The sequence below is a fragment of the Amycolatopsis sp. NBC_00345 genome, assembly GCF_036116635.1.
Taxonomy (GTDB): Bacteria; Actinomycetota; Actinomycetes; order Mycobacteriales; family Pseudonocardiaceae; genus Amycolatopsis.
On sequence record NZ_CP107995.1, the window covers coordinates 6914101 to 7830257 of the forward strand.

Below are 916157 nucleotides of genomic sequence, written 5' to 3' on the forward strand. Positions count from 1 at the left end.
GCGCATCTTCGAGCTGGCCCGATCGGCCAGGGCCGGGCTCGGCCTGTCCGAGGTCTCGCTGCCGGTGATGCGGTCGCTGGCCGCCCGGGTCAACGAGACGGTGCTGCTCACCCGCCGGTCGGGCCGGTCGGTGGTGTGCCTTGACCTGGTCGAACCGCGGCACACGGTCCGGCTGTCCTACGAGCGCGGCCATGTCCTGCCAATCAACGCGGGGGCCGCGGCCGAGGTGCTGCTGGCCTGGGCCGATCCCCACGAAGTCACCGCAGTGCTCGAACAGGCGCCGCTGGAACGGTTCACCGCCCGCACCCTCACCGAGCCCGACAAGCTGCGCACCCGCTTCGCCCGCATCCGCAAGCGCGGCGTGGCCATCTCCCAGGGCGAGCTGGACGAGCACATTCTCGGGGTGGCAGCACCGATCCGGGACAGCACCGGCAGCGTCTGCGCCGCGATCAGCATCGCCGCGCTGGCCGCCCGAATCCCCCGCGCGGAATTGCCGAACGTGGAGAACGCGGTCCGCGACGCCGCGGTTACGATCAGCCGGGAGCTTGAAATTCGCGACAGTTGATGCTCGTCCTGAATTACAGGATAGGCAATTTGACAACCAGGAATCCCGCTCCTTAACTTGCGGCATCCGTGAATATCGCCGGCCTGGTCCGGCGCACAGCTGCCGGGAGTCGTTATGGAGCAAACAGGGGCCGGCCGGCTGGTGGTCGACCGGATTCGGTGTGAGGGTTACGGAATGTGCGAGCAGGCCGCGCCGGAACTGCTCCACCTCAATGATGATGACGAGCCGGTCATCGATGTCGCTGCCATCCCGGCGACCCAGAAACCGATCGCGGACGCGGCCGTACGCGCCTGTCCGGTGGCGGCGCTGAGCTTGTCCGGCACCACGGTCAGCTGATGACCACGCGACGGCACATCGTCGTCGTCGGCGCGTCCCAGGCGGGTTGCGGTGCGGCGGCGGCATTACGCGGTTTCGGTTTCGACGGCGACATCACGGTGCTCGGTGACGAGCCGCATCGACCGTATACCCGGCCTCCGCTGTCGAAGGCCGTCCTCGTCGGCGCCGAATCCGAGCACAGCGTTTTCCTGCCTGTGCCCGACGACATCCAGTTGCGCACCGGCGTCGCCGCTGTCGGCCTGGACCGGGCGAACAATGCCGTTGAACTCGCCGGCGGCGAACACTTGCGTTACGACGGCTTGGTCATCGCGACCGGCGGGCGCGCCCGCCGGCTGGGTAACACCGTCCACAGTGGCCAGATCACGCTGCGCGGGCTGGACGACGCCGTCGCGCTGCGCGGGCAACTGGCCCGCGCCCATGGCGTCGCGGTGGCCGGTGCCGGGTTCCTCGGCCTGGAGATCGCCTCGGCGGCGGCCGGCCTCGGCAAGGCCGTCACCGCTGTCGACCAGGTTCCCCCGCTGGTCGGCAGGCTCGGCCCGATGCTCGCCGGCCTGGTCCTGACCGCGGCCGCCGATCACGGTGTGCGGGTGAAGATCGCGCCGGCCGGGGTCCGGGTCGACAACCCCGGCCGGATAGTGGCCACGGACGGCTCAGTGCTGACCGAGGGCGACCTTGTCGTCACGGCGGCGGGCGACGTGCCCAACACGGAGTGGCTGCACGGGAGCGGCGTCGAACTCGACAGCGGGGTCGTGATCGACAGTGCGTGCCGGGTCGCGCCGGACATCGTCGCCGCGGGTGACGTCACGTCCGTGCGTGGGCGCAACGGTCGGGCGATGCGCAGTCCGCACTGGTGGAATGCCCTCTCCCAGGCCAAGATCGCCGCAGCCACCCTGCTCGGCCGCGAATCGCCCGAGCTGGTGGGCAGCACCCCGCCGTTCTTCTGGACCGAGGCGTTCGGGCTGAAGATCCGGATGGCCGGCCACCTGCCTCCGGTCGGCGAGCCGACGGTGATCGACGGCTCGCTCGCCGAACGACGCGCCCTGCTCGTCTGGCCGGCCGAGGGGCCGGGCAACAACTTCGGCACCGCGGTCTCCGTGAACGTCCCGATCTCCGCGCCGAAGCTCACGAAGCTCGCCCAGCAACTTCCAGCTCGCCAAAGGACACTTTGATGCAGTCGATCGCCGCCACCCCACGGTCCGATGTGGACATCTTCGCCGAAGACGTCATGGCCGCGCCCTACCCCGCGTTCCGGCAGCTCCGCGACGCGGGCCCGGTCGTCCACCTCGACCGGTTCGGCGTCTACGCGGTACCGCGCTACCAGCAGGCGCGTCACGTACTCGCGGACTGGGAATCGTTCTCGTCCGCGGACATCGCGTTGAACAACGATTTCAACGAATACATGAGCGACTTCTCCATTCTGCGGTCGGATCCTCCGCTGCACGACGCCATGCGAAACACCCTCGCGGCCAAGCTGGCCCGCCGGGCCCTGCGCGAGCAGGAGCCCGCGATCAGCCGGCGGGCCAAGGACCTGGTCGGCCGCCTGGCCGAGCAGGGCTCCTTCGACGCGGTGACCGACCTCGCGCGCAGGTTCCCGGTCGAGATAGTCGGTGACCTGATCGGGCTGCCCCAGGAAGGCCGGGAAGATCTGCTGCGAATGGTCGACGCCAACTTCAACTGCTTCGGCCCGGACAACGAGCGCACGCGGGCGTCGCTTCCGAAAATGGCCGAATTGGCCGACTACATGCTGACGCGCGTAACCCGGGAGAATCTGGCCGAGGGCAGCATGGGCCGGGCCGTGTACGAGGCCGCCGACGCCGGTGCGATCCCCGCGCCGGCCGCGCCCTGGTTGGTGATGGCTTATGTCACGGCCGGGATGGACACCACGGTGCACGCGCTCGGCCACGCTGTCTGGCTGATGGCCGAGCATTCCGCTCAATGGGAGTCGCTGCGGGCCGACCGGTCATTGGTGCCGCAGGCGTTTCGTGAGGTACTCCGCTGCGAATCGCCCGTCCAGGCCTTCGGGCGAACGGTGCGGACCGACTGGACCGTCGAGGATGTCACGCTGCCGGTGGGCACGAAGCTGGCTGTCCTGTTCGGATCCGCCAACCGCGACGAACGCCGATGGGCCGATCCCGATCGGTTCGACATCACCCGTGACAACAGGGAACACCTGGCCTTCGGGTACGGCCTGCACGGCTGCGCCGGTCAGGCACTGGCCCGCATCGAGGGTGAGGCGATCCTCAACGCGCTGGTGGACAAGGTCACCCGGATCGAGGCAGGGACACCGGTCCGCCATTTCAACAACGTCCTGCGCGGCCTGGAATCGCTCCCGGTCACGGTGTTCACCGACTGACCCGACCGGCCGCATGCGTCGACCGCAACGTCACTGTCCATCATGGACCGCTACCGATCGCCGGACGGGCCGCCACCAAGCGGGTCAGCCCGGAATGTGCACCAGCAGCTTCGCCGGCCTGCGCACCATCAGCTCATCGGCGAGTTCGTGGACATAACCGGTGGCGAGCCGGACCTCGGGCCGGCAGCCCAGCAGCTCACGGATGAACGCCTGTGCCTCGATTCTGGCGAGCGGAGCTCCCAGACAGGCGTGCGGCCCCTTGCCGAACGCGACGTGACCGGCCGGGTGATCGCGCTCGATGTCGAACTCCAGTGCGTCCGGGCCCCAGACCGCCTCGTCCCAGTTGGCCGACTGCAGCCCGACGACCACTTGTTCGTCGTACTCGACCGGGCATCCGCTCACTTCGGTGGTGTGATGCGGGGTCCGCATCACGTACTGCAGCGGCGCGTCCCGGCGCAGGGACTCCTCGATCGCGGCTCCGATGAGCTCAGGTTGATCCAGCAACAGCTTCCACCGTCGAGGCTGGGACAGCAGCGCGTACACCAGGTTGGTGATCAGGCTGATCGTGGTTTCGGTCCCGGCCTGGATCAGTTGCCAGATATGCGTGAGAGCGTCGGCCGGGGCCAGTTCCCCGGCCTCGGCCGCTGCGGCCAGCCCGGAGACCACGGTGTCGTCGGCTGCCCGCAGGCCGGTTCGGTATTCCTCCAGAACCTCGCCCAGCCGGTTCATCATGGCGGCGTACTCGGGCCTGCCTTGCAACGGAGCCGGCAGAATCTCGTGGAGGACGTCGCTCCAGGCCTGCAACTGGCCCCAGTCCTCCTGGGGCGCCCCGATGAGCGTGTAGACGACCCGGACGGCCAGGCGCTTGCTCGTCGGCACCAGGTCGACGTCGACGCCGACGGGCAGCTCGCGCACCGCGGCCGCGGCGAGTTCGCGGACCCGCGGCTCGAGCCGGCGCAGGGTGCGCGGAGCGAACCACTCGCGCAGCCGTCGCCGGAGGTCGGCGTGATCCGGGGGATCGAGGGTCGGCAGCGAACCGCTGGGCCGGATGCCTTCCGCACCGTTGACGGGATCGAGCCGGAAGTTGCTGCGCGCCGAGAACGTCGTGGTGTCGAGGAGGATCCGCTGGACGTCCTCGTGCGCGGCGACGAAGTGCATGCGCGGGTGGGGCTGGGAAACCGGGCAGCTTCCCCGGACCTCGGCGAGCCGCCGCTCGGCGGCGTGATGGTCAGCCAAGCTCAGTGGATCGAACGGTGCGACGTCATCGACGCTGACACTCTCTTCCATACCAGGATGATGACACCCGAGACCTACGATATGCGACTGGTGATTCGCTATTCAGGACATCGACGCCGGGGCGGCAGTGGACTCCCGCGGACTGCTCACGCCCGAGGTACTGCGAGGCACAAACATATTGACGATTCCCGATATGTCGATCTAAGGTCACCGCATGCCGACTTCGATGCGTGTGGTGGAACTCGTCCGCTTCGGTGACGCAGACACCGCGTTCGCCGCCCGAGAGCTGCCCAGGCCTGCTCCCGGGCCCGGCCAGGTGCTGGTGCGCGTGCTGGCCACGTCCGTGAACCCGCTCGACCTGCAGACCCGGCGCGGCGACTACCGCGACCAGGTAACGCTGCCCGCGGTGATCGGCAACGACGTCTCCGGCGTCGTGGTCGAGACCGGCGCTGGGGCCGACGACTTCCAGCCGGGCGACGAGGTCTGGTACCTGGCGCCGATGTTCGCCGGGCCGGGCACCTACGCCGAGTTCCACGTGGTCGACCAGGCCCTGGTCGACCACAAGCCCGCCCGGTTGTCGCACGTCGAGGCCGCCGGTCTCGCGCTCGTGGGCGTGACGGCGTGGGAGGCGCTGGTCGAACGCGCCGGGGTGCGGGCCGGGGAACGGGTCCTGGTGCACGGTGGAGCGGGCGGGGTCGGGTCGGTCGCCGTCCAGGTCGCCGGCGCGCTGGGCGCCGAGGTGGTGACCACCGCGCGGGCACGGGATCACGAGTTCGTCACCGGGCTGGGAGCCGACATCGCGATCGACTTCCCGGCCGGCGACTACGTGCCGCAGGTCCGCGCGCTGGGCGGGGTGGACGTCGTGCTGGACACGGTGGGCGGGGACACCCTCGCCCGCAGCGCGGAGGTCCTCGCCGACCGCGGCCGCGTGGTGTCCATCGTGGACATTCCCGAACCGCAGAACCTGCTCGCCGCGTGGAGCGTGAACGCGACCTACCACTTCCTCTTCGTCAGCCCCGGCCGGGCGAAGCTCGCGGCCCTCGGCCGGCTGGTCGACCAGGGCGAACTCCGGCCGGTGATCGGCGCCGTGCTACCACTGGCCGACCTCGCACAAGCGCACACCCTGCTGGAAGGCGGCTCAGCCGGCGGACGCCCACGCGGCAAGATCGTCGTCGCCGTGCACCCCCTGGACTAGCCGCCGGGTTAGCCCCTGCGTTTCCTTTCGCCGGGCGGCAGTCGGAGAGATTCCGTCCTGCAGAATTTTGGCCTGGTGCAGGGTGGAACCCGCATAGGGTTTCACCATCGCCACTTCGGCCCGCGCTCGGGAGGAATCATGAAGAAAGCACTCGCGCTCACCGGCGTCGCCATGCTGTTGACCGGAGGAGTCGCGGCCGCGAGCACCAACGGCGCGATCGTGTTCAACCCCCTGCCCGGCGCGCACAATCCTGGCTCACCAGCGGCGAGCCTGCCGCTGTCGGACAGCACGCGAGCGGGCGACCTGCTTCAGCTGTCCGGGGCGATCGGCAACACCAAGCCCGGCATTCCCGTGGTAGCCGGGGGAATCCCCGCCGAAGCAACGCAGACGATGGAGAACGTCAAAGCCTCACTGGCCCGGCAGGGACTCGGTATGCGCAACGTTTTCAAGTGCACGGTGTACACCACCGACCTGACCCAGCTCGGCGGGTTCAACAACGTCTATTCGACCTACTTCGCCAAGGGCCGGATGCCCGCGCGGTCCGCGATCGGTGTTTCCGCGTTGACGCTCGGCGCGCACGTAGAGGTGGAATGCACCGCCCTCTACCCGTATTAGAACGTGGCGATTTGCTCATTCGCCCGGGGCCAGCTCGCCCTCGATCCGGGCGACGGTCGCGGAAAGCAGCTCGGCCCAGCCGATGAGCAACGACTTGTCGAATCGGGCGGTCGGCATCGCGATCGCCAGCGCGCCCAGCGGCTCGCCCGCGTCGGCCCGCACCGCCACGCCGATCGCCGTCACCCCGGTCTCGGTGAGCTGGTTGTTGACCGCGAACCCGCGCTTGCGTACGGCCGAGAGCTCTTTGGCCAGCCGGGCAAGGTCGACGTCCGGGTCGTCGCGGTACAGCGTGGTGAGCTTTTCCCTCGGCAGCAGCGCCAGCATCGCCCGGCCGCCGGAGGAGCGGTCCGCGGGCAGTGACCGGTTCATCCGGTTTCCCACCCGCAGTATCTGGTCGGACTCGACGGTCGCGACGATCCGCATCTCCCGGCCGGCCAGCACCGTCAGGTTCACCGTCTCATGGGTCTGCCGCATCAGATGTCGCATGTGCGGCAAGGAGATTCGCCGCAGTTGCGGGACCGGCGCCTCGGACCTGGCGGCGGGGCGCAAGACCTTGCCCGGCCCGTACCGGCGGTCCGGCAGACGTTCGGCGAACTCGCGGTACACCAACGTGGTCAGCAGCCGGTGCGCGGTCGACGGCGCGACGCCGACCAGTTTCGCCGCCTCGGTGACCCCGAGCGCGCCTTCCTGCTGCAGCAACGTCGCCAGGTGCAGCGCGTGGTCCACCGAGCTCACCGAGTACTGCGGCTTATTCCTCATAGCAGAAAATGCTATCCCCACAGATGGAATTCCCCCAAGGATGGGACACATGACCACCAAGACCGTTCTGCCACCGCGGCGGGTAGCCCTCCTGGTCATCACGCTGTGCTGGGTGGTCGTGGTCTTCGACGGCTACGACCTGATCGTCTACGGAACCGTCCTGCCCCGGCTGCTCACCGAGCCCGGCTGGAACCTCACGCCGTCGAGCGCGGGGCTGCTCGGCAGCCTCGCGTTCGCCGGCATGCTGATCGGCGCCGTGCTCGCGGGAACACTGGCGGACCGGATCGGCCGGCGCCGCATGGTCATCCTGTGCTCGCTGTGGTTCTCGGTGTTCACGGCGTTGTGCGCGGTGGCGATCGGGCCGGTCAGTTTCGGCGCGCTGCGGTTCGTCGCGGGGCTCGGGCTGGGCGGGCTGGTGCCCAGCGCGAGCGCGCTCACCGCCGAATTCGTCAGCCCCCGCTACCGATCGCTCGTCGCGACGCTGATGATGTCCGGTGTTCCGGTCGGCGGGTGCGTCGCCGCGCTGGTCGGCATCGTGGTGCTGCCGGACTTCGGCTGGCGGCCGATGTTCGCGATTTCCCTGCTGGCAGTGCTCGTCGTGCCCGCCGCGATGAAGTTCCTGCCCGAGTCGCCGCAGTGGCGGCCCGACCAGGACAAGGCGCCGCTACGCGAACTGATCCGCCCGCAGTACCGCCGCGCGACCGTGCTGTTCGCGCTGACCACCGTCGTCACGCTGTTCACCTGGTACGGCCTCTCGACCTGGTTGCCGCAGCTGATGCGGACGAGCGGGGTCGACGTCGGGTCCGCGCTGACCTTCCTGCTCGCGCTCCAGCTCGGCGCGGTCGCCGGATCCCTCCTGACCGCGTGGGCCGGCACCAGGTTCGGACCCGTGCGTACCGGTATCGCCGCCGCTGCGGCCGCCGCCGTCGGGTTGTTCTTGCCGGTCACCGGGCCGAGTCCGGCCGTCGTGTACGGCGCGATGGTGCTCGCCGGCATCGGCACGCACGGCACGCAGTGCCTGGTGATCGCCGCCGTCGCCACCCATTACCCGGCCCGTCTGCGCGGTGCGGCGCTTGGGTTCTCGCTCGGCTTCGGCCGCATCGGCGCCGTGCTCGCGCCCCAGGTCGGTGGCTGGCTGCTGGCCGCCGGGCTCGGCATCAACGCCAACTTCCTCGTCTTCGCCGCGGCCGCCGCCATCGCCGCCGCCTTGCTCGCCATCAGCCCTCGTGAAGGAGTGATCCAGTCATGACCACGGATGCGGAAGTCCCTGAGCTCGACGCGCTGTACCGGGAGTTCGCGCAGCAGGGATTGGTTCCATTGTGGACGGAAATCGGCGACCTGATGCCGCATCAGCCGGCCTCGCCCGCGGTACCGCACCTGTGGCGGTGGTCGAGCATCCTGCCGATGGCCGAACAGGCGGGCCGGCTCGTGCCGATGGGCCGCGGCGGGGAACGCCGGGCGCTGGCGCTGGCGAACCCCGGCCTTGGCGGCAGGCCATTCGCGACGCCGACGCTGTGGGCCGCGATCCAGTACCTCAACCCCGCCGAAAACGCCCCGGTGCACCGCCACACTCAGAACGCGTTCCGGTTCATCGTCGAGGGCGAGGGCGTGTGGACCGTGGTGAACGGCGACCCGGTCGCGATGCGGCGCGGCGACTTCCTGCCGCAGGCGGGGTGGAACTGGCATGGCCACCACAACGCGAGCGACCGCCCGATGGCCTGGATCGACGGCCTCGACATCCCGTTCCAGCACTACGCCGGGTCGACGTTCTTCGAGTTCGGCCCGGACGACGTCGGCACCCGCGAATCCCCCAGCCGGTCCCGTTCCGAACGGCTGTGGGGCCATCCCGGCTTGCGACCGGTGACGCAGGTGACGCCGTCGCCCGCGACTCCGCTGCTGGCCTACCGCTGGGAGCACACCGACCGGGCGCTGCGCGACCAGCTGGCCCTGGAGTCCGAGGGGGCCGCGGGCACGGTGGAGCCCGGCCACGCCGCCGTCCGCTACACCAATCCCACGACCGGCGGCGACGTGATGCCGACGATCCGCACCGAATTCCACCGCCTCGCCCCGGACACCACAACGCGTCCGGTCCGCGAGACCGGATCGTCGGTGTACCAGGTCTTCGAGGGCACCGGCGAGGTCAGCGTCGGCACGCACACCTGGACCGTGACGCGCGGCGACCTGTTTGTCGTCCCGTCCTGGCAGGCCTTGTCGCTGTCCACGGACCGCGGTCTCGACCTGTTCCGCTTCGGCGACGCCCCGATCTTCGAACGCCTCGGCCAGCACCGGGTCGAGCACCTGGAGGACCACTGATGAAGTTCGCGACCATCCGCACCGTGACCGGCACCCTCGCCGTGCGGCAGACCGCTGCCGGCTTTGTCTCCACGGGCTTCCCCGACGTCGGCGCCCTGCTGGCGAGCGGGTCCGCCGGTGCTGGTGAACCTGTTGTCGCCGGGGACTTCGCTCCGGTGGTGCCGGCGCCCGGCAAGATCTTCTGCGTCGGCCTGAACTACCGCACGCACATCCAGGAGATGGGACGGGACCTGCCGTCGCACCCCACGTTGTTCGCGAAGTTCGCCGACAGCCTGATCGGGGCACGCGACGACATCGTGCTGGCGCCGGAGTCGTCCGCCGTCGACTGGGAGGCCGAGCTCGCCGTCGTGATCGGCAAGCCGGTGCGGCGGGCGTCCGAAGCCGAGGCAGCCGAGGCTATCGCCGGGTTCACCGTGCTCAATGACGTGACGATGCGCGACTGGCAGTTCCGCACGAGAGAGTGGTTGCAGGGCAAGACTTTCGAATCGACCACGCCGATCGGGCCGTTCCTGGTGACGCCGGACGAGCTGCCCGGTGGTGTGCGGCCGGTCTTGGACATCCACTGCTCGGTCAACGGTGAGACGGTGCAGAAGTCGAACACCGGCGACCTGGTCTTCGATCCGGTCGATCTCGTCCGGTACATCTCGACGATCACCACCTTGCGGCCCGGCGACGTGATCGCCACCGGAACCCCGGGCGGGGTCGGGCACGCGCGTCAACCGCCCCGGTACCTGGCCGATGGCGACGTGGTGGTGACCGAGATCGAGCACCTCGGGCGCCTCGAGAACTGGGCGAGGACACAGTGACCACGCGGGAGTGGATGGACGCGGGCACGAAGGTGTTCCTCGAGACCGTGGCCGGGCTGAGCGATGCCGACTTCGCCCGGGCCACGGCCTTGCCGGGCTGGAGCCGGGCCCATGTGGTCGCGCACGTGCACTACAACGCCGATGCGCTGCGGCGGCTGGTGCGGTGGGCGGTCACCGGGGTGGACAACCGGATGTACACCGGACCGCACCAGCGGCGGGACGAGATCGAGTGGGGCGCCGAGCTGCCGGTTTCCGCATTGAGATCGCTGGTGGTGTCCTCGGCCGCGGCGCTGGCGGCTGATCTCGACGCCATGCCCGAGTCCGCTTTGGACTTTCCGGTGATCACGGCTCAAGGGCGGACTGTGCCGGCCCGGGAGGTCTTCTGGATGCGGGCTCGTGAGGTCTGGGTCCACTCGGCCGACCTCGGCGTGCCGTTTTCCTGGCTGCCCACGGACTTCGTCCTCGCTCTCGTGGTGGAGGCGGCCGAGAAGCACGCCTCCGGCGGGAAGGCGACGGAGCTGGCGGCGTGGTTCACCGGGCGCTCGCGGACACCACCGTCGTTAGGGCCCTGGTTGTGACCCCGGTCAGCTCACCGCGTGCCGGGAGCGGCTCATGACGGCGATGCCGACGGCAGCGATCACGCCGTAGAGGGCCGGGGCGAGGAACACGTGGGGCAGCCCGAGCAGGTCCACGCCCACGCCGCCGGTCAGCCCGCCCAAGGCGCTGGCGACGGCGGTCGAGCTCATGAAGATCGCCGAGGCGGTCGCGACCGCTTGGGGCAGAAGGCGTTGGGCGACAATGATTCCCAGCGCGGCGAACACGCCCCACACCCCGCCCATGAAGATCTGCCCGGCGAACATGCCGGCGGCGTTGCCGGTCAGGGCGAAGCAGAGGTTGGCGCCGACGCCGAAAGCGGCACCGAGGACCATCAGGCGCATCAGGCCGATTCGGCGGGCGACGACCATAGCCACCGGCATGAGGATCAGCTCGATCAGGGGTTGTATGCCGATGACCGCGCCGCTCACCGCGGTCGGCAGGTGCAAGTCGTTGTGCATGTAGATCGGGAGAAAGCCGTACTTGATCGGCTCTCCCGCATAGATGAGCACGTACAACCCGGTGAAAATGAGCAGGGGCACCATGATCCGCAGCCCCGGGCGCTCAGGCTTGGTTTCGGCTACGACCTCGGGCCGGATCGGGCGGGCGCGCGAAAAGCCTATCGGGACGATCTGCGCCAGGGTGCATACGCCGGTGGCCACGAACATCACCCGCGGGTTGGTCGCGGTGGCCAGCAGTGAGCCGGCGACCGGGCCGACGATCCATCCGGCCGTCAGCGCCATCCGCACGATCGAGACGACACCGTCGCCGACCGGGCTCTCGGTGACCTGCAGGTCGTCGTGGACCGCGGCGAACAGCTGCGAGCCGGCGGCGCCGACGAAAGCCAGGACGACGGCGCTGATCACGAACGGCATCCACAGCTGGCCGGCCGCGGCCATGGCGCACCAGCCGAGGAATCCGGCCAGCGCGCACAACCGAAAGAGCCCGAGCCGTTTCCCGGTGCGGTCCGAGCGGGCGCCGACGAGGTAGCCGGCGACCGGGGCGGTGATGTTCGTGAGGTAGTACAGCCCGGCCGTGGTCAACGAGGCGTGCAGGTCGTCGACGAGGAACAGCGCGATCTGCGGGGCCGCGGCGGAGATGCCCAGCCCGGAAAGGAACAGCGCGACGGTCGCGCCGCGGTAGAGGGGCGAGTTCCACACAGTGCGCACCGCGGACGGTGCCGCGGCGACGGCGAGTTCTCGTGACAAGGCTGGTCCCCCGGGATGTCAGGTCTCGTGAGTGTTTATGACGGTTCTAACCGTCATAAACACTCACGAGGTCTTGGGTCAGCGGCGCTGTGCGATCAGCTCGCCGATCGAGGCGTGGATCTCGGCGAGGGCGTCGTGCTTTCCATACTGCGCACTGAGGTGCACGGCCGACTCCCGGTAGGCGGGCGTGTCAAGCACACTCTCGACGGCGTTGCGGATGTCGGCGGCCGCAGGACGCTGCGTGGCCAGGTTGACGGCCGCCCCGGCCCACGCCGTGCGCGCGGTGACCTCGACCTTGTCCTCGGTCTGTCCGGCGAGCACCATCGGCACACCGAGCTGCAGGGCCTGCTGAACCCCGCCGTAACCGCCGTTACTGACCAGAACACTCGTGTGCGGCAACAGCTCGGAGAAGGGGATGAACTCGGCGACCCGTGCGTTGGCCGGGACGTCAGCCAGCTGAGCGTCACGTCCGAGGGTCGCGACGACCAGGACGTCGAGGTCCGCGAGCGCCTTGAGAGTGGGCTCGATCAGCTCGGTGAGGTCGTGGTTCGCGATCGTCCCCTGCGTGACCACGACTACCCGCTCCGCCGCGTCCACCTCCGGCCACCACTCGGGCAGTGGTACGGACCGCGTCGAGCGCTCGTCCGGCACCGCGCCGACGAAACGCAGCGACGCGGGCGCATCGCTGCGCGGATATTCAAGATCTTCGATCGACAGGTGCAGGTAGCGGTCCGGCACCGTGACCGCGGCGTCGAGGAAGAAGGGCAGCTCCCGGGTCGCGCCCGTCGAACGGACGGTCTCGACAGCGAGGCTCTGGACCTCGGCGAACGCCTCCTGGACCGCGCCGTTCGCCTCGATGTTGCGCACGCGGCCTTCTGGCGACGCGTCCGGCGGCAGCCCGAGCCCGAAGGGGGCCGTGTCGGTGCTCGACATGGTGAGCGGCACGATCCCGATCCCGATCACCGCGGCCGGGCGGAAACCGGGAGCGCCGAGCCCCATGGGCATCGCGCCGAGGTAGGAGGTGTCGTGCAGGACCACCACCGGCTCGCCGTCGTACTCCGCGAGCAGTTCCTGCAGCGCGGCGTGCTGGAGCGGGATCGGCTTGATGAACACGTGGGTGAGATCCCAGGACAGCGCCACAGGGCCGGGCTCGAGCTCGGCGCGCTCAGGGTGCCGGGCGACCAGTTCCGCGATGTCGAAATCGGCCTCCCCGGGCAGCGAGACGAACCGCGCGCCGGTCTCCTCGATCGAAGCGCGGAAGCTGCTGCCGGTCAGGAAAGTCACGTGTTCACCGCGGCGCACCAGGTCCGCCGCGATCGGGCGCAACGGTGCCACGTGCCCGTAAGCCGGCGTCGCCGCGATGATGATTTGGGTCATGGCTCTGGTCTCTCTGTTCTCGAGGCATGGCCGCGCAGGCAACGCGATCGGACACGCCGATGATCGTAACGCACAGATTTTGTGTTCGCTAGAGCAGCATACGCACAGAAATTCTGTTCGAGGAGCCTGCTGCCGCTTAGTCGAACAGAAGCGTGGCGGCTGATTCCCACTCGCGGACGAGGTCGACGGTCCCGGGCGAGCGCAGCCACTGGATCTGGAGGCCGTCCATCATCGCCATGATGTGACGGGCCAGGAGCGCCGGACGATCCGTGATTTCCTTGGCCATGGTGGTGAACGCGGCGAGCGCCTGGCTTTGCCGTTTCGCGAAGTAGTCGTGGGTGGGGTGGCTCGGCGCGAGCGACTCGGCCTCGAGCACGAGGAACAGCCGCACGATCTCCGGCTGCTCCGAGTTCCGGCGCATCGTCGCCAGGCAGAGCTGTCGCAGGTCGACGCCGTCCGGGCCGCCCTCGGACCACTCGTCCGGCACCTCGTCTTCGCTGACGCCCAGCTGCGCCCGCAACGACCGCGCGTCTTCGATGTCCCGGTGGGCCAGTACCGCGATAAGCAACCCGGCCTTGGAGCCGACGTGGCGGAGCACGCCGGGGACGGTGAGCCCGCACCGGTCGGCCACGTCCTGCATCGACAGACCCCAGAACCCGCGTTCGGCGATGAGCGAGGACGTGATCTCCATGATCTGGTGCCGTCGCTCGGCGGCGGGCAGGCGTTGCTGGTCCCGCCGGTAGGAAGGTGCCCGCTCGGCCATGACCCTGGAGACCTTCCGTTCGCGGTGGCCATCGCGGCCAGGAGTGAGAAGCTTACTGACCCGTCCGGCCGAGTTTTGCCGGCCGGACGGGGTTGTGCCGGCGGGCTCAGGGATAAACGCCCGAGAGCCGATCGACGATGTTGGGCCGCTGCCAGCCTGCCGTGTTGCGGTTGAGCAGACCGAACTGGTCGTCGCCGACACCGGTGGAACCGTTGTCCCACACCACGACCTTCTGGCCGTACGTCTTCGCGTAGGACGCGATGTGCGACTCGTAGTTGGCCACCTCGTTGGAATTGTCCCCGCCGTTGTAGGGCTTGACGGTGGCGCCGAACTCCGTCCAGATCACGTGGATGCCCTTGCTGGTGAACAGCTGGTTCGCATGGTTGACGTCACCGTCGGGCAGGTAGTTCATCGAGCCGTCCCACGTCAGGTAGTTCGGCGCGGTCGCCGAGCAGAATCCCCACGGGTTGTAGGTGTGCACCGAAACCGCGACATGACTGTCGTTGGGCACCACGAGGTTGTCCGCACCGGTCCCGGCGTTGGCGCCGTAGGGCACGACGAGCAGCCAGCGGGAGGAGCTGTTGCCACCGGCCGCGCGGACGTCGTTGACGAAGTCCTGGTTCAGCGTGTTGATCGCCGCCCAGTTGTCGGATGTGCCGCCGCCGTAACGATTTCCGCCGTTGGCGTCCTGCGGCTCGTTCATCGCCTCGAACAGCAGGTGGTCGCCCTCGCCGTTGAAGTAGCCGGCGACCTGCCGCCAGATCGCGTTGAACTCGGGCTCGACCTGAGGCAGCCGTGAGGCGCTGGGAATGAGCCAGTTGTCCCCGCCGCCGTCGTGGTGGATGTTGACGTCGACGTACATCCCGTCGGCGATCGCCCAGTCGACGACCTGCTTGAGCCGGCCCAGGAACGCGGGGTCGATGGTGTAGTCCGGCGCACCGGTGGTGAGGTGCGGATACCAGGTCACGGGGATGCGCAGGAAGTTGAACTTGGTGGCAATCCGGTCGATCATCGCCTTGGTCGTCGCCGGATTGCCCCAGCAGGTCTCACACGGGGTGGCGTCGAAGGAGTTGCCGAGGTTCCAGCCGGCCTTGATCTCACTCCAGAGGTCCGCACTGCCAGTGCGGGGCGTGGCCGTCGCCGCAGTCGCGGTGCCGAGCCCCAGCCAGCCCGAGGACATGGCCAAGACGGCGACCAGTGCCGTACGCCAGGCCCGCCTCCGGGGCAAGCCGCGTTTCTCGATGGATCGCATCGGTTTTCCTCCTTGACCGCGGGGACGTCATCGTCTTGCTGGGGAGGTTCATTCCTTTTTGGCGGCACCACTCGGGGCCACCGCACGCGTCGCGAACGGATCAGCCTCTAGGGGACAGGGACGGGTGGAAGCGCCGCTCAGGAAATCGTGGAACGCCGTGGTGCCGTCATCAAGCGCCCCGCGGCGACGGTGCTTAGTTAGTAGCTACTAGCACCTTACTACGGCAAGGTCGCCGAACCTAGGGACGCGGCACACTCTTGGCGTATGCGGTCACGATGGAGACCTACACCGAGATTTCGTCGGACCAAACGAGAGCGGCCCTCAAGAAGCCCGGCGACAGCCTGCAACAATCCCGCTGCCATACGGGCAGCAAAAAAGCCCCTCCCAGATACCCGGAAAGGGCTTTTGACCTGCTGTGGACCTTGGGGGAGCTTATTACAACACAAAACCCCAGGTAGAAGCCCTGGATACCCTGCTCCAGAAGCTCTCCGGCCCGTCCACGCCCGCTCCGCCGCCCGTCGGCGGGCCTAAACCGGGTCGGGCACGGCAACTCGACGCGGTCCAGACCCAAGCGCTGATCCAGGGCTACCTGGACGGTGCCACGACCTACGAACTGGGTGCCCTGTTCGGCATTGATCGGCGAACGGTCAGCAACATCCTCCACCGCAACGGTGTGCAGATGCGCCGACGGGGCTTGTCCCCTGACGAAGTCAACGACGCCATCCACCTATACAACCTTGGCTGGTCACTGGCACGGGTCGGCGAACACCTGAACGTCGACCACACCACGGTGCTGACCAAACTTCGTGAACGCGGCATCCCCACCCGCGACAGCCACGGGCGACCGCGATCTTGACGGCTCAATCCCCGCTCGTCGAACCGGCCAGATTCAACCCACCGCCTTCCGCTCGCTGTCAGCCGTAGCGACCTATCCGATCCGTACCCGAACCACCATTCGGCCCGCGACCGCCGTCACGTTCCGACGCCGCTCTGGACCGCTGGGCGCTCGTCACAGTCATTGGTCGGTCCGCCGGTGCGGTATTGCTCGATCCAACCGGATCACTAACGGGGTTGAAGGCGTATGGCATGGCGGTTTCCCTGTTCAGAAGTGTCCTGGTCGACATGACCGTGTAGCTCGGCCCACTCTCTGACCATCGCTCGTTGCCGAGATAGACGTACAACAGACAGTCCTGCGAAGAAACCCGCGAGGGGCACCCAGCAGAACCGCGACCCATCTGGGCAAGTGCCTGGCTGGGGGCGTCGGCCTCTGTCGGGATTGTGCGGCGCACACTGGTTCCTTGGCAGCTGCGGATCTTGCAGGCTTGGTCGACTAGGCCACGGAGGTGTCCAGTTGTCCACTATGGACAACTAGCTCCGCTTCCAGCAGGGATACGGCCTCACGCATCGTCCGCGCAGCCTCGGAGAACAGCTGCCAGGCGTCCTCAGCCTCCTGCGCCGCGGTGTCGTCGATCCGTGGAAGGATGATCTCTTCCACTACATCGGGATTCATATGATCGATGACTGAACCGAACGACAGCGCGTTGATCTGTACGCGGGACTGGCGCGCTGCGATGGCGAGCCAAAGAGCACCAGGCCGCACTCCGGCACGGGGCGTCAGGCGCATAACGTCGTTGCTTGCCAGCCAATCGACCCGGTCCTCGGTGACAAGTGCTGCCGTACCCTGACGGCCCTCAGCTCGTCCAACGGCTCCAAAAATAGTCATGCCAGATCGGACTACGTACTTCTCAGGTTCGCGGAACGACCGGTCGGAAACGTACCGGAGGTTCACGGGCTCCAGCTGGAGCAATTGGCGCCCGGACAGGATGGGGCGGCCATGTTCGCCAGACACGTAGTACCGCTTGTAGCGGAGGGGCAGTGACGCCTGAGCGAGGTCGCCGCAACGGGTCCCACCGGCCGCCGCAACCTGCGAGCGTGCGGCGGCGACAAGAGGGTCGTAGTACGCGGCGTCCAAGCGGTCACGCACAGAGTCGGCAGGCAACGTCCAGCCATCTTGGAGGCGCGCACCTCGTGCGGGAAGTGGAAGATTCTCTTCTTGGGAGGCGAGCAAGGCGGCGAGCCGAGTGCGCGCTCCTGCTGCCGCTGCAACACTTCTCTCGGCTCGATCAACAATCCGACGGCGCGTGTCTGCCGGAAGAAGTGGGATAGGTATGGCGGCCACATCGGCGGTGGTGAGGTGGTCGATTACTGACCCGCTCTTGCCCCGGCGCAGCAAGGCTTGTCCGGTAGGCGTTTTCAGGAACGCGAGCGCGTAGGCGCGCATGGCCAGGTCCGGGATCTCGATACGGATCATGTCGTGGCTCAGGGCGAACTCGGCGACGTACTCGTCAGCGTAGGTACACGGGCCCAGGTTGCGGCCCGAGCATGTCTGCAACAGGGACCCAGGTGCCGGCCGCAGGTTCTCGACACCGGAGTTACGGTCGACAGAGAGTCGGTCTGATGCGGTGGGCAGATAGTCGAACACGTCGTAGGGACGCAAGTAAGGGATGCCGGGTTCTGCGGGAGCAGCCCAAGCACGGGCGAATCGGGGCGGGTCCCAGACCCGCGCGACATCGCCAAGGCGAACGGTCTCCATGCCAGTCGCCTCGAGCATGGCCAGCCGCTCGCTGGCCGCTACGCCGGGTGCAGTGAAGAAGTGGGCATCGAGCCGGTCGTTGACGAGTACCGATCGGGCACGGATGGTAGTGATGTTCATCGCTGCTCACCGAGCCACCGCAAGTAGGCGGTCGCGACGTCGGGCAGGTCGTCGTCGACGAGTCGTTCGAGGGTCTCGATGATGCTCAGCACTTCCTCGCCCGTTGCCGGGTCGATTTCGGGGACCGTCTCTGCACGGGTGACAAGCACGTCCTCCCCTGTCTCGGTCCGCCGGTAGAGGGTGTTGCCACGCTTGTCCTGGCCGATGTGCTCGGTGGCGGCCATGAAGATCGGGTATTCCAGGGTCCCGCTCTCCGCTGCGACGCGTTCCTCGTCCGACAACCGACGCACAATCACCATGGAGGTCTGGGTGTCGTTCTTGGGCTGGAACAACTCCCTAGCCATGTCCACGACGGCCAGGATCTGCGTATTAGCCATCAACCACGTGCGGACGTAGCCCAGCGCGGGGTTGTTGAGGATGCCGTTGGGGATCACCATCGCGATCCGGCCTGTACCGGGCTTTGCCAACTGAACGCAACGTTCGATGAAGAGGATCTCCGGCGGCTGGTTCTTCTGCAACACCCGGCGACCGTGCCGGTCCCGTCGCATCTGCCAGGCGCCGTCGGGCTGGCGGTCCCACATTGCGGCGAGGTCGTACTGGTCCAAGATCTCCTCATCATCGATGAGGATGTTGGCCCCGAACGGCGGGTTCGTCACGATCACGTCGAACGTGCCCAGCCCGACACGGTCGGCCGCGTCACGACCCCAGGTGCGCGGGTTCGACAGACTGTTCGTCTGCCACAGCCCGCCAGAGCCGTCGTTGTTCATGACCATGTTCATCTTGGCGGCCCTGACCAGACCAGGGTTGAGGTCGAGGCCGTACACCTTCTTCGAAAGGAACTCATTGCGCGCCCGATACAGTTCCTGACGCTCTTCCTCAGACCCTCGCGACGGGTCAGACCAGTTGGCTCGTTCCTCACGGTCGATATGGCTAAGCGCGTGATTCATGGCAGTAATCAGGAAGCCGCCGGTACCGCAGGCCGGGTCTATGAGCCGTTGGTTCGGCTGCGGGTTGAGCATCGTCACCGCCATTCGGCACGCATTCCGCGGGGTAAAGAACTCACCTCGGTCGCCACGAAGGTTAGATCCGACAATCTCTTCGTAGGCCACGCCCTTGACATCGACTGGAGAGGCCAGCAGCGAGTACCCCTGCAGCTGACTGACTACGAAGGCGACAACCGTGGGCCGCAGATCGATGACCGTGTCGGAGGCGGGGAAGATCGCACCGTACTTGGTGAGAACCTTGTCGTTGAACGCCTTCTGGATGCGTGTCTTGGCTGACGCCGCCGTGGTCGCGCTCGCTCGCTCCGAAGCTGTGACGTAGAAGTCCAGCTTTCGAGACCGCTCATCCTCGATCTTGCAGAAGATCAGTTTGAGTAGTTCCCAAAACGCCTCGGCCTTCTGCTTGCCTTCCGTCCCAGCGATGTAGTTGTGGCACCGTCGAAACGCGAACAAGAGATTGTCCGCAGTCGCTGGCTTGAGATCCTTCCGCTTTGGACGCTGGGCGTCCGCCTCGCTTTGCCCGAGCGAAGGTATGTCGATGATCTCGTCGAACGTGAACCCGCCGGCATTGTCGGCTCGCTTGGCGAGGCAATACTGCTCATCACCGTTGGTCCACAGGCCGTACTTCGCATTCAGGCACGCAGCTAGGTAACTGCGCAGCTGATCAACACCATCGGTTCGACTGCCGGGGTTTGTTCCTGCACGTTTTGTTTCAACCAGAACGTAGGCGTTTTCTTGTGCGTGCGCGGCGCCCGGTTGAAATACCACCACGTCTACTCGCTTACGCGATGAACCAACTCTGATCGGAAACTCGGGCTCGCAGTCGCGCGCGTCATATTTGTACTGGCGTACCAGAGCCTTCTCCAGGTTCTGGCGGACATACTCCTCTGGAGTGTCCCGGACATGACGGCCGGTGAGGAAGTCAGCGACCTTACCCTCCGGAATCGCTCCGCTACGGATTGTGACCGGTGGGGCGAGTGGGGCTGACATCCTGAGACGGACCTTCCTATGCGGGCAGATGTAGTCCATCCACGCTACCGTCACCAGGAGTCCTCAGAGACTCGACGTGCCGAACCGGCGCAGACGCCTCACGAGCAAGGGGTACGCCCTTTCGGGCGTGCTAGCACTTCGACCTTCGACTATCAATGCGATCTTGGCCATGTTCCGCTTCGATTGCCGACCCGCGACACGCACGGACGACCGCGATGTTGAACGGCACGTCTCGTCGATGCACGCTCCGTCGAGCTACTCGGCGGGTGAGGATGTAAGGCGACGCTGCAAGCAGGCCGGGCTGCACTGCTGCTTACGGCGCGGATGCCGGACGATTACACAGGTCGACAGCGATCACGGAGTATCCGCGTCACCGTGGAGCAGCAGGATGTCCCAATGACGAGCGTGCCGACGAAGACGGTTCGCGCCATCCGTTCCCGTCGCCGTTATCGCGGCGCTACGCGGGTGGCCGCGTGTGCTGCGCCAGTCGAAGGCGATGGCCTTCCGCGGTGTCGGCGAAATCGCGTTCGTCGCCGTCGCGGAAGCGTTTGTAGAACCACTCCGACACCCTGGTGGGATCCAGCCGGGTGCGCAGGACGCCGTCCTGTACATCGCGGGCGACGTCGCGCAGGCGATGCCACTCGGTGTCGGGAACGGGGCCGGGAAGTCCATCGCGGAGTTCACCGTTGACGACCTTGGCCAGTCGCTCGCGCTCATCGGCGACGCGCTGTTGGCCTGCCCAGATCTCGATGGCGATCTGATAGGCGGCCAAGGAGGGGACGAAGAAGCTGAGCAGCGTGTCCGGGAGGGTCGCGTTTGCGACCGCGAGGCCGGCGGCCAAGCCGATCGCGGTCCACAGGACCGCGGCGGCGGCTACGAGGTAGCCGTAGCGGCGGCGGAGACGGGCATCCCAGGCCAGGTTTTGTTCCTGGGCAATGAGGATGTCGTAGGGGTGGTGGACGTCGGCGGTGGAGTCGTACCAACCAGCGGTGATGCGCTCGTCCTTGGCACCGCCGAGTTGGAGTTTGCGCGCGAGTCGGTAGACGTCGGGTTCGGGGATGGGGTCGCCCGCGACGGTGGAGCGCCACGGCAGGTGGAACAGGTCGGTGTCGAACTTTTCCTGGAGCAGAGCGCCCTGCCGGGCTGTGGTTCCGGCCAGGCGCTTGAGCAGGAACGCGGAGACGATGAACCAGAAGAAACCGACGATGGACACCACCGGTCGGCCGTGGCCGAACAGGGTGACCAGGACACCGGCCGCCGCGAGGAAGGCCGCCGCGACGACCCGTACGGCTTCGAGGAGTTGGCCGCGTTGGTGACTTGCCGACGCGGCGCGCTGCAGTCGCAGCATGTCGTCGTCGAGTTGCCGCTCATGGATCGCTCGCGGCGGCACGCCGTGCACGCCACTCGTGTCGGTGAAGATGGTCATGGCCTCGTCATCCGGTTGCCGAACAGCTTCTTCCACTCGTCGTAGGCGGCGCGCTCCTGGCCTTCGTCCTCCAGGTCCACGGCTCGTTCCGCGATGACGCGAGCCTGGTTGAGCGCGTCCACCGCGACCAGCTTCTGCGTTGCGTTCATGACTGCGTTGACGTCGCCGCCCAACCCCGCCGGGTCGGGCCATTCGTCGCCGATCCGTTCGGCTGCGGTGGCCAGGAAGAGCACGATCTCGTCCTGGTAGCGACCGAACGGCGGCTTCACCAAGGACTGGGCCATGACCTCCAGGAGGAAGGACGGGGACACGGGCTCACCGAGTTCACGGTTGACACCCTTGATCATCTTGACGAAGGGGACGTACTTGCCGCCGCAGTCGGCGTTCTTGGCGATGCTCAGCTCGTGGTGGCGCTTGGGGTTGGTCGCGATCCAGCCGCCCGCCGAGGGGTTGGGGATGAAGTAGCCGCCGCCCTCGCGGTCGAAGGCTGGGACGACGTCGATCGACATGACCTCGTCGTCGCCGGCGTAGGGGATGACGATGGCCATGCTGTCTCGGTGGGCGGCGCTCCACTTCTGGCGGAGCAGCGTCTCCAGGGCGTTGATCACCTGGATCGGCGCCTGGTCGCGGTAGCCGGCCTGGGAGCCGTTGGCGTCGATGACGATGAAGATGTCGATGTCCTTGAGCTTCTTCGTCTTGGTGTCGCGCCGGTAGCTGCCGGTGAGGAAGTCGTCCGCGAGGTCCCAGTGCAGCTTGACGTAGTCGCGGATGGCCGCGTGCCGCGCTTTCGCCAAGTCCTGCTCGGTGGTGGTGATCTCCAGGTTGCTCTTCAGCTTGACGAAGGCGTCGTCGATGTATCCCATACCCTGTCCTATTTGGTCTTAGTTATGGAGGTAGCGCATGCCCGTCGAGGCGTGCGGCGCGGAGCCGAGGGTGCCGAAGGTGATGCCGCGCAGGCCGTCGGTGCTCGCCCGATGGCCAGGTCCCCATCCCGACTGCTCGGTGCGTGGCCCGTTGAAAATGCAGACGAGCTGATAGGTGGTGCCCGCGGGCACACGGTCGAACTTGGCGCGGAACCGGGCGGCGCGGGCGCGCGAGGCGGTGAACTCGGCGTTACCGTCCCCGGAGGTGGTGTAGGACACCGGGAACTCGATCACGGGTGACACCGCGCCCGAGGGCTGGTGGCACTCGAGGACGACCATGTCGAGCGAGCCCTCTTCGATCCACGCTTTGAACGCGTTCTCGTTCTGCACCCAGTCGCGGTGCAGGCGGTCCATGTTGACGCCCAGATCGGAGAGGATGTCGGTGATCGTCCCGAGGATGACGTCCGTCAGGTGGGTGGCGGTGTGGGTGCGGGTGTAGCTGTAGGTGTACGTGGAGGTCATCGCTCCGTCACCGCCCGTCGTAGCGCCGCGTGGTCGATCAAGGGACCGGAGCTGGCCGCCTGCGTTTGTGGCGTGGGCGGTGAAGCGTCGGACAGACGGGCGTGGCCACTGGCCGCGGCCTTCACCTGATCTTGGAGCGGCTCCGGGGAGGGCAGGTAGATGGTGAAGTCGTCCGCGCCCGCCGCGCCGGGGACCGGGTTGAGGTTCTCCTCGAAGGTCAGCGCCGCCGTGCCGGAGACCGTGGTGATCTCGCAGTGCACCTTGCCGGCAACCAGGGTGATCGGGTGCCGCTCCAGGTGTCCTGCGGCGATCAGCATCCGCCCGACCGTCTCGGCGACCGACAGGGCCTGGTCGGCCTCGTCGCGGGACAGGGCGGAGGACTGCGCAACGGTGTCGGCCACCAGGTTCGCAATCACCGTCCAGGTCGCACTGGCGCTACGCACGGGCGAGGCCGCTACCTCCCTAATTCGCAGCACGGGATGCCTCCGGGTGGCTCGTCGTCGCCTCGCCGACGGCGTTGCGGACCGCCGCAGCCAAGTCGTGCTCGGTGAGGCTGCCGGGGTCCAAGACCGTGTCCAGCCGATGGGCCATCGCCTCGAAGACCGCCTTGCGGGCACGGCGGCCGTCCAGCCCCCGAGCGGTCTGGGCGATGCCGTCCACCGCGGCCGAGCGAGCCAGCTCCCGCAACGCGGGGTACTTGTCGGCGAGCGCGAGCAGCGTGGAGGCCAGGATCTCCCGCAGCGCCTCGGCCCCAGGAAGTGGGACGAAGATGGCGGCATCGGAGCGGGAGAGGAACGCCTCGTCGAGCGCGGACGTGAAGTTGCTGGTCGCGACGAAGAACAGGTGCGGGTGCTGGGCGGCGTTCAGGTCCAACGCGGTGAGCACCGCGTCCGTGGCGCGATGCACGTCGGCCGGGTTGGCGGCCAGCGACGCCGCCGACCTGGCGACCGCCATCGACTCGACCTCGTCGAGGATCACGACCGTCGGCGTGCCGTCCGACGCAAGGCCCGGCACGTACTCGCCGAGAAGTTCGCTGACCCGCTGCTGCGACTGTCCATGTTCGGCGCTCATCAGGCCATGCGGGTTGATCTCGATCCGCCGGACCTTGCCTCCCGCCACATACCGGGCGATCTGCGCGGGCAACCCCCGCGCCAGGGTCGTCTTGCCGGTGCCGGGTGGGCCGTAGAGCGTGCACAGACCATGCAGCGCCGTCACCGTGAACGGCAGCTCCGGGCGCACCAGCAGCGACAATAGGGTCTGGTTGCGCAGCCGCTCCTTGATCTCGTCCGGCACCACGATGGCGTCCCACAACGCTGTCTCCGCCGAGTCAGCGCCGATCACCTCGTCCGCCAGCACACACTCCTGGACCTTCACGTTCCGACTCCTGTCCCCCACGCGCGCGGTGGTACCTCAGATTTCAACATCATCTTCTAGATTTTGAGTAGACTACACGACGTTGAGACCCACGAGATGCCACACCTCCCCTAGGTGTATCCACATAGTGAGGTGCAATTTGACCCGTCGGTAACGTAGGCGGACCTAAGATGCGAGCGGAGTGATCAAGATCGAGAACCGCCCGCTCATCCGGCGGACGTGGACAGGCACGGAGACGAGCGACGTGAACGACCCGCAGCTGAACCCCGGCGAGATCGCAGCCCTGTTCGACAGGAGCAGGCTGCGGATGGCGCGCGAGCTTCGGGGACTCACCCAGGTGCAACTAGCCCGGGAGGCCGGCTCGGTTACCTCGGCATCGGTGAGCCAGTTCGAGAACGGACACGCCAGGCCAGCAACCTCGACTCTTCGCCGACTCTCGGTGGCACTGCGCGTCCCGTTGTCCTTCTTTGCCGCCCCGGCACGCCCACCCGCGCAGGAACAGGTCAACGGGTTCTTCCGAAGTCTCCGATCTACCTCTCCGCGAGACCGTCAACAAGCATTGGCCTACGTCCAACTGGCGCGCGAGCTTGCGCTCGAACTCGAAAAATTTGTCGCCCTGCCGGAACTCGACCTACCGCGCTTCCTCCTCGACGCTGAGCGTGAATTTTATTCCGCCGAGATAGAGGAGATCGCGAGCCAGGTTCGCGATCACTGGAAAATCCCAGATGGGCCGATCGAAAACATGGCTAGACTGCTCGAAAAAAGCGGAATAGTCGTCATTCGATTCCGTGTCAGCACCGAAAAGGTAGACGCCTTCTGTGTCGACTTTCCTGACAGGCCCGTTGTCGCACTCGGGGCAGACAAGGGCCTGCGCGACCGGTCACGGTTCGACGCCGCCCACGAACTCGGCCACCTGGTCATGCACGCCGCCGCCCAGGTCGGCGATAAAGCCGTTGAACGTCAGGCCAACGAGTTCGCCGCCGCGTTCCTCATGCCCGCCAGCGACATTAAACCGGAGCTTCCGTCGCGGCTCGACTGGCCGACGCTACTCCGCCTCAAAACAAAGTGGCATGTCTCGATCGCCGCGCTCCTGGTAAGAGCGAAAACCCTGGATGTCATGGATGAACACACTTACGCGCAGGCGTGGAAAGCACTTTCGGTGAGAGGCTGGCGCAAGGTGGAGCCGGGAAATCTGGGAAATCCCGAAGTTCCAGTTCTCTTACAACGAGCGGTGGAGCTCACGAAAAAAACTGGATTTACCTTCGAGGAGTTCATCAGCCGCTCAGGTTTGCCCGAAGCCGACATCCGAACCCTGCTCAACAGGGACATTGACGAACGTCCACGCGTAGAGTTCTGAGAAATTGGATCCGTCGAGATCGATGGCAAGATCGTCGGCCGGGCCTCAACACTATCCGCGACTGCTACTCCGGCGTTCAGGCCAGCAACATCCTCGGCAAGCCACGATGCACCGCACCTATGCCCGACTGCGCGACCCTCGATGAGGATCTACCGCCGATCCAGAAAACCTCCTGCAGCGGCCCGATGCTCCCGACACGCTGCAATACGCCCTGATGGCGGCACGCGTCGAAGGCTGTGTTCACCGCTCCGGGTTCTGAAACGGCGGCGGCCGGCTTCCGTCGTACCTCCCCACCACAACCACGCCAGGGACGGTCCACCAACAGCTCCCTCGCCGCAGGAGACATCCGAATGCTGCCGGATTATCCTCAGCGAGAGATCCAGATCAGCGTCAGCAGCCTTGCTGGCGAACAGCAAGATCCTCGTCCCCATCCGCGTGACCAACGAACCGTCGCGACAGGGTGGTGACTTCTCATGGCCAAACCAAAGAAGCGGCAACACAAGCCCCGAACCCACGTGTCGAAGATCCGGATTCACGGTGTGCGGCACGATCCACCAGACGCGCACAAGATCGCCAAGATCCTCGTTGAGATCGCAAGAAGCCTGGATGGCGACCCGGATCAAGACCCAGGCAGCCCTACCAAAGTTCTAGTAAGCGACCCAACGTGCCGCGACCAAACCCCCGACACAGATGAACCCCCTGCGAGCGCCTGACCTGGGATTTCCAAGCGCTCAGGGGGTTCATCTTCAACTTCATGTGTGGAGCTGAGGGGAATCGAACCCCTGACCTTCTCGATGCGAACGAGACGCGCTACCAACTGCGCTACAGCCCCTTACTTGGTGCTCGTAGAGCTTATCAGCGCCCTACGAGCACCTCGCGACGGGGGTCACTCCCCGACGGCGCGGCGGTACGGGCTGGTCCCGGGCTCGTCGAGTTCCTCGAACGCCGGGTCCTCGTCGTCCAGGTCGACCACGACGGCCTGGCGGCGGATGCGGGACATCGGGGACGGCTTGCGCTCCACGATCTCGCGGCGTTGCGGGGCGACCACCTCGACGTCGTCCTGCTCGCGCGGCTCATCGCGCTCGGCGGGCCGCTCAGCGGGCCGTTCGGCGACGGGGTGCGCAGCCGGCTCCTCGTCGGCAACAGGGCGTTCGCTGACCCGACGCGGGGCCCGCGTGCCGCTGTACCGCGCCATCCGCCGCTGCCGGATCTCGTTCTCGATGCGGACCTGGCGGCGCAGGTAGCCGAGGTAGCCGACGAGGACCACGTCCACGACGCCGTGACCCCACCAGACGATGGGCAGCACGAAGCCCGCGAAGGCGGCCGAACCGGCAGCGACCACGAGCAGGATCACCACGATCCGCTGCCGGAAGGCGTACTTGGCCCGCGCGGCGATGTCCGCCGCCTCGGGGTCGAACCCGCCACGACCTGGGCGGTAGCTCCCCCGACGCTCGCGGGCGGGCTCGTCCCGGACCGCCCGCGACGGCTGCGGCAGTGGATCGGGCTCGAGTTCCTCGTCCTCGTCGAGGTCGGCGTCGAGCTCCGCCTCGAGTTCGGCGAGGTCTTCCTCCACCGAAGGCTTCGCGCTGTCGGACATGGCGAACTCCTCCTGTCCCTCGTTGCGAGAGCTCCCGCTGCGCACGACCCGCGCGGCCAGCGCGGAGGTAGGCGTTCGCGCGACCTGCTGGCGCTTCCGGGCCACCATGGGCACGAGAACGACGAGCCATGCCGCGGCGAGCGCGACGATAATCACCGAACTGGGCATCCCCCGTCACCTCCCCCGATCGTCTGCTGTAGTCACGCTAGCCACAACAGTCACACAGGAGGCGCAGACTCGCCGACTTCGATCACGAAAACCCGCCACCGGATTAGGTGAATCTCACAGTATGTGGTAACGCGTGATCGGACCCCGACCCGTAGTCACCACGAAGGGTTACGGTCAGGCGTAGCCGGCGCGTCCTGTCGACACGAGCCGGGGCACGAGGCCGTCGCCGGTCTCCTCTTTCGTCACGGCGAAGCAGAGGTGGTCACGCCACGCACCGGCCACGTCGAGGTACCGCTCGAAGAGGCCCTCCTGCCGGTAGCCGGCCTTGATCAGCACGCGCAAGCTGGGGTTGTTCTCGGGTCGCACGGTGGCCTCGAGACGGTGGAGCCCGGCGGCTTCGAAGGCGTGATCCGTCACGAGCGCGACGGCTGCCGTGGCCACGCCGCCCCGCACGATTTCGGACGACACCCAGTACCCGATCCAGGCCGAGCGCAGTGACGCGCGGATGACGTTACCCACCGTGATCTGGCCGGCGAACCTTCCGTCGACCGTGATCGTGAACGGCAGGCACTGCCCTCGCCGCGCGAGCCCCCGAAGCGCCGCCCACTGCGAAGGCCACGACCAGAACGCGTTGCGGTCCGGCCACGGCCCGATGCCCGTCGGCTCCCACTGCTCCAGGTGCGCGCGGTCGCGCAGCCGGATGCGGCTCCACTCGCCCGCGTCGCGCAGGCGCACCGGGCGCACCTCGACGATCCCGGCCGGCACCCGAAGCCGGCCGGGCTTGCCCGGCCAGCCGGGATGCCGGCTTTCCACCGGGTAGGTCACGGGAGCCACCGACCCGCCCGCTTACGCCCGCTGCGCGAGGAAGGTGACCTTGACCTGCTCGCCCGCCGCGACCTCGGTGAGGTCCTCGTCGACGTTGATCAGGCAGTTCGCCTCCGCGAGCGACGCCAGCAGGTGGGCCCCGGACGTGCCGAGCGGCTGCACCAGGTACTCGCCGTTCGCCTCGTCGCGCAGGAGCTGCCCGCGCAGGTAGCCGCGCCGGCCCTTCGTCGACGTGATCGGCGAGAGCAGGCGCGCGCCGACGATCCGCCGATGCGGGTTGCGGGTGCCGCGCGCGGCGCGGATCAGCGGCCGCACAAGCACCTCGAACACCACCAGCGCGCTCATCGGGTTGCCCGGGATGAGGAACGTCGGCACGGAGTCCGGACCGAGCCTGCCGAAGCCCTGCACCGAGCCCGGGTGCATGCCGACGCGCGTCATGTCGATGCGGCCGAGCTCGGACAGCGCGCCGTGCACCTCGTCACCGCTCATGCCGCCGGCACCGCCCGCGACCACCACGATCTCGGACATCAGCAGCCGGCCTTCGACGATCTCGCGCAGCCGCTTCGGGTCGCTCGACACGATGCCGACGCGGCTCACCTCGGCCCCCGCGTCGCGAGCGGCCGCGGCGAGCGCGTACGAGTTGACGTCGTAGACCTGCCCGACCGACGGGGTGCGGTCGACGTCCACCAGCTCGTCGCCCACGGACACGATCGACACCCGCGGCCGTGGGTAGACCAGCACCTTCGCCCGGCCGACCGCCGCGAGCAGGCCGACCTGCGCGGAGCCGATCGTGTCGCCCTTGCGTACGGCGACGTCGCCGATCTGCACGTCCTCGCCCGCGCGGCGCACGTAACCTGCGGAAGGCACGGAACGGTGCACGGTGACCTTGGCCTGGTGGCCGTCGGTGTAAGCGGTCGGCACGACGGCGTCGGCGAGCGTGGGCAGCGGCGCGCCGGTGTCGACGCGCACCGCCTGGCCGGGCTGGAGCCGCCGCGGCTGCCGCGAGCCGGCCGGGATCTCCCCGACCACGGGCAGCTGCACCGGCTCATCCCCGGCGGTGCGGACGTCGACGCTGCGGACCGCGTAGCCGTCCACCGCGGCCTGGTCGAACCCGGGCAGCGCGTGTTCCGCGACGACCTCTTCGGCACAGAGCAGGCCCTGAGCCTCGGAGATCGCCACGCGCACGGGACGCGGGCGCACGGCCGCGTCCAGCGTCAGCGCGATCTGCGCGTCGACGGAGCGAAACTCCGCCGACGCCTCGGCCGGCTCAGCGCTCGAGTCGGCCTGGGCAGCGTCGAGGGAGTCCGTCATGGGCGTTCGGTCCCGATCCGTTCGGTCAGCCACGCCCGTAACGATGGCCCGTAGTCGGGGGTTTCCAGCGCGAAATCGACGGCGGCGCGCAGGAAACCACCCGGATTCCCCAGGTCGTGTCGTCCACCGCGGTGCACCACGATGTGCACGGGGTGTCCCTCGGCGATCAGCAGGGCCACCGCGTCGGTCAGCTGCAGCTCGCCGCCGGCGCCCGGCTTGATGCGCCGGATCGCGTCGAAGATCGCCCGGTCCAGCAGGTAGCGGCCGGCCGCGGCGTACGTCGACGGCGCGTCCTCCGGCTTCGGCTTCTCGACCATCCCGTGCACCTGTTTGACGTCGGGATCGTCGGTGTCGGAGACGTCGAAGACGCCGTACGGCGAGATCTGCTCCTTGGGGATGTCGAACGCGCAGAGCACGCTGCCGCCGTGCTTCGCGCGGACGGCGGACATGCGGTCCAGCACCCCGACGGGCAGCACCAGGTCGTCCGGCAGCAGCACGGCGACGGCGGTGTCCTCGTCCGTCAGGTTCGCCTCGGCCTGCGCGACGGCGTGGCCGAGCCCCAGCGCCCGCTCCTGGATGGCCACCTCGACGTCGAGCAGCTCCGTGGCCCGGCGGACCTTCTCCAGCAGCTCGGTCTTGCCCTTGTCCTCGAGCGTCTTCTCCAGCTCGGGCTGCGGCTCGAAGTACCTGACCACGGCTTCCTTGCCCGGCGAGGTGACGATCACCAGCCGCTTCGCCCCGGCCGCGGCGGCCTCCGACGCGACGAGCTCGATCCCCGGTGTGTCGACCACGGGCAGCAGCTCTTTCGGCACGGCCTTCGTGGTCGGCAGGAATCGCGTGCCGAGTCCGGCGGCAGGCACGATGGCGGTTCTGAACGTCTGGGTGGATGCGGCGCCCGTCATGGGCGCAAAGCCTAACCTGGTCGCATGCGGGCGCCGGGCAATGAGCACCTGAGCAAGGCGGAGTGGCGTACGCGGATTCTCCGGGCGCGCGCCTCACTGAGCCATTCGGAGCACGCCGAGGAGGCAGCCGCGCTAGCCTCTGCAGCCGTGTCGGTGGCTACACCGACCGTCTGCGCGTACCTGCCCTTCGGCACGGAACCTGGCACCGTCTCGCTGCTGGACGCCCTGGTCAAGGCTGGTTCCCGGGTGCTGCTGCCGGTGATCCCCGATGTCCCCGGCCCGCTCGATTGGGCGGTTTACACCAGTGCCGACGAGCTGGTCCCGGGGCGGCTTCGCGGCGTTCGCGAACCCTCCGGAGCCCGGCTCGGCGTCGAGGCGGTGGGAGCGGCGGAAGTCACCCTCGTGCCCGCGCTCGGCGTGGACCGCCGGGGTATCCGCCTGGGCCGCGGCGCCGGCTACTACGACCGTTCGCTGGTCTTCGCGGCCCCGGGCGCGTCGTTGCTGGCCGTCGTCCGCGCCGCCGAGCTGGTGGAACACCTCCCGGGCCAGCCGCACGACGTGCCGATGCACGGGGCGCTGACGCCCGCGGGTGTGGTCCGCCTGCCCCGGTGTGAGGCGCCGGACAGCGTCGAGCGGGATCCGGGCCTCTAAAATGGAGGGCGGGAAGCCTCACGGCGACCCGCGGCGTTACCTTCGTCACGTCCTCGAAGCGCCGCCCGGGACATCCGGGCGCGGAACAGGCACGGAGCACCACCCCCGCGCGAACGGTCCACACGATGCACCGATACCACGTTTGACCAGCGCGGGAATACGCCGGTACCGTCTATTGCTAGCACTCTCGTCGGACGAGTGCCAGCGCATGGAGGAGCACCAGTGCCCACGTATCAGTACGCCTGCAAGGAATGCGACCACCGGTTCGAAGCGGTGCAGTCCTTTTCCGACGCGAGCCTGACGGTCTGCCCCCAGTGCTCCGGTCCGCTGCGCAAGGTCTTCAGCTCGGTGGGTGTCGTCTTCAAGGGCAGCGGCTTCTACCGCACCGACTCCCGTGAAGCGGCCAAGTCGAGCACCTCCGCCACGCCGGCGAAGAGCGAGGGCAAGTCGGAGACCAAGTCCGAGTCGAAGTCTGAATCGAAGTCCGAGTCGAAGTCGGCTTCCAAGTCGTCCTCGGACAGCGGCAGCTCCTCCTCATCGTCCTCCTCGGGTACGACAAAAACGGCCGCCGCCGCGTCCTGACCCCCGGTTTGTCCACACAGGGGTAGTTGTCCACAGCCGGCGGATCCGCCCCTTACGACAGCCCACCCCACGTCCCTAACGTCGGTTTCGTGCGGCACCGCGCCGCACGAAGGAACCGACGAGGGGACGACCGTGGACACCTTGCTCAGCCGCCTTCCCGCGCTGCCCGATCTGAGCCGGCTGCGCGGCCGCCGGGCCCGGCTCGTACGCCGCTGGCTCGCCGCGGCCCTGCTGCTGGCCGGCTTGCTCGTCTTGCTCCACCCCGCCTCCGCTCGTGGTGCGCCCGGCACCGCCACGGTCGTCTCCGCCCGCGATCTGCCCGCGGGCTCCACCTTGCACGCCGGCGACCTCCGGCTCGCCGACCTACCCGACCTGATCCGGCCCACGGGAGCGCTCGGCAGCATCGACGCGGCCGTCGGCAGGCTGCTGTCCGGCGCCGCGCGGGCCGGGGAACCCCTCACCGACGCGCGTGTCCTCGGCATCCCCGGCACGGGTGAGTCCGGCCGGGCGTCGGTGCCCGTCCGGCTCGCCGACGCCGGCGTCGCGGGCCTGCTCAGGCCCGGCCAGCACGTCGACGTCGTGGCCGCCCCGGACGCCCTGCATCCGGCATCCGTGCTGGCCGAGGACGTCACGGTGGTCACCGTCAGCCGCCCGGAAGCCGGACCGGGCCGGGTGCTGGGGCCGTCCGATCAGGGCCCGCTGGTGCTTCTCTCACTACCGGTGAGCGTGGCGACACAGGTGGCTGCCACTTCGCTGGAACGACCCGTTACGGTTACTCTCCGCTAACCCGTTCCGGTTCCAGCGGGCGACGCCGTCCCCACCGAAGTGAGCGGCCGGACCCCGCCCCAGTTTTGAGGAGTGGCAGTGCTGAAAGGCTTCAAGGACTTCCTGATGCGCGGAAACGTCGTGGACCTCGCGGTCGCGGTGGTCATCGGCGCCGCGTTCACCTCGATCGTCACGGCGTTCACCACCGGCCTGATCAAACCGCTGATCAACGCCATCGGCGGCAGCAACGCCGCGGATGGTCTCGGTTTCCGCGTCCTGACCGCGAACGACAAGACGTTCATGGACTTCGGCAGCGTGATCAACGCGGCGATCAACTTCGTGATCGTGGCGGCGGTCGTCTACTTCCTGATCGTGCTGCCGGTCAAGCACCTGCAGGAGCGGCGCAAGCGCGGCCAGGAGCCGGGCCCGGCCGAGCCGACCGATGTGGAGCTGCTGATCGAGATCCGCGACCTGCTGCGGGCGCAGTCCGCCACCGGCAAGAACGGCGACTGAGTGTCACCGGTCGTGATGCGGCGGCCGGTTCTCGAGGTACCAGGAGTCCGGGGTGACCCGGTCCTGGCCACCTTCGTCCCGCTCGTCGGAGGTCGTCTCGGGCAGCACGTCGCCGAAGATCTCGTCGACCCGGCGGCGTGCGGCCTGGGCGTCCCGTCGTTCGTCGTGCGGCATGGGTCCATCGTCCCACCCGCTGTTTGACAACTGCAGAGAGATACGGCCCTAGACCTCTTCGAGGCCGGAGAGCTCGTCGATCACGTGCGGCACGAGCGAGGAGAGCGTGGCCATGCCGTCGCGCACCGCGGCGCGCGAGCCGGCCAGGTTGACCACGAGCGTGCTGCCGGACACGCCGGCGAGGCCGCGGGAGATCCCGGCGTCGACCGCGCCCGCGGCGAGGCCGGACGCGCGCAGCGCCTCGCCGATGCCCGGGATCGGCCGGTCGAGCACGCCGGCGGTGGCGTCGGGTGTGCGGTCGCGCGGCGACACGCCGGTGCCACCGACAGTGATCACCAGGTCGGCACCGCCGATCACGGCCGTGTTGAGCGCGTTGCGGATGCCGGCGGTCTCGGCCTCGACCACCACCACGCCGTCGACGATGAAGCCGGCCTCTTCAAGCAGCTCCGTGACGAGCGGTCCGGTGTTGTCCTCGTGCTCCCCGTGGGCGACCCGGTCGTCCACGATCACCACGAGGGCCCGGCCCAGCCGTTGTGCGCTCCGTTCCATGCCGACACCGTATCCGGTGAAGGCCCCTCTCCGCCGCCGCGGGGCCTGGTGATTTCTGACGATTCGGTGACGTGGTCCGGTTCGGCCGCGCGGGGGCCCGGCCCACCGCCCTACCGTCGGATAAATGCGCGTACTGATCACCGGCGGGGCCGGGTTCATCGGCTCCCACATCGCCGACCGGCTGGCCGATTCGGGCGACGAGGTCGTGGTGCTGGACAGCCTGCTGCCCACCGCCCACGGCTCCACGGTGCCGCCCGCCTACACCGGGCGGCACCGGTTCCTGCGTGGTGACGTCACCGATCCGGAATTGGTCGCCGAGCTCCTCGACGGCGTCGACGCGGTCTGCCACCAGGCCGCGGTGGTCGGGCACGGCATCGACCCGTCCGACGCGCCGTCCTACGCGCTGAACAACGACTACGGCACGGCGGTGCTGCTGGCCGGCATGCACGCGGCCGGGGTGCGCAAGCTCGTGCTGGCGTCGTCGATGGTGGTCTACGGCGAGGGCCGGTACGAGTGCCCGGCGCACGGGATCGTGCCTCCCTCTCCTCGCCGTCAGTCCGATGTGGACGTCGGCCGGTTCGAGCCGGCGTGCGGGGAGTGCGGCGCGGAACTCGGCTGGCGGCTCGTGCCGGAAGACGCGCCGCTGATGCCCAGGAGTACTTACGCGGCAACAAAACTGGCGCAGGAGCACCTCGCGGGCGCGTGGGCGCGTCAGACCGGCGGCACGGTCTGGGCGATGCGCTACCACAACGTCTACGGCCCGCGGATGCCGCAGAACACGCCGTACGCCGGGGTGGCTTCGCTGTTCCGCTCGTCGCTGGTCCGTGGCGAGGCGCCGACCGTGCTCGAGGATGGCAAGCAGCAGCGGGATTTCGTCCACGTCCACGACGTCGCCCGGGCGAATGTCCTCGCGCTGCACGCCGAAGGCGCGGCAGGCGAGATCACGCCGCTGAACGTCTGTTCCGGACAGCCGCACACCGTCGGCGAGCTGGCGGCGGAGCTGGCCCGCGCGTGCGACGGCCCGGCGCCGCGGATCGCCGGCGGCGCGCGGCCGGCGGACGTCCGGCACGTGGTCGCCGACCCGGCCCGGGCGCGCGAGCTACTGGGGTTCACGGCCGAAACCTCGTTCGAGGAAGGCATAACCTCCTTCGCGACCGCGGAGCTGCGCGCGCCCGTCGGCGGTTGAGACGAAGGTCACTTCCCGGAATCAAACCGGGCCGCGCAGGTCTTGGTGCAGGGCATGCGGTCCATCGAGATGGGGAACATCGAGATCCATGCGCTGGCCGACGGCCGGATCCGGCTGCCGACGTCATTCTTTCCGGGACTCGACGTCGAGCGGCATCCCGAAGTGGTCGCGCCGGACGGCACGGTCCACGTGCCCACGGGCGCGTACCTCGTCCGCGGCGGCGGACGGACGATCCTGGTCGACGCCGGGCTCGGCCCGCGGGAGATCGGGTTCGCCGAAGGCGAGCAGCCCGACGACGGCACCATGGGCGCGGGCGGCGGGCTGCCGCTGGCCCTCGCCGAGGCCGGAGTCAGACCCGCGGACATCGACACGCTGCTGCTGACCCATCTGCACTCCGACCACGTCGGCTGGGTGGCGCCACACGGTGTGCCGTACTTCCCGAACGCCGAAGTGCTCTACGGCGAGGCCGACTGGGCGGAGCTGGTCGAGACGGCGGGACGGCACGACTGGGCGCGGATCGGCCTGGAAGCCGTGCGCGCCACCGGACAGCTGCGCCCCCTGCACGGCGACGTGGAGATCGCGCCGGGTATCACCGCTCGCCACGCGCCCGGGCACACGCCGGGCCACTACGTGCTGGACATCGTCTCCGAGGGGCGACGCGCGGTGCTGCTGGGCGACGTCCTGCACACGCCGGCCCAGCTGGCCGACTCCGGCATCCGCTGCGGCTCCGACGCCGACCCGTCACTCGCACACCTCACCCGCCAGCGGTGGCTGCGTGAGGTCGAGGGCACCGACACGGTCATCGCGCCCGCGCACTTCCCGGGAATGCAGTTCTTCCGGGTGGGCGCCGGCCGGGTGGCCGAGCCGGTGACGGCGGTCTCCGCCGGCTGAGGACTCCTCGTCGGCGGCCGGGTCGGGGGGCCGCCGGCGAGCCGTCCTCTGTGGACGGATTCAGGACACGGCCAGTGGCAGCCGTACCTCGAAACGGCAGCCGGGGCCGTGGTTGTGCACCCCGATCTGGCCGCGGTGGGCCTCCACGAGACCCTTCGCGATCGCCAGCCCGAGCCCGCCACCGGTGGTAGTGCCGCTGCGTTCGGGAGTGCGGGCCTGGGTGCCGCGGAAGGCGACGTCGAAGACCCGGCCGATCTCGTCGTCCGGGATGCCGCCGCAGGAGTCGTCCACGGCGAGCAGGGCCTGGTCTCCGTCGATGTCGATCTGGACGGCGACCGTGCCGTCGGGCGGGGTGTGGCGGATGGCGTTGGAGACGAGGTTGCGCACGATCCGCGCGAGTTCCGGGTCGCTGCCGGACACCACGGGCCAGGCCTCGCCGTTCTCCAGCACCCGCACGCGCTTGCGCTCGGCCACCGGCGATTGCGCGGCGACGGCGTCGCTCACCACGTCCCGCAACGGCACGGCCGACATGGTCAGCTGCAACGCGCCCGCAGTGATGCGGGACAACTCGAACAGGTCGCCGACCATGCCCGAGAGCCGGGTGGTCTCGCCGCCGATGCGTTGCGCGTAGTCCGCGATCTCGCTGCGCTCGTAGACCACGCCGTCGGCGAGGGCCTCGGCCATGGCCTGGATGCCGGCGAGCGGGCTGCGCAGGTCGTGGCTGATCCACGCGACCAGCTCGCGCCGCGACTGTTCGGCCGCGCGCTCGCGTTCGCGAGCCTCACGCTCCCAGACGCTGTGGCGGGCGATGGCCCGGCCGAGCACGATCGCGGCGGGCACCGCGACCAGTGCGACCAGCAGGCAGACGACCAGCATCGTGGTCAGGGCCGGGGTGAACATGAATCCGCTGATGCCGAGCACCCCGGCGAGCGTGGTGACCACCGGGACCAGCACGAGCACCGTCATGGTGCTGGCGAGCGAGCGCCGGCGCAGCAGATAGAGGGCCAGTCCGCCGAGCGCCGCGACGGGCAGCGCGAACAGCAGCGCGAGCGGGAGGATGTTGAGGACGTGCGAGAGCATGTCCTGGAACGACTCACCGGATTCGATCATCACTGACCTCGGTCGTAGCGGTAGCCGACGCCCCACACGGTCGCGACCCTGGCCGGCTTGGCCGGGTCGCGTTCGATCTTCTCGCGCAGCCGTCGCACGTGGACAGTCACCGTGGACTGGTCGCCGAAGTCCCAGCCCCACACCTTCTCCAGCAGGTCGGCGCGGGAGAACGCCACACCGGGGTGGGCGAGGAAAAACGCGAGCAGGTCGAACTCCCGGGTGGTGAGCGGAAGTTCGGCGCCGGCGAGCATCGCCTGGCGGGCGGTCATCTGCAGGCGCAGGTCGCCGTCCACCAGTTCGGCCGCGGGCGGCGCGGGCCGCGGCATGCGGGCGCGGCGCAGAACCGAGGCGACGCGCAGCGCGAGTTCCTTGGGGCTGAAGGGTTTCGTGACGTAGTCGTCGGCGCCGAGCTGGAGCCCGGCGATGCGGTTCTCCTCCTCGCCCAGGGCGGTCAGCATCACGATCGGCACCTGGCTGACCTGCCGCAGCCGGCGGCACACCTCCAGGCCGTTGATGCCCGGCATCATCACGTCGAGCACCACGAGGTCGGGCTCGCGGTCGGCGAACAGCGCCAAGCCCGCGGCACCGTCACCGGCCATGTCGACGGTGAAGCCGGCGACCTCGAGATAACGGCGGACGACGTCGCGCACCGTCTCGTCGTCGTCGACCACGAGAACGCGGCCGGCCTGATCCTCCATGCTCACCTCACCAGTTCGTCAGCAGAATGTGGTTCACCGCGAGCGCGGTCACGGCCTGCCCGGCCAGCCACCAGCGGCGACCGCGGACAGGCAGCAGCGCGGTCATCGGCAGCAGCCACACCGCGAACGGTAGCCAGATCCGCTCGGTCTCGGCTTTGGACAGGCCGGAGAGGTCCGCGAACAGGATGGTGAGCAGCGCCGCGAGGCCGATCAGCAGCAGGGGATCGCGCAGCAGGTCACGGCGGGGTTTGGCCAGGGACGCGCTGGTCACGCCACGGCGGGCGGCGGCCATCACGGCGGGCCCGGCGGCGACGGCGACCGCCGCGAGGTCGGCCCACACCCAGTACGAGTACGGCCGGACTATCGCGACGCCCTGGTAGTAGCGCTCGACCACGAGGTGATAGCCCTCGACCCACCAGAAGCCGGCCAGCGCGAAGACGGCGACCACCGCGAGGGCCCCGACGACGGCCAGTGCGGCCGCCCGCCACTGCCGGCCGACGATCGCGACGGCGAGCGCGATCAGGCCCAGCAGCACCAGGCCGTAGGACAGGAAAATGCCGAAGCCGAGCAGCACCCCGGCACCGAGCGCGACCGGCAGCGCGTAGCCGCGGCGGTGCTCGAAACCCTTGGCGGACAAGGCGAGCAGGGCGATCCCGGTGGCCGTGACGCCCGTGAACATCCCGTCGCCGGAGACGCCGATCCACACCGCGCCGGGCGTGAGGACGGCGAACGGCAGCACAGCCCGCGCGGCGTCCGGCCGGCCCAGTAGCGCGACTGTGGCCGGCACCGCGACCGCGGCCAGTGAGCCGATCAGCACGACGGCCGTCGATGCCCACGCCCCGCCGTGCAGCCCGAGGCGATCGAGCCAGACGAACACGAGCGTGGCGCCCGGCGGGTGCCCGGACACGTGGGTGGTCCAGGAGTTCGGCTGGAAGTCGAGGATCCGGGAGGAGAACTCGTGCAGGAACCGCGGGATGTCGGTAATGCCGGGGACCTCGTGCAGGTACTCCTGCGGCGTAGTCAGACGGTCGGTGAAGCCGCGGGCCCAGCCGTCGACCATCGCGAGGGCGAAGATCCAGGCGAGCGAGGCCGCGTACCCGGCGGCGAGGGCGCGCCGCCAGGACAGGCGCGCCGCCACAGTCGAGCCCCAGAGCACGGTGGCGACGGCGATCAGCACGGCGAACACGGAGCCCGGGCCGACGTGGGGCAGCCAGAGGGCGAACAGCGGCGGGGTCGACGCGTAGATCACCACGCCGGAGTTCGGGCGGTTGTAGTACAACCCGACCGCCGAGGCCGCGGCGACGAGCACCACGGCCAGCCCGACCGCGATCAGGTCGGGGCGCAGGCCGCGGCGGGTGCCGGCGGGGGGTTCGGGCGCGGGCGGCTCGGCGAGCCGAGCGGCAGGAGTCGACTCGCTCATCGTTGGCAGGGTAACGCCGCGAGGCCCGGCGCGCGGGGTCTGGCGGCGAGCCGTGAGAACTCGGTAAGAACTCGTCACTCGTTGGGCTAGCGTCAGGAATCCGTAAGCAGCGTAAGGCTTCTGGACCATCCACTCCGGACTTACGGTACGCCGTGTGACCGATCTTCAGGTAGACGTCGTACTCCCCTGTCTCGACGAGGCGGGCGCCCTGCCGGGTGTGCTGGCCGTGTTGCCGTCCGGGTACCGCGCGATAGTGGTCGACAACGGCTCGGGCGACGGCTCGCCCGAAGTGGCCGCCGGGCTCGGTGCGAAGGTCGTCCACGAGCCGCGGCGCGGCTACGGCGCCGCAGTGCACGCCGGCCTCGAAGCAGCCACCGCCGACATCGTCTGCTTCGCCGACGCGGACGGCTCGCTCGATCTGGCCGACCTGCCGCGGCTGGTGGCCGCCGTTCGCGAAGGCGCCGATCTGGCCGTGGGCCGCCGAGTGCCGACGCACCACGGTGTCTGGCCGTGGCACGCGAGAGCGGGGAACGCGGTGCTGTCGCTGTTGTTGCGCGGCCGTGGGCTGCCGGTGCGCGACATCGCGCCGCTGCGTGCCGTGCGACGGCGGGCGCTGCTCGACCTCGACGTCACTGACCGCGCCTTCGGCTACCCGCTCGAGCTGCTGATCAAGGCGCAGCGAGCGGGCTGGCGGGTGCAGGAGTTCGACGTCAGCTACGGCGAACGGGCGAAGGGCACCAAGTCGAAGGTGTCGGGCTCGCTGCGGGGCACGCTGCGCGCGGTCCGCGACTTCGGAAAGGTGCTGGCCCGATGAGCGCCCGGTTCTGTCTGCTGGTGGTGGCGAAGGCGCCGGTCCCGGGCTTCGCGAAGACGCGCCTGTGCCCACCCGCCACGCCGGAGCAGGCCGCGGAGATCGCGGCGGCGGCGCTGCTCGACACGCTTGATGCCGTGTCCGCCACTCGCGGCGCGGTGCCGGTGGTCGCGATGACCGGCGACCTCGGCGCGGCCACTCGCGGCGCGGAGATCGGCCACGCGCTGCGCGGGACGACCGTGATCGCCCAGCGCGGCTGGGATTTCGGCGCCCGGCTCGCCAACGCACACGCCGACACGGCAGCGATGCACGCAGGCCTGCCCGTGCTGCAGATCGGCATGGACACCCCGCAGGTGACGCCGGACCTGCTGGCGGCGGCCATCAAACCGGTGCTGGACGGTACGCATGAGGCCGTGCTGGGCGGGGCCGAGGACGGCGGCTGGTGGGCGCTGGGGCTCCGCGACCCCCGACGCTCCGAGGTGCTCGTGGACGTGCCGATGTCGCAGGACAACACCGGCGAGCTGACCCGCCGCGCGCTGACTTCCACCGGACCGGAGCCGGGAACGCTGGCCGTACTGTCCGATGTGGACACCATGGCCGACGCCGAGCGGGTCGCGGCGGCGCGGCCGGGCAGCCGGTTCGCCCGCGCGGTCGGGGCCGTCGCGGGGCGGGTGGCCGTCCGATGACCGCGCAACTGGCGCCCGGCCGGGAATTCGACCAGGGCCTGCTCGGCCGGCACTGCTGGCTGGAGCTGACGAACGGCGACCGCATCGAGCTGCCCGTCGACCGTTGGACGGACGGCTGCGAGGCGGGCGACGCCGTGCTGCTCGACGCGTGCACCGGTCCGACGCTGGACATCGGCTGCGGCCCGGGCCGGCTCACCACGGCGCTGGCCGACCGCGGGGTCGCGGCGCTGGGTGTGGACAGCTCGCCGACGGCCGTCCGGCTGACGCACCAGCGTGGTGGCGTGGCGTTGCTGCGCAACGTCTTCGACCGGCTGCCCGGCGAGGGCCGTTGGCACCACGCGCTGCTGGCGGACGGCAACATCGGCATCGGCGGTGACCCCGTCGCGTTGCTGCGCCGGATCGGCGCCCTGCTCACCCCCGGCGGCGACGCGCTGGTCGAACTGGACCCGCCCGGCCACGGCCTGCGTCACGACCACGTCCGGCTCCGCCCGAACCCCGCCGGGACCTGGTTCACCTGGGCCTGGGTCGGCGCGGACGCGATCACGGAGGTCGCCGCCCGGGCCGGCTTCCGGGTGACCTGGACGACGAGCCGTGGCCACCGCTGGTTCGCCAGGCTGGAGCGGACGTGAGCAACGAAGACACCCCGCCACTGCCCGCCCCGCACTCGGCGGAGGATGCTCAGTCGCCCCCGGCGGACGTCGCCGCGACCGAGCCGGAGGACGTCGCGCTGGCGCCGGGTAGCCCATTGGAATCGGCTGGCACGCAAGAACCGGAAACCCTGCCGGAACTGGCTGCCACGCCGGAATCAGCCGCCACGGCGGAGTCTGCAGCGGCTGGGCCGGATGCCACGCCGGAACCGGTAGCCCCGGCGAAGCCAGCTGCCGCGCCGGAATCGAGCGCGGCCCCCGCGTCGGTAGCCGTGCTGGCCAGGCCTCGGGCCGGCCACCGGATCGCCGAGATCCGGGCGCGGCTGGACGAGCGGCTCGAGAAGCTGCCAATCCCCGAAGAGAAGCAGTTCAAGGCCGCGGCGCACAACGAGCGCGTGACGGCGCGGATCGGGATGATGCTGGCCGTCACGTTCACCGTCTGCTTCTTCACCGGCCTGCTCAGCCATCTCATCCAACATCCGCCGGAGTGGTTCTTCTGGCCCAGCCGGCCGATCTGGCTGTACCGGGTGACGCAGGGCGCGCACGTGATCTCGGGCATCGCGTCGATCCCGTTGCTGCTGGCGAAATTGTGGAGCGTGTTCCCGAAGCTGTTCGGCCGGCCCGTTGTCCGGTCGCTGCCACACGCGCTGGAGCGGCTCTCGATCCTGGTGCTGTCCGGGTCCGCGTTTTTCGAGCTGAGCACGGGGCTGCTGAACGTCGCGCAGAACTACCCATGGGGCTTCTACTTCCCGCAGGTGCATTACGCGGTGGCGTGGCTGGCGATCGGGTCGATCCTGGTGCACATCGCCGTGAAACTGCCGGTCGTGCGGCGGGCGCTGACCCGGGAAACCCCAATCCACCCGGAACCGACAGCCCACCCAGAACCCACCGCCAGCCCGGGACCCGCCACCAGTCCGGCCCACCCGGACGGCTTATCCCGCCGTGGTTTCCTGCGCACCACCTGGATCGCGACCGGGGTGGCCGTGATCGCGACGGCGGGCGCCACCGTTCCGTTGCTGCGCAACGTCTCCGGCCTCTCCTGGAGGACGGGCAAGGGCACGCAGGGCCTCCCGGTGAACCGCACCGCCGTGGCGGCCGGCGTCACGCAGACGGCGCGGGACCCGTCGTGGCGGCTGTCCTTCGTCACGCCCGCGGGCACGACGAAGTTCTCCCTCGACGAGCTGCGCGCGCTGCCGCAGACGACCGTCGAGCTGCCGATCGCCTGTGTCGAAGGGTGGAGCCAGTCCGCGGTCTGGCGGGGCATCACCATGCCCTCGCTGCTGCGGGCCGTGGGCAGCCGGCCGGGAGTGGACCTGCGGGTGTCCTCACTCGAGAAGGCCGGGATCTACCGGGTCACCACGCTTCCCGGCGAGCACACCGGTGACGAAGACACGCTGCTGGCCCTGGAGCTGAACGGCGAGGTGCTCGACATCGACCACGGGTTCCCGTGCCGGATCATGGCGCCGAGCCGTCCCGGGGTGCTGCAGACCAAGTGGGTCTCGATGCTGGAGGTGCTGTGAAGGCGATCCGGATCCTGCTCGCCCTGTGCGGGCTCGCCGCTCTGGGCTTCGGGGTGTCGCTGTTCCTGGACTACGCGCTGCCGCTGCGGCCGGACGTCATCAAGACGCTCGTCTGGCTCGTCGGGGCACCGGTGGTCCACGACGCCGTGATCGCGCCGGTGGTCGGCGTCGGCGGGCTGCTGCTCAGCCGCGTCGTGCCCGTCGCGTGGAAGGTTCCCGTGATGGCCGGGGCGGTGCTGACGGCCATCCTCACCATCCTCGCCTTCCCGCTGCTCTGGCGGACCTACGGTGCGGCGCCGGAACCCGGCCTGCACGACGGGAACACCTGGCTGGGCCTGCTCGTCACGCTCGCGGTGGTCTGGGCCCTCGTGGTGCTGACCGGCGTCGTCCGCACGGTCCTCGGCAGCGGGAGGAAAACCCGGAGGCCTCCCCGTACCGCCTCCGACTCGGTACGGAAAGGCCTCCGTGGGGCGTGAGGTGCCCACGCACCACCAGCCCCAAACAGGAAATGCTCACAAATCTTCGGGCCCCGGCGAAACCACTGGTCAAGGACTTCGCCGGGGCAGAAAAACGGCCACGCGCGACCGGCATGAGTGCCCGGTCGCGCGTGGCCTACAAGGTCCGGCCCCTGCCCAGGGGGTCGAGCCGTGGCTGGTCTCGGCCGCGCCTTGGCGGCCGAGCGATCAGTTGGACGGCACGGGCTGGCCGCCCAGGGTCACCGGCACCGTCCGGCCGTCGGAGAGGGTGAAGGTCACCTTCTCGTCCGGTGCGCGGGTGCGGATGGCCGCGATGAGCGTGTTGGCGCTGTCGATGGCGCGGTCCTCGATCTTGGTGACCACGTCACCGGACTTGAGGCCGGCCTTCTCGGCGGGGCTGCCCGGGGTGATGTCGCCCAGCTGGGCGCCGCCGTTCTGCGCGTCCTGCACCTTGGCGCCGATGTAGGTCTGGGTCGCGTGGCCGGTCTTGATGATGTCGTCGGCGGTGCGGCGGGCCTGGTCGATCGGGATGGCGAAGCCGATGCCGACGTTGCCGCCCTGCGAGCTGCCGCCCTGGCCGCCCTGCCCGGACTGCGGGCTGTAGATCGCCGAGTTGATGCCGATGACCTGGCCGCTCATGTTCGCCAGCGGGCCGCCGGAGTTGCCCGGGTTGATCGCCGCGTCGGTCTGGACGGCGTCCATCACCGTGGTCTGGTCGGTCTCGTCGCCGCCCGCCTGCACCGGCCGGTGCAGTGAGCTGACGATGCCGGACGTGACGGTGCCGGCCAGCTCGAACGGCGAGCCGATGGCCACCACGGGCTGGCCGACCTTGAGGTCGTCGGAGCGGCCGAGCTCGACCGGGGTGAGCCCGTTGACACCGCTGACCTTCACCACGGCGATGTCCGTGGTCGGGTCGCGGCCCACCACCTGCGCGGTGGCCTTCTTGCCGTCCTGGAACACGGCCTGGATCTGGCCGCCGTTCGCGGCGACCTCGACCACGTGGTTGTTGGTGAGGATGTAGCCGTCGGTGCTGAGGATGAAGCCGGAGCCCTCACCCGAGGCCGTGCGGCCGGAGACCTGCAGCTCGACCACGCTCGGCGACAGCTTCTGCGCCACCGATTCGATCGAGCCGGCCGGCGCGTTTCCGGTCTGCTGGGCCGGTTTCGGCTGGTCGAGCGCGTTCACCGTGGGGCCGGACGAGCCGCCCGTCAGATACCCGACGGTGCCGCCCGCCACGCCGCCGATCACCAGCGCGATCGCGGCGACGCTGGCCAGCAGCTTGCCGGCGCCGGACTTCTTGGGCTGCGCCGGCGCAGCGCTGTAGATCGAGGTGTTCGGCGGCTGCGCGCCCGAAGCCACGTACGGGTTCGTGGGCTGCGCGGTGCCACCGGTGGGCGGGTACGGGTTGTACTGCGCTTGGGTCTGCCCGGTCTGGGGCTGGCCCGGCTGGGCTTGGGTCTGGCCGGTTGGGACCTGAGGCTGGCCCGGCTGGGCCGGCGGACCGCTCTGCGCGCCCTGGGGCGACCACGGGCTCGGCGCGCCGTACACCGCGTCACCGCTGGTGGGCGCGTGGTACGTCGGCTCGGCCGGAGCCTGGTACGGGGTCGGTTCGCCGAAGGAGGCCTGCTCGCCCGAAGCGGGCTGAGCGCCGGGGGACTGGCTCCAGGCCGCCTGGCCCTCGGTGCCCGGCTGGGCACCCGGGTTCTGGCGACCCGCCGCGGAGTCCTGCGCGTGGGGGTCGTTCTCGGTCATGTCCTCACCTAAGCGGGTGGGCCTGAGAGGTTCCTGAGCCGAACCTGTGTTTCGGAGATGAGTCTGCCACCTCCGCGCCCGATCAGCCCGCCGCGCGCAGCCGTTCCGCGATCTGTTCCGGCGTCGCGTCGTTGATCCACACGGCCATGCCCGACTCCGAGCCGGCCAGGTACTTCAGCTTGTCCTTCGAGCGCAGCACGGAGAACAGCTCGAGGTGCAGCCAGCCCAGGTCACGGTCGCGGTGCACCGGCGCCTGGTGCCAGCCCGCGATGTAGGGCAGCGGGCGGTCGTAGAGGGCGTCGCAGCGGCGGAGGACGTCGAGGTACACGCGGGAAAAGTCGTCGCGCTCCTCGGCGGTGAGCGACGGGATGTCCGGCACCTGCCGGTGCGCCACGATCTGGATGTGCACCGGCCAGCGCGCGGCGGGCGGCACGAACGCGGTCCAGTGCTCGCCGGAGGCGATCACGCGGGCGCCCGACTTCTGCTCCGCCGCCAGCACGTCGCCCATCACCGGGCGGCCGTGCTCCTGCGCGTACGCGCGCGCGACGTCCAGCATCCGCTCGGTCTTCGGCGTGACGAACGGGTAGCCGTAGATCTGGCCGTGCGGGTGGGAGAGCGTCACGCCGATCTCCTCGCCGCGGTTCTCGAACGGGAAGACCTGCTCGACGCCCGGCGTCTCGGCCAGCGCCGCGGTGCGGTCGGCCCACGCGTCGACGACCAGGCGCACCTGCTCGGGGCTCAGCTTGGAGAACGCGCCGTCGTGGTTGCTGGTGAAGCAGACGACCTCGCAGCGGCCGCGGCCGGGCGCGGTCGGCACCAGGCCCAGACCATCCACACTGGACGGATCGCCGGAGACGTTCTGGGAGAACGAGGGGAAGCGGTTCTCGAAGACGACCACGTCGTAGTCGGCCTCGGGGACCTCGCTCGGCTTGCCGGGCCGCGTCGGGCACAGCGGGCAGAGGTCGGCGGGCGGCTTGTACGTGCGGGTCTGCCGGTGCGCCGCCATCGCGACCCACTCGCGGGTCAGCGGGTCGAGGCGGATCTCCGACGCGGCGGCCACCGGCGGGAGGTCCCGGGTGTCCTCGGCGACGCGCTCGGGCGTGCCGGGCCGGTCGAAGTAGATGATCTCCCTGCCGTCGGCCAGGTGCCGCAAAGTGCGCTTCACGCTTCTTCAGCCTCGAGATTCTCCGCCGTCTCGGCGATCATGACTTCTCCTGCGCTTTCGGCGAGGATCTCCCTCGCGGAGTCGGAAAGGCCGTCGTCGGTGACCACCACGTGCGCCTCGTCGAGGTCGGCGATGGTCGAGATGCCGACGGTGCCCCACTTCGTGTGGTCGGCGAGCACCACGAGCTTGCGGCCCGCTTCGACGAGCGCGCGGTCGGTCTCGCTCTCGGTGAGGTTCGGCGTGGTGAAGCCCGCGCCCTCGGCCATGCCGTGCACGCCGAGGAAGACCAGGTCGAGGTGCAGCGAGCGCAGGCTGTGCACGGCGACGGGGCCGACGAGCGCGTCCGACGGCGTCCGCACACCGCCGGTGAGCACCACGGTGCGCTCGGGCTGGGTCGACGCGCGCAGCACGTCGGCGACCTGGATCGAGTTCGTGACGATGGTGAGGCCCGGGATGGCGTCGAGCGCGCGGGCGAGCGTCCACGTGGTGGTGCCGGCGGAGATGCCGATCGCGGTGCCGGGCTTGACCAGGCCGGCGGCGACCGCGGCGATGGCCTCCTTCTGCGCGCGCTGGCGCACGGACTTCGCCTCGAAACCGGGCTCGTCGGTGCTCTTGCCGACCACGGAGGTCGCGCCGCCGTAGACCTTCTCGACGAGTCCCCGGCCGGCGAGCACGTCGAGGTCGCGGCGCACCGTCATGTCGGACACGCCCAGCCTCGTCACGAGGTCACTGACCCGGACCGCGCCGGTCCGGCGTGCCTCTTCGAGGATCACCGCCTGTCGCTGCCGCGCAAGCACCGCCACTCCCCAAACCAAAGCGCCAATGTAAAGCGCCAACCGAAACCATCAACTACACAAAATCCTACACGATTCAACATGCCCTGCACGGGGAGCGCCACTCGCACGGCGTCCCCCGTGCGGGCGAGGTGCGCGGGCTCCCGACGGGCCCAGGGCGCGAGCAGCCCGATACATAGGACGCCGCCCGGAGCCGATGGTTCCGGGCGGCGTCCGCGGCAGTTCTCCCCAAGCGGGGCGCGGTGCTGGACTCAGCCGGGCGCGCCCGGGAGCCGGATGGTGAGCAGGGCCCCGCCTTCCGGGGCGCGCATCGCGTAAACCGTGCCGCCGTGGCGTTCGGCGGCGTGTTTGACGATCGCCAGCCCCAGGCCGGAGCCGGGCAGCGTGCGGGCCTCCGACGAGCGGTAGAACCGGTCGAACACCTTGGGCAGGTCCTCGTCGGCGATGCCAGGGCCGGCGTCGGCGACCTCGACCACCGCCGTGCCGTCGCCCAGCGCACGCAGCGAAACCCGCACGAGCGAGCCCGGCGGCGAGAACTTGACGGCGTTGTCCAGCAGGTTGAGCACCGCGCGTTCCAGCCCGCTGTTATCGCCGGTGAGCACCCACGGCTCCAGCCGCACGTCGAACTCGATCTCGCCGGCGCGGCGGCGGGCGCGATCCAGCGCACGCTCGACGACCTCGACCAGCTCGACGCGTTCGGTGTGCTCGCGCGGCTCGTCCTGCCGGGCCAGCTCCACGAGGTCGCCGATGAGCTGCGTGAGCTCGTCGATCTGCCCGCGGATGTCGGCCTCGATGTCGGTGCGGTCCTCCTCCGGCAGCGTGCGCGCGCCCGGCCGGCTGGCCGAGAGCAGCAGTTCCAGGTTGGTGCGCAAGGAAGTCAGCGGGGTGCGCAGCTCGTGCCCGGCGTCGGCGACGAGCTGGCGCTGCCGTTCCTGCGAGTCGGCGACCGTGCCGAGCATCGTGTTGAAGCTCTGCGTGAGCCGGGCCAGCTCGTCGTCGCCGCTGACCGGGATGGGACGCAGGTCGCCGGTGGCGGCGACGCGCTCGGTGGCCGACGTCAGCCGGTCCACCGGCCGCAGACCGGCGCGCGCGACGGCTGTGCCCGCGCCCGCGGCCACCACGATCCCGGCGCCGCCCACGAGGAACAGCACCACGGCCAGCTCGTTCAGCGTCCGCTTGGTCGGCTCCATGGACTGCGCGAGCACCATGGCCTCGCCGTGCCCGGACGGGAGCGCGACCACCCGCGTGTCCGTCGCGACGTCCGTGCGCAGCGACTGCGGCGACTGCCCCGCGGCCACGGCCAGCTCGGGCGACCCGTACGGCGGCGGCGAGCCGGCCTGCGGGTACGTCAGCTCGTTCGTCAACGCGTTCAGCTGGCCGATCTGCAGGTCCGCGCTCGCCAGGAAAGCGCCGGGGACCTGCTTCAGCTGCGCCTGCACCGGCGGTGAGTCGACCGCAGCCTGCGCGCGGGCCAGCAGGTTGTCGTCGAGCTGCTGGTAGAGGTTGCTGGAGACGATCATGTACGCGCCGAGCGAGACCAGCGCGACGGCGCCGGCCACGCAGGCCGCGGCCAGCAGCGTCACCCGGCCGCGCAGCGAGAACCGGCGGGTGCTCCAGCGGTCGCCGCGCGGGTCGCTGACGTCGACCACCGGAACGGCGCCGGTCACGGCGGGGTCTCGCGCAGGACGTACCCCACTCCCCGCACCGTGTGGATCAGCCTCGGCTCCCCGTCCGCCTCCGTCTTGCGGCGCAAGTAACCGACGTAGACCTCCAGCGCGTTGCCCGACGTCGGGAAGTCGTAACCCCATACTTCCTCCAGAATCCTTCCCCGCGTCAGCACGTGCTTGGGGTACGAGAGAAACAGTTCGAGCAGCGCGAACTCGGTCCGGGTGAGGCTGATCTCGCGGCCGCCGCGGCGGACCTCGCGGGTGCCCGGGTCCAGCGTCAGGTCGGCGAACGACAGCACCTCCGACGTCTCGCCCGGCTCGTTGTCCGGAACGGCGCGGCGCAGCAGCGCTCGCAGCCGGGCCAGCAACTCCTCCAGTGCGAACGGCTTGGGCAGGTAGTCGTCGGCGCCGGCGTCGAGGCCGGAGACCCGGTCGGAGACGGTGTCGCGGGCGGTCAGCACGAGGATCGGCAGGTCGTCGCCGGTGCTGCGCAGGCGGCGCGCCACCTCGAGCCCGTCGAGGCGCGGCATCATCACGTCGAGCACCATCGCGTCCGGCCGGTTCGCGATGATCGCTTCCAGGGCCTGCGCACCGTCACTGGCGAGTTCTACCTGGTAGCCGTTGAACTCCAGGGATCGCCTGAGCGATTCACGGACGGCGCGGTCGTCGTCCACCACAAGGATGCGCATGGCGTCAGTCTTACGCAGCGTGCTGAGACTCGCCTAAGAACACACTCAGAACACACAAAGGATTAGTCACGTTCCGGTTCCGGACCGGGCGGCCGGGCCACCGGCGCGTTCCAGTGCCGCCACAGCGCGAGCATGCGGACGGCGACCACGGCGGCGGCCGCCACGATCGTGACGGGCCCGGCCGGCAGTCGCAGAGCGTGGCCGATGCCGACCAGCACCGCTCCGGCCAGCGCGGCGACCGCGTAGATCTCCTTGCGCAGGACCAGCGGGATCTCGCGCAGCAGCAGGTCACGCACGGCGCCGCCGCCGATGCCGTTGGTCATGCCGATCAGGCACGCGGCGTACACGGTGGCGCCGGAGTTGAGCGCGATCGTCGTTCCGCTGGTGGCGACGACGCCCAGCCCCAGCGCGTCGGCGAGCAGCACGGCGCGCCGCAGCCGCGCGACCTGCGGGTGGAACGCGAACACGACCAGCGCCGTGGCCGCGCACACGGCGAGGTACGGCCAGTTGCGCAGCGTGGTCGGCGGGTGGATGCCCAGCAGCACGTCGCGGATGACGCCGCCGCCGAGGGCCGTGGTGAGGCCGACGACGACCACGCCGAACACGTCGAGCCGCGCCCGCACCGCGGCGAGCGCTCCCGACGCCGCGAACGCCACGAGCCCCAGGAACTCGAGCGCGGTGAGCGCCATCTACTGGTCGAGCAGCCCGCCGCGGTAGGCCAGGAGCGCGGCCTGCACGCGGTTGGCGGCGCCGATCTTGGAGAGCACGGCGGAGACGTATCCCTTGACCGTGGCCTCCGAGAGGTGCAGCCGCCCGCCGATCTCCGCGTTGGACAGCCCCTGCCCGATCAGCGCGACGACCTCCCGCTCGCGTTCCGAAAGGGAGGCGAGCAGCTTGCGCGCCGGCTGGGCGGCGCGCTGCTCGTCGCGGTGGGTCTGCACCATCCGCGCGGCCACCCCGGGATCGAGGACGGCACCGCCTTTGGCCAGGTCACGCACGGCGCGCAGCAACGCGGCGGGGTCGATGTCCTTCAGCAGGAAGCCGTTGGCGCCGAGCCGCAGCGCGAGGCTGACGTACTCGTCGATGTCGAAGGTGGTCAGCATCGCGACGGTGGGCGGGTCGGGCAGCGCGAGGATGGCCCGCAGCGCCCGGATGCCGTCGTCGGGGGCCCGCATCTTGATGTCCAGCAGAGCCACGTCCGGGTGATACCGACGGGCGACCTCCACCGCGGATCTGCCGTCGCTCGCCTCACCCACGATCTCGATGTCCGCAGCTCCGGACATCATGGCGCGCAGCCCCGAACGAACCAGTTCCTCGTCGTCGGCGAACATGAGCTTGATCAACGAAGCCCTCCGGCAGCCGGTGGTGGAGGCGGCTCCCCGCATCCCGTTAAGGAAGATTACCTACTGTTGTTCAGGGATTCGAAACCAGACACGACCAGGTGATGGGGCTGGTCCGCATGGGCGCCCGTGTGGCCAGGTCCAGCCCGCCGAGGGTCACCCACATGGGCGACTACTTGGGTCGCGTGCCCTCCTGCCCCACGCCGGCGCCGCACCCGGTAGTCTTCGGGTGGCTACACATGCCCTCGTAGCTCAGGGGATAGAGCACCGCTCTCCTAAAGCGGGTGTCGCAAGTTCGAATCTTGCCGGGGGCACCAGGTCAGGATCGCCTTGACGACGACTGGCGGCGGCTTCCAGCCAGTTCGTGACCCCATTGCTGACCCGAAGCCGCCGTGCCGGAACTACTGCCGTGGCAACGCGGCCAGGAAGCGGCTTGGTGTGCCGTACCAGAAAATCGCCAGCTGATCACGGGCACGAGTGGCTGCAACGAACAGTAGCGAACGATCCCGCTGGAGCTGACGCCGGAACCGGGTCGGATCCTCGGCACGCATCCGGTCAATGCTCGATCGCGGGATCAGCCCCTCGGAGGCTCCCGCGATGATGATCCGTTGGAACTCGAGGCCCTTGAATCGATGCATCGTGCCGATCGAGACCCCGTCGGTTCCCTTCGGACCGTCCGGAGTCAGCTCGATCGTCGGCTGCCCTGCCTCCGCCAGCATTTTCGATATCCGAGTAACGAGATCCCTGGTCGGCACGCACACCGCCAGTCCTTCTGTCCCGCCGGCTGCGGACCACTCGGCCACTTGTTCGACCACCGCATCGAGCTCATCGGCCAAGGTCGCGAATCCCTGAAACGACGGGTTGGGGCCCCTGAGCACCGACCGGTATCCTTCGAGCCCATCGATGCCACCGTCGAGGTCGTCGTAACTCTGACCATCCATGATCGTCATCGCTGAGGCGAGAATCTGCCGGCTGGTTCGATAGTTCAGCGTCAGCTTGGAGGACCGGCCGCGGATGTTGACGCCGAGGCTGCCGAGGCTCACAACGCTGTCGTAGATTCGCTGATGGGTGTCCCCGGCACAGAAGATGTCATTCCGGTCGTCCGCAACCATCGCCCGCAGCATCTTCCAGTGCGCACCATGGAGGTCCTGCGCTTCGTCGACCACGACATGGCGGTAACGGAAGCTACTGCCGCCGCCGGGACTGTCACCTGCACGGGTCCGGGCCGCCCGTTCGGCTTCCAGACGCGCCGCGTACGCCGCGATCGCATTGTGGGTCGTCCAGTTCCGGTCGTCGAGCCGTTTTTCGAACTGCTCGGCAAGCTGCCAGACGTTCTTGCGGTCAGTTCGGGTGAGCCTGCGTCCTCGACCGGCCCGCCTGGCCTGCGCGTACTCGCCGAAGGAATTCAACGCCTGCCCAAGGATTACCTGCGACCATTCCTCGGCCAGGAAGTCGGCATCCCACGCCGTAGTACCTGTCTCGAATACCAAGGACTGCCATTCGGCGACAGCTTGCTGGTCGGTGATGATGTCCTGCCTGGCGAACGCGTCCGAGGAATCGACGACCCGCCGTGCCAGCTTACTGATGTTGACCACATCGACGCGTCGCTCGATTTCGGGCCCGCCCAGGTCGACCAGCTTGGCCCGCAGGTCGGCGGCCAGATTCCGGGTGAACGTGGTGAGCAGGATGGGCCGGTCGTCACCCGGTGGGAGCTGAGCGGCCAAGTGAGCTACCCGGTGCAATGCGACAACGGTCTTCCCAGTGCCGGGGCCGCCGGTGACCCGCGCCGGACCGCTGTAGTCCCGCGTCACCAGCTTCCGCTGGGTGGGATGCAAGAAGATCTTCCAGTGCGGGAAGTCCCCCTGCAAAGCGGTCTCGATGGCCTTGTCGTCAGTCGTCACCTGAGTGGCCGGCCGATCGAGTGCGGCGGCGAAGTCGTCAAGGTCGACTGCGTCGGTGACCGCCAGCGAGGCCACCACGTGCTGCCGGACGTCGTCAATCGACATTCCGTCGTACAACGCGAGCAGGATTTCACCGGTCAGGCGCGGCGCGTACTCGACCAACCCGAGCAGTTCCTCCTCGGTGGTCAGCTTGGCCACGATGGGCACGAGTGCCTCGGCGACGCCGAGTTCGACCAGCTCATCCCGAATGTGACCAGCGAACAGCGGACGTTCCGCGGTCAGCTGGGGAACCTTTGCCCGCTGGGCACCAATGCTGCTCTCGACCGCGACTATGTCCACGAACTCGATACCACCGGTGACCGGGTTGACGCTGTAGGCGAACTCGCTGGCAAGCCGTTCCAGCGTCTCCAGGTCGTCGTAGGACTCACTGCGGTGTGCCACCGTCAGCAGCAGCCATTCGCTGTCCCGGACGTGGCTGAGAATCGCCCGATAGTCCTTGGTGACCCTGGCCGAGAACAACGGCGATCCGGAAAGCCTCTTGAGCCGCAGACCGTGCCCGGTCGGATCACGCCGGAACTTCTTGAGGAAATCGTAGATCGCGCCCTTGGCGGACCGATCCATGTCCTTCTCGATCGCCTTGTCGGCCTTGTCCAGCATCCTCAAAGTTACCGTGACCGGCTGACCATTCATGATCGCACTCCCGAACCCTCGCTGCCACCGTCCACATCAGATCTTCCAAGCAGGTCGATCAGTCCTTCCGACGACCAGTCCCGCGCGAGTCTGGCGTCCCATCCAGCCTCGGCATACGCCGCATCCCGCCGGCGCGCCTCATCTTCACTGACGGCAGCGACGAGCACCGCGACTTTCCGGCCCGGCCAGGCGAGTTCCGCGATCCACCCGGCCGAGCCGAGTTCGTAACCCACCTCCGGACCAGGCAAGTCGTTCTCGGCGAGCAGCCTGGCCAGGTCGTGCAGCTCGGCGTCAGCCGGATCGAGGTCGGCCAGCACGCCTCGCCACCAGATGTCGATGTGGGGATCGTATTCGGCTTTCGGGACGGGATCCTCGTCTCGCAGGGCGGCGTAGGCACCCGTCCCGTCACTGATCGCCAGCGCGTCGGGGCACGCCAGTGCCACGTCGCCTGCCGCCAGCTGGATCCCGTCCCCGCGGCCTGCGTTGAGGAACTGGAGGAGGTCTCCCCAGCGCAGCCAAGTCTTCCACCGGGCCTTGTGCTCGACGGCCCCGACACTGCGCGTGTCGTCGGCCAATACGGCGAATCCGCTGAACACCGCGGCCGGTCCCCTCCGGTCGACTGCGAGGACAAGACGTCCACCGTAGGAGTCCGCGTGCCGAACGATCGTGATGCCACCGTCCGCCGGCGGGGGCATTGGCTTTCCGGCCAGAGCGGCGGTTATCCGTTCGTCGGCTCCGGCCGAGTTCGTCGTGACGATCTCACGTCCCGAGGGCTCATGAGCGAGCAGGCCCGCCAGGGCCGCTTCGGCCAGCTGCCGCCAGCCGTGGGGATCGGGCTCGGAAAGGAAGGCCAGCAAGGACCACATCGGGTTGGCCCACACCCATTCATCCAGTTCGGTGCCACGGCCTCCGGCCCGCTGATAGTGGCTCCTGGCCGTCTGCTGCGCGGTCGCGAGGTAGGGCTGCCATCGCTGTTGATCGTCACGACCCCAGCTCGCGACGTCGTCCCAGGTCAGCTGGAACACGAACATACCGTCGGAGCGTAACCGCATCCGCTTCTCGGCATCGGTCGCGATCAGATTGTGTTCGGCGCTCGCGTGCCAGCGAAATCCATCGAGGTATACCGCGACCTTCATGGGCGCATCGTCGAGTCGGGTGAACATGACATCGGGAACCTGATCGCGCAAGTTCTTGTGCAGCTCGACCTGCCAGTGCATGACCTTTGTGCTCGCAGGTGTGGCGATACGCAGATCGAGCAGCTCCTTCCCGTCGACCGAGACCCGACTTGAGATCGTGCCGGGGCTCGTCGGCTTGGCGCACCAAGAGGTCAGCACATCGAGGAACTGGGCTTCCAGTTCACTCTCCACCTGATCCACGAGCGGGACCTCGGCGACGGTCGGTATCTCATCGGTGCGGAAACCGCCCTCGCCGAGGAGTTCGCCGATCATGTCGAGCGCTTCCCTGGCATCGACGAACGGGTGGTCTTCGTCGGGCACCCGGCTCAGCAGGCACCGATGACACGCGCGCTTTCCCTCGTCCCGGCACGGACACGACTCGATGATCTCACGCGCGGAGCGAAGAACACCGGCGAACGCGTCCGCCTTGGACAGCCGGTGGAGATACCCGGTGCCGCCCGGAAGCCGGTCGTACAGCACGAGGAAACGGCGGCGTTCGCCGGTTTCCTGATCCGGCATCGAGGCCGGCGTGATGCGCAGATGCTCAGGCTCACCACGGTAGTGCGCGGCGATTCCGGCGAGCAGCGCCGCGGTGAACGACGCTCGCCGTTCGTCCACCCCGGTCGTCACGGCCGGCAAAAGGATCCGGATGGCTTCGGTGGTCAGATCGTGCACGAGCACGACTCGTTCGTCACCGCCGGACTCCGGCGCGCGCCGACGCGGGCACCACGGGCGGTGCGGGTTGTTCGCGATGGAGGTCCCGCCGTTCTGCCCCGTGCGCATCTGCACCGGTGCACCGGGATCGTCAGCGCTCGCGTAGCCGCATTTGTCGCACACGCCGAACCCGGTGACCCTGACCTGTTCGCCCGCGACAGTCCCCGACGGGAGCACGTCGAAGCGCTTACGGCCCAGGTTGAACCGCCGGATGCTCGCTTTACGCGCGTAGTCGACGCCGAACGCCATGCCCGGGCGCCGCCATGACCCCGCAGCGATGTCCTTGGGCTCGATGTCGACCGTCGTCGCGACCTCGTAGTACATCCGGTCGCGGTCGTCGGCGTCGTCGCTGACCCGGACGTTGTCACGGCGGTCTCGGGCAGTGACCCGACGCGGTGCGAGAACCTTCTGCAGGCAGCCCGCGTCCGCGATGGCGGGGCTCTGGCACCGATCGCACGCCGATGTGTCCTCGCGAGCGCCCAGTGTGCGCACGTACCCGCAGTCCGGGCACAGCCGCCAGGACTGCCACTGCTCGCGCCCCGGCGCGCCCAGGTCCAAGCCGGTGATGTGGTGTTTGTACCCGTTGACGTAGAACGTGTTTCCCGGCGCCAGCTCGGTCAGCGCCAGATGGCTGGGACGTGCGTACTCGCGAACGTCGGCGGCGTGCCGCACCTGGCCGTTCGCCTCGGTCTCCTGCCAGTACAGCGTGCCTTCCAGCTCGACCGGATCGTCGACGAGCGCGTAGTTGGGCAACATGCCCAGCTCGACCAGGATCTCCTGGGCACCCTTGCGCCGCTGGAGTGCGGTGATCCGCCGGACGATCTCCCGGCGCTCATGTTCCAGCTCGCCCGCGAGCTGGGCGTGCTCGGAGTCGCCTTTGGTCAGCCCCTCGCGAGCGACTTCGATGGCAGCCCGCCTGGCCTGCAGATCGTCGAGCTTGGCCTGGAACACGGCGGCGACCTCGGCGGCCCGCACCCGGATGCCGCTGACGGCGAATTCCCGCAGGGCAGCGTGTGCCGGTCCGGCGGCATCGTCGCCGGGTTCGGGCGGGAACAGCGCGAGGAAGGATTCGACGAGTTCACGGCCGTGCGCGAGGGCCGAGGCGGTGAAATCGCTCAGCCAGCCGGACTCGCCGAACAACAGGGACGCCTGGCCGGGCAAGGGCAGCACCCTCGGCAGCGATCCTCGCGCGGCCAGATCCACCAGGTGCGCGACGTACTGCCGCTTCAGGATCTCGACCGCCGACAGGTAGCACCCCGGCGGAGCGATGCGACCCGCGATCATCTCCAGTGGGTCGGCGAGGTAATAGAGCTCGCGCGGCCTGCGGCCGACGAACGAAAGCATCAGGGCGTTGCCGGTGGCGCGCCCGGCGCGCCCGACTCGTTGCACGTAGTTGGCCGGCCTGCTGGGAACCGAGGCGAGCAGGACAGTCGACAGGTCACCGATGTCGATACCGAGTTCGAGGGTCGGAGTCGCGGAGAGCACGTTGGGGTCGGTGTGCTTCAGCCGGTCCCGGAAGCCCTTCTCGACGCGCTCGCGCTGCTGACGTTTGAGCACACCGGTGTGCTCGGCGGCCACCACCTGATACGGCTCCGCGCTGCGGTACAGCTGGCGGTAGTAATCGAAGCGGAAGTCCCGACCTGCTCCGGCTCGGGCCGGCGGATGCAAGACGCCGGTACACCTGAACCGCGGACAGGGCTTGCCAGTCCAGACGTGCTCGTAGCCAGGGAACAGCGGCTGATGCCGTCCACAGGCGTCACACACCACGCTCGACTGTTCGAGCTCATCGTCACCCAGTAGCCGGATCCGGACGTGGCCGGGCAGAAACCCGTAGACCGCGCTGTCGCCCTGCGCGGAGTGCCGAGCCAGCACCCCGACATCGGCCAGCGCCGGCAGCAGGTGCGTGAGATAGGTCCCGGCCTGCGCCTTCGGCAGCCCAAGGCAACGCGATGCCCAGCCGGCGAACCAGCCTCCTGCCGCGCCTGCGTCGTCGAACAGGCTGCCCTTCTTCCGGCCGCCCAATAGGAAAACGGGAGCCGAGACGCCCTTGGGGAAGGCGGGCATCCCCACCGGACGGCCACCCCAGATCAGCCACCGGCGCATGCCTGCTTGATCGACGTACGGCTCCAGCCAGTGGTGCTTGATCGCGCCCGAAGTCCGCATCCGCTGGGTCATGCCGTACAAGAAGGTCAGGTAGTCGTCGAGGCCGGGCAGCGCGCCGCCGATCGTCAGGTCACCGCCGAGCTGCTGGTGAACGTCGCGGGCGACGGCCGTGGCCTGGCCGGGGTCCTCGATCTCGACGTGGATCGCCGCCGTGCGAGTCAGTTCGATCGTGCGGCCCTGGCGAGAACGCACTCCGAACTCACAAATCGCGGCGAACGCGAGCCGCTCGGCCACCAGATTCCACGTCTGCCGATTCGCCACGCCACCGGACAGCAGCTCGAAAACTCCGGGCATTTCACGCACGTCGGGGGGAACCACAGCGGCTCGGGTGGTCGAATCGGTCGCGGCCGCGACAACATCGGCGATTAGGTCGTTGAGGGCGACGGCCCTCCCCTCGATCAGCTTACTGGTCAGCAGCACGCGAAGGGAGAACGTGTAAGCCCGGTCGGCCACGAACCCGGCCCGGTGCGCCGCGTCCTGCACCGAGTCCGAGAAGATCAGGGCCTTGCGTTCGCGCAGCTCCAGTTCGTTCGAGGTGAACAGGTCCGTGACCGCGACCGAGACCAGCGAGGCAAGGCCGGAACCGAGGAACCGGATCCCGTTGTCCAGTCCGCATCCCGGGCACCAGTCCCGGCCCGCGGCGTCGTCGGCCGCCTTGTCGTTGCGCAGGTCGCCGAGCACGAAAACACCGTCGACGGCGCCCGGGCCGACGTCGGACTGGCTGAGCGGGCGAACTCCCGATCCGCCGGATTCGAGCACCAGCAGCGGGATGTCCGCACCGGCCACCCGCTGCTCGGCCTCCGCGGCTGACGCGTGAATGAGCGCGCGGCGGCGGCGGCGGTCGTCGGTGAAGGCAGCGCGGTAAATCCGGTCCGGCTCGGTGATCAGCTCGGTCGGGTTGCTCTCGGGCGAGAGTGCCATCCACCCGGACCGTCCACAATGGCGGCAGTACACAGCGGGCAAGTAGGCGCTCGGTAGCTCGACTCGCACGGTTTGGACGTCGTCTCCGACCGAGGCATCGACGATGGTGTGGCCACCGGGGTCGTGCTGGTTCGTTTCGCCGAACCAGTGGAACCCGGGGCCGGCGGTGATCCGCCGCATCAGCCGGCTGACCGACCGGACCCAAAGGTGCGCTTCGACATGCAGCAACGGCCGGTCCGCCCCGCGCGGATCGCGTGCGTGCGACAACAGGCCGATGAAACGCGAAAGTGCTGCTGCCGCGGCTTTCGGGTGCGTACGGGTCTCGGTGCCCCATGCGTAGGGACCATGCTTCGGCAGCCCGGCCAGTACGGTGTCCACAGTGGCCGGTCCTTCGGCAAGCACCTGCAAGACAGCGTAGGTGAGAATGTGCTGCTTGAGTTTGCGGCCCAGCACTGCCGGGTCGGTGATCTCCTCGCCGAGGACAATTTCCGTGATCTTGCCGATCGCATCCGGATCGCGCGCGGGGTCGGGCGCACCCGCCAGCTCACGCGGGCTCGGCACGGGAAGCGTCACGTCGATGTCGTCCATGAACTCGTCGACAGCGAGCCGGTCCTCACCCACGATGCTCGACTCGGCGAAAGGCGTTCCGAAGACCCGGCCGGCGACGTCGAGCAGTTCGGCTCGGGTCTCGGCATCAGCGCCGTCACCGCCGACAGTGGCCGACGTCGCCACCGGGCAGATGTCGCCGAGCGGAGCGTCCGGCCTGCTGGCGCCGGTCGCGGAAGCGAGCCTGCGCAACAACATCGCGACATCGGTTCCCTGAGCACCGTCGTAGGTATGGAACTCGTCGAGAACGACGTACTTGAGGTCGGCATCGTCCCACAGCCGCAGGTCGTCGATCCGTTGCAACAGCAGGTCGAGCATCTTGTAGTTGGTAATCAGGATGTCCGGCCGGGCACGGCGGATCTGAGTGCGGGAAGTGAACACCCGGGGAAACTCGGTTTCCGCAGTGTCACCGATGTAGAGACCCGCGGTTACCTCGGACAGCGCCGGATCCTGCAACCGCTTGTTGATGCGGTCGGCTTGGTCGCCGGCAAGGGCGTTCATCGGGTAGAGCAGGATCGCCTTGACGCCGTTCCCCGCACCGTTGCGGCGAGCGCGGGCGCAGTGGTCGAGAATCGGGAGGAGGAACGATTCGGTCTTTCCCGATCCGGTACCGGTGGTGACCAGTGTCGGCTCGGCTGGTCCGTGCAATGTGGACAGTCGCTCGAAGGCGCGAGCCTGGTGCTGGTGAGGACGGAAGCCCGCCGGCGCCCAGTCCAGCTGCCGGCGCCAGTCGAGGTCGGTCGGCCGGAACGGCGTGCGGATCCGCAAGTACGGTCCACGGAAGATGCCTTCGGCCGGGTCGTTGAAGAACTGCTCCAGCGCGTCACGAGTAGCGTCGTCGTCGAGGGCGAAGGTCGTCGTCAGGTACTGGGTGATGTTGCGCCGAAGCTCGTCCGCCGCCAGCGTCGGCTTCATGACTGTCCCCCGGCGTCCGAGAGCCGCTTGCTGAACACGGCGTGCGCCGCCGCCATTTCGGCGGGCCTGTCTGCCTTGTAGAACGGCTCCACGTATCCCTCCGGCGGCGGCGTGCCGTCCGCCAGATGCGCTACCAGCTGCTGGTAGTGCTCCTTAGAGCGTGTCTTACGTGGCGATCTGTCGCTGGTGAGCGATGATGTTGGCTGTGGTTGATCGTTTGTCGTTGCGGTTGGTGCCGGATGAGCTGTGGGTGCTGGCGGAGCCGTTGGTCCCGGTGTTCGAGCCGCGTCCGCAGGGTGGTGGCACTGCTCCGGTGGACGCTCGTGCGGTGTTCACCGCGATCGTGTACGTGCTGACCAGCGGGTGTGCGTGGCGGGATTTGCCGCCGTCGTTCGGGGTGCCGTTCCAGACCGCGCATCGCCGCTTCGGCCAGTGGACCAAGTCCGGGTTGTGGCGACGGCTGCATCACGTGTTACTGGACGAACTCGGCAGTCAGGGTCTGCTCGACTGGAGCCGCGCGATCGTGGACGGCGCCTGCGTGCGCGCGAAAAAGGGGGCTCTCTGACCGGTCCCAGTCCGGTCGATCGTGGCAAGCCCGGCTCGAAGATCCACGCCCTGTCCGATCGCGCCGGACTGCCGCTGGCCGTCGCGGTCTCCGCGGCGAACACGAACGACTCCTATGCACTCAAGCCTCTGGTGATGGCAATCCCGGCGATCCGCTCCCGCCGCGGTCCACGGCGCCGCAAGCCGGCCAAGCTGCACGCCGACAAGGCCTACGACCAGCCCGCGTTGCGGCGCTGGGTCCGCGACCGCGGCATCACGGTCCGCATCGCCCGCAAAGGCATCGAATCCAAGGACAAACTCGGCAAGCACCGCTGGGTGATCGAACGAACCATGGCCTGGTTCACCGGATACCGCCGCCTGACCCTGCGCTACGAACGCAAAGCCGAGCACTTCCTCGCCTTCCTCATCCTCGGAGCCAGCCTCACCTGCTACAAGAAACTCCGCAAACTCACCACGTGAGACAAGCTCTTAGTCTGGCCGTGGCCGAAGGCATGTGACTTGGCCGCGATCCGGCGGCCGGTCGCATCGAAGTACATCTGCTCCTCGCGCTCGGACAGGATCGGATAGCGGGACTTGTAGATGGCGACCAGTTCGTCCGCCTCGATCCCCAGCCACACTGCCACCAGTGCGTCCAGCTCGACCAGCGCCGCCCTTCGCGCGTAGTCCGTACGCAGCGGGCTGTGCCACGTCCACTCGGCCCCGATGTCGGCCAGCGGAGCCAGCCTCGGCCATGCCATGGCCCATTCCTCCGTCTTCCGCCAGCCCGGCTCAACCAGTTCGCCCCACAGCTGGCCATAAGCACTAGTCAGGCAGTTCAACCGAAGAGCCCGGAGCAGCAGCGCCGACTCCAGGGGATGCCCCTGTTCCGGTGCCGGCATCCGCAACGCCTCGGACACCTGGAGGTGCTGCCTCCCCGTGATCCTGATCAGATAGTCGAGCGGCAAGCTCGACCAAAATCCGACTGCTTTCACGGTGTCCCGGCTGCTATTCAGCGCGAGGCTGTGAACGGTGTGCACATGGGCCGGCCCCGGTGGCAACACCGAAGTGAACAGGCTTCGCTCGGAGCCCTTGGGGTCGATCATCGCCCGCCAGGTCAGGCGGACAAAGTCCGTGTACTTCCGCTTGGCGACCTCGGCGAGGAAGCCGTCGACGGCATCGTCGGTCGGCTCGCCGCTGCTTCGAGCGGCCAGCTCGGTGCGTGCCGCGTGCACCGCTGCCGGCGAATCGCGAAGGTCGTCGAGCCGCCGGTGGTCCACCCACCGATCCTGGGCAGCCTCGTAACGCTGCCGATCACACGCTCGCGCGTAAGCAGTGCGCGGCAACGCATCTTCAGCGATAGCCGTCAGGTCCCAGGCGGTCCAGTCGTTATTGCTACGCAGGTCCTCGTCCGGCTGCTTGGCCAGCGGGGTCGAGATCCCGAAGTGCGGCCCTTGCAGCACCGCCTCGTCCCAGGACTCCGGCGTCGCGATCTCCCACCTGATGTAGCCCAGCTTCTTACCGTTGGCTTCATCGTAGCCGCGAGAAATCTCTGGCCGCTGGTCTCCGACTCGGTGCCGCGCTCGCGACAGCGCCGAAATCGCGCCGTTCTCGGCATCCGTGATCGGGTACAACAACTGAGTCTCCACCACCGGAGCCACCGAGGCCGCTCCGGCCAGCTCGCGCCACTCCGCCAGCTTCGCCTCGTTCACCCGCACGATCCGCTTCTTGTGCGGGCGCGTGTCCCACCCTCCGTTGAACTTCTGTCCCGGTAGCTCACCGGTACCGTCGTGGGTCAGAGACTCCCGCAGGACACTGACGTCGTGAAGCTGGCTCAGGTGCTCAAAGTCGATTTCCTGGCGCGCACCGTAGATGTGAATGCCAAATTCCTGGCGATCGCTAAGGTCCGTGAACGCCCACTTGGTTACGTTGACGAAGTGCCCGTGCACCCGCAGGTGTCGGTAAGCCTCGGCACGCAGGGGACCTTCCTTGACCCCACCGAAATGCGTGTCGGGATGGATCATCCCAACCGTCCCCGACCGGCCGACGTGCGACCACGCCCGGCACATGAACGCCCGGTAGAGATCCGGCTGTGTGCCGGCCACCAGCGGGTACAGCACCGGCGAGCCTAGCGTGTCGACCATGCCGACGTTGCCGGTCAACTCGGACAGGACGAAGTCGGCCGCCGCACGGTCGTTCAGCAGTTCCGACTTGCGCTCCGCCTGCTCCGTCGCCGTCGGCTTCTCGGCGAGCTTGAACCACGGATTGAACTCGGCCAACACTGAGTCTTCCTTCCATCGGGGACGCACCCACGGTGGATTACCCAGTTGCAGGTCGAAGCCGCCTGCGTCGCCGACGAAGATGTGGGCGAAGTCCAGCTCCCAGTGGAAGAACCCGTGCTCCTCGGCGATGTTCTCGATGATCCCGAACCACGGGTACCGGTGGATGATCCGGTACGGCTCCTCCATGTTCATCAGGTTGCGCAGCGCATCTTCACGCTCGTCCAGTTCGGACAGCAAACGTTTCGGCTCGGTGAACAACGTGCCTTCCTCGAAGGTGAGGTCGGCGGTGCCCAGCAACGACTCGGCGAAGTCCAGCCAATCGTCCATAGTAGACAATGGGATCGCTTCCCGGCGACGGGCAGGCGTGTGCTCGGACCAGCCGTTCTGTTTCTTGCGCCGCGCGGCAGGCCGGACCTCGACCTCGACGGGGTCGTCGAAGATCGTCGTCTGTTCGGCCACGCCCAGTCCGGGAAGTGCGAACTGCAGCAGCGGACGACTCGTGGTCGCGGTGGCCTCCGGTTTCGCCTGCGGCTGCGCGGCACTCGCGGAGTTGCGTTCGGCCACCTTGTAGTCGGGTGCGCTGCCGTCAAGCAGCGCCGAGTGCTGGACCGGCCAGAACCACAGGGCGCACCAGGTGTCCATCAGCTTCTTGAGCCGCCAGTAGGGAGAGCCTTGGGCTTGCAGGTCCGCGAGCACCTTGTCCCGGTGCACGGCTTCCTCGGGATGGGGCAGGTCGGCTTCGTCGACGCCCCACACCGGAATGTGCCGGGAGATCTCCCGCTGCGAGACCTTCAGCCGCACGACCACCTGTTCCCACAGCAACTCGACCCGGCGCGCCAGGCCCTGGAGCCTCTTGACCTGGGCCTGCGTCGGCTTGTGGCGGATCGAGGTGCGCCACTCGCGCAGCCGTGTCGTGTCGGCCGGCGCGAAATCCAGTGCGGCCGCCTTCGCCGCCACCGCGCCCCAGCCCACGGCCGGCAACAGGAACTGGTGCACGGCGCCCTCGGGCAACTCGCCATCGCGCAACGGCAGCTCCACCGGCGGCTCGGTGTCTGTGGCCTTGGCCCAGTTCCCGGCCTTGACCTGCTCGGCGGTGTAGTGCCGCCGGGCCGCGCCGATCAGCGAGTTGCCCCACCGCAGATGCAGGCCGAACCACGGCGCCTGAAGTCCCGCGTGCATGACGTTGAGCCACATCGACACCTCGGCCAGCTCGACTGCGATCGGATTGAGGTCGACCCCGTAGCTGTTGTGGAGCGCGATGTAGGCCTTAACCTCGCGCAGCCGGTCTTCGTACTCAGCCGACGGGACCCGTTCCTTGAGCTCCTCCTGACGACGGCGCAGGTATTCGGCGGCGAGCTGGTTGATCGCTTCGTTGAGGAACGCTCCGGACCCCAGCGCCGGTTCACAGATCGTCCAGCACAGCAATTCCCGGGCTTGGACCTCGCCTGCTTCCTCGATCCGATGCTGCAGAGCGAGCTCCACCGTGATCTTGGTCAGCGATTCCGGCGTGTAGTAGGACGCACTGGTCTGACGGTCGCGGCCAGCGAGCCGGTAGACGAACGCCCCGGCCGGGTAACGGACCCGCAGCGGAACCCCGGTTTCCTCGTTGGTCCGGTGCACGAACACGGTGTCCGGGAACTGGTCCGCCTTGTCCGCGGGAACCATCCAGCTGCCGTCGGCCGGGTCACCGCCCTTGGCCACTTCGTACAGCTCCTGCTCCGCGATGAACCCGGTGTAGGACATCAGACCCTCATACACCGCGCCGAGCTGGTTGATGCCGAGCTGGGCGTAGGAGATGAATCCGCCGCGCTCACCCTTGCGCCCCTTGCTGAGCATCAGCAGTCGCAACACCTCGTGCAGGCATTTGTTGCGCAACCGGGTGTCAGCCAGCACCCGGCGGTCATCGTCATCCTCGTACTCGACCGAACCGATCAGCGTCGTCCGATCCGGCCGGAAGAGGTCGGAGTTGAGCTGCTCGAACCGGATCCCCTCGTCCTCGGACCGCTGGTCGTCATCGCCGGACGCCGCGCGCCCGGCCACGGTGCGCGCCCGATACCCGTTGTTTACCAGCCGGAACAACAAGTCCAGCGACTCGTACAGATGGAACCCAGCGCCGGCGGCTTCGTCGGCCAGCGGATGGGTGACCAGTTCCCCCAGCCTGCCCATGCCGTAACCCTCGGCGTACTCCGGATAGTCCGAGGGCAGCACACCCAGTTCTGGCCGCGCCTCGGCGTACAGGAGGAACAGGATCCGGTAGAGATACCGCAGTGACTGCCGGGCCAGGGTTTTCGCCAGCGTCCGCGGCTCGTCGATCTCGGCCGGATCAACGCCGTTCTCACGCAGGCGCGCCAGAACCTCGCTCGCGATCAGCTCGACCGAGCGCTGCAACCCCACCCGGAGCTCGGCGGACACCGCCACGGCGTGCTTGTTCGAAAGGCCTACGACAGACGCCAGTGTCTTGCCCTCGACGTCGCTCGGACGCAGGGACTCCGCGGAGAACAGCGCGGCGATGGTGTCGAGCTCACCACCGGCCGAGGTGTCGTTACGTCCGAACGCGACGTCGAGATTCGCCGCCAGATAGCGGCCCTCGCCCCAGGCGTACCGATCGGCCAGAATCACGACGGCGCCAGCGAGCACCACGATATAACGAGGCGCATCCTCGATTCCGATCAGAAACTGGATGAGATCGTCACTCGAGGAGATCTGCTTGCCCGCGGGCAACTCCACCGGATCGCGCAGGGCACCGGCGTCGGCCGGGTCGAGCGCCGCGTCGAAGTCCGTTGCCCAGCCACACTCCACGACAACCACGTCGCCCTCGGCGTGCAGAACCGGCACCGAGTGCTCGACCCCGCTGTGCACGACCGCGATCGACCTGCGCTCGACCTTGCCGGCTTCCTCCTTCTCCTCCTCGGCCGGCAGCGCGAGACCCAACGCGACAACCATGTCGACATGGAGTTGGTCGAGCCGGCGTTGCCGGACCGTCGCCGTGGACTCATCGTCAGCGAGTACCGCGCGCGCCGCGAAGTAGGGTTCGCGAACTCCACGCAGCATCTTCCGCGGGCTTGCCGCGCCCGACTTCTCCGCAGCCGCCTATGCGGGGAGCCTGGTGCGCTTGAGCTCCTTGGGAAACACCTCGGCGAGATAGTGCGCGGACAGATACTCACCCGCGTTCAGCAGGGAATCGAAAGTCATCCTCGTCCCTCCAGTACCGCAAGCAGCCGGACGAACGGAGCCCCCGACGTGCGCATCGCCCGGACCAGCGCGCGCTGCTCCTCGGCCGTCCCGGTGACTTTCTCCCGCCGCCTGGCCGAGCTGTCCTCGAACAAGCTCAGCTGCGTCCAGCTGTCGAGCCTGGACAGATGTGCCGCCAGCGGCTTCTCGATCTCGCTCGCATAGTGTTCCCGCTGGATTTCCAGCTGCTCGCGGGCAGCCGCGACGGCCGCCGGAACCAGCGCCTGCAAGTGCGAAAGATCACCGCTGTCCAACGGGTTCGGCATCCTCGGCCCGACTCCGGCCGCCGCGAGCACGTCGAACATCGGACGCACCGTGGGCACGCCGGGAAGCTCGCTCACCGCCATCCACTCCACCACTGTGGGCCGGCCCAGCGCATTCGAGTAGGTACCCTGCACCAGGAAGGTCGGCTGATCCACCGCGGCTCGGAGCACCGGAGCCTCCAGCCTGCCGACCCGCACCAGAACCTTGTCCACCAGCCATTCCACGAACGGGTGCAGATCACTGGCGAATCCGACGGTCGGCCATGCGCTCTCACGGGCACGGGCCTTGTCCAGGTGCTCCTGCGCGGTCTGCTGGTCGAAGGTGATCCGCAGCCGCTCGTGCATCCGCTGCGACTTCAGCACGGACGGCGGCAGCGCCTTGAGCCGGCGCATCAGATCATCGGGAGGAGTGAGGGCGAAGATCTCGTTGCGATCGCCTTCGCGCCTGATCTCCAGGTCGTTGCGAGAACCGTAGAGCCCGCGAATGGCGTCGGTCACGAAGCTCTCAGTGCTGTCGAACAGCGTCGGCAACGCGGCCTGCGCTGGTGGCGCCGTCTCGGACGAGGCGACCGTGGGCGCGAGGAGGTCCGCAAGGAGGTCGTCCGGCGTCGGCTCGGCCAGGCGCTCCTCGACCGGCTTACCCATCAACAGGTCCTTGGTCAGCCGATCCTCTTCGAGACGCGCGTCGTAGAGCCCGGTAACGGTCTCCGCGGTGCCCAGGCTCGCGTGAGCTGCCGCCTCCCGCGCGAGAAGCTTTTCGGCGACCGTCGTGTCATCCTTGGCGCCGGGCACCACCGAGGTCAGGATCAACGCGGTGAACTGCGGCTCGTGCAGCTGGCCGAACCGATCGATGCGGCCGTTGCGTTGCTCGATCCGGATCAGGCTCCACGGTAAGTCGTAATGGATCAGGTGGTGGCACTGCTGGTGCAGGTTGACGCCTTCGGAGGCCACCTCGCCGGTGAACAGCAGCCGGACCGGGCTCGCCGCCTGGCCGAATTCCTCGATGATCTCCTGCTCTTTCTGGTCCGAAATGCCGCCGTGCATGACGCGCACGGCATCGGCGGCGGCCTTGGCGCCGAACCCGAGCCTCGCCGGAACGGCTTCCGCCAGCCACTTCAGCGTCGGGACGCGCTCCGAGAACACCACGACCCTGGCCGGCTTCCCCGGACCGACGCCGATCTCCGCGAGTTTAGCCACCAGCCCGCCGAGTTTGGCCGAATCGTCGTCGGTGACGGCATTGGCCAGGTCGCGCAAACGTTCCAGCGCGACGCGTTCAGCCTCGATGCCGGAGCCCTCGGCTACCGCCGCCTCGCCGCCCGTCAGCGTCTTGATCCTGGTCGCCGCGGTCTCCGCGAGCGCACGATGCGACGACAGGAATGACTTCAGCAGGTTGAACGAGAACAACCGGCCGTCCTTGCCGCCCGCGGGCGAAGCATCCGGGTCGAGCCAACGATCGGTGAGCTCGGCGAACACCTTCTCCTCGGCACCGGACGCCGGGCACCGCAAGGGTTGCGACGGGCCGCGGTCGGCCCAGCTGCCCTGGATGTGGTCCCGGACTTCCGGGCTGATCTTGGTACGCCGGATGTAGAGGTGCTCGATCTGCTCCGGCCGGTAGTTGTCCCGGTCCGCGATCGCGGCTGGATCCAGCAGGTCGATCAGATCGGCGAACGAGCGCCGGTCACCGTTGTGCGGAGTGGCGCTGGCGAGCAGCAGGGCGTCCGTGCGGGGCGCGAGTTCCTTCGCCAGCTGCGCCCGCAGGTTCCGGCCGCCCATGAGGTTGTGCGACTCGTCGATGACGACCGCGTCCCAGTGGATGTTCTGCAGGTGATGCCGGTAGCGGCCGATGTGCTTGAGCGTGTCCACCGAGATGATCACACGCTTGTAGTAGGTGAACGGGTTGCGGCCAGCCGGAATGTCACGCTGGATGCGCTGGATTCCGAGCGAGTCGAGCCGGATCAGCGGCACCGAAAACCGGGTCCACAACTCACGCTGGAACTGTTCCAGCACCTGCTGCGGAGTGACGACGAGAATGCGTTCCCCGCGGCCGCGCCGGATGAGCTCGGCCAGGGTCAGGCCTATTTCGAGGGTTTTCCCAAGCCCGACGACGTCGGCGACAAGAATACGCGGCCGCAGTCCCGACAACGCGAGTTCGGCAGGCCGCTGCTGGTAGGGATTGCGTTTGAGCACGAACTTGTCGGTCATGGCGAGACCGCGCTCGGACTGCGGAAGCGGCGTCTTGCGCAGCACCGCTTCGAGGAACAGCCTGCTGGTCCGGAAGTTCTCGCTGGTGTCCGCGACGAGGGTGGTGTCCTCCGGCCGCAGCACTCGGATGCCGGTGTCGATCTCCCTGAAGAACGTGGCTTCCTGGTCGCGGACTATGCCGGTCATCCCTACGGCCACGATCTTGACACCGTCGTGCTCGGTGGTGGTGACCCCTCGCACCAGCCAGACCTCGTCCCGGATCAGCAGTTGCGCACCCGGTGCGATACCGCCCTCGTGCTGGCTGGTCGCCATGCGTAGCCCCTCGCTCCCCTGACTCACCGTGACCTACTGCCATCGCCCCAGACCCGGAAAGGTTACCAACCGGAGCGGGCCGAGCACGCGGTTACAGCGCCGGCCCCGGGCGTACGCGGTCCGTAGGCGATCCGCCGCGAGGACGGCGCCGGCCGGCAACTCGGAGTGACTGACCGCGACGCTCGCCTCACGCTTCGGTTTCGGCGTGGGTGTCAGCCCGTCTTCCGGTTCAGCCTGGCGCGCGACACCCGCCGCAGTGATCCTGCGCAGGCGCTCGCGTGCTTCGAGCGGACTCAATCCAGTCTTCTCGACGACGGCCAAAAGCAGGTCACAGGCAACTTTGAGTGCCGGGCGATCCTCGGGCTCGTGTGCGAGCATCGCCGTCAGCGGAGCCACCAGATCGGCGGCCAGCCCGCTCAGATCCGGATGTTCGCCGGGAGACTCGATCTTGCGTATGAGGGCGTACTCGGAGTCGGCGTTCGTGAACGGGTAGTGCCCGGTCGCGGCATAAAGCAGAGTCGCGCCGAGACCGAACACATCGGCGGCTGTTGTCAACGAGGACTGCCGCACCTGCTCCGGCGCCATGCACACGAGCGTGCCGACAACCCGGCCGGTACGGGAGATCCTGGCCGGGTCCTCGATGCGCGCGACCTTCTCCGCGTTCAGCAGTGCCAGGCCGAAGTCGATGACCTTCGGCCCATCCGCGGCGAGCACGATGTTGTGCGGTTTGAGGTCACGGTGCAGCAGGTCGGCCTGGTGAATGCTGACCAGTCCCTCGGCCAGCACTGCTCCCATGATCGCGACCATGGCGGGCTCAAGCGGGCCGTGGTCCGCCACCCAGGCACGCAGTGTTGCTCCCGGGATGTACTCCATCGCCAGCCACGGCTGTTCCGCTTCGGCGTCACCCTCGACGAAGGACGCCGTGCGGCTGCCGAAAACCGTTCTCAGCGCCTCCATCTCGACCGCGAATCGCGCCCGCTCCTCGGCGTCGAAATCGACCGCGCGGATCTGCTTGACCGCCACCTGCTCGCCGGCGGGGGAAATCCCCCGGTAGACCACCCCCATGCCACCTTTGCCGAGCAGCTCGGCGATCCGGTACGGCCCGATCTCCGCGGGGATGCCGGTGTCCTCGGCAGTCACAGCACTCCTATCACACGCCCAGTTTCGACCCGATGTAGGCGATCGTAGCCTTTCGCTCCTCATGAAGAAGGCGAAAATGCACTCTGCCATGGTGCGGGGTGAACCGGGCGTGCATGTCGAAGACCCGGACCTGCCCGTCGAGGTCGGTGAATTCGCAGTACCGTCTGCGCTGTTCGTGTTCCGGGGTGACCAGGCTTCGCCATCGGGGGAGCGCCTCGGTCCGCGGCGTCCACGCAGCCAGGGCTTCCTGGATCTCCATCAACCGGGTGCGCACCGGGATCAGCCGGTCCGAGGACAGCGTGCCGAGGTCTTCCTCAACCCTCGGCAGGAAGTTCAGCGACGGGAAGAACTCCGAACGCGCGGCCCACAAAGCGATGCCGGTGCCGATCGATGTCAGCCCCCCTCGTGCCAGCCATGACTCGTGCACTCGGACGTGGTGTTGCGAAGAAGCATGCGGGATGTCGACCTCGTCCTCAGTCAGCTCGCCGTCGCCGGTCAGCGTGTTCCGGGCCAGGGTGATCCGGTCGGCCAACCAGTCCGGTGCAGTCGGCAGACTCACGGCCAGGCCCTCGACCAGGTGGGCGACTCCCATGCCTCGCGCTGCCCGCCCGTCATGCAGGTACTCGAGTTCGTCCTCGGGCGGCGAAAGCTCGTCGAAGGTAATCGGCGCTCGAGCCTGCATACTGCGGATCAGGCGCCACAAATCCTTGTTCCGCGCGTCGTTGGCCCACTTGGCCATGGGGTACCCGGGCGCGAGCTCCACCGACGGCAGCCTCGCCGGGCTGAGCAGCGCGCTACCAGGACGTACGGCACGGGCCTCCTTGAGCGCCTCGACGAACTCGCGCATTGCCTTGTCCACTTGATCGGCTTGCAGCACCGTGGCACAGGACAGTTCATTGAGGCACAGCCAGGTTGACATGCCGCTCCCACTCGGTTGTCAGTCGATCAGTTCGTCCAGCGAGCGGTCCCACTCGTCGAAGAACCCGGATGGCCAATCCGACAGCATACCGTCCGCACCAACTCGAGGCGTCTCGATCTGCTTGTGCCTCCGGTCGGAGTGGAAGTAGTGCAGCGCAACGTGATCGGCAGGCAGAATCCCCCGCTTGACCGAGAGCCGCAGGCCATTGAGGACGTGGTCGCTATGCGACTCGACGACGAGCTGCGCCCCCGCGGCCACGGCGTGGGCAGCCAGCCTCGCCATCGCCGACTGGCCTCGCGGATGCAGGTGGGCTTCGGGATTCTCCAGCAGGATCAACCCACCCGGTCGCGCGGTCAGGCAGGCCACGATGACCGGCAGCACGTAGGTCAAGCCGTAGCCGACGTTGGTCGGCCGGTACTGATTGGACGAGGACAGACCTGCAGTGCCGAAACTGAAAGCCAAGCGGACGGTGTCGGTTCCTTCGATGCCCGTCGCCGACAGGTTCACCCCGGGGCACATGTACCCCAGCCATGCCTCTGTCTGCTGCAGCAAGGTGTCTGAGGCCGCGTCGGGATGTAGCAACTGTGGGAAGGCGATGACGTCGTCTTGGTGATGGCGAAGGTAGTTGACAGTGTGCTCGCCGCGCGCGCCCAGAAAACCGCGGCGGATAGCGACATCGTGCGATCGGGGGTAGCTGACGGCCGGATTTATCCGGTCCGCCCGTAGGTACTGAAACGACGTACCGAAGATCGGCAAGTCACGAAGCTGTTGCGGATCTGGCCCCTTGACCAGTGGCAGCAGGTCTTCCTCTGTGCCATAGGCCGCTGCCCAGCGCCAAGTATCGACACCATCTCGCAGGCCGATCTCGATCGCACCTTCGGCAGCTTCGGTGGGCACCCATTCCTCGTGCCGGACATCGCGGCCGATGCCCAGCTCGACGAGATCCCCGTTGAGCAGGAACCCGCTTCCCGCATCACCGGGAACCAGTACCCCTGCGTCGAACGACTGCCGCAGCAAGGCCAGCGCCTGCAGCGCGGTGCTCTTCCCGGACGAGTTCAGGCCCGTCAGCAGCGTCAGACCGCCCAGCGGAATCGAAATCTCGGCGAAAGCCTTGAAGTTGCGCAGATCAAGTTGAGTGAGCATCAGATGCTTCCGTCATAGTCACTGAAAAGCCGGCGTACCGCCTCGAACCGCAAGCGGATCTTGGCGACGTCTCCGGTTCCGACAGATATTGCCCGATCGAAGTCGTTGTCCGAGAATAACCTTCTGATCATTTCTGCGTTTACTTCCGGCGCCCGTCGGCGCAATTCGTCCAGATGAGCCGCCGAGCGGATTGCAAGATTTACGGAAATAGTCTCAAAGAGCGCCTTGTTGATAGGGTAACGACCGGGCTGACCTGCCCGTTGCTTGCGAAATGCGTGCTTTCCGAAAATATCCTTGGCCGCCGTCATAGCAGCCTGGAAGTCGTCCTTTATCCGGTCGATCTGCTGCTCGGACAGCTCGTTGATCTCACTCATCGACTCCCGGAGGAACCGGTCGAATTCTTGCGACTTGTATCCAGCAATATCCGTTCGCAGGAAGGCAATGAACCGAAGGGCCATCTCGCGATCCGCCATGCGCGCGGTCGCAACGCTGTTCAGAGTCGCCGCAACGAAGGAGGGCGATTGAGCAAGATCAGCGAGCAGCCCTCTGGCTTTTCCAGGAATCAGCGCATGTCGCAGCTCCTGCTGGGAAAGCGGCATACCGCCCGTATTGATCCGGGCGAAGATGTTAAACTTGACCTCCTCCGGGGTTCCCCGGCGGATCAGATGCAGGACGACCTCGGTCTCCTCCAGACGGGTCTTGAGGCGACCGGGGAGCTCCTGAAACGTATGCCCGTTGAGCCGGTCGAGGTAGTCCAGACCGCGCAGCTCCAACGCGTCGAGACCGATCGCATCGGGATCGACGAACCTGCAGATGGTGGTGAGCCGCTGGATCCCGTCAACGATCGCCCAGCGCTCGTCATCGGCCTCCGCTGCGTAGAAAGTCGGCAACGGGATGCGCAGGAGCAGCGACTCGATCAGTCTGCTCTGACTCACCGGATTCCAGATGCCGGCGTGCCGCTGGAAGTCCGGTGCGAGGTCAATGCTTCCGCGTTTGATTCGCGAGAGAAGCAGCGACACGGTCGGGGTGCGGGTGACTACATCGATCTTCTCCGGATCGAACGGTTCCTTGATCCAGCTGCCGGAGTCTTCGGAAATCTGCTCGACATCCGAATTTCCGCCGTTAGCATCTGGCTCGAGCCTGATTCCGTCCGCGAACAACAGTTGCCGACTCGTGTAAGCCTCTTCCGTCATGTCCTCGCGCCATCTCCCCGAGCCGGCCAGAGCCTGATCAACCACACCTACCGCGCCATCCTATGCCGAGGCGCGGGCCTCCGCCCGCGCGTGATCCAGGTCTTCACGCGCGGCTCGCCCACTCAAGGTCCCTGAGCAGGGCTGCGAGCAGCCGCTCCTCCGACCAGTCGGTAGGCGCTGGCAAACGCCGTTTACTGCGGCCGCGAGACCGCCGTCGGTGGCATGATCGCTGTCGAGGCCGTCCCGGAGCGTTGACGCAAGGCGGCCTCAGCGCCGCCGCGAGCGGCTTCGGCTGCCAGTCGGGCATGTCTGGCGGCCCTTTTCCCCGTCGAATAGTCGGGGATCCTGGTCCGTCTGCCAACCGCGGCCCGCGCCCTGTTCGCGAAACCTCGCGGTGACCGGCGCAGCTTGCGTCCAGACGGTCTTCGGCTTTGGCGCGGAAGTCATCCGTGAGGAGTTCGGCGAGTCAGAACTGCGACGGCGTCGGCGTGGTGCCGCTCAAGCACGGACACGCTCCTCGGTTCGGTGACGGTGACCGATCGCCTGCGGCAGGAACACCCGGCAGGCGCCGATGGGCTTCTCGGTCACGGCGTGTTACCTCCCCTTCTGCGGTACGTATACGAGATGCGACGCGGAGCAGCGACAACGAATGGATCCCGTCGCGCCCGCAGCTTGAGCGCAGCAGACCCGTCGTCATCGGACCCGCCATCGACGGACCCGTCCACGCCGGCCACGCCCACGTCTGCTTTAGCCTGGACGCCTCAAACCGGCGAAGACCACAGAACAGAGCGATGCGCACCTATTTCGAGCCCGAGGACGACGAAGCATTCCAAGCGGCCAAAGACCTCCTGATCCGGCGATGCACAGCCTGGGCTGAGGACCAGGGCCACGCGGTCGATCCGTTCGCGCTGACCGCGGCGCTGGATTTCCGGCACCACAGCATCGATGGACGATTGGCGTGGTGGACAGCCGGGCTGGTCGAGAAATTCCTGCTGTCGTACGTACCGCGCGCGCTGTCGATCACTGCAGAGGACGCAGCCGGCCTGCCGGAATCTCTGCGTCTGTTTGTCCGTTACCTGCACGCGACCGGGCTGGCCGATCCCACCGGCGATCCACTGATCGACCTCGACGCGGCCATCACGAAGTGCGATGCCGAGTTCCCCGCGGCGATGGCCGACGAACGCAACTTCGGCCTGGCCAAATTCTGGGTCATGACCGCGACCCGCCATGACGTCGATCCCACCGACAACTCCGCCATGGGCGCCTTCATCGAAGACGCCCGCGACGGCCGGATCGACTACGACGACGAGGTTCTCGCTCACATCGCCGAGCGGCACACCCGCGAAGACCGGACCGAGCGCGCGGTTGTGCAGCTTCCCGTGTCACTTCCGCCGGAAGCCGCACTCGCGGCGGCCGCCGAGCACAGCGCGGTGGTTGCCCAGTTGCGCGCGCTGGTCGCCTGGGTCGGTGACGGCCGGGCGCTGACCACGACCGGGAACATCAAACTCGGCGACGCTCGCGAGCTGGTGAAGCTGCTGGACACCGGCGACACCCTCGACCCGAGGATCGGCGAGCACGTGTCCCGCACCAAGAGCAGCGCCGAACTGCCCGGCCTCACTCGTGTGACCGACCTGGCCAAGGAGCTCCGGCTCGTCCGGGTGATCAAGAACAAACTGGTGCGCGTAGCGAAAGCCGCACCACTGCTGCGGGACAGTCTTGCGCTGTGGACAGCCACGTTCGACGCGCTGCCCGCCCTCGACCTCCTCGTGCGACCGAGTTCGTGGGCTGCTGAGCACACCCGGATGCTCGACCACATGCTCGGCGACGTGCTGCCCGACGTACTCAACACCGTTTACGGGTTGCCTGAGCCGATACCGGTGGTCCGGCTGGCCGAAAGCGTCTGGTTGGCCTGCACCGAGGCGTTCAACCTCGACGCTCTCGGGCCAGCGGCCACAGCGAGGTGGCGAGAGGGTGTCGGTGCGGACCTTCAGCGGCTGCTCGGTCTGCTGGCCGAATTCGGCGCGGTCGAGTTGACCGTCGGCCGGCCTGATCCGATGTACCGGATCGACCTGGACCCCGACTGGCAGCTGGGACAGGACGAACCCGCGCCGTTGCCGCCGGACGCAAAAGACCGCCTGTGGGCCGCGCTGGGCCTCGACGCTGGCCCTGTGGAGCTGGTCTCGCTCACGCCCTTGGCAACTCATGCGGTGCGTACCCGCCTGCTTCGCGAAGGGCGCTACGCGCCGCTGGTCGGCGAGCTATCCGATGCCGAGCCTGCCCAGTTGCTGGGCATGATCGCCGAACATTACAGCCCGGAGACGGCCGCGGCGGAGATCGCCGGGTGGCTGACCAGGCACGGCGGCCGGGAGCGCGGACTGCCTCAGCTGTTGGGTGGAGTGCGCGGCTGCCCGTTCCGCGCTCGCGCCTCCGCGATGCTCGATGTACTGGCCGAGACCGCCCCCGATCCGTCCGCGTTCTTGCACGAACTGCGCGCGGACCAGCAGCTGGGCCCGAGTGCGACACAGCTGCTGGTCGATACCGGCGAGATCAGCCTGGACGACCTCTCCCCGCAGGAGGGGCTGTGCGCGATGGCCGAGCAGTTCATCCATCTGCTGGAAATCGGCGGCTCCGACGCCGTAGCCGATGCGCTCGCCGAGGTCCCGGGCGGCCAGGCGCGCGATCTGGTGACGATGTTGCTGACCTCCGGCCATCCTGACTCGACCGGCCTGGACGAGCTGGACACCCTCGCCCGGTCCCGGTTCGGCCAAGGCCGCGTTGCCGCGCATCCCCTCGCCGGAGTGTCCCGATCCAACCGCCCGCGCGGCAGCCGTAAGGGGCACCGCTGATCACACCTGCGGCGACGGCGAGATGGTCTTGGCCCGTTTGCCGGACAGGCCCGCATCGAGCCGAAACTCTCCGACGGACACGACGGACACCCGCGTGGCCAGGTCTGGGGCGGTGCACCGGGATCGGGCTCGCGGCTGAGTACTTCGGCAATGGCGGCGACAAGCAATGGCCCTGACCACCCTCGCTCTCGATCCCCGGATGGGGCGCACTCGGTTCGTCGTGATCGACTTCGAGGGGCTCACCCCGGTTGGGCGGGCGCCTGTGCCGGTTGAAGTCGCCGCCGTCACGGTGGTGTGCCGTGGGGACGGGACGCTGGAAGAGCTGGGGCAGTTCGGCTCGCTGATGAAGCCGCCCGCCGGCGTGGCGGTCACCGCGTTCGACCAGGCCGCCGGGATCACCCGTGCGCTGCTGGCGACCGCACCACCGGCGCGGGAGGTGATGGCCGCGCTCGACCGGCACGTCCATGACCCAGCCGAGGCGGCCGGGGCCGAGGTCCGGCTGGTCGCCCAGAACGCGCCCACCGAACGGACCATGCTGCACGGGCAGCGCGACCACTGTCCCCGCCTGGCCGGCACCCCGCTGCTCGACACCCTCCGTCTGGCCCGGGCAAGCCTGCCGGAGCTGACCGCGCACGGATTGAGCGAACTGGCCCGCTACTTCGGCGTGACGATTCCCCCGGACCGGCATCGGGCGCTCGCCGACGTCGAGTTGACCATCGCCGTCCTGCGCGAGCTGTTGACGCGCGGGCCATGGGAGACGCTGCTCGACCTCGAACGGACCGCGGCGCTGCAGCCCAAGCGCGTCGAACCAGCCGGCGAGCAGACCGGGCTGTTCTGATCCCGGCGGCAGCATGCGTCTGACCACAGTGGACACTCTCAGCCGCCACGCAATAGTGACGTAGGCCACAGTGTCCGGAGAACCGCGCGGCCGCCGACGGCGTCTTCCCGGGTGCCGGAGGGGATTCGGCAGGGGAACATTCGAGGGAGCGATCGATGCGTGTGGTCAGTACGGCCGACGGCGGCAGCCCGACTGAGCGAGGCTGCTCGGCACCGTTCGCACTGCAGACGGGGGCGGGCTGGTGACCACACGGGTGCTCGGAACCGATCGGATGGCGGACCGGCGTAAAGGGCGGGTGCTCGGCCTCGAGTTGCGACGGTCGACGGCGCCGGTGGCCGGCGCGTTGGCTCTGGTGCTGGGGCTGCTCTCGATGTTGTACCTGTTCGGCGGGCTGAGTTCGCCGTTCGGGCAGTGGAACGGGTTCACCGGGGCCCTGCGCAACAGCCTGGAGGTCCTCTGCCCGGTGGCCCTCGCCGCCGGGGCCTGGCAGGGGCGGCGGGAAGCCCAGCCCGGCGCGGCCGAGCTGATCTCGACCACCGCGCGGCCCACCTGGCAGCGCGTGGTGCCGGTCGCCGGCGCGCTCGCGATCACGCTGACGGCGGCGTTTCTGGTGTTGTTCGTCTTCGGCGCGGTCCAGGTCGCGGCCAACACCTCCTACCAGCACCTCGGCTGGCTCCCGATGCTGCTCGCGGGCGAGCTCTCGCTGATCGCGGCGGGGTGGCTCGGGCTGGGCATCGGCACCGTGGCGCCTTCGGCGTTCACCGCGCCGATGCTCGCGGTCTTCGGCCTGGTCATCCTGCGGTTCCTGGCGTACGGGGTCGACGGACAGGCGTCACTGCTGGGCCCCGGGCTGACCTTTCGCGACGACTTCCGGGACCTCGCGCCCCAGGTCACCTGGGCCCAGCTGCTCTGGTTCGCGGGGCTGGCCGTGGGCGGTCTGGTGCTGACGATGGCCACCGGGCGCCGCCGTTACCTGGCGGTGCTGGCGATCGGCCTCGGGCTCGCGGGGTCGCTGCCGCTGTTCCCCGCGAACCAAGCCGCGACCTACGTCACCGACCCGGCCGCCGTGGCACCGGTCTGCACCTCGGACGCGCCCCGTGTCTGCGTCACCCAGGCCCACGCCGACGCGCTGGCCGACGTCACCGACCCGGCCAGGGAGGCGCTGCGACTGCTGGCGCCGCTGGCCGACGCTCCGACGTCGGTCATGGAAGACACCTCGAGCCCCTACGAGCCCGAGGTGAAGAGCCAGCCGTCCGAGGTGCTGCTGTTCGCGCTGAACTCCTACGAGCTGGACGAGCACTCCCACGTGACGTTGCCCAGGGACGAGCTGCTGAACCGGATGCTGGAAGGCGCCGGGACGGTGTCGTGCGGCGACCCGTCCCAGCCACCCCCGGAGCTGTCCCGGGCGGAGGACGAGCGAAGGGAGCGCCAGTTCGCCGCGCGGGAACTCGCGGTCGCGCTGCTGCTCGGAAAACCGGTGCCCCTGTTCAACACCCGAGCCTCCCAGGCCTGGCCCGCGCTGCACGCGCTGCCGGCCGCCGAACAACAGCGACGGCTCAGCGCGCTGCGTGCGGCGTCCCTGTCCTGCCAGAGCGATTCGCTGCGCATCCTCACCCAGGGCGCCACCGGCTGACCCGCTGCTCCACCCGGGTTCTACTTGGCCGCCAAGGATTCCAGGGTTCCCGCGGTCTCCAGCGAGACCAGGCGTGAGTTCTGCAACGTGGCGACCTCCCAGCGGTCGTTCTGCCACACCATGGCGAACAGCTGGAGGAAGGAACGGTGCGGGGGCGGCTGCTCCTCGCCCGGCATCAGCATGGCCATGCGGGCGTGCACCACGCCCCACCCCGGCCGGACGATCCGGGCGAAGGGCACGTCGCCCCGCACCAGCCGGGTGCCCTTCAGCACCGTGTCGAACATCGGCTGGTGGAACGCGACCATCTCGTCGCGTCCTTTGTGGATGGTTCCCTCGAAGTCCACCATTTCGGCGTCTTCCGCCAGATCGGCCAGGAACGCGGCGGCGTCACCGGCGTTCCAGCCCTCGTTCATCCGGCCCGGAATGGCGCTCATCGCCTCAACCGACTGCTCCATGCGATCACCTTTCTGTGCTGTGACCACCATCCTCGCCGGGCCGGGCGGCGGGCGCCTTGATCATCCGTGCACGGTTGCTGAACGTCAGTGCCGCGGCGTTGTACCCGTAGGTGGCCTTGAACAGCCGGCTGAAGTGCGCCGGGTCGGCGAACCCCCATCGGGCGGCGACGGCCGCGACGGTGCGGTCGCTCCCGGCCAGGTCCGCCCGGCACCGCTCCAGGCGGCGCCGGCGGATCAGGGCCGCTACTGTCAGCGGCTGGTCCTCGAAGAGCTTGTGCAGACGGCGGATGGACATGTGGTGCGCCGCAGCCACTTTCGCCGGAGTGAGGTCCCGATCGGACAGTCTCGCTTCGATGAAGCCGACGACCCGGGCGCGCAGCGCCTCGTCGGGGGCCGGAGGCGCATCACCCAGCTGAGCCGACAGCGCCACCGCGATCAGCTCGATCACCGCGGCCGCCGACCGGTCCGCCTCATCGGCGCGGAACCCGGCCAGCGACCGCGCCATCTCCCGCGCGAGCGAGGACACCAGGGCCCCGGGGCCGCTGTCGCCGCGGATCCGCACCCCGGCCAGCCTCGCGGCGTCGTCCGGCCCGAGCCGCAGAGCGTGCCGCGGCACCAGCATGGTCACGCTCGTGGTCTCGGAGCTGGCGAACCGCACCGGCCGCACCGGGTCGATCAGGACCAGGTCGCCGGGTTCGAGCACGGCGATGTTGCCGCCCTGCTCGGCTCGCACCCGTCCCCGCGTCACCAGCTCGATCTGCCACAGCCCGCTGTCGGCCTCGCGGGCGGACCGCGCGTCCCGGAAGCACTCGCCCTCCGGGGAGACCAGTTCCGCCAGCCTCAGGGGTCCCAGGTCGCCGGTCACCACGCCGGCGCGGAAGCCGTCACCCACGTGCCGACGGCCGCGCAGGGGCGGCAGGGCGCTCGCCTCGAGCGCCTCCAGGAATACATCAGCGCTGGTCATAGCCCTACAGTACCCGCCGGCACCCGGCGGTGAGGCCGGGCGCAGACGGCACCGCGGCAGGGCGAAGCAGCCGATACATCCGTTCTACGTAATTGTCACGGACGCGCCGAAGCCGCCGGCCGCGCGAAGGTTGTCCCAGCCTCAACGGGGGCCATCAGCAACCGCCTGCACCGGGCACGACGATCGGTGCGCACAACGTTGGAGATCACCATGGCAGCCGGAACCTTCGTCGACAGCCCGCCCCGCTGGGCGGACCGGATCGGGCGCACGCTGCTCGCCCTCGACGCGGCCAGCACGATCGGGTTCGCGTTCGTGGACGGGATCAGGCGCGTCACCCAGGCCGCCGACGCGCAGATCATGATGGAGTTCTGGGTGACGACCGCCTACCTGGTCTTCGCCGGCCTGTGGGCCATCCTGGCCTGGGCGCCGCGCGAGTACCGGGGCATCTGGGAGCTCATCCTGATCCAGAAGATCGCGGTCACCGTGTTCGCCTGGGTGCTGATCGACAAGCCCGACGCCGTGCGGAACACCATCAGCGACACCAGCCTCGTGGTGACGACCATCGTGGCCTACGTGCTGTGCCGCGGCTGGTACACCTGGCGGAAAGCCACTGCGGCCGAACCGGTGGGCGCCGGGCACCTGGCCACTTCGACCGGATGACGGCGACCGCCGGCGCGCGGCACTGCTCCCCGGTTACCCGCAGAACTTTCGCTCCGCTTCGAAGGGGTCCGGCGGCACCGTCACCTGGGTGCGGTGCCACGCGCCGGTCAGGTTGTGCCAGAACCGCCCGAACGACATGGGCTCCCGGACGGACCGCTGGATCTCGGCGAGGTCCCCACAGGACAGTGCGTGCCGCGCCGCGGCCACTTCTTCCGGCGTCACGTCGTTCCTGATGGCGAAATTGCCCGGGCGCTGGACCGGTGCCGCCGGGTCCGCGTAATCGGCGAGCAGCCAGGCGTTGCCGAGTGGTTTCGAGTGCCCCGGTTTACGGGTCGGGAAGTCGAGCCGCGCGCCGATCGGGTTGGCCAGCCCCCAGAAGTCGACGATCCCGACCTGGTCGGGCACCAGCACCCCGACCGTGCCGAGGTACACGCCGATGACCATGACCTGCCCCGGAACACCCACGCGCAGGGGCGTGGTGAGGGGTTCGCTGCCCGTTCCCTGGTAGACCAGGGATCGCTGCCCGGACGCGGTCCTGGCTGCCACAACATCCTTCAGCCCCTGGAGCTTCGGCACATAGTCGGCGGAGTCCGTGGGATTCGGCCGGCCGGTCCACGCGGTGTAGTACCCCCGCTCGTCGTCGATGGGATGGACGGCGTTGGACGGTTCCGCATATCGGAAGGAGCCCGCGCAGAGCGCCGCCCACAGCGCGACGACCATCGTGGCCACGCCCAATGTCTTCGAGCGCGGGATCACGAGGATCGGCAGCAGGACGAGGAACAGGGCGGGCAGCAGCATGCGGGCGTGCATGTAGTCCCCGCCGACCTTGACCACGTAGACCAGGTGCAGCAGACCGGCCACCACCGGGGCGAGTGCCACCACGAGGTCGGTCCGCCGGGTGCGCAGCCGCCGGACCAGCGCGACGAACAAGACCGTCGCCACCACCAGCGGCAGCCACAGGAAATAGGGGTCGGCGAAGTCCGTGAGGTAAGCGAAACCGCGGGCCCACAACGACTCGCTGGCGTTCTTCGTGACCGCGGGCAACGGCACGAGAATGCCGTAGAAGCCCATGCGGAAGATCTCGTACCCGACCGGCAGCGCGGCCGCGGCACCCGCCGCCGCCAGCGTCAACCGCCATCCCGGCCGGACGATCAGCCACAGCGCGGCGAGGAACACCGCGGCGACCAGCGCTTGATCCGGCCGGACCAGCGGACCGAGGCCGATCGTGAAGGCCGCGAACACGATCGCTTTCGACGATCCGTTTTCGCGCAGCCGCACGAGAAGCCACCAGCACGCGCCCATCCAGAACGTATTGAGCCCGGTTTCCAGGCCGGACGTCGCGTACTCCCAGACCGGCCGCAGCGCCAAGAGCACCAGGATGCCGAACGGCAGCAGCACCACGGCGGAACGCGCGCTGTGCAGCCGCCGCGCGCCGTCGACGGCGAGGCCGAACCCGCCCGCGGTGAGCAACAGCCCGAGTACCCAGGAAATCGTCGAAGTGTCCGGCTGCCGGAAAACGAACCCGGCCAGCGCGAGCAGCCACTGCCAGAGCGCGCTGGTCGAGGTCTCCGCGCGTTCGCCGATGTTGTAGACCGGACCGTTCCCCGCGAGGATCTGCTCGACGGCGCGGGTGAAGATCAGGCCGTCGTCACAGATCCAGCGGGTCAGGTAGCCGAGTACCGCAATGAGCGCCACCGCGCCGACAGTGATCGCCCGATTCCAGTGGGTTCCCGCCGTATCCGTCCCACGAGACGGACCTTCGACAACCGGCGCCGGGGGTGAATAAACAGCCATGGGAGAACTCATCCTCGCGCAATTCTTTGGCGAATTCGGGCTCAGTTCCCTGGCACGGGAAAATGGGCCACTACTTGGTTCAGGATGAGTTTCATCTTGGCAGCCGATGTTCCGGGTACCGTTGTGATCATGTCCGGGTTTTGCTACAACCGCCGGCTACTTCTCAGCGGGAATGGGCGGGTCCGGAAAAACAAGAGAAGCGGGCACGGCCACCGGCCGTACCCGCTTCTCTTGAACCTTCAGCTCAGCCGCGCCAGCGGTTGTTCATGAAGGCGTCGTCCTCGTCGTCTATTTCCTCAGTGCTCATACGGCGCCGACCGCCCGGTGCGGGCCCGGGGCGGACCGACGGGACCGGGGGCAGCGGGGGCGGAGGAGGCGTCGGCGGAACCGGCGGGACCGGCTCCGCGTGACGGCCCGTCCTCGGACCCGCGGGGGCGACGTCCTCGATGCCCTGAGAACCGTTCTCGGCCTGGTGTCCCTCGGGCTCGAAGTCGAACTCCGACACCCCCTGCGGCTGCGGGCGTCCCTTTTCGTCGGCGCGCTTGCCCAGCTCGCGACGGTGCATGACATAGCGTTCGGCGGCCTTCGCCTGCTTGGTCATGTACTCGTGCGCGCGGGCCTTGATCTCCTCGCCGCGCTGCTCGGTCAGCGTCCGGCGGTCGCTCTGCTCGCGGACGAGAGCGTCCATCCGGGCCGTGATGCCGTCCACATCGTCCATCGCTGGCCTACCTCCTCGTCCGGTACGCCGGCGACAGATCCTCGTCGTCGTCGAGCGACCCGGTGATCCGTTGAGACGGTTCGGGGCCCGCGTCGAACAGGACACCGCCATCGACACTGTACGCCCGGGAGCCGCGTTCGTGGTCCCCGCCGCCGCCACCCGCGCCGCCTCCGGCGCCCATGCCGCCCATCGGCATGGCGCCGCCGGCGGGCTGGCCAGGCGCCCCGGCCGGAACGGCCTGACCCTGCGCCGGGAGCGTGTCCGCACCGCTGTGCTGCGGCACCCCTTCGTGGCTGCCGCCGGTCATCGGCGGCGCGCCCAGTGACTGCTGCCCGGAGACCGCGTCGGCGAGGTGCGCCGGGGCTCCGACACCGGAGGCCCCGCCGTGCACCGGCGCCGATCCCCCGTCCGGCATACCCGAATGAACGGGCGCACCCGCGTCACCCGCGTGCTGCGCGGGAACGGTGTCCCCGTGCGTCAGCGGCTGCGCCGGATCGGCGTGGTCCAAGGGCGTGGCGTCCGAAGGCATCTCGGTGCCGTCGACCGTGTGCATCGGCGACGACGGGTCGCCCGTGTGCTGGGGCATCTCCGTGCCGTCGAACGGCTGCACCGGCGATGACGTGTCGCCCGCGTGCTGAGGCATCTCCGTGCCCTGCACCGGCTGCACCGGCAGCTCGGACTTGGGCGTGGCGTCGACCGGCGTCAGGGGGTCCGGGCGCGAGGGGTCGCCCGGGTGGCTGCTGACCGCCGGGCCGTGGTCGCTGAGCGGCGGCGCCGGGTGCCCGCTGTGGCCCGGGGTGTCCGACTCGCCCAGCGTGTAGGTGGACGGGTGGCCGGTGCCGTCGTCGACGGTCACCTTGGTCGGGCCGTCCGGACCGTCCGGGCGCTCCGCGGTGATCTTGAGGTCGCCGTCCTGGATGTGGATCTTGCCGTCCGCACCCGGGTGATAGGTGTGCCCCGCACCCGAGCCCTGGTCGGCGCCGGTGTCGTGGCCGTCAGTGCCGGTGTCGTGGCCGGCGTCGCCGCCCTTGCCGTCGTCGGCGGACCAGTCGAGCTTGAAGTCCTTCGGGTCTCCCTGGCCCTCGCCGACCTTGATGTCCATGTGGCCATCGTGGTCCGGCTCGGTCATCTCGAAGGTCTTGCCGTTCTGCTCGACCTTCAGCGTCTCCTGCGGGCCGTCCTTCCCGCCGCCGTCGCCACCACTGCCGCTGCCGCCACCGCCGGGGTGATCGGGCGAGTTCGGGTCCTTCGAGTCGTCTCCGCCGGGGTGATCGGGCGAATTCGGGTCCTTCGAACCGTCGCCGCTGGTGCCGTCGCCGCCTCCGGAGTCGCCGCCGGTGTCGCCGCCCGTGCCGCCGGTGTCGCCCGGCGGGGTCAGGTCCGGGATCGGCGGCATGTTCCCGCCACCACCGGAACCGGAGCCACCGCCCGAACCGCCACCGGTGTCACCCGGACCGCCCAGGTTCACGTCCGGCACCTTCGGGATCGGCGGCGGGGTACCACCGGAAGGCTTGTCGCCCTGCGGCGTGTCTCCGCTGCCGCCACCGGTGTCCGAGCCACCGCCCGAACCCGAGCCACCGCCCGAGCCGCCACCGGTGTCGCCCGGGCCGCCCAAGTTCACGTCCGGCACCTTCGGGATGGGCGGCGGGGCGCCGCCGGAGCCGGAACCACCACCGGAACCGGAGCCAGAGCCGCCACCGGAACCGCCGCCAGTGTCACCCGGCGGCACGTTCGTGTCCGGGATCGGCGGCATGTTCCCGCCACCACCCGAACCGGAACCGGAGCCGCCGCCCGAACCCGAGCCGCCACCGCTGTCGCCCGGACCGCCCAGGTTCACGTCCGGCACCTTCGGGACCGGCGGCGGGGCACCGCCGGAACCGGAACCACCACCGGAGCCGCCACCAGGGGGATTGTCACCCTGCGGCACAGTCGTGTCGGGGATCGGCGGCACGTTCCCGCCGCCACCACCCGAACCGGAACCCGAGCCACCGCCCGAACCCGAACCGCCACCGGAGCCGGAACCACCACCGGAGCCCGAGCCGCTGCCGCCGCCCGAACCCGAGCCGCCACCGGAGCCCGAACCACCACCAGAGCCGGAACCACCACCAGAGCCCGAGCCGCCACCGGAACCGCCACCCTGGCCGCCGCCGGAGCCGGAACCGCCCTGGCCGTCGGTCCCCGTGCCGAACTCGTTCTTGACCTTGCCCATGACCTTGTCGAGCTCGTCATAGGCCTGGTTGACCAGGTCCTTGGTGTCCTTGCAGTTCTTGACGAACCCCTGGAACAGCCGGTCCCACAGGTCCGGGATGAAGTAGTTCGTGATCCACTGCTTGGCGAGCTTCTCGCCCTCGGCCTTCATGTCGTTCTTGTCGCAGCAGCCCTTGTCGTTCAGGGTCTTCTGCAGGTTCGTGCCGAAGTTCGCGTCCAGGAAGCCGGCGATCGCGGCCAGGTCGTCGTCGCTGGCGGCCGAGCCGTTCGCCGCGTTCACGATCTTCTGGGCCATGAGGAAGTCGGCCTTGGCCACGTACTCGGTGTAATCCTGGTTGACCTTGTCGGCCTTGCCCTTGCACAGGTTGAACACCGCGGTCACCGCGGCGATCGTGGCCTTGGACGCGCCGTCGAGCGTCTGCTGCAGCTTCGTCGCCTTGGGCTGGATGTCGTCGTTGTAGTGGTCCCACGCCGCGTCGGCGCCCTTGCCCTTCCAGTCCTGCTGCACGGTGGTCAGCGCGGAACTGGTGTCCTTCATGGTCTTGTCGACGCTGTCTGAGCCGGTCTTGAAGTGCGCGGCGTCGTCCATGAAGTTCTTGAACGAGATCCCGCGCTGCTCGTCGTACGGGACATGGATGTCCTTGTCCATGTCGATCGGGTGGGTGTTGCCCTTGCAGTCGTCCGGGAACTTCGCGATCAGCGAGCCGAACGTCTCGTACACCTTGAGCGCGGGCAGGGCCGTGTCGAACACCTCGTCCGACGTCTTCGTGCCGCCGCCGTCGGCCGTGGGCGGCTGCTTGTCGCCGAGGCCCTTCTTGCCGTCGTCGACCGCCTTCGACTGCATTTTCTCGTTGTAGTCGGCCAGGTCGCCGGCGCCTTTGGCGTCGTCGTACGCGTCGTCGACCTTTTTGTAATCGACCGCGTAGATACCGCCGGCCGGAAAATAAGCGTCTTCGTACTTCGTCTTGTCGGCGTCCGGAATCGTGACGCCATCCGTTTCGGCGGCGGCGAGCAGCACCTTTTTCTTGTCCGGCGGGACGGCCGGGTCATCGATGAGCTTCTTGATTTCTTCCCACGTCTTGGCCATCAGCGGCCACCCCCAGCCCCGTTGATCTGGCCGTACTGATCGTCTTCATTGCCGGCGTACTGGGCCCCGGCCTGCTGGATGCTCGAACCGAACGTGGTGAGCGCGCCGTTGTAGCCGTTGACCGAATCCGACAGCGCCTTGGCCCCGTCCAGGTACTTCTGCGCGTGGTCCCCGTGGGCCTTGCCGAAACCCTCCTTGGTGACCTCCGCGGTCCCCAGGTCCGGGTTGGCGTCGAGCAGGTCCTTGCCCAACTGGGTGATCTTCTTCGAGGCCGTTGCGATCGCATCGGTTGACGCGGTGTAGCCCCCGCTGCCGCTCATCTGCGCTTCTCTCCCTAGCTGGCCCGGTCGGCGCCGGTCGGTTCGTTCAAGGCTTCGGCGAGCACCTCGGCCACGGCAGCGATATCGGTGAAACGGTCGAGCTGCTCGAGGTCGATCGTGACATCGTGGTGGACTTCCAGTGCGGCGAGCAGCCGCACCCGTCCCTTGGAGTCGATGCCCAGCTCTTCGAGCGGGCTGTCCGCCCCCACCAGTTCCGGGTCGAGCCGGAAGGTGTCGATCACGACCTTCGCGACCTCGGCACAGAGATCATCCACGGCCGTCACCGTACCGCGCCCTCGCTGCGGACCGCGCAATTTTGCCGCTTGATGTGCGCGGAAGGCCTCCAGGAGCGACCAAAGAGACACTCCGCAGCGTCAGGCCGTATTCGCGGGACACCGCACGGAGCACGGCACGGCGTACTTCGATCTCATCGGCCTCGCCGGTCCATTCGGCCGCGACCACCGCGCCCTCACCTTCTTCGCCGTTGACCCCGAAGGCCGCGACCCGGCCGCGGCGGACGGCCGGATGCGCCTGCTCCGCAGTCACTTCCAGGTCCTGCGGGTGGTAATTGCGGCCGTCGATCACGATCAAGTCCTTCAGCCGCCCGGTCAGGTACAGCTGGCCCCGGTGCCACACACCGAGGTCTCCGGTGCGCAGCCAGCCGCCGTGGCCCTCCAGCCACGCGTCGAACGTGTTGTCCTCGCGCGCCCAGTACCCGGTGCCGACGTGCGGGCCGTGGACCCAGACCTCGCCGACGGTGCCGTCCGGGGCCGCCTCGCCGTCCCGCACGACCCGCACCAGTTGCCCGACCGGGTGACCGACGGACACCAGTTCCTGGCCGCCTTCGATCTCCACGGCCTCACCGGCGGCCAGCGCTTCACGGTCGAAAGTGGCGCTCGTCGGCCCTTCCGGCCCGGCGCTCGTCACGTACACAGTGGCCTCGGCCAGGCCGTACGAAGGCCGGTGCGCCTCGCGCCGGAAACCCAGCGGTCCGAACACTTCCTGGAAGCGGGCGACCGTCGCGGGACGCACCGGTTCGCTCCCGTTCAGCGCGATGCGCACGCCGGAGAGGTCGAGGCCGTCCGGCGGGGGCGCCGCGGCGGCCAGGTCGAACGCGAAGTTCGGGGCCGCGGTGAACACGTCCGGGTGATCCGCCAGCTGTCGCAGCCAGCGTTCCGGGCGGTGCACGAACTCGACCGGCGACATGAACACCGACCGGCAGCCCGCGTGGACCGGGACGCACAGCAGCTGGACGAGCCCCATGTCGTGGAAGAACGGGATCCAGCCCAAGCAGGTGGTGCCGGGGCCGACGGAGTAGGCCAGGCACGCCTGCCAGCAGGCGGCGGCCAGCGCCCGGTGCGGAATGATCACGCCGGCCGGATCGCGGGTCGAACCCGAGGTGTACTGCAGGTACGCGGGGGTTTCCGGGGCGGGCAGGACCGGCTCCGCGGGCGGCCCGGACAGCTCGTCCACGACCACCAGCTGCTCAGCCGGCACGAACTCGCGCACCCGCTTCACCGCGCGGCGCGAGGTCAGCACGAGCGAGGCGGAACAGTCGGCGAGGATCCCGGCCAGCCGCTTCCCGAGTCCCGGGCTGGCCGGGTCCATCAGCGGCACCGCCGTCATCCCCGCGGCGAGCACCCCGAAGAACGCGACCGGATAGGCGAGTTCCTGCGCCGCGATGACCGCGACCCGGTCCCCCGGCGCCGCCGTCTCCCGCAGCCGCGCCGCCACCACGCCGACGCGTGTGACCAGCTCGGCCCAGGTCAGCGTCTCCTCGACCCCGGCGGAGTGGTCCTGGTGGGTGAACGCGGGCCGCTGGTCGCCGGCGCGGGAGAACAACAACTCCACGAGGGAAACGCCCAAGACGGCCTCGGGCACGGAAACGGGCGCCTGAACCGGCGTCGAAGCAGGGGAGGACAACGGCTTCACCACACACCGGGAGCACCGGCGAAGGGAATCCGGTCGGCGCTCCCGCTTCCGCCCGGCCGCGACATGCGCACCACCTTACCGCTCACGGCGACCACTCCACCACACGCGCACCGGCGCCCGGCGATATGCGAGTCGAATCTGCCCGAAGGTTCCCCGTTCTCCGTCGCGAAAGACCTTTGTGCACTTCACGACATTATCATCAGCAAATATTCCGGACGATTTCCGTGAATTCGCTAAGGTGAATTCGCTAAAGTGAATCAGCTGACACCATGAATACGAACGAGCACGCACTGGTGATCGGCGCGGGCATCGCCGGGCCGGCCGCCGCCAGACGAGCCGTCGCCCGTCGAGCCCGTCGCTGTCCGGCGGATGCAACGCCGTGGGGGCGAGCGGGGACAAGAGGGTGTGACGACATTCGTGGATCAAGAGCGGGGGCGGGGCATGCGGGCCGACGACGGCGCGGATGCCCCCGACTCCCCCGCTGGTGACGACCGGGCCGCGTGGGAACAGGCCGCAGGCGGGGATGTCGCCGCGTTCGGGGAGTTGTTCCGCCGGCATGCCGGCGCGGTGTGGAACTACGCCTACCGGCTGACCGGGTCGTGGTCGGCGGCCGAGGACCTGACCTCCTCGACGTTCCTCACCGCGTGGCGGCGGCTCGGCGAGGTGACGCTGGTGAACCACAGTGCGCGGCCGTGGCTGTACACCGTGACCAGCAACCTGGCCCGCCGTGAGCAGCGCAGTCTCGGCCGGTTCTCACGGGCGTTGTCGCGCCTGCCGCGTGGTGGCGTCGTGCGTGACCACGCCGAGGACGTGGCCGGCCGGGTCGATGCGGACCGCCGGCTGCGGGTGGTACTGGACGCGGTCGCCACGCTGCCACGGGCCGAGCGGCGGGCCGTCGAACTGTGCCTGCTGGGCGGCTTGTCCACCGGGGAGGCCGCCGCGGTGCTCGAGATCGCCGAAGCGAGCGTGCGGGCCCGGATTTCCCGGGCCCGCAGCCGGCTGCGCGGCCTGCTGCGGGACACCACCCTCAACGCACTGACCGCCGAGGAGCTGTGATGACCGACAACGACGACCGGCCGGCGGACCGGCCGATGCCCGAACACCTGCAGGACGCTCTGTGGAGCCGGATCCGGCCGGAGCTGACGGCCCCGCGCCGCCGGCAGCCGGGCCCGCCGTTGGCGGTCGCGGCCGTGGTCGGCGTCCTCGCGGTCGGTGCCGTGGTGGCGTTCGGGCCGGGGCACGAGGCGGGCCCGAACCCCACCGCGATACCGGCCGGCGCCGGGTCCCTGCCCCAGCCCGCGCCCGACCCCGCCGACGTGAAACTGGTCAAGGACTGCGTGGACGCCACCCTCGGCTACGGGTACGCGGTGCCCGCCCCGGGCAGCTGGCGGCCGGCCGCCAAGATCGATGCGGACACTTCGCACGGTTTCATGGTCATCCGCAATGACATCTCCGCGGCGGTCTGCGTCATCGACGGCGACAAGTCCCCCGGCATCATGGGTGCCGACTCCGACGAAATGGCCGGTCGGCGCTTCGGTTACGCCAAGCTCACCGCAAAGCTCCCCTTTAACAGCTTCACCGGTATCGGCGGCCTCCACGAGCCGACGTTCGAGTTCGGGATCGTGACCACCGAGGTGGCCGCGGTTTCGGTGGTGGGGCCGGACGGTTCGGTGTTCCCGGCGACAGTGCGCGACGGCACGTTCGCCGTGAAGATCAACGACGGGCGCGGCGGGGTCCGCACCGAATACCGCGCCCGAATGACCATGAAGAACGGAAATGTCATCGAAGCTCCGTTGAAATAGCGCTTGACCCCCGGGTTCTCTCGCCGCACTTTCCCGCATAAGGAGCAAGACCATAATGGTGATGGGGTTGACGGCGCCTCAATCGGCCGGCGGCCAGTCGGCGCTGGACCGGTCACGGGTCCTGCTCGCCCGGGCCGGGTGGCTGCCGATCGGCGTGGCCGTGGTGTCGGCGCTGGTGTTCTTACTGGTGCGCGGACATCTGATCGACGACACGTACATCACGTTGAGCTACGCCCGCAATCTCGCCTTCCACGGGCAGTGGGGACTGCTGGCCGGGGACAACGCCAACACGGCGACCTCGCCGTTGAACGTGCTTTGCCTGGCGGCGCTGACCTTTGTGGTGCGGGACGCGGTATTCGCCGCGGGCTTGCTGTACGTCGCGGGCCAGGTGGCGCTGGTGCTCGCCCTGCGCCGGCTCGGCGCGGCCACCGGACTGCCCGGCTGGTTCCCGGTGCTCACGATCACCGCGCTGACGGTCAACCCGCTGCTGGTGTCGTCGATCGGGATGGAGGTCGGGCTGGGCGCGGCGGGGCTCGCCTGGCTGCTCGTTCTTTCGGTGGAACGACGACCCTTCGCGTTCGGCTTGGTCGCCGGCGCGCTGGCGCTGGTCCGCGTTGACCTCCTGATCTTCGTGGCGGTGATCTTCGTGGCCCGGCGGCGGTTCTGGGTCGGCGCCCGGCGCAGCGTGCGCGGCGCCGTGCTGGTCGCGGCGCCCTGGTTCGGGTTCAGCTGGGTGATGCTGGGCGCGGCGGTCCCGGACACCCTGGTCATCAAGACCCTGCAGGGCGCGCGGCAAGCCTGGGGGAAGTGGGAGTTCGGCAACGGCCCCGGGCTGTACTGGCAGGGGATGCCCGGGCAGACCGTGCTGTCGTTCCTGCCCGTCGGGCTGGCGCTGGCGGCCGGGTTGCGCTGGCTGATCCCGGTGGTGCGCGGAAACGCGGCCGGCCTTCGGCTGCTGCCGTTCGCCGTGCTCGCCGTGGCCGGAGCGGTGTACAGCCTGGCGTACGTCCAGTTGAAGGTGCCGCCGTACCACTGGTATTACGGGCCCGGCATCGTCGCGGCGACCGTGTTCGCCTGCGCGGTCACGGCCGGGCTCGCGCGCCGGGCCGAACGCGGGGTGAGCCTTTTCGTCGTCGTGGCGCTGATCGTCGGCAGCGTGGCGGGTTACGCCCGCGCCGGCGTGCCCCGCGACTTCGCCCCCTTGACCTCGAACTACACCTCCAGCAAGCAATACGCCGAGATCGGACGCGAGCTGGCCCGGCTGGCCCGCGGCCGGACCGTGGCCAGCGCCGACGAAATCGGCGTGCTCGCCTACACCTGCGACTGCGCGATCATCGACGTGTTCTCCGACCGCGGGCGGATGCCGCAGGAGATCGACGAACTCGAGTCGCGCAGCGGACGGTTGTCTCGCGGGCTGCTCAGGGTCAACTTCGCGTTCTTCGACTACACCGTGCGCCCGCGTTACCTCGACCTCGCCCTGCGGCGGATCAACGGCACCCCGCCGCCGGACTACCTCGCGACGTGGACCATTTCCTCGCCACTCGCCGGGACCTCGCAGCTCTACCTCGTCCCCGCGTCCTGAATCGGCACCCGGCTCTTCGCGGTAGCGTCTTGTCCGAGCAGGCTGTTGACAAAATCGTGAGTGGACGGTTACATACTTTGTGACTGATCAATCACTACGGAGGAGCCGCTCATGGGGAACGAGCCCGGAACGTTCCGATCCACCGCGGACGCCCGCCGCTCGATCATCACCGAGCGGGCGGTCACGGTGTTCGCCCGCAGTGGCTACCGGGCCACGCCGGTTTCGGACGTGGCCGAGGCGGCCGGCATCTCCCCGGCGTACGTGTTCCGGCTCTACGACGGCAAACTCGGCCTGTTCCTGGCCGCGCTGGAGCACTGCCAGGATCGGGTGCTCGCCGCGATGAGCGAGGTCGCGGACCGGATGGCCGGCAAGGAGCCCGGCGTGGTGCTGTCGGCGATCGGCGACGCCTACGCCCAGCTGATCTCCGACCGCGACCTGCTGATGCTGCAGGTCCACGCCCTCAGCTCGGTGGACGTCCCCGAGATCGCCGCGGCCACCCGCCGGGGGATCGAGCGGACCGTCACCCTCCTCCAGGAGCGCACCGGTGCCCCCGACGCCGCGATCCAGCAGTTCCTCGCGTACGGCCAGCTCTGCCACCTCATCGTCGCCGCCGGCCTCACCGACCTCACCGACGACGGCGGCAAGGAACCGCGGTGGGCGAAGGTCCTGACCGAGGGGATGGCCCACCCCGACGCCGCCACCACCGACGCCGCTGAGCCCAGCGCCGCTTCCGGACACTGACCGACCCAGAAGCCTCCCGGGCTGTTGCTCTCACCCGCGTTCATCAAGCACCTCCCGCAGCACGGCCCGCGGGTCCGCCGCGGTCAGGCGGGTGTGGGCGGCCATCACCTGATCGCGGAACGCCGCGTCGTCGGGGAAGATCCGCCGCACGTCCAGCGGTGACGCGGCGGCGCGCAGTTCGGCGGCGAGCGGATCCCGCAGCGCGTCGGTGGCCACGTGCCGCAGCCACGCGGCGATCACGAACGGGATCCAGCGCGGACTCCGCCCGGCCGCGCGCAGATCGGCCACGGTGCCGAGCAGGCGGGGCCCGAGCTTCTGCGAGCCGTCGCTCGCGACCTGCGCGGTGGTGTGCCGCAACGCGGGGTTGGCGAAGCGTGCCAGCACCGTGTGGGCGTAGTCCTCAACGTCCACTTCGGATGGTGGACGCAGTACCGGCAGGACGTCCTCGGCGATCATGCCCAGACAGGCCTGCCGGAGCACCGGGTCACGCACCGCGTCGGCGATCGACTCGTGGCCAAGGAGCAGTCCGAAGTAGGCGAGCATCGAATGGCTCGCGTTGAGCACCCGCAGCTTCAGCCGTTCCCACGGCTCGACGTCCTTGGCCAGCACCGCGCCTACCCGCTCCCAGGCGGGCCGGGGTGCCGCGAAGTCGTCCTCGATCACCCACTGGCTGAACGGCTCGGTGACGACCAGTGCCTCGTCGCGGTAACCGAGCCGGTCTTCCGCCTCACGGCGGTCCACCTCGGTGGTCGCGGGCGCGATGCGGTCGACCATGCTGGCCGGGAACCGGACGTTGTCCTCGATCCAGGTCGTCAGCGAGTCGAGCCCAGCCGCCGCGCAGAAGGACAGCACGAGGCCACACAGGAACGCTCCGTTGCCCGCCAGGTTGTCGCAGCACAACAGCGTGATCGGCGGCCCGCCGGCTCGGCGCTGGAGGCCGTGAACCAGTTGTCCCACCACGGTTTTCGACTGCCGTCCGGTGAGGTCGGCCGCGATCCCGGGGTCGGTGAGGTCCAGTTCGCCGGTGGCGGGGTCGTGCCGGTAGCCCTTCTCGGTGACGGTCAGCGTGACCACCTGTATCGACGGCCGCGCGAGCAGCCCGGGCACGGCTTCGCCGTCGACCACACCCGAAAGCGCGCCGACGACGCGCGGGGCCGCCGCGCCCTCGCCGCGCTCCAGCACCGTGTAGAGGTTGTCCTGGGGCTCAAGCTGCCGCCGGACGCGATCGCTGCGCTGGGTCACGCCGATGATGCCCCAGCCGCGGTCCCCGGTCACGCGCATCGCGTCTTCGGTGTACACCGCCTGGTGCGCCCGGTGGAACGCGCCGAGTCCCAAGTGGACGATCCCGGCGGCGTCCGGCCGGGCCGGCGCGGCCACCCGCGTCGAGAGCCGTTTCATGCGCTCACCAGTCATGTACCGACCCGTCACGACGGCGGTTGACGGGCAGGTACTTCGGGTCGTACGGGAACTTCGCCGCGGCCGCCTCGTCCACCTCGACGCCCAGCCCCGGCAACTCGCCGGGATGCAGGTAGCCCTCCGAGAACGTGTACGACGTCTGGAAGACCTCGTCCGCCGGGGCGGCGTGGCCCATGTACTCCTGGATGCCGAAGTTCGGCACGGACAGGTCCACGTGCAACGCCGCCGCCAGCGAAACCGGCGACAGGTCACCCGCGCCGTGAGAGCCGGTGCGCACGCCGTAGAGGTCGGCGAGCGCGAAGATCCGGCGCAGGTGCGTGATCCCGCCCGAGTGCGAGACCGAGGTGCGGATGTAGTCGATCAGCCGCTCGGTGATCAGGTGCTGGCAGTCCCAGATCGAGTTGAACACCTCGCCGGCCGCCAGCGGCGTGGTGGTGTGCCCGCGCACCAGCCGGAACGCCTCCTGGTCCTCGGCCGGGGTGGGGTCCTCCAGCCAGAACATCCGGTGCGGCTCGAGGTCGCGGCCCAGCCGTCCCGCCTCGATCGGGCTGAGCCGGTGGTGCACGTCGTGCAGCAGGTGGAAGCCGAACCCGAACCGCTCGCGGACCGCGCCGAGCAGCTCCGGCGCGAACCGCAGATACGGTGCGGTGTCCCAGAAATCCTCCTGCGGACGCGCGCCCGAGGCCGGCTCGTACACGCGCTGGCCCGCCTTGGGGACGCCGTAGGTCTTGTCCAGGCCGGGAACCCCGGACTGCGCCCGCACGGCGAGGTAGCCGCTGTCGAGGTAGCGGGCGACGTCGTCGAGCAGCTCCGGGACGTCCGCGCCGCTGGCGTGCCCGTAGACCATCACGCCGTCACGGGCGGCGCCGCCGAGCAGCTGGTAGACCGGCAGCCCGGCGATCTTGCCCTTGATGTCCCACAGCGCGACGTCGACGGCGGCGATCGCGGTCATCGTGACCGGGCCGCGCCGCCAGTAGGCGCCTTTGTACAGGTACTGCCAGGTGTCCTCGATGCGGTGCGCGTCGCGGCCGGCCAGCAGCGGGCAGACGTGGTCGCGCAGGTAGGACACCACGGCGAGCTCACGGCCGTTGAGGGTCGCGTCGCCCCAGCCGACGACGCCGTCTTCGGTGGTCACCTTGAGGGTCACGTAGTTCCGGCCCGGGGCGGTGACGAGCACGTCGGCGCGGGCGATCTTGGTCATGCGGGCTGCCCTTCGGTTTCGGTACGGGAATCGGCGGGGCGGACTGCCATACAAGTTCTGCCATGCTTCCACTGTCAAGGGCGGCGAGACCGGTAAGGTGGCCAAATGGCGAGAACAGCGAAACCGTCGGCGCGGGCGGTCGTGCACCGGGACCTGAGGAACCGGATCATCACGCTCCAGCTCTCGCCCGGCGCGCCGCTGTCGGAAAACGAGCTCGCCGCGGAGCTGTCGGTCAGCCGCACCCCGGTGCGCGAAGCGCTGCTGCTGCTCGCCGAAGAGGAACTGGTCCAGGTCTTCCCGCAGCTGGGCACGTTCGTGGCGCGGGTCGACCTGCAGCGGGTCGCCGACGCCCAGTTCGTCCGGGAGGCCGTTGAGGTCGCTTCGCTCGAGGACGCGGCCGGCCTGTCCCCCACCGCGCTGGCGGCCCTGCGGCAGGCGCTCGAACAGCAACGCGAGGCCGAAGACGACGCCGAGCGTTTCTTCCAGCTGGACGAGGAATTCCACCAGCTGCTGCTCGACGCCGGCGGCCACGCGAACGCCTGGCGCACGGTCGTTTCGGCGAAGGCGCACCTCGACCGCGCCCGCCGCCTCGGAATGCGGATGGTCAGCCCGGCCTCGGCCCTGATCGACCAGCACACCGCCATCGTCGACTCACTGGCCGCGGGCGACCTCGGCGCGAGCATCGACGCCATGCGCGCGCACCTGCGCCTGGTCTTCTCCGACGTCGAGCGGATCCGCAGCCACTCACCCGAACTGTTCGTCACCGACAGCGATCAGCGGCCGGTCCGTAAGACGGTCACGGCTTGGGCTTGAACTCGTTGGGGCACAAGCATTGTGGACCCCGGACCGATTTGCCCCGGCTTACCAGATCGACCGCGGGGACCGGGTGCGGTATGCAGTGGGCATGACCAGTGTCCGGTTCGGACTGCTCGGGACCGTCGAGGCGCACATCGGGGCCGAGGCCGTCGACCTGGGCCACGCGCGGCAACGCTGGGTGCTCGCGGCGCTGCTCGCCGACGCCAACCGGCCCGTGTCCACCGACCGGCTCACCGAGCGGGTGTGGGCGGACCAGCCGCCGTACCGCGCGCACCGGCTGCTGGCCAGCTACCTTTCGCGCCTGCGCCGCAGCCTCGCCGCGGCCCGCGACGTCGCGATCCGCCACGGGCCGGCCGGCTACCTGCTCAGCGTCCCGCCCGAGGCGGTGGACGTGCACCGGTTCCGCGCGCTCGTCGCCGAAGCCCAGGTACAGCGCAGCACCGCGCTGTACGACGAAGCTTTGACGTTGTGGCGCGGCGACCCGTTCGCCGGGCTCGACACGCCGTGGGCCGACACCGCCCGTCAGACGCTCGCCGCCGAGCTGCTGTCGGCGCAGCTCGACCGCACGGACCTCGCGCTGGAAGGCGGCGGCCACAACGGCGTGCTGGCCGAGACGGCGGAGCGGGCCGCGGCGCACCCGCTCGACGAACGGGTGGCGGGCCAGCTGATGCTCGCGCGGTACCGCGCCGGGCGGCAGGCGGGCGCGCTCGAGGAGTTCGACCGGATCCGGCGGCGGCTGGCCGACGAGTTCGGCGCCGACCCCGGCCCCACGCTGCGTCAGCTGCACCAGCGCATCCTCACTACGGACCCGACGCTGCTGCCGTACGCGGAGACGGCCGTGCCGCGGCAACTGCCCGCGCCGCCGCGCTGGTTCGTCGGCCGCGACCCCGAGCTGGCCGCGCTCGACGACGTGATGGAAAGCCGCGGCGGCACCCTCACGCTGTCCGCGATCGGCGGCCCCGGCGGCATCGGCAAGACCTCGCTCGCCCTTCGCTGGGCACACCAGAACCTCGCGCGTTTCCCGGACGGCCAGCTGTACGTGAACCTGCGCGGCTTCGACCCGTCCGACGGCCCGCTGCCGCCCGAGGCCGTGGTCCGGCAGTTCCTCGACGCGCTGGGGGTGGCGCCGGCGGCGGTCCCGGCGGACGCGGTGGGCCAGTTTTCGCTCTACCGCAGCCTCGCCGCGGGACGGCGCCTGCTCGTCGTGCTGGACAACGCGCGGGACCTGGCGCAGATCGAGCCGCTGCTGCCGGGCAGCGAGACGTGCACGGTGATGGTCACCAGCCGGCACCGGCTCGGCGGCCTGGGCGTACGCGGCGCGCAGCTGCTCGACTTGGACGTGCTCGGGTCGCGGGAGGCGCGGGAGCTGCTGGTGCGCCACCTCGGCGCGGACCGCGTGGCGGACGAGCCGACGGCGGTGGACGACCTCGTCCACTGGTGCGGCGGGCTGCCGCTGGCCATCAGCATCGTCGCGAGCCGCGCGGGGGCGAACCCGCGGTTCCGGCTGGAGGTGCTGGCGAAGGAGCTGCGTCAGGAGTCCGCGCGGCTGGACGCGCTCGACGCGGGTGACCTGAGCACGAACCTGCGGGCGGTGTTCTCGTGGTCGTACCAGGCACTCGACGCCGAGCCGGCCCGCGCGTTCCGGCTGCTCGGCGCGGCGCCGGGGCCGGACATCGGCCTGGCCGCGGCGGCTTCCCTGCTCGGGCTGCGGATGCCGGAAGTACGCGCGCTGCTGCGCCGCCTCGGTGCCGCGCACCTGGTGCAGGAGCACGTGCCCGGCCGGTATCGGATGCACGACCTGCTGAGGCTGTACGTCGACGAGCTGGTGGACGACGCGGAGCGGCCAGAACCGTTGCGCCGTCTCGTTGATCATTACCTGCACACCGCCTGTGCCGCGACGCCGCTGCTGCGCCCGGAGCGCCAGCCGATCGAGCTGGGCCCGCCCGCGCCCGGCAGCGCGGCCCTGCCGCTGGCGGACCGGGCCGAGGCGGCGGCGTGGTTCGCGGACGAGCACGCGTGCCTGCTGGCGGTGCTGGACTCGGCCGGGCAACGCGGCTCGCACGAGGACGTGTGGCGGCTGGCCTGGAGCGTCAGCGGTTTCCACGTGATCCGCGGGCTGCTGGTCGCGGACCTGGCGGCCTGGCGCGCGGCGGTGGCGGCCGCGCGGGCGCTGGGACGGCCGGAGCCGCTGGCCATCACGCACATGTACCTGGGCACGGCGCACACGCGCGTCGGCTCGCACGACTCCGCGATCCGGCACGTGCGCGAGGCGCTTGACCTTGCTGTGGCAGCGAAATCCCCGGCTGTGGCGGCGGACGCGCAGCGGGCGCTGGGCTGGGCGCTGGGCCAGAGCGGCGATTTCGCCGGGGCTCTGCGGCACACCGCCGAAGCGCTGACGTACTACCGCGCCGCCGGCAACGGGCTGCGCCAGGCCGACGCGCTCAACACCCTCGGCTGGTACTCCGCCCGCCTCGGCCGGCTGCGCGAGGGCCGGGGCCACTGCACGCGGGCGTTGGAACTCTGCCGCCTTCACGACCACCGCCGCGCCGAAGCCGTGACGCTCGACAGTCTTGGCTACATCGCGCAGGAACTCGGCGAGTACGTCGTCGCGCTCGGCCACTACCGCTCGGCGCTGGCGCTCGCCCGCGAAACCGACGACGTCTACGACGAACCCGGCATCCTCGCCAATCTCGGCGACACCCACGCGTCCCTCGGCCAGACCGCCGACGCCCGCGCCGCGTGGGAGCAGGCGCGGGACCTTTATCGGGAGCATCGGCGGAACCGGGCGGCTGAGCTGCTCGAGGTGAAGCTGGAGTCGTTGTAGGTCCTCGGCGCGCCTGACATGTCGACCTTGAGATACGCCTTCGCCGCCAGGTAGATCACGGTCATCGAGCCGAACAGCAGCACCGGGGACAGGGCGACCATCTCGTCGATCGGCAGAGTGAAGCACAGCACGGTGCGGACGGCGGCCTCCAGCAGCAGCCCCAGTCCCCACGCGTAGCTGAGCACGGTGAAACGGCGGCGGGTCGGCGCGTCGGTCGCGTAGCGGTCCTCGAAGGCGGCCACCGCCGCGGGATCGCCCGCGGTCTCGAACCTGCGGCCGATCAGGAAGAGCAGCGGCCGGTCCGCGAGGGTCGTCCCGATGAAGGCGAACGCGACGGCGCCGGTGACGACCGAGTCCTTCAGCACGAGGATCCGGGGGTCGCCGGTGAGGAAGGTGGCCGCCAGTCCGAACAGGAACAGGCCGAGCATCACCGCCGCGACGATCTCGACCCGCCGGTTGCGGACGGCTTCGACAATGGTGAGCACGGCGGCCACGGCGCCGCCGACGCTCAGCGCGACGCGGTCGTCCGCTCCGGCGAGGTGGCAGGCGTAGTAGCCGGCGCCCGGCAGGGCGATGTCCTTGAGGAGCACCGAAACGACGGCCTTGAGCTTGGTGGAACGGATCATGGCTCGAACGCTAGGAACCCGGCCGACGCGCGCTTGGGCGTAAATGTCATCGAACCCGTCTGACATCTGTCAGCCCGCCGCGCGCCGCCGACCGGCTACGTTGGCCCGGTGGAGATCAAGGTGCTCGTCGCGGACGACCAGGCGCTGGTCCGAGGCGCGCTGGCCACGCTGCTCGGGCTGGAGGACGACATCACCGTCGTCGCCAAGGTCGGGTCCGGCGCGGAGGTGCCGGCCGTGGCGCGCGCGACGCAGCCGGACGTCGCGCTGCTCGACGTGCAGATGCCCGGCAAGGACGGCATCGAGGTGGCGGCCGAGCTGCGCGCCGCCGTGCCCGGCTGCCGGGTGCTGATGTGCACCACGTTCGGCCGGCCCGGCTACCTCACCCGCGCGCTCGCCGCCGGGGCCGCCGGGTTCGTGGTCAAGGACTGCCCGCCGGAGCAGCTGATCGACGCCGTCCGCCGGGTCCACTCCGGACTGCGCGTGGTGGACCCGGCATTGGCGACGGAGTCGGTGACCATCGGCGTCAGCCCGCTGACCGACCGCGAGCGCGAGGTGCTGCAGGCCGCGCGGGACGGCAGCACCGTCAACGCCGTCGCCGCCCAGCTGCACCTGTCCGCGGGGACGGTGCGCAACTACCTGTCGTCCGCCATGGGCAAGCTGGAGGCAGCGACCCGCGCCGAGGCCGCCCGCCTCGCCGACGAACGCGGCTGGCTGTGAAGTCCCGGGGAGCCGCCTGATGGAGCCGGGAAGCACCGGGCAGCGATGGCCGGAACGCCACGACGGCGGCCTGCGCTCGCTGGTGCGGGAACTCGGCCCGTTCACCGCGTTCCTGGCCTGGCTCTGGCTGGAGACCGTGAAGCAGGCGCACGACCGGCCTTCGTTCCAGGTGCCGGTCTTCACGCTCGCGGCCGTGTATTCGGTGGCGTTCCTGGCCGCCGCCGGCTGGGGACAGCTGTTACGGCCGCTCGGGCGGATAGCGGTGGTGGCCGGGCTTTTCGTGCTGGGCCTGACCTTTCCGGTGCTGTTCGGCCGGCCGGAGCTGTTGACACTGCTCGCCTACGGCATCACCGCGTCCGTCGTGCTGCTGCCGCTGCGGGCCGCCCAGTGGCTGGGCTTCACCGCGGCGCTCGCGCTGCTCGGGTCGACGGCCCTGGTCCGCGGGGCCCCCGACTGGAGCGACACGCTACTGGTCGGCCTGCTGACGATGGGCATCGTCTCGGCGACGCAGCTGACCCGCGCCAACGCGCAGCTGCGGGCGGCGCGCGAGCGGGTGCGGGAGCTCGCCGTCACCGAGGAGCGCGGCCGCGTGGCGCGGGACCTGCACGACCTGCTCGGCCACAGCCTCACCACGATCACGCTCAAGACCGGCCTCGCCCGCCGGATGCTGGAAGGCGGGAAGGACGGCGCGCTCGACGAGGTGCGTGAGGTCGAAGTCCTGTCCCGGCAGGCCCTCGCCGAGGTGCGCGCCACGGTCACGGACTTCCGGCGCACGTCACTGGCGGCGGAGCTGGCGGGCGTGCGCGCCGCGCTCGGCTCGGCGGGCATCAAGCTGGTCGCGCCGCACGCCGTCGACGACGTCGAGGTGCGGTTGCAGCAGCCGTTCGCCTTTGTGGTCCGGGAAGCGGTCACCAACGTCATCCGGCACAGCGGCGCCACGCGCTGCGAGATCCGGCTGGGGCCGAACTGGGTCGAGGTGACCGACGACGGCACCGCCGCCTCGGCACAGGCGACGGCAACGGTCCGGGGCAACGGCCTGTCCGGGCTGGCCGAGCGCCTCGCCGCCGTCGGCGGGCGGGTCGACGTGGGACCGGTGCCGGACGGCGGGTTCGTCGTCCGGGCGAGCGTGGACTAATTGTGCTTCTTCAGGGGCTCCGCGTCGCCAGGCGCCGGGCGCGGCGGGGCACCGGGTGGTGCCGGACCAGGCAGGCGCCGCTGATCACCGGGGCCGGCTTCACGGCGGCGCGGCGCAGCCACACGACGTCACGCCCGAACGACCAGACGAGCAGCACCAGCGCGGAAACCGTGACAGCGAAACCGAAACCGGCCGGGACCAGACCGGAGCCCGCCACCAGCAGCAGCACCCCCTGCAGCGCCGCGACGACCTTGCGCGCGCGGCTCGGCGGCAGTTCCGCCCGCAGCCACGGCAGCGCCCTGGCGGCCGCCACGAAGACGTACCGCATCAGGCCGATCGCCAGCACCCACGGGCCGAGCGACCCGGCCACCAGCGTGCTGAGCACGAGGATCAGGAACGCGTCCGCCTCCATGTCGAACCGCGCGCCGAGCGCCGACGACGTGCCGGTGCGGCGCGCGACCTGGCCGTCGACGGCGTCCAGCGCCAGCGCGACGGCCGCGAGCGGGACCACCACGGCCGTCGGGATCCCCCCGTTCAGGTGATCCACGACCAGCGCCGTGACACCCCCGATGAGCACGGCGCGGGCGAGTGTGACGTGGTCGGCCGGGCCCAGCGAACGGGCGCGCGCCCGCCGTGCGGCGCCCGCGAGCAGGGCCCACAGCCCGGCCGTGTAGGCGAGGCCCGCGGCCCAACCGGCGGCGCCGAGCCCGGTGGTGAGCCCGAGAATGCCCAGCAACACCAGCTGGGCCCCCGCGCCCGCGGCCTGCTCGCGGGCGACTGAACCCACGCCGGAGTGTGATCGTGTAGTGGTGGTGACAGCCATCGAACCCCTCGATCTCGCGCAGGCACAGGAGGACATCCATGACACGTAAGGCAAGGGCCTTCTGGTTCACCGCCGCCGGGACCGGCGAGATCTCCGACGCCGTGATCCCGGCTCCCGGGCCGGACGAAGTGCTGGTCAGGACGCTGTTCTCGGCCATGAGCCGCGGCACGGAGAGCCTGGTGTCACGCGGCGGGGTGCCCGCGAGCCAGCACGACGTGATGCGCGCGCCGTTCCAGGAGGGTGACTTCCCGTGGCCGGTCAAGTACGGCTACCTGAACGTCGGCCGCGTCGAGGAGGGGCCCGCGGACCTCGTCGGCCGCACCGTCTTCTGCCTCTACCCGCACCAGACCGAGTACGTCGTGCCCGCGTCGGCCGTCACGGTGGTGCCCGAAGCCGTGCCCGCCGCGCGCGCGGTGCTCGCGGGCACCGTGGAGACGGCGGTGAACGCGCTGTGGGACGCGGCCCCGCTGGTCGGCGACCGGATCGCGGTCGTGGGCGCGGGCATGGTCGGCAGCAGCGTCGCCGGCCTGCTGTCCCACTTCCCGGGCGTGGACGTCCGGCTCGTGGACGTCGACCCGGAACGCGCGAAGGTCGCCGAAGCGTTCGGCATCCGCTACGCCACACCAGACGAGGCCGAAGGCGAGCTGGACCTGGTGGTGCACGCCAGCGCGTCCGAAGCCGGGCTCGCCCGCTCGCTGGAACTGCTGGGGCACGAGGGCACGGTGGTGGAGCTGAGCTGGTACGGCGACCGCCGGGTGAGCGTGCCGCTGGGCGAGAACTTCCACTCGCGACGGCTGACCGTGCGCGGCAGCCAGGTCGGCACCGTCTCGCCCGCCCGCGCGAACCGCCGCACGTACGGCGACCGCCTGGCGCTCGCGTTGCGGCTGCTGACGGACCCGGCGTTCGACGTGCTGATCACCGGTGAGTCGGCGTTCGACGACCTGCCCGGGCTGGTCTCCCGCCTCGCCGCCGGGCGCCTGCCGGGGCTCGGCCACCGGATCGTCTACCCGTGATCGTCCTGTCAGTGAAGGTCAGCCAGTGAAGGAGAAAACCTTGTTCAGTGTCACCGTGCGCGACCACATCATGGTCGCCCACAGCTTCCGCGGAGAGGTCTTCGGGCCCGCGCAACGCCTGCACGGCGCCACTTTTGTCGTTGACGCCACGTTCCGCCGCGCCGAACTGGACGCGGACAACATCGTGGTCGACATCGGCCTCGCCACCGAGCGGCTCGGCGCGGTACTGGCCGACCTCAACTACCGCAATCTCGACGACGTGCCGGAGTTCAAGGGGGTCAACACGTCCACGGAGTTCCTGGCCAAGGTGATCGCGGACCGGCTGGCGGGCCACGTGCACGCGGGCGACCTGGGCGAGGGCGCCCACGGCCTGGCGTCGATCTCGGTGACGCTGCACGAATCGCACGTCGCGTCGGCCGGTTACGAGCGCGACCTGTGACCACAGTGGACGCTTCCGGCTACGCGCCGGAGTGGCTTCGCCTACGCGAGGGCGCGGACGCGACGGCGCGCGCGGTGTCCCTTGTGGACAAGTTCACCCTGCGGCCGCCGACCACGATCCGAGATCTGGGCTGCGGCACGGGTTCGATGGGACGCTGGCTGTCCGGACGGCTGCCCGGGCCGCAGCACTGGATCCTGCACGACCAGGACCCGCGGCTGCTCGCGCTCGCCGCGCGCAGCCTGCCGGCGGGCGTCACCACCAGGACCGAGCAGCTCGACGTCACCCGGCTGACGGCCGCGGACCTCGCGGAGACGTCGCTGGTCACGGCGTCGGCGCTGCTGGACCTGTTCACGCCAGCGGAGATCGGCCGCCTCGCCGACGCCTGCGCCGGCGCACGCTGCCCGGCGCTGCTGACGCTTTCGGTGGTCGGCCGGGTGGAGCTGTCGCCCGCGGACCCGCTGGACGACACCGTCACGGCCGCGTTCAACGCCCACCAGCGGCGCGACGGGCGACTCGGACCGGACGCGGTTTCCGTTGCCGCACAGGAGTTCACCGCGCGCGGCTACACGGTCCACCGCGCGCCCAGCGTGTGGCGGCTCGGCGCGGCGGACTCCGCGTTGATCACGGCGTGGTTCCGCGGCTGGGTCGCGGCGGCGGCTGAAGAGGACCCCGGCCTGGCGCGGTACCGGGACCAGCCGCCCGAGACGGTCACCGTGCACCACGAGGACCTACTCGCCCTCCCCTGACTCCCGCCGGGCGCGGGCGCGGCGCTTGCCCTCGTGCATCGCGGCGACGCGGGCGATCGGGATGGTGTGGCCCTCCTCGACGAGGCCGGCCGGAAGGTGTTGCGGCGCGGGCATTTCCGTGACCCACGGATCGTCGCCGCCGAGCAGTGTCAGTGCGGTGTGCACGGTGAAGTCGTCCGGCGTCACGTTCTCCGCGTCGGACCACGGCACCGGGAACGAGACGCGCACGCCCGGCCGCACCCGCGGGCTGTAGGCGGCCACCACCGTCGCGCCGCCGGCCCGGGTGGAGTCGAGGAAAACCTTGCCGTGGCGGTCTTCTCGGATGAACGCTGTGGTCGCCCGCTCCGGGTCGAGCCGCTCGGCCCTGGCCGCGACGGCGCGGGTGGCCGCGGCGACGTCGTCCATCGCCTGCCCCGGCGCGAGCGGCACGAAGACGTGCACGCCCTTCGAACCGCTCGTCTTCAGCGCGCCCGCGAGCCCGGCGTCGGCCAGCGCCCGGCGCACGAGCTGCGCACCCTCGACGGCGAGGCCGAACGCGGCGCCCTCCGGCGGGTCGAGGTCCATGATGAGGTGCGTGGGCCCGGCTTCGTGGTCGATGCGGGTGAGCGTCGGGTGGTACTCGACCGCGCGCTGGTTCCCGAACCACAGCAGCGTCCGACGGTCGTTGCACAGCGCGTACGAGATGTTCCGCTTCGACGTCTCCGCCCACAGCTTCACCCGCGGCACCCACTCGGGGGTGTACTTCGGCAGGTTCTTCTGCATGAACTCGTCCTGCCCGCGCAGCACCCGAACCACGGACAACGGCCGGTCGGTCAGCACCGGGAGCAGCCGCTCGGAGACGGCGTCGAGGTAGTCCAGCAGGTCACGCTTGGTCGCGCCGGCGTCGGGGAACAGCTGCTGGTCGAGGTTGGTCAGCGACACACCTTCACGGACCTCGGAGGGGCTCATCGGCCCACCATGCCCACTCCATCGAGCCTGGTCAACCGGTCACACGAGCGGGCGACCGTAGCGCAGGCGACGGCGGAGGTCGTACAGGTGCGCGTTGAACGGGAACCGCCGCGCCACGCCGGGCAGCCGCCCGGCCACGCGGCCGATCCCGCGCATCAGCCGCCCGAACCGCCGCTGGTCGGCGGCCGACCACGGCAGCCGCATCTGCTCGCGGAAGCAGCCGGGCAGGAACCCCGTGGTCACGAAGCGGTGGAACCGTCCGAAGAGGACGGAGAACGGGCGGGGCAGGAAACGCAGGTCCACGATGTCGACGAGGTACTCGCGGGTGCGGTCGTCGATCTCGACCCGGCCGAGGCCCTCGGCCCAGTACTCCGCGAAGGCCGCCCGGTCGGCGGGCCACATCTCCGGCCGCACCTGCAGCGTCGTGCCGAACACCGCGGCCTGCTCGTAGAGCCCCTCGGGCACCGGCCGGCCCATGACCTCGAGGATGTCTTCGATCCCCTTGTACAGGCAGGCGGCCACCCACAGCTGCAGCTCGGGGTCGAAGGCGTTGTAGCGAACGGGACTCTCGTGCGTCGAATGCACCTGGACGTGGGCGGTGTTGACCGCCCGCCGGTACGCGGCGCGCTCCTCGTCGGTCCCGAACACGGCCACGGCCAGGTAGGTCGTGGTGGTGCGCGCGCGTTTCAGCGGATGCCGGAACAGGTTGCCGCTCTCGACCCGGCTCTCCATCACGCCGTAGCCCACGGGCGGGCGGCCCAGCTGCATGATCACGTTCGCGCTCCCGGCCAGCAGCCCGGCCCCGAGCACGGACTCCTGCAGCACATCACCCATGTCGGAGCCTCCTCGTCTCCAGGGAACGCCACTATTGACCGCATGTCAAGAACGCGCTTGACTTCAAGGGAACTTGAAGTACCACGCTGGCCCCATGACCACCGAGACCGAACGCGCCACCTGGCCCGATCCAGCCCGTCCCGACGTCGCCGTGGTGCGGATCCGCCGCGGTGACGGCGAGCCCCCGTTCGACCAGCCGGGCTCGTGGCCCGAAGGACTACTGAGCTTCACCGGCTACACCAACGAAAACGGCTGGTTCAGCTACGAGCAGTGGACCACCGAGCCCGAGCCGGACGGCAGCGAGTACCGGCTCTACCGCAGCGGCACCCGGCCGGACACCCCCGTACCCGGCTGCATCGTGCTCGTCTCCGTCGAGTTCGACGGCCCCGACGAGGCCCGCCAGAAGCGCTGGGTGGACCTGGTGTTCGAGGCCCTCGGCGACGAGGAGACCCCGCACCCCGGCGGGATTTCCGCCCACTTCCACCTCAGCGACGACGGCACCCGCATCGCCAACTACGCCGAGTGGAGGAGCGAGGCCGACCACATCGAGGCAATCGAGTCGTCCGGCCAGGGCACCGTCGGGAAATCGCCTAAGTTCGAGGCGGTGAAGACATTCCCGGGAGTGGTGGCCGGCGACTTCCAACGGTTCCGGCCCGTCGTCCACCGCACCGCCGCCGAGCAGCCGAAAGAGAGCTGAAATGTTCCTGGTACTGGGGGCCACCGGCCACGTCGGCGGCGAGGTCGCGCGGCAGCTGCACCAACGCGGCGAAGCCGTCCGCGCGCTGGTCCGTGATCCGGCCAAGGCGAAAGCGAAGCTGCCGGACGGCGTCGACGTCGTCCAGGGCGACCTGGAACGGCCGGACACGCTCAAGGCCGCGATGGCGGACGTCACCGCCGTTTTCCTGGTGAACCGCATGCGCGAAATCGGCGCGGGCGTCAAGGTGCTGGCCGACGCCGGGCGGCTGGTCTTCCTGTCCTCCGCCTCCGTCATCGACGACGTGGCCGAGCAGGCCAACTTCATCGGCCAGGCCCACGCCGTGGTCGAGGACGCGATCCGCGCGTCCGGCACGCGCTGGACCTTCCTGCGCCCGGGCGGTTTCGCGACCAACACCCTCGGCTGGGCCCCGCAGATCCGCGGCAGCGACGTCCTGGAGGGCGCGTACGGCGATCAGGCCCAGCCGTTGATCCACGAGGCCGACATCGCGGCGGTCGCCGTCCGCGCGCTCACCGAAGACGGTCACGACGGCGCCCGCCACCTGCTCAGCGGGCCGGCGCCGATCAGCCAGGCCGACCAGGTCGCGGCCATCGGCGCGGCGCTCGGCCGTCCGCTGCGCTGGGTGGAGATCAGCCCGGACGAGCAGCGCCGCCGGCTCGCCAAGGTGATGCCGCCCGGAATCCTCGACGTCTACCTCTCCGGGCTGGCGTCCTCCTCGCCCGCGACCGGCGTCGTCGAAACGATCACCGGCGAGCCGGGCCGGACGTTCGCGCAATGGGCCGCCGACCACGTGGCGGACTTCCGCTGACCGGTGGCCGCGGTCACCGGGGGTACCGGCGGCCGCGGCCAGTCTGGTCGAATACCGGACATGGACGTGCAGCTGCGACAAGCCGAGCCCGGCGACTACGAGCGGATCATCACCGTCGCCGACGAGTGGTGGGGGCGGCCGGTCAGCTCCATCCTGCCCCGGCTGTTCCTCGACCACTTCTTCCGCACCAGCCTGGTGGCCGAGGAATCCGGTTCCCTGGCCGGTTTCCTCGTCGGGCTGCTGTCGGCCTCGGAGCCCGAAGCCGCGTACATCCACTTCCTCGGCGTCGCACCGTCATTACGCGGCGCGGGCCTAGCGCGCCGGCTGTACAACCGGTTCTTCACCCTCGCCGAGGCCGACGGCCGGTCGCACGTCCGAGCGGTCACCTCACCGCAGAACGCCACCTCGATCGCCTTCCACGGCGCGATGGGCTTCAGCGTCACCGGCCCGGTCGCCGACTACGACGGCCCCGGAGTGGACCGGATCGTGTTCCACCGCACCCTTTCGTAAGACTCGTGAGTGTTTATGACGGTTCTAACCGTCATAAACACTCACGAGTCCTGACCTGCTCAGTAGACCCGCGTCACCGGGTGAGGCCCGGTCTGGGGCGCGGTGCCGGTGGGCCATTCGGCGGCGCAGTGCGTGCCCGGGGCCGGGCGCGCGAGCGTCAGCAGGTAAGTGTCGATCGCGTCGCGGGCGCAGGTGCTGTTGCCGTAGTCGCCGTGACCGGTGCCGTCGTAGGTGAGCAGGACGGTGTCCGGCAGCTGCTCCGCGACGTTCGTGGCCCACTCGTACGGAGTGGCGACGTCGTGGAGGCCGTTGGTCATCAGGATCGGCGGGGCCTGGGTGACGTTCAGGCGGTGCTGCGGGCTCTGCACCGGGCCGGTCCAGCCGAGGCAGTTGGTGATGTCGGAGAAGAAGCCGCTGAAGTGCGTGTGCGGCGCGAGGGCCTCGACGTCCTCCCGCAGCTTGCTCAGGCTCGCGAAGTCGCCCACCTCCGGCCAGCGCCAGTCCGAGCACCAGATGGCCTGGTAGCTGTTGTCCACCAGGTCCGCCTGCGCCGAGACCGTCTGCGGGCCGGTTCCGGCCAGTGCCGCGAGGCGAGTGGCCAGCCCAGCCCACTGGTCGCTCGGGTGGTACATGTTGCCGAACGCGTTGTCCCGCAACGCTTCCACCGACAGTGCCTGACCCGTGGCCGGGTCGATCAGCTTGCCCGCCGATGCCTGGGCGTACAGCTTGTCCCACAGCGCCAGCACGTCCTGGCCGTGCAGCGCGCACGACGCCGTCCGGTCACACCACGCGGCGAAGTCGGTGAACGAGTTCTCGAACGCCTTGTTCGCGGCGGTCAGATAGCCGGACGACTGGACGCTGTGGTCCATGTTGGAATCCAGCACCAGCGCGCGCAGCCGCGAGCCGAACAGCTCCGCGTACTGCTGGCCGATCTGCGTGCCGTACGACACGCCGTAGTAGCTGATCTGCTCTTCCCCGAGCGCGGCGCGGATGCCGTCCATGTCGCGCACGACGCTCTCGGTGTCCACATGGGAATCCAGCCCGGCGTTGTGCTTGGCGCAGTCCTGCGCGATCGCGCTGTTGCGCGCCAGCAGGTCCGTGTACTGCTGCTCCGTCGTCGGGATCAGCTCGACGGGCTGCGACAGCACCGCGCGGTCGCACTTGATGCTGCTGCTCTGCCCGACGCCGCGTGGGTCGAAGCCGACCAGGTCGAACGAGTCCAGGATGGACTGGGAGAAGTAGTTGCCGGCCGCCGCCGAGATGACGAAGTCGACGCCCGAGCCACCCGGCCCGCCGGGGTTGACCAGCAAGGCTCCCTTGCGCTGCGCGGGTTTCGCCGCCTTGATCCGGTTGATCGCGATGCCGACCTTCGCGCCGTCGGGCTGGTTCCAGTCGACGGGCAGCTGGACTGTGGCGCACTCGACCTTCGACCCGTCGAAGCAGGGACTCCAGTCGATTCCGGCGGCTGACGCCGGGAGTGCGGGGACGACAAGCGCGACCGTGGCCGCGAAAACGACCGTGAGCAGTTTCCGCACGCGGGGCCCTTCTGCCGGAATTCCGGGGACCCGTCCGAGATTAGCGAGGGATGGCCATACTTTTGTCGGGTTCGCCCGGCGTCGGATTCGGGTATGGGGCCGGGCTCAGACCGGGTCGGGTTCGCGCACCGTGGCCCGGGCGAAGTCGATCAACGCGCGGGCGGCGGGCCCGGCCGGCCCCCCGTCGCGCCAGGCGAGCGCGAGCTTGCCCCGCAGCCGCGGGCGCAGCTGCAGCGTGTGCAGCTCGGCCGAGTAGTACCGCGCGAGCGACTCCGGCACGAGCGCCACGCCGAGGCCGCGCATCGCCAGCTGCGCCAGCACATCCGGGTCGCTGGCCTCGATCGTCACGCGCGCCCGCAGGCCGGCCGCGGCGAACCCGCGGTCGAGCACCCCGCGCAGACCGGTGCCCTTGGGCAGGCAGATCAACGACCGTTCGGCCAGCTCGGCGAACGTCACCTCGCGGCGGCCGGCGAGCGCGTCCCGCGGCCCGGTGACGGCGACGAGCGCCTCGTCCAGCACGGTCTGCGTGGCCAGGCCCGCCGGCTCGCCGTCCGCGAGCCCGATCACCGCGAGGTCCAGCCGTCCGTCACGCAGCTTTTCGACCATCACGTCGGAGTTCGCCTCGGCCAGCGTGATCTCGACGCCGGGGTAACGCTCCGCGAAGCCCGCCAGGAACTCCGGCAACGCGACCGGGCCGGCCGAGGTGACGATGCCGATCGCGACCTGGCCGCGGACCAGCCCTTCGAACTCCGCGACCGTCTCGCGCACGGCGTTCACCGAAGCGAGCGCGGCGCGCGCGTGCGGCAACACGGCGGCCCCGACGTCCGTGAGCCGCACGGCGCGGCCCGACCGGTCGAACAGCGGCTGCCCTAGCTCGCGTTCCAGCCGCCGGACCTGCGCGCTGACGCCGGGCTGCGCGACGTGCAGCCGCGTGGCGGCCCGCGTGAAACCGGCCTCCTCGGCGACGGCGACGAAGTACTCGAGCTGATGCAGTTCCATAAGCACTGATTCTAACTGAGTGAAGGAACATCTCTTGGACTTCTTCACGGTTCCGCGTCAGGCTGGTCGTATGCTCACTTTCACCCCTGGTCAGGACGGATACGAGACCGAGATCGCCGGCTTCCAGACCGGTGTGCCCTCAAAGCCACAGCTGGTCGTCGCCGCGACGAGCGCGGACGACGTCGCCGAGGGCGTCCGGTACGCCGCGGACCACAACCTGCCCGTTTCGGTGCAGGCGACCGGCCACGGCCTGCGTGAACCGGCCACGGGCGTGCTGATCTCGACGCGCCGCATGGCGGGCGTCTCGATCGACCCGGCGCGCGCCGTCGCCCGGGTCGAGGCCGGCGCGACCTGGGGCGCGGTGATCGAGGCCGCGGCCGGGCACGGGCTGGCGCCGCTGAGCGGTTCGGCGCCCGGCGTCGGCGTGGTCGGTTACACGCTGGGCGGCGGGTTCAGCCTGATGGGCCGCCGCTACGGCCTCGCCGCGGACCACGTGGTCGCCGCCGAGTCCGTCGCCCCGGACGGCACGCGCGGGCCCGGGCTCGACGGAGTGATGACGTCACTGGAGTTCGGCCTGTTCCCCGTCACCACGCTCTACGGCGGCGCGCTTTCCTTCACCGCGCAGGAAGACGCGCTCCGCACCTGGCGCGACTGGACCGCGGACCTGCCGGACACACTGACGACGTCACTGGCCCTGGTCCCGTACCCGGACCTCCCGATGATCCCGGAACCCTTGCGCGGCAAGCACATCGCGCAGATCCGCGTCGCATACCTCGGCTCGGCGGACGAGGGCGCCCGCCTGGTCGCCCCGCTGCGCGCACTGGGCCCGGCCATGGACACCCTGGCGCCCCTGCCGTTCACGAAGTCCGGCACGATCGCCGCCGAGCCCCCGGACCCGCACGCCTACGTCGGTGACAACCGGACGCTGTCCACCTTGTCCGAGGACTCCGTGGACGCCATCCTCACCGCCGCGGACTCCCCGGTCGTGCTGATCCTGGACCTCCTCGGCGGCGCCTACACCCCGGGCCGCCACCTGGCCCCGGACTCCCGCTACGCGGTCCGCGCACTGTCCGCCCCGTCCGAAAACGCCGGGCAGGAGAAGCTGTTCGAAGCTTTCGAACCCACGGCGACGGGACGGCTGACGAGCTTCGTCTACGGACAGCCGCTCTGACCCTCTCGCCGGCATGACTCCTTGCCCGAGTCCCTGAAGGCCACCATGAGGGCATGTCCGACCCTCATGGTGGCCTTCAGGGACCCTCGGTCAGACGACGGGGATGATTCGGACCAGTCCTAGGCCCAGAAGTCCGTGCGCTGTATGGGAAACCCTGCGTCACACCGCGGGCGCGACACCGGCCGTAACGGCACCGACGTCGACGGAGTGGCTCGCCGCCGAGGTGTCCACGCCGCCGAGGGACCACGGCACCGTGATCTCCGGGTCGCTCTGGTCACCGCGCGGCGTGGTCTCCTGCGGCGCCGTGACGTCGATCGCCAGCGGGGTCTGCTGCTGCGAGGACGGATCGATCGCCGTCCAGTGCAGCGGGATGTACGCGGAAGAGCCGTTGGTCAGCTGCACGGCCGGGGCGTCGGCGGGGACCTGCTGGTTCACCAGCACGTCGTGGGCGCCGACGAGGTCCACCGGCACCGAGGCGGGCAGCGTGCAGGTCTCGCCCGGCTTGGCGGTGAACTGGAGGAAGCCCTCACGGTTGCCCGCACCGGCCCCGCCGTAGACGAGCTTCGTGGTGATCTGGCCGGAAGTGCAGTTGAAGTCGGTCGGCATCGCGTTCGCGGTCCCGGCGGCCAGCGCGGTCGCCCCGGCGGCGGCACCGGCGACGGCAAGGGCGGCAACGGTGCGGCGAAGAGTCGTGCGAGTGTTCATCGGTTCTTCCCTTCCTGCGGTGACCGGACGGACGTTCCGTCCGGCGGCAGGCGATCCGATGGTGATTCATTCACCTCGATCGCTCTCACAGTGGTAGATGCCCACGGGTCTGCCGGGGATGCGCCGCTGTGGGATCACCCGCACGAAGGCAACCGGGGCGGGGCACACACGTCACCGATTTCGAGGAACAGCGCTGAACACCCGTGAACGCCAAAGCCGCTCAGCCGGCGGTGACGAAGCCACCATTGGCTGAGCGGCAAGGAAAACGGCGGGGTTCAGCGCTCCAGCACGAACACCGGGATGAGGCGCTTGGTCTTCGTCTCGTACTCGGCGAAGCCCTCGGCGTGGGCGACCATGCCGGCGTACAGGCGGTCGCGCTCGGCGCGGTCCTCGATGAGCTTCGCGGTCGCGTCGAACTTCTCGGTGCCGATCTCGACCTTGATCTTCGGGTTGGCGACCAGGTTGTGGTACCAGTCCGGGTTGGTGTCGGCGCCGCCCTTGGACGCGGCGATGACGATCCGGTCGCCGTCGGTGGAGTAGACGAGCGGCGAGACCCGCTCCTTGCCGCTCTTCGCGCCGGTGTGCGTGATCAGCACCATGTTCTTGCCCTCGAACACACCACCGACCTTGCCCTCGTTCGCGTGGAACTCATCGACGATCTGCTGGTTCCAGTCCGACATGCGCGCTCTCCAAAGTTGTTGACGTTGACAACAAACGTAGTTTGCCAGCGAAGGTGATGTCAACGAACTCGGGGGGACGCCATCCGACCGGTAGGGTCTCGGGCGGGAAGACTGATCACCCAGAGTATGTACCCAAAAAGGAGTGGGATGGCCACCGAGTCCGGCCTGAGCGTGGAGGACGGGGTCCGCGAGCTGCTCCTGCTGATGCCGCGCCTGGTCGGACGCGCGAAGCGGCTGCCGGTACCGGCGGAGCTGGCCGACCTGTCCCTCGCGCCGCGGCACCTTTCCCTGCTGTCCTACCTGCTGTTCGACGGCCCGATGACGATCACCGAACTCGCCGGGCGGCTCAAGGTCGCGCCGACCACGACCAGCCTGATGGTCGGCGACCTGTCCCGCCAGGGCCTGCTCGACCGCGCCGAGGACCCGAACGACCGGCGCCGCACCATCGTGAGCATCAACGACGGGAAGCGCTGCGCCGTCGACGCCTGGCTGGCGCGCGGCGCGCAGGCCTGGGAACGCGCGCTGACACCGCTAACCCCCGCCGAGCGACAGCTGGTGATCACGACTCTGCGGGCCTACGAGCAGGACGTCGCGGAATGCTGCGCGGAAGACTCCTGACGAACGCGAGCGCGTGAGATCGGTCTGGACCGCTCAGGAATCGCTGCGGCACAACGCAAGTCCTCACACAGTCAGCCACCGCGCCTGCGGCCCGGCGCAGCGATGCGGCCGCGGGTTGTCGTGCTGGTACCACCAGGCTTCGCTGACGCGGCCGTTCGGCAAGGTGTAGCGGGGCGGGCCCGGGGCGCGGCGGAGGCCGGCCGCCTCCAGGGAACGGCCACTGGAGACGTTGCCGACCTCGGCGCCGGCGCGGACGCGGAACAGGCCGAGGTGCTCGTGGGCCAGCAGCAGGCCGGCGGTGAACAGGTCGCGGCCCAGGCCGTGGCCGCGGTAGTCCGGGGCGAGGTAACCACCGGTCTCGGGGCCACCGTCCTCACCGGAGTGGACGCTCACCAGGCCCACGCACCGGCCGGCGCCGAGGTCGATCGCCACGACGTCCACCGACTGCGGATCGGGGGTCGTCCAGTCCGGTCCGGTGCCCGGCGCCACGCGCAGGGCCTCCCCGCGCATCGACTCCTCGACCACGGAATCCGGTAGCCAGCCCAGCCAGCGCTGCGCGGCCGGGTCGCTGCCGCACGCCACGGCGGCCGCGTACTCCCACGCCGTGGGGGTACGGAAAAGGAACCGGCCGAGGGCGAACGCGTGCCCGCGCCGGTCGCAGGTCCGCTTCGCCATCAGGCGGCCACGGCGGGTCAGCCTGCCGAAAAGCGGGGCCTCGGACACGTTCGCCATCTCGGGGGAAATGGTACTCGCGCCCAGGTCGGGCTGGAACAATGCTCAACCCATGGGCACAAGCAGAACGGTGGGCTGGGAAGGCTTCTTCAACACCAGGGACCTCGGCGGCCTGCCGACCAGGTCGGGCCGCCCGACCCGCCACGGCGCCTTCTTCCGCTCGGCCGATCTCCGGTTCGTCACCGAAGCGGGGTGGTCCCAGGCCCGGGAAGCCGGCCTGCGGACCATCGTCGACCTGCGCAACGCCGCCGAGATCCGGCCCACGGCGGAGTCCCCCACCGCCCCTGCGGGTTCGGCCCGGTTCACCGCCCCCGCGGGCACCGCCGCCCCGTCCGGCATCAACCGCGTCGAAGTCCCCCTCGACGATGTCGAAGACGTCGAGTTGTGGCAGCACATCAGCGATGAACATTTGGACGGCAGCCCGCTCTACTACCGCGTCTTCCTCGAGCGGAAGCCCGAGCGCTGCGCCGCGCTCATCACCGCGCTCGCCCAGACGGGTCCCGGCGCGGTGCTCTTCCACTGCGGGTCCGGCCGGGACCGGGCGGGCCTGGTTTCGCTGATGCTGCTGGCGCTGGCCGGGGTCGAGCCCGAAGCCATCGCCGCGGACTACGAGCTGTCCACCGAGGGGGTGCGGCCCCTCTACGCCACGTTGGGCGTCGAAGACCAAGGACCGCTGATCGAGTCGATGCTCGCCCAGCACGGGACCACCAAGCGAGACGCCGTCTTGCACACCCTCGACGGCTTCGACGCGGAGAAGTACCTGCTCGACGCCGGTGTCAGCACCGCGGACCTGAAGAATCTCCGCAGCCGGTTCCTGCCGATCCGGCCAGAAGCAGGCGGATAGATCGTGACCGCCCGGGTGCGGCCGATCCCGCCGTGACTGTGGCCGGATCGGCAACGAAGGGCGCAGTATGGTGAGCGGGTGACGGTCGTACCGGAGTCAACCGAGCTGGACGCCGGGCGGGCGGCCCAGCCTCGGCAGCTGATCGTGTCCGTGTACGGCTTCTATCACCGGAGCCGCCGGAGCGAGGGCGGCTGGCTGTCCGTCGCGGCGCTGATCGGGCTGCTCGCGGTGGTCGGTGTCGACGAGCCGGCTGTGCGCTCGTCCATCTCGCGGCTCAAGCGGCGCGGCATCCTCGACGCGGTCCGCCACGACGCCACCGCGGGCTACGAGCTTTCCGGGACCGCGCTGGACATCCTGCGCGAGGGCGACGAGCGCATCTTCCGCCGCGACCGCGCCACCCTCGCCGACGGCTGGCTGCTCGCCGTGTTCTCCGTGCCCGAAGCCGAGCGCCACAAACGGCACGTGCTGCGCACCCAGCTCGCACGGCTGGGCTTCGGCACCGCGGCTTCCGGCGTCTGGATCGCGCCGGCGCACCTGCACCAGGTGACGGCCGAGACGCTGACCCGACTGGGCCTGGCCGCGTACGCCGACCTGTTCCGCGCCGAGCACCTCGCCTTCGGCGACCCCGCCGCCAAGGTCCGCGAATGGTGGGACCTCGACCAGCTCGACGAGCTGTACACGGCGTTCCTCGACGAGCACGCGCCCGTGCTGGAGCGCTGGCGCCGCCGCCGCACGACGCCGGGCGAGGAAGCGTTCGCGGACTACATCCGCGTGCTCACCGGCTGGCGCCGCATGCCCTACCTCGACCCGGGCCTGCCCGCCGAGCTGCTGCCCGCGGGCTGGTCCGGCATCCGCGCCGCCGAGGTGTTCTTCACGCTGCACGAGCGCCTCGAAGCCCCGGCCCGCGCGTACCTGCTGGAGACGCTCAGCGGCTGAGGACCGCGAAGCCCTGCACCTCCACCAGCGCCTCGACGTCCCACAGCCGGCTCACGCCGATGCCCGCCATCGCCGGGTATTCCTTGCCCACCAAGCGTTTCCACGTCTGGCCGATCTCCCGCGCGTGCGCCTTGTAGTCCTCCATGTCGACGATGTAGATCGTCACGCTGCACAGGTCGGCCGGCTCGCCGCCGGCCGCGCGCAGCGACGTCAGCAGGTTGCCGAGCGCGCGTTCGAACTGCTCGACCACGGTGACGCCGGTGATCTTGTTGTCCGCGTCCAGCGCGGTCTGCCCGGCCAGGAAAACGAGCCGGCCCTCGGCGGTCACGGCGTGCGAGAAGCCCGACGGACGGCCCAGCCCGGGCGGGTTGAAACGCTCCATGCGGCCGAGCGTAACCCATCTATCGCCTTCTTGACGATCGTAGTCCAGACGACATAACCTGTCCGTTGTGCGGATATCGGTTCTCGGCGGCGGCCCGGCGGGCCTGTACTTCGCCGCCCTCGCGAAGCAGCTCGGGCCCGGGCACGAGATCACGGTCTGGGAGCGCAACGCGCCGGACGACACGTTCGGCTTCGGCGTGGTGTTCTCCGACGAGACGCTCGGCGGCATCGAGCACGCCGACGCGGCGGTGCACGAGGCGATGAGCCGCGAGTTCGCGCGCTGGGACGACATCGACGTGCACTACCGCGGCACGGTCACGACGTCGGGCGGCCACGGGTTCGCCGCGATGAGCCGCAAGCGGCTGCTGGCGATCCTGCAGCAGCGCTGCCGGGAGCTGGGGGTTGACGTCCGCTTCCGCACCGGCGCGCCGGACGTGGCCGAGCTGGCCCGCGAGTACGACCTGGTGGTGGCGGCCGACGGCGTCAACTCCGCGGCCCGCACCCGTTTCGCCGACGCCTTCGCGCCGACCGTCGAAACCCGCCGCTGCCGCTACATCTGGCTCGGCACCGACCTGGTCTTCGACGCCTTCAAGTTCCACGTGCTCGAGACCCCGCACGGGATCATGCAGATCCACGGCTACCCCTACGGCCGCGACGGCAGCACGTTCATCCTGGAGCTGCACGAGGACGTCTGGCAGCGCGCGTTCGCCCCGATCGCCGCGACGGACCTGGCGCCGGGCGAGAGCGACGACAAGTCCATCGAGCTGATCCGCGAGCTGTGCGCCGACGTGCTCGAAGGGCACGGGGTGATGGCCAACAACTCGAAGTGGGCCACCTTCGGCACCGTGCGCTGCGAGCGCTGGGTGCACGAGAACGTGGTGCTGCTGGGCGACGCCGCGCACACCGCGCACTTCTCCATCGGCTCCGGCACGAAGCTGGCGATGGAGGACGCCCTCGCGCTGGCCGCGTGCCTGCACGAGCAGCCGTCGGTGGCCGAGGCCCTTGGCGCGTACGAGGATGAGCGACGCCCGGTCGTCGCGTCCACACAGCGCGCGGCGCAGGCGAGCCTGGAGTGGTTCGAGAACCTGGCGCAGTACACCCACCAGTCGCCGGAGCAGTTCGCGTTCAACCTGCTCACGCGCAGCCGCCGCGTCACCTACGACAACCTGAAGCTGCGCGACCGCGAGTTCGCCTGCGCGCTGGACGAGTGGTTCGCCGGCACGCTCGGCACCGCCGTGGCGCCGCCGATGTTCCAGCCGGTGCGGATCGGCGCGCTGGAGCTGCCGAACCGCATCGTCGTGTCGCCGATGGACATGTACTCCGCCGAAAACGGTGTGCCCGGCGAGTTCCACCTGGTGCACCTGGGCGGCAAGGCGCTCGGCGGCGCCGGGCTGGTGATGACCGAGATGGTCTGCGTTTCGGCCGAGGGCCGGATCACGCCGGGCTGCCCCGGGCTCTACACCGAAGAGCAGGAACGCGCGTGGGCCCGCGTCACCGACTTCGTGCACGGCCACACGCCGGCGAAGATCGGGCTGCAGCTGGGCCATTCCGGGCGCAAGGGCTCCACGAAACTCATGTGGGACGGCATGGACGACCCGCTGCCGGAGGGCAACTGGGAGGTCTGCGGGCCGTCGCCGCTGCCGTATCGGACGGACAGCCAGACGCCGCGGGAACTGAGCACCGACGAGCTGGCGGAGATCCGCGACCAGTTCGTGGCCGCTGCCCGCAGAGCCGCGCAGGCGGGGTTCGACCTGCTGGAACTGCACTGCGCGCACGGCTACCTGCTGTCGTCCTTCCTCTCGCCGCTGACCAACCACCGCACCGACCGGTACGGCGGCTCACCGGAGAACCGGCTGCGGTTCCCGCTGGAGGTGTTCGACGCCGTCCGCGCCGTGTGGCCGGCCGAGCGGCCGGTGACGGTCCGCATCTCGGCCACCGACTGGTACGACGGCGGGATCGGCGCCGACGAGGCGGTCGCGATCGCGCGCGCCTTCGCCGAGCACGGGGCCGCCGCGATCGACGTGTCCACCGGCCAGGTGGTGAGCGAGGAGCGGCCGCAGTTCGGCCGGAGCTACCAGACCCCGTACGCCGACCGGATCCGCAACGAAGTGGGCCTGGCGCACGGAACCGCGGTGATCGCCGTCGGCGCCATCTCCTCCTACGACGACGTGAACTCGCTGATCCTGGCCGGGCGCGCCGATCTGTGCGCGATCGGCCGCAGCCACCTCTACGATCCACAGTGGACGTTGCACGCGGCGGCGGAGCAGGACTACCCGATGCCGTGGCCGAAGCCGTGGGCGGCCGGGAAACGAAAGCCGCAGACCGGCCGCACGGACGGCCCCGAGCCACGGCTGGAGCTGGTCCGGACCGGCGGCCATCAGACCGCCCATGCCCGCTGGCGGCCGGGGAGTGACCGATGAACGCCTTCGCCCTGTCCGCCGAGCAGCGGGATTTCGTCGCCTCCGTCAAGGAAATCGCCGCGGAGCAGCTGCGTCCGCTCGCCGAAGCCGGCGAGGAGGGCGCGGTGAACCGGCCGCTGCTCAAGGCGATGGGCTCGCTGGGCCTGCTCGCGCGGCTGTTCCCCGGCGTCGAGGGCGGCAACCCGACGCGCCAGGCCGCGGCGACGGACCTGTGCCTGTTGCGGGAGGCGCTGGCGACGCAGAGCACCGAGGCGGAGACGGCGCTCGCGTTGCAGGGCTTGGGCAGCTACCCCGTACTTCAGTCCGGAATGGACGAACAGGTGCGGCGCTGGCTCCCCGCGGTGGCGGCGGGTGACGCCGTCGCGGCGTTCGCGCTGACGGAGCCGGACGCGGGCTCCGACGCGGCCGCGCTCAGCCTCGCCGCCGAGGCCGACGGCGACGGCTGGCGCCTCACCGGCGAGAAGATGTGGATCTCGAACGCGCCGGAAGCGGACTTCTACACCGTGTTCGCGCGCACCACGCCGGGCGCGGGTTCCCGCGGCGTCAGCGCGTTTGTCGTCCCCGGCGACCGCGCGGGGCTGTCCGGCGAGCACCTCGACCTGGTGAGCCCGCACCCGATCGGCGCGCTGACGTTCGACGGCGTTCGCGTGCACCGGGAAGAGCTGCTGGGCGAGGAGAACCGCGGCTTCGCCGTCGCGATGCGGACGCTGGACCTGTTCCGGCCGAGCGTCGGCGCGTTCGCCGTCGGCATGGCGCAGGCGGCCCTCGACGCGACCGTCGAGTACACCGGGCAGCGCGTCGCTTTCGGCGGCCCGCTGGCGAAGCAGCAGACGGTGGCGCACACACTCGCCGAGATGGCCACCCGCACGGAGGCGTCGCGCCTACTCGTCTACGCGGCCGCTTCGGCGTACGACGCAGGCGAGCAGAATCTCAGCGGACGCGCGGCGATGGCGAAGCTGTTCGCCACGGAGTCCGCGCAGTACGTCGTCGACGCGGCGGTGCAGCTCCACGGCGCGCGGGCGTTGCGGCGCGGGCACTTGCTGGAGCACCTGTACCGCGAGGTCCGGGCGCCGCGCATCTACGAAGGCGCGTCGGAGATCCAGCGGACGATCATCGCGCGATCGCTGCGGTCCGACTCGTGAGTGTTTATGACGGTTCTAACCGTCATAAACACTCACGAGTATTTGAACGCGACCGTGGTCAGCGCCCGCGAGCACCACCGGCGGGTACCACTCCGAGCAGCGTGAACGGGTCGAGGACCGAGCTGAATCCTTTGCGGGCAAGCTGATGGTGACGATCTCGGCGCTCGACGTATCCCCGGACCGCCGGATCAGCCAGCGGTTCCCGCGCAGTGAGAACTACCGTTTGACCGCCTCGATGATCACCATGGGACTCGGTGTGGGCACGACCCGCTCGAGGTCGAAACCGGCCTCGTCCAGCAGCACCCGGAACTCGTCCTCGGCGCGCTCCTTGCCGCCCAGCAGGCTCAGCATGACCAGGTCCATGTCCTTGGCGTGGTGCGGGGCGTCGCCGCCGGGCACGATCTCCTCGAGCACCAGCAGCCGGGCCCCGGCCGGGGCCGCGGCGGCGACGGACTTCAGGATCTTCGCGGCGTCTTCGTCGTTCCAGTCGTGGAGGACCCAGCTCAGCAGGTAGATGTCCGCGCGCGGGACCTCGTTGAAGAAACTCCCGCCGACCACCTCGACGCGGTCGCTCAGCTGCGCGGCCGAGAGGGTGGCGTGGGCGGCTTCGACGACGTCCGGGAGGTCGAAGACGATGCCTCGCCGATCGCCGTGGCCGTCCTGGCCCAGGAGGTCCGCGAGCACGGCGCCGTTCCCGCCGCCGAGGTCGGCGACCGTTTCGCCTTCGGGGAGCCGGTAGCCGTCGAACATGCCGGCCCGCAGCGTTTTGACGAAGACCGCCATCGCCTGCCCGAACAGCGCCGCGAGCTCCGGATTGCCGGCGACGTGGTCGAAATACGGTTTGCCGAAGTACTTGAGAGAGGCCGGTTCCCCGGTCCGCAGGGTGTGCCCGAGCTCGGCGACCGCCCGGTAGTGCAGGTGCATACCGCCCACGGCGATCCCGTACATCGACTGCGGGTGCTTCTCGGACAACGTCGCCCCGAGCGGGGTGACGGCCACCTTGTCACCTTCGGTCCGGAAGACCCCGTGCTGCGTCACGGTCCGGATCAGGCGGGCGAGCGCGTCGGCGTCGGAGCCCGACCGCTCCGCCAGCGCGGCCACCGTCTGCGGGCCTTCCTGCTCCAGGATCGTCGCGACGCCCGATTCCGCGAGAACGAACAACGCCTGTGACAGCAGGAATCCGTCCAGCATCCGGGCCATCACCACGGTCGGCGGCAGGCTTTCGTCCACTTGGGCCACGGTCGCGGCACCTTTCTCAGGGGATCTTCGGTGAAGTCGATCTTACCCGCGAATCCGAAGTAGTTTCGCGCACGGCGATATCCGGCCCGCCCCGGCCTCCGGGCCGGTAACTTGCGGTGCATGCCCCGTATCCCAGTCACCGTCCCGACTCCGGACGGCACTTGCTCGGCCACCCTGCACACCCCGGCGAAGGCCGGCAGCCATCCCGCGGTGGTGCTGCACGCCGACGCCGCCGGAGTGCGGGAGACGTTCGCCTTGATGGCGGATCGGCTCGCGGGGCTCGGGTATGCGGTGCTGCTGCCTGACGCGTACTACCGGACGCCGTTCGCGCCGTTCGACATCACCACGGTGTTCACCGTGCCGGAAGAGCGGCGGCGGCTGGACACGCTCATCACAAGCGTCACGGTGGCGTCGGCGGTGCGTGATATGGGCGCCTACCTCGAATTCCTGGCCGGGCGCCCGGAAGTCTCCGGCACCGCGGTGGGGACGACGGGGTACTGCATGGGCGGAAAGCTGTCCCTGCTCGCGGCCGCGCACTACCCGGAGCGGGTGGCGGCCGCCGCGTCGTTCCACGGTGGGAACCTCGCCGTCGCGGATGACGCCGACAGCCCGTACCTGCTGGCGGATCGGATCCGCGCCACCGTGTACGTCGCCGCCGCGGAGAACGACAAGGCGTTTCCGGCCGATCAGAACGAGCGGCTGGGCACGGCGCTCGCCGACGCGGGCGTGCGGCACACCCTCGTGACCTATCCCGCCGAGCACGGGTTCGCCGTGTCGGACAACCCCACTTACGACGCCGAGGCCGACCAGCGCCACTGGGAAGCGCTGGCCGGCCTCTACGCGGAGAACCTCCGGGCCTGAAGGTTCAGCGCGTGCTCTGTGTTTTCAGGTTGCCCACTGCCTTCGAGTTACCCAGTGGCTTCGGCTTGCGGTCCAGCCACAGCTGAGCCCCGATCAGCGCGACCGTCCAGCTGACCCAGGCCGCGATGGCGGCCACGGACTGCATGAACGCGACCTCGCTGCCGCCGAACGTGGAGCCGATCTGCGGTTCCAGCACGAGGACGGCGATCGGCGAGATGAGCCGGTTCAGGATGATGGACATGGTCAGCGCGAAGCTGCGGACCATCCAGCGGCGGTGGTCGCCGAAGCGCCGTTCGCGGGCGGCGCGCCAGCCGGCCCAGGTGACGCCGAGCCAGAGCACCGCGAGCATCACGTCGCTGGCCCGGGTGGCGGGGCCGAACGGGCTGTCCGCGCCGATGGTCAGCGCCATCAGGCCGGACGGGATCACGCCGGCGAACACGTAGGCCCGGCCGGCGTAACGGTGCACCTGCGGGAACCGGCGCCGGATCCACGGCCAGACCTGCACCAGCGCGCCGATCATCGCGACCGACCCGAACAGGACGTGGGCGACGAGGAACCAGTAGTGCGCGGCGAACCCCGCCGGCGCCGGGACCCGCGACTGCGCCGGATCGAACGCCAGATACGGCGGCAGCGAGTAGGCGAGGAAGGCGATCACCACCAGCCCCAACGGCCCGATCCACGGGCGGCGCCACCAGTGTCGCTTCGGCTCCCCCTGCCGGGTCGGCTCCACTCGCGGTGGTCGCAGATCTGTCCCCGCCGTCATGTCGGCCACGCTCCCTCTGCCGGTTGTGCCTCCTGGCAGCTACGACGTTAGGGGCCGGCAGGGGTGGCGAACCATGGTGCGCGCCAGCGTCCCGGGGGTGGGGGAAGCCTTACCTTCGGACGGGTGGATCTTGGCTTCCGAGTTGACGCGGGTAGCGGCTCAGCTGGTCCCACGGCCACGGACAGCCGCCTTGACGCGCTCCGAAGAGTCGCGCGGCAGATCGAACATTCCCAGGAACGACGGCGGAGCGTACGGCTTCGAGGCCGGGCGTTTGTTCACGGCTGCCGCCGGCTTACGGAGGCCGGAGGCAGCAGCACGCTTCCGACCGGCTGCATCGGCCAGCTCCCCGCGCTTCGGCTGCTCACTGCCCATAGTCATCAAAAGTACAGGGAAGCCCATCCTCGGACAGCAGCCTCAGCCGATCTCGTCAGGCGCTGACAGCCCCCATCCGACGCGGGCGGCAACGGCGAGAAGCGGCACTACCCGGGAACAATGAAAAAGGGCGCCCCCAGGACGCCCCTCTCCACCCACTCCCCCGGAGGGTCAGGAGCCGCGGACCCGGCGGACCGTGTCGCGGTAGAAGTAGCCGCTCTGTTTGATCGTGCGTTGCTGCGTTTCGTAGTCGACGCGGACCAAACCGAAGCGCTTCGCGTAGCCGTACGCCCATTCGAAGTTGTCCAGCAGCGACCAGGCGAAATACCCGCGGATGTCGGCGCCCTGCTGGCGCGCGGCGGCGACCGCGGCCAGGTGCGAGGCCAGATACGCGGTGCGGGCCTCGTCGGCCACGAAGCCGGACTCGTCGGGCTCGTCGTCGAAGGCGGAGCCGTTCTCCGTGATGAACAGGGGCAGGTTCGGGTAGTCGCGGCCGATGCGGGTGAGCAGCTCGGTGAACTTGCCCGGCAGGATCTCCCAGCCCATGGCCGTGGTCGGCTCGCCGAACGGGACCGGGCGCTGCGCCGGGAAACCGTCGTCGCCGACGGTGCGGCCCTGCTCGTCGACGCCGGAGTACTGCTGGCCGAAGTAGTAGTTCACGCCGAGGAAGTCCAGCGGCGCCGAAATCACCGACAGGTCACCGTCCTCGATCGGCAGCGAAGCGCCGCGGACCGCCAGATCGGAGACGACGTCCGCCGGGTAACGGCCGTGCACCAGCGGGTCGAGGTAGATCCGGACGCCCATGCCGTCGGCGTTGCGGGCCGCTTCCCGATCCGCGACGCTGTCCGACGCCGCGTCGGACGTGCCCATGTTCAGCGTGATGCCGAACTGCGTGCCCGCCGGCGCCGCCGCGCGCATCCGCTGCGTCGCCAGGCCGTGGCCGAGCAGCAGGTGGTGGATGGCCCGCATGCCGGCGCCGAAGTCGCGGTGGCCCGGCGCCATCACGCCGTGCACGTAGCCGTGCATCGCGGAGCACCACGGCTCGTTCAGCGTGGTCCAGTGCTTGACGCGGTCGGACAGGCGGTCGAAGACCAGCATCGAGTAGTCGGCGAAGCGGTACGCCGTGTCGCGCGCCGGCCAGCCGCCCGCGTCCTCCAGCTCCTGCGGCAGGTCCCAGTGGTACAGCGTGAGCCACGGGGTGAGGTCCTTCTCCAGCAGCTCGTCGACGAGCCGGTCGTAGAACGCCATCCCGGCCTCGTTGACCGGGCCCCGGCCCCGCGGCTGGATCCGGGGCCACGCCACGGAAAACCGGTAGGTGTCGGCGCCGAGTTCCTTGATCAGCCCGACGTCCTCGGGCATCCGGTGGTAGTGGTCGCACGCGACGTCGCCGTTGTCGTTGTTGTCGATCGCCGACGGCACCCGGCAGAACGTGTCCCAAATGGACGGTGTGCGCCCGTCCTCGGCCACCGCGCCTTCGATCTGGTACGCCGCGGTCGCCACCCCCCACCGGAAGTCCTGGGGCAGCGAGTCGATCATCGCCTGCTGCTCACGGGTCGCAGCGTCGGTGGTCTCGGTCAAGGGTTCTCCTTCTCTACAGCAACTGCGACGGCTACGGCAACTGCGCGGCGGCGGTGGTATCGCCCTCCGCCGGGTGCAGCCAGCACGCGACGGTCCGCGTGGTGTCGTCACGGTCGGCGGGCGCGCCCAGCACCGGCACGTGGCCGGCGCACGGCTCGAACGCGTGCGGGCACCGCGGCGCGAACGCGCAGCCCAGCGGCAGCGACCGCTGGTCGGGCGGTGAGCCGGGGATGCCGGTCAGCTCGCGGCGCGGGCCGCGCAGGGCGGGGAACGAGTGCAGCAGGCCGTCGCTGTACGGGTGCAGCGCGTCGCGGTAGAGGTCCACGCCGCGGGCCTGCTCCACAATCCGGCCGCCGTACATGATCGCGATCCGGTTGGAGAACTCCACCAGCAGCGAGAGGTCGTGCGTGATGAACAGGACCGAGAAGCCCAGCCGCTCCCGCAGTTCCACGAGCTGCGCGAGGATCTGGCGCTGCATCACCACGTCGAGCGCGGTGGTGGGCTCGTCCATGATCACCACCCGCGGCTCCAGCGCCAGGGCCATCGCGATCATCACGCGCTGGCGCATGCCGCCGGAGAGCTGGTGCGGGTACGCGTCGAGCCGGTCGGCCGCGATGCCCACCAGCCGCAGCAGCTCACGCGCCCGCGCCAGCCGCGACGCCCGCGTGCTGCGCGGGTCGTGCGCCTTGATCACGTCCACCAGCTGCGTCGACACCTTGTGCACCGGGTTGAGCGAGTTCATCGCGCCCTGGAACACGATCGACGTCTCCGCCCAGCGGAAGTCGCGCAGCTGCTTGGGGCTCAGCTGCAAGACGTCGTAGGGCTCGCCGTCGTCGGGGTGATAGATCACCTCGCCGCCGCGGATCACGCCGGGCGGCGGCAGCAGCCGGGTCAGACCGTAGGCCAGAGTGGACTTTCCGCTGCCGCTCTCGCCGGCCAGCCCGAGCACCTCGCCGCGGTGCAGCGTCAGATGCACGTCCTGCACGGCGTGCACGGCCTCGGCGCCCACGCCGTAGTCGACGTCGAGGCCCTTGATCTCCAGTACGGGTTCGTTCATTCCTTCTCCCGGCCGAGCACCGGCGTGAAGCCGACGCGGAGGCGCACGGTCTGGCCCGCCGCGTTCTTCGCCTTGGTCTTGCCGCCCGAGCGCAACCGCGGGCTGACGAACTCGTCGATGCCGAAGTTGAGCAGCGACAGCGCGGTGCCGAGGATCGCGATCGCGAGCCCGGCCGGCACGAACCACCACCAGGCGCCCTGTGCCAGCGCCTGCTGGCTCTGCGCCCAGAACAGGATCGTGCCCCAGTTCCACTCCGAGAAGCTGGAGACGCCGACGAACGCCAGCGTGATCTCCGACATCACCGCGAACACCACCGTGCCGACGAAGCTCGACGCGATCACCGCGGTCAGGTTGGGCAGGATCTCGAAGAAGATGATCCGCCACGTCGACTCACCGCTCGCGCGCGCCGCCTCGACGTATTCCCTGCGACGCAAGGAAAGCGTCTGCGCCCGCAGGATCCGCGCGCCCCACGCCCACGAGGTGAGGCCGATGATCACGGCCACCAGGTAGTCGCCGCCGCTGGGCAGCGCCGTGCCGATGATGATGATCAGCGGCAGCGCCGGGATCACCAGGAACACGTTGGACAGCGCGGAAAGCCCCTCACCCGGGGTCCCGCCGAGGTAACCCGAGGTGACGCCGACGACCACGGCGAGGATCGTCGCCACGATCCCGGCGGTCAGCCCCACCAGCATCACGCTGCGGGTGCCGACGATGACCTGGCTGAAGATGTCCTGGCCGAGGTGCGTGGTGCCGAACCAGTGTTTGCCGGACGGCGATTCGAGCAGGTCGCTGCTGCGCGCCGACGGGTCGAACGGCGCGATCCACGGCCCGATCACCGCGATCACGATGAAAAAGGCCAGCACGACGATGCCGGTGATCGTCTTGCCGCCGGTGAGGAACCGGAACCGGCGGCGTTTCGCGGCGGGCCCGGCGATCGCGTCGGCCGGCAGCGGCTCGGGTGCGACGGCCTTGAGGTCGGCTGCGGGGAGTGCCATTCAGCCCTCCTTCCGGGTGCGCGGGTCGAGCACGAGGTACGCGACGTCGGCGAGCAGGTTCGCCACCAGCACCGACAGCGTGATGATCAGGAAGATGCCCTGCATCAGCGGGTAGTCCTGCGAGCCGACCGCCTGGAACAGCTCGTAGCCGACGCCGGGGTAGGAGAACACGATCTCCACCAGCAGCGTGCCGCCGACGATGAAACCCAGCGCCAGCGCGAAACCGGAGACGCTCGGCAGCAGCGCGTTGCGCGCCGCGTAGCTCACCATCACCCGGCGTTCCTTGAGGCCCTTGGCGTGCGCGACGGTGATGTAGTCCTCCGACGCGACGGTCACCATCATGTTGCGCATGCCGAGGATCCAGCTGCCCATCGAGCTGATCAGGATGGTCAGCGCGGGCAGCAGGCTGTGCTGGACCGCGCTGCCGATGAACGTGCCGTCCCAGCCGGGCACCAGCCCCGGGTCGTACCCGCCGGACGCCGGGAAGAAGCTGCCGGGGCCGGCCAGCAGGGTGATCGCGATCAGGCCGAGCCAGAAGTACGGCACCGAGGACAGGAACGTGGTGACCGGCAGCAGGCCGTCCACCCAGGACCCGCGCTTCCAGCCCGCGACGACGCCGAGCGACGTGCCGATCAGGAAGCCGACGACCGTGGTGATCCCGACCAGGATGATCGTCCACGGCAGACTGGCGCTGATCACCTCCGTCACCGGCGTCGGGAAGAAGGTGAACGACAGCCCGAGGTCGCCGCGGAAGAGCTGCGCCCAGTAGTGGAAGTACTGGGTGATCAGGCTTTCGTTCTTGTCCAGTCCGAACAGGACGTACAGCGACTGGATCGCGTCCGCGCTGAGGCTGCCCTGGTTCTTCGTGATCAGCGACTGAACCGGGTCGCCGGGGATCAGCCGCGGGATGAAGAAGTTGATCGTGACGGCGGCCCACGCGGTGAACAGGTAGAAGCCGAGCCGTTGGAGCAGGTACCTCACTGCGCCACCGCCGAGTCGTACAGCCAGCACGCGGCCCAGTGGCCGGGGCTGTCGTCCACCTCGAACCGCGGCGGCAGGTCCGTCTCGCAGCGCTCCATCGCGACCGGGCAGCGCGGGTGGAACCGGCAGCCGGACGGCGGCGCGATCAGGCTCGGCGGCTCTCCGGCGCCCTTCTCCTCCGGCACCTTGCCGGGTTCCGCGTCGGTGCCGGGGTCCAGCCGGTCCGGGTCCGGCGCGGACTCGATGAGCAGCCGCGTGTACGGGTGCGCGGGCGACTGCGTGACGGTCTCGCTGTCACCGCCCTCGACCATCCGGCCCGCGTACATCACCAGCGTCTCGTCGGCGAAGTACCGCGCCGACGCGATGTCGTGGGTGATGTAGAGGATGGCCAGGTGCAGCCGTTCCTTGAGGTCCCGCAACAGGTTCAGCACACCGAGCCGGATCGAGACGTCCAACATGGACACCGGCTCGTCGGCCAGCAGCGCCTCCGGGTCCGCGCCGAGCGCCCGCGCGATCGCGACGCGCTGGCGCTGGCCGCCGGACAGCTCGTGCGGGAACTTGTCGACGTAACGCTCCGGCGGGGTCAGCTGCACCCGCGTGAGGAGGTCGTGCAACGCCTGTTCGACGTTCTCGCCCGCGCGGTCGTGGATCTTCAGCGCGCGGGTCAGGTGGTAGCGCACGGTGTGCACCGGGTTCAGCGACGCGAACGGGTCCTGGAAGATCATCTGGACCTGGCGGCAGTACGCGCGGAAAGCCTTGCCGCCCTTGACGGTCACCGACTTCCCGTGCAGCCGGATGTCACCGCTGGTGCGGGGGTAGAGCTGCGCCAGCAGGCGCGCGACGGTCGACTTGCCCGAACCGGACTCGCCGACCAGCGCGGTCACCCGGCCGCGGCGCAGGACCAGGTCGACGTCGTCGACCGCCCGCACGCTGCGCTTGGTGTTCGTGAGCAGGTCGCGGCCGCGCTTGCGGACGGCGAAGTGCTTGGTCAGCCCGGCCGCCTCGAGTACCACGTCGTCCGGGGCCGGACCGGGGGCAGCCGCCCCCGCCGGAGCGGGGACGGCTTCCCTGGTGGCCACGGTGTTCTCGGTGGCGGTGTTCTCGGTGGCCACTGCGTTGTCTTCGGCCATAGGTCAGGCCGCGGGCTTCAGGTGCAGGACGATGTCCAGCGCGTTGCGCAGGGTCGGCTGCGCGGGACCGTACTGGTTGTTCTCGTCCGGCCAGCCGGTCCAGTTGCGGGTGCTGTACTCGCCACCGGAGTTGGCCGCCATCAGCGGGATCATCGGCTGCTCGTCGATCATGATCTTCTGCAGCGTGTTCATCGCGGTGGCGCGGCTCGCGTCGTCGGCGGCGTTGGCGTAGGTCGACAGCGCGGCGGTCGCGGCGTCGTTCTTGTACCGGCCGTAGTTGCCGTTGATGCCACCCTGACCGGTCGGCTTGTAGCGGTTGCCGTCCATCACGTCGCGGTACATGTCGTACGGCGACGCACCGTCGTTGGTCCAGTGCAGCACACCCTCGAAGTCACCGGTGTCGACCGACTTCGTCCACGCGTCCTGGTTCATCTTGTCGACCGTGGCGGTGATGCCGATCTGCGCCAGGTTGTCCTTGATGATCTCCAGGTCGGTGATGTAGTCCGACCAGCCGGACGGGACCGAGAGCTTGAGGGTGACCGGCTTGCCGGCCGGGTCCACGAGCTGGTTGCCGTTGAGCTTGAAGCCCGCGGCCGTGAGCTGCGCCTTGGCGCCCGCCACGTCGACCTTCACGGTCTGGCCCTTGTACTGCGGCGCGATCCACGGGTCGCCCGCCGGCGACGGGATGCCGGTGACCTGGTCGTCCTTCGGGTAGAAGTAACCGGCCTCGCCCTGGCTGAAGATGTCGTCGCGGTTGATCACCTTGTTGATGGCCTGGCGCAGCGTGACGTTGTTCCACGGCGCCTTCTCGGTGTTGAACCACAGGCCGTGCACGGCGAGCTGGGCCGGGAACCACAGCTTGTAGTGCTGCGGGTCCTTGTTCACGTAGACCGTCTTGTAGTTCGGGATGAAGACGAAGCTCCACTCGGCCGCGCCGCTGGTCAGCGCCGAGACCTGCGCGTTGTTGTCATTGTAGGAGGTGTAGCGGATCTCCTTGACCTTCGGCGCTTCCTGCCAGTAGCCGGTGCGCTGCGAGACCGTGATGGTCTGCGGCGTGAACGACTTCAGCGTGTACGGGCCGGTGCCCACCGGGTTCTTCACGGTGTCGGTCGTCGGGTCCTTGATCGCCGACCAGATGTGCTTGGGCACCACGATGGTCTGCAGGATCTTGACCTGGTTGACGAACTGCGAGCTGTCGAACGCCAGCGTCACCTGGTTCCCGCTGGGCGTGATGTCCTTGTAGGGGACCGAGTCGATGTTCAGCGCCTTGTTGTCGCGCAGCAGCTGGAACGTGTACGCCACGTCCTCGGCGGTCGTCGGCGTGCCGTCGGAGAACTTCACCCCGTCACGGACGGTCAGGACCAGCTTCTTGTAGTTGTCCGACCAGTCCCACTTGGTGGCCAGCCACGGCTTCCCGGGGTCCTGCGGCTTGACCCGGTTGAGCATCACCAGGGGTTCGTAGATGACGTACCGGTAGCCCAGCGAGGCGGCCGCCGAGGTCTCCAGGAACGGGTTGTTGTTCTCGGCCTGCGGGCCGTTCGGCATGCCGACGTTCAGCACGGCCGCGGCATTGCCGCCCCCGGCGTTCGTCGAGCTGCCGCCACCACAGGCCGCGAGCACGGCCATCGCCACCACGGCGGCGAGCGCTGCGACGATGGAGCGCTTGACTCGCATTCGTCCTCCTAGATCCGGAACGGGTGCTACGGGCGTCGCCCCTGCCCCCGCCAACTGACTCCAGGGCTCGGACCGGTCGCACGACAGGAGGAGTCAACCCGGGTGACTCGGGTCACGTCAATAACACGGCGGTAACATTTTGGACCTAAGTTTAAGTACTGAAAGAAAGGCTCACACTCGGTGGCCGGCTGTCGATCCCCTTGCCGGGCAAGGAGTTTCAGCCGGCTGAACGGCCGCCCGAGGCCAGCAGCGCGGCGACCGGCAGCGTAGCCGCGCCCAGGGCGACGGCCTCCGGGCCCAGCTGGCCGAGCTCCACCAGCGTGCTCTCGGCCAGGTAGCCGAGCGCGTGCCGGGCGGCGGCGTCACGGACGTGCGCGAGGATCGCGGGGCCCATGACCGCCCCCGCCGAGCCTGCCAGCACCACCCGGTCCGGGGCCAGCAGGTTGATCAGGTTCGCGATGCCGATGCCCAGGTACTCGCCGGTTTCCGCGAGCGTGTCGGCGGCCGGTCCCGGCACCGCCGCCCTGGCGACGACCTCGGCCAGCCGGGCCTCGCTCTCGACGCCGCGCACCGGCTCCGCGCCGGGCGCCTGGCCGTAACGGCGCACCACCGCCTCGGTGCCGACGTACGCCTCCAGGCAGCCGTGCGAGCCGCAGCGGCAGGCCGCGCCCGCCGCCTGGACCACGGTGTGCCCCCATTCGCTGGTGGTGATCCCGGGGAACGAGCCGCCGCCGGTCACGAAGGCCGCGCCGACGCCCACACCGAGCAACGCGATCACCGCGCGTTCCGAGCCCCGGCCCGCGCCGCGCCACATCTCGGCCTGGCCGAGCGTGCGGGCCCGGTTGTCCAGGTGCAGCGGCGCGGCGAACTGCAGGTGCGCGCGCAGCAGGTCGGCGAATCCGACGCCGGCCCAGCCGAGCGTCGGCGCGTGCACGATGCCGCCTTCACGCACCGCGCCGGGCACTCCGACGCCGACGCCGAACACCCCCTCGGCGTCGGTGCCACTGTCGGCCAGCACCTCGGCCACGCCCGTGCGCACGAGTTCCACGACCTCGACCGGGTCCAGGCTCGTGCCGCCCAAGGGGTGCTGCACCGTCGCGAGCGTCTCGAGCGCGCAGTCGAACAGGCCCACGCGCACGTGCGTCTCGCCGACGTCCACGCCCACGACCTGGCCGTATTCGGGGCGCACACGCAGCAGCGTGCGGGGGCGGCCGCCGTCGGACTCGACCGAGCCCGCCTCCGCCACCACCCCGTCGCCGATCAGCTCGGCCACCACGTTCGTCACGGTCGCCGGGCTGAGCCCGGACTCGGCCACCAGCTCCAGCCTGCTGACCGGTCCCCGCAGGTAGAGCGACGACAGGAGCACCGCCCGGTTGTGCCGTCTCAGGTCCCGGGTCGTCTGCCGCACCACCCTCGTCACCCTGGGGATTCTGCCAGACGACCAGACGTTCGGGACTTAGTTCACTAGTTAATACATGGCAACAACTTACGGTGATCAGGCATCCTGGTGTCGGGACACCTCAAGGGCCGGATGGGTATACATGGTTAGCAAGCGCACCACCGTCCGCGATCTGCGGCGGCACAACCGTTCCCTGCTGCTGTCGAAACTGTACTTCGACGGCCCGCTTTCGCGACATGAGCTGAGCCGGCTCACCGGACTGTCGGCCGCCACGGTCAGCAACGTGACCGCGGAGCTGGGCGAGGAGCGGCTGATCACCGAGGCCGGACTGGTGGAATCCGACGGCGGGCGGCCGCGGGTGCTGCTGCGCGTGGACCCGGCGTACGGGCACGTCGCGGGCGTCGACATCGGCGAGACGGGCGTGCGAGTGGAGCTGTTCGACCTCGCGATGCAGCGCCTGGCACTCGTGGAGCACGAGCTGTCGCCGGCGCGCACCGAGCCGGGCGCCGTCGTGGCCGCCGTGGTGTCGGGCCTGCGCGAGGTGATCGCGACCGCGGAGGTCGAGGAGAGCGCGGTGCTGGGCGTCGGCGTCGGCGTGCCCGGGACCGTCGAGCAGGGTGAGCGGGTGCTGGTGCACGCCCCGACCATCGGCTGGGACGCCGTGGCGCTGGGCGAAGAGCTGCGCGCGGCGGGCATCGGCCTGCCGCTGTTCATCGACAACGGCGCCAAGACCCAGGGCCAGGCCGAGATGTGGTTCGGCGCCGGCCGCGGGGCGCGGCACGCGGTGATAGTCCTCATCGGCTCCGGCGTCGGCGCCGCCGTGATCGCGGACGGCGCCACCTACCGCGGCTCCACCAGCAGCGCCGGCGAATGGGGCCACACCACCATCGTCTACGGCGGGCAGGCCTGCCGTTGCGGTTCGCACGGCTGCCTCGAGGCCTACATCGGCTCGGAGGCGATCCTCGAGCGGTACCGCCGGGCGCGCGGCAAGGCGGCCACGGGCGAGAACGAGCAGGACCAGCTGGCGGCGCTGCTGGCCGCGGTCCCGAAGTCGAAGACGGCCCAGAAGGTGATCGAGGAGACGGCCGGTTACCTCGGCGCCGGCATCGCCAACCTGATCAACCTCTTCAACCCGGAGCGCATCGTCGTCGGCGGCTGGGTAGGCCTGGCCCTCGGCGAGGACCTGCTGCCGCTGGTCCGCTCGACCGCGGCCGCCCACGCGCTGCGCCACCCCTTCGGCCAGACCACGATCCAGCTGGCCCAGCTCGGCCTGGACGCCGTGGCCACCGGCGCCGCCACCCTCCCGGTCGCCGATCTGCTGGAGCAGGGCGCCGACCCGCGGCTGCGGGCCAAGTCCCCGGCGCGTACCGGCGCGGCCTGAACCGCTCGTGAGTGTTTATGACGGTTAGAACCGTCATAAACACTCACGAGCAGTACCAGCGTGACGACCGGGGGTAACTTCCCGGCCTTAATTCGAGTTAAAAATTTTCGTGCAGCGGAGCATTGCCGCAAGTGGTCCGGACCATGCATACTTCTCTTACTTTGTTGGCCGCCACAACAAAGTAAGCCTTTGCCGGTCCCCACTGGCCGCCCGCCTGCGGTCCACCTCCGGAGTGGACGCGAAGCGCCCGGCCGAGCACCGCACGGCCCGATCCCGGCCGTGCCTCTCCTCCGCCCCGCCGCGTTTTCGTGCTGCGCGCGTGAAAGCGCGGTCCCCTCCTCAGACCGAGGTGACGATGATGTCCTTCTCGCGCTCACTGAGACGTACCCGCTGGGCCGGCCTCTTCGCGGCCACTGCCCTGCTGACCCTCGCGGTCCAGGTGGCGCCCGCCGCGATTTCCCCGCCCGAAGCGGCGGCCGCGGCCAGCTTCACCGACGACTTCAACGGCCCGGCCGGCAGCGCCGCGGACGGCTCCAAGTGGAACTATGAAACCGGCGACAACGTCAACAACCACGAACGGGAGTACTACACCTCCGGCACGAACAACGCGGCGCTCGACGGCCAGGGCCACCTGGTCATCACCGCCAAGAAAGAGAACCCCGGCAACTACAACTGCTGGTACGGCCGCTGCGAGTACACCTCCGCGCGGCTCAACACGTCCGGCAAGTTCAGCCAGGCCTACGGCCACTTCGAGACCCGCATGAAGCTCCCGCGCGGGCAGGGCATGTGGCCGGCGTTCTGGATGCTCGGCGGCGGGAACTGGCCGACCGACGGCGAAATCGACGTGATGGAGAACGTCGGCTTCGAGCCCAACACCGTGCACGGCACCATCCACGGCCCCGGTTACTCCGGCGCCAACGGCATCGGCGCCGGGTACAACGGCCCGAACTTCTCCGACGACTTCCACACCTACGCCGTGGACTGGTCGCCGAACAAGATCGTCTGGTCGGTGGACGGCAACGTCTACCAGACCCGCACCCCGGCCGACCTGAACGGCAACCGCTGGGTCTACGACCACAACTTCTTCATCATCATGAACCTGGCCGTCGGCGGTTACTGGCCCGGTGACCCGAACAGCAGCACGCAGTTCCCGCAGCAGCTGGTCGTCGACTACGTGCACGTGACCACCGACGGCGGTGGCGGCACTCCGCCGACCGGGCGCACCGGCACGATCACCGGCATCGGCGGCAAGTGCGTCGACGTTGCCGGAGCCAGCAGCGCCAACAGCACGCCGATCCAGATCACCGACTGCAACGGCAACGCGGCCCAGAGCTGGACCGTCAGCAGCGATGGCACCCTGCGCGCGCTGGGCAAGTGCATGGACGTGACGGGAGCGTCCACAGCGGACGGTGCGGCCGTCCAGCTCTACGACTGCAACAACTCCAGCGCACAGCAATGGGTCGTCACCGCGGCCCACGACATCGTGAACCCGGCGGCGAACAAGTGCTTGGACGCCACCGGAAACAGCTCCGCCAACGGAACCCGGCTGCAGATCTGGACCTGCGGCGGCGGTGCCAACCAGAAGTGGACCGCCCCCTGATCCCGCTCCGCCCCGTTAGGAGAACCCGATGAGACGAAGAGCCCTCGCGGCGATCGGCGGCCTGCTGGCCGCCACCGCCGTCACCCTGATCCCGGCCAGCGCACAGGCGGCCACCGGCACGATCACCGGCATCGGCGGCAAGTGCGTCGACGTCGCCGGCGCCAGCAGCGCCAACGGCACCCCGATCCAGATCACCGACTGCAACGGCAATGCCGCGCAACAGTGGAACGTCGGCAGTGACGGCACCATCCGCGCGCTCGGCAAGTGCCTGGACGTCGCGGCGGCGTCCACAGCGGACGGTGCGGCCGTCCAGCTCTACGACTGCAACAACACCGGCGCACAACAGTGGACCGTCACCGCGGCCCACGACATCGTCAACCCGGCGGCCAACAAATGCCTCGACGCCACCGGAAACAGCTCCGCCAACGGAACCCGGCTGCAGATCTGGACCTGCGGCGGCGGCGCCAACCAGAAGTGGACCGCACCCGGCGGCGGCACGACCCCGCCACCGTCGTCCGGCGCGATGGCCGTCGCCCCGTACCTCTACAACGGCTGGGGCAGCCCGCCGAACCCGTCCACGATCACGAACGCCACCGGCGTCAAGTGGTTCACCCTCGCGTTCGTGCTGTCCAACGGTTACTGCAACCCGCAGTGGGACGGCGCGCGGGCACTGACCGGCGGCGTGGACCAGGGCACGGTCAACACGGTGCGCGCCGGGGGCGGCGACATCATCCCGTCGTTCGGCGGTTACAGCGGCAACAAGCTGGAGTCGTCCTGCGGCAGCGCGGGTGAGCTGGCCACGGCGTACCAGAAGGTGATCAACGCCTACGGCCTGAAGGCGATCGACATCGACATCGAGGCCGACGCCTACAGCAACCCGACGGTGCAGCAGCGCACCGTCGACGCGCTGAAGACCGTGCGCGCCAACAATTCCGGTATCAAGATCTACGTCACCTTCGGCACCGGAACGAGCGGCCCGGACTCGAGCCTGGTCAACCGCGCCGCGTCGTCCGGGCTGACCGTGGACGGCTGGGTCATCATGCCGTTCGACTTCGGCGGAGCCGGGCAGAACATGGGCACCCTGACCACGCGCGCGGCGGAGGGGCTGAAGACGGTCGTCAAGAACGCCTACGGCTACACCGACGACAACGCCTACCGGCACATGGGCATCTCGTCCATGAACGGGGTCACGGACCAGAACGAGATCGTCACGGTGGCGGACTTCGGCACCATCCTGGGTTACGCGAACCAGCACCACCTGGCGCGCCTGACCTTCTGGTCCGCCAACCGCGACCGGCCCTGCACCGGCGGTCCGGCGGACAGCTGTTCCGGGGTGTCCCAGCAGGCGTGGGATTACACGAGGGCCTTCGCCTCGTACACGGGCTGAAGGCCGATGGTGACACTGTCCTGATAGGACTGTCCCCATCGGAACGCAGACGGCGGACCGTGTTCTCCCCCCGGGGATCACGGTCCGCCGCCGCCCTCCACCATCTCCTGACCGTGAGGCGCCGGACCGGAATGGGGCGACCATTCCGATCCGGCGCTCGAAGTCCCACGCCCCAGCTGGGGGTCCGGGGCCCGGGACGGCTCCGATGCACACGGCCTGCCGCCGACGGTAGCCAGCCCCGCCCGGCCGCGGCAGGCACCCGGCCGCCGGACGACCCGATCGGACACGATCGAATGCCCCTCCGGGCGGAGTTCCGGCAGGTAAGCAACTGCTTCGCATCTCCACCGGAGCTCAGCGCACTGGGTCGCAGCGCACTGCAACTCGGCGCGCCGGGCCTCGTCGCACTTGGCCTCAGCGAACCGCGGCCGGGCGTTCCGCGTACGCCTCCACCAGCTGGGCCTCCGCGTCGGCGAGGTACTGGTCCAGCAGTTCCGCCGTGCGGGCCCCGTCACCGGCCTCCAACGGCACCAGGATCTCGTGGTTACGCGGCAGATAACGCTCGTGGAAACGGCGCGGGTCCGCCATCACGTGGAAGACCAGCCGCAGCTCGGCGGCCAGGCCCTGCATCAGCTCGGCGACGCGCTCGCTGCCGGTGAGCGCCACCAGTTCGCGGTGGAACCGGATGTTGGCCGTGCCGAGGTCCTGCCAGCGGGCGTGCCGCGCGGCGAGGTCGCCGTCCGCCACGGTGCCGGCGATCTTGGCGTACGAGGCGGGCTTGGCCGTGATCCCGCGGACCGCGGCGCACTCGACGATCTTGCGCACGCGGTAGATGTCGCGCACGTCCTCGACCGTCGGCACGCGCACGAACACCCCGCGGTTCAGCTCATGGGTCAGCAGCCGCTCGTGGGTCAGCAGCCGGAACGCCTCGCGCAGCGTGTTGCGGGAGACGCCCAGCGCGTTGCCGATGTCCAGCTCGGAGAGCCGGCCGCCGGGCAGGAAGAACCCCTCGGCGATGCGGGTGCGCAGCACCCCCGCGACGCGCTCGGCCGTGCTCGTGCGGCTCAGCAGGCCGCGGTCGGCTTCCAGGCCCAAGGGGGCGTCCTCGTTGACCACGACGTCAGCCTAGCCAGCTCGAAGAGAACAATGCAATCAGAGGCTTGTGGGATTGTTGAACGATCCGTACGGTGATGGCCATGTGACCCGTGCCACGATGAGTACTCCCCCAGCGAGGTACCCCCATGAACGTGACAGCCAGCTCCACCACCGCGTCCCGGCCGTTCGGCTGGTTCCACTCCCTCGGCCACAAGGGCAAACGCGCCTTCGCCGGCGCGTTCGGCGGCTATGGGCTCGACTCCTTCGACTACCAGACCCTGCCGTTCGGCCTGGCCGCCATCACCGCCTACTTCGGCATCTCCTCGGGCGAGGCGGGCCTGCTGGGCACGACCACGCTGGTGGTGTCCGCGATCGGCGGCATCGGCGCCGGCGTGCTGGCGGACCGGATCGGCCGCGTCCGCACCCTGCAGCTGACCATCGCGATGTACACGATCTTCACCGTGCTCTGCGGCTTCGCACCGAACTTCGAGACGCTGCTGGTCCTGCGCGGACTGCAGGGCCTCGGCTTCGGCGGCGAGTGGGCAGTGGGCGCCGCGCTGGTCGCGGAGTACTGCCAGCCCCGCTACCGCGGCCGCACCGTCGCGTTCGTGCAGAGCGCGTGGGCCGTCGGCTGGGGGCTGCTGGTGATCGTCTACACGGTGCTGTTCAGCGTGCTCGACGAAGCCATCGCGTGGCGGGTGCTGTTCTGGGTCGGCGTCATCCCGGCGCTGCTCGTGCTGTGGGTGCGACGCAGTGTGGAGGACGCGCCGGCCGTCACGGAGCGCCGGAAGAAGGCGCCCGTCCGCGGTTCGCTGGCCGGGATCTTCCGGCCGGGCCTGCTGCGCACGACGCTGTTCGCCGCGCTGCTCGCGACCGGCGTCCAGGGCGGCTACTACACGCTGTTCACCTGGATGCCGAACTACTTGAAGGTCAGCCGCGGGCTGTCCGTGGTCGGCACCGGCGGGTACTTCGCGTTGCTCATCCCGGGCGCGTTCATCGGCTACGTCTGCGGTGGCTATCTCACAGACCTGTTGGGGCGTAAGAAAACCTTCCTGCTCTTCTCGGTGCTGTCGGCGGTGCTGATCCTGCTGTTCGTGCAGCTGCCGTACGGCGCGAACGGGCTGATGCTGCTGATCAGCTTCCCGCTCGGCTTCTCGACATCGGCGATCTTCAGCGGCTTCGGCGCGTACCTCGCGGAGCTGTACCCGAGCGAGCTGCGTGCCACCGGACAGGGCTTCACGTATAACTTCGGCCGCGCGGTGGGTGCGGCGTTCCCGGCCGTGGTCGGGTTCATGGGCGCGGGCGGCGCGATCGCGCTCGGCGCCGTCGGCTACGTCATCGCGGCGCTCGCGCTGCTGGGGCTGCCGGAAACCCGGGGCACGGAACTTCCGGAAAGCGTTGCGGTACAGGAGGGATCATGACTCGTGAGTGTTTAGGACGGTTAGAACCGGCATTGCCACTCACGAGGGATCCGGCGACGCTCACACCGTCCGCCGCCCGCGCGCTGTTCCGCGCCGGCGCCGAACAGCCCACCACGGGCTGGGCGTACGGCTACACGCAGACGAACCTGATCGCCGTCCCGCAGGACTGGGCCGAAGACGTGCTGCTGTTCTGCCGGCGCAACCCGCAGGCGTGCCCGGTGCTCGACGTCAGCGCGCCCGGCGACCCGGCTACGCGGCTCGCGGCCGGCGCGGACCTGCGCACCGACCTGCCGCGTTACCGGATCTGGCACAACGGCGTGCTCACCGGCGAGGTGACGGACGCGACGGGGCTGTGGCGCAGCGACATGGTGGCGTTCTCGATCGGCTGCAGCTTCACGTTCGAGACGGCGCTGCGGGCCGAGGGCGTGCCGCTGCGGCACGTGGAGCAGGGCCGCAACGTCGCGATGTACGTGACGAACCGGCAGTGCGAGCCCGCGGGACGGCTGTACGGCCCGATGGTGGTGTCGATGCGGCAGATCCCGGCCGCGCGGGTGGAAGACGCGGTGCGGCTCACCGCCGCGATGCCCGCGGTGCACGGCGCGCCCGTGCACGTCGGGGATCCGGCGGAGCTGGGCATCACGGACTTGCGGCGGCCGGATTTCGGCGAGTACGCCGTTCCGGAACCTGGTGACGTACCGGTGTTCTGGGCCTGCGGCGTCACCCCGCAGGCGGCGCTGATGGCGACGCGGCCGCCGTTCGCCATCACGCACGCGCCGGGGTACATGCTCGTGACGGACAAGCTCGACAGCGACTACCGGGTGGACTGACATGGATCTCAACAGCGACCTCGGCGAGGGCTTCGGCGCCTGGAAAATGGGCGACGACGAAGCCATGCTCGACATCGTGACCAGCGCGAACGTCGCGTGCGGCTTCCACGCGGGCGACCCGGGCGTGATGCGCCGGGTCTGCGAGCGCGCGGCCGAGCGGGGCGTGACGATCGGCGCGCACGTCGGCTACCGCGATCTGGCGGGCTTCGGGCGGCGCGCGCTCGACATCGCGCCGGAGGACCTCGCTGACGACGTGCTGTACCAAATCGGCGCGCTCGACGCGTTCGCGCGCGCGGCCGGGAGCCGCGTCCGTTACGTGAAGGCGCACGGCGCGCTGTACAACAAGGCTGCGGTGGACCCGGACCAGGCGGCGGCGCTCGTCGAGGGCGTGCGCCGGTACGGCTCGGAGCTGGCGCTGCTGTGCCCGCCGGACTCGGAGATGCTGCACGCGGCCGTGGCGGCGGGCGTCACCGGCCACGCCGAAGCTTTCGCCGACCGCGCGTACACACCTTCGGGGCAACTGGTGTCGCGCAAGGAACCGGGCGCGGTCCTGCACGACGCGGCAGCGGTCGCCGCGCGCGCCGTCACGATGGCCACGACGGGCGAGGTGCTCGATGCTTCCGGCGGGAAGCTCATGATGCGCGCGGATTCCCTTTGTGTGCACGGGGATACGCCCGGCGCGGTGGAGCTGGCCCGGCAGATCCGGGAGTCGCTGGAGGCCGCGGGTGTGACGTTGGCGCCGTTCGTATGACGGCTTGGCGGATCCTGCGTTACGGCGGCTCGGCGGCGCTGGTGGAGACGGCGGACGTGCTGGGTTTCCAGGCCGCGCTGGAGCTTTCGCCGCCAGTGGGCGTGGTGGAGCTGGTCCCGGCGGCTCAAACCCTGCTGGTGCGTTACGACCCTTTGGCGACTTCCTGGGACGCTTTGGCCTCTTCGCTGCGCTCTGTGTCTGTTGTGGACTCTTCTGTAAATGCTTCTGCCACTGTGACCCTGCCGGTGCGCTACGACGGCGCAGACCTGGACGCCGTGGCCGCCGCGTCTTCACTGACCACGTCAGAGGTCGTGCGACGGCACTCATCGGCTACTTACATCGCAGCTTTTTGCGGCTTCGCCCCGGGTTTCGCCTACCTGACGGGCCTGGACCCGGCCCTGCACCTGCCACGCCGCCCGACCCCACGCACCCGCGTCCCGGCCGGCGCCGTCGCCATCGCGGGCGACTACACGGCGGTCTACCCACACCCGTCCCCCGGCGGCTGGCACCTGCTGGGCCACACGGACGCCCCGGTATGGGACGTCGAACGGCCCCGGCCGAACCTGCTGGTGCCGGGAACACGCGTGCGCTTCGAGGTGATCCGCTGATGACCGGCAAAGCGGAGATCCTCGCCACCGGCCCGTTCGCCACCATCCAGGACCTCGGCCGCCCGGGGCTGGCGGCGATCGGCGTCGGGCGGTCGGGGGCCGTGGACCGGGGGTCGCTGCGGCTGGCGAACCGGCTCGTCGGGAATCCCGAAGGGCACGCGGCGCTGGAGGTGACGTTGGGCGGGTTGCGGCTGCGGGCGTCGGAGCACGCGACCGTCGCCGTCACCGGTGCGGAGGTGCCCGTGCGCGCGGGACGGCGGGCGGCCGCGCCGAACGCGCCGATCGCGTTACGCCCCGGCGAGGAACTGACGTTGGGCACGGCCGAGCGTGGCTTGCGCTGTTACGTGGCGGTGCGCGGCGGCTTCGACGTCCGTCCAGTGCTCGGTGCACGCGCCACCGACACCATGGGCCGGCTCGGGCCGCCGCCGCTGGCGCCCGGGATGACGCTGCCCGTCGGCGACGTCACCGGCGCGCCGCCCGCCGTCGACCTGGCGCCGCGCGGCCGTTTGCCCGACGAGCCCACGCTCCGCGTTACCCCGGGCCCCCGGCTGGACTGGTTCACGGCGACCGCACTGTCCACTTTGGTCAGCACGCCGTACACGGTGACGGCCGAGCTGGACCGCATCGGCATCCGCCTCGCCGGGACCGCCCTCACCCGCGCCCGCGCCGGCGAACTCCAGCCGGAGGCCTGCGTGCCGGGTGCGCTGCAGGTCCCCCCGTCGGGCGTGCCGATCCTGTTCCTCGCCGACCATCCCGTGACGGGCGGCTATCCCGTCCCGGCCGTCGTCGAGGAGCCCGACCTGGACATCGCCGCCCAGCTCAGGCCGGGTCAACGGCTGCGGTTCACCCTCGCTTGAGACCTGTGGCCACGGCTCGGCCTCGTCGTGCTGCCCGAGGAAGAACTCACAACCCCGAAACCCGCAACGTCAGGTTGAGCCGCCCCTTCAGCCCCAGCTCCGGCTCCGCCGTGCCGGGCAGCGTCTTCGGCACGCCGTGGTACGCCAGCCGCGAAGGGCCGCCGAAGACGAAGAGGTCGCCGGAGCGCAGTTCGACGTCGGTGTAGGGCCGGTTGCGGTTCTCCGTATTGCCGAAGCGGAACACACACGTGTCGCCGAGGCTGAGCGACACCACCGGGTCCAGCACGCGCTCGTCCTTGTCCTGGTGCAGGCCCATCTTCGCGGTGGCGTCGTAGAAGTTCACCAGCGCGACGTCCGGTCGGTAATCCACAGGCCCGCCGTACGCGTCCGCCACCGCGCGCCGGCCGAGGTCGCCCAGCCAGCCCGGGAACGGCAGCACGGGAGAGCCGTCGTCGACCGTGCGCGTGTACCGGTACGGGCTCCAGTGCCAGCCGAGGCAGACCGTCCGCACGGACATCACGCCGCCGCCGGGCAGCCGCGTCGCGCGGTAGCCGCGCCAGCCGCGGCAGGCCTCGACCAGCTCGCGCTGCGCTTCGGGGTCCAGCCAGTCCGGCACGTGGACCGCGCCCGGCGCGACCTCCCGCCGCGGGCGGGGCAGCAGCTCCATCAAGGAAACTCGACGACGGTGACGCCCGCCTGCGCCGGCACCGGGTCGTTCATCGCCTCGAGCGCGGCGGGCACGTCATCAAGCCCGATCCGCTTGCCGACGAGCGCCGCGAGGTCGATGCCCGAGGTCTCGACGACGCTCAGCAGCTCCGGGTACTCGTACGCCTGCAGCCCGTGGATCCCGACGATCTCCAGCTCCCCGCCGATCACGCGGTGCATCGGGATCGGCGCGACGCCCTGGCCCGGCGGCATCAGCCCCGCCTGCACGTGACGGCCACGCTTGCGCAGGCTGCCGACGGACGCGGCGCACGTCTGCGGCGAGCCGAGGCAGTCGAGGGAAACGTGCGCGCCGCCGTCGGTCAGGGAGCGGACGTGCGCGGCCACCTCCTCCGGGCCGTCGAACGCGCCGGCGTCGACGCTGAGCACGGCGCCGGACCGTTCGGCCAGCGCGCGGGCGTGCGGCGAGACGTCCACGGCGACGACCTTCGCGCCCGCGGCCGCCGCGAGCAGCACGGCGGAGATGCCGACGCCGCCACAGCCGTAAACCGCCACCCACTGCCCGGCGCGCACGCCGCCCTGGCGCAGCACCGCGCGGAACGCCGTCCCGAAGCGGCAGCCGAGCGCCGCCGCCGCAAGTGCGGACATGCCGTCCGGCAGCGCGACGAGGTTCGGCTCCGCGTGCTCGATGGCGACCAGCTCGGCGAACGAGCCCCAGTGCGGGGCGCCGGGCTGGAACTGGTCGTCGCAGATCTGCTGGTCACCACGGGCGCACTGGGCGCAGGTGCCGCAGGCGCACACGAACGGGACAGTCACGCGCGCGCCGACCGCCCAGCCGCGCACCCCTTCACCCACCGCGGCGATGCGACCGGCCAGCTCGTGCCCGGCGACGTGCGGCAGCGAGACGTCCGGGTCGTGCCCCTGCCAGGTGTGCCAGTCGCTGCGGCAGACGCCGGTCGCGTCCACTGCGACGACCACCCCGCCCGGCGGCGCGACCGGGTCCGGCACCTCGACCACCTGGGGCAGCAGCCCGAACTCCTCGATCACCACGGCACGCATACGCCCGATCGTAAGTGGCCCAGTTCAAAGCGCCCCAATGTGGCGTTGGTTGCGCTCAACGCACCGAACGCCACATTGAGGTTTTTTCATCCTGTTGTTGCTGGTGGGGGGGGTTGGGTGACCGGGGGGTGGTTGGTGTGGTGGGTGTGTCGGTGTTTTGTGGGTTGGGACTTGACCTGAATGCTGGCGGTTCGTGTTCTGTTCAGCGGTGAAGCCCCCGGCAGGATCGTGGATGTGAGTCAACCATCCGCCGGGGGCTTCAAAGGCCTTGTCTACCAGGCCGTTCTCCCTGTGTCCACGCAGACCGTGACCATGGTCGCGGGTCTGATCCGCGACCGCCGTAAAGCTGTGGGGTCCCGGTGGCGTAAGAGCCTGTCACGTTTTTTGTGTAAGCTAGAGGTGATTGCTTACATTTGTAGGTTATCAGAAGAGTATGCGTCCGGGGAAGATGTCGATCAGTGTGTTGAGTGCCACCTTCCAGCCGCGTGTTCCGGTTCCTGATTCACCACCGCGTTGACTGGATATGTTGCGGAGTCCGAGGTAGAGAAGTTTCATTGCGGCGTCTTTGTCGGGGAAGTGGCCGCGATTCTTGGTGATTTTGCGGAGTTGGAAGTTGATAGACTCGATGGCGTTGGTGGTGTAGACGATTTTGCGGAGTTCGGGTGGGTAGTCGAGGAATGGGATGAACTCGTCCCATGCGTTGCGCCACACGTCGACAGCGCCCGGGTATTGGGTACCGAATTGTTTGTCGAATTCGGCCAGGCCGAGCTCGGCTGCTTCGAGAGTGGGCGCGGTATAGATTTCTTTCATCGCTTTGACGATCTTCTTGCGGTCGCCGTAGGACACGAATCGCATCGCGTTGCGGATGACGTGCACAACACAAGTCTGCACGACAGTGTCCGGGAAGATCGCGTGAATCGCGTCGGGCAGGCCAGTCAGTCCGTCGCAGCAGGCGATGAGGATGTCCTTGACACCTCGGTTACGCAGGTCGGACAAGACCTTCTGCCAGAACTTCGCTCCCTCGGTGTCCTGGATCCAGCATCCCAGGGCGTGCTTGCGGCCGTCCACGTCGACCCCGATGGCCAGGTAAGCGACCTTGGTGGTGACGACCCCGTTGTCCTTGACCCGGATCCGGATTCCGTCGACATACAGGATCGGATAAACCTCGTCCAGCGGGCGCGATTGCCATGCTTTGATCTCGTCGACCACCACGTCGGTGATATTCGAGATCAATTCCCGAGACGCGTTCACGCCATACACTTCACGTAAATGCGCCTCGATATCACGTGTCGTCATACCGCGCGAATAGAGCGACAGGATCATGTCATCAATGTTGCCGATACGCCGTGCTCGTTTCGGCACGATAGCCGGTTCGAACGAGCCATTCCGGTCACGAGGTACCTCAATATCGACCGGGCCATTCGTGGTCGACACAGTTTTCCGGGACTTTCCGTTACGAGAATTTCCGGACCCATGACCTGCCGGGTCACCGGCATCGTAGCCCAAATGGTCGGTCAACTCGGCCTGCAAAGCGCGTTCCAGCACCGCTTTGGTCATCTGATTCAGCAGGCCGTCCACGCCGTCGATCGGCGTGCCGGCCGATTTCGCGTCCTTCAGCAACGCGTCAATCGCAGACGGCGAGAACGCGTCCGCGAGCCGCCGCGCCGCCGTCTCGTCACCCTCACGAGACGATGTGTCCTGAGTCACTCGGTGTCCTTTCCGACCGCCAAACCAGCGAGTCGATCTTGGTACACCTCTGACTTACACGGTTGTCATGACACGCCCTGGCGTAAAGCCGGTCCGGGGACTCAGGCGCTGCTGGTTTTGGTGGTGCTGCGCCATGATCAGCGATTGACAGATCTTGCCTGGGGGAACGGTATTTCGGCGAGCACGTTGCGCCGCTGGGGTCCTGGAAACCATCGCTTTGCTGGCCGCGCGAGCGGTCCGCCTGGGTCGGGTCTTGAGCCGGATGCACGCAGTCGGCGCGACCCTGGCCTTGATCGACGGGACCCTGGTCCGGACCCGGCGGCGCACGGGGAAAGCCAACCGTCGCAACTACAGCGGAAAGCACAAACTCCACGGCCTCAATGTCCAGGCTGTCACCGATACCGACGGGAACATTCTGTGGGTCTCGAGGGCGCTGCCAGGTAAAACAGCTGACATCACTGCTGCCCGGCGTCTCAAACTGCTCGACCGTGTGGACAGCGCCGGCCTGGCGGCCGGTGGGGACAAGGGCTACCAGGGATGGCACAAAGACGTTCGTGAACGGGCAGCTGACCCCGATCACCCCGACCCGGTGGATCAGGTGGTGATGACTCCGTACAAGGCGGAAACCAACCGGCCGTTGACCGACGCGCAGAAGACCGCGAACTCGGTGTTCGCCGGGACCCGATGCGCGGTGGAACGCGGCTTCGCCGCGATCAAAACCTGGCGTGTCCTCGACCGGCTCCGGATGAACCCACGCCACGCCACCACCCTGATCCGGGCAATACTCGTCCTCGTTCAACACGAACAAAGAACCCGCCGAGCAACACCCTGACCAGCACCAACCAGGATGAAAAAACCTCATTGGGGCGCTCCGGACCCGGCCGGTCGCGCTCAGCCGAGCGGCGGTGCCGGCTGGTGGTACTGGCCGCGAGACCGGGGCGGGCCCAGCAGTCTCCGCAGTGAACCGTCCGGTACGCGGAGGATCTCCTCCAGGTATTCGAGCGCCAGCAACGATTCCGGTCGCTCCGGGCGGCAGCGGCCGGACTGCCAGTGGCTCAGCGTCGCCAGGCTCAGCGAAGTCCCGCGTCCCCGCAGGCGGTATCTGATGCGCTCGAGGCCGAGCCCGCGGGCCCGGATGGCCGCGCGCAGGGCCTCGGCGAACGGGCCCACCTCGAGCAGCCGCGCGAGCTCCCGCTCCGCTTGTTCCCCCCGGTCGACCGTCGGTGTCCGCTGACCGGTCATCGCAACACGCTCCGAACCACGTCGCCTCGAAAACACAGGAGCGTAGGCCGGATCCGAGCTTGATCGGAAGAGCACTCACCCGGGTGCACGCAGTGATCGGCCGATCGCGGCGAAGGGTTCGGCGTAGCCGGAATTGACCGTGACGTAGGAAATCCCCCACCGTTCCCGCCGGCGGAGAAGGGTTTCCCCCGCCGCAGCCACGTTTTCCGGAAGAACCGTGACCGCGCCGCCCGGTCCCCGACGGCCATCAAACGCACCGACGGCCCAACGTCCAGAAATCGTTTACCGGCGAGTTCACGGGAGTGTCCACAATGGAGTCGGCGGTCAAGCCCTCGTCCCGGGCTCAGCGCACCGCGACCGACAGCGCCTGCGCGATCTCCTTGCCGATGGCGTGGGTGGCGGCGTCCGGCGGCTGGCCGACCTTCACGACCATCGGCCCGCCGAAGGGCTGGCGCTCGACGACCTCGATGCGCTCGCCGAGGCCGATCGCGTGCTCGGTCAGGTAGCGCAGCAGCTCGGGGTCGGTGTCCCAGACGCGCACGATCTCGCCGACGGCGCCGGGCGGGAGGTCGTCCAGGATGCGCATCGGCAGCTCCTCGACGCTGCCGTCGGGGGCGGGGATGGGGTCGCCGTGCGGGTCGCGGACGGGGTTGCCCAGCTTGGCCGCGATGCGCTCGACCAGGCAATCGGAGACGGCGTGCTCGAGGGCGTCGGCCTCGGCGTGCACCTCGTCCCAGGTGTAGCCCAGCTCGGAGACCAGGTACGTTTCGATCAGCCGGTGCCGGCGCAGCACGGACCGCGCGAGCAGCCGCCCCTCGGCGGTCAGCTCGATGCCGCGGTACGGCACGTGCGCCACGAGGCCGAGCTGGGAAAGCTTCGTCACCATCCCCGAAGCCGACGACGGGCTGACCTCGAGCCGCCCCGCCAGCGACGCGTTGGTGACCGCTTCACCCCGCTCGACCAGCCCATAGATCACTCGCACGTAGTCCTCGACCGACGACGACCTCCGGACGGAACCATCTCCCATGCCGCATACGATACGGGGCCGCCCCGGCGCGCCTCCCGCGCGGCGCGACGTTCACGGCCGCCAGCGGTACCGGATCCAGCCGGGCACGGGCTCGGCGCCCAGCCGCCCGTAGAACGCCTCGGCCTTCTCGTTGCCGGCCTGCATGTCCCACTCGACCCGGCCCGTGGTGCGCTCGCGCAGGGCGTCGAGCAGCTCCCGGCCGAGGCCGTGGCGGCGATGCTCCGGGCGGATGAACAGGTCGTCGAGCCAGATGCCGGGGCGGGCCTCCCAGGTGGAGAAGTTCCAGCTGCAGAAGGCGAAGCCCGCGACCTGGTCCGGTCGGCCCGGCGGGGTCGCGATCAGCACCCAGGCCTTCGGCTCCGGCCCGAACAGGTACCCGCTCATCTCGGCGCGGTCCAGCTTCAGATCGTGTTTGTCTTCGTAGACGGCGTGTTCTTCGATGAGCGCGCAGATCTCTTCGGCGTCTTCGAACACGGCTTCGCGGACGGGCATCGGTGAGCAGCCTCTTTCTGTCGGTGGTCGTGGTTATCGTGCTGGCATGACTCCGCAGGAGCGGTTCGAGGACCTGATCGACGAGATGCTGGGCACCGAGGGTGTCACCCCGCCCACGCCCGGCCGTGGGTTCGGTTCGCACGCCCTGCGGGTGGACAACCGGATCTTCGCCATGTTCGTGCGCGGGCACCTCGTGGTGAAGCTGCCGCGGCACCGGGTCGACACACTGGTCGACGAGGGCCACGGGATCCGGTTCGACGCCAACAAGGGCACGCCGATGAAGGAGTGGTTCACCCTCGACACCGAATCTTCGTACAAGTGGGACGCGCTCGCTCGCGAGGCACTGACGTTCGTCGGCGGGAGGTGAGTGATGGGGCGGTGAGTCACGCGGTGGCGGGTCATGGGCCGCCTCGTCGACCGGAGGTGAGCCATGCTGTGGTGGGCCACGGGGCGGTGAGCCACGGGCCGCTTCGTCGGCGAGCGGCGAGCCATGCGGCAGCGAGCCACGGGCTGCTTCGTCGGCAGGCAGCGAGCCATGCGGCGGCCAGTCATGGAGCCTCGTAGCGCAGTTCGCCGCCGACCGCGGTGCCCAGCACCCGGAGATCGTCCATTCCGGACTCGTCCAGCGGGTTACCGGAGAGCACCGCGAAGTCCGCGAGCTTGCCCGGTTCCAGCGTGCCGAGCCGGTCCTCGGCGAAGGTCGCGTAGGCCGAGCCGTACGTGTACGCGCGCAGCGCCTCCGCGGGGGTGATCGCCTCCTCGGGGGAGAACGGCGCGCCCGTAGAGGTCCGTCGCCGCACCATGTCCGCCAGGCCGAGCAAGGGGGCGCCGTCGACCACGGGGCGGTCGGAGCTGGCGGGCAGGACGACGCCCGCGTCGAGGACGCTGCGCAGCCGGTAGCACCACGGCACGCGCTCCTCGCCGAGGGCCGCGCGCATGCCGTCGCCCAGTTCGTTCACGAAGCGGCCCTGCGGTGAGGCGATCAGGCCCAGGGAGGCCAGCCGCGTCAGCTCCGCGGGCTGCAGGACCGCGCAGTGCTCGATGCGGTGCCGGTGGTCCGCGCGCGGCGAAGCGGCCAGCGCGGCTTCGTACGCGTCGAGCACCACCGTCACGGCGCGGTCGCCGATGGCGTGGGTCGCGATCTGCCAGCCGGCGTCGTGCGCGAGCCGGATGGTGCGCGCCAGCTCGTCCTCCGGCACCTGGAAGTAGCCGCGATTGTCGGGCTCGCCCGCGAACGGCGAATGCATCGCGCAGGTCCGCCCGATCAGCGAGCCGTCGGCGAAGAGCTTCACCGGCCCGACGCGCAGCCACTCGTCGCCGAGGCCGGTGCGCAGGCCCAGGTCCAGGCCGAAGCCGGCGCCGTCGGGCAGGTCGTGCAGCACGCTCGCGGCCACCATCACGGTGCTCCGCACGCGCAGCACCCCACGCTCGCGCGCCAGCTGGTAGGCGGCCAGCTCGGCCGGCGTCTCGCCGACCAGCCCGCCGCCGATCCCGGCCTCCTGCACGCTCGTGATGCCCTCGGACAGGTACTGCTCGCTCGCCCGGTCCAGGCCGCGGACCACGGACTCGATCGGCGTCGGGTAGGTCAACGGGCGCAGCAGCAGCTGGGCCTGCTCACGCAGCAGCCCGGTCGGCGAGCCCGCGGCGTCGAGGACCACGTCGCCGCCCACCGGCACGTTGGCCAGGTCCAGCTGGTCGAGCACCGCCGAGTTGACCACGGTCATGTGCCCGGACGTGTGCTTGAGCCGGACCAGCATCCCGGGCGCGGCCCGGTCGAGGCCGTGGCGGTCGGGGTGGCCGCCGGCCAGCTTGTTCTGGTCGTACCCGCTGCCGATCACCCAGCTCCCGGCGGGCAGCCCGGCGGCCCGGCGCGCGACGGCGTCGTAGACCTCCTCGACGCTGCGGCAGCCGCTCAGCGGCACGTCGTCCAGGCCCATGCCGAACCAGGCCATGTGGTTGTGCGCGTCGTGGAACCCGGGCACCACGTACGCGCCGCCGAGGTCGACCCGGCGGCGGGCCGAAAGCCCCTCGGCGTCCTCGCCCAGCGCCACCACCCGGCCGTTCAGCACGGCGAGCGCGCTCTCACCGGTGATCACGTGTGCGTTCTCGTAAACCGCGTCGACCCGCATGCGGCCGACACTATCGATCGATCGATCGAACGTCTAGGCTCGCCCCCATGAGCACCGTGGACCTGACCGTCGAAGGCGGCATCGCGCAGATCCGGCTGAACCGGCCCGAGCGGCTGAACGCCGTCGCCCCCGTGCTGGTGGACGACTTCCTCACCGCGCTGGACGGCGTCGCCCGCAGCGACGCCCGCGTGGTCGTGCTGGCCGGCAACGGCCGGGCGTTCTGCGCCGGGCACGACCTCAAGGAGCCGACGCCGGAAGGCGACTCGCGCGCCCGGCTCGACCGGCTCCAGGACATCACCCGGCGGCTGCGCGCGCTGCCGCAGCCGGTGATCGCCGCCGTGCACGGCTACGCGATCGGCGCCGGCGCGGAGTTCGCGCTGGGCTGCGACCTGGTGCTGGCCGCGGACGACGCCGTGTTCGCGTTCCCCGAGGTGTCGCTCGGGCTCAGCGTCACGGGCGCGGCGTCGCGGCTGCTGCCGGTGCTGGTCGGCCCGATGAAGGCGAAGGAGCTGCTGTTGCTCGGCGAGCGCTTCGACGGCCGGCGCGCGCACGACCTCGGCCTGGTCAACGCCGCCGTCCCGGCCGCCGAGCTGATGGTCCTCGCCCAGGGCTGGGCCGAGAAGATCGCGCACCATCCCGCGGAGGCCGCCACCATGGCCAAGCGCGCACTCGACGCCGGCCTCGACCACGCCCTGGAGTCGGCGCTGGAGCTGGAAGTCAGCCACGCGCTGGTGACCGAGCACTCGGCCGCCGTCCGCGCGTCCACCGAGGCGTTCCGGAGCCGGTCGTGACGCCGCTCGCCCAGGCGGACACCCTCGTCAAGCTGGTCACCCGCGCCGCGCGGCTCTGGCCGGAGCGCACCGCGTGGGTCTTCGACGTGACCGGCGAGCGCTTCACCTTCGCGGACGTCGACACCCGCAGCAGCGCGTTCGCCGCCGCGCTGCACGAGCTGGGCGTGCGCCCCGGCGACCGGGTGGCCGTGATGCTGCGCAACCAGCCCGAGTTCCCGTTGTTGTGGCTGGCGCTGGCGAAGCTCGGCGCGGTGCTCGTGCCGGTGAACACCAGCTACCGCGAGTTCGACGGCGCCCACGTGCTGCGCCATTCCGGCGCGCGGTTCGCCGTGGCCGCCGGGGAGTTCGTCGAGCTGCTCACGCGGATCGCGCCGGACACGGCGCTGGAGCGCGTGCTGACGCCGGACGAGCTGCAGGCCACCGCCCCCTGCAACCCCGAGCCGGTCGTCGCCGAGCAGCCCGTCAACCTCCAGTACACCTCCGGCACCACCGGCGCGCCCAAGGGCTGCGTGCTGCCGCACCGTTACTGGACCACGCTGGCGATCGGGCTGGCCACCGACTTCCCGGCCGTCGGCGAGGACGACGTGCTGCTGACCGCCCAGCCGTTCCACTACATCGATCCACAGTGGAACGTCGCGCTGGGGCTCGCGGGCGGCGCCACCCTCGTGGTGCTGGACCGGTTCCACCCGTCGACGTTCTGGGCGAAGGTCCGCGAGCACGGCGTCACCTGGTTCTACTGCCTCGGCCTGATGCCGACGCTGCTGCTGCGCCAGCCGCCCCACGAAGACGACCGGAACCACCGCGTGCGCGCGATCTGCGCGTCCGCCATCCCGCGCGAGCTGCACGCGGAGCTGGAACGGCGCTGGGGCGCGCCGTGGTACGAGGCGTTCGGGATGACCGAGACGGGCGGCGACATCCGGGTGTCCGAAGCGGACCACGACGCCGCTGTCGGCACCGGCTGCATCGGCCGCCCGACCCGCGACCGCGAGGTGATGATCGCCGGCGACGACGGGAAGCCGCTGCCGCGCGGGGAAACCGGCGAGCTGCTCATCCGCGGCATCGGCCTGATGCACGGCTACCACGAAGACCCCGAAGCCACCGCGCGCGCGTTCACGGGCGGCTGGTTCCACACCGGCGATCTGGCGAGCATGGACGCCGAGGGCCGGGTGTACTTCGTCGGCCGTACGAAGGACATGATCCGGCGCAGCGGCGAGAACGTCTCGGCCGACGAAGTGGAGCGCGCACTGCTACTCCATCCGGCGGTACGGCTCGCGGCAGTCATCGCGGTGCCGGACGAGCTGCGCGGCGAAGAGGTGAAGGCGTACGTCGTGTGCGAGGGCGAACGGCCGGAACCTGAGGCGCTGGCCGAGTTCTGCGCGGAGAAGCTGGCCTACTTCAAGGTGCCGCGCTTCTGGGCGTTCGCCGAAGACCTGCCGCTGACGCCTTCGGAGCGCGTCGCGAAGGGCGAGCTGCGCAAGGCGCCGGACCTTCGCGCCGGCGCCTGGGACCGGAGCACCGGGGAGTGGCTGTGAGCAGTGGCGACCGGGTGCGCGCGGCTGCGGTGAAACTGTTCGCTGCCAAGGGTTTCCACGGCACCGGCATCCGGGACCTGGCCCAGGAGGCGGAGCTGTCGTCCGCGAGCCTCTACCACTACATGGGCACGAAGGAGGACTTGCTCGTCGAGATCATGGCGACGTCGCTGCGGCGCCTGCTCGACGCCGCGGCGAAGGCCACCGCCGGGGCGGGCGATCCGGTGGCCCGGCTGCGCACGCTGGTCGCGCTGCACGTGCTCGCGCACGCCGCCCAGCCGGCCGAAACCCGGGTGGTGGACAACGAAGTCGACGCGCTCTCCGATGCCGCCCGTGCCCGCGTCGTCGCGCTGCGGGACGAATACGAAGGGCTCTGGGCACAGGCCATCGAGGACGGTGCGGCCGCGGGGGTGTTCCACACCGCGCACCCGGCCGTGACCAGGCTGGCACTGCTGGAGATGTGCAGTGGCGTCGCGCGGTGGTATTCGCCCCACGGCCCGTTGCCGCTCGAAGGACTCGCCACGCATTACGCGGAATTGGCGTTACGGGCGCTGGGGCACACGGGTGAGGTGACCGTGACCGATCTGCGACAGTGCCTCGAAGTGGTCGCCCAGGTGTGGGACATGGGCGTTTAGCGGGGCTTTTAGGGGCGTACGCCTTGCTCAGACGGCGAACGTGGGGGACGCTCGAAGGGTGACTGAGCAAACGATCCAACTCGAACTGGACGACTCGGGTCTCGCACCAGGCCTGCCAGCCCCCACGCACCCCCGCGATCAGGTACAGGACGTGCCGTATCGCCCGGTCGAGTTTCGCGACGACGATCTGCCGACCGCACTGGAGCGTTGTGCCGTGTGGCTACGTCAGGCTCAGGAGTGGCTCGGTGAACCGCTCGACGTGCTCGCGATCCACCTCGACTACGACGACCGGCAGGGATCGCCCTACTACGACGTGAAGGTGCTCTGCAACGAGGAGGATCTGGCGGGCGTGCCGATCGCCATCCGCAACAAGACCGACTAGTCCCCACGAACCTCGGACAAGGCCCCCGTCGCTGCGGACGGGGGCCTTCTTCGTCGGCCATCGGCTGGGGTCCCCCCAGTACCTCGTAGGTCACCGTGACAACCGGCCCTCGGCCCGGGAGGATCAAGGGGTGGACGAGGAGGGTTCCAGGTGACGGAAATCGTGGTCCGCTGGTCGCGGCCGCTGCCCGAGGAGGACCGCTTCCTGCGGCTGCTCGACGACGTCGAGCGCGGCCGGCATGAGGCGTACCGGCTGGAGCTGGACCAGCGCCGGTTCCTGACCGGCCGGGTGCTGGCGAAGACGCTCGCGGCCGAGCGGCTGGGCGTGCCGGTGGAAACCGTGGCCTTCGACGCCACCTGTGAAGACTGCGGCAAGCCCCACGGCCGTCCCCGGGTGCCGGGCGCGGACCTGGTGCTGTCGATCTCGCACTCGGGCGAGCTGATCGGCGTCGCCGCGACGGACGGGGTGCCGGTGGGCCTCGACGTCGAAAGCGCGAGCCGCCGCGCCGACGCCGGGTTGATCGAGTACGCGCTCAGCCCGGCCGAGCGGGAAGCGGTGGCGGGGCTCTCGGAAACCGAGCGTTCGGCGGCGTTTTTCGTCTACTGGACCCGGAAGGAGGCCGTGATGAAGGCCACCGGCAAGGGCCTGAAGATCCCGCTGCAGAGCATCACTTTCTCGCCGTACAACACACCTGCGGAGCTGGTCGCCTCGAGCGACCCGGCGCTGGACCCGGCCCGCACGCGGCTGGCGGATCTCAAGGCCGCCGACGGCCACCGCGCGGCCGTCGCCGCGCTGACTTCGGAGGACCTGGCGGTCACCGAGGAGAACTGGCTCCCCTGAACTGACTTGTGAGTGTTTATGACGGTTCTAACCGTCATAAACACTCACGAGTCAGTCGAGGCCCATCGCGCCCAGCAGGGTGCGGAGCTTGGCGATCGTCTCGTCGAACTCGGCCTGCGGGTCGGAAGCCGGGACGATGCCGCCGCCCGCGTAGAGCCGCATGGCCGACGACGCGATTTCGGCGCAGCGGATGGCGACGGCCCACTCGCCGTCGCCGGAAGCGTCGACCCAGCCGACGGTGCCGGCGTAGTACCCGCGGTCGAACGGTTCCAGCTCCTGCACCAGATCACGCGCGGCGGCGGTCGGCGTGCCGCAGATGGCGGGCGTCGGGTGCAGTGCGGCGGCGAGGTCCAGCGCTGTCACGTCGCGGTCGATCAGCTCGCCGGTGATGGCCGTGCGCAGGTGCCAGATCGCGGGCGTCGAGACCAGCTCGGGGGCGGCGGGCACGTCGAGCTTCCGGCAGAACGGCCGCAGCGCCTCCACGACGTACTCGATCACCACCGCGTGCTCTTCCTGGTCCTTGGGCGACGCCAGCAGGGCCTCGCCGTTCGCCCGGTCGGCCTCGGGGTCGGCGGAACGCGGCATGGACCCGGCGTGCGGGGTGGTGAACACGGAGCCGCCGGCGCGGGAGAGCAGCAGCTCGGGCGTGGCGCCGACGAGCGTGCGCCCGCCGGGCAGCTCGGCGGCGTAGGTGAAGTGGCGCGGGTTGCCCGCGGCCAGGTTGCGCACGATCCGCTCGACCGGGATCGGCGCGTCGAAATCGAGGTCCAGTGCCCGCGCGAGCACGGCTTTACGCAGGTCACGATCACGCAGGGCGGCGACGGCGGCGAGCACGTTCGCCTTGTGGCCCGCCTCGGAGGGCACCTCGCGGGTGGCCGCGGGGGCGGGCAGGTCTTCAGCGGGCGGTGACGCCGGTGTGGCGGATTCCGCCTGGGCGCGGTGCACGGTCCGCGGCAGGATCAGGTGACCCGGCGTCGTGCTGTCCGGGCCGGTGTCGAAGGGCAGGGCCCCGACCGCCAGCGGCACGCCGGAGCGGTGCAGCTCCCCGGCCACCGAGCGGGCCAGCCGCCGCGGGTCGGTGTCCGTGACGGTCCCGACCGAGCCCTGGGCGAGCAGCGCGCGCCGAGCCGTCGCGAACAGGAAGTCGCCACGCTGGTAACGGGCGGTGGTTTCGACCGGGGTCGCCGGTGCGGTACTGGTCGTCACAGACCCCAGCGTCCCAGGATCCGGGAGTTCCGCGGGGAAAGTGTTGCCAGAAGAACACCTTCGGTGTTCGGCCGCACTTTCCCCGCGGTCGCCGGGATCGAGCTACTTGAGCGCGTCGATCAGCGCTTCCCGCTGACGCTCGCCGAGGCCCGCGGCCCGGCGGTCGGGGTCGATCCCCGCCTGCTCGAGCAGTGCGGCGACCTTGACCGCGCCAAGGCCGGGCACGGCCTTGAGCAGCTGGGTGACCTTCGTCTTCCCGATGGTCTTGTTCTCCTTGGCCTGCTTGAGCACCTTCTCGATGCTCTCCTTGCCGGACTTGATCGACGCGAGCAGCTCCGAACGCGCCTTACGTGCCTCTGCCGCCTTGGCGAGGGCGTCAGCGCGCTGCTCCGGAGTCAACGTGGGCAGAGCCAACGTAGTGTCCTTTCCTCTCAGGTCTCCGCTTACGCGGCCGACGGCTTTTTCCCGTTGCTTGCAAGTGCAAGCGCTGGCCAGCCGTCTCTTACCACGGCCCCAGTAAACGCCACACCCTCGAAGAGCGCGCAACCGACACGCACTTATCACCCTCCGACCACCCGTGAGGCAAGCCACCAGAGGACCCCCGCAGCCTGCGGAAACGTCGGACGTCCCTCCTTTCCCGACCCATTCGGTCACCCGAAAGAGCCTCCATTTCGGCGCAGTTACCACAACACGTTTTGTTGTCCTGCAAGGAAAAGCGTCAACCAAGTTGATCTTGGGACGGCGCCGCGGCCACCCGATCGCGGGACGGACGCCGGGCGGACGGTTGCCGAAGTTGACCATGCCCGCCACGCCCGATCCCGATTAGAGTCGGCGGCACCCCAGTTCACCGGCGAACGACCCCCCGGGAGTACCCATGTTGAGCACGATGCAGGACGGGCAGCTGTCGCTGGCGAGGCTGCTGCGCCACGGGACGACGGTCCACGCGAAGTCCGAGGTCATCACCTGGACCGGTTCAGAAGCCCGCCGTGAGACCTACGCCGAGCTCGGCAAGCACGCCGCGCGGCTCGCGAACGCGCTCCGGAGCCTGGGCATCACGGGTGACCAGCGCGTCGGCACGTTCATGTGGAACAACGCCGAGCACCTGGCCGCCTACCTCGCCGTCCCGGCGATGGGCGCGGTGCTGCACACCCTGAACATCCGGCTGTTCCCGGAGCAGCTGACGTTCGTGGCCAACCACGCCGAGGACCAGGTCGTCATCGTCGACGGCACCCTGGTCCCGCTGCTCGCGAAGCAGCTGCCGACCTTCACCACCGTCAAGCACGTGATCGTCGCGAACGGTGACGCTTCGGCCCTCCAGGCGCCCGAAGGCGTCACCGTCCACGCCTACGACGAGCTGCTGGCCGCCCAGTCCGACGAGTTCGACTGGCCGGAGGTCGACGAGCGCTCCGCGGCTGCGATGTGTTACACCTCGGGCACTACGGGTGACCCGAAGGGCGTCGTCTACTCGCACCGCTCCATCTGGCTGCACTCGATGCAGGTCTGCATGACCGACAGCATGCGGCTGGCGCAGGAGGACAAGGCGCTGGCGATCGTGCCGATGTTCCACGCCATGTCCTGGGGCCTGCCGTACGCGGCGATGATGGTCGGCGCGTCGATGCTGATGCCGGACCGCTTCCTGCAGCCCGCCCCGATCGCCGCGCTGCTGGCCGCCGAGCGCCCGACGTTCGCCGCCGCGGTGCCGACCATCTGGCAGGGCCTGCTCGCCCACCTCGACGCGAACCCGCAGGACATCACCCACGTGCGGGAGGTCGTCGTCGGTGGGTCGGCGGCGCCGCCCTCGCTGATGCACGCGTTCGAGGAGCGCTACGGCGTGCCGATCCTGCACGCCTGGGGCATGACCGAGACCTCGCCGCTGGGCAGCGTCGCCCGCCCGCCGGCCGACGCCACCGGCGACGAGCGCTGGGCCTACCGCTACACCCAGGGCCGCTTCCCCGCCTCCGTCTCCGCCCGCCTGATCAGCGACGACGGCGAAGTGCTGCCGTGGGACAACGAGGCCGTCGGCGAGCTGGAGGTCCAGGGCCCGTGGATCGCCGGCGCCTATTACGGCGGTGAAGACGGTGCCCCGACCCCGGACCCGGAGAAGTTCCACGACGGCTGGCTGCGCACCGGCGACGTGGGCAAGATCAGCCCGGACGGGTTCCTCACGCTGACCGACCGCGCGAAGGACGTGATCAAGTCCGGCGGCGAGTGGATCTCCTCGGTCGACCTGGAGAACCAGGTGATGGGCCACCCCGCGGTCGCCGAGGCCGCCGTAGTCGGCATCCCCGACGAGAAGTGGGACGAGCGGCCGCTGGTCGCGGTCGTGGTCAAGGAGGGCCAGAGCGTCACCGCCGAGGAACTGCGGGAGTACCTCGCCGACAAGGTCGCCAAGTGGCAGCTGCCGGAGAACTGGACGTTCGTGGACGAAGTCCCCAAGACCAGCGTCGGCAAGTTCGACAAGAAGCGGATCCGCGCGTCCTACTCCGAGGGAAAGCTCGACATCTCACAGCTCTAACGGGTAAGTCTCCGGCGAGTCGTTGGGGCCCTGAAGGCCACCTTGAGGGATTCTGACGCCCTCAAGGTGGCCTTCAGGGCACGTCGGAGGAGTTCTGGGGATGCAGCAGCGCAACAGACGATCGTTCCTGGCATTGGCGGGAATGAGCGCAGTCGGGGCCGTGGCGGCCGCGTGCGGGTCGAACACCGGACGGCCGGGTGACCCACCGCCCTCGACGGCGGCGTCGGCCGGGCCGCCGCCCTCGACCAGCGCGCCGAAGGTGACGCTGCAGCAGTGGTACCACGCCTATGGCGAAGACGGTGTGCAGGACGCGGTGAAGAACTACGCCGCCTCGTACCCGAACTCGCTGGTCAAGGTGCAGTGGAACCCGGGCGACTACGACTCGAAGATCGTCACCGCGCTGCAGAACAGCGCCGTGCCGGACGTCTTCGAGGCGCAGGTGAAGATCGACTGGGTGCGGCAGAACCAGGTCGTGGCGCTGGACGACATCATCGCGCCGGTCAAGAACGACTTCAGCCCCGCCGTGCTCGCCGCGCAGACCGTGGAGGGCAAGGTCTACGGCATCCCGCAGGCCGTCGACACGCAGGTGCTCTTCTACCGCAAGAGTTTGCTGCAGGCGGCCGGCGTGCAGCCGCCGCAGACCGTCGACGAGCTGATCGACGCCGCCGGCAAGCTGTCGAAGGACGGCGTGAAGGGCCTGTTCGTCGGCAACGACGGCGGGGTCTCCACGCTCACCGGGCCGCTGATGTGGTCGGCCGGGCTCGACTACCTGAAGAACAACAACCGCGAGGTCGGCTTCGACGACCCGCGCGCGGCCACCGCGTTCGGCAAGCTGCACACGTTGAACACCAACGGTTCCCTGCTGCTCGGCGCACCCGCGGACTGGTCGGACCCCGGCGCGTTCATCGACGGCCTCGCCGCCATGCAGTGGACCGGCCTGTGGAACGTGCCGAAGATCCGCGACGCGCTCGACGAGGACTTCGGCGTGCTGGCCTTCCCGAAGCTCGACAACAGCGGCGCGCCTTCGGTGCCGGTCGGCGCGTACGGCGCGATGGTGAACGCGAAGAGCGCGCACGTGGACGAGGCCAAGGCGTTCGTGAAGTGGCTCTGGATCGACCAGACCAACGACCAGCTGGAGTTCGCCACCCGCTTCGGCTTCCACCTGCCGGCCCGCCAGAGCCTGGTCGCCAAGGCCGACAGCCTCAGCTCCGGGGTGGGGGCCGACGTCGCGAAGTTCGTGCAGGAGAACAGCCACCTCATCGGCGGTCCGGTGTGGACACAGCAGTCGAACACGGCGCTGTCCGACGCCGTCGCGAAGATCGCCAAGGAGGGCGCGGACCCGGTGGCGCAGACGAAAACCGCGGTGGGCGTCGCGCAGGCCGAGCTGAAGCGCCTGTTCGGATGACGCTGTCCCGGAAGACCCGGGACACGCTTTCGTTCTGGGGGTTCGTCGGCCCGTTCCTGATCGGCCTGGCCGTGTTCGCGTACCTGCCGATCGGCTGGAGCGTGTACCTGTCGTTCTTCGACGCGCGCAACACGGTGACGCCGAGCGTGTTCGTCGGGCTCGACAACTACGCGCACATGCTGACCGACGGGCCGTTCGTGAGCAGCCTGGGCACGTTCAGCGTGTTCGCGCTGTTCATCGTCCCGCTGACGTTCGTGCTGTCGCTGGCGCTGGCGGTCGGCGTGCACCAGCTGAAGTTCGCGCGCGCGTTCTTCCGCTCGGTGTTCTTCCTGCCGTTCGCCTGCTCGTACGTGGTGGCGTCGCTGATATGGAAGACGTCGCTGTTCTCGGGTGTCCGATATGGACTGATGAACACCGTGCTGGGCCTGTTCGGCGTCGACCCGATCGCGTGGACGGGCACGGTCCACCCGCCGTTGTACTGGATCGTGCTGGTGACCGCGCGGCTGTGGCTGCAGCTGGGCTTCTACATGATCCTGTTCCTGGCCGCGCTGCAGCGGATCCCGCAGCACCTCTACGAAGCCGCGTGGCTGGACGGCGCGAAGCCCGGCTGGCCGGTGTTCCGGCATATCACGCTGCCGCAGCTGCGCGCGACGTCGGTGGCCGTGCTGCTGCTCAACCTGATCAACGCCTACCAGGCCTTCGACGAGTTCTACAACATCATGGGCGACGCGCGCGGCTACCCGCCGTTCGCGCGGCCGCCGCTGGTGTACCTCTACTACACGTCGCTGGGCTCCGGCGGGCAGGACCTGGGCCGCGGCAGCGCGGGCGCGGTGATCCTGGCGTTGATCATCGCCGTGGTGACCCTGTTGCAGGGCAAGCTGTTCCGCTTCGGCGGGAGCGAGGCATGAGGGCCGTACTGCGCTGGACGGCGCTGATCGTCGCGGCGGTGGTGTTCCTGGTGCCGTTCTACCTGCTGCTGCGCAACGGCCTCGCGTCGCGCTCGGAGATCACGGCGCCGGGCTGGACGCTGTTCCCGTCGGAGCTGCACTGGGAGAACTTCTCGAAGCTGTTCTCGCAGGAGGACGTCCCGTTCGCGCGCAGCCTGCTGAACTCGGTGATCGTGGCGGTGCTGCAGACCGTCGGCCTGCTGGTGGTGTGCTCGCTGGCCGGCTACGGCCTCGCGCGGATCCCGTACCGCCACTCGAAAGCCGTGCTGTACGCGGTGATCGCGACGCTGATGATCCCGACGTCGGTGACGTTCGTGCCGAGCTTTGTCGTCGTGTCGACACTGGGCTGGCTCTCGGACTTCCGCGGGCTGGTGATCCCGGGCCTGTTCAGCGCGTTCAGCGTGTTCCTGTTCCGGCAGTACTTCCTGGACTTCCCGCGGGAGCTGGAGGAGGCGGGCCGCATCGACGGGCTGACCCGCTGGGGCGTCTTCCGGCGCATCGTCGTGCCCAACTCCCGCCCGTTCTTCGCGGCGATCGCGGTGATCACCGTGATCGGCAGCTGGAACGCGTTCCTGTGGCCGCTGATCATCGCGCAGTCCCCGGACTCGTGGACGGTGCAGGTCGCGCTATCGGGTCTGCTGACCGCGCAGAACCCCCAGCTGAACCTGCTGTTCCTGGCCGCGGCGGTGTCGATCCTGCCGATTGTGCTGCTGTTCGCGTTCCTGCAGCGGTACCTTGTCCGAGGGGTGACGGAATCGGGCTTGAAGGGCTGAGCCGGCCGTAACGGCACCCGCCCGCCGCGCGACCACCGGGGGATACCCCGCAGAACCAGGAGCTTCCCGATGACCGACCCGTACCAGCAGCAGCCCTACCCCGGCCAGGCCTACCCGGGTTACCAGCCTTCGGCGCCACTGCCGGTGCCCTACAACGGGGGCCAGTACGCGTCGCCCTACCCGGGGCAGTACCCGGGCTACGGGGTGCCGATGGTCCCGATGGTGCCGCTGCGCACGAGCGGGCTCGCGGTGGCCGGCATGGTGGTCGGGATCATCGCGCTGCTCAGCTTCTGGGTGCCGTTCTTCGACATCATCGTGGCCGCCGCGGCGATCGGGCTGTCCTGGGCGGGCATGGTGCAGGGGCGGAAACCGGGCTGGACCGGCAGCGGCATGGGCATCGCGGGCCTGGTGTGCGGCATCCTCGCCGCCATCCCCGGGGTGATCTTGCTGGTGCTGTTCTTCACCGTGGCGGCCGCCGGCACCACCAGTTGCGCGGTGTATTGCTGAGGCGAGTCGGACTCGAGAGGCCGAGCCGGACGTAACGCCTGATCGCGGAACGGCTCTCCTCGCCGTGCTGCCGATCGCCTTCGGCCCCTTCACGTCGGACACCTGACGTTCCAGCCCCGGGGAAGAGTGACCACGACCTTCGGCGGTATGCCTCCCCCGGCCGCCTGTGACAAAGTCGTCCGCACTGTCACGATGAACATGAGTGGTCTTCATGTTTTGCTCGTCCCTTGTTCATCGGGCCGCCACCGTCGTCCGGCAGCGTGCCGGACCAGACGACAACCGGGGAGCGAAGATGGCCGAGCTGACCAGGCGAGCTTTCACCGCGGCGGGCGCCGCCGGCGCGGGGCTGCTGCTGTGCACCCCGACGGCCAACGCGCTGGACCGGGCCCTGCGCCGCACGGCGACGCGCAGTGTCCGCACGGCCGGCACGACGCTGGAGCAGGTGGCCACCGCCGTCAGCCCCGGGACCACGGCGTACACCCGGCTCACCGGCGGGCCCGGCTGGCCGCTGGTGGTGCGCTCCGACCTGGCCGCGCCGCAGTCCGGCCGCGACGACCGGCGCCACGCGCTGGGCTCGTTCGTGCAGTTCACCGACCTGCACATCACCGACACGGAGTCGCCCGCGCGGTTCGAGTACCTGCACCCGTACATCGGCTCGGCGCACCGGCCGCAGGAAGCGCTCGGCACGGTGGCGACGAGCGCGCTCGTGGAGCGGGTCAACAGCGTCGGCGCGGGGCCGTTCACCGGGCGGCCGTTCGACTTCGTGGTCACCACCGGCGACAACAGCGACAACCACGAGCTGATCGAGCTGGACTGGTTCCTCACCACCCTCAACGGCGGCGCCGTCACCCCGAACTCCGGTGACCCAAGCCGGTACGAGGGCGTGCAGAGCTCCGGCAACGACGAGTTCTGGAACCCGGCCACCCCGCTCGCCGACGACTACTCGAAGAAGGGCTTCCCGCAGCTGCCGGGCCTGCTGGATGCGGCCATCGCGCCGTTCACCGCGACTGGGCTGGACGTGCCGTGGTACTGCACGTTCGGCAATCACGACGACAGCGTCGTCGGCACGCTGCCGGAGGGCATCCCGGGCATCGACGGCTGGTACACCGGCCGGTACAAGGTGATCGGCAAGGACGAGAGCACCAAGAAGAAGCTGGGCACGGCCATCACGAGCGGCAAGAGCGTCCCGCTCGGCGAGCTGTTCGGCGGCAGCGGCACGATCCGCGAGGTCACGCCGGACCCGCGCCGCCGGCCGTTCAGCACCGCGGAGTTCGTGCAGGCCCACCTGGCCGCGGCGAACACCGGCCCCGGCCCGCACGGCCACGGTTTCACCGACGCCAACGCGGACGGCCAGAACGTCTACTACACCTTCCGCATCGCCCCCGGCGTCACCGGCATCAGCCTCGACACCACCACCCAGGGCGGTTTCGCGGACGGCTCGATCGGCCTCGGGCAGTTCACCTGGCTGGAGTCGACGCTCAAGCGCGGCACGTCGGTGTACTACGACTTCTTCGGCCGCAAGGTCACGCAATCGGTCACCGACGAGCTGTTCATCCTCTTCAGCCACCACACCAGCGGCACCATGGGCAACCTCCTGCCGGACGCCCGGCACCTGCTGGAGCCCCGCCTGAACGGCGACGCGTTCGTCGGCCTGCTGAAGCGCTTCCCGAACGTGGTGGCGTGGGTCAACGGGCACACCCACCTGAACAAGATCACGCCGCACGTCGGCAAGACCCCGGCCCAGAGCTTCTGGGAGATCAACACGGCCTCCCACGTGGACTTCCCGCACCACGCGCGCATCATCGAGCTCGCGGACAACGGCGACGGCACCCTGTCCCTGTTCACCACGCTGATCGAGGCCGAATCCCCGTACGCGGTGGACTACTCCGCGCGGACCCCGTCGGCCCTCGCGGCGCTGTACCGGGAACTGGCGTACAACGACATCCACGTGGACTTGGGGCGGGTCGGTGCGGCCGAGGACCACAACACGGAACTGGTGCTGACCAACCCGCTCGGCTGAAGCGCCGTTAAGGCCTCCTTACCCGCGTGGCACGCGGGTAAGGAGGCCTTAACGGACTCCGCAACCCGAGGACCCGCGCAGCCGGCTAGAGCCGGGACAGTCCGTTCTGGACGAGTCCGGCCGCGCGGCGGACCTCGGCGGTGACCGCCTCATGCATCTGCGCCGGGGTTCGCCCGGCGTCCAGGTGCTTGCGCAGGGCCCCGAACTGGATCTGCCACAGTCCCAATAGGACGGTGGCGGTGATCTTCAGCTCGGGTTCGTCCTGGCCCATCCCGGTGCGCTCGGCCAGCGTCTCGGCGGCGGCCACGACGAGCTGGTCCATCATGTCCCGCTGGTAGGCCCGCAGCGACGGCGTGCCCTCCACCAACGCGTTGAAGCGCCGGATGTGCTCGCCGGCAGTGGCGGGGTCGTCGTGGGTGTCCAGCCAGGACGTCAAGCTGGTCAGCTCCGCGTCCAGCACGCGCAGCGCCGCCTCGACCGGGGGCACAGCCGGATCGGACAGCTCCGCCCGCAGTGCCGTGATCGAGGTGTCCGGCAGGTCCAGGATCAGCGCTTCCTTGGCCGGGAAGTAGTTGAAGACGGTCTTCTCCGACACCCCACAGGCTTCGGCGATCTCGGCCACCCTGACCTCGTCGAAGCCACGGGCCAGGAACATCTCCGTCGCGGTGTCGGACAGCTGCCGGCGCATCTGCCGCTTCTTGCGCTCGCGCAAGCCCTCCGTCTTGCTGCCGGCTGTCCGGTCCACGGTCCGCGCGCTCATGCCGTCAGCATAACGACACTTGCCAAAAACTTTCAGCGAGGAAGCCGCCGTAGAAGTCAAGACCGCCAAGGGTTTCCGCGGCACCAGGCTGCACCGGGCCATCGACGCCGACGCCCCGTACCCCCTGGTGAACGTCGCCCGGTGGGACAGCGCCGAGGACATGCGGGCCGCGGTCGGCGAGCGCTTCACCGGGCAGGAGGGCGGGCCGGTCTCCATCCAGCCCGCGCTCTACCGGATCGTGCACGACGCGGAGGACCCGCAGCCGTGAGCCCGAGCGTCCGGGGGCGATTACCCCCGAGGTAATCGCCCCCGGACGCCCCGACCGGGTTGACTGGACCCCATGACCGACCCCGAGGGCACGCAGCTGTTCCACCGGACCATGCCGTTCAGCGAGCGGCTCGGCATCGAAGTCCTCGAGCACGGCAAAGGCCTCGTGCGCAGCCGCATCGCGTGGGACGAGTCGCTCTGCACGATCGGCGGAGCGCTGCACGGCGGGGTGCTGATGGCGCTGGCCGACTCGACCGGGGCCGTGTGCGCGTTCCTCAACCTGCCCGAAGGCGCCCAGGCCACGACCACGCTCGAATCGAAGACGAACTTCCTCCGGAGCGTCCGTTCGGGCTACGCCGTCGCGGCATCCAGACCACTGCACGCCGGACGGCGGGTGGTCGTCGTCGAAACCGAGGTGACCGGCGACGACGGGAAGTTGGTCGCGAAAGTGACACAGACCCAGGCCGTGCTCTAGGCATCTGTTTACTTAATCGCCGCGGCAGGCAAAAATCTCTGGCTATCAACCGAGCCTGGGGACGGAGCCGGAATGCGAGCACGCGGACTGGTCACGCTAATGTCCATCGCCATGTTGACCGCGGGGGCGACGCAGTACGCCGAGGCAGCACCGGCGCACCTCGCGAACGACGAGGCCATCAACTACCACGAATGGTCCGGACCGGGGTACGTCACCGGGCGGTTCGACGGGCTCGGGCTGGGCCTCGGCGGGCTGCGCATCACCCACCCGGCCGGCACGGTCGAGCACAGCGAGCCCGGCCTCGGCACCACGAAGACCTACGACTACGGCACCTGGACCTCCCCGGTGTTCCGGCCGGGCTTCGACGCCACGCAGCTCATCGCGTCGTGGAACGCGCAGACGCCGGCCAAGACCTGGCTGCAGGTCGAAGCCAAGGGCCGCACGTCCGCCGGCGTCGAGACCACCTGGTACGTGATGGGCCGCTGGGCCAGCGGCGACAGCGACATCCAGCGCACCAGCGTCGACGGGCAAAGCGACGACAACGCCTCCGTCGACGTCGACACGCTCGCCACCAAGACCGGCGTCACGCTGCGTTCGTACCAGCTGCGGGTGAGCCTCTACCGCGAGGCGGGCACCCGCGTCACCCCGACGCTGTCCACGCTGGGCGCGATGACCTCCAACGTCCCGGACCGCTTCGACGTGCGGACCACAAAGCCGGGCGTCGCCAGAGGCATCGAGCTGAAGGTCCCGGAGTACGCGCAGAACATCCACAAAGGACAGTTCCCGCAGTACGGCGGGGGCGGCGAGGCGTGGTGCAGCCCGACCTCGACCGAGATGGTCGCCGAGTACTGGGGCAAGAAGCCGACCGCGCGGCAGATGAGCTGGATCCCGTCGGACTACGTCGACCCGGCAGTCGTGTACGCGGCCCGCAACACCTACGACTACGCCTACGACGGCACCGGCAACTGGCCGTTCAACACCGCGTACGCGGCTTCGCTCGGCCTGCGCGGCCACATCACCCGGCTGCACGACCTCAACGAGCTCGAGGGCTACATCGCGCGCGGCATCCCGGTGATCACCTCGCAGTCGTTCCTCTCCTCGGAGCTCGACGGCGCGGGTTACGGCACGTCCGGGCACATCATGGTGGTCGTCGGCTTCACCAAGGCCGGTGACGTGATCGTGAACGACCCCGCGTCCAGCTCCGACTCGCGCGTGCGCAACGTCTACAAGCGCGACCAGTTCGAAAAGATCTGGCAGCGCACCAAGCGCTACACCGACACCGGCAGCGTGGCGGGCGGCCCCGGCGGCGTGGTCTACATCGTCACCCCCGCCTGAAGACTCGTGAGTGGCGATGACGGTTAGAACCGTCATAGCCACTCACGAGCCCGATATGGCGACATGCGCATGATCCGTGATTAGCTGCCCCGGAGAGCAACGGTGCCGGGAAAGGGTGTGCGCATGCCGTACGAAGTCCAGGGAGTCGTGTCACGGGCGAAGGGCGAGCCGGTCACGCTGGAGGCCGTGGTCGTGCCGGACCCGGGCCCCGGCGAGGCGGTCGTTTCGGTCCAGGCGTGCGGGGTCTGCCACACCGACCTGCACTACCGCGAGGGCGGCATCAACGACGAGTTCCCGTTCCTGCTCGGCCACGAGGCCGCGGGGCGGGTGGACAAGGTCGGCGCGGGCGTCACCGACCTCGCGCCGGGCGACTACGTGATCCTGAACTGGCGCGCGGTCTGCGGCACCTGCCGGGCGTGCCGGCGCGGCAAGCCGTGGTACTGCTTCTCCACGTTCAACGCCGAGCAGCCGATGACGCTCACCGACGGCACGAAGCTCTCCGCAGCACTGGGCGTCGGCGCGTTCCTGGAGAAGACGCTCGTCCACAGTGGACAATGCACGAAGGTGAACCCCGAGGCCGAGCCCGCGGTGGCCGGCCTGCTCGGCTGCGGCGTGATGGCCGGGCTGGGCGCGGCGATCAACACCGGCGCCGTCGGCCGTGGCGACTCGGTGGCCGTGATCGGCTGCGGCGGGGTGGGCGACGCCGCCATCGCGGGCGCCCAGCTGGCCGGCGCGACCACGATCATCGCGATCGACACCGACGACCGGAAGCTCGAGTGGGCCAAGGGTTTCGGCGCCACGCACACCGTGAACAGCAAGGGCCTGAGCGAAGCCGCCGTGGTCACCGCGATGCAGGACGCCACCCGCTCGTTCGGCCCGGACGTGGTGATCGACGCCGTCGGCAGGCCGGAAACCTGGCGCCAGGCGTTCTACGGCCGTGACCTGGCTGGCACCGTGGTGCTGGTCGGCGTCCCGACGCCGGAGATGAAGCTGAACGACCTGCCGCTGATCGACTTCTTCTCCCGCGGCGGCTCGCTCAAGTCGTCCTGGTACGGCGACTGCCTGCCCTCGCGCGACTTCCCCATGCTCGTGGACCTGTACCTGCAGGGCCGGCTGCCGCTGGAGAAGTTCGTCACCGAGCGGATCGGCCTCGACGGCGTCGAGCAGGCCTTCGAGCGCATGCACCACGGCGACGTCCTGCGCAGCGTGGTGGAGTTCTGAGCCTCTTCACCGACGCCGATTACCCGGCCGACCCGTACCCCGGGACCCGGCCGGGCGGCTCGTACGTGCACCTCGACGGCGCCGGCCACGAACTCGCCACGGCGCCGCCGGGGTGGCGCGAGCGCACGCCCGTGCTCGCGTACGGCTCCAACGCGTGCCCGTCGAAGATCACCTGGCTGCGGGAGCACCTCGGGCTGGCCGGGCCGGTCGTCGTGGTGAAGGTGCGCTGCATCGGGCTGGCCGCGGTGTGGGCGGCGGGCCTGCGCAAACGCGACGGCCAGCGCCCGGCCACGCTCACGGCCATGCCCGGCGTCGAGGACCACGCCGTCTGGTTCGTCACGCCAGACCAGCTCGCGGTCCTGGACGTGTGCGAAGGCCGTGGCAACCGGTACGACCTCGCGCGGCTGACCGCCGCCGACATCCGGTTCGAGGACGGCACCCGGCTCGACGGCGTGCACGCTTACGTCGCGAATTCCGACATCCGGCGTCCCCTGCTCGTCGACGGGCGGCCGGTGCGGGTCGCGGACGTCGAACAGGCCCGCGCCGCCACGCTCACCGGCGTCCCGGCGCCCGGCCACGGCGTGCCGTGCGAGGTGCTGGAGCCGACGCGCACGTTCAGCTGACCGGCAGGCGACGCGGGTCCGGCACCGCGCGCAGGGCGAGAAACCCCCGCGGCTGCTGCGTCACCCGCTCGTACCGGACGGGGTCGACGCTCTCGGCCTCGGGCAGCGGCCGCGGCTCGACCAGCCGCTCGATGAGGAATCCAGCGCGGCGCAGTTCCTCGCAGGTCTGCTCCAGCGGGGCCAGCCAGTAGCGGACCTGCCAGCCCTGCCGCCACACCTCCTCGACCAGGCGCACGTCGAAGTAGTTGCCGCCGTGACGCAGCCAGTCGGTCGAACCCGGTCACGCTCGCGCCCTGCGCCACCAGCTCCTCGGCGTAGAGGCCGGGGCCGCACGCCACGTCGAGGACCCGGCGGCCCGCGACGTCGCCGAGCAGCTCCAGACAGGCCGGACGGTCGTAAAGCGCGTTGACCGTGCCGATAGATACCAAACCGACCGGAAGTAAGCAGTTGGTACAGGTCCGTCGCCTTTCCCGGTCAGCTTACTTCCGGCCTTTTTGGTACAGGCCCTCCCGCGCGTGGTCCAGGAACTCGTCGGCGAACGCGTCGTACTGCGGGCCCGGGCCCACGGTCTCGGTCATCGCCCCAGTTTGCCGGGCCGGCGCGGCTCAGCCGATCAGTTTTCCGGGGTTGAGGATGCCCGTCGGGTCGACCGCGTGCTTGGCCGCGCGCAGCACGTCCACGCCCAGCGTCCCGATCTCCGCCGGCAGGTAGGGGGCGTGGTCGACGCCCACGGCGTGGTGGTGCGAGATCGTGCCGAGGCCGGTGATGGCCTCCGACGCGGCCCGCTTCGCGCGCTGCCACTGGCCCATCGGGTCGGCGTCGTCGCGCGAGGTCAGCACGGTGAAGTACAGCGAGGCGCCCGTCTCGTAAACGTGCGAGACGTGGCACATCACGATCGCGCGGCCGAGCGAGGCGGTCAGGGCCGCGCGGACGGCGTCGTGCAGCTCGTCGAGCTTCGACCAGTACGCCGCCGTCTCCAGCGTCTCGACGCAGACGCCGAGGCCCATCAGCGTGTCCCGCTGCCGGGGGCCGTTGAACCGGCCGTGGCGCCAAGACTCGCCGAGCGCGCGGCCGATCCGGAGCGCGCCCGCGCGCCGCAGCACCGCGGCCGTCCGGCGCCGCCTCGGCTTGACGTCGCCCTCCCAGCCGACGATCAGCAGGCACGGCCGCTTGATCCCGCGGGCGGCGAGATAACCGCGTAACAGAGCCGTTTTCCACCCGGCGTTGAGTGCGAAGGACACGGCCGTTTCGTCCACATCGGACAGCCGGGTGACGTCCGCCGTCACGTGCTGCTGCGCGAGCTGCCGGACGGCTTCGGCGCCGGCCGCCCAGCCGTCCACGACGTAGCCCTCGTAACGCCGCTCCCGCGGCACCGGCCGGACGCGCAGCGCGACCTCGGTGATCACGCCCAGCGCGCCCTCGCTGCCGACGGCGAGCTGGCGCAGGTCCGGCCCGGCCGCCGACGCGGGCGCGACCCCGAGCTTCCACTCACCCCGCGGGGTCGCCAGCCGGACGCCGGCCACCATGTCCTCGAACCGGCCGTACCCCGACGACGCCTGCCCGGCCGAGCGCGTCGCGGCGAACCCGCCGATGGTCGCCCGCTCGAACGACTGCGGCACGTGCCCGAGGGTGAACCCGTGCTCCCCGAGCAGCCGCTCGGCCTCGGGCCCGCGGACGCCGGCCTGCAGCACGGCGAGGTGTGAAACCGGGTCGAGCGACACCAACTTGTCGAGCCGGGCCAGGTCGAGGGCGATCACGGTGGCCTTGTTCCCGCGCAGCGCGGAGACGCCGCCCACCACCGAGGTCCCGCCGCCGAACGGGACCACCCCCACGTCGTGGCTCACACAGGCCTCGAGCACGGCCTGGACCTGGTCCGGGTCGCCGGGCAGCACCACGGCGTCGGGCACCGGCACCGGCTCACCGGTCTGACGGCGCAGCAGGTCCAGATAGGACAGACCACTGGCGCGGGCGAGCCGCTCCGAGTCGTCCACCAGCACGTTCTCGGTCCCGACCACGGCCGCGAGCGCCACCCGCGCCGGCTCGGAAAGGGTCGATCCGGCCAACTTCGGGACAGTCTGCCCGCTATGCCCTCGATCCGCCCCCACTCGGCCGATACGCTGGCCGAGCCACCGGATCGCCCGATCGGGCAACGCGGTGGCGTCAGCGCCGTCGCCGGCCCACGAATCCCGGATGCGGTGGTTAATGAGATCACTCACGACTACAGTGTGACATATGGACGTGAAACGTCACTCCCGGCCGGAAGAGGCCGCCTCCGCGCTCGCGGACACCCGCAGTCGCCAAACCTCGGCGCGCGTCTCCGACGACGTGCTGCTCGACGCCGCGCGCGAGTGCGTGCTCGCGGTCGGCGTCCGGCGCACCACGCTCGCCGAGATCGCCCGCACCGCGCACGTCAGCCGTATGACGGTGTACCGGCGGTTCCCCGACGTCCGCAGTGTGCTGGCCGCGCTGATGACCCGCGAGTTCAGCGGCCTGCTGAAACAGGCGAACCACGCGGGCGACGAGGCGGCGCACATCCGGGAGCGCCTGGTGCGCATCGCCGCGGCCGCGGTCACCGAGCTGTCCGCCGACCCGCTGTTCCGCACGCTGCTGGACGTCGACCCGGAACTGGTGCTGCCCTACATCGTGGAGCGGCTGGGCGCCACGCAGAACTTCGCCGAACAGGTGCTGCGGCACCTGCTGGAGGCCGGTCACCAGGACGGCTCCATCCGGCGCGGCGAAGTGGTCACGCAGGCGCGCTCGATCCTGCTGGTGGTGCAGTCGTTCGCGTTCTCGCTGCGCCCGGCCACGGCGGACGTCGACGAGCCGGCCCTGCTCGACGAGTTCCGGCACATCCTCGACGCTTCGCTTCGGCCGTGAGCACCGCCGACGCACTTTTTCCCGCGGAGACGGCATGAGCACCGGCTCACTCAATGCCCGCCGACGTGAACGTGAACTGGACCGGCTGACCGGCGGCGAGCGGGTCGACGTGATCGTGGTCGGCGGCGGGGTCACCGGGGCCGGGATCGCGCTGGACGCGGCCGCGCGCGGGCTGTCGGTGGCGCTCGTGGAGGCGCGTGACCTGGCGTTCGGCACCTCGCGCTGGTCGAGCAAGCTCGTGCACGGCGGCCTGCGTTACCTGGCCAAGGGCGAGCTGGGGCTGGCGCACGAGAGCGCCGTCGAGCGCGGCATCCTGATGACCCGCACGGCGCCGCACCTGACCCGGGCCATGCCGCAGCTGTTTCCCTTGTACCCCGGCACTTCCCGGGCCCAGCAGGCGGTGATCACCACCGGGCTGCACGCGGGTGACGCGCTGCGCCGGGCGGCTCGGACGCCGTCGTCGGTGCTGCCCCGGCCACGGCCGGTCCCGGCGGCCGAGGCGCTCGCGCTGTCCCCCGGACTCGCGCCGGGCGGGCTACGCGGCGGGCTCCTGGCGTACGACGGCGCGCTGGTCGACGACGCCCGCCTGGTGGTGAGCCTCGCGCGGACGGCCGCCCTGCTGGGCGCGCGGATCCTGACGCGGGTGGAGGCGGTTTCGCTGACTGCTGAGGGCGTCCGCGTCCGCGACGGCTCGGCGGAGTACGACCTGCACGCCCGGCAGGTGATCAACGCGACCGGCGTCTGGGCGGACACGCTCACGGACTCCGTGCAGCTGCGCCCCTCGCGCGGCTCGCACCTGGTGCTGGCGCCGGGCTCGGTGTCGATCGGCGCGACCTCGGTGAACGTGCCGGTGCCCGGCGAGACCAACCGCTTCGTGTTCCTGCTCCCCCAGCCCGACGGCCGCGTTTACCTGGGGCTGACCGACGAGCCGCTGGACGGCGAGGTCCCGCCAGTGCCGTCGGTGCCGGAGTCCGATGTGGACTTCCTGCTCACGGTCGCGTCCTCGGTGCTCACGCGGCCGCTGACCCGCGAGGACGTGATCGGCTCGTTCGCCGGCCTGCGGCCGCTGGTCGCCGGCTCCGGCGGGCGCAGCGCGGACCTCTCGCGCAAGCACGCGGTGGTCACCGGCACGGACGGGGTCCTGACCGTCGTCGGCGGCAAGCTCACCACGTACCGGCGGATGGCCGAGGACGCCGTCGATGCGGCACTGGTGCGCGCGGGCCTGCACGCCGGCCCGTCCCGCACCGCGCGGCTGCCGCTGCTGGGCGCCGCGCCGCGGAACCGGCTGTCCCTTGTGGACGCTCCCACGCGGCTCATCGCCAAGTACGGCACGGAAGCCCCGCGCGTCGCCGCGCTGGGCCAGGTCGAGCCGGAGTTCGCAGCCCCGCTCTTCGACGGCACCGAGATCACCGCCGCCGAAGTGGTCTGGGCCGTCCGCCACGAGGGCGCCCTGGACGCCGAAGACGTGCTCGACCGCCGCACCCGCCTGTCCCTCGTCCCCGCCGACGCGGCCGCCGCGCGCCCCCGCGTCCAGGATTTGGTCGCGAAGGCGCTGGCCGGGCTGTCCTGATCGGCCGGTTCCGGCTCGGCTGGGGTCAGCGCGAGGCGGACGGTGGGTCGAAGGGCCCGTGGTCGGCGGCGCAGACCGTGCCGGCCGGAGGCAGCGTCAGGCTGACCAGGTAGCTGTCGAGCCGCTGGTCCACGCACTGGTTCCGGCCGTCGTAGGCGACGCCGTGCCCGGCGATGTCCACGGTGAGCAGGCCGGCCCGGCCGAGCAGGTGACTGGTGGAGACCGCGTCCTCATACGGTGTCGCCGGGTCGCCGAGCCGGTCGCCCACGAGCAGGACCGGGTTGGCGGTCGGCCGGTTCCACGGGCCGGTGTAGCGGTCGGGGTCGGTCACCGGCCAGCTCGCGCACGGCAACGCGCGGTAGACCCAGGCCGACGCGAACCCGGGAGCGGCCGCCTCGGCCCGGCGGGCGTAGCGGCCGACGGCCTGCGGATCGCGCGGGTTGTCGGAGTCCGTGCAGCCGACGGCGTTGAACCAGGTGTTGAACGCGTTCTGCGGCTCGCCGGGCTCCGTGGTCGTGGCGCCGGCCGGGTCAGCAGAGAACCGTGGCGGCACCGGCACCGGCACCGGCACCGGCGCTGCCGCGGCGGCGACCGGGTGCTGGGTGGCGAGGTACACCGTCTGCAGGAAAGGGGTCATGGCCGCGGCGGCTTGCCAGTTGTAGAGCCCGGTCAGCATCCGGTTGACCAGCTCCGTGTAGGTGATCTGGTGCGGATCGCCGTGCGAATCCAGGTAGGTGACCGGTCCCCGGCGCAGCGTGGCCAGCAGGTCGTCGTACTTGTGGTGCAGGCTCGGCTCCGTGGCGCCGGGCCCGCCGAACTCGCACTGGGTGTGGGCCGCGCATTCCCGCAACAGGGTGTTCAGCGCGGTCTGGGCACCGAGGTACGGGGCGGTCCGGTAGATGTAGGGCTCGCCGCCCTGCCCCGGCTGCCGGCCGGTGGTCCACTCCTGCGGCTGCAGCACACCGTCGAGCACCATGGCCCGCACCCGCTGCGGGAACAGGTTGGCGTACACCTCACCCAGGAATGTCCCGTAGGACGTGCCGAGGTAGGTCAGCTGCCGGTCGCCGACGGCGCGGCGCAGCAGGTCCAGGTCCCGGGCGACGTTGGCGGTGGACATGTGCCCGAGCAGCGGCCCGGCGTGCTGCGCGCAGCGCGCGGTGACGTCGCCGACCTGCCGGATCGCCGCGGCCTCTTCGGCTTCGGTGACGGGGAAGACCGGGCTCAGTTTCGCGTCGTCGGCCGGGTCGCCGGAACAGCTGACCGGGGTGGAGGCGCTGGTGCCGCGCGGGTCGAACCCGACGATGTCGAAGCGGGCGCTCATCGCCGGTGACAGCCGCGGCGGGATCCGGCCGCCGCCGCCGGGACCGCCGGGGTTGACGAACACGGTGCCGATCTTGTGCTGCGTGTCCGTAGCGGGCCGTTTGTTCAGGGCCAGGGAGATCTGCGGACCGGTCGGGTCCCGATAGGACAGTGGAACCCGGGCCGTGGCGCACTCGGAGCCGGGCGGAGCAGTGTCGGCCGGGCAGGTTGCCCAGTCGAGCACGGGTGCCGCGGCGCTGTCGCTGTCGGGGCCGGCCGGTGGTGTCACGGCGCCCGCCCCCGTGGTCAGTCCGGCCGAGATCGTCAACGTCACGATGCCCAGCGTGAGGCCACGCCGGAGGGCGCTGCGTCGTGCTCTCATTCGGGAACTTCCCCTCGTGGTGCGGTGCCGTGCTCCGCGAGCACCCTAGGGCGGGGATTCGGAACTCCGGATCCGCCGGGAAGCCGGGAAAGAGTGGCTGTTCGGCCGATGCCCGCCGACCCGAGAGCTGGGACACGACTCCGGCGGATTCCCGATCAGACGTTGCTCAGACTTGACGAGTCGTTGGGTTTTTGCAACAGTATGTTCCATGAGCCCGGTCAGACGCGGCAAAGAGCTGCCGATCCACAACCGGCTGCCCGTGCTCCGGGCGGAGCGGGGGATGAGCCGGGCGGCGCTGGCCGATGCGGTGGAGGTCAACCCGCAGACGATCGGGGCGCTGGAGCGCGGGGACCACTACCCGAGCCTCGACCTGGCGTTCCGCATCTGCACGGTGTTCGACCTGCCCGTGGAGGCGGTGTTCAGCCGCGAGCCGTTCGCGCCACTGTCCACACAGGTCTATCGAGAGGGGGGAGCATGACGACGAAACGGGGGCGCCTCGCCGCCTACTGGGAGCGACAGCTCGACCGGGCGGAGGAGCAGGAAGCCCAACGCGCGCTGAAGCTGCGCGCCTGGCGCACCCGCCGGCGGCGGCGTCAGCTGGTCGGGCTGACCGCGGCCGGCGACCTGATCCTGATCGTCGCCGCGGCGCTGCTCGAGCTCGTCCCGAACTGGCTGTTCATCGTGCTGTGGGTCGCGGGGTTCGTGGTCGCCGGGACCGGCTTCATCCCGCAGCGCATCGTCACCGGCAAGATGAGCGACAGCTTCTCGCGGCGGCTCGACGAGCGGGAGCGCGAATGGCGCCACCGCACCGCTTTCCTGGCCTACCAGGTCATGATCTACCTGATGCTGATCGCGATGGTGTACGAGCTGGCCATCAATCGCCGGCCGGACGGCGCGATCCGCGGCGTGACGATGCTGGCCGCGCTGATCGTCACCGGCAGCACCCTCCCGTCGATGATCCTCGGCTGGACGCTGCCGGACGACGATCCCGAAGACTTTCTCGAACCGGGGGACGGGGCATGACCGATCAGACGCTGGAGATCGACCGGATCTCCAAGCGGTACGGGGAAAAAGTGGCACTCGACGGGGTCTCCTTCGACGTGCGCGCCGGTGAGCTCTTCGGGTTCGTCGGCGGCAACGGCGCGGGCAAGACCACGACGATGCGGATCGCGCTGGGGGTGCTGACCGCCGACTCCGGCGAGGTCCGGTTCGACGGGCGGCCGATCACCCACGAGACGCGCACGCGCATCGGGTACATGCCCGAGGAGCGCGGCCTGTACCCGAAGATGAAGGTGCTCGACCAGCTCGTCTACCTGGCCGAGCTGCACGGGCTGAGCACCAACGACGCGCACCGCAGCGCCGAGCTGTGGCTGGCCCGGCTCGGCCTCGGCGAGCGGCGCAAGGACGAGGTGCAGAAGCTCAGCCTCGGCAACCAGCAGCGCGTGCAGCTCGCCGCCGCGCTGGTGCACGACCCGGCCGTGCTGGTGCTCGACGAGCCGTTCTCCGGCCTCGACCCGCTGGCGGTGGACGTGATGAGCGGGGTGCTGCGCGAGAAGGCCGCGCGCGGCGTGCCCGTGGTGTTCTCCAGCCACCAGCTGGAACTGGTGGAGCGGCTGTGCGACCGCGTCGGGATCATCCACAATGGACGAATGGCTGCCGTCGGCACGGTGGCCGAGCTGACCCGCGGCGCCGGCAGCCGGCTGGTCGTCACGGCTCCGGGCACCCGTCCCGGCTGGGCCTCGACGGTGCCGGGAGTGCGGGTGCTGGAAGAACGCGGTTCGACGACCGTGCTGGAGCTGGACCCGAGCGCGGACGACCAGGCCGTGCTGGCCGCCGCGCTGGCGACCGGGCCGGTCACGGAGTTCAGCCGGCATCGCCGCTCGCTCACCGAGCTGTTCCGCGACGCCGGCGCGCCGAAGCAGGGAGACGTGGCATGAACCGCATCAGCCCCGCGCGCGCCGTCCGGCTGGTCGCCAAGCGCGAGCTGAACACCCGGCTGCGCACGCGTTCGTTCGTGGTCAGCACCGCCGTGCTTTTGGTGCTGCTGTGCGGTTACGTCGCGCTGCAGGCCTTCCTCGCCGGCTCCTCCAGCACGACCACGATCGCGCTCACCGGGCAGGCACAGGGCATCGCGCAGGAGCTGCAGGCGGCCGGCGCGCAGGCCGGGGACAAGTTCGAGACCGTCACCGTATCGTCCGAAGAGGACGGACAGGACCAGGTCCGCTCGGGTGACGCCGACGCGCTCGTGTCCGGCAGCGCCTCCCGGCTCCGGGTCACCGTCAAGTCCACACTGGACACCAAACTGCAGGCCGTGCTCGACGGCATCGTGCAGCAGCAGGTCCTCGACGCCCAGCTGTCCGCCGCCCACCTCGACCCGGTACAGGTGCGCCAGACGGTCTCGGCGGCGCACGTCGACGTCGCGCCGCCGCTGGAGCCTCGCGACTCGGACCACGGGCAGAAGCTCGTGATCGGCATCGTCGTCGCGATCCTGCTGTACATGAGCATCATCACCTACGGCCTGCTCGTCGCCCAGGGTGTGGTGGAGGAGAAGTCCAGCCGGGTGGTGGAGATCCTGCTCTCCACCGTGCGGCCGTGGCATCTGCTGCTGGGCAAGGTGATCGGGCTCGGCCTGGTCGGGCTGGTGCAGCTCGGCATCATCGTCGTGGTCGGGCTGGCCGTGGCCACGGGGACCGGGGTGCTGACCGCGAGCGGCATCGCGGTGGGGGCCGTCGCCTGGGGCATCGTCTGGTACCTGCTGGGATTCCTGTTGTACGCCATGATCTACGGCGCCGCCGGCTCGCTCGTCTCACGGCAGGAGGACACGCAGTCGGTGGTGGCGCCGGTGAACATCGCGCTGATCATCGGCTTCATCGCGGGGATCAACCTGCTCACGCAGTCGCCGGACGGCACCGCGACCCGCGTCGTCTCGCTGATCCCGCTGCTGTCACCGGTGCTGATGCCGGCGCGGATCGCCACCGGCGCGGCGGCGCCGTGGGAGATCGTGACGTCGCTGGTGCTGACGATCGCGTCGATCGGCCTGGTCACCTGGCTGGGCGCGCGGATCTACCAGAACGGCGTGCTGCGCGTGGGCAGCCGGGTGAAACTGGCCGACGCCCTCCGCCGCTGACCCCGCCGCTTCAAGGGCTCGTGAGTGTTTATGACGGTTCTAACCGTCATAAACACTCACGAGCCCTTTGCGGTGCTGGCCCCTAGGTGGCCGGTTCCGGGTATCTCCCTGATGGCGGACCGGCCGGCAGCCGAAAGACTCGTTGGCATGAAAAGAAATCCGCTGGTCCGCGGGCTCGCCGCGACGATGGCCGCCGCCACCCTGCTGTCCGTGACGGCCGCGCCGGCCGCGTTCGCCGCCACACCCGGGTCGGTGTCGCAGCCCGCCGCCGCCGTGAGGACCCCGCTCCCGCCGTTGAACCCCGCGGCCCTGCGAGCCGCGATCGCCGGGCTGCCGAACGCCGACGAGACGGGGGCGCTGCTGCAGGTCCGCGGCCCGGCGGGGCCTGGACCGGCACGTCCGGGACGGCTGACCTGAGTACCGGGGCACCCGTCCCGGCCGACGCGCACTTCCGGATCGGCAGCATCACCAAGACGTTCACCGCCGTCCTCGTGATGCAGCTGGCCGCGGAGCACCGCGTCGACCTCGACACGCCGGTGCAGCGGTACCTGCCGGGGCTGCTGCCCGCGGACTACCCGCCGATCACCGTCGCCCAGCTGCTGAACCACACCAGCGGCCTGCCCGGCGTCGACCTGCCCAACGATCCACAGTGGATCGTCGATCACCGGTACACCGTGTTCACCCCGGAGCAGGTGCTGGCCACGGCGCTGCGGCACCCGATCGTCTTCACCCCGGGCAGCGCGCAGCAGTACACGAACACCGGATACCTGGTCGCGGGCCTGCTGGTGGAAAAGCTGACCGGCCGCCCGTACGCCGAGGTGATGCGCGACCGCGTGATCCGGCCGCTGGGCCTGCGTGAGACCTCCGTGCCGGGGAACGACCCGGACCTGCCCGCGCCGTACGCGCACGGCTACCTCGCCGTGAACGGGCAGCTGGTGGACATGACCCGGATGAACCAGTCGATCCCGTGGGCGGCGGGCGAGATGATCTCCACCGCGGGCGACCTGGACACGTTCCTCACCGCGCTCTTCCGCGGGCGGCTCGTGCCGGCGCCCCAGCTGGCGCGGATGTTCACCGTGCCGAGCGTGAAGATGTTCGGCTCCGACCAGGCCGCCTACTACAGCCAGGGCCTGATGACCTCCACGATCAACGGGGTCACCGTCTGGGGCAAGACCGGTACCCGTTACGGCTACACCAACGGCGTCTGGGCGACCCGCGACCTGCAGCGTCGCGCCGTCTACTCCATCAACTCCACCTCGAAGGGCGCCGAAGGCCAGCCCGCGATCGTGGGGAAGATCGCGGACGCGATCACCCGGTGAGGCTCAGGAGCCGGTGATGGCGCCGTACCGCTGCAACGCCACCTGGCGTTCGTGGGCGTGCTCCACCATCGGCTCCGGGTAGCCGGCCGGGCGCGGCTTCGGCTGGTGCACGGCCTTGCCCTCGATCCCGCGCAGCTCCGGCACGTACTTGCGGACGTAGTCGCCCGCGGGGTCGAACTTTTCGCCCTGCGTGGTGGGATTGAAGACGCGGAAGTACGGCGCGGCGTCGGTGCCGGAGCCCGCGACCCACTGCCAGTTGAGCTGGTTGGAGGCGAGGTCGCCGTCCACCAGGTGACGCATGAAGTGCCGCGCGCCCCACTGCCACGGCAGGTGCAGGTCCTTCACCAGGAAGCTCGCGACGACCATCCGGATCCGGTTGTGCATCCAGCCCTCGGCGAGCAGCTGCCGTTGGCCCGCGTCGACCACCGGGAAGCCGGTGCGGCCCTCGCACCACTGGCCGAACGCCTGTCGCGCCGCCGCACCGGTTTCCTGCGTCATCCGGTCGAAGCGGGTGTCGTAGTTCTCGCGCGCCGTCTCGGGGCGGTGCCACAGGACGTCGGCGTGGAACTCGCGCCAGCACAGCTCGGCACGCAGCGATTTCGCGCCCGCACGCTCGTCGCCGGCCAGGTCCGCGAGCATCGTGCGCGGGTGGATGGCGCCCCAGCGCAGGTACGGCGAGAGCCGCGTGGTGCCCTCGCGATCGGGCCGGTCGCGGTCGGTGTCATAGGTTTCGACGCCGTCGTCGAGGAACCCGTGCCACGCGTCCAGGGCCGCGGTTTCCCCGGGCGCAGGCAGCCGCATCTCGCCCAGCTCGGGCGATTTCGGGAGTTTCGCGGACTTCCCCGGCTTCACCCAGTCCACAAGGGACACTCCAGTGTCCGCGGGCCGCGGCCAGCCGTGCCGCGTCCAGGCACGGTTGAACGGCGTGAAGACCCGGTACGGATCACCGTCCGGCTTCGTGACGCGCCCGGGCGTGACGGCGTACGGCGAACCCGTCTCGACCCACTCGATGTTGTTTTGCGCCAACGCTTTCGCCACCTCGGCGTCACGGCGGCGGCCGTACGGCCCGGCGTCGGAGCTGACGTGCACAGCCGAGGCGCCGATGCCACGCGCCGCCTGCACGACCTCGCGCACCGGGTCACCGGCGACGATCATCAGCCGCCCGCCCAGCACGTTGTCCAGCTCACGCAGGCAGCCCAGCAGAAAAGCCATCCGCGGCGCGCCGGAGGGCTTGATGAGCGCCTCGTCGACGACGTACAACGCCAGCACGTGCTTGCTGTGCTTCGCCGCCTCGTGCAGCGCGGCGTGGTCACCGAGCCGGAGGTCGCGGCGGAACCAGAGCACCACAGGCGCTTCCATCGTCATGGCACACAACGCTAAACGCCCCGTCGTGCAGCTGCACGACGGGGCGTTTCAACGCTGAGATTTCAGTGCTGAGACATTTCAGTGCTGCGGCGAAGCTCAGCGATCCGACATCGGCACGTAGTCACGCGACGCGTGGCCGGTGTAGATCTGCCGCGGGCGGCCGATCTTGGTCTGCGGGTCGTTGATCATCTCGCGCCAGTGCGCGATCCAGCCGGGGAGCCGGCCGAGCGCGAACAGCACGGTGAAGTACTTCGTCGGGAACCCGAGCGCCCGGTAGATGAGGCCGGTGTAGAAGTCCACGTTCGGGTACAGCTTGCGCTCGACGAAGTAATCGTCGGAAAGCGCCGTCTCCTCGAGCTTCTTGGCGATGTCGAGCAGCTGGTCGCCGCCCTTGAGCTTGCCGAGAATGTCGTCGGCGGTGTTCTTGATGATCTTCGCGCGCGGGTCGTAGTTCTTGTAGACCCGGTGCCCGAAGCCCATGAGCTTGACACCCTTTTCCTTGTTCTTCACGCGCTCGACGAACTTGGCGACATCGCCGCCGTCGCGCTGGATGCCCTCGAGCATGTCGAGGACCGCGGCGTTCGCGCCGCCGTGCAGCGGGCCGAACAGCGCGTTGATGCCCGCCGAAATGCTGGCGAACAGGTTCGCCTCCGACGAGCCGACCAGGCGCACCGTCGAGGTCGAGCAGTTCTGCTCGTGGTCGGCGTGCAGGATGAACAGCAGGTCGAGCGCCTTGGCGACCTCGGGGTCGACCTCGTACGGCTCCGCGGGGAAGCCGAAGGTCATCCGGAGGAAGTTCTCGACCAGGCCGAGCGAGTTGTCCGGGTACAGCAGCGGCTGGCCCACGGACTTCTTGTACGCGTACGCCGCCAGCGTCGGGACCTTCGCCAGCAGGCGGATGGTCGAGAGCTCGACATTGGGTTCGTCGAACGGGTTCAGCGAGTCCTGGTAGAACGTGGACAGCGCCGAGACCGCGCTGGACAGCACCGGCATCGGGTGCGCGTCGCGCGGGAAGCCGGAGAAGAAGGCCTTCAGGTCTTCGTGCAGCAGCGTGTGCCGCTGGATCTTCTCGGTGAAGTCGGCCAGCTGGGCCTCGGTCGGCAGCTCACCGTAGATCAGCAGGTAGGACACCTCGATGAAGGTGGACTTCCCGGCGAGCTGCTCGATCGGGTACCCGCGGTAGCGCAGGATGCCCGCGTCACCGTCGATGTAGGTGATGGCCGACGACGCGGCACCGGTGTTGACGAATCCGGGGTCGTAGGTGATGTACCCGGTCGACGCCAGCAGCTTCCCCAGCTCGATTCCGGGCGCGCCCTCCACCGGGCGGACAACCTTGAATTCGTGCTCGCCACTCGGCAGGCGCAGCGTCGCGGATTCGCCGCCGGACTGCCCCGCATTTGTCGCGTCGGACATGCAGGTCCCTCTCACGTTGGGCACGGGCCGGCGGCGCCTGTAGATCTCACAGGTAGCCACGTGTTCACGCGAGGAAACACGCGCCTCGCTGCACACCGCCCCGCTGGGGTATGAATTCACCCCTACGTTAGTCGAGGTAAGGACCCGCGCGCACTCGATGCGTTGCCTTGAGTGGCCCCTTTGGGACCAGGTTCACACGGTGGATGCCATATCCGCGGCCGTCGGCGGCTCCGCGCCACTGCGCGAAACGGTGATGGAAGCCGCTTTCGCCGCGAACGAAAGCGCCTCGCGCCACGCGCCCGCGTCCAGTGCGGCCAGGTCACGCACCTCGCGCGTGTGCAGCCAGGCGAGCAGCGCGCCTTGGACGGTGTCGCCGGCGCCGATCGTGTCGACCACCTCGACCCGCCGGGACGGCACGTGGGCCAGCTCACCTGCGGCGGTGATCACCGCGATGCCGTCGGCGCCGCGGGTGAGCACGACGGCGTCCACTCCGGACTCGACCCACGTCTTCGCGGCGGACAGCGGGTCGGCGCCCTCGGTGAGCCAGGCGGCGTCGTCGTCGGAGATCTTCAGCAACCGGACATCGGGCAGCCACGACGCGAACCGCTCCCGGTACGCGCCCGGGTCGCCGATCAGCGCTTCGCGGATGTTCGGGTCCAGCACGGTCATTGTGCCGCGCGCGGACTCGCGGCGCAGCATGGCTTCGTAGGCGCTCGCACCGGGCTCCAGCACCATGCCGAGCGTGCCGAGGGAAAGCGCGGTGGCGTCGTCGGGCAGGGTGCCGGGGTCGCGCACCAGCCTGTCCGCCGTGCCCTCGACGTAGAACGTGTACTGCGCGGCGCCCTTCCGGTCGAGCGCGACGACGGCGAGCGTCGTCGGCTCTTCACCCCGCTGCACTAGCGAAGTGTCAACACCGGAGTCCACCAGCCGGTCGACGAGCGCCCCGCCGAAGCGGTCGGTCGAAACCCGGGACAGGAACGACGTCGGCACGCCGAGCCGCCCGGCCGCCAGCGCGACGTTGTACGGCCCGCCGCCGAGGCGGGGCAGCAGCGCGCGCAAGCCACCGTCCACTGTGGAATTAGACACAGGGGAATCTAACGGTTCACCAGGAACGAGGTCGACCAGCGCCTCTCCACCCACCACGATCACGAGCGCGAGTGTAGAGGACGAGCCGCTGACAATTCGTGTCCTCGACCGGACAACCGGCGTCAGTGGTCTTTCGTCAAGCCGCCGAGCAGCAATTCCCCCAGCGCGGTGAATGCCTCGGCGTCGGAAACGTCGGTGCGGCGGCCGAGCACGCCGGTCTGGATGCCTTCCACGATCAGCCCGGTCATCTCGGCGACCAGCCGGGCGTGCACGTCGCGGAAGACGCCGTCGGCCACGCCCTTGTCGATGAACGCGCGGATGCGGCGGGCGGCGACCCGGCTGTTGAGCTGGTAGGTGTCGCGGGTCGGGGCGTACTCGGCGATGTCGGTCATGAACGCGGCCGACGCGCGGTTCAGGTGGGCCGAGACGCCGGCGAGGTACTCCCCGATCAGCTTGCGCGCGTCGTCGATGCCGTTGATCCGCTCCTCGATCCGCTCGGCGGCGCCGCGGAAGAAGTGGGCCACGACCTTGACCGCGAGCTGCTCCTTGCTGGGTGCGATCGCGTACAGCGTCGACTTGGAGCAGCGGAGGCGGGCGGCCAGGTCGTCCAGCGTGAAACCGGCGAAGCCCTCCGCGAGGAACAGCGTCTCGAGCTCGGCCAGCAGCGCCTGCTGCCGGGCAGTCGGACGGCGACGGGTTTCGAGTGCGGACATCGGACCACTATCTCTCACGAGTTGGGGACAACCCCGGCCTCCTTACGGTACTCTAGTCCAGCTCACAGTACTGTTTTCAGTACAGCCTGGAGGAACGATGCCGGCCGAACGACTGCTGCCCACGCCCGAGGCGGAGGACCTGCTCGCGCTGGTCACCGAGATCGCCCGCGATGAGCTGAAGCCCCGCGCGTCCGCGGACGAAGAGGCCGAGAACTTCCCCCGTGACCTGTTCACCCTGATCGGCAAGTCGGGCCTGCTCGGGCTGCCGTACGCCGAGCGCTGGGGCGGCGCGGACCTGCCGTACGAGGTGTATTTGCAGGCGCTGGAGGAGATCGCGTCCGCGTGGATGACCGTCGGCGTCGGGCTGTCGGTGCACACGATGTCCTGTTACGCGCTGGCGCACTACGGCACGGACGAGCAGCGCGACCGCTGGCTGCCGGACATGCTGGGCGGCGAGCTGCTGGGCGCGTACGCGCTGTCGGAGACGCAGGCGGGCTCCGACGCCGCCGCGCTGTCCACCCGGGCCCGGCTCACCGGGGACGAGTACGTGGTCAACGGCACCAAGGCGTGGATCACGCACGCCGGCGTCGCGGATTTCTACACGACCATGGTCCGCACCGGCGAGGAAGGCGCCCACGGCGTCTCGTGCCTGCTGGTCGACTCGCCGACACCCGGCCTTTCGGCGGCGCCCCGCGAACGCAAGATGGGCCTCACCGGCTCCCCGACCGCGCAGCTGATCTTCGACAACGCGGCGGTGCCGGCCGCGCGTCTGGTGGGCGAAGAGGGCGCGGGGATGCGGATCGCGCTGTCGTCACTCAGCTCGGGACGGCTGGGCATCGCGGCCTGCGCGGTGGGCCTGGCCCAGGCCGCGCTGGACGAGGCCGTCGAGTACGCGAAGGGCCGCAGCCAGTTCGGCCGCCCGATCATCGAGTTCCAGGGCCTGGAGTTCCTGCTGGCCGACATGGCCGCGACGGTCGAATCGGCCCGCGCGACCTACCTGGACGCCGCCCGCCGCCGCGACCGCGGCCGGGACTTCCAGCGCCAGTCCTCCATCGCGAAACTCATCGCGACCGACGGCGCCATGAAGGTCACCACCGACGCCGTCCAGGTCCTCGGCGGCGCCGGCTACACCCGCGACTTCCCGGTCGAGCGGTACATGCGCGAGGCCAAGGTGCCGCAGATCTTCGAGGGGACCAACCAGATCCAGCGGATGCTGATCGCCCGGTCACTGAAGACAGCCTGACGAGCACGAGTGACAGCGGCGGCCAACACCTAGCGTGAGCCCGGTGATGACCGGCAATCAGTCACCCGTCCGCCTGCTTTCGATCGAGGAGTACGCGGCGCTCGGCGAGACCGAGCTGGGCTACACCGAACTGATGGAAGGCCGCCTCGTGCTGTCGCCCAACCCGCGGCCCAAGCACAACGCGGCGATCTTCGAGCTGGCGAAACAACTGGAGCCGCAACTGCCCGGCAGCCTGGAGCCGATCCCGTGCACCGACGTCGACCTCGGTCTGGCGCCATCCGGAGAGCCTGGTTTCTCCCGGCGTCCGGACCTGATGATCGCCCGGAAAATCGTCTTCGCGCGCGTTGGCGAGGACGAGGACATGGTTCGTGCGGAAGAGGTCGCCATCGTCGTGGAGATCGTGTCGCCCGGTTCGAAGCGGACCGACTACGTCACCAAGCACGACGAGTACGCCGACGCCGGCATCCCGTTCTACTGGATCGTCGACCTGAGCGACCCGGTCTCGCTGGTCGCCTGTCACCAGGCCGGGGAGCCGGGCTACCAGGACGCCCCCGCCGTCACCGGGGTTTTCGCCACCACCGAGCCGTTCCCCGTGAAGCTGGACCTCACCGCGCTCACCGCTTGAGGCACTGCCCCAAGCGGTGAGCACCAAGCCGTCAGTACCAGGCTTCAGCGGCTCTCGCGGTACCGCCGGTCCTCGACGACGCCCTCGCCGGCCGACTCGTCGAAGTGGTAGACCTCGCGGCCCCCGATGAAGACGCGGGTGGCGCGGTTCATCACGTCCAGCGGGTCGCCCGACCACAGCACCACGTCGGCGTCCAGGCCGGGGGCCAGGGTGCCCACGCGGTCGTCCAGGCCGAGCATCTGGGCCGGGTGTTGGGTCAGCGCCTTGATCGCCGTCTCCGGGTCGAGGCCGTCCTTCACGGCGAGCGCGGCCTGGTAGACCAGGAAGTTGATCGGCACCACCGGGTGATCGGTGGTGATCGCGATCTTCACGCCCGCCCGCGCCAGGATGCCGGGCGAGCGCAGCGACCGGTGGCGCAGCTCGACCTTCGACTTCGTGGTGAACAGCGGGCCCAGGATCACCGGGACGTCGCGCTCGGCCAGCAGGTCCGCGATCAGGTGGCCCTCGGTGCCGTGGTTGATCACCAGCTTGTAGCCGAACTCGTCGGCCAGCCGGATCGCCGTGACCATGTCGTCGGCGCGGTGCACGTGCTGGTCCCAGTACAGCTCGCCGTCCAGGACCTTCGCCAGCGTCTCGTTGGTCAGGTCGATCTCGAACGGCTTGCCCTCGCCGAGGGTGTGCTCACGCTTGGCCTGGTAGTTGCGGGCCTTCGTGAACGCCTCGCGCAGGATCGCGGCCACGCCGAGACGCGTGGACGGCGTCTGCTTCTTCTCGCCGTACACCCGCTTCGGGTTCTCGCCCAGCGCGCTCTTCACGCTGACGTGCTCGGCGAACACCATGTCCAGGATGCTGCGGCCCCAGGTCTTGACGCCGATGGTCTGCCCGCCGATCGGGTTACCCGACCCCGGCTTGATCACCACGCTCGTGATGCCGCCGGACAGCGCGTCGTCGAAACCCGGCTCGTACGGGTCGATGCCGTCGATCGCGCGGAAGCGGGCGCCGTTCGGGTCGGTCATCTCGTTGGTGTCGTTGCCGGCCCAGCCCTCGCCGTCCTCGTGGACGCCCAGGTGCGCGTGCGCGTCGATGAAGCCCGGCAGCACCCAGCTGCCGGACGCGTCGACCAGCTCGGCGTCCTCCGGGATGTCGATGTCGGCCTCGGGGCCGACCGCGATGATCCTGCCGTCTTCGATGAGCACGGTGCCGCCCTCGATGGGAGCAGCGCCGACGGGGACGACGTAGCCCCCCACAATCGCCTTATCAGCCATAGTTTGACACGCTAACGAAGTGGCGACCGGCCGTCAGCACGGGGCTTTTCCAAGTGGACGAGCTGGTAGTCCGCCTCCGGGCTGCGGTGCGTCTCGCGGTAGCCGAGTTTCGCGTACAGGTGCAGCGGCCCGGCGGAGCGTTCGCCCGTGCAGAGCCGAAACCGCGTGACACCCGCGGGCGCCGCCGCCTCGGCCGCGAGCAGCAGCGCCCGGCCGAGGCCCTCGCCCTGCCGGTCCGGGGCGACCGCCAGCCGGACGACCTCCCCGACGTCGCCGGCCACCCGGAGCCGCACCGTCGCCACGAGCCGCCCGGCGTCGCGCACTCCCCACACCGGGTACGCCGGGTCGGCCAGCGCCGCGCGCACCTGGTCCAGCGTCTCCAGCAGGGGCGGGAGATCGAGGTTGCGATGCGCGCGGGCTTCGACGAGGAACGCGGCGCGCTGCAGCGTCAGCAGTTCGCCGGCGTCGGACTCGGCCAGCAGCAGCGGCGTCACCGGACGCGGATGCCCCAGCTGCCCGACCACGACGTGGCGGGCTCCAGCTCGATCAGGTCGGTGCCGGTGTTGAGCGCGTCGGCCGGGCAGGTCATCGGCTCGATCGCGACGGCCCGGCCCCGGCCGGTCAGCTCGTCCGGCGTGAACACCTGCGCCCAGTGGAAGTCCGGCCCGGTCCAGACCAGCAGCCGCTGCTCGCCGTGGGACAGCTCGACGTGGTGCGTGCCGTCCTCGGCGACGGCCAGCCCGCCGAACGCGGTGTCCAGGTCGACGCCCTTGAGCACCCGGCCGCCGCGGAAGTCGTACTCCGTGCCCTCGACGTCCTGCTCCTCGGCGTAGGGCATCTGCTCGTCGCCGAGGTACGGGCGCACGCGGCTCGCCGGCAGCGTCAGGGTCAGCTCGTCGGTGGGCACGTCGCCGATCCGGAAGTACGGGTGCGTGCCGACGCCGACGCCGATCGGCTGCTCGCCCTCGTTGCGGATCTCGTGGGTGATGGTCAGCTCGCGCGGCGCCAGCTCGTAGGTGATCGTGGCGCGCAGCGGCACCGGCCAGCCGGGCTGCACCTCGACGTCCACCGCGAGGGTGATCGACGACTCGGCGTGCTCCATCAGCTCCCACTCCAGGTGCCGGGTCAGGCCGTGGATCGCGTTGCCGCGCGCCTCCTCGGTGATCTCCAGCTGCTGCGGCTCGCCCTGGAACTCCCACAGCCCGCCCTTGGTGCGGTTCGGCCACGGGAGCAGCACCTGGCCGAGGCCCTTCGGCGACTTCTGGTCCGCCTCGAACTCCTCGACGTAGGGCACGCCGCCGACCTCGAACACGCGCAGGCCGGCACCGATTTCGGTGACGACGGCGCGGGCGTTGCCGCGGGTGATCTCGAACTGCTCTCCGGTGGGGTTCGCCATGGCGCAGAGATTACCGGCGTCCCGGCGCGCCTGGATCGGGGCCGAAACTAACTAGACCGGTCGTCATAGTTTGAGCTACGGTCTTGCTCATGGTCCGACGCACCGACACCCGCAAACGCATGCTCGACTCCGCCGCCGAGCTGTTCCACTCGCAGGGCTACCACGCCACCGGCCTGACCCAGCTCACCTCGGCCGTCGGCGCCCCGAAAGGCTCGCTGTACTTCCACTTCCCCGGCGGCAAGGAGCAGCTGGCCGCCGAGGCCGTGCGCCTGTCCGGCGAGCGGCTGTGCGACGTCCTGCGCTCGCTGGCCACCGCGGCGCCGGACCCCGCGGCCGCGGTCGACCTGGTCGTCGACACGCTCGCGGCCTCGCTCGGCGACTCGGACTTCGAACGCGGCTGTCCACTTGCGACGATCGCGCTGGACGCCGCCGGCGAGAGCGAGGCCATCCGCTCGGCCTGCGACGACGGGTACGCCTCGTGGCAGGACGCGCTGGCCGGCTACTTCACGCAGCAGGGCCTGCCCGCCGCACGCGCCGCCTCGCTGGCGACAGTGGTGCTCTCCTCGATCGAGGGCGCGCTGCTGTTCGCCAAGATCCGCCGCGACGTCACGCCGTTGCGCACCGTCGCCGCCCACCTCCACACCACTGTCGAACGGGAGTTCTCCTGATGCGCGTCCACCACCTCAACTGCGGGACCATGCGGCCGATCGGCGGCCGCCTCGTCGACGGCGAGCCGGGACTGTTCCGGCGGGCCAGCCTGGTGTGCCACTGTCTGCTGCTGGAAACGGACACCGGCCTCGTGCTGATCGAAACGGGCATGGGCTCGCCCGCCGTCACCGACCCGGCGCGCTGGCTGGGCCCGTGGTTCCTGCGGCAGTCGAACCCGCTCAACCGCCCGGAGGAGACGGCGGCCGCACAGATCCGGGCGCTGGGCCTGGATCCCGCCGACGTGCGCGACATCGTGCTCACGCACCTGGACCTGGACCACGCCGGCGGGCTGGTCGACTTCCCGGACGCGCGGGTGCACGTCTACGCGGCGGAGCTGGCCGCGCTCACGGCGGGCAACCGCCGGTACCGGCCGGTGCAGTTCAGCCACGGTCCACAGTGGATCAGCCACGCCGACGCGGGCGAATCGTGGTTCGGCTTCCAGGCGGTGCGCGAGCTGCCCGGGGTGCCGGACGTCGCGCTGGTCCCGCTGGCCGGGCACACGCTCGGGCACGCCGGGGTGGCCGTCGACACCGGGAGCGGATGGCTGCTCAACGCCGGTGACGCGTACTTCTTCCACAGCGAGATCGACGATCCGGGATCGATCCCGGCGGGATTGGCTATGTTCGAGAAGCACGTGCAGACCTTGCGCGGCCCGCGGGTGGAGAACCAGCGCCGGCTGCGTGAGCTGCGGCGCGAGCACGGGGGCGAGGTGACCATCTTCGCCTCCCACGACCAGACCGACTTCGAGCGGCTGAGCCAGAGGAGCAGGGCATGAAAGTGCACCATCTGAACTGCGGCACGATGCGCTCGCCGGGCGGACGGCTGCTGGACGGGCAGCCCGGCCTCGCCCGCCGTAGTTCGATGGTGGCGCACTGTCTGCTTCTGGAAACACCCGACTCGCTGGTGCTGGTGGACACCGGCTTCGGCACGCACGCCGTGGCGGACCCGGACGGCTGGCTCGGCCGCGGCTTCCGGGTGATGACCGGCGCGAAGCCCTCGTACGAGGATTCGGCCGTCGCGCAGATCCGGGCGCTGGGCCTCGACCCGGCCGACGTGCGGCACATCGTGATGACCCACCTGGACGTCGACCACGCGGGCGGGCTGGCGGACTTCCCGCAGGCCGTCGTGCACGTGTCGGCGGAGGAGCGCAAGGCGGCTTCGGCGCCGCACGGGTTCGCGGAGAAGACGCGGTACGGCGCGGCGCAGTTCGCCCACAGTCCACTGTGGAGCACCTACCCGGACGCGGGCGAGCAGTGGTTCGGCTTCGACGCGGTGCGCCCGTTACGAGGCCTGCCACCGGAGATCCTGCTCGTCCCGCTGGCCGGCCACACGCTCGGCCACTCCGGCGTCGCCGTCGACACGGGCGAGGGCTGGCTGCTGCACGCGGGCGACTCGTACTTCTTCCACGGCCAGCTCAACCCGGTCCGCCCGGAGTGCCCGCCGGGCCTGCGGTTGCTCCAGCGCCTCAACGAGATGGACCGCCGCCAGCGACTGTCCAATGAGGAACGACTGCGGACGCTGGCCCACGACCACGGCGACGAGGTGACCGTGTTCAGCTCTCACAGCCCGGTCGAACTGCGGGCCCTGCGCCGGTGACCCAACCGGCACGACCGGCGGCGGCAGTGCTTAGGCGGCGGTGACCGCGGTCTTGACCAGCGGGGCCATCATCTGCTGCGTCATCTTGACCGGGCCGGTGTAGTTGACCAGCGTCGGCACGCCGCCCGAGAGCTTGGCGGCGGCGAGCGTCGCGGTCTTCTGCTCGTCGAGGTAGTAGACGGCGCCGTCGGGGAAGCCGGGGACGTCGACCGCGCCGGGCTTCGCCTTCTTGATCGCCGCGATCATGTCCGCGGGCTTGGCCTGGCGGCCCTCGTAGCGGGTGACGGCGAGCGCGCCGGCCTGCTTGTCGCCCACCAGGTACTCGCAGCTGGACGCCTTGCCGCCGCTGGCCGCGTCGGCCTGGTCCGGGCCCTTCGCGGAGGTGACGCCCGGGATGTTGATCGCCTTGCCGACCTCGCTCGCGGACAGGAGCGTGCACGGCTCCTGCTTCTGCTTCGCCGGTGCGGACGACGAAGCCGGCTTCGACGGCGAAGGTGCGGAGGACGGCGCCGCGGCCTGCTGGTCTCCCGACGAGCAAGCGGTCAGAACAGCGGCGGCGGCGAGCAACAGGGCAACCGGGTAGGCACGCATGCCCGGCACACTAGTCCGAACGGCCTAGTCCACCGGCGCCCGGTACCGCCAGAAGCCCGGGAGCACCAGCATCGCCGCCAGTACCAGCACGATCACGAGCAGGCCGCCGCCGGTCGCGGCGGCCCTGGTGCCCCACACCGCGCCGGCCCAGCCGTGGGTCAGGTCGGCGATTCGCGGCCCGCCGGCGACGACGACGGTGAACACGCCCTGCAGGCGTCCGCGCATCTCGTCGGTGGTGGCCGTCTGCAGGATCGCCTGGCGGTACACGGAGCTGACCATGTCGGCGCCGCCGGCCACGGCCGTGAAGATCACCGCGAGCCACAGCGAGTGTGCGAGCCCGTACGCCGCGACGGCCGCGCCCCACGCACAGATGGACACGACCACGGCGACCCCCTGCCGCGACACCCGGTGCAGCCAGCCGGAGAACAGGCCGATCAGCATCGCGCCCGCGGGCATCGCCGCGTAGAGGAAGCCGAGCGCGGGGCCGCCGCCGGGCGGGTCGCCGAAGGTGCGCTCCGCCATCTCCGGGAACAACGCGCGCGGCATGCCCGCGACCATCGCGATGATGTCCGCGACGAACGACGCCAGCAGCACCTTCTGCTTGGCCAGGTACCGGAATCCGTCGACGACGTCGCCGAAGCCGGCACGGCGCGAAGGGCCGTTCAGCGGTGGGAGCGAAGGCAGCCGCCACACCGCGATCAGCGTGATCAGGAGCGCGCAGACGTCCACCAGGTACAGGGTGGACAGTCCGATCACCGGGATCAGCGCCCCGCCGAACAGCGGTCCGAACACCGCGCCGAAGGTGCCCATCGTGGTGTTGAGCGCGTTCGCCGACGGCAGCAGCGCGGACGGCACCAGCCGCGCGACGACGGCGCCGCGGGTGGGCATGTTGATCGCGAAGAACGCCTGGTTCACCGCGAGCAGCGCCAGTACCAGCCACACCGAGCGGAAGTTCGCGAAGGCCTGCAGCCACAGCAGGCCCGAGGTGACGGTGACCCCGACGTTCGTGACCAGCAGCAGCTTGCGCCGGTCGACGGCGTCCGCGATCGCGCCGCCCCACAGGCCGAACACCAGCAATGGCACGAGCGCGACGGCGCCGGTCAGGCCGACGAAACCGGACGAGCCGGTCAGGTCGAAGATCTGCTTCGGCACCGCGACCGCGGTCAGCTGGGAGCCGACGGCCGTGACGGCGGTGGACATCCAGAGCCGGCGGAACGCCGGGATCTTGAGTGGCCGGGTGTCGACGACGATGCGGCCGAGGATCTTCCGTGCCCCAGAGCGGGGCGGCAATGTCCCCGGGTCAGAACTCACAACCGGCTACCTTAGCTGCGCTAAGTAATCCACCGCGCGTGATTTTGGTCGCCGGTCACCCTCCGTCCAATACGCCCCAATGTGGCGTTGGTTGCGTCCAACGCACCCAATGTGGCGTTCGGTGCGTTCAACGCACCGAACGCCACATTGGGGCGATAACGGCGGTCAGGGGGCGAGCCGCTCGACGTGCCAGCCGTCGTCGGTGCGGTGGTAGCGGAGCCGGTCGTGCATACGGTCCTCGCGGCCCTGCCAGAACTCGACGAAGTCCGGCCGGACCCGCCAGCCGCCCCAGTGCGGGGGCGCCGGGATCTGCTCGACGTCGGCGAAGCGGCGCTCGATGCCGCGCAGCGCGTTGTCGAGGGCACGCCGGCCGTCGACGATCCGCGACTGCGGCGACGCCCACGCGCCGAGCTGCGAGCCGCGCGGCCGCTGGGCCCAGTACTCCGCCGTCTCACGCGAGCCGACCTTCTCCACCTCACCACGGACAGTGACCTGCCGGTGCAAGCCGTACCAAGGGAAGGTGACCGACGCGTAGCGCGTGGCCGTGAGGTCGTGGCTCTTTTCGGAGGTGTAGTTCGTGTAGAAGACGACGCCGCGGTCGTCGAGGCCCTTGCACAGGACCGTGCGAGAGGACGGCCTGCCGTCGGTGCCCGCGGTGGCCAGCACCATCGCGTTGGGCTCGGCGATCCCCTCGGAAACCGCCTGGCCCAGCCAGTTCTGGAGCTGCTCGGTCCACGTCGCGGCGAGGGCCGTCTCGTCGAACGGGGCACCGTCATAGGCCACCCGCATCCCGGGCAGCCGCACGACCGCGTCCGATACGTCGGCCACCTCGTCGATCTCCGGCATCATGCGCCAACCTCCGTGCCCGCGGGCGTTCGACATTCGGGGTGTTCCGCCGACGGTATTGGCTCTTCAGCTGCGGCGAAACCCACCGAACGGTGACTCCTGACACGCCGCCGGCGCTCATCAACCCGTAACCGCCGGACCGCGAACCGTAACCGGCGGTTTACCTGGTGGACCCGAATCGATAAAGGCGAGTCCTAACGTCTGGCTGCCCCGGTGCCCGTTCCCCACCGATCACGGAGGCAGGCGATGACCGAGATCCTGTCCGATTCCGGCAATGAGACCACCAGCGAAACCACCACTCCGCCCCAACGCCGATACGCCGCGCTCGCGGCCAACGAGAACCGCGAAGACTACTCACTGCGATTCGCCGCCCAGTCGTTTCGCAAGTGGTCACCGTTCGTGATCGCGACCACGGCGCTGGGCGGGATCGCCTACCTCGCCGACTTCGCGATCGGCGCCAGCATCGTGCTCTCCTACGGCTTCACTTCCGGTGTGCTGGCGATCCTCGCCGCGGCCGTCGTGATCTTCGTGACCGGCGTGCCCATCGCGCGCGCGTGCGCGACGTACGGAGTGGACATGGACCTCCTGACCCGCGGGGCCGGCTTCGGCTACTTCGGGTCCACGCTGACTTCGCTCGTGTACGCGAGCTTCACCGTCATCTTCTTCTCGCTCGAAGGCTCGATCATGGGCCAGGCGTTCCAGCTCGCCCTCGGCATCCCGCTGCCGATCGGCTACCTGCTGGCGACGCTGATCGTGCTGCCCTTCGCGCTCTACGGCATGGGCGCGGTGGCGAAGATGCAGACCTGGACGCAGCCACTGTGGATCGCGGGCCTGGTGCTGCCGTTCATCGTCGTGCTGGTGCGCGAGCCGGGCCGGTTCGCCGACTTCGCCGCGTTCGGCGGCACCGACGGCGCGGGGTCCGGGTTCTCGGCCGTCGGATTCGGCTTCGGGATGGGCGTCGCGCTGTCGCTGATCGGCCAGATCGGCGAGCAGGCCGACTACCTCCGGTTCATGCCGGAAAAGACGGCGTCCAACAAACGCTCCTGGTGGGCCGCGGTGCTGGCGGCCGGGCCGGGCTGGGTGGTCCTCGGCGCGGCGAAGCAGATCGGCGGCGCGCTGCTGGCGTTCCTGGCACTGGGCGCCGTCGGCAAGACGGCCGCGCTGGAGCCGATCGCGCCGTACCTGGACGCGGTGAAGCCCGCGCTCGGACCGGTGGCGCTGACGTTCGCCGCGCTGTTCGTGGTCGTGTCGCAGATCAAGATCAACACGACCAACGCGTACTCCGGCTCGCTGTCGTTCGCCAACTTCTTCTCCCGCGTGCTGCACAAGCACCCGGGCCGCGCCTGGTACGTGCTGGTCAACTGCGGGATCGCGCTGGCGCTGATGGAGTTCGGCGCGTTCGCCTTCCTCAACAAGATCCTGGGCTTCTACTCGAACGTCGCCATCGCGTGGATCGGCGCGGTCTGCGCGGACCTGGTGATCGCGAAGCCGCTGGGCCTTTCGCCGCGGTACATCGAGTTCAAGCGCGCGTACCTGCACAAGGTCAACCCGGTGGGCTTCGGCTCGATGCTGATCGCCTCGGTGGTGTCGATCGTGGCGTACTTCGGCGCGTTCGGACCGGTGCTCGCGGCCTTCAGCCCGCTGCTGGCCGTGGTGATCGCGGTGGTGCTGGTGCCGACGCTCGCCGTCGCCACCCGCGGGAAGTACTACCTGGTGCGCCCCAACACGGTCAGCGGGCCGGGCGTCGAGGCGGACCTGCGGGCCACGCACACGTGCTCGGTCTGCGGTGACCCGTACGAGCTGCCGGACATCGCGGACTGCGCCAAGCAAGGCGGCGCGATCTGCTCCCTGTGCTGCACGCTCGACAGCACCTGCCACGACATGTGCCGGGAAGCCGGCCCGGTCGCGCTGCCGGAGCCGACCTTCCACACCGGCTGATCCGGCCGGGACCCCTCTCCGCTGCGGGAGGGGTCCCGGCGGAGAGCCCTTACCTTCGGGCGAACCGAGCCGGAGGGTGGAGACATGGGTTCGTCAGCGCGGTCCGCAGCGTGTACCGCACTATCCCGGAGGGCGTGAGCCGGGCGTCGCGCAGTGAGTACTGGTGGTTCGCGCTCTTCTCGTTCCTCACCTACTGTGCCGTTCGTTACTAATCCGACTGCCGTCCTCGGCGGAAACGGGTTTCTCCGAGCAGATCGGCTGCAGACCGTATCCGCCTGCTTTCGGTCGGATTAGTACCGCCCCACCATCGTGCTGATCGCCCTCGCGCAGACGGCCTGGCCGCTGCTGGGCTGGTTCCTGCTCGTGGGGGTGCCGATGCTGTCGGCGAGCGTGCGGCGGCTGCACGACACCAACCGCCGCGGCTGGTGGATGCTGATCGGCTTCCTGCCGTTCGGCGGGTTCGTGCTGCTCGTCTTCTACTGCCTGCCCAGCGGGCCCGGGCCGAACCGCTTCGGCCCGCAGCCCGGCGTCTGGTACCGGGAAGGCTTCATTCGGCCCGCGTGATCGCCGACAGCATCACGCCGCGGAGTTCCTTCGAGATGTCCTCCACCGGCAACGGCGGCTCGTGCGCCTGCCATTCGCGCAGCAGGCCCGTCGCGGCGCCGACGAGCGCGATCGCCGTGAGCCGGTAGCTCCGGTCGGGCGCGGCGCCCGCCTCGGCGGCGCGCTGGGCCTCCTCTTCGATGAAGGTCGCCCAGCGGTCGACCCAGACCTGGTGCTGTGCTTCCAGCTCCGGGCTCACGCCCACGGCCTCGACGTAGTTCAGCCGCGGCATCCGGGGGTCGCGGGTGACCGTGGCGACGAAGACGTCCAGCAGCCGCGCCATCCGGCTGAGCGCGTCGGCGTCCCGGAAGTCTTCGAGCGCGGCGGCGACGTGACGGAGCGCGAGCGAGTTGATCTGGTCGTGCAGGGTGCGGAGGACCTCCTCCTTGCTGCCGAACTCCTCGTAGAAGTTGCGGGTCGAGACGCCAGCCCGGGTGCACAGCTGGGTGATCTTCGCCTGCCGGAAGCCCACCGAGGTGAAGAGTTCCAGCGCCGCCGTCAGCAGGCGCTCCCGGCGCTCGGCCCGTCTCTGCTCAGGCGGGACGCCGCCGTAGGTGCGGGCCACCGGCCCCTCCCTTCCCGCCGCTGGGATCACCCGAGGGCGCCCACGGCGTATACCTTGCGAAAAAGCCGATTACCGAATCAACGCCGGCCGAACCGTCCCGCCCGTTGCCACCGCACTCGTGACTTCGCCTCCCCGCGCGGGCAGACATTAGCGAGAGCGGGAACACGCCGCGCGCCCAGGCCCTCTTCCCGCGCCGGGCAGTTCTGCTCTCCGACACCGAAATCCTTGGCGCGCCAGGGAAACACCCCAAATCGGTCGCGCTTTTGCTGAACCGCCCGGCGTTCGACGCCGCACGTGCAGTCGCACGCGTGTCCGTTTGAACGTCGTTCTGAGCCGGCACGCGATTCTTGTCACCGCTTGACGAACCGAGGGACGAAGTTTTAGCAGTCCAGGCCTTTCAGGGCAACAACGGCGTCCGCGGCCAGCGACGTCGTGATCGTCGCCCCGGCCGCGAGCGGCACCCGCGACCACCACTCGCCGGACGCCGCGGGCCGCGGCTCGCCGCCGACCTCGAGATCGGTGGCGAGCACCCGGCGGCCCGCCAGCACGGCGAGGCTCGCGTCGAGGGCCGGGTCCCCGATGGACTGGGTCTGGCGCAGCACCGGAAGGTCACCGCGAGTCACCGCGACGGTCGTGGTGAGCCGGCCCGGCCGTTCCCCGGCGCGGCCCAGCACCACGACCTCGCGGGTGTGGAAATAGGAATTTTCCGCCAGCGCCGCGCGCAGCACCGCGGTGTGGTTCGCCCGGCCGGTGACGACGGTCGGCTCCGGCCGGTACTCCAGCGAGCCGCCGTCCGCCACCTCGATGTCCACAGTGGACGTACTCGGCTCACCGTGGAGCCCGGGCAGCGCGAGCGTCGCCGCGACGCCGGAGAGGCGCAGCGCCGCGCCGGGCCCGACCCGGATGTCCAGCAGCAGCTCGTCCCCGCCCAGCGGCGCGGTGGCCGAGCTGACGAGGTGCACCACGGCCTCACGACCGGTGTTGCGGCGGGGGAACAGCGTCAGCGGCGCTTTCGATCGCAGCTCACGCAAGATCGTGCGCCCGTCCTCGAAACACGCGACGACGCGTGCGTGAGCCTTCACGCCCGCAGTGCCGTGCCTGCGGGGAGGAGCGACCGGACCCAGTCTGCGACCGCGGGCGCGTCCGGGGTGTCCACAAGCGACTGCGTGATCACCGGCAGCTCGCCCCGCATGCGGTGCGCGTCGGAGGTCATCACGTTCATGTCCGCGCCCACCAGGTGCGCGATGTCGATCTTGTTGATCACCAGCAGGTCGGCGGTGGTCACCCCGGGGCCGCCCTTGCGCGGCACCTTGTCCCCGCCCGCGACGTCGACCACGAACACCTGGCTGTCGGCCAGGCCGCGGCTGAATACCGCGGTCAGGTTGTCGCCGCCGCTTTCGATGATCACCAGTTCCAGGCCGGGGAACCGCTCCTCCAGGCTTTCCACCGCGTCGAGGTTCGCCGTGATGTCGTCGCGGATCGCGGTGTGCGGGCAGGCGCCGGTCTGCACGGCCTCGATGCGCGCCGGGTCGAGCACCCCGGCCTTGCGCAGGAAGTCGGCGTCCTCGGTGGTGTAGATGTCGTTGGTGACCACGGCGAGGTTCACCTCGTCGCCGAGCGCGCGGCAGAGCGCGGCGGTCAGCGCGGTCTTGCCGCTGCCGACCGGGCCGCCGATGCCGATCCGGTACGCGCGCCCGGCCGTCGGCGCGGCGTCGTAGTGGTCGGGCTCGGCGGCCGTCGGGTCGAAGTTGACCGGGTGCACGTGGCCGTGGCCATGACCGTGTTCAACTGGCAAAGAGACGCACCTCTTCCTCGTGGTGCCGGGCATGCGCCTCGGCGAACAGGTCCAGCGCCGGTGATCCCGGCGCCGGCAGCTCGGCCGGGTCGAGCCCCGCGACGCCGGCGGCGTGCTCGGACACCCGCCGCACCTCGTCGCCGAGCCGCGCGACCACGGCGTTGACCGCGAAGGGATCCAGGCCCAGCAGCCGGACGGCGGCACTGGCCGGCCCGCTGACCGCCAGGTACGCCACGGCCATCGCGGCGTCGAACGGCGAACCGCCCGCCACCCCGACCAGCGTGCCGAGGACGATCGGGTGATGCGGCCGGGGCGTCTCGGCGAGCAGGGCGGTGAGCACCGGCGACGGCCACGCAGCCAGGCCCGCGCGGGCGGTCCCGCGGCCCTGTGCCCGTGACGCCAGGCGCTGCGCGAACGAGGGCGTGCGCGCATCCAGCTCGGCGTCCAGCCGCCGCCAGTATCCACTGTAGACGCCTCGTGCAGCGGCATGTGTTGACGCCGCGGAGAAAACGGCGGCGAGCGATCCCGCCGTTCGCAACCGTCCGAAGAGGAATCCCGGCAGGTCGCGTTCGGAAGTCACGAGCTTGCGGCTCACAGCTTCCTCGAGGCCACCCGAGTGAACGTGCCCGCCGCCGGGGAAGCGCGAGTCGGCGAGTATCAGCGCGGAAAGGTCCATCAGAACAAGCTCCATCAGAACAAAAAGTACCGTTGGGCCATCGGCAGTTCGGTCACCGGCTGCGGCTCGATCAGCTCGCCGTCCACGTGCACGGCGAAGCTGTCCGGCTCCACGCGCACGTCCGGCAGAGCGTCGTTGAGCACCATGTCCGCCTTGGTCCGCGCGCGCATGTTCGACACCGCGACCAGCGGGCGGCGGATGCCGAACCGCTCGGCCAGGCCCGAGCCCAGCGCCTCGGGCGCCACGAAGTGCAGGCTCGAAGCGGCCGCCACCGCCGGCACGGCCCCGAACATCGGGCGCGCCAGCACCGGCTGCGGCGTCGGGATCGACGCGTTCGCGTCACCCATCGCCGCGTAGGCCGGGTAACCGCCCTTCAGCACGACGTGCGGCCGGACCCCGAAGAACTTCGGCTCCCACAGCACCAGGTCGGCGAGCTTGCCGACCTCCACCGAACCGATCTCGGCCTCCATGCCGTGCGCGATGGCCGGGTTGATCGTGTACTTCGCGACGTAGCGGCGGGCGCGCAGGTTGTCGGCCGCGCCGTCGCCGGGCAGCGCGCCGCGGCGGCGTTTCATCACGTGCGCGGTCTGCCAGGTGCGGATGATCACCTCGCCGATCCGGCCCATGGCCTGCGCGTCGGAGCTCATCATCGAGATCGCGCCCAGGTCGTGCAGCACGTCTTCGGCGGCGATCGTGGTCGGCCGGATGCGGCTCTCGGCGAACGCGAGGTCCTCGGGCACCGACGGGTTCAGGTGGTGGCAGACCATCAGCATGTCGAGGTGCTCGTCGAGGGTGTTCGCGGTGTGCGGGCGGGTCGGGTTGGTCGACGAGGGCAGCACGTTGGGCAGTCCGACGACCTGGATGATGTCCGGCGCGTGCCCGCCGCCGGCCCCCTCGGTGTGGTACGCGTTGATGGACCGGCCGCCGATGGCGTCCACAGTGGACTCCAGGAAGCCGGCCTCGTTGAGCGTGTCGGTGTGGATCGCCACCTGGACGCCGGCCTCGTCGGCCACGGTCAGGCAGGCGTCGATGGCTGCCGGGGTGGAGCCCCAGTCCTCGTGCAGCTTGAACCCGCCCGCGCCGGCCGCCAGCTGCTCGCGCAGCGCCTCGTGCCGGACGGTGTTCCCCTTGCCCAGCAACATCACGTTGATCGGGTAACCGTCCATTGCGGACAGCATCCGGCCGAGGTTCCACGCGCCGGGCGTGACGGTGGTGGCCTTCGAGCCCTCGTTCGGCCCGGTGCCGCCGCCGACCAGCGTGGTCATCCCGGCGGCCAGCGCGGTGTCCACCAGCTGCGGGCAGATGAGGTGCACGTGGCAGTCGACCCCGCCCGCGGTGAGGATCTTCCCGTTGCCGGCCAGCACCTCCGTCGACGGGCCGATCACCAGCGCCGGGTCCACCCCGTTCATCGTGTCCGGGTTGCCCGCCTTGCCGATGCCGACGATCCGGCCGTCGCGCACCCCGACGTCGGCCTTCACCACACCCCAGTGGTCGAGGATCACGGCGCCGGTGATGACCAGGTCCGGCGCGCCCTCGGCCCGGGTGGCCATGCCCTGGCCCATCGACTCGCGGATCACCTTGCCGCCGCCGAAGAGCACTTCGTCGCCCGAGCCGTCCGGGCCCATCGACCGGTCTTCGGTCACCTCGATCAGCAAGTCGGTGTCGGCGAGCCGGATCCGGTCGCCGGTGGTCGGCCCGAACAACTCGGCATAACGGGCGCGGTCGATCTGCGGCATCGGCTAGAACTCCCCAGCGTGTTCGGAGCGTAGTCCCGGCACCCGCCGGGCCCCGTGGAGCGGAACCAGGTCCACTTCGCGCTCGACGCCCGGTTCGAAGCGCACGGACGTGCCGGCGGGGACGTCGAGCCGGTGCCCGCGCGCGGCGTCGCGGTCGAACTCCAGCCCGGGGTTCACCGCCGCGAAATGGTAGTGCGAACCGACCTGCACGGGCCGGTCGCCGAGGTTGCGCACGATCAGCCGGACCCGCACGCGTCCGGGGTTCAGCTCCACCGGCTCGTCGCCGGGAATGATCTCGCCTGGCCGCACTCGCACGCCTCCTAGACGATCGGGTCGTGCACGGTGACGAGCTTCGTGCCGTCCGGGAAAGTGGCTTCCACCTGCACGGAGTCGACCATCTCCGGCACCCCGCCGAGCACCTGCGCGCGGCCGAGCACCGTGCGCCCGCTCGTCACCAGCTCGCTGACCGTGCGCCCGTCGCGGGCGCCTTCGAGCACGTGGTCGGTGATCAGCGCGACGGCCTCGGGGTAATTGAGCAGCACACCACGGTCCAGCCGCCGGCGGGCCACGTCGGCCGCGACGTGGACCAGCAGCTTGTCGCGTTCCTGGGGGCTGAGGTGCATGGGCTAGGTCTATCACCGCGCGGGTGCGCGCGCCCGTTCCCGAAACACAGGATTTACCTTCGGTACACCGGCCGTCCGCCGCCGCGGTCACAGCCCGTTGCCGGAGAACTTGCTGCAAGTGAGCTGCCTGGACTGAATCGTTCTCGTAATCGTGACCGAAACCACCACATCTTTCATTGCCCGGGGGCCCGCGGAGGGGCAAGGTTTGTCCAACCGTGCGATGAGGCGCGCCAACGCCAGCGTGTATCCCGTCCGCGCGAGTACGACCAAGCCGGGGAAATGCGCATCGAAAGGTTTTGCGAGAGTGACAACCTCCACTATCAGCAAGACGGGTTCCGACCAAGCCGACGACGGGTTCCGACCGGGCCTTGAAGGCGTGGTCGCTTTCCGAACCGAAATCGCCGAACCCGACCGGGACGGCGGGGCGCTGCGGTATCGCGGCGTCGACATCGAGGACCTCGCCGGCAAGGTGACCTTCGGTGACGTATGGGCCCTTCTGGTCGACGGCCGCTTCGGCCACAGCCTCCCGCCGGCCGAGCCGTTCCCGCTGCCGGTGCACACCGGTGACGTGCGCGTGGACGTCCAGTCCGCGCTCGCCATGCTGGCGCCGATCTGGGGTTACCGGCCGCTGCTCGACATCAGCGACGAGGAGGCCCGCGAGCAGCTCGCGCGCGCTTCCGTGATGGCGCTGTCCTACGTCGCCCAGTCCGCGCGCGGAATCAGCCAGCCGGCCGTCCCGCAGGCGCGGGTCGACGAAGCCGCGTCCATCACCGAGCGCTTCATGGTCCGCTGGCGCGGCGAGCCGGACCCGGACCACGTCCGCGCGCTGGACGCCTACTGGGTTTCCGCGGCCGAGCACGGCCTCAACGCCTCCACCTTCACCGCCCGCGTGATCGCCTCGACCGGCGCCGACGTCGCGGCCGCGATGTCGGGCGCGATCGGCGCGATGTCGGGACCGCTGCACGGCGGCGCCCCCGCGCGCGTGCTGCCGATGATCGAAGAGGTCGAGCGCACCGATGACGCGCGCGGCCTGGTCAAGGGCATCCTCGACCGCAAGGAACGGCTGATGGGCTTCGGGCACCGCGTGTACCGCGCGGAGGACCCGCGCGCCCGCGTGCTTCGCCGTACCTGCAAGGAACTCGGCGCGGAGCGCTACGAGGTGGCGGCTGCGCTGGAGCAGGCGGCCCTGGCCGAGCTGCGCGAGCGGCGCCCGGATCACCCCATCGAGACCAACGTGGAGTTCTGGGCCGCGGTGATCCTGGACTTCGCCAAGGTGCCGCCGCACATGATGCCGGCGATGTTCTCCTCCGCCCGCACCGCGGGCTGGGCCGCGCACATCCTGGAGCAGAAGCGGACCGGGCGGCTCGTGCGCCCGTCGGCGAAGTACGTCGGCCCCGAGCCGCGTAAGCCCGAGGACGTCGAGGGCTGGGAAAGCGTCACCAAGCACTGACACCCGTTGAGCCGTTAAGGCCTCCTTACCCGCGTTCCACGCGGGTAAGGAGGCCTTAACGGCGTCCAGGGTCCCCCTGAAGGCCACCATGAGGGACCTCTATGCCCTCATGGTGGCCTTCAGGGCATCAACGCGTCAGGGCAGCGGGCACGCTGGGGTCGTGGGCCGCGGTCGCCGACAGCATCGCGGTGAGCTGGTCGACGAGCCAGCCGTCGAGCGATTCCCGCGGCACCGTGCGTTCCTGCAGCCAGGAAAGCAACGCGCCTTCGACGACCGCCGTCCAGCAGCGCAGGGTCAGCAGCAGCAACGGGGACGGCTCGGTGATGACGAGCGCGTCCAGGATCAGCTCCACCGCGCGGTTGCGGACCTCGTCGATCGCCGCGTCGGTCTCGGACGTCGCGATCACGGAACCGCTGCGCAGCAACGCGACGTAGCCCGCGCGGTAGTGGTCGGCGACGTCGACCAGCCCGCGCACGGCGGCGCGCAGCCGCTCCGGCGGTGACCCCTCCTCCAGGCCGGCGAGACCGTCGACGAGGCCGACGGTCACCGTCCGCAGCGCCTCGACCTGCAGCTCGCGCAGGCTGGAGAAGTACCGGTAGAACAGCGGCCGCGACACCATGGCGCGCGCGATGATGTCGTCCACCGTCACCAGCTCCGGCGCGCGACTGCCGAACAGGTCCAGCGCCGCGGCGATCAGCTCGTCGCGCCGGGCCTCACGCGACATCCGGCGCGGCCGGCTCACGGGGTCATGTCCAGCTTCGCCGCCGCGCGCAGCAGACCCGGCGTCAGGCGCGAAAGCACCAGCGCCGCTTTGGCTTCCGGAGTGGACGGCTGGATCGCGACGTCCTTCTCCACCGCGCGCAGGATGTCGCGCGCGACCTTCTCCGGCCCGAACCCGCGCCGCGCGTAGAGCTTCGTGGACGCCTTCTGCCGCCGGCTCTCCTCGGCGGCGTCGACCCCGACGAACCGCGTGGTGTTGGTGATGTTCGTCTGCACCAGCCCCGGGCAGACGGCGGTGACGCCGATGCCGTCGGCGGCCAGCTCGGCGCGCAGCCCGACGCTCAGCGTGAGCACCGCGGCCTTCGTCGTGCCGTACGCGGTGAGGATCTTCGACGGCAGGTACGCGGCGGCCGAGGCGAGGTTGACGATCTGGCCGCCCTCCGCGCGTTCCTTCAGCATCGGCGCGAAGGCGCGGCAGCCGTGGATCACGCCCCACAGGTTGACGTCGATCACCTTCTCCCAGTCCGCCAGCGAGGTGTCGAGGAACGGCCCGGACATGCCGATGCCCGCGTTGTTCACCACGATGTCCGGCACGCCGAACTCCGTGCGCACCTGCTCGGCGAAGCGCGTGACGGCCTCGCCGTCCGAAGAGTCCACTGTGTACTCACCAGCGGTGACACCGCGCTCCCGCAGCAGCTTCGCCGTTTCCAGTGCGGCGGCGGAGTTGATGTCGGTGACCACCACGTCCGCCCCCTCGTCGGCGAACGCCAGCGCGGTGGCGCGGCCGATACCGCTGCCCGCGCCGGTGACCACGACCAGTTTGTGCGCGAACCGGCCGCGTTTCTCCCCGACGCGCGCCCGCTTCAGCGCGCGGGACTCGTCGCCGCCCTCGGCGTACTCGATCAGCTCAGCCGCCGCGCCGGCGATCACGTCCGGCCGGCTGCGCGTGACCCAGTGCGAGCCGGTGATCCGCCGCACCCGCAGGTCCGGCGCCCAGCGCTCGACCTCCGTCTGCAGCGGCGTGGTGACGTACGCGTCGCCGGACGGGGCGAGCACCTGCACCGGGACTTCCGCGGCCCGCGGGACCGGGCGGGTCAGCCTCGTCATCATGTTGGCGCGGTAGAGCTTCAGCCCGTGGATGCCGTCGAGCGTCGACGGCGGGGCCTCGGCCGGCTCGAGCCTGCCGATCATCGCCCGCATGAAACCGGTGCGCCACAACAGCTCCGGCACCACCGGGAGCTGGAAGAACAGGATGTAGCCGGAGTGCAGGAACTGGCGCACGGCATGTCCGAGCCGCTTCGGCGACGGCCGGCTCAGCTGCGCGCGGAACCACGCGCCGGCGTGGTCGAGGCTCGGGCCGGAGATCGAGGTGAACGACGCGATGCGGCCGCGCAGCTCGTCGCCGGTGACCGCGTGCCAGGTCTGGATCGAGCCCCAGTCGTGCGCGAGCAGGTGCACCTTGCCGGTCGGCTGCACCGCGTCGACCACGGCGGCGAGGTCCGAGGCGAGCTGGTCGAGGCGATAGGCGGCGCGGCTGCGGGGCTTGTCGGACTCGCCCGCGCCGCGCACGTCGTAGACCACGACGCGGTGGCGGCGGCCCAGCTCGGCGGCCACTCCGTCCCACATCGAGCCGTTGTCCGGATAGCCGTGCACGAGCACGACCGTGGGCCCGTCCGCGGCACCGGTCACGCGGACCGAGAGGCGGACACCGTCACTGGCGGTCACCTGCTTGTGAGACATTCTGTCATGTTAGACAACTTGTCAACAACGTGGTTCACCTCAGTGGCGGTTCCGCTTCGGCGGGTGTTCATGAGTCGGCGGGTTTTTCCTGTTCATGACGGTGTTTTCGCTGGTTCCACGGGAAACCATGACACTGTTGTCCACCGTTCGGTGGACAGCCGGATTCCACTGGCCGGACGTCCCGCGGCACCGATCCGTGACCGCAGACTCAAACCATGACCACAGCAGTGAGAGTGCGCGGACTGCGCAAGGAGTACCCGGGGCACCTCGCCGTGGCCGGGCTCGACCTGGACATCCACCAGGGCGAGGTGTTCGCGCTCCTCGGACCGAACGGCGCGGGCAAGACGACCACCGTCGAGATCCTGGAGGGGCACCGGCAGCGCACGGCAGGCGAGGCCGACGTGCTCGGCGAGGACCCGGGCAAGGCCGGCCGCGCGTGGCGGTCGCGGATCGGCATCGTGCTGCAGACGGCGACCGACGCCGCCGAGCTGAGCGTGGTGGAAACCGTGCGGCACTTCGCGAAGTACTACCCGAACCCGCGGGACGCGGAGGAGGTGATCGAGAAGGTCGGCCTCACCGAAAAGGCGGGGGCCCGCGTGAAGTCGCTGTCCGGCGGGCAACGGCGGCGCGTGGACGTCGCGCTCGGCATCATCGGCCGTCCCGAACTGCTGTTCCTGGACGAGCCGACGACCGGCTTCGACCCCGAGGCCCGGCGCCAGTTCTGGGCGCTGATCAACAACCTGGCGGGTGAGGGCACCACCATCCTGCTCACCACGCACTACCTCGACGAGGTCGAGGCGCTCGCCGACCGGCTCGTGGTGATCGCGCGGGGCGAGATCGTCGCGGACGGGACCCCGGAGACGCTCGGGGGCCGCGGCCACGCCGAGGCCACCGTGCGGTGGACCGACGAACGCGGGGAGCACGTGGAGCGCACCGCGTTCCCGACCAAGGTCGTCAACGAGCTGTCCGGCGGGAGCAGGGAGCTCGCCGGCCTGACCGTGACGCGGCCGAGCCTGGAGGACGTTTACCTGAACCTGATCGGAGAGAAGTTGTGACCGCCACCCTCGCCCTGCCGGGCACGTTCGGCCTCGGGCTCGCCCGCGGCGGCGCCGAGCTGCGCCAGTTCTTCCGCAACAAGGAGCAGGTGGTCTTCACCTTCTCGCTGCCCGCCGTGCTGATGATCCTGCTCGGGTCCATTCTGGACGGTCCGACCGGGCAGCCCGGCGTCTCGGCGGGGCAGCTGCTCGCGGCCGGGATGATCGGCTCGGGCATCGTGTCGACGTCGTTCAACAGCGTCGGCATCGGCATGGCGGCCGACCGCGAGATGGGCGCGCTGAAGCGGCTGCACGGCACGCCGATGCCGCCGGCGTCGTACTTCATCGGCAAGATGATCATGGTGGCCGTCACGAGCGTGGCGCAGACGGTGCTGATGGCGGCGGTCGCGATGCTGCTGTTCGGCCTGCAGCTGCCGAGCGACCCGGTCAAGTGGCTGACGCTGGTGTGGGTGCTGCTGCTGGGGATCGTCTCGTGCACGCTGCTGGGCATCTCGATCAGCTCGCTCACCCGCACGGCGACCGGTACGGTGGCCGTGGTGCAGCTGGTGTACCTGGTGCTGCAGTTCATTTCCGGGGTGTTCGTCACGCCCATCACCCACCTGCCGAAGATCATGGTGGACATCGCGTCGTTCTTCCCGCTCAAATGGATCTGCCAGGGCTTCCGCTCGGTGTTCCTGCCGGCGGACGCCGCGACGCAGGAGATGGCGGGGTCGTGGGAACTTCCGATGGTGGCGCTGGTGCTGGTGGCGTGGTGCGTGGCCGGGCTGGTGCTGGCGAGGCTGACCTTCCGGTGGACGAACGAAAAGCCGTGACCGACGCCTGGCAGCGCTCGTACTGGTTCTGGGAGGTGCTGTTCGCGGTCGCCTACGTGACGACCGCGTTCCTCGTGCTGTTCGACAACGACTCCGCGACCGGGCCGAAGGTCGTCGCGGAGATCGCGCTCGCCGTACTCGCCCTCTCCTACCTGGTGGCCGGGCGGCGGGTCGTGCGGACCGGCAAGGACAACAGCCTCGCGTCCTGGGTCTACACCGGTGTGCTGGTCGCCTCGCTCAGCACGGCGATGCTCGCCGACACCACCTCCAGCTTCGCGCTGTTCATGGCGTGCCCGCTGCTGTTCATGCTGCTGAACGTCCGCCCGGCCGCGGCGGTGACCACGCTGCTCATCCTGATGGAGCCGGTCGCGGTGGTGGCGACCGGCGGCTGGGGCAACCCGAGCCTCGCGATCCTGCTGCCGATGACCGCGCTCCTGATCGTGTTCAGCGTGCTGGCCGGGAAGTTCACCACCGACATCATCAAGGAGAGCACCGCGCGGGCCGAGCTGATCCGGCAACTGGAGGACAGCCAGGCCGAGGTCTCCCGGCTCTCGCGCGAGGCAGGCACCGCGGCCGAGCGGGAGCGGCTGGCGCGGGAGATCCACGACACGCTGGCGCAGGGCTTCACCAGTATCGTCACGCTGGCCCAGGCCATCGAGTCCGAATTGGACACGGACCCGGACGCGGTGCGCCGTCACCTCGCGCTCGCCGCCCGCACCGCGCGGGAGAACCTCGCGGAGGCGCGCGCGATGGTGGCCGCGCTGGCACCGTCCGAACTGGCCTCCGGCTCGCTTCAGGAAGCGTTGCGACGTCAGGCCTCCCGGCTGGCGGACGAGACCGCGATGGACGTCAAGTGCGAAGTGGACAGTTCGCTGCCGGTGCTCGCGACGGCGCTCGAGGTGGTGTTGCTGCGCGGCGCACAGGAGGCGCTGACCAACGTCCGCAAGCACGCGGCGGCCACCACCGTGCTGATTCGTCTGTCCGCTGTGGACTCCAGCGTACGGTTGCTGGTGCGCGACAACGGCGCGGGCTTCTCCCCCGCCGAGCCCACGGACGGCTTCGGCCTGCGGGGGATGCGCTCGCGCGTCGAGCAGGTGGGCGGGCGGCTGACCGTGCGCAGCGGCCGCGGCGACGGGACCGAACTGGAGCTGGAGGTGCCCGCGTGATCACGATCATGCTGGTGGACGACCATCCCGTGGTGCGCGAAGGCCTGCGCGGCATGCTCGAGGCCGAGGCCGACCTCACCGTGGTCGGGGAGGCGGGCTCGGGCGCCGAGGCCGTGGCGCTGGACCGCGTGGCGCGGCCGGACGTGGTGCTGATGGACCTGCGCATGCCGGGCCTCGACGGCGTCGGCGCGATCCGCGAGATCCTCAAGGAAACCCCGGCGCGGCGGATCGTCGTGCTCACCACGTACGAGACGGACGCCGACATCCTGCGCGCGGTCGAGGCCGGCGCGGCGGGCTACCTGCTGAAGGACGCGTCCCGCGCGGAGCTGGCGGGCGCGATCCGGGCCGCGGCGCGCGGGGAGACCGTGCTGGCGCCGTCGGTGGCCGGGAAACTGGTGAACCGCGTCCGGAACCCGCCGCCCGCCTCGCCGCTGTCCGCCCGCGAGGTCGAGGTGCTGCGGCTGGTCGCGAAGGGACACACGAACGCCGACATCGGCCGCGCGCTGCACATCGGCGAGGCGACCGTGAAGACGCACTTACTGCGCGTGTTCGGGAAACTCGGCGTTTCGGACCGCACCGCGGCGGTCACCACGGCTTTGGACCGCCATCTGCTCGGCTGAGGAAGGCGGCCAGGCAGAATGGCCGTCATGCTCGACTCCACCGAACTCGCCCTGTACCGCCGGCTCGCCCGTGAGCAGGCGGTGTGCCGTGCCCCGTCGCTGGTCGCCGCCGTGGTGCGCGACGGGAAGGTCGTCTGGTCGGGCGCCCGCGGCCGGGTCGGCGACGCCCGCCCGGACGACAACACCCAGTACCGGCTCGGCTCGATCACCAAGACCATGGTCGCCACCGCCGTCCTGCGGCTGCGTGACGAGGGCCGGCTCGACCTGACCGACCAGCTGGAGAAGCACGTCCCCGGGACGGCGTTCGGCGCGACGACGATCGCGCAACTGCTGTCGCACACCTCGGGCCTGACCTCGGAGTCGCCGGGCCAGTGGTGGGAGCGCGCGCCGGGCGGCGACTGGGCCACACTGGTGGCGAGCCTCGACACCGGCGCGACGAAGCTGCGTCCCGGCTTCAAGTTCCACTACTCGAACGTCGGCTTCGGCGTGCTCGGCGAGCTCGTCGCGCGCCACCGCGGCCGGCCGTGGCTCGAGGTGGTCAACGACGAAATCCTGACGCCGCTGGGCATGACGCGCACCGCCCCGCACCCGCAAGCCCCGCACGCCGACGGCTTCGCCGTGCACCCGTTCGCGGACGTGCTGCACCGCGAGCCCGCACCGGACGCCGGCGCCATGGCGCCGGCCGGCCAGCTGTGGTCCACGGTCACCGACCTCGGCCGCTGGACGGCGTTCCTCGGCGGCCACACCGGCGGTGTGCTGAGCGAGGACACCGTCGCCGAGATGCGCACGATGAACACCGTCGACGACACCGAGGTGTGGACGACCGGCTTCGGCCTCGGCCTGATGGTGGTGCGCTACCAGGGCCGGCACCTGGCCGGCCACACCGGCTCGATGCCGGGCTTCCTGGCGACGACGCTGGTGGACGCGAACACCGGCACCGGCGCGCTGTGCCTGACGAACACCACCGCGGGCGTCGGGATCGTCCAGCTCTCGCTGGACCTGCTGACGACGGCGGACGAGCTGGAGCCGGCCCTGCCGGACGAGTGGCAGCCGTCCACTGTGGACCCGGCCCTGCTGGCGCTGACCGGGCTGTGGCACTGGGGCCCGACGCCGTACACCCTGCGGGTGCTGGGCGACGGGATGATCGCGCTGGAGCCGATCGGCGGATCCGGCCGCGCGTCCCGGTTCCGGCCCACCGGCCCGGACACCTGGCTGGGGCTGGACGGCTACTACGCGGGCGAGACGCTGACCGTCGGGCGGACCGGCGACGGCGTGGCGAACCACCTGAACCTGGCCACGTTCATCTTCACCCGGACCCCCTACGACCCGTCGGCCCCGGTGCCCGGCGGCGTCGACGAGGCCGGCTGGCGCTGACGGCGCTCGAAGAAGTCCGCACGCGCGAAGACGCCGCTCCCCGGCAGGCCGAGGCACACCGGACCCGGCCGGGGCTCGCCGAAGACCCACGCCCGGCGATGCGCCAGCAGTTCGGCGGCGATCTCCGGCGGGCAGGCCCTGATGTCCAGGCGCGCGGGACGGCCGGGCCCCAGCACCGCCCAGGCCCGGACCTCGACGTCGGGCCAGACGTGGTCGTCGACGAGCCGGACCTCGATCGGGGTCAGCGGCCCTTCGACGGTCCCGCGGTGCTCGTCACGCACCTCCGACGCCCAGACGGCGGCAGTCACCGCCACGATGAGCGCCGGGATCAGCAGCGTCCACGTCCACCCGGACCACACGAACCCGCCGACCGGCACGGCCACGACCGCCGCCACGGCGAGCGCCACTACCGGAATCCGCAGCCGGTGACGCCACGCCAGCCCGGGCAGTGAGTTCCACCAGCGGAGGAACCGGCGGCCGGGCACCGCACCGGCCGGGTCCGTCGTGAGGAGCCCGGCGGCGATGAACGCACCGAACTCGGCGGTGACCCGGCCGCCCTTATCGCTGAATCCTTTGCGGCTGGGCCTTTTACTGCTGAGCCACAGCTTTCCGGTCCGCACGACCGCGAGGGCGAGCGGACCGGGGCAGCGCGGCAGTGTCAGATAACCGGTCCGGCCATCCGTCCATGTGACCGTGGCCAGTACCGGTGCGACCGTGCCCCGCCAGTCCCACTGGCTGGTGTCCCCGTCGACCCGCGCGGCCACGGCGATCCCCCGCGGAGACTCGGACGGGACGACCTCGGACAGCGCACCCGGCAGTGCCGGATCGAGCGGTGCCGGATCGAGCGGTGCGGGGCCGAGCGTTCCGCCATAGGGCCCCACTTCCCGAGGCCGCCGGAACGCGAACAGCAGCCACCCCACCGAACCCAGCAGGAACCCGGCGGCCACCACCCAGACGAACACCGCGGCCCCCACCTCCCCGGGCTCCGGCGGCTCGTTCACCGTCCCGAATACGACGGCCGCCACCGCGCCCAAGGCCGCCAGCACCAGACAGCCGCGCCCCACCGGACGGGGCCGCAAACGCTTGCGCCCGCCGGAATCCCCGGGTTCCCTCGGCCCCCAGGTCAGCCACCGAGGCAACCGCGGCACGAAAACCAGCACCAGCGTCACCGCGAAGCCCAGCGGCAGCCCGATCGCGGCCGTCGAATCCCAGCCCCGGTGGAGGTGCACGGCGACGTTCAGGGCGAAGAGCCCGAACCACCACCAGCGCGGCCGGAAGCGGTCGCTGTCCCGTTCGCCGGGATCGTGCCGGAAGGGCTGTCTGCTCACGGTTCCACATGTCGGACACCGGCCCACCGCCGTTAGCAGGCGCGTCCCGACCTGAGAGACTGCCCACATGACCGACGCAGCGGAGTTGAGCATCCCTGACGACCTCAAGCCGGCCGACGGCCGCTTCGGCTGCGGACCCTCGAAGGTCCGCTCCGAGCAGCTCGCCAAGCTGGCGGAGTCCGGTTCCACCTACCTCGGCACGTCGCACCGCCAGAAGCCGGTGAAGTCACTGGTCGGCCGGGTGCGCGCGGGGCTGTCCGAGCTGTTCTCCCTGCCCGAGGGCTACGAAGTCATCCTGGGCAACGGCGGCACCACCGCGTTCTGGGACGCCGCCGCGTTCGGGCTGGTCCGCGAGCGCGCCCAGCACTTCACCTACGGCGAGTTCTCCTCGAAGTTCGCCACCGTGACCAACGGGGCGCCGTTCCTGGCCGACTCGATCGTCGTCAAGGCGGACGCCGGCAGCGCGCCCGAGATCGCCTACCAGTCCGGCGCCGACCTGGTCGGCTGGGCGCACAACGAGACCTCGACCGGCGTCGCGGTGCCGGTCCGCCGCCCGGAGGGCAGTGACGGCGCGCTGGTCGCGATCGACGCCACCTCCGGCGCCGGCGGCCTGCCGGTCAAGGCCGAGGACTTCGACGTCTACTACTTCGCCCCGCAAAAGTCGTTCGCCTCCGACGGCGGCCTGTGGATCGCGCTGGCCTCGCCCGCCGCGGTCGAGCGCATCGGCGAGATCGGCGGCGGCGACCGCTGGATCCCGGAGTTCCTGTCGCTCACCACCGCGCTGGACAACTCGCGCAAGGACCAGACCTACAACACCCCCGCCGTCGCCACGCTGTTCCTGCTCGCCGAGCAGATCGAGTGGATGAACGGCCAGGGCGGCCTGGCCTGGACCACCGCGCGGACCAAGGAATCCTCGACCCGGCTGTACGAGTGGGCCGAGAAGACCTCGTACACCACGCCGTTCGTCCAGGACCCGAACCTGCGCTCGCAGGTCGTCGGCACCGTCGACTTCAGCGACGAGGTGGACGCCGCCGCGGTGGCCAAGGCGTTGCGCGCCAACGGAATCGTCGACACCGAGCCGTACCGCAAGCTCGGCCGCAACCAGCTGCGCGTCGGCCTGTTCCCGGCGATCGACCCGGACGACATCACCAAGCTGACCCAGAGCATCGAGTACGTCGTCGAGCGCCTGGGCTGACCCCGCTCCCGGGCAAAGCCGTTAAGGCCTCCTTACCCGCGTTGGACGCGGGTAAGGAGGCCTTAACGGACTTCAGGGCCCCTTCCCCCCGGCGGAAGGGGCCCCTCGCCGGCTCAGGCCAGCGCCTGGGTGGGCGGCAGCCGGGCCGCGCGGGCGGCCGGGTAGGCCCCGGCGACCGCCCCGACCAGCGCGGCCACCCCGACCCCGCCGGCCAGCGCGAGCGGCGGCAGGATCGCCGGCCAGCCCTGGCTCAGCGCGTATCCCGCGGTCACCAGCACCCCCACCAGCACGCCGACCAGCCCGCCGAGCCCGGACAGCAGCACCGATTCGGCGAGGAACTGCCCGCGCACCTGACGGCGGGTCGCGCCGAGCGCTCGTCTCAGGCCGATCTCGCGACGCCGTTCGAGCACCGAGATCACCATCGTGTTCGCCACCCCGACGCCACCGACCAGCAGGGCGACCCCGCCAAGGCCGAGGAACAGCGCGCTGTAGCTGTTGTCGGTGATCTGCTGCGCCTCGAGCGCCTCGGACGGACGGCGGACGTTGACCTGGTCGGGCGAGGCCGGGTTGAGCGTCGCGCCCAGCACGCTGCGCACACTGTCCACTTGGGACTCGTCGGCGCGGGCGTACACGGTGCTGGCGTGGCCGTCGAAGCCCAGCAACGCCTTCGCGACGTCCCAGCCCACCAGCACGGAGCGCTCCACCTCCGGGGCCAGCGGCATCGGGCCGAGGATGCCGGCCACGGTGAACCAGTGACCGCCGAGCCACACCTGCGGCGGCCTCGCCGGGTCGATGTGGTCGATCCCGAGGCGCGCGGCGGCCTCCGAGCCGAGCACCGTCACCGGGAACTTCTGGTTCGCCGCGTTCAGGAACGAGCCGGCGCGGACCTGGCCGCCCAGCACGCCGAGCAGGTCCGGCGTCGCCGCGTACACGGACAGGCCGGACGTCTCCTCGGCCGGGATGCGGTCGCTGCGCCGGACGGACTGCGACGTCAGCCCGAGCCCCGAAGCGGCGGTCACCGGGCCGATCCGCTTCGCCATGGCCACGGCCTCGTTCGGCAGCTTCGCGTCCTTGCCGAATAGCGTCTGGCCCGGGGCCGCGACCAGCAGGTTGGTGCCCAGCGCGGCCAGCCGGTCGTGCAGGGCCTGCGCGCTCGACGCCGGGATCGCCAGCACGGCGACCATCGCGGCGACGCCGATCGCGATGCCGAGCGCGGAGAGCACGGCACGAACCGGGCGGGTCCGCATCCCGTGCGCGCCAAGCGTCAGCACGTCACGCGGGCCGAGCCGGGCCGGGTCGGGCACCGGCGGCGGGGCGACGGTGATCATCGGACCACCAGCCCGGTCTCCGAGCCCGTGTCGAGGCGCAGGACGCCGTCGAGCAGCTCGATCCGCCGGGGCAGCCCGGCCGCGATCTCGCGGTCGTGGGTGATCACGACGATCGTCGTGCCGTCCGCGCTCAGCTCCGCCAGCAGGCCGAGCACCGCCGCGCCCGTGCCGGTGTCGAGGTTCCCGGTCGGCTCGTCGGCGAGCAGGATCGACGGCCCGTTCACCACGGCCCGCGCGATCGCCACCCGCTGCCGCTCCCCGCCGGACAGCTCGCCCGGCCGGTGCCACGCGCGGTGCCCGAGCCCGACCCGTTCCAGCGCGGCCAGTGCCCGGTGCCGCCGGTCCCGCCGCGAGACCCCGGCGTACAGCAGCCCGGTGCAGACGTTGTCGACCGCGCTGAGCCCGTCGTCGAGGAAGAACTGCTGGAACACGAATCCGATCCAGCGCGACCGCAGCGCGGCGAGCTTCCGGTCGGGCAGCGTGGCGACATCGTGGCCACGCAGCTCGACCCGGCCCGCCGTCGGCCGGTCGAGCGTGCCCATGAGCTGCAGCAGGGTCGACTTCCCCGAGCCGGACGGGCCGACGATCGCCGCCAGCTCGCCCTCCTCGAGCGAAAGCGAGACGTCGCGCAGCGCGGCCACCCCGCCCGGGTAGGTGCGCGAAACCCCGTGCGCGGCGAGAACCGGCGTCACGAGGTCGTCACCACCCGCACGCCCGGGGCGAGCCCGGCGCCGGAGACCTCGACCAGGCCACCGCTGAACATCCCGGTCTTGACCGCGACCAGGTGCCGCTTCCCGTGGTCGTCGACCTCGACGGCGTAACCGCCCTCGGCGAGCGCGACCAGCGCGCCGACCGGGACCGCGAGGACGCCCTTGTGCACGTCCTTCGTGAACCGGACGGTCACCGGCGAGGAGTCGAGCGAGCCCGCCGCCTTCGGGTCGTCGAGGGCCACGGTGACGGTGATCGTCAGCGTGCCGTTGGGCTGGCCCGTGGCGTCCTTGCCCGGCTCGGCGGTGTGCCCGACGTCGGCGACCGTGCCCGTGGTCGCGGTGCCGTTGACGGTCAGGCCGACCTTCGCCCCGACCTGCGCGAGCGCCTGCTTGGCGGCGTCGAGTTTGACCGACACCGACCGTCCGGTGGCGGTCGCCTTGAGCACCTCGCCCGCGGCGGGCCCGCCGAGCTGGCCGGTGACGGCGGAGACGCGGATCTCGCCGGCCGCCAGCACGACGTCGCCCTGGCCGAACGTGCCGGTCTGCTCGAGGCCCAGCGACTTCTGCCACTTCTTCACGGCCGACGCCGTGGCGGAGGTGAACTTCGTGTCCGGCGCGCCGAAGCCGCCGAAGCCCAGCGCCTGGAGGTTCTCTTCCAGCTCCTTGACGTCCGGTCCTTTGTCGACGCCGTCGGCCAGGTCCCGGTAGAACGGCAGGGTGCCGTAGAACAGCGGCACCGGCTTGGCGTCGACGCCGTAGACCGCTTTGCCCTGCGAGATGGTCGAGCCCGCCGCCGGCAACGAGGTGAGCGTGCCCGGCTTCCGGCCGGCGACGGAGGTTTCCGCCCCGTAGCCGAGCGTGCCGTCGGCCTCCTCCGCGTCGCTCAGGTCGGACTTGGTCACTGCGGCCGTCTCGACCTGCGGCGGGGCCGCGGCCGGGGCCGACGTGCCTTCGGCGACGCGCGTGAGGACCACCACCGAAGTCGTGCCCAGCACGACCACGGCCACGGCGACCACGACGAACCAGCGCGCCCGGCGCCGGCGTGGACGTTCCGGTCCGGTCACTTCGAGCCCTCCACCGGCGCGGCCGGCATCCCGGCGTCGCCGAAGCCGCAGGCCTTCATCGCGGCCTCCATCTTGGCTTCGTCCCCGCCCTGGGGCGCGGCGATCGCGCCACGGCCGTTCGGGGACGGGTCCGGCATGTCGACGCCGTGGTCGCGCATGCACTTCGCCTGCTTGCGCGCCTGGTCCAGCTCTTGCGGGCTGAGCGCCTTGGGCTGGCCGCCGTTGGGCAGGAACTGCTTGCAGGCGTCCTGCGCCTTGCTCATCTTGTCCGCGCCGCCCGCGCTGTCGCCGGGCACCGCCAGCGTTATGCCCATGCCGCCCGACCCCGGCTTCGGGTCCGGCATGTCGACCCCGTTGTCCCGCATGCACTTGGCGAACTGCAACATCTGCTTCTCCCGTTCCGGGTCCGCCTTGTCGTTGCCGCCCGCCGCGTCCTTCGCCGCCGATGTGCTCGGCGGGCTGGAGATCGACGCCACCTTGTCGTCCCCGCCGCCCCCGCCGCCGCAGCCGGCCAGCACCAGCGCCGCCAGCCCGGTCACCAGTGCCACCTTGTGTTTCCGCATCTCTCCTCCTCCTGCCGGCTGGTCCCGGCTCCGGCCTGAAGTTCTACGGATCGGGCGATTCCGCCGGGCTAAGCGAATCCGCTTATGCGCCCCTTATCCCCCGGCCGGGCAGACTGGGCCGGTGCGCGTACTGGTGGTGGAGGACGAGCGGCTGCTGGCCGACTCGATCGCCGAGGGACTTCGCCGGTTCGCGATGGCCGTCGACGTCTGTTACGACGGCGGGCAGGCGCTGGAGCGGGTCGGCGTGCACTCCTACGACGTGGTCGTGCTGGACCGCGACCTGCCCGTGGTGCACGGCGACCAGGTGTGTTCCGCCGTGCTGGCGGCCGGCGGCGAAGCGCGGGTGCTGATGCTGACCGCCGCCGCGGACGTCACCGACCGCGTCGCCGGGCTCGGCCTCGGCGCCGACGACTACCTGACCAAGCCGTTCGCGTTCGCCGAGCTGGTCGCCCGCATCCAGGCGCTGGGCCGCCGGGCGCGCCCCGCGCTGCCGCCGGTGCTGGAGCGCGGTGACGTCGTGCTCGACCTGCCCCGGCACCAGGCCGCCCGCGCGGGCCGGTTCCTGCCGCTGTCACCGAAGGAGTTCGCCGTGCTGGAAGTGCTGATGCGGGCCGAGGGCACGGTGGTGAGCGCCGAAGACCTGCTGGAGAAGGCGTGGGACGAGCACGCCGACCCGTTCACCAACGCCGTGCGGGTGGCGGTGATGACGCTGCGCCGCAAGCTCGGCGAGCCACCGGTGATCGAGACCGTGCCCGGCGCCGGCTACCGGTTCGGCTCGTGAGGCGCCCCCGGCTGTCGGTCCGCAACCGGCTCACCGCGCTGTACGGCGGCCTGTTCCTGCTCGCCGGGCTCGTGCTGCTGCTGATCAACTACGCGCTGGTGAACGGTTCGCTGCCGGACGCCAGCCAGTTCGCCTCGACGGCGGTCAAGGCGACGCAGGGCGATGCCGGCATGGCGATGCCCCTGCAGCCCACCTATCCGGTGAACGCGGAACCGGCGGAGACCGTCAACCTCGTGGCCGCCGCCAGGTCTGCGGTCACGGATTACCGCTCGGCCACGCTGTCCACGCTGCTCGTCGGGTCCGCGATCGCGCTGCTCGTCGCGGCCGCGCTGGCGGTGTTCTTCGGCTGGGTGATGGCGAGCCGCACGCTGCGGCCGCTGCACACGATCACCTCGACCGCGCGCAAGCTCGAGGTCGGCCGGCTCGACCGGCGGATCAATCTCGACGGCCCGGAGGACGAGCTGAAGGAGCTGGCCGACACGTTCGACGGCATGCTCGACCGGCTCGGCGAGTCCTTCGACAGCCAGAAACGCTTTGTCGCCAACGCCTCCCACGAGTTACGCACCCCGCTCGCCGTGCAGCGGACGCTGATCGAGGTGGCGCTGGCCGACCCGGAGGCCGGGCCCGAGCTGCGCAAGCTCGGCGAGCACCTGCTGCTGACCAACGAGCGCAGCGAGCGCATGATCGAGGGCCTGCTGGTGCTGGCGCGCAGCGACCGCGGGCTGACCTCGCGCTCACCGGTGCGGCTGGACAAGGTGGTCCGCCTCGTCCTCACCGCCACCGCCGCCCAGGCGGAGGAGGCCGGGGTCGTCATCGAGCCGAACCTGCGGGCGCGGACCGTCGCCGGCGACCCGGTGCTGCTCGAACGGCTGGTGACGAACCTCGTGGTCAACGCGATCACGTACAACACCCGCGGCGGCTGGGTGCACGTCGAGATCAGCGGCGAGCCGGCGCTGACCGTACGGAACTCGGGCCCGGTGGTGCCCGCGGACGCGGCGGCCACCGTGTTCGAGCCGTTCCGCCGGCTCGCCGGCGAGCGGACCGGCAACTCGCGCAACGCCGGGCTGGGGCTGTCGATCGTCCGGTCGGTCGCCGAGGCCCACGACGGTGAGGCGTCGGCGCGGCCGGGGCCGCGTGGCGGGCTCGTGGTCGAGATCCGCCTGCCGCCCAGCGGGTATTCCACTCATTCGTGACAGAACGTGGTCGGCGTGTCACGCGATCCGCCGGCCGGGTCAGGCTGAGAAGATGACGAAGATCAATTTGAAAAGAGAGCAAGCGGGTGAAGCATCGGCGCGCCTCGCACGTCAAGTCGACGCGCCGTTCTAACGTAAGCACCCACAAAGGTGAAGATCGGGGAGGCGAGAAATGCGGGCGCTACGGGTGATCGGGCTGCACGAGGACGGTAAGTCCATCGTGCTCGAAGACCCGGCGAGCCGTACGCGCTTCCTGCTCCCGGCCGATGAGAGACTGCGCGCGGCGGCGAGGGGTGACATCGCCCGGCTGGGCCAGATCGAAATCGAGTTGGAGAGCCAGATGCGGCCACGCGAGATCCAGGCGCGAATCCGCGCGGGAGAGTCCGTCGAGCAGGTGGCGGGCGGCTCCGGCGTTTCGGCGCAGCGCGTCGAGCGCTTCGCCTACCCCGTGCTGCTCGAGCGCTCCCGCACCGCGGAGCTGGCGCAGAGCGCGCACCCCGTCCGCGAGGACGGCCCCGACGTGCAGACGCTGGGCGAGGTGATCGCGTACGCGTTCGGCGTCCGCGGCCACGACTACACCCAGGCCAAGTGGGACTCCTGGCGCGGCGACGACGGCAAGTGGGTCGTCGTGCTGCGGTGGAAGGCCGGCCGTTCGGACAACCGCGCGCACTGGTCGTTCGCGCCCGGCGCGCACGGCGGCACCGTGCAGGCGCTGGACGAGAACGCCGAGGTCCTGCTCAACCCCAACGCCTACCGCGCCCCGCGCACGGTCCGCGCGCTGGAGCCGGCCCGCGACGCCGTGATCCAGCCGACGCTCGACTCTGCCGATGAGGTGCGCGCCATCGAGGCGCCCACCCGCCCGGAAGAGGACGAAGACGACGACACGCGCGAGATCCCGCGCGTTCCGCCGTCCGACGACGATTCGGACGGCAGCGGCGCGGAATCCGACGAGAACCCGCGCACGAAGGCCAAGAAGAACCATCCGATCGTGCCTTCGTGGGAGGACGTCCTGCTGGGCGTCCGCTCCCAGCGGGGCTGAACCCCCGCCGCTAACCCTCGACAAGCGCGGCCAGCGACTTCGGCGCGGCCAGCCGGTAGGCGTCGCGGACGATGTGGTCCACCTCGGCCCAGTCGACGTCCACGTCCAGCCGCACCCCGAGCCAGCCGTGGTGCCCCACGTACGGCGGCCGGAAGAACCGGCCCGGCTCGGTGCGCACGAGTTCCTCCTGCGCACCGGGCGGCGCCGGGCACCAGAACGCGAGCCGCCCGTCGTTGTGGTGGTGGTCGGCGAACCGGACGAACGACTTCTTCTCGCGGACGAACCACGCCGGCTCGCCGTGGCTGATCCGCTCGGAGGACTCGGGCAGCGCGAGGCAGAGTCGCCGGAGTTCGTCCACGGGGGCCATCGCGCCAGTATCGGCCGGGCCGCGGCCGATGGCCAGCGCTCAGAAGACTCAGCGTTCAGAAGACGATGACCAGCACGCCGACCCACGCCGCCACGAGGCCGACCCCCGCACCGAGCACCGCCCAGCGCAGGATCGGCAGGTTACGGCCCAGCCAGAGCGACGGCGCGATCCCGCCGGTCACCACGAGGGCCGCCAGCACGGCGAGCCACCCGCTGGTCTCGCGGGCCAGCGTGCCCGCCAGCGCGAGCATCGCGACCACCACCAGCACCGCGGCGAACGCGGACACGGTCAGCCCGGTGAACCACGGCGTCGGCTCGCGGCGGTGACGGGCGCGCCGCGGCTCACGCTCGCCGGGCGCCCGCGGAGGGGGGTCCACCACCGTCTCGACGCCCGACACCGGATCGACGAACCGCACCGGGGTCCCCATCACGGCAGCCAGCCGTCCGGCGAGCTGGCGGCCGCGCTGCGAAACCACCGAGCCCGCGACCTCCGCGTCCGGCCCGGTGCGCGACACCGCCGAAGCGACGCGCGCCCATTCGTGCAGCGCCTGCGCCAGGTCGGCGCCGATCGCGAGCCGGCGCGGGTCGACCTCACGCGCGTGCTCGCCGCCCGGACCGGCGAGCACCGCGCGCTCGCCGCGGATCCGCAGCTCCATAGTGTCCTTCCGCGCCGGCAGTCCTCAGCGTGTGTCACCTTAGTAGCGTCGGCGCCTACCGGAGACATCCGTCAAGGACTCCTTACCCGCGTGGCACGCGGGTAAGGCCTCCTTACCGGCGTGGCACGCGGTCAAGGAGGCCTTACCGGTTGTGGATGGCGGCCACCTCGTGGAACGCGACCGCGGCCGCGGTGGCGACGTTCAGCGAGTCGACGCCCGGCACCATCTCGATCCGCACGGCCAGATCGGCGGCCGCGATGGCCTCCGCCGACAGGCCCGGCCCTTCGGCGCCGAGCAGCAACGCGATGCGGCCCGGCGCCCGAGCGCGCAAACCTCGCAATGGCACCGAATCAGCCCGCGGGGTGAGCGCCGCGACGCGGAAATCGTTTTCCCGCAGCCGATCCAGCCCGCCGGGCCAGCTGTCGAACGTCGCGAACGGGACGCGCAGCACGTGCCCCATCGAAACGCGGACGCTTCGCCGGTACAGCGGGTCCGAGCAGCCGGGCGCCAGCAGCACCCCGTCGACACCGAGCGCGGCGGCATTGCGGAACAGCGCGCCGAGGTTCTCGTGGTCGCCGACGCCCTCCAGCACGGCGAGCACGCCGGCGCCCGCGATCACCTCGTCCACCGTCGGCGGCACCGGCCGATCGGCGACGGCCAGCACCCCGCGGTTGAGGTGGAAGCCGACGACTTCGGCCATCGTCTCCGCGGACGTCACATACGCCGGCGCGTCGACCCCTTCGAGCTCGTCTGCCAATTCGTGGAATCGCCGTTCCACGCCGAGCAATGCGCGCACGGGATAACGCGACGCGAGCATCCGCCCGACCACCACGGTCCCTTCGGCGATCACCAGGCCCCGGCCACCGGGACGGTCCGGGCGCCGGTCCGCTGTGGACAGGTCGCGGAAATCGTCGAGTCCCGGATTCGCCCGGTCGTCGGTGAAGATCAGTTCAGCCACTCGCACAGTCTGACATCCGCGCCCAACCCGCCCCGCTGGTCCGAACGACCGGCATTCCCTGGTACGAACGGGCGCTTTTTGCTGTGAGTTAACCCCCCATGACAGAGAGCACCAGTTTGGCCGCTAGCCCGTCATGGCGCTCTGTGCAACGGTGGGCGCCCTGGCAGTCCCCGCCCGGACACCTGCGGATCGCAGCCAAGGAGCACGGCACACATGGGTACGGATCTCTCGGCCGAACCGTCCGAGCAACTCGACCGCGGACGGTATCGCCGTAAGGTCCAGCGTTGTCTCGACACGTTGGCCCGCATGCTCACGGATGGAAGTTTTTCCTTCCCCCGCAAGAACATCGGGCTCGAAGTGGAGCTGAACCTGGTCGACGGCCGGCTGCGCCCGTCGATGACGAACACCGCCGTGCTGGAGGCGCTCGACGACCCGTCGTTCACCACCGAGCTGGGCCAGCACAACCTCGAGCTGAACGTGCCGCCGCGCCCGCTGGCCGGGGATTCGGCTCTGCAACTGGAAGATGACCTTCACGCATACCTGGGCAAAGCGGCGGCGAAGGCCACGGACACCGGCTCGACGCTGGCCATGATCGGGATCCTGCCCACCCTGCGCCAAGAGCACTTCGATCAAAAATGGCTCACCAACAAAACGCGTTACTCGTCACTCAACGACCAGATCTTCGCCGCGCGCGGCGAGCGGATCGCGCTTTCCATGGAGGGCGCGGCACTTCCGGGCGCGCAGCCGGAAAGGCTGCGAAGCTACGCGGAATCCATTCTTCCGGAAGCCGCGTGCACCTCGGTCCAGCTGCACCTCCAGGTGGCCCCGGAGGAATTCGCGGCGCACTGGAACGCCGCCCAGTGCCTGGCCGGCGTGCAGATCGCGCTCGCCGCGAATTCGCCGTTCCTGCTCGGCAAGGCGCTCTGGCACGAGACGCGCATCCCGCTGTTCCAGCAGGCCACCGACACCCGGCCGGAGGAGCTGAAGAACCAGGGCGTGCGCCCGCGCGTGTGGTTCGGCGAGCGGTGGATCACGTCGATCTTCGATCTGTTCGAGGAAAACGTCCGCTACTTCCCCGGGCTGCTGCCGGAGACCGACGTCGAGGACCCGATCGAAGCGCTGGAGGCGGGCCAGGCGCCGAAGCTCACCGAGCTGCGGATGCACAACGGCACCATCTGGCGCTGGAACCGTCCGGTGTACGACGTCGTCGACGGCCTGCCCCACCTCAGGGTCGAAAACCGAGTGCTGCCCGCCGGGCCGACCGTCGTTGACATCGTTGCCAATGCGGCGTTCTTCTACGGCGCGCAGCGGGCGCTCGCCGAGCAGGAGCGGCCGGTGTGGACGCAGATGTCGTTCCAGGCCGCGGAAGAAAACCTGTACGCGGGCGCGCGCAAGAGCTTCGACGCGCAGCTGTACTGGCCGGGCATCGGCTGGATCCCGCCGGACGAGCTGGCGTTGCGCGTGCTGCTGCCGCTGGCGCACGAGGGCCTGCGCCGCTCCGACGTCTCCGACGAAGCGCGGGTGAAGTACCTCGGCATCATCGAACGCCGGTGCCTGGCGCGGCGCAGCGGCTCGACCTGGCAGCGTGATTACGTGCAGCGCGCGCAGGACCGCGGCGACGACCGTGAGACGGCGCTGAACCGGATGCTGGGCCGCTACCTGGAGCTGTCCGCGACCGGCGAGCCCGTGCACACCTGGCCGCTCACCGACTGAGCGGGGCTGTCCCTTTCCCTTACAGTGGTGACACTGACCGGGGGTGAGACGGATGCCGAAGGTGCTCGGCGGCTCGATCGAGGCGCACCGGCGCGAGGTCCGCGCCCGGGTGTTCGACGTGCTGCGCGCGCAGCTCTACGAGCGCGGCTTCGACGCGATCACCCTGTCCGGCATCGCGGCGGAGGCCGGGCTCGGCCGCACCGCGCTGTACAACCACTTCCCGGACAAGGAAAGCCTGCTCGTCGCCTTCGTGGAGGACGAGGCCGCGCGGTACGTCACGCGGCTGCGCGAAGCCGTCGAGGCGCAGACCGACCCGGTCCTCCAGCTCGCCACGTTCGTCCGGCTGCAGCTGCGGGTGCTCGCCGAATACCACCTGCCGCCCGGCGGCGCGCTGGAGTCGGCGCTCGCGCCCTCGGCGTACCGGCGGATCAGCGCGCACGCCGACCCGATCACCGGGCAGCTGCGCACCGTGCTGCTCGCGGGCGTCGACGCCGGGTGCTGGCCGGCCCAGGATGTGGACGTGGTCGTCCCGATGGTGACCGCCGCACTGGGCAGCCGCCAGGTGATCGACGTGCCCGCCGGCCAGCTGGACGGCGCGATCGAGGCCGCCGTCGGCTTCGTCCTGCGGGCGCTGGGGACGAGCGAAGTTCCGGATTCGCGGCCAATTTAGGGTAGCCTAAGCCGTCTTCGTGCCCTAGGCTCTTTCTGACAGGCTGTCAGATCGATCACTGGAGGCGTCTTCATGTCAGTGACCACGGACCTCGACACCCGGCCGTTCTCCGCGGCGCTGCGGGCCTCGACCAGGGTGCTGCACGATCGGGCCAACCACTCCGAGTACATGAACGCGCTGCTGGGCGGCGAGCTGTCGCTGGCCGGATACACCCAGCTGGCGGTCCAGTACTACTTCATCTACCAGGCGATCGAGCGGGCCAGCGACAAGATGGCCGGCGACGCCGTCGGCGGCGAGTTCGTGTTCGACGAGCTGCGCCGGGTGCCCTCGCTGGAGCTCGACCTCGCCCACCTCGTCGGCCCGGGCTGGCGGACCGAGATCCGCCCGCTCGCGAGCACGGAGGCGTACGCGGCGCGCATCGGCGAAGCGGCTTCGTGGGCAGGCGGCTACGTCGCGCACCACTACACGCGCTACCTCGGCGACATCGCCGGCGGCCAGATCATCCGGCGGCTGCTGGAGAAGAAGTTCGGCCTCGACGAAGCGGGCACGACCTTCTACCACTTCGACGCGATCGGCAGCGCGCCCGCGTTCCGCGACCGCTACCGCGCGAAGCTCGACACCGCGCCGTGGGGCGAAGACGAGCGCGCGCGGGTGATCAACGAGACAGCAACGGCGTTCGAGTGCAACGTCGCCGTCTTCGAGGAGCTGGCCCGGGACCTCGACCGTTACCGGGTCGCCTGACGCGCCTGCCGATGAGCCCGGTCACAGCCGGTTGACCTCTAGTTTGGTCGAGGTACAAGGCTCGGTTTCGCAGGGGTTGCCCCCGGGTAGGCCCCTGACGAACCAGTGGTCCCATCCTGTGGTGACGACACCGCCCCCGCTCGCCGGGGAGGCGGGTGTGCTACTAGGTTCGGTACTAGAAACTTGTGTCGAAGACAGAAGGAGGGCCAATGGCCCGGTACGAGCTGCCCGATCTCGACTACGACTACAGCGCGCTCGCGCCGCACATCTCGGGCGAGATCAACGAGCTGCACCACAGCAAGCACCACGCGACCTACGTCAAGGGCGCGAACGACACGCTGGACAAGATCGCCGAAGCCCGCGACGCCGGCAACTTCGGTGACATCGTCGGCCTGTCGACCACGCTCGCGTTCCACTTGGCCGGCCACGCGAACCACGTCGTCTGGTGGAAGATCCTCTCGCCCGAAGGCGGCGACAAGCCGACCGGCGAGCTGGCCGCCGCGATCGACGAGGCGTTCGGGTCCTTCGACAAGTTCAAGGCCCAGTTCACCGCGGTCGCCACCACGATCCAGGGCAACGGCTGGGGCGCCCTGTCCTGGGACCCGATCGGCAAGACGCTGATCACCCAGCAGCTGCGGGACCACCACAACAACCTGATCCTGCCGACCGTGCCGATCCTGCTGGTCGACGTCTGGGAGCACGCGTTCTACCTGGACTACAAGAACGTGAAGCCGAAGTACGTCGAGGCCCTGTGGAACATCTTCAACTGGGCCGAGATCAGCAAGCGCTTCGACAACGCCGTCGCCGGCGGCAACGGCCTGCTGCTCGGCTGAGTTTTCCCACCTGGCGCGAACCGGGGTCCTCCCTTCAGTGGGAGGACCCCGGTTTTCGCTTGACCTAGAGTGCACTCGAGGTGTGAGAGTGGGGGCATGGACGTCGACGCCTACCTCGCCCGCCTGGATCTCGCCCTGCCCGTGGCCGCGGATCTGGCCGCCCTGCGGGTGCTGCAAGCGCGCCACCTCGAACGGGTGCCGTTCGAGAACCTGAGCGTGCACCTGGGTGAGCCGATCGAGCTCACCGAGGACGCGCTGTTCGACAAGATCGTGCGCCGCCGTCGCGGTGGCTTCTGCTACGAGCTGAACGGCCTCTTCGCGGCGCTGCTGCGCGAACTCGGCTTCGACGCCACCCTGCGCGGCGCCCAGCTCTTCCACGCCGACGGCACTCCCGGCCCGCCGCTGAACCACGCCGCGATCGTCGTGGAACTGGACGAGCCGTGGCTGGTGGACGTCGGCTTCGGCAGCTTCAGCCGGGCACCGCTGCGCCTCTCGGCCGTCGCGCCGCAGGACGACGCGGACGGCCAGTTCCTCATCCTGGACGCCCCACACGGCGACATCGACGTGCTGTGCGACGGGAAACCGGTGTACCGGCTGGAACGCCGCCCCCGGCAGTTGGCCGACTTCGTCCCGATGGCGTGGTGGCACTCGACGTCGCCGTCCTCGCACTTCACCCAGAACCTGACCTGCTCGCGCCCCACCTCGCAGGGCCGCGTGACCCTCTCGGGCGACCGCCTGATCGAAACCGTGGACGGCGGGCGCCACGAGGTGCTGCTGCCCTCGGAGTCCGCCGTGCGGATGGCGTACCGCGTGTACTTCGGCCTGTCGCTGGCGCGGCTGCCGCTGCACCCGGGTGAACACCCCTTGACGGCGCCGGCCCCTGACCCGACCATGAACCGGACTTGAGAAGCCCGTTGAAGAGCGGTGTTCTGGTGAGCTGCCCCGTAATGAACGGAGCCCCACCCCCGGGGTTCCCGGGTGTGGGGCTCCGTCCGTTCCCGAACTGACTGCCGCTCCCACCACGAAGCGGACGTGTATGAGGTTAGCCTAACCTCAGCAAGATCCGCAACCCCGTCGTGCCGGAGACGCGGGTCTCACTCGTTCGAGTGACGAATCGGGCGTCAGGGTCGTTCGGGAGAATCCTCCGATGACCTCGCACGTGTTCGTCGACGAGAGCAAGGAGGGCGGCTACCTCGGATGCTGGTTCTGGAGACCGACGAATCGATCCTCGATGTCGATCGCAGGACGTTGTACCGAGCCGTCCGGACCCATGGCTGTCAAGAAGCGCTGGAGTACCGGCACTTCCGGGCCCACGAAGAACTACTCCTGGTCGTTCCGGACGCCATCGCCTGGTGCTGGCAGCGAGGCGGGCAGTGGAAGAAACGGGTCCGGGAACTGGTGACCGACATCCGAGTCGTCTGACCCAGTACATGCGAAACCCGGCCCACCCACCGTCCGGAAGGCTGCCGGGTTCACTTCGCCGGTTTAGTAACCGCCGCATTCACCAGCTTAGCCGATCCCCCACCACTTCCCCAACCACAGGAACCGGCGAGGGATCGTGCCGGGTAAAGGGTCAGACGCGTTCGCGTTTCAGCACCCGCAGCCCGTTGCCGAAGCGGCGGACCGGCAGGCTCACGCCGCCGCGGCGGATGAGCACCAGCGCGCACACCACGGCGGCCAGCAGGGAGACCGCGCCGCCGATGTAGAACGGCGAGCGGCCGCCGAAGGCGTCGGCCATCCAGCCCGTCATGGGGCCGCCGATGGGGTTGCCGCCGATCAGGACCAGGACGTAGATGCCCATCACGCGGCCGCGCATCTCCGGCGAGACCGACGTCTGCACCAGCGCGTTCGCGGTGTTCAGGAAGGTGATCGTGGCGAAGCCGAGCGGGATCAGGCCAAGGCCGAACGCCAGGTACGACGGCATGAACGCCGTGATGAACTCGAACAGGCCCAGCAGCGCGCCGGAGATCAGCATCAGCCGCACCCGCGGCCGGCTCTTGATCCCGCGCCGCGCGGACGCCAGCGCGCCCGTGAAAGTCCCCACCGCGACCAGCGTGGACAACAGCCCGTAGCCGTCGGCCTGCGTGTGGAAGACGTTCGCCGCCACGATCGGCAACGAGGTGAAGTAGGTGATGCCGAACGTGCTGACGAAGAACATCAGCACCATCACCGTCACCAGGTCGGAGCGGTGCCGCACGTAGCGCAGGCCCTCCAGCAGCTGGCCCTTGGCGCGCGGGATCACCGGGCCGCGGAACAGCTTGGCCGGGTTCATCAGCGCCAGCCCGGCGACCACGGCGACCGTGCTCACCGCGTTCGCGATGAACAGCCAGCCGGTGCCCACCCAGGTGATCGCGAAGCCGGCGATCGCCGGGCCCACGATGCGCGCCATGTTGAAGATCGAGGAGTTCAGCGCGACGGCGTTGGTGATCTGGCTGCGGCCCACCATCTCGGCGACGAACGACTGCCGGGTCGGCACCTCGATCGCGGAGGTCACGCCGAGCAGCACGCACAGCAGGTAGACGTGCCAGAGCGCGACCACCCCGGTCAGGTCGAGCAGGCCGAGTGACGCGGCCAGCGCGGTGTTCACGACCTGGATGACGATCAGCATCCGCCGCTTGTCGACGCGGTCGGCGAGCACGCCGGCCCACAGCGAGAGCAGCACCGTCGGGGTGAACTGCAGCGCGACCGCGATGCCGAGCGCGAGCGGGTTGTTGCCGCTGAGGGTGAACACCAGCCAGTCCTGCGCGATGCGCTGCATCCAGGTGCCGATGTTCGAGATCACCTGGCCGCTGAAGAACAGCCGGTAGTTGCGCACCCCCAGCGACGCGAACATGCCGCTCTTTTTGGCCGCGGGCTCCGTTTTCGAAGGACCGGCTTGCGAAAGGCCGGCTTCCGACGACCCAGCTTGCGAAGGCCCAGCTTGCGAGCGCCCGGCTTGCGACGATTCCGCTTGCGGCGCCCCAGCACCCGCTGGCAGCTTCGGCGCCCCGGCGTGGTCTGGACCGGTCTCGCCGGGTGGAGCGGATGTGGGCGGGCTCGACGGCTCTGGTGCCGTTCCCCGGGTAGCAGTGTTATCGGCCGTGCTCTCTGTTTCGCTACCCGTGGTGGTCACCGGTGTTAGTTCCCCGCCATCCTGTCGATGATCTCAGCGGCGCGGGAGAGCACTTCCAGCTCTTCCTCGCCGAGTTCGGCCAATTGCCGGTCCAGCCACGCCTCCCGCACCGAGATGGCTTTCCGCACATACGCGAGCCCGTCTTCGGACAGCTCGACGATGGCCTGCCTGCCATCGGTCGGGTGCGGGCGCCGCTCGACGAACCCCATCTCCTCGAGCGCGGCGATCACCCTCGTCATCGAGGGCGGCTGGACGCCTTCCTTCGCGGCGAGCTGGCCGGGGGTCAGCGCACCGCACTTGTACAGGGTGGACAGCGCGGCGACCTGCGTCAGCGTGACGTCTTCGCCCACGCGCTGTGCCCGGAGCCGGCGGTTGAGCCGGACCACCGCGAGACGCAGGCGGCTCGCGAGGGAGCGCTCATGCATGTCGCCGGACATATAGTTAGCATACCTTACGAAACTGACGCCCCAGGGTGAACCCCGCCACCACGAGTGATCACCGTCAGTTGAACACGGACTGGATCGGCCCGACGGCGAAGTACGCGACGAAGGCCACCGCGATGATCCACATCAGCGGGTGGACCTGGCGGGCCTTGCCCGTCGCCGCGCGGATCACGACGTAGCTCACGAAACCGGCGCCGATGCCGTTGGCGATCGAGTAGGTGAACGGCATGACCACAATCGTCAGGAACGCCGGCAGCGCGATCGAGAAGTCGGTGAAGTCGATTTCCTTGACCTGGGTCATCATCAGCGCGCCCACGACCACCAGCGCCGGCGCGGCGGCCTCCACCGGCACCACCTGGTAGAGCGGCGTCAGGAACATCGCGGCGAGGAACAGCACGCCGGTCACGACGTTCGACAGGCCCGTGCGCGCGCCCTCCGCGATGCCCGACGCGGACTCCACGAACACCGTGTTCGAGCTGGCCGAGCCGAAGCCGCCGGCCGCGCCCGCGAGGCCCTCGACGAACAGCGCCTTGCCGACGTTCGGCAGCTGCCCGTCCTTGCCGATCAGGCCGGCTTCCTTGCCCAGCCCGGTCATCGTGCCCATGGCGTCGAAGAAGTCGGCGAGCACCAGCGTGAACACGAGCAGCACCACGGTGATGATCGGCAGCCGGCTCCAGGCGCCGAACGAGACGTCACCGACCAGCGACAGGTTCGGCAGGCCGATCACCTGGTCGGGCAGCGCCGGGTAGCCGAGGTTCCAGCCCTTCGGATCGGTGCCGTTCGACGGCCCGGCCTTCACGATCGCCTCGACGACGATCGCCAGCACCGTCGAAGTGAGCACGCCGATCAGGATCGCGCCCTTCACCTTCTTGGCCACGAGGATGGCGGTGAGCAGCAGGCCGACCACGAACACGGCCGTCGGCCACGACGCGATGGAGCCGTTGATGCCGAGCCCCACCGGGACGGTGGTGTGCGCGTCGTCCGGCAGGCGGCGCACGAACCCGGCGTCGACCAGGCCGATCAGGCAGATGAACAGGCCGATGCCCACCGCGATCGCCGACTTCAGCGCCGGCGGCACCGCGCGGAACACCGCCGTCCGGAAGCCGGTGAGCACGAGCAGCACGATGATCACGCCCTCGATCACCACCAGCCCCATGGCCTCGGGCCAGGTCATCTGCGGCGCGATGGTGACGGCGAGCAGGCTGTTGATGCCGAGGCCGGTGGCGATGGCGAACGGGTAGTTCGCGACCAGGCCCATCAGGATCGTCAGCACGCCCGCGACCAGCGCCGTGACGGCCGCGACCTGCGGCACCGGCAGGATGTTGCCGAGCACGTCCTTGTGCGCGGACGGGGTGGTGGCGGAGAAGCTGCCGATGATCAGCGGGTTCAGCACCACGATGTAGGCCATGGTCACGAACGTGACGACGCCGCCCCGGATCTCCCGGCCCGCGCTCGAACCACGCTCGCTGATCTTGAAGAACCGGTCCAGTTTGGACACTTCGCGCTCTTCCGCCCGCTGCGACTGCTCCGACATCCGCCTGCCTATCTCTGTGCTGTGCGTCCGGCCCGCCGCCGCGGGAGAAGCTTCGCGGGCGGGGCCCCGGGGGTACCCTTCACCATGTGGATGAACCGATCAATTCCCCGGAGGTTACGGGCTCGTTGCGGCATACGCCGGACCTGCCCAAGCGGCTGACCGACCTGACCCCGGTGGTGATCGTGGGCACCTCGGCGTGGGTCGTCGCGCTGGTGGTCCTCTTCTTCGTGGCCCAGGGCGTGTGGGTGTGGACCGCGTTCGCGGGGATCGTGCTCGGCTTCATCGGCTTCGGCATCATCTTCTGGCAGCGCGCGGCCGCCAAGCGCGGGTCGAAGTCGGCGCAGCGCCTCTAAGGGCTCGTGAGTGTTTATGACGGTTCTAACCGTCATAAACACTCACGAGTCGTTCAGTTCAGCAGCGTGCGGGGCGACGGGTCGTCGAGCAGCGCGGTGATGCGGTAGCGCTCCGCCCAGTGCCCGGTGGCCCAGGCGAACGCCCGCGCCAGCCCCTCCGACGTGTCCGCCGCGTGCAGCCGCCCGTCCGTCCACCATGGAACGTCGTGGTCAGCGCCGTCCAGTGTGACGGTCAGCGGGTCGTGCAGCAGCGGGCCGCCGTCCGGCAGCACCAGGCCGAGCTGGTCGGCGACCAGCCGCAGCGCGGGCAGGTCGGCCCACGGGACGTACTCGCCGGCACTGGTGACCTCGGCGGTCAGGCTGCTGGCCAGCGGCAGGTCGAGCAGCTCGGCGAGGCGCTCGGGCTCCTCCGGCGCTGCGACGATCCGGGCGGCGTCCAGCGCCGCGGCGGGCCAGGGCACGTCGAGGACCACGGCGTGCTCGGCCTCGGCCACTGAGCCGTCGGCGACGCGAACCCGGATGGGCGCACCCAGCTCCTCGACGTCCACATCGGACTCCACGAGTGCGCGATGCGCCCGGGCAGCCAGGCCCGGCGACAGCGTGCGGCCGTCGTCGCCCAGCCGGTCGAGCAGGTCGGCCGCGTCCTCCACAGTGGACAGACCCAGTCCGGTTCGGACCCCCGCGGCGAGCAAAAGGTCTTCACTCAGGCCGAGATCGGGCACCACGTCGTACAGCCCGGCCAGCTCGGCAGCCTGGGCCAGCCGCCACGATCCCGGCGCTTCGCCGGCCAGCAGGGCGTAGCGGGCGAGCCACCAGCGGGCGTGCCCGTCGGGCGTGTGCAACGCCTGCCAGGTCTCGGGACGGGCCGCCAGCAGCCGGAGCGCGGCGGGCCACGCGTCGTCGGCGACGAGGTCGAGGTCGCGGATCGCCGCGACGGTCAGCGGCGGCCGTTCCAGCGAGTCCCACCAGGACTCCTCGTCGGGCAGGCCGTGGTCGGGCTCGTGCGGCTCCTCGTCGCGGACCACGGCGAACGAGTCCAGCACGCCGGTGGTGACCAGCGTGGCCTGCGGCCAGTCCTCGGCGAACTCGTCGTCGAGGACGGACATCGCACCGTCGGGTTCGAACACCTCCGGGTCGAAAACGTCCAGCAGCGGCGATTCGGGGAGCACCAGTTCGTCGGCGCGCCGCCAGCCGTCCTCCGCGGGCAGCGCGAGCGAGCCGGCCCACTCCGGCGCCTGGTCGCCGCACTCGGCGATCAGCCGGAGCACCGCACCGGCGAGGTTCATTCCGTCCAAACCGGACCGGACGTCCTCGACGCTGCGCTCCACGGCGTACCGCACCTGGTCGGCTTCGAGCAGCTGATGGGCGTCGGCGTGCTTGGCGCCCAGGCGTTCCAGCAACGCGTGCGCGGCAGTGGGGTGCACCAGGCGAAGACCGGGTACGTCCACATCGGACAGCAACGCGAGCAGCTCGTTTGAGCCGTCCACGAGCAGCGCGCCGCGGGCGCCGGGCAGCGTGCGGCCGTCGGAGAGCGGGACGGGCAGGCCGTCGAGCTGCGCCGGCGAGACGTCGTGCGTGTCGACCGCGACGGCGAGCGCCGCGTAAAGCCGGTGCCACCACTCGGGTTCACGGCTGATCCCGGTCAGCAGCTCCAGCACGTCCTCGACGGTGAGCGGCTGGGCGGAGACCGGCTTGAGCACACGGGCCGCGCCCGGCGGGGCGGGCACCAGGCCGGGCACGAGGTCCGCCAGCAGCGGCGGCAGCCCGGGCACGTCCACGTCGAGGACCCGCGCCTGCCGTCCGCTGATCTCCGCGCCGTCCTGAGTGGACAGCCAGGGTTCCTGTGCCAGCACGGCAAAGACCAGGTCACGCAACTGCGCGTCCACTGTAGAGCGAGGGAACCCAGCCGCGGGAACGAGCGCGAAGCGGTGCTCCGCCGGGATCGCACGGACGAGGCCGACGTAGTCCTTCGCGGCCGCTTCCAGCGCCGCGGTGAGAGCCGCGCCGGGCAGCACGCGTCGCCGCGACGGCTCGACGGGCACCGGCGCGATGATGCGCGCGGGCAGCGAAAGCTCGTCGTCGGTGGGGGTCGGGGCGTGGAGGACGTCCTCCTCCAGCGGCAGCGGCACGCCGTCGGAGTCGACCGGGACGGCCCAGCCCTCGTGCGTCAGCCAGCGACGGTCCCCGCCCGGGCCGCGGATCTCGACGAGCTGGTCACCGCTGCGTGTCCAGACCTGGCCGTCGACGTCGGCCTCGGCGAGCCACGGCAACGCCAGCAGCAGGTCCGGGATCTCGGCGGCGAGACCGTCGAGCAGGGCTTTGCTCGATTCGGGTTCGCGCAGCGGCAGCCGGACCTCGCTGTCGTACCCGGCGGGCGGCTGCTCGTCGGTCGGCCAGAGCAGGCGCAGCACCGGGACTTCGCCGTCCCGCTGCGCTTCCTGGCGGGTGCGCCCGGCGGAGAACGCGACCCCGCCGGTGGTGGAAACGACGCGCGGCTCGTCCGTCACGGTCAGCACCGCGGCGAACCCGACGCCGAACCGTCCGACCGTGTCCTGCTGCTCCTTGGCCGACGCCCGCAACGAAGCCAGCGACTCGACGCCCCGCGTGTCCAGCGGCGCGCCGGTGTTCGCCACCCGCAGCTCACCGTCCACAACGGACACTCGAACGCGCCCGGGCGTCTTCGCCGCGAACGCCGCGTCGGCCGCGTTCTGCGCCAGCTCGACGAACAGCCGATCCCGATACGCGCCGACCCGCAGGTCCCGCTCGGCGTTGGTGTCCTCGGTGAACCGTGTCGGGGAGTCCTGCCACGCGCGCAGCATCGCCGCGCGCAGCCGCTCGGTCCCGAACGGATCCCGGTCAGCCGCGCTCGTCACCGGCGTTTTCGGAACTCTCGACGCTGCTGTCCGCGGCGTTGCCGGTCTCGGTGCTCTCGGCGGCAACCTCGGTGCTTTCGACAACGGCCTCGGCGATCGGCTCCGCGGCAACGTCCGACGCGGCCTCTTCCGAAGCAGCGTCCTCGGAGACAACGGGCTCCAGGGCAACGGGCTCCGCGACAGCAGCATCCTCCGCGACAACAGGCTCCGCCGCAGCAGGCTCTGCCTCTGCGACAACAGGCGCTGCCTCCGCGACAGCCTTCTCCTCGACGACCTCCTCCACGGCAACAGCCGCGGCGGCTTCCGGCTCGACCGTCTCGGCGGTGACCGTCTCCGTCGCCACCGCTTCCTCGGCCTCAGCGACCGTCTCGGCCGGCGCCTCCGCCGTGTCCGAAGCAGCCGAAGCAGCAACCGGGGCCGAAGCGAAGTCCAGCAGCGAGTCGTCGTACACGAGTTCCGCGACCGGGATCGAGGAGGTGATCTCGACCTCCACCTCGGAGTGCGCGCCGCAGCCGTACTCGACGTCGACGATGTGGCCGTCGGCCGGGGAGATGTCGTTGGTGCAGGCGCCGAACGAGCCGCGCAGGGAGCCCGCGAGCGGCACGAAGAAACCGCACGCGCCGCAGGTTCCGGGAGCGCTGCGGGCCATGTCCGAGCGCGGGCCGAACTCGCCGTCGTGCCAGCGGGTCGCGGCGTCCTGCCGGCCGAAGCGCGACAGCACGTGGACGCGGCCGAGGCCGGCCTCGTGCGCGACCTCCTCGACGGCCGGGTCGTCGGACTGCAGGTACGCCGGCACCAGGCGCGCGTCGTCCTTGTCGACCGGGAAGATGTCGCCGACGCCGAGGTCGCCCGCGCGGACCCGCCGCTCCCACGGCACCCACGTCGGCGCGACCAGCGCGTCCGGGCCGGGGACGAGCGCGAGCTCGCTGACCGTGACCGGTTCGTCGGGGCCGGCCAGCGCGACCGTCACCGACCAGTGCCAGCCGAGGTAGCCGGGCACCGACGCCTCGAACAGGTGACTCGCCGAGACGGCGTCCTCCCGTTCGACGCCGGCGTGCTCGCCGACCTGGTCAGCCGGGGCGTCCGCCAGCACGGCGGCGCGCGCCACGTCGGCGGCGTCGGCGAGTTTGCGGTGGATCGAGCCGTCGTCCAGGGTCAACAGCAGCGTCATGCCCCCAATTGTGCCGCACGCATCCGCGCCGCCCGTGCCAGGCTGTTCTAGTGCGAAACCCGATCATCTGGCCGGTGCTGGCCGTCGCCCTCGTCGGCGGCTGCGCGGGCACCCAGGCGGAGCCGGCCGCGCCGGAACAACTGACCGTCCAGGTGGTGCAGACGCTGCCCCACGACACGTCCGCGTTCACCGAAGGGCTCGAGTTCTCCGGCACCACGCTGTACGAGAGCCGCGGCCTCGACGGGCAGTCGGCGCTCACCGCGGGCCCGGCCGGGCAGGCGCCGTCCACCCGCGTGGCGCTGCCGTCGCCGCTGTTCGGCGAGGGCGTCACCGTGCTCGGGCCGAAGCTGTGGCAGCTGACCTGGCAGGACGGCTTCGCCATCGAGCGCGACTCGAAGACCCTCGCCGAGCTGCGCCGGGTGCCGTTCGAGGGCGAGGGCTGGGGCCTGTGCCACCAGCCCGACGGGCGGCTGGTGATGAGCAACGGGTCGTCGTCGCTCACTTTCCGTGATCCGCAGACGTTTGCGGTCACCGGTAGTGTCGACGTCGGGGTGGACCAGCTCAACGAACTCGAGTGCGTCGGTGACACGGTGTACGCGAACGTGTGGAAAACCGGCACCATCCTCCGCATCGACGCGAAGACCGGCCACGTCACCGGCAGCATCGACGCCGGCGGCCTGCGCACCCCGGTCACCCCCGGAGAGGACGTGCTCAACGGCATCGCCGCGATCCCCGGCACCGACGAATTCCTGGTCACGGGGAAGCTGTGGCCGACGATGTTCCGGGTGAGGTTCGTCCCCGAATCAGCACGAAAAGGCACGTGATCGGGCGGAACGTCGCCCGGATGAGGCAGGATTGACAGGTGGCACTCTTCGGTTCCCGCTCCGAACCCGACGGCACGCGCTCCGGCCGGCCGGGCAAGGGACGCGGCCGGGGGTCCAAGCGCCGGTGGACGCCGGAGCCCGGCGCCGCGCAGGCCCGCTCCTGGCGGGAGTCCCCGCCGCCGGACCAGCCGGCCCCGAAGATGCAGGCCACGAGGGTCGAGTACCCGGTCGAGCCGCCGCGCGTGCGGCCCGAGCCCGTCCCGCGCACCGAGCACCTCCCGCCGGACGCCCCCCGCCCCCGGCCCTCCGCCGGGGACGCGCCGCGAGCGCGACCGGAGCCCATCCCCGCGGACCCGCCCCGGGCCCGTCCCCAGCACATCCCAGCCGACGCGCCCCGGCCGGCGCCCTTCGCCGCCGACAGCCCCCACGCGCGCACCGAGCACGTCTCGCCGGACGCTCCGCGCGTACAGCCTTCCGCAGGTGATGGCCCGCGAGCGCGACCGGAGCCCTTCCCGCCGAGCCCGCCGCGCGGCAGCCGGTTCTACGACGACGCGGCGCACCACCCCGCCGACGCCGGCTCCGTCCCCGGTGGCCGCCGTCCGCCGCCACCCCAGCGGGGAGCGCGGCCGTTCCCGCCGCAGGACCACCGCACCGAGCCCGTGCGTCCGCGCGGCTACTACGCCGACCGCCCCGGCAGCGGCGAGTACGAGCACTACGACACCGGCGGTTACGCGGGAGAGCCCCGCGTCGACCCGGACGCCGACCGCGAAGAAGACCTGCGCACCACGGCTGTCCCCGGCGCGGGCTCGATCCCGAAGCTGCCGAAGAAGCTGACCGTCACGCGGGTCGCCGCGCTGCGCAGCCGTCAGCTGAGCGGGCAGGCCATCGGCATGTTTCAGCGCGCCACCAAGGCCGACGGCGCGGACAAGTCCGGCCTGACGTCGCTGATGTACGCGGTGATGCTGAACTACGCCAGCGACGCGGCGATGGCCATCGCGCTGGCGAACACGCTCTTCTTCGCCGCCACCAGCGGCGAGAGCAAGGGCAAGGTGGCGCTCTACCTGCTGATCACCATCGCGCCGTTCGCGCTCGTGGCACCCGTGATCGGGCCGGCGCTGGACAAGATCCAGCACGGCCGCCGGCTCGCCATGTGCGTGGCGTCGATCGGCCAGGGCCTGATGGCCGTGGTGATGGCGCTGCACTTCGACGACTGGCTGCTCTACCCCGCCGCGCTCGGCATGATGGTGCTGTCCAAGTCGTTCACCGTGCTCAAGGCCGCGATCACGCCGCGGGTGGTGCCGCCGGAGATCACGCTGTCGAAGACGAACGCCCGGATCACCGTGTTCGGCCTGGTCGCCGCCGGTGTGTTCGGCGCGCTGGCCAGCGGTTTCAACGGCGTCTGGGGCGCTTCGGGCGCGCTGTGGTTCACCGCGCTGATCTGCGTGGCCGCGGCCGTGCAGTCGATGCGGATCCCGTCGTGGGTCGAGGTGACCGAGGGCGAGGTGCCCACGTCGCTGTCCGCGCGGCCGGAGCCGAAGGCGCGCAAGCAACGCCAGCCGATGGGCCGGCACATCGTGGTCGCCTTGTGGGCCAACGGTTCCGTGCGCGTGCTGACCGGCTTCCTGATGATGTTCGCCGCGTTCGCGGTCAAGGAGCAGACCGAGGGCACCGGGCACAGCCCGTTCATGCAGCTGCTGCTGCTCGGCATCATCGGCGCCGCCGCCGGAGCCGGTGGCTTCATCGGCAACGCGCTGGGCTCGCGCCTGCACTTCGGCTCACCGGACCAGGTGGTCGTGCTCTGCGTGGCGGCCTGTGTCGTCACCACGCTCCTGGCGACGCTGCTGCCCGGGCTCGCGACGGCGGCCGTCGTCGGCCTGATCGGCTCGACGGCGAGCGCGCTGGCGAAGATCAGCCTCGACGCCGTGATCCAGGAGGACCTGCCGGAGCAGTCACGCGCGTCGGCGTTCGGCCGGTCGGAGACCGTGCTGCAGCTGGCGTGGTGCTTCGGCGGCGCGGTCGGGCTGCTGCTGCCCCCGACGTACTGGATCGGCTTCCTGGTGGTCACCGTGCTGCTGGCGATCGGGCTGGCGCAGACGTACCTGGTGCGCCGCGGCGGCTCCCTGATCCCGGGTCTCGGCGGCGACCGGCCGCTGCGCCCCGAGCCGACGGGCAGCTTCCCCGCGCAGGGTGTGCCGGGGACGCGCCGGTAGCCTTCGGATCATGCGACGTTCCCGTGTGGTGGCCGTGCTCGCGGCCGGTGGTCTCGCCGTGGCCGGCTGCTCCGCGCCCGGACCGGCCGAGGTGACCTTCTACGCCGACGGGCACACGATCCGCGTCGGCCCGATCGGCAACTGCGACATCACCACCGGCGTCTGCGCGGCCGACCCGGGCGCGGCGGGCACGCTGAAGGTGCGGCCGGGCCGTTCGGTCCAGATCTCGGTGCCCAAGGAGGTCGCCGAAACGCCGTGGAAGATCACCGCGCAGTACGTCAACGGCAAGGGCGAGCCCCAGCCGTTGAAGGAGGACATCATCACCTCCCGCGACCGCTACGCGTACACGGTGACGCCCCCGGCCAAGGACGACCAGATCGTGGTGGTCGAGATCGCGCAGGCCACGGTCATCAGCCGCACCGGCGACCCGAACGACGCGGAGCCGATCACGACCGCGCTCTGGTCACTGCAGGTGCGCCCCTCCTGAGCACGCGCAGGACTCGTGAGTGTTCATGACGGTTAGAACCGTCATAAACACTCACGAGGCTGATCAGGGATCGATGTCCCGGGCGACCGCCCGCATGATCTCGCCGATCTGCTTGGTGTGCTTGCGATCCGGGTAGCGGTTGCGCCGCAGGTCCGGCTGCACCTTCAACTCGAGCAGCTTGATCATGTCCTCGATGAGCCCGTGCAGCTCCTCCGCGGGACGGCGGCGCGCCTCCGCGACGGAAGGCGGCGGGTCCAGCAGCCGGACGGAGAGCGCCTGCGGCCCACGACGGCCGTCGGCGACGCCGAACTCCAGCCGCTGCCCGGCTTTCAGCCCCTCGACGCCCTGCGGCAGCGCGGCCTTGCGGATGTAGACGTCGGCTCCGCCGTCCTGCGTGACGAACCCGAACCCCTTCTCCGCGTCGTACCACTTGACCTTGCCGGTCGGCACTTCCCTCACCAGTCCTTCTGCTGTCCTGCTCACGACGAACGCGCCCCGGGCGTACCCAGGGCGCGCGTCCGCCTAGCGTATCTCGCCACATGCTCTGGGGAGAAGCGGATACGGCGGATACGCTCAGCCCCATGGACAGCGCAACGAAGGAGACCCCCGTGGCCTCTACCGGCAAACCGATCCTGATGCGGATCGGCATCGGCCTCTTCGCCATCGGCATGCTCGCGGTGCTGGCGGTGTTCGTGATGTTCGCCGCCGGCCTGGAGAACCTGCCGGTGTGGCTGAGCGCGGTCGCCGGGGTGGTCACCCCGCTCGGCCTGCTGCTCGGCTTGATCGCCCTGGTCCGCGAAGCCCGCGCCGGCAAACACAGCTAGGCCTCGAAGCCCGGCACCGATCCGGCACGGCGCGGGCCGGGAGACCTCATGCCGAGCGGCACACCGGGCCGCGTGACACCTGCGCCAGGCGGCCCAGTGTGTCGGGCGGCCCCGTGTGTCGGGCGGCCCCGGTGCCTTGGCGGCCCCGTACGCCGGGCAGCCAGGCGCGACGGTCCGCGCCCGTCGCCCGAGCCAGTCGACCCGCGCCCGCCGGTCGGCCCCGCACCCCTCCGGCAGCCCCGGCTAAGCGACGGTCCCGGCGAACGTCCGGGCGAACCAGTCCGGGAACTCCTCCAGTGATTCGAACACCACCGCCGCGCCCTCCGCGGCCAGCTCCTCCCGCGTGCACGGCCCGGTGGTGACCGACACCGCGATCGCGCCGGCGGCCAGCGCGCCGCGGACGTCGCCGAGGTGGTCGCCGACGTAGGCTTGCGCGCCGTGGGCCAGCAGGGCGTCCGCCTTCTGCGTGGACCACAGCTCGCCCACGAGGTCGTCGACTTCGAGGCCCAGCGCGTCGACGTGCAGCTGCGCGTTGGGTCCGTACTTGCCCGTGACGACCAGCGTGCGCCCGCCCGCGGCCCGCACCGCCCGAAGCGCCGCCGCGGCGCCCGGCAGCGCGACGGTGATCGGCACGACCATCTCCGGGTACAGCGCGCGGAACCGGTCGACCAGCCCCGGGATCCGCTCCTCCGGCGCCTCGAAACCGCGCAGGGCGTCGTCGAGCGGCGGGCCGAGGTTGGCGGCGAAGCTCTCGCCGTCCAGCGGCAGGCCGGACTCCGCGCCGAGCGCGTTCATCGCCGCGACCATGCCCGGCCGCGGATCGATCAGTGTCATGTCGAGGTCGAACCCCACGGTGATGCCCACGCCCGCCACGGTAGCCGGACCCACCGACAGGTTTTCACCACCGCTGTACAGCCGATCGTGAGCGGTAAAGGTTCTTGACACGTGGACGTTCTATGTCAAGCTGGAAATGTGACCAGCTTCACCGAGCGCACCAAGGCGTCGCTGCGCGAAGCGCTGCTCGACGCGGCCGCGGACCTGCTCCCCGACCGCGGCCACGCGGCGCTGCGCATGGCCGACGTCGCGGCGCGCGCGGGTGTGAGCAGGCAGACCGTCTACAACGAGTTCGGCAACAAGGCGGCGCTCACGCAGGCTGTCGCGCTGCGCACGACGTCGGAATTCCTCGACGGCATCCGGCAGCGCTTCGCCGACGCCGGCGACCTGCTGGACGGCATCCACTTCGCCGTCGTCTACACCATCGAGCACGCCCGCGAGAACCGTCTGGTCGCCGCCGCGCTCGGCACCGAGGCGGCGGAAGACCTGCTGCCCCTGCTGACCAGCCGGGGCGAGCCGATCCTCACCGCCGCGGCCGACCTGGCCGCCGAGCAGTACCTCGAACTCGAGCCCGCGCTGTCCCCCGAAGCCGCCGCGCTGCTGGCGGAGACTGTCGTGCGCCTCTCGCTCAGCCACCTGGTGCTGCCCACCCATTCCGCGGTGGAGGCCGCCGACGCCGTGCTCGCGGTGCTGGCCCCCGCCGTCGACCGATTCGTCCGCACCACCGATTCGTCCACAACGGAGTGACACGAAGGGGCCAGTCATGACCGACACACTGCCCGAGCTCCGCACGGGGTTCTCCTCGCTGCGCGAGGGCGGGCTCAACTGGGACTCGTTCCCGTTGCGCCTGTTCGTCAAGGGCAACAAGAAGTTCTGGAACCCGGCCGACCTCGACTTCAGCCGGGAGCGCGAGGGCTGGGAGAGCCTGACCGAACAGCAGCGCCGGTCCACCACCTACCTCGTGGCCCAGTTCATCGCGGGCGAGGAGGCCGTCACCGAGGACATCCAGCCGTTCATGCGGGCGATGTCGGCCACCGGCCGGTTCGGCGACGAGATGTACCTCACGCAGTTCTGCTTCGAAGAGGCCAAGCACGTCGAGGTGTTCCGGCGCTGGATGGACGCCGTGGGCCTGAACGCCGACCTGCACCCGTACGTCGCGGAGAACCCGCACTACCGCAAGCTGTTCTACGAGGAGCTTCCGCAGTCGCTGCGCGCGCTCGAGGACGATCCCAGTCCCCTCAACCAGATCCGCGCGAGTGTCACGTACAACCATGTGATCGAGGGCAGCCTGGCGCTCACGGGCTACTACTCGTGGCAGCTGATCTGCACGCAGCACCAGATCCTGCCCGGCATGCAGGAACTGGTCCGCCGCATCGGCGACGACGAGCGCCGGCACATGGCGTGGGGCACCTTCACCTGCCGCCGCCACGTCGCCGCGGACGACTCGATGTGGGACGCCGTCCAGCAGCGCATGGGCGAGCTGCTGCCGCACGCGCTCGACATGATCCAGTGGGTGAACGACCAGTTCGACGAGTCCCCGTTCGACAACGACCCGCAGGAGCTGATCACGTACGCCGCCGACCGCGCGCAGCGTCGGCTGGGCGCCATCGAGTCGGCCCGCGGCACCCCCGTCGAGCAGATCGACCTGGACTACTCGCCGGAACGCCTCGAGGACACCTTCGGCGAGGAGGACGAGAAGGCGCTGGCGGAGGCCGCCGCGGCCGCCACTTCCTGACGACGCGGAACGGCCCCCGTCCGCCGGGAACAGCGGAGGGGGCCGTCAGCGTCCGAGATGGCCCGAACGGTCAGGCGTGCTTCTGCGCCGCGGCCGCTTCCAGGCCGAGCAGGGTGACGGACCGCTCGCGCATCTCGACCTTGCGCACCTTGCCCGTCACCGTCATCGGGAACTCGTCCACGACGTGGACGTAGCGCGGGATCTTGTAGCGCGCGAGCTTGCCGGCGCAGAACTCGCGCACGGACTCCTCGGTGAGCGCCTCGGCGCCCTCGCGCACGCGGATCCAGGCCATCAGCTCCTCGCCGTACTTCTGGTCCGGGACGCCGATCACCTGCGCGTCGAGCACGTCCGGGTGGGTGTAGAGGAACTCCTCGATCTCGCGCGGGTACACGTTCTCACCGCCGCGGATGACCATGTCCTTGATGCGGCCGGTGATGTTGAGGTAGCCCTCGTCGTCCATCACGGCGAGGTCGCCGGTGTGCATCCAGCGCGCGGCGTCGATGGCCTCGGCCGTCTTCCCGGGCTGCTCCCAGTAGCCGAGCATCACCGAGTAGCCGCGCGTGCAGAGCTCGCCGGGCTCGCCGCGGGGCAGCGTCAGGCCGGTGTCGGGATCGACCACTTTGGACTCCAGGTGCGGCCCGACGCGGCCGACGGTGGACACGCGGCGCTCCACCGAGTCGTCCGCCCGGGTCTGCGTGGACACCGGGGACGTCTCGGTCATGCCGTAGCAGATGGACACCTCCGTCATGCCCATCCGGTCGATGACCTGCTTCATCACCTCGACCGGGCAGGGCGAGCCGGCCATGATGCCGGTGCGCAGGGAGGACAGGTCGTGCTGGGCGAAGTCCGGGTCGTTCAGCTCGGCGATGAACATCGTGGGCACGCCGTAGAGCGAGGTGCACCGCTCGGCGGCGACCGCTTCGAGCGTCGCCTTCGGCTCGAACGCCGGCGCCGGGATCACCATGCACGAGCCGTGGCTGGTGCACGCGAGGTTGCCCATCACCATGCCGAAGCAGTGGTAGAAGGGCACCGGGATGCACACCTTGTCCTGCTCGGTGTAGCCGACCAGCTCGCCGACGAAGTAGCCGTTGTTGAGGATGTTGTGGTGGCTGAGGGTGGCGCCCTTGGGGAAGCCGGTGGTGCCGGACGTGTACTGGATGTTGATCGGGTCGTCGGCCGAGAGCGCGGCCTGCAGCTTCGCCAGCCGGGCCGGGTCGCCGCCGCGGCCGGCGTCCGTCAGCGCGGTCCAGGAGTCCGTGCCGAGCAGCACAACGTGCTCCAGGTCCGGGCAGCTCGGGCGGACCTGCTCGATCATGCCGGCGTAGTCGGAGGTCTTGAACACCTCGGCGGCGACCAGCATCCGGACGCCCGCCTGCTTCAGCACGTACTCCAGCTCGTGCGAGCGGTAGGCGGGGTTGATGTTGACCAGGATGGCGCCGACCTTGGCGGTCGCGTACTGCAGCAGCGTCCACTCCGCGCGGTTCGGCGACCAGATGCCGACGCGGTCGCCCTTGCCGATGCCGGTGGCGGCCAGTCCGTGGGCGAGCGTGTTGACGTCGTCGGCCAGCTCCCGGTACGTCCAGCGCAGGCCGGCCGCGCGGTCCACGAGCGCGTCGCGGTCACCGAAGGCGGCGACGGTGCGGTCGAAGTTGTCGCCGATGGTGTCGCCGAGGAGCGGGACTTCGGAGGTCCCGGAGGCGTAACTGGGCAGAGCGGGCGCGTCGGGCATGGGTGCCTCCGGTGGCGGGTCTTCGTCGACGTGCCGAGTCTAGGAAGCCGCGGGCCGCACGACCAGCGGGCGGGGGCGCCGGTTCCGCTACCCTCGGTCCCGGGTTCGTCGTTCACGAGGGGATCAGTGACGTGCCGGAGGAATTCTCCCTGGGCTGGACCGAGGTCGACGTCGCGGTGCGGCGCACGGGGCTGCCCGCTTCGTGGCACCCCTTCGAGGTCCGCAGCGCGGGCTACACGCTCGACGAGCACGAGCGCCTGTCGAACGCCGCCTGGGACGCCATGCGCGCCCGCGGCCTGGCCGACGCGGACAAGCTGGACCACGAGGTCGCGGCCACGCTGCGGACCTGGACGCGCCCGGAGGTCCTGATCATCGTCCGCGCGGCCGAGCTGGCGGGCGGAACGGTGCTGTACCGCGCCTGCGCGGGCGACGGCCTGGGCGTCTTCTCGGAGGCGCTGCCCGACGGCATCCGTTTCCTGCAGGTCCGCCCCGAGCGACTGGTGGAGACGGTGCTGAGCATGTTCCCGCCGTACGACCCCCTGCCGGTCGCCCCGGCGACGATCACGCAGCACAACGCCCCCACCCGCCGCCGATCGGACCTCCCGGACAACTCCGACCGCGACTTCACGACCGACGCCCCCGGCCCGTCCCGCCGCGACCGCGACGCGCTGGCGCCTTACTCGAGCTGGCCCCTGCACCGGCACGGCACGGTGGAGCTCTCGCTGCGCCACGGCCAGGGCAGCCTCCGGCCGGCCGGCACCACCACCTTCGTCGACACGGACGGCGGGCGGTACCTGACGTTCATGGACACCTTGCCGGACGGGGATGTACGGCTGCGGTTCACTCCGTCTGACGGGTCTCACCTGCGAAGGTGGTTGTTGGAGACGATTGAGGAGGGGCTGCGATGAGGCGCGGTGTCCCCTTTCCGTCGCCCGCTTCACCCATAGCGTGCGAGGCGTGACCCACAGCTTGGTGACCCTCGCCTTCCTTGGCGCCATCACCTGCACGCTCGCCGCCTGCGACAGCTCAGTGGGGGGTACTCCCAACCCGGCGACGTCGTCCGCAGTCTCAAGCAGTTCGGCTAATCAAACCGATACACCCCTGGCGGGGATGAGCCCTTGTAAAACTCTGGACAAAGCCGTGGCCGGGCAGGGGTTTCTCCCCTCGGCCCCGGATACGGCCGACCCCGAGCACGCGTGCACGACGACGAAGCCGCAAGCCGGCTCGGCCGGCCTGGTTCTCCAAGACGGGCAAACCATCGAACAAGCCATCACCGACCCCAGCGCCACCAAGACAGGCACCGTTCACGCCCGAAGGGCCATACTTGAGCGCGGTCTGCTGGGCGCGACCGGTGGATGCGCGGTGCGCATGGAGGTCAAGCCGAAGTCGCGGGCGATCGTGTCGGGCACGCTCTCCACCGGCACCACCGACCAAGCCTGCGATTTCGCCAGGCAAGCCGCGGAGTCCGTCGAGTCGCTGCTCCCCAAGGACAACTGACCAGGACAACGGTTCGTTCACGACGCGGAACAAGGAACCTGACTGATGGACCCGAACCACTTCAAGGTCTTGGCCGCGGCCGCACTGGCCAGCACAGTGCTGACCGCGTGCACTGCCAACGTCGGCGGCACAGCGCAGGCATCGTCCGCGTCAGCCACCTCACCGTCCGACGTGTCGAACCCCCTCAAGAACCTGCCTCCCTGCACAACCTTGGACCAGGTGGTGACCGGACGGGGGTTCGCCCCCGCAGTTCCGACAATCGCGGACGCGCAGCACAGTTGCCGGGTCACCAAGAAGACGCAGGGCGATGTCGAGGGCGTCGACATCAGCCTGTCGCTCCGCGATGGCCAGAGTTACAAGGCGAATATTCAGAATCCCAGTCAGGCAAGCGCGGGAACGGTGGGCTCCAGGGCCGCGGTCGAGGAAGCCGAGCCGCTCGGCTCCACTGGGCAGTGCGAAGTCAGCATCGAGGTGAAGCCGAAGTCGCGTGCCACGGTCGGCGTGACCTTCTCCTCCGATACCGACAAGGCCTGCAAGCTGGTCGAAAGCCTGGCTGACAAGCTCGAACCGCTGCTTCCGAAGAACACCTGAGTGGCACGCCATGAGTGCTCACATTGGGCAGAGCATCAGTAGCCCGTTGGGGACTACTACGCCCAGACTCAGCAGCGGCTGCGGCAGAACGCCGAGCGCTTTCCTCCGGAGGACCGCGCCAAAGCCCAAAAAGCGCCACAGCCAGGGCACCCTCCACCACACCGGAACCACCACCTTCGCCGAGCTCTGCACCGCGGTACACCTCGGGCAGGTTTGCCCGTAGTGTTCACACTGTGACCGGATCGATCCGCAGCCTCTCGGCCATCACCTCCGCCGTAGTACTCGTGTGCGCCTTGACGGCCTGCAGCGACAAACTCGGTGGCCAGCCCGCTCCAGTGTCAAGCGGCCCGAGCAGCGCACCCTCAACGGGCGGTAATACCCCGTTGGCAGGCATGAGCCCATGCGCAACGCTCGACAAGGCTCTGACCGGACAGGGCTTCCCCGCAGCGACACCCACCGCTGCCGATCCCGAGCACAGTTGCGCGACCACCAAACCGCAGTTCGGCACTGCGGGCCTGTTGCTTCAAGACGGCCGAGCCATCAACGAGAACCTGACCGATCCATCCAAGACCCAGACCGGCACCGTGCACAGCAGGACCGCAATCCTCGAACCCGACCCCCTCGGCGCCAGCGGCGACTGCGCAGTGATCATGGAGGTCAAGCCGAAGTCGAGGGCGATGGTCAACGGATCCCTCTCCACCGGAACCACTGATCAGGCCTGCGCTTTCGCCAGGCAAATCGCGGAGGCCGTCGAGCCGCTGCTCCCCGCGAACAGCTGACCAAGAACGTGTGAGTTGGCTGGAACCCGCTGACAGCTCAGAGCCGTCGATCTAGAGTAGGGACGTAAGCACTCAGCGTGCACGGGAGGGCGAGGTAGTTCACGATGGGCACAGGTTCCGAGTTCGGGGGTCCGCCGGCAGCTCCCGCGTCTGGTGACGCTGGGCAGAGCTTTCTCTCGAACTTGCTCGAGAATCCCATGGACAGTGCTGGGGCTCAAAAGCTCAACGAGGGCGCACAGCAGTTCAAAACCCTCGCGGAGAATGGCAGTTTCTCCATCAACGAGGAAGGCTTTCGCGCCTACGAGAAGGTCTGCGACAAGTTTCTGGACGGCTACACGGACATGCGTATGGAGCTGACTTACCTCGCACAGCGCGCAAAGATGGGGTCGAGCGACTACTCGAGGCAGATCGCCGACTTCAATGTCAAGGTCGCCGCCGGCGACGAGCAGTCCTTGATTCCCAACTTTGAGCTGCTGAAAACCGGTTTCGAGCAGGTAAAGGAAGCCCTGGCGATCGCCCGCAAGAACTACAACGCCACCGAAGACTCACATCAGCAGTCCTTGGCCAAGCTGCACGGAGAGCACTAGTCATGGCAGAAGCGGCAGAGCATCGCCAGTACGAGGCCGACTACTACGCCGACACCCAGCGCAAGCAGCAAGAGGGCCTCAAGAACTTCGGCGCGGAAGACAAGGCGGATGTCAGCAAGGGCATCCAGGGGCGGACCGAGCAAGCCGCGTCCCAGTATTCAGTCTCCCAAGGCGATCAGCTGCTGCAAGGCCAGACAACGCGTGGCGACGCGCCCACGCCCAACGCGAACTACGCGGCCCATGACCATCAGGCCCTCTACAACATGGTCCACAACGACTTGGACGCCGGCGACATCGACGCCAAAGGCCGGGTCTCCAACAAGCTGGGAAACTGGCTCGCCGATATCTCCGACGCCGCGAATGAAGCGACCACCGCGAGTGGCGCGCAATGGCAAGGTGCCGGCGCTTCGCAAGCACACGGATTCTTTCAAAACACGGCCACCTACACCGCGCAAACCGCGAGCGCCGCGCAGTTGAGTTCCAACCGGTACTCCCAGCAGGCCGCGGCCGCGGACCACGCGCAGAAAAGCATGCCGAAGCCCAGCGGCTTCGACCAGCAGGCCGAGATGGAACAGGCAACCGTGCAGTACGCCAGCGGTAATCCGGCCGCGGGAGCACAGACGATGAACGCCCTCGCGGCGAAGCAACAGCAGGCGCAGGCCGACCACGCCCAAGCGGTGCAGGTCCTGCAGGGGCTGGACAACACGTACCACGGAACGGCCACCACACAGCCCGCCTTCACGCCTCCGCCGCAGATCAGCGCGCCCGACAGCAGCACGCACATCAGCAGTGCCGATCCCGGCGGCGGTGTCGGCACGCACGGGTCCGGCGTCGGGGGGCCCGGGGGCAGCAGTTACAACCCCGCCGGTGGGCAGCCTGGTGGTGGGCAGCCCGGTGCGGGCACCGGGGCCGGGTCGTCGTATGCGCCTCCTGGATCCGGGGCCAGTACCGGGGCCGGCAACGTGGGCGGGCCGCCCGGAGGTGGCGGCGGGTTCCGCGGGCCGGGCGGTGGCGGCGGCGGGTTCGGCCGGTTCGGGCCCGAGACGGTGGCGATGGGCGGGCCGGCCGGTGGCGGCAGCGGCGGGGGTGGCGACATCACGCGCAGCCGGCCCGGGATCGGGACCGGACGGTCCGGCGGCGGATTCGCCGGGAGCCGCGTGTCCGGCGGTGGTTACAAGCCCGGCGAGGTCGAGGAGCCCGGCAAGAGCGCGGGCAAGGGCGGCGCCGGCGAGCGGCTCGAACGCGGGGCCACGGCCGCCGCGAACGCGGGCAAGGGCGGCAAGCCGGGCGAGGCCGGAGCCGGGGGCACCGGCGCCGGCAAGAAGAAGGAAGACGACAAGGAACACAAGAACAAGATCCCGATCCAGGAAGACCCCGACGAGGTCTTCGAGGTCCGCCCCGAACGCGGCCCGGACGGCGAGAAGATCACCCCACCGGTGATCGGCGGCTGAAGCCGGGCGCTACCGACACCAGCCGCCGACCCGATGAGGCCAGGCGGCTGGTGTCGAATCGGCAGCTGTACGGATCGCAGGAGAACGGACCTGAGTCGTCCAGCTTCACCTGACGGGAAAAGTCGACAAAGCGATCCCTGGTGTCGGCTGGGTCTGGACAGCGCTGCGTTCGGGGTAGGACAAGGCAGGGCAGCGCCGGGCTCCGGGCGGCGCGAGGCGGGCAGCGCCGGAGGCAAGGCAAGGAACAACCTCACCCAAGGCTGTCGCCCACCCACCCGCCACCAATCCCGGCACCACACCAGCCCCGTGTCAACCCCGCACGACGGCAACCCCACCCCTCAGCCCCGAGCCGAACATCAGGGGCCTTCCCCGATGCGCCCGGCCGCCCCCGTCCAGCATGCTTGCCGGTATGAGCGGTGCCGACCAAGATCACCAGCTCCACTCACCCGACCGATACCGTGAACCCATGCGCTTCTACCTCGTCGATGCCTTCACCGATCGGCCCTTCGCCGGGAATCCCGCCGGGGTCGTGGTGCTGGACGAGCCCGCCGACGCGCGGTGGATGCAGGCCGTGGCCGCTGAGATGAAGCACTCCGAGACCGCGTTCGTGGTGGCGCACCAAGAACCCAAGTCGCTCCGCTGGTTCACCCCCGCCGCGGAAGTCGACCTTTGCGGGCACGCCACCATCGCCGCCACCCACGTGCTCGGCGGCCGCCAGCGCTTCGGCACCCGTAGCGGCGTCCTCACCTGCGAGGCCCGCGACGGCTGGGTCGAGCTGGACTTCCCCGCCGACCCGCCGCGGGAGACCGACGACGACCTCCGAACCGTCCTGCCCGACGCCAAAATCATCTTCACCGGGCGCGGACGCGAGAACCTGTTCGCCGTACTGGAAGACGCCGACGCCGTCCGGCGCGCGCAGCCTGACCTCAACGCCCTGCGCGAACTCTGGACCGGCCGGCTCGTGATCACCGCCGAAAACGACAGCACCGACTTCGTCAGCCGGTTCTTCGGGCCCGGCGTCGGGGTGGACGAGGATCCTGTCACCGGGTCCGCGCACTGCATGCTGGCGCCGTACTGGGCCAAAGAAACCGGCGAGACGCAGCTGACCGGCGAGCAGGCCTCGGCGCGGGGCGGGATCGTCAAGACCGAACTGAAAGCTGACCGCGTACTCCTGCGCGGCCAGGCCGTCACCATCGTGAGCGGGGAGCTGCACGTCTGATGCGTCTGCTGCTGAACATCATCTGGCTTGTGCTCTGCGGCTTCTGGATGGCCGTCGGCTATCTGCTCGCGGGCATCGTCTGCTGCATCCTGATCGTCACGATCCCGTTCGGGCTCGCGTCGTTCCGGATCGCGAACTACGCGCTGTGGCCGTTCGGGCGGACGGTGGTCAACCGGCCCGACGCCGGGGCCGGCTCGTTCATCGGCAACGTCATCTGGTTCCTTTTCGCCGGGCTGTGGCTGTCCATCGGGCACATCCTGACGGGCGTGGCGCTGTGCGTCACGATCATCGGCATCCCGCTGGGCCTGGCGAACTTCAAGCTCGTCCCGGTGTCCCTCATGCCGCTGGGCAAGGAGATCGTGGACCTGCCCTAGTCCTCCGGCTCGAACGGCAGCTTCACCACCAGGCACGGGCCGCCGACGAACAGGCCGCCGTCGATGCCCAGTGCCTTGCCGCCGGCGTAGAGGTACGGGCGCTCGATCTGCGCCGGGTGGATGCCCAGCTGGTCGGCGATCACGCTGTGCCCGTGCACGATCCGCTCGCCGCCCAGCGCGTCCAGCAGCCGCTGCGCGTTCTCCTCGCCGGACGGGCCGCGGAAGGCGTAGCGCGTGGTCATCCGGCGCCACACCTCCCACCAGGCCTCGATGTCGCTGCCGGACAGGATTTCCCGCGCGGCGGCGTTGATCGCCTCGATGTCCTCGCCCCAGTCGAGGTATTCGAGGGTGTCGGAGTGCATCAGCAGGTGGTCGTCGGCGAGCGTGACCAATGGACGCTCACTCAGCCACTCGATGTGCTCCGGCGTCAGCCGGTCCTGGTCGGACAGCAGGCCGCCGTTGATCTCCCAGCTGCGCGCGAAACTGCGCGGCCCGAAGTCGGACGGCACCTGCCGGTCGCCGAAGTGGTACATCCCCAGCAGCAGGATCTCGTGGTTGCCCAGCAGCATCTGCACGGAGCCACCCGCCTCGGGCGCCTGCCCCTGCAGCTCGCGGACGAAGTCGATCACACCGACGCCGTCGGGCCCGCGGTCCACGAAGTCCCCCAGGAACCACAGCTGGTCCTCCGCGCCGGCCCAGTTGCCCTCGTCGTCGACGAGCCCCTCGGCGCGGAGCGCGTCGGCCAGGGCATCACGGTGCCCGTGGACGTCGCCCACCACATACACGCTCATCGTTCGACGATATGCCCTGCTCCCGGGCCGGCGTCGGTCAGCCTTCGCCGAACGGGTCGCCGGTTCGCCCGATCAGGTCGGCCACCGAGTCGATCACCATGGTGGGCCGATACGGATAGCGCTCGGCCGACTCCGGCGTGGATATGCCGGTGAGCACCAGAATGGTCTGCAGCCCCGCCTCGATCCCCGAGTGGACGTCGGTGTCCATCCGGTCGCCGATCATCAGCGTCGATTCCGAGTGCGCGCCGAGACGCCGCAGCGCCGAGCGCATCATCAGCGGGTTCGGCTTGCCGACGTAGTACGGCGAGCGCCCGGTGGCCTTCTCGATCAATGCCGCGACGGAGCCGGTGGCCGGCATCGAGCCGTCGATGCTCGGGCCGGTGGCGTCCGGGTTGGTGGCGATGAACTTCGCGCCGCCCTCGATCAGCCGGATGGCGCGGGTGATCGCGCTGAAGCTGTACGTGCGGGTCTCGCCGAGCACCACGTAGTCCGGTTCGCGGTCGGTCAGCACGTAACCGACCTCGTGCAACGCCGTGGTCAGGCCGGCCTCGCCGATCACGAACGCCGAGCCGCCCGGCCGCTGCGAGTCCAGGAACTTCGCGGTGGCCAGCGCCGAGGTCCAGATCGACTCCTCCGGGATGTCCAGCCCGGTACGCTCGAGCCGCGCCCGCAGGTCGCGCGGGGTGTAGATCGAGTTGTTGGTCAGCACCAGGAACTTGATCCCGTTGTCCCGCAGCTCGGCGAGGAATTCATCCGCCCGGGGGACGAGGTGCTCCTCGCGAACCAGGACGCCGTCCATGTCGCTCAGGTAAGTCCAGCGGCCTTCGGTCACCGTCGCCCGTCCTCGTTTCTTGATCACAGAGCAGAGCAGCCGAACCGTATCACGCGATCCGGTCGAGGGCGTCGCATCGGACCAGGGAAAGGAGTACCGTGGAATTGAGGGGCCGGGGGGAATAACGGGGAGCGCGCTGTCGCTTTGGCGCGTATTAAAGGGGGATAAAGCACATGGGGTCTCTCGACGTGATTCGTCCTGCCCTGGCCATGGAAAGCCAGGTACAAGAGGGGACGAACAATGACCGAAATCATCGAACGACCTGCGGGTGCCGTCACACTGAGCGGCCCTGACTGGGGCTTGGCCAAGTTCCTGGACCCGCTGCGGATCCCGCCGGTGATCCGGCCGCATTCGTGGTGGCCGCAGGAGATGATCACCATTCCGATGGTCGCGAAAAGGCAGCGATTGCACTCGATGCTGCCGCCCAGTTCGCTGTGGACATACGCCGGGCATTTCCCCGGTCCGACGATCGAAGTGCGCAGTGGCAAACAGCTGCGGATTTCGTGGTCGAACGAAATCGACGGGCCGTTTCCGCTCGTGGCGGTGCAGGGCCCGCTCGGCGAGGCGCCGACCACGCGCCCGGGCCGCGAGGGCTACCCGCTGATCGACGGCGTCGCGGACCTGCCGTCGTGGACCGTCGTGCACCTGCACGGCGCGCGCACCAACGCGGGCAACGACGGCTGGGCGCACAACGCCGGGCTGAAGGGCACGTCGCAGCTGACCGAGTACCAGAACCGGCAGCAGGCGATGCCGCTCTGGTACCACGACCACGCGATGGCCATCACCCGCTTCAACGTCCACACCGGCCTCGCGGGCCTGTACCTGATCCGCGACGACGAGGAGGACGCGCTCGACCTGCCGGGCGGCGACCGCGAGATCCCGCTGATCATCGCGGACCGCAACCTCGACCGGGACCTGGAAAGCGGCGCGCTCACCGGGCAGCTGCTGTACAAGGTGCCGGTCGCCCCCGGCGGCGCGATGATCCCGTTCTCCGGCCCGTTCACACTGGTCAACGGCGTGATCTGGCCGCACCTGGACGTCGAGCCGCGGTGGTACCGCTTCCGCCTGCTCAACGCGTCGAACTCCCGTTTCTACCGGCTCAACCTCGTCGACGAAGCCGGCGTCGTGCACAACGACGCCGTGCGGCTGATCGGCACCGACGGCGGCCTGCTGCCCGCGCCCGCCCCGCTGCCGGACGGCGGGCTGGTCGCCGCGCCCGCGGAACGGTTCGACGTGCTGGTGGACTTCAGCCGGTTCAAGGGCGAGCGGCTGCGGCTGACGAACCTCGATCCCGGCCTCGGCGGCGTGGAGCCGGACCTGATGGAGTTCCGCGTCGAAAGCCGGTCACGGCACGACAGCTTCACGCTGCCCGAGCGGGTCTCCACGTCGTACACCCGGCTGGTGCACGGCGAGACGCTGCCGGAGGACCACGACCACGTGTGGGTCGCGCTGCTGCTCAACGCCGAGGGCCACCCGGAGATGTGGGACCTGGAGGAGCTGGACGCCGACCCGGGCGGCGAGGGCATCGTGCAGGTCGACGACCCGGCCGGGGGCCTGCGCACCTTCCGCCGCGTCGGGAAGCTGTTCGACGACACCACGGGCATCTTCATCAACCACGACCGCTGGGCGGTGTGGAACATCCTGCACGTGGCGGCCGGCGGTCCCGCGCACCCGGTGCACATTCACCTGACCGAGTTCCAGGCGCTGTTCCGCCGCGCGTTCACCACCACGTTCTCCACGGCCGACGGCCGCACGTCGGCGCCGATCGGCTCGTTCACCGACGTGCCGCTGGAGAAGTACGAGGAGGGCTGGAAGGACACGATCATCGTGAACCCGGGCCAGTGGGTGAGCGTGGCCGGGCAGTTCAGCGGCGGCACCGGCGAGTTCATGTTCCACTGCCACATCCTCGACCACGAGGACGAGGGCATGATGCGGCCGTTTGTCGTGCACCCGCCGGAGGTGGCGAAGTTCCACCTGCACCCGGGCGGCGGCCACCACCACTGATCGCGGGAGTAAGGGGTCCTTCCCACGCGGGGAAGGACCCCTTCACCGGCGCCAAGTGCCCTGAAGGCCACCTTGAGGGACCCTACGTCCCTGAAGGTGGCCTTCAGGGACCTCTACGCGGCAAAGGAGTCCTTACCGGCGTCGCGGCCGGGTGCACCGCCACCGCCGCGGCCTTCACCGAAAGCGTCACCGGTGTTCCCGGCTCCAGCGCCAGTTCCGCGACCGCCGCGGGGGTCAGGTCGGCGGAGAGGCCGTCGGCCCAGCCCGCGCCCGTCATGCGGACCCGGATGACCGGGCCGTGCGGTTCGAGGACGGCGACCACGGCTTCGGCGGTGTTGCGCGGGCTCCCCCGGTGCTCGTCGCCGGGCGGGTGGACGGCCACCGAGCTGGGCTCGAACACGGCCACGGCCGGCTCACCCGCCACAGCGTCCGGTGCCCGCAGACCCGCGACGACCTGGCCGGACGCGGTGCGGAGGCCGTTGTCCTCCGCCACCCCGGCCACCAGGTTCAGCCCGGCGATCCGGGCGGTGAACGGCGTCCGCGGCGCGGCCAGCACCTCGCGGGTCGGCCCGCGCTCGACGATCCGCCCGCCGGCCATCACGGCGACGTGGTCGGCCAGCGCGAGCGCGTCCAGCGGGTCGTGCGTGACCAGCACTGTGGCCGGGCCCGTGCGCAGCACTCGCCGCAGCAGGCCGCGGATGGCCGGGGCCGCGTCGACGTCCAGTGCCGCGAACGGCTCGTCCAGCAGCAGCAACGACGGCGCCGCGGCCAGCGCCCGCGCGATCGCCACCCGCTGCTGCTGGCCGCCGGAGAGCCGGCCGGGGCGGCGGCCGGCGAACTCCGCCGCGTCCACCTCCGCCAGCCACCGCGTCGCGACCTCTCGCGACTGCGCACGCCCGGATCCGGTGGAACGCGGCGCGAAGGCGACATTGTCCAAAGCGGACAGATGCGGGAACAGCAGTGCGTCCTGGGAGAGCAGGCCGATGCCACGGTCGTGCGGCGGCAGGTCGACGCCGTCGCCGGCCAGCACCCGGCCGTCGAGCGTGATGTCGGCGGTGCCCGCCCGCACCAGCCCGGCCAGGCAGCCGAGCACGGTCGACTTGCCCGAGCCGTTCGGCCCGAGCAGGGCGAGCACGCTGCCCTCGGGCACGGTGAAGTCCACGTCGAGGTCGAACGTGCCGCGGGACAGCGCGAGCCGCGCCGAGAGCGTCACCGGAGCCCGCCTTCCCACGACCGCGGCCGGGCCACCGCGATGACCACGATCGCGACCACGATCAGCAGCAGCGCGAGCGCGACGGCGCTGTCGATGTCCACCTCGGCCTGCGTGTAGACCTCCAGCGGCAGCGTCCGCGTGACGCCCTCCAGGCTGCCGGCGAAGGTGATCGTCGCGCCGAACTCCCCCAGCGCACGGGCGAAGCTGAGCACCACGCCGGAGCCCAGCGACGGCAGCAGCAGCGGCAGCGTCACGCGGCGGAACACCGTCCACGGGCGCGCGCCGAGCGTCGAGGCCACCTGCTCGTAACGGTCACCGGAGCCGCGCAGCGCGCCTTCCAGGCTGACCACCAGGAACGGCATGGCCACGAAGGTCTGCGCGATCACCACGGCCGCGGTGGTGAACGGCACCTGCTGCCCGGTCAGCGTCGTGATCAGCATGCCGAGGAAACCCTTGCGGCCCAACAGGTACAGCAGCGCGAGGCCGCCGACCACCGGCGGCAGCACCAGTGGGAGCAGCACGATCGAGCGCAGCAGCCGGACGCCGGGCAGCCGCGAGCGCGCCAGCACGACGGCCAGCGGAACGCCAAGGATCACACAGGCCACTGTGGACAGTGCGGCCGTCAGCAGCGACAGCTTCAGCGCGTTCAGCGACGACGAAGTGACCAGGAGCGACGGGAACCGGGTGACGTCGGAGCGCACCAGCAGCCCGATGACGGGCAGCACGACCAGCGCCAGCGCCACGATGGCGGGGAGCCAGAGCACGAGGGGGACACGCGCGTGCGGCGGCCGCTGAGCGGCCGCCGCACCTCGCCGTCCCTTACTGGGCCGGGCCAAACCCGATCTGAGCCAGCTCGGCCTTGCCCTGCGCGCCGAGCACGAAGTCGGTGAACTCCTTGGCCAGCGCGGCCTGCGGAGCGTCCTTGACGACGGCGATCGGGTAGTTGTTGATCGCCCCCGCGGCGTCCGGGAAGTCCACCTTGTCGACCTTGCCGGCGGCCGACGTCGCGTCGGTCACGTAGACCAGGCCGGCGTCGGCGTCACCCGACTCCACCTTGGCCAGCACCTGCTTGACGTCCTGCTCCTCGCTCGACGGCTTGAGCGTGACGCCGGTGTTCTTCTCCACCTTCTGCGTCGCCGAGCCGCACGGCACCTGCTGCGCGCAGACGACCACGGTCAGCCCGCTCTTGGTCAGGTCGGAGAACGACTTGATGCCCTTGGGATTGCCCTTGGCGACGGCGATCGCCAGCTTGTTCGTGGCGAAGACCGTGGGCCGGCCGTCGATCACGCCGCCCTGCACGGCCTTGTCCATGTTCGCCTGGTCCGCCGAGGCGAACACGTCGGCCTTCGCGCCGTTGTCGAGCTTCTGCACGAGCGCGGACGAGCCCTCGTAGTCGAACTTCACGGTGACACCGGGGTGCGCGCTTTCGAACTGCTTGCCGAGCGCGTTGAACGATTCGGTCAGCGACGCCGCCGCGTACACCGTGAGGGTGCCCCCACCCCCGGGAGCCGGCGCGGGCGCGCTGCTCGCGTTGGGGTTGGTGCTGGCCTGGTCGTTGGAGCTGCACGCACCGGCGAACAACGCGACCGCCGCCACGGCGATGGCGAGCTTCTTCATCTGTTTCCTTCCGGGGTCTCCACCACGACGGTGGTCGCCTTCACAACGGCGACCGCGAGGACGCCCGGGCGCAGCCCGAGCTCGCGGACGGCTTCCGTACTCATCAATGACACCACTCGGTGCGCCCCGCACTGGAGCTCGACCTGCGCCATCACTTTGTCGGCGATGACCTCTGTGACGAGCCCCACGAAGCGGTTGCGGGCGGAGCGTCCGACCGCGGACGGGTCCTCGAAGCCGACGGCCTGCGCCCGGGCGAACCCGGCGAGCTGGGCGCCGTCCACGACCTTCCGGCCGGCGGCGTCGTCGGTGGCGGTCAGCTGACCGGCCCGGACCCAGCGCCGGACGGTGTCGTCACTGACGCCGAGCAGCCGAGCGGCCTCGGACAACCGAAATTGCGGCATGGCGGGAAGATTATCGCCGCAGTTGAGGAAAAGCTATGTCAAACGGGAATTGTCGAGGATCTCGCCGCGTAACTCGTCGAGTATTGCATTCTGATAACGCTCGAGAACTTTCCGCTCACTGGGCGAGAACTGCTCCAGGATCCCCTTCATCCCGTCGAAGACCGACTCGAAGAGCCCGGCGAACCGGTCCACGCCACCGGGGACGACCTCCACGAGCACCTTGCGACGGTCCCCGAGGTCGCGCACGCGGCGCACCAGGCCGGCCTTTTCGAGCCGGTCTATGACCCCCGTCACCGCGCCTGTGGACAGTCCGGTCAGCTCGGCGATCCGGCCTGCGGTAAGGGGTCCGCCGGCTTGTCCGACCAGGTCCAGGGCCTTGTGATCGCTTCCGGACAGGCCCATCCGCTCCGCGATCCGGGCGTGCCGCAGCACGGTCATCGTGCTCGTCTCGCGACCGAGCCGGGCGAAGCGCGCGAGCTCGTCGGCAGGCACCGGGTAGGTCGTCTCCGCGGTACTCACAAGTGCCTCCACGGACGTCGCCGAGATCTTTCGGCCGCTGAGCGGCTCGCTGCGTCAAGGATTTTAGCGAGGCCGCTATTCCGATCCGCGAGAGCCGCTCCCGGCTCCGCGCTCAACGCCGGTCGCCCGCCCGGGGTTACCCTGACGGTAATGACGGCAGTAGATCTCGGGTTTCCTCGCGTCCCCGGTACACGAGGTCCGTCGAGCACGCCCTCCGCACCCCGCCCGGACCACCCTGGACTGATCGACACCTTCGGCCGCGTCGCGACCGATTTGCGCGTGTCGCTGACCGACCGGTGCAACCTGCGCTGCACCTACTGCATGCCGGCCGAGGGCCTCGACTGGATGCCGGGCGAGCAGGTGCTCACCGACGACGAGCTGGTGCGGCTCATGCGCATCGCCGTCGAGCTGCTCGGCGTCACCGACATCCGGCTGACCGGCGGCGAGCCGCTGCTGCGAGCCGGCCTCGAAGACATCGTCGGGCAGGTCAAGTCCCTCACCCCGCGGCCGCGGATTTCCATGACCACCAACGGGATCGGGCTCGCCAAGCGAGCGACCGGCCTCGCCGCCGCCGGGCTGGACCGGATCAACGTGTCGCTCGACACCGTCGACCGCGCGCGGTTCGAAGAAATCACCCGGCGCGACCGGCTGCCGCACGTGCTGGCCGGCCTCGCCGCCGCACGCGACGCCGGACTGAACCCGGTGAAGGTCAACTCCGTGCTGATGCGCGGGCTGAACGAGCGCGAGGCGCTGCCGCTGCTGCGCTTCTGCCTCGCCGAGGGCTACCACCTGCGGTTCATCGAGCAGATGCCGCTGGACGCCCAGCACGGGTGGAACCGCGGCGAGATGATCACCGCGGCGGAGATCCTCACGATGCTGGGCGAGGAGTTCGAGCTGACGCCGTTCCCGGTGGCCCGTGGGGGCGCGCCCGCGGAGCGCTGGCTGGTCGACGGCGGGCCCGGCGACGTCGGCGTGATCGCGTCGGTGACCCGGCCGTTCTGCGCTTCCTGCGAGCGCACCCGGCTGACCGCCGACGGCGCCGTCCGCTCCTGTCTCTTCTCCAACGACGAAACGGACCTGCGGGCCCTCGTGCGCGCGGGCGCGCGTGATGAAGAGGTGGCGGACGCCTGGCGGGCGACCATGTGGGGCAAGCTCGCGGGCCACGAGATCAACGAAGCCGGGTTCGCGCAGCCGATCCGGCCCATGAGCGCGATCGGCGGATGACATGGCACCCCAGTCACTGGAACCGATGACCCTCCTCGTCCGCTACTTCGCCTCCGCGCGCGCCGCGGCCGGAGTAGAAGAGGAGAAGGTGAAGCTGCCCGAGGGGGCGACTGTCGCGGACGCGGCCCGCATGTTGCGCGAGCTGCATCCCGAAAACCTGCCCCGCATCCTCGACGCGGCGAGCTTCCTGCTGAACGAGGTTGCCGTCCGTGATCAGACTCGCGCCCTGAGTGACGGTGCGCAACTCGACGTGCTCCCGCCGTTCGCCGGCGGCTGAATCCCGCTCCCCCTTTCATCCCGGCTTCATCCCGTTCCGCGGTGAAGCGGGCCACTTGATCGACATTCGCAGACCGTCGGCCCACCGCTCGGCGCACAGCCGCGCTGAGGCCCGTACGCCCTGGTCAGCGGACCGCCGGGCGCCTTAAACATCCCCTTCGGGTGTTTCGTCCATACCACGCTCAGCGGCCAATCCGACGCTTTGAGTGGCCTTTTCTGTTTATCTCCACTCTCCGAAGTGGTTCGCTCACGGCGTATTCACGTGACTACACAGAACCACTCCAAGTGCAGTGGCGGACTTTGCCGATCGTGGTTTAGAGTGCCCGGCTCAATGACGGTACGAATGGCCCCTTGACGCCTTATCGACGTGACCCAAGCCTCACGATCCGTGAAATATCTCGGGCAGAAAACGGTCAGATAACGGCGCTCTGACCTGCGAAAACAAAGCCGTCGTGACAGGTTGCGTGCCGTTACTGTGACGTAGGTCACAGGCCGAATGATTTCCGATCACGGCCGTCGTTACGTACCGTCGCTTTTCGGTTGGCCCCGAACCAACCGAGCAAGACCGGGAATCCGTAGCGCCTAGCCCTGTCCACCGGATCCCCGGACCCATACCCCGAGCGAAAGCATTCCAGGACAGGGACGAGGGGACGAAGACGACGCACAGAGCGTCATCCGCGTCTGCCGCCCGGCAACGGGCGGACGGGCTCCCAACCCGGCCCTCAGCCTTCGGGCTCGTAGGCGCAGGAAGCCGAGAAGCATTCACATGTCTTACCGAGGCAAGCACCGCAAGATGTCCGCCGCCACCCGCACGATCGCCCGCGTCGCTGTCGCTGGCATCGCGGTCGGCGCGCCCCTCGCAATCGCCGCGACCCCCGCGTCGGCGACCAACTGGGACGCCATCGCGCAGTGCGAGAGCGGCGGCAACTGGAGCATCAACACCCACAACAACTACTCCGGTGGCCTCCAGTTCACCGACAGCACCTGGAAGGCCTACGGCGGTACCGGCAGCGCGCACAACGCGTCGCGTGAGCAGCAGATCGCGGTGGCCGAGCGGGTCCTGCAGGGCCAGGGCATCGGCGCCTGGCCGGTGTGCGGCAAGAAGGGCGGCAGTGGCTCGACCGCGTCGTCCTCGCACCAGTCCGCGCCCAAGACCAGCAAGAAGGTCACCCCGAAGCAGAGCACGCCGAAGAAGGCCACCCCGGCCCCGGCGGCGAACGTCGCGAACTCGAACCCGAACGGTGACTACACCGTCGCGGCGGGTGACACGCTCTCCAAGATCGCCAAGCAGTTCAATGTCCAGGGTGGCTTCCAGAAGCTGCAGGACCTGAACAAGCAGTTCGTGCCGAACCCCGACTTCATCGTCGTCGGCCAGAAGCTCGCCACCAAGTGACCCAGGCCCCCTGAGGGCTCTGCGGCACCTGGCGCAGCTTCGACTGTGACCCGACAGGGCCCCACCGCGACTTTCCCCCGGCGGTGGGGCCCTTCGTCGTCACTGGACCGGCTCAGGCCGGCTCAAACGCTCTGAGACGCGTTCCCTCGAGTCCCCGGCGGTCTGGACCAGTCCGAGGCCGTCAGCGGCTCGCTCAGGCGGGCGGACGAGCTCGCCCGGCACGGTCAGGGCGAGTTGACCCACTCGTCGCTGCCGTCGGTGAAGTGCTGGTGCTTCCAGATCGGGAGGCGGGCCTTCACCTCGTCGACGAGCTCGGCGCAGGCCGCGAAGGCCTGTCCACGGTGCTCCGCGGCGACGGCGCACGCCAGCGCGACGTCACCGATCGCCAGCGCGCCCACCCGGTGGCTCACCGCCACGGCGCGCACCCCCGTCCAGCGCGCCGACAGGTCCGCCACGACCTCCGCGAGCACGTCACTGGCGGTCGGGTGGCCCTCGTAGGTCAGATCGCGGACGCCCTTGCCGCCGTCGTGGTCGCGCACCACCCCGGCGAACGTGACCACGGCTCCCGCCGCGTCGTCCTCCACCAGGCGCGCGTGCTCTTCGACGGACAGCAGCTGCTCGCTCACCTCCGCCCGCAGGACCCGGACCGGCGGTGCGGCCGTGTCAGGTGACACGGGCGTGGCCGCGCGGGGGTGGTCACCGCCGGCGAGCTGGTCGACGGCGTGGTCCAGGATGTGCTCGAGCACGCCGAGGCCGTCCTTCACCCCGCCGCTCGAACCAGGCAGGTTCACCACCAGCGTCCGCCCCGCGACGCCGGCGACACCACGGGACAGCACGGCTGTCGGGACCTTCGGCAGGCCCGCGGCGCGGATCGCGTCCGCGACGCCCGGCAGCTCGTAATCAAGAACTTCGCGGGTGACGTCCGGGGTCCGGTCCGTGGGCGAGATCCCCGTGCCGCCGGTGGTCAGCACCACCGCGACACCGTCGGAAACCGCTGTGCGCAAGGCTTTCCCGACCGGCTCGCCGTCCTCGACGACCACCGGCGCGGGCACGTCGTAGCCGCGCCCGGCCAGCCACGCGACGATCACCGGCCCGGTTTTGTCCTCGTAGACGCCCTTCGCGGCGCGGTTGGACGCCACGATCACGCGTGCCTTCGTCATGACTGCCGCTCCCAGGTGCCGGATTTGCCGCCGTCCTTGCGGATGAGCCGGACGTTGTCGAGCGTCGCGGCGGGGTCCACGGCCTTGATCATGTCGTGCAGCGTCAGCCCGGCGACCGCGACGGCCGTCAGCGCCTCCATCTCGACGCCCGTGACGTCCGTGGTCTTGGCGGTCGCGGAGATGTGCACGGCGGCTTCGTCCAGCTCGAACTCCACCTTCACCCCGGACAGCGCGATCTGGTGACACAACGGGATCAGCTCCGGCACCCGTTTGGCGCCCATGATCCCGGCGATCCGGGCGGTCGCCAGCGCGTCGCCCTTGGGCAGCCCGTTGGCCGAAAGCAGGCCGACGACCTCCGCGGTGGTGTGCACGGTCCCCCCGGCGAGCGCGGTCCGGGCGGTCGCCGTCTTCGCGGAGACGTCGACCATCCGCGCGGCGCCGGCGGAATCGACGTGGCTGAGTTCACTCACCTTCAGGAGGCTACTGCGCCCCTTCGGCCGCGCCCCAATGTGGCGTTCGGTGCGTCCAACGCACCCAATGTGGCGTTCGGTGCGTTGGACGCAACCAATGCCACATTGGGGCGCAAAAAGGGACCCGCGGGCGGCGGGTCCCTTTCACACAGCGGAAAATCAGCGGGCTTCGGCGCGGGCCGCGGTGCGGACGGCCTCCGCGACGGCCGGGGCGACCGCCGTGTCGAACACGCTCGGCACGATGAACGAGGCGTTCAGCTTGCCGTTGTCGACCACGTCCGCGATCGCGTCGGCGGCGGCGAGCAGCATGTTGTCGTCGATGTTTCGCGCGGCCGCGTCGAGCAGGCCGCGGAAGACGCCGGGGAACGCGAGCACGTTGTTGATCTGGTTCGGGAAGTCGCTGCGGCCGGTGGCGACCACGGCGGCGTGCTGCTGCGCCTCCAGCGGGTCGATCTCCGGGTCCGGGTTGGCCAGCGCGAACACGACCGCGTCGTCCTTCATGGTGGCGACCTGCTCGGCGCCGAACAGGTTCGGGGCCGAGACGCCGATGAACACGTCCGCGCCCACGAGCGCCTCGTGCAGCGTGCCCGCCTGCTTCTGGCGGTTGGTGTGGCTCGCGATCCAGGTCAGGTTGTCGTCGAGGTTGCCGCGGTCGGGGTGGACGATGCCGTCGATGTCGGCGGCCACGATGTCACCCGGGTTCTTGTGCAGCAGCAGCCGGATGATCGCCGAGCCGGCCGCGCCGACGCCGCTGACCACGATCTTGCAGTCCTCGATGTTCTTGCCGACCACCCGCAGCGCGTTGCGCAGCGCCGCGACGACCACGATCGCCGTGCCGTGCTGGTCGTCGTGGAACACCGGGATGTCGAGCTGCTCACGCAGCCGCGCCTCGATCTCGAAGCAGCGCGGCGCGGCGATGTCCTCGAGGTTGATGCCCGCGTACACCGGCGCGATCGCCTTGACGATCTTGATGATCTCCTCGGTGTCCTGGGTGTCCAGGCACACCGGCCACGCGTCGACGCCGGCGAACTTCTTGAACAGCGCCGCCTTGCCCTCCATCACGGGCAGCGCGGCGGCCGGGCCGATGTTGCCGAGGCCCAGCACGGCGGAGCCGTCGGTGACCACGGCGACGGTGTTGCGCTTGATGGTCAGCCGGCGCGCATCGTCGGGGTTGGCCGCGATCGCCTGGCAGACGCGGGCGACACCCGGCGTGTACGCGCGGGAGAGGTCGTCACGGTTGCGGAGCGCGACCTTGGCGCTGACCTCGATCTTGCCGCCGAGGTGGATCAGGAACGTCCGGTCGGAGACCTTGCGGACCTTCACCCCCGGCAGCGAGTCCAGCGTCTGGGTGATGTCCTGCGCGTGGTTCTCCGACAACGCGTTCGCGCTGATGTCGACCACGATGGAGTCGGGGTGCGACTCGACGACGTCGAACGCCGTCAGCACCCCGCCCACGCGGCCGACCGCGGTGGTGAGGTCACCGGCGGCCGAGGACGAAGCCGGGGCCTCGACCCGGACGGTGATGGAATACCCGGGACCGGGAACCGGCATGACACTAACTCCCCGCTGGAAAACCTGTGACTGGGACGTTCGGAACCCTAGCCCCGTGACCGTCGCCACCCGACCCCAACCGGGTGACTGACCAGTAACTTCAGGGGTCCTCGCGAGTGCTCAGCCGGTTCTCGGCGCGCAGGGCGTCAGCGGTTGATTTCGGTCTCCGGGTGCACGTACGGCACGGCGTCGAGCGGGAACGTCAGGTCACCGAACGGCGACAGCGCGCCCTGACGGTCGGACGCGAGCTCCGACACGGGGTGCTCGCCGTCCTCTGCCGGCCAGGTGGGGTCGACGCCCTTCTTCTTGCCGTTCTCGGCCTTCGCCACAACACCCTCCACTGGCCGGTCCAACCGATTCGCACACAGTGTGCCCGAACACCCCCGGTCCCCGCTCACCCGCCCGGCACGCGCGCCCGACGGCGCCCGCGCACCCGCCCGGTATCCTGGAGTTCTATGCCCGCGACCTCATTGGCGGACTGGCTGCGTGCGGAATCCGACGACGCACTGGCCGAGCTCCTGCGCACGCGTCGCGACCTGTCGACCCCGCCGCCGTCCGACAGCACCGTGCTGGCCACCCGCGCCGGCACGCCGGGCTCCGTCGCGCGCGCCTGCGAAGACCTGGACACACGCACGCTCGCGGTGCTCGACGCACTGCTGGTGGCCGGGGCCGACGCGGCGCCGGCGCCGCTGGCCGAGGTGAGCGCGCTGGTCGGCGCCGACGTCACGGACGCGCTGGCGCGGCTGCGTGCCCGTGCGCTGGTGTGGGGCGCGGATGACGAACTGCGAGTGCCGCCGTCGGCGCGCGACGCGCTGGGGCCGTTCCCCGCGGGGCTGGGCTCGCCGTCTCCGGCGCTGGCCGCCACGGACGTCGCCGCGCGGCTGGCCGAGATCGGCGACGACGAACGGGCGGTGCTGGCCAAGCTCGCGGCGGGACCGCCGATCGGCCGCACCCGCGACGCGAGTTTCGACGTCCCGCTCAGCGAAGCCACCACCCCCGTGCAGAAGCTGCTGGCCCGGGGCCTGCTGCTGCGGCGTGACGACCAGACCGTCGAGCTGCCGCGTGAGCTGGGGCTGCAGCTGCGGGGCGGCGCCGCGTTCGACCCCGTGACGCTCACCGAGCCCGAGCTGCCCGTCCATCCACACCGGACAGTCACTGTGGACGAGACCGCGGCCGGTGAGGCGATGGAGTTCCTGCGCCAGACCGAGACGCTGCTGCGCTCGTGGTCGGCGGTGCCGGCGCCGGTGCTGAAGGCCGGCGGCCTCGGCGTGCGTGAGCTGCGGAAACTGGCCAAGGACCTGGACGTCGACGAGGCGCGGGCCATGCTGGTGGCCGAGCTGGCCGTCGGCGCCGGGCTGGTCGCCGACAGCGAGACGACGGCACCGGAGTGGGTGCCGACCACGCTCACCGACTCCTGGCTCGCGTCGCCGACGGTGCAGCGCTGGATGACGCTGGCCCAGGCGTGGCTCGAACTGCCGCGGCTGCCCGGGCTCGCCGGCGGCCGGGACGCGAAGGACAAGCCGATCGCGCCGCTGTCCGAGGAGCCGCGGCGGCCGCTGGCGCCGGTGGCCCGGCGACGGGTGCTGATGGCGCTCGCGCAGCTGCCGTCCGGCGCCGGGGTGAAGAGCGTCGACGAGCTGGTGGCCGTGCTCGCGTGGCGCGCGCCGCGGCGGGGCGGGCGGCTGCGCGACGAGACCGTGCGCTGGACCATGGCGGAGGCGACCGCGCTCGGCCTCGTCGGGCTGGGCGGGCTGACGTCCACGACCCGGCTGCTGCTGGAGGACGACCGCCCGGGCGCCGTCGAGGCGATGCACGACGCGCTGCCCGCGCCGGTCAGCCACGTGCTGGTGCAGGCGGACCTGACGGTTGTCGCGCCGGGCCCGCTGGAGCCCGAGCTGGCGGCGGACATGGCGGCGGTGGCGGACGTCGAGTCGGCCGGGCACGCCACGGTCTACCGCGTCACGGAGACCTCGGTGCGCCGCGCGCTCGACACCGGACGCACGGCGGACGAGCTGCACGCGCTGTTCCGCGCGAAGTCCGCGACACCCGTGCCGCAGGGCCTGACCTACCTGATCGACGACGTCGCCCGCCGCCACGGCCGGCTCCGCGGCGGCGCGGCGGCCTCGTTCCTGCGCTGCGACGACGAGGCCCTGCTCGCCGAGGTGCTCGCCAACCCGGTCGCGGCGGAGTACGACCTGCGGATGATCGCGTCGACCGTCCTGATCAGCTCCGCGCCGCTCGGCGAAGTGCTGGAAGCGTTGCGGTCAGCGGGTTTCGCGCCCGCGGCGGAGGGACCGGACGGACGGGTGGTCGACATCCGGCCGAGCGGCCGCCGTCTCCCCGCGCGTGCCCGCGCCGCCCGCGCCCGCCCGGGCGAGCAGGCAGTGCTGTCGGAGGATCAGGCGTCGAGGATCGTCTCGAACCTGCGCGCGGGCGACGCGGCTTCAGCGCGACGTCGCGGCTCCGCCGTGAGCGCGCCGACCGGCGGCGGCGCGGACACTTCGGCGACGCTGGAACTGCTGTCCCGCGCGACCCTCGAACGCCGTGAGGTGTGGATCGGCTTCGTCGACTCGCGCGGCACGGCCAGCCAACGCGTGGTGCGCCCGGTGCGCGTCGGCGGTGGCGTGCTGGAGGGCACGGACCACGAGCGGTATCCGTTGCACCGCATCACTTCCGCCGCGATCGTCGAAGACTGACCGTGGTCTAGAGGGCGCGGAGGCCCTGCAGGACGCGTTCCATGAACTCACGCGACGAGCGGTCGCCGAGGATCAGCTCCGTCTGGTGGATCAGCACGAGGCCGAGGTCGGACATGTCGCCGACCAGCACCTTGACCACGCCGAGTGGCAGGCGCAGGTGCGCGGCGATCTCGGCGACCGAGCGGGTGTCCAGGCAGAGGTCGCAGATCCGGCGGTGCTCGATCGACCGGACGCCCCGGTAACGGCGGCCGTCGTCGCTGGTGGAGACGAGCGCCTCGAGCGCGAGGTTGTGGTCGGACCGGGTGCGGCCGCCGGTCCGGGCGTACGGGCGGACCCGGGAACGGGCCGGCTTGGCCGGTGCGCCCACGGCGGGTTCGAAGGCGGGCTCCGCGGCGGGGGTGAAGGCGGGCTCGCGTGCCCAATCCTGTTCCGCGGCAGGCACGAAGGCAGACTGGCCGGTGTGCCCGGCCGGCTCGAAGCCGGGTTCCGCAGCGTGTGAGAAGGCGGGCTGCGCTGTGTGGCCGGCGGGCTCGGCTGCCCAATCCTCTTCTGCGGCGGGGGTGAAGGCGGGCCGGCCGGTGTGGCCGGCGGGCTCGGCTGCCCAATCCTCTTCTGCGGCAAGGAATTCCGGCTGCGCGGGGTCCGGTTCGGACTGCCACTCGGGCTCGGCGGCGTGGGCATGCCGGCCGCCGCGGGGAGCGGGCTGCCAGTCCTGGTCGGCGGCTTCGGTCTCGGACCAGTCGCGGGCCGCGTCGGCTTCGGACCATTCGGTTTCCGCGGGTGCCGGGGACTCGGGGTCCGCCAGGCGGTGCTGGGCGTAACGACCGGTATCGGGCTCGGCGTCATACGGCTCGTAGCCGTACGCGGGCGCGGGCCGGTACGCGGAGTCGGGCGGGGCCGAGTGGTAGTCCGTCTCGGCCGCGGTCTGCTGGTAACCGGAGTCGTAGGCGGCCGGCTGGTAACCGGGCTGCTCGTAGCCCGGGGTGGCGGGCGCCTGCTGGTAGCCCGAGTCGTACGGGGACCGCTCGTACGCGGGCTGCTCGTACCGGGTGTCGTATGCAGGCTGCTCGTACCCGGCGTCGCGAGCGGGACGGTCGTACCCGGTGTCGTGCGCAGGCTGGGCGTACCCGGTGTCGTGCGCTTCCTGCTGAGGAGCGGAGCGGCGACGGGCGGGCTGGTAGTCCTCGAAAGACGGGCGCTCGCGAGGGGCCTCGTCGTAGGCGGCCGAGCGGTGGCCGGACCGCGCGGGGCGGCGACGGTCGTCCGCCGGCGGCGCCGGGTACCCGGCGGGACGGCTCGCGGCGGCGTGCCCGGACGGCGCGGAATGGCCCGGCTGCGCGGCATAGCCGGACGGTGCAGAGTGACCGGACTGTGTGGCATGCCCGGACGGCGCGGCGTAATGCCCGGTGTCCTGGACGACCGAGCCGGTGTCCTGGTCCTCCGCCCGGTGGCCGGACTCGCCGTCGTCCTGCCAGGTGCGGCCTTCGTCGTCGTAGTAGTCCGAGGCGCCGGCCCATTCGGCGGCTTCCGGGGCTTCGTAGGGCTCCACCGGTGGCGGCGGGGTACTCGGGCGACGGTGCGGCAGCATCGTCTTCAAGGTGCTCAGCTCGTAGTGGCTGGGCGAGTCGAACGACTCCCGGTCGGTGCCGCGGTGGAGCGCGTCCCAGGCCCCAGTGTCGCTCTCGCCGAATCCCGAGATCTTCATCTACTAACCACGCACCCCGCCCTGGAGCTGGGCGCGCAGTTCCGGGGTGAGCTGCTCGCCGACGCGTTCCACGAGCAGCGTCATCTCGTACGCGACCGTGCCGATGTCACAGGTCGGCGCGGCCAGCACCGCCAGCGACGAGCCGTCGGAGACCGACATGAGGAACAGGTACCCGCGCTCCATCTCGACCACGGTCTGGTTCACCCCGCCCGCCTCGAAGCAGCGGGCCGCGCCCTGGGTCAGGCTGATCAGGCCCGAGGCGACCGCGGAGAGCTGTTCGGCCCGTTCCTGCGGCAATCCCTCGGACGGCGCGAGCAACAGACCGTCGGCCGACACCAGCACCCCGTGCGCGGCGCCGGGCACCCGGCGCACGAAGTCCGTGATCAGCCAGCCGAACGTGAGCTGGCCCTCTTCCTGGCCGGACACGGTCACTGTCCCTCCTTGCTGCCGCAGCTGCCGAACCGGAAAACCGCCGCTCGCCATGATCACGGCCCACCCGTGAAGATGCCGTTCCCAGCGTATTCACCTGGCCGACGGTGTCGAGTCCCGCCGGTCGAAGTGGTGCGCACCGTACGTACTCAGCCGAGTGCGTACCGCGTGGACCCCCACGGGATCACGCCTTCGTGGGTCACTCCGTGGTGACACCGGTTGCCTCGCGCGGTGGGGTGTCCGCGCAGGTCACCGACGTTCCGACCGGCCGGTCCGGCCTGGTCGGCCCCGGCCGCGGTGAGCCGGGTCCAGTGGACCCGGTCGCGGCCGGAGACACCACTCCCCGAAGCGGGTGAAGCCCGTCGAGTTCACTCCAACGGCCGCATCCCACTGGCGGGTACTCCGGTTCTAGCCCGCCCTCAGTGCCGAGTCGTGGGCGATGGCGTGCTGCACGACCGAGATCAGCACCTGCTTGGCCGAGTCCCGCTCACGCGCGTCACACGCCATGATCGGCACCGACGGGGAGATCGTCAGCGCGTGCCGCACGTCCTCGATCTGGTGGTGCAGCAACCGATCGAAACAGTTGATCGCGACCACGTACGGCAGCTTCCGGTTCTCGAAGAAGTCGATCGAGGGGAACGCGTCGGCCAGCCGCCGCGTGTCCACCAGGACCACCGCCCCGATCGCGCCGACCGCGAGGTCGTCCCACATGAACCAGAACCGGTGCTGGCCCGGCGTGCCGAACACGTACAGGACGAGGTCCGAGTCGAGTGAGATCCGGCCGAAGTCCATGGCGACCGTGGTGGTCGTCTTGTTCGGCGTGGCGGAAGTGTCGTCGTGCCCGACACTCGCCTCGGTCATCATGGCCTCGGTGGTCAGCGGGTCGATCTCCGAGATCGCCCCGACCATCGTTGTCTTGCCCGAACCGAACCCACCCGCGACCACGATCTTGGCCGACGAGGTCGGACCGGTCACCTGCGGTGTGTTCGCGTCGGAGTCAAATTCTCCGAAGCCCACTGAGCACCCTTTCCATGAACTCGATACTCGGGCGGTCGCCCACGGCGGTGTCGCTGGTCGAGTGCACCAGCACCAGGCCGAGCCCCGCCACGTCACCAATCAGCACTCGCACCACGCCGAGCGGCAGCCGCAGCAGCGCCGCCACCTCGGCCACGGAACGGGTGTCGAGACACAGATCGCAGATCGACCGGTGCTCGGGCACGCGCACGCGGTCGAGCACGCGCCCCTGCTCGCTGGTCGAGATCAACGCCTCGATCGCGAGGTCGTACGTCGGCTTCGTCCGGCCGCGGGTCCGGAAGTACGGCCGGACCAGTCCGGACGTCTCGACCTCGGCCACCGGCGGCTCGGCGGACGCCTGCATCGGCAGTGCGGCCGCCAGCTCGTTCGACGACGGCCCGGGAGAGCCGTCCTGCTCCGCGCTGAACGCCGCGAACTCGGCGGAGTCGTACAGCGGCCCGCTGGCCCCGCCGAACAGCTCGGCTCCCGGGCCGCCCAGCAGGCGGTCGCGGTAACCGGGCACGCCCGTGACGTCCGGTCCCTGCCCGGCATTGCTGTCGGTCAGCCAGTTCGGCGGCTCACGCACCGGATCCGAGTCCGACCCCTGGACGCGGCGGGCCCGCCATTCGCGGTCGACCCGGTCGCGGAAGGACTTCCAGTCCTCCCGCCCGTCGTCCCGCTCGGCCCACCCGCCGGTGAAGTCGTCACCGAGCCGGCCATCGCCCCTCAAGCGCCCGTCGTCCACGGTCTGCTCCTGAAGTTCCCGGCCCGCCTAGCGGCGGACCGCCGAGCCCTGCAGTTGCGCACGCATCTCCGGGGTCAGCTGCTGGCCGACCCGTTCGACGAGCAGGGTCATCTCGTACACCACCAAACCGATGTCGCTCTCCGGCGAGCCCAGCACCGCGAGGCACGATCCGTCGGAAACCGACATCAGGAAGAGGAAGCCGTTGGCCATTTCGACCACGGTCTGCGCGACCGGGCCGCCTTCGAACACTTTCGCCGCTCCGCGCGCCAGGCTGGTCAGCCCCGACGCGACCGCCGCCAGCTGGTCGGCCCGGTCCTTCGGCAGGCCGCGCGAGGCGGCCAGCAGGAGCCCGTCCGCCGAGACGACGACCGCGTGGGCCGCACCCGGCACCCGGTGCACGAAGTCCGTGATCAGCCACGCGAAGCTACCCGCCGCGCCGCCTGCCGCCCTGCCGTTCGGCTGCGCCGAGCCGCCTCCCGGCTGCACTGCACCCGCCCGTGTCACTGTCGCTCCTCACTGCTGTCGCTCAAGTACCCGGATCCACTCACCGGAACGCCGTCCTCGTCGAGCCTGTCGTCGGCCGGTCGGTCCTTCAACGCATGCCTCCCGGAGGTGTACCCACGCTGGAAGCTTGCCATCCTGCTGCGAGCCGCGGAGGCCGAGCGGGTCATAGCACCCGTTCCGGGCAGCCCGGAGGTCGCGTCGGTGAAGGAATTGTGGGGCTCGGAGGATTCCGAGGGGCTGCCGATCGAACCCGGGACCAGGTACGCGTTGGGGACGCGCTTGGGCAACCCGGCCGTCGTCACCTCCTCGTTCTTGGCCTCGAGCAACGACTGCGCGGCCTGCCAGCCCTCGTCGGAGGCGCTGCTCCAGCTCTCGTCCGAGCCGTCGTCGGAACCAGGGTAGAGCGGCGTCGCCTCGATCGGTTCCTCCTGACGGGGCTCGTGCGTGCCGTTGCTGCTCTCCGCCGCGACTCCGGTGACGGACGTGATGCTGTTGTCCGCCTCCGCGGGTGCCTCGGTCTTCGCCGGCATGGCCGTCAGGTCCTCGGCCAAGCCGGGCTCGCCGTCACCGCTCCCGTCACTGCCTTCGCTGAACCACCGCGAAAGCACCGACTGGTAGATCGGCAGCCGCCGGGTGGGCACGTCGTCCTCGAGGGCCGACGCGCCGTCGTCGGCGACGGGCTCCACCCGCTGGGGCTCCTCCGGCGCGAGGTACTTCGGCTCGCGCTTCGGCAGCACCAGCGGCGGGAACTCCGTCTCCGCCAGGCTCGCACCGTCTCCGTTGGGCTGCTGAGTGAGCGGCGCCAGGTCCTCCGCCGTCGGCCACGCCGGAGTGTCCGGGACCGGCATCTCCGGGCTGAGGAACGGCCCGGCGGCGCGGTTGCCCGCGACCAGGTCGTCGAGGCTGATCGGCTGGTCGAGCGGGACGAGCCCGCCGTTCGACGGCGCCGCGGGCGGAGGCGGCGGTGCCGACGGGGGCGGCGGCGTGGCTTCGGGTCCCCGGTCGATCGGCCGGTTGACCGGCGGGAAGCTCGGGTGCGACACCTCGTTGCGGTTGACCGGCGGCGGGGTGTGCCGCGGCGGCGGGGTGGCCACGCGGATCTGCGTGAGCAGCTCGGCCGGCACCACGACCCGGGCGATGACGCCGCCCTCGATGTCCTCGTTCTCGCGCAGCCGCACCTCGATGCCGTGGCGCTGGGCCAGGCGGGCGACCACGTACAGGCCCATCCGGCGGGTCACCGACACGTCCAGGTCCGGCGGGTCGGCCAGCCGCTGGTTGATCTCGGCGAGCCGGTCGTCCCCCATGCCCACGCCGTGGTCGGTGACCTGGATGGCGAGCGCCTTCTTGCGGGTGATGACGGCGCGGACGGTGACCTTCGTCTCAGGCTCGGAGAAGTAGGTCGCGTTGTCGAGCAGCTCCGCGAGCACGTGCACGAGGTCGTGGATCGCGAGACCCTGCACCGCGACCTCGGGCACGATGCCGACCTCGATGCGGGCGTACTGCTCGATCTCCGAGACCGCGGCGCCGATCACGTCCGCGGCCGGCACCGGCTTGGGCACGGACTTCGCCAGGCCGGCGCCCGAGAGCACCAGCAGCGACTCGCCGTTGCGGCGCAGCCGCGTGGCGAGGTGGTCGAGCTCGAACAGGCTGGCCAAGTGGTCCGGGTCCTGCTCGTCGGCCTCCAGCCGGTCGATCACGCCCAGCTGGCGCTCCACCAGCCGCTGCGAGCGGCGGGAGAGGTTCACGAAGATGCCGTTGACGTTCTCGCGCAGCAGTGCCTGTTCGGCGGCCATCTTGACGGCCTGCTCGTGGACCACGTCGAACGAGCGCGCCACCTCGCCGATCTCGTCGCGAGAGGTGACCGGCACCGGGGCGACCGCCCTCTTCGAGGCGTTGACCGGGTCCGGGTCGTCCAGGATGGCCTGCACCGTCTCCGGCAGCCGGGTGTAGGCGACGTCCAGCGCCGTCGTCCGCAGCACCCGGAGCGGGCGCAGCATCAGGCGGGCGATCACGAGCATCAGGATCAGCGCCGCGATCAGCGCGGCGAGCACGATCGCGCCGCCGACCCAGGCCGACTGCACGGCCTGGGAAGCCAGTCCGTCGGCCTGCGAGCGAAGCTGCGAAAGCAGGCTGCTCTCCACCGCGTGCAGCTTGTCCGCCGCGACAGTGCTGTCCTGACCGAGCTCAGTCGGGTTGATGTTGAGGGGCTGGCCCTGCTGCGCAAAGGAGAAGGAGGTGGTCTGGATCCGGCGCCGGTCGTCCACCTCCGGGCCCGAAACAGTGTCGTTGTACAGCTGGACCTGGTCGTCGGTGGCGTTCGCGAGGAACGCCGCGACCGACGCGTCACCACTGGCCTGCGAGGCCCGCGCCTCGTCGAGCAAGTCGCCGGGGAAGCCGTCGCGGAAGGCCGCGATCTCCACCGCCGCGTCACCGCGGACGACGAACTCCTTGGCCTCGCTGATCGACTGCGTGCTGTTGCCCAGCCGCAGCAGGTCCCGGTCGGTGACCGCGGTCGTCACCTCGCGGCCCAGCTGGATGAGCGAGTCGAGGATGGACGAATAGGTGTCGAGCGCCGCAACATCAGAATAAGAAGAGGTGCTGATCGCCGCGCGCAGCGGCTGCAGCGCGTCGAGGCGCTGGAGGCCGCGCGCGTAACGGTCGCTGGTGGCCTGGGTGTCGGTGTTCAGGCCGACGACGGCGTTGCGCAGGTCGTCGACGTCACGGTCGACCTTCGCCATCTGCGCGTCGAGGCCGGTCTGACGGAGCGTGTCGCCGGACGAGAGCCGGGCGACGGCGAGCGCGCGCTCGCCCTGCAGGTCGTGGACCACGGTGGTGACCTTGACCGCGAAGGCGACCTGGTCGGCGGTGTGGCCGAACTGCACCGTCTCGCGGATGTTGTCCACCACGCGCAGGGAGCCCAGCACCAGCGCGGTCAGCGTGGGGATGATCAGGATCAGGGCGAGCTTCGACCTCAGCCGCCAGTTGCCCAGCGCAAAGATCGAGCCCTTCCGCGCGGGAGCCGCCCCGCCTTCGGTCGCGGAGGCCCCTCCCGACCCCGCGGTGTCTTCGTCCGGCACCGCCGCACCACCATCGTTGTCCGGCCCCGAAGGACCCTGTGAATTGAAGCCTGCCGAACCCGAGACCACTATCCGCACGCTCCCGGCAGGCGGCCCGGCTCTCCGAGGGTTCGGAGCGCCGGACATGACTGCGCCATTACACCCTTACGAGTGAGAAGATCGACTTTCAGGTGCGGTTCCCCGCAACTCCCGGCGCGGAATCGGTTCAGCACTTGCATGACGTTCGGTCCCCGCACTGGTCGATCACTGGTCCGTTCGGCCTAAGCCACCAGGTCGCCGACAAGCAACGGCCCGCGCAGAGTGCCTCTTGACGAGGCAAACTCTCACTACATCGGTGGTCCATACCTCACACTGCAGGAGCAGAGGGTAGCGAACGGCTGGCCGATTTGTAACCCTCTTGACAGCCGCATGGGAGCACCCGTACAGCCGATCAAGACCATTCGGGCACAACCGCTACGGGCCGGATCGGGCACGCGCAGGGACCTTCGCTCACCTGTACGAGTGACTCAGGACACCCGTGCAACGTTTTTGACCACCCATTGTGATCGCAAGATCGCTTCTCTACAGTAGCCGCGTGACTCCGGACAATGAGCCACACTCCAACCCAACGGTCAGCCACACGTGACCTCATTTCCAAGGAGCGGCCTTGTTTGATACAGCCGGGAGCAGCCAGCGCAGATACGGGCGGCGTGGCTTTCTCTCGCTCGCCATGGCCGGCGGCGTCGCACTGACCGCGAGCGGCTGCGGCCTGCTCGGCGGATCGGACGACTCGGGCAGCACGAGCAGCGGCTCCGCTCTGGAGAAGCCGAAGATCAAGGTCTCGATCATGCCGACGATCGACGTGGCCCCGTTCCACCTCGCGGTGCAGAACGGCTACTTCAAGGCCGAGGGCCTGGAGGTCGAGACCGTCGACGCCGCCAGTGGTGACGCGTCGCTGCAGAAGCTGCAGGCCGGCGAGGTCGACATCGCCTACTCCAGCTACACCCCGTTCTTCATCGCGAAGAGCAAGGGCAACGCCGACATCAAGTTCGTCTCGGACGCCTCGTCGGCCGGCCCGAAGAGCACCGAGATCGTCGCGATGCCCGGCGGCGCCGTGAAGACCGTGCACGACCTGGCCGGCAAGAAGATCGCCATCACCGCGCAGAACACGATCTGCGACACGCTGACCAAGTCCGTCATGCGCGACAACGGCGTGGACTTCACGAAGGTGACCTGGGTTCCCTTCCCGTTCCCGCAGATCGGCGGCGCGGTCAAGCGCGGCGACGTCGACGCGGGCTTCCTCACCGAGCCGTTCATCACCGGCTCCGCCAAGACCAACGGCACGGTGCCGATCATCGACACCGCTTCCGGTGCCACACAGGACTTCCCGACCGCGGGCTACGGCTCGCTGGGCAAGTTCACTTCGGCGAACCCGAAGACCGTGGCGGCCTTCCAGCGCGCGATGCTGCGCGCCACCAAGGAATCGGCGGACCGCTCGAAGATCGAGCCGCTGATGGTGCAGTTCTCCAAGGTCGACCAGGCCACCGCCTCGCTCACCGCGCTGCTGACCTTCCAGTCCACTCTGGACGCCCGGCGCCTGCAGCGGGTCCCGGACCTGCTGCAGCAGTTCGGCACCATCACCAGCAAGATCGACGTGGCTTCGATGATCGTGCCGCAGGCGAGCGCATCCTGACGTGAGGATCGTCCGCAACCTGGTCGGCCTGCTCGGCTTCCTCCTGCTCTGGGAGGTCGTCGTGCGGGCCGGCCTGGTCGACCAGAACGACCTGCCGCCGCCGACCGTGGTGTTCGCGCGGCTCGGTGAGCTGCTCGGCGACGCCGAGTTCCTCCGCGACGTCATCGCTTCGGTGCTGGCCTGGGCGATCGCGATGGTCATCTCCATCGTCATCGCGGTCCCCGCGGGCCTGCTGCTCGGCAGCATCGGCTGGCTGCGCGAAGCGACGAAGGCGATCGTCGAGTTCCTCCGGCCCATCCCGTCCGTCGCACTGATCCCCCTGGTGCTGATCGTGGTCGGCGGCGGGCCCGAGTCGAAGATCACCCTCGCGGTGTACGCGGCGGTGTGGCCCATCCTCTTCAACACCGTCTACGCACTGTCCGAAATGGACCCGCTGCTGACCGAGACCGCGCGGACGTACGGCACGCCGAAGTCGCGGATCCTCACGTCCGTCGCGCTGCCGCACGCGGCGCCGTTCGTGTTCACCGGCATCCGGATGTCCGCGGCGATCTCGCTGATCCTGGTGATCAGCACCGAGTTCCTGGCCGGCGCGAAGCTCGGCATCGGGCAGTTCATCCTCGAGGCGTCCTCGGGCGAGAACCGGATGGACCTGGTGCTCGCGGGCACCGTGGTCGCCGGCGTGCTGGGCTTCCTGGTGAACGAGGGGCTGGAACGGCTCGGCCGCCGGCTCTTCAGCTGGAGCAACGCCGACGAGGGGGCCACCGCATGACCGTCGTCGAAAAGCCTTCGGTGGTCACGGCCCGGGGCCGCGTCAGCCGCGGGCTGAACGGGTTCGCCCGCAAGTGGCTGCTGTTCGCCGTGCTCGTGGTGCTCTGGGAGATCGCGACCAGGCTGAGCCAGAACGTGTTCTTCCCGCCGCCCAGCAAGATCGCGGTCGCGGCGGCGAAGCTGTGGTTCTCCGGCCCGGTGTCGCACGTCTTCCTCGGCGACGCGGTGTTCGACCACATCCTGCCCAGCCTCGCGCGGGTGCTCGGCGGCTGGCTGATCTCGGTCGTGCTCGGCGTCGCGCTCGGCCTGGCGCTCGGCCGCTCGCGCACCGGGATGGACTACGTGGGGCCGCTGTTCGCGTTCTTCCGCGCGATCCCGCCGCCCGCGCTGGTGCCGGTGTTCCTGGTGCTGTTCCACGTCGGGCCGGGCATGCAGATCGCCACCATCGTCTTCGGCGCGCTGTGGCCGGTCGTGCTCAACACGGTCGACGGCGCGCGGTCCGTGGACAAGGTCAAGGCGGAGACCGCCCGGGCGTTCCGCACGCCGCGGCGGTACTGGATCGGCCTTGTGGTGCTGCCCGCGGCCCTGCCGAAGATCTTCGCCGGGCTGCGGCTGTCGCTGTCGATCGCGCTGATCCTGATGGCGATCTCCGAGCTGGTGGGCGCGCTCAACGGCATCGGCTACGCGCTGCTGTTCGCCCAGCGGTCCTACGACTTCGACCAGATGTGGGCGTGGATCGTGCTGCTGGGCATCCTGGGTTACGGGTTCAACGCGGCCCTGCTCGCCGTCGAGCGCCGGGTGCTCGCGTGGCAGCCCGGCCGTCACTAGGTTCCGGAAGGTAGTTGCAGAATGTCGACCATGCTCGAGGTCTCCGGCCTCAGCCACCGCTACGGCACCGGTGACAATGTGCACACCGCCGTGAACGAGCTGTCGTTCACCGTCGAGGCCGGCCAGCTGGCGTGCATCGTGGGCCCGTCGGGCTGCGGAAAGTCGACGCTGCTGCGGGCGATCGCCGGGCTCGTCCCGCCGACGTCCGGCACGGTGAGCCTGCACGGCGACCTGGTCAACGGCGTGCCCGACGACCTCGCCGTGGTGTTCCAGGACTACAGCCGTTCGCTCTTCCCGTGGCTGACCGTCGCCAAGAACGTCGAGTTCCCGCTGCGCTGGGGCAAGCTGAGCAAGGCGGAACGGCGGGCCCAGGCCGCTTCGGCACTGGCAGCCGTCGGCCTCTCGGACGTCGGCGGCAAGTTCCCGTGGCAGCTCTCGGGCGGCATGCAGCAGCGGGTGTCCATCGCGCGGGCGCTGGCGAGCCGCCCGGCGCTGCTGATCATGGACGAGCCGTTCGCGTCCGTCGACGCGCAGACGCGGTTCGAGCTGGAGGACCTGCTGCGCCGAGTGCAGGCCGAGCAGGGCACCACCGTCCTGCTGGTCACGCACGACATCGACGAGAGCGTCTACCTGGGCGACCGGGTGCTGGTGCTGTCGAAGTCGCCGGCGTCGATCGTCGCGGACCTGCCCGTCGGCCTGCCGGCGGAGCGCGACCAGATCACCACCCGCGAGTCGGCCGAGTTCGTCACCCTGCGCGGTGAGGTGGCCCGCCTGCTGCACGGCACCCCCGCGCAGACCGCGGCCGCGGACGCCGCCGAGTGGGAGCTGGCTTCGGCAGCCGAGAAGAAGAACGTCGTCGAGGACGCGAAGCGCTGAGCAAAGTCCGTTAAGGCCTCCTTACCCGCGTCCTACGCGGGTAAGGAGGCCTTAACGGCGTTCTTCAGTCCTTGGCCCGCGAGTCGTGGCCCGTCTCGTCCGGGCTGATCTCCGGGAGGGTCCGCACGCCGAGCACGTTGGCGCCGACCAGCTTGCGCGTGGCCAGGTTGCCCATCGGCATGAAGGTGCTCGCCTGCACGTCACGCCACATGCGCTCGAACGGCAGCGCCTTGGTGTAGGACATGCCGCCCAGCACGTCCACGAGGCGCTGCATCACCTGCACGGCGTTGTTGGCGGCCACGTACTTCACCATCGAGCAGCGCGCGACGCCGTCCTGCACGTCGCCGGTGAACAGGCGGCGGCTCGTCACCTCTTCGGCGTGGCGGTGGATCAGGGCGCGGGAGGCCTCGATCAGGATCTGGCACTCCCCGATCACGTCCTGCAGCACCGGGTCGCCGGTCTTTCCGCGCTGCCGCAACGACTTCACGGTCCAATCCAGCGCGCCCGCCGCGACTCCCGTGTAGACGGCCGAGAACGCGGGCATCGCCCACGCCCACACGGTTTCCAGCACCCGCGCGTCGAGGTGCTTCACCGGCAGCGAGTGCACCACGGCCGTGTCCTCGACGAACACCTTGTCCAGCTCGACGTCGTTGCTCTGGGTGCCGCGCATGCCCATCGTGTTCCACGTCTGGTGGATCGTGACCCCGGGCTGGTCCAGCGCGATCTGGCAGAGCAGTAGCCGCGGGCCGCCGTCCGCGTCCTCGTAGCGCGCGGTGGTGGAGCAGTGCGTGGCGACGGCCGAGTTGGTCGCGAAGCTCTTGCGGCCGGTCAGCTCGAAGCCGCCGTCGACCTTCACGGCGGACGTCTTCGAGTCCGTCATGTCGTTGCGCAGGCCGGTTTCACTGGTGATCGAGGCCCAGATGAGGTCGCCTTCGCACGCCTTGCGCAGCAGCTCGGCCAGCCGCGGCGCCTTCGTGCGGCGCCAGACGCTCGCCCACTGCCCCAGCGGCGAGAGGTGCATGGTGAACGCCAGCGCCGTGGCGCCGTCGCCCATCGCCAGCCGCTCCAGCACCGGCAGGATCTCCGGCAGCCCGGCGCCGGAGCCGCCCAGCTCCTCCGGCACCGACAGGCGCAGGAAACCCGCTTCCCTCAGGTCTTCGTAGTTCTCGTGGGGGAAGGTGTTCTCGCGGTCGTGGACGGCGGCGCGCTCGGCGAACACGTCCGCGAGCTTTCCGGCCTGGTCGACGAGTTCCTGCTGTCCGGGAGTGAGTAGAGGCTGCACCCGAACATCCAAACAGCGTCACCCGGTCGGGTCAATGCGGCCGTGGCCTCAGTAGATGCTCTGGGGATTCGGGTCCACCTTGACGTGCACCAGGCTGGGCCCGGCCGTCGCCAGCGCGGCGGCGAGCGCGGGACGCAGGTCCTCGGCCTGTTCGACGGTGCTCGCCGCGCAGCCCATGCTCAGCGCCAGCTGCGCGAAGTCGATGCCGCCCAGCTCCGTGCCCGGCATCTTCCGCCCGCCCGCGTCCTCGCCGAGGATGCGCACGGCGGCGTACTGCGCGTTGTCGAGGATCACGAACGTCACCGGCACGTGCTCGCGCGCGGCCGTCCACAGGGCCTGCACGCAGTACATGCTGGAGCCGTCGCCCAGTACCGCGACCACCTTGCGGTCCGGCCGTCCCATGGCCGCGCCGACGGCCGCCGGCAGGCCGTAGCCGAGTGTCCCGCTCGCGACGGTGAGGAAGCCCGTGTCGGTGGCGGTGATCGGCAGGTGGTGATGCAGGCTGTTACGGTGGCTCGGCGTCTCCTCGACCAGGATCGTGTTGTCCGGCAACAGGTCCGCGACGACGGAGTAGGCGTAGTCCGGCGAGATCGGCGTGACCTCGGCGGGTTTGGCCGGCTTCGCGGGCTTGGCCGTGACGGGCCGGTCGGCCGGCTTGACCCGCTCGGCCAGCGCGCGGACGGCGAGCTTCGGCGTCGAGCGGATCCCGGTGCCGTTGCCGGCGCGCGCGAGGATCTGGTCGTCGTCGCTGATCAGGTACAGCGGCGGCAGCGAGAGGTCAGGCTCGCCGCGGTAGACGTGGTAGGTGAACGCGGGCGCGCCCAGCACCACGACCAGGTCGTGGGCCTTGAGCGCGTCGGCCACCGCGCGGCGTTCGGGCTGCAGGAAGCCGAGGAACAGCTCGTGGTCCTCGGGGAACGAGCAGCGTGACGACATCGGCGCGGCCCACACGCCGGCGCCGAGCTTCTCGGCGAGCGCCACGACGTCCGGCACGGCGCCGTCGCCGTCCACGCTCGCGCCGACCACCAGCGCGGGCCGCTCGGCGCTGTCGAGCGCGGCGGCGAGGGCGCTGAGCGCGTCCGGGTCGGGTGCGAAGCCGGGCACCCGGTGCCCGGACGGCAGCGGCATGGTCGCCTCGCGGTCCCAGTCGTCGACCGGGACCGAGACGAACACCGGACCCTGCGGCGCCTGCGTCGCGACGTGGTAGGCGTGCGCGATCGCGGCGGGCACGTCCTCGGCCCGCGCGGGCTCGATGCTCCACTTCACGTACGGCCGGGGGAAGTTCGCCGCTTCGACCGCCCCGAGGAACGGCTCGTCCGGCAGCAGCGACCGCGTCTGCTGCCCCGCCAGCACGATCAGCGGCGCCCGGTTGCGGAACGCGGTGAACACGTGCCCGAGCGAATGCCCCACCCCGCCCGCCGAGTGCAGGTTGACCAGCACCGGCTTGCGCGTGGCCTGCGCGTACCCGTCCGCCATCGCGACCACGGCCGACTCCTGCAGCCCGAGCACGTAGGTGAAGTCGTCGGGCCAGTCGGTGAGGAACGAGACCTCGGTGGTGCCGGGGTTGCCGAACACCGTGGTCAGGCCGAGGTTCCGGAGCAGCTCACGGGTTGCGTCGCGGACTGTGCGAGGTGGCATGGGGCCACGTTAGCCCGCCGGATTTCACCCGTGGACCACGGGCGTCTGCGGATGGCGGCGCCTCTCGTTGCGGAGGGCTGCGGAGCTGCACGTGCACCTGCAGGTCCCGATTCACATCCGTAATTCCTCCATATGCAGCAAATCAACAGAATGCGCACACAAACGCGAAGAGGTGTCCTATGCTGATCCATTCGGACGAGCTATCCGCCATGGGGAGGGCGAATGCAGCCGGATCCGATCACCAGCACGGTAGCCGAAACCGCTTTACCACTCAATTTGGCGGGCGGCCAATTTCAGGAAGTTTCCGGTCCGCCGGAACCGTTTCTGGACCCACTGAATCCTGGGCCCTCCGGGCACTTCGAAATCGACCCGGATGGGCTAGCGGCACAGGTCCGGGTGTTCGAAGACCTGCTCGATCGCAGTGCGACAGCAACACTCGCACTTCAGAGTTCCCTGCGCCAGCTGTCTTCGCCCTCGCCCGACGAGCCGGCGATCGAACACGCGAACGCGACGGGGAGATCCCTGGCCGAAGCCACCCGCAACTGCTCTCGCATCGACGAGTACCTGCACAGATTCGTCGACGCGCTCCGCAAGGCGAACGGAACGTACACCGTCGAAGACACCACGCTCGGGGAGTTGTTCAGAAAATGAGCAACGACGCGCACCGACGTTTCGGCATACCGATCCTCGTCGCGCTGGGCATCGTCGGCCTCGCCGCCTGCGGAGCACGGGAAATACCGGGATCCGGTTCCACCTCGCCCAGATTTCACCTGGTCACCGTCGACCACCCGCTTGACGTCAAGAGGTACAGCGACGACCCATGTCTGAGCCTCTCCGCAGAGCAGCGGGCCCGGTTCGGGGCGACGGCCCCGGGGCAGTCCCAGACCAGCGCCGGGTTACCCAGCTGCATGTGGCGATTCGGCTCCGCCGGCGCGACCCTGGGGTACGTCGTCTACGACACGAGCCCCACCGGCCTGGCCGGCCTCGATGCCCTGCACAAGGATCGCAATCCCCACGACTACTACATCCCCACTTCGATCGAGGGCTACCCGGCCGCGTACAACGCGTTCAACGGCGAGCGGGACATCGGCACCTGCGACCTTTCGGTCGCCACCTCGCCGACGGCGTACTTCACCACCTCGATCTCCTCGGCTCCCGGCGCGGACGGCTGCGCGGCGGCGAAGAACCTCGCCGCCGCCGTCATCGCAACGATCAGAGAGGGGGCCTGACCCGGTGTCCCTGACAGGTCAGCAGATCTACGAGAACTTCACTGGCGCGGCGGGCACCGACAACCTCGAACTGATCGCCGACACGCTCGACCAGGTGCTCAGCGAATACGATCGCCTCCACCAGGACGTCGCCGCCGCAGCCGGCAACCTGACCGCCTACTGGCAGGGGACCGCGAGCGACGCCGCGCGAGCCGGCGTGTCGCCGGCCGCCGACGCCTGCAACGAGGCCGGCGCGGGTATCGCGATGCTGAGCAGCCTCCTGCGCGAGCACATCGCCGACTTCCACAGTGTGCGGAACAAGGTCCGGCCCGTACCGGACGTCCCGCTGTTGCCGGGGTCATTCACGGAGATCACCACGCTCGGCGGCCAGGGGAACCACCTCGGCGAGGTCACCGCGGCGAACGAGGCGGCGCAGGCCAACGTCGAGGCGATGAACACGTGGGCCGAGCTGTCCCGCCGCAACGCCGCGCTGATGCCCACCGACTACCGGGCGCTCGCTCCCGGATATTTCGCCGTCCAGCAGGGCGGCGGCCAAGTTCCGGCCACTCCGCCGGAGACCGGAGCGCCCGTTGCCGTCCCGGGCCCTCGGTCAGCGGAGAACAGCCGCGAACCCGCGCACAGGGAATCCTTGGCGCAGAAAGGAGAATCTCCCGTTGAGTCTCCTGTGGACGGTGGGCGGCACGTCGCCGGAGCGCAGCGGCCCACAGCGTCGCCGGAAGGTATGGAGCCCGCGGGAAACGACAGCACCCGGACGTCGGCGAGTGCGATCGGCGCCCCAGCCCCCGGAGAACTCGCTCGGGAAGCCGTCCCGACCGGAAGCCCGGCGGGCGGTGAAGCCGGGAGCAGAGAGCTCAGCGGCAGGACCGCGGCTCCCCCACCGCAGCCAGGCCTCGTCCAGCTGCCGGGCAGTGACGGGCCGAAGGAGCCGGCCCGCGGTTCCGCCACCACACCGAAGGAACCAGGCCGAAATTCCGGCAGCGCAACTCAGCGAACGACGGCGCGGCCGGTGCGCGGCGCCGCCGCCACCGAGAAAGTCACCCAGCCCGGAGCCGTCGCCGGTACTCCGGGACGCGGTGAGCGGGAAGACGACACCGAGCACCAACGTAAGTACACCGTCGAGGAACGTGAGCTGTTCGACGACGCGAAGGCCGTCGATCCACGGACCGGGATGAAGGCGACGCCGCCGGTCATCGGGTTGTGATGGTGTGGTTCGGCGAGCCCGCGCGGTTCCGCGCGGAACGGCTCGCGGGCCTGGTCACCAGCCTCACCGGCGGGGAGCTGCACGCGGTGCTGGCGCCCCAGGCCGTGTGGCTGGACGATGCCGAGCGCGCCGCGGCCCGCCGCGAGGTGGCGGGCCTCGTCCGGCAGCACGGCGGAAAGCCGTTCGAAGGGGACGAGCCCGAGCTGGCCGAAGTGGCGACGCTGCTGTCCCGGCCGCCGGAGGCGCGGTTCGGCTGGCTCGGCGACACCGTCACCGGAGCGCGGCTCGGCGTGCTCGTCGCGGCCTCACGCTGGTTCCGGCTGATCGCCGTGCGCGACGGCGACGACGTGTTCGTCCGGACCTTCCGCGCCACCCGCCTCTCCTGGACCCTCGCCGACGTTCTGCCGGGCGGCACCAGGAAACCCGTCGGCGAGCCGGTCACCGTGCTCCGTACCGAGCCGGCGGACGACCCGCGCGTCCGGCGCTTCGCCACGCTGCCGCCGTCGATCGTGGCCGAGTTGTACGTCGAGGCCCGTCCGCCCGGCGGGCAGCACCGGCTCGGCGAGCCCCTGCGCGTCTACGACACCGCCGACGGCCGGTGGCTCGTCACCACCACCGCCGACGAGCTGACCCTGGCCCCCGCGGACAAACACGACGTCGCCCGCGCGCTGGAGACCGCGCGCCACGCACTCGGCTGAACCCAGGCCGAGGGCCCCTCTCCCGAAGGAAAGGGGCCCCTGGAACCTGGCGGAAAGCGATCAGCCGATCAGGCCCGAAAGCCCGGTGCCCTTGAAGGAGCCCCAGCCGGTGACCTGGTCGTAGCCCTTGCCGGCGGTGAAGCCGGTGGTGCCGTTGAAGGTGTTGTTGCCGGTGGTGACGTCGTTGAAGCCGGTGGCGTACGAGGTGCCGTTGCCGATGCTGTAGAAGGTCGGGTTCAGGTTGCCGAGGCCGCCGCCGTGGACCTGGTTCTGCAGCGTGGCGAAGCCCGCCCACAGCGGGGCCGCGCCCGAGGTGCCCCAGACGTTGCCGGTGGTCCCGCCGCTGACGATCGTGTAGGCCGAGCCCTGGGCCGCGTCACCCGCGACGTCCGGGACCTTGCGCTTCGTGGTGCTCTGCTTCGACTGCCAGGACGGGGCGTTGAACAGCGTCGAGATGCCGCCGCCGCCGGCGCCGCCCGAGGCACCGTCGTTCCAGGCCTTCTCGCTGCTGTAGCCGTTGGACGAGGTCACCGTCAGCTGGGTGCCGCCGACGCCGGAGACGTTCGGGCTCGACGCCGGGAAGTCGACGGCCTTCGCGTCGCTGCCGGTCTGGCGGGCGCAGTCGGTGGTGCCGTCGTCACCCGCGGCGGCGAAGTAGCTGATGCCCTCCGCGGTGCCGGACGCCAGCGCGGTGTTCACGCTGTTGGCCGCCGAGGAGCCCTCGGCCGCCTCGCACGAGCCCCACGAGATGGAGACGACCTTGACCTTCGCGTCGGAGGCGATCTTCTGGTACATCGCCAGCTCGCCGGCGTTGCTGTTCGGGGCCTCGTACACGTAGTCGTTGGCCGCGGCGGCCAGCGCGTGCACGACCTCGATGTCGAGGTCGACCTCGGTCTCGCCGTCACCGGGGCTGGAGTCGTAGTTGGCGCCGCTCACCGAGACCGTCGAGACGCTGCCGGCCTTCAGGCCGTACTTCGAGTCGTAGCTGGTGATGTCCGCCTTCTTGTAGCCGTCGAACTCGACGAAGCCGACGTTCACGCCCGCGCCGGTGGCCGAGAGGCCGCTGGTGGCGTAGGCGCTCTTGAGGATGGGCGGCGTCACGGCCTTGACCACGTGGGGCGCGGCCGCGGTGTCCGAGTGCTCCTTCACCGCGTGGTTGTCGAGGCCGACGACCGCGCCGACCACCGACGAGATGGAGGCGGGTAACGACGGGGCCGCGTCGTTGGCGAAAAACTTACGGCCGGTGACCTTGTCCAGGTAATTGCCGAGCCCGGTGTGGAACGTGGATTCCAGCTGTGCGGCCGAACCGGTGAAGTTGATCGCCTGACGGTTGCCGGAAACCTCGATTCCGGACGCACCGTTTTGTTTCAGGAATGAAACAGCCTTGCTCACATCCGCCTGCGTTGGGCCGAATGCCGCATTGAACTGAGCGGGCGTGAGGAAGCGGTGGTATTGCGGCGACGCCGGGTTCTGCACGTCGGAGAGGAACTGGTCCAGCGCCTGCTGGTTGTGGAGCTTCAACGACAGCGCCGCGGGGATCTGCTGGTCGGCTCCGACGTCGCCGGTGCGGTCGCTCTGGGTCAGCGGCGCGGCGTTGGCGGCCATCGTGACCAGCGGATCCGCGGTGGCGGCAGGGGCCAGGGAAAGGCACAGCAAGGCCGGCAGCGGTACCGCTGCGGCGACGAGCTTGCGCAAGCGCATGGCAATTCCTCTCGAACGGTGGGGGACCGCGCCGGCACACAATCAGGGCCCCGTGCGCCGGCACAGAGGGAGCATAAGAAATTCGTAAGCCGTCAAGGAACCTACTTTTGGCTGAGCTTTCCGTTGTTCATTTATGTGCCACCGCCGCAATTTCTGACGTTTTTGGCCACTACCGTTCCATAGCTCCTGAATCCGCCACCGGTTCGGGTATGTCGTAGTTGCCGGGCTTGCGGGCTTCACCCGCGACAGGGTGACGACATGGACATCCCGCTCCGGAAGGAGGATCGTTGCCGAAGGCTCGCGAAGCTCCCCCAGACCCCGGCTGTCGAGCGTGCTCTCCGCCCGGGGCATCCGGCTCCTGCGGCGATCACCGATTCGAACCCCGGGGCGGTTTTGGATGTCCACCGACGAGCGCGCGCCCGCGCCGCGTCTGGACACCCGCTTGGTCGTAGCCGCGATCGAGGGTGACCGGGCGGCGGTGGACCGGCTGCTCTCCGACCTGCGCCCGCTCGTGCTGCGGTACTGCCGCGGCCGGCTCGGCAGCAGCTTCGGCGCCGAGGACTGCGCGCAGGAGACGTTGGTGGCGGTACTGCTCGCGCTGCCGCACTACCGCTACGAGACCGACAGCTTCCTCTCGTTCGTCTTCGGCATCGCCGCGCACAAGGTCGCCGACATCTACCGGCGCCGCAGCCGCGACCTGTCCGAGCCGGTCGCGGACCCCGGCGACACCCGCGCCGGCAGCTCGCTGGCCGCGCCGGACGAATACGCGCGCACCGACGCGCGCCTGCAGATCGGGGAGCTGCTCAGCCATCTGCCGCCACTGCACCGCGATCTGCTGACGCTGCGGGTGATCCTCGGCTTCACGGCCGAGGAGACCGCGGAGGCACTGAACCTGCCGAGCGCCGTCGCCGTGCGGGTCGCCCAGCACCGGTCGCTGGCCAAGCTGCGGCAGCTGATGAAGGCCAAGACGGCGACTCAGTCCGAGTGAACGACCTTGGGCGCGGCCCCGCCCGTCGCGGGACGCTGCTCCCGCTTGGCCAGCAGGGCGCGCACGCCGGTCACCTGACGTTTCACGAGCGTCGGTGAGTCACGGCGGTCGACCCCCGCGGGGAACCCGAAATGAATGCGCACGCTCATGGCGCGCCTCCTGCACCTGCCGGTCGGACGTTTGACGCCGCCGGGGTCAGGGACGGAATACCCCACACGGTAACCGCGGGCGAGCTCCGGAGGTGCCCACGATCAGCGCGAAGCGGCGAAGACCAGCCCACCGGGCGAACCGATTCCGCCGGATGGACAGCCGGGCGCTCAGCGTCCGGCCGGTGGCACGAACAGCTCGCGCACCGTCGCCGACCGGGCGACGACCTCGGCGGCCACCTCGCTCAGTTTCCGGTTGTGGCTGCGCGCGTACCGGCGCAGCACGGCGAAGGCCTGGTCCATCTCCAGCGTGAGCCGCTCGGCGACGAACCCCTTGGCCTGCTCGATGATCACCCGGCTGCCGAGCGCCGTCTGCAGCTGCTCCACCAGGATCTCGTGGTGCCGGATCGTGCGCGCCTGCAGCAGCCCGATCGTCGCGACGTCGACCATCGCGCGGGCGGCCCGCAGGTCCTCGGCGACCAGCTCGCCGGGCACCGAGGAGAACAGGTTCAGCACCCCGATCACCTCGGTCCGCAGGCGCATCGGCAGGGCGTGCACGGCGCGGAAACCATGGTCCGCAGCGGCCGCGGCGAACCTCGGCCACTCTTCCGCCGACTCGGCCAGGTCGGCTTTCGTGACCTCCTGCCGGAGCCGGAAAGCGTCCAGGCAAGGCCCTTCGTCGCCTTGCAGCTGGAACAACTCCAGCAGCCGCACCCGCTCGTCCGAGCTGGCTACGAGCTGCAGCTCACCCGAGGCGTTCGCGAGCAGCAGCCCCGCCGCGTCGACGCCCAGCAACTCGACGCAGCGGCCGGAGAGCAGGTGCAGGAACTCGATGACGTCGAAGTCGTCGATCAGCGTGTCGGCCAGTTCGACGAACGTCTCCACGAGCCGCCCTTCAGCCACGCCGGCCGCCTCTCCTGGCTCGTGCCTCGGGCACAGCGGATCGGCCGGGTCCGGTGTTCATCGGGCTCCCCTTCGCAGGTGAAACGAAACCGCCGGGCGATCACATCGGCAGCGATACTCCGATCAGAAAGACCTCGATAACTCTAGAGCAATCCGGCCGCGGTCAGGTCACGCTTTGACCAGGTCAGCCCATTGGCGGACAGCGTCTACGTCCACAGTGGACTGCCAGCCGCCGGGGCGGACCGCGCTGCCGACGTGGAACCCGCGCACCCCGCCCGCGCGCAGCAGGTGCACCTGCTGCGCGCGCAGGCCGCCGCCGACGAGCAGCGCCGGGCCGTCCTCGCGGCGCGCGAGCCGCTGCAGCACGGACAGGCCGCTCCCCACGCCGGCCGGGTGGCCCGCCGCCAGCACGGTGTCGCAGCCCAGCTCGGCCAGCACGTCGAACGCGGCGATCGGGTCGCGCGAGCGGTCGATGGCGCGGTGGAAGGTCCAGGCCAGGCCGTCCAGCTCCTTCAGCAGCGAACGGCAGGCGTCGGCGTCGACCTCGTTGTCCTCGGTCAGGAAGCCGAACACGAACTCGCGCGCGCCGGCCTCCACCAGCTTCGCGGCGTCGGCCCGCAGCGCGTCGAGGTCACCGGCGGCGAAGGAGTTGGTGCCCCGCAGCATCACCCGCACGGGCAGGTCGGTGGCGGCGAGCACCTCGCGCACCGTCGTCTCCGAGGGGGTGAGCCCGTCGGACGCCATGTCGGCGACCAGTTCGAGACGGTCCGCCCCGCCCTCCTGCGCGCGCTGCGCGTCTTCGGCGCCCAGCGCGATCACTTCCAGCAGGGCGGTCTTCGAGCTCATGCCTCATCCGTTCAATCAGGGTGCGGGGTGTCGTCCCCCCGCGCGTGGCGACCGCGGCGGAACCCGCCTTGAAGGCTCGTCATCCGCTCGCGCACCGCTTCGGGGGAAAGCGAGAGTATCGGCCGCTGCTCCGGCACCCGCCCGGGGCCGTCCTCGACGTCCGAAACCCGCAGGAAGGGCCAGGTGTCCTCGGCCCCGTCCTCCTGCTCCAGCTCTTCGGGCGTCGGCCACTGCGGGTCCGCCTCCGGCGCCTGCGCGACAGCCGGGACGTCCGGTTCCTCCGTCGGGTACTGCGGCTCCTCGGCCGGGTACGCGGGCTCTTCGAACTCGGGGTACTCGGCTTCGGGGTACTGGGACTCGGGGTATTCGGGCTCGGGGTACTGGGGCTCGGGCTCGGCGACGCGGTGCTGGGACTCCGGCTCCGGGTCCGGCTCGGCAACGGGGAACGCCAGCTGCTCCGGCACCACCCTGGCATGCCGCGACGGCTCGGCCTCGGCGACGGGCGCGTCGTGCTCCGGCGCGATCGGCAGCGGGTCCAGGGGCGCGAACACCGGGACGTCCGGGGGCGGCGACACGGCGTCGAACCAGCGCGACAGCACGTCGCGGTAGGCGGGCATCCGCTCGGTGGGCGCGTCGAAGTCCAGGTGCGAGCGCTGTTCCGCGGCCGGCGGCCACGGCGGGGTGCTCTCCACCACCGGCGCGCGGCGCGGCGGCCCCGGCTCCAGCACCGGCGTGAGCAGAACCTCCTCCGGCTCGTCCGGCTCCGGCTCGGCGGCCGCCGGGGCCGACGGCGTCAGTGGGGTCAGCGGCGCGAGCGGGGCCAGCAGCTCCGGCACGGGCGCGGGCTCGGGCTCGGCGACGGGCGACGGCGGCGGGACCGGGACCGGAGCCGGGGCGGGCGCCGGGGCTTCGGCGATCAGCGCGGACGGCACCAGCACCGTCGCGCGCAGGCCGGTGCCCTCGGTGGGATGCAGGCGGACATCGATGTCGTGGCGCACGGCGAGCGTCGCCACCACGTACAGGCCCATCCGGCGGGAGACCTCGACGTCGACGTCCGGCGGGTCGGCCAGCCGCGCGTTCGTGCGGTCGATCTCGGCCTGCGGCATGCCGGCGCCCCGGTCGGTGATGTCGATCCGCCAGGCCCCGTCCGGCGTCCGGGCGCTTTCGACGGTGACGGTGGTGCGCTCGTCGGAGTAGCGCGTCGCGTTCTCCAGCAGCTCCGAAACGACGTGCACGAGGTCGTTCACGGCCTCGCCGCGCACCGCGAGCGCCGGGCCCGGGCCGAGCTCGATCCGCTGGTAGTGCTCGACCTCGCTGAGCGCGGCGCCGATGATCTCGTCGGCGACCACCGCGCCGGTGTCCTCGCGCACCAGGTCGGTGCCCGAGAGCACCAGCAGGTTCTCGCTGTTGCGCCGCATCCGCGTGGCCAGGTGGTCGAGCTCGAACAGGCCCGCGAGCGTGTCCGGGTCCTGCTCGTCGGCCTCCATGCGATCGAGCACGGACAGCTGCCGTTCGACGAGGTCCTGGCTCCGCTGCGAGAGGTTGACGAACATCGCGTTGACGTTTTCGCGCAGCATCGCCTGCTCGGCGGCGAGCCGCACCGCCTCGCCGTGCACGGCGTCGAACGCCCGCGCGACCTGGCCGACCTCCTCGCGCGTGAACACCGGCACGGGCGCGACGGCCGCGCGGTGCCGCATCTTCTCCGGCGCCGGGTCCGGGTCGGTGAGCAGCCGCTGCACGGCCTCGGGCAGCCGGTGGTCGGCGACCTCCAGCGCGGTCCGCCGCAGCACGCGCAGCGGCCGCAGCAGCGAGCGGGCGATGACCACCGACAGCACGCCGGCCACCAGCAGCACGGCCAGGACGATGCCGCCGTCCCAGATCGTGGACGCGCGGGCTTGGGCGGCCAGCGCGTCGGTCTGCTCCTGCAGCTGGACGAGCAGCGCCTCCTGCACCTGGTGCGCGAGGTTGACCGTGTAGGTGGCCGCGGTGTCCCACTGGCCCGCGTCGAGCCCGGCGAGCGACTGGCCGCTCTCGGTGCGGGTGAGCGCCGATTCGACCATGTCGTTGCCGATGTCCACGACCAGCCCGATCACTGTGTCGTCGTACATCCGCTGCTGGTCGGGGGTGGCGAAGGTGCGGTAGTCGTTGCGCGCGGCGGCCAGCTCGGCTTCGGCGCCCAGCAGCGCGCGCGTGCGGTCGCGGTTCAGGCTGCCTGCGGCGAGCGCCTCGGACATGATCGCGCGCTTGACCGACATCTGGTCCTTGATGCGCGCCAAGGCATTGCCGGCCAGGCGCAGCCGCGCGAGCTGCGGGTCCGAGACGTCGGCGGCGGCGGTGTCGCTGATGTCGAGCAGGCCGGAGATCAGCTCGCTGTACGACCGCAGCACGGCGTCGGCCGGGTAGGCGGAGTGCTCGGCGGAGAACCGCAGGCCGCCGAGCACCCGGAGCCGGTCGTCACTCTGCTGCAGGCTGCTGGCGGCGGAGGCGGCGAGCCGCGGCTTGCTGTCGGCCAGCGTCCGTTCGAAGGCGCCGATGGCCTGGTCCACGCGCGTCCGCTGGCCGGCCAGGTCGGCGGGATTGCCCTGCCGGTTGCCGGCCACGAACCGGACCGTGACGTCCCGCTCGCGCTGCAGCTGGTGCAGCACCTCGGCCACGGCGCTGTCCACCCGGCCGCGAGCGGCGAACTCGGCGAGCTGCTGGGCGTCGCGCAGGTCGCTGTTCACGCGGAGGCCGACCAGCACGACCACGGCCAGCGCCGGGATCAGCAGGACGGCGAAGAGCTTGGTGCGCAACCGCCAGTTGCGCAGCCGCCAGCGCCCCCCGACCTTCTGCTGGGCAGCGGGATCCGTCGCGTCGCCCTTACGGGGACGCTTGTCGCGACGGGTCACCTGGGCTTCCTTTTCACCGCGGGACCTCACCCACGGACGGCATCGGGTTTTCCAGCTCGAACCTACTGAAGGGTAGGTCGCCTCGGGCAGTTCGGGAAGCCATTCTGGCGGGGCCATGGCCCTGTCCGCGATGGTATGGGCAGCGGACCATAAGCTCCAGCATGATGAGCAGATTCTCTCGGTAGGTGAGAGCGGATGAACGTACGCGGACTGGCGTTGCCGCTGGTGGCGATCTTCCTGGCCACCAGCGGCTGCTCCCTGTTCACTTCCGGTGACTCAGCGCCGCCGCCGGCGCTGGAGCGGACCACCCTGCGCGTCGGCGTCGCGAACCCGATCGACACGGCGCCCCTGCGGATCGCCGTGGCCGCCGGGAAGTTCCGCGAAGCCGGGCTGAACGTAGACCTGGTGGAGCTGGGCACGAACGACGGGCTGGCGAAATTGACCTCCGGTCAACTGGACGTGACGTTCGGCAGCGACGTGTCGCTGTTCCGCGCCGCGAGCGCCGGCACCACGCTCCAGCTGCAGGGTGAGGCCTACGCCTCGGGCGACAACACCATCGCGCTGGTCACCCTCCCCGGCTCCGACTACACCGAGCCCACGGCCAAGAAGTCCCCGAAAATCGCGGTGGACACCCCGGACGACATCGGCGCGCTGACCGCGGGCTCCGTGCTCGCGACCGCCGGCGTCGACCGGGCCAAGATCCGCTACGTGCCGCGCCCGTTCGACCAGATGCCGCAGGCCCTGCAAGCCGGTGACGCCGACGCGGCGCTGATGGTCGAGCCGTTCATCACCCGCGCGGAAAAGGAGCTGGGCGCGCAGATCCTCGCCGACGGCTCCAGCGGCGCCACCCTGGACTTCCCGGCCTCGGGGTACGCCGCCACCGGCGCGTTCGCGCAGACGAACCCGCACGCGCTCGCCGCCTTCCGCCGCGTGCTCATGCAGGCCCAGCTGACCGCGGGCGACTCGGCGACGGTGCGCGACGCGCTGCCGACGTTCTCCGACATCGACGCGACCACGGCGGCGCTGATCTCACTCGGCACCTACCCGACGACGCTGTCCGCGACCCGGCTGCAGCGGGTCGCGGACCTGATGCACACCGCGGGACAGCTGACGAACCGGCTGGACGTGCAGGCGATGCTCCCGGAGGAAGACCAGCCGTAGGCTCCCCCGGCCCGGCTAGATGTTCTCGCCGGCCGGGACCAGGCAAACCGTCCGCGCCGGCGGGCCCGCGTACGCGAGGGCAGTGGCGGCGGCGTCGCACTGGCTGTCGTCGCCGTCGTGCACGCTGGCGCGGGCCTCCGCGGCCGGGTCGGTGCAGGTCACCTTGCGCACCGACGTCTCGTCGTCGACATCGCGCAGGCAGTCGCCCGAGGAGACGTTGAGGGCGAGGCAGAGCGTTTCGTCCGGCGTGGAGCGGGAGCTGCGGGACGAACCGCTGAAGACCTGGAAACGGACGTAGTCGCCGCCGTGGCAGGTCGAGGAGCCCTCGACGACGTTGTCCACCCGGTAGGTCGCGCGCTGCTCCGAACAGCCGGCCCCGTGGTACGACTGCGTGCCGAGGCTCTCGTCGCTGAGGTAGAGGCAGCTGCCCGCCGTCGGCGGACCGGCCGAGCGCGCGATCGCGGCCACCCCGAACGCGGCCAGCGAGCCGAGCCCCAGCGCGACCACGACGGCGCCGCCGAGCACCGCCTTCACCTTGGTGCTGAGCGGCCCCGGCCGTCCCGGCATCGGCGGGGGCTGCGGCGCGTAGCCCGGGGGCTGGAACGGATTGCCTGCCGACGGGACGCCGAACGGTGGTGTGCTCAAGGGGCCCCTCCCAATGGTCCTGGCGATCATCTTGGCATCCGCGGGCCCGCGACGGGAGGGACGGGCGCGCGGGAACGTATAAAGGACAGGTGACTGATGGCCCCCTGATCGTCCAGTCCGACAAGACCGTGCTGCTCGAGGTCGACCACGCGCAGGCCGACGACGCGCGGATCGCCATCGCGCCGTTCGCCGAGCTGGAGCGCGCCCCCGAACACGTCCACACCTACCGGATCACGCCGCTGGCGCTGTGGAACGCGCGTGCCGCCGGGCACGACGCGGAGCAGGTCGTCGACGCGCTGACCACGTACTCCCGCTTCCCGGTGCCGCAGCCGCTGCTGATCGACGTCGTCGACGTGATGGGCCGGTTCGGCCGGCTGCAGATCGCCAACCACCCGGCGCACGGCCTGGTGATGTCCACCACTGACCGCGCGGTGCTGGAGGAGGTGTCGCGCCACAAGAAGATCAGCCCGATGCTGGGCGCGCGCGTCGACCCGGACACCGTCATCGTGCACCCGTCCGAACGCGGGCGGCTCAAGCAGGCGCTGCTGAAGGTCGGCTGGCCGGCCGAGGACCTCGCGGGCTACGTCGACGGCGAGGCGCACCCGATCGACCTCGACGAGCGGGACTGGGAGCTGCGCGACTACCAGCGCCGCGCGGCCGAAGCGTTCTGGGCCGGCGGCTCCGGCGTCGTCGTGCTGCCGTGCGGCGCGGGCAAGACGCTCGTCGGCGCGGCCGCGATGGCGCGGGCCAAGGCGACCACGCTGATCCTGGTGACCAACACCGTCGCGGGGCGGCAGTGGAAACGCGAGCTGGTCGCGCGCACGTCGCTGACGGAGGAGGAGATCGGCGAGTACTCCGGGGAGAAGAAGGAGATCCGGCCGGTCACCATCGCCACATACCAGGTGGTCACCCGCAAGACCAAGGGCGAGTACCGCCACCTGGAGCTGTTCGACTCCCGCGACTGGGGCCTGGTCGTCTACGACGAGGTCCACCTGCTGCCCGCCCCGGTCTTCCGGATGACGGCGGACCTCCAGTCGCGGCGTCGCCTCGGCCTCACGGCCACGCTGGTCCGCGAGGACGGCCGTGAGGGCGACGTATTCTCCCTGATCGGCCCGAAGCGCTACGACGTGCCGTGGCGCGACATCGAGGCGCAGGGCTGGATCGCGCCCGCGGAGTGCACCGAAGTGCGGGTCACCCTCACCGACGCCGAGCGCCTCGCGTACGCCACGGCGGAGGCGGAGGAGCGCTACAAGCTCGCCGCCACGGCCATGACGAAGACCCCGGTGATCAAGTCCATTGTGGAGCGTCACGCCGGCGAGCCGACCCTGGTGATCGGCGCGTACCTCGACCAGCTGGAGATGCTGGGCGACGAGCTGGACGCCCCGGTGATCCAGGGCTCGACCAGGAACAAGGAACGCGAGGAGCTGTTCGACCGCTTCCGCCGCGGTGAGCTGCGGACGCTGGTGGTGTCCAAGGTGGCGAACTTCTCGATCGACCTCCCGGAAGCCTCGGTGGCAATCCAGATCTCCGGCACGTTCGGCTCGCGCCAGGAGGAGGCCCAGCGCCTGGGCCGGCTGCTGCGTCCCAAGGCCGACGGCCGTCAGGCGCACTTCTACTCGATCGTCTCGCGGGACACCGTCGACACCGAGTACGCGGCCCACCGCCAGCGTTTCCTGGCCGAACAGGGCTACGCCTACCACATCGTGGACGCCGAGGACCTGCGGCGGCCGCTGTAGTTCTCGGCGGTTTTCGGGGCGGCTAGGCGGGTTCTGACGGGCCCGCCTGGTCGTCCGCGGCACCGCGCATGCGGAGGAACGCCCACCCGACGAGCGCCGCGGCCACGACGGTGAGCACGAGGCCGGAAATGGTGGCGGCCGCTTGGAACTGCGCGGCCTGCTGGGCGCTCCAGTTCGAGGTGGCGATGCTGCCGGTGAACAGCGCGGCGAGGATCGTGCCGGTGACGGCGATGCCGACGGCGGAGGTGACCTCGGTGGCGGTGTCGACCAGCGCCGCGCCGATCGTGCTCCGGTTCTTCGGCAGGCCACGGAGCACGTTGACCCCGGCGACCGCGCCGACGACGCGCATCCCGGCGGCCTCGATCACGAGCGCGATGGCGACCCACACGTAGCCGAAGCTGTTCATCAGGGCGTAGACGGCGAGCCCGAGCACCACCGCGGTGGCGCTGAGCCAGGCGGCCCGCTCGAGGCCGACCCGTTCCACGAACGGATTCACGAACCGGCCGCCCGCGAGGAGGACCACCACCTGCGGCAGCATGCCGATGGCCGCGAGCGTCGGCGACCACCCCCAGGCGAGCTGCAGCTGCAGCGTCACCAGGTAGCCGAGGCCGGCCGTCGCCAGCCCGGACGCGGCCTTGTAGGCCAGGCCGCTGGAGACCAGCGGACGGGCGACGAGCTTCAGGTCGAGCAGCGGGTAGCGCGCCGAAAGCTGGCGCAGGGCAAAGAGAATCGCCGCGACGACGGCCATGGCGGCGGCCGTCCACGGCAGCCACGAGCCGGTGCCTTCGTTCACGAACAGCGTGGGGGCGACGAGGGCGAGCAGGACCGTCGCGGTGCCCAGCACCGCACCGAGGACGTCCACCGGGTCCCGGTGCAGATCGGCCGGGTCGTCCGCGGCGATGCCGGCTCGGATGCCGATGATCGCGAGCACGGCGATCGGCACGTTGACCAGCAGCAGGACCTGCCACGGCGCGATGGCGAGCACGAGGCCGCCCGCCGTCGGGCCGAGCGCGAGCCCGACCATGCCCACGGTGGAGATGACGGTCATGGCCCGGACGCGCAGGCTGTCCGACTCGAACAGCCGGAACGCCAGCGCCATCGAGCCCGGCGTGGTCATCGCCGCCGCGACGCCCATCAGCACCCGCACGCCGACCAGCTGCTCCGCGCTGGTGACGAAGGCGGTCGCCAGGCTCGCGACGCCCAGCAGCACCAGGCCGATGAGCATGACCCGCCGTCGGCCGAACCGGTCGGCGATCGCGCCGAACGCCAGCATCAGCCCGCCGAACACGACCGAGTAAGCGCCCGTCACCCACTGCAGCGCGAGGGTCGAAGCGTGCAGGTCGTGGCCGATCGTGGGCAGCGCGACGTTCAGGATCGAGTTGTCCAGCATCTCGAACAGGAACACCGCGGACAGCCCGGCCAGAGCGACCCAGGCCTCGCGCAGGGATTGGGGAGAGCCGGGCGGCCGGATCTGTAGTGGTTCGGGTCTTTGGACGCTCATGGGCGCTCCTTCCGTGGATTCGGTACGAACACCGTTCTATATCTGAACAGTGTTCGCGTCAAGTGGTATAGTCGGAGACATGGCTGACAGGAGCGCTTCGCGCGGCATTTCCCGTGACCAGTGGGCGGCACAGATCGCGGCCCTGGACGACACGCGGGCCGTGTCCCGGTCCCGCAAAGCCCCCATCACGGTCGGCCGAATCGTGGACACCGCGTTCCAGCTCGTCGAGGCCGAAGGGTTCGAGGCCCTGACGATGCGCCGCGTCGCCGCCGCGCTGCAGACCGGTCCGTCATCGCTGTACGCGCACGTGCGCAACAAGGCGGAGCTGGACGATCTGCTGATCGGTGAGCTGTGCGCCAAGGTGACGTTGCCCACGCCGGACCCCGCGCAGTGGAAGGAGCAGGTCCTCGACGTCTGCCGGCAGCTGCGCGACCAGTACCTCCGGTACCCGGGGATCTCGCGCGCCGCGTTGGCGGGCACCCCGAACAGCCTGGACACCCTTCGCATCGGCGAGGGCCTGCTCACGATCCTGCTGACCGGAGGGGTGTCGCCGCAGTCCGCCGCGTGGGCGAGCGATGCCGCGTTCCTCTACGTCAGCGCCCACAGCTTCGAGGCGTCGCTGCGGCAGAGTCCCGGCGAGGACGGCGACGGGAAAGCGATCGACAAGGCCGAGATCGTCGAGCGGTTCAAGATGCTGCCCGAGAGCCGCTTCCCGAACACGGTCGCGTACGCGCGGGAGCTGACCCACGGCGACGAACACGACCGGTTCGACTTCACCCTCGAGCTGCTTCTCCGAGGGCTCACCACGGCCAGGTCGTAGGACGCCGCCACCCGATTGCCGCATCGTTCACAGCAGTCACAGCAGCCCCCTCCGACACTGATTTCCTCGCCGGTCTCGTCCCATTGGCGCTCTGACCTGCATCTTTTCCGATTCACTCGAACGGATGAGCGACCAGAACCCTGGAAATTGTCGGACCCTCGAACTACTGTTCGACATGCACTACCGAACGCCAGTTCGAGGGGAAGCCATGACGATCGCACCGTTCCGCCCCGGCCTCGGGGCCCCACCGGTTCAGACCCTGCCGCCCGGGCGGTGGCACGGGCGCATCTGGGTGTCCGACGAGCCGCTCGCCCGGCCCGAGCGGTATCTCAGCTGCGTCGCGGAGTTCGACCGGTCCGGCCTCTGGCCCGTGCTGATCCCGCACGACCAGCGCTTCGCCGCGCGCGGCGAGGACTGGCTGGACGACCGCGGCCACCTCGCCCCCGCCGGGCACCGCGTCGGGTCCGCCGACCCGGCCGAGGTCCTGGCGCGCTGGTGGGACAGCTCCTGCTGCGACGGCGCCTGCCTGCGCCCGTTCGGCGCGCGGTTCCCCGGCCTGGCCCGCCGTTCGCACCGCCGTTCCGACCCGCTGGCCGAGGCGGGCAACACCGGTTCCATCCTGTCCACCCGCACCCCGCACCGTCTCGGCCTGGTCCAGACCAGCCGCCCCGCCGACATCCCGGCCCACCTCGGCTGGACGGGCATGATCAAGGTGACCGACCAGGTCGCCGAGCTCTCCGCCGTCCTCCGCAGCTGGGAGGACCGGTTCGGGGCCACGCTGCTCAGCGTGGGCTTCGACTCGCTTGAGCTGTCGGTCTCCGCGCCCCCGCGCAACCAGGCCCGCGCCCTCACCGTCGCGGCTGAGCACCGCGCCTTCAGCCTGCCCACGTACCTCGCCCAGCCGGGCAACCTCCGGGAGTACGCGAGCGAGCTGGTCCAGTCCCGCCGGTGGAAGTTCTCGTGGGCCTGACCGACTGCCAACCGATGCCCTACTCGGACGGTCGTGTCCCGGCTGGTTCTTCGGCGCACCCGGCCGGGCGCCGGGGCGAGGCGGGTCGTAGGGAGGCGGGTCGTGGGGAGGCCGGTCGTGGGGAGGCCGGTCGTGGGGAGGCCGGTCGTGGGGAAGGCTCGCGCGCCGCCGCGAGCGCATGCCCGCCAGGGCCGCACCACTGGCCGCATCCCGGCGGTGAGTCCGCGCCACGCCGCCCGTGGGCGCGGCGGCGGGAGTCGACACCGGAGTCCCGCCCGGAGGCGCGCTGGCGGGAACCCGCACTGCCGCCTCGCCCGAAGATGCGGCGGCGGGAACCCGCGCTGCCGTCCGGCCCTGAGGTGCGGCGGCGAGAACCCGCACCTCCGGCCCGCCCGAAGATGCGGCGGCGGGAACCTGCGCTGCTGTCCGGTCCGGAGGTGCGGCGGCAAGAATCCACGCTGCCGTCCCATCCGAAGGCGCCGCGGAGAGAAGCCGCGCTGCCGTCCCACCCGGAGGCGAGGCGGCAGGAACCCACACCGCCGTCCCGCCCGGAGGCAAGGCGGCGGGAAGCCGCACCGTCACCCCATCCGGAGGCGCGATGGTTATGAGACGGGCGTCCCCGCGGTTGGGTCGGGTGTCCCGAAACGTGGTGCGGGCGTCCGGGCGCGTGCCGCGTGGGCGGGTTTACCGGAACCGGCCGCGGGGGAACACCCGGCGCGGCGGGACGGTGAGCAGAGGGACGGTGAGCGCGATCGGCGAGATTCGGGTCGGCACGTCGGGCTGGCGGTATCCGCCGTGGCGCAAGGAGTTCTACCCCGCGGGGCTGGTGCAGCGGCGCGAGTTGGAGTACCTCTCGCGGCGGTTGAACGCCGTCGAGATCAACGGGTCGTTCTACTCGCTGCAGCGGCCGGAGCGGTACCGCGCGTGGTTCGACGAGACACCGTCGGACTTCGTGTTCGCGGTGAAGGGCGGGCGGTTCATCACGCATCTCAAGCAGTTGCGTGACGTCGAGACGGCGCTGGCCAACTTCTACGCGTCCGGTGTGCTCGCGCTCGGCACGAAGCTGGGCCCGTTCCTGTGGCAGCTGCCGCCGCGGCTGGCGTTCGACCCGGACCGGGTCACGAGCTTCTTCGCGTTGCTGCCGCGGACCACCGCGGACGCGGCGAAGCTCGGGGCACGCCACGACACAAAGCTGAAGTCCGACCCGTACCTGGAGCCTGGCCCGGGGCGTCCCGTGCGGCACGCGCTGGAGGTCCGCCACCCGAGCTTCACCACGCCCGAGGCGCTGGCGCTGCTGCGTGAGCACGACGTCGCGCTGGTCGTCGCCGACAGCGGCGGCAAGTGGCCCTACGCAGAGGACCAGACCACTGACTTCAGCTACGTCCGGCTGCACGGCGACGTCGATCTCTACACCAGTGGCTACACCGAGCCCGCGCTCCGCCGCTGGGCCGCCAAAATCACCGGCTGGCACGACGACGGCCGCCGCGACGTCCACGTCCACTTCGACAACGACGTCAAAGTGGAGGCACCCCGCAACGCCCGCAAGCTGGCCGAACTCCTCGGTGTAGCGCCACCGTCACCGAACGACAAGACCGGCCGGCCCCCGCCCCATCCACAGTGAGCGAACAGTGAGCGGCTTCCGGTTGAGTGGGGCGTACGGATGCCGGTGGTCTGCCTGCTGTCTCTGGGGGTCGGCACGCAGACCGCCGCACCGCCTCCTTCTGGCCCAACGCCAACAGACGGCACTCACCACCACCCGCTCACGGCCGCCGTCGGCTGCACGACCACCGCCACCGGCTGGCATCGACCGGCATAATCGCCGCGACCGTGCCGATCGGCGAGTCCGGTGCCCGCGCTCATCGAAGCCTCGCCCGAGCCAGACCACGAGCAAGGTTCCTCAGCACCGCAGCCCAGCACAGCACAGCACGCGGACGCAGCACTCCGGCGCAGCACCCCGACACAGCACCGCAGCGCAGCAGCGCAGCAGCACAGCGCCGCCGCGCAGCAAGGCCGGCCACCCAACAGTCCTCAATGGACAGAAACCAGCGCCGCCAGCTTGGCCCGCACGTCATCAACATCCGGGTGACCGATATCGGTCAGCAACCGAACCGACCGGAGCCAGCAGTCGCGCGCGGCGGCGACGTGGCCGAGGCGCAGGTGGGCCGAGCCGAGCTGCGACAGTACGTCCGCGGCTTCGTACTGTTCGCCCATCGCGAAGAACATGTCGACGGCGTCGGACATGCACTCGATGCCCTCGCTGTGGCGGCCGAGGCCGAGCAGGGCCCGGCCGCGGGTGTGCAGCGAGTACCGGCCCTCACGCGGGTTGCCGCCGCGCGGGACCAGGGCCAGGGCCTCGTCGGCCAGGGAGAGCGCGCGCGGGTGGTCGCCCATCGTGGCGCAGAGGTCGCCGAGTGCCCGCAGCACGTTCGCTTCGAAACCGCCGAGCCGCAGGTCGCGGACGATCTGCAGGGCCTGCGTGCCGTGTTCGTACGCGCCGGGGAAGTCGTCGAGGCTGTTCGCCGTCATCACGAGGTTGTACTGCGCCCGCGCCTCCCCCTCGCGCGAGCCGAGCTCACGCTGGATCGCCAGCGCCTGCTCCAGGTAGTTCCGCGAAGACGCGTAGTCGCGCATCACCCCGTCGATCACGCCGAGGCCGTTGAGGATGCCCGCCTCGCCGTCGCGGTCGCCGGAGATCCGGGTGGCCCGCAGCGCCAGCTCGTACACCCCGCGCCAGGTGTCGATCCGCGCACGGCCGGCGAAGTACGTCTGCAGAAGCCAAGCCAGCTTCCAGCAGTGCGCGTACCGCCGCTGCCGGAACGCGAGGTGCACGGCCGTGACGAGGTTGCTGTACTCGTCGGCGAACCACCCGAGGGCGGCGTGGTAGTCCGCGAACTCCACTCCGCCGGTCCACTCACCAAGGTTGAGCGAGCGGTAGAAGCGGTCCGGCCGCATCGCGCGCGACGCGTTCAGCGCCGACCCGAGGTACCAGTCCAGCAGGCGGTCCAGCGCGGCGGCGCGGGACTCGTCGTCGTCCACGTGGTGCGCGAGCTCCGCCGCATACGCGCGGATGAGGTCGTGGAACTGGTACCGCCCGGGCTGCGGCTGCGAAAGCAGGTGCGCCGAGACGAGCGCGTCGAGCGCCGCCCGCGTGCCCACCGGGTCCCCGCCCGTGAGCGCGACCGCGGTCCCGGGCGTGAAGTCCGGGCCGGTGGGCAGGCCGAGCAGCCGCAGCAGCCGCGCGGCCGGCGGCGTCAGCGCGCGGTAGGAGTACGAGAACACCGAGCGGATGTTCGTCTCCTCGCCGTCACCGAGGTCGAACGAGCCCAGCCGGTCCGGCTCCGCGTCCAGCGCGGAGACGAACTGGCCCAGGGGGAAGTCCGGGAACTGCGCCGCGCGCACGGCGAGGATCCGGATCGCCAGCGGCAGCCCGCCGCAGTAGCGCACGAACCGCTCGGTCGCCGCCGGGTCGGCGTTCACGCGGTCGACGCCGATCGTCGACGCCAGCAGCTCCACCGCGTCCTCCTCGCCGAGCTGCGCCAGCGCGACCCGCCGCGCACCGTGCGTCGCGACGAGCGCGCGCAACTGCCAGCGGCTGGTGACCACCACCAGGCAGCCGGGGCCGGGCAGCAGCGGGCGCACCTGCTCGGTGCTGTTCGCGTTGTCCAGCACCAGCAACAGCCGCCGGCCGGCGGTGTGGGTGCGCCAGGTGGCCGCGCGCCCGTCGAGGTCCGCGGGGATCTGGTCGCACGGCACGCCGAGCGCCAGGATCATCGTCTCCAGCGCCGCGACCGGCTCCACCGGATCGCCCGGCCCGTAACCGCGCAGGTTGAGGTACACCTGCCCGCCGTGGAACTTCTCCGCGATCCCGTGCGCGAAGTGGACCGCCAGAGTCGTCTTTCCGATGCCCCCCATGCCTTCCACGGACGCGATGGGGGTCGAGGTGCCGTCGTCCAGCGCCTCGGGCAGGAGCGCGTGCAATGCCTTGAGGTCGGCTTCGCGCCCGGCGAACGCGCCGAGGTCGGCGGGCAGCTGGCGCGGCACCTGCGGCTGGACGGCCGGCCGGTAGCGCGCGGGGTCGAGGTCGTCCGGCTCCGCGCCGTTGAGCACCAGCCGGTGCACCCGCTGCAGGCCCGCGCCGGGGTCGAGCCCCAGCTCGTCGGCCAGCACGTCGCGGATCCGCCGGTAGACCTCCAGCGCCTCGGCCTGGCGGCCGGAGTGGAACAGCGCGAGCACCAGCTGTTCGTGCAGCCGCTCCCGCAGCGGGTTCTCCCTGGTCAGCCGGGTCAGCACGGGGACGACGGTGGTGTACTCGCCGACCGCCAGCAGCGCGTCGGCCCACTGCTCGCGCACGCGGGTGCGCTCCTCCGCGAGCTGGCCGGCCTCGTCTCGGTGCAGCGCCTCGGACTCGACGTTCTGCAGCGCCGGCCCCCGCCACTCGCCGAGCGCCTCGGCGAACAGCTCGGCCGCGCCCCGGTACGTCCCGCGCTCGGCGGCCGCGCGCCCGCGGGCGGCGAGCGCGCGGAACCGGCCGAGGTCGACCAGCTCCTCGTCGACCTCCAGCAGGTAGCCGCCGCGCTCCGTGCGGATCACCACGCCGTCGCCGAGCGCCCGGCGCAGCCGCAGCACATACGTCTGGAGCGCGCCCTTGGACCGGCGCCGGTCGTCGTCCCAGAGCCAGCGGCCCAGCTCGTCGACGGACACCACGCGGTTGGCCCGCAGCAGCAGGCCGGCCAGCACGATCAGCGGACGGCTGCCGCCCAGCGGCACGGCCCGGCCACCGGCCACGACCTCGGCCGGGCCGAGTACGCGAAAGTCCAGGCCGTCCACCCGCCCCATTCTGGTGGGTATCCGGCCGATCGGCACCCGAGTTCCGCCGGATCGGCGTGGCATGATCGAGCGCGATGAAGGTCTACGCGCTGCCGCTGCACAACCGGTTCCGGGGCATCACCGTCCGTGAGGGCCTGCTGCTGAAGGGTTCCGCGGGCTGGGGTGAGTTCTGCCCGTTCGCGGACTACTCGGACGCCGAGAGCGCGCCGTGGCTCGCCGCCGCGCTGGAGGCGAGCGAAACGGGCTGGCCGGCCCCGGTGCGCGACCGCATCGAGGTGAACACCACCGTCCCGGTGGTCACGCCGGAGCGCGCGTACGAGCTGGTCCGGGCCTCCGGCTGCCGGACGGCGAAGGTGAAGGTCGCCGACAAGCGCTCGACGCTCGCCGATGACTGCGCGCGCGTCGAAGCGGTCCGCGACGCGCTCGGCCCCGGCGGCGCCATCCGGGTCGACGCGAACACCGCCTGGGACGTCGGCACCGCCGTGCGCTCGATCACCGAGCTGGACAAGGCGGCCGGCGGCCTGGAGTACGCCGAGCAGCCGTGCCCGACGATCGAGGACCTCGCCACCGTCCGCCGTCGCGTCTCCGTGCGCATCGCGGCCGACGAGTCGATCCGCCGCGCCGAGGACCCGCTGAAGGTCGCCGTCGCCGGGGCCGCGGACATCGCCGTGCTGAAGGTCGCGCCCCTCGGCGGCGTCCGCCGCGCACTGGAGGTGGCCGAGGCCTGCGGGCTGCCGTGTGTGGTGTCGTCCGCGGTGGAGACGAGCGTCGGCCTGGCCGCCGGGCTCGCCCTCGCCGGGGCGCTGCCGGAACTCGGCTTCGCCTGTGGCCTCGGCACGATCTCCCTGCTGACCGGCGACGTCAGCAGCACTTCACTGTCCCCTGTGGACGGTTACCTGCCGGTTCTGCGACAGGCGCCGGAACCGGACCGCTTCACGTCGTTCCCCGCCTCGCCGGACGTCACCGCGGCGTGGGAAGACCGGCTGTCCCGCGTCCGCGCGCTGCTCTGAAAACGGCTCAGCCAAGCCAAGGCCGCGTGACGCGCGCGTACGTGCCGTCCTCACGCACCTCCAGCAGCCACTGGTCCACGAACTGCCGGAAGGCGTCCTCGCCGCGGGGCAGCAGGTAGGCCTTCTCCTCGTGGGTGAACGGCTGGTCCGGGTGCACCGCGCACAACTGCGGGTGCTGCCGCGCCTGCCAGCGCGTCTCGGACGCGTCGGTGATCATCAGGTCCGCGCGGCCGCTGATGAGCTGCTCGAAGATCGTGTTGTTGTCCGGGTACCGCACGATGGTCGCGTGGTGCAGGTTCGCCGTCGCGTACTGGTCGTTGGTGCCGCCGGGGTTGACGATCACGCGCACGCCGGCGCGGTCGATCTGCTGCGGCGTCGAGTACTTCGCAACGTCCGCGCAGCGCGTGATCGGGGTCTTGCCGTCACGCAGGTACGGCGTGGTGAACAGCGCCGTCCGGGCGCGGGCGGGGGTCACCGACACGCCGCCCATCACCAGGTCGCAGCGGTTCCCGACGTCGGCGGCCACCTTCGCCCAGGTGGTCCGGACCAGTGTGAGGCGGGTGCCGAGCCGCCGCGCGAGGTCCGCGGCGAGGTCCACGTCGATGCCGCTCCACCGGCCGGCCGGGTCGAGGTAGGTGAACGGCCGGTAGTCGCCGGTGCTGCACACGCGCAGCTCGCCACGCTCGACGACCTCGCCGAGCCGGCCGGGGCCGTCACGCCCGGGGGCCGCTGCCGCCGTGCCGACTCCCAGCACGACCAGCAGGACCACCCCGAGCGCGACGACCCTCGTTTTGATCATCAGGCCATCTTCCACGCCGCCACGTGCGCGCGCACCAGCCACGCGTCGGCCCACTCGCGGTCCGGGGCCTCCGGCAGCGGCGACGTCCGCGTGGTCAGCGTCTCGAGCTTCGCCTCCAGCTCGGCGGCGGCCTCGACGGCTTCGGCCTGCGTGTGCCGGCCTTGGCGCAGGTCACACAGCCAGGTGAGCCACGGCTCGGGGAGCGGCAGCGTCATGCGGCCGGTCTCGAGCAGCTCGACGCCCTGGACGCCGAGCCGGACCATGTGCATCGCGTACTTCGTGTCGAAGCCGTACTTCTCGATCAGCTCCGGCCGGTTGACCTTGATGTTGCCCTCGACCATCCGGCGCCGCTGCGAGCGCAGGTAACCGGCGAACCGCGGGCCGGCCTGGCGCGAGACGATGCGGTGCGCGTTCGCCCGCAGCTCGTGGCCGAGGTCGGTGATGCGCACGATCTCGGCGTCCGGCGCGAAGAGCGGCAGCACGACGGTCGGGTTGCCGGTGAGCGCCAGGCGCATCCACTTGCGCAGCGAGTAGACGATCAGGTCGAGGTCGCCCGGACCCGACCGGACGCCTTCGGGCTGCGTGCGGAAGATGTACTGCTCGAACCGGCGCGTGCCCACCACGTACTCGGCGGGCTCGAGGCACAGGCCCATCTCGTCCCGGTCGTCCTGGCCCTCGACGGCCGTGCCGTGCAGGCCGGAGCCCACCTGGCAGCGCAGGATGGTGCCGCGCTCGGCGATCTCGGCGAATTCGGGGTTGTTGTGCTTCACCAGAATGGTTCTACCGGCGCGGGGGCCGCGGGGGCATCCGGTTTTCCCTGAGGCGGACTCAGGGTCGGAGTCCAGGGTCGGCCTCCGGGCCGTTCCCCGATGTGCCAGTACCCGTGACGCCGCAGGATTAAGCCATGACAAACAGCGTGTACACCCCGGAAACCAAGAAGCTCTTCCGCAGCCGCACCGACCGCAAGCTGACCGGCGTCTGCGCCGGCTGGGCCGACTACCTGGGCGTCGACCCGTCGATGGTGCGCATCGCCGCGGTGACCGGCGCGGTGCTCTCGGCCGGCATCGTCCTCCCGGTCTACGCCGCGGCCGCCTTCCTGACGCCCGACTCGGCCACTCCGGCTGACACCGCCGACTCGGCCACCCCGGCCGACACGGCCGCCTGACCCACCCGGGCGCCGGCCGCAGGGGGTCCGGCGCCCACCCCTCAACCGCGAACGGGGGTTCGCGACGAGGGACAGGGGAAACGGGGTGCACGCCCCAAAGGGGGAGGACGGAAGGGCCCGGATGCTGGGGAGCGTCCGGGCCCTTCCTCATGCGCGGGGTTCATCGGCGGGCCAGCGGGCGAGCCGGAACAGTGCGCCCTGAAGGCCACCTTCAGGGCATAGAGGTCCCTGAAGGTGGCCTTCAGGGACCACCCCGCTCGGTCACGCAGGCGGCCGGAACGGGAACCGCCGCACCCGCGTCCCACTGCTATGACCTATTCGCCGGTTCCTGGTTCCGTCGTCACCGCGCGGGCGGTGGTGTGCACGCTCGGCGGGCTGCTCATCCTCGGGGCCGGCGCGGTATCGCTGCTGCTGCTGGGATTCAGCGCGATGTGCACCGACGACGGGGACACCAGTGACTGCGCGGGCGCCGTCGCGTTCGCGTTCAGCCCGATTGGGGCCGTGCTGCCGACGGCCGTCGCCGCGATCGTGGTCGTCTGCCGGACCCGGCGGGCCGGGATGGCCTGGGGCTGGGGCCTCGGGCTGCTCGCCGCCGGGCTGCTGGTGCCGGCCGTGGCCTTCGCGTTCCTTACCGCGTAAAAGAAAAAGCCCGGCCCGCCGAAGCGGACCGGGCTTTCCCGGGTGAAGCGAGTAGCCCGAACTCAGAAGTCCATGCCACCCATGCCACCGGACGGGTCGGCCGGAGCGGCGGAAGCCTTCTCCGGCTTGTCCGCGACGACAGCCTCGGTGGTCAGGAACAGCGCCGCGATGGAGGCGGCGTTCTGCAGCGCGGAGCGGGTGACCTTCGTCGGGTCCGGCACGCCGGCGGCGAGCAGGTCCTCGTAGACACCCGTGGCGGCGTTCAGGCCGTGGCCCTGCGGGAGGGACTTGACCTTCTCCGCCACAACGCCGCCCTCGAGGCCGGCGTTGATCGCGATCTGCTTGAGCGGCGCCTCGACGGCGACCTTGACGATGTTGGCACCAGTGGCCTCGTCGCCCTCGAGCTTCAGGCCCGCGAACGCGGCCTCGGCGGCCTGGATCAGGGCCACGCCACCACCGGCGACGATGCCCTCTTCCACGGCGGCCTTGGCGTTGCGCACCGCGTCCTCGATGCGGTGCTTGCGCTCCTTGAGCTCGACCTCGGTCGCGGCACCGGCCTTGATGACGGCAACGCCGCCGGCCAGCTTCGCGAGCCGCTCCTGCAGCTTCTCACGGTCGTAGTCGGAGTCCGAGTTCTCGATCTCCGCACGGATCTGGTTGACGCGACCCTGGATCTGGTCGGCGTCGCCCGCGCCCTCGACGATCGTGGTCTCGTCACGGGTGATCACGGCCTTGCGGGCCCGGCCCAGCAGCGCCAGGTCCGCGTTCTCCAGCTTGAGGCCGACGTCCTCCGAGATCACCTGGCCACCGGTCAGGATCGCGATGTCCTGCAGGATGGCCTTGCGGCGGTCACCGAAGCCCGGCGCCTTGACGGCGACGGACTTGAAGGTGCCACGGATCTTGTTGACGACGAGGGTGGCCAGGGCTTCGCCCTCGACGTCCTCGGCGATGATCAGCAGCGGCTTGCCGGACTGGATGACCTTCTCCAGCAGCGGCAGGACGTCCTTGACGTTCGAGATCTTGGAACCGAAGAGCAGGACGTAGGGGTCCTCCAGCTCGGCTTCCTGGCGCTCCGGGTCGGTCACGAAGTAACCGGACACGTAGCCCTTGTCGAAGCGCATGCCCTCGGTGAGCTCGAGCTCCAGGCCGAAGGTGTTCGACTCCTCGACGGTGACGACGCCTTCCTTGCCGACCTTGTCCAGCGCCTCGGCGATCAGCTCGCCGATGGTGCGGTCAGCGGCCGAGATCGAGGCGGTAGCAGCGATCTGCTCCTTGGTCTCGATCTGGACGGCCATCTTGTGCAGCTGCTCGGTGATGGCCTCGACGGCCGCCTCGATGCCCCGCTTGAGGCTGATCGGGTCGGCACCCGCGGCGACGTTGCGCAGACCCTCGCGCACGAGCGCCTGGGCGAGCACGGTGGCGGTGGTGGTGCCGTCACCCGCGACGTCGTCGGTCTTCTTGGCAACTTCCTTGACGAGCTCGGCCCCGATCTTCTCCCACGGGTCTTCGAGCTCGATCTCCTTGGCGATGGAGACACCGTCGTTGGTGATGGTCGGCGCGCCCCACTTCTTCTCGAGCACGACGTTGCGGCCACGGGGGCCAAGCGTCACCTTGACGGCTTCGGCGAGGATGTTCAGGCCGCGCTCAAGACCGCGGCGGGCGTCCTCGTCGAACGCGATCAATTTGGCCATAACGGTGTGGTCCTCCGGTATTGGGCGCCACCGCCGCGCTCTGTGTGTCAGCAGCGGCGGCAGCAGGACTCTTCCTCGGCCAGGCTCGGTGCCCGCGACGGACGACCAGCCACTGGGGCCAGCCTCACCGTCCCGACCTTCAGGCGAGCAGTCGGTGACCACCCGCCTGGCACTCAACGGCGTCGAGTGCCAATGCCGTGTTTAGCACTCACCGGGTGAGAGTGCAAGAAGCGCAGGTCAGCGTCAGTGGCTCGGTTGGATCGAGATCGACGTCGGCGGCGCCTTGAGCGAAGTCGAGGGCACGCCGGACTGCGACCCGCCCGGGCCGACCGGGATGTTGGGCGCGGTCGTGGGGTCGGTGCCGCCGCCGCTGCCACCGGTGTTGCCGAACAGGAAGATCGCGCCGACGACCAGGCCGGCGAGCACGAGCACGCCCAGCCCGATCCACAGCCACTTCAGCCCGCCGCCGCTCTTCGACTGCTGGAACGCGCTGGGCCCGGCCGCGGGTGACGGCGGCCGCAGCCGCATCGGGTCACCGGGCGGCCCGTAGCCCTGGGGCGGCATGCCGTAGCCCGGCTGCTGGCCCGGGTAGCCGCCGTAGCCCGGCTGCTGGTGTCCTTGCTGGAATCCCTGGGGCGGCATCCCGGGCTGGCCGGGGTAACCGCCGTAGCCGGGAGGCGGGCCTTGCGACGGGGCGCCGTGCGGCGGGCCGACGGGGCCGTTCGGCGCGCCGGGAGCACCCCAGCCGGAGCCGGGACCGCCGACGCCGGGCCCGGCCGCGCCGGGACCACCGCCGAGCCCGCCCTGGCCACCTGGTCCGGACCACGCGTTCATCGCACCGCTCTGGCTACTGGCGCCGTCCATGCCGCCTTGCCCCGGAGCGCCCTGGCCGGGTCCGCCGGGCCCCTGCTGTCCGTACCCCGGCGGCGGCTGCTGTCCTCCGTACGGCTGCATGGAGGCCCCCTCTCCCGGCGTCCCCGGGGGCGGCCCGGCGACCGGAAGCGAGCCCGGCGGCCCCGGCGGTGTGTCCGAAGTGGCCAGCGGCCCCAGCGCCGTCCGCGCGGCGGCGACCATCGCGACGCAGTTCGGGTAGCGGTCGGCCGGGCTCTTGGCCATGCCCTTGCGGACGACGTCGTCGAGGGCGGCGGGCAGTCCCACCACCCGCGCCACCGACGGGGGCTCGCCGTTGAGGTGGCCCTTGATCACGGTCGGCACGTCGCCCTTGAACGGCGGGCTGCCGGTGAGGCAGGCGAAGAGCACGCAGGTCAGCGCGTACTGGTCGGTGCGCCCGTCCAGCGGCTCCCCGCGCAGGTGCTCGGGCGCGGCGTAGGTGGGCGAGCCGAGGAAGTCGCCGCCGCGGGTGCGGTGGCCGGTGGCGCCGCGGCGGGTCAGGCCGAAGTCGGCCACGTAGACGTGCTCGCGCGAGGTCTCGCGGCTGGTGACGAGGACGTTGGCGGGCTTGACGTCGAGGTGGACCAGACCACGGTTGTGCAGTGTGTCGAGGGCGTCCGCGACCTGGTCGAGCAGGGACAGCGCCCGCGCGGGCGCGATCGGGCCCCCGGAGATCAGGCCGGCCAGGTCGCCGCCGTCGACCATGCGCATGGCGATGTAGAGCATGCCGTCGAGCTCGCCGAAGTCGTACAACGGCACGATGTTGGCGTGGTCGATGGCGGAGGTGTTGCGGGCTTCGTCGACGAAGCGCTCGCGGAACTCGGCATCGGCCCCGAGGTGGTCACCGATGATCTTCAGCGCCACTTTGCGGCCCAGCCGGACGTCCGTGGCCTTGTAGGTCACGCTCATGCCGCCCTTGCCGAGCACCGAGTCGATGCGGTAATTGCCCAGCCGTCGACCGGTGAGGTCCCCCGACACGTCGCCTGTCACGCTGCGCAGCTTAACGCCCGGGAATCCGCAGCCACTGCCGGTTCGCCCAACCGGTCAGGCGCTTCGATTCAAGAGACCTTCCGGACGTCCGCGGCCTGACTTCGGCCGTCGCTGCCGGACTGGACCTCGAACTCCACGCGATCACCCTCGTTGAGCGTGCGGAACCCGTCGGCCTGGATCGCCGAGTAGTGCACGAAGACGTCGGGGCCTTCGGCGGATTCGATGAACCCGTAGCCCTTTTCCGAGTTGAACCATTTGACGGTGCCGACAGCCACGGCGCCCTCCCTGGGGACAAGATCCACTGTCCGGTAGCGACTGGAAGTGCGCTTCACGCTACCGGAATCGGGGCCTTCGGCAATGGGCAATCCGGCGGTACGTCAGGCGTGCGAAACCCGCCTGTTCCTGGCCTGCACGAGCACGGTGCCGGGTCCCGCGAAGTCCAGGACCAGCCCTTCCCCCGTCTTCAGCGACTGCGGCCCGCTCGGGTCGACGGCCCGCAGCCGGCACTGCAGCGTGTCCGGGTACGCCAGCACGTAGTCGGGCCGGACGGTGACCATCTCGCCCGCGGACAGCTTGAACGAGTCCACCGGGCCGGGCGCGGTGAGCACGAGCGGGCCGGTGCCGCTGTAGTGGTCGAGGAATCCCGAGTCGGCGCCGAAGAGCTGCTGCAGCGGCGCCCACGTCTGGTCGTGGCGCACCGACGCGGGCCGCGCGAGCACGGCGCCGCGGTGCACCGACCAGCCGGTGGCACCGGTCAGCTCGAGCGGGTAGACGTCGCCGGGGCCGATCGGCGCGAGGTCGACCCAGCCGCCCTCCGCGGGCGCGGTGAACAGCGAAAGGCCCGGTTTGCGCGCGCCGCCGCGCGAGGGCGCGGACTCGGTCACGCCGAAGCTGGTCGCCAGCATCGTGTCGCCCGCCGACTGCACGGCTTCGCCCGGCGCCAGCAGTACGCGGGCGACGCCGAAGTTGGGCGTGTGCCTGGTGTGGACGCGCATGTCAGGAGCGGGCCGGCGCGTGGGAGACGGGCCGGCTGGAGCTGAAGAACGACTCGCCGCCGAGGAACGCGCGGCCGAGGCCCTTCATGATCCCGCCCTGCGCCGGCGTCGACCGCGCCACCGCGAACGACGGCTGGTGGCGGACCCGAACCTGCATGATCACTCCCCTGATCCCTGACTCCTGCCGCGGGAGAGTGTTGCACGGCGGCCGCCGCGGGGGAGGATGGTCCGCGTGATCTCCGTCGACTCCTATCGCGCCACCGTGTCCGACCTGCTCGGACGCTCGCCTGTGACCATCGTCCCGCTGGCCGGGGCCGCCGGTCTCGTCCTGGCCGAAGACGTGCACGCGGGGGTGTCGCTGCCGCCGTTCGACAACTCCGCGATGGACGGCTACGCGGTGCGCGCGGCCGACGTCGCCGGGGCGGGCGAGGTCGCGGTGACGCTGCCGGTGGCCGACGACATCCCGGCCGGCCGCGTGGACGTCGCCCCGCTGGAGCCGGGCACGGCGCACCGGATCATGACCGGCGCGCCGCTGCCGCCCGGCGCGGACGCGGTCGTGATGGTGGAGAACACCGACGGCGGCACGTCGTCGGTCCGGATCTCGGCGGCGCCGGCCGCGGGCACGCACGTGCGGCGCACCGGCGAGGACGTCGTGAAGGGGACTCTCGCGCTGCACGCCGGGACCGTGCTCGGCCACTCGCAGCTGGGCCTGGCCGCGGCCGTGGGATTGGCCGAGCTGGCGGTGTACCGGCCGCTGTCGGTGCTCGTGGTGTCGACCGGCACGGAGCTGGTCGAGGCGCCGAACCCGTTGCGGCACGGGCAGATCTACGAGTCCAACAGCGTGATGCTGGCCGCCGCCCTGCGCGGGCTGGGCTGCCGGGTGGACGTGGTGCGCAGTGTGGTGGACGACGTCGGGGAGTTCCGCGGGGTGATCGAGCCGAAGCTGGCGGAGGTCGATCTGCTGGTGACGTCCGGCGGGGTGTCCGCGGGCGCGTACGAGGTGGTGAAGGACGCGCTGACGGGCCAGGGCGTGGAGTTCCGGAAGGTCGCGATGCAGCCCGGCGGGCCGCAGGGCTGCGGGCGCTGGGACGGCGTGCCGGTGGTGACGCTGCCCGGGAACCCGGTGAGCGTGCTGGTGTCGTTCGAGGCGTTCCTGCGCCCGGCCCTGCTGACGGCGATGGGCCACACGGACGTCGACCGCCGCCGGGTCCGCGCGCGGCTCACGGAGTCGATGTCCTCGCCCACCGCCCGCCGCCAGTTCCGCCGCGGCTTCTACACCCCGACCGAAGGCGAGGTCACCGGCCTGGTCGGCCCGCGCGGCGGCCCCGGCTCGCACCTGCTGGCGGCGTTCACCCAGGCGAACTGCCTGATCGTGCTGCCGGAGGAGGTCACCGAGGTCGCCGAGGGCGACGAGGTGGACGTGCTGCTGCTCTAGCCTGCTTCTAGCCGCAGGTGCCGGGCTCCGGGGTGCAGAAGGCCACCTCGGGGTACCGCCCGGACGGCCCGTCCAGCACGGGCTCCGCCCGGTGGCGCAGGTGCAGGTCGAAGAAGGCCCGGGTGTAGTCGCGGGTGATCGCCAGGCCGCGCGCGCCGGGCAGGGTGGCGCCGGTGGGAATGCCGAGCTGGTCGGCCAGCAGCCCGATGTCGGTGAACGACTGGTGCACCGCGCCCGCCACGACGAGCCAGCGCTTCCAGCCGGTCAGCGACGGCCAGGCCCGCTCCCAGCTCGCGGCGGCCGGGCCGGTCCCCGGCGTGTACTGCTCGGCGCGCCCCAGCAACAGGAACGGCCGTGCCAGTCCCCCGTCCGGCAGCGGCCCGTCGACGCTGCCGTCGAGGTCGATCCCGGCGCGGATCCGCGGGTCGGCCGCCATGGCGGGGATAGCGGCGGCACCGCCGGCGGAATGGCCGGCCATCGCGATCCGGGACGGGTCAAGCAACGCCGCGCCCGCCCACTTCGGTTGTGACCCGGTCAGCTCGTCGAGCACAAAGGAGACGTCCTTCGCCCGGCCCGTCGCCAGCTTCTGCCAGAACGCCTCGTCGTGCACGGGGACCTCGCAGGCGGCGCAGGTCGTGACCCGTCCGTCGGGGAACGTGGTGGCGACGTTCTCGTAGGTGTGGTCGATCGCGGCCACGACGTAACCGTGGCTGGCCAGCTCCTCGGCCAGCCCGGTGAGAGTGCTCCGCGGCTGCTTGAAACCGGGCGACAGCACGACGAGCGGCAGGCTGTGCGGCCGGCCCGCGGGGCGCGCGCCGGTGAAGGAGCCGGTCCGCGTCGTGCTCAGCACGCCGGGCGGCACGCTGGTGATTCCCGCGTCCTGCAAGACAAGTGCGGATTCGGTCGGGGTCATGTACCGGGCCCGTGGCCCGTCCGGCGCGGTCGCCGGGTACCACAGGGAAACCATCAGCTCCCGCGCGTGCACCGTGGGAACCCAGGGGTCGGGGCGGGAGGTGTCCTTCAGGTACAGCGAAGTGGTGCCGACCGGCTGGGAGCCGGTTGGCGGCGGCAGGTGCGGCGCGGCGGCGGGAGTGGCTGAAGCGGCTGGAGTGCTTGCGGCAGCGAGGGTCAGGAGCCCTGCGGCCAGGACCGCAGTGCCTCTTCGCGCGAACTTCATGTCTTCTCCCCATAGTCGGCACTGATAACGCTGCCTGACGCTAGGACTGTTCGGCGACGGGACGCGTCGGCCGGAGGATGCATCTCCCGGCCGGTGTCATCCCTGCGATGTAGCCGTAACGGCTCAGCCGACGCGTTCTCCTTGGCGCTGCGGGAAATCCCGGAGCGGGCGCAGCGGGCTGAAGACCGGGATCGCGAGCGCGGCCAGCTGCACGGCGCCCATCACGAACATCGTCTCCCGCACGCCGAGTGCCTGCCCGAGGATCCCGCCGAGCACGCCGCCCAACGGAATCGTGCTGTAGTTGACAACGGCCGAGGACGCGGTGATCCGCCCGAACAGCTCAGGCGGGCAGTAGCGCTGGCGGAAGGTGCCGGTGAGCACATTGGACCCGACGAGCCCGGCGCAGACCGCGGCTCCGGCCACCACGAAGAACCCCAGCCCGTCCAACGGCCCGATCAGCATCGCGGGCGAGGCGAGCGCTTCGCACAGCAAGAACGCCCGCGCCGTCCCGAATCGCGTGGCCAGCCGCCCGATCAGCAACGCCGCGACGACGCCGCCCACCTCGACCAGCGCGAGCACGACACCGATCGTGCCCACCCCGGCCCCGAGGTCACAGGCAAGGTAAACGACCTGGATCGACGTGTACCCGTTGAGCGCGAGATTGGACACCGCGCCGAACGCCACGAGCGTCCGCAGGTACCAATCCCCGGCGACGAACCGCAGCCCCGCCGCGACCTGCGTCCGCAGCCGGACCCGCGGCGCGGCAACGGGTTTCGCCTCCCGCTGCCGGATCCCGCGCAGGCACAACGCCGACACCCCGAAGCTGACCGCGTCGACCAGAACCCCGCTCACCGGCCCGAAAACGCCCGCCAGCAGCCCGGTGAGCCCCGGCCCGCCCACCTGCGCGACCGCCTCGCTGCCCTGCAGCCGAGTGTTGGCCGCGAGCAGCTGCTCACGCTCGACGAGCGCCCGCAGATAACTGCGGTAGGCAACGGAAAAGAACACTTTCGCCGTGCCCGCGGCCAGCGCGGCGCCCAGCAGGTGCGACACCCCGGTCACCTGTGCGAGCGGACCCCCGCGAACACGACCATGGCGACGGTGTTTGCAGGCCGCCATCACCGGCCGCTTCCACGCCTGCGCAGCCCCCGCCCATCCTCCGGGGGACGGCCCTTGTCCAGTCTATCGGCACCCACCGACGAAAAGGCCCGGCTCGCGGAGTTGTCCACAGCACCACCGCGATGTGGACAACTCAGCGAGAGCACCCGGCGAAACCGAAGATCCGCGACGTCCGGCGGCGACCGGCCGACCGACCGGCCGGCCGCCCAGCCCACGGCAGCCGAAAGTCCCAGCCGACGGGGCCACCACCGTCACGGCTGTGCGGGAAAGCCGCGGGCGAAAAGGAACGCCGGGCGACGCTCAACACCGTCGTCGGGCAAGTCGCGTTCCGAGTACTCGGCGAAGAGGGCGATGACGCGCGAGTTCAGCTCGGCCAGCTCCGCGACGGACAGCCGGGCCCAGGTTTCGTTGGCGAACCACGAATCGCGCCACTGCTCGGCCTCGGTCTCCAGTGACGCGACCCACGTGCGCGCGAGCGTGAACTGCCGGTCGAGGCTCAGGGTCTCCGCGGCGTCGGCGACGGGGTCGCCCACGAAGTCCGCCGTCGACCACGCCAGGACGCGCGAGGGCCGGCGCCACCAGCGCTCACGGCGGTCGCGCGCCAGCTCGGGCGCCTCCTCCACCAGCGACGCGCCCGCCAGCACCTTCAGGTGGTGGCTGACGTTCCCCACGGCCTGGCCGGTCTTCTCCGCGAGCACGGACGCCGTCGCCGGGCCGTCGAGCTTCAGCACGTCGAGCAGGCGGCGGCGCAACGGGTGCGACATCGCCGCCAGCACCTGTGAGTCGCGGATCTCATGGACTTCGCGTTCGGTCACTCGCACAAGAGTAGTTGCACAACAACTCTTGTACAACAATCCTTACGAAAACCCGGCCCCGGTATCCTCGCCACCATGGGCTTCTTCACCTGGATCATCTTCGGCGCGCTGGTCGGCTGGATCGCGAACGTCGTGGTCGGCGGCGCGGACCGGCGACGCCAGGGCTGCCTGGTCAGCGTGCTGGTCGGGGTGCTCGGCGCGGCCCTCGGCGGCTTCGTCTACCAGCTCGCCACCGGCGAGCACCAGCGGTTCGAGTTCGACTTCCCCAGCTTCGGCGTCGCCATCCTCGGCGCGATCGTGCTGCTGGCGATCCTGCGCCTGGTCAGCTCCGCGAGCCGCGGCCGGGGCCACGACCGCGACCGGAACCGTGACCGTTTGTAACGGTTTGCCGACGACCTGTCAGCAAACGCCGTGAACCACTAAGCTGAGCCGTTCCGCACGCGGGTGCATGCGTCGTCGGGGGATGCATGCACCCGCGCTGCGTGGCGCAGGACCAGCACCGCCCGGGCCGGGTCGACGAGCATCGGCAGGGGCACCGACGCGACGTCCCGGCGCCAGGCGCACAACAGCTCCGTCAGCGAATCCGGTACGCACATCGTTACCTCGGCAGGTCGGCCCGGGGACCGGCCCCGAGCGGCGTCAACTACCCAGAGTTATCGAGAATTTCGACTGAACGTTACCGGGTTGTGGCCGCTCCCACCCGCGCCGGGGAAACCCTTGCGGGGGACCCGGCACCTCGCCCACCAGGGGCGGGCGTGTCCGTCCGCCGACGAGCGGTAGCGTGGTGAAGCCCGAATCGGACGTATCCCGTCCCCCCATCCCTCCGATGACGAACAGCGGGGAAACCGACCCATGAGCGGCAAGCCCACCGGCAACCCCCTCGCGCACGCCGTCCAGCTGGCCCGCGAAACCGTGCCGCCGATGCACCCGGCGGGCCGCCCGTTCGTGTTCGGCGGCCTCGCGGCGACGCTGGTGCTGCGCCGGTTCTCCAAGCGCCTCGGCGTCGTCGGCGCGCTCGCCACCGCGGCCACCGCCACGTTCTTCCGCGAGCCGAAGCGGGTTCCGCCCGCGCGCGACAACGTCGCAGTGGCCTCCGCCGACGGACTGGTCTCCCTGATCGAGGACGCCGTGCCGCCGCCCGAGCTGGGCCTGCCCGCCGAGCCGCGGATGCGCGTGAGCGTGTTCCTGTCGGTGTTCGACGTGCACGTCCAGCGCGCGCCGGCCACCGGGGTGATCGAGAAGGTGGCCTACCGGCCGGGCAAGTTCCTGTCCGCGGACCTGGACAAGGCGAGCGAAGACAACGAGCGCAACTCCGTGCAGATGCGCACCGTCGACGGCCACGAGCTCGTCGTCGTGCAGATCGCCGGGCTCGTCGCGCGCCGCATCCTGTGCGAGATCCGCGAGGGTGACAAGGTGACCGCCGCCGACACCTACGGCATCATCCGGTTCGGCTCCCGCGTCGACCTGTACCTGCCGCCCGGCAGCCGCGTCCTGGTCTCGAAGGGCCAGCGCACGGTCGGCGGCGAGACAGTCATCGCCGAGCTGCCCGCGCTGGGAGAAGGCTGACCATGGTCCGCGTGACCACCCCGGGCATCCGGCTGCTGCCGAACGCCATCACCGTGCTCGCGCTGTGCGCCGGGCTTTCTTCGGTGCAGTTCGCGCTCACGAACAACTACGCAATGGCGATCGCGTCGATCGGCATCGCCGCCGTGCTGGACGCCCTCGACGGCCGCATCGCGCGCCTGCTCGACGCCACGTCGAAGATGGGCGCGGAACTCGACTCGCTGTCCGACGGCATCTCGTTCGGCGTCGCGCCGGCACTGGTGCTGTACGTGTGGCAGTCCGGCGGCGACCGCATCGGCTGGGTCGCGTCGCTGATCTTCGCGGTCTGCATGATCCTGCGGCTCGCGCGCTTCAACACCCTGCTCGACGACACGGACCAGCCGCCCTACGCGAGCGAGTTCTTCGTCGGTGTGCCCGCCCCGGCCGGTGGCCTGGTCGCGATGCTGCCGCTGATCGTGACGCTGCAGTGGGGCGAGGGCTGGTGGTCGCAGCAGTACGTGGTGCTGGCGTGGACGATCGCCGTCGCCGTGCTGCTGATCAGCCGCATCCCGACGCTGTCGCTGAAGAGCGTGAAGGCGCCCGCGAAGGCGATCGCGCCCCTGCTCGTGGGCGTCGGGCTGCTGGCCGCGGCGATCATCCAGTTCCCGCTGGTGGCGCTGGCCGCCGCGCTGGTGCTGTACCTGCTGCACATCCCGTACTCGGTCTACCGGAACCGCTGGCTCGCCGCGCACCCCGAGGCCTGGACGGTCCCGTCGCGCGAACGCCGCGCCATCCGCCGCGCCCGCAGCCAGCGCCGGCTCCGGCTGCGCCCGGCCTCCCGCCGCGTCGCGGGGGCCGCCATGCGCGCCGTCCGCCTGCCCCGCAACGGCTCCGACTTCGTCCGCTCCACCCGCGCCGCCCACCGCGACCGCGACCGCGACCACGGCACGACCACGGGCGCCGCTCCCGGCTCGACCTCCGGCCCCGGCCAGCGCCGACGAAGCTGGCGACGCATGGGCATCCGCCGCAAGTAGTTGCCGCACAAGAGCTTGTGAGTGTTTATGACGGTTAGAACCGTCATAAACACTCACAAGCGGGCGGCAGCCACCCGGAGGCCGGCGAGCAGCAGGTCGAGCTGATCCTGAAAGTCCTGCACGCAGTCGACCGACTGCAGGGCGGGCAGGACCCGGAGCAGGTTCGGGTGATCACGCGGGTTCACCATGCGCACGAACCAGTCGTCGACCGGTTCCTCGCGTTCGGCGGGGGTGCCGGCCAGGCCGACGGAGTCCGCGAGGGCCGCGCCGAACGTCAGGCCCATCAGCGAGCGGTAGCCGCGGGCGGCGGCGGTCTCGTCGAGTCCGCCGTCGAGCAGGGCGCCCACCAACGCGTCGATCACCCGCAGCGCGCCCGGTGAACGCGGGTTCGCCTCCTCCGCCGCCAGCGTCCGGACCACGGCCGGATGCCGCGTGAACACCGTGTACAGCCCCTCCGCGAGCCGCCGGACGCGCGTCTCCCAGCCCCAGTCCTCGTCCGGCAGCGGCACGGACTCGAAGACGTGCGCGGTGATCCCGTCGAGCAGGTCGCCCTTGTTCTTGACGTGGTTGTACAGCGACATCGCCTCGACACCCAGCTCCGCCGCCAGCTTGCGCATCGACAGCGCGCTCATGCCGTGCTCGTCCACCAGGCGCAGGGCCGCTTCCAGCACCTTCTCGCGCGTCAGCGTCTCCCGGACCACGTCGTCCAGCGTAGCTTACGTCGTAAGTACTTACGGTGTACGCTTACGCCGTAAGTATCAGCTCTGGAGGGAACCCAATGGACACCGAGACGCTGCTCACCACCACCCGCTCCGTCCGGCGGAAGCTGGACCTCGAGCGGCCCGTGCCGCGGGAGGTCATCGCGGACTGCCTGCGCGTCGCCCAGCAGGCGCCGGCCGCGGGCGGGCTGCTCACCGCCCAGCGCTGGATCGCCGTCACCGACCCGGAGATCAGGGCCGAGGTCGCCCCGCTCGTCCAGCAGGCCGCGCACGCCGCCTGGGCGCAGTACGCCGACCTGGTCGACAGCAGCATGTTCGTCTCGGCGCGGCACCTGGTCGACCACATCGGCCGCGTGCCCGCGCTGGTGATCCCGTGCATGCCGGGCCGCCCGCCGACGGAGCCAGCCGAGCAGTCGTCGTACTACGGCTCGATCTACCCGGCGATCTGGAGCTTCCAGCTCGCGCTGCGCACCCGTGGCCTGGCCAGCTCGATGTGCTCGTACCACATCGCGGGCCACGAGGAGGACGTCGCGAAGCTGCTCGGCATCCCCGAGGGCTTCACGCAGATCGGCCTCCTCGCGGTGGCCTACTCGAAGCAGGCGGAGTTCTCACCCGCCGCCCGGCCGCCGGTCGAAGACATCCTGTCGTTCGACACCTGGGCGGGCCCGCGTCGCTAGGGTGAGCAGCGTGAGCGACCCGCAGATCACGCTGACCGTCCGGCACACACCGTCCGCACTCGACGCACGACGAGGGGTGGTGCGGCTGCACCCGGAGGTGCTCGACGCGCTGGGCCTGCGCGCCTGGGACGCCGTGCACCTCACCGGGGCCCGCCGGAGCGTCGCGCTGGCGGCGCCGTCCGACGAGGCGGGCACCCCCGGCGTGGTGCTGACCGACGACGTCACGATGTCGAACCTCGGCATCACCGAGGGCTCCGAGATCGTCGTCGCGCCGGCCGTCGTGGCCGCGGCGAAGACGGTGACGGTCGCCGGGTCGCGGCTGGCCAGCGCGGCGGTGCCGCCGCAGACCCTGCGGCTGGCGCTGACCGGCAAGGTGGTCACCCTCGGCGACGCGGTTTCCCTGCTGCCGCAAGACCTTTCCCCCGTGCCGGGCTCGGACGTCATCGCCGTGCGCGGCCAGCTCTCCCGCGCGATCGGCACCACCTGGACCAACGAGCTGCTCACGGTCACGGCCACCGAGCCGGCCGGCGTGGTCGCGATCGGACCGTCCACTGTGGTCAGCTGGCGGGGCGGGGCGCGCACCGGCGAGCCGGCGGGCGGCGAGCCCTCGACGCGCAGCGCGACGGCGCTGGTCCGCAGCACGGCCGTCACCGCGGCCGAGGACTACATCGACGCGGAGGTCATCGAGGAGGTGGTGGTCACCGAGTCGGCGGAGGCGGCCGAGCCGGTGCCGCCGGTGACCGACCTGGTCGGCGCGGAAAGCGCGGCGCGCAAGCTCGCCGAGTGGTTCGACCTGGCGTTCCACCGCCCGGACCTGCTCGCGCGGCTCGGCACCACGGCCCACCTCGGCGTGCTGCTGTCCGGGCCGGAGGGCGTCGGGAAGGCGACGCTCGTGCGGTCCGTGGCCAAGGCCGAGAAGGTGCGCGTGGTGTCGCTGGCCGCGCCGAACATCGCCGTGCTGGAGCCGAACGCCGCGCACGCCCGCCTGCGCGAGGCGATCAGCCGGGCGACCGACGGCGACGGGCCGGCGGTGCTGCTGATCAACGACGTCGACGCGCTGCTGCCCGCCACCCAGCCGCCGCCCGTGGCCACCGTCCTGCTGGAGGAGCTGCGTGCGGCGCTGCGCCGCGAGGGCCTCGCTCTGGTGGCGACGACCCAGCGCGCGGAGTCCGTCGACCCCAGGCTGCGCACCACCGAGCTGCTCGACCGCGAGCTGGGCCTGCCGCTGCCCGACGCGAAGACCCGCACCGAGCTGCTGCGGATCCTGCTACGTGACGTGCCGGTGGAACCGGGCGCCGACCTGGGCGTGCTCGCCGAGCGGACGCCGGGGTTCGTCGCCGCGGACCTGATCGCGCTGCGCCGGGACGCGGCGCTGCGGGCCGCGCTGCGCCAGCGTGAGGCCGAGGAGCCGCGCATCTCCCAGCAGGACCTGCTGGACGCGCTGGCCACCGTCCGGCCGATCTCGCTGTCCACTTCGGACAACCTGGCCACCGGCGGGCTGACGCTCGACGACGTCGGCAACATGGTGGACGTCAAGCAGTCGCTGACCGAGACGGTGCTGTGGCCGCTGCGCTACCCGGACTCGTTCGCCCGGCTGGGCGTCGACCCGCCGCGCGGCGTGCTGCTCTACGGCCCGCCCGGCGGCGGCAAGACGTTCCTCGTCCGCGCGCTGGCGGGCACGGGCGCGCTGAACGTGTTCGCGATCAAGGGCGCCGAGCTGCTGGACAAGTGGGTCGGCGAGTCGGAGCGCGCGGTGCGCGACCTGTTCCGGCGGGCCGCCGACGCCGCGCCGTCGCTGATCTTCCTGGACGAGATCGACGCGCTCGCGCCGCGGCGCGGCCAGTCCTCGGACTCCGGTGTGGCCGACCGCGTGGTCGCCGCCCTGCTCACCGAGCTGGACGGTGTGGAGCCGATGCGCGAGGTCGTGGTGCTGGGCGCCACCAACCGGCCCGAGCTGGTCGACCCCGCGCTGCTGCGGCCCGGACGGCTGGAACGGCGCGTCTACGTGCCGCCGCCGGACGCCGAGTCGCGGGCCGCCATCCTCATCGCCAGCTCGAAGAACACCCCGCTGGCGTCCGATGTGGACCTGAAGGAGCTGGCGTCCACGCTGGACGGTTACTCCGCGGCCGACTGCGCCGCCCTGATCCGCGAGGCCGCGCTCACCGCGATGCGCGAGTCGCTGGAGGCCCACGAGGTGACGTCCGCGCACCTGGCCAAGGCCCGCAAGGCCGTGCGGCCGTCGCTGGACCCCGTGCAGCTGGCCACGCTGGAGGCCTACGCCCAGGCGCAGCAGGAACGCTGAAAAAAGGGGGCCACCCGGCTGGGTGGCCCCCTTTGACGTTCGTGCTGTTCAGCTGCCCTTGTGGCCGCTCTGGTAGTCCTTGGTGATGATCACTATCACGCCGGGGCTCGAGTCCTGGATGCCCTCGAACCGCGGCAGCGCCTGGAAGCCGAACTCGGTGGCCAGCTGCTTCGCGGCCGCCTCCTCGTCGGTGCCGGGGCGGAAGTAGGCCGTGGTGTGGTCGATGACGCCCTGGGAGTAGTTGCCGACCTCGGGCACGTTCCAGCCCCCGCTGCGGAAGTCGTCCGCGGCCTGCTCGGCCAGGTGCTTGATCAGCGAGTTGTTGTAGACCCGCACGGTGACCCACTTGTTGGACGCCTGCTGGTCGGACCCCGGCTGGCCCGGCTGCCCACCGGGCTGACCCGGCTGGCCGGTGGGCTGGCCGCCCGGCGGGACCGCCGACGACGAGCCCGGCGCGGGCGACGAAGAGGGCGGCGAGCTGGGTGACGAGGGTGCGCTCGAGCTCGGCGCCGAGGACGACGGGCCACCAGACGACGAAGGCTGGGACGAGGGCCCGGCCGTGCCGCTGGGGCCGGCGGTGTTGTTGTCGGACCCGCCACTGGTCGCCAGGCTGACGCCACCGATCACGGCGGCGACCACGGCCACCCCGATCAGGGCGACGCCCGCGGCCCGCAGTGGCCGGGACAGTCCCGAGAAGAAGCTCATGACAGCTCGATCCCCAGCCGCCGGGCGCCGCGTTTACGCTGCCGCGCGGCCCGCGTCTTGCGCAGCCGCTTCACCAGCATCGGATCGGCCTCCACCGCCTCGGGTTTCTCCAGCAGCGTGTTCAGTAGCTGGTAGTAGCGGGTCGAGGACAGCGAGAAGCGCTCACGGATGGCGTTCTCCTTGGCGCCGGCATGACGCCACCACTGACGCTCGAAGGCGAGAATCTGCATCTCGCGCTCGGTCAGGCCACCCACAGTCTCCGACGGCCCAGTCTCCGGCGGCGACGGCTGGTCCTCAGCCATCGACTCCGCGGCGTCCATGCGGCTCCTCGTGCTCGGTTTCGGCTGTCCTTCCGCGGCCGCCATTCAACCACGGAACCCAGTCTCGACATGGGCATCCGACACGGCGCGTCACGGTCCGATCCAGGTGTAGCAGAAGGGTCCGACTAAACTCGCCGCTCGTGACCGTCCACGCCATCCGCATCGCCGGCGATCCGGTGCTGCACCAGCCGACCCGCGAGATCACGCAGTTCGACGACGAGCTGCGCACCCTCGTCGAGGACATGTTCGAGACGATGTACGCCGCCGAGGGGGTCGGCCTCGCGGCCAACCAGATCGGCCTCGACCTGCGGCTGTTCGTTTACGACTGCCCGGACGACGAGGGGGTCGAGCACCGCGGCGCGGTGGTCAACCCGAAGCTGGAGACCTCGGAGATCCCGGAGACGATGCCCGACCCGGACGACGACTGGGAGGGCTGTCTGTCGGCCCCCGGCGAGTCGTACCCGACCGGCCGCGCCTCGTGGGCCAAGGTGACCGGCTTCGACATCGACGGTAACCCGATCGAGGTCGAGGGCACGGGCTACTTCGCCCGCTGCCTCCAGCACGAGACCGACCACCTCGACGGCTACATCTACCTCGACCGCCTGGTCGGCCGCCACGCCCGCGCGGCGAAGAAGATGCTGAAGAAGAACAAGTGGGGCGTCCCCGGCCTGAGCTGGACGCCGCCCAAGGAACCCGCGGACGCCTGAGGTTCCGTTAAGGCCTCCTTACCCGCGTAGGACGCGGGTAAGGAGGCCTTAACGGCGTCCGGCCCAGGGACTCGTGAGTGGCGATGACGGTTCTAACCGTCATCGCCACTCACGAGCGGTCAGCAGCCGAGGAAGTGGCAGCGCACCACCGCGGGCTGCTCGATCACCGAGCCGTCCTTGACCGCCCAGGCGAGCCGGACGTACTGCGCGTGCGTCCAGGCCAGCGGTGTCGCCGAGCCGGTCGGGGTGCCGGGCGCGAAGCCGGGACTGCCCGACGGCGGGTTCTCGTCCCAGACCTGCTCCGGCATGGTGTCCGCGGAACTCGCCACCCGGCCCAGGTCACGCAGCCGGCCGGCCGCGGCGGCGCGGTCACCGGCGGCCAGCTCGTACTCGCCGCGCTCGCCGGCCAGCAGGGGCCAGAGCCGGCCGAACGTCGAGCGGCTCTCCGACGGGAACGTGTAGTCCCACGGTGCGCCGTCGGCCTGCTCGCCGTAGCCGTCCTTCGTGTAGCGGTGCCAGAACTGGCCGTTCGGCGTGGTGTACGAGATGTCCGCGTCGGTGACCTTGACGCTGTTGCGGATCACCGGGTCGTCCGGCGCGTAGACGCCGAGCCGCACCAGCTCGAGGAAGCCCGCGTCCGTCACCGCGCGCTGGTCCATCGTGACGGACGAGTTGCCGAGGTTGTACTTCGTCCCGGCGTTCGCGTCACCGTCCTTGGTCAGCCGCACGAAGTACGGGTCCTTCGACAGCGGGCCGTTGGTCGTGATGGTCTGCTTCGCCAGCCCGGCCTTGAACGCGTCCGCCGCCACGAGGTAACGCCGGGCGTCGGCCGCGGCGCCGTTGCGGGACGCCAGGTCGGCGGCGCACACCAGCCCGGCGATCACCGCCGCGATCGTCGACGGCGAGTACCCGTCCTGCTCCTCCCAGCGCTCCTGCTGCGTGTACGGCGACGTTTTTCCGTTGTCCGCGCGGTAGTTCAGCAGGAAATCCGCCGCCTTCTTCACGCCCGGCCACACGTCGGCGCGCCCGAGCTGCTGCGCCAGCACGATCGGGAACGCCGTCTCGTCGAGCTGGACCGACGTCCAGTACGGCTTGCCGTCGACATTGCTGTTCTGCGGCAGGTGCCCGTCCGGCAGCTGCTGGGTGCCGAACATGTAGTCGACGGACCGGTTCGCGGCCGCGCGGTCGCCGGCGGCCAGCAGGCCGGTGGCGATCTGGTACAGGTCACGCGGCCACACCAGGTGGTAGGTGCCCGACGGCGAGTACTCCGGGTCGTTGTTCCCGAACCGCCACGGCATGCTCGGCGACGCGATGAAGGCACCCGGGTGGTGCTTGTCCTCGCTCGCCGCCAGCGTCAGCACGGACGCGGTGTAGAGGTCCCGCTCGCTCCCGGTCTTCAGCGACGACGGCGGCCTGCTCACCGTTCGCAGGTACCCCTGCCAGCCACGGTCGTAGGCGCGTTCGGTGTCGCGGAAGCCACGCCGTTGCGACGCTTTGGCGTTGTCCGCCGCGGCGGAGCTGTTCGCGCCCATCCCGAGCGCGAGCGTGACGTGCCGCGACCGCACGCCGTCGGCGGCCGTCTGCCCGGTCAGGACGACGTTTCCCTTGCCCGCACTGGCATACGGCGTAAGCCTGCGGGTCTTCGTCAGCTGCGTGATGCCGTCGGACGCGCCGTCGTAGCCCACGCTCGTGCTGGTGAACGACGGTGCCGCGGTCAGCGCGGCCGCGGTCGTCGCGTCGCTCGCGGTGAGCAGCGGGCCGGACGCGCGGGCCGAGTCGTCGGAGCCGTCGTTCGTGAGGTCCGGGTCGGCGACGGCGTAGAGCTGGTACGGCCGCCCGGTCAGCGACGTGAAGTCGACGTCCACCAGCACGCTCGCGCGCGCCGGGTCGGTGACGTAGGTCTTGCGCAGGCGCCAGCGGTGCTGGTCGTCGGTGATGGTCTGCTCGTAGGTCAGGCTGCCGGAGTCGACGCGGCGCACCTGCTGCGCGCGGGCGGACGAGTCGACGGTCGCGAAGCTCCGCCCGTCGCTGACCACCAGCTCCAGCGAACGGACGCTCGGCGTGGACAGGTCGGGGTAGTAGACCTCCGACATCCGCCCGGCCTGCAGGGTGAACCAGATGTCGCTGCCGGCCTCGCGCGCCGTGCCGAAGCCGGTTTTGTCCGCGGGCAGCCAGCTCGGGCGCGTGCCCGGCGCGCCGGGTGCTTCACCCCCGCTGCCGGCGGCGGTCGCGGCGGCGGGGACCAGGCTGGTCACCAGCAGCGCCGCGAGCGCCAGTAGGAAGACTTTTCGCATATCAACCCCAGGTGAGACGTAGCGCGCACAGTTGCGCAAAGCCCTGCGATTGTTACGTCGATCCCTGGCGCCCGCATGGTCCGATCCGGTGAAGAAGCCACCAGCCGGCAAAGTGACAGGCTTGTGCCGCCGGGGTCGTCATGGCATGGTCGGTGACGCAACCCCAACTCAAAAAACGCGGGAGCTCGCGCCTTGGCGGGCTGAGAGGGTGACTGGTGTCTGTCTGTGGACACCCGGCGTCACCGACCGCATGAACCTGACCGGGTAATGCCGGCGTAGGGAGTGAACGTCGTTGACGACGCTGGAGAACAAGGCCGCCATCACGCCTTCCGTGACCACGGGGCCGATCACCGGTTCGCACAAGGTCTACCACCGGACGGAGTCCGGGCTCCGGGTGCCCGCCCGGCGCGTGGACCTGTCGAACGGTGAGCACTTCGATGTGTACGACACCTCCGGGCCGTACACCGATCCGGACGCGAAGATCGACGTCCACAATGGACTTCACCCGCTGCGCACCGGCTGGGCCGACGGGCGCACGCACGACACCCAGCTGGGCTGGGCGAAAGCCGGCGTGATCACCCGGGAGATGGAATACATCGCCGCGCGCGAGCGCTGCTCCCCCGAGCTGGTGCGGGACGAGGTGGCGCGCGGGCGCGCGGTGATCCCGGTCAACCGCAAGCACCCGGAGACCGAGCCGATGATCATCGGCAAGAAGTTCCTGGTGAAGATCAACGCCAACATGGGGAACTCGGCCGTCTGGTCCTCTGTGGAGGAAGAGGTCGACAAGATGGTGTGGGCCACCCGCTGGGGCGCCGACACGATCATGGACCTCTCCACCGGCAAGCGCATCCACGAGACGCGCGAGTGGATCATCCGCAACTCGCCCGTGCCGGTCGGCACCGTGCCCATCTACCAGGCGCTGGAGAAGGTCGACGGCGACCCGGAAAAGCTGTCGTGGGAGGTGTACCGCGACACCATCGTCGAACAGTGCGAACAGGGTGTCGACTACGTCACCGTGCACGCCGGCGTGCTGCTTCGCTACATCCCGCTGACCGCGCGCCGCGTCACCGGCATCGTCAGCCGCGGCGGCTCGATCATGGCCGCGTGGTGCCTGGCGCACCACCAGGAGTCCTTCCTGTACACGCACTTCGAGGAACTCTGCGAGATCCTGCGGAAGTACGACGTCACGTTCTCCCTCGGCGACGGCCTGCGCCCCGGCTCCATCGCCGACGCGAACGACCGGGCGCAGTTCGCGGAACTGGAGACGCTCGGCGAGCTGACGCACATCGCGCGTGCGCACGACGTGCAGGTGATGATCGAGGGCCCCGGCCACGTGCCGATGCACAAGATCAAGGAGAACGTCGAGATCGAGGAGCAGCTGACCGGCGAGGCGCCGTTCTACACCCTCGGTCCACTCACGACGGACATCGCGCCGGCGTACGACCACATCACCTCGGCCATCGGCGCCGCGCAGATCGGCTGGTACGGCACGGCGATGCTGTGTTACGTCACGCCGAAGGAGCACCTCGGCCTGCCCAACCGCGACGACGTGAAGACCGGCGTGATCACGTACAAGATCGCCGCGCACGCCGCCGACCTCGCCAAGGGCCACCCGCACGCGCAGGAGTGGGACGACGAGCTGTCCAAGGCGCGGTTCGAGTTCCGCTGGAACGACCAGTTCAACCTGTCGCTCGACCCCGACACCGCGCGCTCGTTCCACGACGAGACGCTGCCCGCGGAGCCGGCCAAGACGGCGCACTTCTGCTCGATGTGCGGGCCGAAGTTCTGCTCGATGCGGATCACCCAGGACGTGCGCAAGTACGCCGAGGAGCACGGTCTGTCCACTGTGGATGCCATCGAGGCCGGCATGGCGGAGAAGTCGGCCGAGTTCGGCGAGGCCGGCAACAAGGTGTACCTGCCCGTGGTCGGGAAATGACCTGCGCCGACGTGCTTTTTCCCGCGGAGAAGCCATGACCACAGTTCCTTGCACTGTCCTCACCATCGCCGGGTCCGACTCCGGCGGTGGTGCGGGCGTGCAGGCCGACCTGCGCACGTTCTTCGCGAACGGCGTGCACGGGCTGGTCGCGATGACCGCCGTCACGGTGCAGAACTCGTTGGGCGTGCAGGGTTTCACCGAGATCCCGGCGGACGTCGTCACCGCGCAGATCAAGGCCGTCGCGGGTGACATGGGTGTGCACGCGGCGAAAACGGGCATGCTCGCCACCGCCGAGATCATCCGGGCGGTGGCGAAGACGCTCGACGAGGTCCACATCGGACGGCACACGGACACGCCGTTCGTGGTCGACCCGGTGGCGGCGTCGATGACCGGGCACGCGCTGCTGCGCGAGGAGGCACTCGATGCGATCCGTACCGAGCTGTTCCCGAGGGCCACGCTGATCACGCCGAACCTCGACGAGGTGCGGCTGCTCACCGGGATCGAGGTCACCGACGCGGCCACGCAGCGCAAGGCGGCCGAGGCGCTGCTGGAGTTCGGCTCGCGGTGGGTGCTGGTGAAGGGCGGCCACATGTACGACACCGAGACCTGCGTCGACCTGCTCTACGACGGCGTCGAGCTGATCGAGCTGACCGGCGCCCGCATCGACACGAAGAACACCCACGGCGGCGGCGACACGATGGCGTCGGCCATCACGTCTTCGCTGGCGAAGGGCTCCGACGTGCCGACGGCCGTCACGCGGGCGAAGCGCTTCATCGAACGGTGCGTCGCGGAGGCGTACCCGCTCGGCGCGGGGGTGGGCCCGGTCTCGCCGTTCTGGCGGCTCGCGGACTGAGCGGCCAGACTGGGTGGCGTGACCGACGAAACCAGCACCCGCGCACTGTGGGACAGCCTGCCCGAGGACCTGCGGACCGAGGTCGACCGGCTGGTCACCGCGCACCAGCCGGCGTCCGTGATCAAGCTGATCCGCAAGTGGGGCCTCACCCCGTCCCCCGGCATCGCCGAAAGCCGCGACGTCGCGGAACTGCGGGCCCGCGAACTGAACGTCGGCCCGCGGTTCGGCTGAGCCTGAAACGCCCCAATGTGGCGTTCGGTGCGTTCAACGCAACCAACGCCACATTGGGTGCGCCCAACGCAACCAACGCCACATTGGGGCGCATTGTCCGAAAAGGACGATTGAACGCTAGGTGACCGGCTCCAGCACGCGGTTGTCGTAGGTCGAGCGGGCGTCGCGGATACGGTCGAAGTTCGTCTGGGACCAGGAGCTGAGCGCGATGAGGTGCGCGCCGACCTCGGCGCCCATCTTGGTGAGCGCGTACTCCACCGTCGGCGGGGTCGTCGGGTACACCGTGCGCGTGACGAAGCCGTCGCGCTCCAGGCTGCGCAGGTTCTGCGTCAGCATCTTCTGGCTGATGCCGTCGACGGCCCGGCGCAGCTCGCCGAAACGGTGCGGGCACCGCGCGAGCGAACCGAGCACCAGGGCCGTCCACTTGTTCGCGAGCAGGTCCAGCACGTCGCGGCATGGACAGCCCTTCAGGTAGACGTCCCAGGGTCCGTCCTGGTCACAGGTAGTTTCCATCAGGTACCTACTTTACCGAAAAGTGCCTTCTAGCGAAAAGTGACGAACAGCCTGAGCATAGGAGCTCGGTTCACGAACGACAACAAAAGGAGAGACCGAGATGCGCGTGGTGACCCAGCGGGAGTTCGGCGGCCCGGAGGTGCTGCAGGTGATCGAGGCCGCCCGCCCGGTGCCCGGCCCGACCGAGGTGCTGGTGCGCGTGCACGCCGCCGGCATCAACCCGGTGGACTGGAAGTCCCGCGCCCACCCGGTTTTCCTCGGCGAGCCGCCGTACACGCTCGGCTGGGATGTCTCCGGCGTCGTCGAGGAGGTGGGCTTCGGCGCCACCGGCGTGCGCGAGGGTGACGAAGTGCTGGGCATGCCGTTGTTCCCCCACGAGGCGGCGGCGTACGCGGACTACGTGACGGCGCCGTCACGGCACTTCGTACGCAAGCCGGCCGGGATCTCGCACGCCGAGGCCGCGGGCCTGCCGCTGGCCGGGCTGACCGCGTGGCAGGCGCTGGTGGACGTCGCGGGAGTCCAGAGTGGACAGCGAGTGCTCGTCGACGCGGCCGCGGGCGGCGTGGGCCACCTCGCCGTGCAGATCGCCAAGGCCCGCGGCGCGTACGTGCTCGGCACGGCCAGCGCGGCGAAGCACGGCTTCCTGCGCTCGATCGGCGTCGACGAGCCGATCGACTACCGCGACGAGAGCGCGACGGCCGCGGACGTCGATGTCGTCCTCGGGCTGGTCGGTGAGCAGAGCGACCTGCGCTGGCTGCCGTCGTTGAAGAAGGACGGCCTGCTGGTCTCCGTGCCCGGCGGCGTCGGCGAGCGCGCCGAGGCCGAGGCGGCGCGACGCGGCGTGCGCGCGGCGGGGATCCTCGTGGAGCCCGACCAGCTCGGGCTGCTCGGCCTCGTCGAGCTGATCGAGGCGGGCCGGCTCACGGTGCACGTGGACCAGGCTTTCCCGCTCGAGGACGTCGCGAAGGCCCACGAGGTCGGCGAAGCCGGGCGGGTCACGGGCAAGCTGGTGCTCACGACTGTCTGACCCCTGACGCGACTGAGGCCACCGCTCACCGCGATGGCCTCAGTTCGCGCGTCAGCCGCGGGTGAGCACCTGCGGCAGGACGGTGGTCAGGCCCGTCCAGTCGGACGTGATCACGGAGGCGTGCTGCTTCGCCAGGTCCGCCACGCGCTGGTTGGCCTGGTCGACGGTCGGGTTGTGGTCGTCGATCGCGGGCGCCACGTTCTGGCCGTCGGTCATCACCAGGTAGTAGTGGTTGTCGTCGTACCAGCCGGGGCCGGTCTGCGTGACCCACGCATTGGCGTCACCGTCGAAGACCACGAACCACGGCTTGAGGTCCGCGGTGTACTTGTCGCGCGGGTCGCCGCCGGCCGCGCCGTGCACGGTCGGGAAGATCTGGACGTCGCCCAGCTTCCCGGCGCTCTTCTGCGCCAGCAGGTAGTTCGCGTACTCGACGTCGGTGTGCAGCGTGTCCGTGGGGTTCCCCTCCTCGACGGTGCCCGGGATGATCTCCGTCAAGACCTTGCCGCGCAGGGAGTCCACACTCGGCCAATTGTCCGCTTTGGACGCATCGTCGAGCGTCGCGTAACTGCCGAGCAGGTCGGCGGGCTTGAAGACGGCGCCGCCGAGGTGCGCGCGGAACGTGGCGTCGAGCTCGTCCGGGCCGAGGCCGCCGTTGTCGGAGAAGCCCGTTTTCATCTCCAGCTTCAGCGTGAGCGGCGTGCGCCCGGGGTGGGCGGCGAGCCAGATCCGGATGTCGTCGAGGCAGTTGTCCAGGTCCTTGTTCGTGCCGCCGGAGTACAGGTCGGCCGCCGAGGACGCGGCGACGCAGTTGTTGTCGTTGCCCAGCGGGTTGGAGTGGCTGACCTTCCACTCGTGCGTGACGATGTCCGGCCAGACGTCCAGCTCGATCAGCGACGAGCCGTTGTCCAGCGCCTGCGCCAGGTACGGGTACGCCGCGGGGTCGTAGGTGTTGTGCACGCCGACCGTCGTCACGTGCGAGATCTTGGGGCTGTCCGCGTTCGCCGCGGTCGCCCCGGTCAGTGCCGCCGCGACGAGCGCGCCGACCACCACGACCACTGAGGAAATCTTCATCCTGGCCCCTTCACCCACCGGATAGTGCAATGGCTTTGACACTGTGCCACCGTGATGGACTGTGGATGAAGGACAGCTGACCAAATGGACTAGACCAGAAGTCGGAACGTGCCATGACTGAGAACCCGGCCCCGCCCTCCGCGCTGACCATCGCCGGCTCCGACTCCGGCGGCGCCGCCGGGCTGCAGGCCGACCTGCGCACGTTCCTCACCTGCGGGGTGCACGGGCTCGTCGCCGTCACCGCCGTGACGGTGCAGAACACCCTCGGCGTGCACGACCGCCACGACATCCCGCCGCACATCGTCGCGGGACAGATCGAGGCCGTCTCGTCGGACATGGGTGTGGGCGCGGCGAAGACGGGCATGCTGGCGTCGGCGGAGATCATCCGCGCGGTGGCGGCCGCGTGCGACCGAGCGGAGATCGGACGCGACGCGAAAGTCCCCTTCGTGGTCGACCCGGTGGCCGCGTCGATGCACGGCCAACCACTGTTCGACGACGCGGGCCTCGCCGCGGTCCGCGACGAGCTGCTGCCGCGCGCCACCGTGCTGACCCCGAACCTCGACGAGGTGCGGCTGCTCACCGGCCTGACCGTCACCGACCGCGAGGGCATGCACACCGCCGCCGTGGTGCTGCGCCAGCTGGGCCCGAAGTACGTCCTGGTCAAGAGCGGCCACCTGCGGTCCGACCCGGAGTGCGTCGACCTGCTCTTCGACGGCTCGACGTTCGTGGAACTGCCCGGCCACCGCTACGGCACTCCCCACACCCACGGCGCCGGCGACACGATGGCGTCCGCACTGACGGCCGGCCTGGCCAAGGGAATGTCCGTGGTGGAGGCCGCCCGGTACGGCAAGTGGTTCGTCTCCCAGGCCGTCGAGCACGCCTACCCGATGGGCGCGAAGGTCGGGCCGGTGTCGGCTTTTTGGCGGTTGGCGCCGGAGGAGCGGTAGGGCTGGGCTCGGTCTCCGCATGGCCGCCGGGCGAAGCTCGGGTTGAAGGGATCCGCAACGCCGGGCGTCCGTCCAGCCTCCCCGAGCGGCTTTCGGCGCGGTCCGGGCGGCTCCGCCGGGCCAGGCCCGGAACGGATGGCCCGCGGAATCTCCCGTCCATTCCCGGGGCGAGCGGCGGGGATCCGTCAGGCTTCGTCGGAGAGCAGGGCCTCCAGCGCGGGCAGCGCGGCGGTGAGGGCGTCGCGGTTTTCGGGGCTCAGCCGGTCGAGCCGCCGGTTCAGCTCCTGCACCCGGGTGGACCGGACGCCGGAGACGAGCCGTTCGCCCTCTTCCGTCGCGCGGGCGAGCCAGGCGCGGCGGTCGACGGGGTCGGACTCGCGTGTCACGTACCCGGACTCGACGAGCGTGGCGATGATGCGCGACATGGTGGCCGCCGCGACACCCTCCTTCGCCGCGAGGTCGCCGAGGCGCAGCTGCCCGGAGTGCACGAGCGTGGCGAGCGCCGAGATGGCTCCGTGGCCGGGCCCGGGCACTCCCGCCTGCCGCAGCGAGCGCGAAAGCCGGCCTACGGCGAGGTACAACCTGCCCGAGACATCCTGGACCGAGGTGAGGGTCACGGCTGGCTCCTTCTGCCGCTTTGCCCGCCGCTGGTGCGCCGGAAAGGTGCCGTCAACCATACGGCCTGACCGTGCTCGTTCCGTGTTAAACGCGGACAAAATCACCACCCTCCACACTCGACGCGGTCCGAACGCACCTATCGGCTTACCTCTTTACCCCTGGCCGGTGATTCCTGGCCGGTGATTCACAGTGGACTCCCGGCTCACCGGGGCGGACTGGACGCGTGGGCCCAGAACCGCTGCGGCACCCGCCCCGCCCCGTGCGCCAGGCGACCGGCCACGACGGCGGAGCGCATCGCCGACGCCATGCGCTCCGGGTCCGACGCGCGGGTCACCGCGGTCGACAGCAACACCGCGTCGCAGCCGAGTTCCATGGCCTGGGCGGCGTCGGAGGCGGTGCCGATGCCCGCGTCCAGCACCACGGGGACCGACGCGCGCGAGACGATCAGCTCGATGTTGTGCGGGTTCCGGATGCCCAGCGCCGTGCCGATCGGCGCGCCCAGCGGCATCACGGCCGCGCAGCCGGCCTCCTCCAGGCGCAGCGCGAGCACCGGGTCGTCGTTCGTGTACACGAGCACGGTGAAACCGTCGGCGGCGAGCTGCTCGGCGGCGTCCAGCGTCTCGATCGGGTCGGGCAGCAGGGTGCGGTCGTCGGCGTGGACCTCCAGCTTCACCAGGTCCGTCTCCAGCGCCTCGCGCGCGAGCCGCGCGGTCAGCACCGCCTCGGCGGCCGTCCGGCAGCCCGCGGTGTTCGGCAGCAGCCCGATCCCCAGGCGCCGCAACAGCGCCAGCACGCCGGAGCCGCCTTCCGCGTCCGCCTTGCGCATCGCGACCGTCGTCAGCTCGGTGCCGGACGCGACCAGCGCCCGCTCCAGCACGGCGAGGTTCGCCGCGCCCCCGGTCCCGATGATCAGCCGCGACGACAGCTTGTGTGCGCCGATGACCAGCTGGTCCCCGTCCGTCATGCTCATCCTCCCTGCACCGCGGTCAGCACGTCGATGCTCGCGCCCTTCGGCACGACGGAACCCGCCCACGCGCCGCGCGGGACGACCTCGCCGTTCACCGCGACGGCCACGCCTTGGCGCGCCGCCCCTTTCGCGTCGAGGACGTCGGCCACCGTGGTGTCGTCCGGGAACTCGCACCAGCTGCCGTTGACCTTGATCTCCATCAGATTCGCTCCTTCTCCAGCAGGCGGGCGGGCGTGGCCGCGCCGATCTCGTCCGGCGGCGGCTCCCCGGCCAGCCACGCGACCACGGCGTCCGCGGTCACGGGGGCCATCAGCAGCCCGTTGCGGTGGTGCCCAGTCGCCGCGAAGACGCCGTCGGACAGCTCCCCGACGTACGGGAGGGCGTCGTGGCTCCCGGCCCGCAGCCCGGCGGCGACCTCGACCAGCTCGTACTCGGTGATGCCCGGCAGGATCCGTTCCGCGCCCTCCAGCAGCTCACGCACCCCGCGCGCGGTGACGGCCTGGTCGAACCCCGCTTCGTACTGCGTCGCGCCCAGCACCAGCTCGCCGTCGGCGCGTGGGACGAGGTAGATCGGCCGGCCCTCGACCATCGCGCGCACGGTGTACGGCGGGGGCGGCAGGCAGCCGCGGCGCGGGCGCAGCCGCAGGATCTCGCCCTTCAACGGCCGGACGGCGGACTCCAGCAGCGGGTGCAGCCGCCCGGTCCAGGCCCCGGCGGCGAGCACCACCGGTCCGAGGCCGTCGAGGCTCTCCACGCGTGAACGGCGGAACTCCACCCCCCGCCGGACGCACGCGTCGAGCAGCGCGGTGAGCAGTTTGCGGTTGTCCACGGCCAGGTCGCCGGGCACGTGCAGGCCACCGCGGACGGCGCCGACGCCCGGCGCCAGCCGCCGGGCCTCCCGCCCGGTGAGCCGCTCGACGTCGCGGCCCAGCGAGCGCAGGTAACCGGCCAGGATGTCCAGGTGCCCGGCGTCGGCGCTGTCGAACGCGACGACCAGCGTCCCGTGCCCGGCCAGCCCCGGGTCGGCGCCCTCGGCGGCCAGCTCGCGGGCGAACGCCGGCCAGCGCCGCAGCGACTCCTCGCCGAGGCTCAGCACGCGCTCCTCACCGGGCCACGCCTCGGTCACCGGCGCCAGCATGCCGCCGGCCACCCAGGACGCCCCGCCGCGCGCGGGCTCGGGGTCGACGACCGTGACGTGGTGGCCGCGCCGGGCCGCGCGCCAGGCCGCGGACAGCCCGATCACACCGCCGCCGACGACGGTCAGGTTCTCACTCAACGGGATCACGCTCCCTGCGCCGGCATGACCCGGATCAGGTTCCACGGTCGGAGCGGTCAGCTCCCTCTCAGCCCGTGCCCCGGGCTCCCGTGCGGACGACCCCACCGTAGCGCGCGGGTAACGTCGCCGCCATGCCCGCCTTGACCGGAGACCGGATCCGCGCGCGTCTGGCCGACGCCCGGCTGTACCTGTGCACCGACGCCCGCGCGTCCCGCGGCGACCTGGCCGAGTTCATCGACGCCGCGCTCGCCGGCGGCGTTGACATCGTCCAGCTGCGGGACAAGACGAGCGGCGCGCCGCTGGAAGCGAAGCAGGAGATCGCGGCGCTGGAAGTGCTGGCGGAGGCCTGCACGCGGCACGGCGCGCTGCTGGCGGTGAACGACCGCGCGGACGTCGCCCTCGCCGTCGGCGCCGACGTGTTCCACCTCGGCCAGGACGACATCCCGGTGCCGCTGGCGCGCCGGATACTGAGTGACGACGTGGTGATCGGCCGTTCGACGCACTCCGTCGAGCAAGCCCGGGCGGCCGCCGCCGAGGACGGCGTGGACTACTTCTGCACCGGCCCGTGCTGGCCGACGCCGACCAAGCCCGGCCGCTTCGCCCCCGGCCTCGACCTGGTGCGCGCGACCGCGGCGGCCGGGCCGGATCGGCCGTGGTTCGCCATCGGCGGGATCGACCTGAACCGGCTGCCCGAGGTCCTCGACGCCGGCGCGTCACGGATCGTCGTGGTCCGCGCGATCACCGAGGCCGAGGACCCGAAGGCTGCCGCCCAGACGTTGAAGAGCCGCCTGGGCTGAGCCGCCGGGAACCTGGCCGTCAGGAGTTCGCGTTCGACGGCGCGCCGGCCTTCGACGGGACCTGGCTCTGCTGCGTCTGCGGCTGCGAGGTCCCGGTGTTCGGCGCCGAGGTCGACGGGGGGTTGCTGTCCGTCGTCGGCGAGGTCGGCGTGCTGGACGACGTGGACGGCTGCTCCGAGGACGTCGGCGTGCTGGACGAATTACCGCTCGGCGGCGGGGTGTTCTCCGACGTCGTCGGGGTGGTGTCCTCGCGGTTCTGCTGCTGGCTGGAGCCCGGGTTGTGGTAGAAACCCGCGCCGGCCTTGCCGTCCGTGGCACCTTCCAGGCCGAGCATGAACACGATCGCGATGGCCGTGGCGACCACGCTGGTGCCGATGATCAAGGGCCAGCGCAGCTTCCGGAGCTTGTCGGCGAACGAACCAGCCGGCTCCGGTTCGGTGTCCCCGGTGCCGGTCTCCCCGGGGCCGGTGAGCTTGGAGATCCGCACCGTCGGCATCTCGGACGGGTCGGCCGGGATGCGGGTGGACATGTACATGGTCGGCATCTGGGCCGGGTCCTCCACCGGCTCCAGGCCGCCGCTGGTGCCGCGCCGCTGCCCGGCCGTGGCCAGCACGGAGCGCGCCTTCAGCGCGGCGTCACGCGTGCGCTGCAGCGAGCGCAGGTACAGCTCGCCGCCGACGGTGGTGACGATGCTCGCCACCCCGGCGCCGACCACGGTCCCGGCCACGCCGAGCGTCGAGCCCAGCAGTGCCGCCGTCACCGCGGCGAGCGCTGCGGCGAGCACCGGTGTCAGCCGTAAACCCTTCTTCGCGTCCGACCCGGACGTCTTCTCTTGCTCCTCGCTCATGATCCCGATCTGCTTGTCCCCGCCCAGTTTTTTCCTTGTTGGTTCCAACGTGTAAGTCGTCTGGGGAACTCCCTTCGTTGCCCAGAGGTGAGCGACGCCACGTTGACTATCCACAGTGGACGGACTAAAGCTCACATTCTCCTGACATAATCGGCACATGCGACTCGTGACGATCTCCGAAATCGAGGCGGCCGCCCAGCGCGTGGTGGGTACCGCCGTGCGTACGCCGCTGCTTCGCCAGCCCTGGGTTTCCGGTGAGCTGTGGTTGAAACCCGAGAGCCTGCAACAGATCGGCGCGTTCAAGATCCGTGGCGCGTACAACGCGATCGCCGCGCTCGACGAAACGGACCGCGCTCGCGGAGTCGTCGCGTATTCGAGTGGTAACCACGCGCAGGCGGTGGCGTACTCAGCGCACACCTTCGGGGTCCCGGCCGTGATTGTGGTGCCGGACGTGGCACCTCGGCTCAAAGTGGACGCTACGCGCCGGTGGGGCGCGGAGGTCGTGGAGGTGCCCATCGCCGAGCAGGCGCCGGCCGCGCTGGCCATCGCCGAGGAGCGCGGGCTGACGCTGATCCCGCCGTTCGATCACCCGGACGTGATTGCCGGGCAGGGCACCGTCGGCCTGGAAATCGCGGCCGACCTGCCGGACGTCGACACCGTGCTGGTGCCGGTGAGCGGTGGCGGGCTCGCGGCGGGCGTCGGCACGGCGATCAAGGCGCTGTGCCCGGGCGCGAAGGTCTACGGCGTAGAGCCGGAGCTGGCCGCGGACTCGGCCGAGGGCCTCCGGGCCGGCCACCGCGTCGACTGGCCGATGGAGCTGCGCGCCAGGACGATCGCCGACGGCCTGCGCGCGCAGCCCTCCGAGCTCACGTTCGCGCACCTGCGGGCGGTGCTCGACGGCATCGTCACAGTGACCGAGGACGAGATCCTCGACACCGTGCGCACGCTCGCCGGCCAGGCCCGCCTGGTCGCCGAGCCGAGCGGGGCGACGGCCGTCGCCGCGTTCCTGCACCGCTCCGGCGAGCTGCCGGGCGGGCGCACCGTGGCCGTGGTCTCCGGCGGGAACATCGACCCCGCGCTGCTGGCGAAGCTGCTCGCGTAGAAAGGCTCGTGAGTGTTTATGACGGTTCTAACCGTCATAAACACTCACGAGCTCTTCCCCGGGCGGACGTAGGTGGGCGGGCCCTCGACGCCGCAGTGGAAGCATTCGCCCGGGTGCGGCGACTCGGCGGCCGGGTAGACGGTGCCGGGCCTGGTGGGCGCGGCCTCGTCGAGTCCGTCCTGCGCGACGTCACCGGGCGCGGCAGCAGGCGCGGGCTCGGGCGCGGGCACGGCGTCACCGGTCTCGCCGGGTCCCGCCTCGGTGCGCCCGGCGCCGAGCACACCGTTGTGAATCCCCAACGCGATGAGGCCGCCCGCCACCGCCAGCACGGCGCAGATCAGCAGGGCCATCCGCCAGCCCGCGGTCAGCGCGACCGGGTCCCGGTAGGCCGAACCCGTCAGCCCGGCGGCGGCGGGCAGCACGGCCACCGCCAGAAGTCCACCCGATCGGGCGATCGCGTTGTTCACCCCCGAGGCGACGCCGGCGTAGCGGTCCGGGGCCGCCGCGAGCACCGTCGCGGTCACCGGGGCCACCACCGTCGCCAGGCCGAGCCCGAACACGACCACGGCGGGCAGCACCGAGCCGAGGTAGGACGAGCCGGGGCCGACGCGCATCAGCAGCAGCATCCCGGCGCCGACCACGATCGGGCCGACGACCAGCTGCAACCGTGGCCCGATGCGCTGCGCGAGCGCGCCGGAGCGGCCCGAGAGCAGCAGCATGAGGATCGTGATCGGCAGCCCCGCCAGCCCGGCCGCCGTCGGCGAGTAGCCCAGCGAGACCTGCAGTTGCAGCACCATCAGCATCATCACGCCGCCGAGCGCGGCGTAGACCACGAAGGTCAGCGCGTTGGACAGCGTGAACGTGCGGTCGCGGAAGAGGGACGGCGGCACCAGCGGCTCCGCCGAGCGGTGCTGGAGCCAGACGAACGCGCCGAGCCCGAGCACCCCGACGACCAGCGCGACCAGCACGACCGGGTCGCCGATGCCGCGGCCGGGCGCCTCCACGAGCGCGCCCGTCACGCCGGCGAGCCCGACGGCGCCGATCGCGGCGGCGGAGAAGTCCGGGTGCCCGGTGGCGGCCGTGTCGCGTGACTCCGGCACGAACCGCCGCGCCATCAGCACCACGATCACCGCCACCGGCAGGTTGATCAGGAACGCCAGCCGCCACGACCAGACCTGCACCAGCAGGCCGCCGACCAGCGGGCCGACGGCCGCGGCGATGCCGCCGAGCCCGGACCACGCGCCGATCGCGCGGGCCCGGTCGTCGTGCGCGAACGAGGACTGCAGGATCGCCAGCGAGCCGGGGGTGAGCAGCGCGCCGCCGATGCCCTGCAGGATGCGGAACGCCACCAGCATCTCCGTGGACGTCGCGGCGGCGCACAGCCCGGAGGCGACGCCGAACCACACCACGCCCACGAGGTACACGCGCCGCCGCCCGTAGCGGTCGCCGAGGGAGCCCGCGACCAGGATCAGGGCGGCCAGCGCGAGCAGGTAGCCGTCGAGGATCCACTGCAGGCCCGCGACGGAGGCCTGCAGCTCCTCGCCGATCCGCGGCAGCGCGACGTTCACGACAGTGCCGTCGAGCATCGCCATGCCCGAGCCGAGGATCGTCGTCCAGAGCACGCCCCGCGCCACCGGGGTGCCCCAGCGGATCCCGGTGGCTTCGGCCGCGGTCACCGGGCACGCTTCGAGTTCATGCGCACACGGTGGCGCGGGCGCGGTTCGGGCGCAAGCGCCCGAACCGGGCTCACGGAAGCAGCGTCGTGACGAACTTGTAGCGGTCGCCGCGGTAGATCGCCCTGGCGAACTCCACCGGCTTGCCGTCGGTGGCGAACGAGTGCCGGGTCAGCATCAGCACCGGCATGCCGACGTCCGCGCCGAGCATCTCGGCCTCCTGCGGGCCGGCGAGCGAGGTCTCGATCGTCTCCTCCGCGCGCTCCAGCTCGACTCCGTAGTGCTCGCGCAGGACCGCGTAGAGCGAGCCGCCCGCCGTGATGTGCTTGCGCAGCCCGCGGAACCGGCCGAGCGGCAGGTGCGTGGTCTCCACCGCCATCGGCTGGGAATCGGCCAGCCGCAGCCGCCGGAGGCGAAGGATTTTCGCGCCCGCGCGGATCGCCAGCAGTTTCGTCAGCTCGCCCTCGACGGCCAGTTCCTCGACCTCGAGCAGTTTCGACGACGGCTTCAGGCCCTGCTTGCGCATGTCCTCGGTGTAGGAGGACAGCTGCAGCCGCTGCGCGAGCTTCGGCTCCGCGGCGAACGTGCCCTTGCCCTGGACGCGGTGCAGGCGGCCCTCGGCCGTCAGGTCCGCGAGCGCCTGGCGCACCGTGGTGCGGGACACGGTGAACTCGCCCGCCAGCGCCCGCTCCGTCGGGATCGGCGAGCCCGGCGGCAGCGCGTCGAGCAGATCCAGCAGGTGCTGTTTCAGCGCCCAGTACTTGGGTTCACGCTGCCCGCGCACACCCGCCGTGGTTCCCGCCTCACCCGCGGGGGATGTCTCCAACATGACCGGCTCCCTCACTAACGCGCCACTTCCACATCAAGAAACGTACCCTTCACCACAAACGCTCCGCCCGGCTAGCATTGGTCTAGACCTGACCGCACGCCGCTCAGCACAACCCGGGGCCCCGCCCCGGCGGAGAGGAAAGTGATGACCCAACAACATCCCGGCGAGCACATGGCCGCGGAAATCTCGGAGCAGCCTGCCGTACTGGCCGGGCTCGTCGAGCGGCAGGCCGGAATAGCGGAAGTAGCTGAAAAGATTTCACAAAACCCCCCGCGTTTCGCTCTGCTCGCCGCCCGTGGTTCCAGTGACCACGCCGCGTTGTACGCGAAGTACCTGATCGAGGTACTCCTGGGCCTGCCCGCCGGTCTAGTGTCGCCGTCCACCGCAACCCTTTACGGCGCGCGCCCGGATCTGCGTGACGTGCTCTTCGTCACCGTAAGCCAGAGCGGCGGTTCACCGGACCTGATCGAGGTAACCGAAGCGGCGCGGCGCCAGGGCGCGCTGACCGTCTCCGTCACGAACACGCTGGATTCCCCGCTGCGCGCGGCGGCGGAGCTGGGCGTGGACATCGGCGCGGGCGTGGAGAAGGCCGTCGCGGCGACCAAGACGTACTCCGCGACGCTGCTCGCGCTGTACCTGTTCATCGACGCCATCCGCGGCGGCAAGGGTGCCGACGCGGAGAAGCTGGGCGAGCTGGCGCAGCAGACGCTCGACGGCGCGGCCGAGGGCGTGCAGCGCGCCGTGGACCGTTACCGGTTCGTCGACCGCGTGCTCACCACCGGCCGCGGCTACTCGTACGCGACCGCGCTGGAGGGCTCGCTGAAGCTGGCCGAGACGAGTTACCTCGCGGCCCGCGCGTACAGCGGCGCGGACCTGCTCCACGGTCCCGTCGCGGCTGTCGACGGCGAGACCGCGGTGCTCGCGGTCACCAGCGCCGGCCACGGCGGCCACGCGATGGCCGAGGTGCTCGACGCCGTCAGCAAGCGCGGCGCCGACGTGCTCGCGGTGGGCTCGGCCGCCGCGGACGTGCCGGCCGCGCTGCGGATCCCGGTGGCGCCGTCGGCCGAGGAACTCGCGCCGATCCTGGAGATCCTGCCGATCCAGCGGATCGCGCTGGGCCTCTCGCTCGCCCGTGGCGGCGACCCGGACAGCCCGCGCGGGCTGCTGAAGGTCACCAAGACCCGGTGAGCTTCGTCGTAGGCGTGGACGCCGGCGGCACGTCGACCCGAGCGATCGTGGTCGACGCCGCCGGCGTCGTGCTGGGCGCGGCCTCCGGCGACGGCGCGAACCCGAACGCCCACTCGCCGGAGGTGGCGGCCGGCCGCATCGCGGACGCCATCGCGGCCGCGCTCGACGGGCGGACAGGCGTCGCCGCCGCGGTGGTCGGCATGGCCGGGGTGAGCAAGCTCTCCGACGCGGGCGTCGCGGCGGTGTTCGACGCGCAGTGGCAGCGGATCGGGCTCGGCGGCGTGGTCCGCACAGTGGCCGACGCCGAAGTCGCGTACGCGTCGGCGACGCCGGCCCCGGACGGCACCGTGCTCGTCGCCGGCACCGGCTCCATCGCCTGCCGCATCCGCAAGCGCCGCACCGCGGGCCGGGCGGGCGGCTACGGCTGGCTGCTGGGCGACGAAGGCTCGGCCTACTGGCTCGGCCGCGAGGCGGTTCGGTCCACTTTGGCGGCACTGCGCGGCGGCGCCGATCTCACCGGGCTGCCGGCCGCCGTGCTCGCGGCCGCCGCCGGACCGTCCGCTGTGGACGAATCCGGTCAGTCCACTTTCCACATGGGACTCGTCACGGAGGCGGACCGGGCCGCCACCGCGAGTGCGCTCATCACCAAGGCCAACGCCGAACCACCCGTGCGGCTGGCCCGATTCGCCCCGCTCGTGAGCGCCGCGGCGACCGCCGGAGAGCCCGTCGCGGCGGACATCGTCACCCGCGGGGCCGATTTTCTGGTCTCACTGGCGCTCGCCACGCGCGACCCCGGCGAGTCGACACCCCTAGTTCTCGTGGGCAGTGTGCTCGCCGAGGACAGTCCCGTCGGCGCCGCCGTACGCGCCGGTCTCGCCGGCCTCGACGTGCTGACCAGCTCCGACGGGGTGCTGGGGGCCGCGTGGCTGGCCGCGGTCGACGCCTGGGGCGAGACGGCGCCACGACCTTCCCGATCGTGAATGCGACCGAAAACTGGTTCAAAGAGTCGAAACCGTCGACTCAGGACCGGTGATCCGGGTACCGTGGAAACCGGCCCCCGGACCCTCCCCCCTCGCCGGGGGCCGCCTTATGTCCCGGGTCGGTCGTCCGCCCCGGGTTCCTGGGCCACTCGCAGGCCCGGATGTTCCGGCGGCAGCGACTTGTACAGCACCCAGCCGCTCACCGCGACCGTCGCCGCCACCAGCGGCCACGAGAGCACGGTGCGCGCCACGCCGAGCGCGACCACCTGCCCGGCCCACCACAGCAGGCCGTAGACCACCACGCGGATCAGGTACTGCAGCACCCACACCCAGCTCGCCCACGAGTACGCGCGCAGCAGCGCGGGGTCGCGGCGCCAGCGGGTCTTCTGGCCGACCAGGAGCCCGACGATCACGCCGAGCAACGGCCAGCGCACCACGACACTGGCCGCGAAGAGCAGCGCGCTCGCCGCGTTGGACAGCAGCTGAAGCAGGAAGAAGTCCTGCGCGCGCCCGGTGTGCAGCGCGATCAGCGCGGCGATCACCACGGCGGCCAGGCTCACCACCACCGCGCGCGCCTTGTCGCCGCGCACGACCCGGTAGCCGCCGAGCAGCACCGCGACCACGATGGCGACGCCGGCGCCCCACGCGATCGACTGGCCGGTGGCGAGCCAGCCGGCCACGAACGCGACCGGCGGGATGCTCGCGTCGATCGCCCCGCGCCGGCCGCCGAGGATCTGCGCGAGCGATTCGCGCGCGGGCGTCGTCTCGTCGGTCACATTCACAGCCTGCCGGATCCCGGCCGGAGGCTCCCGGCCGGGAGACCTTCACCACATCGAGTGTCCGGTTACCCCCTGTGCGGGCGGTTCACCAGGCTACCGAGTGGTGAAGTTTCCGTAATACGGGGGCGAATCGGACCGACAAGGGAAGAGACTGTTACTTCCAGCTGAATCAGGGGTGGCTTCCGGGAAGGTACGGGGACGTCCGACTGTTAGTTGGGGTGTACAACTATATGTCGGGGCAGGCGCGGACAGGGATGGGAAGGGGAACCCAGCGTGTACGGAATCGACAGTTACGTGGCTATCGGTGACAGCTTCACCGAAGGCCTCAACGACGGACTACCGGACGGCTCCTTCAGGGGCTGGGCGGACCGGCTCGCGGAGGTCCTCTCCGGAGGCGAACCGGGTTTCGAGTACGCCAACCTGGCCCTGCGCGGCAAGATGCTCGACGAGATCATCGACGAGCAGGTGCCGATCGCGCTCGACCTCAAGCCCGGCCTGGTCACCCTGTGCGCCGGCGGCAACGACATCATCGTGCCGGGCGCGGACGTCGACGCCGTCGCCGCCCGGCTCGAGGCCGGGGTGGCGCGACTGCGCGCGGCCGGCATCCCGGTGGTCATCTTCAACGGCCCCGACACCAAGTCCCTGTCCGTGATGAGCGTGCTGCGCGGCAAGGTCGGCATCTACAACGCGCACCTGTGGGCGATCGCGGAGCGCCACGGCGCGAAGATGGTCGACCTGTGGGCGATGGAGCCGCTGCACGACCGGCGCGCCTGGAGCGACGACCGGCTGCACTTCACGCCCGACGCGCACCGCCGCATCGCGCTGCACACCGCCGAGGTGCTGGGCGTGCCGGTGGACGAGGACTGGCGGGTGCCGTACCCGGCGAGCACCGAGCCCGCCACCTGGATCACCTCCCGCCGCTCCGACCTCACCTGGACCAAGACGCACCTGCTGCCGTGGATCCGCCGCCAGATCAAGGGCCAGTCCATGGGTGACGGGCTGTCACCGAAGCGACCGCAGCTGTCCCCGCTCGTGCAAGTGGAGGCGGCCGCGCTCGAAATCGAGGTCCACAACTTCCACGACAACGCCGCCGCGTCCTGACGGCCACTTGCCCCACTGGTTGGCCCTCTCGCCCGCGCGAGGGGGCCTTCCGCGCAGGAAGGGCCACCCGAACGGCGGCACGACCAGGTCGCCAAGGTGCGGGCACCGGCCTATGGTCCCTTTATGTCCGGTGCACGCGGCTGGCTCCGCCTGATCCCCCTCGCGGTGGTCGTGACGGCCCTGCTCGCGGGGCTCGCGACCTGGGTGAGCGGGTCCGGCATCGAGTCCGGCCTCGGCTCGCGGTCACGCTCCGCGCTCACCGCGGCCGGGATCAGCGGCGGCGACGTGACGTTCTCCGGCCGCGAAGCGACGCTGTCCGGCTTCCCCGCCGAGCAGGCCGGCCGCGCGCTCGGCATCGTCCAGGGTGTCGACGGCGTCGAATCCGCTCAGGTTTCGGGCGGGGGCGCGCCATCCGCGCCCGCTCCGTCGCCGAGCAGCGCGCCGTCCACCACGGCCCCGCCGCCGAGCCCGACCGCCACCCCCAGCACGCCGCCCGCGCCGCCGACCGACCGCGCCGGTGTGCAGGACGAGCTGGACAAGCAGCTCGCGAGCACCCCCATCACGTTCAAGCCGAACAGCGCGCAGCTCACCGACGATGGCGAGCAGGCCGCGCGCGGAATCGCGAAGCTGCTCTCGGCCGCGCCGGACAACCTGCGTTACCGCATCACCGGGCGCGTCGCCGACGGCCCGGGCGGACGCGCCGCCGCGCTCCGGCTCTCGCAGAGCCGCGCGCGGACCGTCGTGCGGCTGCTCACGGACGAGGACGTCCCCGCCGACCGGCTCCTCGCCCGCGGCACCAGCACGACCGCACCGGGCACCGGCGATTCCGGCGGTGACGACCGGCGCGTCGAGATCACAGTCGAAGAGAGGTGATGGCGGATGCTCTGGCTCTTCGGGCAGATCTGGCTCTGGCTGCTCGTCGCGTTCCTGCTCGGGGCCGCGGTGATGTGGCTGCTGATGCGCGCGACGCGGCCGAAGGCGGTCGCCGAGCACGAAACCTACGAGTACGACGAGGCGGATGAGGAACCGCTCGAGGTGCCGGCGCCGCTGGAGGCCGAGCGGACGCAGTACATCCCGGTCAGCCAGTACGACCACGACGAGCAGCCCGAGCGGGTCTACAACGACTATCCCGAGGTCGACCCGGACGAGCCCTACGTTCCGGAAGACCACGCCGAGGGCCGGCTGCCGGAGCCGGAGGCCCGCCTGTCGGGTGATCTCGGCTGGCCGGCCACCGCCGAGACCGACGCGGAGACGACCGGCGAGTGGCTGCGGACGGACCAGCCCTCACCACGGCGGCCTGGGCGCGGTGGCTGACACCCACCTGGTAAGTTCGGCTACGCACTGTGAGCGGGAGCCGGCGAGCCCCGGACGAGGTCAGGAGGTCCGATGGCGCTCCCGCACTGGACGCCGCAGAACCTGCTGCCGCCGGGCCGTCACCCCGCGGACCTGGCGGATGTCTACGAACGCCTGGTCTTCGACGCGCCGTACCAGAACGAGCGCGAGATCCTGTTCAGCGCACTCAACAGCTACCTCGGCGTCGCCCGTCGGGTGATCTCGTCCGGGCGCGCGTGGGTCAGCGGCGCGTTCGTGACGCGCACGACGCCGCACCCGCCGCAGGGCCTCGACGTCGTGCTGATCCCGGACGAGTGGGGCGCGCTCAAGCGGCTCGACGACCACGGGCGCACCGCGTTGTACGGCCTGCTCACCCTGCGCGGCATCATCGTCGGGCAGCCCGCGATGTACCTCGACCAGGTGCAGCCGGTCGGCGGCATGCTCGACGGCTTCCTGTGCCGTCCGGGTGACGAGGACGTGTGGGAGGCCGTGTGGGCCGACGGCGGCAAGGGGTTCCCGGAGATGGTCTGGTGAGGAACGAGTTCCGCCGCATCGCCGACGAGGTCCCCGGCGGCACCTGGCTCGACGACCTGGCCCGCGCGTCCGCGATGGCGGCCAACGCGAAGTTCGAACGCACTTCGCGCTCGCCCCTGCTGCACGTCTCGGTGATCGGTGAGACGCACATAGACGCCTATACCTTCTCCGACATCAGCCGCGCGCTGCAGGACGCGACGGCGAAGATCGGCCACATCATCCGCAATCCGTCCAATGAGGTCACGTTCGTCCAGCAGGCCGACCGGGACAAGGCGCCGCTGATCCAGCGCGGCCAGGCGGGCAACGCGATCTTCTTCGGCTTCCCCGAGCCGGCGCTCGACGACGCGCTGATCCACGACGGGATCGAGACGCTGTCCGAGCGTGCGGTGAAGGAGCTGTGCGACTTCCTCCCGGCGAACGGATCCGACGACGGCGCGCTCGACGCCGTGCTGCTGCAGCGCGACACGGTCCGCAACGCCGTGAGCGATGTCGTCAACGCGGTCAGCAAGCACGCCGGCATCGGCATGGCGCTCACGCCGACGGCGGGTGAGCAGCTGACGCGCAGCATGACCACGGAACAGGCGCGGGTGCTGCAGGGCAGCCTGCGCGAATCACGCGAGGCCGTCGGCTACGAGACCGTGAGCGGACGGCTCGACGGCGTCCGCACGCGGCGGCGGATCTTCTACTTGGAGCGCGAGTCGGGCGGGACGATCCAGGGCGCGGTGGCGCCGGACCTGCTGGACCAGATCAAGGAGAACCTCGACCGCCCGGTGACGGCCCGGCTGCGCGTGGTGCGCACGACCACCATCGACGGCAGGCGCGGGCGCCCGGTGCACGAGCTGCTGGAGATCACGCCCGAAGTGAACCTTTTTGATCATTGAATCACCCCGTTGAAATTCACCTGCGTGAATTCCGTGGGTATTCCGCCTGCCCTGCGTACCGCCTATTTTGATCATGGTGGAATCCCATATTTCGACACGAATCGGCAGGTCATCGCAGGGTCGCGGCGCCAGTAAATGACCGGAGTCCGGTGGAAGCGGTGAAATGATGACGTTTTCCACTATGTAACGATTTCGTCTACCGCCACACTTTTGGGTTAACGTCGTCGCACTTCAACCCGAAGGGCCCCCACGCATGACGTCCGACCCGCGGTATCCGCCTGCCCCCGCACGCCACGGCCGCCCACCCGCGCCCGTCTCCGTCACGCAGCGCCGCGCGCCGGCCAGACCCAAGCCCAACTTCTTCGCCGCTATCGCGCTGGTGTGCGGTCTCGCGGCTGTCGCGGTGGCCTTCGCGGCAAGCTACAACTACCTCGCGTGGCCGCTCGCGGGCATCGGCCTGATCCTCGCGATCGTCGGGCTGGTGCAGGCCGGCCGCGGGGTGATGCGGGGCCGCGGCCTGGCCGTGATCGGCCTGCTCGTGTCGGTGGCCGCGGCGCTGCTGTCCGGCGCGATGCTGCTGTTCCCGGCCGCGTTCGGCTCGGCCGGCTCGATCGAGCTGCACCTGCCGCCGGTTCCCGGTGACCAGCATTCGGTGGACTTCGTGGTCACCTCGACCGGCGGCGCGACCGTCCGCTACGGCACCCTGAACGACCAGCGCACCGATTCGGCCCTCCCGAGCACCGACCAGTGGCACGGCAAGGCCTCCTACAACGGCGGCGCGCCGATCCTGTCCCTCACCGCCGACAGCTCGAACGCGGGCGTCAGCAACCAGATCAGCTGCTCCATCGTGGTCGACGGCAAGACGGTCGCGGAGAACAGCGGCACGACGATCGCGCTGTGCACGGCCAACGTGGGGTAGTGACGGCTGGGACTTCGTTGGCGGCGTTCTCGTTGGCACTGCGCGTTCCGGCTGGCACTACGCGTTCCGGCTGGCACTGCGCGGCACGCCGTGAAGAGCCTGGCGGCCGGCCGGCCTAACCCCCAATTCGGCCGGCCAACCGCCACCGAGCCGCTCCTGGCGGCTCTTCCGGACCCGGACCGCGTACGTCCCGGGGCCGTGGTGCCGGCTTCTCCGGCTGCCCCTCCCCTAGGGCTCCGCCAACACCGGACGGGACCCTACGCGGCCCCGTCCCGGTGACGCTAAGAAACCACTAAGGATGCCCGGCCAGGGTATGTCCCACCTGCGTAAACACCGGTGAACACCCGTCAATCCGCCACTTGCGCCAGGACGCCGTCAAGGCCTCCTTACCCGCGTCCAACGCGGGTAAGGAGGCCTTCACTCTTAGGCTGTTTGCATGATCGGTTCTGAGCTGCCTAGGTGGGCCACGAATCAGCGTGCGCACCACGTGACGCTGGTGGGGATTAAGTACCTGCGGGCATCGCAGGATGCGTCGGGCCGCCGCATTTCGCTGGGGTCTCAGCGGGATGAAGGTGATGAGTTTTTCGATGAGTGCGGCATCGTTGATGCTGGGGAGTTCTGCGACAACGACCTGTCGGCCTCGATGTATGCCACCGAGGTCCGGGAGGGCTATGAGCAGGCTTTGGAGGCGCTGCGGTCGGGTCAGGCGAACCTGTTGTGGACGTTCGACCCGTCGCGAGCGCAGCGGGATCTTGAGGTCTACGTCAAGCTGCGCCGAATCTGTATTGAGATGGGCGCTTTCTGGGCGTATGGCGGCCGGATCTATGACATGACCGACCCGGCCGACCGCAAGACCACCGCCCGGGACGCACTGGAGGCCGAGGGGGCTTCGGACACGCTGTCCGGGCACGTTCGGCGGGGTGTGCGCAAGCGGGCTAAGTCGGGCCAGCACGCGGGGCCGTTGCCCTATGGCTACGCGCGCCGGTTCGACCCGGCCACGGGTGAGTCCATGGGGCAGGTGATCGACTGGGCACAGGCCAAGGTCGTGCGGCGGATAGTGAGCTGGTGCCTGGACGGTAAGGCTCTGTCGTGGATCGCGCGGCAGCTGAATGAGGCGGGTGTGCCGTGCGCGCGTGATCGCCGCTGGGATGTCCGGTTGGTCCGGGGGTTGGCTGCGGAACGGCAGCATGAGCACGAGTGGCAGCGGCTGCTGGCCCGGTTGTCGCCGGAGGATGCGGCGGTGGCGCAGGCGCTGGTGTTGCGGGTCGCTGATGGTGAGTCGCCGAAGGCGCTGGCCCAAGAGCTCAACCGGGACGGTGTCCCCTATGTAATGGCGTCGCGATGGAACGAGACGAAGGTCCGCAACATCGCGTTGTCGAAGCCTGCGGCGGGGATCCGGGTTCACCAGGCCAAGCCGGTGGTGGTGAAGACGACCGATGAATCGGGCGAGACGGTGCAGGCGCCGGTGCAGGCGCAGTGGAAGGCGATCATCAAGCCGGACGAGCGCACGGAACTGGTGGCGCGGTTCGCCAGCGGAGACCGGAAGCACGTTCGGGACGGGTCGAGAGTGAAGTATTTCTGGTCCGGGATCGCGCGGTGCGGGGTCTGCGAGGCCGGAGTGGGACCCCGGGAGAAGTCGGCAAACGGGCCGATCTACCGGTGCCCGGACGGGCACGTGTACCGCAGCCGGGTTCTGCTGGACGCGTGGCTGCTGGATCAGGCGATGAGCCAGTTGGAGCGCAGCGACGCGGCCACGCTGTTCCGGCTGGAGGCCGCGCGTGGTAACACGGCCGCCGCCGTTGACGAGGCACGGGTGTTGCGGGCGGAGCTGGAGGGCTGGAAAGCGGACGCGATCAGCGGGCGGGTCTCACGGTCGAGTTTCATCGACATTGAGGCCGGGTTGCTGGAGCGGATCGCGAAGGCCGAGAGGGAGGCCGAGCGGGCGGCGCTGCCGCCGGTGCTGGCCACGGTGATCGGGCCGGACGCACGTCGGGCGTTCGTGGCGCTGGACCGGACGGCGCAGCGGGAGATCCTGCGGGCAATTATGCGACCGAGGATCTACCACACGTCCCGGCGGCTCAAGGGCCGGTTGGATACCGGCACGATCGACCCCGGGTGGCTGTTCACCGACCCGGCCCCAGCCGACAGCGGCCAGCAATCCGCTGCGGCTTGACCAACGACTCAATGCCCCCGGCCAGCCCATTGGGCTGGCCGGGGGCATCGTCGTGTGTGGCTGGGTGGACCTAGCAGGGCGGGTCAGGGGTGTGCCCGGCAGCCCACTGCCGGGCGATCGGCCGGAAGACGGCCGAAATCCGATCGAGCTGCGCTCCCGACAACGGTGGCACCTTGGCGACGTTGGCGCGGCCGGTGGCCAGTTCCTCCGGCGAGAGCACGAGCCCGGGGTTCAGGATCAGATCCCGGGCACTGGGTGTCTGTATTGGGTCAGCGGCCGGTGTGCTCGTCACGCGCGCTCGCTGTCGGCCAGGGTGCCGGAGGTGAGCGGGGCGCCCGCGTTGTCGCGCGGGTCGATCAGCGGGGTGACCTTCTTCTCTGTCGAGACGACGACGCCGAATGCGGCCAGCAGGGTGATCACAGCGGTGATGATACCGGTTGCGGCGTTGCCCTGGTCTGCGGTGAACAGGCCGGAGCCGACGAGGCCGGACACGATCGCGGTGAGCGTGCCGACGATGGATCCGGCGACGCGCAGCGGGTAACGGGACATGAGGTGTGGTTCTCCTTGTTCTCGGGTGGGTCGGGGTGGGAGGTGGTCGAGCAGGTCGTAGGCGCGCACGAACGCGCGGGCGAGCTTCCAGGCGGCGTAGCTCGCCAGGACCAGCAGCAGCAGGTGCCCGCCGTGGCCGGCACCCGCGGTCGTGGCGGGGTCTACGGCAGCGAGAGCCACTGACCGGCTTGGATCTTGTTCGGGTTGGCGATCCCGTTCCGGGCGCAGATGGCGGCTACGGTGGTGCCGTTGCGGACTGCGATCGCGGAGAGGGTGTCGCCGTAGCGGACCTGGTAGCGGCCGCCACCGCTGGTGCCGGAGCCGGGCAGGCGGAGGGTCTGCCCGGCGTAGATCAGGTTCGGGTTGCTGATTGCGTTGAGTGCGGCCAGGGCAGCGACGGTGGTGCCGAATTTGGCGGCGATGCCGGAGAGGGTGTCGCCGGAGTGCACGGTGTAGGTCCCGCTTCCAGCGGCAGGCGGCTCGGGAGCCGGTGCCGGGGTCGGCGGAGGGGTGGGCGCGGAGCCGTCCAAAGTGAGCTGCGCCAGGGCGTAGCTGCCCACCGTGGCGTTGCGGTCGACGTTGCCCGCGACGCCTGGGACGGTGCCTTTCTGGGTGTGCTGGTGTACCGCCAGCTGCGGGTGCGACCAGCCGGGGTTGCCGGGGTCGCCGTTGTAGCGGGCGATCCAGAGCAGGACGTCGGGGTCTGCCCAGTCTCCGGGGCGAAGGACGTTGGTGTACCAGTCGAGGTTCGCGTACACCAGGACCTTGCGGATGCCGGTGGCTGCGCGCAGGCGGCCGATGAAGTCGGCCACGAACCCGTTCGCGCCGCCCCGGAGGTCTGCGGCTTCCATGTCGAGCATCGGGGCGAGCGCGCCGCCGTCGAGAAGGCCGGCCGCGCGCAGGCTCGCGGCGAAGTGGTCGACCTGGCCGCCGACGTCGCCGGGCCGCGCGAAGTGGTATCCGCCGGGGACGATCCCGGCAGCGCGGGCGGCGGGGATGCGGCCGGGGCTGGTGGTGTCGGTGTAGGTGGTGCTCTCGGTGAGCTTGAACGAGCAGAACGAGATGCCGTTGCCGTGTACCGCGTTCCAGTCGGTGACGGTGTTCCAGTGGGAGACGTCGATTCCGTAGTCGGTCAAGGGGTGATGGGTCCTTCGGGTGGGTGTCCGAGCTGGGCGCGCAGCGCGCCGACTTCGAGTAGCAGCCGTGCGTTCTCCTGGCGCACGGCGATCAGTTCCGTTTTCACGGCGGTGAGTTCCGCGAGCACGTCGCGGGTGTGGGTGGCTCGGTCGTCGAGCAGGGCCTGATAGCCGCTGTGCAGCGCGGTCAGGGCCTGCTGGTCCGAGCTGGTGCGGGCGGTGCGTACAGCTCGGCGGGCTGCCAGGAATCCGGTGAGGATGCCGGTGGTGGGGCCGAGGAACGCGGCCAACGCGGTGAGCCATTCCGGCGTCACGGGTTGCCCTTCGGGTCGTGCTGTCGTCGGTTAGATGCCGACGTCGTCGACCCACATGAACGCGGGTTGTCCTGTGTCGGCGCGGAAATCGTTGGTTCCTGACCCGCTGGTGCGGCGGACGAAGAATCCGATGGTCACTTGTCCTGCGGGCAATCCCGTGGTCTCGGCGGTGATGACTCTCGGTCCTTCCCAGTTCCCCGGTGATCCAGGCGAGGTATCGCGGTAGTAGAACTGGGTTCCGGTGTTGGTGACGGTCGGGCCTGCGGCGTACCGTCCCCATACTCCGAAGTAGCTGGTGTCGCTGCCGACGTACTGGTAGTCCATCGTGACGCGGTACCGCCGTCCGGTTTGGACGGTGAAGGTCACGGCTTGCAGCAGAGTCTCGGTGGTGAACGCCGCCGGGCCGACGCCGGCCGTTCGCCGCGATCCGGCAATGCGGCCGAGGGAACTCGATGTGGCTCCTTCGAGGGCTCGAAGCCTGGCGTCGAGATCGCGGATGTTGGCGAGTGCCTTGTTGTACTCGGCCGCCAGGGCCACGCTGCCCGCGACGGCGTCAGACATGGGGACATTCGGCATGGCTGGTTCGTCCTCAGTTCCAGATCAGGCTTTGATCCCAGCGGCCGTACTGCGGTGAATCCCAGATGCCTTGACCGGGCGGGCGAAGAAGCTCGACGCTCAGCGTGTCGACGAGTCCGCCGTCTCGGCTGAGCTTGCGGTTGATGCCGAAGATCTGCATCCGCAGTCCGGCACCGAAGCCGTCCGGGTCTTCGATCTGGAGTGTGTCCGCGAGCTGAAGGCGCGGGTCGCCGGGTAGTGAAACCTGTTGTGTCGTAGGGATTGGCTTCGTGGTTCGGGGAAGCAGGACGTTCAAGAGTCCCTTGTCGTTGTAGTTCTGCTGATACCAGTCGCCCCGGGCTTCGAAGTTTCGTGGTCCGTACTTGGCCACCGAACCTGTGTCGGCGGTGCGGAAGACCTGCTCTGTTCCCTTGATGATCCGGGTGCCGTCGATCCGCAGGGCGGGTTGGTTGTCGTCCTGGGCGACGCTGCCGTCGCCCTTGCCGACGGCGAGCCGCGCGGTTTCCTGCCAAGGGTTGTTGATCCGCAGCACAAGCATGCCGTCGTTGTTGAAGAACGCGTAGACGTCCAGTTCGACGTTCACGAAGTTGGGTTCGCGCCAGCCTTCGGGAGAGAGCAGTTGCATGACATAGCCGTGATGCGACCACTCATTTGACCACTGCAAAAACTGGTTCCCCGTGGGCGTTCCCAGTGGAATCGTCGTGTGGCGCGGGAGTCTGCGGGGCTCCGCGAACTGGACGTCGTCCACGTAGAGGATGAAATCTTTCCGGGTGAAACCGGGGATGATGAACTGGTCGACCGACTGAGCCTCGTAGACGCGTGCAGCACTGGACGTGCGCTGCGATGCCTGGACGGAGTAGATGTTGCGGACCGAGTCCAGCGAGTTGGTGATCTCCAAGCCTGCCAACGTGTCGAGCGAGACGGTCCGGACGATCTGGTCCTGCTTCGCCTTCACCGTGCTGTAGTTCCAGAAACGAAGGACGCCGGTCTCGTCCCAGAAGACACTGCCGAACTCGGCGGCGGCCAGCTCGGTGATGACGTCCCACGCATCCTTGCCATTCACGCCGGGGTTGAATGAGAGTGTGTTCGCTCCGCGGTCGAGCACGGCGGCGTACCGCGCTGTGCGCCAGAGGGTCGTCTCCGGGATCGGGGTGCCTTGGAGAAGGTTCCGGAACCCGTAGCAGATGTTGAACATAGCGACGCGGTGGCGGACGAGGAGTAGACCTTGCAACGGGTCGAACGGGTAGACATTCGGGTCCAGGTTCGGCCCGATCGTGGTGTAGGCGCTCGCGTTGCTGCCAGCTCGGATGTACGCCTTGACCCCGTCGTTCTGGGAGATCATGACCGTGGCGTAGACCTCGACGCTGTCCTGTCCTGAAGGGATAGTGACCTTCGGGGACAAGTACGAAGCTTTGATGTTGTCGTTGGAGACCTCCAGCCACACCTGGTTGGCCTGCACGTGGATTCGGAGCGCGTAGTTCCCGCCTGCCCGGTACTCGTAGAGCACTGTGTCCGGGGCGGTCACGTGGTAGGCCGCATTGGGGAAGCCGGGCGCGGTCGACAGGACCAGGCCCAGGAAGTGCGAGCCCTCGGCGCGTGTGAGGTCGCGGTTCGCCACCCAGTACTTCAGGTAGTCGCCGTCACCGTTGCTGCCCATCGCGGCGAACGCCATCGGCCGGCTGCTCTGCTCTGGCGAGTTCGGGTGCGGCTGGCCGCTGGCCTGATACATCGGAACGCCGTCGGCCGGGTAGGTGATGGCCTGGGCATTGTCGAGCCAGCCGACCGTCGGGGTGATCCCGCCGTTGCCCGGCACGAACACGCCGACGCCATCGAGAGAGCCGTCCGGGACGTCCAGCTCGGCCCGGGTGACGGGCCGGTACTTGGTGGAGGACGTGTCGCACTGCTGAAGGCAGTTGTCGATGAAACAGGCGGTGTCGGCCTGCTGCCCGGCCACCCGGCCGAGGTTGTTCCAGTAGTCGGAGACCGCCCACGGTGCCAGCACCACGGGGCGGCGGAGTTTCTCCACCCGGTCCAGCGCGGCGATGTGCACCTCGCCGGTATTCCGATTGACCTCGATCGTGGTGATGTTGCCGACGAACTGGGGATACCAGACCGTTCCGTAGGACGTATCGATCCCGATATCGAAGACGCACTCCGTGCCAATCTGCTGCTTGGCGTACAGCGACGAGAAACCGTTGTACGGACTGAAGGTTGCGTCAAACCCCAGGCCTGTGGTCTCGTCCCGTCCGGCGAGGACGACGCGTAGTTCGGCGGCCGAGGACCCCTCGATGAGCATGATGGATTCCGGCGCGGATCCCTTGAGCGCGCGGTCGATCTCCGCCTCGATCACGTAGGGGGCCAGGAAACTCAGCGGATGCTCGTAGCCGCCGCGTCCGTTCCAGTCGCAGTTGAAACGCCACCGGATCCGGCGTTCGTTGTCGGTGATGGCGCGGTCGGCGTCGATGCCGCCGTGGTTCTGCACTACGCCTCCCAGAGGGTGACCGTCACGTCGGACAGCGGGAACCGGGGCGAGGTGCTGGTGATCTGGTCGAGCACGACTTTCGTGCTGCCGCCGCCGAGGTCCCACGGCGTCGCGACGGCACCGTATTCGACCTGTGGGGCGGCGAAAGCCGTGTTGTAGGTCTGCGCCGTCCCGAACACGAATCCCGGGCGTAGCGCGGCTGTATCGACTGCGGGGACGTGAGTCAGGATGAACCGCTGCCATGACGTCGTGACGTTCACGGTTAGGTCGGCCCCGCCCGCGATCGAGGCGCCGAACTTGTCGATCTTCTCCAGGTACATGGTGATCGACCGGGCGGCGTCAGCCTTGAGGTAGACGGAGAAGGTCACCGGTTCACCGGTGAGCACGGGGATGAATTTCTTGCTGCCGTCCAGGATCAGGTATCCCGGAGCGGCCGGGACGTTCGTGATCCGGAACGTGCGGTTGCCCGCCGGTGCCACGGCCGAGGGATAGTCGAGCACGTAGTCATAGCCGGAGCCGAGGGCCTGCCAGCCGTAGTCCTGGACCCCGTGGACGTAGCCCGTGCTGCACTGTGGCGAGAGCAGGTTGCCCCGCAACGGATTGATCAAGTAGTGCGGGCCGCGGAGGTGGCGCAGGTACAGGGCGCGCAGCCACTGGTAGTCGGTCTCCGCCAGGTAGGTGAAGTCGAAGTGATACTCCGTGCGGAAGCCGGTGATATCCGCGGTGCGTGAACCGTTGAGCGATTCGTGGACGCCGCCGAAGCGCTTCTCGGTCGTGGTCAGACCCGGCTCGGGGACGGGGAGAGCGCGCAGCTCTCCCAGCCACCCGAGGTACCAGGTTCCGGGATCGAACGGCAATTCAGCCTCGCCGTGCCTTCCGTGCGTTGGACTTGTTCACCAGCCGAGCGATACCGGCACCGTCGACAGTCATTCGCGCGCCGTCCAAGGCGGCCAGGACTCCGGCGGTCACCGCGTCTGTGATCGCCACGGGGTCTGCGCCCCGGCCGGCCGACCTGTCTGCGCCGGTGAGCACGGGCGCGCTGCGGCTGGCTCCGGTCCTGCCGGGCGGCATCGTGATCGAGCCGGACACATCGAGGGGCAGCGAGTCCGTGAAACGGGCGAGGTAATCACGGATCTCGGGCTCGCCCTCGTTCAGCCCGGCGAGCAGACCGCGCATGATCAACCGGCCGTTGCCGGAAAGCAGGACACGGTCCCGCGCGGGCGGACCCTTCCACTGGGTGATCCAGCTCGTCAGCTGGCCGAGTTTGTCTTTCACCCAGCCGAATCCGGCGGAGATGCCGTCGACCAGGCCCCGGATGATGTTCTTGCCCGCGTTCAGCAGCAGCCCGCCGAGGTCGCCGAGCGCGCCGAGGATGCGGCCGGGCAGGCTGGCGAACCAGGAGAGCAGGCCGCCGATTCCGTCGGAGACGACGCCAGATATCGCACCCCAGACTCCGCCGAGCAGGTTCTTGACCCCGGACCAGGCCTTGTTCCAGTCACCGGTGATCAGCCCCATGACAAGGTCGATCACACCCTGAATCTCTTGCATCGCACCTGAAATCACCGCCACGATCGCGGCGAAGATCGGCTGGACGAAGTCGAAAAGAGCCTGAATGATCGGGATCAGGAACTGCGCGATCTGCGTGATCAGCGGCGCGACCGCCGACACCAGCGACGCGAACAGCCCCGCCGCCTGCACGATGATCGGCAGCAGCGAAGTGATCAGGCCGAGCAGCGGCGGCAGCAGCGCGGACACCAGCTGCAAGAGCGGCGGCAAGATCGGCAGCAACGCCGTCACGATCGACAGGAACGCGGACGCGAGCGGCGGAATCACCGGCAGCAGCGCCGAGAGGATCTGACCTGCGATCTGGCCGAGCAGCGTCCCCACCTCGGTCAGCACCGGCGTCGCCGTCTGCAAGGCCGAACCGACGACCTCGGCAAGCTGCTGGATCACCTGCACGATCACCGGCAACACGGGCATGACAGCGTTCAGCGCGGCCAGCAGGACCGAGGTGAACAGCCCGGACAGTGCCGAGATCACCGGCATCACGGCCGAGAGCGCTTGCAGCAGGGCGCCGCCGAGCTGGCCGATCAGCGGCGACAGCGCGGTCATCAGCTCGCCGAACATCGGCGCGGCAACCGCAAGTGCCTGCACGAGCAGGCCGCCGAATCCGGAGATCAGCGGCGCGAGCGTCTGCGCGAGCTGCACCAGCGCAGGCGTCAGCGTGGTGATCGCACCCCCGAGCGCTCCGCCGAGCTGCCCGACCAGAGTGGCGACCACGGGGGCAAGCGCCGCCACGATGGGCGCCAGCGCGGCCGCGGCCGGCACCAGCGCCGCCGCCAGCGCCTGCGCGGCGGCACCGGCCACCGGTGCCAGCGCCGCCAGAACCTGACCGAGCGGCGCGAGTGCTGGAGCCAGTGCGGCAAAGGCTTGCCCGATCATCGGCCCGAGCTGGCTGATCGCCGGAGCGATCGAGGTCACGATGACCTGACCGAGCGCTGCCAGCACCGGCAGCAAACCCGTACCGATCGCGTGCAAGCCGTCGAAGATCTGCACCAACGCGGTCGCGCCCTGCGCGGACTGGACGAACGCGGCGATCTGCCCGGTGATCGCGACCAGAGTGGACAGCAGCCCGCCGCCGCCGGTGTTCGCGGCGGAGAACACCGCATACACGATCTGGCCGAGGTTGCGCAGGATCGTGACCAGGTCCCCGACCGCCGACAGCCCGGCCGAGAGCCATTCCCGCAGTTGCCCGGACTGCCGCGCTGCGGCGATGAAGTCCGCGAACCGCTGGGCGCCGTCCGCGAGTCCGGAGGCGAATCCGGGCAGGAACTCCGCGCCGACCGCTGCGATGTCCCGGAGTGCTTGCAGGAACGGCTGTACCCCGGCCGAGGCCGCGTGCACGGACACGCCGGTGCTGTCCAGGATCGTGCGGACGTCGTCGATCGTGCGGCCCTCACGCGCGAACGCGGCGAATCCGCCCGCCCCGGCGTTGAGCCCGGAGGCGATGCCGCCCAGCTCGGTGCGCAGCAGCGGCAGGTAGGTCCCGGCAAGGCCGGTGATCTCGCTCGCGAGCCCGGCGAACAGCCGTTGCTGGACTTCGGTCCGTAGCCCGGTCAGTTCCGGGCGCAGCGCGCGGACCGCGTTCGCGGCGTCAGCCATCGCGGGCGGAAATTCGGCGATGGCCTGCGCGTACTTGGCCGGGTCACTCTCCTTGAGCGCGTCGGAGAACCCGGAGACACCGAGCTTGAGCGTGGCGATCGCCGCAGCCGCGGCAAGGCCGGCTGCCGGGACCACCAGCAGCGCGCCGGACGCGGTCGCCGCCGCCGAGCCAATCCCGCCGAGCACGGTCACGGCCTGGCCCACGGCGGCGGCCATCGCCCCGTACTTGAGCACTGCCGCGCCGACGGACAGCGTCATGCGCGTGAACTGCACGGTGGCGCGGTTGAGTCCGTCGTCCAGCTGGCCCAGGCCGCGCACGGTCGAGCCGATCGACTTGTCCGCCACGGCCTTGATCGACACGGACTTGCCCGACAGCTCCCGCATGAGTCGCTGGAACCGGGTCTCGGCGGGGACCGCGTCCAGCTCGGCCAGCAGCCGCACGGCGCTGTCGTTGCCTTCCCGGGCGGCGGCCCGGATTTGTTCCCGGAGCAGCGCCGTCTGGACCTGTGCGGTCAGGGTGATGGCGGGCGCCGTGCGCTCGTTCTGCCGGACCTGGTCACGGATCTCCCGGCCGAGACCTTGCAGGGTGGGCAGGAGCTTGAAGAAGGCGTGACCGATCGTCGCCACCGGCGCTCACCCCCGTCCGGCTCCAGGGGCGCTACCCGTTACGCATCCATACGGCGATCTCGCGCAGAGACTTCAGCTCAGGTTCGCCAGTGCCGGCCGGAGCCGACCGGGCGACCGGAGTGCTGGCCGAGGCGGTGAACGCCTCCATCGGGTCGGCAAGCTGCGCGTCGGTGATCTCCTGGCCCAGTGCGGTGGCGACGGTCGCCCACAGGGCGGTGATCCGTCGTTCGGTGACCGACGCCAGCAAATCGGCGCGGGTCCAGCCGCCGCGCGGGTCCAGCACGCGCCAGACAGCGGCGTCGTCGGGCAGGTAGGTCACCAGCGCGCACACCCGCCGGTAGGACAGGCTGCCCCGGTAGAGGTCAAGCAGGTCGACCCCGTACCGCAACAGGTCAGTTTCGAGCGCTTCGGCGGTCGCCTCGTCCGCGAGGAGCAGGGCGACCGTTAGCGGTTTCCCCGGCCCAGCTCCTTCATGACCACGGCCGAGAAGTCCTCGGCGTCCGCGGCCGTGGCGGCCAGGCTCCGCCAGGTCGCGTACTGGCCGGTGCCGAGGATGAGCTTCAGCGCGGTGAGGTGCTTGCCCTCCTCCTCAGCTTCGAGCGCTTCAAGTGGGAACTTCTCCGGGGCGGGCAGGGTGAACCGCTTACCGCGCCAGGTCACGGCCAGGTCTGCGCTGGGAGAAGCTGGTTTGCCGGTCGCTTCCGCGCGCTGTCGAGTCGTCATGGGTGCGGGTGTCTCCTTGGATGCGAGTGTTCGGATGAGGAACTGGCGGTTCGGTGTGGATACTGGGAGGGCCAGCCGGGACGGACGAGGGAGGCTCACGTGGGCGCGTTGCTGGAAGCCACACCCGAGATGGGCGCGTGGTCGGTGGAGGTCCGGCGGGAGTCGGCCTACCTGACCGGCTCCGGCTACAACGACCATGTCTTCGACGACGGCCCCGAACCCCGGCACGTGCCGCGTGTGCTGTGGGACCCGGAGCAGCCGTTCGGCCCGGCCGACGCGCCGCAGGAGATCGTGCGGGCCGTGGCGTTCGCGGTTCCGGCCGAGGATGCGGGCAACGTGCTCGCCGCGCTCGACCAGATCCTTGCCGACCCCAGCTACGCCACGTTCATGCAGGAGACCGAGCCGCAGGCCGGCGTCTGGCGGGCCGAGCCCGCCGACGACGTCATCCGGTTCTACGGCCCCGTGATCGCGTTCGGCTCCCACAAGCCGTGGGCGCTGCACCACTCGGTCGAGCTGGAGTACCGCGTCCTGGCCGACCTGCGAGCCGTCGTCGCCGAGCGGGTCTGAGCCTCACTTCGCGGGCGGCCGGTCCTCGGCGATGACGTCGAGCGCGCCGGTCGCCACGGCCGGAGCGCCGAAGAGCACGGCCGGGTCGTTGGTCAGCCAGACGGCAATGTAGGTCTTGCCCTTCGGCGGCGCCAGGGCGGAGAACGTCATGCCCCAGCGCGCTTCCTGCGTCCGCGAGAACTGGGAGTCCTCGGTCTCGGAGACTTCCGCACGCGGCAGGTACAGCCGGTGGTTGTAGATCTCGGTGTCGGAGACGACGTCGGTCCAGTCGACACAGAGCGCGCGGACGTCGCTCTTGGGGATCGAGCTGATCTCGGCCCGGTAGTTCTTCGGCGTGCCGGTGCCCACGGCGGCGAACTTCATCCCGCCGAAGTAGGCGGAGAGGACTTCGCCCTTGGTCTCCTGGAACACCGACGCCACCGTGAGTTCCTGGGACTTGTAGATGTAGCGGGCCGGGGTCAGCTGCTGCCAGTGCTCGGTGCCTTCCTTCTCCACCTTGCGGGCCAGCGTGGTGCCGTCCGGAGTGGACAGACCAAGGCCAGCCCAGGCTGCCGCGAGCGGCGTCGTGGCATCCGGTGGTTCCGGACTGTCTGGTGGCGCAAGTGACACCTCGCCGGTGCCGGGCACGCGCACGAGCGCACTGTTCATCGCCATATTTTAATTTCCAATCCCCAAACGACTTGCAGGGCGCCTTAGATTCGGTTTGTCAGATACAATCTGAGGTATGCCTGATTTCGCCTGGTCGGGAGACCTTAGAGATAAGTTGACCATTGACGGCGTTGAACATGAAGTCCGAATTTCCGTCGGCGACCTTTTGGAAGTAAGTCTCTCGCTCGACATGGTGGACGGCATGACACTGACGTCGATACGTGAGGGTATTCTCGTAGCTTCCCCCTGCACGTCTTGCGCTATTGACATCTCAAGCGGGAGAGAATTTCTCATCATATTTTTACGCGAAGATGGCCGAATAGAAGCCGAAATGGCAATTTTCGATCCCATTTACCTGGATCAGAACACAGTCGAGGTGACTGCAAGCTCAATTCTCACTAAGAGTTCTGCAACCATCAATTCCTTGTTATTCGTCGAGCCTTCAATGGGACTGGGTTCACATTGGGTTTTAAGCATCTCGTTAAACGATCACTCTGTCGAGCTACCCAACCTGTGGTCCAACTTTGACTCGTTGAACTTGGAACTCTCCACCTCTGGGTTGACGCCGGGAAATCGCGAGCTGCGTCTCGCCGAGTCGAGAGCCTCTGTCTTGTCAGCTCTTCGTCAGGGCAACGAACAGGCCATTATCGGCTTAGCTGAACGCTCTTGGTTGGAGTTTAAGTCGCAGCTGTCGGTAGAGACTGATTCCGACAGAGTAGAGCTCGCGCAAGATATTGCACGTTTTGCCAACTCGGAATCTGGTGGAATCTTAGCCTTTGGTTATCGGACCAAGCGTCAAAACGGGATTGACCGTGTCGAAAAGAGGTCACCTTTCGCAGCCCTTAAGGGTATTGAACCCCGCCTTCAATCCATCATAGATTACAGGGTCTACCCACCAATACGCGGGCTTGAGATAATTCAAACACAAGCAGGAGGCGGAAGAGTCTTCCTTACTATCTTGGTGCCATCGCAAGTCGAGGCAGATAAGCCGTTCCTTGTTCATGGTGCCATAATTGCAGGAAAGACTGAAGGAGTATTCTTTTCCATTACTCGACGTCGAGGTGAAGGGTCGGTTCCTATAACCGCCCGCGAGGTTCACGCTCTACTTGCGGCGGGATACTCTGTTTCTCGTGAAAGAAACGAAAAGGAGACACCTTGAGATTTCCGGACTACTATGGCCCAAAGGTTCGGGCATAGGCGATCAAGCTTGCTGTCGCTAACGGTGCAGCGGTATAGGGGTCGATGCCGCCGATCGGCGCGGTAACGGGTTCGCCGCGCAGCAGCGCCCCGGCCGGCTGCGGCGCGCACAGCAGACCGAGGGCGATCCCGGCGAGGCGTTTCGCGGTGTGTGGGTCGTGATGCCAGCAGGTCAGCCGGATGACGGTGCGCTGGACGGCGGGCCAGTCCCAGCCGTGCCCGTCTTCGGCGACCAGCAGCCACGGCAGCGACGGTGGTCCTCCGTCGTGGCCGCGCCCGGTTTCGGTGGAGACATGCACTCGGTCTGCGGCCGGGTCGGTCACGGCGGCGAGCTGGATGCGCAGGCGTCGGACGACCAGTTCGGCGACGTCGAGCGGGACCGGAGGGAGCATTCTCACCCACCGTCGCCGGGTTCGAGGCCGGTCACCTCGAACCCGTTGGCTTCGGCGGCCCGTTTGAGCAGGCCGTGCCGGGCTTCCATGCCGACTCCGGCCGGGTGCGGGATCGCGACGGTGGCGGATACCCGGTCAGTGGCGGGCTCGGTGATGACCTCCACCGGCAGCGCGGCCCCGCCCGTGACGCGGTGGCCCTGCGCGCTGGCGGTGTCGGCTACCCGCTGCGCGGCTGCGCGCACGGCCTCGGCGACTTCCGGGGAGTTCAGCAGCTCCCGCGCGCCGTCCGAGTCGATCGTGATGCCGAAGATGCTGGGTAGCGCCAGGGGTCAGCCCTCCGTGTGGGTCAGGACGGTTTCGTAGTGCAGGAACCCGGGTCGGGGTTCGAACTGGGCTGGTTCCCCTTCGACGGCGAACGTGCGGCCGTCGTAGGTGACGCGCTCGCGGGCACGGATCTGCTCGGTGGTCAGCAGCCACCAGGCCCCGGTGACCGCGACCCGCCCGGGGGACGGGTCGGTGCCGCCGCTGCGGGCGGTGTCGCGTGGCAGCAGGAGGCCGGCCACGGCGCGCCGGGGTGCGCCCGGTCCGTAGTCCAGGGCCGGGGCCGGGTTGTCGTAGGCGTCGGGCACCTCCCGGGGCGTGATGACGATCAGCTGGTGCGGCAGGTTCAGAGCGGCGGCTCCTCCCACGGGAACGGCTCGGCCAGCTGGCCGCCGGGCCCGAGGACCGGCAGCGCGGTGGGGCCGAGGTCGCCGGGTTCGGCCGCGTAGGGAGTCCGGACCGAGCGCAGGCCGCTGCGGCGGGCCAGGCGCCGCAGCACCTTGTGGTCGTGCTCGGTGAGGTAGACCCCGGAGGTGGCGTCGTCGCCGTAGCGGTAGGTGTACTGGCCTGCGGTCTCGGAGCTGTAGCCCTCGGGGTTGCGCACCGCCCGGCCCGCCGCCTGGCACACGATGGTGACGACGGCGGGCGGGACGGTCGGAGTGAGCAGCGCGGGCGGCAGCTCGGCGCGCACCAGGTTCGACGCGTCGACCAGCGCCGTGAGCGCGCGGGCTTCGGCGTCGGGACTGGTGAGGGTGATCCCCGGGCGGGCCTTGAGCTGAGCGAGGGTCGCCAGCGGGTCCGGCTCCGCGGCTTCGGTCACGCAGCGGGCGCGGTGGTGAACCGCACGGCCCGCTTGACCGCACCGTCGTCCACGGTCGTGCTGGCGCCCGCCAGCGTCGAGACCACCGAACGGTCCTGCTGGAACGCCGGGTCATAGTCGCGAATCAGCCGCATGGCGAACCCGCCGTAGGTCATCGCCTGCCCGAACGTCGCCCCAGCCGGCACGTCCAGCGCGCGAGTCACCAGCGGGAACGCAGTGGCGTGGTAGGCGACGCCGGAGCCGTCGGCGAGGTAGTTGCTCGGCAGGACGGTGAACCCGTAGAGACGGCCGATGATCGCCTCGCGCAGGGCCTGCGGCGAGCCGGAGGCGTCGACCGGGACCAGGCGCTTCTGCGGGTCGTTGAGCAGCATCGATTCCAGCTCGGACGACACGGCGAACCAGCGCTGATCGAACGGCACACCCGCCTTGTTCAGCAGCGCGCGGGCACGGATCATCTGGGTGTGCAGGTCGGTCCCGTCGCCCTTCACAGCGATGGCCGAGGGAAGGGCGTTCATCTGCCCGGCCACCATCGTTTCCACCCCGATGGCGACGGACTTGGCCTGCGGGGTGGCGATCTGCTTCGTGAAGTCCTTGACCTGCAACGTGAGCTGTTCGTCAGGGAGGTTGATTCCCTTGTACAGATAGGTATCGATCTTGATATCGACGGACTTCTCTTCGACGTCGTCGATCACAATGGGCTTGTTCTCGGCCCGGTTGAATGTGCGCACCGTACCGACGACGGTATCGGTGCGGATGGTGACGGTGTCGCCCTGCTTGCCCTGGAAGTCGGCTTCGGCGTCGCGCCAGGTGGTTCCGGCCAGGACGGTCTGCTGGGTCAGGGCCGCGATCGAGGCGGACGCGATCTGCTTCGGGGTGAGGAGCTTGTTGGCCATAGGCGGTGCGGTTCTCCAGAGGGTGACGGACGGGTGGGACGGAGGTGTCGGGGCTACTTGCCCCAGACCAGGCGGCTGATCTGCTCGGGGGTGTCCTCGACCGGTTCGGCCGGGGCGCTGGCTGCCGGGCGCAGCGCTTCGACCGGTGGCCGTCCGGCCGTGGTCCGGGTGGGCGGAGCGGCGGCGGTGACCAGGCCCGTGATGACTTCGGCCAGTGCGGCGGCGTCGGTGGTCAGTTCCTCGGTGGTCGCGCCGGTGAGCCGGGGCGCGAGCGCGTCGGGCAGCTTCGCCGCGCGGATCACGGTCAGCCGGGACAGGTCGAGTTCGGCGGCCTCGGCGCGCTGCTGTGCGGCGGCGGCCTGCTCGGTGAGCTGCTGGGCCTGCTCGCGCAGGGACACCAGCTCGGCGGGTTCGGCGGTCTGCTCGGGCGCCGGTGCCGGCTGCGGCACGACCGGCGCGGCGGGAGCGGCCGGGACGGTGGGGGCGCCTGTGGGCTGGCCGGTCTCGGCCGAGGGAGCGTCGGGCACTGCTGGGCCTCCAAGAGGTCGGTGAACAAGGAGCGGGGTGGAAGGCCACCCGCCCGGTTTCCTCATGCGCGACAGCGGGGAGAGGGCTGTTGTCGGGCTGTCGTGGGAATCCGGGCGGGCGGCCGGTCTGGGGGCGCTCAGCCGCGACGGGCGGTCTCGTGAGCGCGACGGAAGGCGCTGCGGGCGGCCTTGCCGGACAGGCCTTCGGTCGAGGTCTCCCACAACGCGGCGAACCGCTGGGAGGTGTCGGGGAGCACGGCGCGGCCGAACACCGGCTCGGCCTGGCAGCCGCACCCGTCGTGGTACTCCTCGCCCGTCGCGGCCGTGGTCGTGGCGGATCGCTCGGAGCGGTAGAGGACGGGTGTGTCGATGGCTCCGCGGCTGGCGAGCATCGCGCAGAACGCGCACGGGTCGCCGTCGGTGACGCGCAGCCAGCCGCGCGCGGCCGGGTCGGCGCGCAGTGTGGTCTGCACGATGACGCGGCCCGCCTCGAGTACGTGGCGGGAGCTGGCTGCCGCGACTCCAGGCCCGGCCTTGTCCAGTGCTCGCGCGGGGTCGAGGCCGCCGAGGATGAGCCGGGCTACCACCCGGGTGCCGGTCACCCGCAACGAGGTGGCCGCCCGGTTCCGCCACGGCGCGGACGTGCCGGCCTGAGCGGGGCGCGGCGCGAACGCCGCAGCCGCGGGGACCTCGGCTCGGCGGAAGTCGCGGTAGTAGCGCGCGGCCAGTGCGGCGGAATCCTCGCGGTGCCGCGCCAGTGCGGCCAGGACTTGCCCTGTCCACCCGGGATCGGTCAGCCGCAGCGGGTCCAGCGATCGCCACAGGCCGAGGACTTCGGCCACGACCCGCGCGGAGATGTGGCCCTGTGCGAGCCGGTGCGCTGTGGTGGCGGCCCGGCCTGCCGGAGTGGCAGCCATCGGCTCACCCCAGCCCAGGGTCGGTGGTGGCGCGGGCCAAGGTGTCGGCCAGCAGCGCGTGCCCGTCGACCGCCGGGGGCATCTGCTCCCAGCGGCGCACGTCCTGATCGGTCACGCCCGGTAGGCGCTCCCAGGTCGCGCGGGCGGGAACGTCGAGCATCTGCACGGCCTTGCCCCACGCGTCCACGACGCCCGCCAGAGACCGGGTCGAAGTGTCGCGCCAGCGCACCACCGCCGTGGTGTCGAGCCAGCCGGCCTCGTCCCCGGCGGCGAGACAGGACAGCCGCAACGTCTGCTGCCACGACTCCCCGTAGGACGTCTTCCGTTCCCCGACCCGGCGTTGCAGTCCGGCGTCGGCGGCGTCGATCGTGTCGGCGGCCAGGTTTGCCAGCGACCCGTGCAGCGCCCACGCCGGGGTCTGGGTGATCGCGGCCAGGTGCCGGAGGATCTGTTCCAGCACGGCGACGTAGCCGGACATGTCGGTGGAGTCGAACGTCCCGAACCGCGTCTCCGGCGAGTCGGAGTGCAGCAGCCGGTCCGGGCCGATCGGCGGTTCCTCGTCCTCGTCCAGCTCCAGCCCGGCGGCCCACCGCTGCCGGTGCGCGCCGTGCTCACCGGTCGTCATGAGCAGGAAGGTCTGGTAGTTCAGCCGGTCCTGAATGTCGAGGACCGGGGCGACCACGCCGGGGCTGTCGGCGTCGAGGTCGTCCTCGTCGAGGAACCGGACGACCGGGCAGACGCCGAGGCCGTGCTCGGCGTGGTCGAGGTAGGCCGGGCCGTCGCCGGGCTCGTTCTCGGCGAGGGTGTAGACGGCCTGGTCATCGAAGAGCCGGTAGACCTGGCGCGGCCCGTCCGGGGTCCACGAGGTCTTGCGTTGCAAGGCGTAGATCGGCCACGGGTCGGCGTCGTCGGCGTAGACGGCGGTCATGTTGCGCGGGGACACGCCCCGGATTACCGGGGCCGTGTCGCCGGGCAGCACGGTGGTGTAGGACCAGCCGTACTTCAGCGTGGCCCGGTGCACCGCGGCCTGGCGGCGCGCCAGGCCGTTCTGGTTCCAGTGCGACCAGCCGAGCGGCTCGTCAGCCTGGTCGTCACCGAGCGCGCGGAAGCCGTCCACGAACAGGTTCTGCGCCAGGAGCTGCATGAGCAGGCGGCACCAGTTCGTGCGGGAGCGGTCCAGCAGCCAGCGGTACGCCCGCCGCGCGGAGCGGGGCGCGAACGGCAGATCGTGATCACCCTGGACGTAGCGATGAATCCGGTTGTTACGGGCCTGATCCGGCCAGACAGCCTCGATCCGGTGCGCAATGTCAGCGGCCTGGGCAGGAGACAGGGGCAAGTTCCCTCCTCCGTTAGCCTTTTCGCCTACAATGCAGGGATACGTATCGACCCTCAGGGGGGCCAATGGCTATTGTGGAAACACTTGCAGCGAAATCAATCAATGAAAACTTTCTGCAAAAGGTGGCTTCTGTTGCCGTGGGCGCTTGTTCTACATTGTGGATAGGATTTGCTGTATGTCTTTACATCACAAATCCCATCACTATCGCAGGACGCGTCGGCGAATACCTGGGGTTCGAACACTTCCCGGAAAAGCTTCTTCCAGCAGCCGAATGGGCGGCCGATCCCAAACGTCTACAGCTGTTCATTGGCGCGGCAGTGATTGCTGGAATACTGTTCAATATCGGCGCAACGCCGATACTTACCGCCCGACACTCGGCACCGCACGCGGCCTGGTTATTCTTTCTTTTCGCAGTACAGGGGGCAGGTTTCTGGACAACCATGGGAACCTGTGCAGCAGTGAGCGTTCTAGCTTTTGCCTTTTCTTGGATTTCGACGGACGGGCCGCGCGATAAAACGCTATCCCGAATCGTGCTTATAAAAAATATCTACACCAACATAATTCTAATGTTCTACCCTCTTTCTCTTCTGGTCATGTGGTTCTTTGCCTCTTATCGAGGGGACCTGCCAGCAGATTCGTCACGTGAACACCCGCAGCCGACCGGTGCGGCGCCTGTTCCGTCTCGACCAATCCGGTGAGGCCAGCACCAGGCGGCGGACATGGCGGGCGCCGATCAAGCAGATGGCTAGGTCGATCTTGTGCGGTGAGTCCCGCGCCTCCTTGCGGATCAGCACGCCGTAGCGGGTCGGCAGCCGACGCGCGTTGAGCACGTGCCGGGTCAGGCGGGTATCGCCGTCGTGGGTCAGGGCCTTCTGCCGAATCTCGGCCAGGGTGCGTTCCACAGCGGGGGTGAACTCGGGGACCTTGGCGCGCATGTCGAACGCCACGGCCGCGCGGCTGCGGCCGGTGGTCGCGTCGACCAGCAACCGGTCTCCGAACTCGAACCCCCACGTGTCGACGTAGGACTCGAACTCGCGGACGTCGGCGAAGAACCCGACCACGTCGAACCGGTCGAACGCAGTGCGCACCGCCAGGTCGGCGGCCGCCCGGTCGACCTCCCAGCCGGCACCGGCGGGGCCTTCGGGCTTCTCCTGGCAGTGCAGCACGGCGGCGTGTCCGTCGGACATGCGCACGGCCACCAGGCCGGTGGCGTCGTCGTTCTTGCTGCCGTCGAAGAACATGACCACCGTGTCGCCGTCGAGCAGCGGGGGCCGCTCGGGGTCGAGGCAGGCCGACCATTCCGGGGCGGTCGTCCACGCGGTGGCGGCTGAGGAGCGCTGGTTGAAGAAGTACCGGCGGGACTCTTCCGGGGCTTTGGTGAGGTCCCAGAACTCGTTCTCGACGATGCCGGGCAGGTCCATCCAGTCGGCGGCCGGGCCGTAGACCTCCCGCAGGGCGGCCACCATCGTGTCCAGGTCGGTCAGTTCGACGTCGGGCGGGGCTTCGCGGTGGTCCCACAGCAGCCGGGCCGAGCGGGTCCGGCCCTCCCTGATCGCCTTGGCCTGCCGGTCCAGCGCTTCGAGGATCGAGTCCTCACCGGCCTGGTACATCGTGGACGTCAGCAGGCCCCACGGCTGGGCGGCCTTGCGCTTGCGCAGGTTGCGGTCCACGGTCTTGAACATCCGCCGCAGCTCGGGCGTGATGTAGAGGTGCGGTTCGTCGAAGATCGCGAGCGATTCCTTGCCGCCGTCCTTCGCGGACGAGCTGGCGGTGGACGGGACGATTTCCCCGCCGCCGGGCAGCAGTACGCGGGTGAGCCCGGCCGCGCCGTTCGGCAGGTCCTCTCCGAGCGGGCCTTCGGTGAGGTTGAAGTGGATGACGTCGAATGTGTTGCCGGTCTGGGACTCTTCGGTTGCCAGGCAACGAATGTAGGGGTAGACGAGCGGCTGGCCCATCGGCTCGCCGGGTTCGTAGGTGTAGGTGAAGTCCCGCCACTGGTAGGTCTCGCCGCCTGTGGCCCACCCGGAGAACCGGCACGGGCCGAACGCCTCGAAGAGCCCGACGAACCCGGCGATCTCCGACTTGGCGCGGCCCTTCGCCCGGGAGAGCACGGCCCGGCTGTACTGGCGGCGGCCGTGGCCGTCGAGGGCGTAGGCGTCGACCAGGAACCCGGCGAACTCGTCGTCCAGGTCGACGTCGTCGCCCTGGACGTCGCCGGGGCCGTGCACGGTGAAGTGCTCGGTCCAGGCCGCCGCGAGCCAGCCGAGAGAGCGGGCCCGGTCGTGGCCGGGGGCGTAGACCAGCTCACGCGTCACCGGACAGCCTCCGGCGCCGCTCGTCGAGCCGGGTCACCGCCGCGGCGTCCGGGGCCGGCGGGGCGTCAGTGTCCTCGCCGGGAGTGGTGTAGCGGATGCGCAGCTTGAGCCGGTCCTCGTGGGTGAGGCCGAGCTTGGCCGCGCGCAGCCGCAGTTCGGCGGCCCGGTTGGCCTCGCCGCGCCAGAACGCGTCGACCAGCACCGCGGTTTCCATCGCGAACCGCCAGTCGGTGTCCGTCCAGAGACGGCAGTGCGGCATCCGGCGGACCGCTTCCCACCAGGCCAGCGTCTCCGCGTGCCACTTCTTCCGGCCGTTCTTCGGTAGCTCCGGCGACGGCCCCTCGAAGGGGGCCGCCTCGATCGGGGTCCAGTCGTAAGCCTTGGGGTTGCGGTTGCGCGGGTTGGCCGAGGGCGGCCGTCCGGTGATCGCCACGGCTCACCCCCTCGGCTCAGGCAGGGGCAGCCGGATACGGCTTCGCCAGCGGGCCGACCTGACGACGCATCGCGCGATCGAGCGGATAGAGGTAGCGGTGTTTCACCGTGCTCTCGACCACCCGGTGCACGTGCGGGTCCACGGTCCGCCGCACGAATTCCTCGGCGGTCTCTCCGGCCGGCCGATGGACCGCCATGTGGCGCAGCGTCCGGCCGTGCACCAGCTGCCCGTGCACGACGTAGGAGGCGTTGGTGGGGTTAGTGGTGCCGGTGTAGATCCAGTTACCGGCCTGGTAGATCCCGCCCCGGTGGCCTTGGGCGGTGTCGGCGTAGGACACGACCAGCCGCAGGCCTGGGCAGGCGGCGCGGAGCTGGCGCAGGCTCGCCGCAACCATCTGCGTCACCGGATGCTCGTGCGGGCGCAGCGCGACGCGCAGCAGCTCCACGCACTCGGTCTGGTCCAGGCCGTAGGGGCTGCCGAGAGCGGCCGTGGCGGACCTGCCGAACATGACCACGCCCGTGAACTCGCCGTGCTCCCACACCCCGAACGGGGCGATCTTGCTGCGCGGCATCTTCTGCGAGTAGTGCCAGCGCAGCACCGCGTACTGCGCGGCGTGCCACGTGCACGGGGCGACCAGCAGCGGGACGGACGGATCAGTCCACGGTCCGCCGGGCGGCGGAAGGTGCTCCGCGGCACCGGCGGGCCAGGGTGCGAGCGGAGAGCTGGTCGAGACGAGGGACGTCGGTGGTCGGGCGGAAGTCGGGTTCGCGGGCATCCTTGGTCCGGGGACGGGGTGAGGTGGCGGCCAGAGCGCGTCACCTCCCAGCAGGTCAGAGGTAGCGCGCCGGGAACCGCGGGTGCCGGCCACTCGGACACGTGGCGAAATCGCCGGAGTTTCGTACAGACCGCGAGGTGCTATGCCTAACCGGTGCGGCTGCCGGGGCGGCGAGGGGTCACCCCCCAGGGGTGGCGGCGCGTGACGAACGACGACCACGCCGCGCGGACTCGCTGGTCACCAGCTCGGCCGGCGCGGCGGGCTCGGCCTCGGCCGGGCCGGTCGGCTCGGTGGCGGACGGTTCGACCGGGCCGTTCGGCTCGGCCTCCGCGTCCGGTGCGGCGACAGCCATACCGGTGGAGAGCAGCCATTCGGCGGCGGCCTGGTCCTGCTCGATCACGGTGCGGGTCGGATGTCCGCCGAGGGAGCGCAGCAGCAGTACGCGCATGGAGTCACCTTTCGATCAGGCCAGGGTGCGGCTCAGCGGGACGGCGCGCGGACGGGCGCCGGGCAGCAGCGGCCCGGCCGCCTTCGCGTCCGCTCTTGGTGGCGTGGCACGGGGTGCAGATCCCTTGCAGGTTGGAATCCGCGTGGTCGTCGCCGGGGATGACGTGGTCGACCTCGGTCGAGGGTGCGAGCAGACACACCTGGCACACGGGATCGCGCCGCAGAATGCGGGCACGTCTGCGGGGCCATTCCCGTGGAAGGCGGGCGGCTCGGTCGCTGCCGGACCAGGCGAGCATGACTCACCGCCCCCACACTGTTGGAGGGGCCGCGCTTGGCGCTGGTGAGGAAGTGCGGAAATGGGAGAGCCCCGGCTACCGAGGGGGAGGGGGTAACCGGGGCTCTCTACCGAAGCTTAGGGGATCACCGTGCAAGCACACTGATCCAACCTGATCAATGTAGCGTTCGGTGCTGGTCAGGCGCAAGCGGGTTCTGTTCGCGAATGGCAGTCACGTATTTATGTGCCGTGGTGTAGTGCACGCCGAGGCGGCGAGCGATCTCAGCGACGGACAGCGGCTGACCATCGTCTCCACGCTCGGCAACCAGCTCGGCCACGCGCGCGGGCAGCTCCGCGCGCGGCACCGTCTCAGCGGCTCCGGCGGGACGCCCGCCGGCCTGTTTCCGTCCGGGCTCGGCGCGATCGGCGCGGTAGGCCTCCACGGTGCTGCGGTGCCAGAACGGAACCCCGCCGTGTTCCTCGTCTGCGGGAGGCACCAGCGGACGTTCCCCTTCTGCCCGGGTCCGGTCGCGTTCCATGCTTTCGTACCGCGTCCAGGTGGCAACCGAGAGTCCGGCGGCCTCGGCCGCCTCGACCCGGTCGAGTAGGTCTCCGGGGCTGCCGAGTGCGGGCAGTTCGGGCACGGGCTCGCCGCGTGCGAACGCGGTGGCTTGCTCGGAATCCCAGAGCCTCCGGTGCGTCCTGCCTCGGGCAGGGTTGGCCTGAGCGGGGTGGCGCGGGTGGTCCCACGGCGGTGGTTCGGCCCGCCGGGCGGTGCGCAGGCTCATGCCGTGAAGTTCGGCGATCTCCTCTTGAGTGATGAGCGTGCGGCCCGCCGGTATCACGTGTCCCTCCTCCCGCCACCCGGGCGGGTGGTCCGTCTACAGTGTGCCGCCCCGGCTCCGAGTCCGGAGCCGGGGCGGCGGGTTGGTGCCTAGCTGGTGATGGCGGCGGAGCCGTTGCCGTTCACCTTGGTCTGGCCGGTGTCGGCGTTGCGGCCGTCGCGGTGGCCAGCGATGGCCCCGGCCACGTTGTGCTTGTCCTCCCGGCCGTAGGCGAGGTCCGGGAACTGCTTGTCGAACGCGGCCTTGGTGCGCTCGGCGGCGGAGACCAGGACCAGTTCCCCGGTCTTGCCCTTGACCTTCTCGGCCATCGCTTCGCGCGACACGGCGATCTTCTCCGCGACGCCTCGGCCGTAGCCGGGGAGGTAGGAGCGGAAGAACGTGCGGCGTTCGATGTTGGCGTTGGCGGCGGTGTCGAACATGCCCTTGCGCTCGGCCATGTGCGCCTTGGCCGCCGCCATGCCCTGCGCCTCGGCCTGAATGAGGATCGAGGGCAGCAGCACGTCCAGCGCCTTGAGCGTGGCGGCCGGGCCCATGATCAGCACCCACCGGACGTTGCCGTTCATCTTGTTGCCCAGCGTGCACACCGAGCAGCCGTGCGCCTCGGCCACCGAGTAGATCAACGAGGCGCGGGCCTTGCCGTGCCAGCCCTGGCCCGAGACCTCGAACTCCAGAAGCTTGATCGGCTCCGGCCGCTTGCCCTCACGGTGGCGCACGGTGGCCTGGTCGAGGTTGTGCTTGGCGATCAGCTCCGCAGCCTTCGCGGCGTAGGTCTGCGCCTCCTCGGGGGTGACCGCCGCGTCCTCGGCCTTGTCCAGCAGCTTGCGGACCCGCTCGGCGATGTTGGGAGTGGTAGCCATGGTGGTGTTTCCTCCGATGATGACGGTGATTGTGTTGCCGGGAGCGGGGTTCTAGGTCCGTGCCCGACAAGAAGAACTATATCTGATGTTGAGGACATAGGGAAGGGTTGCAGAGGTGACCCGCCCCACGTCGAACTCCGAGGCGGGCCACCTTGCAGATCTGAACTACCCTCGTCCGCCTGACTCCTCATCGGCAGGCGGACGGTTTTCGTTGACACGCTTGACAATGAGCCGATACAGATGGGTTGCGCACATCATGACATGCACATGCGGCGGCAGCTCGAAGACATCTACCTCAAGCGGCCTGATGCCAGTGCGCAGACTCAACCGCGCGTGCTGCGCATAGGCGTGTGCCTTGGCTCCCGGACACGGTCCCTCGGCGCCGGTCCGTCGACAGTGGTCACATGGGGCGGCACTGTCGATGGCAACGGGCAACGTCCACAACACTGAGGGGATGGGGGCCGCCGGGGGTTCGGGAACGCTGTAGACCACCCATACCTGCCGTGCGTGAGTGTGTCCATTGTGGCTGACCATTGAAGATTTTCCTTTCGGGCACAAGGATTTCAGGCCCGACAACCGAGCGGGTAACCCGGTCAACTGCCGGGACGTGCTGGAAAACGGGGCGGCGAAAGGGTTTTCGCTCTCGCCGCCCCGCACGGGCTAGCGCTCGGTCACTGCTGCGAGATGACCCCTCGGGAAAGGATCAAGCACTTGATTGCCTTCATGGCCAGGCGCCAGTCCAGTCCGTCCGGAAGCTCGACCATGGCCGTGTGTAGTTGATCGCCCGCCTCAAGGTCGGCGCGGTCGCGTTCCATGGCCACGTGGAGCTTCATTCCGGGGCATGTCGCAAGCCGCCGCTCGAAGCAGTACACGCATGGCTCACTGCCGGTTGTCAGGTCGGCCAGCAGGCGCACGATCGACGGTTCCCACAGCGTGGCCGACGCGGCAGCCTCGCCCCACGGGTGGCCGTCGAGGTGGTTTGCCAGCGCGGTGTAGCGGTAGAGCACCCACCACTGAATCATGTTGCCGTTCAAGGGCTTCCTTCCGATTCTGATGACGGTGATGTAGCGCTGCGAGCGGGGTTCTAGGTCCGCTCCCAACACGGATAACTATATCCTATGTTTGAGACACAGGGAAGGTTGAGAAGGAGTTGTGACCCGCCCCATATACTGGCGGTGCTTCCTCCGTGATGACGGTGAAAGCAGGCGGGGCCGGCCGGTTCTAGCCACCCTTCGGGGCGGTCGACCGGCCCCGCCACCCTTCAGCCGGCCAACAGCGCGCCTCTGCGGCGCTGCCAGGATGCGAGCACCGCGTTGCGCTCGTACAGCGGCCGTCGCCGGGATCCGTGGTTGGCCCACCCGTCCTCGCTGCGCCAGCGTCGCAACGTCCCGGTTGGAACGAAGAGCCAGGCGGACAATGCGGCGACGTCAGACACCGGCGTGCCCTGTGCGTCGCTCAGTTCGTCCCAGCTCGCACGGGGCCAGCGGGTCCGGCACCTCGGGCAGGTGATCCGGTCGGCGTCTGGGCGCACCCGAAGCCGGGCGCCGCATGGCTGCCGCGTTGCCTCGTCCGGTGTCGGGCAGGTGCCAACGGGGACGCTGGACTCGGCCGTGCCGGTCGCCGCGTGCACCATGCCGAGCAGGCCGCGGACTTCGCTTGCCAGGTCGTCCACCCAGTACTGGCGGGTGACGTAGTCGAACCACTCGACCAGAAACGCGGCTTCCCCGGCAACCGTGCGGGTGCGCAGGCCGAGCTGTTCGGCGATTTCGTCCCGCAGCTGCCCCAGTGGGGTGTCCAGGCGACCCGCCCATGGCTGGCGACCCGTGAAGTCCAGCCAGCCGACCAGCAGTTGCCCCTGACGCTGCTCGTCCGGGTCCGGGACACCCATGCCGGTGTCGTCGCGGATGTTGTCCGCCCAGCTCGACAGGATCTCCAGGACTGAGTGCGGGTCGCCGTCGTCTTCGGCGCGGGTCCGCCGGTCGGTCAGAACCAGGACGGTGTCCCGGGCCGGAGAGCGTGAGCCGTAGCCTGGCGTGCCACGCCCGCCGGCCGAGGCGCCACCTCCGGGCACGGCGGCCCGGATCAGCTCGGGGTACAGCCGGGCGAGTTCCTGAATGTCGGCGCGCAGCTCGTCCGCGCACGGGTCGCACGTGCGGTAGCCCTGCTGAGCCCGGAACGGCTCACCCGAGTGGGTACGGCAGCCCAGCAGGCATGAGGTGTCCCGCTCCTCGGCCTGGTCGGTGCTGGTGATCATCGTGCGATCTCCTGGTCGTGGGTGGTGGTCGCCTGGCGCGTGAGCTGCGCACGGGCGAACTCGAGGCGGGACGGATGCATCCGGGTCGTCTTGTCGCGCAGCTCCCGGACTCCGGCGCGGTTGCGGGAGAGCGGCCCGCACACAGACCACGCCTTGGCCTTGCAGAACGGGCACACCACGCTGCGGGCCAGGTCGTGGTCGGCGTTGCGCTGCCAGCCCATGACCTCGTAGGCGGCGCGGATGCCCCGCATGCCTGCCTGCCGGTGGTAGTCCCTATCCGGGCCAGGCGGGCGGGCTCGCCGATGCTGAGCCGGGACACCCGCCGAGGCCGGCCCCGGCGGCCCGGACTCCGCGGACCGGTCGCGCGCCGCGTCGCAGCTCCCGGCAACGTCAGACGGGGTGGCCCGGCGTGCACGGGAGCCCATCGCGCTCATGGCGGCGTGGCACTCGGCCAGGCTGTACTCGGCCAGGCCGGACAGCCACGAAGTCACCAGCTCGTTCGTCACGTGCGCGTCGGTGTGCCGCATGAGCAGGCCGCGCACGTCGCTGCGGCTCATGACGGCGTACATCGTGCTCATCAGGCCGCCTGCCCTTCGGTCGCGGAGGTCAGCGCGGCGTCCAGGATCGCGCTGAGCTGGTCGGCGTCCGCGTGCTGCGGCCGGGCCAGCCGGACCGCCAGCCCGACCCCGTGCTGTTCGTCCTCGGCGATCGCGGACGCGCGGAGGCCCTCGAAACGCTCGGCCATCTCGGCGTCCCGAGCCCTCTTTTTCGGGTCGGTACCCGCAACGCGAGTGGCACGCATTCGCTCACCGACCAGCATGGACAGGAAGCTGGGCGGCAGAGTCTTGGTCGACCAGGCCGCCAGCCCGGAGCCGACTACGGCCCCGGAAATGCCTTCTCGCAGCAGCGGGATCACTTCGGCCACAAGCTGCGCCCGGACCCGGGCAGGCACTGACTCGGCGTAGAACTCCACCAGCCGCTCAGCCTCGGCCCGGCGCTGCTGGCGGACCGATCCGGCAACCAGCTGGCCCGTCTCCGCAGACCGGGACGCCTTGTCCTCTTGCACCGCCGGGGTTCCAGCTGGTAGCTGCGCGGCGCGCACGTCGCGCGCCGCGCGCGGGGGTAACCCCACTTTCCCACCACTCGAAGACAGAATGGGTTCTCCAGTCTCCCGCTCCCCACTCCCTTCTCCCAGGTCCTTCGGCGAAGGCGTCGCGGAAGGGTTCGGCGAGGGGTTCGCCGGAGCCGCAGCAGCGTCGGCGGGCGCCAGTTCGGGCGCCGGGACCGGCGGCTGGATCGCAGCGGGCGGGCGCGCCGAGCCGCGGACGGTCATCGCTGCTTTGACCTCCGGCGGCAGTTCCCGCGCCCCAGCTTCCAGCGCATCGGCCGTCACGAGTGGGGCCGGGCCGGTGATCTCGACGGGCAGGCGCCGCAGCTCGGCGGCCAAGGCGGCCCGCAGGATCGGCGACTCGATCTCGAACGCGACCCGCAGCGCGCCGCGCAGGACGTTCGGCTGCTTGTACAGCTCGTCATTGCGGATGAACGTGCGGACGAGCAGTTCCTCGGTGTCCTGGTCGATCACCACGAACCGGGCGGCGTCCAGCTCCGAGAGTGCGCCGCGTACCTCCGTCAGATCCAGGTCCGGGTGCGGCCGAGCCCAGCGCTTCGCCGCCAGGTCCAGCACTCCGGCGTAGGACAACTTCACCTGCGTCATGAGTTGCAGGTAGATCATTTTCGCCGCTAGCGACAGGTTGATGAACTCCTCGTCGTTCCAGATACGAAGGTAGATACGGGCATGATCGCGCGCCAAGAGAAATCCCTACAGGTCAAGAAAAGCGGGCACGGTGGGGAGCCCGCCGTGTGACCCGCGGCGGGCTCCCTGCGGAATGGATCGTCAGCCGGTTAGCGGCTGGTCGACGAGTGGGCGGTCGTGCAGCGCGGCGACGTCCAGCGTGTAGACCGGCTGGAGCTTGCCGACGTTGCGGCCTGCCCGATCGGTCGAGCGGACGTAACGGCCGGTCGTCACCAGCAACCCAGCAGCGCGCAGCCGGTTGGCTGTGGCCCCGATGAGCTGGGGTTGCACCCAGGCCGGGAGCAACGGCCGCCACCGGTTCGCGAAGGTCTCGCGCAGCGGATCGGCAAGCGCGTCGCGCACGATGACCGTGACGATCGCCAGCACCGGCGCTTCGTTGCGCGGTTCGGCGGTCAGCAGGGCGGCGACCGTCGCGGCTGTCTCGCCCGAGCCGGCCGGGCTGGTGACACCGACCTCGGCGATCATCGCCCTGGCCAGCGCCACCAGGTCAGCGAACGAAACAGCCGTCATGCGGCCAGCAGGCGGAAGGTCCAGACCTCCGACACGTCGCTGAACTCCTCGAAGACGTCCGGCCGGGCTTCCTTGAGCAGGCTCTGATCGAGCGCCACGCGCACGGAGCTGGCGAACGACACGACGGGTACGCCGTTGACGGTGCCGACCGTGGCGCCAGCCGCGACGAGGGCAGCCTTGAGCACCGCCTCGCCGTCCTTGCGTTCCTGCGACAGCTTCGCCTGCTTGCTCTTGATCCTCCGCAAGGTCCCGACAATCTGCGCGAACGGGTCAATCGGTCGCTTTACACCCACATCGGGCGCGATGGCAAGCAAATTGGATGTGTTCTGCTTCACGTGCATGACTCCCGGAAAAACGTTAACGCCTGACACAAATCAAACGATCTTGGTCCTGGGTGGTGCACTGTGATCGCCGCTCGGCCCCACGCGGGCCGGGTCGATCACAGAAAATGTTAATGAGTGTAAACAGTTTCTAGGTGCGTATTTCTGCTGGTTGACAGCCTGATGTGGCCGACCATAACGTGGCCCGGTCTACGGTTGTCAACGAAATTCGCAGAATCGGGCAGAAATTGCTTACACCTGTAAACAAGGGGGCCGACGATGGCCAATGAGGGGGACGTGCGGGATGAGAGGACGACGCCAGGCAGCGACGGCGTGTCGTTCGCGGAGGCCTTGAGCTTCCTGGTCGACAAGCGCCCGCAGGCGGACGGCAAGCCCGTCAGTGACCGGGAGTTGTCGCGCTTGCTGAAGGAGATCGACGCCGACGCCTCGCATAGCTACATCTGGATGCTGCGCAACGGCAAGAAGACCGACCCTCGTGCCAGCGTCATTACCGGGCTCGCGCGCTATTTTGGCGTGCCAGCAGGGTTTTTCCTCGACCGCGCCGTCTACGACAAGTGGGTGCAGCGGATCGAGCGAGACGCCGAGCCAGCCGAGGTTCCCGCGCAACGTGGTCGTCGTCGCGGTCAGGCCGCGCTGCTGCGCAGCAGCTTCCCGGGCATGTCCGACCAGGCCCGAGATCTCATCGAAGCCTTAGCGGCGCACGTGAGCGAGCTGGAAAGCGAGGGGCCTGGACGCTCATGACAGAACGCGCCGGATGGCGCTGTCTGCTGCAACAGTTCCGCCGGACACGGCACACCGACCACGTCTTGGGCACTCACCCCGTGACGCGGCTCGACCACGTCCGCGAGCTGGTGGACGCTCTGGAGCTGCCCGCCACCATCGCGCCGGAGGCCTTGGCGGCGAAGCTAGCGCAGTCACGCGGGCGGCCAATCAAGGTCTTGCCGTACCCCGAGGTGATTGTCGCCGGGTTCCGTCACGCGGATGAGCCTCTGCCCTACGGCGTGTGGATCGACGACCCAGCAGCCGACTACGTCTTCTACCGAACCGACACGACGCCGTCCCACCAACGGCACATCATCCTGCACGAGCTGGGCCACATCTCGTGCCGCCACGTCGGCAACCAGGTCGCACGCGACCCGGTCGACGAGGACGAGCCCGATCAGGCTGCCGTCATCGGCGCGGTGAAGCGCGCAGGTGGGTTCGCCGAGGACCAGGAGCAGGCCGCCGAGAGCTTTGCCTACTTGATCGAACGTCAGACCCGCCCCAACCTTTCCGCGACCGGCGAGACGCCGGCCGATCGCTACCGCCTGCTGGAGGACTGAATGTCCCTCGTCGTCGCGCAACTTCAGTCGCTGCTCGTCTGGATCGCAGTCACCGGTGCCCTGGCCTACTGGTACAGATCGTGGCGCCGGTCTCGCACACCGAGTCTGCTGGCGATGGTCAAGGCGCTGGCAGCCCTGGACGTCGCCCTGCTGCTCGGGCTTGACCTCGGTTTCGGCAGCTGGCTGCTCGGGGTTGCCACGCTCCCGAACTACCTGCTCCATGTGTTCACGCTGCTCGCTGCGTACTGGCTCCAGCTGTTCGTGCTGCACCTCGCCCACCCGGCCGCGACCGTCCCGGCCAGAGCCCGTATCCGCACGCGCCTGCTTGCTGGGGCACAACTCGCGCTGCTCGTCTTCTATGTCCTCGGCCCCGTCCATGGAGATCAGACGGCGATCAACGGAGAAGCGGGCAACCCCCTGCTGGCAGTGCTCTACCTCTCCGTGTTCGAGATCTATCTCGGCATCGCGATGTTCGACGTCTTCCACGTCGCACGCCACGCCCGCGAACTGTCCCGCGGCTATCTGCGAACCGGCCTGCGCCTGCTCAGGTGGGGCGGGATCAGCGGCCTGGCCTTCGTGGTGGAGAAGACCCTCTTCTCCGTCGTCCTCGCGCTTGGCATCAACTCGGCTGCCGCCCACGCGATCAACGGCGTCCTCGCCGGAGTCCTGACAACAGCCGGCATCCTGCTGCTCATGGCGGGAGTGACCGTGCCCGCCGTCGGACCGCGGAGCCGCATGCGCCGCGACCACCGCCAGTTGGAACCGCTCTGGCGAGACCTCACCGACTACGCGCCCGAGGTCAAGTTCGAGGCTCGCCCCACCCCGCGCGCCGACATCACCGACCGCGTCCGCCAGCGGCTGACCGAGATCAACGACGTGCTGGTCGGCCCGCTCCAGCCATACCTGGACCCCGCCGTGTACTCCGCCGCCCTGGCGTCCGCCGAGCAGGAGGCCGGCCAAGCGGCGATCCCGGCAGCCGCCACCGCGCAGGCGGTGACCATCGCCACAGCTTTGACCAGCACTCAGCCGGTCAATGCGGACAAGCCGGTAGCGTTCACCTCCGCCAACACGACGGACTACCGCGACGAAGCGTCCTGGTTCGCCTCCGTCGCCACGGCCTACACCCAGCTGACCAGCATCCTGAAGGAGCCTCGCGGCCATGTCGTCGACCCTGCCCACTGAGACGGTGCCCAGCGGGCCCCGGCAGAGCCTGGCCCGTGTTGCCACGGAAGTTCTCGCCCCGTGGGTCTGGGTGCTCGGGCTTCCGCTGCTGGTCGCCTGGCAGGTCACCGGACATCACCTCGGCGAGACCGTGCTCTGGGGACTAATCGTCGGTGTCACCGGCTCCCTCATCCCCATGGCGGTCATCGTCCGCGGTGCCAAGCAAGGGAAGTGGGACGGCCACCACGTCACCAACCGGGCCGGACGGCTCGTGCCGTTCGCCGCCTGCATCGGTTCCCTCGCCCTCGGCTTTATCGTCCTGCTCGTCGGCAACGCACCGCACGAGATGATCGCGCTGGCCGCCGCCGAACTGGTGTGCCTGGTCGTCGCCTTGGCGATCACCTTCGCACTGAAGTTCAAGATCTCCATGCACGCGATCGTCGCCGCAGGCGCGACCGTCATGCTGATGAAGGTCTACAACCCCTGGCTGGCACTCCTCTTCCTTGCCGTCGCATGGGTGTGCTGGTCGCGGGTCGAGCTTAAGGACCACACGACCGCCCAGGTAACGACGGGCGCCGTGGCCGGCATCCTGCTCGGCGGCGGTGTCTACCTCGCGCTGGCGGCAGCCCTGGCGTAGGCGACGCTCATCCCAAGGTTGAGCTTCGAACGGAGCACCGCCAGGATGGCGGCGTGACACGTGTACTGGTTTTGGGTGGGTCCTGGTTCCTCGGCCGCGCGGTCGTTGACGCCGCTCTGGCAGCGGGGGCCGAGGTGACCACCTTCCGGCGGGGTCAATCAGGCGAGGACGCGCCCGGCGTGTCCACAATCCGAGGCGACCGCACAGACGCCGACGATCTCCGGCGGCTCGCCGAGGCCGGCACCTGGGACGCCGTGGTCGACACGTCGGGCTTCGTCCCGAGGGAAACCCTGGCGGTCGCGCGGGCTCTCGAACCGGTTGTGGCGCGGTACGTCTTCGTATCGACGGTGTCCGTCTACCAAGGATGGCCGACTGAACCGCTGACAGACGACTCGCCGGTTCTGGAGACGCCCGCGGACGCAGGCTCAGATTTCGGGTTCGACGGAGACCCTGGCCCGTCCGTCTACGGCTTCACCAAGGCCGGGTGTGAACGCGCGGTCGCCGAGGTCTTCGGCTCTTCCCGCGCTGTCTCCCTGCGCCCCGGCGTAATCCTCGGCCCTCGCGAATACGTGGGACGGCTACCTTGGTGGCTGAACCGTGTTGCGCGTGGCGGACAGGTTCTCGCGCCGGGGCGGCCGGACCGGAGCATCCAGCCGGTGGACGTGCGAGACGTTGCCGCTTTCGCCATGCAGGCAGCCGTCACCGATCTGGCTGGCAGCTTCAACCTGACCGCGGCCGGAGGCGAAACGATGGAGGACTTCCTCCATGCGTGCCGTCGCGCTGTCGGCTCGAACGCCGAGTTCGAGTGGATCACCGATGAGGATTGGCTTGTGGCGCAGGGTGTTGCTCAGTGGACCGAGCTTCCGCTGTGGCGCATCTACTCCGGAGCGTGGGATGTGAGCTCGGCCCGTGCCCGCGCTGCGGGATTCTCCGCGCGACCGATCTCCGAGACGGCGCAGGACACCTGGCAATGGCTCAACTCGTCTGAGGCAGCCGTGGCTCACGAACGAGCTGGCGAACAGGGCATCGCGGCCGACAAGGAAGACCGAGTACTGGCAGCGTGGCGGAGCAGGGAACCGATGTAGAGATCACTGCCCGTCAGTGATCATTCGGACGGTGCTGGTCCGGCTGAGGCTGTGGGCGGTGAAGTCCTCGATCTCGTCTCCGAGCTGAAGAGCCTCGCCCGCGCCGCGATACCGTGCAGTGCCAAGCATCGTGCGTAGGTTCTGCATCCGCAGTGAGATTGCTTCGGTCCGGCGGGAGGAATCGAGGTCGAGCACGGGGCGTAGAGCGTCCTCCGCGCCCGCGAGGTCACCGCGCAGCACTCGGGCGGTGCCGAGGTCGATGCGGGCTCCGGACTCACCGGCCCCCCACCGGGACAGCTCCGGCAGTTCGGCGAACAGGTTGAGTGCCCCCATCGCCTCGATTTCTGCCTGATCGCCGTCTCCGAGAGCGACGAACGCGGCCCCAGCGCACAGGGCGCGGCGTGACCGGTCGAAGCCCAGTTCGCCGCCGATCTCGTCCAGGAAAGCGTCGTTGCCAGCGCGGTCCAGCTCGTCGGCCGCCTTCGCCAGCTCGGTCTGAACCTCCTGCCGCGCGCCGCGGAGCGCCAACGCGCGAGCCTTGACCGAGTGCAGCCGCGCACGGGCAGTCCCGGACGGCGCCGTCTCCAGCGCACCGTTAGCGATGGCGATGGCCTGTTTCGGCCGGCGATCCCAGAACGCTGCCGTGACCTGGAGGGCGCGCGCCCACGCCTGGAGAGACAGATGGTCGATGACGCTCCCGTAGGTATGGGCAGCGCGCGCCTGCTCCTCCGAAACGTGAGGGTGGCCGAGATCCCAGGATACCGATGAGAGCAGTCCGCACACCTGTCCGGCGATCAGGTACAACTCAGCTTTCTGACGCGGCTTGTTCGTCCGGTCGAGCTGTTCGTACACCGTGTTTCGCAGCTTCACCAGGTCCGTCAGCATCTGGCCGGACGACGTCGTGTAGTAGTCCACGGCGGCACGGGCAGCCAAGGCGGCGAGGTTTTCCAGTGCCGACGGGTCGAGTGCCGACGATGATTCGATGGCGTGCTCGGACGACTCGCGGGCAGCGCTCACTATTAGTTCCTCCTCAGTGATCGCGTTGCACGCGATCTCGAACTTGGGAGGGCCGAGCAGATGGTCTACGGGTTCTTCGAACCAGAACTCCAGGACTCGGCACGACACGGGTCGGGGCGGCGGGGCGCCACCGCCGAACCAGCGCTTGGCCTGTCGCTCGGACACGTGCACCGAGCTTTCTTCCCCCGCGCTCGCCGCCTGCTTGGGGAACTCCCGCAGGAAGTCACCAAGCGAGAGATGCCGAGCGTGGGCGAGCTGTTCCAGCCTCGTGCGCGGATCCTTGCTCACCATGTCGTTCCCTCCTTGCCCCCACGGTAGCGATCTTTAAGCCAAATGGGGGGCTGAGCTGGGCGAGTGTCCTCCATATGACCCCTTATGGCCTCGGGATGGCCTCCCAGTGCCTGGTGACACCGCGTGAGGATCGGATCACACCAATTCCGATGCGGGGAGGACACGATGGCCACCTCTGGCCAGCCAGTTCACGGGTACTCCGCACTCAGTCAGCCCGGTGGTTGCGCCGAGTCCCCAACCTCAACGCGACCACCGGGTACCAGCCGGCCGACTGACCAAGCCCGTTTCCGCCGGGCGTGGAGTCGGACGGGCGCTGCCGCCAACGGAGGGCGGCGACGCTAAGTAGGGGCGCAGGAAACAGACCGGCTTGCACATCCGGTCGCCTGCGACGCTGGTCCGCGTAGCCACCGCACCGCCACCCCCTTGGGTTACGCGGACCAGCCCAACCCCGCGCTTTCAATTCCCAGCTATTCCGACGACCAAGGACGCCGAGTCGCAATGCTTCCAGAGATTTCCGACCCCCGACATCGCCAGCTCATGAATGCAGCAGCCCGATACGCGGGCAACGGCTGGGCTGTAATTCCGGGGTCCGTCTGGAACGGTCGCTCCTACACATTGGGCCACACGCCAACGAAAACGGATGGCCTTGTGCCTGCCATGCTTTCCCAGCGTTCCTATCGCGACTGCCGACAGGTTCGTTCGTGGTGGACCGTCGCGCCGTACAGCATCTTGGCTCGGGCGGGCGAGGACTTCGATGTCATCCAGATTTCGGCAGGTCTACTCGGAGCGGCAGTCGAGCATGGTCGACAGTCCGTTGTGCGTAGCCCTATCGCGATCGGTCCGTATGGCGCTCGCGTTCTGGTATCGCCCGGCTCGGAACTTCTTCCAGGCCTGCGGAACCGCATTGGAATCGACATCTTGCCGCCCGGAACTTGCATTCCTCTACCGCCCACACGGATTCGCGGCGGCTCAGTTCGATGGTTACGTGAGCCGTCAGGCCTGGAGTACCGAGCCGGAGACCAACGGCCAGTGCAGATCGCGCTCTTGGAGGCGTATCGACTTTGGGATTTCCAGAATTCGTGCGAACAACGCCCGAACTCCACTTCTTCAAACCAGCATTGAACTCTGATTTCGATGGTGCACTGATGGTGATGCCAAGCATGGAAACTTCTATGTCAAATCAGCAACATCGGAACGATGCTAAAACGTGGCGCGGGGTATTGCATGAGGCGATCGTGCATCAGGTTGGCGAGGACGCTAGGCGACTCGCTGCCAGCGGCATGATCTTCGCCGTGGCGAATTGCGGTGTCGTCTGCGTTGGAGATCTTGATAATACGGATGGAGTTAAATGTAAAACATGCTTTCCGCCCTGGCCTGAAGATTCAGAAACGCAGGTCATTCCCGCGCTTCCTCGATTGCCTAAGCGAGTCCCTCGAAAAGTCCCCCCGCGAAGACAAAAGAAGGCCCGTCGAAATAGTGGATGGTTTGCCGATGTATCGACGACTGATGTGTCGACAATTAGATCGGTCAGCGACTTCCGATTCGAGCGAAAGGGGTAATAATGCCGACCAGCATGCCACTTCCCACTCACGTGAGTCCGGATTCCACGCTCCGGGTCAAAATCGGCGACGCTTGTGGACTGACATGCACGTTCTGCCACAACGAGGGAACGCCTGTCGCGCAAGATAACTACGGGCGAAACGAGGGCAACTTCGTCACGGCTGGACGCTCCGGACGAGTCTCGATCTACACAGCCACCAACCACGTCTCGTTCGTACCCGCCCGCATGCCGGCCGACGCCAGCTTCAGCGATGCACTCGCCGCCCTCAGCGACGCATTGGACTTCACCGAGGTGCACCTGACCGGCGGAGAGCCGACTCTTCACCCTGAAGTCGACGGGCTTACTCGCCTGGCCGTCGAGGCTGGCTTCCGTGTTGGCATGACCTCCAACGGCGAGAACGGCGCGGCGGTTCTGCCGTCGTGCGCCGCGGCTGGACTCGACCGCGTGAACTTCTCCATCTTCGGCACCACCCCTGACGAGCTGGCGGAGGTGCAAGGTGCCAGGTTCCGGAACCCCGGTCGCGCAGCCCGCAAGATAACCGCCTTGAAGCAATCTATTCAGGCATGTGCTGAGAGCGGGGTGAAGGCGACCGCGAACATCGTAGTACCCGACTACCGCCACGCGGAGCGTGTCCACCGCCTTCTCGATGAGTACTCGTCGGATCTGTCGGTGCGCCTGCTGAACTCGCTGGACCACGGCTCAACCTCCATCGAGGCCATTGAGCGAATCCTGCGGGATCGCGGCGCTGTGCCGGTCGCCCGCTATGTCACGGCGGGAGCGTCCGGCTCGCGCACGGCCTACCGGTTGCCCGGCGAACGCCAGGTCTTCTTCAAGCAGATCCGGCCGGTGCGCCTGCCGGACACGTGCACGGGTTGCCGGTTCAACAACGGCACTGACTGCCAGGAGGGCTACTACGGCGTCCGGCTCTACTACGACAACCACGGGCAGTACCAGGTAGGTGTGTGCATTCAACGGATGGACCTGTGCCTGCCGATCGACAAGTTCCTCGCCAGCGGTCTGATCGCCGAGATCAGGGCCCTCCGCGATGGCGAGTGGAACCGGCTCGTCACCCGACGAGCCGGATAACCTGACCGCACGACCAGCAGACAGAAGGGACCACCGTGCCGATCGAGCACGAAGCCAAGATCCTCGACATCGACCCCGCCGCCATCTCCAAGCTGATCCTCGAACAGGGCGGGAGTCAGTTCGGCGAGCAGTCCATGCGCCGCCGCGTCTACGACATCGCGCCGGGTGACCAGTCGAAGTGGATCCGGCTACGCGACAGCGGGAGTACCACAACCCTCGCGGTAAAGCAGATCACGAGTGACGCCATCGACGGCACCCACGAGTACGAGGTCAAGGTGTCGGACTTCGACACCACCGATGAACTGCTCAGAGTCATGGGCTTCACGGCGAAGTCCTACCAGGAGAACAAGCGGGAGCTCTTCAGCCTCGAAGGGGCGGAAGTCAGCATCGACACGTGGCCCCGCATCCCGCCCTACGTGGAGATCGAGGCAGAGTCGAAGGCCGAGGTGATCAGGATTGCGGCGCTTCTGGGCTACGGCCCCGACGACCTGACCGGGGAAAACACGATCAAGGTCTACGCGCGCTACAACATCGACCTCATGGCGATTTCTGACTTGAGGTTCCGACCTCAAGCGTGATCACGCTCCGCAACTATAGATCTTCACTGAGTGAGATAGTTGCCCAAGGGCTTCCGCAGGTCAGCGCGCATTCGATCGAGACATCGCGCTGACCTGCGAAAACCGGGCAGTCATGGCCGTAGCCCTAGTCCGAATTTGACTAAGGAGGCCTTAACGGCTTTTTGCGGCAGAGCGGATCGGCTAACCTGGCCGCGGGCCGTGACTGGCGCTGGGGTGGAGTCACCACCGGGGAGCGGCCCGGCGATCCCGTCACCGCCGCGCGCCTGGGCATCCGCAGCGATCCCCCGGGAGCCGCCATGCCCACGCCGACCACCGCCCGTCTGATGGACGGGCGTGAACTCGCCCGCCGCACCGTCGCGCGGGCCGCCGCCGAGGCCGCGGCGATCACCGAACGCACGGGGACCGCGCCGTGCCTCGCCACCGTGCTGGTGGGTGACGACCCCGCGTCGCACACGTATGTGCGGATGAAGCAGGCCCGCTGCGCGAAGGCCGGGATCTCCTCCCGCCACGTCGGGTTGCCCGCCGAGACGACCACGGACCAGCTCGTCGCCACCCTCACCGAACTGTCCGAAGACGTTGGTGTGCAAGGAATCCTGCCGCAGCACCCCGCCGGTCCGCACATCGACGAGCGCGCCGCGTTCGAGGCGATCGCGCCGGAGAAGGACGTCGACGGGGTCACCGCGCGCTCGTTCGCCGGGATGGGACTGGGGATTCCCGGCTTCACGTCGTGCACGCCGGGCGGGATCGTCCGGCTGCTCGACGAGTACGGCGTCGACCCGGCCGGACGGCGGGCCGTGGTCGTCGGGCGCAGCCCGATCCTCGGGCGGCCGATGGGGATGCTGCTGCTCGGGCGCGACGCCACCGTCACGTACGCGCATTCGCGCACCACAAACCTCGCCGAAGTGGTGCGGGAGGCCGACATCCTCGTCGCCGCCGTCGGGAAGTCGCGGTTCATCCGGGGCGAGGACGTGAAGCCGGGCGCGGTGGTCGTCGACGCGGGGTACAACCCGGGCAACGTCGGCGACGTCGACTTCGAGACGGCGCGGCACCGCGCGAGACTCATCACGCCGGTCCCCGGCGGCGTCGGCCCGATGACGATCGCCGTGCTGCTGGCCCAGACCGTCGACGCCGCCGCCCGCGCGCTGGGCTAAACCGCGGCTGTGGCGAAGTAGTGGTCGAGTTCGAGGTCGGTAAGCAGGTCCGGCCGCTCCGGCGTCCAGTCCAGGAGTTTCCGGGTGCGGGCGCTGGAGGTGGGGTTGCCCAGCACGACCATCGGGGCGAGGAAGCCGAAGTGCTCCGGCACGTCCTCGTCGGCGATGGCGGCGACCGGCACGCCCAGGCGCCGGCCGATGGCCTCGGCGATCCGCCGGAACGGGACGCCCTCGTCGGCCACCGCGTTCAGCCGCGAGCCGGCCGGGGCCGATTCCAGCGCCAGCCGGTAGAGGCGCGCGACGTCCGGAGTCTGGGCGGCGGGCCACTGGTTGGCGCCGTCGCCGACGTAGCCGGAGACGCCCTTCGCTCGCGCGATACCGATCAAGATCGGGATGAAACCGTGGTGGTCCATCGGGCCGTGCACGGTCGGCGGGAGCCGGAGGACCGAGGACCGGACACCGCGCTCGGCGAACCCGATGACGGTGTTCTCCGACTCGACCCGGGGCCCCGAGTCGAGCACGTCGTCCTCGGTGCCGAGCCGCCCCATCCCGGACATGGCGACCATCAGCGTCCCCGCCGTCGTCACCAGCGGCTTCCCGGTGCCGGCCAGTGCTTCGCCGAACGCCCGCACCACCACCAGGTCGTCCCTGATCGCGCCCTCGTAGTCCCCGCTCATCATGGCCTCGTGCTTGAAGGCCAGGTGGATCACGCCGTCGGCCGCCGAAGCGGCTTCGCGGAGGCCGTCGAGGTCGTCCAGGTCGCCGCGGCGCACCTCGACGCCGAGCGCCTTGACCTTGTCGGCCGACTGGTCCGACCGGGCCAGGCCCACGACCTCGTGCCCGGCCGAAACGAGTTCGGGGACAACGGCCGAGCCGACGTGGCCGGACGCGCCGGTGATGAAAACACGCATGAGAACTCCTCCTGGGAAACGGGCCGCCGTCCAGGTGCCGGTGAAGCGACCCTTGACGACACCTGGTGTCATGACACTAGCACGAGACGACACCAGGTGTCATCACCTAGACTGGGCCCATGGGCCGATGGGAACCGAACGCGCGTGAACGACTGGAGCTGGCCGCGCTCGAGCTGTTCCGCGAGCGCGGTTACGACAGCACCACCGTCGCGGAGATCGCCACTCGCGCGGGCCTGACCAAGCGGAGCTTCTTCCGGCACTTCGCCGACAAGCGGGAACTGCTGTTCAGCGGCCAGGAGCTGATCGTCCAGCTGATCGCCGATGCGATCATCGGCGCGCCGTCGTCCGCGACCCCGCTCGACGCGATCACGGCCGCGCTGGTGGCGTTCGACTCGATCTTCGACGGCGAGCGGCGCGCCCTGGCCCGAGAGCGTCACGCGATCATCGCGGACAACGTCGAGCTGCGGGAACGTGAGCTGCTCAAGCACACCACCCTGACCACGGCCATGGCACGCGCCCTCCGCGAACGCGGGGAGCCGGAAGCGGTCGCGAACCTCGCCGCCGAATTCGGCGGTCTCGCCCTGAACATCGCCTTCGCCCGCTGGATCGAGCCGACGGCCGAGAAGGACTTCGCCCCCCTCGCCCGGCAGGCGGTCGACGAGCTGCGGGCCACCACCGCCGCACTCGGCTGAGAGCCCAAGGACTCGTGAGTGTTTATGACGGTTCTAACCGGCATAAACACTCACGAGTCCGGAGCTAGTCCAGCTCGGCGGCCTCCGCCCGCAGGTCCGGGACCCGGCCCGGGTTCGTCCACTCGTACAGCCGCAAGGCGAGCGCGTACTGCTCCCGCGCCGCGTCCACGGATCCCCCCGCCCGGAGGATGCGCGCGAGCGTGGCGCGCAGAACGCCTTCCTGCAGTTCGAGTTGACGCGCCGTGGCCAGCTCGATGCCGTCGCGCGTGTAGCGCTCGGCCGCGGCCCGGTCGCCGGCGCGCAGGTGCAGCTCGGCGAGATTGTTCAGGGACACCACGGCGTAGCTGTCATCGCCCAGCTCGCGGTCGATCTCCAGCGAGCCCAGCTGGTGGGCGATCGCGTCCTGGACGCGGCCGGCGCGCTTCTCCGTCTCGGCGCAGTTGGCCAGCGCCTGCCCACGCAGCTCGAGGTCTCCGGTCCGCTCGGTCTCCGCGACGGCCTCACGCAGCCGCTCGATGGCCTCATCATGGTGGGACAACAGGGAAAGCGCGCTGCCGAGGTGGATGTTCGCCGACGTCACCAGCCGCTTGTCACCCAGCTCGGTGGCCAGGTCGAGGGCGCGCTCGGCGTCGGCGAGACAGCCCTGCGGCAGCTCGAACGTCAACGCGATGGAGCAGCGGGAGATGAGCATCCAGCACTGCCCGAGCACCTCGCCCACGGCCTCGGCCGCGGCCAGCCCGAGGTCGACCACGCGGTTCCAGTCGTCGAAAATCGGGTGCACCACGCGATAGGTGTGCGCGACGCGCGCCAGCCGCCAGACGTCGGGGTACCGCGCGTCGAGGTACGCGGCATCGAGCACCGCCAGCAGGTTCGGCCACTCGGCGGCGAACCAGTCCTGGGCCTCGTCGAACGTCCGCAACGGCGGCAGCGCGTTGGCCGGCAGCGAGCCGGTGAAGTCGAGCGGGTCGACGATCCGCAGCATCCGGCGCCGCGCCGTGTCCGACGCGGCCTGGTAGTAGCGCACGGTGCTGGTCAGCACGCCCGCGCGCTCGTCACTGTCCAATTCGGACTCCGCCAGCTCGCACAGGTACAGCCGGACGAGGTCGTGCGGGGCGAAGACGTCACGCGCGGTCTCGGTGAGCAGGTTGTGCGTCGCGAGCGTCCGCAGCGCGCGCCGCGCCTGCACGACGGGGATCCGGGCCACCGCGGCCATCAGGTGCGGGCCCACCGCCTCGCCCGGCAGGGCGCCGAGCCACAGCAGCAGCCGCGCCAGGTCCGGGGGCAGGCCGCGGAACGAGACGTCGAACGCCGCCCGCACGCCGTCGTCCGCGCCATCCATCTGCAGCGCGGCGAGGCGGGTGCGCTCGTTGCCCAGCTCGTCCACCAGGTCCTGGCTGGTCCACTGTGGACTGGACGACAGCCGCGCGCCCGCGATCCGCAACGCCAGCGGCAGATAACCGCAGAGCCGGGCGAGCGCGTGGTTCAGGTCGAAGTCGCCGGGGCCGGCCAGCTCCTCGATCACGCGCACGGCGTCCTCGGGCGCGAGCGTGCCCAGCACCCGCAGCCTGGCGGCGTTCGAAACGGCCAGGCCCTCCAGCCGCGAACGGCTCGTGACCACGGTCATCGAGCGCGAGCTGGGCGGCAGCAGCGGGCGGACCTGCTCGGCCGTGTGCGCGTCGTCGAGCAGCACGAGCATCCGCCGCCCGGCGATCAGCGACCGGTACAGCGCGACGCGCTCGTGCAGCCGCTCCGGCACCTCGCTGGCCGCCACGCCGAGGCCGAGCAGGAACTGCGTCAGCAGGTCCGCGGGCGCCAACGGCGCGTCGCGGGCGTCGAAACCGCGCAACGACGCGAACAGCACGCCGTCCGGGAAGCGCTTCGCCGCGCGGTGCGCCCACCAGACGACAAGCGCGCTCTTGCCGACCCCGGCCGTCCCGGAGACGACGGCGACGGTGCTCCCGGCCGTCTCGGCCAGCCCGTCGAGCCACGCCAGCTCCTCGTCGCGGCCGGCGAGCGTCGGCAGCGCGGCGGGCAGCTGTGAAGGCGCTTTCCCCGGATCGGCCGGGCGCGGCGCGGTCACGCCGCGCGCCTCCAGGTCGTCGTTCAGCACCCGTTCGTGCAGCCAGCGCAGGTCACTGCCGGGCTCGACGCCGAGTGTGCGCAGCGTGGCCCGGGAAACGGTGCGGTACAGCTCGAGCGCGTCGCCGCGGCGGCCCGCGTGGTAGAGCGCGCGCATGAGCTGGCCCGCGGTGCGCTCGGCCAGCGGGTCGGCGCGCACGATCGGGCTCAGCTCGACGATCAGCTCGTTGTGCCGGCGCAGCTCCAGGTCGGCGTCGACGCGGGCGCCGTGCACGGCCAGGCGGAGGTCCTCGAGTTCCGGCGCCCGCACGGAATCGGGCACACCGGACAACGCGGGCCCTTGCCACAGCGCGAGTGCTTCCGCGAGCAGCGCCGACGTCCGCTCCGGCGGCTCCAGCGTGGCGCGGTCCAGCAACGCCCGCGCGTGGTGCACGTCGATCCGCTCCGGGTCGATCGAAAGCCGGTAGCCGGGCGGGCTGGTGAGGATCTCCGCGACCGGGCCGTCCGGCATGTCGCGCAGCACCCGGCGCAGGTGCGAGACGTTGCCGTGCACGATGGTCCGCGCGGTGGCCGGCGGGTCGTGGCCCCACAGCGCGTCGATGATCTCTTCCAGCGGCACGACTTTGCCGACCTTCAACGCCAGCAGCGCGAGCAGGCCCTTCACCCCGGGACCGCCGATGGCGACCGCGCGGGCGCCGTCGAGCAGGCGAACCGGCCCGAGCAGCTCGACGCGCGCACCGGCTCCGTTTCCGGCCATGCTGCAGCGCACCTCCCCGGGCTGTTCCGGCGTCTCCCCCGCCAAAAACGCCAACCTACCGTGATCGGGAGCTGACAGATACAGCTCTTTCGTGCACAAAGCCCGTCGGGCAACCGCCGATTGGCCGCCGTTTCACCGTGGGTGCTTCACCTTCGGCAGCCCAGCTGGGGGATTACCCCGAATGTCGTAACGCGAGAGGGGATTCGGAGCAGGAACCCGTAATCCGAAAATGCCGGAAAAGTCCCGGACAAACGAATCCGGCCCCGCACCATCAGTCCCGAACTGATGGTGCGGGGCCGGACTCGGTGACGTCGGCCAGGCCGCCAGGGGGCGCGGTCCACCCGACCTCAAAGCTGTCCCCGGCCGGGCGGGGGGCTCACCCCGAGCTTGAATCCCGGACGGCCGCGGACAACTTTTCCGCAGTGGCCCCGGAGGGCCCGAGCGGAGTGGCAAGAAGGTAACAGGGCGCACATTCCCCGCTACCGCCGACCCGCCGCGGCGCGACGGTAACGCCCGTCACCGTTCGAGCGGTGTGCTGTCCCGGCCCGCGATGAAACCCGGCCGGGGCGCACTCGCCGCGAACGGCTCCTGCAGCTCGTTCTCCACGCTGTTGAACACCAGGAAGATGTTCGACCGCGGATAAGGCGTGATGTTGTTCGACGATCCGTGCATCATGTTCGAGTCGAACCACAGCGCCGAACCCGCCGCGCCGGTGAACTGCTCGATGCCGTATTCGGCCGCCATCTTCATGATGTCGTCCTCGGCGGGCACCCCGACGCGCTGGTCCTTCAGGGAGACCTTGTAGTTCTGGTCCGGGGTCTCGCCCGCGCACTGCACGAATGTGCGCTGCGAGCCCGGCATGACCATGAGACCGCCGTTGTACGGGTAATTGTCGGTCAGCGCGATCGAACAGCTGACCGCGCGCGGCGACGGCATGCCGTCCTCGGCGTGCCACGTCTCGAAGTCCGAGTGCCAGTAGAACCCTGTGCCCTTGAACCCGGGCATGTAGTTCACGCGGCTCTGGTGGATGTACACGTCGGAGCCGAGGATCTGCCGCGCGCGGTCCAGCACCCGGGGGTCGTGGACCAGTTCGCGGATCAGCTCGGACAGCACGTGCACGTCGAAGACCGACCGGACCTCGCCGGTCCTCGCCTCGGTGATCACCCGCTCGTCGGTGCGCAGCCCCTCGTCGGAGGAGAGGCGCACGAGCTCCTGCCAGTACGTCTGGACCTCACCGGGCGAGAGCAGGCCTTCGTCGACGGTGTAGCCCGTGACCTCGTGATGGGCCAGCGTGGCGGCGTCGATCGGGCCGTCTGCCTCGGTACCCCACACCGTGGGGTGTACGCGCGGAAGCTGCTCCGGCGTACCGGTGATCCGGGTCGGGTAGCCGTCTTCGACCCGGGTGTCCATCAGCGTCACAGTGGCTCGCCTCCTGATCTTCTCTGGGTGCTCTCTGAAGTGGTGGTGGTGACGGCAGTCGCGCCCGGAAGGCTCAGGCGGTGTCCTCGGTGACCAGGGGGTACACGCCGTTCTCGTCGTGCACCTCCCGGCCGGTCACCGGCGGGTTGAACACGCACACGCACTTGATCTCGGTCTTCGGCCGGACCTGGTGCTTGTCGTGGTCGTTCAGCAGGTAGAGGGTGCCCGGCTTGAGCGGGTGGACCTCACCGGTCGCCAGGTCCTCGATCTCGCCCTCACCGGAGGTGATGAAAACGGCCTCGATGTGGTTGGCGTACCAGAAGTCGTTCACCGTGCCCGCGTAGAGCGTGGTCTCGTGCACCGAGAACCCGACGCCCTCCTTGGCGAGGATGATGCGCTTGCTGCGCCAGTTCGGGGTCTTGATGTCGGAATCAGTGTCGGTGACCTCGTCGAGGGTGCGGACCAGCACTGGCGGCTCCTAACTTGTTCCGGCCTGCTTGTTACTTGTTCAGGACCGTGGCGATGGACTCGTCGATGATCGACAGCCCCTGGGTCAGCTCATCGTCGGTCAAGGTCAGCGGCGGCAGCAACTTCATCACCTCGCCGTTCGGACCGGACGTCTCCATCAGCAGGCCCCGCTCGAACGCGGCCTTGCACACCGCGCCGGCCAGGTCGCCGTCGGCGAACTCGATGCCGCGCGCCAGGCCGCGGCCCTTGGCGAGCAGGCTCGCGCCCGGGTAGGCCTCGACGATGTCCTTGAAGGCGGCGGCGATGCGCTCGCCCTTGGCCTTGGTGGACTTCTCCAGCTCGTCGTCGCTCCAGTAGGTGCGCAGCGCCTCAGTGGCGGTGACGAACGCGGGGCTGATGCCGCGGAAGGTGCCGTTGTGCTCACCCGGCTCCCAGACGTCCAGCTCCGGCTTGATCAGCGTCAGCGCCATCGGGATGCCGTAACCGCTGATGGACTTCGACAGGCAGACCATGTCCGGCTTGATCCCGGCGTCCTCGAAGCTGAAGAACGCGCCGGTGCGGCCGCAGCCCATCTGGACGTCGTCGAGGATCAGCAGGATGTGGTGGCGCTCGCACAGCTCGGACAGCCCGCGCAGCCAGTCCAGGCGCGCGGCGTTGATGCCGCCCTCGCCCTGCACCCCTTCGACGATCACGGCGGCGGGCTCGTTCAGGCCGCTGCCGGAGTCTTCGAGCAGCTTCTCGAAGTACATGAAGTCCGGCATCGCGCCGTCGAAGTAGCGGTCGTACGGCATCGGTGTCGCGTGCACCAGCGGGATGCCCGCGCCGCCGCGCTTCATCGAGTTGCCGGTCACCGACAGCGCGCCCAGCGTCATGCCGTGGAACGCGTTGGTGAAGTTGATGACCGACTCCTTGCCGGTCACCTTGCGGGCCAGCTTCAGCGCGGCCTCCACGGCGTTCGCGCCGCCGGGGCCGGGGAAGACGACCTTGTAGTCCAGCTCGCGGGGACCGAGGATCTTCTCCTTGAAGGTCTCCAGGAAGTCCCGCTTCGCCACGGTGAACATGTCCAGCGCGTGCGTGACGCCGTCGCGCTGGATGTAGTCGATCAGCGCGGCCTTGAGCTTCGGGTTGTTGTGCCCGTAGTTCAGCGCGCCGGCACCGGCGAAGAAGTCGAGGTAGGGCTTGCCGTCCTCGTCGTGCAGCCAGCTGCCCTGGGCGCGGTCGAAGACCACCGGCCAGCCGCGGCTGTAACTGCGTACTTCCGATTCGAGCTCTTCGAAGATGCTCATGACGTTTCCTTGCTCCTACTCGCCCCGAAAAAAACGGATTATTGGCGGGTCAGCGGTCCGATGCGGTAAAGGTCCTCGGGCTCGTGCCCGCCTTCACCGTCTTCCGGGAAATCTCCGGCCTCGAACAGGCGGCTGCTCTCCAGATCCGTGTTCCATCGCTTCGCAAACGAAGCGAACAGCCGGATGGAGGCCTCGTTGTCGGGGGTGATCGTGGTTTCCAGGTAGCGGACCCCGTTGTCCACCAGGCGCTCGTAGAGCCGGTCGAGCAACAGCCCGGCCAGGCCCTTCCCGCGCTGAGACGAGTCGACGGCCACCTGCCACACGAGTGCGGCTTCGGGTTCCGACGGCTTCCGGTAGGCGATGACGAAACCCACCGCCTCACCATCGACGCGGGCGACCACCGAACTCTCCGAGAAATCGCGGCACCACAACAGGTACGCGTACGGCGAGTTGAGATCGAGCTTCTGCGAATCGCGTGCGATTCGCCAGAGGGTGGCGCCATCGGCCTTGGTCGGGGATTCGATCAAGTGCTTTCCGGACATACCAAGGAAACGTAACAGAGAATTTTCCCGCCGCCAGCGACGCGGCCCACGCCCACCCCCGTTACCAGGGGGAACGCGAGTACCCCGGTGAGGAGCCCCACAAACACGTTTGGTCCAGGCCCGGACGGGGTATGACGTGCGACTGGACCGCTCACCGAGGTGGGCGGCCGGCAGCGTCTCCGCTTGTTCCCGACCATGAACCCAAAACCGCTTCACCGCAAGACGAGCGGCGAACGGACCTGGTCACACGGCGCGTCGGCGGCGCCACTTTCGGCGAGATCGCCCAGGAAAACCGGGCTTTCCGCGATTCACCGGCGACGGCGGCGCCAGGCGGCGACCGGAGACCAGAGCGCGGGCAGCAGGAGCAGCAGGACGACGGCGAGCCACCACACCGGCGCCTCGCCGCGGCGCCAGCCCGCGACGACGTCGCCGAGCCAGCCGAACAACGGGTGCGCGATCGGCGGCAGGAACGCGGCGAACAGCAACGCGGCCACCACCAGCACGCCCAGCAGCGTCAGCACCATCCGCCACGTGCGGCGCAGCGACAGCAGGCTCACCACCAGGAAGACGAGCGAACCCGCGGCCAGCGGCAGGCCCACCCACTGCAGCACCGCGCCGCCCTCGCCGCCGAGCACCAGTCCGGCCAGTACGGTGACCGCGGCCGCCAGCAGGTTCCACGGACGGCCCAGCCGGGTCGCGCCCAGCGTGACCCACCACGCGCTGCGGCCGGTGAGCTGGGCGAACTTCGCCGCCGGCTGCAACGACGCCGGCACTCGCGTGGCCCCGGCCGCGGCGTTGAGACCCGCCGCGCCCGCCTTGACCAGCGTCCTCGTCAACAGCGTCGAACCGCGCTCCTGTTCGAACCGCTCGGCGGAAACCTGGCAGGACTGGAAAACCCGCTGTGTCACGACGTCGTCCGCCGGTCCGGTCTTGTCCGCGAACGCGGTGGCGACGACCTTGCGGAAGTTCGCGGACTGCTTGTCGTTGCCCTCAACGGCGTCCGCCTCGGCCTGCTTGCCGACGACGGGCAGCTCCTCGCGCGCGACCTCCAGCTGCCGCGCCCGCGCCAGCACCATCGACGTCACCGGCAGGCTGGTGGGCAGCCGGTCGGTGAACACGACGTCGCCCAGCTGCGCGTCGAGGCCCAGGAACGCCAGCTCCTCACCGAGCTGCGTGAGGAGCGACGACAGCTGGTCGGCGGGCACGTTGTCCGCGGCGTCCGGCAGCCGCCAGCCGATCGCCTTGAACGTGTCACGCGCCTGGCCACGAAAGGCCTCCGCGCCGACGACGTCACGCAACGCCTTCAGCCGCTTCGGATCCAGCAGGCACTGCACCAGCCAGCCCGCGCCGTCCACCCGGCCCCACATCCAGTCGCTGGCCCGCCACGACGACTTGTAGAACGCGCCGAAGTAGTCGGCCTGCATCCCGGTGAGCTTGTCCCAGCTGCGCGGCCGGCCCAGGTCGAGCAACGTGCGCGTGTCCGCGCTGACCTGCACCAGGTCCACCCGCTGGTCCACCGACGGCGGCTGGGCGAGCAGCCCGCGGGTCGCCATGTGCAGCAGGAGCAGGCGGGATCGCAGCACCCCGTCGTCGGCTACGGGTTCTGTGGCCGCCGGGTCTTCTGTGTTCCCGGCGCCTTCTGTGTTCTTGGCGGGTCCCCCGGCCAGACCGAACCAGCCGAGCAACGTGGTCACGATCTCGGCCGCGTCCTTCTCCGGGTCGGTCGCCAATGACCGCAGCACCGGCGCGGCCGCGCGCAGGGCGGCGGTGACCACCGGCCACGCCTGCAGCAGCGCCTCCGTCGCGCCCAGCTTCGCCCATTCCTGGGCCAGTCCGCCGATCCAGGCGGCCAGCGACGTGCCCCGCGCGGGCGGCTCGTGCCGGGCCACCCACGCCGAGAGCCGCACGCCCCGGGCGGCGGTGTGGCGCGCCGAGTGCAGCTGCGCGCGGGCCTCGTTGAGCTGTGCCGCCCGCGCCGCGTCCGGCCCCAGCCGGAAACCGGCGTTGACCAGCTGCAACCCGGTGGCGACGGCGTCGTCGAGCGCCGTCGACCGGTAGGCCGCGAGCTGCTCGACGGTGCAGGACGCGGTCGGCGGGTGCACCGCCATGCCGGCCTTCAACCCGGCCGCGGCGACGTCCCGCAGCTTCTCGGACATGCCGGACGCCCACTCCGCGTCGTGGGCGTCCACACTGTCCATATCGGACAGTTCATACCGTCGCACGGCCGAGCGCACCAGCTCCGCCGCGTCGTCGGCGACGCGGCGGTCGAGGTAGGCGGCCATCACCCGGTGGTCGACCAGTCTTCCGCCCCGAAGCCCCAGCGCGGCAAGGGAAACCCGGGTGTCGCGGGCCCGGGAGACGGCGTCGTTGTGCCGCGTCAGCTCGTCCAGCTCGGAGCTGATCGTCTGGTTCATCACCGTCGACACGATCTTGGCCAGCGCCGCGCCGAGCAGCGGCGGTTCGGCCGGGCCGGCCGGGATCGCGGTCGTCTCGACCTCCGTCGTCGGCACGACGTAGAGCAGCAGCCGCCGGACGTCGGCCGCGGAGGAGCGCTCGAAGATCTCCTGCAACGCCGGCCGCAGCGGCTTGTTGACCAGTACCCCGCCGTCGGTGAGCCAGTGCGAGCGCGTCAGCTCGGTGTACTCGGTCATGTCCGGGTGCAGCCGGTCGGTGCCGGTCTGGCCGATCGGCAGCCGCGACAGCTCGAACGCGCCGGGGAACGATGCCGTGGACCGCGCCGCCAGCGCCAGCGGGGCGTGCACCTGGTTGTTCCACAGTGGACCGTCGAAGCGGAAGAGCATGCGGTGCTCGCTGTCGCGGACCAGGTTGCCGAGCGCGTCGTCGTATCGCGTGGTCTCGCCGTCGATCATGGTCCCGGTGAGCAGCACGGTGACGTCCGGCGGCTCCGCGGGCACGACGCCGGTGTCGGTGATGCAGTGCAGCGCGCGCTCCAGATCGCCGAGCAGCACCCGGTCGCCGTCGAGCAGCGAGCGCGGCTGCCGCTCGGCGGGGTCGCGGATGAGGTTGTCCAGCGAGCCGGTGCTGATCCAGGTGTCCCGCAGCCCGGCGGGGGTCGTCCGGTAGGCCTCCGCCAGGCCGAGGCACGCGGCGTTGATGCCGCCCGCGCTCGTGCCGGTGAGCACGTCGAGGCAGACGGTCGCGTGCAGCAGGTCGAGCAGTTTCCGGTAGCCGCCTTCGGCTTCAGGCGTGCGAGACGCGTGCAGCAGCGCCGAAACCTCGGTCGCCACCCCGCCCATCCAGACGGCCAGGCTCGCGCCCCCGACCATCGTCATCGCCAGCCGGATCTCCTGCGGCCATGGGACCGCCCCCTCCGTCATGCCGGGGATTGTCCCGGCCGGGCCGGGGCCGCCACAAGGCTCAGGTAGCGAGATGTTCCAGGATCAGCACCTGGGCTTCACCCACGGCGAAGCCCAGCACCGCGCCGGTCGCGATCAGGATCCACTCGTCCTGCTGGAAAGCCGGGCGCAGCAGCTGCTCGAACTCCTCCGGCGAGAGCTCCTTCATCTTGGTCACCAGCACGTTGCGGATGTCCATCGCGTCGGTGGCGTACTCCTCGATGTAGCGCATCGTCTCCGGCAACCGGGTCATGATCTGCTCGGCGATGGAGAGCTTCATGTCCTGATAGCGGCGGCTGCCGATGGCGAACACCAGCAGCGGCTTGGCCACGTTCGCCGCGCGGCCGAGTTCGGCGTCGAGCTGCCGCTGGATCAGCGCGAGCACGCGGTCGGACAGCGGGCCGCGCAGAACGGCCTCGATGACGTTGTGCGGCGTGATGATCTCCTTCGCGATCAGCTCGCCGTACGCCTCGGCCACCTCCGCGCGCCGCTTGAGGAACAGCCCCTGCCACTGCACGCCGAAGTACCGCTTCGGCTCCAGCGGGTAGAAGATCATCCGCAACGCCAGCCAGTCGGTGAACCAGCCGGTGAACAGGCCGAACACCGGCATGATCGGCGGGAACTTGAACAGCACCCAGGCGATCATCTGGATCACGCCGATCAGCCCGCCGAAGAACAAGCCGGACCGCGCGATGAACTTGAACTCCTCCGCGCCCGCCTCCTGGAAGATGCGGTTGAGCAGCCGCTTGTCCTTCACCAGGCTCGTGACGACCATGCCCTTGAGGTCGAACACACTGTCCACATCGGACTTGATCAGCTCGAGTACGGCCTTGACCATGTGCGGCGACTCCGCCTGCACCCGCTGGATCACCAGCCGTTGCACGCCCACCGGCAGTGACTCCCACAGCCCCGGCTGGTAGTGCCCGGCGACCTCGCGCACGATGTCCTCGACGGCCGCGAGCAGCGGTTTCTCGATCTCGCGGGCGATCCGGTCCGCGTCCAGCCGCGCGACGATCTCGGACGGCTGGATCAGCTGCTCGGTCATCGTGTCGCAGGCGATGCTCGCCATCCGCGCGGCGCGCTTGGGCACGATGCCCTGCCAGCCGAGGAACGGCTTGATGCCGATGAACTCCACCGGACCGAACATCATCCGGATGGCGACGAGCTTCGTGCCGTAACCGATCAGCGCGGCGACCACCGGGATCGAGACGTACAGCGGCCAGTGCCGGGCGAAGTCGTCGAGGATGCCGGAGACGAAGGAGCCCATCTAGGCGAGGCTCGGGTCGCAGGCCTGCCAGAACTGCGCGCCGAGCCGTGAGATGTGCACGGTCCGGCGGATCACCTTGATCCGCTTGACCTGTTTCTCCACCGCGCGCACGGTCTCGTCGGTCAGCAGGATCTCGTACTGCGTCTCGAGCGAGGGCACCTCTTCGTCCAGCTCGACCAGGCCCAGCCCGATCAGCCGGGTGAGGTAACCGGGCACCTGGTCGGGCAGCGACACTCCGGCCGACTTGCCGACGGTCGAGGCGTTGCGCAGCACGATCCGCCCGGTGGCGCCCATGCCCGTGCGCTCGGCGACGTCGATGGCGGGGAACGGCGAGCCGTCCGACAGCGCGGAGAGGATGCGCGCCTCGTCAGGCGTCAGCTGGCGCAGGATGATCGCGTACAGGTACTCGCGGGCCCGGTCACGTCCGAAGCCGATGGAATGGTTCAGCAGCTCGGCCATGGCGGCGCGCAGCGGCTCGACGTGGTCGCGCGCGGGCACGAGCGTCACGCTCGCCTCGACCACCCGCGGGTTGCCGTCGTTGCGGTTCATCGCGGACGCCGCGGCGAGCGCCGCGTGGTACGGGTCGTCGACCTCGTCGAGCCGGCGCCGCAGCTCGCCGAGCAGGGTGCGCTCCACCTGACGGATCCCGCGCTCGGCGGTGTCGATCCCCGGCAGCTTCCGGCTGAACTGGAAGCCGGTGCGCGCGGCCCAGCCGGCCAGCTGCCCGGCCCGGCGCGCCAGGTCCGCGACGTCGTTCGGTCGCTGGTTGTCCACGGGCGGCCTCCCCTCTGTGCTCGCGCTGATGCTACCTGCGAGTAGGCCGAACAGCCCTGTGACGGGCGGCTCCCCGGTGCTGTTTGGATGGCGCCCATGACCGCGACGCACTGGGGCCCGCCGATCGACGTCCTGCCGCTGCTCGCGCGGGAGGAGCAGGCCCTGGTCGGCGTGCTGACGGGGCTCGACGCCGAGCAGTGGGCCGCGCCCACGGCGTGCGCCGGCTGGACCGTGCACGACGTCGTCGCCCACATCCTGGGCGACAAGCTCGGCCGCCTCTCCCGCGACCGCGACGGCTACCACGTCGACGAGCCGCGCCCGGGCGAAGCCCTGCCGGCGTTCATCAACCGCATCAACGGGGAGTGGGTGCTCGCGCTGCGCCGGCTGTCACCGGAGGTGCTGTTCGCGATGCTGGTGGACAGCACCTCACAGCTGACCGACCTGTGGAAGCGCCTCGACCTGGACGAGCTGGGCGGGCCGGTGAGCTGGGCCGGCCCCGAGCCGGCGCCGATCTGGCTGGACGTGGCCCGGGAGTACACGGAGTACTGGGTGCACCAACAGCAGATCCGCGAGGCCGTGGGCGCGGAGCCGTTGGACGAGCCGGAGTTCCGGGCGCCGGTGGTGGACACGTTCCTGCGCGCGCTGCCGTTCACCCTGCGCTCGGTGACCGCCCGCGCCGGCCGCCAGGTGGGCTACACCGTGACCGGCCCGTCGGGCGGCCGCTGGACCGCGCGGTCCAGCGGCACGGGCTGGACACTGGACCGCGGCGCGCCCACTTCACGCTCGCCGCTCGCCGCGGTGACCACGGACCCGGACACCTTCTGGCGGCTCTGCACCCGCGCCGTGAAGCCCGCGGACGTCACGTCGAACATCGAGGTCAGCGGCGACGAAAGCGTTTGCGCGACGGTGCTGGGCATGGTGTCGATCATCGTCTGACCGGCACCCGCCGGTTTCAGCGACGACGCGGGTGACGAGCCTGCTTCCGCAGCTGCAGGATCCGCGCGCCGCCGATCAGGGCGACCAGCGCGGCGCCCGCGATGGCGGCGAACAGCATCGCCACGGCGAGCGGCATGCTGCCCGCGGCGCCGAGGAAGTGCACGGTCGCCGTGTCGAGGTTCTGCAGGATGAAGACGAGCAGGAACGCCAGCACGACGATCGCGACGATCACCGCGATCCAGGTGCCGCTGACCCGGGTCCGTTTGATCTTCGCGGGTTTGGCGGAAGACGGCCGCGACGGCGTCGGCACCGGGCGCACTTCCTCCGGGCCGGGGCGGACGTCGCCGGCCCGGTTTTCGGCGGGTTCGAGCGCGCCCGGAACCTCGACCGGCGGCGCTTCGGGGACCTCGGGACTGACGGCGCCACTGGCACCGGTGGGATTGTCGCCTCGCGCGTGGGACATGCGTCGATTGTCCGCCTCCACGAGCACGAACGCTGTCGCTAGACCCCTAATGGGTGAGTTCGGTGTCCCGCAGAACGCGCAGCGTGTTGCGGCCCGCGAGCTTCGCGCACTCCTCGTCGCTCCAGCCGCGCTCCATCAGCGCGGCGAACAGCACCGGGTACTTGGAAACGTCCTCGAGCCCGTCGGGCAGCGTGCCGACACCGTCGTAGTCCCCGCCGAGGCCGATGTGGTCGATGCCCGCGACCTCGCGCGCGTGCTCGACGTGCGCGACGACGTCCGCCACGGTCGCCGCGGGCTTCGGCGGCGCGTCCCAGGTCTCGGCGAACCGGCCGCGCTGACCGAGGTCGAGGAAGTTCTGGCCGGCCGCGGCCATCGCGGCCTTGAGCTGGTCGTCCCAGGCCGTCACCGCGGCGGAGATGAAGCCGGGCACGAAGGTGACCATCGCGACGCCGCCGTTCGCGGGCAGCTGCGCCAGCACGTCGTCGGGGATGTTGCGCGGGTGGTCGTTGACCGCGACGCATGAGGAGTGGCTGAAGATCACCGGCGCGCTGGACACCTTCAGCGCGTCACGCATCGTGCTCGGCGCGACGTGCGAAAGGTCCACGAGCATGCCGATCTCGTTCATCTCGCGCACGACCTCGCGGCCGAATTCGGTGAGCCCGCCGTGCACCGGCTCGTCGGTGCCCGAGTCGGCCCACGTGGTGTTGAAGTTGTGCGTCAGCGTCATGTACCGGACGCCGAGGCGGCGCAGGCTCCGCAGCACGCCGATCGACCCGGCGATGCTGTGGCCGCCCTCCGCGCCCAGCAGCGACGCGATCCGGCCGTCGGCGAACGCGGCCTCCGCCCCGGCCGCCGTGTCCACCAGCCGCAGCCGGTCCGGGTACCGCTCGGCCAGCTGGTGCACGAGCTCGATCTGCTCCAGCACGGCCGTCACGGCGCTGTCGCCCTCGAACTGGCACGGCACGTACACCGACCAGAACTGCAGGCCGAGCTTTCCCTCTGCCAGCTTGGGGAAGTCGGTCTGCAGCGACGGCTGCCGCACGGTCAGGTCGAGCGCGGCGGCCGCCTCGACCGGGTTCGCCCCGGCCTGGAGCCGCAGCTCCCACGCCAGGTCGTTGTGGCCGTCGGCCAGGATCGTGGTGTCCAGCAGGTTCGTCGCACGCTCGAGCGCCCCGGAAGTCATGCCCCCGACCCTAGCGAGCCTCGGCCGTGGTTACAGCATGTTGTGCCGCGGCCGCCCCGAGAGCAACCGCACCCCGTCGTCCTGGCGGCAGCCGATGAATCCGGCGATCACGGCGGCGAGCCCGAGAGCGACCAGCGCGGCGGACAACACCACCAGGCCGGCCGTCTGGGCCAAGAGCGGATGCGACCGGAACAGGTCGGCCCCGGCGAGGCCGGACACCACCAGGCCGACGCAGCCGAGCACCAGCCAGCGCCGTCGCAGCCGGACGGTGCCCGCGATGCTGTAGATCCGGAAACCGACCAGCTCCTCGCAGTACTCACAAGCCACCGCCTGCACCCGGCTGCCCTCGTCCGGACGCTCGGGGAGCGAGCAGGTGCGGTAGGTGGACTTGGTGACATCGCCGGTGAACCGCGACTCGTAGCTCTTGCCGATCAGGTGGCCCAGCTTCACGGTGGGCCGGGCGGTGAGCGTCCTGACCACGGGCGGCCCTCCTTGAGCGTCGGTGCGGATCACTCTAGGAGCAAGCGCCGGTCTCTCGCGCGTGAGAAATAGCGGTACCGTGGCTCGCGTGATCCCTGACCCGAACACGGACGACGACGAGATCGTGACCTGGTGGGGCCTGGTGATCGAGGGCTACCTCGCGACGCAGGACCGGCTCATGGGCGAGATCGCCGACCGGTTCGGCCTGGCGCCGGCGTCGTTCGACATCCTGCTGCGCCTGGTGCGCTCCCCCGACCACCGCATGCCGATGACCCGCCTGGCCACCGAGGCCGCCCTCTCCAGCGGCGGCTTCACGAAGGTCGCGGACCGCCTGGTCGCCGCCGACCTCATCTGCCGCGTGCCCAGCCCGGACGACCGCCGCGTCACGTTCGCCTCGCTCACCGACCACGGCCTCGACGTCGCCAAGCGCGCCCGCACCGCCTGCGCGGAAATCCTGCGCCGAATCGTCCTGACCCCACTCGGCGACGACGCCCCGGCACTGGCGGAAGCCATGCGCACGCTGCGAACGGTGAACGGCTGACCAGGCTTGTGAGTGTTTATGACGGTTAGAACCGTCATAAACACTCACGAGTCCGGTGCTCACGGGTAGCTGAAGCCTTCCGACGTCAACCGGTGGCGAAGGGTGGCGAAGCAGCGGCGGCGGAGCGCCGAAAGGCTGCCCGGGGCGACGCCCAGCGCGGCGGCCACTTCGCGGGGCGAAAGGTCCGGGCAGTAGGCCAGCAGGACCAGCAACCGGCGGTGGCGGTCAGGCAGGCGGTCGACCGCGCGCCACAGCGCCGTGTCCCGTTCCGCAGCCAGGAACGCCGCTTCCGGGGACGCCACGGGCTGAGTGTCCGGCGCCGCCCCGTCCCGCGCGCGGCCGGCGATCGCGCGGGCCGCGTGGCGGCGGGCGACCGTGGTCAGCCAGCCGCCGAGACGGGTCTGGTCGCGGAGCACGACCGGCCGCCGCAGGAAGTCGAGCCACGCGGACTGGCAGGCGTCCTCCGCGTCGCCCCGCAGGCCCGGATCGGCGGCGAGCACCCGGACCACGAGTGCGGAGAGTCTTCGGAGGTCGGTCTCGCCCCACATCGCGGTGTGTCCCTTCGTCGCCGTGTCACCAAACGCAGACGCCACTCACCTGCGCACGGATCCGGCAAAAAGGGACAAACCCCGGAAAGGGTGAATTACCGCAACCCGGGCATCAATCGCACCGCATTGCCCGACAGGACACCCTCCAGCACGTCCTCAGGCAGCCCCAGATCCGCCACCGCGCGGACGTTCACCGCGGTGCCCGGGATGCCCGGCCAGTCCGTGCCGAAGATCCACTTGCGTGCGAGCCGCACCAGGTCGAAGCGGGCGTAGTACTCCGGGAGCTTCTTCGGGGGCAGGCCGGCCAGGTCCAGCCACACGTTCGGCCGCGCCTGGGCCATGAAGGCGGCGACGTCGTACCACCAGCCGCGGCCGCCGTGGGCGAAGACGAAGTCCACCGTCGGGAAGTCCTCGACCACGTCCGACAGCAGCAGCGGATCGCCGAAACTCGCCCTGGCGCCGGGAAACACCGAAAGTCCCGAGTGGAGGATCACCGGCACGCCGCGTGCCGCGCACAGCTCGTACACCGGGTAAAGCTCTTTGTCCGCCGGGGAGAACGCGCCGTGCACCGGGTGGATCTTCAGCGCCACCGCGCCCAGGTCCAGCTGCCGCGCCACCTCGTCGCGCACCGGGTGGTGCAGGTACGGGTTCACGTTCGCCACCAGGCGGAAACGCTCGGGATTGTGCGCCACCAGCGGGAGGTTGTCCTCGATCGGCTGAATGCCCGTCGCACGCGGGCTGTACTCGCAGAACAGCAGCACGCGGTCGACGCCCTCGGAGTCCATCAGCTCGTCCATGGCCGCGGGGATCACCGCACCGTCTTCGTCGTACACCGTGCGCCACGGGTACGAGCCGGCGAAGTCGCGGGCCCAGTCCAGCCAGGCCGGTTTCAGCGTGGGCAGGCGCGGGGTGTGGACGTGGGCGTCGACCACGAAACGACCGTCGATCATGCGGTCCAGTCGATCACGCCAGCGGCTCCGCCCGCGAGCAGCGACTCGCGGACCAGCTCGCGGATCACGTTCCGGCGGACCTTGCCGGTGGCCGTCTTCGGCAGCTCGGCCAGCTCCACCACGCCACGCGGCCGCTTGAACGCCGCCAGCCCCGCCCGGCAGAACTCGATCAGCTCGTCCGCGTCCACTTTCTGTTGCGGCGCCGCGACAACACACGCCACCGGCTTGTCCAGCCCGTCGGCGTCCGGCGCCGAAACCACCGCCACCTCGGCGACGGCGGGGTGCTCCAACAGCCGTTCCTCCACTTCGGACGGTGACACCCAGATCCCGCCCGCCTTCAGCATGTCGCCGAAGCGGCCGAGACAGGTGTACGTGCCGTCCTCGTTGCGCACGTAACTGTCGCCCGTGCGCAGCCATTCACCCTGGAACACGAGCTTCGTGGCGTCGTAGCGCGCCCAGTAGCCCGTCGCCGTGGACGGGCCGGAGACGAACAACTCACCTGCCTGCCCGACGGCCTCGATCAGCGCACCCGCCTCGTCGCGCAGCTGCACCTGGTACCCGGGCACGGCGGTGCCCGTGCTGCCCGGCCGGATCGTGCCGGGGCGGTTGGACAGGAAGATGTGCATCGCCTCGGTGGACCCGATCCCGTCCAGGATCTCCACGCCGAAGCGGTCGCGGAAACGCGTGAAGATGGCCGCCGGCAACGGTTCCCCGGCCGAAACGGCGTAACGCACCGAGGCGAACGAGTCGTCCGGGACGTCGCTGGCCAGCAGCGCGGCGAAGAACGTCGGGACGCCGAAGAACAACGTCGGCTTGTCGGCCTTCGCGCGGGCCGCGAACAGCGCGGGCGTCGGACGCGAGGGCTCCAGCAGCGTCGTCGCGCCGACGGCGAGCGGGAAGAACGCCGAATTTCCCAGCCCGTAGGCGAAGAACAGCTTCGCCACGGACAGGAACCGGTCGTCCGGCGTCGTCTCGAGGATTTCCTTGGCGTACGTCTCGCACACCGCGCGGATGCCCGCGTGCCGGTGCATCGCGCCCTTCGGCTGCCCGGTGGTGCCCGAGGTGTACAGCCACAGCGCCGGCGAGTCGGCCCACGTGCGCGCGGTACTGAACTCGGCATCGTCCACAGTGGTCACGTCGGTCCAGTGGTGCGCGCGGACGCCCGGCGGGAACTGCGCCGGGTCCGCCCGGTCGAGCAGCACGTCGGTCACCTCCGGCGCGATCCCCAGCGCCGCCACCGCCTGCCCGGCGAACTCGCCGGACACCGCGAGCACCCGCGCCCGCGAGTCGGCCAGCACCCGGCCCAGCTCCAGCCCGGTGACCATGGTGGACACCGGCACCGCGACGGCGCCCGCGAGCATCGCGCCGAGGATCCCGGTGAGCAGCTCGACGTCGTCGACCATGCACAGCATCACCCGCTCCTCCGGCCGCACGCCCAGCGACCGGAGCCCGGACGCGACCCGGTGGGCCTCCGCCGTGAGCTCGGCGTAGCTGAGCGTCCGCCGCGCGGACACGACCGCGGGGGCGTCGGGCTGCCCCGCGCCCAGCAGGTATTCGGCGGCGTTGAACCCGCCGCTCGCCGGAACCGTCATGGCCCCCCTCAGGTGAGGTGCACGTACTCGTAGTCGAAGGGCTTGCCGTTGATGCCCTGGCGCGGCGGCGCGACCCAGCTGGCGATCTTCCCGCGCTCGTACACCGGGTGCATGAGCGAGCGGACGAACGTCAGGTCCTCGGTCGTGGGCAGCCACTGGTGCTTCGCGGCCTGCCACGTCGCCTCGTCGACGATGGTGCCGTCGGGAGTGACGTGGTGGCCGGAGTTTATGCCGACCTCGCGGTTGAAGCCAGGGTGCGGCAGCTTGAACCGGAACCCGATGCCGGCGTCGTCCAGGATCTTGTTCCAGCGCTTGACGCCGGTCTGGCAGTCGGCCACGTACTCGCCGCGCAGGTCGAGGTTCAGCAACAGGATCGCCTGCAGCTCCTCCGACGTCCACGTGCCGTCCTCCCGCGGGCGGTCCAGCGTGCGGGCGTCGTCGGTGAGCTTGTGGTCGTCCTTGCGGCGGCCCTCCTGCCAGCGGCCCTTGAGCCCGGCGGTGTAGTAGTTCGCCGCGTTCGTCGAGGTCTCGCTGCCGAACAGGTCCAGCGACACGGTGTAGTGGAAGTTGATGTACTTCTGGATGATGTCCAGCGGGATGCCGCCGTGCGAGCCGATTTCGAGGGTGTCGTGCTCGCGCACCAGGTCGGCGCTGCGCTGCACCACGCGGTCGACCCCGGTGGTGCCGACGAACATGTGGTGCGCTTCCTCCTTCAGCATGAACTCGCAGGTGCGCGAAAGCGGGTCGAACGAGCTTTCCTTGAGCGTGCCCAGCTGGTACTTGCCGTCACGGTCGGTGAAGTAGGTGAACATGTAGAAGGCCAGCCAGTCGGCCGTCTCCTCGTTGAACGCGCCGAGGATGCGCGGCGCGTCCGGGCTGCCGGAGTTGCGCAGCAGCAGGCTTTCCGCCTCGTCCCGGCCCTCGCGGCCGAAGTAGGCGTGCAGCAGGTAGACCATCGCCCACAGGTGACGGCCCTCCTCGACGTTCACCTGGAACAGGTTCCGCAGGTCGTACAGGCTCGGCGCGGTCAGCCCGAGCAGGCGCTGCTGCTCGACCGACGCGGGCTCGGTGTCGCCCTGGATCACGATCAGCCGCTGCAGGTCGGCGCGGTACTCGCCCGGCACCTGCTGCCACACCGGCTCGCCCTGGTGCTCGCCGAAGGCGATGCGGCGGTCCGGGTCGCGCTCGGCGAGGAAGATGCCCCAGCGGTAGTCGGGCACGTTCACGTGGTCGAAGTGCGCCCAGCCCTCCCGCCCGACGCTGACGGCGGTGCGCAGGTAGACGCCCTCGGTCTGCAGCGTCGGGCCCATCTCGCCCCACCAGTTCATGAACTTCGGCTGCCAGCCCTCCAGCGCCCGCTGCAGCCGCCGGTCGTCGGCCAGGCTGACGTTGTTCGGGATCTTGGCGTCGTAGTCGATCCGTTCGGGCATCTGCTCAGACCCGCTTCCTGTCGAAGACCGCCTTCTGGCCCGTGCCGTAGCGGCGCAGGGCGCCCTCCGGGCCGGAGGCGTTCGGTCGGGTGAAGATCCAGTTCTGCCAGGCCGTGAGCCGGCCGAAGATCTTGGTCTCGATGGTTTCGGGGCCGACGAACCGGTGGTTCGCCTCCATCCCGGTGAGCGCGTCGGGGCTCAGCGACGCGCGGCCCTCCAGCGCGATCCGGATCTCGTCCTCCCAGTCGAGGTCGTCCGGGGCGTCGGTGACCAGGCCCAGCTCGACGGTCTCGGCGGGGGCCAGCGCGTGGCCGCGTTCACGGGCCAGCCAGGCGACATGGTCGTCGTCGCCGTAGAAGCGCGACTGCAGGCGGGTGAGGCCGTTGCCCATCGGGAACGGGCCGAAATTGGCCTCCGACAAGATGATCGACGCCCGTTCGTCGCTATCCTCGTCGTCAATGGGCGGACCGTCCAAAATGTACTGACGGTCGGCCGCCAGCGCCAGCTCCAGCAGCACCCCGGCGAAGCAGCTGCCCGGCTCGATCAGCGCGATGAGCGTGCGGCTGGTGACGTCGAGGCGCTTCAGCGTGCGCTTGTAGTAGTGCAGGATCTCGTTGCTCAGCCAGCCCTTCGCGCCGAGCACGGCCTGCTCGTACGCGAGCACCTTCGCCGGGTCGCCCTCGGTGCGCAGCACCCACGTGCCCAGCTCGTTCTCGTTGGTGCGCAAGCGAAGGATGGCGTCGTCCAGCTCGCGGGTCATCGCGAGCAGCCAGCCGTCGGCGCCCTCGGCGTGCAGGTCGCCGGGGTCGCCCTGCGGGCCGTGGACGGTGAGTGTGGCCACCGAGCCGGCCCGGTCGTAAGCGACGTCGACAAACCGGTATTTCAGGCCGTTTTCGGTGTCCTCGCAGTTCAGCGGGGTCAGCTCGACGCCGCCGTCGGCGGGCAGGCGGTCGGATTCGTCGGCCAGGTCCCGCGCGCGTGACAGCACGGTCTCGCGGAATTCCTGGCGCGGCACCAGCTCGTCGACCAGGCGCCAGTCGACGGCGGTCTTGCCCTTGACGCCGTCGGAACGCGTCGCGAACACGTCCGCGCGGTCGCGGCGCACGCGGCGCTTGTCGACCACCCGGGTGAGGCCGCCGGTGCCGGGCAGCACGCCGAGCAGCGGCACCTCGGGCAGCGCGACCGTCGACGAGTTGTCGTCCACGAGCAGGATCTTCTCGCACGCCAAGGCGATTTCGTAACCGCCGCCCGCGCAGCTCCCGTTCACCGCGGCCAGGTACCGCTGACCGGAGTGCTCGGTGGCGTCCTCGATGCCGTTGCGGGTCTCGTTGGTGAACTTGCAGAAGTTCACCTTCCAGTGGTGCTCCGACGCGGCGAGCATGCGGATGTTCGCGCCGGCGCAGAACACCTTGTCCTTGGCGCTGGTCACGACGACGGCGCGGACCCCGGGGTGCTCGAACCGCAGCCGCTGGGTCGCGTCGTACAGCTCGATGTCGACGCCGAGGTCGTACGAGTTCAGCTTCAGCTCGTACCCGGGCACGATGCCGCCCTGCTCGTCGACGTCCATCTCCAGCCACGCGACGTCGTCGTCCACGGTCAGGCGCCAGTGCCGGTAGCTGTCCGGATGGCGCTCGAAGGTCACCGGTGTGGGGGTCGTCACCCCATCGATTGTCTACACGTTAGTGACCAACGTCAATGTTATGTAGGACTTGATCGACGATACTCACCCGGTTGAGCCGCATGGCCGCCCAGCAGACGAAGATCCACAGCGCCAGCGCGGACAGCGCGTCGGTGAAGACCGTGGCGTACCAGAACGCCGGGATCCGCAGCGTGCCCACGAGGAAGTGGGCGGCGCTGGCGAGCCCCGAAAGCGAGTAGACCAGCAGGAACGCCAGCGCGCGCCAGTACCGGCCGTTCCGGTAGTCGCGATAGCCGAGCGCGCCGAACGTCGTGAACAGCACCCAGCCGAACGCCACCACTATCTGCGTCGCCAGGACGCTGATGCCCTGGAGCTGCGGGTAGTCCTGCGCGCGGACGACGTTGTGCGTGTAGTGCAGAACCGTGGTGAGCAGCGTGAACCCCAGGATCACCCGCAGCGGAGTGAGGCCCTTTTCTTTGAGAACGTCCACTATTCTTCGCCCCCTGATGACTAGATAGATCGCTCTAGCGAGGAGAGTACACGCTGCTCACGCCGTCAGACCAGGTCGATCCGGTGGGTCTTCACGGGGTAGCCGGCCTTGGCGAACGCGGCCGCCATGGGGACGTTCGCGACGTCGGTGCCCGCGACGATCCGCTCGGCCCCGTGGCCGGCCAGCTCGTGGGTCGCCTCCACCAGCAGGTCGTAGGCGTAGCCGTGGCCGCGGTGCTCGGGCACGACGGCGACGTAACCGACCACGTGGGCGTGCGGATTCTTGGTGGGCGCGATGAGGCCGACGACCTCTCCTTCACGCGAGTACGCGAGCCGCCACCAGTCCCGTGGGCCCCGCATCCCGCGCAGGATGTCGAGGTCCTCCTGCGCGGCGGCGTTCAGGCCGTGCTCTTCGACGGTGCGGCGGACGTGAGCGTCGAGGCTGCCCACGTGGATGCGCCGGAAGATATCGAGCACCACGTTGTCGTCCGGCTCGGGCCGGAACGTGAGGCGGCCGGGTTTCGGCGGGAGGCCGTTCGCGGGGCTCCAGTCGTAGTAATAACGCTCGACCAGGAACTCGAGCCCGGCGGCCTCGGCCACCTGGATCCGCTCGGTGGCCTCCTTGGCGACGTCGGGGCGGTCGCGCCAGCCCGGCGGCGTCATGAGGGAGAACTCGGCCCGCCACGGCGCGGTGCGGAGCAGGTGGACGCCGGCGTCGAAATCGGTGAAGTCGAGCCAGTCCAGCGCGACCGGGACTTCGGCGTCCGGACCGCCCCACCAGGCGGCACGGGCCACGACAACGTCCTCGCGCAGCGCCACCCAGGTCCACTCCGGGCGGTACTCGCCGCGGGCGGCTTGTTCGGCGTAGTCCTGCCCGAGCAGGCCGCGGCCGACGAGGCCGGCGGTGGGCAGGGAGGTGAAGAGGTGTTCTTCGCCCGCGACGAGCGGGCGCACGACCAGATCGGTCATGGAAGTCCTTCCGGGAAAGCGCGCCCCCGTCAGGTCCTCGGCACCCTCTGCCCGAGGTGGGAGCGCGTGAACGAGTTACCGGACATCGGTCCCACCTCCCTTTCTGGTCTACGAGGGTGCTTGCGCGTACTCAAGCGCCTCCCGGCCCGTGGGGTCAACGGGTTTTCCCGAGCGTCGCCGTGGTGCTGCGGCGGGGGTCGGTGCTGGAGTGGGAGGCCTCGAAGACGTACTCGCCACCGTTGTGCCGCCAGGCGCCGGCCCGCCAGGTCTCCGCGGCCCGCGGCTCGACGTGGATCAGGGCCGTGACGCCGTCGCCGGGGCCTGCCTCGACGGTCGCGAAGCCCGCGAGCCAGCGGACCGGTCGCTCCGCGTCGGGCTGCGCCGGGGAAAGGTAGACCTGGACGACTTCGCGGCCGGCGCGGTCGCCGGTGTTGCGCAGGCGCACGCGAACCGCCGCACCGCCTTCGGGCGTCGGGACGACGGCGAGGTCGTCGTAGCTCCACGTGGTGTAACCGAGGCCGTGGCCGAAGCAGTACGCGGCGTCCGGCTGGGCGGCGCGGTAGCCGATGAACACGCCCTCGTCGTACTCGAGAATCCCTTGCCGCGGCTGGACATCCGCGACCGGGCTCTGCGCGAGCGTCGCGGGCCAGGTGGTCGGGAGGCGGCCGCCGGGCTCCTCGTGTCCGAACAGGACACTCGCGAGCGCGGCGCCGCCGGACTGGCCGGGGAACCAGGTGAGCAGGATCGCGGCGACGTCCTCGCGCCACGGCAGCTCGACCGGCGCGCCCGCGTTGACCACCACGACAGTGTTCGGGTTGGCCGCGGCGACTTTCGCCACCAGCTCGTCCTGACGGCCGGGCAGCCGCAGGGAAGCGCGGTCGAAGCCCTCGCTCTCGACCTCCGCGGTGGTGCCGACGACGACTACCGCGACCTCGGACTGCCCGGCCAGCCGGACGGCCTCCTTGAGCGCGGCGTCCGGGTCCGGCGCCGGTTCCTGGTGGCCGAGCCCGAAAACGAGCCAGGCGAACGAACCCTGCGCGAACGCGCGCAGCTCCTTGGGCACGCGGTAGGTGAGGCGGACGTCGACCGGCTTTCCGGCCTCCAGCTCGATTTCGCGGCGGTGCTCCCGCACCTTCATGATCGCGGTGAAGATGTCGCCGGACGGGATGCTCGGGCCGTCGAACAGGGTCTGGCGGCCGACCCGCAGGGTCAGGTGGCCGGTGCCGGTGATGCCGAAGGTGTGGGTGCCGGAGACGGCCGGGGTGAACGTGCCCGCGATGTCGACCGAGTCGAGCGTGTCGAAGTCGAGGCCGCGCGGCAGCTCGCCGATCCAGTCGATTTTCCCTTCCCTGAGGGCAAAAGTGGCGAGTTCGGAGCCGCCCGCGTCGTGCACCATCGCGCGGAGCCGGAAATTGTCGGTGGCCGGAGGTAGCGTCGTTCTCGGGTCGGCACCGAGTGCGTAACGCAGCTCGGTGCCGTGAGGAAGGGCGGCCCGCAGGCCGTCCAGAGGGGAGATGATGTGGTCGGGGAACACGGTGGCGCTGCCGCCGCCGAGGATCTTGGGGTCGGTGGCGAGGGCGCCGATGAGCGCGATGCTCTTCGGAGTTTTGAGCGGAAGCGCGGCTTCTTCGTTGCGCAGCAGCACAAAAGACCGTTGCGCGACTTCCTGCGCGAGCGCGTCTCCGTCTATTTCGGACGGATTCGGCGGCTTCTGGTCGGTGAACGCGTGCGTGCGCTCGGCCAGCATCAGCACTCTGCGGACCATGGCGTCCACCCGTCTCGGGCTGACCTTGCCGGCGCGCACGGCCTCGGCGAGGCGCTCGCCGTAGACGGTGTTCGGGCCGGGCATCGCGATGTCGAGCCCGCCCCTGGCCGCGCCGACGGTGTCGCGCGCGGCGAGCCAGTCGGAGACCACCACCCCGTCGAAGCCCCACTCTCGGCGGAGCACGCCGTTCACCAGCGCGTCGTGCTCGGTCATGGTGCGGCCGTTCACGCTGTTGTAGGCGGCCATCACGCCCCAGGGCTTCGCTTGGCGCACAATGATTTCGAAGGGCGCGAGGTAGAGCTCGCGCAGGGTGCGCTCGGCCACCTGCACGTCCACGGTGAAGCGCTCGGTCTCGGAATCGTTGGCCACGAAGTGCTTCACGGTCACGCCGACCCCGCCCGACTGCACGCCGATCACGTAACCGGCGCCGATCAGCCCGGTCAGGAGCGGGTCCTCGGAGTAGCACTCGAAGTGGCGTCCGCCCAGCGGCGAGCGTTGCAGGTTGACGGTGGGCGCGAGCAGCACGTGCACACCCTTGCGCTGGGCCTCGCCCGCGAGCAGCCCGCCGACCCGCCGGGCCAGCGAGGGGTCCCAGGTGGCGGCCAGCGCCGTGGGGCTCGGCAAGGTCACCGAGGGATCGCCGGCGCTCCACTGCACACCGCGGACGCCGACCGGCCCGTCCGAGAAAACCAGCGCACCGAGGCCGATCTCCGGCACCGGCGGCAGCGACCAGACGGTGGCCCCGGCGAGCAGGCGCGTCTTGGTCTCGAGGTCCAGCTCGTTCAACAGGGCGTCCAGGTCACGAGTCACCAGGCGGAGAGTAGCTCAAGTTACCGCTTTGTTACCACGATCGACATCCGGCGCCCATCTGGCCCAAATCTCGCGCGTTTTCCCGGCTCGCGGCTCATTACGGCTGAACCCGGCCATCCTGCCAACCATGATCGATCTCCCTTTCTTGCCAACAAAAACCCGACAGGCGGCCCGCGCTGGTCCAGTCGGCCTACTCGGCCGCCGCGTCAGCCAGGTGTTCCCGGAGCACCCGCAAAGTCCGCAAGGTCACCGCCAGCTCGTCGGGCGCGATGCCGGATGCCACCCCATCCGCCCAATTCGCCTGGCGTCGGCCCAACGTCGCCAGGGCGGTGCGGGCCTTCGGGGTCAGGTGCAGCAGTGGCGCACGACCGTCGGCGGGATTGTTGGCACGGGTCAGCATTCCATTGCGCAGCAAGCGGTTCACCGTCTCCTGCACGCTCTGCCGCCGCAAGCCGCGACGGCGGGCAAGTTCGGCGGCAGATGCGGGGCCGTCCTCAAGGAAGCCGACCACCTGCCACTGCGCAGCGGTCAGCCCGACCACACCCGCCAGCGCGTCACCGGCTGTCAGCAGTGCGCCGTTGGAAAGGAAAACCTCGTTGACGAGCTGGGTGAGCGTTTCGGCTCGGGCGGACCTCCGTGTCATGCGTGCTAGCCTCGCACATCGACAGGCACCTGTCGAAATGAACGGAGCGGCCGATGAACCTGCCCACCCGAGGCGAAGCGCACGAAGCCCTCACCGCGCTCGTCGGCGACTGGGCTGGCACCGAGGAACTCGCCGCGTCACCGTGGGCGCCCGCCGCCACCGCGACAGCCACCTGCCAGTACCGGCTGGCGCTCGACGGCTTCGCCCTCCTCCAGGACTACGCGCAGACACGCGAAGACGGCTCACATCTTTTGGGCCACAGCGTTTTCACCGTCGACCCGACCACTGGCGAGACCCTCTGGTACGGCTTCGACAGTTACGGTTTCCCGCCCGACTCACCCGGTCGCGGCGGCTGGACGGAAGGCACGCTGTATTTGGAGAAGAAGACCCCGCGTGGCGTCGCCCGTCATCGGCTGACCCCGGACGGCGATGTCCTCACCCACGAGATCGACGTGAAACTGGGCCAGGCCGCCGAGTTCACCCCGTTCCTGCGCGCCCGGTACACCCGCGAAGCCGAGCAACCCGGCGCGGGCGAGGGGTGAATGCCGTCACGTCGGCCTGCGGTCGTGGGGTGGACCGGAAACACTGGTGACATGACCGAGTCCATGATCGAGGCCAACGGTGTGACGCTCTGTCACGAGACGTTCGGCGACCCGTCGGGGCGTCCGCTGTTGCTCATCATGGGACTGGCGGCGCCGATGATCTGGTGGGACGACGAGTTCTGCGAGGACCTGGCCGCCCGCGGCTTCCGCGTCGTCCGCTTCGACAACCGGGACGTCGGCCGGTCGTCACGGATGGCCGGGCGCGCGAACCTGCCACGCGCCTACCTGCTGCGTTCCGCGCCGTACACGATCGCCGACCTGGCCGACGACGCCGCCGGACTGCTCGACGCGCTCGGCATCGGGCAAGCGCACGTGGCCGGTGCGTCGATGGGCGGCATGATCGCGCAAACGCTCGCCATCCGGCGGCCGGAGCGAGTGCTGTCGCTGACGTCGATCATGTCCACCACCGGCAACAGGCTCGTGGGCCGCCCAAGCCTGCGCGCCGCGACGATGATGCTGGCCACGCAGCCGCGCACGCGCGAGGAGTACGTCGCGTTGCTGCTGAAGACGTTCCGGCTGATCGGATCGCCGGGCTACCCCTTCGACGAGAACCGGATGCGCAACCGCGCAGAACGAACCTTCGACCGCGGCGTCCATCCCGGCGGCGCCATCCGCCAACTGGCCGCCATCGTCTCAACCCACGACCGCACCCCAGCACTACGCCGCCTCACCGTCCCGTCCCTCGTAGTGCACGGCGCGCGCGACCCTCTGGTCCACGTCTCCGGCGGCCGCGCCACGGCCCGCGCCCTACACGCCGACCTGGACGTCATCCCAGGCATGGGCCACGACCTCCCCCGCGAAGCCTGGCCCCGCGTCATCAACGGCATCACCCGCATCGCCGACCGGGCCACCACCAAGCCCTGAACCGGTCACCAGTCACCGACTCACCGGCTCACCGCGCGAACGCCCCCGCCGAACACTGAACCATCCGACAAGTACCACCCCGGCCCATCGGCTCACCGCGCGAGCGCCTCCGCCGAACGCCGGCCCACCCGACTGGCGCCGTCCCGGGCACCGGGCAAGTTTCGCCGCCGGACGCTGGGCCACCCGACAAACACCACTGGGCCACCAAGCCACCGGGCCCATCGGACGCCGAGCCACCGAGCCACCGAGCCACCGAGCCACCGAGCCACCGAGCCAGCATTACTGCCGGGCGCCGAGCCACCCGACAAGCGCCCCGGGCTGCCAAGCGACCAGGCAAGCGGGTGCGCGGCACAGCCGGGCACCGAGCACCGAGTGCCGACCGGCGCCGAGGTCATCCGGCGAGTGTCACCGAGCCCAAATGGGAAAAGTGGGCCGCCACTCGGGAGCCCCGGCGCAGGTCCACCGCGTCGGTGAGGCCGCCCGTCAGCACCAGCCAGCCGGGTTCGAGGGCGAGACCGCGGGCGCCCAGCGCGTTCGCCGCGAGCGCGAGTGCTTCGGCGGGATGGCCCTGGACGGCGGCGCCCGTCGCGGTGTCGACGATCTGGCCGTCGACCTCCAGTAGCGCGGCCTCCAGCGAAAGGTCCATTGAGGACGGTGGCAGGCCGACCGGACCAAGGCAGAATGCCGCGGACGAACCGTTGTCCGCCACCACGTCCGGCAGCGTGAACCGGTAATCAGTGAAACGGCTGTCGATGATCTCGATTCCGCCGTAGACGTGGGAGACCGCGGCCAGCGCCGTCGCCGCCGTCACGCCAGGCCCCGCGAGGCGCCGGTCCAGCACGAAGACCAGCTCCGGCTCCGCGCGCGGGTGGATCAGCCTCGGGACGGGCTGGCCGGCGGGCAGCACCATCGCGTCGGTCAGCCAGCCCAGCAAGGGCGAGCTGATGCCCATGCGCTGCTGCTTCGCACGAGAGGTCAGGCCGAGCTTCACGCCCACCAGCGTTTCGCCGCGCTCTCGGCGCAGGCGCAGGGCCTCGTCCTGGATGGCGTACGCCGTCGCGACGTCCAGTTCTGGCCAGGACTCGGTCAACGGCGCGCGCGCCTCCGTCGCGGCGAGCAGCTCCGCGGCCGCCTCGCGGATGCCGAGACTCATGCGTCCTCCCCGGAAAACACGGCAGTCACGCTGCCAAGGCCGGCCATCGTCGCGACGACCGTGTCGCCGGGGCGCACGGGATGCGCCCGGGTCATCGAGCCCGGCAGCACCACGTGCCCCGGCTCGAGGGTCACGCCGAGCGGGCCGACGGTGTTGGCCAGCCAGACGAGCGCGTTGATCGGCGAGCCCAGCACCGCGCCGCCCGCGCCGGTCGCGACCAGTTCGCCGTTCACGTGCAGGGTGCAGCCAGCCAGCCGGAGGTCGACGTCGCCGAGCACGGTCGGACGGCTGCCGAGCACCACGCCGCCCGACGAAGCGTTGTCGGCGATCGTGTCGACGAGCGCGATGCGCCAATCCTTGATGCGCGAGTCGACGATCTCCAGTGACGGCAGCACGAAGTCCACCGCGCGCACGGCGTCGGCGACCGTGACCCCGGGCCCGCGCAGCGGCGCGCCGAGCACAAACGCCACCTCCGGCTCGATCCGCGGCTGCAGGAACTTCGTGGTCGGGATCGGCTGGTGCTCGAGGTGGAACATCGACCCGGTCAGGTGCCCGTAGTCGGGCTGGTCGACGCCCATCTGCCGCTGCATCGCGGCGGAGGCGAGGCCCACCTTGTGCCCACGAACCGGGTCGCCGGCGCCGGCCCAACGGCGCACCAGCTCCTGCTGGATCCGGTAGGCGTCCTCGGTGGTCGCGCCCGGGAAGGCCTCGACGAGGGGATCGATCGGCTCGCGCGTCTCGTGCGCGCGTTCCAGCCGGGCGACGGCTTCCTGCAGTTCGCTGGCGTCCATGGGCTCCTTCCGACGCGACGAACTCTGCCGCGCCGGCCCCGCGCGGACAACACCCCCGTTCCACTGGACGGGACAACCAGTTCTCTCGCTCGACAACCTCTTGCACGCAAGAGATTATCGGCGTACCGTTTCGGAACACAGGCCCCAGAGAGGACGTGACCCCGATGGCACCCACCGAGTCCGAAGTCGCGAAGCTCGCCGAAGTCCGCGACCGGTTGCGGGACAAGCACCTTCACCCCGTCGCCGAGCGACCGGCCACCAGCGGCCGCGGCATCCACCACACCGCGCTGATCTCCAGCGACGTCGAGCGGACCATCGCGTTCTACCAGGACATCCTCGGCTTCCCGCTCACCGAGCTGTTCGAGAACCGCGACTACCCGGGGTCCAGCCACTTCTTCTTCGACGTCGGCAACGGCAACGCCCTCGCCTTCTTCGACCTGCCGGGCCTCGACCTCGGCCCGTACGCGGAGGTCCTCGGCGGGCTGCACCACCTCGCGCTGTCCGTGCCGCCCGAGCACTGGGCCGAGCTGCGCGGCCGGCTCGACGACGCGGGCGTCGCCTACCAGCTGGAAAGCAAGACGTCGATCTACTTCCCCGACCCGGACGGCGCCCGCATCGAGCTGATCGCCGACGACCTCGGGGAGATGTACGGCTCGAAGATCGGCTGAAGCCGTGGTCGGCGCGGCCTTCCTCCCTTACCCTGTGGCGCGAGAAGAGGGAGAGCCATGTCCGATTGGTCTTCATCCCGGGCGAAGGCGCGAGTGGACCACCGCGAGCACCTGGACGAGCTGGTCGCCCGCATCCGCTTCGAGGTGCGGCTGCACCTGAACGAGCCCGCCGCCCTGAGCGCGTACGACGACCTCACCGACGTCTTCACCACCGGCCACGGCGAGTGCGCGGCCCTGCTCAGCCACCGGCGGGTGCTGCCGTGGTGGGAGCGGCGGCTGCTCGCCCGCTTCGCCCGCCGCCTGCACGGGCGCGTCATCGTGGGCAGCGTCGCCGACGTGCCGGCCGGCGCGGCGGCCGAGGCCGTACGCGGGTTCCGCACCGAGATCGCCCGCCTCGCCCCGGATTCCGGCGACACGGGCGCCCGCTACGACCTGCAGGGCCGCGGTCTCGCCACGGTGTTCCGCCTCGCCCTCGGCGCCGGCGGCGAGGTGTGGCCGGACCGGCACGACGTCGCCACCACCTCGGCCCGCAACATCCTGACCTGCACGGGCGCGTTCCTGCGGCGCAAGCCCTGGCACCTCGTCTGGCCGGTGTACCGGGTCCGCGGGCTGCGGCTGTGGAAGCTCTGACCCGCCCGCGGAATCCCCGTCCCGCCGGGAGCGTTCCACCGGTATGAACCCCGAAGAGATCCTCGCGAGCGCGAAGACGATCGCGGTCGTGGGCCTGAGCCGCGACCCGGCGAAGGCGGCGCACGGGGTGCCGGCGACCCTGCAGGCACACGGCTTCCGCATCATCCCCGTCCACCCATCGGCGACGGAATTGCTCGGCGAGAAGGTCTACCGGTCCTTGAAGGACATCCCGGAGCCGGTGGACCTCGTCGACGTCTTCCGCCCGTCCTCCGAGGCCGCTGGCATCGCGGCGGACGCCGTGGCAATCGGCGCGAAGGCACTGTGGCTGCAGCAGGGCATCGTTTCCGCCGAGGCACGCCGCATCGCCGAGGACGCCGGCCTCGAGTACGTCGAGGACCGCTGCACCGCCGTGGTCCGGGCTGTCGCGGGGATCTCGAAGAACTGAACCCGCTCCGGGTGACGGTCGATGCTGCTTCGTGAACCGACCTGCATCCGCGCGCGGCCCGGCGTCTCATCACACGCCCGCTTCGCACCACGCCGCGCCGCCCGGCGTCGCGCTACGCACCGCACTCGTTCCGGTCCGCACCAGGCCCGCGCCGCCGCCAGGTCGTGTTCAGTCTGCATCAGGCCTGCGCTGCCAGGTCATTTCCGTGTCGTGGCTGGGCGCTACGCCGTTCACCGCAGGCGCCACGCTCGCGCCGCAGGCAGGCGGCCGCGGTCAGGTCACGAGCCGATAGCCCACCCCCCGGACCGTCTCGATGGTGTGTGTGCCGAACGGTGCGTCGATCTTGCGCCGCAGATAGCCCACGTAGACCTCCACCACGTTCTCGTCGCCTTCGTAGTGCGCGTCCCAGACGTGGCCGAGGATTTCGTTCTTGGTCAGCGCCGCGCCCTGGCGCCGCAGCAGGAACTCCAGCAGGCCGAACTCGCGCGCGGTCAGTTCGATCCGCTTCTCTCCTCTGTGGACGGTCCGGGCCGCCGGGTCGAGCCGGAGGTCTGCGGCTTCGAGCACGGCGGGACGGGCCGGCGCGCCGCGGCGGAGCAATGCGCGCAGGCGGGCGACGAGCACGACGAACGAGAACGGCTTGGACAGGTAGTCGTCGGCCCCGAGGTCGAACGCGTCGGCCTCGTCGTACTCGCCGTCCTTGGCGGTGAGCATCAGCACCGGCGTCCAGTTCTGCGCCGCGCGAAGGCGTTTGAGCACCTCGTACCCGGACAGCTCGGGCAGCATGATGTCCAGCACCACGGCGTCGTAGTCGTGCTCGGTGGCCGACCACAGCCCGTCCGGTCCCGTGTGCGCGACGGACACGGTGAAGCCCTCCGCGACGAGGCCGCGGCGCAGGGTCTCCGCGAGTTCGCGTTCGTCCTCGACGATCAACAACCGCATGGTCAGTCCTCCTCCGACAGATCGAACCGGGGCAACTCGATGCGGAAGTGCGCGCCGGGGTAACGGGGGTCGTGGACGTCGGCGTAACGCGCGTGGCCGCCGTGGCGCGCGGCGATGCCGGCGACGATCGGCAGCCCGAGGCCGGTGCCGCCGTGCCCGCGTTGCCGCGACGCGTCCAGGCGGACGAAACGCTCGAAAATCCGTTCGCGGTCCGCTTCGGCGACGCCGGGCCCGTCGTCGCTGACCTCGACCACGACGCTGTCGCCGTGCACCGAGCTGGCGACGCGGATCCGTTCACGGGCGTGGCCGCGGGCGTTGTCCACAAGGTTGCGCACGGCCCGGCGCAGCTGCGCCTCGCTCCCGTGCACCTTCGCGGGACCGGCCCGCACCTCGATCTCGACCGGCCCTTCCGCGCGCACACGCTCGGCCTCGGCGCGGACGATGTCGTCGAGGTCCACTTCGGTGCGCGACGGGCGGTCGGTGGTGTCGTCGGTGCGGGCGAGTACCAGCAGGTCGTCGACGAGTTCACGCAGCCGCGCGGTCTCGCGGGTGATCACCGGGACCAGTTCGCCGGTGGTCTCGGGGTGCTGGGTCGAGACGTCGAGCGCGGTGCTGATGGTCGAGAGCGGGGAGCGCAGTTCGTGGCTGGCGTCGGCGACGAACCGGCGTTGCGCGGCCTGCGCGGACGCGAGGCGGCCCAGCATCCCGTTGAGCGTCACGGCCAGGCGGTGCACCTCGTCCCCGCCGGGTGGCAGTGGCACGCGCGAGGCGAGGTCGCGGGTGGAGATCTCGGCGACGGTGCGGCGCATCTGCTCGACCGGCCGCAGCGCCGAGCCGACCGCGCGGTACACCGCGAACCCCGCGATGCCCAGCAGTGGCAAGGAAATCAGCGCGAGCAGCAGGGTCAGCCGGGTGGACGCCTCGGTGACGGGTTCCAGCGACCGCGCCGAAATGACCGTGAACGGCCCGCCCGGCCCACTCACTTTCTGCGAGACGACGCGGTATTCACTGCCGTCGCCGTTGAGCCCGAGCGGCAAGGTCTCGACGGTCTCGTGCCCCAGCACCGGCCGCGCCGTGGTGAGCGGCGGCTGCCCGGTGATGGCGGGGTCGCTGGCGATGGGCGTGCTGCGTGCGTCGAGCACCTGCGTGACGGCTTCGGTGTCGCCGGTGCTGGCGACGTCGCTGGCGGACAGGTCCCGCGTCCCTTCCCGGATGAGCTGGATCGCCACCTGACGGCCCGTGCTGCGCGCACTCTCGGTGACGCTGCGGTCGAGCGACTCCTCGAGCAGCAGCACCACCACGACGCACGCGGTCGCGATGGCGAGCGCCAGCGCCACCACGGCAACCGCGGTGGTGCGCATCCGAACGCCGGTAGCGGCGATGACCTTCACATACGCAGCGTAACGGTCCCAGCCGGTCGCATCGGCGGGCAGCGGCTCAGTCATCCACATCCGGGCACCCCTGTGGACAACTCCGGCTGAACCCGCTTTCCGTCGGGGGGCGGCGGTAGGCTGGGTTGGGGACGCCCCCCAGGGCCGGGTGGGGGCTGTGCTGGGTCAAGTGTGGGCTGCGCTGGGCCGAGCGAGAAGTGTGGCGGGCAGGGTGGGTGTTGGTGAAGCTGCTCGGGTTTGTGCCGTCTCGGTGCTGGTCGGTGGGTTGGATCGGGCCGCCGCGTTCGGTGTGGTTGGCGGGTGTGGCGCGAGCCGTCGACGGCAGCCGCACAGGTTCTGCTGGCAGTCGCACTGGCATCGTTGTCAGTCGCGCCAAAGCCAAAGCCAAAGCCGCCGCCGCTGCCGACATCGCTGACAGACAGCCCTAAGACCGCCATCGCCGTCACTGCCGACAAGCCCACAGGAGCCGTCGCTGCCGACAGCGCCAAGGCCGCCGTCGTCGACTGCGCCGTCATCGGATTCGGCGGGGCAAAGCGGCCAGGCGCTCCGACCGAAGGAGGTCGACCTCCGACACGTCCAAGCGCGGCAGGTCCTTGCCAAGGACCCAGGAAAGCAGGAGATCCGCCAGCGCCGGGTTTCGGGCCAAAGCTGGGCCGTGGAGATAAGTGCCCACGACGTGGCCGGTGACCGCGCCCTCCGTGCCGTCGCCGTTGCCTGTGCCGCGCACGACCCGGCCCAGCGGAACGCTGCCCTCGCCCAGGGTGCTGGCGCCCTGGTGGTTCTCGAAACCGGTCAGGGGCGCGTCGACCAGTTCGCCGACCGCCGCGAGTTCGGCGACGGCGCGGCGGGGGGCCGGGGCCGTGACGACGTCCAGGAGGCCCACGCCGGGGTGGTCGGCGCCGTCGAAGCCGCGGAAGCTGGTGCCCAGGATCTGCAGGCCGGCGCACACGCCGAAGACCGTCGCCCCCGCCTCCGCGGCGCGCGTCAGGCCGGGCGAGGCCAGCAGGCGGCGCGCGGCCAGCACCTGCGCCGTGTCCTCCCCGCCGCCGAGCAGATAGACGTCCAATGTGGACGGAACGGCACTGCCCAGCGCCACGGGCACGACCTCCGCCTCGTGGCCGCGCCACTGCAATCGCTTGCACAGCACCTGAGCGTTACCGGAATCCCCATAGGTGCCAAGGACCTCGGGCAGCAGCAGTCCGATCCGGACGGTCGACTCAGCCACTCGGGAGCCGGTCCACCAGGTCGCGGAAAGCGGTGTAGTTCGCGACGATCTCGACGCCGCCGGGCGGCAGGGAATCGATGGCGCGCACCGGGTCCGCCGCGGTCCAGTGCGCCACCTCCGCGTAACACAGCCGCACGGCGAGGTCCGCCGAGCGCTCGCCGGCCACCACGACCTGACGGCCGCGCAACCGCTCGAAATGCACGTCCCACAGCCAGGACAGGTCCCGCCCGTCGGCCTCCTGCGCGTTGACCGCGACGACGACCGGGGTGTCCTCGTCCAGCACCCGCAGCGTCTCCGCCCAGCCGGCCGGGTTCTTGGCCAGCATGAGCCGCACCGAATGGCGCGTACGGCGCACGGTCCGGTACCGGCCGCCGATGTCGGTGATCGTGCGCAGCCGCGCCGCGGCCGTGTGCGGCGGGACGCCCACGCAGTGCGCGGCCGCCAGCGCGAGCGCCGCGTTGGCCCGGTTCGCCTCGCCGGGCAGCCGCAGGTCCAGGTCGACGTCCCGGCCGCCGGGCGTCGTCACCAGCTCGCCCTCCAGCACCCACGACGGCTGCGGGCGCGCGAAACCGCACTCGCAGTTCCAGGTCGCCGCGGCGTGCGTCACCGCGCTGCCACAGCGCGGGCACGTCGTCGCGTCGCCGGACCAGCGGCGGCCGGTGCCCACCCACACCGGGCGCGCGGCGGCCGCCGCGGCCGACGTCACGAGCACGTCGTCACAGTTCGCGACGACCGCCGTCCGCGGCAGCAACGCGATCGCCGCCCGCAGATCACGTTCGATGCCACGGACTTCGCCGACGCGGTCGAGCTGGTCACGGCTCAGGTTCAGCAGCACGAGCACCGCGGGCCGCACCTGCGCGGCCACCCACGGCACGTACGCCTCGTCGACCTCCAGCACCGCATAAGGCGCGTCCGGCCGCGCGGCCAGCGCCGCGACCACGCCGTCCGGCATGTTCGCGCCGTCGCTGTTCGACGCGACGTCGGCGAGCGCTTCGAGCGCACGGGTGATCATCAACGCCGTGGTCGTCTTGCCGTTGGTGCCGGTGACGAGCACGACGGTGCGTTCACGGCCGAGCCGGTGCAGCACGTCCGGATCGAGCTTCAACGTCACTCGCCCACCGATCACACCACCCTGGCCGAGGCCGGTGGCGCGGGAGAGCCGTGCGGTCAGCCGCCCGGTGGCGACGGACATGCGGGTACGCAAGTGGGTGGAGGGCATCAGAGCCCGACAATGACCCGCGGGCGTTGTGATTTCCCTGAGAGCGTGACTCCAGTCTCAGCGCCGAGAGTCTACTCAGGGTTTGTTAGTTGTCCTAACGATCGGAGGTTGAACCATTCAGGGCAACTCTCGTCGCAGCGCAAGAGAGGAATGTGAAAGATCTTCCGCCCATACATCGGAGGTGTTAACGTCCAACCCCGCTTAGCGGAAACACGTACCGCTGAACGGGAAAACGACCTGGTGGAGGCCGACGTGGACACGGAACGCGGGCTGGAGCAGAGCGGCACCCTGGAGCGCGGGCTCGCGGTGCTCGAGCACGTCGGGCAGCACCAGGAGATTTCCACCAACGCGATCGCACGGCAACTGGGTCTTTCCCGCAGCGCCGCGTACCGCATCGTCGGGACCCTGAAGAAGCTCGAATACCTCGAGGCCGACAGCGTCACCGGGCGCGTGCGGCTCGGCACCCGGCTGGTCGAGCTGGGCGCCCGCGCGATGGCCGCGACGGACCTGCACCGCTGCGCGCCCCGGTACCTCGCGTCGCTGGCCGAGCGCTCCGGTGAGACGACCTACCTCGCGGTGCCGGACAACGACGCCATGGTCTACGTGGCCACGGAACGCAGCGCCAGCGCCGTCACGCTCGCCTGCCGGCTGGGCACCCGGCGGCCGCAGCACGCGACGTCGCTGGGCAAGGCCTGGCTCGCCGCGCTGCCCGAGCCCGACCGGCTCGAGCGCATCCGCCGGATGAAGCTGGACAGCCTGACGCTCAAGACGATCATCGACCCCGCCCGCCTGCTGGACGACCTCGCGAAGACGAGCCGCCGCGGCTGGGCGATCGACGACGTCGAGAACGAGCCCGACGTCGGCTGCGTCGCCGCCGCCGTGCGCGACCACTCCGGCCGGCCGATCGCCGCCATCAGCGTCGCGGGCCCGGCCCAACGAGTCCTGCGACGCGTCGAGGAACTCGGCGCGACCGTCGCCGGCACAGCCGCGGCGCTGTCGCTACGGCTCGGTTACGTCCGCGGCCGCTAGACACTTTTCGGCGAAGGATCGGCAAAGGAGCTGACCCGTGACCTGGATCCAGGACTACCAACCGGCGGGCGCGCTGTGGTTCTCCGCGCTGCTGGCCGCACTCCCGATCATCGTGCTGCTGGTCTCGCTGGGCGTGGTCAAGCTGTCCGCGCACCTCTCGGCGGCGCTGGCGCTCGTCACCGCGCTGCTGGTCGCGCTGCTGCTGTACCGGATGCCGGCCGGGCTCGCGTTCGACTCGGCGGCCATGGGCGTGCTGTTCGGCGTGTGGTCGGTCGCCTGGATCGCGTTCCACGCCGTGTACTTCCACAACGTCACGGTCACCACCGGCCGGTTCACCCACATCAAGCGGGTGCTCGCGGGCTTCAGCGAGGACCGGCGGCTGCAGGCGCTGCTGATCGCGTTCAGCTTCGGCGCGCTGCTGGAAGGCGTCGCGGGCGGCGGCTCGCCGATCGCGATCACGGCCGCGATGATGGCCGCGCTCGGCTTCCCGCCGGTGAAGGCCGTGGTGCTGGCGCTGCTCGCGAACACCGCGCCGGTGGCGTTCGGCGGGCTCGGCAACCCGCTGATCGTGCTCGGCCGGATCACCGCGCCGATCATGCACCTCAAGCCGGAGGAGGCGACCGCGGCGTTCTCGTCGATGGTCGGGCGCCAGGTGCCGTTCCTGGCCGTGATCATCCCCGCGTTCCTCGTCCTGGTGCTGGCCGGCTGGAAGAAGATGCTGGAAGTCTGGCCCGCCGTCGTGACGGCCGGGCTCGCGTTCGCGCTGATGCAGTTCGTGGCGTCGAACTACATCAGCGCCAGCCTCGTGGACGTGCTCGCCGCGCTCACCGCGCTGGCCGCGCTGTGGGTCCTCACGCGGTTCTGGCAGCCGAAAACCGTGTGGCGCTTCGACGGCGAGGAACCGGTGAAGGCGACCGGCGAAGCGGAAAAGTCCGAACGCGGCGCGCTCTACGCGTGGACGCCGTACATCATCCTGATCGTGGCGATCTTCGCCTCGCGCGTCGGCACGATCTTCACGCACCTGCCGGCCTGGCTGGACCTGACGAAGCTGCTGCACCGCGCCGACTGGGTGTTCGCCTGGCCGGGCCTGCACAACCACGTGATCCAGCACGCGCCGATCACGCCCAAGGACACGCCGTACGCGGCGACGTTCACCGTCGACTTCCTGTTCTCACCCGGCACCGTGGCCCTGATCGCGGCGGTGATCGCCGGATTCGTGCTGGGCGCGAAGCCGAAGCAGCTCCTCAGCGCGTATCGCGCCACGCTGTACCAGATGCGCTGGGCCCTGGCGACGATCTTCATGATCCTGGCGATCGCGTTCGTGATGAACTACTCCGGCGCGACGCAGACGCTCGGCCTCGCGCTCGCCACCACCGGCGCCGTCTTCCCGCTGTTCTCCGCTTACATCGGCTGGCTCGGCGTGTTCCTCACCGGTTCGGACGCCTCGACCAACAGCCTGTTCGGCCCCATGCAGGTGATCTCCGCGCAGCAGCTGCACCTGAACCCGGTGCTGGCCGGCGCGACGAACACCTCCGGCGGGGTGATGGGGAAGATGATCTCGCCGCAGAACCTGTCCATCGGCGCGACCGCGATCGGGCAGAGCGGCAAGGAGGGATCCCTGCTGCGGCAGACGTTCCTGTGGTCGATCGCGCTCACCGCCGTGGTCGGCGTGATCTCGCTGCTGCAGGCGACCGTGCTGGAGTTCATGATCCCCTGACGCGGTCCAGGAAGGCCAGCACACGCTCGGTGAGCAGCGCGGCCGCGGACCCGTCGTAGTCGGGCAGGCTCCGGTCGGCGAACAGGTGCCGGTCGCCGGGGTAGAGGAAAAGCTCGGCGTCCGCGACGTCCGCCAGGAGCTCGCGAGCCGCGTCGAGGTCACCGCCCTCGACGAAAAGCGCGTCCGCGTCCATGCCGTGGACCTGCACCGGCACGCTCGACGGCCAGGGCCCGCCGAACTCCGCGGCCGGGACGCACGCGTGGAACAGCAGCGCGCCCACCGCGCCGGGACGGGTCTGGGCCAGCATTTGCGCGGGCATCGCGCCGAGCGAGAACCCGGCGTAGACCAGCTCGCCCGGCAGGTCCGAGACGGCCTGCTTCCCGCGTTCGCGGAACGTCCCGAACCCGATCTCCTTCGCGTAGGCCAGTCCTTCGTCGAACGTCTCGAAGACGTGGCCGTCGTAGAGGTCCGGGGCGTGCACGGTGTGACCGGCCTTTTCCAGCGCCTCGGCGAACTCGCGGACGCCGGGCGTCAGCCCGTGCAGGTGGTGGAACAGAGCGACTTCGGCCATCATTTCTCCCAGTTTTCAGCAGGACGCCGCGCGGTCCAGCAGCAGAGTGCGTTCCCGCGCGTTGCCGGTGAGCCCGGCGGCACGTTCGAATTCAGCCTTGGCCTCGGCGGGGCGGCCCAGCTTCACCAGCAAGTCGCCACGCACGCTGGGCAGCAGATGGTAGGCCTTCAACGCCGGCTCGTCGAGCAGCCGGTCGACGAGGTCGAGCCCGGCGGCGGGCCCGGATGCCATCGACACGGCGACGGCCCGGTTCAGCTCGACCACCGGCGACGGCGTGATCTGGGCCAGACCTGCATACAGCGCGGCGATCCGGGCCCAGTCCGTCTCGTCCGGAGTCCGGGCGCGCGCGTGGCAGGCGGCGATCGCGGCCTGCGCCGAGTACGGGCCGTACGAGCCGCCGGCCAGCTCTTCCGAGCGAGCCAGCGCCGCGAGGCCGCGGCGGATGAGCAGCTGGTCCCAGCGCCCGCGGTCCTGCTCCATCAGCAGCACCGGCTCGCCGTTCGGCCCGGTGCGCGCGGCCGAGCGCGACGCCTGGATCTCCAGCAGCGCGACCAGCCCGTGCACCTCCGGCTCGGCCGGCATCAGCCCGGCGAGCACCCGGCCGAGGCGCAGCGCGTCCTCGCACAGCGCCGGGCGCATCCAGTCGTCGCCGCGAGTGGCGGAGTAGCCCTCGTTGAAAACCAGGTAGATCACTTCCAGCACCGACGAAAGCCGCGCGACGCGCTCTTCGCCCACCGGCACCTCGAACGGGACCTTCGCGTCCGCCAACGACTTCTTCGCGCGCACGATCCGCTGCGCGATCGTCGACTCCTTCACCAGGAACGCGCGCGCGATCTCGTCCGTGGTCAGCCCGCCGAGCATCCGGAGGGTGAGGGCCACGCGCGCCGGCGTGGACAGCACGGGGTGGCAGGCCGTGAACACCAGGCGCAGCAGGTCGTCCTCGATGTGCTCCTCGTCGAGCACCGCGTCGAAGTCCGGCAGCACGCCTTCGCCGACGCGCTGTTCGCGGCCCAGCTCGTCGAGCTTGCGGCCGAGATTCTCGTTGCGCCGGAAGTGGTCGATCGCGCGCCGTTTCGCCGTGGTCGTCAGCCACGCGCCGGGGTTGCGCGGCACGCCGGTCTCCGGCCACTGCTCCAGCGCGGCGACCAGCGCGTCCTGCGCCAGCTCCTCGGCGAGCCCGACGTCACGCACCATCCGCGCGAGCCCCGCGATGACGCGCGCGGACTCGATCCGCCACACCGCCTCGACGGCGCCGCGCGTCCCCTGCGTTTCCACGGGCCCATCACACAGGGCGGCCCGCCCGAGGGCAACCCTCGGGCGGGCGCGCCGTCACCCGATCTCGGCGAGCGGGCGGATCTCCACGGTCCCCGGCTGCCGGTCGGGATTCGGGGCGCGTTTCATCAGCTCGACGATCTCCTCGAGCGACTCCCCCTGGAGGATCCAGAGACCGGCGACCAGCTCCTTCGTCTCCGCGAACGGCCCGTCGACCACCTCGGCCTCACCCTCGCCGGAGAACCAGAGCCGCGCGCCCTGCGAACTCGGCGTCAGGCCCTCGGCCTGCAGGAGGTGGCCCGACGCGGCCAGCTCGTCGTTGAACTTGCCCATCTCCGTGATCAGCTCCGCACTCGGGAGCTGGCCGGCTTCGCTCTGCTCGTTGGCCTTCACCATCACCATGAACCGCATCAGTTCTGCGCACTCTCCGCCCGCAGCTTCTCCTCGGCCTCACGCAGCTCGGGGGTCATGTTGTCGCCGAAGTCCTCGGCTTCGGCGATGCGCCGGATCTCGATCTCGTGGTGGGCGCCGTCGGTGTTCGGCACGCGCTTGACCCACTCGATGACCTCCTCCTTCGAGCGCACCTGCAGGATCCAGAAGCCGGCGATCAGCTCCTTGGTCTCCGCGAACGGCCCGTCGACCACCTTGGGCTCGGCCGTGCCCCCGAACTTGACGCGCGCGCCCTCGGCGCTGGACGTGAGCCCCTCGCCGGCCAGCATGACGCCGGCGCGGACCAGCTCCTCGTTGAACTTGCCCATCTCCGTGAGCAGCTCGGTGCTCGGGATCTGGCCGGCTTCGCTCTCTTCACTGGCCTTCATGATCACCATGAACCGCATTGGAAGATCCTCTCTCTCGGCTTGCTTTCAAGTACGCGTCGATCGGCGGGCCCCCGGATCGACAACGCGGCCGAACTTTTTTCCCGAAGCCGAAACTAGCAGGTCAGACGGCTGCACGAGGGGCGGAACGGGCGTGGGAGAATTCCCGCTCGTGGCGCTACTCCCCGACGACCTCCGCTCGTCCCTCGACGGCGAACTGGGCCGGTTCCCCGAATCACGGCTCGCTCAGGCGGTCGACAAACTCAGCACGCGCTACCGGCAGGGCGACGCCGCGACGTCGCCGATCCTGTCCTCAGAGATCGACGTCGCCGCGTACGCCGGCTATCGCATGCCGGCCACGTACGCGGCTGTCGCCGCAGCGTTCGGCGAAGCAGCGGCCGCCGCTCCGGGCTTCGCGCCGCGGACGCAGGTCGACATCGGCGGCGGCACGGGCGCGGCGGTGTGGGCGGCGGCCCAGGTGTGGCCGTCGCTGGAGAAGTGCACGGTGATCGAACAGGTCGCCGGGGCGCTCACGCTGGGCCGGAAGCTCGCGTCGACGGCCGTCTCGCCCACCGTCCGGGGCACGACCTGGGTACGGGGGCTCGTGGACACGGCCGCTGCTGCGCCTTCGGCTGACCTGGTGACGATGTCGTACGTGCTGGGCGAGCTGCCCGAACCCGGCCGCGACGACGTCGTCCGCTGGCTCGCCGCGAAGGCCGGCACCGTGGCGCTGATCGAGCCGGGCACCCCCGCGGGCTTCGCGCGGATCCGCGCGGCGCGGGATGTGCTGCGCGGCATGGACCGTCACGTCGTGGCGCCGTGCCCGCACGACGGCGAGTGCCCGATCCGCCCAGGCGAGGACTGGTGCCACTTCGCCGCGCGGCTGCCGCGTTCCGGCATTCACCGGCGGATCAAGGCGGGCACGCTGGGCTTCGAGGACGAGAAGTTCTCGTACGTCGTCGCGTCGGCCGAGCCGGCGGACCGCCCGGACGCGCGGATCCTGCGGCACCCGCGCAAGCACAAGGGCTGGGTGCAGCTCGACCTGTGCACAGTGGACGGCCTCACCCCCGGCGTCACGGTGTCCAAACGGCACGGCCCCCGCTACCGCGCCGCCCGCGACGCCGAGTGGGGCGATGCTTTGAGCGTGGAGGAGTAGGGCGGTGAGCGGGCCGCACTCCCCCGCCCTCCTCGGGGGGCGTCCCATGCCCAGTCTACCGGCGGGGCCCGACGGGACCGGCGAAAAGCGGGCCCGGAGCCCAAGCTGTCCACAACGGAGGACGGCTGTGGACAACACCGGCTGAAACGCGCGCCGCGACCCGTGTCCGGATGACCGCGGCGGCTCCGACCACCCCGTGAATCACCGGATCACGGAGAGGACACCGCAGTGATGGACTTCCAGAGCCAGTGCGCCGCCATCGTCGCCCAGACCGAGTTGCTGCAGGCCACCGTCGACGGGGCGGACCCGGCCACACCGATCGCCGCGTGCCCGGACTGGACGCTGGGGCAGCTGCTCAACCACGTCGGCGCCGGCCACCGCTGGGCGGAGGAGACCGTCCGCACCCGCGCGGACCAGATGCTCCCCGACCAGGAATTGCGGCACCCCGCCTCGACCCCGCGGCAGGCCTCCTGGCTGCCCGACGGCGCCCGCGAGCTGGCCGACGCTCTGCGCACAGCCGGGCCCGAAGCCCGCCTGGTCACCCCGGTCCCCGCGGGACCGCCCCGCGCCGCCTTCTACGCCCGGCGCTTCATGAACGAGACGGCGCTGCACCGCGCGGACGCCACCCTGGCCGTCGGCGCCGAGTTCACCCTCGACCACGACGTCGCGGTGGACGCCATGGAGGAATGGCTGGAACTCGGCTCGCTGCCCGTCATGCTCGACTACTTCCCCGAGCGCCGCGCCCTGCTCGGCGAGGGCCGCACCGTCCACCTGTCACCGGCCGACTCACCAACCGGCTCAACGGCCGACGACGGCAAGAGCGAGGGCTGGACCATCGACCTCACCGGCGACCTCCTCGCCTGGCACCACGGCACCCCCACCAAACCCACCGTCACCATCGAAGCCCCCGTCACGGACCTCCTCCTGGTCATCTACGGCCGCCAGCCCGCCAAAACCGCGAAGCTCACCGGCGACACCGGCTTCCTGGACCACTACCTCTCCCAGGTGAGTTTCGGCTGACCTCGTACCCATGGCCGACCCGGTTTCGGTCCCACGCAGGAGGCAGCCGGGCGGCGGACCGGGCACGATCGACACCATGACCACGCCCGGAACCGCATGATCGGCCCCATCCCCTGGACCGGCCGCCGCGGTCCGCTCTTCGCCGAGTCGATCGCGCTCGGCGTCCTGGTCGTGCTCGACTCCGTCCTGTTCTTCCGCTCCGGGCCGGCGGAGGGCGGCCTGGCCGGGATCGCCATGGTGTTCGTCCCCGGTGTGGCCCCCGTGGTCGCCGTGCTGGCCGTGCTGCGCCGCCGGTTCCCGGAGCAGACCGCGACGGTCGCCACGGCGGTCTCGGCGCTTTCCTTGCTGGGCACGGCGATCACCGCGGTGATCGCCGCGCTCGACCAGCGCCTCCCGCCCCAGCCCAGCGCGGCCGAGGCGCTGGCCATCGCGCTGGTCGTGGGCGCGTCCTGCCACCGGCTCGCGCCGAAACCGGCCTTCGGCCAAGCCGCGCTGGGTGGGGTGGCCACCGTGGCGGCCCCGATCCTCCGTTACGGCGCCGGCTCGCCCGAGGCCCTCTTCGCCGCGGCCGCCGCGCTGGCCTGGGGCGCCGCGCTGGCCGTCGGCCTGATCCTGCGCGACGCCGATGCCCGCGCCCGCGCCGACGTCGTCGAAGTCCGCACCGCCGAGCGCCTCCGCCTCGCCCGCGAGCTGCACGACCTGGTGGCCCACCAGATCACCGGAATCGTCGTGCGCGTCCAGGCCGCCCACCGCGTCACCGACCGCCAGGGTGGCGACACCACGGCGTTCGCCGAGATCGAAACGGCCGGCGCGGAGGCCCTGTCGTCGATGCGCCGGCTCGTCGGCACGCTCCGGACGGATGAGGAGAACCTGTTCACCCCACCGTCCGGACTCGCTTCGGCTGTGGACCGCGCGGTGCCCGACGACGGCAGCGTCCACCTCGACGTGCCCGACGGCCTCGCGGACCTGGCCGCCGCGCCCGAGGTGGTCACGACGGTGCACCGGCTGATCACCGAATCGCTCACGAACGTCCGGCGGCACGCGCCGCGCGCGACCGAAGTACGCGTGAGCGTGAGCCACGACCAGCGCAACGGCCTCACCGTCGAGGTGGTCAACGACGGCGCCGCCCGGCCTGCGCGCCCCGGCGGTTACGGCCTGATCGGCATGACCGAACGGGTCAGCGCCGTCGGCGGTACGGTTCAGGCCGGGCCGGAGGCCGGGCACCGCTGGCGCGTCGCCGCGCGGCTCCCGCTCGGACCCGCGTGACCCCGTCTTCGAGGAGCCCCCAGTGCCGGTTCGCGTCCTGATCGCCGACGACCAGGCGATGGTCCGGACCGGCTTCCGGCTGATCCTGGAGGGCGAGCCGGACATCGAGGTGGTCGGCGAGGCCGCCGACGGCCAGGACGCCGTGCGCCTCGCCCGCGAGCTGCGCCCGGACGTCACGCTGATGGACATCCGCATGCCGGGCATCGACGGGCTGCAGGCCACGAAGCTGCTGGCCGGGCCGGACGTCGTGGACCCGCTGCACGTTGTCATGGTCACCACGTTCGGCTTGGACGAGAACGTGCACGCAGCCCTTCGCGCCGGCGCGTGCGGCTTCCTGCTGAAGGACGCCGGCGCGACGCTGCTCATCGAGGCCGTGCACGCCGCTTCACATGGCGAAGCGCTGGTCTCACCCGCCATCACAACGCGGCTGCTGTCCCACTTCGTCGGCAACGCCCCGCGTCAACGGTCCGAACCGGACAGTCCGCTGACGCAACGCGAAGTGGACGTCGTCAAGGCCGTCGCGCGCGGTCAGACGAACGCCGAGATCTGCGACTCGCTGGTCGTCTCCCTCTCGACGGTCAAGACGCACCTCGCGGCGGCCCAGCGCAAACTAGGGGCGCGTAACCGCACCGAGATGGCCATCTGGGCGTGGGAGAGCGGCCTCGTCCGCTGACTCCGGCCCGGTTTCGGGCACCCGCGCCACTTTCACCACCACGGTCCCGGCGACCAGGTCGCCCAGCCGCTGGCGCCGGGGCGTGAACAGCATCAGCCCGATTCCCGCCAGGCCCCAGGCGAACCCGTCCACCAGCATGAGCACCGTCCGGATCACGAACGCCCGCAACGGGGGCTGCCCGCCCTCCAGCGTGACGACGCGGAGGCGGAGCCAGCGCATCGCCGGCGTCTGCCCTCCGTGGCGGTGCGGCCACCAGATCGCGAAGAACCAGAAGCCGGCGAAGTCCAGCACCATCATCGTGGCGAGGACGACCTTGAGGAAGCCGGCCAGCGCGGGCAGCCCCGCCGGCCGGAACAGCAGCACCACCAGCACCGCGAGCAGCAGCAGGGGGACGGCGACGATCAGCTGGTCCAGCAGGTATTGGACGATCCGCCGGCCCACCACGCCGGGCCCGGGCGCTGATGAAGGCCGGGAAGTGGTCATGGCCCCATCATCACCGCTGCCGCCGCCGGACGCGCGCCGGTCCTCGTACTCAGGGCCGATGAGGCAGCGAAAGTTCGTCCTCCGGGCTGATAGCCCGGCCGCGCGCGCCCACAAGACTCGAACCCGATCCGACCGACGGACGAAAGGAACTCCGGTGCGAATTTCCCGAGCAGGGCTCGTCGCGGTCACCGCGGCGGTCGTGGCGGCCGCGGTGCCCGCCGCGGCGTCCGCGGCCGGTGACCCGCTTGCGCCCTACACCGGCCAGCAGGTCACCTGGGGCAGTTGCGCGTTCAAGCCCGCCAACGGCGCGAAACCCGCGCAATGCGCCCAAATCACCGTCCCGCGGGACTGGGCGAACCCGGCCGCAGGCGTCGACCTCAAGGTGTCGATCAGCCGGGTCGCGGCCACGGGCGAACGCCAGGGCTCGCTGCTGGTGAACCCCGGCGGCCCCGGCGGGCAGGGCACCTCGCTCGCCGGCGCGCTGGCCGGACTGGAGCCGTCGGTCAACGCGCTGTACGACCTCATCGGCATGGACCCGCGCGGCACCGGCCAGGAAGGCAGCGCCGACAAGGGTTTCCAGTGCAACGTGCCCAACGGGCGGCTGCCGCAGACCCCCTTGGACGCGCGTGACCGCTCGGCGCAGAGCATCGCGCTGCACCAGCAGACACCGCGCGCCATCGCCGACGCCTGCCAGAGCGACGCGCTCGCGCCGTACATCACCACCTGGCAGACCACGCACGACATGGACCTGATCCGCACACTGCTGGGCGACAAGCAGCTGAACTACCTCGGCTACTCCTACGGCACCTGGCTGGGCGCGAAGTACGCGTCGCTGTTCCCCGAGCACGCGGGCAAGGTCGTGCTCGACTCCAGCGTCAACTTCCAGGGCCGCCTGCAGGCCGACTTCGAGGCGTTCCCGGTGATCGACCAGCGCCAGTTCGACGACGTCTACCTGCCGTGGCTGTCCCGGCAGTTCCCGACGCAGCTGGGCAAGACCCCGGCCGAGGTCAAGCAGAAGTGGGAGCGGATTCGCGCCTACTACAAGACGAACGGCCTTTCACCGGACAACTTCGACCACCTCTTCGTCGGCAACGGCAGCCGCCTCCAATGGCTGCTCGGCGTGCTGGTGCTGACGAAGGGCGCCGCCGCGCTCGACGGCACCGCGGCCACGCCCCCGGCCACGCTGGCGGACCAGCTGGACGCGCAGTCGCGGACGACGTTCGGCGTTCCGGCCGCCGAGCTGACGGTCGCGAAGGTCGTTGCCGGCACGCCCGCGCCGGACTACTCGCAGGTGCCCGGCACCCGCTTCGCCGTGGCGTGCGGCGACCAGCCGACGCGCTCGTCGAGCTGGTACAAGCACCTCAGCGACCAGCAGGGCCCGGTGGACCCGCTGTACGGCTGGTCCTACGGCATCACCGAGCCGTGCGGCTACTGGTCCGACGCGCCGCAGCACGAGCTGCCGACGCTGCCGGCCGAGGTCAAGCCGAACGTGCTTGTGGTGCAAGGGGAATTCGACCCGCAGACCGGGTACGAGCAGGCGAAGGCGGGCGCACGCTCGGCCGGTGTCCCGCTGGTCTCGGTGGACAACTCGCCGTTCCACGGCCAGTACGCGCTGAGCGGCAACCCGTGTGTCGACGGCCTGGTGAACACCTTCCTCACCAAGAACTCCCGCCCCGGCAGCACCACCTGCCCCGGCGTCCCGTTGCCCGCCGAGACCCAGGTGTACCCGGTGCCCGGCCCCGTCGACGGCGCGGCGCACGGCTTCGCAACGCAGCTGCAGGACACGCTTTCCACGCTGCGGCAGGATGTTCAGGATGTAGTCAGCAAGCTCAACGAACAGCGTTAACCATCAAAAGACGTCTGTAACGGGGCACGGGTTGTCTCCTCCTGCACTGTACGGATAATCCTTGGGAGGGGAGAACCCGATGCACCACAACAGTTTCCGCAGGAGAGTCGCGACCGGCAGGCTCGGCATCGCCACGCTGCCGACGCTGGCGGGCGGCGTCGAAGAGTTCCGGCTGCCGCTGCCCGGCGACAACCAGCTCGTCGGCTACTCGGTGCCGGGCGCGACGCCGGAGGGCAAGGCCGAGGTGCAGTACCTGCACCACGGCAAGCTCGTCGCCGACACCCTGGTGCCAAGCCAGTTCGGCACCGAAGGCCTGGCACTGACCGGCGGCCTCTGCGACGCCGCGGGCCGCACCTGCGTGGTCGGCTACGACCAGGGCGCGCACAGTTCCGGCGTCACCGGGCTGAGCCTCCAGCCGGGCCAGGGCATCACCGTCGGCACTGCCGTCGGCGGTGACGCGCCGGGCGCGACCCTGCACCGTTACGGCGGCACGGCGGGGGCCGCGCTGCTCGACAGCACCTACGACCCGGACTACGCGACGGGGCCGCATTACTGGCAGACCTACCGCACCGTCGGCGGCCAGCTCGTCAGCACGGGCTGCACCACGCCGTCGACCTCGCCGACCCCGTCGCCGGCGGTCCCCGTCACCGGGGTGTGCCCGACCCTGTAGGTCCGTTCAGTCCCACCGGATCGGGAGGCTCTTCAGGCCGTTCTGGAAGTTCGACCGCAGCCGGACGGGGTCCGCGGCCAGGCGGACCTCGCCCAGCCGGTCGAGCACGGCCGTGAAGAGCGCCCGCATCTGGACACGCGCCAGCTGCGCGCCCAGGCAGAAATGCGGCCCGTGGCCGAAGGTCAGGTGGTCGCCGGGAGCGCGGGTGACGTCGAACGCGTCCGGCTCGGGGAACACGGTCTCGTCGCGGTTCGCCGCGGCGAACCAGACCACCACCTTGTCGCCGGCCTTGATGTCCACATCGGACAGTCTGGTGTCGGCGACCGCGGTACGGCGGAAGTTCATCACCGGCGTCCACCAGCGAAGCATCTCTTCAACGGCGTTCGGCAGCAGCGAACGGTCCTCGCGCAGCGCGCGGTACTGCTCCGGGTTCGAAAGCAGCGCGAACATCCCGCCGGGCAGGCCGTTGCGCAGGGTTTCGTTGCCGGCCACGGAAAACAGCCAGAACAGGTTCTCGAACTCCTCGATCGAGACGCGGCCTCCCTCGTCGTCGACGTGGCGCATCAGGTTGCTCATCACGTCGTCGCCCGGGTGGGCGCGCTTGTGCTCGCCGAGGGCGTTCGCGTACGCGTAGAGGTCCGGCATCCCGGCGCGCGTGCGCGGGTCCGGCATCGCGCCGTCCGGCCCGGGCGACGGCCGCACGGCGAGCGCGGCGCGGGCCAGGTCCGTGACCTCCTCGGGCCGCGCGGTCGCGCTCACCGCGTACTCGGCGTCCTGGTAGCCGATCACGCGGTTGCTCCAGTCGAACATCAGCCGCCGGTCGCGCTCGGGCACGCCGAACACTTCGGCCAGCGTGAGCAGCGGCAGGTCGGCGGCGACGTCCTTGGCGAAGTCGCACTCGCCGCGGTCCGCGACGGCGGCGACCAGCCCGTGCGCCCAGCCCTCGATCCGCTCGGTCAGCCTGCCGATCGCGCGCGGTGTGAACGCCTTCGTCAGCAGCCCGCGCAGGCGGCCGTGGTCCGGCGCGTCCATGTTCAGCATCATCCGGCGCACGTACCGCAGGTCCTCGGCCGTGGCCGGGTCGCGGATCTGTGTGCCGCCGAGCTGCGAGGAGAACGTCTGCGGGTTACGCAGCACGTGCCGGACGTCGGCGTGCCGCAGCACTGCCCAGAAGTCGCCGACCCTCGTCACCGGCGTCTCCCGGCGCAGTCGGGCGAGCAGCTCGTACGGCACGCCCGAGACGTAGGTGTCCGGGTCGGCGATCGCGGCACTCGACACGCCTCGACCCTAGCCGTCGGATGCCGGATTGGGGCAGGATCCGTTTGGTGGACAAGCTGAAGCTCCGGGCCGGCGGATCCGGTGAGCCGCCCGTACTGCTGCTGCACGGCCTCGGCGCGACCGGTGCCGTCTGGGATCGGCTCGGGGAGCTGGTGGAGCGTCGCCTGCTGGTCCCCGACCTGCCGGGCCACGGCGGGTCGGCGCCGTTGCCGGAGTACTCGTTCGAAGCACTGGCGGCCGGCGTCGCCGACGGCTTGGACGAGACCGGTCCCGTGGTCGTCGCCGGGCATTCGCTCGGTGGCGCCGTCGCGCTGGAGCTGGCGAGCGGGCGGTACGGCCTCGACGTCGCCGGGGTGCTCGCGCTCGGGGTGAAGGTCGAGTGGAGCGCCGACGAGCTGGCGAAAGCCGCGTCGATGGCCGCCCGGCCGCCGCGGGTGTTCGAGACCAGGGCGGACGCCGAGGTCGCGTACCTCAAGGTCGCGGGCCTGACCGGCCTTTCGCCCGCCGACCCCGCCGGCGTCACCGAGACCGACAGCGGCTGGCGGCTGTCCCTGGACCCGGCCGCGTTCGGCGTCGGCGCGCCCGATCTGCCCCGGCTGCTGGCCGGCGCCCGCGGCCCGGTCGTGCTCGCCGCGGGCGCGGGCGACCCGATGTCGCGGCCGGAGCAGCTGCGCGCGCTGGCCGCCGACGCCGTCACCCTGCCCGGCCTCGGCCACAACGCCCACGTCGAGGACCCCGCCGCCCTGCTCACGCTGCTGGAACGGCTCTCCCCGAGCGAAGACTGAGCGGGCGCTTAGGATGGGGCGCGTGATCACGGACCCCGCGCACCTCGGCATGGCACAGCTGCTCAAGCTGGAACGACTCGAGGAGAACCTGTTCCGCGGCTCGTGCCACCAGGGCTCGCCGCAGCGGGCGTTCGGCGGCCAGGTCGCGGCGCAGGCACTCACCGCGGCCGGCGCGACGGTGCCCGCCGAGCGCGGCGTCCACTCGCTGCACGGCTACTTCATCCGCGGCGGCCGCACGGACATGCCGATCATCTACGAGGTCGAGCGCACCCGTGACGGCGGCTCGTTCACCACCCGGCGCGTGGTGGCGATCCAGAACGGCGAAAGCATCTTCAGCCTGTCCGCGTCGTTCCAGAAGGCGGCCGAGAGCAGCGAGCACCAGGCGCGCATGCCGGAAGTGCCTGGCCCGGACGAGATCGCCGTGGTCGAGACCGAGGAGTCGCCGATCGTGCTGGCCGCCATCGAGGTCCGCTTCATCTCGGACCCGGCCGAGGGCCTGCCGGACGTCGGCCACGGCCCGCGCCAGCGCATGTGGGTGCGCGCGAAGGACAGCCTGCCGGACACGCCGCTGGCGCACGTCTGCGCGCTCACCTACATCTCCGACATCCGGCTGGCCGGCACGGCCTGGCTCCCGCACCGCGGCGACCCGGGCACGCCGCAGCTGACGTCGCTGGACCACGCGGTGTGGTTCCACCGCCCGTTCCGCGCGGACGAGTGGCTGCTGTTCGACATGGAGAGCCCCACCTACGCGAACACCCGCGGCCTGGCCCACGGCGAGTTCTTCACCACCGACGGCCGGCTCGTCGCGTCCGTGACGCAGGAAGTCCTGCTGCGGCACCGACTCTGAGTCCTCGGTCAGTCCACAGAGGACGGAATCAGTTCCCGAGCCGCACCCGGGGCGCCGGCACCGGCGCGGGCTCCGGCGTCTTGGATGCCGTGCTGCCGAGCACCCGCGAAACCTGCAGCGTCTCGACACCCGCGAGAACCGTGTTGGCCAGCGCCAGCACGAGGTAAGCGGCGGCAGGCAAGGAGAACGTGAACGGCCGGACGCCGGACGCGCCCGCCAGCAGCGAAGCGTGGCAGACAATGAAAACGACCACGGACGCCGCCGAAAGCACGGCCATCACGAAGAGGACCGCCCGCAGGAACCGGGTGCGGCGCCAGCGCAGCCGTCCCGTCTTCACCAGATCGGGCTGGCTGACCATGACCAGACCGCAGACATAGCCGCAGAACCCGCCCGCGGCACCGACGCCGGCGACCAGCGCCGTGGTCGTCTCGTACGCCACCGGCACCCGGTAGGCGGCCAGGATCGCGACAACGCAGACCAGCAGGCCGAGCGGCAGGTGCGGCCAGCCGAGCCAGGGCAGCTTGCGCTCCATGCGGAGGATCGTCGGCAGGTCGACATCTCGGTACGACCCGGAGTCGGGCAGGGGCATCGCGCCGTTCCTGTTCTTCCGGTTCTTCCGGTGACCGGCGCAGCCTAGGCCAGCGGCGGTCGGGCCGCAAAAACCAGCGCCCCGGCAGCGGGCCGGTGAGGGAATACCCGGACGCCGGACGTGGCCGTGGTCACGATCGGCGGGGCGGGCCGGCCGCATGATCGGCGCGGGGCCACCGGGGCCGTTTTCTGTCGGTGGTGCTGGTTAGGCTCCGGGTATGAACACCGAAGAAACCACCGTGGCGGCCGAGGACCTCACGCGGGGCCAGTGGTTCTGGCACGAGCCGGCGCCGGGCCTGAAGTCCTGGCAGCTGCAGGTCGCCGAAGCGGAGCTGACCGCCGACGCCGTCCGCATCATCACCACCGACGACGTCCGCGAGCTGGTCTCCTACCGGCGCACCCGCCGCGTCCGCCTCGCCGTGGCCTCCTGACTTTTCCAGGCCGAACACGAGAAACGCCTCGGGACCGCATTCGCGGTCCCGAGGCGCTGGGGGATCGAGCAGGGGCAGATTCGCGTCGGCCAGTCACCCGGCGACGGGGCGGCGGCGGTCGGCGGGCGCTTCGGCGCCGAACTGGGGCTGGGCGGCGAGGTTCTGCACGGTCCGGGACCGCCGGGCCAGGATGATCATGACCGCCGGGATGAGGATGTCGTAGGCGAGGACGCCGCCGACGTTGCCCGGTGCGTTGTCACCGTTGGCGATCCACTGGTACAGGTGGCCGATCGTGGCGCCCCAGAGGAACAGCCCGGCGCTGATGCCGATCGTCATCCGCTCGCGGTAGGAGCCCGAAGCGGCCCGCAGGCCCAGGAACGCCAAGGCGAGGTTGGCGAAGGCGATCTCGAACGCGAACGGGGTGCGGGCGAAGCCGATCGCTTCCGCCATAACGTCCGGGATGGTCAGGAACGAAATAGTCATCCACAGGCTGCCGCAGCCGAGTGCGGCGATGGCCCACCACCGCTGCCAGGTTTCCAGCCGGGCGGCGCGGTCCTGGACGCCGCGGGTGCGCACCAGCGCTCCGACGCAGGCGATGACCAGCCAGATGAGAGGGACGGCGGCTTGGGCGAGGTAGCTCGTTGTGCTCATGGGAATGAGTCTTGCATGGTTAATATTAACCTGTCAACACTGGGGTAGGCTGACGTCGTGGACGATGGACTTTCAGACTTGCTGCACCGGGTGGTCTCCCTGATGGGCGACGCCGCCCGACGGCACAGCGGGCAGGACAGCGAACTCACCTACAGCCAGCTGCGGCTGCTGGGCGCGCTCGAAGACGTCGAGCCGGCCACCCAGCACCGGCTCGCCCAGTCGATGGGGATCTCCGACCCGGCGATCAGCCGAGCCCTGCGACCACTCGAACAGGAAGGGCTGGTCCGGATCACCCAGGACCCGCTGCACGCGCGGCGGCGGCTCGTCGAGCTCACCGCCACCGGTCGCGAGGCCTACCACTCCAACGGGAAACCCCTCGCCGAAGCGTTCCGGCTCGTCTTGCTGAAGCAGGGTTTCCCCTACGACCGGTACCTGGCCGACACCCTCCGGCTGGCCGAAATCCTCGAGCCGGAGTAGGCCGCACCCGGGCAGGTCGCCGGCCGTCCCCGCTCACAGGTCCCGGTCCCCGATCATCCCCCGCAGCTTCGCCAACGCCCGGTACTGCGAAATCCGCACGTTCCCCGGCGAAATCCCCAGCGCGACCGCCGTCTCGGCCGAGGACAGGCCCACCACGATCCGCATGACCAGGATCTCCTGCTGCAGCCGTGGCAGGGACGACAGCAGCCGGCCCAGCTGGGCGCCCATGTCCTCGTGCAACGCGTGTGCCTCCGGTTCGTTGAAGACCAGCGGGTGGTCCGGCAGCTCCGGCACCGGGTTCGACCGGTCCCGCGCCACCGCGCGGAACGCGTCGGCCACCTTGTTCGCGGCGATCGCCCGCACCAGGTAGAGGAACGAGCCCCCGCGGTCCTGGTACGACGGCAGCACCTTCAGCACCGCCAGGCACACCTCCTGCGCCACGTCGTCGGCGGACAGGTACGACAGGTCCCGCCCGCCGATCCGGGCCCGGCAGTACCGCACCACCGTCGGTTTGATCAGGCGCAGCAACGCCTGCACGGCATCCGCGTCGCCCGAACGGGCCGCGGCGACGGCGGCCGCGAGTTCACCGTCGAGGTCCCCGGGACGCGGGGCGGACCCGAGCGCGACGTAACCGTCGACCGCCCCGGCCGGATCGCCGAGCGCATGGGCCGGCGCGCTCACCGGTCACTCCCGCCACTGCTGACGATTTCCATACTCACTCCCCGACGATTTCCACCACTGATGAACCGGTAATCGGTACGCGCCGCGGACTCGTTGCAGAAACAATGCCCATGTCGTGTTTCTGTCCATTAATCGACGAGTCCGGACGCCGGGAAAACACCCAGAATAGGAACACACCGGTGCTGATTCACGCACGGGGTGAGGGGGAATCACGTTGGCGGACGACAGCGGGTGGCGCACTCTGCCGGACGGCAGGCGGATCAAGTTGCGCAGAAAAGGCGGAGCGGTGGCCGTCGCGGCCGCGGTCGTCATCGCGGGTGGCGGCGCCGGGGTCGGCGGCGCGCTGGGCGGCGCCGGGGTCGAAGCCGGCACGGAGGCGCTGGCCGGGAACACCGCGGGCGACGTCGTCGACTCGCTGCCCGGCCGTTCGCTCAAGACGCGCAAGGCCGAAGCACAGAAGTCGGCGAAAAACGGGAAGACCGACGAGGCACTGGGCCGGTTCAAGCTCAAACGGCTCAAGAAGCAGGCCGAGCACGAATTCGAGTGCCTCGCGGCGTCGGACGGGAAAGTGCGGGATTTCCTGGCGCGCACGCCGTGCACCTCGCTGGACCGGCTGCTGATGGCGGTCGGCGACGGTCACGGCAACGCCGCCGTCGTCTCAGTCGTGCGAGTCGGGTTCCGCGACAAAAAACAGGCGACGGCGTTCGAGAAAGTCGAGCGCGTCCAGGGCAGCGGGGACGTGCGGCCACTCGAGATCGCCGCCGTACTGGGCCTGACCGGCGTCCGCATCAGCGGCCGGCACTACCGATCGCGCGCGGACAAGAACGGGATGGTCGTCGCCGAGACCGAAACCGCCACCGGACACCTCGACGCCGGCACTCTCGACGCGCTGGCGGACGTCGCCGCCTACTTCCCGATCCGCTGACCCGGGCAAGCGACCCGCCCCGGCCACGGCGAGGCTGTCGCTATAGGCCGAACGGGTGAACGCCTCCCGTTTCCCGATCAGCGCCCCCGGCGCACAGTAGAAACACCTCAACTCCGTCGCGCAAATCATCGGAGTCATGGCAACGTCCAATCAGGACGCTGCACAGGGGAGGAAACACATGAAAACCAAGACAGCCGTCGCCGGCCTCGGCGTGGCCGCAATCGCGCTGGGCAGCCTGCTTACGGCCGCCCCCGCCGCCTCGGCGGCACCCACAGCCACGGCTGCAGCCCAAAGCAAAGTCACCCTCCTCCACGTCGTCGTCAACGGAGCACGACTCCGCAGCGCACCCGACGGCAGCATCATCGAAACGGGCATCAACGCCGGAAACGGATTTGATGCCTACTGCTGGCCGATGGGGACGGGCGCCCACTTCTGGCTCTACGGGCATGTGTGGGGCGGCAAAACCGGCTACATGCGGGACGACATGCTCTCCGATAGTCAAACCGTAGAAAACTGCTGACCACCGAGTAACGCACGCAACCAGCGCCCGGTCTTTCGAGACCGGGCGCTGGTTGCGTGCGGGCGGATGGAGCCGACAAGGGGACTCGAACCCCTGACCTGCTGCTTACAAGGCAGCTGCTCTACCAACTGAGCTATGTCGGCCTGCGCCACAAGCTGCGCGGCCCGAAGTATATCGGCACCCGCGAGCCCGCCGTGCCAGGTGCGCCGGCTCCCGCCCCGGACGGCGAAAACAGCGCGTCCGGAGCCCCTGCGGCACGATCGTCGCAGAACGTGGTGGACGCCACTTCCGGATCCGTGCAACGGTCGGGGCCGGTCGGCCGATGGTCCCCGGGAAACGACGAGGAGGTGGGATCGATCATGAAGATCAACGAGCACGCCGACCAGGGGGCTCAGCGCAGACGGTGGCCGATCCTGGAGCCTCCGCACCCCAGATCCAGCCAGTACCACCGGCCGAACCTGCTGCGCCGCCGCGCGTGGCACATCCTGGAGGCGCCGACGGCCGAGCAGCCCGCCGTCGACGTCGGCGAGGCGCTGGGCCCGAAGCCGCCCGACGACGCGACCGTCAACTTCGTGCTGGACCTCGCCCTCCGGATCGGCGAGGTGCAGATGGCCAGTGGCGCCGGCGCGTCCGACGTCACCGCCACGATCATCGCGCTCGCCGCCGCGCTCGGGCTGCCGCACTGCGAGGTCGACGTCATCTTCACGTCGATCACCGTCACCTGCCACCGCGGCACCGAGCTCGCCCCCGTCACGGCGCTGCGCGTGGTGCGCTCCCGCAGCCTCGACTACACGCGGCTGACGGAGGCCGAGCTCCTCGTCCGCAAGATCGTCCGCGGCAACATCGGCGCGGAGGAGGCGCACACCGAGCTGCAGCGCATCACCTCCGCGCCGCACCCGTACCCGCGCTGGGTCGCGACCGTCGCGTGGGGCGGGCTGGCCGCGTTCATCACGCTGCTGCTCGGCGGCGGGCCCGACGTCGCCGCGGTGGCGTTTGTGATCTCGTCGGTGATCGACCGGCTCGGCCGGTACCTCAACCGCTTCCACCTGCCGTTCTTCTTCCAGCAGGTGGTCGGCGGCCTGGTCGCGACGCTGTCCGCGATGGTGATCGTGAACAGCGGGCTTCTCACCACGGACAAACCGACGCTCGTCGTCGCCGCGGCGGTCACCGTGCTGCTTTCCGGGCTCTCCACCGTCTCGGCGGTGCAGGACGCGATCACCGGCTACTACGTCACGGCCGCCGGCCGCACCATGGAGACGGCGCTGATGAGTGCCGGGCTGATCACCGGCGTCGTGCTCGCGCTGAAGATCGCGGTGCTGTTCAAGCTGCCCAGCACTCCGCTGCCGGAAGTCAGCAGCTCGACCCTGCAGCACCTGCCGGTCGTCGTGCTCGGCGGCGCCGGCGCGGCCGCCTGCTTCGCCTTCGCCTCGTATTCGACGCTGCGCGCGCTGCTCGTCGCCGCGGCCGCCGGGGCCATCGGCGCGTTCGTGTACGGCGGGCTCGTGCTCGTCCACTTCCAGGCCGTCAGCGCGTCGGCGATCGCGGCGACGCTCGTCGGATTCTGCGGCGGCGTGCTCTCGCGGCGGCTCCGGGTTACGCCGCTCGTCGTAGCCGTGTCCGGGATCACTCCACTCCTCCCCGGCCTTTCCACCTATCGTGGTCTATACCAATTGGGGGTCGAGCCGGGCGGCAACATCTCCACCCTGATGACCGCCGTCGCCGTCGGACTGGCCCTCGCCGCCGGTGTTGTCCTGGGCGAATACCTCGCGCAACCGGTCCGGACGGGGCTCGGGCGGCTGGAGCGGAAGTTCGCCGGGCCGCGGATGGCCGGGCCGATGGAACCGTCGGAACGGCGGTTGGAGTAATCGGTTGGTCACTGTCCGGTCACTCCTTGCGCGATAGGGTTCGACTGGGGCCGCGACCCGAGGAAAACGAGGGAGCAGCTGTAGTGACCGAAGCGATTGCAGAGCAGAAGAGCACACCGTCGGCCGACTTCGTCGTGGTGGCGAACCGGCTGCCGGTCGACCTGGAACGCACGTCGGAGGGCGGCCAGCGCTGGACGGCCAGCCCCGGTGGGCTGGTGTCCGCGCTGGAGCCGTTCCTCAGATCGCGCAAGGGCGCGTGGGTCGGCTGGCCTGGCGTGCCCGACGTGGACGTCGACGAGTTCGACGACGACGGGCTGGTGCTGCACCCGGTGTCGCTCTCCTCGGCGGAGGTCCGGGACTACTACGAAGGCTTCTCCAACGCCACGCTCTGGCCGCTCTACCACGACGTCGTCGAGAGCCCGGTGTTCGACCGGGCGTGGTGGGACAGCTACGTGAAGGTGAACCGCCGCTTCGCCGAGGCGAGCGCGGAGGTCGCCGCGCAGGGCGCCACCGTGTGGATCCAGGACTACCAGCTGCAGCTGGTGCCCACGATGCTGCGTGAGCTGCGCCCCGACCTGCGCATCGGCTTCTTCCTGCACATCCCGTTCCCGCCGGTCGAGCTGTTCATGCAGCTGCCGTGGCGCGCCGAGATCGTGCGCGGCCTGATCGGCGCGGACCTGATCGGCTTCCACCGCCCCGGCGGCGCGCAGAACTTCCTCTGGCTGGCCCGCCAGCTGGTCGGCCTCGAGCCGACCCGCGGCGCCGTCGGCGTCCGGTCCCGGCCCGGCATGGTGCAGGTCGGCGACCGCACCGTGCGCGTCGGCGCGTTCCCGATCTCCATCGACGCGGCCGGCCTGGACACCCTGGCGCGCACGAAGGGCGTGATCGAGCGCGCCAAGGAGATCCGCCGCGACCTCGGCAACCCCAAGACCGTGATGCTCGGCGTCGACCGCCTCGACTACACCAAGGGCATCGACCTGCGCCTGCAGGCGATGCACGAGCTGCTGCACGAGGAGCGGCTGCGGCCGGAGGACGTCGCGTTCGTGCAGCTCGCCACCCCGAGCCGCGAACGCGTGGAGCACTACCAGCGGATGCGCGGCGAGATCGAGCAGATGGTCGGCCGGATCAACGGCGAGTTCGCCCGCGTGGGTCACCCGGTCGTGCACTACCTGCACCAGTCCGTGAACCGCACCGAGCTGGCCGCGTTCTTCTCCGCCGCGGACGTCATGGTGGTGACTCCGCTGCGCGACGGGATGAACCTCGTGTGCAAGGAGTACGTCGCCTGCCGCCACGATCTCGGCGGCGCTCTGGTGCTCAGCGAGTTCGCCGGCGCGGCGTCGGAACTGACCAGTGCGTTCCTGGTCAATCCCCATGATCTGGATGGGGTGAAGAACGCGTTGGAGGCTGCCATTACGCTCGACCCCGCCGAGGGCCGACGCAGGATGCGCGCCATGCGTCGCCAGGTCCTCACCCACGACGTCGACCGGTGGGCGCGCTCGTTCCTGCAGGCGCTGGGTGCGGAGCCGGTCGACTGACCCTCCCCCCGTACCGCGCTGGACCTCCTTAGGAGGAGTGTTGACCGCCGAGGCGTTGCCTGCGGAGTTACGGCGCACGATCGTGCAGATCGCCCGTACCCCGCGCCTGCTGGTCGCCTGCGACTACGACGGCACATTGGCTCCGATCACCGCGAACCCGGACGAAGCCCGGCCGCTGCCCGAGTCGGTCGGTGCGCTCAGATCGCTCGCCGGGCTGCACGAGACGACGACCGCGGTCATCTCGGGCCGGGCCCTGCGCGACCTGGCGACACTGTCGCGGCTGCCGTCCGAGGTGAACCTCGTCGGCAGCCACGGGTCGGAGTTCGACATCGGGTTCATCCACGCCCTCGACGACGAGGCCCGCGCGTTGCACCGCCGGCTCGAGTCGGAACTCGAGACGCTGGTGCTCGACGTGCCGGGTGTGTCGCTCGAGGTGAAGCCCGCGAGCATCGCGGTGCACGTCCGCCGGGCCGAGCACGAGGCCGGCCGCCGGGTGCTCGCCGATGTGCACGAGGGCCCGTCCACCTGGCCGGGCGTGTCCACCACCGACGGCAAGGAGGTGGTGGAGCTCGCGGTCGTCCAGACGGACAAGGGCAACGCGCTCGACACCCTCCGCCACCAGGTCGGCGCGACCGCCGCGATCTTCCTCGGCGACGACGTGACCGACGAGAAGGCGTTCGCCCGCCTGTCGGGCCCCGACCTCGGCATCAAGGTGGGTGACGGCGAATCGCTGGCCGCCTACCGCGTGCCGGACACGGTCGACGTCGCGCTGGTCCTCGCGTTCGTGCTGGAAGAGCGCCGAAACTGGCTCTACGGCGAGTCGGCGCCGCCGATCGAGCGGCTCTCGATGCTGGCCAACGAGCGCTCCGTCGCGCTCGTCACGCCGGACGCGAAGCTGACCTGGCTCTGCCACCCGGGCCCGGACGCCCCCGCGGTGTTCGCCGACCTGCTCGGCGGGCCGGGGGCCGGCCACTTCTCGATCAAGCCGCACCGCAACGGCCTGCCGCTGGGCCAGCGCTACCTGCCGAACACGATGACGGTGGAGACGCGCTGGTCGCGCCTGCTCGTCACGGACTACCTGGAGCCGGAGAGCCCGTCGCACCGCACGGACATCGTGCGCGTGATCTCGGGTGAGGCGGCGGCGCAGGTGGTGTTCGCGCCGCGGCCGGAGTTCGGCGGGGTGCCGGTGAAGCTGGTGTCCGAGGGCGAGGGCCTGCGGGTGCTGGGCACGTCGGAGCCGTTTGTGCTCCGCGCGCCGGGCATCGAGTGGACCATCACCTCCGACGGCCTGCACGACACCGCGACCGCGCTGGTGCAGCCGAAGCCGGACAACCCGGTGGTGCTGGAACTGCGCTGCGGCACCACGGACCTGGCCGCCCACGAACTGTCCGAAATAGAGCGTCGTGACCGCGCGGGCCGCTACTGGAGCGACTGGGCGGCCAAGCTCAAGCTGCCGACGGTGCAGACCGAGCTGGTCCGGCGCTCCGCGCTGACCCTGCGCGGCCTGGTCAACACCGACACCGGTGGCGTGCTGGCGGCCGCGACCTCGTCGCTGCCGGAGGAGATCGGCGGCGTCCGCAACTGGGACTACCGCTACTGCTGGGTCCGCGACGCCGCGATGACCGTGCGCGAGCTGGTGCACCTCGGCTCCACCGAGGAGGCCGAGGGCTACCTGAAGTGGCTGCACGGCGTGCTGTCCACTTTGGCCGGTCCGGAGCGGCTGCACCCGCTGTACACCCTGTCCGGCAGCGTGATCGGCGCCGAGGCCGTGATCGAGTCACTGCCCGGGTACGCCGGCTCGCGGCCGGTGCGCGTCGGCAACCTGGCCAACCACCAGGTGCAGCTGGACGTGTTCGGCCCGGTGGTCGAGCTGGTCAGCACGCTGGCCGAAGTGCGCGGCGAGCTGCGCGACGAGGACTGGCAGATGGTGCGCGCGATGGCCGAGGCCGTCACGCGGCGCTGGAACGAGCCGGACCACGGCATCTGGGAGGAGCGGCACGTGCCGCGCCACCGGGTGTACTCGCGGGTGATGTGCTGGGTGACGATCGACCGCGCGGTGAAGCTCGGCAACGAGTACGGCCGCGACGTGCCGGGGGCCTGGCCCGAGCTGCGCGACCGGATCAAGGCCGACGTGCTGGAGCACGGCTGGAACGACGAGGTCCAGGCGTTCACCACGGCCTACGACGGCACGGACCTGGACGCGGCGTCGCTGTTCGTCGGGCTCACCGGCCTGATCGACCCGGCCGACGACCGGTTCCAGTCCACGGTGACGGCGATCGAGGCCGAGCTGCGCAGCGGCTCGACCGTGTACCGCTACCGCCGCGACGACGGCCTCCCCGGTGGCGAGGGCGGCTTCCACATCTGCGCGGCCTGGCTGATCGAGGCGTACCTGCACACCGGCCGGCGCAACGAGGCCGAGGAGCTGTTCAGCCAGATCGTCAGCTCGGCCGGCCCCACCGGCCTGCTGCCGGAGCAGTTCGACCCGATCGCGGAACGGTCGCTGGGCAACCACCCGCAGGCGTACTCGCACCTCGGCCTGATCCGCTGTGCGAACCTGCTGGCGCAGAAGGCCTGACGCCTTTTTCCTTTGACGGGCCCGTACCACCACTTGGCGGTACGGGCCCGTCGGCGTTACCACAGCCCGGTGACATGTCCTACGGAGGTGACCTGCTCACTCGATGGTCGCCTAAGCTGCGATTCACGGGCATCTGCACGTTCGTTTCGTCTCGGTTCGGAGGTGGACGGTGAAGCAGTACTACGGTCAGCAGGCCGAGGGGTACGCGCCGCTGCCGCCGTTGTTCGCCGCCCGGGTGCGCGGAGGATCGCTGGTCACCGGGGTCGCGCTGGCCGTCGGCACGATTCTGGTGCTGGCGCTGACGGTGTTCGTGAACGGTCCTTTGCACGGGCACGCGCTGCCGGACGCCTTCGTCGGACGGGTCGCCCTGCTGCTCCCGGTGCTGTCCGTGCTGGCGACCGCCGTCGTGGTGCTCAGCGCCCGCCGCTGCCTGCTGGGCGACTACCTCGTCGTCCCCCGCGCCCGGTTCACCCGCACCCTGCTGCGCGCCTGTTTCACGACGCTGGTCGCGACCTGCCTGCTGGCCCTCACCACGTCGGCGCTGGTCGACCTCTGGCACGACCACAACCGCCTCGGCGCCAGCGACCTGCTGGCCACCTGCGCCAACTTCGCGCTGGGCGTGCTCGGCTACGGCGTGGGCCTGTTCTACGTCCGCCCCTCGGTGGCGACGCTGCAACGCTTCAGCGACCACCCGATCTGGTGACCTCGCGCCGTGCCGCGAATGTTCTCCATGTCCTGATCACGACGAAAGTAGGCTCGGCCGTGAACGCTCCGGGCCGCTGCGGGCGATACCAGGTATGCAGGTGATCCACGAGGGTCGAGAGCCGGCCGGGCCGGGCTCATTCGACCGGCCCGACCTGGGCGTGGCCGATCCGGGGCCCGTGTTCGGGCGGCTCTTCGACGCGCACGCGCGGTCGATGCACCGCTATCTCGCGCGGCGGATCGGCGACGAGTCGGCCCACGACCTCGTCGGGGAGACGTTCCTCGTCGCGTTGCGGCGGCGCGACTCGTACCAGCCCGAGCTGGGCACGGCCCGGTCGTGGCTGTACGGCATCGCGACGAACCTGCTGCGCCACCACGTCCGGAGCGAGACCCGGGCGCTGCGGGCGACCGCGCGGCTCGCGCGTGTGGGCGACCGGAACACAGCCGGGCACGACAGCCGCGTCGCGGAGCAGGTCGACGCCCAGACGCGCGCCGCGCAGCTGGCGGGGGCGCTCGCCAAGCTCAGCGTGGCCGACCGCGACACATTGCTGCTCGTCGCGTGGGCCGGGCTCGAACCGACGGAGGTCGCCGAAGCGCTCGGCGTCCCGCCCGGCACGATCCGCTCAAGGCTGCACCGGCTGAGGCGGTGGCTGCGCGCGAACGCGGCCGAAACGACGAACAACGAGGAGGCGATCGACCTGTGAGCGACGACGACAACATCCGGCACCTGTGGTCCGACGCCGAACTCGACGACGCGTTCGCCGCGCTGCACCCCCACGTCCGCACCGACGGCGACGAACTCGACCGTGGCCGCGCCAAGCTGATGCGCGCCGCAGCCGCCGCGAGCACCGAGGGCGGCGAGCGGACCACCCGGCCGTCGAAGAAGCGTGCGGGCTCCTGGCGCTGGATCGCCGTGGCCGCGGCTGTCGCCGTGCTGACCGGCGGGGTGGTCGTGGCGAGCAATCTCAACGACGGTTCGCCGAAGGTCATGCCCGCGAGCACGCCGACGTCGGACAACCGGCCCGCCGCGGGCCAGTACACCCACGTCACCAACGACTACACGGTGATCGAATGGGTCGCCGGCCACAGCGCGTTCGCCGTGCGGGAGCGCCTCGAAGTGTGGATCCCGCCCAACCCGCGTGACCTCTGGAAACGCCGGTGGACCCGAACCGGCGAGGTCAGGCTGCTCCGGGGGATGCCCGCCGACCAAGCGGCCCTGCCCGGCCCCACGTCCGCGGTCCAGACCGCGCTCGACGGCCTTTTCGCCGAAGCGCTGCCCGGTTCCGCGGGCCAGACCGGCGTACCCAACGGCTGGTACCAGCCGACCTTCGAGTTCGTCGCCGCCCTCCCGACGGACCCGCAAAGGCTGTCCGCCTACATCAGTCAAGCCGTCAAGTCCCACCCGACGATGCCGGCGCCGGTCCCCCTGTTCGGGCCGACCAGCGTCAGCGGAAATCTGCCAGTGGGAGAGCAAATCCTGAGCGGTCCGTTCGGGCCGCCGACGCAACCGCCGATTCCACCGCCGACGTCGGCCGACATCAACCTGTCACCGAACATGCGCTTCTCCGAGCAGGTGGCCGGCGTGGTCCTGTCGGTGATCACCAGCGGCCTGGCCTCACGAGCGCTGCGGGCATCGCTGTTCAGGGTGCTGTCCGGCGTGCCCGACATGAAGAGCGCGGTCCAGAAAGCCAACCGCACGATGATCTTCACCCTGGACCTCGCCGATCACCAGCTGATCATCGACTACGACCTGAACACCGACACCGTGCTGCGCGCTTCGACCGTCGCGTCGCCGGCCGGCAAGTACGCCTTCCCCGCGGGGCAGCCCATCAGCTCGTCGGAGTACAGCTACGACATCACCGACAGCTCCGGGGGCTGAGCGACCGGGCTACTGCGCGTGGTTGGCGGCGTTCAGCGCGCTCGCGACGTCGCCGACCTCCAGCACCCGGATCCCGTCCGGCAGCTTGCCCGAGTCGGGCGGCACCAGCGCGTGGGTGAAGCCCAGCCGGGACGCTTCGGCGAGGCGGCGGGCGACGTTCGGCACCCGCCGGACCTCGCCCGCCAGCCCGACCTCGCCCAGCGACACCAGCCGCGGCGACAGCGCGACCTCGTGCAGTGAAGAGGTCAGCGCCAGCACCAGCGCGAGGTCGATCGCCGGCTCGGTGATCTTCATGCCGCCGACGGTGGCGACATACACATCCTTGTCGCCGAGCTTGAGCTTGCCGCGTTTCTCCAGCACGGCCAGCACCATCGCGACGCGCGCCGAGTCCAGCCCGCTCACCGCGCGCCGGGGCTGCGGCATGCTCGTGCTCGAAACCAGCGCCTGCACTTCGCCCAGCAGCGGCCGTTTCCCCTCGACGGCCACGGTGATCGCCGTGCCCGGCACCGGTTCCGCCGTGCGGCTCATGAACAGCCCGGACGGGTCCGGCACGCCGACGATGCCGCCCTCGGTCAGCTCGAAGCAGCCGACCTCGTCGGCCGCGCCGAAGCGGTTCTTCACGCCGCGCACCATCCGCAGCGTCGAGTGCTTGTCGCCCTCGAACTGCAGCACGACGTCGACCAGGTGCTCCAGCACCCGCGGCCCGGCGACCGAGCCGTCCTTGGTGACATGCCCCACCAGGACCACGGGCAGCCCGCGCTCCTTGGCCAGCGCGACCAGCCCCGCGGTGACCGCGCGGACCTGCGTGACCCCGCCCGGCGAGCCCTCCACCTGCGGCGACGCCATGGTCTGGACCGAGTCGACGATCAGCACCCCCGGCTTCACGGCGTCGACGTGCCCGAGGATCGCGGCCAGGTCGCTCTCGGCCGCGAGGAACATCTCGCCGTGCACGTTGCCCGTGCGCTCGGCGCGCAGCCGGACCTGCCCGGCCGACTCCTCACCGGTGACGTACAGGGACCGCCCGGCCGTGGCCGCCCACTGATAGGCCACCTCGAGCAGCAGGGTCGACTTGCCGACGCCGGGCTCACCGGCCAGCAGGACCACAGCGCCGGGCACCAGCCCGCCGCCGAGCACCCGGTCGAACTCGGGCACCCCGGTGGACTTGGCCCGGGCCGATTCGACGTCGACCTCCGCGATCGGCCGCGCGGGCGCACTCGGCGCACCGGCCGCGACCCGGGTGATCGCCGGGTTGCCGCCGCCACGCTCCTCGAGCGTGCCCCAGGCCTGGCATTCGGCACAACGCCCGACCCACTTGGCGGCCTCGTGCCCGCACTCGGCGCACCGGTAGACAGTGCTGCTCTTCTTCACCACGCGCCGAGGCTAGCGGTGGGCACCGACAGAAATCAGTGACCCGCCGCGGCGTTGCCCTGGGCCTGGTCGTGCGCCGGCGCGGTGACCGGCAGCTCGACGACGACCGGGCCGGCGTTCTGGAAGGTGAAGGTGACCTTGATGGTCTGCCCCGGCCACAGCGGCTGCTTGAGGTTCTGCAGCACCACGGACCCGACGCCCAGCTGGGTCGGCGCGGAGGACGTGGGCGGGGCCGGCGTCGCGGTGTCGCTGCCCGAGGACGGCGGGGCGGTGTTGGACGCGGAGACCGAGCTACTCGACGGCGCCGAAGAAGAGGACGGCGCGTCCTGCTGGTTGGTGGCCTCGACGGCGTCCGACGGGCCGATCACCAGCGAGTGGCCGGCGACGATGGCCGTCGAGCCGCTGACCGTGGCCGGGCCGTCGGTCGCGTCGGAGGTCACGGAGACGAGCTTGTCGTCCTGCGGGCCCTGGTTGACGAGCGTCAGCGTGAGCGGCGCGGACTGGCCGGCCGAGTAGGCGGCGCCCTGCGCCGGGTACTGGACCGCGGCGTCGCGCAGGACCAGTGTCTTCACCTGCGCGTAGGTGCCGTTGACCGCGGGCTGCTGAGTGTCGGTCTGGGTGATCTGACCGGCTCCGCAGCCGGCGAGCACGAGCGCGGCGCCGAGCGCCGACACACCTGCGCCGAGCACGCGGCGATTCTGCAGCCTCACGTCGGAGTCCTTCCATCTCACGGCCTCGTCACGACGAAGACTAGCCGGGGACCCGCGCGTGCGCGGAACCGGTCCGCCTTGCGGGCGCGCCACCATCCAAGATCAACCGTCCAATTAGGAATTCGCCGCTCCTGATCAGCGCATTCCCGTCACCTGCATGAGCACGGGCCCGGAAGGTTTGTCAACCCCCGCTCAGGCCGCTGACCTGCGACGACGATCCCGGGGCGCTAGGTGGGCTTCGGAAGACCGTGCTAAGATGGCATTAGCGAAAGGGGCAGAGGACACATGGTTTTCAAGGTCGGAGAGACCGTCGTCTACCCGCACCACGGTGCCGCACTCATCGAAGCCATCGAAACCCGCGTGATCAAGGGCGAGGAGAAGAAGTACCTCGTCCTCAAAGTCGCGCAAGGGGATCTTACGGTTCGCGTGCCTGCTGACAACGCCGAGATCGTCGGTGTGCGTGACGTCGTCGGGCAAGAAGGACTGGACAAGGTTTTCGACGTGCTGCGTGCTCCGCACACCGAGGAGCCCACGAACTGGTCTCGTCGGTACAAGGCCAACCTCGAGAAGCTCGCCTCCGGCGATGTGAACAAGGTGGCCGAAGTGGTGCGCGACCTCTGGCGGCGAGAGAAGGACCGCGGACTTTCAGCCGGTGAAAAGCGGATGCTGGCGAAGGCGCGGCAAATTCTGGTCAGCGAGCTCGCGCTCGCGGAGGGCACCGACGAGGACAAAGCGGAGGTCCTCCTCGACGAGGTTCTGGAAACCGCGACGGTCTGACCCCCTGGGTCATCCGGCTCGCCCGGCGGAGGCACCGGGCAGTCGCCTCTCTACGATCACGACCTGATGAGCCAGCTGGTGCAGAGCGTCGTGTTCGTGACTGTCGCACACCGGAGCACGGATCCAGAGGCAGCTCTGGCCGTGGTGAACGGTGAAGTTCTCCTCGCGCACACCGTGCGGGGGCTGCTCGGCACACCGGAGATCGATCTGGTTGCCGTGGTGGCCCCCGAGCGGTGCGCTGCTATTTTTTCAGAGGTTATCGCCGGGTTCCCGGGCGCCGTCACCGGCCCGCCGAACCACTGCCGGGTCGTCCCCGGCCCCTCGCTCCGGCAGGCGTTCGCCGCCGTTGAGCCCGAGCTCTCCCCCGACGCGACCGTCCTGGTGCACGACGCGCTCCGGGCGTTCACTCCACAAGGGACGATCCGTGACGTACTGGGCGCGGTCCGTGCGGGCGCGGGCGTCGTCGTCCCGGTTCTGCCCATGGCGGACACCGTGAAGTCCACCGACGAAGCGCGGCTGATCACCGGCACCGTCGACCGCGAAGGGCTCCGCACCGCGCAAACGCCCATCGGTTTCGCCCTCCCGGAGTTCCGGGCCGCGCTCGGGACGGACGCCGTCCTCGACGCCGCCGTTCTGGCCGGCGCCGCCACTGTCCCCGGCCATCCCGACGCGATGCGCGTCGCGAGTGCCTTCGAACTCACCCTCGCCGAGGCCCTCGTGGCCCTGCACGGTCACGAGGAGCCCCTGTGAACGACCTCCGCGTCGGCAACGGCGTCGACGTCCACCCGATCGAACCCGGCCGCGAGTGCTGGATGGCCGGGCTGCTGTGGCCGGGCGTCGACGGCTGCTCCGGTCACTCCGACGGCGACGTCGCGGCCCACGCGCTGTGCGACGCGCTGCTGTCCGCCGCCGGGCTCGGCGACCTCGGCGCGGTCTTCGGCACCGGCGACCCGCGGATGGACGGCGCGCACGGCGCGGACATGCTCGCGGAGGTCCGTGGGCTCGTCGAGGCGGACGGGTGGCGCGTGGCCAACGCGACCGTGCAGATCATCGGCAACCACCCGCGCGTCGGGAAGCGGCGCGACGAGGCGCAGAAGGTGCTCGGCGACGCCGTCGGCGGGCCGGTGAGCGTCGCCGGCACGACGTCCGACGGGCTCGGCCTCACCGGCCGCGGCGAGGGCGTCGCGGCCGTGGCGACGGCACTCCTCGTCCGGTCCTGATCGTTTAGTCTTCGGCCTATGGCACTGACTTTCAACGACGCCACGAAGGCGTTGCTCGACGGGAACAACTTCCCCGTGGTCGCGACCATCAACAAGGACGGCTCCGCGCAGACGTCCGTGCTGTGGGCCAAGCGCGACGGCGACACGCTGGTGTTCGCGACCGTCCGCGGGCGCCTCAAGGAACGCAACATGGCGCGCGACCCGCGGGTGTCCGTCTCGGTCTTCGACACCGGGAACCCGTACAACTACGTCGAGATCCGCGGCCGCGTCGAGATGACCGACGAGGGCGGGCGCGAGCTGATCAACGAGCTGGCGCACAAGTACACCGGCAAGGACTACCCGGCCGAGCCGGCGGAGAACATCCGCGTGCTGGTGCGCGTGATCCCGGAGAAGATCACCGGCAACTCCGCCTGAGGCGCGTTCGCCGCCGGGCCGGCGAATGAGCCGGACGCCACAACTCGGCGGCGAACCACCGGTCTTCCTGGCTAGTCTTGGTCCGTGGCCATCAACGCGGTGTTGTTCGACTTCTCAGGCACGCTCTTCCGGCTCGAGCAGAACGCCTTCTGGCTCACCGAGGTCGTCGACGACGACGGCGCGGTGCTCGACCTCGAGGCGCAGACCGAGCTGATGCGGCGCATGACGGCGCCCGTCGGGCAGGTCGTGGAGCTCGACGAGGAGCACCAGCACGCGTGGCACCAGCGCGACCGCGACCCTGAGCTGCACCGGAAGGTGTACCTCGAGGTGCTGCGACGCTCCGGCGTCCCGCGCCTCGAGCAGGCCGAAGCGCTGTACCAGCGGCTGATCACGCCGGGCGAGTGGACGCCGTACCCGGACACGGAGGCGGCCCTGAAGGCCGTCTCCGGCCAGGGCCGCAAGGTCGGGGTGCTGAGCAACATCGCGTTCGACATCCGGCCGGCGTTTTCGCAGCGCGGGTGGGACGCGCACGTGGACGAGTTCATCCTGTCGTTCGAGGTCGGGTCCATCAAACCGGAGCTGGAGATCTTCCGGACCGCGCTGGACCGGCTCGGCGTGCGCGCCGAGGAGACCCTGATGGTCGGCGACAGCGAGGAGGCCGACGGCGGCGCCCGCGCGCTGGGCTGCGAGTTCGCCCTGGTTGACCCGCTGCCCACGACCGAGCGGCCGGACGCCCTGCTCGGCGCGCTGCGGGCCCACGGCCTGCTCTGACCCACTCGTGAGTGGCTATGCCGGTTCTAACCGTCGTAAACACTCACGAGTCCTGGCCAAGAGCAGCAGCTGCGACGTCGCCCACACCGACCCCGTACCCTCTTAGGGTGGCCCTACACCTCTTCGACACCGCGACCCGTGCCCCCCGGGAGTTCGTTCCCGTCCGCAGCGGAACGGCGTCCATCTACCTGTGTGGGGCCACCGTGCAGGGCGTGCCCCACATCGGGCACGTGCGGGGGGTGCTGAACTACGACGTGCTGCGCCGCTGGCTGCTCCACAGTGGACTCGACGTGCTGCTGGTGCGCAACGTCACCGACATCGACGACAAGATCCTCACCAAGGCCGCCGAAGCGGGCCGTCCCTGGTGGGAGTGGGCGACCAAGCACGAGCGCGAGTTCGAACTGGCTTACGACGCGCTCGGCTGCCTCCCGCCGTCGGTCAACCCGCGCGCGACCGGGCACGTCACCCAGATGGTCGAGCTGATCCAGCGCCTGATCGACAGTGACCACGCCTACGCGGCGGACGGCGACGTCTACTTCTCCGTGAAGTCCTTCGACGGCTACGGGGCGCTGTCCGGCCAGCAGCTCGACGAGGTCCAGCAGGGTGAGACGCCGACGCGCGGCAAACGCGACTCGCGCGACTTCACGCTGTGGAAGAGCGCGAAGCCGGGCGAGCCTTCGTGGCCGACGCCGTGGGGCGACGGCCGCCCGGGCTGGCACCTGGAGTGCTCCGCGATGGCGACGAACTACCTCGGCACCGAGTTCGACATCCACGGCGGCGGCGTCGACCTGGTGTTCCCGCACCACGAGAACGAGCGCGCGCAGTCCAACGCGGCCGGCGACGGCTTCGCACGGTACTGGCTGCACAACGCGTGGGTGACCATGTCCGGCGAGAAGATGTCGAAGTCGCTGGGCAACACCGTGTCGATCCCGGCGATGCTGGAGCGCTACCGGGCGCCCGAGCTGCGGTACTACCTGGTGCAGCCGCACTACCGGTCCACCGTCGAGTACTCCGACGGCGCGGTCGCGGAGGCGGCGCAGGGCTACCGGCGCATCGAGGGCTTCCTGCGGCGCGCGGCCTCGGCCGGCGACGTGCCGGTGGGCCGGGTGGCGCCGGAGTTCGCCGCCGCGCTGGACGACGACCTCGCGACCCCCGCCGCGTTCGCCGTGGTGCACAACACGGTGCGTGACGGTAACGCCGCCCTCGACGAGGGCGACACCCCCAAGGCGCTCGAACTCGCCGCCTCGGTGCACGCGATGACCGACGTGCTCGGCCTCGACCCGCTGTCCGCGCGCTGGTCCGAGGGCGGCTCGGACACCCCGGTCCGCGAGGCGCTCGCCGAGCTGGTCGAAAGCCTGCTCGCCGAACGGCAGCAGGCCCGCGCCGCGAAGGACTTCGCGCGCGCGGACGCCGCCCGTGACCGCCTCGTGCAGGCGGGCATCGTGGTGGAGGACACCCCGAACGGTCCGCAGTGGACGGTCAGGAACTCCTGACCGCCGCTGTGGCGGATTAAGGACTCGTTACATGGCAGGCAACTCACGGCGTCAGGGCGCCATCCGCAAGACCGGCACCAAGAAGGGCCAGGTCGTCGGCTCCGGCGGGCAGCGGCGGAAGGCGCTCGAGGGCAAGGGCCCCACGCCGAAGGCCGAGGACCGGCCCGGGCACAAGGCGTACCGCGCCGCGAACGCCGCGAAGACGCGTGAGCAGTCGCGGCAGAAGAAGGCCGAGCGGCCGGAGCTGATCGCCGGCCGCAACCCGGTCGTCGAGGCGCTGCGGGCCGACGTGCCGGGCGTCGCGCTGTACGTCGCGCTGAACATCGATGTCGACGACCGCGTCAACGAGGCCGTCCGGCTGGCGGGCGACAAGGGCATCTCGATCCTGGAGATCCCGCGCGAGGAGCTCGACCGCAAGACGAACCGCGCGATGCACCAGGGCCTGGGCCTGCAGGTGCCGCCGTTCGAGTACGCGCACCCGGACGACCTGATGACCGCCGCGCGCGATTCGGGCAACACCCCGCTGTTCGTCGCGCTCGACGGTGTGACGGACCCGCGCAACCTCGGTGCCGTCATCCGCTCGGCCGCCGCGTTCGGCGCGCACGGCGTGCTGCTGCCGGAGCGCCGCAGCGCCGGCATGACGGCCGTGGCGTGGCGCACGAGCGCGGGCACGGCGGCGAAGCTGCCCATCGCGGTCGCCACGAACCTGACGCGCCAGCTGAAGTCGTGGGCGTCGAAGGGCCTGATGATCGTCGGCCTCGACGCGGACGGCACCGTGGACATCGACGCGCTGGATCTGGCGTCGGAGCCGCTGGTCGTGGTGCTGGGCTCGGAGGGCCGCGGGTTGTCCCGCCTGGTCCGCGAGACCTGCGACGCCACCGTGTCGATCCCGATGGCCGCCGGCGTGGAGTCCCTGAACGCCTCGGTCGCCGCGGGTGTCCTCCTGGCGGAGGTCGCCCGACGCCGCCGTCTCGCCGGCCGCATCTGACACCCGTTCCACATTCTGGCCTGTCTCCCTGATCCAGGGCGGCGGGCCAGATCTCTCTCCGCTCCCCACCGACTTGTCCACAGCCGGCCCCCATTGTGGACAACTCCGCACTCCGCACGACGATCAGCCGCTCCCGTCGCCCACCGGCGATAGACTGGACTGGGGACGCCCCCCGAGGTGGGCGGGGGCTGCGTTCGGAGCCGGGCGGGGGCATCAACCACCCTCGGTGATTCGCGCTGTGATGCCCCGCGCTTCGCTCCACCGTGACAGCCGCTCGGCGGAGTGCGCTCGTGGTGAGGTTGCGGGGGCTGGCCAAGACGCGGGCGCGGGAGACGTCTTCGGTGTAGGTGACGTGGTGGAGTTCGTTCTCGAGGTGCCAGTGGCCGCGGGCGTAGCGTCCGATGCGGGCGGGGTGGTGCGTCGTTCGGTGCCGCCGTGTCCGCGGTCGTCGGTGACGCGAGCGGGGATCTCGTGGCAGGGCAAGGTATCCGGCAGGCCGTAGAGGCGGTGCTGATTCTCCTTGACGTAGTAGGCGCCGCGGGCTCGCGCGGCGGGTGATGTGCGGGCCTCGGTGGTGATCACCGGGCCGGGCAGGTCGAGCATCGATCAGCGGAGCCAGGCAGTCAGCCACGGCAGGGCTCAGGCACGATTACACGATCGCGGGGCCTGGACAATCACCTGATCAACAACAACCGTGCCCGCCCCGCAACCAGGCCAAAAGACTCTGCCAGCACCCGGCCGAGGAGGGCCAGGGCCACATTCGGAGCCGGACGAGGCCGTCAACCACCCTCCGTAATCCGCGCTGTGATACTCCGGGCTTCGCTCCACCGCGACACCCACTCGGGCTAAGGTCAGCTCCGGAACCGAGGGGGTCCATCACCGATGTCGTTCGTTTCGCCGCTGTTCTTGTGGTACTTCATGCCCACGGTGCTGGTCGCCGTGCTGGTGTGCCCGCGGAGCTGGCGCAACGGCATCGTCGCGGTCGCGAGCCTGCTGTTCTACACCATCGGCGCCGGGCCGTACCTGTTCCTCCTGCTGCTCTGCATGACAGCCAACTTCCTCGCCGGGCCCGCGCTCGAGCCGAGCCCGTGGGACCTGCAGGGGAAGCGGCGCCGGCGGATCCTGATCGGCGTCGTCACGCTCGACGTGCTGGTGCTGGTGATCTGGAAGTACGCGGGGTTCGCGACGCAGCAGATCGCGGCCGTCTCGCACTGGTTCGGCGGGGACCTCGGCGTCGCCAGCATCGTGGTGCCGATCGGGATCTCCTTCTACACCTTCCACCACATCTCGTACGTCGTGGACATTTACCGCGGCGAGCGGCGCGCGCTGCGCAACCCGGTGGCGTTCGCGGCGTACATCGCGATGTTCCCGCAGCTGGTGGCCGGGCCGATCGTGCGGTACCGCGAGATCGCCGACCAGCTGCCGCAGCAGCGTTCGCACCGGCTCGACGACATCGCGGCCGGCTTCCCGCGGTTCGCGCTGGGGCTGTGCAAGAAGTCCATCGTCGCCGACTCGCTCAGCCCGATGGTCGAAGCGTGCTTCGCGACGCCGGCGGACCAGATGACGTTCGCGACGGCCTGGCTCGGCGCCATCGGGTACACCCTGCAGCTGTTCTTCGACTTCTCCGGCTACTCCGACATGGCGATCGGCCTCGGCCGGATGCTCGGCTTCCGGCTGCCGGAGAACTTCGCGCGCCCGTACTCGTCGGTGACGATCACGGAGTTCTGGCGGCGCTGGCACATGTCGCTGTCACGCTGGTTCCGCGACTACGTCTACATCCCGCTGGGCGGCAACCGCTCCGGCGCCGGGCGCACGTACCGCAACCTGTGCATCGTGTTCGTGCTGACGGGTTTCTGGCACGGCGCGCAATGGACGTTCCTGATCTGGGGTTGTTACCACGGCGCGCTGCTGGTGATCGAACGCCGCTTCAACCTCGCCGAGACGCCGTCGCGCCCGGCCGCCCGGATCGCGCGCCGCGCGCTGACACTGCTCCTCGTGGTGTTCGGCTGGGTGTTCTTCCGCTCGGCCGACCTGGGCCACGCGCTCGCCATGATCGGCCACATGCTCCTGCCGGACTTCGGCGGCCTCGGCGACGTCGTCGAAAGCGCCCTGACCAACCAGCGGCTGCTCATCCTCCTCGCCGCGCTGGCGATCTTCTTCCTCCCGGCGCACCCCGTCACGGGCCCGCTCCTGGAGTCCTCCCGCAGCCGCGGCGCGACGGCCCTGCGCATCGGCGTGATGACCGTCGGCCTCGTCTACGCCGCCATCCTGGTCGCGACGGGGACATTCAGCCCGTTCCTTTACTACCAGTTCTGAGAGCGAACCTCAGGTGACTGTCCGCAGTTGGTGACACGGGGGCACCGCCCACGTGGGGGATGTGCCCCCGTGTCCCTCCTACGGGGTTTTCGGCGTTTCGGAGAAAACCGCTGAACGTGAAAATTCTTGCCCAGAGTCACCTAGCACCTGGAATATTGTCCCCCAAATTTCTTATTTCGCGGGTCACCCCAAGCGCGTAAAGTAACTCCCCGCGCTCGAACAGATACGCAACGCACTCGTCCGTTCGAGTGGTTCAAGGAGGTGGACCGTGGTCGCGGAAGACGACCGTCCTCGCCGGAATTCGCTTCAGGAGATCTTCTGGACCCGCACCACATTATTACTGACCGTGCTCGTCGTGATCGCGGTGCTGAGCCTGTGGATCTCCAGCATGATGGACGCAGGCACGGGCAAAACGCTCGTCACCTCGTTGGGCACCGGCACGCTGATCTCCGCGCTGGTCGGCTTTGGACAGACCTTGATCACCGCCAGCGCGTCGCAGCGCGCGATGGTGACCCCGTTGATCGAGGAGAGCCGGCGCGCGCTCGAGGACCTCAGCGCCGAATACCGGTCGCTCAACAAGGAGTTCTTTCCCACGCACGTGTTCGACGCGACGACCGACCCCGACCCGGCGTTCAACCGCATGCTGATGTCGGACCTGGACAACACACGCCAGTACTTCTTCCGCGGCTTCTCCGGACGTCACGCGGCGGCCCGGCTTCTGTTGACTCGCACCGATCGTGAGCTGCACGCCGTGATCGCCGACCCGCGCGACGCCGGTTCCATCAGCGGTCGCGCGCGTTACCTGCTGCGGCGGGAGGCGGCGGAAGTCGACTACGAGGCGATCCAGAGCGGCCTGCACGAAGAGATCCACATCGGACTCGTCGGGCTGTTCCTGGCCCGCAGCCGGTGCGCGCAGGTGGACATCACCGTGGTCGCGGACCCGCCACTGGACCGGCTGGAGATGTTCGACGCGAGCGTGTGGGTCACGTTGTACAGCGACGTGCGCGGAGCGACCAAGCTGTACCCGCGGTCGCTGCGGTTCACCGAGGGCTCCTTCATCTACAACATGGAACGCGCGGAGTTCCTGCGTGTCTCGCAGTCGCGGACCGGCCGCCACTTCCGCATCACGTCCGCGACGACGCGGGCCGATTTCCTTGCCCTGTTTGAAAAGATCACTGGATCCGACTTGTCCGAGGAGAACTTCCGCGACATGGAGGGAAGGTTCCACGCCTTCCGCGCGGAATTCTCCGCACGAGCCGAGCTAGGGAGCTGAGCCGTCTTGCTCACTCGCTTGTCCCCCCTGAACCAACTGGCCACACGGCTGCGCTCGGCGGGTTTCCCGCTGGCACAGGACTGGCGCACCGTGGACATCTGGTTCCGAAAATGGGCTTCACAAACGGAGTTGCGCGATGAGCTGCGCGCACTGCTACGCGCACCGGACCCGGAGACCGCCGCGGTCATGCTCCGCAACTCCCGCGAGACGACCACCCATTTCGCCTGGTGCCTGCAGGATTGTCCGGACGATCCGTTCTCGTTCTGGCTGCACGAATACAAACCGCAGGAAGACTGGCGCGAGGGCTACGCCGATTCTGTGCACAACCACAGGTATCACTTCTGCACCACCATTCTCCGCGGCAACTACCTGCACGAGCGGTACTCCACGACCCGCGACGGGGACAGCGGCTTGATCACGTCCGCGCAGCTGCGGCGCCGGGCGCTGTGCCAGGCGGGCGCGTCGTCGATCATGCTCGCCGACGAATTCCACCGCATTCCCGAAGCCGCCGACGGGACCATGACTTTCCTGGTGAAATCACGCCCCGTGACCGTTTCCAGTCTCTCCTACGACCCGGCCACAGGAATCGGGCATCGTCACGTTCCGGTAGAGGTCCGATTGGGGGAACTGGCCGACCGAGTCTAGCTACAACCCGCCGTAACGGGCGCATACCATTGCTCCACCCGCTCGAATGCCGAAGCCGGGATCGGAGAGATGTATGCGCGCGCAAAAGAACAGTGTTCAGCCGACGGCGATCGCCGCGGCGAAGGTCACCGCGGCCACGATCACCCCAGCGACGATCAGCGCGGTGGAGAACCGCGTCCAGCAGTTGTGCTGGCGGTACGCCGAACGGCTGCCGTTCCACGGCTGGCACCACGTGAGCTTCGTCCGCTCCAAGGCGGTCGACTTCGCGACGGCCAACGGCGCCGACGCGAGCGTGGTCGAGGTGGCCGCCCTGGTGCACGACGTGAACTACCTCGTCCTGCGCAACTCGCCCGCCGCCGCCGGCAGCGAGCTGCGCCGGGGCCTGCTCGCCGACTGCGGCGTGCCCGATGAGGTCGCCGACTGGATCGACGACCTCATCGACGAGGCCGAGATGGCCAACCGCGGCCGGCACATCTCACTGGAGGCGCAGGCCCTGAGCGACGCCGACACGCTGTTCAAGGCGCTGCCGGTGACACCCGTGGTGCTCGCCCACCGCTACCTGCAGGAGAACAACGTCAGCCTGAAGGACCTGGCCCACAAGATCGTCGGCGAGCAGTGCGACGTCCACGACAGCGGCTACTACTTCTACAACCCGGAGGCCGCCGCCACGTACTCCCGCTGGGCCACCGCGAACCTCCAGCTGTGGCGCTGCATCAAGGAGGCCGTGGACGACCCGACGGTCGTCGAGCTGCTCGACGCCGTGCACGCCGTGGACAGCACCCTCGCGGCATCCTGACCCGGTTCGTTCAGCCCTGGCCGTACCCCCTCAGCTTCTCGACGACACGCTCGATCTCCGCGGGCGGCAGCAGCGTGGGGCTGCCCGCGGACCGGGCCAGCAGCCACAGCCGGCAGACCCACTCGAGCTGCTGCACCCGGTGGTACGCCGCGCCGAGGCCATCGCCGTACGCCACGGTGCCGTGGTTGGCGAGCAGGCAGCCGCGGCGGCCGTCGAGGGCCTTGAGCATCGCCGACGCCAACTCCTCCGTGCCGTACGTCGCGTACTCGGCGACCCGCACGGTCGGGCCGATCGTCGCGAGGATGTAGTGGATCGGCGGCACCTCGTCGAGCAGTGTCGAGACCGCGGTGGCGTGCACCGAGTGTGTGTGCACCACCGCGGTCACCGAGGCGCCGTCCGGGTCCACGGCCCGGTTGTAGACGGTCAGGTGCATGGGCAGCTCGCTGGTCGGCCTCAACTCCCCCTCGACGATCTCGCCGTCGAGCCCGACCACCGGGATGTCGGCCGGCTCGAGCCCGGCGTAGTCCACTCCCGTGGGCGTGACCGCGACCAGCGCCCCGTCCCGCACCGACACGTTGCCGGACGTACCGACCACCAGCCCGTCGGCCGTCATCCGACGGGCGTACTCACAGACCGCCGCTCGTTCCTCCGCCAGGATCATTCACAGCCTCCAAAGACCACGCGCGGCGGACAGGGATGCCTGGTAATCGGCGTAACCGCGCTCGTACGCAGCCACATTCTCGGGCCGGAACTCCACCACGCGCGAATTCGCCGCCCACCGCTCGCGGTCGAACGGCGTGCCGAGCGCCGCCGCGGCGGTGAGCACGGCGCCGCGCGCCCCCACCCCGGGGTCACTCGGGATGACGATCGGCCGGCCGAGCACGTCCGCGAAGATGCGGATCCATTCCGGTGACCGCACGCCGCCACCGCAGGCGTACAGCCGGCCGGACAGTCCGGCCGCCTCGAAACAGTGCCGCGCCGCATACGCGATCGACTCACACAGCGCCCGCACCAGGTCCGCCCGCCCGGTTTCGAGACTGATCCCGGCGAACTGCGCCCGCGCGCCGGCGTCGACAAACGGCGCACGCTCACCGGACACCGACAGGAACGGCAGCGCCCGTGCCCCGCGCGCGCCCGGCTCGCTACTCGCCAGCAGCGGGTCGATTTCGGCGACGTCGATCCCCAGCAGCGCGCACACCCAGTCGATGCCCGCGGTGCCGACCATCGCCGGCATCGCGCGGAGGTACTCGGCCTCGTCCGGCGTGCAGAGGAACATCCCGGCCGGCTCGCCCTCGGGGTCGAACGTGGTGTCGGCCGTGAGCACCTGGCAGGCCAGCGTGGTGCCCGCCGTGAGGATGCCGTCGCCCGCCTCCCGCACGCCGGCGCCGATCGCGCTGGCCGGCAGGTCGAACGGCCCGGCCGTGACCGGCAGCCCCACCGGCAGGCCGAGCAGGGCCGCCCCTCGCGCGTCGAGCCGGAACACCGACTTCGCCGGCGCCGGCTTGGCGAACAGGGCCCGCCGGTGGCCGAGCCCGCAGGCCTCGATGGCCGCCTCGTCGTACCGCCGGGTGACCGGGTCGAGGAACGGCAGCGACGCGTCGGACACGTCGACGGTGATCTCCCCGGTGAGCCGCTGCAGCACCGCGTCCACGCAGTAGCCGGCCACGACGGCCCGGTCGAGCACCTCGGGCTCATGAGCGTCCAAATAGGACATTATCGCGGCGGCGCAGCCCGGGAACATGCCGGATCCGGTGCGGCGGAAGACTTCCCGGGCGACTCCCTCGGCCTGCCACCGCGCGAGCAGGGTGTTGGCCCGGCCGTCGAGCCACGAGATCGCGGGCCGCACCGCGGCGCCGGACTCGTCGCGCAGCCACATTCCGTCGCCCTGCCCGGTGAGCGCCAGCGCGGTGACGGGGCCCGGCAGCCGGGCGGCGACCTCGCGCACCACCGTGACAACCGTGGCCACCACCTGGTCGAGGTCCTGCTCGACCCGGCCGCCGGCGAGGTGGTGCACCTCGGACGGCGTGCACGCGCTCGCCACGGACGTCCCGTCCTCGTCGAACACCACGGCCTTGGTGAGCGACGTGCCGATGTCGACCCCGACGATCACGGCTGCCGCCCGAGCACCTCGGGGTTGGCGAGGTTCGCCGGTCGCTCACCGCGGGCATACCGGCCGACCTCGGCCGCCACGATCGCGGCCGCCCGCTCCGCCGTCTGCCGGCTCGCCCCGGCGAGGTGCGGGGTGGCGATCACGTTCGGCGCCTCGCGCAGCGCCCAGTCGGCGGGCGGTGGCTCGATATCATACACGTCCAGAGCCAGCGCGCCGAGTTTGCCGGAGCGCAGGGCCTGCGGCAGGGGCGCGTAGTCGAGCAAGCCGCCGCGAGCGGTGTTGACCAGTACGGCGCCGTCGGGCAGCAGGGCCAGCTTGCTCGCGTCGATGAGGTGCCGCGTCTGCTCGGTGAGCCGCGCGTGCAAGCTGACGACGTAACTGCGCCGCAACAGCTCGTCGAGCTCCACAACCTGCGCGCCGTCGGCCGCGATCGCCGCCGGGTCCGCGAAGGGATCGGCGACCAGTACCTCGGCACCGAACGCGAGCAGCACCTTGGCGACGCGGGAACCGATGGCGCCGTAGCCGACCAGCCCGACAGTGGTGCCGCCCAATTCGAGCCCGGCCTGGTCGTAGGCGTAGTAGTCGCCGCGCCAGGTCCCGCGCAACAGCTCCGCCGACGACGTCGCGATCCGCCGCATCGCGGCGAGGATCATGCCGACGGCGAACTCGGCCGCCGCACCGGCATTACGACCCGGCGCATACGTCACCGCGACACCGGCCTCCGTCGCCGCGGCGAGGTCGACGTTCACCGGCCCGCCCCGGCACACCGAGACCAGCTTGAGCCCCGGCGCGGCGGTGAAAACCTGTTTGGTGAACGGCGCCATCTGCGTCACCGCGACCTCGGCGCCCGCGAGCGCCTCGATCACCTGCTCCTCGGTGCCACTGGCCTCGTGCACGTTGCCGACCGGGCCGAACGGCTCCACCGGCCACGGCAGGGCGAGCTCGGTGATCTCATGGTCCGCGCCGAGCTCGGCGCGGACGGCGCCGGCCAGCAGGCCGGGACCGACGAAATGGTCTCCCGCAGCGAGAATGTGCAACTCTGCTCCCTCACTCGCTCTGTGTCGATTACCAAAAAGGCCGGAAGTAAGCCGACCGGGAATGGCGACAGACCTGCGAAAACTGCTTACTTCCGGTCGGTTTGGTATCTACCGGCACAGTATGCGGCCTGGCCCCGGTTCAGCGGGCGTTCTCGTACTTGGTGATGTGCTCGACCTTGCTCGCGCTGGCCGAAGCGGGGTCAAAACGGTACCCGACCCACTCGGCGACGATCTTCTTCGCCACCTCGGGACCGATCGCGCGGGCGCCGAAGGTGATCACCTGGCAGTTGTTGGATTTGATCGACCGCTCGGCGGAATAGGAGTCGTGCGCGACGGTCGCCCGCACTCCCGGCACCTTGTTCGCCGAGATGGCCATGCCGATCCCCGTGCCGCACACCAGCACCCCGCGGTCCGCCTCGCCACCGGCGATCGCCTCCGCCGCCGCGAGCCCGAGCAGTGGGTACGCCCGGTCGTCACCGGCGTCCGCGACGCCGAGGTCAGTCACCTCCTCGACCCGGTCGTCGGCCAGCAGCAGGTCGCGCAGCTGGTTCTTGAGGTCCACCCCGGCGTTGTCCGCCGCCACCACGATCCGCATCAGTCCACGTTCCTTCCCAGCTCTTCGCCGACAGCCGTGACCAGCAGGGAGAACGAGACCGCGCCGGGATCCGGGTGGCCCTTGCTCCGCTGCGCCAGGCGCGCCGCACGTCCCTTCGCCGGCAGCAGGTGCGCTGTCTCCTCAGCCGCGGTCACCGCCGCCCGCGCCGCCTTCCGCCAAGCCTGAGCAACATCCACCCCGGCCTGTTCACGCAGCACGGCGCGGAACGGCTCGATGGCGTCGAGCATCGTCTTGTCCCCCGGCTCGGCCTTGCCCAGCTCGGTGAACGCCCGGACCGCACCGTCGACGGCGTCGGCGAGTGCGCCCGTGGTGATCTCGTCCGCGGCAAGCCCCTTCAGGCCCGCGCCCGTCTCGGCGAGCAGGACGCCGTAGAGGGCGCCGGAGGCACCTCCCGCGGCGTCGGCGAAGGCGGTTCCCGCGGCGAGCAACGAGCCGGACACCGTTTCTCCGCTCCGCCGCGCGGCGACGACGGCCGCACGCATCCCGCGGGTCATGCCGAGCCCGTGATCACCATCCGCGGCGACCGCGTCCAGCCTTCCCAGCTCCGCCTCGTTCTCCTCGATGCTCCGCAGCGCGGCGGTGAGCACACGGTCTACGACCCCGGTGCCCGGTTCGGTCTCCGCGAGCAGGTCGTCCACTGTGGACTCCAGTGGCACCTGCGCCAGCTCCGCCCCGGTGGTGCGGTAACCCGGCGTGTCACACGGCGCCGAGTACAGCTCAGCCAGTTCGTCGTCGAGCACCAGGATCGACAACGAGACCCCGGCCATGTCGAGCGAGGTGACGAACTCTCCGACCTCCGTGTGCACGGGGCTGAGGCCCGCTTCGGCCAGCCGCTCGTGCACCCGCGTATAGGTGACGAACATTTCCTCGTACTTGGTGCGGCCCAGCCCGTTCAGCAGCGCCACCACCCGGCTGCCTTCCGGCAACTCCGGGAGCAAGCCGTCGACCAGCTCGTCGGCCAGCTCGGCCGCGGACAGCCGGCCGACCGTGCGCACCCCCGGCTCGCCGTGGATGCCGAGCCCGACCTCCATCTCGCGGTCGGCGACGGTGAACAGCGGCTCCGCGGCGCCGGGCAGCGTGCAGCCGCCGAACGCGACGCCGAAGGTGCGGGTGCGCGCGTTCGCCTTCTCCGCGACCACATGAACCGCGTCGAGGTCGTAGCCGCGTTCCGCCGCCGCCCCGGCGATCTTGAAGACCAGGAAGTCGCCCGCCACACCACGACGGCGCTCGGGCTCGGCCGCCGGGCCGCTCGCGATGTCGTCGGTGACCAGGATCGTGCGGCTCTTGATGCCTTCGGCCGCCAGCCGGCGCGCGGCGAGCCCGAAGTGCAGTACGTCGCCCTGGTAGTTCCCGAAGCCGAACAGCACGCCCGCACCGGTGTCGGCGGCGCGCGCCGTGCGGTAGACCTGCTCGGCGCTGGGGCTGGTGAAAACGTCGCCCACCACCGCGCCGTCGGCGAGGCCGGGCCCGACCAGTCCGGCGAACGCCGGGTAGTGCCCGCAGCCGCCGCCGATCACGACCGCGACCTTGCCCGGCCGCGTGCCGCCTTCGCGCCGGACCACGCCGTACGCATCCGGCACCTTGCGGACAGTGCGGCCGTACGCGGTGACGAACCCGTCCAGCCACTGCCGCTTGAACGTGTCCGCGGTGCCCAAGGTCGTCATGGTCAGTCCCTTGCCGCCACCGGCTCGCCGGCCAGGTAGGCCAGCAGCTTCCGGCGGACGTCGTGGTTGTCCTCGGCCACCGCGCTGGCCAGCTCCAGCGCGTCCGGCTTCGGCGGGTAGGTGGGGTTCGGCAGCGCGACGACGGTGAGCCCGGCCGCGGCCGCCGCCCGGATGCCGTTGCTGGAGTCCTCTACTCCCAGACAGTCCTCGCCGGAGCGCCCCAGCCGTGCGGCCGCTTCGAGGTAGACGTCCGGGCTCGGCTTGCCGCGCGCGACCTCGGCGCTGGAGACGGTGGCGGTGAACTCCGCGGTGAGCTGGTGCTTGTCCAGCACGGCGTCGATCACCCGGCGCGCCGCCGAAGACGCGAGCGCCACCGGCACCCGCGCGCTGACCTCGCGCACCATCTCGCCGGCGCCCGGCAGCAGCGGGGCCTCGCCCGCCTCGATGGAGCCGATCATGCCGTCGACCACCGCGCGCTCCACCTCCTCGGCCCGCTCCGGCACCCCGCAGCGTCGGGCGAGGTAGGCAGCCCACTCGGGCGCGCTCATGCCCTGCACGGAAGCGGTGTCCTCGGCCGTCCACTCAACCTGGTGGCGGGCGGCGTACGCGACCCAGTTCTCCTCCCAAAGGTGTTCACTGTCGACCAGCACACCGTCGAGGTCGAACACCACCGCGTCGAGCGTCATCCAGCAGATCCCTTCACAAGAGCGGGCCGTTTCACACGGTCCGTGTTAAGTTAACATTGATGATGAGAAGTTCGCAAGGGCAGTTCACACCGAAAGGAGCGGCCCAGTGGGCGCACGAGTGCTGCTGGCCAGGCACGGGCAGACCGAATGGCACGCCGAGAACAGGTACGCCGGCAGCAGCGAGGTGGCGTTGACAGCAGAAGGGCTTCGGCAGGCCGAGGCGCTCGCGCGGTACGCGCGCGAAGTGAAGCCGGCTGCGCTGTTCTGCTCGCCCCAGGACCGCGCGCGCCGCACGATCGCGCCCACCGCGGAAGCACTCGGACTGACCCCCGAAATCGTCGACGACCTGCGGGAAACCCACTTCGGCATCGCTGAAGGACGCACCCGAGAGGAGGTGCGGGCCAGCGACCCAGGGGTGGTCGAGCGGTTCCTGGCCGACCCGGTCGCCGGCTCGTTCCCCGGCGCCGAGGACCCGCTCGCGGCCGCCGGGCGCGGGGCGCGGGCAGTCCGGGAGATCGCGCGGCGCGGCGACGGAATCGTGCTGGTCGTCGCGCACAACACGCTGCTGCGCCTGACTTTCTGCCACCTGCTCGGCATCCCGCTGGCCACCTACCGCACAGTGTTCCCGCAGCTGGACAACGCCGCCGTCACCGAACTGGGGATCGACGGCGACCGCACGGCCCTGCTGCGCTTCAACCTGCCACTCGACACGCGATAATCACGTCATGTCGAGTGAGAAGCCCGTCGCGCACACGCGCGAGACCCGTCAGCAAACGCTGGTCGACTACGTGTTCCGGCAGGGCTCGGCGTCGATCAACGCCCTCGTGGACCTCACCGGGGTCAGCAACATGACGGTGCACCGCGACGTCGACGAGCTCGCCCGGCGCGGCCTGCTGCGGAAGTACCGCGGCGGCGTTTCCGCCATGCCGTCGACGGTCTTCGAAAGCAACGCCGAGTACCGCATGAGCGCCAACGCCGCCGCCAAGCGCCTGATCGCGGTCCAGGCGCTGGACCACGTCGAGCCCGGCATGTCCGTGCTGCTCGACGACTCGACGAGCGCGCTCGCGCTGGCCCGGCTGCTGCACAACGTGACCCCGCTGACCGTGGCCACCAACTACCTCGGCGCGATCGACGAGCTGAAAGAGGTCGACGAGCTGCGGCTGATCTGCATCGGCGGGGACTACTCGATCACCCACGACTCGTTCCTCGGCATGCAGAGCCTGGAGGCGATCGAACGGCTCTCGGTCGACATCGCGTTCGTCTCGACCTCGGCGATGACCTCGCAGATGACGTTCCACCAGGAGCCCGAGATCGTGATGATCAAGCGCGCGATGCTGGCCAGCGCGCGGAAGAAGGTCCTGCTGATGGACAGCAGCAAGCTGGAGCGCTCGGCCCTGCACCGGCTCGCGCCACTGGACGAGTTCGACCTGCTGATCATCGACTACGACATCCACGCGCACCTGGTGGACGAGCTGCGCAGCCGGGTCCAGGTCCAGGTCGCCGCCGAGCGCGAATGACAGGCCAGTTTAGCTAACACTCTTGCGTGCGAAGTTAACACGGTCCATGATACGTTGGATTCGACGTCATGGAGGCGTGTATGAACCAGTCGGCAACAGCGGGGTTGTCCCGGCCAGAGGGCGGCTTCACCCGCCTGCTCACGCGGTGGGGGCTGCCCGCCCCCTTGTTCCTCGGCTACGTCGGCCTGTTGCTGTTCATGATCGGCGACGGGGTCGAGTCGGGCTTCATCGCGCCGTACATGGCGGGCAACGGCGCGGGCACGGAAATCAAGGCGTCGTACGTGATCACGGTGTACGGCGTCGCGGTGATGCTGGCGTCGTGGCTGTCCGGCGCGTTGTCGGAGCTGTGGGGTCCACGCCGGGTGATGCTGATCGGACTGGCCATCTGGCTGGTGTTCGACGTGCTGTTCCTGACGATCGGGCTCGGCGGTGAGAACTACACGCTGATGCTGATCTGCTACGGGATCAGGGGTTTCGGCTACCCGATGTTCGCGTTCGGCTTCCTGGTGTGGATCACGGCGGTGGCGCCCGTGGCGCGGCTGGGCGCGGCGGTGGGCTGGTTCTACTTCGCGTTCACCGGCGGTCTGCCGACGCTGGGCGCGCTCGTCGCGAGCTTCACGAACCCGCTGTTCGGGCACTACGGCACGTTGTGGGTGTCGGTCGGCCTGCTCACGCTGGGCGGGCTGATCGCGGTACTCGGCGTGCGGCAGCGCACGGGCTACCAGCGCCTCGCACCGCCGGACGTGAAACCCGTGCAGAGCCTCGTTTCCAGCGTCTCGATCGCGTGGAAGAAGCCGCGGGTCGGCGTCGGGATGCTAGTGCGGGTGATCAACACCGCGCCCGAGTTCGGCATGCTGGTGTTCTTCCCGACGATCTTCATCGACCAGATCGGGTTCGGCGAGAACCGCTGGCTGCTGCTGGTGTCCGTGATCTACGGGACGAACATCTTCTTCAACCTGATCTTCGGCGTGCTGAGCGACCGGATCGGCTGGCGCACCACCATCTTCTGGTTCGGTGCGATCGGCTGCGCGATCTCGATCCTGCTGCTGTACTTCGTCCCGATCGCGATGGGTGCGCAGTACTACTGGCTGGCGCTGATCGTCGGCGCGCTCTACGGGGCGACGCTCGCCGGGTTCGTGCCGATCTCCGCGCTGCTGCCCTCGCTCGCACCCGAGCACAAGGGCGGGGCGATGGCGTTGCTGAACCTGGGCGCCGGCGCGGCGGCGTTTGTCGGCCCGGCGATCGTGTCGCTGTTCCTCGGGCCGGTCGGGGCCGCGGGGGTGGTTGTCATCTTCGCGGCGCTGTACCTGGTCGCCGCCGTGCTGGTGCGATTCCTCAAGCTGCCGAAGGAAACCGAGCAGGCGATCACGCGCGACGCCAGCCTGCAGGACACCGGGAAGCAGGTCAGTACCGCGTGAACGAGCTGGTCACCATCGGGATCGACGTCGCCACCGCGGGGGTCCGGGCCTTCGCGGTGGGCGGCGGCACGGTGCTGGCAACGGCCGCGGCCGAACTGCCGACGCCGATGCGCTCCACGACCGGCCACAGCGAGCAGAACGCGAGGACCTGGTGGTCTGCGGTGGAGTCGGCACTGTCGAGGGTCACCGCGGCGTTGCCGGGGCGCGGCGCCGAGGTCGCGGCCGTCGCGGTGGCCGCGACCTCGGGAACGATCGTCGGGGTCGACGCCGATGGTGAGCCGGTCACGCCGGCGCTGATGTACGACGACCGCCGCGGTGCGGACCACAACGCCAGAGCGGCCGAATTGGGCGCCGAACGCTGGCGGGCACTGGGATCCGGCGTCGCGCCGACCGCCGCGCTCGGCCGGATCGCTTGGCTGGCCGAGCACACCGGCGCGGTCGCGGTGCGGCACACGGCGGACGTCATCGCGGCGAAACTCGTCGGCGGCCCCGTCGCCGCGGACTGGTCACACGCGCTCAAGAGCGGCTACGACCCGCTGGCGCGCGAGTGGCCCGGCGAGGTGCTCGACGGGCTGGGCGTGCCGTCCGGGATGGTGCCGCCGGTGGTCGCGCCCACGACCGTGCTCGGCCTCATGGCCCGACCGGTCGCGGGACTGCCCGCGGGGTGCGCCGTGGTGGCCGGCATGACCGACGGGTGCGCGGGCCAGCTGGCGGCGGGCGCGGTGGCGCCGGGCCGGTTCGTCGGGATCCTCGGGACCACTTATGTGCTGAAGGGGGTCACGGAGTCATTGGTTCCGGATCCCACCGGCGTCATGTATAGCCACCGACATCCGGACGGCTGGTGGCTGCCGGGCGGCGCGTCGAACACGGGCGGCGAGGCGGTGTCCGGTAGTGCCGGGCTGGCCGCGTTGGATGCTGCCGCGGAGGCGCGCGGACCGGCCGGGGTGGTGGCATTTCCGTTGCGGCGCAAGGGAGAACGGTTTCCATTCGCTCATGGCGACGCTGCCGGTTTTGTACTCGGTGAACCGGCCGACGAGGTCGAGCTGCACCGCGCGCGCCTGGAGGGTGTGGCGTTCGTCGAGCGGCTGGCACTGGACCACCTGCGCCGACTCGGGATCTCCGTGAACGGACCGCTGCTGGCGGCGGGCGGCGGCAGCCGGAGTCCACTGTGGACGCGGATTCGCGCGACCACGACCGGGCTCGGCATCCGCGTCGCACCCCACGCCGCGACCGGTTACGGCGCCGCGTTGCTCGCTGCTGCGGGGGTGCTGCCGGGCGGTCTCACTGAGGCTTGTGTGGCGCTGTCGGAGGGCACGCTGGCCGAACCGGTGGCGGCGGAGCGGGATGCGCTGTCGGCGTCTTATCGCCGCTTCTGCACCGCTCTCCACAAGAGGGGGTGGATCGACGACGAGTTGCACGCGACGGCCACGGGCTGATGGGCGACTTCGGGATCGGTCCCGGGACCGGGGCCAGGGCCGGGCCGGGCGGCCACGGACTGGTTCGACCTGGGACCGGGCGGCCAGGGACTGGGCAGCGACAGGCTGATCCAACCTGGGCTCGGGCGGCCCCGGGAGCGGGCCGAGCAGGGCCGGGCCGACCAGCGCCGAGCGGGCCAGAACCTGAGCGGGCCGGGGCCTGGCTGAGCCAGATCTGGGCTGGGCAGGCCGGGGGCGGGCTAGCCCAGACCCAGGTGGGCGGGGCTGGCCGACCGGGGCCGAGCGGACCTGAACTTGGGCGAGCCGGAGACAGACTGACCCGAACCTGGGCGGACCGGGGCCGAGTTGATCCGGATCGAGCGGACCTGGACCAGAGCGAGCCCGGGGCCCGGCAGACCCAGATCCGGCCTGGCTGACCGGTGCCCAGCGGGCGGATCGGAGCCAGACGGCGGCAAGGCTGTCCGGATCCGAGCGGGCTGGCCGGATCCGAGCGGACCTGGACCTGGGCGGCCCCAGGGCCGGACTGACCAGCGTCCGGCCGGGCTGGCCGGGCGGCGGGCCGGGGCAGGGGGCGGATCGGAGTCGGACGGCGGCAAGGCTACCCGGGGCAACCTCCGTCGGGGGCTCGGTCGGGAGCTCGGTCGGGGGCTGGGCGCAGAAACGCGCGGGCCCCGGAAAAGGTGGGGCCCGCGCGGGATTGGCAGGGGAGGTGGGGTGAGGGTCGGTAGGCCGTCAGTTGGCTGTAGCGGTCGGCTTGGCTGCTGACTTCGATGCCTTGGCCTGCGGGGCGGACTGGGACGGCGCGGCGTCGGAGTCCGTTGAGGCGGCGGCCGAGGAGTCATCCGCTGACGTGGCACCAGTCGGTGTGGTGTCAGTCGACGCGGGGGCGTCCGAGGAAGTGTCGGTTGATGCGCCGGCCGTCGGGGAGTCCTCGGCGGAGGCTGAAGTGGGAGTGGCGGGCTCGTCGGCTGGGGTCAGGAGGCGGATGGCTTCCTGGACGGCGGCGTCGGTGGCAGCCAGGCGGTCGGCGACCTTCGTGCGGAGGCCCAGGACGAGAGTGCGCTGTTCGGTGGCCTCGGTTTGCTTCTGCAGGGCGTCGGCGAGGGCGGTGTCGGCCTGGGACTTCTTGGTCGCGATTTCTTCGGCGGCCAGGCGGTCGGCTTCGGCGCGCTGGGCGGCGGCCGCGGCTTCCGCGGCCTCGTCGGCTGAAGCGCGGGCCTGGGTGGCGGCCTCGTCGGCCGAGGCGCGGGCTGCGGCCGCGGCTTCGTCGGCCTCGGCGCGGGCGCGGTCGGCCGCGGTGGTGCGCGACTCGATGTCCGCGTTGGCATCCGCGGTGCGGGACTCGATGTCCGCCTTTGCTTCGGCCAACAAACGCTCGCGCTCGGCTTCGGCGTCCTTGGACAGCTTCTCCGCGGTGCGTTGGGTCTCGTGGGCGTACTTGTCGGCCTCGGAGCGGGTTGATGTGGCGTCGGCCTCGGCGGCGGAGCGGAGGTCTTCGATCTCCTCCTCCGCGAGCTGCATCATCATGCGGACCCGTTCGGCCATCGCGCCCGCGCCGGACGGGCTCGAGCTCAGCCGCACGAGCGCGGCCTTCGTCTCGGTCAGCTCGTTCTGCGCGTAGCTGAGGGCCTTCGACAGCTCGCCGGACGTCGCGACCGCCTCGTCACGGCTGCGCGCGGTCTCCCTGAGCTCCTTGGCGGTCTCGTTGAGCCGCTCATCTACCTGGCGCTTGTCGTAACCCCTGACGGAGACGGCGAAAGGGGCGCTCTTCGGGGTGGGCTCGGACTTCTCGGGCGCGACCATCGGGCCACCTTAGTGAGCCGGGGTCCGGAAACGAGTACCGCCAAACGGCTGCATTACGAAACGCCTAACCCCTCGTCACGCATGGCATCCTTGGCCGAGGCGACGAGCAGGTGAACGAGCGGGAGACCTGAATGGACGGTACGGGGATCCTCGACGACATCGCGACGCACTGGCACGTGTACCTGACCATGCCGTTCATCGCGGCGCTCATCGGCTACCTGACCAAACGGGTCGCGATCGAGATGATGTTCCGGCCGCTGGAGTTCGTCGGGATCAAGCCGGTCTTCGGCTGGCAAGGCGTGATCCCGGCGAATGCCCGGCGGATGGCGGCCACGGCCGTTGATCTGCTGACCAAGAACCTGCTCGACCCACGGGAGGTCTTCGCCCGGCTCGATCCGGAGGAAATGCTCAAGGAACTCGAAACGCCCTTGCTCAAGGCCGTCGACGACGTCACGCGCGAAGTGATGGAGACCTACCAGCCACGGCTGTGGGAGCTGCTCCCCACACGCGCCCAGCAGCTGCTCGTCGACCAGGTCCGCGGGCAGGCGCCCGAAGTCGTCAAACGGCTGCTGCGCGAAGTCTCGGCCAACATCGACGACGTCCTCGACGTCAACGAGATGCTGATCAACGCCATGGTCCGCGACAAAACGCTCACCTGCCGGCTGATCCGCGACGTCGCCACCCCCGAGTTCCGCTTCATCGCCCGGTCCGGGATCTGGTTCGGGTTTGTCATCGGGCTGGTCCAATTCGTCGCGTGGGCGCTGACTAAAGAGCCGCTGATCATGCCGATCTTCGGTTTCGTCACCGGCTTCGTCACGGACTGGCTGGCGCTCAAGATGATCTTCTACCCGCGTGAGCCGCGCCGGTTCGGCTTCTTCACGTGGCAGGGCATGTTCCAGAAACGCCGGATGCAGGTGGCCGCCGACTACGGCGCCCTCATCGCCGACGAGGTGCTCACCGTGCGGAACGTGATGGAGGCCGTGCTCACCGGGTCGCGCGCCGACCGGCTGTTCGCGCTCATCACGCGTGAGGTGCAGCGGACCATCGACGCGCAGACGAGCATCGCGAAACCGCTCGTGGCGCTCACCGTCGGCGGGCGGCAGTACCAGGAGATGAAAAAAGCCGCCGCCGCGAAAGCCATCGAGTACCTTCCCGAAACGGTGAAATACGTTGAGGGCTACGCCACCGGCGCGCTCGACATACGCAACACCGTCGTCGCGAAGATGCGGCAGCTGACGCCGATCGAGTTCGAAGGAATCCTGCGTCCGGCCTTCAAGCAGGACGAATGGAAGCTCATCGCGGTCGGCGCGATCATCGGCGGGCTGGTCGGCGAACTGCAGGTCCTGCTCCTGCTGCACTGAAACCTGCCAGCTACCGTGCCGGTTGATCGACACGGGGAGGCTATCGCGGTGCAGCACTGGCAGGTCTACGTGACCATGCCGTTCGTCGCGGCGTTGATCGGGTACGTGACGAAGCGCGTGGCGATCGAGATGATGTTCCGGCCGGTCGAGTTCGTCGGGCTCCGGCCGGTGCTCGGCTGGCAGGGCGTGCTGCCGGCGAACGCGGAGCGGATGGCGAGCACCGCCACCGAGATGCTGACCACGAATCTGGTGGACCCCAAGGAGATCTTCGCCCGGCTCGACCCCGCGCAGGTGGCGAAGGAGATCGAACAGCCGCTGCTGCGGGTGGTCGAGGACGTCACCCGCGAGGTGATGGAGAGCTACCAGCCACGGCTGTGGGAAGTCCTTCCCGCGACCGCGCAGCAACTGCTGCTCAAACGCGTGCAGGCCGAGGCGCCGCGCGCGATCACCAAGATCATGCGCGAGATCTCCGACAACATCGAGGACGTGCTCGACCTCAAGCACATGGTCGTGACGAACCTGGTGCGGGACAAGGCGTTGCTGAACCGGCTGATCCGCGACATCTCACAGCCGGAGATGCGGTTCATCGCGCGCTCGGGGATCGGGTTCGGCTTCGCGCTCGGCTGTATCCAGCTGCTCGTGTGGGCGGTCACGAAGTCGCCGATCGTGCTGCCGCTGTTCGGGCTCGCCATCGGCTGGCTCACCGACTGGCTGGCGCTGAAGATGATCTTCCTGCCGCGGGAGCCGCGGCGGTTCTTCGGCCTCTACACCTGGCAGGGCGTGTTCCAGAAGCGCCGTGACCAGGTCGCGGCCGACTACGGCGACATGATCGCGCGCGAGATCATCACGGTGCCGAACCTGCTGGAAGCCGTGCTGCGCGGGCCGAAGTCCGACCGGCTGTTCACGCTGATCACCCGCGAAGTGCAGAAGACGATCGACGCGCAGGCAAGTGTCGTGAAGCCGTTCGTCGCGATCGCCGTCGGCACGAAACGGTTCCAGGAAATGAAACAGGCCGCCGCCGGGAAGGCGGCCGAACGCATTCCCGACACCATCCGCCACGCCGAGAGCTACGCCGTCAACGCGCTCGACGTGCGCAATACGATCGTCGACCGGATGCGCCGGTGCGAACGCGCTGGAATTCGAGCAGCTGCTGCGCCCGGCGTTCCGGCAGGACGAGTGGAAGCTGATCGCGGTCGGCGCGGTGATCGGCGGCCTGGTCGGTGAGCTGCAGGCGTTGTTGCTGCTGCACTGACCCCGCCCCCGTGCGATACGGTTCGTCCGGCGAATGCGGGGAGGAGGCCGGGTGGACGCGGTCCTGGACGACCTCGCGCGGCACTGGCCGGTGTACGCCACGATGCCGTTCATCGCCGCGCTGATCGGCTACGTCACCAAGCGCGTCGCGATCGAGATGATGTTCCGCCCGCTGGAGTTCACCGGCATCAAGCCGTTGCTGGGCTGGCAGGGTGTGGTCCCGAAACACGGCGGGCGGATGGCCGCGGTCGCCACCGAGCTGCTCACCGCGAACCTGCTGGACATCAACGAGGTGTTCGGCAAGATCGACCCGGTCATCATCACCCGCGAGCTCGAACAGCCCTTGCTCAAAGCCGTCGACGGCATCGCGCGCGACGTGCTCGAGGAGCACCACCCCCGGTTGTGGGAGGTGATGCCGACGCTGGCGCAGGAGATGCTGATCAAGCAGGTGCAGGCGTCGGCCCCGCGGCTGGTGCAGGAGTTCCTCGACGAGGTGCGCGACAACCTGGACGAGGTCCTCGACGTCCGGCACATGACCGTCGAGCGGCTGACCCGCGACAAGGCCCTGCTGGTCCGGCTGATCCGTGAGACCTCGCGGCCGGAGATGACGTTCATCGCGCGCGCCGGGATCTTCTTCGGCTTCGGGCTCGGACTGGTCCAGGCCATCGTGTGGGCGCTCACCCGCCAACCCCTCGTGCTGCCGATCTTCGGCGGCTGCATCGGCCTGTTCACCGACTGGCTGGCGATCAAGCTGATCTTCGTGCCGCGGGAGCCGGTGCGCGTCGGCCGGGTGATCCTGCAGGGCAAGTTCCAGCGCCGGCGCGCCGAGGTCGCCCGGCAGTACGGCGAGCTGATCGCCAACGAGGTGCTCACCGTGCCGAATCTGCTCGATGCGCTGCTGCGCGGCCCGAAGTCCGACCGGCTGGTGGCGATGGTCGAGCGGACCGTCGGGCACGCAATCGACGAACAGGCCAGCGTCGCGAAGCCGATGATCGCGCTGGCCGTCGGCGGACGGCGGCTGCAGGAGATGAAACACGCGGCGGCGACGCGGGCGCTGACCGATCTGCCGCAGACCGCCCGGTACGCCGAGGGCTACCTGACCGAGGCGATGGACGTCGCGAAAATGGTCGAGCAGCGGATGCTCGCGCTGACGCCGCTGGAGTTCGAGGGGCTGCTGCGCCCGGCGTTCCGGCAGGACGAGTGGAAGCTGATCGCCGTCGGCGGCGTGATCGGCTTCCTGGTCGGCGAGCTGCAGGTCCTGCTCATGCTCGGCTGACTTTCGGCGGTTGCCCGCACCCGGTTCACCCGAAGTGGCTACCGTGAACGCGTGCCGTCCGAACCCCAGCAGCTGCCCGCCGTCCACGAGGCCTACCTGCCTCGCGAGCACGCGCTCCACCGGCCGCGGCACGGCAAGCGGCAGATGACGGCGCTGGTCGCCGCCCTGCTGTTCTTCACCACGCCGACGCTGCTGTGGGTGTTCGGCGTCCGGCCCAGCGAGATCGAGAACCACAAGCTCGCGGGCTTCCCGAGCCTGGCCGGCGGGTTCGACTTCTTCACCGGCCTGCCGACCTGGGCCACCGATCAGCTGTCGTTCCGCGCGGGCGCGATCGAGGCGGCCGACGGCATCAGCCGCACGCTCTTCGGTGAGGACGCGCCGCTCGACCAGGGCCCGGCCGCCAACGCGGGCCCGATCCCGGCGCCGCCGCTGCAGCAGCCCGGCGCGCCGAACACGGGCCCGGCGGCGCCGAGCCTGCCCGGCAGCAACCAGGCCGGTTACCGCAAAGTGGTGCAGGGCCTGGACGGCTGGCTGTACTACGGCTACGACGCCGAGGCCAAGTGCACGCCGACGCAGGACATCGACACCACGCTGAAGAAGGTCAACGAACTGCGGGACGCGGTGGAGGCGTCCGGCCGGAAGTTCGAATTCGTGGTCACGCCGGACAAGTCGACGATGGTGCCGCAGTTCCTGCCCGGCAGCTACCCGGGCAGGGAGTGCTCGCAGGCCGCGGCGCCGAACGACTGGTACAAGATGACCACCGTCGGCCGCTCGCTGGACCTGCGCCCGGCGCTGGCTGCGTCCGCGGCGCGCGTCGGCCGCCCGATCTACGCGCCGAACGACACGCACTGGCGCGACGAGGGCGGGCTCGTCCTCACGCGCGCGCTGGCGGAGGCCGTGCAGCCCGGTAGCACGAGCTCGTGGATGTCCGTCCCGGACGGCCAGTACGACGCGGTGGCCGACCTGCCGCTGCTGCTGGGCAAGTCCGGCGTGAAGACGAACACGCAGTACAGCCTGCTCCCGGACGGCGTCACCGATCGCGCGACGGGGTTCATCGGCAGCATCGACCAGCCGGTGCAGCGCAAGTCCGGCCCGCTCGACGGCACCGTGAACAAGCCGACGCTGATCTACGGCGACTCGTTCAGCCTGGCGTCCTCGCGTTACCTCGACGCGGCGTTCACGAACCTCACCTACCTCGCCTATTCCACCGACAAGACCACTCAGGCCGGCGCGGTGGACCAGTTCGTGAACTCGCAGGTGGTCGTGCTGGAGGCGGTGGAGCGCAACGTCGCGGGCGGGCTGGTCCCGTTCACCGACGACGGGTTCATCGCGGCGGTCAAGACGGCGCTGGCCGCGCACCCCGTGCGCTGACCCCACGCCCACCCGATTCGGCTACTGCGCCGTTCGTTACCAATCCGACCACAGTCACGGCGGAATCGGCCGCACACCAGGCGGTCACCTCTGGATCCGCCCACTTTTGGTCGGATTGCTAAAAATGCCTCCGCGAAGATCATCTCGATGTCGTGATCGACTTCATGAAGAAGCCGAACATCATCGCGTCCACGCTGGTCATCGCCGGTGCCTTCCTCGGCGGAGCCGCGCTCACCGCGCCGGCGGCCTCGGCCGTGCAGGGCTGCACCGATCACGGCGACTACCGCAACTGCCGCACCGACGCCAACGACGGATTCGTCAGGTACTGACCGGGCCCGCTCAGCCGACCGGTACCGGCGCCGTTTCGACGGTGTCGACCGGGCGGGAGCGGACGCCGGTGCGGCGGTCGCGGGCCCAGGCGATCACGCGGCAGACCAGGTAGATCAGGAACGAGATCGCCGTGACGAAGGCGCTCACCGGCTTGCCGGGGGCCAGCGACAGCACGATGCCGCCCAGTGCGGCGACCTCCGCGAAGACCACGGACAGCACCGTGGCGCGCAGGGGGCTGGCCGTGACGCGGGCGGCGGCCGCGGCCGGGGTCACCATCAGGGCGACCACCAGCAGCGAGCCGACGATCTGCACGCTCAGCGCCGTCGACACGCCCACGAGCAGGGCGAACACCACCGTCAACGTCTTCACCGGCACGCCGCGCGCGACGGCGACGTTGCGGTCCACGCTCGCGAACAGCAGCGGCCGGTAGACGCACGCGAGCACCAGCAGCACGGCCGCCGCCGAGATCACCAGCGCGGTGAGGTTCGTGCTGTCCACGGTGATGATCTGGCCGGTCAGGATGCCGAACTTGTTCGCCGACCGTCCTTTGTAGAAGGACAGCAGCAGCACGCCCATGCCGAGGCCGAAGGACAGGATCACGCCGATCACGGAGTCGCGGTCGGCGTCACGGGTGCCGAGGATCCCGAGCAGCAGGGCCGCGGCCACGGCGCCGGCCAGCGCGCCGTATTCCACGCCGACGCCGATCAGCAGGGCGCCCGCCGCACCGGTGAACGCCAGCTCCGACGTGCCGTGCACGGCGAAGGACATCCGGCGCATCACGATCAGCGGGCCGAGGATCCCCGCGACCAGGCCCAGCACGGCGGCCGCGATGAGCGCCGTCTGCACGCTGGGCAGCGCGGTGATCAGCTGCCAGGTCTTGGCGAAGTCGAACATGCCGTCCACAACTCAGCCTGCAACTTCCTGCTCGTGGTGGTGCGGTTCGTCCTCGCACAACGCGCTCTGCGCGCCGGCGATGTGGATCTGCCCGCCGACGCGCAGCACCTCGATCCGCGTCCCGTACAGCTCGGACAGCGCCTCGGTGTTCATCACCTCGTCGGGCTTGCCGATGCGGAACTGCCCGTTCACCAGGTAGAGAACGCGGTCGACGAACGACAGCACCGGGTTGATCTCGTGCGTCACGAACAACACGGCGGTATCCGACTCACGGCGACGGCGGTCGATCAGCTCGCTCACCGCGCGCTGGTGCGCCAGGTCGAGCGAGAGCAACGGCTCGTCGCACAGCAGCACGGACGGGTCGCCGACCAGCGCCTGCGCCACCCGAAGCCGTTGCTGCTCGCCGCCGGAAAGCCGGCCGACGGGCTGCCTCGCGTACGCCGTGGCGCCGACGGCCTCGATCGCTTCGGCGACCCGGCGCCGCCGGGCACCGTGGCCGAACAGGCCCGGTCCCCAGCGGTGCCCGTCGAGGCCGAGGCCGACGAGGTCGACGCCGCGCAGCGTCAGCGCGTCGTCGATCGCGCGCTGCTGCGGGATGTAGCCGACCTTGCGGTTGGCGCCGCCCGGGCGGCCACCGGCGATCTCGACGCTGCCCGACGAGAGACCCTGCATGCCGAGCAGCGCCTTCAGCAGGCTGCTCTTGCCGGAGCCGTTGGGGCCGAGGATGGCCAGGAACTCACCCGGCTCGACGTCGAGGTCGAGGCCCGACCACAGGGTCCGGCGGCCGAACGCCAGCCCCGCCCCGCGGACGCGAACCGCGGGGCGGACCGGCGAAAACGAGGCGGACATCAGCTGTTCAGCGCCCCGGACAGCGAGTCCACTTCCTTGGTCATCCAGTCAATGTAGCCCGTGACATCGGCCGGCAGCGTCTCGGCCACATTCACCACGGGGACCCCGGAGGACTTGGCCTCGCCCACTACCTGCTGGGTCAGCGGGGTGACCGTCTGGACGTTGTTGACCAGCGCCTTCACCTGCTTGGTCTTGATCAGCTGGGTGAAGTCGCTGACGGCTGCGGCGGGCACGTCGGTGTCGTTCTCCACGGCGTCGGAGAAGGCCTTCGGCGTCGCGTCGGTGATCTTGGCGCTCTCCAGCAGGTAGTGCGCCACCGGCTCGGTGACGACGACCTTGGTGCCCGGGTGCGCCGCGCCGACCTCGACCGCCTTCTTCAGCAGGCCCTCGACCTGGCCCTTGAACGTCTTGGCGTTGTCCTGGAACAGCTGCTTGGACGCGGGCTGGATCTCGCCGAGGGCGTTCGCGACCTGGTCGGCGACCTTCTCGACGCCGGGCAGGTCGTACCAGACGTGCTCGTTCTCGTCGCCGGTCGCGGCGATGTCGTAGGCGACCAGCTTCTTGGCGCCGCTCGCCTGTCCGGTCAGCTTGCCGAAGAAGTCGTCGTAGCCGCCGCCGTTGGCGAGCGTGAGCTGGGCGGTCTGCGCCGCGAGCGCGTCGTCCGCGGTCGACTCGTACGAGTGCGGGTCGGCCGACGGGTCGTGGATGATCGACTTGACCTGCACTTTGTCACCGCCGACGGCCGAAGCGACGCTGCCCCACACGTCGGTGGCGGCGACGGCCTTGATCTGGTCGCCCGAGCCCGAACCGGAGCCGGAGCCCCCCGGGGAGTCAGTGCTGGAGCAGGCGCCGAGCGCGAACACGGTCAGAGCCGAAGCGGCGGCGAGCACGCTCCTGGTGCGGCGGGAACTCATCGAGCACTCTCCTGGGTCGGGACCTACTGTGCCAATCGTTACTAATCCGACTGCAGTCACGGCGGATACGGATCCGGCGAGCAGGTCGGCTGCAGCCCGTGTCCGCCTGCTTTCGGTCGGATTAGTAACAGCTAATGGAAACCGTTGTCAGATTCACTTTACCCCATCCGCATGACAAGGCCGCTCGACCGGGTGCTTGATCCGCGTCTCGTCACTCTTCGGATCGAGACCCTCACCACAGGGGTGTCGCTTCTGGAAAACGATCTGAACCGTTACGGTTTGCTGATGGGACGTCCTATTCGCACCCGGAGGCAGGCGACGCTGGCGTCGCTCGCGGCGGAGCTCGGGGTGTCCAGGACCACCGTGTCCAACGCCTACAACCGGCCGGACCAGCTGTCCCCGGAACTGCGCCGTCGTGTTCTCGAGACCGCGCGGCGCCTCGGTTACCCCGGTCCCGACCCCGTGGCCCGTTCGCTGCGCACGCGTAAAGCGGGCGCCGTCGGGCTGCTGCTCACCGAGAACCTGTCCTACGCGTTCCGCGACCCGGCCGCAGTCGGTGTGCTGGAAGGCCTCGCCCTCGCCTGCGAGGACGCCGGGGTCGGCCTGCACCTGGTGCCCGCGAGCCCCGGGCGCGAGGACGTCGCGGCCGTGCACCGCGCGGGGGTCGACGGTTTTGTCGTCTACTCCGTGCCGGACGACGACCCCCACCTGGCCGCGGTGCTGGAGCGGCCCGTCCCCACGGTGATCATCGACCAGCCCCGGGTCGAGGGCGTGGACCGCGTCGGCCCGGACGACGCCGCCGCCGTCACCGAGCTCGCCGAGCACCTCATCGCCCTCGGCCACCGACAGGTCGGGATCCTCTGCATGCGCCTGGCCCGCGAGCGCAATGACGACTTCGTCAACCCGCAGCGCCAGAGCAGCGCCCACTTCCACGTGCAGCGCATCCGCCTGGAGGCACTGGCCGCGGCGTTCTCCGCGGCGGGGGTCGACTGGGCGAGCGTGCCGGTCGTCGAGCGTTTCGACCACACGGTGGACGACGGCGCCTCGGGCGCCCGCCAGCTGCTCGACGCGTACCCGCAGGTCACGGCCCTGATCTGCACTTCCGACATCCTCGCACTCGGCGCGCTGGCCGAAGCCGAGCGACGCGGCCTGCGGGTGCCGCTGGACCTCACCGTCACCGGCTTCGACGGCATCTCCGAGGCCGAGCGCTCCGGGCTCACCACCGTCCACCAGCCGGTGCTGGAGAAGGGCAAGGTGGCCGGGCGGCTGCTGCTCGGCTCGGCCGAGCGGGTCGGCCCGAAGGTGATCACCCTGCCCACCGAGCTGCGGCTCGGCCGCACGTCGGCGCCGCCGCGCACGGTCGAGGAGCCCTGGTTCGGCGGCTGAGACCGCGCTGCGTGCGTGCGCGGTGTGCCCTGAAGGCCACCTTCAGGGACCTGCATGCCCTCATGGTGGCCTTCAGGGCGCCCCCGACCCCTGATTCACCGTGACTTCGCACCTATCGCGTTGTGTCCTGGGCTTCGGCCGGGTTCCATGGGAGGGACCGCCCGCGTAGTCGGGGAAGTGTGGCCGGAAGGTGACCATGACCTCCATCGACGTACTGCTCAAGCGCAACCAGGAACTCGGCAACGTCGTGCCCGGCGACCGCTCGTCGCCCAAGCCCTCGTTGCAGGTGGCCATCCTGACCTGTATGGACGCCCGGGTGCGGGTGTTCGAGATCTTCGGCCTGATCCAGGGTGAGTCCCACGTGCTGCGCAACGCCGGCGGCGTGGTGACCGACGACATGATCCGCTCGCTGGCGCTGTCCCAGCGCAAGCTCGGCACCCGCGAGGTGCTGATCGTCCAGCACACCGACTGCGGCCTCTCGATGGTGACCGAGGACGACTTCAAGGACGAGCTGGAACAGGCCACCGGGCTGCGCCCGACCTGGTCGGTCGAGGCGTTCCGCAAGGTCGAGGACAGCGTGCGGGTGTCGATCGAGCGGGTGCGGCGCAGCGACTTCCTGGCCCACACCGACAACGTGCGCGGCTTCGTCTACGACGTGAAAACCGGGAGCCTGACCGAAGTCGCCTGAACCGCGTCGGCTTCAATGTCCGGGTGGCTGTGGACGCGGATGTGATGCTCGACTGGTTCACCACGCACGGACGGGACCTGCCGTGGCGGGAGCCGGACTGCACGGCGTGGGGTGTGCTGGTCAGCGAGATCATGCTCCAGCAGACGCCGGTCGCGCGCGTGCAGCCGATCTGGCTGGAGTGGATGGCGCGCTGGCCGGTGCCCTCGGCGCTGGCCGCGGAGACCACCGGCGAGGTGGTGCGCGCGTGGGGCAAGCTCGGCTACCCGCGCCGCGCGCTGCGGCTGCACGCGGCGGCCACGGTGGTCGCGGCCGAGCACGGTGACGTCGTACCGTCCGATGTGGACACTCTGCTCGCGTTGCCGGGCATCGGCGCGTACACCGCGCGGGCAGTGGCGGCTTTCGCGTACGGCAAGCGGGCGCCGGTGGTGGACACGAACGTGCGCCGCGTGGTCGCGCGGGCCGTGCACGGCGCGGGTGACGCGGGGCCGGCGTCCAACACCCGCGACATGGCCGACGTCGAGGTGCTGCTGCCGGCCGAGGACGCGCCCGCGGCGAAGATGTCGGCCGCGCTGATGGAGCTGGGCGCGCTGATCTGCACCGCGCGCTCGCCGCGTTGCGCCGACTGCCCGATCTACGAGGACTGCGCGTGGCAGCACGCCGGGAAGCCCGCGTACGCCGGGCCGGCCAAGCCCGTGCAGAAGTTCGCGGGCACCGACCGGCAGGTGCGCGGGCTGCTGCTCGACGTGCTGCGCGGCAGTGAGGGCCCGGTGGAGAAGGGGCGCCTCGACCTCGTCTGGCACGAGGCCGGGCAGCGCGACCGGTGCCTCGCCTCGTTGCTGGTCGACGGCCTGCTGGAGCAGACGGACGCCGGCCTGTTCTCACTTCCCGGCGAACACTAACGCGGTACAACGAAAGTCGGTAAGAAGTTGTCATGATCTTGCCGGCGGGTTAGCTTTCCCCCCGACGCAGTTCCAGCGGAGGGATTTCGCATGGGGGAACCAACTCGCCGCGCCGTTCTCCGGGGCGGGCTCACAATCACCGCGGCCGGCGCACTCGGGCTGGCGGCCGCCCGCACCGCGAGCGCCAGTCCCAGCGCGCCGGACATCCACCCGACGTCGGAGTGGAACGCCCGGCCCGCGTCCGGCGCGATCGTGGTGGAGAACCACAAGCCGACGTACATCGTCGTGCACCACACCGTCGACCCCGGCAACAACACCGACTACTCGCTGGCCCACGCGCTGCAGATCTCCCGCGACATCCAGAACTTCCACATGGACACCCGCGGCTGGATCGACACCGGCCAGCAGTTCACGAACAGCCGCGGCGGCTACGTCACCGAAGGCAGGCACCGCAGCCTGGAGATCCTGCGCGGCGGCACGCAGCACGTGCAGGGCGCGAACGTCGCCGACCACAACAGCGAGTGCCTCGGCATCGAGAACGAGGGCCTGTACACCAGCGTCGACGTGCCGGTGGCGCTGTGGAACTCGCTGGTCAAGCTGATCGCCTACATCGCCGATCAGTACGGCATCACCCCCGATTTCATCAAGGGCCACCGCGACTTCAACTCCACCGAGTGCTGCGGCCAGGTGCTCTACAACCGGCTCCCGGAGCTGCGGACGGCGGTCGGCGGTGTGCTCGGCGTGGCCGTCTCACGGGCCGACGCGCCGGAGTGGCCACTGCTCAAACCCGGCGATACCGGACCGAACGTGCGTACCGCGCAGACGTTCCTGCGCGCCGCCGAATTCGGCGTGCCGACGGACGGGGTGTTCGGCCGGTCCACAAAGGACGCCGTGGCCGCGCTGGCCGCCGCGCACGGGCTCTCCCGCGACAGCTGCACGGCGGCGAAAGCGGCCGACGAATCCGGCTTCCTCGGCTCGGACGTCTGGCCGCTCATCGTGCCGTCCGGCCGCTCGACAGCGGCATGGCGGGCCGAACTGGCCTCGTCACGCTGATCCGGCGGTCACGTGTGCCAGCGAGGGCGGCACACGTGGCCGACCGGGCCCCCTGCTCACCAGCCCTCGGCCGAAGTCCGTCAAGGCCTCCTTACCCGCGTCCCACGCGGGTAAGGAGGCCTTGACGGAGGTTCTAGAGCCCGGCCAGGAACGCCTCCACCGCCCCGCGGTAGGTCTCCGGCGCCTCGGCGTGCGGCAGGTGCGCCGAACCGGGGACGACGAAGTGCCGCGCGCCGGGCACCCGCTCGGCGACCGCGGCCTGCTGGCCCGCCGGCATGGCCGTGTCCTCGCCCTCCACGACCAGCAGCGGGCACCGGATACCGTCCACAATGGACCAGTAGTCGCGGCGGCCCCACTCGGCGGCGATCTCGTAGAGGTCCGATAGCTCGGCGATCAGGTGGTAACCGTCGTCCCGCTCCTCGACGCACTCGGTGAAGTAGTCGCCCGCCGAGCCGAAGAACTCGCGGACGTGCGCGAGCGACTCGAACGCCGTGGGCCAGCTCTCGAAGTAGCCCCGCCAGGTCTCCACGGTGCGGCCGCGCTGGTCGGGCGCGAAGTCCTCGCTGACCACGGCGCGCACCAGGTCCGGGTGCGCCGCCGCCGTCGCCCACGCGTGCAGCCCGCCCATGGAGTGCCCGATCAGCACACTCGGGCCGATCTCGCGCAGCACCTCGGCGACGTCGGCGGTGAACTGCTCCGTGGTCCACGGCCCGGTGTGCGGCGCGCGACCGTGTCCCCGCGCGTCGAGGCCGTACACCGCGCCGTACGGCTTGAGCCACTGCGCGACCCGCCACCACGTCCGGGCCCGGCCCATCAGCCCGTGCAGCAACAACACCGACACGCCCGTGCCGGTCTCGCCGCCGAAGTGGATCAGCCCTGGTCGCATCGTGTCTCCCGCCCGTTTGCCCGCCACCCAACCACATCGCAGCACCTAGGGTGGAACGATGCGCAGCCGCCGCCTCGCCGCCATCGCCATCGTCGGCGTGCTCGCGCTGTCCGCCTGCAGTACGGACGAACCGCCGCCGATGCACCCGTCGGCAGGTGCCGCCAGCGCAGGCGATCCGTACTACCCGGGAGACGGCAACGGCGGTTACGACGCGCTCGATTACCACGTCGGCGTCGGCTACGACCCGGCGAGCGGGCACCTCGACGGGGACACCACGGTGACCGCGAAAGCCACGCAAGACCTCAGCCGCTTCGACCTCGACCTGCGCGGCCTCGACGTGCAGACGGTCGAGATCGACGGCCAGCCCGCGAAGTTCAGCCGTGACAAGGCACTCAAGCTGGTGGTCACCCCGGCGTCGCCGCTGCGCGCGGGGACGACGTTCCACACCCGCGTCCGTTACGGCGGCGACCCGTCGAAGACCGCGCACGAAGGCGGCAGCGAGAACGGCTGGAGCCGCTCGGCGGACGGCGGCGCGTACATGGTGGGCGAGCCCCATTCGGCCGCGTTCTGGTTTCCGGTCAACGAAACCCCGCGCGACAAGGCGACCTTCACCCTCACCGCGCACGTGCCGGACGGCTGGACGGTGATCTCCAACGGCCGTGAGCAGGGCACCTCGACCGCGGCCGGGAAGACCACGACAACGTGGACCGAGCCGAACCCGATCGCCAGTTACCTCACCACGATCGCGATCGACAAGTTCACCGTGGAGCGTTCGGCGCTGCCGGACGGGACGCCCGTGGTGTCCGCGTACGCGCCGGGCGCGGAGGCCCGAGAGGGGACCGGGAGCCAGCTGCCCGAGGTGCTGGCCTTCCTGAGCAGCAAGTTCGGCCCGTACCCGCAGAGCGCGGCCGGCGGGATCTACCTCGACGAGGGCATCCACTTCTCGCTGGAAACGCAGACGCGCCCGACGTACGCGAAGTGGGCGGAGCTGCTCACCCTGGTGCACGAGAACGCGCACCAGTGGTTCGGCGATTCGGTCTCGCTGGATTCCTGGTCCGACATCTGCCTGAACGAGTGCTTCGCGTCGTACGCGCAGTGGCTCTGGTCCGAGCGCGAGGGCCAGAACCTGGACGACCGTTACCGCACGGCCGTCGAGATCACCCACGACAGCACGGACTTCTGGAGCCGGAAACTCACCGGGATGGGTGCCGGTCACGAGTTCGAAGGCGTGTACGACAAGGGAATCCTCGCCATGCACGCGTTACGCCGGCGGATGGGCGAGACGGCGTTCGACAAGCTGCTGCACGAGTGGCCCGCCGAGCACCGCCACGGCAACGCGACCTGGGACCAGTTCGAGCAGCTCGTGTCGAAGGTCAGCGGGCAGAACCTGGCCGCGTTCGTCGACGACTGGTTCCGCGGCACGAAACGGCCGGCCGACGCCGACCTCTACCCCGGCTCCCTGCGCTCCTGATCGGAGCTGCCGAGCAGGGAGCGGGTCAGTGCGCCACGCGCGTCCTTCATCTCGGCCAACGCCTCGGCCAGATCGGCGTCGACGATCGTGACCTGCGGGTCTTCCGGCCGGGCGGTGATGGCGCGCAGAGTGGCGCGGCGCAGCAATTCCTTCACGAAGGAGGCCGTGACGCCTTCGGTGGCCTCGACGACCGGCGCCAGGTCGGCGGTCACGTTCAAGCCGCGGGAGTACAGCTCCAGCAGCGCGGCCCGGCCGGCGGCGTCGGGGAGCGGGATCTCGACGGCCAGGTCCACCCGGCCCGGCCGGTCGGCCAGCGCCTTCTCCAGCTGGCTCGCGCGGTTGGTGGTGAGCAGGAACGTGACGTCGGCGTCGCCGCCCACGCCGTCCATCGCGTCGAGCAGGCTGAACAGCAGCGGGCCGCCACCCGAGTGGTGGCTGCGGTCCTCGGCGATGAGGTCGACGTCCTCGACCACGACCACACTCGGCTGAAGCCGGCGGGCGAGGGTGGCCGCCTTGGCAACGAAACGCATCGCCGAGCCGGTCAGGACCACCACGGTGCTGCCGGGCAGCCGCCCCATCAGATACCGGACGGTGTGGGTCTTCCCGGTGCCGGGCGGGCCGTGCAGCAGCAGGCCGCGCTTGAGGTGCTGACCGGCGGCGAGCAGGCGCGCGCCCTGCTCGGCGATGCCGATGGTGTGCCGCTCGACGGCGTCCAGCACGCCTTCGGGCAGCACCACGTCACCCTCGTCCAGCGTCGGGCGGGGCAGGAAGGTGAGCAGCTCGTTGCCGCGGTGCTCGCTGACGCCGAACGCCAGCACCTGGCCGCGCAGCACGTCGTGCTCGACCATCAGCTGCTCGATGCGGTCGCGCGCCGCGGTGGCCGCCGAGCGGCTGCCGGAGAGCACCTCCAGCCGGCACTGCAGCTGGCCGTACTGGGGATTCGCGCCGCGGACGCCGATCAGCACGCGGGCGCCGTCCGGCGCGACGGTGCCCACCAGGCCGAGCTGCACCACGTCCGCCGCCGCTTCGGGCCCGATCGCCGCCGTGCGGTAGTCGACCGCGCCCAGCTCGTACAGCCCGTGGTTCCGCCCGGCGACCAGCATGCCCACGAGGTCTTCGTGGCCACGCTGCCCGCCGGCGATGCCGAACCAGTCGGTGACCGTGCCGTGCTCGGCCAGGTACGCGTCGACCCCCGCCTGGATGTTCGCGTGCTCCCAGTCCTCGAAGACGCGCGTGACGACCAGCGCCTGGGCCAGCGGCACCCCGAGGTGCCCGGTGACCCGGTCGATCAGCTCGTTGGACTGGGCTCCCGCGACCGAGTCGGCGGCCGCCTTGACGATGCGCTGAAGGTCGCGGGCGAGCGCGCCGGCGAGCTCGTGTTCTTCCCCCATGCGTCCCAGGGTGACACGGACCGTCCCGGTCAGGCCACCGTCGCTCGGTCCAGCGGGTAGTCCGGCAGCTCGAACCCGTTGAGCACCTTCGCCGACTTGCGGGACAGCAGTTTCGTCGGCAGGTAGCGCAGCGCCCGCATGGCCAAGCGCTGGAGCCGGATTCCCCGTTCGGTCAGCGGGACGGTGGTGGTGGAGTAGTCACGGCCCAGCTTCTGGTTGGCCAGCACCCACGGCCGCAGGCGCCGCTCGTAGGCCGCCAGCCCGGCGGCGTAATCCCCGCCGCACGCGGCCAGCTCGCCGGCCAGCACGTACGCGCCGACCAGCGCCAGGCTGGTGCCCTGGCCGGACGACGGCGACGAGCAGAAGGCGGCGTCGCCGAGCAGGCCGACGCGGCCCCGCGACCAGGAGTCGAGCGTGACCTGGCTGCTGGAGTCGAAGTAGAAGTCCGGCGCCGCGTCCAGCTGGTCGACGAAGGTGGCGACGTCCCAGCCCATGCCGGCCAGCCGTTCGCGGATGAGCTCCTTCTGCTTCCCGGTGTCCCGGTGGTCGTAGTCGATCTCGCCGGCGCGGACGGCCGCGAACGCCATCAGGTTGCGGTTGCCGTTGATCGTCCGCACGCCAAGGCTGCGTCCGGGCTCGGTGTAGACCAGCGCCCAGTTCTTCAGGTCCAGGTGGTTGCGCACGGTCCAGAACGACAGGTACGAGCCGAGGTGGTGCAGCGGCGTCTCGCCGAACTGCAGCGAGCGGACGCCGGAGTGCAGCCCGTCCGCGCCGATCACCACGTCGAACACCCGCGGCGCACCCACGGCGAACGTCACGTGCACACCGTCCGGCTGCTCGTCCATCGCGGTGATCCGGTCGCCGAAGACGTACTCGGTGTTGTCCTTCGTCACGTCGTACAGCACCTGGGACAGGTCGCCGCGCAGGATCTCGATCTCCGCGATCAGCCCGTCGCCGCCGAACTGGCCGACGGTCATCGACGCGACCCGGCGGCCCGTCCCGTCGACCAGCGAGAGGCCGCCGGTCGCCGTGCACGCGGCGCGGACCTGCTCGGCCAGCCCCATCCGCCGCACCGCTTCCTTGGCGACGCCGCGCACGTCCACGGCCTGGCCGCCCGGCCGCAGCCCCGGCGCCCGCTCGACCACCGTGACTTCGGCGCCGGACCGGTGCAGCCAGAACGCCAGCGCCGGACCGGTGATGCTCGCCCCCGAGATCAAGACCTTCACGATGTCCCCCTTCGCTTGTCGGTCCCTTCATGATAGCCACAGTCATTTGACAGTCGCTACCACTTTTCTCCGGGCGGTGAATCAGTACGCTGGGGGCATGGCAGTGGTCAAGATCAACGCAATCGAGGTCCCCGAAGGCGCCGGCCCCGAGCTGGAGAAGCGCTTTGCCGCCCGGCTGCACGCAGTCGACGGCCAGGACGGCTTCCTCGGCTTCGAGCTCCTCCGCCCGATTTCGGGCGAGACGCGCTACTTCGTCTACACGAAGTGGGAGTCGGAAGAGGCCTACCAGGCCTGGGCGGCCGGCCCGGCGCGCGAAGCCCACGCGGGCGAGCGGGCGAAGCCGGTTTCCTCCGGCGCGAACCTGCTGGAGTTCGAGGTGGTCCAGGCGTCCAAGCCGGGTGAGTGAGGACCTCACCCGCACGGCGGCGCTAGTTCACACGGCGGAGCTGATCCACGGCGCCGGCGCGCTGCTCGTCTGCGCCGGCGCCGGCATGGGCGTGGACTCCGGGCTGCCCGACTTCCGTGGTGGCGAAGGGTTCTGGCGGGCCTACCCGCCGTACGCCCAGCTCGGCCTGCGCTTCGAAGAGCTGGCCGACCCACGGCACTTCGCCGACGATCCCGAGCTGGCGTGGGGCTTCTACGGGCACCGGCTCGCCCTGTACCGCCGGACTGTGCCGCACCGCGGCTTCGAACTGCTGCGCGCGTGGGGCGAGGCGAAGCCCGGCGGCGTCCGCGTGTTCACGTCCAATGTGGACGGCCAGTTCCAGGCCGCGGGCTTCCCGCACGTCGCCGAGGCGCACGGCTCGATCCACCACCTGCAGTGCTTGGACGGCTGCACGGACGAGGTCTGGCCGGCGTCCGATGTGGACCTCTCGATCGACGAGGCGACGATGCGCGCCCGGCCGCCGCTCCCGTCGTGCCCGCGCTGCGGCGGACTGGCCCGGCCCAACATCCTGATGTTCGGCGACTTCTCCTGGGTGCCGCACCGCAGCCAGGCACAGCTCGACGAGCTGGCCGCGTGGCGGCGGGAAAACCGGGACCTGGTGGTGGTCGAGCTGGGCGCCGGGTCGGCCGTGCCGACCGTCCGCCGGTACGCCGAGCTGGCCAGCGCCGCGAACGGCGCGCTGGTCCGGATCAACCCGCGTGAGCCCGAAGTCCGGCACGGCCGCGGTGTGTCGATCGCGGCCGGGGCACTGGAGACGCTGCTCAGCCTCGCTTGAGGTGCAGCAACGGGAACGGGCGTCCCTCACTGTCGGTCTCGGACCGGCCCGCGACCACAAACCCTTGCCGCGTATAGAAACCGGCCGCCTTCGGGTTCTGCTCGTTGACGTCCAAGGTCAACGCGGGGTAGCGCGCCAAGGCGTCACGCAGCAGCGCCGTGCCGACGCCGTGGCCACGGAAGTCGTTGTGCACGAAGAGCATGTGCAGCTCGCCGTCGCCGGTGCCGGAAAAGCCGACCGCCTGCCCGTCCACCACGGCCACGGTCAGCTCCACTCCCGGCAGGTACCCCGGGATCCGCGCCGCGTAGTACTCGACGTCCTCGGGGGTGAGGAAGTCGTGCGTGGCCTCGACCGCGCTGCGCCAGACCACCAGCAGTCTCGGGAACTCCGCCGGGCCCAGACCAGGCCTCAGCTCGACGCTCACGGCAGCCGCACTTCCGCGTAGACCGCGCGGTGGTCGGTGCCCGGCACGTCCAGCACCTGGTAGTCCTGCACCGCCGCCCGCTTGTCGACCAGCACGTGGTCCAGGGTGACGAGCGGGACCCGGTCGGCGGGCCAGGTGGGCTTCAGGCCGTCGCCGCGCTGATCGGCCGCGTCCTGGTAGCCGCGGGTGAGCACGGTCTGCAGGGCGGCGTGGTCGAGCGTCGCGTTGAAGTCGCCGGCCAGGATGCGCAGGCCGTGCTCGCCGGCGGCGCGCGAGAGGTCCTTGATCTCGGCTTCCCACTCGTCCGTGCCGCTGTCCGGGGAAAGCGGGTGCACCGCGACCAGCTCCACCGTCGTGCCCCCGCCCAGGTCGGCCAGCGCGCCGGGCTGCTTCGCGGCGGAGTCGCCCGTGTAGTTCTCCTCGGTGAGCGGGAAGCGCGAGACGATGCCGGAGCCGTTCGCGCCGGAAGCCGGGTGCAGCACGCGGTTCGGCAGCAGCGTGAACAGGCCCGCCTGCTCCAGCCCGGTGACCGCGGCCTGCGTCATCTCGAGCAGGTTGAGCACGTCGACGCGGTTGTCCCGGACCAGCTTCACGACCGCCTGCGGGTCGGCCCGGCCGAGGTAGAGGTTCGACGACAGCACCCGCAAGGACTTGCCGGTGACGGCGGGCTGGTCGTCGGCCAGCACCCGAGGGGTCACGAAGACCACCAGCAGAACCGCCATCGCAAGCGCGATCCCGCCCGTCCACCAGCGGCGCAGCGCGAGCGCCAGCCCGCCGAGCACCACGCCGTAGACCACCGCGTACGGCGTGAGGGACAGCAGCGCCAACGTGTACCAGCCGCCGTCGTAGCCGACCGTGCGCAGGGCCGTGAGCAGCGCGAACGGCACCCCGGCAAGCAACAGCAGACCCGTGACCAGCCGGTTGCGCGGCCGGCGTACCCGCACCTCGTCGTCGATCACCATGATCGGAGAGTATGCCGACAGCCGTTTGCCACGAGTGGGGAGCGCACCATTCCTCCACCAGACCTTCACAACGGCTGACAGCACCTGACAGCGCGCTGTGCGCGTGCTGACAGCGCCCCCATCCACAGTGATCCTCACGCGACAGCAGGAGGAGGCACACGATGTCGCATGCGATCCGGGCTGAAGGCCTGGTCAAGCATTTCGGGGAGACGAAGGCGCTGGACGGGGTGGACCTGGAGGTCCCGTTCGGCAAAGTGGTGGGGGTGCTCGGGCCGAACGGCGCGGGCAAGACGACGGCGGTGCGCATCTTGGCGACGCTGCTCAAGCCGGACGCCGGCCACGCCACGGTCGGGGGCTACGACGTGGTGAAGGACCCCGTGCGCGTCCGCGGCCTGATCGGGCTCACCGGGCAGTACGCGTCCGTGGACGAGGACCTCAACGGCACCGAGAACCTGGTGCTGATCGGCCGGCTGCTGGACTATTCGCGGGCCGACGCGAAGGCGCGGGCACGTGAGCTGCTGGAGCGCTTCGAGCTGACGGACGCGGCGAAACGCCCGGTCCGCACCTATTCCGGCGGCATGCGGCGCCGGATCGACCTGGCCGCGAGCCTGGTCGGCCGGCCCGAGGTGCTCTACCTCGACGAGCCGACCACGGGGCTGGACCCGCACGCCCGCAACGAGGTGTGGGCGGTGGTGCGCAACCTCGTCGCCGACGGTGCGACGGTGCTGCTCACCACGCAGTACCTCGAAGAGGCCGACCAGCTGGCCGACAAGATCACCGTGATCGACCACGGCCGGGTGGTCGCGGACGGCCGCGCGGACGAGCTGAAGCGGCGCGTCGGCGGCCAGACGCTGCAGGTCCGGCCGAGTTCGCTGGCCGACCTGGACGCGGTGTTCCGCATCCTCGGCGACCTCACCGGCGTGCGCCCGACCCGCGACGACGACACGGGGCTGCTCACCGCGCCGGTCGGCGACCCGGTGCTGCTGTCCACGCTGGTCCGCAAGCTCGACGAGGCCGGCATCACCTCCGACGAGCTGGCCCTGCGCCTGCCGAGCCTCGACGAGGTGTTCCTGGCGCTGACCGGCCGCGCCACCGAAGAGTCCATAAAGGACCGCGAACTGGAAGGGACCCGGTCGTGACGACACTGGCACTGGACCCGCCGCGGCACATCAGCCCGATGAAGGGCGTGCAGCACGCGCTTTCGCTGGCGTGGCGCGGAATTCTGAAGATCCGGAAGAACCCGGAGCAGCTGGCCGACGTCACGCTGATGCCGATCATCTTCCTGCTCATGTTCACCTACCTGTTCGGCAACGCGCTGGGCGGCTCGATCTCGAACTACCTGCAGAGCCTCGTGCCCGGCGTGATCGTGATGAACATCCTGCAGGCCAGCCTGTCCGTCGGCGTCGGGCTGAACACCGACGTGAGCAAGGGGGTGTTCGACCGCTTCCGCAGCATGCCGATCGCGCGGTCGGCGCCGCTGGTCGGCGCGGTGCTGGCGGACATCGTGCGCTACCTGGTCTGCCTGACCGTGCTGATGGTCGTCGCGACGGTCATGGGCTATCGCGTGGAGACCGGTCCGGTGCAGTTCATCGCCGCGATCCTGCTGGTGCTGGCGTTCGGCCTGTGCTTCTGCTGGGGCTCGGTGTTCGTCGGGATGCTGATGAAGACCCCCGGCGCCGCGCAGGGCCTGATGTTCGTGTTCATCATGCCGCTGACCTTCGGCAGCAACGTGTTCGTCTCCACCGCCACGATGCCCGGCTGGCTGAAGGCCTGGGCGGACATCAGCCCGGTGAGCCTGATGGCGAACGCGCTGCGCGGGCTGCTGAACGGCGGCCCGGTCGCGGGCCAGCTCGGCGGCGCACTGGCCTGGATGGCCGGCGCGGTACTGGTCTTCTTCCCGCTGGCCACCTGGGCCTACCGCCGGCGGGTGTGAAGGGGACGGCACCGGGGGTGCCGAAGCGGGCGGTCTTCCTGCCACGGGGGTGCTGGGAAGACCGCCCGCCACCACGTCCGTATGCCCTGAAGGCCACCTTCAGGGCATATACGACCCTCATGGTGGCCTTCAGGGCACCATCGCGGTGACCGGGCCCGCCACTCACACGGCAGGGTCCACTTCGGACATCAGCCAGGCGACCCCGTCCTCGCGGCTCATCGCCCGGACCTCCGCGACGATCTCGGTGTACCGCGGTCCCAGCGCGGCCTCCAGCTCGCCGATCAGGACGACCACCTCGGGGTTGCCGAGGTCGAACCGCCCGCGGACCGCCGCCGACAGCCCGAGCAGGCGGGCGGCGACCTCGGTCCGGCCCTGCTGGAGCCGGATCTCCGCGAACAGCTCCACCACCCGGGCCAGGTCCGGCATGTCCGACCGGAGGGCGATCGACCGGATGGCCGCCACCGCGCCGGGCTCCGCGAGGTCCGGGTGGCCCTCGGTCAAGTGGACCGCCGCGGTGTAGAGCCCCAGCCACTCCGTTTCGAACTCGCTGGGGAACGGCCAGGTCCCGGACATGCCCTCGATCTCCCGCACCATGGCCCAGGCCTCGGGCAGCCGTCCCTCGCGCAGCAGGATCTCGGCCCGCCCGAACGCCAGGATCATCAGCAGCTGGCGATTCCCCTCCGCGTAACGCTCGGCGGCCTCCAGCTCCCGCCAGGCCCCGGCGTGGTCCCCGCCGCGGGACCGCTCGATGGCCAGCCGCCACCACTGCTGCACCGCGTCGTCGTCCGAGCGCAGTTCCAAGGCCAGGCGCAGCCCCTCGGTGTAGGCCGCGATGGCCCCTTCACGATCGCCGCGCTGCGAAAGGCTGTTCGCGCGGAAGCTCAACGTCATGGCCAGCCCCCACCGGTCCCCGACCGATGCGAACCCCGCGTGCGCCTCTTCACGGGCCCGTTCCGCCGCTTCCAGCTCGCCCAGGTCGCTCAGCAGGAAGCTCTCCGCCCAGCGGCCCGCGGCCCGGCCCCACTCGTCCGGCGCGCTCAGCGCCCGCTCGATCTCCCGGCGGGCCAGCTCCCGGTGGCCGCTGAGGAAAGCCACCATCGGCAGCGCGACGCACAACCAGGGGCTCTGGTCCACCGCGCCCGCGCGGACGCACTCCTCGATCAGCTCCGGCGCGCCCTCCAGCTGCTGCGGCCCCATCACCGCCTGCATCATCATCCGGATCAGCCGCAGCCCCGCCGAAGTGTCCGCGGGCAACCGGTCGCCGAAGGCCAGCACCTCGTCCGCGAAGGCCCGCGCCCGCTCGCTCTGGCCGAGAATCGTGAGGTACCAGACCATGCCGAAGAGCAGGCGGCCGGCTGAAACGGCGTCGGACGCCTCGATGGCGGCGCGCAGCGCACCGGTCAGGTTGTCGTTTTCCCGCTCGTAGACGGCGATCGCTTCGAGCTGGGCGGCCGAGCGCAGCATCGGGTCGAGACGCTCCACCAGGTCGAGGTAGTAGCGCACCATCGCGGCCCGCAGCGCTTCCCGCTCCCCCGCGTCGACGAGCCGCTCGGTCGCGTAGACCCGGAGCGTTTCGAGCATCCGGTACCGCTGCTCGCCGCCGACGTCGATGGTGTCCACAATGGACTTCTCCACGAGCGAGCCCAGCACGTAGCCGATCTCGCCCGCCGTCAGCTCTTCGTCGGCGCAGACCTGCTCCACGGCGGTCTCGTCGAACGTCGCCGCGAACACCGCGAGCCGGCGGGCGAGCACGACCTCGGCGTCGGTGAGCAGGTCCCAGCTCCACTCGACGACGGCGCGCAACGTCCGCTGGCGCGGCAACGCGGTGCGGCTGCCGGAGGTGAGCAGGCGGAACCGGTCGTCGAGGCGCTCGGCGATCCGGGCCACGGGCATGGACCGCAGTCGCGCGGCGGCCAGCTCCAGCGCGAGCGGCATCCCGTCGAGCCGTCGGCAGATCTGCGTTACGGCGTCCACTGTGGACTCGTTCAGCGCGAAATCGGGCCGGACGGCGACGGCGCGGTCCAGGAACAGCCGCGCCGAGTCCAGCACCCCCACCTCGCCCGGCGACGCCGATTCCACCGGCACCGGCAGCGGGCCGAGCGGGCACAGCGCCTCCCCGGTGATCGCGAGCGGCTCCCGGCTGGTGGCGAGGATGCGCAGGCCCGGCGCGCGGCGCAGCAGGTCGTCGGCCAGCTGCGCGGCCACGTCCACCACGTGCTCGCAGTTGTCCAGCACCAGCAGTGAATCCTCGCCGGCGAGCGTCTCCACGGCGTGGTCGGACAAGTCCACCGGCCGCCGCAGCACCTCGCTCTCGCCGCTGCGGATGTCGCGGACCTCCAGCGCGGTGAGCAGCGCGCCCAGCAGGTCGTGCGAGTCGCGGACGCCGGCCAGCGGCACGAACCAGACGCGGCCGCGGCTGTGCGTGGGATGCCGCGACGCCACCTCGGTCGCGAGCCGTGTCTTGCCCGCGCCGCCCGGCCCGACCAAAGTCACCAGCCGGGCCCCTTCCAGCAGCTCGGCCAGCAGCTTGAGCTCGTCGCCGCGGCCGACGAAGCTGGTCAGCCGCACCGGCAGCCGGTCCGTGGCCGCCGCGGCCGGCCCGAACTCGCCGCGCAACGCCTGGAGGTGGACCTCCTGCAGCTCCGCCGACGGGTCGACGCCCAGCTCGTCGGCGAGCGTCGCCCGCAGCGTGGTGTAAACGGCGAGCGCGTCGGCCTGCCGTCCGGCCGCGCACAGCGCCCGGATCCGCAGCCCGGCCAGTCGTTCACGCAACGGGTGCGCCTCGGCCGCCGTCGCCAGGTCGGCGAGCACTCCGGCGTGACCGCCCAGGCGAAGTTCGGCCTCGAACCGGTCTTCGGCGGCCTCCGTGCGCAGTTCCTCCAGCCGCGTCGCGGGCGCGGACGCGAAGGGCGCGTCGAGGACGTCGGCCAGCGCTCGGCCGTGCCACAAGCCGAGGGCGTCACGCAGCAACTCGGCCGCGCGGGCGTCGTGGCCGGCCGAGAGTTCACGCCGACCTTCGGCTGCCAGTCGTTCGAAGCGGTGTACATCAACAGCCCCGGCTTCGAGCGCCAGCCGGTAACCGCCGGGGCCGGACTCCAGCTCGGCGCCGGCCGGCCGCAGCGCCCGGCGCAGCCGCGAGACCAGCGATTGCAGCGCGTTCGCGGCGTCCGCGGGCGGCTGGTCACCCCACAGGCCGTCGATCAGCGCCTCCGCGGAGACGGCCCGGCCGGCGTCCAAAGCGAGCCTGGCCAGGAGCATGCGAAGGCGGGCCCCGCCGATGTCGATCGGAGTGCCGTCATCACAAGCCGCGCGCAGCGGCCCCAGCAGCGCCAGGCGCATGACACCAGCTTTCCAGACCGTGGACCGGACTGACGGCGAACGGCCGAGCGGGAACCGACGGAAGTGTGGACTTTTCGGATAAAACACCCCAACCTGCTCAGTGTCGCGCGAGCCGGGAGATAAGTTGCAGCCGGGTTCCACGCAGATGTGCAGACAGGAGCGTTCATGACTTTGCAGCACCGCTGGCGCCGTCCGGCCGTCATGGCCGCGGCCACGCTGGCCGCGCTCAGCCTGAGCAGCGGGGTCGCCTCGGCGGGCCAGGACGGCTGGGGCGCGCCGACGCCCGGGTCCGACGGCGCCGGCGACAGCTACTACCCGCAGGACGGCAACGGCGGCTACGACGTCGCCGACTACGACCTCAAGGTCAGCTACGCGCCGGACACCCACCAGCTGACCGGCCTCCAGACCATCTCCGCCCGCGCGACGCAGTCGCTCAGCTCGTTCGACCTCGACCTGACCGGCCTCACCGTCGACTCGGTGAAGGTCAACGGGCGCACCGCCGAGTTCAGCCGCACCGGCGACCACGAGCTGGTGATCAAGCCGTCGCGCCCGCTGTACCGCGGCCAGCAGTTCCAGGCCGTGATCGCGTACCACGGCGTGCCGGCCCCGATCGAAGACCCGTCGCTGGGCGCGAACGGCTGGCAGTTCGCCAAGTCCGGCGGCGCGTTCGTCGCCGGCGAGCCGAAGTCGGCCACCACCTGGTACCCGGTCAACGACACCCCGCGCGACAAGGCGACGTTCCACCTCGCCATCACCGTCCCCGACGAGTGGGGCGTGATCGCGAACGGCCGTGAGGCCGGCTCGCACAAGACGGCGAATGGCACCACCCACGTGTGGGCGGAGTCGACGCCCATAGCGCCGTACATGACCACCGTCGCCATCGACAAGTGGACGTTCGACCGGCAGCAGCGCCAGGACGGCACCCCGATCGTCAGCGCGTTCGCGCCCGGCACGCCGGACGCCACCAAGCAGGCCGAGGCGAAGCTGCCGGAGATCCTCGACTTCCTGGAGTCGAAGTTCGGCAAGTACCCCGTGGACGCCGCGGGCGGCATCTTCCTGGCCGAGCCCATCGGGTTCTCGCTGGAGACGCTGAGCCGGCCCATCTACTCGGGCCGCGCGGGCAACGTCGACACGATCGTCCACGAGAACGCGCACCAGTGGTACGGCGACACCGTGGCCGTGGACCATTGGAAGGACGTCTGCCTCAACGAGTGCTTCGCCTCGTACGCGGAGTGGCTGTGGTCGCAGGCCAAGGACGGGGTCGACCTCGACGCCCAGTACCTCAACAAGGTCAAGACCGCGAGCACCGCGTTCTGGAACGGCAAGCTGTACGACATGGGCCCCGGCAACGAGTTCACCTACGTGTACTCGAAGGGCCCGCTCGCGCTGCACGCGCTGTCCAAGTTCATGGGGCAGGCCGCGTTCGACCGCGTGCTGAAGACCTGGAACGGGTTGAACCACAACGGCAACGCGAGCATGCAGGAGTTCCAGCACTACGCGGAGCAGGTGTCGCACAAGAACCTTCAGGGGTTCTTCGACGCGTGGATCTACGGCAGCGGCAAGCCCGCTGACCAGTACCTCTACCCGGGCGGCCTGAAGCCCACCGCCTGATCCTCCCCTCGGAGTCGCCGTCAAGGACTCCTTACCCGCGTCCTACGCTGGTAAGGAGTCCTTAACGGCGTTCGGACGTTCGGAGGGAGTGCGGGAGATGACGGTGTTGCTGACGGGGTTCGCGCCGTTCGGCGGTTCGGGGACCAACCCGTCCTGGCAGGCGGTCTCGCTGGTGGCCGCGCGACGCGACGACGTGGTGGCGGTGGAGCTGCCGTGCGAGTTCGACGCGTCGCTGCCCGCGCTCCGGGCCGCGATCGAGCGGCACCGGCCGGAGGTCGTCGTCTGTGTCGGCCAGGCCGGCGGCCGCACGGACGTGACGCCGGAGCGCGTGGCGATCAACCTCATCGACGCCCGCATCCCGGACAACGCGGGCGCGCAGCCGGTGGACGTGCCCGTGGTCGCGGGCGGCCCGGCGGCGTACTTCACGTCGCTGCCGGTGAAGGCCGCGGTGGCGGCGATCCGCGCGGCGGACGGGCCCGGCTCGGTGTCGCACACCGCCGGGACCTACGTGTGCAACCAGGTCTTCTACGGCCTGATGCACCTGCTCGCCACGGACTTCCCGGGACTACGCGGTGGTTTCGTGCACGTGCCGTCGTCGCCGGACCAGGTGCCCGACGGTGAGCCGAGCCTGCCGGTCGAGCAGTCGGCCACGGCGCTGAACGCGATAGTCGACACGGTCCTGTCCGTGCGCGAAGACCTCACGGTGCCCGCCGGGACGTTGAACTAGACGCCCGGCTTGAGCTGCTCGGTGAAGAACCGCACGAGGTCTTCGGGCTTCTCCTTGGCCTTGGCGGCGTCCACACTCACCAGCATCCCGCACACGGGCCGGCCGTCGGCCTCGAAGATCAGCAGACCGGCGAGCGGCCCGACGCCCGCGACGTAACGCCCCTGCATCCCACCGCCCGACCAGGTGCCGCGGACGACCTTGCTGCCGCCGCCCATCTGCGTCTGCGCACCGGCTTCGAGCACGTCGAGGCTGAGGCCCTGGTAGTACGTCACGGATTTGCCCGCCCCGGTGCCGGAGCCGAACTCGCAGGTCACGGCGTTCTGCGCGGAGACCGTCCGGGCGAGCACGTCCGCGGGCGCGCACGAAGACCGGCTGGCGACGGTGCCCGCGAGCGGGCGGACACACGGCGTGAACCCCAGGCTGTCCGGCGTGCCGGGCTGCTCGCAACCGCTCGCCACGGCCGGGGTGCCGGAGCCGCCACCGCCGAGCGTCAGGACGAGCACCACCGCGACGATCGCCACGAGCACCAGCGCCCCGGCCCCGATCAGGATCGGCTTCTTGGCGCTCTTCTTCGGCGGCTGCCACAGCTGCACCGCCGGAAGCGGCTGGGCGGGCGGGAACTGCGGCTGAGACGGCGGCGGGAACTGTTGAGTCACCGGCCGGGACGGCGGGAACTGTTGCGGCGCAACGGGTTGACTCTGGTACGCGGGCACGGGCTGACTTTGGTGCGGCGCAACGGGTTGGCTCGGGTACGCGGCCACCGGCTGGCTCTGGTGCGGCGACGGCCACGCCTGGCCCGGCCGGGCCGGCGGGGGAACCGGGGCGAAGGCGGGCACGGTGAGGCTCGGGCCGCCGTCGCCGAGTGGCACGTGGTGCAGCCCGAACGCGACGGCCGTCTCCGGCTGGTCCTGGCTGGTCGGGACGACGCCGAGGGTCGAGCCGAGCAGCCCGGCCAGCAGCGGCATCCGGCTCGGCCCGCCGACCAGGTACACGCCGCCGAGCTGCTCGGGCGCCAGCCCGGCGCGGCGGATCGTGGCGGCCAGCAGCTCCGCGCTGCGCAGCAGGCTGGGCCGCACCAGCGCTTCCAGCTCGGCGCGCGTGACCAGCACGTCGCCGAACGGGTCGGGCATCGGCACCTCGGTCTGCTGGTGGCGCGACAGGCTTTCCTTGGCGTCGCGGACATCCTGCAGCAGCGCGCGGCGCCGGCGGCGGTCACCGGTGGTCTCCGGGCGCAGCAACTGCTGCCACTGCGCGGGGTCGGCGTGCGAGACCGACCGTCCGACGTGGACGAGCAGCGCCTGGTCGATGTCGAGGCTGCCGAGGTCGGGCAGGCCGTCCTCGGCGAGCACCGAGAAGCCCTGGGCGCCGATGCCGACCACGGCGCAGTCGAACGTCCCCGCGCCGAGGTCGTACACCGCGAGCGGACCCGTGTGCGGGGTCTGGGTGCGCAGCGCCGCGTAATGGGCAGCCGCGGCGACGGGCTCGGGCACGAGGAGGACGTTCGCGAACCCGGCCCGCATCGCGGCGTCACGCAGCGTTTGCTGGCGCGCGGCGCCCCATCCGGCGGGGTGGGAGATGCGGACCTGCCCGGGCCCGCGCGAAAGCTGGCGCTCGGCCTCCTCGCCCATCCGCCGGAGCACGGCGGCGAACGCGTCGGCGACGTCGTAGGTGCGGTCGCCCAGCAGGAGCTTGCCGTCGTCGATGCGGCGCTTGGGGTTCGGCTCGAACCGGCTGGGCTCGAGCCGCGCGCGGCGCTCGGCGTCCTGGCCGACGACCAGTAGCCCGTCGTCACCGGCGTACACCGCGGACGACATGGTGACGGAGCCGTCGACCTCGATCGCCCGCGGCCCGCGGCCGAACGCCGAAAGCACGCCGACTGTGCTGGAAGTGCCGAAATCGATCGACAGGACGTCCACTCGCTCCCCTCCCGAAGGCCTCGGGCATCGTCTCACGAACGGGTGAGCGCCCCAGCCGGGAAGGGGGTTTCGCGGCTTTCGAAGTACAGGGAGCCGTAGAACTCGTTCAGCACCACGGCGGTCGGCGCGTGCCGGGCGACGACCGAGGCGACGGGTTCCGGCAGGTCGGCACCACCGGCGGCCGCGCGCCGGACGTACTCGACGCGGTCGGCCCGCTCGGTCGTGCCGGCGACCTCGGTGACCAGCCAGTTCACCAGCTGAGTGGTGACGTACGCGTGGTCGTGGCCGGCGTTGAGCTTCGCGAACGCGCGCTCTTCGTCGGTCAGGTCGAACCGGTCGGACAGCGCGAGCCCGAAGTCGGCGAGGTAAACCTGGTGGCCGTCGGTGAGGACGTTGCCGAAGTGGGCGTCGAAGTGCAGCAGCCCCTGGCCGTTCATGAACTCGACCGCCTCGAGCAGCTGCCGCTCGACGCGCTCGCTCTCCCCGAGGTGACTGGGCAGCCAGTGGTGCAGGTCGTGCGGGAAGTACTCGCAGAACAGCACGATGCTCGACGTCGCGCCGTCCAGCTGCTCCAGCCGTCGCCGGACCGCCGGGGAGCCGTCCCAGAACTCGACGGAACGCTCGCGCTCGGCCGCGTCACCGGGTTCCCGCCGGGCCATCGGCAACTCCCGCCAGTGGTGCAGCAGCGGGAAACTCGCACACTGTCCACTGAGGACCCAGCCGGTCGCCATCACGTGCACCGCCAGCTCGCGCCACACCCCGCCGCCGACGGAGCCGAGGCCGTAGTTGTAGAACACCGGCAGTTCAAACACATTCGCCGTGGACCGCACGTTGCCGGGCGCCCGCTCGACGTCCGTGAGCGGCACCCGCTTGGCGAACACGGGCACTCCCTCGACGTCCAGCCGCACGGCCGTCCCACCGATCCCGGTGCTGACAACAGGTGCGGCGTCCAGCACCGCGGCGAGCTGCCGGTCGCTCAGCAGCGAGAGGGCGGTGGACGCAGTGGCATGCCGGGCCAGGCGCGGGTTCCCCATCGGCCCGACCCTACGCGGAAAAGCCAGGAGGGCGGCTCCCCGATGGGGAACCGCCCTCCTGGTGAACTACTCGGCCCAGACCCGACGTCAGTCGGCTTCGGGCTCGCTGCTCTCTTCGTGGCTCGCGGCCCCGATGGAGACCGGGGGCGCGTCCGGGATGGACGACGGGCGCTTCTCACCGCGGAAGGTGAAGTGGGCTTCGTCGTCGCGGTCTTCGGGGTTGCCGCTCCAGCCGTCGACGTCGACCAGGATGATCTGGCCGGCTTCGATCTCGCCGAAGAGGATCTTCTCCGAGAGCTGGTCCTCGATCTCCCGCTGGATCGTGCGACGCAGCGGCCGGGCACCCAAAACGGGGTCGAACCCGCGCTTGGCCAGCAGAGCCTTCGCCTTGCCGGTCAGCTCGATGTCCATGTCCTTGGCCTTGAGCTGCTTCTCCACCCGCCCGATCATCAAATCGACCATCTGGATGATCTGATCCTGGGTCAGCTGGTGGAACACGATGATGTCATCGATCCGGTTCAGGAACTCCGGCCGGAAATGCTTCTTCATCTCCTCGTTGACCTTCTGCTTCATCTTCTCGTAGCGGTTCGACACATCCGCTCCGGAAGAGAAACCGAGGCTGACGGACTTCGAGATGTCCGACGTGCCCAGGTTCGACGTGAAGATCAGCACCGTGTTCTTGAAGTCCACCGTCCGGCCCTGACCATCCGTCAACCGGCCGTCCTCCAGCACCTGCAGGAGCGTGTTGTAGATCTCCTGGTGCGCCTTCTCGATCTCATCGAACAACACCACCGAGAACGGCTTCCGCCGCACCTTCTCGGTCAGCTGCCCACCCTCCTCATACCCGACATAACCGGGAGGGGCACCGAACAACCGCGACGCCGTGTACCGGTCATGGAACTCGCCCATGTCGATCTGGATCAGCGCGTCGTCCTCACCGAACAAGAACGCCGCCAACGCCTTCGACAACTCCGTCTTCCCCACACCCGACGGGCCGGCGAAGATGAACGACCCCGACGGGCGCTTCGGGTCCTTCAACCCCGCCCGCGTCCGGCGAATCGCCTGCGACACGGCCTTGACCGCGTCCTCCTGCCCGATGATCCGCTTGTGGAGCTCTTCCTCCATCCGCAGCAGGCGGGTCGTCTCCTCCTCGGTCAGCTTGAACACCGGGATACCGGTCCAGTTGGCCAGCACCTCCGCGATCTGCTCATCATCGACCTCGGCGACAACATCCAGGTCGCCGTCCTTCCACTGCTTCTCCCGCTCACCCTTCTGCCCGAGAAGAGTCTTCTCCTCGTCCCGCAGCCGGGCCGCGCGCTCGAAGTCCTGCGCGTCTATCGCCGACTCCTTGTCCCGACGCACATCAGCGATCTTCTCGTCGAACTCCCGCAAGTCCGGCGGCGCCGTCATCCGCCGGATCCGCATCCGCGCGCCGGCCTCGTCGATCAAGTCGATCGCCTTGTCCGGCAGGAACCGGTCATTGATATACCGATCCGCCAACGTCGCCGCCGCGACCAGGGCCGAGTCGGTGATCGAGACACGGTGATGCGCCTCATACCGGTCCCGCAGACCCTTCAAAATCTCGATCGTGTGCTCCAGCGACGGCTCACCCACCTGGATCGGCTGGAACCGCCGCTCCAACGCCGCGTCCTTCTCGATGTACTTGCGGTACTCCTCCAGCGTGGTCGCACCGATCGTCTGCAACTCACCCCGCGCCAGCATCGGCTTCAAAATCGAGGCCGCGTCAATCGCGCCCTCCGCCGCACCCGCACCCACCAGAGTGTGGAGCTCGTCGATGAACAAGATGATGTCGCCGCGGGTCTTGATCTCCTTCAGCACCTTCTTCAGGCGCTCCTCGAAATCACCCCGATACCGCGAACCCGCCACCAGGGAACCCAGGTCCAAGGTGTAGAGCTGCTTGTCCTTCAGCGTCTCCGGCACCTCGCCCTTGACAATCGACTGCGCCAAGCCCTCGACCACAGCGGTCTTACCGACACCGGGCTCGCCGATCAACACCGGATTGTTCTTCGTCCGGCGGGACAGCACCTGCATGACCCGCTCGATCTCCTTGCCGCGCCCGATCACCGGGTCCAGCTTGCCCTCCCGGGCCAGCACCGTCATATTGCGGCCGAACTGGTCCAGCACCAGCGACGACGACGGCGTGCCCTCACCACGGCCGGAACCCGACTCGGTCGACTTCTCCCCCGTCTGATACCCCGACAGGAGCTGCAACACCTGCTGACGCACCCGGTTCAGGTCCGCACCCAGCTTGACCAGCACCTGCGCGGCAACACCCTCACCCTCGCGGATCAGGCCCAGCAGAATGTGCTCGGTGCCGATGTAGTTGTGGCCCAGCTGCAACGCCTCACGCAGCGACAGCTCCAGCACTTTCTTCGCCCGCGGCGTGAACGGGATATGCCCGCTCGGCGCCTGCTGACCCTGGCCGATGATCTCCTCGACCTGCTGGCGCACACCCTCGAGGGCAATGCCCAGCGACTCCAGCGCCTTCGCGGCGACACCCTCACCCTCATGGATCAGACCCAGAAGGATGTGCTCGGTGCCGATGTAGTTGTGGTTGAGCATCCTGGCCTCTTCCTGGGCCAGAACGACCACCCGCCTCGCGCGGTCGGTGAACCTCTCAAACATGCGCACTCCCTCGACTGCTGCGTCGGCGGCCCGTTTCCTTCGTGGAACGCACCCACGACGGACAGCACCGTGCAGACCACTGTAGTAGCCGCGCGGTCGCGCTGACGTACCACTACTGCTCTCGGTGGTCCTTTCGCACCCGGCCGGTGACCTGTCCGGTCACCCCTCATCATCCGGTTGCCCTGCACCTTTACGTCAAGCAGAACGTGCGAACGGCCACGCGGATTCCATTCGGACCCCCCTGTCCGCTCACCGCGAACACGACTGAGAGCTGCGAGTTCCACCAGATGGGCACCCGATTGGCGCAACCGGCGATCCTCTGTAAGGTTAGGCAGGCCTAATGAGTTCGACGGGACAGGAGGGCCGCGGTGAACCAGCAGCGGTCCTTCCGCGATGCGCGTGATGTCGGCGACGACCTCGCATCCTCGTTGCTGCGGGTCGGGGGGCTGCAGGAGCGCGGGGAGCTGCGACGGGACGTGCCGGTCGGCTGGTTCCGCTGTTCCGACCTGCTCGCGCGGCCCGAGCTGTTCGAGGAGTGGCGCGAGCTGCTGTCGTCCTGGCTGACCGGGGAGCACGGCTCGGCGCCGGCGCGGACCGCCGCCAGCTACGTCATGTCCTGGTACCTGCACGTGCCCGCGTACGTCGGCGCGCTGCTGCTGCACCACGAGCGGCGGGTCCCGTCGCTCAAGCCGGAGCGCCTCGCGTTCGGCCTTGGCGAAGACCGCCCGCATCCGGAGGGGATGGCGGTGCTGGGCGATGCCTTCTATTGCCTGCCCACCGACCCCGGCTCGGTCCGGCCGGAGGCCACGGTGGTGCGCGACGAGCGCGCGCTGGCCGGCGTGCTGCGGGCCCAGTACGTGGCGCACGCCGCCGAGTTCGTCCGCGCGTACGCGCCGGGCAGCCGGCTCGGCCGCCGCATGCTGTGGGCCGCCGCGACGGACGCGCTCGACAATTCACTCTGGTGGGCCGGTCGCCAAGGCGGGACTCCGGACGCCGAGGGGGCGGGCGTCGCCGACGCGGCCCTGGTGCTCGACGAGCGCCACCGGCCGTTGACCTCGGCCTCGACCCTGCGGCTCACCGACGGCCCGGACGGGCACCGCGAGTGGGCACGCCGGCGCGAGAGCTGCTGTTTCTCCTATCTGCTGCCCGGCGAGGCCGAGTGCGGAGAGTGCCCGCGGGTCTGCTCCCGCTGAAGGATTAGCCCGGCCGGGTGGACTTTCAGGGAGTCCAGGCCGGATCGCGCCCGGCGGCGCCCAACGCGCGGTCCAGCACGGGCGCCGCGGAGTCGACGGGGACCTCCGGCCCGTAGACGCCCATCGACCGGGCCACCGGGCCCATCTCGACCGCGGCGGCCAGCACGGCGGCCGCCGCGTCGTCCGGGCACGTCCAGGCCGCGCCGGACGCGCGGGCCAGGTCCCAGCCGTGCAGCACGAACTCGCCGAGGACCATGTCGCCCACCGCCGCGGCGGGCATCTCGCTCGAGCCGAAAGTGACGGTGCCGGCCCAGGCCGCGGCCGGTTCGAAGGCCTCGACCAGCACGCCGGTCTGCTTCCGCAGGGCCGCGAGCCAGCCGTCGTCCACCAGGCCCGCCTCGGCCTCCTGGACGGCCGGGGCGTACTCCTCGCGCCTGCCGGCGGCCGCCAGCCACGGGCCCCAGTAGAGAAGGTGGTTCAGCAGGGCCCTGGCGTCGTATCCGGAGCACGGCGTGGGCACCGCGAGATCGTCGACCGAGGCCGCGGCGGACAGGAACGCGGCCGCGGCCGGGTGCAGCAGGGCGGAGTGATCAGGCATGCGGACCAGCCAAGCAGCTCCGCGGGACGCCGTCTTGAAGGAACGCGACGCACTACCGTGGCCCCATGCGCCGGATCCCCCGCGGCATCGTCGACGAGCACGTGGCGCGGACGAAGTTCACGCTCACCCGGCACGCGCCGGCGCCCGAGCTGCGCGAGTCCGTCGAATACCACTGGCTGCTGCGCTGGGACCTCGACGGGCCGCACGAGCAGCACGTGCTGCCGAACCTGTCCGTGCACGTGACGTTCTTCCCCGGCGCCGCGGGCGTCCACGGGCCGTCCCACGCCGTGTTCACCCACCGGCTCGACGGCCGGGTGCAGGGCCTCGGCGCGCGGTTCCGGCCCGGCTGTTTCGCCCCGTTCCTCGGCGCACCCGTGCGCACCATCGCGGACCGTTCAGTCCCGCTGGCCGACGTGTTCGGCCCTTCCTGGAGTGAAACGCTGGAATCCGTGCGGAAATCGTGTACCGACGAGGAAATGGTCGCTGCAGTCGACAAGTTGCTGATCGCAAAGCGAGTGACGCTCTCACCCGCCGCGCGCTCGGCTGCTGACGCGGTGGAAACAATCGCGGCCGATCCGGAAATCACTCGGGTCGGTCAGCTCGCCTCGGCGATCGGGCTGCCTGCACGTGCAACTCAACGGCTGTTCGCGGAACACGTCGGATGCACGCCCAAGTGGGCGATCCGGATATACCGGCTGAACGAGGCCGCCCGAGTGATCGCCGACACGTTCGCACCCGATTACGCTGCACTCGCCGCCCGTCTCGGCTATAGCGATCAACCACACTTCAGCCGCGATTTCCGCGCGGTGACCGGACAGTCGCCGACCGAGTTCGCCCAGTCGGCCCACTCCGGGGCCGGACAGAAAGCGGACAACAAAAACGGCCGCCGGAGATAACCCGGCGGCCGCCTCGAAGCGTGAGAGCCCCTCAGTTCTTCTTGTGGTAAGCCTCCACGACCTCGGACGGGATGCGTCCGCGATCGGAAACCTGGTAGCCGTTCTTGCGCGCCCAGGAGCGAATCGCCTGGTTCTGCTCGCGGTCGACCGTGGCCGGCCGCGCCGCCGCCTTACCGCCCGCGACCGGGCGAAGGGCCGCGCGCTTGCGGCCACCGGCGCGACGGGCGTGCTCGACGTACTGGGCGAGCGCGTCCCGCAACTCCTCGGCGTTTTCCGAGGACAAGTCGATCTGGTAGCTCACGCCGTCCAAACCGAACTCGAGAGTCTCTTCGGCCTCACTGCCGTCGAGGTCATCAACCAGGGAGACCAGCACCTTCTGTGCCATCTGTTTCCTCCTGCGGGGGCTTACGCGAATGATCTGAGTACGGGGCGAGCCCCGGGACAGAAGTCTTTGACACCTGTATTAATACCCGCTCACCCCTACCTGTGCAAATCTCGATTGAGATAAACCTAGCCAGTTCTGCGCGGCGGCTATTCGGGCCGGACGAGCGGGAAGAGGATCGTCTCCCGGATACCGAGCCCGGTCAGCGCCATCAGCAGCCGGTCGACACCCATTCCGACACCGCCGCTCGGGGGCATTCCGTACTCCAGGGCCCGGAGGAAATCCTCGTCAAGAGGCATGGCTTCGCTATCACCCGCGGCCACCAGCCGGGACTGCTCGGTCAGCCGCTGGCGTTCCACGACCGGATCCACCAGTTCGGAGTAACCGGTCGCGAGTTCGAAACCGCGTATGTAGAGGTCCCACTTCTCCGCAACCCCCGCACGGGTACGGTGCTGCCTGGTCAAGGGGGAGGTCTCGAGCGGAAAATCACGGACAAAAGTGGGAGCATGAAGATCGTCACCGACGAGGTGTTCCCACAGTTCTTCCACGAGTTTGCCGTGAGCGAGCTTCGGATCGACCTCGATACCACGCGCTTCGGCGAACTTGTGCAGCGCCTCCGCCGGTGTCTCCGGCGTCACTTCTTCACCGAGCGCTGCCGACAGTGACTCGTACATCCCGAGTGTCGTCCATTCGCCGGAAAGGTCGTACTCCGTTCCGTCGGCGAGGGTGACGATCTGGGTGCCGAGGACGTTCTCCGCCGCCTCCTGGATCAGCTCGCGCGTCATCACCGCATTGGTCTCGTACGTGGCGTAGGCCTCGTAGTACTCCAGCATCGCGAACTCGGGCGAGTGCGAGGAGTCGCTGCCCTCGTTCCGGAAGTTCCGGTTGATCTCGAAAACCTTCTCGATCCCCCCTACCACACAGCGCTTGAGGTACAGCTCAGGCGCGATCCGCAGGTACAGGTCGAGGTCGAACGCATTCGAATGCGTCACGAAAGGCCGGGCCGCGGCGCCGCCGTGCAGGGTCTGCAGCATCGGCGTCTCGACCTCGGTGAATCCACGCCGGTGGAACGACTCGCGCATCGAGCGCACCACCCCGGCGCGAGTGCGCACCACATCGCGGGCCCGGTCACGCAGAATCAGGTCGACATAACGCTGCCGGATTCGCGTTTCCTCGGCCAGCTCCTTGTGCGCGACGGGCAGCGGGCGCAACGCCTTGGACGTGAGCTGCCACTTGTCCGCCATCACGGAAAGCTCACCGCGCTTGGAAGTGATCACCTCGCCCTCGACGAATACGTGGTCACCGAGATCGACATCGGACTTCCACGCCGCGAGCGCCTGCTCGCCGACCTTCGCGAGGCTGATCATCGCCTGCAGTTCCGTGCCCTCACCCTCACGAAGAGTGGCGAAACACAGTTTGCCCGTATTGCGGAGAAACATCACCCTGCCGGTGACGCCGACCGTCTGACCAGTGCTGGTGTCGGCCGGGAGATCCGAATGCGCGGCCCGGATCTCGGCGAGCGAGTGGGTGCGGGGAACCTCGACGGGGTAAGGATCAACACCCTCCGCGATTATCCGGTCGCGCTTGTCCCGGCGCACCCGCATCTGTTCGGGCAGGTCGTCATCGGGCAGCGCGGCGGACGCGGGGAATTCGGTCATGGCGCACAGCGTACGAAGTCGCTGGTCGGCTACGCCAACCGGATTACCCTTCGAGCCACGAGCGCGGCCTTTCGAGTATTAGGCTGAGATCTTGTGACCGAACCCACGCATGACCCGGAACTGCACTCCCGGCGCGCCTCGTCGTTCGGCGAAGAGGCGGCCGCCTACGCCGAACACCGGCCCGACTACCCGCGGGCCGCGCTGGCCTGGGGCCTCGACGGCGTCACCCACGGGGCCAAGGACGTACTGGACCTGGCGGCGGGCACGGGAAAGCTCACCCAGGGCCTCGTCGAGCTGGGTGTTTCCGTGACGGCCGTGGAGCCGGACCCGGGGATGCTGGCCGAGCTGACCCGGCTGCTGCCGGGCGTCACCGCGCTGGAGGGCAAGGCCGAACAGATCCCGCTGCCCGACGCGTCGGTGGACGCGGTGTTCATCGGCCAGGCGCTGCACTGGTTCGACCTGGAGCCGGCGTTCGCCGAGATCGCGCGGGTGCTGCGGCCGGGCGGGATCGTGCAGCCGCTGTGGAACCACGACGACGTCAGCGTGCCCTGGGTCGCCGAGTTCTCCGCCACCGTGCGCAGCGGCGTGAGCCAGACCTGGGCGAGCGGCGAGCGGACGCTGGAGACGCCGCCGGGCTTCGCGCCGTTCGAGGAGAACCGTTTCCACCACTCGCAACGGCGGACCATCGACTCGATGCTGGCCACGATCGCCACCCACTCGCACCTGCTGGTGTCCGAGCCGGCGGAGCGCGACGCGATCCTGGCCACGGCGCGCGAGGCCCTGCGCGCGAACCCGGCCACCGGAAACGGTGAGTTCGACCTGCCGTTGCTGACCACCGCGTTCCGCGCCCGCCGGCTCTGACTCGCTGGCGACGAAGGTCACCCGCCACGTGGTCGGGGCGGTGCTAACTTCAGAGGTGACGCCACGGCGTCCCGGACGAGAGCGTCGTACCCGGTCAGGACAAGACGACGCAGTGCCCTTGAAAAGTCACTGCGAAAGGCTCCGCTCATGTCCTGGCTCGTGCTCATCGTCTCCGGCGTCCTCGAAACCGTCTGGGCCGCCGCGCTCGGCGCGGCAAAGGGTTTCAGCCGCCCACTCCCGATCATCACCTTCGCGATCGCGCTGCTGCTCAGCATGAGCGGGCTCGCCTACGCCCTGCGCACCATCCCGCTCGGCACCGGTTACGCGGTGTGGGTCGGCATCGGCGCGGTGGGGACCGCCATCTACGGCATCGTGGCCCAGCACGACCCGGCGTCGTTCGGCCGGATCGCCTGCCTGGTGCTGATCGTCGCCGGGGTGGTCGGGCTGAAGGTGCTGCACTGAAAGCGCCCCAATGCCACATTGGTTGCGCTGAACGCACCGAACGCCACATTGGGTGCGTCTGACGCACCGAACGCCACATTGGGGCGCTCAGCGCACGTTGCGCTCGTACACCAGCCGCAGGCCCATCAGGGTCAGGTCCGGCACGTGCTCCTTGATCGTCTCCGACTCACCGAGCACCAGCGGCGCCAGCCCGCCGGTCGCGATCACCGCGACCGGCCCGGCGCCGTCCGGCTCCAGCTCGCGCACGATCCGGCGGACGAGGCCGTCGACCTGGCCCGCGAAGCCGTAGAGGATGCCGGATTGCAGGCACTCCACGGTGTTCTTGCCGATCACCGACCGCGGCGGCACCAGCTCCACCTTGCGCAGCGCCGCGGCGCGCGCGGCCAGCGCGTCCACCGAGATCTCGATCCCGGGCGCGAACGCGCCGCCGAGGAACTCGCCCTTCGCGGAGATCGCGTCGACGTTCGTGGACGTGCCGAAGTCGACCACCACACACGCCGTGGCGTGCAGGTGGTGGGCGGCGAGGGTGTTCACCAGGCGGTCGGCACCGACCTCCCTGGGGTTGTCGACGAGCAGGGGCACGCCCGTGCGCACCCCCGGCTCGACGACGATCTTCGGCAGCCGCTGGTAATAGCGGCCCAGCATCACGCGCAGTTCGCGCAGCACGGCCGGAACCGTGGACAGCGCGCTGATGCCCGTGACCGCGTCGGCGTGCGCGCCGAGCAGGCCGCGCATGGTGAGCGCGAGCTCGTCGGCGGTGATGCGCGCGTCGGTGCGCATGCGCCAGTCGCCGACGAGCGTCTGCCCGTCGTACAGGCCGAGCACGATGTTGGTGTTACCGACGTCGACGGTGAGCAGCACGCGGTTTCCTTTACTGCTTTCCCGCCGGCGGCGGTGGGTTGGCTCAGCTTTCCGCGTGCAGCAGCGCGTCGAGGCGGCGCGCGTCGGCCGTCTCCGCCACTGGGAACGCGATGATGTCCTCGTCCGGCAGCAGGACGGTGCCCGACAGCAGGCCCGAACCCTCCGGCACGTACGCCGGGTCCGCGCCGCTCTCGACGATCCGGTTGTCCTCGGAGACGAAGACCACCCGCGGCTCGTACCCGGCGGCCTCGGCGTCGTCCATCTGCCCGTAGGAGATGAGGATGACGAGGTCGCCCGGGTGCACCAGGTGCGCGGCGGCGCCGTTGATGCCGAGCACGCCGCTGCCCCGCTCGCCCTTGATCACGTACGTCTCGAGGCGGGCGCCGTTGGTGACGTCCACAATGGACACCTGCTCGCCCGGCAGCAGGTCGGCGGCCTCCATCAGGTCCTCGTCGACGGTCACCGAACCCACGTAGTGCAGATCCGCCTGGGTCACCGTGGCCCGGTGGATCTTGGATTTCAGCATCGTGCGGTACATCGTGGACTCTCCCTTATTCCCCTGCGTCCAGCTCCATGCTCGGATGCTCCACCGCGGCTCCGAGCAGCAGTCCCACGTTGTCGATCAGCCGGGTGCTCCCCACCCGGGCGGCGATCAACAGCCGTGCCTCACCGTCGACGGGCGCCGGCCCGAGATCGGTTCCCCTCAATTCCAGGTAGTCCACCACCACCTGGGGACGCGCGGCCAAAGTCCGGCGGGCCACGTCCAAAACCGCTTCCGCTCCGTCTCGCCCGACGTGCGCCCCCGCGGAGAGGGCCGCGGAAAGCACCACGGCGTCTTCCCGCTGCTCCGGCGTCAGGTAGACGTTGCGTGAAGAAAGCGCGAGCCCGTCCCGCTCGCGCACCGTCGGCACCCCGATCACGTGGGTGGGGATGTTCAGGTCCCGCACCATCCGCTTGATCAGCACCAGCTGCTGGTAGTCCTTCTCCCCGAAGAACGCGTAGTCCGGGCGCAGCAGGTTGAGCAGCTTCGCCACGACGGTCAGCACGCCCGCGAAGTGGCCGGGCCGCACGGCGCCCTCCAGCTCGTCGCCGAGCGGGCCGGGGTGCACGGTGACGGCCGCGCCCTCGGTGTAGAGGTCCGAAGCCTTGGGTGTGAAGGCCAGCTCGACGCCGGAGTCGGAGAGCGTGGCGAGGTCGACTTCCAGCGGACGCGGGTAGGCCTCGAAGTCCTCGCCCTCGCCGAACTGCAGCGGGTTCACGAAGATCGACGCGGCGACGATCGTGTTCGGCAGCCGCTTCGCGCGGCGCAGCAGCTCGCGGTGCCCGTCGTGCAGGGCGCCCATGGTGGGCACGAGCGCGACCTTGCGGCCGACGGCGCGCAGCGCCTGGCTCACCTGGCTGATGTGCTCGGGCGGCTGGAACGTGTTCAACGTGCCGCGCTGGAACTTCGGTGTGGTCACGGGTGCTGTCCTTCGGCGGGGTCGTCGAGAAGTTCGGTGAGCTCGGCGGCGGCCGCCGGGTCGAGCTGCCCGGCGGCCCGGGATCGCTCCGCCGTGCGCCGGGCCAGTGCCCGGTAGGCGGGGGCGATCTCCGGTGACGCCTCCGTCAGCACCGCGAGGTGCTTGCGGACGGTGCCGAGGTCACCACGCGCGACCGGGCCGGTGAGGGCGCGATCGCCGTGTCGAAGGACATTATCCAGGGCGGCCGACAGCAGTGGTGCGACGAGTCGTTCCGATTGCCCGATTCCGGCCTTGCGGAGGAGTTCCGTGCAGTCCGCGACGAGCGTCATCAGGTGGTTCGCGCCGTGGGCCAGCGCGGCGTGATAGAGCGCGCGGGCCGCTTCGGGGATGCGTACCGGCTCAGCGCCCATCTCGACGGCGAGCGCCTCGCCGACGTTCCACGCCGCCTCGTCGTCGGCCGTCGCGGTGACGCCGATGCTGGCGGTGGCCAGCCGTTCGAGGTCCTCGGCGCGGCCGGTGAACGTCATCACCGGGTGCAGCGCCAGCGGCAGTGCGCCGATCTCGGTGGCGGGCGCGAGGACGTCCACGCCGTGGGCGCCGGAGGTGTGGACGACGATCTGGCCGGCGCGCAGCGACTCCGTGGCCACCAGGCCGCGCAGCATGCCCGCGAGCGCGTCGTCGGGCAGCGCCAGCAGCACCAGGTCCGCGCGCCGGACGACCTCGTCGGGCGGCAGCAGCGGGACGCCGGGGAGCAGGCGCTCGGCCCGGGCGACGGACGCCGCGGACAGCCCCGACGCGGCGACCACGGTGTGGCCCGCGCGGGCCAGCGCCGCGCCGAGCACGCTGCCGACCCGGCCGGTCGACACCACGCCCACCGCGAGACGGGCGGGCCGGTTCATGTGCCCACGCCGCTGAAACCCGGTGCGGCAGCGACCGTGGGTGGTTCACTCGCCGGCTCGATCATGGCGTGCGCCTGTGGACGCTCATGGCTCGCTGACTCCCTTGGCTCGTTCCAGTCCCGCTCTTCCGGCGCGGGTACCAGACGACGGCGCGAGAGTAGCCCCGATCCGTCCGGCGGACAGAGTTGAAGGTGACCAGCTTCACCCGGTCGTTCAATCGAGAACACAATTTAATCGGGCACGCGGACCGGCCGCGCCGCCGGGCCGCCGAACATCATCTGAGCACGGGTTTTCAGCTCGGTAGAGCTACCCCCGGAGGGGGATGGATCACCGGGTTTCGCCCGCCGCCAGCCGGACGGCCTCGGCGCGGGCCGTCTTCAGCGTGTGCAGCAGCTCGTCCTGGCGCTGCCGGTCGTCGTCGGTCCGGAGCCGCTGCCGGCGCAGGAAGGCCAGCTCGCTGACACTCGCCTGGTACTGGCCCACGGCCTTCGCCGCGGCCTTGCCGGACTCGCGCCGGGCCTGACGGCGCCACGCCCGCCGCCCGGACAGGCTGCCCAGCAGCTCGACCTCCGACGGCGCGATCCACCTCGCCGCGGCCATCTTCGGCAACGCGGCGGCGACGATCCGCTGTTCCCGCCGGCGCTGCAGCACGATCACGTAGGAGACGCCGATGAACAACGGGACCATGATCAGGAAGTACACGGTCAGGAACGCCTTGGAGCCGCCGAGCACCGCCGAGCTGTTCCACAGCGCGTGCAGGCACACGGCCACGAAGTAACCGCCGAGCGGCGCGAGGATCCGCACCGCCTTCTGCGTGGTCCGCGCCGCCACGCCGAACCCGATGCCGGTCATCACGCCGAACAACGGGTGCGTGAACGGCGAGAGCACCCCGCGCAGGAAGAAGGCGGCGAGGACACCGGCGTTGGCGCCGTTGCCGAAGCCGTAGTCCGCGAACGCGCGGCCGAAGTAGTAGATGTTCTCGGTGAACGCGAAGCCGGCGGCGCTGAAGCCCGCGTACACGATGCCGTCGACGATCCCGTCGAACTCGGAACTGCGGCGCCAGAAGATGAACAGGACAAAGGCGCCCTTCGCGGCCTCCTCGACCAACGGCGCGGAGACGAGGGCGCTGACCTTGCTGCCCGCGCCGCTGCCGAGCAGCATGTCGCCCACCGCTTCGGCGCCGCTGTTGATCAACAGCGCGGTGATCGTCGCGATGCACGCGCCCCAGGCGAAGGCGGCCAAAAGCAGCTTCGCGGGCTCCGGCTCCCACCGGTCCACCCACAGGAACCCGGTGACGACCACGCCGACCGGCACGAGCGCCGCGACGACCCCGATGGCCACCGCGAGCCAGCCGACCCGCGCCGTCGCCAGGCCGAACAGGAACAGGCCGCAGAGGGCCACCACGAGCAGCCCGAGCACCGGCAGCAGGACGGTGACCCGGCGGGGCAGCCGGCTCCGGACGGCGCCCGGTGCGCTGGAGAGGGATCCGCTCACGGGCAGTCACCCTACGGGGGCGCGGAGGTGCTGTCTTGTCTGGTCGCCCGGCTGCCGGAATCGCCTTGTCCAGCACGGAAAGAACGACCGGGCGACCGGACAGCGCCAAGGCTGCCCGATCGCCCGGTGTAGGCAATCAGTCAAAAACGGCGTCGGAGCCGGTCAGTCTTCCGCTCGGCGACGGCGCCTCGGGCTCGGGGCGTCGGCTCCGTTGGCGGCCAGCAGCTCCGTCACGGAGCGGCCCGCGGTGTGGGAGCCGCCCTGCGGGGCGTCCTCCGCGGAGCGACGGCCACGGGTCGGCTTGGGCTCCGGCGTCTCGGCGGGCTGGACCTCGCGATGGCTCTGCGAAGCGCGTTCCGGCCCCCGGCCCTCCCACGACGGGGGCTCGCCGTCCGCGCGGCGACGGCGGCCGCCACCGGTGGGCTCGGGCGCTTGGGTGGGCTCGTCCTCGGAGCGGCGGCGACGGCCACCGCCCCGGTTGGTGGCGACGTTGCTGCGGACGGCCTCCGGGAGCGTCTGGTTCACCGACGACTCGGCGGGCTCCTCGTCCGACGAGCGGTGTGCACCGTGACGCGACACGGGCGCCGGAGCCGGCTCGGACGACAGCGGCGAGAGGTCCGCGCGAGAGAACTGCTCCAGCCGCGAAGGCTTACGCGGCCCCGGATCCGGCACGTGCACCGGCGCGTCGAGCGACGGCAGGTCCGTACGCGACGGCGCCGCCTCACGCGGCTTCGGCGGGTTCTCCGGCTTCGCCGACGGACGCTGCCGGTCCGCGAAGTCGTCCCGCTTCGGGAACGCGGCGCTGAGGCTTTCGCCCGGCTTGCGGCCGCCCTCCCAAGCCGGCTTCCAGGTGGCCGTGGCCTCACCGGCGGCAGGCGACACCCGCGGCAGGTCCGGCCGTGACACCTCGGCCCGGGAAACGGGAGGCTCCACCCGGCGCATGCTCGGCTGCGACAGCTCGGCACGCGAGGACTGCGGCTCGACCCGGCGCATCCCCGACTGCGACGCCTCGGCGCGCGGCTCCACCCGGCGCATGTCCGGCTGGGACATCTCCGCGCGGTAGGCCGGGCGCATCGCGGGCCGGGACTCCTCGACGTGCCGCTCCTCTTGGCGCGGCTGCGGGCGCGGCACGTGACGCGTCGCCTCGGCGGGCGACGACTCGGGCTTCGCGACCGGCGCCACGGTGCGCGTCGGCTGTGACTCGGAGGTCTCCCGGCGCGAGGCCTCGGCCCGCAGCTCGGCGGCCTTCACCGCACGCGCGGCGGCCGACTCCTGCTGTTCGGGCTGCGGCCGGTTGTTCGGCTTCGGCCGCGAGAGCTGCTGCGGGCGCTGGGTGTTGACGGTGGGCGACGGCTTGCCGTTCGGCCCCTGCTGGCCGCCGGGGCCGGGCCCGTGCGGGCCCACGCCGTTGGACGGCTTGCGCCGCCGCTCGACGGACGCGGAGTCGAGCACGCGGTCCATCAGCTCGGTCGGCCGCTCGTTGACCTCGACCACCGGCTTCTTCGGCGCCATCAGCTGGGCCGGCTTCTTTCCGTTGCCGTTCTTGGTCTCCGACCCCGCCGCGACGAGCCGCTGCTCGTCGCTCAGCGAGCGCATGCGCGTGGCCTGCGCGGTCAGCGCGACCCGCTCGAGGAGCACCTCACCGCCGAACAGCGACTGCAGGCTCTCCCGCAGTGCTGACACCTCGGCGCGCAGCGCTTCCAGCTCTTCGCGCGAATGGGCCTGAACGGCCTCCCTCGTCTCGGCTTCGATCTCCAGCTCGTATTCACGCCGAGCCGCGATCTCGCGTTCCAGTTCCAACTCGTATACCGCCTGCGCCTCGGCGACCGTGTCCTCGCTGTGTGCCGCGTGCTTGCGATACCTCACGGCCAGGAAGGCGCCGATCAGGGCGGCCCAGAGGGCGGCGACGATGCCTAGCCGGAGGAACCGGAGGTCGTCGCTGAGCACCAGTGCGAGAGTGGCTCCGATGACGAGGAGGAATCCGACGACAAGCCACGGCCTACCCAGAAGGCGGCCGCGCGAGTCGTCACCCACGCCGGTCATGCCTGACACCGTACCTTCCAGTGACCCGAACGAGACCTAGTCGGTACTTCGAGCGGCCGGTTTAGGTCGTTAACCGGTCGTCCTGCGAACGCGGTCCCGGTCGCTCTCCGGCGGGGTCCGGCAGCAGTGCTCCAGCCACAAACCCGCAGCTACCAGCAGCGCGGAGCACACCGCGCCGACCACCGCCGAGCGGCTGTCCGAGACGGCCGCGACGAGTTCGTCACGTCGTGGAAAAACATAGGCGAAGGCGGCCACCCAGGCCCCCGTCATGAAGGCTCCGGCCAACGAGGACGCCTTAGCGAGCGCTACCGAGCGTGCAACTCCGATCGCGCTGATCACTCGTCCGGCCCGGATTCTTGACCGGATTGAGTAAGCCACCCCCGCCTCGATCACAGCGAGTACGGCGAACGTCACCCCGGCCAGCAACGGGAGCGGCGGCAGGTCGCCATAGCCGAACTGGAACACGACGTAGATCAGGACGAGGCCGAGTACCGCGGCCACCACCAGCTCGCGGGGCCGGGTGAAGTGCATGGCCCCACCGTACCGAGGGGCACTGGGCCCGCGGCTTGACGCGCCGTCGCCCGAAACGGGGGCGCGCCGCCGTGATCGACTGCCGGCGTCAGGTGAGCGAGAGGTCCGGCCGCAGGACAACACCCACGCGGTCGGACTCCGGCCGCAGCGCCAGCAGTTCCGCGAGCGGGCCGTGGCCGGGCAGGACCGCCGCCGGCTCGATCTCCAGCCACGGGACGAGGACACTCGCGCGGTCCGGCGTTCCCGGGTGCGGCAGGAGCAGCTCGGGATCGTCCGAGCTGACGCCGTCGACTGTCACTATGTCGACATCCAGCGTGCGCGGACCCCAGCGCTGCTCACGCACCCGGCCGGCAGCCCGCTCGGCCGCCTGCCCCGTGCGCAGCCACGCCCAGTGGTCGCGCGCGGGGTCGTCGACAACGCAGACGGCGTTCAGGAAGTCCGGCTGTTCCTCGACGCCCCACGGCTTCGTCTCGTAAACGCCCGACACCGCGACCAGCCACGGCCGCACGGCGTCAACCGCCCCGCGCAGGTACCCGAGGCGGTCACCGAGGTTCGAGCCGAGCGAGAGGACGGCGCGGCTCACCGCTCCCGCCGGACGGTGACGGCGACGTCGTCGAACGTCAGCGGAATCGGCGCGGACGGCTTGTGCACAGTGACCTCCACGGCCTTCGGCCGGGTGTCGAGCAGCACCTCGTCGGCGATCCGGCCCGCGACGCTCTCGATCAGGTCGTACGGCTCGCCCGCGACGATGCCCGCCGCGAGCTCCGCCAGCTCGCCGTAGTGCAGGGTCTTGGTCAGGTCGTCGGACGCCGCGGCCGGGCCGAGATCGAGCCACACCGTGATGTCGACGACGAACTCCTGCCCATCGCGCTTCTCGTGCTCGAAGACACCGTGGCGGCCGAACACCCGCAGCCCGGTGAGCGTGATGCGGTCAGCCATCGGCCCGTCCCCGTTTCCAGGCAGCCGCCACGGCGACCGCGTCGAGCGAAGCACCCACCTCGTGCACGCGCACTCCCCAAGCGCCCGCCGCGGCGGCGAGCGTCGAAACGGCTGCGGTGGCGTCTTCCCGGCCGGACGGCGGCCGCGGCTCACCGTCCTTTCCGGACAACAGACGGCCGAGGAACCGCTTGCGCGAGGCACCCACGAGTACCGGGAAACCCAGTGACAGAAAGGAATCCAGGTCGTGCAGCAACGCCCAGTCGTGCTCGGCCCGCTTCGCGAAGCCAAGGCCGGGGTCGAGCACGATGGCTTCGGGCTGCACACCGGCCGCGAGGGCTTCGTCCACTCGGGACAACAGCTCGGCGCGCACCTCGGCGACGACGTCGGTGTAGCTGGCGAGCGCGTTCATGTCCTTGCTGTGCCCGCGCCAGTGCATCAGCACCCACGGCACCCCGGCGTCCGCGGCGACGCGCGCCATGCCCGGGTCGGCGAGGCCACCGGAGACGTCGTTGATCACGCGCGCGCCGGCCTCCAGCGCGGCCTCCGCGACGGCGGCCCGCGTGGTGTCGACGGACAGCGCCACGCCCTCCCCGGCCAGCTGCCGGATCACGGGCAGCACCCGCGCCACCTCCGTCTCGGCGTCGACGCGCAGCGCGCCGGGCCGGGTGGACTCGCCGCCGACGTCGATCAGGTCCGCGCCGCGCGCCCACATCTGACGGGCGTGGTCGAGGGCCTGATCCGTGTCGAGGTAACGGCCACCGTCGGAGAACGAATCGGGGGTCACGTTGAGCACGCCCATCACGGCACAGCGCCCGGGCGCGGGCAGCGGACTCACCGTCGCCCCTTGATCAGCTCGATCGCCTCGGCGCGCGAAGACGCGGACGTCCGCAACAGCCCGCGCACGGCCGAGGTGATGGTGCGCGCGCCCGGCTTCCGGATCCCGCGCATCGACATGCAGAGGTGCTCGGCCTCCATCACCACGATCACCCCGCGCGGCTCCAGCTTCCGCACCAGCGCGTCCGCCACCTGCGACGTCAGCCGCTCCTGGACCTGCGGCCGCTTCGCGTAGAGGTCGACCAGCCGGGCGAGCTTGGACAGCCCGGTGACCTTGCCGTTGGCGTTCGGGATGTAGCCGACGTGCGCGACCCCGTGGAAGGAGAGCAGGTGGTGCTCACAGGTCGAGAACATCGGGATGTCGGTGACGACCACGAGTTCCTCGTGGGATTCGTCGAAGGTCTTGTCCAGCACCTCGGCCGGATCGAGGTACAGGCCGCTGAACATCTCCTGGTAAGCGCGAGCGACCCGGGCCGGGGTGTCCTTGAGGCCATCCCGGTCCGGGTCTTCGCCGCAGGCGAGCAACAGCTCGCGGATGGCGTTCTCCGCCCGGTCCTGATCGAAGACCGGGCGGGCGACGCCGTTGTTACTGCTTGTCTGGTCCGTCCACGTCACGCCGTTGCTGCCCCTCGTCCGGCTGCTGGCCGTTCACCCCATCGGCGAACCAGCCCTGCTCAGACGGACGGTCTTCGGCGGGACGCCACGACTGCTGGCCGGAGTTGCCGCCCGGCGACGTCGCCGGGGTCCACCCCGGGGGCGCACCGTAGTTCGGCGGCCCGCTCTGCGCACCACCCGGGCCACCCGGGGAGTAGCCGCCTGCCGGACCGCCCGGCTGCTGACCACCATACGACTGGGGCCAGTAGCCGGTGCCGTTCGGCCCACCGTTCGGACGGCCGCCGTTGGGGTGTGCACCCGGCTGCGGCGGCGCGTACGGGTTGGCGTTCGGATCCGGGGCCGGGTACGGCGGCCCGCCGGGCAGGTCACCGGCTCCCGGCGCGGTGCCGACCGGGGTCGGCTCCGGCTGGCGGACCGGCTTCGGGTCCTTCTCCGGCGGAGGCCACGGCTCGCCGCGCTCCATCGCCAGCTCGCCCGGGGTCTTGATCGGCGGCTTGTCCGACGGCGTCCGCTCACCGAACTCGTTGAACACGGTGATGTGCGGGCGCTTCTCGACCGTCGCGAAGATCCGCTCCAGGTCCTTGCGGGTCAGCGTCTCCTTCTCCAGGAGCTCGATGACCAGCTCGTCGAGCACGTCGCGGTAGGTGTTGAGCACGTGCCACGCCTCGGTGTGCGCGGTCTCGATGAGCTTGCGCACCTCCTCGTCGATCTCGTGCGCCACCTCGAGCGAGTAGTCGGCCTGGCGGCCGGCCGAGCGGCCCAGGAACGGGTCGCCCTGCTCCTGGCCGTACTTGACCGCGCCGAGCCGCGCGCTCATGCCGTACTCGGTGACCATCGAGCGGGCGATCTTCGTGGCCTGCTCGATGTCGGCCGACGCGCCGGTGGTGGGCTCGTGGAAGACCAGCTCCTCCGCCGTGCGCCCGCCCATGGCGAACACCAGCCTGCCGATCATCTCCGAGCGGGTCATCAGCTCCTTGTCGTCCTCGGGGACGAGCAAGGCGTGCCCACCGGTGCGACCGCGCGGCAGGATCGTCAGCTTGTAAACCGGCTCGATGTCCGGCATCGCCCACGCGGCGAGCGCGTGCCCGCCCTCGTGGTAGGCCGTGATCTTCTTCTCCTTCTCGGAGATGATCCGGCTCTTGCGGGCGGGCCCGCCGACCACGCGGTCGACCGACTCCTCCAGCTCGACGTCGCCGATCACGTGCCCGTTCTTGCGGGCGGTGAGCAGCGCGGCCTCGTTCAGCACGTTGGCCAGGTCGGCGCCGGACATGCCGACGGTCCGCTTGGCCAGGCTGCCCAGGTCGGTGCCCTGCGCGATCGGCTTGCCCTTGGCGTGCACCTCGAGGATCGCGCGGCGGCCGCGCATGTCGGGCGCCGACACCGGGATCTGCCGGTCGAACCGGCCGGGGCGCAGCAGCGCCGGGTCCAGGATGTCGGGCCGGTTGGTGGCCGCGATCAGGATGATGCCGCCGCGGGCGTCGAAGCCGTCCATCTCGACCAGCAGCTGGTTCAGCGTCTGCTCACGCTCGTCGTGCCCACCGCCGAGGCCGGCGCCGCGCTGGCGGCCGACCGCGTCGATCTCGTCGACGAAGATGATGCACGGCGCGTTCTGCTTGGCCTGTTCGAACAGGTCACGCACTCGCGAAGCACCGACACCGACGAACATCTCGACGAAGTCCGAGCCGGAGATCGTGTAGAACGGCACGCCCGCCTCACCGGCGACAGCTCGCGCGAGCAGCGTCTTACCGGTGCCTGGCGGCCCGTACAGGAGCACGCCCTTCGGGATCTTCGCGCCGAGCGCCTGATATCGCGCCGGGTTCTGCAGGAAGTCCTTGATCTCGTACAGCTCTTCGACGGCCTCGTCAGCACCCGCGACATCGCCGAAGGTGGTCTTGGGCATGTCCTTGTTCAGCTGTTTCGCCTTGGACTTGCCGAAGTTGAGGACGCGGTTGCCGCCGCCCTGCGCGTTGTTCATCATCCACATCAGCAGGCCCAGTACCAGCGCCAGCGGGATCGCGAAGATGAGGATCTGCGTCAGGATGCTCTGCTGCGTGACCTTGGTGGTGAACTTGATCGGCTGGCCGCCGTTGTTCGCCGCCAGGATGTTGTCGTAGATCTCCTGCGAGGCATTCGCCGGGTACTGCGCGACGATCTGGTCGGTCTGCGTCCCGTCGACGTCGATCTTCTGGGTGAGCAGCAGTTTGACCTGCTGTTCCTTGTCCTCGAGGCTTGCTTCCTTGACGTGGTTCTGCTTGATCTGCTGATCAGCCACTGAGATGGGAGCCTGGGTGTATCCACGATCGCTGTCGAAGATCGTGTTGTAGGCGAACAACGCCAGCAACCCCGCGACGATCCACAGCAGTGGGTTCCTGAGCACGCTCTTCCGGTTCATACGACTCGGCCCTGGTGGCCTCGACCCTCCCTGGTTGGGCGGCTCCTGTGATACCCGCCATCACGATCTTGACAACCCATGGTGCTCCCGCACCCGTCACATCAGGGTACCGTCCGGGCGGACGCAGGACCCCGATGAGCCTCACGCAGGTCAACGGGCGATACCGCACCAGGGTTCCCGGATCGTTCCGGACCCGGTCACCCTAGCGTGTGTCAACCGCCACAGAGGCCACCATCTCACCGAGCCGCGTACGCAGTGTCTTGGGATCCGCCGGAGCCACCGTCACCCATTCGCGGCCGTCCGAACCCGCACGTGAGAGGCTCAGATAACGCCCTGTGGCGGTGTCGAACCAGCCGAGCACGCGGGACCGCTGCCGGGCCCCGAGCGAAGAACGGCTGTTCGCTGCCAGCTGACCGCCGCGCAGCCGGGGCTGACCCGAGATCAGCCCGTAAGTTTCCTTCGGGTCGACCGTGACGCGCTCGCTGAGTGACTGACGCCTCCCCCGGCGCCCCTTCTCCTCGGCCTCGCCGGGCCCGCCCGCGGCCGCGACGGGCACGCGGATCGGGCGCGTGTTCAGCGCCTCGTCGAGCGGAAGTGTGACGGACGCCTCACTGCCACGGGGCCCCGCCGGCAGCAGGTCGACCACCGCGGACACCAAACCGTCCGACGGCACGCCGCGCAGCCAGATGCCGTCGCCGTCCTGGATCGCCACCACGCCCGTGCGGTCGTCGGCCGCGGCGAGGATCGCGACGGGGTGCGCCTGGAACTGCGGGATGTGCACCGCGTCGATGGACACCTGGCCACGGGCGAGCAGGCCGAGCCAGTCGTCGAGGCGCGGCTCGACGTAGCCGCGGGGGTCGCGCACGCCGCGCGCCTTCAGCTCGACGTCGACCCGGTGCCGCAGCGACACCCGCTCGTCTTCGGTGGCGCCGTGCGACCGCACCCGCAGCGGGTACGGCAGCTCGCCCAGCCCCATGGACTCCCAGAGGAAGTCGAACGCCAGCGGGGTGAAGAACTCTTGCTGCATGCGGTAGTGCTCACTCTCCAGGATCGAACTCTGGCTCAGCGTAGCGCGGTGCTCCCGGCCGAGGTCAACGATTCAGCCCGAACCGGCCGTTCGCGCCCGGCCGCCGGCCGGGCCGTCAGAAGGCGGCGGTGCTCGCCTGCGCCGCGCCGGACAGCATCTCGCCGAGGCGGTGGCGCAGCGTGGCGGCGTCGGCCGGGGCGATGGTGATCCAGTCACGGCCGTCGCGACCACTGGTGGCCTGCGTGAAGTAGCGGCCGCTCTCCGTGTCGAACCAGCTGAGCACCGGCGAGCGGCTCCGGCCGCCCATGCGGTTGCGGGCGTTGGCGCCGATCTGGCCGCCGCGCAGCCGGGGCTGGGCGTGCAGCCGCGCGAGGGCCTTGCGGTCCTCGTCCACGCTCGCCCGGCCCGACGCGTCCACCTGGTTGCCGCGCCGCTGCATGAAGTCGACGCCCGAGGCGCCCACGAGCTGCTCCAGCGGCACCGTGATCGACTTCTCCGTGCCGCGCGGAGCGCCCGGCAGCAGCGAGACGATCGCCGTCGCGAGGCCGTCCACCGGGCAGGGCTGCAGGTGCAGCCCGCGGGTGTCCTGGACGGCCAGCAGCCCCTGGCTGCCGAGGGCGCCCGCGACGGCCAGCAACGGCTCCGCGTTCGGGTCGATCAGCTGAACGGAGTCCAGGCTGAGGTCGGGTGAGGCGAGGACGCCGAAGAAGTCCTCGACGTGCGGTTCCGGGCGCCCGCGGCCGTCCGCGAGCCCGCGTTGTGCCAGCCCGTTGAGCGTCTGCCCGCGCAGCGCGGCCCGTTCGTCCACGGTGCTCCCGTGCGAGCGCGCCCGCAGCGGGTACGGCAGTTCACCCACCCCGGCCGACTCCCACAGGAAGTCCAGCTCAAGCGGGGTGAGCAGCTCCGCGTTCGGCATCGACCAACCCCTTGTCGCACAAGCGTTTCAGGAAAAACACGGGCGCGCGGCCAGAAGGCCGCGCGCCCGTGGGAAAGGCTTCAGTCGTCGTCTTCGTCCGACCACGCGCCGATGACCGGCGGCGGGGTGGCCTCGTTGGCGCCGAAGGTGTCGTCCGGGTCCGGCTCGATGAGGAACGACGCGTGCGTGTGCTCCTCGTCCTGCTGGCCCTGGCCGCCCATGCCGCCGCCCATACCGCCCATGCCGCCACCCATGGCGGGCGCCGGCGTCTGGCCGCCGATCGTGCCGCCCGCGGGGACGAAACCCTGCTGCGGAGCCGTCGAAGCGGCGCTCTGGCCGTTCTGCTGCTCCGAGGCCGCCGAGGTGCTTTCCTCGTTCTTCCGGGATCCGCTGCGGGTGCCCTGGCCCAGCTTGCCGCCGGCGAAGCCGACGCCGCCGCCCAGCGCGCCCAGTCCGAGCGCCGAGCCGACGCCGCTGCCGCCGGCACTGACCGGAGCCGACGGGGTGATCGGGGCCGCGCCGCTCACGGCGCCCGGGCCGGCAGCGGGGCCCGCAGCGGCGGGGAGCGCGGCCGGGGCCGCGCCAGAGGTGCCGTAGGTGCCCGAGTCGCCGGTGACCTGCACGCCGCCGGTGCCAAGGGCGCCGCCGTGGCCGCCGACACCGACGCCGACCGGGCCACCCAGCCCGGGGGTGCCCAAACTGCCCACGCCCTGGAGGTCGCCGGTGTGCGAGCCGCCGTGGAGCGAGTTGAACGAGTTGCCGTTGAAGTGCGAGGCGGTGGGCTTCATGCCGAGCGAATCGGGGCCGAAGCTCGGGGTCGAGCCGTCGACCTCACTCATCGACTGCGTGTACGCGTTGAAGAACGCGACCTGCTGCGCCTTGACGTCGTTCGCGGCGTCGGACTGGACCTTCTGGTCCGCGGCCATCGCGGCGGGCCCGCCCGCCAGCGCGGCGGCCATCGCCTGCTTCGGGTCGAAGTCGCGCGGGGCCGGCATCTTCTTGACCTCGGCGGCGGCCGAGGCCTGCTTGCTGAGGCGGTCGGCCATCGTGTGCGCGGCGTCCGAGGCCTGCGAGCCGGAGTTGGCGATGGAGACGAGCGCGCCCTGCGCACCCGCGGCACCATGGCCGACCCAGGCGTTGCCCAGCTCGGAGATCGCGTTGTAGAGGTTGTCCGACGACTGCTTCAGCTCGGTGCCGTGCTTGGTCCAGTGCTGGCCGGCGGCCTCGGCGGTGGCGGGGTCGTTGTCGGTGACCGCGCCGTTGTAGAGCTCCTGGCTCTGCTGCGAGTTCCAGTTCGGCGGGTTGGCGATGGCGCGGTCGCCGCCCATCTCGAAACCGCCGGCGCTGGAGCGCGCGGACGCGACGATGTTCTGCGACGCGGAGTTGTCGCCCATCGGCACGGCGGACACGCCGGACGTCCCCTGGGTGTCCAGCGAGAGCGGCGTCTGCTGCTGTCCGCTGCTGTCGTGATTCGGTGCCATGACTAGTGATCCCCCTCGGACGTCAGGCCTTGCGGAACGGGTCGGCGGCGGACTGGTCGATCTCGTGGTACTTCGCCATCGCCGTGACGATCCCCTGCTCCGCCGCCTCGTACTGGCCGAGCAGGTTCTTCAGCGCGGAGGCGTACGAGTCGCCGCCGCCGTCGGCGCGCTGGACGAACTTCGCCGCCATCGCCTGGCCGACCGGGTTGGCCCCCAGCTTCGGCGGCTCCGCCAGCGAGCCCGAGCTGTTGAGCAAGGCCTCGATCGCGTCCTTGCCGGTGCGGATCTTGTTCAGCACGGTCTGTGCCGCGTCAGGATCGATCCCGACCTGACCGTTGGCGGCGGCGTTCTTGAACGCGTTGGCGTCGGCCAAGCTGCTGTTGCCCATCTGCCCTCTCTCCGTTCCCCCGCGCGAGCTCGCCCCGCCCGCATGGCATTAGGTCTTCGCATAGGTTAACGCACCAGGTCGGCACCTATGACGCGATCGCCTGACCCAGGGTTCCGTACTGGAGGTGATCGCCGCAACAGGTTCCGCGAACCTGTGGACAAACGTCCTCCGCCATCCACACGCACGAGCGCCCGGTGAGGTTCACCGGGCGCTCGGCTCACGACGTGTAGACCCGCGGGTCCAGGGTGCCGATGTAGGGCAGGTCCCGGTAGCGCTCGGCGTAGTCGAGGCCGTAACCGACCACGAATTCGTTGGGGATGTCGAAGCCGATGTACTTCACCGGCACCTCGACCTTCACGGCGTCGGGCTTGCGCAGCAGCGAGACGACCTCGAGCGACGCCGGGTTCCGGCTCGCCAGGTTCTTCAGCAGCCACGACAGCGTCAGGCCGGAGTCGACGATGTCCTCGACGATCAGGACGTGCCGTCCCGCGATGTCGCGGTCGAGGTCCTTGAGGATGCGCACCACCCCGGAAGACGACGTGGACGACCCGTACGACGACACGGCCATGAACTCCAGCTGTGTCGGCAACGGCAGCGCCCGCGCGAAGTCCGTCATGAACATGACGGCGCCCTTGAGGACGCCGACCAGCAGGAGCTCGCCCTGCCCGTTCTCGGGGTAATCCGCGGCGATCTTGGCCGCCAGCTCCGCGATCTTGTCGTTGATCTGCTGCTCGGTGATGAGCACGGAGGCGATCTCGCCCTCGTACACGGGTCATTCCCCTCGGGTGGTGGGTTCGGGTCCGTTCAGCGAGAGCCTGCCATGGCCCCGTCGCGCCTCCAAGTTGCCCGGTAGCCAGACGCCGCCCTGGCCGCGCCAGCGGACGACGAGCGCGTCGACCGACCGCAGGTGCGCGTCGGTGAGTTCACGCACACCGGAGCCCAGCAGCCACCTGCGGAGAACCCTCCTCCGCAGTGCCGCGGGCTCGGCGGCCAGCACGGCCACGTCCAGCCCTTCGGGGGCGCCCGCGCGGGTGAAGATCCGCTCCGCCAATGTGTCCAACGCCTCGGTGTCGTCGCGCAGCTGTGCGGCCGTTCGGGCGAGTGCGGGGGCGACGCCGCCGGCAAGGACGTCCTCCAGCAGCGGCAGAACTTCGGCGCGGAGGCGGACGCGGGTGAAGCGCGGATCGACGTTGTGCGGGTCCTGCCAGGGCTCCACGCCGAGTTCGGCGCAGGCCTGCCGGGTCTGCTCGCGGGTGACGCCCAGCAGCGGCCGTCCCCACGGCGGGTCGTGCGGCCGCATCCCCGCGAGCGACCGCGGCCCGGAGCCGCGGCCGAGGCCCAGCAGGACCGTCTCGGCCTGGTCGTCGAGGGTGTGGCCGAGCAGCACGAGAGCCTCGCCGCGGGCTTCGCGGAGCGCGCCGTACCTCGCGGTGCGCGCGGCCGCTTCGGGGCCACCGCGTCCGTCTACGCGGACGGTCAAGACCTCGGCGCTCTCGACGCCGAGCTGTTTCGCGCGCGCCGCAGCCTCTTCGGCCACCTTCGCGGAGCCCGGCTGCAGGCCGTGGTCGACGACGAGGGCGCGCGTCGGGATCCGCCGGAGCCGCCCGGCGTTCGCGGTCGCATCAGCCAGCGCAAGGGAGTCCGCGCCGCCGGAAACGGCGACGCACAGCTCGGCGGGAAGCTCGACGGTGCCCAGGAAATCCCGCACCGCCTTGCGGACCGCCGCGACGGCCTTCACCCGTGCAGACGCCGCACCCAGGCCGCGGGATCGGTGATCTCGGCCCGGGTCGGCAGGGTGTTCGGCGAGCGCCAGACCGCGTTGAAGCCCTCCATGCCGACGGCGTCGACGACATGCTTCGTGAACTTCGCGCCTTCTTCGTACTGCCGGATCTTCGCGTCCATACCCAGCAATGCGCGCAGCATCCGGTCGAAGAGACCACCACCCTTGCGACGCGCGGTGAAGCGCGAGCGGATCGTGTCGACGCTGGGCACGACCTGCGGGCCGACGGCGTCCATCACGTAGTCCGCGTGGCCCTCCAGCAGCGTCGAGAGAGCGAGGAGGCGGTCGAAGACGGCGCGGTCCTTCGGCGACTGCAGGAGCTCGGCGAGGCCGACGCCCTTGCCCCGCTGCTTGAGCGCCTCCGGCAGCCGCCCGACGAGGTCGGACAGGCCGTCGGCGGAGTTGCCGGCGATGCCGCCGACGAGGCGCTCGACCTCGTCGGCGAAGTAGTCGCGCAGCCACCGCACGGCGGTGAACTGCAGGCGGTGGGTGCACTCGTGGAGGCAGACCCACAACCGGAAATCGCGCCCGGGCACTTGCATCGCGCGCTCCGCGGCAACGACGTTGGGCGCGACGAGCAGCAGCTCGCCTTCGCGTTCAGGACCGCCGAAGGGGTCGTACTGGCCGAGCACGCGCGAAGCGAGGAAGGACAGCACCAGCCCGGTCTGCACGCCGGCGCCGCCCGCGAGGATCGGGCCGAGCGGGCCGCCCTGCGCCTCGGGCAGCGCGCGCCCGGTGAGCGCGTCGAGCCCGGACGCGGCCGCCCGCACCCACCCAGCCCGGTCGACGACGGTGCCGGGCAGCAACGGCAGGTCCTGGCCGAGCCCGGTGAGCCCCCGCACGTGCCCTTCGGCCTCGGCGGTCAGCTCGCGCAGGTCGACGACCGCCTGCTCGGCTTCGTCCCGGGGGACCTGCGGGCCGCCCCGCACGAGCAGCGCCCCGGTGGACGCCGCGAGGTCCCAGTCGACCATCGGCCGCCGGCTGGTCTCGGTTTCCTGGCTCACCCCTCTGACGCTACCCGGCCCGGGGCGGTTTTCCAGCCTGAGCGTGGGGTTCGGGGCGGTGTTGTGGTCATTTCGGATCCTTCGGCGCCGGAAAGTGTCGTACCCGGGTGGTGCACTGGTGCCATGACGGAAGCGAGGGGTTATCAGGTGTCGAGGTCCACGGCGAGAGGGAGGGTGAGGCGGTGATCGGCTGACGGCTACGACGGCATGCCCTGACGGCAGACGGCAGTGGTGATGGGGCTGGGCGGCCGACGGCGGCTGCGGTGGGGAGCGGGTTAGCGCGACGTAGCCGACCGACGGCGAGGGAGCGCGGGGCTGAAGCGCGCAGGAATGCGGCCCCATCACGCAGAGCGTGCGGGGCCCGACCGCGCTGGGATGCGCGGCTCCTGCTCACTTCCCTTGCGTGGCAACGGCAGTCGCGCAAGGCGAACCGAGCCGCCGGCGGGAGTGCGCGGGCCCGGCCAGAACCCAGGCTCGCCGATGTCGGCATGCCCGGGCCCGCCGGGTGGCTCCAGCCATCGGCAGCGCCCCGCCGGTAACTCCGATCAGCGGCAGCGCTCTGCCGGTAACTTCGGCCACTGGCAGCGCTCTGCCGGGTAACTCCGGTCAGCGGCAGCGCCCCGCCCGGAAGCTCCGCTCAAGGGCAGCGCTCCGCCCAGTGGCTCTTGGTCAGCGGCAGCCACAGTTGCGCAGGGTCGTCGCCAGGACGTCGAGGGCGGCTTGGCCCGGGTTCTTGTCCGAGCCGTTCGACATGAAGGCGAAGACCAGGACGCGGTTGTCCTTGTCCAGGACGTAGCCGGCGAGGGTGTTCACCGCCGTCAAAGTGCCCGTCTTGGCGCGGACCCAGCCCTTGCCCGCCCCGGAGTCACCGGACTGGTAGCGCGAGCCGAGGGTGCCGGCCGGGCTGCCCGCGACCGGCAGGCCCGCGAGCAGCGGACGCAGCTTGCCGGTGTCCGCGGACTTGCCGTCCGGCGCGGCGGCGGCCGCCAGGATCTGCGCGAGCAGGCGCGCGGGCACCTTGTTCTGGTTCGACAGCCCGCTGGTGTCGAACAGCTGCAGATTGCTCACGTCGAACCCGTGCTCCTGGAGCACCTTCTTCACGGACTCGCCCGCGCCCGTGAACGACGGATCGGCGCCGGCCGCGATGGCGACCTGGCGGCCGAGTGCGTCGGCGAGGACGTTGTCGGAGATCTGCAGCAGCGCGTAGGCCAGGTCCGGCAGCGGCGCGGACTGGACCTGGCCGAGGACCTTCGCGCCGTCCGGCGCCTTGGCCGTGCCGCCCGTCTGCGCGCCGAGCTTGCCGGCGATCAGCTGGGCCAGCGTGGCGGCGGGGGTGCCCGAGCGCGGCGTCTCGTCGACCTTCGGGTTGGTGCGGCCGCCGTCGGCCATCGCGGCGACGATCGGCGCGCCGTACGTCGACGGCGCGTCGCCGGGTTCCCAGCCGGGGGCGGTCTGGGGGCCGGTGTAGGCGCTCAAGTCGAGCTGCACCTTGCTGACGTCGCCGCCGGTGGCCTTCTTGACCTGCGCGACGAGGTCGTCGACGTGCGCGTCACCCGGGTACAGCGGTGAGTCCGTGCCGATCGGCAGCGTGGTCAGCGTCGGGTCGCCGCCGCCGACGAGGATCACCGTGCCGGGCTGCGCGCCCGCGACGATCTTCGTGGTCAGCCGCTTGGTCGGCTCCATCGAGAGCAACGCGGCCGAGACCGTGAGGATCTTCGTGGTCGACGCCGGCGTCAGCGGGGTCGTGGACCCGTGATCCCACAGCACATCGCCGGTGGCCGGGTCGATCACGCTGCCGGTGAGCTGGTGGAGCGCGCTGTTGCCGGCCGGGCCGGAGAGCGCGGACGCCACCCCGCCCGATGACGGTCCCTGCCCCGTCGTGTCCGGGCCGTGCAACGCGAGGCTGACCGACGCGGGGTCCGGGATGTCGCTCTTGGGCGCGTTCGCCGGTGCCCACGGCAGGCCAAGCCGGGTGGACACCTTCGGCATCGCCGCCGCGACACCCGCCGCCGCGAGCAGCAGCACCACAACGGCGCCGATGACCAGCAGTTTCTTGCCACGCCTGCGCTTCGGCGGCTCGGCGGCCGAGGAGTGGTCGTACGGGGGCTCCTGGGGCGGCTCGTCGCCGTACCCGCGGTCGTCGGCCGGGTCGTGGTCCTGGCCGTGGGGGACGTACTGACCGGACTGGCCGGGCTGACCAGGCTGACCGGAAAGCAGCGGGAAGCCCTCACTAGGCCGCTCGATCCCGACGGTCGCCTCAGCCGGGAACTGCTCCCCGGACGGGTCGATCCGCATCGGCCGAGCCTGGTTCACCGACCCCGACGCCGAGGGAACAGTCCCCCGCGGCGGCTCGGGCGGCAGGCCTCGCCGGTCCCCCGGCTCGTCGCCGCGCCCCTCCCGCAGGTCGATCTGCTGCGACCAGCCACCGGGCCGCTGACCCGGCTGCCCTTCATTACGGAACTGGTCCTGGTCGCCGCCGGCGCGACCACCTGACTGCCGCGGATCCTCACCGGGACGCTGCCCCGGCTGCCCCTCACCGCGGAACTGGTCCTGGTCGCCGCCGGGGCGCCCACCTGACTGCCGCGGATCCTCACCGGAGCGCTGGCCCGGCTGCCCTTCATTACGGAATTGGTCCTGGTCGCCGCCGGCGCGACCACCTTGCTGTCCCTCACCGCGGAACTGGTCTTGGTCGCCGCCAGGGCGCCGACCTGGCTGCCGCGGATCCTCGCCGGGCCACCGGCCGGGCTGGCCCTGGCCGTCGCTGCGGAACTGGGCTTGATCCTCGCTGCGGAAGCTGTTCCACCGCTGTTCGTCGCGGGGCTCCTCGCGCCGGGCGTCGTCGGATCGCGGGCTGTCGGGCCGCTGGCTGTCGAGGCGTTGGCCTTCGGGGTGCTGCCCGGCTGGGCCTTGGCTGCCGGGGCCCTGACTACCGGGGCCGTCGGGACGTGGCCCGGCCGGACCGCCCGCCAAGCGCTGGCCGACGCCCTCACTGCGGGAGCTGTCCGACCGCTGCTCGTCGGCGGGTTTGGTGTGGTGGTCGATCCAGAGGGAGTCCGGACGGCGCGGGCTGTCCTGGTCCGGCTGGCCGCCGTGACGGTCCGTCCACAGTGACTCCGCCTGCTGGGACTCCGCCTGCTGGTCGCCGCGGCTCTGTGGTTCGCCGGTCAGCTCCTCGCGGCGATCGGTCCAGATCGACGGCGGACGGGACGCCTCGCGTTGCTCCTCGCCCTTCCGAGCCGGTCGCTCGACCGGGACCCACGGCACCTGCTGCGGACGGACCGGCAACTGCTGTGTCGACTGGTCCGGCCGCTCCGGCTGGGACTGCCGATTCTGCTCCCCCGGCGGGGACTGGCGGTTCGACTCGCCCTGCGGCGACTGCCGGTTCTGCTCGCCCTGCGGTGACTGCGCCGAGCCCGGGCCCTGGCCCTGGGACTGCTGCGCCTGCCGGTTCTGCTGTGACTGCTGTTGGGCGCGTTGCTGCTCGGCCGCGCGGCCGGCGTCGGCAGAGCGCGGGTCACCGCCGAGGCGATCGGCGACGTCCTGCCGCGGCGGCTGTTGAGGTGACGGCTGAGACTGCTGCGACTGCGCCCCCTGCGACGGCGACTGCCCCTGCGGACCCCGCGACTGCGCCGAACCCTGCCCCGGCGAAACCCACCCCGGCTGGCCACCCGGTCCCTGCGAGCTCTGCCCCTGCTGACCACCCGGCCCCTGCTGACCACCCGACCCCAGCTGACCGCCGGAACCCTGCTGGCCGCCCGGCACCTGCGGACCCGGCGCCGACGAGCCCAGACCCTGCTGACCGCTAGGGCCCTGATGACCGCCAGGGCCCTGTTGCCCACCCGGCCCCTGCGAGCCCGGCCCCTGCTGACCACCCGACCCAGGCTGACCGCCAGAACCCGGCTGCCCACCAGGCCCCTGACCACCGGCCCCCTGCGCCCCCGGCGCTGCCGCCCCACCCGGGCCTTGCTCCCGCCCGTCATCAGGCGTGTTCACCCCCGGGATCAGGTCCGGCGGGACGATCGGCTTGAACCACGAGCCCGGCGGGCCGGGCGGGCCCGGTGTGACGTTCGGCACGGCGAGCCGGTCGGTGACGGTCTGGCCGGGCTTCGGGATCGGGAGGCGAGCCGTCGCGCCGCCAGCGGGTGACGACGTGTCCTCGTCACCATCGGGCCACATCGGCTGGTCGTTGTCCGGCACCCACCACTCCTTCTCACCTGCCCCGGGAGGGGCCAAGCTCACATGCCGCCTAGCCGACATCCATGGGACCGACCGGCACTGCGTAGTCCACACTAGTGACGTCAATGAGGTGATTACGGTTGCCGCCCACGACGCGTGGGATACCGAGATTCGAGAAGCAGCGAGGACGGCCGTGGAGTTCGACGTCACGATCGAAATCCCCAAAGGGGAGCGCAACAAGTACGAGGTCGACCACAAGACCGGGCGTATCAAGCTGGACCGGACCCTGTTCACGGCGACCCAGTACCCGGCCGACTACGGCTTCATCGACGACACCCTCGGCCAGGACGGCGACCCGCTGGACGTCCTCGTGCTCGTCCAGGAGCCGACCTTCCCGGGCTGCCTGATCCGCTGCCGCGCGATCGGCATGTTCCGGATGACCGACGAGAAGGGCCCGGACGACAAGGTCCTCGCCATTCCGACGAACGACCCGCGCCTTGAGCACCTGCGCGACATCCACCACCTGAACGAGTTCCACAAGCTCGAGATCCAGCACTTCTTCGAGGTCTACAAGGACCTCGAGCCGGGCAAGAGCGTCGAGGGCTCGTCGTGGGTCGGGCGGGCCGAGGCCGAGGCCGAGATCAAGCGCTCCTACGAGCGCGAGACCGATCGCCTCGCCAAGCTCGAGATCGACGGCGCGGAGCACTGACCCGCCGGAGCCGACGCGAAAGGGCCGTTCACTCAAGCGAGTGAACGGCCCTTTCGCGTTTCAGCTGAGCCGGGTCAGTGCGCCAGCGCCAAGGCGGCGGCGTCCTCCTCCGAGCGCTGCTCCATCGCCGACTTGTCCGACAGCGGGTTCTCCTTCAGCAGCCAGACCAGCGCGAAGCCGATCGTCAGCACGATCCCGCCGGCCACGAACACCGTGCTCATCGAGCTGGCGAACCCTTCGAGGATCGGCCGGGCGAGCACCGGGTCGAGCGTCGAGAGGAACGACGTGTCGTTGACGTCGACGCCGCCCGCCATCTGCTTCGCGAACTCCGGGTGCTGCGCCAGCGCCGCCACGTAGGACGGCGAGGCCAGCGCCGAGCGGACGGCCGCCGCGATCCGGTCGCCGACCGTGGCGAACAGGATCGAGAGGAACACCGCGGTGCCCGCCGTGCCGCCGATCTGCCGGAAGAACGTGGCCGACGAGGTCGCCACGCCGATGTCCCGCGGGGAGACGTCGTTGGTGGCCGCCAGCTGCAGTGTCTGCATCGAGGAGCCGAGGCCGAGCCCCATCACGAACGCGATCGCCATGACCACGCCCAGCGGGGTGTCGACGCCGATCGTCGCGAGCCCGAACAGGGCCGCCGCCATCAGGCCGAGCCCGGCCACGGCGAACGCCTTGTAGCGGCCGGTCCGCGAGATCAGCGCGCCGCTGCCGAGGCTGGCGACCATGATCCCGAGCGTCAGCGGCAGCATCTGCAGGCCCGCCTGGGTGGGCGAGGCGCCCTTGACGATCTGCAGGTAGAGCGGCAGCGACATCATCGCGCCGAACATCCCGATGCCCTGGATCACCGTGACCATCGTGGCCACCCGGAACACCGGGCGGCTGAACAGCCGCAGCGGCAACAGGGCGGCGTCGCCCATGCGGCGTTCCTGCAGGATGAACAGCACCACGCCGATCAAGCCCACCGCGTACATCGCCAGCGAAGCGGGCGAACCCCAGCCCCACTCACGGCCCTGCTCGGCGACGACCAGCAGCGGCACCAGGCCGAGGGTCAGCGCACCGGCGCCGAGGAAGTCGACACGCTGCTTGACGCGGACGTGCGGGAGGTTCAGCACCTTGCTGACGACGACCAGCGCGGCCAGCGCGATCGGCACGTTCACCAGGAACACCCAGCGCCAGCCGGTGAGGCCGGCGAACGAGTCGAGGCCGGCGAAGAAGCCGCCGACGACCGGGCCAGCGACACTCGAGATGCCGAAGACCGCCATGAAGTAGCCCTGGTACTTGCTGCGCTCACGCGGCGCGGTGATGTCGGTGATGATCGCCAGCGCGAGCGACATCAGGCCGCCGGCGCCGAGGCCCTGGAACGCGCGGAACGCGGCCAGCTCGTACATCGAGCCCGCCATGCCGCTGGCCAGTGAACCGACGAGGAACAGCGAAATCGCCGTCAGGTACATCGGTTTGCGGCCGAAGAGGTCGGACAGCTTGCCGTACAGCGGCGTCGAAAGCGTCGCGGTGATCAGGTAGGCCGTGGTGGCCCAGGCCTGGAGGCTCTGTCCGTGCAGTTCGTCGGCGATCGTCTTCATCGCCGACGAGACGATGGTCTGGTCGAGTGCTGCCAGGAACATGCCGAGCATCAGCCCGGACAGCACGGTGAGGATCTGGCGGTGCGAAAGCCTGCCGTTCGTCGCGGCGCCCCCTTCCGCGGTGATGGTGTCGCTCATCGGGTCTCCCTGAGGTTCCGGAGTAGTTGCTTGTATCCCTCAACTACTTGCCGGGTGCAACTGTTCCCGAAAAGCTTGTATTGGGCAAGCAAGTTAGACTGTGATGCTCGTCTCCGGCCGCTGACCAGCGAAAAGGGCCGCCCGCGGCAGCGGACGGCCCTCTCGGCGGTGAGCGTCAGGCGGAGTAACCCGGGATGGGGAACGGCGCCAGGAACTCGCGGATCTCGGCCGCGATGGTGTCGAGCGCGGCCTCTTCCTGGGCGGCCGCGGCCGTCACGGTGCGGTCGATCCACTCCGCGACCTGCACCTGGTGCTCCGGCCGGAGCCCGCGCGTGGTGATGGCCGACGTGCCCAGCCGGATGCCCGACGGGTCGAACGGCTTGCGCGGGTCGAACGGCACGGTGTTGTAGTTCAGCTCGATGCCCGCCCGGTCCAGCGCCTGCGCGGCCGGCTTGCCGGGGACGGCCTTGTTCGTCAGGTCGATCAGCAGCAGGTGGTTGTCGGTGCCGCCGGAGACGAGGTCGTAGCCGCGCTCGATCAGGGCGTCGCCCAGTGCCTTGGCGTTCGCGACGATGGCGTGCGCGTATTCGGCGAACGAGGGCTGCTGCGCCTCACCGAGTGCGACCGCGATGGCCGCCGTCGTGTGGTTGTGCGGACCGCCCTGCAGGCCGGGGAACACCGCCTTGTCAACGGCCTTCGCGTGGTCGGCGTCGGACAGGATCATCGCGCCGCGCGGGCCGCGCAGGGTCTTGTGCGTGGTCGTGGTGATCACCTGCGCATGCCCGACCGGCGACGGGTGCGCGCCGCCCGCGACCAGCCCGGCGATGTGCGCGATGTCGGCGACCAGTACGGCGTCGACCTCACGCGCGATCTCCGCGAACTTCGGGAAGTCGATGGTGCGCGGGATCGCCGTGCCACCGCAGAAGATCAGCTTCGGCCGGTGCTGCAGCGCGAGGTCGCGCACCTGGTCGAAGTCGACGCGCCCGGTCTCCTTGCGCACGCCGTAGCGCACGGGGGTGAACCACTTGCCGGTCGCGGACACGCTCCAGCCGTGGGTCAGGTGGCCGCCGTCGGGCAGCGCCATGCCGAGCACCGCGTCGCCGGGCTGGGCGAAAGCGAGGTATGCGGCCAGGTTCGCCGGGGAGCCGGAGTACGGCTGCACGTTCGCGTGGTCGGCGCCGAACACGGCCTTCGCGCGCTCGATGGCGAGCGTCTCGATCGGGTCGACGAACTGCTGGCCCTCGTAGTAGCGCCGGCCGGCGTAACCCTCGGAGTACTTGTTGGTCAGCACCGTGCCGGTGGCCTCGAGCACGGCCTGCGAGACGTAGTTCTCCGACGCGATGAGGCGGATTTTGTCGTGCTGTCGCTGGGCTTCGCCCTCGATGAGCTCGGCGATCCGGGGGTCCGTCGCGGCGAGCGCGGACAGGGCGGGCTGGTGGGTCATGGCGTACTCCGGCTCTGCAGTGGCCCTCACCCAGGCGCGCGGTGCCGGCCTCGTCGTCGCTTCCCGGTGGTGCTCCACCTCTGATGGCGCCAGTCGCAGCTGCGTGCCGGAGTTTAGTCGACGCCGTGGCCGGCCCGGGCCGAGCCGGCCACGCGACCGGCTCGGCTACGCGGGCTCGGAGCCGTCGCGGTGACGGCGCGCGAGCTCCTGGTAGACGCCCGCGTTGTACTCGACCCACATCCGCGCGGAATCGGTGAGCGGCACGAACTTCTTGGCCGGGCTGCCCATCGCGATGGTCTCGGCGGGCACCTCCGTCCCCGGCGTCACGGTCGCGCCCGCGGCGACGAGGGAGCGCGGGCCGATCACGGCCTTGTCCAGCACCGTCGAGCCGTTGCCGATCAAGGCCTGCTCGCCGACGGTGCAGTCGTGCACCAGGCACTGGTGCCCGACGGTGACGTTCTTCCCGATCTCGGTCGGGACTCCGCCGCCGGAGTGGACCACGGAGTTGTCCTGGACGTTCGCGCCCTCGCGGATCAGGATCGGGCCGAGGTCGGCGCGGATCACGGCGCCGTACCAGACGGAGGCGTCCTTCTCGACGGTCACGTCGCCGATGAGGGTGGCGGTGGGGGCGATCCACGCGTCCGGGTGAACCTGGGGGCTGGCGCCCTCGAACGAAAACAGAGGCATGCCCGCACCCTAAGCGGCGTCAGCGATAGTTCGCGAAGCAGAGCGACTCGACGTCCGCGCGCAGGCTTTCGAACGGCCTCGGCCGCACGCGCTGCTGCACCACGGCGCCGAGCAGGTACGAGAGCAGCGCGCGGGCACGGGCCCGCGGGTCGTCGACGTCCAGTGGCGACAGCAGTTCGGTGAGCAGTTCGGTGATCGACGTCAGCATCGCGTCGATGGCCTGCGGGTGCTGCGCGCGGCCCGCGGCGATCCAGTACTCGAACCAGAGGAACGCGCTGTTGGGCCGTTCGGCGAACTCCGCGAGGTACGCCTCGGTGACGGCGAACAGGCGCTCGCGCGGGTCGTCGTGCTTCTCCGCGACGGTGCGCAGGCCGGCCGCGAAGGTGTTGATGTGCGCGGCCATCGCGCGGTCGATGAGCACGTCGATGTCGGCGAAGTAGTAGTGGACCGCGCTCTTGGTGAGCGGCCCGGCGTCGGCGATGGCGCGGACCGTGCACCCGGCGAGCCCGTCTCTGGCCAGCACCACGCGGGCGGCCTCGACGATCTGCTCCTGCTTCTGCAGCTGGTTGGGCGACAGCTCTGCGCTGCGACCGGGTACGGCGCTCACGGTGATCCTCGTTACGTATTTCAGGACGATAGGCCCGAATCCTAGGGCAGACGTCCCAGCTTGCCCCCTCGGGTGAAAAACCGGATTGGCCACCCCGGTCCGCACAGCGGACAATGCGCGGCATGGTGATCTCAGGGGACAAGGGGCTCAGCCCGGCAGCGCGCCGGCAGCTGGAGAAGGAAATAGCCGACCTTCGCGCGCAACGGGCGGCGCTTGCGCCGCAGCCGGGTGAACAGGAACGCACGGGGGACGCGGCGGACCAGGCGGACGTGATCGACCGCGCGGAAGCCGCCGCCAGGTTGGAACGACAGATCGCCGAAGTGTCCGCGAAGCTGGAGCACGGCGCGTACGACAGCAGTCTGCTTCCCGACGGCACGCGCGTGTCCCTCCGCTACGCCGATGGTGACGAGGAGGCGCTCAACGTGGTGACCCTCCCGGGCGAGGACGTGGACTCCTTGACCTCCGACAGCCCGCTGGGCCGGGCCCTGGCCGGCGCCAAGGTGGGCGACGAGATCACCTACCGCACCCCGCGCGGCCAGGCGAAGGCCACCGTCCTCGAGCTGACCCCGCCCAAGGACTGACCACAGTGGACTCGAAGGCCGGGGCCGCCCGCACTGGGCGGCCCCGGCCTTCTTTGCCGTCACGACTCGCGAGCCCCGAAGTCAGCCCGCCCTTCCCGGTGACGCGTCAGTTGGCGCCGCGCTGATCGATCGTCTCCGGCTTGTACGCGTACACCGTGGTGCCGTCGGTGGAGACGTGCCAGACCGCGTCGCAGATCTTGTCGGTCTTGGTTTCCTGGCCGTGCGGCCACCAGTCCGCGGTCAGCGTGGGCGCCGTCTTCGGGGCGGTGCCCGGCAGGCAGGTGCCCGGCAGCTTGGTGCCGGCGGACGAGTAGCGCAGGATCCGCTCCGAGCCGGTCGTCCGGATGACCTCCGAGACCGGCTTGGCCTGGTCCGGCACCCAGCCCGGCAACTGGGCGTCCCGATTGGCCTTGCCCTCCATGCCGGTCAGGTAGTCGACCGTCTTGACGTGGCCGTTCGCCTTCTCGGTCACGGCTTGGCTGAGGCCACACCCCGCCAGCGCACTCGCCACCGCCACCCCGGCGACCGCCGCGCCGACCCGGACCGTCCTCTTCCCGATGAGACTCATGGGACCGAGTCAACTGCCCCAAGGACCCGGTCACATCGGCCTTCCGGCCCGTCGCTCCCGGCCATTCGACCGACTCCGGGCGACCTCGGCCCGGCCGGACGGTGGCAAATTCACCCCTGCCGCGCATCGGGGTTCCCGGAGCATCTCGCGGGCCTGTGCCAGCATCACCCGATCTGGAGAAGAGCGGGCAATCGCGGCTACCGAGCCGGACGCCGGCCCAGCCTGAGCGAAGGGGAGCCGACCGATGACCGACCACGCGGCGGAGCACACCCGGCGACGGATGCCGGTCTGGGGATTCGTCGTGGTCGTGCTCGTCTACCTGGCGCTCATCCAGGGCCTCGGCCTGTTCCTCACCCGGGACACGCCGATCGTGTACGCCGGCCCGACCACGGTGAACGAGTTGTGGCGCAGCATCACTTTGCCGGTGGGCGCGTCACTGGTGTTCGTCGGTCTCGTCGTCGCGGCCCTGCGCTGGTGGCGGCCGGTCGCCCGCGACGACCGGCCGGTGCGGCGGTGGGTGCTCGCGGTACCGGTCATCATGCTGGCCATCGCTGTACTGGCGGTCAATTACGGCGGGCTCGCGGACCGTGGCCCCGGCTTCACCGTCCTGCTCCTGCTGAGCACCCTGCTGGTCGGGTTCGCCGAGGAAGGCATGTTTCGCGGCATCGGGATCGCCGTGTTCCGCGACAACGGATTCACCGAAGCGAAGGTCGCGCTGTGGTCGACAGTCGTGTTCGGCCTCGCCCACGCCACCAACCTGATCAGCACCGGGCCGAAAGCGTTCGTCCAGGTCCTCGTGGCCGCGCTGTCGGGCTACTTCCTCTACCTGATCCGCCGCCGCACCGGTGGCCTGCTCATCCCGGCGATCGCGCACGGCCTGTGGGACTTCTCGCTGATCTCCAGCTCGGTCCGGCCCGGCCAAGGCTACTTCGGGCCGTTGCTCAACGTCCTCGGTCTCGTCGTGCTCACCATCGTGGTTCTCGTCCGCCGCCGGCACATCGAGCCGGAAGCCCATCACGGAAACCCCGGGTAATCCGATCGGGTACACAAAAACAGCCAGGGACCTTCCGGATTCCGGAAAGTCCCTGGTCAAGTGCGGAGCCGCCTAGGGGAATCGAACCCCTGACCTATTCATTACGAGTGCCCCATACATGGCATAATATGTCCTCGACCAGGCACTTCAGTTCACAGTCCATGGACCGAGCTGCCTTGAACTGCCCTGATGCACCCTGGTTCGGGCCACCGTCCGGGCCACGCGACATGTGTCCGAACTCACTCATCTCGCCTTTGACGCGCCTGTCGGACCCGTCACCGACAGTCGCCGCCCTGAGCACCCTCGAACCAGCCTAGGTCGGCGCAGCCGAAGCTCGCCTCAGGCGAGGCGTACAACTGGGCCGCCATTGCGCGAGCCCCGAACCCGTGCACCGACTCGCCGACGTCATCGCTGGACAGTCGCATAAAGGGCGACATTGTTGGATTATTTCATCCTTCAAATAGGGATCTATTCAATCTAACTCTGGTGACCTTCCTCGATTCGACTCCACTCGGGGTAACTAGTCCGCTACGGTTGTCAATGCAGAATCGGCGAGCTCGGCCAGCCGACTACGCCGAAGCGATGACGGGGTGCGAGGGGAGCATCGTATGGGAACAGCGGGTGGCAGCTCGCCGCCGGATCGACACGCGCAGACGCCCGAGGACATCGACCAAGCGATGGGGAACGCGCGCCTGGCAGCCATGCAACACACACCAGGCCAGCCCGGCTCCCCATGGACTCCAGACGTCTTCGCCGGCGCAGGTGTGTCCGCCGATGCGACGAACTCCGCGAGCCAGAGTGGATACCGATTCGATCCTGGGAATATCACCAAATTGATATCCCGGTGGGAGAATGTGCTCCAAGGGTTGCAGGATGACCAGAAAATTCAGGAAATGGCGTTGGCTGCCGCGCAACCGCCGTCGCCCGACCAACCCGCAGTTCAGCAGGCACGACTAGCGCAAGCGTCGATACAGGAAATGATCGACCATAATGTTTCGATGCAGCGCAGCGCTTTCGCATACATCAATGCATTAAAAAAAGCAAACGACAGCTACACTCAACACGATGCCGACGTCGCAGAAGCTCTCGGAAAAGTCAATCCGAGCAATCCCCCCACCAGTGGAATGTATCAATAGGACGGCCGTGAATCGCTATCAAATTCGCCTTACAGTAGCCAGCGCGGCAAGCGTCGGGGTTGTTCTCGTCGGCGGATGCTCCGGCTCGACTCCGGGGACGGCAAATCCGGCACCTCCAGGAGTCAGCCAAAGTGGTCCGTCCACCTCGACTGGAAGCCAGAACGTCGAGGCCCCTAAGGTTTCCACTCCGCTGACCGTGGACAAGTTCCTTGCGGATCCGTGCAGCATGCTGACACCGACACAGCTGTCCACGATGCAGCTCAGCCAGCCGAAGGCTGATTCGGCTTCCAGCGGGATTGGCTGCGGGTGGCGGTTCGGCGATGGATACACAGCCGTCAGCGCATCGTTTCTGACCACCGTCAAGGACGGTCTGACAAATGCCTACAGGCAAAAAGACACCGGATATTACAAAGATGGCTACTTCGAACCGACCGTCGTGAGTGGATTTCCGGCAGTACTGGCGAACACTGCAGATCGCCGCGATCAAGGGCAGGTCACCATGCTGGTTGGCCTTTCGGACCAAACTGAAATGCTGGTGCTGATTCAGGGCACGCCCGGCAGCAATGCCACGACAGCAGCCACGAATGTGACAAAAGCTATCCTGTCCACCGTCCAGGGGGCGCAGTAACATGGCGGGACAGTCGATGTCCGGGCAGCAGATCTACGACAACTTCGCCAATGCCGTAGGGCCAGACGGGCTGGCACATGCGGCCGATTGCGTCACTGAAATCCAAGGCCGATACGACGACCGCGCGACAGAAATTCGGTCGTTGGCTACCGCCATGGAGGAAGGGTGGGTCGGCGACGCGGCTGGCGCGGCTTCGCGGGGTGCAGGTCCTTTAGCTGTCGAGCATGCTCATGCTGCGGGAGCTGCAACCCTGGCGCAGGCGGGTCTGACGACACAGGCATCTGCGTGGCATTCCGTCAAGGCCAAGGTTCAACCGGTTCCGCCGGTACCGCAAGCTCCGCCGCCGATGTCGGGTTTCTTCGGTCTGCAGAGCGCGATCGACGCCGACATCGAAGGCAAAACCCAGCAGAGCAACAATGTTGCGACGGCGAACGTGGCGGCGATGAAGTCCTGGTCAGCGGCGTCGGACGAGACCGGGCGGCTCATGCCCACCAGCTACGGCCAAATCGACCCGAACGCGATGAACATCAGCACCACGCAGGCGCCCGCGGTTCACGGCCCAACCGGACACAGCGGCAGCACGGGTGGGGCAATACAGTCCGGCCATGTCGCGGGCTCGACCGCGTCGCACGGCGGTGATGCCTTCGCACCAGGTGCCGGGACCACCACCTCTGGACCGTCGTCCGTGCACGGCAGTGCGGCCTCGCCGAGCACAGCCGGTTCCGGCGGGGACCAGTCAACGGTGCCGAACAGCTACGTTGCGCCAAGTGCGCAGACCGGGCTAGATCCTGGCGGCGCGTCGAACACCCCTGGTCTATACCGCAGCGGCATTCTGGATCCGAATCCTCAAGGGAGCCAGGGCGGCAGTGGCTCGTGGAACCCGAGCGGGCTTGCCGTCGGCGGCGCGGGCGGCACCGGTTCATTCGGCGCCGGCACCGGCTCAGGTGGCCGCCCCGGCGACAACGCGCTGGGCGGCGGCCGCGGCAGCGGGATCGGCGCATCGTCGGAAACGGCGGCATCCCGCGGGCCTGGCGGTGCCACAAGCTCGCAGTCGGGTCGCCCGGGCAGCGGAGGTGTCGGCGGGATGGGCGCAGGCCGCAAGGGCGAAGAGGACGAGGAACACGAGCGGAAATACATACAGTCCGACGATGAGCTGTTCCTGGCAGCGGACGACGGCCAGCGGCTAGTGGATCCGCAGACCGGGATGGCTGCAAGCCCGGCAGTGATCGGCGAAGCTCCCAAGAAACGGGTGTAGCGCCAATGTGGTTTCCCGAACCGGTCGGCTTCGCCGCAACGGACCTCGCGGCGTTAGTGACCGGTGAGACGGGCGCTGATCTGCACGTTGTGCTGGCTCCGCAGGCGGAGTGGCATGACTCGGAGGCGCAGACGGACGCAGACAAGCGGCTCGCGGAACTGCGAAGCCGATACGACGGGCCGACGCGCAGCGTGGACGATCCAGAACTGGCCGACGTGGCCGAGCTGTTGAGTCAGCCGCCGCACGCCTGCTACGGCTGGTTCAGTGACGGCTCGCAACACTTGTCTGCGTTGGCCGCCGGATCGTCGTGGTTCGGATTGATCGCAATCCGGGACGGCGACGAGATCTGGGTGCGGACGTTCCGGCCCCAACGGCTCAGCACCGTCTTGGCGGATGTGCTGCCGCACGATCACGTGCGGTCCAACGCGCAACCGGTCACGGTGCTGCGCAGCGAACTGCTCGAAGCCCGGAAAACCGGCCTCGCGCGCAACAGTGCGGTACGGCAGGCTGAACGGATCATCGCCGACCCGCCGTTGGTCAGCGCCGAGCTCTATGGCGAGCAACGCGATCGAAACGGCCGTCACCGCTGTGAGTTCCCTCTACGGGTCTACGACACCGCTACAGGGCGGTGGGCGTTACAGATCAGCAAGCATTACGACGAGGAGCGGTGGGACCTCTCAGCAGCTACTACGGCGCGAGTCGCTGACCTTCTCGACGGGCTTCACTCACGACAGGACGCTTGATGACCGTGGATATATTGAAAGCTCTTGGGATCAGCAACGGCCAAGATGTCGTCAAACGGCAGCAGCGCCTTGCCGAGGTCGACGCAGAACTCGCCACGCAACGGTTCCGCGGAGCCTCCCGTGACAACACCGCGACCGCCATCGTCACCGGTCGTGGGGACATCTTCGAAATTGTCATTCGCGACGACGCATTGCGTTCATCTCATCCGGAACTGGTCGGCCCCGCCGTCGTCGAAGCGCTCACTCAGGCTCGGATCGCGGCCGGGCAGCACGCGCGCGCTGAAGTGTTGGCGGTGACTCACCCTGACACGCCCGTGCCGGATCCTTCGCCCGCCGCGCAAGCCGCGCCGCCAACGGCCTCGGCCCCGTCGACCGTGGACACGCGGAGGCCACGAATCCAGGACGACGACGATTTCAGCGATTACGACTTTCTGGATCCGGGAGAGTAACAATCCATGTCGATTTACAACCAACTTTACGCCCTCACCCAGGAAATCGAAGCAAACCTGCACCGGACAGAAGCGGCGGCCGCAGCGGCCTCCGAGGTTGCGATCAACCGCCGGATCCCCGGCGGCGCGGGGGCCGTCACAGTGTCAGGAAGAGGGACCCTCGTGTCGGTCACCATCGATCCGCACGGCCTGACCTCCACTAATGGCCGTGCGCTCGGTGCCCAGATCGCCCAGACGATCCGCGAAGCAGAGGTCCAAGCGCGCGCGCAAATGAACCAAGCGCTGCAGAACGCGTCAGCAGCGAGCGACTCCGCCAGGAGGGAAACTAGTGACTGATAAAGGATTCGAAGTCGTCCCGGGAGCGCTCCGGAAAACACAGGCTTCCTTTGTTGATGCCGCAGAACGTCACATTCAGCTCATTAATCAAGATCTTCCAAACTTCAGGATGAGCCAACTAGACCTTGGCCTCATCGGGAAATTGACAGGAATCATCCCCGAGTACAACGCTGCGCTCGACCAGATCAGTCAGAAAGTTACCGCAAGCTGCAGCAGTCTCACCAGTGCCGCCTACAACCTCGACTCCGCCGCGAAGGCTTACGAAGCACAGGACGAGGAGTACTACAAGAAGTTCGGCTGGCTGGCCGAAAAGGTCAACGAGGGCGGCATCTACCAGCCAGACCAGAAAGGCGACCACTGATGGCCGACCCGTCCCAGAATTCGTCTCCAGGCCCGACGGGCAGCACTCCGCCGTCATGGTCGAACCCACTCTCGGACAGCCCTGCTCCAGCAGCTCCAAAAGCGAACCCGATACCGAATTTCCCCAGCATTCCGTATCCCAGCGATTCTGACAAGAAGATCCGGGAAGCCGCAGAGAAAGTCAACCATCCGGACGTAATCCAGATGCTTGATAACATCAAGAACAATCTCTTCGGAAATGCCGAGAAGATCGAGCTCATAGCTCAAGGCTGGGCGTCGAACACCTCGATGGTCGACTCTCGCACCGAAATCCAACACGCAACTGAGAATCTCTCCGGATACTGGTCCGGTCCAGCGTATAATCAGTACTCGGCATACGCCGCCGATGTGACTGGTGCGTTCGACACTGATCAATCCGCCATTGCAGCCATGGGGACAACCCTCGGCAACTGCGTTTCAATCGTATACAACACGTACGCAGCCATAGTCAGGTTTATCGGAAACACGGCAGCGGATCTTGTTAATGCTGCAGCAAATGTCTTGATTACCTTGATTCCAGGAGTTGGAGAACTAGAGGCGTCGAACGCCCTCCAAGCAACGATAGACATTCTGACCGGATTTATACGAAACTGCACCGACCTACTTTCCAGCGCGGTCGAGCAGTTCGGGCAATACAAGGGCACCGCCATCGGGTTCACCGCCAGCGCGGCCGGCTTCAAACAATTGACTCCCCTGCCTGACCAGATCGGAAACCCTAGCAGTTGGCATGTCAACCCCGCAGGCTAGAGCGTCAAGAGAAAAGCTGGCGGAATGAACAACCCGCTAGCGAGAGGTCCGCGACCAATTTCGCAAGGCACGGAGGAGACCCTACATTGCGTTCGACTGTTGCTGGCCCCAGTCAATAAACTCACTCCTTCTTGGTTTCGACAGGCTGCTCAAGCTGCTGCTGACGCTTAGCCTGCTCGTCTCGGATCATCTCCACTTGCTGGCAAAAAAACCGATACGCATCTGCTTCATCCGAGCAGTGCGCATACTTACCTACACGAAGTTGTACCGAGTTGTACTCACGCTCAACCGAATCGGACGCTTGTTGTAAATTGAACGATCGCTCACGGAACTTGTAATAACCATTAATGCCCGTAGCTATACCGACCACAAGACTGATGACAATCGCCGCAACCCTAAACAAGGAGAACGATACCGAGGCGGTGGTAATAGCCGATGTTACTACGGATCCAATGATAGTAATAGTCTGAAATCTGTCGTGCCTGCGCTTGTATTTGGCTGCCTGTTGCCGATACTCGTCTATTACAACAGATGCACTTTCCCTGTACTGATGGCGAACTTTTAGCAGCTTTAGCTCGTCGTCTTCCTGCTCTGCTACCCCTAGCTCATCTGCGACTCTCTCATTGTAGAACTCGCGCATCAAAGCCAGGTTTTCACGAATGGTAGCGCAGTTCCACGAGAATATCAGCGCGAGAAGTACAGCGCCTAGAATCGCCGCGGCGGCTACACTAACTAGCAATAAGTGTAACCAGCTATCCAAGGTCAGCAATTTAAGATTCTCAAGTAAAACGAGCGCCACTAATGCCGCAGCGAACGTGATGGCAATCCATAGGGCAGCGACACGGCCGGCGTGCGCCTTTTTCAAGTCAATCTCTGTACGTATAACTATCCGACGAACAGAGCGAGATGGCTCATCATCTGAAATATTCCTATACGTCGGCGCTTTGAACGTCCTTTTCAGCCACGAAACAAAGCTCTCTCCCCGATAGGATTCCGCAGCCATCGATCCCCGCTATACCTAGACAAGCAAGTACGAAGACTACAATCGCATTGCAGCGGCGCCGAGGTCAAGACTCTATTCGAGCGAATCGAAGAGGAGTTCGGCCGTGGCTACCTCCAATTCCGACGGACTTTGCGGCCAATACCACAGAATCTGAGTACCGGAATTGCCGCTCGCGATCTTGGAAATGTCTTCCCGCACAGCGGCCATTGCATTTGCGGGATGCCAGCGCACCGCCGCCTATCCGGAAGACCTTCGCACAGCGAGTAGGTTACGATCCGTGCACTACCAACGACGAAAGGAAGTAGCCATGACTGACTCGTCAGACCTTGGCGTTGAGCGGTCCCTGGTCCTACTCAAACCGGACACCCTTGTTCGCGGGCTGGCGGGCCGTATTCTCGCGCGCTTCGAGGAGGCCGCGCTCAAGATCGTCGGTGTCAAGATGAGGCAGATGGACGCGGAGTTCACTCGCAAACACTACTTCGACCTTGAAGAGCGCGCCGGAGCAGAGGTCTATAATTGCACTGCTCAGTTCATGCAGTCCGGACCGGTGATCGCGCTCGCGCTCGAAGGTGTCGACGCGGTAGCAAAGGTTCGGAAGATCATTGGTGGCACCTTTCCGAGCGACGCGGCGCCGGGCACTATCCGAGGCGACTACGCGCACCAGACGAAGGCGTCCTCCGAAGTGAGCGGCAAGGCAGTGATGAACCTCGTGCATGCGTCGGGAAATTCTGAAGAAGCAAAGTACGAAGTAGGGCTTTGGTTCGATGCGGCCGAGCAGTTTGATTACGAAACACTCGCCGAAAAACTCGCCTACTAAGGTCCTAAATGACCGAAAGTGCCGCACGCCGAGTCTCAATTGACGAGCTCCAGAAAATGTTTACTGCGGAAAAGAAAATAGATAAGCGAGCCGCGGCGGAAACCGCGTACGCCTTGGCATTCCGGTACCGCGACGAGGATGTTCATGATGCGCGCCGATTCGACCTCGCACGAGAATGGGCTCGCAGGGCGATCACGTTACTCGATGAATTGCCCGCGAATTCTCCATCTGACGTCGCCAGTACCCGTGTTTCTGTCGGTGGGGTCCCGATCCCGGGTCTGCTCCACTCTGGAGTAGTCCGCGAGCGGCTTGGAGACGTGCTGTACTAAGTCCACCGTCGGAGCGGCCCGCCAAGCTGGAAATCCAGTCGCGGGCCGCTCAGTCGGTTCGCTTAGTTGGACAAGTTCTCATTCAGGTACTCCTGAACTGGCCCGTAGAATGGATACGGAACATAATCGGTCAGCGTCGCGCTGTCTGACCAGGCGAATTCTGCAAGCTCGTCGTCGTCAACCACGGAGGCAGTTCCGCCGGCGACCTGGCAAGCCACATAGATCATGGTCCGCCCAGTGTTCGGGTGGACACGCTCACCAAGGATCGCATCGTCCTTGACCTCAAGGCCGGTCTCCTCTCGCGTTTCCCGAACCGCAGCTTCGTTCGCGGACTCGCCATCCTCGATCTCTCCGCCCGGGAACTGCCACGACAAGCTGCCTTCCTTCACCCGGCGGCGCACGAGAAGTACCTGACCCTCATGCACGATGACGGCGGACGCGATCGACTTTTCTTTGTCGGCTGACGCGTTTTCAGTCATTCCGACACCTCCAAGGCTTCCAATATGGGCGGAAAAATCTGCTCCGCCGGGATAAACTTCACCAACTTGGTCTTTTCAACCCAGGCAACGTTAACATTCTCCAGGACATCCATGTTTTGCGCCTCCCCGGTCAAGTACTCGCACAGCAGGTACTCCGCCTGTACGTGTGTAATCGGGTGAAGCCGCTCGCCGAGCTTGCGAGTCACAGCGCAATGCACGCCGGTTTCACCAAGGGTCTCCCGGATGGCCACGGTTTCCGCCGCATGCCCGGGCTTCACCATCCCTGCCGGGAACTGCCACGAGATGCCATCGCCGTTCTCATCGCGCCGACACACGATGAGGACTCTCGACCCATCGGTTACGACGGCGATTGCGACCCGCAGAGCCTGGACCGGCCCGCCGCCCGCCGCAGGCCTCTGTGGCTCGTCGCTCTGCTCAGTCAGCCGCTTGAATCGCGCCTTGCCTGGACCTGACGCCCGGTCGAAGGCGGTGTCCAGCAGTTCTTGCATCTCCTGCCTTGGCGTGACGTCCGGCTTGGTATGCCACGAGGCAACTGTTCGCACCGCGATGCCCAGATGCTTCGCGAAGGCCTCATTGCTCATACGGAGAGAAGCCTGCAGAGCGGTCGCCGTCCGTCCGGTCCACTCGCTCACGAAATCCACGCGCGGCACCCCCAGACGCCGCGGGGTGCACTGCTGGTGCACTGGTGATGCACCGTGATTGCACTGGTCATGCATCGTTTGCGACGACGGTCCGGCGTTGACTGAGGTGCATGAAAACAAGTCATCCGAGCCCCCAGTCAGCGGCGCTGTTCCCGGCCATTCGAGATGGAGCCGAGCACAGTTTCAACACTCGCGCTGATCTCGTCCAGACGCTCGTTCACTGTGCCCAGATCACGGAGCCGGTCCGTAATTTCGCGCAACTGGTGTTCGATGACCGCAAGTCGGCCGGGGATGTCGTCATCCCCGCGCGGCGTCGGCTCCCCTACCTCCGGTGGTCGGCGACCCGCAAGCACCGCCGCCAAGTAGCCGGCATGCAGGTCGAGCGCGACGGACAGAGCTTCAAGCGTGCGGTCACTGCGTCGCCGCTGCGCCGTGTTGTGCTGGATTTCGCGAACCGTGGCCTTGGAGACTTGCGAGCGCGCAATGAACTCGCGCTGGCTGAGACCGAGTTCGGCCATGCGCTGATTGATCGCTCTTGCGACTGCCACCCAGTCTTCCGACACGTATCCCTCCGCGCTCCGCCTCGACGCCGAGACTAGCGCGGCTCGCGATTCCGCGGCCCACTCTCCGCGCCCGCGCGGACACATTCGGCCTTGTTGCGCCTTCGAGGGATCAAATCATCCCAAAATTCTGGATTAAATAAGTCTTTCGATCAAAGGGTCTTCTCTCATGGATACCAATCAGAACGTCGGACCGACGTTCTACACAGTCGGGGAAGTGGCGCGCATCCTGCGCGTCAACCCGGTGACGCTCTACCGAGCCATCCGGGACGACGCTTTCCCCGCAGTCCGCATTCGCACCCGTTATGTCGTGCCCGCGGCCGCCCTGAACGAACTGATTGCCGAGGTCACGGCTTCGGGTGGCTGCATTGATCTCGCCGAGCTGATCGCCAAGCGCCGAATGGAGCGCGAGGCCGACCTCACCGCAGGGGGTGCGTCGTGGTGAACCGGGACAGCTTCAAGGAGATTGCTGCTTATCTGGATCGGTACGCCGTCGTGCCGGATGGCGTACTGGCCGAGGTGGTGACGCGGGACGGCTTGTGTTTCTGGGCGTTCGACCGCTCGGAGATGCCGGAGCTGTCCGGCGAGGACGCCCCGGACCGGGAGTTGGCCGCTCGGCTGTGCGCCGGGTGCCCGGTCATGAGTGAGTGCCTGGAACTCGAACTGCGGTCTGCCGGTGCAGACACAGTCGGAGTCTGGGGCGCCCTGCCCGAGTCCGACCGGCGGGCCGTCTACCAGGCCTGGCGGGAGCGTCGGGCCGGTCGCGGACGAGGTGAGCGGCGATGACGGTCAACCTGACGCCGACTCAAATCCTCGCGGGGATCGGCATCTTGCTCGCCTTATTCGTAGTGTGGCGGTTCGGAGCACGCAAGGCGCGCCGAGCAGCCGACGCGGCTCGCGCTTCGGCAAGAGCCGTGTCGCTGATCGGACGCGTCCTGTTCACGGGAGCCGCGTTCACGGGCGTTCAGTGGCTGGTGATCATGCATCCCGGAAACCCGACGCTGCTGCTCGTCGTGCTCGGCGTGCCGGACCTGATCGCCGCTCACGTGCTCACCCGGGCTCTAACGGTCACGTCGATGGACACCACCAAGCACCACGGTGGTGGTCGGCGATGACGGAGCCTGCGAAGGAACTCCGAGGGTTGGAAGGGGTGGCTACCTCCGGGCGGCCACCCGCCCCGACCCGCGCACAGCGGCTTGCCACCGAGGCAGCCGACGCGGCGGAGGTACGCCGGTGGCAGGACCACCCGGACGTGGTCGCACTGCGAGTCGAGCGTGTCCGGTCTCAGGTGGACCGGCTGTGCTGGGCCGGGATCGTGCTCGGGCTGGCGTTCACGATGGCCAATGTGCAGTGGTTCGCCGCTGCCGGATCGGTGCCGTGGTCTCTGCCATGGCTGGCCGCATGGCTGCTCGACCCGACGGTGTCACTCGTGCTGCTGGCGATCCTGCGCGCCGAGCAGATGACCGCGCGGTACCAGGTCCACACGGGCCGGTGGGTTCGCACGGCAAAGTGGTTGGCGCTCGGGGCTACGTACGCCATGAACACGTGGGCATCGTTCGCTGCCGGTTCGCTGTCCGGGGTCGTGCTGCACTCGGTGCCGCCGCTGATCGTGTTCGCCGCCGCCGAGGCGATCACGGATCTCCGGGACAAGCTCACCGAGGCCGTGAAGGTGGCGTTTACGGACGCGGCCGACCACACCGAACCGGCGGTGGAGCGGCCGGAGGTTCACGAGCCAACGTCATCCCCGGTGCGTCACGAGCCGCGCCGGACGACGAGTGCTCGACGCAAGTTGTTCGCTGATTACCTCGCCGACGCGCGGGCCGCTTGGTCGGCCGGCGTCGTCATCACACCGGCGTGGATTCGCGAGGTCACGGGCTGTTCGCGCGGCCTGTCGTCTCGGCTCGCCGGCGCGCTCACGGCGGAACTCAAGGCCACAACCCCGGAAGGGGGCGCAAGTCATGAACTCTGACGAGAACGTCGTCGTGAACACGACGGCCGAGTCCGTGAACAGCGCCGCGCTCCTCACACATACCGGTTCCGACGCGGTCGAGCACGTAGGGCCGGTCCTGGACGGTGAGCTGATCGACGACACGTTGCCACAACCGCGCCGCCGGACCATACGACGCCGGTTCGTGCGGTGGTGGCAGCACTCGCCCCGGGTGCCGCTGTGGCTGAAGAGCAAGCCACAAGCGGTTCAAGCCGCAAAGGACGCGGTCGTGGCAGCGTTGCGGGCGCCATGGCGCTACCTCGATGCTGTGATCCGCGGTGGGTGGTCGGAGTCCGGTGGTGGCGGCAGTGGGTTCGCGTGGCCGACTACCGCACGGCAGCCGAGGAATCGGAGAAACTGGCCGACAAGTTCACGGAGATTCGTGAACTCACCTTGTTCCGTTGGAAAGTGACCGGCGTCGTGCTCGCCGTCGTCGCACTGGTGGTCGCGGTGGTGGACCTCGTGTACGGCACCGATCCACTGTGGATTGCCGGAGCCGTCACGTCAGTGGCACTGGCGATCCTCGGACGGAGGAAGGACGGAAGTCCTGGCCGGAAACCCGCACTTGCCGGTCCCCGGACGCTGACCTGGACCATGGACCCGCAAGTCCTGGTGGACGCGTTCCGGGACGCGAAGCTGATCGGCAAAGACGAGTCCCTGCGACTGGTCGAACGGGCCGCACGGGTCGGCGACGGGTGGGCGGTCGCGGTCGATCTCCCGGCGACCCGCAAAGCCGCCGACGTCGTGAAGAACCGGGACGCCCTCGCCTCCGCGCTCGCAGTGGATGAAGTTCAGCTCATTGTGGAACGGGTCCGGGGTAACGGTGGCTATGCCGGGCGGGTGTCGATGTGGGTGGCCGACGAGGACCCCTATGGCAAGCCGCCCGTGCGGACACCGCTGCTCGGGGTGTCCCGATGGGACGCGTGGCGGCCAGTGCCGTTCGGCCGGGATGCCCGAGACCGGCGGATTGATCTGCCTCTCGTGTGGACGTCGCTACTCGTGGGAGCGATCCCCAGGCAGGGCAAGACGTTCGCCGTCCGCCTCGCGTCCGCCGGCCTGATCCTGGACGCGTGGGTCCGGCTCTACGTGGCGGACTTCAAGGCGGGAAAGGACTGGGATGCCGCCGCGCAGGTGGCACACCGGTTCATGTCCGGAGACGAGCCCGAACACATCCTGACCCTCGTGGACTGGCTCGTCGAGTTGGTGAGCGAGGTCCAGGGCAGGTTCCGGCGGATGCGAGACCTGGACGACCTGACGTGCCCGGAGTCGAAGGTCACACCGGAGATGTCCCGCGACTCCACGTTGAACATGCCGATCACAGCGGTGTTCATCGATGAGGTTCAGGTTCCGTTGGAGGATCGGACACCTGTTGTGGTGCAGGGGAAGAAAGTCCCGGCAGGTGAGTACGTGGGCGAACTGCTGACGTGGCTGGCCAAAAAGGGGCCAGCAGCAGGGATCGTGCTCGTGCTGGCCACCCAACGGCCGGACTCGAAGACCATCCCGTCCGGGCTCCGGGTGGTACTCGGGTCCAGGTTCGCGCTGCGGGTGATGGACTGGCGCGACTCGAACATCGTGCTCGGCGAGCAGATGAACACGCGCGGGTTCGATTCGTCCCGGCTGCTTCCCTCGCACAAAGGTGTCAGCATCCTCCGCCCGGACGGAGACACTGCCGCCGGGGCAGACGTCCTTGCAACCACGGTCCGGACCTACTACATGCCGAACGAGGATTGGCAAGCCATCTGTCAGCAAGGCCGGGCCCTGCGGGAAGCGGCCGGAACGCTCACTGGGCATGCGGCCGGTCAGGACACCCGACCCGCACTCGACCACGCCGCCGTCGCGCGCCATCGGGTCCGGCAGCACGGAATCGGCCACGGTGGCGGCTGAGCGGATCGAGCTGCCCGAACCGCTGGCGGCCGTCGTCGAGTACCTAGGCGATGACCTCGACGAGGGCAGGCGGGAGTTCGTGCCGACCGCCGAACTGGTCGAGGCACTTGAGGTCGAGCCGACCGCGTTCGGGCGGCAGATGGGCGACTGCGGGTGCCGCTCCGAGCGGTTCCGGGTGCCCGGCGACGACGGCCGAACAAAGCAAGTACGCGGTTACGCGACGGCTGAAATCCGGGCCGCCGTGGATGCGGTTGCAGCGGGAACGTTGGACCCCGGAGACCGGGAGGACGACCCGTAACCCGTCTCAAGTACCCGTCACGCCGTCTCAGGCGGTGTGACGGGTACAAACCCCCGTCGACCAGGGGATACAACACGTGGGACGGGTGAGACGGGTTCAGCGGAACCCGTCTCACCCGTCCCAAACCCGCCCTCAGCGGCCAGGTTCACGACCTGGCTGAGGCCGGGGACAGTTGGTCGACGTTCGGGGCCGAGGGGTACCACTGCCGCCGACCAACTTGGTCACCTTGGACAAGACGATCTGCAGTGCCGCGAGGTGCGCGGCGAGGCGATCGCTGCCAGTCGAAGTCAGGCGCCACGTCGTACGCGCACCATCACGCTTCCGCTCCACGTACCTCGCTCGATGAAGTGGAGCGAGCCGACTCGACAACAGGTCCGGCCTCATCCCCAACACATCGCGGATCTCACCGGACTTGTGCCACCGTTTGTCTGCCAGTGCCACCGCGATGAGAAGCCGATCCGGATGAGTAAGCCACCTGTCCAGATCACCGAACCGAGAGCTATCGGCCACCGTTGGCGCTCCGGTCGATCAGCTCAGGGTCGGTCGGAGTTCGACGCAAGCATGACTCGCACGGCATCCCCCGTAGCCCGTCGAGCAGCTCAAGCTGACCCGGGCCGAACGCCGACCCGCACAACGCGGTCAACTGCTCGGGCGTCGCGTTCTCCGGCGACACCTCGAAGACGTGCACCACCCGGCGCGTCTCACCGACAGTGCCCGGCAACGGACGCGCCAGAAGAAGTCGCACTGTCACTGGACGCCCCGCAGTCCGTGATCTCCGGCGGGAACGGGTGCGATCGAGGCGCTCCCCGCTCCCGTCGGAACCTTGGTCCGGCCGACACTGGCCGGAGTACACGGGCGCGCGAACAGCCGCCGCCACAGACCGGGCCTGCTATGCCGATGCTTCGGTGCCCGATCAGCCACGCCCTTCACAGAGGCGTGCGCGGCCAGGAACGAATGACACCGAATACACGGCGCACCCGGCGCACACAGAGCCGACATGACGTTCACGACGTGGCCGCACACCGCCCCGTACCGGCCCTGTCGCGCCCGCATCCCGGTCAAGAACTGTTCGTCGGTGACAGCGTGGTCGCGCCCGTCGACGGCGCACCGGTACCAGCTCAGGTACAACCCGGCGACCTTCCCCGGCCGTTCGTAGCTCACCCGCAAGCCTTCCATTCTGGGCCTAAATAATCCTTCATGAGAGAATGAAATAAGTCTCTGGTTGGTGCGGGTCACAGACCAGGACAGGCACAGGACTTGCAGGCGCCACACGGACGACTCGGGAGCGGAGATGGGGGAACATGGACGACGACCAGCCGGCACCGCGGACACTGCTCGAACAACTGATCTGGGAGCGGCGGCAGACCTTCGAGGAATTCGCCGAGTTCGCCGAGAAGTTCGCTCGCGAGCACGATGAGCCGGGCACGCTCAGCGTTCGACATCTCGGCCGACTCGTCGCCGGTGCTCACCCGGATGGAAGGCCGCTCGGCGCGGTCCGCCCGGCTACTGCCCGCCTCCTGGAACGCATTTTCGGCTTGAGCATTGACGAACTGCTTGCGCCGCTCGACCGGCCAACCGCGATGGCGTTTCAGCCCTTGCGAGTCGCAGTGGCCGTGGTTGTCCGGGGCTCCGAAGTGCTGATCGTCTGCCGTCGCGCTGAGGACGCAGGCGGCATTTCATGGCAGTTTCCCGCCGGAGTGGTGAAGCCGGGCGGACGTCCGGCCGTGGTGGCGGTCCGCGAGACGCTGGCCGAAACGGATGTCCATTGCGTCGTGACGCGCAAGCTCGGCACCCGGCTGCATCCGACGACCGGAGTGCTCTGCGAGTACGTCCTATGCGACTACGTGGCGGGGGAAGCACGCAATGTCGACGTCGTCGAGAACGTCGCGGCGATCTGGGTGGACCGGGCCGACCTCAAGCGGTTCGTTCCGGCCGCGCAGGTCTACGGGCCGGTTCTCCGCGCGCTCGACGCGGCGAACGCCGGTTCGTAGCGAGCTACTTCCGCTTCCGGCGTGCCGTGTCGAGCCCGACCACCTTGGCAGGCTCATCGTCGGCGTGGGGATCGGCGACCACGGCTCGCTTGCCACGGCTCACGCTGACGAGCCCGGCGGCCCTGAGTTGGGCTATCGCGCGCTGAGCGGTCCCAAAGGACACCGAGTAGCGCGTGGCCAAGTCGACGACGGTGGGGAGCTGCTGACCGGGCACAAGCACGCCGGACACGATGGCGCCGCGAAGATCCTGCGCGATGCGCTGGTACGGGCTCGCTTCTTCGGGAGCCACTTCGGGCTTGACCGGGGCGAGCTTCCCGCTCTGGCTGAGTGCGGCAGGCAACTCCGGCAAGTGTCCGGCGAGCGTTCCCGCCGCGCGCTGGTCCGTTTCGGCAACCCACGCGCTGTAGACCCGAAGGGTCGTCGTCCCGCCGCCACCGTGGCCAAGCCGTCCGGCGACTGTCCGGACGTCGACACCAGCCGTGATCAGCTCGGTTGCCGAGTAGTGCCGGAGCTGGTGAATGTTCATGTCCCAGCCGAGACGGGCGCACATCCGGGCGTAGCGCTGGCTCACCGAGTCCGGCTTAAGCCACTCGCTACCGTCCGGCTTCAATGAGAAGACGCGCGCCTTACCAGGCATTTCGTCGAGTCCGGCGAGTTCGGCACGCTCTTCGCGGTACGACCGGAGCAGCGCGGTCGTCTGAGCGTCAAGCGTGATCCGCCGTTGCTGGTGGGTCTTGGTCTCCTTCTCCCACGTCTTGCGGCCCTTCTGGGCGATGCTGGTTCGAATGGTCACCACGGCTTCGGACTTGCCGAATTCGAAGCGGTCCCACGCCAGCGCGCACAACTCGCCGCGTCGGGCGCCAGTGGTGAAGGCGAGCCAGACCAACATGCCCCAGTCGACATCACGCCACGCCTCGTTGGCGATCTTCGCGGCCTGTTCGGTCGTGGGTGGCTTCGGGTTCGAGCGCGCCGCCGGGAGCGGGTCAGCAAGGTCGAAGTGGTTCGTCCCGAGCCACTTCCAACGCACTGCGCGTTTACCGGCGCCGGACAGGATTGCCTGAATCTTGCGGAGGGAGCCGTCACCGAGTCCCTTGCACTTGTGCGGACCACAGCGGTCGTCGCATTCGTGCGGCCGGGCCGTCCGATGCTGGATGAACTTCTCACCCCGGCAGTGCGCGCGGCACGTACGGAGCTGCTTGTAGAACGAGTCCAGAACTTCGCCATCGATCCGGCCGACCTGGATCTCTCCGAGCAACGGACGAATGTGGTTCCGGGCCAGCGACTCATAGCCGTCGAGGGTGTTCGACTCGACCTTCAACAACTCGAAGTGCTTCGCGAGGAGCTGGTTCACGGTCGCACGCGTCTTGGGGGCGCGGCGCTCGTCGAGCTGGTTGAGCTGGTTGAGGAGCTTCGTCCGGACCTTCTCAGCCTCAGCCGCCGCATGAGGTCCGGCCGGGACCACCTCGGTCAGGTGGTATTCCTTCTTCGTCACCGGATCGATACCGGCGTAGACCTTCACCCTGAGTGACCCACTGGGCAGCGTCTCGACCTTGCCGCGAACACGACGTTTGCGCTGCTGAGGCTTCGAAGAGGTGGCCATGGGCCGAATTTTACGCCCGTCCGGGCCACGTTTCGGGCCATGCGGAGGCTCCGGAGAGTGCCGGAACCTCCGCTGACCTGCGGAGCCGCCTAGGGGAATCGAACCCCTGACCTATTCATTACGAGTGAATCGCTCTGGCCGACTGAGCTAAGGCGGCATGTCGCGTGGCTCGCGCCGTGCGACGTCGACAAGTGTAGCGGAGGCGCATCGCGTCACCTTGCGGGGGCGGGGTCGTTAGGGTCCTATGACCCCGGTCTCACTTCGCGATCGGCCTACCACCTGGAGGACTCGGCATATGCGGCGAAGACTGCCCCGCGCGGTGGCCCTTCCGGCGGCCGTGGCGTTGCTGATGCTCACCGCGGGCCCGGCGGGAGCGCAGGAGATCCCGACGACGCCGATCCCGCAGCCGGGCAACCCGACGCAGCCCCCGGCGTCGGCGCCGACCGGGCCGCAGCCGCTCGGGCACGCGGTCGGCGACGCGGGCACGGCGCTCGGCGTCCTCCGGCTCCTGCCCAACGCGGTCACCACCCAGACGATCCTGCCCGGCTTCGGGCAGACGCTGCCCAAGCAGTCGGCGTTCGAGGCCGGCATGGGCCTGTCCAGCGCGTCGGCGAACTCGGAGTCGTACCTGAGCTATGAGCGGTCGGTCGCGCAGGCGTCGCCGTTCGGGATCGCGGTCGGCGGCCAGGCACCGCAGACGCCGGGCAGCATCGTGCAGACGGCGCTGCCCGACAACCCGAAGGAGACCAGCGGCGGCATCAACGCGCCGTCGAACCCGCTGCTCAACATCGGCCTGCTGAACGGCACCGCGCACGCCCGCTGGAGCGACACCCTGGGCCCGTGCGTCGACACGATCGCCGACGCGAGCACGTCGGTCGCGAACCTCTCGCTGCTGAACGTGATCCCGTCGCTGCCGCAGATCCCGCTGCTCGGCAACGGCGGCCTGAAGCTGCCGCAGGACACGAAGCTCGCGCAGGGCTTCGATCCGACCAGCGGCCTGCAGAGCCTCGGCGGCCTGCTCACCGGCGGCGGCCAGACCGCGGCCGGCGGCGCGGGCTCCCTGCTGAGCCTGCCGAACACGCTGTCCTCGCGCTCGCAGGTGCGGCTCGTCGACCTGCCGGGGTCGAAGAACAAGGCCGTGGAGTCGACGTCGACGCTGCAGGCCGCGGACATCGACATCCTCAAGGGCACACCGCTGGAGCTGAGCATCAAGGTCGCCAGCCAGCCGACGCTGAAGGTGACCTCGACCGGCGACGAGAAGACGTCGAAGGTCGACTACACCGCGCCCGTGCTGACCATCGAGGCCGCGGGCAAGACGCTGTACACGCTCGACGCGGCGCACCCGACCAAGGACATCCCGATCGGGCTGCCGCTGGCCGGGCTGAGCGACCAGTTCGGCGCACTGAACAACATCCCGGTGGTCGGCGGCCTGGTGTCCACGGTGACCAAGGGCATCCAGCAGGTCGGCACCACCGCCGGCACCGTGCTGGACCTGGGCGTGCTGCGGCTGAGCATCGCGGGCCTCGAGCAGAAGGGCGCGGAGGCGACCACGCCGTTCAAGGGCTACCAGCTGGGCGCCTCGGCGCGGCTGTTCGACCTGCAGGTGCTGCCGACGAAGAACCTGAAGGACCTGCTCCCGGCCGGTGCCGGGGACAACCTGCCGTCTTCGCTCGCGCAGCTCTCGCTGGGCGAGACGATCGCGCGCGCCTACGCCCCGACCGGCGGCGTGGTCTGCGGCAGCACCACTCCCGCCCCGCCGGCGGGCGGCGCGCAGCCTGCGGGCCCGACGAAGAACCTGGCGTACACCGGCGCGTACGACACGGTCCCGCTGTTCTGGGCCGGCACAGCGATGCTGCTGATGGGAGTCGTGATGGTGGCGGCGTTCCCGAGCCGTCGCCGGCTGCCGGGCATGCTGACGCTCCACCCGGCCCCTGGCACCAGTCCCGAGCCGGACGAGCCGAAGCCGTTCAAGCCGTCACCGCGGCCACGCGAGTGAGCTGAATTCTCTCCAAGACGTCGAACGGCCCGTGCGCTCGCACGGGCCGTTCGACGTTGGTGCGTCTCGGTTTCAGCCTTGGCGGAGCGTGGTCACCATGGCCTCGACGGCGATGCGCGGCTTGACGTTCAGCCCGATCGCCTCGCGGCACTCCAGGACGGCTTCCAGCCGGCGAAGCGTCGACTCCGGCGTCCACGCCGAGGCGGCGGACTCGATCTCCGACGCGTGGTCCGGGTGGTTCAGGGTCGCGCCCGAGCGCGCGGTGGTGACGAGGACGTCGCGGTAGAAGGCGGCCAGGTCGACCAGCGAGAGGTCCAGGGTGTCGCGCTGGGTCCGGGTGGAACGGGACTTCTGGCGCTTCTCCAGCTGCTTCACGGCGGCCTCGGCGGCGCGCTTGGCGCCCCCGACGCCCTTGCCGATGCCGTCACCGCCCATCGCGGTACGCAGCTCGGAGCGCTCGGACTCGTCGCGGACCTTGCTCTCCTCGCCCGCGTCCGCCTCCGCGGCGCTGATCAGCTGGTCGGCACAGGTGAAGACGTCGCTCGGCCGTCGCAGGCCCAGCGGGATGCGCAGCACGGTGGCGCGACGCTGGCGCGTGGCCTCGTCCGTGGCGAGCCGGCGCGCACGCCCGACATGGCCGCCGCACACCGAAGCCGCCCAGTGCGCGCGGTCCGCTTCGAGGCCGTCGCGGGCCATCAGGACCTGCGCGATCGCCTCGGGCGGCGGGGTCCGCAGCGGCACCAGCCGGCACCGGGAGCGGATCGTCACCGACACGTCCTCCGGGTGGTCCGACGGCGCGCACAGCAGGAACACGGTCCGTTCCGGCGGCTCTTCGACGGCCTTCAACAACGCGTTCGACGCGCCTTCGGTGAGCCGGTCGGCGTCCTCGATGACCACGACCTGCCAGTCCCCTGTGGACGGTCGTCGCGCGGCCGCCTGGACCAGCGCGCGCATCTCCGCGACCGAGATCGACAGGCCCTCCGGCGCGACGAGCCGGACGTCGGCGTGGGTGCCCGCCATCGTCGTGCGGCAGCCGGGGCAGGCGCCACAACCGGTGCCGGTGCTGCACTGCAGCGCCGCGGCGAACGTCCGCGCCGCGACCGAGCGGCCCGAGCCCGGCGGCCCGGTGAGCAGCCACGCGTGGGTCATCGCCCCGGGCGCGACGGGCTCGCCCGCCACGATCTTCGCCGCCGCCCTGGCGGCCGACGACAGCGTCTCCATCGCCGGCTCCTGGCCGACGAGTTCCGTCCAGACGCCGATCGGCGTGCTCACTTCGCCTCCACTTCGGACGCTTCCGGCACCCGCTCGGACACCGCGGCGTCCACCTCGACGACGTCCGCCGTGGCCTCCGCCTCGATGGGCTCGGCGGATTCAGCGGCTTGGTCGGCTTCAGCAGCTTCAGCGGCTTCGACGGGCTCGGTCGGGGCCAGCCCGGAGAGCCGGCCGACGAACACCGCGCGCACGGCCGTGCGGACGCGCTCGGCCACCTCGTCGTCGGTGCCGTCGGCGTCGACGACCACGTAACGGTCCGGGTCGGCCGCGGCCATCTCGGCGAGCAGGTGCTGGACCCGCCACTGGTCGTTCAGCGAGGCCTGCGAACTGCCCGGCTCGCGCGCGCCGGGGTCGGCGTCGAGCAGCACGGTGAGGTCCGGCCGCAACTTGCCCGTCGCCCAGTCGGCCAGGCCCTCCAGGTCATCGCTGTCCAGCCCGGCGACGGCCGAAAGCTGCGCGAGCGGCGAGTCGACAAACCGCTCCATCACGACCACGGAGCCCGCGGCCAGCGCCGGCTGGATCTCGCGTTCCACCAGATCGGCACGGACGGCAGCGGCGACAAGGGCTTTCGCCCGCGCGCTGGAGAGCGAAGCGTTCGACACGAGCGACGCGAACCGATCGCCGTCGAGCGCCGGGTCGGCGGCCAGCACCACCGGGCGCGTGCCCGTGCCGAGCCAGCGCGAAAGCCGCGAAGCCTGGCTGGCGGTGTTGATGGCCGTGGTGCCTTCGAGGGCGATGAGGAAACCGTTGACGCGGCGTGGGCTGCGGCGCAGCGCGTTGCGCACGTCGGCGAGAATCTTCTCGGTGCGGCGGTCGTCCATCTGCCGGTAGGCGATGATGCCGAGGAGCACGGCCAGCACGCCGCCGCCGATCATCACCGGGCGCGTGCCGTCGACGGTGACGGGGCTGCCCCAGACGTTGACCGTCCGCGGCTGCACGAGCCCGATCAGCAGCGGCGCCGCGATCGTGGAGCCGAACAGGACGATCTTGAGCATCGACTGGTAGATCGCGTTGATCCGGCCGCGGATGGCGTCCTCGACCCGTGAGCCGATGATCGTCACGCCGGTGAGGAACGCGGTGCCGGCCCAGATCCCGACCGACGCCACGGCGATCAGCGAGACCGCCAGGTGCGGCGACAGGGCCACGACCACCAGCGACAACCCGGCCGCGATGATCGAGATGCCGAACAGCCGGTCGTGGGCCAGCCGTCGCGCGAGCTTCGGCGCGACGGCCATGCCGGTCGCCAGGCCGAGGAACACGGCGAGCACCAGCAGGTTGAACGCCGCGTCGCCCGCGAGCAGGGAGGAGGAGTACGGCTTGGCGGAGCCGATCACCGCCCCGCCGGCCGCGAACGCGCCGAACGCGCCGATCAGCAACCCGCGCACCAGTGGGGTGCTGCGGACGAACTTGGCTCCGTCGCGGACCATCGCGCCGAAGCCGAACTTCTCCTCGTCCGCCTGTTTGACCTTCGGCTGGGCCACCGCGTGGACGTTGCGCAGCGAAAGCTCGGGGATCCGGGTCGCGATCAGGATGCCGCTGGTCAGGTACAGCAGGCCGGTGACGACCACGACCAGCTTGGCGATGTAGAGGTCCGCGGTCTGGCCGGGGAAGAGGTGGAACGTCGAGTTCACGCTGAGGATCAGCGCGTTGGCGCCGGCCGCGGTGATCACCGCGAGGCCGTAGGTCATCACCATGCCGAGCTGGTTGGCCGTCTCGACCTGGTCCGGCCGGCGCAGCAGGTTCGGCACCGCCGCGTCCTTCGACGGGATCCACATGATCGAGCAGCAGCCGACGAAGAAGTTGCCGACGAAGATCCACCACGGCGCCCCGACGATCGCGATCGACAGCAGGAAGCCGCAGCGCAGGAAGTCGCAGATCACCATGACCTTGCGCCGGTCGAACCGGTCGGCCAGCAGGCCGCCGAGCGGGGCGAACAGCAGGCCGGGCAGCAGGTTGGTGAGCACGACGCCGACGAACGCGAAGTTCTGCGCCGTGTAGTTGTTGAGCAGCTTGGTGCTCAGGCTGGTCAACGCCAGCAGGTTCAGCCAGTCGGCGGCGCTGCACAGGTAGGTGACGCCCCAGAGACGGCGGAATGGCCTGATCGCCAGCACCCGCCGGACCCGGTGGATCGTGGACGCCTCGGCGCCCGCCGACCCACCCGGATCGGCTCCGGGCACGGACCGTACGCCCTCGCTGATACGCCCACCCCACTCGTCACGGCGGCGCCGGGCGACCTATCGGATCCCCCGACCGTGTCGTCAGGGTAGACCGGTCGCCGATGCGGACACGGCACCGGCCCGGGTGTGCGGCGGTGGGCCGGAGGTCAGTCGAACAGCCCGACCACACTGCTGACCAGGCTCGACACCATGGTGATCGCGACGACTCCGAAGACGACGAGCAACAGGACGGCGATGACGACCCCCGCCGCGTTCGTCGACGGGCGCCCGAAGCTGGGCATGCCGATGGTGGGCAGCCCGCGCTTGCGCACCTGCCGTTCGGCAAGCTCCGCCTCGATGTCGTCGTCGGCGATCTCGGGCCGTGGCTTCTGCCGGGGCCGAGGCACCTTCTTCAGCAGCTCCGGCGCGCGGGTCGGCCAGGTCCGCTGCCGTGGCAGCAGGCCGAGCGGCACGCCGTCGGGCCGGATCCCCGCGGGCTGGACGGCCTCGGGGGTGCGGGGGCCCTGCTGGACGTCCTCCCGCAGCGCCTCCTCGACCATGCGCTTGACGACCTCGGGGTCGTGTTTGACCGGACGCGCGGTCGGCAGCCGGCCGGCTTCGTCCGCAGCCGTCGCCGGTGGCGGTTCGGCCGCCGTGACCAGCCCGGAAAGCGGATCGGCGAACCTCTCACCGACGACTGGGTCGCCGAGCGTGCCGTCACGCTCCGGATCGGGGGCATTGAAGAAAGGAGCCCCACCGCTCATGCTCATGGTGACCACCTCACTACGGAATGTCCTCGCCTTCCAGTGTCAACGACAGTACCGGTTCCCGCATCCGCCCAATGGCCGCAGAAAACCACCCGGCAGTGGCGCCCGCACGCCGACTTCCGTTGCAGTCTCCCAACCTGCGGCGCCCGGGGTCGACCGCCGGACGGGACCTTCGGGGCGTGAGTCCACTCACACAACGGTGACACAGGGTGACGACGCACTGGTCCAGTTTGGTCTTGCCCGCACCCGGCCAGAGCAACGCCGCCGGGTTTTGGGGGTTGATAGGTCGACGCGCCGCGCACGCCAGGATGGCTGTATGGGTTCGCCCGAATGCGTTTGACCAGCCCCTCTCCGACCCCGGTTGACTCCTTGGCTCGGGTTGGCGCCACAGCTCCAGCTCACCGCGAGGCTCCGGTTGGCTCCTTGGCTCGGGTTGACCCCGTGACTCCAGCTGCCCCCGTGACTCCAGCTGACCCCGCGACTCCGGTTGGCCCCTGGCTCGGGTTGGCGCCGCAGCTCCAGTTGACCCCGCGACGCCGGTTGATCCCCCCGGCCCGGGCTGGCCCAGCGACTCCAGCTCACCCCGCGAGTCCAGCCATCCCCACAGCTCTGACTGGCTCGGCGGTTCCAACCAGCCCCGCGACTCCCGCGGGTCTCCGCGGCTCCGGCGACCTCTGCGACTCCAGCCAGCCCAGTGACTCCGACTGGTCCCGCAGCTCCGACTGGCCCCACAGCTCTGGCTGGCCCCCTGGCTCCAGCCAGCCCCGCGGCTCCAGCCAGCTGCACACTCCCGCGTACAGGACTCCGGCTCCAGCTACCCCGCAACTCCAACGGGCCCCCGCGACTCCAGCTCCGACTTGCCCCTCGAAGCTCCGGCCACTTTCAGCGGATCCGGCGGCCAGATCACCCGCCGCGCTCAGCCAGTCATCACCGCCCCCGATACCCAGCCGAGCCCACCAGCCCCCTCAAGCATGGCTGCGCACCGCCTTCACGATCCAAGCCTCGGCGGTGCCGCGGGTGGCCGGGGTCCAGGTGATCACCCAGCCGCCGTCGGGGCGGGGGGCGGCGCTGAACTGGTAGCGGCCCAGGTCGTTGTCGACCAGGCCGAAGGCGCCGTGCGGGTATTCCGCCAGCACGGCGTCGCGGACGGCCAGGTCGACCAGGACGGTGCCGAGGCGGGGGCGGGCGACGGCCGAGCGGATCACGTCCAGGTCGCCCCAGGCCTGGTTCGGGATCAGGCCGCTGCCGTCGGTCTCGATGCGGACGGCGGGGCCCGGGCCGGGCGGGCGGTCCGGCAGGCCGTCGAAGACCCAGCCCGGCAGCGCACTCAGCAGGCCGGACCGCAGCCGCGCGCGACGGCCCAGCTTGCTCATCACCGTGGTGTAGTCCGCGTCGCCGAAGAAGCGGACCTCCCACGGCTCCGGGCGCGCCGGGAACACGCCGGTCACGACGCCGCGGATGAAACCGCCGCGCAGCACGCGGTACAGCCCGACCGCCTCGGGCGTCACCTGTCCCTCCGGCACCAGCCCGAGTGCGGCCATGCCGGCGACGAACCGCGTGTACTGCTCCACCTCCTCGGCCAGCCCCGCCCCGATCGCGGGCCCGAAGGACTGCCGCACCTCGTCGGCCAGGGTCATCTCCTCCGGCCCGTCCTCCTCCGACGCGGCCGGGTCCGGCTCCGGGCCAGGCACAAGCACTGGCGGGACCTTGAAGTGCGGGTCGTAGAACTCCATCACCGAGGGCCGCTCCGGCACTTCGGCGCGGAGCGGCGCGATGACCTCGTCGATGACGTCGAAGACGACGGGCGCTGAACTACTCACCCCTGCATTGAACACCCGAGCACCGACAATTTCTCGAACTTGTGTTCGAGTGTCGCCAGTCTTGCGCCGAACGGTCGCCTCAGCGGTCAGCCAGCTCGGATCGTTGAACAATCCGCATGGCCGGCGCGAGAAAGTACACGCTCACCAGCAGCGATCCGACGACGGCGAACGTCCAGTGCAGCCCGATGCCCCCGATCAGCCCGCCCATGAGCACCGGCCCGGCCAGGAACCCGAGGTACCCGCACGCGGCGACGGCGGCGATCGCCCGCCCCGGCGCGTCCGGCTGCTTGCGCCCGGCCGCGCTCCACGCCAGCGGCACGATCCCGGACACGCCCAGCCCGATGACGGCGAACCCCGCGACCCCGGCCCCCGGCACCGGGACGGCCACCACCAGCAGGAAGCCCGCCACCGTCACCGCCGCCGCGCACCGGACGAAGGGCACGGCCCCGAAGCGCTCCACGAGCCGGTCGGCCACCGTCCGCACGCCGATCATCGTGATCGAGAACGCGAAGTACCCCAGTGACGCGAAGGCGGCCGACGCGACGGTGACCTCGCGCAGGTACACGGCGCTCCAGTCGTTCACCGTGCCCTCGGCCAGGAAACCGCAGAACGCGATCACCCCGAGCGGGATCAACGCCTTGCCCGGCAACGCGAACGCCGCCTCGCCCTGGCCGCGGTCCGCGCCCGGCAGGAACCTCGTCGACGCCCACAGCAGAGTCAGCAGCAGCACCGTGCCGGCCGCGGTGAAGTGCGCCTGGACCGGCACGTGCCACGTCTCCATCAGCGCCCCGACGCCGGAGCCCGCCAGCCCGCCGACGTTCCAGAACGCGTGGAAGCCCGCGAAAATCGGCCGCCCGTACGCCTCTTCGACGCGCGCGGCGTGGGCGTTCATGGACACGTCGAGCAGGCTGTTGCCCACTCCCAGCACCGCCAGTGCCGCCACGAACAGCGGGAAGCCCGGCGCGAACGCGGCCAGCGGCAGCCCGGCGCACAGCACCGCCCCGCCGAAAACGACCCCGCGCCGGCTGCCGATCTTCGTCAGCAGCGGCCCGGCCGCCACCAGCGCGACCACGGAGCCCGCCGCGAGGCCGAACAACCCGACGGCCAGTTCGCCGGCGCTCAGCCCCAGCTTCGCCTGCACCGCGGGCACACGCGCGGCCCACGTCGCGAATCCCGCGCCGCACACCGCGAAGACCACCGACACCCCGGCGCGCGCACGCCGTGCGGAAGCTTGTCCCCCAGTCAAGATCCTGCCCCCAGACAAAAACGGGGCCACCCGGGCGAACCCGGGTGGCCCCGACGGAACCGTCCTACTTGGCCTTGGCGGTACTCGCCTTCTTGGCGGGCGCCTTCTTGGCCGCAGTCGACTTGGTCGCGGCCGACTTGGTGGCCGCCGACTTCGTCGCTGTCGACTTGGCCGCCGCGGGCTTTCGCGCCGGCGCCTTACGCTTCGGTGCCGGACCCTTCGCCCGCTTCTCCGCCAGCAGCTCGGCGCCGCGTTCGGCCGTCAGCTCGTCGATGCTGTCGGTCTTCCGCAGCGTCGCGTTGTACTCGCCGTCGGTCACGTACGGGCCGAAACGGCCGTCCTTGACCACCATCGGCTTACCCGACACCGGGTCGTCGCCGAGTTCCTTCAGCGGCGGCTTCGCGGTGGCAGAACGGCCACGCTGCTTCGGCTCCGCGTAGATCTTCAGCGCCTCGTCCAGCGTGATCGAGAACAGCTGGTCCTCAGTGGACAGTGAACGCGAGTCCGTGCCCTTCTTCAGGTACGGCCCGTAACGCCCGTTCTGCGCGGTGATCTCGTCACCCGACTCCGGGTCCTTGCCCACCACGCGCGGCAGCGAAAGCAGCTTCAGCGCGTCTTCGAGGGTCATGGAGTCGATCGCCATCGACTTGAACAGCGAGCCCGTACGCGGCTTCGGCTGCTTCGCCTTGGCGGCCTTCTTCTGCGCAGGCGTCGCGTCTTCGGGCAACGGCTCGCCCTCGGGCAGCAGCTCGGTGACGTACGGGCCGAAGCGGCCTTCCTTCGCCACGATCTCGTGCCCGCTCACCGGGTCGGTGCCCAGCACCCGGCCCTCCTGCGGCGTCGCGAACAGCTTCTCCGCGATCTCCGGGGTCAGCTCGTCCGGCGGCTGGTCCTCGGGCAGGTTCGCGCGCTGCGACTGACCGTCCACCTCACGCTCGAGGTACGGCCCGTAGCGCCCGACGCGGACGACGACCTTGTGCCCGTCGGCGTCGTTGAACAGCGGGATCGAGTTGATCTCGCGCGCGTCGATGTCCTCGACGCTGCCGTCGACCAGCTTCTTCAGCCCGCCGAGCCGGCCGATCGAGCCGTCGACGCCCATGTCGCCGCCGAAGTAGAACTTCGACAGCCACTGCGCGCGCTGCTCGTCGCCGTTGGCGATGCGGTCGAGCTCGTCCTCCATGCCGGCGGTGAAGTCGTAGTCCACCAGCCGTTCGAAGTGCCGCTCCATCAGGCCGATCACGGCGAACGCGACCCAGGACGGGACCAGCGCGGAGCCCTTCTTCCACACGTAGCCGCGGTCCTGGATGGTCTTGACGATCGACGCGTACGTCGACGGCCGCCCGATGCCCAGCTCTTCCATCTTGCTGATCAGGCTGGGCTCGGAGTAGCGCGCCGGCGGCGAAGTGGTGTGCCCGTCGGCCGACAGGTCGGCCGCGCTCAGGCCCTGGTCCTTGACCAGCACCGGCAGGCGGCTCTGCTTGTCGTCGGCCTCGCCGCCGGTCTCGGTGTCGACCGCCTCGACGTAGGCCTTCAGGAAGCCCGCGAAGGTGATCGTGCGGCCGGAAGCGGCGAACGTGCACTCCTCGCCGGAGGTCGCGGTGCCCACGATGCGCACCGACATCGTGGTGCCCTTCGCGTCCGTCATCTGCGACGCGATCGTGCGCTGCCAGACCATCTCGTACAGCCGGAACTCGTCGGAGTCCAGCTCGCTCGCCACCTGGCCGGGGGTGCGGAAGACCTCGCCCGACGGCCGGATCGCCTCGTGGGCCTCCTGCGCGTTCTTGACCTTGCGCGTGTACTGGCGCGGCGAAGGCGAGACGTACTCCTTGCCGTACAACTGCGTCGCCTGGCTGCGCGCCGCCGAGATCGCCGTCTCCGACAGCGTCGTCGAGTCGGTACGCATATAGGTGATGTAACCGTTCTCGTACAGCTTCTGCGCGACCCGCATCGTGCGCTCGGACGTGAACCGCAGCTTGCGGCCCGCCTCCTGCTGCAGCGTCGAGGTCATGAACGGCGCGTACGGCTTCCGCGTGTACGGCTTCTCCTCGACGCTGGAGACCTTGAAGTCCCGCTTGCTCAGCGCCTGGGCCAGCGCCTGGGCGTCGGCCTCGGCCAGCACGCGGATGTCGGCGGACGAGCCCTTGAGCTGGCCGGTCGAGTCGAAGTCGCGGCCGGTCGCCAGGCGCGCGCCGTCGACGGCGACGAGCCGGGCCGGGAAGTTCCGCGGCGAAGCCTCCTCGCCGGCATCCATGGTCGCCGAGATGTCCCAGTACGAAGCCGAGGTGAAGCGCATCCGCTCACGCTCACGCTCCACCACGATCCGGGTCGCCACCGACTGCACGCGGCCCGCCGAGAGCTTCGGCATGACCTTCTTCCACAGCACCGGCGAGACCTCGTAGCCGTAGAGGCGGTCGAGGATCCGGCGGGTCTCCTGCGCGTCGACGAGGTCGGCGTCCAGTTCCCGGGTGGCACCGGCGGCCGCCAGGATCGCCTGCTCGGTGACCTCGTGGAACACCATGCGGCGGACCGGCACCTTGGGCTTGAGCGTCTCGAGGAGGTGCCACGCGATGGCCTCGCCCTCGCGGTCGGGGTCCGTCGCGAGGTAGAGCTCGTCGACGTCCTTCAGCAGCCCCTTCAGCTCGGTGACCTTGGACTTCTTGTCCGGGGTGACCACGTAGAGCGCCTTGAAGCCGTTGTCGACGTCGACGCCGAGCCGCGCCCACGCCTCGCCCTTGTACTGGGCCGGGACGTCGGCGGCACCACGGGGCAGGTCGCGGATGTGCCCGACGGACGACTCGACGACGTAGTCACTCCCCAGGTATGGGGCGATCTTCCGGGCCTTCGTGGGCGACTCGACGATCACCAGCCGCCGACGCCCGGCGGAGTCCGACCCGGTGCCGTTCTTCTTGGTCCGTGCTGCCACGCTGCCCTGCTCTCCGCTCATCTCGGCGCCGCCGCCTCGGTGGCGACGACACCATCCCTACCCCTCGACGAGGGGTACTGCGCCCGCGTCTCGACCTGTCAGTGTGCACGCTCGGAAGAGCGCCACCACGGCTAGGTCGCCTGACACGCCGTTCGGTCCCTGCTCACCGGATCGTCGCTGACCTCGGTGATGTTTCCTTTCCAGACCTAGCACGTGATGTCCGACACGTGCCGCGCAGGGTATCGCGTAAGCACCTGGATACCCTCCGTTCGACGGTGGTGGGCCCGAGGTCGACAACGCTTCACTTACTACCTCCTCGAGCCGAAAGGAACCACCATGACCCGACGTCTCCTCGGCGGTGTGCTTGCCGCGATGGCCGTCTTCGCCCTGGTCACCGCACCTGAGGCGAGTGCCGCGACCACCACGTTCTCCGGCACGGTGGCCCTGTCCAACTGCTCCGGCTCGGTGGTCAAACCGGCCGGCACACCCGACACCGCGCCCGCTCTGGTGATGTCGAACGGGCACTGCCTGGAGTCCGGCTTCCCGGATCCCGGCGAAGTCATCACCGGCCAGGCCTCCACCCGCACTTTCGACCTACTGTCCTCCGACGGCCAGAGCTCGCTGGGCACCCTCAAGGCGAAGAAGATCATCTACGCCACGATGACCGACACCGACGTGTCGCTCTACCAGCTGAGCACGACCTACGCCCAGATCAAGCAGCAGTACGGCGTCTCACCGCTCGAGCTGGTCACGACGCACCCGACCGCGAGCACGCACATCGACGTGGTCTCGGGTTACTGGAAGAAGATCTACTCCTGCTCGATCGACGGGTTCGTGCACGAGCTGCACGAGAACGGCTGGGTCTGGAAGGACTCCATCCGCTACACGCCGGAGTGCAAGACCATCGGCGGCACCTCGGGCTCGCCGATCGTCGAGACCGCGACCGGCAAGGTCATCGGCATCAACAACACGGCGAACGAGGACGGCGAAAGCTGCACGCTGAACAACCCGTGCGAGGTCGACGAGTCCGGCAACGTCACCGTGCACCCCGACACCAAGTACGGCGAGGAGACCTACGGTATTCCCGCCTGCCTGAGCCCGGCGAACGAAATCGCGCTCGACCAGGCCGGCTGCACCCTGCCCAAGCCCTAGCCGGCCACCCCCAGCAAGTACTGAAGGGGACTCTCGTCGCTCTGGTCGCGACGCGGGTCCCCTTCGGCGCGTCCAGCGGCCCGGCCCCGGCGGGAGCCCTCGCCGCGCCGGGCCCGGCGGAGGTCGCTTTCAGCGGGCCCGCGTGAGCCGTTCTGGCCACCCTCGGTGCCGCGATCGCCGCTGTCCTCGGTCCCGCGACCACTCGCGCCGTCGCCTCGTACCCGGTCACTCTCGCCCTGTGCATCCGCGACCCGCACGCCATGGCCACCCGCGTCGACGCCACGACGGCCTTCTCCGGCCCCGCTGTCCTTCTCTCCACTCCCCTGGTCGCCGTCCGCAGCCCCGTCGCGCACAGCGTCCTCAGCGCAGTCCTCCGACGTCCTGAGGCCGCTTTCCCGGTCGGGACTCAGGTCAGGTTTCAGGTCGCGGCTGAGGTCGGGCCACGCCGCCTCGGCCCCGTCGGGCGGCTCGCCGATCAGCTCGACCAGGCTGTCCAGCCGGCGGCGGCCGTTCACGCGGACCGCGGGTGCCTCCGCCTTCGGCCCGAGCAGCCGGGCGTGGACGCCCAGCGGGGCCAGCGCCGCGAGCAGGCCCTCGTGCATGTGCGGCGCCAGCGGGTCGACGCCCAGCAGGTAGCCCGACGGCCCCTGCCGTCCGCTCGCCAGCGCCCACATCCGCAGCATCGCGCCGCTCAGGCGGAAGCCGTCCGGGACCGCCTTGCCCGAATCGTCCTCCGCCGGGCCGGTGCGGCCCGCCCGCAGCCACCGCAGCGCCAGCGGCAGGAGGTCGACGCGGAAGGACGTGCGCACCTGCGGACTGCCGCATTCGGCCACGGCGACCTGCGCGTCCGCGCCCCGGCGACGGCACTCCCGCGCCAGCACACGGGCGCGCCACGGCTCCTCGACCACCACCGACAGCCGTGCCGCCGTGCGCCCGAAGCCGGTGATCTGCCCCTGGCAGCACAACAGCCCGGCCAGGTCCGGGAGCCCCGGGCCGCTGGCCTCGGCCGAGAACAGCGAGATCGTCCGATCCACGCCGATCATGATAGAACACAAGTTCGATTGGACGCGAGGGTCGCGTGGCGGTTTTTCGCCGGAAGAGTGACTTACTGGGGAGCCGGCGGCACGACGAGCTGCTGGCAGCCGGGCGCGCGTTTGCCCGCCGCGCTCAGCTCCGGCGTCGCGTCGAGGGCCTTGAGCAGGTCGAGCTGCCCGACTTCGTCGAGTGTGCTGCGGGCGTCGCCGAGCGCGGCCCTGGTCGCGGCCGTGTCCCGCGCCGAATCGATCCGCTGCCGCACGTCGTCGGCGCGCTGCCGTACAGAGGCGAAGTCGTGTAACAACTCCCCGCGCGCCTGCTCGTCCCCGGCGAGCGGCGGCGGGCCGAGCCGGTCGAGCCCGGCCACGGTCTCGTCGATCCCGCCGACCACGGACGTGAGCAGCCGGCTGGACGTCAGGGACGCCTGCTGCGGCGAGGTGGGGTCGATGGTCGGCAGGTTCGAGAGCGTTCGCACGAGGTGCGTCACCGCTCCGCAGTAGCCGTCGGCCCATCTGGCGGCCGGGTCGATCTGGCTCGAGGTGTCCGCCTGGCCGCCCTGGCGCGCCTGCGGAGACACCGGCGGCTGCTGCCCGCAGCCGGCGAGGCCGATCCCGATACCCGTTGCCAGCGCGGCAAGAACGGTCAACCGCGGCCGCACCCGCACACCTCCTGCCAGTCGAACTCCCGGTTCCCCCGACGGTACCGATCCGAGAATCATTCGCAAGTCTTCGACCACAGTTCGGGAAGAAGTTTCCAACCACGAAACCGGGCCCGGCACGCTGTGCGCGTACCGGGCCCGGGTGGATTCAGCCGTGACAGGTCAGGCTTTCGCCTCCGCCGGGGTGTCGGCGATCACCGTGCCGCGGCGCTTGGACACCACGATCGCGACGACGATCACCGCCACCGAGACCAGCGCGATCACGATGCGCCACGTGGTGTTGGCGCCACCGCCCAGCGTCAGGCTGACGACCGCGGGCGCGATCAGCACCGAGACCAGGTTCATCACCTTGATCAGCGGGTTGATGGCCGGGCCGGCGGTGTCCTTGAACGGGTCGCCGACGGTGTCACCGATGATGGTGGCCTCGTGCGCGGCCGAGCCCTTGCCGCCGTGGTTGCCGTCCTCGACGAGCTTCTTGGCGTTGTCCCAGGCACCACCGGAGTTGGCCAGGAAGATCGCCATCAGCGTGCCGGTCGCGATCGCGCCGGCCAGGTAGCCGGCGAGCGCGCCGGTGCCGAGGCCGAAGCCCACGGCGATCGGGGCGAACACCGCGAGCAGGCCCGGCGTGGCGAGCTCACGCAGCGAGTCGCGCGTGACGATGTCCACGACCTTGCCGTACTCCGGCCGCGTGGTGCCCTCCATGATGCCCGCGATCTCGCGGAACTGGCGGCGCACTTCCTGCACCACCGCGCCGGCCGCACGCGAAACCGCGTTGACGGCCAAGCCCGAGAACAGGAACACCACGGCCGCGCCGACGATGACGCCGACCAGCGTGGACGGGTTGACGATGTTCGCGACGAACTCGCCGGTACCGCCGACCGCCTTCGTGATCGCGTCCGAATAGGACCCGAACAGCGCTGTGGCCGCGAGGACCGCGGTGGCGATCGCGATGCCCTTGGTGATGGCCTTGGTGGTGTTGCCCACCGCGTCCAGCTCCGTGAGGATCTGCGCGGCCTTCTCGTCGACGTCGCCCGACATCTCGGCGATGCCCTGCGCGTTGTCGGAGACCGGGCCGAAGGTGTCCATCGCGACGATGACGCCGACGGTGGTCAGCAGGCCGGTGCCGGCGAGCGCGACGGCGAACAGCGCGATGCCGCCACCCAGCAGGTACGCGCCGAAGACCGCCGCGGCGATCACCAGAGCGGTGTACACAGCGGACTCGAAGCCGACCGAGATGCCGGACAGGATGACCGTGGCCGCACCGGTTTCCGACGTCTTGCCGACGTCCTGGACCGGCTTGTACTCGGTGCCGGTGTAGTAACCGGTGATCTTCAGGATGATCGCGGCGAGCACGATGCCGATGATCACGGCGACGGTGGCGATGACCGCGGGGTTGCCGGAGGTGCCGGCGAACTCGGGGCCGAAATCGGCGAAGCTGCCCGGCAGGTACACGAACGCGGCGATCGCCGACAGCACCGCGGAGATCACCGCGGAGATGTAGAACGAGCGGTTGATCGTGACCAGGCCGCCCTCACCGACGCGCGCCTTCGTGATGTAGATGCCGATCACCGCGGTGATCACGCCGATGGCGGGCACGATCAGCGGGAAGATCAGGCCGTGCGCCCCGAACGCGGAGCTGCCCAGGATCAGTGCGGCGACGAGCATCACGGCGTAGGACTCGAAGAGGTCCGCGGCCATGCCCGCGCAGTCACCGACGTTGTCGCCCACGTTGTCCGCGATGGTCGCGGCGTTACGCGGGTCGTCCTCCGGGATGCCCTGCTCCACCTTGCCGACCAGGTCCGCGCCGACGTCGGCGGCCTTCGTGAAGATACCGCCGCCGACACGCATGAACATGGCGATCAGCGCGGCACCGAAACCGAAGCCCTCCAACACCTTCGGGGCCTGGCCGGTGTAGACCAGCACGACGACCGCGGCACCGAAGAGGCCGAGGCCGACGGTGATCATGCCGACCACGCCGCCGGTGCGGAATGCCACGCGCATCGCGATCTCGCGCCCGCCTTCCTCACGCGACGCGGCCGCGACGCGCAGGTTCGCCTGCGTCGCCAGCCACATGCCGAGGTAGCCGATGGTGAACGAGAACACCGCGCCGACGAGGAAGAAGACGGAGCGCCCGATGCGCTCACTCCAGTCGTCGGCGGGGAGCGCGAACAGCAGCAGGAACACGATCACGCCGAAAACGACCAGCGTGTTTCGCTGCCGCTTGAGGTAAGCGGCCGCGCCTTCCTGCACTGCCTTGGCGATGTCCTGCATCTTGGCGGTGCCCTGGCCCGCGGCCAGCACCTCCTTGAGCAACACGTAACCGATGGCGAGTGCGGCAAGGGCGACCACGGCGACCACACCGACGATGGTGTAGCCACCCCCGGTGAGCGTGATGCCGCCCTCCGCGAGGAACTGCCGGGACATTCGTCCTCCTGGGAACGCCTTTGGCCAGCGCGGGCTCGTCGTCCCCGGCGTGCCTGCGCTGGCATTGGATCTGTACCGAGCGACACGCTAGCCGTGCGGCAATGCACGTCTCACATGACTCTCGCCACAGACGGTGTGGATTGCGGGAGTGTATTGGTAGTGCTCAGCGGCCCGGCAGGGCGTCCCGGGCACGGTACGTTCCGTGACCTTGTGTGATTGGTCACTGGATCGATCTCGCTTCCGCCGAACCGGTTCTGTCGGTGCCCTGTGCGAAGCTCTGCGCGTGGTGGGAGAACGAGGTCGGAGGCTGCTGAGCCGGGTCACGGCCGGGATCCCGGCGAGCGAGAACCCGGTGACGCACGTGGCCGAACTGCCGGCGCGCGCGGCGGTTTTCGCGCCGTGGCCGGAGTGGGCCGCGGATGAAGTCGTGTCCGCGTTCACGGCGGCCGGCATGACTGCGCCGTGGGCGCACCAGGCGGAGGCGGCCTCGCTGGTGCAAGCGGGCGAGCACGTGGTGGTGTCCACGGGCACGGCGTCCGGGAAGTCGCTGGCCTACCAGCTGCCGGTCCTGTCCGAGCTGGCCGCGGGCTCGGGCGCGACGGCGCTGTACCTCGCGCCCACCAAGGCACTCGGCGCCGACCAGCTGCGTTCGGTGTCCTCTTTGGACATACCCGGCGTGCGCGCGGCGTCGTTCGACGGCGACACCCCGATGGCCGAGCGCGACTGGGTCCGCGAGCACGCGAACTGGGTGTTCACCAACCCCGACATGCTGCACCGCGGCATCCTCTCCGCGCACGGCCGGTGGGCGCGGTTCTTCCGCCGGCTGTCGTATGTCGTGGTCGACGAATGCCACAGCTACCGCGGGGTGTTCGGCTCCCACGTCGCGCTGCTGCTCCGGCGGCTGCGGCGGGTGGCGGAGCACTACGGGGCCGATCCGGTGATCGTGGCGGCGTCCGCGACCACGGCGGATCCGGCGGCGTTCGCGTCGCGGCTCACGGGCGTCGGGTGTCAAGCGGTTACCGACGACGCGTCACCCCGGGGTGCACGCACGGTAGCGCTGTGGGAGCCGCCGCTGCTCGAGGAGCTGACCGGCGAAAATGGCGCGCCGGTGCGGCGCTCGGCCGGAGCGGAAGCGTCGCGGATCCTCACGGAGCTGGTCGTGGAGGGCGCGCGTTCGCTGGCGTTCGTCCGTTCCCGGCGCGGCGCGGAGCTCACGGCGCTGGGCGCGCGCCGTCTGTTGTCCGAAGTGGACCCGGCTTTGGCCGAGACCGTTGCGGCGTACCGGTCGGGCTTCCTGCCGGAGGAACGGCGCGCACTGGAGGCGGCGCTGTTGTCCGGACGGCTGCTCGGGGTGGCGACCACCAACGCACTGGAGCTGGGCGTCGACATCGCGGGCCTGGACGCCGTCGTGCTCGCCGGGTACCCGGGCACGCTGGCGTCGTTCTGGCAGCAGGCGGGGCGCGCGGGGCGTTCGGGGGACGAGGCGCTGGTGCTGTTCGTGGCCAGGGACGATCCGCTGGACACCTACCTGGTGCACCACCCGGCGGCGCTGCTGGACCGTCCGGTCGAGACGGCGGTGCTGGACCCGTCGAACCCGTACGTGCTGGGCCCGCAGCTGGCGTGTGCCGTCGCCGAACTGCCGCTGACCGAACCGGAGCTGGCGACCTTCGGCGGCGACGCGGCGCGCGCGGTGCTTGCGGACCTGGCGGAGGAGAAGCTGCTGCGCCGCCGTTCGAGCGGCTGGTACTGGACGTCCCGCGACCGCCCCCACGCCGAAGTCGGCATCCGCGGCTCCGGCGGCGACCAGATCGCGGTGGTGGAAGCGGACTCCGGCCGCATGCTCGGCACCGTCGACCCGGGCTCGGCGTGCTTCGCCGTCCACCCGGGCGCCGTCTACCTGCACCAGGGCTCGTCGTACGTCGTCGACGAGCTGGACCTGGAGACCGGGCTGGCGCTCGTGCACGCCGAGGACCCGGACTGGAACACCTCGCCCCGCGAGATCGTGGACATCTCCGTGCTGAGCACCCAGGAGCAGTGCACTCACGCCGGCGTCACGGTCTCGCTGGGCGAGGTGGCGGTGACGTCGCAGGTCGTGGGCTACCTCCGCCGCCGCCCGTCGGGCGAGGTGCTGGACCACACGCCCCTTGACCTACCGGAACAAAGCCTCCACACGAGGGCGGTCTGGTACACGGTGTCGAGCGACCTGCTGGGCCCGGCGGAGGCGACGGGCGCTCGCGGTGGTTGGAGCGGTCGAGGCGGTTGGGGCACCGGCGCGGCTTCGGCAAAGCCAGCGGTGACTGACGCTCGGCTTCCGGCGGGGACCGGAGAGACGAGGCCAACCGGGACAGACGCCAAGCCTCGGGTGGGGACCGGGGAGGCCATGGCGCCTGTTGCGACCGGGACCTCGCCGTCGGTGGAGACCAGCGCGGCGAGGTCGGTCACGGCAGTTGCCAGACCGCCGGTGGGGACCGAGGCGGCCATAGCTTCGGTCGCGGCCGAAGCCAAGCCTCCGGTGGGGACCGGGGAAGCCGTGCCTCGTATCGTGTCCGGGGCCGAGCCTCCGGTAGGGACCGGGGAAGCCGTGCCTCTTGTTGCGACCGGAGCCAAGCCTCCGGTGGAGACCGTGACTTCCGTTGCGGCTGAGGCCAAGCCACCGGCATGGACTGAAGAGACCGCGGCGCGCGTTGCAACCGGGGCGGAGCCGTCAGCGGGGACCGGGGAAGCCGCGACTCGTGTCGCGTCCGAGGCCAAGCCTCCAATGGGGACCGGGGAGACCGTGGCGCCCGTTGCAACCGGGGCGGAGCCGTCTGCGGGGACCGGGGAAGCCGCAACTCCCGTTGTGACTGGGGCCGAGTCATCGGTAGAGACCGGGGAGACCTCGGTGCCCGTTGCGGCCGGGGCCGAGCGTCTGGTTGGGACCGGGGAAGCCGCAACTCGTGTCGCGACCGGGACCAAGCCTCCGGTGGGGACCGGGGAAACTGTGGCGCCCGTTGCGGCTGGGGCCGAGCCGTCGGTGGGGACCGAAGTTGTGGCGCCAGTGGGGACCGGGGGCGCTGGCAAGGCACCGGGGGGTGCCGGGTTGATCCCGGCACGCGTCCCCGGTGCCCTGCATGCCGCCGAGCACGCGGCGATCGGCCTGCTACCGCTGTTCGCTACGTGCGACCGCTGGGACATCGGCGGGGTGTCTACCGCGTGGCACGAGGACACCGGGGAGGCAACGGTGTTCGTGCACGACGGGCATCCCGGGGGTGCGGGATTTGCCGACCGCGGTTATGCCGCGATTGTCCCGTGGCTGGCCGCTACGCGGGAGGCGATCGTCTCCTGCGAGTGCCCGACGGGCTGCCCGTCCTGCGTACAGTCGCCGAAGTGCGGGAACGGCAACGATCCGCTGGACAAGGCAGGGGCAGTGGCCGTACTGGATACCGTGCTCGGGGCGTTGCGTCAGCACGGGGACCAGTGTGGCCACGGTGGTGCGTGAAACTTCGGGTGGTGCGGGCTGTCCTGCCGGGTTGGGACCGGTCAGGCGGCCGAGGACTCCACGAGCAGGAGAGCCTGCTCGTCGGCCAGGGCGCGCACGAGGACGTCGTGAACCTCGTCAGCGTCCGGCAGCTGCCAGCCGCAGACCTCGGGCTTGACCCGCCAGTGCACAACACCGTGCTGGAACGGCGACGGCGGCAGCGGGATGTAGCTGCCGGCGCCGTGCCACTGCACAGTCGCGTGGTCGGCGAGCTCGGCCGGAATGCGGTCGGCCGCAGTGGTGAGGAACAGCCAGCGGCCGTTCGGCATCGCGACGATCGGGGCGGGGTGCCCGAGGGTGCGGAGCAGCCGGGCGGCGCGCTTGCCAAGCTCGTCGTCCACCTCGATGGCGTCCAGCACGGTGCCGGTGGCCACCAGGAGGCTGTGGGTGCGGTCGGAGAACCAGGTGGCGACCTCGTGGGCGTGCGTGCCGATCAGCTCGCGCCAGTTTTCACGCACGGGCGCCGGGCGCTGCCAGGTCAGGTCGTCCCCCTCACCGGTGATCGGCGCCGGGGTTGCCCCCGGGAGCACCGGCCAGCCGCGCCAAGCGAGGCCGATCGCCTCCGCTCGCAGTTCGATGCGGAAGGCGCTCCGCCAGCTGTCCGGCCAATTCGCGTCCAACATTGCTTTCCTGCCTTCAAGTTCGGTTCTCGCGCCGTCCGGGTCGGGGCCGTGGTGGCGCATGTCTCACTAAACGGCAACTTGCACATTGCGCGGAAGGGTCACGCGACAACCGGTGGTTACTGGGCGATGAACGCCAGGTAGTCCACCGCCCGGCCGATACCGGCAAGCCGATCACCGTCCGCCGACGACCGGCTCGGCCACCGCTCACCGGCCTCACCACCGGGTTCGACACTTTCGACCCCCACCGCTCACTGGTTGGCGCGCACGCGCCGTTCCTGGCTGTGACCTGGTGTTTCGACCGCTCGCCGTGCACCAGCGACCGCTGCTCGCGACCGTCCGCCGCTCGTCGCCGGCCTCCTTCCCACCACCCCCACGATGATCGACTCGACGTTCCACTCACCGGCGCAACCGGCCCCACCCCCACGACGACGAACGGCCGACGACGCACCGGCGACCGGCCGTGTCCGCGCGATCCGACCTGGTCAAGCCCGGTCTGCCGGTCCGATCCGCCGCACCCCGCGCAGCGCGGCCTGGGCCCGGCCGGCTGGGCGGCGGTCTGGACCTGACCGGACGGAAGGCCCGGTAGACCGGCTAGGTCGGCCTCGCCTGGTCTGACCTCGCCCGGTCTGGAATCGCCCTGGCGAGGAACGGTTCTGGGCAGGCGCCGCCTTGGTCGCGGGATAGTCCGCCCAGGTCGAGACGGCCCGCGGTCGACCGGTTCGACGAGTCGGCGCAGGATCAGGCCGGGTTGGCCGAGCCAGTCAGCTGGGCAGGCCAACGGGACCGGCCCGGGATGCCCCGCCGGCGGTAGCGGTCAGCTGGGCAGGCCAGCCCGGGCATGCCCCGTCGGCGGCGGCAGCCAACTGGGCAAGCCAGCAGGACCGGCCCAGGCACGCCCCGTCGGCGATGGCGTGCGCCGTCGGTGGTAGCAGCCGACTGGGCAAGCCGACAGGACCGGCATGGGCATCCACCGTCGGCGATGGCAATCAACTAGGCAGGCCAGGACCGGCGCGAGCAAGCGCTGTCGGCGGTAGCAATCAACTGGACAAGCCGACAGACCCGGCGCGGGCATCCGCCGTCGGCCGGGCCAGTCAACTGGGTAGGCCAACAGGACTGGCACGGGTATCCGCCGTCGGCGGTAGCAGTCAGCTGGGCAAGCCGACCGGCCCGGCGCGGGCGTGCGCCGTCGGCGGTGGCAGGCCGGGGACGGGTGTGCGGGTGGCGCGGACTTCGACCAGGGCGTCGCGCTTGTCCCAGTGGCAGTCGGTGACCTCGGCGCCCTGGTGGTCAGCCACCTCCCGGGCACGGTCGCAGGCTTTGGCGGGACCGTCGGCGGCGTGGGCCGCGGCGGCGAGCGCACCGAGGTCCGCCACCGCCTCGACGCGATGCCGCGCGGCGACGGCCGCGCCCAGCCAGCAAGCGGCGGCCCCTAGCCAAACGAGCGCAGCGACCGCGATCGCCGTCCAGACGGTCGCCACCCCTTCGTCTGCCCGACGCATCGGCTGGCCCATCTCGCAGCTTCGGCTCATCAACCGGTCCATCCCCTTTGTCTGGCGCAGCGGGCGGTGTCGCCGGGCGGCAGGCGGCGCCGGTTTGTTGCTCGGTGGTTCGTGCGATCTGCGTGATTTCTCAGGCGCCTCAAGCAACATCGCATCGCCGACTGGTGAGGTGACAGGCATCCCTTCGGAGGACAGGGCTGGGCGCAGGGTCGTTCCGGTCTGCCGGGACATCAGGTGGGTCCGCCTTGCCCGGCAAGCTCGTCGCTCGGCTGTGTCGCGGGCGCGTCGCTCGGCTGCACTATGGGTGAAAGCGGGGGCGTTGGCACCGGTTGATCGGCGGGGTCGGTGCCCGGCTCCGCGATGGCGAAGGCCGTGCCACCGAGATGGATGCCCGGAAGGAAACCGGTGAGGGCGTCGGTGGTGACTTCGGCCGTGATGCCGTCGCCGGAACGGCGGAGTTCCAGCTTCGCGCCGCGCGGGGCGATCGACTGCACCACGGCTTCGGCGGCGCCCGGCTGGCCGGCGGCGCTCAGCCGGGCGGCCTCGCGGGCAGCGTCGAGACAGCGGATGTGCCCGCTCAGCGCGCCGATGCCCGCCATCAGCATCGCCAGCACGGCCGTGAGCGCCCCCAACGAAATGGCAGCTTCGACCGTGACGAAACCGCCGTCCCGGCGACGGCCGGGCATCAGGTGGCCACCGTCAGGGCCCGCTGGATCAGGCCCGACAATGCGGTCGAGATCGAGTCCCCGGTCAGCAGTGCGTAGAGGGCGAGGGCGAACGCCGCGGCCGCTACCGTGCCGATGGCGTACTCGGCCGTGGTCGTCCCCTCGTCTCCGCGGAGGAGGTGCATCGTCGTGGTTCCTTTCTGTCCATTGTGGATTTCTCATAACAGGCCGCCGATCCGCTCGGCCAGGCCGAGCACCACGGGCAGCACGCCGAGGCAGAAGAACGCGGGCAGGAAGCAGAGGCCGACGGGCAGTGCCAGCGCGACCCCCGCCCGTTCCGCGCGTTCCTCGGCCTCGACACCGAGACCGTCGCGCAGGCGACGGGCAAGTTCGTCCGCAGTCGTGGCGAGGGTGGTGCCCGCCCGTGCGGTGCGGGTCGCGGCGACGGCCAGTTCGTCCAACCCGGGACGCGCGCGCGTCGGCGCCCAGGCTTGCGCTGGTTCGGCGCCAAGCGCGAGCAGGCTCGCAGTGGAGTGGAGCGCCTTCGCCGTCTCGGGCGGCGCGCCCCGGCCGACCGCTTCGAGGGCGACGGGTACGGGCAAGCCGGTGCGCAGGCAGGCGGCGAGGACGTCGAGCGTCGCCGCGGACCGGAGCCGTTCGCTGATGTCGGCGTCGGGATCCTTGCGGCGGCGGGAACGGCGCAACGCCCACCAGCCGCCGAAGCCGACGATCACACCGGCCGGCACACCCGCGACGACCAGCGCGGAGACGCCCGCGACCACGGCAGTCGCGAGGTGCATGACGGGCGGGCTGGGCAACCGCAGTTTCACCGCGGCCAGCGGGGCCAGGTGACGCGGGCGGGCCGCGCTCGGCCAGATCACGAGCGCGACGGCGGCGAGCATCATTGCCGCTCCGGTGGACCAGGTCATTTCGGCACCGCCTCTGGGCCTGTGGCGGAGATGCCTAGCGCGTCGGCACCTTGCTGTTGCGTGGAGTGGGCCGCGTGGGCGGCGACTTGTCGGTGAGCCCGGGTGGTTGGCATCGGGGCGGCTCGTTGCGCAGGAGCGGCCGACACGAAGGCGCGTCGGGTGCGGTTGTCTAGTCCGACGGTGGCTCGACGGTGCAGTGGGCCGTTCGTCGCGGCGGTGGCTCCGTGGCGGGACGGGCTGTGCGCCGCGGTGATGTCTCCATCGGTTGTGAGGACAGCGGTGTGCGCGGGCGCGGCGGCACGGGGTGACCTGGCCGGGGCGGTCATCGCGGAGCCGTTCGGGTGGTGAGGGTGCGGGACCAAGCCGTGCCAGCCCACAGGAGGGCCGCGCCGGTGATCAGCAATGCCTGGCCCAGGAGAGTGCGGGTCAGGACCCTCAGTGGGTCGGCGCCGATTGCCTGGCCCAGGAGCAAGCACAGCGGCGGCAGGCCGGTGAGCACGGTGGCACTCATGCGCGGGCCAGCCATTTTCGCGTGCAGGCGGCGGGCGAAAGTCGTTGTCGCGTCTACGTCTCGGCGGGTGGCGTCCAGGATGTCGGCCATCGGGAGGCCGTGGCGGCGGGCGAGGGTCCAGGCCGTGGCCAGCTCTGGGAGCACCGTCGACTCGAGGGCGCCGTCGAGGCGGGCGGCGGTCGTGAGGTTGCGCAGTTCGCCGGACAGCTCGGGGACGGCGTCGGCCGCCGCTTCGGCCGCGTGGATGGGGTGGGCGCCGGCGCGTAGCTCCGCGACCATCGTGCGGAGGACAGTCGACGTTCGCTGCGCGTGGGCCAGTTCGTGGGCTGTTTCCCTTCTGCTGCACCATTCTTGGCGGAACGCGATGGTGACCAGAACCGTGGCGACGGCACCGCCCAGGCCGATGAGAGGGAGAGCGACGAGCGTCGGCAACAGCCAACGCCAGCGACGAGCCAACGCCGGCAGCGCACGCGCGTTGAGGCGGAACCGGGACGGCGGTTGCAAGCGGCTCGGGACCTCAGGCCAGCAGAGCAGCCCGACGCCGAAACAGAGCAGAGGCCATGCGGTGATCACGGCGTCTCCTCTTGGAAGAGGGCACGGTCGAGCGTCCAGCGGCCGGCGCGCCAGACCGGAACGACCTGGACCTCGCCGTCGATGGGGCGGAGGACGGCCACCTCGGCCAGCTTGCGGCGTCCACCGGGGGCGCGGCGCATGTGCAGGACGACGCGGACGGCGGCGGCGAGCTGGCTGTGCAGCGCCGCGCGGCCCAGCCCACCGAGCGCGGCCAGCGCTTCGAGGCGGGCAGGGACCTCGGCCGGTGAATTGGCGTGGAGGGTGCAAGCGCCGCCTTCGTGGCCGGTGTTGAGCGCGTTCAGGAGCGAACAGACCTCCGCGCCGCGGACCTCGCCGACGACCAGGCGGTCCGGGCGCATACGCAGCGCCTGGCGGACCAGCTCGGGCAGCTCGACGGCTCCGGCACCCTCCACATTGGCCGGTCGGGCGACCAGGCTGACGAACTGCGGGTGCCCCGGGCGCAGCTCGCCCGCGTCCTCAACGCAGACGATGCGCTCCGACGGGGACACCGCGCCCAGGAGCGCGCCGAGGAGGGTCGTCTTGCCGGCGCCGGTACCGCCCGTGACGAGGAAGGCCAGCCGTCGCGAAAGGACGGAGCGCAGGATGCGGGCGCCGGACGCGTCGAACACACCGAGAGCGCGGAGAGAATCGAGGTCATGCGTCGCGGGGCGGAGGACGCGCAGGGAGAGGCAAGTGCCGTTCGCGGCGATCGGGGGTAGGACGGCGTGGACGCGGATGCGGCCGCCGGGGCCGGGGAGCCAGCCGTCCACGTACGGCTGGGCGTCGTCGAGTCTGCGGCCCGCGGCGAGCGCGAGCCGCTGCGCGAGACGGCGGACAGCCTCCTCGTCGGCGAAACGGACTGCCGTGCGAGTGAGGCCTTCGGGGCCGTCGGACCAGACCTGGTCGGGCGCGGTGACGAGGACATCGGTGACGGTCGGGTCCTCGAGCAGCGGTGCGAGCGGGCCCGCGCCGACGAATTCGTCGCGGGCCTGGCGAACGGCGTCCAGGACGGCGTCGTGGCTGAGCGCGCCGCCGGCCTCCGCTCGCACCGCCTCGGCGACGGCCACCGGATCGGCCGGACGGCTCTCCCCCGCCAGCCGATGGCGGACCCGCTCGACGAAGTCCGTGGTCATGCGACGGCCGCGAATCGGTGGCGGGCGGCGGTGGGGCCGAGGTTCGGGTGGGTGGTGGCCGGCGCCGCGGGACTGTCGCAAGTGGACGACGGGTGGCGGTAGTCCGGTGCGTTCCGGAGAGGGGGAACGGGGGCGGGTGAGGACATCGACGGGCTCCGGAGGTCAGGGGGTGACTGCGGGGTGGGGGCGGCGCCAGGCCGAGTGGCTGGGGCGCGGGCGGGTCGGCGGAGTGGGCGGGGTTGGCGGCATGGGCGGAGTTAGTGGCAATGGGCGGGGTTAGTGGCGTGGGCGAGGTTGGCGGTATTGGTGGGGTTAGTGGCGTGGGCGGGCGAGTGGCGTGGGCGGACGGACTGGCGGACATGGGCGAGCGAGTGGCCTGGGCGGACGGACTGGCGGACGTGGGCGTACGGACGGGCCGTGGGCGGGTGAGTGGCGGGGCTGGACGGAGGCTCGATGGCCGATCCGCGTCCGGCGTTCATGCGGCGGCATAACCCGGTGGAGCGGGAGCGGCGTGGTCCTGGGCGGAGGCGAGGATCGCGCGGGCCGTGGTGGTCAGGGGGCCTCGAGGGTGGAGGGTGAACTCACCGCTTTCCAGGGACTCGGCCAGGCGGCGTTCGGGTGGGAGGGTGGCCAGCAGGGGCGGGCCGAGGAGGGCGGCGGTGCTCGACGGGGATGCGCCGGTGATCGAGCGTCCACTTGCGACCACCGACAGGCGATCGGAGTGGGCGGAGAGGCGGCGGAGGACCTGCTTCGCCGCCATGCAGGCGCGGAACTCCTGCGGGACGATCAGCACGACCAGGTCTGCGACGGCGCTTACGGCCAGTGCGCCGTCGTCCAGGGAGCGGGACAGGTCGCAGACCACGGTCCGCCCCGCGCGCCGGCCGGCGGTCACGACGGCGGACAAGGCGTCCGGTGTGGGGCCCGGGCCCTCGCGGCCGCAGGACAGCACCGGAAGCGCATCGCGGGACGGCAGGGCCTCGACGAGCCTTGGGATCGAGACGCGGCCTGACAAGCGCACCTCGGGCCAGCGGAGGCCCTCCTCCTTCTCCAGGCCAAGCAGCAAGTCCACGCCACCGCCGAGGGGGTCGCAGTCGACCAGGAGGGCCGGCGACGAGCGGGCGGCCTCGAGTGCGACGGCGGCAGCCAGCACCGAGGCGCCCGCGCCGCCGCGACCGCCGACCACGGCGATCACCGGGCCCGGCGGGCCGGCCGGGCCGTCGACCACGTCGGCGAAGGCGACGATCAGGTCCGCCTCGTCGTCGGGCAGGCAGAGGACCTGGTCGGCGCCGACGGCGAACGCGCGGCGCCACGTCTCCTCACCCGGCGTGCCCTTGCACACCAGCAGCACGCCGGCCCGGCGGGGCAGGCCGACGCGGACGGCCGCGGCCTCCTCGTCCAGCACCACGAGTGGCGCGCGAGTCCAGCGGCCGCGGGCCGCCAGCAGGTCGGGCTCGCGGTCGAGCTCGCAGCCCGCGACCGCGGCCACACGCAGGATCTCGTCGAGCACCGTCTCATCAGTGGCGACGACGAGCGGACGTTCCGTGGCCATGGTCCCTCCCCGGGAGTAGTGGGCCGGACCACCACCGTCGCCGGACGGACGGACCCGCCGCAATGCCCTCCGGCCCGGCCTGTGGACAACCGGGGTCCTGTGGACAACCCACGCGGCCAAATCGATCCAGAACGCCGAACTGTCGGGGGAATGCGGCAGAATTCGCCCGGGGGGCGCGGTAATTCCGGTGTGGACACGGCGGTGGCGGAAAACGTCCCGGGCTTCCGCTGATACAGCGGAAAAATCACATGGACGCTGGAAAGTGGCCTCGGGGGAGCCTGAAATGACCGCTGGGAGCGGAAACCGGAGGCCGAAACCCGGGGAGGGCGGAAACTCAGGCAGGGCCGAGTCGGGGCGGAAACCCGGGCAGGGCAGTTAATTTCGGCAAGGCGGAAACCGGGGGCAGGGCGGAACTCGGGGCCGGAAACCGATGCAGGGCAATGGCCGAGGCCAGGCAAGGCAATGACGGGGCCAGGCGATGACCAGTGCAGGGTAGGGCAATGGCCGGAGCCGAGCAATGGGCTGGGCAGGGCTGGGCAATGACTGGGGGCAGGGCAATGACCTGGGCTGGGCAACGACCCCGACTTGACCGGGCGGGCGACGGAGCCGGGCAACGACGCGGGCTGGGCAGGCAGAAACCGGGGCCAAAGGACACTGACGGGGCGGTAGCCAAGGCCGGTGAACGCAGGCGACGAAGCAAACAAGGCTGGGCAAGACAGGAAACTTGGCTGGGTGAGGCCGAAACCGGGGCTAAGAGCGCTGGCGGGACAGCGGTCCGGGCACGCCAACCCAAGCAGGACAGCACCCCGAGCACACTAACCGGAGCAGGGCGGCGATCCGGTCGCGTGTCAACCCGAGCAGGGCAGCAACCCGGCCGTGCCAACCAGGCACGCTAACCCAGTCGAGGCAGAAACCAGGCCGGGTCGAAACCGAGTCGAAAAGCCAGGCAGGACGAAAAACCAGCGTGAGCGGAACCGGGAGAACGGAAACCGGAGCGGAATAGAGGGCGGCCCTCGCCAGGGGGGAGGGACGAGGGCCGCCAGGGGTTCAGCCCCGGGGGGTCGGACTGAACCTGGCCCGGTTCAGCACCGGGCTCCTCCACTGTAGCTCTGCCGGGCACTGGTTGGCCTGCCAGGCGACACCTACGATTCGGTAACGGCATCCGAAGCCGGAAGTACTGTCCTGTCATGGATTTTCGCACCGGGCAGGCGCGCCGGTGTTCGATCAACGCGAGATCCTGTCGGTCCGTTCTCCTATCCTGATCACGTGGCCGAACCCAGCAGCGCCCCACCGCGCGAATCCAGCCCCCAAGAACCCCCGCGCGCCGTCGCGGCGTTCTTCGATCTCGACAAGACGATCATCGCTTCTTCCAGCGCGCTGGCGTTCAGCAAACCATTACTCAGAGAAGGGCTCATCAACCGTCGCGCCGCATTGCGGAGCGCGTACGCGCAACTCGTCTTCTCGCTCGCGGGCGCCGACGCGGACAAGACCGAGCGGATGCGCGCCGAGGTCTCCGCGCTCTGCGCGGGGTGGGACGTCGCCCAGGTTTCCGCGATCGTGCGGGAGACGCTGCACGACGTCGTCGACCCGCTGGTGTACGTCGAGGCCGCCGAGCTCATCGGGCGCCACCTCGCCGACGGTCATGACGTGGTGGTCCTGTCGGCCACCGGTGAGGAGGTGGCGGCGCCCGTCGCGGCAATGCTCGGCGCCACGCGCTGCGTCGCCACGCGTATGCAGATCGCCGACGGGCGATACACCGGGCAAGTCGACTTCTACTGCTACGGCGACAACAAAGCCCTCGCCGCGAAGCAGCAAGCCGCGACGTACGGGTACGACCTCGCCGAGTGCTACGCCTACACCGACTCGAGCACCGACGTCCCGCTGCTGGAGGTCGTCGGGCACCCGCACGCGGTGAACCCCGACAAGCTGCTGCGCCGGGAGGCCGGCGAGCGCGGCTGGCCGATCCTCGCGTTCGAGCGCCCGATGTCGCTGCGCAGCCGGATCCCGGCGCGCTCGGCCGGAATGGTGGCCCTCGGCGTGGGCGCCGTCGCGGCCGGCGCGACCTGGTACAGCCTGAGCCGTCGCCGCCGGTCCCGGGGCCCGCAGGCGTGAGCACCCGCTCGGCGGTACCGGACGGTAGTTTTCCTTGTGCAGCCAACGATTATCCGTCGCGCAGGGTGCCCGTGTCACTAGATCGAGCCTCTGTACCGGTGCACCCGTACGCGCACTTGAAGTGACCGGGCTCACGGCGTAGAAAGAAGGTGCGGACGTTGAGCCGGCCAGGACAGAGGTAGAAGAGAAGCCTCGGTCACCCCGGTCAACCTCCGTGCGCGGACTCCGGGTACCCACGCGCAGCACGCCGCGGGAGGCTCGTCGTCTAGGGACTGCGTACCGGGACGCCGGACGCCGAGTCCATGAAGGTACGACCAGAGTTGCACGCTTGGTCGCCCGAGATGTTCCGCGCTTGCAGGCGGCGCCCGTTGGCCATCGGCCGACGGGCGCCGCCAGTGTTTCCGGGTAAAACCGTGCCTCCGGGTAGAGCCGCCGACGTTTCCGGCAACGCCGCCGGTCGCTCCGGGAAGGGGTCCGCCAAAGCCGCTGAGGTCGCCGCAGTGACCCGGGAAAGGTTTCCAGCCAAGCTGCTGGCGCCAGGGAGCCTGCAGCCAAGCCGCCGGGGCCTGGGGAGTTCCAACCAAGCCGCCAGGGCCCGGGAACGGCATCCAGCCAGAGCTGCGACGTTGCCCGGCACCTCGGGAGAGGTTTCCAGCCAAGCCGCCAAGGCCCGGAAGTGTTCCGGCCAGAGCCGCCGACGTCACCTCAGCACCTCGGGAAAGATTCCAGCCGAGCTGCCAGGGCTCGGGAAGCCTGCAGCCAAGCCGCCGGGGCCTGGGCAGTTTCCAGCCAAGCCGCCACGGCCCGGGAAAGGCTTCCGGCCAAAGCCGCGACGTCGCTCCCAGTGACCCTGGGAAGGTTTCTGGCAAGCGCCCAGCGCCGCCAGTACCGCCGGCGGCCCAGCGAAGCCGGAAAGATCCCCTGATCAGCGCGGTAGTTCCTGCGCTCGGCCGATGGACAACGCCGAATCCGGTGAGTAGCTTCCCGATACCGGCGCCTCCGAGTGGACTTCTGACCACCCTGGGCGCACGACACTGGGAGGCCCCATCGTGACGACCCGACTCGCGCGCTCGCGCCCGCGGAGGATCTATGCGCTCGCCGTACCCCTCGCCGGCCTGCTCGCGCTCGGCGGTGTCGGCGCCGCGTCCGGCACGACCCCCGCGCGGCAGCAGCCGATGAGCGCCGACGCCCAGCTCGACGCCGCCGCGAACCAGGCTCTGCGGGGGCTGAGCCTCGAGGAGAAGGTCGGCCAGCTGTTCGTCACCTGGGTCAACGGCAAGTCCGCCGACGAGGTCAACCCCAAGAACCAGGCTGACTTCGGCGTCGACACAGCCGCGCAGGCGGTCGCGAAGTACCACCTCGGCGGGGTCATCTACTTCAACAACGACAGCCGCGACAACTTCGACAGCCCCACGCAGGTCGCGAAGCTCTCCAACGGACTCCAGCAGGCCGCCGTGACCAGCGGCGCGCACATCCCGCTGCAGATCGGCACCGACCAGGAGGGCGGCACCGTCACCCGGATGGGCGCGCCGGCCACCGAGTTCCCCAACTCGATGGCGATCGCCGCCGGGCGCAGCACCGACAGCGCGAACCAGGCCGCCACGATCATCGGGCACGAGCTGCGCGCGGTCGGCATCAACCAGGACTTCGCGCCCGACTCCGACGTCAACTCCAATCCGGCCAACCCGGTGATCGGCGTCCGCTCGTTCGCCGGGCAGCCGGGCCTGGCGAGCCAGTTCGTGACCGCCGAGGTGAAGGGCTACCAGGAGTCGGGCCTACCGTCGGCCACCGTGTCGTCCACCGCGAAGCACTTCCCCGGCCACGGCGACGCCGCCACCGACAGCCACACCGGCCTGCCGCGCATCGACCGCACCGAGGAGCAGTGGCGCGCGATCGACGTGCCGCCGTTCAAGGCCGCCATCGCCGCGGGCATCGACTCGATCATGAGCGCGCACATCCAGTTCCCGAGCCTCGACCCGTCCGGCGAGCCCGCGACGCTGTCGAAGCCGATCATCACCGGGAAGCTCCGGAACGAGCTGGGCTACAACGGCGTGGTCATCACCGACTCGCTGGAGATGCAGGGCGTCCGCGAGCTGCACAGCGACGCCGAGATCCCCGTCCTCGCGCTGAAGGCGGGCATCGACCAGCTGCTGATGCCGGTGCACCTGGACGTCGCGATCAACGCCGTGCTGGCCGCCGTGAAGTCCGGTGACCTGCCGATGCAGCGGATCGACCAGAGCGTGCTGCGCGTGCTCAAGCTGAAGCTCAAGCGCGGGATCCTCTACGCGCCGTTCACCAACCCGGCGCAGGTCCCGCGGAAGGTCGGCACGCCCGCCCACCTGGCCACCGCGCAGGGCATCGCGGACCGCTCCGTCACCGCGATCGCCAACGACGCCGGCGTGCTGCCGCTCAAGCAGAAGCCCGCGACCGCGCTCGTCACCGGCTGGGGCGTCGCCAGCACGCAGACGCTCGCCGACAAGCTGACCGCGCACGGCACCAAGGCCTCGGTGCTGCAGACCGGCCAGACGCCGTCCGACGACCTCGTCACCCAGGCCGCCACGGCCGCGAAGAGCGCCGACCTGGTTGTGGTGCTGACCAACAACCTCGGCGGTTTTCCCTTGCAGAACAAGCTGTTGCAGGCGCTGATGGACACCGGCAAGCCCGTGGTCGCGGTCGCCGCGCAGATCCCGTACGACGCCGGTTACGCCAACCCGGTGCCGACCTGGCTCGCCACCTACGGCTACATCGGGCCGTCACTGGAGGCGCTCGCCAAGGTGGTCCTCGGCGAGACGAAGCCGACCGGGAAGCTGCCCGTGGACGTCCCGGCGGGCGCCGACGTGCAGACCGTCAAGTACCCCTTCGGACACGGGCTGACCTGGTGACCATCAACCGCAGGCGCTTCCTGGCCGTCCCGGCGCTCGCCGTGCCCGTCCTCGCGGGCGGATCGGCCGTCGCCCAAGCGCAACCGCAGGCACAGGCACAGGCACAGGACGCACGTGTCCTCACCGGCGCCGAGCAGCTCGCCGCGCAAGGCTGGCGACCACTCGCCGGACGCAAGCTCGGCGTGCTGTCCAACCCGACCGGCGTGCTGGCGAACGGCGACCACATCGTCGACTCGATGGTCGCCGCGGGCGTGCGTCCCGTGGCGGCCTTCGGGCCCGAGCACGGCTTCCGCGGCAGCGCGCAGGCCGGCGGCTCCGAAGGCGACTACACCGACCCGCGTACGGGCATCCCGGTGTACGACGCGTACGGCGCCAACCCCGCGAAGCTCGCGACGCTGTTCACCAAGGCCGGGCTCGACACCGTCGTCTTCGACATCGCCGACGTCGGCGCGCGCTTCTACACCTATATCTGGTCGCTCTACACCGCCATGGTCGCGGCGGCGAAGGTCGGCGCGGCCTTTGTCGTGCTGGACCGGCCGAACCCGATCGGCGGACGGCTGGCCGGCCCGGTGCTCGACCCGAAGTTCGCCTCCGGCGTCGGCCTCAAGCCGATCGCGCAGCAGCACGGGATGACTGTCGGCGAGCTGGCCCGCTTCTTCGCCGCCGAGTTCCTGCCCAGCGAGGGCGTCCGGCTCGACCACCTCGAAATCGTCCAGGTGCGCGGGTGGCGACGCGAGACGTTCTTCGCCGGCACGGGCCAGCGCTGGGTCATGCCGAGCCCGAACATGCCGACGCCGGACACCGCGCTCGTCTACCCCGGCACCGGGATGTTCGAAGGCACGCTGTTCACCGAGGGCCGCGGCACCACGCGCCCGTTCGAGATCGTCGGCGCCCCCGGCCTCGACTGGCGCTGGCGCGACACGCTCGAACAGCAGCACCTGCCCGGCGCCGCCTTCCGCGAGACCTACTTCGTGCCCACGTTCGGCAAGTTCGTGAACGAGACCTGCGGCGGCGTCCAGCTCACGGTCACCGACCCGCGGTCGTTCGACGCGATCCGCACCGCCGTGACGATGTTCGTCACGGCCAAGCAGGTCGCGCCGAAGCAGTTCGGCTGGCGGCCCGACCTCGCCATCGACAAGCTGTCCGGCTCCGACCGGCTGCGGACCATGGTCGACGCCGGCGCGGGCGTCGAGGAGATCACCGGCGCCTGGCGCGCCGAGCTGGCCGAGTTCGACCGGACCCGCCGTCGCTACCTGATCTACCGCTGAGGAGACCGCCATGCGTGCTAGGAAAGTGCTCGTCGCGACCCTCGGCGCCCTGGTCGCCGCCGCCACGCTGACCAGCGCAGGAGCCGCCGCCATCACCACCACCGATCGCCACGACCCGCTGGCCGGCCGCTTCGACCGGCCGAGGCAGGGGTTCGCCGCGCCCACCACGACGCTGCGCGAGGGACGGCCGTCCGACGTCGGCCTCACCGACCAGCCGATCCGCGACGCCGAGCAGTTCCTGTCGGACTGGACCAAGCCGGACGCGAGCGGGCACCCGCACTTCTCCGGCGCCGTCGGCCTGCTCGCGCACGACGGCGTGGTCGTGGACCGGTACGCCGTCGGCGGGGCCCTGCGCTACGCCGACGTGAACGGCACCGAACTGCCGCCGGACCAGCAGGTCCCGATGCGCGACAACACGATCTTCGACATGGCGTCGATCTCGAAGCTGTTCACCTCGATTGCCGCGCTGCAGCTGATCGAGCAGGGCAAGGTGGACGTCAACGCGCCGGTCGCGCGCTACCTGCCGGAGTTCGCGGTGAACGGCAAGGGGACGGTGACCGTCGAACAGCTGCTGACGCACACGTCCGGCTTCGACGCCGACCCCGTGCCGTCGCTGTGGCAGGGCTACCCCGACATCCCGTCGCGCCGCAAGGCCGTGCTGGACAGCCCGCTGAAGAACGCGCCGGGCACCACCTACCTCTACTCCGACCTGAACATGCTCAACCTCGGCTTCCTGGTCGAGAAGCTCACCGGCGAAACGCTGGACAAGGTGGTCCACGACCGGATCACGGCGCCGCTGGGCATGGTCGACACGGGGTACAACCCGCCCGCGTCGAAGCTGGACCGGATCGCCGCCACCGAGTACGAGTCGAACCCGCCGCGCGGCCTGGTTCGCGGCCAGGTGCACGACGAGAACGCGTGGTCGCTCGGCGGCGTCGCCGGCCACGCGGGCGTGTTCTCCACGGCGAGCGACATGGCCGTGCTCAGCCAGGCCGTCCTCAACGGCGGCGCCTACCGCGGCCACCGCATCCTCCGGCCGGACACGGTCGAGAAGATGCTGACGAACTACAACCAGAAGTTCCCCGACGACTCCCACGGCCTCGGCTTCGAGCTGGACCAGCCCTGGTACATGGGCGCGCTCTCCTCGCCGGTCACCGCGGGCCACACCGGCTTCACCGGGACGACGCTCGTGATCGACCCCGAGTCCCGCTCGTTCGCGCTGCTGCTCACCAACCGCGTGCACCCGACGCGCAACTGGGGCTCCATCAACACCGCGCGCCAGGTCTGGGCGACGTCGCTGGCGAAGGCCATGGCCGTGAAACCCGTCGAAGGCCGCGACGCGTGGTACGCGGGCCTCGGCAACAGCAGCACGGCAACGCTCAGTACACAGCCTCTGACGCCGCGAGCCGGCGGGCCGCTACATGTGTCCTTCTCTGCCTTCGTGGACACCGAGGGGCCCAGTGATCCATTACAGCTGGAATCGACCACCGACGGGGTTACCTGGCAACCAGTCAAGCTCCGGGCCACCGGGCCGGGCGCACCGGACGGCGATGTGACATCGCTCTCCGGACACGGGCACCGCGCCTGGTGGCGAGTCACGGCGGACGTGCCGGCGACGGGCGTTACAACTCTGCGCTGGCGTTACAGCACCGATCCGAACTACACCGGCCGAGGAGTTTCGCTCGACGGTGTGAAAGTCACCGAACGCGGCCGGACGGTACTGGATGGTGAGCGGAATCCGTCGGCGCTGACCGCTTCCGGCTGGGTTTTGACCGGTCGGTGACCGGCCGGTCACCAGGAGCCCACCACCGCGGCCCGCTCAGCGGGGCGCCCACCCTGATGCAGCGACACTAAGTTGCCAAGTCGTTAGCTTGACCTCGTTAACAACCTCGACCTGGTTAGCGACTTTCTGGACAACGATTAATCGCAAATCGAAGTCCGCAGACACGGACGGGTTGCGATCCTGCCGAAGGATGTGGGTAGCCTTGTCGCAAATGCCAACGGTTAGTAACTTTCCGACGGTGGACGATGCCGAATCTGTAATCATCGCGGCACCGTCCGAGCACATCGCAGCTCAGACGACTGTGCGTGACGCGGACTCGAGCCCGCTGGTCCGCATCCGGTCGCTGCTGCCAGGTCTGGCGCGGGCCGAGCAACGAGTGGCGAAGGTCGTGCTGGAGAACCCGGCCTCGGTGGCCAGACGCAGCATCACCGAGGTCGCGCTGTCCGCCAGCACGAGCGAGACCACGGTGACGCGCTTCTGCAAGGCCGTCGGCGTCGGCGGCTACCCGCAGCTGCGCATCGCGCTCGCCGCGGACACCGCCCGCACCGAGGCGCGCACCACGCGCAACCTCGGCGGCGAGATCGGCCCGGAGGACGACCTGGCGGCCGTGATCGGCAAGGTCAGCTTCGCGGACGCGCGCGCGGTCGAGGAGACCGCCGAGCAGCTCGACGTGGCGACCATGCAGCACGTGATCGACATCGTCGCGAACGCCGGCCGCGTGGACGTGTACGGCGTGGGCGCGAGCGCCTTCGTCGCCGCCGACCTGCAGCAGAAGCTGCACCGCATCGGCCGCGTCTGCTTCTCGTGGTCCGACACGCACATCATGCTGACCTCGGCCGCGGTGCTGAGCCCCGGCGACGTCGCGATCGGCGTCTCGCACACGGGCGCGACCACCGACACCGTCGAGGCCCTGCGGGTCGCGCGCGAGCACGGCGCCGTCACCGTCGCGGTGACGAACTTCCCGCGCTCCCCGATCACCGAGGTCGCCGACTACGTGCTGACCACGGCGGCGCGCGAGACCACGTTCCGCTCCGGGGCCACGGCGAGCCGGATCGCGCAGCTCACCGTCATCGACTGCCTGTTCATCGGTGTCGCCCAGCGGCACATGGACGCCTCGGTCAGCGCGCTGGACGCGACGAGGGACGCGGTCGGCTCGCACCGGCTCGGGGTCAGGCCCGACGGTCGCCGCCGTCCGCGGGAAACCGGTAAGTGAACCGAGAAGTGAGGCGCATGATGTCCGTCCCCTGCCAGGCGGTGCACGTCGATTCGCCGACCGAACAACGGAACCCCCGCACGACGGACATCGACCTGATGTCCACGATGGGGATCCTCGGCGCCATCAACGCCGAGGACCGCCGGGTGCCCGACGCGGTGGCCGCGGTGCTGCCGCAGCTGGCGCGCGCGGTGGACTACGCGGTGGAAGCCCTGCACGGCGGCGGGCGGGTGCACTACGTCGGGGCCGGCACGTCCGGCCGGCTGGCCACGCTGGACGCGGCCGAGCTGGTGCCGACGTTCAACGTGCCGCCGGACTGGTTCGTCGCGCACCACGCGGGCGGCGAGAAGGCGCTGCGCCAGGCCGTGGAGAACGCGGAGGACGACGACGAGGCGGGTGCGGCCGAGCTGTCCGCGGTCGTCCGCCCCGGCGACTTCGTGCTGGGGCTGGCGGCGTCCGGGCGCACGCCGTTCGTGCTGGGCGCGCTCGAGGCGTCCAGCCGCGCCGGGGCGCACACCGGGCTGGTCTCGGCCAACCCGAGCGCGGCCAAGCCGGCCGGGGTCGACGTGCTGATCGCCGTGGCCACCGGCGCCGAGGTGATCGCGGGCTCCACGCGGATGAAGGCGGGCACGGCGCAGAAGCTGATCCTCACCGCCTTCTCCACGGCGACGATGATCAAGCTGGGGAAGACCTATTCGAACCTGATGGTCAGCATGCGCGCCACCAACGCGAAGCTGCGCGGCCGCACGATCCGCATCCTGCAGGAGGCCACGGGCATGACCATGGCCGACTGCTCGGACGCGCTGACCGAGGCGGGCGGCGACCTCAAGACCGCGCTGGTGCACCTGCTGTCGGGCTGCGACGTCAGCCGCGCCGCCGAGGCGCTGGACGCCAACAGCGGACACGTCCGCAAGGCACTGGACACGCTCCGGCTGCGAGCCGGCTGACCGATACCCGAACCAGGCACGCGCGGGGGCAACGCGTTGGTGCTGTTAAGGCCTCCTTACCCGCGTCTGACGCCGGTAAGGAGGCCTTAACCGCGTCCTGGCGCGGGCAAGGGGGCCTTGACGCCAATGTCAGGAGCATGAGCGGTCCCGGACCGCCGCTCGAACTGTCTACTGTGGACGAATACAGGCGATATTTGTCCTATTTCTGAATATTTGCCCGAGTCGTGGATCCTCTGAAGGCCACCTTGAGGGCATAAACGTCCCTCATGGTGGCCTTCAGGGCATCGACCTCAAGGTCCTGGCGCGGGCAAGGGGGCCTTGACGGCGTTGGGACGGGGCCGCGGCCTATTGCGGTTCATCTGTTCACCTGCCTAACCTCTCAGGTGTTGTCGGCGAGAGGTGTGAGCGGCGATGGACGAGTCGAACACCGGCGCACGGCCGGGCCTGTCCCGGTCGGAATGGGCGTCGATCGCCGGGATGGCCGGGGTCGTCCTGCTGCTGAACCTCGTCGGCTGGGGTCTGCTTGTGCTGGTCATCGCGCCGCGGCACTACGCGCTCGGGGCGTCCGGCGCGTTCGGGATCGGGCTCGGCGTCACGGCGTTCACGCTCGGCATGCGGCACGCGTTCGACGCCGACCACATCGCCGCCATCGACAACACCACCCGCAAGCTGATGTCCGACGGCCAGCGCCCGCTGTCGGTCGGGTTCTGGTTCTCGCTCGGGCACTCGACGATCGTGTTCGCGCTGTGCCTGCTGCTATCGCTGGGCGTACGCGCGCTCGCGGGGCAACTGGAGGACGACTCGTCGACGCTGCACGAGACGACGGGCCTGATCGGCACGTCCGTCTCGGGCGTTTTCCTTTACCTCATCGCGATCATGAACCTGGTGGTGCTGGTCGGGATCATCCGCGTCTTCGCGAAGATGCGCCGCGGCGAGCTGGACGAAGCCGCGCTGGAGCGCCAACTCGACAACCGCGGCTTCATGAACCGCCTGCTGCGCGGCGCGACGAAGGCCGTGCGCAAGCCGTGGCACATCTACCCCGTGGGCGTGCTGTTCGGGCTCGGCTTCGACACCGCCACCGAGATCGGGCTGCTCGTGCTCGCGGCGGGCGCGGCGGCGTTCGCGCTGCCCTGGTACGCGATCCTGGTGCTGCCGATCCTGTTCGCCGCCGGGATGAGCCTGTTCGACGCCGCCGACGGGGTGTTCATGAACTTCGCCTACGGCTGGGCGTTCGCCCGGCCGATCCGCAAGATCTACTACAACATCACCGTGACGGCGCTGTCCGTGGCCGTCGCGCTGGTGATCGGGACCATCGAGCTGGTCTCGATCCTGGCGGACAAGCTCGACATCACCCACGGCCCGCTCGCCGCGATCGCCGCGGTGAACCTGGACTACGTCGGCTTCGCCATCATCGGCCTGTTCGTGGTGACCTGGCTGCTGGCGCTGGCGGTCTGGCGGTTCGGCCGGATCGAGGAGAAGTGGTCCGCGCGGCTGAACACCGCCCCGGAACCGGTCAAGTCTTAGCTACCCGGCCGCCGAGGAGATGCTGCGGGCCTCATTGGCCCCGGTTTCGAAGGCCTCGCAGCAGAACAGCAGCCAGGCGCGCACGCCGTCCGGGGTGCCGGTGGCGAACCCGGCGGCCAGCTCGACGTACTTCGGCACCCGCCGGAAGAACGCCACCTCGGGCACGGTCAGCGCCTTCGGGTCGAGGCCGGTCGCGATCATCGACAGCCGGGCCGCCGCGCGGGCGACCACCCCGTCCGCGGTGCCGAATGGCTGCAGCGCAAGCAGTTCCCCGTGCACCACGGCCGTGAGGACCGGGCCGGGCACCGTCGTCGCACCGGTGACCAGCTGGGCCAGCAGCTCCAGCCGTGAGCCGCCGGTGCGCGGGCGGCCCAGCGCGTCCGGGTCGTCGACGAGGTCCGAAGCCGCGAGGACGTGCAGCCGGGCCAGCGCCTGCAACGGCGCGCGCCGCCACGTCGGCAGCAACGGCTCCAGCGACTCGGCGACGCGCAGGGAGCCGGCCAGCAGCGGGTCCGTCACCGCGCCGTCGGCGGGCAGCTCGGGGTTCGCGCCGTCGATGCCGGCCGACGCGCGCGCCGCCCGGACCGACGCCTCGGCCGCCGTCTCCGCGCCGCCACGCAGGTTCGCGGGCAGCCTGTGGACGGCGAACACCGCGTCCTGCGCGGACTTCGCCGCCGCCGCGACGCCTTCGAGCGCCAGCAACGGCTTCAGCGGGTCGTTCATGCGTCGAGCACCTGGCCTTCGCGCTTGACCACGGGCGGCAGCACCGACCACGGGAAGTTGATCCACCGGTCGGTCTTGCGCCACACGTATTCGGCCTTCACCGTCGAGGTCGGCTTCTCGTAGATCACCGCGCACCGGACGTCGGCCACATGGTCGGCGCAGAAGTCGCGGACCAGCTTGAGCGTGGCGCCGGTGTCGGCCACGTCGTCGGTGATGAGCACCTTCTTGCGGGTGAGGTCCACGACGTTGGGCACCGGCGGCAGCATCACCGGCAGGTCGAGGCGCTGGTCGATGCCGGTGTAGAACTCGACGTTCATCACGTGCAGGTTCTTCACGTCCAGCGCGTAGCCGAGCGCACCCGCGACGAAGAGGCCGCCGCGCGCGATGGAGAGGATGAGGTCGGGCGCGAACCCGTCCGCGGCCACCTCCTCGGCCAGCTCCCTGCTGGCCGAGCCGAACAACTCCCAGGTGAGCTCTTCCCGCGCTTCGGCCATGCTCCCCGCCCTCTCGCTCGATCGTTTCCGCGAGCATAAGCATCAGCGAAGTGGACTGTTGAAATGATCTGAAAATGGATATCACGGAATGCCACTTGACGTCGTAGCGTGAGCGTATGAGCGACTGGAGCGAGCACCCGACCCTGTCCGGCAGCCACGTGCGCCTCGAGCCGCTGGCGCCGGAACACGCGAAGGGCCTGTTCGAGGCCGCTCAGGATCCCGCCATCTGGTCCTGGATGAGCCAGCGTATGCCCGAAGACCTGGCAGCGGCGGAGCTGATGGTCGAGACCGCGCTGGCCGAGCCGGGCCGGCACGCGTGGGCCCAGGTCGACGTCGCTTCCGGCCGAGTCGCGGGCTCCACGTCGTACTACCAAATCGTGGCGCAACACCGGATCCTGTCGATCGGGCACACCTGGCTCGGGCCGGCGTGGCAACGGACCGCGCTCAACACCGAGGCGAAGTTCCTGTTGCTGCGCAACGCTTTCGAGACGCTCGGCGCCCAGCGCGTCGCGTGGGAGACGGACAGCCGGAACCTCCGTTCGCAGCGCGCCATCGAACGGCTCGGCGCGCTGCGCGAGGGCCTGCTGCGGGCGCACCGCGTCCGTCCGGACGGCACGTCGCGCGACACGGTGCTGTATTCGATGACGGACGCCGAATGGCCCGGGGCCCGCGCCCGGCTGCTGGCCCGGCTCGGCTGAACGGCTTGTGAGTGTTTATGACGGTTAGAACCGTCATAAACACTCACAAGCAACGCTGCTGCAACCTTGTCCTGGGCGGACTAACGTCGCTAGCGTGCCGTGAGCCGCGGGTTCGCACTACAGGAGGCCTTGCACCATGACCGAGCAGTCCCCAGCGTTGGACAATCTGCTCAACGAAAGCCGCACGTTCCCCCCGAGCGACGAATTCGCTGCTCAGGCCAACGCCAAGGCCGAGCTGTACGCGAAAGCGGACGCCGACCGGGAGCAGTTCTGGGCCGAGCAGGCTGAGCGGCTGACGTGGGACACGAAGTGGTCCCAGGTATTGGACTGGACCAATGCCCCGTTCGCGAAGTGGTTCGTCGGCGGGAAGCTGAACGTCGCGTACAACTGTGTCGACCGCCACGTCGAGGCCGGCCACGGCGAGCAGGTCGCGATCCACTGGGTCGGCGAGCCCGGCGACACCCGCGACATCACCTACGCGCAGCTGCAGGACGAGGTGTCCAAAGCCGCGAACGCGCTGACGTCACTGGGCGTGAACGCCGGCGACGTCGTCGCGATCCAGCTGCAGATGATCCCCGAGGCCATCTTCGCGATGCTCGCCTGCGCCCGCATCGGCGCGCTGCACAGCGTGGTCTTCGGCGGCTTCTCCCCGACCGCGCTGCGGGCCCGGGTCGACGACGCCGCGGCGAAGATCGTGATCACCTCCGACGGCCAGTACCGCCGCGGCAAGGCCGCGCCGATGAAGGCGAACGTCGACGAAGCGCTCGAAGGCGCCGACACCGTGGAGAAGGTCCTCGTGGTCCGCCGCACCGGCGGCGACCTCGCGGGCGAGGTGCCGTGGACCGACGGGCGCGACCTGTGGTGGCACGAACTCGTGGACGGCCAGTCCGCCGAGCACACGCCCGAAGCGTTCGACGCCGAGCACCCGCTGTTCATTCTCTACACCTCGGGCACCACCGGGCGGCCGAAGGGCATCCTGCACACCTCAGGCGGCTACCTCACGCAGACGGCCTACACGCACCACAACGTGTTCGACCACAAGCCGGGCGAGGACGTCTACTGGTGCACCGCCGACATCGGCTGGATCACCGGGCACAGCTACATCGTCTACGGCCCGCTCGCGAACCGCGTCACGCAGGTCGTCTACGAGGGCACGCCGAACACCCCGCACGAGGGCCGGCACTGGGAGATCATCCAGAAGTACAAGGTCTCCATCTACTACACCGCGCCGACGCTGATCCGCACGTTCATGAAGTGGGGCGCGGAGATCCCGGCCAAGTACGACCTGTCGTCGCTGCGCGTGCTGGGCTCGGTCGGCGAGCCGATCAACCCCGAGGCGTGGATGTGGTACCGCGAGACCATCGGCGCGAACAAGGCGCCGATCGTCGACACCTGGTGGCAGACCGAGACCGGCGCGATCATGATCTCGCCGCTGCCGGGCGTCACGTCCACGAAGCCGGGCTCGGCGCAGCGGGCGCTGCCGGGCATCTCCGCGAAGGTCGTCGACGACCAGGCCCAGGAGGTCGGCAAGGGCGGCGGCGGGTACCTGGTGCTGGACCAGCCGTGGCCGTCGATGCTGCGCGGCATCTGGGGCGACAACGAGCGTTACCAGGAGACGTACTGGTCGCGCTTCGCCGACCAGGGCTTCTACTTCGCCGGCGACGGCGCCAAGTACGACGCCGACGGTGACATCTGGCTGCTCGGCCGCGTCGACGACGTGATGAACGTGTCCGGCCACCGCATCTCGACCACCGAGGTCGAGTCCGCGCTGGTCTCGCACCCGACGGTGGCCGAGGCGGCCGTGGTCGGCGCGTCCGACGCGACGACCGGGCAGGGCATCGTGGCTTTCGTGATCCTGCGCGGCAACGCGGTGGACGGTGGCGAGGAGGCGATCCAGGCCCTGCGCAACCACGTGGCCAAGGAGATCGGCCCGATCGCGAAGCCGCGGCAGATCATGGTGGTGCCGGAGCTGCCGAAAACGCGCTCGGGCAAGATCATGCGGCGCCTGCTCCGCGACGTCGCGGAGAACCGCCAGATCGGCGACGTCACCACGCTGGCCGACTCGTCGGTGATGGACCTCATCTCCACCGGCCTGCAGTCGGGCAAGGAGGAGTAGGTTCTTCGCGGTCAGGGAGGGGCGCACCCGGCCGGGGCGCCCCTTCCGGCATGATTACCCCGAATGGCGGCCATCGAACGCATGTTCTAAGATGTGCCGCTGTACCCACCCCAGATCCGGGCAAGGAGACGACACGTATGACCGTGGAAGCCTTGACGCACGACGAGGACACTGCGGCCGAAGCGGTGACGGCGTCAGCGCCGCAGGCCGCGGACGCCTCGGCAGTCACCGAGCCCACGTCCTCGACTTCACCGGAGCCGGCTGCGGACTCGGCCGAGGCCTCTGACTCGGCTTCGGCTTCGGCTGACGAGAAGCCGGCCGAGGAGGCGCCGAAGCCGAAGCGCGGGCGCCCGAAGGCCACTGCCGCGTCGGCGGCGAAGAAGACCCGCACGGTGGAGCTGATCCTCACCGTCACCGGCACGGCCGACGGTGAGTGGCAGGCCGAGCTGAAGAACGGCAGCAAGTGGGTCGCGAAGGGCCTGGAGATCCCGGCCGCCGCCGTCTCGCGCGCGGCGAAGGAGCTGCACTCCGACCTGTCCGGCCCGATCGACGAGGTCATCAACCAGGCCCGGGACGCGCAGGCCGCGAAGGTCGCGCAGCTCGAGGCCGAGCTCGAGGCCGCCAAGCAGGCTTTGGCGGAGCTCGACGTCTGACGTTCTGTGTTGCGCGGGAAGGCCCGGCGCCCTTTCAGGGGTGCCGGGCTTTCTCATACCTGGTCGACGAAGCCGAGCCGCCGGTTCATCGAAGCCGGGGACTTCGATGCGCTGGGCGACGTACTCGTCGTAGCTGTAGAACTCGCCGCGATCCGGGATGTCGGCCGAGCACGCCTTGTTGAGTTCGTAGAGCCGGCGCCGATGGGCCGGGGTGTCGCCCAGCCGGCTCGAACGCCGCGTCGTCGAATCCCGTCACGTCCGGTTCGAGCCGCACCGACGCCTCACGCGACCGGCGGCCGTTGCGGCAGCGGGGACTTGAACTCCACCCACGTACTGTCCACAATGGCCTCGACGTGGTGCGTCGCCCCGCGCGGGTGCAAGAGCGTCTCACCGGGGAGCAGGTCGGCCGCCACCCCGTCGACGGAGCCCGTCAGGTGGCCTTCGAGCAGGTAGACGATGCTGTCGTGGTCGTGACTGTGCGGGGGCGAGGCCACACCGGCCGGGTAGTGGATCTCGTACGCCAGGCCGCTCGGCGCGCGTTGCAGCTCGCGCACCCGGCCGGTGCCGCCGAACAGCGGCTGACCCTCCACTGTAGACAGAGTGCGCCACTCGCTCACTTCGAATCCCTGGTGTCCCTGGCGATCAGCACCCCGACGAGGCTCACGACGGCGGTGACCGCGAGGTAACACGCCACCGCGATCCAGGTGTCGTAACCTGCGAGCAGGGCCGTGAACAGCAGCGGCGCCGGGGCTCCGCCGATCACGCCGGCGAGCGTGTAGGCCAGCGAGCTGCCGGTGTAGCGCAGCCGTTCCGAGAACTGCTCCGTGACGAGGGCGGCCTGCGGACCGTAGAGCGCCGAGTGGATGACCAGCGCCAGCAGCACGCCGATGATCAGCGCGACGAACGAGCCGTCGCCCACCAGCGGGAAGAACACAAACGGCCAGATCCCCGCCGCGATCACTGCCACCAGCGTCAGCCCACGCCGTGAAACGCGGTCCGACAACGCGCCGAACGCCGGGATCAGCACCAGCTGCAATGCCGAGCCGATCATCACCGCCGCGAGGCCCTGGCCGCGGGAAAGCGTGGTGTGCGAAGTGATGTAGGTGAGAACGAAGACGGTGAACAGCGCGTACAGCACGTCGGGGCACACGCGCACCAGCACGGCGGCGGCCAGCGCGCGGCGCTCGTCGCGGAAGACCTCCGAGATCGGCGCGGACGGGCGCTCGCCCAGCTCCGCGATGCGGCGGAACACCGGCGTCTCCTCCAGCTTCAGCCGGATCCACAGTCCGAAGCCGACCAGCGCGCCGGACAGCAGGAACGCCACGCGCCAGCCCCACGACGTGAACTGCGCGTCGGTGAGCACGGCGGCGAGCAGCGCCAGGACGCCGTTGGCCAGCAGGTTTCCGGCGGGTGGGCCGATCTGCGCGGCCGACGCCCAGAACCCGCGTTTCGCCGGGTCCCCGAACTCACTGGACAGCAGCACGGCGCCGCCCCACTCGCCGCCGATGCCCACGCCCTGCGCGAACCGCAGTGCGACGAGCATGACGGCCGCGAAGCCGCCGACAGCCGCGTACGTGGGCAGCAAGCCGATGAGGAACGTGCTCACGCCGGTGAGGACCAGCGTCACCACGAGTACGCGTTTACGTCCGAGCCGGTCGCCGAGCCGGCCGAACACGAAGCCGCCGAGCGGCCGCGCGAGGTAGCCGACCGCGTACGTGGAAAACGCGGCCATGGTGCCCGCGAGCGCGTCGCTGGAGGGGAAGAAAAGGTGGCCGAAGATGGTCGCCGACGCCACCGAGTAGGCCGCGAAGTCGTACCACTCGAGGGCGGTACCGGACAGGCTGGCCGCGAACGCGCGGCGGAGTGAGCGGCGGTCAGCGCCCGGCGCCGTGGTGACGTCTGGTGTCATAGTGCGGATATACTCCATGTATACATGACTGAACGCAAGACTCTCGGAGGTTTCGGATGCTGCGCTTCGCCCTGCCCGACGGCACGGAAGTGGAAACGCCCGTGCACACCCTGCTGAACGCCGGCTACGCGGGCCGGAGCCAGGACGACGTCGCGGCGCACGTGAAGGAGCTGGCCGAGCTGGGGGTGCCGGCGCCGTCGGTCACGCCCGCGCTGTACCCGGTGGCGCCGTACCTGGCGATGCAGACGGACTCCGTGCCGGCCCAGCACGCCCGCACCTCCGGCGAGGCGGAGTGGGCGCTGGTCGTCACGCCGTCCGACGTCCTCCTGACCGCGGCCTGCGACCACACCGACCGGGCGCTGGAGGTGCACGGGGTGGCGTGGAGCAAAAACGCGGGCCCGGACGTCCTGGCCCGCCGCGCGTGGCGGCTGTCGGACGTCGCCGCCCGCCTGGACACCCTGCGCCTCACCGCGCACGTCGACGGCGCCCTCCTCCAGGACGGCACCCTGGCCGAACTACTGGCCCCCGCGTACTGGCTGGACGAGCTGCGCGCCCGCGGCCTGGCGACCCCTGGCACCGTCCTGCTGTCCGGCACCATCCCGATGGACCCGGCCGTCGACCAGTTCGGCACCCACTGGCAGGTCACCCTCACCGACCCCGCGACCGACGCCGTGATCGACCTCGCCTACGACGTGCGGGTGCTTCCGGAGCCGATCGGATAGACCGGGCCGCCGTCCTGGCAGAACACCAGCTCACCGCTGCGCGCGGCCCCGAGCGCGACCACGACCCGCCGGGCCAGCGTGGCGTTGAGCCTGGTCACGGCCACCTCGACCGGCACCAGCGCGACGGACACGATCTCAACCCCATCGACGACGAGCGCGGCCACCTCGTCGTCGCCGAAGACCCGGCGCGTCCACGGGAGGCCAGTCCCGGACACCCTGGTCGCCGATCGGATCGCCGTCGATCGTGGCGGCGCTTCCGGCGCGGCCGAGACCGAGCGGCGGCTGCCTGGATCTCCCTTCCGCAGAAGTCGGCGGTTACCCGGATAAGGCAAGGCAAAAATAACCGAGGACACCCTTCCTTAACCGGATCAACGCCACAAAACCCGGACCTCGCGAACGCCCCAATTCCGTGTTTCACTATTCATCGTGACCGAGACGATGGACGCCGCCGAGGCGCATGCGCACGAGCCGCACGAGGGGATCGGGGGGAAGCTGAACTGGTTGCGGGCCGGGGTTCTCGGGGCGAATGACGGGATCGTGTCCGTCGCCGGGATCGTGGTGGGGGTCGCGGGGGCGACGGCGAACAGCACGGCGATCCTCACCGCCGGAATTGCCGGACTGGTGGCCGGCGCGTTTTCGATGGCCGGCGGGGAATACGTGAGCGTGAGCACCCAGCGCGACACCGAACAGGCGTTGCTGCGGCTCGAGAAGCAAGAGCTGAAAACGATGCCCGAGGCCGAGGAACGGGAACTCGCGCAAATCTACGAGGGCAAGGGCCTTTCCCCGGAGCTGGCCGAGGAGGTGGCGCGCGAGCTGACCAAGAAGGACGCGCTCCACGCGCACGCCGAGGCGGAGCTGGGCATCGACCCGGACAACCTCACCAGCCCGTGGCAGGCGGCGTTTGCCTCGCTGCTCGCGTTCTCCGTCGGGGCGCTGCTGCCGCTGCTGGCGATCGCCTGGACGAGCGTGTCCGTCCGCGTCTGGGCCTGCGCGGCGGCTGTGGTCGTCGGGCTCACGCTGACCGGCTTCGTCAGCGCGAAACTCGGTGACGCGCAGGTGGGGCGGGCGATCCTCCGCAACGTCGGCGTCGGCGCGCTCACCATGCTCGTCACCTATTTCGTCGGGGTGCTGTTCGGCACCACCGTCGGCTAGGCAACACCCCGGCCGGGCGGGGTGTTGCGCGTCATATGCCGAAGCCACTCAGTGATGCCGACCGTGACGAGTTCCTCGCCGGCAAGCACATCGCCGTGCTGTCCGTCGCCGCCGACGACGGCCGCCCGCCGGCGAGCGTGCCCATTTGGTACGACTACACCCCGGGCGGCGACTTCCGGATCAACACGGGCGCCGGACGGCGCAAGGCCAAGCTCATCCAGCAGGCCGGTGTGGTGACCCTGGTCGTGCAGCGCGAGGAACCGCCCTACCAGTACGTGATCGTCGAGGGCACCATCATCGACGCCGCCACGCCGTCCCCGCGGGCCGCCCGGGAGGCCATCGCCATCCGCTACTTCGGCGAAGAGGGCGGGCGCGAGTTCGCCGACCGCGTCGACGGCACCACCAGCGTGCTGTTCACCATCCGGCCCGACCGCTGGATCACCGCCGACTACTCGGGCGAACTCTGACCGGTCCGGCGCCGCGAGTGGCGGCCCGGTCTGGGCCGCCACTCGCGTAACGACTAGTGCACGCCCTTCATCAGCCGCCGGATGAACGGGATGAGCGCCAGCAGCGCCAGCCCGATCACGATCGCCACCCCGCCGACGATGCTGAAGTACGGCGTCTCGTCGTCCACCGAGTAGTACTCGGCGAGCTTGCCCGACATCGCCGTGCCCAGTGAGACCGACAGGAAGTTCAGCGCCACCATCTGCGTCCGGAACGCCTGCGGCGCGAGCTTCGTGGACAGCGAGAGCCCGACCGGCGACAGCATCAGCTCCGCGATCGTGAACACGAACAGGATGCCGGCGAGCGCGATCAGCGGGCTGCCGTTCTTCCCGGTGTTCACCATCGGCAGGAACAGCAGGAACGCGACACCCATCAGCACGGTGCCGAGCACGAACTTCAGCGGCGTCGACGGCTGCTTCGGGCCGAGCTTGATCCAGATCGCGGCGATCACCGGGGCGAACACGATGATGAACACCGGGTTGATCGAGCTGACCCAGGACACCGGCATCGTCCAGCCGAACAGGCCGCGGTCGAGCCGCTGGTCGGTGTAGGCCGTGACCACGGTGAACTGCTGCTGGTACAGCGAGAAGAACGCCGCGCTGGCGATGTACATCGGGATGAAGGAGTACACCCGGCTGCGCTCGTCCGAGGTGATCTTCTTGCTGGTCAGGATCATCACGAAGTAGAGGACCGAGATGACCACCACGACATAGACGACCACGTCCGCGAGGTTGTCCGGCGTGATCACCCCCGTGGTGATGAGCACGGCGATCACGGCGACGATCAGCACGGCGGCGCCGATCGCCAGCAGGCGCTTCGAGGCGGGCAGCGGGTTCGGGATCTCCGACGCCCGCGCGCCCAGGTTCTTGCGCCCGATCGTGTACTGGATGAGGCCCAGCGCCATGCCGATCGCGGCCAGGCCGAAGCCGAGGTGGAAGCCGACTTCCTGCTGCGCGAGGCCGGTGAGCAGCGGGCCGATGAACCCGCCCAGGTTGATGCCCATGTAGAAGATCGTGAAGCCGGCGTCGCGACGTTCGTCACCCTCGGCGTAGAGCGTGCCGACGACTGCGGTCGCGTTGGACTTCAGGCCACCAGAGCCGATCGCGACACAGGCGAGGCCGACGCCGACGCCGGTCATGCCCGGCAGCAGCGCCAGGCTGATGTGGCCGATCATGATCAGGATGGCGCTGTAGAACAGCGTCCGCTCCGAGCCCAGCAGCCGGTCGGCCACCCACGCGCCGATCACGCTGCACAGGTAGACCATGCCGCCGTACGCGCCGACGATGCCCAGAGCCGCGCTCTGGTCGATGCCGAGGCCGCCTTGGCCGACCTTGTAGTAGAGGTAGATCGCGAGGATGCCGAGCATCCCGTAGTAGGAGAACCGCTCCCACATCTCGACGCCGAAGAGATTCGCCAGCCCTCGTGGGTGCCCGAAGAACCTCGTGTCCTGCTGGACCTCGTTGGAGGTACTCACAACTTTTCGTCCCTGCTCTAGACAACGCTGTCGTGCTCGATTCGCATGCTAGAAGGCGAACTGGTCAACAGGACACCGGCACCGGTGTGGTGAGGGTCATGATGATCATGGGCCCCGCCCGATCGTGCGTTAAAATGGCGTCAAAGGTGCGCCGGGAAGTCTGGTCGGCAACGGTGTTCGTGTTGCCCACCTCCCGGAGGTTCCCGCCTGTGATCGCTTCCCGCCCGGCCCGTGTGGCCGCCGAATTCGCCCGTTACCTGCGCACCGAGACCACCGGCGGAATCATCCTGCTGGTGGCCACCGCCGTCGCGCTCATCTGGGCGAACTCACCCATTGGCGACGTCTACCGGGCGGTGCGCGACTTCCACGTCGGCCCCGAGCTGCTGCACCTGAACCTGTCGATCGGCGACTGGGCCAAGGACGGCCTGCTCGCGTTGTTCTTCTTCGTCGCCGGGCTGGAGCTCAAGCGGGAGCTCGTGGTCGGCGAGCTGTCCCGGTTCAAGCAGGCCGTGCTGCCGGTGATCGCGGCGGTCGGCGGCATGATCGTGCCCGCCGTCTTCGCGCTGGCCATCGCCTGGGGCTCGCCGGGCGCCGACCGCGCGTGGGCCATCCCGGTGGCCACGGACATCGCGTTCGCCCTCGGTGTGCTGGCGCTGACGGCGTCGAACCTGCCGAGCAGCGCGCGGGTGTTCCTGTTGTCCCTGGCGGTGGTCGACGACCTGGGCGCGATCCTGGTGATCGCCATCGTGTTCACCACGGGCTTCAACCTGGTCGCGGCGGGCGTCGCCGTCGTCGCGCTCGCGCTGTACGCATTCCTTCAGCACAAGCGCGTTCGTACGGCGTGGCTGTACGTGCCGCTCGCGCTGATCGTGTGGGTCGCGGTGCACTCGGCAGGCATCCACGCGACGGTCGCCGGCGTTGCACTCGGCCTGCTCACGCGAGTACGGCCGGACAAGGGCGAAGCCGAATCGCCCGCACTGCGCCTGGAACACCGGCTGCAGCCGTGGTCGGCGGCGGTCGCGGTGCCGCTCTTCGCGCTCTTCGCCGCGGGCATCTCGGTGAGCGGCCACGCGCTGGGCGAGGTCTTCACCACGGCGTTGCCGCTGGCTGTCCTGGTCGGACTGATCGGCGGGAAGTTCGTCGGCATCCTCGGCGCGAGCCTGCTGGCCGTCCGGCTCCGCATCGCCGAAAAGCCACGGGGAACGGGCTGGCGCGATATCGCCGCGCTGGCTCTTCTCGGCGGCGTCGGGTTCACCGTGAGCCTGCTGATCGCCGATCTGGCGCTCGAAGGCGAGACGGCCGAACTCGCGAAAGCGGCCGTGCTGATCGCCTCGGCGATCGCGTCGCTGGCCTCCGCGGCGCTGCTGCTGCGGCGCAGCCGGGCCCACGCGCGGGCCGACACCGGCGAAGACTGACCCAGCCGATCCCGACACTCCCGGCGGTCCGTCGCGCCCGTGGATCGGGTCCGTGGCACGATGACCCGGTGAGCAGCCCCAAACACGAGCGAACCGGCCCCGACGGCGTGGGGGCCGTGCCCTACCTGCCCCTCTCCAGCGATGAGGAGGCCGCGGCAGGTGAGCAGTCCATCGGCAGGCTGGTCGGCGACGCCACCCAGCACCTGTCGACGCTGGTCAGGGCCGAGGTCGAGCTGGCGAAGGCGGAGCTGATCGGAGAGGTGAAGAAGGCGCTGAAGGGCGCTGTCTTCTTCCTGATCGCACTGGCCGTGCTGCTCTACAGCTCGTACTTCCTCTTCCTCTTCGTGGCGGAGATCCTGTCCGACTGGTGGGGCGTCCGCTGGCCGGCGTTCCTCACCGTGTTCGGCCTGATGCTCGTCACCACGTTGGTCACGGCGTTCCTCGGCTGGCGCAAGGTGAAGAAGCTGAAGGCGCCGGAGCGCACCATCGGCAGTGTCAAGGAGACGGCCGCGGCGCTGAAGCCGCACCGCGCCGCCGAAGACGACCTGCCCGCGACCAGCGCCTGACCCGGCGCCGGCGTTCCCTCGCTGAGGCAGTGCACGCGGTGTCGTCCACGCCCGATCCGTCGATCGTCCGCACCGACGGCCCGTGGACGCACCGCGACGTCTCCGCCAACGGCATCCGGCTGCACGTCGCCGAGGCGGGCGACGGGCCGCTGGTCCTTTTCCTGCACGGGTTCGGCGAGTTCTGGTGGACCTGGCACCACCAGTTGCCCGCGGTGGCCGACGCGGGCTTCCGCGCCGTCGCCGTCGACCTGCGTGGTTACGGCGACTCCGACAAACCCCCGCGCGGTTACGACGCGTGGACGCTCGCCGGTGACGTCGGCGGCCTGATCAAAGCACTCGGCGCCCGTCGCGCCCACCTCGTCGGCCACGCCTGGGGCGGCCTGCTCGCCTGGACGGTGGCCGCACTGCACCCCCGGCTCGTCGCCTCCGTGACGGCCGTCGGCGCGGCGCACCCGCTGGCGCTGAAGTCCGAGCTGAAGCGCTCCGCGTGGCACGTCCACCGCGGCCAGGCCCGCGCCGCCGGGCACCTGTTCCGCTTCCAGGTGCCGATGGCGCCGGAGAAGTGGCTGGTGCGCGACGACGCTGCCGCGGTCGAGACGCTCTTCCGCGCCTGGGCCGGCCCCGCCTGGCGGACCTCTGCGGACTTCACCGAAAGCGCCGGCCGGTTCCGCCAGGCGATGCTCGTGCCGGGCGTCGCGCACTCCGCGCTGGAGTACTACCGCTGGGCCTTCCGCGCGCAGTTCCGCGGCGAGGGCAGGCGGTTTACCGACGCCGTGGACAAACGCGTGGCCGCGCCCCTGCTGCAGCTGCACGGCGCCGTGGACACCTGCATCGTCCCGGAGACCGCGCTCGAGTCCGTGCACTGGGCCGGGCCGCACAGCGAGCCCCGCATCTGGCACGGCATCGGGCACTTCCCGCACCTCGAAGACCCGGACCGCGTGACGAAGTCCATTGTGGACTTCATCGGCTGACCGGTTCGCCCGCGCCGTCGCGGATCATCCGCAGCGGGGAGGCGACGACGAACACCGCGCCACAGCAGATGACGGCGGCCGCGACCACCAGTCCGGGCCGGGCGCCGAAGCCGGTGCCGATCAGCCCGCCGGTGAGCCCGCCCAGCGTTCCGCTGCCCCACACGACGGACAGCGCGGTCCCGTTGACCCGGCCCAGCAGCCGCGGTGGCGTGATCCGCTGGACCAGGCTGAGCGTGTGGATGTTGAAGACCGAGTCCGCGAACCCGGCGAAGAACTGGCACGCCACCAAGGCGATCAGCGCCGCTCCGGGGCCGGCGACCGGCAGCAGCAGGTAACTGAGCCCGATCAGCAGGATCGCCAACGTCAGTGTCCGGCCCACGGTGAGCCGGCGGGCGATCGCCCCCGCGGAGACTGCGCCCAGGATGAGCCCGACCGTGCCGGCGGCGAACGCGAGCCCGACCGCGCCGGGGCTCAGTTTCCCGTAGTCGTAGGCGAACACCAGCACAACCGCGGCGGCGGAGGCCACCCCGACGTTCACCGTGGTCGTCGCGAACATCAAGGTGCGCAGGCGGGCGTCGGCCATCAGCACGGCCAGTCCCTCGCGCGCTTCACGGAACGCCGAGCGCGGCTCGTCCGGCTTCGGTGCGACGTTCTCACGGTGACGCATCAGCAGGAGCGAAACCAGCGAAGCCAGGAAGGACAAGGCATCGGCCAGCACCGCCAACGCGCTGCCCAGCACCTGCATCAGGCCGCCCGCCGCGGCCGCGCCGCCGACCTCGGCCACCGCCCGTGAGGTCTGCAGCCGCTCGTTGGCGGCCAGTATCCCGTCCGCCCCGGCGAGGGCCGGGATGTAGGACTGGGCGGCCACTTCGAAGAACACGGTCAGCACGCCGACCACGGCCGCGACCACGAACAGCCCGCCGAGGGTGAGGACGCCGAGCGCGTAGGCGAGCGGGACGTACCCCATCGCCAGCAGCCGGCCCGCGTCCGCCCAGATCATGGTCTTCCGGCGCGAGACCCGGTCGGCCCACACCCCCGCGACCGAGCCGATCAGCACGAACGGCAGGAAGCGCAGCGCGGCCAGCACCCCGACGTCCCAGGCCGTCCCGCCGAGGCCCAGCAACGCGACCGTGGGCAGCGCGATCCGCGACGCCTTGTCGCCGAACGCGCTGATCGTCTGGCCGATCCACAGCTTCCGGAAGTCGCGGGGATGGGCGAAAAGCGAGTCCATGAACGTCCAATCGGGCTGAGGGGAAATCAGCGTAAAATCGAGTAGACGTCAGAGCTGTGTCGGCTATTTGAATTCACGGGAGTGGAAAATGACCCAGCGGCTGGTCGGCTCCGGCGGAATCGCGGGCATGACCCAGTTGCACCAAGCCGTTCCGCTGGTCGAGCGTCAGCACGCGATCATCGAACTGCTGCGCGTGCGGGCACCGCGCCGGGTGCCGGGCGCGGACCTCGCGACGGCGACCGGGGTCAGTCAGCGGACGGTCGAGCGGGACATCACGCGGCTGCGCGAGGCCGGGGTGCCCATCGCCATCCACCGCGGGCCCGGCGGCGGGTACGCCATCGACGCGCGGACCGCGTTGCCGCCGATCTCACTGACCCCGGGTGAGGCCTCCGCGTTGATCGCCTCGCTGGTCGCCGTCGGCCCGTACACGTCGGCGGTGGCGCAATCCGCGCTGGGCAAGGTGCTGGGCGCGCTCGTCGAGCGCCACGCCTAGCTCGCGCAGGCGCCGGTGCTCACGTTCGTCGTCTGCGACGGGGCGGCGTCGACCTCCGAGCGGACCTGTTCGGCGGTCAGCGTGAAGCCCGTGTCCGGGTCCTCCACCGCCGCGCCGAAGACAACGCCGATCACGTCGCCGTCCGGCGTGAGCATCGGGCCGCCGGAGTTGCCGCTGCGAATGGTCGCGCGGACGGTGAACACGTCCCGCTGCACGGTGTTCGCCTCGTAGATGTCCGGGCCGCGCAGGTTGATCCGGCCGCGCACGCGCGCGGGCGTCGCCTTGTACGGGCCGTCGAGCGGGTAGCCCAGCACGATCGCGCTGTCACCCGCGCCCGCCGTCTCCCTGGCGAACGGCAGGGCGGGCGCACGCAGGCCCGGCACCGCCAGCACGGCGATGTCGACCTCCGGGTTGAAGTACACGACCCGCGCCCGGTAGTCGCCCGAGGTGGACTCGATGCCGACCTCGTCGGTGCCCGCGACCACGTGCGCGTTGGTCATCACGCGCTGCGGCGCGATCACGAAACCGCTGCCCTCCAGCGCCCGCGAGCACGACGGCGCGTTGCCGCGGATCTTCACCACGCTCGGGTGCACCCGGGTGACGACCGCGCTGGCGTCCAGCGACGAGTCCGGCGGCGAGGTGTCGGCCGAGGGCGCCTTCTCGAACGGCGACACCGCCGACGGGAAGCCGGACGCGTCGAGCAGCTTCCGCAGATCGGTCGGGAAGCCCTGGGCGGCGGCCGGCATCGCGTCGTTGACCTTGCCCAGCACCACGGACGAGTTGATCGCCTTGGCCAGCCCCGGCACGGCGGAGACGGTGGTCAGCGGGTTCGCCACCAGCCACGCGACCACGAACACCGCGGCGGCCTGCACGATCGCGCCCAGCGTTTTGTCCACTCCGGACAGTTTGTCGGGGTTGATCTTGTGGCGCAGCCGCCGCCCGATCCACACCCCGATGGTCTCGCCGAGCACCACGAGGAACACCACGGTGCCGAACGCGAACGCCACCTTCGCGACCTGGTTGTCGAACAGCTCCACCACGTACGGCGCGAGCTTCACCCCGAGCACGGCGCCGATGCCGACGCCGATCAGCGCGGGCAGCGCCACGATCACGCCCTGGAAGGCCCCGGAGACGGCCGCCAGCACCGCGAGCAGCAGTACCAGGACATCAACCCAGTTCACGTGGTCACCCCCCGCCCTCCGGCCGCGTTCCGGGCCTGGTGTTCGGCCAACGCTACGTCAAGGTCGCGCACGTCGCCGGTGTCCCACTCCCGTTCCCAGCCGCCGAGCGAAAGCAGCGCGGACAGCAGGCCGGCGGTGAAACCCCAGACGAACAGGCCGTCGACGTCGAACGCCGGGCCCTTCCACACCGGGCTTTTCAGTCCTGGCCCGGACTTCCGCACCTGAAACCGGTGGGCCGGGTCGGTCAGGTCGGCCAGGCCGACGCGCGCCACCGCGGCCGTCTCGCCGGGATCGACGGCGTGCACGGGCGACGGGGTCTGCCAGTACGCGAGCACGGGCGTCACCGCGAAGCGCGAAACGGGCACGTACAGCTCCGGCAGCACCGCGACCGGCAGCACGCCGGACGGGTCGACGCCGGTCTCCTCCTCGGCCTCGCGCACTGCCGTGCCGACCGGGCCGCCGTCGCCGTCCTCGGCGCCGCCGCCCGGAAACGAGACCTGGCCGGCGTGCGAGCCGAGGGTGTCGGCGCGGCGCTGGAGCAGCACGTCCGGGCCGTCGGGGCGCTCGCCGAACAGGATGAGCACGGCGGCCGAGCGCGTCAGCGGGTCCTCGGGCGGGGTGAACCGGGAGAACGCCCGGCCGTCGACTTCGGCGGACACCTTGACCAGCGGCCGCAGCCACTCGGGCACGGCTTCGGGCGCGACGAGCGGTCCGGTCATGAATAGTCCTTCACAGCTGCGCGCACCTGGTCAGTGTTTTCGAACAAGCGTGGATTCTCGATGAGCCGGACCTGCCCGCCCGCGGTGACCAGGTAGGAGGCCGGGATCGCGGACGGCACCTTCAGCGCCGTGCGGATCGGGCCGGTCTGGCCGTCGCCGTCGAAAACCGACGGCAGGTGGACACCGAGCTGAGCCAGCAACCCCAGGCCGTCCTTCGCGGGGCTCGCCATCTGCACCCCGAGCACCCGCACGGCGCCGGGCTCGGTGGCGTACCGCTGGAGCACCGGCAGTTCGGTGCGGCACGGCACGCACCAGGACGCCCAGACGTTCACCAGCACCGGGCCACCGCCCAGCACCTTGCCGACGTCCACGCGCGAGCCGTCACCGAGGCAGTCGGCCTGGATCCCGGCCAGCTCCTGCACACCCGCGCCGGCGGACGGCGCCGGGCACGGCTGCAGGGCCGCCTGCGCGCGGACCGCGGTGAGGTCGCCGGTGGCCGCGGCCGCGCTCTTCGAGTCGCCGCCACGCGTGGTCAGCAGGGCCACGAGCAGCGCGACCACCAGGACCGCGCCGCCGAGGGCCCATTTGGTGACTGCCGTCACCCGCGAGCCGCCAGCTCGAGGATGTGCTCACGCTCCTCGCCCTTGACCAGCTTCGCGGCCGCTTCGAACTCGGTCGGCCCGGCGCCGAACGACGGGCAGTCCTTCTTCAGCGGGCACGCGCCGCAGGCGGGCTTGCGGGCGTGGCAGACGCGGCGGCCGTGGAAGATCACGCGGTGGGACAGCATCGTCCACTCCTTGCGCGGGATCAGCTCGCCGACCGCGTGCTCGACCTTGACCGGGTCCTCCTCGGTGGTCCAGCCCCAACGGCGCACGAGGCGGCCGAAGTGGGTGTCCACTGTGATCCCCGGCACGTCGAACGCGTTGCCGAGCACGACGTTCGCGGTCTTGCGGCCGACCCCCGGCAGCGTGACCAGGTCTTCCAGCCGTCCGGGCACCTCGCCGCCGAAGCGCTCCGCGAGCGCGGCGCCGAGGCCCATCACCGAGTTGGCCTTCGCGCGGAAGAACCCGGTGGTGCGGAGGAACTCCTCCAGCTCGGCGCGGTCGGCGGCGGCATAGTCGGCGGCCGTGCGGTAGCGCTTGAACAACGCGGGCGTGACCAGGTTCACCCGCACGTCGGTGGTCTGCGCCGAAAGGACGACCGCGACCAGCAGTTCCAGCGGATTCGTGAAATCCAGCTCGGCCTTCGCGTCCGGATAAACCTCGTCGAGGCAACGCTTCATACGCCGGGCGCGTCTCACCAAGGAGAGCCGGCTTTCACCGGCGCCCTTACGGGGGGCGTTCGTGGCGGCAGGTGGCACCCCGATAGCCTACGGGCGAGTCGGACGAGCCGGGCGGGAGCACCCACCGGTGGGCGGCCGACACGCCAGAGCACCACCTCGGCGCACGCGTGTCCGCCATGAGCGAGGATCTGGAGTCCATGCTTAATTTTGTCACCGACAGTAGCGGATGTGTGTCATGACCGTATGGTTCGTGATCCTGGTCCCACTGGTGATCATGTTCTTCGCGCTCTTCATGGAGCGGGTGGAGAGCCGGCTCAAGCACGTCGCCGTGCAGGAGAACGAGGTCGAAGAGTTCCTGGAGCAGGCCCAGCCCAACGAGGTCAGGGCCCTGTACGGGCACGGCATCGGCCGCGCGCTCGAGCTGTTCCGGCTGCGCCGGCTCGGCGGACGGGCAGCCAGGCTTCGCGCGCGACGCGTGCGGAGTTAGGCTCCACGTTCGTGCGAGATCGTCTCCGGCTGCCGCGGGCAACGCGGCGAGCCGACGGGCGATCTCGCCGACACGCCCTAGACTGACGCGAAAGTGATCGGCGACACGGCCTCCACCAGCGGAGGAACGTGATCGTTTCTCGATGAGGAGGCACCCGAGGTGGACGAAACCCTGGCCCGTGCGGGCATTTTCCAGGGTGTTGAGCCGGCGGCCGCTGAGGCTCTGGCCCAGACCTTGGAATCCGTGGAGTTTCCCCGCGGCCATGTCATCTTCAACGAGGGCGAGCCGGGCGACAAGCTGTACATCATCCAGTCCGGCAAGGTGAAGATCGGCCGCAAGTCCCCGGACGGCCGCGAGAACCTGCTGGGCATCTTCGGCCCGTCCGACATGTTCGGCGAGCTGTCCATCTTCGACCCCGGCCCCCGGACGTCCAGCGCGACGACGGTGACCGAGGTCCGCGCGGTCACCATGGACCGCCCGGCCCTGCGCCAGTGGATCTCGACCCGGCCGGAGATCGCCGAGCAGCTGCTCCGCGTGGTCGCCCGCAGGCTGCGCCGGACGAACAACATGGTCGCCGAGCTGATCTTCACCGACGTCCCCGGCCGCGTGGCCCGGGCGCTGCTGCAGCTCGCGCAGCGCTTCGGCAGCCAGGAGGCCGGCCTGCTGCGGGTCACGCACGACCTCACGCAGGAAGAGATCGCGCAGTACGTCGGCGCGTCCCGCGAGACCGTGAACAAGGCACTGGCCGACTTCGCGCACCGCGGCTGGCTGCGGCTCGAGGGCAAGAGCGTGCTGATCCTCGACCCGGAGCGGCTGGCGCGGCGCGCCCGCTGATCCCCTGCGCGGGGTAACCCCCGCGGTTCTTCCCGAAGGCCACCCCCGCGTCACGCGGCGGGTGGCTTTTGTGGTTTCCGGGCTTTTTCGCGGCAGGCAAGGGAGTTCTGGCTTTAAACAGACTCCGGCCTTGAACAGACAAGGAGCCGGGCGCCACCCCCGACGTGGCGCACCGGCTCCTTGTCTGTGCGCGGACCATCCCCCGACGACCCGCGCTCCCGCCCTCTGGACCAGGCCCCGACCCGTAAACCAGAGGGAGCTGGGAGTTGTGCTGCTGTACAACCATCATGGCCCATACCCACGAATTCAAGGCCATTCACTCTCAAGGACGCCGGTTCCGCAGTTTCGTTGCACGAGTTCACCGAGAATCCATACAGCGTTACGGGATCGAGACCTCCGAGCCGATCCGAGCACTTCCAGGCTGGCAGTGACGCACCTGACCGTCAAATAATTGGTACTCACGTACCACTCTGTGCATACTGGTACGTGTGTCCCACTCTGCTCACTCCGAAGGCCGGACCACGCTCGCCGACTACCGCACCGCGCTGACCGCGCCCGGCTCGCGCCGCGCGGTTCTCGCGTCCGTGCTCGCCCGGCTGCCGATCGCGATGATCGGCATCTCGGCGCTGCTCTACGTCCAGCGTGAGACGGGCTCGTTCGCCACCGCGGGGCTGGTCTCGGCCAGCTCGCTCGCCGGTGTCTCGGTGGGCGCGGTGGTCCAGGGCCGGCTGATCGACCGCTTCGGGCCGACGCGCCCGCTGCTCGTCACGGCCCTGGTGCTCGCGCTGACGATGACCTCACTGGCCCTCGCGATCGAGGCCCACGCGGCGACGATCCTGCTGGTCACGCTGGCCGCGATGACCGGGCTGTCGGAGCCGATGGTGGGCTCGGCCTCGCGGGCGCTGTGGACCAAGCTGCTGCCTGCGGGGGCCGCTCGCAACGCCGCGTTCTCGTACGAAGCAATCAGCATGGAGATGTTCTTCATCCTCGGCCCTGGCATCGCGGGCCTGCTGGTGACGGCCCCGTGGCCGGGCACCGGCATGGTCGCGGGCACGGCGGCGATGGTCATCGGCGCGACGCTGTTCGCGCTGAGCCCGGCCGTCCGCGCGTGGGGGCCGGCGCCGCGGGCGAAGACTCCCCTGCTGGGCGCGCTCGCCGGCCCGGGCATGCGGACGCTGGCACTGGCGGCGCTCGGCTTCGGCATGGTGATCGGCTTCGTCGAGGTCGCCGTCCCGGCCGCGGCGACGGAGTCCGGGCACGCTTCGCTGAGCGGGCTGCTGCTGTCGGCGTGGTCGCTGAGCTCCGTGGCGTTCGGCGTCGCGTACAGCCTGCACCCGTGGCCGCGGAAGCTGGGCCTGCGCCTGCCGGTGCTGCTCGGTGGCTTCGGCGCGCTGGTCGCGCTGCTGGCGCTGCCGTCGTCGCTGTGGGCCCTGGCGGTCCTGATGCTCCTGGCCGGCGCCATGATCACCCCCCAATCAACCACCCACTCGGCGGCGATCGAGGTCGTCGCCCCGCGCGGCACCGCCGCGGAGGCCTTCGGCTGGGTCCTGACGGCGGTGACCCTGGGCCTCGCCGCAGGCCAGTCGGTGAGCGGCTACCTGGTCGAACACGCGGGCACCAGTGCGGCTTTCCTCGCGGCTGGTGTGGCGGGCGTCTTGATGGCCGTCCTGGTGTGGAGCCTGCGGCGCACGGTCCGGCCGCTGACCTCGGCTGCTCCTGCGGAACTGGTCGGCGCTGGGCGGTAGTCGGGCGGGGCTTGGGGTCTTGGCCCTGGGCCCTCGCGCCCTGGGTCTTGAGCCCTGAGTCTCGAACCTTGGGTCTCGGGGTCCTGCTCCCGAGGCTTGAGCTTGGGTCTTGGTCGTGAGACTTGGGCTTGGGGTCTTGGCCCACGGACTCAAACACGGTCCGCGTGGCCCTCGCCGAGCTGCCCAGCCCGGCGCTCCGGCACGAAAGTCCCCCTCGCTCCGACCCTGATTTCCCAGCTCAGCGGCCATTTCCCCGTTCGATCACCAGAAGTTGTCGGTGGGCGGGGCTAGCTTGCGGGCATGGATCTCACGTCCCCAGTGCGGCCGCTGTCGGCGGCCGCGAATGCCGCGGTCCGGCTGCTGCCGCGGCAGGCTTTGTTGCGGTTGCGCGCCGACGCGGGCGGAGTCGTGGTCTCGGGCAGCGACCGGGACCTCGCCGTGCGGTTCGCGTGTGCGGCCACCACCCACACCGACGGTGAGGTGCTCGTGCCCGCGGCGCCGCTCGCCGAGACGTTGCGCATGCTCGGCAGCGAGCTGGTCCGGCTGGTCGTCGAGGGCAGCAGGCTCGCGTTGCGGGTCGAGGGCGCCCGGTTCGCGCTGCCGCTGCTGGACCGCGACCTGCGGCAGGAGCCGCCGTCGCCGCCTCAAGTGTCCGAAGTGGACGGATTATTGCTCGCGACGGCGCTGCGCACCGTGGCGGGCACGGCGGCGAAGGACGACCCGCTGCCCCTCTTCACCGGCGTCCGGATCCAGGCCGACGGCGACGGACTGCGGCTGACCGCGTCGGACCGGTACCGGATGGCGGTCGCGCGGCTGCCGGTGCGGCACGCCGAGGGGCCGCTCGACGTGCTCGTCCCAGCCGGCCTGCTCACCGAGGCCGCGCGGCAGGCCCACGGCATCCTGGGCCTGCACGGCGACGGCAGCCGCTTCGGCCTGAGCTGGGCCGGCGGCGCGGTCACCACCGCCGTCCTGGACGCGGGCTTCCTGTCGGCGGACGCGATCCCGTCCGGCGCGGTCGACACGGAGGTGGAGATCGACGCGGACGCGCTCGCCGCCGCCGTCCGCCGCGTCGGGGTCTACTCCGAGGACCGCCGCATCCTGACGCTGGAGGTCGGCGACGCGCACGTCCGCCTCGCCAGCTCCCGCCAGGACACAGGTGAAGCGGAGGAAACGCTGAAGGCAAACGTTTGCGGTGGCCGCACCTCGCCGTCCTTCCAGGCGAAGTACCTCCTCGAAGCCCTGGCCCCGTTCTCCGGCGGCGACGTCCGGCTCGCCATCCAGCCGGGGATGCGCGCGTGTGTCCTGCGTTCCGCCGAGGCGAAGGAGGTCGAGCTGACGTACTACCTGATGCCGATGCTGCCCCGCTGACCGCCGGGCTACCGGCCGCCGCCGGATGCCGAAGTCGAGGGTGCCGAGGCGGGTGACGCCGTGATCGGATTCGTGGAGAGGTAAGCACCATGATCATCGAGACCATCACCGGCCTGATCCGCGGCACAACCGCGACAACCGCGACAACTGCCACAGCCACCACCACCGGACCAACGGACACGGCAAGCGCGGCCAGCACCGGCAAAGCCGCCAGCCCGACCAAAACAACCGCCGAGAGAGGCGCCGCCTTCCGCGGAATCCCCTACGCGTGCCAACGACGTTTCGCCCCACCCGAGCCGTTCCCCGCGTGGACGGGCGTCCGGGACGCGGTCGAACCCGGCCCCGCCGCGATGCAGCCGCGCTCGCGGCTGGAGCACGTGATCGGGCCGATGGTGCTGCCACAGTCGGAGGATTGCCTGTCGCTCAACGTTTTCACGCCGCCGAACCGCGAAGGGGCCAGCCGCCCCGTGCTCGTGTGGATCCACGGCGGCGGCTTCTCCAGCGGCTCCGGCAGCGAGGCCTGGTACGACGGCAGCCGGCTCGCCGCCGAGGCGGACGAAGATGCTGGCCGGCGCGCCAGGCGGCCTCGACAACGACAATGGCCTCCGCCGCGCCTGGATTCCCTTCCTGCACGGCGAACGCCCACAGCTCGACAGCCCGCTGCTCACCGCGTTCTGACGCGAAAGGGCCGCTCGCGCCAAAAGCGAGCGGCCCCTTCGCGACCGGAAGAACTCAGGCGGCGGACTCGGCCTTCACGGCCGCCTCCACCTCGTCGAAGCTCGGGTTCACCAGCGCGGTCGAGCCGATGATCACCGTCGGCACGACCTCGTTCCCGTTGGCCACCGCGCGCACCCGCTCGGCCGCGCCCGGGTCCTCCCAGATGTTGATCTCCTTGACGTTCAAGCCGCTCGCCAACAGCGAGGGCCGCAGCGCCGCGCAGAAGCCGCAGCCCGGCCGCCAGTAGAACTCGACCTCGACGTCACTCATCGCGCGTCCTCCGAAGAACGTAGGTAGTCCAGCTGCGCCTGCACGCTCAGCTCGGCAGGCGCCCAGAGTGTCTGGTCGACGTCGGCGTAGACGACCTCGACCACCTGTCGCGGAGTCGCGTCCGCGCCGAGCACTCCCAAGGCGGAACGCACCTGGTCCAGTCGCTGTTCCCGGTGCGCCAGGTACTCGCGCGCGGTCGCGGGCAGGTCGGCCAGCTCGGGGCCGTGGCCGGGCAGCCCGGGGGTGCCGGCGGGCAGCCCCATCAGCCGCCGCAGCGAGCGCAGGTAGTCGCCGAGGTCGTGCAGCACGGTGGTGCCGCGGCCCAGGATCGTGTCGCCGGTGAGGATCTGGCCCGCGACGTGTAGTGACACGGAATCGTCGGTGTGGCCGGGCGTGTGCAGCACCTCGAAGCGCAGGCCGCCGGCGGTGAGCACGTCACCGTCCGCGAACGGCTCCGCGCCCAGGCACAGCGACGCGTCGAACGCCCGCACCGGCGCCCCGACCTTCTCGGCGAACCACGGCGCGCCCTCGGCGTGGTCCGGGTGGTGATGGGTCAGCACGATCAGCTCGACCGCCCCGACGGCCGCGAGCCGCTCCAGGTGCTCCAGGTCGCGGTAACCCGGGTCGACGACCACGGCGGCGGGCGCGTCCGGCGCGCGCAGCACCCAGCTGTTCGTGCCCTCCAGCGTCATCATCGACGGGTTGTTCTCCAGCAGCACCGAAGCTGTCTCGGAAACACGGCGCAGCTCGCCATACGCGGGCGCGGTCACTTCAGGCCTCCGTCGAGTGCAGAACAACACGGATGTGGTCATCCTCGCGAATCAAAACCGGGATGGTCCGGACGATCTCCCGGGACGACGCGAGGGCCTCGTCCGCCGTGGCGAACACGTCCAGCTCGGTGAGCGTGAGCCAGGTGGGCGGCATCAGCACGCGGCGGCCTTCGCGGGCGTCCGCGATCGCGTCCAGCGGGCGTTGCCAGCCGGTGGAGTCGGCCTCGGACGTCGCGCCGTCCGCGCGCTGCCCTTCGGGGAGCTTCGCGGCGAAGAACCGCGTGTCGTAACGGCGCGGCTCCTGCTCGGGCGTGACCCAGTGCGCCCACGGCAGCAGCAGGTCGGCGCGCAGTGTCAGGCCGGCGTCGGCGAGGAAGCCCGCGAGTGAGATCTCCCGGCGCTCCAAGGCTTTCCGGGCGTCGCGGTACGGCGAGACGTCGGCGACCACCGCGTCCTCCGTGCCCGCCAGCAGCACGCCGGACTCCTCGAACGTCTCGCGCACCGCGCCGCACACCAGCGCGCGGGCGAGGGAGTCGTCACAGCTGAACTGCCCGGCCCACCAGCTCGGCGGCGGCCCGGCCCAGCTCACGGACGCGTCGGCGTCGCGCGGGTCCACCCCGCCGCCGGGGAACACGGTCATCCCGCCCGCGAACGGCATGCCCTTGACGCGGTGCTGGAGGAAGACCTCGAGGCCGTCCGCGCCGTCGCGCAGGAGGATCACCGTCGCGGCGTCCTTGGGCTGGGCGGGTGGCCCGTCGGCGTTCGCCCTCGTCGCGATACCGGCCCCCGCGGGGATGTCGAAGACGAACTCACTCGGCCGATCCACCCGGGCAACATACCTCGCCTCCCGGGCGGAGGGCCGAACACTTGTGGCATCTCATACAACGACGGCGGACCGGGGTTTCCCGGTCCGCCGTCGTCATGAGCAGAAACGCGTCAGGAGTTCCAACGCTGGTCGCCGCCGCTGCGGGACGCGCCGTTGAGGCGTAGCTTCGCCGCCTCGGCCCGCTCGCGCTCGGCCAGTTCCGCGTGCAGCTCACGCAGCAGCGCGCGGTCGCGCTCGGACAGGCTCGGGTCTTCCAGGTCCAGCGCGGGCAGGTCGACGACCTCGTGCATGCTCGGCTTGCCCGCGGCGATCTCGCGGCCCTTCTCCGGGTCCTCGGCCAGCGCCTGCCGCAGCTGTGCGACCTCCGCCGGCGTCAGGTCGGCGGTGCGCTCCGCGCGTGACTCGGACTCGGACCGCGTCGTGCGCGAGTTGTCCGAAGACGACGAAGGCGGCGGTGTCGGAGGCGCGGGCGGCGGGCTCGGCTGGCTCTGCACGATCGGCACCACGGGCGCGATCGGCTCGGCGGCCACCGCGCGCATGCTGTGCCGGCTCGGCGACTCCACGACCGGCTCCGGCACGGCGGCCGGGGCGGGCGGCGGCGGGGGCGTCACCGGCTCGGGCGCCCGGTACTCCGCGGGCGACGAGTGCGTGCTGCCCGTGACCCACACCGGCGTCGCGACGGCACCGGCCGACTGGTGGTACGAGGACCGCGCGACCCCGGGGCCGCTGACCTCGACAACCGAGCGGATGCCCGCGCGGCGCAGCGCCGTGTCGACGCGGAACGCGACCGCGGGCGGGTTGCCCTCGGGACCCAGCTCGACGAGCACCACCCGCTGCGGCAGGGCGCCCGGCACACTGCCCGCCGGGGTGTTGCGCCACACCGCGTGCACGGACCGGACGTCCGGCAGCACCTGCAGCGTGCGGTCGAGCGCCTCGGCCAGCCCGAACTCCGGCTGGTTGTCGCCGGTGAACCGGTGGCTGTGCACCTGCTCGGCCTCGTCGACCAGCAGGTCGTTGGCGAGTGTGGCGTCCGACCGGCTCATCTCGAGCACCAGTGCCAGCTCACGCTGCTCCGTCGAGCTCACCGGGATCCGGCCCGCGATCAGCGTGCCGGTGGTCAGCTCGACCGCTTCGTCGATGTGCGCGCGGGCGATGAGCTCACGCGCCTCGGTGAGTGCGCTGTCGTCGATCCGGCCCGCCAGGGCCAGTAACAGGTTGTGCAGGCGCAGTGGCACCGAGAACCCGTCCATGGGCGGGCCGTCGTGGACCTCCACCATTGCTCTGCTCCCTCCCGGCTCGCCTGGCGGCACGAGCGTTAAGCGGCGACGAGTCGATTGCCTGAGCCCGCGGCGCCGACGCAGACCAGCTCGGAATTGGCGAGCGCGGCCCGGTGGTACCCGGGAAGGTCGAAGCGCGGCGGGATGACCTCGACGCTGGGCTCCTCGTCCCCCAGGACCCGCAGCACGCGCTGCAGCTCGCCGGTGAGCCTCGGCTGCCCGGACGTCGCCGTCACCAGCAGGACCCGCTTGGCCCCGCCTTCACCGACCACACCGAGGTGCCGCCAGCTTTGCCGCACTTCCCCCACATCCACACGCCCACGCAACGTCGCGTGGAGCAAGACGGACACAGAGTCGACGGAGTTCACCCATTCGGGCGCACTCTGCGTGAATGTGTACCTGGTCTCGGTGACGTCGTCTACCCCCAGGGTGGAACTCACCTGGTGCCAGTCGGCGCCGTGCGGGATCAGACCCGCGACGAGCAGGCGGTACTCGGTCTGGTCCAGATCGATCCTGTGCTTAAGCAAAGACCTGGGGAGAGTGCGCGCGAGCGTGCCCATCGCGCCCTCGCCGAGCCAGTCCCGGAATCGCCACAGCAGCTGGTCGGGCGTGCGGCCCGCCAGCCGGATCAGCAGCTCGTGCAGCGACTGTTCGATGTCGGGATCCACTACCGCACCTCCACGATGAGTTCGACCTCCACGGGCGCCCCGATCGGCAGCTCCGCGACGCCGACGGCCGAGCGGGCGTGCACACCCGCGTCGCCGAAGACCTCGCCCAGCAGCTCGGAAGCGCCGTTGATCACAGCGGGCTGGCCGGTGAAGCCGTCCGCGGACGCGACGAAGCCGACCACCTTCACGATGCGGGCCACCGAATCGATGCCGACGAGCGCGTGTACCGCGGCGAGGGCGTTCAGCGCCGACGTGCGGGCGTGCCCCTTGGCCTCCTCGGGGCTGACCTCCGCGCCGACCTTGCCGGTCGCGGCGAGCACGCCGTCGACGAACGGCAGCTGGCCGGAGGTGTAGACGTGCGAGCCGCTCTGCACGGCCGGCACGTAGGCGGCCAGCGGCGCCGCGACGCCGGGCAGCTCGATGCCGAGCTCGGCGAGCCGGGAACTCCAAGTCATGGCCGTCCCCCTCAGCTCTTCGCGCGCTTGAGGTAGGCGACGTGCTGCTCGCCGCTCGGGTTGGGCAGCACGGTCACCAGTTCCCAGCCGTCCTCGCCCCACTGGTCAAGGATCTGCTTCGTCGCGTGGATCAGCAGGGGGACGGTGGCGTACTCGAATTTCACACCGGTGGCGCTCATGCTCGGGAGCGTAACCAAGCGGGCAAGGCCCGGTCTTGCCCGCTCCGCCTAACAGGTCGCCACCCGTCCAGGTGAACGACTCACCGGCCGTAGTTCGATGTGGTCCACTTCACACCCGATCGTGAACGGCCGAGCCGGTTCTCGCCGAACTGGACCCTCACGACGGGCCCGGCCGCTAGCGTGAAAGCCGTGGAGACCTGGCGGATCGTCGCGACGGCGCTGCTCGCCGCCACCGGGCTGCCACTCGTCCTCGTCGTAATGGCGAAGGTGCGTGACCGGGTGGACAGCTCGGCCCAGGTCGCGATCGGCGGGGCGGTGACGCTCACCGCACTGGTCGTGGTGGCCGTGCTCACCCTGACCGTGCTGCCGGGGGTGCTCACCTGGATCGTCGTGGCCGCGGTGGCCGCTGCGGTCGGCGTCATGATGCTCGCCAGCTGAGAGCCGGTTTAGGGTTGACCTCGTGACCACACCCTCCGCCGGCTGGACCGACGAGCTCTCCCGGGCTCGGCTGCACTTCGTCACCGGCAAGGGCGGTACCGGCAAGACCACGCTGACCGCGGCGCTGGGCCTCGCGCTCGCCCGCGAAGGCCGCCGCGTGCTGCTGATCGAGGTCGAGGGACGCCAGGGCATCGCCCAGCTCTTCGACACCGAGCCGCTGCCCTACGCGGAGCAGCGCATCGCGTCCGTCCCCGGCGGCGGCGAGCTGCGCGCGCTGCACATCGACGTCGAGGCCGCGCTGCTCGAGTACTTCGAGATGTTCTACAACCTGGGCTTCGCCGGCCGGACGCTGCGGCGGATGGGCGCGATCGAGTTCGCGACCACGCTCGCGCCGGGCCTGCGCGACGTCCTGCTCACCGGGAAGATCAAGGAGTGCGTCGGCCGCACGGAGTCCGACGGGCGCCACACCTACGACGCCGTGGTCGTCGACTCGCCGCCGACCGGCCGCGTGGTGAAGTTCCTCGACGTCACCAAGGCACTGACCGACCTCGCCAAGACCGGCCCGATCCGCGGCCAGGCCGACGGCGTCGTGCGGCTGCTGCACTCCGGCGAGACCGCGGTGCACCTCGCCACGCTGCTGGAGGAGATGCCGGTCCGCGAGACGGTGGAGGCGGTGGCCGAGCTCGACGGCGCCGACCTGCGCCCGGGCGCGGTGCTGGTCAACCGGGTCCGGCCGCCGCGGCTGCCGGCGCGCTCGGTGACCGCGGCCGCGGACGGCCGGGTGGACGCCGCGCGGATCCGCAGCGGGCTGGCGTCGGCGGGTGTGAAGCTGCCGGACGACACGCTGGACGCGCTGGTCGAGGAGACCGTGGAGCACGCCGTGCGCGTGGCCGCCGAACAGCGGGCGCGCGAGCAGCTGACCGAGGCCGACCTGCCGACGCTGGAGGTGCCGGAACTCACCGACGGCGTCGACGTCGCGGGCCTCTACGAACTCGCCGAAGCCCTGCTGGCCCAGGGGGTGCGCTGATGAGCACGGCGATCGACATCGACGCGCTGCTGGACGACGCCGCCAGCCGCGTGGTCGTGTGCTGCGGCTCTGGCGGCGTCGGCAAGACGACCACCGCGGCGGCGCTCGCCGTGCGCGCGGCCGAGCGCGGCCGGCGGACCGTGGTGCTCACCATCGACCCGGCGCGCCGCCTCGCGCAGGCGCTGGGCCTGCGCGAGCTGAGCAACCACCCGAAGCAGGTGAAGGTCGACGGCTTCGAGCCCAAGGGCGAGCTGTGGGCGATGATGCTCGACATGCGCCGCACGTTCGACGACATGGTGCGCGTGCACGCCGGGCCGGAGCGGGCCCAGCAGCTGCTGCAGAACCCCTTCTACCAGACCATTTCCACGTCGTTCTCCGGTACGCAGGAGTACATGGCGATGGAGAAGCTGGGCCAGCTCGCCGCGACCGACGAGTGGGACCTGATCGTGGTGGACACCCCGCCGAGCCGGTCGGCCCTGGACTTCCTGGACGCGCCGACGCGCCTGTCGAGCGCGCTCGACGGCCGCATGATCCGCCTGCTCACCGGCCCGGCGAAGGCCGGCGGCTGGGGCCTGCGGAAGGTGGTCAGCGCGGGTTTCTCGATGTTCGCGAAGGCCGTGTCGACGATCATCGGCGGCCAGCTGCTGGCCGACGCGTCCTCGTTCATGCAGGCCTTCGACAGCATGTTCGGCGGGTTCCGCGAGCGCGCCCGCAAGACGGCGGAACTGCTGCGCTCCAGCGGCACGTCGTTCCTCGTCGTGGCCGCGCCGGAGCCGGACGCGCTGCGCGAGGCGTCCTACTTCGTCGAACGGCTGGCCGGCGAGTCGATGCCGCTCGCCGGGCTGGTGGCGAACCGGACGCACCCGGTGCTGGCGCAGCTTTCCGCGGCCGAGGCGCTGGCCGCCGCCGAGTCGCTGGTCAAGAGCGAGACGGCCGCGCCGCTGGCCGAGGCCGTGCTGCGCCTGCACGCCGACCGAGTCGTCCTCGCCGACCGCGAGAACCGGCTGTTGGCGCGCTTCACCCTGGCGCATCCGGAAGTGCCGCTGGCCCGTGTGCCCGCGCTCGCCGGCGACGTGCACGACCTGGACGGCCTGCGTGACATCGGCACGAAGCTTGTGAGTGGCTAGGCCGGTTCTAACCGGCGTAGCCACTCACAAGCTTTTGGGGCTCAGCCGACGCGGGCGCCTTCCAGCGCGTCCCGCTTCGCGGCCTCCAGCAGATCGGCCCAGCTGATGACGTCCGGCCGTCGGCGCAGCAGCGCACGCCGCTCGCGTTCGGTCATACCGCCCCAGACGCCGAAGTTGATCCGGCCGTCGAGCGCCTCGGCGAGGCATTCCGTGCGGACCGGACAGCCCGTGCACACCGTCTTCGCGCGGTTCTGTTCGGCACCGCGCACGAAGAGCCCGTCCGGATCGGCGTCGCGGCACGACGCATTGATCCGCCAGCTCGACTGGTTGGTTTCCATACCCCCAGCTCCCTACCCTGGTTTCCCGACACCAGCGAAGGTGAAGCTCCCGCTCCCACCCCCGCGAGCGTCCCTCCCTCATAGCTCTCACGTCGGCCACGGCACCTCCCCGGCGCCGTGCCTCCATTCAGCCCAGCTGAGCTCCCACTCGCACTGGACCGTCCGTCGGCATTCTTCGTGAGACGTTGACGGACTGTAGGGGTCCTCGGTTCCCCCGCCAAGCCCTAGGATGCATTCCGTTACCAGATGTCACGGGAGTGGGTCCGTTTTGTCACGCTCCGCCCACGCCGACGGGTGTGAGGTCACGAGAGCATGACGGGCCTTCAGTACCCTGGCGTTCGTGCGCAAAACGGACGGTCTCTTCAAGCTCATCGGCCTCTGTCTGCTCGCGGGGGTGCTCGTGGCCGGAATACTCTTCCCCGTAGTGGGGGCAGCCGGGGTTGCGTCGAACCAGGCGAGCGAGACGGTCGAGAAGACTTCGACCGATCTGGCGGACATCCCGCCGCCGTTGGTGACGACCGTCACGGACTCCGGCGGCAAGCCCATCGCGACGCTGTACGACCAGTACCGCATCCCGGTGGCCGCGGACCAGATCAACGAAGCCACGAAGTGGGCGCTCGTCTCGGTCGAGGACAAGCGCTTCTACGAGCACCACGGGGTGGACTGGCAGGGCACGCTGCGCGCCGCGGTGTCCAACGGCGCCGGCGGTGACACGCAGGGCGCCTCGACGCTCACGCAGCAGTACGTCAAGAACTACCTGATCAACGTCGTCTACCGCGGTGACAAGACCGGGCAGGAGAAGGCGCAGGAGCAGAGCCTCGCGCGCAAGCTCAAGGAAGCCCGGATCGCGATCAACCTCGAGACGAAGCTGTCCAAGCAGCAGATCCTCGCGGGCTACCTGAACATCGTCGAGTTCTCGCGCCAGATCTACGGCATCGGCGCGGCCGCGCACGCGTACTTCAACACCACCCCGGAAGCGCTGACCGTGCCGCAGGCCGCGCTGCTGGCCGGGCTGGTGAACAACCCGATCAACAACGACCCGTGGAAGCACCCGGACAAGGCCACCGCGCGCCGGAACCTGGTGATGGACCGCATGGTCGACAACAAGAAGCTGGCGAAGGCCGACGCGGACCGGTTCAAGGCGACCCCGCTCGGCGTCGTGCCGGACGCCCCGGCGAAGCCCGCGTCGAACTGCACCGGCGCCGGCACGGAGAACGGCTTCTTCTGCCAGTACGTCGAGGACTACCTGATCAAGGCGGGCTTCACCAAGGACGACCTGTACACCGGCGGCTACACGATCAAGACCACGCTGGACGAGAAGGCCAACCACGAGGCGAAGGTCTCGGCAGAGACGCAGGTCTCGAAGACCCAGAAGAACGTGGCGAACACACTTTCCTTGGTGCGCCCCGGAAAAGACCGGCACGAGGTGGTGGCGCTGGCCGCGAACCGCGACTACGGCATCGACGCGGACGCCGGGCAGACGACGTACGCCTTGCCATCGGGCGTGTTCAACACCACTGGTGCGGGGTCGAGCTACAAGATCTTCACCACCGCCGCCACGTTGGACAAGGGGATCGCCGGGATCTACAGCAACATCCCGGTCGGCGACAGCTACACCTCGCACGTGTTCACGGGCAGCCAGCCGCACTGCCCGGCGACGGGCGCGCCGAACACCCGCTGGTACTGCGTCAGCAACGCGAGCAAGAGTTCCCCGGCTACAAGCACTCTGCAGATGGCCTTGGCGACTTCGCCGAACACCGCGTTCGTCGCGCTGGAGGACCAGCTCGGCAGCACGGCCCCAGGCATCGACATGGCCATCCGGTTGGGCATGCGCGAGACCATGGCCAGCAACACCGGTGGCGGTGCTGTCAACCCGAACGACCCGAAGAAGAACGAAAGCCAAGCCCAGGCCTACGGCCCGAAGGGCAAAAATCCCGGCACTGGCGCGTTCACGCTGGGCTTCAGCCCGACCAGCGGCCTCGAGCTGGGAAACGTCGCGGCTACTCTGCTCAGCGGCGGGGTCTGGTGCCCACCGACCCCGCTGGCGTCGGTCACCGACCGCAACGGCAAACCGGCGCCGGTCAAGGAAGCCAAGTGTGAGCAGGTCGTCCCCGAGGGCCTCGCGAACACGATGGTCGTCGGCATGAGCAAGGACGACCAGCCGGGCGGCACTTCGTACAAGGCTGCCAATGCGGCCAACTGGAACCGGCCCCTCCTCGGCAAGACCGGGACCACACAGACCAACGGCTCCGCCACCTTCGTCGCGGGAACCCCGCAAATGGCCGGCGCCGCCATGGTCTTCCGCACGGACGGCGGCGGCGGGCTCTGCTATCGCGGCGTCGGCGACGTCGCCACCACCGGCTGCGAAAACATGTTCGGCGGGACCACGCCCGCGCAGACCTGGTTCGGCGCGATGACGAACATCATGGCGGACCAGCCGATCGCCGATCTTCCGCAGCCGGACCCGAAGTACATGGGCGGCAGTCAGTAGTCCTCGGCCGGCAGAAGCGCCGGGCCCGGACTCGTTCAGTCCGGGCCCGGCGCTTTTTTCGCTCGGCCGTTCGCCGGATTGCCGACTGACCGCGACGGCCGATCACCAAGAGTTAACCCTTACCGCGGCGGCGCGGTACACCGTCGAACACGTATCCTCAACCTCGTGAGCACGCTCAGTAACGCCAGCACGTCCGGGGTCACCGCGAAGCGGGTCGCGGTGGGGACAGTCGCGCTCGGGGCCGCGACCCTCGGTTACGCCATCGGCATCGAGCGGCGGCTGTGGACCCTCCGCACCGCCGAGCTGCCGGTACTGGCGCCCGGCGCGAAGCCGTTCACCATCCTGCACATCTCGGACCTGCACATGCTGCCCGGGCACCGCGCCAAGCAGCGCTGGGTCGCCGCGCTCGACAAGCTCGAACCGGACCTCGTCGTGAACACCGGCGACAACCTCTCCCACCGCACGGCCGTGCCGTCGGTGCTGCGCGCGCTCGGCCCGCTGCTCGACCGGCCCGGCCTGTTCGTCTTCGGCAGCAACGACTACTACGCGCCGAAGCCGAAGAACCCCGCGCGCTACCTGATGCCGAAGGGCAAGAAGAAGCGCATCCACGGCACCCACCTGCCGTGGCGCGACCTGCGCGCGGCGTTCCTCGAACACGGCTGGACCGACGTCACCCATGTGCGCCGCACGATCGAGGTCGCCGGGCGCCCGGTGTTCGCCGCCGGCGTCGACGACCCGCACCTGCGCCGCGACCGCTACTCCGACATCTCCGGCCCGGCCGACGCGACCGCCGCCGTCCGGCTCGGCATCACGCACTCACCGGAGCCGCGGGTCCTCGACCCGTTCGCCACGGACGGCTACGACCTCGTCCTGGCCGGCCACACCCACGGCGGCCAGCTGCGCCTGCCCGGTTACGGCGCGCTGGTCACCAACTGCGAACTCGACCGCACCCGCGCCCGCGGCGCCTCGCGCTGGGGCGCGCACATGTGGCTGCACGTCTCGGCCGGACTCGGCACCTCCCCGTACGCGCCGGCGCGCTTCGCCTGTCGCCCCGAGGCCAGCCTGCTGACGCTGGTCCCGCGCGGCACCGGTGCCGCCGAAACCTCGAAGACAACCCCGCGTAAACCCTCCAGGAGCATCCGCTAGACTTCTCCACGACCCGTTAAGCAGTACCTCGGGGTGTGGCGCAGCTTGGTAGCGTGCCTCGTTCGGGTCGAGGAGGTCGTGGGTTCGAATCCCGCCACCCCGACGCAGTAAGTCTGGAAGGCCCCTGTTCGCGGAAAACGCGAACCAGGGGCCTTCCTGCGTTGTGTCCTCTGGGGGTCGAACCCCCAGGCCCCCGCCAGGCGGGCTCCGCCCCTGGACCCCGGCTTGCGCGGTTGCGTTGATCCGTTGGGTCAGCGGGTGGCGATCAGTTCCGTCCAGCACTGCGTGAAGTCACCGGATCCGGCGGAGCGGGTCCAGGACCAAGCGGAACGGGCGGCGGAGGTGAGCTGGTCGCGGTCCGGGTGGGCGGGGTCGGCCAGTGCGGTGGCCAGGGCGCGTTCCACGTAAGCGGCGAGGTCGCGGTACGCCATGTCGGTGCGGTGACGGGTGCGGGCCGTGACGGCGGTGAAGCCGGCGGTCGCGACGTGCTCGGCGATCCGGCGGCCGGCGAACGGGTTGCCGCCGGCGCGGCGCAGCAGCAGGTAGTAGCCACGGAGGGCGGCGTCGACGTTCGCGGTCTTCGGGCGCAACCGGGCGCGACTCCAGTCCAAAGTGGACAACGCCAGCCTGCCGCCGGGGCGGAGGATCCGGTGCAGCTCCGCCAGTAGCGGACCCGGGTCGGCCAGCAGCTCGACCAGTGCGTGCGAGAAGGCCACGTCCACCGACTCCGACGGGAACGGCAGCGCGCCCGGCGTCACCACCAGGTAGTCCACTTTGGACGACGCGGGGCCTTCGAGCGCGACCGTCAGCGAGCCCGCCCCGCAGCCAAGGTCGATCACCCGCTGCCCCGCGGCGAACAGCGGCTGCGCGAACTCCGCCCGCTCCACCGCCGCGCGCGCCACCCGCCTCGAAGCCGCGTCCCGCGCGTATCCCTCCAGCACCCCGCACACAGTACGGCCAGTAGGTGGCAGGATCGAGGGGTGAGCACGCAGTCAGCCAACCAATATCCGCCCGCAGTGGTCCCCGGCCGCCTGTTCGGCGACGATCAGGCCGAGACCCGCTGGCGAGCCCGCTTCCACGCCCCGCGCATCTCGGTGCCCGAATGGGCCCGCGACGCCCCGGACGCCAACGTGTACGTCTCCAACGCCAGTGGCGTCTGGGAGGTGTACGCCTGGCATCGCGCCACCGACAGTCACCGCCGGGTCACCGACCGGCCCAACGGCACCCTGCACGCGACGCCGTCGCCCGACGGCTCGGCCATCTGGTGGTTCAACGACACCGACGGCGACGAGTTCGGCTCGTGGGTGCGCCAGCCGTTCGACGCCGACAGCTCGGCGGCGGTCAAGGCGCTCCCGGACGTCCACGACGGCTACCCGGCCGGCCTGGAGATCGGCGAGCGCGTGATCGCGGTCGGCGTCTCGACCGACGACGGCAGCGAGCTGTTCGCGAAGATCGGCGAAACCACCGAGCGTTTCTACAGCCACCCCGACGACGCGGGCATCGCGTCGCTGTCCCGTGACGAGAGCCTGCTGGCCATCGCCCACTCCGAGCACGGCGACTCGCGTCACCCGGCGCTGCGCGTGCTGGCGACGGACGGCTTCGCGACCGTCGCGGAAAAGTGGGACGGCGAGGGCAAGGGCCTCTCGGCGCTGGAGTTCTCGCCGCTGCCCGGCGACCAGCGGCTGCTCGTGCTGCACGAGCGCCGCGGCCGCGAGGAGCTGCTGGTCTGGGACGTTCGCGCGGACACCGAGACCGAGCTGGAGATCGACCTGCCCGGCGAGGTCGTCGCCGACTGGTACCCGGACGGCCGCGCGCTGCTGGTGGTGCACTTCCACCAGGGCCGCAGCTCCCTGCACCGGTACGACCTGGACACGGCCGAGCTGTCCTCTTTGGACACCCCGGCCGGCCGGATCGGCGGCGCGGGCGTGCGCCCGGACGGCACGCTCGAGTACTCGTGGTCGAGCGCGGCGGAGCCGGCGGCGGTGCGCGCCCGTGCCACCGACGGCACCGACTCCGTGCTGCTGGAGCCTCCGGGCGAGCGCGCGCCGGGCTCGGCGCCGGTGACGGACGCGTTCGTGGAGGGCGTCGGCGGGCAGGTCCACGCGCTCGTCTCGCGGCCGGCGGATGCTCCGGACGGCCCGCTGCCCACCGTGTTCTCCCTGCACGGCGGACCGCACGCCGCCGACGAGGACCGGTTCTCCGCCTACCGCGCGACCTGGCTCGACGCCGGGTTCGCCGTGGTCGAGGTCAACTACCGCGGGTCGACGGGCTACGGCTCGGCCTGGCGGGACGCGATCGAGGGCCGTCCCGGGCTCACCGAGCTGGAGGACGTCGCGGCGGTGCACGACTGGGCCGTCGAAAGTGGACTGTCCGATAAGGACAAGTGCGTGGTGAACGGCGCTTCGTGGGGCGGTTACCTCTCGCTGCTCGCGCTGGGCACGCAGCCGACGCGCTGGGCGGCCGGGGTCGCGGGCGTGCCGGTGGCGGACTACATCGCCGCGTACGAGGACGAGATGGAGCAGCTGCGCTCGTTCGACCGCGCCCTGTTCGGCGGCGCGCCCGGTGACGTGCCGGCGGTCTACCGGGAGTGCTCGCCGATCACGTACGTCGACGCGGTCGCCGCCCCGGTGCTCGTCCTGGCCGGTGACAACGACCCGCGCTGCCCGATCCGGCAGATCGAGAACTACCTCGACCGCCTTGGCAAGCGGGACGCGCCGCACGAGTTCTACCGCTACGACGCGGGCCACGGCTCACTGGTGATCGCCGAGACGATCAAACAGACGTCGATCGAGGTCTACTTCGCGTTGCGGGCCCTCGGCCTGCGCTGACCTGGGGTCCAGGCGCCTCCCCAGCGGAGGCGCCTGGGCTTTCCCGGCACGCGTAAAACCAGTGGCGTACGGCCCCCGCCCGGGGCGATGCTCAAGGCGTGGACATCACCTTCGAACACGATCCGCGCGGGGAGTGCTTCGCCCGGATCCGGCGGCGTGACGGGCTGGTGCTCGGCCTGCCCTCGTTCTCGCGGAAGTTCCGGGTGCCGCACGATCTCGCGCACGCCGTGACCGAGCGGGCGCTGGGCCTCGGCGGCGGGGTGTTCGGGTGCATCGCCGCGGGTGCGGTTTTCGGGAACATGCGGGTGCTGGAAGGAAAACCGCGGCACGACGCCAAAGCACGCAGCGAGCGGGTGCTCAAGGCGGCGAAGCGGTCGATCGGGGTGGCGGAATGCCTGTCCGGGGTACTGCACGAGGCCGTCGAGCACGGCCGGCAGCTGCGGTTCAGTGTGGCGCGCGAGACCTGGGGCATCCTGGAGCAGGATCCTTTTCCTTACAGTGAAAGGGAAATCCGCTCGGCGTCCGAGAAGCTCCACGAGCTGGCCGAGGTCTGGCAGACCAGCGGCGAGCCGCTCGAGTTCTCCTGGCCCGAGCGGCTCCGGCCGGCCTAGATGCCGCGGCTCAGCTCACGCAAGCGCGAGACCGCGGACTCGTCGCCCTCGTAAGTCAGGTGGACGGCGTCGCGGCCGAAGACGAACAGAAGCAGGTCCACCGGGTCGCCGGTCACAGTCACCACCGGGTTGCCCGCCTTCACCGCCGCGGTACGGCCGTCCGTGGTCTTCAGCTCAACGCCGACCGGGGACTTCCGCAGGTTCAGCTTCGCGGACTGGCGGGCCAGCCGCCACGCCGCGTCGTCGCGGGCCGGGTTCGCCGGGCGCGGCTCCCAGCCGGGCTGGGCGCGGCGGACGTCCTCGTGGTGGACGAGGAACTCGGCGCCGTTGGTCAGCTCCTCCAGCGGCCCGATCGCCATCGGCCAGTACCACGCGGGGCCGCGGCGGACCTGGTCCACCAGCTCGGGCCACGGCTTCGCCGCGTACCGGTCCTGCACCCGCTTGGTGTACCCGGCGAGCGCGGGCAGCATGATGCCCGGCGACGCGTCGAGCCGGTGCTCCCGGACGATCAGGTGCGCCGCGAGGTCCCGCGCCGCCCAGCCGTCGCACAACGTCGGCGCGTCGGGGCCGACCTCTTCGAAGAGCGCGCTCAGCGCCTGGCGTTCGTCCGCGGCAAGACCCATACCGGCGACATTACCCCCGCGATCAGTGATGGAACGCCGTCGACGTCGAGGCGTCGTGCTGCGGTCCCGCCTGGCGTTCCAGCTCGGGCAGGATCCGGGCCAGGTCGGCCAGCAGCAGGTCGGCCAGGTCGTGCGTGAAGCCGTTGCGGACCACGATGCGCAGCACCGCGAGGTCGGTGCGGTCCTCCGGGAACGTGTACGCCGGCACCAGCCAGCCGCGCTCGCGCAGCCGCCGGGAGACGTCGAACACGTCGTAACCCGTGATGTCCTTTTTGGTCGTGAACGCGAACACCGGCAGCTGGTCGCCGCGGGTGAGCAGCTCGAACGGGCCCATCCCGGCGATGCGGTCGGACAGGTGCGTCGCGACGTCGCGCGACGCCTGCTGCACGGCGCGGAAGCCGTCACGGCCGAGGCGGACGAACGTGTAGTACTGCGCGGCCACCTCGGCACCGGGCCGGGAGAAGTTCAGCGCGAACGTCGGCATGTCGCCGCCGAGGTAGTTGACGTTGAACACCAGCTCCGAGGGCAGCGCCGCCTTGTCCCGCCACACCACCCAGCCGACCCCGGGGTAGACCAGGCCGTACTTGTGCCCGGAGGTGTTGATCGACGCGACCCGCGGCAGCCGGAAGTCCCACTCCAGGTCCGGGTCGAGGAACGGCGCGATCATGGCGCCCGACGCGCCGTCCACGTGCACCGGGATGTCCCAGCCGGTGCGCGACTGCAGCTCGTCGAGCGCGGCGGCGATCTCCGCCACCGGCTCGTAACTGCCGTCGAAAGTGGACCCGAGGATCCCGACGACGCCGATGGTGTTCTCGTCGCAGCGCTTGACCGCCTCGGCCGCGGACAGGTGGAACCGGTCCTCCGCCATGGGCACCAGGCGCGGCTCGACCTCCCAGTACTCGCAGAACTTCTCCCAGCAGACCTGGACGTTCACGCCCATCACCAGGTTCGGCTTGCCCGTGCGGCCGAGCTTCGACCAGCGCCGCTTCAGCGCCATCCCGGCGAGCATGCAGGCTTCGGACGAGCCGGTGGTGGAGCAGCCCATCACCCCGGCCGGGTCCGGCGCGTGCCACAGATCGGCGAGGATGTTGACGCAGCGGCGCTCCAGCTCCGCCGTCTGCGGGTACTCGTCCTTGTCGATCATGTTCTTGTCGACGCACTCGGCCATCAGCTCACGGGCCTGCGGCTCCATCCACGTGGTGACGAACGTGGCGAGGTTGAGCCGTGCGTTGCCGTCGAGCATCAGCTCGTCGCGAACCAGCTGCAACGCGGTGTCCGGCGGCAGCGAGTCGTCCGGCAGCCTGTCGTGGGGCATCACGAAATCCGCCGCCAATGCCGGGTTTGCCCCGGCATACAGCGGATTCGTGCCCGCTTGGCGTTCCGGCCGGTCTTGTCGCCCCTGATGCAGCACCATGATCCGACCGTACTGCGCCGCGCGGGTCCGGACACCCCACGACGCCTGCCCGGATCAGACCGACGCGGAGAGCGCGACCTCGATGTTGCCGCGGGTGGCGTTGGAGTACGGGCACACCTGGTGCGCCTGCGCCACCAGCTTGTCGGCCTCCGCCTGGTCCAGGCCGGGCAGCGTGACGTGCAGGGCGACGCCGAGCTTGAAGCCGACCTCCTGCTTGTACAGGCTGACCTCGGCGTTCACCGTCGACTCGGGCAGCTTCACCTTCGCCTCGCGCGCGACGGCCTGCAGGGCGCTGTGGAAACAGGCCGAGTAGCCCGCGGCGAACAGCTGCTCCGGGTTGGTCTTGTCACCGCCGGGACCGCCCATCTCCTTGGGGATCGCCAGCGACTCGTCGATGACCCCGTCGGACGAGGTGACCTCGCCGTTGCGGCCCGCGCCGCGTGCCGTCGCCGCGGCGGTGTAGATCGCGTCAGCCATGGTTTCGCCTGCTTCCTCGTCGGAACGCCGCTGTCGGCGTCTCAGTGGTGCCAACATTCCGCACCAGCTGAACCTAACCACCACATGGCGAGCATCACGACCTGATCCCCGGGGACCTCAGCGCGCGCGAGCCGTCGCGAACTCCGCGACCTGCTGGCCGATGAGCCGCAGCGTGCGCACGCTCTTCTCGTCGGAGGCGCCGCCGGCCTCGTCGAACTTGGTCTCGGCGGAGTTGATGGAAGCACCCAGCGGGGTGGCCCAGCCGCGCAGCGCGTGCGTGATCGTGCGCAGCTGGTCGAGCGTGGTGACGGCGGCCTGCCAGCCGAAGGCGACGGCGGCGAGGCCGACCGCGCGGCCGTCGAGGTACGGGCGGGTGTCCTCGCGCAGGTCCTCGACGTAGTCCAGGGCGTTCTTGACCAGGCCGGACAGCGCGCCGTGGTAACCGGGCGAGACGACGATGACCCCGTCGGCCCGCCGGATCTCGTCGATCAGCCGGGACGCGCGCTCGTTGCGCTCGCGCACGGCCGTGTCGTAGAACGGCAGGACGAGTTCCGGGCCGGGGATCAGCTCGGTGGTGACACCGAGTTCGGCCGCCGCGCCGAGCGCGATCCGCAGGGCGCGCTCGGACTGCGAACCCTCGCGCAGCGAGCCGCCGATCCCGAGCACCCTGACCGTGTTGGCTGAAGTCACGCTTTCGAGGTTAACAACTCCACTTAACTGGAGGACCAGGATTTGGAACGGAGCCCTGGGTCACAGCGGGCACAAAGCCGGGCCTGGTACTGGAATGGCGGATTGACTGGCGGGCCGGCATTCCGGACCGAGTCCACGGCGCAGAGCTGGACCCGGAACCTACTGACTAGTAACGTCGGGGTCTCGACGCCGAGGAGGAACGATGGCGATCCCGCCCCAGATCCGCGCCCAGGCCGCCGCCGCCCAGCTGCTGTTCTGGCTGCCGCGCCCCGTCCGGCGGCTGCTCGCCGGTCCGCCGCTGCGCCGTGACGGCCAGGAACTCGCCCTCGACGCCCAGCTGCTGCTGCGGCTGCAGAAGCTGAACGGCGGCGGACTGGTCAACGGCTCGGTGGAGCAGTCCCGCGCGCTGCTCGAACTGGGCTCGCACCTGGTCAGCGGGAAGCGGATCGAGCCCGTCTCCACGCGTGAGATCAAGATCCCCGCGGACGGCGGCCCGCTCGACGCGACGCTGTACACCCCCGCCGGGCTGCCTGAGCCCTCCGGCCTGCTGGTGTTCTTCCACGGTGGCGGCTGGGTCGTGGGCAGCCGCGCGACCCACGACAACTCCTCCCGCTACCTGGCCAAGCACGCCGGGGTCCGAGTGCTGTCGGTCGAGTACCGGCTGGCGCCGGAGCACCCGTTCCCGGCGGCGGCGGAGGACGCGCTCGCGGCGTTCGCCTACGCGCACGCCAAAGCCGGCGAACTCGGCGCGGACCCGGACCGCATCGCCGTGGGCGGGGACAGCGCGGGCGGCAACCTCGCCGCGGTCGTGGCGCTGGAGACGACCCGGGCGGGCGGCCCGGCGCCGGCGTTCCAGCTGCTGATCTACCCCGCGGTGGACTTCACCACCCGACGGCGCTCGCGGGAGCTGTTCGGCACCGACCTGTTCCTCACCGACGAGGGCATGAAGTGGTTCGAAGGCCACTACGTGCCCGAGGGCACCGACCTGGCCGACCCACGCCTGTCGCCACTGCTCGCGTCCGACCACAGTGGACTGCCGCCGGCCTTCGTCGTCACCGCCGGGTTCGACCCGCTGCGCGACGAAGGCGAGGCGTACGCGGAAAAGCTGCGCGCCGCGGGGGTTCAGGTGGCGCTGAGCCGGCAGGCGGACCTGATCCACGGCTTCCTGAGCTTCACCGGGGTCGGCAGCCGCTTCCGCGAGGCCGTCGCCGAGATGGCCGGCGCGCTGCGGCTCGGCCTGGCCGAGACGAAGACCCAAGCGTAGAACCGTCCGCTCGGTGGGGAGTAATTTCCGGCTATGACACACAGTGCAGAGATGCCCGCGGTGGTGGACCGGTACTTCGCCGCCGTGAACGCCCGCGACTGGGCCGCGATCGCCCCCTGCTTCACCGAAGACGCCGAGTTCTGGATGCTCGGCGCCCGGACGGCGCGCGGAGGGGCGGAGATCGCCGAACAGCTGCGCAAGTCCCTGGAGCCATTGCCCGAGACGAACGACGAGGTCGTCCGGGTGGCCGCCGACGGCACCTTGGTGCTGGCCGAGCTGGTGTTCCGGGCTCGCACCCCGGCGGGCGACTCGATTCGGCTGAACGCGGCCGACGTCTTCGAGCTGACTCCCGGCGGTGAGGCCATCACCCGCGTCTCGAACTGGTCCGGCTCGCCGCGGCAGGCAGGCTGACCACCCACGTTCAAGACAGATGCCCTGAAGGCCACCTTGAGGGACGGAGCGTCCCTCAAGGTGGCCTTCAGGGCACTGGCCGTGCCATCCCAGGACACGACCGGAGCCTGGTGCGGCGAACCGCACCAGGCTCCGGGTCCCCCTGTTTCCGGGTTGGTTAAACCGCCGGGGCGGGCACCGGCAGCGGCGGCACCCCGGGCACCGGCGGGAGCGGCACCGGCAGCGGCGGGACCGCGCCGAGCAGGCCGCCGAGAATGCCCGTGACCGCGGCGAGCAGGGCCTTGACCAGGTCGCTCACGATCTTGAGCGGGCCAGGGAGGTCCGGCAGCGTCGGGACGGGGATCGGCAGCGGCGGCAGTTGCCGCGCGGTGGCCGTCGGGTCGCCCAGCAGCCGGTTGGACTCGTCCGCCCGCAGCTGCGCGGCCGACGAGAGCTGCTGCGTCTCCGACTGGATGGTGTAGCGCTTACCCGCCGCGAGGTCCGCGAGCACGGGGCTGAGCTTGTCCAGGTCGGCGCGCGTCATCCCGACCTTGCCCGCGTATGCCACCTTGGTCAGGTCGTCACGCATCTGGAGCACCTGCGCGCCGACGGCTTCGGTGGCGGACGAGCCTTTGCCGCCCACCGGGCTTGCCGAGGCCATCCCCGCCGTGCCGACGGCCAGCAGACTGCCCGCGGCTACCAAGGCGATGATCCGCCCAATATTGCCTTTCATTCCTAACCTCCTGGCCTCTGGAGACCTGACGGGTTAAATCGGTACTCGCTGTGTCGGCCAAGCACCAGCCGATCACCTGTTGGAGACGTTTTCTAACCCTTACGTGCCGAATCCGAGAAAGGTGAACTAGCCCGCAATTGATTAACGTGGGCGGCTTGCCCATCCCCCTGATGATCATCAGAACCGATCCCGAATCTGACTCACAGTAGCCAGATCCCTCGAATGGCCGAGCCGCCCACCCGCACGGGTGTATTGCGTGATCGTTTACCCTCATCACTCCGTCGGACCGCGTGTCGCCACTGCTCCAGACAGGGCGTCCCCCACGTACGCACCGCCACCGGTGGACTAACGGGTAACGCCCGGATCACCGTGCCGACCAGGCATCCGATCCCCCCGGAAACACAGCCCCCGGAAACACAGAGCGGCCCGGCACGCAGTGCGCACCGGGCCGCTCGCTCCGTGGTGGGAGCCTGAATGCGGAAGAGTTTCGCTTGATTACTTCGCGAAGGCTTCCGCCACCTTGTCGCCGAGGTCCTTGTCGACGTTGCGCCAGTATTCGAAGACACGCTCCAGCACCGGCTGGGAAACGTCGTTCGAAGCGTGGCCGATGATATTTCCGGCGAGCCGCTCGCGCTGCTCGTCGTCCAGCACGTCGCGGACCAGGGAGCCCGCCTGGCCGAAGTCGTCGTCCTCGGCGTGGAGCCGGTACGCGGAGCGGATGACCTCGTCCTCGACGCCGTAGGTCGACGTGGTCTCGGCCGCGACCGCCGCGTCGGCGTGCGGGCCGCCGAACGAATTGGGCGCGTACACCGGGTCGCCCGGGTTGTTGTAGCGCATCGCACCGTCGCGCGAGTAGCTGTTCACCGGGGCCGTCGGCGCGTTGACCGGCAGCTGCGTGTAGTTCGCGCCGATGCGGTAGCGGTGCGCGTCCGGGTACGCGAACAGGCGGCCCTGCAGCATCTTGTCCGGCGACGGGCCGATGCCCGGCACCAGGTTCGACGGCTCGAACGCGGCCTGCTCGATCTCGGCGAAGTAGTTCGACGGGTTGCGGTCCAGCACGTAGCGGCCGACCTTGATCAGCGGGTAGTCGCCGTGCGGCCACACCTTGGTCAGGTCGAACGGGTTGAAGCGGTAGTCCGCGGCGTCCTCGTAGGGCATGACCTGGACGTGCAGGGTCCAGCTGGGATGGTTGCCCTGCTTGATGTTCCGGTACAGGTCGGCGATGTGGTGGTCGGCGTTCTCGCCGGCGAGGCGGTCGGCGTCGGACTGGCTGAGGTAGCCGATGCCCTGGTCGGTCTTGAAGTGGTACTTCACCCAGAACTTCTCGCCGCCGGCGTTCTCCCACAGATAGGTGTGCGAGGAATAGCCGTTCATCTCGCGCCAGCTGGACGGGATGCCGCGGTCGCCCATCAGCCAGGTGACCTGGTGCGCCGACTCGGGGCGCAGCGTCCAGAAGTCCCACTGGATGTCGTGGTCGCGCAGGTGGTTGTCGGCGCGGCGCTTCTGCGAGTGGATGAAGTCCGGGAACTTGATCGGGTCGCGGATGAAGAACACCGGGGTGTTGTTGCCGACGATGTCGTAGTTGCCCTCGGCGGTATAGAACTTCACCGCGAATCCGCGCGGGTCGCGCCAGGTGTCGGGCGAGCCGCTCTCCCCGGCCACCGTCGAGAACCGGATCAGGCTCTCGGTGCGCACGCCGGGCTGGAACAGCGCGGCCTTGGTGTACTGGCTGACGTCTTCGGTCACTTCGAGGAAGCCGAACGCGCCCCCGCCCTTGGCGTGCACCACGCGCTCGGGCACGCGCTCGCGGTTGAACTGCGCGTTCTTCTCGATCAGGTAGTGGTCCTGCAGCAGGATCGGGCCGTTGGCGCCGATGGTCAGCGAGTCGTTGTCGCTGGCGATCGGGATGCCGACGTTGTTGGTGGTGGGCTTGTTCACGCCGGTACCTCCTCGTGGTGGTGGGTGGAGCAGTCAGGGCACAGGCCCCAGAAGACGACCTCCGCCTCGTCGATCACGAAGCCCGCCGTGGCCGAGGGCTCCAAGCACGGGGCCGAGCCGTGGACGCAGTCGACGTCCTCGGTGCGGCCACACGCGCGGCAGACGAGGTGGTGGTGGTTGTCCCCGGTCCGCGTCTCGAACCGCGCCGGGTGCCCGGCGGGCTCGATGCGCCGCACCAGTTCCGCCCCGGCACAGGCGGCGAGCACGTCGTAAACGGCCTGCGTGGAGACCGAGCCCAGCACGCCGCGCACTCCCACCGCGACCTCGTCGGCCGTGGTGTGGGGGTGCTGGGCGAGCCATTCGAGCACGGCGACCCGCGGCCCAGTGACCCGCAGGCCGGCCGAGCGGAGCTGCTGTCGGACGGGGTTTTCCTGATGTGGCATGACCAGGCCAGCTTGCCCGCTTATCTGGAATGAGTCAAGAAAACGCTCCGATCGGGTGTCGCCCACCTGGTCGCGCCCGACCCCGATCCGGCGCCGGCGCCCAGCTCAGGGGCCCGATTCAGAGGGGCAGGCCGTTTTCCAGGTGCGTGAACGCCCGGTCCAGCAGCCCGACGTAATCGGCGTCGAGGTCCGTGGCCGCCAGCTGGGCGGTCGAGAGGATCACGCCGACGACGGCGCCCGCCCAGGTGTGCACCTCGAAGTCCGACGCGGACCGGCCGGTGCGCGCGGCGACCCAGTCGGCCATCAGGTACGTGCTTCTCAGGTGCCCCTCCATCGCCTTGGCGCGCAGCTCGGGCTCGCTGAACACGAGCGCCTGGCGCCGGCGTTCCCCGGCCCACGCCTCCGGGGACAGGTTGCCGTGCACTTCGTGCAGGGCCGCGCGGACGGCGCCCAACAGCGAGAGGTCCTTCGGCTGCCGACGGCCCGCCTCGATCAGCAACTGGTCGACCGAGTCGTAGAGGACCGTCTCCTCCTTGGTCGGGAAGTAGCGGAAGAACGTGCTCGGCGAGATGTCCGCGGCCGCCGCGATCTGCTCGACCGTGGTCGCCGCGTACCCCTGCTCCAGGAACAGCCGGACCGCGTGCCGCTGGATCGCGGCGCGCGTGCGGGCCTTCTTGCGCTCACGCAGGCCCATGGGTTCAGACGACGTCATGACCCGATTGTCACAGTCGCTGTCAAATGACAGCAGCTCCCGCCCGGTTAAGAAGTTGCACGCGCGTACCAGGATTTGCTCTCATGAAGTACGTGCCGTTCACGCCGTACCGCCGGGTCCTCACGCTGCCGCAGGTCCGCCCCTCGATGGCGCTCATGTTCTTCGCCCGCCTGCCGATGACGATGACGGGCGTGACGCTGACGTTGTACGTGGTCAGCAACCTCGGGCACGGCTACGGCGCGGCCGGGATCGTCGGCGCGGCCTCCACCCTGGGCATGGCGCTCGGCGCGCCGCTGCTCGGGCGGGCCATCGACCGGTACGGCCTGCGCCCGGTGGTCGCGGTGTGCGGGATGACGTCCACCGCGTTCTGGATCGCGGTGCCGCACCTGTCGTACGCGGTGCTGGTCGTCTGCGCGCTGCCGGCGGGGTTCCTGTCCGTGCCCGCGGGCTCGCTGGCCCGGCAGATCCTCGCGGCGCTGGTGCCCGCGGACCACCGGCGCGCGGCCTACTCGCTGGACACGATCCTGGTCGAGGCGTCGTTCATGATCGGCCCGGCGGCGGGCATCGCCGCGATCACCTCGCTGTCCGCGACGGTGACGCTGAGCGGAATCGGCGCGATCTTCGGCGCCACGGCGCTGCTGATCTTCCTGCTGAACCCGCCGATCCGGAACTCCGGCGAGCTCGCCCCCGTCGGCTCCGTCCGGCCGCCGCTGCGTTCGTGGCTGTCCGGCCGCCTGCTCGCGACGCTGCTGATCGCCGCGGGCACGCTGTTCTGCCTGGTCGGCACCGAGGTCGCGACGCTGGCGGCACTGCGCGCGAACGGCGACGTCGGCTGGACCGGGCTGGTCATCGTGGTGATGTGCGCGGCTTCGATGGCCGGCGGCATCGTGCACGGCGCCGTGAAACGCTCGCTGCCCCAAGGCGTGCTGATGCTGCTGCTCGTCGTGCTGGTGCTGCCGGTCGGCCTCGCGGACCAGCCGTGGTGGCTGCTGATGCTCCTGCTGATCCCGACGAACCTGCTGTGCGCCCCGACGCTCGCCGCCACCACGGAAACCGTGAGCGCCATCGCGCCCCCGGCCGTCCGGGGCGAGGCGATGGGCCTGCAGGACGCGTCCACCCGGCTCGGCCTCGCGCTCGGCAGCCCGGTGGTCGGCTTCGCGATCGACCACTCGAGCCCCGCGTGGGGCTTCTTCGCGGCGGGCGCGGGCGGGTTGGTGCTGGCGGCGTTCGGGCTGCTGTGGACGAGCCGTCGTCGCCCGGCCGCCACCCCGGCGCTGGCCGCGGCCGTCCGCGCGCGGCGCTGACCCCGCGCGGATCAGCTGCAGGCTTTACGCAGCGCGTCCAGCTTCGCGACGTTGCGCTTCGCCCAGGCGGCGACCACACCGGCGTCCTGGATGTGCTCCTTCTGGACCTGGACGTAGGAGTCGGCCATGCCGAGCAGGGCGTTCTTGACGTCGTTGTCCTGCACGTTCGCGGCCAGCGAGCGCAGGCGCTGCTCCTTGTCCTGCGCGCGTTCCTTGAGCTTGTCCGGGTCGACCAGCGGGTTCAGGTCCGCGAGGCCGAGCGCCTCCGTGCACGTGCTGACCCGGTCCGCCGTCGAATTCGCCGTGTCGACCGCCGTGTTCACCTGGTCGCAGCCGGCCAGCAACGCGCCGGCGGCCGCCAGCGCGGCCACCGCTCCCCACCTCGTCATAGCGCCAGGGTAGCGGTCCCGCGACCGTCACGGACGGTTCCGTGACGGCCGCGGTCCCCCTAACCCTTGACGCAGACCACCTGCTTGAGGTGCGCGACCACCTCGACGAGGTCCGTCTGCGCCTTGATCACCGTCTCGATGTCCTTGTACGCCGCCGGAATCTCGTCGACGACGCCCGAGTCCTTGCGGCATTCGACGCCTTCCGTCTGCGCCGCGAGGTCGTCCGCGGTGAACGTCTTCTTCGCCTTGGTACGCGACATCCGGCGCCCCGCCCCGTGCGAAGCCGACTCGAACGACGACGTGTTGCCCAGCCCGCGCACGATGTACGAGCCCGTGCCCATGCTGCCCGGGATGATCCCGAGGTCGCCGGCCCCCGCGCGGATCGCGCCCTTGCGGGTGACGAGCAGGTCGACACCGTCGTAGGTCTCCTCGGCGACGTAGTTGTGGTGGCAGCTGATGGAGTCGTCGAACTTGGTCCCGGGGACCACCTCGGCGACGGCCAGCTTGACCAGCGCGACCATCGTGGCGCGGTTGCGCGCCGCGTAGTCCTGCGCCCAGAACAGGTCGCGCCGGTAGGCCTGCATCTCCGGCGTGCCGGCGACGAACACCGACAGGTCGGGGTCCGGCAGGTCGTTGTTGTGCGGCAGCTTCCGCGCGACGGCCATGTGCCGCTCCGCCAGCTCCTTGCCGATGTTCCGCGAACCGGAGTGCAGCATCAGCCAGACGCGGCCCTCGTCGTCGCCGCCCTGTTCGAGGCAGACCTCGATGAAGTGGTTGCCGCCGCCGAGGCTGCCGATCTGGCGGGCCGCGCGGTCGCCCAGCTCCTGGACGCCCTGGTGGAGGTCGCCGAACGACTTCCAGAACGCGTCCCAGCCGCCGACGCCGTGCACCTTGGCCGGGTTCACGGGCGTCTTGTGCAGCCCGAACCCGACGGGCACGGCCGACTCGATGCGACGCCGCAGCCGGCCGAGGTCGTCCGGCAGGTCCGCCGCCGTGAGCGACGTCCGGACCGCGCTCATCCCGCACCCGATGTCAACGCCGACCGCGGCCGGCGAAACCGCGTCACGCATGGCGATCACGCTGCCCACGGTCGCGCCCTTGCCGTAGTGGACGTCGGGCATGACCGCGACGCCGTGCACCCACGGCAAGTTGGCGACGTTACGCAGCTGTCGCATCGCCTGCTCTTCGACCGACGCGGGGTCCGCCCACATCCGGATCGGCACGCGTGCGCCTTCGACCGCCGTGTACATGACTTTCCTTTCCTGAAAGGGACAACGACGTCCAGCATCCCTGGCGGAACGGTGCCGGACAACCGAATTCAGGCGGGCCCGTGCGCGGTCAGCCGGGTCGACGAGGTGGTAGAGCAGTCCCAGCATCAATACAGCATCGTTGCTGGTGTCCGAGACCGGCAGCTGACGGGCACCGCCGACCTGCGCGGTGACGCCGGGCAACGTCGGTCAACTCATTTCGCCCGGCTCGACGGTCCGGAAAACGAAAGGCTCCCCGCGAAATCTCGCAGGGAGCCCTTCAGTACCAACGACTCAGCGGTCCCCGGCGATCAGCTCCGCGATCTGGACCGCGTTCAGCGCCGCGCCCTTGCGCAGGTTGTCCGCGGTGAGGAACAGGGCCAGGCCACGGCCGTCGGGGACGCCCGGGTCGGTGCGGATGCGGCCGACGAAGCTGGGGTCGGCGCCCGCGGCCTGCAGTGGGGTCGGGACGTCCGAGAGCTGGACGCCCGGGGCGTGCGAAAGCAGCTCGGTCGCGCGGGCGACCGAAAGGGGGCGCTCGAATTCCACGTTCACCGACAGCGCGTGGCCGGTGAACACCGGGACGCGCACGCAGGTGCCGGACACCAGCAGGTCCGGCAGGCCGAGGATCTTGCGGCTTTCGTTGCGCAGCTTCTGCTCTTCGTCCGTCTCGAACGATCCATCGTCCACAATGGATCCAGCCAGCGGCAGGACGTTGAACGCGATCGGGGCGACGTACTTGGCGGGCGCGGGGAACTCCACCGCGGAACCGTTGTGGGTCAACGAGGCCGCGCGCGTCGCGACGGCGTTCACCTGCGCCGCCAGCTCGTCGACGCCGGCCAGGCCGCTGCCGGACACCGCCTGGTACGTGCTCGCGATCAGCCGGAGCAGGCCCGCCTCGTCGTGCAGCGGCTTGAGCACCGGCATCGCGGCCATCGTGGTGCAGTTGGGGTTCGCGATGATCCCCCGCCCAGCGAGTTTAATTGCCTCCGGGTTCACCTCGCTGACGACCAGCGGCACGTCCGGGTCACGCCGGAACGCCGACGAGTTGTCGATCACCGTCACGCCCGCGGCGGCGAACCGGGGGGACTGCTCCTTCGACGTCGCGCCGCCCGCGGAGAACAGCGCGATGTCCAAACCGGACGGATCCGCCGTGGCCGCGTCCTCGACCACGATCTCGGTGTCCCGCCAGGGCAACTTGGTGCCCGCCGAGCGCGACGACGCGAAGTAGCGCAGCTCCTCGACCGGGAAGTCCCGCTCCGCCAGCAGTTTCCTCATCACGGCGCCGACCTGGCCGGTCGCCCCGACCACCCCGACGCGAAGCCCGCCGGCCATCAGCGACCACTCCCCGCGTAGACGACGGCTTCCTCGTCGCCGCCGAGCTCGAACGCCTCGTGGATCGCGCGCACGGCCTCGTCCAGCTGCGCGTCGCGGATCAGCACCGAGATCCGGATCTCCGAGGTGTTGATGATCTCGATGTTCACGCCGGAGGAGGCCAGCGCCTCGCAGAACGTCGCCGTGACGCCGGGATGCGAGCGCATGCCCGCGCCGACGAGCGAGACCTTGCCGACGTGGTCGTCGTAGAGCACCGACTCGAAGCCGATCTCCGCCTTGACCTTCTCCAGCTCCTTGACCGCCTTGGCGCCGTTGGCCTTCGACAGCGTGAAGGTGATGTCGGTCCGGCCGGAGACGGTGCTGGACACGTTCTGCAGCACCATGTCGATGTCGATCTCGGCGTCGGCGATCACGCGGAAGATCCGGGCCGCCGCGCCGGCGGTGTCCGGCACGCCGGTGACCGTGATCTTGGCCTCGGAGCGGTCGTGTGCCACACCGGTGATCAGCGCTTGTTCCACGGGGATCTCCTCGATTGAACCGGCCACGGTGGTGCCCGGCTTGTCACTGTAGGAAGAGCGGACTCGGATCGGCACGCCGTAGCGGCGCGCGTATTCGACCGAGCGCAGGTGCAGGATCTTCGACCCGCTCGCGGCCAGCTCCAGCATCTCCTCGTACGGGATGGTGTCGAGCTTCTTCGCGTCCGGCACGATCCGCGGGTCGGCGGTGTACACACCGTCCACATCGGAATAGATCTCGCAGACGTCGGCGTTCAGCGCCGCGGCGAGCGCGACGGCCGTGGTGTCCGAGCCGCCGCGGCCGAGCGTGGTGATGTCCTTGGTGTCCTGGGCCACGCCCTGGAAACCGGCCACCAGCGCGACGTAACCCTGTTCGAGGGCCTCCGTGACGCGGCTCGGCGTGACGTCGATGATGCGCGCGTTGCCGTGCACCGACGTGGTGACGACACCGGCCTGCGAGCCGGTGAACGACCACGCCTCAGCCCCCTGGGCCGCGATGGCCATGGCGACCAGCGAGTTCGAGATGCGCTCACCGGCGGTGAGCAGCATGTCCATCTCCCGCTCCGGCGGCGCCGGGTTCACCTGCTGCGCCAGGTCAAGCAGCTCGTCGGTGGTGTCGCCCATCGCCGAGCACACCACGACGACATCGTTGCCCGCCTTTTTGGTGGCGACGATGCGCTCCGCGACGCGCTTGATCCGGTCGGCACTTTCCAGCGACGATCCGCCGTACTTCTGGACCACGAGGGCCACGCCCGAACCTCCTTGACGGGCCGGGTCTGCTCCTGGTGGGCACCGAGGAGCCCCCGCGTCCCTTCATTTGGGAAAAGCCTACCGGGGCGCTCGCCGCCCGCCACCCCATCGAGTGGTGTCGGCCACTGATCGGGGGCCATTCGGAAGTAAATCTTCCTTAACGCCACCGAAATACGGGGAGCCCTTTCGCCGGAGTGATGGAGAGCACTACGCCCGCACTACGGTGCTTTCCGTGCGCAAAACCGCCGAGACGAGTGTCCCCCTCACGCCGGCCATCGCCGAGCGCTGGAGCCCCCGAGCCTTCGACGCCGCGGCCGAGCTGACCGGGCCGCAGCTGACCGCCCTGCTGGAGGCCGCCCGCTGGGCGCCGTCCTTCGGCAACACCCAGCCGGCCCGCTATCTGGCCGGTCGCCGTGGCGACCGCGCGTTCACCCTGATCCTCGACGCGCTGAACTCGGGGAACCAGGCGTGGGCGTTCCGCGCGAGCGCGCTGCTGATCGGCGTGATGGTGACCACGAACGAGAAGGGCGAGATCCCGTACGCCGAGTACGGCCTCGGCCTGGCGAGCGAGAACCTGGTGCTGCAGGCCGTGGAGCTGGGCCTGGTCGCGCACCAGATGGCGGGCTTCTCCGCCGAGACGGTGCGCTCGTCGTTCGGGCTGCCCGACGGCGTCGTGCCGCGGATCGCCATCGCCGTCGGCTCCCTCGCCGACGCGTCGGTGCTGGAGGACGAGCGACGGGTCGAGCGCGAGCGGGCCCAGCGGCAGCGGCTGCCGCTCGACGAGTTCGCCTTCGGCGACAGCTGGGGCAGCCCCGTCATCCCGTGACGGACAGCTACCGCAAACGCTTGCCCGAGCCGTTCACGGCCGGGGTTCAGGACAGGGGTTCAGGGCAGGACGAGAGTCCGGTCCACGATCGCCAGCGCCACGTCCAGCACGCTCCGGCCCGCCGCGAACGCGTGCGCGCGGATCAGCGCCAGCGCGTCCGACGCACCGCAGTTCCCGGTGGTCATGACCACCCCGGCGGCCTGGTGCACCACCAGCCGGAGGCCGACGTCGTCGAACAGCGGGTGGGCGGGCAGCCCGTCCTCGGTCTCGACGATCGACAGCAGCGCGGTGTTCGTGAGCGCTTCGGCGACCGCGCTCAGCGATCCCACCGCCAGCGCACCTTCTTCGGACTGGGGCTGGTAGACGGTGATCGCGCCCAGTGGCGAGGTGGCCGCGCCGAGCCGTGCCGAGACCACCGAGACCACGCCGATTTCCTGGACCGCCGCCCCGAACTGGGGCCAGTAACGGCTCAGTTCGCCGCCGCTCAGGCTCAGCTCGCCGGGCCCGGTCAACGCGGTGATGGCGGGCCCCTCGCCGTAGACGTACTCGAGATCCTGGGCGGCCTCGGCGAGCGGGTCGGAGGTCGCCGCCATCGAGTCGCCCGCGCGGGCGCCGAACAGGGTCACGGCGGTGCTCTGCGCACCACAGGCTTCGGCGATCGCCTCGATGAAGGTCGGAGCAGCTCCCCGGCCGACGGTCCGGTCGGCATAGCAGGCGTGCATCACCACGGCGGCTCGGTGTGCGCGCTCGCTGCCGCGGTGAACCTCCGCCATCCGGAGGTGGAACGCGCGCATCCCGGCACTGGCGGTGGCGGCCAGGCCCTCGTGCCGCGAGGCGACGCCGGCTGCGCGCTCGGCCCGCAGCCGCTCGGTTTCGACGAGACCCAGGACGACCGCCAAGTCGCGCCCACGGTCGGAGCGGTCCCTCATGCGCTGAGCCTACGCCGGGACCGCACGGCGCGACATCACCCGGAAACCGGGCGAAAGCTGCCTTTTGCATCATGAAGGCGAGGACTACTGTGGGTGGCCCCCAACGCAGTGTCCGGAGGCATGGCGCCCATGCGCAACCGCGAGGAATGGCTCGCCGAGACGATGCTGGAGCTGGCCGACACGCTGGTACCCGGTTTCGAACCACTGCCCTACTGGCTGGGCGTCGCCGGCCGGTTCGCCGAGCTGACGAACACCTCGGTGCGCCTGAACGCGACCGCCGACCAGGGCACCGAGACCGTGGTGGCGTGCACCGACGAACGGCTCGAGGCGGCGGCGCTGGGCGAGGTGCTGGTCGCGGAAGGCCCCGGCGCGGACTGCGAGCTCACCGGCGACCCGGTCGTGGACGTCCGGCTGGACAGCGCGGCCGAAAGCTGGCCGCAGCTGGCCCCGGCGGCCTTGGCGCTCGGCTTCCGCGTGATGCACGCGTTCCCGCTGCGGCTGCGCGAGACGTCGCTCGGCTCGGTCACTCTGCTGGGCGCGGCGCCGGACCGGCTGTCGGAGGGGAACTTCCGGCTCACCAGGAGCCTCGCCGACGTCGCCACGATCAGCATGCTCCAGCGCCGCGCCGTGGTCTCGTTGACCGAAACCTCGGGGCAGCTGCAGCACGCGCTGGGCAGCCGCGTGGTCATCGAGCAGGCCAAGGGCCTGATCTCCAGCAAACTGGAGATCAGCATGGAAGAGGCCTTCAAGCTGCTGCGCAGCTACGCGCGCGGGCGCAACCGGAAGCTGACCGCGGTCGCCGAGCGGCTCGTCGACCGGAGCATGACCGTCGCGGAGCTGCTGCCGTTGCCGGCACAGGCGAAACCGCAGCCCCATGGCGGCCGGAAGCCGTCGGCCGGCTGAGCCGTCAGGAGTGCCGGTCCTGCTCCATCAGCAGCACCACGCCTTCACCCGGGCCGTGCAGCGGTGAGCAGCTGATCCGGCAGATCAGCGGGCGGCCCTTGCGGTTCACCGCGTCGACCTTCAGCGGACCGGACCGCCGGCCGGTCTCGTTGGAGGTCCGGACGCTCTCGCGCAGCGTGTCCGTCGGCAGGCCGAAGTCCAGCGTGAAGAAGTCCTCGCGGTAGACCTCGTCGGCGCGCAGGCCCCACAGCTCCTCCGCGCCGCGGTTCCAGCTGCGCACCTGCAGCTGCCCGTCCAGGACCACCACCCCGGCCTCGACGCTGGAGAGCACGCCTTCGAAGAACGTGCGCGTCTCGTCCAGCTCGGCCGTGCGGATCCGCATCTCCTCGTTCATGGTCTCCAGTTCTTCGTTGCCCGACTGGAGTTCTTCGTTCGTGGTCTCGAGTTCTTCGTTGGTGGACTGGAGTTCCTCGTTCGTGGTCTCCAGTTCCTCGATGCTCGACTGGAGTTCCTCGTTGACCGTCTCCAGTTCCGCGTTGGTCGACTGCAGCTCGGCGTACGCGGTCGCCAGGTTCTCCTGGGCGCGCTTGATCTCGCGCTGGAGCCGGGTCGCCTCGGTGGTGTCGGCGAACGTGATCGCGGCGCCGACGTCCTCGCCGTCGCTGGTGATCAGCGGCCGGACGATGATGTCGAAGTGCTGCGCCTCGTCACCGGGCTGGCGGCGCTGCACCGCGCTCAGCCGGACGCTGCGGCGCTCGGTGTGGGCCTGGTCGATCGCGGAGCGCAGCTCGGTCGGGCGGTAGGAGACCTCCAGGTCGTGGAAGGGCCGGCCGACGTCGTGGGAGCTGAGCCCGAACTGGAGCCGCGCCGCGCCGTTGACCATGGCCACCGTGCCGTCGCGGTCGACGCCGATCATCGCGTCCGGCGCCGAGGCCAGCGCGAGGTCGGTGACCAGCCGTCGCCGGTTCGTGTCGCGCAGCTCGGCCCCGGCCGTCAGGTCGAACCGGGTGCCGCGCGGCTGACTGCCGCCGAGCCGGCGGCGGAACACGCGGTGGCGCATGTTGGCGACGTCGAACCGCGCGCTGTCCGACAGCAGCATCTCGGCCTTGCCGAGGAACAGGTAACCGTTTTCGTGCAGCGCGAAATGGAACCGCTCGATGATCTTGACCTGTGCCTCGACGTTGAAGTACATCAACGTGTTGCGGCAGGCGAGCAGGTTCACGCGCGAGATCGGCGCGTCGCGCGTGACGTCGTGGCGGCCGAAGATCACCCGGCGCCGCAGGTCGCGGCGGACCGCGAACAGCTCACCGGACGGCTCGAAGTACTTCGCGCGCATCCCGTCGGGAACCCGCTCCAGCGCCCTCGCCGGGTACACCCCGGCGCGCGCCTCGCGCAGGGCCTCCTCGTCGACGTCGGTGCCGTAGATCTTGACCCGCTTCGTGCACTCCTCGATGCCGAGGTGCTCGGCGAACGCGATCGCGAGCGTGTACGCCTCTTGGCCGGTGGAGCAGCCCGCGCTCCAGATCCGGATCTCCTGGCCGGGGTCGGTCTTCGCGACCAGGTCGGGCACGACCGTGGTCTGCAGGAAGCTCCACGCCTCGACGTCGCGGAAGAAGCTCGTGACGTTGATCAGGATGGTGTTGAACAGCTCCTGGAACTCCTTGGCGTTGCTCTCGAGGTAGTCCCGGTAGTCAACGTACCGCTCGAATCCCACGCTCTGCATGCGCTTGCGGATCCGGCGCGCGAGCGAAGTCCTTTTGTAGCCGGTGAAATCGAAGCCGCGCGAGTCGCGGATGAAGGTCAGCAGCTCCTCCAGGTGGCCGTCGTCCTCGATCTCGTCTTCGGGGGTGCTCATCGCGACAGAGTTCCGTTCACCAGGCCGACGAGCACGCCGGCGATTTCGTTCAGGGGGCGGACGAAGTCGGCCGCGCCGGTCCGCACGGCCGCGTCGGGCATGCCGGCGAACGCCGCGGTCTCCGGGTCCTCGACGACCACCGTGCCGCCCCGTTCCTTGACCCGGGCGGCGCCGCGCGCGCCGTCCGCGCCGGTTCCGCTCAGGACACACACCACGGCCCGCTCGCCGTAGCCGTCCGCGACGGACTCGAAGAGCACGTCGGCGGCGGGGCGCACGAAGTTCACGTGGGCCTCTTCGGAGAGCGCCAGCACGCCGCGGGCGGAGATGCGCAGGTGCCGGTCGGGCGGCGCGAAGTAGACAACACCGGACTGGACGGCGTCACCGGGCTCGGCCAGCTTCGCCGCCAGCTCCGACCGCCGCCCGAGAATCACGGCGATGACCGTGTCGTGCTTCGGATCGAGGTGCTGGACCACGAGGACCGGCACGGGAAACTCCGCCGGCAGGTCCCCGAGCACCGAGATGAGCGCCTTGATCCCACCGGCCGAGGCCCCGAAGGCGACGAGATCGAACGGGCTCGTGTCCTCTGGTCCCCGCGGTCCGGGCAGCCTGCCCGCCGCACGCGGCCGGCTCGGGCGTTCCATTCGTCAAGCCTAGTCGGGTCCGGCCGGTTGGCCGGGTTCGCGGGCCGTCCGCTTTCCACGCGCAGCGTCCGCGCGGGCTCGGAGCGTGACGTCGCCCGTCCGGGGAACCGCCGGACGGGGCCCCACATCGAAGGCCCCGCAGAAGCAGTTGATGCGAGGAGAAACAAATGCGTAACCGTGTGCTGGAGTTCCTGGGGGTCTCCGCGGCAGTGCTGGCGCTGGCCGGCTGTGCGGGCGAGACGAGCGGCACGCCCTCCGCGGCCGGCGGCGCTCCGGCGCCGAGCCAGGCCGAGACGAGTACGGCGTCGAGCAGCGCCGACGCGCCCGCCGGGAAGTCGTCCGGGGGCAGCTTCACCAAGCAGGGCACCAAATTGAAGCTCGGCGAGAAGGCGACCGTGCCGTTCAAGTCCGAGAGCAAGACGGGCGCGATCGGCGTCACCGTCAAGGCGATCGAGAAGGGCGCCGAGGCCGACCTCGCCCCGCTGGCCCTCGGCGACAAGGCCAAGGGGATGACGCCGTACTACGTGCGCGTCACCGTCTCCAATGAAAGCGGCACGGACTTCTCCTACTCGTCGCTCGGCCTGATGGACGCGCTGCTCCCCGACGGCTCCGAGGCCCAGCAGGTCTCCGTGATCGGCACGTTCGACAAGTGCGACAGCGGCGACGCGGGCAAGGCGTTCACCACGAAGGGCGCCACCTACGAGAGCTGCGTCCTGGCGCTGGCGCAGGGAAGCACGGCCGTCACCGGCGCGTCCTACAACGAGGGCGAGTACCACGACCAGGCGCCGGGGACGGACTACGGCGACGAGGCCGTCACCTGGCAGCCCTGAGCGCGAACGGGCCGTTCACTCTGCGTGAGTGGACGGCCCGGGCCGTCAGGAGGAGACCCCGCCGATCCGGCGGAGGATCTTCGTCAGGATCCCCGAGACGACCAGCCAGAAGATCGCCGCGATGCCGTAGTTGACGAGCACCCGGAGCTTGGCGTCACTCGGTGTGAACAGGTCCTTGAAGCCGAGCGACAGGCCGTCGGCCCAGCTGCGGACGAACGAGACGATGCCGTTGGCCGCGTTGGCCTCGCCGACCACGAAGATCACGTGCAGCACAAGCAGCGCGGCGAAGATCAGCCCGACCCACCGCACCACCGAGGCCAGGACCGAAAAGGCCTGCTCACGGCCACGGCGCCAGTCGATCGGCGCGCGCTTCGACCGGGGCTCGGCCTCCTTGGTCACCTCTTCGGGTTCCGCTTCGGCATGCTCGGCCATGCCGGGAAGTCTGGCACGCCACGACGCTGCCCGCTACCCACTGGTAACACCTAGCGTCCACTCGAAGTAACAGTTCGATCGCGGAGGTGACTTCACAACGGCGGCGGTCCGCGGTTAAGGTGGGCCCGTGGCGCGTGCTCTCCTGCTTCGCTGCCGCGACGGGGCCTGACCAGGACCGGCTCCTCGTCGCGGGGCTTTGTGGTGCCGGTCGTCAGCACCCATTCTCTTCAGGAGTTCTTCCACCGATGAATACGCATGACCCGCGCACGCCCGACCCCCGCACGTCCACCAGCCGCATCCGCACGCCGTCGCGCCCGGCCGCGCCCGGCCAGCCGTCCTGGAACCCCCAGCGCGGCACGTCGATGCCGGTCCACCGCTACCGCCCGTGGCACCAGCTGGTCGAGGACATCGACCTGCCCGACCGCACCTGGCCGGCCAAGCGCATCGAGCGCGCGCCGCTGTGGTGCGCTGTCGACCTGCGCGACGGCAACCAGGCCCTGATCGACCCGATGTCGCCCGCGCGCAAGCGCAAGTTCTTCGACCTGCTGGTCCGCATGGGCTACAAGGAGATCGAGGTCGGCTTCCCGGCCGCTTCGCAGACGGACTTCGACTTCGTCCGCGAGATCATCGAAGAGGGCGCGATCCCCGACGACGTCAGCATCCAGGTGCTGACGCAGTGCCGCCCGGAGCTGATCGAGCGCACGTTCAAGTCGCTGGAAGGCGCGCCGCGCGCGATCGTCCACATCTACAACTCGACGTCGATCCTGCAGCGCCGCGTGGTGTTCCGCGAGGAGCGCGAGGGCATCAAGAAGATCGCGACGCAGGCCGCGGAGATGGTCGTGGAACTGGCCGCGAAGCAGCCGGACACCGACTTCCGCTTCCAGTACTCGCCCGAGTCCTACACCGGCACGGAGCTGTCGTACGCCGTCGAGGTGTGCAACGCCGTCACGGAGATCTGGCAGCCGACGCCGGAGAAGCCGGTGATCCTGAACCTGCCGGCGACCGTCGAGATGGCGACGCCGAACGTCTACGCCGACTCGATCGAGTGGATGAGCCGCAACCTGGCCCGCCGCGACTCGGTGATCCTGTCGCTGCACCCGCACAACGACCGCGGCACCGGCATCGCCGCCGCCGAGCTGGGCTACCAGGCCGGCGCGGACCGGATCGAGGGCTGCCTGTTCGGCAACGGCGAGCGCACCGGCAACGTCGACCTGGTCGCGCTGGGCATGAACCTGTACAGCCAGGGCATCGACCCGCAGATCGACTTCTCCGACATGGACGAGATCAAGCGCACCGTCGAGTACTGCAACCAGCTGCCCGTGCCGGAGCGCTCGCCGTGGGGCGGCGACCTGGTGTTCACCGCCTTCTCCGGCAGCCACCAGGACGCGATCAACAAGGGCCTGGACGCGTTGAAGGACGCTGCCGACAAGCAGGGCGTGCCGCTGGACGAGTACCCGTGGGAGGTCCCGTACCTGCCGATCGACCCGAAGGACGTCGGCCGCACGTACGAGGCCGTGATCCGGGTGAACTCGCAGTCCGGCAAGGGCGGCGTCGCGTACATCATGAAGGCCGAGCACCAGCTCGACCTGCCGCGCCGGCTGCAGATCGAGTTCTCGAAGGTGATCCAGACCTACACCGACTCCGAGGGCGGCGAGGTCGCCCCGGCGACGATGTGGAACGCGTTCGCCACCGAGTACCTGGAGCTGACGACGCCGCTGGAGCTGATCCGCCAGCGCGTCACCGACAACGGCGGCGGCGAGTACGACATCGAGGCCACCGTGAAGGTCGACGGCGACGAGCACGACATCACCGGCCGCGGCAACGGCCCGATCGCGGCGTTCTTCGACGCCCTGTCGACCGTCGGCTTCGACCTGCGGCTGCTGGACTACAGCGAGCACACCCTCACCCCGGGCGACGACGCGCGCGCCGCGTCGTACATCGAGTGCGCGATCTCGGACCGGGTGTTCTGGGGCATCGGCGTCGACGCGTCGATCGTCACGGCCTCGCTGCGCGCGGTGGTGAGCGCGGTCAACCGCGCGAACCGGTAACGACCTCGGGCGGCCGGGCGGGGTACGCACCTCGCCCGGCCGCCGCCCTCGCGACTTCCCTTTAGGCTGGGCCGATGCGGGCCGAACGCTTGGTCGCCCTCCTGTTCACCCTCCACCGGCGGCGCGCCGCCACGGCGGGGTCGCTCGCGGCCGAGCTGGGCGTCACGGAGCGCACGATGCGCCGTGACCTGGCCGCCCTGCGCGAGGCCGGCGTCCCGATCTGGAGCGAGCCCGGCCGGCACGGCGGCGTCCGGCTGATGGACGGCTGGCGGTCCCGTTTGGACGGTCTGACCTCACGGGAAGCCGTGGCGCTACTGGCTTTGGACGCCCCGGACGCCCTCGCGGGCCTCGGCCTCGGCACCGCCGTGGCGGCCGCGCACGCGAAGGTTTCGGCCGGCTTGCCGCGCGAGCTGCGGGAGCAGGCCGAAACCGTGGCCGCCCGTTTCCACCTCGACGCCCCCGCCTGGTTCCGCCCCACCGACGATGCGGCCGCCCTGCCCGCGGTGGCCCGCGCGGTGTGGTCGCAGCGCCGCCTGGAGATCCGGTACCAACGCCGGGACAAGACCGCTTCACGGGTGCTGGAACCGCTGGGCCTCGTGCTGAAGGCCGGCGTCTGGTACCTGGTGGCCCGGGTCCCGGAGGGCGACGAGCCGCTGCGTACTTACCGGGTCTCGCGGATCCTCACCGTCGAGGAGCTGGGCACCGTGTTCGAACGGCCGGCCGATTTCGACCTGGCGTTGTGGTGGCGCACGTCGTCGGCGAAGTTCGAAAAGGTCGCGCTGCCGTTGCGGGTACGGGCGCGGCTCGACCCGTCGGCCGTCAGCGGGCTCCGGCGGGTCTTCGGCGCCGAGCACCTGGCCGAGGTGCTCGTCTCCCTCGGCCCGCGGGATGCCGAAGGCCGGGCCGACGCCGAACTCACCCTGGAGAGCCACGAAATCGCCGTCGGCCAGCTCGTGTCGCTCGGCCCCGGCGCGGAAGTCCTTGACCCGCCGGAGGTACGGGCGGCGGTGGCCGCGATCGGCGCCGCCATCGCCGCCCGCAATTCCTGACCTACCGGTACCCGGTCGTGTCCGGGTCCTTGCCGGCGTCCTGGACCTCGACGACGTAGCGCCAGGCGTCCGGACGGCTGCCGTCGAGGTCGTTGATGCCGTAGTGCGCGGCGAGCTGACCGCTGGACAACGTCTGGCCGGTCCAGCTGTGCCGGTCCGGGTCGGCGGCGAGGGCGGCCACCGTGCGGCCCGCGAAGGTCGGCGTCTCCGAGATGGCGAAGTACGGCTCTCGCGCCGTCGCGTCGCGCCAGTTCTCCTCGGTGACGCCGAAGATGTCGAGCATCGCCTCCGAACGGAGCCAGCCCGGGGTGAACGCGACGGCCGTGCAGCCGTGCGAAGCAAGCTCCGCCGCTTCGCCGATGGCGAGCAGGTGCGCCGAAGCCTTGGCGACGTAGAAGGGCAGCGAAGTCCCTTCGCGGTACTTCGCGTTGTACTCGGCCGTGCCGTCGGTCAGCTCGATCACCAGGCCCTTGCGCCGGAGCACCAACGGCAGCAGGTGGTGGCTGGTGATCAGGTGCGCGTCGATGCCCAGCCGGATCATGCGCAGGCCCGCCTCCAGCGAGTGCTCCCACACCGGCTTGGCCCACTCCAGGTGGCGGTCGCCGCCCCACAGGCCGTCGACGAGGATGTTCAGGCCGCGCCGTTCCTCGTCGATCCGGGCCGCCAGCGCGGCGACCTCCGCGCTCTCCAGGTGGTCCACCCGCACGGCCACGCCCTCGCCGCCGGCCGCCTCGATCAGCTCGACCGTCTCCTCGATCGTCTCCGGACGGTCCACTTCGGACCGCCGGGCCCGCGTCGAGCGCCCGGTCACGTAGACGAACGCCCCGGCCCGGCCCAGCTCGACCGCGATGGCCCGGCTCGCGCCGCGGGTGCCGCCCGCCACCAGTGCGACCTGGCCCGCCAGTTCCGTGCCCATGTGAAGTCCCCTTCCGTAGTGGCCTGATTCCCAAGAGCGCCCTGAAGGCCACCATGAGGGTCGGATATGCCCTCAAGGTGGCCTTCAGGGACTTGGTCGGCTCCACCCTCCGGCCAAACCCTGACAGACCCTGTCCGGGTTTCCGGGATTAGCTGTGTGATGCCTGTGCCTTGCTGTGAGAAGCCGGTGAACGGGACTCATCCGGGCCCGCTCGGCGGTTAATGGAAGTGTGGACGCGACAACGGCGGGGCTGGTGGTGCTGTTCGTCGTCTCGCTGGTGCCCATCCTGCCCACCGAGGTGACGATCATCGGCATGGGCATCGCCGCCGCGCAGGGCGGGACTTCGCTGGCCGCCGTGATCGCCGTCGCGAGCGCCGGCTGCCTCGCCTCCGACCAGGCGTTGTACGCGCTGGGCCGCTATGGCGGCAGCCGCGTGCTGGAACGCATCAGCCACCGCCCCAAGCTCGCCGCCGGCCTCGACTGGCTGGACGGGCGCCTCCAGCAGCACCCGCGCCCGGTGCTCGTCGTCGCGCGCTGGCTGCCCTCGGGCGGCACCATCGGCGCCCTGCTGGCCGGCTCGCTGCGCTGGCCGATGGGCGAGTTCTTCACCGCATCGGCCGTGGGGGTCACGCTCTGGACGTCGTACGTCGCCTTCCTCGGCTACGCCGGCGGCCAGCTCATCACCGAACCCGGGATCAGCCTGCTGCTCTCCCTCGGCGTCGCGCTGATCCTGGGTTCGGCCATCACTTACGGCATCCGCCGCGGCGCCAGCGCTTCGAGGACCTGACCCGGCTCGGTGCGCGTCGTGTAGTCCGGGTGGACGTCGATGAACCGGATCGTGCGGTCGGGCTCCACGACCAGCACACTCGGGTGCGGCAGGTCCCATCCCCCGTCGCCGTTGCGCTCGGCCAGGTCTGCGCCGGCGGCCGTCATCGCCGCCCGCACGTCTTCCGTCGGCTGGAAGGTGATGCCGAGACCGCGGGCGACGAGGTTGCCGACGTCGGACAGCACGGAGTACTCCAGTTCACCGGTCTCCCGCGTGCTCAGCGAGCCGTCGGGCGCCTGCGGGCTGATCGCGACGAGCGGCACTCCTCGCTCCTTCAACGCGGGCAGCAGTTCTTGCTGGTACGCGCGCAGTGCGATGTTGCAGTACGGGCACCAGCCGCCGCGGTAGAAGACCAGCACGGCGGGCCCGTCGGCGACGAGCGCGCTGAGCGTGACGTCGCCGCCGGCCGCGTCGGGCAGCGTGAAGTCGTCCATCCGCGAACCGGTTTTGGCGAACTTGTCCCGCTCGGCGACGCGCTCCGCCCGTTCCTGGTCGGCGAAGAAGACCTCGCCCACCTCGCTCGGCAACATCTCCCTGGCCTTCTCCTTCATACCGGTCAAAGCGTCCCGCAGTGTTTCGGTCACGAGCGTCCCCTTTGGTTGTACTGTTTGGTACAGCGACAGTGACTGTACTATCTGGTACATGGAGGCGCAACCAACCGTGGCCGTCACGGCGCACGGACGGCGGACCCGCGACGCGATCGTCGACGCGGCCGCGGAACTGATGTATGTCAACGGCGTCGCGGGCACGAGCGTCGACAAGGTGCTGGCCGCGAGCGGGGCCGGGAAATCGCAGATGTACCACTACTTCAAGAACAAGGACCAGCTGGTCGAGGCCGTGATCGACCGGTACCTGGAGCAGATCATCGGCAACCAGCCCGCGATCCGTGAGCTGAGGTCGTGGCCGGACTTCGACCGCTGGGCCGAGCAGATCCTGACGCTGCACCGCGGCCCGTCGGGCCCGATCGCCTGCCCGCTGGGCAACATCGCGGGCGAGCTGGGCGACGACCCGCGCGTGCGCGCCCTGCTGGACCGCGCCTACCTGGAGTGGGAGTCACACCTCAAGAACGGCCTGGAAACCTTGCGTGACAACGGTTCCCTGCGTTCCGACGCCGACCCGGCGCGGCTCGCGCAGGCCGCCATGGCGTGCCTGCAGGGCGGCCTGCTGCTCGGCCACATCCGCAACGACATCACCCCGATCGAGGACTCGCTGCGGATCGCCGTGGCGCATCTGCGCAGCTACGCGACCTGACTCGTCAAGCGGTCAGGGCGGCGACCTCCGCGCGGAACTCGTCGATCACCGTCGCCACGGCCGGGCGGGACGGCGCGCCCGTGCGGCAGACCGCTTCGACCAGGCGGGCGGCGCGGATGCCGGCCAGCGGGCGGCAGACCAGGCCACTGCCCCGTCGAGTGTCCATTGTGTACCGCGGCAGCAACGCGATCCCGTGGCCGGCCGCGACCAGGCGCTCGGTGATGCGGAAATCGTTGATGCGCTGGACGATCTGCGGCCGCACGCCGGTGCGGATGGTCAGCGAGCGCAGCACGTCGTCGACCGGGAAGCCGCGGTCGACGCTGATCCAGCGTTCGTCGGCGAGGTCCGCGAGGTCCACGCGGCGGCGGCGCGCCAGGTGGTGCCCGGTCGGGAGCGCGACGTCGAGCGGCTCGCGCAGCAGCGGGACCACCTCGAGCCGGTCGGACCGGAACTCCGGCGCGTGCTCGTCGCGGTGGGCGACGACCACGTCGTAGTCCGCGACCAGGCCGGGCACTTCCGGCGGCGTCATGTCGACATCGCGGACGTCCACCTCCAGCCCGTCGTACGCGGCGATGCGGCGGAGCAGCCCCGGCAGCAGCATCAGGCCCGCCGACTGGAAGATCGCGATCCGCACCCGCCCCCGCGGCACGCTGCGGTAGGTGTCCAGCTCCGACTCCGCGCGGTCCAGCGCGGCCAGCACCTCGTCGGCGCGCGCGACCAGTGCGCGGCCCGCGTCGGTGAGCCGCAGGCCGCGGCCCGCCGGCTCGGTCAACGCCACGCCGACTTCGCCCTGCAACGCCCGCAACTGCTGGGACACCGCGGACGGCGAGCAGTGCAGCGCCTGCGCGGCCGCCGTGACGCTCCCGCGGTCGGCGAACTCGCGCAGCATCCGCAGTCTTCCGAGGTCCACGCCGGCCAGCCTAGTTGAAGCGAAACTGCACGGTCGGTGCAGTTATTCTCACTGGTCCTTCACGGTCGCGGTCGGCACAGTGGGGGCATGCCCGCTCGTGACCGCCTGCTCGCCGCACTCGTCGCCGTCCTGTGGGGCTGCAACTTCCTCGCGATCCACGCCACGCTCGGCCAGTTCCCGCCGATGTTCGCGGGCGCGCTGCGGTTCGTGGTGATCGCGATCCCGACCGTGCTGTTCGTGCCGTGGCCGCGGGTGAAGCTGCGGTACCTGCTCGGCTACGGCCTCGGGTTCGGCACCGGCCAGTTCGCGTTCCTGTTCGTCGCGATGGACACCGGCATGCCGACGGGCCTGGCCTCGCTGGTGCTGCAGGCCTCGGCGCCGTTCACGGTGCTGCTCGGCGCGATCCTGCTGCGCGAGCGCGTCTCGGGCCGGCAGCTGATCGGCATCCTGCTGGCCGTCGCCGGCATGACGGCGATCGCGTGGCAGCAGGCGGGCCACGCCGCGCTGCTGCCGGTGATCCTGACCCTGCTGGCCGCGCTGAGCTGGGCGTTCGGCAACCTGAGCATGCGCCGCGCGGAGCCGGACAACCCGTTGCACCTGGCGCTGTGGATGTCGGTGGTCCCGCCGCTGCCGATGTTCGCCCTGTCGCTGGCGCTGGAGGGCCCGGCCGCGCAGTGGCACTCGCTGACCACCCTCGGCACCCCGACCGGCCTGGTCGGACTCGCCGGCCTGGCCTATGTGGTGCTGCTCGGCACGATCGTCGGCTCGGGCATCTGGACCACCCTGATGCGCCGCAACCCCGCGGGCGTGGTCGCGCCGTTCTCGCTACTCGTGCCGGTCGTCGGGCTGACGGCTTCGTTCTTCGTACTGAACGAGCAGCCGACGGTGCTCGAGATCGTCGCTGCGGCCGTGGTCATCGGCGGGGTGCTGATCGGTTCGCTGCGGCGTAAGCCGGCCCCGATTCTGGACGAGGAGCTTCTGCCGGCTGGGGCTTGAGTCCCCCGCCCCGCCAGGAACTTGCGCAGCCGAGTCGATGATGCCCTGAAGGCCACCTTCAGGGCATCTATGTCCCTCAAGGTGGCCTTCAGGGCAATCAAGACCACAAGCTGCAGTCCTGGCATTCGGCTTGAGACCGATCAGGCGACCGCGTCGTCCTTCTCTGCCGGAGTCTCCTCATGAGTGCGGGACATGCGCTTCTTCAGCACCAGCGTCACGACCACCCCGATGACCAACGCGGCGCCGAGCCCGGCCCACTGGAAGCCCTTCAGCCACTTGTCCGCGACGACGCCCAGGTAGTAGATCAGCGCCGTGGTGCCGCCGGCCCAGATGATGCCGCCGAGGGCGTTCGCGATGAGGAAGCGCGGGTAGTGCATGTTCAGCGAGCCGGCGAGGGGGCCGGCGAGGATGCGCAGCACCGCGACGAAACGGCCGAAGAACACGGCCCACATGCCGCGTCTGTGGAACATCCGCTCGGCGTTCGCGATGTGCTGGGGCCCGAAGTGCTTGGGGAACTTGCGGCCGGCCCAGTCGAACAGCCGTTTCCCGCCCTTTTTCCCGATCAGGTAGCCGATGCTGTCGCCGATGATCGCGCCCGCGCTGGCCAGCACGCCGATCCACAGCGGGTTCAGCCCGCTGTGCGACGACGCCAGCAGGGCGGCACTGACCAGGACGATCTCGCCCGGCAGGGGGATCCCGAGGCTCTCCACCATCACCACGAGGCCCACCAGCAGATAGACCGACAGCGGAGGGATCGCCTCCAGCACGTGGTCGATGTTCACTTGCCCTACCCCCTGCGACTTGCCGGTTTCGTACCTGTTCCCCGCAGCGTACCGGGGCCGGACGGGCCCGGCGTCAACCTTCAGTCGGGGGTGGGGTCCTCCTTGAGTAAGGGTTTTCCGGACAAACAACGCAAAGCGCGCGATTCGAGGTACCCCTGCTCCGGTGCGCTCAACGTCCGCTGCGCCGCCTTCGTGTAGTACTCGCGCGCGCCCGCCAGATCACCCGACCGCTCAAGCAGATGCGCGCGGACGACGTCGGCGCGGTAGTGCCCGGACGGCTCCAGCGCGTCCAGCTCCGCCAGCGCGGCCGCCGGCCCCTCCACCTCCGCCAGCGCGACGAGCCGGTTCAGCGTCACCATCGGCCCGGGCGCGACCTGGCGCAACAAGTCGTACAGCAGGAGGATCTGCGGCCAGTCCGTCTCGGCGGCCGTCGGCGCTTCGTCGTGCACCGCGGCGATCGCGGCCTGCAGCTGGTACGGGCCGACGGGCGCGGTGGCGAGCGCGTGCGTGACCAGTGAGACGCCTTCCGCGATCGCGCCGGAGTCCCAGCGCGAGCGGTCCTGCTCCGCGAGCGGGACGGTCGTGCCACCCGGGCCGACGCGGGCCGGGCGGCGTGCGTCGGTTAGCAGCATCAGCGCCAGCAGGCCGGTGACCTCGCCGTCGTCCGGGAGCAGGGCGTGCAGCTGGCGCGCCAGGCGGATGGCCTCGGCCGTCAGCTCGACCCGGCCGACCGCCGCGCCCGCGCTGGCCGTGTGCCCCTCCGTGAATACCAGGTACAGCACCTGCAGCACGGCCGCGATCCGCGACGGCCGCTCGTCCGGCGGCGGCAGGCTGAACGCCGTCCCTTTCACACGCTGCTTGGCGCGGCTGATGCGCTGGCCGATCGTCGGCTCCGGCACGAGGTACGCACGCGCGATCTCGGCCGTGGTCAGCCCGCCGACGGCCCGCAGCGTCAACGCGACCTGCGACGGCCTGGTCAACGCCGGGTGGCAGCAGAGCAGCAGCAAGGTGAGCGTGTCGTCGACCGCGGGCACCGGGTCCGGATCCGGTGGCGCCAGGGCAAAAACCGCCTCCTCCCGCCGTAACCGCGCCGAATCACTGCGCCACAACTCGATCCGGCGCCGCGAAGCCGTGGTGATCAGCCACGCCTTCGGGTTGTCCGGCACGCCGTCGCGCGGCCACTGCACGGCCGCCGCGAGCAGGGCTTCCTGCACGGCGTCCTCACACGTGTCGAACCCGCCGTAACGTCGCACGAGCGCCCCGACGACCTGCGGCGCCAGCTCCCGCAGCAGGCCTTCGATCACAGCTCGAAGCCCACGTCGCCGGTCAGCCCCATCACGGGCCGGACCTCGATCGTCGCGTACGGCGCCTCCGGGATCCGCGCGGCGATCTCCAGCGCGCGCTCCTCCGTGTCGCATTCCAGCAGGTAGGCGCCCGCGAGCTGTTCCTTGATCTCCGCGAACGGCCCGTCGGTGGTGCTCACCCGGTCTTCGCGCACGATCACCTGTTTCGTCAGCTCCGGCGCGGCCAGCCGCTCGGAGACGATGCGCTCGCCGGACGCGTCCAGCTCCTCGTTGAACTCCACGTACGCGCGCAGGCCCGCGGCTTTCTGCTCGTCGCTCATGCCGGCCCACGCCGAACGCGACGCCGGGTTGCCGTAGATCAGGACCAGGTACTTCATCGGGTGCCTCCTCGAATCTCTGTCACACGGGATGTCGAAGCTGCGGGCACGGTCTCGACGTCCCGAGCGAACGTAACCCCCGGAGAAACCAGGAGAGCATCAAAATGTCCGAGAACGAGATCCTCGAGCTGCTGGCCGACCGTACCGCCGCCATGCGCGACAAGGACCCGGAACGCCTGGTGGCGGGATACGCGGAGGGCGCCGTGAAGTTCGACCTCGCCCCGCCGCTGCGCAACACCGGCGCGTCGGCGGAGTTCCTGGAGAAGTGGTTCGGCTCCTTCGCGAGCCCGGTGACGTACGAGTACCACGACGTCGAGGTGACGGAGTCCGGCGAGCTGGCCTTCGCGACCAGCTTGGCGAAGATGTCCGCGATCCCGGCGGGCATGAGCGAGCCGTTCACGCTCTGGTTCCGCTCGACGTTGTGCTTCCGCCGCGTCGACGGCGCCTGGCGCATCGTCCACGAGCACAACTCGACGCCGTTCCACATGGACGGCTCGTTCCGCGCCGCCGTCGACCTCCGGCCCTGAAAAGCCGTTAAGGCCTCCTTACCCGCGTGCGACGCGGGTAAGGAGGCCTTAACGGACTATCGCTTGGGGCTAAAGGATTTCCGTGACCGACCCGACGTCCGGCGGGCCGGCGCCGGGGTTCAGCGCGCCGGTGACCTCCACCAGCTCCGGCTCCACCTCGTGCGGGGTGATGCGCCCGTCGCGGATGTCCTCGGCGTAGTGGCAGGCCACGCGGTGGCCCGCACCGATCTCGCGCAGCTGCGGCCGGTCCGTGTCGCACAGGCTGGCCTGCCGCCACGGGCACCGCGTGTGGAAACGGCAGCCCGTCGGCGGGTTGGCCGGCGAGGGCAGGTCGCCCGCCAGCAGGATCTGCTCGCGGGTGTCCTCCACGACCGGGTCCGGCACCGGGATGGCCGAGAGCAGCGCCCGCGTGTACGGGTGCAGCGGGTTCTCGTACAGCTCGGCCGCCGTGGTCTCCTCGACCAGCGCGCCCAGGTACATCACGCCGATGCGGTCGGAGATGTGCCGCACCACGGCGAGGTCGTGCGCGATCACCAGGTAGGTCAGGCCCAGCTCGTCCTGCAGGTCCTCCAGCAGGTTGACCACCTGGGCCTGCACCGACACGTCCAGCGCGGACACCGGCTCGTCGGCCACGATCAGGTCCGGCTCCACCGCCAGCGCCCGCGCGATGCCGATGCGCTGGCGCTGGCCGCCGGAGAACTCGTGCGGGTACTTCCGCAGCGACGTCTCCGGCAGGCCGACCGCGCCCAGCAGCTCGCGCAGCCGCGCCTCGGTGGCCGCCTTGTCCTTGTCGAGGCCGTGCGCGTGCATGCCCTCGAGCAGGATGGACTCCACCGACTGGCGCGGGTCGAGGCTGGACATCGGGTCCTGGAAGATCATCTGCATCCGGCGCCGGGCCTTGCGCAGCTTCTCGCCCTTGAGCTGGGCGACGTCGGTGCCGTCGAACATCACCTTGCCCGCCGTCGGCTCGTTCAGCCGCAGGATCGCCCGGCCGAGCGTGGACTTCCCGCAGCCGGACTCGCCGACCAGGCCGTACGTCTCGCCGCGGCGGATCGCCAGGTCCACGCCGTCCACCGCGTAGACGTGCCCGATCGTGCGGTCGACCACGACGCCCCGCTTGATCGGGAAGTGCACCTTGAGGCCGGTGACCTCGAGCAGGACCTCTGTGCTCGGCTCGGCCACGGTGTTCGGCTCGGTCATCGGGTCCCCCCTCCGGCGGCCACGGCGGGCTTGACCGGGTTGTGGCAGCGCAGCAGGCCGTTCTGATCGGGAACCAGCTCCGGCGAGCGCTCCTGGCACACCGGCAGTGCGTTGGGGCAGCGGGGCGCGAACGCGCAACCGTGGTCCCACGGGATGTTGTCCGACACCGAGCCCTGGATCGGCACCAGCTTCTCGCCCCGGCCCTGGTCGAGGCGCGGGATCGACGCGAGCAGGCCGTGGGTGTACGGGTGCCGCGGCTCGGCGAACAGCGCGTGCCGCTCGGCCCGTTCCACGATCCGGCCGCCGTAGAGCACGTTCACCTGGTCGCAGAGTCCGGCGACGACCCCGAGGTCGTGCGTGATCATGATCAGCGCGGTGCCGGTGTCCTGCACCAGCTCACGCAGCAGCGCGAGGATCTGGGCCTGGATGGTGACGTCGAGCGCGGTGGTCGGCTCGTCCGCGATGAGCAGCCGCGGCCGGCAGGCGAGCGCGATCGCGATCAGCGCGCGCTGCCGCATCCCGCCCGAAAGCTGGTGCGGGTACTCGGAAAGCCGCCGGGCCGGGTCGGGGATGCCGACCTTGTCGAGCAGCTCCGTCGCCTCGATCTTCGCCTTGCTGCGCGAAAGCCCGCGGTGCCGTTCGAGCACCTCGGTGATCTGCAGCCCGATCGGGATCACCGGGTTCAGCGAGGACAGCGGGTCCTGGAACACCATGCCCAGGTCGCGGCCGCGCCGGTCCCGCATCTCGCGGTCGGAGATCTTCATCAGGTCGGTGCCCTCGAACGACACCGAGCCGGTGACCTTGTTGCCGCGCTTGGCCAGCAGCCGCATGATCGCCAACGACGTCACGGACTTGCCGCAGCCGGACTCGCCGACCAGGCCGATCGTCTGGCCGGGCTCGACGTCGAAGCTGACGCCGTCGACCGCCGCGAACGGGTCCTCGCCACGGCGTTGGAACACGACCTTCAGGTCGCGGACTTCTAGTAGTGCCACGGGGTCACCGCCGGTTCTTCGGGTCGAGGGCTTCACGCAGGGACTCGCCGAGCAACGTGAACCCGAGCGCCACCACCACGATCGCGACAGCCGGGTAGTACGCGAGCTCGGGGCGGATGTCGAGGAACTGGCGCGAGGCGTTGCCCAGCATCAGCCCCCATTCCGCGCGGGTCGGGTCCGGGTCGCCGAGGCCGAGGAACGACAGCGCCGCGGCCTCCAGGATCGCGGTGGCCAGCGTCAGCGTGGCCTGCACGATCACGGGGCCCAGCGAGTTCGGCAGCATGTGCCGGAAGACGATCGTCGTGCGCTTCACGCCCAGCGAGGTCGCCGCCAGCACATGGTCGGCCTCCCGCTGCGCGAGCATGGAACCGCGCAGCAGCCGGGCGAACACCGGCACGCCGATGATCGACACGGCCAGGATGACCGTCCACTGGCTCGGCTTCGCGAACAGCGCCGCGATCGAGACGGCCAGCAGCAGCGACGGGAACGACAGCAGCACGTCGACCAGTCGCATGAGGACGGTGTCGACCCAGCCGCCGAAGGCGCCCGCGAGACCGCCGATGATCACCCCGAGCAGCACGCCGATCAGCGTGGCCAGCACGCCGACCAGCAGCGTCTGCTGCGCGCCGACGAGGAGCCGGGACAGGAAGTCGCGGCCGAAGTCGTCGACGCCGAGCGGGAAACCGGGCTGCGCGCCGGGGATGATGCCCCGGCCGAGCTGGACCTGGTCCTGCAGGTACCGCGTCTGCGGGTCCTTCGGGGCCAGCAGCGGCGCGAAGATCGCCAGCAGCACGAACAACAGCGTGATCGCCCCGCCGGTGATCGCCACCGGGCTGCGCAGCATCCGCCGGAGGGCCTCGGCGCCGAGACTGCGCCCGCCCGCCGCGGCTGCGGCGAGCTTGTCGATCGGTTCCTTCTTCTTGTTCAGCAGAGTGTTCATCGCACACGCACCCTCGGGTCGATGATCCCGTACGAGACGTCGACCAGCATGTTCACCAGCACGTACACCAACGCCCCGAAGAGCAGCAACGCCTGCAGACGGGGATAGTCACGCCGCTCGATGCCCTCGGCGAGCAGGAAGCCGAGGCCGCGGAAGTTGAACACCCGCTCGGTCAGCACCGCGCCGCCGAGCAGCGCGCCGGTCTGCAGGCCGATGGTGGTGACCACCGGCAGCAGGGCGTTGCGCAGCACGTGCCGCTGCCGCACCACCTGCTGGGTCAGGCCCTTCGAGTTGGCCGTGCGGATGAAGTCCTCGTTGAACACCTCGAGCACCGAGGCCCGGGTGATCCGCGTGATCACCGCGAGCGGGATCGTGGCCAGCGCGAAGGCCGGCAGGACCAGGTGCTTGATCGCGTCCCAGACGGCGTCCCACTCGCTCGTCATGATGCCGTCGAGGATGGCGAAGTTGGTGATGCTGGTGGCGTCGATGCCCGGCGCCTGCCGGCCCTGCGACGGCAGCCCCAACGGGACCGAAAGCAGGTCCTGCATGGTGTAGCCGAGGAAGAACACCGGCACCGCGACCCCGATCAGGGTCAGCACGATGATGACGTTGTCCACGGCGCCGCCGCGGTAACGCGCGGCCAGGTAGCCGAACGGCACGCCCAGGATGATCGCGATGAGCATCGCCGAGACGCCCAGCTCGATCGTGGCGGGCAGGAACGTGCCGATCTCCGACATCACCGGCTGCGCGGAGACCAGTGAGTTGCCGAAGTCGCCGGTGACGGCGCGGCCGAGGAACTTGAAGTACTGCAGGATGATCGGCTGATCAAGCCCGAGCACGTGGTTGAGGCTCGCGATCTTCTCCGGCGTCGCCTTGTCTCCCAGCAGCGCGGCCGCGGGACCGCCAGGCAGGGAACGCAACCAGGCGAACACCAGAATGGACAGGATGAGCAGCGTCGGAATTGCTTGTAGCACCCGACGCACGAGGAAACGGAGCACTTGCAGTCCTTTGTACTGTGCCGATCGTTACTGATCCGACTGCAGTCACGGCCTACTTCTGGTCGGATCAGTAACCAGCCCGGGAACGTAGGCCAAAGGGCAGGCGCGGTGGCACCTGCCCTTTGGCCTGGCTGTTCAGCAGTCCACGTCAGCCGAGGGTGACGTTGTTGAATCGTTCGTCGGTGAGCGGGCTGGCCACCACGCCCTTGATCTTCGGCCCGACCACGATGGCCGGCGTCGGATACGCGATCGGAATGGCGGGCAGGAAGTCCATGATCTGCTTGTTCGCCGCCTGGTACGCCTTGGCGTGCTGGTCGCCCGCGGGCGCCGCGTCGGCGGCCGAAAGGGCGGAGAACAGCTGCGGGTTGTTGAAGCCGAATTCCGGCTTCTCCCGGCCGAAGAACGTGCCGACGAAGTTGCCCGCGTCGTTGTAGTCACCGGTCCAGCCGAGCAGGTGGATGTCCTGCTTGTGGAACTTCTGGACGTCGTCCTTGTACCCGCCGTTCCACGGCTCCGCGACCGGCTGGATCGTGATGCCGATGGCCTTCAGGTCCTCGGAGATCGCGGTGAACGTGTCGGCCGGGTTCGGCATGTAGGGCCGGGTGACCTCGGTCGGGTAGTAGAACTTCAGCGTCAGGTTGGACGCGCCGGCGTCGGCGAGCAGCTGCTTGGCCTTCGCCTGGTCGAACGGGTACTTCGTGACGTCGTCGGTGTAGCCCTCGACGGCCTTCGGCACGAACTCGGTGGCGACCTCGGAGCCCTCGGCCAGCTTCGACTTCACGAACTGGTCGCGGTTGATGCCGTAGGCCAGCGCCTGGCGGACCCGGACGTCCTTCAGCTTCGGGTTGCCCGCCTGGTTGATGCCCAGGTACAGCACGTTGAACGACGGGCGGATGAGCACCTGCTCACCCTCGTTGCGCAGCAGGCCGTAGTCGGCGGGCGCGGGGAAGTCGTAACCCTGGATGTCGCCGGCCTTGAGGGCCTGCTTACGGGCGTTCTCGTCCGGGATGACCTTGAACACGAGCTTGTCGAGCTTGGCCGGCTCGGCGCTGGTGTCGTTGCGGACCAGCGTGATCTCGCCCTTGCCCTGGTCCCAGCCCTCGAACTTGAACGGGCCGGTGCCGGTCACGTGCTTGTACGCGTAGTCGCTGTAGGAGAACGAGTCCCCGGACTGCGTGACCTGGTCCGCGTTGAACTGCTTCAGCGCGGTCGGGCTCTGCATCGCGAACGAAGGCAGCGTGAACGCGGCCGGGAAAGCACCCTTGGCCTTGTTCAGGTTCAGCACCGCGGTGCCGGCGTTCGGGGCGTCGCAGCTCTTGTACACGGGGTCGCCGCCGGCGTCGCCTTCGTTCTTGGCGAAGCCCTCGAAGACGTCGCCGTAATAGATCATCTGGCTCTGGGCGGCGGCGCCCTTCATGTTGAACCAGCGATTGAAGTTGTAGCAGACAGCCGCGGCGTCGAACGGGGTGCCGTCGCTGAACTTCACGCCGGACTTCAGCGTGAAGGTCCAGGTCTTGCTGTCGTTGCTCGGCTCCCACTTGGTGGCGAGTGAGGGCTCGAGCTCGGCGGTGCCGGGCTTGTTCTGGATCAGCGTGTCCAGCATCTGCCGGGTGATCCGGAACGTCTCGCCGTCGTCGTTGAAGACCGGGTCGAACATCTTCGGGTTGCCGGTGTCGCCGAAGACCATCGTCCCGCCGGTTCCACCGCCTCCGGCCTCGTCGCGCTGGGACTGCGCGCACCCGGTCAGCGAAACCGCGAGCGCACCGGCGAGCCCGATCAGGGCAGCACGGCGCGTTCGGGTCAGCCGCAATAACTGCATCTGGCACCCCTTGGGAATGTTCGGGTCATAGTCACCGTCCGGTCGGTCAGTCGGGATGACCCCGGACGATCGGTGTGCTCGCCGACACTAGCGGGAACTCGGCCCGCACTTAAGCACGTGAGGTTACGATCGCGCTACTTACAGGCCAAAATAACCGCAAACAGTCCGGAATTATGCACGCTGTGTAGTCGTTTTCGGCCATTTGGCACCAGGAGTACGGGGTTCGCTACCCAAATGGCCTAAAGCTTTGGTCGGGTCGAGTCGGCTGGTCTGAACCGATCCGGACAGCGGGTGATGATCAGGACAGGGGCGCGTCGGCGGGCTCGGCCACACCGGGAAGCCGGGCGGCGCCGGGAAGCCGGGCCCCGGCCGCGTCCCTGGTGCCGTCCACGGCGAACCAGCCGCGTTCGAAGAGCTGCCATTTCCGCAATTCGGCGCGATGGGCCTCGCCGTCACGGGCGACGGCGCTCGCCAGCCGTTCGGCCTCCGTGCCGCCTTCGACCCAGCACAGCAGGGAAAGCAGCGGCCGCACCGAGCGGCGGCCGCAGGAGACCCCTTCCAGGACAAGGACCTCCGGGACTTCGACGGCCACGCGCGCACCCGGCCGGGGCACGCCGGTGGACCAGTCCATTCGCTGGTATGAACCACTCCGCCCGGCCGCGAGCGGTTCCAGCACCCCCGAGACCAGCTCCGGCCACCACGACACCGGGGAAGTCCAGGTGGCGAACGCATCCGTGGTCACCAGCGCCGCTCGCGGCCCCAGCAGCGAAAGCGCCTCGACGGCCGCGGTCGACTTGCCGGAGCCGGACGGCCCATCGAAGGCGAGCACACGAACGCCGCCCAGCCGAGGCGGGGCGGCGTCGAGTGCGTCGATCAGCGTGCGCGTGCGGGGCTCACTTCGGGCAGGCCCTTGATGTTGTCCGGGGTCGCGGTCTTGTCCTCCAGCGCGGCGATGCGGGTTTCCAGCTCACGCTTGGCATCCTCGAGCTCGCAGCGCAGCAGCGCGATCTCCTCGACCGAGGTCCGGACCTCTTCCTCCAGGTGCCCGACCTCGGTGGACAGGTGCAGCGCGACCAGCGCCAGCACCACGCCGGCCAGGAGGAACACGAAGTTCGACGGCGTCTGCACGCCGGTGATCTTCGCCAGGAACTCGGCGGCCTGCGGGATGACCGCCAGCACCACCACGCCGACGGCGACCACGAGCCACACGCCCGCGTACTTCTCCCGGAGCTTCCGGCGCCGCATCATCTCGAGGACGACGAACAGCACCAGGCACGCGACGATGATGCTGAGTACCCGCCAGCCGGCCATGAAATCCCCTTACGCTGCGTCGGACGAGTCGACGGACGGACGGCGGCGGACGAGCGCGAGCAACAACGCGAGGCCCGCGCGGCCGAGGTATACCGCCGATTTCACCGGCGAGTGGCTGGGCGTGCCGGCCGCGCGCTCCCGCATGACCACCGGGACCTCGGCGATGACGAGCTTCGCGCGGATCGCCATCACCAGCGACTCCACTGTGTCACCGAGGTACTCGGCCGGGTAATACGAAGCGAACAACCGGATGGCTTTCGGGCCCATGGCCTTGAAACCGGACGTGACGTCGGTGATCTTCCGGCGGGCGAGCCGCGAGAACACCAGCGAGAGCGCCACCATCGCGTACTTGCGCGGGCCACTCGCCTTGTACGAGCCCTTGCCCGCGAACCGCGAGCCGATCACGATGTCGGCGTCGTCCAGCCCGGAGAGCAGCGCGCTGACCTCTTCCGGGTCGTGCTGGCCGTCGGCGTCCACCTGGACCACGACGTCGTAGCCGCGCGCGGCGGCGTACCGGAAGCCGGTGCGCATCGCGCCGCCGACACCGAGGTTGACCGAGAGCCGGGCCACTTCCGCGCCGGCCGCACGGGCCAGCCGGGCCGTGTCGTCCACCGAGCCGTCGTCGACGACCAGGACGTCCATATCCGGCAATGAGGCTCTGACCTGGGCGATGACGGACCCGACGCTGGCCTGTTCATTCAGGGCCGGCATCACGATGAGCACGCGTCGGGTGTGCACGGACGTAGTGGACACGGAGATCACTCTATCTTCTTACTGCCCGTGAGGGCGGTCGGACCCAGGCGATGCACCCGCCGTGACGACGCCCTGCTGTCCCTCGATCTGGTAGATCGTGGCGCCGTCGTTGCGGAACACTTCGTGGAACTCGGGACCAGGGGCGACGCGCGCGACACCGACCGATCGGACGGAATCGGGCGTCACCAGTCCCTTGCCCACGATCACGTAACGCACGTGCAGGTCGGTGAGGTCCTTGCGCACCTGTGGGTACTTGTCGATGTCGTCGAGCCACACGCTGAGGTAACCCGCCTTGGTGGAGGCGTCGGCGCCGTAGAAGGTCCATTCGACCGGGGTGACGCCGGACAGCGCGTACATCCACACCGAGCCGTCGGACCGGTCGTTCATCACGGCCTCGCCGGGGGCGGTGTGCTGGGCGAGCCAGGTGTACGCGGCTTCTTCGGCCTTCGACACCGTGGGGCCGTTGCCGTAGTTGATCCCCAGCCGCGAGGAGTTGCGGCCGATGTAGCCGCCGCGGCTCAGCCCGCCGAGCACGAGGCCGACCAGCAGGACGCCGACCAGGGTGAGCGTCGCGGGCTTGAGGTGGACGCGGGTGCCCACCTTGCGGGCGAACCAGTGGCCCGAGGTGTCCACGAACTCGCCGAACGCCACCGCGCCGGCCAGCGGGACCAGCGCGGCGATGCGCCAGTGGTCGTTGTAGAAGATGCCGGTGATGGTGTGGATCAGCGGCGTCTCCAGCGAGACGGTGGCCGCGAACAGGCCGCCGAACACGATGTACGCGCCCACCATCCACATCATCCGGCGCCGCTTGACCAGCAGGAAAATGCCGATGAGCGCGGGCACGCCGATCCACCACTGCGGGAAGTCGGCCATCGGGGAGAACGTGATCGTCTCGCCGATGCCGCCGGTCACCGATGCCTCGGACGACCAGTACGCGCCGGTCACGCCGCCCGCGTTGTACAGCGAAGGCAGCACCAGCGGCACGCCGAGCACAACGGCCAGCACCACGGTCGTGACGAGCGAAGGCGCGGACCGGCGCCAGTCGATCTTCTCCCAGCGCAGCAGCACCGCGATCAGGATGAGGATGAAGTAGACCGCGATGACGAACACCAGGCTGGTGTGCAGGCCGGTGAGGCCCGCGACGCCGACGCCGATCGCGACCGGCCCCGCGATCCCGCGCGGCCGGAGCAGGTACTTCGCGAGCGCCAGCATGGCCGGGATCATCGCGACGCCGGCGACGTACGGCCACAACGGGCCGCGCCACAGCGAGTCGTACGGGAACGCGGTGAACCAGGTGGTGACGGCGGCCGCGGCGGCCACGGCCAGCGGCGGCATGTTCCAGGCCCGGCACATCGCGGCCACACCGAGCGGCACGCTGATGATCACGGCGAGCACCGCGAGGTTCAGCGTCGGCATCATCGTCAGGCCGCCCTTGCCGAAGACCAGGGCGAGCAGCGCGTGGTAGGTGTCGGGGTAGAAGTAGTTGGTCTGGTTCGGCAGGTTCGCGATCGTGCCCACAGTGGACGGCCGCGCGTCGCCGTGCTCGGCGATCCAGCGCACCAGGTTCCCGTGGAACGGCGCGTCGAAGCCCTGCTGCACGTTGTCGATCCCGTGGGAGCCGCGCAGGAAGGTGACGGTGCCGACCGCCATGCCGACCGCGACACCGAGGCCGATCAGCACGTGGTCACGGATCGAGCGGGCCGGCTTCTCCTCGTCGGCCACCCAGTCCGGGTGACGGCGGGCGGTGAAGCGGCGGACGGCGAACCCGAGGCCGAAGCCGATCAGGGCCACCAGCACCGTCCACAGTGCCACGTCGAGCAGGTTCCAGCGGATGCCGAGCCCGCCGAGCACGGGAATGCCGAGCGCGACGATGCCGAAGGTCAGCAACGGCCCGGCCGCGGCGAGCGTCCAGCCGCGAAGCCCGATCGCGGTGCCGAACACCAGTCCTGGCACCCAGAAGGCGAGCAAGATCAGTACTACGTTCATCGGATTCGCTGTCCAACCCTCACCGGCTCTTCACACCGACCTCTTCGGCGGCCTGACCCCGCGTGCACACTACTCAGACGCCCGGCAGGCTCTTCACGTTGCCTGGCCGTCGCAGTACGAACGCCGCCGCGACCACGAGCCCGACCGTCGGCCCGACGGCCAGCCCGACGACCGCCCGCAAGATCGTGTCACCCGGCAGGAACAGCAGCACCAACGCAGTCGAAACAGCGACCACAGCCCAGGTGACGAGCACCTTGTTGGCCTGCGTCCTGGCGACGAGCACGGCGGTCATCAGCTGCATGGCCGTGAGCAGCACGGCCCCCCACACCATCCCGCCGACCCACCAGCCCTGGGCGAACGCGTACTTCGCGCCGAACAACAGCTGCACCAGCCACGGCCCGATGAGCAGTCCGACCAGCGCGCCGACGACCCCCACGACGAGGGTGCCGAGCGTGCCGAGCGCGAGCAGGCGGCGGAGGCGGTGCATGCCTTCCGCGGTGCCGGAGAGCCGCACCACGGTTGGCACCGCGAGCGCCTGCAACGGCGAAAGCAGCAGCAGCGGGACTCTCGAAACCTGCAGCGTGGCGAACAGCACGCCGACCTTCACGTCGTCGCCGGCCGGGGCGAGCAGGCTGACCATCGCGGGGTAGCCCGTGATGACGCTGGCGGTGAGCCCGGCGCCCGCCATGAGCAGCACGATCCGGGAGGTGACCGGCCGCCACGACTCGCCGTCGATGTGCGGGTCGATCAGGCTGCTGATCGGCCGCACGAACAGCAGCCAGGCGAACGAGCCGGCCGCCGCGGCGATGGCGAAGGACGCGATTCCGGTCAGGCCCGCCACGAACACCCCGGCGAGCACCACCACGCGGACCGCGGCCTCGGCGAACACCAGCCACGAGTACTGGGCGATCCGCTGCGCCCCGACCAGCAGCCCCCTGGCCGCGAACTGGCAGGCGAACGAGAGCGCGCCGCAGAACACGATGATCCCGAGTTCGGTGCGGCCCGAGTACAGGCGCTCGCTGAGCACCGGCACCACCAGCGTGAGCCCGGCGACCACCGCGACGATCACGGCACCGACGGTGAGCGCCCGCAGCGCGGACCGCCCGGGCTTGTGGCCGTCCAGCGCGGCGACCGCCGACTGGCGCGAAAGCTCCTGCTCCAACGGCGACAGGGCACTGCCCAGTCCCATCAGGATGCCCCAGAAGGAAAGGAAGACCTTGCTGTCCGCAGGTCCGAGCCAGCGGGCGGCCAGCAGCGTCAGGACGTACCCGAGGCCGATGGCGACCAGCAGCGAGATGCCGATCTTGCCCGCCGAGCGGCCGGTTTCCCTGGCCAGCCCGCGCTGGTCCTCGTCGGTCACGGGGGTGCTCATCGACCGGATCGGCCCAGCCGGGCGCGCAGGGCGAGGATCAGGCCGCGAACGGCGCCCGCGCCGAATCCGGCGCCGAACACCGGGGTGAGCATGGCGACCGCGCGGGCCTCGGACTTCGTGGCGCCGAAGCGCGTCACGGCGGCACCGGCGACAGCCGAGCCCGCGGCGGCGAGCGCGACGGCGGTCTTCGGCCGGCGGGCGGCGAGGCCGAGGCCGAGCGCGCCCACGGCGAACGCGGCGAAGAGGCCGTTGCGCGCCGGGCCGGGTGAGGCGAGATAGGAGTCGACGAACGTGGTGCCGCGGAAATAGGACTGGGCGGCGAACTTCTTGAACGAGTCGCGCCCGTGGTAGGTCGCGGACAGTTCGGGGGCCAGGAAGATCCGGTGGCGTTCGGCGATCCAGCGCAGCACACCGGTGTCGTCGCTGGCGAAGCGGGAATCGTCGAACAGCGATTCGAACGCCGCGCAGGCCCGCTCGAGAACATCGCGCGGCGCGGAAAAGAATCCGGTGCCCTTGGGGAACACATCGAATTCTTCGATTCCGAAGGACATCAGGCGCGGATTGGCGCAGTAGCGCCGCCACGGAATCTTCACCAGGCCGGCGAGGAAGCCCGCGTACGGGTTGTTCTCGGAGGCGACGTTGATGTGGCCGTTCCAGACCGTGCGCTCGGGGTGCGCGAGCAGCTGGTCGCGCAGGAAGGCGAGCGCGCCCTCGTCGACGATCACGCGGCTGTCCAGCAGCAGGACCTGCTGCCCGGACGCCTTGGCCAGCCCCGCGAGGCGGGCCTCGAACCGGCCGCTGTTCGGCTGGGCGAGCACGGTGATGCCGTGCTGCTGCTGGAGTGCGGCGAGCGTCTCCGGGGTGCCGTCGGTGCTGCCGTCGTCGACCACCACGATCTCGGCCGGCCAGCCCGCGGCGGCGCAGGCTGTGACCAGTGCGCCGACGCTGCGGGCGATCCAGTCCTGCTCGTTGTAGACCGGAATCACGACGCTGAGCGAAGGGAGGAGCGGGTTCGCACTCACCGGGCCGAGGCTACCCTGTGCCCCCGTGCCGGGGGTCCCCAGTATCCTTCGGGCACCGCAAACCGACCAGAAATGGGCCTCACGGTGATTTCCTTCATTCTCGGCACCACGGCGGAACTGATCAAGATCGCGCCGGTTTACCACGGGATCGCCGAACGCGGCATGCGGCCGAAGATCTGGTTCACCGCACAGCACGTGGACGAGGTCGCGGACGTGCTCGCCGACCTGAAGCTGCCGGAGCCCGACGTCTGGCTGGTGCCCGAAGACAAGGCGCACAACCTGGAGTCGCCGGCGCAGGTGCCGGGCTGGGCCGCGCAGGTGCTGCGCACCGCGTGGGGCCGTCGGCACGAGTTGCGCGCCGCGCTGAACGAGGACGGGCGCCCGCCGCTGGTTCTGGTGCACGGCGACACCTTCACCACGCCGTACGGCTCGCTGATCGGCAAGCGCATCCTCAAGGCGCGCGTCGGGCACGTCGAGGCCGGGGCGCGGTCGGGCAGCATCATGTCGCCGCTGCCGGAGGAGCTGAACCGCAAGATCGCGGCGAAGATCGTCGACATGCACTTCGCGCCGAGCGCGCGTGAAGTGAACAACCTGCGTCACGCGCGCGGCGTTGTCGTCGACACCGAGGCGAACACGGCCATCGACGCGATGCGCCTGGCCATCAACCAGCCGCTGGACGTGCCGAACCTGCCGGAGAAGTTCGGCCTGGCCACGCTGCACCGCTTCGAGCTGGTCTCGCGCGCGGACAAGTACCGTGAGGCGCTGGAAATCCTGCGCGAGCAGAGCCGCCAGATGCCGATCCTGTACATGGCCGGAGCGCCGGAGCGCGAGAAGATCCGCGCGCTGGGCCTGGACAATCTGTTCGACGACAAGTTCATCGCGCAGCCCAAGATGCGTTACCTGAAGTTCCTGCCGCTGGTGGCACGCGCGGAGTACGTGGTCACCGACTCGGGCGGCCTGTCCGCCGAGTGCTACTACCTCGGCCTGCCCTGCGCGGTGCACCGTGAGCGCACGGAAACCCCGCAGCACCTCGGCGAAACCGTCGTGCTCACCGAGATGCGCGGCGACAAACTGCAGAACTTCCTGGACACGTACCAGAATCGGCGTGGCGAGTCCTGGATGGACAAGTACCACCCGTCCGAGATCATCGTGAACTCGTTGGCACAGCTCGGTTATTGCTGAAAGCGCCCCAATGTGGCGTTGGTTGCGTCCAACGCACCCAATGTGGCGTTCGGTGCGTCCAACGCACCGAACGCCACATTGGGGCGCATCAAGCTAGAGCAGACGACGGCCGGACAGCGCCCGGCCGAGGGTCAGCTCGTCGGCGAACTCCAGGTCACCGCCCATGGGCAGGCCGGACGCGAGCCGCGTCACGGACAGGCCCGGGAAGTCCCGCAGCATGCGGACCAGGTAGGTGGCCGTGGCCTCGCCCTCGGTGTTGGGGTCCGTGGCGATGATGATCTCACTCACGTCCGCCTCGCCGATGCGCTTGAGCAGCTCACGCATGCGCAGCTGCTCGGGGCCGATGCCCGAAAGCGGGTCCAGCGCGCCGCCCAGCACGTGGTAGCGGCCCTTGAACTCACGCGTGCGCTCGACCGCCAGCACGTCCTTCGGCTCCTCGACCACGCAGATCACCGTGAGGTCGCGGCGCTCGTCGCGGCAGATGCGGCAGGTCGGCTGTTCGGAGACGTTGCCGCAGATCTCGCAGAACTGCACCCCCTCCTTGACCTTGCCCAGCACGTCCTGCAGCCGCCCGATGTCGACGGGGTCCGTGGCGAGCAGGTGGAACGCGATGCGCTGCGCACTCTTCGGACCGACCCCGGGCAGCCGCCCGAGCTCGTCGATCAGGTCCTGGACCACACCCTCGTACAAGGGTCAGCCGCCGAAGCCGAGTGCGCCGAGGTCCGGCATCCCGCCGCCGCCGCCGAGGCCGCCCGCGAGCGGGCCGAGCTCCTTCTCGGTGAGCTTCTGCGCGTTCGCCGACGCGTCGCGCACCGCCGCGACGACGAGGTCGGAGAGCGTCTCGACGTCTTCGGGGTCGACCACCTTCGGGTCGATGACGAGGCCCTTCAGCTGGCTGTCGCCGGACACGGTCGCCGTGACCAGGCCGCCGCCCGCGGAGCCGGTGACCTCGGTGGCCGCGAGCTTCTCCTGGGCCTCGACCAGCTTTTGCTGCATCTGCTGCGCCTGCTGCATGATCTGTGACAGATCGAAGCCGCCGCCGCCGGGTTGCACCATGATCGCACTCGATCCTTCCGCTGATGTGGGTCTCCACCAGCGTAGCCGCGTGGGCGGTTCGCCCGGTCAGGCGGCGGGCTGTGGCGCGCCGCGGCGCGGGATGGCGGGCGGGCTGTGGCACCGTGGTCGCCGTGCGCGTGAACCCTCTTCTGCTGTTGGCCGGCGTTGTCCTGCTCGCGGGGTGTGACGGCGGTGGTGGGGCGGCGCCTTCGTCCTCCTCGGCGCCGTTGCCGGGCCCGTCCTCTTCGGCGTCAGCTTCGGTTTCGCCGCCTCCGGCGCCGTCGACGTCATCGGCCGCTCCACCGTCTCCGTCGTCTCCGGCTGCGGGCAAGGTCGTGGTGCTGGATCCCGGGCACAACGGCGGGAACGGCTCACACCCCAAGGAGATCAACCGGAGCGTGCCGGCCGGGCGCGGTGAGATGAAGCCGTGCAACACCACCGGCACGTCGACGAACGCCGGGTACACCGAGCACGCGTTCAACTTCGCCGTGGCCAAGCAGGTCGGGGAAGCGTTGTCCGCCAAGGGGATCAAGGTCGTCTACACGCGTTCCGACGACTCCGGCGTCGGCCCGTGCGTGGACCGCCGCGCCGAGATCGGCAACGACGCGAACGCCGACGCGGTCGTCTCCATCCACGCCGACGGCTCGACGTCGGCGAACGCGCACGGCTTCCACGTGGCGTACTCGTCACCGCCGCTGAACGCCGCACAGGGCGCCCCGTCGACGGCCTTGGCGCGGGCCCTGCGCGACGGCCTGCGCTCCGACGGCTTCGCCACCTCGACCTACATCGGCTCCGAGGGCCTGTCCGCCCGCTCCGACCTGGGTGGCCTCAACCTTTCGACCCGCCCGACGGTGCTCGTGGAGTGCGGCAACATGCGCAACGGCGCGGAGGCCGCGCAGATGTCCTCGGCCCCCGGCCGGACCCACTACGCCGACGCGATCGCGGCGGCCATCGAGGCTTATCTCGCTTGACTCCGGCTGTCCGGCGCTGGCTAGGGTCGTGCCATGCAGCTTCCCGAAAGCACGCACCGGCTGTTCGAGCGGCCGTTCAACGCCGTCCTGACCACCATCAACCCGGACGGCAGCCCCCAAACCTCACTGATCTGGTCCTCCCTCGACGGCGACGACGTGGTGATCGGCATGGAGGAACGCCGCCCCAAGGTCCGCAACATCCGCGCCGACCCCCGCGTGACCCTGCTGATCGAGGACCACGACGAGCGCAACCCCGCCGGCCTCCCCCAGTACCTGCTCATCCGCGGCCGCGCGTCGGTCGAGGGCCCCGGCATCCCGGACGAGTTCACCGCCCTGATGGACCGCCAGGCCCGCCGCTTCCTCGGCGCGGAGCGCTACCAGCTGGGCAACGAGAACTCCCCGACGGCGGTGATCGTGCGCATCACGGTGGAGAAGGTCGGCGGGATCGGGCCTTGGGCTTGAGTCCCTTGAGCCCCGCTGCCGGTTAGCGCTGTCGGTTAACGCAGCTTCGTGTGGCGCCGATGCCAGATTATGGCGCTTGGCCGGGCATCCGCCGGGGGCGTCAGTCCAGGGGGCGGGCGCCCAGGTGGTCGGAGAGCAGCTTGCGCGCGATCTCGTCCGGGTCCTGGTCCGGCGGCATTGGCGGCGGAGGCGGCGCGGGGCTCGAGTCCTCCGAGTAGATGTCGTCGTCGTCCTCGTCCGCGGGCTCCGGCGGGAGCGGGATGTCCGGCTCCGCCGTGGCCACCTTCGGGCGGGCCGGGGGCTCCGGCGCGGCCGGCGGGCGGGACGGTTCGGCGGCCGGACGTTCCACGGCTGGGCGGTCCGCCGGAGCGGCCGCCGGGGCCGCGGCCGGAGCGGCAGCCGCTGGGGCCGCAGATGCCGAACGCCGCGTGAACGAACGTTCCGGCGCCGGCGCGGTCTGCTGCGCGGGCGCCGCCGCACGTGTAGCGGCAGTTGCGGGCGTCGCGCCGTAGACGCAGCGGACCTGCCACTCGCCGCCCAGCACGTCGGACAGGGCGCCCGCGATCTTGCGCGCGTTGTCCTGGTCGCCGAGGCGGCGGGCGAGCGGCTCGGACTTGTGCGTCAACGTCACGGCCGAACCCTCGACCTCGACGACCGTCGCCTGCGTCAGCATGGCCTCCAGGCTGCGGCCACCGGAGAACTTCCGCAGCGACGTCAACAGCTGCGGCCACACGTTCCGGATCGCCGCGGCGTCGATCCCGCCTGAGGCAGCGGGCTGCTCCGCCGGCGGCGCGGCAGTTTCGCTCTGCACAGACGGCGCAGGCTCGGGCACGGCAGCAGCGGCCGCTTCCGGACGAACCGCCTCGGCCTCCGGACGCGCGGCCTCCGCACCAGGCGCGGTTTCCGCACGAACCGTTGCAGCGTCAGGACGAGCGGGCGGAGCTTCCGCGCGAACCGGCGCGACGGCGGCTTCCGCACGAGCGGCCACAGCATCAGGACGAGCGGGCGCTGCTTCCGCACGAGCCGCCACAGCATCAGGACGAGCAGGCGCAGTGTCAGGACGAGCAGGCGCAGTGTCAGGGCGAGCAGACGCAGCTTCCGCACGAGCCGGTGCGTCGTCAGACCGCTCCGCCCCAGCCGGACGTTGCGAAGGCCGTGCGAACTCGCGCTCCGGCGCCCCGCGAACCGGCGGCTCGACACCGGCTTCGCCGCCACCGCCGGCGACCGTCGCGCGGCGCTCCAGCCGTTCGATGCGGGCCAGCAGCGCCTTTTCGCCGTCCGTCACGGACGGCAGCAGCATCCGCGCGCACAGCAGCTCCAGCACGAGCCGGGGCGACGTCGCGCCGCGCATCTCCAGGAGTCCACTGTGGACGATGTCGGCGTAGCGGGACAGGGTGCCGAGGCCGATGCGCTCGGCCTGGGCGCTCATCCGGCTCAGCTCGTCTTCCGGCGCCGCCACCAGGCCGCGCTCGCCCGCTTCGGGCACGGAGCGCAGCATGACGAGGTCACGCAGCCGGTCGAGCAGGTCGGTGGCGAAGCGGCGCGGGTCGTGGCCGGCGTCGGCCAGGCGCTCGACCGTGCCGAACACCGTGGCGGCGTCCTCGGCCGACAGGGCGTCGACCATGTCGTCGATCAGCGCGACGTCGGTGACGCCCAGCAGCGTGACCGCGCGCGAGTACGTGACGCCCTCGGGCCCGGCGCCGGCCAGCAGCTGGTCGAGCACCGACTGCGTGTCACGCGCCGAGCCGCCGCCCGCGCGGATCACCAGCGGGTACACGGCCGGCTCGACCTCGGCGCCCTCGGCGGCGACGTTGCGCTCCAGCAACGCCCGCATCGCGCCCGGCGGGATGAGGCGGAACGGGTAGTGGTGCGTGCGCGAGCGGATGGTGGTGAGCACCTTGTCCGGCTCGGTCGTGGCGAAGATGAAGATCAGGTGTTCCGGCGGCTCTTCCACGATCTTCAGCAGGGCGTTGAAGCCCTGCGTGGTGACCATGTGCGCCTCGTCGATGATGAACACGCGGTAGCGGGACTCGGCGGGCGCGTAGAACGCTTTGTCACGCAGCTCGCGGGCGTCGTCGACACCACCGTGGCTCGCGGCGTCCAGCTCGGTGACGTCGACGCTGCCCGAGCCTTCGGGCGCCAGCGCGCGGCAGGAATTGCACTTGCCGCACGGGTCGGGGGTCGGCCCCTCCACGCAGTTCAGCGAACGCGCCATGATGCGCGCGCTGGAGGTCTTGCCGCAGCCGCGCGGCCCGGAGAACAGGTACGCGTGGTTGATGCGGCCCGCCGCCAGCGCGGTCCGCAGCGGTTCGGTCACATGCTCCTGGCCGACGACCTCGGCGAAGGTCGCCGGACGGTACTTTCGGTACAGCGCGAGAGCCACGCCGCGAGACTACCGGCACCCACCGACAACCTCGCCGGTGCCGGGTCCCTGCCTCGGCCCGGCCCTGGAAACGGGGCTGGTCAAGACGGTCCGCGCCCGGCGGCGGCGCACCCGTGGCGGACCGAAGCCCGCACCGCGCACACCGCCGTCGGGACAGCGGACAAGGGTCACCCCGGTGACGAGGTCACCGCACCCGGCTGGCCGAGTCCGCGGCGGCCGCCACCAAGCCGTTCACCTTCGCGACGTGGTCGGCCATCGCGGCGTCGCGCTGCTGGGCGCGGGGCAGTTCGTCGGCCAGGAACGGCGCGAGGGCCGATTCCGGGGCGTCCAGCACGGCCTGCGAGACCGCGTACAGCTCCGGCCCGCCGACCGTCATCGCGCGGCTGATCGCGATGCGCTGGTCGTTCACCAGCGCGAGGTACTGCCCGGTCTCGAGGAAGGCGCGGATGTCCTCGATCGTGCCGTCCAGGGCTCGCTGGGCGGCGGCCTGCGTGGCCGGGCCGCCGGTGGCCAGCAGGCGGTTGACGGCGACCCGGTCGTCGGTGTCCTTGCCCGGGTACTGCTTCGTGCGCAGGAACTCCTTGACGTCCGCCCACGAGCCCGCGAGCGCGTCCGCCGCGGCCTGGCGCAGCTCGGGCTTCCCGTCTCCATGGGCGATGGCGGAGACCGCGGCGCGGTCGTCGGCCTCCTGCGCGGCGGGCAGGCCGGCGCGCACGAACGACGCCAGGTCGGCGTCGGAACCGCTCAGCGCGGCGCGGGCGGCGGTGCGGACCGCTGAGCCGCCGTTACGCAGCAGGTACAGCGAGGCCTTGCGACCGTCCGTCACCGCGAGCGCCGGGTCGGTGCCGGGCGCCAGCGCCTCGGCGAGCTGAGCGTCCTTCTCCGCCAGCAGACGCGACGCCTCCTTCGCGCGCGCGTCCGCGTCGGCCTTCGCCTGCGTGTCGGCGCGCGAGGCCGCCTGGGCGTCGGCCTGGCCCTTTGCCATCTGCGCGTTCAGCCGGTCAGTGTCGGCCTGACGGGCGTCGCGCGCCAGCTTCGCCGCCGCGTCGGCCGCGGCCTGTGCCTGGGCCTTGTCGTTGCGCGCGGCCGCGTCACGGGCCAGGTCGGCCTGGTGCGAGACGTTCGCGACCTCGGCGTCACCCGCCGCCGTGACCTGGCTGGTGATGGCGAGGAAGTAGCGGACGTCGTCGATCGTCCCGTCGAACGCGCGCTGCGCGGCGGCCTTCACCTCCGGCCCGCCCGCGGACATGATCTGGGACGCGCGCACGCGGTCGTCGTCCGCCCGCGCCCGCGCGAGCCCGGTCCGCAGGAACGCGCGGACGTCCGCCGGCGTGCCGTCGAGCGCCTTCTGCGCGGCCTGCTTGACCACGGGGCCGCCGCTGGACAGCAACTGGTTGACCTGGACCCGTTCGTCGACCTCCCGCGCCTGCTCCAGGCCGGTGGCCAGGAACGCGCGGACGTCGTCCGGCGTGCCGTCGAGCGCCTTCTGCGCCCGCGCCCGCACCACCGGCCCGCCCGCCGCGAGCGCCTGGTCGACGAGCAGCCGCTCGTCCTGCTCCTTGGCCGTCACGAGCCCGGTGGCCAGGAACTCACGCAGGCCTTCCGCCGAGCCGAGCAGCGCGTCGTGCGCCCGCCCCGAGACGACCGGGCCACCGGTCTCGAACAGTCCCACCGCCTGCGCCCGGTCGCCGGGTTCGTCGGCGACGGCAGGCGTCGCGCCCGCCCCGAGCAGCGCCGCCACGGCGACGGCAGCGAACAATCCTGTGCGGTTCAACAGCTTCCCCCACTTCGGTCAAGGACCTTCCGAGGTACTCATCGCCGCGTTACCGGGATCGTTTCGCCTCCGCGCAAAACCTCCACAAGTACCCTCGAACCGACCCACGACGAGAGGAACCACCGGTGAGCCACGCCCGCTCCGCCCGCGGCCGCGCCCAGGACGGGCCCAGGCCGGGGCGCTACCCGGTGCGGTTCGGGACCGCGGAGCTGCTGCGGGACGCCGACCAGCCGAACGCCTGGCTGATCTCCGTCGACGGGGTGGCGCAGTCCTACGTCGACCTCGACGACCCCACCAACCTCGAGTTCGACTACGTCCGCAGGCTCGGCGACGTGATCGACTGCCTGCCCGGCGGGCCCCTCGACGCGCTGCACGTCGGCGGCGCCGGGTGCACGCTCCCCCGTTACGTCGCGGCGACGCGGCCCGGGTCGCGGCAGCTGGTGTTCGACGCCGACGCGCCGCTGATCGAACTGGTGCGCGAGCAGCTGGACCTGCGCAGCGTGCCCAAGCTGCGGGTGCGCATCGAGGGCGGCCGCGAGGGGGTGCGCAGCCGGCACGACGCGTCGGCGGACCTGGTCGTGGTCGACGCCTTCGAACGCGCGACGCTCGCGGGCGGGCTGGCCACGGTGGAGTTCATCGCCGACGTCCGCCGGGTCCTCAAGCCCACCGGCGCGTTGCTCGCCAACATCACCGACGGGCCGGGGCTGCCGTTCGCGCGCCGGTTCCTGGCCACGCTCGCCGAGGTGTTCCCGCACGTCGTGCTGCTGGCCGAGCCGGGTGTGCTGCGCGGGCGCCGCTTCGGGAACCTCGTGCTGGCCGCGTCCGAAAACGAGCTGCCGACGGCGGAGCTGACGCGCCGGGCGGCGTCCTCGGCCTACCCCGCGCGCTGCGTGCACGGCGGCGACCTGCGGGCGCTGCGGGGAAAGGCCGAACCGGTGTACGACGCGGCGCCGATGGCGTCCCCGAACCCGCCCGAGGACGTGCTCGGCGTCTTCTAGGAGCCCGCAAGAGCCCACAGGAGCCCCAAAAAGAAGGGGACCCCGCGCACCCGTCAGAGCCTGCTTATCCTTGCTGCCTTCCGGCCCTGGGGAAGTTCACAGGGTGGACGCCGCGCGGGGTCCGTGGACCAGTGTAGCGGGTGATCGGGACCCGCCGGTGGCCCCCTGCGCCCACCGCGGCGGGAGAACCACAATGGACGACATGACCACACCGCCGCGCACCCCCGTCCCGGCCGACGTTGATGCCGCCCGCGCGCGCATCCGCCCGCACGTACGGCGTACCCCGCAGCTACGGGCCGAAATCGACGGCCGTCCCGTGGTGCTGAAACTGGAGCACCTCCAGCGGAGCGGTTCGTTCAAGCTCCGCGGCGCGGTGAACGCGCTGCTGGCCGGCCCGGCGCCCGCGCGGGTGGTCACGGCTTCGGGCGGCAATCACGGCCTCGGCGTCGCCACCGCCGCTCAGACGCTCGGCGTACCCGCGATCGTTTACGTGCCGGAGTCGGTGCCGGAGGCGAAGGCCGCAGGCATCGAGGCGACGGGCGTGAAGCTGGTCCGCCACGGCGCGACGTACGCCGAAGCGGCCGCCGCCGCGCTGGCCGTCGCCGAGGAACCCGGCAGCCGTTACCTGCACGCCTACGACGACCCGGACGTGATCGCCGGGCAGGGCACGGTGACGGCCGAGATCGTCGAGGACAGCCCCGACGTAGACGCCGTGGTGGTGGCCGTCGGCGGTGGCGGGCTCGCGTCCGGCACCACATTGGCGGCCGATGGACGGCGGGTGTTCGCCGTGGAGCCGGAGCACTGCCGCGCCCTGAACGCCGCGCTGGCGGCCGGTGAGCCGGTGGACGTCACGCTCGACTCCGTCGCGGCGTCGGCCCTCGGCGCGACGCGGATCGGTCAGCTGCCGTTCCGGGTCCTGAACTCGCCTGCCGTGACGTCCGTGCTGGTCAGCGACGCCGAGCTGCTCGCCGCGCGCGACCGGCTGTGGGCCGAGTTCCGCCTGGTCGTGGAGCCGGCCGCGGCGGTCCCGTTCGCCGCGTGGCTCGCCGGGCGGGTCGAGGCCGAGCTGCCGTGTCTGGTCCTTTGTGGAGCGAACACGGCCGTCACTTTCGCTTCGTGAGGTCGTAGACGGTCATCCCGCCCACGGTCTCCGACGGGAAGTTCTTCTCCACCCACGTGGTGATCTGGCCGGATGTGCCGCGGCTGCCACCGAAGCCGCCACGCCCGCCCGCGACGAAGTAGTGCACCTCGCCGGCGCCGACGTAGTGCTCGAACTGCTTGAGCGTCGGCGCCGGGTCACTGCCGCTGAAGCCGCCGATGGCCATCACCGGCTTCCCGCTGCTCAGCGCCAGCCCGGCGGACTGCATCGCCCCGGTCTGCGCGGCGGCCCACTTGTTCTTGGTGGCCTGCAAGAGCTTGTCGATCTCCACATTGGACTGAGTCGCGCCACCGAAGCCGCCACGCATGCCGCCGCGGCCGCTGGACGGCGAGGAGGACGGCTGGCCGCCGGTGTGCGCGGTGGCGGCCGTCGCGATCGTGGAGGAAGCGGTGCCGAGCAGCGCCGCCACCAGCCCGAGCGCGCCGACGAGGGGCGCGATCCGCCGCAGCCGCTCGATGCCGAAGAGCAGCGCGGCCACGCCGAGCGCGCCGAGCACGAGGGCGGTGTAACGCAGCCACGGCTGCCAGTCCGGCGTGCGGCTGAGCAGGATGAAGCCCCAGACCACCGAGGCGGCGAGCATCACCGCGAGCACGACGCGCGGCGCGAAGTGCGCCCGCCCGCGCCACAGCTCACGGACGGCGATGCCCAGCGTCGCCGCGATGCCCGGCGCGAGCGCCACCGTGTAGTACGGGTGGATGATGCCGCTCATGTAGCTGAAGACCACCACGGACACGACCATCCAGCCGCCCCACAGCAGCAGCGCGGCGCGCGTCCGGTCCGTGCGCGGCGCGCGGCGGGTGAACCACAGCCCCGCGACGAGCCCGATCAGCGCCGCGGGCAGCAGCCAGGACGCCTCGCCGCCGAACTGCTCGGTGAACAGCCTGGTCAGGCCGGTCTGACCGCCGAAGCCGCCGAAGCCGCCGCCGCCACGTCCACCGGCCGGGAAGTCCAAACCCGCGGGCAATTCGGGCCGGGCACCGCCACGAGCCCCACCGCCGCCGTGACCCTGGCCGAAGATGCGGCCGAGCCCGTTGTAGCCGAAGGCCAGCTCCAGCACGCTGTTGTCGGTCGAGCCGCTGATGTACGGCCGGTCGCCCGCGGGCCAGGCCGCCACCGCGGCCACCCACCAGCCCGCGGACACCAGCACCGCGCCCGCCGCCGCGAACAGCTGCCAGATCCGGCGGCCGAGCGAAGTCGGCGCCGCCACCAGGTACGCGAGCACAAACGCGGGCAGCACCAGGAACGCCTGCAGCATCTTGTCCAGGAACCCGAAGCCGATCGCGGCGCCGGCGAGCAGCAGCCAGCCCGTGCCCGCCTTCTCCAGCGCGCGGACCAGGAAGTACGCGCCGGCGACCATGAGCAGCACGAGGAACGCGTCAGGGTTGTTGAAGCGGAACATCAGCGCGGCCACAGGCGTCAGCGCGAGCGCGGCGCCCGCGAGCAGCCCGGCGCCGGGCCCGGAAAGCCGCCGCACGGCCAGGTACAGCAGCCCGACGGACGCGACGCCCGCGAGCGCGTCCGGCACCAGCATGCTCCAGCTGGTGAAACCGAAGACCCGCCCGGAAAGTCCCATCATCCACAGCGAAAACGGCGGTTTGTCGACGGTGACGATGTTGCCCGGGTCGAGCGAGCCGAAGAACCAGGCCTTCCAGTTCTCGGTGCCGGCCTGCACGGCCATCGCGTAGAAGCTGTTGCCCCAGCCCGAAATCGCCACATCGATCAGGTACAGCGCGGCGGTCGCGGCCAGCAGCAGCGCGACGGCGGGGCGTACCCACCGCGGCCGCTCGGCCGGCGGGCCGGGCTCGACGGTGGTGTTCGCGGGCGTGACAACGGCAGTCGACATGCGCCTGATTTTTTCGACGCCGTGTGTGGCGTAGATGTGCGTCTCCTGTGCGCGGGCTGTGAGAAACCCACGAACGAGTGTCAGCCGCGTCACCCGCAATCAGTCCTTAACGGACACACCGCTCGTAAGTTATCACAGTACCTGTGGGAAAACCGCGGTGAACTCCGTGCGCCCCGGACGGCTCGTCACCATCACGCGGCCCCGGTGGGCGCTCACCACGGCGGCGACGATGGCCAGCCCCAGTCCGGTGCTGCCGGCCGCCCGGGAGCGGGAGTTGTCGCCCCGCGCGAAGCGCTCGAAGACCTCCGGCAGGATCTCCGGCGGGATACCGGGGCCGTCGTCGAGGACGGACAGCGTGACCCATCCATCCTGTGTGGACAGTGTGGTGGTCACCGTGGTGCCGGGCGGGGTGTGGTTGCGGGCGTTGCCCAGCAGGTTCAGCACGACCTGGTGCAGCTGGTCGTCGTCGCCGAGCACGCTCAGCGGCTCGCCCGGCGCTTCGAGCAGCCACTTGTGGTCCGGGCCCGCGACGTGGGAGTCCGCGACGGCGTCGGCGACCAGGCGTGAGAGGTCCACTCGCTCGTGCACCCGCGCGCGGCCCGAGTCGAGCCGCGCGAGCAGCAGCAGGTCCTCCACCAGCGTGGTCATGCGCGCCGACTCGGATTCGACGCGGCTCATGGCGAACGCGACGTCCGGCGGCACCTGCTCGCCGCTGCGCCGGGTCAGCTCGGCGTAACCGCGGATGGCGGCCAGCGGCGTCCGCAGCTCGTGGCTGGCGTCGGCGACGAACTGGCGGACCCGGCTCTCGCTGGCCTGCCGCGCCGAGAGCGCGTTCGCGATGTGGCCGAGCATCCGGTTGAGCGCGAAGCCGACCTTGCCGACCTCCGTGTGCGGGTCGGTGTCCACCTCGTCCACCCGCTCCGAAAGCGCCACCTCGCCGCGGTCGAGCTTCAGCTCCGAGACGCGTGACGCGGTGGCGGCCAGCCGGTCCAGCGGCGCCATCGTGCGCCGGATCGTGACCGCGCCGACGAAGCCCGCGACGAGCAGACCGCCGAGCGCCACCCCGCCGAAGATGAAACCCAAGCGCCACAACGTGTCCGTCACGTCCACGAGCGGCAGCCCGACCACCGTGAACTCACCGGCCGGCGAGAACGACGACACCACGCGGTACTCGCCGAGCACCCCGCCGAGGTCCATGGTGCGGCGCTGACCGTCGGCCGGCAGGCTGAGCAGCATCGCCTGCTGCTGCGGCGTGACGTCCTGCAGCGGCGGTTTGACGCCCTGCAGCGGAGGCTTGCCCCGCGACGCGGCCGGGTCCACGTCGAAGTTCAGCACCTTCGCGTTCACCACGCCGTTCTTGTGCACCTGGACGGCGAGCGTGCCGTCGACCTGGCCGGGCGCGCGCAACGGGTCCGGCGGGGGCTTGTCGCCGTAGTTCCACGGCGGCAGCCCGCCGCCGCGATGGGAGCCGCGCTCGCTGGTCGCCGCGAGCCGCTTGTCGACCTGGCTGACCAGGAATTCGTTCAACGCCAGCTCGGTCACCACGCCGACGACCAGGCACACCAGCGCGAGCAGCGCGGCGAGCTGCACGATCAGCCGACGGCGCAGCGACCACGGCCTTCGCTCGCGCCCCTCCCGCGGCGCGGCGGGCTCAGCCGGCGGGCTTGAGTACATACCCCGCGCCGCGCATCGTGTGGATCATCGGTTCGCGGTCGGCGTCGATCTTCTTCCGCAGGTACGAGATGTACAGCTCGACGATGTTGGCCTGGCCGCCGAAGTCGTAGCTCCAGACGCGGTCGAGGATCTGCGCCTTCGACAGCACGCGCTTGGGATTGCGCATCAGGTAGCGCAGCAGCTCGAACTCGGTGGCGGTGAGCGGCACGAGGTCGCCGCCGCGGTGCACCTCGCGGCTGTCCTCGTCCAGCGTCAGGTCGCCGACCACGAGCTGGGAGCCGCTCGCGCCCGTCACGCCGCTGGCCCGGCGCAGCAGCGCGCGCAGCCGGAGCGCGACCTCCTCGAGGCTGAACGGCTTGGTGACGTAGTCGTCGCCGCCCGCGGTGAGCCCGGCGATGCGGTCCTCGACGGCATCTTTGGCGGTGAGGAACAGGACCGGCAGGTACGGCGCCTCCGCGCGCATGCGGCGCAGCACTTCGAGGCCGTCGAAGTCGGGCAGCATCACGTCGAGCACAACGGCGTCGGGCCGGAAGTCGCGCGCGACGCGGACGGCCTCGGTGCCGTCGCCCGCGCTGCGGACCTCCCAGCCCTCCATGCGCAGCGCCATCGAGACGAGTTCGGCCAAGGTCGACTCGTCGTCGACCACCAGGACACGGACGGGGCTGCCGTCGGCCCGGCGCAGATCGGCCTTTCCCCGGCCCTGCGACGTGGCGTTCATACCGCTCATGGTGACATCCTCGGGCGCTTCGGTCAGGACGAGCTGTGGCGCGCCTGTGCGTTTCCTGTGCGAATCACACCGATCGGTGACCCCCGCCGCCGCGCGGGACGGGACGGCTGGTGGTCACTGACTGTACCGCCGCTCGCGCGGACAGTTGCCACTCCGGCCCGGAAATGGCGCGCAATCGGGCCATCTGCACAGGGCTAACCCACGCCGAACACAGCTCTCGCACAGCGACGGGCCCGAACCTCGGTGCGGACAAGCCCGTACGACCGGAGGAACCATGACGACCGAGCCCACCGACCCAGCACAGGGCCCCACCTGGGGCGCCGCCCCCGGTACCCCGGGCGCCGCCGTTCCAGGTACCCCGGGCGCCGTCCCCCCTGAAAAGAAGGCCTGGTCCGGGCGCAAGACCGCGATCGCCGCCGGCGTCGCGGTGGTGATCGCCGTAGGTGGCGGCCTCGCGATCTGGGCGGGCACCAGCTCCAATGACGCGTCGGCCCAGCAGGGCTTCGGCGGCCCGGGCGGAACCGGGGGTCCGGGCGGCACCGGGGGCCCTGGCGGCTTCGGCGGCCGCGCGGGTTCCTTCGGCGGCGGCGCGGGCGCCCTGCTCAACGCCCTGCACGGCGACTTCGTGGTCGCCGACGCGACCGGCGGCTACGTGACCGAACGCCTGCAGACCGGCGGCGTGACGGAACTCAGCGCGACGTCCGTGACGCTGACCAGCAAGGACGGCTACAAGCAGACTTACACGATCGACTCGTCCACGCAGAAGACGGGCGACGTCAAGTCGGGCGACAACGTCACCGTCGTCGCCAAGGTCAACGGCACCACCGCCACGGCCACCACCCTCGGCGAGGCGATCTCCGCCCAACGCGGCGCCGGCGCCGGCGGCCAGGGCCAGAACGGCCAACCGGACCAGGGCCGCCGCCGCTACGGCAACTGACCCGGCTCCCACCGGCGGTGGCACGACGTTTCCGCATCGTCGTGCCACCGCCGTTTTTTGTGCGGCCGCGAACTGAGCCGAAAACCCAAAGCGATCACCCGCTCGCAGTAAGTTGGCCCCGTGCGGGACATCAGCGGGTCATTGGCGCGGCAATCGCTGCTGGTTGCCGTGGTTTGTCTCGTTTGTGACGCTTCGCTGTTCGTGTTGCGGGGACCGCTGGGGGAAGCCGGGTGGCGGGGCTGGGCCGTGCTCGTGGCCGGGGTGGGTGTTGACCTCGCGCTGGCCGGGGCGGCGCGGCATTCCGGGTGGGTGGCGCTCGCGCACGCGATCGTCTTCCTGAGCGGGCCGCTCCTGCTCTGCCCCTGCACCGGGTACGTCATCGGCAACAACTCGGGCCTCCTCATCGCCGGGTACCGGGCCGGGGCGTGGCTGCGGACGGGACCCGCGGTGCTCGCGCTCGCCGCGACGGTCGCCGGGATCGGCGGCAGCGAGTGGATCGGCGGCGGACGCGGGGCTGCGGCCCCGCTGATCCTGATCAGCATGGGCGTCACCGGCCTCCTGCCGTGGCTCGTCGGGCGGTACACGACGGCGCGGCGCGCGTACATCGCCGACCTCGAGCGGGCCACGGAGCAACGACAGCGGCACGAAGCGGAAGCCGTCCGCCGCGCCGTGCTCGAAGAGCGCGAGACCATCGCACGCGATCTGCACGACGTTATTTCCCACCACGTCAGCGCCATCGGCGTCCACGCCGGCGCCGCACGGCTCAGCCTGCCCGCCAAATCCACGGAAACCCTGCCGGCCGAAGGCGACGCCGCCGTCCGGCAGTCGCTCGGGGCCGTCGAGTCCGCCAGCCGCTCCGCGATGGCCGACCTGCGCCGCCTGCTCGACCTCCTCCACGCCCGCGACGACGAAGCCGGCCAGCCCGGCCTGGACAACCTCGACGAGCTGCTCGGCACCGTCCGCGAGGCCGGCCTGCCCGCGCACCTGACCGTCCACGGCGACGTCCGCGAAATCCCCGGCTCACTCGACGTCGCGCTGTACCGGATCGCGCAGGAAGCGCTGACCAACGCGTTGCGCCACGGCACTGGGCCCGTCGAGATCGAGCTGGACCGCCGTCGCACCGAGATCGTCCTGACCGTCACCAACAAGGTGAGCTCCGCCCGACCGGACGGCGAAGGCGCCCACCGCGGCCTCGCCGGGATCCGGCAACGCGTGACGCTGTTCGGCGGCAAAGTGGAGTACGGCCAGCTGCCGGAGGGGCCGCGCTGGCGCGTCCGGGCGAGTTTTCCGTTGGAGGTCGCATGAGCACAAAAGCTCGTGAGTGTTCAGGACGGTTAGAACCGGCATTGCCACTCACAAGGCGAAAGAAGGCCCCGTGATCCGAGTCCTGCTCGCCGACGACCACGCCATGTTCCGCTCCGGCATGCGCGCCCTGCTGGACACCCAGCCGGACTTCGAGTGCGTGGGCGAGGCTTCCGACGGGCGCGAGGCCGTCGCCGAGACCGCACGCCTTCGCCCGGACGTCACGGTCCTCGACGTCCGCATGCCGCGCCTCGACGGGCTCGCCGCCACCGAAGCGATCCTCAGCGCGCCCGGCAACGACACCCGCGTCCTCGTCCTGACCACCTACGACGCCGACGAGTACGTCTACCGCGCCCTGCGCGCCGGGGCGAGCGGATTCCTGCTGAAGAGCCTCTCGCCAGAAGAGCTGGTCGCCGCCATGCGCGTCGCGGCCAGGGGTGACGCGCTGATCGACCCTTCGGTGACGCGGCGGCTCGTCGAGCACTTCGCCACCAGCCTCGAACCCCGCGCGGCCGAGCCGCCGGAGCTGGCGCGGCTGACCTCCCGGGAGCGCGAGGTGCTCCTGCTCATCGCGGACGCCTGCAGCAACGCGGAGATCGCGCGCCGGCTCCACGTCGGGGAGGAGACTGTGAAGACGCACGTCTCCCGCGTGCTGGCGAAGCTCGGTCTGCGCGACCGGGTGCACGCCGTCGTCTACGCGTACCAGAACGATCTCGTCAGCCGTCCGAACCTGAAATCGCCCGAACCTGAAATGAGGCACCGATGAAGGCGCAACGCTGGATCTCGCTCGTCGCCGGGGTAATCCTGCTGCTGATCGGAGTGCTGTGGACGCTGCAGGGCTCCAACGTGATCACCGGCAGTGGCATGTCCGGGCAGAAGATGTGGTTCCTGATCGGCCTGGTCGCGGTGGTCGTGGGGCTCGTGCTCCTCGTGACGGGCGCGCGACGGTCGCCGAAGAAGACGAGCTGACCGTGGCCCGCTGGATCTCGCTCGCGGTCGGGGTGATCCTCGTGCTGGTGGGCGCCGTGTGGGTGCTGCAGGGCGCCGGGGTGGTCACCGGCAGCTTCATGACGGGCCAGAAGCTGTGGTTCCTGATCGGGCTGGTCGCGTTCCTGGTCGGCGTGGTCGTGGTCGCCGCCACGACCAGGCGCTCCTCCTCGAAAACCCGCCCGAACACCAAGCCGGAGCAGACCCCGGAGACCACGGACTGACTCAGGCCATCGAGATCTCGAACACCGGGTAGCCCGGGGCGATGTCGCGCAGCTTCTCCTCGGGCGCATCGGCGTCCACACCGTCGAAGAAGACGCCGACCTCGAACTTCCAGCGCTTCAGGTACCGGCGCAGCACGGCGGGCTTCTCGTCGTCGGCCAGCTCGCGGTAGGTGAACGTCTGCACCCGGCTCCCGACCCGCAGCTGCCCCTCGCCGGCCGCGCGCAGGTTGCGCACCCACTGCGTCTCCCCGCGCGGCGCGACCAGGAACCGCTTGCCCTCGAACGGCAACAGGTTCACCGGCACCTCGCGGACCGCGCCGCTCTTGCGGCCGCGGACCATCAGCACCCGGCTGCCCCAGACGCTCACGCCGAGCTTGGTCAGCTTCTGCACCACCTCGTTGGACACCCTGGTCGCCCGGCCGGGCTCGACGTAACGGGTAGTGGCCATCGTGAACTCCTCGGGTCGTTGAGAGCAGTGCTCTCTGTTGAGATCAGTGAACACCGAACCGCAGACTGAGTCAAGAGCAGTGCTCTCCATTTGGTGCGCTGATCTCACGCTGGCACACTGGTCGCCATGGCCGCTATCCGAACCGCCCGCGAACGGGCCCGCGCCGAGCTGACGCAGGAGATCAAGGAAGAGGCCCGCCGCCAGCTGGCCGAAGTCGGCCCGCACGGGCTGTCGCTGCGCGCGGTCGCGCGGGAGCTGGGCATGGTTTCCTCGGCGCTGTACCGGTATTTCCCCAGCCGCGACCGGCTCCTCACCGACCTGATCATCGACGCGTACAACGCGATCGGCGAGGCCGCGGAGACCGCCGACCCCGGCCGGGGCAAGCACCGCGCGCGCTGGCGCTCGATCTGGCAGGCGACCCGCGCGTGGGCCAAGACACACCCGCACGAGTACGCGCTGATCTACGGCTCACCCGTGCCCGGCTACCAGGCGCCGCCGGACACCGTGGCGCCCGCGAGCCGGGTCGCCCTGGCGCTGGTCGCCGTGCTGGCCGACGCCGACCCGCACGAGCCCGCGGTCACCACGCCCATGCCCGCCGCGCTGCGGGAACAGGCGGAGACGGTGGCCGCGAGCCTGGGCGTGGACATGCCGGCCGAGACCGGCATGCGCTTGGTGGCCGCCTGGACCCAGCTCTTCGGCGCGATCAGCTTCGAGCTGTTCGGCCATTACGTCGGCAGCGTCAATCCCGCTGACGCCTACTTCGAGCACTTGATCGGTCAGATGGCCGACTTCGTGGGGCTCTGAGGAAAACCGGGTAGGTTCGCCGGGGAACTAGCGAGGGAAGGCGGGTTCGACGTGACGGGATGGGCCGGGCGGGTCGGCAGGATCCGGGTGATCGGGACCGGGGTTATGGGACGCGGCATCGTCCAGCTGGCCGCGACCGGCGGCGTCACCGTCGAGCTCGCGGACGTGCGCACGGACGCGGTGCAGGCGGCGATCGAGTACGTGAGCGGGATGCTCGACCGGCTCGCGTCGAAAGGCAAGCTGACCGCCGAGCAGGCGCAGGCCGCCAAGGACCGGCTGGTGCCGGTGGACGCGCCGGCCGCGCCCGCCGACGGCGTGGACCTGGTGATCGAGGCCGTCCGCGAAGACCTCGAGACCAAGCGCGCCCTCTTCGGCGAGCTGGAACAGGTCTGCGCGCCGGAGACGGTGTTCGCCACCAACACCAGCTCCCTGTCCGTCACCGAGATCGCGGCCGGCCTGGCCGACCCCGCGCGGGTGATCGGGCTGCACTTCTTCAACCCGGTCCCGCTGATGCGGCTGGTCGAGGTCGTGCCGGGGGTGCGCACGCACGCCTGGCTGCCGGACGAGGCGCTCGACCTGGTCCGCAGCTGGGGCCACGAGCCGGTGCTCGCCCGTGACGCGCCGGGGTTCCTGGTCAACCACGCTGGGCGAGGGCTGAACACCGAGGCGCTGCAGATCCTGTCGGAGTCGCTCGCCGAGCCGGCGGACGTCGACCGCATCGCGCGTGACGTGCTGGGGCTGAAGCTGGGGCCGTTCGAGCTGCTGGACCTGACCGGGCTCGACGTCTCGCACGCCGTGCTGGAGAGCATCTGGAGCGGGTTCCACTCCGAGCCGCGGCTGCGGCCTTCGTGGCTGACGCGGCCGCGGGTGGCGGCCGGGCTGTTCGGCCGTAAGAACGGCGAGGGCTTCTACCGTTACGTGGACGGGAAACAGGAGGTCCCGCCGGAGCCGGCCGCGCCGCCCGTCCCGGACATCCCGGTGTTCACTTCGGACGAACGGCTGGGCCGGCTGCTGGCCGCGGCCGGCGTGCAGGTCGTCTCCGACGCCTACCCCGACGCCGTGCTGCTGATGACGCTGCGCGGTGAGTCCACTGTGGAGGCTGCCGCGCGGGACGGCCTCCCCGCCGACCGCGTGTGCGGCGTGGACGCCCTTGGCGCGTACGAACGCCGCTTCACCCTGTCCGTCCACCCCGGACTGGACCCGGCAACGGGACGCGCCGCGTGGGGAGCGCTGTCCGCGACCGGGCTCCCGGTGACCATCGTGCGTGACGGGCCCGCGCCCATCGCCCAGCGGCTGCTGGCGTCGATCGTCAACACGGCCTGTTACATCGCCGACCAGGGTCTGGCCGCGCCCGCGGACATCGACACCGCCGTCCGCCTCGGCCTCGGCTACCCGCGCGGCCCGCTGGAGTGGGGCGACCTCGTCGGCCCCGACAAGGTGCTGCGCGTCCTCACCGGGCTCGCCGAGTCCACCGGGGACCCGCGCTACCGGCCGAGCGGCTGGCTGACCGAGCGGGTGGCGCTCGGCCTGCCGCTGACCGCCACCGGCACCCGCCCGGCCGACCTGCGGTGAAAGGCTTGTGAGTGTTTATGACGGTTCTAACCGTCATAAACACTCACAAGCCTTACTTGACGACCTGGACCTCGTCGCCCTTTTCGAGGGTGTTGAAGAACTTCAGCGACGAGGACTGCGACAGGTGCACGCAGCCGTTGGAGTACTTGCTCAGCGAGCCCTCGTGGAACGCGACACCCGGGTAGAAGAACACGGAGTTCGGCATCGGCGCGTTGTCGAACTCGCGGCTGAGGTGCATCTTCTCCTTGGACAGCACCTTCCACGTGCCGAGCGGGGTCGTGCTGCCCGCCTTGCCGGGCATGGTCTTCACCGGGCCGAAGGTGATCTGGCCGTCGTCGAGCAGCCAGGCCTGGTGGATCGACAGGTCCACACACGCCTTCGCGGTGATGGTGCACGGGACGCCCGGCGCCATCTCCTTCTTCTCCTCGACCGGCTTCTCCTTGACCGGGACGGCGGCGCGGGCCGGCTTGTCCGGAGTGGCGGGTGCGCTCTGCTCCGCCGGCGGCGCGGCCGGCGACGTGACCGGAATGTCCGATGTGGAGGGGAGCGCGGTCCCCGTCGTCGCACCCGCCACGGAGCAGGCGCTCATCAGCGCGGCGGCGGCCACAGTGGACAGACCGATCAGAATCTTCTTAACCCGCACGTCTACCCCCGAAGCTCGGTTTTGCTTTACGGGGAATGAGACGTGCCGGACCGGGCGGAGGTTGACCTCGCGGGAGCGGCGAACATCACCGCAACCTCAGCCCGGCCCGCACGTCCTCACCAGTGGCGGTCAACCGCCCCGCCGGCGGTGGTGTACACGATGTAACCGCCCTGGAAATCGCTGCGGAAACCGCCGCCGGTGATCCCGTACTCGTCCGAGATCGGCAGCCCGAGGTACGACCGCTCCCAGCCGAGCGCGGCCCAGCGGTTGCGGATCTCACCCTGCACGTTGTGCGCGCCCGTGCCCGGGCTCCAGTAGATCGACCCGTTCTTGCTGAAGTGGTTGTACCGCGCGCCGCCGCCCGGGATCGCGGACTCGTCCGTGGTCGGGTAACCCATCCCGCGCTCGTAGCCGAACGCGGCCCACTTGTCCTTGATGGCGCCACCGATCTGGTGCGCACCGGTCCCCGGCGTCCAGTAGATCGAACTGCCGCCGGTGAAGTGGTTGAACCGCCCGACGCCGTCCGGGGTCACGGACTCGTCCGTAGTCGGATAGCCCAGGCCCCGCTCGTACCCGAACTCCGCCCACTTCTGCCTGATCGCACCGCCGATCTGGTGCGCGCCGGTCGACGACGTCCAGTAGACCGAGCTGCCGCCGGCGAAGTGGTTGTACCGCCCCACCCCGTCCGGAGTCGCCGTCTCGTCGTTGAGCGGCGGCCCGAACTTCTGGTGCCCGCCGAGCGCCAGGTACTTGTCGAGGATCTGCCCGCCGACCTCGTGCACGCCGGTCTGCGCCGACCAGTAGAGCCGGCCGTTCGTGTACGGCCGCAGGTGCACGAGACCGTCGACGACCTCGGGCCCGGCCGGGTCGCCGAGCGACGCGCGCAACGCGGGCTCGGCGGCGTACCGCTGGTCGATCGCGGTCGCGTAGTTCGCGGTCAGCGTCTGGTCACTGGCGCCGACGGTGATCGACCACGACGTCGTCGCCGGGCCGCCCGACCAGCCGGCGAACTTCGACGCGCCGTCGCTGCCCAGCATCGACGCGGTCACGTCGAACTTCGCGCCCTCGGCGACCATCGCGGTGCTGACGCCGCCCTCGCTCGGAATGCTCAACGCGGCCGGCTGCGTGCTCACGAGCGTGAGCCGGTGCTGGCGGGGCAACGCGACGTACGTGCTGCTCGCCCGCACTCCCGCACTGTCGGTCACCGTCGCGGTGAACTCCATGCGCGAGTCGGTGTGGTCGGTGAACGGCACGGTCATCGAGGGCGCCGTCGCGCCGTCGCCCGGGTGCACGTGGCAAGCGCCGAGGTCCGGGCAGTGCCGGATCAGCGACGTCCACGTGACGGGCAGAGCGCCGTCCTCAGCGTCCGCAGCGGTCGCGGACACCGTCACCGGCTCGCCGACGGCGAAGTCCGCCTGGCCCGGCGGGGTCAGCGTGACGCTCGGCGAGTGGTTGCCCGGAGCGACCGCGACGGTGGTGGTTCCCTTGCCGCCCAACGGGTCCTGGACGGTGAGCGTCGCGGTGAACTGCGTGCCCGCGGCGTACTGGTGGCTCGCCTTCACGCCGGTTCCCGTGGTGCCGTCGCCGAAGTCCCAGGCGTAGCTGATCGGGTCGCTGTCGAAGTCGTACGAGCCGCTGCCGTCGAACGTGACGGTGCGGGTGTCCGGGTCGGTCGACGAGGTCGCCACCGCGACCGGCGCGGAGTTGTTCGTCGAGTAGCTCAGCCGCCGCAGCAGTCCCGAGTTGAGGTCGCTGAACACGATGTCACCGTTGGGCGCCGACGAAATGCGCGTGACCCCGCCGATGTTCGCGAACGGCGGCGGGTTCTGCGGCGCCTGCGTGAGCTTGCCCTGCGCGTCGTACTTCAGGGTCCACATCTTCTGGCCGGCGTAGTCGCCGAAGAAGTACGCGCCCTGGTAGGCCGCCGGATACGTCGTTCCACTGTAGACGATCCCGCCGGTCACGCTGTTGCCCTGCGACGGACCGGTGCCGTGCTCGTGCTCCCACAGCGGCGGGGTGTTCACGACGGTGGCGCACCGCGGGTCGGCCGAGTATCCGGGTGTCTGGTGGTTGCCCTCCCAGCACGGCCACGCGAGGTTGGCGCCGGGCTGCACGACGTCGACCTCTTCCCAGAGGTACCAGCCGACGTCGCCGACCACCGGCAGACCGCTCTTCGGGTCGAGCGTGAAGCGGAACGGGTTGCGGAAGCCGCTCGCGAACACCTTGGAGCGCACGGAATCCGGCGCGGCGGCGTTGTAGTACGGGTTCCCGGGCACGCCCTTGCCATCGGCGGTGAGGTGCAGGACCTTGCCGTACGGCGAATCCAGGTCCTGCGCGGCGAAGGCGACCTCGTTGGTCTTGCCCGCGTCGCCGTTGTCGCCGATGGAGTACCAGAGCGTGCCGTCGGCCGCGGGGATCACGGTGTCGACGCCATGGATGTACCACTGGCTGCCCGGCAGGTCGAAGATCACCTGCTCCTCGGCGAGCCCGGCGGGGTGGCCGGCCCGGTCGAGGGTCACGGTGAACCGGGCGGCGCGCTGGATGTACGTGCCGTTCCCGGTGCTGACCGAGCGGTTCAGGTAGATGTGGTGCGTGGTGGCGTAGTCCGGGGCGAGCGCGATGCTCGTGAGCCCGATGTCGCCCTGCGACTCGACGGTGAAGGTCGCGATCTGCACCGGCGTGCCCGTGCCGTTCGGCGGCACCCAGTTGACGATGCCGGACTTGCCGAGCGCCAGCACGCTGTCGTCCGGCAGCCAGGCGAAGTCGGTGAACTGGTAGGCCGCCAGCCCGACCGGAATGTCCCGGAGGACGAACCCCGGCGGCAGTGACGGCGCGCCCGCGTCCGCGGCGGCCGGCGTGGCCGCCACCGCCACGGGCACCAGCGCGAAGGCCGTCATAGCGGCCACTAACAACGTACGAAGCTTTCCCCAGGCCACGGTGGCCCCCTTCCCCAAGTGCTCGCTTATCGCCTGGGAAGGGGGTCTTAGTTGCCACGATCGGGTGAACTTTACCCGAACGTGACACTAAGGGTGGTTTACGGAACGACCTGGACGACGTCACCGACGGCCAGGGTGTTGAAGAACTTCAGCGAGGACGTCGCCGACAGGTGCACGCAGCCGTGCGAGTACGCCTTGAGGCTGCCGGTGTGGAAGGCGTCGCCCGGGTAGAAGAAGACCGAGTTGGGCATCTTCGCGTTGTCGAACTCGCGGCTGTAGTGCATCTTCTCCTTCGACAGGACGTGGAACGTGCCTGCCGGAGTGGGATTGGCCTTCTGGCCGGGAAGCATCGAGACCGGCCCGTAGACGACGTTGCCGTCCTCCAGCAGCCACGCGCGGTGCGCGGACAGGTCGACGCACGCGCTGGTGCCGCTGGCCGCCGCGGCCTTCGCGCACGGCACGTTCGCGGTGCTCGCCGCCGGCTTCGGCTTGGGCTTGGGCGGGGCCGGCTTGGTGGTCGGCGCGGTCTTGGACGTGCTCGCCGGGCTCGACGGCGTGGTCACCGGGCTGCTCGTGGCCGGAGCCGGGGTCGTGGTGGCCGCGGTCGTCGGCGAGCCACCTCCCGCGGCCACGGCGCCGCCGCCGGCCGTGGACCCCGCTTCGGACGAGCCGCCGGAACACGCGGCCAGCGCGAACGCACTGGCCACCACCACCGCACCCACCAAAATCCTCTTCACGATCCGGCACCCCCACGAGGTTTCATCAGGTCGAACGTGGTCCAGTCGACCCTGTCTACCGGGAAAGACGACCATCACCCACCGGCGGTTGCGACCGGAAGGTCACGATCAGGTAGATAACCCCCCGTACGGGTGAAGGGTCCACCCGTGGATGGAGCAATGGATCCACCCGGGACCCGCCTGTGCGCCGACGAGATCCGGGCCCGTTCGGCCGACTCTGGAGGGACCACGGAAACAAGGAGTCCCGATGAACCCGGCCACTGTCCTCCTCTACCTCGCGATCGCGGCGCTGGTCTTCTACCGCGTGATCTACCGCCAGCTGCGCGGCACGCTGCTCAGCCGCAAGGGGCTGCTGCTGATGCCGGTGATCCTGGTGGTCATCGGCTTCTTCACCGCGATCCAGGCCGCTCCGCAAGCGAGCGGCGGCGAGCTGGCGCTGCTCGGGGTCGACATCGTGGTGCTGGGCGCGCTCGGAGCGCTGCGCAGCGCGACCACCACGCTCACCCGCCGCGGCGACACGACGTTCCAGAAGGGCTCGGCCCTCACGCTGGTGCTGTGGCTCGCGACGATCGGCGTCCGCGTCGGCTTCGGCTTCCTCGGCGGGGCGCTGGGCGTGAGCGGGGCGCTGACGTCGTCGACGATCATGCTCACCCTCGGCATCAGCATCGGCGTGCAGAACGCGCTGACCTACCTGCGGATCCAGCGGCTCGGCCTGCCGCTGGCCGAGCAGGACCGCCGGACCGCCCGCGTCTAGGCGGATGTCTGGGTGGATGTCCGGGTGGATGCGGTCAGGACGGCATCCGGCCGACCATCCGCGCGTACATCCGGGCCGGGCTCGGCACGGTCGCCGGGTGGAGGAAACCGGGCAGCGGCGGCAGGTCACGGACGAACGGCGTGAGGCGCGCGTACAGCACGTCCGCGCCGGCCGGCCGTTCTTCGGGGTCCTTCGCCAGCGTCGAGGCGAGCACGGCGTTCAGCGCGGCCGGCACGCCGAGCACGGCCGGCGGAGCGTCCTTCACCTGCTTGTCGAAGACCGCGTACGCAGTGGGGCCGGTGAAGAGCTGGTAGCCGGTGAGCATCTCGTGCAGTACACAGCCCAGCGCGTACAGATCGCTTCGCGGCTCCGCGAGCCCGCGCTGGATCTGCTCCGGCGCCATGTAGGACGGCGTACCCAGCAGCTGCCCAGCGCGCGTGAAGCGGGCGACGTCGGCTTCACGCAGTACAGCCAAACCGAAGTCCATCACCTTCACGCTGCCGTCGGGGCAGAGCATGAGGTTGGCCGGTTTGAGGTCGCGGTGGCACACCGAACGCGTGTGCGCCGCGGACAGCACGGCGGCGGCCTGGGCCGCGATCGCCGCCGCCCACGGGACCGGCAGCGGGCCGTGCTCGGCCAGCAGATCGGCCACCGTCACCCCCTCGACGAACTGCATGACCTGGAACAACCGGTCGTCGTGAGTGCCGAAGTCGTACAGCGCCGGGACGCCCGCGTGGTCGAGCGTCGCGAGGATCCGGGCTTCGCGCGCGAAGCGTTCTTCAAGCTCTTCGTCGCGCCCCGGCAGCCGTAGCAGCTTGATCGCGACGCGCCGGCCGAGCCGCCGGTCGTGCCCGCGGTGCACGGCCCCCATCCCGCCGCGGCCCAGCGGCAGCTCGTCGACCTCATAACGATCGGCGATGAGCATGGGTCCCCTCACAGCGTCGCGGCACTCACCCGGCACCGGGCCGCAGCCGTCCTTCGGCAAGCGCGGCAAAGCCTAGCCGGACCAGGTCACGGCCGATTTCCGCCGTCGTCCGCAGCGCCCGGTCGAACTCCGCGAGCGCGCGGAACGCGGCCCCGTACGCCCGCTGAGTCTCGAGCGGGTACCGCGGCACCTTGAGCCGGCGCGCGTCGATGCGAGTGGAGGCGCTGTGCACGGGAAAGTCGGCGGCGCGCAGGCAGCCGGCCAGGAACTCGGCGTCGAGCCGCCGGGGGTCCACGCGGTAGAGCGAAAGCGACGGGCCCAGCCGCACCGGTTGTCCGTTGTGGACACCGACGGCGCCGGTGACGGACGCGACGACGTCACCCCGGTGTGCCGTCACGGCCGCCTCATCGGGCGCTGCGCGGCCGGTGGGCGGGCCGCCGGCCAGCACATCGTCGGCGGTGAGCAGCGGCTCGTCCCCATCGGCGGTGCGCGGCGGGGCGTGCCACACCTGGAGCGCGCCGGACTTCACCAGCTCGCCGACGGTGGTGTACACGAGTTCTTCGGCGGCCGGCTCCAGCGGTGGCAGCCGGAGCCCGGCGTTGTCGAAAAGCTGTTGTGCGGCAAGGAAAGCCTGGCCCGAGTCCTCACGCGCGGTGCGGCGCAGCGCGGGCGTGAGGTCAACGTCGTCGTCGAGCAGGTCGATGATCCGCTCGCCGGTGGCCTCCGGTCTCTCGAGATACGCGCGCCACCGCGGTTCGACCTCGGCGACGTCGGCCTCGGCGATCAGCGCGGTGCCGGGCGGGCGCTCCCCGGGCACCGGGCGCGTGAGCAGCCACAGGTCAGGGCCGCCGGACGCGAAGGTGACCACCGCGCGCAGCGCGCCGGCCCGCAGCAGGTTCGCGCGGATCCGCTTGCCGCTGCGCCGTCCCGCGGCGGCGCCGGGCATCAGGATCGCGACCGCGCCGCCCGGCTTCGCGTGCGCCAGGCAGTGCTGGACCCACGCCAGCTCGGATTCACCGCGCGGCGGCAGGCCGTACTCCCAGCGCGCGTCGCCGATCAGCTCTTCCTGGCCCCACGCACGTTCGTTGAACGGCGGGTCGCACAGCACGACGTCGGCCTCCTGACCGGCGAAGGCGTCCTCCCGGAGCGCGTCGGTGGCGTGGACTTCGGTGTCGACCCCACGCAGCTGTAGCCGGAGGGCGGCGATCTTCGCGGTGGTGACGTCACTGTCCTGGCCACGCGCGCTCTTCGCGCCGCTGGCCAGCAGCAGAGAGCCGAAGCCGCACGCGGGGTCCAGCACGGTGGTCCCCCTCGCGCCGGTGAGCCGGACCATCAGGTCGGCGTACTCGGGCGGCGTCGGCGAGAGACGGCGGGAGTGGGCCTCGAAGTAGCGCTCGCAGAGCTGCTCGAACGTCCACGCCGCGCCCTTGTCCACGGCCAGCCGGGTCAGCATCGCTCGCAGATCGGGGTCGTCATCGGCCCGCGGCCCGGGGTGCGCCAGGTACGCTCCGGCGGCGGCGACCCTGGCCCCCAGCTCCAGGTCGTCGCCGAGGGCACGCAGCTGCTGCCACGCGCGGTCGATCGGGGCGAGCTCGAACGGGCGGCCGCGGCCGCGTAACCAGGCCTGGACCTCGGGCAGGGAGAACAGCGGGCTGGAAGCGGTGCCGCCCACCGGCCGGGGGAAGTCGCCGTGGCGGCGCCGCCAGTTGCTCACCGCGGCCCGGCGCACACCCGCCAGCCGGGCGATGTCAGCGGCGCTGACAGCCGCGTCGTCTTCCATGGCCAGCACCATAGCTGATGACTGCGGTTTCCATCGTTTTGCTTGTTAACTCAATCAACCAATGGTTTTATGGAGTCATGGTTAACGAGCAATCCCGGTTCACCCTGCGGTACGCCGCGGGCTCCGACACCGGGCGACGACGCCGGATCAACGAGGATTCCGTCTACGCCAGCGGGCGCCTGCTCGCCGTCGCCGACGGTATCGGTGGTCAGCCCCACGGTGAAGTGGCCAGCGCGACGGCGGTCGGGGTGCTCGCGAGCCTGGACACGGAGCTGGGCTCACTCGACCTGACCTCGCTCGACCTCGGCGCCACCCTCGCCGACGGCGTGCGGCGCATCGACGAGCGGCTCGGCGAGGTCGCGGAGGCCGACCCGGCCACCCACGGCATGGGCACCACCCTGACCGCCCTGCTGTTCGACGGCGTCCACTTCGCCGCCGCCCACATCGGCGACTCGCGCGGCTACCTCCTGCGCGACGGCGACCTGCACCGGCTCACCCACGACCACACCCTCGTCCAGGCACTGGTCGAGGACGGCCGCATCTCCCAGGCCGACGCGGCCGACCACCCGCGCCGCTCGCTGCTCATGAAGGCCTTGCTGAGCACCGGATCGGGCGAACCGGACGTCTGGACGTTCACCCCGCACCCGGGCGACCGCTACCTGCTGTGCTCCGACGGCCTCACCGCCGGCGCCGACGAGCCGTCCATCCGCGACGTCCTGGAGGCCGGCACCCCCGCCGAGGTCGTCCCGGCCCTCATCGCACTGGCCAACGAAGGCGGCGGCCCGGACAACATCACCGTCGTCGTCGCCGACGTCGCCGAGGCCGGGTAACCCCGGCCGGACCACCTTCCAGGCGGTTACACCCCATCCGGTACCCTTCTCCACGGAGGATTGGCCGAGCGGCCTAAGGCGCACGCTTGGAAAGCGTGTTGGGTTCACGCCCTCGCAGGTTCGAATCCTGTATCCTCCGCCGCATTACCAGGCAAAACGCCGGGTGCCCCACTTCGGGGCACCCGGCGTTTTCCGTCTTAGTCTCAGCTCTAGTCTCATTTGCCCCTGGTCAGGCCACCTCCGGCGCCTCTTCGCCGTCGTCCGCCACGTCGTCCGGCGCTGCCCAGATCAGCCCGTCGACCCGGCCGGCTACGCCCCGGCGGATGCGGTCGGTCACGTGCTGGTAGCGCGCGGCCATGGCCGTGCTGGACCACCCCATGATGGACATGACGGTCCGCTCCGGGACCTCCAGCAGCAGGAGAACCGTCGCGGCGGTGTGCCGGGCGTCGTGAAGCCGCCGCTCTCCCACCTTGGCGTCGCGCAGCAGCTCCTTCCAGTGGTGGTAGTCGGTGTTGGGCACGAGCGGTTGACCGGTCGGCTTGGTGAAGACGTAGCCGGTCTCCTCCCAAAGGTCGGCCGCCAAGGCGCGTTCCTGGGCCTGGGCCGCCTGGTGCCGCACCAGCAGCAGCGCGAGTTGCTTGGGCAGCCCTATGTACCGCTTACCGGCCCGCGACTTCGTGGGCGCGGTCTCCCGCCGTGTCGAGACGCGCTGCGGGCAGTAGCCGGCGAACTTCCGGCCGGAGCCGGTTCCGTCGCACGCCGACTCGAAACTTGGTCGACAAGGATTTCCTTGCAGCGATGGACGACGAAGCGCTTCTCATCAACGCCGGGCGCGGCAAGATCGTCGACACCGATGCACTGGTGAGCGAAGTTTGTTCAGGGCGCCTGCGCGCAGCGCTTGACGTAACGGAGCCGGAGCCCCTTCCCGCAGATCATCCCCTGTGGAGCTGCAGATGCGTCATCATCAGCCCGCACTCCGCGAGGACGGCGCCGGGAACCAACGACCTTTGCTACGCCGTGGCCGCCGAACAGGTCAAGTCCTTCTTAACAGGAAAACACCCGTCGAACGCAGCTCGCAAATCTACAAAATGATAAACTAGCCGACAACACCGTTCGCCTTAAGACTGCTTTTCCAGGTCAGGTATATAGCATAATATCGCCTTAGTTTCACTTCTGCAGCATCAGTGAAATTTCCCGCATCAACCCCCCAGAAATCCCGCATAGCGGTCACAACAGCCCGACATACGTGCACTGGCGTCGTTACAGCATTGACAATGAGCGACGGATCGGATCGCAGGTTGCCATCGCCAAAAGAATGGATGGTCAACCAGAACCCTGCATGAGTTGAACCCGACCCTAGCGAGTAAGCGCCCGTCATTTCGGGCACCCACTTATTGGCGGCATCCGTGGCATTCATTTCAACATTAACTTGACTTCCCCCGGCAATATACCCAACACTGCGAACTCGACCCTTTCTTTCAATGAACTCCATTCCCGCCCGTGACGCGAGAGCTTTCGCCTGATCACACTGCTTTACAGTATGCCCCAGCTCCCCCTTTTCGCCTGCAAATAAATTTGCCAGCTTATCTTGCTCTTCGAGCATGCCTATATACATTGCCGCAGCCCGCAATACTAAAGTTTCAGCACCAGCGCTGGAATCGGACAAGTAGCAAGCCTGAAGCCCCGACTCCAGGGCGACACGAGACAGCGAAAGAGGAGACCACAGCGGCATTGGCTCCTCAGAAAGAACCCTACCGATCGCCGAAGCATGATCCAACATATGATGGACCGCCATTGTCGACATCATAACGCCCTGCTCGGCGATCTTGCGCAGGTAAGATCGCCGCTCACGTGGAAATTCCATTATTCCACTATTGAGAGCAGAGGGGATTGTTCGATCAGTCTGATCGTGCAAACCTTTCATTGCAGACCCAAATTCCGACACGGTCCACTCGATAAGTCGACGACCAGAGTCCACCAAGGCAACCGGAACGCCTAGATAATTAGAGCCCTTCATATAGTCATTAAGGTCGATATCTTCGCTCATGGCTAACGTCTTTCTATCTTCCAAGGCTCCCCTAAATCTATTTTACGTTCCAGAATATCAAGGCCCGGCTTGTTTTTCATCGTATACCTAATCACCTGCTCCCACTTAGTAAGACCACGGTCATCAGAATACCTCACAGTTACAATCAGCGCATACGATTTTCCTTCTTCTATATCTTCAATTCTGGGAATGAAGATGGTTTCTTTCTCGCCGCCAAACACGTTCTGCTGGGTTCCCCTGATGCGAGGAAAGTCCTGCATGGCAAGTTGGGTCGCCGAGCTGTCACGTACCCATACGTGAACATCCACAGCGTCGAAACTGCACGTGTTGTGAAGCCTCACGGCAGTGCGATCGTCCTCATGGGGTCCAGCACCACCGATGCCCACAGCAAAGGCAGGCCGAACGGTCAGTGCAACAGCTTCATTCGCCGCCTCGGCGGCCTTGCTGGTCTTGCTGGCACTTCGCCAAGAGAAGAAGGCTGAAGCCGATCCCGCCAGCGCTACCACGACCGGGGCCCACTCCACAACCACACTTGTCATGGATGATCAGTCGCTGCAACTGCAGGTTCCGTTTCGGCAGCGGCGGCAGAGATCACTCTTAGTTGTTCGAGATGACTCAGCCGCAGCCGTCCAGTTGGCAACCTTCAAAGGTCAGTCGCCCCCCTACGGCTCCCCCGCTGGCACGTAGAGACGGACTGACGCAGGTCAGCCCAAGAGCCGAGGGTCCGTTCAAAACCCGTCCAGCTGCAGTGCGGCGTCGAGCAGCAGCATGCCGAACCCGCGTCGCCGGTGATCGGCGGCCACCCAGACGTCGCAGTGGTCGACCCCGCACAGCTCGCGTCGGTCTGGGCTGACTCGCCGGCTTACGCGTTCACGATGGGCAGGATCCGTCATCAGTCCATGGACACCAGGTGGGGTCGTAGTCCCTAGTCAGATGCTTCGCGATGAACTCTTTGTTGTCGCCGTAGGTTGGCTTGAAGTATCGAGCTAGCGACAGCACGGAGACAGTCGCCGCGCCAGCCCTTCGAGCAGTGAGCGCCGCCGACTGCGCGTGCCCTCCGGAGGTCCAGGTGTCGTCGATAACGAGGACATGGGATCCAGGCGGCAGACTCCCAACTGCCCGGAAGTGATCGGCGCGGAACGCTCGGGGCGCGGTGGCTGTCGTCGCGGCAGCCAACGCAAGTTCCGGCAGACGGGAAAGCATGGGACTTACCAGGGCATGAAGAGGATGCTCTCCCGATTTTGCCGGCAGGGAGGGCACCGTGGCCCAGTGCGTGATACGCCTGCCCGCGAGCCGCTCGACACAGCGCGCGTGGTGCCACAGCCCGACGAAGCAGAGCAGACTCACGATGTTTCGATGTTCCTTGATGCGCACCGGCTGTGGCGCTTTGTAGCCACGCATGACGTAGTGCGACTGCGTGTTCTCGATCGCATAGGTCAGAATGCCGACGTAATCGGCAGTGGGGCGGTCGGAGCCTGCAGACCTGTGGCTGGCACAGGGCCAGCAGTACGTGGCACCGGGATCAACGGTCGTGGTGCATATCAGGCACGTCTCGCCGGGAATGCGTAGCGTGTTGCGTAGGTAACCGCCAGTGGCGCTTACGAGCGTTGCTTCGAGCTGATGCTGCGGGTCCGATGCCCCGGGTGCTTCGCTCATAGGGCGGTAAGCAGCTGCTTCATGGCGTCTGCGGCGTCCTGGCGCTCAGAGATCACCCTGCGGACGATTTCGATTACGTCCTTCAGTCCACTGACACAGTGCACTCCGGGGCGACCTTTGAGCTTCTGGGCCCAGGTGTTCTGCTGAACCACCGAGTCGGTGAGGATCACCGCGCGGCCGTGTTCTACCGCCAGTCGTGCCTGAACTCGCGTCCCGCTGGTCTCACCCGCCTCGACGACGACAGTCGCGAGTCCGTAGCCGGACATGGTCGCGTTCCGCATGAGGAAGTTGTGCCGTTGCGGCGGGGCGTCCGGCCAGAACTGCGACAGCAGAAGCCCGCGCTGCGCGATCTCGTCCTGCAGACCGCGGTTCGCGGCCGGGTAGTACTTGTTGATGCCGGTACCGATCGCTGCGACAGTTCGACCGCTAGCTTCTAGCGCCGCGCGGTGCACTGCGGCGTCGATCCCCGCGGCGAGGCCGGCGACTGCGGTCACGCCTTCCTTGATGAGGGCGCGGCTGATCTCGCTAGCGATCCCCAGGCCCCGTTCGGAGGCGTTTCGTGACCCGACGACCGACACAGCGGGGTCCTTTGCGAGCAGTTGCCCGCGCCAGAAGAGTATGGGTGGGGCCTGGTGGATCCCACGAAGCCGGTCCGGGTAGCCGGCGTCCAGGACCGAGAGGAAGTTGACGCCCGCCTCTACCCACGACTCAAGTTGGCGATCGGCGACCGCGAGGGCCTCGTGCTCGCCAGCTTCGTCGAACAGCGTGTCGGGAACGAGGTGGCGCCAGGTCTCCAGTGCGCTGCCGCTGGAGAGAACCTCTGCGGTGATCTCCTGCCAACCCAGGCCCTCTGGGCGGTGCTGAAGCAGCGCGACGAGCGCGGCGTGCTCAGAACGCTTCACGTTGCCTCCCTTCGTGGCACAACCCGTACGGGGTGTCGCAGGGCATCGGCACCTGCGTTACCAGTATCGAACGCACGTACGACATTTTTGCTCCGCGACACCCGTGACCAGCCAGGATGTCACTCTGCGAGCATAACGCACCTGGGTGAGTTGCCATGGCCGCAGTGTGGATCCTTGCATAAGCAGGCAAGATGCGTCGGCCACCGGTTGCCCGGCTGAGGGCATCACGAGGCGACGTCGCCTGGTGATGCATCGCGCATCGTCAGCCGCTCAGATTCGCTGCTCACGTGCGAGCGGGCGTAGCCCCGTCCTCGCATGTTCCCGAGATGGGTACCGCGCGATCGCACTCCCGCTCGCGGAGGGGAGCTCTCGGCCGTGTTCATGACGGCCTCGTGCCCGCCGGCCTAGTCTCAGTCCTAGTCTCATTCAGTCCGGTTCAGGGAGGTCCGCTGGCGTCGAAATACACCTCTAACCTGGGACTTCACAGTCCGTAGACGCCACTGAACAGCCGCGTGCAGACTTGGAAAGCGTGTTGGGTTCACGCCCTCGCAGGTTCGAATCCTGCATCCTCCGCGTTTCACACAGAACGCCGGGCAGCTCCTCGCGAGCGGCCCGGCGTTTTGCCGTCCTGACCTCGGTTGTCTCCTGTTCAGGCCACCCGTGCCGGGTCGTCGCCGCGCTCCGGCCGGCCATCCGGCAGCGACCCCGTCCACGCGTCCCGCTAAACCTCGGCCGAGACGGCCGGCCACATGCCGACGCCTGGCGACCGTAGCCGCGCTCGACCACCCAGCGTGCAGACTTGACAGGCAAGGTGCCGTCAAATATCAGTACGCCGTGTTTATATTGATAATTCGCATAATTCCCGGACAGACAAATAGGCGATTCATCTTTCTTCCAGTAATTTCCCGCAGCACTCCTTCCTCAACAAGTCTTGCGACAGCTTGATTAGCAGCTTCAAAAGTCTTCCCAGTCAACCTTCGCGCAGTTGGAACGTCGATGACCGGATACCCTGTCAAATTTTCCACGATCTGAAGTGCGGATCCGCGGACGTTCTGATGTCGCAACTTTTCGATAGTCGAATCGCGAAACTCGATCAACTCGGCGATTGCCCGAATCCCGTCCTCCGCCTGCTCCAAGACAGCCCGCGAGAAAAACTTCACCCACGGATTGAAGTCGCCTGTCTTGCTTACCTCCAGGAGTCCGTCAATGTACTCATCCCTGCGCGCCTCCAGCCAAGGCGATATGTTCAGCGACGGCATCTTCAGGACGCCATCTTCGACTAGTTGCATCAACGCTATCAGTCGCCCCAGGCGCCCGTTCCCATCGTTGTACGGGTGCAACGTCTCGAACTGGTAGTGCGCAAGCGCCATGCGAAGCACAATCGGCATGGGCTTAGGGCTGCTTACCCACTTCTCCCATTCATAGACTCCCGCTTCAAGGTAGAACTGCCCCGGTGGAGGCGGGACAAAACGCGCCTGAGCAATGTCCCGGCTTCTGGCGCCGATGAACACCTGGGCTTGCCGAATGTCGCCCGCTTGATAAGTGTCCCCAGGCGTACCTCGGACAATTATTTGCTGAAGCTTGCTAATTACGTTTCGACTGATCGGTCGATTCTCCAGCAGAAGACGAGACTCCTCCACTGCGCGCACGAAATTCTGAATCTCCCTTTGTGGGGCAGAGAGCTGATTCTCTTCCAGAAAGTCCGCTTCGAGAACTTCATCAAACGGCGCGTAGGTTCCCTCAAGCGCAGATGTGCTTACCGCTTCTCGTCGAATAATCGGCCTCAAGAGGAGCTGAGGATTGGGCAACTGCCCCATGGCCTGATCGAGCCGAGCGACGGCCATCGCGGCACGACTCGCAAGGTCGACCGCCTCCATGTCGATCGCTGGCTCGTCCGGCAGTGGAGTCGGCACGAACGCGAAATAACTCGTCGACTCCAAGCCAGGCCGGGCAGCGGGGATCACGATCGACACCAGCTCGCCAATCGGGGAGCGCCTGAAGCTCTCAAGGTCCATGACTCAAGCTTAGAGCGGAAGACCTGAACTTGACAGCACATCATTCAGGTGGATCCTGCTAGACCTGAATCCGGGTACCCAACGTTCAAGCCGGGTGGCCAGCTCGGACGAGCGAGATAGATTTGTTACCTGATACCTGAACCTGCAAGGTCGACGTTCAGGTCCAGACCTTCACTCGACCATGACATTCAGGTATCCTCCAACTTACCTGAACCTACGGCGCCGTCGTTCAGGTACTACAGGTGGCCGAGGTCACTCTCAGTAAGAGACGGCGTCGTGGCCAAGATCGCGAGCATGGCCTCATCCGTCGACCATCCGGCGGCTCTGCGCAGCATCGCCGAGACAGCAGCATCGCCGAGGCATACGCCCTCGTGGCCACCCCTGCGCGGTCGGCCGTTTCAGCGAGTGCCGAGCAGGGCCAGGGGACAGCCGGCCTCATTCACCACACAAACCCGTCCGCGCCGCCCCCGGTACCCACTGCGGAGTCGGCATATCACACCCCGCGCATGCGGAAAAGGGTGTTCGGAAAAGATCGATAGCCGAATTCGCGGCGTCCGGACGGGCCAGGACTCGGCTATCCGCAGGCACCCGCTAGGCTTCGCGACAGACTTGTTCGTACCCGCTCGGAGAGGTTCTTCGGTGTCACGAATACCGGCTTGACCTGGGCGCGGCAGAGCGCGGACATCTCGATACACGCAGGTAGACAGGCTGGTGCGCGGGGTCGGGATGACCGTTTTCGGACCCGGTCCGCCGCCGCCCGCGAGGCCCCGGACGTCACCACGTCCGGGGCCTTGTCGATTCTCCTGTTCTCACTTACTTACCGAAAACACCTGATCACGCTAAGTTTGTGTGTGGTCGTTCCAGCCCCCGACGTACCGAGGAGTCCGCCCACATGGCCGGAGTGGAAGAGATCCGCGCTGGTATCGCGCTCGCGAACGAGAAGGCTTCCGCGGGCATTGCCGCACTTCAGCAGGCCGCGCAAGCTCTCGAAGAAGCTCAACTGTCGCTTTCGCAGGCGACCCAGGGCAGCAGCCAGCACGAGGTGAACCAGGCGCACGGGCTGCTCGCCGAAGCCTTGAACGGGATCAGCGGGATGCAGAGCACCATCCAGGCCGGGATCTCCTCGGCCGACTCCTACTCGGCCCGGCTCTAGCCCACCATGTCGGGACTCGCCGAGATTCACCAGCTGCTCACCGCCGTGCAGGCGGGGCTCACCGACGGGCGCGCCCACGCCGAGCGGGCGAAAACCCTGCTCGGTGACGCCCGCCAGGCACTCGTCGATGCACAGGCGAAAGCCGATCCCTGGCTGCCGCAGCAACTGGCGATGGCCGACGAGGGGCTCGACCACCTCCTCACCCGTTTAGCCGCCGCCGACGACCTGGTGAGCGGATACCAGTCACGCCTGTAGGGACGACCGCGTCATGAGCGAAACCGATGGCTAACAAGGCAAGCGAGCAGCGCAACCGCGTGCAGACCGCGCTGGAGCGGGTCCGCCACCAGATCGGGCTCGTCCTCGGCGCGGCCGCGGGCGCGCGGGAAATGGCGGAGGCCGAGCTGTCCCGGCTGATGCTGGAGCAGGAGATCGTCCGGATCGGCATGAACCACGCCGACGCCGAGCAGCAGACCGAGTGGGCGCGGCATCCGGCCGCGCACGAGGTGTTCGCGTCGCTCGGCGGGGTCCGCAACGCGTTCTACACCGACTGGAGCACGGGGCCCAACACCCTGCGCGAACTGGTCGCCGCGAACGCGCCGGGCCCCGCCGGGCGCCCGCCCGGCGAATGGCTCGGCCGCGTGGGCACCAACCCCGGCGTGACCGGCCCGGGGCTCTGGCGCGTCGGCTCGGCGACGGCGGCGGGACGCGACATCTCCCGCACGTTCGACGTGGCCGTGCCGCTGCTGGACGAGTCCCACCTGGCGATCACGTCGGCGCCCAAGACGCGGCCGGTCGTCGACGGGATCGTGCAGAACCTGCTGATGCGGGTGCTGTCCGCGTTCGAGCCGGGCGCGGTGAAGGTGCACCTGTGGGACGTCGGGCAGCTCACCGCGATCCTGCCCGACCTCTACCCGCTCAGCCGCACCAGCGCGTTGTCGCTGTACGACCCGACGCGGCTGGAGGACCTGCTCGACGAGCTGGCCGGCCACATCCGCCGCATCCACGCGACGGGCATGCAGGCCGGGCACACGTCGTTGCGGGAGCTGCGAAAGGCCACCGGGCAGCGCGTGGAGCCGTACCGGATCGCGGTGCTGTACGGCAACGGCGAGACGCTCGAACCCGAGCGCGCGCGGGACCTCAAGCGCGTGGCCAGCGGCGCGCTCGCCGCCGGGATCTGCCTGATCCTGGTGGACGTGCCGACGGCCGTCAGCGCGTCCGTCGAAACGCTGAGCCTGCTCGACGAGCGGCGCGCGGTCAGCAGCATGACGGGCAGCGACCTGGTCGTGGACCTCGACCCGGCGCTGCCGTCGGGCCAGGTGATCCGCGCGGCGGGGCGGATCGCGGAGGCGCTGATCGCGAAGCAGGGCGGGCCGCGCGCGTTCGCGGACCTGCTGCCCACGGAGCTGGGCCAGGAGAGTTCGGCGCGGGAGCTGCGCGCGTCCGTCGGGTTCTACGAGGGCGAGGGCGTTGAGGTCGTGATCGGCGACGCCAGCCCGCACGCCCTGATCGGCGGGCCGAGCGGGTCCGGCAAGACCAACTTCCTGTACGCGCTGCTGGGCAGCCTGGCCGCGCGCTACACCCCCGACGAGCTGGCGCTGTACCTGCTGGACTTCAAGGAGGGCGTCTCGTTCGCGGGGCTCGCGCCCGGCCGCAAGGACGCCAGCTGGCTGCCGCACGCGAAGCTCGTCGGCGTCAACGTGAACACCGACCGCGAGTTCGGCCTGGCGCTGCTGCGTTTCCTGGCCGACGAGCTGCGGCGGCGCTCGGCCGCGGCCAAGGAGCACGAGGTGACCAACCTGGCCGACCTGCGCGAGCAGGACCCGGGCGGGCACTGGCCGCGGATCGTGGCCGTGATCGACGAGTTCCAGTACCTGTTCGCGGGCCGCGACCAGGTGACGGCGCAGGCGACGCAGCTGCTCGAGGACATCGCGCGGCGCGGGCGTTCGCAGGGCATCCACCTGGTGCTGGCGAGCCAGGACGTCGCGGGCATCGAGGCCTTCTGGGGCAAGCCGGCCGTGTTCGAGCAGTGCACGCTGCGCATCGCGATGCCGAAGGCGCGGCGCGTGCTGGCGGAGACGAACAACGCGGCGGTGTCGGCGCCCAAGTGGCACGCGGTGATCAACCACGACTCCGGCGTCGCGCACGGAAACATGCTCGCGCACGTGCCGGATTCCAGTAGCCGCAACGTGTTCGTGAACCTGCAGCACCAGCTGTGGGAGCTGTACTCCGGGCGGTTCCCGCGCCCGCGCCTGTTCGACGGCGCGCACTCGCCGGTGCTGGAGCAGTTCCCGGCGTACACCGAGCTGAAGCCGAGTTCGAAGCCGCGCGCGCTGCTGGGCCAGTCCATCGACGTCACGGAGGCGGCCTGCGGCGTGGAGCTGCCGCGAGCACCGGGCCGTAACATCGCGGTACTGGGCGGCGCGACAGCGGAGGCACTGTCCATCATGGACTCTGCCGCCCGGTCGCTCGCCCGCCAGTTCGACGTCGGCCAGGTGGAGTTCGTCCTGAGCTGCCCCATCGACGCCTGCGCGCCCGCCGTGCTGGAGCTGACGGAGCGGCTGCGCGCCGAAGGCCACGTCGCCACCCTCGCGGACGATCTGCCGGCCACGCTGGCGTCGGTCGCGGAGTCGATGTCCACTTCGGACGTCGCCACGAAGGTCCTGCTGCTGTACGGCGTGGACGCGGCGCTGCCGGCCCTGGAGGCGAAGGCCGTCGGCCAGCCGAAGAGCGGGCTGGACCACCTGCGCGCCGTGCTGAAGCAGGGCCCCGGCCACGGCGTGCACACCATCGGCTGGTGGCGCAGCATCGCGCGGCTCAAGGACACCCTGGGCTTCGGCGGCACGGACGACATCGGCACGTGGGCCGCGCTGGACGTACAGGGCAACGAGCTTTCGCCGTTCGCCGCGGGCCTGGTCGTGCACTGGTCCCCGCGCCCGGGCCGCGCCCTGTTCTTCGACCGCACGACGCACAGCGCGCCCGAGGTCATCATCCCGTTCCAGCGCCCCGACCTCGACCCCGCGGGAGGCACACCATGACCGGCGAAAACCCCGGTGCGGCCATGCGTTACAAGGAGGTCGTCGGCATGGCCCGCGGCTCGGCGGAGAGCCTGCGCGCGTGGGAACTCGCCCGCGCGGACGAGATCGAACGCCAGCTCGCGGAGGCCCACGCCGCCGTCGCCGCCGCCGCCGAACGCGAATCGAAGGCCGGGGAACGTGCGGCGCGCTGGTGGAAAATGGCGCTGCACAACGTCTCGCGACTGACCTTTGTGGACTCTTCGGAGGAGCCGCAGGCTGTTACCACGGCTCGGCCGCAGTATCTGGAGCGGTATCTGGAGGAGGTCAAGCCTAGTTATCAGGAGTTGGTGCAGGCGGTGCTCAGCCTGGGGTGGCGGGCGAAGCGCTGAGCCCTTGGGCCGGAATGCCGTCAAGGCCTCCTTACCCGCGTAGGACGCGGGTAAGGAGGCCTTAACGGACTACGGAGCACTTACTTACGCGGCGCAGTCCTCCCCAGCAACTGGTCCAGATAATCCAGCAAGTCGTACCCGTAGTCCGCCAGCCGGTTCCCCGCAGAAGGCCGGAACCTGACGATCTGCGGATCATGGTCACTGGCCTGGTCGGCGAACTCCGCGTTGATGTGCACCACGTCGTAGTCCACGCCGCGCAGGGCGGCCGACGCCAGGATGTGGTCCAGCACCTGTGACTGGCCCTCGAACACGTAGCTGTACCGCTCCGCCGCGGGCAGCGTCGAGATGAGGTCCTTCAGGTAGCCGCCCGACGTCAGCTTCGCCAAGGCGGGCGAGAACTGGTAGTCGTTCAGGTCGCCGGCGACCACGACGTTGGCGCCGGGGTCCGCGGTCAGCAGCTTGCCGACGAAGGACTGCAGCACGGTCGCCTGCTTCTGGCGCTGGATCTCCGAGCTGCGCGTCGGCGGCTGGTAACGGCCGTGCGTCGGCTGGTCGCCGCCCTTCGAGTTGAAGTGGTTGGCGATCACGAACACCGTGCGGCCCTGGAAGACGAACTCGCCCGCCAGCGGCTTACGGCTGTCGGTCCACGCCTCGTTCGTCGGGTCCACCCGGCCCGGGGACTGGGTCAGGTGCACCTGGCCGTGGTCCTTCACCACGTCCACCGAGGACAGCGCGCTGCCACCCGGTCGATCCACAAAGGACACACGAGCCGGGTTGAACAGGAAGCCCACGCGGATGTTCCCGCCCGGCTGGCCGCCATCGGCGTCGTTCACCGGGTCGATCTCACGCGCCTGGTAACTCGGGCCGCCGGCCGCGACGATCGCGTCGGTGAACTTCTTGAGCGTCGCGTCGGCCACGACCACGCCGTCGTTCGTCGCGCCGTCGTTGTCCTGGATCTCCTCCAGGTTCACCACGTCCGGCGCCGCCAGGTTGTCGACGATGCCGTGCGCCAGCTGCGCGAACTTCGTGTCCGGATCGGACGGCGCGAGGTTCTCCACGTTGTACGTCGCCACCGCGAGCTCACCCGGGCGCTGCCGCCGCGTGACCTCCTTCTGCAGCTTGTTGTCCTTCGCCGCACCGAGCTGCGACGCGAACAGCGTGTAGCCGCCGAAGCTGCTGTACTCCACCGGGCCCGAGGTGACGCCGGTGATCACGTCGCCGGTGTTGACCTTCGGGAACGGCTGCTGGTCGAACGGGATGATCGACTGGACCTTCAGCACACCCGTGTTGATCTTGTCGTAGCCCAGGTAGACCGTGCCGCCGCGCGGCGTCGGGTTCTGCTGCGGCTTCGTGGTCACGTACAGCTCGTCGTAGTCGTTGCTAGGGCCGACGACCCGCGCGTCCGAGATGCTGACGATCTCGCTCTCGTGCGACTCCCAGAAGTCCAGCGAGTACTTGGCCGGCTCCAGCGGCAGCGGCTCGATGTTGCCGCCCGCGTTCGGCGCCAGCGTGTCCGGCACCTGGTCCGGCGTGATGACGGTCGGGGCGGGCTGCGGGTTCCCGTGCGAGCCGACCGTCCACTGTGCACTGCTCAGCTCGGTGAGCGACTGGTAGTTCGACGTCGCCGGGGCGTCCGGGTAGAACTCCTTGACCGTGCCTGACGCGGTGATCGCGTCACCGACCGCCACGGCGGGTGTGGTCGAGCCGGTGAACACGAACAGGCCCTCGCTGGTGCGCGGGTCGCTGTCCGGGTTCGGGTCGGTGATCCAGAAGCCGCGCGACGAGCCGAAGCCGCGGACCGCCGTGACGATGCCCGTGACGTCGCCGACCTTCTTGTCCTTGAACGGCGAGATCCGCGTGATTCCCTGGATATCGTGGATCTTCGCGTCCACCGGGGGCTGGCCCGGGTCGCCGCCGCCACCGGTGGTCTCGCCCTTGGAGTTGGTGGGCGTCGGGTCGCCGACGGTGAAGTCGGCGCTGTTGTCGTCGGTGTCGGCGAGCGAGGCGGCGCGGGCGGCGGAAGTCCCGTTCGCCGTGGCGGCCGTCGGGTTGCCCTCGCGGACGGTCGCGGCACCGAAGCCGACCAGGTCCTTGACCCGCGGGTCGGCCGCGCAGTCGGCGGCGGTCTTGCAGGTCAACGCCCCCGTGCCGGTGACCAGCGCGACGGTGCCCGCGGTCGCGGACATCGCGATCGCGCCGGTGGCGTCCGGCGTCGGCAGCGCCACGGTGCCGCCCGCGCCCTTGCCCTCGGCGACCAGGTAACGCGCGCCCGCGCCGACGCTGCCGGCCAGGTTGGTGACCTGCCACGTGCTGGTCGGCGACGCCGAGCCGGGCAGGTACTGCACGCTGTAGCCGTCGAGCGGGAACGCCGTGCCCCCACGGTTCCCGAGCTCGACGAAGTCGTTGGTGAGCGTGGCCCCCGAGTTGCCGCCACCGCCGTAGACCTCGGCGATGACCGCGTCCGCGCTGGGCGCGGCGAGCGCGGCCGGCGCGGCGACGCCGCTCAGCACAACACCCGTTACTACCGCCACAGACAACGTGGCCCTTCTGACGCCGGTGGTGCTACCCCCGGCCGGGCGGCGGGATATGGTCACTCTGAGTCCCCTCTGCAACTGAACGGTCGAGGCATCGTCCCCCGAACAAGCGAAGGGGAGGAAGACGATAAGGCAACAATTCGTGACGAGCGTGAGGGAATTCCTCCTTTGGACGGGTTGACTCGGTGATCACTCTTGTTCTCGGCGGCGACGTCAACCTCCAAGGCCGCACCGAGCCAGCGCGGGCGTTCGACGCGCTTTCGCCGCTGCTCAAGGGCGCCGACCTGCGGTTCGTCAACCTCGAAGGGCCACTGTCCGGCTCGGCCGTCGAGCACGGCGGCCTGGACATCCCGCACAAACCGAACTGGCGGCATTCCGCACCCGAAATGGCCGTCGCGCTGACGGCCGCGGGAATCGACGTCGTTTCGTGCGCCAACAACGTGACTTTCCCACCATCGGCCGCGCTGGCGAGCCTGGCCGTGCTCGACCAGGCCGGCATCGCGCACTGCGGCGCGGGCGCGAACCTGACCGGCGCGCACACCCCCGCGATCCTCGAACGGTCCGGGCGCAAGGTCGCGTTCCTGGCCTACACCTCGCTCTGCTGGCCGGTCGGGCAGGCGGCGAAGGCGGACTCGGCGGGGGTCGCGGTGGCCGGCGCGCTGACCTCGTACCAACCGGACCACCGAGTGCTGGACGTCCCCGGCCGTCCGCCGATCGTCCGCACCACGCCGGTGCCGGAGCACCTCGAGCGCGTGGTCGCCGACGTCCACCGCACCAAAGCCGCGGCCGACCACGTGGTCGTCTCGATGCACTGGGGAATCGCGGGCGACGAACTCACCGAGTACCAGGTCGCGTACGCGCACGCGCTGATCGACGCGGGCGCCGACCTCGTCGTGGGCCACGGCCCGCACACCGTGCAGGCGGTCGAGGTGTACCGCGGCCGCGGGATCCTTTACAGCCTGGGCAATCTCGTCTTCGACTGGCCGGCCATGCGCGGGCGGCACCTCGACGGGCTGATGGCGGGCTGCGTGCTCGGCGCCGAGCCGCGGCTGGAGTTGATCCCGGTGCGCCGCGGCGAGGACAACACGTGCGCGCCGCTGGCCGGCGAGGAAGCGGACGAAGTGCTGCGTCACGTCGCGACGATGTCGGCGGCCCGGTCGACGCGGATCACCGTGCGCGACGGGATCGGCTCGGTCGCGGGGCTGAGCACGCCTAGGCGCTAAGACCGTTTCGCCGGTTGGTCACCCGTACGGCCCATCTGCCTTAAATGCAGGTCAAGCTTCGGCGCGGTCGGGTCGCGGCGGAGGTACCTTATTTTCGAGCGGCCGGAAAGTGGCCCAGACCACTCTCGACCGGACCGCCCCGGCGCTCACCGGCCGCACGGCACGGGGGGAGGCGACACGATCACATGGGGGTTGATCGTGCTCGGCTTGCGTGTCCGTGCGCCCGGCTCGGGAAACGCCGCGGGCGCGGGAGTTTTGGCTGAGCCCGCGACCGCGGCGCCTGATTTCACCCCGGGGACCCGGCCGTGCCGATCCGTCTACTTAGGACCGGTGCGGCCGGTTTTTTCGTTCAGCTACGGATTTCGTTCACCGGACGGTATTTCCCGATGAGCGTGCGCGCACCGGCGATGGCCGCCTTTCCCGCGCCCTTCGCACTGGCCGCGAGCACCGTCGTCCAATCGAAGTAGTCACGCCACAGCACGATGCGGCCGTCGCGGACCTCGAAGGTCCCGCACACCCAGAACTCCGCTTCCCACGAGCCCTTGCGCAGCACGTCGGTGCGCTCGGTGAGCACAACGTCGCCGTCCGCGGCGATGTGGTGGGTCCGCGCCTCGAACCCGGACCCGAAGCGGGCCATGGTGCGCAGTTGCTTCTCCACGGCCGTGAGCCCGCGCGCGGGCGGCAGCGGCACGTTCTGGTAGGTGATGTCGACGGCCGCGTAGCTGAGCGCGCGATCGATGTCGAGTTCTTCGAGTGCCTGCAGGAAACCGCTGACCACGGCCTTCGGTTCAGTCATGCCTCCAGGCTAGGCCGTCGGGCTCAGAACGGCTCGTCCCCGACGATCGCGACGCGCTCGGCCACGCGGGCGTGCGGGTGGTAGTCGTTGACCGCGTAGTGCTGGGTGGCGCGGTTGTCCCAGAACGCCACCGAGTCGCGTTCCCAGTGGAAGCGGACCTGGAACTCCGGCGTGTGCGCCTGGAGGAAGAGGTACCGCAGCAGCCGGTCGCTGTCCCCGCGGTCCAGTCCCACGATGTGCGTGGTGAAGGACTGGTTCACGAACAGCGTGCGCCGCCCGGTCTCCGGGTGCGTGCGGACCACGGGGTGCTCGACCGGCGGGAACCGCTCCTGCCACCGGGCCAGCAGATCGGGGTCGGTGAAGCGGTCGAAGCCGGGGATGAAGTCGTGCACGGCGGTGAGGCCGTCGATGTGCTCGCGGACGTCGGCCGGGAGGTTGTCGTACGCCGCGCCCATGTCGGCCCACATCGTGTCGCCGCCGACCGGCGGGACCTCCAGCAGGCGGAGCACGGAGCCGAGTGCGGGGTTCCGGCGCCAGGTGACGTCGGTGTGCCAGATGTTCTCGTACCCCGGCATGCCCGCGCTGCGGGTGAACCGGACGACCTCGTCGGTCTCACCGCGTTCGATGAACGGGTTGGTCTCCAGCTCGCCCCAGTTCGCGGCGAACGCGCGCTGCTGCGCGGACGTGACGCGCTGGTCGCGGAAGAACAGCACCTTCCACTCCAGCAGCGCGCGGTTCAGCTCGGCCCGCAGCGCGGGGGCCAATGACGCTCCGAGGTCGACGCCCGCGATTTCGGCCCCGATCACCCGGCCGAGTGGCCGGAGCCGGAACAGCTCGTACGGCCGCTCTTCGGCCCCTTCGGGCAGACGGCGCAGGGTGCGCGGGCCCTCGACCATGCCGTCGTCGGGCACTGTGGCGAAGCGGAGGCGGGCGGAAAGGTCGATCGACACAGTCACTCCCGGTGGTAGGAGAATTCGGCTTGGCTGAGCGGAAATTCGCCTACGCGGGCGGAGAGCCGAGGCGGCCGCGGCGCAGCAGCAGCGCCGTCACACCCTCGCCGGCCGACCGCGCCGGGGCACGCCCGGCAAGCGGCAGATCCCGGGTCACTGGCATGCCCCGATGATCGTCACGCCCCGGTCGGGCGGTCAAGTCGCTTCACGATGTGGAACCGGTCATCGCCTGGCCGGGTGACCACACGGGACGTAATGGGGTTAGATCTCCCCCTACGGGGTGACGGGTGGGGGCCCGCCCTCCGTAACCGGCCGCTCGTCGGGAGCGGCGCCCAGGGAGGGGAGTCCCATGCCAGGTTCGACGACTGAACGGTTGCGTTCCGCAGCCGACTCACTGGACAAGGCCGCGGCCGACGCCGACCAGGCCGCGGGCCGCTTCGCGGAGTCCCGCCTCGAGTCGACGCCCTTCGGGATCTCCGCGCCGGCCCGCGAGCTGGCCGCCCGCTGGGAAGCCGCCCTCGCCGCGCGCGACGTGGACGCCCGCGTCCTCGGCGACGCGACCTCCGACCTGGCCGGCCTGCTCCGCATGGCCGCGGGCGGCCACGCCGACCGCATCCGGCCGATCGCGGCCACCGCGCTGTTCAGCTGAGGGGTTCTGATGCCGTTACCGCGCTCGGTGCTGCTGGGGCGTGTTGCGCCTGTTGCGTTTGGTGCGGGTGTTGCTGAGCTCGTGCCGCACCCGGCGGAGGGGTTCTGATGCCGTTCCTGCACCCGGCGCTGGACCAGGCCGCCGCGGCGTTGGAGCCGTTGCGGGCCGCGGGGGCGCGGCTCGGGGCGCCCAACCCCGTCGCGGCGTTGCGGCAGATCGACTGCTCGCCGCAGGCCATCCGCGAGTCCGCGCGCAAGCTCTCCAGCGGCCGCGACGTGCTGGTCACCGCGCGGCTGCAGTTCGAGGGCGGGGCGCACCGCGCGGAGCGGCGCTGGGGCGGCGAGCCCGCCGCGCTCTTCCGCAGCCGCGCCGACGAACTGGACGCCCACTACCGTCAAGCCGCGGAAGCCGCCGCCCGGACCGCCGCCGTCGGGCTCGACCTCGCCGACCTGCTGGACCGGCTCGCCGTCCAGACCGCCGAGCAGGTCACGTCGATCGCGGCGGCCGCGCGGTCGGCCGCGGACGCCGTCCTGGCCGGTGACCGTTCGACCGACGTCGTCTACCCCGTGACGTCGGCCTGCAACTCGATCGCGAGGGCCGTCGCGACGGGCGTCTCGACGATCGTCGAGACCATTCCCGTCCTGGAACCCTTTGGCACGCCCGTGGTCCCGGGCTGACGGAAGTCCATTAAGGACGGTTCAGCCCGTCTTCACCCCGGTGACGAACCCACCGGCCGTCGGCTCGTCCGGCGGCCGCCCGTACCCCGCGGCGAGTTCGGCGCGCGAGTACGTCTCGGGCCGCCAGCCGTGCGCGGTCAGCCATTCCGGTGCGGTGGCGCCGAGGCCGCCCTTCCACAGGCCGGTGACGGACGCGCCGTTCGCCACCGCGCGGGCGCGCTGGAGCAGGTTGTCGCCATCCGCCTGCGGCCGGTGCTCGAACGAGATGCGGCTGCCGGGCGCGGACAATGCGGTGATGTCGGTGAGCAGCCGCGCCGCCTCGTCGTAAGTGAGGTAAACGAGCAGCCCCTCGGCCAGCCACGCCGTCGGCCGTCCGGGCGTGAAGCCGGCTTCACACAACGCGGCGGGCCAGTCATCGCGCAGGTCGACCGGGACCACCACGCGCTCGCAGCGGGGCCGGGCGGACTGCGTCGCCAGCACGGTGTCCTTGAACTCCAGCACGTCGGGCAGGTCAAGCTCGAACAGCCGGGCGCCGTCGGGCCAGCCCAGCCGGAACGCCCGCGCGTCGAGCCCCGCCGCGAGCAGCACGACCTGGTCCGCGCCGGCGAGGAAGTCGTCGAAGAAGCGGGTCCGGATCGCCACCTGCTCGGCGAACACCTGGCCGAGCCCGTCGCCCCGCTCTTCGGCCGAGAACAACGCCTGCCCCGCCTGGAAAAACGCGCCTGCGTAGGGATCCTCGAACAACCGATCGGGCCGCCCACTCTCCAACGCCCGCAACCCGGCGACCCCGACAGCCGTCCGGCCGACGGGCGGCAGCTCTTCCGGTTTCGTGGTCATGGTCGCCAGCCTAGAACCGCGCGGCTCTAGGCATGGGCGGAAACAGGCCAGGTACGTCGAATCACGGTTGCGATCGGCGCATCCGGAAGTCCCGGATCTTCGACAGCATCGTGTCGTCCAAGTCTTCACTGGCTTCGGGGTCCATCGACTCAACCGCCGAAACGATGCGCCCGATCCGGTCCGAGCCAACGGGCTTTCCCTGCCAGCACTCCAGCGGCAGAGAAAGCACCGTCGACAGCAGGTCCCCGGGGTAGTAATCACCCTCAGCAAAAGGGTTCTGCTCCAGCACAGTCAAGGCGTACGGCAAAACAACCACGGTGCCGACGTCCTGGCCAAGAAGGATGCGGAGATCCTCGACCTCCAGCTCCCCGATCGGCTTCCGGCGCAGTCGGTGAACTGTCCGCACCAGGTACGAGGCATCAGCGGGAGCGTCTCCCCACGATCGTTGCTCGATCACTTCAAGCGTCATTCACCCGCCATCGTCCACCACTGCCCCCTGCGCAGAATCAGCCCGCCGGGTTCGGGCCGAGCGCCCCCGCACGACCGCAATGGCAACCACCGTCAGGAACCCGAGACCTTGCCGCACCCGACCGCAATGGCAACCACCACCGGGGGTCCGGGGGCTCGCCCGCCGGGCGGGCCCGGGGTTGCACCCCGGAAAAAACGCCAAGCGACGTGGCCCGCGCTTTTCGCGGGCACACGTCGCCTGAGATTGGCGGTGGCGGTGGGATTTGAACCCACGGACGGGGATTAGCCGTCACACGATTTCGAGTCGTGCTCCTTCGGCCGCTCGGACACGCCACCGCCGAGAAATATACCGGACCCCCGTCCGGCGCCCGCAGGGGGTTCAGGAGGGGGTTCAGGAAGGCTGGGGGCGGCGGGTGGCGAAGTAGGTCTCCAGCAGGGTGGCGCACTCCTCGGCGAGGATGCCGCCGTGGACTTCCGGGCGGTGGTTGAGCCGGCGGTCGCGCACGACGTCCCACAGGGACGACACGGCGCCCGTCTTCGGCTCCCACGCGCCGAACACCAGGCGGGAGACCCGGGCGAGGACCAGCGCGCCCGCGCACATCGTGCAGGGCTCCAGCGTCACGGCGAGGGTGCAGCCCTCCAGGCGCCAGCCGTCGCCGTGGACGCGGGCCGCCGCGCGCAGGGCGAGGATCTCCGCGTGGGCCGTGGGGTCGCCCAGCTCGACGCGGGCGTTGCGGGCCGCCGCGAGGGGGCGGCCGTCAGGGCCGAACACCACGGCGCCGATGGGCACATCAGCGCCAGGGCCGCGGGCCGCCTCGAGGGCGGCCTGCACGGCTTCGGTGTCGGCCGGGCGTCTCAGAGCTCGTCCAGCAGTTTCGTGAACTCGGGTGCGAAGCCGCATCTTTGGGCCACCATCTGCAACTGCTCGTCGGGGTAGAGGTCCACCTCTCCGACGATAACTTCCAGCTCGACGCCCGGCAGTCCGAGATCGGTAAGGATCTCCAGGTCGCCCTCCGGCCAGACGGCTTCGTCGTCCTCGTCCGGCGGGTCGACGCGCAGGACGTCCAGCACGTCCGCCGCGATGTCGTAGTCCAGCGCCGCGGCCGCGTCCGAAAGCAGCAGAGACGGCCCCCGCGGGCTCGGCCGGACGATCACGAAGAACTCGTCGTCCACGGCCAGCAGCCCGAACGCCGCCCCGGTCGAGCGGAGTTTCCCCAGCTCGGTGATCGCCGCGTCCAGCTCTGTCAGTGCCGCGGGATCAAGCGCACTGCACCGCCACCGACCGTCTTCTCGGACCACAGCCATCGCGAAGCCCGTGACCGGCTCTTGCACCGCCATGCGCACACCGTATTCCGCCGGGGAAACGAGCGCACGCACGGTGCACCCGAAGGGGCGGGGGTGCCACTATCGAATCATGACCGGACCCACCGACCTGCCCACGCTCCCCGGCACCCCGTTCGCCGGGCTGCTCGCCGACGCGCGGGCACTGCAGGACCGCACCGTCGACCTCCGCCGCGCCCTGCACCGCCGCCCGGAGCGGGGCCTGCACCTGCCGCGGACGCAGCAGGCGATCCGCGCGACCCTCGCCGACCTGCCGATCGAGTTCACCGAGGGCCGTTCGACGACGTCGCTCACCGGCGTCCTGCGCGGCGCCCGCCCGGGCCCGGCCGTGCTGCTGCGCGGCGACATGGACGCGTTGCCGGTGCACGAGGACACCGGGCTGGAGTTCGCCTCCGAGGTCGACGGCTCGATGCACGCCTGCGGGCACGACACCCACGTGGCGATGCTGGCGTCGGCCGCGCGGCTGCTCGCCGGCCGCGTCGACGAGCTGGCCGGCTCGGTGGTGTTCATGTTCCAGCCCGGCGAGGAGGGCGACCACGGCGCGCGGCACATGATCCACGAGGGCGTGCTGGACGCCGCGGGCCCGCGGGTGTCGCGCGCCTTCGCCCTGCACTCGATGGCGACGATGCCCAGCGGCGTCCTGCGGGTGCGCGGCGGGACGACGATGGCTTCGGCGGACACCTTCCGCGTCGAGGTGACCGGCCGCGGCGGCCACGGCTCGATGCCGCACGAGGCGATCGACCCGGTGCCGGCGGCGGCCGCGATGGTCGGCGCCCTGCAGACGATGGTGACGCGCCGCATCCCCGTGTTCGACCCGGCGGTGATCTCGGTGACCTGCATCGAGGCCGGCACGACCACGAACATCATCCCCGAGACGGCGGTGCTCCAGGGGACCATTCGCGCCCTGTCGGAGGACACGCGCGCGCTGATCCGCGAGGAGCTGCCGAAGGTCTGCACGTCCATCGGCGCGGCCCACGGCTGCCGCGTCATGGCCGACGTCGACCCGGGCTACCCGGTGACGGTGAACGACGAGGCCGTCGCCGCCCAGGTGCTGGCCCTCGCCGCCGAGGTGCTCGGCCCGGAGAACGCCGAGGAGATCCCGGTCCCCAGCATGGCAGCCGAGGACTTTTCCTATGTGCTGCAACGGGTTCCGGGCGCGTTTGCGTTCCTCGGCGCCTGCCCGCCCGGGGTCGCCGCCGAGAACGCCCCGAACAACCACTCCAACCGCGTGGTGTTCGACGAGAACGCGATGCCCAGCGGGGTGGCGATGCACACGGCCTTCGCCTTGGCCACCTTGCGGGATTAAACAACAGTGTTGATTTAATAGTGGCATGACGACCGTTACCGAGCTTCTGGAGCAAGAGGACCGGCTCACCTTCACCCGGTTCGACAACGAGACCGCGCTGGCGCTCGGCGAGCACCTGCTGGCCGAGGCGCGGGCGCGCGCCCTGCCCGTGACGATCTCGGTGCGCCGGAACGGCCAGCGCCTGTTCCACGCCGCGCTGCCCGGCACGTCCGCCGACAACGACGCGTGGATCGAACGCAAGAGCCGCGTCGTCGACCGCTACGGGCACAGCTCGTTCCTGGTCGGCACGCAGTTCCGCGAGAAGGGCAGCTCGTTCGAGGCCGACTCGCGCCTGGACCCGGACCAGTACGCGGCGCACGGCGGCGTGTTCCCGGTGATCGTCGCGGGCGTCGGGCCGGTCGGCACCGTCGGCGTCTCAGGCCTGCCGCAGGCCGAGGACCATGCGTTTGTCGTCGAGCAGCTGACGTCCTTCCTGGCCACCTGAAAGGTTCCGCCAGGGACCCGGGCGACCAGCGCAGTCGCCGGCCGGGCCGGTCGACCCAAGATTCAGGACGCCTGCCCCGTGCTAGTCTCGCCGCGTCAGTGCACATCATATATCAGATCGGACATGCCAGTGGTGTTCGAAACAGCGGTCTTCGAAACACAGCGGCGGCGGCTGGCCGGCGTGGTCGCGATTCCGGTGACGCCGTTCGGCAGCGGGGGCGGGATCGACGGGGAGATCTACGGCCGGCTGGTCGAGCGGCTGACCACGAGCGGCATCGAGGTGGTCACGCCCAACGGGAACACCGGGGAGTTCTACGCGCTCGACGGGCACGAGACGCGGCTGTGCCTTGAGCTGGCCGTCAAGCGGGCGCACGGCGCGAGCGTGCTGGCGGGCGTCGGGCACGACGTGCGCTCCGCCGTCAAGGCCGCGCGGCACGCCCGGGACGCCGGCGCGGACATGATCATGATCCACCAGCCCGTGCACCCTTACGTCTCGCGTGACGGCTGGGTCGAGTACCACCGGGCGATCGCCGAGGCGGTGCCCGAACTCGGCGTCGTCCTCTACGTCCGCAACCCCGCCATCAGCGGGGAAGAGCTGGCGCGTCTCGGCGAAGCCGCACCGAACGTCATCGGCGTCAAGTACGCGGTGCCGGACCCCGTGCAGTTCGCGACCGTCGCGCGCGAAGCGGGTTACGAACGCTTCGTGTGGATCGCCGGTCTGGCGGAGCTGTCCGCGCCCGGGTACTTCGCCGTCGGCGCGACCGGGTTCACGTCCGGGCTGGTGAACGTGGACCCGCGGATTTCGCTGGACATGTTCGCCAGGCTCAGCACCGGCGACTTCGCCGGCGCGATGGAGATCTGGGAGCGGATCCGGCCGTTCGAACAGATGCGTGCGGCCGATGGGAACGCCAACAACGTCAGTGTGGTCAAGGACGCGCTGTCCCAATTGGGCCTGTGCCGTCCGGACGTCCGGCCACCGAGCCGCCTGCTCACGGCGCCCGAGCGGGAACGGCTGTTCGGGCTGCTGTCGTCGTGGGGACTTTCGTGACCGGCCGACGGGGCGCGGCGGCACCGCAGCGAGCCGCCACGGCCCGTCGATGGGACAACCCCGCCGACAGTGGCGAATCGCGGCACCCGAGCTTCCCGCGGTAGCCGTCGTGGGCGCCTCGGGCCCCGCGAAAGCGGGACGGGCGGCTGCTCACCAGCTGTTGTGGCCGGTATGGCCACGGGCGGGGAACTCACGAACCAGGACGAACTCCTGTCCCCGGACGGGCAAACCGACCGGACGGGCACCGGGGGTAGCCGGCGGAGCCGACCCTGCGTTCCCCGATGACGTTGACCTTACGCCGGTTCCGGTTCCGGCGGGGGAATTGCCATCGTCGCACAGGAGTGAGAGGCTGATGGCAGGCCGCGGTGCCACCGCGGCCAGGCCCCAGCGCCCTTCTCCCGGACCGGACCCGGACCCGTCGTGGCCGGAAAACCGTCGCTGGACAAGCGTCTCGCCTGAACCAGAGCGGTGTCGTCATGACCTCGTCCCGTACTTCTGATGCCCTCGATCCGTTGCCCCCCAAGGGCAGTGAGTTCGCGGAGCTATCCCGGCTGATCAAGGCGGCAGGCCTGTTGGAGCGCCGCCGCGGCAGCTACGCCACGCGGATCGGGCTCAACCTGTTCGCCTTCGCGGCCGGCTGGGTGGCCTTCGTGTATCTCGGTGACTCATGGTGGCAGCTGTTCATCGCCGCGTTCTTCGCGATGATGTTCGCACAGCTCGCCTTCATCGGCCACGATGCCGGCCACCGGCAGATCTTCCGCACCCACAAGGCAAACGACGCCACCGGACTGGTCCACGGTGGACTGACCGGCCTCAGTTACGGCTGGTGGATCGGCACCCACAACCGGCACCACGCCAACCCGAACCACGAGGACGAGGACCCGGACGTCGACATCGCCGCGCTCGCCTTCAGCCGCGCGCAGAGCAGTGAGAAGCGCGGTTTTCTGCGCTGGGTGGCCAAATACCAGGCCTTCATCTTCTTCCCGCTGCTGTTGCTGGAAGGCCTGAACCTGCACGTGTCGAGCGTGAAGGCGGTGTGGGCCGGTGACGTCCGGCGGCACAAACTGGAGTCCGCGCTCCTGATCGGCCACCTCGTGGCCTACGTGGCCGCGGTGTTCATCGTGCTGTCACCGTTGACCGGTCTTGTGTTCATCGCGGTGCACCAGTGCCTCTGGGGCCTGTACATGGGCTCTTCGTTCGCGCCCAACCACAAGGGCATGGAGATGCTGACCAGCGGGCACAAGCTCGACTTCCTGCGCAAGCAGGTGCTGACCTCGCGCAACATCCGCGGCGGCCCGGTCGTCGACTTCGTCCTCGGCGGGCTGAACTACCAGATCGAGCACCACCTGTTCCCGAGCATGGCCCGGTCCAACCTCAAGCACGCCCAGGTGATCGTGCGGGAGTTCTGCGCCGAGCGCGGGATCTCCTACGCGGAATGCGGCTGGGCCCGCTCCTACGGGTACGTGCTGGAGCACCTGCACTCCGTCGGCGCACCGTTGCGTGAACCCGCGCGGGCCGCGGCATGACTGCGGCGACCCCGGCGGACGCGCCCGAGGAGACCCGGCCGGAGAACGCCTGCCCCAGCTGCCCACACCCGCTCGACTCGCACGACGTGATCGCGCGCCGCTTCTGCGCCGCGACCTCGGCCGGGCACCTCGAGCGAGGCTGCGTCTGCGGCGCAGCCGTCAACCCCCATGTCAGGAAGAAGCCATGACCACACCCACGCCCGTCAGCCGTTACCAGCAACGGATCGACCGAGTACAGAAGATCGTCCAGGTCCACACGAAGCTCGACAACACCAAGGCCCGCGCCCTCGCGACCGACATGGTGCACGTGCTCGACACCGTGCCGGAGACCGTTCGCTGAAACCCGGGCGGCCACCGGTGAGAGCACCTGGTGGCCGCTTGGCCATTTCCGTGACGGCAGCCGTCTCACGACGGCAAGGTAGGCAAGGTCTCGGCAAGGCCGAACGCGGGGAACGCCGCGGTGCTGAAGGTGATTACCTCGGCGACCTTGCCATCCGAAATCCGTAGCGCATTGATCCCGAAAGCGCGGAAAACCCCGTCCACGCGAACGTAAGTGGCCAGCGCGGGCAGGCCGTTCGCGGAAATCGGCAGTACGCGGAACGGCGCGGCGTAGTCCCCGCGAAACGCCGGCTCCCAAGCCTTCTGCACCGTCGACAGGCCTGAATACCAGGTGGGCTCCGGTCCGGAGTGACCGCCGGCGCCCGACGCGTGACTGCAACGGACGTCTTCGCGCAGCAGTTCCGCGAAGGTCGCTTCGTCGTGCTCCACCAACGCCGTCATGTAGCGCGCGACGACAGCGCGTTCCGCTTCGCTCGCTTCGCCGGCCTGCCACTCCGTACGCCGTGCGGGCAGATGCTCCTTCAGCGCGGCGCGGCTGCGTTGAACGGTGCTGTTCACCGAAGCCGGCGTGGTCCCCAGCGCCGCCGCCGTCTCGCGCGCGGACCAGCCGAGCACGTCACGCAGCAGCAACGCCGCCCGTCCACGCGGCGAAAGGTGCTGGATCGCCGCCAGGAAAGCCAGCTCCACGGTCTCGCGCGCGACGACCACGGCGTCCGGCTCCAGCAGGCTGTCCGGGAACGGCTGCAGCCACGGCACCGCCACCGCCGGCCGCGGCGTGAGGTCCGAATCGCGCGTGGACGGCAAGTCCAGCACCGGCAGCTCGCGCGGGTGCGCGTCGAGGAAGTCGAGGCACGCGTTCGTCGCGATGCGGTACAGCCACGCCCGCACGCTCGCGCGCCCCTCGTACGTCGAACGGCCGCGCCACGCGCGCAGCAGCGTCTCCTGGACCAGGTCCTCCGCCTCGTCGAACGAGCCGAGCATCCGGTAGCAGTGCACCCGCAGCTCCCGCCGGTGCGTCTCGATTTCCGTCGCGAAGTCCGTCATCGGTTCAACCATGTCCCTTGTGACGGCGGTCCGCGCGAGAACTGAGCACAGCGCAGGTCAGCGGGGGTGTGGCGCAAGTTACCCGCATGTAAATAAGACGTCAGCGAGGGGGACGAAAGCGTCAGCGTGGTGTTCACGGCGCGGGCGGAACGCTGAGCCCGGCGGTCTGCTGGAGGAGTCCGAATGGCCCACTCACGGAGGTAACCGTGACGCTCAGCGAGCTACTGCCCAGCCTCGGTTGTGAGGCCGCCGACCACCTCGAACCGGGGCTCTGGCCGCGGAGCACTTCCCTCGGCGAAGGCGGTGAGCTGATCTTCGCGGGCGCCCCGGTGAGCCACCTGGCCGCCCGGTTCGGCACCCCCGCGTACCTCCTCGACGAGGCGCAGGTGCGTGACACGGCCCGCGCCTACCGCCGTGCCCTGCCGGAGGCCGAAGTGGCCTTCGCGAGCAAGGCGCTGTGCACCCGGGCCGTGCTGCGCTGGGTCGCCGAAGAGGGCCTGTCGCTCGACACGTGCTCCGCGGGTGAGATCGCCGTCGCACGTTCGATCGGCTTCCCCGCCGATCGGATCCTGTTGCACGGCAACGCGAAGACGCCCGAAGACCTCAAGGCCGCGCTCGAGTACGGCGTCCGCCGCATCGTGCTCGACTCGCTCGACGAGGTCGAGCAGCTCGGCGCGCTCGCGCACGGCGCGCAGCAGGTGATGATCCGCGTGACGCCCGGCGTCACCGGAGACACGCACGCCGCCATCACCACCGGCACCGAGGGCCAGAAGTTCGGCTTCTCGCTGCGCGAAGACGTCCAGGACAACGTGGACCGCGCCGTCGCCGCCGTGCTCGCGCAGCCCGGGCTGCGGCTGGTCGGCCTGCACTGCCACATCGGCTCGCAGGTCACGCGGGTGGACCGGTACGAGGAGGCCGCGCGGCGGATGGTCGAGGTGCTCGTGCGCATCCGCGACACCTACGGCGTCACCCTGCGCGAGCTGGACCTGGGCGGCGGGCACGCCGTGCCGTACCTCGACCGCGAGGCGGCGTTCGACCTCGAGGGCTACGCGCGGCGGCTCCGGGTCGCGCTGGGGTATGAGTGCTCGTCGCACGGATTTCCCTTGCCCCGCTTGACGATCGAGCCTGGCCGCGCGATCGTCGGGCCGTCCGGGATCACGGTGTACCGGGTGTGCGCGGTCAAGCGCGGCAGCCGCACGTTCGTCGCCGTCGACGGCGGCATGAGCGACAACGCGCGCCCCGCGCTGTACGGCGCGCGCTACACCGCCCGGCTCGTCGGACGGCACACGAAGGCGGCGCGGCAGCCGGTGACCGTCGTCGGACGGCACTGCGAGTCCGGCGACGTGCTGGCCTCCGACGTCTGCCTGCCCGGCGACATCCACGCGGGCGACCTGCTGGCCGTGCCGTGCACCGGCGCGTACCACCACTCGATGGCCTCGAACTACAACCTCGTGGGCCGCCCGCCGCTGGTCGGCGTCCGCGACGGCCTCGCGACGCTGCTGGTCCCGCGTGAGACCGAGGAAGACCTGCTCCGGCGCTGCTGAGCCTCGATGACGTCGCCGCCGCGCGGTACCGAACCGCGCGGCAGGCGGCGGCCGGCGAAGAACTCGCGGCACCAGTGGCGCACGGCGAACATGAGCGGGAACCCGATCACGATCGACACCACGCCGATCACCGCGACGCCGCCGATGCCGAAAACCGTGGTCTCGCCGGCGTCCGGCTTCGCGTACTCGCGCACCGCGAGCACCAGCACGGCCAGGAAGAACAGACCGCCGACGAGCGGAAGCAACCCGCGTAAGAAAAAGTTACGCACGCTCGTCAGCAGCGTTCGGCGGAACACCCAGACACAGGCGAGCGCCGTCATCGTGTACTCGATCGCGATCGTGAGCCCGACAGCGTCCACGGAGTCCGACAGCACGTTGTCGCTCCACACCGCCAGCAGCGCGTACAGCGCGAGCGACACCAGCCCGAACGTCCAGGTCGACACCGTCGGCGTCTGGTACTTCGGGTGCACGCGGCCGAACACCTTCGGCAGCGCACCGTGGGTCGCCATCGACAGGGTGGTGCGCGCGGCGGGCATGATCGTCGCCTGGCTGGTCGCGGCGCCGCTGGTGAGCACCGAGACGATCAGCAGCAGCCCGAACACCCGGCCCAGCCCGGACGAGCCGAACACCGCGCCGCCGAGGCCGGCCAGCACGTCACCGGAGTTGGCCTCGTTGCCCAGCCCGATGCCGTTCTCGCCGGCACCGGCGAAGGCGAGCGCGGCGACCGTGACGAGCAGGTAGTTCAGCACCAGCAGCACGGTCGACAGCACGGCGGCGCGGCCCGGCGCGTGCCGCGGGTCCGTGGACTCCTCGTTCACCGACAGCGAGCTTTCCCAGCCCCAGTAGATGAACACGGCCAGCAGCACGGCGGACACGGCCGTCCCGACGCTCACGCCGCTCGGCCACAGCCAGCTCCACTGCGGCAGGTTCGCCTGCGCTCCCGCGCTGCCGCCGTACACGCGTCCGAGCGCGACCACGGAGAACACGACCAGGACGGCCAGCTCGATGCCGAGCAGGATCCACTGCACCCGCGCGGACACCTCGATGCCGCGGTAACAGAGCCAGCACAGCCCGAGCAGCCACACGCCGCCGATCGCGGTCGTCACGGCGCGGTTGCCCGCGAGGCCGTCGGCGCCGAAGAGCAGCAGCGTGTAACGGCCGGTGAGCGCCGACTGGCTGCTCATCACCAGCAACTGCGCGACGGTGACCACCCAGCCCGTCATCCAGCCGGCGCGGCTGCCGAACGCGCGCGTCGCCCAGGTGAAGTTGGTGCCGCAGTCCGGCTCCGCGGCGTTCAGTTCGCGGAACGCGAAAGCCACGAAAAGCACCGGGACGAACGAAAGCAGGATGAACGCGGCGGCCTTGAAACCGGTGCCCGCGAGCACGATGAAGCCGAGTGTCGCAGCAATGGAATATGCGGGCGCCGTCGACGACATCCCGATCACCATCGACGACACCATGCCGAGCGCGCCGCCGCGGAGCCCCTTGGCCTGGACCGTGGGAGCGGACGCGACGGCTTCGGACATGACTGTTTCTCCTTCTCGGGGTGGGTTTTCCGGGGGTGGGCACTGCGCCGACGGGCCGGCAGACGTTACCCGGACCCCCCGGCGCGACGGCAGCCGCTGTGCGCGGACGCACACAGCGGGCTCGGCCGTACGCACGTGAAAGTTCACCGGAGCAGCGGCTTGACCGCGGTTTCGGTCCGAACAGCCCTCCTGCTCGGACGCTATGGCCGATACGCTGCGCACTTAAGGAATCACATGCCGAAACACAGGGAGGGACGGCATGGGTGACGAAAACCGCACGAAGGTCGATGACCAGCGTGCGCCGAAGGCGTTGGACGGCACCGACAGAACTTTGATCGCCTTGCTCCAGCATGACGGGAGGGCGTCGTTCACGGCGCTGGCCAAGGCGGTCGGGCTCTCGGAGGGCGCCGTGCGACAACGCGTCCAACGGCTGCTGCGCGACGACATGATGCAGATAGTCGCGGTGACGGCGCCGGAGAACGTGGACCTGACCCGCCAAGCGATGATCGGCATCACCGTGAACGGCGACCCCCGCGAAATCGCGACGCGGCTGTCGGATCTGGCCCACGTCCACCAGGTGGTGCTCTGCGCCGGCCGCTTCGACCTGCTGGCCGAACTGATCTGCCGCGACGACGAGCACCTGCTCGAAGTACTGGGCGAGGAGGTCCGGCCCATCCCCGGCGTGACGGGGACGGAGCTGTTCGTCTATCTGAAGCTGGCGAAGCAGAACTACGCGTGGGGGAAGCTGACGGCGTGATTTCGTCTCGGAGGCCGCCTAGGTCGGTGGCCTCCGAGGCTTCGTGCTGTGGCTCGGGTGTCAGGGCGGTGGCTCAGGGGTTCGGGCGCGGGTGCTCGCGAGGTCGGGTTGGCCGGTGTTTCTGGGAGCGCTCCCGGAGCAGCCCCGCGGTCAATCGCGCAAGGCGGCCTGGTCCCGCCGAATCCGATACGGGATCAGTCCCCAGAGCGTCCCGAACAGCAGCAACGTGAGCACCGCGACGACCGTCATCGCGACCAGTCCGTAGACGACTTCCGCGATGAGCGCGACCGTCACCGTGATCGCCGCGGCGAGGCAAGCCAGCCCAACCAGCACGAACCGATTGCCGACGTGCAGGATCTCTTCGCGCCGGCCGGTCCGGAACAGCACCCGGTGCCACGCCGCGGGGGCGGTCAGCAGCGCCGTCGCCGCCACCGTGAGCAGAACGGCGCACAGGTGCAGCGCCTTTTCGAGCTCGCTCGCGTTATGGAACCGATCCGTGAACACCACCGCCAGCAGGAACCCGAACAGGATCTGCACCCCGGCCTGCGCCACGCGCAGCTCCTGGAGCAACTCGCCGATGTTGCGCTGCAGCTTCTGGTTGCGGGTCTCGCCGGTGTTCTCGGCGTCGATGTCCGCGTTCTCCGCCTCCACGCGCCGGGCATCATCGGGCCCCGCACCCACCTGGCCCTCGGTGGTGCGCTCGCGATCCTCAGCGTCGGTCATCCGCAGTCTCCAGCACTCGTGCCCACTTCGCGCCACGACACCGAGGAAACACTAGGCGGCCCACACCACCGGCCGCGACTCCAACGACGGGTCCGGCACCAATGGCAGCGGCAACCGGCCCCATCCCGGCACCAACCGCATCAAGTCCACAATGGACAATCCGCCCGCTAGTCCAGCTCCGTGCCGGCCCCGCGAACGGCTAACGCGACGCCACGAGCCGCGCGTAACGCGCGCCCGCGACCATCAGCACCAGCCCGGCGCCGAGGAACGCGGCGACGCGCGCGAGGCCGTCCAGCGCGGCCAGGTCGAACAGCACGAGCTTCAGCACGGCGGCCCCGACCAGCACCAGCCCGACCACGCGCAGCGCGACGGCGTCGATACCGCGCAGGAGCAGGACAAGGGCGGTGACCGTCCAGGACACGGTGATCAGCGCGTGGCCGGTCAGGAACCCGGACCGGCTCGGGATCACCAGCAGCGACGCGCAGAGCACCACACCGGCGGCGCCGTGCAGCGCGGCCAGTCCCGCGGGCAGCCAGGTCACGATTTTGGCGGGTTTCAGCACCTCCAGCCGGACCGCGGCCCACGGCAGCGCGACCGCCACGGCCAGCAGCAGGACGGCGGCGGCAAGGCCGGTCAGCAGGTCCGCCGTGGTGCGCGCGTGGGCGACGATCAGCAGCGCCGGCGTGACGTCCGTGACGAGCGCGACCAGCCAGCCGATCACCGCGAACGCGAGCGCGCCGCCGAGCACGAACCGATTGCGCGTCCACCGCGCGGCGAAGGCGAGCACAACGGCCTCCCCGAGCAGGACCGCGCCGCCGTCGAACTGCGTGACGGTGGCCTGCAGCGCGGCGACGAGGCCGGCGATCACCACGACGTTGCCGGAATTCCCCCGCACGAGGAGCCCAGTCGCGACCAGCACCACGGCCGCGCCACCCGCCAGAAGGGCCGACTGGGTCTTCGGCAACAGCGCGGCGGCGACCAGAACGGGCAGGACGGCGGACGCGAGCACGGCCATCGCCGCCGGGTCATTTTCCTTACGCCGCAACATAATCAGCGCAAGTGCGGCGCTCACGACGCCTGCGGCCACGGCGACCGGGACGTTCTGCGTGTGCAGCGCGCTGCCGATCACCGACGTTGTCAAGGGCGGCAATGCCGCGGCGAGCGAAAGGGCCCACCACTCACGCCGGAACTGGACAGGCGCCGTCGCGATCTGGAGCATGAGCAGGAACGTCACCAGCTCCGGTGTGAACCCCCACGTGATCAGGGGCGCGCACACCCCGCACCCGACCACGACCGCACTGGCGAGCAGAGAGGAGTCCCATTTGACGGCAAGGAGCAGGCCGCCGACCGCGATGACGAGTCCGGCGCCGAGTCCCGCTGGGACGGGCAGGAAGTCGTAGAGCGAGGTCGCGGCGACGGCGTCGAGGTAGAGCGTCGCGATGCCGGTCGCGGCAAGGGCGAACGCGCCCGTGCGCGCGGCGGGTTTGCGGTGCAGCCACGCGCCTGCCCCGACGAGCGCGGCCCCGAACGCCGCCCCGACAAGCACCCGCGGCAACGGCCCGAGCCACCCCCGCTGCACGGCGAGCACCAGCAGCAGCACCACGCCCAGCAGGGTGACCGCACCGCCGACCCACGCGAGCACCCGCGCCCCGGCGCCTTCCTTCCGCAACCGTTCCGCCAACGTCGGCGGCGGCACGTAGGGCTGCTGCGGCGGCATCGCGAAGTACTGCGGCATGGGCTGGGCGTACTGGGGTTGCGGGGGCGCCGGATGGGGCATGCCGTGGCCGTGGGGTTGCGTGCCGGGGTAGGGATACGGGTAGGCGGTGCCGTAAGCGGGCGTGGACGGCGCGGCCGACGGCGCGAACAGCCCCGGCGCGCCGAACCGCGGATCCCCTTGCGCAGCAACCGGATCCTGCGGCTGCGTGCGGGGATCGCCCGGCACGGTGGGCGATCCCGGCGGCAGCGTGCTCGGGTCGCTTTGGCCCACGGCCGGGTCCTGCGGCATGTTCGGATTCCCTTGCGCGGCCGCCGATTCCGGCGGACGAACACGCGGGTCGCCTGTAGCCGCCGACGGCGTCTGCGGAACCCCCTCCGCCTGGAAACCCGACGTCGACAGGCCAGGCGACGGCTCCGCAGCGGTGACCGCGACCTCAACGCCGCGCAGCTCGGCCCCGACCACTGCCAGGCGCCGGCCGAGGTCGTTGATCTCGTCGGCCAGGCGGTGGAGGGTTTCGCCTTCGGTAGTCATGCGGTCAGATTCGGGCATAAGGGCCGTTGATCGGATCCGTAGCACTACTCAACCCCGGACACGGGACGGTTGCGATCCCTCTCGACCGCGCCTTTCGAGCCGATCGACGACGTCGACCGGGCCGGTCAGCCCGCGGTGGCGGCCTGCGCGAGCACCTCGTCCATGGTCGCCATGATCGAGACGGTCTCGTCCAGCGGCATGAGCGGGCTCTCGGTCTCGCCGGCGCGCAGGCGCAGCGCGACCTCGTCCGCCTCGTGGCGCAGGCCGCGGCCCTCGTCGGCGTACTCGAACCGGGTCCGGTCGCCGCTCCGCGGGATCAGCGTGAACGACGTGGGGGCGTAGAAAGCGCCCTCGATCTCGATGCGAGCGTCGGTGCCCACGATCGTCGCCGTGGTGGGGCCGACCGCGCGCAGCGTGCAGCTGAGCACCGCCTGCGCGCCGCTCGCGTGGCCGAGCAGCATCGACGTCTGCGCGTCCACACCGGTGAACGCCGGGTCGGACAGACTGACCACGCGGTTCGGCGCGCCGAGGACCATCGACGCGAACGACACCGGGTAGATGCCGAGGTCAAGCAGCGCGCCGCCGCCCAGCTCCGGGGCGAACAGCCGGAACGCGGGATCTTCGGCGAACCACTGTCCGTGGTCCGCGATGACCGTGACGACGTCGCCGAGCTCCCCCAGCAGCTCTCGGATGCGCCGGACGTGCGGCAGGAAACGCGTCCACATCGCCTCCATCAGGAAGAGCCCCCGCTCCCGCGCGACCGCGACCAGCTCGCGGGCCTCCGCGGCGTTCATCGTGAACGGCTTCTCCACCAGCACCGGTTTGCCCGCCTCGAGCGCCAGCAGGGCGTTGGCGTGGTGCATGGGGTGCGGGGTGGCGACGTAGACGACGTCGATGTCCGGATCGTTCGCCAGGTCCTCGTAACTGCCGTGCCGCGTGGTGATGCCGAGGCGGTCCGCGAACCGGTCGGCACCGTCCCGACTCCGCGAGCCGACGGCCGCGACCGTGCCGGAGTCCGTGAGCCTGAGATCTTCGGCGAAGGACCCGGCGATGCCCCCCGTGCCCATGATCCCCCACCGCACCGGCTTCTCGACCACGTCGCACTCCTCGATTCTCGGGCTGTGTCATGCCCATCATGCCGTGGAACGAAGCCGTGAGCCTTCGACGCAGATGCCAGGCAAGCCCGGCCCACGGGCCCATACCCCGATCGATACGCACGGCACCAAAAGCGACAATGACGATATGAACGCCCAGTTCCCGCAAGGACTCCCCCCGCACGGCGGCCCGGTCCCCAACCCACCGAAACGAGGACTCGGCACCGGCTGGATCGTCACGATCGTGGCCGGCAGCCTGGTCGCCGTGCTCGTCACGGTCCTCGTGATCGGCTGGGCGATCGGCGCATTCGCCTTTCTGGGCGGCGGTGTCAGCAGTTTCGCCAAAATCGAAGGCAAGTACGGGGCTGCACCGCTGCCAAGCTGCGAGGAAGTCGCGGGCCGGGTCGGGAACCTGCCGCGCAACAGTTCCGACACCAAGCTCGAGGGCAGCAAAGGCTGGCTGTGCACCTTCACCAACTCGGGGGAAGGCTTGACGGTCAACCTCGACCTGGAAGTGAACAACGTGCAGCGCCAGCGCGACAAATTCGACGTCTCCACGTCATCGGGCGCGTCCGTGCTGGACCCAACAGTGCGGCTGGGCGAAAAAGCAGCATGGGGACTGGTCCCCACCGGATCGAACTGCAAGCTGACCGTCCTGGACAGCAACGCAACGCTCGACATCGGCCTCGACGACTGGAACGCGGCGAGCGACGATCTGACGACTTGCAAGATCCGGGTCCTAGCCATAGCGCAGACTTTCTACGATTCGATCCAGCCTCGGTGAGCCCCTGGTCGACGTGGTCGCCGCCACAAGCGACAATGGAGACGTGACCGCGACCCTGAGCAAGCCCGCCCTGAAGATCGGCCCCTACGAGGTCGATCCCCCGGTTGTGCTCGCGCCCATGGCCGGGATCACCAACGTCGCCTTCCGGCAGCTGTGCGCGGAGTACGGCGCCGGCATCTACGTCTGCGAGATGATCACCGCCCGCGCGGTCGTCGAGCGGCACCCCGGGACCATGCACATGATGACCTTCGGCGAGCACGAGAAGCCCAGGTCCATGCAGCTTTACGGCGTCGACCCGAAGACCATGCGCGAGGCCGTGAAGATCATCGTCGGCGAGGGGCTCGCCGACCACATCGACTCCAACTTCGGCTGCCCAAAGTCAACACAATGACAACCTTCACTCCTTCGAGGCGACTGTCTAGCCCGCTCTTGACGGTTGCGTCTAGCCGGGGCTAGACATACTCTGTGAAGAGACGGGAAGTCATCAAGAAGATCGCCACCGAGGCCAAGAAGCAGGAGGCGGAGTGGGGCCTGGCCCGAGAAGGTGCCAACCACACTGTCTACACGTTGAACGGCGTGATGGTACCGATCCCACGCCACAACGAACTGGGCGAGATCTTCGCGATCGACATCTTCAGGGAGTGCGAGGACGTCTTGGGCAAGGGATGGTGGAAGAAGTGAAGACCTACCACGCCGAAGTAACCCGTGATGGGAAATTCTGGCTTATCCGGGTCAACGAGATCGGCCGATCCACCCAGGCCCTCCGTTACAAGGACGTCGCAGCGATGGCGAGCGAACTTGTGGAGATCATGGAGGATCTTCATGGCGATGAGTTCAACCTTCATCTTGAGGTGCATCTTCCGAGTTCCGTAAAGGATCACCAGGCCCGCGCTGAGGTCCTGCGAGCTGAAGCTCAGCGCAACCAGGCCGAGGCAGCCGCCGAAAACCGTGCGGCGGTGCAAGAACTGCTCGCGATGGGACTCTCCCAACGAGAAGCAGGCGACGTTCTCGGCGTGTCGTTCCAGCGCGTGAGCCAGTTGGCCAAGTCTTCCTGAGACTCCCGAGTTCACGTGCCTTGCGTCACCAGCGACAATGGAAGGCGTGACTGCCCTAGTCGAGACGAAGCCCGCCCTCAAGATCGGCCCCTACGAGGTCGATCCCCCGGTTGTGCTCGCGCCCATGGCCGGGATCACCAACGTCGCATTCCGCAGCCTGTGCGCCGAGTACGGCGCCGGCATCTACGTCTGCGAGATGATCACCGCCCGCGCGGTCGTCGAGCGACACCCCGGGACCATGCACATGATGACCTTCGGCGAGCACGAGAAACCCAGGTCCATGCAGCTTTACGGCGTCGACCCGAAGACCATGCGCGAAGCCGTGAAGATCATCGTCGGCGAGGGGCTCGCCGACCACATCGACTCCAACTTCGGCTGTCCCGTCGCCAAGGTGACGCGGAAGGGCGGGGGCGCGGCGCTGCCGTTCAAGCGGCGGCTGTTCGCCGACATCGTGCGCGAGTCGGCGGCGGCCGCGGCCGCGGCCGGGGTGCCGTTCACGGTGAAGTTCCGCGTCGGGATCGACGACGACCACCAGACGTTCCTCGACGCCGGGCGCATCGCCGAGGCCGAGGGCGCGGCGGCGGTCAGCTTGCACGCCCGCACGGCCGCGCAGCGCTACTCCGGCCAGGCGGACTGGACGAAGGTCGCGGCGCTCAAGGAGGCCGTGACGAGCATCCCTGTACTCGGCAATGGCGACATCTTCTCCGCCGACGACGCACTGCGGATGGTCGCGGAAACCGGTTGCGACGGCGTGGTCGTCGGCCGCGGCTGCCTCGGCCGGCCGTGGCTGTTCGGTGAGCTCGAGGCCGCGTTCGCGGGCCGCGAGGTGCCGCAGGGGCCGAACCTGGGCGAGGTGGCGCGGGTGCTGCGGCGGCACGCGGAACTGCTCGTCGCCCACGACGGCTCGGTCAAGGCGATGCGCGACCTGCGCAAGCACATGGCCTGGTACTTCATGGGCTTCCCGGTGGGCTCCGAGCTTCGCCGCAGCTTCGCGATGGTGTCGAGCATGGACGAGCTGGACGACCTCCTCACCCGCCTCGACCACGACACCCCGTTCCCGGCCAACGCCGACGGCCCGCGCGGTCGCCAAGGCTCCCCCGGCAAGGTCACACTCCCGCACGGCTGGCTCGACGACCCGGACGACGACTGCGTCCCCGAGGCCGAGGACATGCACTCCGGCGGCTGATCCACCGGAGTTGTCCACAGACTGTTCCGGTCCTTGTGGACCCAGGTGTGGGTGCGTGATGGGGATCTTCTGGGACGTCGGCGCTGGTGATGTGGGCTGACGTGCGCCGCCTCGGTGTGTCGGTGTTGCCGACGTTCTTTTGTGGCGGTCCTGGCCTCGTCTCCCGGACGTCGGAGCTGGTCTCCGCGGTGGCGGTCGAGGTGTGGAACCAGCCCGGTTTGCTTGAGTTTGTTCGGCGGCCCGTTGTGTGGAGCGACGCGGGGGACCTGGTCGCCGATGGTGCTGTCGGCGACCGATTTTCCTTCTGCTGAACGGTTTCCGCGCTGATCGTGGTTGGGCGCAGGAACGGTTGTGACGACGCGGCTGGTTCCCGAAGTCACCTTCGTGCGGCGCCGGGTGCTGTGGCCGCTGCGCGCGCCGAGTTCCCCGTCGGAGGTGGTGCTGAACGCCTTCACTCCGACGTGCGCGCTGCACGAGTTCCCGGCCTCTGTGGATGGCGAGTGGGCTCGTGCAAGTGGGTTGTCCACCTGCATTAGTCCCCAGGTGTGGATACCCGAACGAGTGGCGGTTCTCCACACCTTGTCCCCAGGTTGTCCACAGGGTCCTGTGGACAACTCAACGAGGGGTGTGGAGGGTTTGGCTGCGGTGCTGGTCACGAGGCTTGCTGTGGATGATCAGTCAGCTCGACAACGACGGCTCAGCTGGGGACGGAGAAGCGGGAGACGGCGGAAGCGGCGACGGGGCGGGGTGGAGACGGGCGCCGGGAGGCGGGGGCGAGAGGCGGAAGCGGAGGCGGCGAACCGCGAGGGCGGCACAGCGCTGGTCACGTCGGGTGGATGTGCCGGTGGCGACGGGGCCGCTGGAGCGATGTCAGAAGACCGGCAGCACCGGGAGGGCCGCGCCGGACACCAGATGGGCGGCGCCACGCGGGCCGGACCGAACGCCAGATGGGCCGCACCAGACGGGCCGGGCCGGAGATCAGGCTGGCCGCGCCGGGGCAGGCTGGCCCAAACGGGGCGAGCCGCGCCGCGCGCCCCGCTCCGTGCGCCCCGCTCCGTGCGCCAGGCTGACCGCTTCAGGGCGGATCGGACAGCCCGCAGAGGGCGAGCCGCGACGGACGCCAGATGGGCCGCGACCGATGGACCGCGTCAGGCGGGCCGCGTCAGGCGGGCCGCGCCGGACGCTGGATGGGCCGCGCTGGGCGCGAAACGGCCCCGCTCATCCGTGGCGGACTGACCATAATAGACAGACCACAGTGGACGAGCGGGGCCGAAACTCTCGCCAGGCAGCTAGTGCCAGACATCGAGTGCCAAGCGTCGATTGTCAGGCGTCGAGTTGTTTCGGGTCGCCGTTGATGGTGATTTTGCGGGGCTGGGCCTTCTCGGCGAAGGGGATTCGCAGGGTCAGCACGCCGTCGACGTACTCGGCGGCGACGTTGGTGGTGTCGAGGGTGTCGCCGAGGAAGAGCTGGCGCGAGAAACTGCCGCGCGGGCGCTCGGAGACCTGCACCTTGGCGTCCTCGGCGTAGCCGGCTTCGCGAGACGCCTTCACGGTCAGGACGTTGCGCTCGACGCTCACATCGATCGAGTCCCTGGCCACGCCGGGGACGTCGAACTGCAGCACGTACTCGTCACCCGCGCGGTAGGCGTCCATCGGCATCGCGGCGGGGCGAGGGGAAGTGCCCTGGCCGCGGAAGGCCTGCTGGGTCAGCCGGTCGAACTGGGCGAACGGGTCGGTCCGGATCAACATGTCTGGTTCCTCCTTCGAAGGGTCCTGACCTGCCCTGGTCGGACCTTACAAAGTTGCCAACACTAGACTCAAGTTAGTTGTTCCCATACGACGCAGATCACAGTCCAAGTACCGACGACCTGGTCTCTGGCGGCACTATGAACCGAGCCGGAGTTCCAGGACGGGTTCGGATAGGCGGTCGGCATGGTCAGGACCGGGCAGGAGTCGCCCGAGAGCGACAACCGCGACAGCCGCAGCCGTCTGAAGGTCGAGGCGCACGGCATCAATGTCATCGGCGACGCCGACCGGCGCGGGCGGCCGCGGCAGTTGTTCTGGCCGTGGTTCGGGGCGAATGTGTCGATCCTCGGGCTCGGTTACGGCTCGTTCGCGCTGGGGTTCGGGATCTCGTTCTGGCAGGCGGTCGTCGCCGGGGTGATCGGGATCATCTTCTCGTTCCTGCTCTGCGGGTTCATCGCGGTGGCGGGCAAACGCGGCTCGGCACCGACGATGACGCTCTCGCGCGCGGCGTTCGGCGTGCGCGGCAACCACTTGCCGTCCGCGATTTCGTGGATTCTCACCGTTGGCTGGGAAACCGTCCTCACGGCGCTCGCCACCATGGCCACCGCCACCGTCTTCGAGCGGCTCGGATGGGGTGGCGGGACGACTACGAAACTCGTAGCGCTGGTCGTGGTCGCCGGGCTGACCGTGGTCAGCGGTGTGCTGGGCTTCGACCTGATCATGCGGCTGCAGACCGTCATCACCTGGGTCACCGGCCTCCTCACCATCGTCTACGTGGTGCTGGTGGCCGGGCACGTGCGCTGGCCGGCCGTCGCGGCGGTGCCGGCGGGCTCGGCGCAGGAGTTCATCGGCGCGCTGGTGTTCCTGATGACGGGCTTCGGGCTCGGCTGGGTCAACGCGGCCGCGGACTACTCGCGCTACCTGCCGCGGCGGGCGTCCGGGCGCGGGGTGGTCGGGTGGACGACGTTCGGCGCGTCCGTGGCACCGGTGGTGCTGCTGGTGTTCGGGCTGCTGCTGGCCGCGTCCTCACCGGAGCTGAACCAGGCCGTCGCGGCCGACCCGATCGGCGCGCTGACCACGATCCTGCCGGTGTGGTTCCTGGTGCCGTTCGCGATCGTCGCCGTGCTCGGGCTGGTCGGCGGCGCGGTGCTGGACATCTACTCGTCGGGCCTTTCGCTCCTGTCGGCCGGGCTGCGGATCCCGCGGTACGCCGCCGCGCTGGTCGACGGCGTGATCATGATCGGCGGGACCATCTACCTGGTCTTCTTCGGCGGCACGTTCCTCGGCCAGTTCCAGGGTTTCCTGACCACCCTCGGCGTGCCGGTGGCCGCGTGGTGCGGCGTGATGCTGGCCGACGTGCTGCTGCGCCGCCGCGACTACGCCGAGGCCGACCTGTTCGACCCGCGCGGCCGCTACGGCGACGTCCGCCTCGGCCCGATCACGCTGATCGTCGTCGCGACGGCGCTGGGCTGGGGCCTGGTGACCAACGCGTCGGCGAGCTGGCTGCACTGGCAGGGCTACCTGCTGGAGCCGTTCGGCCTCGGCGGCTCGTGGGCGTTCGCGAACCTCGGTGTGCTTGTCGCGCTGGTGCTCGGTTTTGTGGTGACGCTCGTGTTCTCCCGATCCCGGGTCCGGGCACAGGAGGAAGTCGGTTGAGTCTCGACTGGACGTGATCGGCGTGGAGAACATGCAGCCGGCGAATTGCCGGGCTTACGCAGGGGTCGACGACTTCCCCGTTACGCTTCCCCCGGGGAGAGGGGAAACATGGCTGCATGGGAAGCATCCGCCATTGCGCTGGTATCGGCTGTGGTCAAATCGGCTGCCAAGTTGTGGCTGGGGGACCGTCGCGTCGCGGCCGATGTTTCGGCGAGCGCGCTTGACATCCTGCAGAAGCAGGCGACCGGTCTCAATGAAAAGCGCAGGACGAGGCTACTTTTCGAGAACATCGAAGACCGCGTCGCGGCTCGAATGCTGCCGCTGCTGGAAGTCGAATTCCGCACGCTCGAGGAGAACGAGCAGCAGGCGGCCATCGACTGCGTCCGGAAAACGTTCGAACAGGCCAGGCTGACCCATGATGACCTCTTCGACGCCGACCTTGACGCGGGATTTCTATACCGACATCTGGTGCACACCTTTCCAGGGGCTCCGGACCGCGCGTTCCTGGCCGGCGCGGCAGAGGCGTTCTATCACAGGGTGCTCCGCGAGTGTTGCGCCTATGTCATCCAATTAACGAGCACGCTTCCCGGGTTGCAGAACGAAGCACTGCCCACCCTGCTTCGCCGGGAGACGGAGATCCTTTCCGCCGTCCAGAACGTCCTGACCACGCTGCCCGCGAGCCGATCACCAGAGGACTTCGCCGCGGACTACCGACGACAGGTTGTCACCACGCTCGACCGCATGGCGCTGTACGGCGCGGGCCTGACTCGCGCCACCCGGCTGTACCCCCTGTCGGTGGCCTATCTCAGCCTCAGCGTCACCGCGGATCCCACCACAAGCAGCGCACTGCGGTCCGCGGATCGCATTGAAGAGGTTCTGCCTCACTCGAACCGAATCCTGCTGCGCGGCGAGGCCGGGTCCGGCAAGACAACGCTGCTCCAGTGGATCGCCGTCGCCGCGGCTACTGGGCGTCTGGACGAAACGGACACTTGGGCAGGACTGACCCCGTTCCTGGTTCGGCTGCGGCGGTACGCCGAGGAGGACTTGCCATCACCAAAGAGGTTCCTGGACGTAGTCGGACGCCATATCGCCGACGAAATGCCCCCCGGCTGGGTAACCGAGCAACTGCGTAACGGTACGGCTGTCCTGCTCATCGACGGTATCGACGAGCTACCCGACAAACGCCGCGCCGACGTTCACGAATGGCTTCTTCAGCTGGTCACGACCTTCCCGCGGGCCCGCTACGTGATCACAACCCGTCCGGCAGCGGTGCCGGCCAATTGGCTAGGTTCGGAGGGCTTTCTCGAAGTATCGCTCCAACCGATGACGCCTGCGGACGTGCGGACCTTTGTGGTCCGATGGCACGACGCGATGCCTGCCGACCACGAAGCACTCGTCGACCTGGACGAGCGTCGGCACAGCTTCCTCACCACTCTCGGCAAGCGTTCGGCGCTTCGCCGCCTGGCGGAAAATCCCCTACTGTGCGCCCTGCTCTGTGCCCTGCATCATGAGAACGAGGGCCATTTACCCGAGAACAGGATGGAGCTCTACCAAGTAGCACTGAAGATGCTGCTGGACCGTCGTGATGCCGAGAGGAAAGTCAACGACGGAATCAAGCTCGCCTATCGGCAAAAGATGGCCCTACTGAGCCACATCGCCTACTGGCTCGTCCGCAATGGACACAGCGACGCGGCCTACGCAGACGTGCTGAGGATCATCGACAACAAGCTGCACGCAATTGGCGAGGTAGTCGAAGGAACCCGGGCGGTCTACCGGTACTTGCTCGACCGCGGTGGCGTGCTTCGCGAACCAGTACCCGGCCGGGTCGACTTCCTGCACCGGACGTTCCAGGAATACCTGGCGGCCGCCGCCGCGATGGCCGAAGACGATACCGGGGTGCTCGTTGACAAGGCCCATCTGGACGACTGGCGTGAGGTCGTTCTCCTCGCCGTCGGCCACGCCAACAACGTGCAGCGCGAGCACTTGCTTTCCGCCTTGTTGACCAGGGAAGCCGACCCCCAGACCCGAACCAAACTGGACCTGCTCACCGTCGCCTGCCTGGAAACCTCACCCGAGCTGAGCAAAGATGTCCGCGCGGAGATCCAGCGCCGAATGGGCGCGCTCCTTCCGCCTCAGGACTTCGCTGCTGTCACCTACCTGGTGTCGGCCGGCGAGTACGTCACCGAACTGCTCACCAACATCGCCCCGACATCGACGAAGAGTGCCTGTGCCGTCGTCAGGACGGCTTCGCTGATCGGCGGCCCCAGCGCACTCGAAGTGCTATCGCAGCTGGGCACCAGTTGCGATACCCAAGTCGTGGACGAACTCGTCAAGGCGTGGCAACGGTTCGACTGGGAGCAGTACGCCCGCCAAGTGCTTGCCCGTTCCCCGCTGGTGGACGGGCACCTCAACATCACCAGTCCCGACCAGGTGACCGGGCTGGAGCACCTCGAGCACCTGTCCTCACTCAGCTGTCGCTTCGAACACGAGCGCAGCTACGGCCGGCTGGATTTCGTCCCGCGCCTGCACCGATTGCGGCATCTGTATGTAAGGGACAACGGTGGCTACGACCTCACCTCACTGGCCGGGACGACGGTGACCCACTTGACGATCACCGGGATCGTGCCGCCCGATCGCCTCGATCTCTCACCGCTGGCGTCAGTCGACTGGCTCCGCTCATTGCGTGCCGCAGGCCCCACCTCCGGCTGGGCCGAGCTGGCGACACTGCCGTGGCTCAACTCGTTGGCCCTGAACTGGGTACTTCGGCGCGATCGACTCGTGGCGCTGTCCGGCTTGCCTGACCTCCAGGAGCTGGAGCTGGGCCACGTGCACGACCTTGTCAACCTCGCGCCGCTGTTCTTCCTCAACCGGCCGCGGACGCTCACACTGCGCAATTGCGACCGACTGCGAGATATTCGCGGGCTGTCTCACTGGTCTGGCACGTTGCGAACACTTTCTCTTGTGTCCTGTCCGAAGGCCGACCTGAATGGGTTGGCCAGCTTGCACAGTCTGAAGCAGCTAGAGGTGTCAGGAAACCCCGTCGCCGACCTCGAATGGGCCAAAGGGTTGGACAGCCTCGATTCCCTGGCCCTGCGTGAAGTCGAGTCGCTGCCCTCACTGGAGCCACTGAGGTTCCTGCGGCACCTGCGTGCGTTGGATCTTCGCGGGAGCGGTCAGGTCTACCTGGGCAAACTCGCCGAACGAGCTGACATCGTTGTGCACGTGGACAACTGGCAGAAGGTGATCGGTGTGAGCACGACCACTGCACCGCCGCGGGTCATCCGTCACTAATCGATCCTGCTCACTGCCGCACGCACGGTGTCGGCCAGCAAGCGGGTGCAGCCGGGGGCACCGGGGTTCAGCAGCAGGTCCGTGCCCTCGCGGGCGGACAGCAGCGGGACCAGGTCCGCGGCCGACGCGGGGAGCCAGCCGGCGGCCCGGACGCGGGTGCGGTGGGCCGGCGCAGTCGTCACGAGCAGGCACGGCACGTTGTCGGGCGACGGGGCGATGAGCGGCTCCTGGTCGACGTCCAAGGCGACCGAGAACGCCGACTCGCGCAGCACCGCGGCGACCTGGTCGAAGTCCGCTTCCTCACGCGCGGCCAGGCGCAACGCGGCGTCCAGCGGGTCGGTCGGCGAGCCCGGGCCCGACGGCTCGTAGGCGGGGTTCGCCTCGAACCGGCCGACGGAACCGTCCTCCCGGGCCAGCCAGCCGCCGACCACAGCCGTCAACGGCGGGGTCGCCACCGCCGCGCCGTCCCTGGGGGAACCCGAGGCCGACGCCGGGCTCGCGGCCGATACCGAGCCCGTGGCCGGACCCGAGTCCGTCGCCGATGCCGAGCGCGTGGCCGGACCCGAGCCCGCAGCCGGACCCAAGTCCGAACGCGCGGCCGAGCCAGAGCCCGAGTCCGAGTCCGCGCCAAGACCCGAACCCGCACCAAAACCCGCGGAAACCTGCCACACCGGGTCGACGAGCAGTACCCACTGGTCATCGGTCATCGCCGGCGCCTCCTCCGGGTAGTTTCGCGAGCTGGGCCGCCTGTTGAGCCGAAGCGGTCTTCTCCTGCTCTTGGTAGCGTCGCACGGCTGCGGCGATGCGCCACCGGTAGAGCCACGCGAGGTTCGTGACGCGGAAGCGCCGCATCAGCCAGAGCGTCTCGCGAGTCCGCTCCACGCGCTGTTCGAGCGTGCCCTTCTCGCCGACTTCGTCGCCGCGCCAACCGTTCAGGGCGCCGCGCACCGCTTCGCGCACCACATCCGGCGAGAGCGAGCCCGGCGCCAGCTTGCGGATGGCCGTGGCGAGGTCCCGCGCGTAACGCTCGGCGTCGGGGCGGCCGAGAATCCCGCGGAAGTGACCGAGCAGCAACGAACGTCCGCCCGGCGCGGACAGCGCGGCGTCGAGGGCGCCGTGCCGGTCGAGCACCTCGACGGCGTCAGCGGCCTGGCCGACGTCGGTGCCACCCGCGACCTCGGCGGCCACGTCCAGCAGCGCGCCGACGGCGGCCGGGTTGTCCTTGCCGAGCAACGTGTCGGTCACGCCGTGCAGCTGCAGCAGCGTGTACTCCTCCGCCACGCCCACAGCCACCGCGGTCTCGGCGGGCGACAGCGTGGCCGGGGACGGCGTGAGCGGCAACGAAATCGTGGCCACGGCGTCATCACCCGGCGAAACGGTCACCAGTTCGGCGGCCGCCGTCACCCCGGCGGGCGACAGCGCGGCGAGATCGGCCTGGATCCGCGCCACGAGCCGGTCGCGCACCTCGGCCGTGCCGCTCACGGCGACGCACGGCGCGGGCAGGCCGTCCGCCATTCGCTCCACAGTGGACTCCGCGACCCACCGCGCGACGGTCGCTTCGGCTCGCTCGTCGGTGAGCGGCAACGGCGCGGGCGGCCGCTCGTCGAGGTCCCGCAGCCGGCCGGGCTCGGCGTGCAGCCGCACCGGGCGGTACACCGCGCCCTCGTGCCAGACCGCCTTGCCAGTCACGGTGAACCGCTCGCGCGCGGCCTCGGGCAGCTCCACCGGCGACCAGCGGCCGGTGGCCGGGTCCAGGCGGCGGTCGATGACGTAACGCGTGCCGCTGGTGATGGTCTTCGACGTCGTCGCCAGCTCCAGCGCCGCGCTCCAGACCAGGTCGGGACGCTCGTGGCGGGCCACGTCGGCGGCCACCGCGGTCAGGTCGAGCGCCGGGACGGCGGAACGGCGCAGCTTGCCGAGCACCCCGCTCAGCAGCTTGACCGTGGCGGCGCGGTCCTCGAGCGGCACCGGACCGGACGGCAGCGGCGGCCGGTACCACCAATCCAGCTCCGCGGCGTGCGACAGCTCCGCCAGCACCCGCTTGTCCTCGGCGGTCGACGGGTGATCGCCGGACACCAGGTACGAAACGCTGGGGAGCTCGTCCAACGACTCGGGGGCAAGGGAATCGGTGCCGAGGTGCTGGGGCAGGTCGAAACCGTTGGCGCGCAACTGCTCGGTGAAGTCGTGTACGAGCGCCATGTCTTCGCTCTCGACCCGCGGGAGAGCATCGAACACAAAGGACTGCTGGCCGGCCAGAGCGTCGGTGTAGTGCACGCCGATGGTGCGCCCGTCGTGCTGCCACGGGCGGGCCACCGCGTCGGCAGGCTCGCTGAGGCCGGGGAAAGCGGTCGGCTCGGGCGTGGCCGCACGCGGGCGGCCGAGGTCGACCTCAACCGCCGTGCCGTGCTCCGGCCGGAACGAAACGGTCACCCCAGCCACAGCGCCCTCGCTCGCGCGGATCTTCACCGGCACCCGCGCGAGCAGGTCACGGCGGGACTCGCCGAACTCCCGGCCGAGGTGCCCGGCCAGCTCCTTCGCGGCCTCCGTGGCCCGGGCGCGGGCGTCGGGCCCGGTGCCGGTCACGTGGATCGGGGTCAGCGGCTCGCCCCGGTCGTCGGCCTCGACGAGCGCGCGGGCCAGCCGCTCGGCGGCGACCTCAAGCGGAGTGTCCACATCGGACACCAGCACGGCGCCCGGCTCGCGCATCGTCGCGACGCGCTGAACCTCGCCGAGGTTGCGGTGCACGCGGCTGGGGTCGACGTCCAGCAGGGCACGCGCGGCGGGCGGCAGCGGCACGTCGTGGACTTCGCCGGTGTAGCTGCGCTGGTCGGTGACCGTGCGCACGAGCGGCGCCAGCTCCGGGTCCGCGGCCAGGTAGGACAGCGCCGCGTGCCAGACGAGGCCCGGTTCCGGATGCCGGTTCACGGCGGACTCGACCGCGGTCAGGTGCAGGTCACCCTCGCGGTTGTACAGCCCGCGCACCAACGTCTGCACCACGCGCTTGGTCAGCTCCAGCGTCTCGCCGCGGTCCGGCGACGGCGGCGCGGACTCGCCCGCGGGCGGCGGCTTGAGCCAGCTGGCATCGCTGTTCATCCGGATCTCGGACATGCCCGGCAGGTGCTGCGCGGACGGCAGCCCGATCCGCCGCGCGGTGCGCGAGAGCGCCTCCGGCCCGGTGCGGTGCATGATCGAGTTCCGGTGCACCCGGCCGAGCGGGGTGGCGAAGAACTCCTGCCCGAGCGCGTTGACCGCGGCGGGCATCAGGTTCTTCTGCGTCCGGCCGTAGTTGTCGCGCTGCTGGTCGAGGTAGGCGCGGGCGAACGGGTGCCCCTGGGACATGGTGAACGCCGAGTTCGCGATGTTGCTCCCGACGCGGTGCGTGGCGTAACCCTCGTCGGACTGGGCGGCCAGGATCACGTCGTTGAGGTTGTGCACCACGTTGTCGCCGTCGGTGTACAGGCCGCCGAAGCGGTGCATCAGCTCCATGCGCAGGATGTCGCTCGCCGCGGCGTAACCCGGGCCGGCCTGCTTGACCGCCTCGGAGTTGTAGAACTCCTGCAGCAGCATCGGGTTCTCGCTGGTGAACACCTCGTTGACGTTGACCAGCTGGATCCCGTGCTCCTGGGCCCAGCCCACGAAGTCGCGCACGTCGGCCAGCGGGTCCGGGCCGTCGGCGGGCGGCTCCGTGGTGAAGGCCAGGTCGGTCTGCCACCGCGGGACGTCCGTCCACAGCACCGGCACGATGCTGCCGTTCAGCCGGTCGGCCGCGCCGCCGAAGTTCTGCCGGAACGTGTGCATGGTGCCCGCGTCGCGCAGCGGGCCGCCGAGCCAGATGGCGTGCATCAGCAACGGTGTCGCGGTGACCTTCGCGAGCGGCTCGACGTCACCGGGCGCCCACGCGGACAGCTTCCCGTCCTCGCGTTCGGTCTCGATCGTCCACTCGCGATTGTCGGCCAGGTTCGCCGGGTCGGTGTGCTCGGACCCGAGCTGGTAGCCCTTGGCCAGGTCGAGCACGTTCAGCAGCTCCAGGCCCTGGCCCGCGGTGAGGCCGCGATAGTCGTGGCCGCGCAGGAACTCCGGCGGCTCGGGCGCGCAGTACAGGCCGAACAGGTCCGGGCCCAGCAACGGCGCGTGCTCGGGCGCCGGCCCTCGGTCCGCAGCGGCCGTGCGCAGGTCCCGCACCAGCTCGTTCGCCGAGCTGTAGGCGCCGTCCTGGGTGAGCACGTGACCCGGCGCCAGCACGGACACCAGCTCGGTCAGGCGATGGTCGACGGCGGCGCGGAGCGTGTCGGGACGCTCGTGCACGACCGACGGGCCGCCCGCCTCCTCCAACGCCTGCCGGAAGTCGTGCGCGAGCTCGCCGGAAGCGTGGCGACGGGCCGCGACGGGCTGGACCAGCGTGACCGAACCCGGTTTCGCCGCAACGAATTCCGGCGAAGCCGTGACCAGGCGGGCGAGTGTCGGGCCGTCCACGAGCACCGCGCGTCGCTCGCCGTCCGGGCCGGTGACGAAGACCCTCACGCGGGTCTCGTCGCCGTCGCCGGTGACCAGGAAGGTGCGGCCGTCACCCAGCTCGGTGACCTGCGCCTTGGCTGCCTCGGCGGGTTCCAGGAACGTCAGCCCGCGGGCGGCGCCGGTGTGGTCGGTCAGCACGGTGGTGGTGACGGAACCGGGCGCGAACTCGAAGGGCTCGCCCTCGAACTCGCCGGTGAGCCGCGTGTGGTCCGGGCGCACCAGGTCGTCGAGCGACGGCCGGAGGTCGCCGACCGACCGCTCGTCCAGCAGCCGCGTGACGTCGGCCTTGAACCGGTCCGCGAAGTCGGCGGGCACCGTGACCGGCGGCAACGGCGCGCCGTCGAGGTGGTGCTCGACGAGGGTCTCGGCGTAGTGACGGGCGTCGGGGCTCGTCGTGGTGGTCTCGCGCGCCGGGCCGGTGCTCCACGCGGGGTTGAGCCGCGCCGGCCGGGACAGCTCGTGCTCGCCCCAGCTGCCCTTCCCCGTCACGGTCAGGAGTCCGCGCGCCATCGGCGGCAGCGGCGTGCGCGACCACTGTCCGGTCTCCGGGTCGCGCCGGGTGTCCACCACCGCATGCACGTCCACGTCCGGCCGTCCGGCCAGCCGGGTCAGCGCCGCCGACCAGACCACGTCCGGACGCTCGTGGCGGGCCACCAGGTCCTGCACGGAAGTGAGCCGCAGCTCGCCGGTGCGGGTGACCTCGTCCGCGAGCTGACTCTCCACAGTGGACGTCAGCGCCAGGGTGCCGTCGTGGTCGGACAACGGGATCGGCCCGTCGGGCAGCTCGGCGTGGTGTCCCTGCTCCAGCTCGTGCACGAGGCCGACGATGGCCTCGTCGCCGGGGCGGCCGCCGAAGGTCCGGAAGTGCCCGCCGTCGGTGACCGCGGTGAACCCGCCGGTCGCGCCCACGGCCCGGCCGAGCGTCGAGGTGTCGCGGCCGAACAGCGCGGGCTTGGTGGGCGCGTGCACGGTCGTCGGCCCGTCGAGTTCGTTCAGGGCGCGCTGGAAGTCGTGCGCGACGCCGCCGGGGCCGTCGGTCTGGCCGGTGCCGCAGGCGATAAGCGTGACCGACGACTTGGGCCCAGCCTGCCCGAACGGCCCGGAGTTCGCCACGATCCGCGCGAACGCGGCCCCGTCCACCCGTACGGTCCGGCCACCGAGCAGCGTCAGCTTCACCGACTGCGGACGGCCGTGCGCGAACACGAAGAACGTGTCCCCGGAGTCCTTGCCGCCCCACGGCGCCGCCGACTGCTCGGCCCACTCGCCGAAACGACGGCCGTTGAGGTCCGGGGTGGTCCCGTTGTCACGCGCGTCCCGCAGCACCGGGTCGAACCGGTCCGGCGTCACGCCCTCGTCGAGGGTGCTGACCGTGCCGGAGTTGTCCGCCACCCAGTCGTGCTCCACACCCGAGGTCTGCTCCGATGCGGGCAGGAACGAGACCGCGACGACCTTGCCCGAACGGTCGGTGACCTGGTGCTGCTCGATCTCGGAGACGTCGAAGTCGTACGGGCGGCCGGAGCCGGCGTCCCAGCCGGAGATCGTGGCGGGCCCGGTGTCGCGTGCCTCGACGGTGCCGTCACGGTGCGATTCGGTCGACGGTCCCGCGGTGGTGGTGCTGGGCTGCGGCACCGGCTTCCGTGGGATCACCTGCGTTGTCGGCTGCGGCACGGGCTTCCGCGGGATCACGTGCGTCGTCGGCTGCGGCACCGGCTTGCGCCGGATCACCTGCGGCTGGACGTTCGTCGCCGGCGTCCGCACCGCATTCGGGTCCAAAGTAGACACGAACCGCGGACGCGGCCACAGGTGCGTGTCGAGCCGCCAGTCGACCTCCTGCTTGGCGTCCCACCACTTCCGGCGCGCCTCGTCGGCCTTCTCCCGGGCCTGCCGGACATCCTCGAGCGAGCTGTCTCGCCGGGCGGTGTGGTCGGAGTTGTCGTTGCGGTAGTCGTCGAGCACACCGGCCAGCCGCGCGGCGCGGTCCTGCGCCTCCTGCCGCTGCCGGACGAGCGCGGGCTGCCCGCCGCGGATGTCCTGGATCCGCTGCTCGGCCCGGGTGACCTGGTCCAGCAGGGCCTGGCGCTCGGGCGAACCCTCGTCGGTCGCAGCGGCCATCGTCAGCGCCTGGGCGGCGACGTCCTGTTGCCGGGTGATCTCGGTGTTGCCGTCCCGCAGGGTCCGGCCCGCGTCCCGGGCGTCGTTCTCGGCGTCGGTGAGCGCCTGGCGCAGATCGCGCACCGGGTCGGCGGCCACGGTGACCTGCAGGTCGCCGGCGCCCTTGGCCAGCGTCTTCACGTTGTCGCGCTGGTCGAGCCACCGGTCGTCGGCCTCGCGCTGGGCCGTCTCGACGGCCTCCTCCGCGGTGCGCCATTCGGTGGCCGCGTCCTTCACCGCGTCCTGCGCCTTGGTCAGCGAATCCGGCAGCGCCTCGCCCAGCAGCTTTTCGAGGTCCGCGTCCGACATCCGCACGAGCGTCGAGGCCGGCACCCGCACCTCGACCGCGCCGGTCCGGCCGTTGCCGAGGTCGGCGACCACGCGGTACTCGACGTCGAACCCGACGAGCCCGGTGCGCCCCTTCGGCTTGTCGACCACGGAGCGCTGGCCGCCGGCCGTGCTCGACGTCGGGTCGGAGACGCCGACCGGGGAACGGCCGTCGACGCCGCCCCACGAGTGCGCGTTCTTGTCCGGGTCGGTGAGGCCGCCGTTGCCGAGGTTGTACTGGTTCTCGCCGCTGACCGTCTGCTTGGCCTCGCCGGTGAACGTAGTGGTGGCCTGGTCGGAGCGCTCCAGCTTGACCGAGTCGCTCAGCCCGGTGAGGTCCGGGTTGACCAGCCGCGCGTACACCTTCACGCCGCCGTGGCCGTTCTTGAAGATCGCGGCCTCGTGCAGCTCCGGCGCCTCCAGCGGCCGGTCGACCATGCCGGGCAGGTTGGCCTGCAGCATCTCGTTGGTCACCGAGGAGACGAGGGTGTTGTTCGCGCCGGTGCCCGGGCCGGTCAGGCCGTCACCCGCGCCCGCGAGCCGCAGCGCGCGAACGGCGCCGGCGCGCACGGCGGCCGCCCCGCGCAGACCTTCGACGAGCGCGGAACGCGGCAGCGTGCCCGTGCCCTGCTGCTGCCACTCGGTGAGCCGCTCCAGGGTGGCGTCGGCGGCCGTCAGCTCGGTGGTGCGCGGGGCGTACGCGGTCCGCGCGGGCTGGTTCTGGGCGCTGATCTTCTGGTCGTCGGCCGAAGAACGCACGGTCAGCCGCGTGTCCTGGTGGGCGATCGGGTACGTCCGCCCGCCGCGCTGCACCACCAGCTCGAACCGCACCTGGTGCCGGTGACGCACGGCCGGGCCGCTCGCCGACGCGGTCTGCGCCGTGGTCGTGGTGTCCGTGGAGACCGTCTGGTCGCTCTTGGACTTCGTGCCGGAGATCGCGGCGTACGCGCCGTCGTAACCGCTGGTCTTCGACGGGTTGCTCTGGAACAGGCCGCGCCCGGCGCCGCGGAACTGGCCGCCGTACGACGAGCCGTGCCCGGCGTTCTCCTTGGCGGTCCCGGTCGAGTTGACGACGTGGTCGACCTCGCCGCCGTCATGCACCACGTCGAGGAACTCGCTGTCGGTGACCGTGCCCTTGAGCAGCACCTGGTAGCTGTCGGTGGAGAGGATCCCCGCGTCGTGCAGGACCAGCGGCACACCACCGTCGAGCGCACTGTCCACAAGGGACGTGACGCTCTCCGGCGAGGCGACGTCGAGCATCCGCTGCAGGTTGTTCATCGAGTCGTCGAGCACCGACTTCGGCAGCAGCTTGTCCCCGGTCCGGCCCAGTTGCGCGCGGGCGTCGCGGACGAGCTGCGAGAGGTCCGGCGCGTTCTCGACCACCGCCGCGCCGAGCGAGCTGGACTGCGCGCCGACCAGCGCCGGGCTGGTCAGCTCGCCGGGCGGGGCCGTGCGCGGCTCCAGCGCCGGCAGCAGGCCCTGCTCACGGGCCTGGTCCTCGGTCATCCGCACGAACACCGCGCCGGGCAGCTTGACGTCGGCGCCGGAGCGCGAGGTCGAGCCGTTGACCAGGGACTCCTGGCGGCTCTCGGCGACCAGCCGCACGTCGGCGTCGTACTGCACCAGCACCGTGCGGCTCTTCGACGGCGCGCGGTTGACGTGGTCGACGCTCGCGCTCAGCTCCTTCGAGCTGCCCGAGGTGCGGACCCACGGGCTCCACTTGAGCGAGCCGTAGAGCTGGCCCTGGCCGTGGGTGTCGCTGCCGTCCGGCCGGATCGTGAGGCCGAGCTGCGCGTTCGCCTCGATGGACTGCTTGTGCGACTTCTCGTAACCCGCCTTGCCACCACCCGCGTACGTGGTGTCGCTGCCGCCCGCGTCGGACGTGACGACCAGCTTCGGGTTGCTCAGCGACATCCCCATGCCGAGGCCGCCGACGCGGTCGGCCACCCGGCGCTCGTACCGGAATCCGCCGGACTGCGCGCCCTGGCTCAGGAACCGCGGCAGTCCACTTCGGAACGTCTCGGGCGAGAACATCCGGTCCACGCGCTTGCGGGCCTCGCCGCCGGGCAGCCCGAGCACCGCGTCGCCGCCGGCCGCGCGCTGCAGCTGCCGCAACGCCTCGTCGCGCAGCACCTCGGTGTTGGCGACGGCCTCCACGTGCAGGAACTTCGGCGGGTTCGGCTGCCGCGAGCCCGCCAGGTCGTCGATGCGCGGCGTCTCGGACGGGGTGAGCGCGATGGTGCCCGACTTGCCGGGCGCGAACTCCGCGGGGTCCTTCTTCAGCGCCGAGCCGTCGTTGACCCACAGGTCGACCTTGCCGGAGATCCTCGGCAGCGAGACCCCGCCGTTGTCGCCGGTTTTGGCCACTGTGGACACCGTCGGCGTGACGCGGAACGGCGAGCCCGGCGTCAGCCGCTTCACCCACGGGCGGTTGCGGGTGTAGCTGGTGACCTCGACCTCGAACTCGACGTCGTGCTTGAAGACCTGCGAGTCGGGACTGCCGCCCGCGGACGTGGTGGTCGTGACGGTCGGGCCGCCGGTGTTCTTCCAGGTGGTGGTGTCGGAGTACTGCACCGGCGTGACCGTCGGGCTGACGCCCAGCGACGTGACGGCGGTGGCGGCGGGGATGATCACGCGGCCTTCGAGGCCCGCGGACCAGCCCTTTTCCGTGGTCGTGGCGCTGTTCAGCGACGGGCTGGTGGCGATCGAGCCCTTGACCGAGCGACCGGTGGCCTGGCCGAGGTGCTCCCCCGGCCCGATCTTGGCCTTCACCGTCACGTTGATGTACTCGTCGGTGAACAGCCCGCGGCGCTTCAGCTGCACCGAAACACCCGGGCCGAGCAGACTGTCCATCTTGGACCGAAGCGCGCCCGGGGAGAACGCCGAGGTGAGCTTGCGCAGGTTCGCGAGCCGCTCCGCGACGTCACGAGTGGAGCCCTTGGTGTCGCTCTGGAACTTGTCCCAGCGCGGCAGGAACTTCGCGAACCCGGGCCGGTCGCGCAGCGCGTTCTCGATCTGCGGCTGCACCTTCGCGGCCGGGGTGAACGAACCGGGGCGCACCTGGCCCGCCGCGACGGCCGAGGCGAGGTACGGCGGCTCGTGGCGTTTGCCGACGTCGGTGAACTTGTCCCGGGTGCCGTCCGGCACCGGCAGGCCCTGCGCCTTGGCCTCGGGCAGCCCCATCCGGACGTAGGCGGTGGCCTCGACGGTCGCCTTCTCGCCGCTCGCAGTGGTGACCTCGACGTCGACCTTGACCTTGTACAGGCCGACGTCACCCTTCGCGTTGACCGTGGACTTGGCCGTGACGCTGGTCCCGCTCGTCGAGGTCTGGGTGACCTTCGCCGAAGCGCTGCCGGCCACGCCGCCGACCCCGCCGACGGCGCCGGGGATGTAGGCGCCGCCGCCGAAGATGCCGTTCACGTCCAGCCCGGACTTCGAGGCCGCCGCGGTGCTGCCACCGTTCACCGAGGAGTCGTTGAACCGCAGCTCGGAGTCGCCCGGCACCACGCCGACCAGCTCGACGTCCTTCGGCCGCGCCTGCAGCTGGACGGCGTCGCGGTGGCTGCCGTGCGGGCTCAGCAGGTCGTTCGACACCACCGGGCCGCCCTGCAGCGCCGTGCCGAGCACCCCGCGGACGCCGCCGCGGCTGACGAAGTCCTGCAGCGCGCCCCGGCCGGGCGCGCCGAACTTCGTGACCGACGGGTGCAGCAGCCCACTGACCTGGTTGAACAGGCTCTGCTCGTCGAAGATCACGGCCTCGGGGGTGAGGAACTCGATCTGCTCGGACCAGTCGTTCTTCGGCGGAGTGGGCGGCCCCTGCGTCTCGTGCGGCTTCAGGTTGGCCAAGTCCTGCGACAGCAGCAACGAAACCTGACCATCCACTGTGGACCCAGTGTGGCCGCCGTTCTGATCGGAGACGGTGATCGTGTACTTGACTCCGACGTCGGCGCGGTCGACGTCGCCGGCCGAGCGGATCACCCGCTGCTCGGTGCCGGTGACGGTGGACGTGTGCTCCACCGACGGCGACGCGAGCTGCGCGGTGGCCCCGACCGAAGCGTAGGGACCGGCCGGGAAGAGCCCGAAGTACGACGTGCCGACCGTGCCCGTGGTCGTGTCGGTCTGCGGCTGGGCGTGCGTGACCTGGTTCTGGTCGTTGACGTCGGCGATGGTCGGGTGCGGCTGCTTCGTCACCTGGTCGGCGCCGACGGCGGAAAGGTCCGGCTCCGCCTTGACGTGCACCTCGTACCACTTCTCGCCGACCCGCACCATGGACTTGCGGCCCTGGCCGAGGAACGACTCGAAGCCGGGGCCGTCGAGCGTGCCGGTGATGGCGTCGATCCCCACCGGCTTCGGCGGATTGGTGCGGCCGGGGTCGGCGTTCCGGATCAGGCGTTCGATGGCGGTGCCGACGTCCTTGGCGCCCCGCACGTCCACCGGCACCAGCGCGCCGAGGGCCTGGCCGTCCCTCGCGTACTCGGGGAGGCGGTCGCGTAACGCGCGGTCGTCGGGCTCGTTCTGCTGATCGTCGTCAGTGTGGCTGTCGTTGTCGTCGACGAGCACGCTGTCGGGCTTTTTCCAGCCAGCGATCAGCTGGTCGAAGAACTCGGCACGGTGCGGCGCCTCCGCGCGCAGCTTGTCCGGGTCGAGGAAGTAGTACTTGGCCGTCTCGGCCATGTCCTCGTTGACGTTGGTCGCGCCGTACTTCGTGATCGGCCGCTCGCCGGTGAACGACGGGAAGCCGTCACGGTCCCAGTAGCCGCTGTGCTCGTTGAAGTCGGTCTGCCGGTCCTTCAGAGCCTGGTAGATGCGCTCGGCGCGAGGGCCGGAAAGCTCGTTGTCCTGCCGCGCGAACACATCCGGGTGCTGCTGCGCCAGCTGGGCGACGAACTCGGCGCGCCGCGGCGCCTTCCGCTCCAGGCCGGGCCGGTCGAGCAGGTGCGACTTGAGCGCGGCCTTGAAGTCGGCCTGGTCGGTGCGGGCCTTCGAGTCGCTCGGCGGCTCGGCGTCGGGGCCGCGGTTCGGGGACCCGTCCTCGTTCCACGAGCCGACGTGCTTGCCGTAGTCGTCGAGCGCGTACTTGAGCAGGCCGTGGGACAGCTCGTGGGCGACGGTGCCCTCGAGGCCGCGCCGTCCGCCGCCGAACTCCCGGCTGAGCGTCGCGGGCGCGTAGAGGTTGACCGTCTGGTGCGAAGCGATGTACTCGCCGCCCATGCCGTAGGCCAGTTCACCCCGCTCCAGCCCGAAGTTGACCGCGCCGATGTGGCGCACCTCCTGGTCGACGCCGGCGCGGCTGGAGTTCGCCCGCTGCTCACCGATGATCGGCGAATAGTGGGACAGCGCGTCGTCGATCGCACCGTTCTCGTCGTCGGTGAAGTCCCGCTTGCGCACCCGCGCGAGCGCGGACGGCTTCGCGTTGGGATTGCTCTCCTTGACCGCCTGCACGCCCCGGTCCGAGTCGTGGCTGATTCCCGTCTTCGGGTCGCCGTCGTCGTTCACGTAGACAACGCGCTCCTGCTCCTCCTTCGCCACGTCCTGGTCGAAGCGGTCCCGCAGGTCACGGTACTTCTGTTCGTACGACTGCTTGGTGCCCTTGCCCTTGTTGTCGTCGAGGTAGGCGAACCGGTGGCCGTCGTCGGTCGTGACGAGCTTGCCGTCGGGGCCGGTCCGCAGGCCCGAAAGCGCCGGCTTTCCGAACGAGCGGACGTCACCGTGCTGCTCGTGCACGAAGTGGCTGTCGGAGAAGTACGAGGAGAAGTCCGCCTGGTAGTACTCGTGGAACTCGTTGAACAGGTTGCGGACGTCGACCGCCGTCGGGGTGCCGCCGCGGGGGCTGCCGACCTGGTGGGCGAGGCCCTTGACGAACGCGTGCACACCCTCGACGTCGAGGCCCTTGCCGGGACGGAAGTAGAAGCCGAACGGGTCGGCGTCCACCATGGCGCGCGCGATGCGGAAGTCGCGGCTGTTGTCCCACAGGCCTTCGTGCCGGTTCATCTGGTCGACGGCGCCACGGTGCTCCGGCTCCTGGTCGTGCCGCCCCTGCCCGTCGCCGAACTGGTTCTTGGAGTTCACCTTCTCCATGTCGTGGAACAGGATCGCCTTCGCGAGCGCGTCCCTGGAGACGAAGCGGCCGTTGTCGTTCTGGCCCTGGGTGAGGCGCAGGTACTGGTTGAGGACCATCTGCGCGTGCTCGCCGAAGGTGTTCGGGTTGGCCGTGTCGCCGGCGCGGTACCGCGGGTTCTTCGGGTCGGCCTTGACGACCTCGTCGAACTTCCGGCGCAGTGAATCGTGCTGGTCTGGAGTGGCGCGGTCTGGGGTGGCGCGGTCGGCCTCGCGGACCAGCTGGTCGAGGATCGTCTTGGCGGACCGCTCGTCCGGCCGTGCCAGCTGGTCGCCGATCGTGGTGTTGAGTGCCTGGCCGATCTGCTGGTGCCGTTCGAAAACCCCGGCCGGGTGCTGCCGGGTGTGGCCCTGGACGGCGTCCGCGCCCCAGCGTCCGTACTCGTTCTCGAAGGTCTTCGACTCGACCTTCAAGCCCGACGGGTCGAGCTGGTTCTCCCGGGTGTTGAAGTCGGCCTTCACCCGCCGCTCGTCCGTCGCGATGGCGGCGCCGATCTCCGCCTGGGTGGCGTAGTCGGGCACCTTGTTCATGAACGCGTCGGCCTGCGCGTGCGTGACGGGGGTGAAGGTGATCCGGTCGACCGTGTGGGGGTCGTTGATCACCTGGGCGGCCGCGTCGCCGAGGCGGGTGCGCTCGTTCCCCTGGACGAACTTGAGCACCGGGTCTTCGTTCAGGCTCGTGCGCACCCGGTCGGCGCCGCCCTGCAGCGCGTTCCGGAAGGTGTCCTTCAGCTGGTCGGGGCTGGCGTCGACGAAGTTCTGCTTCGCCACGTCCGACACCGCCGAGGGCACCACGTGGTCGGAAAGGCGCTGCTTGACCGTGTCCCGGTCGAGGCCGAGGCCGGTGTTGTGGACCAGTGTCTCGATGTTGCCGTCGGCCTTGAGGTGCTTGGAGACCGCGCCGCCGATGACGTCGACCCGGGGGCCGGTGAAGTAGCCCCGCTTCGACCCGGTGGTCTTCTGGAAGCCTTTCTCGACCTCGGGGCTGAACTTCCCGTCCGTGAGGGCGAACTGGCTCTTCACCGCGTCCTGGACGATCGTGCTGAGCCCGGCGCGGAAGTCCTGCGTGCCGTGCGTCGCGCCGATGGCGTTGACAGCGTTGTTCACCATCTGCTCGGCGGACCGCTTCGCCACCTCGTCCACAAAGGACGGGTCGTTCATCACGTCCCGCAGCCCCTCGACCGTGTCGATCCGGGCGGTGGGCGGGACGAAGCCGTCGGGCCCCATGGCCCGCTCGCGGACGAGGTTGGTCACCGCGGTGGTCAGTGCGTTGTTGAGGTTCTTCGCCTCGATGAGGACGTGGTCCCGGACCGCCCCGCCGTCCAGCGGCACGGTGTGCGGCCCGGCATCGACGGCCGTGCTCAGCGCGTGGCCGATGCCGTCGGTGAGCTGCCCGACCACCTGGCCGGACGGGCCGTGGGTGTTGAGGAAGACGTTCAGGTCCTGCTGCCGCTGCTCCTGCGAATCGCTCGCCGGCCGGCTGGTCACGTCCGGGATCGAGTCGTTGCGCGGGGTGAAGTACGCCTCCGGCGAACCCTTCCACGTGTGGTAGTGGTCGCCCAGGGTCTTCGCCAGCGTGCGCAACTCGGCGGGGTCGTTGCGGAAGTACTTGTTCTCCTTGCTCCAGCTGAACCAGGGGTCGTTCTCGCGGCCGAGCCCGGCCGAGTCGAAGCCGGGGTTCAGGCCGAGGCGGACGTAGAGGTCGGAGATGTCCTCGCGGCGTCCGGCCAGGTCAGGGAGCTTGTAGTCCTTGCCGCTCGGGGCGTAGGTGACGAGTGAGCCCTTGAGCGCGTTGTCGCGCATCTGCTCGAAGTGCTCGCCGCGCAGGCCGAACTGGTTGGTGTCGCCGGACTGGTCGACGTTCATCGCCAGCGTGTTGTCCTTGGACCGCGATTCGACCGTGGCCTCGCGGCTGACCTGGTTGAACGTCTTGAGCGGCACCAGGAACGAGCGCAGCACCGGCTGCATGTCGCCGCTGCGGTTCGTGTCGTGCTCGTACTTGGCGGCCCACTGCACCGCACGCATGGGCCGGCCGCCGCCGACCCAGAACGTCTGTCCACTGCGGCCCGCGAAGACGTCCACGGTGCCGTCGGCGTTCTGGTGCACGTCCTTGAAGTCCGACGAGTGCTCGGCCGGGTCGAGCACGGCGGTGTACATCCGGACGTAGTGCTCGCCTCGTACTGTTTCGACCTCGAACTCACCGCGGTGCACGACTTTGCGGTCGCCGTCGAGCACGGTGGAGCCGGGGTAGCTCATCCCCGGACGTCCGATGTGGACGTTCTCCTTCGTGCCGAGGTAGGTGTCTTTATTGTCTACTGTGGACCGTACAATGTGTACGGGGCGACCGGTCTCGGGCCCGTGGCTGGTCCAGCCGCCACCGGGGTCGAGCACGTGCACGCGTACACCGGCGGCGTGCGCTATCTGGTCGAGCTCGGTGAGGTGCTGGTTACTCTCCAGCTGCGACGTGATGCGGGCGTGCTCGCGGGGGGTGTTGTCCGGCAGGCTCTGGGCGACGGCCTGACGGAAGTTGTCGTGCGCCGTGTCCCCGCCGGCGATGACGGCGTCGAGCCCGTGGACGCCGAGGATCGTGTGCTGGTCCGGGTTGAAGGCGTCCCGGCGGACGACGGTGCCGGGCTTGGCGTCGACGGTGCGGCTGCCGTTGACGGTGACGTGGGTTGGGCTGGGCGCTTCGGTGGGGTAGTGCAGGTTGGGCTTGGACGGGGGGTTGTGGCCTGGGGTCTGGTTGTGGTGCTGGTTTTCGTGCTGGTTTTCGTGCTGATTCTGGCTGTTGTGCTGGTTTTGGTGCTGGTCTTGGCTCTCGTGCTGGTTCGGGTTTTCATTGGCGCTGCTGTCGGTGTTCGGACTGTGGTTGCCGTTGTGGTCGGCGTTCGGGCCGTGGTCCGTGTGCGGTGCCGACGGTGTGGTCGCGGCCGGGTCGCCGAGGTGGTGGTCGCGGATGTTCGCGGTGTTCGAGACGTTCTCGAGCTGGCTCAGGTTGTGCGGCGTCAGCGAGGAGTCCGTCCACGCGTCCGGCCCCATCACCCCGGGGGTGTCCTGACGGTTGAACAGCAGCCGGTTGTCGCGATAACCCTCGCCCAGCCCGAGGAAGTGCATCACTTCGTGGGTGAGGCCAGTGCTGGCGTCGTGCACGTCCCAGTTGAGCTGGTTCGTGGCCGGCGTGTTCCCGTCCACAGTGGAATCGTGGATGTTCACCGGCACGCCGCGGGACGAGTCGGACTCCCAGCCGTCGTCGTCCGGGTGAATATCGTTGGTGGCGTTGGCATCCACCCGCACGTGCAGCTGGTCTCCGCCAGGGAGCCGGTAGTGCTGGTTCACCGTCGCGTCGAGGTGGCTCTGCAAGTCGGCGGCCAGCTGGTTACGCGCGTCGATCGACACCGAACCCGACTGCGAGGTCAGGTCCAGCGGAACGGTGAACTCACGCACCCAGTTTCCCGGCGACTCCTCGAAACGCCGCACGTCGTACCGCATCTGCGTGATCGCCCCACCGAGCTGACCACCACGCAGCCCCTCACGATTACCCGCGAACTGCTGCGAAATCGACTTCGCCGGATCGAACCGCTCCGACGAGAACCGAGTGGCGGGAGCGGAATCACGCTGGTGCGACCAGTCTTTCTCGCCGGGGAGATCCTTTGTGGACGTGCCCGGCTGAGGCTTGGCATCCGTGCCCGGGTTCGCGGCCGGCGCGGGCTTCGGCGGCGCGGACGACGTCTGGTTCGGCGCGTCGTTTTGGTCGTGGTTCTGGTCGTGGCCCTGGTTCTGGTCGTGGTTCTGGTTCGGCGTTGTGCTGGTGTTTGCCGTGTTGCGGGTGCCGATGCTCTCCTTGAGCGCGTCGTAGGCGCTGCCGTCCGGGTTCGGGTCGTGCTGGCGGTGCGGCCGGCCGTTGTCGAAGTCGGTGCGTGAGTCGGTCTTCGCCTGGAAGTTGTAGGAGCCGTACTCGGCCAGGTCGTCGAAGCGCTGGCCCTTGACCAGATCGCTGAATGCCTTGCCGTTCGGGCCGAGGGGGCCGTCGGAGTCCAGTGAGACCATCTGGAAGCGGTCGCGGAACTGGTCGCGCTGGGCGGCGCGGTCGGGGTGGAGCATGCGCTCGTAGGCCCAGCTGAGCGTCGACTGCGCGTCGCCGGTGATGCCCGCGATCGTACGGTTGAGGCGGTCGGTCTCGAGCTGCTGGTGCATGGCCAGCGCGTGGACCTCGAGCTTCGGCCCGGGCAGCCGATCGAGCCGTTGCTGCAGGTAGTGCTGCGCGGCGAGCAGCGACTTGGCGCTCTCGGTGTAGTCGATGACAACGATGTTCTTGTTACGCGGCAACCCGTTCAGGAATTCGGCGAAGTGCTCCCCGAGCATGTCCTGCTGGTCCTTGGTGAGCCCCGGGTCACCCTCGAACGCGGTGTTGAGCACCGATTCGCCGGTCGAGGGCCCCGGCCGGAACTTCGACAGCGGCACCGACACGGCGTCGTGCCCGTTCGACTGCAACGCGGCCAGCACCGGAGCCGGACTGCGGCCGAGCCCGACGTAGCTGAACCGGTCCGGCGGGTACTTGCCGGTGACCCAGTCCGCGAAGTCGTGGACGGCGCCGGTCCAGGCCTGGTGGTGCTCGATCTCGCGCGCGCCCGCATCGGTGGCGACGTCCTTGAGGAAGCCCCCGATATCGTTGACGTCGTACACCCGCACGGGGGCGCCGTCCCGTTTCGGGTAGATAAACTCGTGGACGTTCTCGGTGCGGAACGGCTTCAGCGCGTCCGTCTGCCCGTGATCGACCTGCCACTTCGCCGCGATCAACGGCGTCAACCCGACGGTCGACCCATCATCCTGCCTGATGAACGCCCGCTCCGACGGCGCGTAATCCCGCCGCGGCGGGGCCGCGTCACTCTGCGGACCGGTGGTGTCCCAATAGGACTTGAACCGCGAGTAGTCCCGCATCTCCTGGCGGTTGGCGGGGTCGAGCTTGCCGTAGGACTCGATCTGCTGGGCCGTCGTGCGCTGGTCGGGGTTCGGGTTTGGGGACGATTCGGGGTTCGGGTTTGGGTTGGGCGCGGTGTTCTGGTTTGGGTTGGGCTCGGTGTTCGAGTTCGTGTTCTGGTTTGTGCTCGGCGTCGCGGTCGGCTCGGTGTTCGGGTTCGGCGCGGGATTGGTGCCCCGCGGCCGGGGCGCGCTGGCCGGGGTGTGGAGATTCTTGGCGACGGGTGCATCGGTGGCGGTCTTGATGCCGGTGTTCTGATCGGTGCCAGTGTTCCGGTCAGTGCTGGTGTTGCTGCTGTTCTTGGTGGCTGGGTTCGGGCCGGTCTTCGCGTCGGGCCTGGCGCCGGTTTTGGTGTCCGGCTTGGTGTCCGGCTTGCTGTCCGGCTTGCTGTCGATGTTGGCTGCGGGCTTGCTGTCACTCTTCGGGTCAGTCTTGACGGCCGGGTTCTGAACAGGCGACGTCTTCGGGTCGGAACTCGGGTTCGGCCCGGCCTTGGCGTCCGGGTTCTGATCGATTTTCGAGTTCTGATTGGTGCTCGAGCTCGTGTTGCTGTTGGTGTTCGGCTTGTGGTCCGTCTGCGAGCCGTTGTCCTGATGTGGCTCCGGCTTGGCGTGACCGTCCGGGTTCAACGCGGGGCTGGGGTCGTGCGAAGTCGTGGGACCAGTCGTGGAGGTAGCCGGCTTCGGGTTGACCGACGGTGTCACGTCGGTCTTGGTGTCGACCTTGGTGTCGGTGTTCGTGTTGCTGTCGACCTTGGTGTCAGTGTTCGTGTTGGTCTCGACCTTGGTGTTGGTGCCGGTGTCGACTTTGCCACCGGTGTCACTGCTGGTGGACGGGTCCTGCTTCGGCGCGGTGTCGACCTTCGGTTCGGGGCTGGTCGAGGTGACCGTCTGCGGGGTGGGCGTCGGGTCGTGCCGGAGTGAACTCGGCACGTCGACACTGCTGCTGTGCTCTCCGACAGTCCCCGGCGATGTCACGTTGGGCCCGGACGTCGGTTTGACCCCACCAACACTGCCCGCCACAGCCGTCGGCACCGACTTGTTCCCGGACGGAGTCGTGCCACCGGCGGGCTCGGTCTTGGGACCGTTGGTTCCCGAGTTCTGCGTGGTGGTGTTGGGATTCGAGTTCGTGCCGGAGTTCGTGTTGGTGTTGGCCGTGCCGGTGCCGGTACTAGTGGTGCCGGTATTGGTGTTCCTGGGACCGGCATTCGTCAGGTTGCTGTTGGCGTTGCCAGGCCCGGTGTTGGTGGTCTCCGTGTTGCTGTTGCCGGTGTGGGTCGTGCTGGTGCCGGTGTTGGGATTGCCGGCGTTGGTCATGCCTGGGCCGGTGTTGGTGTTTCCCGGGTGGGTGCCGGAATTGATCGAGCCGGTGTTGGGGGTACCGGAGTTCTGGCTGGTGTTCGGCGTGGGACTGCCGTGAGTGGTCGTACCCGGAGTGGGGCCGGCATTGGCATTCGTGTTCGGAGTGGGGCCGGTGTGAGTGGTCGTGTCCGGCGCGGGACCTGTGTTGACAGCCGTACTTGGGGACGGGCTGGCATGGGTCGACGTGTTCGGGGAGGTGCTCGGTCCCGTCGGCTGATTGGTGACGGGGGAATCGGTGTGCTGACGACCGCCGAAACCGGGCAGGCCGCCGTCGCTGTGGTTCTGCCCGCCGGGTGTGGGCGAGGAGTTCCCGATCCCTGTTGAGGGAGATGGCGCCGGAGTCGAATGGGTCCCCGCCGACGGTGGCGGTGTAGCGGTGCTGGTGCCGACGTTCGCGGGTGGCGGAGTCGAAGTGTTCGTGTCGACGTTCGCAGGCGGAGGAGTCGACGTGGACGGACCAGCATTCGCGGGCGGCGGCGTTGATGTGGGTGTACCAGCGTTCGCGGGAGGCGGTGTTGACGCGGGTGTACCAGCGTTCGCTGGCGGCGGGGTGGAGGTGGTGCCGTTGTTAGCGGCGGGGGGTGGGGTGGACGTGGGTGTACCAGCGTCGGCGGGTGGCGGGACGGTGTTGCCCGTGTTGACGGAGCCGGCGGTCGGGCTGCCTGGCGTCGCTGGTGGGGGGACTGGGTTGCCTGTCGTGACGCTTCCGGCGTCGCCTGGAGTTGCCGGCGGCGGAGTGGAGGTGTTCGGGGTGCCGTTGCCGGTGGTGCTGGAGGTGCCTGAGCCGGACGTCGTGGAGCCGGTGTTCTGGGAGCTTGAGTTGGTGCCGGGATTGGTGGCGCCAGAATTTGTGCCACCGGTGTTCGTGCCACCGGTGTTCGTGCCAGTGGAGTTGGTGGCACCGGTGTTGGTGCCGCCGGTGGTGGTGTTCGTGCCACCAGTGTTCGTGCCAGTGGAGTTGGTGGCACCGCTGTTCGTGCCGCCGGTGCTGGCGCCGGTGTTTGAACCGCCGTTGTTCACGCCGCCAGTGTTCGTGCCATTGCTGTTCGTGCCGCCAGTGGTGCCGGGGTTCGGGCCACCGGTGGTTGAGGCGCCGTTGTTCGCGCCGTTGTTGGTCGTGTTGGTGTTTGTGCCGCCGCTGTTCGGGGAGTTGGGGGTGTTCGCGCCGGTGCCGGTGGGAGTGCCGGTCTGGTTGGTGCTGGTGTTCGGAGAGTGGTTGCCAGAGGAGTTGCCAGAGCTCGTGCCCGGCGAGCCGTTTCCGGAAGAACCCGTGCCCGGCGAGCCGTTACCGGGAGAACCCGTGCCCGTGCCGCCGTTGCCGGAAGAGCCCGCACCCGACGAGCCGTTGCCAGGAGAACTCGAGCCGGAAGACCCAGAAGAACCAGCACCCCCCGAAGCCGGTCCAGAAGTGCCGCCCGAACCACCCGTGTCCGTTGTAGACGGTCCATGGTCACCACCACCAGCAGGTGGCGGCGGGGCCTTGATATCCCCGACGTTCCCCTTGTTGAACCCCGTGTCCCCGACATCGTTGGGGCCCCCGCCCTTGCCCCCGCTGTCGCCGCCGTTCTTCATGCTGTCGGCCAGGGATTCGCCGGCGTGGTGGGCTCCGTGGGTGGCCGCGCCGCTCAGGCCGCCGTTCAGGGCCGACCAGCCCAGGCTGTCCAGGTCACCGCCGAAGGCGACGGCGCCGAGGCCGCCGACCACCACTTCCGTGGCGGCCTCGATGCCGGACTCGCCGAAGACGTTCTTCGAGAAGTTCGTGCCGAACTTGTTGTCGAACTTGCCAAGGCCCTTTCCGGCACCATGGGCGAAAGCGCCGCCCGCGCCGCCGAGGATCGCGGACTGTTTGATGGAGTTCCAGTCGAAACCGTTGCGGTTGCCCTGCGCGATCTGGATGCCCTGGGCGAGCATGTCCTCCGCGACCTCTTCGATCGCCTCCTCCGCCGCCTCGCGCGCGATCCGCGAGAGCAGGCTCGTCAGCCGCTGGATCAGGGTCCGCTCGACCTCGTTGACGACCTCACGCCCGACCGCCATGATCTCCGGCACCAGCGGCGCCGTGAACGGGTCCGCCAACGCCCACAGCACCTCGGCCGCGGTGACCGCGATCGAGATCAACATGCCGTACTTGGCGTTCTCGATGTTCAGCGCCTGCTCACGCAACGACGCCGCCTGCTGCTGTGCCCGCGCCACGAACGTCGAGCCCATCGTGCTCAGGTTGTTCGCGAAGCCGATGAAGTTCGTCTGCACGTCGCCGCCGACGTTCGCCGTCACGTGCTGCGACAGCTGGTTGAAGCCCTGCCCCGCGGACGCGATCCGCTGCGCGACGTCGTCCCACTCGGCGGCCAGCTCGCGCAACGCGTCCTCGTCGCCCTGCGGCCAGGCGTCACCCGCGATGATGTAGAAGATCCAGTTCAGACTGGGGTCGACCATCAGGCTCATCGCGGGTTCACCTCACTTTCCCTTGCCGCAGAACAGAAAAGTCAGGCCGGAGGCTCCACCGGGGTCGTGGGGATCGGCGGCGTGGAGACGCCCTCGGTCACCACTCCTTCGTCACGCACCCCGACGTCGCGCGGGAACGACTGCGCCGGCTCCAGCGGAATGCCCGGCGTCACCTCGCCCGGCCTCGACGACGCCAAAAATTCCCGCGGCTGCAACGGTTCCGCCGGCACACCCCGCTCCGCGGGCATCGCCTCGACCCGCTTGGCCCGTTCCATCGGCACGGCCTTTTCGGCCGGTATCCGCTCCGCGAGCACACCCCGCTCGGCCGGGACCATCTCGCCCTTCTCCATCGGCTTCAGCGCGCTGAACTCCGTCCGCTCCGCCGGCACGCCCGGGTCACCCGGCTCAGCCAGCCGCCGCTTGGCCATGAACGCCTGGGTCGGCTTCAACGCCGCCTCCCGACGCGCCAGCGGCGGGTTCGACGAGCCATCAGAGCCACCGGAGCCGTCAGAGCCGCCGGAACCGTCGTTCAGCTTCTCGAAGTTGTTGCGCAGGTCCGTCGCCATGTCGAACGCGCCGGCGTCGGCCTCGCGGAACGAGCTGGCCATGTCGCCGATCGCGTCCTTGGTGCCGTCGACCGCGCGCGACCACGCCTTGATGCCGTCGTGGATCTCGCCGACCGCCTTGACGTGCGTCTGCGTGAAGTTGTTGCCGTTCTTGTCATTGCCCGCCGCCGCGGCGACCCGGCCCGGGTTGCCGAGGTCGGCGATGCGCTGCGCGAGGCTCTCGATCTCGGACGCCTTCTCCCCGAACCCGTTGCGGCCGGTGTCGAGGCCGTCCGCATCGACGAAGAACTCGCTCATGACCCGTTCCCTTCCTCGAGGCCCGGCACCCGCGCGGCGATCAGCGCCCGCACGTCGACCTGGCCGCTCATCATGTCCTGCGCGGAGAACCCGGGCGGCAGCATCGGCGCCAGCTCCTCGGCCGACGCGGCGATCGAGGCCCGCCGCGCCTCCGAGATGGTCCGCACGATCACCGACGCCAGCTCGGCCGGCGCCATCCGCTTGTACGCGCTGGTCGGGAACGACAGCTCGGTCAGCTCACCGGTGCGCCCGACGGTGGCCGTCACCTCGCGCCGCGCGGAGGTGGCGGTGCTGGTGAGCGATTCCATCCGCTCCTTGGTCTCCGTGAGACGCTCGCGCTGACGCTGGTACGCACCAAGCGCGTCTTCGAGCATCTTCTCGTACGGCGAAGCCATCAGAAACCTCCCTGGTCCCTCATCCCACCGACGCCAATCCCTGGCCGAGCGCCAGCGCACCGGTCTCCGGCGGCCGGATGCCGCGCAGGTCCGCCGCCGCGAGCGTGCGCGACGCGGCGGTGGCCGACAGCGTCCGCGCCAGCTCGTGCGCCGCGTGCACCGTGTGCTCGGACGCCGCCGCCAGCTCGTGGGCCAGCGCGTCACGGACTTCGTCGGGCACGTCGTGGCCGCGCCGCGCCAGCTGCCGCACCGCGACCTCGGTCAGTTCGTCCACTGTGTACTCACCGAGCTCCCAGCCGACGGTGAACAGGCCGCGCAGCGTGGGCACCAGGCCCAGCAGGGCCGACACGCGCCGGGCCTCGCCGGTGAGCACGACCACCGGGTCCGCCGGGCGGCGTGACACGGCTTCGGCGACGGCCTCGACCACCTCGACGCCCGGGGTGTGCGTCGAGGCCTCCCAGTCGCCGTCGAGGTCGAGGACCAGCACGCCGCCGCTCGCGTCGTCCATGGCGGTGCGCACGAGGTGCTCGGCCTGCCCGGGCCAGCGCGGGAACAGGTCGTCGGCGACGGAGCACCGGACGAGCTGCCCGACGCTGACCAGCCCCAGCTCGGTGAGCGTCTGCGCGTAGAGCTTCGCGAACTCGGCCCGGCCGGACCCGCGCGGGCCGCCGATCACGACGTTCGCCAGCTGTCCCAGCGGTTGCCGGGTCTGCTTGAGCCCGCCGAGCCGTACCAGCTGGTTCTGCGCGTGCTGGCGCACGGTGGTCTGGCCGACGAGGTTCCGCAGGCGGTTCCAGCTCGTGCTCGCGCCGACGGCCGCGGCCGGGTCCGAGCCGACGGACACCGCCGCCTGCGCCGCCGACGGCAGCAGCGCCAGCTCCGCCCGCAGGTCCTCGGCGGTGAGCCGGTTCAGCTCCGAGTCCTTGGACGGCGGCTGCAGCGCCAGCCGTGACGCCTGGTTGTTCACCATGGCCTCGAACAGCTTGCGCGCCACGCGGCCGTTGCCGAACGTGGAGTTCTTCGGCACCCGCTCGAAGTACTCGCGCAGGGTGGTCATCGCGTCGTCGGTCAGCTCGTAGTAGTGCTTGCGGGTCAGCCCGGTGGTGATGGTGACCAGCTCGTCGACGCTGTAGTTCGGGAACTCGATCGTGCGCGTGAAGCGCGAGGCGAGGCCGGGGTTGGAGTCGAGGAACTGCACCATCTGCTCGGAGTAGCCGGCGACGATGACCACCAGCGAGTCGCGCTGGTCCTCCATGATCTTCATCAGCGCGTCGATGGCCTCCTGACCGAAGTCCGGGCCGGAGCCGCCGGAGCCCGCCGCCAGCGTGTACGCCTCGTCGATGAACAGCACGCCGCCGATGGCCTTCTCGACCACCTCGGTGGTCTTGATCGCCGTCGAGCCGATGTACTGGCCGACGAGGTCCGCGCGCGCGACCTCGACCATGTGCCCCTTGGACAGGATGCCCAGCTCCGCCAGCACCGTGCCGTAGAGCCGCGCCACGGTGGTCTTACCGGTGCCGGGCGGGCCCGCGAACACGAGGTGCCGGCTCATCGGCGGCATCGGCAGGCCCATGCGCTCGCGCATCTGGGACATCTTGATCAGGTTGATCAGGCCGGTGACCTCCTTCTTCACCCCCGCCAGGCCGACCAGCTGCTCCAAGTCGCCCAGCGGCCCGTCGACCACCTCGCCGGCCGCTTCGCTCACGGTCGTCGCGGCGCGCGGCTCGCCGGGCTCGGGGAAGGAGCCGGCCAGCATCATCGGCTCCGCGGTGGCGCGCGCCTGGTCGGTGATCAGGTTGTCCACCGTCACCTGGTCCTCGCCGAAGCGGTGCACGGGCTCGCCGGACGCGTCGTTGACCACGCAGTCGCGAATGGTGACGGCCTCGCGCGTGTCGAGCCGGAAGCCGTCCTCGCCGGCGCCCAGCACCTCGCACTCGACCAGCGACACCCGCGCGCGCTCCTCCACCGCGACGCCGTTCCGGCCCGCGTTGCGCACCCGGCAGCGCGAAGCGGCGAGCACCGCACCCGGCGTGACGGTGATGCCGTCCGCCTTCGCGTCGGCGATTTCGCAGTCCTGCAAGGAGATCTCGACCTCACCGGCCACCTGGACGCCACCACCGCGCACCAACACGGACTTCAGCGACGACGGTGTGCTCCCGCCGAGCTTCACGGCGTGCTCCGCGGTGGAGCCCACCCGGATGTCGGTGACGGTGAGGCGCGCCGACTCCGTGACGTCGATGCCGACCTCGCGGCCGGTCTCGATCGAGGCGTCGGCGAGGTCCAATCGCGACTGTCCGGAAAGGACGATTCCGGGGCCGGAGTCCGTGGTCAGGCGCAGCCCGGTGATCTTGGCGGCCGACTCGGCCGAGACCAGCACGGCCGTCTGCGACGAACCGCGGACGGTCGCGCGCTCGAACCGCGGCGTTGCCTCGCCGTCGACCATGATCGCGACCGGCGAGCCCTCGAACGTGCAGTCCACGAACTGCGGGGCCGCGTTCCCGGTCGCCTGCACGGCGTTGCGCTCGGCGCCGGAGAACACGCACTCGCGCAGCAGCGGCGCGGACGAAGCCGCCACGTGCGCGGCCTGCATCGGCGCGGAAAGGAACTGCGAGCCGGCGACGGAGATGCGGCCCTGGCTGGTCAGGTACAGGTCGACGTTCGCGCTCTCGCGCACGGTGAGGCCGGTGACGGTGGCCCGCCCCTGCTGCTCCACGACCATCGCGGGCTTCTGCGCACCGGAGATCTCGCACTGCTCGACCACGGCGACGGCCTCGCCGTTCACGCAGATGCCGTTGCCCTGCGGGCGGGCAACGACGCAGCGGCGCAGCACCACCGAGCCGACCTCGGCCACCACGACGCCGGACGACGCGACGTCCAGGATCTCGGTGTCTTCGATCGTGCTCTGCGAGGACGAGGCGATGACGATGCCCGCGCCGGCACTGCTGGTGACGCTGCAGCCGCGCACCGCGAGCGAGCCCTGCAGACGCGCGAGCAGCGTCGCCCAGGACGCGCCGACGAGACGGCAGCCGTCGAGCGCCGCTTCGCCGCGGACGACGTCCACGGCCACCAGCTTGTCGTCCTCGCTGATCAGGGTGAACCCGCGCAACTGGACGGCCTCGGAGTTCGCGACGAGCACACTGCCCTCACGCGCGACGACCTCGACCGTGCCCGCCCCCTCCTCGGCGACCAGCGACACCATGCGGTCCACCACGAGGTTCTCCTCGTAGCGGCCCGGGTACACGCTGATCGTCGCGCCGGGCTGGGCCTGCGCCAGCGCCGCGCCGATGGTCGGGAACGCGCCCTGCCGGTCGCCGGCGACCACGAGCAACTGTCGGTTCATCGAATCCGCCTCTCCCGCCTCAACATCGCACTCACACCAGCCCCGGGAGCGCGCCGAACCGTTCCGCTGCCTTTTTGTCCATCGGTTTGCGCCCGTCGGCGTCGGTCCACACCTCGAGTTCACGGCGCAGTGAGACCAGCGCGAGCTCGTCCAGCGAGATCCGGTCCGACGCGACCTTGCCCGTCTCGTCGACCTCGCTCGTGGTCAGCTCCCGCAGCAGCACCAGGCCGCGCGCGCCGTCGGCGGGCTCGCGCAGCTCCAGCACCTTGAAGCTGGTGCCGGGCACGAACAGCACCCGGTTCTCCACGCCGGACTCGGCGGGCTCCAGCAGCTTCGTGCGCCGCGCGGTGATCGACCAGACGAGAACGTCGGTGTCACCGTCCAGCGTGGACGACGGCTGGGTCAGCGTGTTCAGGAAACCCCACTCGGTGAGGACTTTCTGCGTCCGGTACAGGGTGTTCGCGCCTTCGGACAGCGAGGTCGCGAACGTCGCGGGCCCCCGGTGCGACGGCAGCCGGCTCAGCCCCGCGACCACACACCGCGCGATGGGCACGTGCGGCCCGTTGACGCCGCTGCGCAGCCCGGCGTCGATCGCGGTGCCCTTGGCCGAGAGGTACAGCTGCACAGCAACCGCGTCGGTGAGGACTTCCACCGACGAGGTCGACAAAGCGCCCTGGAAGCCGGGGTGCTCGGAGAGGATGCGCGCGATCGAGTTGGACATCAGGCCGTACTCCGCGCCGAGCGACTTGCGCAGCCACTCACGCTCCTTGTCGACGCCGCGCTTGGGCAGGAGCGCGGTGGACTCGGGGCCGGGGGTGGGTTGGAGGGCGGCGGGGCGCTTGGGGGTGGTGGGTTGGGTGGGGGTGGTGGTTGCGGTGGTTGCGCTTGTGGTTTCGGGCTGGCCGGGGGTGCCGCTCGGGGCGGGCTCTGGTGGGGCGGTCGTGGTCGCGGTCGAGGCGGCAGCGGGGGTCGCCGGGCCGTCGCCGGAGGTCGCCGGGCTGGTCGCGGGGGCCAGTGGGCCGGAGCCGGAAGTCGCCAGGCCGGTCGCAGGGGTCAGCGGGACGGAGCCAGAGGTCGCCAGGCCGGTCGCCGGAGCCAGTGGGCCGGAGCCAGAGGTCGCCAGGCCAGTCCCGGAGGCCAGTGGGCCGGGGCCGGAAGTCGCCAGGCCGGGAGTCGCCGGGCCGGGAGTTGCGATCGGGTCGGGGGCGGTGGTCTTCGGCTCGGTCGCGGGGCCGGGCACGTTGGCGACCGGCGGAGACGGCGGAGCCATCGCGGGCGGAACGGGCGGGGCGGCGGCCACCGGCGGCATTCCCGCAGGTGGGGTCGCGGGCGGGGTTGCTCGCGGAGTCGCGACCGGCGCGGACGCCATCGGCATCCCGGCGGGCGGCATGGCCGGGGGAATCGGGGCGGGCGGCGTCACCGGGAAAACCGGCGAGGGCGACGATCCCCAGCTCGACGTCGGGGGTGTGGAGAAGTTCGGTGGCGTGAAGTTGGGCGGGGTGAAGTTCGACGCCGGGAGTCGCGGCGGAGTCTGGGTAGAGGTCGAGGCGCCCGGGGCCGGGACGGCCGAGGTCGAGGCGGCCGGCACCGCGGTCAAGCCCGCGACCGGAGCCGAGGGAGCCGAAGCCGTCGAGGCCGAGCCCACGACCGGTGCCGAAGCCGCACCCTCAACCGGCTTCTCCTGAGCCACCTTCTCCTCAACCGGCTTCTCCTCAACCACCGTCATCGGCAGCCGAGCCGAGGTGATCGTGATCGGAGTCCCCACCGCTCCCACCGCCCCCACCGCGGACAGCGAAGCCCCCAACCCCGGGTCGAGCCGCTGAGTGATCGTCGGCTCGGAGCGGAGGAACGAGGGTTCCGAGGTGGCGTCCAAGCCGAGGTCCGCGGCGGCGGCCGGCCGGTAAGCCGACGCCTCGCTGGTCACCGCCTCCGTCGAACCAGAGCCAGAGCCAGAGCCGGCCCCAGCGAGCACAGGAGCCGGCTCACCCGCCCCGATCTCCCCCAGCGCCTTGGTACGGATCTGCCCACGAGAACGCTCGGCAAGCAGCGCGCCCGAAGGCAGCACGCGGCTCATCGCGCGGGTGTGCTCGTCCAGCCGCGCGAGCACGTCCTCGGCCAGCAGGCGCATGCGGTCGACGGCGTCCTCGCTCGGGGCGTCGAACGTGAGGTTGTTGACGGAGTTGTCCAGGGTGATCGTCCGCACCGCCGGGGTGTCGGGGCCGTCCTGCGGCGGGCGCACCAGCAGGCCGGACTGGACGACCTCGATCACGGCGTCGGGCGCGTACCAGTACACGGCCGGGGAGATCTCGTCCAGGCCGTTGATCGGGGCGCGGTGCTTGAGCAGGCGCGGCGTGGGCGAGCCCTGTGCCGTGCGCGGCTTGTACCCGATCTCGCGGACGAACGTCGTCCAGCCGAGGCGGCCGTCGAACAGAACCGTGCGCACGTCGACGGACTGCGCCGCGATGACGGGCAGGCCGGGGTAGAACGCGACCTCCCGGCCCAGCAGGTCCGCGAGCGCCTGGCCGAGCGTGGTGCCGCTGGGCATCGACATCGGGCCGTACTGCACGAACCGGGTGTTGGCCCGGACGTTCTCCGGCAGCCGGACCCACAGGCGGGCGACGTCGTCGAGGGTGAGCGGCGGGCAGCCGGGGCAGCCGAGCACGACCGTCATGGTGTCGGGCTGCGCGGGCAGGCCGCGGGCCAGCGCGCTGCGGTGCTCGCGCTGCTGCAGGTCGAAGCCCACCGGGCGCACCCAGAGCCCGCCCGGCAGCGGCTCCGCGACACCGCGTGAGCTGGTGGACGTCAGCTCCGCCGTCAGCCCGGAGTCCCAAGACGGGCGCGGGAAGCGCTTGGCCTCCCACTTCGGCGGACGGCCCGGCTGGAACTTGACCCAGCCGCTGCCGCGTCCGGAGTGGACGAACAGGGTGCCGCCGGCGCTCGGGATCACGGAGCCGTCCGGCGCCAGCACGGTGCGGTTGATCCGCTCGGCCAGCCACTGCCCGGCCAGCGCCGACGTCTCCCGCGAGCGGCCGCCGATCACCAGCCGGACCCCGCGACGGCGCCGCGGCAGCACCTTGGCCACCGACTCCCACATCGAGATCGGCGAGTCCACCGGCAGGTCGACGACCACCAGGTCGTGCTCGGTGTCGGCCGCGACGCCCAGCGCGAGCGCCTGGGCCTCCTCGGTCATCCCGGCGGCGGGGTGGACGACCAGAGCGTTGCCGATCGTCTGCTTGTCGAGGGGGGCGCCGGAGGCACCGTTCCCGCGACGCATCAGCGAGAGGTCCATGATCACCTTCGTCCTTCCTGCCGCGGCGGCCCGGCACCGGCCCGGGCCGCGGTGGTGTTCGTCGTTCAGGTGTTCTGGCGGATCGTGTGCGACGGCCCGCCCGTTCCTCCCACTGGTGCAGACGGCGCGGCGCCGCCGGTGTGATGCACGATCAGCCCGTAGACGAAAAACCCGACCGCGATCAGCACGCCGAGCGCCACGCCGATCAGCAGCCCCGTCCAGGCCCGCTTGGCCGGGACGTCGAGGTGGCTCGCGTCGCCGAGCACGAGGGCCGAGGTCATCCGTCCGATCAGGAACGAATACGCCTCGACGTGGTCCTTCTGCGTCTGCACCATGGTCAGTGCCCCCCGTTCATGCGGTGAGCCCGACGGCCCAGGAGTAGACCCCGAACAGCTCCAGCAGGATCGGGATCACGGCCACCGCGCTGAGGGTTTCCAGCCAGTTGGCCAGGTGGCCCCAGATCGGCAGCAGGCGCCGCGGCGGCGGCCGCAGCATCGCCAGCACCAGCAGGAAGAACACCAGCGCCAGGCCGAACGCGCTGGCGCCGCGCCAGTTCGTCGCGAGCGGCTCGATCAGCGAGAACGCGACGAGCACCAGCCCGATCGAGCCCGCGACCGCCAGCGGCACCCGCTGCCACACGCCGAGCAGGCTGCGCGAGCGCATCAGCACCGCCGCCGAGACCAGCGACGCGAGGATGCCCGGGAACAGGCCCTCGCCGATCAGGAACGGGAAGCACGCCGTGAACACGATGGCCGTGGCGATCGCCGCGATGGTGAGGTAACCGTCGGCGTACGCGGTCTGGCGCACCATCTGCTCGGCCGGCGCCGGCTCGATGTCGTACTGCAGCTCGTCGGCCGTGCGCGGCAGCTGCGGGCCGCGGATGCGGGCGAAGCGGATGCCGATGCGCGGCGCGAACACGAGCAGTCCGATCAGGACGGCCGAGACCAGCCCGGCGGCCTGCACGGTCGAGAACTCCGGGCCCAGGTGCAGCCAGATCGTGAGCGCGCCCAGCGCCCCCGTCGCGACGACCACGCCGAACGGCACGAACGGGATCGACGGCGACCACGCGGCCCGCCCGCCGATCACCAGGCCGCCGGCCAGCGCGAAGGTCAGGCAGCCCACCAGGATCGGCGCGCCCTGCAGGTCGAACGCCGGCCCGATGCCGGCCACGCTGACCGCGCCGGCCACGGCCGCGAACCCGCAGCCGCCGAGCCCCAGCAGTACGAGCAGCGCCCGGTCCTCGGACTGGACGCCCGTGGCCACCGCGGCCACCACCAGTGCCAGCGCGACCGCGCCCGCGCTCGCGGCCGGGAACGCCGAGAGGTCCGGGTAGAGCAGCACGCGGGCCAGCACGACCAGCGAGAAGATCGCGAACCCGAGGAACAGGAACCGGTTGAACTCCGGCTTCCAGCGTCCCGGCTGGCGGCTCACGGCCGTGGCCATGCCGTCGGCGATGTCGTCGAAGTCCAGCTCCGGCAGCGGGTCCTGGCGGGGGCGGAGGTGGAACTCCTCGCCCTCCTTCCAGTCCAGCGACTCCGGCGTGCCCGCCGGGTCGAGCGGCGCGTCGCCGAGGCGCTGCAGCACCCACGACTCCCGCAGCTCCTCGCGGCCGCCGGTGTGCCGCAGCAGCACCGGCAGCAGGCTCGTGACCGGCACCGCCATCGGCACGGCCAGGTCGGCGCGGCCCTGGGGGCCGTACACGGTGATCCGGCACAGTTCGCCCTGTTGCATGGTGGTCAACGTCCGCTCCTTCCTTCAATGCGCCCCAATGTGGCGTTCGGTGCGTTCAACGCACCCAATGTGGCGTTCGGTGCGTTCAACGCAACCAACGCCACATTGGGGCGCAAGAGGGCAGCGGTGACCGTCATCGCAGACCACCCACCAGCTGCTGCTCGGAGTCGGCGCCGGTCGGCACGAAACCGGTCTGCATGAGCTTCACGCCGCGGCGGGTGACCAGCTGGGCGCGGCCGGCGGGCAGCTTGCGCGGCGTCGCCTCGCCGAGGAACTTGCCCTCCTCCTTGGGGTAGGAGAAGACGATGCCCGGACTGCCCAGCTCCCAGATCCGGCGGATCACCGGGTCGCTCAGCGCCCGCATCGCGCCCGAGGTGCTGCGGGCGACGATCAGGTGGAAGCCGATGTACGCGCCCTGCGCCAGCAGCGAGAGCAACGGCTCCAGCGGCGAGCCCATGCCCGTGGTGAGCAGCTGGTAGTCGTCGACCACGAAGAACAGGCGCGGGCCGGTCCACCAGTCGCGCCGCTTGAGCCGGTCGGCCGTGATGCTCTGGTCGGGCACCCGCGGTGACAGGGACACGCTGGCCTGCTTTGCCAGCTCCTGCAACGCTTCCGAGGTCGTCGCGTAGCCGACGCGGTAGGCCTCCGGGACCTCGGCGTCGAGCATGCGGCTCGGGTCGGCCAGCACGACCTTCGCCTCGGCCGGCTGGTACCGCGAGAGGATCGAGCGCAGCGACAGCCGCAGCAGGTTGGTCTTGCCGGTCTCGTTGTCGCCGAACACCAGCAGGTGCGGGGTGGCCTCGAAGTTCTGCCACACCGGCAGCAGCCGCTGCTCGTCCTGGCCCAGCGCGATCCGCAGGTCGCCGTCGGGCCGGGGCAGCTCGGTGATCGGCAGCGTCGAGGGCAGCATCCGCACGGCCGGCGCCTTGCGGCCGGGCCAGAAGGTGTGCACCTCCTCGGCGACGGCCTTGGTCGCGGCCGCGAGGTCGTCCCTCGCCGAGCTGCCGTCCATCCGCGGCAGGCCGGCCAGGAAGTGCAGCCCGTCCGGCGTCATGCCGCGGCCCGGCTGGTTCGGCACCGTCTTCGCCTTGCGGGAGCCGATCTCCGACTCCATCGGGTCGCCGAGGCGCAGCTCGAACCGGGTCTGCAGCAGGTCGCGCAGGTACGGCCGGATCTCCGACCAGCGCGTGGACGCGATCACCACGTGGATGCCGAACGACAGGCCGCGCGAGGCCAGCTCGCCGATCTTCGCCTCGAGCTCGTTGTAGTCGTTCTTCAGCGAGAACCAGCCGTCGATCACCAGGAAGACGTCGCCGAACGAGTCCTCCAGCTGGCCGCGCCGGCGCAGCTGCCGGTAGACCTCCATCGACTCGATGCCGCGCTCGGAGAAGACGTTCTCGCGGTACTCCATGATCTGCGAGATCTCTTCGATGGTCCGCACCACGCGGTCGCGCTCCAACCGCGTCGCGACCGAACCGACGTGCGGCAGGCCGCTGATCGACATGATGCCGCCGCCGCCGAAGTCCAGGCCGTAGAACTGGATCTCGTCGGGCGTGTGGGTCATCGCCAGCGCCAGCACCAGGGTGCGGACCAGCGTCGACTTCCCGGTCTGCGGGCCGCCGACGACGGCCACGTGCCCGGCCGCGCCCGAAAGGTCCGCCAGCAGCAGCTCGCGCACCTGCTCGAACGGCCGGTCGATCATGCCCATCGGCACACGCAGCCGGCCGTGGTGCGCCGGGTCCTGCACGGTCATGCCGCGCACCGGGTCCGGCAGCACGCTGGGCAGCAGCGAGTCGAGGCTCGGCGACTCCGCCAGCGGCGGCAGCCACACCTGGCGCGCGGCCGGGCCGGCGCCGGTGAGGCGCTCGACGAACACGTCGGCGAGCGTCGGGCCGGTCGGCGCGGTGTTCTCGTGAGTGTCCTCTTCGGACTTCTCGGCGGTTTCGCCGATCTCGTCGTCGCGGATGATCAGCCGGACCGGGCGCGCCTGCGTGAAGAACGGCACGACCTCGCGGCTGACCCGCGCCGCGTCCACCATCGTGCCGTCGCCGCTGCCCGCCGGGACGGGGCCGGAGACGTAGGCCGCCTTGAAGCGGACCAGGTTCGTGGTGTCGATCTTGAGGTAGCCGTTGCCCGGCTCGGACGGCAGCTCGTACGCGCTGCCGACGCCGATCACGCTGCGGGACTCCATCGAGGAGAACGTGCGCAGCGCGATCCGGTACGAAAGGTGGCCTTCGACGCGGTGGATGCGGCCCTCGTCGAGCCGCTGCGACGCGAGCAGCAGGTGCACGCCGAGGCTGCGGCCCAGCCGTCCGACCGAGACGAACAGCTCCATGAACTCCGGCTTCGCGCTCAGCAGCTCGGAGAACTCGTCCACGACCAGGAACAGCGTCGGCATCGGCGCCAGCTGCTCACCAGCCGCGCGGGCCTTCTCGTATTCGAACAGCGACGGGTGGCCGCTCGCGCGCAGCTGTTCCTGGCGCCGCACCATCTCGCCGTTGAGCGAGTCCTGCATGCGGTCGACCAGCGGCAGCTCGTCGGCCAGGTTGGTGATCATCGCCGAGGTGTGCGGCAGCTTGTCCATGCCGAGGAACGTCGCGCCGCCCTTGAAGTCGACGAGCACGAAGTTGAGGATCTCCGACGAGTGCGTGGCCGCCAGCCCCAGCACCAGCGTCCGCAGCAGCTCGGACTTGCCCGAGCCGGTGGCGCCGATCAGCATGCCGTGCGGGCCCATGCCGCCCTGCGCCGACTCCTTCAGGTCCAGCTCGACGATCTCGCCCTCTTCGGTCACGCCGATGGGCACCGACATCCGCGCGCGCTGCACGGCGCGGGGCCGCCACTGCGCGGGGACGTCGAACGAGTAGACGTCGCGGATGTTCAGCAGCGCGGTGAGGCCGAAGTCGCTCTCCAGCGGCTGATCCGCGATCTCCAGCGTGCCGCTCGTGCGCTTCGGCGCGAGCAGCCGGGCGAGGCCCTCGGCCTGGATCACCGACAGCTCGTCACGCACCGCCGAGCCGACGCCGGTGCCGGCCGGGAACTCGACGCGGTTCTCCTTCGTCGACAGCCGCAGCACCTTCGGGCCGCCGGGCAGCGCGCCGGTGACGTCGAGCAGCACCACGTTGCGCAGGCCCGCGCCCAGCAGCCGGGACGACTCGGGCAACGGCGCCATGTGCGCCACGATCACCACCATCGGCTCAGTGGTGGTGGGGCCGACGGACTTGTCGTGGTCGTCGCGGTCGGCGACGTCCTCGCCGAGGATGTCCATCAGCTCGTCGTGGTCCGACGCCAGCAGCCGCAGCGGGCCCGCGGCGTCGCGCAGCGTCGGGTGGTTGTTGTGCGGCAGCCACTTCACCCAGTCCCACTGCGACTGCGCGGCCTCGGTGGTGAGCACCGCGACCCGCAGTTCGTCCGGCGACTGGAAGGTGACCAGCTGCGCCAGCATCGCCCGGACGAGCCCGACGGCGGCCTCGGGGTCGCCGTCGAACTCGACGCTGGTGAAGCTGCGCAGGCCCACCGCCGTCGGAATGCCCGACAACGTCCGGTAGGTCTCGGTGAACCGGCGCAGCGAAATCGCCGACAGCGGTTCGAGGTCCTCGATCGGCTTCGTCACCGGCGGGACCAGCTCCAGCGCCGACTGCTGCGAGCCGAGGCCGATCCGCACCCGGCCGAAGTCCTCGTGGCTGACCCGCCGCTCCCACAGCCGCGGGCCCATCGCCAGCGACCACAGCGAGTCCGGCGACGGGTTGTTCCACGCCACCGCCCGGCGCTGCTGCTCCGCCGTCGAACGGGCCCGGCCGCGCACCTGCGTGATGTAGCGGAGGTAGTCCCGGCGCTCGGCGCGCATCTTGCGCTTGCGCTCACCCGCCGACCTCGTCAGCTGGCCGAGGCTCATCGCCATCATCGAGACGCCCATGCCGCCGCCGAGCACGTAGGTCATCGGCGAGCTGCCGCCGACCCCGGAGAACGACAGCACCATCACCATCGACCCGATGCCCATCGGCAGCATCATCAGCAGCGAGTTGAAGTCCCGCGCGGCCGGCTCGGCGAGCACCGGCGGCTCCTGCAGGTCCTCCTGGCCCTCGGGCAGCTCGGGACCCGCTGTCCGCGGGCCGCGCTTCACGGTTTCCGTGCTCACCAGTGCACCTCCTTCATCGCTCGGACCGTCACTCCAGGACGCCGGAAGGCTTGCTCGCCGGACCGCCCCACGCGTTGCCGTCCTGGCTCAGCAGGTCGGCCATGGTGCGTTCCTCTTCTTCCTCTTCTTCCTCTTCTTCGCCGTCCGCGGCGGCTGTGTCCTCTTCGGACACTTCCGGCTCCGGCGCGGGGCCGTCGCCGCAGGTTGGCAGCTCGTCCGAGATGAACTCGCCCTGCCCCGACCGCAGCCGCTGGTAGGTCGCCCGCGGTGCGAAGTCGTCCGGATCCTCAACGGGGCGCCACGGCTCGTCCGTGCGCTCCACCAGGTCGGTCGCGAAGTCCTCCTCGCGCTCCTCGGGCTGGACCGGCATCGTCGCGGGCAGCAGGCCGGGGAGGAACTCCGCCGTCCCGACGTCCCACGCCGAGGTGTCGCCGGCCTCCGCGGGCTGGACCACGGCGATCCGCACGATGCCGTCGGACGCGTCACCACCGGGCTGGTCGCCGAACGGCGTGCCGCCCGGCACGGCCTTGTCATGACGGTCGCGCGACGACTCTCCCGGGTCCGCGACCCCCCAGCCGGGCTGGATGAACGGCGCGGCGGGAACGTCCGAAGTGGACTGGTGCTCGACCGGCGACGTGGCCCACGAGGCCGGCGCCACGGACGGCGTCTCGGACACCGCGGACGGGTCGCCGACGCCGGCCGGAACCGGTCCGGTCGACCACGGCTCGGCAACGCCGTTCAGCAGGCCCGCGGAATCGGGACGCTCGGCGGCCGAAGACGCCGCACCCGCGGCGCCGCCCGGAGGCGGAGCCATGGGCATGCCGCCGGGGGTCGCCACCGGACCGCCCGTGCCGGCGACGCTGTCCGGCAGGGCCGTCAGGTCACTGGGGCTGGTGAAGTCGCCCGGGTTCGCGGCACTGGTCAGGTCCGCCGTTCCGGAATCACCCGAGGCCCACGACGCGGCCTGCGACGGCGGGGTGTCCCCGAACGAACTCGGGTCACCGATGCCGGCGGGCGTGCTCGCGTTCCACGGCTCGCCCACACCGCCCAGCAGACCGGCCGAGTCGGGACGCTCAGCACCGGAACCGTTGGCTCCAGCGCCACCCGCACCCATACCGCCCGGCGGCATCATCGGCGAACCGGAACCGGGAGTCTGCTGCCCGTTCGGCAGCTGCTGCCCGTTCGGGTTCTGCTCGGACAGCCCCGGCGGCGGCACGAACTGGTTCGGGTCCAGGCCCTTGATGTCGCCGAGGCCCGAGTCCGCGCCACCGTTGCCGTTGGTACCGGCGCCGGTGAGGTCCGCACCGGCGCTGCCCGGCGGCGGAGCCCACGAAGCCGGGTTCAACGGCGGCGCCTCACCGAACGAACTCGGGTCGCCGATGCCGTCCGGCGTGCTCGCGTTCCACGGCTCGTTCACACCACCCAAAAGACCGGCGGAATCGGGACGCTCAGCCCCGGAACCGTTGGCACCGGCGCCACCGGCACCCATGCCACCAGGCGGCATCATCGGCGAACCGGAACCGGGAGTCTGCTGCCCGTTCGGCAGCTGCTGCCCATTCGGGTTCTGCTCGGACAACCCCGGCGGCGGCACGAACTGACTCGGGTCAAGACCCTTGATGTCGCCGAGACCCGGCTCGGACCCGTTGGCGCCACCGAGGCCCGACAGGCCGGAACCGTTGGTGCCGCCCAATCCGCCGGTGCCCGCGCCGGTCAGGTCCGTACCACCGACGTCACCCGGCGGCGGAGCCCACGAGGCCGGGTTCAGCGGCGGCGTCTCCCCGAACGAGTTCGGGTCGCCGATGCCGTCCGGCGTGCTCGAATTCCACGGCTCGTCCACGCCACCCAGCAGACCGGCCGAATCGGGACGCTCAGCCCCGGAACCGTTGGCGCCCGCGCCACCCGCACCCATGCCACCAGGCGGCATCATCGGCGAGCCGGAACCGGGGTTCTGCTGGCCGTTCGGCAGCTGCTGCCCGTTCGGGTTCTGCTCGGACAACCCTGGCGGCGGCACGAACTGGCTCGGGTCGAGACCCTTGATGTCGCCGAGGCCCGACGGGCCGGAGCCACCGATGTCGCCGGTACCGGGACCACCGATACCGCTCGTGCCGGGGCCGCCGGTGCCGCTGCCGCCCGTGCCGACGTCCCCGGGCGGCGGAGCCCAGGAAGCCGAGGTGAGCGGCGGCGCCTGCCCGAGCGAGTTCGGGTCGCCGATGCCCTGCGGGGGATCCGGGATCCACGGCTTGTCGATGCCGCCCAGCAGGCCCGAGGAGTCGGGACGGTCGGAACCGGAGCCGTTGCCGCCGGCGCCACCCGCGCCCATCCCGCCCGGCGGCATCATCGGCATGCCGCCGGCCTTGGTGTCACCACCCGGGTTCTGCAGGCTCGGCGGCAGGTCGGCCGGGTTGAGCGCGTTGTTCGTGAGGCCGTTGGTGTCGCCGGAACCGGGCGGGCCGCCCAGCGACGGCGACTTGATGTCACCGAGGCCGTTCGAGCCGCCGAGACCGTTGCCGCCAGCACCGCTGTCACCCGGCGGGCCGCCGAGCGACGGCGACTTGATGTTGCCGAGGCCGTTGCTGCCACCGAGGCCGTTGCCGGAGTCGCCGGGGGGACCGTCCAGCGCGGGCGGCTTGATGTTGCCGAGGCCGTTCTGGTTGTTCTTGTCACCGGAACTGCCACCGGGCGGCGGCGGGATGTTCGGCGACGTCAGCGGCGGGATCGCGCCGGGGCCGGAGCCGGGCCCGCTGCCGTTGTCGCCGGGCGGCGGTGGGATCGAGGGCGGGTTGGTGCCGGGGTCGCTCCCCTTGCCGCCGCCCGGCGGGGGGCCGACGGCAAGGTTCTGGAACGGCGGCGGCGTGCCGCCACCACCGCCCGGGCCGCCACCGATGTCACCGGGCGGGGGCGGAACGTTGGCGCTGTTCAACGGCGGCGGGGTGTTGGCACCGCCGCCGGGCCCGCCACCGGTGTCACCGGGGGGCGGCGGAACGTTCGGGGGCGGCACGTTGCCACCGCCGGGCGGCGGCACGGCCGGGGGCGGCGGGGCGTCCGGCGGCGGCACGGGCGGCGGGACCGCGGGGGGCGGCGGCACGGCCGGCGGCGGCGGGACGTCCGGCGGCGGGGGCGGCACCGGGGGCGGCGGCATGTCGCCACCGCCACCGCCGGGAGGAGGAGGCGTCGAAGAAGTGTTGCTGGCAGTGCTGAACGAGTGGTACTTGCCGGACAGCTGGTCGCCGACCTTGCGCATGTCGTTGGTCATCATCTCGACGGCGTCGGGGAACTGCGAGATGTACGCGCGCCCGTCGTTGAGGACCTTGCCGCGCTCGATGACCTGCTGGGCGTAGTAGCTGTCGATGTAGCGCAGGGTGTTCTGGGCCCACTGGAGGTAGGCGGCCGAGTTGACGAGCTGGGTCGGGACGTTGCGCCCGCCACCGCCGCCGTCGGTGATCTGGTGCACCAGGCCGTCGAACTTCGCGGCCATGTTGTCCATCATGGTCTTGAAGTTGGTGGCCGCGGTGCCCTTCCACGGGCCGTCCCCGCCGGCCAGCGCCGTGGCCTGGTCCTTGATCGCCTGCGAAACCATGGCGAGATTGAGCTGGGTGGTCTGGAAAACCCCGGCGGCGGCCTGCAACGACTGCCAGTTCACGTTGGAGTAGGCCTGGTCTGACTGGGCCTGGCCCGGCGCCATCGAGCCGCCGCCGAGGATTGCCGCCTCGATCTGTTTCCAGGTCATGCCGGCGAAGTCCTTGCTCGGATCACCGGTGGAGTTCGTCGGCGTGGTGCTGGAGTCAGGCCAGACACCGTTGTCGTCGCTGGTGAACCCTTTGCCGTTGTTGTCGTCTGCCATCGTCCCTCGTCAGCCTCGAAAACAACCTGGAAACCCACCGCCCGTCCGGGAGCGGTCAGCTGCGCTTCTGCCCCGCTCCGGTGATCTCCGAGCTGAGCTGACCGAAGTACTGGTTGTACTCATCGGTGGTCATCTTGTTGGCCTCGTCCGCGTTCTCGTACGCGTTCGCCGCCTTGGTCACCGCGTCCGCGGCGTCGTTCAGCGCGGTCACCAGGTCCTGCACTGTGGTGCGAGTGGTGTCCCGCAGCCCGCCCTCGCCGACGATCGGCTGGATGAGCTTGTCGTGCGCGGTCGCGAACACACCCGGCTTGATGTTCACGGCGTCGAGGTCCCCGGGGATCTTGGACAACGGGCCGTCCGCCAGGGTCCGCATGTTGTCGGCGAACGTGCGCATCGCCTTGGTGTTGACCGTCGTCACGCCCTTGCCGGGGTGCTCGGAGCCGCCCGGGACCGTGGGCGGGGTGCCGACGTCGCCGGTCGGGATCCACTGGTGGCCCGGGTCCGGGGGCGTCTGGTCGCCCGGGCTGGTGAACGGGCCCTTGGGCTTGTCGTCGGCCGGGGGTGGAAGCGTCCCGTCCAGAGTGCCGTAGGTCATGGCTGCTCACTGTCCTTTCGGGTCTGGGGCCGGACACCCGGGGGCGCGACGACTGCGCGCGCCACGCCCCCGGGAGCCTGCGCCGCCGGCATCAGCGCTGGGCGAACCGCTGCGCGTTGCTGCCCTCGGTCGTGGAGGTGCCTTCGTTGATCGTGGCGAGCGTCCGGCCCGCGGCGTCGAGCGCCTGCGGCAGGGTGAGTGCCTGCTGGTGGCACCACTGGTAGGTCGACTGGAACTCGTCGGCCGCGGCACCGGTCCAGTGCTCGCGCTGCGCCTGGATGGTGGTGCGCATCTGGTCCAGCAGCTCGGTGATCTGGTTCGACTGCTGCTTCGCCTGCTCGACGGTGCTCTGCATTTCGGTGAAACTGATGGTGAACTGGCCCAGAGCCATGGGTTTTTCCTTTCCTACGAACGGATTGAAGGACGATCAGAAGCCGGCGAGGCCACCGCCGCCGATGACGGCGGCCTGGGCCTTCGCCTGCGAGGTGTTGTCCTCGTCGCGGGAGTCGTACTCGGCCGCACCCTGGGTGACGTGCTCCGACAGCGTGGCGAGCCGCTGCACGATCGTCTTCACCGTCTGGTCGAACGAGGCCATCGCCTGGTCGAACACCAGCGCGGCGTCCGACTGCCAGGTCGCGCGCAGGCTGTGCATGGTGGAGTCGACCTGGCCGTTGACCCTCGTGATGCCGTCACCCGTGCTGGTGATGACGCTCGCGCCCTGGCGCATTACGCCTGAGTCGACCTTTGCGCCGTTCTGCGAAGCCATATTGTCTCCTCGGTTCGATCTGATCCAGATTTGTCGACTTGTAGCCGAAACCGTTCACCGTCCACACGGATTAGCCCGCTAGGGCGGTTCATAGCGTTGTCGTGACCGGCGTTAACAGCCTCGCGAGAACCGGTCGGAGACGACGAGGTGACGGTAAGTGAGGCCTCCGCTGCTTGTCGCCACCCTGTTCCCTTCTGGCCACGCGCTCGCGGCTGCACGGGCAATCACCGGCCAAAGCGGACAGAGCTGGTGATCTCCCTGCACAGCGGGGGTACTCAGGGCCTTATGGACTCCGCCGGTGCCCTTTTTTCCGCTGATGTGTGCCTTTGCGAACTCGGCTGAAAGTGTCGGTGCCGCCCCGTAGAGTGCGAGCCGTGATCGACCAGCTCAGCATCCCGACCGAAGCCGGCGCTTTCGACGCGATCGCCGCCGGTCCCGAAGGCGGCCGCCCCGTCCTGCTCCTGCACGGCTTCCCCGAGGCGGCCGTCGAGTGGGAGCACCAGGTGGCCACCCTCGGCGTGCTCGGCTACCGCGCGGTGGCGCCGGACCAGCGGGGCTACTCGCCGTCGGTGCGCCCGGAGCAGCCGGCCGAGTACGGCATCGCCACCCTCGTCGAGGATGTCGTCGCCATCGCGGACACGCTCGGGTGGCGCGAGTTCGACCTCATCGGCCACGACTGGGGCGGCGCCGTCGCGTGGTGGACGGCCGATGCGCACCCGGAGCGGCTGCGCAGCCTCGCCGTGGTCTCGACCCCGCACCCGGCGGCGCTCGCGGCGGCGATGAAAACGGACGAGGACCAGCACCTGCGCTCGGGGTACATGACCGAATGGCGGCAGACCCGGGTCACCGAGCAGCGGATGCTGGCCGACGGCGCCCGCGCGCTGCGTGACATCTTCGACCGCCGCGTGCCGCCGAGCAAGATCGACGAGTACGTGCAGCGGCTGTCCGAACCGGGCGCGCTCACCGCCGCGCTCAACTGGTACCGCGCCGGGCGGCCGGGCGGGAAGATCGGCGAGATCACCGTCCCGACGATGTACGTCTGGTCCACCGAGGACGTCGCTTTTGGCTCTGTGGCGGCATTCGGCACGGAGAAGTGGGTGACCGGGCCGTACCGCTTCGAGATGCTCGAGGACGTCTCGCACTGGGTGGCGGAGGAGGCACCGGAGGCGCTCACCTCCCTGCTCGTCGAGCACCTCACGGCGCACTGAGTCCACTGTGTCCACTGTGTCCACTGTGTCCATTGTGGACGTCCTATTGAGACAGTCACGGACAGTCCCCATGCGCCACCCAAAGAGGGGAAAGCCCTGTAGCCACCCGCATCGCGGTACCGCCGGTGGCCCGCGCTGGTGTTCAGTGTCGGAGTGGACACCATGACGGAAACCGAGTCCGAACGCGTCGTCTTCGTCACCGAGGAAGGCGTGCCCACCGGCGAGACCGGGCCGAAGCTCGCGAGCCATCACGCCGAGACGCGGCTGCACCTCGCGTTCTCCTGTTATGTGCTGCGCCGGTCCGACCAAGCCCTGCTGATCACGCAACGGGCGCTGGACAAGAAGGTGTGGCCGGGCGTCTGGACCAACAGCGTGTGCGGCCACCCGGCACCGGGCGAAGCGCTGGAGGACGCCGTGCGCCGGCGGGCGGCGTACGAGATCGGGCTGCCCGAGCTGGCGGACCTGAGGTGTGTGCTGCCGTCCTACCGGTACCGGACACCGCCGTTCGAGGGGATCGTGGAGAACGAGTTCTGCCCGGTGTTCGTCGCGTGGGCGGACCGCGACCCGGAGCCGAACCCGGCGGAAGTCGGCGGCTGGCGGTGGGTTTCCTGGGCCGATTACACACAGTTGCTCGAAGATCCTGAGGCTGGTGTGAGTTACTGGGCCAAGGACCAGTACGCCCAGCTCAAGACCGAAGAGCCGTTCTCGTTGCTGGGACAACAGAACTTCGGTGCGTGACCACTCCACTCCTGCGTCGTCCACTTGAGCGATATTCGCCTCAGCCCGTACCGATACCTCAAGCGACCGCTCCTATAGGTCGACAACCATGAGGTGGCGGAGGTGGGTGTGGCGGCCGAGGACGAGCTCAGGGCGAGGCTCACGGTGGGTACGCCGGACTTGCTGACACTGCACGAGTCCATTGCCGGGATGTTCGCCACCCAGGGCGATTGGCAGCGTGCCTACCAGCACCTCCGCTCCGCGCTCGACATCGCGCGGGCCGGCAGCCTGCGTGACACCTTGACATCGAGCTACAACCGGCGGTATCTCGACCAGCGGCTGCCGGGCCTGCCGTCCGACCGCGGGCTCGCCCTCGCGCTGATCGACCTGGACCGGTTCAAACACGTCAACGACACGTACGGTCACCTGCTGGGCGACCGGGTCCTGTGCCGCGTCGCGGACCTGCTCCAGGAGGACCTGCCGGCCGACGGCTTCTGCGCGCGCTACGGCGGCGAGGAGTTCGTGCTCGTGGTGCCGGGCGTCGACGCGGCCGGCGCGATCCGGCTCGCCGACGCGACCCGCGTGCGCGTCGCCCGTCACCCCTGGTCAGAACTCCAGCCTGGGCTGCGAGTCACCATCAGTGTGGGCCTGGCGTATGCGCCCGCCGACACCGAGGCTGCCCAGCGACAGCTACTGCGCGCCGACAATCTGCTCTACGCCGCGAAGCGCGCCGGGCGCAACAGGGTTGCCTATCACGACCGTGAAACGGCCCGGGTTATTACCCACTCTGAGTAACGTAAACGCGGGATTACTCCATTTCGCACAACCCGACTTTCACCTGTTCGCCCGCTTCAGGCCATGCCAGTTAGACGCATGGTGAAGAAATTCGCGGGAGGGTGTCGTCACGAACGCCGGGTATCCGTACGATAACGAAAACCCGCCGGGGGACGACATGCCCTGGGAGAGACCGTACGGAAGGCAACGCCGCCGGTTCGAGAAGTGCCTGACCAGTGACTGAAGTGCGAAAGGAGACCGAGTGCCCGACGAGCACTACACCCCCGGCACCGGTCGCCACTCGGACGGCGGTACCGGGGGCCGCACCGGCAGGCGCCGCTCCATGGACACCCACGGCGGCATCAGCGTGTCCGACGTGGTGGCCCGCCACACCGGCGAACGCCCCATCTTCGAGACCGACGCCGAGCCGACCCCGCACCGCCCAGAGCCGGAACCCGAAGCGGAGCCCCGCAGACGGGGATCCCGCGCTCCTGGACCTGGGCCTGGACCGGTGGATTCGGGCGCTTACCGGCCGGGTGAGTCGTCCGGGCGTCGCTCCAGCCAGGCGGATTCCGCCGCTTACTCGGCGAGTGAACCGAACGGGCACCGCTCCAGCCAGGCAGACGCGGGCGCATACCTACCGAGTGAACCGAACGGGCACCGCTCAGCCGCCTACCCGTCGAGCGAACCGAACGGACACCGCTCCAGTCAGGCGGATTCGGCCGGATATCAGCCCGGTCCGGCCGGTTCGTCCGGGCGCCGTTCCGGCCAGGCGGAGCCGTCTGGGCGCCGCTCTGGTCACGCAGAGGAGCCGGGGTACCAGCCCGTTCACGCGGACGAGCAGTCGTACTCCTCTGGCCGTGCGGAAGAGCCTGGTCGCCGGGCCCGTCCGGAGCCCGGCCCGTCGTCCCTGGACGAGGCGGCGCCGCGCCCTCCGCGCCCCCGCCGCTCGACGTCGGCTTTGCCGATCTCGGAACCTCCCCCGCAGCGTCACTCCCCGACGGCCCCTCCGGGCCCGGGTGCACCAGGCGCGCGCCCGGGCCGTCGCCGCGCTCAGCCTGACGTGCCGCCGTCGCCCGCGGCCCAGTCCACGGGCTCCCACGCGGCCCAGCCACCCCGCGATACCAACGGTTCCCACGCAGTCACCCCGGGACCCAGCACCAATGGTGTGGCCCCCTCGGACCGCGACAGCTCCTCGGACCAGCCCGGCTACGGACTCAACGGCACCACCCCCCAGCCCAGCCACGGATCGAACGGCTCGCCCGCCCCGCAGCCCGGCCGCGCCCGCACCGGCGCGGTCCCACTCCCGAACGGCCCCCGCGCCGACCGCGGCCCCGGCCCCAGCGCCGAGGGACTGAACGGCACCTCGCCGGCTGATCGCGGGATGCCCGGCCCCAACGGCACCCCTCTTCCCGACCGTGGGCCCGGCCCCAACGGCCCTTCCACCCCCGGCCGCGGAATGCCCGGTCTGAACGGCGCCCCGCCCGCCGACCGCGGGATGCCCAGTCCCAATGGCACGCCGCCCGCCGACCGCGGAATGCCCGGCCCGAACGGCACGCCGCCTGGCGACCGTCGCCTGCCCAGCACCAACGGCACCCCCCTTCCCGATCGCGGGCCCGGCCCCAACGGCCCCTCCACTCCCGGCCGCGGTTTCCCCGGCGCCAACGGCAAACCCCTCGCCCAGCGAGGGATGCCCGGCCCCGACGGCACGGCGCCCGATGAGCGCGGAATGCCCGCCGCCGGTCCTGGCGGGAACGAGCGTTCGCGCAAGGGACCGGGCGACCGGGAGATGGAACGTCGGAAGGGCAAGACGGGTGAGCGGACCACGCTCGCACCGGCGGTCGGTGGTCTGGACCTGCCGAACGGCCTGCCCGGATCCGAACGGCCCGCCACCGCCAAGAACGGTGACCGCACCCAGCTGACCCCCAGCCTCAACGGCAAACCCGCCGACCGCGGCCCCAACGGCAGCCCCGCCGAACGCCCCGGCCCGAACGGCAACCCCATCGACCGCGGCCTGAACGGCAACCCGGCCGAACGCCCCGGCCCCAATGGCAAACCCGCCGACCGCCCTGGGCCGAACGGCAAGCCAGCCGACCGCACCCAACTGACCTCCGCGGTCAACCCGGCCAACGGCAGTTCCAACAACGCCTCCAACAGCAAATCCAACGGCAGCCCCGCCGACCGCACCCAGCTGACCTCCGCCGTCAACCCCGCCGAAGCGCCCAGCACCGGAGACGGCAACAGCAACGGCCGTCCCCGTTCGCGGCGGGCGCCCGCGCGGCCGGCGAACGGGGTGCCGCCCCGGTCGGAGCTCGACCCGCTCACCATGACCGACGAGATGGAGGTCATCGACGAGGCGACGCAGTCCCGCCGGAAGATCGACCACACCCTCGCGCGGTTCTCCGCGGCCCACGACGAGATGCAGGCGGAAGAGGCGAAACGCCGTGAGCGGCGGGAATGGCTGACCGCGCGGCCGGTGGCGTTGCTCGAACAGACACGAACCGCGCTGCAACGCGTCGTCACGACCGGCGACAAGCCCGAGACCGCCGAAGCCGAAGCTGAGGCCGAAAACGCGGCCGAGAAGGCGCCGCAGACGCGGTTGCAGGAGAAGAAGCAGCGGCACAGCGACCGGACCGTCCGCATTGGACGGATCGCGCTGATCGTGCTGGCCGCGCTGGTCTTCCTCGCCACCGGCGCCGCCTGGGGCGCGGTCAACTGGTTCGACGCCAAGTTCACGCAGGTCGCCGCGCTTGACGAGAACTCGTCCGACATCCAGAACGCCGCCGCGCAGGCCAACGACGAGAACTTCCTGATGGTCGGCTCCGACAGCCGCGACGGCGCGTCCGCCGAGGAGAACGTCGGCAGCGCCGACAACGTCCCCGGCGCGCGTTCCGACACCGTGATGGTCGCGCACGTGCCCGCCGACCGGAAGCGCGTGGTCGTCGTCTCCTTCCCGCGCGACCTCGAGATCAACCGCCCGGACTGCAACCGCTGGGACCCGGCCAAGTCCGCCACCACCGACGAAGTGGTGAAGGGGCAACCGATCGCGAAGCTGAACACCGCGTTCGGCGTGGGCGGGCCGCAGTGCATGACGAAGGTGATCCAGAAGCTCACCGGCCTGCGGATCAACCACTTCGTCGGCATCGACTTCAACGGCTTCAAGGCGATGGTCGACGCGGTGCACGGCGTCACCATCAACAACCCGGCGCCCATCGACGACACGGTGCTCGGCAAGGTCCTGCTGGAGACCGGCAACGTCACCATCTCCGGTGACCAGGCGCTGAGCTACGTCCGCGCCCGGCACGTCAAGGGCGACCCGACGTCCGACTACGGCCGGATCAAGCGGCAGCAGGAGTTCATCGGCGCGCTGCTCAAGAAGGTCATGTCCTCGGACGTGGTGCTGGACCCGGGCAAGCTGTCCGGCTTCATCACGGCGTTCGCCGGCGCCACCTTCGGCGACAACCTCGGTGTGCAGCAGATGATGACGCTCGCGCAGTCGATGCGCGGCCTCGACCCGTCGAAGATCAACTTCATGACCGTGCCCACCACCGGCAACGCCAACAAGCGCGGCAACGAGGTCCTGGTCAAGTCCAAGACCGACGACCTGTTCACCGCCCTGCGCGACAACACCCCGCTGCCCGGTGACAAGCCGGTCGGACCCTCGCAGACGGCCGCGGAGGCCGGCAACAGCAGCTCCTCGCAGTCGTCGTCGAAGGGCCCTTCGGGCAGCGATGACAAGAAGACCAGCGACTCCGGCTGACCTGCGGAATTCGTTAGGCCGGGTTCACTTCCGGTTCACCCGGCGATGCGGTATTCGGACAGCGCGCACCGTAGGGTTGAGCCATGCGTGAGGCCTACCATGTCGAACTCGAACAGCTCGCCGTCAATCTGGCGGCCATGTCGGTGCAGGTCGCCGATGCGATGGAGCGTGCGACCCAGGCGTTGCTCGAGGTCGACCTCGGGCTCGCGGAGCAGGTGATCAGCGACGACCAGAAGGTCGACGACGCGCGCGCCGAATGCGAGGAGCAGGCGTACGCGCTGCTCGCGCTCCAGGCCCCGGTCGCCACGGATCTGAGGACCGTGCTGGCCGCGATCCACGCCGCGGAGAGCCTGGAGCGGATGGGCGACCTGGCCCTGCACGTCGCCAAGGCCGCGCGGCGCCGCCACCCGGAGCCGGTGCTGCCGGAGTCGGTGCGGCCGGACTTCGCGGAAATGGGCCGCGCCGCGGTCAAGCTGGCGCGCCAGGCCGAGGTGGTCATCAAGACCAAGGACGTCAACGCCGCCAAGGACCTCGAGGCCGACGACGACCAGGTCGACGACATCCACCGTCACCTCTTCACCGTCCTGATGGACCGCGAGTGGCCGCACGGCGTCGCCGCCGCCGTGGACGTCACCCTGCTGGGCCGCTTCTACGAGCGCTACGCCGACCACGCGGTCTCCGTGGCCAAGCGGATGATCTTCGTGGTCACCGGCCGGATGCCGGGCTACGGGTCGGACGAGGACCTGAACCTCTGAGACCGGACAACTGAACGTCGAAGGCCGCCACGAGGGCACCCACCCTCCTGGCGGCCTTCAGTGCGTTACCAGCAAACCCAAGCCAAACAACGAAAAACGGCTCCCCCATCCATTAAGGACAGAGGAGCCGTTCGACGGTCCACAGCGGACTGCTCAGCCGAAGCGGCCCGAGATGTAGTCCTCGGTCGCCTTCTCGTCCGGGTTGGAGAAGATCTTCTCCGTGTCGTTCAGCTCGACGAGCCGGCCGGGCTGGCCGACGCCGGCGAGGTTGAAGAACGCCGTCTGGTCCGAGACTCGGGCGGCCTGCTGCATGTTGTGCGTCACGATGACAATCGTGTACTCCTTCTTCAGCTCACCGATCAGGTCCTCGATCGCGAGCGTGGAGATGGGGTCGAGCGCGGAGCACGGCTCGTCCATCAGGAGCACGTCGGGCTGCACCGCGATGGCGCGGGCGATGCAGAGCCGCTGCTGCTGGCCGCCGGAGAGGCCGCCGCCCGGCTTGTTCAGCCGGTCCTTGACCTCGTTCCACAGGTTGGCCCCGCGTAGCGCGCGCTCGGCGATCTCGTCGAGCTGCTTGCGGTTGCTGGTGCCGGCCAGGCGAAGCCCGGCCACCACGTTGTCCTTGATGGACATAGTGGGGAACGGGTTCGGGCGCTGGAACACCATGCCGATCGTGCGGCGGACCGAGACCGGGTCCACAGTGGACGAGTAGATGTCCTCGCCGTCGAGCAGCACCTCGCCCTCCACCCGCGCGCCCGGGATCACCTCGTGCATCCGGTTCAGCGTGCGCAGCACGGTCGACTTGCCGCAGCCGGACGGCCCGATGAACGCGGTGACGTTGCGCGGCGGCACCTGGAGGGTGACGCCGTCCACGGCGTGGAACTTGCCGTAGTAGATGTCTACGTCCTTGACGTCGATTCGCTTGGCCATGACTCACTTCTTCTTCGGGGCGACGATGCGGGAGATCAGGGTGGCGAGCAGGTTGATCACGGCGATGATCAGCACCAGGGTCAGTGCCGCGCCCCAGATCCGGTCGAAGCCGACGCTGCCGGGGTCCATCGAGTTCGTGACGCGCTCGTTGTTCATCACCAGCGGCAGGGCGGCCTGCTCACCGCTGAAGATGTCCCAGTGCACGTAAGAGGAGTAGCCCACGAGCACCAGCAGCGGCGCGGTCTCGCCCATCACGCGGGCGAGCGCCATCATGATGCCGCCGATGATGCCGGACATCGCCGTCGGCAGCACGATCTTCATGATCGTCTTCCACTTCGGCACGCCCAGCGCGTAGGAGGCCTCACGCAGGTCGTCCGGCACGATCCGGAGCATCTCCTCCGACGAGCGGACGACCACCGGGATCATCAGCAGCACCAGCGCGAGCGACACGGCGAAACCGCTGCGCGGCAAGCCAAGCGTGGTGATCCACAGCGCGTAGATGAACAGAGCGGCCACAATGGACGGAACGCCCGAGAGGATGTCCACCATGAACGTGGTGGCCGTCGCGAGCTTCCCACGGCCGTACTCGACCAGGTAGATCGCGACCAGCATGCCGATCGGCACGGCGATGATCGCGCACACCAGGCCCTGCAGCAGGGTGCCGATGATGGCGTGCAGCACACCGCCACCGACCTGGTCACTCAGCACGGCGCCGAAGTCCTGCGTCCACCAGTTGCTGTACGGCAGACGCCTGATGCCGTTCGCGACCACCGTGTAGAGCACCCACACCAGCGGCACCACGGCGACCAGGAACGACAGCCACACCAGCACGGTGGCGAGGCCGTTCTTCGCTTTCCGGGCCAGGCTCACCTGCTGGAAGGCCGGCGCGGTGGCGGGGCGTTCGAGCGTTGCGGACATGCTCAGTCCCCCTTCTTGCCGATGATGGACCGGGCCGCGAAGTTGACCACGAAGGTCAGCACGAACAGCACCAGGCCGGCCGCGATGTACGCGCCGGCCGACGTCGCGTTGTTGAACTCGCTGTAGTTGGCGGCGATCTTGGAGGCGAACGTCGCGCCGCCGTCGAACACGCTCCAGTCGAAGTTCCGCCCGACCGGGATCAGCAGGATCACCGCCAGGGCGATCGTCTCACCGAGCGCGCGGCCGAGGCCGAGCATCGACGCGCCGATGTAACCCGCCTTGCCGAACGGCAGCACCGTGGTGCGGATGACCTCCCAGCGCGTCGCGCCGAGCGCCAGCGCGCCTTCGATGTGCGTGGTCGGCGTGCGCTCGAAGACCTCGCGCGAGAGCGAGGTGATGATCGGCAGGATCATCACGGCGAGCACGATGCCCGCGGTGAAGATCGTGCCGCGCACGCTGGGCGCGACGTTGCCGGGCGCGAAGATCGGGATCCACGAGAACGTGCTGTTCACCCACTGCGCGAACGGCTCGATCGCGGGCGCGAACACCAGGATGCCCCACAGCCCGAAGATGATCGACGGGACCGCCGCGAGCAGGTCGATGACGTACGCGAACGGGCGGGCCAGCCGCTTCGGCGCGTACTGCGTGAGGAACAGCGCGATGCCGAGTGAGACGGGCATCGCGATCACCAGTGCGACCAGCGACGTCGCCACGGTGACCTCGAGCAGGTCGGCGATGCCGAACGACATGTTCGCCGGGTCGTTGGTGGACCACCCGTGGTTGAACAGGAAGTTCGCCTTGTCGGCCCGCAGCGCCGGGATGGCCTGCACGATCAGGAAGATCCCGATCAGGGCGATCAAGGCCACGATGAACACGCCGGCCCCGGTGGTCAGGTTCTGGAAGATGCGGTCACCGGCCCGCACCTTCTTCGGCTTTTTGCTCGCGGGCGGCGACTCGGGCGCCGGCGCGGCTGGTGTGTCCGAAATCGGATCCTCCGGTAACGCTCGGGCGGACGACGAACGCCCACCGGGGTCGCCGGTGGGCGTTCGCGAAGAGGATGACTCGCTCATCGACTGTTACTTGTCCAGTCTCGTCTTGACTCAGTTTCAGCGAGGGTAGGTCAGGAAATCGCCTTGACCGCGGTCAGCACCTTGTCCTGCAGGCTCTGCGGGATCGGCACGTAGCCCTGGCTGGAGACCTGCTGCTGGCCCGTGGTCGCCGCAGTGGTCAGGAACGCCTTGATGGCCTTCGCCGTGTTGGCGTCCGAGTACTTCGAGCAGACGATCTCGTACGTGGTCAGCAGCAGCGGGTACGCGCCCGGGATGTTGCTGGCGTAGATGCCGTTGAGGTCCAGCGCGAGGTCGTTCGTGCCGTCGTGGAGGAACTTGGCCGTGTCGAGGGACTTCGCCACGTTCTCACCGGTCAGCTGGACGCCGCCGGAGCCGCTGTCGATCAGGGCCGGCGTGATGCCGTCCTTGGCGAACGCGCCCTCGACGTAGGTGATGGCGCCGTCGGCGGCCTTGACCGCGGTCGCGACGCCGTTGGAGCCCGACGCGCCGTTGCCGACCCCGCCGTTGAACTTCTTGCCCGCGCCCTGGGTCCAGACGTCCTTGGCCGCCGCGCCGAGGTACTTCTGGAAGTTGTCCGTGGTGCCGGACTCGTCCGAGCGGGAGACGACCTGGATCGGCTTGTCCGGGAAGGTGAAGGACTCGTTGCCCTTGACCGCCTTGATGGCCGGGTCGTTCCAGTTCTTGATGCCGCCGTTGAAGATCTTCGCGATCACGGTCGGGGTCAGGGTCAGCTTGTCGACGCCCTGGAGCTTGTAGGCGACCGCGACGGGGCCGACCACCATCGGGATGTTCCACGCCGGGGAGGCGCAGCGCTTGTTCGCCGCGTCGAGGTCCGCGCCGGTGATCGGCGAGTCGGAGCCGCCGAAGTCGACCTGGTTGCCGTTGAACTGCTTGACGCCCGCGCCGGAGCCGCTCGCGGTGTAGTTCACCTGCTGGCCGCTGCACTGCTTGCCGTAGGCGAGCTTGAAGACGCCGACGGCCTTGTCCTGCGCCGTCGAGCCCTCGCCCGAAAGCGGGCTCTTGCCGCCGCAGTCGACCTGCGCAGTGCCGGTAGCGGCCGGCGCGGCGGCCGAGCTGCCACTGCTGTTGCTCGCCGCGGGGTCGGAGCCACAGGCGGCAAGCAGGAACGCACTCGCCGCGATGCCCACGGCGCCCAAGGGCCGCATGATCTTCACTGCATTTCCTCCACTGGCTTTCTCACTGAGAGAGACCTTCGCCGGATGACACGCTTTCGCGCCGTGCCGGATCCGGACATTAGGCAGCCACGGTGGACGGTCGCCCTTGTCCAGTTGAACGCGAGGTGAACAAGGCGCCGGTTGTGAGCAGGACGACTACTCCGAACGGGGGTCGTGTCCCCGTCGTGACCTGCGAGTACGCAAAACGTAACACAGCGTGGGATTAGCGGTCCACAGTGATTACTTACCGTACTGAACGTCGGTTTCGAAACGGGTAAACCCCAGCTTGCCGTAGACCGCCAGCGCCGGGGCGTTGTCACCCTCGACGTAAAGGATCACTTGGCGTAGCCCCCGCTCGCGCAGATACCGGAGCCCGGCGAGGGTCAGCGCCTTGCCCAGACCGCCACCCTGCGTAGCCGGGTTAACTCCGACGACGTACACCTCGCCCACCGGCTCGCCGCCGAAGCGGCCGGGCACCGGCTCGTGCACCTTCGTCCAGTGGAAGCCGACCACCTCGCCGTCGGCGTTCTCCGCGAGGAAGAAGCCAGCCGGGTCGAACCAGCCCTGCCGTTCCTCGTCGAGCAGGTCCTCGACGGTCAGCGCGCCCTGCTCGGGGTGCCAGTCGAACGCGCGCGCGTTGACGGCGATCAGCGCCTGCTCGTCCTGGCCCGGCACGAAAGTGCGCAGCTTGACGCCCTCGCGCAGCACGGGCTCCGGCCAGTCGGCGCCCTCGACGTCGACGTGCAGGATCAGCAGCTCACGCCGCCGCTCCAGCCCCAGCTTCGCGGCGACGGCGGCCGCGCCCGGGTGGTCGCCGTGGGACCAGACGCGGTAGCCCTCCGAGGCCCGCTCGGCCAGCGCGCGCGCCAACGCCGTGCCGACGCCGTGACGCCGGTGTTCCGGGTGCACGACCAGCTCGGCGACCTGGCGGCCGTAGGAGTCGCCCTCGGTGTCGAGGTGGACGTAACCCTGTGGTGAACCCGATTCCCGGGCGAGCAGGTGCAGCCCGCCGTCGAACTCGCGCGGCAGCGGGCCGGACTCGGCGACCTCGGGACGCCCGTCCACCGCCTTCGCGGCGAGCAGGATCGCGCGGATCCCGTCTAAGTCGGGTTCGTTCGTCCAGTCAGCCGGCTCCATGGGAGCCAGCCTAGTGGGGACTCGTGAGTGTTTATGACGGTTAGAACCGTCATCGCCACTCACGAGTCTTGCGGCGTCAGCGGGCCGAAAGCTCCGCTGTCTCAACCGGTGCCGCCGGGTGCGGTGCCGCGGCCGGCGGCGGCTTGACGGCGGGGCCGCCGCCGGACTTCGCCGGGCGCTCGAACTTGTACCCGACGTTGCGCACGGTGCCGATCATCTGCTCGTGCTCGGGGCCGAGCTTCGCGCGCAGCCGCCGCACGTGGACGTCCACCGTGCGCGTGCCGCCGAAGAAGTCGTAGCCCCAGACCTCCTGCAGCAGCTGGGCGCGGGTGAAGACGCGGCCCGCGTGCTGCGCGAGGTACTTGAGCAGCTCGAACTCCTTGTAGGTGAGTTCCAGCGTGCGACGGCGCAGGCGCGCGGTGTACGTGGCCTCGTCGATCACCAGCTCGCCGACGCGCAGCTCGGCGTCCACCTGCGCGGAGCTGCCGTCGCGGGTGGTGACCAGGCGCAGCCGGGCGTCCACCTCGGCCGGGCCCGCGGTCGGCAGCAGGATGTCGTCGGTGCGCCATTCCGCGCTCACCGCGACCAGTCCGCCCTCGCCCACCACCGCGATGATCGGGGTGGTCGCTTCTTCCTCGCCGGCGCCCTTGAGCAGCCGGCAAAGGCTCTTCGCGGACGCGAGGTCACTGCGCGCGTCGAGCAGGATGACGTCCCGGTGCCCGGCGTCGAGCAGGGCGGTCACCTCGGGTGCCCGAACGCGTACGGTGTGGGGAAGCAAGTCCAGCGCGGGCAGTACCGAGGTGGGGTCGGCTTCCGCAGTCAGTACGAGAAGGTCCAGGCTCATGAGCCGCACCGCCTTCACAAAGTCGTCGCCTCGAACATGGCTTCGGTCGGTGCTAAGTGAGAATAGCGGGTGAGTACCCCCGGCACCTAACGCGTGCTGGATCGATCACACCTGGGCAAACACCGGGGCGGGTCCCGGCCCCCGACCGACAGGAGAACCGACGCGATGGTGAGCAGGCCCGTGACGCGGGACGACCGACCGGCTCAGCGGCCGGACAGCCGACGTCGTGGACGGCGTATCCGCCGCTGGGTGATCGTGGTCGGGGTCATCGTGATCGTGCTGGTCGGAGCGGATTTCGGCGCCGCCGCGTTCGCCGAGCACACGATCTCCCAGAAGGCCCGCGACCAGCTCGGGCTGACCGACGACCCGTCGGTCCAGATCCACGGTTTCCCGTTCCTCACCCAGGCCCTCGCCGGTGACTACAGTCACATCAGCGTCTCGGCCGACGGGGTGCCGGTCGGCAACGACCTGCGCGACCTCGGCGTGAGCGCGGAGCTCGAAGACGTGACCGCGCCGCTGTCCGACCTCACCGCCGGCAACATGAAGGCGGTCAAGATCGGCAAGCTGACCGGCGCCGTGACCATCAAGGCGTCCGACATCGCGCACATCTCGCCGCTGGACAAGGTGCAGAACCTCAAGATCGACCAGTCCACCGTGAACTACGTCAAGTACGGCGACACGGACCAGGGCAAGCAGCCCGACCCGACGACGACCAACGCCCAGGGCGAGAAGCAGGACAGCGACACGGCCGGGATCCGGCTGTCCGCCAACGTCCAGATCGCCGGCCAGAAGGTGGAGCTGTTCTGCTTCGCGCTGATCGAGCTGAAGGACAAGACGATCTCGATCGTGCCCAACCGGCTGCAGTTCGGGAATGACCACGACACCACCGTCGTTCCAGCCGCTGTGCAGAAGGCCCTGCTGCCGAACTTCCGCGCCACGATCGACACCGCGCGGCTGCCGCTGTCCGTGACGCCGACCGCGGTGCGCGTGGACAGCGGCTCGGTGACCATCAAGGGCGAGGCCGACAACGTGAGCTTCGCGGACCTGACGACGAACAAGGGGTGAGCACCCGGTGACCGGAGTCTGGGTACTGCTGGGGACGCTGGTGGTCGCGGTCGTCGCGGGCCTGCTGCTGAAGGCCCGTAACGGCCGGGTCCGGGCCGCGAAGCCGGCCGTCACCACCCGCCCGCTGCCCGCTCCGGTCGCCGACGCGCTCGACCCGGCGTCCGCCGTGACGCTGGTCCAGATCTCCACGACATTCTGCGCGCCGTGCCGGCACACGCGCGTGATCCTGTCCGCGCTGGCCGAGAAGACCGACGGGCTGCACCACGTGGACCTCGACGTCACCGAGCAGCCCGAGGTCGCGCAGGCCCTTTCCGTGCTCCGGACGCCGACCACGCTGGCACTCGCCCCGGACGGCCGTGAGCTGCTGCGCGTCGGCGGCGTGCCGAAGGGCCCCGAGCTGCTGGCCGCCCTGCAGCCGCACCTCATCGGGACCGACGCCCGCTGAAACTCCCTGCTCGCGCCATCGCCGTTCGAGCCCGCCTGAACGCCGTCAAGGCCTCCTTACCCGCGTCCCACGCCGTCAAGGCCTCCTTACCCGCGTCCCACGCCGTCAAGGAGGCCTTAACCGCGTGCGGGTCCATGACGGAGGCCACGGCCGCGCCGATGCGCGCCGGGCCCGCCCCTGTTCAGCGGGTTGATTCTCAAATTCCGGGACGCGTCCCAAGGAATGAACGTTGTTCCCACCCCCAGAGAGCGTGGGTACTCTCGGCGGCGTGGACAAGCTGCCCATCACCCTCCTGACGCAGCGGCGCGCAGTGGACCTGTGCCGCGTGCGCAGCAGCTTGTGTCCATGTTCGCCCGGCCGGCGCTGAAGCACGTCTCGCGCCTAGGCCGCAGCTCGAGGAAGACCCTCCGCAGCGTGCCGATTCGCACGCTTCCGTCCAGCTCCAGCAGGAGGAACCATGGCCGCCGGACCGGCTGTCGACCCGCGTGGACCGCGGTTCGCCGCGATCGTGACCACGGTGGTGCTCGCCGTGGTGCTCCTGACCCAGTGGTGGCCGTTGCTCGCCGTGCAGACCGTCGTGTTCGCGATCGGCGCGTTCGTCGGGCTGAAGCCGGCGCCCTATTCGATCCTGTACCGCGCCCTCGTGGCGCCGCGGCTCGGCCCGACGAGCGAGCGTGAGGACGCGGCGCCGCTGCGGTTCGCGCAGGCCGTCGGGTTCGTGTTCGCGCTCGTCGGCACGGTCGGCTTCGTCACCGGCGTGACGACCCTCGGCATCGTGGCGACGGCGTTCGCGTTGTTCGCCGCCTTCCTCAACGCGGCGTTCAACTTCTGCCTCGGTTGCGAGATGTTCTTGCTCATCAAGCGTTTCAGCCCCAGCCCGCGCGCGTCCTGAACCACCCACCCCAGAAAGAGAGTTCGCTCCATGAGCCGTGAAGACGTCCTGGTCACCACCCAGTGGGCCGAGGAGAACCTGGACACCCCCGGCGTGGTGTTCGCCGAGGTCGACGAGGACACGACCGCCTACGACGCCGGGCACATCCGCGGCGCGGTGAAGCTCGACTGGCGCAACGACCTGCAGGACAAGGTCCGCCGCGACTTCGTCGGCAAGGAAGACTTCGAGAAGCTCCTCGCGGAGAAGGGCATCTCGAACAACGACCGCGTGATCCTCTACGGCGGCAACAACAACTGGTTCGCCGCGTACGCGTACTGGTACTTCAAGCTCTACGGCCACGAGAACGTGCAGCTGCTCGACGGCGGCCGCAAGAAGTGGGAGCTGGACGGCCGGGCGCTGAACTCCGACGCGGTCAAGCGCGACACCGCCGAGTACAAGGCGCAGGACGCGGACACCTCGATCCGCGCGTTCCGCGACGAGGTCGTGCAGTCGATCGGCGCGAAGAACTACGTGGACGTGCGCTCGCCGGACGAGTTCGCCGGCAAGCTGCTCGCCCCGGCGCACCTCCCGCAGGAGGTCGCGCAGGTGCCGGGCCACATCCCGGGCGCGCTGAACGTGCCGTGGGCCAAGGTCGCCAACGAGGACGGCACCTTCAAGTCCGAGGACGAGATCAAGGAGCTGTACGCCGACGCTGGCATCGACGAGTCGAAGGCCACCATCGCGTACTGCCGGATCGGCGAGCGCTCGTCCATCGCGTGGTTCGCGCTGCACGAGCTGCTGGGCTACGGCGACGTGAAGAACTACGACGGTTCGTGGACCGAATACGGCTCGCTGGTCGGCGTGCCGGTCGAGTTGGGAGCGAAGTAATGGGAGCGACTCCGGACGACGGCTGCGGCGCCCCCACCCAGGAGGCCACGCCCGCCGACTTCGACACCAAGGGCCAGGTCGTGCTCGCCGGCAAGGTGACCGGCAGCGCGGGCCCGGTCGGCGGCGCCTTCGTGCGCCTGCTCGACGGCGGCGGCGACTTCACCGGCGAGGTCGTCTCCTCGGCCGACGGCGACTTCCGCTTCTACGCGGCGCCGGGCGACTGGACGATCCGCGCCCTGCACCGCACCGGCAACGGCGAGGCCACCGTCACGGCGGAGGGCCCCGGCCTGCACCAGCTGGCGATCTCGGTCGCCTGACGCTTTTCCGGCGAAGCCCCCGACTCACTGCGCAATCCAAGCAGCGTCGGGGGTTTCGCCGTACCCAGGCTCGTGAGTGCCTATGACGGTTCTAACCGTCATAGGCACTCACGAGTCCCGGCGGGCGTCCGGCAGCCCGGATCGCCGCGCGCCGATGGACAGCACAAAAGACAGTTGACCTCAAGCCGACTTGAGGACGCAAGCTGCCCAGGTGATTCAGACGAAAACGGTTACCAAGAGCCCCGCACTGATCCTCGCCCTGTTCCTCGGCAGCTTCATGGCGCTGCTGGACGTGAGCGTGGTCAGCGTCGCGCTGCCGGCCATCCAGCGGGACCTGCACACCGGTTTCACGGACCTGCAGTGGATCGTCGACGGCTACACCGTCGCGATCGCCGCGGCGATCCTCACCGGCGGCACGCTCGGCGACCGCTACGGCCGCAAGCTCGTCTACCTGACCGGGCTGGTCGTGTTCACGCTCGCCTCGCTGGCCTGCGGGCTCGCGCCGACGCTCGGCCTGCTGGTCGCCGCCCGCGTGGTCCAGGGCGCGGCGGCCGCGGCCGTCATCCCGGGCGCGATCGCGCTGCTCGCGCACGCGTTCCCGGACCCGCGCGAGCGCGCGAAGATGATGGGCTGGTGGGGCACGGTGTCCGGCTCCGCGCTGGTCGTCGGCCCGCTGGCCGGTGGGCCGCTGACCGACGCGTTCGGCTGGCCCACGATCTTCCTGGTGAACGTGCCGCTCGGCGTCGTCGCCGTGCTCGCGGGACGCCGGGGCATCACCGAGTCCGCCGACCCGGCCCACGGCGCGCTGGACCTGACCGGCCAGGCGCTGGGCGCGGTGTGGATCGGCGGGCTGGTGTACGCGGTGATCGCCGGTGACCTCGTCGTCGGCCTGATCGCGGTGCTGGTGCTGGCCGCGTTTGTCGTCGTCGAGCTGCGCGTGCCGCACCCGATGCTGCCGATCCGCCTCTTCGCGCGGGCCCGGTTCTCGGTGTCGACGCTGGGGTCGTTTGTGATCGGCTTCGCGGCCTACCCGGTGCCGGTGCTGATCGCGCTGTACCTGCAGCAGGGGCGCGGGGTCTCCGCGAGCGTCGCCGGGGTGCAGATGCTGCCGTACGTGCTGGCCAACGTCGTCGCGGCGTTCTGCGCCGGCCGCCTGGCCGCCCGCTTCGACGCGCGGCGGGTGCTGCCGGTGGGCCTGTTCGTCGCCGGGCTCGGCGGGTTCGCGTTCCTGGCGGTGGACGCGACGAGCCCGTACTGGCATCTGGCACTGGTCTTCGGCCTGGCCGGGATCGGCGTCGGACTGTCCATCACGCCCACCAACATCGTCGGCCTCGCGGGCCTGCCGGGCGACCGCGTGGGCATCGCCTCCGCGACGGTGAACGCGGCCCGCCAGACCGGCACCGCGCTCGGGGTCGCCGCGCTGGGCGCCCTGCTGTCCCACGGCGCGACGTTCAGCGCCGGGCTGCACGCCGCGATGGCCCTGGCGGGCGCGACGCTGCTGGCGGTGACCGTCCTCACCGCGGCGACCCTGCGCAGGGCCGGATGAGCGGGTCCGGACTATTCTGCATCGCGTGGAGACCCTGTTTACGATCCTGCTGGCCTTGGCGGCCGTCGCCATCGTGTGGTTCGCCTGCTACGTCGTCTACCGGCTTTACGCCGACCAGCGCTAGCCGATGACAACCAGTGGCGACGAGGCCATCGCGGCCGCCGAAGAGCGGGCCGCCAGCACGCGCGCGCGCAATCTGCCGGCCTGGGACGATCTGCCGATCCCGAACGACACGGCGAACCTGCGCGAGGGCCCGGACCTGAACGCGGCCTGCCTCGCCCTGCTGCCGCTCGTCGGCGTGTGGCGCGGCGAGGGCGAGATCGACTACCCGACGATCGAAGGCCCCCGCAAGTTCGCCCAGCAGCTCACCGTCGCGCACGACGGCAGGCCGTTCCTCTACCACGAGGCGCGCTCCTGGCTGCTGAACGAGGACGGCTCGATCCTCCGCCCGGCCGCCCGCGAGACCGGTTTCTGGCGCCCGCAGGAGGACGACACCCTCGAGCTGCTGCTCACGCACAGCTCCGGGATCGTCGAGCTGTACTACGGCAAGCCGCTGAACCAGACGTCCTGGGAGCTGGGCACCGACGCGGTCATCCGCACCGCCACCGCGAAGGACGTCACGGGGGCGAAGCGGCTGTACGGCCTGATCAACGGCAACCTCGGCTACGTCGAGGAGCGCGCGATGGTCGGCCAGGAAATGCAGCCGCACGCTTCGGCGCTGCTGCACCGCGTCGCCGGCTGAGATCGGCGACGCCGTGCGCTGGCGGCGGTACGGCGAGCAGGGCGCCCTGCTCGACTGCGACTCGCTCGACCAGATGAGCGCCGCGCGCGCCACGGTCGAGGCCGCCGCGATCCCGGGTGTCATCGAGCTGGTGCCGGGCGCGCGGAGCCTGCTGGTGGTCGCCGAGCCGGCCGTGCTCGACCGGGTGCGCGCGCTGCTCGACGGCGCCGACCTGGCCCACCCGCCGTCCGGCTCGCCGCGCGAGGTGACCCTCGACGTCCGCTACGACGGCGAAGACCTGGCGATGGTCGCGCGCGACGCCGGACTGTCCGAAGAGGACATTGTCGGACTCCACACCGGCGCCGTCTACACGGTCGCGTTCACCGGTTTCGCGCCCGGCTTCGGTTACCTGACCGGGCTTCCCGCGCCGCTGCGGCAGCCGCGCCTTGAGTCGCCGCGCACGCGCGTACCGGCCGGCGCGGTGGGCGTCGCCGGTGAGTTCACCGGCGTCTACCCGCGCGAGTCGCCCGGGGGCTGGCGGCTGCTGGGGCACACGTCGGTGACGCTGTTCGACTCGGCCATGGACCCGCCGGCGCTGCTCGCGCCCGGCGACCGCGTCCGGTTCCGGAGCGTGTGATGCGGGCGCTCGAAGTACTCGCGACGGGCGCGCTCGCCCTGGTCCAGGACCTCGGCCGGCCGGGGTACGCGCACCTCGGCGTGCCGCCCTCGGGCGCGCTGGACGTCGGCGCGCTGCGGCTGGCGAACCGGCTCGCCGGCAACCCCGAAGACGCCGCCGGGATCGAAACGCTGCTGGGCGGGCTGTCCGTGCGCGCGACCGCGTCGTGCACGGTGGCGGTGACCGGGCCGGTGGTCGCGGTGACCGTGGACGGCCGGGACGCCGGGTCCCACGCCGCCGTCGCCCTGCGCGCCGGGCAGACGCTCACGATCGGCACCCCGGCCCGCGGCCTGCGTTGTTATCTGGCGGTTTCCGGCGGCATCGACGTGCCGGCCGAGCTGGGCAGCCGGTCGCGCGACGTGCTGTCCGGGATCGGCCCGGAGCCGCTCGCGCCCGGCACGACAGTCCCGCTCGGACCGGCGACCGGCGTGCCCGCGGGGGCCGACGTGGTCGTCGCGCCGCCGTCGCCGGACCGGCTGGTCATCCCGGTCGGGCTCGGCCCGCGGGACGACTGGCTGGCCGGCGCCGCGGGCGGCCTCGGCGTGTGGTGGACGGTGACGGCGGAGTCCAACCGCGTCGGCCTGCGGCTCGACGGCCCGCCCCTGCGCCGCGAGCGCACGGGGGAACTGCCCAGCGAAGGCCTGCTGACCGGCGCGGTCCAGGTGCCGCCGAACGGCCTGCCGGTCGTGTTCCTCGCCGATCACCCGACTACCGGCGGTTACCCCGTGGTTGCGGTGGTGAGACGAGGGTCACTCGACGCGCTCGCACAGGCCCGTCCTGGAACCCAGGTGTGGCTCCACCCGTCCTGATAACCGTGGAACAGGTAACGGTCACAGGCGGTAAGGGCTTCCTGGCGCCGGATGCCGGGGCGGTCGTCGGGGGTGCCGAGGCCGGCTCCGGCGAAGTCCGTCAAGGCCTCCTTACCCGCGTCGGACGCGGTGAAGGGGGCCTTGACGGACTTTGGCCGAGAGGAGGGGCGCCGGAATTGTCACAGTCGCTCCGGATCGCGCTCGCCACCGGCCAGCTGCGGCGGCCGCTCACCGAGACCCTCCGCGAGCTGCTGGACCTGCTGGTGGACGGCCGTTACCAGGTCAGCGGCCCCGAGCGGCTGCCGGACGACGACCTGGTCGCCACCGCGGGCCGGCCGGCCGCCGACGAGGCCAGAGTCGCCTACTACCGCACCGCCATCCGCTCCGGGCACCGCCCGGTGGCCGTGGTGCTCGCCGGTGCCCGCGCGCTGATCGTCGACGGGCACCACAAGATCGCGGCCTACCGCGCGGAGGGCGTGACGGCCTCGGTCGTGCGGATCAGCGAAGCTCAGTACTCCGACTCGTAGGCCGCCACCAGCTCACGGTGCACGGCGGCCGAGTCCGGCAGCGCGGCGCCGTCGAGCGTGTGCACGCGGGTGACCAGCCGGACCGAAGACGCGAGGAAAACCCCGTCGGCCGTGGTCAGGTCGGCGGCCGTGAGCGGCTCGACCTTGATCGTCCAGCCGGCCTTCTCCGCGCCGCGGAACAGCGCGTGCTGCGTGGTGCCGGGCAGGATGCCGACGGTCGAGGGCGGGGTGTACAGCGTGCGGCCCTTCGCGACGACAACCGTGGACGTCGGGCCCTCCAGCACCGAGCCGTCGGCAGCGGTGAAGATCACATCCTGGGCGCCGCGGCGGGCGGCCTCGCGCAGCGCCGCCATGTTCACGGCGTACGACACCGTCTTCGCGCCCAGCAGCAGCCACGGCGCGCGCTCGGCGACGTCCGGGGCGAAGCCGCGCTCCAGCAGCACGGCGGCGACGCCGTCAACGCGGGCGCGCTGCACCTTCTCGTCGATCTCCAACCCCATGGCGAACGCCGTCGGCACGCCGGCCGGATCGCCGTCGATTCCCCTGGTGTACACCAGTTTCAGCGCGATCTCACGACCACCCGTCCAGGTGTCGATGACTTTCCGCGCCGCTCGCTCGAACCCGGCGAGGTCCGGCGCGGGCAGGTCCAGCATGGCGGCGGAGCGGGCGAGGCGGTCGAGGTGCGGACGCAGCTCCCGCGGCTTCTTGTCCGCCACGAGGATGGTCTCGAACACCCCGTCTCCCCGCAGCAGCCCGAGGTCGTCCACCCGGATGTGGGCGGCGTCGGGGTCGGCCAGAGTTCCGTCGAGGAAGGCGAGAACGCGCATGCCCACACCGTAGTACCAGGGCGACGGCGCGCGGCTACGCCGTTGAGGGCGGTGGTGGGGAGGGCGACGGAGCTAGTCTTGTCCTTATGCCGTATCGCTCGCCGTTACTGGAAGCCCCCCGCGCGATCGCCCCGCCCGAAGGCCACCCGGAATCGGGCGTCCCCTGGCACTGGGGTGACCCGTTCGCCGAGCAGCGCACCGCCGCCCGCGGCGTGGTCGTGATCGACCGCTCGCACCGCGAGGTACTGGCTGTCACGGGTGAGGAACGCCTGTCGTGGCTGCACCTCGTGATCTCCCAGCACGTGACGGGGCTGGCCGAGGGCACCGGCACCGAGGCACTCGTGCTCGACAGCCATGGCCACATCGACACCCACTTCGTGCTGGCGCACCTCGACGGCACCGTCTGGATCGACAGCGACCCCGGCGCGAGCGCGACCAGCGCGCTGCCCAAGGGCGGCAAGCAGACGCTGCTTGAGTACTTCGAGGCGATGAAGTTCTGGTCGAAGGTCGAAATCCGCGACGCGACAACGGAACTCGCGCTGCTCACCGTCCTCGGCCCGGACGCCGAGCGGGTGCTGAGCGCGGTCGGCGCCGAGGTCGGGCCCGCGCCGTACACCGTGACCGCGTTGCCCGGCGGCGGTTTCGCGCGCCGGATGCCGTGGCCGACGCGGTCCAGTGTGGACCTCGCCGTGCCGCGCGAGCAGCTGGCGGACTGGTGGCGGCGGCTCACCGACGCGGGCGCGCGCCCGGCCGGGAGCTGGGCCTTCGACGCGCTGCGCGTGGAATCGCTGCGCCCGCGCCTCGGCACCGACACCGACGAGCGCTCGATCCCGCACGAGCTGGGCTGGGTCGACTCCGCCGCGCACGTCGCGAAGGGCTGTTACCGCGGCCAGGAGACCGTCTCGAAGGTGCACAACGTCGGCCGCCCGCCGCGCTACCTCGCGCTGCTGCACCTCGACGGCTCGCCGGAGATCACCCCCGAGACGGGTGATCCGGTGCGGCTCGGCGAACGCGTGGTCGGGCGCGTCGGGAGTGTCGTCCAGCACCATGAGCTGGGGCCGATCGCGCTGGCGCTGGTGAAACGTTCCACCCCGGCGGGCGCGGAGCTGCTGGCCGGCGCAAGAGATGAAGAGAGCGGGGTGGACCGTGTCGTTCAAGCCACCGTCGACCCGGACTCCGTGCCCGGCGAGCACGCCGCCCCTGGTCGGGAGGCTGCGGCGAGGCTACGGGGCTGAAGTGAACTCGACGGTAGCGTTGTCGGGGAATCTAGAGCAGGATGTGCCCGTGATCGAAGTTCGTCCCGGCGGGCGAAGGCGGATCGACCGCGTCCTCGCCCCGGGATACTCCACCGGCCTCGGCGACCTGCCGCTTCCGGTGCTGCGCGAACGCCGTGACGAGGCCGCGCAGGAAGAGACGGACCTGTCCTATTTGCGCCGTCTGCTCCACGCCCGGATCGACATCGTGCGCGCCGAGCAGCAGCGCCGGTCGTCCGGCGGCGAGAGCATCGTCGACCAGCTCGCCACCATCCTCGCCGACAACGCGATCGGCCCGGCCATGGGCTCCGGACGGCACCAGGGGCTGGAGCCGTCACGCGCGGGCGAGCACCGCAGGCACGCCGAGGCCCTGATCGGCGACACCGACCTGACCGACGTCGGCTCGCTGTCGGAAAGCAAGCTCGCCTCCGCGCTGGACACCTACGCCACGGAGGAGACGTCCGTGTCGACGTTCCGCCGCCAGGTGCAGGGTGTGATGGACACGCTCAACGCCGAGATCGCCGCCCGCTACCAGCGCGGCGCGGCGACGGTCGACGAGCTGCTCGACTCCGAGCGCGGCCGGTCCGACACCAACGGCGGCACTGGTTCGTCCGGCAGCGCCGGTTCATCCGGCAACGCCGCGAGCTCCGGCAAGTGACCAACCCGGTACTGGTCGAGGTCGTCCGCTCCGGTTTCACCGAAAGCGTGCACCGCGGCTCCGTCGTGGTCACCGCCCCGGACGGCACGGTGGTCCTGGCCACCGGCGACGTCACCGGCCCGATGTTCCCCCGCTCGTCGAACAAGCCGCTGCAGGCCGCCGGGATGCTCCACTCCGGACTGTCCTACGACGGCGCCGACCTGGCGCTGGCCTGCGGCTCCCACTCCGGCGAGCCCGGCCACGTCGAGCGCGTCGCGGCGATGCTGGCGGCCGCGGGCCTGGACGAGTCCGCGCTGGCCTGCCCGCCCGCGTACCCGCTGTACGAACCGTCGATGCACGCGGCGGCCGGCCCGCTGCGCGTCACGATGAACTGCTCCGGCAAGCACGCGGCGATGCTCGCCACCTGCGTCGCGGCGGGCTGGCCGACGGACGGCTACGAGCACCCGGCGCACCCGCTGCAGCAGGCGATCGCGGACACCGTCGTCTCGCTCACCGGCGAGCCGATCGCCGCCACCGGCGTGGACGGCTGCGGCGCCCCGCTGTTCGCCTTCTCCCTGACCGGCCTGGCACGCTCGTTCGGCCGCCTGGTGCAGGCCGACCCGGGCTCACCCGAGCGCCGTGTGGCCGACGCGATGCGCGCGCACCCGTGGCTCGTCGCCGGCACGGACCGCGAGGACACCAGCCTGATGAAGGCCGTCCCCGGCCTGTTGTCGAAGGTCGGTGCGGAGGCTGTCTGGGCCGTATCGCTGCCGGACGGAACCGCGCTGGCCCTGAAACTGGACGACGGCGCCAAACGCGGCTGCGGCCCGCTGGGCGTGGCCGTGCTGCGTCACCTCGGCGTCGACGTCTCCGAGCTGGCCGACCTGGCCGCCCCCGCCGTGCTGGGCGGTGGCCGGGAGGTCGGACAGCTGCGAGTCAGTTGGAGTGCTCCCTAGCCGCGAGGTCGCCCCAGAACTCACGGAGTTCGGAGAACAGCTCGGCGAGCTCTTCGACGTTGCCGGTGCGCAGGGCGTCCAGGATGTCGTGCACCTCTTCGGCCGTGGTGTCGGACTCGAGGATCGAATCGGCGAACAGCTGGACGAGGCCGCCGTAATCGAGTTCCACGACCGACGCCGGGTTGAAGCTCTCCAGCCACTGCCGGGTCTGCGACAGCACCCGCGCGGGACCGGACTCGCCGAAGGCGGCCTCGATCAGCTCGCTCGCCTCGGCGGCGCGGCTGAGCGCCTCGGACATCGACGTGCGCCACGACACCTCACGCGTCGGGTCGGCCGGGCCGGAGCCGAGGACCAGCCGGCGCTCGTCCGGGTCGACCAGGACGAACCACGGCAGCGGCACCGTCCACGTCGTGGTCAGGGTGTGCGCCGCCATCGTGGTCAGGTCGGCCATCGCGGCCTTCGTGCGGGACCGGGCGCGGTCGGCGGAGACCCCGCCGGCGTCGAGCACCGCGTTCTTCAACGCCGGGTGCGCGTCGCCGAGGAACGTCACCAGCGCGGCCGCCGAGCGGGCCCGCAGCTCGAGCGGGCAGACGAACGGGCCCTCCACCGGGTGCCCGGGCGGCAGCTCGCCCACGTCGAGCACCAGCACGTCGTTGAGCAGGCTGGGCGCGGGGCGCCCGTCGGACAGCTCGGCGGGCAGGAGCCGGGACGGCGCGGCGACCTGTGACTTGAGCCACATGTGCTGCTCTCGTTCGCCGATGGCGGCACGGCGCAGCTTCGCCGCGGCCACGGCTTCGCGCAGCCGCTCGTCCGGCGGGTCACCCAAGGCGAGCAGGGGTTCATACACCCGCAGATAGGCCACGAAGGGACGGAGCACCAGTGCATCGTGGCACGCCCACCTGCGCCGATCGCCACCGACAGGCCGGTAACCGGCGTCCGGCGGACACTGTCGCGACCGGCACACCGTGCCACGTCGCATCCACCCCCCCGGACACGGTACGGTGTGACCAGGAAAGAACTGTCGAGACGATGCGGGGCCGCCGATTCCCCCGGCCGCCCCGCCCCTGTGCGAGGGGGTCGAGCCATGGGGCGCGGCCGGGCTAAGGCCAAGCAGACGAAGGTGGCGCGCGAGCTCAAGTACAGCTCGTACGACACCGATTTCGATGCTTTGCAGCGCGAGCTGTCGAGTAGTTCCTCGGAGAGTAGCCACGAGGACGACAACCAGTACGAGGACCCGTACGACGACGGGTACGACGAATACCGTCGTTGAGCAGGCGTGACGCGCGAGGGTGGTTCCGGGTGAGAACCCGGGCACACCCTCGCGCGTCTCGTGCTGCCCATTTCTCGTGCCCACGAAGGTGTGAAGGAGCGAGCCGATGAGCGACGTACAGCAGGTTGGCGTGGTTGGCGCGGGCCTGATGGGGTCCGGCATCGCCGAGGTGCACGCCAGGTCCGGCCTGGACGTGATCGTCACCGAGGTGAACCAGCCCGCGCTGGACGCGGGCAAGGCTCGCATCGAGAAATCGCTGCAGCGCGGTGTGAAGAACGGCAAGCTGTCCACCGAGGACGCCGACGCGGCGCTCGGCCGGCTGCGGTTCACCACCGAGATCGGCGAGTTCGCCGACCGCGACCTGGTGATCGAGGCGATCCTCGAGCAGGAGCAGGCCAAGGTCGAGGTCTTCCGCCAACTGGACAAGATCGTCGAGCGCGAGGACGCGGTGTTCGCGTCCAACACCTCCTCGATCCCGATCATGAAGCTCGGCATGGCCACGGCCCGCCCGCAGCAGGTGGTCGGCATCCATTTCTTCAACCCCGTGCCCGTGCTGCCGCTGGTCGAGCTGGTTCCGTCGCTGCTGACCAGCGACGAAACCGCGCGCCGCGCCGAAGAGCACGCCACGAAGGTGTTGAGCAAGACCGTGATCCGGTCGCAGGACCGCGCCGGGTTCATCGTGAACTCGCTGCTGGTGCCGTACCTGCTGTCCGCGATCCGCATGATCGAGTCCGGCTTCGCCTCCGCCGAGGACATCGACCGCGGCATGGAGCTGGGCACCGCGCACCCGATGGGCCCGCTGCGGCTGTCCGACCTGATCGGACTGGACACCATCAAGGCCATCGCGGACTCGATGTACGCGGAGTTCAAGGAGCCGCTGTACTCGTCGCCGCCGCTGCTGCTGCGCATGGTGGACGCGGGCCTGCTGGGCAAGAAGACCGGGCGCGGGTTCTACTCGTACTCCTGACGACTTTTGTTGCCCCGGCCGACGTTCGTCTTCGCCGCGGGCGCCAGTGGTGCGTCCGCGGCGCCGGGTAACCCGTTCACCGTCCACGACCTGGACACCGCGCACTAACGGGCTCAGCTGACCGGCCCGAACGCGGCCCGCCGCGCGGCGCGGCGCAGGACCAGCAGGATGGCGGGCCCGAGCAGCAGGATGGCGGCGAGGTTGGTCAGCGCGCGGCCGGTGTCCCAGCCGAGCGTCGAGGTCAGGACGGTGAAGACCAGGAAGCGGTGCAGGTTCTCCGCGATCGGCGCGCCGGGCACGAAGTCCAGCGCGGACGTCCCCGCGAGGAACGGCCAGGTGAACATGCTCATGGCCAGCCCGTAGAAGTACGCCGCGAGCACGCCGTAGACCGAGAGCATCGCGATCTCCCACCGGCCCTTCACCCGCGACGGCAGCAGCCCCGCCCCCATCCCCACCAGCGACGACGCCAGCATCTGGAACGGCAGCCACGGCCCGACCCCACCGGTGAGCAGAGCCGACGCGAACAGCGACGTCGCCCCCAGCACAAACCCGAACCCCGCCCCGAACACCCGCCCGGCCAGCACGAGCAGGAAGAACACCAGCTCGATCCCGCCCGTCCCGGCCCCCAGCGGCCGCAACGCCGCATCGACGGCCGACAGGACCCCCAGCAGCGCCAACGCCTTCGAGTCCAGCCCCCCGCTCGACAACTCGGCCAGCACGATCAGGATCAGCACGGGCAGGGTGGCCATGAACACAAACGGCGCATCGATTCCGTGGCCGGCCGCGCTCTGGGCTGCTCCCGCCGCTCCCTCTGTTCCCGGTGCGGTGCCGACCAGCAGGGGCCAGCAGAACATCACCAGTCCCAGCACCACCGCCGGCCCCAGCACCAACGCGGTCCGCCACCTGATCCGGACGGCGGGCTGCAGGAAATCGGTCATCGGGCCGCCCCGATCGCGTGGCGCGCTTGGCTGGGGACTGCGGTGGCCACTGTCGCGAGGGGACCACTCGCGACGGCCGCGGTCGCGAAGAGACCACTCGCGTCGGCTGCGGCGGTCGCGAACAGGACACTCGCACCAACTGCCGTCGCGAAGGGCCCATTCGCAACCACGCCGGTCGTGAACGGACCACTCGCACCAGCCGCCGTCGCGAAGGGACCACTCGCACCAGCCGCCGTCGCGAAGGACCCATTCGCGACGGCCTTGGGCGCGAAAGGACCAGTCGCACCAGTCGCCGTCGCGCGGGGCCCACTCATGACGCCCACGGTCGTGAACGGGCCACTCACAACAGCTGCGGCCGTCGCGAGAGGACCACTCGTGACAGCTGCCGCCGTCGCGAAAGGAGCAGCCACAACCGCGCCGGTCGCGAACGGGCCGTTCGCGGCACCCATGGTCGCGAACGGACCGTTCGTGACTGCCGCAGTCGCGAAGGGACCACCCGCGTCAGCTGCGGCGGTCGCGAACAGGACACTCACACCAGCCGCCGTCGCGAGAGGACCACTCGTGACAGCTGCCACCGTCGCGAAAGGCCCGTTCGCGACAACCACCCCAGTCGCGAGGAGACCACCCGCACCAACCCCGCTCATGAACCCAGCGCCTCAGCGACCTCGTCCACCGTCAGCCATTCCTCCGGGGCCAGGATCTTCGCGACCTGCGGCGCGAATGCCGGTGACGACACGACGACCTCCGCCGTCGGGCCGTCTGCTACGACCTCGCCTTCGGCCATGACCACTACGCGGTGGGCGGTCGTCGCGACGAACTCCACGTCGTGGGTGGCCAGGAGGATTGCGTGGCCGTCCGAAGCGAGCGAAGCGAGCACCGACGCGAAGTGGCGCTTCGCCGGGTAATCGAGGCCTCGGGTGGGCTCGTCGAGGAGCAGGGCCGGGGGCGCGGCCGTCAGCTGCACCGCCAGCACCAACGCCAGCCGCTGCCCCTCCGACAGGTCACGCGGGTTCAGCGCACCGTCGACGCCGGGGACGAGCCGGTCCAGCAGCGACCGCGCCGTGCCCGGGGCGGCTGACGACTCCTTGTCCGCCTGCGTGCACTCGGCGTCCACCGTCTCCAGGTACAGCAGGTCCGCCGGGCTCTGCGGGACGAGGCCGACGCGCGCCCGCGCCGCGCGCGGCTTCAGCCGGGCCGGGTCCGCGCCCAGGACGTCGACCGTCCCGCCGGACCGCGGGCCGCTGCCCTGCAGCGCCCACAGCAGCGACGACTTCCCCGATCCGTTGCGCCCCATCAGCGCCACGACCTCACCCCGCCCCAGCCGCAGGTTCACCCCGCGCACGGCCGGCACGTCGCCGTACCGGACCTGCACCGCCGACGCCCGCACCACCCAGTCCCGGGAGCCGGAAACCCCCGAGGAAACCGGGCGCGAAAACGGAGCCAGCCGCGTCCGCAACGGGCCCGCCAGCCGCCGCGCGTCGCGCACGGAGAGCGGCAGCGGCGACCAGCCCGCCAGCCGGCCCAGCTCGACGATCGGCGGCGCGACGTCCGCGAAGGCGAACACCTCAGCGGGCGGGCCGGAGACCACCGAGCCGTCGCCGGGCAGGTACAGCACGCGGTCGGCGTACTGCGCGACGCGCTCCATCCGGTGCTCCGCGACGACCACCGTGGTCCCCAGGTCGTGCACCAGCCGCGTGATCGCGGCCAGCACCTCCTCGGCCGCCGTCGGGTCGAGCGCGGACGTCGGCTCGTCCAGCACCAGCACCCGTGGGTGCGCCGTGAGCACGGAGCCGATCGCCACGCGCTGCTGCTGCCCGCCGGAAAGAGTCCGAAGTGGACGGTAACGCAGGTCCGCGACGCCCAGCAGGTCCAGCGTCTCCTCGACGCGCTTGCGCATCACGTCCGGCGCCACGGCCAGCTGCTCCATGCCGTACGCCAGCTCCTCCTCGACGGTGTCCGTGACGAACCCCGCCAGCGGGTCCTGCCCGACCACCCCCACCACGGACGCCAGCTCACGCGGCGGGTGCGTCTCCGTGTCCAGCCCGGCCACGCGCACGCGCCCGGTCAGCCGGCCGCCGGTGAAATGCGGGACGAGCCCGTTGATCGCGCCGAGGAAAGTCGACTTGCCGACACCCGTTCGCCCCGCGACGAGGCACAGCTCGCCCTCCTCCACCACGAGGTCCACATCGGACAGGACGGGCCGCGCGGTACCGTCGTAAGTGACCCCGACGTGGGAGAACTCGATCACCGGGCGACCTCCAGCAACGGCACGGGACGCGGCGCCAGCCAGGCGGGCAGCGCCCCGATCAGCACGGACAACACCGGCAGGACCGGCAGCGACGGCCACTCCAGCCCGGACGGGTACAGCCCGGACGGCCCGGCCGCGAACAGCAGCGCGCACGCGCCGACCCCGCACAGCACCACCAGCGTTTCAGGCAGCCGCCACGGGTCGGGCCGGTACGCCGTGCGCCGGACGCGACGGCCGCCGAGCACGAACCCCGCCCCCGCCACCACCAGCCCGGCCGCCAGCATCGGGATGCCGAGCCAGGTCGACGTCCCGTCGAGCACGCCGTACACCCCGACGGCGACGCCGATCATCCCGGCGAGCACACACACCGCGATCACCGCGCGCACCCGCGGCGCGAGGTAACCCCGCCGCCCGTAGCCCCGCGAGTCCATCGCGGCGGCGAGCAGGAGCGAGCGGTCCATCGCGTCCGCGAGCACCGGCACGAAAATCCCCTTCACGACGCGGAAGCCGCGCGAACGTCCCGCTCGCAACCGCCGCGCGCGTCGCACCCGCTGCACGCTCTCCACCAGCTGCGGCGCCACCGAGAGCGCGACCGTGACGGCCGTGCCCACCTCGTACAACGCCCCGGGAACGGCCTTGAGCAGGCGTTTCGGGTTCGCCAGCGCGTTCGCGGCGCCGACGCAGAGCACGATCGCGGCGAGCCGCAGCCCGTCGTAGAAGCCGCCCAGCAGCTCCTCGGCCGACGTCGGGCCGAGCAGCGTGATCCCCGCGGCGGCCGCGGGCAGCGGGATGGTCGGCAGCGTGAACAGCACGTGCCCGCCGTCCTCGCCGCCGATGAGGATCCGGAACAGCACGCGCGACACCACGATCACCGCGCCGATGTAGGCGTACAGCCGGAAGGCGAGCGCCCAGGGTGCGTCCGTGCGCCGGTTGGCGACCACGAACCCGGCCACCGCGATCACCAGGCCGAGCAGCAGCGGGTTCGTGGTCCGGCTCGCGGCGACGGCGAGCGCGAGCGCCCACACCCACCACGCGCCGGGGTGCAGCGCGCGGGGGTTCCCGGTCAGCGGGACCCGCGACCGGCCGCGCGGCTCACGAGCGGTCCGCGCCACGCCTGCGCCGCAGCCCGGTCACCACTCCGGCGGCCGCGATCGCCACGATCACCACGATGCCGATCACCAGCCCCCACGGGAAACCGCTGTCCGACGCGGACGGGTCGGCCGGCGCCGGGGCCGGGGCGTTCGCCTGCCGGACGGGCGCGGTCCGCGGCGGCGGGTAGTCCGCGAACGCCTTGTTGTGCGCGAACGACCAGCCCTCGAAACTGCCCGCCGGCGGCTTCCAGCCCTGCGCGCCGACCTGGCTCGACTCCCACTTGCCGCCGTTCGTGGCGGTCCAGAAGCTCCACGACGCGCTCTCCGGCGGCATCCCGGTGCACGACTGGTCGGCGGGCTTGCCCTCGATCTTGCAGACCAGGGCCAGGCCGTACTTGCCGGCGCCGGCCAGGTCCAGGCCCGCGTTCTGCATGGCCGTGACGCCGTTCTCCTGCGGTCCGGGCGCGCAGCGGATGAGCGTGTCACCGCCGAGGTCCTGGTAGTCGACGATCACGGTGACGCCGGTGGCGTCCGGGCAGTAGCCGGCGGTGCCCTTCCCGGGCACAGTCGCGGCGGCGGGGCCGGCCCCGGCCAGGCCGACGGTGGACAGCAGCGCGCACGCGGCCAGAACTCGCCCCCAGGCGAGCGAAGTGACAGACATCGGTTGACGAACCTCGCATCGAGTCGGACCACGGCGGGCGATCCGGCTCACGGCCTTGGCCAGGCCGATCACGGTTGCGGGTCAGCGCCGGACTCGCACCGGCTTCCCCCGTTCGTGGCGTAGAACGCACTGACGTTAACCCACCGGAGGGACCCGCAGGAAGCGACAGCGGACACACCTACACTTCCGGGCGTGGGACTCGGACAGCTGCGCGTCGGACTCGTCGGAACCGGTCCGTGGGCGACCACGGTGCACGCGCCCGGGCTGGCCGACCATCCTGGGACAACGCTCGCCGCCGTCTGGGCCCGCCGGGCCGGCGCCGCGAAGGAGCTGGCCGACGCGCACGGGGCGATCGGCACCGACGACCTCGACGAGCTGTTCTCGCAGGTCGACGCGCTGGCGTTCGCCGTCCCGCCCGCCGTGCAGGCCGAGCTGGCGGTCAAGGCCGCCGAGGCGGGCAAGCACCTGATCCTGGAGAAGCCGATCGCCGCCGACCTGGCCGGCGCGCAGCGGCTGGCCGACGCCGTGGCCGCGAACAACGTCGCGTCGCTGGTCATGCTCACCCTGCGGTTCTCCACCCAGACCCGCGAGTGGCTCGAGGACATCACCCGCGCCGGTGGCTGGCGCGGCGGCGGCGCCCGCTGGCTGTCGGGCGCGCTGCTCGGCGGCCAGTACGCGGCTTCGGCCTGGCGCCAGGACACCACGGGCGGCGCGCTCGCGGACATCGGCCCGCACGCGTTCGACCTGCTCGACGCCGCACTCGGCCGGATCACCGACGTGCTCGCGGCCCACCGCGCCGAGGGTGACCTCTGGCAGCTGCTGCTGGCCCACGAGGGTGGCGCGACGAGCACCGCGACGCTCTCGCTGCACCTGCCGGTTCAGCCCACCGTGGTCGAGATCGCCGTCTACGGCGAGCAGGGATACCGGACACTCGGACGCAAAGCGGGCACAGCCGGGGAGTCCTACACCGCACTGCTGGATGACTTCGCCGCGATGATCGCGAGCGGCACCACCACTCACCCGTGCGACGTCCGGCGGGGCCTGCACCTGTCCTCGATCATCGAACGGGCCCGCGAGCTCGCCGAGTAGTACACAGGCCGTCCTCGCTAATTTCTGTTGTGAAATAAGGCTTTCGCCTAAGCGCCCGAAATCCTTCCACAGGGTTGTCCACAGCATCCACTGTGGACGGTCCGCGCCTCGACCGAACCACGGGAAGCCGTTTCGCGCCACCGGAAGATCACCGAATAGTGCTGGCCACTGGGCATGCCAAGTGGATCTTGCAATGCGATGGTTGATCTTGGGAGGGCGGGAAGAAGCAGTTCAGAGGGGCTCTGAGAAGGGAAGCGCATGGGTGCTCTGCTGCGCGCTTTCTGGGGGATGATCCCGTTGACGGCCATCGCGCTGCCCTACGCGCTGATCAGCTGGCCATTGCTCACGGCGAGGAGGCGGCGAAGAACCGGCATCCGCCACGCCTCCGCGACCGCAGCCGTCGACGTCTCCACCGCGACGCTGGGCGTCCTGGTGGTCTTCCTGGTGGTGATGCCCGTCGGCGACGCCGACACGAGCACCCTCGACCTGGTCCCCGGCGCCGACCTGTCCGCCGCGCTGGCCGACGACGGCTCGCTCTGGCAGGTCATCGGCAACCTCCTGATGCTGTGCCCACTGGGCGCGCTGCTCCCGATCCGGGTGCGGCGGCTGCGCTCACTCAGCCGGATCGCGCTGACCGCGATGGCCGCGTCCGTGCTGGTGGAGGCCATGCAGTTCGTGATCCACTCCGGCCGCGTCAGCTCCACCGACGACGTCCTGCTCAACACCCTCGGCGCCACGATCGGCGCGGCGCTGACCCGGCGCGGCTGGCGCTGGCTCGACCTCCCGCCGGCGCCGCCGCCGATCCCGCGCCAGGTGCGGCGGACCGTCTGCGAGTCGCCGACGCTGCGGATGCGCGTGCCCCGCTCGGTCTGGGACGCGCGCTACGCCGGGGCCGGCCATCCCGAGCGGCGCTGAAAACCGCTTGCCCCAGGTGCCAGACTCGGGACAAACCCGTTTCGGACGAAGGAATGCCAATGTATGCCGTCGCTGCCCGCGTCGGCCGAGGCCAGGCCTGACGCGAACTCATCTGCGTCGCCCCTAGCGCGTGCTCTGTGCATGCGCTCCTTCTCCGACCCCGAAAGGGTTCATCCCACTCATGTCAGCCCTTCAGGCTTACGTCCGCACGACCGCGCCCCGCGGCCGTGAAACCGAACGCATCGGCCCGTTCCTCGCCACCTTCGCGCGGGACACCGACCACCCGATGCTCAACTACGCGATCCCCGACGACGGCGCCACGGCGTCGGCCGCCGAGATCGCGGAACTGACCGCGGCCTACCACCGCCGTGGCCTGCTGCCGCGGCTCGAGTTCTTCACCGAGGCCGCCCCGGACCTGGAAGAACTCCTGGTCGCACGGGGTTACGCGCTGGAACGGCGCATCCCGCTCATGACGTGCGTCCCCGAGGACTTCCTCGACCGCCCAGCGCCCGTCGGCATCGGGCTGCGGGCTCCGCTGACCGAGGCCGACGTGCGCGGCTTGCGTTCGGCGCAGAACGTGGCCTACGGGGAGTCCCCGGACGTGTCCGACGCCGAGGTGGCCAGCACGAGTGCGTTCGGCGAGCGGGCTGTGCTCGTCGAAGACACGGCCACTGGCGAGATCATCGGTGGCGGCGTGGCGCTGGAAGTCGTCGACGGCACCGCCGAGATCGCGGGCATCGCCGTCGCCGCCGCTTACCGGCACCGCGGCATCGCTTCGGCCATCGCGGCGCACCTCACGCGGTTGGTACACGAACAAGGCGCGCACACGGCCTTCCTCACCCCCGGGGACGAGGGCATCGCCACGGTGTACCGCCGCGTCGGCTACCGGCCCGCGGGCGAGTGCGTGCACCTCTCGCTGAGCTAGTCGTGAGTGTTTATGACGGTTAGAACCGTCATAAACACTCACGAGCAGTCAGTCGTCGAAGCGGCCGCCGCGGCCGCGTTTCACGTCGCCACGGCGTTTCTTCGCGGCCAGGCGGCGTTCCTTCGAGCCCCGGGAGGGCTTGGTGGGACGCCGTTTGGCCGGCGGCGGCGCGGAGGCCGCCAGCAGCGCCGCGGCCAGCCGCTCGCGCGCCGCGTCCCGGTTCATCAGCTGGGAGCGGTGCTCGCTGGCGGCGATGGTCAGCACGCCGTCGACCAGCCGCCCCGAAAGCCGCGCCAGGATGCGCTCCTTGAGCACCGGCGGGATCACCGCCGAGCCGGCCACGTCGAACGACAGCTCGACCCGCGAGTCCGTGGTGTTCACGCCCTGCCCGCCCGGTCCGGACGACCGGGAGAAGCGCTCGCTCAGCTCGGCCCCGGGTACCACGAACCGGGAGCCGATCACCACGTCCTCTGCCACCCGTCCAGTCTGACAGGAGGCGGCAACCGCGTTTCTAAAAGCGCGGGTGGTCCCCCGACAGCACGGCGCGCGGGCCGTCCGGGTCCTCCGCCGGCTGCACGTCGCCGAGGATCCAGGACGGCACGTGCCGCGCGGTCAGCACGGCCAGCGCCCGGTCGACGTCCTCGGCCGAGACGATCGCGACCATGCCGACGCCCATGTTGAACGTCTTCTCCAGCTCCGCCCGCTCGACCTTGCCGCGTTGCCCGACCAGCGCGAACACCGGCGCCGGCGTCCAGGTCCCGCGCTCCAGCCGGGCGACCAGGCCCCGCGGCATCACACGCGCGAGGTTGGCCTCCAGGCCGCCGCCGGTGATGTGCGCGAACGTGCGCACCTCGGTCTCGGCGGCCAGCGCCAGGCAGTCCTTGGCGTAGATCCGCGTCGGCTCCAGCATCTCCTCGCCGAGAGTGCGGCCGAACTCCTCGACGTGCCCGTCCAGCGGCATGCGCGCGATGTCCAGCAGCACGTGCCGGGCCAGCGAGTAGCCGTTGGAGTGCAGGCCGGACGCACCCATGGCCAGCACCACGTCGCCGGGGCGCACCCGCTCCGGGCCGAGCAGCGCGGACGCCTCGACGACGCCGACGCCGGTGGCCGACATGTCGTAGTCGTGCTCGCCCATCAGGCCGGGGTGCTCGGCCGTCTCGCCGCCGAGCAGCGCGCAGCCGGCCTGCACGCAGCCCTCGGCGATGCCGCCGACCAGTGCCGCGATCTTCTCCGGCACCACCTTGCCGACGGCGATGTAGTCCTGCAGGAACAGCGGCTCGGCCCCGGTGACCACGAGGTCGTCGACCACCATGGCGACCAGGTCGATGCCCACGGTGTCGTGCTTGTCCAGCGCCTGCGCGACGGCGATCTTGGTGCCGACGCCGTCGGTGGACGACGCGAGCACCGGTTCCTTCCACCGGTCGAGCTTGAGCGAGAAGAGCCCGGCGAAGCCGCCGACCCCGCCGCGGACCTCTGGTCGCGTGGCGCGCTCGGCGTGTGGCTTGAGCAGCTCGACGGCTTGGTCACCGGCGTCGATACTGACTCCGGCGGCGGCGTACGTGGCGCTCGTGGACTCGCTCACGGAAGCGGACTCCCTCTTGGACAAGCTGTGACTAGGGACGCCGGACGGCGTCTTCGGCACCGTACCCCGCGGGGCTGACCGGGGTCGCCGCGCCATTGACCGCGTCCATGCTCTCGAGCAGGTGCTTGCCGATCAGCGCGTCGTCGGGCAGCGCGATCGGGTACTCGCCGGAGAAGCACGCCGTGCACAGGCGCGTCTTCGGCTGCTCCGACGCCGCGACGAGGCCGTCGAGCGAGATGTAGCCCAGCGAGTCGGCCCCGATGGAGCGGCGGATGCCGTCGAGGTCGACGCCGTTGGCCACCAGCTCGGCCCGTGAGGCGAAGTCGATGCCGTAGAAGCACGGCCACCGCACCGGCGGCGACGCGATCCGGACGTGCACCTCCAGCGCGCCCGCCTCCCGCAGCATGCGGACGAGCGCGCGCTGGGTGTTGCCGCGGACGATGGAGTCGTCCACCACCACCAGGCGCTTGCCGCGGATGACGTCGCGCAGCGGGTTCAGCTTGAGCCGGATGCCCAGCTGGCGGATGGTCTGCGACGGCTGGATGAACGTGCGCCCGACGTAGGCGTTTTTCACCAGGCCGGTGCCGTACGGGATGCCTGAGCCCTGCGCGTAGCCGATCGCGGCGGGCGTGCCGGACTCCGGCACGGGCATCACCAGGTCCCCGTCGGCCGGGTGCTCGAGGGCGAGCCGCCGCCCGATCTCCACGCGGGTGGCGTGCACGCTGCGGCCGGCGATCGAGGTGTCCGGGCGGGCCAGATAGACGTACTCGAAGACGCAGCCCTTGGGATCGGGGTTGGCGAACCGCGAGGAGCGCAGGCCCGAGGCGTCGATCGCGATCAGCTCGCCGGGCTCGACCTCGCGGACGAAGGACGCGCCGCAGATGTCCAGCGCGGCCGTCTCGCTCGCCACGACCCAGCCGCGCTCCAGCCGGCCGAGCACCAGCGGGTGCACGCCGTGCGGGTCGCGCGCCGCGTACAGCGTGTTCTCGTCGGAGAAGACCAGGCAGAACGCGCCGACGAGCGTCGGCAGCAGCTCCATGGCGGCCGCCTCGATGCCCTTGTCGGCGGCGTTCGCGGCGAGCAGCCCGCAGATCAGGTCCGAGTCGCTCGACGAGCCGGTGAGCCCGGCGTGCGGCTTCAGGCCCGCGGCGATGGTGCGCTCACGCAGCTCCGAGGTGTTCACCAGGTTGCCGTTGTGCGCGAAGGACAGGCCGCTGCCGGTGGCGGTGGTCCGGAAGATCGGCTGCGCGTTCTCCCAGATCGTCGCGCCGGTGGTGGAGTAACGGCAGTGCCCGACGGCGATGTGGCCCTGCAGCGACTGCAGCACCTGCTCGTCGAACACCTGGCTGACGAGGCCGAGGTCCTTGAAGACCACGATCTGCGAGCCGTCGGACACCGAGATGCCCGCCGCCTCCTGCCCGCGGTGCTGCAGGGCGTAGAGGCCGTAGTAGGTCAGTTTGGCGACCTCTTCCCCGGGAGCCCAGACGCCGAAGACGCCACACTCCTCGCGAGGTTCCGGGTCGGGCTGATCAGTGCTGGACGGGTCGGAAACCACCGAGGTGCTCCCAGGAAGACGTGGTCAGGCCAAGTCAAGTGTAAGGGGTGTCAAGCCGATAAACGGCGGACGCGACGTGGTTCTGCCCACTCCTCCGTTCCGGTCCCGGCCTGCGGCGGGCGGTGTGCCCGCGGCGGATCTTCGCACCGGGGACGGACCGGGCACGCTCACCTGACCGGCGCCGAGGGAACCGGCTTCGCCCGGCGGCCACGCCGCGTCCTGACCATGCCGATCACCCCGGCGACACCGGCGGTGACGAGCCCACCGACCATGACGACGTTTCCGGCGACCGTGCCCGGGTTGTGCGACAACAGGTTGGGCGTCAGCTGGTTGGCCAGGGCGCCGACAACGACGATCCAGAACGCGATGAGCACGCCGAAGACCGGGTGCCACCACCAGCGGGAGGTGACCAGCATCAGCAGCCCGGCCGCCACGATGAACAGGATGCCCGGCGGGAAGGCGGAGAAGCCGAAGGACTTCTCCCCGTTCGCGAACTTCGCCGGGTCGGCGGCCCACTGGATCAGCAGCCCGAGGATGCCGATGAGCAGCCCGGCGAACGCGATGAGCGTGCTTCGGTTGAGCCGGCGCAGAGGGAACATGACGAACTCCTTCACAAATGGGGTCAACGGGTTGGGGTGGCGCGGATGACCGAGGCCACCGCGAAGACCGCGGCGGCGACGAAACTGAGCACCTGCACCCAGCCGGCGGTGAAGTCGAAGACCGCCGACGGGTGGGTCAGCGTGGACGTGAACTGGGGCGACGCGAACCCGCCGTAGAGGAAGAGGGCGCTCATGACCGCGGCCAGCAACGGGGTGTACCGCCCTCGGGCCAACGCCACGACCACGGCGACCGCCGGGTAGAGGAACGGGCCAGGTCCGTCGTAACCGGTCGATTCGTCGGCGATGGCGGCCAGCACCAGTGCGGCGCAGGTGGCGATCAGCAGCGAACGGTGCCGGCCGGTGGCCCTGCCGATCGCCGTCCATGCCGCCCGGGTTTGCTCTGCCATGGCCAGATCTCCTTCAGGTGCCGGATCGAACGACTGCCATGGTCGGCTCAGCCGGACGCCGACCGCGTCGGACGCAGAGCGGCCTTCGCGTCGCGTGACTACGTCAGCTGACGTAGCCAGGTGTCGCCGCGACGCTGATGTGCCGCCGCCCGCCGGCGGGCAGGCTGGGCGGCATGGTGGCGGTGTTCGGCGATCGGCTGGCGCGTCCGGCGTGGTCGGACGTGGTGCTCGGCGCCGCGCTCGCGGTGGCCGTGGTCGCCGGCACGATGGCCGCCTCCCCCGGGCAGACCGACCGATCCCGCCCCCTGGACGTGGCCGGCCTGGTGCTGCTGGTGGCGGCCGCAGCCGTGACCGCGGTCCCGCGGCGGACCACGCCGTTGGCTGCGTTGACCGGCGCGGTGCTGCTGGTCAACGCCTACCTGCTGGCCGGATACCCCTACGGGCCGGTGTTGCTGTGCCTGGTGATCACGGTGTTCGAGGTGGCCCGGCAGCGTCCACTGACCGTGTCGGCGACGGCCGGCGGGCTGGCGGCGGTGATCTCCTCGGCGGCCCTCCTGCTCAGGCTGATCGGCGACGGGCACACCCCGGTGCTGCTGGCACTGGCCTGGACCGGCTGGATCGTGCTGCCGTGGTCACTCGGCGCGCTGATCCACGTGACGGACGCGGCCCGCCGACGGGCCCGCCGGGACCTGATCGCCCGCACCGCGCTCGAGGAACGGATGCGGCTCGCCGGCGAGGTGCACGACATCGCCGGCCACGGCTTCGCGCTGGTCACCATGCAGGCCGGAGTCGCGCTACTGGTCTTCGACGAGCAGCGGGACCAGGCCCGGCTCTCCCTGGAAGCCATCCAGGAGACCAGCACCGCCGCGCTCGCCGACCTGCGCCGGATGCTGGACACCTTCCACCCCCGTTCCCCCCGGCCCGCCGACCCGGCCGGTGTCGCCGGTCTCGCCGGCCTCGTCCAGCAGGTCCGTGCCGGTGGCCTGCCGGTGGAGGTGGTCGCCGACGGTCCCGCCGACCTGCCCGAGCCGCTGGGCGCCACCGTGTACCGGGTGGTGCAGGAGGCGTTGACCAACGTGCTGCGCCACGCCGGCCCCACTCAGGCCGAGGTCGCGATCCACCGGGGCGAACGGCACGTTCGAGTCCGGGTGACCGACCGTGGCACCAGCATGATCGCCACCGCCGGGGCGCCGGTCGGCCGTGGGCTGGCCGGGATGCGCCGCCGGGTCGAGGACCTGGACGGCCGGTTGGCCGCCGGCCCCCGTGACGGCGGCGGATTCCAGGTCGTGGCCTGGTTGCCCGCGCCGGAGGTGCCCCGATGATCCGGGTGCTGCTGGTCGACGACCATCAGCTGGTCCGGATGGGACTGCGGGTGCTCGTCGACCGTGAGGACGACATGCGGGTGGTCGGTGAGGCCGGCAACGGGCAGCAGGCACTCACCCGGCTGGCCCACAGCCCCGCCGACGTGATGCTGCTGGACATCCGGATGCCCGGCATGGACGGGCTGGAGGTACTGCGCCGCCTCGCCGCCGATCCGGCGTTGCGCCAGGTGCGGGTCATCGTGGTCACCACGTTCGAGATCGACCAGTACGTGTTCGAGGCACTCGGCGCCGGGGCCAGCGGCTTCATCCTCAAGGACAGCGCACCCACCGAACTCGTGCACGCGATCCGGGTCGTGGCGGCCGGCGAGGCGCTGCTGTCCCCTTCGGTGACCCGCCTGATGGTGTCCACGTTCGCGCAGCGCTGGACGGCGCCCGCCGCCGTCGACGGCCTGGACACCCTCACCGGCCGGGAGCGGGAGATCACCGCGTGGGTGGCCACCGGCAGGTCCAACGGCGAGATAGCCGAGGCGCTGTTCCTGTCCCCGGCCACCGTCCGCACCCACGTGGCGAGGGCGATGGGCAAGCTCAACGCCCGTTCGCGCGCCCAGCTCGTCGTGCTCGCCGTCCGAGCCGGGCTGACCGTTCAGTTCCGAGATTCCACAGCTTTGCCGCGGGTATGAAACAGGCCCCGCACGAGGTGTATTGGGACACTTCGTACGGGGCCTGAAGACTTCGTCGGCGCGGCCTCAGCGGGCCGCGAGCCACTTCGACGTGCCGCCACGACCGGGGACCCAGCAGCCCTTGGCGTGGGTGCCGGCCAGGTCCTGCTGGTCGGGCAGGGCGAGAACCTCGGCGAGGACCTTCGCGGCCTCGCCCTCGGAACGCCACAACCACGTCTCGGGGTCGAGGATGTTCTCCTCGGAGCCGGGCATCCGCAGGGCGACCACATCGTCCTCGGCGTTGAGCCGGACGACGTCCACCAGATCGTCGTGGACGCGGACTCCCACCACGGCGAGCACCTCGCCACGCTCGTCCGCCGGGTGCACGAACTGGTACCCGCGGGCGATCAGCTCCTGCAGGCCGGTCTCGATGTCGAGGACTACCGGTGCGGTGCCGCCGGGACTACGGTGGGAGCCGAGGATGTCATTGGAGGACATCGTCGAATTCCCCGTCCTTCGCTCCCGCGAGGAAGGCAGCCATCTCGGAGCGGGTGTACACGAGCGCCGGTCCGGTCGGGAAGCGCGAGTTGCGCATCGCGATCTCGCCGGAAGCGAGCGGGGCGACCTCCACGCAGTTGCCCACGGAGCCGCTGTAGCTCGCCTTGCGCCATGCGGCGCCGGTCAGACGGTCGGCCGGAACACCGTTCTCGAACCGCTCAGCCATGATCCCCACCTTCCGGGACGGTGAAAAGCTCAGGAATCTGCATGTGCATTTGCCTGTGACTTGGACGCTAGCACGCGCGCTTGCAACGGTAAATGCACGTGCAGAAGTTTCTGCAAATTTCTCCCAGCGTGACGACACAGTTCAGTAGAAAGTCCCGGTCAGGCGAACACACCGGTACCCGATAGAGTGAATTGTTACGGTGAGTATTTCTTTGTCGGGTAATGGTTGCACTCCGCTCAACGGAGCAACAGAGCGCTGGAGCCCGACGCCGGCAAACAGAGCCGCGTAAGAAGAGTCAGATCTCCTGGCGACGCTTCGCCAGCCGGGCCCGGCTGCGTTCCGGGGTCTCGGCGTCGACGGCCAGCAGGTCGAGGGCGCGGCCGTACTTCTCGATCTCGTCGCGCTTGTCGAGATAGTGGGCGCCGGTCAGGTATTCGACGTACGCGATGTTCGGCAGCTCCGTCTCGGCGAAGCGCAGCAAGGAGAACGCGTGCTCGGCCGAGAGACCACTGCGGCAATACGGCAGGATCTGCACCGACACATGCGGCAGCGTCGTCACCTCGAGCAGGTATTCCAACTGCTGCTTGAACACCTTCGGCCCGCCGATCGGCCGGTACAGCACCGACTCGTCGAGCACGGCCCAGATGCGCGGCGCGTCCGGGCGGGCCAGCATCTTCTGCCGCCGCATGCGCAGGGCCACCAGCTGGTCGACCCGCTCGTCCGCCATCTCCGGGCGGCCGTGGCTGAAGATCGCCCGCGCGTACTGCTCGACCTGCAGCAGGCCGGAGACGAACAGCGGCTCCCAGATCTGGATCCGCGACGCGGCCTCTTCCAATCCGACGAGGTCGGTGAACCAGCCCGGCACCGTTTCGCCGAACTTCCGCCACCAGCCGGCTTCGTTCGACTGCTTGACCATTTCGAGGAACGCCTTGCGTTCTTCGAGGTCGGCCACGCCGTACATGGTCAGCAGATCGCTGACGTCGCGTTCCTTGAAGCCCACGCGGCCCAGCTCCAGGCGCGAGATCTTGGACTCCGAGCCGCGGATGTTGTAACCGGCCTGCTGGCGCGTGATGCCCGCGTCTTCGCGCAGCCTGCGCAGCTGCGAGCCGAGGATCATGCGGCGAGCGGTGGGCCCGAGACTCTGCTCACCACCACCGGACGCGTTCACCGCGTTCATGACCGGACCTTCCGTACGCCGCTGGTTGACCTGGGGATTCAGCCCGACTACCCAAAGTACACGTACGGAGCCACGCCGTATAGCAAGGCTCAGGCCCCGTCCCGGCATTCTACGGAGAGTCGGAGTCAAAGAACACAGTCAGGTGAGTATTGACCGGTCCGGACCCGAGTGGATCAGAGGCGGACTACTGGGAGCCAGTGTGCGAGGTCGGCCCGGGTGCCCGAGGCGGTCACGCGCCCGGCGTCCACGGCGCCGTCCCAGCCGAGCAGTCCGGTGGCCAGTTCGAGCCAGGTGCGCGGGTCCGTTTCGATCACGTTCGGCGGCGTGCCACGGGTGTGCCGGGGGCCTTCGACACACTGCACCGCCGCGAACGGCGGAACGCGAACCTCGACGGTGTGGCCGGGCGCGTCCTGGGCCAGCGTCCGCAGGCTCAGCCGGACGGCCGCGGCCAGCTCGGGCCGCGCCGGATCCGGCCCCTCACCTCGCAGCCACCCGGAAACGGCCAGCACCGCGGCTCGTAACTCAGCGGGGTCGACCGAACGCGATGAGGCCATGGGAGAACAGTAGAGTGGCCGCACACCAGATTTCAGGCACCCGGCACCGAGGGACGGCGATGGCGCAGCGGGACGAGGCAGATCGGATGGCTTCCCGGACCACCCCCGCGGAGCGTCGCGGAAAACAGCCCTCGGGCGGGCGGCACGGCCGGCGCGGCCCACAGGGCAAGCCGGAGATCACCGAGGAGATGCGGGCCAACGCGCGGGCGAACCCCAACAGCTGGCTGTACGTCATCGACGAGGCCTTCGACCCCAACGGCCCGGTCCCGTCGTGGGCCGTCGTGGGCGCGTACCCGGTGAGCGGCGCGGGCGACGTCGTCGAGGACTTCCACCCCAACGACCGCTACCGGCCCTCCCCGAAGGCACTCGGCTTCCCCGAGCCCGCCAACGACCTCGAGCAGCTGCTGCAGCTCGTGCGCACCGAGCACCGCCCGGCCGAGGACCTGCCGAAGGTCATCCTGGACGCGACGCTGTTCGTCTACGCGATGTCGCCGATCCAGCGCACGATCATCGGCTTCCACAACACCGACGGCCGCGTGCTCGTGCCCGCCTACACCCGCAAGTCGCTGGTGCCGCGCGAGTGGCCGCACGCCCGCGCCGTGCTGGGCCGGGACATCGTGGGGCTGCTGGCCGGCCACCCGGTGGCGGTCAACCCGCACGACCTGATCACGGCCGTCGTCCCGGCGGAGCACCTGATCAAGGCGCTGGCCGACGAGCGGCGCTGACCCTCGTCTCTAATCCGTTAAGGACTCCTTACCCGCGTGGGACGCCGGTAAGGAGTCCTTAACCGCGTCCGTGATGCCCTGAAGGCCACCTTGAGGGCATCTACGTCCCTCAAGGTGGCCTTCAGGGCATCACCACCACCTGCCCGGAGTGGATCACCCACAGGGACAGCGCGTGTCACAGACCGGCCTTTGACCTGGGCAGATAACCCGATTGAGTGATCACCGATTCGCCGGAACGGCAGCGGGCGGGCATCGTGACCCCGTAAGGAGTACACGCGTCCGGTTGGGAGTCCAGGGTGAAGCGTCGCAATCCGCTGCTGCGCTGCGGCGCGGTTCTCTTCGCCGGGGTGGCCGGGCTGGCGCTGTGCGGACCGCCCGCCGGAGCGGCTCCGAGTTACGCCGGCGCCGACGACAACTTCGCCGGCTCGCAAATCGCGAAGCATGAAGGCGTCAGCGGCACACCGAACGTCCAGTACTCGGCCGAAGACCAAGTCCTCGGCCACGACGTGAGCGGGCACCAGGGCGCCGTCGACTGGCCGGCGGCCGCGAACGCGGGCGCGAAGTTCGTCTACGTCAAGGCAACCGAGGGCACCGGCTTCGTCAGCCCCCAGTTCACCCAGCAGTACAACGGTTCCTACTCCGCCGGGCTCGTCCGCGGCGCCTACCACTTCGCGCGGCCCGACGTCTCGGACGGCGCCACGCAGGCCAACTACTTCCTCGCGCACGGCGGCGGCTGGAGCAACGACGGCCGGACCCTGCCCGGCGCGCTCGACGCGGAGTACAACCCGTACGGCGACACCTGTTACGGCAAGGACCCCGCCTCGCTCGTCGCGTGGATCCAGTCCTTCTCGGACACCTACCGCGCGCGCACCGGTCGGCTGCCGACGATCTACACGTCCACGAGCTGGTGGAAGAAGTGCACCGGCAACAGCCCGGCGTTCGGCGCGAATCCACTGTGGCTGGCGCGCTACAACACCCAGGTCGGGGAGCTGCCCGCCGGATGGCGCAGCCAGTCGATCTGGCAGTTTGCGGACAAGGGCGTGCTGCCGGGCGACCAGAACTGGCTCAATGGTCCCCTCGCGCTCCTGCGCAATCTGGCAATCGGGTGAACATTCGTTATCAGCTAACGAATTGACGATCATCCACTGAGGAAAATCACCCACGTGAACTTTTAACTTCGCGGAACTTGGTGACAAACGCGAGTCCGTCCTCAAGAATCTCCCCACGGGCGGCTACCTGCACATAGCCGCCCTCAGCGAGGGTATCTGTGAAGGGATTCAACGATGTCCACTTCCCGAAGAGGACGGCGCTCGATTCTGCTCTCCGTCCTGGCCATCCCCACCGTGGCGCTCCTGCTCGGCACCGCGGCTCAGGCGACGGCCGTTCCGAACAACCCGGCGTCGGCCGACGAGGTCAACGCGATCAACGCCGACATCCTGGTCCACAACCACGAGCTGGGGTCCCAGATCCGGCGGGTCGAAGGCGACACCTCCACCCCCGGCACCGACGCCGCGGCGCAGCAACCGCAGCCGGCGGCCGCCATTCCGAACCAGGTACTGGCGACCACCGCCGGTATGGACGTCGCCAGTTATCAGGGCAACGTCGACTGGGCGAACTGGTGGGGCCAGGGCAAGCGGTTCGTCTGGACCAAGGCGACGGAAAGCACCAACTACACGAACCCGTACTTCGCTCAGCAGTACAACGGTTCGTACAACCAGGGCTTCATCCGCGGCGCGTACCACTTCGCCACCCCGAATACGGCGAGCGGCGCCGCGCAGGCCACGTATTTCGTGGCGCACGGCGGCGGCTGGTCCGGGGACGGCAAGACCCTGCCGGGCGCGCTGGACATGGAGTACAACCCGTACGGCGACACCTGTTACGGCCTGAGCCAGGCGTCGATGGGCGCGTGGATCCGCGACTTCCACGACACCTACCACGCCAAGACCGGCCGCTGGCCCGTCATCTACACCTCGACGAGCTGGTGGAGCCAGTGCGTGGGCACGTCGCAGACCTTCGGCGACACCGTCCCGCTCTGGGTCGCGCGGTACGCGTCGTCGGTCGGCACGCTGCCGAACGGCTGGGGCTACTACACCGTTTGGCAGTACACCTCGAGCCCGCTCGACCAGGACACCTTCAACGGTGGACTGGACCGGGTGCAGGCACTGGCCAACGGCTGATCCGCTGGTGACTCCCGGTCGTCCCGCCTCCCGCGAGGCGGGGCGGCCGGGAGCCGCTTTTGTGCCAGGCCGTCCGACCTTGCAGAATGCAGGGCACTGTGGGGCGGAGGAACCGCCGGCGCTCACCAGGCGTCAGACCGCGGCGCGAATCGGTGCAGCAGGAAGGCGGAACCGGAGATGACCTACCCACCGCAGCCCGGGCAGGGCGGCCAGCCCGACCCCTACGGCCAGGGCTGGCAGCAACAGCCCCCGTCGGGTGGGGTCCCGCAGCAGCCGGGCTGGGACCCGAACGCGCAACAACAGCCGCAGGGCTGGGACCCGAACGCCCAGCAGCCGCAGCAGCCGGGCTGGGATCCCAACGCCCAGCAGCAGCCCGCGTGGGACCCGAACACCCAGCAGTACGGGCAGCCGTACCAGCAGCAGCCGCACCCGACCCAGCAGTACCCGCAGCAGGGCTGGGACCCCAACCAGCCGCCGCCTCAGCAGGGCTGGGACCCGAACCAGCAGCTGTACGGCCAGGGCTACGGCGGACCGGGTGGGCCAGGTGGTCCGGGTGGGCCGCCGCCGCAGAAGAACAAGACCGCGCTGTGGGTCGGGATCGCCGTGGCGGTGGTCCTGGTCGTCGCGCTCGGCATCACCGGCTTCGTCGCGCCCGGGTTCTTCCTGAGCAAGGACGACAAGACGAACACGGCCCAGAATCCGCCTTCGGGGCAGCAGCAGCCCCGCACCTCGGCGCCGGGGCTGCCGACGGACGAGTCCTCGCCGCCGACCGGCGAGTCCGACGCGCCCGGCTCGGGCGGCACCAGCGACCCGGGCGCGGGCAAGGCGACCGTCGAGGCGTTCCTGGCGAAGGTCAACGCGAAGGACGCCGCCGGCGCGACCTCGATGGTCTGCGAGGGCAGCGAGTCCTTCTCCAAGGACAGCATCACCGAGTCCACTGCCGGCACGCCGCAGCTGAAGGCGGGCGAGTACTCGGGCAGCGCGATCGTCACGGCCACGATCAGCGGCTCGGTGTCCGGCAAGGACGCCAACGGCTCGGTGATCGCGAGCTCGTTCGACGGCAAGTGGTGCATCGGCGGGTTCTTCGTCATCGCGTTCTGATCCGGTGCGCTCTCCGCTGCTCTGGACGTTCGTCGCGTCGTTCGTGCTGCTCTGCGGGGTCGGCGGCTGGCTGCTGACCGACCCCGCGACGAGCCGCAGCGACGCGCTCAAGACCGCGGGCCTGGCCGGCGGCGCGGTCGTCGCGCTGTACGCGCTGTGGCTCAACGACCGCCGGCGCCGCGTCGAAGAGGCGCGGCAGGAGGTCGAGCGCCAGCGGCACGACCTGGAGATGCGCCGCACCGAGCAGGACCGTGACCGGGCCGCCGACGAGCGGTTCGCGAAGTCTGTCGAGCTGCTCGGCCACGAGGCCGACCAGGTGCGCGTCGGCGCGCTGCACGCGCTGGCGGGCCTCGCGCGCAGCCGTCCGCAGTACACGCAGACGGTGCTGGACGTGCTGTGCTCGTACTTGCGCCGCCCGTTCACCCATGCCCGGTACACCGAGGGCGATGCGACGCCCGAGGACGAGCGGGAGCTGCAGGTACGCCTGACCGCGCAACGGCTCGTCGCCGACCTGCTGCCACCGGCGTCCGAAGTGGACGGTGAAAGTTACGACCTCGACCTGACCGGCGCCGTGCTGGAGTACCTCGACCTCTCCCACCGCCGGATCGGCGGCCTGCTGCTGCGGTACGCGGCGCTCTACAGCAGCACCAACCTCAGTGGCTGCGTGTTCACCGGCCGCGCCTACTTCACCGCCGCGGGCACGGAAGACGGCCGCCTGGTCGGCCGGTTCAGTTGCCGGGGCACGAAATTCCTCGACTACGCGTGGTTCAGCGGCACGAAGTTCAGCGAGGACGCCGACTTCACCGACACCGAGTTCCGCGGCCGCACCGCGTTCAAGGACGCGGTGTTCGCCAAGGACGCCGTGTTCACCGGCGCTTCCTTCGACGGTTCGCTGGATCTGCGCCGCACGTGCTTCCGGGGCCACACCGAGCTGGACTTCGCGCGGGAGCCGGAACGGCCTTCGTTGTACAACACCAAGATTTTGTCCACAAAGGATGCAGTGCTGCCGGAAAGCTGGGAGCTGGAACCGCTCCCCGACGGATCCGGCCGGCTGACCGAGAAAAAGGGGCCGCTCCCGGAAACCCGGGAACGGCCCCTGTGAAGAAACTCAGTCGAACAGCGCGGGCAGCGTGCTCTCGAAAGCGGTCCGCAGCTCGTCGAGCGTGAACTCGGTGATGTCCTGCAGCTCCAGCGCCCCGGACTCTGGGTCGACCACGCCGGTCTTGCGCCACGGCAGGCCACGCGCGGTGCACATCTCGGTGAACCGCAGCTCCTCCGTGCGCGGCACGGCCACCAGCACCCGGCCCGAGGACTCCGAGAACAGCTGCACAAACGGGTCCTGGTCGGCGTCGAGGAACACCCGCGCGCCGCACTGTCCGATGAGGACGGTCTCGACGAGCGCCTGCGCCAGTCCGCCGTCGGAGAGGTCGTGCGCGGCGGAGATCATGCCGTCACGCGAGCCGGCCACCAGGATCTCGCCCAGCAGCTTCTCGCGGGCGAGGTCCACGCGCGGGGGCACACCGCCGAGGTGACCGTGCAGCTCGCGGGCCCAGGCCGAGCCGTCCAGCTCGTCGTGGGTGTCGCCGAGCAGCAGCAGCGTCTCGCCGGCCTCCGCGCCGATGCCGGTCGGGATGCGGCGGGTGACGTCGTCGATCACGCCGAGCACGCCGATCACCGGGGTCGGCAGGATGGCCGTCGAACCGGTCTGGTTGAAGAAGCTCACGTTGCCGCCGGTGACCGGGATGCCCAGCTCCACGCAGCCGTCGGCGATGCCGTGCACGGCCTGCTCGAACTGCCACATCACGGCCGGGTCGGTCGGGGCGCCGAAGTTCAGGCAGTCCGACACCGCGACCGGGGTCGCGCCGCCCGTCACCACGTTGCGGTACGCCTCGGCCAGCGCGAGCTGCGCGCCGCGGTACGGGTCGAGGTAGACGAACTTCGAGTTGCAGTCCGTGGCCACCGAAACGCCGCGGCCGCTGGACTCGTCGATCCGGATCATACCGGAGTCCGACGGCTGGGAGAGCACGGAATTACCGCGCACGTAGCGGTCGTACTGCGAGGTGACCCATTCCTTCGACGCCTGGTTCGGCGACGAGATCAGCTTCAGCAGGTCCGCGCGCAGCTCGTCCGGAGTGGACGGACGGGGCAGGCCCGCCGAGGTGTCCGCGATCAGGGCGTCCTGAGTGGACGGACGCTGGATCGGCCGGTCGTACACCGGGCCCTGGTGCGCGACGGTGTGCGCCGGGACGTCGACCACGACCTCGTCGTGCCAGGTGATCACCAGGTGCTCGCCGTCGGTGACCTCGCCGATGTCGGTGGCGATCACGTCCCATTTGCGGCACACGGCCATGAACGCCTCGACGTTCTCCGGCGAGACGACCGCGCACATGCGCTCCTGCGACTCGCTGGAGAGCACCTCGGCCGGGGTCATTCCGGTGGCGCGCAGCGGAACGCGGTCCAGGTAGATCTGCATGCCGCCGTCACCCGCGGCCGCCAGCTCCGACGTCGCGCAGGACAGCCCGGCGCCGCCGAGGTCCTGGATGCCGACGACCAGTTCTTCCTTGAAGAGGTCGAGGCAGCACTCGATCAGCACCTTCTCGGTGAACGGGTCGCCGACCTGCACACTCGGCAGCTTCCGGCGGCCGGACTCCGACTCGTCGCCGGAGAAGGTGTCGCTGGCCAGCACGGAGACGCCGCCGATGCCGTCGAGGCCGGTGCGCGCGCCGAACAGGATGATCTTGTTGCCGGTGCCCGAGGCGAACGCCAGGTGCAGGTCCTCGACCCGCATCGCGCCGACGCACAGGGCGTTCACCAGCGGGTTGCCCGCGTAGCTGGGGTCGAACACCAGCTCGCCGCCGATGTTCGGCAGGCCGAGGCAGTTGCCGTAGCCGCCGACCCCCGCGACGACGCCGGGCAGCACGCGCTTGGTGTCGGGCGCGTCCGCGGGGCCGAAGCGCAGCGCGTCGGCCACCGCGAGCGGCCGGGCACCCATGGCCATGATGTCGCGCACGATGCCGCCGACGCCGGTGGCCGCACCCTGGTACGGCTCCACATAGGACGGATGGTTGTGGCTCTCCACCTTGAACGTGACGGCCCAGCCCTCGCCGATGTCGACGACGCCGGCGTTCTCGCCGATGCCCGCGAGCATCTTCGACTTCATCTCGTCCGTGGCCGTCTCGCCGAAGTAGCGCAGGTGCTTCTTCGAGGACTTGTACGAGCAGTGCTCGCTCCACATCACCGAGTACATCGCCAGCTCGGCGTCGGTGGGACGGCGGCCGAGGATCTCGCGGATCCGCGCGTACTCGTCCTCGGCGAGGCCGAGTTCCACGTACGGCTGCGTCGTCTCAGGGGTCTCCGCGGCCCGCGCGGTGGTGTCAACGGTGCTGGTCACGGTGTCCGTGTCAGGGTTCGCCACAGGCCCAAGACTACGTGTTGCAGCCGTCACCCCCGCAGGTGGCTGCCACCCGCCGGGCAAAGGCCGCTAAGGCCTCCTTACCCGCGTCCCACGCGGGTAAGGAGGCCTTAGCGGCCTTCGAGCCGGGCCGTTCGCCAGGGGATAAATCGGTCGCGCCGACGGTGGCGCGCCACTTACCGTTGATAATCGTGCTCTCCGCCACGTACCCCTTCCCGACACCCCGGCTGCCCGACCGGCCGACGGCCGGACGCCTCCTGCTCGCGATGCTGCGCACGCGGCCGTGGCTGGTGGTCACGGCCGCCGTGACCGGTGCGCTGTGGTCACTCCCGAGCGCGCTGCTGCCGCTGGTGATCGGCCGCGGCGTGGACGCGATCGCCGCGGGCGACACCGGCGCGCTCTGGCGGTGGGCACTGGTGGCGGCCGGGCTCGGCGTGGTGCAGGCGGGCTTCGGCACGTGGCTGCACTTCGTCTCGTACGGCCTGTGGCTGCACGGCGCGGGCACCACGCAGCGGCTCGTGACGTCGCACACCACGAGGCTGGGCGCGGTGCTGCGGGAGGCGACGACCACCGGCAACGTGGTCGCGGTCACGTCCTCGGACATCAACTGGATCGGCAACACCTTCGAGGTGATCGGCCGCACGGTGGGCTCGGTGGTCGCGTTCGTGGTGATCGGCATCGCGATGCTGTCCTCGTCGCCGCTGCTCGGGATCGTCGCGCTGGTCGGCGTGCCGCTGGCCGTGCTCGGCATCGGGCCCCTGCTGCGGCCGCTGCAGAAGCGCAAGGCCGTGCAGCGGGAGAACCTGAGCGAGGTCAACGCGCTGGGCGCCGACATCGTGTCCGGCCTGCGGATCCTGCGCGGCGTCGGCGGCGAGCGCCGGTTCCTGAAGCGGTTCCGCGCGGCGAGCCAGGTCGTGCGCCGGTCCGGCGTTGAGGTCGGGCGCAGCGAGGCGTGGCTGGCGGCCGCGGAGATCGTGCTGCCGGGCCTGGTCACGGTGGCGATCACCTGGCTGGGCGCGCGGCTCGCGCTCGACGGGACCATCGGCGTGGGCGAGCTGGTGGCGTTCTACGGCGTCTCGGCGTTCCTGGTGGTGCCGGTGAGCACCGCGACGGAGGCGGTCAGCGCGCTCAGCTCGGGCACGGTGGCGGCGCGGAAGATCTGCGGCCTGCTGTCCCTGCGGCCGAAGCTGGCCGAGCCCGCGTCGCCGGTGCCGTTGCCCGAAGGGCTGCTGGACCTCGTCGACACCGAGAGCGGCATCCGGGTCGCGCCCGGCCGGCTGACCGTGGTCGACCTCGGCGCCGAGGCGGAGCCGATCGCCGAGCGGATGGCGCGCTTCACCGACGCCGCCGAGGGCGAACGCGTGCTGGTCGGCGGCGTGCCCGCGGACCAGGTCGCGCTGGCGGAACTGCGCGCCCGCGTGGTGTTCGCGCACAACCAGGACATCTGGTTCTCCGGCGTGCTGCGCGACCAGCTGGCGCCGGCCCGGCCCGGCGAAGTCAGCATCACCGAAGCGCTGTACGCGGCCGACGGCGACGACATCGTGGAGGCCCTGCCCGAGGGCGTCGACGAGCTGATCGGCGAGCGCGGCCGGGAGGTGTCGGGCGGCCAGCGGCAACGGCTGAACCTGGCGCGGGCACTGGCGGTGGACGCCGACGTGCTGCTGCTCGACGAGCCGACCTCGGCCGTCGATGCGCACACCGAGGCCCGGATCACCGAGCGCGTCGCGCAGCTGCGGCGTGGACGGACGACCGTGGTCTTCAGCCAGAGTCCACTGTGGATTCACGTGGCGGACGAAGTGGTACGAGCGAAAGCGGTGACGGTGTGAAGCGGCTTCCCCTGGCCTCGCGGCGCGATGTCCGGCGCTGGGTGCTGAGCACGGCGGCCGAGCACCGGCGCGAGTTCACCGTGATGCTCAGCCTGTTCTTCCTGGCCACGCTGATCGGGCTGGCCGGGCCGCAGCTGCTCGGCCTGCTGGTCGACGGCGTGGTCAGCGGCAGCAGCACCACCCGGGTCGACCTGCTGGCCGGCGGTTTCATCGTGGCGCTCGTGCTGCAGGCGCTGGCGAAGAAGGCGGCGCGGCTGCGCGGGCGGATGTTCGGCGAGCGCGTGCTGGCGCAGACCCGCGAGCGGTTCGTGACGAACGCGCTGGACCTGCCGCTCGGCACCGTCGAAGCGGCCGGCACCGGCGACCTGCTCAGCCGCGCGACGAGCGACATCAGCCGGCTGGACCACGCCGTGCGCTTCGCGGCGCCGGAGATCCTGATCGCCGCGGTGACGGTGGTGCTCACGACCGTGGCGATGGTCATCACGTCGCCGCTGCTCGCGCTGGGGCTGCTGGTCGCCGTGCCGCTGCTGGTGCCCGTGAACATCTGGTACCAGCGGCGGATCCCGACGCGGATGGCGTGGATGCTCGACCGCTGGGGCGACCTGCAGTCGGCCACCCACGAGACGGTCGAGGGCGCGCGGACCACGGAGGCGCTGGGCCTGGCCGAGCGGCGCATCCGCACCGGCACCGACGCGCTGGACCAGGCCGTGCTCGGTGAGCGGCGGATGCGGGCGTTGCAGCTGCGCTGGCTGCCGTCGCTGGAGATCAGCTACGTGCTGCCGATCGCGGTGATGCTGCTGATCGGCACGTTCGCGTACAGCCAGGGCTGGGCCGGGCTGGGCACGATCACGACCATGCTCGCGTACGCCCAGGCCATGACCGCGCCGCTGAACGAGGCGCTGTTCTGGATGGAGGACCTGCAGGTGGCGCTGGCCGCCGCGCGCCGGATCCTCGGCGTGAAGCCGTCCTTGTCGACGGTCGCGAAGGACACGTCGGTGCCGCGCGGGCGGGACATCACCGTCGAGGACGTCCGCTTCGGCTACACCGAGGACCGCGAGGTGCTGCACGGCATCGACCTGCGCGTGCCGCGCGGCGAGCGGCTGGCGATCGTCGGACCGTCGGGCGCGGGCAAGTCGACCCTCGGGCGGCTGCTGGCGGGCATCTCGGCGCCGACGGCGGGCTCCATCCGCGTTGGCAGCACCGAGGTGTCGACCCTGGCGGACGACGTCCTGCGCGGCGAGGTCCTGCTGCTCACGCAGGAGCACCACACGTTCTCCGGCACGCTGCGGGAGAACCTGTCGCTGCCCGCGCGCCGCGACGGGGGCGACTGGACGGACGAGGAGCTGACCTCCGCGCTCGCCTCGGCCGGCGCGGCCGAGTGGGCGGCGGCGCTGCCGGACGGGCTGGACACGAAGCTGGGCTCGGGCGCGTACGCCGTGCCCGCGGGCCTGGCGCAGCAGCTGGCCCTGGCCCGCGTCGTGCTGGCGGACCCGCACACGCTGGTCCTGGACGAGGCGACGTCCCTGCTGGACACGGGCTCGGCGCGGGAGCTGGAGCGTTCGCTGAACGCGGTCCTCGCGGGCCGCACGGTGATCGCGATCGCCCACCGACTGCACACGGCGGCCGCCGCCGACCGCGTCGCCGTGGTCGAGGGCGGGCGCATCACGGAGCTCGGTTCACACGCGGAGCTGATGGCCGCGGGCGGTCCCTACGCCCGGCTGGTGGCGGCCGCGGGCTGAGTCCTCGGGGAATGTGGGTGGCGGCCTCGGCGTTGGTTCGGTTCGAACCGACCTGACGGGGGTTTTTATGCCGGTTATGACTGTGACCGAACGCGAGAAGTTCCTGGCCGAGCCGCACGTGGGGGTGCTCGCCGTCGCGCGCGACGGGCAGCCGCCACTGGCCGTGCCGATCTGGTACGACTACGAGCCGGGCGGCGAGCTTCTGCTGTGGACCCAGCGGGGCTCGGCGAAGGGACGGGCGATCCAGGCCGCCGGGGAGCTGAGCCTTTCGGTGCAGCAGGAGACCCGGCCGTACCGGTACGTGACGGTCTCCGGGCCGGTGGTGGCGGCCTCCGAGGCGCCCACCGACGCCGAGGCGTTCCGGATCGCCGCCCGTTACTCGCCGGACGACCAGGCGCGCGCGTTCGTGGACGGCAGGCTCAACGAGGGCTCGGTGCTGATCCGCGTCCGGCCGGAGAAGTGGCTGTCTTCCGACCACGGCAAAGCCTGAGGTGACCTGGGAAAGGCCTCGCACCGGGTGTCCGGGTGCGAGGCCTTTTCCTTGTGGCTCTTGTGGTTCAGATCTTCGCGAGCGCGTCCACCGCGCTGTAGAACATACCGAGGCCGTCGTCCGACGGGCCGGTCAGCGCGTCGATCGCGTGCTCGGGGTGCGGCATGAGGCCGACCACGCGGCCGTTCTCGCTGCGGACGCCCGCGATGTCGTTACGGGAGCCGTTGGGGTTGCCGCCGACGTAACGGAACGCGACGCGGCCCTCGGCCTCCAGCATGTCCAAAGTGGGCTGCTCGGCCATGTAGCAGCCGTCGTTGTTCTTCAGCGGGATGAGGATCTCCGCGCCCCGCTCGTACCGCGTGGTCCAGGCCGTCTCGTTGTTCTCGACACGGAGCCACTGGTCGCGGCAGACGAAGTGCAGGCCGACGTTGCGGATCATCGCGCCGGGCAGCAGGCCGGCCTCGCAGAGGATCTGGAAGCCGTTGCAGATGCCGAGCACGGGCATGCCCTTGCGGGCCGCCTCGATCACCGACGTCATCACCGGCGCGAAGCGCGCGATCACGCCGGCCCGCAGGTAGTCGCCGTAGGAGAAGCCGCCGGGGACGACCACGCCGTCGACGCCGTGCAGGTCGTCGTCGGCGTGCCACAGGGGCACGGCCTCGGCGTCGGCGTAACGGACCGCGCGCGCGGCGTCGCCGTCGTCGAGGGTGCCGGGGAAGGTGATGACGCCGATTCGGGCGCTCACGCGTCCACCCGGCGGATCGTCCACTGCTCGATCACGGGGTTGGCGAGGAAGCCCTCGGCGATCTTGGCGAGCGTCTCGTCGTCGACGGAATCGTCGACCTCGAGCTCGAAGTGCTTGCCCTGACGCACTTCCACGACCCCGCTGAAGCCCAGCCGCGGCAGCGCGCGGGCCACCGCCTGGCCCTGCGGGTCGAGGATCTCGGGTTTCGGCATGACGTCGACGACGACTCGGGCCACGGTTGGCTGCTCCTTATTCACGCAGGTCGTGGGTACCGCCTGAGCGTACTTGACCGGCCCCGGCGTCCGCCCGACCGGTGCCGGGCGCCTTGCGACTGGCCACGACGTGGCGCCAGGAGGATGCTGCTCAAGGGGCCTTTCCCCAGGCCGCGGGCTGGGCCATGATGAGTCGTTGGCGGCACGCCAACATGAGCAGCTGGAGGCATCGTGGCCGGTCAGGAGTCCTTCGACTACGTCATCGTCGGAGCGGGCAGCGCGGGGTGCGTGCTGGCCGCCCGGCTGAGCGAGGACCCGTCGGCGCAGGTGCTGCTGCTCGAGGCCGGCGGCGAGGACACCGCCGACGAGATCCACATCCCGGCCGCGTTCGCGTCGCTGTTCAAGACCCGCTGGGACTGGAACTACGAGACCGTCGAGCAGAAGCACACCGGCAAGCCCGCCTACTGGCCGCGCGGCAAGATGCTCGGCGGCAGCTCGTCCATGAACGCGATGATCTACATCCGCGGCAACCGCGCCGACTACGACGGCTGGCGCGATGCCCACGGCGCCACCGGCTGGGGCTGGGACGACGTCCTGCCGTACTTCAAGCGCGCCGAGGGCAACCAGCGCTTCGACGGCCCCCTGCACGGCACCGACGGCCCGCTGCATGTCGAGGACCGCCGTTTCACCCACGAGCTGTCGAGCGCCTGGGTCGACAGCGCCGTGAGCTGGGGGCTCAAGCGCAACGAGGACTTCAACGGCGAGGCGCAGGAGGGCGCGGGCGTCTACCAGGTCACGTGCAAGCGCGGCCGCCGCTGGTCCACCGCCGACGCCTACCTGCGGCCCGCGCTGTCACGGCCGAACCTGACCGTGCGCACCCACGCGCAGACGACCCGCGTGGTCTTCGAGGGCACGCGCGCGGTCGGCGTGTCCTATGTGGACAAGGGCGTGGAGGTGACGGTGCGCGCCTCGGCCGAGGTGGTGCTGTCCGGTGGCGCGGTGAACTCGCCGCAGCTGCTGATGCTGTCGGGCGTCGGCCCGGCCGAGCACCTGCGCGAGCTGGGGATCGACGTGGTCGCCGGGCTGAGCGCCGTCGGCGACAACCTGCACGACCACCCAGCGGCCGGGATCATCTGGTCCACCAAGGGCACCACGGACCTGATCGACGCGGCCACCCCGGCCGGGCTCGTGCGTTACCAGCTGACGCGGCGCGGCCCACTGGTGTCGAACATCGGCGAGGCCGGCGCGTTCTTCTCCACCCGCGACGGCCTGGCCGGGCCGGACATGCAGGTGCACGTCGCCCCGACGCTCTTCTACGACAACGGCATGCGCGAGCCCACCCTCCCCGGCTTCACCTCCGCGGCCACCCTGGTGGACGTCGCCAGCCGCGGCCGCCTCCGGCTGAAGTCGGCGAACCCGATGTGGAAGCCGGAAATCGACCCGGCGTACTACTCGGAGCCGATCGACCTGGACACCATCAAGTCCGCCCTGCGCTCGCTGATCGAGATCGGCCGCTCGGGCCCCTTGGCGCGTTTCCTGGACAAGCCCTTCCTCCCGTCGACGCACGAGCTGTCGGACGACGCGCTAACCGACCACGTCCGCGAGAACACCCAGACGCTCTACCACCCGGTCGGCACCTGCGCGATCGGCACGGTGGTCGACCCGGACCTTCGCGTCCTCGGTGTGGACGGCCTGCGCGTTGTTGATGCTTCGGTGATGCCGGTGGTCCCGCGCGGGAATACCAACGCACCGACGATCATGGTGGCGGAGAAGGCTGCTGATTTGATTCGGGGGCGTTCGGCTTAGGTCGGTTCGGCTCGCGGGCTTGCGTGCTCGGATTGACGTGGCCGGATTGTCGCGGACGTTCTCCGTCCATCACTCCACGCCACTGCCAATCGGCGCCGGATGTTCGGAGCAAAGGCATTTCACCCCCGTTTCAAGCCACTCCCGGCCGGCCCAATCGGGATGGCGCCGGATCATCAGCGCCGAAATCTCCTCGACGATCGTCTCCTCGCTCATCGCCGAATCGCGGCGGGCCCAGGTTTCGTCGCGGAGGAGGGTGAGGTAGTCGCGGACGTCGGCGAGCAGCTGGGCGTCACCGATGGCGCCGTGGCCGGGGACGACGACTCGCGGGGGCTCGGCGGCCAGGCGGCGCATCACCGCGAGCCAGCGGGTGCCCGAAACGTCGGCGTCGTGCGGCGGGAACCACGGGAAGATCGCGAACTGGCCCGCTTCCACGAGGTCGCCGGTGAACAGGACGTCCGCGTCGGGCACCTTCACCACCTGGTCGCCCCGGCTGTGCGCACGGCCGGTCGCCCGCAGCTGCACCACGCGACCGCCCAGGTCCAGGTCATACGCCTGGTCGTAGACGACGTCGGGCTGCGCCAGCTCAACACCCTCCAGCCGGTGCGCGACCGCGGCGCCGAGCCCCCGGAACATCTCGAGGTAGCCGGGCCCCTTCGTCTTCAGGTCGTCGGCTTGGGCCTGGTTGATCAGGAACGTCGCCTCGCCCGCGAAGGTCTGCGCGCCGAACGCGTGCTCGGGGTGGAAATGCGTGGTGGTCAGGTACAGCTTGCGACCTCGCGCGTACTCCTCCGCGAATTTCAGCACGACTTCCGCGTTACTCGGACCCATTCCGGTATCGACGACAAGAACGGCGTCCCGTCCGCCGATGACGCCGATATTCGGCACGAGCTGAACATTTCCGTTCGGAATGACCACCAAATCCCGCGCTAGTTCCTGAATTCCCGCTACCTGCACGACGGGATCTGATGAAACTGGTTCGACCATGACTTCTCCCCGCACCAAAAGCGCCGACGTCCCACCGCTCGAACACGGGCGGTGGCGCGGCGGATCAACGTAGGTCCAGTCCACCGCGCAGCCGCGAGGTTGTCCAAGTCCGATCCCGCGCCACCGATACCGTCCGGGTATCGTCACTGGTGATGGACTTACGCGAGCTGCGTTATTTCGTGGCGGTCGCCGAGGAACTGCACTTCGGCCGGGCCGCCGCGCGGCTGAACATGACCCAGCCGCCGTTGAGCCGGGCCATCAAGCAGCTTGAGACGGACCTGGGCCAGGTCCTGCTGCACCGCTCGCCCAGCGGGGTGGCGCTCACCGCCGCCGGCTCGGCGCTCTACGACGAGGCGTGCACCCTGCTGACCCAGGCCGACCAGGTTCGCACGCGGGTGGCCGCGGCGGCCGGCGCGGCCACCATCACCGTCGGCACCCTCGCCGACAGCGCCGAGCAGGTCGGCATCCGGCTGGCCGCCGCGTACCGCGAACGTCATCCCGGGCTGCACGTCCGGATCCGCGAGGCGGACCTGACCGACCCGACCGTCGGGCTGCGAACCGGCCAGGTCGACGTGGCCCTCACCCGCGCGCCCTTCGACGAGACGGGCATCGTCACCCACGTGCTGCGCACCGACCCGATGGGCGTGGTCCTCCGCGCGGACGATCCCTTGGCCGATCGGGAAAGCCTCCACTCCGACGACCTCGCCGACCGCCTGTGGTTCCAGCTGCCGGAAGGCACCGACCCGATCTGGCGGGCGTACTGGCGCGGCCCAGCCGGCCCACTTCAGGACGGCCCAGTCGTGCGGACGGTCCATGAGTGCATGCAGGCGGTCCTGTGGAACGGGTCCGTGGGGCTGACGCCACTTGTCCACAAGCTGCCCGCGGGGCTCACGACGGTGCCACTGGTGGACATGCCGCCCAGCAACCTGGTCGTCGCCTGGGCCGGTGCCAATCCTGGGCCGCTCATCCGGTCGTTCGCGCAGATTGCTGTGGCCGTTTACCGCCCGGCCGCTCCTTCTCGTTAGGCCCGACCCAGCGAGAATCGCCGTCGCGTTAGGTCGGACCCAACCAACCGTCCACAGTCAGTTGTCCACATAGGCCACTTATCCACGTCTGCAAGTTGTCCACATAGGTCAGTTGTCCACATGTGGATCGAGGCCCCGGTCGATTGCCCACAGGATCCACAGGACGGCTGGGTTGGACCTAACGAAGCTTGCGGAGCGTGTCGGGGGTCAGGTCGGCGAGAGTGGGGTAGCCGTCGACGGCCATGATGAGGTCGGCTTCGGCCAGGAGGGTGCGGAGGACGTGGACAACTCCGTCCGCGCCGTCCAGGGCCAGGCCCCAGGCGTACGGGCGACCGACACCGACCGCGGTGGCGCCCAAGGCCAGGGCCTTGATCACGTCGGCGCCCGAGCGGACACCCGAGTCGAACAGGACCGGGACGTCGCCGGCCGCCTCGGCCACACCGGGCAGGCAGGCGAGGGCCGGGAGACCACCGTTGGCCTGACGGCCGCCGTGGTTGGAGCAGTAGATGCCGTCGACACCGCCGTCGATGGCCCGGCGCGCGTCGTCGGGATGCTGGATGCCCTTGACGATCAGCGGGAGCTTCGTCAGCGAACGCAGCCACGGCAGGTCGTCCCAGGTCAGCGGGCTGCCGAAAACCTGTGCCCACAGGCCGACGGCCGCCATCAGATCCTCCTCCGGCGCCTTGCCGAGGAGCTTGCGGAAGACCGGGTCGGTGAAGTAGTTGGCGAGGCAATGCCCGCGCAGCTGGGGAAAGTTGGCTGTGGACAAGTCGCGCGGGCGCCAGCCCGTGACCCAGGTGTCGAGCGTGACCACGATGCCCTTGAACCCCGCCGCCTCCGCGCGTTGGACCAGTGACGCGGCCAGATCCCTGTCGGTCGGGGTGTAGAGCTGGAAAAACCCAGGCGTGTCACCGAATTCGGGGACGACCTGTTCGATCGGGTCGACGGTGAGCGTCGAGGCGACCATCGGCACGCCGGTCTTCGCGGCGGCGCGGGCGGTCGCGAGGTCGCCGTGGCCGTCCTGCGAGCAGATCCCGATCACGCCCACCGGCGCGAGGAAGAGCGGAGTTGGCAGCTTCAGGCCGAAAAGGTCAACCGAGAGGTCACGTTCCTTGGCCCCGACGAACATCCGCGGGACGAGCCCCCAGTCGCCGAAGGCCTCGGCGTTGCCGCGCTGGGTGGCCTCGTCACCGGCACCACCAGCCACATAGGACACAACTGACGGCGGAAGTGCCTGCGCCGCGCGGGCTTCCAGTTCGTCGTAGGCCATCGGCATGGTCGGGACCCGGCCGGTGAGTCCGGCGAAGTAGATCTCGTTCTGGAAGTCGCCGAAAGATGAGGGGCGGGTCATCGTGCTCTTTCTGCTCGGTTCGCACCTGGCGAGGTGCGGCACACCACGGCCGGCGACCCGGTCAAGGCGAGGGAACTCTCCTTGCCGAGGGCCGCCGGCCGCGTCTGGCTTCGAATCGAGGTGCGGGAATGGCTGGGTCGGACCTAACGCTTGCCGTGCAGGATGGTGATCAGCTTGACCACCAGCGCGTCGGTGGATTCCTTGCGGTTGAAGGAAGTCAGCGCGATCGGCGCGGTGAACCGCTGCCGCGCGACGGCCTTCGGCCGGGCGAACTCACGCAGTCCTTCCGGGCCGTGGATGCGGCCGAAACCCGAGTCGCCGACGCCGCCGAAAGGCAGCGAGGCGATGCCGGCGAAGGACAGCGGCGCGTTGATGGACGTCATGCCCGTGCGGAGGCGAGCCGCGAGCTCCATGCCTCGCGACTTCGAGAACACCGTCGAGCCCAGGCCGTACTTGGTGGCGTTGGCCTTGTCCACAGCCTCATCCATGTCACGGACCTTGGCGATCGTCACGGTCGGGCCGAAGGTCTCCTCACGCACGGCCTCCGAATCCTCGGGGACGTCCACCAGCACGGTGGGCTGGGCATAACGATCGCCGACGGAGTCGACGCCGCCGATCACCGCGCGGCCACCGCGTTCGATGGCGTCGGCGATGTGGCGACGGATCACCGCGAGCTGCGAAGGCATCGTGACCGGGCCGTACTGGGCGTCCTCGTCGGAGCCCGCGCGGACGTCGCGCGACTTTTCCACAACCTTGGCCACGAACTCGTCGTGCACCCGTTCGTGGACGTACACCCGCTCGACGCCGATGCAGGTCTGGCCGGAGTTCGAAAAGGCGCCCCACACGGTGGCATCGGCGGCGGCGTCGAGGTCGGCGTCCGCGTCGACGAGCACCGGGTCCTTGCCGCCTGCCTCGATCACGACCGGGGTGAGCGTCTGGGCCGCGGCCGCCATGATCTTCTTGCCGGTGGCGGTGGATCCCGTGAAAGCGATTTTGTCCACACCCGCGCTGACCAACGCCGCGCCGGTTTCACCGAAGCCGGTCACGAGCTGAAGCACCGGCTGCTCCGGGACGATTTCGTTGAAAGCATCCACAAGCCACTTACCAACACCCGGTGTGTACTCGCTGGGCTTGAACACAACGGCGTTGCCGGCCGCGAGCGCGTACACAATCGAGCCGAGCGGCGTGAACACCGGGTAGTTCCATGGGCCGATCACACCGACGACGCCGAGCGGCCGGTACTCCACCGTCGCCGCCTGGTTCGACATCAGCAGGCCGGCCGAACGGCGTTGCTTGCCAAGGATCTTGCGCGCGTGCTTGCCCGCCCACGCGATGTGCTCGATGGCCAGGACGGACTCGAGCTGGGCGTCGACGATCGGCTTTCCGGTCTCGTCGCGCACCACCTGGCAGAGCTGCGGCAGGCGTCGTGTGATCACGCCCTTCCACTGCCGGAGCCGGTCCGCGCGGCCCGCGTACCCGAGGCCGTCCCACCACTCGGCCGCGACGCGAGCGCTTTCGACGGTGGCGCGCACGTCCTCGGCGCTGTGCACCGGGTACGTGCCCACGACCTCGTCGGTCGCCGGGCTGAGCGAATCGAAGGTCTCGCCGACCGAAGTCGGCTTCGGCTGGACGGCGGTCATCGGCGTCTCCCCTTGCTCTCGGCTTACGGCCCAGGCTACGAGGTTGCTGACGCAGTGCCAATACTCGCCCGAGACTCATCGCCAGCATCGCATCGGCGGGCGCCGGGGGAAAGGGTGATCACGCCGTGCCCAGGCCCCCGTGACGGCTGCTGGTGCGGCGGGAGGGGCTCAAGTGGCTCGTGTGGTCATCGGCGAGGCCTCTGGTTGGTCGGCCCTAAACCCGTCACGATTGGGTGAGTATCGCGGCCGCCGTGTTCAAAGATCCCTCAGTCGGGTGGTGGCGAACAGGGCCGCCGCGACGCCGGGGAGCGGTGCGAGCCACAGCGGCAGCACCCCGACGGCCAGCGACCCCAGACCGAAGCCACAGGACTGCACCGTGAACGACAGCGAAAACCCCCTCCGACCTGCGGTTCTCCGGAAGTAGCCGCTGCATGTTCACCGACGCGACGGCGACGAGCGGCCCCGTCGCGACGCCCACCAGCACGACGCCGGCCAGCAGCCCGGGCCAGCCGAGGTTCGCGGCCACGACCGTCCCGCCCACGACGAAGCCGGCCAGGAACAGCCGGGGGTCGCCGACCTTCCCACGCCAGGCGTAGAGGGCGCTTCCCGCGATGCTCGCCCCACACAACACGGCCACGACCAGCGGCGCCGCGGTGACGGACGCGCCGAGCCGCTGCACAAGAGGCAACGGCGCGACCTCGATCGTCGAGAGCAACAACCCGACGGCGAACTGGCACGCCAGCCACGGCAGACAGCGCGCGAGCGGGACTTTCGCACCGGGTACGGGCGGGGCAGCGGGCTTGTTGCCGACGGGTCGCGACGCTGCGGGCGGCTCTTGGCGGGGCTGCGGAGCTGTGGGGATTTCGGTGAGTGGTCGTGGCGCTCCTCGCTGGTCGTGGTCTGGCTGCAGGTCGGCGGGCCTCGCGCGGGGTTGCGGCGGGTCCGCGGGGCGCGGTGGGTCCGGAGACGGCGGTGGGTCCGGAGGTCGTGGTGGATCCGCAGGTGGCGGTGGGTCCGGAGGTGACGGCCGGTCCGGAAGTCGTGGCTGGTCCAGGGGTGGTGGGGTGGTTGGGCGGCGGGGTACCAGTAGCGCGGCGGCGCAGCAGGCGGTGGCCATGGCGGTCAGCGGAGCGAACGGGCCCAGCAACGCCAGGCCTCCGACGAGGGCGGGGCCGGTGATGAGGATGCCGTCCAGGAGCATTGCGTCCACTGCTACGGCTTGGGGGAGCAGGGCGTCGTCGACGGTGGTGGCCAGGAGTGAGCGGAAGCCGCCCGAGAGGCCGGCTGCCAGGGCACCGGGCAGGGCCACCAACGCGATCAGCATCAGGGCGCTCGGCTGGGACGCCGAAGTGGGTTCCGGCGGGCCGCCCGGCGAGGGCACCGAGGTGGCTTCCGACGGGGCGCTCGGCGAGGGCACCGAGGCGGCTTCCGACGGGGCGCTCGGCGAGGGCACCGAGGCGGCTTCCGACTGGGCGCTCAGCTGGGGTATCGAGGCGGCTTCCGACGGGGCGCTCGGCGAGGGCACCGAGGCGGCTTCCGACTGGGCGCTCAGCTGGGGTATCGAGGCGATCTTCGCCGGGTCGCCCGTGCTTGCCCATGCTGCGATGGTCAAGGTCGCCAGGCCTAGCGCGACTAGACCAGCTGGAGCTGGTGTGGCATCGGCTGATCGCGCCGCGCTGGCCGCGGTTTCGGGAGGTGCTGGCCGCTGACATCCGGCACCGGACGCGGGTGCTTGGGGAGCATGGCGTCGCGGCGGTGTTCGAGACGTTGCATCCTCGGGTGCGGGTGGCGGGGGACTCGGTGCTGGTGGACGTCGCCGCGCGGGAGCGGCTGGAGCTGGACGGGCGGGGGCTGCTGCTGGTGCCCGGCGTGTTCACCTGGCCGTCGGTGGGGGTCGTGACCGTTCCGCCGTGGCAGCCGACGCTGCTCTACCCCGCCCGCGGCGTCGGCGAGCTGTGGACAGCGCGCGCGGAGCCGCCGGACGCACTGGCCGGGGTGCTCGGGCGGACCAAGGCGACGTTGCTCACGGCGCTGGACCGGCCCGCCGCCACCACGGAGCTGGCCGGGCGGCTGGACCTCGCCGCCGGGACCGTCTCCGCGCACCTCACGGCGCTGCGGGCGGCGGGGCTCACCGCGTCCACCCGCAGCGGGCACCGCGTCCTGTACCGCCGGACTGAGCTTGGCGACGCCCTTTGCGCAGGCATAAGGTGAAAGTGACCATGTGTGAAGGAGAATCCTGATGCGGATCGTCCATTTCGGACATGCCTGCGTACTTCTGGAGACCGACGGCGAGCGGATCCTGATCGACCCGGGCACGTTCTCGACCGACTTCGAGGGCGAGCGCGAGCTGTCGGCCGTGTTCATCACCCACCAGCACTTCGACCACATCGACAGCGAGCGGCTGCCGAAGGTGCTGGCGGCGAACCCGGACGCGAAGCTGATCGTCGACCCGGGCTCAGTCGAGACGGTCGAGAAGCTGAACCTGCGGTTCGAGGTCGCCAACCCCGGTGACGCCTTCGAGATCGGCTCCACCTCGGTGAACGTCGTGGGCGGCGAGCACGCCGTGATCCACAGCGACATCCCGCGGATCCCGAACATCGGCTACGTGGTGGACCACGGCGCGTTCTACCACCCGGGCGACTCGTTTTTCGTGCCCGAGCAGAAGATCGACGTGCTCGGCCTGCCCACGGGCGCGCCCTGGCTCAAGGCGGGCGAGGCCGTGGACTTCCTGCGCGCCGTCGCACCGCGTCGCGCGGTGCCGATCCACGAGGCGGTGCTCGCGAACCCGGGCATGCACTACGGGCTGTTCGGCCACCTCTCGCCCGAGGGCACCGAGGTCAAGGTCCTCGACCGCGGCGAACTGACTGAGGTCTGACGCTCGACCGCCACCGCCACCGCTGCCGTATCGGGCGGCGGTGGCGGTCAGGCCGCGGCGGTGTGGCGCAGCGAGCCGTACGTGCTGCCGAAGGCGCGGTTCTCGAGGGCGACGTCTATGGCGTCCAGGAACGCCTGGCGCAGGCCGGGGCGGGCGAGGTCCACGGCGTCGATGTCCAGGCGCACCAGGCCGCCGCGGCGAGCGGCGCGCGCGGCCGCCAGCACGAGCGCGAAACAACGGACCGTTTCGGTGCGGTGCGACTGGCTGGTGAACTCCTGGACGCGGGCGCGCCGGACCTCCCCGGTCACCAGGTCGCGCACCGAGACGAGGTCCGCGCAGAGCGTGAAACCGTGTTCCCGCAACGCTTGCAGCGTCCCCGACGACGCGAGCCAGCGCGGCGGAGCGAACCCGTCGACGGTGACGCCGGTGGTGTCCAGCGCGGCCTTCGCGGCGATCAGGCGCAGACGGGCCTCGTGCGCGGGCAGTGCGGCGAACTCGGCTTTGCGGCCCAGCTGCACGGCGCGGTGCGTCGGCGCGACGCGGTGGTCGTAACCGTGCAGGAGCACGGAATCACCCGCGGCGGAGCGGCCGCGGACCCACGCCGTGACGGGCCCACTCTCGGTCCGCGCGACGTGCAGGATCGAGAGCGGGACGCGGCGTCGCTCCAGCTCGGCGGCGAGGTCGGCGCAGCGGTGCAGCGTGCGCGGGGTGGTCCCGGACAGCGATACCAGCAGGCGTGCTTCCACACCCACCATTGGGCCCGACGCCGGTGGCGGCCGCCTGACCACGCCGTGAACTGCGCAGAAAAGACACGTGAGGCTTTGCCCTCCGCCGAGACGCACCGAGACGCGCCGAGGCCGGGTCGAAGGTGGGCCGCGAAAGCGCCGAAGTGTCAGCCGAAGCGCCGGACGAACTGCCAGACGAAGCCCCTAAGCCTTCGCACCCTCCAGCAGACGGCGGACGGCCACCGCGATACGCCCGCGGAGGTCGGGGTCCGTCACCTCGCCATCGGCCACCGCGTGGCGGGGCACGGGGATGCGGACGCAGGCGTCGTCGACGATCTGCGCGCCGGCGTACGTGAGCACCTTCCGGAGGGAGTCGTGGGCGTCGGCGCCGCCGGTGGGGGCCGCGACGGAGGAGGCGTTGACCCACGCCACCGGCTTGCCGTAGACCTCACCGCCGCCGACGGTCCAGTCCAGCAGGTTCTTGAACGAACCCGGCAGGCCGCCCGCGTACTCGGGGGTGCAGATCAGCACGGCGTCGGCCGCGGCGATCTCGGCGCGGAGGGTGGCCACGGCCGGGTGCAGGGGCTCGACGTCGTCGTCGGGGTTGAAGTGGGGGAGATCGGCCAGCCCGGCGTAGACCTTCGACTCGGCGAAACGCCCGGCGGTCGTCAGTACCGCCGCGTTGCCCGAGCCCGCCCGCAGACTGCCGCAGATGAGCAGGATCACGAAGCCAGTGTGCCAGCGAAAGTCCTTCTCAGGTGGCAACTTTCCGCCGACAGTCCACCGCGGCCGGACCTTCACGCCGACGTCAACCCCCGCCACGCACCGAAAACGTCACGCCCAGTCGATCTTCGCCGTCCTCCCCTGTGCCCGCCCGGCCTTCGCCGCCGGGGTACGGGACGCCGGGTCCAACGGGTTGGACCCGATCGCCGCGAGCGAAGCCTCGTCCGGCTCCAGGAGCGCGACCTCGGCCCCGGCCGCGCGCAGCTCGGCGACGGCCTCGACGAGCGGCTTCTCGCACGGGAACGGCTCGGCTTGGCCCAGCGGGAGAATGATCAGCACCCGCGACGCACCGGCCGCGTAGTCGGCGTTCGCCGCCGAGCGGACCCCGCCATCGACATAACGATGGCCCTCGATCGTGGCCGGTGGCCAGATGCCCGGCACGGCACAGCTCGCGGCGACGGCATCGACCAGGCTCACGCCGGACGTGTTGTCGAAGACCCGCGGCTCGCCGGTCGCGGCGTCCACCGCGACGAGCTTCACGGCGCGCTCGGGCCACTCGTGTGACGGCAGCCGCGCCTCGATCACCGCGCGGCGCTCCGGCTCCGGCACCGTGTCCGCAGTGAGCGAGAACCCGCCGATCGCGCGCCGCAGCTCCGGGATCGGGGAGGTGTCCCCCAGTGCGCCGGCCATCTGCGCGCCGAAGGCCTCCAGGTCCAGCTCGGCCATCAGCTCGGCATTCTGCCGCCCCGGCTCCGCCTGGCGCGCGTACAGCTCTTCCAGGCTCAGGCCGCTGCCCAGCTGCGCGGCCACGGTGGCGCCCGCGGACGTGCCCACGAGCAGGCCCGCGCCGGTGACGTCCTGTCCCGCTTCGGCCAGCCCCGCGAGCAGCCCGGTGATCCAGGCGATCCCGGCCACCCCGCCGCCGCCCAGTACCAATGCCTCGCTCATGTCCTGTCCTCTCTGCCGTCCACGATCATCAGTGTGCCAGCAGGCACCGACAATTCGCGGCGGCGCTCACTCCACCAGCCCCTGCAGGATCCCGTCGATCAGCTCGCGCGCCGGGTCGCCGCGGAGCGCGAGGTCCTTAATGGACTTCGCGGCTGAGCGGTAGTGCCGCACCCGGACGGTGCTCGAACTGTGCGCGCTCTCGTTGGACAGCTCCTCGTAGACGATGGTGGGCAGGTCCGCGAAGTCGAAGATCGAGAAGGCGCCGCTGAGCCCCGGGTGGTAGTCGGTGTCGATCGGCATGATCCGCAGGTCGATGTGGTCGTACTCCAGTACCGAACGCAGGTACCGCAACTGGTCCGCCATCACCTCCGGGCCGCCGACGCGCTTGCGCAGCGCGGCTTCGCCCAGGACGACGGCGCACTTGGTGAGCTTGCCGCGCTCGAAGACCTCCCGGCGGGCGAGCCGCGCGGCCACCAGCCGCTCGACGTTTTCCACGCCGGGGCTGCGCAGCACTATCCGCGCGTACGAACTGGTTTGCAGCAGATCGTGCACCAGCAGTGGTTCCCAGGCGAACAGCGCGGTCGCCGTCTTCTCCCACTCCAGGTACGCGCCCTCGGTGCTGGTGCCGAGCCAGTTGGCTTCCTGGGCGCCGCGGGCCATTTCGAGGATGCGGTGGCGCTCTTCGCCGACGATCCGGCAGTGGGCGAGCACGGCGCCGACGTCCTCGGGTTTGGGCAGCCGGACGCCGCGCTCCCAGTTGGAGAGGAAGCCCGGTGCGATGCCGAGCAACCGGGCCATTTCGCGCACGCCGAGCTTGCGCTTCTCCCTGGCAGCGCGGAGTTCCAGGCCGAGCGCTCTGGCCCGGGGTGTTGCGTAGGGTACGACCATTTGTGCAGTGTGTCAGGGGGATCTGACACTTTTCGGGTTGGACCGTTTCCCTGTGGAAACGTGTGCCCCAGGTGTCACTCCGAAGTGGGCCAGTCCTTCAAGGACAGCCCCGAAATTCGTTCGTACGCTTCGACATAACGGGCCCTGGTAGCGGAAACCACGGTGTCCGGCAGGGGCGGCGGCTGGGTGTTCGAGGCACGGTCCCAACCGGACTCCGGGCCGGTGAGCCAATCCCGCACGTACTGCTTGTCGAAGGAAGGCTGGGCGTGGCCGGGCTCGTAACCCTCGGCGGGCCAGTAGCGCGAAGAGTCCGGCGTGAGCACTTCGTCGGCGAGCACGAGCGCGCCCGAGCTGTCGAGGCCGAACTCGAACTTGGTGTCCGCCAACAGGATTCCGCGCTCGGCGGCGAACTCCGCGCCACGGCGGTAGACGGCGAGCGTGGCTTCGCGGACCTCCTCCGCGCGCTCGTGACCGAGAAGGCCGGCGACGACCTCGAAGCTGACGTTCTCGTCGTGCTCCCCCAGCTCGGCCTTCGTCGCGGGGGTGAAGATCGGCGACGGCAGCTTCGCCGACTCGGGCAGTCCCGCGGGCAGCTCGACGCCGCAGACCGCGCCGGTGCGCCGGTAGTCCGAGTAGCCGGACCCGGTCAGGTAGCCGCGCGCGACGGCCTCCACCGGCAGCATGTCCAGGCGCCGCACCAGCAGCGCGCGGCCGCGGACCTCGGCGGGGATGCGCGGGTCGTCGTGGGCCACCAGGTGGTTGGGCAGCACGTCGGCCAGCTGCCCGAACCAGAACACGCTCATCGCGGTGAGCACCCGGCCCTTGTCCGGGATCGGGGTGTCCAGCACGAAGTCGTACGCGGAGATGCGGTCGGACGCGACCAGCAGCAGGTGGTCGTCGCCGACGGCGTACAACTCACGGACCTTGCCGGCGGCGATCTTCGGGTATTCAGCGAGCGTCGTCACGGCTGAACCCTAACCCGGGCACGGCCGGAGCGAGGATGATGCCGGTCATGCCCTATCGCTGGATCTCGTTCACCACCGACTACGGCCTGCGTGACGGCTTCGTGGCGGCCTGCCATGGTGTGATCGCGCGGCTCGCGCCGGACGTCCGGGTCATCGACGTCAGCCACCTGGTGCCGCCGCAGCAGGTGCGGCCGGGCGCGGCGGTGCTCGCGCAGACCGTGCCGTCGCTGCCGGAGTCGGTGCACCTGGCGGTGGTGGACCCGGGTGTCGGCACGGCCCGGCGCGGGCTGATCGTGGTGGCCGGGCGCGGAGTGCTGGTCGGGCCGGACAACGGCCTGCTGCTGCCCGCGGCCGAAGCGCTGGGCGGGGTGAAGGCGGCGTACGCGATCGAAGTGCCGGAGCCGACGTACGCGACGTTCCACGGGCGAGACGTCTTCGCGCCTGTCGCCGCGCAGCTGGCGTTAGGCGCGGACCCGGCGTCGTTCGGCTCGGCCGTCACGGACCCCGTCCGGCTGCCGGACCCGCTGGTGGCGGCGTTCCCCGGCAAGCTGGTGTCGGACGTGCTGACGGTCGACCACTTCGGCAACGTGCAGCTCGCGGCCACCGCCGCCGACCTGGAGCTGACCGGGCTGACGGGCGGGGTCACGGTGCACAGCGCGCGGCTGGCCGTGCCCGCCACGATCGGGCGCACCTTCGGCGACGTGCCCCAGGGCGCGAACCTGCTCTACCCCGACTCCGCGGGACGGCTGGCGATCGCCGTGAACGGCGGCTCGGCGGCCGCGGTGCTGGACCTGGGCTCGGGGCAGGAGTGCACGATCACGGCGTCGCCGCAAAGACTCGTGAGTGGCAATGACGGTTAGAACCGTCATTGCCACTCACGAGGCCTAGAGCACCTGCGAAAGGAACTGCTGCAGCCGCGGGCTCTGCGGCGCGTCGAAGATCGCGTCCGGGGTGCCCTGCTCGACGATGCGCCCGGCGTCCATGAAGGCGACCTCGTCGGCGACGTTGCGCGCGAAGCCCATCTCGTGGGTCACCACTATCAGGGTCAGGCCGCGCGAGGCCAGGCCCTCCATCAGGTTCAGCACACCCTTGACCAGCTCGGGGTCCAGCGCGCTGGTCGCCTCGTCGAAGAGCATCACCGCGGGGTCCATCGCCAGCGCCCGCGCGATGGCGACGCGCTGCTGCTGGCCGCCGGACAGCGCGGAAGGCCGGTACGGCGCCTTGTCCGCGAGGCCGACCTCGGCCAGCCGGGCGCGGGCGATCTCGACGGCATCCTCTTTGGACAGCCGGCGGACGCTGCGCAGCGGCAGCACGATGTTGTCCAGCACCGTCCGGTGGCCGAACAGGTTGAAGTGCTGGAACACCATGCCCACGCGCTGGCGCAGGGCGTCCGGGTCCGAGCGGATCATGCTCTCGCCGTCGAGCAGCAGGTCGCCGCTGGCCGGCTCCTGGAGCCGGTTGACGCAGCGGAGCAACGTCGACTTGCCCGAGCCGGACGGCCCGATCACGCACGTCGTCTTCCCGCTCTCGACCTTGAGGTCCACCCCGCGCAGCACCTCGAGGGTGCCGAAGCTGACGTGGATGTCACGCAGCTCCACACTGGAGGAGCGCACCTGCGCCGCCGCGGTCACGAGGCCGCCTTTCCGCCGGCCACCAGTGCCGGCTCACCGCCGTCGTCCGGCGCGGTCTGCACCTTCCGGCCGGTCTGCAGGCGCTTGTCGATGAAGTTCACCAGGTGCGTGAGCGGCACGGTGATCACCAGGTAGACGATCCCGGCGGCGACCAGCGGCGACTGGTTGCCGGTGTTGGCCGTCAGGTCCTGCCCGATGCGGAACAGCTCGCGCTGGTCGGTCGCGAAGCCGAGGAAGTACACCAGCGGGGTGTCCTTGACCACCGAGATGAACTGGTTCACCAGCGCGGGCAGCACGCGCCGGATGCCCTGCGGGATGACCACCAGCAGCATCGCCCGGCCGTAGCTCATCCCGAGCGCGCGGCTGGCCTCCAGCTGTCCCTTCTCGATGCTCTGGATGCCGGACCGGAAGATCTCGCCGATGTACGCGGCGGCGATCAGGCTCAGCGCCAGGATGCCCAGCGGGTACGGGCTGGTGCCGACGATCGGCCGCGCGAGCGTGCCGAGGCCCTGGCCGATCACCAGGATGGTCAGGATCGCCGGCAGGCCGCGGAAGATGTCGGTGTACACCCGCGCCGGCCAGCGCAGCCACCGCTTGGTGGACAGCCCCATCAGGGCCAGCGGCACGGCCAGCGCGGTGCCGATCACGAACGAGGTGATGGCGAGGATCAGCGTGTTGACCAGGCCGGTCTTCAGCAGGTCGGGGAAGACCTGCCAGATGTAGTCCCAGTTGAGGAACGTGGTGAGGAACTGGTCCACCCGTCACGCACCCCCGCCCGCGACGGAGGCGCCGCGCGCCCGTGTCTGGCCCATGGGGTTACTGACCCGCCTTGAAGTCCGCGGGCACCGGCGCGTTCGGCTCGAACTGCTGGTGCACCTTCTGCCAGCTGCCGTCGGCGATGGTCTTCTTAATGCCGTCGTTCAGCTTGCCGAGCAGGTCGTTGTTGCCCTTCTTGACCGCGTACCCGTGCGGGATATTGGTGGTGATCTCCTTGGTGACCTTCAGGCCCGGGTTCTTCTTCGCGTAGTCCTCGGCCGAGGCCTGGTCGAATACCGCGCCCGCGATGCCCGACGACTTGAGCGCGCTCAGCGCAGCCGCGTCGTTGGGGAACCGGACGGCCTCCGCGCCGGGGGCGTTGGCCGCGAGCCAGGTGTCCGAGACGGTGCCCTGCACCACGCCGATCCGCTTACCCGCCAACGAGTTCTCGTCGGTGACACCGCCGGTGCCGGTGGTCTCGATGCCGAGTGACTGGTAGTTGTACGGGTCGGAGAAGGCCACCGTCTGCTTGCGCGCGTCCGTCTGCGCGATCGCCGCGCTGCCGATGTCGAACGTGCCGCCGGCGACCTGGCCGAGCAGCGCGGAGAAGTCGACCGAGACGAACTCCAGCTTCAGGCCCTCCTTGGCCGCGATGTCCCGGAGCAGCTCGTTGTCGAACCCGGTGAACTGGCCGTTCTCCTGGTAGGCGTTGGGCCTGGAGTCGCTCAGCGTGCCGACGCGCAGCGTGTCCCCGCCGCTCTCGCCGCCGCACGCGGTGAGCGTGGCGATCAACGCGGCGGTGACGGCGGTGGCCATCGTCCTCTTCATTGTCACTCCTCAGCTTCCGAACCCGGCCGGCACCGGAGCGGTCGGCAGGAACTGCCGGTGCAGCTTAAGCCAGGTTCCGTCCTTGACCACCTGGGACAGACCGTCGTTCAGCTTTCCGAGCAGCTCGCTGTCGCCCTTCTTCACGGCGAACCCGTGCGGGACGTCGGTGGTGAAGCTCTTCACCACCACCAGGCCGGGATTCGCGGCGACGTTCTTCTCGGCGATGCTCTGGTCGAGGATGTACGCGTCGACGGCGCCGGTCTTCAGCGCGGTGAGCGCGGACGCGTAGTCGGGGAAGCGCACCGCCTGCGCGGCCGGGACCTTGGTGGTCAGCCAGTTGTCCCCGACGGTCGCCTGGATCACCGCGACCCGCTTGCCCGCCAGGCCCTGCTCACCGGTGACCGGGGTGCCCTGCTTGGCCTGGATGCTCATCGTCTCGAAGTCGTACGCGGCGGAGAAGTCCACCGTCTTCTTGCGCTCGTCGGTCTGCGCGATGGCGGAGCTGCCGATGTCGTACCGGCCGGAGGCGACCTGCCCGAGCAGGGCCGAGAAGTCGGTGGAGGCGAACTCCAGCTTCAGGTTCTCCTTGGCCGCGATGGCCCTCAGCAGCTCGTTGTCGAAGCCGGTGAACTGACCCTTGTCGAGGTAGACATTCGGCGGGGCGTCGCTCAGGGTGCCGACACGCAGAGTGTCGTCGGCATTCGAGCCGCACGCGGTGAGGGCGGCGAGCAGGGCCGCGGCGACCGCGGCGGACAGTGCGCGGCGCATCAGAGGTTCGTCACCGGAAGGCCGGGACCACCCTGGGAAAGCTCCTTCGCCACCGGCGCCTCCTTGAAGAACTGGGCGTGCAGGCGCGCGGCGGTGCCGTCCGCGATGGCCTTCGCGAGGCCGTCGTTCAGCTTGTTCAGCAGGTCCTTGTTCGACTTCGACACGGCGTACGACGAAGGGGTGTCCTTGTCCAGGACCGTGTAACCGAACTCCAGCGGCACGGCCGGGTTCTGGTCGAGGTACTTCTGGCCGATGTCCTTGGGCACCGCCCAGCCGTCGAGGCCGCCGGTCCGCAGCTGGGCGAACCCGGCGTTGTAGTCGGGGAAGCGCACCACCTGCGCGCCGGCCAGCTTGCCCGCGAACTCGTCCTGCACGGAGCCCTGGACGGCGCCGATCCGCTTGCCCGCGAAGGAGCCGGCCCCGGTCAGGTTCGCGCCCTTCTTCGTGACGACGGTGGTGTAGCTGGTGTCGTAACCATTTGAGAACGCGACGGTCTTCTTACGCGCGGCGGTCGCGGAAATCGTCGAGCTGCCGATGTCGAGCTGGCCGCTCGCGACCTGGCCGAGCAGTCCGGCGAACTCGGTGCCGACGAACTCGACCTGAAAGCCCTCGCGCTTGGCGATGTCCCGCAGCAGCTCGTTGTCGTAGCCGGTGAACCGGCCGTTGTCGACGTAGATGCTCGGCGGCGCGTCCGTGAGGGTGCCGACGCGCAGGGTCTCGGCGCCCGAAGACGAGCCGCACGCGGTGAGCGTGACAGCGGCGGCGACCACTACGGCAAAGGTGCTGAGGAGCTTTCTCATCGCTTCTTCCTGGTGCTCATGGCAAGAAGCGCCAGGCCGCGGGTGTGCGGCCTGGCGCTTCCGGGTTCAGCGTCCGAGATTAGGGAGTTCGCCCGATCGAGTAACTTCGTCTCAGTGAGTGGACTTCGTGCGCGGGGTCACAGGATCGGCTGCGGCGCGTACGCCGCGGCCTCCGGGAAGCGCTCCAGCACGGCCTCGACGCGGCGGGCGACCTCCTCGACCTGCTGCGGGGCCACGCCGGTGAAGGAGACCCGGTCGGCGAGCAGTTTGTCCAGGTCACCGCGGTCGAGCGGGATGCGCTCGTCGGCGGCCAGGCGGTCGAGCAGGTCGTTTTCCGCGCCGCGCTCGCGCATCGCCAGCGCCACGCCGACGGCGTTCTCCTTGATCGCCTCGTGCGCCGACTCACGCCCGACGCCCTGGCGCACCGACGCCATCAGCACCTTCGTGGTGGCGAGGAACGGCAGGTAGCGATCCAGCTCACGCTCGACGACGGCGGGGAACGCGCCGAACTCGTTCAGCACCGTGAGGAAGGTCTCCAGCAGCCCGTCGAGCGCGAAGAACGCGTCCGGCAGCGCGACGCGGCGCACGACCGAGTCGGAGACGTCACCCTCGTTCCACTGGTCGCCGGCCAGCTCGCCGATCATCGACAGGAACCCGCGCAGCACCACGGCGAGGCCGTTCACGCGCTCGCACGAGCGGGTGTTCATCTTGTGCGGCATCGCGGACGAGCCGACCTGGCCGGGCTTGAAGCCCTCGGTGACCAGCTCGTTGCCCGCCATCAGCCGGATCGTCTTGGCCAGGCTGGACGGCGCCGCGGCGAGCTGGACCACAGTGGACAGCACGTCGAAGTCCAGCGAGCGCGGGTAGACCTGGCCGACGCTGACGAAGTGGTTCCGGAAGCCGAGGTGCGTGGCGATCCTGGACTCCAAGTCGTCCAAAGTGGACTTGTCGCCGAGCAGGTCGAGCATGTCCTGCGAGGTGCCGACCGGGCCCTTGATCCCGCGCAGCGGGTAACGGTCGATCAGGTTGTCCAGGCGGGCGAACGCGACCAGCAGCTCGTCGGCCGCGCTGGCGAACCGCTTGCCGAGCGTGGTGGCCTGCGCGGCGACGTTGTGCGAACGGCCGGCCATCACCAGGTCGGCGTGCTCCACGGCCAGCGCGGCGAGCCGGGCGAGCACCGCGGCGACGCGGTTGCGCATCAGCTCCAGCGAACGGAGTTGCTGCAGCTGCTCGACGTTCTCCGTGAGGTCGCGCGAGGTCATGCCCTTGTGCACGTGCTCGTGGCCGGCCAGCGCGTTGAACTCCTCGATGCGCGCCTTCACGTCGTGGCGCGTGACCCGCTCGCGCGCGGCGATCGACTCGAGGTCGACCTGGTCGATGACCCGCTCGTAGTCGGCGAGCACGCCTTCGGGGACCTCGACGCCGAGCTCGATCTGCGCGCGGAGCACGGCGAGCCACAGCTCCCGCTCCAGCACGACCTTGCGCTCGGGCGACCACAGCTGGACCAGCTCGGGCGACGCGTAGCGGGCGGCGAGCACGTTCGGAATTCGGGGCTTGTCCGTCACAAGCTCACGATACCTGTGCAGGTCAGCGCCGCCGAGGTGGGCGGGGCCGAGGGCGGGTGGCGGGCAGCGGGAGCCACCGCTCGATGCGCCCCAATGTGGCGTTCGGTGCGTCCAACGCACCCAATGTGGCGTTCGGTGCGTCCAACGCAACCAACGCCACATTGGGGCGCTTCAGGCGACCGGCGGGTCAGGTGAGCCGACACACAGTGCCGGTGATCGTCAACGCCGTCGAGGCGCCGGGCTCCAGCGTGGTCAGCGGCCCGAGCACCTCCAGCTCGACGATCCGCGCCGGCGGGTCGAGGTCGCCGAGCGAGGCCAGCGGCGCGGGCAGCGGGTGCTCCAGCCAGACCTCCAGCGGCGAGTCCGAGTCCGGGTACTCCGCCTCGTGGTCGACGTCGAACGAGAGCGTGAGCGAGGCCGCGCCGACGTCGCAGCTCACCCAGCCGGCCGTGCCCGGCACGCCGAGCTTGCCGACGACGTCCTGCGGCGGCACGACCAGCCGGTCACCGTCCACTGTGTACTCGGGCGTGCCGGTGCCCGCGACCAGGCCCACCACGGCGGGCGCACGCCGGCGCGCCAGCCCGGCGGTCACGGTGCCGCCGCCGGGCAGCTGCGTGACGTTCCACAACGCCCAGCGCACCGGCCGCGTGGACACGTTCTCCGCGGTGAGCCGCAGGGTGTATGACGCGCCGGTGCCTAGGGTGAGTGTGCGTGTGAACCGCAGCCCCGTGCGCGGCTCGGCGCCGCTGGTCATCGACAGGCCGCCTTCGGTGGAGGACACCGTGTACGGGCCGGAGTCCAGCACCGGGTCGGGCGGGCCGGGCCACTGGTCGTTGTGGTCCCAGCCCTGCGGCGCGGGCCAGGTCTTGTCGCCGCCGTAGTTGAGCCAGTCGCCCATCCGGCCGGAATTCGGCCGCGCCACGCCGCCGTCGAGCAGCCGCAGGTCCGCGTCCAGCAGCGCGGGGTTGCGCCACAGCAGCTCGATTTCCTTGTAGCGCAACGACAACAGCCGTCCGCCCAGCGCGGGAACGACGCCCAGCCGCAGCACGCCGTTGTCGAGCCAGTGGACGCCGCTCACCATTCGGCGAGGCCGCCGTCTTCGAGGCGCCAGACCGGGGAACGCCAGGCGTGGCCGACCTCGTCGGCGCGGCGCACGGCCTCCTCGTCGACCTCGATGCCGAGGCCGGGCCCGGTCGGGCGCGCGGCGTAGCCGTCGGTGAACCGGAACAGCGAGGAGTCGGTCAGGTACCGCAGCGGCTCCAGCCCGTCGTGGTAGTGCATGCCGATGCTCTGTTCCTGGATCAGGAAGTTCGGCGTCGCGAACGCGACCTGCAGCGAGGCGGCGAGCGAGATCGGCCCCAGCGGGCAGTGCGGCGCGAGGCCGGCGCCGTAGACCTCCGCGAGCGCGGCGATCCGCCGCAGCTCCGAGATGCCGCCCGCGTGCGACGGGTCCGGCTGGACCACGGCGACGCCCGCGTCGAGCGCCGGCTTGAACTCCCAGCGCGAGTAGAGCCGTTCGCCGACCGCGATGGGGACCGTCGACGCGGCGACGACGGCGGCGAGCGCGCCGCCCTGGGTCTCCGGCAGCACCGGCTCCTCGACGAACATCGGCTGGACCTCTTCGAGCATCCGCACCAGCCGCCGCGCCATGGCGGGCGAGACCCGGCCGTGGAAGTCGATGGCCAGGTCCCGCTCGGGGCCGAGCGCCTCCCGCGCCTCGCGCGCCCGGGCCAGCGCGGCGTTCGCCTCGGCCGGTGACGCGATCGCCGCGAGCGGGCCCGCGACGTTCATCTTCACCGCGGTGAACCCGGCCTCCACCTGCGCGGACACCGCGTCGAAGATGCCGGACGGACGGTCGCCGCCCACCCACGAGTACACCCGCACGCGGTCACGGACGGGCCCGCCGAGCAGCTCGTGCACCGGGGCCTCGCGGACCTTGCCCGCGATGTCCCACAGGGCGTGGTCGATCCCGGCGAGCGCGCTGGAGAGCACCGGCCCGCCGCGGTAGAAGCCGCCGCGGCGCAGCACCTGCCAGTGGTCCTCGATGCGCAGCGGGTCCTGGCCGATGATCAGCTCGGCCATCTCGTGCACGGCCGCGCGCACCGTCCCCGCGCGGCCCTCGACCACGGGCTCGCCCCAGCCGGAGATGCCCTCGTCGGTGCTGACCTTGAGGAACAGCCATCGCGGCGCGACGAGGAACGTCTCGATACCGGTGATCTTCACCTAGCCCCCTTCATGCGGAGTCCTTTTCATGCGGAGTCCTTGGCGGCCGACCAGCCGCCGTCGACGGTCAGGTCGGCGCCCGTGACGAACGACGCCCCGGGTGAGAGCAGGAACGCGATCACGGCGGCGACCTCGGCCGGGTCGCCGAGGCGGCCGGCCGGGGTCGCCTGCGCGCTGCGGGCCTGGTCCTCGGGGCTGATGCGGCTCCACGCCTGGGTCAGCACCGGGCCGGGCAGCACGGCGTTCACCCGCACGTCGGGGGCGTATTCGACGGCGAGCTGCCGGGCCAGCGACACCAGCGCGCCCTTGCTCGCCGCGTACGCGGGATGCCCGGGCAGGCCGAATCTCGCGTGCACCGACGACACGAGCACCACCGACCCGCGCCGCTTCCGCAGCGACGGCAGACAGGCCTTCATCGCGAGGTAGGAGCCGGTCAGGTTGACGTCGATCTGGTGCTGCCACTCCGCCCGTTCCATTTCGTGCAGCGGGCCGGTCGCGGGCACGTACGCGTTGCTGACCAGCGCGTCGACCTTGCCGGCGACCTCGATGACGTGCTGCCAGGTGTCGTCCGAGGTCACGTCGCCCTGGATGCTGCCGAGGCCTTCGGGCAGCGGGGCGATGTCCACACCGATGACGCGGTACCCGTCCGAGGCCAGCCGCCGGGCCGTCGCCGCCCCGATCCCGGAAGCCGCTCCGGTCACCACCGCGGTCCGCATGGACATCGCCACCCTGCCTTTCGCTCTACAACTTGCCTACGCGCACATGGTCGTCCGGACCACGGACCGCCAGCCAAGCGCCATCCGCGTCGGCCGCCGCACCGAGGGTGCCGACCACGCTGCCGGACGGGTACTTCGGCTGCTTGGACCAGCCGGCCCAGCTCGTGCCGTCGCGGTCGTTCTGCCACAGCGTGTAGTCGCTGGCCAGCGCGAACAGCGACACCTTGTCGCCGTTCGCGGCCAGCGTCGGGCTGCTGCTCACGGTGCCGCCGATCGACGCCCAATCCGACCACGTGCCGTCTGCTGTCCGGGCGCGGGTCCACACGCTGTCGTCCGGCGTGCGGACGGCGACCACGGTGCCCGCCGTCGAGGTCGCGGCGCCCGGGCGGCCGTAGATCGCCGCACCGTCCGGCGAACCGAGCGAGGACCAGCTGCCGTCGGTGGCGCGGGTCCAGACCTGGCCGTCGGCGCCGCGGGTGTAGAGCGTCCCGTCCGCGGTGACCGACGGCGAGTCGGTGAGCGTGCCGCCGAGCCGATGCCAGTCGCCCCAGCGGTTCCCGTCGTAACCGCGCTGCCACACCGCGTTGTCCAGACCACGGACGTACACGTCGATGCGGCCGTCCGCACCGGCGGTCGCGGCGGGCTGGCCGAGGAACGGGCCGCCGATGACCTCGCGGCCGCGACCTAGTCCGTCCGCCTGCAGGATTCCCGCCGGGCCGCGGGTGAACGTGACGGTCTTTCCGCCCGTGCGGACCACCGCCGGGCTGGCCGAGGCACCGCCGCCGACGTCGGTGCCGGGCACCAGGTCCGTGCCGTGCAGGCGCAGGAAAACCGTGCCGTGCGCCGGGACCGTGGCGGTGTAGGAGCCGGTGGCGCTGCCACGGTCGGCGCGGGCGCGCAGGTCGCGGACCGAGACGCTGCCGGTGAGGCCCGCGTCGGCGAAGTTCAGCGTCACGGGCGCGGCGGCGTCACCACGGTTGAGCAGGACGACCGCGCGGTCGCCGTCACGTTCGAGGCGCTTGCTGTACGTGTCGGTGGAGCCGTTGGACGCCACCTTTACGCCCTGGATGCCGAGCTTGTCCTGGTCGACCGCGATGATCTCGGGGTTGGTCAGGGTGGTGATCATCGACTGTGGAAGCGTGCGTGGGTCGGACCCAATGATCAGTGGGGAAGCCATCTCCGCCCACATGACGAACTGGGTGGTCGACTCCTCCTCGTTCATTTCGTACGTGCCCTGCTCGGTCGTGCGCATGGGGATCAGGTAGTCCGGGTCGTTCCAGTGGCCGGGGCCGTTCGCCTCGGGGTGCGCGGCGTTGACGTCCATGTTGCGCAGCATGTCCTTGTAGATCCCCGCATACGGGGTGCCGAAGGCGACGTCGGTGTTGGTACGCCAGGAATCCGCGACCAGCGGGCCGAAAGTGTAGGTGAACCCGGCCGTCTGGCGCGGCGTGTGCGGCACGTTCCAGTCGTCGGTGACCGGGTTGCAGATGTTCAGCAGCATCGGACGGCCCGCCTTCTGCAGGGCCTTGCTGAAGTCGGTGAACGCCTGCTGCGGGTCGAGGTTGTTCGCGATGCCACAGAGGAAGTCGATCTTGATCGCGTCGAACTTCCAGTCGGCGAAGCGTTTCGTGTCCTGCTCGTAGTGGCCTTGGCTGCCCGCGGCGCAGTTCTTGCCGTCGGACGGGCCCGCATCGGTGTAGATGCCCGCCTTCAGGCCGCGCGCGTGCAGGTACTGCACCAGGTTCGCCAGCCCGGACGGGAACCGCGCGGGGTCGGGCACCAGCTCGCCGTTCGCGTCACGCGGGACCTTCGCGTTCCAGCCGCCGTCGATCCACACGTAGCGGTAGCCGGCCTTCGCGAGGCCGCTGGTGAGCAGGTAGTCGGCCACGGACTTGACCGCGGCCTCGGACACGGTCGGGATGCCGAAATAGTTGTTCCAGCCCATGTACGGCGTGTCCGCGAGGCCGGAGTCGTAGTACGCGGGCGAGCCCTGGTCCGCGGCCGTGGACGGGCCCGGCGCCAGCGACGCCAACGCGCGACCGGCAGTGGCGACGTCGGCGGTTGCGGTGTCGACAGTGGCGCTGTCGGCGGTTGCGGCCAGGCGCGGCGAGGTCTGCGCCGACGCCGGCGACGCGAGGCCGACGGCCGCGGCGAGGGCGGCGGCAGCCACGGCGAGCAGTCTTCTCGGGGGGCGGGGAAGCATTGGCGACACCTTTCGTCGTCGAAACAGTGCCAAGCGGGACCGCGTCCGGTGATCGGCTCCGGCCCGCCAGCAGCATGCCGGGACGGCCGAGACTCCGTCAAGAATAAATCCTAAATTAAGATTTCACTTGGGTCGCCCGCTATGCTCGTCCCAATGAAAGGCTCGTCCCGATGAACCCGCCCGCGGGGAATCCCGAAGTCGTCACCCTCGGCGAGGCGATGCGGCTGCTGCTCGCCGAGCCCGGCGTCACGTTGCGGCGCGCCCAGCAGTTCCAGGCGTCCGTCGCGGGCGCGGAGACCAACGTCGCCGTGGGGCTCGCGCGGCTCGGCCACGGCGTGCGCTGGCTCAGCCGGGTCGGCGACGACTCGTCCGGCTCCGCGGTGCTCTCGACGCTGCGCGCGGAAGGCGTGGACGTCTCCCACGTCGAGATCGACCCAACGGGCTTCACCGGCCTGCTGCTGCGAGACGGCGACCCCGGCCGTGGCATCAACGTCCAGTACCACCGCGCGGGCTCGGCCGCGTGTTCGTTAGGTCCGTCCTACGTTCGCGGCGCGGGCCTGGACGGCGCCCGGCTCGTGCACGTCTCTGGCATCACGGCGATGCTGTCGGGCTCCGCCCTCGCCGCCGTCACCACGCTGTTCGACCTAGCCCGGCAGGCGGGCGCGACGGTGTCGTTCGACCCGAACGTCCGGCACAAGCTGGGTTCGACCCAAGCTTGGCGTGACGTGGTGGGCCCGCTACTGGTTAGGTCGGACCTAGTGTTTGCCGGTGAGGACGAGCTGGACCTGCTCCACTTATCCACAGCGGAACTTGTGGACAACGGAGTGACCACAGTGGTGGTGAAGCAGCGGGACAAGGTGGCGCGGGCGGTGACCGCCGACGGCGCCTGGGAGCAGGAGAGCGTGGTCTCCCGGGTGGTGGACACCGTCGGCGCGGGCGACGCGCTGACGTCCGGTTACCTGTCCACCTGGCTGCGCGGCGGCTCGCCCGCCGAGGCGCTGCTGGCGGGCGCGGTGTCGGCGGCGCTGGTCGTCGGCACACGAACGGATCTGGAAGGACTGCCCGATCGGGCCGAGCTGGCCCGTGCGACGGCCGCCCTCGCGGGCGGCGAGGAGGTAAACCGATGAGCTACCGGTGGGAGATCACACACGCGATGCTGCGGCAGGGGGTCGTCGGCATCGTGCGGACGGCCGACGCGGCGTCGGCGGTCCGCGCCGCCCGCTCGGTTCTCGACGCGGGCCTGCGCTCGGTCGAAGTGCCGCTGACGAACCCGGGCGCGCTGGCCGCGATCGAGGAGCTGACCGCGGCCTACCCGGACGCGACCATCGGCGCCGGCACCGTGCTCGACTCGACGGCCGCGGTGCTCGCGATCCGCGCCGGGGCACGGTTCCTGGTGTCGCCGTCGGTGGACACGGGCGTGATCCGTACCGCTCACCGGTACGGCGCGGCGGCGCTGCCCGGCGCGGGCTCGGTGACGGAGATCGTGCGCGCGCTGGAGGACGGGGCCGACGCCGTCAAGGTGTTCCCCGCGTCCGCGCTGGGCCCGCAGTGGGTGAAGGACGTCCGGGCGGCGCTGCCGCAGGCGCCGCTGGTGCCGACGGGTGGAGTCGCGCTCGAAGACGTGCCAAGCTGGCTCGCTGCCGGCGCGGTCGCGTGCGGCATCGGCTCCGCGCTGACCCGCGGCACCGCGGACGACATCCGCGCCCGGGTCGCCGCACTGGTCAGAGAGGACGCGGCGTGACTGAGCTCGTGCTGGTCGGCTGCTACACCGCCGAAATGGGCGGCAACGGCTACGGCATCTCCACCTTCAGCCGCGGCGTCGGCGGCGCGCTGACGCTTGAGGCGACGCTGCCGATGGTGTCGCCGTCGTGGCTGGTCAAGCACCCGACCCAGCCAATGGTCTACACCACCAACGAGACCGACACCGGCGAAGTCACCTCGGTGTCGATCGTGGACGGGGAGCTGGAGGCGCTGGACGTCGTCGGCACCGGCGGCGCGCACCCGTGCCATCTCGCGGTCACTCCCGACGGCCGGTTCCTGTTGTGCGCCAACTACACCGGCGGCAGCCTGGCCGTGTTCGCCCTGCGCGCGGACGGCCGGATCGACTCGCGCACGGACCTCGTGCAGCACACCGGCTCCGGCCCGGACGCCGAGCGTCAGGAGGCCGCCCACGTGCACATGGCGGTGCCGTCGCCGGACGGCTCCGTGGTGAGCGCCGTGGACCTGGGCACCGACGAGATCCGCAGCTACACGCTCTCCGCCGACGGCAAGCTCGCCCCGCTGGCCGTCACCACGCTGCCGCCGGGCACCGGCCCGCGCCAGCTGGTGCGACGGCCGGGGACCTCGACCGCGTACGTCGCCGGCGAGCTGGCCGGGACGCTGCTGACGCTGCGCGAAACCTCGCCGGGCACGTTCGAGGTGACGGGCTCCGTGCCGTCAACTTTTGCCAACAGTGAGGTGACGAACCTCGTGGCGCACCTGGAAGTCCTCGACGACGCGGTGTACCTGTCCAACCGCGGCCCGGACTGCGTCACGTCCTTCACCGGGTCCCCGCTCGCCGCCGTCGCCGACCAGCCGTGCGGGGCGGGGCCGCGCCACTTCACCATCGTGGACGACCTCTGTTACGTCGCGGCCCAGAACGAGGACGTGATCACCGCGTTCTCCTTGCCGGACAAGGGAAAGGCCGAGCTGCACCGCTATCCCACCGGCTCGCCCAGCTTCGTGCTGGCGGTGACGGTATGAGCGTGCTCCCGAAGGTCTCGACGACGGCGGTCGGCGTGGCCCTGATCCGCGCCCGGGAGTCCGAGCGCGAAGACCGCCTGCTCAACGACCCGTACGCCCGCGCGTTCGGCGACGCCGCGCGCGCCTCCTTCGCCGAAGCACCCGAGACCTGGGCGAAGGTCGAGCAGCTGGTCGACGCGTTCTACGAGGGCCGCATCGCCGGCGTGCGGGTGTTCGACGACCTGGTCCGCGACGCCGTCGAGGCCGGTCTCACCCAGATCGTCCTGCTCGGCGCCGGCCTGGACACCCGGGCGTTCCGGCTGGGCCTGCCCGCGGCGGTCCGGCTGTTCGAAGTGGACGTGCCGGAGATGGTGTCGTTCAAGGAACCGATCCTGCGCGAGCTGGGCGCCGAGCCGACCTGCGGCCGCACGGTCATCGCCGCCGACCTGCGGGAGGACTGGGCGCCGCGGCTGATCGAGGCCGGCTTCCGCCGTGACGTGCCGACGCTCTGGCTCGAGGAGGGGGTGCTCGGCTACCTGCCGCGCGAGCGCGCGCAGGCCGTGCTGACCACCGTCACCGGCCTGACCGCCGCCGGGAGCCGCTTCATCGCCGGTGCGCTGAAGGTCGACGAGAAGGCGGAGCACTACCGGCAGCTCAGGGAGTTCGTCGGGACGGAGGCCCAGCCGTCGCGCGGCCTCGGGCCCGATCCCGCGGCCTGGCTGCGCGAAATCGGGTGGGCCACGGAGTTCCACGCTTGGGACGAGCTCGCCGCACCGCTGGGCCGCACCGTCGCGACGGGTGATCCGGACACGGGGCTGATCGTCGCGACCAGCCCGTAACCCGGGCTCACGCGCGGTAGAGCACCACCACCTCGGCGTCGCGGGTTTCCGTCCACTCGACCGGCAATCCCACGTGCATGAGGTGGGCGCCGGAGTATGCGGTGCCCTCAGCGTCGGTGTAAAGCGCGCCCGGAGTGATGCCACGTAAGGGAATCCGGGACGAACGGCCGGGGGTCAGCGGCGCACCATTCAACGGTCCCGTGCTCCAAGCGAGCACGACCACCACGTTGTCCAATGTGTACTGGATAGCAGCGGTCGGTGCCGATGGTCCGGAATGGACGTAACACTGCCCCTTGTGGATTACCGGCCGGATCTCCTTGTACAGCGTGATCAGTTCCGTCGCTTCGTTACGCTGCTCGGGCGTCCAGTGGTTGAGGTCGGCGCCGATGCCCAGCACGCCCGCCATGGCCAGGACGAACCGGAACCGCAGGGACCGCAGGCGCGGGTCGAAGGCGCCCGGCGATTCGGTGACCCACGAACTCATCAGGTGTGGCGCGTGCATGAGCAGGAAACCGTCCTGAATGGCCAGACGGTCGAGCGGGGCGGTGTTGTCGCTGGGCCACACCACGTCGCTACGGGAGACGGTCGCCAGGTCGGTGCGGCCGCCGCCACCAGCGCAGGACTCGACCGTGACGCCCGGGTGCTTCGCGCGCAGATGGTCCAGCAGGCGGTGGTACGCGTCGACGTGCTCCGCGTCGAGGTCCGCCGCCGGGGCGCCGGGGCGGCCGCGCTCGGTCGGCGGCCGGTTCATGTCCCACTTCAGGTAGCTGATCGGGTACGTGGTCAGCAGCGTGTCGAGCGTCCCCCGCACGTACTCGAACACCTCGGGACGGCCGAGGTCCAGCAGCAGCTGGTTGCGGACCAGCGTGAGCGGCCGACCGTCCATCTGGTACACCCAGTCCGGGTGTTCGGCGTACAGCCGCGACTTCGGGCTGACCGCCTCCGGCTCCACCCACAGGCCGAAGTCCAGGCCCAGCGAGCGCACGGAGTCCACGAACACGCCGAAGCCGCCCTCGAACGAAGACTCCTCCGGCGTCCAGTCGCCGAGTCCGCCGGTATCGTCGTGACGGCCAGTGAACCAGCCGTCGTCCACCACGAACAGCTCAACCCCCAGCTTGGCGGCCTGCCCGGCGAGGTCGAGCTGCCGGTCGCCGGAGACGTCGAACTCCGTTGCCTCCCAGGAGTTATACAGCACCGGGCGGACGCGATCGAGCCTCGGCCCGGCCAGGAACCGTGAGTACTCGTGCCAGACCGAAGCCAGCCCGTGCAGTCCGTCCACACTGGACGCCAGCGCCAGCTCCGGCGTCACGAGGCGCTCGCCCGGCGCCAGCCGGATCGGGCCCGGACTCGCCAGGCGGCCGGCCCGCACCCGGGTCAGCCCGGTCGGCTCGATGTCGGCGTTGATCTCCCACGAACCCGACCAGGCCAGCGAAACCCCATACGCCGGGCCGTCGTCGACCGCCGCGTCCTGCACCGCGAGCCACGGCACGTGCGCGTGGCCCGGCACGCCGAACCGGCTCTCCATCCGGAACCCACCGGCCGGCAGCACGGTCGTGCGCCGGGTGAACTCCTGCAGCCACTGCCCGGTCAGGTAGGTCAGCCGCGCGCCCGCTGGCCCGGTCGGCACGCAGACCCCGGCCGAGCCGAGCCGGTTGATCTCCAAAGCCAAAGAGCCGGTGTTGACGAGTTCGACCCAGCGGCACAGCACGTCCGTGCCCGGCTCGGCGCGGTAACACAGCACCGCGCGCAAACCGTTGACCTCGTCCAGGAACGCGAGCCGCAAGACGTCCTCAGTGGACTCGTCACCGTCGAAACGCCACCAGGCGTCCCCGGCCACGGCCAGGTCAGCTCCCGAGAACGGCCGTTGGCCGCGCGGCGCGTACTCCACCGGGGCCACGTCCGCGTCCGTGATGAAGTGCGCCTCGCCGCGGTTCGCGAAAACCGACGGCCCGTGCTCGACCCCGTGCGGACCCCATGCCACCATCTCCAGCCACCGGCGTCCCGGCTCCAGTGCCACGGTGTACGAAGTAGACAGAAGATCGACCGTCCACTGTGTCTTAATATGATCGCCCCGATCGGTCTTCACTTGATCGCCCCGATCGCCAGTCCGGAGATGAAGTGCTTCTGGAAGCGCAGGAACACCAGCACGGTCGGCACGGCGGCGATCACCGAGCCCGCCGCGATGACGTTCCAGTTGGACACGTACTGGCCCTGCAGGCCGAGCAGCGCCGGCGTCACCGGCATCACGGTTTCGGTGCGCAGCACGGTGATCGACCACAGCAGGTCGTTGAACGTCCAGGTGAACGCCAGCGCGCCGAGCGCGGCCAGCGCCGGGCGGGTCATCGGCAGGATGATCCGCCAGAAGATCTGGACCGGGCCCGCGCCGTCGATCACCGCGGCCTGCTGGAGCTCGTCCGGGATCGACCGCATGAACCCCTGCAGCACGAAGGTGTAGAAGCCGAGCCCGAACCCGACCTGCACGATGACCAGCGCCGTCAGCGTGTCGTAGATGCCAAGCAGCTCGGACAGTTTCGCCACCGGCACCAGCAGGATCTGCGGCGGCAGCAGGTTTCCCGAGAGCATCACCAGGATGATCGTGCGCCGGAACGGGATCCGGTACCGGCTCAGCGCGAACGCGGCCGCCGCGGCGAGCAGCAGCGAGAGCAGCACGGTGGGGATGGTGACCACCAGGCTGTTGAGCATCGCGTGGCCGCCGCCGCCCACTCCCCAGGCCTCGCCGAACGAGCCGAGGTCGAACGAGCCCGGCAGCGCGCCCAGCCCGTTCGACGCGATGTCCGAAAAGGACCGGACGCTGGTGGTGAGCACCAGCGCGATCGGCAGCAGCCAGAGCACCGCGAGCCCGCCCGCGGTGAGGTGGAAGCCGAACGTCCGGGCCTGGCGACGGCGGCTGCGCCGGGCCGGGGCCGGGCGCACGACCGGCACTGTGGCGGCCGGTTTCGTGGTGGTCACAGTCACTGGTCCTCCCGGAACGCCCGCACGAGATACGTGACGATCACGCCGAACGCGAGCACGAAGATCACCACGGCCAGCGCGGAGGCGTACCCGAGCCGCAGCGACTGGAACGCCGTGGCGTACATGTACGTGCTGAGCAGCTCCGACGAGTGGTACGGCCCGCCCTTGGTCATGGACCACACCACGTCGAACGACCGCAGCGAGTCGATGATGATCACCGACAGGACCACGGAGTTGACGCTGCGCAGCTGCGGCCAGGTGATGTGCCGGAACTGCTGGACCGAGGTGGCACCATCCAATTTGGCCGCTTCGTACAGCGCGGGGTCGATGCCCTTGAGCCCGGCGAGGTACAGCACCATCACGTACCCGAGCTGACGCCAGAGCGCCGGGATCAGCACCGCGTACAGCGCCGTCTGGGGGTCGGCCAGCCACGAGTGCTGCCAGCTGCCGAGGCCGACGGCGGCGAGCAGCTTGTTCACCACACCGTCGGGCTGGTAGATCACCTGCCAGATCAGCGAAGTCGCGACCAGCGAGAACACCACCGGGGTGAACAGCGCGGCCCGGTAGAAGCCGACGCCGCGGCGCTCGCGGTTCAGCAGCAGCGCGAGCCCGAGCCCGCCCGCCGCCGAGATGCCGCCGAACAGCACGATCCAGATGACGGTGTTCAGCGCGGCGGTGCCGAAGATGTCGTCGGACAGCATCTCGGCGTAGTTGCCGAGCCCGACGAACGAGGGCGCCGAGACGCCGTCCCAGTTCGTCAGCGACAGGTAGAAGCCCTGCAGCGCGGGCCAGAACACCCAGAAGCCCTCGACGACAACCGGGACGAGCACGAACAGCAGCAGCACCGGTGGCACGCGGCGCATCGCACGCCGACGGCGTACCGCGGGGGCGTTCAGCACAGCCATCTCAGGATAACCAGACCTTCTGCGCGGCCGTCTGCCAGTCGGCGAGGATCGAGTCCAGCTCGTTCGGCTTCTGGATGAAGCGGATCAGCGCGGCGTCGGCGGTCGGCTGGAGCGCGTCGGAGGAGTCGCGGTTGAAGAACTGGGTCAGCTCCTTGGCGTCCGCGAGCATCTTCCGTCCTTTTTGGACCAATGGGGTGCCGCTGTCCTTCGCCGCCGGGTTCGCGGGCAGCACCGTGCCGGAGGAGTTCTTGATGTACAGCTCCTGCGACTCGGCCGTCGCGACGTACTTGAACCACTCCTTGACCTCGGCGACGTGCGGCGTGCGCGCGCTGGCGAAGAAGCCGTCGGTCGGCCCTTCCTCCGCGGTGGGTACACTCGGGTCGAGGATCGGGAACTGGAAGAAGTCGAGGTCGTCGAGCGCGTCCTTCGGGGCGGCGTCGGCGAAGAAGGTGCCGGTGAGCACCATGCCGGTGCGGCCCTGCAGCAGCACGGTGGTGGCGTCCTGGAACGCGAGCGCGGTGCCGTTGGGGTCGAAGTACGGCAGCGCCTGGCGCCACGGGTCGAAGATCCGCTTGACCTTCGGGTCGTCGAAGCGCTGCTGGCCGGCGAGCAGCTGCCGGTGGAACGGCGCGCCGTTGATCCGGATGTTCAGGTAGTCGAACCAGGCCGACGCGGTCCACGGCGTGGTGCCGCCCGCGCCGAGGCCGATGGGCGCGATTCCCTTGCCCTTCAACGTTTCGCACAGCGTGAGGAACTCGCTCCAGCTCTTCGGCGGCTGCACGCCCCACTTCGCGAAGTTCGACTTGCGGTAGAAGAAGCCCCACCAGTAGTAGGTGGTCGGCACGAAGACCTGGTGGCCCGCGCCGTCGCCGGAGAGCGTGCGGAAGGCCTGGCTGTAGTTGCCCATGGTCTGCCAGACGTCGCCGACGTCGAGCAGCAGGCCCTTGCGCGCGTAGCCGGAGAGCAGCGAACCGGGGTACCAGGTGTAGCTGTCGGGCGGATTCGCCGCGGTCAGGTAGCTGGGCAGCTGCGTGCGGAACGTTTCGGACGCGACGGTGTTGACCGTCGCCTGCGCGCCGCCCTTGTCGCCGAACGCCTTGGCCAGCGCCTCGATCGCGACCTTCGCCTGCGGCGAGGACAGATTGGACTGGACGGTGACCGCGCCCGCGGCCTGCTTGACCGGCCCGGAGGAGACGGAGGTGGCACACGCGGCGAGGAAGCTGCTCGACCCGAGCACACCCAGCCCGGCGAGGCCGGTGTTACGCAGGAAATGACGGCGGGACAGGCCTGCTGCACTCGTCATCACGGAGACCCCTTTGTCTGGTGAACCTGTCTGATGAACCGTCACCACCCGTCGGGGGTGACTGCTGGCACAGACTGGCAACCAGGGGCTATGAGTGTCAAGATGTATTCATAATTTATGACGTAATGGCGATCGAGGTAGGATGTCCGGACGCCGACTCAGCCAGACTCACCCGGGCGCATCGAGGGGACCAGCATTGACCGAACACCGGCCCCGGGGCCTGCACGGGCAGACCGTGGAGACACTGGCCGCGCGGATCCTCTCCGAAGAGTGGGGCGAGGGCACCGTGCTCGACCTGCCCGCACTCCGCGAGGAGCTGGACATCAGCCTGACCGCGTTGCGTGAGGCGCTGAAAGTGCTCGCCGCCAAGGGAATGATCGACGCCCGGCAGAAGCGCGGCACCTTCGTGCAGCCGCGGGAGCGCTGGAACGTGCTCGACGCCGACGTGATGCGCTGGCAGACCGCCGCCGGCGAGGACCCGGACCTGCTGGACGAGCTGACCGAGGCCCGCACCGTCGTCGAGCCGGCCGCCGCGCGCATCGCCGCGTCGCGCGCCGACGAGGACGACGTGGCCGCGCTCCGGACGGCCCTCGACGGGATGGCCGCCGCGGGCGACGACATCGAGGCGAGCGTGCGCGCGGACCTCGCGTTCCACCGCGTGCTGATGACGGCCACGCACAACAACTTCCTGCTCCAGGTGGAACGGGTGATCGCCATCGGGCTGGCCGAGCGCGACAAGCTGGTGCACGGCGCGCGCCCGTCCGACAACCCCGTGCCCAGCCACCGCAAGGTCCTCGACGCCATCGTGGCGCGCGACCCGGCCGCCGCGGAGACCGCGATGTTCGCGCTGGTCACCAAGTCCCGCGACGACCTGGACCGGGCGAAGCGCGTTCGCCGCTAACGGGGAGGTTCAGCCCTGGCCGGACTCGGCCAGCGCCGTCTGCAGCATGCGGGCCGCGGCGGCGCGGGGGGCCGGGTCGATGGCGATCAGCGCGTTCACCACGGCGCCGTCGACCAGCGCGACCAGCTTTTCCAGCTCCGCCTCGGTGACGGGCGTGCCGGAGCGGGCGAAGATCGCCATCAGCAGCTCGTTGAGCTGGGCGGAAAGCGTGCGCATCAACGGCCGCAGGTAGGGCCGCCGGCCGGTGGCGACCAGTCGCTCGTACCTCAGCAGCACGGCCTCGGCGTCGGCCTCCTGGTCCCCGCTCGACGGGCCGAGCAGGAGGTCCAGCACCAGCTCCACGGTCGCCTGGACCCCGCGGTTGCGGGTGGCGAGCTCTTCGAGCTGACGCTGCCCGTTCGCCAGTTCGACGGTCGAGTGGTGCTCGACCGCGGCCGTCACCAGGTCCTCGAGCGAGTCGAAGTAATAGGTGGTCGACGCCAGCGGCAGGCCCGCGCGCTCGGCGACGGCGCGGTGGCGGACGGCGTCGAAGCCGCCCTCGGCGAGCAGCTCCGCCGCAGCCTCGACGAGCGTGGCCCGTCGCCGCTCGCCCTTGGGGGTGGTCGCTGCTGCCGTCATGGCGGTGAATTGTGCCAGGTCAGGACTTGTGAGTGCCTATGACGGTTCTAACCGTCATAACCACTCACGAGTCCTCAATGGTGGTCGGGTCAAAAGCGAGGGCCCAGCGCCGCTGCCATCCTCGCCAGGTCCGCGGCGTACGGCGCCGGACGCCCGGCCGTTCCGGGCACGCCGACCAGCACGAGAGTCCCCCCGGAGCCGGTGGTCTGGCGCACGGTCACCGCGTCCGCGGGCTGCACGGGCACCTTCACCGGAGCGCCGCGAGCGAACACCGCGGCGGAGACCATGCCGTCGGGCAAGGGGAACCCGGCCGCGCGCGTCCCCGTCGTACAGACACTGCCGGGAGAGGCCTGACCGGCGGCGAAGTGGCCTGGGAGCTCGCCAGCGAGGGCTGTGGCGAGCTCCCAGTCCACCTTTTCGCACCCGGAGGCGCCTTCGACCCGAGGGCCGGTCTTCGCGGTCCCGCTGTCTCCCTGCTGAGACGGCTGGGCCGAGAAGTTCGGTGCTTCCCCATTGCGTGTACCCAGAGGACGTGCAGCCGACGCGCCAGGTTGCGCGGGAGCCGCGGCCGAATTCAGGACGCCGGAGTCGCCACCGGAGCCGGACACCAGGCCCCAGGCGCTGAAACCCACGACGACCAGCACGAACGCGCCGCCGCCGGCCGCGATGCGGTTGCGCCTGCGCAGGGTCTGGCGCTTCGACTCGCGGACCACGTCGTCCTTGCTGAACGTCGCGGGCGGCGCGTCTTCGGGAGCGCCGGAGAACAACGTCTCGATGTCACGCTCATCCATTGGCCTCCACCTCCCGGTCCAGTACCTGCCGCAGATTGGCCAGCCCGCGGGCTGTCTGGCTCTTCACGTTTCCTTCGCTGCAGCCGAGCGCCTTCGCCGCCGCCGTGACGTCGAGTCCCTCGAAGAACCGCAGCACCAGCACCGCGCGCTGCTTCGGCGGGACCTCACGCAGCGCCGCGTGCAGGTCCTCCTTGGTCGCGACGCGCTCGGCCAGCCCCGGCCCGTCCGGCACGGGCTCGGGCAGCACCTCGGTCTGCCACTCCCGCCGCCACGGCCGCCGTGACTCGTCGATGACCGCGCGCACGAGCGTCTTGCGCACGTACGCGTCGGTCGCCGCGCGGTCCCTGATCTTCTTCCACCTCCGGTGCAGCGCGACGAACGCCGTCTGGGCCAGGTCGTCCGCCTTGTGCCAGTCGCCACAGAGCATGTACGCGGTCCGGCGCACGGCGTCCCGCTTCGCGGCGAAGTACTCCGCGAACTCCTGTTCGTCGCGCTGGTCCACGCGGTTTCGCGCTCCGCTCTTCTCTGTCCGCCCTGGAGGACGGAACCGGGGGCGTCCAAGGTTGCACGAGTCCCCGGATTCCCTCCACCCCCCGGTCGCATTGATCGCGCGGCCGGAGGTGTGATGTGATCGGACCGTGACCTGGACCCCGCAGCCACTCGACTTCCGCTCCGACACCGTCACCCGCCCGGACGAGGTCATGCGCCGGGCGATGGCCGAGGCCGAGGTCGACGACAACGTGATCGGCCACGACCCCACCATCGCGGAGCTGGAGCAGCGCGCCGCCCAGGTGCTCGGCATGCCGGCCGCGCTGTGGACGCCCAGCGGGACGATGGCGAACCTGATCGCGCTGAGCCTCCACCTCGAACGCGGCGACCGCTTCCTCGCGATGCGCGGCGCCCACGTGCTCACCAACGAGCTGGGCTCGGCCGCCTGGCTGGCCGGCGGCATGCCGGACATCCTGGAGCACGACGCCGGCCCCGGCCGCTGCACGCCGGACGCGCTGTCGGCCGCGATCAGCCCCCAAGGCCCGTACTACGCGCTCCGGACCAAGCTGCTGTGCCTGGAGAACACCCACAACGCGGCCGGCGGCGCGGTCACCCCGCCCGACGAGCACGCGCAGCTGCTGTCCGTCGCGAAGCAGGCCGGGCTCACCGTGCACCTCGACGGCGCGCGGATCTGGCACGCGGCCGTGGCACTGGAGGTGCCGCCCGCGGCGCTGACCGTCGGCGTCGACAGCGTTTCGGCGTGCTTCAGCAAGGGCCTCGGCGCGCCGGTCGGCTCGGTCGTCGCGGGCAGCGTCGAGTTCGTGGAGCGCGCCCGGCGGATGCGGCAGATGCTCGGCGGCGGCGTCCGCCAGGGCGGGGTGCTCGCCGCGGCCTGCCTGGTCGCGCTGGGCCGCGTCGACGAGCTGGCCGAGAGCCACGAACTGGCGCGGCGGCTGGCCACCGGGCTGGCCGAGCACGGCTGGGGCGTCGAGACGCCGGACACCAACATCGTGCTCGCCGACGTCCCGGACCTGCGCACGGCGCTGGAATGGCTCGACTCGCTCGGCATCCGGACCGGCCCGATGGCGGGCAAGGTGCGGTTCGTGACGCACCGGGACCTCTCGGCCGCCGACGTCGAAGAAGCGTTGCGCCGCATCAAGACCGGCGTCTGAGAACAGGGGGAACGACATGACGAACTGGATCGTGTTCGACTACGGCGAGGTGCTCTCCACGCGTACCACGGCCGTGCCGAAGCTGGCGGCGACGATGGGCGTCGCGGTGGAGGCGTTCGAGGCCGCGTACTGGGCCGAGCGTGACCCGTACGACCGCGGCTTGGGCGACCTCGAATACTGGACGGCCCTCGGCAAGCGCGTCGGCGCGAAGGTGGACGAAGCGCTGTCGGACGAGCTGACCGGCATCGACGTGGCGGGCTGGTCGAACCTGGCGCCGTCGTCGCTGGAGCTGCTGGAGTCACTGTCGGAAGCGGGCGCGAACCTGGCGCTGCTCTCGAACGCGCCCGCGGCGTTCGGCCGCTGGGTGCGTGAACAGGAGTGGGCCCGGGTGTTCCGCGAGACGCTGTTCTCCGGCGACGTCCAGTGCGCGAAGCCGGACCCGGAGATCTTCCGCATCCTGCTGGACAAGCTCGGCGCCGAGCCGGCGGACTGCCTGTTCTTCGACGACCGTCAGTCCAATGTGGATGGTGCGAGGGCGGTCGGCATCCAGGCGCACCTGTGGGACGGCGCCGAGGCCGCCCGCGCCGCCCTGAGCTGATCGCACCCCGCCCCCATGAACGCCGTCAAGGCCTCCTTACCTGCGTCCGACGCGGGTAACGAGGCCTTGACGGCATTTGCGTGGCTCTCGGCCCCAGCGCAGTTGGCCCCCTGCCGGTTACCGACCCACCTGCTTGGTGGACTTCTTGCCGCTGATGGCGCCGTAGGCCGCCGTGCCCAGGAACACCGCACCGGCGATGATGGCGATCCACAGGACAGCCTTGAACAAGAAGCCGATCACCGCGCCGAGCACCATGAAGGCCACCCAGGCGACGATGAGCCCTCCAACGATCTTCCAGAACATGGCTCCTCCGATGCCGTTCCCGCGCCGCTCCGGCCCGGTGAAGTCCAGCGTGCCACCCGCGGCGCGAAAACTCTCTTCTCCCGGCCAACGTTCAGGGGGATATCGGGGTTCCCCCTGACCGGTATCACGGCAACCAGCGGCCCAGGCGGCGCACGCATTCGTCGATGTCCTCGGCCGCCCCGGCGAAGGAAAACCGCACGTAACGGCCACCGTCCACCGGGTCGAAGTCGATTCCGGGCGCGATCGCGACCCCCGTGTCGGCGAGCAGGCGCTGACACCAGCTGAGGCTGTCGGAGGTGTACTCGGAGACGTCGGCGTACGCGTAGAAGGCGCCTTCGGCGGGTGCGAGCCGCTCGATGCCGATGCTCTTCAGCCCGGCGAAGAGCCGGTCCCGGTTGCGGCGGTAGTGCTCGACGTGCGCGTCGGCCTCCGCGTACGCCTCCGGCGTGAACGCCGCGACGGCCGCGTATTGCGCCAGCGCGGGCGGGCAGATGGTGAAGTTGCCGGTCAGGACGTCGATCGCGCGGTGCAGCCGCCGCGGCGCGAGCATCCAGCCGAGCCGCCAGCCGGTCATCGCGAAGTACTTCGAGAACGAGCCGAGCACCAGCGCCTCGCGGCCGTACTGCCAGGCGCAGTCGAGGCCGCCGCCGAACGAGATGCCGTGGTAGATCTCGTCGCTGATCAGCTGGACCCCGTGCGAAGAGCACCAGCCGCTGATGGCCGCCAGCTCGCCCGGCGCCAGCACGGTGCCGGTGGGGTTGCTGGGGCTCGCGACGATCAGCCCGTCCAGCGGCCCGAGCTGGTCCAGCAGCGCCACGGTGGGCTGGAAGTTCGTCTCCGGCCCGGTCTCGAACTCGACGACCTCGCAGCCGAGCACGTTCAGCAGGTTCCGGTAGGCGGGGTAGCCGGGCCGCGCCATCGCGACCCGCGCGCCGGCGTCGAACGCGCTGAGGAACGAGAGCAGGAACCCGCCGGACGACCCGGTGGTCATCACGACTTCCTGCGCGCTGACGTCCAGGTCGTAGGTCCGCCGGTAGTGCCCCGCGACGGCCTCCCGCAGCTCGGGGAGGCCGAGCTGCTCGGTGTAGCCGAGGTGGTGGCGGCCCAGCGCGTCGGCCGCCGCCTGCCGGACCGCCGCCGGCGCGGGAGCGGACGGCTGCCCCGCCGCGAGCGAGACGAGATCGCCGTGGCTGCGCTGCCGGGCCTGCGCCACGGACAGCACGTCCATCACGTGGAAGGGCGGCACACCGGAGCGTTGTGCGGGGCCGGCGAAGTCTGCGATGTCGACCATGCCCGCCAGGCTAACAAGCCTCGTGAGTGGCGATGACGGTTCTAACCGTCATCGCCACTCACGAGCTGGTCAGGCGTTCTCGTCGAACGGGATGCCGCTCGGCTTCGCCTTGCCGAGGTTGCCGTTGAACTGGTCGTCCTTGATGCCGAAGGTGGCGCTGCCGAAGTCGGCCGCCACGAGCTTGTCGCGCAGGCCGGCGGGGTAGCCGTCCCAGCCGACGAGCGTCGGGTACTGCCAGGCGCCCTTGTGGTTCTCCGGCGGGTCGTCGTTGGAGTTGGCGGCGCGGAAGCAGTGCGTTGACGCGCCGTCCTTGTGGTAGACGACCTTCGGGTGCGAGCCTTCGAAGAACATCTCCGACGCGGGGTGCACGGCGAACCCGCCGTGCTGCGACGTCGAAACGTACTGGACCTGATTGTCCTTGACCCACACCACAACGTGCTCCCAGTCGTTGCGGTGCCCGGCGCTGCCGAGGCCGAGCGCGGCCTGGTCCTTCTCGAAGTAGAGCGTGTACATCGAGGCGCACCAGTCGTTGTTGCACTTGGTGCGCGAGTACGAGTTGGTGTTGTCGAGGTCCGACTCGTCGCGGCAGTTGCCGTTGACGTCACCGCCCAGCGCGAGCCCGGGCGCGATGGTGCCGTCCGGCCCGATGGCGGGCGTCGGGTAGCAGCCGTCCTTGTCGTAGTCGAAGGCCGGCTGGAAGTTCTTCTCGAGATCGGTGGCGTTGCCGGGCAGCGCCGGCGGCGGGTCGGCCAGCGCGGCGGCCGGGAACGCCACCGCCATCGCCAGCGCGGCCCCGGTCACCAGGGCGAGCTTGCCGAATCGGGTCGTCTTCGCCACGTGTTCGTCCTCCTTGAGTCCGTCCAGGCATCGATTTCCCGCGAGTACTCCGGGGTGGAAAGTTTCCAACGCTCACCTGGGGGAAACAAGGGTCAAAAGGGAAGACCCCCAGCCCGTTCTGTCACCGGGGCTGGGGGTCGGCCACTCCTGGCGTCAGTACCCGCGGTAGGCGCCGCCGTGCGACATCGCCTGCAGGCCGGGCACGTTCCCGATCGAGCCGTAGCGGTGGATCGAGTACTGCACCCCGGCGATGATGTTGTCGACCGGGCTGTAGATGTTGTCGTGCCCCGGCAGCTTGTTCGAGTTGAACGTCGAGTCGATGCACTGCATCAGGCCCTTGGACGGGTGGCCGGCGGCCGCATTGGAATCCCAGTTGTTTATCGCGTTGGGGTTACCGCCGGACTCGTGCTGGATGATCGCCCAGATGTTGGGGATGTCGGCGTCGGTGACGTTCACGCCGGCGGCCTGCAGCTCCTTGATCGCTTCCTCGATCCACTGCTGCACGTTCCCGGGCGGCGGGGAGGACGGCGGGCCGCCACTGGGGCCGAGGCCGCCCCCGCCGGCACCTCCGCCACCCCCGGCGCCGCCACCGCCGCTGTGGTGGTGGGACGCGCCGTTGCTGTGGATGCCCCCGGTGCTCTGCGGGACGGTGCCGTCGCCGGCCGGAAGGGGAACCTTGTCGTAACCGCCCTCGATCTGGGTCTGCATCAAGGTTTTCGAGTTGTTGAGCATCGTGTCCGCCTGCGAGAGGAGGCCCGCGACCTCTCCGTCCCACTGCGTCGTGATGGTGTTGATGTCGGTCTTCGCCTTGGCCTTGATCTCGTCGGCGTTCGGACTGGGCACGGGCTTCTTTTCGTCGGCCGCGGTCTTGGCAGCGGCGTTGGCCGCGTTCATGTCCTTTTGCGCCTGCGCGTTGCGCGCGTTCACCGCATTCTCGGCGCCGGGCAGCTTTTCGTTGTTCACACTTTTCTGGATGGTGTCCAGGTTCGTGTGCAGGGTCGCCAGGTCGGTACTGACGTCCGTCAGGTGGGCGTGCACCTTTTCGCCCGCGGTCTGCAACGAACCGACGTACTGGAAGAACTGGTCGGCCGAAGACCCGGACCAGACACCGCCGTCAAGCGCCTTCGTCGACGCTTTGAGCGAAGCTGAATGGTCAGCCGCGTCACCGGCGGCAGTCTTGAACTGGTCGGCCGCGGTCTGGATGGGCACCAGGTTGACCTTCCGGATCTTGTCGACCTTCTCCATGAAGGCGTTCCAGTTGTCCGGCGTCCCCGCCCCGTCCCCGGTCAAAGCCACTTCGCTGTGCCCCCCTGCTTTCCCATTCCGCTGACTACGCTCACTTGTCCACGTGGAGCGTGACGTCGCTCTTCGCGACCTGGTCCGTTTCGGCGACCAGGCCGGCCGCCTTGCGCATCACGAAGGCGAGGGCACCCATGTGCTGCCCCGCGGCGTCGAACTGGCTGTGCACGCCGTCCTTGAAGTGACCGACGGCGCCGTGCGTGTCCTCCGCGCCCGGCATCCCGCCGAACGGCGTTTCCTTCTCCTGGTCCATGCCGGTGAGCTTTTCCTTGGACTTCTTGAACTCGTCCTTCAGCTTCTCCACCTGCCGGGCCACGATGGCCATCGAATCAGCGTCGTAGACAGGCACGGTCCGTCATCCCCTTCTGAAGTCTCTTCCGGCTGATCAGACGTGGGCATGACCAGGCCGGTTCCCCCGATACTTTAGAACCTCGGCCGCGCCCGGGGTACGGATCTCGCGCAACTTCCACCCCCGAGTGCGGGCAGGCACGCTTTGCCGCATGTTCGCCGGGGAAGCGGTGATGGACATGAAACCGTTGAATTCGGGCGAAGTCCGACAAGTCGGACGTCATCTACTGGTCGCCGCCGAACAGGCCGCCCGGGTTTCGCGCACGACGAGGGGTTCCGTTCGCGCTTCCGGCGCTCGGTGTGGAGGTGACCCGATGCACCGCGATCCGAAGTCCGGCGACGTCGGCACGGAATCACCCACACGGGTTCGACCATCGGTTCGCCTGGCTCGGCCTGCCGTCACCGCGGAAATGCCGCAACCGCGGACTTCTACTTGCCGCCGCCATACCGGGTAAGGCCTCTATCGTTTCGTTCAAACCACAAGACGGGGTCGAGCCGTTCAAAGCCGAGCCACTCAGATTTTTCTTATCGAGAAACTCCGGCCGAATGCGAACATTCCCACCGCCGGCCCGGACCACGGCGAATCAGCTCTGCGCAAAGGCCGAAGCATTCACCCAAGCCGTCATGGACAAGGCGCCACCCGCCAAGTGACCTTCACAGCTCCGCCTGTAACTCCCGCACCCGTTCCACCAACAGCGCGTTGTCCGCAGGCGTCACCGTCGCCCATGGCCGGCCGTCGGGGTCGGCGGCGAGTTGGAAGAGGTAGCGGCCCGCGTCGGTGTCGTAGAAGGCCGCCACTCCCGGCGATCGACGGACGGTGCCGTCGCGGAGAGTGCGTTCCGCGCAGAACTGGCCGCGGGCTTCCTGGCCCATCAGCATGCCGGCCAGCTCCTGCGCCTCCCACAGCGCCAGGCCACGGTCCTCCAGCGCCGTGACCAGGGACTTCGGGTCGCCCTGGGCTTTGGCGTCGGCGGCGACCAGCAGGTCGTGGGGGACGGAGATGGACTGGCCGACGCCCGGGGCCAGGTCGCCCGCCACGGGGACGGCGGCCTCGGCCAGCGCGCCCTCGCGCGCGGGGATCAGCCAGACCTGGTCGGAGTCCACGACGGCCAGCACGGCCTGGCTGCCCAGGCTCACCGCGCGCCCGTGGATCTCCCGCTCGGCCCACACCCACACGTCCACCGCGTACTGCGGACGCGCCAGCAGGTGCAGCTGGTCGATCAGCTCACCCGACGCGCGACGGCCGCGCGCCAACCGCCGCGAGGCCAGCGACGACCACGCCGAGTCGACCAGCTCGGCCCGCTCGGAGTGCGTCCGCCCCGGCGACGGCACGCCCAGCGCGGCCGGGCGCCGGGGCAGCGCCAGCGACTCCCACAACACATCGAACTCAAGCGCGGACAGCACCAGGCTCACGGTCAGCGCCCATCCCCCGTGTCGTCACCGATGACGTCCCGCGAGACCATCCGCCGGTCGTTGAACAAATCCTTGTCGTCGACGCCGAACCGGCGCACGTGTTCCTCGTCCTCTTCGCCCTCGCCCTGCGTCGCGGCCGGGGCGAGGAACTTCGTGTCGTCGCGCGGCTGCTCGGGCGAGATCTGCTCGGCCTTGCGCAGCGCGATCGCCTCCTCCTCCGGCAGGTCGTCCACGGGCAACGGCCGCACCGGGCCCTTGCCCGACCCGCCCGAGCCGAAGCCACGGCCCTGCCGTTCCTTCTCGCCGCTCAGCGCGCCACCCGCCGCGCCCGCGCCCAGCGCCGCGGCGCCCGCGCCCAGCTCACCCGCCGACACACCGCCCTTGGCCGCGGCGGCCGGACTGCCACCCTGGGCGGACGTCACCGCCGACTCCGGCGCGCTGCCGACGAACCGGCCCCGCCCGAGCGTGGAGTCGCCGCCGCCGGTCCCGCCCGTCGCACCGCGGCCGAACACCCCGTCGGCGCTCGTCCCGGACCCGCCGGACGCGGCCGAACCGCTCATCGGCGGACGGCCCACGGAACCCGGGCCACCGGGGCCAGAGCCAGAACCCGGGCCGCCGGGACCGGACCCCGGGCCGGCACCCGAACCAGGAACGCCAGCCCCACCGGAAACCGGCGGCACGAACTCACCGCCGGGAAACCCCGACCGCCCGTGCCCGCCGCCGGACTCGTGCGCCGTCCCGCGGCCCGGCGCCTCGACCCAGCCGGCGGACGACGCCGGCGGCGGGACTGACGCCTGCCCTCCGGAGGCAGTCGTCGGAGACGACGACGGCGTCGTATAGCCGCCCGAGCCCGAACCCGACCCAGCACCGGTCTGCCGCGCCGGCGGCTGCACCGCGATCCCATACGCGGGCGTCGGCGGGTCGACCTGCTGGTTGACGACCGGCTGCACCACCGGCGGCTCGACATAGTGCGACTGCACGGACGCCGAGGCCGGCTTGACGCTGCCGTCCGGCGTCACGTCGATCACGGACCCCGCCAGGTCCGTCACGCTCTTCTGCCCGCCCGGGTCGGTCATGGTCAACGTCTGCGGGGCGTTGAGCGTCTCGGTCGAGAGCAGGTTTTCGCCGCTCTGCTGCGCGTAGTCGTTCAACGCTTCGAGCGCCTGGCTGCGCGCGTTCTGCGCCGCGTCCACCTGCGTCGCGTGGTCGGTCTCGAAGCCGATCAGGCTGGCCAGCGAATCGCCGACGGTGTAGCCGCCCGCGCCCTTCAGCACGGTGTCGGCGTCCGGCAGCTTGTACTTGGTGCGGTTGAAGGCCTCGCCTTGCGCGAACAGCATCTCCGCGGTGTGCGACACCTTCGTCATGGCGTCGTGGGAGAAGCCGGCCTGCTCCGTGAACACCTGCCCGGCCTGGCCGCCCGCCTCGCTCTGCCATTCGACGCCGAGCTGCGTCAGCTGCGTGCGCAACGTGTTGTCCGTGTCGGCGAGCGCGGACGCGACGGCCTTCAGCGCGTCGACCGCGGTGCCGATGCTGCCGATCCCGTCGCCGGTGCCGAACCGCTCGATCTCGGTGGCGATGGCGGTGTCGGTCCAGCCGTCGAAACGATGGTCGCGGATCCTGCCCGCGAGGTCGGAGATCTCCACGCGCCCTCCCTAGCTCCGTGACTTCAGGTTCTGTAACGCCAGTTCGGCGGCGTGGGTCGACATGTCGCACAGCTGCTGCTGATTGTCCGCGCCGGCGGTGACCGCAAACGCTTGCGCGGCCAGGGTCTGCCCCTTCGCGACGCCGACCAGCGTCTCGCAGTCCGAAGGCGTGCCCGCCGCGCGGTAGTTCGTGATCGCCGGATAGCCGCCGACCGTCACCGGCGCCGTGGTCATGCTGTTCTTCCGCCGCGCCCCGGTGAGCCACTCCTGCACGTCGGCGCTGACGGTCCGCAGGTGGTAGGCGTGGAACGGCGCGGTCGTGCCGACGTCGAACACGCAGGTCGGCCCGTCCTGCGGGTCGGCGGCCTTGCGCGGGACGCCGGTGACCTGCAGCTCGTCGAGCTGGACCTGGGCGAGCAGGTCGCACGGGTCGAGCCCGGCGAAGGACAGCTCGGCGGGCCGCTGGGGCAGGTCGGAGGCCTTCGCCGCCTGCGACATCGCGCTCGCGGCCGTCTCCACCGGGTACGCCGTGCCGGGGTCGCCGGAGGAGCAGCCGGCCGCGCCGAAACCGAAGAGCAGGGCCGCCGCGACCAGCCGCTTAGTGGATGCCGTGGGCACCGCGGTCCCCGAACGCCGCGGCCTTGTCCGCGTCGCTGGCCTGGTAGTTCTTGGCCGCGTCACGCAACTGGGCGACGAGCTGGTGCAGGTTGGCGACGTACTCGCGCACCTGCGCGACGTACGAGTGATCGCCCTCGGCGACCACGGTGTTCCACGCCGCGGTGGCGTTCACACTCACCGCGTCGGCCGACGGCGTGTCGATCCGCAGCTCGCCGAGGCGCGTCAGCAGCTTGTCCTCCAGCGCGCTGACCTGCTCTTCGACCACGCGCGCGACGTCCAGCAGCTTCCCTGGCGCCACAATGATGTCCGCGACCCCCGGCGCCGCCGGGACGGACGACGCGAGGTCGGACAGCGGACTGCTTCCTGGCATGCGCTACCCCTCACCTACGGACGGTGACCGGACGGACCCGTTACGAGGCTACCAACGACCACGTACCGCCGAGGCGAAGTCCGCCGGAAAGTTCAGGCGCCGACGGGCGCGTCGACCTCGCCGCTCGCGGCCTTCAGCGCGATGTCGGTGCGGTGGTGCGAGCCGGCCAGGCGCACGCGGTCCACCGTCTCGTACGCATGCTTGCGCGCCGACTTCAGCGACTTGCCGGTGCCGACCACGGAGAGCACGCGCCCGCCGGAGGAGACCACCGCGCCGTCGTCACGGCGCCGCGTGCCGGCGTGCAGCACGCCTTCGAACTCACCGCCGCTGATCACGTCGCCGGTGCGCGGTTTGCCGGGGTAGCCGTCGGCCGCGATCACGACGGTGACCGCCGCGCCGCCCGACCACTCCAGCGGCGGGTGCTCGGCGAGCTTGCCGGTGGCCGTGGCGTGCAGCAGCGCCGCGAGCGGCGAGCGCAGCAGGGCCAGCACGACCTGCGTCTCCGGGTCGCCGAAGCGGCAGTTGAACTCGATCACCTGCGGGCCTTGCGAGGTCAGCGCCAGGCCCGCGTAGAGCAGGCCGGAGAACGTGGCGCCGCGCGCGTCGAGCTCGTCGACCACGGGCTGCACGACCTTCTCGACGACCTCGGCCACGAGGTTTTCCGGGGCCCACGGCAGCGGCGCGTACGCACCCATGCCGCCGGTGTTCGGCCCCTTGTCGTCGTCGCCGAGACGCTTGAAGTCCTGCGCCGGCAGCAGCGGCACGACGGTGCGGCCGTCGACGAAGCAGAACAGCGAGGCCTCAGGCCCGTCCAAAAAGGACTCCAGTAGCACCGGGTGGCCGCCGTCGAGCAGCATCAGCGCGTGCTTGCGCGCCACCTCGATGTCCTCGGTGACGACCACGCCCTTGCCCGCGGCCAGCCCGTCGTCCTTCACCACCCAGGTGGGGCCGAAGCGGTTGAGCGCGGCGTCGAGACGAGCCGGGGTGTCGACGACTTCGCTGCGCGCGGTGGGCACCTCGGCGGCGGCCATCACGTCCTTGGCGAACGCCTTCGAGCCCTCGATCCGGGCCGCCGTCGCCGACGGGCCGAAGCAGGCGATGCCGGCCTTGCGCACCGCGTCCGCGACGCCCGCGACCAGCGGCACCTCGGGGCCGACCACCACGAGGTCGGCCTTCCATTCCTTGGCCAGGGCGGCGACCGCCTCGGGCTCGGCCGCTTCGACACCCATCTGCTCGGCGACCGCGGCGGTACCGGCATTGCCGGGCGCGCAGGCGAGCGCGGTGACGGCGGGATCGCCGGACACCGCGAGGACGAGTGCATGCTCACGGGCGCCGGACCCGATTACCAGTACGCGCACGCCGAACAGGGTAACCGGGGGCCGCCGGGCGGAACATTTCGCCGTCCGTGTGGCCCGGCCCGGAAGCGGATTCCATGCGCCGTTTACCCGGTTGTCGGCCCTTCGCCCCCTCTTCCGCCTCGCGCCCGACGCTTGCGGCTGTGAGGGTGACGCGGTAGTCGTGGCAAGCCCGTCGTCGAGGCGGGGTGGTGCCCGGTAAAGAGAGGTTCTCCATGAAGCGCAACCGTGTGGGTGTACTCGTACTGTCCGGACTCGCCCTGCTCGGCGTCGCAGGCCTGGCGATCGGCCCCGCCGCGGCGGGCGAGCCGGCCGCACCGGGTGCGGTGGCCCAGGGCCGCGGGCACGATGACCCCGTGATCATCGGCCACCGGGGCGCGCCCGGCTACCGCCCCGAGCACACGCTCGCCTCCTACGAGCTCGCCTTCCGGATGGGCGTCAGTTACGTCGACGTCGACCTCGTGCCGACGAAGGACGGCCAGCTCGTCGCCCGGCACGAGCCGGAGATCGGCGGCACCACCGACGTCGCCGACCACCCCGAGTTCGCCTCGCGCAAGAAGACCGAGGTGATCGACGGCGCCCCGCTGACCGGGTGGTTCACCGAGGACTTCACGCTGGCGGAGCTGAAGACGCTGCGCGCGAAGGAGCGGATCCCGGAGAACCGGCCCAACAACCAGCTGTACAACGGGCGGTTCGAGGTGCCGACCTACCAGGAGGTGCTGGACCTGACCCGGCGGCTCGGCCGCGAGCTGCACCGGACGCTGGGCACCTACCCCGAGGTCAAGCACTCGACGCACTTCCAGCAGATCGGCAACCCGGTCGAGCCGAAGCTGGTGTCGATCCTGAACCGCAACGGGCTGAACCGGCCGGACGCGCCGGTGGCGATCCAGTCGTTCGAGGTGTCGAACCTGATCGCGCTGCACAAGCAGGTGCGGGCGCCGCTGCTGCAGCTGACCTCGGCGACGGGCGCGCCGGCCGACTTCGTCGCCTCCGGTGACAAGCGCACGTACGCCGACCTCGTGACGCCCGCGGGCCTGCGTGAGGTCGCGAAGTACGCGAAGTACCTGGGGCCGGACAAGTCGCAGGTGATCCCGCTCGACTCCGCCGGGAACCTGGGCAAGCCGAGTTCGCTGGTCGCCGACGCGCACCGGGCGGGCCTGAAGGTGCAGCCCTACACCTTCCGCAACGAGAACCCGTTCCTGCCGGCGAACCTGCGCTCGTCGAGCAGCCCCACCGCGTTCGGCAACGTGTTCGCCGAGGAGGCCGCGTTCCTGAAGGCCGGCGTCGACGGGTTCTTCGCGGACCAGTCGGACACGGCGCTGGAGTCACTGCACGACTTCCTCGGCCGCTGATCCCCTGATCGCCGGATTCCTTGGCAGACAAAAGGATTCCGGTTTTGTCGGTGCCCGCCGTTAAAGTCGTGGCATGGATTTCGGGGAGGAGTTCGACCGGCTGGCGAAGGAGACGCAGTTTTCCGGCGTCGCACTGGCCAGTCGCGGAGAAGAGACGGTGCTCTCGAGCGCGCACGGAATGGCGCACCGGGGGTACGCGGTATCGAACACGGTGGACACCAGGTTCGCGATCGCCAGCGGCACCAAGGGTTTCACGGCGCTGGTGATCGTGAGCCTGATCGTCGAAGGGCTGCTTTCGCTCGGCACCCGGGTGCGCACCCTGCTGGGCGCGGACCTGCCGCTGATCGACGACGGCGTCACGGTGGAGCACCTGCTGGCGCACCGGTCCGGCATCGGCGACTACTACGACGAGGACGCGGAGCCGCCGCCGCGGCCACAGGAGCTGTCGGGGCCGGCGGGCTACTTGCGCGCGCTCGGCGGCTTCCCGCAACAGTTTCCGCCGGGCGAGCGGTTCGCCTACAACAACGGTGGTTACGCCGTGCTGGCGGTCGTCGCCGCGCGGGCCGCGAACGAACCGTTCGAGCGGCTGGTGCGCGAGCGGGTGTGCGCACCAGCCGGAATGGCGGACACGGCGTTCCTGCGTTCGGACGAGCTGCCAGGGCGCACCGCGACCGGGTACCTGGAGAACGGGCGGACGAACGTGTTCAGCCTGCCGGTCGTCGGCACCGGCGACGGCGGCATCTTCTCGACGGCGCCGGACTTCCGCGCCTTCTGGCCGGCGCTGGCGGCGGGCCGGATCGTGCCGCGCGAGTGGGTGGCGCGGATGACGGCCGTGCACAGCGCGTCGACCGGAACCCGGCAGGAATACCGGTACGGGCTGGGTTTCTGGCTGCCCGCCCGCGGCGACACGGTGATGCTGGAGGGGTACGACTACGGCGTCTCGTTCCGGAGCACGTACCGGCCGTCGAGCGGGCTGAGCTGCACCGTCCTGTCGAACACCTCGGAGGGCGCTTGGCCGATGGCCGCGCGGCTGGAAGAGCTGCCCGCGCCGGCGCCGCCCGCCGATTCTTGACGCGACCTTGACACCTGTCGAGCGACCGGGCTAGCTTCTCCGGAACTTCAATGGTCTGTACACATACCTTTCAGGTGGGTGCCCGATGGATGTCTCCGACCAGCAGACCGCCGAGCCCGACGAAACCGATGAAGACAGCGCACGCCTGCACGCGCTCGGCTACGCGCAGGAACTCAAGCGGACGATGTCGTCGTTCTCGAACTTCGCGGTGTCGTTCACGATCATCTCGATCCTGTCCGGGTGCCTGACGCTCTACGGCTTCGGCATGAAAACCGGCGGGCCGGCGGCGATGATCTGGGGCTGGCCGCTCGTCGGCGTGTTCGTGATCCTCGTGGGGCTGGGCATGGCGGAGGTGTGCTCGAGCTACCCGACGGCGGGCGGCCTGTACTACTGGGCCGCGCGGCTGGCGACGCGCAACGGCCCGGCGTGGTCGTGGTTCACCGGCTGGTTCAACCTGATCGGCCAGATCGCCGTCACGGCGGGCATCGACTTCGGCGCGGCGCTGTTCCTGAATGCGTTCCTCGACCTGCAGTGGGGCTTCAGCGCGACGCCGGGGCACACGATCCTGCTGCTGGCGATCATCCTGGTGGTGCACGGCGCGCTGAACACGTTCGGCGTGCGGGTGGTGGCGATCCTCAACAGCGTCAGCGTCTGGTGGCACCTGGTGGGGGTGCTGGTGATCGTGGGCGTGCTCATCTTCGTGCCGGCGAAGCACCAGGAAGCGTCGTTCGTGTTCGGCAGTTTCGTGAACCAGACGGGCTGGGGCTCGTCGGTGTACGTGTTCGCGCTCGGGCTGTTGCTGGCGCAGTACACGCTGACCGGGTACGACGCGTCAGCGCACATGACGGAGGAGACCAAGAACGCCGCGACGGCGGGGCCGCGCGGGATCATCAACTCGATCCTGGTGTCGCTGGTCGCCGGGTGGATCCTGCTGATCGGGCTGACCTTCGCGATCCAGGACTACGACGGCGCGGTCGGCTCGGCCACGGGGGTGCCGCCGGCGCAGATCTTCATCGACGCGACCGGCGCCGTCACCGGCAAGTTCCTGCTGCTGATCTGCATCGGCGCGCAGCTGTTCTGCGGTATGGCCTCGGTGACGGCGAACTCGCGGATGATCTACGCCTTCGCCCGCGACGGCGCCATCCCGGGCTCGAAGGTCTGGCACCGGATCAACAAGCGCACGCAGACGCCGACCAACGCCGTGTGGCTCGCCGCGGGCGGTGCGCTGATCCTGGCGCTGCCGTACCTGTGGAGCGCCACGGCGTACGCGGCGGTGACGTCGATCGCGACCGTCGGCTTGTACGTGGCGTACGTGATCCCCGTGTTCCTCCGCGTGCGCCGCGGCGACAGCTTTGAGAAGGGCCCGTGGAACCTCGGCCGCTGGGGCAAGCCGATCGGCATCGTCGCGACGGCGTGGGTCGTGGTGATCTTCGTGCTGTTCATGCTGCCGCAGGCCTTCCCGGTCACGGCCGACTCGTTCAACTACACGCCGATCGCGTTCCTGGTGGTCCTCGGCGGCGCGGCCCTGTGGTGGGTCCTCTCGGCGCGGAAGTGGTTCACCGGCCCGAAGGTCCAGGGCTCCGAGGAAGAACTCGAGGCCGTTGAGCAGGAGCTGAAGGAGCTCGGCTGATCCCAGCGGGATCAACCCGGGTTGGACCCGGAGGTGGAGGCGCGGCCCGGCGGGCGCGGTGAAGATCGGAGCGGTGACACTTCGCCGGATCACCGCACTCGCCGTTGTCGCTGTGGCTGCCGCTGCCGCTGCCACGGCCACCGCCGCAGCCACGCCCACCGCCGCACTCGCTGAAACGCCCGCGCCCGCCACGGCATCCACCGCCACACTCGCCGAAACGCCGATGGCCGTCCTCGCCACCGCGCCCGCGTCTGCCGCAGCGGCCCCACCCGCCACCACCGCCACACCCGCCACACCCGAATCGCCCACCCCACCACTGCGCTGGGGCGACTGCCCACCCCCGACCCCCGGCGCGAACGGCGCCGTCACCACCCGCGACCCACGCCAGCAGTGCGCGACCCTGGCCGTCCCGCTCGACTACACGAACCCCCGCGGCCGCACGATCACTCTGACTGTCTCGCGGATTCCCGGGGCCCGGCACCGGGCGCTGGTCGTCGCGCCCGGTGGGCCCGGGATGTCGGGGCTGGACGAGCCCAGTGCGTGGTCGGGCACGGCCGTCGGGCGGCAGTTGCTCGGGACGTACGACCTGATCGGGTTCGACGACCGGGGTATCGGGCGCTCCACGCCGATCCACTGTGGACTCTCCGCGGCGGACCGGGACTTCAGTGCCGCCGTCCCGTTTCCTTCCCCGCAAGGGGACATCTCGGCGAACGTCGCGCTGGCGAAGCGCGTCGCGGACAGCTGCGCGGCCAACGCCGGCGCGTACCTGCCGTACGTGAACACCCCGAGCATCGCCCGTGACATGGACCGGATCCGCGCGGCGCTGGGCGTGGCCCGGCTGTCCTACTTCGGCACGTCGTACGGGACTTACCGCGGCGCCGTCTACACCGCACTGTTCCCCCAGCGGAGTGACAAGATCGTGCTCGACAGCAGCGTCCCGCCGGAGGGTGTGCTCGGGGCGCTGAGGCTGAAGGGCGAGGCCGCCGCGTCCGCGTTCCCGGACTTCGCCGCGTGGACGGCCGCGCACGACGCGACGTTCCACCTCGGCACCAGCGCGGACGCCGTCGAGGCCGCGTACTTCCGCATCACCACCACGCTCGACGCGCACCCGCGCACGTTCCCGAGCGGCCGGGTGCTCACGGGCAACCTGGTGCGGATCGCGCTGCCGTCGATGATGGAGAAGCGCGCGACTTTCCCCGTGATGGCCGCCATCCTGGCCGTCGGCGACGGGCAGGACCTGCCGGTGACCGGGTTCAGCCAGCCGATCCCGGACAACTTCGAGAGCGACCAGTACGCCGTCATCTGCGGTGACGCGCCCGCGTCGCGCAATCCGGCGACGTACGCGGCCGCCGTGCAGGTGGAACGCCGGATTCACCCGCTCACCAACGGCATGCCCGCGAACATCTGGGCGTGCGCGTTCTGGCCGCGCGACGCCGTCCACACACCCGTGCCGATCACCGCGGACGGGCCGCGCGACGTCCTGATGTTCCAGAACCGCCGCGACCCGTCCGCCGCCTACTCCGGCGCCCTGCGGATGCGCGCCGCGCTGGGTGGCCGGGCCGAGCTGACCACCGTCGACGACGTGGGCCACGGCGTCGACCTCACCAACCCGTGCACCGCCACCCGCCTGACGGACTTCCTGCTGCGCGACCAGCTCCCGGTGCGCGACACCGCCTGCGGGACCACTCCGTGACGGCTCGGGCGGCGCGAGGACCAGCGCCTCGCGCCGCCTGACGCCGGTGACCAGCCCGAGCGCGAGCCCGTTGCGTGGGTGAAGATGCGGGGCATGGAGACCTTGACGCTGGTGGGCGTCCTCGCGGGTTCACTCGGGCTGACGGCGCTGGCACGGCGCTACAACCTGTCCGCGCCACTGCTGATCGTGGTCGTCGCGCTCGGCATCGCGCTGATTCCCGGGGTGCCGCGGATCGAGCTGGAACCCGAGCTGATCCTCACCGTCGTCCTGCCGCCGCTGCTGTACTCGACGTCGCTGGAAAGCTCGCTGACGCACTTCCGCGCGAGCCTGCGGCCGATCATCTCGCTCGGCGTGCTGCTGGTGGCGTTGACGGCCGTCGTGGTCGCGTTTGTGGTGCACCTCCTGCTGCCGGACCTGCCGTGGGCGTCCGCGCTGGTGCTCGGCGCCGTCGTTTCCCCGCCGGACGCCGTGACGGCGGTGGCGATCGGGCGCAAGCTCGGCCTGCCCCGCGGGATCATGACCGTGCTGACCGGCGAAAGCCTGGTCAACGACGCCGCCGCGCTGACGCTGTACAAGGTGGCGCTGGCGGCCGTCGCCGGGACCGCCGGGTCGATCGGGCACGGGTTCGCCGTCTTCGCGGTGGCGACGGTGCTGGGCATCGCCGTCGGGCTGGTCGCCGGGTTCGTGGTGGTGTTCATCCGCGGGCGGCTCGACGACCCGCTGATGGAATCGGCGTTCGGCATCATCGTCCCGTTCGCGGCGTACGTGACGGCGGAGCACCTGCACCCGTTCGGCGCGGAGTTCAGCGGCTCCGGCGTGCTGGCGGTGGTCACCGCGGGGCTGTACCTCGGGAACCGGGCGCTGAGCGCGTCGCCGGCCACGCGCATGCAGGACAGCTCGGTGTGGGCGTCGATCGACGTGCTGCTGGAGGCGCTGGTGTTCGCGCTGATGGGCCTGCAGCTGCCGTTTGTGCTCGACGGCGCGCAGCACGCGGCGCGCGACAACGGGACGCTCGCGCTGGTCGCCGTCGTGGTGCTGGCGGTGACGATGCTGGTGCGGATCCCGGCGGTGTTCCTGTCGAGTTACCTGCCCCGGACGTTGCGGCTGTTCGGCCGCGCCAGAGAGGGGACATCGTGGCGGGCGCTCGCCGTGGTGTCGTGGACGGGCATGCGCGGGGTGGTCACGCTCGCGGCGGCGTCCGGTGTGCCGACCGGGACGCCGGGGCGCGAGGAGATCCAGCTGTTCGCGTTCACCGTGGCGGTCGGCACGGTGCTGGTCCAGGGCCTGACGCTGCCGCTGTTGATCCGGCTGCTGAAGGTGCAGGACCCGGGCGAGGCGGCCCGCGACGAGGCCGAGGAGCTGGCCGCGCGCGAGGTCGCGCAGAAGGCGGCCCACGAGCGGCTGCGGGAGATCACCAGGGAAAGACTATCCACAATGGACATGCCGGAGGAGAAGGCGGCGCGGCTGCGGCAACGGCTGGAACGGCTCGTGGACACCCGCTACCGCTTCGCGAAGGCGGCGATCACGTTGTCCGGCGAGGAGCGCAGCGCGAGCCCGCAGGCCCAGTTCGCGAAGGCGCGCAAGGAACTGCTGCTCACCCAGCGCGCGGCGATGATCGAGGAGAACCGCGCGGGCCGCCTCGACGATGTCGTGCTGCGCAAGGTGCTTCGCGAACTGGACCTGGAGGAGCTGTCGGTGACGAACTCGCTCACGAACCGGATGAGTTGAGCGCCCCGGCGAGCCGCCACGTGCGTTCCCGGTCCGCCGTGCCGTTGAGGCCGGTCTGCGCGAAGAGGACTTCGGTGGCGCCGGCCTCGTAGTACTGCCGGACGCCCGCGGCGACGGTCTCCTCGTCGCCGATCAGCGCGAGCTGCGCGGCGTGGTCGACGCCCGCAGTGGCCAGCACCTTCTGGTAGGAGGGAATCGTCGAGTAGAACCCGAGCTCGGCGGCGGCGGTCTGGCGCACGGCGGCGACGTCGCCGGTCACGACCACCGGCACGGCCGCGATGATCCGCGGCGCCGGGCGGCCGGCCCGCTCGGCGGCCTTTGTGAGCGTCGGCACGATTTCCTCGGCCAGCGTCCGCGGCCCGGCGAGGAAGGGCAGGGTGCCGTCGGCCAGCTCACCGGTCACGCGCAGCGCCTGCGGCCCCATCGCGGCGACGATGATCGACACGTCGGCGGCACCGGCGGCGTCGGCCGTGTGGACGTCGAGCGTTTCGCCGGCGAAGTCCACCGCCTCCCCGGAGAAGACCTGGCGCAGCACCGTGAGCTGCTCACGCAGGTGCCGGATCGGCGGCGGGTACTCGACGCCGTAGATCGGCTGGTGGAAGGCCTGCGCCCCGAGCCCGAGGCCGAGCGTGAAGCGTCCGCCGGTCGCGGCGTCGGCGGTGCGCGCGGCACTCGCCAGCACAAGGGGGTGGCGCGGGTAGAGGGGCACGACCGACGTCCCAACCGCCAGCCCGGGCACCTCCCGCCCGGCGAGCCCGGCGAGCGCGATGGCGTCGTAGGACAACGGCTGCTGCGAAAACCAGACAGACCCGACGCCGGCGTCAGCCGCCTGCCGCGCCTGCCCGATCAACTCGTCAACGCCGGCGGGCTGTCCCGCCGGCAGGGTGATCCCGATGGTCATGCATCCCACGGTATCCAGCTGTGGCAACGGTTTCCGGCTTCCCACCGCGTGGGACGCCGATGCGGCCATTCGCCGCGGCCCGCACGCTGGGGGCCCGACTTCCCGACGTCCCGACTCCCGAGGAGCGCTCGTGTCGCTGACCGATGTCATCGAAGGAACCCGCCAGGCCGTCAAAAGCGACCCGCACAACGCGGCCGTGTCGTTCAGCGTGGCCAACGCACTGGTCCCGGGCACCGCGACCGTGGTCGACGTGCGGGTGCGCAACCACTCGCTGACCGTCGACGAGCCACCTGCCCTCGGCGGCACCGACACGGCGGCGAACCCGGTCGAGTACGCGCTCGCCGCGCTGGGCTCGTGCCAGGTGGTCACCTACCAGTTCTGGGCCGCGCGCCTGGGCATCCCCCTGACCGCAGTCCGCGTAACCGTGGACGGCGACCTCGACCTGCACGGCTTCTTCGGCTTCTCCCACGCCACCCGCCCCGGCTTCGGCGACGTCCGCGTGTCCGTGGCCCTGGAGGGCCCAGCCGCGGCCGACCGCTACGAGGAACTGCGCCGCGCGGTGGACGAGCACTGCCCGGTCCTGGACCTGTTCCGCAACGAGACACCGGTGAGCACGAAGCTCGCTTGAGGGTGGGGGCCGCTTGTTCGGGGCGGCTCTTCCGTTCAGGCTGGGCCATTCCGCAGACTCAGCCGACCAGGCCTGGCCTCTGGAGGCTCAGGCCGGCCTTTCCCCTTCGGACCAAGCCTTTCCAACTCAGGCTGGGCCTTTCCGGAGACTGCGCCGACCATCCTCGGCCTCGCTGGAGCCCCAGTCGTCCAGGCTGGGCCCTCCGTTCAGACCAATCCCGCCCGAAACTCAGCCAACCAGGCCAACCCCTTCCGGAACCGCAGCCGAACTCGCAACAAGCCGACGACCGTTTCCCGGCTTCCCCCGCTGTCCTTCACCCGCGACGCCCACCAACGCCGCGCAACATCATGGAACGCCGCTTCAACCGCCTCAATAAGCTCCGCGCCAACGCAACCCGGTGCGAGCACCTCAGACCCGGCCCCATACTCATCCAGCTTCGAGACCACACCCCCAGCGCAAAATCACAGCCCCAGCAGCGCACACCCCCGCCACTCCACCGGGGGGACGGCCCCGCTGCCAGTCTACCGGCGGAGGGCGTGAAACCCGGCGCCCAGCGGAATCTGTGGACAACGGGCGCCGAAAGCGGGCGGCTGTGGACAAGTCGTGGCCA

At 70.3% G+C, this 916157-nt stretch carries 855 protein-coding genes, 7 tRNA genes, 1 other RNA gene, 7 pseudogenes and 6 riboswitches (1 of these 876 running past the window's edge); of the genes and pseudogenes, 399 read left to right on the forward strand and 471 right to left on the reverse strand.

Going from position 1 to position 916157, the window contains the following annotated elements:
* The 4 genes from OG943_RS31000 to OG943_RS31015 form a co-directional block, all read left to right on the forward strand.
* On the forward strand, positions 1-565 hold the 3' portion of the coding sequence (locus OG943_RS31000; RefSeq protein ID WP_328604458.1) for an IclR family transcriptional regulator. 224 nt of this gene lie to the left of the window's left edge; the window shows 565 of its 789 coding nt (coding positions 225-789); its start codon lies off the left edge, out of view; it ends in the stop codon at positions 563-565.
* Between the two features lie 114 nt (positions 566-679).
* A complete protein-coding gene (locus tag OG943_RS31005) occupies positions 680-901 on the forward strand; it encodes a ferredoxin (protein ID WP_328604459.1) in 222 nt (73 codons plus the stop codon).
* Positions 901-2070, forward strand: a complete 1170-nt coding sequence (locus tag OG943_RS31010; RefSeq protein ID WP_328604460.1) for an NAD(P)/FAD-dependent oxidoreductase — start codon at positions 901-903, stop codon at positions 2068-2070. The genes OG943_RS31005 and OG943_RS31010 overlap by 1 nt, the downstream gene beginning before the upstream one ends.
* On the forward strand, positions 2070-3254 hold the full coding sequence (locus tag OG943_RS31015; RefSeq protein WP_328604461.1) for a cytochrome P450: 1185 nt from the start codon (positions 2070-2072) through the stop codon (positions 3252-3254). Before OG943_RS31010 ends, OG943_RS31015 begins: the two co-directional genes overlap by 1 nt.
* Before the next feature lie 84 nt (positions 3255-3338).
* On the opposite strand, the gene OG943_RS31020 is transcribed toward OG943_RS31015, so the two are convergent.
* A complete protein-coding gene (locus OG943_RS31020; RefSeq protein WP_328604462.1) occupies positions 3339-4541 on the reverse strand; it encodes a cytochrome P450 in 1203 nt (400 codons plus the stop codon).
* Between the two features lie 163 nt (positions 4542-4704).
* Here OG943_RS31020 and OG943_RS31025 point away from each other — a divergent pair, with 163 nt between their 5' ends.
* Together OG943_RS31025 and OG943_RS31030 are read left to right on the forward strand one after the other, a co-directional pair.
* Positions 4705-5685: a zinc-binding dehydrogenase gene (locus OG943_RS31025; RefSeq protein ID WP_328604463.1), complete on the forward strand. Its 981-nt coding sequence runs from the start codon at positions 4705-4707 to the stop codon at positions 5683-5685.
* A gap of 138 nt (positions 5686-5823) precedes the next feature.
* On the forward strand, positions 5824-6300 hold the full coding sequence (locus OG943_RS31030; RefSeq protein WP_328604464.1) for a RidA family protein: 477 nt from the start codon (positions 5824-5826) through the stop codon (positions 6298-6300).
* 15 nt (positions 6301-6315) lie between these two features.
* Here the strand turns inward: OG943_RS31030 and OG943_RS31035 are convergent, their stop codons facing one another.
* The gene (locus OG943_RS31035) at positions 6316-7059 is read right to left on the reverse strand and encodes an IclR family transcriptional regulator (protein WP_328604465.1); all 744 of its coding nucleotides are present in this window, start codon (positions 7057-7059) and stop codon (positions 6316-6318) included.
* 49 nt (positions 7060-7108) lie between these two features.
* On the opposite strand from OG943_RS31035, the gene OG943_RS31040 reads away from it, so the two are divergent.
* Genes OG943_RS31040 through OG943_RS31055 form a run of 4 tightly spaced genes read left to right on the forward strand, consistent with a single transcriptional unit; the run spans position 7109 to position 10756 of the window.
* The gene (locus OG943_RS31040; RefSeq protein ID WP_328604466.1) at positions 7109-8308 is read left to right on the forward strand and encodes an MFS transporter; all 1200 of its coding nucleotides are present in this window, start codon (positions 7109-7111) and stop codon (positions 8306-8308) included.
* Positions 8305-9372, forward strand: coding sequence for a cupin domain-containing protein (locus OG943_RS31045; RefSeq protein WP_328604467.1), 1068 nt, complete (start codon positions 8305-8307; stop codon positions 9370-9372). The genes OG943_RS31040 and OG943_RS31045 overlap by 4 nt, the downstream gene beginning before the upstream one ends.
* A complete protein-coding gene (locus tag OG943_RS31050; RefSeq protein ID WP_328604468.1) occupies positions 9372-10178 on the forward strand; it encodes a fumarylacetoacetate hydrolase family protein in 807 nt (268 codons plus the stop codon). Before OG943_RS31045 ends, OG943_RS31050 begins: the two co-directional genes overlap by 1 nt.
* Entirely contained in the window at positions 10175-10756 is a 582-nt protein-coding gene (locus OG943_RS31055; RefSeq protein ID WP_328604469.1) for a maleylpyruvate isomerase N-terminal domain-containing protein, read from the forward strand. Before OG943_RS31050 ends, OG943_RS31055 begins: the two co-directional genes overlap by 4 nt.
* Positions 10757-10762: 6 nt before the next feature.
* On the opposite strand, the gene OG943_RS31060 is transcribed toward OG943_RS31055, so the two are convergent.
* From OG943_RS31060 to OG943_RS31075, 4 genes are all read right to left on the reverse strand, one after another.
* On the reverse strand, positions 10763-11980 hold the full coding sequence (locus OG943_RS31060; RefSeq protein WP_328604470.1) for an MFS transporter: 1218 nt from the start codon (positions 11978-11980) through the stop codon (positions 10763-10765).
* Positions 11981-12058: 78 nt separating this feature from the next.
* Entirely contained in the window at positions 12059-13357 is a 1299-nt protein-coding gene (locus OG943_RS31065; protein WP_328604471.1) for a nucleotide disphospho-sugar-binding domain-containing protein, read from the reverse strand.
* Between the two features lie 136 nt (positions 13358-13493).
* Positions 13494-14120 carry a TetR/AcrR family transcriptional regulator gene (locus OG943_RS31070; RefSeq protein WP_328604472.1) on the reverse strand — a complete coding sequence of 209 codons (627 nt, stop codon included), beginning with the start codon at positions 14118-14120 and terminating at the stop codon, positions 13494-13496.
* Positions 14121-14226: 106 nt separating this feature from the next.
* Positions 14227-15372, reverse strand: coding sequence for a glycoside hydrolase family 5 protein (locus OG943_RS31075; RefSeq protein ID WP_328604473.1), 1146 nt, complete (start codon positions 15370-15372; stop codon positions 14227-14229).
* Positions 15373-15787: 415 nt separating this feature from the next.
* On the opposite strand from OG943_RS31075, the gene OG943_RS31080 reads away from it, so the two are divergent.
* On the forward strand, positions 15788-16228 hold the full coding sequence (locus OG943_RS31080) for a helix-turn-helix domain-containing protein (RefSeq protein ID WP_328604474.1): 441 nt from the start codon (positions 15788-15790) through the stop codon (positions 16226-16228).
* Between the two features lie 474 nt (positions 16229-16702).
* Here the strand turns inward: OG943_RS31080 and OG943_RS31085 are convergent, their stop codons facing one another.
* The 7 genes from OG943_RS31085 to OG943_RS31115 all read right to left on the reverse strand — a co-directional run bounded on the left by OG943_RS31085 (position 16703) and on the right by OG943_RS31115 (position 24261).
* Positions 16703-18085, reverse strand: coding sequence for a hypothetical protein (locus OG943_RS31085; protein ID WP_328604475.1), 1383 nt, complete (start codon positions 18083-18085; stop codon positions 16703-16705).
* Positions 18082-20115, reverse strand: a complete 2034-nt coding sequence (locus OG943_RS31090) for an N-6 DNA methylase (RefSeq protein WP_328604476.1) — start codon at positions 20113-20115, stop codon at positions 18082-18084. Before OG943_RS31090 ends, OG943_RS31085 begins: the two co-directional genes overlap by 4 nt.
* 418 nt (positions 20116-20533) lie before the next feature.
* On the reverse strand, positions 20534-21502 hold the full coding sequence (locus OG943_RS31095) for an S-4TM family putative pore-forming effector (protein ID WP_328604477.1): 969 nt from the start codon (positions 21500-21502) through the stop codon (positions 20534-20536).
* On the reverse strand, positions 21499-22365 hold the full coding sequence (locus OG943_RS31100; protein ID WP_328604478.1) for a CBASS oligonucleotide cyclase: 867 nt from the start codon (positions 22363-22365) through the stop codon (positions 21499-21501). The genes OG943_RS31095 and OG943_RS31100 overlap by 4 nt, the downstream gene beginning before the upstream one ends.
* Positions 22366-22383: 18 nt before the next feature.
* On the reverse strand, positions 22384-22887 hold the full coding sequence (locus OG943_RS31105; RefSeq protein ID WP_328604479.1) for a hypothetical protein: 504 nt from the start codon (positions 22885-22887) through the stop codon (positions 22384-22386).
* Positions 22884-23288: a hypothetical protein gene (locus OG943_RS31110; RefSeq protein WP_328604480.1), complete on the reverse strand. Its 405-nt coding sequence runs from the start codon at positions 23286-23288 to the stop codon at positions 22884-22886. Before OG943_RS31110 ends, OG943_RS31105 begins: the two co-directional genes overlap by 4 nt.
* 61 nt (positions 23289-23349) lie before the next feature.
* Positions 23350-24261, reverse strand: a complete 912-nt coding sequence (locus tag OG943_RS31115; RefSeq protein ID WP_328604481.1) for an AAA family ATPase — start codon at positions 24259-24261, stop codon at positions 23350-23352.
* Positions 24262-24442: 181 nt separating this feature from the next.
* Here OG943_RS31115 and OG943_RS31120 point away from each other — a divergent pair, with 181 nt between their 5' ends.
* Complete coding sequence (locus tag OG943_RS31120; RefSeq protein ID WP_328604482.1) at positions 24443-25618, forward strand: XRE family transcriptional regulator; 1176 nt, start codon at positions 24443-24445, stop codon at positions 25616-25618.
* Positions 25619-26377: 759 nt separating this feature from the next.
* On the opposite strand, the gene OG943_RS31125 is transcribed toward OG943_RS31120, so the two are convergent.
* The 5 genes from OG943_RS31125 to OG943_RS31145 form a co-directional block, all read right to left on the reverse strand.
* A tRNA-Ala gene (locus tag OG943_RS31125) sits at positions 26378-26450 on the reverse strand.
* Positions 26451-26504: 54 nt separating this feature from the next.
* Positions 26505-27383: a divisome protein SepX/GlpR gene (gene sepX / locus OG943_RS31130; RefSeq protein ID WP_328604483.1), complete on the reverse strand. Its 879-nt coding sequence runs from the start codon at positions 27381-27383 to the stop codon at positions 26505-26507.
* A 174-nt stretch (positions 27384-27557) separates the two neighbouring features.
* A complete protein-coding gene (locus OG943_RS31135) occupies positions 27558-28217 on the reverse strand; it encodes a GNAT family N-acetyltransferase (RefSeq protein WP_328604484.1) in 660 nt (219 codons plus the stop codon).
* Positions 28218-28229: 12 nt separating this feature from the next.
* A complete protein-coding gene (gene glp, locus OG943_RS31140; protein ID WP_328604485.1) occupies positions 28230-29519 on the reverse strand; it encodes a molybdotransferase-like divisome protein Glp in 1290 nt (429 codons plus the stop codon).
* The gene (locus tag OG943_RS31145) at positions 29516-30421 is read right to left on the reverse strand and encodes a UTP--glucose-1-phosphate uridylyltransferase (protein WP_328604486.1); all 906 of its coding nucleotides are present in this window, start codon (positions 30419-30421) and stop codon (positions 29516-29518) included. The genes glp and OG943_RS31145 overlap by 4 nt, the downstream gene beginning before the upstream one ends.
* Positions 30422-30445: 24 nt before the next feature.
* Here OG943_RS31145 and OG943_RS31150 point away from each other — a divergent pair, with 24 nt between their 5' ends.
* The 4 genes from OG943_RS31150 to mscL all read left to right on the forward strand — a co-directional run bounded on the left by OG943_RS31150 (position 30446) and on the right by mscL (position 32932).
* Entirely contained in the window at positions 30446-31072 is a 627-nt protein-coding gene (locus OG943_RS31150; RefSeq protein WP_328604487.1) for a 5-formyltetrahydrofolate cyclo-ligase, read from the forward strand.
* Positions 31073-31294: 222 nt separating this feature from the next.
* Positions 31295-31654: an FmdB family zinc ribbon protein gene (locus OG943_RS31155; protein ID WP_328604488.1), complete on the forward strand. Its 360-nt coding sequence runs from the start codon at positions 31295-31297 to the stop codon at positions 31652-31654.
* Between the two features lie 132 nt (positions 31655-31786).
* Positions 31787-32440 (forward strand): SAF domain-containing protein, encoded by a 654-nt coding sequence (locus tag OG943_RS31160; protein ID WP_328604489.1) that lies wholly within the window; start codon positions 31787-31789, stop codon positions 32438-32440.
* Between the two features lie 78 nt (positions 32441-32518).
* On the forward strand, positions 32519-32932 hold the full coding sequence (gene mscL, locus OG943_RS31165) for a large-conductance mechanosensitive channel protein MscL (RefSeq protein WP_328604490.1): 414 nt from the start codon (positions 32519-32521) through the stop codon (positions 32930-32932).
* 3 nt (positions 32933-32935) lie between these two features.
* Here the strand turns inward: mscL and OG943_RS31170 are convergent, their stop codons facing one another.
* Both OG943_RS31170 and OG943_RS31175 read right to left on the reverse strand, forming a co-directional pair.
* The gene (locus tag OG943_RS31170; RefSeq protein WP_328604491.1) at positions 32936-33106 is read right to left on the reverse strand and encodes a hypothetical protein; all 171 of its coding nucleotides are present in this window, start codon (positions 33104-33106) and stop codon (positions 32936-32938) included.
* Positions 33107-33154: 48 nt separating this feature from the next.
* Positions 33155-33655: a MogA/MoaB family molybdenum cofactor biosynthesis protein gene (locus OG943_RS31175; RefSeq protein WP_328604492.1), complete on the reverse strand. Its 501-nt coding sequence runs from the start codon at positions 33653-33655 to the stop codon at positions 33155-33157.
* Positions 33656-33779: 124 nt separating this feature from the next.
* Here OG943_RS31175 and OG943_RS31180 point away from each other — a divergent pair, with 124 nt between their 5' ends.
* Positions 33780-34841: an NAD-dependent epimerase/dehydratase family protein gene (locus tag OG943_RS31180; protein WP_328604493.1), complete on the forward strand. Its 1062-nt coding sequence runs from the start codon at positions 33780-33782 to the stop codon at positions 34839-34841.
* A 54-nt stretch (positions 34842-34895) separates the two neighbouring features.
* Complete coding sequence (locus OG943_RS31185) at positions 34896-35732, forward strand: MBL fold metallo-hydrolase (protein ID WP_328604494.1); 837 nt, start codon at positions 34896-34898, stop codon at positions 35730-35732.
* Positions 35733-35792: 60 nt separating this feature from the next.
* Here the strand turns inward: OG943_RS31185 and OG943_RS31190 are convergent, their stop codons facing one another.
* From OG943_RS31190 to OG943_RS31200, 3 genes are read right to left on the reverse strand one after another with little or no spacing between them, the layout of a single operon-like run.
* A complete protein-coding gene (locus tag OG943_RS31190) occupies positions 35793-36842 on the reverse strand; it encodes a sensor histidine kinase (RefSeq protein ID WP_328604495.1) in 1050 nt (349 codons plus the stop codon).
* Positions 36842-37540: a response regulator transcription factor gene (locus OG943_RS31195; RefSeq protein ID WP_328612199.1), complete on the reverse strand. Its 699-nt coding sequence runs from the start codon at positions 37538-37540 to the stop codon at positions 36842-36844. The genes OG943_RS31190 and OG943_RS31195 overlap by 1 nt, the downstream gene beginning before the upstream one ends.
* A gap of 7 nt (positions 37541-37547) precedes the next feature.
* Positions 37548-38960 carry a hypothetical protein gene (locus OG943_RS31200; RefSeq protein WP_328604496.1) on the reverse strand — a complete coding sequence of 471 codons (1413 nt, stop codon included), beginning with the start codon at positions 38958-38960 and terminating at the stop codon, positions 37548-37550.
* A gap of 154 nt (positions 38961-39114) precedes the next feature.
* On the opposite strand from OG943_RS31200, the gene OG943_RS31205 reads away from it, so the two are divergent.
* From OG943_RS31205 to OG943_RS31225, 5 genes are all read left to right on the forward strand, one after another.
* A complete protein-coding gene (locus OG943_RS31205) occupies positions 39115-39774 on the forward strand; it encodes a glycosyltransferase family 2 protein (RefSeq protein ID WP_328604497.1) in 660 nt (219 codons plus the stop codon).
* The gene (locus tag OG943_RS31210) at positions 39771-40457 is read left to right on the forward strand and encodes a TIGR04282 family arsenosugar biosynthesis glycosyltransferase (RefSeq protein ID WP_328604498.1); all 687 of its coding nucleotides are present in this window, start codon (positions 39771-39773) and stop codon (positions 40455-40457) included. Before OG943_RS31205 ends, OG943_RS31210 begins: the two co-directional genes overlap by 4 nt.
* Entirely contained in the window at positions 40454-41086 is a 633-nt protein-coding gene (locus tag OG943_RS31215) for a class I SAM-dependent methyltransferase (RefSeq protein ID WP_328604499.1), read from the forward strand. The genes OG943_RS31210 and OG943_RS31215 overlap by 4 nt, the downstream gene beginning before the upstream one ends.
* 431 nt (positions 41087-41517) lie before the next feature.
* Positions 41518-42624, forward strand: a complete 1107-nt coding sequence (locus OG943_RS31220) for a molybdopterin-dependent oxidoreductase (RefSeq protein WP_328612200.1) — start codon at positions 41518-41520, stop codon at positions 42622-42624.
* Positions 42621-43100 carry a hypothetical protein gene (locus OG943_RS31225; RefSeq protein WP_328604500.1) on the forward strand — a complete coding sequence of 160 codons (480 nt, stop codon included), beginning with the start codon at positions 42621-42623 and terminating at the stop codon, positions 43098-43100. Before OG943_RS31220 ends, OG943_RS31225 begins: the two co-directional genes overlap by 4 nt.
* A gap of 207 nt (positions 43101-43307) precedes the next feature.
* Here OG943_RS31225 and OG943_RS31230 read toward each other — a convergent pair whose 3' ends face one another.
* The 7 genes from OG943_RS31230 to OG943_RS31260 all read right to left on the reverse strand — a co-directional run bounded on the left by OG943_RS31230 (position 43308) and on the right by OG943_RS31260 (position 50510).
* A complete protein-coding gene (locus tag OG943_RS31230) occupies positions 43308-44852 on the reverse strand; it encodes a S1C family serine protease (protein ID WP_328604501.1) in 1545 nt (514 codons plus the stop codon).
* An 82-nt stretch (positions 44853-44934) separates the two neighbouring features.
* On the reverse strand, positions 44935-46017 hold the full coding sequence (gene galT, locus OG943_RS31235; RefSeq protein WP_328604502.1) for a galactose-1-phosphate uridylyltransferase: 1083 nt from the start codon (positions 46015-46017) through the stop codon (positions 44935-44937).
* Positions 46014-46814, reverse strand: coding sequence for a DeoR/GlpR family DNA-binding transcription regulator (locus OG943_RS31240; RefSeq protein ID WP_328604503.1), 801 nt, complete (start codon positions 46812-46814; stop codon positions 46014-46016). The genes galT and OG943_RS31240 overlap by 4 nt, the downstream gene beginning before the upstream one ends.
* Positions 46815-47062: 248 nt before the next feature.
* Positions 47063-48478: a HAMP domain-containing sensor histidine kinase gene (locus OG943_RS31245; protein WP_328604504.1), complete on the reverse strand. Its 1416-nt coding sequence runs from the start codon at positions 48476-48478 to the stop codon at positions 47063-47065.
* Positions 48475-49167: a response regulator transcription factor gene (locus OG943_RS31250; RefSeq protein ID WP_328604505.1), complete on the reverse strand. Its 693-nt coding sequence runs from the start codon at positions 49165-49167 to the stop codon at positions 48475-48477. Before OG943_RS31250 ends, OG943_RS31245 begins: the two co-directional genes overlap by 4 nt.
* A gap of 62 nt (positions 49168-49229) precedes the next feature.
* Positions 49230-49856, reverse strand: coding sequence for a trimeric intracellular cation channel family protein (locus OG943_RS31255; RefSeq protein ID WP_328604506.1), 627 nt, complete (start codon positions 49854-49856; stop codon positions 49230-49232).
* Complete coding sequence (locus tag OG943_RS31260; protein ID WP_091617461.1) at positions 49857-50510, reverse strand: response regulator; 654 nt, start codon at positions 50508-50510, stop codon at positions 49857-49859. It abuts the gene before it with no gap.
* A gap of 238 nt (positions 50511-50748) precedes the next feature.
* Between OG943_RS31260 and OG943_RS31265 the strand changes: the two genes are divergently transcribed.
* Positions 50749-50824 (forward strand) — tRNA-Arg (locus tag OG943_RS31265).
* 84 nt (positions 50825-50908) lie between these two features.
* On the opposite strand, the gene OG943_RS31270 is transcribed toward OG943_RS31265, so the two are convergent.
* Both OG943_RS31270 and OG943_RS31275 read right to left on the reverse strand, forming a co-directional pair.
* Positions 50909-53065 carry a UvrD-helicase domain-containing protein gene (locus tag OG943_RS31270; RefSeq protein WP_328604507.1) on the reverse strand — a complete coding sequence of 719 codons (2157 nt, stop codon included), beginning with the start codon at positions 53063-53065 and terminating at the stop codon, positions 50909-50911.
* 29 nt (positions 53066-53094) lie between these two features.
* Positions 53095-59592 (reverse strand): DEAD/DEAH box helicase, encoded by a 6498-nt coding sequence (locus OG943_RS31275; RefSeq protein ID WP_328604508.1) that lies wholly within the window; start codon positions 59590-59592, stop codon positions 53095-53097.
* 196 nt (positions 59593-59788) lie between these two features.
* On the opposite strand from OG943_RS31275, the gene OG943_RS31280 reads away from it, so the two are divergent.
* Positions 59789-60615, forward strand: a protein-coding gene (locus OG943_RS31280; RefSeq protein ID WP_442874591.1) for an IS5 family transposase whose coding sequence is annotated in 2 segments (ribosomal slippage) — positions 59789-60140 and positions 60140-60615 — 828 coding nt in all. Because the reading frame shifts where the segments join, the coding sequence is not laid out codon by codon here.
* On the opposite strand, the gene OG943_RS31285 is transcribed toward OG943_RS31280, so the two are convergent.
* The 6 genes from OG943_RS31285 to OG943_RS31310 all read right to left on the reverse strand — a co-directional run bounded on the left by OG943_RS31285 (position 60585) and on the right by OG943_RS31310 (position 72817).
* A complete protein-coding gene (locus OG943_RS31285; RefSeq protein ID WP_328604510.1) occupies positions 60585-65465 on the reverse strand; it encodes a class I SAM-dependent DNA methyltransferase in 4881 nt (1626 codons plus the stop codon). The genes OG943_RS31280 and OG943_RS31285 overlap by 31 nt on opposite strands.
* Before the next feature lie 137 nt (positions 65466-65602).
* Entirely contained in the window at positions 65603-68422 is a 2820-nt protein-coding gene (locus OG943_RS31290; protein ID WP_328604511.1) for a DEAD/DEAH box helicase, read from the reverse strand.
* 33 nt (positions 68423-68455) lie between these two features.
* Entirely contained in the window at positions 68456-69562 is a 1107-nt protein-coding gene (locus OG943_RS31295) for a serine/threonine-protein kinase (protein ID WP_328604512.1), read from the reverse strand.
* 10 nt (positions 69563-69572) lie between these two features.
* A complete protein-coding gene (locus OG943_RS31300) occupies positions 69573-70481 on the reverse strand; it encodes a hypothetical protein (protein ID WP_328604513.1) in 909 nt (302 codons plus the stop codon).
* Positions 70482-70499: 18 nt separating this feature from the next.
* A complete protein-coding gene (locus OG943_RS31305) occupies positions 70500-71624 on the reverse strand; it encodes an AAA family ATPase (RefSeq protein ID WP_328604514.1) in 1125 nt (374 codons plus the stop codon).
* Complete coding sequence (locus OG943_RS31310; RefSeq protein WP_328604515.1) at positions 71624-72817, reverse strand: DUF262 domain-containing protein; 1194 nt, start codon at positions 72815-72817, stop codon at positions 71624-71626. The genes OG943_RS31305 and OG943_RS31310 overlap by 1 nt, the downstream gene beginning before the upstream one ends.
* 791 nt (positions 72818-73608) lie before the next feature.
* On the opposite strand from OG943_RS31310, the gene OG943_RS31315 reads away from it, so the two are divergent.
* From OG943_RS31315 to OG943_RS31325, 3 genes are all read left to right on the forward strand, one after another.
* Positions 73609-75663, forward strand: coding sequence for a hypothetical protein (locus tag OG943_RS31315; RefSeq protein WP_328604516.1), 2055 nt, complete (start codon positions 73609-73611; stop codon positions 75661-75663).
* A gap of 199 nt (positions 75664-75862) precedes the next feature.
* Entirely contained in the window at positions 75863-76501 is a 639-nt protein-coding gene (locus OG943_RS31320) for a 3'-5' exonuclease (RefSeq protein WP_328604517.1), read from the forward strand.
* Positions 76502-76742: 241 nt separating this feature from the next.
* Positions 76743-78134 (forward strand): hypothetical protein, encoded by a 1392-nt coding sequence (locus OG943_RS31325; protein ID WP_328604518.1) that lies wholly within the window; start codon positions 76743-76745, stop codon positions 78132-78134.
* A gap of 20 nt (positions 78135-78154) precedes the next feature.
* Here OG943_RS31325 and OG943_RS31330 read toward each other — a convergent pair whose 3' ends face one another.
* Positions 78155-78589, reverse strand: coding sequence for an SgcJ/EcaC family oxidoreductase (locus OG943_RS31330; protein WP_328604519.1), 435 nt, complete (start codon positions 78587-78589; stop codon positions 78155-78157).
* A gap of 4 nt (positions 78590-78593) precedes the next feature.
* Complete coding sequence (locus OG943_RS31335; RefSeq protein ID WP_328604520.1) at positions 78594-79553, reverse strand: helix-turn-helix domain-containing protein; 960 nt, start codon at positions 79551-79553, stop codon at positions 78594-78596.
* 210 nt (positions 79554-79763) lie between these two features.
* Here OG943_RS31335 and OG943_RS31340 point away from each other — a divergent pair, with 210 nt between their 5' ends.
* Positions 79764-80213, forward strand: coding sequence for a hypothetical protein (locus tag OG943_RS31340; protein ID WP_328604521.1), 450 nt, complete (start codon positions 79764-79766; stop codon positions 80211-80213).
* Between the two features lie 33 nt (positions 80214-80246).
* On the opposite strand, the gene OG943_RS31345 is transcribed toward OG943_RS31340, so the two are convergent.
* From OG943_RS31345 to OG943_RS31370, 6 genes are all read right to left on the reverse strand, one after another.
* The gene (locus tag OG943_RS31345) at positions 80247-81908 is read right to left on the reverse strand and encodes a hypothetical protein (RefSeq protein WP_328604522.1); all 1662 of its coding nucleotides are present in this window, start codon (positions 81906-81908) and stop codon (positions 80247-80249) included.
* A gap of 343 nt (positions 81909-82251) precedes the next feature.
* Positions 82252-82725 carry a hypothetical protein gene (locus OG943_RS31350; RefSeq protein ID WP_328604523.1) on the reverse strand — a complete coding sequence of 158 codons (474 nt, stop codon included), beginning with the start codon at positions 82723-82725 and terminating at the stop codon, positions 82252-82254.
* Between the two features lie 7 nt (positions 82726-82732).
* The gene (locus OG943_RS31355; protein ID WP_328604524.1) at positions 82733-86020 is read right to left on the reverse strand and encodes a WXG100 family type VII secretion target; all 3288 of its coding nucleotides are present in this window, start codon (positions 86018-86020) and stop codon (positions 82733-82735) included.
* Positions 86020-86340 (reverse strand): hypothetical protein, encoded by a 321-nt coding sequence (locus OG943_RS31360; protein WP_328604525.1) that lies wholly within the window; start codon positions 86338-86340, stop codon positions 86020-86022. Before OG943_RS31360 ends, OG943_RS31355 begins: the two co-directional genes overlap by 1 nt.
* A 14-nt stretch (positions 86341-86354) precedes the next feature.
* Positions 86355-86615, reverse strand: coding sequence for an acyl carrier protein (locus tag OG943_RS31365; protein ID WP_328604526.1), 261 nt, complete (start codon positions 86613-86615; stop codon positions 86355-86357).
* Entirely contained in the window at positions 86608-88221 is a 1614-nt protein-coding gene (locus OG943_RS31370) for a fatty acyl-AMP ligase (RefSeq protein ID WP_328604527.1), read from the reverse strand. The genes OG943_RS31365 and OG943_RS31370 overlap by 8 nt, the downstream gene beginning before the upstream one ends.
* 492 nt (positions 88222-88713) lie before the next feature.
* On the opposite strand from OG943_RS31370, the gene OG943_RS31375 reads away from it, so the two are divergent.
* From OG943_RS31375 to OG943_RS31390, 4 genes are all read left to right on the forward strand, one after another.
* On the forward strand, positions 88714-89328 hold the full coding sequence (locus OG943_RS31375) for an RNA polymerase sigma factor (protein ID WP_328612201.1): 615 nt from the start codon (positions 88714-88716) through the stop codon (positions 89326-89328).
* Positions 89328-90074 carry a hypothetical protein gene (locus OG943_RS31380; protein WP_328604528.1) on the forward strand — a complete coding sequence of 249 codons (747 nt, stop codon included), beginning with the start codon at positions 89328-89330 and terminating at the stop codon, positions 90072-90074. Before OG943_RS31375 ends, OG943_RS31380 begins: the two co-directional genes overlap by 1 nt.
* 67 nt (positions 90075-90141) lie before the next feature.
* Positions 90142-91656, forward strand: a complete 1515-nt coding sequence (locus tag OG943_RS31385) for a hypothetical protein (RefSeq protein ID WP_328604529.1) — start codon at positions 90142-90144, stop codon at positions 91654-91656.
* A 111-nt stretch (positions 91657-91767) separates the two neighbouring features.
* Positions 91768-92397 (forward strand): TetR/AcrR family transcriptional regulator, encoded by a 630-nt coding sequence (locus OG943_RS31390; RefSeq protein WP_328604530.1) that lies wholly within the window; start codon positions 91768-91770, stop codon positions 92395-92397.
* A gap of 30 nt (positions 92398-92427) precedes the next feature.
* On the opposite strand, the gene OG943_RS31395 is transcribed toward OG943_RS31390, so the two are convergent.
* Together OG943_RS31395 and manD are read right to left on the reverse strand one after the other, a co-directional pair.
* Positions 92428-93795, reverse strand: a complete 1368-nt coding sequence (locus OG943_RS31395) for a mannitol dehydrogenase family protein (RefSeq protein ID WP_328604531.1) — start codon at positions 93793-93795, stop codon at positions 92428-92430.
* 4 nt (positions 93796-93799) lie between these two features.
* A complete protein-coding gene (gene manD, locus OG943_RS31400) occupies positions 93800-95014 on the reverse strand; it encodes a D-mannonate dehydratase ManD (protein ID WP_328604532.1) in 1215 nt (404 codons plus the stop codon).
* A gap of 105 nt (positions 95015-95119) precedes the next feature.
* On the opposite strand from manD, the gene OG943_RS31405 reads away from it, so the two are divergent.
* Positions 95120-95827 carry a GntR family transcriptional regulator gene (locus OG943_RS31405; RefSeq protein WP_328604533.1) on the forward strand — a complete coding sequence of 236 codons (708 nt, stop codon included), beginning with the start codon at positions 95120-95122 and terminating at the stop codon, positions 95825-95827.
* 91 nt (positions 95828-95918) lie between these two features.
* Positions 95919-98654, forward strand: a complete 2736-nt coding sequence (locus OG943_RS31410) for an AfsR/SARP family transcriptional regulator (protein ID WP_328604534.1) — start codon at positions 95919-95921, stop codon at positions 98652-98654.
* Here the strand turns inward: OG943_RS31410 and OG943_RS31415 are convergent.
* The gene (locus OG943_RS31415; RefSeq protein ID WP_328604535.1) at positions 98591-99280 is read right to left on the reverse strand and encodes a VC0807 family protein; all 690 of its coding nucleotides are present in this window, start codon (positions 99278-99280) and stop codon (positions 98591-98593) included. The two genes, OG943_RS31410 and OG943_RS31415, sit on opposite strands and share 64 nt — an antisense overlap.
* Positions 99281-99388: 108 nt before the next feature.
* Between OG943_RS31415 and OG943_RS31420 the strand changes: the two genes are divergently transcribed.
* Both OG943_RS31420 and OG943_RS31425 read left to right on the forward strand, forming a co-directional pair.
* Positions 99389-99997 (forward strand): response regulator transcription factor, encoded by a 609-nt coding sequence (locus tag OG943_RS31420; RefSeq protein WP_328604536.1) that lies wholly within the window; start codon positions 99389-99391, stop codon positions 99995-99997.
* A gap of 19 nt (positions 99998-100016) precedes the next feature.
* Positions 100017-101132, forward strand: coding sequence for a sensor histidine kinase (locus tag OG943_RS31425; protein WP_328604537.1), 1116 nt, complete (start codon positions 100017-100019; stop codon positions 101130-101132).
* 10 nt (positions 101133-101142) lie between these two features.
* Here the strand turns inward: OG943_RS31425 and OG943_RS31430 are convergent, their stop codons facing one another.
* The gene (locus OG943_RS31430; protein ID WP_328604538.1) at positions 101143-101919 is read right to left on the reverse strand and encodes a CDP-alcohol phosphatidyltransferase family protein; all 777 of its coding nucleotides are present in this window, start codon (positions 101917-101919) and stop codon (positions 101143-101145) included.
* A 74-nt stretch (positions 101920-101993) separates the two neighbouring features.
* Here OG943_RS31430 and OG943_RS31435 point away from each other — a divergent pair, with 74 nt between their 5' ends.
* From OG943_RS31435 to OG943_RS31445, 3 genes are read left to right on the forward strand one after another with little or no spacing between them, the layout of a single operon-like run.
* Positions 101994-102968, forward strand: coding sequence for a zinc-dependent alcohol dehydrogenase (locus OG943_RS31435; protein WP_328604539.1), 975 nt, complete (start codon positions 101994-101996; stop codon positions 102966-102968).
* A gap of 40 nt (positions 102969-103008) precedes the next feature.
* Positions 103009-103407 (forward strand): 6-pyruvoyl trahydropterin synthase family protein, encoded by a 399-nt coding sequence (locus tag OG943_RS31440; RefSeq protein WP_328604540.1) that lies wholly within the window; start codon positions 103009-103011, stop codon positions 103405-103407.
* Positions 103404-104153 carry a class I SAM-dependent methyltransferase gene (locus OG943_RS31445; protein ID WP_328604541.1) on the forward strand — a complete coding sequence of 250 codons (750 nt, stop codon included), beginning with the start codon at positions 103404-103406 and terminating at the stop codon, positions 104151-104153. The genes OG943_RS31440 and OG943_RS31445 overlap by 4 nt, the downstream gene beginning before the upstream one ends.
* Here OG943_RS31445 and ligD read toward each other — a convergent pair.
* Positions 104136-105101 (reverse strand): non-homologous end-joining DNA ligase, encoded by a 966-nt coding sequence (gene ligD, locus OG943_RS31450; protein ID WP_328604542.1) that lies wholly within the window; start codon positions 105099-105101, stop codon positions 104136-104138. The two genes, OG943_RS31445 and ligD, sit on opposite strands and share 18 nt — an antisense overlap.
* 39 nt (positions 105102-105140) lie before the next feature.
* A complete protein-coding gene (locus OG943_RS31455; RefSeq protein ID WP_328604543.1) occupies positions 105141-105935 on the reverse strand; it encodes an oxygenase MpaB family protein in 795 nt (264 codons plus the stop codon).
* Positions 105936-106029: 94 nt separating this feature from the next.
* On the opposite strand from OG943_RS31455, the gene OG943_RS31460 reads away from it, so the two are divergent.
* Genes OG943_RS31460 through OG943_RS31470 form a run of 3 tightly spaced genes read left to right on the forward strand, consistent with a single transcriptional unit; the run spans position 106030 to position 107968 of the window.
* On the forward strand, positions 106030-106632 hold the full coding sequence (locus OG943_RS31460) for an antibiotic biosynthesis monooxygenase (RefSeq protein ID WP_328604544.1): 603 nt from the start codon (positions 106030-106032) through the stop codon (positions 106630-106632).
* Between the two features lies 1 nt (position 106633).
* A complete protein-coding gene (locus OG943_RS31465) occupies positions 106634-107458 on the forward strand; it encodes an NAD(P)H-binding protein (protein ID WP_328604545.1) in 825 nt (274 codons plus the stop codon).
* A 60-nt stretch (positions 107459-107518) separates the two neighbouring features.
* Entirely contained in the window at positions 107519-107968 is a 450-nt protein-coding gene (locus OG943_RS31470) for a GNAT family N-acetyltransferase (protein WP_328604546.1), read from the forward strand.
* A gap of 59 nt (positions 107969-108027) precedes the next feature.
* On the opposite strand, the gene OG943_RS31475 is transcribed toward OG943_RS31470, so the two are convergent.
* Both OG943_RS31475 and OG943_RS31480 read right to left on the reverse strand, forming a co-directional pair.
* On the reverse strand, positions 108028-109503 hold the full coding sequence (locus tag OG943_RS31475; protein ID WP_328604547.1) for an alpha/beta hydrolase: 1476 nt from the start codon (positions 109501-109503) through the stop codon (positions 108028-108030).
* A 105-nt stretch (positions 109504-109608) separates the two neighbouring features.
* A complete protein-coding gene (locus OG943_RS31480) occupies positions 109609-110502 on the reverse strand; it encodes a LysR family transcriptional regulator (protein WP_328604548.1) in 894 nt (297 codons plus the stop codon).
* 70 nt (positions 110503-110572) lie between these two features.
* Here OG943_RS31480 and OG943_RS31485 point away from each other — a divergent pair, with 70 nt between their 5' ends.
* Complete coding sequence (locus OG943_RS31485; RefSeq protein WP_328604549.1) at positions 110573-111673, forward strand: FAD-binding oxidoreductase; 1101 nt, start codon at positions 110573-110575, stop codon at positions 111671-111673.
* Between the two features lie 159 nt (positions 111674-111832).
* On the opposite strand, the gene OG943_RS31490 is transcribed toward OG943_RS31485, so the two are convergent.
* Both OG943_RS31490 and OG943_RS31495 read right to left on the reverse strand, forming a co-directional pair.
* Entirely contained in the window at positions 111833-112378 is a 546-nt protein-coding gene (locus tag OG943_RS31490; RefSeq protein WP_328604550.1) for a DUF4232 domain-containing protein, read from the reverse strand.
* Positions 112379-112653: 275 nt separating this feature from the next.
* On the reverse strand, positions 112654-113058 hold the full coding sequence (locus OG943_RS31495) for a nitroreductase family deazaflavin-dependent oxidoreductase (protein WP_328604551.1): 405 nt from the start codon (positions 113056-113058) through the stop codon (positions 112654-112656).
* A gap of 147 nt (positions 113059-113205) precedes the next feature.
* Between OG943_RS31495 and OG943_RS31500 the strand changes: the two genes are divergently transcribed.
* Positions 113206-113676, forward strand: coding sequence for a MarR family winged helix-turn-helix transcriptional regulator (locus tag OG943_RS31500; RefSeq protein WP_328604552.1), 471 nt, complete (start codon positions 113206-113208; stop codon positions 113674-113676).
* A 63-nt stretch (positions 113677-113739) separates the two neighbouring features.
* On the opposite strand, the gene OG943_RS31505 is transcribed toward OG943_RS31500, so the two are convergent.
* Positions 113740-114408 (reverse strand): GNAT family N-acetyltransferase, encoded by a 669-nt coding sequence (locus OG943_RS31505; protein WP_328604553.1) that lies wholly within the window; start codon positions 114406-114408, stop codon positions 113740-113742.
* A gap of 52 nt (positions 114409-114460) precedes the next feature.
* On the opposite strand from OG943_RS31505, the gene OG943_RS31510 reads away from it, so the two are divergent.
* Both OG943_RS31510 and OG943_RS31515 read left to right on the forward strand, forming a co-directional pair.
* Positions 114461-115252 carry a tyrosine-protein phosphatase gene (locus OG943_RS31510; RefSeq protein ID WP_328604554.1) on the forward strand — a complete coding sequence of 264 codons (792 nt, stop codon included), beginning with the start codon at positions 114461-114463 and terminating at the stop codon, positions 115250-115252.
* A 78-nt stretch (positions 115253-115330) separates the two neighbouring features.
* Positions 115331-116188, forward strand: coding sequence for a PaaX family transcriptional regulator (locus OG943_RS31515; RefSeq protein WP_328604555.1), 858 nt, complete (start codon positions 115331-115333; stop codon positions 116186-116188).
* Here the strand turns inward: OG943_RS31515 and OG943_RS31520 are convergent.
* Positions 116178-116570, reverse strand: coding sequence for a RidA family protein (locus OG943_RS31520; protein WP_328604556.1), 393 nt, complete (start codon positions 116568-116570; stop codon positions 116178-116180). The genes OG943_RS31515 and OG943_RS31520 overlap by 11 nt on opposite strands.
* A gap of 67 nt (positions 116571-116637) precedes the next feature.
* On the opposite strand from OG943_RS31520, the gene OG943_RS31525 reads away from it, so the two are divergent.
* The gene (locus OG943_RS31525; RefSeq protein WP_328604557.1) at positions 116638-118989 is read left to right on the forward strand and encodes a bifunctional salicylyl-CoA 5-hydroxylase/oxidoreductase; all 2352 of its coding nucleotides are present in this window, start codon (positions 116638-116640) and stop codon (positions 118987-118989) included.
* Complete coding sequence (locus OG943_RS31530) at positions 118986-120131, forward strand: acyl-CoA dehydrogenase family protein (RefSeq protein ID WP_328604558.1); 1146 nt, start codon at positions 118986-118988, stop codon at positions 120129-120131. The genes OG943_RS31525 and OG943_RS31530 overlap by 4 nt, the downstream gene beginning before the upstream one ends.
* A 216-nt stretch (positions 120132-120347) precedes the next feature.
* Here the strand turns inward: OG943_RS31530 and OG943_RS31535 are convergent, their stop codons facing one another.
* A complete protein-coding gene (locus OG943_RS31535) occupies positions 120348-121370 on the reverse strand; it encodes a methyltransferase (RefSeq protein WP_328604559.1) in 1023 nt (340 codons plus the stop codon).
* 120 nt (positions 121371-121490) lie between these two features.
* Here OG943_RS31535 and OG943_RS31540 point away from each other — a divergent pair, with 120 nt between their 5' ends.
* Complete coding sequence (locus OG943_RS31540) at positions 121491-122231, forward strand: dienelactone hydrolase family protein (RefSeq protein ID WP_328604560.1); 741 nt, start codon at positions 121491-121493, stop codon at positions 122229-122231.
* Positions 122232-122235: 4 nt separating this feature from the next.
* Here OG943_RS31540 and OG943_RS31545 read toward each other — a convergent pair whose 3' ends face one another.
* The 8 genes from OG943_RS31545 to OG943_RS31580 all read right to left on the reverse strand — a co-directional run bounded on the left by OG943_RS31545 (position 122236) and on the right by OG943_RS31580 (position 132201).
* The gene (locus tag OG943_RS31545) at positions 122236-122994 is read right to left on the reverse strand and encodes a DUF2306 domain-containing protein (protein WP_328604561.1); all 759 of its coding nucleotides are present in this window, start codon (positions 122992-122994) and stop codon (positions 122236-122238) included.
* A 543-nt stretch (positions 122995-123537) separates the two neighbouring features.
* Positions 123538-124944 carry a GH1 family beta-glucosidase gene (locus OG943_RS31550; protein WP_328604562.1) on the reverse strand — a complete coding sequence of 469 codons (1407 nt, stop codon included), beginning with the start codon at positions 124942-124944 and terminating at the stop codon, positions 123538-123540.
* Between the two features lie 31 nt (positions 124945-124975).
* Positions 124976-126001 carry an ABC transporter ATP-binding protein gene (locus OG943_RS31555; protein ID WP_328604563.1) on the reverse strand — a complete coding sequence of 342 codons (1026 nt, stop codon included), beginning with the start codon at positions 125999-126001 and terminating at the stop codon, positions 124976-124978.
* Positions 125998-126996: an ABC transporter permease gene (locus OG943_RS31560; protein ID WP_328604564.1), complete on the reverse strand. Its 999-nt coding sequence runs from the start codon at positions 126994-126996 to the stop codon at positions 125998-126000. The genes OG943_RS31555 and OG943_RS31560 overlap by 4 nt, the downstream gene beginning before the upstream one ends.
* Entirely contained in the window at positions 126997-127977 is a 981-nt protein-coding gene (locus OG943_RS31565) for an ABC transporter permease (protein ID WP_328604565.1), read from the reverse strand.
* Positions 127974-129089, reverse strand: a complete 1116-nt coding sequence (locus OG943_RS31570; protein ID WP_328604566.1) for an ABC transporter ATP-binding protein — start codon at positions 129087-129089, stop codon at positions 127974-127976. Before OG943_RS31570 ends, OG943_RS31565 begins: the two co-directional genes overlap by 4 nt.
* 21 nt (positions 129090-129110) lie before the next feature.
* Entirely contained in the window at positions 129111-130781 is a 1671-nt protein-coding gene (locus OG943_RS31575) for an ABC transporter substrate-binding protein (RefSeq protein WP_328604567.1), read from the reverse strand.
* Positions 130782-130998: 217 nt separating this feature from the next.
* Positions 130999-132201, reverse strand: coding sequence for an ROK family transcriptional regulator (locus OG943_RS31580; protein WP_328604568.1), 1203 nt, complete (start codon positions 132199-132201; stop codon positions 130999-131001).
* A 121-nt stretch (positions 132202-132322) separates the two neighbouring features.
* On the opposite strand from OG943_RS31580, the gene OG943_RS31585 reads away from it, so the two are divergent.
* From OG943_RS31585 to OG943_RS31595, 3 genes are all read left to right on the forward strand, one after another.
* Entirely contained in the window at positions 132323-133561 is a 1239-nt protein-coding gene (locus tag OG943_RS31585) for an ROK family transcriptional regulator (RefSeq protein ID WP_328604569.1), read from the forward strand.
* Between the two features lie 358 nt (positions 133562-133919).
* Positions 133920-135161 carry a family 16 glycosylhydrolase gene (locus OG943_RS31590; RefSeq protein ID WP_328604570.1) on the forward strand — a complete coding sequence of 414 codons (1242 nt, stop codon included), beginning with the start codon at positions 133920-133922 and terminating at the stop codon, positions 135159-135161.
* Between the two features lie 28 nt (positions 135162-135189).
* Positions 135190-136548 (forward strand): RICIN domain-containing protein, encoded by a 1359-nt coding sequence (locus OG943_RS31595; RefSeq protein ID WP_328604571.1) that lies wholly within the window; start codon positions 135190-135192, stop codon positions 136546-136548.
* 411 nt (positions 136549-136959) lie between these two features.
* Here the strand turns inward: OG943_RS31595 and OG943_RS31600 are convergent, their stop codons facing one another.
* The gene (locus OG943_RS31600; protein WP_328604572.1) at positions 136960-137661 is read right to left on the reverse strand and encodes a GntR family transcriptional regulator; all 702 of its coding nucleotides are present in this window, start codon (positions 137659-137661) and stop codon (positions 136960-136962) included.
* Between the two features lie 125 nt (positions 137662-137786).
* Between OG943_RS31600 and OG943_RS31605 the strand changes: the two genes are divergently transcribed.
* From OG943_RS31605 to OG943_RS31625, 5 genes are read left to right on the forward strand one after another with little or no spacing between them, the layout of a single operon-like run.
* Positions 137787-139061, forward strand: a complete 1275-nt coding sequence (locus OG943_RS31605) for an MFS transporter (RefSeq protein WP_328604573.1) — start codon at positions 137787-137789, stop codon at positions 139059-139061.
* A gap of 32 nt (positions 139062-139093) precedes the next feature.
* Positions 139094-139888, forward strand: coding sequence for a putative hydro-lyase (locus tag OG943_RS31610; RefSeq protein ID WP_328604574.1), 795 nt, complete (start codon positions 139094-139096; stop codon positions 139886-139888).
* Between the two features lies 1 nt (position 139889).
* The gene (locus OG943_RS31615) at positions 139890-140639 is read left to right on the forward strand and encodes a LamB/YcsF family protein (protein ID WP_328604575.1); all 750 of its coding nucleotides are present in this window, start codon (positions 139890-139892) and stop codon (positions 140637-140639) included.
* Positions 140636-141247 carry a 5-oxoprolinase subunit B family protein gene (locus tag OG943_RS31620; protein ID WP_328604576.1) on the forward strand — a complete coding sequence of 204 codons (612 nt, stop codon included), beginning with the start codon at positions 140636-140638 and terminating at the stop codon, positions 141245-141247. Before OG943_RS31615 ends, OG943_RS31620 begins: the two co-directional genes overlap by 4 nt.
* Positions 141247-142104: a biotin-dependent carboxyltransferase family protein gene (locus OG943_RS31625; protein ID WP_328604577.1), complete on the forward strand. Its 858-nt coding sequence runs from the start codon at positions 141247-141249 to the stop codon at positions 142102-142104. Before OG943_RS31620 ends, OG943_RS31625 begins: the two co-directional genes overlap by 1 nt.
* Before the next feature lie 46 nt (positions 142105-142150).
* Here OG943_RS31625 and OG943_RS31630 read toward each other — a convergent pair whose 3' ends face one another.
* The 3 genes from OG943_RS31630 to OG943_RS31640 form a co-directional block, all read right to left on the reverse strand.
* Positions 142151-142771 carry an alpha-ketoglutarate-dependent dioxygenase AlkB family protein gene (locus OG943_RS31630; RefSeq protein ID WP_442874594.1) on the reverse strand — a complete coding sequence of 207 codons (621 nt, stop codon included), beginning with the start codon at positions 142769-142771 and terminating at the stop codon, positions 142151-142153.
* A complete protein-coding gene (locus OG943_RS31635; protein ID WP_328604579.1) occupies positions 142771-143826 on the reverse strand; it encodes an alcohol dehydrogenase catalytic domain-containing protein in 1056 nt (351 codons plus the stop codon). Before OG943_RS31635 ends, OG943_RS31630 begins: the two co-directional genes overlap by 1 nt.
* A 423-nt stretch (positions 143827-144249) precedes the next feature.
* Positions 144250-145533, reverse strand: a complete 1284-nt coding sequence (locus tag OG943_RS31640) for an IS256 family transposase (RefSeq protein WP_328604580.1) — start codon at positions 145531-145533, stop codon at positions 144250-144252.
* Between the two features lie 262 nt (positions 145534-145795).
* On the opposite strand from OG943_RS31640, the gene OG943_RS31645 reads away from it, so the two are divergent.
* Positions 145796-146365: a transposase family protein gene (locus OG943_RS31645; RefSeq protein WP_328612202.1), complete on the forward strand. Its 570-nt coding sequence runs from the start codon at positions 145796-145798 to the stop codon at positions 146363-146365.
* A 59-nt stretch (positions 146366-146424) separates the two neighbouring features.
* Here the strand turns inward: OG943_RS31645 and OG943_RS31650 are convergent, their stop codons facing one another.
* From OG943_RS31650 to OG943_RS31660, 3 genes are all read right to left on the reverse strand, one after another.
* Positions 146425-146775, reverse strand: coding sequence for a transcriptional regulator (locus OG943_RS31650; RefSeq protein ID WP_328604581.1), 351 nt, complete (start codon positions 146773-146775; stop codon positions 146425-146427).
* A gap of 343 nt (positions 146776-147118) precedes the next feature.
* Positions 147119-147802 carry a metal-dependent transcriptional regulator gene (locus tag OG943_RS31655; protein WP_091617404.1) on the reverse strand — a complete coding sequence of 228 codons (684 nt, stop codon included), beginning with the start codon at positions 147800-147802 and terminating at the stop codon, positions 147119-147121.
* A 51-nt stretch (positions 147803-147853) separates the two neighbouring features.
* On the reverse strand, positions 147854-148294 hold the full coding sequence (locus OG943_RS31660) for a GNAT family N-acetyltransferase (protein ID WP_328604582.1): 441 nt from the start codon (positions 148292-148294) through the stop codon (positions 147854-147856).
* A 46-nt stretch (positions 148295-148340) separates the two neighbouring features.
* Here OG943_RS31660 and OG943_RS31665 point away from each other — a divergent pair, with 46 nt between their 5' ends.
* On the forward strand, positions 148341-148661 hold the full coding sequence (locus OG943_RS31665) for a hypothetical protein (protein ID WP_328604583.1): 321 nt from the start codon (positions 148341-148343) through the stop codon (positions 148659-148661).
* 181 nt (positions 148662-148842) lie between these two features.
* Here OG943_RS31665 and OG943_RS31670 read toward each other — a convergent pair whose 3' ends face one another.
* Complete coding sequence (locus OG943_RS31670; RefSeq protein WP_328604584.1) at positions 148843-150423, reverse strand: amidohydrolase; 1581 nt, start codon at positions 150421-150423, stop codon at positions 148843-148845.
* Between the two features lie 47 nt (positions 150424-150470).
* On the opposite strand from OG943_RS31670, the gene OG943_RS31675 reads away from it, so the two are divergent.
* From OG943_RS31675 to OG943_RS31695, 5 genes are all read left to right on the forward strand, one after another.
* Positions 150471-151214, forward strand: a complete 744-nt coding sequence (locus OG943_RS31675; protein WP_328604585.1) for an enoyl-CoA hydratase/isomerase family protein — start codon at positions 150471-150473, stop codon at positions 151212-151214.
* Positions 151211-152746: an ATP-dependent acyl-CoA ligase gene (locus tag OG943_RS31680; RefSeq protein ID WP_328604586.1), complete on the forward strand. Its 1536-nt coding sequence runs from the start codon at positions 151211-151213 to the stop codon at positions 152744-152746. The genes OG943_RS31675 and OG943_RS31680 overlap by 4 nt, the downstream gene beginning before the upstream one ends.
* Complete coding sequence (locus OG943_RS31685) at positions 152743-153378, forward strand: TetR/AcrR family transcriptional regulator (protein WP_328604587.1); 636 nt, start codon at positions 152743-152745, stop codon at positions 153376-153378. The genes OG943_RS31680 and OG943_RS31685 overlap by 4 nt, the downstream gene beginning before the upstream one ends.
* Before the next feature lie 58 nt (positions 153379-153436).
* Entirely contained in the window at positions 153437-153760 is a 324-nt protein-coding gene (locus OG943_RS31690; protein WP_328604588.1) for a hypothetical protein, read from the forward strand.
* 150 nt (positions 153761-153910) lie between these two features.
* Entirely contained in the window at positions 153911-154600 is a 690-nt protein-coding gene (locus tag OG943_RS31695) for a 4'-phosphopantetheinyl transferase family protein (protein ID WP_328604589.1), read from the forward strand.
* 51 nt (positions 154601-154651) lie between these two features.
* On the opposite strand, the gene OG943_RS31700 is transcribed toward OG943_RS31695, so the two are convergent.
* Both OG943_RS31700 and mihF read right to left on the reverse strand, forming a co-directional pair.
* Positions 154652-155806, reverse strand: a complete 1155-nt coding sequence (locus tag OG943_RS31700) for an isochorismate synthase (RefSeq protein WP_328604590.1) — start codon at positions 155804-155806, stop codon at positions 154652-154654.
* A 102-nt stretch (positions 155807-155908) separates the two neighbouring features.
* On the reverse strand, positions 155909-156220 hold the full coding sequence (gene mihF, locus OG943_RS31705; protein ID WP_026468624.1) for an integration host factor, actinobacterial type: 312 nt from the start codon (positions 156218-156220) through the stop codon (positions 155909-155911).
* A 460-nt stretch (positions 156221-156680) separates the two neighbouring features.
* On the opposite strand from mihF, the gene OG943_RS31710 reads away from it, so the two are divergent.
* The 6 genes from OG943_RS31710 to OG943_RS31735 all read left to right on the forward strand — a co-directional run bounded on the left by OG943_RS31710 (position 156681) and on the right by OG943_RS31735 (position 163973).
* Positions 156681-158321, forward strand: coding sequence for a long-chain fatty acid--CoA ligase (locus OG943_RS31710; protein ID WP_328604591.1), 1641 nt, complete (start codon positions 156681-156683; stop codon positions 158319-158321).
* Positions 158322-158421: 100 nt separating this feature from the next.
* Positions 158422-159726, forward strand: a complete 1305-nt coding sequence (locus OG943_RS31715) for an ABC transporter substrate-binding protein (RefSeq protein ID WP_328604592.1) — start codon at positions 158422-158424, stop codon at positions 159724-159726.
* Positions 159723-160634, forward strand: a complete 912-nt coding sequence (locus OG943_RS31720) for a carbohydrate ABC transporter permease (RefSeq protein WP_328604593.1) — start codon at positions 159723-159725, stop codon at positions 160632-160634. The genes OG943_RS31715 and OG943_RS31720 overlap by 4 nt, the downstream gene beginning before the upstream one ends.
* Positions 160631-161446: a carbohydrate ABC transporter permease gene (locus OG943_RS31725; RefSeq protein ID WP_328604594.1), complete on the forward strand. Its 816-nt coding sequence runs from the start codon at positions 160631-160633 to the stop codon at positions 161444-161446. Before OG943_RS31720 ends, OG943_RS31725 begins: the two co-directional genes overlap by 4 nt.
* A gap of 69 nt (positions 161447-161515) precedes the next feature.
* Positions 161516-161953 (forward strand): DUF4190 domain-containing protein, encoded by a 438-nt coding sequence (locus tag OG943_RS31730; protein ID WP_328604595.1) that lies wholly within the window; start codon positions 161516-161518, stop codon positions 161951-161953.
* 292 nt (positions 161954-162245) lie between these two features.
* Entirely contained in the window at positions 162246-163973 is a 1728-nt protein-coding gene (locus tag OG943_RS31735; RefSeq protein ID WP_328604596.1) for a TIGR03767 family metallophosphoesterase, read from the forward strand.
* Between the two features lie 85 nt (positions 163974-164058).
* Here OG943_RS31735 and OG943_RS31740 read toward each other — a convergent pair whose 3' ends face one another.
* Entirely contained in the window at positions 164059-164733 is a 675-nt protein-coding gene (locus OG943_RS31740) for a TetR family transcriptional regulator (RefSeq protein WP_328604597.1), read from the reverse strand.
* A 19-nt stretch (positions 164734-164752) separates the two neighbouring features.
* Here OG943_RS31740 and OG943_RS31745 point away from each other — a divergent pair, with 19 nt between their 5' ends.
* The 5 genes from OG943_RS31745 (at position 164753) to OG943_RS31765 (ending at position 168654) form a co-directional block, all read left to right on the forward strand.
* Positions 164753-165001 (forward strand): antibiotic biosynthesis monooxygenase family protein, encoded by a 249-nt coding sequence (locus OG943_RS31745; RefSeq protein WP_328604598.1) that lies wholly within the window; start codon positions 164753-164755, stop codon positions 164999-165001.
* A 72-nt stretch (positions 165002-165073) separates the two neighbouring features.
* Complete coding sequence (locus OG943_RS31750) at positions 165074-165475, forward strand: PaaI family thioesterase (RefSeq protein WP_328604599.1); 402 nt, start codon at positions 165074-165076, stop codon at positions 165473-165475.
* 72 nt (positions 165476-165547) lie between these two features.
* Positions 165548-166810 (forward strand): peptidase C39 family protein, encoded by a 1263-nt coding sequence (locus OG943_RS31755; protein ID WP_328604600.1) that lies wholly within the window; start codon positions 165548-165550, stop codon positions 166808-166810.
* 123 nt (positions 166811-166933) lie between these two features.
* Positions 166934-168031: an S-(hydroxymethyl)mycothiol dehydrogenase gene (locus OG943_RS31760; protein WP_328604601.1), complete on the forward strand. Its 1098-nt coding sequence runs from the start codon at positions 166934-166936 to the stop codon at positions 168029-168031.
* A gap of 65 nt (positions 168032-168096) precedes the next feature.
* The gene (locus OG943_RS31765; RefSeq protein ID WP_328604602.1) at positions 168097-168654 is read left to right on the forward strand and encodes a gamma-glutamylcyclotransferase; all 558 of its coding nucleotides are present in this window, start codon (positions 168097-168099) and stop codon (positions 168652-168654) included.
* Here OG943_RS31765 and OG943_RS31770 read toward each other — a convergent pair.
* Together OG943_RS31770 and OG943_RS31775 are read right to left on the reverse strand one after the other, a co-directional pair.
* Positions 168647-168889 (reverse strand): hypothetical protein, encoded by a 243-nt coding sequence (locus OG943_RS31770; RefSeq protein WP_328604603.1) that lies wholly within the window; start codon positions 168887-168889, stop codon positions 168647-168649. The genes OG943_RS31765 and OG943_RS31770 overlap by 8 nt on opposite strands.
* Positions 168890-169259: 370 nt before the next feature.
* Complete coding sequence (locus tag OG943_RS31775; RefSeq protein ID WP_328612203.1) at positions 169260-170669, reverse strand: FAD-binding oxidoreductase; 1410 nt, start codon at positions 170667-170669, stop codon at positions 169260-169262.
* A 217-nt stretch (positions 170670-170886) separates the two neighbouring features.
* Here OG943_RS31775 and OG943_RS31780 point away from each other — a divergent pair, with 217 nt between their 5' ends.
* Entirely contained in the window at positions 170887-171531 is a 645-nt protein-coding gene (locus OG943_RS31780; protein ID WP_328604604.1) for a TetR/AcrR family transcriptional regulator, read from the forward strand.
* A 34-nt stretch (positions 171532-171565) separates the two neighbouring features.
* Entirely contained in the window at positions 171566-173101 is a 1536-nt protein-coding gene (locus tag OG943_RS31785; protein ID WP_328604605.1) for a glycerol-3-phosphate dehydrogenase/oxidase, read from the forward strand.
* A gap of 25 nt (positions 173102-173126) precedes the next feature.
* Here the strand turns inward: OG943_RS31785 and OG943_RS31790 are convergent, their stop codons facing one another.
* Positions 173127-174782 carry an alpha/beta hydrolase gene (locus tag OG943_RS31790; RefSeq protein ID WP_328604606.1) on the reverse strand — a complete coding sequence of 552 codons (1656 nt, stop codon included), beginning with the start codon at positions 174780-174782 and terminating at the stop codon, positions 173127-173129.
* Positions 174783-174990: 208 nt separating this feature from the next.
* Between OG943_RS31790 and OG943_RS31795 the strand changes: the two genes are divergently transcribed.
* The 5 genes from OG943_RS31795 to OG943_RS31815 all read left to right on the forward strand — a co-directional run bounded on the left by OG943_RS31795 (position 174991) and on the right by OG943_RS31815 (position 179228).
* Positions 174991-175260: a helix-turn-helix transcriptional regulator gene (locus tag OG943_RS31795; RefSeq protein WP_328604607.1), complete on the forward strand. Its 270-nt coding sequence runs from the start codon at positions 174991-174993 to the stop codon at positions 175258-175260.
* A complete protein-coding gene (locus tag OG943_RS31800; RefSeq protein ID WP_328604608.1) occupies positions 175257-175805 on the forward strand; it encodes a hypothetical protein in 549 nt (182 codons plus the stop codon). The genes OG943_RS31795 and OG943_RS31800 overlap by 4 nt, the downstream gene beginning before the upstream one ends.
* Positions 175802-176719 (forward strand): ABC transporter ATP-binding protein, encoded by a 918-nt coding sequence (locus tag OG943_RS31805; protein ID WP_328604609.1) that lies wholly within the window; start codon positions 175802-175804, stop codon positions 176717-176719. The genes OG943_RS31800 and OG943_RS31805 overlap by 4 nt, the downstream gene beginning before the upstream one ends.
* The gene (locus tag OG943_RS31810; protein WP_328604610.1) at positions 176716-177909 is read left to right on the forward strand and encodes an ABC transporter permease; all 1194 of its coding nucleotides are present in this window, start codon (positions 176716-176718) and stop codon (positions 177907-177909) included. Before OG943_RS31805 ends, OG943_RS31810 begins: the two co-directional genes overlap by 4 nt.
* A gap of 86 nt (positions 177910-177995) precedes the next feature.
* Positions 177996-179228, forward strand: coding sequence for a serine hydrolase domain-containing protein (locus OG943_RS31815; protein WP_328604611.1), 1233 nt, complete (start codon positions 177996-177998; stop codon positions 179226-179228).
* Between the two features lie 3 nt (positions 179229-179231).
* Here OG943_RS31815 and OG943_RS31820 read toward each other — a convergent pair whose 3' ends face one another.
* The 4 genes from OG943_RS31820 to OG943_RS31835 all read right to left on the reverse strand — a co-directional run bounded on the left by OG943_RS31820 (position 179232) and on the right by OG943_RS31835 (position 183805).
* The gene (locus OG943_RS31820; protein WP_328604612.1) at positions 179232-180593 is read right to left on the reverse strand and encodes a cryptochrome/photolyase family protein; all 1362 of its coding nucleotides are present in this window, start codon (positions 180591-180593) and stop codon (positions 179232-179234) included.
* 96 nt (positions 180594-180689) lie between these two features.
* Positions 180690-182006, reverse strand: coding sequence for a citrate synthase (locus tag OG943_RS31825; protein WP_328604613.1), 1317 nt, complete (start codon positions 182004-182006; stop codon positions 180690-180692).
* Positions 182007-182198: 192 nt separating this feature from the next.
* A complete protein-coding gene (locus OG943_RS31830) occupies positions 182199-183155 on the reverse strand; it encodes a carbohydrate kinase family protein (protein ID WP_328604614.1) in 957 nt (318 codons plus the stop codon).
* A 59-nt stretch (positions 183156-183214) separates the two neighbouring features.
* Positions 183215-183805 (reverse strand): TetR/AcrR family transcriptional regulator, encoded by a 591-nt coding sequence (locus tag OG943_RS31835; protein WP_328604615.1) that lies wholly within the window; start codon positions 183803-183805, stop codon positions 183215-183217.
* Positions 183806-183902: 97 nt separating this feature from the next.
* Between OG943_RS31835 and OG943_RS31840 the strand changes: the two genes are divergently transcribed.
* Entirely contained in the window at positions 183903-185048 is a 1146-nt protein-coding gene (locus tag OG943_RS31840; RefSeq protein ID WP_328604616.1) for an acyl-CoA dehydrogenase family protein, read from the forward strand.
* A 46-nt stretch (positions 185049-185094) separates the two neighbouring features.
* Positions 185095-185673, forward strand: coding sequence for a Uma2 family endonuclease (locus tag OG943_RS31845; protein WP_328612204.1), 579 nt, complete (start codon positions 185095-185097; stop codon positions 185671-185673).
* Positions 185674-185717: 44 nt separating this feature from the next.
* Here the strand turns inward: OG943_RS31845 and OG943_RS31850 are convergent, their stop codons facing one another.
* Genes OG943_RS31850 through OG943_RS31860 form a run of 3 tightly spaced genes read right to left on the reverse strand, consistent with a single transcriptional unit; the run spans position 185718 to position 188334 of the window.
* On the reverse strand, positions 185718-186938 hold the full coding sequence (locus OG943_RS31850; protein WP_328604617.1) for an amidohydrolase: 1221 nt from the start codon (positions 186936-186938) through the stop codon (positions 185718-185720).
* 11 nt (positions 186939-186949) lie between these two features.
* On the reverse strand, positions 186950-187462 hold the full coding sequence (locus tag OG943_RS31855) for a GNAT family N-acetyltransferase (protein ID WP_328604618.1): 513 nt from the start codon (positions 187460-187462) through the stop codon (positions 186950-186952).
* Positions 187429-188334, reverse strand: a complete 906-nt coding sequence (locus tag OG943_RS31860; RefSeq protein ID WP_328604619.1) for an aldose 1-epimerase family protein — start codon at positions 188332-188334, stop codon at positions 187429-187431. The genes OG943_RS31855 and OG943_RS31860 overlap by 34 nt, the downstream gene beginning before the upstream one ends.
* Before the next feature lie 89 nt (positions 188335-188423).
* Between OG943_RS31860 and OG943_RS31865 the strand changes: the two genes are divergently transcribed.
* From OG943_RS31865 to OG943_RS31875, 3 genes are read left to right on the forward strand one after another with little or no spacing between them, the layout of a single operon-like run.
* Complete coding sequence (locus tag OG943_RS31865) at positions 188424-189002, forward strand: TetR/AcrR family transcriptional regulator (protein ID WP_328604620.1); 579 nt, start codon at positions 188424-188426, stop codon at positions 189000-189002.
* Positions 189002-189817, forward strand: a complete 816-nt coding sequence (locus OG943_RS31870) for an MBL fold metallo-hydrolase (protein ID WP_328604621.1) — start codon at positions 189002-189004, stop codon at positions 189815-189817. The genes OG943_RS31865 and OG943_RS31870 overlap by 1 nt, the downstream gene beginning before the upstream one ends.
* The gene (locus OG943_RS31875) at positions 189814-190638 is read left to right on the forward strand and encodes an MBL fold metallo-hydrolase (RefSeq protein WP_328604622.1); all 825 of its coding nucleotides are present in this window, start codon (positions 189814-189816) and stop codon (positions 190636-190638) included. The genes OG943_RS31870 and OG943_RS31875 overlap by 4 nt, the downstream gene beginning before the upstream one ends.
* A gap of 30 nt (positions 190639-190668) precedes the next feature.
* Here the strand turns inward: OG943_RS31875 and OG943_RS31880 are convergent, their stop codons facing one another.
* The 3 genes from OG943_RS31880 to pdxH all read right to left on the reverse strand — a co-directional run bounded on the left by OG943_RS31880 (position 190669) and on the right by pdxH (position 193389).
* Positions 190669-191229, reverse strand: a complete 561-nt coding sequence (locus OG943_RS31880; RefSeq protein ID WP_328604623.1) for a DUF3558 family protein — start codon at positions 191227-191229, stop codon at positions 190669-190671.
* 24 nt (positions 191230-191253) lie between these two features.
* Entirely contained in the window at positions 191254-192519 is a 1266-nt protein-coding gene (locus tag OG943_RS31885; RefSeq protein WP_328612205.1) for an MFS transporter, read from the reverse strand.
* 186 nt (positions 192520-192705) lie between these two features.
* Positions 192706-193389 (reverse strand): pyridoxamine 5'-phosphate oxidase, encoded by a 684-nt coding sequence (pdxH, locus tag OG943_RS31890; protein WP_328604624.1) that lies wholly within the window; start codon positions 193387-193389, stop codon positions 192706-192708.
* A gap of 243 nt (positions 193390-193632) precedes the next feature.
* On the opposite strand from pdxH, the gene OG943_RS31895 reads away from it, so the two are divergent.
* Complete coding sequence (locus OG943_RS31895) at positions 193633-195324, forward strand: purine-cytosine permease family protein (RefSeq protein WP_328604625.1); 1692 nt, start codon at positions 193633-193635, stop codon at positions 195322-195324.
* A gap of 309 nt (positions 195325-195633) precedes the next feature.
* Entirely contained in the window at positions 195634-195888 is a 255-nt protein-coding gene (locus tag OG943_RS31900) for a DUF805 domain-containing protein (RefSeq protein ID WP_328604626.1), read from the forward strand.
* On the opposite strand, the gene OG943_RS31905 is transcribed toward OG943_RS31900, so the two are convergent.
* The 7 genes from OG943_RS31905 to OG943_RS31935 all read right to left on the reverse strand — a co-directional run bounded on the left by OG943_RS31905 (position 195872) and on the right by OG943_RS31935 (position 201322).
* Positions 195872-196492 (reverse strand): TetR/AcrR family transcriptional regulator, encoded by a 621-nt coding sequence (locus OG943_RS31905; protein WP_328604627.1) that lies wholly within the window; start codon positions 196490-196492, stop codon positions 195872-195874. The two genes, OG943_RS31900 and OG943_RS31905, sit on opposite strands and share 17 nt — an antisense overlap.
* Positions 196493-196872: 380 nt before the next feature.
* Complete coding sequence (locus tag OG943_RS31910; RefSeq protein WP_328604628.1) at positions 196873-197574, reverse strand: urease accessory protein UreD; 702 nt, start codon at positions 197572-197574, stop codon at positions 196873-196875.
* Complete coding sequence (gene ureG / locus OG943_RS31915; protein ID WP_328604629.1) at positions 197571-198287, reverse strand: urease accessory protein UreG; 717 nt, start codon at positions 198285-198287, stop codon at positions 197571-197573. The genes OG943_RS31910 and ureG overlap by 4 nt, the downstream gene beginning before the upstream one ends.
* The gene (locus OG943_RS31920) at positions 198277-198963 is read right to left on the reverse strand and encodes an urease accessory protein UreF (RefSeq protein ID WP_328612206.1); all 687 of its coding nucleotides are present in this window, start codon (positions 198961-198963) and stop codon (positions 198277-198279) included. Before OG943_RS31920 ends, ureG begins: the two co-directional genes overlap by 11 nt.
* Positions 198964-198977: 14 nt before the next feature.
* Positions 198978-200699 (reverse strand): urease subunit alpha, encoded by a 1722-nt coding sequence (locus OG943_RS31925; RefSeq protein ID WP_328604630.1) that lies wholly within the window; start codon positions 200697-200699, stop codon positions 198978-198980.
* 3 nt (positions 200700-200702) lie between these two features.
* Positions 200703-201008 carry an urease subunit beta gene (locus OG943_RS31930; protein ID WP_328612207.1) on the reverse strand — a complete coding sequence of 102 codons (306 nt, stop codon included), beginning with the start codon at positions 201006-201008 and terminating at the stop codon, positions 200703-200705.
* Between the two features lie 11 nt (positions 201009-201019).
* Positions 201020-201322 carry an urease subunit gamma gene (locus OG943_RS31935; protein ID WP_328604631.1) on the reverse strand — a complete coding sequence of 101 codons (303 nt, stop codon included), beginning with the start codon at positions 201320-201322 and terminating at the stop codon, positions 201020-201022.
* Positions 201323-201626: 304 nt separating this feature from the next.
* Between OG943_RS31935 and OG943_RS31940 the strand changes: the two genes are divergently transcribed.
* Positions 201627-202772: a citrate synthase 2 gene (locus OG943_RS31940; RefSeq protein WP_328604632.1), complete on the forward strand. Its 1146-nt coding sequence runs from the start codon at positions 201627-201629 to the stop codon at positions 202770-202772.
* A gap of 127 nt (positions 202773-202899) precedes the next feature.
* Here OG943_RS31940 and OG943_RS31945 read toward each other — a convergent pair whose 3' ends face one another.
* Together OG943_RS31945 and OG943_RS31950 are read right to left on the reverse strand one after the other, a co-directional pair.
* Positions 202900-203496 carry a TetR/AcrR family transcriptional regulator gene (locus OG943_RS31945; protein WP_328612208.1) on the reverse strand — a complete coding sequence of 199 codons (597 nt, stop codon included), beginning with the start codon at positions 203494-203496 and terminating at the stop codon, positions 202900-202902.
* Positions 203497-203510: 14 nt separating this feature from the next.
* Positions 203511-205217, reverse strand: a complete 1707-nt coding sequence (locus tag OG943_RS31950; protein ID WP_328612209.1) for an SDR family oxidoreductase — start codon at positions 205215-205217, stop codon at positions 203511-203513.
* A gap of 230 nt (positions 205218-205447) precedes the next feature.
* On the opposite strand from OG943_RS31950, the gene OG943_RS31955 reads away from it, so the two are divergent.
* The 5 genes from OG943_RS31955 to OG943_RS31975 are packed head-to-tail and all read left to right on the forward strand — an operon-like array spanning position 205448 to position 210259.
* On the forward strand, positions 205448-206287 hold the full coding sequence (locus OG943_RS31955; RefSeq protein ID WP_328604633.1) for an ABC transporter ATP-binding protein: 840 nt from the start codon (positions 205448-205450) through the stop codon (positions 206285-206287).
* Entirely contained in the window at positions 206284-207099 is an 816-nt protein-coding gene (locus OG943_RS31960) for an ABC transporter permease (RefSeq protein WP_328604634.1), read from the forward strand. Before OG943_RS31955 ends, OG943_RS31960 begins: the two co-directional genes overlap by 4 nt.
* On the forward strand, positions 207096-208265 hold the full coding sequence (locus OG943_RS31965; RefSeq protein WP_328612210.1) for a sensor histidine kinase: 1170 nt from the start codon (positions 207096-207098) through the stop codon (positions 208263-208265). Before OG943_RS31960 ends, OG943_RS31965 begins: the two co-directional genes overlap by 4 nt.
* The gene (locus OG943_RS31970; RefSeq protein ID WP_328604635.1) at positions 208262-208885 is read left to right on the forward strand and encodes a response regulator transcription factor; all 624 of its coding nucleotides are present in this window, start codon (positions 208262-208264) and stop codon (positions 208883-208885) included. Before OG943_RS31965 ends, OG943_RS31970 begins: the two co-directional genes overlap by 4 nt.
* 27 nt (positions 208886-208912) lie before the next feature.
* Positions 208913-210259, forward strand: a complete 1347-nt coding sequence (locus OG943_RS31975) for a serine hydrolase domain-containing protein (protein ID WP_328604636.1) — start codon at positions 208913-208915, stop codon at positions 210257-210259.
* Here the strand turns inward: OG943_RS31975 and OG943_RS31980 are convergent.
* Complete coding sequence (locus OG943_RS31980) at positions 210205-211587, reverse strand: hypothetical protein (protein ID WP_328604637.1); 1383 nt, start codon at positions 211585-211587, stop codon at positions 210205-210207. The two genes, OG943_RS31975 and OG943_RS31980, sit on opposite strands and share 55 nt — an antisense overlap.
* A 67-nt stretch (positions 211588-211654) precedes the next feature.
* Here OG943_RS31980 and serC point away from each other — a divergent pair, with 67 nt between their 5' ends.
* Positions 211655-212782: a phosphoserine transaminase gene (serC, locus tag OG943_RS31985; protein WP_328604638.1), complete on the forward strand. Its 1128-nt coding sequence runs from the start codon at positions 211655-211657 to the stop codon at positions 212780-212782.
* Positions 212783-212895: 113 nt separating this feature from the next.
* Here serC and OG943_RS31990 read toward each other — a convergent pair whose 3' ends face one another.
* The 4 genes from OG943_RS31990 to OG943_RS32005 are packed head-to-tail and all read right to left on the reverse strand — an operon-like array spanning position 212896 to position 216447.
* Positions 212896-214110, reverse strand: coding sequence for an ABC transporter permease (locus OG943_RS31990; protein WP_328604639.1), 1215 nt, complete (start codon positions 214108-214110; stop codon positions 212896-212898).
* Complete coding sequence (locus OG943_RS31995) at positions 214107-214802, reverse strand: ABC transporter ATP-binding protein (protein ID WP_328604640.1); 696 nt, start codon at positions 214800-214802, stop codon at positions 214107-214109. Before OG943_RS31995 ends, OG943_RS31990 begins: the two co-directional genes overlap by 4 nt.
* Positions 214799-215884: a peptidoglycan-binding protein gene (locus OG943_RS32000; RefSeq protein ID WP_328604641.1), complete on the reverse strand. Its 1086-nt coding sequence runs from the start codon at positions 215882-215884 to the stop codon at positions 214799-214801. The genes OG943_RS31995 and OG943_RS32000 overlap by 4 nt, the downstream gene beginning before the upstream one ends.
* The gene (locus OG943_RS32005) at positions 215881-216447 is read right to left on the reverse strand and encodes a hypothetical protein (protein ID WP_328604642.1); all 567 of its coding nucleotides are present in this window, start codon (positions 216445-216447) and stop codon (positions 215881-215883) included. Before OG943_RS32005 ends, OG943_RS32000 begins: the two co-directional genes overlap by 4 nt.
* A gap of 121 nt (positions 216448-216568) precedes the next feature.
* Between OG943_RS32005 and OG943_RS32010 the strand changes: the two genes are divergently transcribed.
* The 3 genes from OG943_RS32010 (at position 216569) to sepH (ending at position 219460) form a co-directional block, all read left to right on the forward strand.
* Positions 216569-217228, forward strand: coding sequence for a response regulator transcription factor (locus OG943_RS32010; RefSeq protein WP_328604643.1), 660 nt, complete (start codon positions 216569-216571; stop codon positions 217226-217228).
* Positions 217225-218421 (forward strand): sensor histidine kinase, encoded by a 1197-nt coding sequence (locus OG943_RS32015; RefSeq protein WP_328604644.1) that lies wholly within the window; start codon positions 217225-217227, stop codon positions 218419-218421. The genes OG943_RS32010 and OG943_RS32015 overlap by 4 nt, the downstream gene beginning before the upstream one ends.
* Before the next feature lie 172 nt (positions 218422-218593).
* Positions 218594-219460 carry a septation protein SepH gene (sepH, locus tag OG943_RS32020; RefSeq protein ID WP_328604645.1) on the forward strand — a complete coding sequence of 289 codons (867 nt, stop codon included), beginning with the start codon at positions 218594-218596 and terminating at the stop codon, positions 219458-219460.
* A 10-nt stretch (positions 219461-219470) separates the two neighbouring features.
* Here sepH and OG943_RS32025 read toward each other — a convergent pair whose 3' ends face one another.
* From OG943_RS32025 to OG943_RS32035, 3 genes are all read right to left on the reverse strand, one after another.
* On the reverse strand, positions 219471-219827 hold the full coding sequence (locus tag OG943_RS32025; RefSeq protein ID WP_328604646.1) for an MmcQ/YjbR family DNA-binding protein: 357 nt from the start codon (positions 219825-219827) through the stop codon (positions 219471-219473).
* Between the two features lie 55 nt (positions 219828-219882).
* Positions 219883-220482, reverse strand: coding sequence for a DUF2537 domain-containing protein (locus OG943_RS32030; RefSeq protein WP_328604647.1), 600 nt, complete (start codon positions 220480-220482; stop codon positions 219883-219885).
* Between the two features lie 142 nt (positions 220483-220624).
* Positions 220625-221440, reverse strand: a complete 816-nt coding sequence (locus OG943_RS32035; RefSeq protein WP_328604648.1) for a TrmH family RNA methyltransferase — start codon at positions 221438-221440, stop codon at positions 220625-220627.
* 213 nt (positions 221441-221653) lie between these two features.
* Between OG943_RS32035 and OG943_RS32040 the strand changes: the two genes are divergently transcribed.
* The 6 genes from OG943_RS32040 to OG943_RS32065 all read left to right on the forward strand — a co-directional run bounded on the left by OG943_RS32040 (position 221654) and on the right by OG943_RS32065 (position 226819).
* Positions 221654-223153 carry a glutamate-cysteine ligase family protein gene (locus OG943_RS32040; protein WP_328604649.1) on the forward strand — a complete coding sequence of 500 codons (1500 nt, stop codon included), beginning with the start codon at positions 221654-221656 and terminating at the stop codon, positions 223151-223153.
* A gap of 52 nt (positions 223154-223205) precedes the next feature.
* Entirely contained in the window at positions 223206-223823 is a 618-nt protein-coding gene (locus OG943_RS32045; protein ID WP_328604650.1) for a TetR/AcrR family transcriptional regulator, read from the forward strand.
* Positions 223824-223895: 72 nt separating this feature from the next.
* Positions 223896-224564, forward strand: a complete 669-nt coding sequence (locus OG943_RS32050; protein ID WP_328604651.1) for a biliverdin-producing heme oxygenase — start codon at positions 223896-223898, stop codon at positions 224562-224564.
* Between the two features lie 209 nt (positions 224565-224773).
* Entirely contained in the window at positions 224774-225397 is a 624-nt protein-coding gene (locus OG943_RS32055) for a superoxide dismutase (RefSeq protein ID WP_328604652.1), read from the forward strand.
* Positions 225398-225493: 96 nt separating this feature from the next.
* A complete protein-coding gene (locus OG943_RS32060) occupies positions 225494-226303 on the forward strand; it encodes an arylamine N-acetyltransferase family protein (RefSeq protein WP_328604653.1) in 810 nt (269 codons plus the stop codon).
* Between the two features lie 291 nt (positions 226304-226594).
* Positions 226595-226819 carry a hypothetical protein gene (locus OG943_RS32065; protein ID WP_328604654.1) on the forward strand — a complete coding sequence of 75 codons (225 nt, stop codon included), beginning with the start codon at positions 226595-226597 and terminating at the stop codon, positions 226817-226819.
* A gap of 151 nt (positions 226820-226970) precedes the next feature.
* Here OG943_RS32065 and OG943_RS32070 read toward each other — a convergent pair whose 3' ends face one another.
* From OG943_RS32070 to OG943_RS32080, 3 genes are all read right to left on the reverse strand, one after another.
* The gene (locus OG943_RS32070; RefSeq protein WP_328604655.1) at positions 226971-228230 is read right to left on the reverse strand and encodes an MFS transporter; all 1260 of its coding nucleotides are present in this window, start codon (positions 228228-228230) and stop codon (positions 226971-226973) included.
* Between the two features lie 284 nt (positions 228231-228514).
* The gene (locus OG943_RS32075; RefSeq protein ID WP_328604656.1) at positions 228515-228946 is read right to left on the reverse strand and encodes a MarR family winged helix-turn-helix transcriptional regulator; all 432 of its coding nucleotides are present in this window, start codon (positions 228944-228946) and stop codon (positions 228515-228517) included.
* Between the two features lie 64 nt (positions 228947-229010).
* Positions 229011-230486 carry an NCS2 family permease gene (locus tag OG943_RS32080; RefSeq protein ID WP_328604657.1) on the reverse strand — a complete coding sequence of 492 codons (1476 nt, stop codon included), beginning with the start codon at positions 230484-230486 and terminating at the stop codon, positions 229011-229013.
* A gap of 125 nt (positions 230487-230611) precedes the next feature.
* Here OG943_RS32080 and OG943_RS32085 point away from each other — a divergent pair, with 125 nt between their 5' ends.
* On the forward strand, positions 230612-230839 hold the full coding sequence (locus OG943_RS32085) for a DUF2530 domain-containing protein (protein WP_328612211.1): 228 nt from the start codon (positions 230612-230614) through the stop codon (positions 230837-230839).
* Positions 230840-230892: 53 nt separating this feature from the next.
* On the opposite strand, the gene OG943_RS32090 is transcribed toward OG943_RS32085, so the two are convergent.
* Both OG943_RS32090 and OG943_RS32095 read right to left on the reverse strand, forming a co-directional pair.
* Complete coding sequence (locus OG943_RS32090; protein WP_328612212.1) at positions 230893-233658, reverse strand: sacsin N-terminal ATP-binding-like domain-containing protein; 2766 nt, start codon at positions 233656-233658, stop codon at positions 230893-230895.
* A gap of 37 nt (positions 233659-233695) precedes the next feature.
* Complete coding sequence (locus tag OG943_RS32095; protein WP_328604658.1) at positions 233696-234883, reverse strand: DUF3027 domain-containing protein; 1188 nt, start codon at positions 234881-234883, stop codon at positions 233696-233698.
* 50 nt (positions 234884-234933) lie between these two features.
* Here OG943_RS32095 and OG943_RS32100 point away from each other — a divergent pair, with 50 nt between their 5' ends.
* Genes OG943_RS32100 through OG943_RS32110 form a run of 3 tightly spaced genes read left to right on the forward strand, consistent with a single transcriptional unit; the run spans position 234934 to position 238404 of the window.
* Positions 234934-235707, forward strand: a complete 774-nt coding sequence (locus OG943_RS32100) for a glutaminyl-peptide cyclotransferase (RefSeq protein WP_328604659.1) — start codon at positions 234934-234936, stop codon at positions 235705-235707.
* Between the two features lie 38 nt (positions 235708-235745).
* Positions 235746-237917, forward strand: coding sequence for an MFS transporter (locus tag OG943_RS32105; protein WP_328604660.1), 2172 nt, complete (start codon positions 235746-235748; stop codon positions 237915-237917).
* A 10-nt stretch (positions 237918-237927) separates the two neighbouring features.
* The gene (locus tag OG943_RS32110) at positions 237928-238404 is read left to right on the forward strand and encodes a DUF2771 family protein (RefSeq protein WP_328604661.1); all 477 of its coding nucleotides are present in this window, start codon (positions 237928-237930) and stop codon (positions 238402-238404) included.
* Between the two features lie 63 nt (positions 238405-238467).
* Here the strand turns inward: OG943_RS32110 and OG943_RS32115 are convergent, their stop codons facing one another.
* The gene (locus tag OG943_RS32115) at positions 238468-238854 is read right to left on the reverse strand and encodes a cold-shock protein (protein WP_091617330.1); all 387 of its coding nucleotides are present in this window, start codon (positions 238852-238854) and stop codon (positions 238468-238470) included.
* A gap of 131 nt (positions 238855-238985) precedes the next feature.
* Between OG943_RS32115 and OG943_RS32120 the strand changes: the two genes are divergently transcribed.
* Positions 238986-239228 (forward strand): hypothetical protein, encoded by a 243-nt coding sequence (locus tag OG943_RS32120; protein ID WP_328604662.1) that lies wholly within the window; start codon positions 238986-238988, stop codon positions 239226-239228.
* A gap of 243 nt (positions 239229-239471) precedes the next feature.
* On the opposite strand, the gene OG943_RS32125 is transcribed toward OG943_RS32120, so the two are convergent.
* Entirely contained in the window at positions 239472-240092 is a 621-nt protein-coding gene (locus OG943_RS32125) for an HAD family hydrolase (protein WP_328604663.1), read from the reverse strand.
* Positions 240093-240200: 108 nt separating this feature from the next.
* On the opposite strand from OG943_RS32125, the gene OG943_RS32130 reads away from it, so the two are divergent.
* Both OG943_RS32130 and OG943_RS32135 read left to right on the forward strand, forming a co-directional pair.
* Complete coding sequence (locus OG943_RS32130) at positions 240201-240809, forward strand: TetR family transcriptional regulator (protein ID WP_328604664.1); 609 nt, start codon at positions 240201-240203, stop codon at positions 240807-240809.
* Between the two features lie 16 nt (positions 240810-240825).
* Positions 240826-241797, forward strand: coding sequence for a R2-like ligand-binding oxidase (locus OG943_RS32135; protein ID WP_328604665.1), 972 nt, complete (start codon positions 240826-240828; stop codon positions 241795-241797).
* A 70-nt stretch (positions 241798-241867) separates the two neighbouring features.
* Here OG943_RS32135 and OG943_RS32140 read toward each other — a convergent pair whose 3' ends face one another.
* Entirely contained in the window at positions 241868-243526 is a 1659-nt protein-coding gene (locus OG943_RS32140) for an AMP-binding protein (RefSeq protein WP_328604666.1), read from the reverse strand.
* A gap of 131 nt (positions 243527-243657) precedes the next feature.
* Here OG943_RS32140 and OG943_RS32145 point away from each other — a divergent pair, with 131 nt between their 5' ends.
* The 8 genes from OG943_RS32145 to OG943_RS32180 all read left to right on the forward strand — a co-directional run bounded on the left by OG943_RS32145 (position 243658) and on the right by OG943_RS32180 (position 250024).
* Positions 243658-244434 carry an ESX secretion-associated protein EspG gene (locus OG943_RS32145; protein ID WP_328604667.1) on the forward strand — a complete coding sequence of 259 codons (777 nt, stop codon included), beginning with the start codon at positions 243658-243660 and terminating at the stop codon, positions 244432-244434.
* Positions 244435-244483: 49 nt separating this feature from the next.
* On the forward strand, positions 244484-245023 hold the full coding sequence (locus OG943_RS32150) for a hypothetical protein (RefSeq protein ID WP_328604668.1): 540 nt from the start codon (positions 244484-244486) through the stop codon (positions 245021-245023).
* Between the two features lie 45 nt (positions 245024-245068).
* Positions 245069-245614, forward strand: coding sequence for a DUF3558 family protein (locus tag OG943_RS32155; protein ID WP_328604669.1), 546 nt, complete (start codon positions 245069-245071; stop codon positions 245612-245614).
* Positions 245615-245847: 233 nt separating this feature from the next.
* A complete protein-coding gene (locus OG943_RS32160) occupies positions 245848-246393 on the forward strand; it encodes a hypothetical protein (RefSeq protein ID WP_328604670.1) in 546 nt (181 codons plus the stop codon).
* Between the two features lie 104 nt (positions 246394-246497).
* The gene (locus tag OG943_RS32165) at positions 246498-246980 is read left to right on the forward strand and encodes a hypothetical protein (RefSeq protein ID WP_328604671.1); all 483 of its coding nucleotides are present in this window, start codon (positions 246498-246500) and stop codon (positions 246978-246980) included.
* Positions 246981-246982: 2 nt separating this feature from the next.
* Entirely contained in the window at positions 246983-248431 is a 1449-nt protein-coding gene (locus OG943_RS32170; RefSeq protein WP_328604672.1) for a hypothetical protein, read from the forward strand.
* Positions 248432-248897: 466 nt separating this feature from the next.
* Positions 248898-249650: a PhzF family phenazine biosynthesis protein gene (locus tag OG943_RS32175; RefSeq protein WP_328604673.1), complete on the forward strand. Its 753-nt coding sequence runs from the start codon at positions 248898-248900 to the stop codon at positions 249648-249650.
* Positions 249650-250024, forward strand: a complete 375-nt coding sequence (locus tag OG943_RS32180; protein WP_328604674.1) for a YccF domain-containing protein — start codon at positions 249650-249652, stop codon at positions 250022-250024. Before OG943_RS32175 ends, OG943_RS32180 begins: the two co-directional genes overlap by 1 nt.
* Here OG943_RS32180 and OG943_RS32185 read toward each other — a convergent pair.
* Positions 250021-250815, reverse strand: coding sequence for a metallophosphoesterase family protein (locus OG943_RS32185; RefSeq protein ID WP_328604675.1), 795 nt, complete (start codon positions 250813-250815; stop codon positions 250021-250023). The two genes, OG943_RS32180 and OG943_RS32185, sit on opposite strands and share 4 nt — an antisense overlap.
* A gap of 37 nt (positions 250816-250852) precedes the next feature.
* On the reverse strand, positions 250853-251647 hold the full coding sequence (locus tag OG943_RS32190) for an HAD-IIA family hydrolase (protein ID WP_328604676.1): 795 nt from the start codon (positions 251645-251647) through the stop codon (positions 250853-250855).
* Positions 251648-251887: 240 nt separating this feature from the next.
* Between OG943_RS32190 and OG943_RS32195 the strand changes: the two genes are divergently transcribed.
* Entirely contained in the window at positions 251888-253651 is a 1764-nt protein-coding gene (locus tag OG943_RS32195) for a multicopper oxidase family protein (RefSeq protein WP_328604677.1), read from the forward strand.
* 103 nt (positions 253652-253754) lie between these two features.
* Here the strand turns inward: OG943_RS32195 and OG943_RS32200 are convergent, their stop codons facing one another.
* Genes OG943_RS32200 through OG943_RS32220 form a run of 5 tightly spaced genes read right to left on the reverse strand, consistent with a single transcriptional unit; the run spans position 253755 to position 257320 of the window.
* Positions 253755-254864, reverse strand: coding sequence for a sulfate/molybdate ABC transporter ATP-binding protein (locus OG943_RS32200; RefSeq protein WP_328604678.1), 1110 nt, complete (start codon positions 254862-254864; stop codon positions 253755-253757).
* Entirely contained in the window at positions 254861-255628 is a 768-nt protein-coding gene (locus tag OG943_RS32205; RefSeq protein WP_328604679.1) for an ABC transporter permease, read from the reverse strand. The genes OG943_RS32200 and OG943_RS32205 overlap by 4 nt, the downstream gene beginning before the upstream one ends.
* Positions 255629-255683: 55 nt before the next feature.
* The gene (modA, locus tag OG943_RS32210; RefSeq protein ID WP_328604680.1) at positions 255684-256481 is read right to left on the reverse strand and encodes a molybdate ABC transporter substrate-binding protein; all 798 of its coding nucleotides are present in this window, start codon (positions 256479-256481) and stop codon (positions 255684-255686) included.
* Positions 256478-256882, reverse strand: a complete 405-nt coding sequence (locus OG943_RS32215; RefSeq protein WP_328604681.1) for a TOBE domain-containing protein — start codon at positions 256880-256882, stop codon at positions 256478-256480. The genes modA and OG943_RS32215 overlap by 4 nt, the downstream gene beginning before the upstream one ends.
* 33 nt (positions 256883-256915) lie before the next feature.
* The gene (locus OG943_RS32220) at positions 256916-257320 is read right to left on the reverse strand and encodes a MarR family winged helix-turn-helix transcriptional regulator (protein WP_442874820.1); all 405 of its coding nucleotides are present in this window, start codon (positions 257318-257320) and stop codon (positions 256916-256918) included.
* 231 nt (positions 257321-257551) lie between these two features.
* Here OG943_RS32220 and moaA point away from each other — a divergent pair, with 231 nt between their 5' ends.
* The 3 genes from moaA (at position 257552) to OG943_RS32235 (ending at position 260294) form a co-directional block, all read left to right on the forward strand.
* Entirely contained in the window at positions 257552-258625 is a 1074-nt protein-coding gene (moaA, locus tag OG943_RS32225; protein WP_328604682.1) for a GTP 3',8-cyclase MoaA, read from the forward strand.
* 25 nt (positions 258626-258650) lie between these two features.
* Complete coding sequence (locus OG943_RS32230; RefSeq protein ID WP_328604683.1) at positions 258651-258902, forward strand: MoaD/ThiS family protein; 252 nt, start codon at positions 258651-258653, stop codon at positions 258900-258902.
* A 765-nt stretch (positions 258903-259667) separates the two neighbouring features.
* Positions 259668-260294, forward strand: a complete 627-nt coding sequence (locus OG943_RS32235; protein WP_328604684.1) for a transglycosylase family protein — start codon at positions 259668-259670, stop codon at positions 260292-260294.
* Between the two features lie 224 nt (positions 260295-260518).
* Here OG943_RS32235 and OG943_RS32240 read toward each other — a convergent pair whose 3' ends face one another.
* The 4 genes from OG943_RS32240 to OG943_RS32255 form a co-directional block, all read right to left on the reverse strand.
* Positions 260519-261454 carry a molybdenum cofactor biosynthesis protein MoaE gene (locus tag OG943_RS32240; RefSeq protein WP_328604685.1) on the reverse strand — a complete coding sequence of 312 codons (936 nt, stop codon included), beginning with the start codon at positions 261452-261454 and terminating at the stop codon, positions 260519-260521.
* Positions 261451-261924, reverse strand: coding sequence for a cyclic pyranopterin monophosphate synthase MoaC (gene moaC / locus OG943_RS32245; protein ID WP_328604686.1), 474 nt, complete (start codon positions 261922-261924; stop codon positions 261451-261453). The genes OG943_RS32240 and moaC overlap by 4 nt, the downstream gene beginning before the upstream one ends.
* 159 nt (positions 261925-262083) lie before the next feature.
* Complete coding sequence (locus OG943_RS32250; RefSeq protein ID WP_328604687.1) at positions 262084-263475, reverse strand: NAD-dependent malic enzyme; 1392 nt, start codon at positions 263473-263475, stop codon at positions 262084-262086.
* Between the two features lie 146 nt (positions 263476-263621).
* Positions 263622-263804, reverse strand: a complete 183-nt coding sequence (locus tag OG943_RS32255) for a hypothetical protein (protein WP_328604688.1) — start codon at positions 263802-263804, stop codon at positions 263622-263624.
* A 126-nt stretch (positions 263805-263930) separates the two neighbouring features.
* Between OG943_RS32255 and OG943_RS32260 the strand changes: the two genes are divergently transcribed.
* Positions 263931-266171, forward strand: a complete 2241-nt coding sequence (locus OG943_RS32260) for a helicase-associated domain-containing protein (protein ID WP_328604689.1) — start codon at positions 263931-263933, stop codon at positions 266169-266171.
* A gap of 7 nt (positions 266172-266178) precedes the next feature.
* Here the strand turns inward: OG943_RS32260 and OG943_RS48500 are convergent, their stop codons facing one another.
* The 6 genes from OG943_RS48500 to OG943_RS32290 form a co-directional block, all read right to left on the reverse strand.
* Positions 266179-267876, reverse strand: coding sequence for a DUF742 domain-containing protein (locus OG943_RS48500; RefSeq protein WP_442874596.1), 1698 nt, complete (start codon positions 267874-267876; stop codon positions 266179-266181).
* Between the two features lie 3 nt (positions 267877-267879).
* A complete protein-coding gene (locus tag OG943_RS32270; RefSeq protein ID WP_328604690.1) occupies positions 267880-268308 on the reverse strand; it encodes a roadblock/LC7 domain-containing protein in 429 nt (142 codons plus the stop codon).
* A 405-nt stretch (positions 268309-268713) separates the two neighbouring features.
* Positions 268714-269322 carry a GTP-binding protein gene (locus OG943_RS32275; RefSeq protein ID WP_328604691.1) on the reverse strand — a complete coding sequence of 203 codons (609 nt, stop codon included), beginning with the start codon at positions 269320-269322 and terminating at the stop codon, positions 268714-268716.
* The gene (locus tag OG943_RS32280; RefSeq protein WP_328604692.1) at positions 269303-270064 is read right to left on the reverse strand and encodes a DUF742 domain-containing protein; all 762 of its coding nucleotides are present in this window, start codon (positions 270062-270064) and stop codon (positions 269303-269305) included. The genes OG943_RS32275 and OG943_RS32280 overlap by 20 nt, the downstream gene beginning before the upstream one ends.
* A gap of 27 nt (positions 270065-270091) precedes the next feature.
* Positions 270092-270568, reverse strand: a complete 477-nt coding sequence (locus OG943_RS32285) for a roadblock/LC7 domain-containing protein (protein WP_396286839.1) — start codon at positions 270566-270568, stop codon at positions 270092-270094.
* A complete protein-coding gene (locus OG943_RS32290; RefSeq protein WP_328604693.1) occupies positions 270565-273645 on the reverse strand; it encodes a sensor histidine kinase in 3081 nt (1026 codons plus the stop codon). The genes OG943_RS32285 and OG943_RS32290 overlap by 4 nt, the downstream gene beginning before the upstream one ends.
* A gap of 709 nt (positions 273646-274354) precedes the next feature.
* On the opposite strand from OG943_RS32290, the gene OG943_RS32295 reads away from it, so the two are divergent.
* From OG943_RS32295 to OG943_RS32310, 4 genes are read left to right on the forward strand one after another with little or no spacing between them, the layout of a single operon-like run.
* Positions 274355-275317, forward strand: a complete 963-nt coding sequence (locus tag OG943_RS32295; protein ID WP_328604694.1) for an ABC transporter substrate-binding protein — start codon at positions 274355-274357, stop codon at positions 275315-275317.
* A 1-nt stretch (position 275318) separates the two neighbouring features.
* On the forward strand, positions 275319-276086 hold the full coding sequence (locus OG943_RS32300) for an ABC transporter permease (RefSeq protein WP_328604695.1): 768 nt from the start codon (positions 275319-275321) through the stop codon (positions 276084-276086).
* Positions 276083-276913 carry an ABC transporter permease gene (locus OG943_RS32305; RefSeq protein ID WP_328604696.1) on the forward strand — a complete coding sequence of 277 codons (831 nt, stop codon included), beginning with the start codon at positions 276083-276085 and terminating at the stop codon, positions 276911-276913. The genes OG943_RS32300 and OG943_RS32305 overlap by 4 nt, the downstream gene beginning before the upstream one ends.
* Positions 276914-276934: 21 nt before the next feature.
* Positions 276935-277789 carry an ABC transporter ATP-binding protein gene (locus OG943_RS32310; RefSeq protein ID WP_328604697.1) on the forward strand — a complete coding sequence of 285 codons (855 nt, stop codon included), beginning with the start codon at positions 276935-276937 and terminating at the stop codon, positions 277787-277789.
* A 64-nt stretch (positions 277790-277853) separates the two neighbouring features.
* Here the strand turns inward: OG943_RS32310 and OG943_RS32315 are convergent, their stop codons facing one another.
* A complete protein-coding gene (locus OG943_RS32315) occupies positions 277854-279071 on the reverse strand; it encodes an acyl-CoA dehydrogenase family protein (RefSeq protein WP_328604698.1) in 1218 nt (405 codons plus the stop codon).
* Positions 279072-279119: 48 nt separating this feature from the next.
* Entirely contained in the window at positions 279120-280709 is a 1590-nt protein-coding gene (gene mdlC, locus OG943_RS32320) for a benzoylformate decarboxylase (protein ID WP_328604699.1), read from the reverse strand.
* A gap of 222 nt (positions 280710-280931) precedes the next feature.
* Here mdlC and OG943_RS32325 point away from each other — a divergent pair, with 222 nt between their 5' ends.
* From OG943_RS32325 to OG943_RS32340, 4 genes are read left to right on the forward strand one after another with little or no spacing between them, the layout of a single operon-like run.
* Positions 280932-281360: a hypothetical protein gene (locus OG943_RS32325; RefSeq protein WP_328604700.1), complete on the forward strand. Its 429-nt coding sequence runs from the start codon at positions 280932-280934 to the stop codon at positions 281358-281360.
* The gene (locus OG943_RS32330) at positions 281357-281938 is read left to right on the forward strand and encodes a DUF3558 family protein (protein ID WP_328604701.1); all 582 of its coding nucleotides are present in this window, start codon (positions 281357-281359) and stop codon (positions 281936-281938) included. Before OG943_RS32325 ends, OG943_RS32330 begins: the two co-directional genes overlap by 4 nt.
* 4 nt (positions 281939-281942) lie before the next feature.
* Positions 281943-283139, forward strand: coding sequence for a hypothetical protein (locus OG943_RS32335; protein WP_328604702.1), 1197 nt, complete (start codon positions 281943-281945; stop codon positions 283137-283139).
* The gene (locus OG943_RS32340; RefSeq protein ID WP_328612214.1) at positions 283139-283837 is read left to right on the forward strand and encodes an ESX secretion-associated protein EspG; all 699 of its coding nucleotides are present in this window, start codon (positions 283139-283141) and stop codon (positions 283835-283837) included. The genes OG943_RS32335 and OG943_RS32340 overlap by 1 nt, the downstream gene beginning before the upstream one ends.
* A gap of 60 nt (positions 283838-283897) precedes the next feature.
* Here OG943_RS32340 and OG943_RS32345 read toward each other — a convergent pair whose 3' ends face one another.
* A complete protein-coding gene (locus OG943_RS32345) occupies positions 283898-285538 on the reverse strand; it encodes a S53 family peptidase (RefSeq protein WP_328604703.1) in 1641 nt (546 codons plus the stop codon).
* Between the two features lie 397 nt (positions 285539-285935).
* Here OG943_RS32345 and OG943_RS32350 point away from each other — a divergent pair, with 397 nt between their 5' ends.
* Entirely contained in the window at positions 285936-286526 is a 591-nt protein-coding gene (locus tag OG943_RS32350) for a sigma-70 family RNA polymerase sigma factor (protein ID WP_328604704.1), read from the forward strand.
* Here OG943_RS32350 and OG943_RS32355 read toward each other — a convergent pair.
* From OG943_RS32355 to OG943_RS32370, 4 genes are all read right to left on the reverse strand, one after another.
* Positions 286514-286675: a hypothetical protein gene (locus OG943_RS32355; RefSeq protein WP_328604705.1), complete on the reverse strand. Its 162-nt coding sequence runs from the start codon at positions 286673-286675 to the stop codon at positions 286514-286516. The genes OG943_RS32350 and OG943_RS32355 overlap by 13 nt on opposite strands.
* Positions 286676-286843: 168 nt before the next feature.
* Positions 286844-287575: a GAF and ANTAR domain-containing protein gene (locus tag OG943_RS32360; RefSeq protein WP_328604706.1), complete on the reverse strand. Its 732-nt coding sequence runs from the start codon at positions 287573-287575 to the stop codon at positions 286844-286846.
* A gap of 168 nt (positions 287576-287743) precedes the next feature.
* Entirely contained in the window at positions 287744-288421 is a 678-nt protein-coding gene (locus tag OG943_RS32365) for a copper homeostasis protein CutC (protein ID WP_328604707.1), read from the reverse strand.
* Positions 288422-288432: 11 nt separating this feature from the next.
* The gene (locus OG943_RS32370) at positions 288433-291309 is read right to left on the reverse strand and encodes a sensor histidine kinase (protein ID WP_328604708.1); all 2877 of its coding nucleotides are present in this window, start codon (positions 291307-291309) and stop codon (positions 288433-288435) included.
* Positions 291310-291504: 195 nt separating this feature from the next.
* Between OG943_RS32370 and OG943_RS32375 the strand changes: the two genes are divergently transcribed.
* Positions 291505-292470: an ABC transporter substrate-binding protein gene (locus tag OG943_RS32375; protein WP_328604709.1), complete on the forward strand. Its 966-nt coding sequence runs from the start codon at positions 291505-291507 to the stop codon at positions 292468-292470.
* A gap of 15 nt (positions 292471-292485) precedes the next feature.
* Here the strand turns inward: OG943_RS32375 and OG943_RS32380 are convergent, their stop codons facing one another.
* Positions 292486-293115, reverse strand: coding sequence for an LppU/SCO3897 family protein (locus OG943_RS32380; RefSeq protein WP_328604710.1), 630 nt, complete (start codon positions 293113-293115; stop codon positions 292486-292488).
* A gap of 89 nt (positions 293116-293204) precedes the next feature.
* On the opposite strand from OG943_RS32380, the gene OG943_RS32385 reads away from it, so the two are divergent.
* Complete coding sequence (locus OG943_RS32385; RefSeq protein WP_328604711.1) at positions 293205-294851, forward strand: DNA repair helicase XPB; 1647 nt, start codon at positions 293205-293207, stop codon at positions 294849-294851.
* Between the two features lie 22 nt (positions 294852-294873).
* On the opposite strand, the gene OG943_RS32390 is transcribed toward OG943_RS32385, so the two are convergent.
* The gene (locus OG943_RS32390) at positions 294874-296352 is read right to left on the reverse strand and encodes an MFS transporter (protein ID WP_328604712.1); all 1479 of its coding nucleotides are present in this window, start codon (positions 296350-296352) and stop codon (positions 294874-294876) included.
* Between the two features lie 79 nt (positions 296353-296431).
* Here OG943_RS32390 and OG943_RS32395 point away from each other — a divergent pair, with 79 nt between their 5' ends.
* From OG943_RS32395 to OG943_RS32405, 3 genes are all read left to right on the forward strand, one after another.
* On the forward strand, positions 296432-297172 hold the full coding sequence (locus tag OG943_RS32395; protein WP_328604713.1) for a TetR/AcrR family transcriptional regulator: 741 nt from the start codon (positions 296432-296434) through the stop codon (positions 297170-297172).
* A gap of 208 nt (positions 297173-297380) precedes the next feature.
* Positions 297381-298142, forward strand: coding sequence for a DUF4253 domain-containing protein (locus OG943_RS32400; protein ID WP_328604714.1), 762 nt, complete (start codon positions 297381-297383; stop codon positions 298140-298142).
* Positions 298143-298884: 742 nt separating this feature from the next.
* Positions 298885-299763, forward strand: coding sequence for a DUF72 domain-containing protein (locus OG943_RS32405; protein ID WP_328604715.1), 879 nt, complete (start codon positions 298885-298887; stop codon positions 299761-299763).
* 407 nt (positions 299764-300170) lie between these two features.
* On the opposite strand, the gene OG943_RS32410 is transcribed toward OG943_RS32405, so the two are convergent.
* Entirely contained in the window at positions 300171-302978 is a 2808-nt protein-coding gene (locus tag OG943_RS32410; RefSeq protein ID WP_328604716.1) for an AfsR/SARP family transcriptional regulator, read from the reverse strand.
* 65 nt (positions 302979-303043) lie between these two features.
* On the opposite strand from OG943_RS32410, the gene OG943_RS32415 reads away from it, so the two are divergent.
* Positions 303044-303979 carry an o-succinylbenzoate synthase gene (locus tag OG943_RS32415; protein WP_328604717.1) on the forward strand — a complete coding sequence of 312 codons (936 nt, stop codon included), beginning with the start codon at positions 303044-303046 and terminating at the stop codon, positions 303977-303979.
* 7 nt (positions 303980-303986) lie between these two features.
* Here OG943_RS32415 and OG943_RS32420 read toward each other — a convergent pair whose 3' ends face one another.
* Both OG943_RS32420 and OG943_RS32425 read right to left on the reverse strand, forming a co-directional pair.
* Positions 303987-304781 (reverse strand): transporter substrate-binding domain-containing protein, encoded by a 795-nt coding sequence (locus OG943_RS32420; RefSeq protein WP_328612215.1) that lies wholly within the window; start codon positions 304779-304781, stop codon positions 303987-303989.
* Positions 304778-305548, reverse strand: coding sequence for a nucleotidyltransferase domain-containing protein (locus OG943_RS32425; protein WP_328604718.1), 771 nt, complete (start codon positions 305546-305548; stop codon positions 304778-304780). The genes OG943_RS32420 and OG943_RS32425 overlap by 4 nt, the downstream gene beginning before the upstream one ends.
* A gap of 134 nt (positions 305549-305682) precedes the next feature.
* On the opposite strand from OG943_RS32425, the gene OG943_RS32430 reads away from it, so the two are divergent.
* Complete coding sequence (locus OG943_RS32430) at positions 305683-305943, forward strand: PspC domain-containing protein (protein ID WP_328604719.1); 261 nt, start codon at positions 305683-305685, stop codon at positions 305941-305943.
* Positions 305944-306252: 309 nt separating this feature from the next.
* Complete coding sequence (locus tag OG943_RS32435) at positions 306253-306582, forward strand: hypothetical protein (RefSeq protein ID WP_328604720.1); 330 nt, start codon at positions 306253-306255, stop codon at positions 306580-306582.
* 62 nt (positions 306583-306644) lie between these two features.
* Here OG943_RS32435 and groL read toward each other — a convergent pair whose 3' ends face one another.
* The 5 genes from groL to OG943_RS32460 form a co-directional block, all read right to left on the reverse strand.
* The gene (gene groL, locus OG943_RS32440) at positions 306645-308273 is read right to left on the reverse strand and encodes a chaperonin GroEL (protein ID WP_328604721.1); all 1629 of its coding nucleotides are present in this window, start codon (positions 308271-308273) and stop codon (positions 306645-306647) included.
* Between the two features lie 243 nt (positions 308274-308516).
* Positions 308517-310154, reverse strand: a complete 1638-nt coding sequence (locus tag OG943_RS32445; protein WP_328604722.1) for a serine/threonine-protein kinase — start codon at positions 310152-310154, stop codon at positions 308517-308519.
* A 68-nt stretch (positions 310155-310222) separates the two neighbouring features.
* Entirely contained in the window at positions 310223-310429 is a 207-nt protein-coding gene (locus OG943_RS32450; RefSeq protein ID WP_328604723.1) for a cold-shock protein, read from the reverse strand.
* A gap of 102 nt (positions 310430-310531) precedes the next feature.
* On the reverse strand, positions 310532-311149 hold the full coding sequence (locus OG943_RS32455; protein ID WP_091617281.1) for an AIM24 family protein: 618 nt from the start codon (positions 311147-311149) through the stop codon (positions 310532-310534).
* 1 nt (position 311150) lies between these two features.
* Entirely contained in the window at positions 311151-311306 is a 156-nt protein-coding gene (locus OG943_RS32460) for a hypothetical protein (protein WP_442874597.1), read from the reverse strand.
* Positions 311307-311381: 75 nt separating this feature from the next.
* Here OG943_RS32460 and moeA point away from each other — a divergent pair, with 75 nt between their 5' ends.
* Positions 311382-312584, forward strand: coding sequence for a molybdopterin molybdotransferase MoeA (moeA, locus tag OG943_RS32465; RefSeq protein WP_328604724.1), 1203 nt, complete (start codon positions 311382-311384; stop codon positions 312582-312584).
* Positions 312585-312591: 7 nt separating this feature from the next.
* On the opposite strand, the gene OG943_RS32470 is transcribed toward moeA, so the two are convergent.
* The 3 genes from OG943_RS32470 to OG943_RS32480 form a co-directional block, all read right to left on the reverse strand.
* A complete protein-coding gene (locus tag OG943_RS32470) occupies positions 312592-313761 on the reverse strand; it encodes an alpha/beta hydrolase family protein (protein WP_328604725.1) in 1170 nt (389 codons plus the stop codon).
* A 123-nt stretch (positions 313762-313884) separates the two neighbouring features.
* On the reverse strand, positions 313885-314820 hold the full coding sequence (locus tag OG943_RS32475; RefSeq protein WP_328604726.1) for an MFS transporter: 936 nt from the start codon (positions 314818-314820) through the stop codon (positions 313885-313887).
* Between the two features lie 308 nt (positions 314821-315128).
* On the reverse strand, positions 315129-315692 hold the full coding sequence (locus OG943_RS32480; RefSeq protein WP_328604727.1) for an ArsR/SmtB family transcription factor: 564 nt from the start codon (positions 315690-315692) through the stop codon (positions 315129-315131).
* Between the two features lie 75 nt (positions 315693-315767).
* Between OG943_RS32480 and OG943_RS32485 the strand changes: the two genes are divergently transcribed.
* The 3 genes from OG943_RS32485 to pssA all read left to right on the forward strand — a co-directional run bounded on the left by OG943_RS32485 (position 315768) and on the right by pssA (position 318268).
* Positions 315768-316073, forward strand: a complete 306-nt coding sequence (locus tag OG943_RS32485) for a GlsB/YeaQ/YmgE family stress response membrane protein (RefSeq protein WP_328604728.1) — start codon at positions 315768-315770, stop codon at positions 316071-316073.
* Positions 316074-316544: 471 nt separating this feature from the next.
* Positions 316545-317258, forward strand: coding sequence for a phosphatidylserine decarboxylase (locus OG943_RS32490; RefSeq protein ID WP_328604729.1), 714 nt, complete (start codon positions 316545-316547; stop codon positions 317256-317258).
* A gap of 2 nt (positions 317259-317260) precedes the next feature.
* Complete coding sequence (pssA, locus tag OG943_RS32495; protein ID WP_328604730.1) at positions 317261-318268, forward strand: CDP-diacylglycerol--serine O-phosphatidyltransferase; 1008 nt, start codon at positions 317261-317263, stop codon at positions 318266-318268.
* Between the two features lie 53 nt (positions 318269-318321).
* Here the strand turns inward: pssA and OG943_RS32500 are convergent, their stop codons facing one another.
* On the reverse strand, positions 318322-318969 hold the full coding sequence (locus tag OG943_RS32500; protein WP_328604731.1) for a TetR/AcrR family transcriptional regulator: 648 nt from the start codon (positions 318967-318969) through the stop codon (positions 318322-318324).
* Positions 318970-319046: 77 nt separating this feature from the next.
* Here OG943_RS32500 and OG943_RS32505 point away from each other — a divergent pair, with 77 nt between their 5' ends.
* Positions 319047-319664: a nitroreductase family protein gene (locus OG943_RS32505; protein WP_328604732.1), complete on the forward strand. Its 618-nt coding sequence runs from the start codon at positions 319047-319049 to the stop codon at positions 319662-319664.
* Between the two features lie 10 nt (positions 319665-319674).
* Positions 319675-321966 carry an AAA family ATPase gene (locus OG943_RS32510; RefSeq protein ID WP_328604733.1) on the forward strand — a complete coding sequence of 764 codons (2292 nt, stop codon included), beginning with the start codon at positions 319675-319677 and terminating at the stop codon, positions 321964-321966.
* Positions 321967-322014: 48 nt separating this feature from the next.
* Here the strand turns inward: OG943_RS32510 and OG943_RS32515 are convergent, their stop codons facing one another.
* Both OG943_RS32515 and OG943_RS32520 read right to left on the reverse strand, forming a co-directional pair.
* Entirely contained in the window at positions 322015-322671 is a 657-nt protein-coding gene (locus OG943_RS32515) for a LytR C-terminal domain-containing protein (RefSeq protein WP_328604734.1), read from the reverse strand.
* Positions 322668-322991, reverse strand: a complete 324-nt coding sequence (locus OG943_RS32520) for a DUF3263 domain-containing protein (protein ID WP_328604735.1) — start codon at positions 322989-322991, stop codon at positions 322668-322670. The genes OG943_RS32515 and OG943_RS32520 overlap by 4 nt, the downstream gene beginning before the upstream one ends.
* 140 nt (positions 322992-323131) lie before the next feature.
* On the opposite strand from OG943_RS32520, the gene OG943_RS32525 reads away from it, so the two are divergent.
* Positions 323132-323698: a peptide deformylase gene (locus OG943_RS32525; protein ID WP_328604736.1), complete on the forward strand. Its 567-nt coding sequence runs from the start codon at positions 323132-323134 to the stop codon at positions 323696-323698.
* 119 nt (positions 323699-323817) lie between these two features.
* Here OG943_RS32525 and OG943_RS32530 read toward each other — a convergent pair whose 3' ends face one another.
* Positions 323818-325992, reverse strand: a complete 2175-nt coding sequence (locus tag OG943_RS32530; protein ID WP_328604737.1) for a glycoside hydrolase family 15 protein — start codon at positions 325990-325992, stop codon at positions 323818-323820.
* Between the two features lie 167 nt (positions 325993-326159).
* Positions 326160-326291: riboswitch (TPP riboswitch) on the forward strand.
* On the opposite strand from OG943_RS32530, the gene thiC reads away from it, so the two are divergent.
* The 3 genes from thiC to OG943_RS32545 all read left to right on the forward strand — a co-directional run bounded on the left by thiC (position 326285) and on the right by OG943_RS32545 (position 329012).
* Entirely contained in the window at positions 326285-327928 is a 1644-nt protein-coding gene (gene thiC / locus OG943_RS32535) for a phosphomethylpyrimidine synthase ThiC (RefSeq protein WP_328604738.1), read from the forward strand. (Overlaps the previous riboswitch by 7 nt.)
* Positions 327929-327962: 34 nt before the next feature.
* Entirely contained in the window at positions 327963-328781 is an 819-nt protein-coding gene (gene thiD / locus OG943_RS32540) for a bifunctional hydroxymethylpyrimidine kinase/phosphomethylpyrimidine kinase (protein WP_328604739.1), read from the forward strand.
* Positions 328782-328799: 18 nt separating this feature from the next.
* On the forward strand, positions 328800-329012 hold the full coding sequence (locus OG943_RS32545; protein ID WP_328604740.1) for a hypothetical protein: 213 nt from the start codon (positions 328800-328802) through the stop codon (positions 329010-329012).
* Positions 329013-329129: 117 nt separating this feature from the next.
* Here the strand turns inward: OG943_RS32545 and OG943_RS32550 are convergent, their stop codons facing one another.
* Positions 329130-329525 carry a winged helix-turn-helix transcriptional regulator gene (locus OG943_RS32550; RefSeq protein WP_328604741.1) on the reverse strand — a complete coding sequence of 132 codons (396 nt, stop codon included), beginning with the start codon at positions 329523-329525 and terminating at the stop codon, positions 329130-329132.
* A 100-nt stretch (positions 329526-329625) separates the two neighbouring features.
* On the opposite strand from OG943_RS32550, the gene OG943_RS32555 reads away from it, so the two are divergent.
* Entirely contained in the window at positions 329626-330552 is a 927-nt protein-coding gene (locus tag OG943_RS32555) for an NADP-dependent oxidoreductase (protein WP_328604742.1), read from the forward strand.
* Between the two features lie 51 nt (positions 330553-330603).
* Here OG943_RS32555 and OG943_RS32560 read toward each other — a convergent pair whose 3' ends face one another.
* Positions 330604-331623, reverse strand: coding sequence for a phosphatidylinositol-specific phospholipase C domain-containing protein (locus OG943_RS32560; RefSeq protein WP_328604743.1), 1020 nt, complete (start codon positions 331621-331623; stop codon positions 330604-330606).
* Between the two features lie 113 nt (positions 331624-331736).
* Here OG943_RS32560 and thiD (OG943_RS32565) point away from each other — a divergent pair, with 113 nt between their 5' ends.
* Positions 331737-332570, forward strand: coding sequence for a bifunctional hydroxymethylpyrimidine kinase/phosphomethylpyrimidine kinase (gene thiD / locus OG943_RS32565; RefSeq protein WP_328604744.1), 834 nt, complete (start codon positions 331737-331739; stop codon positions 332568-332570).
* A 185-nt stretch (positions 332571-332755) separates the two neighbouring features.
* On the opposite strand, the gene OG943_RS32570 is transcribed toward thiD (OG943_RS32565), so the two are convergent.
* From OG943_RS32570 to thiO, 4 genes are all read right to left on the reverse strand, one after another.
* Positions 332756-333187, reverse strand: a complete 432-nt coding sequence (locus OG943_RS32570; protein ID WP_328604745.1) for a MarR family winged helix-turn-helix transcriptional regulator — start codon at positions 333185-333187, stop codon at positions 332756-332758.
* Positions 333188-333390: 203 nt separating this feature from the next.
* Positions 333391-334152: a thiazole synthase gene (locus OG943_RS32575; protein ID WP_328604746.1), complete on the reverse strand. Its 762-nt coding sequence runs from the start codon at positions 334150-334152 to the stop codon at positions 333391-333393.
* Positions 334153-334154: 2 nt separating this feature from the next.
* On the reverse strand, positions 334155-334355 hold the full coding sequence (thiS, locus tag OG943_RS32580; protein ID WP_091617262.1) for a sulfur carrier protein ThiS: 201 nt from the start codon (positions 334353-334355) through the stop codon (positions 334155-334157).
* Entirely contained in the window at positions 334355-335431 is a 1077-nt protein-coding gene (gene thiO, locus OG943_RS32585; protein WP_442874598.1) for a glycine oxidase ThiO, read from the reverse strand. Before thiO ends, thiS begins: the two co-directional genes overlap by 1 nt.
* Positions 335426-335532, reverse strand: a riboswitch (TPP riboswitch). Its footprint overlaps the gene before it by 6 nt.
* A 30-nt stretch (positions 335533-335562) precedes the next feature.
* On the opposite strand from thiO, the gene thiE reads away from it, so the two are divergent.
* The gene (gene thiE, locus OG943_RS32590) at positions 335563-336228 is read left to right on the forward strand and encodes a thiamine phosphate synthase (RefSeq protein ID WP_328604748.1); all 666 of its coding nucleotides are present in this window, start codon (positions 335563-335565) and stop codon (positions 336226-336228) included.
* Between the two features lie 19 nt (positions 336229-336247).
* Here thiE and OG943_RS32595 read toward each other — a convergent pair whose 3' ends face one another.
* Positions 336248-337075: a hypothetical protein gene (locus OG943_RS32595; RefSeq protein WP_328604749.1), complete on the reverse strand. Its 828-nt coding sequence runs from the start codon at positions 337073-337075 to the stop codon at positions 336248-336250.
* Between the two features lie 157 nt (positions 337076-337232).
* Between OG943_RS32595 and OG943_RS32600 the strand changes: the two genes are divergently transcribed.
* The gene (locus OG943_RS32600) at positions 337233-338177 is read left to right on the forward strand and encodes a threonine ammonia-lyase (protein WP_328604750.1); all 945 of its coding nucleotides are present in this window, start codon (positions 337233-337235) and stop codon (positions 338175-338177) included.
* A 44-nt stretch (positions 338178-338221) separates the two neighbouring features.
* Here OG943_RS32600 and OG943_RS32605 read toward each other — a convergent pair whose 3' ends face one another.
* Positions 338222-339853 carry an MFS transporter gene (locus OG943_RS32605; RefSeq protein WP_328604751.1) on the reverse strand — a complete coding sequence of 544 codons (1632 nt, stop codon included), beginning with the start codon at positions 339851-339853 and terminating at the stop codon, positions 338222-338224.
* A 70-nt stretch (positions 339854-339923) separates the two neighbouring features.
* Positions 339924-340679 carry a GntR family transcriptional regulator gene (locus OG943_RS32610; protein ID WP_328604752.1) on the reverse strand — a complete coding sequence of 252 codons (756 nt, stop codon included), beginning with the start codon at positions 340677-340679 and terminating at the stop codon, positions 339924-339926.
* A 144-nt stretch (positions 340680-340823) separates the two neighbouring features.
* Here OG943_RS32610 and OG943_RS32615 point away from each other — a divergent pair, with 144 nt between their 5' ends.
* Positions 340824-341867 (forward strand): SIS domain-containing protein, encoded by a 1044-nt coding sequence (locus tag OG943_RS32615; RefSeq protein WP_328604753.1) that lies wholly within the window; start codon positions 340824-340826, stop codon positions 341865-341867.
* Positions 341864-342847, forward strand: coding sequence for an N-acetylglucosamine kinase (locus OG943_RS32620; RefSeq protein ID WP_328604754.1), 984 nt, complete (start codon positions 341864-341866; stop codon positions 342845-342847). The genes OG943_RS32615 and OG943_RS32620 overlap by 4 nt, the downstream gene beginning before the upstream one ends.
* Positions 342848-342954: 107 nt before the next feature.
* On the opposite strand, the gene OG943_RS32625 is transcribed toward OG943_RS32620, so the two are convergent.
* Positions 342955-343623: a DUF3159 domain-containing protein gene (locus OG943_RS32625; RefSeq protein ID WP_328604755.1), complete on the reverse strand. Its 669-nt coding sequence runs from the start codon at positions 343621-343623 to the stop codon at positions 342955-342957.
* Positions 343624-343899: 276 nt separating this feature from the next.
* On the opposite strand from OG943_RS32625, the gene OG943_RS32630 reads away from it, so the two are divergent.
* The 7 genes from OG943_RS32630 (at position 343900) to OG943_RS32660 (ending at position 350566) form a co-directional block, all read left to right on the forward strand.
* The gene (locus OG943_RS32630) at positions 343900-344727 is read left to right on the forward strand and encodes an SGNH/GDSL hydrolase family protein (protein WP_328604756.1); all 828 of its coding nucleotides are present in this window, start codon (positions 343900-343902) and stop codon (positions 344725-344727) included.
* Positions 344728-344850: 123 nt separating this feature from the next.
* A complete protein-coding gene (locus tag OG943_RS32635; RefSeq protein WP_328604757.1) occupies positions 344851-345600 on the forward strand; it encodes an OmpA family protein in 750 nt (249 codons plus the stop codon).
* Between the two features lie 6 nt (positions 345601-345606).
* Entirely contained in the window at positions 345607-346041 is a 435-nt protein-coding gene (locus tag OG943_RS32640) for a LapA family protein (RefSeq protein WP_328604758.1), read from the forward strand.
* A gap of 72 nt (positions 346042-346113) precedes the next feature.
* A complete protein-coding gene (locus OG943_RS32645; RefSeq protein ID WP_091617251.1) occupies positions 346114-346593 on the forward strand; it encodes a DUF6932 family protein in 480 nt (159 codons plus the stop codon).
* Complete coding sequence (locus OG943_RS32650; protein WP_328604759.1) at positions 346590-347474, forward strand: hypothetical protein; 885 nt, start codon at positions 346590-346592, stop codon at positions 347472-347474. The genes OG943_RS32645 and OG943_RS32650 overlap by 4 nt, the downstream gene beginning before the upstream one ends.
* A gap of 253 nt (positions 347475-347727) precedes the next feature.
* Complete coding sequence (locus OG943_RS32655; RefSeq protein ID WP_328604760.1) at positions 347728-348393, forward strand: DUF4190 domain-containing protein; 666 nt, start codon at positions 347728-347730, stop codon at positions 348391-348393.
* A 436-nt stretch (positions 348394-348829) separates the two neighbouring features.
* On the forward strand, positions 348830-350566 hold the full coding sequence (locus OG943_RS32660) for a recombinase family protein (protein WP_328604761.1): 1737 nt from the start codon (positions 348830-348832) through the stop codon (positions 350564-350566).
* Between the two features lie 288 nt (positions 350567-350854).
* On the opposite strand, the gene OG943_RS32665 is transcribed toward OG943_RS32660, so the two are convergent.
* The 9 genes from OG943_RS32665 to OG943_RS32705 are packed head-to-tail and all read right to left on the reverse strand — an operon-like array spanning position 350855 to position 360135.
* Complete coding sequence (locus OG943_RS32665) at positions 350855-351295, reverse strand: hypothetical protein (protein WP_328604762.1); 441 nt, start codon at positions 351293-351295, stop codon at positions 350855-350857.
* Positions 351277-352251 (reverse strand): LysM peptidoglycan-binding domain-containing protein, encoded by a 975-nt coding sequence (locus OG943_RS32670; protein ID WP_328604763.1) that lies wholly within the window; start codon positions 352249-352251, stop codon positions 351277-351279. The genes OG943_RS32665 and OG943_RS32670 overlap by 19 nt, the downstream gene beginning before the upstream one ends.
* Positions 352248-352565 (reverse strand): hypothetical protein, encoded by a 318-nt coding sequence (locus OG943_RS32675; protein WP_328604764.1) that lies wholly within the window; start codon positions 352563-352565, stop codon positions 352248-352250. Before OG943_RS32675 ends, OG943_RS32670 begins: the two co-directional genes overlap by 4 nt.
* Positions 352566-352595: 30 nt before the next feature.
* The gene (locus tag OG943_RS32680) at positions 352596-353126 is read right to left on the reverse strand and encodes a hypothetical protein (RefSeq protein WP_328604765.1); all 531 of its coding nucleotides are present in this window, start codon (positions 353124-353126) and stop codon (positions 352596-352598) included.
* A gap of 28 nt (positions 353127-353154) precedes the next feature.
* Positions 353155-355623, reverse strand: a complete 2469-nt coding sequence (locus OG943_RS32685; protein WP_328604766.1) for a hypothetical protein — start codon at positions 355621-355623, stop codon at positions 353155-353157.
* The gene (locus tag OG943_RS32690; protein ID WP_328604767.1) at positions 355623-356480 is read right to left on the reverse strand and encodes a hypothetical protein; all 858 of its coding nucleotides are present in this window, start codon (positions 356478-356480) and stop codon (positions 355623-355625) included. Before OG943_RS32690 ends, OG943_RS32685 begins: the two co-directional genes overlap by 1 nt.
* 1 nt (position 356481) lies before the next feature.
* Positions 356482-359412 carry a phage tail protein gene (locus tag OG943_RS32695; protein WP_328604768.1) on the reverse strand — a complete coding sequence of 977 codons (2931 nt, stop codon included), beginning with the start codon at positions 359410-359412 and terminating at the stop codon, positions 356482-356484.
* A 31-nt stretch (positions 359413-359443) separates the two neighbouring features.
* Positions 359444-359800: a hypothetical protein gene (locus tag OG943_RS32700; protein WP_328604769.1), complete on the reverse strand. Its 357-nt coding sequence runs from the start codon at positions 359798-359800 to the stop codon at positions 359444-359446.
* 56 nt (positions 359801-359856) lie between these two features.
* On the reverse strand, positions 359857-360135 hold the full coding sequence (locus tag OG943_RS32705; protein WP_328604770.1) for a hypothetical protein: 279 nt from the start codon (positions 360133-360135) through the stop codon (positions 359857-359859).
* A gap of 99 nt (positions 360136-360234) precedes the next feature.
* Between OG943_RS32705 and OG943_RS32710 the strand changes: the two genes are divergently transcribed.
* Positions 360235-360702: a hypothetical protein gene (locus OG943_RS32710; protein WP_328604771.1), complete on the forward strand. Its 468-nt coding sequence runs from the start codon at positions 360235-360237 to the stop codon at positions 360700-360702.
* A gap of 3 nt (positions 360703-360705) precedes the next feature.
* Here the strand turns inward: OG943_RS32710 and OG943_RS32715 are convergent, their stop codons facing one another.
* Positions 360706-361350 (reverse strand): phage tail tube protein, encoded by a 645-nt coding sequence (locus tag OG943_RS32715; protein ID WP_328604772.1) that lies wholly within the window; start codon positions 361348-361350, stop codon positions 360706-360708.
* 76 nt (positions 361351-361426) lie between these two features.
* Between OG943_RS32715 and OG943_RS32720 the strand changes: the two genes are divergently transcribed.
* Entirely contained in the window at positions 361427-362509 is a 1083-nt protein-coding gene (locus OG943_RS32720) for an AlbA family DNA-binding domain-containing protein (protein ID WP_328604773.1), read from the forward strand.
* A 13-nt stretch (positions 362510-362522) separates the two neighbouring features.
* Here OG943_RS32720 and OG943_RS32725 read toward each other — a convergent pair whose 3' ends face one another.
* From OG943_RS32725 to OG943_RS32760, 8 genes are all read right to left on the reverse strand, one after another.
* Positions 362523-362939 carry a hypothetical protein gene (locus OG943_RS32725; RefSeq protein WP_328604774.1) on the reverse strand — a complete coding sequence of 139 codons (417 nt, stop codon included), beginning with the start codon at positions 362937-362939 and terminating at the stop codon, positions 362523-362525.
* 2 nt (positions 362940-362941) lie between these two features.
* The gene (locus tag OG943_RS32730; RefSeq protein ID WP_328604775.1) at positions 362942-363181 is read right to left on the reverse strand and encodes a hypothetical protein; all 240 of its coding nucleotides are present in this window, start codon (positions 363179-363181) and stop codon (positions 362942-362944) included.
* A gap of 87 nt (positions 363182-363268) precedes the next feature.
* Positions 363269-363628, reverse strand: coding sequence for a hypothetical protein (locus OG943_RS32735; RefSeq protein ID WP_328604776.1), 360 nt, complete (start codon positions 363626-363628; stop codon positions 363269-363271).
* Complete coding sequence (locus OG943_RS32740; protein WP_328604777.1) at positions 363607-364080, reverse strand: hypothetical protein; 474 nt, start codon at positions 364078-364080, stop codon at positions 363607-363609. Before OG943_RS32740 ends, OG943_RS32735 begins: the two co-directional genes overlap by 22 nt.
* Complete coding sequence (locus OG943_RS32745) at positions 364077-364973, reverse strand: hypothetical protein (RefSeq protein WP_328604778.1); 897 nt, start codon at positions 364971-364973, stop codon at positions 364077-364079. Before OG943_RS32745 ends, OG943_RS32740 begins: the two co-directional genes overlap by 4 nt.
* A gap of 53 nt (positions 364974-365026) precedes the next feature.
* The gene (locus tag OG943_RS32750) at positions 365027-365500 is read right to left on the reverse strand and encodes a hypothetical protein (RefSeq protein ID WP_328604779.1); all 474 of its coding nucleotides are present in this window, start codon (positions 365498-365500) and stop codon (positions 365027-365029) included.
* 137 nt (positions 365501-365637) lie between these two features.
* Positions 365638-366417, reverse strand: coding sequence for a VG15 protein (locus OG943_RS32755; RefSeq protein WP_328604780.1), 780 nt, complete (start codon positions 366415-366417; stop codon positions 365638-365640).
* 4 nt (positions 366418-366421) lie between these two features.
* Entirely contained in the window at positions 366422-367753 is a 1332-nt protein-coding gene (locus OG943_RS32760; protein WP_328604781.1) for a phage portal protein, read from the reverse strand.
* A gap of 65 nt (positions 367754-367818) precedes the next feature.
* On the opposite strand from OG943_RS32760, the gene OG943_RS32765 reads away from it, so the two are divergent.
* On the forward strand, positions 367819-368451 hold the full coding sequence (locus OG943_RS32765; protein WP_328604782.1) for a hypothetical protein: 633 nt from the start codon (positions 367819-367821) through the stop codon (positions 368449-368451).
* Here OG943_RS32765 and OG943_RS32770 read toward each other — a convergent pair.
* From OG943_RS32770 to OG943_RS32830, 13 genes are all read right to left on the reverse strand, one after another.
* Positions 368392-370068, reverse strand: coding sequence for a Terminase (locus tag OG943_RS32770; RefSeq protein ID WP_328604783.1), 1677 nt, complete (start codon positions 370066-370068; stop codon positions 368392-368394). The genes OG943_RS32765 and OG943_RS32770 overlap by 60 nt on opposite strands.
* On the reverse strand, positions 370058-370501 hold the full coding sequence (locus OG943_RS32775; RefSeq protein WP_328604784.1) for a phage terminase small subunit: 444 nt from the start codon (positions 370499-370501) through the stop codon (positions 370058-370060). Before OG943_RS32775 ends, OG943_RS32770 begins: the two co-directional genes overlap by 11 nt.
* Before the next feature lie 16 nt (positions 370502-370517).
* Positions 370518-371276, reverse strand: coding sequence for a Mom family adenine methylcarbamoylation protein (locus tag OG943_RS32780; RefSeq protein WP_328604785.1), 759 nt, complete (start codon positions 371274-371276; stop codon positions 370518-370520).
* 178 nt (positions 371277-371454) lie between these two features.
* Positions 371455-371724, reverse strand: coding sequence for a hypothetical protein (locus OG943_RS32785; protein ID WP_328604786.1), 270 nt, complete (start codon positions 371722-371724; stop codon positions 371455-371457).
* Positions 371725-371728: 4 nt separating this feature from the next.
* Complete coding sequence (locus OG943_RS32790; RefSeq protein ID WP_328604787.1) at positions 371729-372019, reverse strand: HNH endonuclease; 291 nt, start codon at positions 372017-372019, stop codon at positions 371729-371731.
* 154 nt (positions 372020-372173) lie between these two features.
* Positions 372174-372842 carry a hypothetical protein gene (locus OG943_RS32795; RefSeq protein ID WP_328604788.1) on the reverse strand — a complete coding sequence of 223 codons (669 nt, stop codon included), beginning with the start codon at positions 372840-372842 and terminating at the stop codon, positions 372174-372176.
* A gap of 89 nt (positions 372843-372931) precedes the next feature.
* Positions 372932-373699 (reverse strand): DUF2786 domain-containing protein, encoded by a 768-nt coding sequence (locus tag OG943_RS32800; RefSeq protein ID WP_328604789.1) that lies wholly within the window; start codon positions 373697-373699, stop codon positions 372932-372934.
* Positions 373700-374370: 671 nt separating this feature from the next.
* On the reverse strand, positions 374371-374733 hold the full coding sequence (locus tag OG943_RS32805) for a hypothetical protein (RefSeq protein WP_328604790.1): 363 nt from the start codon (positions 374731-374733) through the stop codon (positions 374371-374373).
* Between the two features lie 227 nt (positions 374734-374960).
* Positions 374961-375953: a hypothetical protein gene (locus tag OG943_RS32810; RefSeq protein WP_328604791.1), complete on the reverse strand. Its 993-nt coding sequence runs from the start codon at positions 375951-375953 to the stop codon at positions 374961-374963.
* Positions 375950-376531 (reverse strand): zinc finger domain-containing protein, encoded by a 582-nt coding sequence (locus OG943_RS32815; RefSeq protein ID WP_328604792.1) that lies wholly within the window; start codon positions 376529-376531, stop codon positions 375950-375952. Before OG943_RS32815 ends, OG943_RS32810 begins: the two co-directional genes overlap by 4 nt.
* A complete protein-coding gene (locus tag OG943_RS32820) occupies positions 376531-377667 on the reverse strand; it encodes a hypothetical protein (protein ID WP_328604793.1) in 1137 nt (378 codons plus the stop codon). Before OG943_RS32820 ends, OG943_RS32815 begins: the two co-directional genes overlap by 1 nt.
* Before the next feature lie 180 nt (positions 377668-377847).
* Complete coding sequence (locus OG943_RS32825; RefSeq protein WP_328604794.1) at positions 377848-378276, reverse strand: hypothetical protein; 429 nt, start codon at positions 378274-378276, stop codon at positions 377848-377850.
* Positions 378273-378611, reverse strand: a complete 339-nt coding sequence (locus tag OG943_RS32830; protein WP_328604795.1) for a hypothetical protein — start codon at positions 378609-378611, stop codon at positions 378273-378275. Before OG943_RS32830 ends, OG943_RS32825 begins: the two co-directional genes overlap by 4 nt.
* A gap of 264 nt (positions 378612-378875) precedes the next feature.
* On the opposite strand from OG943_RS32830, the gene OG943_RS32835 reads away from it, so the two are divergent.
* The 5 genes from OG943_RS32835 (at position 378876) to OG943_RS32855 (ending at position 382822) form a co-directional block, all read left to right on the forward strand.
* Positions 378876-379358 (forward strand): hypothetical protein, encoded by a 483-nt coding sequence (locus OG943_RS32835; protein WP_328604796.1) that lies wholly within the window; start codon positions 378876-378878, stop codon positions 379356-379358.
* Positions 379359-379438: 80 nt separating this feature from the next.
* Positions 379439-379939 carry a hypothetical protein gene (locus tag OG943_RS32840; protein WP_328604797.1) on the forward strand — a complete coding sequence of 167 codons (501 nt, stop codon included), beginning with the start codon at positions 379439-379441 and terminating at the stop codon, positions 379937-379939.
* Positions 379940-381121, forward strand: coding sequence for an MAB_1171c family putative transporter (locus OG943_RS32845; protein WP_328604798.1), 1182 nt, complete (start codon positions 379940-379942; stop codon positions 381119-381121).
* A complete protein-coding gene (locus OG943_RS32850) occupies positions 381099-381737 on the forward strand; it encodes a hypothetical protein (RefSeq protein WP_328604799.1) in 639 nt (212 codons plus the stop codon). Before OG943_RS32845 ends, OG943_RS32850 begins: the two co-directional genes overlap by 23 nt.
* Before the next feature lie 53 nt (positions 381738-381790).
* Complete coding sequence (locus tag OG943_RS32855) at positions 381791-382822, forward strand: NAD-dependent epimerase/dehydratase family protein (protein ID WP_328604800.1); 1032 nt, start codon at positions 381791-381793, stop codon at positions 382820-382822.
* Between the two features lie 3 nt (positions 382823-382825).
* On the opposite strand, the gene OG943_RS32860 is transcribed toward OG943_RS32855, so the two are convergent.
* Positions 382826-384130, reverse strand: a complete 1305-nt coding sequence (locus OG943_RS32860) for a hypothetical protein (RefSeq protein WP_328604801.1) — start codon at positions 384128-384130, stop codon at positions 382826-382828.
* A 537-nt stretch (positions 384131-384667) separates the two neighbouring features.
* On the opposite strand from OG943_RS32860, the gene OG943_RS48505 reads away from it, so the two are divergent.
* The 4 genes from OG943_RS48505 to OG943_RS32875 all read left to right on the forward strand — a co-directional run bounded on the left by OG943_RS48505 (position 384668) and on the right by OG943_RS32875 (position 388506).
* Positions 384668-385252: a bifunctional DNA primase/polymerase gene (locus tag OG943_RS48505; protein ID WP_442874821.1), complete on the forward strand. Its 585-nt coding sequence runs from the start codon at positions 384668-384670 to the stop codon at positions 385250-385252.
* A gap of 439 nt (positions 385253-385691) precedes the next feature.
* Positions 385692-386777, forward strand: a complete 1086-nt coding sequence (locus OG943_RS32865) for a radical SAM protein (protein WP_328604802.1) — start codon at positions 385692-385694, stop codon at positions 386775-386777.
* Positions 386778-386812: 35 nt separating this feature from the next.
* Positions 386813-387355, forward strand: coding sequence for a class IV adenylate cyclase (locus OG943_RS32870; RefSeq protein ID WP_328604803.1), 543 nt, complete (start codon positions 386813-386815; stop codon positions 387353-387355).
* Between the two features lie 188 nt (positions 387356-387543).
* Positions 387544-387631, forward strand: a riboswitch (ZMP/ZTP riboswitch).
* A gap of 20 nt (positions 387632-387651) precedes the next feature.
* Positions 387652-388506, forward strand: coding sequence for a bifunctional 5,10-methylenetetrahydrofolate dehydrogenase/5,10-methenyltetrahydrofolate cyclohydrolase (locus OG943_RS32875; protein ID WP_328604804.1), 855 nt, complete (start codon positions 387652-387654; stop codon positions 388504-388506).
* Here OG943_RS32875 and OG943_RS32880 read toward each other — a convergent pair.
* Complete coding sequence (locus tag OG943_RS32880) at positions 388503-389417, reverse strand: SDR family oxidoreductase (RefSeq protein WP_328604805.1); 915 nt, start codon at positions 389415-389417, stop codon at positions 388503-388505. The two genes, OG943_RS32875 and OG943_RS32880, sit on opposite strands and share 4 nt — an antisense overlap.
* A gap of 119 nt (positions 389418-389536) precedes the next feature.
* Between OG943_RS32880 and OG943_RS32885 the strand changes: the two genes are divergently transcribed.
* Positions 389537-390109 (forward strand): TetR/AcrR family transcriptional regulator, encoded by a 573-nt coding sequence (locus OG943_RS32885; protein ID WP_328604806.1) that lies wholly within the window; start codon positions 389537-389539, stop codon positions 390107-390109.
* Between the two features lie 64 nt (positions 390110-390173).
* On the opposite strand, the gene OG943_RS32890 is transcribed toward OG943_RS32885, so the two are convergent.
* The 8 genes from OG943_RS32890 to OG943_RS32925 form a co-directional block, all read right to left on the reverse strand.
* Positions 390174-392945 (reverse strand): AfsR/SARP family transcriptional regulator, encoded by a 2772-nt coding sequence (locus OG943_RS32890; RefSeq protein WP_328604807.1) that lies wholly within the window; start codon positions 392943-392945, stop codon positions 390174-390176.
* A gap of 516 nt (positions 392946-393461) precedes the next feature.
* A complete protein-coding gene (gene thpD / locus OG943_RS32895; protein ID WP_328604808.1) occupies positions 393462-394364 on the reverse strand; it encodes an ectoine hydroxylase in 903 nt (300 codons plus the stop codon).
* 73 nt (positions 394365-394437) lie between these two features.
* Entirely contained in the window at positions 394438-394833 is a 396-nt protein-coding gene (locus tag OG943_RS32900; protein WP_328604809.1) for an ectoine synthase, read from the reverse strand.
* Between the two features lie 31 nt (positions 394834-394864).
* Positions 394865-396118: a diaminobutyrate--2-oxoglutarate transaminase gene (gene ectB, locus OG943_RS32905; RefSeq protein ID WP_328604810.1), complete on the reverse strand. Its 1254-nt coding sequence runs from the start codon at positions 396116-396118 to the stop codon at positions 394865-394867.
* 38 nt (positions 396119-396156) lie between these two features.
* Entirely contained in the window at positions 396157-396660 is a 504-nt protein-coding gene (gene ectA / locus OG943_RS32910) for a diaminobutyrate acetyltransferase (protein WP_328604811.1), read from the reverse strand.
* Positions 396661-396968: 308 nt separating this feature from the next.
* Complete coding sequence (locus OG943_RS32915) at positions 396969-399998, reverse strand: patatin-like protein (protein WP_328604812.1); 3030 nt, start codon at positions 399996-399998, stop codon at positions 396969-396971.
* A gap of 40 nt (positions 399999-400038) precedes the next feature.
* Positions 400039-401283 (reverse strand): DUF445 domain-containing protein, encoded by a 1245-nt coding sequence (locus tag OG943_RS32920; RefSeq protein WP_328604813.1) that lies wholly within the window; start codon positions 401281-401283, stop codon positions 400039-400041.
* Positions 401284-402057 (reverse strand): Abi-alpha family protein, encoded by a 774-nt coding sequence (locus OG943_RS32925; protein WP_328604814.1) that lies wholly within the window; start codon positions 402055-402057, stop codon positions 401284-401286.
* Between the two features lie 87 nt (positions 402058-402144).
* On the opposite strand from OG943_RS32925, the gene OG943_RS32930 reads away from it, so the two are divergent.
* Positions 402145-402993, forward strand: a complete 849-nt coding sequence (locus OG943_RS32930) for a maleylpyruvate isomerase family mycothiol-dependent enzyme (RefSeq protein WP_328604815.1) — start codon at positions 402145-402147, stop codon at positions 402991-402993.
* A 16-nt stretch (positions 402994-403009) separates the two neighbouring features.
* Here the strand turns inward: OG943_RS32930 and OG943_RS32935 are convergent, their stop codons facing one another.
* From OG943_RS32935 to OG943_RS32945, 3 genes are read right to left on the reverse strand one after another with little or no spacing between them, the layout of a single operon-like run.
* The gene (locus tag OG943_RS32935) at positions 403010-403456 is read right to left on the reverse strand and encodes a LapA family protein (RefSeq protein WP_328604816.1); all 447 of its coding nucleotides are present in this window, start codon (positions 403454-403456) and stop codon (positions 403010-403012) included.
* A 46-nt stretch (positions 403457-403502) separates the two neighbouring features.
* Positions 403503-404639 (reverse strand): dipeptidase, encoded by a 1137-nt coding sequence (locus OG943_RS32940; RefSeq protein WP_328604817.1) that lies wholly within the window; start codon positions 404637-404639, stop codon positions 403503-403505.
* A 30-nt stretch (positions 404640-404669) separates the two neighbouring features.
* Positions 404670-405119, reverse strand: a complete 450-nt coding sequence (locus OG943_RS32945; protein ID WP_328604818.1) for a hypothetical protein — start codon at positions 405117-405119, stop codon at positions 404670-404672.
* Between the two features lie 88 nt (positions 405120-405207).
* On the opposite strand from OG943_RS32945, the gene OG943_RS32950 reads away from it, so the two are divergent.
* Complete coding sequence (locus OG943_RS32950) at positions 405208-405660, forward strand: MarR family winged helix-turn-helix transcriptional regulator (RefSeq protein ID WP_328604819.1); 453 nt, start codon at positions 405208-405210, stop codon at positions 405658-405660.
* A gap of 59 nt (positions 405661-405719) precedes the next feature.
* Here the strand turns inward: OG943_RS32950 and OG943_RS32955 are convergent, their stop codons facing one another.
* The 9 genes from OG943_RS32955 to OG943_RS32995 form a co-directional block, all read right to left on the reverse strand.
* Positions 405720-406208, reverse strand: coding sequence for an RNA polymerase sigma factor (locus OG943_RS32955; RefSeq protein WP_328604820.1), 489 nt, complete (start codon positions 406206-406208; stop codon positions 405720-405722).
* Between the two features lie 95 nt (positions 406209-406303).
* On the reverse strand, positions 406304-407158 hold the full coding sequence (locus tag OG943_RS32960) for an amidohydrolase family protein (protein WP_328604821.1): 855 nt from the start codon (positions 407156-407158) through the stop codon (positions 406304-406306).
* Positions 407155-408750: a benzoate-CoA ligase family protein gene (locus OG943_RS32965; RefSeq protein ID WP_328604822.1), complete on the reverse strand. Its 1596-nt coding sequence runs from the start codon at positions 408748-408750 to the stop codon at positions 407155-407157. Before OG943_RS32965 ends, OG943_RS32960 begins: the two co-directional genes overlap by 4 nt.
* 8 nt (positions 408751-408758) lie before the next feature.
* On the reverse strand, positions 408759-410180 hold the full coding sequence (boxB, locus tag OG943_RS32970) for a benzoyl-CoA 2,3-epoxidase subunit BoxB (protein ID WP_328604823.1): 1422 nt from the start codon (positions 410178-410180) through the stop codon (positions 408759-408761).
* A 4-nt stretch (positions 410181-410184) separates the two neighbouring features.
* The gene (gene boxC, locus OG943_RS32975; RefSeq protein WP_328604824.1) at positions 410185-411840 is read right to left on the reverse strand and encodes a 2,3-epoxybenzoyl-CoA dihydrolase; all 1656 of its coding nucleotides are present in this window, start codon (positions 411838-411840) and stop codon (positions 410185-410187) included.
* Positions 411841-411859: 19 nt separating this feature from the next.
* Complete coding sequence (locus tag OG943_RS32980; protein ID WP_328604825.1) at positions 411860-412309, reverse strand: hypothetical protein; 450 nt, start codon at positions 412307-412309, stop codon at positions 411860-411862.
* Between the two features lie 65 nt (positions 412310-412374).
* Positions 412375-413277 carry a GNAT family N-acetyltransferase gene (locus tag OG943_RS32985; RefSeq protein ID WP_328604826.1) on the reverse strand — a complete coding sequence of 301 codons (903 nt, stop codon included), beginning with the start codon at positions 413275-413277 and terminating at the stop codon, positions 412375-412377.
* Positions 413278-413431: 154 nt separating this feature from the next.
* A complete protein-coding gene (locus OG943_RS32990; protein ID WP_328604827.1) occupies positions 413432-415852 on the reverse strand; it encodes a beta-glucosidase H in 2421 nt (806 codons plus the stop codon).
* Positions 415853-416042: 190 nt separating this feature from the next.
* Complete coding sequence (locus tag OG943_RS32995) at positions 416043-416495, reverse strand: MarR family winged helix-turn-helix transcriptional regulator (RefSeq protein ID WP_328604828.1); 453 nt, start codon at positions 416493-416495, stop codon at positions 416043-416045.
* 53 nt (positions 416496-416548) lie between these two features.
* On the opposite strand from OG943_RS32995, the gene OG943_RS33000 reads away from it, so the two are divergent.
* Positions 416549-417037: a DUF1579 family protein gene (locus tag OG943_RS33000; protein ID WP_328604829.1), complete on the forward strand. Its 489-nt coding sequence runs from the start codon at positions 416549-416551 to the stop codon at positions 417035-417037.
* A gap of 51 nt (positions 417038-417088) precedes the next feature.
* Positions 417089-417961 (forward strand): alpha/beta fold hydrolase, encoded by an 873-nt coding sequence (locus tag OG943_RS33005; protein WP_328604830.1) that lies wholly within the window; start codon positions 417089-417091, stop codon positions 417959-417961.
* Positions 417962-418352: 391 nt separating this feature from the next.
* Here OG943_RS33005 and OG943_RS33010 read toward each other — a convergent pair whose 3' ends face one another.
* Positions 418353-419114 (reverse strand): 2-keto-4-pentenoate hydratase, encoded by a 762-nt coding sequence (locus tag OG943_RS33010; protein WP_328604831.1) that lies wholly within the window; start codon positions 419112-419114, stop codon positions 418353-418355.
* Positions 419111-419905, reverse strand: coding sequence for a 2-keto-4-pentenoate hydratase (locus OG943_RS33015; RefSeq protein ID WP_328604832.1), 795 nt, complete (start codon positions 419903-419905; stop codon positions 419111-419113). Before OG943_RS33015 ends, OG943_RS33010 begins: the two co-directional genes overlap by 4 nt.
* A 164-nt stretch (positions 419906-420069) precedes the next feature.
* Between OG943_RS33015 and OG943_RS33020 the strand changes: the two genes are divergently transcribed.
* From OG943_RS33020 to OG943_RS33030, 3 genes are read left to right on the forward strand one after another with little or no spacing between them, the layout of a single operon-like run.
* On the forward strand, positions 420070-420573 hold the full coding sequence (locus OG943_RS33020) for a VOC family protein (protein WP_328604833.1): 504 nt from the start codon (positions 420070-420072) through the stop codon (positions 420571-420573).
* Positions 420574-420630: 57 nt separating this feature from the next.
* Positions 420631-421203: a hypothetical protein gene (locus tag OG943_RS33025; protein WP_328604834.1), complete on the forward strand. Its 573-nt coding sequence runs from the start codon at positions 420631-420633 to the stop codon at positions 421201-421203.
* Positions 421204-421246: 43 nt separating this feature from the next.
* Entirely contained in the window at positions 421247-421648 is a 402-nt protein-coding gene (locus OG943_RS33030) for a CoA-binding protein (RefSeq protein ID WP_328604835.1), read from the forward strand.
* A 273-nt stretch (positions 421649-421921) separates the two neighbouring features.
* Here the strand turns inward: OG943_RS33030 and OG943_RS33035 are convergent, their stop codons facing one another.
* The 4 genes from OG943_RS33035 to OG943_RS33050 form a co-directional block, all read right to left on the reverse strand.
* Positions 421922-422590 carry a response regulator transcription factor gene (locus OG943_RS33035; protein ID WP_328604836.1) on the reverse strand — a complete coding sequence of 223 codons (669 nt, stop codon included), beginning with the start codon at positions 422588-422590 and terminating at the stop codon, positions 421922-421924.
* 2 nt (positions 422591-422592) lie between these two features.
* The gene (locus OG943_RS33040) at positions 422593-424035 is read right to left on the reverse strand and encodes a HAMP domain-containing sensor histidine kinase (protein WP_328604837.1); all 1443 of its coding nucleotides are present in this window, start codon (positions 424033-424035) and stop codon (positions 422593-422595) included.
* Positions 424036-424492: 457 nt separating this feature from the next.
* On the reverse strand, positions 424493-425206 hold the full coding sequence (locus OG943_RS33045) for a type 1 glutamine amidotransferase (protein WP_328604838.1): 714 nt from the start codon (positions 425204-425206) through the stop codon (positions 424493-424495).
* Complete coding sequence (locus OG943_RS33050; protein WP_328604839.1) at positions 425199-426398, reverse strand: MurT ligase domain-containing protein; 1200 nt, start codon at positions 426396-426398, stop codon at positions 425199-425201. Before OG943_RS33050 ends, OG943_RS33045 begins: the two co-directional genes overlap by 8 nt.
* Before the next feature lie 279 nt (positions 426399-426677).
* On the opposite strand from OG943_RS33050, the gene OG943_RS33055 reads away from it, so the two are divergent.
* Complete coding sequence (locus tag OG943_RS33055) at positions 426678-427454, forward strand: IclR family transcriptional regulator (protein WP_328604840.1); 777 nt, start codon at positions 426678-426680, stop codon at positions 427452-427454.
* A gap of 37 nt (positions 427455-427491) precedes the next feature.
* The gene (locus tag OG943_RS33060) at positions 427492-429171 is read left to right on the forward strand and encodes an L-lactate permease (RefSeq protein WP_328604841.1); all 1680 of its coding nucleotides are present in this window, start codon (positions 427492-427494) and stop codon (positions 429169-429171) included.
* On the opposite strand, the gene OG943_RS33065 is transcribed toward OG943_RS33060, so the two are convergent.
* The 4 genes from OG943_RS33065 to OG943_RS33080 all read right to left on the reverse strand — a co-directional run bounded on the left by OG943_RS33065 (position 429158) and on the right by OG943_RS33080 (position 431850).
* Positions 429158-429742: a dienelactone hydrolase family protein gene (locus tag OG943_RS33065; protein ID WP_328604842.1), complete on the reverse strand. Its 585-nt coding sequence runs from the start codon at positions 429740-429742 to the stop codon at positions 429158-429160. The genes OG943_RS33060 and OG943_RS33065 overlap by 14 nt on opposite strands.
* Before the next feature lie 15 nt (positions 429743-429757).
* The gene (locus OG943_RS33070; protein WP_442874822.1) at positions 429758-430936 is read right to left on the reverse strand and encodes an RNA polymerase sigma factor; all 1179 of its coding nucleotides are present in this window, start codon (positions 430934-430936) and stop codon (positions 429758-429760) included.
* 135 nt (positions 430937-431071) lie between these two features.
* Positions 431072-431425 carry a YciI family protein gene (locus OG943_RS33075; protein WP_328604844.1) on the reverse strand — a complete coding sequence of 118 codons (354 nt, stop codon included), beginning with the start codon at positions 431423-431425 and terminating at the stop codon, positions 431072-431074.
* A complete protein-coding gene (locus OG943_RS33080) occupies positions 431425-431850 on the reverse strand; it encodes a YciI family protein (RefSeq protein ID WP_328604845.1) in 426 nt (141 codons plus the stop codon). Before OG943_RS33080 ends, OG943_RS33075 begins: the two co-directional genes overlap by 1 nt.
* A gap of 133 nt (positions 431851-431983) precedes the next feature.
* Between OG943_RS33080 and OG943_RS33085 the strand changes: the two genes are divergently transcribed.
* From OG943_RS33085 to OG943_RS33100, 4 genes are all read left to right on the forward strand, one after another.
* The gene (locus OG943_RS33085; protein WP_328604846.1) at positions 431984-432985 is read left to right on the forward strand and encodes a small ribosomal subunit Rsm22 family protein; all 1002 of its coding nucleotides are present in this window, start codon (positions 431984-431986) and stop codon (positions 432983-432985) included.
* A gap of 231 nt (positions 432986-433216) precedes the next feature.
* A complete protein-coding gene (locus tag OG943_RS33090) occupies positions 433217-434005 on the forward strand; it encodes a maleylpyruvate isomerase family mycothiol-dependent enzyme (protein WP_328604847.1) in 789 nt (262 codons plus the stop codon).
* 96 nt (positions 434006-434101) lie between these two features.
* Positions 434102-435271 carry a sensor histidine kinase gene (locus OG943_RS33095; protein WP_328604848.1) on the forward strand — a complete coding sequence of 390 codons (1170 nt, stop codon included), beginning with the start codon at positions 434102-434104 and terminating at the stop codon, positions 435269-435271.
* A 22-nt stretch (positions 435272-435293) separates the two neighbouring features.
* Positions 435294-435944 (forward strand): response regulator transcription factor, encoded by a 651-nt coding sequence (locus OG943_RS33100; protein ID WP_328604849.1) that lies wholly within the window; start codon positions 435294-435296, stop codon positions 435942-435944.
* Here OG943_RS33100 and OG943_RS33105 read toward each other — a convergent pair.
* Complete coding sequence (locus OG943_RS33105; protein ID WP_328604850.1) at positions 435882-436427, reverse strand: RDD family protein; 546 nt, start codon at positions 436425-436427, stop codon at positions 435882-435884. The two genes, OG943_RS33100 and OG943_RS33105, sit on opposite strands and share 63 nt — an antisense overlap.
* 154 nt (positions 436428-436581) lie before the next feature.
* Here OG943_RS33105 and OG943_RS33110 point away from each other — a divergent pair, with 154 nt between their 5' ends.
* Both OG943_RS33110 and OG943_RS33115 read left to right on the forward strand, forming a co-directional pair.
* Positions 436582-438273: an alpha/beta fold hydrolase gene (locus OG943_RS33110; protein ID WP_328604851.1), complete on the forward strand. Its 1692-nt coding sequence runs from the start codon at positions 436582-436584 to the stop codon at positions 438271-438273.
* Between the two features lie 79 nt (positions 438274-438352).
* Positions 438353-438943: a hypothetical protein gene (locus OG943_RS33115; protein ID WP_328604852.1), complete on the forward strand. Its 591-nt coding sequence runs from the start codon at positions 438353-438355 to the stop codon at positions 438941-438943.
* A 6-nt stretch (positions 438944-438949) separates the two neighbouring features.
* Here OG943_RS33115 and OG943_RS33120 read toward each other — a convergent pair whose 3' ends face one another.
* Positions 438950-440221 carry a cytochrome P450 gene (locus tag OG943_RS33120; RefSeq protein WP_328604853.1) on the reverse strand — a complete coding sequence of 424 codons (1272 nt, stop codon included), beginning with the start codon at positions 440219-440221 and terminating at the stop codon, positions 438950-438952.
* A gap of 47 nt (positions 440222-440268) precedes the next feature.
* On the opposite strand from OG943_RS33120, the gene OG943_RS33125 reads away from it, so the two are divergent.
* Together OG943_RS33125 and OG943_RS33130 are read left to right on the forward strand one after the other, a co-directional pair.
* On the forward strand, positions 440269-441006 hold the full coding sequence (locus OG943_RS33125; RefSeq protein WP_328604854.1) for an alpha/beta fold hydrolase: 738 nt from the start codon (positions 440269-440271) through the stop codon (positions 441004-441006).
* Between the two features lie 13 nt (positions 441007-441019).
* Entirely contained in the window at positions 441020-441853 is an 834-nt protein-coding gene (locus OG943_RS33130) for an acyl-CoA thioesterase (RefSeq protein ID WP_442874601.1), read from the forward strand.
* A gap of 28 nt (positions 441854-441881) precedes the next feature.
* On the opposite strand, the gene OG943_RS33135 is transcribed toward OG943_RS33130, so the two are convergent.
* On the reverse strand, positions 441882-442442 hold the full coding sequence (locus OG943_RS33135; protein WP_328604856.1) for a hypothetical protein: 561 nt from the start codon (positions 442440-442442) through the stop codon (positions 441882-441884).
* A 217-nt stretch (positions 442443-442659) separates the two neighbouring features.
* Here OG943_RS33135 and OG943_RS33140 point away from each other — a divergent pair, with 217 nt between their 5' ends.
* Positions 442660-442872, forward strand: a complete 213-nt coding sequence (locus OG943_RS33140; RefSeq protein WP_328604857.1) for a hypothetical protein — start codon at positions 442660-442662, stop codon at positions 442870-442872.
* A 93-nt stretch (positions 442873-442965) separates the two neighbouring features.
* Here OG943_RS33140 and OG943_RS33145 read toward each other — a convergent pair whose 3' ends face one another.
* Complete coding sequence (locus OG943_RS33145) at positions 442966-443523, reverse strand: DUF6790 family protein (protein ID WP_328604858.1); 558 nt, start codon at positions 443521-443523, stop codon at positions 442966-442968.
* Between the two features lie 57 nt (positions 443524-443580).
* Here OG943_RS33145 and OG943_RS33150 point away from each other — a divergent pair, with 57 nt between their 5' ends.
* Positions 443581-444000, forward strand: a complete 420-nt coding sequence (locus tag OG943_RS33150; RefSeq protein WP_328604859.1) for a MarR family winged helix-turn-helix transcriptional regulator — start codon at positions 443581-443583, stop codon at positions 443998-444000.
* Between the two features lie 33 nt (positions 444001-444033).
* Here OG943_RS33150 and shbA read toward each other — a convergent pair whose 3' ends face one another.
* Positions 444034-444681 carry an RNA polymerase sigma factor ShbA gene (gene shbA, locus OG943_RS33155; RefSeq protein WP_328604860.1) on the reverse strand — a complete coding sequence of 216 codons (648 nt, stop codon included), beginning with the start codon at positions 444679-444681 and terminating at the stop codon, positions 444034-444036.
* Between the two features lie 286 nt (positions 444682-444967).
* Here shbA and OG943_RS33160 point away from each other — a divergent pair, with 286 nt between their 5' ends.
* A complete protein-coding gene (locus OG943_RS33160) occupies positions 444968-445606 on the forward strand; it encodes a hypothetical protein (protein WP_328604861.1) in 639 nt (212 codons plus the stop codon).
* A 178-nt stretch (positions 445607-445784) separates the two neighbouring features.
* The gene (locus OG943_RS33165; RefSeq protein ID WP_328604862.1) at positions 445785-446126 is read left to right on the forward strand and encodes a hypothetical protein; all 342 of its coding nucleotides are present in this window, start codon (positions 445785-445787) and stop codon (positions 446124-446126) included.
* A 67-nt stretch (positions 446127-446193) separates the two neighbouring features.
* On the opposite strand, the gene OG943_RS33170 is transcribed toward OG943_RS33165, so the two are convergent.
* Positions 446194-446269 (reverse strand) — tRNA-Thr (locus OG943_RS33170).
* Between the two features lie 216 nt (positions 446270-446485).
* Here OG943_RS33170 and OG943_RS33175 point away from each other — a divergent pair.
* From OG943_RS33175 to OG943_RS33200, 6 genes are all read left to right on the forward strand, one after another.
* On the forward strand, positions 446486-447991 hold the full coding sequence (locus OG943_RS33175) for a threonine/serine ThrE exporter family protein (protein WP_328604863.1): 1506 nt from the start codon (positions 446486-446488) through the stop codon (positions 447989-447991).
* Positions 447992-448074: 83 nt separating this feature from the next.
* The gene (locus OG943_RS33180; protein ID WP_328604864.1) at positions 448075-449526 is read left to right on the forward strand and encodes an alpha,alpha-trehalose-phosphate synthase (UDP-forming); all 1452 of its coding nucleotides are present in this window, start codon (positions 448075-448077) and stop codon (positions 449524-449526) included.
* Between the two features lie 40 nt (positions 449527-449566).
* A complete protein-coding gene (gene otsB / locus OG943_RS33185) occupies positions 449567-452101 on the forward strand; it encodes a trehalose-phosphatase (protein ID WP_328604865.1) in 2535 nt (844 codons plus the stop codon).
* Positions 452102-452270: 169 nt separating this feature from the next.
* Complete coding sequence (locus tag OG943_RS33190) at positions 452271-452804, forward strand: hypothetical protein (protein ID WP_328604866.1); 534 nt, start codon at positions 452271-452273, stop codon at positions 452802-452804.
* Positions 452805-452898: 94 nt separating this feature from the next.
* Positions 452899-453507: an RNA polymerase sigma factor gene (locus tag OG943_RS33195; protein WP_328604867.1), complete on the forward strand. Its 609-nt coding sequence runs from the start codon at positions 452899-452901 to the stop codon at positions 453505-453507.
* Positions 453504-454682, forward strand: a complete 1179-nt coding sequence (locus OG943_RS33200) for a hypothetical protein (protein ID WP_328604868.1) — start codon at positions 453504-453506, stop codon at positions 454680-454682. Before OG943_RS33195 ends, OG943_RS33200 begins: the two co-directional genes overlap by 4 nt.
* 9 nt (positions 454683-454691) lie before the next feature.
* Here the strand turns inward: OG943_RS33200 and radA are convergent, their stop codons facing one another.
* Together radA and OG943_RS33210 are read right to left on the reverse strand one after the other, a co-directional pair.
* The gene (gene radA, locus OG943_RS33205) at positions 454692-456053 is read right to left on the reverse strand and encodes a DNA repair protein RadA (protein ID WP_328604869.1); all 1362 of its coding nucleotides are present in this window, start codon (positions 456051-456053) and stop codon (positions 454692-454694) included.
* Positions 456054-456085: 32 nt separating this feature from the next.
* Entirely contained in the window at positions 456086-456760 is a 675-nt protein-coding gene (locus OG943_RS33210) for a hypothetical protein (protein ID WP_328604870.1), read from the reverse strand.
* Positions 456761-457045: 285 nt separating this feature from the next.
* Between OG943_RS33210 and OG943_RS33215 the strand changes: the two genes are divergently transcribed.
* The 11 genes from OG943_RS33215 to OG943_RS33265 all read left to right on the forward strand — a co-directional run bounded on the left by OG943_RS33215 (position 457046) and on the right by OG943_RS33265 (position 467453).
* Entirely contained in the window at positions 457046-457537 is a 492-nt protein-coding gene (locus tag OG943_RS33215; protein WP_004559016.1) for a CarD family transcriptional regulator, read from the forward strand.
* Between the two features lie 66 nt (positions 457538-457603).
* Complete coding sequence (locus OG943_RS33220) at positions 457604-458287, forward strand: IspD/TarI family cytidylyltransferase (protein WP_328604871.1); 684 nt, start codon at positions 457604-457606, stop codon at positions 458285-458287.
* A complete protein-coding gene (gene ispF, locus OG943_RS33225) occupies positions 458284-458757 on the forward strand; it encodes a 2-C-methyl-D-erythritol 2,4-cyclodiphosphate synthase (RefSeq protein WP_328604872.1) in 474 nt (157 codons plus the stop codon). The genes OG943_RS33220 and ispF overlap by 4 nt, the downstream gene beginning before the upstream one ends.
* 18 nt (positions 458758-458775) lie before the next feature.
* Positions 458776-459171 (forward strand): PPOX class F420-dependent oxidoreductase, encoded by a 396-nt coding sequence (locus OG943_RS33230; RefSeq protein WP_328604873.1) that lies wholly within the window; start codon positions 458776-458778, stop codon positions 459169-459171.
* 84 nt (positions 459172-459255) lie between these two features.
* Positions 459256-459942 (forward strand): HAD family hydrolase, encoded by a 687-nt coding sequence (locus OG943_RS33235; RefSeq protein WP_328604874.1) that lies wholly within the window; start codon positions 459256-459258, stop codon positions 459940-459942.
* Positions 459943-460049: 107 nt separating this feature from the next.
* Entirely contained in the window at positions 460050-461435 is a 1386-nt protein-coding gene (cysS, locus tag OG943_RS33240; protein ID WP_328604875.1) for a cysteine--tRNA ligase, read from the forward strand.
* A 31-nt stretch (positions 461436-461466) separates the two neighbouring features.
* Entirely contained in the window at positions 461467-462423 is a 957-nt protein-coding gene (gene rlmB / locus OG943_RS33245) for a 23S rRNA (guanosine(2251)-2'-O)-methyltransferase RlmB (RefSeq protein WP_328604876.1), read from the forward strand.
* A gap of 882 nt (positions 462424-463305) precedes the next feature.
* Positions 463306-464739 (forward strand): MBOAT family O-acyltransferase, encoded by a 1434-nt coding sequence (locus OG943_RS33250; protein WP_328604877.1) that lies wholly within the window; start codon positions 463306-463308, stop codon positions 464737-464739.
* 388 nt (positions 464740-465127) lie between these two features.
* On the forward strand, positions 465128-466012 hold the full coding sequence (locus tag OG943_RS33255; protein ID WP_442874823.1) for a hypothetical protein: 885 nt from the start codon (positions 465128-465130) through the stop codon (positions 466010-466012).
* Positions 466013-466018: 6 nt separating this feature from the next.
* The gene (locus OG943_RS33260; RefSeq protein ID WP_328604879.1) at positions 466019-466657 is read left to right on the forward strand and encodes a hypothetical protein; all 639 of its coding nucleotides are present in this window, start codon (positions 466019-466021) and stop codon (positions 466655-466657) included.
* A 73-nt stretch (positions 466658-466730) separates the two neighbouring features.
* A complete protein-coding gene (locus OG943_RS33265) occupies positions 466731-467453 on the forward strand; it encodes an HD family phosphohydrolase (RefSeq protein WP_328604880.1) in 723 nt (240 codons plus the stop codon).
* 10 nt (positions 467454-467463) lie between these two features.
* Here the strand turns inward: OG943_RS33265 and OG943_RS33270 are convergent, their stop codons facing one another.
* From OG943_RS33270 to OG943_RS33295, 6 genes are all read right to left on the reverse strand, one after another.
* Positions 467464-468114, reverse strand: a complete 651-nt coding sequence (locus OG943_RS33270) for a class II aldolase/adducin family protein (RefSeq protein WP_328604881.1) — start codon at positions 468112-468114, stop codon at positions 467464-467466.
* Entirely contained in the window at positions 468115-469563 is a 1449-nt protein-coding gene (locus OG943_RS33275; protein WP_328604882.1) for an FGGY-family carbohydrate kinase, read from the reverse strand.
* The gene (locus OG943_RS33280) at positions 469560-470600 is read right to left on the reverse strand and encodes a 2-hydroxyacid dehydrogenase (protein ID WP_328604883.1); all 1041 of its coding nucleotides are present in this window, start codon (positions 470598-470600) and stop codon (positions 469560-469562) included. Before OG943_RS33280 ends, OG943_RS33275 begins: the two co-directional genes overlap by 4 nt.
* A gap of 139 nt (positions 470601-470739) precedes the next feature.
* Entirely contained in the window at positions 470740-471195 is a 456-nt protein-coding gene (locus OG943_RS33285; RefSeq protein ID WP_328604884.1) for a ribose-5-phosphate isomerase, read from the reverse strand.
* Positions 471195-472880 (reverse strand): dihydroxyacetone kinase family protein, encoded by a 1686-nt coding sequence (locus OG943_RS33290; RefSeq protein ID WP_328604885.1) that lies wholly within the window; start codon positions 472878-472880, stop codon positions 471195-471197. The genes OG943_RS33285 and OG943_RS33290 overlap by 1 nt, the downstream gene beginning before the upstream one ends.
* Positions 472881-472882: 2 nt before the next feature.
* Positions 472883-473566 carry an HAD family hydrolase gene (locus tag OG943_RS33295; protein WP_328604886.1) on the reverse strand — a complete coding sequence of 228 codons (684 nt, stop codon included), beginning with the start codon at positions 473564-473566 and terminating at the stop codon, positions 472883-472885.
* 106 nt (positions 473567-473672) lie between these two features.
* On the opposite strand from OG943_RS33295, the gene OG943_RS33300 reads away from it, so the two are divergent.
* The 4 genes from OG943_RS33300 to OG943_RS33315 all read left to right on the forward strand — a co-directional run bounded on the left by OG943_RS33300 (position 473673) and on the right by OG943_RS33315 (position 477937).
* The gene (locus OG943_RS33300) at positions 473673-474284 is read left to right on the forward strand and encodes a histidine phosphatase family protein (RefSeq protein ID WP_328604887.1); all 612 of its coding nucleotides are present in this window, start codon (positions 473673-473675) and stop codon (positions 474282-474284) included.
* Positions 474285-474291: 7 nt separating this feature from the next.
* Positions 474292-475083, forward strand: coding sequence for a DeoR/GlpR family DNA-binding transcription regulator (locus OG943_RS33305; protein ID WP_328604888.1), 792 nt, complete (start codon positions 474292-474294; stop codon positions 475081-475083).
* Between the two features lie 80 nt (positions 475084-475163).
* Entirely contained in the window at positions 475164-476501 is a 1338-nt protein-coding gene (locus OG943_RS33310; RefSeq protein WP_328604889.1) for an MFS transporter, read from the forward strand.
* Positions 476498-477937: an FGGY-family carbohydrate kinase gene (locus tag OG943_RS33315; RefSeq protein ID WP_328604890.1), complete on the forward strand. Its 1440-nt coding sequence runs from the start codon at positions 476498-476500 to the stop codon at positions 477935-477937. Before OG943_RS33310 ends, OG943_RS33315 begins: the two co-directional genes overlap by 4 nt.
* A gap of 732 nt (positions 477938-478669) precedes the next feature.
* Here the strand turns inward: OG943_RS33315 and OG943_RS33320 are convergent.
* Positions 478670-479740 (reverse strand): hypothetical protein, encoded by a 1071-nt coding sequence (locus OG943_RS33320; RefSeq protein ID WP_328604891.1) that lies wholly within the window; start codon positions 479738-479740, stop codon positions 478670-478672.
* A 131-nt stretch (positions 479741-479871) separates the two neighbouring features.
* Between OG943_RS33320 and OG943_RS33325 the strand changes: the two genes are divergently transcribed.
* From OG943_RS33325 to OG943_RS33345, 5 genes and pseudogenes are all read left to right on the forward strand, one after another.
* Positions 479872-481101, forward strand: coding sequence for a DUF445 domain-containing protein (locus tag OG943_RS33325; protein WP_328604892.1), 1230 nt, complete (start codon positions 479872-479874; stop codon positions 481099-481101).
* Positions 481102-481176: 75 nt separating this feature from the next.
* Positions 481177-482353, forward strand: a pseudogene (locus OG943_RS33330) (DUF445 domain-containing protein).
* Between the two features lie 51 nt (positions 482354-482404).
* Positions 482405-483628: a DUF445 domain-containing protein gene (locus tag OG943_RS33335; protein WP_328604893.1), complete on the forward strand. Its 1224-nt coding sequence runs from the start codon at positions 482405-482407 to the stop codon at positions 483626-483628.
* A gap of 51 nt (positions 483629-483679) precedes the next feature.
* Positions 483680-484999 carry an alginate O-acetyltransferase AlgX-related protein gene (locus tag OG943_RS33340; protein ID WP_328604894.1) on the forward strand — a complete coding sequence of 440 codons (1320 nt, stop codon included), beginning with the start codon at positions 483680-483682 and terminating at the stop codon, positions 484997-484999.
* 152 nt (positions 485000-485151) lie between these two features.
* Positions 485152-485328 (forward strand): hypothetical protein, encoded by a 177-nt coding sequence (locus OG943_RS33345; RefSeq protein WP_328604895.1) that lies wholly within the window; start codon positions 485152-485154, stop codon positions 485326-485328.
* 10 nt (positions 485329-485338) lie between these two features.
* On the opposite strand, the gene OG943_RS33350 is transcribed toward OG943_RS33345, so the two are convergent.
* The 3 genes from OG943_RS33350 to OG943_RS33360 are packed head-to-tail and all read right to left on the reverse strand — an operon-like array spanning position 485339 to position 487986.
* A complete protein-coding gene (locus tag OG943_RS33350) occupies positions 485339-486232 on the reverse strand; it encodes a metal ABC transporter permease (protein ID WP_328604896.1) in 894 nt (297 codons plus the stop codon).
* 3 nt (positions 486233-486235) lie between these two features.
* Positions 486236-487072: a metal ABC transporter ATP-binding protein gene (locus tag OG943_RS33355; protein WP_328604897.1), complete on the reverse strand. Its 837-nt coding sequence runs from the start codon at positions 487070-487072 to the stop codon at positions 486236-486238.
* A complete protein-coding gene (locus OG943_RS33360) occupies positions 487072-487986 on the reverse strand; it encodes a metal ABC transporter solute-binding protein, Zn/Mn family (protein ID WP_328604898.1) in 915 nt (304 codons plus the stop codon). The genes OG943_RS33355 and OG943_RS33360 overlap by 1 nt, the downstream gene beginning before the upstream one ends.
* A gap of 285 nt (positions 487987-488271) precedes the next feature.
* Here OG943_RS33360 and OG943_RS33365 point away from each other — a divergent pair, with 285 nt between their 5' ends.
* From OG943_RS33365 to OG943_RS33380, 4 genes are all read left to right on the forward strand, one after another.
* Positions 488272-489372, forward strand: a complete 1101-nt coding sequence (locus tag OG943_RS33365; RefSeq protein WP_328604899.1) for a LacI family DNA-binding transcriptional regulator — start codon at positions 488272-488274, stop codon at positions 489370-489372.
* 196 nt (positions 489373-489568) lie between these two features.
* Positions 489569-490060, forward strand: coding sequence for a beta-class carbonic anhydrase (locus OG943_RS33370; RefSeq protein WP_328604900.1), 492 nt, complete (start codon positions 489569-489571; stop codon positions 490058-490060).
* Positions 490061-490083: 23 nt separating this feature from the next.
* Positions 490084-490959: an A/G-specific adenine glycosylase gene (locus tag OG943_RS33375; protein ID WP_328604901.1), complete on the forward strand. Its 876-nt coding sequence runs from the start codon at positions 490084-490086 to the stop codon at positions 490957-490959.
* Between the two features lie 90 nt (positions 490960-491049).
* A complete protein-coding gene (locus OG943_RS33380; protein ID WP_328604902.1) occupies positions 491050-492012 on the forward strand; it encodes a peptidoglycan recognition protein family protein in 963 nt (320 codons plus the stop codon).
* 133 nt (positions 492013-492145) lie between these two features.
* Here OG943_RS33380 and OG943_RS33385 read toward each other — a convergent pair whose 3' ends face one another.
* Positions 492146-492898, reverse strand: a complete 753-nt coding sequence (locus OG943_RS33385) for an alpha/beta fold hydrolase (protein ID WP_328604903.1) — start codon at positions 492896-492898, stop codon at positions 492146-492148.
* A 58-nt stretch (positions 492899-492956) separates the two neighbouring features.
* Between OG943_RS33385 and OG943_RS33390 the strand changes: the two genes are divergently transcribed.
* Entirely contained in the window at positions 492957-494369 is a 1413-nt protein-coding gene (locus OG943_RS33390; RefSeq protein ID WP_328604904.1) for a M1 family metallopeptidase, read from the forward strand.
* Here OG943_RS33390 and OG943_RS33395 read toward each other — a convergent pair.
* Positions 494345-495760, reverse strand: coding sequence for an AAA family ATPase (locus OG943_RS33395; protein ID WP_328604905.1), 1416 nt, complete (start codon positions 495758-495760; stop codon positions 494345-494347). The two genes, OG943_RS33390 and OG943_RS33395, sit on opposite strands and share 25 nt — an antisense overlap.
* Before the next feature lie 29 nt (positions 495761-495789).
* A complete protein-coding gene (locus OG943_RS33400) occupies positions 495790-496986 on the reverse strand; it encodes an FAD-dependent monooxygenase (RefSeq protein ID WP_328604906.1) in 1197 nt (398 codons plus the stop codon).
* A gap of 97 nt (positions 496987-497083) precedes the next feature.
* On the opposite strand from OG943_RS33400, the gene OG943_RS33405 reads away from it, so the two are divergent.
* A complete protein-coding gene (locus OG943_RS33405; RefSeq protein ID WP_328604907.1) occupies positions 497084-497392 on the forward strand; it encodes an antibiotic biosynthesis monooxygenase family protein in 309 nt (102 codons plus the stop codon).
* Positions 497385-498206 (forward strand): SIR2 family NAD-dependent protein deacylase, encoded by an 822-nt coding sequence (locus OG943_RS33410; protein ID WP_328604908.1) that lies wholly within the window; start codon positions 497385-497387, stop codon positions 498204-498206. Before OG943_RS33405 ends, OG943_RS33410 begins: the two co-directional genes overlap by 8 nt.
* On the opposite strand, the gene OG943_RS33415 is transcribed toward OG943_RS33410, so the two are convergent.
* Together OG943_RS33415 and OG943_RS33420 are read right to left on the reverse strand one after the other, a co-directional pair.
* Positions 498193-498630 (reverse strand): acetyltransferase, encoded by a 438-nt coding sequence (locus tag OG943_RS33415; protein WP_328604909.1) that lies wholly within the window; start codon positions 498628-498630, stop codon positions 498193-498195. The two genes, OG943_RS33410 and OG943_RS33415, sit on opposite strands and share 14 nt — an antisense overlap.
* Entirely contained in the window at positions 498627-499592 is a 966-nt protein-coding gene (locus OG943_RS33420) for an endonuclease/exonuclease/phosphatase family protein (RefSeq protein WP_328604910.1), read from the reverse strand. The genes OG943_RS33415 and OG943_RS33420 overlap by 4 nt, the downstream gene beginning before the upstream one ends.
* Positions 499593-499753: 161 nt before the next feature.
* Between OG943_RS33420 and OG943_RS33425 the strand changes: the two genes are divergently transcribed.
* A complete protein-coding gene (locus OG943_RS33425) occupies positions 499754-500731 on the forward strand; it encodes an ATP-binding cassette domain-containing protein (protein ID WP_328604911.1) in 978 nt (325 codons plus the stop codon).
* Complete coding sequence (locus tag OG943_RS33430) at positions 500728-501525, forward strand: ABC transporter permease (RefSeq protein ID WP_328604912.1); 798 nt, start codon at positions 500728-500730, stop codon at positions 501523-501525. The genes OG943_RS33425 and OG943_RS33430 overlap by 4 nt, the downstream gene beginning before the upstream one ends.
* A gap of 162 nt (positions 501526-501687) precedes the next feature.
* Here OG943_RS33430 and OG943_RS33435 read toward each other — a convergent pair whose 3' ends face one another.
* The gene (locus OG943_RS33435; protein ID WP_328604913.1) at positions 501688-504864 is read right to left on the reverse strand and encodes a BTAD domain-containing putative transcriptional regulator; all 3177 of its coding nucleotides are present in this window, start codon (positions 504862-504864) and stop codon (positions 501688-501690) included.
* Between the two features lie 165 nt (positions 504865-505029).
* Here OG943_RS33435 and OG943_RS33440 point away from each other — a divergent pair, with 165 nt between their 5' ends.
* Positions 505030-506475: a M1 family metallopeptidase gene (locus OG943_RS33440; protein WP_328604914.1), complete on the forward strand. Its 1446-nt coding sequence runs from the start codon at positions 505030-505032 to the stop codon at positions 506473-506475.
* A 97-nt stretch (positions 506476-506572) separates the two neighbouring features.
* A complete protein-coding gene (gene pcp, locus OG943_RS33445; RefSeq protein WP_328604915.1) occupies positions 506573-507202 on the forward strand; it encodes a pyroglutamyl-peptidase I in 630 nt (209 codons plus the stop codon).
* Here the strand turns inward: pcp and OG943_RS33450 are convergent.
* The 3 genes from OG943_RS33450 to OG943_RS33460 all read right to left on the reverse strand — a co-directional run bounded on the left by OG943_RS33450 (position 507199) and on the right by OG943_RS33460 (position 512798).
* A complete protein-coding gene (locus OG943_RS33450) occupies positions 507199-509118 on the reverse strand; it encodes an Hsp70 family protein (protein WP_328604916.1) in 1920 nt (639 codons plus the stop codon). The genes pcp and OG943_RS33450 overlap by 4 nt on opposite strands.
* Before the next feature lie 32 nt (positions 509119-509150).
* Positions 509151-510152, reverse strand: coding sequence for a hypothetical protein (locus OG943_RS33455; RefSeq protein ID WP_328604917.1), 1002 nt, complete (start codon positions 510150-510152; stop codon positions 509151-509153).
* Positions 510153-510239: 87 nt separating this feature from the next.
* Positions 510240-512798, reverse strand: coding sequence for an ATP-dependent Clp protease ATP-binding subunit (locus tag OG943_RS33460; protein WP_328604918.1), 2559 nt, complete (start codon positions 512796-512798; stop codon positions 510240-510242).
* A gap of 368 nt (positions 512799-513166) precedes the next feature.
* Here OG943_RS33460 and OG943_RS33465 point away from each other — a divergent pair, with 368 nt between their 5' ends.
* Positions 513167-513991: a (2Fe-2S)-binding protein gene (locus OG943_RS33465; protein WP_328604919.1), complete on the forward strand. Its 825-nt coding sequence runs from the start codon at positions 513167-513169 to the stop codon at positions 513989-513991.
* A gap of 25 nt (positions 513992-514016) precedes the next feature.
* On the opposite strand, the gene OG943_RS33470 is transcribed toward OG943_RS33465, so the two are convergent.
* A complete protein-coding gene (locus tag OG943_RS33470) occupies positions 514017-514589 on the reverse strand; it encodes a TIGR03086 family metal-binding protein (protein WP_328604920.1) in 573 nt (190 codons plus the stop codon).
* Positions 514590-514654: 65 nt separating this feature from the next.
* On the opposite strand from OG943_RS33470, the gene OG943_RS33475 reads away from it, so the two are divergent.
* Complete coding sequence (locus OG943_RS33475) at positions 514655-515485, forward strand: helix-turn-helix domain-containing protein (RefSeq protein WP_328604921.1); 831 nt, start codon at positions 514655-514657, stop codon at positions 515483-515485.
* A 31-nt stretch (positions 515486-515516) separates the two neighbouring features.
* Here OG943_RS33475 and OG943_RS33480 read toward each other — a convergent pair whose 3' ends face one another.
* Together OG943_RS33480 and lysS are read right to left on the reverse strand one after the other, a co-directional pair.
* Positions 515517-515870: a histone-like nucleoid-structuring protein Lsr2 gene (locus tag OG943_RS33480; protein ID WP_091617158.1), complete on the reverse strand. Its 354-nt coding sequence runs from the start codon at positions 515868-515870 to the stop codon at positions 515517-515519.
* Positions 515871-516016: 146 nt separating this feature from the next.
* A complete protein-coding gene (lysS, locus tag OG943_RS33485) occupies positions 516017-517525 on the reverse strand; it encodes a lysine--tRNA ligase (RefSeq protein ID WP_328604922.1) in 1509 nt (502 codons plus the stop codon).
* A 93-nt stretch (positions 517526-517618) separates the two neighbouring features.
* On the opposite strand from lysS, the gene OG943_RS33490 reads away from it, so the two are divergent.
* Both OG943_RS33490 and OG943_RS33495 read left to right on the forward strand, forming a co-directional pair.
* Positions 517619-518386: a class I SAM-dependent methyltransferase gene (locus tag OG943_RS33490; RefSeq protein WP_328604923.1), complete on the forward strand. Its 768-nt coding sequence runs from the start codon at positions 517619-517621 to the stop codon at positions 518384-518386.
* A gap of 52 nt (positions 518387-518438) precedes the next feature.
* Positions 518439-518500, forward strand: a riboswitch (guanidine-III (ykkC-III) riboswitch).
* Between the two features lie 33 nt (positions 518501-518533).
* The gene (locus tag OG943_RS33495; protein WP_328604924.1) at positions 518534-518848 is read left to right on the forward strand and encodes a DMT family transporter; all 315 of its coding nucleotides are present in this window, start codon (positions 518534-518536) and stop codon (positions 518846-518848) included.
* An 87-nt stretch (positions 518849-518935) separates the two neighbouring features.
* On the opposite strand, the gene OG943_RS33500 is transcribed toward OG943_RS33495, so the two are convergent.
* From OG943_RS33500 to dacB, 20 genes are all read right to left on the reverse strand, one after another.
* On the reverse strand, positions 518936-519709 hold the full coding sequence (locus OG943_RS33500; RefSeq protein WP_328604925.1) for a type III pantothenate kinase: 774 nt from the start codon (positions 519707-519709) through the stop codon (positions 518936-518938).
* 43 nt (positions 519710-519752) lie between these two features.
* Positions 519753-520247 carry an aspartate 1-decarboxylase gene (panD, locus tag OG943_RS33505; protein ID WP_328604926.1) on the reverse strand — a complete coding sequence of 165 codons (495 nt, stop codon included), beginning with the start codon at positions 520245-520247 and terminating at the stop codon, positions 519753-519755.
* 13 nt (positions 520248-520260) lie between these two features.
* Positions 520261-521169, reverse strand: coding sequence for a pantoate--beta-alanine ligase (gene panC, locus OG943_RS33510; RefSeq protein WP_328604927.1), 909 nt, complete (start codon positions 521167-521169; stop codon positions 520261-520263).
* Positions 521166-522068: a Rossmann-like and DUF2520 domain-containing protein gene (locus OG943_RS33515; RefSeq protein WP_328604928.1), complete on the reverse strand. Its 903-nt coding sequence runs from the start codon at positions 522066-522068 to the stop codon at positions 521166-521168. Before OG943_RS33515 ends, panC begins: the two co-directional genes overlap by 4 nt.
* Before the next feature lie 327 nt (positions 522069-522395).
* On the reverse strand, positions 522396-523517 hold the full coding sequence (locus OG943_RS33520; protein ID WP_442874824.1) for a PrsW family intramembrane metalloprotease: 1122 nt from the start codon (positions 523515-523517) through the stop codon (positions 522396-522398).
* Positions 523518-523724: 207 nt separating this feature from the next.
* Positions 523725-525605 (reverse strand): DUF6779 domain-containing protein, encoded by a 1881-nt coding sequence (locus tag OG943_RS33525; RefSeq protein ID WP_328604930.1) that lies wholly within the window; start codon positions 525603-525605, stop codon positions 523725-523727.
* A gap of 69 nt (positions 525606-525674) precedes the next feature.
* Positions 525675-526136, reverse strand: a complete 462-nt coding sequence (locus tag OG943_RS33530) for a DUF3180 domain-containing protein (protein WP_328604931.1) — start codon at positions 526134-526136, stop codon at positions 525675-525677.
* An 88-nt stretch (positions 526137-526224) separates the two neighbouring features.
* On the reverse strand, positions 526225-526719 hold the full coding sequence (gene folK, locus OG943_RS33535; protein WP_328604932.1) for a 2-amino-4-hydroxy-6-hydroxymethyldihydropteridine diphosphokinase: 495 nt from the start codon (positions 526717-526719) through the stop codon (positions 526225-526227).
* Positions 526716-527075, reverse strand: coding sequence for a dihydroneopterin aldolase (gene folB, locus OG943_RS33540; RefSeq protein WP_328604933.1), 360 nt, complete (start codon positions 527073-527075; stop codon positions 526716-526718). Before folB ends, folK begins: the two co-directional genes overlap by 4 nt.
* Positions 527068-527910, reverse strand: coding sequence for a dihydropteroate synthase (gene folP, locus OG943_RS33545; RefSeq protein WP_442874602.1), 843 nt, complete (start codon positions 527908-527910; stop codon positions 527068-527070). Before folP ends, folB begins: the two co-directional genes overlap by 8 nt.
* Positions 527907-528524 (reverse strand): GTP cyclohydrolase I FolE, encoded by a 618-nt coding sequence (folE, locus tag OG943_RS33550; protein ID WP_328604934.1) that lies wholly within the window; start codon positions 528522-528524, stop codon positions 527907-527909. The genes folP and folE overlap by 4 nt, the downstream gene beginning before the upstream one ends.
* Positions 528496-530916 (reverse strand): ATP-dependent zinc metalloprotease FtsH, encoded by a 2421-nt coding sequence (gene ftsH, locus OG943_RS33555; protein ID WP_328604935.1) that lies wholly within the window; start codon positions 530914-530916, stop codon positions 528496-528498. The genes folE and ftsH overlap by 29 nt, the downstream gene beginning before the upstream one ends.
* A gap of 202 nt (positions 530917-531118) precedes the next feature.
* Complete coding sequence (locus OG943_RS33560; RefSeq protein WP_328604936.1) at positions 531119-531943, reverse strand: ESX secretion-associated protein EspG; 825 nt, start codon at positions 531941-531943, stop codon at positions 531119-531121.
* 115 nt (positions 531944-532058) lie between these two features.
* Positions 532059-532859, reverse strand: coding sequence for an ESX secretion-associated protein EspG (locus OG943_RS33565; RefSeq protein WP_328604937.1), 801 nt, complete (start codon positions 532857-532859; stop codon positions 532059-532061).
* An 80-nt stretch (positions 532860-532939) separates the two neighbouring features.
* A complete protein-coding gene (locus OG943_RS33570) occupies positions 532940-534340 on the reverse strand; it encodes a hypothetical protein (protein WP_442874603.1) in 1401 nt (466 codons plus the stop codon).
* 22 nt (positions 534341-534362) lie between these two features.
* Positions 534363-534728 carry a hypothetical protein gene (locus OG943_RS33575; protein ID WP_328604938.1) on the reverse strand — a complete coding sequence of 122 codons (366 nt, stop codon included), beginning with the start codon at positions 534726-534728 and terminating at the stop codon, positions 534363-534365.
* Positions 534729-534945: 217 nt separating this feature from the next.
* A complete protein-coding gene (hpt, locus tag OG943_RS33580) occupies positions 534946-535497 on the reverse strand; it encodes a hypoxanthine phosphoribosyltransferase (RefSeq protein WP_328604939.1) in 552 nt (183 codons plus the stop codon).
* 3 nt (positions 535498-535500) lie between these two features.
* Positions 535501-536466: a tRNA lysidine(34) synthetase TilS gene (gene tilS / locus OG943_RS33585; protein WP_328604940.1), complete on the reverse strand. Its 966-nt coding sequence runs from the start codon at positions 536464-536466 to the stop codon at positions 535501-535503.
* A complete protein-coding gene (locus OG943_RS33590) occupies positions 536463-537479 on the reverse strand; it encodes a zinc-dependent metalloprotease (protein ID WP_328612218.1) in 1017 nt (338 codons plus the stop codon). The genes tilS and OG943_RS33590 overlap by 4 nt, the downstream gene beginning before the upstream one ends.
* 702 nt (positions 537480-538181) lie before the next feature.
* Positions 538182-541709 carry a D-alanyl-D-alanine carboxypeptidase/D-alanyl-D-alanine endopeptidase gene (gene dacB / locus OG943_RS33595; RefSeq protein WP_328604941.1) on the reverse strand — a complete coding sequence of 1176 codons (3528 nt, stop codon included), beginning with the start codon at positions 541707-541709 and terminating at the stop codon, positions 538182-538184.
* Positions 541710-541881: 172 nt separating this feature from the next.
* Between dacB and OG943_RS33600 the strand changes: the two genes are divergently transcribed.
* Positions 541882-542397 carry an inorganic diphosphatase gene (locus OG943_RS33600; protein ID WP_328604942.1) on the forward strand — a complete coding sequence of 172 codons (516 nt, stop codon included), beginning with the start codon at positions 541882-541884 and terminating at the stop codon, positions 542395-542397.
* A 74-nt stretch (positions 542398-542471) separates the two neighbouring features.
* Here the strand turns inward: OG943_RS33600 and OG943_RS33605 are convergent, their stop codons facing one another.
* The 4 genes from OG943_RS33605 to OG943_RS33620 all read right to left on the reverse strand — a co-directional run bounded on the left by OG943_RS33605 (position 542472) and on the right by OG943_RS33620 (position 546856).
* Complete coding sequence (locus OG943_RS33605) at positions 542472-544118, reverse strand: MDR family MFS transporter (RefSeq protein ID WP_328604943.1); 1647 nt, start codon at positions 544116-544118, stop codon at positions 542472-542474.
* Positions 544119-544293: 175 nt separating this feature from the next.
* Positions 544294-545562, reverse strand: a complete 1269-nt coding sequence (gene glyA, locus OG943_RS33610; protein WP_328604944.1) for a serine hydroxymethyltransferase — start codon at positions 545560-545562, stop codon at positions 544294-544296.
* 21 nt (positions 545563-545583) lie between these two features.
* A riboswitch (ZMP/ZTP riboswitch) is annotated at positions 545584-545669 on the reverse strand.
* Between the two features lie 58 nt (positions 545670-545727).
* Complete coding sequence (locus OG943_RS33615) at positions 545728-546249, reverse strand: gamma carbonic anhydrase family protein (RefSeq protein WP_328604945.1); 522 nt, start codon at positions 546247-546249, stop codon at positions 545728-545730.
* A gap of 19 nt (positions 546250-546268) precedes the next feature.
* Entirely contained in the window at positions 546269-546856 is a 588-nt protein-coding gene (locus OG943_RS33620; RefSeq protein ID WP_328604946.1) for a TetR/AcrR family transcriptional regulator, read from the reverse strand.
* Positions 546857-546978: 122 nt separating this feature from the next.
* On the opposite strand from OG943_RS33620, the gene OG943_RS33625 reads away from it, so the two are divergent.
* Positions 546979-547437: a GreA/GreB family elongation factor gene (locus OG943_RS33625; protein WP_328604947.1), complete on the forward strand. Its 459-nt coding sequence runs from the start codon at positions 546979-546981 to the stop codon at positions 547435-547437.
* A gap of 106 nt (positions 547438-547543) precedes the next feature.
* Here the strand turns inward: OG943_RS33625 and OG943_RS33630 are convergent, their stop codons facing one another.
* Positions 547544-548005 carry a hypothetical protein gene (locus OG943_RS33630; RefSeq protein ID WP_328604948.1) on the reverse strand — a complete coding sequence of 154 codons (462 nt, stop codon included), beginning with the start codon at positions 548003-548005 and terminating at the stop codon, positions 547544-547546.
* Positions 548006-548249: 244 nt separating this feature from the next.
* On the opposite strand from OG943_RS33630, the gene OG943_RS33635 reads away from it, so the two are divergent.
* The 9 genes from OG943_RS33635 (at position 548250) to OG943_RS33675 (ending at position 554731) form a co-directional block, all read left to right on the forward strand.
* Positions 548250-549038, forward strand: a complete 789-nt coding sequence (locus tag OG943_RS33635) for a CPBP family intramembrane glutamic endopeptidase (RefSeq protein WP_328604949.1) — start codon at positions 548250-548252, stop codon at positions 549036-549038.
* A gap of 608 nt (positions 549039-549646) precedes the next feature.
* On the forward strand, positions 549647-550174 hold the full coding sequence (locus OG943_RS33640) for a hypothetical protein (RefSeq protein ID WP_328604950.1): 528 nt from the start codon (positions 549647-549649) through the stop codon (positions 550172-550174).
* Complete coding sequence (locus OG943_RS33645) at positions 550104-550802, forward strand: DUF3558 domain-containing protein (protein ID WP_328604951.1); 699 nt, start codon at positions 550104-550106, stop codon at positions 550800-550802. Before OG943_RS33640 ends, OG943_RS33645 begins: the two co-directional genes overlap by 71 nt.
* Positions 550803-550818: 16 nt before the next feature.
* Positions 550819-552057, forward strand: a complete 1239-nt coding sequence (locus tag OG943_RS33650; RefSeq protein WP_328604952.1) for a hypothetical protein — start codon at positions 550819-550821, stop codon at positions 552055-552057.
* 5 nt (positions 552058-552062) lie between these two features.
* Positions 552063-552800, forward strand: coding sequence for an ESX secretion-associated protein EspG (locus OG943_RS33655; RefSeq protein ID WP_328604953.1), 738 nt, complete (start codon positions 552063-552065; stop codon positions 552798-552800).
* Entirely contained in the window at positions 552800-553249 is a 450-nt protein-coding gene (locus OG943_RS33660) for a YbaB/EbfC family nucleoid-associated protein (RefSeq protein WP_328604954.1), read from the forward strand. Before OG943_RS33655 ends, OG943_RS33660 begins: the two co-directional genes overlap by 1 nt.
* Before the next feature lie 6 nt (positions 553250-553255).
* A complete protein-coding gene (locus OG943_RS33665; protein WP_328604955.1) occupies positions 553256-553585 on the forward strand; it encodes a YbaB/EbfC family nucleoid-associated protein in 330 nt (109 codons plus the stop codon).
* Positions 553578-553946, forward strand: coding sequence for a type VII secretion target (locus tag OG943_RS33670; protein ID WP_328604956.1), 369 nt, complete (start codon positions 553578-553580; stop codon positions 553944-553946). Before OG943_RS33665 ends, OG943_RS33670 begins: the two co-directional genes overlap by 8 nt.
* A complete protein-coding gene (locus tag OG943_RS33675) occupies positions 553946-554731 on the forward strand; it encodes a hypothetical protein (RefSeq protein WP_328604957.1) in 786 nt (261 codons plus the stop codon). The genes OG943_RS33670 and OG943_RS33675 overlap by 1 nt, the downstream gene beginning before the upstream one ends.
* Before the next feature lie 121 nt (positions 554732-554852).
* Here OG943_RS33675 and OG943_RS33680 read toward each other — a convergent pair whose 3' ends face one another.
* Entirely contained in the window at positions 554853-555734 is an 882-nt protein-coding gene (locus OG943_RS33680) for a DUF4231 domain-containing protein (RefSeq protein ID WP_328604958.1), read from the reverse strand.
* Positions 555735-556041: 307 nt separating this feature from the next.
* Between OG943_RS33680 and OG943_RS33685 the strand changes: the two genes are divergently transcribed.
* Complete coding sequence (locus OG943_RS33685) at positions 556042-556551, forward strand: nucleoside-diphosphate kinase (protein WP_328604959.1); 510 nt, start codon at positions 556042-556044, stop codon at positions 556549-556551.
* A 391-nt stretch (positions 556552-556942) separates the two neighbouring features.
* Here OG943_RS33685 and OG943_RS33690 read toward each other — a convergent pair whose 3' ends face one another.
* The 3 genes from OG943_RS33690 to OG943_RS33700 form a co-directional block, all read right to left on the reverse strand.
* A complete protein-coding gene (locus tag OG943_RS33690) occupies positions 556943-557359 on the reverse strand; it encodes an NUDIX hydrolase (protein ID WP_328604960.1) in 417 nt (138 codons plus the stop codon).
* Positions 557356-558021: an NUDIX hydrolase gene (locus tag OG943_RS33695; protein WP_328604961.1), complete on the reverse strand. Its 666-nt coding sequence runs from the start codon at positions 558019-558021 to the stop codon at positions 557356-557358. The genes OG943_RS33690 and OG943_RS33695 overlap by 4 nt, the downstream gene beginning before the upstream one ends.
* A 137-nt stretch (positions 558022-558158) precedes the next feature.
* The gene (locus OG943_RS33700; RefSeq protein ID WP_328604962.1) at positions 558159-558584 is read right to left on the reverse strand and encodes a helix-turn-helix domain-containing protein; all 426 of its coding nucleotides are present in this window, start codon (positions 558582-558584) and stop codon (positions 558159-558161) included.
* A 166-nt stretch (positions 558585-558750) separates the two neighbouring features.
* On the opposite strand from OG943_RS33700, the gene OG943_RS33705 reads away from it, so the two are divergent.
* The 5 genes and pseudogenes from OG943_RS33705 (at position 558751) to OG943_RS33725 (ending at position 562750) form a co-directional block, all read left to right on the forward strand.
* Positions 558751-559026, forward strand: a complete 276-nt coding sequence (locus OG943_RS33705) for a helix-turn-helix domain-containing protein (protein WP_328604963.1) — start codon at positions 558751-558753, stop codon at positions 559024-559026.
* Entirely contained in the window at positions 559020-559367 is a 348-nt protein-coding gene (locus OG943_RS33710; RefSeq protein WP_328604964.1) for a WhiB family transcriptional regulator, read from the forward strand. Before OG943_RS33705 ends, OG943_RS33710 begins: the two co-directional genes overlap by 7 nt.
* Positions 559364-559696 carry a hypothetical protein gene (locus OG943_RS33715; RefSeq protein ID WP_328604965.1) on the forward strand — a complete coding sequence of 111 codons (333 nt, stop codon included), beginning with the start codon at positions 559364-559366 and terminating at the stop codon, positions 559694-559696. Before OG943_RS33710 ends, OG943_RS33715 begins: the two co-directional genes overlap by 4 nt.
* Positions 559693-560550 (forward strand): hypothetical protein, encoded by an 858-nt coding sequence (locus OG943_RS33720; protein WP_328604966.1) that lies wholly within the window; start codon positions 559693-559695, stop codon positions 560548-560550. Before OG943_RS33715 ends, OG943_RS33720 begins: the two co-directional genes overlap by 4 nt.
* Positions 560540-562750, forward strand: a pseudogene (locus tag OG943_RS33725) (FtsK/SpoIIIE domain-containing protein). The gene OG943_RS33720 and the pseudogene OG943_RS33725 overlap by 11 nt, the downstream one beginning before the upstream one ends.
* A 132-nt stretch (positions 562751-562882) precedes the next feature.
* Here the strand turns inward: OG943_RS33725 and OG943_RS48510 are convergent.
* Positions 562883-563260, reverse strand: a complete 378-nt coding sequence (locus OG943_RS48510) for a transcriptional regulator (protein ID WP_442874604.1) — start codon at positions 563258-563260, stop codon at positions 562883-562885.
* Between the two features lie 791 nt (positions 563261-564051).
* On the opposite strand from OG943_RS48510, the gene OG943_RS33735 reads away from it, so the two are divergent.
* Positions 564052-564741, forward strand: a complete 690-nt coding sequence (locus OG943_RS33735) for an NUDIX hydrolase (protein ID WP_328604968.1) — start codon at positions 564052-564054, stop codon at positions 564739-564741.
* 4 nt (positions 564742-564745) lie between these two features.
* Here OG943_RS33735 and OG943_RS33740 read toward each other — a convergent pair whose 3' ends face one another.
* On the reverse strand, positions 564746-566341 hold the full coding sequence (locus tag OG943_RS33740; protein WP_328604969.1) for a tyrosine-type recombinase/integrase: 1596 nt from the start codon (positions 566339-566341) through the stop codon (positions 564746-564748).
* 83 nt (positions 566342-566424) lie between these two features.
* Positions 566425-566498, reverse strand: a tRNA-Thr gene (locus OG943_RS33745).
* A 138-nt stretch (positions 566499-566636) separates the two neighbouring features.
* On the opposite strand from OG943_RS33745, the gene OG943_RS33750 reads away from it, so the two are divergent.
* Positions 566637-568337, forward strand: coding sequence for a hypothetical protein (locus OG943_RS33750; RefSeq protein WP_328604970.1), 1701 nt, complete (start codon positions 566637-566639; stop codon positions 568335-568337).
* Positions 568338-568409: 72 nt separating this feature from the next.
* Here OG943_RS33750 and OG943_RS33755 read toward each other — a convergent pair whose 3' ends face one another.
* From OG943_RS33755 to topA, 6 genes are all read right to left on the reverse strand, one after another.
* On the reverse strand, positions 568410-569609 hold the full coding sequence (locus OG943_RS33755; RefSeq protein WP_328604971.1) for a DNA polymerase III subunit delta': 1200 nt from the start codon (positions 569607-569609) through the stop codon (positions 568410-568412).
* Positions 569606-571786 (reverse strand): bifunctional MFS transporter/dTMP kinase, encoded by a 2181-nt coding sequence (locus OG943_RS33760; RefSeq protein WP_328604972.1) that lies wholly within the window; start codon positions 571784-571786, stop codon positions 569606-569608. The genes OG943_RS33755 and OG943_RS33760 overlap by 4 nt, the downstream gene beginning before the upstream one ends.
* Positions 571787-571932: 146 nt before the next feature.
* Positions 571933-572535 (reverse strand): hypothetical protein, encoded by a 603-nt coding sequence (locus OG943_RS33765; protein WP_328604973.1) that lies wholly within the window; start codon positions 572533-572535, stop codon positions 571933-571935.
* 962 nt (positions 572536-573497) lie between these two features.
* A complete protein-coding gene (locus OG943_RS33770) occupies positions 573498-574367 on the reverse strand; it encodes an ESX secretion-associated protein EspG (RefSeq protein ID WP_328604974.1) in 870 nt (289 codons plus the stop codon).
* A gap of 64 nt (positions 574368-574431) precedes the next feature.
* A complete protein-coding gene (locus tag OG943_RS33775; protein WP_328604975.1) occupies positions 574432-575556 on the reverse strand; it encodes an MFS transporter in 1125 nt (374 codons plus the stop codon).
* Between the two features lie 106 nt (positions 575557-575662).
* Positions 575663-578542, reverse strand: coding sequence for a type I DNA topoisomerase (gene topA, locus OG943_RS33780; protein ID WP_328604976.1), 2880 nt, complete (start codon positions 578540-578542; stop codon positions 575663-575665).
* 315 nt (positions 578543-578857) lie between these two features.
* On the opposite strand from topA, the gene OG943_RS33785 reads away from it, so the two are divergent.
* Positions 578858-579673, forward strand: a complete 816-nt coding sequence (locus tag OG943_RS33785; RefSeq protein WP_328604977.1) for a S1 family peptidase — start codon at positions 578858-578860, stop codon at positions 579671-579673.
* A 431-nt stretch (positions 579674-580104) separates the two neighbouring features.
* Here the strand turns inward: OG943_RS33785 and OG943_RS33790 are convergent.
* The 3 genes and pseudogenes from OG943_RS33790 to OG943_RS33800 form a co-directional block, all read right to left on the reverse strand.
* Positions 580105-580707, reverse strand: a pseudogene (locus OG943_RS33790) (hypothetical protein); the annotation flags it as partial.
* A gap of 71 nt (positions 580708-580778) precedes the next feature.
* Positions 580779-581366 carry a hypothetical protein gene (locus tag OG943_RS33795; RefSeq protein ID WP_328604978.1) on the reverse strand — a complete coding sequence of 196 codons (588 nt, stop codon included), beginning with the start codon at positions 581364-581366 and terminating at the stop codon, positions 580779-580781.
* Positions 581367-581528: 162 nt separating this feature from the next.
* Positions 581529-583790, reverse strand: coding sequence for a sodium-translocating pyrophosphatase (locus OG943_RS33800; RefSeq protein ID WP_328604979.1), 2262 nt, complete (start codon positions 583788-583790; stop codon positions 581529-581531).
* Between the two features lie 283 nt (positions 583791-584073).
* On the opposite strand from OG943_RS33800, the gene OG943_RS33805 reads away from it, so the two are divergent.
* On the forward strand, positions 584074-587268 hold the full coding sequence (locus OG943_RS33805; protein WP_328604980.1) for a DEAD/DEAH box helicase: 3195 nt from the start codon (positions 584074-584076) through the stop codon (positions 587266-587268).
* Positions 587269-587309: 41 nt separating this feature from the next.
* Here the strand turns inward: OG943_RS33805 and OG943_RS33810 are convergent, their stop codons facing one another.
* From OG943_RS33810 to ssd, 8 genes are all read right to left on the reverse strand, one after another.
* On the reverse strand, positions 587310-587930 hold the full coding sequence (locus OG943_RS33810) for a bifunctional DNA primase/polymerase (RefSeq protein WP_328604981.1): 621 nt from the start codon (positions 587928-587930) through the stop codon (positions 587310-587312).
* 1145 nt (positions 587931-589075) lie between these two features.
* Positions 589076-589429 (reverse strand): Rv3654c family TadE-like protein, encoded by a 354-nt coding sequence (locus OG943_RS33815; RefSeq protein ID WP_328604982.1) that lies wholly within the window; start codon positions 589427-589429, stop codon positions 589076-589078.
* Positions 589430-589659: 230 nt separating this feature from the next.
* Positions 589660-590115 (reverse strand): TadE family type IV pilus minor pilin, encoded by a 456-nt coding sequence (locus OG943_RS33820; protein ID WP_328604983.1) that lies wholly within the window; start codon positions 590113-590115, stop codon positions 589660-589662.
* On the reverse strand, positions 590115-590279 hold the full coding sequence (locus OG943_RS33825; RefSeq protein ID WP_091626899.1) for a DUF4244 domain-containing protein: 165 nt from the start codon (positions 590277-590279) through the stop codon (positions 590115-590117). Before OG943_RS33825 ends, OG943_RS33820 begins: the two co-directional genes overlap by 1 nt.
* Before the next feature lie 33 nt (positions 590280-590312).
* Positions 590313-591023, reverse strand: coding sequence for a type II secretion system F family protein (locus tag OG943_RS33830; RefSeq protein WP_328604984.1), 711 nt, complete (start codon positions 591021-591023; stop codon positions 590313-590315).
* 322 nt (positions 591024-591345) lie between these two features.
* Entirely contained in the window at positions 591346-592107 is a 762-nt protein-coding gene (locus tag OG943_RS33835; protein WP_328604985.1) for a type II secretion system F family protein, read from the reverse strand.
* Positions 592104-593240 (reverse strand): TadA family conjugal transfer-associated ATPase, encoded by a 1137-nt coding sequence (locus tag OG943_RS33840; RefSeq protein WP_328604986.1) that lies wholly within the window; start codon positions 593238-593240, stop codon positions 592104-592106. The genes OG943_RS33835 and OG943_RS33840 overlap by 4 nt, the downstream gene beginning before the upstream one ends.
* Positions 593241-593715: 475 nt before the next feature.
* Positions 593716-594789, reverse strand: coding sequence for a septum site-determining protein Ssd (ssd, locus tag OG943_RS33845; RefSeq protein WP_328604987.1), 1074 nt, complete (start codon positions 594787-594789; stop codon positions 593716-593718).
* 1266 nt (positions 594790-596055) lie between these two features.
* Between ssd and OG943_RS33850 the strand changes: the two genes are divergently transcribed.
* The 7 genes from OG943_RS33850 (at position 596056) to OG943_RS33880 (ending at position 606518) form a co-directional block, all read left to right on the forward strand.
* Positions 596056-596901 (forward strand): HAD family hydrolase, encoded by an 846-nt coding sequence (locus OG943_RS33850; protein WP_328604988.1) that lies wholly within the window; start codon positions 596056-596058, stop codon positions 596899-596901.
* Between the two features lie 1049 nt (positions 596902-597950).
* Complete coding sequence (locus OG943_RS33855) at positions 597951-599783, forward strand: glycoside hydrolase family 3 protein (RefSeq protein WP_328604989.1); 1833 nt, start codon at positions 597951-597953, stop codon at positions 599781-599783.
* Positions 599780-601051: an exo-beta-N-acetylmuramidase NamZ family protein gene (locus tag OG943_RS33860; protein ID WP_328604990.1), complete on the forward strand. Its 1272-nt coding sequence runs from the start codon at positions 599780-599782 to the stop codon at positions 601049-601051. The genes OG943_RS33855 and OG943_RS33860 overlap by 4 nt, the downstream gene beginning before the upstream one ends.
* Before the next feature lie 10 nt (positions 601052-601061).
* Positions 601062-602834: a serine hydrolase gene (locus OG943_RS33865; protein ID WP_328604991.1), complete on the forward strand. Its 1773-nt coding sequence runs from the start codon at positions 601062-601064 to the stop codon at positions 602832-602834.
* A 301-nt stretch (positions 602835-603135) separates the two neighbouring features.
* Positions 603136-604047: a MurR/RpiR family transcriptional regulator gene (locus OG943_RS33870; RefSeq protein WP_442874606.1), complete on the forward strand. Its 912-nt coding sequence runs from the start codon at positions 603136-603138 to the stop codon at positions 604045-604047.
* A gap of 17 nt (positions 604048-604064) precedes the next feature.
* Positions 604065-604994 (forward strand): N-acetylmuramic acid 6-phosphate etherase, encoded by a 930-nt coding sequence (murQ, locus tag OG943_RS33875; protein WP_328604993.1) that lies wholly within the window; start codon positions 604065-604067, stop codon positions 604992-604994.
* Positions 604995-605405: 411 nt separating this feature from the next.
* Positions 605406-606518 carry a HoxN/HupN/NixA family nickel/cobalt transporter gene (locus OG943_RS33880; protein ID WP_328604994.1) on the forward strand — a complete coding sequence of 371 codons (1113 nt, stop codon included), beginning with the start codon at positions 605406-605408 and terminating at the stop codon, positions 606516-606518.
* Here OG943_RS33880 and OG943_RS33885 read toward each other — a convergent pair whose 3' ends face one another.
* Together OG943_RS33885 and OG943_RS33890 are read right to left on the reverse strand one after the other, a co-directional pair.
* Positions 606519-607241, reverse strand: coding sequence for an oxidoreductase (locus OG943_RS33885; protein WP_328604995.1), 723 nt, complete (start codon positions 607239-607241; stop codon positions 606519-606521).
* The gene (locus tag OG943_RS33890; protein ID WP_328604996.1) at positions 607238-607735 is read right to left on the reverse strand and encodes a phosphoribosyltransferase; all 498 of its coding nucleotides are present in this window, start codon (positions 607733-607735) and stop codon (positions 607238-607240) included. The genes OG943_RS33885 and OG943_RS33890 overlap by 4 nt, the downstream gene beginning before the upstream one ends.
* Before the next feature lie 116 nt (positions 607736-607851).
* On the opposite strand from OG943_RS33890, the gene OG943_RS33895 reads away from it, so the two are divergent.
* The 3 genes from OG943_RS33895 to OG943_RS33905 all read left to right on the forward strand — a co-directional run bounded on the left by OG943_RS33895 (position 607852) and on the right by OG943_RS33905 (position 611202).
* Positions 607852-608433, forward strand: coding sequence for a GNAT family N-acetyltransferase (locus tag OG943_RS33895; protein ID WP_328604997.1), 582 nt, complete (start codon positions 607852-607854; stop codon positions 608431-608433).
* A gap of 136 nt (positions 608434-608569) precedes the next feature.
* Positions 608570-610549, forward strand: a complete 1980-nt coding sequence (gene acs, locus OG943_RS33900) for an acetate--CoA ligase (RefSeq protein ID WP_328604998.1) — start codon at positions 608570-608572, stop codon at positions 610547-610549.
* A 137-nt stretch (positions 610550-610686) separates the two neighbouring features.
* The gene (locus OG943_RS33905; protein ID WP_328604999.1) at positions 610687-611202 is read left to right on the forward strand and encodes a DUF6319 family protein; all 516 of its coding nucleotides are present in this window, start codon (positions 610687-610689) and stop codon (positions 611200-611202) included.
* Between the two features lie 281 nt (positions 611203-611483).
* Here the strand turns inward: OG943_RS33905 and OG943_RS33910 are convergent, their stop codons facing one another.
* Together OG943_RS33910 and OG943_RS33915 are read right to left on the reverse strand one after the other, a co-directional pair.
* Positions 611484-611819 (reverse strand): cupin domain-containing protein, encoded by a 336-nt coding sequence (locus OG943_RS33910; RefSeq protein WP_328605000.1) that lies wholly within the window; start codon positions 611817-611819, stop codon positions 611484-611486.
* Positions 611816-613111: an MFS transporter gene (locus OG943_RS33915; RefSeq protein WP_328605001.1), complete on the reverse strand. Its 1296-nt coding sequence runs from the start codon at positions 613109-613111 to the stop codon at positions 611816-611818. The genes OG943_RS33910 and OG943_RS33915 overlap by 4 nt, the downstream gene beginning before the upstream one ends.
* A 56-nt stretch (positions 613112-613167) precedes the next feature.
* On the opposite strand from OG943_RS33915, the gene OG943_RS33920 reads away from it, so the two are divergent.
* Entirely contained in the window at positions 613168-613833 is a 666-nt protein-coding gene (locus OG943_RS33920; protein WP_328605002.1) for a DUF2848 domain-containing protein, read from the forward strand.
* Here OG943_RS33920 and OG943_RS33925 read toward each other — a convergent pair.
* Positions 613797-614048: a hypothetical protein gene (locus tag OG943_RS33925; RefSeq protein ID WP_328605003.1), complete on the reverse strand. Its 252-nt coding sequence runs from the start codon at positions 614046-614048 to the stop codon at positions 613797-613799. The two genes, OG943_RS33920 and OG943_RS33925, sit on opposite strands and share 37 nt — an antisense overlap.
* A gap of 211 nt (positions 614049-614259) precedes the next feature.
* On the opposite strand from OG943_RS33925, the gene OG943_RS33930 reads away from it, so the two are divergent.
* Both OG943_RS33930 and OG943_RS33935 read left to right on the forward strand, forming a co-directional pair.
* On the forward strand, positions 614260-614985 hold the full coding sequence (locus tag OG943_RS33930; protein WP_328605004.1) for a VIT1/CCC1 transporter family protein: 726 nt from the start codon (positions 614260-614262) through the stop codon (positions 614983-614985).
* A 35-nt stretch (positions 614986-615020) separates the two neighbouring features.
* Positions 615021-615452: a pyridoxamine 5'-phosphate oxidase family protein gene (locus OG943_RS33935; RefSeq protein ID WP_328605005.1), complete on the forward strand. Its 432-nt coding sequence runs from the start codon at positions 615021-615023 to the stop codon at positions 615450-615452.
* Positions 615453-615505: 53 nt separating this feature from the next.
* Here the strand turns inward: OG943_RS33935 and OG943_RS33940 are convergent, their stop codons facing one another.
* Positions 615506-616963, reverse strand: coding sequence for a peptide MFS transporter (locus OG943_RS33940; protein ID WP_328605006.1), 1458 nt, complete (start codon positions 616961-616963; stop codon positions 615506-615508).
* A 209-nt stretch (positions 616964-617172) separates the two neighbouring features.
* On the opposite strand from OG943_RS33940, the gene nhaA reads away from it, so the two are divergent.
* The 3 genes from nhaA (at position 617173) to OG943_RS33955 (ending at position 619915) form a co-directional block, all read left to right on the forward strand.
* Positions 617173-618378 carry a Na+/H+ antiporter NhaA gene (gene nhaA / locus OG943_RS33945; RefSeq protein WP_328605007.1) on the forward strand — a complete coding sequence of 402 codons (1206 nt, stop codon included), beginning with the start codon at positions 617173-617175 and terminating at the stop codon, positions 618376-618378.
* Positions 618379-618446: 68 nt separating this feature from the next.
* Positions 618447-618944, forward strand: a complete 498-nt coding sequence (locus OG943_RS33950; RefSeq protein WP_328605008.1) for a phage holin family protein — start codon at positions 618447-618449, stop codon at positions 618942-618944.
* A 38-nt stretch (positions 618945-618982) separates the two neighbouring features.
* Positions 618983-619915: an alpha/beta fold hydrolase gene (locus tag OG943_RS33955; protein WP_328605009.1), complete on the forward strand. Its 933-nt coding sequence runs from the start codon at positions 618983-618985 to the stop codon at positions 619913-619915.
* Here OG943_RS33955 and OG943_RS33960 read toward each other — a convergent pair.
* Positions 619905-621146, reverse strand: coding sequence for an MFS transporter (locus OG943_RS33960; protein ID WP_328605010.1), 1242 nt, complete (start codon positions 621144-621146; stop codon positions 619905-619907). The genes OG943_RS33955 and OG943_RS33960 overlap by 11 nt on opposite strands.
* An 88-nt stretch (positions 621147-621234) precedes the next feature.
* Here OG943_RS33960 and OG943_RS33965 point away from each other — a divergent pair, with 88 nt between their 5' ends.
* Positions 621235-621639, forward strand: coding sequence for a helix-turn-helix transcriptional regulator (locus tag OG943_RS33965; protein WP_328605011.1), 405 nt, complete (start codon positions 621235-621237; stop codon positions 621637-621639).
* Here the strand turns inward: OG943_RS33965 and OG943_RS33970 are convergent.
* The 4 genes from OG943_RS33970 to nth are packed head-to-tail and all read right to left on the reverse strand — an operon-like array spanning position 621636 to position 624821.
* A complete protein-coding gene (locus OG943_RS33970; protein WP_328605012.1) occupies positions 621636-622820 on the reverse strand; it encodes a MarP family serine protease in 1185 nt (394 codons plus the stop codon). The two genes, OG943_RS33965 and OG943_RS33970, sit on opposite strands and share 4 nt — an antisense overlap.
* Positions 622817-623539 carry an NUDIX hydrolase gene (locus OG943_RS33975; RefSeq protein ID WP_328605013.1) on the reverse strand — a complete coding sequence of 241 codons (723 nt, stop codon included), beginning with the start codon at positions 623537-623539 and terminating at the stop codon, positions 622817-622819. Before OG943_RS33975 ends, OG943_RS33970 begins: the two co-directional genes overlap by 4 nt.
* On the reverse strand, positions 623536-624141 hold the full coding sequence (locus OG943_RS33980; protein ID WP_328605014.1) for a TlpA family protein disulfide reductase: 606 nt from the start codon (positions 624139-624141) through the stop codon (positions 623536-623538). The genes OG943_RS33975 and OG943_RS33980 overlap by 4 nt, the downstream gene beginning before the upstream one ends.
* Complete coding sequence (gene nth / locus OG943_RS33985; protein ID WP_328605015.1) at positions 624138-624821, reverse strand: endonuclease III; 684 nt, start codon at positions 624819-624821, stop codon at positions 624138-624140. The genes OG943_RS33980 and nth overlap by 4 nt, the downstream gene beginning before the upstream one ends.
* Before the next feature lie 235 nt (positions 624822-625056).
* Between nth and OG943_RS33990 the strand changes: the two genes are divergently transcribed.
* The 5 genes and pseudogenes from OG943_RS33990 to OG943_RS34010 form a co-directional block, all read left to right on the forward strand.
* The gene (locus OG943_RS33990) at positions 625057-625308 is read left to right on the forward strand and encodes a hypothetical protein (protein ID WP_013230551.1); all 252 of its coding nucleotides are present in this window, start codon (positions 625057-625059) and stop codon (positions 625306-625308) included.
* A 159-nt stretch (positions 625309-625467) separates the two neighbouring features.
* Positions 625468-626142 carry a Crp/Fnr family transcriptional regulator gene (locus tag OG943_RS33995; RefSeq protein ID WP_003081747.1) on the forward strand — a complete coding sequence of 225 codons (675 nt, stop codon included), beginning with the start codon at positions 625468-625470 and terminating at the stop codon, positions 626140-626142.
* A 488-nt stretch (positions 626143-626630) separates the two neighbouring features.
* Positions 626631-627887 carry an MFS transporter gene (locus tag OG943_RS34000; protein WP_328605016.1) on the forward strand — a complete coding sequence of 419 codons (1257 nt, stop codon included), beginning with the start codon at positions 626631-626633 and terminating at the stop codon, positions 627885-627887.
* Positions 627888-628187: 300 nt separating this feature from the next.
* Positions 628188-629255 (forward strand): DNA polymerase III subunit beta, encoded by a 1068-nt coding sequence (locus OG943_RS34005; RefSeq protein WP_328605017.1) that lies wholly within the window; start codon positions 628188-628190, stop codon positions 629253-629255.
* A gap of 89 nt (positions 629256-629344) precedes the next feature.
* Positions 629345-629794, forward strand: a pseudogene (locus tag OG943_RS34010) (carboxylesterase family protein); the annotation flags it as partial.
* A gap of 193 nt (positions 629795-629987) precedes the next feature.
* Here OG943_RS34010 and OG943_RS34015 read toward each other — a convergent pair.
* The 7 genes from OG943_RS34015 to OG943_RS34045 all read right to left on the reverse strand — a co-directional run bounded on the left by OG943_RS34015 (position 629988) and on the right by OG943_RS34045 (position 634417).
* A complete protein-coding gene (locus tag OG943_RS34015) occupies positions 629988-630242 on the reverse strand; it encodes a glutaredoxin family protein (RefSeq protein WP_328605018.1) in 255 nt (84 codons plus the stop codon).
* Complete coding sequence (locus OG943_RS34020) at positions 630239-631012, reverse strand: MBL fold metallo-hydrolase (protein WP_328605019.1); 774 nt, start codon at positions 631010-631012, stop codon at positions 630239-630241. The genes OG943_RS34015 and OG943_RS34020 overlap by 4 nt, the downstream gene beginning before the upstream one ends.
* A 1-nt stretch (position 631013) precedes the next feature.
* Positions 631014-631838, reverse strand: coding sequence for an NUDIX hydrolase (locus OG943_RS34025; RefSeq protein ID WP_328605020.1), 825 nt, complete (start codon positions 631836-631838; stop codon positions 631014-631016).
* 110 nt (positions 631839-631948) lie between these two features.
* Positions 631949-633115: a hypothetical protein gene (locus OG943_RS34030; protein WP_328605021.1), complete on the reverse strand. Its 1167-nt coding sequence runs from the start codon at positions 633113-633115 to the stop codon at positions 631949-631951.
* Positions 633116-633153: 38 nt separating this feature from the next.
* The gene (locus OG943_RS34035; RefSeq protein WP_328605022.1) at positions 633154-633783 is read right to left on the reverse strand and encodes a hypothetical protein; all 630 of its coding nucleotides are present in this window, start codon (positions 633781-633783) and stop codon (positions 633154-633156) included.
* A complete protein-coding gene (locus OG943_RS34040; protein WP_328605023.1) occupies positions 633783-634238 on the reverse strand; it encodes a RidA family protein in 456 nt (151 codons plus the stop codon). The genes OG943_RS34035 and OG943_RS34040 overlap by 1 nt, the downstream gene beginning before the upstream one ends.
* 11 nt (positions 634239-634249) lie before the next feature.
* On the reverse strand, positions 634250-634417 hold the full coding sequence (locus tag OG943_RS34045) for a hypothetical protein (protein WP_315655301.1): 168 nt from the start codon (positions 634415-634417) through the stop codon (positions 634250-634252).
* 189 nt (positions 634418-634606) lie between these two features.
* Between OG943_RS34045 and OG943_RS34050 the strand changes: the two genes are divergently transcribed.
* The 3 genes from OG943_RS34050 to OG943_RS34060 are packed head-to-tail and all read left to right on the forward strand — an operon-like array spanning position 634607 to position 637009.
* Positions 634607-634855 (forward strand): hypothetical protein, encoded by a 249-nt coding sequence (locus tag OG943_RS34050; protein WP_328605024.1) that lies wholly within the window; start codon positions 634607-634609, stop codon positions 634853-634855.
* A gap of 22 nt (positions 634856-634877) precedes the next feature.
* The gene (locus OG943_RS34055) at positions 634878-635882 is read left to right on the forward strand and encodes an ArsA-related P-loop ATPase (RefSeq protein WP_328605025.1); all 1005 of its coding nucleotides are present in this window, start codon (positions 634878-634880) and stop codon (positions 635880-635882) included.
* On the forward strand, positions 635882-637009 hold the full coding sequence (locus OG943_RS34060) for an ArsA family ATPase (RefSeq protein ID WP_328605026.1): 1128 nt from the start codon (positions 635882-635884) through the stop codon (positions 637007-637009). Before OG943_RS34055 ends, OG943_RS34060 begins: the two co-directional genes overlap by 1 nt.
* Before the next feature lie 41 nt (positions 637010-637050).
* Here the strand turns inward: OG943_RS34060 and OG943_RS34065 are convergent, their stop codons facing one another.
* Positions 637051-637347 (reverse strand): WhiB family transcriptional regulator, encoded by a 297-nt coding sequence (locus OG943_RS34065; protein ID WP_328605027.1) that lies wholly within the window; start codon positions 637345-637347, stop codon positions 637051-637053.
* 340 nt (positions 637348-637687) lie between these two features.
* Here OG943_RS34065 and OG943_RS34070 point away from each other — a divergent pair, with 340 nt between their 5' ends.
* The 3 genes from OG943_RS34070 (at position 637688) to OG943_RS34080 (ending at position 641087) form a co-directional block, all read left to right on the forward strand.
* A complete protein-coding gene (locus OG943_RS34070) occupies positions 637688-639838 on the forward strand; it encodes a transglycosylase domain-containing protein (protein WP_328605028.1) in 2151 nt (716 codons plus the stop codon).
* Positions 639839-640003: 165 nt separating this feature from the next.
* Entirely contained in the window at positions 640004-640984 is a 981-nt protein-coding gene (locus tag OG943_RS34075; protein WP_328605029.1) for a metallophosphoesterase, read from the forward strand.
* A 29-nt stretch (positions 640985-641013) separates the two neighbouring features.
* A tRNA-Pro gene (locus OG943_RS34080) sits at positions 641014-641087 on the forward strand.
* Positions 641088-641235: 148 nt separating this feature from the next.
* Here the strand turns inward: OG943_RS34080 and OG943_RS34085 are convergent.
* Positions 641236-641925 (reverse strand): methyltransferase domain-containing protein, encoded by a 690-nt coding sequence (locus OG943_RS34085; protein WP_328605030.1) that lies wholly within the window; start codon positions 641923-641925, stop codon positions 641236-641238.
* Positions 641926-641964: 39 nt separating this feature from the next.
* On the opposite strand from OG943_RS34085, the gene OG943_RS34090 reads away from it, so the two are divergent.
* On the forward strand, positions 641965-643812 hold the full coding sequence (locus tag OG943_RS34090) for a S9 family peptidase (RefSeq protein WP_328605031.1): 1848 nt from the start codon (positions 641965-641967) through the stop codon (positions 643810-643812).
* Between the two features lie 98 nt (positions 643813-643910).
* Entirely contained in the window at positions 643911-644423 is a 513-nt protein-coding gene (locus OG943_RS34095) for a hypothetical protein (protein WP_328605032.1), read from the forward strand.
* Here the strand turns inward: OG943_RS34095 and OG943_RS34100 are convergent.
* The 4 genes from OG943_RS34100 to OG943_RS34115 form a co-directional block, all read right to left on the reverse strand.
* Positions 644420-645046: a TIGR03085 family metal-binding protein gene (locus OG943_RS34100; RefSeq protein WP_328605033.1), complete on the reverse strand. Its 627-nt coding sequence runs from the start codon at positions 645044-645046 to the stop codon at positions 644420-644422. The two genes, OG943_RS34095 and OG943_RS34100, sit on opposite strands and share 4 nt — an antisense overlap.
* A gap of 22 nt (positions 645047-645068) precedes the next feature.
* Positions 645069-646460 (reverse strand): glutamate decarboxylase, encoded by a 1392-nt coding sequence (locus OG943_RS34105; protein ID WP_328605034.1) that lies wholly within the window; start codon positions 646458-646460, stop codon positions 645069-645071.
* A 54-nt stretch (positions 646461-646514) separates the two neighbouring features.
* The gene (locus OG943_RS34110) at positions 646515-646937 is read right to left on the reverse strand and encodes an organic hydroperoxide resistance protein (RefSeq protein WP_328605035.1); all 423 of its coding nucleotides are present in this window, start codon (positions 646935-646937) and stop codon (positions 646515-646517) included.
* Between the two features lie 117 nt (positions 646938-647054).
* The gene (locus OG943_RS34115; protein WP_328605036.1) at positions 647055-647627 is read right to left on the reverse strand and encodes an NADPH-dependent FMN reductase; all 573 of its coding nucleotides are present in this window, start codon (positions 647625-647627) and stop codon (positions 647055-647057) included.
* Positions 647628-647829: 202 nt separating this feature from the next.
* Here OG943_RS34115 and OG943_RS34120 point away from each other — a divergent pair, with 202 nt between their 5' ends.
* Together OG943_RS34120 and OG943_RS34125 are read left to right on the forward strand one after the other, a co-directional pair.
* Complete coding sequence (locus tag OG943_RS34120; RefSeq protein WP_328605037.1) at positions 647830-648891, forward strand: alpha/beta hydrolase; 1062 nt, start codon at positions 647830-647832, stop codon at positions 648889-648891.
* A 33-nt stretch (positions 648892-648924) separates the two neighbouring features.
* Positions 648925-649302: a nuclear transport factor 2 family protein gene (locus OG943_RS34125; RefSeq protein ID WP_328605038.1), complete on the forward strand. Its 378-nt coding sequence runs from the start codon at positions 648925-648927 to the stop codon at positions 649300-649302.
* A gap of 157 nt (positions 649303-649459) precedes the next feature.
* Here OG943_RS34125 and OG943_RS34130 read toward each other — a convergent pair whose 3' ends face one another.
* From OG943_RS34130 to OG943_RS34145, 4 genes are all read right to left on the reverse strand, one after another.
* On the reverse strand, positions 649460-650014 hold the full coding sequence (locus OG943_RS34130) for a hypothetical protein (RefSeq protein ID WP_328605039.1): 555 nt from the start codon (positions 650012-650014) through the stop codon (positions 649460-649462).
* Between the two features lie 495 nt (positions 650015-650509).
* Positions 650510-651952, reverse strand: a complete 1443-nt coding sequence (locus OG943_RS34135) for a catalase (RefSeq protein WP_328605040.1) — start codon at positions 651950-651952, stop codon at positions 650510-650512.
* The gene (locus OG943_RS34140; protein ID WP_328605041.1) at positions 651949-652395 is read right to left on the reverse strand and encodes a Fur family transcriptional regulator; all 447 of its coding nucleotides are present in this window, start codon (positions 652393-652395) and stop codon (positions 651949-651951) included. The genes OG943_RS34135 and OG943_RS34140 overlap by 4 nt, the downstream gene beginning before the upstream one ends.
* 118 nt (positions 652396-652513) lie before the next feature.
* Complete coding sequence (locus tag OG943_RS34145) at positions 652514-653107, reverse strand: acyl-CoA-like ligand-binding transcription factor (protein ID WP_328605042.1); 594 nt, start codon at positions 653105-653107, stop codon at positions 652514-652516.
* A 155-nt stretch (positions 653108-653262) separates the two neighbouring features.
* Here OG943_RS34145 and OG943_RS34150 point away from each other — a divergent pair, with 155 nt between their 5' ends.
* Complete coding sequence (locus tag OG943_RS34150) at positions 653263-654411, forward strand: MFS transporter (RefSeq protein ID WP_442874825.1); 1149 nt, start codon at positions 653263-653265, stop codon at positions 654409-654411.
* A gap of 11 nt (positions 654412-654422) precedes the next feature.
* Here OG943_RS34150 and OG943_RS34155 read toward each other — a convergent pair whose 3' ends face one another.
* From OG943_RS34155 to OG943_RS34170, 4 genes are all read right to left on the reverse strand, one after another.
* Positions 654423-654800, reverse strand: coding sequence for a hypothetical protein (locus OG943_RS34155; protein WP_328605043.1), 378 nt, complete (start codon positions 654798-654800; stop codon positions 654423-654425).
* Positions 654801-654859: 59 nt separating this feature from the next.
* Positions 654860-656050, reverse strand: coding sequence for an RtcB family protein (locus OG943_RS34160; RefSeq protein WP_328605044.1), 1191 nt, complete (start codon positions 656048-656050; stop codon positions 654860-654862).
* Between the two features lie 291 nt (positions 656051-656341).
* Complete coding sequence (locus OG943_RS34165; RefSeq protein WP_328605045.1) at positions 656342-657382, reverse strand: aspartate-semialdehyde dehydrogenase; 1041 nt, start codon at positions 657380-657382, stop codon at positions 656342-656344.
* Positions 657382-658647, reverse strand: coding sequence for an aspartate kinase (locus OG943_RS34170; RefSeq protein ID WP_328605046.1), 1266 nt, complete (start codon positions 658645-658647; stop codon positions 657382-657384). Before OG943_RS34170 ends, OG943_RS34165 begins: the two co-directional genes overlap by 1 nt.
* A gap of 232 nt (positions 658648-658879) precedes the next feature.
* Between OG943_RS34170 and OG943_RS34175 the strand changes: the two genes are divergently transcribed.
* Positions 658880-659473 carry a nitroreductase family protein gene (locus OG943_RS34175; RefSeq protein ID WP_328605047.1) on the forward strand — a complete coding sequence of 198 codons (594 nt, stop codon included), beginning with the start codon at positions 658880-658882 and terminating at the stop codon, positions 659471-659473.
* Positions 659474-659532: 59 nt separating this feature from the next.
* Here OG943_RS34175 and OG943_RS34180 read toward each other — a convergent pair whose 3' ends face one another.
* The gene (locus tag OG943_RS34180; RefSeq protein WP_328605048.1) at positions 659533-660402 is read right to left on the reverse strand and encodes an ANTAR domain-containing protein; all 870 of its coding nucleotides are present in this window, start codon (positions 660400-660402) and stop codon (positions 659533-659535) included.
* Positions 660403-660495: 93 nt separating this feature from the next.
* Between OG943_RS34180 and OG943_RS34185 the strand changes: the two genes are divergently transcribed.
* Entirely contained in the window at positions 660496-661305 is an 810-nt protein-coding gene (locus OG943_RS34185; protein ID WP_328605049.1) for an ANTAR domain-containing protein, read from the forward strand.
* 4 nt (positions 661306-661309) lie between these two features.
* Here OG943_RS34185 and OG943_RS34190 read toward each other — a convergent pair whose 3' ends face one another.
* Together OG943_RS34190 and OG943_RS34195 are read right to left on the reverse strand one after the other, a co-directional pair.
* Positions 661310-663160 (reverse strand): CheR family methyltransferase, encoded by a 1851-nt coding sequence (locus OG943_RS34190; RefSeq protein WP_328605050.1) that lies wholly within the window; start codon positions 663158-663160, stop codon positions 661310-661312.
* Positions 663157-663801 (reverse strand): chemotaxis protein CheB, encoded by a 645-nt coding sequence (locus OG943_RS34195; RefSeq protein ID WP_328605051.1) that lies wholly within the window; start codon positions 663799-663801, stop codon positions 663157-663159. Before OG943_RS34195 ends, OG943_RS34190 begins: the two co-directional genes overlap by 4 nt.
* A 167-nt stretch (positions 663802-663968) precedes the next feature.
* Here OG943_RS34195 and OG943_RS34200 point away from each other — a divergent pair, with 167 nt between their 5' ends.
* Positions 663969-664631 (forward strand): hypothetical protein, encoded by a 663-nt coding sequence (locus tag OG943_RS34200; RefSeq protein WP_328605052.1) that lies wholly within the window; start codon positions 663969-663971, stop codon positions 664629-664631.
* A gap of 45 nt (positions 664632-664676) precedes the next feature.
* Here the strand turns inward: OG943_RS34200 and OG943_RS34205 are convergent, their stop codons facing one another.
* Complete coding sequence (locus tag OG943_RS34205) at positions 664677-665063, reverse strand: hypothetical protein (protein WP_328605053.1); 387 nt, start codon at positions 665061-665063, stop codon at positions 664677-664679.
* Positions 665064-665308: 245 nt separating this feature from the next.
* On the opposite strand from OG943_RS34205, the gene leuA reads away from it, so the two are divergent.
* Entirely contained in the window at positions 665309-667111 is a 1803-nt protein-coding gene (gene leuA / locus OG943_RS34210; protein ID WP_328605054.1) for a 2-isopropylmalate synthase, read from the forward strand.
* A gap of 74 nt (positions 667112-667185) precedes the next feature.
* Positions 667186-668160, forward strand: coding sequence for a helix-turn-helix transcriptional regulator (locus OG943_RS34215; RefSeq protein WP_328605055.1), 975 nt, complete (start codon positions 667186-667188; stop codon positions 668158-668160).
* A 1-nt stretch (position 668161) separates the two neighbouring features.
* Here OG943_RS34215 and OG943_RS34220 read toward each other — a convergent pair whose 3' ends face one another.
* Entirely contained in the window at positions 668162-669076 is a 915-nt protein-coding gene (locus tag OG943_RS34220) for an SDR family oxidoreductase (RefSeq protein WP_328605056.1), read from the reverse strand.
* A 229-nt stretch (positions 669077-669305) separates the two neighbouring features.
* Between OG943_RS34220 and OG943_RS34225 the strand changes: the two genes are divergently transcribed.
* The gene (locus OG943_RS34225; RefSeq protein WP_328605057.1) at positions 669306-669863 is read left to right on the forward strand and encodes a DedA family protein; all 558 of its coding nucleotides are present in this window, start codon (positions 669306-669308) and stop codon (positions 669861-669863) included.
* Here the strand turns inward: OG943_RS34225 and OG943_RS34230 are convergent.
* Positions 669824-670486: a peroxiredoxin-like family protein gene (locus OG943_RS34230; protein ID WP_328605058.1), complete on the reverse strand. Its 663-nt coding sequence runs from the start codon at positions 670484-670486 to the stop codon at positions 669824-669826. The genes OG943_RS34225 and OG943_RS34230 overlap by 40 nt on opposite strands.
* Positions 670487-670544: 58 nt before the next feature.
* Here OG943_RS34230 and OG943_RS34235 point away from each other — a divergent pair, with 58 nt between their 5' ends.
* On the forward strand, positions 670545-671153 hold the full coding sequence (locus OG943_RS34235) for a TetR/AcrR family transcriptional regulator (RefSeq protein ID WP_328605059.1): 609 nt from the start codon (positions 670545-670547) through the stop codon (positions 671151-671153).
* A 4-nt stretch (positions 671154-671157) separates the two neighbouring features.
* Here the strand turns inward: OG943_RS34235 and OG943_RS34240 are convergent, their stop codons facing one another.
* Positions 671158-672063 (reverse strand): LysR family transcriptional regulator, encoded by a 906-nt coding sequence (locus OG943_RS34240; protein ID WP_328605060.1) that lies wholly within the window; start codon positions 672061-672063, stop codon positions 671158-671160.
* An 87-nt stretch (positions 672064-672150) separates the two neighbouring features.
* Here OG943_RS34240 and OG943_RS34245 point away from each other — a divergent pair, with 87 nt between their 5' ends.
* Entirely contained in the window at positions 672151-673059 is a 909-nt protein-coding gene (locus OG943_RS34245; RefSeq protein WP_328605061.1) for an EamA family transporter, read from the forward strand.
* A 140-nt stretch (positions 673060-673199) separates the two neighbouring features.
* On the opposite strand, the gene OG943_RS34250 is transcribed toward OG943_RS34245, so the two are convergent.
* The 3 genes from OG943_RS34250 to OG943_RS34260 form a co-directional block, all read right to left on the reverse strand.
* Positions 673200-673841 (reverse strand): DedA family protein, encoded by a 642-nt coding sequence (locus OG943_RS34250; protein WP_328605062.1) that lies wholly within the window; start codon positions 673839-673841, stop codon positions 673200-673202.
* Positions 673842-673921: 80 nt separating this feature from the next.
* Positions 673922-675145: an RNA polymerase sigma factor gene (locus OG943_RS34255; protein WP_328605063.1), complete on the reverse strand. Its 1224-nt coding sequence runs from the start codon at positions 675143-675145 to the stop codon at positions 673922-673924.
* Entirely contained in the window at positions 675142-675522 is a 381-nt protein-coding gene (locus OG943_RS34260; protein ID WP_328605064.1) for a YciI family protein, read from the reverse strand. Before OG943_RS34260 ends, OG943_RS34255 begins: the two co-directional genes overlap by 4 nt.
* A gap of 104 nt (positions 675523-675626) precedes the next feature.
* Here OG943_RS34260 and OG943_RS34265 point away from each other — a divergent pair, with 104 nt between their 5' ends.
* Positions 675627-676049: a YybH family protein gene (locus OG943_RS34265; RefSeq protein ID WP_328605065.1), complete on the forward strand. Its 423-nt coding sequence runs from the start codon at positions 675627-675629 to the stop codon at positions 676047-676049.
* 69 nt (positions 676050-676118) lie between these two features.
* Here OG943_RS34265 and OG943_RS34270 read toward each other — a convergent pair whose 3' ends face one another.
* The 11 genes from OG943_RS34270 to OG943_RS34320 all read right to left on the reverse strand — a co-directional run bounded on the left by OG943_RS34270 (position 676119) and on the right by OG943_RS34320 (position 688442).
* Entirely contained in the window at positions 676119-677249 is a 1131-nt protein-coding gene (locus OG943_RS34270) for an ABC transporter ATP-binding protein (protein WP_328605066.1), read from the reverse strand.
* On the reverse strand, positions 677246-678241 hold the full coding sequence (locus OG943_RS34275) for an ABC transporter ATP-binding protein (protein ID WP_328605067.1): 996 nt from the start codon (positions 678239-678241) through the stop codon (positions 677246-677248). Before OG943_RS34275 ends, OG943_RS34270 begins: the two co-directional genes overlap by 4 nt.
* Before the next feature lie 4 nt (positions 678242-678245).
* Positions 678246-679181: an ABC transporter permease gene (locus OG943_RS34280; RefSeq protein WP_328605068.1), complete on the reverse strand. Its 936-nt coding sequence runs from the start codon at positions 679179-679181 to the stop codon at positions 678246-678248.
* Positions 679178-680179, reverse strand: a complete 1002-nt coding sequence (locus tag OG943_RS34285; protein ID WP_328605069.1) for an ABC transporter permease — start codon at positions 680177-680179, stop codon at positions 679178-679180. The genes OG943_RS34280 and OG943_RS34285 overlap by 4 nt, the downstream gene beginning before the upstream one ends.
* A gap of 148 nt (positions 680180-680327) precedes the next feature.
* Positions 680328-681998 (reverse strand): ABC transporter substrate-binding protein, encoded by a 1671-nt coding sequence (locus tag OG943_RS34290; protein ID WP_328605070.1) that lies wholly within the window; start codon positions 681996-681998, stop codon positions 680328-680330.
* 298 nt (positions 681999-682296) lie between these two features.
* On the reverse strand, positions 682297-682827 hold the full coding sequence (locus OG943_RS34295; RefSeq protein WP_328605071.1) for a uridine kinase family protein: 531 nt from the start codon (positions 682825-682827) through the stop codon (positions 682297-682299).
* A 44-nt stretch (positions 682828-682871) separates the two neighbouring features.
* Positions 682872-683309 carry a DUF2304 domain-containing protein gene (locus OG943_RS34300; RefSeq protein ID WP_328605072.1) on the reverse strand — a complete coding sequence of 146 codons (438 nt, stop codon included), beginning with the start codon at positions 683307-683309 and terminating at the stop codon, positions 682872-682874.
* A 9-nt stretch (positions 683310-683318) separates the two neighbouring features.
* The gene (locus OG943_RS34305) at positions 683319-684020 is read right to left on the reverse strand and encodes a glycosyltransferase family 2 protein (RefSeq protein WP_442874826.1); all 702 of its coding nucleotides are present in this window, start codon (positions 684018-684020) and stop codon (positions 683319-683321) included.
* 60 nt (positions 684021-684080) lie between these two features.
* A complete protein-coding gene (locus OG943_RS34310) occupies positions 684081-686048 on the reverse strand; it encodes a DUF6541 family protein (RefSeq protein ID WP_328605074.1) in 1968 nt (655 codons plus the stop codon).
* A 73-nt stretch (positions 686049-686121) separates the two neighbouring features.
* Entirely contained in the window at positions 686122-687420 is a 1299-nt protein-coding gene (locus tag OG943_RS34315) for a hypothetical protein (protein WP_328605075.1), read from the reverse strand.
* On the reverse strand, positions 687417-688442 hold the full coding sequence (locus tag OG943_RS34320) for a glycosyltransferase family 2 protein (RefSeq protein WP_328605076.1): 1026 nt from the start codon (positions 688440-688442) through the stop codon (positions 687417-687419). The genes OG943_RS34315 and OG943_RS34320 overlap by 4 nt, the downstream gene beginning before the upstream one ends.
* A 72-nt stretch (positions 688443-688514) precedes the next feature.
* Between OG943_RS34320 and OG943_RS34325 the strand changes: the two genes are divergently transcribed.
* Positions 688515-689624, forward strand: coding sequence for a UDP-N-acetylglucosamine 2-epimerase (locus tag OG943_RS34325; RefSeq protein ID WP_328605077.1), 1110 nt, complete (start codon positions 688515-688517; stop codon positions 689622-689624).
* 93 nt (positions 689625-689717) lie between these two features.
* Here OG943_RS34325 and recR read toward each other — a convergent pair whose 3' ends face one another.
* Complete coding sequence (gene recR / locus OG943_RS34330; RefSeq protein WP_328605078.1) at positions 689718-690314, reverse strand: recombination mediator RecR; 597 nt, start codon at positions 690312-690314, stop codon at positions 689718-689720.
* A 3-nt stretch (positions 690315-690317) separates the two neighbouring features.
* The gene (locus OG943_RS34335; RefSeq protein WP_328605079.1) at positions 690318-690680 is read right to left on the reverse strand and encodes a YbaB/EbfC family nucleoid-associated protein; all 363 of its coding nucleotides are present in this window, start codon (positions 690678-690680) and stop codon (positions 690318-690320) included.
* Positions 690681-690802: 122 nt separating this feature from the next.
* Here OG943_RS34335 and OG943_RS34340 point away from each other — a divergent pair, with 122 nt between their 5' ends.
* Together OG943_RS34340 and OG943_RS34345 are read left to right on the forward strand one after the other, a co-directional pair.
* Entirely contained in the window at positions 690803-691651 is an 849-nt protein-coding gene (locus OG943_RS34340) for an N-acetylmuramoyl-L-alanine amidase (RefSeq protein WP_328605080.1), read from the forward strand.
* A 33-nt stretch (positions 691652-691684) separates the two neighbouring features.
* On the forward strand, positions 691685-692113 hold the full coding sequence (locus OG943_RS34345; RefSeq protein WP_328605081.1) for a PPOX class F420-dependent oxidoreductase: 429 nt from the start codon (positions 691685-691687) through the stop codon (positions 692111-692113).
* A 100-nt stretch (positions 692114-692213) separates the two neighbouring features.
* Here the strand turns inward: OG943_RS34345 and OG943_RS34350 are convergent, their stop codons facing one another.
* On the reverse strand, positions 692214-694496 hold the full coding sequence (locus OG943_RS34350) for a DNA polymerase III subunit gamma and tau (RefSeq protein ID WP_328605082.1): 2283 nt from the start codon (positions 694494-694496) through the stop codon (positions 692214-692216).
* Positions 694497-694680: 184 nt separating this feature from the next.
* A complete protein-coding gene (locus OG943_RS34355; RefSeq protein WP_328605083.1) occupies positions 694681-696270 on the reverse strand; it encodes an ALF repeat-containing protein in 1590 nt (529 codons plus the stop codon).
* Positions 696271-696395: 125 nt separating this feature from the next.
* Between OG943_RS34355 and OG943_RS34360 the strand changes: the two genes are divergently transcribed.
* Positions 696396-697268, forward strand: coding sequence for a spermidine synthase (locus OG943_RS34360; protein ID WP_328605084.1), 873 nt, complete (start codon positions 696396-696398; stop codon positions 697266-697268).
* Between the two features lie 31 nt (positions 697269-697299).
* On the opposite strand, the gene ffs is transcribed toward OG943_RS34360, so the two are convergent.
* An RNA gene (ffs, locus tag OG943_RS34365) (signal recognition particle sRNA small type) lies at positions 697300-697394 on the reverse strand.
* Between the two features lie 76 nt (positions 697395-697470).
* On the opposite strand from ffs, the gene OG943_RS34370 reads away from it, so the two are divergent.
* Positions 697471-698388 (forward strand): serine/threonine dehydratase, encoded by a 918-nt coding sequence (locus OG943_RS34370; protein WP_328605085.1) that lies wholly within the window; start codon positions 697471-697473, stop codon positions 698386-698388.
* Here the strand turns inward: OG943_RS34370 and OG943_RS34375 are convergent.
* The 3 genes from OG943_RS34375 to OG943_RS34385 all read right to left on the reverse strand — a co-directional run bounded on the left by OG943_RS34375 (position 698372) and on the right by OG943_RS34385 (position 702671).
* Positions 698372-700270 carry a glycosyltransferase family 39 protein gene (locus OG943_RS34375; protein ID WP_328605086.1) on the reverse strand — a complete coding sequence of 633 codons (1899 nt, stop codon included), beginning with the start codon at positions 700268-700270 and terminating at the stop codon, positions 698372-698374. The genes OG943_RS34370 and OG943_RS34375 overlap by 17 nt on opposite strands.
* Positions 700271-700402: 132 nt before the next feature.
* Positions 700403-701944 (reverse strand): sensor histidine kinase, encoded by a 1542-nt coding sequence (locus tag OG943_RS34380; protein WP_328605087.1) that lies wholly within the window; start codon positions 701942-701944, stop codon positions 700403-700405.
* Complete coding sequence (locus OG943_RS34385; RefSeq protein ID WP_091627115.1) at positions 701922-702671, reverse strand: response regulator transcription factor; 750 nt, start codon at positions 702669-702671, stop codon at positions 701922-701924. Before OG943_RS34385 ends, OG943_RS34380 begins: the two co-directional genes overlap by 23 nt.
* A gap of 274 nt (positions 702672-702945) precedes the next feature.
* On the opposite strand from OG943_RS34385, the gene OG943_RS34390 reads away from it, so the two are divergent.
* The 5 genes from OG943_RS34390 (at position 702946) to OG943_RS34410 (ending at position 706121) form a co-directional block, all read left to right on the forward strand.
* Positions 702946-703608 carry a hypothetical protein gene (locus OG943_RS34390; RefSeq protein WP_328605088.1) on the forward strand — a complete coding sequence of 221 codons (663 nt, stop codon included), beginning with the start codon at positions 702946-702948 and terminating at the stop codon, positions 703606-703608.
* 120 nt (positions 703609-703728) lie between these two features.
* Complete coding sequence (locus OG943_RS34395; protein ID WP_328605089.1) at positions 703729-704913, forward strand: sensor histidine kinase; 1185 nt, start codon at positions 703729-703731, stop codon at positions 704911-704913.
* Between the two features lie 70 nt (positions 704914-704983).
* Entirely contained in the window at positions 704984-705676 is a 693-nt protein-coding gene (locus tag OG943_RS34400; RefSeq protein ID WP_328605090.1) for a response regulator transcription factor, read from the forward strand.
* A complete protein-coding gene (locus OG943_RS34405; RefSeq protein ID WP_328605091.1) occupies positions 705673-705879 on the forward strand; it encodes a hypothetical protein in 207 nt (68 codons plus the stop codon). Before OG943_RS34400 ends, OG943_RS34405 begins: the two co-directional genes overlap by 4 nt.
* Positions 705880-705881: 2 nt before the next feature.
* Positions 705882-706121: a hypothetical protein gene (locus OG943_RS34410; RefSeq protein ID WP_328605092.1), complete on the forward strand. Its 240-nt coding sequence runs from the start codon at positions 705882-705884 to the stop codon at positions 706119-706121.
* Position 706122: 1 nt separating this feature from the next.
* Here the strand turns inward: OG943_RS34410 and OG943_RS34415 are convergent, their stop codons facing one another.
* A complete protein-coding gene (locus OG943_RS34415) occupies positions 706123-706569 on the reverse strand; it encodes a nitroreductase family deazaflavin-dependent oxidoreductase (RefSeq protein ID WP_328605093.1) in 447 nt (148 codons plus the stop codon).
* A gap of 126 nt (positions 706570-706695) precedes the next feature.
* Here OG943_RS34415 and OG943_RS34420 point away from each other — a divergent pair, with 126 nt between their 5' ends.
* Positions 706696-707373: a TetR/AcrR family transcriptional regulator gene (locus tag OG943_RS34420; protein WP_328605094.1), complete on the forward strand. Its 678-nt coding sequence runs from the start codon at positions 706696-706698 to the stop codon at positions 707371-707373.
* 51 nt (positions 707374-707424) lie between these two features.
* Positions 707425-708945, forward strand: coding sequence for a 3-hydroxyacyl-CoA dehydrogenase (locus OG943_RS34425; RefSeq protein WP_328605095.1), 1521 nt, complete (start codon positions 707425-707427; stop codon positions 708943-708945).
* A 52-nt stretch (positions 708946-708997) separates the two neighbouring features.
* Here the strand turns inward: OG943_RS34425 and OG943_RS34430 are convergent, their stop codons facing one another.
* The 3 genes from OG943_RS34430 to OG943_RS34440 form a co-directional block, all read right to left on the reverse strand.
* Positions 708998-709588, reverse strand: coding sequence for a L,D-transpeptidase (locus tag OG943_RS34430; protein WP_328605096.1), 591 nt, complete (start codon positions 709586-709588; stop codon positions 708998-709000).
* Positions 709589-709704: 116 nt separating this feature from the next.
* Positions 709705-712485 carry a PQQ-dependent sugar dehydrogenase gene (locus tag OG943_RS34435; RefSeq protein ID WP_328605097.1) on the reverse strand — a complete coding sequence of 927 codons (2781 nt, stop codon included), beginning with the start codon at positions 712483-712485 and terminating at the stop codon, positions 709705-709707.
* A gap of 137 nt (positions 712486-712622) precedes the next feature.
* A complete protein-coding gene (locus OG943_RS34440; protein WP_328605098.1) occupies positions 712623-713261 on the reverse strand; it encodes a L,D-transpeptidase in 639 nt (212 codons plus the stop codon).
* 247 nt (positions 713262-713508) lie between these two features.
* Here OG943_RS34440 and OG943_RS34445 point away from each other — a divergent pair, with 247 nt between their 5' ends.
* Positions 713509-714015 carry a hypothetical protein gene (locus OG943_RS34445; RefSeq protein WP_328605099.1) on the forward strand — a complete coding sequence of 169 codons (507 nt, stop codon included), beginning with the start codon at positions 713509-713511 and terminating at the stop codon, positions 714013-714015.
* A gap of 34 nt (positions 714016-714049) precedes the next feature.
* Here the strand turns inward: OG943_RS34445 and OG943_RS34450 are convergent, their stop codons facing one another.
* Positions 714050-714940, reverse strand: coding sequence for a serine/threonine-protein kinase (locus OG943_RS34450; protein WP_328605100.1), 891 nt, complete (start codon positions 714938-714940; stop codon positions 714050-714052).
* A 25-nt stretch (positions 714941-714965) separates the two neighbouring features.
* Positions 714966-716720: an N-6 DNA methylase gene (locus tag OG943_RS34455; protein WP_328605101.1), complete on the reverse strand. Its 1755-nt coding sequence runs from the start codon at positions 716718-716720 to the stop codon at positions 714966-714968.
* Between the two features lie 77 nt (positions 716721-716797).
* Between OG943_RS34455 and OG943_RS34460 the strand changes: the two genes are divergently transcribed.
* Together OG943_RS34460 and OG943_RS34465 are read left to right on the forward strand one after the other, a co-directional pair.
* Positions 716798-717550 (forward strand): PP2C family protein-serine/threonine phosphatase, encoded by a 753-nt coding sequence (locus tag OG943_RS34460; protein WP_328605102.1) that lies wholly within the window; start codon positions 716798-716800, stop codon positions 717548-717550.
* Between the two features lie 54 nt (positions 717551-717604).
* Positions 717605-717689 (forward strand) — tRNA-Ser (locus OG943_RS34465).
* A gap of 90 nt (positions 717690-717779) precedes the next feature.
* Here OG943_RS34465 and OG943_RS34470 read toward each other — a convergent pair.
* Entirely contained in the window at positions 717780-718133 is a 354-nt protein-coding gene (locus tag OG943_RS34470) for a tyrosine-type recombinase/integrase (protein WP_442874607.1), read from the reverse strand.
* Positions 718134-718348: 215 nt separating this feature from the next.
* Between OG943_RS34470 and OG943_RS34475 the strand changes: the two genes are divergently transcribed.
* Positions 718349-718642, forward strand: a complete 294-nt coding sequence (locus OG943_RS34475; protein WP_442874608.1) for an NAD(P)-dependent oxidoreductase — start codon at positions 718349-718351, stop codon at positions 718640-718642.
* Between the two features lie 4 nt (positions 718643-718646).
* Here the strand turns inward: OG943_RS34475 and OG943_RS34480 are convergent, their stop codons facing one another.
* The 5 genes from OG943_RS34480 to OG943_RS34500 all read right to left on the reverse strand — a co-directional run bounded on the left by OG943_RS34480 (position 718647) and on the right by OG943_RS34500 (position 724170).
* Positions 718647-719597 carry a hypothetical protein gene (locus tag OG943_RS34480; RefSeq protein WP_328605105.1) on the reverse strand — a complete coding sequence of 317 codons (951 nt, stop codon included), beginning with the start codon at positions 719595-719597 and terminating at the stop codon, positions 718647-718649.
* Between the two features lie 2 nt (positions 719598-719599).
* Positions 719600-720103, reverse strand: a complete 504-nt coding sequence (locus tag OG943_RS34485; RefSeq protein WP_328605106.1) for a hypothetical protein — start codon at positions 720101-720103, stop codon at positions 719600-719602.
* A 364-nt stretch (positions 720104-720467) separates the two neighbouring features.
* The gene (locus tag OG943_RS34490) at positions 720468-721253 is read right to left on the reverse strand and encodes a hypothetical protein (RefSeq protein WP_328605107.1); all 786 of its coding nucleotides are present in this window, start codon (positions 721251-721253) and stop codon (positions 720468-720470) included.
* Complete coding sequence (locus OG943_RS34495) at positions 721250-722155, reverse strand: DNA-processing protein DprA (protein WP_328605108.1); 906 nt, start codon at positions 722153-722155, stop codon at positions 721250-721252. The genes OG943_RS34490 and OG943_RS34495 overlap by 4 nt, the downstream gene beginning before the upstream one ends.
* Positions 722156-722979: 824 nt before the next feature.
* A complete protein-coding gene (locus tag OG943_RS34500) occupies positions 722980-724170 on the reverse strand; it encodes a Fic family protein (protein WP_328605109.1) in 1191 nt (396 codons plus the stop codon).
* 892 nt (positions 724171-725062) lie between these two features.
* Between OG943_RS34500 and OG943_RS34505 the strand changes: the two genes are divergently transcribed.
* From OG943_RS34505 to OG943_RS34520, 4 genes are read left to right on the forward strand one after another with little or no spacing between them, the layout of a single operon-like run.
* Positions 725063-725323, forward strand: a complete 261-nt coding sequence (locus OG943_RS34505) for a hypothetical protein (protein ID WP_328605110.1) — start codon at positions 725063-725065, stop codon at positions 725321-725323.
* A 6-nt stretch (positions 725324-725329) separates the two neighbouring features.
* A complete protein-coding gene (locus tag OG943_RS34510) occupies positions 725330-725578 on the forward strand; it encodes a hypothetical protein (RefSeq protein ID WP_328605111.1) in 249 nt (82 codons plus the stop codon).
* Positions 725579-725604: 26 nt separating this feature from the next.
* Positions 725605-728358, forward strand: a complete 2754-nt coding sequence (locus OG943_RS34515; RefSeq protein WP_328605112.1) for an FtsK/SpoIIIE domain-containing protein — start codon at positions 725605-725607, stop codon at positions 728356-728358.
* The gene (locus tag OG943_RS34520; RefSeq protein ID WP_328605113.1) at positions 728355-728726 is read left to right on the forward strand and encodes a hypothetical protein; all 372 of its coding nucleotides are present in this window, start codon (positions 728355-728357) and stop codon (positions 728724-728726) included. The genes OG943_RS34515 and OG943_RS34520 overlap by 4 nt, the downstream gene beginning before the upstream one ends.
* Positions 728727-728806: 80 nt before the next feature.
* Here the strand turns inward: OG943_RS34520 and OG943_RS34525 are convergent, their stop codons facing one another.
* Entirely contained in the window at positions 728807-731257 is a 2451-nt protein-coding gene (locus OG943_RS34525; protein WP_328605114.1) for an endonuclease/exonuclease/phosphatase family protein, read from the reverse strand.
* Between the two features lie 188 nt (positions 731258-731445).
* Here OG943_RS34525 and OG943_RS34530 point away from each other — a divergent pair, with 188 nt between their 5' ends.
* On the forward strand, positions 731446-732483 hold the full coding sequence (locus tag OG943_RS34530) for a CapA family protein (RefSeq protein WP_328605115.1): 1038 nt from the start codon (positions 731446-731448) through the stop codon (positions 732481-732483).
* Positions 732484-732832: 349 nt separating this feature from the next.
* Here OG943_RS34530 and OG943_RS34535 read toward each other — a convergent pair whose 3' ends face one another.
* Both OG943_RS34535 and OG943_RS34540 read right to left on the reverse strand, forming a co-directional pair.
* A complete protein-coding gene (locus OG943_RS34535) occupies positions 732833-733279 on the reverse strand; it encodes a limonene-1,2-epoxide hydrolase family protein (RefSeq protein WP_328605116.1) in 447 nt (148 codons plus the stop codon).
* A gap of 23 nt (positions 733280-733302) precedes the next feature.
* The gene (locus OG943_RS34540) at positions 733303-734229 is read right to left on the reverse strand and encodes a TauD/TfdA dioxygenase family protein (protein WP_328605117.1); all 927 of its coding nucleotides are present in this window, start codon (positions 734227-734229) and stop codon (positions 733303-733305) included.
* A 349-nt stretch (positions 734230-734578) separates the two neighbouring features.
* Here OG943_RS34540 and OG943_RS34545 point away from each other — a divergent pair, with 349 nt between their 5' ends.
* Both OG943_RS34545 and OG943_RS34550 read left to right on the forward strand, forming a co-directional pair.
* Positions 734579-734878, forward strand: a complete 300-nt coding sequence (locus OG943_RS34545) for a hypothetical protein (protein WP_328605118.1) — start codon at positions 734579-734581, stop codon at positions 734876-734878.
* A 107-nt stretch (positions 734879-734985) separates the two neighbouring features.
* Entirely contained in the window at positions 734986-735555 is a 570-nt protein-coding gene (locus OG943_RS34550; protein WP_328605119.1) for a hypothetical protein, read from the forward strand.
* Positions 735556-735576: 21 nt separating this feature from the next.
* Here OG943_RS34550 and OG943_RS34555 read toward each other — a convergent pair whose 3' ends face one another.
* The 5 genes from OG943_RS34555 to OG943_RS34575 form a co-directional block, all read right to left on the reverse strand.
* Positions 735577-736392, reverse strand: a complete 816-nt coding sequence (locus OG943_RS34555; protein ID WP_328605120.1) for a class I SAM-dependent methyltransferase — start codon at positions 736390-736392, stop codon at positions 735577-735579.
* Between the two features lie 61 nt (positions 736393-736453).
* Complete coding sequence (locus OG943_RS34560) at positions 736454-736861, reverse strand: contact-dependent growth inhibition system immunity protein (RefSeq protein ID WP_328605121.1); 408 nt, start codon at positions 736859-736861, stop codon at positions 736454-736456.
* 244 nt (positions 736862-737105) lie between these two features.
* Positions 737106-737196, reverse strand: a tRNA-Ser gene (locus tag OG943_RS34565).
* Positions 737197-737251: 55 nt separating this feature from the next.
* On the reverse strand, positions 737252-737692 hold the full coding sequence (locus OG943_RS34570; protein WP_328605122.1) for a nucleoside deaminase: 441 nt from the start codon (positions 737690-737692) through the stop codon (positions 737252-737254).
* Positions 737693-737715: 23 nt separating this feature from the next.
* Positions 737716-738198 carry a tRNA adenosine deaminase-associated protein gene (locus OG943_RS34575; protein ID WP_091627185.1) on the reverse strand — a complete coding sequence of 161 codons (483 nt, stop codon included), beginning with the start codon at positions 738196-738198 and terminating at the stop codon, positions 737716-737718.
* Between the two features lie 76 nt (positions 738199-738274).
* Here OG943_RS34575 and OG943_RS34580 point away from each other — a divergent pair, with 76 nt between their 5' ends.
* The 6 genes from OG943_RS34580 to OG943_RS34605 all read left to right on the forward strand — a co-directional run bounded on the left by OG943_RS34580 (position 738275) and on the right by OG943_RS34605 (position 742904).
* Entirely contained in the window at positions 738275-739507 is a 1233-nt protein-coding gene (locus tag OG943_RS34580; protein WP_328605123.1) for a M20 metallopeptidase family protein, read from the forward strand.
* 25 nt (positions 739508-739532) lie between these two features.
* Positions 739533-739991, forward strand: coding sequence for a heme-degrading domain-containing protein (locus OG943_RS34585; protein ID WP_328605124.1), 459 nt, complete (start codon positions 739533-739535; stop codon positions 739989-739991).
* A gap of 123 nt (positions 739992-740114) precedes the next feature.
* On the forward strand, positions 740115-741038 hold the full coding sequence (locus OG943_RS34590) for a dihydrodipicolinate synthase family protein (protein WP_328605125.1): 924 nt from the start codon (positions 740115-740117) through the stop codon (positions 741036-741038).
* 476 nt (positions 741039-741514) lie between these two features.
* Complete coding sequence (locus OG943_RS34595) at positions 741515-742564, forward strand: fatty acid desaturase family protein (protein WP_328605126.1); 1050 nt, start codon at positions 741515-741517, stop codon at positions 742562-742564.
* Positions 742561-742752 carry an RGCVC family protein gene (locus OG943_RS34600; protein WP_328605127.1) on the forward strand — a complete coding sequence of 64 codons (192 nt, stop codon included), beginning with the start codon at positions 742561-742563 and terminating at the stop codon, positions 742750-742752. The genes OG943_RS34595 and OG943_RS34600 overlap by 4 nt, the downstream gene beginning before the upstream one ends.
* On the forward strand, positions 742749-742904 hold the full coding sequence (locus OG943_RS34605) for a DUF6307 family protein (protein WP_328605128.1): 156 nt from the start codon (positions 742749-742751) through the stop codon (positions 742902-742904). The genes OG943_RS34600 and OG943_RS34605 overlap by 4 nt, the downstream gene beginning before the upstream one ends.
* A 65-nt stretch (positions 742905-742969) precedes the next feature.
* On the opposite strand, the gene OG943_RS34610 is transcribed toward OG943_RS34605, so the two are convergent.
* Complete coding sequence (locus tag OG943_RS34610) at positions 742970-743959, reverse strand: RNA polymerase subunit sigma-70 (protein ID WP_328605129.1); 990 nt, start codon at positions 743957-743959, stop codon at positions 742970-742972.
* 194 nt (positions 743960-744153) lie between these two features.
* On the opposite strand from OG943_RS34610, the gene lysA reads away from it, so the two are divergent.
* Entirely contained in the window at positions 744154-745491 is a 1338-nt protein-coding gene (lysA, locus tag OG943_RS34615) for a diaminopimelate decarboxylase (protein WP_328605130.1), read from the forward strand.
* Here lysA and OG943_RS34620 read toward each other — a convergent pair.
* The gene (locus tag OG943_RS34620) at positions 745389-747017 is read right to left on the reverse strand and encodes an APC family permease (RefSeq protein ID WP_328605131.1); all 1629 of its coding nucleotides are present in this window, start codon (positions 747015-747017) and stop codon (positions 745389-745391) included. The two genes, lysA and OG943_RS34620, sit on opposite strands and share 103 nt — an antisense overlap.
* A 259-nt stretch (positions 747018-747276) precedes the next feature.
* Between OG943_RS34620 and OG943_RS34625 the strand changes: the two genes are divergently transcribed.
* Positions 747277-747774, forward strand: coding sequence for an Lrp/AsnC family transcriptional regulator (locus OG943_RS34625; protein WP_328605132.1), 498 nt, complete (start codon positions 747277-747279; stop codon positions 747772-747774).
* Positions 747775-747924: 150 nt separating this feature from the next.
* Here the strand turns inward: OG943_RS34625 and OG943_RS34630 are convergent, their stop codons facing one another.
* The 3 genes from OG943_RS34630 to OG943_RS34640 all read right to left on the reverse strand — a co-directional run bounded on the left by OG943_RS34630 (position 747925) and on the right by OG943_RS34640 (position 751842).
* Positions 747925-748497 carry a DUF6328 family protein gene (locus tag OG943_RS34630; protein ID WP_328605133.1) on the reverse strand — a complete coding sequence of 191 codons (573 nt, stop codon included), beginning with the start codon at positions 748495-748497 and terminating at the stop codon, positions 747925-747927.
* A 199-nt stretch (positions 748498-748696) separates the two neighbouring features.
* Positions 748697-750745 carry a DUF2339 domain-containing protein gene (locus OG943_RS34635; protein ID WP_328605134.1) on the reverse strand — a complete coding sequence of 683 codons (2049 nt, stop codon included), beginning with the start codon at positions 750743-750745 and terminating at the stop codon, positions 748697-748699.
* 125 nt (positions 750746-750870) lie between these two features.
* The gene (locus tag OG943_RS34640; RefSeq protein ID WP_328605135.1) at positions 750871-751842 is read right to left on the reverse strand and encodes a Gfo/Idh/MocA family protein; all 972 of its coding nucleotides are present in this window, start codon (positions 751840-751842) and stop codon (positions 750871-750873) included.
* Positions 751843-751987: 145 nt separating this feature from the next.
* Here OG943_RS34640 and OG943_RS34645 point away from each other — a divergent pair, with 145 nt between their 5' ends.
* The 5 genes and pseudogenes from OG943_RS34645 to dusB all read left to right on the forward strand — a co-directional run bounded on the left by OG943_RS34645 (position 751988) and on the right by dusB (position 754864).
* Positions 751988-752623, forward strand: coding sequence for a hypothetical protein (locus OG943_RS34645; protein WP_328605136.1), 636 nt, complete (start codon positions 751988-751990; stop codon positions 752621-752623).
* Between the two features lie 43 nt (positions 752624-752666).
* Positions 752667-752999, forward strand: a pseudogene (locus OG943_RS34650) (tRNA-dihydrouridine synthase); the annotation flags it as partial.
* 89 nt (positions 753000-753088) lie between these two features.
* Complete coding sequence (locus OG943_RS34655; RefSeq protein WP_328605137.1) at positions 753089-753304, forward strand: hypothetical protein; 216 nt, start codon at positions 753089-753091, stop codon at positions 753302-753304.
* Positions 753301-753678, forward strand: coding sequence for a hypothetical protein (locus tag OG943_RS34660; RefSeq protein ID WP_328605138.1), 378 nt, complete (start codon positions 753301-753303; stop codon positions 753676-753678). Before OG943_RS34655 ends, OG943_RS34660 begins: the two co-directional genes overlap by 4 nt.
* Positions 753679-753715: 37 nt before the next feature.
* The gene (gene dusB, locus OG943_RS34665; RefSeq protein ID WP_328605139.1) at positions 753716-754864 is read left to right on the forward strand and encodes a tRNA dihydrouridine synthase DusB; all 1149 of its coding nucleotides are present in this window, start codon (positions 753716-753718) and stop codon (positions 754862-754864) included.
* A gap of 1323 nt (positions 754865-756187) precedes the next feature.
* Here the strand turns inward: dusB and OG943_RS34670 are convergent.
* On the reverse strand, positions 756188-756613 hold the full coding sequence (locus tag OG943_RS34670) for an Hsp20/alpha crystallin family protein (RefSeq protein ID WP_328605140.1): 426 nt from the start codon (positions 756611-756613) through the stop codon (positions 756188-756190).
* Positions 756614-756796: 183 nt separating this feature from the next.
* On the opposite strand from OG943_RS34670, the gene OG943_RS34675 reads away from it, so the two are divergent.
* Together OG943_RS34675 and OG943_RS34680 are read left to right on the forward strand one after the other, a co-directional pair.
* Entirely contained in the window at positions 756797-758266 is a 1470-nt protein-coding gene (locus tag OG943_RS34675) for a purine-cytosine permease family protein (RefSeq protein ID WP_328605141.1), read from the forward strand.
* Positions 758267-758374: 108 nt separating this feature from the next.
* Entirely contained in the window at positions 758375-761557 is a 3183-nt protein-coding gene (locus tag OG943_RS34680; RefSeq protein WP_328605142.1) for an NACHT domain-containing protein, read from the forward strand.
* On the opposite strand, the gene OG943_RS34685 is transcribed toward OG943_RS34680, so the two are convergent.
* Positions 761554-762264 carry a type VII secretion system-associated protein gene (locus OG943_RS34685; protein WP_328605143.1) on the reverse strand — a complete coding sequence of 237 codons (711 nt, stop codon included), beginning with the start codon at positions 762262-762264 and terminating at the stop codon, positions 761554-761556. The genes OG943_RS34680 and OG943_RS34685 overlap by 4 nt on opposite strands.
* A complete protein-coding gene (locus tag OG943_RS34690) occupies positions 762254-776923 on the reverse strand; it encodes a hypothetical protein (protein ID WP_328605144.1) in 14670 nt (4889 codons plus the stop codon). The genes OG943_RS34685 and OG943_RS34690 overlap by 11 nt, the downstream gene beginning before the upstream one ends.
* A 135-nt stretch (positions 776924-777058) precedes the next feature.
* On the opposite strand from OG943_RS34690, the gene OG943_RS34695 reads away from it, so the two are divergent.
* The 5 genes from OG943_RS34695 to OG943_RS34715 all read left to right on the forward strand — a co-directional run bounded on the left by OG943_RS34695 (position 777059) and on the right by OG943_RS34715 (position 781064).
* Positions 777059-778588, forward strand: coding sequence for a hypothetical protein (locus OG943_RS34695; protein ID WP_328605145.1), 1530 nt, complete (start codon positions 777059-777061; stop codon positions 778586-778588).
* 484 nt (positions 778589-779072) lie between these two features.
* Positions 779073-779201 (forward strand): hypothetical protein, encoded by a 129-nt coding sequence (locus tag OG943_RS34700; protein WP_328605146.1) that lies wholly within the window; start codon positions 779073-779075, stop codon positions 779199-779201.
* A gap of 510 nt (positions 779202-779711) precedes the next feature.
* Positions 779712-779903 (forward strand): hypothetical protein, encoded by a 192-nt coding sequence (locus OG943_RS34705; RefSeq protein WP_328605147.1) that lies wholly within the window; start codon positions 779712-779714, stop codon positions 779901-779903.
* Between the two features lie 21 nt (positions 779904-779924).
* A complete protein-coding gene (locus OG943_RS34710; RefSeq protein WP_328605148.1) occupies positions 779925-780095 on the forward strand; it encodes a hypothetical protein in 171 nt (56 codons plus the stop codon).
* 216 nt (positions 780096-780311) lie between these two features.
* Entirely contained in the window at positions 780312-781064 is a 753-nt protein-coding gene (locus OG943_RS34715; RefSeq protein ID WP_328605149.1) for a hypothetical protein, read from the forward strand.
* Positions 781065-783118: 2054 nt separating this feature from the next.
* Here the strand turns inward: OG943_RS34715 and OG943_RS48515 are convergent.
* From OG943_RS48515 to OG943_RS34775, 12 genes and pseudogenes are all read right to left on the reverse strand, one after another.
* Positions 783119-783445, reverse strand: a pseudogene (locus tag OG943_RS48515) (WXG100-like domain-containing protein); the annotation flags it as partial.
* 41 nt (positions 783446-783486) lie between these two features.
* The gene (locus OG943_RS34725; protein WP_328605151.1) at positions 783487-784308 is read right to left on the reverse strand and encodes a hypothetical protein; all 822 of its coding nucleotides are present in this window, start codon (positions 784306-784308) and stop codon (positions 783487-783489) included.
* Positions 784305-784703 carry a YbaB/EbfC family nucleoid-associated protein gene (locus OG943_RS34730; protein WP_328605152.1) on the reverse strand — a complete coding sequence of 133 codons (399 nt, stop codon included), beginning with the start codon at positions 784701-784703 and terminating at the stop codon, positions 784305-784307. The genes OG943_RS34725 and OG943_RS34730 overlap by 4 nt, the downstream gene beginning before the upstream one ends.
* Positions 784704-784722: 19 nt before the next feature.
* A complete protein-coding gene (locus OG943_RS34735) occupies positions 784723-788043 on the reverse strand; it encodes a right-handed parallel beta-helix repeat-containing protein (protein WP_328605153.1) in 3321 nt (1106 codons plus the stop codon).
* A gap of 31 nt (positions 788044-788074) precedes the next feature.
* On the reverse strand, positions 788075-791332 hold the full coding sequence (locus OG943_RS34740; RefSeq protein WP_328605154.1) for a hypothetical protein: 3258 nt from the start codon (positions 791330-791332) through the stop codon (positions 788075-788077).
* 65 nt (positions 791333-791397) lie between these two features.
* Positions 791398-791667: a type VII secretion protein EccB gene (locus tag OG943_RS34745; RefSeq protein WP_328605155.1), complete on the reverse strand. Its 270-nt coding sequence runs from the start codon at positions 791665-791667 to the stop codon at positions 791398-791400.
* A gap of 16 nt (positions 791668-791683) precedes the next feature.
* Positions 791684-793063, reverse strand: a complete 1380-nt coding sequence (gene eccD / locus OG943_RS34750; protein ID WP_328612220.1) for a type VII secretion integral membrane protein EccD — start codon at positions 793061-793063, stop codon at positions 791684-791686.
* 133 nt (positions 793064-793196) lie between these two features.
* A complete protein-coding gene (gene eccCa / locus OG943_RS34755) occupies positions 793197-797198 on the reverse strand; it encodes a type VII secretion protein EccCa (RefSeq protein WP_328605156.1) in 4002 nt (1333 codons plus the stop codon).
* 28 nt (positions 797199-797226) lie between these two features.
* Positions 797227-801039: a hypothetical protein gene (locus OG943_RS34760; RefSeq protein WP_328605157.1), complete on the reverse strand. Its 3813-nt coding sequence runs from the start codon at positions 801037-801039 to the stop codon at positions 797227-797229.
* A gap of 55 nt (positions 801040-801094) precedes the next feature.
* A complete protein-coding gene (locus tag OG943_RS34765; RefSeq protein ID WP_328605158.1) occupies positions 801095-801634 on the reverse strand; it encodes a WXG100 family type VII secretion target in 540 nt (179 codons plus the stop codon).
* 91 nt (positions 801635-801725) lie between these two features.
* A complete protein-coding gene (locus OG943_RS34770; RefSeq protein ID WP_328605159.1) occupies positions 801726-802025 on the reverse strand; it encodes a WXG100 family type VII secretion target in 300 nt (99 codons plus the stop codon).
* Positions 802026-802061: 36 nt separating this feature from the next.
* Positions 802062-802400 carry a WXG100 family type VII secretion target gene (locus OG943_RS34775; protein WP_328605160.1) on the reverse strand — a complete coding sequence of 113 codons (339 nt, stop codon included), beginning with the start codon at positions 802398-802400 and terminating at the stop codon, positions 802062-802064.
* Between the two features lie 374 nt (positions 802401-802774).
* On the opposite strand from OG943_RS34775, the gene OG943_RS34780 reads away from it, so the two are divergent.
* From OG943_RS34780 to phoU, 5 genes are all read left to right on the forward strand, one after another.
* Positions 802775-803608 (forward strand): alpha/beta fold hydrolase, encoded by an 834-nt coding sequence (locus tag OG943_RS34780; RefSeq protein WP_328605161.1) that lies wholly within the window; start codon positions 802775-802777, stop codon positions 803606-803608.
* Between the two features lie 153 nt (positions 803609-803761).
* Positions 803762-804346, forward strand: coding sequence for an isopentenyl-diphosphate Delta-isomerase (idi, locus tag OG943_RS34785; RefSeq protein WP_328605162.1), 585 nt, complete (start codon positions 803762-803764; stop codon positions 804344-804346).
* Between the two features lie 93 nt (positions 804347-804439).
* Positions 804440-805120, forward strand: coding sequence for a GGDEF domain-containing protein (locus OG943_RS34790; RefSeq protein ID WP_442874609.1), 681 nt, complete (start codon positions 804440-804442; stop codon positions 805118-805120).
* A gap of 1147 nt (positions 805121-806267) precedes the next feature.
* Positions 806268-808859 carry an LCP family protein gene (locus tag OG943_RS34795; protein ID WP_328605164.1) on the forward strand — a complete coding sequence of 864 codons (2592 nt, stop codon included), beginning with the start codon at positions 806268-806270 and terminating at the stop codon, positions 808857-808859.
* Positions 808860-808942: 83 nt separating this feature from the next.
* A complete protein-coding gene (phoU, locus tag OG943_RS34800) occupies positions 808943-809614 on the forward strand; it encodes a phosphate signaling complex protein PhoU (protein WP_328605165.1) in 672 nt (223 codons plus the stop codon).
* Between the two features lie 153 nt (positions 809615-809767).
* Here phoU and pstB read toward each other — a convergent pair whose 3' ends face one another.
* The 6 genes from pstB to OG943_RS34830 form a co-directional block, all read right to left on the reverse strand.
* Positions 809768-810544, reverse strand: a complete 777-nt coding sequence (pstB, locus tag OG943_RS34805; RefSeq protein ID WP_328605166.1) for a phosphate ABC transporter ATP-binding protein PstB — start codon at positions 810542-810544, stop codon at positions 809768-809770.
* 3 nt (positions 810545-810547) lie between these two features.
* Positions 810548-811462, reverse strand: a complete 915-nt coding sequence (gene pstA, locus OG943_RS34810) for a phosphate ABC transporter permease PstA (RefSeq protein WP_328605167.1) — start codon at positions 811460-811462, stop codon at positions 810548-810550.
* A gap of 2 nt (positions 811463-811464) precedes the next feature.
* On the reverse strand, positions 811465-812385 hold the full coding sequence (gene pstC, locus OG943_RS34815) for a phosphate ABC transporter permease subunit PstC (RefSeq protein ID WP_328612221.1): 921 nt from the start codon (positions 812383-812385) through the stop codon (positions 811465-811467).
* 197 nt (positions 812386-812582) lie between these two features.
* Positions 812583-813707: a phosphate ABC transporter substrate-binding protein PstS gene (gene pstS, locus OG943_RS34820; protein WP_328605168.1), complete on the reverse strand. Its 1125-nt coding sequence runs from the start codon at positions 813705-813707 to the stop codon at positions 812583-812585.
* A 240-nt stretch (positions 813708-813947) separates the two neighbouring features.
* The gene (gene mshD / locus OG943_RS34825; RefSeq protein ID WP_328605169.1) at positions 813948-814844 is read right to left on the reverse strand and encodes a mycothiol synthase; all 897 of its coding nucleotides are present in this window, start codon (positions 814842-814844) and stop codon (positions 813948-813950) included.
* Positions 814845-814920: 76 nt separating this feature from the next.
* Entirely contained in the window at positions 814921-815688 is a 768-nt protein-coding gene (locus OG943_RS34830; RefSeq protein ID WP_328605170.1) for a response regulator transcription factor, read from the reverse strand.
* 165 nt (positions 815689-815853) lie between these two features.
* On the opposite strand from OG943_RS34830, the gene OG943_RS34835 reads away from it, so the two are divergent.
* The 10 genes from OG943_RS34835 to OG943_RS34880 all read left to right on the forward strand — a co-directional run bounded on the left by OG943_RS34835 (position 815854) and on the right by OG943_RS34880 (position 823553).
* On the forward strand, positions 815854-816753 hold the full coding sequence (locus OG943_RS34835; RefSeq protein WP_328605171.1) for an LmeA family phospholipid-binding protein: 900 nt from the start codon (positions 815854-815856) through the stop codon (positions 816751-816753).
* A gap of 7 nt (positions 816754-816760) precedes the next feature.
* Entirely contained in the window at positions 816761-817198 is a 438-nt protein-coding gene (locus OG943_RS34840) for a TlpA family protein disulfide reductase (protein WP_328605172.1), read from the forward strand.
* Positions 817199-817655: 457 nt separating this feature from the next.
* On the forward strand, positions 817656-818090 hold the full coding sequence (locus OG943_RS34845) for a DUF4395 domain-containing protein (protein ID WP_328605173.1): 435 nt from the start codon (positions 817656-817658) through the stop codon (positions 818088-818090).
* Between the two features lie 30 nt (positions 818091-818120).
* Complete coding sequence (locus tag OG943_RS34850) at positions 818121-818957, forward strand: sulfurtransferase (protein WP_328605174.1); 837 nt, start codon at positions 818121-818123, stop codon at positions 818955-818957.
* Entirely contained in the window at positions 818957-819274 is a 318-nt protein-coding gene (locus tag OG943_RS34855) for a DUF1416 domain-containing protein (RefSeq protein WP_328605175.1), read from the forward strand. Before OG943_RS34850 ends, OG943_RS34855 begins: the two co-directional genes overlap by 1 nt.
* A gap of 211 nt (positions 819275-819485) precedes the next feature.
* Complete coding sequence (locus tag OG943_RS34860; protein ID WP_328605176.1) at positions 819486-820820, forward strand: DHA2 family efflux MFS transporter permease subunit; 1335 nt, start codon at positions 819486-819488, stop codon at positions 820818-820820.
* Between the two features lie 127 nt (positions 820821-820947).
* A complete protein-coding gene (locus OG943_RS34865) occupies positions 820948-821562 on the forward strand; it encodes an FABP family protein (protein WP_328605177.1) in 615 nt (204 codons plus the stop codon).
* A 13-nt stretch (positions 821563-821575) separates the two neighbouring features.
* On the forward strand, positions 821576-822178 hold the full coding sequence (pxpB, locus tag OG943_RS34870) for a 5-oxoprolinase subunit PxpB (RefSeq protein ID WP_328605178.1): 603 nt from the start codon (positions 821576-821578) through the stop codon (positions 822176-822178).
* Positions 822178-823026, forward strand: coding sequence for a biotin-dependent carboxyltransferase family protein (locus OG943_RS34875; RefSeq protein WP_328605179.1), 849 nt, complete (start codon positions 822178-822180; stop codon positions 823024-823026). Before pxpB ends, OG943_RS34875 begins: the two co-directional genes overlap by 1 nt.
* Before the next feature lie 176 nt (positions 823027-823202).
* Positions 823203-823553 carry a hypothetical protein gene (locus OG943_RS34880; RefSeq protein WP_328605180.1) on the forward strand — a complete coding sequence of 117 codons (351 nt, stop codon included), beginning with the start codon at positions 823203-823205 and terminating at the stop codon, positions 823551-823553.
* On the opposite strand, the gene OG943_RS34885 is transcribed toward OG943_RS34880, so the two are convergent.
* Positions 823535-824380: an aminodeoxychorismate lyase gene (locus OG943_RS34885; protein ID WP_328605181.1), complete on the reverse strand. Its 846-nt coding sequence runs from the start codon at positions 824378-824380 to the stop codon at positions 823535-823537. The two genes, OG943_RS34880 and OG943_RS34885, sit on opposite strands and share 19 nt — an antisense overlap.
* A gap of 86 nt (positions 824381-824466) precedes the next feature.
* Between OG943_RS34885 and ygfZ the strand changes: the two genes are divergently transcribed.
* Genes ygfZ through OG943_RS34900 form a run of 3 tightly spaced genes read left to right on the forward strand, consistent with a single transcriptional unit; the run spans position 824467 to position 827226 of the window.
* Positions 824467-825615, forward strand: a complete 1149-nt coding sequence (gene ygfZ, locus OG943_RS34890) for a CAF17-like 4Fe-4S cluster assembly/insertion protein YgfZ (protein ID WP_328605182.1) — start codon at positions 824467-824469, stop codon at positions 825613-825615.
* 49 nt (positions 825616-825664) lie between these two features.
* Positions 825665-826291 (forward strand): RsiG family protein, encoded by a 627-nt coding sequence (locus OG943_RS34895; RefSeq protein WP_328605183.1) that lies wholly within the window; start codon positions 825665-825667, stop codon positions 826289-826291.
* The gene (locus OG943_RS34900; RefSeq protein WP_328605184.1) at positions 826288-827226 is read left to right on the forward strand and encodes an asparaginase; all 939 of its coding nucleotides are present in this window, start codon (positions 826288-826290) and stop codon (positions 827224-827226) included. Before OG943_RS34895 ends, OG943_RS34900 begins: the two co-directional genes overlap by 4 nt.
* On the opposite strand, the gene OG943_RS34905 is transcribed toward OG943_RS34900, so the two are convergent.
* The gene (locus tag OG943_RS34905) at positions 827207-828103 is read right to left on the reverse strand and encodes a hypothetical protein (protein WP_328605185.1); all 897 of its coding nucleotides are present in this window, start codon (positions 828101-828103) and stop codon (positions 827207-827209) included. The two genes, OG943_RS34900 and OG943_RS34905, sit on opposite strands and share 20 nt — an antisense overlap.
* A gap of 207 nt (positions 828104-828310) precedes the next feature.
* On the opposite strand from OG943_RS34905, the gene OG943_RS34910 reads away from it, so the two are divergent.
* Together OG943_RS34910 and OG943_RS34915 are read left to right on the forward strand one after the other, a co-directional pair.
* On the forward strand, positions 828311-828496 hold the full coding sequence (locus tag OG943_RS34910) for a DUF3073 domain-containing protein (protein WP_328612222.1): 186 nt from the start codon (positions 828311-828313) through the stop codon (positions 828494-828496).
* 106 nt (positions 828497-828602) lie between these two features.
* On the forward strand, positions 828603-829463 hold the full coding sequence (locus OG943_RS34915) for a 3-hydroxybutyryl-CoA dehydrogenase (protein ID WP_328605186.1): 861 nt from the start codon (positions 828603-828605) through the stop codon (positions 829461-829463).
* A 113-nt stretch (positions 829464-829576) separates the two neighbouring features.
* Here OG943_RS34915 and OG943_RS34920 read toward each other — a convergent pair whose 3' ends face one another.
* The 4 genes from OG943_RS34920 to OG943_RS34935 all read right to left on the reverse strand — a co-directional run bounded on the left by OG943_RS34920 (position 829577) and on the right by OG943_RS34935 (position 834401).
* A complete protein-coding gene (locus OG943_RS34920) occupies positions 829577-830401 on the reverse strand; it encodes an ECF transporter S component (protein WP_328605187.1) in 825 nt (274 codons plus the stop codon).
* Positions 830402-831041: 640 nt separating this feature from the next.
* Positions 831042-832649: an ABC transporter ATP-binding protein gene (locus OG943_RS34925; protein WP_328605188.1), complete on the reverse strand. Its 1608-nt coding sequence runs from the start codon at positions 832647-832649 to the stop codon at positions 831042-831044.
* Complete coding sequence (locus OG943_RS34930) at positions 832646-833695, reverse strand: CbiQ family ECF transporter T component (RefSeq protein WP_328612223.1); 1050 nt, start codon at positions 833693-833695, stop codon at positions 832646-832648. The genes OG943_RS34925 and OG943_RS34930 overlap by 4 nt, the downstream gene beginning before the upstream one ends.
* A 46-nt stretch (positions 833696-833741) precedes the next feature.
* Entirely contained in the window at positions 833742-834401 is a 660-nt protein-coding gene (locus OG943_RS34935; protein ID WP_328605189.1) for a hypothetical protein, read from the reverse strand.
* Positions 834402-834416: 15 nt separating this feature from the next.
* A riboswitch (cobalamin riboswitch) is annotated at positions 834417-834550 on the reverse strand.
* 43 nt (positions 834551-834593) lie between these two features.
* Here OG943_RS34935 and OG943_RS34940 point away from each other — a divergent pair.
* From OG943_RS34940 to OG943_RS34950, 3 genes are all read left to right on the forward strand, one after another.
* Positions 834594-835490 (forward strand): Gfo/Idh/MocA family protein, encoded by an 897-nt coding sequence (locus OG943_RS34940; RefSeq protein ID WP_328605190.1) that lies wholly within the window; start codon positions 834594-834596, stop codon positions 835488-835490.
* Positions 835491-835748: 258 nt separating this feature from the next.
* A complete protein-coding gene (locus tag OG943_RS34945; RefSeq protein WP_328605191.1) occupies positions 835749-836405 on the forward strand; it encodes a VanZ family protein in 657 nt (218 codons plus the stop codon).
* A 181-nt stretch (positions 836406-836586) separates the two neighbouring features.
* Positions 836587-837330, forward strand: coding sequence for a GNAT family N-acetyltransferase (locus tag OG943_RS34950; protein WP_328605192.1), 744 nt, complete (start codon positions 836587-836589; stop codon positions 837328-837330).
* Between the two features lie 48 nt (positions 837331-837378).
* On the opposite strand, the gene arfB is transcribed toward OG943_RS34950, so the two are convergent.
* The 5 genes from arfB to OG943_RS34975 form a co-directional block, all read right to left on the reverse strand.
* Positions 837379-837807, reverse strand: coding sequence for an alternative ribosome rescue aminoacyl-tRNA hydrolase ArfB (gene arfB, locus OG943_RS34955; protein WP_328605193.1), 429 nt, complete (start codon positions 837805-837807; stop codon positions 837379-837381).
* Between the two features lie 34 nt (positions 837808-837841).
* On the reverse strand, positions 837842-838912 hold the full coding sequence (purM, locus tag OG943_RS34960; protein ID WP_328605194.1) for a phosphoribosylformylglycinamidine cyclo-ligase: 1071 nt from the start codon (positions 838910-838912) through the stop codon (positions 837842-837844).
* A 31-nt stretch (positions 838913-838943) separates the two neighbouring features.
* Complete coding sequence (gene purF, locus OG943_RS34965) at positions 838944-840467, reverse strand: amidophosphoribosyltransferase (RefSeq protein WP_328605195.1); 1524 nt, start codon at positions 840465-840467, stop codon at positions 838944-838946.
* Positions 840468-840634: 167 nt separating this feature from the next.
* Positions 840635-841066 (reverse strand): hypothetical protein, encoded by a 432-nt coding sequence (locus OG943_RS34970; RefSeq protein WP_328605196.1) that lies wholly within the window; start codon positions 841064-841066, stop codon positions 840635-840637.
* 23 nt (positions 841067-841089) lie between these two features.
* Complete coding sequence (locus OG943_RS34975) at positions 841090-841473, reverse strand: hypothetical protein (protein ID WP_328605197.1); 384 nt, start codon at positions 841471-841473, stop codon at positions 841090-841092.
* A 173-nt stretch (positions 841474-841646) separates the two neighbouring features.
* Here OG943_RS34975 and OG943_RS34980 point away from each other — a divergent pair, with 173 nt between their 5' ends.
* Both OG943_RS34980 and OG943_RS34985 read left to right on the forward strand, forming a co-directional pair.
* A complete protein-coding gene (locus tag OG943_RS34980) occupies positions 841647-842795 on the forward strand; it encodes a sensor histidine kinase (RefSeq protein ID WP_328605198.1) in 1149 nt (382 codons plus the stop codon).
* Entirely contained in the window at positions 842792-843475 is a 684-nt protein-coding gene (locus OG943_RS34985; protein WP_328605199.1) for a response regulator transcription factor, read from the forward strand. Before OG943_RS34980 ends, OG943_RS34985 begins: the two co-directional genes overlap by 4 nt.
* A 66-nt stretch (positions 843476-843541) precedes the next feature.
* Here OG943_RS34985 and OG943_RS34990 read toward each other — a convergent pair whose 3' ends face one another.
* From OG943_RS34990 to OG943_RS35005, 4 genes are all read right to left on the reverse strand, one after another.
* Entirely contained in the window at positions 843542-843952 is a 411-nt protein-coding gene (locus OG943_RS34990; RefSeq protein WP_328605200.1) for a hypothetical protein, read from the reverse strand.
* Positions 843939-844178, reverse strand: coding sequence for a DUF397 domain-containing protein (locus OG943_RS34995; protein WP_328605201.1), 240 nt, complete (start codon positions 844176-844178; stop codon positions 843939-843941). Before OG943_RS34995 ends, OG943_RS34990 begins: the two co-directional genes overlap by 14 nt.
* A 295-nt stretch (positions 844179-844473) precedes the next feature.
* Positions 844474-845355, reverse strand: a complete 882-nt coding sequence (locus OG943_RS35000) for a helix-turn-helix domain-containing protein (RefSeq protein ID WP_328605202.1) — start codon at positions 845353-845355, stop codon at positions 844474-844476.
* A gap of 173 nt (positions 845356-845528) precedes the next feature.
* Positions 845529-845909 carry a sterol carrier family protein gene (locus OG943_RS35005; RefSeq protein WP_328605203.1) on the reverse strand — a complete coding sequence of 127 codons (381 nt, stop codon included), beginning with the start codon at positions 845907-845909 and terminating at the stop codon, positions 845529-845531.
* Positions 845910-845968: 59 nt separating this feature from the next.
* Between OG943_RS35005 and OG943_RS35010 the strand changes: the two genes are divergently transcribed.
* The 5 genes from OG943_RS35010 (at position 845969) to OG943_RS35030 (ending at position 851014) form a co-directional block, all read left to right on the forward strand.
* Entirely contained in the window at positions 845969-846634 is a 666-nt protein-coding gene (locus OG943_RS35010; protein WP_328605204.1) for a type VII secretion system-associated protein, read from the forward strand.
* 296 nt (positions 846635-846930) lie between these two features.
* Positions 846931-847743 carry a lysozyme gene (locus tag OG943_RS35015; protein WP_442874610.1) on the forward strand — a complete coding sequence of 271 codons (813 nt, stop codon included), beginning with the start codon at positions 846931-846933 and terminating at the stop codon, positions 847741-847743.
* Between the two features lie 174 nt (positions 847744-847917).
* Positions 847918-848811, forward strand: a complete 894-nt coding sequence (locus tag OG943_RS35020; RefSeq protein WP_328605205.1) for a lysozyme — start codon at positions 847918-847920, stop codon at positions 848809-848811.
* A gap of 177 nt (positions 848812-848988) precedes the next feature.
* Positions 848989-849912 (forward strand): hypothetical protein, encoded by a 924-nt coding sequence (locus tag OG943_RS35025; protein WP_328605206.1) that lies wholly within the window; start codon positions 848989-848991, stop codon positions 849910-849912.
* 4 nt (positions 849913-849916) lie between these two features.
* On the forward strand, positions 849917-851014 hold the full coding sequence (locus OG943_RS35030) for a pentapeptide repeat-containing protein (protein WP_328605207.1): 1098 nt from the start codon (positions 849917-849919) through the stop codon (positions 851012-851014).
* A 6-nt stretch (positions 851015-851020) separates the two neighbouring features.
* On the opposite strand, the gene purL is transcribed toward OG943_RS35030, so the two are convergent.
* Complete coding sequence (purL, locus tag OG943_RS35035) at positions 851021-853303, reverse strand: phosphoribosylformylglycinamidine synthase subunit PurL (RefSeq protein WP_328605208.1); 2283 nt, start codon at positions 853301-853303, stop codon at positions 851021-851023.
* A gap of 212 nt (positions 853304-853515) precedes the next feature.
* On the opposite strand from purL, the gene OG943_RS35040 reads away from it, so the two are divergent.
* The 3 genes from OG943_RS35040 (at position 853516) to OG943_RS35050 (ending at position 857379) form a co-directional block, all read left to right on the forward strand.
* Positions 853516-855150, forward strand: coding sequence for an ABC transporter ATP-binding protein (locus tag OG943_RS35040; RefSeq protein WP_328605209.1), 1635 nt, complete (start codon positions 853516-853518; stop codon positions 855148-855150).
* The gene (locus OG943_RS35045) at positions 855147-856889 is read left to right on the forward strand and encodes an ABC transporter ATP-binding protein (RefSeq protein ID WP_328605210.1); all 1743 of its coding nucleotides are present in this window, start codon (positions 855147-855149) and stop codon (positions 856887-856889) included. The genes OG943_RS35040 and OG943_RS35045 overlap by 4 nt, the downstream gene beginning before the upstream one ends.
* A 76-nt stretch (positions 856890-856965) precedes the next feature.
* Complete coding sequence (locus OG943_RS35050) at positions 856966-857379, forward strand: pyridoxamine 5'-phosphate oxidase family protein (protein WP_328605211.1); 414 nt, start codon at positions 856966-856968, stop codon at positions 857377-857379.
* 67 nt (positions 857380-857446) lie between these two features.
* Here OG943_RS35050 and purQ read toward each other — a convergent pair whose 3' ends face one another.
* A complete protein-coding gene (purQ, locus tag OG943_RS35055; RefSeq protein WP_328605212.1) occupies positions 857447-858124 on the reverse strand; it encodes a phosphoribosylformylglycinamidine synthase subunit PurQ in 678 nt (225 codons plus the stop codon).
* The gene (gene purS, locus OG943_RS35060) at positions 858121-858360 is read right to left on the reverse strand and encodes a phosphoribosylformylglycinamidine synthase subunit PurS (RefSeq protein ID WP_328605213.1); all 240 of its coding nucleotides are present in this window, start codon (positions 858358-858360) and stop codon (positions 858121-858123) included. The genes purQ and purS overlap by 4 nt, the downstream gene beginning before the upstream one ends.
* A gap of 207 nt (positions 858361-858567) precedes the next feature.
* Between purS and OG943_RS35065 the strand changes: the two genes are divergently transcribed.
* Positions 858568-860142 carry a GMC family oxidoreductase gene (locus OG943_RS35065; protein ID WP_328605214.1) on the forward strand — a complete coding sequence of 525 codons (1575 nt, stop codon included), beginning with the start codon at positions 858568-858570 and terminating at the stop codon, positions 860140-860142.
* A gap of 69 nt (positions 860143-860211) precedes the next feature.
* Here the strand turns inward: OG943_RS35065 and OG943_RS35070 are convergent, their stop codons facing one another.
* On the reverse strand, positions 860212-861126 hold the full coding sequence (locus OG943_RS35070) for an MBL fold metallo-hydrolase (protein WP_328605215.1): 915 nt from the start codon (positions 861124-861126) through the stop codon (positions 860212-860214).
* A 152-nt stretch (positions 861127-861278) separates the two neighbouring features.
* On the opposite strand from OG943_RS35070, the gene OG943_RS35075 reads away from it, so the two are divergent.
* Positions 861279-862151, forward strand: coding sequence for a LysR family transcriptional regulator (locus OG943_RS35075; RefSeq protein ID WP_328605216.1), 873 nt, complete (start codon positions 861279-861281; stop codon positions 862149-862151).
* 178 nt (positions 862152-862329) lie between these two features.
* Here the strand turns inward: OG943_RS35075 and OG943_RS35080 are convergent, their stop codons facing one another.
* The 3 genes and pseudogenes from OG943_RS35080 to OG943_RS35090 form a co-directional block, all read right to left on the reverse strand.
* On the reverse strand, positions 862330-863502 hold the full coding sequence (locus OG943_RS35080) for a lactate 2-monooxygenase (RefSeq protein ID WP_328605217.1): 1173 nt from the start codon (positions 863500-863502) through the stop codon (positions 862330-862332).
* Positions 863503-863645: 143 nt separating this feature from the next.
* Positions 863646-865142 carry an aldehyde dehydrogenase family protein gene (locus OG943_RS35085; RefSeq protein ID WP_328605218.1) on the reverse strand — a complete coding sequence of 499 codons (1497 nt, stop codon included), beginning with the start codon at positions 865140-865142 and terminating at the stop codon, positions 863646-863648.
* A gap of 255 nt (positions 865143-865397) precedes the next feature.
* Positions 865398-866466, reverse strand: a pseudogene (locus OG943_RS35090) (MFS transporter).
* On the opposite strand from OG943_RS35090, the gene OG943_RS35095 reads away from it, so the two are divergent.
* The 3 genes from OG943_RS35095 to OG943_RS35105 are packed head-to-tail and all read left to right on the forward strand — an operon-like array spanning position 866390 to position 868017.
* The gene (locus OG943_RS35095) at positions 866390-866851 is read left to right on the forward strand and encodes a hypothetical protein (RefSeq protein WP_328612372.1); all 462 of its coding nucleotides are present in this window, start codon (positions 866390-866392) and stop codon (positions 866849-866851) included. The pseudogene OG943_RS35090 and the gene OG943_RS35095 sit on opposite strands and share 77 nt — an antisense overlap.
* A complete protein-coding gene (locus OG943_RS35100; protein ID WP_328605219.1) occupies positions 866739-867353 on the forward strand; it encodes an ArsR/SmtB family transcription factor in 615 nt (204 codons plus the stop codon). The genes OG943_RS35095 and OG943_RS35100 overlap by 113 nt, the downstream gene beginning before the upstream one ends.
* Before the next feature lie 28 nt (positions 867354-867381).
* Positions 867382-868017 (forward strand): MBL fold metallo-hydrolase, encoded by a 636-nt coding sequence (locus OG943_RS35105; RefSeq protein ID WP_328605220.1) that lies wholly within the window; start codon positions 867382-867384, stop codon positions 868015-868017.
* Between the two features lie 47 nt (positions 868018-868064).
* Here OG943_RS35105 and OG943_RS35110 read toward each other — a convergent pair whose 3' ends face one another.
* The 5 genes from OG943_RS35110 to OG943_RS35130 all read right to left on the reverse strand — a co-directional run bounded on the left by OG943_RS35110 (position 868065) and on the right by OG943_RS35130 (position 872266).
* Complete coding sequence (locus tag OG943_RS35110; RefSeq protein WP_328605221.1) at positions 868065-868772, reverse strand: DUF2334 domain-containing protein; 708 nt, start codon at positions 868770-868772, stop codon at positions 868065-868067.
* 174 nt (positions 868773-868946) lie between these two features.
* A complete protein-coding gene (locus OG943_RS35115) occupies positions 868947-869468 on the reverse strand; it encodes an NADPH-dependent FMN reductase (RefSeq protein ID WP_442874611.1) in 522 nt (173 codons plus the stop codon).
* Between the two features lie 108 nt (positions 869469-869576).
* Positions 869577-870413: a patatin-like phospholipase family protein gene (locus OG943_RS35120; RefSeq protein WP_328605222.1), complete on the reverse strand. Its 837-nt coding sequence runs from the start codon at positions 870411-870413 to the stop codon at positions 869577-869579.
* Positions 870414-870479: 66 nt separating this feature from the next.
* Complete coding sequence (locus tag OG943_RS35125; protein ID WP_328605223.1) at positions 870480-871301, reverse strand: helix-turn-helix domain-containing protein; 822 nt, start codon at positions 871299-871301, stop codon at positions 870480-870482.
* Positions 871302-871375: 74 nt separating this feature from the next.
* Complete coding sequence (locus tag OG943_RS35130) at positions 871376-872266, reverse strand: phosphoribosylaminoimidazolesuccinocarboxamide synthase (RefSeq protein WP_328605224.1); 891 nt, start codon at positions 872264-872266, stop codon at positions 871376-871378.
* Between the two features lie 47 nt (positions 872267-872313).
* Between OG943_RS35130 and OG943_RS35135 the strand changes: the two genes are divergently transcribed.
* Positions 872314-873126 carry an SAM hydrolase/SAM-dependent halogenase family protein gene (locus tag OG943_RS35135; RefSeq protein ID WP_328605225.1) on the forward strand — a complete coding sequence of 271 codons (813 nt, stop codon included), beginning with the start codon at positions 872314-872316 and terminating at the stop codon, positions 873124-873126.
* Between the two features lie 24 nt (positions 873127-873150).
* Here the strand turns inward: OG943_RS35135 and OG943_RS35140 are convergent, their stop codons facing one another.
* The 10 genes from OG943_RS35140 to OG943_RS35185 all read right to left on the reverse strand — a co-directional run bounded on the left by OG943_RS35140 (position 873151) and on the right by OG943_RS35185 (position 883723).
* A complete protein-coding gene (locus tag OG943_RS35140; protein WP_328605226.1) occupies positions 873151-873897 on the reverse strand; it encodes an amino acid ABC transporter ATP-binding protein in 747 nt (248 codons plus the stop codon).
* Positions 873894-874655: an amino acid ABC transporter permease gene (locus tag OG943_RS35145; RefSeq protein ID WP_328605227.1), complete on the reverse strand. Its 762-nt coding sequence runs from the start codon at positions 874653-874655 to the stop codon at positions 873894-873896. The genes OG943_RS35140 and OG943_RS35145 overlap by 4 nt, the downstream gene beginning before the upstream one ends.
* Before the next feature lie 58 nt (positions 874656-874713).
* Positions 874714-875481 carry an ABC transporter substrate-binding protein gene (locus OG943_RS35150; protein ID WP_328605228.1) on the reverse strand — a complete coding sequence of 256 codons (768 nt, stop codon included), beginning with the start codon at positions 875479-875481 and terminating at the stop codon, positions 874714-874716.
* 9 nt (positions 875482-875490) lie between these two features.
* Positions 875491-876249 (reverse strand): ABC transporter substrate-binding protein, encoded by a 759-nt coding sequence (locus tag OG943_RS35155; RefSeq protein ID WP_328605229.1) that lies wholly within the window; start codon positions 876247-876249, stop codon positions 875491-875493.
* Entirely contained in the window at positions 876249-877049 is an 801-nt protein-coding gene (locus OG943_RS35160) for a substrate-binding periplasmic protein (protein ID WP_328605230.1), read from the reverse strand. Before OG943_RS35160 ends, OG943_RS35155 begins: the two co-directional genes overlap by 1 nt.
* A gap of 137 nt (positions 877050-877186) precedes the next feature.
* Positions 877187-878614: an adenylosuccinate lyase gene (gene purB / locus OG943_RS35165; protein WP_328605231.1), complete on the reverse strand. Its 1428-nt coding sequence runs from the start codon at positions 878612-878614 to the stop codon at positions 877187-877189.
* A gap of 187 nt (positions 878615-878801) precedes the next feature.
* A complete protein-coding gene (locus OG943_RS35170; RefSeq protein WP_328605232.1) occupies positions 878802-879695 on the reverse strand; it encodes a DUF4380 domain-containing protein in 894 nt (297 codons plus the stop codon).
* Positions 879689-880837 (reverse strand): galactonate dehydratase, encoded by a 1149-nt coding sequence (gene dgoD / locus OG943_RS35175; RefSeq protein ID WP_328605233.1) that lies wholly within the window; start codon positions 880835-880837, stop codon positions 879689-879691. The genes OG943_RS35170 and dgoD overlap by 7 nt, the downstream gene beginning before the upstream one ends.
* 26 nt (positions 880838-880863) lie before the next feature.
* Positions 880864-881553: an SDR family NAD(P)-dependent oxidoreductase gene (locus tag OG943_RS35180; RefSeq protein ID WP_328612226.1), complete on the reverse strand. Its 690-nt coding sequence runs from the start codon at positions 881551-881553 to the stop codon at positions 880864-880866.
* Between the two features lie 25 nt (positions 881554-881578).
* A complete protein-coding gene (locus OG943_RS35185; RefSeq protein WP_328605234.1) occupies positions 881579-883723 on the reverse strand; it encodes a hypothetical protein in 2145 nt (714 codons plus the stop codon).
* A 203-nt stretch (positions 883724-883926) separates the two neighbouring features.
* On the opposite strand from OG943_RS35185, the gene OG943_RS35190 reads away from it, so the two are divergent.
* From OG943_RS35190 to OG943_RS35205, 4 genes are read left to right on the forward strand one after another with little or no spacing between them, the layout of a single operon-like run.
* Positions 883927-884883, forward strand: a complete 957-nt coding sequence (locus tag OG943_RS35190) for a sugar kinase (protein ID WP_328605235.1) — start codon at positions 883927-883929, stop codon at positions 884881-884883.
* On the forward strand, positions 884880-885497 hold the full coding sequence (locus OG943_RS35195) for a bifunctional 4-hydroxy-2-oxoglutarate aldolase/2-dehydro-3-deoxy-phosphogluconate aldolase (protein WP_328605236.1): 618 nt from the start codon (positions 884880-884882) through the stop codon (positions 885495-885497). Before OG943_RS35190 ends, OG943_RS35195 begins: the two co-directional genes overlap by 4 nt.
* On the forward strand, positions 885494-886498 hold the full coding sequence (locus OG943_RS35200; RefSeq protein WP_328605237.1) for a lactonase family protein: 1005 nt from the start codon (positions 885494-885496) through the stop codon (positions 886496-886498). The genes OG943_RS35195 and OG943_RS35200 overlap by 4 nt, the downstream gene beginning before the upstream one ends.
* Positions 886495-887316, forward strand: coding sequence for an SAM-dependent methyltransferase (locus tag OG943_RS35205; protein ID WP_328605238.1), 822 nt, complete (start codon positions 886495-886497; stop codon positions 887314-887316). The genes OG943_RS35200 and OG943_RS35205 overlap by 4 nt, the downstream gene beginning before the upstream one ends.
* A gap of 7 nt (positions 887317-887323) precedes the next feature.
* Here the strand turns inward: OG943_RS35205 and OG943_RS35210 are convergent, their stop codons facing one another.
* From OG943_RS35210 to OG943_RS35225, 4 genes are all read right to left on the reverse strand, one after another.
* Positions 887324-889300, reverse strand: a complete 1977-nt coding sequence (locus OG943_RS35210) for an alpha-galactosidase (RefSeq protein ID WP_328605239.1) — start codon at positions 889298-889300, stop codon at positions 887324-887326.
* Between the two features lie 98 nt (positions 889301-889398).
* Positions 889399-890286, reverse strand: coding sequence for a carbohydrate ABC transporter permease (locus tag OG943_RS35215; protein ID WP_328605240.1), 888 nt, complete (start codon positions 890284-890286; stop codon positions 889399-889401).
* 2 nt (positions 890287-890288) lie between these two features.
* On the reverse strand, positions 890289-891194 hold the full coding sequence (locus OG943_RS35220) for a carbohydrate ABC transporter permease (protein ID WP_328605241.1): 906 nt from the start codon (positions 891192-891194) through the stop codon (positions 890289-890291).
* A 1-nt stretch (position 891195) separates the two neighbouring features.
* Positions 891196-892497 carry an ABC transporter substrate-binding protein gene (locus OG943_RS35225; RefSeq protein ID WP_328605242.1) on the reverse strand — a complete coding sequence of 434 codons (1302 nt, stop codon included), beginning with the start codon at positions 892495-892497 and terminating at the stop codon, positions 891196-891198.
* A 196-nt stretch (positions 892498-892693) separates the two neighbouring features.
* Between OG943_RS35225 and OG943_RS35230 the strand changes: the two genes are divergently transcribed.
* Positions 892694-893398, forward strand: coding sequence for a FadR/GntR family transcriptional regulator (locus OG943_RS35230; protein WP_328605243.1), 705 nt, complete (start codon positions 892694-892696; stop codon positions 893396-893398).
* 9 nt (positions 893399-893407) lie between these two features.
* Here OG943_RS35230 and OG943_RS35235 read toward each other — a convergent pair whose 3' ends face one another.
* The 3 genes from OG943_RS35235 to OG943_RS35245 form a co-directional block, all read right to left on the reverse strand.
* Positions 893408-894016, reverse strand: a complete 609-nt coding sequence (locus OG943_RS35235) for a TetR/AcrR family transcriptional regulator (RefSeq protein WP_328605244.1) — start codon at positions 894014-894016, stop codon at positions 893408-893410.
* 89 nt (positions 894017-894105) lie between these two features.
* Positions 894106-894807, reverse strand: coding sequence for a hypothetical protein (locus OG943_RS35240; RefSeq protein WP_328605245.1), 702 nt, complete (start codon positions 894805-894807; stop codon positions 894106-894108).
* Complete coding sequence (locus tag OG943_RS35245; RefSeq protein ID WP_328605246.1) at positions 894800-895309, reverse strand: SigE family RNA polymerase sigma factor; 510 nt, start codon at positions 895307-895309, stop codon at positions 894800-894802. The genes OG943_RS35240 and OG943_RS35245 overlap by 8 nt, the downstream gene beginning before the upstream one ends.
* A 136-nt stretch (positions 895310-895445) precedes the next feature.
* Here OG943_RS35245 and OG943_RS35250 point away from each other — a divergent pair, with 136 nt between their 5' ends.
* Together OG943_RS35250 and OG943_RS35255 are read left to right on the forward strand one after the other, a co-directional pair.
* Entirely contained in the window at positions 895446-896468 is a 1023-nt protein-coding gene (locus OG943_RS35250) for a threonine aldolase family protein (RefSeq protein WP_328605247.1), read from the forward strand.
* 16 nt (positions 896469-896484) lie between these two features.
* Positions 896485-897066 (forward strand): HAD family hydrolase, encoded by a 582-nt coding sequence (locus OG943_RS35255; protein ID WP_328605248.1) that lies wholly within the window; start codon positions 896485-896487, stop codon positions 897064-897066.
* Positions 897067-897183: 117 nt separating this feature from the next.
* Here OG943_RS35255 and OG943_RS35260 read toward each other — a convergent pair whose 3' ends face one another.
* From OG943_RS35260 to purD, 10 genes are all read right to left on the reverse strand, one after another.
* Positions 897184-897369 (reverse strand): hypothetical protein, encoded by a 186-nt coding sequence (locus OG943_RS35260; RefSeq protein WP_328605249.1) that lies wholly within the window; start codon positions 897367-897369, stop codon positions 897184-897186.
* Positions 897370-897493: 124 nt separating this feature from the next.
* The gene (locus tag OG943_RS35265; RefSeq protein WP_328605250.1) at positions 897494-898660 is read right to left on the reverse strand and encodes an aminotransferase class I/II-fold pyridoxal phosphate-dependent enzyme; all 1167 of its coding nucleotides are present in this window, start codon (positions 898658-898660) and stop codon (positions 897494-897496) included.
* Between the two features lie 69 nt (positions 898661-898729).
* Complete coding sequence (locus tag OG943_RS35270; protein ID WP_328612227.1) at positions 898730-899440, reverse strand: NPP1 family protein; 711 nt, start codon at positions 899438-899440, stop codon at positions 898730-898732.
* Between the two features lie 210 nt (positions 899441-899650).
* Positions 899651-900787 (reverse strand): transglycosylase SLT domain-containing protein, encoded by a 1137-nt coding sequence (locus tag OG943_RS35275; RefSeq protein ID WP_328612228.1) that lies wholly within the window; start codon positions 900785-900787, stop codon positions 899651-899653.
* A 46-nt stretch (positions 900788-900833) separates the two neighbouring features.
* The gene (locus OG943_RS35280; RefSeq protein WP_328605251.1) at positions 900834-901145 is read right to left on the reverse strand and encodes a hypothetical protein; all 312 of its coding nucleotides are present in this window, start codon (positions 901143-901145) and stop codon (positions 900834-900836) included.
* A gap of 653 nt (positions 901146-901798) precedes the next feature.
* On the reverse strand, positions 901799-902557 hold the full coding sequence (locus OG943_RS35285) for an ESX secretion-associated protein EspG (RefSeq protein WP_328605252.1): 759 nt from the start codon (positions 902555-902557) through the stop codon (positions 901799-901801).
* A gap of 2 nt (positions 902558-902559) precedes the next feature.
* The gene (locus OG943_RS35290) at positions 902560-904200 is read right to left on the reverse strand and encodes a hypothetical protein (RefSeq protein ID WP_328605253.1); all 1641 of its coding nucleotides are present in this window, start codon (positions 904198-904200) and stop codon (positions 902560-902562) included.
* 9 nt (positions 904201-904209) lie between these two features.
* Entirely contained in the window at positions 904210-904818 is a 609-nt protein-coding gene (locus OG943_RS35295; RefSeq protein WP_328605254.1) for a DUF3558 domain-containing protein, read from the reverse strand.
* Positions 904799-905188 (reverse strand): PE domain-containing protein, encoded by a 390-nt coding sequence (locus OG943_RS35300; RefSeq protein WP_328605255.1) that lies wholly within the window; start codon positions 905186-905188, stop codon positions 904799-904801. The genes OG943_RS35295 and OG943_RS35300 overlap by 20 nt, the downstream gene beginning before the upstream one ends.
* A gap of 92 nt (positions 905189-905280) precedes the next feature.
* On the reverse strand, positions 905281-906546 hold the full coding sequence (gene purD / locus OG943_RS35305; RefSeq protein WP_328605256.1) for a phosphoribosylamine--glycine ligase: 1266 nt from the start codon (positions 906544-906546) through the stop codon (positions 905281-905283).
* Positions 906547-906758: 212 nt separating this feature from the next.
* Here purD and OG943_RS35310 point away from each other — a divergent pair, with 212 nt between their 5' ends.
* From OG943_RS35310 to OG943_RS35330, 5 genes are all read left to right on the forward strand, one after another.
* Entirely contained in the window at positions 906759-907895 is a 1137-nt protein-coding gene (locus OG943_RS35310; protein ID WP_328605257.1) for a glycerophosphodiester phosphodiesterase, read from the forward strand.
* 73 nt (positions 907896-907968) lie between these two features.
* Entirely contained in the window at positions 907969-908967 is a 999-nt protein-coding gene (locus OG943_RS35315) for a serine hydrolase domain-containing protein (RefSeq protein ID WP_328605258.1), read from the forward strand.
* An 85-nt stretch (positions 908968-909052) separates the two neighbouring features.
* Positions 909053-910597 carry an amino acid permease gene (locus OG943_RS35320; RefSeq protein ID WP_328605259.1) on the forward strand — a complete coding sequence of 515 codons (1545 nt, stop codon included), beginning with the start codon at positions 909053-909055 and terminating at the stop codon, positions 910595-910597.
* Between the two features lie 73 nt (positions 910598-910670).
* Positions 910671-912290, forward strand: a complete 1620-nt coding sequence (locus OG943_RS35325) for an alpha/beta fold hydrolase (protein ID WP_328605260.1) — start codon at positions 910671-910673, stop codon at positions 912288-912290.
* A 93-nt stretch (positions 912291-912383) separates the two neighbouring features.
* Positions 912384-914018 (forward strand): Na+/H+ antiporter, encoded by a 1635-nt coding sequence (locus OG943_RS35330; protein WP_328605261.1) that lies wholly within the window; start codon positions 912384-912386, stop codon positions 914016-914018.
* On the opposite strand, the gene OG943_RS35335 is transcribed toward OG943_RS35330, so the two are convergent.
* Complete coding sequence (locus OG943_RS35335) at positions 913999-914919, reverse strand: TIGR03564 family F420-dependent LLM class oxidoreductase (protein ID WP_328605262.1); 921 nt, start codon at positions 914917-914919, stop codon at positions 913999-914001. The genes OG943_RS35330 and OG943_RS35335 overlap by 20 nt on opposite strands.
* A gap of 130 nt (positions 914920-915049) precedes the next feature.
* Between OG943_RS35335 and OG943_RS35340 the strand changes: the two genes are divergently transcribed.
* Positions 915050-915547: an OsmC family protein gene (locus OG943_RS35340; RefSeq protein WP_328605263.1), complete on the forward strand. Its 498-nt coding sequence runs from the start codon at positions 915050-915052 to the stop codon at positions 915545-915547.
* The last annotated feature ends 610 nt before the right edge of the window (positions 915548-916157 follow it).

Bases quoted from the DNA above. Each gene is read 5' to 3' on its own strand.
- OG943_RS35180 (WP_328612226.1), bottom strand. From the start codon at position 881,553: ATGCGGACCGCGGTGGTGACCGGAGCGGCTTCCGGGATCGGGGCGGCG.
- OG943_RS31760 (WP_328604601.1), top strand. From the start codon at position 166,934: ATGCCGTACGAAGTCCAGGGAGTCGTGTCACGGGCGAAGGGCGAGCCG.
- OG943_RS32725 (WP_328604774.1), bottom strand. From the start codon at position 362,939: ATGCTCCCTCCGGTCCCGCTCGACGTCGCCGAACTGGTCGTCCGACGC.
- OG943_RS35220 (WP_328605241.1), bottom strand. From the start codon at position 891,194: ATGGCTGTGCTGAACGCCCCCGCGGTACGCCGTCGGCGTGCGATGCGC.
- OG943_RS32645 (WP_091617251.1), top strand. From the start codon at position 346,114: ATGGCGCTCCCGCACTGGACGCCGCAGAACCTGCTGCCGCCGGGCCGT.
- OG943_RS32955 (WP_328604820.1), bottom strand. From the start codon at position 406,208: ATGTGGGGCGAGACCGACCTCCGAAGACTCTCCGCACTCGTGGTCCGG.
- thiD (WP_328604739.1), top strand. From the start codon at position 327,963: ATGACCACAGTTCCTTGCACTGTCCTCACCATCGCCGGGTCCGACTCC.
- OG943_RS32875 (WP_328604804.1), top strand. From the start codon at position 387,652: ATGCCCACGCCGACCACCGCCCGTCTGATGGACGGGCGTGAACTCGCC.
- OG943_RS35330 (WP_328605261.1), top strand. From the start codon at position 912,384: ATGGAGACCTTGACGCTGGTGGGCGTCCTCGCGGGTTCACTCGGGCTG.
- OG943_RS31395 (WP_328604531.1), bottom strand. From the start codon at position 93,795: ATGAAACGGCTCTCGACGCGGGTGGCCGCGCCGGCCCGGCCGGACGCC.
- OG943_RS31375 (WP_328612201.1), top strand. From the start codon at position 88,714: ATGCGGGCCGACGACGGCGCGGATGCCCCCGACTCCCCCGCTGGTGAC.
- OG943_RS31170 (WP_328604491.1), bottom strand. From the start codon at position 33,106: ATGCCGCACGACGAACGACGGGACGCCCAGGCCGCACGCCGCCGGGTC.
- OG943_RS35270 (WP_328612227.1), bottom strand. From the start codon at position 899,440: ATGGCGGTGGCGTTCCCGGCCGCCGCGCTGGCCGACCCGCCGCCGGCG.
- OG943_RS33895 (WP_328604997.1), top strand. From the start codon at position 607,852: ATGAGCGACTGGAGCGAGCACCCGACCCTGTCCGGCAGCCACGTGCGC.
- OG943_RS31495 (WP_328604551.1), bottom strand. From the start codon at position 113,058: ATGTCGGACTGGAACCAGCAGATCGTCGATGAGTTCCACGCGAACGAG.
- OG943_RS31880 (WP_328604623.1), bottom strand. From the start codon at position 191,229: ATGCGTGCCTACCCGGTTGCCCTGTTGCTCGCCGCCGCCGCTGTTCTG.
- OG943_RS34375 (WP_328605086.1), bottom strand. From the start codon at position 700,270: ATGTCGACTGCCGTTGTCACGCCCGCGAACACCACCGTCGAGCCCGGC.
- OG943_RS31975 (WP_328604636.1), top strand. From the start codon at position 208,913: ATGCTCGACTCCACCGAACTCGCCCTGTACCGCCGGCTCGCCCGTGAG.
- OG943_RS32820 (WP_328604793.1), bottom strand. From the start codon at position 377,667: ATGACGCAGGTGAAGTTGTCCTACGCCGGAGTGCTGGACCTGGCGGCG.
- OG943_RS32045 (WP_328604650.1), top strand. From the start codon at position 223,206: ATGCCGAAGGTGCTCGGCGGCTCGATCGAGGCGCACCGGCGCGAGGTC.
- OG943_RS33115 (WP_328604852.1), top strand. From the start codon at position 438,353: ATGCACCACAACAGTTTCCGCAGGAGAGTCGCGACCGGCAGGCTCGGC.
- OG943_RS34155 (WP_328605043.1), bottom strand. From the start codon at position 654,800: ATGACGAGGTGGGGAGCGGTGGCCGCGCTGGCGGCCGCCGGCGCGTTG.
- OG943_RS33735 (WP_328604968.1), top strand. From the start codon at position 564,052: ATGGACGACGACCAGCCGGCACCGCGGACACTGCTCGAACAACTGATC.
- thiE (WP_328604748.1), top strand. From the start codon at position 335,563: ATGCCCGCCTTGACCGGAGACCGGATCCGCGCGCGTCTGGCCGACGCC.
- OG943_RS32460 (WP_442874597.1), bottom strand. From the start codon at position 311,306: ATGCAGGTTCGGGTCCGCCACCAGCCGTCGTTCGCGGTGGCGCGGTCG.
- OG943_RS32600 (WP_328604750.1), top strand. From the start codon at position 337,233: ATGCGACTCGTGACGATCTCCGAAATCGAGGCGGCCGCCCAGCGCGTG.
- OG943_RS32195 (WP_328604677.1), top strand. From the start codon at position 251,888: ATGACCGAAATCATCGAACGACCTGCGGGTGCCGTCACACTGAGCGGC.
- OG943_RS34915 (WP_328605186.1), top strand. From the start codon at position 828,603: ATGAGCGACGTACAGCAGGTTGGCGTGGTTGGCGCGGGCCTGATGGGG.
- OG943_RS31645 (WP_328612202.1), top strand. From the start codon at position 145,796: ATGCACGCAGTCGGCGCGACCCTGGCCTTGATCGACGGGACCCTGGTC.
- OG943_RS32505 (WP_328604732.1), top strand. From the start codon at position 319,047: ATGGACACCGAGACGCTGCTCACCACCACCCGCTCCGTCCGGCGGAAG.
- OG943_RS33740 (WP_328604969.1), bottom strand. From the start codon at position 566,341: ATGGCCACCTCTTCGAAGCCTCAGCAGCGCAAACGTCGTGTTCGCGGC.
- OG943_RS34150 (WP_442874825.1), top strand. From the start codon at position 653,263: ATGTTCTTCGCCCGCCTGCCGATGACGATGACGGGCGTGACGCTGACG.
- OG943_RS34620 (WP_328605131.1), bottom strand. From the start codon at position 747,017: ATGTCCGAAGCCGTCGCGTCCGCTCCCACGGTCCAGGCCAAGGGGCTC.
- OG943_RS33295 (WP_328604886.1), bottom strand. From the start codon at position 473,566: ATGACGCTCGACGCGGTGGTGTTCGACCTCGACGGTGTGCTGGTCGAC.
- OG943_RS35300 (WP_328605255.1), bottom strand. From the start codon at position 905,188: ATGCCAGGAAGCAGTCCGCTGTCCGACCTCGCGTCGTCCGTCCCGGCG.
- OG943_RS33480 (WP_091617158.1), bottom strand. From the start codon at position 515,870: ATGGCACAGAAGGTGCTGGTCTCCCTGGTTGATGACCTCGACGGCAGT.
- folB (WP_328604933.1), bottom strand. From the start codon at position 527,075: ATGGCTGACCGCATCACGCTCACCGGGCTGCGGGTGTTCGGCCGCCAC.
- OG943_RS31070 (WP_328604472.1), bottom strand. From the start codon at position 14,120: ATGGCCGAGCGGGCACCTTCCTACCGGCGGGACCAGCAACGCCTGCCC.
- OG943_RS33025 (WP_328604834.1), top strand. From the start codon at position 420,631: ATGTCCGATTGGTCTTCATCCCGGGCGAAGGCGCGAGTGGACCACCGC.
- OG943_RS34445 (WP_328605099.1), top strand. From the start codon at position 713,509: ATGAACCCGGCCACTGTCCTCCTCTACCTCGCGATCGCGGCGCTGGTC.
- OG943_RS31660 (WP_328604582.1), bottom strand. From the start codon at position 148,294: ATGCCCGTCCGCGAAGCCGTGTTCGAAGACGCCGAAGAGATCTGCGCG.
- OG943_RS32555 (WP_328604742.1), top strand. From the start codon at position 329,626: ATGCGCGTGGTGACCCAGCGGGAGTTCGGCGGCCCGGAGGTGCTGCAG.
- OG943_RS32390 (WP_328604712.1), bottom strand. From the start codon at position 296,352: ATGAGCGTCCAAAGACCCGAACCACTACAGATCCGGCCGCCCGGCTCT.
- OG943_RS34165 (WP_328605045.1), bottom strand. From the start codon at position 657,382: ATGGCCGGCGGGCTTCGCGTCGGGGTGGTCGGGGCGACCGGCCAGGTC.
- ygfZ (WP_328605182.1), top strand. From the start codon at position 824,467: ATGCCGTATCGCTCGCCGTTACTGGAAGCCCCCCGCGCGATCGCCCCG.
- OG943_RS34380 (WP_328605087.1), bottom strand. From the start codon at position 701,944: ATGTACTCAAGCCCGCCGGCTGAGCCCGCCGCGCCGCGGGAGGGGCGC.
- OG943_RS34835 (WP_328605171.1), top strand. From the start codon at position 815,854: ATGGTGAGCAGGCCCGTGACGCGGGACGACCGACCGGCTCAGCGGCCG.
- OG943_RS31095 (WP_328604477.1), bottom strand. From the start codon at position 21,502: ATGACCATCTTCACCGACACGAGTGGCGTGCACGGCGTGCCGCCGCGA.
- OG943_RS34505 (WP_328605110.1), top strand. From the start codon at position 725,063: ATGGCCGGAGTGGAAGAGATCCGCGCTGGTATCGCGCTCGCGAACGAG.
- OG943_RS31825 (WP_328604613.1), bottom strand. From the start codon at position 182,006: ATGTCCGACGCGACAAATGCGGGGCAGTCCGGCGGCGAATCCGCGACG.
- OG943_RS33420 (WP_328604910.1), bottom strand. From the start codon at position 499,592: ATGGTGATCGACGACGAGGTGCGGGTACGCCGGCCGCGCAACCGGCTG.
- OG943_RS32705 (WP_328604770.1), bottom strand. From the start codon at position 360,135: ATGACGACTCGACAGCGCGCGGAAGCGACCGGCAAACCAGCTTCTCCC.
- OG943_RS34105 (WP_328605034.1), bottom strand. From the start codon at position 646,460: ATGGTGCTGCATCAGGGGCGACAAGACCGGCCGGAACGCCAAGCGGGC.
- OG943_RS34370 (WP_328605085.1), top strand. From the start codon at position 697,471: ATGACCACACCGCCGCGCACCCCCGTCCCGGCCGACGTTGATGCCGCC.
- OG943_RS31005 (WP_328604459.1), top strand. From the start codon at position 680: ATGGAGCAAACAGGGGCCGGCCGGCTGGTGGTCGACCGGATTCGGTGT.
- thiS (WP_091617262.1), bottom strand. From the start codon at position 334,355: ATGGAGATCAAGGTCAACGGCAGCTGGTGCGAGTTCCCGGACGACACC.
- OG943_RS34850 (WP_328605174.1), top strand. From the start codon at position 818,121: ATGAGCCGTGAAGACGTCCTGGTCACCACCCAGTGGGCCGAGGAGAAC.
- serC (WP_328604638.1), top strand. From the start codon at position 211,655: ATGACCGACGCAGCGGAGTTGAGCATCCCTGACGACCTCAAGCCGGCC.
- OG943_RS31920 (WP_328612206.1), bottom strand. From the start codon at position 198,963: ATGGACCTTTCCGCGCTGATACTCGCCGACTCGCGCTTCCCCGGCGGC.
- OG943_RS33075 (WP_328604844.1), bottom strand. From the start codon at position 431,425: ATGCGGTTCATGGTGATGGTGAAGGCCAACGAGCAGAGCGAAGCCGGC.
- OG943_RS34555 (WP_328605120.1), bottom strand. From the start codon at position 736,392: ATGACCACGAAACCGGAAGAGCTGCCGCCCGTCGGCCGGACGGCTGTC.
- OG943_RS31590 (WP_328604570.1), top strand. From the start codon at position 133,920: ATGTCCTTCTCGCGCTCACTGAGACGTACCCGCTGGGCCGGCCTCTTC.
- OG943_RS32890 (WP_328604807.1), bottom strand. From the start codon at position 392,945: ATGGCCGGAAACGGAGCCGGTGCGCGCGTCGAGCTGCTCGGGCCGGTT.
- OG943_RS32365 (WP_328604707.1), bottom strand. From the start codon at position 288,421: ATGAGCTCGAAGACCGCCCTGCTGGAAGTGATCGCGCTGGGCGCCGAA.
- OG943_RS31255 (WP_328604506.1), bottom strand. From the start codon at position 49,856: ATGGCGCTCACCGCGCTCGAGTTCCTGGGGCTCGTGGCGTTCGCGGCG.
- rlmB (WP_328604876.1), top strand. From the start codon at position 461,467: ATGGCAGGCAACTCACGGCGTCAGGGCGCCATCCGCAAGACCGGCACC.
- OG943_RS32410 (WP_328604716.1), bottom strand. From the start codon at position 302,978: ATGGGGCGGGTGGACGGCCTGGACTTTCGCGTACTCGGCCCGGCCGAG.
- OG943_RS32635 (WP_328604757.1), top strand. From the start codon at position 344,851: ATGTCCGGTGCACGCGGCTGGCTCCGCCTGATCCCCCTCGCGGTGGTC.
- OG943_RS33165 (WP_328604862.1), top strand. From the start codon at position 445,785: ATGAAAACCAAGACAGCCGTCGCCGGCCTCGGCGTGGCCGCAATCGCG.
- OG943_RS34005 (WP_328605017.1), top strand. From the start codon at position 628,188: ATGGATCTCACGTCCCCAGTGCGGCCGCTGTCGGCGGCCGCGAATGCC.
- OG943_RS33615 (WP_328604945.1), bottom strand. From the start codon at position 546,249: ATGCCTCTGTTTTCGTTCGAGGGCGCCAGCCCCCAGGTTCACCCGGAC.
- OG943_RS31275 (WP_328604508.1), bottom strand. From the start codon at position 59,592: ATGAAGCCGACGCTGGCGGCGGACGAGCTTCGGCGCAACATCACCCAG.
- OG943_RS33650 (WP_328604952.1), top strand. From the start codon at position 550,819: ATGTCCGGGCAGCAGATCTACGACAACTTCGCCAATGCCGTAGGGCCA.
- OG943_RS34580 (WP_328605123.1), top strand. From the start codon at position 738,275: ATGACCGGACCCACCGACCTGCCCACGCTCCCCGGCACCCCGTTCGCC.
- pcp (WP_328604915.1), top strand. From the start codon at position 506,573: ATGACGGTGTTGCTGACGGGGTTCGCGCCGTTCGGCGGTTCGGGGACC.
- OG943_RS32050 (WP_328604651.1), top strand. From the start codon at position 223,896: ATGTCAGTGACCACGGACCTCGACACCCGGCCGTTCTCCGCGGCGCTG.
- OG943_RS32515 (WP_328604734.1), bottom strand. From the start codon at position 322,671: ATGAGCTTCTTCTCGGGACTGTCCCGGCCACTGCGGGCCGCGGGCGTC.
- glp (WP_328604485.1), bottom strand. From the start codon at position 29,519: ATGACGGACTCCCTCGACGCTGCCCAGGCCGACTCGAGCGCTGAGCCG.
- OG943_RS34725 (WP_328605151.1), bottom strand. From the start codon at position 784,308: ATGAGCGAGTTCTTCGTCGATGCGGACGGCCTCGACACCGGCCGCAAC.
- OG943_RS34745 (WP_328605155.1), bottom strand. From the start codon at position 791,667: ATGGTGCAGACGCAGAAGGACCACGTCGAGGCGTATTCGTTCCTGATC.
- OG943_RS32415 (WP_328604717.1), top strand. From the start codon at position 303,044: ATGAAGGTCTACGCGCTGCCGCTGCACAACCGGTTCCGGGGCATCACC.
- OG943_RS31285 (WP_328604510.1), bottom strand. From the start codon at position 65,465: ATGCTGCGTGGAGTTCGCGAACCCTACTTCGCGGCGCGCGCGGTACTC.
- OG943_RS34590 (WP_328605125.1), top strand. From the start codon at position 740,115: ATGCCAGTGGTGTTCGAAACAGCGGTCTTCGAAACACAGCGGCGGCGG.
- OG943_RS34625 (WP_328605132.1), top strand. From the start codon at position 747,277: ATGGGTGACGAAAACCGCACGAAGGTCGATGACCAGCGTGCGCCGAAG.
- OG943_RS31015 (WP_328604461.1), top strand. From the start codon at position 2,070: ATGCAGTCGATCGCCGCCACCCCACGGTCCGATGTGGACATCTTCGCC.
- OG943_RS34685 (WP_328605143.1), bottom strand. From the start codon at position 762,264: ATGACCGATGACCAGTGGGTACTGCTCGTCGACCCGGTGTGGCAGGTT.
- OG943_RS33715 (WP_328604965.1), top strand. From the start codon at position 559,364: ATGACGGTCAACCTGACGCCGACTCAAATCCTCGCGGGGATCGGCATC.
- OG943_RS34235 (WP_328605059.1), top strand. From the start codon at position 670,545: ATGGAGGCGCAACCAACCGTGGCCGTCACGGCGCACGGACGGCGGACC.
- OG943_RS34775 (WP_328605160.1), bottom strand. From the start codon at position 802,400: ATGGCTTCGCAGAACGGCGCAAAGGTCGACTCAGGCGTAATGCGCCAG.
- OG943_RS32845 (WP_328604798.1), top strand. From the start codon at position 379,940: ATGTCCCTCGTCGTCGCGCAACTTCAGTCGCTGCTCGTCTGGATCGCA.
- OG943_RS32660 (WP_328604761.1), top strand. From the start codon at position 348,830: ATGATCGGTTCTGAGCTGCCTAGGTGGGCCACGAATCAGCGTGCGCAC.
- panD (WP_328604926.1), bottom strand. From the start codon at position 520,247: ATGTACCGCACGATGCTGAAATCCAAGATCCACCGGGCCACGGTGACC.
- OG943_RS32090 (WP_328612212.1), bottom strand. From the start codon at position 233,658: ATGCTGCGCGCGTGGCAGGACTCCCCGACACGGTTCACCGAGGACACC.
- OG943_RS33880 (WP_328604994.1), top strand. From the start codon at position 605,406: ATGGACGAGTCGAACACCGGCGCACGGCCGGGCCTGTCCCGGTCGGAA.
- OG943_RS31320 (WP_328604517.1), top strand. From the start codon at position 75,863: ATGGGGCGCACTCGGTTCGTCGTGATCGACTTCGAGGGGCTCACCCCG.
- OG943_RS31835 (WP_328604615.1), bottom strand. From the start codon at position 183,805: ATGTCCGCACTCGAAACCCGTCGCCGTCCGACTGCCCGGCAGCAGGCG.
- OG943_RS32595 (WP_328604749.1), bottom strand. From the start codon at position 337,075: ATGAGCGAGGAGCAAGAGAAGACGTCCGGGTCGGACGCGAAGAAGGGT.
- OG943_RS32920 (WP_328604813.1), bottom strand. From the start codon at position 401,283: ATGGGCTCCTTCGTCTCCGGCATCCTCGACGACTTCGCCCGGCACTGG.
- OG943_RS32025 (WP_328604646.1), bottom strand. From the start codon at position 219,827: ATGGCCCCCGTGGACGAACTCCGGCGACTCTGCCTCGCGCTGCCCGAG.
- OG943_RS31270 (WP_328604507.1), bottom strand. From the start codon at position 53,065: ATGCTGGACAAGGCCGACAAGGCGATCGAGAAGGACATGGATCGGTCC.
- OG943_RS48505 (WP_442874821.1), top strand. From the start codon at position 384,668: ATGAATGCAGCAGCCCGATACGCGGGCAACGGCTGGGCTGTAATTCCG.
- OG943_RS32610 (WP_328604752.1), bottom strand. From the start codon at position 340,679: ATGTTGGAGACATCCCCCGCGGGTGAGGCGGGAACCACGGCGGGTGTG.
- OG943_RS33220 (WP_328604871.1), top strand. From the start codon at position 457,604: ATGAGCCAGCTGGTGCAGAGCGTCGTGTTCGTGACTGTCGCACACCGG.
- OG943_RS34335 (WP_328605079.1), bottom strand. From the start codon at position 690,680: ATGGTGCAACCCGGCGGCGGCGGCTTCGATCTGTCACAGATCATGCAG.
- OG943_RS32640 (WP_328604758.1), top strand. From the start codon at position 345,607: ATGCTCTGGCTCTTCGGGCAGATCTGGCTCTGGCTGCTCGTCGCGTTC.
- OG943_RS34265 (WP_328605065.1), top strand. From the start codon at position 675,627: ATGTCCGAGAACGAGATCCTCGAGCTGCTGGCCGACCGTACCGCCGCC.
- OG943_RS32435 (WP_328604720.1), top strand. From the start codon at position 306,253: ATGACCTATTCGCCGGTTCCTGGTTCCGTCGTCACCGCGCGGGCGGTG.
- OG943_RS32985 (WP_328604826.1), bottom strand. From the start codon at position 413,277: ATGACCGATCTGGTCGTGCGCCCGCTCGTCGCGGGCGAAGAACACCTC.
- OG943_RS31620 (WP_328604576.1), top strand. From the start codon at position 140,636: ATGACGGCTTGGCGGATCCTGCGTTACGGCGGCTCGGCGGCGCTGGTG.
- OG943_RS34290 (WP_328605070.1), bottom strand. From the start codon at position 681,998: ATGCAGTTATTGCGGCTGACCCGAACGCGCCGTGCTGCCCTGATCGGG.
- OG943_RS31175 (WP_328604492.1), bottom strand. From the start codon at position 33,655: ATGGAACGGAGCGCACAACGGCTGGGCCGGGCCCTCGTGGTGATCGTG.
- OG943_RS33470 (WP_328604920.1), bottom strand. From the start codon at position 514,589: ATGCCTGATCACTCCGCCCTGCTGCACCCGGCCGCGGCCGCGTTCCTG.
- OG943_RS33440 (WP_328604914.1), top strand. From the start codon at position 505,030: ATGACTTTGCAGCACCGCTGGCGCCGTCCGGCCGTCATGGCCGCGGCC.
- OG943_RS34160 (WP_328605044.1), bottom strand. From the start codon at position 656,050: ATGTACACGGCGGTCGAAGGCGCACGCGTGCCGATCCGGATGTGGGCG.
- OG943_RS34910 (WP_328612222.1), top strand. From the start codon at position 828,311: ATGGGGCGCGGCCGGGCTAAGGCCAAGCAGACGAAGGTGGCGCGCGAG.
- OG943_RS31945 (WP_328612208.1), bottom strand. From the start codon at position 203,496: ATGTCGCGTGAGGCCCGGCGCGACGAGCTGATCGCCGCGGCGCTGGAC.
- OG943_RS32780 (WP_328604785.1), bottom strand. From the start codon at position 371,276: ATGCCCGCGAACCCGACTTCCGCCCGACCACCGACGTCCCTCGTCTCG.
- OG943_RS31330 (WP_328604519.1), bottom strand. From the start codon at position 78,589: ATGGAGCAGTCGGTTGAGGCGATGAGCGCCATTCCGGGCCGGATGAAC.
- OG943_RS35125 (WP_328605223.1), bottom strand. From the start codon at position 871,301: ATGGTCGTACCCTACGCAACACCCCGGGCCAGAGCGCTCGGCCTGGAA.
- OG943_RS33195 (WP_328604867.1), top strand. From the start codon at position 452,899: ATGCAGGTGATCCACGAGGGTCGAGAGCCGGCCGGGCCGGGCTCATTC.
- OG943_RS33905 (WP_328604999.1), top strand. From the start codon at position 610,687: ATGACCGTGGAAGCCTTGACGCACGACGAGGACACTGCGGCCGAAGCG.
- OG943_RS31630 (WP_442874594.1), bottom strand. From the start codon at position 142,771: ATGGAGCTGCTGCCCCGCCCGCGGCGGGAGGTCGCGCCGGGCGCGGTC.
- OG943_RS33830 (WP_328604984.1), bottom strand. From the start codon at position 591,023: ATGACCTGGTCCACCGGAGCGGCAATGATGCTCGCCGCCGTCGCGCTC.
- OG943_RS33645 (WP_328604951.1), top strand. From the start codon at position 550,104: ATGCCGACGTCGCAGAAGCTCTCGGAAAAGTCAATCCGAGCAATCCCC.
- OG943_RS33390 (WP_328604904.1), top strand. From the start codon at position 492,957: ATGCGCAGCCGCCGCCTCGCCGCCATCGCCATCGTCGGCGTGCTCGCG.
- OG943_RS34215 (WP_328605055.1), top strand. From the start codon at position 667,186: ATGCGGGCCGAACGCTTGGTCGCCCTCCTGTTCACCCTCCACCGGCGG.
- OG943_RS34995 (WP_328605201.1), bottom strand. From the start codon at position 844,178: ATGGCTGAGCGGTTCGAGAACGGTGTTCCGGCCGACCGTCTGACCGGC.
- OG943_RS32850 (WP_328604799.1), top strand. From the start codon at position 381,099: ATGTCGTCGACCCTGCCCACTGAGACGGTGCCCAGCGGGCCCCGGCAG.
- OG943_RS31180 (WP_328604493.1), top strand. From the start codon at position 33,780: ATGCGCGTACTGATCACCGGCGGGGCCGGGTTCATCGGCTCCCACATC.
- leuA (WP_328605054.1), top strand. From the start codon at position 665,309: ATGAATACGCATGACCCGCGCACGCCCGACCCCCGCACGTCCACCAGC.
- OG943_RS34670 (WP_328605140.1), bottom strand. From the start codon at position 756,613: ATGTTGATCCGGACCGACCCGTTCGCCCAGTTCGACCGGCTGACCCAG.
- OG943_RS31500 (WP_328604552.1), top strand. From the start codon at position 113,206: ATGGCCACCGAGTCCGGCCTGAGCGTGGAGGACGGGGTCCGCGAGCTG.
- OG943_RS31675 (WP_328604585.1), top strand. From the start codon at position 150,471: ATGAGCACCGTGGACCTGACCGTCGAAGGCGGCATCGCGCAGATCCGG.
- OG943_RS32040 (WP_328604649.1), top strand. From the start codon at position 221,654: ATGGGTACGGATCTCTCGGCCGAACCGTCCGAGCAACTCGACCGCGGA.
- ftsH (WP_328604935.1), bottom strand. From the start codon at position 530,916: ATGAACCGGAAGAGCGTGCTCAGGAACCCACTGCTGTGGATCGTCGCG.
- OG943_RS33255 (WP_442874823.1), top strand. From the start codon at position 465,128: ATGATGGACGCAGGCACGGGCAAAACGCTCGTCACCTCGTTGGGCACC.
- OG943_RS33005 (WP_328604830.1), top strand. From the start codon at position 417,089: ATGACCGAGTCCATGATCGAGGCCAACGGTGTGACGCTCTGTCACGAG.
- OG943_RS34415 (WP_328605093.1), bottom strand. From the start codon at position 706,569: ATGGCCACTACCCGTTACGTCGAGCCCGGCCGGGCGACCAGGGTGTCC.
- OG943_RS32330 (WP_328604701.1), top strand. From the start codon at position 281,357: ATGAGCAACGACGCGCACCGACGTTTCGGCATACCGATCCTCGTCGCG.
- OG943_RS35310 (WP_328605257.1), top strand. From the start codon at position 906,759: ATGAAGCGCAACCGTGTGGGTGTACTCGTACTGTCCGGACTCGCCCTG.
- OG943_RS33355 (WP_328604897.1), bottom strand. From the start codon at position 487,072: ATGTCCGCCTCGTTTTCGCCGGTCCGCCCCGCGGTTCGCGTCCGCGGG.
- OG943_RS31810 (WP_328604610.1), top strand. From the start codon at position 176,716: ATGAACCGCATCAGCCCCGCGCGCGCCGTCCGGCTGGTCGCCAAGCGC.
- OG943_RS33455 (WP_328604917.1), bottom strand. From the start codon at position 510,152: ATGGGGAACCCGCGCCTGGCCCGGCATGCCACTGCGTCCACCGCCCTC.
- OG943_RS32825 (WP_328604794.1), bottom strand. From the start codon at position 378,276: ATGACGGCTGTTTCGTTCGCTGACCTGGTGGCGCTGGCCAGGGCGATG.
- eccD (WP_328612220.1), bottom strand. From the start codon at position 793,063: ATGCAACAGGGCGAACTGTGCCGGATCACCGTGTACGGCCCCCAGGGC.
- OG943_RS31530 (WP_328604558.1), top strand. From the start codon at position 118,986: ATGAACGCCTTCGCCCTGTCCGCCGAGCAGCGGGATTTCGTCGCCTCC.
- ectB (WP_328604810.1), bottom strand. From the start codon at position 396,118: ATGAGCATCTTCGAAGAGCTCGAATCGGAAGTACGCAGTTACAGCCGC.
- OG943_RS34480 (WP_328605105.1), bottom strand. From the start codon at position 719,597: ATGAGCGAAGATATCGACCTTAATGACTATATGAAGGGCTCTAATTAT.
- OG943_RS32095 (WP_328604658.1), bottom strand. From the start codon at position 234,883: ATGACGCTGCTGTTGACCCTGGACGACGGCTCGATCCACCGCAAACTC.
- OG943_RS34315 (WP_328605075.1), bottom strand. From the start codon at position 687,420: ATGAGCACCCCCGTGACCGACGAGGACCAGCGCGGGCTGGCCAGGGAA.
- OG943_RS34950 (WP_328605192.1), top strand. From the start codon at position 836,587: ATGTCAGCCCTTCAGGCTTACGTCCGCACGACCGCGCCCCGCGGCCGT.
- OG943_RS33705 (WP_328604963.1), top strand. From the start codon at position 558,751: ATGGATACCAATCAGAACGTCGGACCGACGTTCTACACAGTCGGGGAA.
- OG943_RS34630 (WP_328605133.1), bottom strand. From the start codon at position 748,497: ATGACCGACGCTGAGGATCGCGAGCGCACCACCGAGGGCCAGGTGGGT.
- OG943_RS33515 (WP_328604928.1), bottom strand. From the start codon at position 522,068: ATGAACCGGCCCGCCCGTCTCGCGGTGGGCGTGGTGTCGACCGGCCGG.
- OG943_RS34760 (WP_328605157.1), bottom strand. From the start codon at position 801,039: ATGGCAGACGACAACAACGGCAAAGGGTTCACCAGCGACGACAACGGT.
- OG943_RS33820 (WP_328604983.1), bottom strand. From the start codon at position 590,115: ATGCCCGGCCGTCGCCGGGACGGCGGTTTCGTCACGGTCGAAGCTGCC.
- OG943_RS34545 (WP_328605118.1), top strand. From the start codon at position 734,579: ATGCCAGGTTCGACGACTGAACGGTTGCGTTCCGCAGCCGACTCACTG.
- OG943_RS31210 (WP_328604498.1), top strand. From the start codon at position 39,771: ATGAGCGCCCGGTTCTGTCTGCTGGTGGTGGCGAAGGCGCCGGTCCCG.
- OG943_RS31405 (WP_328604533.1), top strand. From the start codon at position 95,120: ATGGCGAGAACAGCGAAACCGTCGGCGCGGGCGGTCGTGCACCGGGAC.
- OG943_RS33865 (WP_328604991.1), top strand. From the start codon at position 601,062: ATGCGTGCTAGGAAAGTGCTCGTCGCGACCCTCGGCGCCCTGGTCGCC.
- OG943_RS35135 (WP_328605225.1), top strand. From the start codon at position 872,314: ATGCCCTATCGCTGGATCTCGTTCACCACCGACTACGGCCTGCGTGAC.
- OG943_RS33020 (WP_328604833.1), top strand. From the start codon at position 420,070: ATGGCACCCACCGAGTCCGAAGTCGCGAAGCTCGCCGAAGTCCGCGAC.
- OG943_RS34830 (WP_328605170.1), bottom strand. From the start codon at position 815,688: ATGAGCCTGGACCTTCTCGTACTGACTGCGGAAGCCGACCCCACCTCG.
- OG943_RS33565 (WP_328604937.1), bottom strand. From the start codon at position 532,859: ATGCCGAACGCGGAGCTGCTCACCCCGCTTGAGCTGGACTTCCTGTGG.
- OG943_RS32575 (WP_328604746.1), bottom strand. From the start codon at position 334,152: ATGACGGACGGGGACCAGCTGGTCATCGGCGCACACAAGCTGTCGTCG.
- OG943_RS33250 (WP_328604877.1), top strand. From the start codon at position 463,306: ATGTCGTTCGTTTCGCCGCTGTTCTTGTGGTACTTCATGCCCACGGTG.
- OG943_RS31665 (WP_328604583.1), top strand. From the start codon at position 148,341: ATGACTCCGCAGGAGCGGTTCGAGGACCTGATCGACGAGATGCTGGGC.
- OG943_RS35160 (WP_328605230.1), bottom strand. From the start codon at position 877,049: ATGAGAAAGCTCCTCAGCACCTTTGCCGTAGTGGTCGCCGCCGCTGTC.
- OG943_RS33660 (WP_328604954.1), top strand. From the start codon at position 552,800: ATGACCGTGGATATATTGAAAGCTCTTGGGATCAGCAACGGCCAAGAT.
- OG943_RS35315 (WP_328605258.1), top strand. From the start codon at position 907,969: ATGGATTTCGGGGAGGAGTTCGACCGGCTGGCGAAGGAGACGCAGTTT.
- OG943_RS33215 (WP_004559016.1), top strand. From the start codon at position 457,046: ATGGTTTTCAAGGTCGGAGAGACCGTCGTCTACCCGCACCACGGTGCC.
- OG943_RS33750 (WP_328604970.1), top strand. From the start codon at position 566,637: ATGCGGCGAAGACTGCCCCGCGCGGTGGCCCTTCCGGCGGCCGTGGCG.
- OG943_RS35255 (WP_328605248.1), top strand. From the start codon at position 896,485: ATGACGAACTGGATCGTGTTCGACTACGGCGAGGTGCTCTCCACGCGT.
- OG943_RS31145 (WP_328604486.1), bottom strand. From the start codon at position 30,421: ATGACGGGCGCCGCATCCACCCAGACGTTCAGAACCGCCATCGTGCCT.
- OG943_RS34560 (WP_328605121.1), bottom strand. From the start codon at position 736,861: ATGACGCTTGAAGTGATCGAGCAACGATCGTGGGGAGACGCTCCCGCT.
- OG943_RS31575 (WP_328604567.1), bottom strand. From the start codon at position 130,781: ATGCGAGTCAAGCGCTCCATCGTCGCAGCGCTCGCCGCCGTGGTGGCG.
- OG943_RS33575 (WP_328604938.1), bottom strand. From the start codon at position 534,728: ATGGGCAACAGCAGCTTGGCCGACGCCAACGCGTTCAAGAACGCCGCC.
- OG943_RS31085 (WP_328604475.1), bottom strand. From the start codon at position 18,085: ATGAACATCACTACCATCCGTGCCCGATCGGTACTCGTCAACGACCGG.
- OG943_RS31030 (WP_328604464.1), top strand. From the start codon at position 5,824: ATGAAGAAAGCACTCGCGCTCACCGGCGTCGCCATGCTGTTGACCGGA.
- OG943_RS34390 (WP_328605088.1), top strand. From the start codon at position 702,946: ATGACGACCGAGCCCACCGACCCAGCACAGGGCCCCACCTGGGGCGCC.
- OG943_RS31780 (WP_328604604.1), top strand. From the start codon at position 170,887: ATGGACGTGAAACGTCACTCCCGGCCGGAAGAGGCCGCCTCCGCGCTC.
- OG943_RS32940 (WP_328604817.1), bottom strand. From the start codon at position 404,639: ATGACTTCCGGGGCGCTCGAGCGTGCGACGAACCTGCTGGACACCACG.
- OG943_RS35240 (WP_328605245.1), bottom strand. From the start codon at position 894,807: ATGGATGAGCGTGACATCGAGACGTTGTTCTCCGGCGCTCCCGAAGAC.
- OG943_RS32835 (WP_328604796.1), top strand. From the start codon at position 378,876: ATGGCCAATGAGGGGGACGTGCGGGATGAGAGGACGACGCCAGGCAGC.
- OG943_RS34045 (WP_315655301.1), bottom strand. From the start codon at position 634,417: ATGAGCGCCACCGGTGTGAAATTCGAGTACGCCACCGTCCCCCTGCTG.
- OG943_RS33065 (WP_328604842.1), bottom strand. From the start codon at position 429,742: ATGGCCGAAGTCGCTCTGTTCCACCACCTGCACGGGCTGACGCCCGGC.
- OG943_RS33080 (WP_328604845.1), bottom strand. From the start codon at position 431,850: ATGCGGTTCATGGTGATCATGAAGGCCAGTGAAGAGAGCGAAGCCGGC.
- ssd (WP_328604987.1), bottom strand. From the start codon at position 594,789: ATGGCCACGGAACGTCCGCTCGTCGTCGCCACTGATGAGACGGTGCTC.
- OG943_RS32185 (WP_328604675.1), bottom strand. From the start codon at position 250,815: ATGAGCGTGTATGTGGTGGGCGACGTCCACGGGCACCGTGATGCCCTG.
- OG943_RS32355 (WP_328604705.1), bottom strand. From the start codon at position 286,675: ATGAGCGTGCGCATTCATTTCGGGTTCCCCGCGGGGGTCGACCGCCGT.
- OG943_RS34585 (WP_328605124.1), top strand. From the start codon at position 739,533: ATGACGACCGTTACCGAGCTTCTGGAGCAAGAGGACCGGCTCACCTTC.
- OG943_RS31800 (WP_328604608.1), top strand. From the start codon at position 175,257: ATGACGACGAAACGGGGGCGCCTCGCCGCCTACTGGGAGCGACAGCTC.
- OG943_RS35235 (WP_328605244.1), bottom strand. From the start codon at position 894,016: ATGACGGCAGCAGCGACCACCCCCAAGGGCGAGCGGCGACGGGCCACG.
- OG943_RS35225 (WP_328605242.1), bottom strand. From the start codon at position 892,497: ATGACGAGTGCAGCAGGCCTGTCCCGCCGTCATTTCCTGCGTAACACC.
- OG943_RS31670 (WP_328604584.1), bottom strand. From the start codon at position 150,423: ATGCGGGTCGACGCGGTTTACGAGAACGCACACGTGATCACCGGTGAG.
- OG943_RS31360 (WP_328604525.1), bottom strand. From the start codon at position 86,340: ATGAGCGGCAGCGGGGGCTACACCGCGTCAACCGATGCGATCGCAACG.
- OG943_RS33655 (WP_328604953.1), top strand. From the start codon at position 552,063: ATGTGGTTTCCCGAACCGGTCGGCTTCGCCGCAACGGACCTCGCGGCG.
- OG943_RS35000 (WP_328605202.1), bottom strand. From the start codon at position 845,355: ATGAACGCGGTGAACGCGTCCGGTGGTGGTGAGCAGAGTCTCGGGCCC.
- OG943_RS32810 (WP_328604791.1), bottom strand. From the start codon at position 375,953: ATGATCACCAGCACCGACCAGGCCGAGGAGCGGGACACCTCATGCCTG.
- OG943_RS33145 (WP_328604858.1), bottom strand. From the start codon at position 443,523: ATGAGCACAACGAGCTACCTCGCCCAAGCCGCCGTCCCTCTCATCTGG.
- OG943_RS31595 (WP_328604571.1), top strand. From the start codon at position 135,190: ATGAGACGAAGAGCCCTCGCGGCGATCGGCGGCCTGCTGGCCGCCACC.
- OG943_RS32530 (WP_328604737.1), bottom strand. From the start codon at position 325,992: ATGCGAAAAGTCTTCCTACTGGCGCTCGCGGCGCTGCTGGTGACCAGC.
- OG943_RS34920 (WP_328605187.1), bottom strand. From the start codon at position 830,401: ATGACCGATTTCCTGCAGCCCGCCGTCCGGATCAGGTGGCGGACCGCG.
- OG943_RS31230 (WP_328604501.1), bottom strand. From the start codon at position 44,852: ATGACCGAGAACGACCCCCACGCGCAGGACTCCGCGGCGGGTCGCCAG.
- OG943_RS34875 (WP_328605179.1), top strand. From the start codon at position 822,178: ATGCGGGCGCTCGAAGTACTCGCGACGGGCGCGCTCGCCCTGGTCCAG.
- OG943_RS35265 (WP_328605250.1), bottom strand. From the start codon at position 898,660: ATGGTCGACATCGCAGACTTCGCCGGCCCCGCACAACGCTCCGGTGTG.
- OG943_RS33305 (WP_328604888.1), top strand. From the start codon at position 474,292: ATGTCGAGTGAGAAGCCCGTCGCGCACACGCGCGAGACCCGTCAGCAA.
- OG943_RS34345 (WP_328605081.1), top strand. From the start codon at position 691,685: ATGCAGCTTCCCGAAAGCACGCACCGGCTGTTCGAGCGGCCGTTCAAC.
- pstA (WP_328605167.1), bottom strand. From the start codon at position 811,462: ATGTCCGCAACGCTCGAACGCCCCGCCACCGCGCCGGCCTTCCAGCAG.
- OG943_RS31545 (WP_328604561.1), bottom strand. From the start codon at position 122,994: ATGACGGCGGGGACAGATCTGCGACCACCGCGAGTGGAGCCGACCCGG.
- OG943_RS32860 (WP_328604801.1), bottom strand. From the start codon at position 384,130: ATGGTGAGCAAGGATCCGCGCACGAGGCTGGAACAGCTCGCCCACGCT.
- OG943_RS33435 (WP_328604913.1), bottom strand. From the start codon at position 504,864: ATGCGCCTGGCGCTGCTGGGGCCGCTGCGCGCGGCTTGTGATGACGGC.
- OG943_RS33800 (WP_328604979.1), bottom strand. From the start codon at position 583,790: ATGTCCCGGCAGTTCCTCGCGGAGGGCGGCATCACGCTCACCGGGGGT.
- OG943_RS31455 (WP_328604543.1), bottom strand. From the start codon at position 105,935: ATGGGTGATGTGCTGCAGGAGTCCGTGCTCGGGGCCGGGCTGCTGGCC.
- OG943_RS31785 (WP_328604605.1), top strand. From the start codon at position 171,566: ATGAGCACCGGCTCACTCAATGCCCGCCGACGTGAACGTGAACTGGAC.
- OG943_RS34460 (WP_328605102.1), top strand. From the start codon at position 716,798: ATGGTTAACGAGCAATCCCGGTTCACCCTGCGGTACGCCGCGGGCTCC.
- OG943_RS32815 (WP_328604792.1), bottom strand. From the start codon at position 376,531: ATGAGCACGATGTACGCCGTCATGAGCCGCAGCGACGTGCGCGGCCTG.
- OG943_RS34520 (WP_328605113.1), top strand. From the start codon at position 728,355: ATGACCGGCGAAAACCCCGGTGCGGCCATGCGTTACAAGGAGGTCGTC.
- OG943_RS35210 (WP_328605239.1), bottom strand. From the start codon at position 889,300: ATGGTGGCATGGGGTCCGCACGGGGTCGAGCACGGGCCGTCGGTTTTC.
- OG943_RS31065 (WP_328604471.1), bottom strand. From the start codon at position 13,357: ATGACCCAAATCATCATCGCGGCGACGCCGGCTTACGGGCACGTGGCA.
- OG943_RS34690 (WP_328605144.1), bottom strand. From the start codon at position 776,923: ATGAGCTACCCCGGCTCCACCGTGCTCGACGGCGACCGCAAAGTCGTG.
- OG943_RS34645 (WP_328605136.1), top strand. From the start codon at position 751,988: ATGAACGCCCAGTTCCCGCAAGGACTCCCCCCGCACGGCGGCCCGGTC.
- OG943_RS32395 (WP_328604713.1), top strand. From the start codon at position 296,432: ATGGCTGACAGGAGCGCTTCGCGCGGCATTTCCCGTGACCAGTGGGCG.
- OG943_RS33405 (WP_328604907.1), top strand. From the start codon at position 497,084: ATGGCAGTGGTCAAGATCAACGCAATCGAGGTCCCCGAAGGCGCCGGC.
- boxB (WP_328604823.1), bottom strand. From the start codon at position 410,180: ATGCCCGAACGGATCGACTACGACGCCAAGATCCCGAACAACGTCAGC.
- OG943_RS31290 (WP_328604511.1), bottom strand. From the start codon at position 68,422: ATGGCGACCAGCCAGCACGAGGGCGGTATCGCACCGGGTGCGCAACTG.
- OG943_RS33590 (WP_328612218.1), bottom strand. From the start codon at position 537,479: ATGGTCGACTGGGACCTCGCGGCGTCCACCGGGGCGCTGCTCGTGCGG.
- OG943_RS34735 (WP_328605153.1), bottom strand. From the start codon at position 788,043: ATGAACCGACAGTTGCTCGTGGTCGCCGGCGACCGGCAGGGCGCGTTC.
- OG943_RS33290 (WP_328604885.1), bottom strand. From the start codon at position 472,880: ATGACGACCTTGGGCACCGCGGACACGTTCAAGCGGCAGTGGCTGGAC.
- OG943_RS32960 (WP_328604821.1), bottom strand. From the start codon at position 407,158: ATGATCGACGGTCGTTTCGTGGTCGACGCCCACGTCCACACCCCGCGC.
- OG943_RS32030 (WP_328604647.1), bottom strand. From the start codon at position 220,482: ATGGAGCTGCGGATCCGCGGCGAGCGCGCGGTGCTCGCCGGTCCGGGC.
- OG943_RS32175 (WP_328604673.1), top strand. From the start codon at position 248,898: ATGCGCTTCTACCTCGTCGATGCCTTCACCGATCGGCCCTTCGCCGGG.
- OG943_RS31715 (WP_328604592.1), top strand. From the start codon at position 158,422: ATGCAGCAGCGCAACAGACGATCGTTCCTGGCATTGGCGGGAATGAGC.
- pstB (WP_328605166.1), bottom strand. From the start codon at position 810,544: ATGGCCAAGCGAATCGACGTCAAGGACGTAGACATCTACTACGGCAAG.
- OG943_RS31035 (WP_328604465.1), bottom strand. From the start codon at position 7,059: ATGAGGAATAAGCCGCAGTACTCGGTGAGCTCGGTGGACCACGCGCTG.
- OG943_RS33070 (WP_442874822.1), bottom strand. From the start codon at position 430,936: ATGGTGCGTGACGTCGGGCTCGCCGAGGAGCTGGCGCAGGACGCGCTG.
- OG943_RS34435 (WP_328605097.1), bottom strand. From the start codon at position 712,485: ATGACGGCCTTCGCGCTGGTGCCCGTGGCGGTGGCGGCCACGCCGGCC.
- OG943_RS31215 (WP_328604499.1), top strand. From the start codon at position 40,454: ATGACCGCGCAACTGGCGCCCGGCCGGGAATTCGACCAGGGCCTGCTC.
- OG943_RS34040 (WP_328605023.1), bottom strand. From the start codon at position 634,238: ATGACTTGGAGTTCCCGGCTCGCCGAGCTCGGCATCGAGCTGCCCGGC.
- OG943_RS31490 (WP_328604550.1), bottom strand. From the start codon at position 112,378: ATGAACACTCGCACGACTCTTCGCCGCACCGTTGCCGCCCTTGCCGTC.
- OG943_RS31850 (WP_328604617.1), bottom strand. From the start codon at position 186,938: ATGGCTGATAAGGCGATTGTGGGGGGCTACGTCGTCCCCGTCGGCGCT.
- glyA (WP_328604944.1), bottom strand. From the start codon at position 545,562: ATGACCCACCAGCCCGCCCTGTCCGCGCTCGCCGCGACGGACCCCCGG.
- OG943_RS31990 (WP_328604639.1), bottom strand. From the start codon at position 214,110: ATGATCACCGTCGCCCCGCCGCCGGTGCCCGACCCGGCCCGGCTCGGC.
- OG943_RS31625 (WP_328604577.1), top strand. From the start codon at position 141,247: ATGACCGGCAAAGCGGAGATCCTCGCCACCGGCCCGTTCGCCACCATC.
- OG943_RS32880 (WP_328604805.1), bottom strand. From the start codon at position 389,417: ATGCGTGTTTTCATCACCGGCGCGTCCGGCCACGTCGGCTCGGCCGTT.
- OG943_RS32180 (WP_328604674.1), top strand. From the start codon at position 249,650: ATGCGTCTGCTGCTGAACATCATCTGGCTTGTGCTCTGCGGCTTCTGG.
- OG943_RS33840 (WP_328604986.1), bottom strand. From the start codon at position 593,240: ATGACCACGGACTTCGTCGAGCGGGTCCGCCATCGGCTGGCGGGGGAG.
- OG943_RS31425 (WP_328604537.1), top strand. From the start codon at position 100,017: ATGGAGCCGGGAAGCACCGGGCAGCGATGGCCGGAACGCCACGACGGC.
- OG943_RS33785 (WP_328604977.1), top strand. From the start codon at position 578,858: ATGACCCGACGTCTCCTCGGCGGTGTGCTTGCCGCGATGGCCGTCTTC.
- OG943_RS33810 (WP_328604981.1), bottom strand. From the start codon at position 587,930: ATGTTGGACGCGAATTGGCCGGACAGCTGGCGGAGCGCCTTCCGCATC.
- OG943_RS34110 (WP_328605035.1), bottom strand. From the start codon at position 646,937: ATGGCTGACGCGATCTACACCGCCGCGGCGACGGCACGCGGCGCGGGC.
- OG943_RS31505 (WP_328604553.1), bottom strand. From the start codon at position 114,408: ATGGCGAACGTGTCCGAGGCCCCGCTTTTCGGCAGGCTGACCCGCCGT.
- OG943_RS34510 (WP_328605111.1), top strand. From the start codon at position 725,330: ATGTCGGGACTCGCCGAGATTCACCAGCTGCTCACCGCCGTGCAGGCG.
- OG943_RS33625 (WP_328604947.1), top strand. From the start codon at position 546,979: ATGGTGATCTCAGGGGACAAGGGGCTCAGCCCGGCAGCGCGCCGGCAG.
- OG943_RS35190 (WP_328605235.1), top strand. From the start codon at position 883,927: ATGAACCCGCCCGCGGGGAATCCCGAAGTCGTCACCCTCGGCGAGGCG.
- OG943_RS31860 (WP_328604619.1), bottom strand. From the start codon at position 188,334: ATGGCGAACCCCACCGGAGAGCAGTTCGAGATCACCCGCGGCAACGCC.
- OG943_RS32140 (WP_328604666.1), bottom strand. From the start codon at position 243,526: ATGCCCGACGCGCCCGCTCTGCCCAGTTACGCCTCCGGGACCTCCGAA.
- OG943_RS32745 (WP_328604778.1), bottom strand. From the start codon at position 364,973: ATGGCCAACAAGCTCCTCACCCCGAAGCAGATCGCGTCCGCCTCGATC.
- OG943_RS33920 (WP_328605002.1), top strand. From the start codon at position 613,168: ATGCTGCGCTTCGCCCTGCCCGACGGCACGGAAGTGGAAACGCCCGTG.
- OG943_RS33685 (WP_328604959.1), top strand. From the start codon at position 556,042: ATGACTGACTCGTCAGACCTTGGCGTTGAGCGGTCCCTGGTCCTACTC.
- nth (WP_328605015.1), bottom strand. From the start codon at position 624,821: ATGAAGCGTTGCCTCGACGAGGTTTATCCGGACGCGAAGGCCGAGCTG.
- OG943_RS34635 (WP_328605134.1), bottom strand. From the start codon at position 750,745: ATGACTACCGAAGGCGAAACCCTCCACCGCCTGGCCGACGAGATCAAC.
- OG943_RS33050 (WP_328604839.1), bottom strand. From the start codon at position 426,398: ATGTCCGTCGCCACCGGGCGGCTGACCGCACGGCTCTCCCGCGCCACC.
- OG943_RS35150 (WP_328605228.1), bottom strand. From the start codon at position 875,481: ATGAAGAGGACGATGGCCACCGCCGTCACCGCCGCGTTGATCGCCACG.
- phoU (WP_328605165.1), top strand. From the start codon at position 808,943: ATGCGTGAGGCCTACCATGTCGAACTCGAACAGCTCGCCGTCAATCTG.
- OG943_RS31185 (WP_328604494.1), top strand. From the start codon at position 34,896: ATGCGGTCCATCGAGATGGGGAACATCGAGATCCATGCGCTGGCCGAC.
- OG943_RS35195 (WP_328605236.1), top strand. From the start codon at position 884,880: ATGAGCTACCGGTGGGAGATCACACACGCGATGCTGCGGCAGGGGGTC.
- OG943_RS34205 (WP_328605053.1), bottom strand. From the start codon at position 665,063: ATGGCCGAGCATGCCGAAGCGGAACCCGAAGAGGTGACCAAGGAGGCC.
- OG943_RS34405 (WP_328605091.1), top strand. From the start codon at position 705,673: ATGAAGGCGCAACGCTGGATCTCGCTCGTCGCCGGGGTAATCCTGCTG.
- OG943_RS35120 (WP_328605222.1), bottom strand. From the start codon at position 870,413: ATGAGCGAGGCATTGGTACTGGGCGGCGGCGGGGTGGCCGGGATCGCC.
- OG943_RS31470 (WP_328604546.1), top strand. From the start codon at position 107,519: ATGGACGTGCAGCTGCGACAAGCCGAGCCCGGCGACTACGAGCGGATC.
- OG943_RS31935 (WP_328604631.1), bottom strand. From the start codon at position 201,322: ATGCACCTCAGCCCCCAGGAACGCGACAAGCTGCTGGTCCACGTCGCG.
- OG943_RS34260 (WP_328605064.1), bottom strand. From the start codon at position 675,522: ATGAAGTACCTGGTCCTGATCTACGGCAACCCGGCGTCGCGTTCGGCG.
- OG943_RS33015 (WP_328604832.1), bottom strand. From the start codon at position 419,905: ATGGACGCCAGCGAACTGCAGGAAGCCGTCGCCCGGCTGGAACGCGCG.
- OG943_RS31605 (WP_328604573.1), top strand. From the start codon at position 137,787: ATGAACGTGACAGCCAGCTCCACCACCGCGTCCCGGCCGTTCGGCTGG.
- OG943_RS32240 (WP_328604685.1), bottom strand. From the start codon at position 261,454: ATGACGAAGGCACGCGTGATCGTGGCGTCCAACCGCGCCGCGAAGGGC.
- OG943_RS33915 (WP_328605001.1), bottom strand. From the start codon at position 613,111: ATGACACCAGACGTCACCACGGCGCCGGGCGCTGACCGCCGCTCACTC.
- OG943_RS32295 (WP_328604694.1), top strand. From the start codon at position 274,355: ATGGCCGGCGGCGTCGCACTGACCGCGAGCGGCTGCGGCCTGCTCGGC.
- OG943_RS35010 (WP_328605204.1), top strand. From the start codon at position 845,969: ATGGCGCAGCGGGACGAGGCAGATCGGATGGCTTCCCGGACCACCCCC.
- OG943_RS35320 (WP_328605259.1), top strand. From the start codon at position 909,053: ATGGATGTCTCCGACCAGCAGACCGCCGAGCCCGACGAAACCGATGAA.
- OG943_RS32230 (WP_328604683.1), top strand. From the start codon at position 258,651: ATGACCCTCCTCGTCCGCTACTTCGCCTCCGCGCGCGCCGCGGCCGGA.
- OG943_RS34270 (WP_328605066.1), bottom strand. From the start codon at position 677,249: ATGACCGAGCCGAACACCGTGGCCGAGCCGAGCACAGAGGTCCTGCTC.
- OG943_RS32930 (WP_328604815.1), top strand. From the start codon at position 402,145: ATGGCGCCCATGACCGCGACGCACTGGGGCCCGCCGATCGACGTCCTG.
- OG943_RS33270 (WP_328604881.1), bottom strand. From the start codon at position 468,114: ATGATCCTGGCGGAGGAACGAGCGGCGGTCTGTGAGTACGCCCGTCGG.
- OG943_RS31795 (WP_328604607.1), top strand. From the start codon at position 174,991: ATGAGCCCGGTCAGACGCGGCAAAGAGCTGCCGATCCACAACCGGCTG.
- pdxH (WP_328604624.1), bottom strand. From the start codon at position 193,389: ATGATGCCGGAGATCGACGAGGTGGCCGACGTATCGGACGCGGTCGTG.
- OG943_RS32305 (WP_328604696.1), top strand. From the start codon at position 276,083: ATGACCGTCGTCGAAAAGCCTTCGGTGGTCACGGCCCGGGGCCGCGTC.
- OG943_RS31050 (WP_328604468.1), top strand. From the start codon at position 9,372: ATGAAGTTCGCGACCATCCGCACCGTGACCGGCACCCTCGCCGTGCGG.
- OG943_RS33495 (WP_328604924.1), top strand. From the start codon at position 518,534: ATGTCCTGGCTCGTGCTCATCGTCTCCGGCGTCCTCGAAACCGTCTGG.
- OG943_RS34740 (WP_328605154.1), bottom strand. From the start codon at position 791,332: ATGGACCTCTCGCTGATGCGTCGCGGGAACGGTGCCTCCGGCGCCCCC.
- OG943_RS34605 (WP_328605128.1), top strand. From the start codon at position 742,749: ATGACCACACCCACGCCCGTCAGCCGTTACCAGCAACGGATCGACCGA.
- OG943_RS32215 (WP_328604681.1), bottom strand. From the start codon at position 256,882: ATGCCGCAATTTCGGTTGTCCGAGGCCGCTCGGCTGCTCGGCGTCAGT.
- OG943_RS34475 (WP_442874608.1), top strand. From the start codon at position 718,349: ATGGACGACGAAGCGCTTCTCATCAACGCCGGGCGCGGCAAGATCGTC.
- OG943_RS32310 (WP_328604697.1), top strand. From the start codon at position 276,935: ATGTCGACCATGCTCGAGGTCTCCGGCCTCAGCCACCGCTACGGCACC.
- OG943_RS33040 (WP_328604837.1), bottom strand. From the start codon at position 424,035: ATGACTGAGCCGCTGCCCGCCGATGCGACCGGCTGGGACCGTTACGCT.
- OG943_RS33815 (WP_328604982.1), bottom strand. From the start codon at position 589,429: ATGCGTCGGGCAGACGAAGGGGTGGCGACCGTCTGGACGGCGATCGCG.
- OG943_RS32885 (WP_328604806.1), top strand. From the start codon at position 389,537: ATGGGCCGATGGGAACCGAACGCGCGTGAACGACTGGAGCTGGCCGCG.
- OG943_RS34420 (WP_328605094.1), top strand. From the start codon at position 706,696: ATGGCCGCTATCCGAACCGCCCGCGAACGGGCCCGCGCCGAGCTGACG.
- OG943_RS33000 (WP_328604829.1), top strand. From the start codon at position 416,549: ATGAACCTGCCCACCCGAGGCGAAGCGCACGAAGCCCTCACCGCGCTC.
- OG943_RS34140 (WP_328605041.1), bottom strand. From the start codon at position 652,395: ATGCCACATCAGGAAAACCCCGTCCGACAGCAGCTCCGCTCGGCCGGC.
- OG943_RS33090 (WP_328604847.1), top strand. From the start codon at position 433,217: ATGGACTTCCAGAGCCAGTGCGCCGCCATCGTCGCCCAGACCGAGTTG.
- OG943_RS33095 (WP_328604848.1), top strand. From the start codon at position 434,102: ATGATCGGCCCCATCCCCTGGACCGGCCGCCGCGGTCCGCTCTTCGCC.
- OG943_RS32455 (WP_091617281.1), bottom strand. From the start codon at position 311,149: ATGCGCGTCCACACCAGGCACACGCCCAACTTCGGCGTCGCCCGCGTA.
- manD (WP_328604532.1), bottom strand. From the start codon at position 95,014: ATGACCAAGATCGCCCGCGCCGACGTGCTCGTCACCGCCCCGGGCCGG.
- OG943_RS32560 (WP_328604743.1), bottom strand. From the start codon at position 331,623: ATGAAGATTTCCTCAGTGGTCGTGGTGGTCGGCGCGCTCGTCGCGGCG.
- OG943_RS31615 (WP_328604575.1), top strand. From the start codon at position 139,890: ATGGATCTCAACAGCGACCTCGGCGAGGGCTTCGGCGCCTGGAAAATG.
- OG943_RS33990 (WP_013230551.1), top strand. From the start codon at position 625,057: ATGACCGTATGGTTCGTGATCCTGGTCCCACTGGTGATCATGTTCTTC.
- OG943_RS34985 (WP_328605199.1), top strand. From the start codon at position 842,792: ATGATCCGGGTGCTGCTGGTCGACGACCATCAGCTGGTCCGGATGGGA.
- OG943_RS32350 (WP_328604704.1), top strand. From the start codon at position 285,936: ATGTCCACCGACGAGCGCGCGCCCGCGCCGCGTCTGGACACCCGCTTG.
- OG943_RS31410 (WP_328604534.1), top strand. From the start codon at position 95,919: ATGACCAGTGTCCGGTTCGGACTGCTCGGGACCGTCGAGGCGCACATC.
- modA (WP_328604680.1), bottom strand. From the start codon at position 256,481: ATGAAGAAGCTCGCCATCGCCGTGGCGGCGGTCGCGTTGTTCGCCGGT.
- OG943_RS31435 (WP_328604539.1), top strand. From the start codon at position 101,994: ATGACACGTAAGGCAAGGGCCTTCTGGTTCACCGCCGCCGGGACCGGC.
- OG943_RS31460 (WP_328604544.1), top strand. From the start codon at position 106,030: ATGACCACCGAGACCGAACGCGCCACCTGGCCCGATCCAGCCCGTCCC.
- OG943_RS32755 (WP_328604780.1), bottom strand. From the start codon at position 366,417: ATGGCTGCCACTCCGGCAGGCCGGGCCGCCACCACAGCGCACCGGCTC.
- OG943_RS35155 (WP_328605229.1), bottom strand. From the start codon at position 876,249: ATGCGCCGCGCACTGTCCGCCGCGGTCGCCGCGGCCCTGCTCGCCGCC.
- OG943_RS33630 (WP_328604948.1), bottom strand. From the start codon at position 548,005: ATGAGTCTCATCGGGAAGAGGACGGTCCGGGTCGGCGCGGCGGTCGCC.
- OG943_RS33285 (WP_328604884.1), bottom strand. From the start codon at position 471,195: ATGCGGATCGTGGTGGCGGCGGACAACGCCGGGGTGGACCTCAAGAAC.
- OG943_RS33975 (WP_328605013.1), bottom strand. From the start codon at position 623,539: ATGACCGGACCGCTCGTCGCGCCCGAAGCCGTGCCCGAGTGGCTGCGG.
- OG943_RS34935 (WP_328605189.1), bottom strand. From the start codon at position 834,401: ATGTCTGTCACTTCGCTCGCCTGGGGGCGAGTTCTGGCCGCGTGCGCG.
- topA (WP_328604976.1), bottom strand. From the start codon at position 578,542: ATGAGCGGAGAGCAGGGCAGCGTGGCAGCACGGACCAAGAAGAACGGC.
- OG943_RS34500 (WP_328605109.1), bottom strand. From the start codon at position 724,170: ATGGACCTTGAGAGCTTCAGGCGCTCCCCGATTGGCGAGCTGGTGTCG.
- OG943_RS32490 (WP_328604729.1), top strand. From the start codon at position 316,545: ATGAGCGGCAAGCCCACCGGCAACCCCCTCGCGCACGCCGTCCAGCTG.
- OG943_RS31655 (WP_091617404.1), bottom strand. From the start codon at position 147,802: ATGGGAGATGGTTCCGTCCGGAGGTCGTCGTCGGTCGAGGACTACGTG.
- OG943_RS34970 (WP_328605196.1), bottom strand. From the start codon at position 841,066: ATGTTCCCTCTGCGCCGGCTCAACCGAAGCACGCTCATCGCGTTCGCC.
- OG943_RS32935 (WP_328604816.1), bottom strand. From the start codon at position 403,456: ATGTCCCACGCGCGAGGCGACAATCCCACCGGTGCCAGTGGCGCCGTC.
- OG943_RS34600 (WP_328605127.1), top strand. From the start codon at position 742,561: ATGACTGCGGCGACCCCGGCGGACGCGCCCGAGGAGACCCGGCCGGAG.
- OG943_RS32155 (WP_328604669.1), top strand. From the start codon at position 245,069: ATGGACCCGAACCACTTCAAGGTCTTGGCCGCGGCCGCACTGGCCAGC.
- OG943_RS34490 (WP_328605107.1), bottom strand. From the start codon at position 721,253: ATGAGCGAAGCACCCGGGGCATCGGACCCGCAGCATCAGCTCGAAGCA.
- OG943_RS31335 (WP_328604520.1), bottom strand. From the start codon at position 79,553: ATGACCAGCGCTGATGTATTCCTGGAGGCGCTCGAGGCGAGCGCCCTG.
- OG943_RS32110 (WP_328604661.1), top strand. From the start codon at position 237,928: ATGCGACGTTCCCGTGTGGTGGCCGTGCTCGCGGCCGGTGGTCTCGCC.
- OG943_RS31315 (WP_328604516.1), top strand. From the start codon at position 73,609: ATGCGCACCTATTTCGAGCCCGAGGACGACGAAGCATTCCAAGCGGCC.
- OG943_RS32235 (WP_328604684.1), top strand. From the start codon at position 259,668: ATGTCTTACCGAGGCAAGCACCGCAAGATGTCCGCCGCCACCCGCACG.
- OG943_RS31100 (WP_328604478.1), bottom strand. From the start codon at position 22,365: ATGGGATACATCGACGACGCCTTCGTCAAGCTGAAGAGCAACCTGGAG.
- OG943_RS32135 (WP_328604665.1), top strand. From the start codon at position 240,826: ATGACCGACACACTGCCCGAGCTCCGCACGGGGTTCTCCTCGCTGCGC.
- mdlC (WP_328604699.1), bottom strand. From the start codon at position 280,709: ATGCCACCTCGCACAGTCCGCGACGCAACCCGTGAGCTGCTCCGGAAC.
- OG943_RS35025 (WP_328605206.1), top strand. From the start codon at position 848,989: ATGACCTACCCACCGCAGCCCGGGCAGGGCGGCCAGCCCGACCCCTAC.
- OG943_RS31875 (WP_328604622.1), top strand. From the start codon at position 189,814: ATGAAAGTGCACCATCTGAACTGCGGCACGATGCGCTCGCCGGGCGGA.
- OG943_RS35110 (WP_328605221.1), bottom strand. From the start codon at position 868,772: ATGGTGGGTGTGGAAGCACGCCTGCTGGTATCGCTGTCCGGGACCACC.
- OG943_RS33230 (WP_328604873.1), top strand. From the start codon at position 458,776: ATGGCACTGACTTTCAACGACGCCACGAAGGCGTTGCTCGACGGGAAC.
- OG943_RS31845 (WP_328612204.1), top strand. From the start codon at position 185,095: ATGACCGGCAATCAGTCACCCGTCCGCCTGCTTTCGATCGAGGAGTAC.
- OG943_RS34765 (WP_328605158.1), bottom strand. From the start codon at position 801,634: ATGACCTACGGCACTCTGGACGGGACGCTTCCACCCCCGGCCGACGAC.
- OG943_RS35085 (WP_328605218.1), bottom strand. From the start codon at position 865,142: ATGACCGCCGTCCAGCCGAAGCCGACTTCGGTCGGCGAGACCTTCGAT.
- OG943_RS34180 (WP_328605048.1), bottom strand. From the start codon at position 660,402: ATGAGGGACCGCTCCGACCGTGGGCGCGACTTGGCGGTCGTCCTGGGT.
- OG943_RS33365 (WP_328604899.1), top strand. From the start codon at position 488,272: ATGGGACGTCCTATTCGCACCCGGAGGCAGGCGACGCTGGCGTCGCTC.
- OG943_RS31755 (WP_328604600.1), top strand. From the start codon at position 165,548: ATGCGAGCACGCGGACTGGTCACGCTAATGTCCATCGCCATGTTGACC.
- OG943_RS32430 (WP_328604719.1), top strand. From the start codon at position 305,683: ATGACAAACAGCGTGTACACCCCGGAAACCAAGAAGCTCTTCCGCAGC.
- OG943_RS33675 (WP_328604957.1), top strand. From the start codon at position 553,946: ATGGCCGACCCGTCCCAGAATTCGTCTCCAGGCCCGACGGGCAGCACT.
- OG943_RS31105 (WP_328604479.1), bottom strand. From the start codon at position 22,887: ATGACCTCCACGTACACCTACAGCTACACCCGCACCCACACCGCCACC.
- OG943_RS33680 (WP_328604958.1), bottom strand. From the start codon at position 555,734: ATGGCTGCGGAATCCTATCGGGGAGAGAGCTTTGTTTCGTGGCTGAAA.
- OG943_RS31895 (WP_328604625.1), top strand. From the start codon at position 193,633: ATGACCGAGATCCTGTCCGATTCCGGCAATGAGACCACCAGCGAAACC.
- OG943_RS35260 (WP_328605249.1), bottom strand. From the start codon at position 897,369: ATGTTCTGGAAGATCGTTGGAGGGCTCATCGTCGCCTGGGTGGCCTTC.
- OG943_RS31820 (WP_328604612.1), bottom strand. From the start codon at position 180,593: ATGACGATGGAAGCGCCTGTGGTGCTCTGGTTCCGCCGCGACCTCCGG.
- OG943_RS31390 (WP_328604530.1), top strand. From the start codon at position 91,768: ATGGGGAACGAGCCCGGAACGTTCCGATCCACCGCGGACGCCCGCCGC.
- OG943_RS31555 (WP_328604563.1), bottom strand. From the start codon at position 126,001: ATGAACGAACCCGTACTGGAGATCAAGGGCCTCGACGTCGACTACGGC.
- acs (WP_328604998.1), top strand. From the start codon at position 608,570: ATGACCGAGCAGTCCCCAGCGTTGGACAATCTGCTCAACGAAAGCCGC.
- OG943_RS35070 (WP_328605215.1), bottom strand. From the start codon at position 861,126: ATGGTCGAACCAGTTTCATCAGATCCCGTCGTGCAGGTAGCGGGAATT.
- OG943_RS34305 (WP_442874826.1), bottom strand. From the start codon at position 684,020: ATGCCGGCCCTGAATGAACAGGCCAGCGTCGGGTCCGTCATCGCCCAG.
- OG943_RS31750 (WP_328604599.1), top strand. From the start codon at position 165,074: ATGACCGACCCCGAGGGCACGCAGCTGTTCCACCGGACCATGCCGTTC.
- OG943_RS31720 (WP_328604593.1), top strand. From the start codon at position 159,723: ATGACGCTGTCCCGGAAGACCCGGGACACGCTTTCGTTCTGGGGGTTC.
- OG943_RS31195 (WP_328612199.1), bottom strand. From the start codon at position 37,540: ATGGAGGATCAGGCCGGCCGCGTTCTCGTGGTCGACGACGACGAGACG.
- OG943_RS34455 (WP_328605101.1), bottom strand. From the start codon at position 716,720: ATGGAAGACGACGCGGCTGTCAGCGCCGCTGACATCGCCCGGCTGGCG.
- OG943_RS33605 (WP_328604943.1), bottom strand. From the start codon at position 544,118: ATGAGCGACACCATCACCGCGGAAGGGGGCGCCGCGACGAACGGCAGG.
- OG943_RS34015 (WP_328605018.1), bottom strand. From the start codon at position 630,242: ATGAGTGACGTCGAGGTCGAGTTCTACTGGCGGCCGGGCTGCGGCTTC.
- OG943_RS33140 (WP_328604857.1), top strand. From the start codon at position 442,660: ATGAACACCGAAGAAACCACCGTGGCGGCCGAGGACCTCACGCGGGGC.
- OG943_RS32340 (WP_328612214.1), top strand. From the start codon at position 283,139: ATGGTGTGGTTCGGCGAGCCCGCGCGGTTCCGCGCGGAACGGCTCGCG.
- OG943_RS34100 (WP_328605033.1), bottom strand. From the start codon at position 645,046: ATGGGTCTTGCCGCGGACGAACGCCAGGCGCTGAGCGCGCTCTTCGAA.
- OG943_RS33460 (WP_328604918.1), bottom strand. From the start codon at position 512,798: ATGTTTGAGAGGTTCACCGACCGCGCGAGGCGGGTGGTCGTTCTGGCC.
- OG943_RS34945 (WP_328605191.1), top strand. From the start codon at position 835,749: ATGGGTGCTCTGCTGCGCGCTTTCTGGGGGATGATCCCGTTGACGGCC.
- OG943_RS32055 (WP_328604652.1), top strand. From the start codon at position 224,774: ATGGCCCGGTACGAGCTGCCCGATCTCGACTACGACTACAGCGCGCTC.
- OG943_RS34680 (WP_328605142.1), top strand. From the start codon at position 758,375: ATGGCTGCATGGGAAGCATCCGCCATTGCGCTGGTATCGGCTGTGGTC.
- OG943_RS31540 (WP_328604560.1), top strand. From the start codon at position 121,491: ATGCCCCGTATCCCAGTCACCGTCCCGACTCCGGACGGCACTTGCTCG.
- OG943_RS31955 (WP_328604633.1), top strand. From the start codon at position 205,448: ATGACCACAGCAGTGAGAGTGCGCGGACTGCGCAAGGAGTACCCGGGG.
- OG943_RS31200 (WP_328604496.1), bottom strand. From the start codon at position 38,960: ATGAGCGAGTCGACTCCTGCCGCTCGGCTCGCCGAGCCGCCCGCGCCC.
- OG943_RS31380 (WP_328604528.1), top strand. From the start codon at position 89,328: ATGACCGACAACGACGACCGGCCGGCGGACCGGCCGATGCCCGAACAC.
- OG943_RS32470 (WP_328604725.1), bottom strand. From the start codon at position 313,761: ATGAAGTTCGCGCGAAGAGGCACTGCGGTCCTGGCCGCAGGGCTCCTG.
- OG943_RS31190 (WP_328604495.1), bottom strand. From the start codon at position 36,842: ATGATCGAATCCGGTGAGTCGTTCCAGGACATGCTCTCGCACGTCCTC.
- OG943_RS31735 (WP_328604596.1), top strand. From the start codon at position 162,246: ATGGCCGAGCTGACCAGGCGAGCTTTCACCGCGGCGGGCGCCGCCGGC.
- OG943_RS32375 (WP_328604709.1), top strand. From the start codon at position 291,505: ATGAACGTACGCGGACTGGCGTTGCCGCTGGTGGCGATCTTCCTGGCC.
- OG943_RS34385 (WP_091627115.1), bottom strand. From the start codon at position 702,671: ATGAGCGGTATGAACGCCACGTCGCAGGGCCGGGGAAAGGCCGATCTG.
- OG943_RS33720 (WP_328604966.1), top strand. From the start codon at position 559,693: ATGACGGAGCCTGCGAAGGAACTCCGAGGGTTGGAAGGGGTGGCTACC.
- OG943_RS31310 (WP_328604515.1), bottom strand. From the start codon at position 72,817: ATGACGGAAGAGGCTTACACGAGTCGGCAACTGTTGTTCGCGGACGGA.
- OG943_RS32915 (WP_328604812.1), bottom strand. From the start codon at position 399,998: ATGACGGAGGGGGCGGTCCCATGGCCGCAGGAGATCCGGCTGGCGATG.
- OG943_RS32080 (WP_328604657.1), bottom strand. From the start codon at position 230,486: ATGTCGGAGCAGTCGCAGCGGGCGGAAGAGCGCGAAGTGTCCAAACTG.
- OG943_RS34245 (WP_328605061.1), top strand. From the start codon at position 672,151: ATGCCCGCTCGTGACCGCCTGCTCGCCGCACTCGTCGCCGTCCTGTGG.
- OG943_RS31635 (WP_328604579.1), bottom strand. From the start codon at position 143,826: ATGCGTGCCGTGGTGATCGAGGAGTTCGGGCTGCTGCCCCAGGTGGTC.
- lysS (WP_328604922.1), bottom strand. From the start codon at position 517,525: ATGACCGAATTCCCCGCGTCCGCCGCGCTGCCCGATGACGACCTGCCC.
- OG943_RS31730 (WP_328604595.1), top strand. From the start codon at position 161,516: ATGACCGACCCGTACCAGCAGCAGCCCTACCCCGGCCAGGCCTACCCG.
- OG943_RS34885 (WP_328605181.1), bottom strand. From the start codon at position 824,380: ATGCGCGTTCTCGCCTTCCTCGACGGAACTCTGGCCGACCCCGACGCC.
- OG943_RS34145 (WP_328605042.1), bottom strand. From the start codon at position 653,107: ATGACGTCGTCTGAACCCATGGGCCTGCGTGAGCGCAAGAAGGCCCGC.
- OG943_RS33310 (WP_328604889.1), top strand. From the start codon at position 475,164: ATGAACCAGTCGGCAACAGCGGGGTTGTCCCGGCCAGAGGGCGGCTTC.
- OG943_RS31870 (WP_328604621.1), top strand. From the start codon at position 189,002: ATGCGCGTCCACCACCTCAACTGCGGGACCATGCGGCCGATCGGCGGC.
- OG943_RS32715 (WP_328604772.1), bottom strand. From the start codon at position 361,350: ATGAACAGTGCGCTCGTGCGCGTGCCCGGCACCGGCGAGGTGTCACTT.
- OG943_RS31510 (WP_328604554.1), top strand. From the start codon at position 114,461: ATGGGCACAAGCAGAACGGTGGGCTGGGAAGGCTTCTTCAACACCAGG.
- OG943_RS32965 (WP_328604822.1), bottom strand. From the start codon at position 408,750: ATGACGGTTCCGGCGAGCGGCGGGTTCAACGCCGCCGAATACCTGCTG.
- OG943_RS31025 (WP_328604463.1), top strand. From the start codon at position 4,705: ATGCCGACTTCGATGCGTGTGGTGGAACTCGTCCGCTTCGGTGACGCA.
- OG943_RS34550 (WP_328605119.1), top strand. From the start codon at position 734,986: ATGCCGTTCCTGCACCCGGCGCTGGACCAGGCCGCCGCGGCGTTGGAG.
- OG943_RS34980 (WP_328605198.1), top strand. From the start codon at position 841,647: ATGGTGGCGGTGTTCGGCGATCGGCTGGCGCGTCCGGCGTGGTCGGAC.
- OG943_RS31585 (WP_328604569.1), top strand. From the start codon at position 132,323: ATGGTTAGCAAGCGCACCACCGTCCGCGATCTGCGGCGGCACAACCGT.
- OG943_RS33010 (WP_328604831.1), bottom strand. From the start codon at position 419,114: ATGAGTCTCGGCATCCGCGAGGCGGCCGCGGAGCTGCTCGCCGCGACG.
- OG943_RS34595 (WP_328605126.1), top strand. From the start codon at position 741,515: ATGACCTCGTCCCGTACTTCTGATGCCCTCGATCCGTTGCCCCCCAAG.
- OG943_RS34060 (WP_328605026.1), top strand. From the start codon at position 635,882: ATGAGCACGGCGATCGACATCGACGCGCTGCTGGACGACGCCGCCAGC.
- OG943_RS31045 (WP_328604467.1), top strand. From the start codon at position 8,305: ATGACCACGGATGCGGAAGTCCCTGAGCTCGACGCGCTGTACCGGGAG.
- OG943_RS32995 (WP_328604828.1), bottom strand. From the start codon at position 416,495: ATGACACGGAGGTCCGCCCGAGCCGAAACGCTCACCCAGCTCGTCAAC.
- OG943_RS31090 (WP_328604476.1), bottom strand. From the start codon at position 20,115: ATGGACTACATCTGCCCGCATAGGAAGGTCCGTCTCAGGATGTCAGCC.
- OG943_RS34730 (WP_328605152.1), bottom strand. From the start codon at position 784,703: ATGGCTTCGCCGTACGAGAAGATGCTCGAAGACGCGCTTGGTGCGTAC.
- OG943_RS33560 (WP_328604936.1), bottom strand. From the start codon at position 531,943: ATGCAGCAAGAGTTCTTCACCCCGCTGGCGTTCGACTTCCTCTGGGAG.
- OG943_RS35020 (WP_328605205.1), top strand. From the start codon at position 847,918: ATGTCCACTTCCCGAAGAGGACGGCGCTCGATTCTGCTCTCCGTCCTG.
- OG943_RS35005 (WP_328605203.1), bottom strand. From the start codon at position 845,909: ATGGCCTCATCGCGTTCGGTCGACCCCGCTGAGTTACGAGCCGCGGTG.
- OG943_RS34200 (WP_328605052.1), top strand. From the start codon at position 663,969: ATGCGTAACCGTGTGCTGGAGTTCCTGGGGGTCTCCGCGGCAGTGCTG.
- OG943_RS32765 (WP_328604782.1), top strand. From the start codon at position 367,819: ATGGCTATTGTGGAAACACTTGCAGCGAAATCAATCAATGAAAACTTT.
- OG943_RS33960 (WP_328605010.1), bottom strand. From the start codon at position 621,146: ATGGACTCGCTTTTCGCCCATCCCCGCGACTTCCGGAAGCTGTGGATC.
- OG943_RS31925 (WP_328604630.1), bottom strand. From the start codon at position 200,699: ATGCCGCAGATCGACCGCGCCCGTTATGCCGAGTTGTTCGGGCCGACC.
- OG943_RS31305 (WP_328604514.1), bottom strand. From the start codon at position 71,624: ATGCTCACTCAACTTGATCTGCGCAACTTCAAGGCTTTCGCCGAGATT.
- OG943_RS31415 (WP_328604535.1), bottom strand. From the start codon at position 99,280: ATGATCCGTTCCACCAAGCTCAAGGCCGTCGTTTCGGTGCTCCTCAAG.
- OG943_RS31040 (WP_328604466.1), top strand. From the start codon at position 7,109: ATGACCACCAAGACCGTTCTGCCACCGCGGCGGGTAGCCCTCCTGGTC.
- OG943_RS34990 (WP_328605200.1), bottom strand. From the start codon at position 843,952: ATGTCCTCCAATGACATCCTCGGCTCCCACCGTAGTCCCGGCGGCACC.
- OG943_RS32065 (WP_328604654.1), top strand. From the start codon at position 226,595: ATGCTGGTTCTGGAGACCGACGAATCGATCCTCGATGTCGATCGCAGG.
- murQ (WP_328604993.1), top strand. From the start codon at position 604,065: ATGATGTCCGTCCCCTGCCAGGCGGTGCACGTCGATTCGCCGACCGAA.
- OG943_RS31650 (WP_328604581.1), bottom strand. From the start codon at position 146,775: ATGACCGGTCAGCGGACACCGACGGTCGACCGGGGGGAACAAGCGGAG.
- OG943_RS31725 (WP_328604594.1), top strand. From the start codon at position 160,631: ATGAGGGCCGTACTGCGCTGGACGGCGCTGATCGTCGCGGCGGTGGTG.
- OG943_RS32720 (WP_328604773.1), top strand. From the start codon at position 361,427: ATGCCTGATTTCGCCTGGTCGGGAGACCTTAGAGATAAGTTGACCATT.
- OG943_RS33380 (WP_328604902.1), top strand. From the start codon at position 491,050: ATGGGGGAACCAACTCGCCGCGCCGTTCTCCGGGGCGGGCTCACAATC.
- OG943_RS33570 (WP_442874603.1), bottom strand. From the start codon at position 534,340: ATGGCACCGAATCACGACAGCAGCGGACAGCAGCAGACGCCGCTCTCG.
- OG943_RS31020 (WP_328604462.1), bottom strand. From the start codon at position 4,541: ATGGAAGAGAGTGTCAGCGTCGATGACGTCGCACCGTTCGATCCACTG.
- OG943_RS33885 (WP_328604995.1), bottom strand. From the start codon at position 607,241: ATGAACGACCCGCTGAAGCCGTTGCTGGCGCTCGAAGGCGTCGCGGCG.
- OG943_RS34195 (WP_328605051.1), bottom strand. From the start codon at position 663,801: ATGGAACGCCCGAGCCGGCCGCGTGCGGCGGGCAGGCTGCCCGGACCG.
- mshD (WP_328605169.1), bottom strand. From the start codon at position 814,844: ATGGAGCCGGCTGACTGGACGAACGAACCCGACTTAGACGGGATCCGC.
- OG943_RS32790 (WP_328604787.1), bottom strand. From the start codon at position 372,019: ATGCTCGCCTGGTCCGGCAGCGACCGAGCCGCCCGCCTTCCACGGGAA.
- OG943_RS34325 (WP_328605077.1), top strand. From the start codon at position 688,515: ATGGGCCTCACGGTGATTTCCTTCATTCTCGGCACCACGGCGGAACTG.
- OG943_RS32250 (WP_328604687.1), bottom strand. From the start codon at position 263,475: ATGCCGGTTCCCGGTCCCGGGTATTCCATCACCGTCCGGGTCGAGGCC.
- OG943_RS33425 (WP_328604911.1), top strand. From the start codon at position 499,754: ATGTCGCATGCGATCCGGGCTGAAGGCCTGGTCAAGCATTTCGGGGAG.
- OG943_RS33035 (WP_328604836.1), bottom strand. From the start codon at position 422,590: ATGCGGTTGTTGATCGTCGAGGACGAACGCGAACTCGCGGAGACCCTG.
- OG943_RS32165 (WP_328604671.1), top strand. From the start codon at position 246,498: ATGGGCACAGGTTCCGAGTTCGGGGGTCCGCCGGCAGCTCCCGCGTCT.
- OG943_RS32550 (WP_328604741.1), bottom strand. From the start codon at position 329,525: ATGGAAACTACCTGTGACCAGGACGGACCCTGGGACGTCTACCTGAAG.
- OG943_RS33320 (WP_328604891.1), bottom strand. From the start codon at position 479,740: ATGGTCGCGCCCGAGAAGTCCGAGCCCACCCCGAAGAGCGCCCCTTTC.
- OG943_RS32615 (WP_328604753.1), top strand. From the start codon at position 340,824: ATGACCCAACAACATCCCGGCGAGCACATGGCCGCGGAAATCTCGGAG.
- OG943_RS32400 (WP_328604714.1), top strand. From the start codon at position 297,381: ATGACGATCGCACCGTTCCGCCCCGGCCTCGGGGCCCCACCGGTTCAG.
- OG943_RS33825 (WP_091626899.1), bottom strand. From the start codon at position 590,279: ATGCACCTCCTCCGCGGAGACGAGGGGACGACCACGGCCGAGTACGCC.
- OG943_RS32800 (WP_328604789.1), bottom strand. From the start codon at position 373,699: ATGGCTACCACTCCCAACATCGCCGAGCGGGTCCGCAAGCTGCTGGAC.
- OG943_RS32005 (WP_328604642.1), bottom strand. From the start codon at position 216,447: ATGCGGAAACACAAGGTGGCACTGGTGACCGGGCTGGCGGCGCTGGTG.
- OG943_RS31350 (WP_328604523.1), bottom strand. From the start codon at position 82,725: ATGGACGATGTGGACGGCATCACGGCCCGGATGGACGCTCTCGTCCGC.
- OG943_RS34120 (WP_328605037.1), top strand. From the start codon at position 647,830: ATGGCGATCCCGCCCCAGATCCGCGCCCAGGCCGCCGCCGCCCAGCTG.
- OG943_RS33935 (WP_328605005.1), top strand. From the start codon at position 615,021: ATGCCGAAGCCACTCAGTGATGCCGACCGTGACGAGTTCCTCGCCGGC.
- OG943_RS31150 (WP_328604487.1), top strand. From the start codon at position 30,446: ATGCGGGCGCCGGGCAATGAGCACCTGAGCAAGGCGGAGTGGCGTACG.
- OG943_RS31485 (WP_328604549.1), top strand. From the start codon at position 110,573: ATGCTCACTTTCACCCCTGGTCAGGACGGATACGAGACCGAGATCGCC.
- OG943_RS32060 (WP_328604653.1), top strand. From the start codon at position 225,494: ATGGACGTCGACGCCTACCTCGCCCGCCTGGATCTCGCCCTGCCCGTG.
- OG943_RS31465 (WP_328604545.1), top strand. From the start codon at position 106,634: ATGTTCCTGGTACTGGGGGCCACCGGCCACGTCGGCGGCGAGGTCGCG.
- OG943_RS32655 (WP_328604760.1), top strand. From the start codon at position 347,728: ATGACGTCCGACCCGCGGTATCCGCCTGCCCCCGCACGCCACGGCCGC.
- OG943_RS32345 (WP_328604703.1), bottom strand. From the start codon at position 285,538: ATGCGCTTGCGCAAGCTCGTCGCCGCAGCGGTACCGCTGCCGGCCTTG.
- OG943_RS31790 (WP_328604606.1), bottom strand. From the start codon at position 174,782: ATGAGAGCACGACGCAGCGCCCTCCGGCGTGGCCTCACGCTGGGCATC.
- OG943_RS34310 (WP_328605074.1), bottom strand. From the start codon at position 686,048: ATGAACGTAGTACTGATCTTGCTCGCCTTCTGGGTGCCAGGACTGGTG.
- OG943_RS34975 (WP_328605197.1), bottom strand. From the start codon at position 841,473: ATGGCAGAGCAAACCCGGGCGGCATGGACGGCGATCGGCAGGGCCACC.
- OG943_RS34065 (WP_328605027.1), bottom strand. From the start codon at position 637,347: ATGGAAACCAACCAGTCGAGCTGGCGGATCAATGCGTCGTGCCGCGAC.
- OG943_RS48500 (WP_442874596.1), bottom strand. From the start codon at position 267,876: ATGAAGATCTCGGGATTCGGCGAGAGCGACACTGGGGCCTGGGACGCG.
- sepH (WP_328604645.1), top strand. From the start codon at position 218,594: ATGCGGGCGCTACGGGTGATCGGGCTGCACGAGGACGGTAAGTCCATC.
- OG943_RS34450 (WP_328605100.1), bottom strand. From the start codon at position 714,940: ATGCTCATCGCCGATCGTTATGAGGTCGACGAGCTGCCGCTGGGCCGC.
- OG943_RS34125 (WP_328605038.1), top strand. From the start codon at position 648,925: ATGACACACAGTGCAGAGATGCCCGCGGTGGTGGACCGGTACTTCGCC.
- OG943_RS35075 (WP_328605216.1), top strand. From the start codon at position 861,279: ATGGACTTACGCGAGCTGCGTTATTTCGTGGCGGTCGCCGAGGAACTG.
- OG943_RS33530 (WP_328604931.1), bottom strand. From the start codon at position 526,136: ATGCACTTCACCCGGCCCCGCGAGCTGGTGGTGGCCGCGGTACTCGGC.
- OG943_RS34300 (WP_328605072.1), bottom strand. From the start codon at position 683,309: ATGGCCGGCTGGCGGGTACTCAGCATCATCGTCGCGTGCCTGGTGCTG.
- OG943_RS33475 (WP_328604921.1), top strand. From the start codon at position 514,655: ATGCGCCGGATCCCCCGCGGCATCGTCGACGAGCACGTGGCGCGGACG.
- OG943_RS33965 (WP_328605011.1), top strand. From the start codon at position 621,235: ATGACCCAGCGGCTGGTCGGCTCCGGCGGAATCGCGGGCATGACCCAG.
- OG943_RS33135 (WP_328604856.1), bottom strand. From the start codon at position 442,442: ATGCCCCTGCCCGACTCCGGGTCGTACCGAGATGTCGACCTGCCGACG.
- OG943_RS33325 (WP_328604892.1), top strand. From the start codon at position 479,872: ATGGACGGTACGGGGATCCTCGACGACATCGCGACGCACTGGCACGTG.
- OG943_RS33395 (WP_328604905.1), bottom strand. From the start codon at position 495,760: ATGGGGGAAGAACACGAGCTCGCCGGCGCGCTCGCCCGCGACCTTCAG.
- OG943_RS34030 (WP_328605021.1), bottom strand. From the start codon at position 633,115: ATGGTGGAGGTCCACGACGGCCCGCCCATGGACGGGTTCTCGGTGCCA.
- groL (WP_328604721.1), bottom strand. From the start codon at position 308,273: ATGGCCAAATTGATCGCGTTCGACGAGGACGCCCGCCGCGGTCTTGAG.
- OG943_RS34855 (WP_328605175.1), top strand. From the start codon at position 818,957: ATGGGAGCGACTCCGGACGACGGCTGCGGCGCCCCCACCCAGGAGGCC.
- OG943_RS34280 (WP_328605068.1), bottom strand. From the start codon at position 679,181: ATGAACACTCTGCTGAACAAGAAGAAGGAACCGATCGACAAGCTCGCC.
- OG943_RS31710 (WP_328604591.1), top strand. From the start codon at position 156,681: ATGTTGAGCACGATGCAGGACGGGCAGCTGTCGCTGGCGAGGCTGCTG.
- OG943_RS32785 (WP_328604786.1), bottom strand. From the start codon at position 371,724: ATGCGCGTACTGCTGCTGCGCTCCCTCGGCGGACATCCGACCCGCACC.
- OG943_RS32120 (WP_328604662.1), top strand. From the start codon at position 238,986: ATGGACAGCGCAACGAAGGAGACCCCCGTGGCCTCTACCGGCAAACCG.
- OG943_RS31805 (WP_328604609.1), top strand. From the start codon at position 175,802: ATGACCGATCAGACGCTGGAGATCGACCGGATCTCCAAGCGGTACGGG.
- OG943_RS33265 (WP_328604880.1), top strand. From the start codon at position 466,731: ATGCGCGCGCAAAAGAACAGTGTTCAGCCGACGGCGATCGCCGCGGCG.
- OG943_RS33765 (WP_328604973.1), bottom strand. From the start codon at position 572,535: ATGAGCATGAGCGGTGGGGCTCCTTTCTTCAATGCCCCCGATCCGGAG.
- OG943_RS34220 (WP_328605056.1), bottom strand. From the start codon at position 669,076: ATGGGCACGGAACTGGCGGGCCAGGTCGCACTGGTGGCGGGCGGCACC.
- OG943_RS32070 (WP_328604655.1), bottom strand. From the start codon at position 228,230: ATGTTCGCGTCGCTGGGGGTGCGCAACTACCGGCTGTTCTTCAGCGGC.
- OG943_RS32220 (WP_442874820.1), bottom strand. From the start codon at position 257,320: ATGACCGTGCTGCGGCACGCCCGGATCGCGGAGCGGATGGGCCTGTCC.
- ligD (WP_328604542.1), bottom strand. From the start codon at position 105,101: ATGAGCCCCTCCGAGGTCCGTGAAGGTGTGTCGCTGACCAACCTCGAC.
- dusB (WP_328605139.1), top strand. From the start codon at position 753,716: ATGGAAGGCGTGACTGCCCTAGTCGAGACGAAGCCCGCCCTCAAGATC.
- OG943_RS32485 (WP_328604728.1), top strand. From the start codon at position 315,768: ATGGGCTTCTTCACCTGGATCATCTTCGGCGCGCTGGTCGGCTGGATC.
- OG943_RS33175 (WP_328604863.1), top strand. From the start codon at position 446,486: ATGAAGATCAACGAGCACGCCGACCAGGGGGCTCAGCGCAGACGGTGG.
- OG943_RS33105 (WP_328604850.1), bottom strand. From the start codon at position 436,427: ATGACCACTTCCCGGCCTTCATCAGCGCCCGGGCCCGGCGTGGTGGGC.
- OG943_RS31480 (WP_328604548.1), bottom strand. From the start codon at position 110,502: ATGGAACTGCATCAGCTCGAGTACTTCGTCGCCGTCGCCGAGGAGGCC.
- OG943_RS33370 (WP_328604900.1), top strand. From the start codon at position 489,569: ATGACCTCCATCGACGTACTGCTCAAGCGCAACCAGGAACTCGGCAAC.
- OG943_RS34190 (WP_328605050.1), bottom strand. From the start codon at position 663,160: ATGAGCACCCCCGAAGACGAGATCGAGGACGACGGCCACCTGGAGGAG.
- OG943_RS35170 (WP_328605232.1), bottom strand. From the start codon at position 879,695: ATGGTGAGCGGCGTCCACTGGCTCGACAACGGCGTGCTGCGGCTGGGC.
- OG943_RS31075 (WP_328604473.1), bottom strand. From the start codon at position 15,372: ATGCGATCCATCGAGAAACGCGGCTTGCCCCGGAGGCGGGCCTGGCGT.
- OG943_RS31355 (WP_328604524.1), bottom strand. From the start codon at position 86,020: ATGGCCAAGACGTGGGAAGAAATCAAGAAGCTCATCGATGACCCGGCC.
- OG943_RS31740 (WP_328604597.1), bottom strand. From the start codon at position 164,733: ATGAGCGCGCGGACCGTGGACCGGACAGCCGGCAGCAAGACGGAGGGC.
- OG943_RS35100 (WP_328605219.1), top strand. From the start codon at position 866,739: ATGCTGCGATGGTCAAGGTCGCCAGGCCTAGCGCGACTAGACCAGCTG.
- OG943_RS34845 (WP_328605173.1), top strand. From the start codon at position 817,656: ATGGCCGCCGGACCGGCTGTCGACCCGCGTGGACCGCGGTTCGCCGCG.
- OG943_RS33665 (WP_328604955.1), top strand. From the start codon at position 553,256: ATGTCGATTTACAACCAACTTTACGCCCTCACCCAGGAAATCGAAGCA.
- OG943_RS31520 (WP_328604556.1), bottom strand. From the start codon at position 116,570: ATGGAGCGTTTCAACCCGCCCGGGCTGGGCCGTCCGTCGGGCTTCTCG.
- OG943_RS32170 (WP_328604672.1), top strand. From the start codon at position 246,983: ATGGCAGAAGCGGCAGAGCATCGCCAGTACGAGGCCGACTACTACGCC.
- OG943_RS33640 (WP_328604950.1), top strand. From the start codon at position 549,647: ATGGGAACAGCGGGTGGCAGCTCGCCGCCGGATCGACACGCGCAGACG.
- OG943_RS35205 (WP_328605238.1), top strand. From the start codon at position 886,495: ATGAGCGTGCTCCCGAAGGTCTCGACGACGGCGGTCGGCGTGGCCCTG.
- OG943_RS31340 (WP_328604521.1), top strand. From the start codon at position 79,764: ATGGCAGCCGGAACCTTCGTCGACAGCCCGCCCCGCTGGGCGGACCGG.
- OG943_RS31250 (WP_328604505.1), bottom strand. From the start codon at position 49,167: ATGCGCATCCTTGTGGTGGACGACGACCGCGCCGTCCGTGAATCGCTC.
- OG943_RS31220 (WP_328612200.1), top strand. From the start codon at position 41,518: ATGATGCTGGCCGTCACGTTCACCGTCTGCTTCTTCACCGGCCTGCTC.
- OG943_RS33030 (WP_328604835.1), top strand. From the start codon at position 421,247: ATGAACCCCGAAGAGATCCTCGCGAGCGCGAAGACGATCGCGGTCGTG.
- OG943_RS31840 (WP_328604616.1), top strand. From the start codon at position 183,903: ATGCCGGCCGAACGACTGCTGCCCACGCCCGAGGCGGAGGACCTGCTC.
- pssA (WP_328604730.1), top strand. From the start codon at position 317,261: ATGGTCCGCGTGACCACCCCGGGCATCCGGCTGCTGCCGAACGCCATC.
- OG943_RS33690 (WP_328604960.1), bottom strand. From the start codon at position 557,359: ATGACTGAAAACGCGTCAGCCGACAAAGAAAAGTCGATCGCGTCCGCC.
- OG943_RS32865 (WP_328604802.1), top strand. From the start codon at position 385,692: ATGCCGACCAGCATGCCACTTCCCACTCACGTGAGTCCGGATTCCACG.
- OG943_RS32680 (WP_328604765.1), bottom strand. From the start codon at position 353,126: ATGTCTGACGCCGTCGCGGGCAGCGTGGCCCTGGCGGCCGAGTACAAC.
- OG943_RS32325 (WP_328604700.1), top strand. From the start codon at position 280,932: ATGCAGCCGGATCCGATCACCAGCACGGTAGCCGAAACCGCTTTACCA.
- OG943_RS34610 (WP_328605129.1), bottom strand. From the start codon at position 743,959: ATGGTTGAACCGATGACGGACTTCGCGACGGAAATCGAGACGCACCGG.
- OG943_RS34675 (WP_328605141.1), top strand. From the start codon at position 756,797: ATGGTCAGGACCGGGCAGGAGTCGCCCGAGAGCGACAACCGCGACAGC.
- OG943_RS34770 (WP_328605159.1), bottom strand. From the start codon at position 802,025: ATGGCTCTGGGCCAGTTCACCATCAGTTTCACCGAAATGCAGAGCACC.
- ectA (WP_328604811.1), bottom strand. From the start codon at position 396,660: ATGTCCGGAAAGCACTTGATCGAATCCCCGACCAAGGCCGATGGCGCC.
- OG943_RS33525 (WP_328604930.1), bottom strand. From the start codon at position 525,605: ATGACCGGCGTGGGTGACGACTCGCGCGGCCGCCTTCTGGGTAGGCCG.
- OG943_RS33635 (WP_328604949.1), top strand. From the start codon at position 548,250: ATGACCGACCACGCGGCGGAGCACACCCGGCGACGGATGCCGGTCTGG.
- sepX (WP_328604483.1), bottom strand. From the start codon at position 27,383: ATGCCCAGTTCGGTGATTATCGTCGCGCTCGCCGCGGCATGGCTCGTC.
- OG943_RS33385 (WP_328604903.1), bottom strand. From the start codon at position 492,898: ATGCGACCAGGGCTGATCCACTTCGGCGGCGAGACCGGCACGGGCGTG.
- OG943_RS32260 (WP_328604689.1), top strand. From the start codon at position 263,931: ATGCCCGCGACCTCATTGGCGGACTGGCTGCGTGCGGAATCCGACGAC.
- OG943_RS33890 (WP_328604996.1), bottom strand. From the start codon at position 607,735: ATGGCCGAAGCGCGGGAAGAGCTCACCTGGGAGTTGTTCGGCTCGGCC.
- moaA (WP_328604682.1), top strand. From the start codon at position 257,552: ATGACGGCAGTAGATCTCGGGTTTCCTCGCGTCCCCGGTACACGAGGT.
- OG943_RS33360 (WP_328604898.1), bottom strand. From the start codon at position 487,986: ATGAGTTCCCGCCGCACCAGGAGCGTGCTCGCCGCCGCTTCGGCTCTG.
- OG943_RS34130 (WP_328605039.1), bottom strand. From the start codon at position 650,014: ATGAAAGGCAATATTGGGCGGATCATCGCCTTGGTAGCCGCGGGCAGT.
- OG943_RS35335 (WP_328605262.1), bottom strand. From the start codon at position 914,919: ATGACCATCGGGATCACCCTGCCGGCGGGACAGCCCGCCGGCGTTGAC.
- OG943_RS32520 (WP_328604735.1), bottom strand. From the start codon at position 322,991: ATGGACGCCGCGGAGTCGATGGCTGAGGACCAGCCGTCGCCGCCGGAG.
- OG943_RS31300 (WP_328604513.1), bottom strand. From the start codon at position 70,481: ATGTCAACCTGGCTGTGCCTCAATGAACTGTCCTGTGCCACGGTGCTG.
- OG943_RS34865 (WP_328605177.1), top strand. From the start codon at position 820,948: ATGACAACCAGTGGCGACGAGGCCATCGCGGCCGCCGAAGAGCGGGCC.
- OG943_RS31010 (WP_328604460.1), top strand. From the start codon at position 901: ATGACCACGCGACGGCACATCGTCGTCGTCGGCGCGTCCCAGGCGGGT.
- OG943_RS32075 (WP_328604656.1), bottom strand. From the start codon at position 228,946: ATGTCCGGCGACATGCATGAGCGCTCCCTCGCGAGCCGCCTGCGTCTC.
- OG943_RS34535 (WP_328605116.1), bottom strand. From the start codon at position 733,279: ATGACTGAACCGAAGGCCGTGGTCAGCGGTTTCCTGCAGGCACTCGAA.
- OG943_RS33130 (WP_442874601.1), top strand. From the start codon at position 441,020: ATGGGGCGCGTGATCACGGACCCCGCGCACCTCGGCATGGCACAGCTG.
- thiD (WP_328604744.1), top strand. From the start codon at position 331,737: ATGACTGAGAACCCGGCCCCGCCCTCCGCGCTGACCATCGCCGGCTCC.
- OG943_RS35050 (WP_328605211.1), top strand. From the start codon at position 856,966: ATGACTGTGACCGAACGCGAGAAGTTCCTGGCCGAGCCGCACGTGGGG.
- OG943_RS35105 (WP_328605220.1), top strand. From the start codon at position 867,382: ATGCGGATCGTCCATTTCGGACATGCCTGCGTACTTCTGGAGACCGAC.
- OG943_RS31560 (WP_328604564.1), bottom strand. From the start codon at position 126,996: ATGGCACTCCCCGCAGCCGACCTCAAGGCCGTCGCACCCGAGCCGCTG.
- OG943_RS35080 (WP_328605217.1), bottom strand. From the start codon at position 863,502: ATGACCCGCCCCTCATCTTTCGGCGACTTCCAGAACGAGATCTACTTC.
- OG943_RS31865 (WP_328604620.1), top strand. From the start codon at position 188,424: ATGGTCCGACGCACCGACACCCGCAAACGCATGCTCGACTCCGCCGCC.
- OG943_RS34575 (WP_091627185.1), bottom strand. From the start codon at position 738,198: ATGGCGGTGCAAGAGCCGGTCACGGGCTTCGCGATGGCTGTGGTCCGA.
- OG943_RS34515 (WP_328605112.1), top strand. From the start codon at position 725,605: ATGGCTAACAAGGCAAGCGAGCAGCGCAACCGCGTGCAGACCGCGCTG.